Source organism: Streptomyces violaceusniger Tu 4113, from assembly GCF_000147815.2.
GTDB classification, from domain to species: domain Bacteria; phylum Actinomycetota; class Actinomycetes; order Streptomycetales; family Streptomycetaceae; genus Streptomyces; species Streptomyces violaceusniger_A.
The window spans coordinates 4,175,454-5,098,199 of record NC_015957.1 but is presented as its reverse complement, the minus strand read 5'-3'; the positions used below and the strand labels follow the sequence as shown (position 1 = coordinate 5,098,199).

At 71.0% G+C, this 922,746-nt stretch carries 635 protein-coding genes, 38 pseudogenes and 1 riboswitch (2 of these 674 running past the window's edge); of the genes and pseudogenes, 324 read left to right on the top strand and 349 right to left on the bottom strand.

What is annotated here, in order from left to right; genetic code table 11:
* The 3 genes from STRVI_RS21085 to STRVI_RS21075 form a co-directional block, all read right to left on the bottom strand.
* Positions 1 to 555 carry the 5' portion of an FAD-dependent monooxygenase gene (locus tag STRVI_RS21085; RefSeq protein ID WP_014057682.1) on the bottom strand. It extends 1,311 nt beyond the left edge of the window, so 555 of the gene's 1,866 nt are visible here — the first part of the coding sequence; its start codon is at positions 553 to 555; its stop codon lies off the left edge, out of view.
* Between the two features lie 64 nt (positions 556 to 619).
* Positions 620 to 1,543: a VOC family protein gene (locus STRVI_RS21080; protein WP_014057681.1), complete on the bottom strand. Its 924-nt coding sequence runs from the start codon at positions 1,541 to 1,543 to the stop codon at positions 620 to 622.
* A gap of 34 nt (positions 1,544 to 1,577) precedes the next feature.
* Positions 1,578 to 2,423 (bottom strand): fumarylacetoacetate hydrolase family protein, encoded by an 846-nt coding sequence (locus STRVI_RS21075; RefSeq protein WP_014057680.1) that lies wholly within the window; start codon positions 2,421 to 2,423, stop codon positions 1,578 to 1,580.
* 157 nt (positions 2,424 to 2,580) lie between these two features.
* Between STRVI_RS21075 and STRVI_RS21070 the strand changes: the two genes are divergently transcribed.
* From STRVI_RS21070 to STRVI_RS21055, 4 genes and pseudogenes are all read left to right on the top strand, one after another.
* Positions 2,581 to 3,279, top strand: a complete 699-nt coding sequence (locus STRVI_RS21070) for a GntR family transcriptional regulator (RefSeq protein WP_014057679.1) — start codon at positions 2,581 to 2,583, stop codon at positions 3,277 to 3,279.
* Between the two features lie 486 nt (positions 3,280 to 3,765).
* Positions 3,766 to 4,044 carry a hypothetical protein gene (locus tag STRVI_RS21065; RefSeq protein ID WP_150112903.1) on the top strand — a complete coding sequence of 93 codons (279 nt, stop codon included), beginning with the start codon at positions 3,766 to 3,768 and terminating at the stop codon, positions 4,042 to 4,044.
* A gap of 188 nt (positions 4,045 to 4,232) precedes the next feature.
* A pseudogene (locus STRVI_RS21060) lies at positions 4,233 to 4,583 on the top strand (transposase); the annotation flags it as partial.
* Between the two features lie 564 nt (positions 4,584 to 5,147).
* Entirely contained in the window at positions 5,148 to 6,038 is an 891-nt protein-coding gene (locus STRVI_RS21055) for a reverse transcriptase domain-containing protein (protein ID WP_014057675.1), read from the top strand.
* A gap of 1,057 nt (positions 6,039 to 7,095) precedes the next feature.
* Here STRVI_RS21055 and npdG read toward each other — a convergent pair.
* The 5 genes from npdG to STRVI_RS21030 all read right to left on the bottom strand — a co-directional run bounded on the left by npdG (position 7,096) and on the right by STRVI_RS21030 (position 12,029).
* Complete coding sequence (gene npdG / locus STRVI_RS21050) at positions 7,096 to 7,824, bottom strand: NADPH-dependent F420 reductase (RefSeq protein ID WP_063644270.1); 729 nt, start codon at positions 7,822 to 7,824, stop codon at positions 7,096 to 7,098.
* A gap of 44 nt (positions 7,825 to 7,868) precedes the next feature.
* Positions 7,869 to 9,278: an NAD-dependent succinate-semialdehyde dehydrogenase gene (locus STRVI_RS21045; protein WP_014057673.1), complete on the bottom strand. Its 1,410-nt coding sequence runs from the start codon at positions 9,276 to 9,278 to the stop codon at positions 7,869 to 7,871.
* Between the two features lie 94 nt (positions 9,279 to 9,372).
* Positions 9,373 to 10,098, bottom strand: a complete 726-nt coding sequence (locus STRVI_RS21040) for a transglutaminase-like domain-containing protein (protein WP_014057672.1) — start codon at positions 10,096 to 10,098, stop codon at positions 9,373 to 9,375.
* Between the two features lie 54 nt (positions 10,099 to 10,152).
* A complete protein-coding gene (locus STRVI_RS21035) occupies positions 10,153 to 11,214 on the bottom strand; it encodes a TIGR03619 family F420-dependent LLM class oxidoreductase (RefSeq protein WP_014057671.1) in 1,062 nt (353 codons plus the stop codon).
* The gene (locus STRVI_RS21030; protein ID WP_014057670.1) at positions 11,211 to 12,029 is read right to left on the bottom strand and encodes a GntR family transcriptional regulator; all 819 of its coding nucleotides are present in this window, start codon (positions 12,027 to 12,029) and stop codon (positions 11,211 to 11,213) included. The genes STRVI_RS21035 and STRVI_RS21030 overlap by 4 nt, the downstream gene beginning before the upstream one ends.
* A 173-nt stretch (positions 12,030 to 12,202) precedes the next feature.
* On the opposite strand from STRVI_RS21030, the gene STRVI_RS21025 reads away from it, so the two are divergent.
* Complete coding sequence (locus STRVI_RS21025) at positions 12,203 to 12,514, top strand: putative quinol monooxygenase (protein ID WP_014057669.1); 312 nt, start codon at positions 12,203 to 12,205, stop codon at positions 12,512 to 12,514.
* A gap of 46 nt (positions 12,515 to 12,560) precedes the next feature.
* Positions 12,561 to 13,919, top strand: a complete 1,359-nt coding sequence (locus tag STRVI_RS21020) for an MFS transporter (protein WP_014057668.1) — start codon at positions 12,561 to 12,563, stop codon at positions 13,917 to 13,919.
* A gap of 461 nt (positions 13,920 to 14,380) precedes the next feature.
* On the opposite strand, the gene STRVI_RS56015 is transcribed toward STRVI_RS21020, so the two are convergent.
* On the bottom strand, positions 14,381 to 14,944 hold the full coding sequence (locus tag STRVI_RS56015; protein ID WP_353477077.1) for an MFS transporter: 564 nt from the start codon (positions 14,942 to 14,944) through the stop codon (positions 14,381 to 14,383).
* Here STRVI_RS56015 and STRVI_RS54580 point away from each other — a divergent pair.
* From STRVI_RS54580 to STRVI_RS21005, 3 genes and pseudogenes are all read left to right on the top strand, one after another.
* Positions 14,831 to 15,720, top strand: a pseudogene (locus STRVI_RS54580) (RHS repeat-associated core domain-containing protein); the annotation flags it as partial. The gene STRVI_RS56015 and the pseudogene STRVI_RS54580 overlap by 114 nt on opposite strands.
* Before the next feature lie 346 nt (positions 15,721 to 16,066).
* On the top strand, positions 16,067 to 16,327 hold the full coding sequence (locus STRVI_RS52090; protein ID WP_150112901.1) for a hypothetical protein: 261 nt from the start codon (positions 16,067 to 16,069) through the stop codon (positions 16,325 to 16,327).
* A 516-nt stretch (positions 16,328 to 16,843) separates the two neighbouring features.
* Positions 16,844 to 17,761 (top strand): helix-turn-helix domain-containing protein, encoded by a 918-nt coding sequence (locus STRVI_RS21005; RefSeq protein ID WP_014057667.1) that lies wholly within the window; start codon positions 16,844 to 16,846, stop codon positions 17,759 to 17,761.
* Here STRVI_RS21005 and STRVI_RS21000 read toward each other — a convergent pair.
* From STRVI_RS21000 to STRVI_RS20945, 13 genes and pseudogenes are all read right to left on the bottom strand, one after another.
* Positions 17,718 to 19,055: a hypothetical protein gene (locus STRVI_RS21000; protein ID WP_014057666.1), complete on the bottom strand. Its 1,338-nt coding sequence runs from the start codon at positions 19,053 to 19,055 to the stop codon at positions 17,718 to 17,720. The two genes, STRVI_RS21005 and STRVI_RS21000, sit on opposite strands and share 44 nt — an antisense overlap.
* A gap of 53 nt (positions 19,056 to 19,108) precedes the next feature.
* Entirely contained in the window at positions 19,109 to 20,872 is a 1,764-nt protein-coding gene (locus STRVI_RS20995; protein ID WP_014057665.1) for an amylo-alpha-1,6-glucosidase, read from the bottom strand.
* Between the two features lie 71 nt (positions 20,873 to 20,943).
* Complete coding sequence (locus tag STRVI_RS20990; protein WP_043239392.1) at positions 20,944 to 21,789, bottom strand: carbohydrate ABC transporter permease; 846 nt, start codon at positions 21,787 to 21,789, stop codon at positions 20,944 to 20,946.
* Between the two features lie 8 nt (positions 21,790 to 21,797).
* The gene (locus tag STRVI_RS20985; RefSeq protein WP_014057663.1) at positions 21,798 to 22,781 is read right to left on the bottom strand and encodes a carbohydrate ABC transporter permease; all 984 of its coding nucleotides are present in this window, start codon (positions 22,779 to 22,781) and stop codon (positions 21,798 to 21,800) included.
* A 31-nt stretch (positions 22,782 to 22,812) separates the two neighbouring features.
* Positions 22,813 to 24,057 (bottom strand): sugar ABC transporter substrate-binding protein, encoded by a 1,245-nt coding sequence (locus STRVI_RS20980; protein ID WP_014057662.1) that lies wholly within the window; start codon positions 24,055 to 24,057, stop codon positions 22,813 to 22,815.
* 101 nt (positions 24,058 to 24,158) lie between these two features.
* Positions 24,159 to 25,196 carry a LacI family DNA-binding transcriptional regulator gene (locus STRVI_RS20975; RefSeq protein ID WP_014057661.1) on the bottom strand — a complete coding sequence of 346 codons (1,038 nt, stop codon included), beginning with the start codon at positions 25,194 to 25,196 and terminating at the stop codon, positions 24,159 to 24,161.
* A gap of 618 nt (positions 25,197 to 25,814) precedes the next feature.
* Positions 25,815 to 27,374, bottom strand: coding sequence for an MFS transporter (locus STRVI_RS20970; protein WP_014057660.1), 1,560 nt, complete (start codon positions 27,372 to 27,374; stop codon positions 25,815 to 25,817).
* A 73-nt stretch (positions 27,375 to 27,447) separates the two neighbouring features.
* A complete protein-coding gene (locus tag STRVI_RS20965) occupies positions 27,448 to 28,521 on the bottom strand; it encodes a zinc-binding dehydrogenase (protein WP_014057659.1) in 1,074 nt (357 codons plus the stop codon).
* Entirely contained in the window at positions 28,518 to 29,984 is a 1,467-nt protein-coding gene (locus tag STRVI_RS20960; protein WP_208949258.1) for an aldehyde dehydrogenase, read from the bottom strand. The genes STRVI_RS20965 and STRVI_RS20960 overlap by 4 nt, the downstream gene beginning before the upstream one ends.
* An 11-nt stretch (positions 29,985 to 29,995) precedes the next feature.
* Positions 29,996 to 30,562 carry an FAD-dependent oxidoreductase gene (locus STRVI_RS54575; protein WP_251982919.1) on the bottom strand — a complete coding sequence of 189 codons (567 nt, stop codon included), beginning with the start codon at positions 30,560 to 30,562 and terminating at the stop codon, positions 29,996 to 29,998.
* Between the two features lie 118 nt (positions 30,563 to 30,680).
* Positions 30,681 to 31,193 (bottom strand): annotated as a pseudogene (locus STRVI_RS54570) (NAD(P)/FAD-dependent oxidoreductase); the annotation flags it as partial.
* A gap of 11 nt (positions 31,194 to 31,204) precedes the next feature.
* Positions 31,205 to 32,470, bottom strand: coding sequence for a cytochrome P450 (locus STRVI_RS20950; RefSeq protein ID WP_014057657.1), 1,266 nt, complete (start codon positions 32,468 to 32,470; stop codon positions 31,205 to 31,207).
* A gap of 489 nt (positions 32,471 to 32,959) precedes the next feature.
* Positions 32,960 to 33,613: a TetR/AcrR family transcriptional regulator gene (locus tag STRVI_RS20945; RefSeq protein ID WP_014057656.1), complete on the bottom strand. Its 654-nt coding sequence runs from the start codon at positions 33,611 to 33,613 to the stop codon at positions 32,960 to 32,962.
* A gap of 275 nt (positions 33,614 to 33,888) precedes the next feature.
* Here STRVI_RS20945 and STRVI_RS20940 point away from each other — a divergent pair, with 275 nt between their 5' ends.
* From STRVI_RS20940 to STRVI_RS48160, 3 genes and pseudogenes are all read left to right on the top strand, one after another.
* Positions 33,889 to 35,367 (top strand): MFS transporter, encoded by a 1,479-nt coding sequence (locus STRVI_RS20940; protein WP_014057655.1) that lies wholly within the window; start codon positions 33,889 to 33,891, stop codon positions 35,365 to 35,367.
* A 100-nt stretch (positions 35,368 to 35,467) separates the two neighbouring features.
* Positions 35,468 to 35,641 (top strand): annotated as a pseudogene (locus STRVI_RS48165) (SDR family oxidoreductase); the annotation flags it as partial.
* 104 nt (positions 35,642 to 35,745) lie between these two features.
* Positions 35,746 to 36,375: a sensor histidine kinase gene (locus STRVI_RS48160; protein WP_286012079.1), complete on the top strand. Its 630-nt coding sequence runs from the start codon at positions 35,746 to 35,748 to the stop codon at positions 36,373 to 36,375.
* Here the strand turns inward: STRVI_RS48160 and STRVI_RS20935 are convergent.
* Positions 36,314 to 37,369 (bottom strand): alpha/beta hydrolase family esterase, encoded by a 1,056-nt coding sequence (locus STRVI_RS20935; RefSeq protein ID WP_014057654.1) that lies wholly within the window; start codon positions 37,367 to 37,369, stop codon positions 36,314 to 36,316. The genes STRVI_RS48160 and STRVI_RS20935 overlap by 62 nt on opposite strands.
* A gap of 36 nt (positions 37,370 to 37,405) precedes the next feature.
* On the opposite strand from STRVI_RS20935, the gene STRVI_RS20930 reads away from it, so the two are divergent.
* Complete coding sequence (locus tag STRVI_RS20930; RefSeq protein ID WP_150112900.1) at positions 37,406 to 37,645, top strand: hypothetical protein; 240 nt, start codon at positions 37,406 to 37,408, stop codon at positions 37,643 to 37,645.
* Positions 37,646 to 37,702: 57 nt separating this feature from the next.
* Here the strand turns inward: STRVI_RS20930 and STRVI_RS48155 are convergent, their stop codons facing one another.
* Entirely contained in the window at positions 37,703 to 38,470 is a 768-nt protein-coding gene (locus tag STRVI_RS48155) for an SDR family NAD(P)-dependent oxidoreductase (protein WP_078505783.1), read from the bottom strand.
* 1,676 nt (positions 38,471 to 40,146) lie between these two features.
* Positions 40,147 to 41,976 (bottom strand): flavin-containing monooxygenase, encoded by a 1,830-nt coding sequence (locus tag STRVI_RS20920; protein ID WP_014057651.1) that lies wholly within the window; start codon positions 41,974 to 41,976, stop codon positions 40,147 to 40,149.
* Between the two features lie 303 nt (positions 41,977 to 42,279).
* Here STRVI_RS20920 and STRVI_RS20915 point away from each other — a divergent pair, with 303 nt between their 5' ends.
* Positions 42,280 to 43,788 (top strand): glycoside hydrolase family 43 protein, encoded by a 1,509-nt coding sequence (locus STRVI_RS20915; RefSeq protein ID WP_014057650.1) that lies wholly within the window; start codon positions 42,280 to 42,282, stop codon positions 43,786 to 43,788.
* A 221-nt stretch (positions 43,789 to 44,009) separates the two neighbouring features.
* Here the strand turns inward: STRVI_RS20915 and STRVI_RS20910 are convergent, their stop codons facing one another.
* Positions 44,010 to 45,200, bottom strand: a complete 1,191-nt coding sequence (locus tag STRVI_RS20910; RefSeq protein ID WP_014057649.1) for a glycoside hydrolase family 1 protein — start codon at positions 45,198 to 45,200, stop codon at positions 44,010 to 44,012.
* Entirely contained in the window at positions 45,197 to 47,416 is a 2,220-nt protein-coding gene (locus STRVI_RS20905) for a glycoside hydrolase family 3 C-terminal domain-containing protein (protein WP_014057648.1), read from the bottom strand. The genes STRVI_RS20910 and STRVI_RS20905 overlap by 4 nt, the downstream gene beginning before the upstream one ends.
* A gap of 127 nt (positions 47,417 to 47,543) precedes the next feature.
* On the opposite strand from STRVI_RS20905, the gene STRVI_RS20900 reads away from it, so the two are divergent.
* Together STRVI_RS20900 and STRVI_RS20895 are read left to right on the top strand one after the other, a co-directional pair.
* A complete protein-coding gene (locus STRVI_RS20900; protein WP_014057647.1) occupies positions 47,544 to 49,025 on the top strand; it encodes an MFS transporter in 1,482 nt (493 codons plus the stop codon).
* Between the two features lie 644 nt (positions 49,026 to 49,669).
* Positions 49,670 to 50,428, top strand: a complete 759-nt coding sequence (locus tag STRVI_RS20895) for a MerR family transcriptional regulator (RefSeq protein ID WP_014057646.1) — start codon at positions 49,670 to 49,672, stop codon at positions 50,426 to 50,428.
* Between the two features lie 495 nt (positions 50,429 to 50,923).
* On the opposite strand, the gene STRVI_RS20885 is transcribed toward STRVI_RS20895, so the two are convergent.
* The 5 genes and pseudogenes from STRVI_RS20885 to STRVI_RS50720 all read right to left on the bottom strand — a co-directional run.
* Positions 50,924 to 51,520, bottom strand: coding sequence for a TetR/AcrR family transcriptional regulator (locus STRVI_RS20885; protein ID WP_014057645.1), 597 nt, complete (start codon positions 51,518 to 51,520; stop codon positions 50,924 to 50,926).
* 192 nt (positions 51,521 to 51,712) lie between these two features.
* The gene (locus tag STRVI_RS20880) at positions 51,713 to 54,073 is read right to left on the bottom strand and encodes a glycoside hydrolase family 3 N-terminal domain-containing protein (protein ID WP_014057644.1); all 2,361 of its coding nucleotides are present in this window, start codon (positions 54,071 to 54,073) and stop codon (positions 51,713 to 51,715) included.
* Between the two features lie 34 nt (positions 54,074 to 54,107).
* On the bottom strand, positions 54,108 to 56,240 hold the full coding sequence (locus STRVI_RS20875) for a hypothetical protein (RefSeq protein WP_014057643.1): 2,133 nt from the start codon (positions 56,238 to 56,240) through the stop codon (positions 54,108 to 54,110).
* A gap of 86 nt (positions 56,241 to 56,326) precedes the next feature.
* Positions 56,327 to 58,768, bottom strand: coding sequence for a glycoside hydrolase family 2 protein (locus STRVI_RS20870; RefSeq protein WP_014057642.1), 2,442 nt, complete (start codon positions 58,766 to 58,768; stop codon positions 56,327 to 56,329).
* A gap of 437 nt (positions 58,769 to 59,205) precedes the next feature.
* Positions 59,206 to 59,498 (bottom strand): annotated as a pseudogene (locus tag STRVI_RS50720) (IS701 family transposase); the annotation flags it as partial.
* Between the two features lie 252 nt (positions 59,499 to 59,750).
* Here STRVI_RS50720 and STRVI_RS46420 point away from each other — a divergent pair.
* Positions 59,751 to 60,167: a nuclear transport factor 2 family protein gene (locus STRVI_RS46420; RefSeq protein ID WP_014057640.1), complete on the top strand. Its 417-nt coding sequence runs from the start codon at positions 59,751 to 59,753 to the stop codon at positions 60,165 to 60,167.
* Positions 60,168 to 60,189: 22 nt separating this feature from the next.
* On the opposite strand, the gene STRVI_RS48145 is transcribed toward STRVI_RS46420, so the two are convergent.
* The 3 genes from STRVI_RS48145 to STRVI_RS20840 form a co-directional block, all read right to left on the bottom strand.
* Positions 60,190 to 61,034, bottom strand: a protein-coding gene (locus STRVI_RS48145; protein ID WP_435532585.1) for an IS5 family transposase whose coding sequence is annotated in 2 segments (ribosomal slippage) — positions 60,190 to 60,692 and positions 60,692 to 61,034 — 846 coding nt in all. Because the reading frame shifts where the segments join, the coding sequence is not laid out codon by codon here.
* A 37-nt stretch (positions 61,035 to 61,071) separates the two neighbouring features.
* The gene (locus STRVI_RS20845) at positions 61,072 to 62,196 is read right to left on the bottom strand and encodes a mandelate racemase/muconate lactonizing enzyme family protein (protein ID WP_014057639.1); all 1,125 of its coding nucleotides are present in this window, start codon (positions 62,194 to 62,196) and stop codon (positions 61,072 to 61,074) included.
* Positions 62,193 to 63,278: an alcohol dehydrogenase family protein gene (locus STRVI_RS20840; protein WP_014057638.1), complete on the bottom strand. Its 1,086-nt coding sequence runs from the start codon at positions 63,276 to 63,278 to the stop codon at positions 62,193 to 62,195. The genes STRVI_RS20845 and STRVI_RS20840 overlap by 4 nt, the downstream gene beginning before the upstream one ends.
* Positions 63,279 to 63,693: 415 nt before the next feature.
* On the opposite strand from STRVI_RS20840, the gene STRVI_RS20835 reads away from it, so the two are divergent.
* The 3 genes and pseudogenes from STRVI_RS20835 to STRVI_RS20830 all read left to right on the top strand — a co-directional run bounded on the left by STRVI_RS20835 (position 63,694) and on the right by STRVI_RS20830 (position 66,658).
* Positions 63,694 to 64,476 (top strand): IclR family transcriptional regulator, encoded by a 783-nt coding sequence (locus tag STRVI_RS20835; protein WP_014057637.1) that lies wholly within the window; start codon positions 63,694 to 63,696, stop codon positions 64,474 to 64,476.
* 122 nt (positions 64,477 to 64,598) lie between these two features.
* Positions 64,599 to 65,569: pseudogene (locus STRVI_RS56010) on the top strand (N-methylproline demethylase); the annotation flags it as partial.
* Positions 65,567 to 66,658 carry an FAD-dependent oxidoreductase gene (locus tag STRVI_RS20830; protein ID WP_353477076.1) on the top strand — a complete coding sequence of 364 codons (1,092 nt, stop codon included), beginning with the start codon at positions 65,567 to 65,569 and terminating at the stop codon, positions 66,656 to 66,658. The pseudogene STRVI_RS56010 and the gene STRVI_RS20830, both read left to right, overlap by 3 nt.
* 59 nt (positions 66,659 to 66,717) lie before the next feature.
* Here STRVI_RS20830 and STRVI_RS20825 read toward each other — a convergent pair whose 3' ends face one another.
* Positions 66,718 to 67,926, bottom strand: a complete 1,209-nt coding sequence (locus STRVI_RS20825; RefSeq protein ID WP_014057636.1) for an RNA-guided endonuclease InsQ/TnpB family protein — start codon at positions 67,924 to 67,926, stop codon at positions 66,718 to 66,720.
* Between the two features lie 157 nt (positions 67,927 to 68,083).
* Between STRVI_RS20825 and STRVI_RS20820 the strand changes: the two genes are divergently transcribed.
* Both STRVI_RS20820 and STRVI_RS20815 read left to right on the top strand, forming a co-directional pair.
* Positions 68,084 to 69,343, top strand: coding sequence for an aromatic ring-hydroxylating oxygenase subunit alpha (locus STRVI_RS20820; protein ID WP_014057635.1), 1,260 nt, complete (start codon positions 68,084 to 68,086; stop codon positions 69,341 to 69,343).
* A complete protein-coding gene (locus tag STRVI_RS20815; protein ID WP_014057634.1) occupies positions 69,340 to 70,362 on the top strand; it encodes a hybrid-cluster NAD(P)-dependent oxidoreductase in 1,023 nt (340 codons plus the stop codon). Before STRVI_RS20820 ends, STRVI_RS20815 begins: the two co-directional genes overlap by 4 nt.
* A 99-nt stretch (positions 70,363 to 70,461) precedes the next feature.
* On the opposite strand, the pseudogene STRVI_RS54555 reads toward STRVI_RS20815, so the two are convergent.
* A pseudogene (locus STRVI_RS54555) lies at positions 70,462 to 70,724 on the bottom strand (ArsR/SmtB family transcription factor); the annotation flags it as partial.
* 164 nt (positions 70,725 to 70,888) lie between these two features.
* On the opposite strand from STRVI_RS54555, the gene STRVI_RS20810 reads away from it, so the two are divergent.
* From STRVI_RS20810 to STRVI_RS20795, 4 genes are all read left to right on the top strand, one after another.
* Positions 70,889 to 71,839: a formylglycine-generating enzyme family protein gene (locus STRVI_RS20810; protein WP_014057633.1), complete on the top strand. Its 951-nt coding sequence runs from the start codon at positions 70,889 to 70,891 to the stop codon at positions 71,837 to 71,839.
* 67 nt (positions 71,840 to 71,906) lie between these two features.
* Positions 71,907 to 73,673 (top strand): sulfatase, encoded by a 1,767-nt coding sequence (locus tag STRVI_RS20805; RefSeq protein ID WP_014057632.1) that lies wholly within the window; start codon positions 71,907 to 71,909, stop codon positions 73,671 to 73,673.
* Between the two features lie 92 nt (positions 73,674 to 73,765).
* Positions 73,766 to 74,011: a hypothetical protein gene (locus STRVI_RS20800; protein ID WP_043236229.1), complete on the top strand. Its 246-nt coding sequence runs from the start codon at positions 73,766 to 73,768 to the stop codon at positions 74,009 to 74,011.
* Between the two features lie 215 nt (positions 74,012 to 74,226).
* A complete protein-coding gene (locus STRVI_RS20795) occupies positions 74,227 to 75,462 on the top strand; it encodes a cytochrome P450 (RefSeq protein ID WP_014057631.1) in 1,236 nt (411 codons plus the stop codon).
* A 201-nt stretch (positions 75,463 to 75,663) separates the two neighbouring features.
* On the opposite strand, the gene STRVI_RS20790 is transcribed toward STRVI_RS20795, so the two are convergent.
* Positions 75,664 to 76,716: a threonine aldolase family protein gene (locus tag STRVI_RS20790; RefSeq protein ID WP_014057630.1), complete on the bottom strand. Its 1,053-nt coding sequence runs from the start codon at positions 76,714 to 76,716 to the stop codon at positions 75,664 to 75,666.
* Positions 76,717 to 76,791: 75 nt separating this feature from the next.
* Positions 76,792 to 77,484, bottom strand: a complete 693-nt coding sequence (locus STRVI_RS20785; protein ID WP_014057629.1) for a TetR/AcrR family transcriptional regulator C-terminal domain-containing protein — start codon at positions 77,482 to 77,484, stop codon at positions 76,792 to 76,794.
* A 270-nt stretch (positions 77,485 to 77,754) separates the two neighbouring features.
* Between STRVI_RS20785 and STRVI_RS20780 the strand changes: the two genes are divergently transcribed.
* Positions 77,755 to 78,975 (top strand): cytochrome P450, encoded by a 1,221-nt coding sequence (locus STRVI_RS20780; protein WP_014057628.1) that lies wholly within the window; start codon positions 77,755 to 77,757, stop codon positions 78,973 to 78,975.
* A gap of 83 nt (positions 78,976 to 79,058) precedes the next feature.
* On the top strand, positions 79,059 to 79,256 hold the full coding sequence (locus tag STRVI_RS20775) for a ferredoxin (RefSeq protein ID WP_043239367.1): 198 nt from the start codon (positions 79,059 to 79,061) through the stop codon (positions 79,254 to 79,256).
* Positions 79,257 to 79,821: 565 nt separating this feature from the next.
* Here the strand turns inward: STRVI_RS20775 and STRVI_RS20770 are convergent.
* Genes STRVI_RS20770 through STRVI_RS20760 form a run of 3 tightly spaced genes read right to left on the bottom strand, consistent with a single transcriptional unit; the run spans position 79,822 to position 84,009 of the window.
* Positions 79,822 to 80,970: a M20 family metallopeptidase gene (locus tag STRVI_RS20770; RefSeq protein ID WP_014057626.1), complete on the bottom strand. Its 1,149-nt coding sequence runs from the start codon at positions 80,968 to 80,970 to the stop codon at positions 79,822 to 79,824.
* Positions 80,967 to 82,409 (bottom strand): aldehyde dehydrogenase family protein, encoded by a 1,443-nt coding sequence (locus STRVI_RS20765; protein WP_014057625.1) that lies wholly within the window; start codon positions 82,407 to 82,409, stop codon positions 80,967 to 80,969. Before STRVI_RS20765 ends, STRVI_RS20770 begins: the two co-directional genes overlap by 4 nt.
* A gap of 34 nt (positions 82,410 to 82,443) precedes the next feature.
* Positions 82,444 to 84,009, bottom strand: a complete 1,566-nt coding sequence (locus STRVI_RS20760) for a GMC family oxidoreductase (protein WP_014057624.1) — start codon at positions 84,007 to 84,009, stop codon at positions 82,444 to 82,446.
* Positions 84,010 to 84,096: 87 nt separating this feature from the next.
* Here STRVI_RS20760 and STRVI_RS20755 point away from each other — a divergent pair, with 87 nt between their 5' ends.
* On the top strand, positions 84,097 to 84,612 hold the full coding sequence (locus STRVI_RS20755) for a GbsR/MarR family transcriptional regulator (RefSeq protein WP_208949154.1): 516 nt from the start codon (positions 84,097 to 84,099) through the stop codon (positions 84,610 to 84,612).
* Positions 84,613 to 84,711: 99 nt separating this feature from the next.
* Here STRVI_RS20755 and STRVI_RS54550 read toward each other — a convergent pair.
* Both STRVI_RS54550 and STRVI_RS20750 read right to left on the bottom strand, forming a co-directional pair.
* Positions 84,712 to 84,982: pseudogene (locus tag STRVI_RS54550) on the bottom strand (transposase); the annotation flags it as partial.
* A 114-nt stretch (positions 84,983 to 85,096) separates the two neighbouring features.
* Positions 85,097 to 85,534: a hypothetical protein gene (locus STRVI_RS20750; RefSeq protein ID WP_014057622.1), complete on the bottom strand. Its 438-nt coding sequence runs from the start codon at positions 85,532 to 85,534 to the stop codon at positions 85,097 to 85,099.
* A gap of 186 nt (positions 85,535 to 85,720) precedes the next feature.
* On the opposite strand from STRVI_RS20750, the gene STRVI_RS20745 reads away from it, so the two are divergent.
* Together STRVI_RS20745 and STRVI_RS20740 are read left to right on the top strand one after the other, a co-directional pair.
* A complete protein-coding gene (locus tag STRVI_RS20745; RefSeq protein WP_014057621.1) occupies positions 85,721 to 86,968 on the top strand; it encodes a sensor histidine kinase in 1,248 nt (415 codons plus the stop codon).
* Positions 86,956 to 87,606 (top strand): response regulator, encoded by a 651-nt coding sequence (locus STRVI_RS20740; RefSeq protein ID WP_014057620.1) that lies wholly within the window; start codon positions 86,956 to 86,958, stop codon positions 87,604 to 87,606. Before STRVI_RS20745 ends, STRVI_RS20740 begins: the two co-directional genes overlap by 13 nt.
* Positions 87,607 to 87,978: 372 nt before the next feature.
* On the opposite strand, the gene STRVI_RS20735 is transcribed toward STRVI_RS20740, so the two are convergent.
* Positions 87,979 to 88,362, bottom strand: a complete 384-nt coding sequence (locus STRVI_RS20735) for a VOC family protein (protein ID WP_043239365.1) — start codon at positions 88,360 to 88,362, stop codon at positions 87,979 to 87,981.
* Positions 88,363 to 88,508: 146 nt separating this feature from the next.
* Here STRVI_RS20735 and STRVI_RS20730 point away from each other — a divergent pair, with 146 nt between their 5' ends.
* Positions 88,509 to 89,309 (top strand): TetR/AcrR family transcriptional regulator C-terminal domain-containing protein, encoded by an 801-nt coding sequence (locus tag STRVI_RS20730; protein ID WP_014057618.1) that lies wholly within the window; start codon positions 88,509 to 88,511, stop codon positions 89,307 to 89,309.
* A 44-nt stretch (positions 89,310 to 89,353) separates the two neighbouring features.
* Positions 89,354 to 90,226 (top strand): annotated as a pseudogene (locus tag STRVI_RS48130) (IS5 family transposase).
* Between the two features lie 21 nt (positions 90,227 to 90,247).
* Here STRVI_RS48130 and STRVI_RS20720 read toward each other — a convergent pair.
* The 3 genes from STRVI_RS20720 to STRVI_RS20710 form a co-directional block, all read right to left on the bottom strand.
* Positions 90,248 to 90,703: a hypothetical protein gene (locus STRVI_RS20720; RefSeq protein ID WP_014057617.1), complete on the bottom strand. Its 456-nt coding sequence runs from the start codon at positions 90,701 to 90,703 to the stop codon at positions 90,248 to 90,250.
* A gap of 414 nt (positions 90,704 to 91,117) precedes the next feature.
* Positions 91,118 to 91,369 carry a DUF402 domain-containing protein gene (locus STRVI_RS54545; RefSeq protein ID WP_050993706.1) on the bottom strand — a complete coding sequence of 84 codons (252 nt, stop codon included), beginning with the start codon at positions 91,367 to 91,369 and terminating at the stop codon, positions 91,118 to 91,120.
* A 514-nt stretch (positions 91,370 to 91,883) separates the two neighbouring features.
* On the bottom strand, positions 91,884 to 92,492 hold the full coding sequence (locus tag STRVI_RS20710) for a TetR/AcrR family transcriptional regulator (protein ID WP_014057616.1): 609 nt from the start codon (positions 92,490 to 92,492) through the stop codon (positions 91,884 to 91,886).
* Between the two features lie 105 nt (positions 92,493 to 92,597).
* On the opposite strand from STRVI_RS20710, the gene STRVI_RS20705 reads away from it, so the two are divergent.
* Both STRVI_RS20705 and aguA read left to right on the top strand, forming a co-directional pair.
* On the top strand, positions 92,598 to 93,329 hold the full coding sequence (locus STRVI_RS20705) for a VC0807 family protein (RefSeq protein WP_014057615.1): 732 nt from the start codon (positions 92,598 to 92,600) through the stop codon (positions 93,327 to 93,329).
* Positions 93,326 to 94,489, top strand: coding sequence for an agmatine deiminase (gene aguA, locus STRVI_RS20700; RefSeq protein ID WP_014057614.1), 1,164 nt, complete (start codon positions 93,326 to 93,328; stop codon positions 94,487 to 94,489). The genes STRVI_RS20705 and aguA overlap by 4 nt, the downstream gene beginning before the upstream one ends.
* 124 nt (positions 94,490 to 94,613) lie before the next feature.
* Here aguA and STRVI_RS56005 read toward each other — a convergent pair.
* Positions 94,614 to 94,892: pseudogene (locus tag STRVI_RS56005) on the bottom strand (helix-turn-helix domain-containing protein); the annotation flags it as partial.
* 87 nt (positions 94,893 to 94,979) lie between these two features.
* On the bottom strand, positions 94,980 to 95,111 hold the full coding sequence (locus STRVI_RS55600) for a hypothetical protein (protein WP_014057613.1): 132 nt from the start codon (positions 95,109 to 95,111) through the stop codon (positions 94,980 to 94,982).
* 17 nt (positions 95,112 to 95,128) lie between these two features.
* On the opposite strand from STRVI_RS55600, the gene STRVI_RS20695 reads away from it, so the two are divergent.
* The 9 genes and pseudogenes from STRVI_RS20695 to STRVI_RS20660 all read left to right on the top strand — a co-directional run bounded on the left by STRVI_RS20695 (position 95,129) and on the right by STRVI_RS20660 (position 102,251).
* Entirely contained in the window at positions 95,129 to 95,575 is a 447-nt protein-coding gene (locus tag STRVI_RS20695) for a TIGR03086 family metal-binding protein (RefSeq protein WP_014057612.1), read from the top strand.
* A gap of 115 nt (positions 95,576 to 95,690) precedes the next feature.
* Positions 95,691 to 96,578, top strand: a complete 888-nt coding sequence (locus STRVI_RS20690) for a helix-turn-helix domain-containing protein (protein ID WP_014057611.1) — start codon at positions 95,691 to 95,693, stop codon at positions 96,576 to 96,578.
* A gap of 166 nt (positions 96,579 to 96,744) precedes the next feature.
* Complete coding sequence (locus STRVI_RS20685) at positions 96,745 to 96,948, top strand: hypothetical protein (protein WP_014057610.1); 204 nt, start codon at positions 96,745 to 96,747, stop codon at positions 96,946 to 96,948.
* A gap of 46 nt (positions 96,949 to 96,994) precedes the next feature.
* Complete coding sequence (locus tag STRVI_RS56000) at positions 96,995 to 97,885, top strand: MauE/DoxX family redox-associated membrane protein (RefSeq protein ID WP_353477043.1); 891 nt, start codon at positions 96,995 to 96,997, stop codon at positions 97,883 to 97,885.
* Positions 97,767 to 98,267, top strand: a complete 501-nt coding sequence (locus STRVI_RS20675; RefSeq protein ID WP_353477075.1) for a TlpA disulfide reductase family protein — start codon at positions 97,767 to 97,769, stop codon at positions 98,265 to 98,267. The genes STRVI_RS56000 and STRVI_RS20675 overlap by 119 nt, the downstream gene beginning before the upstream one ends.
* Positions 98,264 to 100,300: an ABC transporter ATP-binding protein gene (locus STRVI_RS20670; RefSeq protein WP_014057607.1), complete on the top strand. Its 2,037-nt coding sequence runs from the start codon at positions 98,264 to 98,266 to the stop codon at positions 100,298 to 100,300. The genes STRVI_RS20675 and STRVI_RS20670 overlap by 4 nt, the downstream gene beginning before the upstream one ends.
* Positions 100,300 to 100,731: pseudogene (locus STRVI_RS54540) on the top strand (S26 family signal peptidase); the annotation flags it as partial. The gene STRVI_RS20670 and the pseudogene STRVI_RS54540, both read left to right, overlap by 1 nt.
* 105 nt (positions 100,732 to 100,836) lie before the next feature.
* Positions 100,837 to 101,226, top strand: coding sequence for a hypothetical protein (locus STRVI_RS54535; protein ID WP_043239350.1), 390 nt, complete (start codon positions 100,837 to 100,839; stop codon positions 101,224 to 101,226).
* 50 nt (positions 101,227 to 101,276) lie between these two features.
* Positions 101,277 to 102,251 (top strand): phosphotransferase family protein, encoded by a 975-nt coding sequence (locus tag STRVI_RS20660; RefSeq protein WP_014057605.1) that lies wholly within the window; start codon positions 101,277 to 101,279, stop codon positions 102,249 to 102,251.
* A 47-nt stretch (positions 102,252 to 102,298) separates the two neighbouring features.
* On the opposite strand, the gene STRVI_RS52085 is transcribed toward STRVI_RS20660, so the two are convergent.
* The 3 genes from STRVI_RS52085 to STRVI_RS20645 form a co-directional block, all read right to left on the bottom strand.
* A complete protein-coding gene (locus STRVI_RS52085) occupies positions 102,299 to 102,484 on the bottom strand; it encodes a hypothetical protein (protein ID WP_150112899.1) in 186 nt (61 codons plus the stop codon).
* Positions 102,485 to 103,000: 516 nt separating this feature from the next.
* Positions 103,001 to 103,246 carry a hypothetical protein gene (locus STRVI_RS20650; protein WP_043236219.1) on the bottom strand — a complete coding sequence of 82 codons (246 nt, stop codon included), beginning with the start codon at positions 103,244 to 103,246 and terminating at the stop codon, positions 103,001 to 103,003.
* A gap of 674 nt (positions 103,247 to 103,920) precedes the next feature.
* Positions 103,921 to 104,553 (bottom strand): restriction endonuclease, encoded by a 633-nt coding sequence (locus STRVI_RS20645; RefSeq protein ID WP_014057604.1) that lies wholly within the window; start codon positions 104,551 to 104,553, stop codon positions 103,921 to 103,923.
* 411 nt (positions 104,554 to 104,964) lie between these two features.
* Here STRVI_RS20645 and STRVI_RS20640 point away from each other — a divergent pair, with 411 nt between their 5' ends.
* The 3 genes from STRVI_RS20640 to STRVI_RS55995 all read left to right on the top strand — a co-directional run bounded on the left by STRVI_RS20640 (position 104,965) and on the right by STRVI_RS55995 (position 108,784).
* The gene (locus STRVI_RS20640) at positions 104,965 to 106,548 is read left to right on the top strand and encodes an FMN-binding glutamate synthase family protein (RefSeq protein WP_014057603.1); all 1,584 of its coding nucleotides are present in this window, start codon (positions 104,965 to 104,967) and stop codon (positions 106,546 to 106,548) included.
* A 655-nt stretch (positions 106,549 to 107,203) separates the two neighbouring features.
* Entirely contained in the window at positions 107,204 to 107,542 is a 339-nt protein-coding gene (locus STRVI_RS56405) for an integrase core domain-containing protein (RefSeq protein WP_435532584.1), read from the top strand.
* 657 nt (positions 107,543 to 108,199) lie between these two features.
* On the top strand, positions 108,200 to 108,784 hold the full coding sequence (locus tag STRVI_RS55995) for a tyrosine-type recombinase/integrase (protein ID WP_353477042.1): 585 nt from the start codon (positions 108,200 to 108,202) through the stop codon (positions 108,782 to 108,784).
* A gap of 1,255 nt (positions 108,785 to 110,039) precedes the next feature.
* Here STRVI_RS55995 and STRVI_RS54530 read toward each other — a convergent pair.
* Positions 110,040 to 110,207 carry a hypothetical protein gene (locus tag STRVI_RS54530; protein ID WP_251982686.1) on the bottom strand — a complete coding sequence of 56 codons (168 nt, stop codon included), beginning with the start codon at positions 110,205 to 110,207 and terminating at the stop codon, positions 110,040 to 110,042.
* A 184-nt stretch (positions 110,208 to 110,391) separates the two neighbouring features.
* Between STRVI_RS54530 and STRVI_RS54525 the strand changes: the two are divergent.
* Both STRVI_RS54525 and STRVI_RS54520 read left to right on the top strand, forming a co-directional pair.
* Positions 110,392 to 110,706: pseudogene (locus tag STRVI_RS54525) on the top strand (tyrosine-type recombinase/integrase); the annotation flags it as partial.
* Between the two features lie 54 nt (positions 110,707 to 110,760).
* Positions 110,761 to 111,195 (top strand): hypothetical protein, encoded by a 435-nt coding sequence (locus STRVI_RS54520; RefSeq protein ID WP_251983018.1) that lies wholly within the window; start codon positions 110,761 to 110,763, stop codon positions 111,193 to 111,195.
* Positions 111,196 to 111,433: 238 nt separating this feature from the next.
* Here STRVI_RS54520 and STRVI_RS20620 read toward each other — a convergent pair whose 3' ends face one another.
* Complete coding sequence (locus STRVI_RS20620) at positions 111,434 to 112,426, bottom strand: aldo/keto reductase (RefSeq protein ID WP_014057602.1); 993 nt, start codon at positions 112,424 to 112,426, stop codon at positions 111,434 to 111,436.
* A gap of 207 nt (positions 112,427 to 112,633) precedes the next feature.
* On the opposite strand from STRVI_RS20620, the gene STRVI_RS20615 reads away from it, so the two are divergent.
* Positions 112,634 to 112,945, top strand: coding sequence for an Lrp/AsnC family transcriptional regulator (locus tag STRVI_RS20615; protein ID WP_050993704.1), 312 nt, complete (start codon positions 112,634 to 112,636; stop codon positions 112,943 to 112,945).
* Between the two features lie 662 nt (positions 112,946 to 113,607).
* On the opposite strand, the gene STRVI_RS54515 is transcribed toward STRVI_RS20615, so the two are convergent.
* Positions 113,608 to 113,736 (bottom strand): LPFR motif small protein, encoded by a 129-nt coding sequence (locus STRVI_RS54515; RefSeq protein WP_014057601.1) that lies wholly within the window; start codon positions 113,734 to 113,736, stop codon positions 113,608 to 113,610.
* 39 nt (positions 113,737 to 113,775) lie between these two features.
* Here STRVI_RS54515 and STRVI_RS54510 point away from each other — a divergent pair, with 39 nt between their 5' ends.
* Positions 113,776 to 114,711 carry an SDR family oxidoreductase gene (locus STRVI_RS54510; RefSeq protein WP_251982685.1) on the top strand — a complete coding sequence of 312 codons (936 nt, stop codon included), beginning with the start codon at positions 113,776 to 113,778 and terminating at the stop codon, positions 114,709 to 114,711.
* 9 nt (positions 114,712 to 114,720) lie between these two features.
* Here the strand turns inward: STRVI_RS54510 and STRVI_RS48100 are convergent, their stop codons facing one another.
* Positions 114,721 to 114,927: a hypothetical protein gene (locus STRVI_RS48100; RefSeq protein WP_078505779.1), complete on the bottom strand. Its 207-nt coding sequence runs from the start codon at positions 114,925 to 114,927 to the stop codon at positions 114,721 to 114,723.
* 86 nt (positions 114,928 to 115,013) lie between these two features.
* Positions 115,014 to 115,358: a helix-turn-helix transcriptional regulator gene (locus STRVI_RS20600; protein ID WP_043236215.1), complete on the bottom strand. Its 345-nt coding sequence runs from the start codon at positions 115,356 to 115,358 to the stop codon at positions 115,014 to 115,016.
* A gap of 170 nt (positions 115,359 to 115,528) precedes the next feature.
* On the opposite strand from STRVI_RS20600, the gene STRVI_RS20595 reads away from it, so the two are divergent.
* Positions 115,529 to 116,296, top strand: a complete 768-nt coding sequence (locus STRVI_RS20595) for an anti-sigma factor antagonist (RefSeq protein WP_014057599.1) — start codon at positions 115,529 to 115,531, stop codon at positions 116,294 to 116,296.
* Between the two features lie 722 nt (positions 116,297 to 117,018).
* A pseudogene (locus tag STRVI_RS55990) lies at positions 117,019 to 117,381 on the top strand (serine hydrolase domain-containing protein); the annotation flags it as partial.
* Positions 117,382 to 117,512: 131 nt separating this feature from the next.
* Here STRVI_RS55990 and STRVI_RS52775 read toward each other — a convergent pair.
* Together STRVI_RS52775 and STRVI_RS50015 are read right to left on the bottom strand one after the other, a co-directional pair.
* Positions 117,513 to 117,755: a hypothetical protein gene (locus STRVI_RS52775; RefSeq protein ID WP_043236214.1), complete on the bottom strand. Its 243-nt coding sequence runs from the start codon at positions 117,753 to 117,755 to the stop codon at positions 117,513 to 117,515.
* Between the two features lie 24 nt (positions 117,756 to 117,779).
* A complete protein-coding gene (locus STRVI_RS50015; protein WP_208949153.1) occupies positions 117,780 to 118,382 on the bottom strand; it encodes a pyridoxal-phosphate dependent enzyme in 603 nt (200 codons plus the stop codon).
* A 182-nt stretch (positions 118,383 to 118,564) separates the two neighbouring features.
* On the opposite strand from STRVI_RS50015, the gene STRVI_RS52770 reads away from it, so the two are divergent.
* Positions 118,565 to 118,801: an amidohydrolase family protein gene (locus STRVI_RS52770; RefSeq protein ID WP_043236211.1), complete on the top strand. Its 237-nt coding sequence runs from the start codon at positions 118,565 to 118,567 to the stop codon at positions 118,799 to 118,801.
* A gap of 69 nt (positions 118,802 to 118,870) precedes the next feature.
* Here the strand turns inward: STRVI_RS52770 and STRVI_RS20570 are convergent, their stop codons facing one another.
* The 3 genes from STRVI_RS20570 to STRVI_RS20560 are packed head-to-tail and all read right to left on the bottom strand — an operon-like array spanning position 118,871 to position 123,338.
* Positions 118,871 to 120,472: an N-acyl-D-amino-acid deacylase family protein gene (locus STRVI_RS20570; protein WP_014057598.1), complete on the bottom strand. Its 1,602-nt coding sequence runs from the start codon at positions 120,470 to 120,472 to the stop codon at positions 118,871 to 118,873.
* A gap of 51 nt (positions 120,473 to 120,523) precedes the next feature.
* On the bottom strand, positions 120,524 to 121,942 hold the full coding sequence (locus STRVI_RS20565; protein WP_014057597.1) for a Na+/H+ antiporter NhaC family protein: 1,419 nt from the start codon (positions 121,940 to 121,942) through the stop codon (positions 120,524 to 120,526).
* A 1-nt stretch (position 121,943) separates the two neighbouring features.
* Complete coding sequence (locus STRVI_RS20560; RefSeq protein WP_014057596.1) at positions 121,944 to 123,338, bottom strand: diaminopimelate decarboxylase; 1,395 nt, start codon at positions 123,336 to 123,338, stop codon at positions 121,944 to 121,946.
* A 148-nt stretch (positions 123,339 to 123,486) separates the two neighbouring features.
* On the opposite strand from STRVI_RS20560, the gene STRVI_RS20555 reads away from it, so the two are divergent.
* From STRVI_RS20555 to STRVI_RS48095, 4 genes are all read left to right on the top strand, one after another.
* On the top strand, positions 123,487 to 124,512 hold the full coding sequence (locus STRVI_RS20555; protein WP_014057595.1) for an Lrp/AsnC family transcriptional regulator: 1,026 nt from the start codon (positions 123,487 to 123,489) through the stop codon (positions 124,510 to 124,512).
* Positions 124,513 to 124,827: 315 nt separating this feature from the next.
* Positions 124,828 to 124,959, top strand: a complete 132-nt coding sequence (locus STRVI_RS55595) for a hypothetical protein (protein WP_286012057.1) — start codon at positions 124,828 to 124,830, stop codon at positions 124,957 to 124,959.
* A gap of 463 nt (positions 124,960 to 125,422) precedes the next feature.
* Positions 125,423 to 125,989: a dihydrofolate reductase family protein gene (locus tag STRVI_RS20550; protein ID WP_014057594.1), complete on the top strand. Its 567-nt coding sequence runs from the start codon at positions 125,423 to 125,425 to the stop codon at positions 125,987 to 125,989.
* Between the two features lie 470 nt (positions 125,990 to 126,459).
* Entirely contained in the window at positions 126,460 to 126,951 is a 492-nt protein-coding gene (locus STRVI_RS48095) for a nucleotidyltransferase domain-containing protein (protein WP_167543210.1), read from the top strand.
* On the opposite strand, the gene STRVI_RS20545 is transcribed toward STRVI_RS48095, so the two are convergent.
* Entirely contained in the window at positions 126,912 to 127,742 is an 831-nt protein-coding gene (locus tag STRVI_RS20545) for a TniQ family protein (RefSeq protein ID WP_014057592.1), read from the bottom strand. The two genes, STRVI_RS48095 and STRVI_RS20545, sit on opposite strands and share 40 nt — an antisense overlap.
* A 67-nt stretch (positions 127,743 to 127,809) precedes the next feature.
* Here STRVI_RS20545 and STRVI_RS20540 point away from each other — a divergent pair, with 67 nt between their 5' ends.
* The 3 genes from STRVI_RS20540 to STRVI_RS20535 are packed head-to-tail and all read left to right on the top strand — an operon-like array spanning position 127,810 to position 129,184.
* Positions 127,810 to 128,628, top strand: a complete 819-nt coding sequence (locus tag STRVI_RS20540) for a tyrosine-type recombinase/integrase (protein ID WP_251982683.1) — start codon at positions 127,810 to 127,812, stop codon at positions 128,626 to 128,628.
* Positions 128,628 to 128,873 (top strand): tyrosine-type recombinase/integrase, encoded by a 246-nt coding sequence (locus tag STRVI_RS54500; RefSeq protein WP_251982682.1) that lies wholly within the window; start codon positions 128,628 to 128,630, stop codon positions 128,871 to 128,873. The genes STRVI_RS20540 and STRVI_RS54500 overlap by 1 nt, the downstream gene beginning before the upstream one ends.
* On the top strand, positions 128,870 to 129,184 hold the full coding sequence (locus tag STRVI_RS20535; RefSeq protein ID WP_014057591.1) for a helix-turn-helix domain-containing protein: 315 nt from the start codon (positions 128,870 to 128,872) through the stop codon (positions 129,182 to 129,184). The genes STRVI_RS54500 and STRVI_RS20535 overlap by 4 nt, the downstream gene beginning before the upstream one ends.
* A gap of 595 nt (positions 129,185 to 129,779) precedes the next feature.
* On the opposite strand, the gene STRVI_RS53520 is transcribed toward STRVI_RS20535, so the two are convergent.
* A complete protein-coding gene (locus tag STRVI_RS53520; RefSeq protein ID WP_208949152.1) occupies positions 129,780 to 130,010 on the bottom strand; it encodes a hypothetical protein in 231 nt (76 codons plus the stop codon).
* On the opposite strand from STRVI_RS53520, the gene STRVI_RS54495 reads away from it, so the two are divergent.
* From STRVI_RS54495 to STRVI_RS48090, 3 genes are read left to right on the top strand one after another with little or no spacing between them, the layout of a single operon-like run.
* On the top strand, positions 129,988 to 130,830 hold the full coding sequence (locus tag STRVI_RS54495) for a hypothetical protein (RefSeq protein ID WP_251982681.1): 843 nt from the start codon (positions 129,988 to 129,990) through the stop codon (positions 130,828 to 130,830). The two genes, STRVI_RS53520 and STRVI_RS54495, sit on opposite strands and share 23 nt — an antisense overlap.
* 33 nt (positions 130,831 to 130,863) lie before the next feature.
* On the top strand, positions 130,864 to 131,328 hold the full coding sequence (locus STRVI_RS20525; protein ID WP_014057590.1) for a DUF6228 family protein: 465 nt from the start codon (positions 130,864 to 130,866) through the stop codon (positions 131,326 to 131,328).
* Positions 131,321 to 131,761, top strand: coding sequence for a hypothetical protein (locus tag STRVI_RS48090; RefSeq protein WP_078505775.1), 441 nt, complete (start codon positions 131,321 to 131,323; stop codon positions 131,759 to 131,761). Before STRVI_RS20525 ends, STRVI_RS48090 begins: the two co-directional genes overlap by 8 nt.
* A gap of 83 nt (positions 131,762 to 131,844) precedes the next feature.
* Here STRVI_RS48090 and STRVI_RS20520 read toward each other — a convergent pair.
* A pseudogene (locus STRVI_RS20520) lies at positions 131,845 to 132,395 on the bottom strand (ATP-binding protein); the annotation flags it as partial.
* Between the two features lie 415 nt (positions 132,396 to 132,810).
* Here STRVI_RS20520 and STRVI_RS52765 point away from each other — a divergent pair.
* The 3 genes and pseudogenes from STRVI_RS52765 to STRVI_RS55985 all read left to right on the top strand — a co-directional run.
* Positions 132,811 to 132,954 carry a hypothetical protein gene (locus tag STRVI_RS52765; RefSeq protein WP_251982680.1) on the top strand — a complete coding sequence of 48 codons (144 nt, stop codon included), beginning with the start codon at positions 132,811 to 132,813 and terminating at the stop codon, positions 132,952 to 132,954.
* 687 nt (positions 132,955 to 133,641) lie between these two features.
* The gene (locus STRVI_RS20510; RefSeq protein ID WP_014057588.1) at positions 133,642 to 134,352 is read left to right on the top strand and encodes an MIP/aquaporin family protein; all 711 of its coding nucleotides are present in this window, start codon (positions 133,642 to 133,644) and stop codon (positions 134,350 to 134,352) included.
* A gap of 126 nt (positions 134,353 to 134,478) precedes the next feature.
* A pseudogene (locus STRVI_RS55985) lies at positions 134,479 to 134,887 on the top strand (transposase); the annotation flags it as partial.
* Between the two features lie 23 nt (positions 134,888 to 134,910).
* Here STRVI_RS55985 and STRVI_RS20500 read toward each other — a convergent pair.
* Entirely contained in the window at positions 134,911 to 135,804 is an 894-nt protein-coding gene (locus tag STRVI_RS20500) for an NADP-dependent oxidoreductase (protein ID WP_043239331.1), read from the bottom strand.
* A 70-nt stretch (positions 135,805 to 135,874) separates the two neighbouring features.
* Between STRVI_RS20500 and STRVI_RS20495 the strand changes: the two genes are divergently transcribed.
* Positions 135,875 to 136,483 carry a TetR/AcrR family transcriptional regulator gene (locus STRVI_RS20495; protein WP_014057586.1) on the top strand — a complete coding sequence of 203 codons (609 nt, stop codon included), beginning with the start codon at positions 135,875 to 135,877 and terminating at the stop codon, positions 136,481 to 136,483.
* A gap of 352 nt (positions 136,484 to 136,835) precedes the next feature.
* Here the strand turns inward: STRVI_RS20495 and STRVI_RS48080 are convergent, their stop codons facing one another.
* Entirely contained in the window at positions 136,836 to 137,000 is a 165-nt protein-coding gene (locus STRVI_RS48080) for a hypothetical protein (protein ID WP_014057585.1), read from the bottom strand.
* 165 nt (positions 137,001 to 137,165) lie between these two features.
* Between STRVI_RS48080 and STRVI_RS20490 the strand changes: the two are divergent.
* A pseudogene (locus STRVI_RS20490) lies at positions 137,166 to 137,420 on the top strand (2Fe-2S iron-sulfur cluster-binding protein); the annotation flags it as partial.
* 49 nt (positions 137,421 to 137,469) lie between these two features.
* Positions 137,470 to 138,363, top strand: a complete 894-nt coding sequence (locus STRVI_RS20485; RefSeq protein WP_014057584.1) for a dihydrodipicolinate synthase family protein — start codon at positions 137,470 to 137,472, stop codon at positions 138,361 to 138,363.
* Between the two features lie 691 nt (positions 138,364 to 139,054).
* On the opposite strand, the gene STRVI_RS20480 is transcribed toward STRVI_RS20485, so the two are convergent.
* The 3 genes from STRVI_RS20480 to STRVI_RS20470 form a co-directional block, all read right to left on the bottom strand.
* Positions 139,055 to 139,888 (bottom strand): PIG-L family deacetylase, encoded by an 834-nt coding sequence (locus tag STRVI_RS20480; protein ID WP_014057583.1) that lies wholly within the window; start codon positions 139,886 to 139,888, stop codon positions 139,055 to 139,057.
* Positions 139,889 to 140,348: 460 nt separating this feature from the next.
* Positions 140,349 to 141,344, bottom strand: coding sequence for an alcohol dehydrogenase catalytic domain-containing protein (locus tag STRVI_RS20475; protein WP_014057582.1), 996 nt, complete (start codon positions 141,342 to 141,344; stop codon positions 140,349 to 140,351).
* Positions 141,345 to 141,382: 38 nt separating this feature from the next.
* Complete coding sequence (locus STRVI_RS20470; RefSeq protein ID WP_251982678.1) at positions 141,383 to 142,051, bottom strand: NADPH-dependent F420 reductase; 669 nt, start codon at positions 142,049 to 142,051, stop codon at positions 141,383 to 141,385.
* 154 nt (positions 142,052 to 142,205) lie between these two features.
* Here STRVI_RS20470 and STRVI_RS20465 point away from each other — a divergent pair, with 154 nt between their 5' ends.
* From STRVI_RS20465 to STRVI_RS55585, 3 genes are all read left to right on the top strand, one after another.
* Complete coding sequence (locus tag STRVI_RS20465; protein ID WP_014057580.1) at positions 142,206 to 142,817, top strand: TetR/AcrR family transcriptional regulator; 612 nt, start codon at positions 142,206 to 142,208, stop codon at positions 142,815 to 142,817.
* Positions 142,818 to 143,473: 656 nt separating this feature from the next.
* Entirely contained in the window at positions 143,474 to 144,430 is a 957-nt protein-coding gene (locus STRVI_RS20460) for a phosphotransferase family protein (RefSeq protein ID WP_014057579.1), read from the top strand.
* 384 nt (positions 144,431 to 144,814) lie between these two features.
* Positions 144,815 to 146,350 (top strand): lipase family protein, encoded by a 1,536-nt coding sequence (locus STRVI_RS55585; RefSeq protein WP_014057578.1) that lies wholly within the window; start codon positions 144,815 to 144,817, stop codon positions 146,348 to 146,350.
* Positions 146,351 to 146,814: 464 nt separating this feature from the next.
* Here STRVI_RS55585 and STRVI_RS20450 read toward each other — a convergent pair whose 3' ends face one another.
* Positions 146,815 to 147,903 carry an alcohol dehydrogenase catalytic domain-containing protein gene (locus STRVI_RS20450; RefSeq protein ID WP_014057577.1) on the bottom strand — a complete coding sequence of 363 codons (1,089 nt, stop codon included), beginning with the start codon at positions 147,901 to 147,903 and terminating at the stop codon, positions 146,815 to 146,817.
* A 92-nt stretch (positions 147,904 to 147,995) separates the two neighbouring features.
* Between STRVI_RS20450 and STRVI_RS20445 the strand changes: the two genes are divergently transcribed.
* The 3 genes from STRVI_RS20445 (at position 147,996) to STRVI_RS20435 (ending at position 150,126) form a co-directional block, all read left to right on the top strand.
* Positions 147,996 to 148,889 (top strand): LysR family transcriptional regulator, encoded by an 894-nt coding sequence (locus STRVI_RS20445; RefSeq protein WP_014057576.1) that lies wholly within the window; start codon positions 147,996 to 147,998, stop codon positions 148,887 to 148,889.
* Positions 148,890 to 149,142: 253 nt separating this feature from the next.
* Positions 149,143 to 149,361: a hypothetical protein gene (locus tag STRVI_RS20440; RefSeq protein WP_014057575.1), complete on the top strand. Its 219-nt coding sequence runs from the start codon at positions 149,143 to 149,145 to the stop codon at positions 149,359 to 149,361.
* Between the two features lie 198 nt (positions 149,362 to 149,559).
* A complete protein-coding gene (locus tag STRVI_RS20435) occupies positions 149,560 to 150,126 on the top strand; it encodes a dihydrofolate reductase family protein (RefSeq protein WP_014057574.1) in 567 nt (188 codons plus the stop codon).
* 110 nt (positions 150,127 to 150,236) lie between these two features.
* On the opposite strand, the gene STRVI_RS20430 is transcribed toward STRVI_RS20435, so the two are convergent.
* Together STRVI_RS20430 and STRVI_RS46400 are read right to left on the bottom strand one after the other, a co-directional pair.
* Positions 150,237 to 150,575: a pyridoxamine 5'-phosphate oxidase family protein gene (locus STRVI_RS20430; RefSeq protein ID WP_251982677.1), complete on the bottom strand. Its 339-nt coding sequence runs from the start codon at positions 150,573 to 150,575 to the stop codon at positions 150,237 to 150,239.
* Complete coding sequence (locus STRVI_RS46400) at positions 150,572 to 150,823, bottom strand: gamma-glutamylcyclotransferase family protein (protein WP_050993702.1); 252 nt, start codon at positions 150,821 to 150,823, stop codon at positions 150,572 to 150,574. Before STRVI_RS46400 ends, STRVI_RS20430 begins: the two co-directional genes overlap by 4 nt.
* Between STRVI_RS46400 and eno the strand changes: the two are divergent.
* Positions 150,808 to 151,957, top strand: a pseudogene (gene eno, locus STRVI_RS20420) (phosphopyruvate hydratase); the annotation flags it as partial. The gene STRVI_RS46400 and the pseudogene eno overlap by 16 nt on opposite strands.
* 168 nt (positions 151,958 to 152,125) lie before the next feature.
* Here the strand turns inward: eno and STRVI_RS48070 are convergent.
* The 3 genes and pseudogenes from STRVI_RS48070 to STRVI_RS20410 all read right to left on the bottom strand — a co-directional run.
* Positions 152,126 to 152,299 (bottom strand): annotated as a pseudogene (locus STRVI_RS48070) (IS1380 family transposase); the annotation flags it as partial.
* A 143-nt stretch (positions 152,300 to 152,442) separates the two neighbouring features.
* Positions 152,443 to 153,222 carry a TIGR03084 family metal-binding protein gene (locus tag STRVI_RS20415; RefSeq protein WP_014057572.1) on the bottom strand — a complete coding sequence of 260 codons (780 nt, stop codon included), beginning with the start codon at positions 153,220 to 153,222 and terminating at the stop codon, positions 152,443 to 152,445.
* Positions 153,223 to 153,303: 81 nt separating this feature from the next.
* Positions 153,304 to 153,810: a flavin reductase family protein gene (locus STRVI_RS20410; RefSeq protein ID WP_014057571.1), complete on the bottom strand. Its 507-nt coding sequence runs from the start codon at positions 153,808 to 153,810 to the stop codon at positions 153,304 to 153,306.
* 76 nt (positions 153,811 to 153,886) lie between these two features.
* On the opposite strand from STRVI_RS20410, the gene STRVI_RS20405 reads away from it, so the two are divergent.
* Complete coding sequence (locus tag STRVI_RS20405; RefSeq protein ID WP_251982676.1) at positions 153,887 to 154,408, top strand: MarR family winged helix-turn-helix transcriptional regulator; 522 nt, start codon at positions 153,887 to 153,889, stop codon at positions 154,406 to 154,408.
* 149 nt (positions 154,409 to 154,557) lie between these two features.
* On the opposite strand, the gene tcuA is transcribed toward STRVI_RS20405, so the two are convergent.
* From tcuA to STRVI_RS20365, 8 genes are all read right to left on the bottom strand, one after another.
* Positions 154,558 to 156,054 (bottom strand): FAD-dependent tricarballylate dehydrogenase TcuA, encoded by a 1,497-nt coding sequence (gene tcuA / locus STRVI_RS20400; protein ID WP_014057569.1) that lies wholly within the window; start codon positions 156,052 to 156,054, stop codon positions 154,558 to 154,560.
* An 83-nt stretch (positions 156,055 to 156,137) separates the two neighbouring features.
* A complete protein-coding gene (locus STRVI_RS20395; protein WP_014057568.1) occupies positions 156,138 to 157,073 on the bottom strand; it encodes a pyruvate carboxyltransferase in 936 nt (311 codons plus the stop codon).
* A 9-nt stretch (positions 157,074 to 157,082) separates the two neighbouring features.
* Entirely contained in the window at positions 157,083 to 158,726 is a 1,644-nt protein-coding gene (locus STRVI_RS20390) for an AMP-binding protein (RefSeq protein ID WP_014057567.1), read from the bottom strand.
* Positions 158,723 to 159,751: an LLM class flavin-dependent oxidoreductase gene (locus tag STRVI_RS20385; RefSeq protein ID WP_014057566.1), complete on the bottom strand. Its 1,029-nt coding sequence runs from the start codon at positions 159,749 to 159,751 to the stop codon at positions 158,723 to 158,725. The genes STRVI_RS20390 and STRVI_RS20385 overlap by 4 nt, the downstream gene beginning before the upstream one ends.
* A 144-nt stretch (positions 159,752 to 159,895) precedes the next feature.
* Complete coding sequence (locus STRVI_RS20380; RefSeq protein WP_014057565.1) at positions 159,896 to 160,888, bottom strand: Ldh family oxidoreductase; 993 nt, start codon at positions 160,886 to 160,888, stop codon at positions 159,896 to 159,898.
* A 308-nt stretch (positions 160,889 to 161,196) separates the two neighbouring features.
* A complete protein-coding gene (locus tag STRVI_RS20375; RefSeq protein ID WP_014057564.1) occupies positions 161,197 to 161,595 on the bottom strand; it encodes a hypothetical protein in 399 nt (132 codons plus the stop codon).
* 14 nt (positions 161,596 to 161,609) lie between these two features.
* On the bottom strand, positions 161,610 to 162,458 hold the full coding sequence (locus STRVI_RS20370) for an alpha/beta fold hydrolase (RefSeq protein WP_014057563.1): 849 nt from the start codon (positions 162,456 to 162,458) through the stop codon (positions 161,610 to 161,612).
* A gap of 99 nt (positions 162,459 to 162,557) precedes the next feature.
* Positions 162,558 to 163,073, bottom strand: a complete 516-nt coding sequence (locus STRVI_RS20365; protein WP_014057562.1) for a winged helix-turn-helix transcriptional regulator — start codon at positions 163,071 to 163,073, stop codon at positions 162,558 to 162,560.
* A gap of 298 nt (positions 163,074 to 163,371) precedes the next feature.
* Between STRVI_RS20365 and STRVI_RS20360 the strand changes: the two genes are divergently transcribed.
* Complete coding sequence (locus STRVI_RS20360) at positions 163,372 to 163,809, top strand: hypothetical protein (protein WP_043236194.1); 438 nt, start codon at positions 163,372 to 163,374, stop codon at positions 163,807 to 163,809.
* A 26-nt stretch (positions 163,810 to 163,835) separates the two neighbouring features.
* A complete protein-coding gene (locus STRVI_RS20355; protein ID WP_043236191.1) occupies positions 163,836 to 164,174 on the top strand; it encodes a SpoIIE family protein phosphatase in 339 nt (112 codons plus the stop codon).
* Here the strand turns inward: STRVI_RS20355 and STRVI_RS53510 are convergent.
* The 3 genes and pseudogenes from STRVI_RS53510 to STRVI_RS55580 all read right to left on the bottom strand — a co-directional run.
* Positions 164,168 to 164,401, bottom strand: a pseudogene (locus tag STRVI_RS53510) (hypothetical protein); the annotation flags it as partial. The gene STRVI_RS20355 and the pseudogene STRVI_RS53510 overlap by 7 nt on opposite strands.
* A gap of 55 nt (positions 164,402 to 164,456) precedes the next feature.
* Positions 164,457 to 164,636 carry a hypothetical protein gene (locus STRVI_RS53505; protein WP_208949150.1) on the bottom strand — a complete coding sequence of 60 codons (180 nt, stop codon included), beginning with the start codon at positions 164,634 to 164,636 and terminating at the stop codon, positions 164,457 to 164,459.
* 68 nt (positions 164,637 to 164,704) lie between these two features.
* On the bottom strand, positions 164,705 to 164,833 hold the full coding sequence (locus tag STRVI_RS55580; protein ID WP_286012056.1) for a hypothetical protein: 129 nt from the start codon (positions 164,831 to 164,833) through the stop codon (positions 164,705 to 164,707).
* A 159-nt stretch (positions 164,834 to 164,992) separates the two neighbouring features.
* On the opposite strand from STRVI_RS55580, the gene STRVI_RS20345 reads away from it, so the two are divergent.
* The 4 genes from STRVI_RS20345 to STRVI_RS46395 all read left to right on the top strand — a co-directional run bounded on the left by STRVI_RS20345 (position 164,993) and on the right by STRVI_RS46395 (position 166,598).
* On the top strand, positions 164,993 to 165,400 hold the full coding sequence (locus tag STRVI_RS20345) for a hypothetical protein (RefSeq protein WP_014057561.1): 408 nt from the start codon (positions 164,993 to 164,995) through the stop codon (positions 165,398 to 165,400).
* Complete coding sequence (locus STRVI_RS20340; RefSeq protein WP_014057560.1) at positions 165,397 to 165,768, top strand: DUF6247 family protein; 372 nt, start codon at positions 165,397 to 165,399, stop codon at positions 165,766 to 165,768. Before STRVI_RS20345 ends, STRVI_RS20340 begins: the two co-directional genes overlap by 4 nt.
* 78 nt (positions 165,769 to 165,846) lie before the next feature.
* A complete protein-coding gene (locus tag STRVI_RS20335) occupies positions 165,847 to 166,062 on the top strand; it encodes a hypothetical protein (protein ID WP_353477041.1) in 216 nt (71 codons plus the stop codon).
* A 251-nt stretch (positions 166,063 to 166,313) separates the two neighbouring features.
* Positions 166,314 to 166,598: an ROK family protein gene (locus STRVI_RS46395; RefSeq protein ID WP_123060285.1), complete on the top strand. Its 285-nt coding sequence runs from the start codon at positions 166,314 to 166,316 to the stop codon at positions 166,596 to 166,598.
* A 169-nt stretch (positions 166,599 to 166,767) separates the two neighbouring features.
* Here STRVI_RS46395 and STRVI_RS20325 read toward each other — a convergent pair whose 3' ends face one another.
* Complete coding sequence (locus STRVI_RS20325; protein ID WP_014057558.1) at positions 166,768 to 167,217, bottom strand: hypothetical protein; 450 nt, start codon at positions 167,215 to 167,217, stop codon at positions 166,768 to 166,770.
* Between the two features lie 55 nt (positions 167,218 to 167,272).
* The gene (locus tag STRVI_RS20320) at positions 167,273 to 168,229 is read right to left on the bottom strand and encodes an FAD:protein FMN transferase (RefSeq protein WP_014057557.1); all 957 of its coding nucleotides are present in this window, start codon (positions 168,227 to 168,229) and stop codon (positions 167,273 to 167,275) included.
* A 613-nt stretch (positions 168,230 to 168,842) separates the two neighbouring features.
* On the opposite strand from STRVI_RS20320, the gene STRVI_RS20315 reads away from it, so the two are divergent.
* Entirely contained in the window at positions 168,843 to 169,187 is a 345-nt protein-coding gene (locus STRVI_RS20315; RefSeq protein ID WP_251982675.1) for a MarR family winged helix-turn-helix transcriptional regulator, read from the top strand.
* The gene (locus STRVI_RS20310; RefSeq protein WP_014057555.1) at positions 169,184 to 171,025 is read left to right on the top strand and encodes an MFS transporter; all 1,842 of its coding nucleotides are present in this window, start codon (positions 169,184 to 169,186) and stop codon (positions 171,023 to 171,025) included. The genes STRVI_RS20315 and STRVI_RS20310 overlap by 4 nt, the downstream gene beginning before the upstream one ends.
* A gap of 522 nt (positions 171,026 to 171,547) precedes the next feature.
* On the opposite strand, the gene STRVI_RS20300 is transcribed toward STRVI_RS20310, so the two are convergent.
* Positions 171,548 to 171,874 carry a DUF2255 family protein gene (locus STRVI_RS20300; protein WP_014057553.1) on the bottom strand — a complete coding sequence of 109 codons (327 nt, stop codon included), beginning with the start codon at positions 171,872 to 171,874 and terminating at the stop codon, positions 171,548 to 171,550.
* A gap of 264 nt (positions 171,875 to 172,138) precedes the next feature.
* Between STRVI_RS20300 and STRVI_RS20295 the strand changes: the two genes are divergently transcribed.
* Positions 172,139 to 173,686 (top strand): MFS transporter, encoded by a 1,548-nt coding sequence (locus STRVI_RS20295; protein ID WP_014057552.1) that lies wholly within the window; start codon positions 172,139 to 172,141, stop codon positions 173,684 to 173,686.
* Positions 173,686 to 174,306: a TetR/AcrR family transcriptional regulator gene (locus tag STRVI_RS20290; protein ID WP_014057551.1), complete on the top strand. Its 621-nt coding sequence runs from the start codon at positions 173,686 to 173,688 to the stop codon at positions 174,304 to 174,306. The genes STRVI_RS20295 and STRVI_RS20290 overlap by 1 nt, the downstream gene beginning before the upstream one ends.
* A 187-nt stretch (positions 174,307 to 174,493) precedes the next feature.
* Here STRVI_RS20290 and STRVI_RS48065 read toward each other — a convergent pair whose 3' ends face one another.
* Positions 174,494 to 175,261, bottom strand: coding sequence for an N-acyl homoserine lactonase family protein (locus STRVI_RS48065; RefSeq protein WP_014057550.1), 768 nt, complete (start codon positions 175,259 to 175,261; stop codon positions 174,494 to 174,496).
* A 3-nt stretch (positions 175,262 to 175,264) separates the two neighbouring features.
* Between STRVI_RS48065 and STRVI_RS20280 the strand changes: the two are divergent.
* A pseudogene (locus tag STRVI_RS20280) lies at positions 175,265 to 175,813 on the top strand (sugar phosphate isomerase/epimerase family protein); the annotation flags it as partial.
* 176 nt (positions 175,814 to 175,989) lie between these two features.
* Here the strand turns inward: STRVI_RS20280 and STRVI_RS20275 are convergent.
* Both STRVI_RS20275 and STRVI_RS20270 read right to left on the bottom strand, forming a co-directional pair.
* The gene (locus tag STRVI_RS20275; RefSeq protein ID WP_043236188.1) at positions 175,990 to 176,865 is read right to left on the bottom strand and encodes a 3-hydroxybutyryl-CoA dehydrogenase; all 876 of its coding nucleotides are present in this window, start codon (positions 176,863 to 176,865) and stop codon (positions 175,990 to 175,992) included.
* 23 nt (positions 176,866 to 176,888) lie between these two features.
* Positions 176,889 to 178,016: an acyl-CoA dehydrogenase family protein gene (locus STRVI_RS20270; RefSeq protein WP_014057548.1), complete on the bottom strand. Its 1,128-nt coding sequence runs from the start codon at positions 178,014 to 178,016 to the stop codon at positions 176,889 to 176,891.
* A 166-nt stretch (positions 178,017 to 178,182) separates the two neighbouring features.
* On the opposite strand from STRVI_RS20270, the gene STRVI_RS20265 reads away from it, so the two are divergent.
* Positions 178,183 to 178,851, top strand: a complete 669-nt coding sequence (locus STRVI_RS20265) for a TetR/AcrR family transcriptional regulator (RefSeq protein WP_043236183.1) — start codon at positions 178,183 to 178,185, stop codon at positions 178,849 to 178,851.
* Positions 178,852 to 179,054: 203 nt separating this feature from the next.
* On the opposite strand, the gene STRVI_RS52760 is transcribed toward STRVI_RS20265, so the two are convergent.
* From STRVI_RS52760 to STRVI_RS20240, 7 genes are all read right to left on the bottom strand, one after another.
* Complete coding sequence (locus STRVI_RS52760; protein WP_014057546.1) at positions 179,055 to 179,222, bottom strand: hypothetical protein; 168 nt, start codon at positions 179,220 to 179,222, stop codon at positions 179,055 to 179,057.
* A gap of 35 nt (positions 179,223 to 179,257) precedes the next feature.
* Entirely contained in the window at positions 179,258 to 179,713 is a 456-nt protein-coding gene (locus STRVI_RS54470) for a hypothetical protein (RefSeq protein ID WP_251982674.1), read from the bottom strand.
* A 62-nt stretch (positions 179,714 to 179,775) separates the two neighbouring features.
* Positions 179,776 to 179,967: an SDR family NAD(P)-dependent oxidoreductase gene (locus STRVI_RS54465; protein ID WP_251982915.1), complete on the bottom strand. Its 192-nt coding sequence runs from the start codon at positions 179,965 to 179,967 to the stop codon at positions 179,776 to 179,778.
* Positions 179,968 to 180,164: 197 nt separating this feature from the next.
* The gene (locus STRVI_RS20255; protein WP_208949149.1) at positions 180,165 to 180,803 is read right to left on the bottom strand and encodes a hypothetical protein; all 639 of its coding nucleotides are present in this window, start codon (positions 180,801 to 180,803) and stop codon (positions 180,165 to 180,167) included.
* Positions 180,804 to 181,003: 200 nt separating this feature from the next.
* Positions 181,004 to 182,386 (bottom strand): hypothetical protein, encoded by a 1,383-nt coding sequence (locus STRVI_RS20250; protein WP_014057545.1) that lies wholly within the window; start codon positions 182,384 to 182,386, stop codon positions 181,004 to 181,006.
* A 164-nt stretch (positions 182,387 to 182,550) separates the two neighbouring features.
* Positions 182,551 to 183,375 (bottom strand): PaaX family transcriptional regulator, encoded by an 825-nt coding sequence (locus tag STRVI_RS20245; RefSeq protein WP_014057544.1) that lies wholly within the window; start codon positions 183,373 to 183,375, stop codon positions 182,551 to 182,553.
* 102 nt (positions 183,376 to 183,477) lie between these two features.
* On the bottom strand, positions 183,478 to 183,903 hold the full coding sequence (locus tag STRVI_RS20240) for a MarR family winged helix-turn-helix transcriptional regulator (protein ID WP_014057543.1): 426 nt from the start codon (positions 183,901 to 183,903) through the stop codon (positions 183,478 to 183,480).
* 245 nt (positions 183,904 to 184,148) lie between these two features.
* Between STRVI_RS20240 and STRVI_RS20235 the strand changes: the two genes are divergently transcribed.
* Genes STRVI_RS20235 through STRVI_RS20220 form a run of 4 tightly spaced genes read left to right on the top strand, consistent with a single transcriptional unit; the run spans position 184,149 to position 187,930 of the window.
* Complete coding sequence (locus tag STRVI_RS20235; protein ID WP_043236180.1) at positions 184,149 to 185,066, top strand: SDR family NAD(P)-dependent oxidoreductase; 918 nt, start codon at positions 184,149 to 184,151, stop codon at positions 185,064 to 185,066.
* The gene (locus STRVI_RS20230) at positions 185,066 to 185,941 is read left to right on the top strand and encodes a 4-hydroxyphenyl-beta-ketoacyl-CoA hydrolase (RefSeq protein WP_014057541.1); all 876 of its coding nucleotides are present in this window, start codon (positions 185,066 to 185,068) and stop codon (positions 185,939 to 185,941) included. The genes STRVI_RS20235 and STRVI_RS20230 overlap by 1 nt, the downstream gene beginning before the upstream one ends.
* A gap of 10 nt (positions 185,942 to 185,951) precedes the next feature.
* Positions 185,952 to 187,478, top strand: coding sequence for an o-succinylbenzoate--CoA ligase (menE, locus tag STRVI_RS20225; RefSeq protein ID WP_014057540.1), 1,527 nt, complete (start codon positions 185,952 to 185,954; stop codon positions 187,476 to 187,478).
* Complete coding sequence (locus tag STRVI_RS20220) at positions 187,475 to 187,930, top strand: MaoC family dehydratase (protein ID WP_014057539.1); 456 nt, start codon at positions 187,475 to 187,477, stop codon at positions 187,928 to 187,930. The genes menE and STRVI_RS20220 overlap by 4 nt, the downstream gene beginning before the upstream one ends.
* Positions 187,931 to 187,986: 56 nt before the next feature.
* Here STRVI_RS20220 and STRVI_RS20215 read toward each other — a convergent pair whose 3' ends face one another.
* Positions 187,987 to 188,640, bottom strand: coding sequence for a response regulator (locus STRVI_RS20215; protein ID WP_014057538.1), 654 nt, complete (start codon positions 188,638 to 188,640; stop codon positions 187,987 to 187,989).
* 4 nt (positions 188,641 to 188,644) lie between these two features.
* Positions 188,645 to 189,853 (bottom strand): sensor histidine kinase, encoded by a 1,209-nt coding sequence (locus STRVI_RS20210; RefSeq protein WP_014057537.1) that lies wholly within the window; start codon positions 189,851 to 189,853, stop codon positions 188,645 to 188,647.
* Between the two features lie 261 nt (positions 189,854 to 190,114).
* On the opposite strand from STRVI_RS20210, the gene STRVI_RS20205 reads away from it, so the two are divergent.
* The gene (locus STRVI_RS20205; RefSeq protein WP_014057536.1) at positions 190,115 to 191,281 is read left to right on the top strand and encodes a hypothetical protein; all 1,167 of its coding nucleotides are present in this window, start codon (positions 190,115 to 190,117) and stop codon (positions 191,279 to 191,281) included.
* 297 nt (positions 191,282 to 191,578) lie between these two features.
* Here the strand turns inward: STRVI_RS20205 and STRVI_RS48060 are convergent, their stop codons facing one another.
* Positions 191,579 to 191,800 carry a hypothetical protein gene (locus tag STRVI_RS48060; protein ID WP_014057535.1) on the bottom strand — a complete coding sequence of 74 codons (222 nt, stop codon included), beginning with the start codon at positions 191,798 to 191,800 and terminating at the stop codon, positions 191,579 to 191,581.
* Between the two features lie 121 nt (positions 191,801 to 191,921).
* Between STRVI_RS48060 and STRVI_RS20200 the strand changes: the two genes are divergently transcribed.
* Positions 191,922 to 192,902, top strand: a complete 981-nt coding sequence (locus STRVI_RS20200; protein ID WP_014057534.1) for an alcohol dehydrogenase catalytic domain-containing protein — start codon at positions 191,922 to 191,924, stop codon at positions 192,900 to 192,902.
* A gap of 324 nt (positions 192,903 to 193,226) precedes the next feature.
* Here STRVI_RS20200 and STRVI_RS20195 read toward each other — a convergent pair whose 3' ends face one another.
* Complete coding sequence (locus tag STRVI_RS20195; RefSeq protein ID WP_014057533.1) at positions 193,227 to 193,721, bottom strand: PaaI family thioesterase; 495 nt, start codon at positions 193,719 to 193,721, stop codon at positions 193,227 to 193,229.
* 93 nt (positions 193,722 to 193,814) lie between these two features.
* Between STRVI_RS20195 and STRVI_RS20190 the strand changes: the two genes are divergently transcribed.
* Positions 193,815 to 194,285 (top strand): winged helix-turn-helix transcriptional regulator, encoded by a 471-nt coding sequence (locus STRVI_RS20190; protein ID WP_014057532.1) that lies wholly within the window; start codon positions 193,815 to 193,817, stop codon positions 194,283 to 194,285.
* Between the two features lie 21 nt (positions 194,286 to 194,306).
* Here the strand turns inward: STRVI_RS20190 and STRVI_RS54460 are convergent.
* The 5 genes and pseudogenes from STRVI_RS54460 to STRVI_RS20170 all read right to left on the bottom strand — a co-directional run.
* Positions 194,307 to 194,573 (bottom strand): annotated as a pseudogene (locus tag STRVI_RS54460) (ABC transporter ATP-binding protein); the annotation flags it as partial.
* A 78-nt stretch (positions 194,574 to 194,651) separates the two neighbouring features.
* On the bottom strand, positions 194,652 to 195,920 hold the full coding sequence (locus STRVI_RS20185) for an alpha-L-fucosidase (protein ID WP_014057531.1): 1,269 nt from the start codon (positions 195,918 to 195,920) through the stop codon (positions 194,652 to 194,654).
* Between the two features lie 4 nt (positions 195,921 to 195,924).
* Positions 195,925 to 199,059 carry an alpha-mannosidase gene (locus STRVI_RS20180; protein WP_014057530.1) on the bottom strand — a complete coding sequence of 1,045 codons (3,135 nt, stop codon included), beginning with the start codon at positions 199,057 to 199,059 and terminating at the stop codon, positions 195,925 to 195,927.
* A gap of 11 nt (positions 199,060 to 199,070) precedes the next feature.
* Complete coding sequence (locus tag STRVI_RS20175; RefSeq protein ID WP_014057529.1) at positions 199,071 to 200,444, bottom strand: 6-phospho-beta-glucosidase; 1,374 nt, start codon at positions 200,442 to 200,444, stop codon at positions 199,071 to 199,073.
* On the bottom strand, positions 200,441 to 201,190 hold the full coding sequence (locus tag STRVI_RS20170; RefSeq protein ID WP_014057528.1) for a DeoR/GlpR family DNA-binding transcription regulator: 750 nt from the start codon (positions 201,188 to 201,190) through the stop codon (positions 200,441 to 200,443). Before STRVI_RS20170 ends, STRVI_RS20175 begins: the two co-directional genes overlap by 4 nt.
* Positions 201,191 to 201,324: 134 nt before the next feature.
* On the opposite strand from STRVI_RS20170, the gene STRVI_RS20165 reads away from it, so the two are divergent.
* From STRVI_RS20165 to STRVI_RS20145, 5 genes are all read left to right on the top strand, one after another.
* On the top strand, positions 201,325 to 202,377 hold the full coding sequence (locus STRVI_RS20165; protein ID WP_014057527.1) for a PfkB family carbohydrate kinase: 1,053 nt from the start codon (positions 201,325 to 201,327) through the stop codon (positions 202,375 to 202,377).
* A gap of 35 nt (positions 202,378 to 202,412) precedes the next feature.
* Positions 202,413 to 203,696, top strand: a complete 1,284-nt coding sequence (locus STRVI_RS20160) for an extracellular solute-binding protein (RefSeq protein WP_014057526.1) — start codon at positions 202,413 to 202,415, stop codon at positions 203,694 to 203,696.
* Entirely contained in the window at positions 203,693 to 204,664 is a 972-nt protein-coding gene (locus STRVI_RS20155; RefSeq protein WP_014057525.1) for a carbohydrate ABC transporter permease, read from the top strand. Before STRVI_RS20160 ends, STRVI_RS20155 begins: the two co-directional genes overlap by 4 nt.
* 23 nt (positions 204,665 to 204,687) lie before the next feature.
* The gene (locus tag STRVI_RS20150) at positions 204,688 to 205,515 is read left to right on the top strand and encodes a carbohydrate ABC transporter permease (protein ID WP_043236177.1); all 828 of its coding nucleotides are present in this window, start codon (positions 204,688 to 204,690) and stop codon (positions 205,513 to 205,515) included.
* A gap of 74 nt (positions 205,516 to 205,589) precedes the next feature.
* Positions 205,590 to 208,571 (top strand): glycoside hydrolase family 2 TIM barrel-domain containing protein, encoded by a 2,982-nt coding sequence (locus STRVI_RS20145; protein WP_043236174.1) that lies wholly within the window; start codon positions 205,590 to 205,592, stop codon positions 208,569 to 208,571.
* 35 nt (positions 208,572 to 208,606) lie between these two features.
* Here STRVI_RS20145 and STRVI_RS20140 read toward each other — a convergent pair whose 3' ends face one another.
* The 5 genes from STRVI_RS20140 to STRVI_RS53500 all read right to left on the bottom strand — a co-directional run bounded on the left by STRVI_RS20140 (position 208,607) and on the right by STRVI_RS53500 (position 213,068).
* Entirely contained in the window at positions 208,607 to 209,626 is a 1,020-nt protein-coding gene (locus STRVI_RS20140; protein ID WP_014057522.1) for an LLM class flavin-dependent oxidoreductase, read from the bottom strand.
* 14 nt (positions 209,627 to 209,640) lie between these two features.
* The gene (locus STRVI_RS20135) at positions 209,641 to 210,180 is read right to left on the bottom strand and encodes a flavin reductase family protein (RefSeq protein WP_014057521.1); all 540 of its coding nucleotides are present in this window, start codon (positions 210,178 to 210,180) and stop codon (positions 209,641 to 209,643) included.
* Positions 210,181 to 210,214: 34 nt separating this feature from the next.
* Complete coding sequence (locus STRVI_RS20130; RefSeq protein WP_014057520.1) at positions 210,215 to 211,009, bottom strand: alpha/beta hydrolase; 795 nt, start codon at positions 211,007 to 211,009, stop codon at positions 210,215 to 210,217.
* 74 nt (positions 211,010 to 211,083) lie between these two features.
* Positions 211,084 to 212,319: an acyl-CoA dehydrogenase family protein gene (locus STRVI_RS20125; RefSeq protein ID WP_014057519.1), complete on the bottom strand. Its 1,236-nt coding sequence runs from the start codon at positions 212,317 to 212,319 to the stop codon at positions 211,084 to 211,086.
* 455 nt (positions 212,320 to 212,774) lie between these two features.
* Positions 212,775 to 213,068: a hypothetical protein gene (locus tag STRVI_RS53500; protein WP_043236171.1), complete on the bottom strand. Its 294-nt coding sequence runs from the start codon at positions 213,066 to 213,068 to the stop codon at positions 212,775 to 212,777.
* A 334-nt stretch (positions 213,069 to 213,402) separates the two neighbouring features.
* Between STRVI_RS53500 and STRVI_RS20115 the strand changes: the two genes are divergently transcribed.
* The gene (locus tag STRVI_RS20115; protein WP_014057518.1) at positions 213,403 to 214,161 is read left to right on the top strand and encodes an SDR family oxidoreductase; all 759 of its coding nucleotides are present in this window, start codon (positions 213,403 to 213,405) and stop codon (positions 214,159 to 214,161) included.
* A 16-nt stretch (positions 214,162 to 214,177) separates the two neighbouring features.
* Entirely contained in the window at positions 214,178 to 214,843 is a 666-nt protein-coding gene (locus STRVI_RS20110) for a TetR/AcrR family transcriptional regulator (protein WP_014057517.1), read from the top strand.
* A gap of 229 nt (positions 214,844 to 215,072) precedes the next feature.
* Here STRVI_RS20110 and STRVI_RS20105 read toward each other — a convergent pair whose 3' ends face one another.
* Positions 215,073 to 215,645, bottom strand: coding sequence for a TetR/AcrR family transcriptional regulator (locus tag STRVI_RS20105; RefSeq protein ID WP_014057516.1), 573 nt, complete (start codon positions 215,643 to 215,645; stop codon positions 215,073 to 215,075).
* 97 nt (positions 215,646 to 215,742) lie between these two features.
* Between STRVI_RS20105 and STRVI_RS20100 the strand changes: the two genes are divergently transcribed.
* Together STRVI_RS20100 and STRVI_RS20095 are read left to right on the top strand one after the other, a co-directional pair.
* Positions 215,743 to 217,044, top strand: a complete 1,302-nt coding sequence (locus tag STRVI_RS20100) for an MFS transporter (RefSeq protein WP_014057515.1) — start codon at positions 215,743 to 215,745, stop codon at positions 217,042 to 217,044.
* Positions 217,045 to 217,087: 43 nt separating this feature from the next.
* Positions 217,088 to 217,888, top strand: coding sequence for an alpha/beta fold hydrolase (locus STRVI_RS20095; RefSeq protein WP_014057514.1), 801 nt, complete (start codon positions 217,088 to 217,090; stop codon positions 217,886 to 217,888).
* A 178-nt stretch (positions 217,889 to 218,066) separates the two neighbouring features.
* Here the strand turns inward: STRVI_RS20095 and STRVI_RS20090 are convergent, their stop codons facing one another.
* From STRVI_RS20090 to STRVI_RS20050, 9 genes are all read right to left on the bottom strand, one after another.
* The gene (locus STRVI_RS20090) at positions 218,067 to 221,198 is read right to left on the bottom strand and encodes a discoidin domain-containing protein (protein WP_014057513.1); all 3,132 of its coding nucleotides are present in this window, start codon (positions 221,196 to 221,198) and stop codon (positions 218,067 to 218,069) included.
* Positions 221,199 to 221,425: 227 nt separating this feature from the next.
* Positions 221,426 to 222,394 (bottom strand): acetylxylan esterase, encoded by a 969-nt coding sequence (locus STRVI_RS20085; protein ID WP_014057512.1) that lies wholly within the window; start codon positions 222,392 to 222,394, stop codon positions 221,426 to 221,428.
* A gap of 68 nt (positions 222,395 to 222,462) precedes the next feature.
* Positions 222,463 to 223,485, bottom strand: coding sequence for a hypothetical protein (locus STRVI_RS20080; RefSeq protein ID WP_014057511.1), 1,023 nt, complete (start codon positions 223,483 to 223,485; stop codon positions 222,463 to 222,465).
* A gap of 139 nt (positions 223,486 to 223,624) precedes the next feature.
* Positions 223,625 to 224,911, bottom strand: a complete 1,287-nt coding sequence (locus tag STRVI_RS20075; protein ID WP_014057510.1) for a TRAP transporter large permease subunit — start codon at positions 224,909 to 224,911, stop codon at positions 223,625 to 223,627.
* 3 nt (positions 224,912 to 224,914) lie between these two features.
* On the bottom strand, positions 224,915 to 225,466 hold the full coding sequence (locus STRVI_RS20070) for a hypothetical protein (RefSeq protein ID WP_014057509.1): 552 nt from the start codon (positions 225,464 to 225,466) through the stop codon (positions 224,915 to 224,917).
* Positions 225,463 to 227,595: a hydantoinase/oxoprolinase family protein gene (locus STRVI_RS20065; protein WP_014057508.1), complete on the bottom strand. Its 2,133-nt coding sequence runs from the start codon at positions 227,593 to 227,595 to the stop codon at positions 225,463 to 225,465. The genes STRVI_RS20070 and STRVI_RS20065 overlap by 4 nt, the downstream gene beginning before the upstream one ends.
* Positions 227,596 to 227,668: 73 nt before the next feature.
* Positions 227,669 to 229,267: an FAD-dependent oxidoreductase gene (locus STRVI_RS20060; protein WP_014057507.1), complete on the bottom strand. Its 1,599-nt coding sequence runs from the start codon at positions 229,265 to 229,267 to the stop codon at positions 227,669 to 227,671.
* Positions 229,268 to 229,314: 47 nt separating this feature from the next.
* A complete protein-coding gene (locus STRVI_RS20055) occupies positions 229,315 to 230,406 on the bottom strand; it encodes a LacI family DNA-binding transcriptional regulator (RefSeq protein WP_086019629.1) in 1,092 nt (363 codons plus the stop codon).
* Positions 230,407 to 230,491: 85 nt separating this feature from the next.
* Positions 230,492 to 230,881, bottom strand: a complete 390-nt coding sequence (locus tag STRVI_RS20050) for a hypothetical protein (protein ID WP_014057505.1) — start codon at positions 230,879 to 230,881, stop codon at positions 230,492 to 230,494.
* A gap of 375 nt (positions 230,882 to 231,256) precedes the next feature.
* Here STRVI_RS20050 and STRVI_RS52755 point away from each other — a divergent pair, with 375 nt between their 5' ends.
* Both STRVI_RS52755 and STRVI_RS20045 read left to right on the top strand, forming a co-directional pair.
* The gene (locus STRVI_RS52755; RefSeq protein ID WP_014057504.1) at positions 231,257 to 231,409 is read left to right on the top strand and encodes a hypothetical protein; all 153 of its coding nucleotides are present in this window, start codon (positions 231,257 to 231,259) and stop codon (positions 231,407 to 231,409) included.
* A 274-nt stretch (positions 231,410 to 231,683) separates the two neighbouring features.
* On the top strand, positions 231,684 to 232,841 hold the full coding sequence (locus tag STRVI_RS20045; protein ID WP_014057503.1) for an alkaline phosphatase PhoX: 1,158 nt from the start codon (positions 231,684 to 231,686) through the stop codon (positions 232,839 to 232,841).
* Between the two features lie 200 nt (positions 232,842 to 233,041).
* Here STRVI_RS20045 and STRVI_RS20040 read toward each other — a convergent pair whose 3' ends face one another.
* The 4 genes and pseudogenes from STRVI_RS20040 to STRVI_RS20030 form a co-directional block, all read right to left on the bottom strand.
* Entirely contained in the window at positions 233,042 to 233,923 is an 882-nt protein-coding gene (locus tag STRVI_RS20040; RefSeq protein ID WP_014057502.1) for a GNAT family N-acetyltransferase, read from the bottom strand.
* A gap of 185 nt (positions 233,924 to 234,108) precedes the next feature.
* Positions 234,109 to 234,982 (bottom strand): IS5 family transposase gene (locus tag STRVI_RS48050; RefSeq protein ID WP_251982672.1). Its coding sequence is split into 2 segments (ribosomal slippage): positions 234,109 to 234,349 and positions 234,348 to 234,982, totalling 876 coding nucleotides; the frame shifts between segments, so codons are not numbered across the junction.
* A 26-nt stretch (positions 234,983 to 235,008) separates the two neighbouring features.
* Positions 235,009 to 236,472 carry a 3-hydroxybutyrate oligomer hydrolase family protein gene (locus tag STRVI_RS20035; RefSeq protein WP_014057500.1) on the bottom strand — a complete coding sequence of 488 codons (1,464 nt, stop codon included), beginning with the start codon at positions 236,470 to 236,472 and terminating at the stop codon, positions 235,009 to 235,011.
* 195 nt (positions 236,473 to 236,667) lie between these two features.
* Positions 236,668 to 237,684, bottom strand: a pseudogene (locus tag STRVI_RS20030) (extracellular catalytic domain type 1 short-chain-length polyhydroxyalkanoate depolymerase); the annotation flags it as partial.
* Between the two features lie 333 nt (positions 237,685 to 238,017).
* On the opposite strand from STRVI_RS20030, the pseudogene STRVI_RS56400 reads away from it, so the two are divergent.
* Positions 238,018 to 238,194 (top strand): annotated as a pseudogene (locus tag STRVI_RS56400) (HAD-IIIC family phosphatase); the annotation flags it as partial.
* On the opposite strand, the gene STRVI_RS55575 reads toward STRVI_RS56400, so the two are convergent.
* Both STRVI_RS55575 and STRVI_RS54440 read right to left on the bottom strand, forming a co-directional pair.
* Positions 238,192 to 240,603 carry a beta-ketoacyl synthase N-terminal-like domain-containing protein gene (locus STRVI_RS55575; protein ID WP_050993697.1) on the bottom strand — a complete coding sequence of 804 codons (2,412 nt, stop codon included), beginning with the start codon at positions 240,601 to 240,603 and terminating at the stop codon, positions 238,192 to 238,194. The pseudogene STRVI_RS56400 and the gene STRVI_RS55575 sit on opposite strands and share 3 nt — an antisense overlap.
* Positions 240,604 to 240,675: 72 nt before the next feature.
* On the bottom strand, positions 240,676 to 240,825 hold the full coding sequence (locus STRVI_RS54440; protein WP_251982912.1) for a KR domain-containing protein: 150 nt from the start codon (positions 240,823 to 240,825) through the stop codon (positions 240,676 to 240,678).
* A gap of 42 nt (positions 240,826 to 240,867) precedes the next feature.
* On the opposite strand from STRVI_RS54440, the pseudogene STRVI_RS54435 reads away from it, so the two are divergent.
* Positions 240,868 to 240,987: pseudogene (locus tag STRVI_RS54435) on the top strand (enterochelin esterase); the annotation flags it as partial.
* Between the two features lie 56 nt (positions 240,988 to 241,043).
* Here the strand turns inward: STRVI_RS54435 and STRVI_RS55980 are convergent.
* The 7 genes and pseudogenes from STRVI_RS55980 to STRVI_RS19995 form a co-directional block, all read right to left on the bottom strand.
* A pseudogene (locus STRVI_RS55980) lies at positions 241,044 to 241,187 on the bottom strand (hypothetical protein); the annotation flags it as partial.
* 220 nt (positions 241,188 to 241,407) lie between these two features.
* On the bottom strand, positions 241,408 to 242,673 hold the full coding sequence (locus STRVI_RS20020; RefSeq protein WP_014057498.1) for a 2Fe-2S iron-sulfur cluster-binding protein: 1,266 nt from the start codon (positions 242,671 to 242,673) through the stop codon (positions 241,408 to 241,410).
* Complete coding sequence (locus STRVI_RS20015; RefSeq protein WP_014057497.1) at positions 242,670 to 243,563, bottom strand: FAD binding domain-containing protein; 894 nt, start codon at positions 243,561 to 243,563, stop codon at positions 242,670 to 242,672. Before STRVI_RS20015 ends, STRVI_RS20020 begins: the two co-directional genes overlap by 4 nt.
* 8 nt (positions 243,564 to 243,571) lie before the next feature.
* Complete coding sequence (locus tag STRVI_RS20010) at positions 243,572 to 244,351, bottom strand: enoyl-CoA hydratase/isomerase family protein (RefSeq protein ID WP_014057496.1); 780 nt, start codon at positions 244,349 to 244,351, stop codon at positions 243,572 to 243,574.
* Between the two features lies 1 nt (position 244,352).
* Positions 244,353 to 246,785 (bottom strand): xanthine dehydrogenase family protein molybdopterin-binding subunit, encoded by a 2,433-nt coding sequence (locus STRVI_RS20005; RefSeq protein ID WP_014057495.1) that lies wholly within the window; start codon positions 246,783 to 246,785, stop codon positions 244,353 to 244,355.
* Between the two features lie 5 nt (positions 246,786 to 246,790).
* Positions 246,791 to 248,344: a class I adenylate-forming enzyme family protein gene (locus STRVI_RS20000; RefSeq protein WP_014057494.1), complete on the bottom strand. Its 1,554-nt coding sequence runs from the start codon at positions 248,342 to 248,344 to the stop codon at positions 246,791 to 246,793.
* A 416-nt stretch (positions 248,345 to 248,760) separates the two neighbouring features.
* The gene (locus STRVI_RS19995; RefSeq protein ID WP_043236162.1) at positions 248,761 to 249,336 is read right to left on the bottom strand and encodes a PadR family transcriptional regulator; all 576 of its coding nucleotides are present in this window, start codon (positions 249,334 to 249,336) and stop codon (positions 248,761 to 248,763) included.
* Between the two features lie 253 nt (positions 249,337 to 249,589).
* On the opposite strand from STRVI_RS19995, the gene STRVI_RS19990 reads away from it, so the two are divergent.
* The 4 genes from STRVI_RS19990 to STRVI_RS19975 all read left to right on the top strand — a co-directional run bounded on the left by STRVI_RS19990 (position 249,590) and on the right by STRVI_RS19975 (position 251,680).
* Positions 249,590 to 249,937 carry a nuclear transport factor 2 family protein gene (locus STRVI_RS19990; protein ID WP_043236161.1) on the top strand — a complete coding sequence of 116 codons (348 nt, stop codon included), beginning with the start codon at positions 249,590 to 249,592 and terminating at the stop codon, positions 249,935 to 249,937.
* 384 nt (positions 249,938 to 250,321) lie between these two features.
* The gene (locus tag STRVI_RS19985) at positions 250,322 to 250,804 is read left to right on the top strand and encodes a hypothetical protein (protein ID WP_251982671.1); all 483 of its coding nucleotides are present in this window, start codon (positions 250,322 to 250,324) and stop codon (positions 250,802 to 250,804) included.
* A 60-nt stretch (positions 250,805 to 250,864) separates the two neighbouring features.
* Entirely contained in the window at positions 250,865 to 251,275 is a 411-nt protein-coding gene (locus STRVI_RS19980; RefSeq protein WP_014057490.1) for a VOC family protein, read from the top strand.
* Between the two features lie 108 nt (positions 251,276 to 251,383).
* Complete coding sequence (locus tag STRVI_RS19975) at positions 251,384 to 251,680, top strand: hypothetical protein (protein WP_014057489.1); 297 nt, start codon at positions 251,384 to 251,386, stop codon at positions 251,678 to 251,680.
* A gap of 42 nt (positions 251,681 to 251,722) precedes the next feature.
* On the opposite strand, the gene STRVI_RS19970 is transcribed toward STRVI_RS19975, so the two are convergent.
* The 4 genes and pseudogenes from STRVI_RS19970 to STRVI_RS19960 form a co-directional block, all read right to left on the bottom strand.
* Positions 251,723 to 253,309, bottom strand: a complete 1,587-nt coding sequence (locus tag STRVI_RS19970) for a Na+/H+ antiporter (protein WP_014057488.1) — start codon at positions 253,307 to 253,309, stop codon at positions 251,723 to 251,725.
* 410 nt (positions 253,310 to 253,719) lie between these two features.
* The gene (locus STRVI_RS52740; protein WP_050993695.1) at positions 253,720 to 254,163 is read right to left on the bottom strand and encodes a hypothetical protein; all 444 of its coding nucleotides are present in this window, start codon (positions 254,161 to 254,163) and stop codon (positions 253,720 to 253,722) included.
* 88 nt (positions 254,164 to 254,251) lie between these two features.
* Positions 254,252 to 255,193: pseudogene (locus STRVI_RS55975) on the bottom strand (ATP-binding cassette domain-containing protein); the annotation flags it as partial.
* Positions 255,194 to 255,385: 192 nt separating this feature from the next.
* Complete coding sequence (locus STRVI_RS19960; protein ID WP_014057487.1) at positions 255,386 to 255,772, bottom strand: winged helix-turn-helix transcriptional regulator; 387 nt, start codon at positions 255,770 to 255,772, stop codon at positions 255,386 to 255,388.
* Positions 255,773 to 255,946: 174 nt separating this feature from the next.
* Between STRVI_RS19960 and STRVI_RS19955 the strand changes: the two genes are divergently transcribed.
* Entirely contained in the window at positions 255,947 to 256,852 is a 906-nt protein-coding gene (locus STRVI_RS19955) for an NADP-dependent oxidoreductase (RefSeq protein WP_043236159.1), read from the top strand.
* Between the two features lie 181 nt (positions 256,853 to 257,033).
* Here STRVI_RS19955 and STRVI_RS19950 read toward each other — a convergent pair whose 3' ends face one another.
* The 3 genes from STRVI_RS19950 to STRVI_RS19940 all read right to left on the bottom strand — a co-directional run bounded on the left by STRVI_RS19950 (position 257,034) and on the right by STRVI_RS19940 (position 260,471).
* Entirely contained in the window at positions 257,034 to 258,200 is a 1,167-nt protein-coding gene (locus STRVI_RS19950; protein ID WP_014057485.1) for an IS30 family transposase, read from the bottom strand.
* Between the two features lie 273 nt (positions 258,201 to 258,473).
* Complete coding sequence (locus STRVI_RS50005) at positions 258,474 to 259,103, bottom strand: hypothetical protein (protein ID WP_014057484.1); 630 nt, start codon at positions 259,101 to 259,103, stop codon at positions 258,474 to 258,476.
* Positions 259,104 to 259,211: 108 nt separating this feature from the next.
* Positions 259,212 to 260,471: an ROK family transcriptional regulator gene (locus STRVI_RS19940; protein WP_014057483.1), complete on the bottom strand. Its 1,260-nt coding sequence runs from the start codon at positions 260,469 to 260,471 to the stop codon at positions 259,212 to 259,214.
* Between the two features lie 97 nt (positions 260,472 to 260,568).
* Between STRVI_RS19940 and STRVI_RS19935 the strand changes: the two genes are divergently transcribed.
* Complete coding sequence (locus tag STRVI_RS19935) at positions 260,569 to 261,114, top strand: sulfatase-like hydrolase/transferase (protein WP_078505287.1); 546 nt, start codon at positions 260,569 to 260,571, stop codon at positions 261,112 to 261,114.
* Positions 261,111 to 261,728 (top strand): NAD(P)/FAD-dependent oxidoreductase, encoded by a 618-nt coding sequence (locus STRVI_RS19930; RefSeq protein ID WP_050993693.1) that lies wholly within the window; start codon positions 261,111 to 261,113, stop codon positions 261,726 to 261,728. The genes STRVI_RS19935 and STRVI_RS19930 overlap by 4 nt, the downstream gene beginning before the upstream one ends.
* Positions 261,729 to 261,841: 113 nt before the next feature.
* On the opposite strand, the gene STRVI_RS19925 is transcribed toward STRVI_RS19930, so the two are convergent.
* From STRVI_RS19925 to STRVI_RS19910, 4 genes are all read right to left on the bottom strand, one after another.
* Positions 261,842 to 263,056: an SGNH/GDSL hydrolase family protein gene (locus tag STRVI_RS19925; RefSeq protein ID WP_014057482.1), complete on the bottom strand. Its 1,215-nt coding sequence runs from the start codon at positions 263,054 to 263,056 to the stop codon at positions 261,842 to 261,844.
* Positions 263,053 to 265,464 carry a glycosyl hydrolase family 95 catalytic domain-containing protein gene (locus tag STRVI_RS19920; RefSeq protein ID WP_014057481.1) on the bottom strand — a complete coding sequence of 804 codons (2,412 nt, stop codon included), beginning with the start codon at positions 265,462 to 265,464 and terminating at the stop codon, positions 263,053 to 263,055. The genes STRVI_RS19925 and STRVI_RS19920 overlap by 4 nt, the downstream gene beginning before the upstream one ends.
* A gap of 59 nt (positions 265,465 to 265,523) precedes the next feature.
* Positions 265,524 to 267,353 carry an alpha-galactosidase D gene (locus tag STRVI_RS19915; protein ID WP_014057480.1) on the bottom strand — a complete coding sequence of 610 codons (1,830 nt, stop codon included), beginning with the start codon at positions 267,351 to 267,353 and terminating at the stop codon, positions 265,524 to 265,526.
* Between the two features lie 318 nt (positions 267,354 to 267,671).
* Positions 267,672 to 268,895, bottom strand: coding sequence for an ROK family transcriptional regulator (locus STRVI_RS19910; protein WP_014057479.1), 1,224 nt, complete (start codon positions 268,893 to 268,895; stop codon positions 267,672 to 267,674).
* A 230-nt stretch (positions 268,896 to 269,125) separates the two neighbouring features.
* On the opposite strand from STRVI_RS19910, the gene STRVI_RS19905 reads away from it, so the two are divergent.
* Positions 269,126 to 271,261 carry an alpha-galactosidase gene (locus STRVI_RS19905; RefSeq protein ID WP_014057477.1) on the top strand — a complete coding sequence of 712 codons (2,136 nt, stop codon included), beginning with the start codon at positions 269,126 to 269,128 and terminating at the stop codon, positions 271,259 to 271,261.
* A gap of 47 nt (positions 271,262 to 271,308) precedes the next feature.
* Here STRVI_RS19905 and STRVI_RS19900 read toward each other — a convergent pair whose 3' ends face one another.
* A complete protein-coding gene (locus STRVI_RS19900; RefSeq protein ID WP_014057476.1) occupies positions 271,309 to 272,160 on the bottom strand; it encodes a LysR family transcriptional regulator in 852 nt (283 codons plus the stop codon).
* A gap of 110 nt (positions 272,161 to 272,270) precedes the next feature.
* Between STRVI_RS19900 and STRVI_RS19895 the strand changes: the two genes are divergently transcribed.
* Both STRVI_RS19895 and STRVI_RS19890 read left to right on the top strand, forming a co-directional pair.
* Positions 272,271 to 272,756, top strand: coding sequence for a cupin domain-containing protein (locus STRVI_RS19895; protein WP_014057475.1), 486 nt, complete (start codon positions 272,271 to 272,273; stop codon positions 272,754 to 272,756).
* Positions 272,753 to 272,932, top strand: a pseudogene (locus STRVI_RS19890) (DoxX family protein); the annotation flags it as partial. The gene STRVI_RS19895 and the pseudogene STRVI_RS19890, both read left to right, overlap by 4 nt.
* Before the next feature lie 43 nt (positions 272,933 to 272,975).
* Here STRVI_RS19890 and STRVI_RS19885 read toward each other — a convergent pair.
* A pseudogene (locus tag STRVI_RS19885) lies at positions 272,976 to 274,861 on the bottom strand (LamG-like jellyroll fold domain-containing protein).
* 165 nt (positions 274,862 to 275,026) lie between these two features.
* Entirely contained in the window at positions 275,027 to 276,400 is a 1,374-nt protein-coding gene (locus tag STRVI_RS19880) for an MFS transporter (RefSeq protein ID WP_014057473.1), read from the bottom strand.
* A 164-nt stretch (positions 276,401 to 276,564) separates the two neighbouring features.
* Here STRVI_RS19880 and STRVI_RS19875 point away from each other — a divergent pair, with 164 nt between their 5' ends.
* From STRVI_RS19875 to STRVI_RS19860, 4 genes are all read left to right on the top strand, one after another.
* Positions 276,565 to 277,086: an SRPBCC family protein gene (locus STRVI_RS19875; protein ID WP_014057472.1), complete on the top strand. Its 522-nt coding sequence runs from the start codon at positions 276,565 to 276,567 to the stop codon at positions 277,084 to 277,086.
* 29 nt (positions 277,087 to 277,115) lie between these two features.
* Positions 277,116 to 279,407, top strand: a complete 2,292-nt coding sequence (locus tag STRVI_RS19870; protein ID WP_014057471.1) for an FdhF/YdeP family oxidoreductase — start codon at positions 277,116 to 277,118, stop codon at positions 279,405 to 279,407.
* A 625-nt stretch (positions 279,408 to 280,032) separates the two neighbouring features.
* Complete coding sequence (speB, locus tag STRVI_RS19865; protein ID WP_208949254.1) at positions 280,033 to 281,004, top strand: agmatinase; 972 nt, start codon at positions 280,033 to 280,035, stop codon at positions 281,002 to 281,004.
* Between the two features lie 164 nt (positions 281,005 to 281,168).
* Positions 281,169 to 281,522, top strand: coding sequence for a carboxylesterase family protein (locus STRVI_RS19860; protein ID WP_050993691.1), 354 nt, complete (start codon positions 281,169 to 281,171; stop codon positions 281,520 to 281,522).
* Here STRVI_RS19860 and STRVI_RS19855 read toward each other — a convergent pair.
* Entirely contained in the window at positions 281,485 to 282,462 is a 978-nt protein-coding gene (locus STRVI_RS19855) for an Lrp/AsnC family transcriptional regulator (RefSeq protein ID WP_014057469.1), read from the bottom strand. The two genes, STRVI_RS19860 and STRVI_RS19855, sit on opposite strands and share 38 nt — an antisense overlap.
* Positions 282,463 to 282,704: 242 nt before the next feature.
* Between STRVI_RS19855 and STRVI_RS19850 the strand changes: the two genes are divergently transcribed.
* Both STRVI_RS19850 and STRVI_RS19845 read left to right on the top strand, forming a co-directional pair.
* Complete coding sequence (locus STRVI_RS19850) at positions 282,705 to 283,352, top strand: HD domain-containing protein (RefSeq protein ID WP_014057468.1); 648 nt, start codon at positions 282,705 to 282,707, stop codon at positions 283,350 to 283,352.
* Positions 283,340 to 284,359 (top strand): GlxA family transcriptional regulator, encoded by a 1,020-nt coding sequence (locus tag STRVI_RS19845; protein ID WP_251982669.1) that lies wholly within the window; start codon positions 283,340 to 283,342, stop codon positions 284,357 to 284,359. The genes STRVI_RS19850 and STRVI_RS19845 overlap by 13 nt, the downstream gene beginning before the upstream one ends.
* A gap of 17 nt (positions 284,360 to 284,376) precedes the next feature.
* Here the strand turns inward: STRVI_RS19845 and STRVI_RS19840 are convergent, their stop codons facing one another.
* The 3 genes from STRVI_RS19840 to STRVI_RS19830 form a co-directional block, all read right to left on the bottom strand.
* A complete protein-coding gene (locus tag STRVI_RS19840; RefSeq protein ID WP_014057466.1) occupies positions 284,377 to 285,741 on the bottom strand; it encodes an MFS transporter in 1,365 nt (454 codons plus the stop codon).
* A 99-nt stretch (positions 285,742 to 285,840) separates the two neighbouring features.
* Positions 285,841 to 287,319: an NAD-dependent succinate-semialdehyde dehydrogenase gene (locus STRVI_RS19835; RefSeq protein WP_014057465.1), complete on the bottom strand. Its 1,479-nt coding sequence runs from the start codon at positions 287,317 to 287,319 to the stop codon at positions 285,841 to 285,843.
* Positions 287,320 to 287,479: 160 nt separating this feature from the next.
* Positions 287,480 to 288,361 carry an IclR family transcriptional regulator gene (locus tag STRVI_RS19830; RefSeq protein WP_078505285.1) on the bottom strand — a complete coding sequence of 294 codons (882 nt, stop codon included), beginning with the start codon at positions 288,359 to 288,361 and terminating at the stop codon, positions 287,480 to 287,482.
* Between the two features lie 202 nt (positions 288,362 to 288,563).
* Here STRVI_RS19830 and fae point away from each other — a divergent pair, with 202 nt between their 5' ends.
* The 6 genes from fae (at position 288,564) to STRVI_RS50685 (ending at position 294,211) form a co-directional block, all read left to right on the top strand.
* Positions 288,564 to 289,103, top strand: a complete 540-nt coding sequence (gene fae, locus STRVI_RS19825) for a formaldehyde-activating enzyme (RefSeq protein WP_014057463.1) — start codon at positions 288,564 to 288,566, stop codon at positions 289,101 to 289,103.
* The gene (locus STRVI_RS19820) at positions 289,100 to 290,212 is read left to right on the top strand and encodes a mandelate racemase/muconate lactonizing enzyme family protein (protein WP_014057462.1); all 1,113 of its coding nucleotides are present in this window, start codon (positions 289,100 to 289,102) and stop codon (positions 290,210 to 290,212) included. The genes fae and STRVI_RS19820 overlap by 4 nt, the downstream gene beginning before the upstream one ends.
* On the top strand, positions 290,209 to 291,729 hold the full coding sequence (locus tag STRVI_RS19815; RefSeq protein WP_014057461.1) for an aldehyde dehydrogenase: 1,521 nt from the start codon (positions 290,209 to 290,211) through the stop codon (positions 291,727 to 291,729). The genes STRVI_RS19820 and STRVI_RS19815 overlap by 4 nt, the downstream gene beginning before the upstream one ends.
* Positions 291,730 to 291,803: 74 nt before the next feature.
* A complete protein-coding gene (locus tag STRVI_RS19810; RefSeq protein ID WP_014057460.1) occupies positions 291,804 to 292,739 on the top strand; it encodes an NAD(P)-dependent oxidoreductase in 936 nt (311 codons plus the stop codon).
* Between the two features lie 47 nt (positions 292,740 to 292,786).
* Positions 292,787 to 293,956, top strand: a complete 1,170-nt coding sequence (locus STRVI_RS19805; RefSeq protein WP_014057459.1) for an iron-containing alcohol dehydrogenase — start codon at positions 292,787 to 292,789, stop codon at positions 293,954 to 293,956.
* 111 nt (positions 293,957 to 294,067) lie between these two features.
* Positions 294,068 to 294,211 carry a hypothetical protein gene (locus tag STRVI_RS50685; protein WP_014057458.1) on the top strand — a complete coding sequence of 48 codons (144 nt, stop codon included), beginning with the start codon at positions 294,068 to 294,070 and terminating at the stop codon, positions 294,209 to 294,211.
* 91 nt (positions 294,212 to 294,302) lie between these two features.
* Here the strand turns inward: STRVI_RS50685 and STRVI_RS19800 are convergent, their stop codons facing one another.
* Positions 294,303 to 294,761: a MarR family winged helix-turn-helix transcriptional regulator gene (locus STRVI_RS19800; protein WP_014057457.1), complete on the bottom strand. Its 459-nt coding sequence runs from the start codon at positions 294,759 to 294,761 to the stop codon at positions 294,303 to 294,305.
* Positions 294,762 to 294,863: 102 nt separating this feature from the next.
* Positions 294,864 to 295,856, bottom strand: coding sequence for an ArsR/SmtB family transcription factor (locus tag STRVI_RS19795; RefSeq protein ID WP_014057456.1), 993 nt, complete (start codon positions 295,854 to 295,856; stop codon positions 294,864 to 294,866).
* Between the two features lie 140 nt (positions 295,857 to 295,996).
* Between STRVI_RS19795 and STRVI_RS19790 the strand changes: the two genes are divergently transcribed.
* Positions 295,997 to 297,217, top strand: coding sequence for an MFS transporter (locus STRVI_RS19790; protein WP_014057455.1), 1,221 nt, complete (start codon positions 295,997 to 295,999; stop codon positions 297,215 to 297,217).
* Positions 297,218 to 297,227: 10 nt separating this feature from the next.
* Here the strand turns inward: STRVI_RS19790 and STRVI_RS19785 are convergent, their stop codons facing one another.
* Entirely contained in the window at positions 297,228 to 297,866 is a 639-nt protein-coding gene (locus STRVI_RS19785) for an isochorismatase family cysteine hydrolase (protein WP_014057454.1), read from the bottom strand.
* A 238-nt stretch (positions 297,867 to 298,104) separates the two neighbouring features.
* Between STRVI_RS19785 and STRVI_RS19780 the strand changes: the two genes are divergently transcribed.
* Complete coding sequence (locus STRVI_RS19780) at positions 298,105 to 298,710, top strand: TetR/AcrR family transcriptional regulator (protein ID WP_014057453.1); 606 nt, start codon at positions 298,105 to 298,107, stop codon at positions 298,708 to 298,710.
* Positions 298,707 to 299,726, top strand: a complete 1,020-nt coding sequence (locus STRVI_RS19775; RefSeq protein WP_014057452.1) for a DMT family transporter — start codon at positions 298,707 to 298,709, stop codon at positions 299,724 to 299,726. Before STRVI_RS19780 ends, STRVI_RS19775 begins: the two co-directional genes overlap by 4 nt.
* A 52-nt stretch (positions 299,727 to 299,778) precedes the next feature.
* On the opposite strand, the gene STRVI_RS19770 is transcribed toward STRVI_RS19775, so the two are convergent.
* From STRVI_RS19770 to STRVI_RS19750, 5 genes are all read right to left on the bottom strand, one after another.
* Positions 299,779 to 300,120 (bottom strand): hypothetical protein, encoded by a 342-nt coding sequence (locus STRVI_RS19770; RefSeq protein WP_014057451.1) that lies wholly within the window; start codon positions 300,118 to 300,120, stop codon positions 299,779 to 299,781.
* A gap of 112 nt (positions 300,121 to 300,232) precedes the next feature.
* Positions 300,233 to 302,038: an FAD-binding dehydrogenase gene (locus STRVI_RS19765; protein ID WP_014057450.1), complete on the bottom strand. Its 1,806-nt coding sequence runs from the start codon at positions 302,036 to 302,038 to the stop codon at positions 300,233 to 300,235.
* Positions 302,039 to 302,194: 156 nt separating this feature from the next.
* Positions 302,195 to 302,578, bottom strand: coding sequence for a hypothetical protein (locus tag STRVI_RS19760; protein WP_014057449.1), 384 nt, complete (start codon positions 302,576 to 302,578; stop codon positions 302,195 to 302,197).
* A 69-nt stretch (positions 302,579 to 302,647) separates the two neighbouring features.
* A riboswitch (cobalamin riboswitch) is annotated at positions 302,648 to 302,825 on the bottom strand.
* 61 nt (positions 302,826 to 302,886) lie between these two features.
* Positions 302,887 to 304,812 (bottom strand): NAD-binding protein, encoded by a 1,926-nt coding sequence (locus STRVI_RS19755; protein WP_043236153.1) that lies wholly within the window; start codon positions 304,810 to 304,812, stop codon positions 302,887 to 302,889.
* A 222-nt stretch (positions 304,813 to 305,034) separates the two neighbouring features.
* Positions 305,035 to 305,259 carry a hypothetical protein gene (locus STRVI_RS19750; RefSeq protein ID WP_014057447.1) on the bottom strand — a complete coding sequence of 75 codons (225 nt, stop codon included), beginning with the start codon at positions 305,257 to 305,259 and terminating at the stop codon, positions 305,035 to 305,037.
* Positions 305,260 to 305,451: 192 nt separating this feature from the next.
* Between STRVI_RS19750 and STRVI_RS19745 the strand changes: the two genes are divergently transcribed.
* Together STRVI_RS19745 and STRVI_RS52080 are read left to right on the top strand one after the other, a co-directional pair.
* Positions 305,452 to 307,353, top strand: a complete 1,902-nt coding sequence (locus STRVI_RS19745; RefSeq protein ID WP_014057446.1) for a glycoside hydrolase family 97 protein — start codon at positions 305,452 to 305,454, stop codon at positions 307,351 to 307,353.
* A 257-nt stretch (positions 307,354 to 307,610) separates the two neighbouring features.
* Complete coding sequence (locus STRVI_RS52080; RefSeq protein WP_014057445.1) at positions 307,611 to 308,018, top strand: hypothetical protein; 408 nt, start codon at positions 307,611 to 307,613, stop codon at positions 308,016 to 308,018.
* A 53-nt stretch (positions 308,019 to 308,071) separates the two neighbouring features.
* Here the strand turns inward: STRVI_RS52080 and STRVI_RS19740 are convergent, their stop codons facing one another.
* The 4 genes from STRVI_RS19740 to STRVI_RS19725 form a co-directional block, all read right to left on the bottom strand.
* Entirely contained in the window at positions 308,072 to 309,109 is a 1,038-nt protein-coding gene (locus tag STRVI_RS19740) for a PHP domain-containing protein (RefSeq protein WP_014057444.1), read from the bottom strand.
* A gap of 50 nt (positions 309,110 to 309,159) precedes the next feature.
* Entirely contained in the window at positions 309,160 to 311,505 is a 2,346-nt protein-coding gene (locus STRVI_RS19735) for a glycoside hydrolase family 65 protein (protein WP_014057443.1), read from the bottom strand.
* Complete coding sequence (locus STRVI_RS19730; protein ID WP_014057442.1) at positions 311,502 to 312,245, bottom strand: HAD family hydrolase; 744 nt, start codon at positions 312,243 to 312,245, stop codon at positions 311,502 to 311,504. Before STRVI_RS19730 ends, STRVI_RS19735 begins: the two co-directional genes overlap by 4 nt.
* Before the next feature lie 88 nt (positions 312,246 to 312,333).
* On the bottom strand, positions 312,334 to 313,233 hold the full coding sequence (locus tag STRVI_RS19725; protein WP_014057441.1) for a Gfo/Idh/MocA family protein: 900 nt from the start codon (positions 313,231 to 313,233) through the stop codon (positions 312,334 to 312,336).
* 215 nt (positions 313,234 to 313,448) lie between these two features.
* Here STRVI_RS19725 and STRVI_RS19720 point away from each other — a divergent pair, with 215 nt between their 5' ends.
* From STRVI_RS19720 to STRVI_RS19705, 4 genes are all read left to right on the top strand, one after another.
* Positions 313,449 to 314,687, top strand: a complete 1,239-nt coding sequence (locus tag STRVI_RS19720) for a beta-propeller fold lactonase family protein (protein ID WP_014057440.1) — start codon at positions 313,449 to 313,451, stop codon at positions 314,685 to 314,687.
* A 93-nt stretch (positions 314,688 to 314,780) separates the two neighbouring features.
* Complete coding sequence (locus tag STRVI_RS19715) at positions 314,781 to 315,284, top strand: MarR family winged helix-turn-helix transcriptional regulator (RefSeq protein WP_014057439.1); 504 nt, start codon at positions 314,781 to 314,783, stop codon at positions 315,282 to 315,284.
* Positions 315,285 to 315,356: 72 nt separating this feature from the next.
* Positions 315,357 to 316,628 carry an MFS transporter gene (locus STRVI_RS19710; RefSeq protein WP_014057438.1) on the top strand — a complete coding sequence of 424 codons (1,272 nt, stop codon included), beginning with the start codon at positions 315,357 to 315,359 and terminating at the stop codon, positions 316,626 to 316,628.
* A 105-nt stretch (positions 316,629 to 316,733) separates the two neighbouring features.
* Positions 316,734 to 317,468, top strand: a complete 735-nt coding sequence (locus STRVI_RS19705; RefSeq protein WP_014057437.1) for a heparin lyase I family protein — start codon at positions 316,734 to 316,736, stop codon at positions 317,466 to 317,468.
* Between the two features lie 31 nt (positions 317,469 to 317,499).
* Here STRVI_RS19705 and STRVI_RS19700 read toward each other — a convergent pair whose 3' ends face one another.
* From STRVI_RS19700 to STRVI_RS19690, 3 genes are all read right to left on the bottom strand, one after another.
* Complete coding sequence (locus tag STRVI_RS19700) at positions 317,500 to 317,877, bottom strand: hypothetical protein (protein WP_014057436.1); 378 nt, start codon at positions 317,875 to 317,877, stop codon at positions 317,500 to 317,502.
* A gap of 2 nt (positions 317,878 to 317,879) precedes the next feature.
* Entirely contained in the window at positions 317,880 to 318,119 is a 240-nt protein-coding gene (locus STRVI_RS19695; protein WP_014057435.1) for a hypothetical protein, read from the bottom strand.
* Between the two features lie 88 nt (positions 318,120 to 318,207).
* Positions 318,208 to 319,176, bottom strand: a complete 969-nt coding sequence (locus STRVI_RS19690; RefSeq protein ID WP_014057434.1) for a carbon-nitrogen hydrolase family protein — start codon at positions 319,174 to 319,176, stop codon at positions 318,208 to 318,210.
* 245 nt (positions 319,177 to 319,421) lie between these two features.
* Here STRVI_RS19690 and manD (STRVI_RS19685) point away from each other — a divergent pair, with 245 nt between their 5' ends.
* Together manD (STRVI_RS19685) and STRVI_RS19680 are read left to right on the top strand one after the other, a co-directional pair.
* Positions 319,422 to 320,663 carry a D-mannonate dehydratase ManD gene (gene manD / locus STRVI_RS19685; protein WP_043239238.1) on the top strand — a complete coding sequence of 414 codons (1,242 nt, stop codon included), beginning with the start codon at positions 319,422 to 319,424 and terminating at the stop codon, positions 320,661 to 320,663.
* A gap of 42 nt (positions 320,664 to 320,705) precedes the next feature.
* Positions 320,706 to 321,689, top strand: coding sequence for an aldo/keto reductase (locus STRVI_RS19680; protein ID WP_014057432.1), 984 nt, complete (start codon positions 320,706 to 320,708; stop codon positions 321,687 to 321,689).
* A 4-nt stretch (positions 321,690 to 321,693) separates the two neighbouring features.
* On the opposite strand, the gene STRVI_RS19675 is transcribed toward STRVI_RS19680, so the two are convergent.
* The 9 genes from STRVI_RS19675 to STRVI_RS19635 form a co-directional block, all read right to left on the bottom strand.
* Positions 321,694 to 323,640, bottom strand: a complete 1,947-nt coding sequence (locus STRVI_RS19675; protein ID WP_014057431.1) for a cellulase family glycosylhydrolase — start codon at positions 323,638 to 323,640, stop codon at positions 321,694 to 321,696.
* A gap of 94 nt (positions 323,641 to 323,734) precedes the next feature.
* Positions 323,735 to 325,189 carry an FG-GAP-like repeat-containing protein gene (locus STRVI_RS19670; RefSeq protein ID WP_014057430.1) on the bottom strand — a complete coding sequence of 485 codons (1,455 nt, stop codon included), beginning with the start codon at positions 325,187 to 325,189 and terminating at the stop codon, positions 323,735 to 323,737.
* Positions 325,190 to 325,285: 96 nt separating this feature from the next.
* Entirely contained in the window at positions 325,286 to 326,365 is a 1,080-nt protein-coding gene (locus STRVI_RS19665; RefSeq protein ID WP_014057429.1) for a CobW family GTP-binding protein, read from the bottom strand.
* A gap of 104 nt (positions 326,366 to 326,469) precedes the next feature.
* Positions 326,470 to 327,477, bottom strand: a complete 1,008-nt coding sequence (locus STRVI_RS19660) for an aldo/keto reductase (RefSeq protein ID WP_014057428.1) — start codon at positions 327,475 to 327,477, stop codon at positions 326,470 to 326,472.
* Positions 327,478 to 327,550: 73 nt separating this feature from the next.
* Entirely contained in the window at positions 327,551 to 330,100 is a 2,550-nt protein-coding gene (locus STRVI_RS19655) for a beta-L-arabinofuranosidase domain-containing protein (protein ID WP_014057427.1), read from the bottom strand.
* A 116-nt stretch (positions 330,101 to 330,216) separates the two neighbouring features.
* The gene (locus tag STRVI_RS19650) at positions 330,217 to 331,659 is read right to left on the bottom strand and encodes an RICIN domain-containing protein (protein ID WP_014057426.1); all 1,443 of its coding nucleotides are present in this window, start codon (positions 331,657 to 331,659) and stop codon (positions 330,217 to 330,219) included.
* Positions 331,659 to 333,545, bottom strand: a complete 1,887-nt coding sequence (locus STRVI_RS55970) for a family 43 glycosylhydrolase (protein ID WP_014057425.1) — start codon at positions 333,543 to 333,545, stop codon at positions 331,659 to 331,661. Before STRVI_RS55970 ends, STRVI_RS19650 begins: the two co-directional genes overlap by 1 nt.
* Positions 333,542 to 335,425, bottom strand: coding sequence for a family 43 glycosylhydrolase (locus STRVI_RS46370; RefSeq protein ID WP_014057424.1), 1,884 nt, complete (start codon positions 335,423 to 335,425; stop codon positions 333,542 to 333,544). The genes STRVI_RS55970 and STRVI_RS46370 overlap by 4 nt, the downstream gene beginning before the upstream one ends.
* A gap of 173 nt (positions 335,426 to 335,598) precedes the next feature.
* Positions 335,599 to 336,630 carry a hypothetical protein gene (locus STRVI_RS19635; protein WP_014057423.1) on the bottom strand — a complete coding sequence of 344 codons (1,032 nt, stop codon included), beginning with the start codon at positions 336,628 to 336,630 and terminating at the stop codon, positions 335,599 to 335,601.
* 277 nt (positions 336,631 to 336,907) lie between these two features.
* Between STRVI_RS19635 and STRVI_RS19630 the strand changes: the two genes are divergently transcribed.
* From STRVI_RS19630 to STRVI_RS19605, 6 genes are all read left to right on the top strand, one after another.
* Positions 336,908 to 337,993, top strand: coding sequence for a MerR family transcriptional regulator (locus STRVI_RS19630; protein ID WP_014057422.1), 1,086 nt, complete (start codon positions 336,908 to 336,910; stop codon positions 337,991 to 337,993).
* A gap of 177 nt (positions 337,994 to 338,170) precedes the next feature.
* On the top strand, positions 338,171 to 340,165 hold the full coding sequence (locus tag STRVI_RS19625; RefSeq protein ID WP_014057421.1) for a glycoside hydrolase family 127 protein: 1,995 nt from the start codon (positions 338,171 to 338,173) through the stop codon (positions 340,163 to 340,165).
* A gap of 187 nt (positions 340,166 to 340,352) precedes the next feature.
* On the top strand, positions 340,353 to 340,583 hold the full coding sequence (locus tag STRVI_RS19620) for a hypothetical protein (RefSeq protein ID WP_014057420.1): 231 nt from the start codon (positions 340,353 to 340,355) through the stop codon (positions 340,581 to 340,583).
* A gap of 129 nt (positions 340,584 to 340,712) precedes the next feature.
* The gene (locus tag STRVI_RS19615; RefSeq protein WP_014057419.1) at positions 340,713 to 341,516 is read left to right on the top strand and encodes an ABC transporter substrate-binding protein; all 804 of its coding nucleotides are present in this window, start codon (positions 340,713 to 340,715) and stop codon (positions 341,514 to 341,516) included.
* Between the two features lie 31 nt (positions 341,517 to 341,547).
* The gene (locus tag STRVI_RS19610) at positions 341,548 to 342,333 is read left to right on the top strand and encodes an amino acid ABC transporter permease (RefSeq protein ID WP_014057418.1); all 786 of its coding nucleotides are present in this window, start codon (positions 341,548 to 341,550) and stop codon (positions 342,331 to 342,333) included.
* A gap of 5 nt (positions 342,334 to 342,338) precedes the next feature.
* Entirely contained in the window at positions 342,339 to 343,175 is an 837-nt protein-coding gene (locus STRVI_RS19605) for an amino acid ABC transporter ATP-binding protein (protein WP_286012055.1), read from the top strand.
* A 65-nt stretch (positions 343,176 to 343,240) separates the two neighbouring features.
* On the opposite strand, the gene STRVI_RS19600 is transcribed toward STRVI_RS19605, so the two are convergent.
* Entirely contained in the window at positions 343,241 to 344,485 is a 1,245-nt protein-coding gene (locus STRVI_RS19600) for an SGNH/GDSL hydrolase family protein (protein WP_014057416.1), read from the bottom strand.
* 403 nt (positions 344,486 to 344,888) lie between these two features.
* Here STRVI_RS19600 and STRVI_RS19595 point away from each other — a divergent pair, with 403 nt between their 5' ends.
* From STRVI_RS19595 to STRVI_RS19570, 6 genes are all read left to right on the top strand, one after another.
* Complete coding sequence (locus STRVI_RS19595; protein ID WP_014057415.1) at positions 344,889 to 345,932, top strand: LacI family DNA-binding transcriptional regulator; 1,044 nt, start codon at positions 344,889 to 344,891, stop codon at positions 345,930 to 345,932.
* Between the two features lie 113 nt (positions 345,933 to 346,045).
* The gene (locus STRVI_RS19590) at positions 346,046 to 347,014 is read left to right on the top strand and encodes an acetylxylan esterase (protein WP_014057414.1); all 969 of its coding nucleotides are present in this window, start codon (positions 346,046 to 346,048) and stop codon (positions 347,012 to 347,014) included.
* A 100-nt stretch (positions 347,015 to 347,114) separates the two neighbouring features.
* Positions 347,115 to 348,290, top strand: coding sequence for a CaiB/BaiF CoA transferase family protein (locus STRVI_RS19585; RefSeq protein ID WP_014057413.1), 1,176 nt, complete (start codon positions 347,115 to 347,117; stop codon positions 348,288 to 348,290).
* Between the two features lie 35 nt (positions 348,291 to 348,325).
* The gene (locus tag STRVI_RS19580) at positions 348,326 to 349,060 is read left to right on the top strand and encodes a YqjF family protein (protein WP_014057412.1); all 735 of its coding nucleotides are present in this window, start codon (positions 348,326 to 348,328) and stop codon (positions 349,058 to 349,060) included.
* Between the two features lie 224 nt (positions 349,061 to 349,284).
* On the top strand, positions 349,285 to 349,458 hold the full coding sequence (locus tag STRVI_RS52730) for a hypothetical protein (RefSeq protein WP_167543208.1): 174 nt from the start codon (positions 349,285 to 349,287) through the stop codon (positions 349,456 to 349,458).
* Complete coding sequence (locus STRVI_RS19570) at positions 349,455 to 350,255, top strand: DUF427 domain-containing protein (RefSeq protein WP_014057410.1); 801 nt, start codon at positions 349,455 to 349,457, stop codon at positions 350,253 to 350,255. The genes STRVI_RS52730 and STRVI_RS19570 overlap by 4 nt, the downstream gene beginning before the upstream one ends.
* Before the next feature lie 75 nt (positions 350,256 to 350,330).
* Here the strand turns inward: STRVI_RS19570 and STRVI_RS19565 are convergent, their stop codons facing one another.
* Both STRVI_RS19565 and STRVI_RS19560 read right to left on the bottom strand, forming a co-directional pair.
* Entirely contained in the window at positions 350,331 to 351,905 is a 1,575-nt protein-coding gene (locus STRVI_RS19565) for an AbgT family transporter (protein ID WP_014057409.1), read from the bottom strand.
* Positions 351,905 to 353,206: a metal-dependent hydrolase family protein gene (locus STRVI_RS19560; protein ID WP_014057408.1), complete on the bottom strand. Its 1,302-nt coding sequence runs from the start codon at positions 353,204 to 353,206 to the stop codon at positions 351,905 to 351,907. Before STRVI_RS19560 ends, STRVI_RS19565 begins: the two co-directional genes overlap by 1 nt.
* A 124-nt stretch (positions 353,207 to 353,330) precedes the next feature.
* On the opposite strand from STRVI_RS19560, the gene STRVI_RS19555 reads away from it, so the two are divergent.
* The 5 genes from STRVI_RS19555 (at position 353,331) to STRVI_RS19535 (ending at position 358,126) form a co-directional block, all read left to right on the top strand.
* Entirely contained in the window at positions 353,331 to 354,392 is a 1,062-nt protein-coding gene (locus tag STRVI_RS19555; RefSeq protein WP_014057407.1) for an Lrp/AsnC family transcriptional regulator, read from the top strand.
* A gap of 163 nt (positions 354,393 to 354,555) precedes the next feature.
* Positions 354,556 to 355,830 (top strand): O-antigen ligase family protein, encoded by a 1,275-nt coding sequence (locus STRVI_RS19550; protein ID WP_014057406.1) that lies wholly within the window; start codon positions 354,556 to 354,558, stop codon positions 355,828 to 355,830.
* 212 nt (positions 355,831 to 356,042) lie between these two features.
* On the top strand, positions 356,043 to 356,489 hold the full coding sequence (locus tag STRVI_RS19545) for a cupin domain-containing protein (protein ID WP_014057405.1): 447 nt from the start codon (positions 356,043 to 356,045) through the stop codon (positions 356,487 to 356,489).
* 65 nt (positions 356,490 to 356,554) lie between these two features.
* Positions 356,555 to 357,181, top strand: coding sequence for a LysE family translocator (locus STRVI_RS19540; RefSeq protein ID WP_043236143.1), 627 nt, complete (start codon positions 356,555 to 356,557; stop codon positions 357,179 to 357,181).
* Between the two features lie 144 nt (positions 357,182 to 357,325).
* Complete coding sequence (locus STRVI_RS19535; protein WP_014057403.1) at positions 357,326 to 358,126, top strand: alpha/beta fold hydrolase; 801 nt, start codon at positions 357,326 to 357,328, stop codon at positions 358,124 to 358,126.
* Here STRVI_RS19535 and STRVI_RS19530 read toward each other — a convergent pair.
* The 3 genes from STRVI_RS19530 to STRVI_RS19520 are packed head-to-tail and all read right to left on the bottom strand — an operon-like array spanning position 358,095 to position 362,800.
* Complete coding sequence (locus STRVI_RS19530; protein WP_014057402.1) at positions 358,095 to 359,612, bottom strand: AMP-binding protein; 1,518 nt, start codon at positions 359,610 to 359,612, stop codon at positions 358,095 to 358,097. The genes STRVI_RS19535 and STRVI_RS19530 overlap by 32 nt on opposite strands.
* The gene (locus tag STRVI_RS19525) at positions 359,609 to 361,909 is read right to left on the bottom strand and encodes a CaiB/BaiF CoA-transferase family protein (protein ID WP_014057401.1); all 2,301 of its coding nucleotides are present in this window, start codon (positions 361,907 to 361,909) and stop codon (positions 359,609 to 359,611) included. Before STRVI_RS19525 ends, STRVI_RS19530 begins: the two co-directional genes overlap by 4 nt.
* An 18-nt stretch (positions 361,910 to 361,927) precedes the next feature.
* Complete coding sequence (locus STRVI_RS19520) at positions 361,928 to 362,800, bottom strand: alpha/beta fold hydrolase (protein ID WP_014057400.1); 873 nt, start codon at positions 362,798 to 362,800, stop codon at positions 361,928 to 361,930.
* Positions 362,801 to 362,941: 141 nt separating this feature from the next.
* On the opposite strand from STRVI_RS19520, the gene STRVI_RS19515 reads away from it, so the two are divergent.
* Together STRVI_RS19515 and STRVI_RS19510 are read left to right on the top strand one after the other, a co-directional pair.
* Positions 362,942 to 363,418, top strand: a complete 477-nt coding sequence (locus STRVI_RS19515; RefSeq protein ID WP_043236139.1) for an FAS1-like dehydratase domain-containing protein — start codon at positions 362,942 to 362,944, stop codon at positions 363,416 to 363,418.
* Positions 363,415 to 363,813 carry an acyl dehydratase gene (locus tag STRVI_RS19510; RefSeq protein WP_050993687.1) on the top strand — a complete coding sequence of 133 codons (399 nt, stop codon included), beginning with the start codon at positions 363,415 to 363,417 and terminating at the stop codon, positions 363,811 to 363,813. The genes STRVI_RS19515 and STRVI_RS19510 overlap by 4 nt, the downstream gene beginning before the upstream one ends.
* 68 nt (positions 363,814 to 363,881) lie before the next feature.
* Here STRVI_RS19510 and STRVI_RS19505 read toward each other — a convergent pair whose 3' ends face one another.
* The gene (locus STRVI_RS19505; protein WP_014057399.1) at positions 363,882 to 364,835 is read right to left on the bottom strand and encodes a quinone oxidoreductase family protein; all 954 of its coding nucleotides are present in this window, start codon (positions 364,833 to 364,835) and stop codon (positions 363,882 to 363,884) included.
* Positions 364,836 to 365,080: 245 nt separating this feature from the next.
* Here STRVI_RS19505 and STRVI_RS19500 point away from each other — a divergent pair, with 245 nt between their 5' ends.
* The 10 genes from STRVI_RS19500 (at position 365,081) to STRVI_RS19455 (ending at position 373,785) form a co-directional block, all read left to right on the top strand.
* Positions 365,081 to 366,298 carry a Rieske 2Fe-2S domain-containing protein gene (locus tag STRVI_RS19500; RefSeq protein WP_014057398.1) on the top strand — a complete coding sequence of 406 codons (1,218 nt, stop codon included), beginning with the start codon at positions 365,081 to 365,083 and terminating at the stop codon, positions 366,296 to 366,298.
* A gap of 114 nt (positions 366,299 to 366,412) precedes the next feature.
* A complete protein-coding gene (locus STRVI_RS19495; RefSeq protein WP_014057396.1) occupies positions 366,413 to 367,750 on the top strand; it encodes a M20 family metallopeptidase in 1,338 nt (445 codons plus the stop codon).
* Entirely contained in the window at positions 367,747 to 368,715 is a 969-nt protein-coding gene (locus STRVI_RS19490; protein ID WP_014057395.1) for an extradiol ring-cleavage dioxygenase class III protein subunit B, read from the top strand. Before STRVI_RS19495 ends, STRVI_RS19490 begins: the two co-directional genes overlap by 4 nt.
* Entirely contained in the window at positions 368,712 to 369,575 is an 864-nt protein-coding gene (locus STRVI_RS19485; protein ID WP_014057394.1) for an alpha/beta fold hydrolase, read from the top strand. The genes STRVI_RS19490 and STRVI_RS19485 overlap by 4 nt, the downstream gene beginning before the upstream one ends.
* A gap of 16 nt (positions 369,576 to 369,591) precedes the next feature.
* Positions 369,592 to 370,374: an IclR family transcriptional regulator gene (locus tag STRVI_RS19480; protein ID WP_014057393.1), complete on the top strand. Its 783-nt coding sequence runs from the start codon at positions 369,592 to 369,594 to the stop codon at positions 370,372 to 370,374.
* Entirely contained in the window at positions 370,371 to 370,907 is a 537-nt protein-coding gene (locus tag STRVI_RS19475; RefSeq protein ID WP_014057392.1) for a MaoC family dehydratase N-terminal domain-containing protein, read from the top strand. Before STRVI_RS19480 ends, STRVI_RS19475 begins: the two co-directional genes overlap by 4 nt.
* A complete protein-coding gene (locus STRVI_RS19470) occupies positions 370,904 to 371,299 on the top strand; it encodes a MaoC/PaaZ C-terminal domain-containing protein (RefSeq protein WP_014057391.1) in 396 nt (131 codons plus the stop codon). Before STRVI_RS19475 ends, STRVI_RS19470 begins: the two co-directional genes overlap by 4 nt.
* Before the next feature lie 180 nt (positions 371,300 to 371,479).
* Positions 371,480 to 372,499: an NAD(P)/FAD-dependent oxidoreductase gene (locus STRVI_RS19465; RefSeq protein WP_014057390.1), complete on the top strand. Its 1,020-nt coding sequence runs from the start codon at positions 371,480 to 371,482 to the stop codon at positions 372,497 to 372,499.
* Between the two features lies 1 nt (position 372,500).
* Positions 372,501 to 372,821 (top strand): indolepyruvate ferredoxin oxidoreductase subunit alpha, encoded by a 321-nt coding sequence (locus tag STRVI_RS19460; RefSeq protein WP_014057389.1) that lies wholly within the window; start codon positions 372,501 to 372,503, stop codon positions 372,819 to 372,821.
* A gap of 151 nt (positions 372,822 to 372,972) precedes the next feature.
* Positions 372,973 to 373,785 carry an IclR family transcriptional regulator gene (locus STRVI_RS19455; RefSeq protein WP_014057388.1) on the top strand — a complete coding sequence of 271 codons (813 nt, stop codon included), beginning with the start codon at positions 372,973 to 372,975 and terminating at the stop codon, positions 373,783 to 373,785.
* Positions 373,786 to 373,835: 50 nt separating this feature from the next.
* Here the strand turns inward: STRVI_RS19455 and STRVI_RS19450 are convergent, their stop codons facing one another.
* Positions 373,836 to 375,053, bottom strand: coding sequence for an ROK family protein (locus tag STRVI_RS19450; RefSeq protein WP_014057387.1), 1,218 nt, complete (start codon positions 375,051 to 375,053; stop codon positions 373,836 to 373,838).
* Between the two features lie 498 nt (positions 375,054 to 375,551).
* Here STRVI_RS19450 and STRVI_RS19445 point away from each other — a divergent pair, with 498 nt between their 5' ends.
* The 7 genes from STRVI_RS19445 (at position 375,552) to STRVI_RS19415 (ending at position 383,748) form a co-directional block, all read left to right on the top strand.
* Entirely contained in the window at positions 375,552 to 376,655 is a 1,104-nt protein-coding gene (locus STRVI_RS19445; protein WP_014057386.1) for a Gfo/Idh/MocA family protein, read from the top strand.
* 44 nt (positions 376,656 to 376,699) lie between these two features.
* Positions 376,700 to 377,587, top strand: a complete 888-nt coding sequence (locus STRVI_RS19440; protein ID WP_014057385.1) for a sugar phosphate isomerase/epimerase family protein — start codon at positions 376,700 to 376,702, stop codon at positions 377,585 to 377,587.
* A 28-nt stretch (positions 377,588 to 377,615) separates the two neighbouring features.
* Entirely contained in the window at positions 377,616 to 379,124 is a 1,509-nt protein-coding gene (locus tag STRVI_RS19435) for an ABC transporter substrate-binding protein (protein ID WP_014057384.1), read from the top strand.
* An 82-nt stretch (positions 379,125 to 379,206) separates the two neighbouring features.
* On the top strand, positions 379,207 to 380,148 hold the full coding sequence (locus STRVI_RS19430) for an ABC transporter permease (RefSeq protein WP_014057383.1): 942 nt from the start codon (positions 379,207 to 379,209) through the stop codon (positions 380,146 to 380,148).
* Entirely contained in the window at positions 380,145 to 381,941 is a 1,797-nt protein-coding gene (locus tag STRVI_RS19425) for a dipeptide/oligopeptide/nickel ABC transporter permease/ATP-binding protein (protein WP_014057382.1), read from the top strand. Before STRVI_RS19430 ends, STRVI_RS19425 begins: the two co-directional genes overlap by 4 nt.
* Entirely contained in the window at positions 381,938 to 382,807 is an 870-nt protein-coding gene (locus STRVI_RS19420) for an ABC transporter ATP-binding protein (RefSeq protein WP_014057381.1), read from the top strand. Before STRVI_RS19425 ends, STRVI_RS19420 begins: the two co-directional genes overlap by 4 nt.
* Complete coding sequence (locus tag STRVI_RS19415; RefSeq protein ID WP_014057380.1) at positions 382,804 to 383,748, top strand: NADP-dependent oxidoreductase; 945 nt, start codon at positions 382,804 to 382,806, stop codon at positions 383,746 to 383,748. The genes STRVI_RS19420 and STRVI_RS19415 overlap by 4 nt, the downstream gene beginning before the upstream one ends.
* Before the next feature lie 364 nt (positions 383,749 to 384,112).
* Here the strand turns inward: STRVI_RS19415 and STRVI_RS19410 are convergent, their stop codons facing one another.
* Positions 384,113 to 385,075 carry an ABC transporter substrate-binding protein gene (locus STRVI_RS19410; protein ID WP_014057379.1) on the bottom strand — a complete coding sequence of 321 codons (963 nt, stop codon included), beginning with the start codon at positions 385,073 to 385,075 and terminating at the stop codon, positions 384,113 to 384,115.
* 70 nt (positions 385,076 to 385,145) lie between these two features.
* Positions 385,146 to 386,282, bottom strand: a complete 1,137-nt coding sequence (locus STRVI_RS19405) for an LLM class flavin-dependent oxidoreductase (RefSeq protein WP_014057378.1) — start codon at positions 386,280 to 386,282, stop codon at positions 385,146 to 385,148.
* A gap of 672 nt (positions 386,283 to 386,954) precedes the next feature.
* On the opposite strand from STRVI_RS19405, the gene STRVI_RS19400 reads away from it, so the two are divergent.
* Positions 386,955 to 387,959, top strand: a complete 1,005-nt coding sequence (locus STRVI_RS19400) for an amino acid ABC transporter permease (protein ID WP_014057377.1) — start codon at positions 386,955 to 386,957, stop codon at positions 387,957 to 387,959.
* 59 nt (positions 387,960 to 388,018) lie between these two features.
* Here STRVI_RS19400 and STRVI_RS19395 read toward each other — a convergent pair whose 3' ends face one another.
* From STRVI_RS19395 to STRVI_RS19385, 3 genes are read right to left on the bottom strand one after another with little or no spacing between them, the layout of a single operon-like run.
* Complete coding sequence (locus STRVI_RS19395) at positions 388,019 to 388,687, bottom strand: Gfo/Idh/MocA family protein (RefSeq protein WP_014057376.1); 669 nt, start codon at positions 388,685 to 388,687, stop codon at positions 388,019 to 388,021.
* 51 nt (positions 388,688 to 388,738) lie between these two features.
* Complete coding sequence (locus STRVI_RS19390; protein WP_014057375.1) at positions 388,739 to 389,659, bottom strand: sugar phosphate isomerase/epimerase family protein; 921 nt, start codon at positions 389,657 to 389,659, stop codon at positions 388,739 to 388,741.
* Entirely contained in the window at positions 389,656 to 390,807 is a 1,152-nt protein-coding gene (locus tag STRVI_RS19385; protein WP_014057374.1) for a Gfo/Idh/MocA family protein, read from the bottom strand. The genes STRVI_RS19390 and STRVI_RS19385 overlap by 4 nt, the downstream gene beginning before the upstream one ends.
* Before the next feature lie 221 nt (positions 390,808 to 391,028).
* Between STRVI_RS19385 and STRVI_RS19380 the strand changes: the two genes are divergently transcribed.
* Positions 391,029 to 392,264 (top strand): ROK family transcriptional regulator, encoded by a 1,236-nt coding sequence (locus STRVI_RS19380; RefSeq protein WP_014057373.1) that lies wholly within the window; start codon positions 391,029 to 391,031, stop codon positions 392,262 to 392,264.
* A 62-nt stretch (positions 392,265 to 392,326) separates the two neighbouring features.
* Here STRVI_RS19380 and STRVI_RS19375 read toward each other — a convergent pair whose 3' ends face one another.
* A complete protein-coding gene (locus STRVI_RS19375) occupies positions 392,327 to 393,781 on the bottom strand; it encodes a glyceraldehyde-3-phosphate dehydrogenase (RefSeq protein ID WP_014057372.1) in 1,455 nt (484 codons plus the stop codon).
* Positions 393,782 to 394,161: 380 nt separating this feature from the next.
* On the opposite strand from STRVI_RS19375, the gene asnB reads away from it, so the two are divergent.
* From asnB to STRVI_RS19360, 3 genes and pseudogenes are all read left to right on the top strand, one after another.
* Positions 394,162 to 395,994, top strand: coding sequence for an asparagine synthase (glutamine-hydrolyzing) (asnB, locus tag STRVI_RS19370; protein ID WP_043239215.1), 1,833 nt, complete (start codon positions 394,162 to 394,164; stop codon positions 395,992 to 395,994).
* A 165-nt stretch (positions 395,995 to 396,159) separates the two neighbouring features.
* A pseudogene (locus STRVI_RS19365) lies at positions 396,160 to 396,514 on the top strand (2Fe-2S iron-sulfur cluster-binding protein); the annotation flags it as partial.
* A 76-nt stretch (positions 396,515 to 396,590) separates the two neighbouring features.
* Positions 396,591 to 397,357: pseudogene (locus STRVI_RS19360) on the top strand (siderophore-interacting protein).
* 28 nt (positions 397,358 to 397,385) lie between these two features.
* Here STRVI_RS19360 and STRVI_RS19355 read toward each other — a convergent pair.
* The 3 genes from STRVI_RS19355 to STRVI_RS19345 form a co-directional block, all read right to left on the bottom strand.
* A complete protein-coding gene (locus STRVI_RS19355) occupies positions 397,386 to 397,988 on the bottom strand; it encodes a DJ-1/PfpI family protein (protein ID WP_043239213.1) in 603 nt (200 codons plus the stop codon).
* 125 nt (positions 397,989 to 398,113) lie between these two features.
* Positions 398,114 to 398,536, bottom strand: a complete 423-nt coding sequence (locus STRVI_RS19350; protein WP_014057369.1) for a tautomerase family protein — start codon at positions 398,534 to 398,536, stop codon at positions 398,114 to 398,116.
* Positions 398,537 to 398,610: 74 nt separating this feature from the next.
* Positions 398,611 to 399,312 carry an SDR family oxidoreductase gene (locus STRVI_RS19345; RefSeq protein ID WP_014057368.1) on the bottom strand — a complete coding sequence of 234 codons (702 nt, stop codon included), beginning with the start codon at positions 399,310 to 399,312 and terminating at the stop codon, positions 398,611 to 398,613.
* Between the two features lie 184 nt (positions 399,313 to 399,496).
* Here STRVI_RS19345 and STRVI_RS19340 point away from each other — a divergent pair, with 184 nt between their 5' ends.
* Positions 399,497 to 400,177: a TetR/AcrR family transcriptional regulator gene (locus STRVI_RS19340; RefSeq protein WP_014057367.1), complete on the top strand. Its 681-nt coding sequence runs from the start codon at positions 399,497 to 399,499 to the stop codon at positions 400,175 to 400,177.
* Between the two features lie 46 nt (positions 400,178 to 400,223).
* On the opposite strand, the gene STRVI_RS19335 is transcribed toward STRVI_RS19340, so the two are convergent.
* The 6 genes from STRVI_RS19335 to STRVI_RS19310 all read right to left on the bottom strand — a co-directional run bounded on the left by STRVI_RS19335 (position 400,224) and on the right by STRVI_RS19310 (position 406,140).
* Entirely contained in the window at positions 400,224 to 401,234 is a 1,011-nt protein-coding gene (locus STRVI_RS19335; RefSeq protein WP_014057366.1) for a PfkB family carbohydrate kinase, read from the bottom strand.
* Complete coding sequence (locus STRVI_RS19330; RefSeq protein ID WP_014057365.1) at positions 401,231 to 402,724, bottom strand: purine-cytosine permease family protein; 1,494 nt, start codon at positions 402,722 to 402,724, stop codon at positions 401,231 to 401,233. The genes STRVI_RS19335 and STRVI_RS19330 overlap by 4 nt, the downstream gene beginning before the upstream one ends.
* A 61-nt stretch (positions 402,725 to 402,785) precedes the next feature.
* Complete coding sequence (locus tag STRVI_RS19325) at positions 402,786 to 403,793, bottom strand: ADP-ribosylglycohydrolase family protein (protein ID WP_014057364.1); 1,008 nt, start codon at positions 403,791 to 403,793, stop codon at positions 402,786 to 402,788.
* Between the two features lie 110 nt (positions 403,794 to 403,903).
* The gene (locus tag STRVI_RS19320; protein ID WP_014057363.1) at positions 403,904 to 404,620 is read right to left on the bottom strand and encodes a GntR family transcriptional regulator; all 717 of its coding nucleotides are present in this window, start codon (positions 404,618 to 404,620) and stop codon (positions 403,904 to 403,906) included.
* Positions 404,621 to 404,753: 133 nt separating this feature from the next.
* Positions 404,754 to 405,317, bottom strand: coding sequence for a CGNR zinc finger domain-containing protein (locus tag STRVI_RS19315; RefSeq protein WP_014057362.1), 564 nt, complete (start codon positions 405,315 to 405,317; stop codon positions 404,754 to 404,756).
* Between the two features lie 88 nt (positions 405,318 to 405,405).
* Positions 405,406 to 406,140 (bottom strand): alpha/beta fold hydrolase, encoded by a 735-nt coding sequence (locus tag STRVI_RS19310; protein WP_014057361.1) that lies wholly within the window; start codon positions 406,138 to 406,140, stop codon positions 405,406 to 405,408.
* A 63-nt stretch (positions 406,141 to 406,203) separates the two neighbouring features.
* On the opposite strand from STRVI_RS19310, the gene STRVI_RS19305 reads away from it, so the two are divergent.
* On the top strand, positions 406,204 to 407,286 hold the full coding sequence (locus tag STRVI_RS19305; protein WP_014057360.1) for a helix-turn-helix transcriptional regulator: 1,083 nt from the start codon (positions 406,204 to 406,206) through the stop codon (positions 407,284 to 407,286).
* A 114-nt stretch (positions 407,287 to 407,400) separates the two neighbouring features.
* Here the strand turns inward: STRVI_RS19305 and STRVI_RS19300 are convergent, their stop codons facing one another.
* From STRVI_RS19300 to STRVI_RS54415, 3 genes are all read right to left on the bottom strand, one after another.
* Entirely contained in the window at positions 407,401 to 408,420 is a 1,020-nt protein-coding gene (locus STRVI_RS19300) for a D-cysteine desulfhydrase family protein (RefSeq protein ID WP_014057359.1), read from the bottom strand.
* 117 nt (positions 408,421 to 408,537) lie between these two features.
* Positions 408,538 to 408,771, bottom strand: a complete 234-nt coding sequence (locus STRVI_RS54420; protein ID WP_251982667.1) for a hypothetical protein — start codon at positions 408,769 to 408,771, stop codon at positions 408,538 to 408,540.
* 2 nt (positions 408,772 to 408,773) lie between these two features.
* Positions 408,774 to 409,202: an SDR family NAD(P)-dependent oxidoreductase gene (locus STRVI_RS54415; RefSeq protein ID WP_251982666.1), complete on the bottom strand. Its 429-nt coding sequence runs from the start codon at positions 409,200 to 409,202 to the stop codon at positions 408,774 to 408,776.
* A 75-nt stretch (positions 409,203 to 409,277) separates the two neighbouring features.
* Between STRVI_RS54415 and STRVI_RS52725 the strand changes: the two genes are divergently transcribed.
* Positions 409,278 to 409,454 carry a hypothetical protein gene (locus STRVI_RS52725; RefSeq protein ID WP_014057358.1) on the top strand — a complete coding sequence of 59 codons (177 nt, stop codon included), beginning with the start codon at positions 409,278 to 409,280 and terminating at the stop codon, positions 409,452 to 409,454.
* A gap of 171 nt (positions 409,455 to 409,625) precedes the next feature.
* On the opposite strand, the gene STRVI_RS19290 is transcribed toward STRVI_RS52725, so the two are convergent.
* Positions 409,626 to 410,165: a winged helix-turn-helix transcriptional regulator gene (locus tag STRVI_RS19290; protein WP_014057357.1), complete on the bottom strand. Its 540-nt coding sequence runs from the start codon at positions 410,163 to 410,165 to the stop codon at positions 409,626 to 409,628.
* Positions 410,166 to 410,263: 98 nt separating this feature from the next.
* Here STRVI_RS19290 and STRVI_RS19285 point away from each other — a divergent pair, with 98 nt between their 5' ends.
* Together STRVI_RS19285 and STRVI_RS19280 are read left to right on the top strand one after the other, a co-directional pair.
* Complete coding sequence (locus tag STRVI_RS19285) at positions 410,264 to 411,046, top strand: SDR family oxidoreductase (RefSeq protein WP_043236133.1); 783 nt, start codon at positions 410,264 to 410,266, stop codon at positions 411,044 to 411,046.
* Between the two features lie 62 nt (positions 411,047 to 411,108).
* A complete protein-coding gene (locus STRVI_RS19280; RefSeq protein ID WP_014057355.1) occupies positions 411,109 to 411,465 on the top strand; it encodes a nuclear transport factor 2 family protein in 357 nt (118 codons plus the stop codon).
* A 45-nt stretch (positions 411,466 to 411,510) separates the two neighbouring features.
* Here STRVI_RS19280 and STRVI_RS19275 read toward each other — a convergent pair whose 3' ends face one another.
* Complete coding sequence (locus tag STRVI_RS19275; protein WP_014057354.1) at positions 411,511 to 412,533, bottom strand: 2-hydroxyacid dehydrogenase; 1,023 nt, start codon at positions 412,531 to 412,533, stop codon at positions 411,511 to 411,513.
* A gap of 311 nt (positions 412,534 to 412,844) precedes the next feature.
* Here STRVI_RS19275 and STRVI_RS19270 point away from each other — a divergent pair, with 311 nt between their 5' ends.
* Genes STRVI_RS19270 through STRVI_RS19245 form a run of 6 tightly spaced genes read left to right on the top strand, consistent with a single transcriptional unit; the run spans position 412,845 to position 419,077 of the window.
* Positions 412,845 to 414,377, top strand: a complete 1,533-nt coding sequence (locus STRVI_RS19270) for an ABC transporter substrate-binding protein (protein WP_043236131.1) — start codon at positions 412,845 to 412,847, stop codon at positions 414,375 to 414,377.
* Position 414,378: 1 nt separating this feature from the next.
* The gene (locus STRVI_RS19265; RefSeq protein ID WP_014057352.1) at positions 414,379 to 415,308 is read left to right on the top strand and encodes an ABC transporter permease; all 930 of its coding nucleotides are present in this window, start codon (positions 414,379 to 414,381) and stop codon (positions 415,306 to 415,308) included.
* A 14-nt stretch (positions 415,309 to 415,322) separates the two neighbouring features.
* The gene (locus STRVI_RS19260; RefSeq protein WP_014057351.1) at positions 415,323 to 416,297 is read left to right on the top strand and encodes an ABC transporter permease; all 975 of its coding nucleotides are present in this window, start codon (positions 415,323 to 415,325) and stop codon (positions 416,295 to 416,297) included.
* On the top strand, positions 416,294 to 417,307 hold the full coding sequence (locus tag STRVI_RS19255) for an ABC transporter ATP-binding protein (RefSeq protein WP_014057350.1): 1,014 nt from the start codon (positions 416,294 to 416,296) through the stop codon (positions 417,305 to 417,307). The genes STRVI_RS19260 and STRVI_RS19255 overlap by 4 nt, the downstream gene beginning before the upstream one ends.
* The gene (locus tag STRVI_RS19250) at positions 417,300 to 418,364 is read left to right on the top strand and encodes an ABC transporter ATP-binding protein (RefSeq protein WP_014057349.1); all 1,065 of its coding nucleotides are present in this window, start codon (positions 417,300 to 417,302) and stop codon (positions 418,362 to 418,364) included. The genes STRVI_RS19255 and STRVI_RS19250 overlap by 8 nt, the downstream gene beginning before the upstream one ends.
* Positions 418,361 to 419,077, top strand: a complete 717-nt coding sequence (locus STRVI_RS19245) for a sulfite exporter TauE/SafE family protein (protein WP_014057348.1) — start codon at positions 418,361 to 418,363, stop codon at positions 419,075 to 419,077. Before STRVI_RS19250 ends, STRVI_RS19245 begins: the two co-directional genes overlap by 4 nt.
* A gap of 41 nt (positions 419,078 to 419,118) precedes the next feature.
* Here the strand turns inward: STRVI_RS19245 and STRVI_RS19240 are convergent, their stop codons facing one another.
* The 3 genes from STRVI_RS19240 to STRVI_RS19230 all read right to left on the bottom strand — a co-directional run bounded on the left by STRVI_RS19240 (position 419,119) and on the right by STRVI_RS19230 (position 421,366).
* A complete protein-coding gene (locus STRVI_RS19240) occupies positions 419,119 to 419,439 on the bottom strand; it encodes a hypothetical protein (RefSeq protein ID WP_014057347.1) in 321 nt (106 codons plus the stop codon).
* A gap of 53 nt (positions 419,440 to 419,492) precedes the next feature.
* Positions 419,493 to 420,188, bottom strand: coding sequence for a DJ-1/PfpI family protein (locus STRVI_RS19235; RefSeq protein ID WP_014057346.1), 696 nt, complete (start codon positions 420,186 to 420,188; stop codon positions 419,493 to 419,495).
* A gap of 146 nt (positions 420,189 to 420,334) precedes the next feature.
* Positions 420,335 to 421,366 (bottom strand): LacI family DNA-binding transcriptional regulator, encoded by a 1,032-nt coding sequence (locus STRVI_RS19230; protein WP_014057345.1) that lies wholly within the window; start codon positions 421,364 to 421,366, stop codon positions 420,335 to 420,337.
* A 110-nt stretch (positions 421,367 to 421,476) separates the two neighbouring features.
* Here STRVI_RS19230 and STRVI_RS19225 point away from each other — a divergent pair, with 110 nt between their 5' ends.
* The 4 genes from STRVI_RS19225 (at position 421,477) to STRVI_RS19210 (ending at position 425,615) form a co-directional block, all read left to right on the top strand.
* A complete protein-coding gene (locus STRVI_RS19225) occupies positions 421,477 to 422,655 on the top strand; it encodes a phytanoyl-CoA dioxygenase family protein (RefSeq protein WP_014057344.1) in 1,179 nt (392 codons plus the stop codon).
* A gap of 16 nt (positions 422,656 to 422,671) precedes the next feature.
* A complete protein-coding gene (locus STRVI_RS19220; RefSeq protein ID WP_014057343.1) occupies positions 422,672 to 423,448 on the top strand; it encodes an SDR family oxidoreductase in 777 nt (258 codons plus the stop codon).
* A 143-nt stretch (positions 423,449 to 423,591) separates the two neighbouring features.
* Positions 423,592 to 424,596: a Gfo/Idh/MocA family protein gene (locus tag STRVI_RS19215; RefSeq protein ID WP_014057342.1), complete on the top strand. Its 1,005-nt coding sequence runs from the start codon at positions 423,592 to 423,594 to the stop codon at positions 424,594 to 424,596.
* Positions 424,593 to 425,615: a Gfo/Idh/MocA family protein gene (locus tag STRVI_RS19210; RefSeq protein WP_014057341.1), complete on the top strand. Its 1,023-nt coding sequence runs from the start codon at positions 424,593 to 424,595 to the stop codon at positions 425,613 to 425,615. The genes STRVI_RS19215 and STRVI_RS19210 overlap by 4 nt, the downstream gene beginning before the upstream one ends.
* Positions 425,616 to 425,677: 62 nt before the next feature.
* On the opposite strand, the gene STRVI_RS19205 is transcribed toward STRVI_RS19210, so the two are convergent.
* A complete protein-coding gene (locus STRVI_RS19205) occupies positions 425,678 to 426,289 on the bottom strand; it encodes a TetR/AcrR family transcriptional regulator (protein ID WP_014057340.1) in 612 nt (203 codons plus the stop codon).
* 231 nt (positions 426,290 to 426,520) lie between these two features.
* On the opposite strand from STRVI_RS19205, the gene STRVI_RS19200 reads away from it, so the two are divergent.
* The 5 genes from STRVI_RS19200 to STRVI_RS19180 all read left to right on the top strand — a co-directional run bounded on the left by STRVI_RS19200 (position 426,521) and on the right by STRVI_RS19180 (position 431,659).
* On the top strand, positions 426,521 to 427,078 hold the full coding sequence (locus STRVI_RS19200; protein ID WP_014057339.1) for a 2Fe-2S iron-sulfur cluster-binding protein: 558 nt from the start codon (positions 426,521 to 426,523) through the stop codon (positions 427,076 to 427,078).
* The gene (locus tag STRVI_RS19195; RefSeq protein ID WP_014057338.1) at positions 427,075 to 428,067 is read left to right on the top strand and encodes an FAD binding domain-containing protein; all 993 of its coding nucleotides are present in this window, start codon (positions 427,075 to 427,077) and stop codon (positions 428,065 to 428,067) included. Before STRVI_RS19200 ends, STRVI_RS19195 begins: the two co-directional genes overlap by 4 nt.
* Positions 428,064 to 430,214, top strand: a complete 2,151-nt coding sequence (locus STRVI_RS19190; RefSeq protein WP_014057337.1) for a xanthine dehydrogenase family protein molybdopterin-binding subunit — start codon at positions 428,064 to 428,066, stop codon at positions 430,212 to 430,214. The genes STRVI_RS19195 and STRVI_RS19190 overlap by 4 nt, the downstream gene beginning before the upstream one ends.
* Positions 430,215 to 430,400: 186 nt before the next feature.
* A complete protein-coding gene (locus STRVI_RS19185) occupies positions 430,401 to 430,934 on the top strand; it encodes a ferritin-like domain-containing protein (protein ID WP_014057336.1) in 534 nt (177 codons plus the stop codon).
* Between the two features lie 20 nt (positions 430,935 to 430,954).
* Entirely contained in the window at positions 430,955 to 431,659 is a 705-nt protein-coding gene (locus STRVI_RS19180) for a pentapeptide repeat-containing protein (RefSeq protein WP_014057335.1), read from the top strand.
* On the opposite strand, the gene STRVI_RS19175 is transcribed toward STRVI_RS19180, so the two are convergent.
* Positions 431,617 to 431,961: a hypothetical protein gene (locus STRVI_RS19175; protein WP_014057334.1), complete on the bottom strand. Its 345-nt coding sequence runs from the start codon at positions 431,959 to 431,961 to the stop codon at positions 431,617 to 431,619. The two genes, STRVI_RS19180 and STRVI_RS19175, sit on opposite strands and share 43 nt — an antisense overlap.
* Before the next feature lie 204 nt (positions 431,962 to 432,165).
* On the opposite strand from STRVI_RS19175, the gene STRVI_RS19170 reads away from it, so the two are divergent.
* Positions 432,166 to 433,032, top strand: a complete 867-nt coding sequence (locus STRVI_RS19170; RefSeq protein WP_014057333.1) for an AraC family transcriptional regulator — start codon at positions 432,166 to 432,168, stop codon at positions 433,030 to 433,032.
* Positions 433,033 to 433,101: 69 nt separating this feature from the next.
* Here the strand turns inward: STRVI_RS19170 and STRVI_RS19165 are convergent, their stop codons facing one another.
* Both STRVI_RS19165 and STRVI_RS19160 read right to left on the bottom strand, forming a co-directional pair.
* Complete coding sequence (locus STRVI_RS19165) at positions 433,102 to 434,541, bottom strand: APC family permease (RefSeq protein ID WP_014057332.1); 1,440 nt, start codon at positions 434,539 to 434,541, stop codon at positions 433,102 to 433,104.
* Positions 434,535 to 435,380: a carbon-nitrogen hydrolase family protein gene (locus STRVI_RS19160; protein ID WP_014057331.1), complete on the bottom strand. Its 846-nt coding sequence runs from the start codon at positions 435,378 to 435,380 to the stop codon at positions 434,535 to 434,537. Before STRVI_RS19160 ends, STRVI_RS19165 begins: the two co-directional genes overlap by 7 nt.
* Before the next feature lie 109 nt (positions 435,381 to 435,489).
* On the opposite strand from STRVI_RS19160, the gene STRVI_RS19155 reads away from it, so the two are divergent.
* The gene (locus tag STRVI_RS19155) at positions 435,490 to 436,251 is read left to right on the top strand and encodes a FadR/GntR family transcriptional regulator (RefSeq protein ID WP_014057330.1); all 762 of its coding nucleotides are present in this window, start codon (positions 435,490 to 435,492) and stop codon (positions 436,249 to 436,251) included.
* A gap of 29 nt (positions 436,252 to 436,280) precedes the next feature.
* On the opposite strand, the gene STRVI_RS19150 is transcribed toward STRVI_RS19155, so the two are convergent.
* Positions 436,281 to 436,790, bottom strand: a complete 510-nt coding sequence (locus STRVI_RS19150) for a DinB family protein (RefSeq protein WP_014057329.1) — start codon at positions 436,788 to 436,790, stop codon at positions 436,281 to 436,283.
* A 34-nt stretch (positions 436,791 to 436,824) separates the two neighbouring features.
* Positions 436,825 to 437,514 carry an SAM-dependent methyltransferase gene (locus tag STRVI_RS19145; RefSeq protein ID WP_014057328.1) on the bottom strand — a complete coding sequence of 230 codons (690 nt, stop codon included), beginning with the start codon at positions 437,512 to 437,514 and terminating at the stop codon, positions 436,825 to 436,827.
* A gap of 133 nt (positions 437,515 to 437,647) precedes the next feature.
* Between STRVI_RS19145 and STRVI_RS19140 the strand changes: the two genes are divergently transcribed.
* The 3 genes from STRVI_RS19140 to STRVI_RS19130 all read left to right on the top strand — a co-directional run bounded on the left by STRVI_RS19140 (position 437,648) and on the right by STRVI_RS19130 (position 441,369).
* Positions 437,648 to 438,235: a helix-turn-helix domain-containing protein gene (locus STRVI_RS19140; RefSeq protein ID WP_014057327.1), complete on the top strand. Its 588-nt coding sequence runs from the start codon at positions 437,648 to 437,650 to the stop codon at positions 438,233 to 438,235.
* Positions 438,236 to 438,521: 286 nt separating this feature from the next.
* The gene (locus STRVI_RS19135) at positions 438,522 to 439,802 is read left to right on the top strand and encodes a YeeE/YedE family protein (protein WP_014057326.1); all 1,281 of its coding nucleotides are present in this window, start codon (positions 438,522 to 438,524) and stop codon (positions 439,800 to 439,802) included.
* A 136-nt stretch (positions 439,803 to 439,938) separates the two neighbouring features.
* Entirely contained in the window at positions 439,939 to 441,369 is a 1,431-nt protein-coding gene (locus STRVI_RS19130) for a DUF3616 domain-containing protein (RefSeq protein WP_014057325.1), read from the top strand.
* A 61-nt stretch (positions 441,370 to 441,430) separates the two neighbouring features.
* On the opposite strand, the gene STRVI_RS19125 is transcribed toward STRVI_RS19130, so the two are convergent.
* Positions 441,431 to 442,219: a hydrolase gene (locus tag STRVI_RS19125; RefSeq protein WP_014057324.1), complete on the bottom strand. Its 789-nt coding sequence runs from the start codon at positions 442,217 to 442,219 to the stop codon at positions 441,431 to 441,433.
* Positions 442,220 to 442,506: 287 nt separating this feature from the next.
* On the opposite strand from STRVI_RS19125, the gene STRVI_RS19120 reads away from it, so the two are divergent.
* Positions 442,507 to 442,914 (top strand): RidA family protein, encoded by a 408-nt coding sequence (locus tag STRVI_RS19120; protein ID WP_014057323.1) that lies wholly within the window; start codon positions 442,507 to 442,509, stop codon positions 442,912 to 442,914.
* A gap of 65 nt (positions 442,915 to 442,979) precedes the next feature.
* Here the strand turns inward: STRVI_RS19120 and STRVI_RS19115 are convergent, their stop codons facing one another.
* The 16 genes and pseudogenes from STRVI_RS19115 to STRVI_RS19040 all read right to left on the bottom strand — a co-directional run bounded on the left by STRVI_RS19115 (position 442,980) and on the right by STRVI_RS19040 (position 565,403).
* Positions 442,980 to 443,360 (bottom strand): winged helix-turn-helix transcriptional regulator, encoded by a 381-nt coding sequence (locus tag STRVI_RS19115; RefSeq protein WP_014057322.1) that lies wholly within the window; start codon positions 443,358 to 443,360, stop codon positions 442,980 to 442,982.
* 82 nt (positions 443,361 to 443,442) lie between these two features.
* Entirely contained in the window at positions 443,443 to 444,327 is an 885-nt protein-coding gene (locus tag STRVI_RS19110) for an alpha/beta fold hydrolase (protein WP_014057321.1), read from the bottom strand.
* A gap of 104 nt (positions 444,328 to 444,431) precedes the next feature.
* Positions 444,432 to 445,040, bottom strand: coding sequence for a TetR/AcrR family transcriptional regulator (locus tag STRVI_RS19105; protein ID WP_014057320.1), 609 nt, complete (start codon positions 445,038 to 445,040; stop codon positions 444,432 to 444,434).
* Between the two features lie 150 nt (positions 445,041 to 445,190).
* On the bottom strand, positions 445,191 to 446,240 hold the full coding sequence (locus STRVI_RS19100) for an ACP S-malonyltransferase (RefSeq protein WP_014057319.1): 1,050 nt from the start codon (positions 446,238 to 446,240) through the stop codon (positions 445,191 to 445,193).
* Entirely contained in the window at positions 446,237 to 447,673 is a 1,437-nt protein-coding gene (locus STRVI_RS19095) for a class I adenylate-forming enzyme family protein (protein ID WP_014057318.1), read from the bottom strand. The genes STRVI_RS19100 and STRVI_RS19095 overlap by 4 nt, the downstream gene beginning before the upstream one ends.
* A gap of 130 nt (positions 447,674 to 447,803) precedes the next feature.
* Positions 447,804 to 454,718, bottom strand: a complete 6,915-nt coding sequence (locus STRVI_RS19090) for a type I polyketide synthase (protein WP_014057317.1) — start codon at positions 454,716 to 454,718, stop codon at positions 447,804 to 447,806.
* Positions 454,719 to 454,857: 139 nt separating this feature from the next.
* Positions 454,858 to 462,588 (bottom strand): annotated as a pseudogene (locus STRVI_RS48015) (SDR family NAD(P)-dependent oxidoreductase); the annotation flags it as partial.
* Between the two features lie 52 nt (positions 462,589 to 462,640).
* A complete protein-coding gene (locus STRVI_RS19080; protein WP_014057315.1) occupies positions 462,641 to 477,631 on the bottom strand; it encodes a type I polyketide synthase in 14,991 nt (4,996 codons plus the stop codon).
* Between the two features lie 71 nt (positions 477,632 to 477,702).
* Positions 477,703 to 487,320, bottom strand: a complete 9,618-nt coding sequence (locus tag STRVI_RS19075) for a type I polyketide synthase (RefSeq protein WP_014057314.1) — start codon at positions 487,318 to 487,320, stop codon at positions 477,703 to 477,705.
* Between the two features lie 45 nt (positions 487,321 to 487,365).
* Positions 487,366 to 512,193 (bottom strand): type I polyketide synthase, encoded by a 24,828-nt coding sequence (locus STRVI_RS19070; protein ID WP_014057313.1) that lies wholly within the window; start codon positions 512,191 to 512,193, stop codon positions 487,366 to 487,368.
* Positions 512,194 to 512,270: 77 nt separating this feature from the next.
* On the bottom strand, positions 512,271 to 526,523 hold the full coding sequence (locus STRVI_RS19065) for a type I polyketide synthase (protein WP_014057312.1): 14,253 nt from the start codon (positions 526,521 to 526,523) through the stop codon (positions 512,271 to 512,273).
* Positions 526,524 to 526,548: 25 nt separating this feature from the next.
* On the bottom strand, positions 526,549 to 541,341 hold the full coding sequence (locus STRVI_RS19060; RefSeq protein WP_014057311.1) for a type I polyketide synthase: 14,793 nt from the start codon (positions 541,339 to 541,341) through the stop codon (positions 526,549 to 526,551).
* Between the two features lie 85 nt (positions 541,342 to 541,426).
* A complete protein-coding gene (locus tag STRVI_RS19055; protein ID WP_435532618.1) occupies positions 541,427 to 551,800 on the bottom strand; it encodes a type I polyketide synthase in 10,374 nt (3,457 codons plus the stop codon).
* Between the two features lie 91 nt (positions 551,801 to 551,891).
* The gene (locus STRVI_RS19050) at positions 551,892 to 563,759 is read right to left on the bottom strand and encodes a type I polyketide synthase (RefSeq protein WP_014057309.1); all 11,868 of its coding nucleotides are present in this window, start codon (positions 563,757 to 563,759) and stop codon (positions 551,892 to 551,894) included.
* Between the two features lie 261 nt (positions 563,760 to 564,020).
* Entirely contained in the window at positions 564,021 to 564,227 is a 207-nt protein-coding gene (locus tag STRVI_RS19045; protein ID WP_014057308.1) for a ferredoxin, read from the bottom strand.
* A gap of 84 nt (positions 564,228 to 564,311) precedes the next feature.
* A complete protein-coding gene (locus tag STRVI_RS19040) occupies positions 564,312 to 565,403 on the bottom strand; it encodes a cytochrome P450 (protein WP_106685686.1) in 1,092 nt (363 codons plus the stop codon).
* Between the two features lie 472 nt (positions 565,404 to 565,875).
* Between STRVI_RS19040 and STRVI_RS19035 the strand changes: the two genes are divergently transcribed.
* From STRVI_RS19035 to STRVI_RS19020, 4 genes are all read left to right on the top strand, one after another.
* Complete coding sequence (locus tag STRVI_RS19035; RefSeq protein WP_014057306.1) at positions 565,876 to 567,090, top strand: cytochrome P450; 1,215 nt, start codon at positions 565,876 to 565,878, stop codon at positions 567,088 to 567,090.
* 80 nt (positions 567,091 to 567,170) lie between these two features.
* A complete protein-coding gene (locus STRVI_RS19030; protein WP_043236121.1) occupies positions 567,171 to 567,842 on the top strand; it encodes a TetR/AcrR family transcriptional regulator in 672 nt (223 codons plus the stop codon).
* Between the two features lie 146 nt (positions 567,843 to 567,988).
* The gene (locus STRVI_RS19025) at positions 567,989 to 572,620 is read left to right on the top strand and encodes a hypothetical protein (protein ID WP_014057304.1); all 4,632 of its coding nucleotides are present in this window, start codon (positions 567,989 to 567,991) and stop codon (positions 572,618 to 572,620) included.
* Positions 572,621 to 573,250, top strand: coding sequence for a hypothetical protein (locus tag STRVI_RS19020; protein ID WP_014057303.1), 630 nt, complete (start codon positions 572,621 to 572,623; stop codon positions 573,248 to 573,250).
* Positions 573,251 to 573,654: 404 nt separating this feature from the next.
* On the opposite strand, the gene STRVI_RS19015 is transcribed toward STRVI_RS19020, so the two are convergent.
* From STRVI_RS19015 to STRVI_RS18915, 21 genes are read right to left on the bottom strand one after another with little or no spacing between them, the layout of a single operon-like run.
* On the bottom strand, positions 573,655 to 573,963 hold the full coding sequence (locus tag STRVI_RS19015; protein WP_014057302.1) for a hypothetical protein: 309 nt from the start codon (positions 573,961 to 573,963) through the stop codon (positions 573,655 to 573,657).
* A gap of 5 nt (positions 573,964 to 573,968) precedes the next feature.
* Positions 573,969 to 576,071: an ATP-binding protein gene (locus STRVI_RS19010; RefSeq protein ID WP_014057301.1), complete on the bottom strand. Its 2,103-nt coding sequence runs from the start codon at positions 576,069 to 576,071 to the stop codon at positions 573,969 to 573,971.
* A gap of 5 nt (positions 576,072 to 576,076) precedes the next feature.
* Positions 576,077 to 577,969 carry a hypothetical protein gene (locus STRVI_RS19005; RefSeq protein ID WP_014057300.1) on the bottom strand — a complete coding sequence of 631 codons (1,893 nt, stop codon included), beginning with the start codon at positions 577,967 to 577,969 and terminating at the stop codon, positions 576,077 to 576,079.
* Positions 577,966 to 578,496, bottom strand: coding sequence for a hypothetical protein (locus STRVI_RS19000; RefSeq protein ID WP_014057299.1), 531 nt, complete (start codon positions 578,494 to 578,496; stop codon positions 577,966 to 577,968). Before STRVI_RS19000 ends, STRVI_RS19005 begins: the two co-directional genes overlap by 4 nt.
* 2 nt (positions 578,497 to 578,498) lie before the next feature.
* On the bottom strand, positions 578,499 to 579,635 hold the full coding sequence (locus tag STRVI_RS18995) for a hypothetical protein (protein ID WP_014057298.1): 1,137 nt from the start codon (positions 579,633 to 579,635) through the stop codon (positions 578,499 to 578,501).
* Positions 579,632 to 581,698: a hypothetical protein gene (locus STRVI_RS18990; RefSeq protein ID WP_014057297.1), complete on the bottom strand. Its 2,067-nt coding sequence runs from the start codon at positions 581,696 to 581,698 to the stop codon at positions 579,632 to 579,634. Before STRVI_RS18990 ends, STRVI_RS18995 begins: the two co-directional genes overlap by 4 nt.
* A 2-nt stretch (positions 581,699 to 581,700) precedes the next feature.
* Positions 581,701 to 582,957, bottom strand: a complete 1,257-nt coding sequence (locus STRVI_RS18985; protein ID WP_014057296.1) for a hypothetical protein — start codon at positions 582,955 to 582,957, stop codon at positions 581,701 to 581,703.
* A gap of 12 nt (positions 582,958 to 582,969) precedes the next feature.
* Positions 582,970 to 584,934 carry a phage tail protein I gene (locus tag STRVI_RS18980; protein WP_014057295.1) on the bottom strand — a complete coding sequence of 655 codons (1,965 nt, stop codon included), beginning with the start codon at positions 584,932 to 584,934 and terminating at the stop codon, positions 582,970 to 582,972.
* Positions 584,931 to 586,982: a putative baseplate assembly protein gene (locus STRVI_RS18975; RefSeq protein WP_014057294.1), complete on the bottom strand. Its 2,052-nt coding sequence runs from the start codon at positions 586,980 to 586,982 to the stop codon at positions 584,931 to 584,933. The genes STRVI_RS18980 and STRVI_RS18975 overlap by 4 nt, the downstream gene beginning before the upstream one ends.
* A complete protein-coding gene (locus STRVI_RS18970) occupies positions 586,979 to 588,928 on the bottom strand; it encodes a putative baseplate assembly protein (protein WP_014057293.1) in 1,950 nt (649 codons plus the stop codon). The genes STRVI_RS18975 and STRVI_RS18970 overlap by 4 nt, the downstream gene beginning before the upstream one ends.
* Positions 588,925 to 589,347, bottom strand: a complete 423-nt coding sequence (locus tag STRVI_RS18965) for a GPW/gp25 family protein (protein ID WP_014057292.1) — start codon at positions 589,345 to 589,347, stop codon at positions 588,925 to 588,927. Before STRVI_RS18965 ends, STRVI_RS18970 begins: the two co-directional genes overlap by 4 nt.
* On the bottom strand, positions 589,344 to 590,039 hold the full coding sequence (locus STRVI_RS18960) for a phage baseplate assembly protein V (RefSeq protein ID WP_014057291.1): 696 nt from the start codon (positions 590,037 to 590,039) through the stop codon (positions 589,344 to 589,346). The genes STRVI_RS18965 and STRVI_RS18960 overlap by 4 nt, the downstream gene beginning before the upstream one ends.
* 2 nt (positions 590,040 to 590,041) lie before the next feature.
* The gene (locus STRVI_RS18955) at positions 590,042 to 591,223 is read right to left on the bottom strand and encodes a phage late control D family protein (RefSeq protein ID WP_014057290.1); all 1,182 of its coding nucleotides are present in this window, start codon (positions 591,221 to 591,223) and stop codon (positions 590,042 to 590,044) included.
* Positions 591,224 to 591,233: 10 nt separating this feature from the next.
* The gene (locus STRVI_RS18950; RefSeq protein WP_014057289.1) at positions 591,234 to 591,905 is read right to left on the bottom strand and encodes a CIS tube protein; all 672 of its coding nucleotides are present in this window, start codon (positions 591,903 to 591,905) and stop codon (positions 591,234 to 591,236) included.
* On the bottom strand, positions 591,902 to 592,078 hold the full coding sequence (locus STRVI_RS18945; RefSeq protein ID WP_251982664.1) for a putative phage tail protein: 177 nt from the start codon (positions 592,076 to 592,078) through the stop codon (positions 591,902 to 591,904). The genes STRVI_RS18950 and STRVI_RS18945 overlap by 4 nt, the downstream gene beginning before the upstream one ends.
* A 14-nt stretch (positions 592,079 to 592,092) precedes the next feature.
* Positions 592,093 to 592,611, bottom strand: a complete 519-nt coding sequence (locus STRVI_RS18940) for a phage tail protein (RefSeq protein WP_014057287.1) — start codon at positions 592,609 to 592,611, stop codon at positions 592,093 to 592,095.
* On the bottom strand, positions 592,608 to 594,101 hold the full coding sequence (locus STRVI_RS18935) for a phage tail sheath family protein (RefSeq protein WP_014057286.1): 1,494 nt from the start codon (positions 594,099 to 594,101) through the stop codon (positions 592,608 to 592,610). Before STRVI_RS18935 ends, STRVI_RS18940 begins: the two co-directional genes overlap by 4 nt.
* Position 594,102: 1 nt before the next feature.
* On the bottom strand, positions 594,103 to 594,558 hold the full coding sequence (locus STRVI_RS18930) for a phage tail protein (protein WP_014057285.1): 456 nt from the start codon (positions 594,556 to 594,558) through the stop codon (positions 594,103 to 594,105).
* Between the two features lie 20 nt (positions 594,559 to 594,578).
* Positions 594,579 to 596,843: a phage tail sheath C-terminal domain-containing protein gene (locus STRVI_RS18925; protein ID WP_014057284.1), complete on the bottom strand. Its 2,265-nt coding sequence runs from the start codon at positions 596,841 to 596,843 to the stop codon at positions 594,579 to 594,581.
* A gap of 10 nt (positions 596,844 to 596,853) precedes the next feature.
* Positions 596,854 to 597,579 (bottom strand): carboxypeptidase-like regulatory domain-containing protein, encoded by a 726-nt coding sequence (locus STRVI_RS18920; protein WP_014057283.1) that lies wholly within the window; start codon positions 597,577 to 597,579, stop codon positions 596,854 to 596,856.
* Complete coding sequence (locus tag STRVI_RS18915; protein WP_014057282.1) at positions 597,576 to 598,154, bottom strand: DUF4255 domain-containing protein; 579 nt, start codon at positions 598,152 to 598,154, stop codon at positions 597,576 to 597,578. The genes STRVI_RS18920 and STRVI_RS18915 overlap by 4 nt, the downstream gene beginning before the upstream one ends.
* A 178-nt stretch (positions 598,155 to 598,332) precedes the next feature.
* On the opposite strand from STRVI_RS18915, the gene STRVI_RS18910 reads away from it, so the two are divergent.
* Both STRVI_RS18910 and STRVI_RS18905 read left to right on the top strand, forming a co-directional pair.
* A complete protein-coding gene (locus STRVI_RS18910) occupies positions 598,333 to 598,530 on the top strand; it encodes a hypothetical protein (RefSeq protein WP_014057281.1) in 198 nt (65 codons plus the stop codon).
* A gap of 175 nt (positions 598,531 to 598,705) precedes the next feature.
* Positions 598,706 to 599,506 (top strand): AfsR/SARP family transcriptional regulator, encoded by an 801-nt coding sequence (locus STRVI_RS18905; protein WP_014057280.1) that lies wholly within the window; start codon positions 598,706 to 598,708, stop codon positions 599,504 to 599,506.
* Positions 599,507 to 599,540: 34 nt separating this feature from the next.
* Here the strand turns inward: STRVI_RS18905 and STRVI_RS18900 are convergent, their stop codons facing one another.
* A complete protein-coding gene (locus STRVI_RS18900; protein ID WP_014057279.1) occupies positions 599,541 to 601,394 on the bottom strand; it encodes an ABC transporter ATP-binding protein in 1,854 nt (617 codons plus the stop codon).
* A gap of 135 nt (positions 601,395 to 601,529) precedes the next feature.
* Between STRVI_RS18900 and STRVI_RS18895 the strand changes: the two genes are divergently transcribed.
* Positions 601,530 to 601,970, top strand: a complete 441-nt coding sequence (locus tag STRVI_RS18895) for a MarR family winged helix-turn-helix transcriptional regulator (RefSeq protein WP_014057278.1) — start codon at positions 601,530 to 601,532, stop codon at positions 601,968 to 601,970.
* A 237-nt stretch (positions 601,971 to 602,207) separates the two neighbouring features.
* Here STRVI_RS18895 and STRVI_RS18890 read toward each other — a convergent pair whose 3' ends face one another.
* Positions 602,208 to 602,948 carry a L,D-transpeptidase family protein gene (locus tag STRVI_RS18890; protein WP_014057277.1) on the bottom strand — a complete coding sequence of 247 codons (741 nt, stop codon included), beginning with the start codon at positions 602,946 to 602,948 and terminating at the stop codon, positions 602,208 to 602,210.
* A gap of 154 nt (positions 602,949 to 603,102) precedes the next feature.
* Between STRVI_RS18890 and STRVI_RS18885 the strand changes: the two genes are divergently transcribed.
* A complete protein-coding gene (locus tag STRVI_RS18885; protein WP_014057276.1) occupies positions 603,103 to 605,007 on the top strand; it encodes an ABC transporter transmembrane domain-containing protein in 1,905 nt (634 codons plus the stop codon).
* Entirely contained in the window at positions 605,004 to 606,785 is a 1,782-nt protein-coding gene (locus STRVI_RS18880; protein ID WP_014057275.1) for an ABC transporter ATP-binding protein, read from the top strand. Before STRVI_RS18885 ends, STRVI_RS18880 begins: the two co-directional genes overlap by 4 nt.
* A 44-nt stretch (positions 606,786 to 606,829) precedes the next feature.
* Here STRVI_RS18880 and STRVI_RS18875 read toward each other — a convergent pair whose 3' ends face one another.
* The gene (locus STRVI_RS18875; RefSeq protein ID WP_014057274.1) at positions 606,830 to 607,621 is read right to left on the bottom strand and encodes a metal-dependent hydrolase; all 792 of its coding nucleotides are present in this window, start codon (positions 607,619 to 607,621) and stop codon (positions 606,830 to 606,832) included.
* 136 nt (positions 607,622 to 607,757) lie between these two features.
* On the opposite strand from STRVI_RS18875, the gene STRVI_RS18870 reads away from it, so the two are divergent.
* Both STRVI_RS18870 and STRVI_RS18865 read left to right on the top strand, forming a co-directional pair.
* Positions 607,758 to 610,286, top strand: coding sequence for a DEAD/DEAH box helicase (locus STRVI_RS18870; protein ID WP_014057273.1), 2,529 nt, complete (start codon positions 607,758 to 607,760; stop codon positions 610,284 to 610,286).
* 61 nt (positions 610,287 to 610,347) lie between these two features.
* The gene (locus tag STRVI_RS18865) at positions 610,348 to 611,274 is read left to right on the top strand and encodes an acyl-CoA thioesterase (RefSeq protein ID WP_014057272.1); all 927 of its coding nucleotides are present in this window, start codon (positions 610,348 to 610,350) and stop codon (positions 611,272 to 611,274) included.
* A 30-nt stretch (positions 611,275 to 611,304) separates the two neighbouring features.
* Here STRVI_RS18865 and STRVI_RS18860 read toward each other — a convergent pair whose 3' ends face one another.
* Positions 611,305 to 612,267, bottom strand: coding sequence for a DUF6397 family protein (locus STRVI_RS18860; protein ID WP_014057271.1), 963 nt, complete (start codon positions 612,265 to 612,267; stop codon positions 611,305 to 611,307).
* Positions 612,268 to 612,366: 99 nt separating this feature from the next.
* Complete coding sequence (locus STRVI_RS18855) at positions 612,367 to 612,771, bottom strand: roadblock/LC7 domain-containing protein (protein ID WP_014057270.1); 405 nt, start codon at positions 612,769 to 612,771, stop codon at positions 612,367 to 612,369.
* 119 nt (positions 612,772 to 612,890) lie between these two features.
* On the opposite strand from STRVI_RS18855, the gene STRVI_RS18850 reads away from it, so the two are divergent.
* Positions 612,891 to 613,319 carry a PPOX class F420-dependent oxidoreductase gene (locus STRVI_RS18850; RefSeq protein WP_014057269.1) on the top strand — a complete coding sequence of 143 codons (429 nt, stop codon included), beginning with the start codon at positions 612,891 to 612,893 and terminating at the stop codon, positions 613,317 to 613,319.
* 53 nt (positions 613,320 to 613,372) lie between these two features.
* Here STRVI_RS18850 and STRVI_RS18845 read toward each other — a convergent pair whose 3' ends face one another.
* Complete coding sequence (locus tag STRVI_RS18845) at positions 613,373 to 614,566, bottom strand: alcohol dehydrogenase catalytic domain-containing protein (protein WP_014057268.1); 1,194 nt, start codon at positions 614,564 to 614,566, stop codon at positions 613,373 to 613,375.
* Positions 614,535 to 615,053: a roadblock/LC7 domain-containing protein gene (locus STRVI_RS18840; RefSeq protein ID WP_014057267.1), complete on the bottom strand. Its 519-nt coding sequence runs from the start codon at positions 615,051 to 615,053 to the stop codon at positions 614,535 to 614,537. Before STRVI_RS18840 ends, STRVI_RS18845 begins: the two co-directional genes overlap by 32 nt.
* A 240-nt stretch (positions 615,054 to 615,293) precedes the next feature.
* On the opposite strand from STRVI_RS18840, the gene STRVI_RS18835 reads away from it, so the two are divergent.
* Complete coding sequence (locus STRVI_RS18835) at positions 615,294 to 615,914, top strand: class I SAM-dependent methyltransferase (RefSeq protein ID WP_014057266.1); 621 nt, start codon at positions 615,294 to 615,296, stop codon at positions 615,912 to 615,914.
* 36 nt (positions 615,915 to 615,950) lie between these two features.
* On the opposite strand, the pseudogene STRVI_RS18830 reads toward STRVI_RS18835, so the two are convergent.
* Positions 615,951 to 616,540: pseudogene (locus STRVI_RS18830) on the bottom strand (alpha/beta fold hydrolase).
* Positions 616,541 to 616,655: 115 nt separating this feature from the next.
* On the opposite strand from STRVI_RS18830, the gene STRVI_RS18825 reads away from it, so the two are divergent.
* Positions 616,656 to 617,192, top strand: coding sequence for a PadR family transcriptional regulator (locus tag STRVI_RS18825; protein WP_043239173.1), 537 nt, complete (start codon positions 616,656 to 616,658; stop codon positions 617,190 to 617,192).
* Positions 617,193 to 617,294: 102 nt separating this feature from the next.
* Entirely contained in the window at positions 617,295 to 618,092 is a 798-nt protein-coding gene (locus tag STRVI_RS18820) for a hypothetical protein (RefSeq protein WP_014057264.1), read from the top strand.
* 311 nt (positions 618,093 to 618,403) lie between these two features.
* Here the strand turns inward: STRVI_RS18820 and STRVI_RS18815 are convergent, their stop codons facing one another.
* Positions 618,404 to 618,586: a hypothetical protein gene (locus STRVI_RS18815; protein ID WP_014057263.1), complete on the bottom strand. Its 183-nt coding sequence runs from the start codon at positions 618,584 to 618,586 to the stop codon at positions 618,404 to 618,406.
* Positions 618,587 to 618,728: 142 nt separating this feature from the next.
* On the opposite strand from STRVI_RS18815, the gene STRVI_RS18810 reads away from it, so the two are divergent.
* The 3 genes and pseudogenes from STRVI_RS18810 to STRVI_RS18800 all read left to right on the top strand — a co-directional run.
* Positions 618,729 to 621,665, top strand: coding sequence for a DEAD/DEAH box helicase (locus STRVI_RS18810; RefSeq protein WP_014057262.1), 2,937 nt, complete (start codon positions 618,729 to 618,731; stop codon positions 621,663 to 621,665).
* Positions 621,662 to 622,939 (top strand): hypothetical protein, encoded by a 1,278-nt coding sequence (locus STRVI_RS18805; RefSeq protein ID WP_014057261.1) that lies wholly within the window; start codon positions 621,662 to 621,664, stop codon positions 622,937 to 622,939. The genes STRVI_RS18810 and STRVI_RS18805 overlap by 4 nt, the downstream gene beginning before the upstream one ends.
* Before the next feature lie 436 nt (positions 622,940 to 623,375).
* Positions 623,376 to 624,347 (top strand): annotated as a pseudogene (locus tag STRVI_RS18800) (pectinesterase family protein); the annotation flags it as partial.
* Positions 624,348 to 624,403: 56 nt separating this feature from the next.
* On the opposite strand, the gene xylA reads toward STRVI_RS18800, so the two are convergent.
* Complete coding sequence (gene xylA / locus STRVI_RS18795; RefSeq protein WP_014057259.1) at positions 624,404 to 625,576, bottom strand: xylose isomerase; 1,173 nt, start codon at positions 625,574 to 625,576, stop codon at positions 624,404 to 624,406.
* A gap of 118 nt (positions 625,577 to 625,694) precedes the next feature.
* Here xylA and xylB point away from each other — a divergent pair, with 118 nt between their 5' ends.
* Together xylB and STRVI_RS18785 are read left to right on the top strand one after the other, a co-directional pair.
* Positions 625,695 to 627,152, top strand: coding sequence for a xylulokinase (xylB, locus tag STRVI_RS18790; RefSeq protein ID WP_014057258.1), 1,458 nt, complete (start codon positions 625,695 to 625,697; stop codon positions 627,150 to 627,152).
* A 91-nt stretch (positions 627,153 to 627,243) separates the two neighbouring features.
* Complete coding sequence (locus STRVI_RS18785; protein ID WP_014057257.1) at positions 627,244 to 628,509, top strand: ROK family transcriptional regulator; 1,266 nt, start codon at positions 627,244 to 627,246, stop codon at positions 628,507 to 628,509.
* Here STRVI_RS18785 and STRVI_RS18780 read toward each other — a convergent pair.
* Both STRVI_RS18780 and STRVI_RS18775 read right to left on the bottom strand, forming a co-directional pair.
* Positions 628,490 to 628,990 carry a GNAT family N-acetyltransferase gene (locus STRVI_RS18780; RefSeq protein ID WP_014057256.1) on the bottom strand — a complete coding sequence of 167 codons (501 nt, stop codon included), beginning with the start codon at positions 628,988 to 628,990 and terminating at the stop codon, positions 628,490 to 628,492. The genes STRVI_RS18785 and STRVI_RS18780 overlap by 20 nt on opposite strands.
* Positions 628,991 to 629,044: 54 nt before the next feature.
* Positions 629,045 to 629,950, bottom strand: coding sequence for a phosphatidylinositol-specific phospholipase C/glycerophosphodiester phosphodiesterase family protein (locus STRVI_RS18775; RefSeq protein ID WP_014057255.1), 906 nt, complete (start codon positions 629,948 to 629,950; stop codon positions 629,045 to 629,047).
* Between the two features lie 401 nt (positions 629,951 to 630,351).
* On the opposite strand from STRVI_RS18775, the gene STRVI_RS18770 reads away from it, so the two are divergent.
* Positions 630,352 to 631,764 carry a family 2B encapsulin nanocompartment shell protein gene (locus STRVI_RS18770; RefSeq protein WP_014057254.1) on the top strand — a complete coding sequence of 471 codons (1,413 nt, stop codon included), beginning with the start codon at positions 630,352 to 630,354 and terminating at the stop codon, positions 631,762 to 631,764.
* A gap of 71 nt (positions 631,765 to 631,835) precedes the next feature.
* A complete protein-coding gene (locus STRVI_RS18765; RefSeq protein ID WP_014057253.1) occupies positions 631,836 to 633,224 on the top strand; it encodes a family 2B encapsulin nanocompartment shell protein in 1,389 nt (462 codons plus the stop codon).
* 36 nt (positions 633,225 to 633,260) lie between these two features.
* Here STRVI_RS18765 and STRVI_RS18760 read toward each other — a convergent pair whose 3' ends face one another.
* From STRVI_RS18760 to STRVI_RS18740, 5 genes are all read right to left on the bottom strand, one after another.
* Positions 633,261 to 633,455: a hypothetical protein gene (locus STRVI_RS18760; protein ID WP_014057252.1), complete on the bottom strand. Its 195-nt coding sequence runs from the start codon at positions 633,453 to 633,455 to the stop codon at positions 633,261 to 633,263.
* A gap of 159 nt (positions 633,456 to 633,614) precedes the next feature.
* On the bottom strand, positions 633,615 to 635,132 hold the full coding sequence (locus STRVI_RS18755) for a GMC family oxidoreductase (protein ID WP_251982663.1): 1,518 nt from the start codon (positions 635,130 to 635,132) through the stop codon (positions 633,615 to 633,617).
* A 126-nt stretch (positions 635,133 to 635,258) separates the two neighbouring features.
* Positions 635,259 to 636,398, bottom strand: coding sequence for an acyl-CoA dehydrogenase family protein (locus STRVI_RS18750; RefSeq protein ID WP_014057250.1), 1,140 nt, complete (start codon positions 636,396 to 636,398; stop codon positions 635,259 to 635,261).
* Complete coding sequence (locus STRVI_RS18745; protein WP_014057249.1) at positions 636,395 to 637,600, bottom strand: acyl-CoA dehydrogenase family protein; 1,206 nt, start codon at positions 637,598 to 637,600, stop codon at positions 636,395 to 636,397. Before STRVI_RS18745 ends, STRVI_RS18750 begins: the two co-directional genes overlap by 4 nt.
* Entirely contained in the window at positions 637,597 to 638,601 is a 1,005-nt protein-coding gene (locus STRVI_RS18740) for an NADPH:quinone oxidoreductase family protein (protein ID WP_014057248.1), read from the bottom strand. Before STRVI_RS18740 ends, STRVI_RS18745 begins: the two co-directional genes overlap by 4 nt.
* 247 nt (positions 638,602 to 638,848) lie before the next feature.
* Between STRVI_RS18740 and egtA the strand changes: the two genes are divergently transcribed.
* From egtA to STRVI_RS18715, 5 genes are all read left to right on the top strand, one after another.
* Positions 638,849 to 640,105 carry an ergothioneine biosynthesis glutamate--cysteine ligase EgtA gene (egtA, locus tag STRVI_RS18735; RefSeq protein ID WP_014057247.1) on the top strand — a complete coding sequence of 419 codons (1,257 nt, stop codon included), beginning with the start codon at positions 638,849 to 638,851 and terminating at the stop codon, positions 640,103 to 640,105.
* Positions 640,102 to 641,430 (top strand): ergothioneine biosynthesis protein EgtB, encoded by a 1,329-nt coding sequence (gene egtB, locus STRVI_RS18730; protein WP_014057246.1) that lies wholly within the window; start codon positions 640,102 to 640,104, stop codon positions 641,428 to 641,430. Before egtA ends, egtB begins: the two co-directional genes overlap by 4 nt.
* The gene (gene egtC / locus STRVI_RS18725) at positions 641,430 to 642,185 is read left to right on the top strand and encodes an ergothioneine biosynthesis protein EgtC (protein ID WP_014057245.1); all 756 of its coding nucleotides are present in this window, start codon (positions 641,430 to 641,432) and stop codon (positions 642,183 to 642,185) included. The genes egtB and egtC overlap by 1 nt, the downstream gene beginning before the upstream one ends.
* On the top strand, positions 642,182 to 643,147 hold the full coding sequence (egtD, locus tag STRVI_RS18720) for an L-histidine N(alpha)-methyltransferase (protein ID WP_014057244.1): 966 nt from the start codon (positions 642,182 to 642,184) through the stop codon (positions 643,145 to 643,147). Before egtC ends, egtD begins: the two co-directional genes overlap by 4 nt.
* Before the next feature lie 276 nt (positions 643,148 to 643,423).
* Entirely contained in the window at positions 643,424 to 644,662 is a 1,239-nt protein-coding gene (locus tag STRVI_RS18715; RefSeq protein ID WP_014057243.1) for a transglycosylase family protein, read from the top strand.
* On the opposite strand, the gene STRVI_RS18710 is transcribed toward STRVI_RS18715, so the two are convergent.
* Positions 644,642 to 646,273: a phytoene desaturase family protein gene (locus STRVI_RS18710; RefSeq protein ID WP_014057242.1), complete on the bottom strand. Its 1,632-nt coding sequence runs from the start codon at positions 646,271 to 646,273 to the stop codon at positions 644,642 to 644,644. The genes STRVI_RS18715 and STRVI_RS18710 overlap by 21 nt on opposite strands.
* A gap of 142 nt (positions 646,274 to 646,415) precedes the next feature.
* Between STRVI_RS18710 and STRVI_RS55960 the strand changes: the two are divergent.
* Positions 646,416 to 646,779, top strand: a pseudogene (locus STRVI_RS55960) (SGNH/GDSL hydrolase family protein); the annotation flags it as partial.
* 12 nt (positions 646,780 to 646,791) lie between these two features.
* Positions 646,792 to 647,358: an SGNH/GDSL hydrolase family protein gene (locus STRVI_RS54400; protein WP_251982662.1), complete on the top strand. Its 567-nt coding sequence runs from the start codon at positions 646,792 to 646,794 to the stop codon at positions 647,356 to 647,358.
* Positions 647,359 to 647,563: 205 nt separating this feature from the next.
* Here STRVI_RS54400 and STRVI_RS18700 read toward each other — a convergent pair whose 3' ends face one another.
* Together STRVI_RS18700 and STRVI_RS18695 are read right to left on the bottom strand one after the other, a co-directional pair.
* Complete coding sequence (locus STRVI_RS18700) at positions 647,564 to 648,478, bottom strand: SDR family oxidoreductase (RefSeq protein ID WP_014057240.1); 915 nt, start codon at positions 648,476 to 648,478, stop codon at positions 647,564 to 647,566.
* Between the two features lies 1 nt (position 648,479).
* Positions 648,480 to 649,295 carry an SDR family oxidoreductase gene (locus tag STRVI_RS18695; protein ID WP_014057239.1) on the bottom strand — a complete coding sequence of 272 codons (816 nt, stop codon included), beginning with the start codon at positions 649,293 to 649,295 and terminating at the stop codon, positions 648,480 to 648,482.
* Between the two features lie 79 nt (positions 649,296 to 649,374).
* On the opposite strand from STRVI_RS18695, the gene STRVI_RS18690 reads away from it, so the two are divergent.
* The 6 genes from STRVI_RS18690 (at position 649,375) to STRVI_RS18665 (ending at position 655,419) form a co-directional block, all read left to right on the top strand.
* The gene (locus STRVI_RS18690; protein ID WP_014057238.1) at positions 649,375 to 650,130 is read left to right on the top strand and encodes an enoyl-CoA hydratase family protein; all 756 of its coding nucleotides are present in this window, start codon (positions 649,375 to 649,377) and stop codon (positions 650,128 to 650,130) included.
* Positions 650,131 to 650,136: 6 nt separating this feature from the next.
* Positions 650,137 to 651,000 carry a CoA transferase subunit A gene (locus STRVI_RS18685; RefSeq protein ID WP_251982661.1) on the top strand — a complete coding sequence of 288 codons (864 nt, stop codon included), beginning with the start codon at positions 650,137 to 650,139 and terminating at the stop codon, positions 650,998 to 651,000.
* On the top strand, positions 650,997 to 651,734 hold the full coding sequence (locus STRVI_RS18680) for a CoA-transferase subunit beta (RefSeq protein ID WP_014057236.1): 738 nt from the start codon (positions 650,997 to 650,999) through the stop codon (positions 651,732 to 651,734). The genes STRVI_RS18685 and STRVI_RS18680 overlap by 4 nt, the downstream gene beginning before the upstream one ends.
* The gene (locus STRVI_RS18675; RefSeq protein WP_014057235.1) at positions 651,734 to 652,792 is read left to right on the top strand and encodes an NAD(P)H-dependent flavin oxidoreductase; all 1,059 of its coding nucleotides are present in this window, start codon (positions 651,734 to 651,736) and stop codon (positions 652,790 to 652,792) included. The genes STRVI_RS18680 and STRVI_RS18675 overlap by 1 nt, the downstream gene beginning before the upstream one ends.
* 38 nt (positions 652,793 to 652,830) lie before the next feature.
* Positions 652,831 to 654,333 carry a glutamate synthase subunit beta gene (locus STRVI_RS18670; RefSeq protein WP_014057234.1) on the top strand — a complete coding sequence of 501 codons (1,503 nt, stop codon included), beginning with the start codon at positions 652,831 to 652,833 and terminating at the stop codon, positions 654,331 to 654,333.
* 159 nt (positions 654,334 to 654,492) lie between these two features.
* The gene (locus STRVI_RS18665) at positions 654,493 to 655,419 is read left to right on the top strand and encodes an MBL fold metallo-hydrolase (protein ID WP_014057233.1); all 927 of its coding nucleotides are present in this window, start codon (positions 654,493 to 654,495) and stop codon (positions 655,417 to 655,419) included.
* A 93-nt stretch (positions 655,420 to 655,512) separates the two neighbouring features.
* On the opposite strand, the gene STRVI_RS18660 is transcribed toward STRVI_RS18665, so the two are convergent.
* Complete coding sequence (locus tag STRVI_RS18660; protein ID WP_251982660.1) at positions 655,513 to 658,167, bottom strand: SpoIIE family protein phosphatase/ATP-binding protein; 2,655 nt, start codon at positions 658,165 to 658,167, stop codon at positions 655,513 to 655,515.
* A gap of 65 nt (positions 658,168 to 658,232) precedes the next feature.
* Positions 658,233 to 659,633, bottom strand: a complete 1,401-nt coding sequence (lpdA, locus tag STRVI_RS18655) for a dihydrolipoyl dehydrogenase (RefSeq protein ID WP_014057231.1) — start codon at positions 659,631 to 659,633, stop codon at positions 658,233 to 658,235.
* Positions 659,634 to 659,663: 30 nt separating this feature from the next.
* Here lpdA and STRVI_RS18650 point away from each other — a divergent pair, with 30 nt between their 5' ends.
* Positions 659,664 to 660,053, top strand: a complete 390-nt coding sequence (locus STRVI_RS18650) for an RNA-binding S4 domain-containing protein (RefSeq protein ID WP_014057230.1) — start codon at positions 659,664 to 659,666, stop codon at positions 660,051 to 660,053.
* A 26-nt stretch (positions 660,054 to 660,079) separates the two neighbouring features.
* On the opposite strand, the gene STRVI_RS18645 is transcribed toward STRVI_RS18650, so the two are convergent.
* From STRVI_RS18645 to STRVI_RS18635, 3 genes are all read right to left on the bottom strand, one after another.
* Positions 660,080 to 661,333 (bottom strand): NAD(P)/FAD-dependent oxidoreductase, encoded by a 1,254-nt coding sequence (locus tag STRVI_RS18645; protein WP_014057229.1) that lies wholly within the window; start codon positions 661,331 to 661,333, stop codon positions 660,080 to 660,082.
* Positions 661,330 to 662,757 carry an NAD(P)/FAD-dependent oxidoreductase gene (locus STRVI_RS18640; RefSeq protein ID WP_014057228.1) on the bottom strand — a complete coding sequence of 476 codons (1,428 nt, stop codon included), beginning with the start codon at positions 662,755 to 662,757 and terminating at the stop codon, positions 661,330 to 661,332. The genes STRVI_RS18645 and STRVI_RS18640 overlap by 4 nt, the downstream gene beginning before the upstream one ends.
* A 74-nt stretch (positions 662,758 to 662,831) precedes the next feature.
* Positions 662,832 to 664,328, bottom strand: a complete 1,497-nt coding sequence (locus STRVI_RS18635) for an FGGY family carbohydrate kinase (protein WP_014057227.1) — start codon at positions 664,326 to 664,328, stop codon at positions 662,832 to 662,834.
* Positions 664,329 to 664,560: 232 nt separating this feature from the next.
* Between STRVI_RS18635 and STRVI_RS18630 the strand changes: the two genes are divergently transcribed.
* On the top strand, positions 664,561 to 665,568 hold the full coding sequence (locus STRVI_RS18630) for a hypothetical protein (RefSeq protein WP_014057226.1): 1,008 nt from the start codon (positions 664,561 to 664,563) through the stop codon (positions 665,566 to 665,568).
* Positions 665,569 to 665,691: 123 nt separating this feature from the next.
* Positions 665,692 to 667,212, top strand: coding sequence for an amino acid permease (locus STRVI_RS18625; protein ID WP_014057225.1), 1,521 nt, complete (start codon positions 665,692 to 665,694; stop codon positions 667,210 to 667,212).
* Between the two features lie 61 nt (positions 667,213 to 667,273).
* Here the strand turns inward: STRVI_RS18625 and STRVI_RS18620 are convergent, their stop codons facing one another.
* Positions 667,274 to 668,527, bottom strand: coding sequence for an FAD-dependent oxidoreductase (locus tag STRVI_RS18620; protein WP_014057224.1), 1,254 nt, complete (start codon positions 668,525 to 668,527; stop codon positions 667,274 to 667,276).
* A 173-nt stretch (positions 668,528 to 668,700) separates the two neighbouring features.
* Between STRVI_RS18620 and STRVI_RS48005 the strand changes: the two genes are divergently transcribed.
* The gene (locus STRVI_RS48005) at positions 668,701 to 669,435 is read left to right on the top strand and encodes a peptidoglycan-binding domain-containing protein (RefSeq protein ID WP_014057223.1); all 735 of its coding nucleotides are present in this window, start codon (positions 668,701 to 668,703) and stop codon (positions 669,433 to 669,435) included.
* A 24-nt stretch (positions 669,436 to 669,459) separates the two neighbouring features.
* On the opposite strand, the gene STRVI_RS18610 is transcribed toward STRVI_RS48005, so the two are convergent.
* From STRVI_RS18610 to STRVI_RS18600, 3 genes are all read right to left on the bottom strand, one after another.
* On the bottom strand, positions 669,460 to 670,866 hold the full coding sequence (locus tag STRVI_RS18610; RefSeq protein WP_014057222.1) for a CAP domain-containing protein: 1,407 nt from the start codon (positions 670,864 to 670,866) through the stop codon (positions 669,460 to 669,462).
* Positions 670,867 to 670,979: 113 nt separating this feature from the next.
* A complete protein-coding gene (locus tag STRVI_RS18605; protein WP_014057221.1) occupies positions 670,980 to 672,452 on the bottom strand; it encodes an NAD-dependent succinate-semialdehyde dehydrogenase in 1,473 nt (490 codons plus the stop codon).
* Positions 672,453 to 672,541: 89 nt separating this feature from the next.
* Positions 672,542 to 673,801, bottom strand: coding sequence for an aspartate aminotransferase family protein (locus tag STRVI_RS18600; protein ID WP_014057220.1), 1,260 nt, complete (start codon positions 673,799 to 673,801; stop codon positions 672,542 to 672,544).
* 202 nt (positions 673,802 to 674,003) lie between these two features.
* Between STRVI_RS18600 and STRVI_RS18595 the strand changes: the two genes are divergently transcribed.
* Complete coding sequence (locus STRVI_RS18595) at positions 674,004 to 675,689, top strand: PucR family transcriptional regulator (protein ID WP_014057219.1); 1,686 nt, start codon at positions 674,004 to 674,006, stop codon at positions 675,687 to 675,689.
* Between the two features lie 73 nt (positions 675,690 to 675,762).
* On the opposite strand, the gene STRVI_RS18590 is transcribed toward STRVI_RS18595, so the two are convergent.
* The 6 genes from STRVI_RS18590 to STRVI_RS18565 form a co-directional block, all read right to left on the bottom strand.
* Positions 675,763 to 676,368 carry a LuxR C-terminal-related transcriptional regulator gene (locus STRVI_RS18590; protein WP_050993686.1) on the bottom strand — a complete coding sequence of 202 codons (606 nt, stop codon included), beginning with the start codon at positions 676,366 to 676,368 and terminating at the stop codon, positions 675,763 to 675,765.
* Between the two features lie 332 nt (positions 676,369 to 676,700).
* Complete coding sequence (locus tag STRVI_RS55570) at positions 676,701 to 679,508, bottom strand: ATP-binding protein (RefSeq protein ID WP_014057217.1); 2,808 nt, start codon at positions 679,506 to 679,508, stop codon at positions 676,701 to 676,703.
* Positions 679,498 to 682,254: an AAA family ATPase gene (locus tag STRVI_RS18580; protein WP_014057216.1), complete on the bottom strand. Its 2,757-nt coding sequence runs from the start codon at positions 682,252 to 682,254 to the stop codon at positions 679,498 to 679,500. The genes STRVI_RS55570 and STRVI_RS18580 overlap by 11 nt, the downstream gene beginning before the upstream one ends.
* A 57-nt stretch (positions 682,255 to 682,311) precedes the next feature.
* Positions 682,312 to 685,212 (bottom strand): helix-turn-helix transcriptional regulator, encoded by a 2,901-nt coding sequence (locus tag STRVI_RS18575; protein ID WP_014057215.1) that lies wholly within the window; start codon positions 685,210 to 685,212, stop codon positions 682,312 to 682,314.
* A 228-nt stretch (positions 685,213 to 685,440) separates the two neighbouring features.
* Positions 685,441 to 685,947 carry an ATP-binding protein gene (locus tag STRVI_RS18570; RefSeq protein WP_014057214.1) on the bottom strand — a complete coding sequence of 169 codons (507 nt, stop codon included), beginning with the start codon at positions 685,945 to 685,947 and terminating at the stop codon, positions 685,441 to 685,443.
* Positions 685,944 to 686,138: a DUF5999 family protein gene (locus STRVI_RS18565; RefSeq protein ID WP_014057213.1), complete on the bottom strand. Its 195-nt coding sequence runs from the start codon at positions 686,136 to 686,138 to the stop codon at positions 685,944 to 685,946. Before STRVI_RS18565 ends, STRVI_RS18570 begins: the two co-directional genes overlap by 4 nt.
* A 375-nt stretch (positions 686,139 to 686,513) precedes the next feature.
* Between STRVI_RS18565 and STRVI_RS18560 the strand changes: the two genes are divergently transcribed.
* Positions 686,514 to 688,817: an ATP-binding protein gene (locus STRVI_RS18560; protein ID WP_106685683.1), complete on the top strand. Its 2,304-nt coding sequence runs from the start codon at positions 686,514 to 686,516 to the stop codon at positions 688,815 to 688,817.
* A gap of 232 nt (positions 688,818 to 689,049) precedes the next feature.
* Positions 689,050 to 691,008: an aminotransferase class I/II-fold pyridoxal phosphate-dependent enzyme gene (locus tag STRVI_RS18555; protein ID WP_043236114.1), complete on the top strand. Its 1,959-nt coding sequence runs from the start codon at positions 689,050 to 689,052 to the stop codon at positions 691,006 to 691,008.
* 11 nt (positions 691,009 to 691,019) lie between these two features.
* Here STRVI_RS18555 and STRVI_RS18550 read toward each other — a convergent pair whose 3' ends face one another.
* The gene (locus tag STRVI_RS18550) at positions 691,020 to 691,490 is read right to left on the bottom strand and encodes a hypothetical protein (protein ID WP_014057210.1); all 471 of its coding nucleotides are present in this window, start codon (positions 691,488 to 691,490) and stop codon (positions 691,020 to 691,022) included.
* Positions 691,491 to 691,703: 213 nt separating this feature from the next.
* Between STRVI_RS18550 and STRVI_RS18545 the strand changes: the two genes are divergently transcribed.
* On the top strand, positions 691,704 to 692,564 hold the full coding sequence (locus STRVI_RS18545; RefSeq protein ID WP_014057209.1) for a helix-turn-helix domain-containing protein: 861 nt from the start codon (positions 691,704 to 691,706) through the stop codon (positions 692,562 to 692,564).
* A 5-nt stretch (positions 692,565 to 692,569) separates the two neighbouring features.
* Positions 692,570 to 692,806, top strand: coding sequence for a DUF397 domain-containing protein (locus STRVI_RS18540; protein WP_014057208.1), 237 nt, complete (start codon positions 692,570 to 692,572; stop codon positions 692,804 to 692,806).
* Between the two features lie 121 nt (positions 692,807 to 692,927).
* Here STRVI_RS18540 and STRVI_RS18535 read toward each other — a convergent pair whose 3' ends face one another.
* Entirely contained in the window at positions 692,928 to 694,082 is a 1,155-nt protein-coding gene (locus STRVI_RS18535; protein ID WP_014057207.1) for a M20 family metallopeptidase, read from the bottom strand.
* A 48-nt stretch (positions 694,083 to 694,130) separates the two neighbouring features.
* Positions 694,131 to 695,816, bottom strand: a complete 1,686-nt coding sequence (locus tag STRVI_RS18530; protein WP_014057206.1) for an AbgT family transporter — start codon at positions 695,814 to 695,816, stop codon at positions 694,131 to 694,133.
* Positions 695,817 to 695,909: 93 nt separating this feature from the next.
* Here STRVI_RS18530 and STRVI_RS18525 point away from each other — a divergent pair, with 93 nt between their 5' ends.
* Positions 695,910 to 696,923, top strand: a complete 1,014-nt coding sequence (locus STRVI_RS18525; protein WP_014057205.1) for an Lrp/AsnC family transcriptional regulator — start codon at positions 695,910 to 695,912, stop codon at positions 696,921 to 696,923.
* A gap of 60 nt (positions 696,924 to 696,983) precedes the next feature.
* Positions 696,984 to 697,394, top strand: a complete 411-nt coding sequence (locus STRVI_RS18520; RefSeq protein ID WP_014057204.1) for an SRPBCC domain-containing protein — start codon at positions 696,984 to 696,986, stop codon at positions 697,392 to 697,394.
* Positions 697,395 to 697,422: 28 nt separating this feature from the next.
* Here the strand turns inward: STRVI_RS18520 and STRVI_RS18515 are convergent, their stop codons facing one another.
* Positions 697,423 to 698,256 (bottom strand): MOSC domain-containing protein, encoded by an 834-nt coding sequence (locus STRVI_RS18515; RefSeq protein WP_014057203.1) that lies wholly within the window; start codon positions 698,254 to 698,256, stop codon positions 697,423 to 697,425.
* Between the two features lie 1,527 nt (positions 698,257 to 699,783).
* Between STRVI_RS18515 and STRVI_RS18510 the strand changes: the two genes are divergently transcribed.
* Positions 699,784 to 700,941, top strand: a complete 1,158-nt coding sequence (locus STRVI_RS18510; protein ID WP_014057201.1) for a transglycosylase family protein — start codon at positions 699,784 to 699,786, stop codon at positions 700,939 to 700,941.
* Between the two features lie 216 nt (positions 700,942 to 701,157).
* Here STRVI_RS18510 and STRVI_RS18505 read toward each other — a convergent pair whose 3' ends face one another.
* The gene (locus STRVI_RS18505) at positions 701,158 to 701,892 is read right to left on the bottom strand and encodes a DUF429 domain-containing protein (protein WP_014057200.1); all 735 of its coding nucleotides are present in this window, start codon (positions 701,890 to 701,892) and stop codon (positions 701,158 to 701,160) included.
* A gap of 61 nt (positions 701,893 to 701,953) precedes the next feature.
* Between STRVI_RS18505 and fdh the strand changes: the two genes are divergently transcribed.
* The 5 genes from fdh to STRVI_RS18480 all read left to right on the top strand — a co-directional run bounded on the left by fdh (position 701,954) and on the right by STRVI_RS18480 (position 709,052).
* Positions 701,954 to 705,217, top strand: a complete 3,264-nt coding sequence (gene fdh, locus STRVI_RS18500; protein WP_014057199.1) for a formate dehydrogenase — start codon at positions 701,954 to 701,956, stop codon at positions 705,215 to 705,217.
* Positions 705,214 to 706,239 (top strand): 4Fe-4S dicluster domain-containing protein, encoded by a 1,026-nt coding sequence (locus STRVI_RS18495; RefSeq protein WP_014057198.1) that lies wholly within the window; start codon positions 705,214 to 705,216, stop codon positions 706,237 to 706,239. Before fdh ends, STRVI_RS18495 begins: the two co-directional genes overlap by 4 nt.
* The gene (gene nrfD, locus STRVI_RS18490) at positions 706,236 to 707,294 is read left to right on the top strand and encodes an NrfD/PsrC family molybdoenzyme membrane anchor subunit (RefSeq protein WP_014057197.1); all 1,059 of its coding nucleotides are present in this window, start codon (positions 706,236 to 706,238) and stop codon (positions 707,292 to 707,294) included. The genes STRVI_RS18495 and nrfD overlap by 4 nt, the downstream gene beginning before the upstream one ends.
* Positions 707,295 to 707,398: 104 nt before the next feature.
* A complete protein-coding gene (locus STRVI_RS18485; RefSeq protein WP_014057196.1) occupies positions 707,399 to 707,707 on the top strand; it encodes a hypothetical protein in 309 nt (102 codons plus the stop codon).
* Positions 707,708 to 707,903: 196 nt separating this feature from the next.
* On the top strand, positions 707,904 to 709,052 hold the full coding sequence (locus STRVI_RS18480) for a DUF475 domain-containing protein (RefSeq protein ID WP_014057195.1): 1,149 nt from the start codon (positions 707,904 to 707,906) through the stop codon (positions 709,050 to 709,052).
* 150 nt (positions 709,053 to 709,202) lie between these two features.
* Here the strand turns inward: STRVI_RS18480 and STRVI_RS18475 are convergent, their stop codons facing one another.
* On the bottom strand, positions 709,203 to 711,137 hold the full coding sequence (locus STRVI_RS18475) for a sulfatase-like hydrolase/transferase (protein ID WP_014057194.1): 1,935 nt from the start codon (positions 711,135 to 711,137) through the stop codon (positions 709,203 to 709,205).
* Between the two features lie 255 nt (positions 711,138 to 711,392).
* On the opposite strand from STRVI_RS18475, the gene STRVI_RS18470 reads away from it, so the two are divergent.
* Both STRVI_RS18470 and STRVI_RS18465 read left to right on the top strand, forming a co-directional pair.
* Entirely contained in the window at positions 711,393 to 711,764 is a 372-nt protein-coding gene (locus STRVI_RS18470; RefSeq protein WP_014057193.1) for a MerR family transcriptional regulator, read from the top strand.
* A 105-nt stretch (positions 711,765 to 711,869) separates the two neighbouring features.
* Positions 711,870 to 712,385 carry a DinB family protein gene (locus tag STRVI_RS18465; protein ID WP_014057192.1) on the top strand — a complete coding sequence of 172 codons (516 nt, stop codon included), beginning with the start codon at positions 711,870 to 711,872 and terminating at the stop codon, positions 712,383 to 712,385.
* A gap of 37 nt (positions 712,386 to 712,422) precedes the next feature.
* On the opposite strand, the gene STRVI_RS18460 is transcribed toward STRVI_RS18465, so the two are convergent.
* Positions 712,423 to 713,100, bottom strand: coding sequence for a hypothetical protein (locus STRVI_RS18460; protein ID WP_208949147.1), 678 nt, complete (start codon positions 713,098 to 713,100; stop codon positions 712,423 to 712,425).
* Positions 713,101 to 713,426: 326 nt separating this feature from the next.
* Entirely contained in the window at positions 713,427 to 714,185 is a 759-nt protein-coding gene (locus tag STRVI_RS18455; protein WP_014057190.1) for a GntR family transcriptional regulator, read from the bottom strand.
* A gap of 138 nt (positions 714,186 to 714,323) precedes the next feature.
* Here STRVI_RS18455 and manD (STRVI_RS18450) point away from each other — a divergent pair, with 138 nt between their 5' ends.
* The 6 genes from manD (STRVI_RS18450) to STRVI_RS18425 all read left to right on the top strand — a co-directional run bounded on the left by manD (STRVI_RS18450) (position 714,324) and on the right by STRVI_RS18425 (position 723,910).
* Positions 714,324 to 715,541: a D-mannonate dehydratase ManD gene (gene manD / locus STRVI_RS18450; RefSeq protein ID WP_014057189.1), complete on the top strand. Its 1,218-nt coding sequence runs from the start codon at positions 714,324 to 714,326 to the stop codon at positions 715,539 to 715,541.
* On the top strand, positions 715,538 to 716,971 hold the full coding sequence (locus STRVI_RS18445) for a mannitol dehydrogenase family protein (RefSeq protein ID WP_014057188.1): 1,434 nt from the start codon (positions 715,538 to 715,540) through the stop codon (positions 716,969 to 716,971). Before manD (STRVI_RS18450) ends, STRVI_RS18445 begins: the two co-directional genes overlap by 4 nt.
* Before the next feature lie 33 nt (positions 716,972 to 717,004).
* Entirely contained in the window at positions 717,005 to 718,375 is a 1,371-nt protein-coding gene (locus STRVI_RS18440; protein ID WP_014057187.1) for an MFS transporter, read from the top strand.
* Positions 718,376 to 718,568: 193 nt separating this feature from the next.
* Complete coding sequence (locus tag STRVI_RS18435; protein WP_014057186.1) at positions 718,569 to 719,774, top strand: RNA-guided endonuclease InsQ/TnpB family protein; 1,206 nt, start codon at positions 718,569 to 718,571, stop codon at positions 719,772 to 719,774.
* A 48-nt stretch (positions 719,775 to 719,822) separates the two neighbouring features.
* A complete protein-coding gene (locus tag STRVI_RS18430) occupies positions 719,823 to 720,245 on the top strand; it encodes a YchJ family protein (RefSeq protein ID WP_043239144.1) in 423 nt (140 codons plus the stop codon).
* Positions 720,246 to 720,403: 158 nt separating this feature from the next.
* The gene (locus STRVI_RS18425; protein ID WP_014057184.1) at positions 720,404 to 723,910 is read left to right on the top strand and encodes a phosphodiester glycosidase family protein; all 3,507 of its coding nucleotides are present in this window, start codon (positions 720,404 to 720,406) and stop codon (positions 723,908 to 723,910) included.
* A 98-nt stretch (positions 723,911 to 724,008) separates the two neighbouring features.
* Here STRVI_RS18425 and STRVI_RS18420 read toward each other — a convergent pair whose 3' ends face one another.
* Entirely contained in the window at positions 724,009 to 726,345 is a 2,337-nt protein-coding gene (locus STRVI_RS18420; RefSeq protein ID WP_014057183.1) for a collagenase, read from the bottom strand.
* 149 nt (positions 726,346 to 726,494) lie between these two features.
* Here STRVI_RS18420 and STRVI_RS18415 point away from each other — a divergent pair, with 149 nt between their 5' ends.
* Positions 726,495 to 727,883 (top strand): aminopeptidase P family protein, encoded by a 1,389-nt coding sequence (locus tag STRVI_RS18415; protein ID WP_014057182.1) that lies wholly within the window; start codon positions 726,495 to 726,497, stop codon positions 727,881 to 727,883.
* A 91-nt stretch (positions 727,884 to 727,974) separates the two neighbouring features.
* Here STRVI_RS18415 and STRVI_RS18410 read toward each other — a convergent pair whose 3' ends face one another.
* Both STRVI_RS18410 and STRVI_RS18405 read right to left on the bottom strand, forming a co-directional pair.
* Positions 727,975 to 728,661 carry a GntR family transcriptional regulator gene (locus STRVI_RS18410; protein ID WP_014057181.1) on the bottom strand — a complete coding sequence of 229 codons (687 nt, stop codon included), beginning with the start codon at positions 728,659 to 728,661 and terminating at the stop codon, positions 727,975 to 727,977.
* Positions 728,662 to 728,779: 118 nt separating this feature from the next.
* On the bottom strand, positions 728,780 to 729,346 hold the full coding sequence (locus tag STRVI_RS18405) for a tyrosine-type recombinase/integrase (protein WP_014057180.1): 567 nt from the start codon (positions 729,344 to 729,346) through the stop codon (positions 728,780 to 728,782).
* Between the two features lie 97 nt (positions 729,347 to 729,443).
* Here STRVI_RS18405 and STRVI_RS18400 point away from each other — a divergent pair, with 97 nt between their 5' ends.
* The 4 genes from STRVI_RS18400 to STRVI_RS18385 all read left to right on the top strand — a co-directional run bounded on the left by STRVI_RS18400 (position 729,444) and on the right by STRVI_RS18385 (position 732,791).
* On the top strand, positions 729,444 to 729,947 hold the full coding sequence (locus STRVI_RS18400; protein ID WP_043236110.1) for a metallophosphoesterase family protein: 504 nt from the start codon (positions 729,444 to 729,446) through the stop codon (positions 729,945 to 729,947).
* A 111-nt stretch (positions 729,948 to 730,058) separates the two neighbouring features.
* Positions 730,059 to 731,465 (top strand): MFS transporter, encoded by a 1,407-nt coding sequence (locus STRVI_RS18395; RefSeq protein ID WP_014057178.1) that lies wholly within the window; start codon positions 730,059 to 730,061, stop codon positions 731,463 to 731,465.
* A gap of 91 nt (positions 731,466 to 731,556) precedes the next feature.
* Positions 731,557 to 732,108 (top strand): DoxX family protein, encoded by a 552-nt coding sequence (locus STRVI_RS18390; RefSeq protein WP_014057177.1) that lies wholly within the window; start codon positions 731,557 to 731,559, stop codon positions 732,106 to 732,108.
* Positions 732,109 to 732,293: 185 nt separating this feature from the next.
* Positions 732,294 to 732,791, top strand: a complete 498-nt coding sequence (locus STRVI_RS18385; protein ID WP_014057176.1) for a hypothetical protein — start codon at positions 732,294 to 732,296, stop codon at positions 732,789 to 732,791.
* Positions 732,792 to 732,920: 129 nt separating this feature from the next.
* On the opposite strand, the gene STRVI_RS18380 is transcribed toward STRVI_RS18385, so the two are convergent.
* Complete coding sequence (locus tag STRVI_RS18380; RefSeq protein ID WP_353477073.1) at positions 732,921 to 735,266, bottom strand: transketolase-like TK C-terminal-containing protein; 2,346 nt, start codon at positions 735,264 to 735,266, stop codon at positions 732,921 to 732,923.
* A gap of 163 nt (positions 735,267 to 735,429) precedes the next feature.
* On the opposite strand from STRVI_RS18380, the gene STRVI_RS18375 reads away from it, so the two are divergent.
* Together STRVI_RS18375 and STRVI_RS18370 are read left to right on the top strand one after the other, a co-directional pair.
* On the top strand, positions 735,430 to 735,912 hold the full coding sequence (locus STRVI_RS18375; RefSeq protein ID WP_043236107.1) for an Lrp/AsnC family transcriptional regulator: 483 nt from the start codon (positions 735,430 to 735,432) through the stop codon (positions 735,910 to 735,912).
* Positions 735,913 to 736,088: 176 nt separating this feature from the next.
* Positions 736,089 to 737,012: a poly(ethylene terephthalate) hydrolase family protein gene (locus STRVI_RS18370; RefSeq protein ID WP_251982656.1), complete on the top strand. Its 924-nt coding sequence runs from the start codon at positions 736,089 to 736,091 to the stop codon at positions 737,010 to 737,012.
* A 106-nt stretch (positions 737,013 to 737,118) separates the two neighbouring features.
* Here STRVI_RS18370 and STRVI_RS18365 read toward each other — a convergent pair whose 3' ends face one another.
* A complete protein-coding gene (locus STRVI_RS18365; protein WP_043236105.1) occupies positions 737,119 to 737,841 on the bottom strand; it encodes an IclR family transcriptional regulator in 723 nt (240 codons plus the stop codon).
* 483 nt (positions 737,842 to 738,324) lie between these two features.
* Here STRVI_RS18365 and STRVI_RS18360 point away from each other — a divergent pair, with 483 nt between their 5' ends.
* Complete coding sequence (locus STRVI_RS18360) at positions 738,325 to 739,704, top strand: PHB depolymerase family esterase (protein WP_014057171.1); 1,380 nt, start codon at positions 738,325 to 738,327, stop codon at positions 739,702 to 739,704.
* 632 nt (positions 739,705 to 740,336) lie between these two features.
* Here the strand turns inward: STRVI_RS18360 and STRVI_RS18355 are convergent.
* Positions 740,337 to 741,356, bottom strand: a complete 1,020-nt coding sequence (locus STRVI_RS18355; RefSeq protein ID WP_014057170.1) for a YeiH family protein — start codon at positions 741,354 to 741,356, stop codon at positions 740,337 to 740,339.
* Positions 741,357 to 741,456: 100 nt separating this feature from the next.
* Between STRVI_RS18355 and STRVI_RS18350 the strand changes: the two genes are divergently transcribed.
* Positions 741,457 to 742,389, top strand: a complete 933-nt coding sequence (locus STRVI_RS18350) for a LysR family transcriptional regulator (protein ID WP_014057169.1) — start codon at positions 741,457 to 741,459, stop codon at positions 742,387 to 742,389.
* A gap of 578 nt (positions 742,390 to 742,967) precedes the next feature.
* Here the strand turns inward: STRVI_RS18350 and STRVI_RS18345 are convergent.
* Genes STRVI_RS18345 through STRVI_RS18335 form a run of 3 tightly spaced genes read right to left on the bottom strand, consistent with a single transcriptional unit; the run spans position 742,968 to position 744,500 of the window.
* Positions 742,968 to 743,438, bottom strand: a complete 471-nt coding sequence (locus STRVI_RS18345; RefSeq protein WP_014057167.1) for a VOC family protein — start codon at positions 743,436 to 743,438, stop codon at positions 742,968 to 742,970.
* 51 nt (positions 743,439 to 743,489) lie between these two features.
* Positions 743,490 to 743,987 carry a pyridoxamine 5'-phosphate oxidase family protein gene (locus tag STRVI_RS18340; protein WP_014057166.1) on the bottom strand — a complete coding sequence of 166 codons (498 nt, stop codon included), beginning with the start codon at positions 743,985 to 743,987 and terminating at the stop codon, positions 743,490 to 743,492.
* Positions 743,988 to 743,999: 12 nt separating this feature from the next.
* Complete coding sequence (locus STRVI_RS18335) at positions 744,000 to 744,500, bottom strand: cysteine dioxygenase family protein (RefSeq protein WP_014057165.1); 501 nt, start codon at positions 744,498 to 744,500, stop codon at positions 744,000 to 744,002.
* 106 nt (positions 744,501 to 744,606) lie between these two features.
* Between STRVI_RS18335 and STRVI_RS18330 the strand changes: the two genes are divergently transcribed.
* Positions 744,607 to 745,518 (top strand): LysR family transcriptional regulator, encoded by a 912-nt coding sequence (locus STRVI_RS18330; RefSeq protein WP_014057164.1) that lies wholly within the window; start codon positions 744,607 to 744,609, stop codon positions 745,516 to 745,518.
* Between the two features lie 43 nt (positions 745,519 to 745,561).
* On the opposite strand, the gene STRVI_RS18325 is transcribed toward STRVI_RS18330, so the two are convergent.
* Positions 745,562 to 746,314, bottom strand: coding sequence for a TetR/AcrR family transcriptional regulator (locus STRVI_RS18325; protein WP_014057163.1), 753 nt, complete (start codon positions 746,312 to 746,314; stop codon positions 745,562 to 745,564).
* A 2-nt stretch (positions 746,315 to 746,316) separates the two neighbouring features.
* Here STRVI_RS18325 and STRVI_RS18320 point away from each other — a divergent pair, with 2 nt between their 5' ends.
* From STRVI_RS18320 to STRVI_RS18310, 4 genes are read left to right on the top strand one after another with little or no spacing between them, the layout of a single operon-like run.
* The gene (locus STRVI_RS18320; RefSeq protein ID WP_251982655.1) at positions 746,317 to 747,513 is read left to right on the top strand and encodes a hypothetical protein; all 1,197 of its coding nucleotides are present in this window, start codon (positions 746,317 to 746,319) and stop codon (positions 747,511 to 747,513) included.
* Complete coding sequence (locus tag STRVI_RS18315; RefSeq protein ID WP_014057161.1) at positions 747,510 to 748,103, top strand: ester cyclase; 594 nt, start codon at positions 747,510 to 747,512, stop codon at positions 748,101 to 748,103. The genes STRVI_RS18320 and STRVI_RS18315 overlap by 4 nt, the downstream gene beginning before the upstream one ends.
* Positions 748,100 to 748,255 (top strand): hypothetical protein, encoded by a 156-nt coding sequence (locus STRVI_RS52720; RefSeq protein WP_014057160.1) that lies wholly within the window; start codon positions 748,100 to 748,102, stop codon positions 748,253 to 748,255. Before STRVI_RS18315 ends, STRVI_RS52720 begins: the two co-directional genes overlap by 4 nt.
* On the top strand, positions 748,252 to 749,049 hold the full coding sequence (locus STRVI_RS18310) for an MBL fold metallo-hydrolase (protein ID WP_014057159.1): 798 nt from the start codon (positions 748,252 to 748,254) through the stop codon (positions 749,047 to 749,049). Before STRVI_RS52720 ends, STRVI_RS18310 begins: the two co-directional genes overlap by 4 nt.
* 107 nt (positions 749,050 to 749,156) lie before the next feature.
* Here STRVI_RS18310 and STRVI_RS18305 read toward each other — a convergent pair whose 3' ends face one another.
* Together STRVI_RS18305 and STRVI_RS18300 are read right to left on the bottom strand one after the other, a co-directional pair.
* Positions 749,157 to 749,669 (bottom strand): hypothetical protein, encoded by a 513-nt coding sequence (locus STRVI_RS18305; protein ID WP_251982654.1) that lies wholly within the window; start codon positions 749,667 to 749,669, stop codon positions 749,157 to 749,159.
* Between the two features lie 64 nt (positions 749,670 to 749,733).
* Positions 749,734 to 750,234: a hypothetical protein gene (locus STRVI_RS18300; protein ID WP_251982653.1), complete on the bottom strand. Its 501-nt coding sequence runs from the start codon at positions 750,232 to 750,234 to the stop codon at positions 749,734 to 749,736.
* 466 nt (positions 750,235 to 750,700) lie between these two features.
* Between STRVI_RS18300 and gndA the strand changes: the two genes are divergently transcribed.
* On the top strand, positions 750,701 to 752,155 hold the full coding sequence (gene gndA, locus STRVI_RS18295; protein ID WP_014057157.1) for an NADP-dependent phosphogluconate dehydrogenase: 1,455 nt from the start codon (positions 750,701 to 750,703) through the stop codon (positions 752,153 to 752,155).
* A 130-nt stretch (positions 752,156 to 752,285) separates the two neighbouring features.
* On the opposite strand, the gene STRVI_RS18290 is transcribed toward gndA, so the two are convergent.
* Positions 752,286 to 753,629: an MFS transporter gene (locus STRVI_RS18290; protein ID WP_014057156.1), complete on the bottom strand. Its 1,344-nt coding sequence runs from the start codon at positions 753,627 to 753,629 to the stop codon at positions 752,286 to 752,288.
* 81 nt (positions 753,630 to 753,710) lie between these two features.
* Positions 753,711 to 754,862 (bottom strand): XdhC family protein, encoded by a 1,152-nt coding sequence (locus STRVI_RS18285; protein ID WP_014057155.1) that lies wholly within the window; start codon positions 754,860 to 754,862, stop codon positions 753,711 to 753,713.
* Positions 754,863 to 754,913: 51 nt separating this feature from the next.
* Here STRVI_RS18285 and STRVI_RS18280 point away from each other — a divergent pair, with 51 nt between their 5' ends.
* The 5 genes from STRVI_RS18280 (at position 754,914) to STRVI_RS18260 (ending at position 760,286) form a co-directional block, all read left to right on the top strand.
* Positions 754,914 to 755,492: a (2Fe-2S)-binding protein gene (locus tag STRVI_RS18280; protein WP_014057154.1), complete on the top strand. Its 579-nt coding sequence runs from the start codon at positions 754,914 to 754,916 to the stop codon at positions 755,490 to 755,492.
* The gene (locus STRVI_RS18275) at positions 755,489 to 756,490 is read left to right on the top strand and encodes an FAD binding domain-containing protein (protein ID WP_014057153.1); all 1,002 of its coding nucleotides are present in this window, start codon (positions 755,489 to 755,491) and stop codon (positions 756,488 to 756,490) included. Before STRVI_RS18280 ends, STRVI_RS18275 begins: the two co-directional genes overlap by 4 nt.
* Positions 756,487 to 758,649, top strand: a complete 2,163-nt coding sequence (locus STRVI_RS18270; protein ID WP_014057152.1) for a xanthine dehydrogenase family protein molybdopterin-binding subunit — start codon at positions 756,487 to 756,489, stop codon at positions 758,647 to 758,649. The genes STRVI_RS18275 and STRVI_RS18270 overlap by 4 nt, the downstream gene beginning before the upstream one ends.
* Before the next feature lie 10 nt (positions 758,650 to 758,659).
* Complete coding sequence (locus tag STRVI_RS18265; RefSeq protein ID WP_014057151.1) at positions 758,660 to 759,307, top strand: TetR/AcrR family transcriptional regulator; 648 nt, start codon at positions 758,660 to 758,662, stop codon at positions 759,305 to 759,307.
* A gap of 82 nt (positions 759,308 to 759,389) precedes the next feature.
* On the top strand, positions 759,390 to 760,286 hold the full coding sequence (locus tag STRVI_RS18260) for a lysozyme (protein WP_014057150.1): 897 nt from the start codon (positions 759,390 to 759,392) through the stop codon (positions 760,284 to 760,286).
* 11 nt (positions 760,287 to 760,297) lie between these two features.
* Here STRVI_RS18260 and STRVI_RS18255 read toward each other — a convergent pair whose 3' ends face one another.
* The 3 genes from STRVI_RS18255 to STRVI_RS18245 form a co-directional block, all read right to left on the bottom strand.
* Entirely contained in the window at positions 760,298 to 760,822 is a 525-nt protein-coding gene (locus STRVI_RS18255) for an extensin (protein WP_251982652.1), read from the bottom strand.
* 246 nt (positions 760,823 to 761,068) lie between these two features.
* Positions 761,069 to 762,325, bottom strand: a complete 1,257-nt coding sequence (locus STRVI_RS18250; RefSeq protein WP_014057148.1) for an acyltransferase family protein — start codon at positions 762,323 to 762,325, stop codon at positions 761,069 to 761,071.
* Positions 762,322 to 764,502 carry a glycosyltransferase gene (locus tag STRVI_RS18245; RefSeq protein WP_251982651.1) on the bottom strand — a complete coding sequence of 727 codons (2,181 nt, stop codon included), beginning with the start codon at positions 764,500 to 764,502 and terminating at the stop codon, positions 762,322 to 762,324. The genes STRVI_RS18250 and STRVI_RS18245 overlap by 4 nt, the downstream gene beginning before the upstream one ends.
* Positions 764,503 to 765,323: 821 nt before the next feature.
* On the opposite strand from STRVI_RS18245, the gene STRVI_RS18240 reads away from it, so the two are divergent.
* Positions 765,324 to 766,505, top strand: a complete 1,182-nt coding sequence (locus STRVI_RS18240; protein ID WP_014057146.1) for an FAD-dependent monooxygenase — start codon at positions 765,324 to 765,326, stop codon at positions 766,503 to 766,505.
* 40 nt (positions 766,506 to 766,545) lie between these two features.
* Here STRVI_RS18240 and STRVI_RS18235 read toward each other — a convergent pair whose 3' ends face one another.
* Positions 766,546 to 767,400, bottom strand: a complete 855-nt coding sequence (locus STRVI_RS18235; protein ID WP_014057145.1) for an ABC transporter permease — start codon at positions 767,398 to 767,400, stop codon at positions 766,546 to 766,548.
* Positions 767,397 to 770,201, bottom strand: coding sequence for an alpha/beta fold hydrolase (locus STRVI_RS18230; RefSeq protein WP_014057144.1), 2,805 nt, complete (start codon positions 770,199 to 770,201; stop codon positions 767,397 to 767,399). Before STRVI_RS18230 ends, STRVI_RS18235 begins: the two co-directional genes overlap by 4 nt.
* Before the next feature lie 167 nt (positions 770,202 to 770,368).
* Here STRVI_RS18230 and STRVI_RS18225 point away from each other — a divergent pair, with 167 nt between their 5' ends.
* Together STRVI_RS18225 and STRVI_RS18220 are read left to right on the top strand one after the other, a co-directional pair.
* Positions 770,369 to 771,637, top strand: a complete 1,269-nt coding sequence (locus STRVI_RS18225; protein ID WP_014057143.1) for a VWA domain-containing protein — start codon at positions 770,369 to 770,371, stop codon at positions 771,635 to 771,637.
* On the top strand, positions 771,637 to 772,485 hold the full coding sequence (locus STRVI_RS18220) for a hypothetical protein (protein WP_014057142.1): 849 nt from the start codon (positions 771,637 to 771,639) through the stop codon (positions 772,483 to 772,485). The genes STRVI_RS18225 and STRVI_RS18220 overlap by 1 nt, the downstream gene beginning before the upstream one ends.
* Positions 772,486 to 772,577: 92 nt before the next feature.
* Here STRVI_RS18220 and STRVI_RS18215 read toward each other — a convergent pair.
* Positions 772,578 to 773,111, bottom strand: a pseudogene (locus STRVI_RS18215) (TerD family protein); the annotation flags it as partial.
* Between the two features lie 156 nt (positions 773,112 to 773,267).
* On the opposite strand from STRVI_RS18215, the gene STRVI_RS18210 reads away from it, so the two are divergent.
* Positions 773,268 to 773,636: a BlaI/MecI/CopY family transcriptional regulator gene (locus tag STRVI_RS18210; protein WP_014057140.1), complete on the top strand. Its 369-nt coding sequence runs from the start codon at positions 773,268 to 773,270 to the stop codon at positions 773,634 to 773,636.
* A 197-nt stretch (positions 773,637 to 773,833) separates the two neighbouring features.
* Entirely contained in the window at positions 773,834 to 774,544 is a 711-nt protein-coding gene (locus STRVI_RS18205) for a M56 family metallopeptidase (protein ID WP_353477039.1), read from the top strand.
* Positions 774,545 to 774,623: 79 nt separating this feature from the next.
* On the opposite strand, the gene STRVI_RS18200 is transcribed toward STRVI_RS18205, so the two are convergent.
* The 4 genes from STRVI_RS18200 to STRVI_RS18185 form a co-directional block, all read right to left on the bottom strand.
* Positions 774,624 to 775,301 carry a DUF305 domain-containing protein gene (locus STRVI_RS18200; RefSeq protein ID WP_014057138.1) on the bottom strand — a complete coding sequence of 226 codons (678 nt, stop codon included), beginning with the start codon at positions 775,299 to 775,301 and terminating at the stop codon, positions 774,624 to 774,626.
* A gap of 71 nt (positions 775,302 to 775,372) precedes the next feature.
* Positions 775,373 to 775,864 (bottom strand): hypothetical protein, encoded by a 492-nt coding sequence (locus STRVI_RS18195; protein ID WP_014057137.1) that lies wholly within the window; start codon positions 775,862 to 775,864, stop codon positions 775,373 to 775,375.
* Positions 775,865 to 775,962: 98 nt separating this feature from the next.
* Entirely contained in the window at positions 775,963 to 776,442 is a 480-nt protein-coding gene (locus STRVI_RS18190; RefSeq protein WP_014057136.1) for a general stress protein, read from the bottom strand.
* 433 nt (positions 776,443 to 776,875) lie between these two features.
* Positions 776,876 to 777,172 carry a hypothetical protein gene (locus STRVI_RS18185; protein WP_014057135.1) on the bottom strand — a complete coding sequence of 99 codons (297 nt, stop codon included), beginning with the start codon at positions 777,170 to 777,172 and terminating at the stop codon, positions 776,876 to 776,878.
* A gap of 123 nt (positions 777,173 to 777,295) precedes the next feature.
* On the opposite strand from STRVI_RS18185, the gene STRVI_RS18180 reads away from it, so the two are divergent.
* The gene (locus STRVI_RS18180; protein WP_014057134.1) at positions 777,296 to 777,664 is read left to right on the top strand and encodes an arsenate reductase family protein; all 369 of its coding nucleotides are present in this window, start codon (positions 777,296 to 777,298) and stop codon (positions 777,662 to 777,664) included.
* Between the two features lie 101 nt (positions 777,665 to 777,765).
* Here the strand turns inward: STRVI_RS18180 and STRVI_RS18175 are convergent, their stop codons facing one another.
* The gene (locus tag STRVI_RS18175) at positions 777,766 to 779,400 is read right to left on the bottom strand and encodes an AMP-binding protein (RefSeq protein ID WP_014057133.1); all 1,635 of its coding nucleotides are present in this window, start codon (positions 779,398 to 779,400) and stop codon (positions 777,766 to 777,768) included.
* Positions 779,401 to 779,859: 459 nt separating this feature from the next.
* Between STRVI_RS18175 and STRVI_RS18170 the strand changes: the two genes are divergently transcribed.
* Positions 779,860 to 781,863 carry a M6 family metalloprotease domain-containing protein gene (locus STRVI_RS18170; RefSeq protein ID WP_251982650.1) on the top strand — a complete coding sequence of 668 codons (2,004 nt, stop codon included), beginning with the start codon at positions 779,860 to 779,862 and terminating at the stop codon, positions 781,861 to 781,863.
* Between the two features lie 86 nt (positions 781,864 to 781,949).
* On the opposite strand, the gene STRVI_RS18165 is transcribed toward STRVI_RS18170, so the two are convergent.
* Complete coding sequence (locus STRVI_RS18165) at positions 781,950 to 783,347, bottom strand: M28 family metallopeptidase (RefSeq protein ID WP_014057131.1); 1,398 nt, start codon at positions 783,345 to 783,347, stop codon at positions 781,950 to 781,952.
* Positions 783,348 to 783,612: 265 nt separating this feature from the next.
* Here STRVI_RS18165 and STRVI_RS18160 point away from each other — a divergent pair, with 265 nt between their 5' ends.
* The 9 genes and pseudogenes from STRVI_RS18160 to STRVI_RS18120 all read left to right on the top strand — a co-directional run bounded on the left by STRVI_RS18160 (position 783,613) and on the right by STRVI_RS18120 (position 818,079).
* On the top strand, positions 783,613 to 784,257 hold the full coding sequence (locus STRVI_RS18160; RefSeq protein ID WP_014057130.1) for a hypothetical protein: 645 nt from the start codon (positions 783,613 to 783,615) through the stop codon (positions 784,255 to 784,257).
* 41 nt (positions 784,258 to 784,298) lie between these two features.
* Positions 784,299 to 798,731: a type I polyketide synthase gene (locus STRVI_RS18155; protein ID WP_014057129.1), complete on the top strand. Its 14,433-nt coding sequence runs from the start codon at positions 784,299 to 784,301 to the stop codon at positions 798,729 to 798,731.
* 47 nt (positions 798,732 to 798,778) lie between these two features.
* Positions 798,779 to 805,381, top strand: a pseudogene (locus STRVI_RS18150) (SDR family NAD(P)-dependent oxidoreductase); the annotation flags it as partial.
* 106 nt (positions 805,382 to 805,487) lie between these two features.
* Positions 805,488 to 811,304: a type I polyketide synthase gene (locus STRVI_RS18145; RefSeq protein ID WP_014057127.1), complete on the top strand. Its 5,817-nt coding sequence runs from the start codon at positions 805,488 to 805,490 to the stop codon at positions 811,302 to 811,304.
* Positions 811,301 to 811,738, top strand: a complete 438-nt coding sequence (locus STRVI_RS18140) for a nuclear transport factor 2 family protein (protein WP_014057126.1) — start codon at positions 811,301 to 811,303, stop codon at positions 811,736 to 811,738. The genes STRVI_RS18145 and STRVI_RS18140 overlap by 4 nt, the downstream gene beginning before the upstream one ends.
* Positions 811,739 to 811,773: 35 nt before the next feature.
* Positions 811,774 to 812,241, top strand: coding sequence for a nuclear transport factor 2 family protein (locus STRVI_RS18135; RefSeq protein ID WP_014057125.1), 468 nt, complete (start codon positions 811,774 to 811,776; stop codon positions 812,239 to 812,241).
* A 35-nt stretch (positions 812,242 to 812,276) separates the two neighbouring features.
* Positions 812,277 to 813,707 (top strand): NAD(P)/FAD-dependent oxidoreductase, encoded by a 1,431-nt coding sequence (locus tag STRVI_RS18130; RefSeq protein ID WP_014057124.1) that lies wholly within the window; start codon positions 812,277 to 812,279, stop codon positions 813,705 to 813,707.
* A pseudogene (locus STRVI_RS46365) lies at positions 813,704 to 817,384 on the top strand (type I polyketide synthase); the annotation flags it as partial. The gene STRVI_RS18130 and the pseudogene STRVI_RS46365, both read left to right, overlap by 4 nt.
* Positions 817,385 to 817,671: 287 nt before the next feature.
* Positions 817,672 to 818,079 (top strand): acyl carrier protein, encoded by a 408-nt coding sequence (locus tag STRVI_RS18120; RefSeq protein WP_014057122.1) that lies wholly within the window; start codon positions 817,672 to 817,674, stop codon positions 818,077 to 818,079.
* A 94-nt stretch (positions 818,080 to 818,173) separates the two neighbouring features.
* On the opposite strand, the gene STRVI_RS18115 is transcribed toward STRVI_RS18120, so the two are convergent.
* Positions 818,174 to 819,433, bottom strand: a complete 1,260-nt coding sequence (locus tag STRVI_RS18115) for a cytochrome P450 (RefSeq protein ID WP_014057121.1) — start codon at positions 819,431 to 819,433, stop codon at positions 818,174 to 818,176.
* 172 nt (positions 819,434 to 819,605) lie between these two features.
* On the opposite strand from STRVI_RS18115, the gene STRVI_RS18110 reads away from it, so the two are divergent.
* A complete protein-coding gene (locus STRVI_RS18110) occupies positions 819,606 to 820,472 on the top strand; it encodes an alpha/beta fold hydrolase (RefSeq protein ID WP_014057120.1) in 867 nt (288 codons plus the stop codon).
* An 87-nt stretch (positions 820,473 to 820,559) separates the two neighbouring features.
* Here STRVI_RS18110 and STRVI_RS18105 read toward each other — a convergent pair whose 3' ends face one another.
* The 6 genes from STRVI_RS18105 to STRVI_RS18080 are packed head-to-tail and all read right to left on the bottom strand — an operon-like array spanning position 820,560 to position 876,214.
* The gene (locus STRVI_RS18105) at positions 820,560 to 825,545 is read right to left on the bottom strand and encodes a type I polyketide synthase (RefSeq protein ID WP_435532617.1); all 4,986 of its coding nucleotides are present in this window, start codon (positions 825,543 to 825,545) and stop codon (positions 820,560 to 820,562) included.
* Between the two features lie 13 nt (positions 825,546 to 825,558).
* On the bottom strand, positions 825,559 to 837,699 hold the full coding sequence (locus tag STRVI_RS18100) for a type I polyketide synthase (protein ID WP_014057118.1): 12,141 nt from the start codon (positions 837,697 to 837,699) through the stop codon (positions 825,559 to 825,561).
* Between the two features lie 41 nt (positions 837,700 to 837,740).
* Complete coding sequence (locus STRVI_RS18095) at positions 837,741 to 849,935, bottom strand: type I polyketide synthase (RefSeq protein WP_014057117.1); 12,195 nt, start codon at positions 849,933 to 849,935, stop codon at positions 837,741 to 837,743.
* Between the two features lie 16 nt (positions 849,936 to 849,951).
* Positions 849,952 to 862,155 (bottom strand): type I polyketide synthase, encoded by a 12,204-nt coding sequence (locus tag STRVI_RS52715; protein ID WP_014057116.1) that lies wholly within the window; start codon positions 862,153 to 862,155, stop codon positions 849,952 to 849,954.
* A gap of 41 nt (positions 862,156 to 862,196) precedes the next feature.
* Complete coding sequence (locus STRVI_RS18085; protein WP_043239102.1) at positions 862,197 to 868,901, bottom strand: type I polyketide synthase; 6,705 nt, start codon at positions 868,899 to 868,901, stop codon at positions 862,197 to 862,199.
* A 41-nt stretch (positions 868,902 to 868,942) separates the two neighbouring features.
* Positions 868,943 to 876,214, bottom strand: a complete 7,272-nt coding sequence (locus STRVI_RS18080) for a type I polyketide synthase (protein WP_050993684.1) — start codon at positions 876,212 to 876,214, stop codon at positions 868,943 to 868,945.
* Between the two features lie 252 nt (positions 876,215 to 876,466).
* On the opposite strand from STRVI_RS18080, the gene STRVI_RS18075 reads away from it, so the two are divergent.
* From STRVI_RS18075 to STRVI_RS18060, 4 genes are all read left to right on the top strand, one after another.
* Positions 876,467 to 877,279: an SAM-dependent methyltransferase gene (locus STRVI_RS18075; RefSeq protein ID WP_014057113.1), complete on the top strand. Its 813-nt coding sequence runs from the start codon at positions 876,467 to 876,469 to the stop codon at positions 877,277 to 877,279.
* Between the two features lie 737 nt (positions 877,280 to 878,016).
* Positions 878,017 to 878,787, top strand: a complete 771-nt coding sequence (locus tag STRVI_RS18070) for an AfsR/SARP family transcriptional regulator (protein ID WP_043239098.1) — start codon at positions 878,017 to 878,019, stop codon at positions 878,785 to 878,787.
* A 26-nt stretch (positions 878,788 to 878,813) separates the two neighbouring features.
* Positions 878,814 to 879,044, top strand: a complete 231-nt coding sequence (locus tag STRVI_RS18065; RefSeq protein WP_014057111.1) for a DUF5988 family protein — start codon at positions 878,814 to 878,816, stop codon at positions 879,042 to 879,044.
* 86 nt (positions 879,045 to 879,130) lie between these two features.
* Complete coding sequence (locus STRVI_RS18060; protein ID WP_014057110.1) at positions 879,131 to 881,026, top strand: Xaa-Pro dipeptidyl-peptidase; 1,896 nt, start codon at positions 879,131 to 879,133, stop codon at positions 881,024 to 881,026.
* A gap of 43 nt (positions 881,027 to 881,069) precedes the next feature.
* Here the strand turns inward: STRVI_RS18060 and STRVI_RS18055 are convergent, their stop codons facing one another.
* Positions 881,070 to 881,921 (bottom strand): class I SAM-dependent methyltransferase, encoded by an 852-nt coding sequence (locus tag STRVI_RS18055; protein WP_014057109.1) that lies wholly within the window; start codon positions 881,919 to 881,921, stop codon positions 881,070 to 881,072.
* 321 nt (positions 881,922 to 882,242) lie between these two features.
* Between STRVI_RS18055 and STRVI_RS18050 the strand changes: the two genes are divergently transcribed.
* Complete coding sequence (locus STRVI_RS18050) at positions 882,243 to 883,436, top strand: CapA family protein (RefSeq protein WP_014057108.1); 1,194 nt, start codon at positions 882,243 to 882,245, stop codon at positions 883,434 to 883,436.
* A gap of 26 nt (positions 883,437 to 883,462) precedes the next feature.
* Here STRVI_RS18050 and STRVI_RS18045 read toward each other — a convergent pair whose 3' ends face one another.
* Both STRVI_RS18045 and STRVI_RS18040 read right to left on the bottom strand, forming a co-directional pair.
* Complete coding sequence (locus tag STRVI_RS18045) at positions 883,463 to 886,186, bottom strand: ATP-dependent Clp protease ATP-binding subunit (protein ID WP_014057107.1); 2,724 nt, start codon at positions 886,184 to 886,186, stop codon at positions 883,463 to 883,465.
* A 149-nt stretch (positions 886,187 to 886,335) separates the two neighbouring features.
* Positions 886,336 to 887,445: a PP2C family protein-serine/threonine phosphatase gene (locus STRVI_RS18040; RefSeq protein WP_014057106.1), complete on the bottom strand. Its 1,110-nt coding sequence runs from the start codon at positions 887,443 to 887,445 to the stop codon at positions 886,336 to 886,338.
* A gap of 209 nt (positions 887,446 to 887,654) precedes the next feature.
* Here STRVI_RS18040 and sigJ point away from each other — a divergent pair, with 209 nt between their 5' ends.
* Complete coding sequence (gene sigJ, locus STRVI_RS18035) at positions 887,655 to 888,527, top strand: RNA polymerase sigma factor SigJ (protein ID WP_014057105.1); 873 nt, start codon at positions 887,655 to 887,657, stop codon at positions 888,525 to 888,527.
* A 74-nt stretch (positions 888,528 to 888,601) separates the two neighbouring features.
* On the top strand, positions 888,602 to 889,684 hold the full coding sequence (locus STRVI_RS18030; protein WP_014057104.1) for an NAD(P)/FAD-dependent oxidoreductase: 1,083 nt from the start codon (positions 888,602 to 888,604) through the stop codon (positions 889,682 to 889,684).
* Positions 889,685 to 889,774: 90 nt separating this feature from the next.
* Here the strand turns inward: STRVI_RS18030 and STRVI_RS47995 are convergent.
* The 4 genes and pseudogenes from STRVI_RS47995 to STRVI_RS18015 form a co-directional block, all read right to left on the bottom strand.
* Positions 889,775 to 890,045: pseudogene (locus STRVI_RS47995) on the bottom strand (aldehyde dehydrogenase family protein); the annotation flags it as partial.
* Between the two features lie 39 nt (positions 890,046 to 890,084).
* On the bottom strand, positions 890,085 to 891,872 hold the full coding sequence (locus tag STRVI_RS18025) for an ABC transporter permease subunit (RefSeq protein WP_014057103.1): 1,788 nt from the start codon (positions 891,870 to 891,872) through the stop codon (positions 890,085 to 890,087).
* Positions 891,873 to 891,988: 116 nt separating this feature from the next.
* Positions 891,989 to 893,560 carry an ABC transporter substrate-binding protein gene (locus STRVI_RS18020; protein WP_014057102.1) on the bottom strand — a complete coding sequence of 524 codons (1,572 nt, stop codon included), beginning with the start codon at positions 893,558 to 893,560 and terminating at the stop codon, positions 891,989 to 891,991.
* 73 nt (positions 893,561 to 893,633) lie between these two features.
* A complete protein-coding gene (locus tag STRVI_RS18015; protein WP_014057101.1) occupies positions 893,634 to 894,185 on the bottom strand; it encodes a GNAT family N-acetyltransferase in 552 nt (183 codons plus the stop codon).
* 88 nt (positions 894,186 to 894,273) lie between these two features.
* On the opposite strand from STRVI_RS18015, the gene STRVI_RS18010 reads away from it, so the two are divergent.
* Positions 894,274 to 896,667: a tetratricopeptide repeat protein gene (locus tag STRVI_RS18010; RefSeq protein WP_014057100.1), complete on the top strand. Its 2,394-nt coding sequence runs from the start codon at positions 894,274 to 894,276 to the stop codon at positions 896,665 to 896,667.
* A gap of 44 nt (positions 896,668 to 896,711) precedes the next feature.
* On the opposite strand, the gene STRVI_RS18005 is transcribed toward STRVI_RS18010, so the two are convergent.
* The 3 genes from STRVI_RS18005 to STRVI_RS17995 form a co-directional block, all read right to left on the bottom strand.
* Positions 896,712 to 897,053, bottom strand: coding sequence for a hypothetical protein (locus STRVI_RS18005; RefSeq protein ID WP_014057099.1), 342 nt, complete (start codon positions 897,051 to 897,053; stop codon positions 896,712 to 896,714).
* A gap of 111 nt (positions 897,054 to 897,164) precedes the next feature.
* Entirely contained in the window at positions 897,165 to 897,731 is a 567-nt protein-coding gene (locus tag STRVI_RS55565) for a hypothetical protein (protein ID WP_014057098.1), read from the bottom strand.
* 155 nt (positions 897,732 to 897,886) lie between these two features.
* On the bottom strand, positions 897,887 to 898,213 hold the full coding sequence (locus STRVI_RS17995; protein ID WP_014057097.1) for an MmcQ/YjbR family DNA-binding protein: 327 nt from the start codon (positions 898,211 to 898,213) through the stop codon (positions 897,887 to 897,889).
* A 53-nt stretch (positions 898,214 to 898,266) separates the two neighbouring features.
* On the opposite strand from STRVI_RS17995, the gene STRVI_RS17990 reads away from it, so the two are divergent.
* Positions 898,267 to 898,926: a PhzF family phenazine biosynthesis protein gene (locus STRVI_RS17990; protein WP_014057096.1), complete on the top strand. Its 660-nt coding sequence runs from the start codon at positions 898,267 to 898,269 to the stop codon at positions 898,924 to 898,926.
* 76 nt (positions 898,927 to 899,002) lie between these two features.
* Here STRVI_RS17990 and STRVI_RS17985 read toward each other — a convergent pair whose 3' ends face one another.
* The gene (locus STRVI_RS17985) at positions 899,003 to 899,926 is read right to left on the bottom strand and encodes a pseudouridine-5'-phosphate glycosidase (RefSeq protein ID WP_014057095.1); all 924 of its coding nucleotides are present in this window, start codon (positions 899,924 to 899,926) and stop codon (positions 899,003 to 899,005) included.
* Positions 899,923 to 901,059 carry a PfkB family carbohydrate kinase gene (locus tag STRVI_RS17980; RefSeq protein WP_014057094.1) on the bottom strand — a complete coding sequence of 379 codons (1,137 nt, stop codon included), beginning with the start codon at positions 901,057 to 901,059 and terminating at the stop codon, positions 899,923 to 899,925. Before STRVI_RS17980 ends, STRVI_RS17985 begins: the two co-directional genes overlap by 4 nt.
* A 166-nt stretch (positions 901,060 to 901,225) precedes the next feature.
* On the opposite strand from STRVI_RS17980, the gene STRVI_RS17975 reads away from it, so the two are divergent.
* From STRVI_RS17975 to STRVI_RS17960, 4 genes are all read left to right on the top strand, one after another.
* Complete coding sequence (locus STRVI_RS17975) at positions 901,226 to 902,128, top strand: ATP-grasp domain-containing protein (protein ID WP_014057093.1); 903 nt, start codon at positions 901,226 to 901,228, stop codon at positions 902,126 to 902,128.
* 52 nt (positions 902,129 to 902,180) lie between these two features.
* Entirely contained in the window at positions 902,181 to 903,050 is an 870-nt protein-coding gene (locus tag STRVI_RS17970; RefSeq protein WP_014057092.1) for an ATP-grasp domain-containing protein, read from the top strand.
* 161 nt (positions 903,051 to 903,211) lie between these two features.
* A complete protein-coding gene (locus tag STRVI_RS17965) occupies positions 903,212 to 903,967 on the top strand; it encodes a thioesterase II family protein (RefSeq protein WP_014057091.1) in 756 nt (251 codons plus the stop codon).
* A gap of 516 nt (positions 903,968 to 904,483) precedes the next feature.
* A complete protein-coding gene (locus STRVI_RS17960) occupies positions 904,484 to 905,638 on the top strand; it encodes a hypothetical protein (protein ID WP_014057090.1) in 1,155 nt (384 codons plus the stop codon).
* A 126-nt stretch (positions 905,639 to 905,764) separates the two neighbouring features.
* Here STRVI_RS17960 and STRVI_RS17955 read toward each other — a convergent pair whose 3' ends face one another.
* A complete protein-coding gene (locus STRVI_RS17955; RefSeq protein ID WP_014057089.1) occupies positions 905,765 to 906,979 on the bottom strand; it encodes a DUF4032 domain-containing protein in 1,215 nt (404 codons plus the stop codon).
* Between the two features lie 30 nt (positions 906,980 to 907,009).
* Positions 907,010 to 907,621, bottom strand: a complete 612-nt coding sequence (locus STRVI_RS17950; RefSeq protein WP_014057088.1) for a TetR/AcrR family transcriptional regulator — start codon at positions 907,619 to 907,621, stop codon at positions 907,010 to 907,012.
* A gap of 160 nt (positions 907,622 to 907,781) precedes the next feature.
* On the opposite strand from STRVI_RS17950, the gene STRVI_RS17945 reads away from it, so the two are divergent.
* Both STRVI_RS17945 and STRVI_RS17940 read left to right on the top strand, forming a co-directional pair.
* Positions 907,782 to 908,558, top strand: a complete 777-nt coding sequence (locus tag STRVI_RS17945) for an SDR family NAD(P)-dependent oxidoreductase (RefSeq protein ID WP_014057087.1) — start codon at positions 907,782 to 907,784, stop codon at positions 908,556 to 908,558.
* A gap of 40 nt (positions 908,559 to 908,598) precedes the next feature.
* Complete coding sequence (locus tag STRVI_RS17940) at positions 908,599 to 909,345, top strand: AraC family transcriptional regulator (RefSeq protein ID WP_014057086.1); 747 nt, start codon at positions 908,599 to 908,601, stop codon at positions 909,343 to 909,345.
* 14 nt (positions 909,346 to 909,359) lie between these two features.
* Here STRVI_RS17940 and STRVI_RS17935 read toward each other — a convergent pair whose 3' ends face one another.
* The 3 genes from STRVI_RS17935 to STRVI_RS17925 all read right to left on the bottom strand — a co-directional run bounded on the left by STRVI_RS17935 (position 909,360) and on the right by STRVI_RS17925 (position 914,711).
* Positions 909,360 to 911,135 carry a CASTOR/POLLUX-related putative ion channel gene (locus STRVI_RS17935; protein WP_251982646.1) on the bottom strand — a complete coding sequence of 592 codons (1,776 nt, stop codon included), beginning with the start codon at positions 911,133 to 911,135 and terminating at the stop codon, positions 909,360 to 909,362.
* 263 nt (positions 911,136 to 911,398) lie between these two features.
* A complete protein-coding gene (locus tag STRVI_RS17930) occupies positions 911,399 to 914,089 on the bottom strand; it encodes a SpoIIE family protein phosphatase/ATP-binding protein (RefSeq protein WP_050993683.1) in 2,691 nt (896 codons plus the stop codon).
* Positions 914,090 to 914,336: 247 nt separating this feature from the next.
* Positions 914,337 to 914,711, bottom strand: coding sequence for a hypothetical protein (locus tag STRVI_RS17925; RefSeq protein WP_014057083.1), 375 nt, complete (start codon positions 914,709 to 914,711; stop codon positions 914,337 to 914,339).
* 196 nt (positions 914,712 to 914,907) lie between these two features.
* Here STRVI_RS17925 and STRVI_RS17920 point away from each other — a divergent pair, with 196 nt between their 5' ends.
* Together STRVI_RS17920 and STRVI_RS17915 are read left to right on the top strand one after the other, a co-directional pair.
* The gene (locus STRVI_RS17920) at positions 914,908 to 916,263 is read left to right on the top strand and encodes a Gfo/Idh/MocA family protein (protein WP_014057082.1); all 1,356 of its coding nucleotides are present in this window, start codon (positions 914,908 to 914,910) and stop codon (positions 916,261 to 916,263) included.
* A 58-nt stretch (positions 916,264 to 916,321) separates the two neighbouring features.
* Positions 916,322 to 917,026, top strand: coding sequence for a DUF4232 domain-containing protein (locus tag STRVI_RS17915; protein ID WP_014057081.1), 705 nt, complete (start codon positions 916,322 to 916,324; stop codon positions 917,024 to 917,026).
* A 34-nt stretch (positions 917,027 to 917,060) separates the two neighbouring features.
* Here STRVI_RS17915 and STRVI_RS17910 read toward each other — a convergent pair whose 3' ends face one another.
* A protein-coding gene (locus tag STRVI_RS17910; RefSeq protein WP_014057080.1) for a type I polyketide synthase crosses the window boundary here: on the bottom strand, positions 917,061 to 922,746 show its 3' portion. Its footprint extends 698 nt past the window's final position; 5,686 of the gene's 6,384 nt are visible here — the last part of the coding sequence; its start codon lies beyond the right edge, outside the window — the gene reads right to left on this strand; the stop codon is at positions 917,061 to 917,063.

The following is a 922,746-nucleotide window of genomic DNA, read 5'->3' as shown; positions in this document are numbered from 1 at the left end:
ACCACCGTCCGCTGCGATGACGTAGCGGGCGCGGACCGTGTGAACCTGCTCAGACTCGCGCTCGCGGACCTCCGCGATCGCCCAGTCGCCCTCCTGGGCCAGGGAGATCAGCTCGAAGCCGAAGCGGACCCCACCCGGGTTGCGCTCCTCGGCGTTGCGCTGGAGGAGCGGCTCGAGGAGGTACTGCCCCAGACCCGCGGAGAGCTCGGGGCTGTCCTTCTCGAAGATGTCGCGGTAGATCCCCTCGCCGTTGACGTCGATACTGAAGAGGTGCTTGCGGTCGAGCTCGTCGTCCCCGCCCAGCGAGGTCATCCACGAGGCACGGATCCGGGCCTCCGCGGGTGCACCGATCGCCTGGATCTGCTCGGCGATCCCGTGGCGTCGGAAGATCTCCATCGTGCGCTGGTTGTGGGCGCCCGCCTTCGGCATGTGCGACGTGGCGGGGCGCCGCTCGACCAGCAGGGAGTCGACGCCGAGGTCGGACAGGAAGATCGACGACGAGAGGCCGCTCCCACCGCCTCCGACGATGAGGACGGAAACTTCCTTGGGCAGCATGGCGTGATGCGTCCTTTCCAGTGGGTCGCGCGAACGGCGCGGCGGGGTCGGTGGAGTGGGCCGGTCAGCCGGGCTGGTGGGCGCCCGTCATCATCTCGGCGAGGTCGTCGGGGGCGAGGAAGGACGGGGGCGGCGGCGGACCCCAGTTGAACAGCCCGCGCGCACCCTCGAGGGTCTCCGGCGACCAGAGCTGATCGTCGAGGATGCAGTCCATGTCGGAGTAGTACTCGGAGAAGTTCCCCGCGGGGTCCTTGAGGTACCAGAAAAAGTTCGATCCGGCGTGGTGTCGGCCGAGGCCCCAGACGTGGCGATCGGGCCGACCCTCGAGCATCGCGGAGGCGCCGCGGCCGACCTCGTCGACGTCGTCGACCTGCCACGAACTGTGGTGCAGGAACGCGACCGGCGCGTTGAGCACCAGGACGTTGTGATGGTCTGTGGAGCAGCGCAGGAAGGCGCCGTGGCCGGCGATCCGGTCGCTGACCTTGAACCCGATCAGGTCGGTGAAGAACCGGATGGTCGCCTCGTAGTCGGTCGACCCGAGCACCACGTGGCCGAGCTTGCGCGGGCGCACCGCGTTCGTGCGCAGCACACCGGGCGCCCGGCCGGTGCCCCGTTCGGCACGCCCGGGTCCGTTGTAGACGCTCGGAGGGACCAGCTGTTGGCGGATCGGCTCGGCCACCCGCACCGAGACCCGCGTGCCGGTGACGGGCTCGACGGTGGTCAGCCCGGTCCCTTCGTGCTCGACCGGGAGGTCGGCGGCGCGCAGGCGGTGCACCACGGCGGCGGCGTCGTCAAGGTGCTCGGCGCCGATCCCGACCTCGACGAGCCTGCGCACCCCGCTGCGGACGATGCGCAGCTGTCGGCCGCCGTCCGTGCTGCTCAGCCAGCCGTCCGCCTCCGGTGTGAGGCCGAAGTCAGTGTAGTAGGCGACGGTCGCTTCGACGTTCGGGACGCCGATCGTGATCGCGTTCAGTCGGTGGAGCGGCATCGTTACCGTCCTTTCCGCTACCGGGGTCGGGGGGTCAGGCTGCGGGGGCGACCAGTCGGTGGCGCATCTCGCCGATCCCCCGGACATAGGTGACCAGCTCGTCGCCCGCCTGCAGCCAGCACTGCGGAGTTCGGCCGAGACCGACGCCCGACGGAGTCCCCGTGAAGATCACGTCGCCGGGGAGCAGCGGGGTCACCGCCGAGAGCCGGGCGATCAGTTCGGATACCGGGAAGACCATGTCCCTGGTCCGCCCCTTCTGCATCTGCTCGCCGTTGACCAGGCACCCGAGCTCGAGATCGTCGCGGTCGGGCAGCTCGTCCGGGGTGACCAGGACGGGTCCGAGGGGGCCGAACCCGGGGTGGGACTTGCCCAGGCTGAACTGCGGTGCGGGTCCGGAGGACTGCAGGATCCGCTCGCTGATGTCCTGCCCGACCGTGAGACCGGCGACGTGGGACCACGCGTCCTGGGCGGCGACGCGGTGCGCGTGCCGACCGATGACCACGACGAGCTCGACCTCCCAGTCGACATGCCCGGGTGGCACCGCGATCTCACCGAACGGGCCGGTCAGCGAGGTGACGAACTTGGTGAAGACCGGCGGGTGATCGGGGACGGCGAAGTTCGATTCTGCGGCGTGGTCCGAGTAGTTCAGGCCGATGGCGAAGACCTGACGCGGCGTCGGCACGGGGTTGCCGAAGTCCTGCTCGTCGACCTCGGTCGGCTGGGCAGATCCCGTTGCCGCGAACTCGAGGACCTCGTCCCAGCGCAGATAGGCCTCTTGCGGGTCGGCTGGCAGGCGGCCCCCGCTGGCGGAGTTCAGGTCGACGACTCGGCCGGGGCTGACGACCTGGTGGAGTCGACCGGAGATGGTGGCGAAACGCACGCAACTACTCCTCGAGAATGGGGTCGCCGTGCCCGACGGGGCGGCGACCGCGACCGGCTTCGGTGTCGGTTTGCCATGTCTACGCCTCGCCGATCGAAGCGTCAAGATACTTTCGAAAGTTCGTCCATCGTTCGTATTACCGTGTACGGTAAGAACCATGGCCAGACAGGGAACGTCCGGGACACGGACCGCCGAGGTGCACCGTCGACTGCGGAACGACATCCTCGGCGGACGCCTGGTGCCCGGAGCGCGCCTGAAGTTCCCTGATCTCTGCGAGCAGTACGGGGTCAGCGTGGGCGCGGCGCGCGAGGCGTTGACCCGGCTGACGTCGGAGGGTCTGGTCAAGACCCAGCCGCACCAGGGCTACATGGTGACGCCGCTGTCCTATGAGGATCTCGCGGATCTCACGCGCGCCCGGGTCGAGATCGAGTCGCTGGTGCTGAGGCTGTCTGTGCTCGAAGGTGACGTGCAGTGGGAGTCTCGCGCGGTCGCCGCCCACCACGTGCTCGAACGTGCGCTCTTCCTCAGCCCGGACGATCCAGCCCATCCAACGGACGAATGGGCCGCCGCGCACGCCGCGTTCCATCTCGCCTTGCTCGACGGCTGCACGAATCGCCGGCTGCTCGATACCGCCCGCGCGTACCGAGAGGAGGCTGAGCTGTACCGGCAGTGGTCGGTCTCGTTCGGCCAGGAACCCCATCGCGACCTAGTCGCGGAGCACCGTGCCTTGCTCGAGGCCGCGGTCGGGAGGCAGCCCGACCTCGCGGCACGGTTGCTTCGCGAGCACATCGCCCACACGGCCCAGCTGCTCATCAGCGTCGTTGGGGACGGGCCCGTCGCACGTGCCCGCGGCTGAGGCCGGTCCCCTGTACCGGCGCATTCACGTGGCGATCTCCGGGTAGGGCATGGTGCAAGCCGCGAGTCGGCGGGCGTACTCGGCCTGGAAGCCCCATGGGCTCGTGGTCGCGCCCGAAGATCCCGATGAAGAGCGTCAACGTCAGGAACGGGTGTGGGCCCAGGTCGAACAGAGTCGGAGAGTCGTAGGAGGCCAGCGCCTCGCGCTCGACGTCGGCGCGGTCGCTGCGCGCAGGGCATGATGATCACCGCTACGCAGCGATAGGCGGCAGCATGGCCCGGGGAGAGTCCTATCCAGACCTCGCAACGCTCTGCGGCCGCGGGGACGAGGAGAACGGCTTGATCTCCGCGGCCCAGGCGGGGCGGCTCTACCTCGCCGCATCCTGGTCCGCAGACACCCCTGACAACACCCCCGACACCGCCGAGGACTGGCTGCCGCAGATTGCCCCTCCCGAACCCCGACCTGATCGCCCGGATGGTCGGGGTCATGGGCAATCTGGCCGAGCGCATCGCAATCGCGGGACGGCTCAACCTGCAGAACATGGCCGAGCAGATCGCCCTCGGCGCGGTGATCTCCGAGGCGGAAGAGACGGAGACAGATCTCGAGGACGCGAGTGGCCCAGAGCTCGCGGCGTGGGTGTGCAGCCTTCCGGGCTCGCACAACCTTCATGGTCTGTACGACATGCTGCTTCCGGACGCCGACCACGAGTGGCTGTATGACCCGGAGCTCGACGGATCGAGAACGAAGAGGCGTTCGTCGCGGTGATGGGGCCGGCCAATCTGCGTCCCGGCGAGTGGTTCGAGCCCATTCTACCGACCCGCCTAGCCCTAGTACTCCAGTTGCGCTTCTCCATGTGTCCTGGTCACCGTGCCTGCTTCGAGTCTAGTGAGCTGACGCTGAATCAGGGAGGCTGTGGTTCGTGACCCACCCGATCGGGGTGCGTTGAGCCTGCCATGGAGCCGAATATCGAAGCAGGGCTGTGGGCCACGGAGTTGGAGTCGTTGCTGCTGCGGGTGGGCCAGCGGTTCGGCCGCATCGAGCCGCGGCGTCGGATGCAGGACTACGTGCGCGGGCTGCTCGGCCCGGTGGGCCGGAAGAACAGATGGCAGCTCGCTGAGCATGCCGGCCATGCCACCCCGTATGGCCTGCAGCGGCTGCTGTCGTGGTACCAGTGGGATCCAGACGAGATTCGTGATGACCTGCAGGATTACGGTGCCGAGCGGCTCGGCCGACCTGACGGTGTACTGATCGTGGACGACACCGGGTGTACGCCACGAGGCGCTGAGGAATCGAGCGGGAGGAGGAGCCCGCCGCTGGTCATCGCAGTGACCAGTTGAAGCTGGAGGCAGGCGGAGCCCTGGGTTGAGGGCAAAGCTGGAAGCGGCCTCGAGAACGTAGGGGCGAACCGACACCACCAGACGGTTCGTGCCCGCAAGCGAAGACGGAATGGGTGTAAGGAAACTGAACCGGTGGTTGAAGCCCCGTGAATCGTCAGCGGCCTGCCGAATCTGGTGGATGGGCCGCGCCGCAGTGCTGGAGAGTGCTCTATCCGGTGGCCTCTCCTCTTCCGGTGTCTTTAGCCTGTGGGCGCCGGGAGGCCCGGACCAAGACTGCGATGTGCGGTCCGTGGCGATGCTGCCGGGGTAAAGCCGGGCACCAAAGCCGTCGTAGAGATTCTCAGTGAACGTGGGAAGCGATCTGGCATCGCCCTTCCCGTCTGGCAGCCGGCCGGGCGGCGGGCAGGCGCGACGCCCGCTGATGACGCCGGATCGTGGCGGAGTCGCCGTAGTACTCAGAGGCTGGGAAAGCCAGTCACACGGGAAAGGGCGACAGCGTGATAGCGGCAGGGCTGCTGTCGGGGAGGGACGTTGTTGAACAACGACGCGCCGCCGATATCGTGGCCGGGCAGTATGGCGGCCGAACGGCGGGTACTCGATCATCAGCTCAAGCTGCACCGATGGGCAAGAAATGAACCGGATCGCCGGTTCAGCGATGTATTCAACTTGATTTGTGACCGGGCCACGTTGTTGGTGGCCTGGGAACGGGTGTCCGGCAACCAGGGTGCCAGAACAGCGGGCGTGGACGGGGTCACCCGGTACCACATTGAGGAACGCCTGGGAGTGATTCCGCTCCTGGAGGAGCTTCGCTCTTCACTCAGGGACGGGTCCTTCACGGCGTTACCGGTCAAGCAAGCGGTGATCCCCAAGAAGAACGGAAGGGTTCGTTACTTGGGCATCCCGACTCTGCGTGACCGGGTTGCGCAGATGGCCCTCAAGCTGATCCTGGAGCCGATCTTCGAGGTCGATTTCTACCCGTCCAGCTACGGGTATCGGCCGGGACGTCGGGCCCAGGATGCCATCGCCGAAATCCACCACTGCACCAGCAGGCCGTCGCACTACGAGTGGGTCATCGAGGGCGACATCAAGGCTTGCTTCGACAATGTCGACCACCACGTCCTCATGGGCCTGGTGGCCGAGCGCATCAAGGACCGCAAGGCCTTACGGCTGGTCACCTCATTTCTGCGGGCCGGGGTTGTCGAGTTGCATGGTGGCCTTGCGGAGACCCTCACCGGTACTCCGCAAGGAGGAGTCGTCTCCCCGCTGTTGGCCAACATCTATCTCACTGTCCTGGACAGGCACTTCGCGCGGATCTGGGACACCGAGATGACCCCGGCATGGCGGGAAGCGGCTCGCTGTCCCGGAACCTGCCTTTGCCGTTGCCGCGCAAGGTCTCCTTGTCCTGGGTGGTCGTGCTGGTGAACTGTTGCTCGGTTCCTGCCGGTCTCCGTGTGCCGTCACCTGCCGGACTGGTGGCATACAGTGATGAGTGACCGCGGGTGGAACATCTCCCTCTCTTTCGCGGACGGTTCTGCGGCGCATGGTTCAAGACGTGACGATCAGAAAAAGGGTGCGCGTTCACACCGCCGCTGTCCTGGCGGCATCCCGTTCGCGCGCGCAGTTGCGCAGGCCGGGGGGTGCCGTTCGGGGTGCCGCTACGGTGACGGACCGGCGGGGGGCGTGCCTGGCCGCTGGCGTGGGCGAGGTGCGTATGGCTCGGAAGTCGTCGTCCCTCAACGCCGGTCGTTCCGGACGCGCGAGCGCCGCCTCTGCCGTGTCTGGGAGACGCATCGCGAGGGACAGGGTCAGAAGTATTGTCCGGCGCACCCGTTCAAGGATCCGCGTGGCTGGTGCCGCGGGCGTGGTGTCGCGCTTGCCTGGTGTCTGCTGAGCAGTTCACGGGCGGGTTCGCAGGTGGACGGACGGATGGGCAAGCTCCTCTCGCCGCCCCCGGGCTGCCCGCCGTCTGTGTTCTTCGTGGAAGGCACCCGGACGGATTCGTGAAGGTCAACGTATGGCTTGCATCGGCCACTTGCGCTATGACGTCTTATGACCACCAGGTCAAGGTAACTGAGCCATGAGGGCCGTCACAGGGCCGGAACGGCGAGGTGGTGCGTCTTTCTCGCCTGTCTGCGCTGGCCACCGCAGCGGCCCGCCCGGCCGCTGGGTGGCCTTGGGGCACGAGGTCTCACGCAGGCAGCGGGGCATGGGTGTGACCGGAGCCCTTCGCCGGGCTCCGGTCGTGGAGAAGCAAGGCTTGCCACGTCAGAGAGCCGCGCGACAAGGCACCGGCTGCGCCCTGGCCCATTGGGCCTGTGTGCGGCTGTGCGCCTGCCCGACGTGTCGGCAAGGTACAGGGCCGGTGTCCTGCCCGTGTGCGCGGGCCTCGTGGGCCGAGCGTCTCCGGGGGCGAGGCGCGTACCTGCGTCGCGTCGTACGCGGTCGCGCGGAGGGCGCGGCTTGCGGGGCTATGGCCGGTTCACACCGGGAGGCCAGGTCCTGAGGGGGCGGCAGTTGCGGGGAGCCCGGCCAGCCGGATGCCGGCGTGGGTCTTGTAGCGCCTGTTGACCCCGATCAGCAGGGCGGTGATCTGCTCGCAGACACCGCTCATGTCCAACGGGCCGCAGTCGACGGCGCGCAGACCGGGGATGCGGTTGATGAGGGCCGCGGCCACGGCTTTGTCGGCCCTGTGGTCGCCGCAGATCAGTACGTCCTCGTCGAGTCGGCGTTCGGCGTCCTGCAGTGTGGCGGCGCTGACCGTCTGGAGGGCCGAGACCATTCCTATGTCGTCGGGCAGCAGGGCCTGGGCCTGCTCGGCGGCCGAACCCGCCCAGGGGACGATCGGGCGCAGGCCCCGGGGGCCGACGGGCATGAGGGGGGCTGTGGTGTCGATGAGCAGTTGTCCCGGCTGGATGACTTTCGCGATGGAGCGCATCGTTTCGACGTGAGCGCTGAAGGGCACGGTGACGACCACCACCGCGGCGCCTTCGATCATTGCGGTGTTGTCTCCGCCGACTGCTTCGGGGAGTCCGTCCGCGCAGGTCTTCGCCGCGTCTGCGCGCCGGGACCCGATGCGGACGTTGATGCCCGAGTGGGCCCACCGGGTGGCGAGTCCGAGACCGAGGGCGCCCGTGCCGCCGACGATGGCGACGGTGCTGTCGTGGCCTGTACTCGCGTCGGTGGGCAGGTCCAGTTGAGTGCCTGTCATGGGATTGCCTTCGTTCGCTGTTTGCGGGACCGGGGCGGGGCCGGTCATTCGCTGAGGGGGTAGGGCTGCTCGTTGCGTGCGGGTCCGATCCACACGCTCTTGACGTTGGTGAATTGGCGGAGTCCGAAGACGCCCAGCTCGCGCCCGTAGCCGCTGCGCTTGATGCCGCCGAACGGCAGGCGGGGGTCGGAGGCGACGATCCCGTTGACGAACACCGCGCCGGCCTCGATGCCGGGGATCAAGCGGTCGGCGCGTTCGAGGTCGGTTGTCCAGAGCGCGGCGCCGAGCCCGAATTCGGTGGTGTTGGCGATCTCGACGGCCTGCGTGCAGTCCTTCGCGGAGACGACGGCTGCCACCGGTCCGAACGTCTCCTCCGCCGCGACGGCCATCGTGGGGGTGACCTGGTCCAGGACAGCGGGCACGTAGAAGTAGCCAGGGCCGTCGAGGACCGTGCCGCCGGTGACGATACGGGCGCCCGCTGCAGTACTGCGCTGGACCTGGTCGACGAGGTCGTCGCGGAGGCTGGACCGGGCGAGGGGGCCGATCCGCACGTCGCGGCGGAAGGGGTCGCCCACGGTCAGTGCGGCGACACCGGCAGCGAAGGCGTCGGTGAACTCCTCGGCGACTGCTTCCTCGACGATGAACCTCTTGGCGGAGATGCAGCTCTGCCCGGTGTTGAGCATGCGCGCGCTGACCGCTGCCGCCGCGGCGGCCGGGATGTCCGCGTCCGCGAGGACGATGAAGGGGTCGGAGCCACCGAGTTCGAGGACCTGAGGCTTGAGGTGTCGGGCGGCCATCGCGGCGACGGTGGAGCCCACTTCGGTCGAGCCTGTGAGGGTCAGGGCGTGGATGCGTGGGTCGGCGATGAGGTCCGGTACCGCGTCAGGGCCGACGAGCAGTGTGGTGAACAGCTCGGACGGGCAGCCGGCCCGGTTCCAGATGTCCGCGATCGCCAGGGCGCAGCGCGGGACGTTCGAGGCGTGCTTGAGCACGATCCCGTTGCCTGACAGCAGTGCGGGCGGCGCGAAGCGGAACACCTGCCAGAGCGGGTAGTTCCAGGGCATGACCGCGAGGACAAGGCCCAGCGGATCGAACGCGATGTGGCTGCGGGCGGCCCCGGTCGCCACGGGCTGGTGGAGCAGCTGTTCCGGGCCCTTGGTGGCGTAGTACTCGCAGCACCATGCGGACTTGTCGATCTCGGCTTCCGCTTCGGCGATGGGCTTGCCCATCTCCTCGGTGATGAGCGCGGCGAGCCGGTCCCGTTCGGCGCGCAGCAGTGCGGCGGCCCGCTTGAGGTGTTCGGCGCGCGCCGGCACCGGCATCGACCGCCACTGCCCGGCCGCGACGGATGCATGCTCAAGTGCCGCGTCGATGCCTGCCGGTGAGTGTGGGTCGAACCGGGCGACGACGTCCCCGGTGGCCGGGTTGACGGAGTTGATCTGGCGGACGGCCATGGTCGGTTTCGCTCCCTGGGTAGACGTGATGGTGCTGCGGGGGGGCAGGCAGGTCCGGCGGTCGTTCTCCCGGGGTGCCCGTGGTGTGGCCGGCTCAGGCGACGGAACTGCGGCGGACCAGTTCCGGGTCGGGGCCGCTCCACAGGACGTCGTCGCCTGCGACCCGCGCATGAGCGGCTTCCGAGTCCAGTGCTTCGAGGACTTCGTGGGCGACCTGCTCGTACCACTGGGCCACTGCGGCGGGGTAGTCGGCGTAGCTGCCGTTATCCCGCAGTACGGGCCCCTCGACGGTCGGGATGTCCGTGCGGCCGTCGTAGGTCACGGTGTAGGGCTTGCCCAGGCGGGTCGCGGTGGGAGCGTCGATGGTCGCGTCCAGCTTGATCCACCGGCCGTCGAGGAAGGCTTCGCCGAGCGAGTGCCAGGGCAGTGGGCGTCCGACCGGTCCACCCCACAGGGTGCGGACCTCCGGCGAGAGGAATTCCATCTTCGGGGCGTCGAGTGCCTGGAACGCGATGCGGGCGGGGATTCCGGCGGCCCTGGACAGAGCGACGAAGGAGCTGGCTTTGCCCATGCAGAACCCGATGCCGTGGGCGAGGACGTCGCTGGCCGCCGATTCGCCATGGGCGAGGTAGCGGAAGGAGGCGAGGATGTCGTAGGGCATGTCTCGGACGTAGTGGTAGATGCGGCCCAGCCGTTCGGTTTCGGTGGTGGCGCCGTCGGTCAGCTCGCGTGCGGTGGTGAGGACGATCGGGTGGTCGGAGTCGATGTAGGCGGTCGGCTGGAGGTACGCCTTGTCGGCAGTGGTGGTCTCGGAGGTCACGGATGAGCCCTTCGTTGACGTTGAGTCACTGGCGTTTGGGGTCGTGCGGCTGGATCAGGCGGGTTGCGTGTGCCGTGCGGGCTTGATGTGGGGCAGGATCTGTTCCCCGACGGTGTCGAGGTAGGTGGAGTCCGCGACGTCGGGGATGGTGAACAGGAAGTGGTCGATGCCCGCGTCCTGGTACGCGCGGATCCGTTCGATGCAGGCCTGCGGTGTTCCGGTGATGAGCCCGGTGTCCGGGATCGACTTGAACCGGGCCCGTAGTTCGTCCTGTTCCGCGGCGGAGTCGGTCGGTGCGAGCAGAGTGGTGATCGACAGCCTCAGTGATGCGGGGTCGCGGCCGATCGCCTCGCACTCACGGTCCAAAAGCGCTCGGCGCTCGGCGCACTTCTCGGCGGGCCACCAGCGGACGTTGACGCCGTTTGCGTGCCGTGCGGCGATGCGGTGGACACGTAGTCCCTCGCCGCCCACCCACAGCGGCGGATGGGGCTGCTGGAGCGGGGGCGGGTCGCAGACCGCGCCGTCGATGCTGTAGAAGTCGCCGTGGAAGGTGGGGTGTGGCTCTGTCCACACCTGGCGCATCACCTGCAGTGATTCGCCGAGCGCGGTGACCCGGTCCCCGGTCGAGGGGAAGGGGATGCCGTATGCCTCGTACTCCTGCTGGAACCAGCCCGCTCCCATGCCCAGGTCCAGCCGGCCGCCGGAGATGACATCGAGGGTGGCGGCCATCTTGGCGAGCACGGCAGGGTAGCGGTAGGAGTTGCACAGCACGCTGGTGCCCAGGCGCACGGTGGTGGTGTCGCGGGACAGGGCCGACAGTGCGGTCCAGCATTCGAGCAGCGGAAGGGATGACGACCGGCTCTGCTGGTCGTCGGTGTCCGTCTCGGGTCCGGCCGTGATGCCCGCGTCGCGGACGTAGTCGTCGGGGCTGAGGGTCAGGAAGTGGTCGCACAGCCACACGGAGTCGAATCCGTAGGACTCGGCCGCCTGCGCGGCGCGGGTCATGTCGGGGTAGTTGCCCACGGCGAGGCCGCGGATGGTCAGGGCCAGGATCAGCCCGATGTGGGGCCCGGTCTCGTGGGCGGGGCCTGCGCCGGAGAGATCGTCGTTGATCATGGACGTCGCCTTTCTGTCATGTCTGTCATGCCGACCGGGGCGCCCGAGACGGCGCGGGGAAGCGTTACGGTGAAGCCGTAGCGTTCCGGGCGGTAGTGGAAGACCACGACTTCCAGCGGGCGGTCGTCGTGGTCGTAGCTGACCCGCTCCAGGACGAGCACGGGCGCGGACTCGTCGATCTCCAGTGCCGCGGCGACGTCCGGGGAGGCGCCGGCTGCGTGGATCTGGTGCCGGGCCTCGGCGATGCGCACGCCCAGGCGCTGCTCCCACATCGTGTACGTGGTCTCGGTGACTGGTTCACCGGAGCGCAGCGGCCCGGCCGCCTCCCGTACTCGCGTCGGGAGGTGGATCGTGACGAGCGCGACCGGTTTCTCTCCGTCTCCGTACCGGCGCCGGATCGTCAGCACCTCGGGTTCGCCGAGGAGCTGCGCGACCTGGGGCGGAGCGGGTTCGGTCCCGAAGCTCAGGACGTCGATGTGCGGGGTGACGCCCTGCCCGAGCAGCACCTCGGTGATGGTGTGCACGCCGGAGGACAGCTCTTGGTCGACCGGTTCCGAGACGAAGGTGCCCAGCCCCTGCTTGCGCACCACCCAGCCCTGTGACTCCAGCGCGCCCACTGCAGCACGCACCGTGATACGGCTCAGGCCGGTCTCCGCCATCAGCTCCCGTTCCGTGGGCAGGCGCGTCCCCGGCGGCAGCTGCTGCTTGAGGATCAGTGCCTTGATCTGCTCGGCCAGCTGCGTCGTCGCCGATGTCCGGCCCCGCTCGATCCGGATTCCGGCGGCCGGTAGGTCGAAGCGGGGTTCGTTACCCATGTCAGATGTCATAAGTCGTATTGAACCCGGCCGCGCACCCCGGCGGATACCACCGCCTTCGGGCGCTGCGGCCGGCGGGATCACCGAACCCTTGACGCGCTCCATAAGACGTTTTATAACGTCTTACCACGGGTGGATGCAAGTCGCCTCGCCCAGGACCAAAGGAGCCTCCGGTGCCAGACCAGAACCATGTAACCGTGATCGCCCGCTTCACCCCGGTCGCAGACCGCGCTCCGCAGCTGCAGGCCCTGCTGGAATGGATGACCGCCCCGACCCGCTCAGAGCCGGGCTGCCGCTCCTACGACCTCTACACCACCCAGGCAGAGGTCTTGGACTTCGTCCTCCTGGAGCGCTACGAGGACACCGCGGCCCTGGAGGCGCACCGCGCGACGGCGCACTACAAGGCGTACCGCGCCCAGCTGCCCGGCCTGCTCGCCAAGCCGGTGGACGTCTCCGTCCTCACCCCGGTCAACGTGATCGGCTGACGACGGGCACGTCATGACGTCGCGCGACCGCTCAAAGGAGAGCAAAATGTCCGACCTGAAGAACGACGTGCCGCCCCCCACAACCCTGGGCCCGTCCCCGACCGTGCGCCGTATCGACAAGAACAGCCGCCGGGCGCTGTTCGCGTCCTGGCTGGGATGGACCTTCGACGGCTTCGAGACCTACGCCCTCGTCCTGGTCGGCCCTGCGGCCGTCACGGCAGTGGGCACCGACGCCCAGCTGGCAGACCTCCCCGCCTACGTCAGCGGCCTGATCGCGGCGACCCTCGCCGGCTGGGCGCTCGGCGGGATCCTCGCCGGATTCGCAGCAGACCGGCTCGGCCGCCGGCGCACACTCATCATCTCCATCTTCTGGTACGCGCTCTTCACCGGCCTGACCGCTCTCGCGCCCGACTACTGGTGGCTGCTCGTCCTGCGGTTCATCACCGGCATGGGACTGGGAGCGGAATGGGGCAGCGCCACCGCCCTGATCGGCGAGCTCTGGCCGAACCGCTCACGCGGACGGGCCGCCGCGTTCCTCCAGTCAGGCTTCGGCGTCGGCGCGGTCATCGCCGCGCTGGCCTGGTTCCTGCTCCAGCCCGTCGGCGACAACGCCTGGCGCTATCTCTTCCTCGTCGGCACGCTCCCGGCGCTCATCGTTCTCTACGTCCGGCGGGCTGTCCGTGACCCGGAGATGTGGATCTCCGCCCGCGATCGCCGGCTCAAGGCCAAGGCCGCCTACGACGCCGGCACCGCCACAGCCGCCGACAGGGAACTCCTGCGCTCCCCCTTCACCGCTGTCTTCAGCGAACCCCACCTGCGCCGCCGCGGACTGCGGCTGCTGGTACTGACCGTGGTATCGGTCATCGGCCTGTACGCCGTATCGGCCTGGATCCCCGACTACACCATCGAACTCGCCAGGGAGGCAGGCGAGACGGGCACCCGATGGGGCGCCAACGCCGGCCTGGTGTTCAACGCAGCATCCGTACCCGGATACCTTCTGCTCGGCTACCTGGCCGACCGCTGGGGCCGAAAACCCACCATGCTCCTCTACTACATCGGCTCCGCGGCAGTCGTCCCGGTCTTCTTCTTCGCCGTCCACACCCCGCAGATGGCACTGGTCGTGGCCGCGGCCGCCGGATTCTTCATCCTGGGCCAGTTCGCCTGGATGCCCATCTACATGCCGGAACTGTTCCCCACCTCGGGCCGGGCCACCGCGATCTCGTCGGTGTTCAACTCCGCCCGACTCGCCGGCGCACTGGTCGTCCTCGGCACCGGAATGCTCATCAGCCTGCTCGGCGGGATCACCACCGCCGCCACCATCGTCGGAGTCGTGCCGTACCTCATCGCGATCGCCGCCGTCTGGTTCGTCGGACCGGAGACCAAGGGACAACCACTGCCCCGCTGAACCAACCACCAGGGCCCCACCGGCCACGACCGCACAACGGCAGCCGGTGGGGCCGGCCGCGGATCTCCCGCTGACCAGCCGCACCCCATTCTCCGGTACCGGGCTGCATCAGGCCCGCAGCCGCCCCGCCCCCATTCTCCAGCAAGGCCCGGCTGGTGAGCAGCAAGGGCTGCGCGGATCGCACCCGGGTCACCATTGCGCAGCGCGACGGCGATGTGCCGGTGCAGCGCACACGGGACCTCCTCGTTCTCCCCGCTTGCACGCAACGGGCTCTCGCCGCGTTCGGCCCATTCGCCGTGGGAGAACGACATCGGCGACGAATGGCCGCCCTCCCTCGCACAGGCCGAAAACATCGTTCGCCGGGGCTGCCGGTCCAGCGCTTGGCCACAGCCCCAGCGTCCAGTCCGGTCTGGATGATCGCGGCCTCCTGCTTCACGCCTCACTACTGCGGGTTCGGTCCGTCAATTCGCTCGGTAGAGATGGGCGGAGGAGAAGACGTCTGAACGCCTGTTCTGGTCGCGGTGCTCGGTGCTCCCGTACGCAAGGGCGAGGAGAGGCATGGACGCACCCAGGATGCTGGCCAGGCCCCAGCCGCCGACGCGGTATGCGATCGAGCCGAGCTGGGATCCGGCAGCTCCGCCGGCAAAGAAGATGGCGATGTACACGGAGTTGAGCCGCGCGCGGGCGTGTGCGTCGAGCCGGTAGATGGTGTGCTGGCCGACGATGAGCGTGGCCTGGGCGGCCATGTCGAGCAGGACGGCGGCCAGGGCGATGATCACGATGTGGTGCGCTCCGAGGCCGCCCACGACGAAGGACAGTGCCGCTACAGCGAATGCGATGCCGCTCACGCGTCGGGTGAGTCGTCGGTCGGCCCAGCGTCCGGCGAGCGGCGCGATGGCCGCGCCTGCTGCCGCGCATACACCTACCGTCCTGACGGCTACGTCACCCAGATCCGCGAACTCACGACCGGCACCCGGCGGTTCTCTCTCGACGCCGTGGGGCGGGTGACGAGTGTTCAAGCACATGGCTGGACGGAGAAGTACGCCTACGACAGTGCGGGCAACCAGACCCATGCCACAGCGCCGGACCACCCCGCGGCCGGTGAGCGCGTCTGCGACGGCTCCCTCATCCGCCGCGCCGGCCGGACCAGGTACCGGCACGACGCAGCAGGCCGCCTGGTCGAGAAGGCCCACAAGCTCCTCAACGGCCGGACCCGCACCTGGACCTACATCTGGAACGCCGAGGACCGCCTCACCAAAGCCATCACCCCGGACGGCCAGGAGTGGGCCTACACCTACGACCCGCTCGGCCGCCGCACATCAAAGAGCAGCCAGGGTGAAACCGCCGTCACCTTCACCTGGGACACCAGCCCCCTTGCCGAACAGACCGCCGCCGACGGCCTGACCCACACCTGGGACTACTCCCCCGGTACCCACCGCCCCCTGACCCAGACCAACCGGGAAATGGGCTCCACCCCGCTTCCACACCGTCATCACCGACCCCATCGGCACCCCCACCGAACTCATCACCCCCGACGGCCACTTGGCCTGGCAGCACCGCACCACCCTCTGGGGCACACCCCTCCCCACCCCACCCGATGTCACCACCTGCCCCCTCCGCTTCCCCGGGCAGTACGCTGATCCTGAAACCGGCCTAAACTATAATTATCACCGTTATTACGACCCCGAAACCGCCCACTACCTCACCCCTGACCCCCTCGGCCTCGCCCCAGCGCCAAACCCCGAGGCTTACGTGCGCAACCCTCACACCGGGCAGGACCCTCTCGGTCTTGAAGGCTGCGACGAGGATGTCTACTCCATCGAAGATCACGTCATTCCTCGTCATACGCGAGGTGGCGCCGAAGCAGATGCAACGAAATCTCTGTTTGGCCATGGCGTAGACCTCGGAGAGTTGGCCACAAGGAGCGCCGGGCAGATCGGCCATTACCAGGCCGCTACCGGAAATATTCGGTATTTCATTACAGACAGAGATATAGTGGGGGCCGACCGGCACGGCCTCCCGACGAAAACCTACACAATCGTTCGTGATGGCATAGATGGAGAATTGATCACCATGCATCCAGGACTCCCGCGTGATTTGGACCCCTGATGATTAAGGTCGACGTAAGGTCAGGCAAAGGAGATGTCGTGGCATCCGTTGCCGCAGACTCAGAGTTTGATCCAGTTCTCAGTGGTGTGGATCGTAAGAGGTATCCGATCCTCGGCCACTTGGATCCGTATGGGGATACGGTGCTGAACCGGCTCCAAGTGCAATCATTGCTGGAAGAGCTTTCCGAAGTGAGGTCCAATCCGGAAATCGTGTCAGCGGAATTCGCAGATACCCTGGTGATGCTGTGTCACGAGTGCCTACAGCGACCTCATCGATTTCTGCGGTTTGCCGGCGAGTAGGAACCAGGAATTATGACGCACAGCAGCCCCGCCGAATTGCTCCTAATAGGGGGCTGCTGAGGCGTTTGACAGCAACGCTCAGCGGACGGCTGATACGGCGAGCGGGTGGAGGGGCTTTACCTGCTGTACGGGGCTCACCTGGGGACTTGCATCGTCGAAGTTTAGGCCTGATCACGGGGCGTGAGACTGCGACTGCTCTACCTGATCTTCTACCGGGTTGTGTACCTGTTGCTTGCCGGGAATGTCATCCGCCCTGGTCGGAGGCCTGTATCGGGGCCGGCGGTCGTCGGCCTCGCCGCTCGGGTAGGCGCTCTCGCGTTGTAGGTGCCGGATATTACGTCCGTGCAGTCACGCACTCGGTGAGCTTGGAGAAAGGTCAAGACAATCGTTCCTCTCCTCCCGTGAACCAAGACTGGGTGTAGCGCGTCCGCGCCGACCGGCGAGATGCTTGACTGTCCTGCCGCGACTCCTCTACCTCGCCCTGTCGACGATGTTCACTTCGTGCGGCTCGTGCCGATGAGCGATCGCGAGAAGGATCTGGAGATTCTGGCGCTGCGCCACCAACTCGCCGTGCTACAGCGCACGGTAGACCGTCCACATCTGACCTGGCCCAACCGGGCACTCCTCGCGGCCCTGCTACACCGCTTCCCACGAGCACGGCTCCGCCGACTCCGCCTGATTGTCTCTCCGGACACTCTCCTGCGCCGGCACTGCGACCTGCTCCGCCACCGCCACGCGAAGGCCTCCCGTCCCAAACGCCGCGGTCGGCCCCGTACCGTCCGCTCCATCCGGATCCTGGTTCTGCGCCTCGCACGGGAGAATCCAAGCTGGGGCTACCGGCGCGTGCACGGCGAACTCTCCGCCCTCGGTATCAAGGCCGCCGCCTCCACCGTGTGGAGCATCCTCAAAGAACACGGCATCCCGCCCGCACCCGAGCGGGAACACACGACCTGGGCGGCCTTCTTACGCTCGCAGGCCGACGCCATCCTCGCCGCCGACTTCTTCGAAACCAAGACCCTGACCGGGGCGACGCTGTACGTCCTCGCCGTCATCGAACACGCCAGCCGACGCATCCCCATCCTCCGCGCAACCGCCCACCCGACCACGGCATGGGTGACCCAACTCGCCCGGAACCTAGTCATGGACCCCCACGACGCAAACACCCGGGCGAAATACCTGACCCGGGACCGGGACATCCGCTACCCAGCCGCCTTCAACGCACTCCTGCAGTCCGAGGGCAACAAGGTCATCCAGACCGGCGTCCGGATACCCCGCATGCCACGTCCGCCGACGCGACCGCCTCAGCGGCATCCTCCACGAGTACCACAATGCCGCATGACCTGCACGGACGTACTTCTCGGCACCTACAAGGCCAGGGTCCGCCGCCTGCTCACCGAGCAACTCCTCCCGGCCGACCTGCACCCCGCGAACTGACCCCTGCCGGGAACGGCCAGGCGCCAACGACCTGCTGCCTTGCGCCGACACCCCGGCCGTTCTCCACCACGGAGGTGGTGTCGAGGCGGTCGAGGTTGACGGTGACGTTGCCGGTGTTGCCGTTACTGCCCAGGAGGATCTTCGCGTTGCGGGCACCGTTGTCCTTGGTCGCCAGGCCGTCGGTGTTCGTACCGGGCGTGAAGTTCACGATGCTCCCGGTCTGTGAGCCGTAGTAGCGGTAAAGGAACCACTCCCCCAGCGGCAGGTACTGGCTACCGGTCTTGGTCAGCAACTTGGCCGCGAAGTCGTGCAGGTTGGCTCCCCCCGCCCAGTTGGCGCGCAGTCCGTCCGCCCCGGCACGCTCCAGCCGCGAGATGTACCAGCCGCCCCGGCCGGGGTTCTGCTCGTTGGTGTTGCCGTACTCGTTGACCTGGAACGGACGGCTCGTCGTCATCGACCGTGCCGACAGCTTTGACTTCAGGGAGGTGCTGTCGGCGACCGGGTCACCGGGGAGGTCGTGCCAGCTGTAGATGTTCGGCTCGACGCGGTTCGCCTTCACGTAGTCGAGGTACGTGTTCCACCACGTGTTGGACGACGTGGGCCTGCCGCAGGTGCTGGCCCCCACGATGACCGCGCCGGGGATGGCGGCCCGGATCTTCTGGTAGGCGCGCTTCCACATCTCCAGGTACTGGGGTTGGCCGGAGCCCCAGAACAGGTTGCAGTCGGGTTCGTTCCAGATGTCCCACTGGATGTCGGTCATGCCCGCGGCCCGCACGTCGGCTAGCAGGCGGTCGTAGAAGGCGTCGAAGCGGGTCCAGTCCCCGTTGTCACCCGGGAAGGTGGGGGTGGTGGTTCCGTCGGCGCCCCACAGGTCGTGCGGCAGCATGACGAACGTTCCGCCCAGCGCCTTGGTGCGCTTGTATTGGGCAAGGGTGGAGTTCCACCTTCGGTCGTACTTGCCGGCCACCCAGCCGCCCGGGTTGTCCAGCTGAGCGCCGCCGGTCCGCATGAACTGCCACTTGATGTCCTTGTAGAAGTGCTCCTGGGGCAGCGAGCCGTTCTCGGTCATCCCGTAGATGGTGCCCGAGGCCCGGTAGGTGGGGGCGCCGCCGGCGGTGGCGAAGTCGACGGCGACGGTGGTGTCGGCGGCCTGGGCCGACGTGCCGGGCACGACGAGCACCGCGACCGACGCGAGGAGCGCGCCGAACACGGTGGTCCTGCGCAGGCGACGGCCGGCTGCGGAGCCGGACCTGCCGTTACGTCTGGGCGGTGCGAGGACGCGGGACATGCGCATGTGATCTCCCGAGAAGGTGGTTGCTGCCTGGGCGGGGGCGCCCAGGTGGTCTCTCAGCCGCCGGTGTGTGCGGCGGATTCAGGCGCGGTGCACCGGAGTTCGTGGGCTTCGGCCAGGAGGAGGTAGCCCGCCGCGGTCCAGGTGTAGGCGCGGTCGCGCAGGCCCGTGCCGGTGAGGGCGTCGAAGTTCTCCGCGAAGCCGTGGGTTTCGCACAGGGCCCGGAAGCGGGCGCTGATCTTGTCCGCGAGGCGATGGTGGCCGCCGCGGCGCAGGCCGTCCTCGATCAGAACGGTGGCCGGGGCCCAGATGGGGCCGCGCCAGTAGCCGTCGGGACGGTAGTGGGGTGAGATGGACAGCTCGGTGGCCAGTCCGTACGGGGTCAGGTGGGCCTCGATGCGGGCCGCCAAGGTCTTCCCGATGTGCTCGGGAAGATGCTCGCCCAGCACGATCGGCATCAGGTCGAGCAGACTGGACGTGCTCCAGGTCCTCGCATTGTCGACGCCACGGGCCACGAACCGTTCCCCCGCCCACAGTTCGTCCAGCATCGCCGCCTGCGTGTCCTCGGCGGCGCGGGTCCAGCGGTGGGCGTCGTCAGGCAGGTCCAGTTCAGTGGCCAGGTCGGCGAGTTCACGGAGCTGGAGGACCAGGAACGCGGCCAGGTCGGCGGTGACGACCACACACTCGGGGTCGAAGGTCGTGGCGTTGTCCCAGCCGCTGTCGTTCCCGTGCTGGTAGTGGGGCAGGGTGGCACCCGGCGCGCGGCGCGCGGTGAGCCAGAAGTCCGTCCAGCGTCTCAACCGGTCGTACATCTTGGTGAGTTCGGCCCGGCCGAGGGGTTCGGGGAGCCGTCGGCGCAGATGGCCCAGGGTCCAGCCGTGGATGGGTGGTTTGACGAAGTTGTAGAGGACCTCCGAGTGGGTCACCGAGTCGGGCAGGGCCCCGCTCTCGTCCTGGTGGTCGAACGGCAGCGAGAACTGGTCCCAGGCCAACGAGGGCGCACCGGGCCCGAGCGCAAGGGCGGTGAAGCAGTGGTCCCAGCTCCAGACCTTGTCCATCCAGTGTTTGGACATCAGCACCGCGGGCCGGGTGACGAGGGCGGCCGGGCGGACCGTCGCCGACCACAGGACGTACGCGGCGAGTTCGGCGGCCGGGGTGCCGTCCGAACGCCAGGGGGCCACCGCGTCGGCGAAGGCGGCGAAGGCGTCCTCCGCGGCCGCCACCACTTGGCCGAACGTCGCCGACGAGGCGAAGGGGGGGCGCGCGCCGTCCATTTCCTCGACGGCGGCTTCCCACACTCCGCCGCCGTCCGCGGTGACGGTGAGGCCGCGCTCGGCGCTGCCGAGGACCTGGCTGCCGGACACCTCGGTCAAGAAGCCGGACAGCACGGTGATCCGGTACCGGCGCCCGGTCTCGTACGAGGTGAACACGTGCGCACCGTCCACCGGATCGCGGTAGAAGTAGGTGCCGGTGAAGGGTGTCAGGGTGTGGGTGGCCGCGGTGATGCTCAGCCCCAGCCCTTCCCCCCGGAGGTGGATCGTGTCGGGCGACTCGTAGACGCAGTCGATGTTCCCGCCCGAGCCCACCCACCTGAGCATGCTCGGCGTCGCCTCGGCACGGGTCTCGGCACGGTCGCCCGTGTTCGTGTCGACGGGCACGAGACGCAGGACGGCGTGCATGCCGTTCTGGTGGGAGACCAGGTGCAGGTCGTCGGCGTACGTCTTCTCCGCCACCACGGGCGAGATACCGAACCAGGAGCCGTGCGTGCTGAACGGAATGTCGTGGACGGAGAAGGCCGGGCCGGATCGGGCGGCGGTCATGGGTGGTTACTCGTTTCTTCAGCGGTGGAGCGCGACGGTCTGCTGGAGGTGGACCGGCAGGAGAGCGGGGGTCAGTCCTTGACGGCTCCGGCCGTCACGCCCGCGGCGACATAGCGCTGGGCGAGGACGAGGATCACCGTGGCGGGCAGCGAAGCCACGACGGCGGTCGCCATGATGGCGTTCCACTCTTGGTTGTTGTTGCCGATGTACTGGTAGATGCCAAGGGTGATCGGCTCATGGGATCCGCCGTTGGCGAGGGTGCTGGCGAAGACGAAGTCGGACCAGGACCACAGGAACGCGAACAGCGACACCGTGACGACGGCGTTGCGGCTCATGGGCAGGACGATCGACCAGAAGGTGCGCAGGGCCCCGGCTCCGTCCGTCTTCGCCGCCTGGAGGAGCTCGTCCGGGATGCCCGACATGAACGCGGTGAAGATCAGCACGGCGAACGGGACGGCCAGGGTGGAGTCCGCGACGATCAGGCCGGGAACGGACTGGAGCAGGCCGAGGCTGAGGTAGATGGCGTAGAAGCCCATCGCCATGATGATGCCGGGGATCATCTGCGCGACCAGGAAGAGGAAACTGACCACCCCTCCGCCACGCGGGCGGAGTTTCGCCAGCGCGTAGCCGGCGGGCGCGGCCAGTGCCACCGTCAGGACGACCGTGCCCAGACCGATGACCAGACTCGTGCCGAGATAGGGAAGCTGCTGGTCGAAGACCGCGCGGTAGCCGTCCAGAGTGCCGTGGACGGGGAACCAGTCGGGCGGCGACTTGCGCATGTCCTGGTCGCGAGTGAAGGACACATTGAGCATCCAGTAGACCGGGAAGAGCATGACGACGGTGAGCAGGAGGCCGGTGGCCGTCTTCCACCAGGGGGTCCATCCCCGGCGCGGGCGGTGGGTGGTCGGGGTGGTCATGAGGCCGGTCATGAGGCGTACTGCTTTCGCTGGACCCTCAGATACACCAGGCCGAAGACCAGGGCCGCGACGACGAGCAGGTTCCCGACGGCCGCACCGGGGCCGAAGGCGGGCAGCAGGTTGCCGAACCCGAGTTGGTAGGACCAGGTGGCGAAGGTGGTGGACGAGTCCGCCGGGCCGCCCTTGGTCATGATCCAGATGATGTCGAAGACCTTGAGTGTGTAGACCAGGCCCAGCAGGAGCGTGATGGCGGACACCGGGCGCAGTAGCGGGAGGGTGATGTGCCAGAAGCGCTGCCAGGCGCCGGCGCCGTCGAGGGCGGCCGCCTCGTAGAGACTGCGAGGGATCGACTGCAGACCGCTGTGGAGCACGACGAGGTTGAACGGCACGCCGATCCAGATGTTGGCGATCATCACCGAGGTCAGCGACCACGACGGTGACGTCAGCCAATTCACCGAATCGATCCCGAAGGCGTGCAGGGCTGCGTTGACGACACCCGAGTCGCTGTTGAGCATCCACGACCAAGTGGAAGCCGACACGATGAGCGGCAGCAGCCATGGTACGAGGAACAGGGCACGCAGGGTCGCGGAGAGCCGGAAGTTCTGGTTGAAGAAGACCGCGAGCGTGAGCCCGATCGCGTACTGGAAGAACAGGCAGACGGCGGTGAAGACCACGGTGTGGGTGAGCGCCGGGCCGAAGGTCGGATCGTCAAGGACGGTCCGGTAGTTGGCGAGGCCGGTGAAGGGGGCGTCGCCCTGCACGAAGGAGCGGACGGTGTAGTGACGCAGACTCAGGTCGAGATTGCGGTAGAGCGGATAGGCGTAGAAGAGGACGAGGTAGAGGGTCACCGGGGTGAGGAAGGCCCAGGCGGCCCACTGCTGTGAGGTGGGACGGCGTCGGGCGGTGGTTCGGACCGGGGGCGAGGCAGCGGTGGCCGCCCTGGCCTGGTCGCGCACCGGCCGGCGGTCCGGCGGGTGTGTCGTGTGGTTCATCAAGGAGCCCCGAATGCGGTTGCCCGACGGTTTACTTGACGGCGTCCTGTGCCGCGGTGAGCGCGTCCTTCGGCGACCGCGACCCACTGAGCGCGGACTGGACCGCCTTCCACAACTGCTCCGAGATCTTGGGGTACTTGGTGTCGAGGTCGTCGCTGGTGCGCCCCTTGGCCGACTTGACCGCCTCGACCCAGGGCTTGAGCTTGGCGTCGGCCGCGAACTGCTTGTCCTGCACTGCGCTCGTGGGGGCCACGTACGACAGGGTCGTGTCGGTGTCGTGGAGGTTGTCGGTGCTGGTCAGGCAGGACACGAGCTTCTGCGTGGTGGTGTACCGGTCGGTGTCGCCCTGAGTCGGGACGGTGACGAACTCGCCGCCCGTCGGCGCCGCGGCGTTGCCCCCGTCCGCGCCCGGTATGGGCAGGACGCCGTAGTCGAAGTCGGCCTTCTCGGCGTTGGCGAGCTGCCAGGTGCCGTTCTCGGCGAACGCGTAGTCGCCGCTCGCGAACTCCTGCCAGCTGGTGGTCTGTGTGTTGTTGATGACCGAGTTGGGCGCGTAGCCCTTCTTCAGCCAGTCGCTCCACAGGGATAGGGCCGAGACGCCCTGGGAGGAGTCGAGTTCGGTCAGCTTCGCGCCCGATCCCCAGAACCACGGCAGGAACTGGAAGCTGCCCTCCTCGGTGCCGATCGCGGAGAAGGTGATGCCCTTCTTCCCCGCCTTCTTCACCTTCTCCAGAGCCGCGGTCAACGACTTCCAGTCCCTGATCGAGGCGATGTCCACGCCGGCGCCCTTGAGGACGTCCTTGTTGTAGTAGAGGGCGAGGGTGTTGGCGCCGATGGGCGTTCCGTAGGTCTTGCCGCCCGTCTGACCGGCCGCGAGCAGGTTGGGCTCCACCGTCGAGGTGTCCACCTTGTTCTCGTCCGTCGTGGTGAGCACCCCGGCCTCGGCCAGCGTCGACACCACCGGGTTGTCGAGGATGAGGACATCCGGGGAGTTGTCCTGCTGGGCGGCCAGCAGCGCCTTGTTCGTCAGGTCGCTGGTGTCATAGGCCGTCCGCGTGACCTTCACCCCTGTCTCGCTGCCACAACTGTCCAGCAGTTTCACCCAGTCCGAGCCCTTGGCGAACTGCGGGTACGGGTCCCAGACGGTGTAGGTGCCGCTGTCCGCCGCCTTCGCGGACGACGTGCCGTCGTCGGAGGAACATGCGGTGGTGCCGACCGCGAGCGCGACGACGGTCATGGTGGTCGCGGTGAGACGGCGTCTGGTGGATCTGTTCATGAGGTGGTCCTTCTTGATGCCATTTCGGACAGCGAGATGAACATGGGCATGCCAACAGCGCGCACGCAGCGGGTGGGCGGGCTCGGCAGTCGGTCAGTCGGTCAGCCGGACCGGCGAAGAACCGACGGGGCGGTGCCGACGGGCCCGGTACTGGCACGCAGAGAGATCGACGGAGCAAGCAGGTGGTGACGAGGCGGCCCATCCGGACGGTCGAGCCGCTCGACGAGCAGCTCGACGGCCAGACGCCCCATCTGCGACGCGGGCACATCGGCCGCCGTGAGCTGCGGGGTCACTGTCTCGGCCCATCGGGCGGCCGCAACACCGGTGACGGAGAAGTCCCGCGGCACATGGCGCCCCGCATGGGCCAGCCCCCGGTAGAGACCGCCCAGCGCGGCCTCGTTCAGCGTGACGAGGGCTGTGGTGGCGGGATCGTCGTGCAGGATCCGCTCCACACACGCCTGGCCGGAGGAGGCGTCGTCCCCGCAGTTGTACGTGCGGACGCTGAGCCCGCGCTCCGCGGCGGCCTTCGTGAAGCCGTCGAGCCCCCGGTGCGCGGACTCGTACCCGGCGCGCAGGAGCCGTTCGGGCCGGTTGACGAAGGCGACCTTGCGGTGGCCCAGGTCGGCGAGGTGCTGGACACAGGCCGCCGCGAGCGCGGTGTGGTCGAGACCGACCCACCAGTCTGCCTCCGGCCGCGCGGTGCGGCCGATACAGACGGCAGGGAAGTTCTCGGTGAAGAGGTGGTCGACTCGATCGTCCTGGAGCCTGATCTCCATCAGGATCGCGCCGTCGACGCGCCGTTCACCCAGCAGCCGCTGGAACGAGCGGTCGCTGTCCACACCGCTCGGCGAGAGCAGCACGTCGTAGTCGAAGGTGGCCGCGGCCTCCACCACGCTGCCGATGAAGTCGAGTTGCATTCCGGTGTAGTGGTCGCCTGCCGGGGGAAAGACCAGCGCGATGGCGTTGGTCCGGCCGTTGGCCAGGGCGCGTGCGCTCGCGTTGGGCCGGTAGCCGAGCTCGTCGATGACGCGCTGGATCTTCGCGCGGGTCTCGTCCGACACCGTGCGCTTGCGGCTCAGTGCGTACGACACGGTGCTCCGTGAGACACCGGCCCGCTTCGCGATCTCACCGATGTTCACGGGACTCCTTCACCGAGGTCATCGAGTTCTGCGAGCTCTTTCGAGATCTTCGAGGTCTTCGAACCGGTTCGTCACTCCCGAGTGAGAGGGATCGTACCGGTCTGGGCGCAGCAGGTGCGAGTGAGGGGCGAGCCGTTGTCGAACCGGTTCGCTGAAGGGGAACGTAGGAGCTGACCACGCGGGTGTCAATGCCTTGCACACACTCGCTGAAACGCATCGGAATCCCCTGGTCGAGGTTCTCGACGTACCACCGACCCGCTCCCACGTACCTATTCACCAGGTAGATCGGCCTTTCGCCCGCCCACGCCCCACTCGACGCCCATCCACACCAGGAAGGAGAGCCGCCTCGGGAGTATTGCCGGCCCGGTTCGCCGGTGCTAGCCTCCGGCGAACCGGTTCGACAGATACGCGTAGGTAGCGGCAGCACCCCTTCCGGAGCTACTCCCTTACGACAGCAGGTCAGGCGACGCCTGTGGCGTATGCGAACCGGTTCGATCCACGGTCGCCGCACCCCGACCGCAACTACCACCTGTCCGTGCCGGGCCAGATCGTCCAGTGGGTCTCCGCCATCGAGGAATCCGAGCTCGACGCCCCCGACCTGGCGTACGGGCGGGTCGATCAGCGGCCGTCGCGGGGCGCCCCGCCCGTCTCTTCCGCTTCGGACGCGGCGCCCGATGAAGGAGTATCGGCGGCGGCCGGTCGAGTGGCTTCGGACGTGTCCAGGCTGGTCCGCAGGACGACCGGCTTCAGCAGGACCGCCGCGACGATGCCGAGGGCGGCGACAGCGGCGCAGATGAGGAAGATGGTTCCGGCCGCATCGCCATAGGCGACGGCGGCGGGCTCGTGATCCTGCGCAACGCCGTTGGAGACCTGGCGGGCCAGGACGGCGCCCAGAACCGTGACGCCGAACGTGCCGCCCAGAGAGCGGAAGAAGGTGACCGTGGTGCTGGCCGTACCGATGTCCTTCAGCGGGACGGAGTTCTGTACGACGAGCACGAAGTTTTGCATGGTCATGCCCACGCCGGTGCCGATGAACAGCATCGCCACGCTCATGAAGACCAATGACGTCGTGTGGTCGATGGTGCCGAGTCCGGCGAACCCGAGCGTAAGCAGGATGGAGCCGACGATGACGAAAGGCTTGAGCTTGCCCGTCCTACTGAGCATTCGGCCCGCGAGGATGGAGGAGACAAGGATGCCGCCCATCATCGGAATGGTCAGCAGGCCCGCCTCGGTGGCGGTGTAACCGCGACTGACCTGGAAGTACTGGCTGAGATAGACCGAGGCGGCGAACATGGCCGTGCCGGCGGCGAGGCTTCCGAGGATCGCCAGTACGGTGGTGCGCTGCTTGATGATGCGCAGCGGCACGACGGGCTCGGCGGCGCGCGTCTCGACCCACAGGGCGACGGCCAACAGGACCAGTCCCCCGCCGACCATGGCGGCGGTCTGCCAGGAACCCCAGGCGAACGAGCTGTCGACGAATGAGATCCAGATGAGCAGCACGCTGACACCCGAGGTGATCAGGGTCGCGCCCAGATAGTCGATCTTCACGTTGTCGCGTCGGATGACCGGAAGGCGCAGCGTCCGCTGGAGCAGGATCAGCGCGGCAACGGCGACCGGGAGGCTGATGAGGAAGCACCACCGCCAGCCCAGCCAGGAGGTGTCGACGATGAAGCCGCCGAGCAGCGGACCACCGATGGTGGACAGTGCGGTGACGCTGCTGAGGTAACCGCTGTACCGGCCGCGTTCGCGGGGCGGGATCATCGCGGCGATGACGATCTGGACGAGCGACTGGACGCCGCCGACGCCCACTCCCTGGAGCGCGCGGGAGGCGATGAGCTGCCCGGCGGACTGGCTCACCCCGGCGGCCACCGAGCCGACGACGAAGACGACCACGGCTATTTGTACGAGGGTCTTCTTGCTGAACAGATCAGCCAGCTTGCCCCAGATCGGGGTCGTGGCCGTGGTGGTGAGCAGGGTCGCGGTGACGATCCAGGTGTACTGCGTCTGCGAGCCGTGCAGCGCACCGATCATCTTGGGCAGCGCGGTCGAGACGACCGTACTGCTGAGGGTCGCGACGAAGAGCGCGATGAGCAAGCCGCTGAGGGCCACGAGGACCTGTCGTTGGGCCTTGGGCTGTGCGTCTGCGGTGCCGGACTCATTGACTGCGGCTGTGCTCATCGCGTGGAGACTCCAGGAAGTGTCGGACTCGGGAGGGCGGAATCGGAATCATCGGACCGGCGGCGGTCCATGGCTACACGATCACGGTGCGGACGCCCTCCCCTCGTTCGAGCAGTTGGAGGCCCTCGTTGACCTCGTCGAGCGTGATCCGGCGGGACACCAGCCCGCCGAGGTCCAACTGGCCGGTCTCCCCAAGGCGGATGAAGCGGGGGAAGTCCCGCAGAATCTGGGAACCGCCGACGACGGAGCCCTGGATCCGCTTGCCAGTGAAGATCGCGGACTGCGCCGGGATGGTCAGTTTTGCGTCCGGCCCGGCAGGCATCCCGATGTAGGTGACCGTGCCCTCCAGCCTCGCCATGTCGAATGCCTGCACCAGGAGCCCGGGCAGCCCGACTGCCTCGAAGGTGTAGTCCGCGCCGCGCCCGTCGGTGAGGGCATGGACTTGCTCGACCGGGTCCCCGTCGGCAGGGTCGATGCCGTGCGTGGCGCCCACGCGCAGGCTCGCCTCGCGGCGGTCGGCCGACAGGTCGATGGCGATGATGACGGCCGCGCCGGCGATGCGCGCGCCCTGGATGACCGACTGGCCCACGCCGCCGCAGCCGATGACGGCCACGCTCGAACCGGGCTTGACGGCTGCCGTGTTGAGGGCGGCGCCGAGGCCGGTCGTCACACCGCAGCCGAGGAGGGCGAGCTGCTCGTCGGGCAGATCGGTCCGTACGGGCACGATGGTCGACTCGTCCACGACCATCGCCTCGGCGAACGAGCCGCAGCCGCACAGCGCCGACGCCTTCTTCCCGTCGGGCAGGTCGTAGCGGGGTATGAACCTCAGCGCTTTGCGCTCGCAGTGCTGGGACATCGTATTGATGCACCACCAGCACAGACCGCAGGCGGGCGAGACAGAGGCGAGTACGCGGTCGCCGACCGTCACCCGGCGTACATCGGCGCCGACGGCCTCGACCGTGCCGCAGGCCTCGTGGCCGGGCACCATGGCATCGGGCCGGCCGGGATGGTTGATCGAGGTCAGGTCGGTGTGGCAGATACCGCTGGCCGCGACTCTCACCAGCACGTCCCGCGGCCCGATGGCCGGCGTGGGCAAGTCCTCAAGAACCAGCGGCTCGTTCGGCTCGTACGCCACGGCGGCCTTCATCGCGCCTCTCCCTTCATGGTCGCGGCGAACGCGGCGGGCACGCCGATGGTGTGGGGTTCGAGGTACTGGTGCAGTCCCTCGACGCCGAGTTCACGGCCGAGGCCCGACTCCTTGAACCCGCCGAAGGGCACGTACGGCTGCGGGGGGATGCCGCCGTTGACCACGGTTCCTCCGGTACGCAGCCGCCGGGCGATCGCCATACCCCGGGCGTCGTCGCCCGACCACACCGTGCTGAACAGCCCGTACCTGGAGTCGTTGGCGATACGGACCGCGTCCTCGTCGCCGTCGTGCGGAATCAGGGACACGACCGGCCCGAAGATCTCCTCCTGCGCTACCCGCATCGAGTTGTCCACGTCGCCGAGGATCGTCGGCTCGACGTACCACCCCCTGGGGAGATGGCTCGGGCGGCCGCCACCGACGACGACCTTGAAGCCCTCCTCGGCCGCCAGGCCGATGTAGCCCTCCACCCGGGCGCGCTGCCGCTCGGCGACGAGGGGGCCCACCACGGTCGACGGATCGTGCGGATCTCCCACGGGGATCTTCGCCGCCATGGCCGCCCCCGCTTCGAGCGCCTCCGCATACCGCTTGCGGGGCACCAGGATCCGGGTGACGGCGGCGCACACCTGACCGGAGTTGTGCATGCTGGCGCGGACCATGTGGGCGGTGATGGTCTCCACGTCGGCGTCGTCGAGGACGAGTGCCGCGGACTTCCCGCCGAGTTCGAGGGAGACCCGCTTGACCTGGTTGCCGCACAGGCTCATGATGCGCTTGCCGGCCGCGGTCGAGCCGGTGAAGGCGATCTTGTCGGTGCCGGGATGGGTCACGAGGTGTTCGCCCACCTCACGGTCGCCGGGCACGACGTTGAACACCCCGGCGGGCACGCCCGCCTCGTGCAGCGCCTCGGCGAGGAGGTAGTTGCTGAGCGGTGACTCGGGCGGCGGCTTCAGCACCACGGTGCAGCCGGCCGCCAGTGCCGGGGCCACCTTCCACGCGGCCAACGTCACCGGGGCGTTCCAGGGCACGATCGCCCCGACCACGCCTACCGGGTCCGAGACCACCAGACCCACGTGGTCACCGGAGCGCTCCACGCGGTCGAATTCATAGGTGCGGACCAGATCGGCGTAGTAGGCGAACACCGGGGCGATCGTCCCGGTCTGCAGGGGGGCCTGACTGCCGGCCACGCCCATCTCCTCGACGAGCACTCCGGCGATCTCGGGGTTGCCCTCCCTGAGCAACTCGGCTGCGCGGGCCAGCACATTGGCTCGCTCGGCCGGGGTCATCCGGGGCCACGGACCCTCGTCGAAGGCTGCACGGGCAGCCGCCACGGCGCGGTCCATGTCCGCGACGGTCGCGACCGGAACCTCACCGACGACCTCTTCGGACGACGGTGAGACGACCTTGAGCACCTCGGTGCCCGCGGGCTTGACCCACTCGCCTCCGATGTAGAACTCCCGGCGGTACATCAGACGTTCTTTCACGGCTCCTGCCTTCCTGAGGTGGTCTTGCCGGGGTGGGGAGCGTGGGCGACGACGAGTTGACGGAGTTTGCGCAACTCGCGGTGGCTGTTCCAGCCGAGCACTCCGACGACCTTGCCCTGGTGGCCGTAGGCGGCGACGAACTTGCGGTCCTCCGTGCTGCCGTGCATCACCGTCACGTCCGCGTGTGCGGGGAAGATGCCGAACGCCTGGATACGGGCGTCGTACTGGTCGCTCCAGAAGTACGGGACTGGGTCGAAGGGTCGCTGTTCGCCGAGGATGTTCGCGGCCACGGCCATGCCCTGTTCGGTGGCGTTGAGGCGGTGTTCGACACGCATCCGCATGTCGAAGTGGGGGTTGTGCCAGGACGCCACGTCCCCGGCGGCGTAGATGCCGGGGACGGCCTGGCAACTGGCGTCGCACTCCACGCCGTTGCCGAGGAGCAGACCGGAGTCGGCCAGCCACTGGGTGGTCGGTGTGGATCCCACACCGACCACGACCGCGTCCGCGTCGAGCTTCGTGCCGTCGGCCAGTTCGACGGCCGTCACGCGGCCGGCGGACTCCACGAACCGGGCCACGCCGACACCGAGGCGCAGGGCGACTCCGTGGTCGCTGTGCACCCTGCCCGACAAGTTCGCCGATCCCGTCGCCGAACTGACGGCGCATCGGGACCGGCAACGGGTCGACCAGCGTGACGTCCAGGCCCATGGTGCGGGCCACCGCCGCCACTTCGGCCCCGAGGAACCCGGCGCCGACCACAACCACCTTCGCCCCGTCCAGCAGTTCGGCGCGCAGTGCCAGGGCGTCGTCGAGCGTGCGCAGGACGTGCACGCCATCCAGGTCGTCGCCGGGCAGCCTGCGTGGAGTGACCCCGGTGGCGATCACCAGGACGTCGAACGCCACGCGGTCACCGCCGTCCAGCAGGACCTTCCGCCCCGCGGAGTCCAGCCCGACCGCTCTGGTGCCGAGACGGAAGTCCGCGTCGAGCTTGTCGATGGCCTGGTCGTCGCGCAGTCGCACCCGCTCCGGCTGCCAGGCACCGGAAAGGACCTGCTTGGACAACGGCGGCCGGTCGTACGGGAGATGCGCCTCGTCGCCGACGAGGGTGAGTCGGCCGTCGTATCCCTTGTTGCGCAGGGCTTCGGCCGTCGCCAGTCCGGCGGCCGAGGCTCCTACGATCAGCACATCGCTGGGCATGGAGAAGCACCTCACCAGGTCAAGGGGAGCTCGTAGGCCCCGTAGACGAACCCGTCGGCCTTGAACGGGATGTCCTCGAGGTCCGCGGCGAGCGCCAGGGTGGGGATCCTCCGCAGGAGGCTGGGGTAGACGACCTGCAGCTCCATACGGGCCAGCGGCTGTCCCAGGCACTGGTGGATGCCGTATCCAAAGGTCACGTGACGGCGGGCGTCGCGCGTGATGTCCAGGCGGTCGGGGTCGGCGAAGACGGCAGGGTCCCGGTTCGCGGTCTCGTTGACCGAGATGATGCCTTCGCCGGCGCGGATGACCTGGCCGGCGACCTCGATGTCCTCCAGCGCCACCCGCCGCAGTCCGCCGTGGGTGATGGTGATCCAGCGGAGCAGCTCGTCGACCGCGGAGGCGATCAGCTTCGGGTCGTCGGTGTCGCGCAGGAGGGCCAGCTGGTCGGGGTGCTGGAGCAGGGTCAGGATGCCCAGCGTGATCATGTTCGCGGTGGTCTCGTGCCCCGCGAACAGCATCAGCACCCCCATCTCGGTGGCTTCTTCGCGGGTCAGCTCGCCGGCCTTGATCCGCTCGGCGAGCCCGGAGAGCAGGTCCTCACCGGGCTTGGTGAGCTTCTCGCCCAGCAGCTCGTCCAGGTAGTTGATCAGCTCCTGCCGTGCCGCGAGCCGGTCTTCGCCGGACGTGTGCCGGTTGATGATGGCCTTGCTGTTGGTCTGGAAGAAGTCGTGGTCGTCATAGGGCACGCCGAGCAGCTCGGAGATCACCAGCGACGGCACCGGCAGCGCGAGCGCCTCGACGAGGTCGACGGGCTTGGGGCCGTCGAGCATCTTGTCGATCAGCTCGTCCACGAGCCGCTGGGTGGATACGCGGATCGCCTCGACGCGCTTGATGGTGAAGGCCGACGTCGCCATCCGCCGCAGTCGGTTGTGCTCGGGATCGTCCATCATGATGAAACTCATGCCGATCGAGCTCTTGCCCTGCTGTTTCAGGGCGTCGGCCATCGCGGCCTCCCCGGCGGAGAGTCTCGGCGAACCGGGGCGCATGGGGTCCGCGCTGACCTGCAGACTCGCCATCGCCTCCCGGTGAGCCTCATAGCCGGTCACCAGCCATGCGGTGCTGCCGTCCCACAGTCGGATCCGCGTCAGCGGGCCCTCTTCCTGCCGGGCCCGCATGGCCGGTGCCGGGTCGAGGGGGCACCGCGCGGGCCTGCTGATGTCGTACTCCGGAATCTCGGAGGGAGTTCCACTCGTCGAGTTGTTCACTGCACTGGTCACTGCTTTCTCCTGCTCGTCAAACGGCCATCAAGAGATCGCCGAGCTGTCGTATGCGTGGCTCAGGTGGGGTGCATGTGTGGGCGCACGGCCCATGGCAGTGCGCGGGTCGGGCGAGCGGCAGACACCGGTACGAGGGGGCGGTGAGCTGTCCCGTCGTGGGGGCGCGAGGTCTGTTCGACCGTGGCCTCGCGAGGGAGGGACGGTGGGGCTCCCCGAGAGGGGAGCCGGGGAGCCTCACGTTCGGCGTCAACTCACGTGCCGTGCCGTGCCCGGACGTTCTGCTCAGGCAGTCTTGACGACCATGGCCGCCCGACGGTTGTTGCCCTGGGCCGGCACGAGCCGGCACCGCTGCGGGCCATCCGGTCTCCTTCGACTCGAGGTCCCCGGAGACCAGGCAACACCACTCGGCAATTTAAGTCAACTCATTGATTTAAATATTGCCTGGACCCGCGCAAAGGGCTCACGAACTCGACCGGCATCGGCCGGCGCTCAGCCCTCGCGCGTGACCGGTGCCTGCCACAGAGCGGCGACGACATCGATCAGACCGTTCGCCGTCTCGCGCCAACTGGCGCGCGGGGTGGGGGTGTTGTCCGCCAGGGCGCGCTCCCGCTCCGCGACCATCTGGGTGACCAGGTGACGGGTCATGACGGAGCGTTCGTCGTACACCTCGGCCGGAAGGTCGGGCAGGCAGCGATTCAGCCCCTCCTGCAGTTTCAGTACCGAGGGCGAGGCAGCAGCGAACTCCTCGGCCGTGACTACATGCAGCGCCGGGTCGGCCGTGACCTGGGCGATGAACCGGCCGTACCAGCTGGGGGCACCCAGAGCCGCCACATGCTCGGTGACGGGGCGGACCGCACAGGCCACCCAGTCCCGCACGTCGGAGGAGTCACCGATGTCGGCGATCATGCGCGCCCGGCCGGCTTCTATCGCCTCGGCGTGCCGGCGGGCGAGTGCACGCACCAGGTCGATCTTGGTGCCGAAGTGGTAGCTGACCGCGGCGTTGTTGCCCTGTCCCGCGGCCTCACTGATCTGACGGTTGGCGACCGCGTGCACCCCGTGCTGGGCGAACAGCCGCTCCGCCGCCTCCAGGAGCGCCTCCCGCGTCGCACTCACCTGCTCGTCCCGCCTGGTCCTGCCGGTCATCCTCACCACCACTTCGGGACATCACACCAGTCAGCGCGGCCCGTCCCCCAGGCCACCGCAGACCCTCGACCAGGTCGGCGAGGTCGAACGACGAAAGCGTACGCAATGACACGACCGGTTCAGGCCACCCCCTCCACGACCCCTCCACGTGCCGTTCCCACTGGATTAGTCAGCCCGACTTGAACGCAGCCAACCCTCCGGCTACATTTTAAATCAACCCGTTGATTTAATGCTACGGGTCAATCCAACCTCTGCCTGCCCAACGGAGACCAGCCATGCCCGACACCCCCACCCGGTCCGCGGAAACCACAGCGTCCGCGCCTCCGAATCCGAACGTGATCGTGGCCGTGCTGGCCTTCGCCGGGATCGTGGTCTCGCTGATGCAGACCCTGGTCATCCCGATCGTGCCGGAGCTGCCGAAGTACCTGAACGCCACGGCTTCCGACAGCGCCTGGGCCGTCACGGCCACGCTGCTCGCCGCCGCCGTGGCCACCCCCATCGCCGGACGCCTCGGCGACATGTACGGCAAGCGCCGCATGCTCCTGATCAGCCTGGCGGCGGTGACCGTCGGTTCGTTCGTCGTCGCGCTCAGCGCCTCCCTCACCCCGATGATCATCGGACGCCTTCTGCAGGGCCTGTCCGCCGGTGTCATCCCGCTCGGCCTGAGCATCATGCGTGACGAAATGCCCGCGGAGCGGCTCGGCTCGTCGACCGCCTTGATGAGCGCCTCCCTCGGTATCGGCGCCGCCCTCGGCCTGCCCATCGCCGCCTTCGTCGCCGACAACTTCGACTGGCACACCCTGTTCTGGGGCTCGGGCATCCTCGGCGGCGTCGCCCTGGTTCTCGTCCTGGTGCTGGTGCCCGAATCGAAGGTGCGCACCGGCGGACGCTTCGACCTGGTGGGCGGCATCGGCCTGGCGGCTGGTCTGGTGGCTCTGCTGCTGGCCATCTCCAAGGGCGGTGACTGGGGCTGGGGCAGCGGCACCACCCTCGGCCTCTTCGCCGCCGCCGTGATCGTCCTGGTCTCCTGGGGCTTCTTCGAACTGCGCAGCAACCAGCCACTGGTCGACCTGCGCACCACAGCCAAGCCCCAGGTGCTGTTCACCAACCTCGCCGGCCTGGCGTTCGGCTTCTCACTGTTCGCGCTCCAGCTGATCGTCCCGCAGCTCATGCAGCTACCCGAGCAGACCGGCTACGGCCTGGGCCAGGACCTGCTGGCCGTGGGCCTGGTCCTGGCGCCTCAGGGCCTGATCGTCATGATCGCGGCTCCCCTGTCCTCGAAGATCTCCCAGGCCTTCGGAGCGAAGTACACGCTGATGATCGGCGCCGTCATCGTCGCCGCCGGTTACGCGCTGAACATCTTCATGATGAGCGAGGTCTGGCACCTGATTCTCGTCTCCTGCATCGTCGGCGCGGGTGTCGGCTTCGCCTACGGCGCCCTGCCCATGCTCATCATGAACGCGGTGCCGGTGTCCGAGACAGGATCCGCGAACGCCGTCAACACCCTGCTGCGATCCATCGGCAGCTCCCTCGCCAGCGCCACGTGCGGTGTCATCGTCTCCCAGATGACCATCGACTTCGCCGGTCACGCCGTACCCTCCGAGAACTCCTTCAAGGTGATCATGGCCATCGGCTGCGGCGCCGCCCTCCTCGCCCTGTTCCTGGCCTCCTTCCTCCCCCGGCGGCGCGCGGACGCCGACGCGGGCGGCGTCTCCGCCGCGACGGCCGCCGAGACGGCCGTCCAGCAGGCGTAGGCATCCGGTCCGAACCTCAACCGCCCGTCGCTTCCCGGGCCGAAGCATCTTCGGTCCGAGAAGCCTCACCAACCGGAGCAGAAGATGACGGTCGCAGGCAGTGTCGCGAACCCGCCGTATCGAGAACCACGCGGTCCCGCCCACGATCATGGCGGACCTGGCCGGCCGGGCAGCCCTCGGCCGGACCGGACAGCCGGCGGAGCAGGCACAGGTCGCCGCGTTCCTGGCCTCGGACCGGGCCTCGTTCGTGACCGGTGCGATCGTTCCCGTCGACGGCGGCTGGTCCGTCAAACTTGCTGAGGACAGGCCCGTGCGGATCACGCGGAACGCACGCGTGAGGAGGAAGCACGGCGCCGCGTCACCGAGGAACGCGTCCGCATCGCCCGCGACCCCCACGACGTCGTCGCCCACCACCTCGTCCTGGCCGGCCTGCAGCCCGCATCCGTCGCCCGCTTCCTGCGCAGCCGGCCTGACGAGGCGGAGCGGATCACCACCGGCCTCACCGCAATCACCTCCATGGCGCTGCGCGAACTCAAGGTCACCGTCGGCCTGTTGCGCAGCGCGGGCTGCGCGGACTACACGCCAGGCCCCACTCCCGGCCTGGCCCAACTCCCCGATCTGGGCGCCTCGTTCGGGAGCGCCGGACTCACGGTCACCGTCGTCACCGCAGGCGACCCCGGACCGGTGTGCGCCGGAACGGAGCTTCACGACGTACCGCATCGTGCAGGAGGCGCTCGCCAACGTCACCAAGCACGCCGGTCCCACTCGCCCGAGATACGGCTCGCCTGCTCCGACGACCGGCCGCATCTCACCGTCACCGACGGAGGTGCCGCCAGGTCCTCCACGTCGTCCGGCGGTTTCGGTCCCCTCGGCATGCGCGAGCGTGCCCGCTCCGTCGGCGGACACCTGCACACCGGCTACCGCCGCGAAGTCGGTTTCGAGGGCGTCACCGAACTCCCGCCGCACTCCCATGACGCAATGGATGCTGCTCGAAGAAGCGCCACATGACGTCGGTGGCGTTGACCTCGGTGGACACCTTGCCAAGCCCCGGGAAGGCATCCGGGTAGGGAGAGCCCGGCCAGGTGTGTCCGCCGTCCGCTATCACGTACATGCTCACGTCGGCGCCCCGACGGCAGGCCCGGTAGGCGCTGAGCGTGACGTGTTCGGTGAGCCGTGTGTCGCGCGGGCCGACGCGGCAGCCGTCGAGCTCCGCCCAGCGGTCGAAGGCGGCGGGCACCGAGTACTGCCAGTACGCGGGGCCGCCGCCGTCATACGGGTTGGCCATGTCCTGCTGCCCATGGAAGGCCAGGACGGGGACCGAACGTGAGGGGGTGCACCCTCCGGCCGCCGGGCGGGTGGGGTCGGCGGCGTCGGGGCCGCCCGCCCGCAGGCCCGCGACCGGAGCGACGGCGGCAATGCGGTCGGCAAGCTCGCAGGCGAGGAGTGAGGCCATCCGGGCGCCGCCGGAGAAGCCCGTGGCGTAGACCCGTCGCGGAGCCATGCAGAAGCCGTCGGAGACGGCGCTGATGGTGTCGGAGAGGAACCGGACGTCGTCACGGGCGTCCGGAGCGGGCAGCCGACCGGAGGAGTCCGGTACACCGGGCAGGACCCAGGTGTAGCCCTCGCGAGGACCGGGCACCGGTGTACCGCCGTTGGGCACGGCCACCAGGAAACCGTTCTCGTCGGCGGCGCGTTGCATGTCGCTGATGATGAGCTGGTCGCTCCCGTTGGAGCCGCTGCCGTGCAGGTTGAGGACGAGCGGAACGGGGTGCCGTCCGGTGTACCCGCGGGGGACATACACCGTCGCGGGGTAGGTCGCCCCGGCGGAGGCGACGGAGACGGTGGTGAGGCCGGACGCGGCGGGTGCACAGCGGGGTCCGGCGGACCGCACCGCTTCCTGTGCGTCGGCCGGCGCCGCCACGGCGATGGGCAGCGCGACGGCGGCCGCGGCGGCGGCGGTGAGCACATGTGCGAGACGTATGTGCGGGAGACGTTGAAGCACCTGCGTTTCCTTCCTGGACAAGTGAAGGGGCGACTGGTGACGGGGCGAAAAGTGACGGACCGCCGCGAATGCGCCGGGGGCGGGTACGGCCTCCGGCCCTCCGGCACGCGGTCAGCCGGACCAGACGGCTCGGACCTGGCGCAGGGGTCGTCCTCGATGTGGGGCTCGACGGACCAGATCATCGCGGCGCGCTCGTCCGGCGTGTACTTCGGCCACTTCTTGCCCGGGTCCTGGTCGGTGATCTGGGGATACGCCGTGCTCATGGGGCGGTCCTGACGCTTGGCTCGGAGGAGGGGGCGGACTTACGGGGTGCCGGCCGCGGCCCCGCCGCTGTCAGACGGCGGCCCAGCCGTCGTCGACCGGGAGGACGGCGCCGTTGACGAAGGAGGCCGCGTCGGAGGCCAGGTAGACGATGGCGTCGGCCTGTTCCTGCGCCGAGCCCCGGCGGCCGATGTTGGCCCCGATCAACGGGCCTATGACAGTGGGCCCATGGGCTTCCGCACCGGCGTCCACCCGGATGCTGGTCGCGGTGGGGCCGGGGGCAATGGCGTTGGCGCGGATGCCCTGCCCCCGGTACATGACGGCCAAGCTCTTCACCAGGCCGACGACGGCGTGCTTGGAGGCGGTGTAGGCGGCGCCCGCCGCGCTGCCGCGCAGAGCGGCCTCGGAGGCGGTGAAGACGATCGATCCGCTGCCCGCGGCCAGCATGTGCGGCAGGACCGCGCGGGTCAGCAGGAACGGCGCCGTCAGGTTGATCCGGATGACCCGCTCCCACTCGGCGTCGTCGGTCTCGCCGAGCGCGGACATGCGGTCCATGATCCCGGCGTTGTTCACCAGGACGTCCAGGCGGCCGAAGGCTTCGACGGCCCGCGCGACGACGTCGTCCACCACCTGCTGGTCGCTCAGGTCGCCGACGACCGCAAGCGCGTGTCCCCCGGCTGCCTTGATTTCCTTGACGGTCTCCTCGGCACCCGCCTGGTCGAGGTCCGCGACCAAGACCTTCGCACCTTCCCGTGCGAACTTCAGCGCCGTGGTCCTGCCGATGCCGGACGCGGCTCCGGTGACGACGACTGCGCGACCTTCCAGTCCAGTGCTGATCATGTTCTGTTCCTTCGATTCGTGGTGTCTGTCCGGTGCGGATGGACCTGCGGGCCTGAACCGCCATACGGATCCCTCGCCGTTGGCCGAGAGGAGAAGGGACCCGTCCGGGGCGGCGGCGAGGCCGGCGAACGGGCGGGGGGAGCCGGTCATCCCGTGGGTGAACAGCGCGGGCTCGGCGCGGGGAGCGGTGCCCGGCGGTGGTCCGACCGGCAGGTCCTCGGCCTCGATCGTGGTCTCGCCCGAACTCAAGGAGATCGCCGTCAGCCTGCGCGGCCCGGTCTCCACCGTGAACAGCGTGTCGCCGCGGACCACCAGGCCCTGGGGCGCACCGAGCCCGTCGGCGACGATCTCGGTGGTCCCGTCCTGCCCGATCCGGAGCACCGCCCCGAGCCGGTCGTCGCTCACATAGCAGTGCCCTACGATGTCGAAGGCCACGTCCACCGGGTGGTCGAGCCCTTCGACGAGCACGGTGACGGTGTCGCTGTCGTCGATGGCGACAACCCGGCCGGCGCCCGCCTCGGCGACGACGAGCGAACCGTCCGGCCCCACGGTGATGCCGACGGGCTGGTCGAGCCCTTTCGCGCGTTCCCGGGTGGCCCCGTGGTCGGGGTCGTAGGTGTGGACATCCCCGTACTGCGACGTGAGGTGCACGGAACCGCCCGCGTTGGCGATCCCGTGCACGAAGGGCGGCACCAGGGTGAGGGAGCTCATGTCTCCCTGGACGTCGCTCTCGTCGCCGCCGTCATCGGAGGGCGCCTGGCTCGCCAGCCGGTAGTGGTCGCCCACATACACCGTGCCGCCGAGGTCGACCGTCACTCCGTACGGGCCGTCGAGGCCGCGCGGGACGATCTCACGAGTACGGCCGTCGGGGTGCAGTTCGGTGATCCCGCCGCTGGCGTAGCTGGAGACGAACATGCGGTTGTCCGTGTCGAAGGCCGCGTTGTCCAGGCCCGCCAGACCGCTGGTGACGATGGTGCGGGAGCCGGTGCCGTGCAGGTCGATCCGGGTCACGAAGCCCTCGACGCCCAGGGAGAGGACGTGCAGGACACCGCCCTGGTCGAAGCGGACGGCGACCGGCTGGTGCACGTCCTCGGCGACCATCTCGGGCACACCCCCGTCGGGCGGGATGCGCCAGACCTGACCGGTCATCATGTGCGGGTAGTACAGCCGGCCGTCGGGGCCGAGTTGCATCGCGTTCCCGAGCGCGAGCCCCTCGGTGAGCACCAGCGGCTCGCCGCCGTCCGGGAACAGCTCCAGCAGCCGGCCGCCTGGCCGCATCTCGTTGACGAAGAGCCGGTCGCCGACGCAGGTGATGCCGTTGGGCACCTTCACCTCGTCCGAGACCAGGGTGTACTCGCCCTCGAAACTGCGCCGCCACACCCGGCCCGGGACCAGGTCGGCGATGTACATCGAGCCGTCCGCGCCGAAGGCGAGGTCGTCCGGCGACTGCACCGGGCCGTCCATCGGCACGACGACGTCGACGTCCCCGGTGGCCGGGTCGACGGCGCTGATCTGCCCGGCGAGGAACTGGGCGACGTACAGCCGTCCGTCGGGGCCGAACGAGACACCGTTGGACCCCCACAGCCTGTTGGCCTGGTTGAGGCGACGTGCCTGCCAACGGATGGTCCTGACAGACCGGTTGCCGGTCGCGTCGAACCGGGTGGGATACGAGGTGGTCACGCCTCCTCCGCCGCCACGAGCACGGCGTCGATGCCACCGTCCGCCCGCCAGCGCCGGAGCACCTCGTGGAAGGCGACCGGCCCGTCGGCGTACGCCTCGTTCCGCTCCCGGGGCTTGCCCTCGTTGTTGTAGTAGCCGGGGGTGCACTCCGCCTGGAACGCATGCAGGTCGGGTGCGTTCTCCCGGAGGGAGGCCACCCACGCGTCCTGCGCCTCGGAGGACGGTTCGACGTACCTGGCCCGGCGCTCGCGAGCCTCGGCGACCACCTCGGCGACATGCGTGGCCTGTTCGTCGAGGATGTGGACGAAGTTGACCGAGGCCGCGTTCTGCAGCGGACCCAGCTGGAACAGGTTGGGGAAGCCATGGGTGTAGAAGCCGTGGAGGGTCTTCGGCCCCAGCGCCCATGCCTCGAAGAGATGGACGCCTCCCCTGCCGTACACCGGGAGCTGACCGGCGAGGATCCCGGAGACCCCGGTCTCGAAACCGGTGGCGAAGATGACGCAGTCCACCTCGTATTCGGTGTCGCCGACCACGACACCGGTCTCGGTGATGCGCTGCACGCCATGCGTGTCGGCGGTGTCGACGAGGGTGACGTTGGGGCGGTTGAAGGTCTGGAGGTAGTGGTCACTGAACGTGGGCCGCTTGCACATGTAGCGGTACCAGGGCTTGAGCTTCTCGGCGGTCTCCGGGTCCTCGACGACCGTCTCGACGCGGGCGCGGAGCTCGTTCATCTTCTGGAAGTCGGCCAGCTCGTAGCCACGTTCGCGTTCCTCGGCCGGCACGTTCGCGTAGGCGTTGGTGGGGATGAGCTTCTCCTGGAGCCGGGCGCTGCTCGTCCAGGCGTCGTTCACCAGATCCTTGTCCGTGCGGACGCCGGTCAGGACCTTCAGGAAGTTGTCCCGGCGCTCCGTCTGCCAGCCCGGCTTCAGCGACTGGGCCCACCGCGCGTCGGTGGGTCGGTTGTCGCGGACGTCTACGGAGGAGGGCGTGCGCTGGAAGACGTAGAGGTGCGCGGCGTCCGCGCCGAGGTGGGGGACGATCTGGATGGCGGTGGCGCCGGTGCCGATAACGGCCACCCGCTTGTCGGCGAGGCCGGTCAGGCCGCCTTTCGCGTCGCCGCCGGTGTACTCGTAGTCCCAGCGGCTGGTGTGGAAGGTGTGGCCCTGATACGTCTCGATGCCGGGGATGCCAGGGAGCTTGGCCTGGCTGAGCGAGCCGGTGGAGACGACCACGTAGCGGGCGCGGATGTGGTCGCCGCGGTCGGTGGAGACGATCCACTCGGACTCGGCCTCGTCCCAGCGGAGTTCGGAGGCCTGTGTCTGGAAGAGGGCGTCCTCGTAAAGGCCGAAGTGCCGCCCGATCGCCCGTGCGTGCTGCCGGATCTCCTCCCCCGGCGCGTACCTCCACTGGGGGACGTAGGCGATCTCCTCCAACAGTGGCAGGTAGACGTACGACTCGATGTCGCAGTGGATTCCCGGGTAGCGGTTCCAGTACCAGGTGCCGCCGAAGTCCCCGCCCTTGTCGATCACCCGGATCGACTCCACGCCCGCCTGCCGCAGCCGGGCGGCGGCGAGCAGCCCGCCGAAGCCGCCGCCGACGATCACCGCCTCCACCCGGTCGTGCCGCGGTTCTCGGGTGAACCCCGGGTCGGCGTAGGGATCGTCGGCGTAGTAGCCGAACTCGCCACCGATGCCGTGGTATTGGGCGTCGCCGTCGGGGCGGATGCGGCGGTCGCGTTCGGCGCGGTAGCGGGTACGCAGGGCCTCGGGATCGAACCCGAGATCAGACGAAAGAGGCGGAGTGGAGGGGGTGTGGGGGGCGGACATGGGTGTCCTCGTTTTTCTCTGCGGTTCGTCAGGGTGCGCCCAGGGCCGCCCTCGGGCGTGTCCCGGGCCATCGAGGTGGAGTGCGGCGCGTCTCCCCCGTCGGCCGGCACCGCCGGTCGGGAGTCGGCCGCCCGGCGACGCAGCCACGACGCAGCCACGGCACGGCCGATGCGCCCGGCACGCGCCGACCGCGTCGTCAATGGCCGCCATGTTTCGGCGATCGAAAATCTATCACTCAAAAAATTTGAAAGCTAGGGTAATCGGGACACCACCCCCTCACGACCGCACATCGAAGGGCCGCATATGACCGCCGCCAACATCAACCCGATCGTCCCCGGGTTCTACCCGGACCCGTCCGTCTGCCGGGCCGGCGACGACTACTACCTGGTGACGTCGAGCTTCGAGTACTTCCCCGGCGTCCCGGTCTTCCACAGCCGCGACCTCGTGCAATGGGAGCAGGTCGGCAACGTCCTCGACCGGCCGAGCCAACTGAACGTTCGCCCGGGCCGAGAGGGCGCGAGCGCCGGCATCTACGCGCCGACGGTCCGCTACCACGACGGCGAGTTCTGGTTGGCGACGACGAACCGCGAAGACGTCATGAAGGGCCACATCATCGTCCGCGCGAGCGACCCCGCGGGCGAGTGGAGCGAGCCGGTGTACACGACCGGGGCGATCGGTATCGACCCGGATCTGGCGTGGGACGAGGACGGCACCTGTTACCTGACGTGGTCGCTGCCGGGAGGCATCGCCCAGGCCACCGTGGACCCGTCATCGGGCAAGGTGCTCTCCGAGCCGCGCATCATTTTCGAAGGCACCGGGCTGGCCCACACGGAGGGCCCGCACCTGATCCGGCGCGGCTCGTTCTGGTACCTCCTGGTGGCCGAGGGAGGCACCGGCCCGGGGCACGGCATCTGTGTCGCACGGTCGGACTCCCCCTCCGGCCCGTGGGAGCAGCACACGGCGAACCCGATCCTCTCCCACCGCAGCACCACGCACCCGGTGCAGAACACCGGTCACGGCGACCTGGTCGAACTGCCCGACGGTTCCTGGGCGATGGTGCACCTGGGAGTGCGGCCGCGCGGGTCGTTCCCCGAGTGCCATGTCAACGGGCGCGAGACCTTCCTCACCGGCGTGGACTGGGTGGACGGCTGGCCCGTGATCGTCGAGGACCGGTTCGACGTGCCCCAGGCGCCCACCGCGTTCGCCGACGACTTCAGCACGGCGGAACTCCACCCGCGCTGGATCGCGCCGGGCACCGATCCTCGTTCCTTCGCCGTTCCCCACCCGGGCGAAGGCCTGCGCCTGTCGGCCGGCCGGGCGCCCGCCGCGCGCGAGGCGGAACGGCTCCTGGCCGTCCGGGCCCGCGACGCCTCCTGGACCGCGACCGCGACCCTCCCGCAGGGCCACGTCGCTCTCGTCGTGCGGATCGACGACGCGCACTGGGCCGCCGTGGAACGCCGGGACGGCATCCTCACCGCCCGCGCGGTCATCGGCCCGCTCGACCAGATACTGGCCACCGCCGACGGGGGCACGGCGGAGCACCCGCTCGCGCTCCGCGCGGTCGCCCACAACGAGCAGTACAGTTTCGCCAAGGGACCGGACGAGATCGAGCTGGGCCACCTGGTCGACGGCGAGTTCCGCACGCTCGCCACGATCGACGGACGCTACCTCTCGACCGAGGTCGCCGGAGGCTTCACCGGCCGGGTGATCGGTGTCGAGGCACTCGGCACGGATGCGCTGCTCACCCACTTCACCTACGACCCCCAGCCGGTTCCGCCCGCTCCGAAGCTCGTCCCGCCGACCACGTCCTGACTTATTCCCCCTGTCAGGTCGGCCCCGCCACCCCACGCCACGACCACCGACCTGCCGCCGACCAGCGGGTGTGCCACGACGCCGCCCGTCCGTCGGCCGTCGTCCTGCCCGTGCGCCAGGCGCGGTAGCGGTCGGCCTCGACGAAGAGGCGGGGGTCGTCCCGGACAACGTCGGGGCGGGCCGGACGAGTTCGTCCGGCCCGCCCCGACGACCGAGGAGAACTACAGAGCACCCCCCTTGCGGGCCACGCCTCCGAGCCATGCCAGGCTCGGCTTGGGGGTGCGTTCGAACGTCTCGCGGTCCACGGCTACGAGCCCGAACGTCGGTGCCCAGTGGCCCCATTCGAAATTGTCCAGCGCCGTCCAGTGCAGGTATCCGCGTACGTCGACGCCGTCGGCGACCGCGTCGTACAGATGCCCGAGCGCCTCGGTCGTATAGGCGATACGGCGCGTGTCGTCCGGGGTGGCGATGCCGTTCTCGGTGACGAGCAGCGGGATCCCCTCGGTGACCTCCCAGGCGTGCCGCAGGGCGATACCGAGGGCGTCGGGCCGGTACGCCCAGCCGGACAGGGTGTTGTCGGGGCTCTCGGGCGTGGGGACTATGCCGTCCACGTCCACCACCTGGCTGGCATACGACTGGACGCCCAGGAAGTCGTCCCCGCGGGCCCCGTGGTGGTAGAGGTCCTCCCACGCCCACTGCAGTTCGGCGTGCAGCTTCTCACTGCCGGGGGCGGGGACGAGCGCCTGCTGCGCCACGGTCCAGCCGACCTTCGCCGAGGTGTGCTGGCGTACGACGGCCACGGCGGCCCGGTGCGCCTGTACCAGCGCCTCGCCGATCTTCACGTCGGGCGTCGGCATCCGGAAGTCCGCGCCGAGGGTGAGCTCGACGCCCTCGGCCACGGCATTCATCATGCCGGTCATCAGGGCGAGCATGTTCGGCTCGTTGATCGTGGCGACCCAGTTGACGTCGTGGAGGATCGTGCAGGCCTGCTCGACGTACCGGGAGAACCGGTCGACGGCCGTCGGGCCCGTCCAGCCGCCCTCGTCGGCGAACCAGCGCGGGTTGGTGAAGTGGTGCAGGGTGACGACCGGTTCGAGGCCGAGGCCGCGTGCGGTGTCGATCATGCGGCGGTAATGGGCGAGTTCGGCCTTGGAGAACTCGCCGGGCTCCGGCTCGATACGGGCCCACTCGATGCCGAACCGGTAGGCGTTCAGGCCCGCGTCGGCCAGCAACCGCATGTCCTCGCCGTAGCGGTGGTAGCTGTCGAGGGCGTCGCCGCTGAGTTCCAGGCGGCCTTCGCTCTGGTGCTCCATACGCCACCAGTCGCTGTTGAGGTTGTTCCCCTCGATCTGGTGCGGTGCGGTGGACGCGCCCCACAGGAAGTCGGGGCGCAGGTCGGGGGTGCGGCTCATCGGGTTGCCTCCAGGATTTCGGTCAGGTCGTCGGTGGACACGGGGACTCCGGGAAAGTGCAGGTACTGGCGGGCCGGGATGGACGCCACCATTTCCATGAGGTCGCTGTTGGCCTCCGCCTGCTGCCGCTGCTCCTCGGTCGCCCCCGCCATGAGCGCCTCTTGGAGCAGTGGACCGGCCACCGGGTGGGCGAACCAATCGCCGATGGCGGAGTCGAGCGAGAGAGGGGTGACATCGGTGTCTCCGGTGAGGGTGACGGTCTGTTCGGCGACGACACGGGCGGCGCTCTCGCCGATCTGCACCGTGTACGCGCCGGGCGCGACCACCCATCGGCCGCCCTCGACGTCGTAGTAGGCGAACGACCGCCGCTCCAGCGGGAGTTCGACGACACGCGACTCCCCCGACCGCAGGCCGACCTTGGTGAAGGCGCGCAGTTCACGGACGGGGCGGCGGACCCGGCCGGCACTGGTGGCGACGTACACCTGGATGACGTGCTTGCCGGGCCGGTCACCGGTGTTGGTCGCCCGCAACCGGACGGTGGCGGTGTCGTCCCCGGTCACGTCGACCGACATCTCGTCGGTGCGATACGTGGTGTAGCTGAGGCCGTACCCGAAGGGGTAGCGGACGGTGCGTCCGACGGTTTCGTAGTGGCGGTAGCCCACCATCACGCCTTCGCCGTAGCGGACATGACCGGCCTCGCCGGGGAAGGTGAGGTAGCTGGGGTTGTCCTCCAGGCGCAGCGGGATGCTCTCGGCCAGGTGGCCGGACGGGTTGACGGCGCCGGACAGGACGTCCGCGAGGGTGCCGCCCGAGGCCTGGCCGAGCAACCAGCCCGCCACGATCGCGTCGACGTCGTCGTGCCAGCCCTCCAGGGACACCACACCGCCGGTCGAGAGCACGACCACCGTGTGTGGGGCGACGGCGGAGACCGCGCGCACCAGTTCCACCTGGTCGGCGGGCAGGTCGAGATGGGCACGGTCGGAGCCCTCGGACTCCCCGCGCAGCCCGACGAATACGACGGCGACCTCGACCCCGCGGGCGATCCGCACGGCCTCCTCGCGCAGCACCTTGGGGTCTCCCGTCCCGTCGGTGGTGAACCCGGGAGCGTACGTCACAGGGTGGCCGAGGGTCCGGATCGCCTCCAGCGGGGAGTCCACATGGGTGGCATTGATGAGCGAACTGCCGCCGCCCTGGAACTGCGGGTCGGCAGCGAACTCACCGATGACGGCAAGGCGTACGCCCTCCGCGAGCGGCAGAGTGGACTTGTCGTTCTTCAGCAGAACCACACAGTCCGCAGCCAACTTCCGAGCCAGGGCGTGGTGTCCGGCGGATTCGACTCGCTCGACCACCGGTGCGGCAGCCAGTTCGGCGAGCGCGGCCACCCGCCGGACGCTCGCGTCGACCAAGGCCTCCTCCAGGACGCCGTCACGCACCGCCCGCATGATCGCCGCGTCGTTGGCCTCGTCCGGACCGGGCATCTGGAGATCCACGCCCGCGGCCAGTGCGGCCACGCGGTCGCCGACACCGCCCCAGTCCGAGACGACCGCGCCCTCGAAGCCCCACTCCTCGCGCAGGACTTGGGTCAGCAGCCAGGTGCTCTCCGAGGCCGGGGCGCCGTTGATACGGTTGTAGGCGGCCATGACGGAGGCGGGGCGTGCCTGGGTGATGATGTGCTCGAAGGCCGCCAGGTAGATCTCACGCAGGGTGCGCTCGTCCACGTCGGCGCTGACGCGCATCCGGTCGGTCTCCTGGTTGTTGGCCGCGAAGTGCTTGACGGCCGCCCCCACGCCCTGGGTCTGTAGGCCTCGCACGAACGCGGCGCCCAGGACGCCGGACAGCAGCGGGTCCTCGGAGTAGTACTCGAAGTTGCGTCCGCACAGTGGGGACCGCTTGATGTTCACGCCGGGGCCGAGGATGACTCCGACGCCCAGCGCACGGGCCTCCCGGCCCACCGCTTCCCCCACGCGTGCGGCCAGTTCGGGGTCCCAGCTCGATCCGACCGCGACGGCCGGGGGGAAGCAGGTGGACGGCTCGCTCGCGTGGAAGCCCAGATGGTCGGCCGCGGCCTGCTGGCGGCGGGCGCCGTGCGGGCCGTCCGTCAGGACTACCGCGGGCACGCCCGCCTCGTCGAGGGACTGCGTGGACCAGAAGTCCCCTCCCGACAGCAGGGACACCTTCCTCTCCAGGGGGAGCGCCGCCGGGTCTGGCTGCTGCATGGGCGGGATCCTTCCAAAGTCACAGAAATGTTTCCGCGTTGAAAATCTATCACTCAAAAAAATTAGGGGCTAGCCTGCGCGCTGGGAGCACAAGGGCTCCACACCTGCACGGAAAGCCGGGTGCCACATGTCACTCAACGTCGAGTCACCGCACCAAGAGAACGAAGCCGGGAAGTCAGGCTTCGGTGCGCGGTTCGCACTGATTCTGATCGCGCTGCTGTGGGCGTCCCAGCTGAACGGCCTCATCGGCCTGATGACCAGCAACGCCCAGTCCGAGATCGCGATCCACTACCACACCACCCAGATCGCCTGGTTCGGCCAGGTGGGCCTACTGGTCGGTGTCTTCTCGACGCCGTTCATCGTCAAGGCCGCCGGGATGTTCGGCAAGAAGCGGGTGCTGGTCGTCATCACCGCGCTCGGCCTGGTCGGCGATGTGATCGCCGCCTTCTCGACCAACTTCGAGACGCTGCTCATCGGGCGCGCTGTCTCGGGCTTCTACGGCCCCTCGATCGCGCTCGTCTACGCCCTGACCCGGGACGTGTTCCCGCCCAAGCTGGTCGGTCCGGCCAGCGGTTTCCTCGGCGGCGGCATGGGTGTGCTGGCCTTCGGCGGGCCGTTCCTGTCCGGCTGGGTCCTGGACGACTTCGGCTACCGGGGCGTCCTGTGGTTCATGGTGATTGCCACCGGCATCAGCCTGCTCGCCCTGCTGTTCGTCGTGCCCGAGAGCCCGGTGCGCGAGCCCCGCACCCCGGTGGACTGGATCGGCGGAATCCTGCTGGGCGGCGGCCTCACCTCCGTGATCTACGCCGTCGGCAAGGGTGAGGCGTGGGGCTGGACCAGCGGCAGGACGCTGGGCTTCATCGGCGGCGGGCTGGCGGCCGTGGTCGCCTTCGTCCTCGTCGAGCGCAAGGTTGAGCACCCGATGTTCCCCATCGGCCTGATCGGGCGGCGCCGGGTGTGGTCGACGTTCCTGGTCGCGGGTCTCGTCATGGGCGCGATCTTCGCCCAGGGGACCGTGACGAACCTGCTCGTCCTGATGCCCCACATCCCGGGCCTCTCCGACGGCCTGGGCTGGACGGCCACGAAGAACGCCTGGGTCAGCGCGCCCAACAGCATCCTTCTCATCGCGACCTCGGTGTTCACCGGTGTCCTCGCCCGGCGTATCGACACCCGTGTACTGCTGGCCATCGGCGGCACCCTGGTCGCCCTGGGCGGCGGCCTCCTCTCCCAGTTCCACTCCAGCGTCGCGAACTTCATGACGATCGGGGCGCTCAGCGGAGTGGGCATGGGCATCGTCGTGGCCCTGGTCCCGATCATGGTCATCGAGTCGGTGAAGCCTGAGGAGCAGGCGCTGGGCAACGGCGCGCAGAACCTGATGCAGGGCGTCCTGCAGGGCGCGCTCACCCAGGTGGCCTTCGTCCTCGTCGCGCAGAACGCCAACGTCATGAAGGGCACCGCCTTCTACGTCGACGACAGCTACAGCAAGGCGCTCCTGCTGTTCGCCGGCGTGATCGTCGCCGGTGTCCTGCTCATCGCCCTGATCCCCAAGTCGAAGAGTCTTGACGAGGTGGAGACGGGCCAGGCAGTGGAGGCGACTCAGGCGGCCTGACGCCCCCTCTTCCCCATCACGCCCACTGCCACTCGGCCGGCTCCGCCTTCCCGCGGAGCCGGCCGAGGCCATGAGGAGCAGCGGTAGCGGCCGGACGACAGACGCACGCATCTCCTGGGCCACGCATCCCGGGTCGGACACATAGGGGTGGGGCCCTTCGGTCTGCGGGCGTCCTGAGCGGCGGCCATACGGCCGAGGGACGCGGCGCCGTGGTTCTGCCCCGTCTTCCGGCAACTACGGGAGAAGGAGACCGGGCTCACCGCGGCACGTCCGGCCGGGAGACGAGGGGAAAGGGCCCGACGCACTGAGCGCCGAGGCTCTTCTCGATGTCGCCAACCGGTCAGCCGGAGAGCGTGCCCACGAAGAAGTCGAGTGAGCGGTCGACCTCCTTGAGCGACGGACCCCGGTTCATGTGACCGTGGGGCATTCCCGCCGCGAGGTAAGACCGACCGGCAGTTGGTGCTGCCTGGGAGCACGTACTGCGGTGGGTTTCCTGCAACGGGGTGTGGTTGAGTTCTGATCATTGCTACGGAGGGTGACATCGGCTTGGTGTCCCCGCGTGTGGTTCGGGAATTGACCTTGCCGTTGCGTCAACTTCTACGGTCGTGTGTGGCCGGACAGTCCGGTCGGGATGGGAGACGGTGATGGCCTGGTCGATCGCGGAGGTGGCCCGGATGTCGGGTGTGACGTCGCGGACGCTTCGCCATTACGACGAGGTGGGCCTGCTGCCCCCGGCATCGGTCGGGAGCAACGGCTACCGCTACTACGGGGAGAGCGAGTTGCTGCGGCTGCAGCAGATCCTCGTGATGCGGGAGCTGGGCCTGGGGCTGGTCGAGATCGCGGCGGTGCTGGCCGAGGAGGTCGACCAGGTGGACGCACTGCGGGCGCACCACCTGCGGCTTGTGGCCGAGCGGGACCGCCTGGACACGCTGGCCCGCACCGTCAGCCGCACCATCGCCACGTTGCAGGACAGGAAGGACGACGGCATGTCGACGATGCAGCACCCGGAGAACCTGTTCGAGGGGTTCGACGCCGCGCGCTACCACGACCAGGCGAGCGAGCGGTGGCCGCAGGAGGCGCAGCAGTCACAGCAGTTCGCCGACACGCTCACCGCGCAGGACCAGGAGCGCCTGCAGCGGGAGGCGACCGCGCTGCTGGTGCGCCTGGCCGCACTCATGGCGGCCGGCACGCCAGTGGCCGACCCGGCCGTGCAGGCCGAGGTGGACACGCAGTACCAGGGCCTGTGCCGGATGTGGACCCCGAACGCGGCCGCGTTCAAGGCCCTGGGCCAGACCTATGTCACCGACCCGCAGTGGCGATCGGTCTACGACCAGGTCGCCGACGGCCTGGCCGAGTACCAGCGCGATGCGATGGCCGCCTACGCCGACGCCCGCCTGAGCTGACCCCCGCGCTCCGCCGGGAGGCTGCAGACTCCCGGCGCACTGCCCGCGGACCTTCCTGGACGTTCCGGCCCCGGCCGCAGCCTCCCGGTGCGGCACGTCCCGAACCGCGCCCCGAACAGGAACCCGCCGTGATCCCGACCAGCTGGATCCATCACCACCGCTCCCAGGACAACGATCTCCTGGGCTAAGGTTGCCCCCGTGAACCCGCCGCCGTGCAGCCCCAGTAGCGCCCGGCGCGGCTCGTCCCGCGGGGCGTAGATCCGAACGGGGATCTCTCCGTGAGCTCCCGGCACCGTGCGGCCCTCGACTGAGACGTCCGGCATGCTCCACTCTCCGGGATCACGGAAGTACTCGATGAACCGGTTCATGGCCTCGGAGTCCGTCTGGGCATCCTCCCAACGGAGGCCCTCCAGAAGGTGCGTCTTCTCGGCGAGGAAGGGATCAAGGGGCAGGAAAGAAAATCTATCATTTAATAAAAATTGCGTCTGAGTACCTTCACTCGGCCGGAGGCGCCAGCATCCGCGTGAACGTCTCGGCGATCGCGGCGATGTCCACCGTGGGGTCGTGCATCCACTGGATCTGCAGGCCGTCGAGGACCGCCAGCACCGCCCTGGCCAGGTGGCCGGCCGGCTCGTCGGCCCGGATCAGGCCGGTCCGCTGCCCCTCCTCGAAGTCCCGTGTGACCTCGGCCGCGAGGCCCCCATAGCGCTCGGTGAAGTAGCTGTGCGCGGGGCTGCCCGGGTCGGTGGCCGCCGCCGAGAGCGTGACGTACAGCTTGGCGAGGCCGGGGTGGTCGGTGGTGTGGCGGGCGCTCGCCGCCATGCCGTCGACAAAGGTCCCGCCTTCCCCTCCCGCACCGGCGACCTGCTTCCCCAGCGTGTCCCGCCGCTCCAGCACCGCGAGAAGCAAGTCGTCGCGCGTGGGAAAGTAGTACGTCAGCGCCGGCTGCGTCACTCCGACCCGGTCGGCGATGTCCTGCAGGGAGGCGCGTTCTCCGTGCTCGTCGATGGCCTCGTAGGCGGCCTGAAGGATCCGTTCCCGCCGTTCCGCGCTCTTGCGGTACGGGCCTCGTGGTTTTCGCTGGTTCGTCACGCGTCAGACCGTACTTCATCTTCTTCGTCGGCGACTGGGCTTATGGCCTGCGCTGTTGTCCCGTGACGGACACGCGGCCACGGCACGACAGCGCGACAGAGCGGACGCGCTCACCGGTGTCGATGGCGCGCCTGCCCGGCCTTCCTGGCACGGCCGGGCCCGGATGTCAGGTCCCGTGTCCGGCCGGCCGTTCTAGCCGACGGTGATCGTCGCCGCGCAGGAAAGCGCGTCGGCGGCGAGTCCGGCCAGTACGGTGACGTCGCCCGGCTCGATGCCTCGGCGCCCGTCGGTCAGGGTGTAGTGCAGCCGCTCCACAGGTGCCTCCAGGACGATGCTCCTGCGCTCCCCCGCGGCGAGAGCGACACGGGCAAAAGCGATGAGCTGCCGCACCGGGCGGACGACCGAGGCGAACTCGTCGCGCGCGTACAACTGCACGACCGTCTCGCCCTCCACAGCACCGGTGTTCACCACAGTCAGCCGGGCCCGCACCACACCGTGGACCACCTCGACCGCCGTCCCGTCCTGAGCGCCGCCCTGTTCGTCCAGCGTGACCTCGAAGTCGGTGTACGACAGCCCGTGGCCGAAGGCGTAGAGAGGGCCCTGGGTGTCGAGGTCGCCGTAGCCGTGGCGGGTGCCGGTGGGGTGTGCGTAGCCGCTGCCGTGGTGATGGCCGTGGTAGAGAGGGATCTGGCCCAGGTGGCGCGGGAAGGTGCTGGGCAGCTTGCCGCTGGGGTTGATCAGGCCGTACAAGGTGTGCGCGATCGTGGTGCCCGCCTCCTCGCCGAGGAGCGGCGCGAGCAGGATGGCGTTGGAGGCCCGGGCCGCCTTCCCCAGCAGCAACGGCCGACCGGAGACGATCACGGTCACCAGCGGCTTACCCGTGGCGGCCAGGTGGTCCAGGAGGTCCTCCTGATCGCCGGGCAGAGACGGAGAGACCGAGGTCTGGCCCTCGCCTGCGGTGTTGTTGCCGACCCAGCCGGTGCGTTCGCCGAGGACCGCGAGGACCAGGTCGGCGTCGGCCACGGCGGCCCGCACCATTTCGGCGTCCTGGGAATCGTCCTTCTCGAAGCGGCCCAGTGACACGAAGTCGACCTTCGCGTCCAATGCCTTGAGCCCGTCGAACACGGTACGGGCCTCGGGGTGGATGTCGCGGGCCACGCCCTCGAAGGTGGCGTCCATGCCGGGCATCCGGGTCTGGAAGATGTCCGTGAAGTTGAAGGTCCCCGGATCGACTCCGGGGACCCTGCCCTCCATGACCGCCATCATGCCCAGCGGCATCTCGGCGTTGGAGACGGAGGTGTACGCGCCGAAGTGGATCCGGAGCTCGTCGGCGGCGGGGCCGACGACGACGATCCGGCGCTCCCCCGGTGTCAGGGGCAGGGTGCCGTCGTTCTGGAGCAGGACGGTGCTGCGGGCGGCGAGGGCGCGGCGGATCTCGGCGGCCTCCGCGCGGTCCGGACGCACCGCCGGCGCGGGGCGTGGTCCGAAGTCCGGGACGAGTCCGACGCGGGCCTTGACGGCCAGCACCCGGCCCACGGCCACGTCGACGACCTTCTCGTCCAGACGCCCGGCGGCGACCTCGTCCACCAGGGACACGTAGTTCGTGTTGCCCGGGAGTTCGACGTCGAGCCCGGCGGACAGTGCCTGAACCGCGGCCTCACCCTCCGTGCGGGCGGCGCGGTGGTGGGTCCGCAGCATGTTGACCGCGTCGTAGTCGCCGAGCACCAGCCCGTCGAAACCGAGGGTCCCGCGCAGGAATTCGGTCAGCAGCCAGTGGTTCGCGGCCACGGGCACGCCGTCGATCTCGTTGTACGAGTTCATCACCGCCGCCAGTCCCGCCTCGGCGATCGCACGGCGGAACGGCTCGGCGTACTCGTCGATCAGGGCCCGGCGTCCGAGTTGGGTCGCCGCCTGGTTCAGGGCGCCCTCCGAGTTGCCGTAGCCCAGGAAGTGCTTGCCGGTCGCAAGGACGCCTTCTTCCTGGTGCACGCCTTGGACGAACGCGACGGACAGCTGCGCCGCCAGCTCCGGGTCCTCGCCGTACGTCTCGTGCACGCGGCCCCAGCGCGGGTCGCGGTTGATGTCCATGACCGGCGCGAAGAGCAGCTGGATCCCGGCGTCCCGTGTGTGCGCGGACGTCACGGCGGAGGCCTGCCGGACCAGCGCCGGATCCCAGGTCGTCGCCTGCGCCCACGCCGTGGGGAACTGTGAACCGGAGGCGTGCAGGAAGCCGTTGATGCCCTCGATGTGCACCAGCGCGCCGATCCCGAACGGCGTCACCTCCCGCACGCCGGCCTGGATCTTGGCGAGTTGCGTGCGCAGGGTGTCGGCGTCCCCGCCGAGGAACCAGGCCAGTGAGAGGTGCCCCAGACCGTGCGGACGTAGCTGCTTCAGGCGGCCGGCATCGATGCCGGGGACGTTCGGAAGATCTTCGTCTGGCTGTCCGAAGAGTTCGGGGGTGTTCAGGCCGCTGAGTTGTGCGACCTTTTGTTCCAGCGTCAGCCGGGAGACCAGGCGTGCGATGTCGTCAGGGTTCCATTCACCAGTGGCCATGTCAGGTCTCTTTCGTTTACGGGTGGTCGGACGGTCAGGGCCAGACGGTGAAGCCCTCGTGCTGCACCTGCCAGCTGCCGTCGCGCGGGAAGCCCGGACAGTCGGTGTCGGGGACGGTGCCGATGCCGGTGTCGGAGGACTCCCAGCCGGCGGCCATGAGGGAGACGGCGGCGAGGAGGCCGCCGTTGGCCGGGTTGTAGAGCGGCAGGAGGCTGCCGATCTGCGGGGCATGTCCGACCGCCGAGTAAGCGTTCTTCGGGGTGTCCATGAGCAGGGCGTCCACCGCGAGGTCCGGGCGGCCCACCCGGGTGGCGGTCATCGCCGCGGCCGGGAAGTCCCAACCCCAGGCGGACTCCCACTGCCAGTCGTCGAGGACGTCGAGGAGCGTGGCCTCCATGACGCCCGGATCCGTGAGCGGGCCGGCGGGGACGACACCGAGTGCGCACAGGAGGGAGGGGTGGTCGTCGCGGCGCAGAAAGGGCTCGGCCGCGATCGCCGTGTAGGTCCCCTTGTTCTGGTGGGGGGCGGCCAGGTTGTCCTGAATATCCTGCCACTGCCTGTTGCGTTCCAGGCCGAGGCGTTCCCGCCAGAACTGGGCGATCTCCAAACCCCACCACCAGTAGGCGAGTTCGAAGGTGGGGTCCTCGGTGGTCCTCGCGTCGTAGAACTCCTGCGCAGGCATCACCGGGGCGGGCAGGTGGTAAATGCCGGAGCGCTCCTCGACGAAGGAGGCCATGAACATGCCGGTCTCCTCGACGAGTTCGGCGAAGCGGGTGACCAACTCCGCGCGCCGGTCGGCCGGTAGGGCGCGGTGGAGCAGTTCGAGCAGGTAGAGGGGATGGGGTTGCTGCCAGATGAGCAGCGCGCCGATCTCCGACGGGCTCTCCCGGCCGTCCGGGCCGACCTGCTTGGGCCAGCGGGCGCCGTCATAGCTCTGGCGCCGGGCGGTCTCGCGGGCTGAGTCCAGGGCGGACAGGTACCAGTCCATGCTGCGGGCGAGCAGCCGGGGGCGTCCCCAGGCGGCGAAGTGAGCCGCGTGCCACCAGTGCATCTCCAGGTGGAACTTGCCGAACCAGGAGTTGGCGACCAGTCCCGACTCCTGCGGCGGGAGCGAGCCCGAGCCGTGCACGGCGGTCAGGTACTGCGACAGGACGACCCGGCGCTCCAGCTCCGCCGCCCGCGGATCGGTGCTGCCCGCGAAGTCGACGGCCGCGCCCGAGGTCCAGAAGTCGCGCCACCACGCGGCTGCCGCGTCGGACACGGCCGCGAAGGTTGCGCTGCCGGTCTCGTCATCGGGTGAGAAGCCGGCCACGAGTTCCAGCACGGTCGCCGAGCCGGTCGGCGTCAGTACGAACACGTGCGGCTCGCCCGTCGCGGACAGCGCGCCTTCGGTCCAGTCCAGCCGTACCGCGTAGGCCGTATCGTCGAGCATCCGCCGGATACGAGCCGCCCGCTCCCCCAACTGCTCCAGCGTCGACGCGTGCTTGTCGGGCGAGGTCCAGTCGGAGGTCTGGAAGAAGCCGTCGCTGGCGTAGGGGAACTTCAGCACGACACCGGCGCGGCCGCTCGCCAGGAGCTCCGACTCGATACGGAAGGCGACGCGTGACTGGTGCGGGTCGGCGACCGTGGTAACCCGCACCTCCTGACCGGCGTACTCGAACCTGCTGGTGAGGGTGCCCGACCAGAGGTCGAGTCGCTGACGGGGGTTCGCGAGCGCCTCGGGGTAGGTCTCCGGCTCCGCCCCGGGCGCCGGAAACAGTTGCAGGCCGATGCGGCCGAGGTCGATCCGGTGCGGGTTCGTGTGGAGCCAGGCGCCGGCGCGGAGCTCCTCGGGCAGCTCGCCGCCGAGCATCGCGGCGGTGTCGAACCTGTCCGGGTACTGCACCGGCCCGCGTGCCGTCTGATATGTCGACATCGCGTCGTCGAGGACGAACCCGTCGGGGTTGGGCATCGAGTGCCATCCCCAGTTCGACATGGTCGCGTTGTTGACGGCGAGCCGTTGCTCGGCGAAGGCCGCGGACTGGTCGTGGTAGGCGACGAAGGTCTGCATACCGGTGATGTCGGCGGTGTAGGCGAAGTCGCCGTTGCCGACCGTCAGGACGTGGGCCGGGTCGGGCCGGGTGAGCTCGATGGCGTGGCGGCGGACGAGGGCTTCTCGGTCGATCATGGTCACCGTTCCTGGTGGTGCGGCTCTATGCGCTGCGCTGTACGGTCAGGGATCGACGTCGGCGATCCGCGTACCACGGTCCCGGGCTATTCGGCCGTGACGACGACATCCACCGGATCACATCCCGGCGCGGTCGCCGTGAGGCGGATCTTCCCGGCCGCGGTAGGCCGCAGAACGACCTGTGCGCGTCCTTCGTACGTGCGGCGTTCGGTGGCGTCGAGCCGCTCCTGCGTCGACGGGTCAGAACTGCCGAATCCGATCAGTTCGCCCGCTCCGGAGACCTCCACGCTCACCGGGCGGTCGGCGGCGGTGTGCACAGTCCCGTCCGCGTCGGTCAGGGCCAGGGTGACGTAGGCCAGGTCGCCGCCCGTGGCCCGAATGACCTCGCGGTCCGCCTCAGCGGTCAGCCGCACCGGGCCGTTGGCCCACCGCAGGCTGGTGCGGCCGGTCTCGACGCCGTCCCGGTAGGCGACGGCGACCAGTTCTCCCGGCACGTAGACGACCTCGAACTCGGTGCGGAACCGGTGCTCCTCACCGACCGGTCGGCGCCCGAACGAGTTGCCGTTGCCGATGAGTTCCACCTCGTCGGCGTCGCTGTAGACCTCGACCGTGACCGGCTCGGCCTCGAAGCCGGGCCACGTCCAGCTGGAGATGCTGTCGCTCCACGCCCACGGTGACCCCGCCCATGTCTTGCCATGCTGCTCGGGGCGCCGCACCGCGATGTACGGCTCGGAGCGCAGCCCGAAGACGATCTCGCGATAGTAGGAGGCGGGCCGGCGGTGGCCGGTGATGTCGATGTCGCCGCAGCCGGCCACCAGATACGGATACGGCGCGTTGTGGGCGGGCTGCGGCCCGCCCTCCGGGACATACTGAGGCCTGCCTATGCCGACCTCGCCCAGGTACTCCCAGCCGGTCCAGGTGAAGTCGCCGATGACATGGCCGTACTGCTTCACCAGCCGCCAGTTGCCGTCGATGCGGGTGGAGAAGGTCTCGGTGCCCAGGATGATCCGGTTCGGGAACAGGTCGCGGTCCAGGGCGTAGCGGGCCTCGGCGTAGTTCATGCCGGCCACGTCGAGTACGGCGAAGGACTCGGCTGTGCGCTCGGTGACCAGCTCCGAGGAGCTGACCGCGTTCATCGCGTCGCCCGCGTCGGCCATGAGGGTGTTGATGCCGGCGCCGTCCTCCGCCGCCTGCTCCAACGACTGCTGCTGGAGAGCGCCCAGTTCGGACATCACGGCCAGCATGCCGTTGACGGCGTTGGTGACATACCGCGTGGGGTCCAGGCAGCGGACCTTCTCGGCGAGTCTGCGTCCCCATGCGGCGCCGAAGGGCGAGCCGGTCTCGGGGATCTCGTTGCCGATCGAGTACATGATCACGCTGGGGTGGTTGAAGTCCTTGGCGACCATCGCCTCTATGTCGCGCTCCCACCATTCCGGGAAGTTCAGGCTGTAGTCGAACTCGCTCTTGCCGGACGTCCACATGTCGAACGACTCGTCCACGACGAGCATGCCGATGCGGTCGCAGGCGGCCAGCATCGCCTTGCTCATCGGCTGATGGGAGATGCGGATCGCGTTGAACCCGGCGTTCTTGAGGATTTCGACCCGGCGTTCCTCGGCGCGGGCGTAGGTCGCCGCGCCGAGGATCCCGTTGTCGTGGTGGACGCAGGCGCCGCGCAGCTTCACGGTCTCGCCGTTGAGGCGCAGGCCCCGCTCGGGATCGAGCTGCAGCGTGCGGATGCCGAAGGTGACCTTCTCCTCGTCCACGCCCTTCAGTGCCACGTGGCAGTCGTAGAGGTCCGGCGACTCGGGGCTCCACAGGGCCGGGGAGGGCACGTAGAGCCGCTGCCGGGCGGTGGCGGGCTCGCCCGGCAACACCGTCACCCGGGAGTGGTCGCTCGCGACGACGGCTCCGGAGCCATCCCGTATCTCCGTGACGATGTCGACCGTATGGACCTCGATCGAGTCGTTGGCCACGTCCGTCGCGACCTCGACCACGACGCGCGAGTCGTCGACATCGGGTGTGGTGACCCGGACCCCGTCGGGCGCGATGCGTACCACCTCGCCGACGAGCAGCCAAGTGTCGCGGTAGATCCCCGCGCCCGTGTACCAGCGGGAGTCGCGGTGGGCACGGGCCTCGACCCGGATCTCGTTGTCCTCCCCGAAGCGCAGGAAACGATCGGCGTCGACGCGGAAGTGCGAGTAGCCGTACGGCCGCTGCCCGGCGTAGTCGCCGTTGATGAAGACGGTCGCGTCACGGTACACGCCCTCGAACTCGACGAAGATCCGCCTGCCCCGGTACTCCTCCGGTACGGCGAAGGTCTTGCGGTACTCGAAGACCCCGCCGGGGAAGTAGGCGCCCGCGGAGCCCTCCATCGTGACCTCGCCGTCCGGGGCGGCCCGCTGCTGCTCGATCATCGCGTCGTGCGGCAGCGTCACCGGGCGGAAGGGGACCACGTGACCGGACAGCTCGGCGAAGGGGTTGGCCTTGGGCCGGACCTGCCAGCCGTCGTTGAAGGACGTGCGGATCATGTGGACTCCATGAGTAGTCGGCTCGCCGCGCCTTGAGTGACTGCGATGTTTCGGGTTGAAAATCTATCACTCAAAAAAATTAGCGCCTAGAGGCAGCACGAACCCTCGTGAACAGCACCTACGACATTGACGTGGGCCGCCCGGAAGCTCCAGACGGCCCACGCCTGTGGACACTGCGCGGTCTGCCTGACGGCCGCTACTCGTCAGGGAACAGCTTGGCCGCGTTGGCCGCTCGGGCCTGCTTGATCGTGCCTGCATCCCGGGCCAGGCAGTACCCGGCGGTCACGGCCTTGTCGACTGCATTGTCGTGGGCGGCGAGCGGTTCTGGTAGGGCTTGGTCAGGTTCGTAGGTGTGGGTATGTCGCGGTGGCAGGTAGGGCATGCGCCAGCCCAGGCGGCGAGGACTGTCCGCAGGTGGTGGATGACTTGATAGAGGCTCAGACCTGCGCTGTGTCTTTTGGGTGGTGTGCCAGCCGCTGCAGGGTGCAGAAAGCATGGACGGCGGAGACGAGGGTGACGTGGTGGTGCCAGCCGTTCCAGGTGCGGCCCTCGCAGTGGGCCAGGCCGAGGGCCTGTTTCATCTCGCGATAGTCGTGCTCGATGTGCCGGCGGAGCTTGACCAGCCGCACCAGCGTGGCCGCGGCATCCCCGAGGGCAGGTTCGAGAGCCAGAACTGCACCGGCTCTGGCTCGGTGGCGGGCCATTCGGCCAGCAGCCACCGCTGGGGCAGTTCCGGACGGCCTCGCCGTCACGGTCCGCTGGGCCGACGGAGGCCGTACGGTCATCAACTTCGGCGCCGACGGCCTCTCACTCGACCAGGTGTGAAGTTGCGATGAACTAGGCGGTTTCGTTTGGATCACTGGTCAGTTCATGGCTGGGGAGCCTTGACACGGGCTGGGAGCCGTGTACACCGTTCCCCCGGCTCGTCCGAGCCAGCCAGGGCTAGGGCCCACGGCGCCGCTTCTTCACGTGAGGTTGTCCCATGAGTCATATCGCCGATCGTGCCGCCATCCACGATCTCAACACTCGTTACGCGGTTGCTTTCGACGGCTTCCGGGTGAATGAGTCCTCCGGCTGCTGGGCCGAGGATGGCGTCCTCGACGAACGCGAGACCGGCTTCGGCCTGTTCCAAGGGCGCGAGGCGATACGCGACTTCTTCCGCGACTCACTCTTCGCCCATGCCCGCTACGTCATCCACGTCATGTTCAACCACCTGGTGACGGACATCGAGGGCAACCGCGCGGCGGGGAGTGTCTTCTGTCTCGTGGAAGTGGTGAAGAACGACGGCGGCTACGTTCGCTCCCACGTCAAGTACGAGGACGCATACGTTCGCGTGGACGGACAGTGGAAGTTTGGCAGCCGCGTCATCAAGCCGTCCTTCCCGGGCGCCCCGTCATGAGCCCTGGGAACTTTCATTTGGATCACCTTGCGGACCAGAGGAAGATGCCTGCGATGTGGAGTCCGGCCAGGTATATGGTCGCGGTCTTCTCATAGCGGGTGGCGGGACCGCGCCACTGCTTCAAGCGGTTGATACACCGTTCGACGGTGTTGCGCTGCTTGTATGCCTCGCGGTCGAAGGCGGGTGGCCTGCCCCCTCGGCTGCCGCGCCGCAGCCGGTGGCCTTGCTGGTCCGCCGGGACAGGGATCACCGCCCGGATCCCGCGCTTGTTCAGGTGCTGGCGGACAGCGCGTGAGGAGTATGCCTTGTCTGCCAGGACGACTTCCGGCCTGGTCCGAGGACGTCCGCGGGGCCGGGGGACGCGCAATCGCGTTATCACTTCGGTGAAGGCCGGAGCGTCCCCGGCCTGTCCAGCGGTGAGGACGAAAGCCAGGGGACGGCAGTTGCCGTCGGCAGCCAGGTGGATCTTTGTGGTCAGTCCGCCACGGGACCGGCCGATGGCGTGGTCAGCCGGCTCGCCGGCCGGAGCCCCTTTGTGCGAGCCCCGGCCGCGTGCTGGTGAGCGCGCACGATCGTGGAGTCCACGGAGACCGCCCGGTTGAGGTCTTCGTCCGCGTCGGCCTGGGCCGTCAACGCGGTAAACACCCGCTCCCAGGTGCCGTCGATGGCCCACATCCGCAGCCTGTTGTAGACACCCCGCCAGTTGCCGTACTTCTCTGGCAGGTGGACCCACTGCGTGCCGGTCTGGAACTTGAAGGCGATCGCGTCGATCACCTCACGGTGATCGCGCCAGCGGCCACCCCGCTTCGGCGTCCGGTCCGGGAGCAACGGTTCGATCCGCGCCCACTGCGCGTCAGTCAGCGGCATACCCGGACCAACGACTGGCTGATCCAAACGAAACTGCCTAGTCGCCCCAGGTCATGTCCGGGTCGCCGAGAACGTCCTCGTCGACGGTGATTCCCAACCCCGGCGAGCCGCCGGGCAGGACGCCGCCTTCGATGCGCTGGAGGTCGAGTTGCGCCGTCTTGAGCGTCACCATGTCCTCGCAGTTCAGGACAGACCGGAGCAGTCGCTCGGGAACGGTGGCACCCAGCTGGAGGATCGCGGCGAAGGCGATGGACGAGCCGACCGTGTCCTGCACGCTGACGGTGAGCCCGGCGGCACGGCAGATGTCCCTGTGGCGGCGGCCGGGGGTCAGTCCGCCGGCTTTGGAGATCTTCAGTCCGATTCCGTCGGCGATGTCCTCAGCAGCGATCAACGCGATGTCTGCGTCCAGTTGGGCGAGTTCGTCGATCACGATGGGGTAGGGACACCTGCGGCGAAGCGATTTCGTCTCGCGCCAAGTGGCGCAGGGGGCCTCGATGGCGAAGTCCAGACCGGATGGCAGCATCTGGATCATGCGCAGGGCCGTCTCCGGGAGCATCCCACCGTTCGCGTCGGCCAGGAAGAACTCGCCGGGACGCCGGTCGGCCAGGCAGGCGGTGATACGTTCGGCGTCAAGTGCGGGCCCGCCTTCCCTGTCCAGGGAACCGATCTTGATCGAGTGCCCGAGATAGCCCCTGGCCCGGTGGTCGGCCACGCGTGCACGCATCTCTTCCGGATCGCCCGCGTGGATCGAGGAGATCATGGGCAGGGGGACGTCCGTGGAGCCGCCGAGGAGTTCGCACACCGGGAGGCCCACCGATTTGCCGAAGGCATCCCAGCACGCGACGTCGAGGGCGGTCTTGGCGTGGTTGTGACCGATCAGGATGCTGTCCATGAGGTCGGCGATCCGGTCCGTCTGCCGGGGGTCTCGTCCCAGAAGGGCCGGTGCCAGCTCCGCGATGCCGGCGCGGGTGCCCAGCGAGTGTGCGGCGATGTAGGTCGAACCGAACGGAGTGCTCTCGCCCCAGCCTTCGGTGCCGTCGTCGCACGTGATCCGGACGATGGATGCGTCGAACGACTCGTATGTCCGGCCGCCCGAGAGGTGGTAGACCCCGCCCGAGTACGGCAGTTCGACGTTGTAGAGGTCAATGAGCGAGATCTTCATGCCGTGTTGCCTCCGGGCGGCGGGACAAGCACCAGCTTGCCGAGGTGCTGCTTGCTGAGGAATTCCTCTTGGGCGCGAGCGATGTCCTTCAGGTGGTACGTGCGAGAAACGACCGGCCGTACTTCACCGCGTTCGATGTACCCGATCAGGTTCTCAAAGACTTCGTCCTCCTGGAACGTGCAGCCGAAGAGCGAGAGATCCCTGAGGTACAGCGTGCGCAGGTCGATTTCTGCGGTCGGCCCGCCGATGGCGCCAGCGCTGGCATATCGACCACCAGGGGGCAACAGGTCCAGCAGGCGCGGAAACTGAGGACCGCCGACAAGATCGATCACCACATCGACGGATCCTGCGCCGAGCGCGCTGATCAGATCCGCGCCCCGATCGACTGTCCGGTCGGCGCCCTGGGCCAGGACACCGGCGGCCTTCGCGGCCGAGGACACCGCGATGACCGTCGCGCCCCGACGTTTCGCGAGCTGCACGGCGGCGAGTCCGACTCCCCCCGAAGCGCCGGTGACCAGCACCCGCTCCGGCCCTACGGCGGCCCGGTGCAGCATGTTCTCGGCGGTGGAATAGGCACACGGTACGGCCGCGAGTTCCTCGTCGCTCCAGTCACTGCGGACGGCGTGCGTTTCCTGGGAAGGAGCAACCGTGAACTGTGCGAAGCCGCCGTCACATTCACTACCGAAGGTCCAGCACTCGAAAGGCCGGTAGTCGACGGGCGTGCGCAGCATGTTCCGTACCAGGACCCGCTCGCCGACGCGGTCGGGCGAAACGCCCTCTCCCACATCGACGATCCGGCCACAAACGTCCGCTCCTTGAATGCGCGGGAACTCGAGAGCCTTTCCCGACCACGTGGCGTCCACATCGTCGATGGCGTCGAACCCTGCCGCTCCGCCCTCACCGGTCTCGGAGCCGACCGCCTTCGAATACCAGCCGATTCGTGTGTTCACGTCCGTGTTGTTGATTCCGGCGGCGGCAATCTGGATGAGCACTTCGCCCTCGTCGGGGCGAGGAACCTCTACGTCCGTTCGGTACTCGAGTCTTTCCAGCCCGCCGTGGCCGGTGAGGAGGACGGCGGCCATGGCCCTCGGCAACGAAGGAGGAGTTCTTTCCACGGTGTTCCTTACGTCTGTGTTCCTCACGTCAACCAGGAGTCGGCCAGCGTCTTGTTCTGGCCGAGCCACTCCTTGGCGGCTTCCTGCTCGTGCCCCTGCCGTACACCTTTTTCAGCCGAGATGCCTCAATCACCGTGCCCCACCTCCGGGGGTCCGCGCGGGGCGGAAGGAACGCGCAGTCTCGCATTGCGAAACGAATGTACAATGCGGTACGAAGATGACTCCGCGCCGGACGGCCCGTCAAGCCCCCTGCGTCGAGGAAACGGCGAATTGACACCGGACGACCGCCAGGGCAGCCGCATCGGGTGGCCGTGCACCGAGCCGACATAAGGTGGGCCGGGCGGACGCCGGGAGCACTCACGGCTTGGATACTCTTTGCGTCATGACCAGCAACGGGGGCCGCCCACGTGATCACTCGGTGCAGTCCGTCGACCGGGCGGTATCGATCCTGCAGGTGTTGGCCAAGCAGGGCCCCAGCGGCGTGACCGAGATCGCCGAGGAGCTGGGCATCCACAAGTCGACCGTGTTCCGGCTGCTGGCGACGCTGGAGTCCCGGGGCATGGTCGAGCAGGACACCGAGCGCGGGCGGTACCGCATCGGGTACACGATGGCCGAACTCGCGGCCGGCGCCGGCAAGGTGAACGACCTGTCCGTGCCGAGCCACCCCATCTGCCAGGAACTCGCCGCGACCGTGGGCGACACCGTGAACGTGGCGGTCCGCGACGGGGACGACATCATCAGCATCGACCAGGCGATCGGTGCGGCGATCATGAGCATCGACTGGGTCGGCAAGCCTTCCCCGATGCACGCCACCTCGGCGGGCAAGCTCTTCATGGCGCACATGACCCCGGACGAAGTCGCGGAGATATTCGCGAAGCGACCGCAGAAGTACACCCCGCACACCATCGTCGACCCGGTGCGTCTCGCGGCGGAGCTCGAGGAGGTCCGCGAGCGGGGATACGCCACCACCAGCGAGGAGCACGAGATCGGCCTTGCCGCCATCGCCGCCCCGATCCACTCGCTGAACGGCCAGGTCATCGCCGCCGTAACCCTGTCGGGGCCGACGTTCCGCATCAACCAGGACACCATTCCCGACCTGGCGGAACAGGTGATGCGGGCAGGCGCGAAGATCTCCTGGCGCCGGGGATCCGTGAAGCGCGACTGAGCGGGCGCGGGACGGGAAAGCAAAAGGGCTCTTGACGGCTGGGGATTTCCAGCTCCACCATTTGTCTCGTATGGCGATTCTGTTTCGCAAAGCGAAACGCCCGGAGCTTCTGAGGAGCTGCTGTGCCCTCACCCACCCTGGATCCCCTGCTCCAGCCCTTCCAGCTCAAGCACCTCACCCTGCGCAACCGCGTGGTCAGCACCTCCCACGAACCGGCATTCGGCGAGGAGGGCATGCCCAAGGACCGCTACCGGGCCTACCATCTGGAGAAGGCGCGGGGCGGGGTCGGCCTGACGATGATCGGCGGCTCGGCGGTGGTCTCCCCGGACAGCCCGCCCGCGTTCGGCAACCTGCTGCTGTACCGCGACCAGATCGTGCCGTGGCTGCGCCGGCTCACCGACGACGTGCACGAAGCCGGGGCGGCCGTCATGTGCCAGGTCACCCATCTCGGCCGCCGTACCAGCAACTTCACCGGCGACTGGCTCCCGGTGGTGTCCGCCTCACCGCTACGAGAACCCGCCCACCGCGCCTTTCCGAAGGCGGCCGAGGCCTGGGACCTGGACCGGATCGTCGCCGACTACGCCGCCGCGGCGGTCCGTTGCCAGGAGGGCGGCCTCGACGGCATCGAACTCCAGGCGTACGGCCACTTCCTGGACAGTTTCCTGTCCCCGTTCACCAATCACCGCGACGACGAGTGGGGCGGCAGCTGGAGAACCGGATGGCATTTCCGCGCCGGGTGATCCGCGCTGTCCGTGAGGCCGTCGGCACGGACTTCATCGTCGGCGTCCGGATGTCGCTCGACGAGGCGCGCCCGGGCGGCCTCGGCCTCTCCTTCGACGAAGCGCTCACCGCGGCCGAGCGGTTCACCGCCGACGGCATCGACTTCATCAGCACCATCCGCGGCTCCATCGAGAGCGACGCCACCCTGGCGAAGACCATCCCGTCCATCGGCACCCCGCTGGGGCCGTACCTGGGCTTCACCGGCGAGATAAAACGCCGACTGTCCATACCCGTGATGCACGCGGCACGCGTCGCCGACATCGCCACCGCGCGGCACGCCCTGCGCGAAGGCCTCCTCGATCTGGTCGGCATGACCCGGGCACAGATCGCCGATCCGTACCTGGTCGCCAAGGTGAAGTCCGGCCAGGAGGACCGTATCCGCCCTTGCGTCGGGGCGAGTTACTGCCTCGACGCCATCTACGACTCGGGCGACACCAAGTGCATTCACAACCCGGCCAGCGGCCGCGAACTCAAATTTCCCCACCTCATCCCTCCCACGATCGGCCGACGCAGAAAAGCAGTTGTCGTCGGAGGAGGCCCGTCCGGCCTGGAAGCGGCGCGGGTGCTGGGTGAACGCGGCCACGATGTCGTCGTGTTCGAGGCTGGCGACCGGCCCGGCGGTCAGATCCGCCTCGCAGCGTCCAACCCCCGGCGGGGCGACCTGATCCAGATCGTCGACTGGCGCATCGCCGAGTGCAAGCATCTCGGGGTCGACCTGCGCCTGGGAACCTACGCCGAGGCCGACGACGTCCTCGCGGAGCACCCCGACCTCGTGATCGTCGCGACCGGGGGCATGCCCAACCGTAGTTTCCTCACCGCCGGGGAGGGCCTGGTCGCCGACACCTGGGACGTGATGTCGGGCTCGCTGCGGCGACCGCGGGGCGAGATCCTCGTCTACGACGACCATGGCGGCTACCCGGCCATGGACGCGGTCGAGGTGCTCACGGCGTCGCCCGACGTCCGGATCGAGTACGTCACCCCGGAGCGCACCCTCGCTCCCGACGTCGGCAGCATGAACTCCCCTGCCTACCTACGGGTGTTCGCCGAGCACGGCGTCACCACCACACTCGCCCAGCGGCTGCGTTCGGTACGCCGCGCCGGCGACGGACGGCTCGCCGCGACCCTCTACAGCGAGTACACCGAGGCCGAGACCGAGCGGATCGTGGACCACGTGATCGTGGAGCACGGAACGCTGCCGATGGACGAGCTGTACTTCGAACTCCTCCCCGACTCGACCAACTTCGGCGAAGTCGACCACCGCGCCCTGCTCGCGCACGAGGAGCAGACGGTGGTCCACCACGAGCAAGGCCGCTACCAACTGTTCCGCATCGGTGACGCGGTCACCAGCCGCAACGTCCACGCCGCCATCCTCGACGCCCTGCGGCTCTGCCTGCCCGTCTGAGCCACCCCGCTCCACGTCAACCACTGAATGCTCTCGGAGAGTTTGACTTCCTCCTCCGCCTAAAGGCGGGGGATTCCAGCGGTCGCCCGCTGGGGTTCCTGCTTCATCGACGACTGCCCCGTCCGGGAGGACTCCCGTTGAGGTCTCACACCGTCTCCACAGGCAGACACCGCCAGCCCGGCGGCCAGGATGTTGCGTGCCGCGTTCACGTCGCGGTCATGCACGGTGCCGCAGCCGCACGTCCACTGGCGGACGTTCAGCGGCAGCTTCCCGCGGACCGTGCCGCAGGCCCCGCACAGCTTCGAGCTGGGGAACCAGCGGTCGACCGTCACGAGTTCACGCCCGTACCATGCGCACTTGTACTCCAGCATCATGCGCAGATCCGTCCAGGCCGCATCCGAGATGGCGCGCGCGAGGCGGCCGTTCTTCAGCAGGTTACGGACGGTGAGGTCCTCGATCACGACCGTTTGGTTCTCACGGACGAGCCGAGTGGTCAGCTTGTGCAGGAAGTCCCGGCGCCGGTCGGTGATCCGCGCGTGCACCTTGGCGACGCGGCGGCGGGCCTTCTCCCGGTTCGCCGAGCCCTTCGCTTTGCGGGACAGCTCCCGCTGCGCCTTCGCGAGCCGCTTACGGTCGCGGCGCTCATGCCGGGGGTTGGCGATCTTCTCCCCGGTGGACAGGGTCACCAGGGAGGTGACCCCGGCGTCCAGGCCGACCGCCGCACTCGTGGCGGGGGCCGGGGCGATGGTGTCCTCGACGAGCAGGGAGACGAACCAGCGCCCGGCGGCGTCGCGGGACACCCTCGCAGTCGTGGGCTCGGCACCCTCCGGGAGGGGACGCGACCAGCGGATGTCCAGCGGCTCGGCCGTCTTCGCCAGCGTCAGGCGCCCCTCGCGCCACGTGAAGGCACTGCGGGTGTACTCGGCCGACGCCCGCGACGTCTTCCGCGACTTGTACCGCGGGTACATCGCACGCTGGGCGAAGAAGTTCCCGAACGCCGTCTGAAGATGGCGCAGCGCCTGCTGGAGCGGGACCGAGGACACCTCCGCCAGGAAGGCCAGCTCCCCGCTCTTCTTCCACTCCGTCAGCGCGGCGGAGGACTGCACGTAGGAGATGCGGCGCTGCTCGCCGTACCAGGCCCGCGTGCGCTCCTCCAACGCCTTGTTGTACACGAGGCGGACACAGCCGAACGTGCGCGACAGCTCAGCCGCCTGCTCGTCCGAGGGGTAAAAGCGGTACTTGAACGCCCGCTTGACCTGCTGCGCCATACCTCACACTCTATCAGCTCCCGTGTGAGGGGCAGGTGTCGGCCGGTGACCACAGACACCGAATCGCCATGGCGGCGAATCGCCTTTCCCTGCCCCGCTCCGCAGGAGCTTCGTTTCCTCCCCGGCTGAAGGCCAGGGTATCCACGAAGGAGTCCCGATGAACCCAGTGACAGCCGCCGCCCAGGTGACGGAGCTCGTTTCCCGGCGTCCCGTCGGCCAGAGCCTTCAAGCCCCGTTCTACGTCGACGAGGAGTTCCACCACCTCGACATCGAGGCCGTCTTCACCCGGCACTGGATCTTCGTCGCCACCGAGGCGGAGCTCCCCGAACCCGGCGACTACGCGACGGTCACCCTCGGGACGTACTCGGTCATCCTCGTCCGCGACGACGATGAGGACGTACGGGCCTTCCACAACGTCTGTCGTCACCGCGGCACCCGCATCCTGGGCGAGGAGCACGGCTCGGTGGGCAACATCGTCTGCGGATACCACCGTTGGACGTACGGCGTGGACGGCAAGCTGCTGCACGTCGAGTCTCAGGCGCCCGGCTTCGACCCGACGTGCTTCTCGCTGAGGTCCGTGCACGTGCGCACGGTGGCCGGGCTCGTCTTCATCTGCCTGGCCGAGGAACCGCCGGAGGACTTCGACGAGGTCGCCACCCGCATCGAGCCGTACCTCGCCCCGCACAACCTGGCCAAGGCCAAGGTCGCCACCCAGACCGACCTCATCGAGAACGGCAACTGGAAGCTGGTCATGGAGAACAACCGGGAGTGCTACCACTGCACCGGCCACCCCGAGCTCCAGAGCTGCTACTTCCCCATCTACGGCTACCAGGAGCAGGACATCCCGCCGGTGCTGCGCTCCACCTATGAGCGCTACCAGCAGGCCGACGCCGAAGCCCGCAAGACCTACGAGTCACTTGGCCTCCCCTACGCGGAGATCGAGGAACTGGACACCCGCACCACGGGCTTCCACATCCACCGCGAACCGCTCGACCTCGCCGGGGAGTCCTACACCTCGGACGGCACAGCCGCCTGCAAGCGTCTGCTGGCCGACTTCCCCACCGCCCGCCTGGGCCGGCTGTCCCTGCACATGCAACCCAACTCCTGGTGCCACTTCATGGCCGACCACGCGATCACATTCTCCGTGATTCCTCTCGCCCGGGACCGCACACTCCTGCGCACCACCTGGCTCGTGCACGCCGACGCCGTCGAGGGAGCCGACTACGACCTCGACACCCTGACCAAGGTGTGGAAGGCCACGAACGACCAGGACGCCGTGTTCGTCGCCCGCGCCCAACGAGGCGTGAGCAGCCCTGCCTACCTGCCGGGCCCGTACAGCCCGACGGAGTACCAGGTGGAGGCATTCATCAACTGGTACATCACCCGGCTCAAGGCGCACCTGGAGCAGCAGCGATGACCGAGTCCGAAGAACTGCTGGTGTGCCGTCAGATCCACCCGCTCACGCACGACGTCACCACGTTCGTGTTCGAGTACTCCGAAACCCGTCTGTTCCGCCACGAGCCGGGCCAGTTCCTGACGCTGACGTTCGACATCGACGGCCGGCCGGTGCAGCGCTGCTACACCATCTCCTCCCCGCCCACCCGCCCCTTCCTGCTCTCGATCACGGTGAAGCGCGTACCCGGTGGACTGGTGTCGAACTGGCTGCACGATCACCTCCGGCCCGGCGACACCGTGCGGGCGCACGGCCCGCTCGGCGACTTCTCGACGGCCCGGCATCCGTCGTCCCGGTACCTTTTCCTGTCCGGGGGTGTCGGAGTGACGCCGTCGATGGCGATGACCAGGACGCTGTACGACCTGGCCGACCCGGCCGACGTGGTGTTCGTGCACAGCGCCCGCACCCCGGCGGACATCGTCTTCCGCCACGAACTCGACCTCATCGCGGCGACCGCGCCCAACATCCGGGTGGTCCACATCTGCGAGGAGGACCGGCCGTACGCGCCCTGGGGCGGATACCGCGGCCGACTGACGATCGAGACACTCCGGCAGATCGCGCCCGACTTCCTCGAACGGGAGGTCTTCACCTGCGGACCCGCCCCGTACATGGCCGCCGTGCGGAGCATGCTGTCGGACGCGGGCCTGGACACGGACCGCTACCACGAGGAGAGCTTCACCTTCGAGACGCCGGCCGCACCGGCCGATACCGGGACGGGTCCGGGTTTCAAGGTCGAGTTCACCCGCAGCGGACGCACGATCGAGTGTGACGCCGACACCGCGGTGCTCGCCGCCGCGTCCCGGGCGGGCATCAGCCTCCCGGCCTCCTGCGCCCAGGGCATGTGCGGCACCTGCAAGACGACCCTGGTGTCCGGCTCCGTCGACATGCAGCACAATGGCGGCATCCGCCCACGGGAGATCGACCGGAACAAGATCCTGCTCTGCTGCTCGAAACCGCTGGACGACCTCGTGATTGACGCGTGACGCCGGCCCTGGCGGCCGACCGCGCCCCGAACTGCGTCACCTTGACGCCGCTGACTCGCGCAGCCGAAGCAGGTCCTCGCGGCTCCCGCCTGTTGCCGTTCAGTCGGCGCCTTCACGGCGCAGGAGCAGGTCGAGCAGCCCCGGGAAGCGCGTCTCGAACTCCTCTCAACACAGTCGGTTGACCGGCCGTGGGCCCACGTCACGCTGCTCGACCAGGCCGGCCTGCGCAGAACCGCGAAGTGGTGACTCTTGGCGGCCCTGCCCACGGGTATGCCGAAGCTGCCATAGCTGCGCGTCCAGCCGGGAGAGCCCGCCGGCTCGCGGATCAGATGGATGCGCACCGGGTCGGCGAGCGCGGACACCCGCCGATGCCCTCACGTAGCTGAGCGCGGTGGGCTCGGCTCGGCGAGGGCACGATGACGTGACCGTGGTGTTTCGGCGTCGAAAATCTATCGCTGCAAAAAATTAGTGGTTAGGGTTGCCGCAGCTGTCGTCGAACCGCTGCCCCGACCAGGAGCCGAGCCCCATGGAGGCCCGTCACGCCTCAGGCCGAGCCTGCTGCGCACCACCGCGTCCCAGGACGTCCACCCAGCCGGTGACCGTGCCGCTCGCCGACCGCCGGAGCTCCTTGGACGGCATGGTCCGTGTCGCGGGTGGCGAGTTCCTGATGGGCGCCGACGACGTCGAGGGGTTCCCGGAGGACGGCGAAGGTCCGGTCCGGACGGTGCGTGTCAGCGCCTTCCACATCGACGCGTACGCCGTCAGCAACGAGAAGTTCGCGGAGTTCGTCGACGCCACGGGCCATGTCACCGAAGCGGAACGCATCGGCTGGTCCTACGCGTTCGCCGGTTTCCTGCCCGCCGCGCTGCGGCGCGGGGCGCCCCGCCCGGCCCGTATCCCCTGGTGGTGCGGCGTCACCGGTGCCCGCTGGGACCACCCCGAAGGCCCGGGCAGCACACTGGCGGGCCGCGAGAACCACCCGGTGGTGCACATCTCCTGGAACGACGCGGCCGCCTACTGCGCCTGGGCAGGGAAGCGGCTGCCCACCGAGGCCGAGTGGGAGTACGCGGCGCGCGGCGGCCTGGAACAGAAGCGCTACCCCTGGGGCGACGACCTCGACCTCGGCGGCACGTACCGCTGCAACATCTGGCGGGGCGCCTTCCCCACGAGGAACACCGTGGCCGACGGCTACCGGGGCACCGCCCCCGTGGATGCCTTCGAGCCCAACGGATTCGGGCTCTACAACACCTCGGGCAACGTGTGGGAGTGGTGCGCCGACTGGTGGACCGTGCGCCACCAGGGCGATACGGCGATCGACCCGAAGGGTCCCGCCATCGGACAGGAGAAAGTCATCCGCGGTGGCTCACACCTGTGCCACAAGTCCTACTGCAATCGCTACCGCGTCGCCGCCCGTACCGCCAACACACCCGACGGAGCGAGCGGTCACACCGGGTTCCGCTGCGCCCGGGACGCCTAGCCCACCGTACGACCAACCGCCGTATTCCCGACCACCGTTCGACCACCCGCCGAAGGAGCGCCCCGGCATGAAAGCCATCATGGTGATGTTCGACAGCCTCAACCGGCACCTGCTGCCGCCGTACGGCTGCGACTGGACCCATGCCCCCAACTTCGCGCGACTGGCCGGGCGGACCGCCACCTTCGACAACTGCTACGCGGGGTCCATGCCCTGCATGCCGGCCCGCAGGGAGATCCACACCGGGCGGCACAACTTCCTGCACCGCAGCTGGGGCCCGCTGGAGCCGTTCGACGACTCGATGCCCGAGTTGCTCAAGCGCGGCGGCGTGTACACGCACCTGTCCAGCGACCATCCCCACTATTGGGAGGACGGCGGAGCGACCTACCACGGGCGGTACAACACCTGGGAGTTCTTCCGCGGCCAGGAGGGCGACCCGTGGAAGGGCCATGTCGCCGAGCCGCCCATGCCCGCCGAGCACGTCAAGGAACTCCGGTTGGAGGGCTACCGACAGGACTGGGTCAACCGGCTGTACATGCAGACCGAGGACCGCCACCCCCAAACCCTCACCTTCGATGCCGGTCTGGACTTCGTCCGCACCAACCACGACCAGGACCGCTGGTTCGTGCAGATCGAGACCTTCGACCCGCACGAGCCGTTCTTCAGCCACCAGCAGTACAAGGACCTCTACCCGCACGACTACGACGGCCCGCATTTCGACTGGCCCGACTACAAGCCCGTCACCGAGACCGACGCGCAGGTCGAGCACGCCCGCCTCGAGTACGCCGCGCTGCTGTCCATGTGCGACCGCTCCCTCGGCCGCGTCCTCGACCTGATGGACGAGCACGACCTGTGGCAGGACACCATGCTGATCGTCAACACCGACCACGGTCTGCTGCTCGGCGAGAAGGACTGGTGGGGCAAGTCGGTACAGCCCTGGTACAACGAGCTCGTCCATCTCCCACTGTTCGTCTGGGACCCCAGGGCGGGCATCGCGGGCGAGCGCCGCGAAGCGCTCGTGCAGACCATCGACCTGGCGCCCACCCTGCTCGACTTCTTCGGCGTGGAACGGCCCGCCGACATGCAGGGTGTCCCGCTGCCGGTCGCCGCCGACGAACCGGTGCGCGAGGCGGGCCTGTTCGGCATCCACGGTGGGCACGTCAACCTCACCGACGGCCGGTACGTCTACATGCGCGCACCCGTCTCGGCCGACAACTCCCCTTTGCACGAACACACGTTGATGCCGACCCACATGCGGGGGCGCTTCACCGCCGAGGAGTTGTCCGGCCTCGAACTCGCCGAACCCTTGGCCTTCACGAAGGGCGTCCGCACGATCCGGACAACTGGACAGACCTTCTTCAACCCGCACCGGTTCGGCACGCTCCTCTACGACCTGCGGACCGATCCGGAGCAGCGCGCGCCGATCGTCGACGACGCCGTGGAGCTCCGCATGGCGAGCCTGCTGGTCGACCTCATGCGGGCGAACGACGCCCCCGCCAGCCAGTACGAGCGCCTGGGTCTGCCCGCGGACGGGCCGGCAACCGAGGCCCATCTCCTGGTGCGCGCGCAGCGCCATCAAGCCGAACAGTCCGCCGAGCCGCTCCCCAGGCCGGAAGACTTCCCCGAGGGGCGCTTCTCCCTGCGCACTCCGATCGCGGCCCTGGTCTGCGACCCCAGGGCCGTCGAGGTCCTGCGTACGCATGCCCCCACCCTCGTCAACACCGAACTGCTCCAGACGATCGGCTCGACGTCCCTGATCTCCCTCGCCGCCCTGTCCGGCGGCATGTTCCCGACGGCGACGCTGCGCGTGCTCGCGGAGGAACTTACGGCGTTGTGAGACGACACTCAGTGAGGTAAATTTAAATCAACCGGTTGATTCAATGGCGCACCGATCCGCGCCCCCCCCACAGCCAGCCGAGGGCCGAACCGATGAACTTCAGCAGCCACGTGGTCCAGCGCCTGCTGCTGCCACCACCCATGACCAGAGACCTGACGGTCGAGCGCGATCTGTGTGTGCCGATGCGCGACGGGGCCGGCCTGCTCGCCGACCGCTACAACCGCAACCCCAAAACCGACGAACCCCGGGCCACCGCCACCCTCCGCGCCGACCAGCAGATCTTCCACGACCCCGATCACCCATCCGCGATCACCCTCCCGGTCCGGCAGGCGGCATGAGGACAGAGCCGCACATCCGCATAGCCCTGTGCATGCGGAGGCCTCGTGTCCACCGCCGTCCCCTCCCCACCCATCACACGCACATGCCCGTTCACCCCCGTCGCGAACTCCTCCGGCCGTGCCAGGAGGAATCCGTCGCCCGCGGCACGCCGCCCTGCGACACCCACTCATGGGCGCTGCCCCGACCACTCCCCTCCTCCACCAACAGGAGTGACATGACCAACGCACTTGCCGGCACCTCGTCCAAGGCGATTCCCGACTTCCCGATGCCGCGGGAAGCCGGGTGCCCGTTCGCCCCTCCGCCCCAGCTGCGACAACTGCACGCCGAACAGCCGCTCACGAAAGTCCGGTTGTGGGACGGCGGCACGCCCTGGCTCGTCACCCGCTTCGAGGACCAGCGGGCCCTGCTCGCCGACCAGCGCTGCAGCGTCGACCTCAGGCGGCCCGGCTTCCCCTACATGAATCCGGCCTTCCGGGAGTCGGGACGGCGCGGCGGGCAGCCGTCCTTCCTCAACATGGACGACCCCGAACACGCCCGGGTCCGCCGCATGCTCAGCGGCGCGTTCACCATCAAGCGCGTCGAGGCCCTGCGGCCGGCCGTCCAGCGCATGACGGACGACTTCATCGACACGATGCTGGCCGGCCCGAAACCTGCCGACCTCGTACGCGCCCTGGCGCTGCCCCTGCCCTCGCTGGTCATCTGCGAACAGCTCGGGGTTCCGTACGAGGACCATGACTTCTTCCAGCACCAGAGCGAGGTGGGTCTCCGCCACGACGTCTCACCCGAGGAGTCGGGAGCAGCCAGGCGTGCACTGCTGGCGTACGTCTCCGGCCAGATCGAGAAGAAACTCGCCAACCCCTCCGACGATCTCCTCTCCGAGCTCGCCTCCCGGGTCCGCGAGGGCGACCTCACGCATGAGGAGGCCGCGGCGATGGGCCTGCTGCTCCTCGGTGCCGGACACGAGACCTCCGCCAACATGATCGCGCTGAGCGTGGTGGCCCTGCTGGAAAACCCCGACCAGCTCGCGATCGTTCGGGACACCGACGACCAGAAGGTCCTCGCGAAGGCGGCGGACGAGCTGCTGCGGTATCTGACGATCATTCACATCGGCAACCGCCGGATCGCTCTGGAGGACATCGAGATCGGCGGCCGGACCATCCGCGCCGGCGAGGGCATGGTCCTGCCCAGCATCACCGCCAACTGGCAGGACGACGTCTTTCCCGACCCCGACCGGCTCGACCTCACCCGTGATGCCCGCCAGCACCAGGCCTTCGGCTTCGGCATCCACCAGTGCCTCGGCCAGCCACTGGCCCGCCTGGAACTCCAGGTCGTCTACGGCACCCTCTTCCGCCGTATCCCCACCCTGCGCCTGGCCACCGATCTGGAGAAGCTCCCCTTCAAGGAGGACGGTCTCGTGTACGGCGTCTACGAACTGCCGGTCACCTGGTAGCCGCCGGACCACCGGTGCCGCACGGACGGGGACGCGGACGCCGTTTGGATTGCGTCGCGATCAAAACCGTCGATCAAAACCGTCGACGTTCGGCGGCTCTTCGCCGTCGTCGGCACGGCAGCCCGCCGTGCCGGCGACGGCCACCCGCCCCCGGCTTCCGTTTTCGCTTCCGGTGGATTGACATGGGCCCCCGGCAGTTGATCAGCCGGCGTGGCGGCCGACGGCCTGGAGGAGGTCGTCGACGTCCTGCGGCGTGGTGGCGAAGGAGGTGACGAAGCGGACGACGCCCGGCTCCCAGCGGTCGTGGTAGAAGGCGTAGCCCTCGGCCAGGAGTCCCTCGATGACCTGCTGCGGCAGGCGGCAGAAGAGGATGTTGGCATCGGCGGCACCGAGCAGTCCGACCTCGGGTATGGCTTTGAGGCCCTCCTGGAGACGGGCGGCCATGGCGTTGGCGTGGGCCGCGTTGCGCAGCCACAGATCGTCGGTGAGGTAGGCGTCGAACTGGGCGGCGTGGAAGCGCATCTTGGCGGCGAGCTGTCCGGCGCGCTTGGTGCGGAAGGCCAGTTCGGCGGTGAGGGAGCGGTCGAAGACGACGATCGCGTCGGCGGTCATCGTGCCGTTCTTCGTCGCCCCGAAGGACAGCAGGTCGACGCCGGCCCGCCAGGTCAGCTCGGCGGGAGTGCAGCCGAGGGAGGCGAGGGCGCCGGCGAAGCGGGCGCCGTCCATGTGCAGGCGCAGCCCCGCCTCTGCGGCGGTCGCCCCGAGGGTGCGGATCTCGTCGAGAGTGTAGACGGCTCCCGTCTCGGTGGCCTGGGTGATGCTCACCACGGAGGGCTCCACACTGTGCACGTCGCCGGCCTTGTGCCGTGCGGCCGTGCGCAGTTCCTCCGGGTCGATCTTGGCGTCGTCGCCGCCGAGCGCGACGAGCTTGGCGCCCGCGGTGTAGAACTCGGGCGCTCCGCACTCGTCGTTGTTGATGTGGCTGTCGCGATGGCACAGCACGCTGCCCCAGGGCGGGGTCAGCGCGGCCAGACTCAGCGCGTTCGCGGCGGACCCCGTGGAGACCAGCAGGACGTCGACGTCCCGCTCGAAGACGTCGCTCAGCCGGCGCCGGACCGCGGCCGTGCTGTCGTCCGCGCCGTAGGGCAGGGCCTGGCCGGAGGCGGCCCGGGTCACGGCTTCGATGATCTCCGGGGAGGTGCCGGCGGTGTTGTCACTGCTGAAGATGCGTGCGGCGGGGCTGGCGGTGCTCATAGTCGGTGTCCTTACTGCGCTTCGGCGGCGGAGGGGGCAGGGGGCGCGCCGCACGTCGGTGCGGTATCGGGCAGGTCAGGTGTCGCGGCGTGGGTCCGGTGCCGCCGAGCCGGGCGGCAGGATCGGCACGCGTGCCGGGTCCGCCGCGTGGATCAGCTGGCGCAGTGCGCCGTAGTAGACCTCGTGGTCGGTCAGGGCGGGCAGGATCGCGGCCAGGTTGCCGGTCAGCACCGGGAACTCCGCCGGGTCGAGTGCGGCCAGCGCGCCGCGGGTGGCCGCCTGGGCCGCCCTGGGGTCGCGGTGGTCGACGAAGCCGACGCTGCCGAGGGTGAGCAGGTACATCCGCCGGTACGCGGTGATCGCCTCCGTGGGGGTCATTCCGGCGGCGAGGCTGTCGGCGAGCTGCGGCTCGACCAGGCGGGCCAGCAGGTTCGGGCCGAGCCAGGGCCGCGTTCCGCGCAGGGCGAGCAGTCCCGGATGAGCGGCCAGCAGCCGGTAGAGCGCGGTGAACCGGGTCTCGGTGGCCGTCGCCCAGCCGGTGTCCCACTCGACGTCGGGCAGTCGGCCGGCCACGTGGTCGACGCACAGATCCAGCAGTCCGGCCAGGTCGGTGCATCGGCGCTGGAGCGAAGCGAGGGAGATCTCGAGTCGCGTGGCCAGCGACCGGAAGGTCAGAGCCTCAGGGCCGCCCTCGTCGACCAGGAGGAGGGCGGCCTCGGCGATCCGGCCCGGGGTCGCGCGGTCCAGCGAAGGCGAGTGACGTGGCATACGGGTCACCGTACGGTACAGCGTATCGAGTGTCGCATCCCGGATGGAGGGAGTCCATCCGGCCAGACCTCCCGTGCGGCCTTGAAGAAAGATTCCCCTGCCGCTAGATTTAAATCAATCACTTGATTTAACAAGCTGTAAGCTGTGCCCCCCGAGCCAGGTGGGGCGCCCGAAGCGTGACGCGCCGGACACAACGGCAGCGGGCCCCACCCGCCCCGCCGGGCGGCATCCGCTGTACGAACCAGTCCTTCCCCCACATGGAGATGTCAGATGAGTCACCACGACCCCACTGTCCGTCTGCCACTGCCCACCAGGGGCCCGCTGGATCCTCCGGCCGACTGGGAACGCCTGCGCGAGCAGTGCCCGGTGGCCACCGTCGGACTCCCCAGCGGAGACACGGGGACCCTCCTGACCCGCTACGACCACGTCAAAGCCCTCCTGACGGACGCCCGCTTCTCCCGCCCGACCGCCGAGGACGACAGCGCCAGGATCGCCCCGGAAGGGGCCGGCGGTGTGTCGACCAACAGCGACATGGCGCTGTCCGTCCCGCTCAAGGGCGAGGAGCACCTGAGGTGGCGGCGGCATCTGAGCAAGTACTTCACCGCCAAGCGCATGACGGCACTGCGCCCGGGCATGACGGACATGGCCGAAGCCCTCGTCGACGGCATGGTCAAGAGCGGCCGGCCCGCCGACCTCAAGGCCGCACTCGGCTTCCCGCTGCCGGTCTACGTGATCTGCGACCTCCTCGGCGCACCCGCCGGGGACCGGGAGCGCTTCTCCTACTGGTCCGACGCGTTCCTGAACGTCAGCCGTTACACCAAAGAGGAAGCCAAGCAGGCCTACGCGGAGTTCGTGACCTACATGTCCGACCTCGTCGCGGCCAAGCGCGCCCAGCCCGGCGAGGACGTGATCAGCATGCTGATCGAGGAGAGCCGGGCGGAGGGCGAGGGCCTTACCGACCCCGAACTGCTCGGCACCGGCATGGGCCTCCTGGTCGCCGGGCACGAGACCACCGCGAACATGATCGGCAAGATGGCCGCCATGCTCCTGGCCGACCGCACCCAGTGGGAACGCCTGCTGGCCGACCCCTCCCTGGTGCGCACCGCGGTCGACGAGGTATTGCGCTCCGACGCCAACCTGGGCGGATTCGGCATCCGGCGCTATCTGAGCGAGGACCTCGACGTCGACGGCACCCTGCTACCGAGCGGCACCACAGTCTTCTGCAGCCTGTCCGCCGCCAACCGTGACGAGCGGGTCTTCGCCACCCCGGACGAGATGGACCTCACCCGCAGCCCCAACCCCCACCTCACCTTCGGCGCGGGAGCCCACTCCTGCCTGGGCCAGTCCCTGGCCCGCACCGAACTCCAGGTCGCCCTGGAGGTCCTGCTGCGCAAACTGCCGAGCCTCGAACTCGCCGTACCCGTCGAGGAGTTGCGGCAGGTCGAGGGGCTGACCGTCGGCGGTCTGCGAGAGGTGCCCGTGCGATGGTGACCCACCCCCACGAGACCCCCGTACCGACCGACAGGACAACCGAGGGCACGGCCAAAGGGCCGGCCGAAAAGAAGGGAGCGACCGTGAAGGTCACCATCGACGAGGACAAGTGCTGCGGCGCCGGGAGTTGTGTACTGGCCGCACCGGAGATCTTCGACCAGCGCGAACAGGACGGCATCGTCATCCTGCTCGACCCCGAACCCGCCGAGGACCAGCACGCGGCCGTCCGGGACGCGGCTGCCGTCTGCCCGGCCGCCGCCATCGCCCTCGCGGACGGATAACCCCCTGAGCCGCTGCGGCGAGGCCTGAGGGCTGGGCTTCTTCGGCCGGCTGCCGAAGGAGCCCGGCCCTTCAGGGTTCCGTTTGATCAGGAAGCCACCTTCCGCACCTGTCAAATCAATCCACCATTCGTCGACGTGCTGCGGCGTCCACTGCCACGGCATCGCCATGGCATGCCGAGTGAAGGCCCGGACCGTGCGTTCCTGGTCATAGGCGTACCCCGGCGACAGGTTCCGGGCGAGCTGCTGGTTGCGCCAGCCCTTGATCATCGCCTCGAAGACTTGCTCATCCGGCCGCAGTAGCGGCAGACCGTCTACCAGGTGCAGTCGAGCAGACGCTGGAACGAGACCGTTACTGTACTTCCGCGGCCAACACCCCTGGTGAAGCTGCTTTCGTGCGGTCTTGAGCCTGACTCCAGGAGAGTGTCTCCTCTTCGCACCCCCTGCAATTGGCGCCGGTAGGAACACCGGTACAGCCCTTGGCGCTGAGATTGATCACGGGGTCCAGCTACGGATCTCCGTGTTCGGATGAGGTCGGGCCTGGAGGCGTTCGCGGAGGTCGACCTCCTCAGGAGTGCTTGTCCGCACGCCGTCCGGCCGTGAGGGCGACGTCGATGGCCGTCCAGGCCATGCCGGTCGCCCCGTCGAGTACGGCCCGCTCCGCTGCCGGTGTGCGGCACGCGGCGGTGAATTCCGGTTGGTGGTTGACCGCGGGTCGGCAGTCCAGCCCGAGCATGGGGTGGATGGTGGGCACGACATGGGAGACATTGCCCATGTCGGTGGCGGTGCCCACGACGCTGTTCGGCAGTTCGGGGAAGCGGCGGCCGAGTGCCGTCGCGTTGGCGACCCATAGGTCCAGCAGGTCCTTGTCCGGCCGCAGGTCGGCGTAGTCGGGGCCAACCTGCGCGGTGGACAGGTCGCAGCCGGTGGCCAGTGCGCCCGCTTCGAAGCAGCGGTGCACCCGTTGGGACAACGGCTGCAGGGCGTCCAGGCTGCTGCTGCGCACGATCCAGCGGCCGCGGCTGACGTCGGGGATGATATTGGGGGCGGAGCCGACTTGGGTGATGATGCCGTGTATGCGGTCGGAGGCGGTGGTCTGCTGGCGCAGCAGCCCAATGCCCACCTGGGCGAGGGTCATGGCGTCCGCCGCGTTGACGCCGAGCTCGGGATAGGCACCGGCGTGTGCCGCTTTGCCTTCGTAGACCACATCGAACTGGGTGACGGCCAGGCCGGGCATCGCCGCCATCTCGACCGCAGCCGGATGAACCATCATGGCCGCGTGCACGCCGTCGAAGGCGCCCTGTTTCAGCATCAGCACCTTGCCGCCGCCGCCTTCCTCGGCGGGAGTGCCGAGTACCCGCACCGTCAGGCCGAGTTCGTCCGCCAAGGGGGCGAGTCCGATGCCGGCGCCGACAGCCGCGGCGGCAATGATGTTGTGGCCGCAGGCGTGTCCGATGTCGGGCAAGGCGTCGTACTCCGCGCAGATCGCGATGTGGGTCGGCCCGGTGCCGACCGTTGCTTCCACGGCGGTCGGCAGCTCGCAGTATCCGTGCCGGACCTCGAACCCCGCGTCGCTCAGGGCGTCGGCGACCCATTGACTGGCGAGATACTCCTCGAAGGCCAGCTCGGGGTGGGCGTGGATCCGGTGGGACAGGGCGATCAGGTCGTCCGCCGCGGCACGGATGTGCCGTGCCGCGGCCTCCTTGGCGGCGGTCACCGGCCGGCCGCCGGGGCGGTGGCTGCGACGTGCACGGCGGCGGGCCGGGTCGCCGCGTCGTAGGCGGCACGAGCCCCGGTGGCTCCCATGCCGCTCTCGCGGGCGGGCTCGTACAGCCGCTCGGGGCCGCCCCCCTGCCACTGGTTGACCCAGACGACGCCCACGGGCAGTTGTGCGGCTGCCGTGATGTGATCGGGGTCGTCGGTGTACACGGTGGCGGCGAGACCGTAGCGGGAGGCAGCCGCGCGGGTGAGGCCCTCCTCGAAGCTGGACACGACGGTGACGGGCGCGATCGGGCCGAATGTCTCCTCGGTCATCACGAGCATGGTGTCGTCGACTCCGGTGAGCACGGTCGCCGGGTAGAAGTAGCCGCGACGCTCCGGTACGGCTCCGCCTGCGCGCACGGTGGCGCCCTTGTGGACGGCGTCCTCGACATGGCGTCGTACGGTCTCGCGTTGCCGCGCGTCCACGAGTGGCCCGAGCACCGTGGCGGGGTCCAGCCCGTCGCCGATGGTGAAGGTCCGCGCCGTGGCGATGAGCGCCTCGACGAACTCGTCCGCGATCCGCTCATGGACGTAGATCCGTTCCATGGAGGTGCAGATCTGGCCGGTATTGATGAACGCGCCGAACGCGACGGCTTGCGCGGTGGCCACCGGATTGACTCCGGCGTCGATCACGACGGGGTCCTTTCCGCCGAGTTCGAGCACGCAGCGGCGCAGGCGGTGTCCGGTCGCCTTCCCCACGGCGCGGCCGGCTCCGACCGAGCCGGTGAAGTGGACGAGCGTTACGTCTTTGTGTTCCGTCAGCGCCGCGCCGGTGCGGCCGTCGCCGAGGACCAGGTTCAGCACGCCCGGGGGCAGCCCGGTGGAGGCGGCCAGCTCGAACAGCCGCACCGTGGAGAGGGGGGATCGCTCGGAGGGCTTGACCACGACGGTGTTCCCGGCGGCGAGCAGCGGGCCGAGTGCGCCGAGGACCATGACGACGGGAAAGTTCCACGGAGTGATCACGGCGGTGACGCCGAGCGGGTGGCGGACGATGTCGGTCCGCCCTCCCGCCGGACCGGGCACCGTTTCGCTGAACGGGTAGGTGAGCGCCTGGTTGGCGGCGGCCTTCAGCCCGGCCACGGCCCCCGCTATGAAAGAGCGCCCGATGCCAACCGGTTTGCCCATCTCCCGGCATTCCAGTTCGGCCAGTTCCGCGGCGTGTGCGGCGATCGTGTCGGCCCAGGCGTGAATCCGTTCCACGCGCCGCGCAACGGTGAGCGCGGCCCACTCGGGTTGTGCCGCGACCGCCACGGCCACGGCGCGGTCGACGTCGTCGGCGCTGCCCGCACGGAAGTGCGCGACGGCTTCCTCGGTGGCGGGGTTGACCACAGCGACGACATCCTCGCCTGCCGGCTCTTCCCACCGGCCGCCGATGAAGTTGTGGAGCGTTTCCATGGTTCAGGCCGTTTCTGTTCGGTACGGGGCGGGATCAGGCGTCGAGCCGGCCCGCCATGAGTTCGCCGGTCATGATGGCGGCGAGATTGGTGTTGGCCCGGGGCACGGAAGGGAAGACCGAGGCGTCCACGACCCGCAGACCCTGGACACCCTGCACCCGGCACGCCGGGTCGACGACCGTCTCGGCGGTCCCGGGGGCGCCCATCCGGCAGGTGCTCGTGCCGTGCTGGGCGTCGATGACCGTGGACAGCAGGTGGTCGTCGAGGTCGCTGTCGTTCGCCAGGGCCTCGAACAGTGGACGGTTCGCCTCTTCGATCGATCCGCCGAGGACGGCGGCTGTCTCAGCGCCGCCGCTCAACTCGATGAGGGCACGCACGCCTTCCCTCATCGGGGCGAGATCACGTTCGTCGGAAAGCATCCGCTGGGCGACGTACGGGTGCACCGAAGGGTCGGTGGAGACCAGGGTGAGCTCACCGCGCGAGTGGGTCCGGTTCAGCCAGACACCGAAGGCACCGGCGTGCGGCTGGGTGTTCGCCGTGGCCATGGCCAGCACGTTCTGGTTGAGCGAGACGAACATGAGGTCGTTGGAGTACGCACCCGTCCCGCTGGACCAGCGCACGCAGACGTTGGTGTGCCGGTCGTGCGGTGACGTGATGGCGGCTTCGGCCCGCAAGGGCAGCGAGAGCACCGTCATCGCGTGATCCTGCATACCGAGACCGACCGGCAGGTCCTGACGGACCTCGATCCCCAGCGCCCGCAGCTGACCGGCGGGGCCGATGCCCGAGCGCAGCAGGATCGCCGGGGAGTGGATCACTCCCGCGCTGAGGATCACCTCGTCCGCGTACTCGGTGACGACGGATCCGTCGATCACCACACGGACACCGATCGCGCGGTCGTTCTCGAAGATGACGGTGTCCACCAGCGCGTCGCCGCGGATGGTGAGGCCGGCCAGTTCACGTGCGGGTTCGAGGTAGGCGTCGTTGACGCTGACGCGGCGGGCGTCACGGGAGTTGATCGGGTAGGGCGAGACTCCGGTGGCGCCGGGGGCGTTGACGTCGGGCGCCCAGCCGAACCCTGCCGCCAGGGCCGAGTCGGCCAGGGCTCGGTCGATGCTTCCCCAGGCGTTCTTCGGGGTCCGGTGGATCGGGGTCGGTCCGCCGCGGCCGTGGTAGGGCTGGTCGCCGAATTCGTCGTCGTCCTCCAGCTTGGCGAAGTAGGGCAGCACGTCCTCGGGCGCCCATCCGGTACAGCCGAGCCGGGCCCACTCCTCGAAGTCCTCCGTCGGCGGGCGGATCGCGATCTGGCCGTTGACGGACGTACTGCCGCCCACGCCCCGGCCGCGCCAGTACGGGGCCTGCGGCTGTTTCTCGGTGCGCGAGGAGTTCAGGCCGGTCCACACCAGATGTTCCGAGGCCGCGGGGTCCATGAGGGCCACCACAGGATTGGGCGAGCGCCACACCTCCGGCATCTGCGCCGAGCGGTAGTCGGGGCCCGCCTCCAGCAGGAGGACCCGTCGGCCGCGAGCGGCGGCGCGGACGGCGATCACCGCACCCGCGGAGCCCGCGCCGACGACGATCAGGTCGCGATCGTGTTCTGCCATCTCTACTCCTTGATGCGGGAGCGTCCCGCGCCGATGACTCCTGCGCGGATGCTGGTAATCTGACGCACCAAGAAAGTTCAGTCAAGAATGAATATTCATTTTTTTCGTGCAGGGGGATGGGTGTCGCCAGCCGCCGACAACAGCTCAGCCATGGGCGACGGGCCGCTGATCGAGGACTTCGGTCAGCGGATCGGGCGCGCGATGGGATGGCCGCCCATGGCCGGACGGCTGGCGGGCGTCCTGATGCTCAGCCCAACCCCCATGACGCTGTCGGAACTACAGGCGGCCCTGGGGGCCAGCAAGGGTTCGGCGTCGGAGATGACCCGCCTGCTCATCACGAACGGCACGGTCGAACGGGTCAAGGTGCCCGGCGTGCGCCAGGCCGGTTACGTGTGGCGCGACGACGCATGGAGCAGCTGCCTCCAGCACCAGCTCGACCAGACCGAGCAGCTGCTCGAACTTGCACAAGCCGCGCAGGAACAGGGAATGTGCATGCCAGAGACTCAGCGGGCGCGGCTGCGTGACATGCACACCTACTACGACTTCATGGTGCGGCATCTGCGACGCCTGCTCGACGAATACCAGCGACTGCACGCCGGATAGCGGCATGCCATTGCGGCTGCCGGAAACCCCCACGAGACGCGACAGCGGTTCCGTAACGACCAAGTACTCGCAGCGTAGAAGAAGAGTGTCCAGGACCACGGGGAACTTCACCGGTCTCGTCCACCACCAGGACGGCGTCCTGGTTGCCGAGGTGCTCGACCACGAAGTCCCGTATGTCGTCGCGGACTCCGTCGGCGTCCCAGGACGCGCGGCTGAGCAGGTGCTGCATACCGGCCGGACTGCTGTCACCGGCATGCTCCGCGATCGTCCAGCAGTTCTTCCGCGGCAACTCTGCCAGCAGGCCCAGCACGAAGGCCCGTGCCCTGCGACGCGGCTCGACCCGGGCGAACCGCCTCGCCACCCTCGCCATCAGGTCGTCGAACACCGGCTGCCACCGGGCAGGATCTACGCTGTGGCCCACGGCCATCGGCTGATCTTCGTCTGTCCACACAACCGACGATGCTCAACGGTGGCCGTGCCCTTTCTACGCCACCCAGCAGTACAGGTTCTCGTCTCCCTCGCGGACGGCACGGGCCAGGTCGGCCAAGCCGCTCAGGATCCACACGGCGATCTCGGGGTCGAAGACCTCGCCGTCTGCCGCCCGCTCGGCCACCCACAGCCGGCTGACTTCAGCGAGCCGGTGCTCGGCGGCAGTGCACAGGGCATCTCGAAGGGTGCCGGAGACGGCGAGGACGAGCGGACCCTCGCCGTCGTCCGGGTCGACAACAGTCTCGGGAACATCGTCGTCAAGGACTTCCTCAAAGCTCCGACCGGTGAAGATGCCCTCCCACTCGATCAGAGCCTCCTCGACACCGAAGTTGCCGAAGGTCAGGGACTCGAAGACCCCGTCGGGACCACCCTCCGCGACAGCAGCGGCAGCTTCGGCGTCCGGTGCCACGAAGAACTTGATGACGATGCTCACCGGGGCACAGTGCCTGTTCCACCGGGCCCGGTCTACCTGCCAGCGGCCAGCAGAAGCCGACCTACCGACCCGAGATGCTGTCCGCCCACAGGCCAAGATCAAGATCTACAGCTGGTACTAGGTTCACCATGAGATCGGGTACAGGTTTCATGGCACCGTCCTCCTGCGGTGCCCTAGCGTCGTGCCATGACGATTCCAGCTGGACTGAGACGCACGGTCCTCCGGGCGCAGCGGGACACCGGCTTTCTTGCCGCTGGTGTGCTGCCGCACCTGGCGCTGGTGCCCGTGTGGGCCTGGGCGGCGGCGACTACCGCCAGGACGGGGAACTGGCTCCTTACGGTTTCCATGTCGGCCGCCCTGGTCCTGCTCGGCACCCCGGTGCTGACGGCCGTTCAGCGGGCTCGCTACCGGGTGCTCATCGGTGTGGACGTCCCCCGGCTCACCCCCACCGCGCCGGAACAATGGACGTGGGCCTCGACCGCCCGGTGGCTCGCGGCGACGCGGCCTTGGCGCAAGATCGGCTACCACCTCCTGCTGGGCCCGCTGCTCGCGCTGCTGGAGCTGCTGGTGCTCGCGGTGGCAGCGGCGTGCCTGGCGGGCGTCATCGCCTACGCCTGGTCATGGGCGCTGCCAACCGGAATCCGCCAGGACTGGTTCGGCTACCTGACCCAGCTGCCGGCTTACACAGCGGCTGGACTCCTCCTCCTGTGCGCCCTGCCCTGGACCGCGCGGGCAGTAGCCCGGGCCGAGGCGCGGCTGGCGTTGGGCCTGCTCGGGCCCAGCCGGGCGCAGCGGCTCCAGGAGCGGGTCGATCAGCTGGCCGTGAGCCGGACCGACTTGATCGAGGCCGTCGACGCAGAGCGCCGCCGGATCGAGCGCGACCTGCACGACGGCACCCAGCAGCGGTTGGTGTCTCTCGCGGTCAACCTGGGTCTGGCCATTGCCACCCGCCCGGACCTGCCGAGTGATGCCCGCGAGGTGATCGCGAGAGCGCACCTGGAGGCGAAGGAGGCGATCGCCGAACTCAATGACCTGGTGCGGGGGCTGCACCCGGCCGTGCTCGAAGACCGAGGTCTGGACGCGGCGTTGTCCGGGCTGGCTGCCCGCACGCCCCTGCCGGTGCGGCTGCGGGTCAATCTGGAGGAGCGGGTGGCGCCCAACGTGGAGTCAGTCGCGTACTTCGTGATCTCTGAGGCGCTGACCAATGCAACGAAGCACGCCAACGCGATGCGTGCAGAGGTGATAGTCCGTCAGGTCGGCGAGGTGCTGCGAGTGCGCGTTACCGACGACGGGCTGGGCGGTGCCGACGCCGCCGCCGGCACGGGGCTGACCGGGCTGGCCAAGCGGGTCGGCTCCCTCGACGGGGCCTTCCACGTCAGCAGCCCCGTTGGCGGGCCCACCACCATCACCGCGGAGCTGCCGTGCGCGCGGTGATCGCCGAGGATTCGGTGTTGTTGCGGGTCGGCCTGATCAAGGTGCTGGAGATGGGCGGGTTCCAGGTCGCCGCGGAAGCCGGCGACGCGGAGGGGCTGTTGGCGGCAGTGGCGGAGCACCGGCCCGAACTTGCCTTGATCGACGTCCGGATGCCGCCCGGCTTCACCGACGAGGGGGTGCGGGCGGCGATGGAGATCCGTCGGCGCTGGCCGGGGACGCCGGTGGTGCTGCTTTCGCAGTACGTGGAGGAGCGGTACGCGGCTGACCTGCTGCCTGCGAACACCAGCGGTGTGGGCTACCTGCTCAAGCAGCGGGTTGCCGATGTCGCCGACTTCGTGGCGGCGGTCCGGCGAGTGGCGGACGGGGGCACGGCCCTGGACCCGCAGGTCGTCGCCCAGTTGCTGCTGCGGCGCGACAGCGACCCGCTCGCGCGGCTGACCCCCCGCGAACGGGAGGTGCTCGGCCTGATGGCCGAGGGGCGCTCCAATGCCGGCATCGCGCAGGCGCTGGTGGTCAGCGAGAGCGCCGTGGCGAAGCACATCAACAACATCTTCGCCAAGCTTGACCTGCCCGTGGTCGACGCGGACCACCGCCGCGTCCTGGCCGTGCTGCGGTTCCTCGGAGCGTCCCGGGCCTGACCTTCCCATCCGTGATCACGATCTACGGCTGGAGTACTAGGGCGTGTATCGAATGTGCTGGCCACAGCCACTCGTTGATGGCCGCGACGAGGGACCCGACAATCCCGTGGTCATCACCGGCCACCGGGCCGCCCGCGGACGCCGCCTCGCCGCCTCGCAGATGGGGCGAACGGGCTGGTGGCCCGCGAACGCGCGGCGAACGAACACGGCTCCGCCGACCTGAAGCACTGGCGGATCGTCGCCAGGCTCCACATGCGCCCTCGTCATGCGACCGGGGTACTGCGGGCTCTCCTCGTACGCACCAGAGTCCGAATCTCTCGCTGGCTGCCGGTCACGGCGAGGCCGTGACCGGCAACTTCGCGTCCACACGGTTCACTGGGTCGGGGTGACCCAGTCGACCAGCTGGATGATCACGCCGTTCGGGTCGGTCACCTGGAAGAGACGCTCCCCCCACGGCTCTTCTCGCAGCGGCATGGTGATGGCAACCTGCTCGTTCTGCAGCCGCTCGTACTCGGCCTCCAGATCGGTCACGGTGAAGGCCACGATGAGCCCGGCAGCGTGCTGGTCCCGGAAGCCTTCGGGCAGGACCTCGATCCCGCGCCGCAGAAAGATCACGTTGGCTGCGTCCTCGCGGAGGAGGGAGGAGAAGCCTTCCGCAGCGGCAGCCTCGTTGAAGGCAAAGTGCTTGGTGAGGAACTGGGCGGAGGCGGCGACGTCGTCGACGTTCAGGGATATGGCGGTGGCGGTGATCTGCACGTCCTGCTCCAGGGATGGGCGGGCCGATGAGTCCGGCAGCGGGCCGATCACATCGAGTAACTCTATACATAGTACTCTATACTGCATATGGAGTTAAGGTCCGAGGTCCCGAGTTGCGCGCAAGGGTCCGCGAGAGAATGCGAGCCATGGCTAAAGCGAAGGACCGCACCGGCGCAGGCGACCCGGCACGCACACTCGAACTGCTGTGGCGCGAGGCAGGACACAACGTCTCCAGACGCGGGCCGAAGCAGCAGCTCAGCATCGACACCGTCGTACAGACCGCTATCGAGCTCGCCGACCGCGACAGCCTGGACACGCTCACCATGCGTCACCTCGCCCAGGAACTCGGCGTGACCCCGATGACGCTCTACACCTACGTCCCGGGCAAGGCTGAGCTCCTGGACCTCATGCTCGACACCGTCTACCAGGAGATGCCCCGCACCGAGCATCTCCCGGACACCTCCTGGCGCACCCGTGTCACGACCGTCGCCCACGAGAACCGGGTCCTGTTCCAGCAACACCCCTGGGTCGCCACCCTGCCCAGCACTCGCCCTGCCCTCGGGCCCGGCCTGATGGGCAAGTACGAGCACGAACTGGGCGCCTTCGACGGAACCGAGCTCGACGACATCGAGAGGGACGCCGCGCTCACCCATCTCCTCGCCTTCGTCCAGTCCACGGCCCGCACGGCATCCGACACCCAAGCCGCCGACCGCGACAGCGCCATGTCGGACGAGCAGTGGTGGTCCGCCAACGCCCCCCTCCTGGCCCGTGTCTTCGACCCCGCCCGCTACCCCCTCGCCACCCGCGTCGGCAGCGCGGCCGGCACGGCCCACCAGGGCGCCTACAACCCCGACCACGCATTCGACTTCGGGCTGCGATGCGTACTCGAAGGCTTCGCCGCACTCATCGAGAAGACCGAGACCCGAACCCAGAGCAAGGACCGTTAGGGCGTGCTTCGGAAGTGGATCTTGGGGTGAGATGATCTTGCCTTGTGGCACGTGGAGATCTGACGGATGCGCAGTGGGCCCGCCTGGAGTCGTTGTTACCTAAGGGCAAGAAGCCGGGGCGTCCACCGATATGGACCAGACGGCAGCTGATCGATGGCATACGGTTTCGTACCCGCACCGGCGTCCCGTGGCGGGACGTGCCGGAGCGGTACGGGCCCTGGGCCGGGTCGTACGACCTGTTCCGCCGCTGGCAGCGGGACGGCACCTGGCAGCGGCTCTTCGCAGCATTGCAGGCCCAGGCCGACGCCAGGGAGCTCATCACCTGGGACCTCACCATCGACTCCACCGTCAGCCGGGCCCACCAGCACGCTGCCGGGGCGCGGAAAAGGGGGACCTGCAGAAGGAGCCCCCCGGCGGGATCGGCGTCGAGCCGGACGACCACGGTCTCGGACGCTCGCGCGGCGGCCTGACCACCAAGCTGCACCTGGCCGTTGAGCAGGGCCAGAAGCCGATGTCCATCGTGATCACGGCCGGACAGCGAGGCGACTCCCCACAGTTCGAGCCCCCTGAAGAAGGTCCGCGTCGCCCGCCCGGGCGCCGGACGGCCGCGGGCCCGACCCAACCGAGTCCGCGCCGACAAGGCATACGCCTCCCGTAGGAACCGCGCCTACCTGCGACGACGCGGAATCCGCTGCACCATCCCGGACACGGCCGACCAGACAGCCAATCGCAAGAAGCGCGGCTCTCGCGGCGGTCGGCCGCCCAAGTTCGACGCCGAGGACTACAAGGCTCGGCACGCGGTCGAGTGCGGGATCAATCGACTCAAGAGGCACCGCGCTGTGGCGACGCGCTACGACAAGCTCGCGGTCCGCTACGAGGCGACCGTCCTCGTCGCAGCCATCAACGAGTGGCTGTGATCAGCACATTCGATACACGCCCTAGAGCGCTCTTCGGGCCTGCCCCTGTTCGATCCGTCGCCTGGTCCGTGCGGCAGCCTCATAGCACTGCTCGCACGGGAATTCGGCGACCCGCTGCTGGCGACGGAAGGTCTCCACGTGCCAGTTCCGCCACGTCGCCAGATCGGAACGGGTCCATGCTGTCACAGGACTGTCGCACTGAGGACAAAGAAGAGCCAGCACGATGGAACTGCAGGTTTCCTTGACCGTCCGGGACACCTGGGCACTCGAGCCGAGGTCGGCCACCTTGTAGGTCCGCTCACCGAGTTTCGTGAGGCCCCAGTACTTCAGGCACATCTCGTTGACCGAGGCCGACGCCTCGTCTTCGATGCGGACTTCGGGCAGCGGCTCGTCGTCACTGGGAAACAGGAACCGGCGCGCAGCGTGCTGTGCGCGGGCCTTCTTCTTCCGCGCGTTCTGCTGCTGACGGTTACCCACTGGACACTCCCTGCCATCCGGGTGACAGATTAGCCGTATCAAAACCGGGCGGTCCGACCGTCAACGGGACGAGTACCGAGCGAGGTTGACGCCGCTTCGAACAGTTAGGAGGCGGCCTCTGGAACAGAACGCTGTGGTGGGTTGCGCGACAACGGGGCGCCGGCACTGCTACCCGGCGCGGGCGGGGTCTCAGGGGTTTACCGGGACCGGCCATTCCATGGTGATGCGGTGGCCGCTGGGGGCGCTGGGGCTCATCTCGACGCGCCCTTCCACCGTCTGCGCATCACCTTGATCAATGGTCAGCAAGCTGAAGATCAGAAGCCGCGCAGCAGCCCGTGCGGCCTGGGTAAGGGGGCCTCAACGTCCTGAGGAGCGCTCGGGCAGTCGGGGCCGCGGCCAGGAGGCATGCCAGTGTCACGACGCCCACCGGTCGGCGTCCACGAACAGCCCAGCGCGGGCCTGGAGCATGGCCAGGGCTTGGGTGCGGGCGAGGTCGACGGCCTGGTGCTCGATGTCCGAGACGATGCCCATGCGCCGCACGTGGGCGTACTCGTCTTCGTCCTTCCACTGCCAGCTGCTCAGGTCGGAAGCGATGAGCAGGTCTATCGTCAGGTCGAAGGTCTCGAATCCGTCGTCGGTGCGGCGGGTGGGATGCTCGAAGTTCACGTACCAGTTCCTAGCCCGGCTCTGGTGCAGAAGGCGTTGATGCTGAACCATGCCGCCGGTGTTCTCCACAGCACCAGCTTGGTGTCCTGCCACACCCCGGCCCTCGGTTCCCACTCCCCCGACGCCATCGCGTCGAACGCCTCGAAGTTGCTGTGCGGTCGCCATCTGCGCGTGCCTCGGTGTAGAGCGAGGGCCAGCGTGCTTCGGCGCCGGGGCGGCAGGCGGTCACCAATCGGTGACCGTTGTCTGCGCGCGGAGGGGAGGGGCCTGCCCGGCGGCGTCGGTGTGCACGGCCTTCGGCACGCCTGGAGCAGGGCGGCTGCCCGCGATCGGCTGGGGTCGAGGTTTGAGTGTCGGTGCGGACGTCGCGGCCGCCATCGAGAACCTCCGGCAGGGCCTGGAAGCGTGGTTGAGCGAGCTGGACGTCACCACCGAGGCCCCGGCGTGCGGCCGTTCCTGAGCGCCGTCGCGCTTGGGCTGCGTGGAAGGCCCCCGGAGCCTGCCGCGCGTGCACCTATATGTCCGGGTGCTCGGACTCGTTTGCTGCGCCGAGCAGTTGGGTCAGGTGCCGGTACAGGACGGCCCGGATGGTGTCCGGACTCAGGCGGTCGGGGTGGAGCGTCGCGCCAAGGGTGAGTCCATCGAGTACTGCGGCGAGATGCTCCGCCGCCACCGGATCGTCCACGCCCAGACGGTGCAGCAGACGCCCGGCGACGGCCCGCAGCCCGTCGTGGAGTTCGGCGGCGATCTCGCCCAGGGCAGGGTCGGTGCGGGCAGCCGCGACGAAGTCCAGCCAGACGGCGGTCTCGTCGGCGCGCCCCGCGTCGAGCGGCAGGAACTGACCCGCCACCTCCTGCGCCACCAGGTACGGGTCGTCCCCGGGGTGCCGCCGCTCCCGCTGGGCCGCCACTCGGACCTCCACCCGGCGCACCATCTCGCGGGCCGCGGCCATCAGGAGCTCGCGGTGGCTGGCGAAGTAGTGCCGTACGGACCCGACGGCGAGGCCGGCCTCGGCGGCGACGTTCCGGAGTGTGGCCTGCTGGATGCCGCCGCGGGCCACGACCCGGAAGACGGCGTCCACGACGTCGCGGCGGCGCTGCTCAGGATCCACTATCTTCGGCATGCAACTTTTATAGCACGACCGTGCTACGATTTTTTTGGCACGAAGGTGCTAAAAAATTTGGCTGCCGCTCAGCCCCCCTCCCGGTGACCAGGATCAGGAGAAACCATGGACCCGTCGGAGCCGACCTCTTCGCCTTCAGTACCGCAGTCGGCCCGGCCGTCGGCGCCCGCGCGCACGCGCCGCCTCGGCCGCCTGGCCCGCTTGGCCCTCGACCTGGGCATCTCGCCCCTTGCGTACTACGGCTGTCTCCTCGCGGGTCTGGCCACACTCCCCGCGCTCCTGACCGCGACCGGAGTGGCGGCCCTCTGGCTCGCGGCCACCGTCCTGCACGACCGGCGTGCCGACGGCCTGGCCCTTGCCATGCTCCTCATGTACGGATTTTCGGCCGCCTTCGCCGCCGTGACCTCCGAACCCCAGCCGCTGCTCCTGCGTGACCCACTGGTCAGCGCACTCGCCGGATTCGTGTTCCTCACAAGCTGCCTCACCGCCACGCCCGCCACCGTCCATCTGGCCAGCAGGCTGCACGGTCAACCGTTGCACGACCCGATCCTGCTCCGCGCGCACCGCACGGAGACGCTGGTATGCGGTGCCGGACTCATGGCAGAGGCCGTGGCGCGTGTTCTGCTCGTGCTGACCCTGCCGGTGTCCACGGCCGCCTCGCTCACGCCACCGCTGGAATTCGCCGTCCTCATCCCGCTCGTCGTGTGGATGGTCCGCCACCGCAGGAACGCGCGCACCCGCATCACCGCCCAAGTGCCTTCACGGACGCGGGACCCCGAGCCTGCGCCGCCGTCGGTCGCCTTCGTCCTCGAACGCCATCGAGGGGGTGCGCGATGAGGACCGTGGACAGCACGCCCGCCGCGGACGGCTTCCGCATGCCGGCCGAATGGGAGCCGCACGACGGATGCTGGATGGCGTGGCCGCAGAACGGTTACGTCTGGCGCGAAGGAGCCCGCCCCGCGCAGCGCGCCCTCGCGGCCCTCGCCAACGCCGTCGCGGACACCGGGGAGGCAGTCACCGTCACGGTCACCGGCGACCAGTACGCACACGCCCGCTCCCGCCTCGACTCCCGCGTCCGCGTGGTGGAGATGACCAGTTGGCTGGGCTGGGCCCGGGACATCGCCCCCACCTTCGTGGTCGACGGCACCGGGCGGCGTCGCGGCGTGGACTTCGCCTTCAACGGCTACGGCAACCGCTACCCGTACTGGGCCACCGACGACCAGTACGCCCAAAGGGTGCTCGACCTCACCGCCACCGACCGCTACCGCGCCCCGCTCGTGCTGGAGGGCGGCTCCTTCCACGTCGACGGGGAGGGAACCGCCCTCGTCACGGCCGAGACCCTGCTCGACCCCGCCCGCAACGACGCCCCCTCACGCACCGCCATGCATCACCTCATGGCGGCCTACCTCGGAGTGACCCGCACCGTGTGGATCGAGTGGGGCCTCGCCTACGACGGGACGCGCGGCCACGTGGACAACATGGCGTGCTTCGCCGCCCCCGGGGTGGTCTGTCTGACCTGGACTGACGACACGAGCGACCCCCAGTACGAGCGCAGCGCACGCGCCCTGGAAGACCTGAGAAACGTCCAGGACGCCAGAGGCCGTACCCTCCGGGTGGAGAAACTGCCGCTGCCCGGCCCGCTGCACGCCACCGAGGCCGAGCTTCGAGGCATCGACCGTCACGGAGTCCCGACCACCGGCACCGCGCCACGCCCCCGGCTCGCCGCCTCCTACACCAACTTCTACACCACGGAGGACCACCTCTTCGTCCCCCTGCTCGACCCCGAACACGACGACGAAGCCCTCGCCCGCCTCGCCAGGATCCACCCGCACCACACGGTCGTCGGCCTCCCTACCCGCGAACTCCTCCTCGGCGGCGGCAACATCCACTGCGCCACCCAGCAGATACCGAGCAGCGGTGCGGTGGCGACGGGGCCTGGCAACCGACGCCGTGCATGCGCCAGCCGCCCCCAGTGGGGATGCGTCCGAGCTTCTTGATGTCCACGTGAACCAGGCCACCGACCTGGTCGTGCACGTAGCGGATGACCTCGCGCAGTTGTTCGCCCGTGGGCGGATCGAGGTCCCGTAGCCGGTTGAGTCCTCGGCGCACCAGGACACGGTGCACGGTGGCCGGCGCGACCGTGACCCCGTGCAGGCGTTTCAGGTCCGCGGCGAGGCGGGCGGGCCCATGTTGGGTCTGCCGCCGCAGCGCCTCCACCAGGTCCGCGATGTCCTCGGCGGTGCGGGCCGGGCTGGTGGCGGGCCGGGAGGAATGGTCCAGCAGGCCGTTCTCGCCGTGTGCGCGCCAGCGGGCATACCACTTGGCCAGGCAGCGGCGGGAGATCCCGGCTTCCGCCGCGACGTGCGCGATCGGACGCCCGGCGTCCGCGCGCTCGCACAATCGGCGACGCCCTTCCAGCGTCAGCGACGACAGTCAGGGGGGCAGCCGGAGTCGGTTCTCACCGACACGCCTTTCACGACACCTACATCAGGCGCGGCCAGGAGGCGCGTAGGTGATGCCGACGTCTCCGGCGGAGGTCGCGGCGAGGGCCACGACCTTCCAGATCGCGGCGGGAACGCCGGCCCGGGGGCCGTCGCAGGCGTCGTTGAGGAGATCCACGGTCAGTCCTATGGACTTTGGACCCCAGCCTGCTGACCGCCGAGCTCGTGCCCTTCCATGCCGGACAGCCGGAGTCCGAGTGGGCTCCGCTGCTGGCCGGCAAAGCGGAACCGGCGGCCAGAGCCTGGTCCGAGCCGACGGCGTGGGAGGGGGAGGCGAGCCTGGGCGGACCGCCCATGGCCGCCACTACGCTCGGCGAGATTCTCATCGCCGAATTCACCGTCCACGCGTGGGACACGGCGGTGGCCACCGGTCAGCCCATCACTGTCCCCGCGTCCCTGGCCAAGGCCACATTCGGCGTCTACACGCGTGAGGCACCTCGGATGCGCGGCTCGGGCCTCCTCGGGGACGAGGTGCCGCAGGAGGCCCATGCGCCTCTGCTCGACCGCGCACTGGCCCTGAGCGGCAGGGACCCCCGATGGAGCCCGCCGACCCCCGGCAAGCGCACCTTGCCGACCGTCTGAGGCGGCCGGACCACCTCGCCGTCCGCTTTGGCCTGATCCCTGTGGCCGCCGTCTCACCGCGCCGGACACGATGGGCCTTATGTGACCGATCCACGGACACGAGGGGGAAGACGAAATGCACGAGAAGCACCCGCCGAGGACCTTATCGAGTGCGGCGGATTCGCGAGAGCTGATCACCAGGAAACCCGGCGGCGCCGTGCGCGAGCATGTGCTGGGATACCGGGGCTTCCGGTTCGGGGCGCGTCAGCCCCGATGTCGGCTGCTGGTGCCGGACGGTGTGGTGAAGGTGATGCTCGGGTTCGGCGAGCCGGTGCGGATCGTCGACGCGGTGGATCCGCGCCAGTCCGTCACGGGAACCTCAATGATCAACGGCTTACGGGCCACCGCCACGCTGGGCGAGCACACCGGCCAGTTATCCGGCGTGACGGTCATGCTGACGCCGATCGCGGCCTTCCGCTTTTTCGGCATGCCGATGGCCGAGCTGGCAGAGCGCAATCTGGACCCGGCCGATCTCCTCGGCCGGGAGGCGGGCCGTCTCCTCTGCCGCCTGTCCGAGTGCCGCGACTGGACATCGCGCTTCGCCCTGCTGGACGGGGTGTTCGCGGCCCAGGCCGGGCCGGAGTGCGCGCCCGAGGTGATCTGGACGTGGCGGCGGCTGGGACGCACCCACGGCCGGATGCGCGTGGGGGATCTGGCCACCGAGACCGGATGGAGCCGCCGACGGCTGGAGCGGCGCTTCCGCGAGCAAGTGGGCCTGCCACCCAAGCAGTTCGCCCAGGTGATGCGGCTGCAGGAGGCGCTGCGCCTGCAGGACGGCGGTCTGCCGTGGGCGGAGGCTGCGGCCCTCGCGGGCTACTTCGACCAGGCCCATTTCACCCGGGCCTTCAAGGACCGGGTCGGCTGTACGCCGGGCCGGTTCGGAACCTGCCGGGCGTCCTCCAAGCCCGGCGACCCGCTGGACTTCCTACCCGATCAGGTCACCAGCGTTCTGCTCGCCGAGTGAGGGCGGCACATTCGGCGTCCCACTCGGCGTCGCATTCGTACAAGACATCCCTCCTGCCGGATCGCGATGGTGGCGGAGTCGGCAGGCGCCGCCTGTCGGCTCGACCCAACATCGGCCCGCGCCCAGTCCACACAGCCGGGCCGGACTCGACGGAAGGAGGGTGGACATGTACAGGACGCTCACCACGATGGGCAGCAGGCTGCTCGGCCTGTTCGTTCCCCAGGTGGAGGCCTCGGCCGTGCAGGTGAAGCAGTGCTGGCCGCAATGCTGGCAGTGCAACCGGCAGTACGGCGGTCAGTGCAGCTGCAACGCCCGCTGCTGCAAGAACTCGGCCGGAGGCTTCGACTGCGCCGGTTGCGTGGGCTGCTGACGCCACGCAGGGCCGCGCTGACCGCCGTCTGCTCCTGGACGACGGCGTGCGCGGCGCACCGCTGAACGACAGCGGGCAGGCGGCCCCCGAATGGCCAACGGGGGCATTCGGGGGCCGCCTTCACGCTCAGCCCGCGCTCCTTACCTCGATTGAAAGGGTTGCCGTGCAGTATCTGGTGATCGCGGTCCGGGCCATGATCGGCGTGGTCTTCCTGATCGCCTTCCTGAGCAAGTCGGCGGGCCGGGGGAGGTTCGCGGCCTTCGTGGAGTCGCTGCCCGCCATGGGAGTGGTGCCACCACGGCTGGTCGGATCCGCGGCGGCGGCCGTGGTCACAGCGGAGGGCGCGGTCTGTGCCCTGCTCATCCTGCCGCCGGACGGCGCCACCGTGGCCGGGCTGACCCTCGCGGCGGGGCTGTTGAGCGTCTTCGCGGCGGCGATAGCCCGCACGATACGGCGGGGAACGGGCGCCGCCTGCCGGTGTTTCGGGGCCTCGGCGGCCCCGCTCGGCCGTCGCCATCTCCTGCGCAATGTGCTGCTGACCGCCGTCGCAGCGGCGGCCGGCCTGATGACACTGGCGGACCAGGCTCCGGCGACGGCGACGGGAGCCCTCGTGGCGGCGGCGGCCGGGCTCGTCGCGGGTGCCCTGGTGACCGTACTCGACGACTTGGCCGAGCTCTTCGGTCCGTCCAGGGCCCGGCGGATCCCCGATTCGACGCGCGCACACACCATCCGAAGGCCATCCGGGATATCCGGGACATCCGGGAGGAACCATGCCAGTCCTGATCAGCGCCGTGGTGCTCGTGGGGGCACTGTGTTCGCTGGACCTGATCCTCACCCTGGGCGTGATCAAGCGCCTGCGGGAGCACGGCGATCTGCTGGCGGCGAGGGCCGTCGACCGGCCACGCTCGGCGATCGAACTCGGCGAGCCGGTGGGTGAGTTCGCCACCCACACCGTGGACGGCGAGCCGTTGAGCCGCGCCACGATGACCGGGACCACTTTGGTGGGCTTCTTCACGCCGACCTGCGGACCGTGCAAGGAGCAACTGCCGAAGTTCATGGAGTACGCCCGTACGATGCCCGGCGGACGCGATCGGGTGCTGGCCGCCGTGGTGGGCGATGAGGGCCTGGCCGCGCCCATGGTCACCGAACTGCGGTCGGTGGCGAAGGTCGTGACCCAGACCCGCAACGAGGACCCCATGGGCGCGGCATTCGAGATCATGGCGTTTCCCACGGTGCTCATGGTCGCGCCGGACGCCGAGGGCGATGTCGTGGTCACCGACGACGCGGTGGACCTGTCCCGGCCGACGCTCCCGGTGTGAGCACCGTGCGCGGGCGAGGCGGCCATGAGGAGTCGGCGGCGGACACCGCCCGCGCCACTTCCGACGCCCCTTCCGGGCACTCGGGGCGCAGCTCCGGGCACTCGGGGCGCAGCTCCGGGCACTCGGGGCGCAGCTCCGGGCACTCGGGGCGCAGCTCCGGGCACTCGGCGCGCGCCGCGATCGCGCTGCGGCGACTCGCCGCCGTCTGCGCGGTCACCGCCCGCGCCGCCCCCGGCACCCTGCTGCTCCACATAGCACTGTCGCTGCTGGTGAGCGCGCTGCCGCTGGCGACAGCCTGGCTGATGAAGCTGGTCATGGACGATCTGGCGAGCGGTGCCCCGGGAACGCTGCTGTTGCCCGGTACGGCGATGGCCTGCCTCGGTGTGACGGCGGTGGTGGCCTCGCAGGCCATGCGATACGCGCGAGCGGAGCTGGACCGCCGGGTGGGGCTGGAGATGCAGGACCGGCTGTTCGCCGCGGTCGATGGCTTCGTCGGGCTGGGGAAGTTCGAGAACCCGCACTTCCTGGACCGCCTGCGGCTGGCCCAGCAGGCGGGCCACGAGACGGCCACCCATGTCGCGGAGAGCATCCTGGGTGTCGTGCGCGCCGGGGCGACCATCGGTGGATTCCTCGGTTCGCTCCTCCTCGTCAGCCCGGTGATGGCCGGGATTCTGCTGGTGGCGGGGGTGCCCGTGCTGTGGTCGGAAGTGGCCCTGGCACGGCGGCGGGCGCGGATGCTGTGGGAGGTCGGGCCGGTCGAGCGGAGGGAGTTCTTCTACGCCGATCTGCTGTCGAGTGTGGAGGCGGCCAAGGAGGTCCGGCTCTTCGGCATCGGCCCGTTTCTGCGCGACCGGATGCTGATGGAACGGCGTACGGCCAACGCCGCGAAGCGGGCCATGAACCGGCGAGAAATCGCCGTACAGACGGGGCTGGGCGGACTGGCGGCGCTGGTCTCCGGCGGTGGACTGCTCTGGGCGGTCCTCGCGGCGCGTGGCGGGGCGCTGTCGGTGGGCGATGTGACCATGTTCGTGGCCGCGATCGCCGGTGTGCAGGGGGCGCTGGCCTCGTTGGCGGGCGACGCCGCGCAGGGCCAGCAGACGCTGCTGATGTTCGACCACTACACGGCGGTGACGCAGGCCACTTCGGACCTCCCGGTCGCGGACCGACCCCGCCCGTTGCCGACACTGCGCCACGGGATCGAACTCCGGGACGTCTGGTTCCGCTACTCTCCCGATCTCCCATGGGTGCTGCGCGGCGTCGACCTGCACATTCCGCAGGGCCGTGCGCTGGCCCTCGTCGGGCTCAACGGGGCGGGCAAGTCCACTCTGGTGAAGCTGCTCTGCCGGTTCTACGACCCGACGCACGGCGCGATCCTGTGGGACGGCGTGGACATCCGTGACGTAGATCCGGCGCGGTTGCGGGAACGCGTGGGCGCGGTGTTCCAGGACTATATGCAGTACGACATGACGGCGGCGGAGAACATCGCACTCGGCGACCTCACCGTGCTGACGGATGGGGAACGATCGCATGAGCGGATGCGCCAGGCCGCCCAACGGGCCGGGATCGACCGCCAGTTGGCCGAACTCCCCCGGGGCTACGACACCTTGCTGACCCGGATGTTCTTCACGGCGGAGGACAAGGGCAACCCGGAGACGGGCGTGGTCCTCTCCGGCGGTCAGTGGCAACGGCTGGCGCTGGCGAGGGCGTTCCTGCGGGATGCTTGTACGCGCCGCGAACTGATGATCCTCGACGAGCCATCGGCCGGACTCGACGCGGAGGCGGAGCACGAGATCCACGCGTCCCTGCGGAGCGAGCGGAACACCCGTACCAGCCTGCTGATCTCACACCGGCTCAGTGCGCTGCGGGACGCGGACATCATCGTCGTGCTCAAGGACGGGCGGGTCGCCGAGCGGGGAAACCACACCCTGCTGATGGCGGCGGGCGGCGAGTACGCGCGGCTCTTCACGCTCCAGGCCGGTGGCTATCAGCTCTCCGCCGAGGAGTCTCCGGTAGCGCCGGAAGAGGCCGTGTGATGGGTCTGATGGTACTGGGACTGGGGATGGCCCTGGGGACGGCTCTCATCACGGGGACGGTACTGCGGCGGACACTCGTGGTCGTGACCGTACGGGGCGGGAGCATGGAACCCACGTACCGCGACGGGGAGCGAGTGCTGGTGCGGCGCGGCGGACGGTACGCGGTCGGGCACGTGGTCGTCGTGCGACAGGAGGACGACGGGCGCTCGTCACCCACCCCGAACCAGGCGGTAGCGGCCGTGGGTACCGCACAAGAGTGGATGATCAAGCGGGTGGCGGCGGTGGCGGGCGACCGACCACCCCCGGGAGCCCTCCCGGAGCCGTACGCCGCCGGTGGCTCCGTCCCACCCGGGGCACTGGTTCTCCTGGGCGACAACACCCACAACAGCTACGACTCCCGCGAGGCGGGCTACTTCCCCACGACACACGTCCTGGGCACCGTCCTGCGGCCCCGCCCCCGGCCGCCGTACGATGAGGACGCGACAGCCACGGGGATGCCGAGATGCGCACACGAGGAGCTGCTAGCGTCCGGCACCGTGAGCGACAGCGTGTACGTGGGCAATGCGGGCAAGGATGCGGCACTGGACCGGGGGTGGCTCCTCGGACACTTCAAGGATGTCGGCGATCCGCGCCACAGCGAGGCCGTGGAGATCAAATGGGGCGTCCACCCTCGTGGCGACGAACGAGCGGAGTGGGTGAGGGGCGAGGAACGCACGGCTCTCCTGGTTCTCATCAGCGGCCGTTTCCGCGTGGAGCTCCCCGGCCGCGACGTTCTTCTGGAAGAGCAGGGTGATTACGTCGTGTGGGGGCACGGAGTCGACCATTCATGGTTCGCGGAGGAGGAGTCGGTGGTGCTGACCGTCCGATGGCCGTCCGTGCCCGGTTACGCGGTGGCCCAGAACGGTGGAGCGCACCCGCGGAGCTGAGCACGCCGGCCACCATCCGCTACTCGGCCGCTGAAGACGGGGAGATCATCATGACACGCGATACCGGCGAGGGACTCGTGGCGGCACACCTGGGCCTGCCCGAGGCCACAGGCAGCCGAAGGATGGACTGGGCGGCGATGCCTCGCGAGGTGACGGCCCGGATCGGGCAGCTGCTCGGCAGCCCGGTGGCCCATGCGATCAGCCAGCGGGGCGGGTTTTCCGAGGGGCTCGCCGCACGAGTGCGTCTGGAGAACGGCAAGCGTGCCTTCATCAAGGCGGCCAGCTCACTGATGGCACCGGCGGTGGCGGACTTCCACCGCCGGGAGATCGCCGTGTCCGAGCGGCTTCCCAGGGAGGTGCCGGCGCCGCGGTTGCTCGATGCGTACGACGACGGCACCTGGGTCGTGCTGGCCTTCGAAGAGATCGTGGGACATCTGCCCGCCCAGCCCTGGCAGCGGGAAGAGCTCGACACAGTGCTCGCGGCCGTCACCGATATGGCGGAGGTCCTGACGCCATCGCCCGTGAACGAGACGATCTTGGGCAAGCCGCGCCTCGGAGGATGGTCGGCGATGGCGGACGATGCCGCTGTCATGTCCAAGGTCGAGGAGCTGTCACCGTGGGCGGCCCACCATTTCGACCAACTCGTCGCCCTGGAAGAGAACGCTTCGCTGGAGGGCGCCACTCTTCTGCACGGAGACTTGTACCCGTTCAACATCATGCTGACCGCGGACCGTGTCTTCGTCGTCGACTGGCCACACGCCTGGATCGGCCCCCGTCACTGTGACGTGGTCACCCTGGTGTCGAGCGCCTCCCTCAGCGGCGTGGACCCGCGGCCGATCGCCGAGAACCACCCGCTGACCCGCGATCTCGACCCCGCCCGGATCAACGAGGTGCTCGCCCTGCACTCCGGATTTCTCCTGCGGACCGCTGCCGCGGCCGGGCCTGCCGCCGATCCCAACATCGTGGCCATGATGACCGCATTGGGTCTTGCCTCGCTGCGCTGGCTGCGCAGTGCTCGGCTGTAGGCATACCGGCGACCGGGCGGGGCGGGCCCGTCCGGTCGCCGGGGTGGTCAGCCCGTGGTGTCCCATTTCCAGGCGCTGCAGTTGTCGGGTTCGAGGGCGACCTTCACGCAGACGCGGTACTTGATGGTCTGGCCGTTGGTGAAGCTGCGGTTGAAGTCGGTGTGGGTGTGACAGCCCCTGGTGTTGCTCAGGGTTCGCTTGCTCGCCCCGGCGCGCTGGTATGGGGCGTACACGGAGTTGCCGTCGCATGAGATGTCGGAGAGCCGGAAGTCGTCCGTGCAGCTCAGGCAGCGCGCCGGTATGCGTGGACGGCTGAGGTTCCCCCGCTGTGCGGAAGGTGCTGACGAGCTGGTCAGGGCGGGTTGACGTGGCTTCACATTCACCGGTTCGGCCGTTGCCTGGTTGGCGTCGTGCTTTTCCTCGAACTCGTCGGGGCTGAGGACATGGCCTGGTGGAGGTGGTCCAGCGCCTCCCCTGGCGGCCGGAGCGGATGCGGGCGACGCCCAGATTGCGGTGGGCGAGCGTCTCCGCCCCCGGGTCGCCGAGCCGCCGGGTGGCTTCCAGGCCCTCACGCCAGGCGGCGAGCCGGCTGTGGAGGTGGCCGTTGCGGCGGTGGCAGGTGTCCAGCACCCAGGCGACCGCCAGACCACTTCGTCCCAGGCCCTCCTCGGCGGCCAGGCGCCGAGTCGCCAGCAGCACGGCGTGCCGGGCCTCCAGCCAGGACTGCGCCTCCGGCTGGCCGGCGAGTGTCAGTGGCCGGGAGTCGGGGGACGGCGTCCCGGCCGCCGCCGGGGACAGGCCAGGTACGAGGAGGCGAAGGCGGCCCTCAGTCCGCCCTCCAGGCCGTCGGCCTCCAGGGTGTCCAGCCGGCCGGCCGCCTCGCGGAGGCCCTCGGCCAGCAGAGCGAGCGGCGAATCGGGGCGGACGGTGCCGTGCGCGGTCACCAGGCCGAGCGCCAACGGCAGCCCGGCGCACTGGCTGATCAGTTCGGACACGGCCTCGGGTTCCGCCGCCGTGCGGTGCCGGCGGGGTTCTGCCAGAGCATCCACACGCCGCCCAGAAACCCGACAGGCCGCGCGGCGCCCTCCGGACTGCCGGGTGCGCCCGCACGCGCTGTGCACACCGCCAGCCACCACGTCGTACGCGGCCTGCGCCAGCTACGCACCAAGCGCGCGTCCCTGCCACCCAAGAAGCACGGCAACATCCCCCTGTGAGGAGCCACTGCGACGATCAGAGTCGTACGATGCAACCCGACCCTCGAGGAGCTGGGCCGCCGGGCCGCGCTCGGCATGGTGTCCGACGCCGCCACCGTCGCCTGATCGCACGGAAGTGGGCTTACCCACACGGGTCGGCCGTCCCATGGTCGACTCGACGTCACAGGCGCCACGCCAACTGCGACTGCCCTGCGTCCTCGGCCTACCACCTTGCTGAAGTCCACGCGTACGGACTCGCCGAGGGCCGGTGCTTCGACGCCGCGCTCCGCAGCCGTCCGGTCTACCGGATCCAGGACTTCGCCGAGCCGCAGGAGGTCTGGCCCGAGTCCGCGAGCCGCGTTGCCCTACTGCGGCGCGTGTCCCAGGAACGCAACATCAAGCTGCGGGACATCGCCCGGCAGATCTGCGAGCGAGGCGACATCGACTACAGAGGCTAACGGGATGGCGCCGTTGCGTTACTCCGTCCACGGAGCCGGGCCCGTGCTTGCCCACGTGGCGAGCTCCTGCCCGTCGATGCACAGGATTCCGCACTGCGTGGCGTACTCGGCGGCGGGCTTGGTGAACTCGCTGGTCGTGACCACCGCAGCGATCTGGGCGTCGTGGACGGCGAAGCACGTTCCGCCGAAGCGCTGAACATCCTGCGAGCCGACCCTGTGAGTCGAGTCGTATCGCTTGCACTGGATGACAATGCGCTGGCCGTCGGGGGCGGTGGCGAGGACGTCCGCGCCCAGGTCGCCCGCGCCGCCCTCCACCCGGCTGACCCGGCAGCCGTCCCGTTCACACAGGTCCGCCACCGCCTGCTCGAACTCACTGGCCGTCATCGCCTCGAAGTCAGCTGCTCCGAGGGAATCCTCCTCGGGGGAAGCGGGGGCCGTACGGCGGTGGCGCATCACGACGGCGGCCAAAAGAGTGAGCAGTCCCACGGCCACGGCGGCGGCAGGTTGGGCGCCGGTCGCGCCGCCGGCGGCTCTTACGGTGACCCCCACCCCGAAGACAACGATGGCGATCAGCCCGAAGCAGACTGAGAGATTCCGCAGGCTGAAGGCGTACTGACGCCCGATACGCGGCCGACGGCCGGAAGTGGCCATGGGTGGCGGTCCCCTCGTGTGGTGACATCAAGATCGTCACTGCCGACTGCCCCGGTACGCCGCCTCCACACCCGCTGCAAAATCAGCGGTGTGGCGGGCCGACGTATCCACCACGCATAGCGCGTCAGCTGAGGGGAAGCCGATAGTCGGGCGTCCCGCCATTTTCGCCATTCTGACGATGGGATATCTGCCATGACTTCCGCCCTGCACCGCCTGGACCGGGGACTGCGCCTCATCGGGTTGTCCCGGAGGAAGCGCCCGACCGGCACCCCGTCCCGGCTCGGCCGAGGTCCCCATGGAGTGTCCGCCGTGGCGGTCATCCGGCAGGCCGTGCGCACACTTCGCACACGGTCCGGTTCGACCCGGCGGAGGTAACCGCATCGACTGGTGCGAGTGGGGTAGCCGTGCGACATGCTGAGACTCGTATTGCTGACTGGTCCTGCCCTGACGGTGGCGCTCGGCGCGGCGCTCGCGTGGTGGGTATCGCCGTGGTGGTGGCTTCTGGTCGTGGTGGCGGCGGCCATGACGGCCGTGGCGGTCCGGGATGTGGTGCAGCGCGAGCACTCCGTCCTGCGCAACTATCCGCTACTGGGCCATCTGCGGTTCCTGCTGGAGGCGCTACGGCCGGAGCTGCAGCAGTACTTCATCGAGCGCGACTACGACGGTCGCCCGTACGACCGTGACGTGCGCAGCATCGTGTACGAACGGGCGAAGGGTGTGGACGCCGAGGAGCCGTTCGGGACGGAGCGGGACGTCGGTGCGGCGGGGTACGAGTTCCTGGTCCCTTCGCTGGCGCCCAAGGCCACGCCGGACCAGCCGCCCAGGGTCCGGATTGGCGGGCCGGACTGTGCCAAGCCTTACGACATGGCGCTGTTGAACATCTCGGCGATGAGCTTCGGATCTCTGTCGGCCAACGCGATCCTCGCGCTCAACCGTGGTGCGGCCCTGGGCGGTTTCGCGCAGGACACGGGTGAGGGCGGTCTTTCGGAATACCATCTGCGCCACGGTGGCGATCTGATCTGGGAGATCGGAACCGGGTATTTCGGATGCCGGACGGACGACGGTGACTTCGATGCGGCCATGTTCGCCGAGAAGGCGGCCCATGACCAGGTGAAGTGTGTTTCCCTCAAGCTGTCGCAGGGCGCGAAGCCGGGCATGGGCGGAGTGCTTCCGGGCAGCAAGGTCAACGCGGAGATCGCGAGGGTGCGCGAGGTGCCGCAGGGGCAGACGGTGGTGTCGCCGCCGTACCATCGGGTGTTCTCCACACCCCGCGAGCTGGTGCGGTTCATCGGCCGGATGCGGGAGCTGGCGGGTGGCAAGCCCACCGGCTTCAAGCTGTGCCTCACCTCGCGGCGGCAGTTTCTGGCCGTGTGCAAGGCCATGCTGAGCGAGGGCGTCACTCCGGACTTCATCGTGGTGGACGGGGCCGAAGGGGGCACCGGCGCGGCCCCGCTGGAGTTCGCCGACCATGTTGGCACGCCGCTGTCCGAGGGCCTGATCACGGTGCACAACGCGCTGGTCGGCACGGGGTTGCGGGACCGGATCAGGGTCGGCGCCAGCGGCAAGGTGGCCACCGGGAGCGACATGGTGAAGCGGATGGTGCAGGGGGCGGATTACACCAACGCGGCGCGGGCGATGATGTTCGCCACCGGGTGCATCCAGGCCCAGCGCTGCCACACCAACACCTGCCCCGTCGGGGTGGCCACGCAGGATCCTCGGCGGGCCCGCGCACTGGACGTGGGTGACAAGTCGGCGCGCGTGGAGCGGTTCCAGCGGGCCACGGTGTACGGGGCGATGCAGATCATGGCGTCCATGGGCATCCATGACCCCACCGAGCTGCGTCCGCACATGCTGCGGACGCGGGTCGACCCCTTCACCGTCCGCTCCCACGCGGAGCTGTACGAGTGGCTGGCTCCGGGGCAGCTGCTCACCGAGCCCCCGGCGACGTGGGCCGAGGACTGGGCCGCCGCCCACCCCGGCCAGTTCACCGTCTGACCCGGCACGGCACAGGTCCGCAGAACGCGGTGCTGCGTCGTCAGATGAACGGCAGGGTCCGGTATGAGCCCGTTGACCGGTTCTGGCTGGCTGCGTTGTCGGGCCTGATACCCCGCTGCCGGTGGCGTGAGGTCTTCCCGGTCACGCCCGCCACACTGTTCACCTGGCATCGCAGGTTCATCGCGGCGAAATAAGACTACAGCGCGCGGCCGGACCGGGCGACCACAGACCAGGGCGGCGCTCAGGAAGCTGATACTGCGCCTGGCCCGGGAAAACGTGGGGTGGGGTCACAGGCGGATCCAGGGCGAGCTGGCTCGTCTCCGGCACCCGATCGCCGCATCCAGATATGGGACATCCTGAACGCTGCGAGCATCGATCCAGCCATACGCCGCACCGCTCCGACCCCCCGCGAGTTCCTCACGAATCAGGCCAACGACATCATCGCGGCAGACTTCTTCCATCTGGACACCGTGTCCAGACGCAGACTGTATGCGCTGGGCTTCCTCGAACACGGCACCCGGCGCCTCTGCGGTTCCTGCTCCGTGACCGCGACAGCAAGTACGGACAGTCCTTCGACGCCGTCTTCGAAGCCGACGGCATAGACGTGATCAAGAGCGCGCCACGAACGCCGAGGATGAACGCCCACTGCGAACGGGTGACCGGCAGCATCCGCCGCGAGGCCCTCGACCACATCCTCATCACGAACGAGGCACACGCCCGACAAGTCCTGGCCGCCTACCAACGGCGCTACAACACACACCGTCCTCATCGAAGCAAAAGCTTCGTCCTGCCTGAGATCGGTCAGTTACTGAAGATCGATGACCCCTGGGAGCCCTGCCAGTTGCTGGACCCGTTTGGGAGACCGGTCGAGCCGGCGGCGGTGTACTTCACGGACCTGAAGTCGGCGGACTGTTCGCCGTTGACGCCGCGCTCGTACGGCATGGACCTGCTGCGATGGTGGCGACCTGTTAACTGCACCATGTCCCAGTCGTGACCCAGGCGGATCGTCTGGGTCTTTTCAGGAGTGTGGTGTGGTGGAGGACGTGAGACGTGCCCTGATGGAGGGGAAGTGCTCGGTTCCCGAGGTCGGCGCTGTGGTCGCGGGGGCGACGCCCGACCTTCCGTTCGTTGTAGTGGATGCTGACGGTTGCGAGGTCGAACCGGTCAGTGCCTACCTGCGAGATCTGATGCTGGGGGACGTCAGCCCGCTGACCTGCCGGAGTTACGGGTTCGGACTGTTGCGGTGGTACCGGCTACTCCACTACCTGCAGATCTCCTGGGACAAGGCCACGGAGACCGAAGTCGCGGCGCTCGTTGGCTGGCTGCGGGAAGCGCGCAACCCGCAGCGGCTCCGTAAGCGGGACAGCGCGTCTCCGCCTGCGGGGTCGGTGAATCTGAAGACCGGCAAGCCATCGCTCCGGGAGGGGTACGCGGCGAGCACGATCAACCACAACCTCAGCGTGGTCAGCGGGTTCTATGCCTTTCATGCGAGGTTCGGCGTTGGTCCGGTGGTCAATCCGGTGCCGGCCTCGCACGGGCGTCGGCAGGCTCTTGCACACCGGTCTCCGCTGGAGCCGACGCCGGTGCTCCGGCGGGGCCGGCTGCGGCAGAAGGTGCCGGTGCAGGCCCCACGGTCTATCCCCGACCATCTGTGGATGAGTTGTTCGCCGGGATGGGCTGCGACCGTGACCGCGCACTCCTGGAGTTCTACGTCTCCTCCGGGGCCAGGGCGAGCGAACTGCTGGGCGTTGGGCTGAACGACATCGACTGGTCGGGCCAGCTGATATACGTGATCAGCAAGGGCACCCGGATCCGACAGCCCGTGCCCGCCTCCCCGAACGCCTTCCGCTACCTGGGCAGCTACCTGGCCGCCGACGGGTTGCCCGACCCAGGCCAACCGGTGTGGCGCACCCGCCGCGGGGATCCGCGCCCGTTGACGTATTGGGCGACACGCCGCATTCTCCAGCGGGCCAACGACAAGCTCGGCACGAACTGGACCTTGCACGACGCTCGCCATACGGCGGCGGTCAGGATGGCGGGAGACGAGCGGCTCACCCTCGCCGAGGTGCAGACCATCTTGCGGCACGCCCACCTAGACACTACTGGCCGCTACCTGACGGCCCGCGTGGAGGACCTGCACGACAAGCTCCAGGAGCACTACACCAAGCCCCGTCCCCAGCGCACCTTCGCCGCCGGGTATGACCCGGAGGACATCAAGGCGGTGTTCGGTGGCTGAACCCGGCACCCTGACCCAGCCGACGAGCAAGAAGGGCGTCAGCCGCTTCGTCAGCGTGAACGCCGCACCTGCCCCTGCCCCCACGGTCCCGCCGCGTCCCCAAGGCGATCTGACCCGCGCCTCCGTCGAGGAGATCGCGCAGGCGGTGCGCACGACCTGGCCGACGAAGTCGGCCGACAACCGATGGAACCGGAGCCGCGGCGCCCGGGACCTCCTGCAGCACCTGAGCCAGGTCCCGGGCGAGACCTGGCAGGAGCGGTGGGAGGCCAGCGGATTCAACCTGGGCGGCAACCCCGTGTCGGTCCTGCGATCGGCTCCCAGAGAGAGAAGCCAGATCGGCACCGGCGCTGCCTGCCTGCTGTGTCTGCGGATCATCCAGCCCTCACTGGAGGCATTCCGGTCGAACACCTTCCTCTACTACGGGCAGCGCTTCCTCGCCGCCCAGAACGACCCGCTGCTGGAGAAGTTCTGGGCTGAGACGCAGGCCACGCCGGTGAACCCGATTCACCACGGGACCGCGCTGTTCGACATCGCGGTCGCCCTCACCACGCAGGGCATCGCCCTGGCCAACCTGACCCCCGAGGCTTTCCTGCACTACGCGTGGGAGTGGCGCCGTCAAGGACTGGTCCTGGGGGCACGCGGAGCCGGCAGCCGGTTCCCCGGCCACCTGGCCTGGCAAGTGCTCCACACGATGGACCACTTCCCCTCCCATGGGCCGGCGACGCTGAAGGCGGCCCTGCTCAACGGGCGGTCGACGGTCAAAGAACTGGTCGACCGCTACAAGATCCGCAATACCGGGGTTCGGCACCTGCTCGTCGCCTACCTGGAACGACGCAAGCCCGAACTGGACTATTCGACGCTGGACAACCTGTCCCGCCACCTGGCCAACAACTTCTGGGCTACCATCGAGCAACTCGCCCCCAGCCAGCCCGACCTGCGCATCGACGGCGAGCTCTACCAGCGGTGGCGGGACCGGGTCGCGATTCGCGTGGACGGCAAGGGGCAGCGCGACTTCGACCCCATCCTGCGGGCAGTACGCGCCTTCTACGCCGATCTGCAGGCGTGGGCAGCAGCGGAGCCCGACCAGTGGGCGATCTGGGTGGCGCCCTGTCCGATCTCCGACGCCGAGGTCCGCGGTTATGGGATCCGCAAACGACGCGTCAAGGAACGCATGGACGACCGCACCAGGCAACGTCAACCGCTGTTGAACACTCTCCTGGAACACCTGGAGAACCGGTACGGCCACCTCCGTGACCTACTCGCGCAGGCCGCGGACATGGCCGGCGGGCAGACCGTCACGCTGGAGGGTCACACCTATCAGCGCCTGTGGAGCAGGGTGGATGAACGCCGCGTCCGGCTCGGAGGGCTGGCGAACGTCCGCGTCCTCGATCTGGAGAGCGGCAAGCACATCAATGTCACGCATGCCGAGGACGCCGCCTTCTGGGAGTGGGCGATCGTTGAGGTCCTGCGGCATTCAGGCGTGCGCATAGAGGAGGCCCTGGAACTCACCCATCTCAGCATCCGGGCAGTATCAACGGCCCAACAGCGAGGTCATCGCCTTGCTGGTGGTCGCTCCCTCGAAGAGCGACCGGGAACGCGTCATCCCCATGTCCGCCGAGCTGTTCGCCGTCGTCGCGGCCATCGTCCGCCGCCACACCACCGGCGGCCAGACCATCCCTCTGCTGCCTCGTTACGACCCGAAGGAACGGCAGAGCAGCGCACCCATGCCGTTCTTGTTCCAACGCAAGATCGGCACCAAGCACGAGGTCATGTCAGATACCACCGTGGTGAACATGCTGAAGCGCCACTGCGTCGAGCTCGCCGAACAACACCCTGGCTTCCTTGCGACCAGCTTCACCCCGCACGATTTTCGCCGACTCCTGGCCACGGAGCTGGTGAACAGCGGGCTTCCGATCCACATCGGAGCAGCCCTACTCGGACATTTGAATCTTCAAACGACTCGTGGATACGTCGCCGTGTTCAACGAGGACGTCGTCCGGCACTACCAGGGATTTCTCGACCGGCGCCGCCAGGCCAGGCCAACCGATGAGTACCGGCCGGTCACCGAATCCGAATGGCCCGGCTCCGAGGAGCACTTCGACCAGCGCAAAGTCGAGCTGGGAGGATGCGCCCGCCCCTACTCGACACCTTGCCAGCATGAGCACGCCTGTCTGAGATGTCCCATGATCAACATCAATCCGAAGATGCTGTCCCGCCTCGACGAGATTGAAGTCGACCTTCTGGCCCGCCGGGCCCGAGCCGAAGCAGAGGGGTGGCTCGGTGAGATCGAAGGGATCGACCTCACCCTGTCCTTCCTGTGCCAGAAGCGAGACCAGACCCGTCGGCTCGCCAGGGTCGCGCCGGTCGACCTCGGCATACCCGGCATCGCGCCGCGTTCAGCGGCCAGGTGATCGGTTGACGACACCCCAGCTGAGCGTCGGCGTGCTCGCGGTGGGCGCGGACGGGTACCGGGCGCTGGTCTCCTACGGCGAGATCGCCCCGGGCTCCGGCAACCGGGGCGATCCTGGCCGTCGAGCAGGACGGGGCACCGCTGGCCCGACCCCGGCTGGTCGTGACCGGCGAGGTCACCGGTGGGCGCGACGTCAACGACGTCGTCGAGCTGGACGTCGTGCGCGTCGAGCCCACCGGCTAACCCCGAGCGACCTCAGCGGTGTGCGCAGGGGTGTAGCGCTCGCCCATCACCTGGTCGCTCAGCGGGTCCAGCGCGGCCAGTGCCTCGGCGTCCAGGGTGAGCTCCAGCGCGGCCGCGTTCTGCTCCAGCCGGGCCGGGCTGCGGGTGCCCGGAATGGTCGCCACCGCCACCCCGAGCCGCTCGGCCTGGGCGTACACCCAGGCCAGCGCCACCTGGGCCGGGGTGGCACCCAGCCGGTCGGCCACCTCGCGCACGGTCTGCGCGATCTTCTCGTTGGCCTCGCCCGCCTCGCCGGCGAAGCGGGGGTTGGTGCGCCGGAAGTCCTTCTCGCCCAGCGTGGAGCGGTCCAGGCTGCCGGTCAGGAACCCCCGCCCCAGCGGCGAGTACGGCACCAACCCGACCCCCAGCTCGGCCATCACCGGGGTGACCGCCTCGACGTCGCGGGTCCACAGCGAGTACTCGCTCTGCACCGCGGTGATCGGGTGCACCGCGTGCGCCCGGCGCAGCAACTCGCCGTCGACCTCGGACAGGCCCAGATGGCGGACCTTGCCCGCCTCGACCAGCTCGGCCATCGCCCCGACGGTCTCCTCGATCTCCACGTCCTGGGGCGGGCGGTGGGCGTAGTACAGGTCGATCACCTCGACGCCCAGCCGCAGCAGCGAGGCGTCGCAGGCGCGCAGCACGTAGTCCCGGGCACCGCGGATGCGGCGTGCCCGGTCGCCGGCGCTGCGGTCGATGCCGAACTTGGTGGCTAGCTGCACCTGGTCCCGGCGGCCGTGGATGGCCCGGCCCACCAGCACCTCGTTGTGCCCGGTGCCATAGGCGTCGGCGGTGTCCAGGAACGTGATGCCCAGCTCCAGGGCCCGGTTGATGGTGGCCAGGCCGCCGTCCCAGTCGGCGGCGCCGTAGCTCTCGCTCATCCCCATGCACCCCAGGCCCATCGCGCTGACGGTGAGACCGGGCGAGCCGAGCGTGGTTCGGGTGATCATGCGCGGATACTCCTCCTGCCCGGCGGACCGGGCGGTACCTCGAGGGCTGACGAACGCCTCCGACGCTAGGACCTGGAGCGCGCTCGAAGTCAAGCCGGAGGACCGGCCCCCGCCGGCGGGTCAGGCGCGGCGGGGGCGGGGGCGGGTGAAACGGTCCACCGGCAACCGGTCGCCATAGGGCTGTCCTCCGGGGCACTGCACATCGCGGTGGACCTCGCGCCGGCCCAGTTCGGCTTTCACGCCACCGCATACCTCTGGCTCACCGTCACCCCGGGCGATCTCGATGCGACCGGCACCGCACTATCGCTGCCTCCCGAGACCACGTTCACGGCCGCTGTCACCGGCGCGGCCAATCTGCTGGTCACTGTCACCTGCAGGGACACCGAGGACCTGTACACCTTCATCACTACCAAGGTCGGCGTGCTCCCCGCCGTGCGCCAAGTCGAAGTCGTGCCGGTTCTGCATCGCCTCAAGCAGGCCGGGACCAGAGTCCATAACGGACGTCTGGTACTGGATTAGACCGTCCACGCTCGTCCCCGTCAGGCACGGTGGAGTGCCGGCGCTGCCCGGCGCACCCTGTCGATCACCTGGGAGTTTGGGTCGTTCTGGCCGTAGCCGTGACAGGACGCTGCGGAAGCTCCTGAACAGATCTCCTCGGCGTGCCGTCTTGCTTGGTGCAGAGAAGCTAGCTGTGGTTCTTCGGGGTCGAGTGGGACCGCGCGACACGTGAGGACGCCCGGGACTTGATGCTGTGGACGAAGCTGGCGGACAAGTCGGCACGCGTCCACTGGCGCCACCGCGGCAGGGACCCCGCCGAGATACCCCAGCCCGCCCGGACCGGCAGGCCAGCACCGGGAACGCCGAACCCGGTGACCGGCAAGCCCCCGAGCAGCCTCACGGCCAACGGGCCGGGCCCCACTCCCTGACGGAAACTCCCTGACGGAAACTCCCCCACTGCGCCCACTTTCCGAGGATCCGGGCATCCAAGAAATCGCCTGGCACTACTCGCTGATGCGCCTCACGGGCCCCGGAGGCACCACGCTCCCCAGCGGAGTAATCGTGACGATGCCGACCGTCAAAAAGGCCGCGCTTTCCGCCCACCGCGCCGCCGTCCGGCTTTTACCGGCAACGCCGATGACCTCCTCACGGCCAGGTACGGCTGGCGACAATTGCGTGCGGGTTCAGTGACGGCCGTGCGCGGTGTCCGATGCTCCGCCGAAGAGCCGAGCCACAGCCCGGAAAGGCAGCGTGACGACGGTGGCGATGGCCCCACCGATGGCCCGGATGACATCTGCAATCGCCCTGAACATAAGTACGAACCTCCATTGGGCCGCCGTGGCGAAGCCCTGGTGGCAACTGCCGCGGTATGGCCGCTCATCAAGCGCGTTCCCGATCATCAGGTGAGGAAACTGTGTCTCGCCGGGCGCTTCGAACAGATATGGCGGACAGCCGCTGACCCGCTATGGCGACACCCGATTCAGGGATCTAGTGTTGAAGTGTCTTGGCCGCAGTTTCGCTACGATACGCGCGAACTGGTCGGCTACCGATCCGGACTGGAGATCGTCAAGCCCCGCTGGGCCGGAAGGGAGGCCTTTGGCTCCATGGCGGATGGTTTGTGCGTGCCGCCATCGGGCACCCAGGGCATTCGGTTTCTCTTATCTGCCTTCGGCTCGATCGACATCCTCGTCAACACTGCCGCCTTCCAGATGGCACAGTCCCAGGGTCTGGAAGACATCACCACCGAGCAGTTCGACCGCGTGATGCGCACGAATCTGTACGGTATGTTCCGGCTCTGCAAGATGTCCCTGCCGCATATCCCGGAAGGCGGCAGCATCATCAACACCACATCGGTGCAGGCGTACAAGCCCAGCGCTCATCTGCTCGACTACGCAACGACCAAGGGCGCCATCGCGACCTTCACCCAGGGCCTCGCGGGGGACCTGGCGGAGCGCGGCATCCGTGTGAACGCCGTGGCCCCGGGCCCCGTGTGGACACCTCTGATCCCCGCCACCTTGCCCGACACCTCGAGGTTCGGCGAGCAAAGCCCTTTTCGGCGCCCGGCCCAGCCCGCCGAGATGGCACCCGCGTGCGTCTTCTTTGCCCCACAGCAGGCCAGCTATGTCACCGCCGAGATCCTCAACGCCACTGGCGGCACATCCCTGCCCTGGCATCGTCCGCCTGGCACGGTCGTTCCCTCGCCCAGCCCCTCCTCGGGTTGGAGGGCCCCATGCCCATGCGGCCATTTCCCCGCTCACGCTCGGCATTCACCGGCCGCACGGACGTGAGTGCCCCGATCACTCGCGCACGGCGTCGCGGGCCGATTTGTCCCGCCGCAGCCCCTGGTAGCGGGGGTGGCGCAGGCGTCCGTCGCGGGTCCGCTCGGTGAAGGCGATCTCGGCGACCGGTTCGGACCGAACCGCCTCAGTCGAACGCCACCTGCTCCGCTCCCCTGCGCGGGATGCGCACGCGTCATGCCGTGGTGGCGAGGCCCGGCGACGCAGCCGTCACCCGCCCCGGATCCTGCGAGAGGTTCCATCGTGCACGCCTTCGTCTTCAAGACGAAGGCGAATGGCCGCCAGATGCCGGGTCAGCGCCCCTCATGCGACTCGGCGGCGAGGGTGGTTACGTGCCCGGCCTCCTGGTGCGCCAGGAGTGACAGCAGGTCTGCGACAGTGGCGCCGACATCTGCCGGATGACGCAGAGGCGTGTCGGGCGCGATGCGGTAGACATTCGACCGGCCCTGCCGGACGTGGGTGAGGTATCCGCCCTCTTCGAGGTCGGCGATGATCTTCTGCACGGCGCGTTCAGTGAGCTGGCAGCGGGCGGCGATGTCGCGGACACGGATCGTGTGATCTTCAAAGATCGCGATCAGCACCCGGGCATGGTTAGTCAAGAACGTCCAGCCTGCATGCGGTTCCGGTGTTCGGTTCATGTCCCCACGATACGGCGTCTGGTTCGCGCATACAAAAACAGGAACTACATTTCACGTAATGGTTGACGTGAAGCAGAGTTATGGTGATCCTGGGAGCACAGAGACGACGGTATGCACCGGGAGCCCCCATGTCCCCTCACACGACCCTTGCCCGAGACGAGGGGCCCTGCATGGAGTGCGTCACCGCTCTACAGGAATTGCAGCCGCCGGTGCCCGTGACACTGAATGTCGACGCGGTCGGCGACCGGCTCATCGTGACAGCGTCCGGCGAGTTCGACCTGGAGAGCGGTCAGGTACTGCAGCAGACGCTGAGCGATGCACTGGACCACGCTGTGGGCGGCCTGGAACTGGATCTCGCAGGAGTCGAGTTCTGCGACTGCTCCGCCCTCAACGTTCTGCTGCGCGTGCGCCACCGCGCCCTCCAGGCATCCAAGAGCTTCATCCTGTGTGCCACCAGCCCGGCCGTGGCCCGCCTGCTCGCCCTGACCAGCACCCTTCCACTCTTCACCGCCGGAGAGGGGACAGCCGAACATCTGGCCTCCTCATCCCATCCCACGTACGCCGAGGCGGGAGATCCGCCCGATTGCGCCGGTGAGGAAGATGTGGTCGCAGCCGTACAGCACACGCCGTCCTCGGAACGGCTGCCACGGATAGCAAAATCATCCGGCGACGATCAAGCGGCCGAGAACACCCAACTGCGTCGGGCCATGCAGACCCGACCAACGATCGATATGGCGCGCGGCATCCTCATGGCATCGTTCCAGCTGACCAGCCAGCAGTCCTGGCAGGTACTGGTGACCGCCTCCCAGCACAGCAACATCAAAGTGCGCCTGATCGCCGACGCACTCATGCAGACCTTCAACGGCCAAGCCCTGCCCGAACCCCTCGCCGATCACCTGGCTGCTGCGGTACAGGCACACGGCACCCCGGCCCAGTAGACAGCGCGCCCAAGTCCCACTGAATCCTCTTCCTCGGCGATAGGCAACGTCCGGGAACACCATCACCTCCCGACGCCCGTGCAACGACTGATGACCGGCCTCGAGGGTTGGAGCCGACGTATCGGCTGCCCACGGCTGACACCGGCTCTGCCAGCCGCTGTCGTTGGGCAATGAGGGTGGTTCCCATCGGGATCGCGGCCATAGACGCTCACCAACCAATAGGGCGCTCCGTCCGCCACGTCGGCTCCGTCCGCGTCAACACAAGGTGTTGGCTGCCTGGACATCACTGAGGGAGCGTCGCGCGACGCCACCGAAGCCGGCGCCGCTGGTCGTGTCGCTCCAGCTCTCATAAGCGACGCCCAAGGCGAGTGTCCAGTTCGGCGAGGCGGTCAGGGTAAAGCGGTTGCCCGCGGGCGGACTGCTGCGGACTGCTGCGGACTGCTGCGGACTGCTGCGGACTGCTGACGATCATCACCGATGGCTGGTGAACTTTCTGCTGCGAGGGGGTCTGCGGTGACGATCGTGACGAGGGCTGACGGCTTCGATCCAGCTTGCCTGGAGGAGGCCGTTTCCCGAGCGGCAGAGGGAAAGGGTTCTCCGGCACGGTCCGCGTCACGCGGCACGGGGAGCCGGTATTCACCCGCGCGTTCGGGATGGCGTCACGGCGATGATCCATACCGAACACGTGCGACACGCGCTTCCGCGTGGCGTCGGTGTCCACGATGTTCACAGCGGTGGCCGTCCTGCAGCTCGTCGAGCGAAAACAGGTCCGCCTGGACAAAGCGCTGGTGGACTTCGTGAGAGACCACATGCCCCAGCTCGATCCGCGTGTCACGGTCCGCCACGCCCTGACAATGACAGCGGGCATCGGCGACTGGTTCGAAGAGGGCAGCGACGACTGGCAGGCCGAATGGGCTGTCCTGACCTCCTCCCACCCGCTCTACCTGCTGCGGGGCAACAAGGACTACCTGCCCCTGTTCGCCAACAAGCAACCCCACTTCCCTCCCGGGGAGCGTCATCTCTACAACGGCGCCGGCTACATCCTGCTCGGCCTGCTCATCGAAGCGGTGACCGGCCGCTCCTTCGAAGAGGTCGTCGCCGACGACGTCTACGCCCGTGCCGGAATGAGCACGGCAGGATTCCCGGCCCTGGACGACTTGGGGCACTCCAGCTCCGCACCGATCCTCTGCTTCCCCATCAGGTCCTTCCGCCAGCCCTACGCCTCGGACCGCCGCCCCAACAGCATCGCCACCAAACGATCCACAATGCCCGGGGCGACCTCATTGAGCTTCGCACTCACCGCCATGCCTGGCCGATTCGCCGTGAGATCGTCCTCTGGACGCAGAGAGCCCCGGCCGTCGTCAGCCACCGCAGCATCCGACGCGGTCGGCGACGGTGTGCCAGCCAGGTACGACGCCAGAACCTCGAGAACGGCATCCCGGTACTCCTCGACCAGCACATTCAACTTCCCCGGCGAGCAGTTCTACATCGCCCACCAGCCGCACCACGGCATCGCCAACGCCCGACCGCTACGCCCATCGCCCACGCCGATCGACGATCGCGACGTGTTAACCCGCCGCGACATACGCCGCCGCGACCACCTCGGCAGCCTCCTTCGCGAATACCAACATGCGGCACGACCTGCACGGATGAGGTATTCGGCAGGGACACGGCGCAGGACGGCCAGCGGGCGCGCACCGGCCGCCGGGCCGGAGATGGCGTCCATGAGGCCGCCGGGCGGGTGGGGGTTGGCGCACACGTGGCCGGTCGCCAGGGACCGGGCCATCTTGTCGAAGCCCGCCGGTTCGACGATGTGGTGCGTCATGCCGGGGAACGCGTGGTGGAGCGCGGTGATCACACCGGAGGCCAGCCCGCCGCCACTGCAGTTCACCAGGACCACATCCGGGGTCAGGCCCAGCTCGCGCGCCTGCTCGGCGACCTCCAGGCCGACGGTGCCCTGCCCGGCCATGACCCTGACGTCGTCGAAGGGCGGGATCAGCGTCATGCCGCGGTCCTGAAGGATCTTCCGGGCGACCTCTTCCCGGTCCTCGGTGAGCGGGTCGTACAGGACCTCTCGGCGCCCCATCAGCGGCAGTTGTCGACCTTGATGCGCGGGGCGTCATGCGGCATGACGATGACCGCGGGACAGCCGGCGAGCCGAGCCGCCGCGGCCACATCCTGCCCCCGCCATTTCGGCTCCGTCGCCCGTGTCCTGGGCGAGTACACGCGCGGCAGCCGGGTGCTAACGCCCCCCGAGCCGTCCGTAAGATGACCGCGCTCCCGGCCGCCCGCGATGGTGTGACCGATCGCGGCACCGTTGAGGAGGGCAAGGTGGCGGACCTCACCGTCTTCGACCCCACGACGATCTCCGACACGGCCACCTACGACGCGCCGCAGTCCTACGCCCACGGCACTCACCACGTCCTGGTCAACGGCCGCGTCGTGCTCCAGGACGGAGCCTTCTCCGGCGACCGGCCGGGCAGGGTGCTGTGGAAGGAATCGTGAGCACGGGCGCCGAGCGAACGGTGTCCGGATGAGTTTGCCCGGGACGTAGCCGCCTGGCCGCCTTCGACATCACCGTCGCGCGGCCGCCTTGCGAAGCATCGTGCCGGGGCGGTGCGCGGTGAAGGCACCATCGCGCAGTACGGGGCGGCCGTTGACGAGGACGTGGCGGGTGCCCTCGGCGTAGGAGAGCGGTGCGTCGTATGTGGCGGTGTCGCTGACCGTCTTGGGATCAAAGACGGTGAGGTCGGCGACCATGCCTTCGCTCACGGTGCCCCGGTCGGTGAGGCCCAGGCGGGCTGCGGGCAGTGCGCTCATCTTGCGGACGGCGTCCTGGAGGGTGAGGATCTGGCGGTCGCGGGTGTACCGGGCGAGGACCCGGGCGAACGTGCCGAAGTGACGGGGGTGGGGGTGGCCGTCGGTGGCCGTGTCCAGTTCCCAGCCGTCGCTGACGACTGCGCTCAGGGGATGGCGCAGCACCGTGTCCACATCCGCTTCGGACATGGCGTGGTTGACGATCCAGACCTGAGCCTGGTGGGCACGCAGAACGTCGAGGGATGCCTCGGCTGGGTCGCGGCCGGTGGCGACGGCGATGTCCTGGACCGTGCCTCCCACCCATGAGGAGTAGCGGCCCGGTGGCATCGCTGCGATGACGGTGCCTTCGGGCAGGAAGGTGTGTCCGGTCTTCGCCCGGAGTTCCGCGGCGATCGCCTCGCGGGTCTTCGGCTTGTCCAGTCGGGCGAGGAGCGCGTCGAGGCCGCCGTCCAGCGCCCAGTCGGGAAGGCGGGAGGTGAGTCGCGTAGAGGATGCGGCGTAGGGGTAGACGTCGCACGCCACGTCCAGTCCTTCCGCGGCGGCGGACTCGATGAGGGCCAGCGCCTCGTGCACCTTGCCGTGGTTGGCGGGACCCATCGCCTTGAGGTGCGAGACCTGGAGGCGCACGCCGCTGCGCCGGGCGGTGTCCAGGGCTTCGGTCACGGCTTCGATGAGATGGTCGCCCTCGTCGCGGATATGGGTGCTGTAGAGCAGCCCGGCCCGCCGGGCCTCGGTGGCCAGGGTCACGACCTCGTCCGTACCGGCGAACGATCCGGGGGCATAGATGAGCCCGGTGGACAGGCCGAACACTCCCTGTTCGGCGGCTCGGGCGAGGAGTCCACACATGTGGGCGGTCTCGTCGGCCGTCGCGGGGCGCAGTTCTGTGCCGACCGCGGCGATGCGGAGGGCCGAGTGGCCGACGAGGGCGGCGAGATTGACGCACGGTTCGGCTTGCTCCACTGCGTGGGCGAAGCCGTCGAAGTCTTCCCAGGGCATCTCGGCGCTGCTACTGCCGCCGCGGGCGAGCGTAGTGTCCAGCGCGTGGCGCCGTTCCGGGGTGATGGGGAAGGGGGAACTGCCGCAGTTGCCCGTGACGATGGTGGTGACGCCTTGTCTGATGCACGCTTCGGCGCTGGGCGCGTCGCGCACGGTGAAGTCGGCGTGCGAGTGCAGGTCGATGAAGCCGGGCGCGAGGACGTGGCCGGTGCAGTCGAGCACCTCCCGCGCGGTGGCGTTGGGCGCGGCCCGGCCGAGGAGGACGATCCGGTCGCCGCGAATGCCGACATCGGCCCGCCGGGCGGGGCCGCCGGTGCCGTCGATGACGGTGCCGCCGACGGCGAGTACATCGAATTCGTACAACTTTGTTCCTTAGCGGTGGAATGCGGTGCGGGTACCTGAGAGTCCAGCCGGTCAGAGGAGCAGGGCGAGGATGAGGGCGTACATGGCCGCTGCCGGGATGAGGAGCGTCCAGCCCACCGTGAGCAGCGTCCTCAGCCGGGTGCCTTCGGCGAAGCCGAGAGCGGCCATCATGTTCGCGTTGGGGTAGGGGCCGTAGGTGTCGGCCTTCGATCCCCACAGGTAGGTCACCGCCCAGGCGGCGGGCGTGAGGCCGATGCTGGTGCCGAGCGGTCCGAAGACCTTGTTGAGCAACACCACGTGCGCGGCAGTGGCCCCCGGGACGCCGAACCAGCCCAGGAGCGCCACGGCGATCGCGAAGGGCAGCGGGGCCAGGCCGTGCAGCTGGGGGCCGAAGCGGTCCAGGAGAACGTCGTAGGGCTGGAGTTCGTTGACCGCCAGGAAGAACGCGGCGAGCATCCAGAACAGCAGGAACGTCTCGACCATGCGTGCCGCGCCCCGGCAGAACGCGTCGATGGTGTCCTTGACGGACAGTCCACCTGCGGCGGCGGTGAGCGCGGCCATGGTGGGCAGGGCCAGCAGCGGGAACGCGGTCCCGGACTTACTGGCGGTGGCATACCCGACGGAGACCCCGAGCCCCACCGCGAACGCCCAGGTGGCGCGCACACCACGGGCTCCGGACGGCTCGTCGCCCGCGCCCGTGTCGATGTCCTCGTAGAAGTCGTCGCCGGCGGCCGCGGAGCGGCGCTGGACGCGTGGGACGATGACGAGCGAGAGGGCCAGGGACAGGGCGGCGAGCGGGCCCGCGCCGACGAGTACGTACGTGCCGTAGTCCAGGCCGGAGGCGTCGAGGATGGCGATGTTGGATCCGGCGAAGGGGGCGAGGGCCAGCCCCGCGCAGCCGCCGAGGAACATGACGGTCGCGGTCGTGGAGCGGGTGAGACCCGCGCGGGCCATCACGGGGACGACGATCGGGGCCGCGATGGCCAGCGCTCCGGCGAGGGTGCCCAGGGCGAATGTGAGGACCAGGCAGGACATCATCACACCGATGTGGATGGCGAGTTGGCTCTCCCGGCGGGCCATGCGCAGGATCCCGTGGACCAGGATGCCGGCCGCGCCGGTCTGCCGCAGCACCTCGCCCAGACCGGCGCCGAGCAGGCAGATGAGCCCGATGAGGGTGACGGTATCGCCGAGCGAGGTGCCGAGGAGGGTGCCGACGTCGGTGAGTGAACGGTGGACGAGGAGGAGCGCGGCCAGCAGGGAGACCACGGTGGCCAGCAGAAGGTTCATGCCGCACAGCGAGAGCACCGCGTACATGCCGATTGGGAGCAGGCCCCAGATCGTCGGCGCGTGGATGACGAAGCCGAGTATCAGCGCGGCGATCAGTCCCGCGACGGCGATGGCGTAGGGCGCGGCGGCTTTGACCGCGGGCATACGGCGGACGGCCGTCGCGGGCTCTTCGGTCAGTGTCACGTCAGTCTCCTGTCGGTACGAGCCGCGCGTGGGCCGCGTCGCTGTCCGCCTCGCTGAAGCTGAAGAGGAGCGCGTCCGCCTGGTCGACGCCGCTTTCGGCCAGGATCTCGGCGAGGGTCTGCTCCCGTCGGACCGTGGCGAACCGCAGGTCCGGTCCGTGTGTGGTGAAGCCGTGCACGGCGGGCCGGGCGAGGCTGTTGTACGACCAGGGGGTGGAGAAGTAGTAGCCGCCGGTGTCCAGCAGCACCACGATGTCGCCGGGTGCCAGCTCGGGCAGCGTGCGTTCGCGGGCGACGAGGTCGCCGGCGAAGCAGCACGGGCCCGCGACGTCCTGAACGCGCTCGGGAGCGTGCTTGGGCCGGCCGTCGCGGTCGTACACAGCGATCCGCAGCGGCCACGCATCCGGCATGAAGACGGTGCGGGTGGCGATGTGCGCGCCCGCGTGCGTCAGTGCGATACGGCGGCCACCGGTGTCCTTGGTGTACTCCACGACCGCGGCCGTGAAGCCGTTCTTGGCGACCAGAGAACGGCCGAACTCGGTGACCAGGTCGTAGCGTCCGGTGAGGAGTCCGGGAACCGCGGCGCGCAGCTGCCGGACGTAAGTCTCGTACGTCGGGCGGATCTCGTCGTCGTCGAAGTTGACCGGCAGGCCGCCGCCGATGTCCAGACTGGTCACCTGCTGCCGTCCCGCCGCCGCGTTGATCTCCTCGGCGAGTTCGAACGTGGCGCGCACCCCTTCGCCGATCAGGTCCAGGGAGCATCCCTGCGAACCGACGTGTACGTGCAGCCGGGTCAGCCAGGGCCGCTCGGTAAACGTGTCGAGGACGCGCTGCCGTGCCCCGGGATCCCGCAGTGGCACGCCGAACTTCGAACTGGGCGAGGCGGTGCTCATCGCGTCGATGGCTCCGGCGCCGACCTGCGGGTTGATCCTCAGCCCGAGCACCGAACTGCTCTCGTGCACCGCGAGCAGGTCACCGATGCGGTCCACCTCGGCGAAGTTGTCGGCGTTCACCGCCACTCCCAGGGCGAGCGCGTGGGCCAGTTCTGCGGGGGTCTTCGCCGGTGAGTCCAGCACGATGCGTTCCGGCGGGAAGCCGGCAGCGACGGCCTGGGCCAGCTCGCCGGGGCTGGCGACCTCGCACCCCATGCCGGACCGGGCGAGCAGCCGCAGCACGGGGACCAGTGACGCGGCCTTGGCCGCGAACGTGTGCAGTACCGGCGCGTCGCCGAAGGCCCGGTGCAGGTCGCGCACGGACTCCTGGACCCCGTCCGCGTCGACGAACCCTGACACCACCTGGGCCGGGCCGACCAGACCGGACCGCACCGCCTCGCGTACGACCCGGTCGCGCCGCTGCCGGCCGGGGCCGCCGTCCTGGTCGGATCTGGCATTCCTCACGATCTGTGACCTCCTCGATTACACCGAGCGTGTACGGACCACCAGCATCGGCAGACCGCGCGGAGCGGCCGCCGATACGCAGCATTCCGTCACGACAGCCTGGTAAATCGGCACTGTCCACCACACGCACACTGTGATAAGCAGAGGCATGCCGCACGAATCCGTCGACGAGAAGGATCTGGAGCTGATCAACGCGCTCCAGCTCACTCCTCGCGCCTCCTGGGCCCAGTTGGGCCGGGCCCTCGCGCTCGACCCCGTGACAGTGGCGCGTCGTTGGCAGCGGCTGACCGAAGCCGGGCTGGCGTGGGTCACCTGTGTGGTCGGCCCCTCCCTGCACAGCGAGTTCTGCATGGCGTACATCGAAATCGAGTGTGTGCCCGACCGGTTGGACGACACGGCCACCGCGTTGAGTGCCGAGCCCCAGGTGCGCTACGTCCACCACCTCACAGGCTTGTACGGGCTGCTGGCCGTGGCGGCGTTGCGGACACCCGCGGAGGTGTCGGGCTACCTGCGCGGCTTGGTCGGGCGGCTGCCCGGTGTCCGGGCGTACCGGGCCGAGATGCGGACCGTGGGCTACAGCGAGCCGAGCCGGTGGCGGCTGCGCAGCCTTGAACGGACACAGCAACGCGCGCTGGAAGCGGACCGCGCACCGTCCGCGACGGTGGGCGGTGCTCGGGTGGACGCCGTGGACCGGGAGCTGTACCGCCTGCTGCACGAGGACGGCCGTATGTCCTACGCCGAGCTCACCGAACGCGCCGGGATCAGCGAGCCCACCGCGCGCCGCCGCGTGAAGCGCCTGCTGGCCCACCGGTTGCTCCGGCTGCGTTGTGAGATGGCACAGTCCCTGTCGGGCTGGCCGGACTCGGCCGTCCTGTGGGCGAGCGTGGCACCGCAGCACCTGGAGGCAACGGCGCGCTCGCTCACCGCCGTCCCTGACGTACGCCTGTGCTGTGCCCTCACCGGAGAGCGGAACCTCCTGCTGATGGTCTGGCTACGGTCGCTCGGAGATCTGCCGCGGCTGGAGGCGACGATCACTGAGCGCTCTCGTCACCTCACCATCGTGGATCGGGCCGCCTGCCTGCACACCGTGAAACAGATGGGCCGGCTACTCGACAGCGAGGGGCGCAGTATCGGGCATGTGCCACCCGATGTGGAGGTGTTCCCGAACATCTGAGGCAATCATCCCGCAGTGGGCGGAATCCCGGTACCGGGCTGGGGCGCAGGCGGAGGCATCCGCTCCAGCTTCGGTTCGACGGCCAGGGCGGTACATCTGGATCACGGGTCCGAACGCCGGACACCGCCACCGCTGGGCGGCTACACGCTCACGCACAGTTCTCCGGCGATGACCGTGTTCTTCCCACTCCGACCGAGGGGCCGAAGTGGGCGACCGCCGAGGTGACCAGCCTGCTCGCGCCTGGGGACGCCTGCCGTTGGCACCCGGCCGCAGCCGTTCCTCCAAGGCGGCCGGGGCCCGCTTGCCCTCGCGGCCGTGGAAGACAGCGTCCGGGCTGGTCAGGAAGACCAGGTCAGCACCGACGTACTGGGCGTGACCGGCCGCCCGCCGCGCACTTTCACCGGATTCGTCCACCAGCATGCGCAGGAGTGGGCGGTGATGCCGTAAGCCCTCGCGGCTGGCTGTAGCGGCGACGGGCGACTCACCGCCCTGTCCCTTGGGCCGGAGAAGGGCCACCGCCCATAAGGAAGGGACATCCGAAATGCGAACCTACATGTGGTTCTCCGGTCAGTGTCAGCACTGCCATCGCCATGACACAGCGGCGGAGAAGATGACACGGAAACAGAGAACCTACAGGCAGCTTGTAGGGTCTCGCCGCTCGTGACATGTCGATCTTGCGTGACCTGGGCGTTCTTGGCTGTCTCACGGCCTTGTCACCCATGATCAGTCTCAAATCCGTGGCATTTCCTCGCAAGCGCGAGGTTGAGATCAGGCGGCTTGCCCGAGTCGGCCGAGTACACCAGCTGAGCCCCGAGCACGAGGACTACCGGCGAGCCCAGATCGCGCACCGATGAGTTTCCCGCGCCGCGCTGGTCTATACGCCGGACACCCACGGACGGAAGGCTGGGCCATGCGGAAACTGATCTACGGCATGAACCTGACCCTGGACGGCTACATCGCCGCGGCCGGCGACAACATCGGCTGGAGCGGACCGCCGAGCGACGAGCTGTTCCAGTGGTGGCTCGACCACGAGCAGGAGAGCGGCCTGTCGCTGTATGGGCGCAAGCTGTGGGAGACGATGAGTTCCTACTGGCCGACCGGCGACCAGCAGCCCAACGCCACCCCGGCGGAGATCGAGTTCGCGCGGAACTGGCGGGACACGCCGAAGGTGGTGTTCTCCTCGACGATCGACAAGGTCGACTGGAACACCCGCCTGGTCACCGGCGACGCGATCGCCGAGATCACCCGGCTCAAGGCCGAGGACGGCGGCCCAATGAACATTGGCGGCGCAGCGCTCGCCGGGGCGGCCATGCGCGCCGGGCTGATCGACGAGTACGCGATCGCCGCCCATCCGGTCCTGGTGGGCGGCGGCACGCCGTTCTTCACCGCGCTGGACAGCTGGGTGAACCTGAACCTGGTGGAGACGCGGACGTTTCCCGGCGGCGTGGTCCTGACCAGGTACGAGACGAGGCGCTGAGCAGCAGCACCCACGCGCTAGGGACTGTCTCGAAGTGATTTGCGTAGCGGTGCGGGTAGCAGAACCTCAGCGCTCCCATCGCTAGCCCGACCACCGCTCCTCAAGGAGGCGCTTCGCGCCGCTGTGCCGCCCGAGCCACCCAAACGAGTGAAGCCTGTCCCATCTCATTAGATCTTGCAGAGATGGGGCTGTTGACCTGCAGGGTGACAGGTTGGAGTGGGATTCGTGACAGGTCTGGCAGGTGGTCTCAGCTGCCGGTTCACGGATTCCGGGGACGCGTCTCGTCGATCATGTCGAGGCCGGTGGGCCTTGGGCTGGGCTGCGTCAGGATGCTGAGACGCTGGTCTCCAGCGTTCTCATTGAAGTTGGCCGTTTCCTGGTTGGCACGGGAGGCAGGTTCTGACCGTCTTGGCCGCAGTTGAGGAATTCGTTCGCTGTCCGAGGTGATCGCTTCTAGCCTGCGTCGCGTGATGACAGCTGAAGACGTGTTCTCTGTCCTGACTCTGCTGCGACGGGCAGAGGTAGATGTCTGGATCGGTGGAGGATGGGGGATCGACGCTCTGATCGGCGCACAGACCCGAGACCATCGCGACTTGGACCTGATGCATCGGCAAGAGCAGGAAGCTGCTGTGGTGGCAGCTCTCTCTGAGGCGGGTTTCGCGGAGAGCCTGAGTTGGAGGCCCATCCGATTCGTCGTCACGGCACCGGACGGCCGAGAGATCGACCTTCATCCCCTCGTCTTTGGAGGCGACGGCTCGGCGACCCAGGCGTCCCCCGAACCGGAACGTCCTTTCATCTATCCCTCCTCATGCTTCGTGACGGGCACTGTCAAGGGGACGACTGTCCCGTGTCTGTCAGCCGAGCAGCAGGTCTACTTCCATCAGGGATACGCGCCCACGGACCGCGATCGGCACGACATGGCTCAACTCCACCGAATCTTCGGGATCACCACCCACTTCTGAGGAACGATGCCAAGCCGCCGCGCCGCTTCGGCGGGCAGGTGGCTGTGGTCTCGCCAGTGCGAGGAGGCGAACAGGCCGGTGAGTACGACGGCTTCGGGATAGGTGACCAGCTCGATCCGGGCGTCGGACGCGCGGTAGGGATCACCGAAGGGGTCCTCGCCCAGCACGTCGAGTCGGCGGTCCCACCGCTGCCGAAGCGACGGGCCGCCGGTTTCGGACGCGAACCACTTGAGTGCGCGGTCGCGTGCGTCGGCGTAGGCCAGGTCGGTGGAGGGGGGTGTGCCGCGGCGGACAATCCGCTGATGCCGGCGGTTGGCGCGAAGCACTTCGGGCAGCCTCGTCAGATCGTGCTGTTCGTCCCCGAGGAGCCAGCGGTGATGGCGATGGCAGACGCCTTGGTGGGGTGGGGTGCTGCGGACGACGAGGCCGCGGATGTGGCGGCGGGCCATGCAGAGCCGGCAGGCGGGACGCCGTCGGGGCTCGGTGACCTCCTCGGTGACCGAGCGGGGAAGTCGCAGACTGGGGTCACCGATCGCGCCGAGCGGTGGCATCGCGTGGACCAGCAAGGACGCACTTCGACCGGTCAGAACGGCGAGCCGGGACAGTGTGGCGGGGGTCCAGTAGCCGACTCGGTTGTCGACCCGGCGGTGCTGTCGCGACGGGCCGATCAGGGACGAGAGGTGTCCGATGGTGAGGTGGTTGGCGTCGGCGAGCCGGTTCAGGTAGGAGCCGATCGTCTCGCCGTGAACGGGCGGCGGCGTGAGCGGTAGCGCCCGCAGCCGGGTGGTCACGCGGTCCGTTTCTCGATGCGGGTCCGGCGGTGCTGCCTTGATCGGTCAGGTGCGAGGAAGTGTGCCGGTGACATCCCAGTTGCGGGTGATCGAGGGTGGTGCCGTCCTGCTGGAGCCGGTGACCGCCGATCCGTGGGAGTTCCAGGCCGAGTGTGTCGAGGCGTTCGTCGCCTCGTGGCGGGCCCGTGGGTTCAGCCCGGTGACGGTCGAGAACGACATCGGGCTGCTGGAACGGACGCTGAACGCGCTGGGCCGGCCCGCGTGGGACGTGACGCCGGAGGACATCGACCGCGTCGTCGGCGACCTGGCCCTCGCCGGGCGGGCGGCATCGACCCGACGCGAGTATGTGCAGATCTTCAAGGGCTTCCACCGGTTCCTGCAGGTCCGCAAGGCCGTTGAGATTGAAGCGGGATTCGGTGTCCGTCTGGTTTGCCCAGTGGACGAGTTCAACGCCTCGCGGCATGTCGGAGACGACTCCCCAGCCCAGTTGCCGCCCCCGACCCCGGAACGGGTGGCGGAGTTCTTCGACTTCCTCAAGGCCCGGATCGCCACCGCCCGGAAGTACGGACCCGCGGCCCGAGACTATGCGATGTTCCGGACCCCTTATCACGCCGGCCTGCGCTCGGAAGAAGCCCCCCTGCTGGACCGTCCCGACGCCCACTTCTCGCGGGGTCCGTTCGGACAACTCCACGTGCGATTCGGCAAAGGCGCCCGCACCTCCGGCCCCAGGCCCCGCTGGGTGCCCATGCTGGACGGCCTCAACCTCGTCCTCCGATGGTTCCTCGACGACGTGCGAGGCAAGTTCCCCAACTCGCCGGTGCTGTTCGCGGACGAGTCCGGCGGCAGCCTACGCCGTGGGACGACCGCAACCGCCTGCGGTATCTGATGGAACTCGAAGGACGGCCGGCCACCGACCGGTTCAGCCCGCATGCCCTTCGGCGAGCCTGCGCGACCCACAACTACGAACGCGGCGTGGACCTCCTGGCGATCCAGCAACTCCTCGGCCACTGGACGGTCAGCTCGACCATGAGATACGTCCGGCCGTCCGCGACGTTCATCGAGGACGCCTATCGCCGCGCGGTGACCACCACACTGGGCGAACTCACTGCCGAGGAAGGCAGCCCTGCATGAAGATCCGATGGCGCCTGCGCATGGCTGCCGCCCAGCGTGAGGTCTGGACTGGTACTCAGCTGCAGCGGCTTCTGGCCGAACGGGCCGGCCTGCAGATGTCCTCCGCGTCGGTGTCCGCGCTGTTCACCAAGGAGCCCTCCCAGGTGCAGATGTCCACCCTGATCGCGTTGTGCACCGCGCTGGAATGCACTCCCAACGAGCTCTTCGAGGTCGACACGACCCCCGTCGAGCGCCCTGCCGCCCCGCCACGGCCAGTCCCTGACCTGCCCAAGGCGGCCTCCGCCTGCGGCCGTTCGATGCCGCCGCTCTGACCGGGTGGCGTCGTGGGCGTCAAACAGAGCGACTGCATCGGCTGCGGGGCCCCGGTCGGTTTCATCGACCGGCGCTACTGCTGTCGCTGCACCGCCCGGCAGAAAGAAGCGGCGGCCAGGGCTGCTTGCCCCCGCTGCGGCCTGCAGCGCGTCCTCCAGGAGGACACCGGCCGGTGCATCACCTGCTCACGCGTGTGCACCGCCTGCGGTCACCCGGTCAGAGACAAGACAGCGACGTTATGCCGGGACTGCTCACGCAAGGGCTGAACGCGAAGCCGCCAAGGCGCCCTGCCCTCGGTGCAATCGGCCCGGCTATCTGCGCGAGGACACTGGCTGGTGCGGGCATTGCTCACGTCCCCGCCAGACCAAGCAGCCGGCCCGGGCCTGCCGCGCATGCGGCCAAGTGCGACGGCATTCGGGGCTGGGACTGTGCTCAGCCTGCTGGCAGCGTCACCCCGACCGGCCCTTCGTCCGGACCGAGAGCCTGATAGCCGAACTCGCAGAACCCCCGGACTGGCTGCGGGACTTCGCCGTCGATCTCGCCGCCAAGTACTGCGTCAGCCGTGCCTGCACGATGATCACCTCCCTGGGACGACTACTCCTGGATGACCACCCCAACCACCCGCAGGCTCTGCTCGAACGCTCTCGTCGTTCCGGACGCTCGATGGGCTCCCTCGCTCGCGCACTGGAATCCTTCTTCACCGGTCACGGCATGGCCATGGCCACCGACCAGGCCGAGCGGCTCGCCGCCGGACGCCGACAGCGCCGCATCGATGCCGTCCCCCGAGACCCTGCGGCCGTCGGTGGACGCCTTTGCCGCCTTCATGATGGGCTCGCGCGAGAGGGCACGCCGTGCAGGAACACGGCCTCGAAGCGATGCGACCGTCGAGGCGGCACTGGCCATCATGCGTGACCTGGCCCGCTTCCTCACGGGCGAACGCGGCAAGCAGGACTGGGCGCTGACCGACGTTAACGACGCCGAAGCCTTCCTCGCCGACTCGCCCAAGGCCCGAAAACGCCGGCTGGTGGTGCTCGGACAGTTCTTCCGCTTCGCTCGCACGCGGAAGATCGTGCTGGTGGATCCCACCCGCGGTCTGTCCTCCCGAGGACCGAGCGGCTTCGCCGGGGCGACGCTGACACTTGATCAGCAACGCGTCCTTTTCCGTCGCTGGACCACCGGTCCGGCCGTCCACCCGCACGAGGCCCTGCTGGGTATGCTCGCGCTGTTGCACGGCGCCTCAAGTCGCGAGGTCAAGATGTTGCAGGGCGATGATCTGGATCTGCGGGCATGGACCGCCCGGCTCGGCGACCGTCCGCATCCGGTCCCCTTGGACCCGGCGTCATGGGCAGTGCTGGAGCGCTGTCTGGCTCACCGCGCAGCTCAGCGGACCGACGATCCCCACGTCATGGTCACCCGCCAGACGAAATCCGGCCGGGGACCGGCGTCCACCGCCTATCTCAGCCACGTTCTGGATGCCTGCGGCTTTCCGCCCCGCATGATCCGCTGCACTCGCCTGCTCGACCTGGTCAACACCATGGACCCCAAACTCGTCGCCACCGCCTTCGGCATGGACCCCGAAGCCACCATGATCTACCTCGCCGACCGCGTCGATCCCGGCCGCCTGCCCAGCTCGGAATCACGGTGACGGCGGGCGACCGGCTGACCTACTGTTCAGCGGATGAGCACTCACGACGTTGGCCTTAACGAGTTGACCGAGGTGGTTGTCCGCTCCCAGGACAACCAGGCGGTCAGGGTGAGGTTCTGTGACCGTTTCCGTCCGGACGAAGACTGTGTGCACTACGCCATTGAGGCATGCGCCCTCGGGCTGCATGCCCGTGTCGATGAAGTGGTCGCATGGATCTGGGACGCGGACCTGGCGCCCTTCCTGGAGGAGCTGGCCCGGGACTTTCGAGGGTGGGACGGAGAGCGCGTCTGGCAGAACAACGATCACGACCTCACCCTCAGAGCAGTCTTCCGATCGGGCGGGCATGTCGGGTTGACCTGGACTCTTCGCCCCTGGCCGACCGCTGCCGGCGGCTGGGAGGGTTCCGTCACGACATGGCTGGAAGCAGGCGAGCAGATGTCCGCCCTCGCCACCGATCTCCGCCACTTCCTCCATGGGAATTGGAGTGATCGTGGCTGACCTGCCGACGGATGAACGTCTCTATAACTGGGGGCGGAACTTGTTCCAGCAACAGCAGGAACCCGTTGTTTGGGCAGGCAGCGTTCTTGCTGCTGCGGCCCGGAAGCTGGGGCGGTCACCAGAGATCGACGAGGCCCTGATCCTGGCAGAAAGTGAAGACCAGTGGCCGCGGGGCCGCGATGTCTTCGACCGAATCCGGCGACGCAGCCTGAGCAGAGAAGACCCGCTGGCTGAAGAACACGCTCTGTACTTTGCACTCGCTGAACTGGTGGCCAAGCTCGCGCATAACGCAGCGGGACAGCGACCGCCTTTCGATCATGATTCGGGGTGGCGCGTCGGGCCGACTGCCTATCGCCTCGCCGCGGCGACGGGCGATCCGGAGCTTCACGAGCATCTGACGCGGGCGCTGGGCGGATGGCCACAGAGCGTCTGACTACGAGAGCTCCCAATGTGCCTCGTCGAACCTGTCGCAGTTCGGCAGCACCTCGCACGGGTTCGCCGGAACATGTGCGCTTTGCCGAACGACTCGTTGGAGGCGCTAGCCATGCTGTTCTTTTCCTCGCGCTCGGTCAGAACCTGGAACAGCAGCTCGGCGCCGCGCCTGTCCAGCTCCATATAGCCCAGCTCATCAATACAGAGAAGATCGACCCGTCCGTAGCGGGCGATGGTCTTGGTCAGCACCTTCTCGTCGGCGGCCTCCACAAGTTCGTTGACCAGCTTGGTCGCCAGCACGTACCTGACACGGAACCCGGCCATCGCGGCCTCGGTGCCCAACGCGAACAACAGGTGAGACTTGCCGGTGCCTGAGTCGCCGATCAGACGCAGCCGCAGTCCTTTGCGGACCCACTCGCAGGAGGCCAGGGTATGGATGGCGGCCGGATCGATGGCGGGGTTCGCGTCGAACTCGAAGGTGCGCAGTGCCTTCTCACGGGGAAAGCCTGCGGCTTTGATCCTGCGCTCGGAACGACGGCGGTTGCGGTCGTCGCACTCGGCCATGACAACTCGGCCAGGAACCCGCGGTAGGTCATCTGGTCGCGGGCCGCGGCGTCGGCGAGCTCGGAGAACTGGCCGCCTCCCGGCTCTTCATGACCGGTGTGAACCTGTCCGTGCCCGTGGTCGCCCTGATCCTGCGCAAGGCGTACGGCCTGGGCGCCATGGCCATGCTCGGCGGCAGCACCCACGCTCCGGTGGCCACCGCGGCGTGGCCCAGCGGGGAGCTCGGCGCGATGGGCCTGGAGGGCCCGGTACGGCTGGGCTGCGCGAGGGAGCGGGGCCGCGGTTTTCGCGAGGCGGGCCCTGCGGGCGGCGACCCGGTTCAGCTTCGCCCATGCCCGCTCGGAGACCACGGGCCCGAACTCCAGGCTCCCGTCGTCGTCGCTGGCGGTGACGCACTCGTGCTCCAGGTCGGTGAGGCAGGCGGACGGCCCACCGGGTCACCGCCTCCGGATCCGGCACGCCGCGCAGCACCCGCAGGTCCGACAGGTGCGCATCGCGGCTGCGGTTCTGCCGGTCGTCGTGGCCGCGGGACCCTTTGTGGGCGTCTACCGCATCGGCGACTCCGGGGCGAAGGCCGCGTGGCACGACGGCTTCTCCAAGACCTCCTCGGGTCGCCGACGGGGACGATGACTGACTCCGGCGGTAGCGATGACGCCCACCGCCGGCTTCTGGCAGATGTCCCATCCGACCCCCACCCTCGCGATGCTGTACGAGAGCCGTCCCCAGCGGATGAAGTCGCCCCGGACACCGATGATTCCGGAGCCCGCAAACATGCCGGCGCACCCGAAGCCCGCACCAGGGAGACGCACTCTGCGACACCTTCCACACCCGCCTTTCCCGCGGCGCTGAAGGTCTGCGGAACACAGCCGGAAACGGCGTCTCCGAAACTGCCCATCCGCCGAGCGTCAGCCCGGTCCATCGCGAGAACACCGCCTCAGCTGCGCGGATGATGTATCGGCACCCGTGAGTCCGGCGACGGCCGCCGCGCTCGGCGAAGGCATGTCCGGCGAGCACTCCGGCGGCCGGACCGCTCTCTCCGCTCATCTCACCACATACGGCCGGCATCGCGACGCCGCACGAGCCGAACGCGCCTCGGCCCGCACACTGCGCGGCGGCCACTGCCTGTCCGTGATACGTCAGCACTTCGTAAGGACCCGATCGGTGGGCGGCCCTCTCATTGATCACTACGGTGTTGCACCGGAGAAGCCCTTCATCCGGCAGCGCCCTGACGCCGCCTCAAGCCGTCGTGGTCGGCCGACCACGACGGCAGGGTGCCCCCGGTTCCCAGGCAACCCGAGCCTTCACAGGGAGAGAACCTTGCGCGCATACGTCGTCGAATTCATCGGCACGTTATTCCTCATGCTCACCGTCACGGCCGCGGTACTCGCCAAAGACCCCCTGGCTCCGCTGGCGATCGGCGGGGTCCTGATGGTGATGGTGTACGCGGGAGGCCATGTCTCCGGCGCCCATTACAACCCCGCCGTCACCCTCGCCGTCCTCGTGCGGGGACGGATCACCGCAGTGGAGGCGGCGCAGTACGCGGCGGCACAACTGGTGGGAGCCACCGCCGGTGCGCTGCTCGCCCGCTGGGCCGTCGACCCGGAGAAGGTGACGGCCGTCTCCCTGTCGGGACGGCAGCTCGGCGCAGCGCTGCTGGTGGAGACGCTGTTCACCTTCGCACTGGCCTACGTCGTGTTGAACGTGGCCACCAGCAGCAGCCACCCGGACAACTCCTTCTACGGCCTGGCCATCGGATTCACCGTACTCGCGGGCGCCATCGCGGTGGGCGGCATCTCCGGAGGAGCGTTCAATCCGGCCGTGGCCGTAGGCGGTTCCGTCGCCGGGCTGTTCTCATGGTCCTCGCTGTGGATCTATCTGCTCTCCCAGACCGTCGGGGGCGTTCTCGCGGCCCTGGCCTTCCTCGCGCTCAACCCCCACGAACGCGGCATACGGTCCGAGGAGCCGAGTGCCGGATCCAACGCCGCATCGGATGCCGGAGCACAGGTCTCACGCCAGGCCTCCTCTTGACCCCGGTTTCGACTCCCATCTGAGTGGGCGGTTCGTTATTATATGAGCGATTCTGTGATCACCTGATGGTGTGGGTGTGGGGCGGATCCTTCCGGTCCGGGGGCTGGGGTCTGGTGGGCCGGCCGGGTGAGTGAACGGGAGCCGTATCCCCGTGGCTTATCGGACGAGCTGTGGACCCTCATCGAGCCGGTGATCACCGCGTGAAGGACCAGCATCGTTCGGTCAGCGGCCATCAGGGCGCCTATGACATGCGGGAGATCGTGACCGCGACCCTCTACCAGGGGCGGACCGGATGCCAGTGAACCTATCTCCCGCACGACCTGCCGCCCAAAAGCGCGACGTACTACTACGCCGCCTGGCGGGACGACGGAACCGACCAGGTCATCCACGAGCTCCTGCGTCGCCAGGTCCGTGAACGCGCCCGGCGATTAGAGGACCCGCTCCCGGCAGCCGCGTGGACACGCGGAGTGTCCACGCGGCTGCCGGGGTCCCCGCCGCGACGACCCGCCACGATCCGGCCAAGCGGGTGCCGGGCCCTGCACCTGCGCGGGAAACGGCTCAGATGACCACGACGCGGCGCCCGCGCGTGTGACCGGCCTGGCTGTCGATGTGCGCCGCAGCCGCCTCGGCGAGCGTGTAGGACTTCTCGACCGGAATGTGGAGCTTCCCCCGCGAGATGAGACCGGCCGCCTCGGCCAGCGCCTCCGGCACACTCCCGGCCACACCGGAGAACCGGACACCGAACTCCGGCGCATCGAGATCCGCGATGGAGACCACCTTCCGCGGATCCTCGGTCAGCTCGACGAGCTCGCGGATCACCCCCGAACCGGCCAGATCGAGCGCCGCGTCGACATGGCCGAGCCGGCGCACCCGCTCGACCCAGCCCTCGCCGTACGTCGTGGCAACGGCACCCAGACTCCGCAGATAGTCCTGGTTCGCGGCCCCGGCCGTGCCGAACACCGTGATGCCGCGCTCGCGCGCGATCTGCAGCACGGCCGACCCGACTCCCCCGGACGCACCGCTGACCAGCAGCGTCTGCCCGGGCTGCACACCGACCTCGCGGATGATGCGCAGCGCGGTCTCCACCACGGATGGGTACCCGGCCGCCTCCTCGAATGTCAGACCCCCGGGCATCCGGGCCCAGGCCGACAGCACGGCGAACTCGGCATACGTGCTCGAGCCTTCGCCGAACACGTGGTCGCCGACCTCGACGCCTTCGACCCCCTCACCGACCTCGTCCACCACCCCGGAGGCATCCAGCCCCACCCCGGAGGGCAACTCGACCGGATGGGCCCCCAGGATCTGGCCCTCACGAATCCTCCAGTCGACGGGATTCACACCCGCTGCCCGCACAGCGATACGTACCTGGCCGGGGCCCGCGTGGGGCTCCTCGGCGTCCACGAGTTGCAGAACATCCGGACCGCCGAACTCGGCGAAACTCACTCTCTTCATACCGCCGACCATAACACTAACGGTTAGGGTTTAAGAACTGTTACGGATTCGCATCTGATAGCGTCAGAGCATGACCGTGCCGACCGGACGCCGTGAGCGCAAGAAGGCCGCGACCCGCCAGAAGATCGCCGACACCGCCCTGCGGCTCTTCCTGGAACACGGATACGACACGGTCGGCATCCGCGACGTGGCCGCCGAGGCCGACGTCGCCGTCACCACGCTCTTCTCCCACTTCGCCTCGAAAGAGGCCCTGGTATTCGAGCAGGACGAGAACTTCGAGCAACGCCTCACTCAGGCCGTCACCGGCCGGGCCCCGCACGAGCCCCTCATCCCCGCACTGCGCCACGAGATCCAGGCCCTGGTACGACACTGCACGGCGGACAGCGCCGCCCCCATCTGGCACATGATCGACACATCACCCGCCCTGCGGAAATACGAGGAATCGATGAGGCTGCGCCACGCGGAGTCACTGGCAACAGCCATCGCCGCCGACCCCGACCTGCCACAGACCACAACCGCCTGCCACGCCATCGCACGGTTCGCCATCGACGCCTTCTCACTGGCCCGCGAGGCCGCCGACCCGCGGGCCGCCGTCGACGAAATCTTCCACATGATCGAAGCCGCCTGGAACGCCACCAGCCCGTCCCCAGGTGCGCCAGGAACTGCCTCCTCCACGTAGGACAAGGGCCCGTCGGCGATGAGAAGCTGCAACTCGCCCGCCGGGACGGTCCTGACCTCCCGCACACGACCTCCGGCACGCAACGCCGCGCATCAGCACCAGCAGCAACCCGCTGCGCGCCGCCCAGCCCCTGGAGACAGCACTCCAACGGCGCCCACCGAGACTGCACGAGACGATTCGGGCACCGCTGTATTCCGGCTCAGTGGGCGGTATAGCCGTCGCCGACGCGGAGAACCGTGCCCCCTGCCCACGCAGCCTCCGACGCCACCAGGCAAAGCGCCGCATGCCCGACGGGGGACGAAGCCGGCGGCAGAAACCCGACCGAATCAGATACGGCCAGGAGCTACGGAGCCTATAGCCGATGAAAGACGCTCCAAGCGGTGGCGTTGAGGTTGTCGACGAGGAAGATGTCGGTCCCTCCCAGGCGCTCGTCCCAGGAGGGCATGAGCTCGGCCGCGCGGGCGACGACCGCGTCCATCCAGACCTTGATTTCCGCCTGCCGGTTGTTCTCCGGCACCTTGGCGGCGGCCGCAGCTTGCTTCCGGTCGACCGTTCGCAGCGCCTCGGCTGGCGGGAGTCGGCCCAGGACGAGGCCATGGTGATCGTCCGCGGGCCCGAAGAGTACGTGACGCAGTCGTGGTACCCGACCAAGACCGAGCACCACCGCGTGGTGCCGACCTGGGTCGAGCTGGCGAAGTCGGGCATCACGGTGACCGTACCGCCGGACAGGTCGGTACTCGAAGCCATCGAGGATGCCGGAGTCAAGATCCCCGCCTCCTGCCGAGAGGACACCTGCGGCACCTGCGAGACGGACGTCCTGGAGGGCACCGTGGACCACCGCGACTCCGTCCTCACCCCCGAGGAGCAGGCGGCCCACGACACCATGATGGTCTGCGTCTCCCGCGCGCTCCGCCCACGCCTCGTTCTCGGCCTCTGACGCCCTTCACCCATCCCATCCCGCCCATCCCGACCCCGAGGAGACCGACATGTTCCGCGGCCTCAGCGCCTTCCCTCTCACCCCCACCACCGAGACCGACATCGACGAGGCCTCGTTCCGCACCCTTGTCGCCCGTCTCGCGGCCGCCGGCGTCGATTCGATCGGCGCACTCGGCTCCACCGGCGGCTACGCCTACCTCTCCCGCGAACAGCGGGCCCGAGCGGCACGGATCGCCGTCGAGGCCGCCGATGGCGTGCCGCTCGTGGTGGGCATCGGCGCACTGCGCACCGCGCAGGTCAGCGCTCTTGCCGAGGATGCGCAGAAGGCGGGCGCGTCCGCGGTCCTGCTCGCCCCAATGACCTATCAGGCCCTCACGGACGACGAGGTGTTCGGCCTTTACGAGGACGTCAGCCGCGAGCTGTCGGTGCCGCTGTGCGTGTACGACAACCCTGGCACCACCCACGTCCACTTCACCGACGAACTCCACGCCCGCATCGCCCACTTGCCGAACGTCGCCGCCATCAAGATCCCGCCACTGCCCGATGCCCCGGCCCGGGCCAAAGCTCGCGTCGAGACACTACGAGCCCTGCTCCCGGACACCGTCACCATCGGCATCAGCGGCGACTGGGCGGCTGCCACCGGACTGAACGCCGGGTGCGAGGCGTGGTACTCGGTCGTCGGCGGCCTGTTCCCCGCCACCGCGCTCACCCTGACGCGCGCCGCCCAGGACGGGGACGCCGCCCGGGCCACCGCCCTGTCGGAGCGGCTGGAACCGCTGTGGGAGCTGTTCCGTGTGCACGGCAGCCTGCGGGTGATGTCCGCCGCCGCCGAACAGCTCGGCCTGACCGACCGGCCCAACCTCCCCCGCCCCTTGCGCGAGCTGCCCCCGCCCGCACATCAGAAACTCGCGACGGCCCTGACCTCCCTGGGTCTCACGGCCTGAACTCAACCACTTTGGTCCGGGCCCGCCCCGGCCCAGCTCCTGCTCCTGCTCCTGCTCCTGCTCCTGCTCCTGCTCCTGCTCCTGCTCCTGCTCCTGCTCCTGCTCCTGCTCCTGCTCCTGCTCCTGCTCCTGCTCCGACAGCCTGCCGCCCCTGGTGTTCCCCACGGCGACGGCTTCCCAGCAGCGGCCCGGTCAGTAGCTGTTGTCTTTCCGATCTTGAGAGACGCGTGTCGAACGGGAGTCCCGATCGGGTGGTTGTGGGGCGGCTGGCGCATACGGACAGGGCCTCCTGAACAGCTCGTTGGTGTCGAATCACCGAGCAGCAGGAGGCCCTGATGCAGCAGTCTTCCGTGCCGACGGCCGGGCAGTCCAGCTCGGTCACCTGGGAGTGTGACTGCCTGGCTCACCGGTTCGGAAACGCCGCCGACAACGCCGTGGGAGGACACCTTCGCCTGCACCCACGGCTGCAGCGAGTTCATCCAGACGGTCGCCCTGCCCGAGGCGCCGTGGGGAGTGCGGGAGCAGGCGATTGATTCCCACGGCGTTTCGGTACGAGCGCACCGGCCAGGCGGCCGACAGAGGCGAGGAGTGCTTCCGGCGCCGACCGGCCGGGTTCACCCGCTCCCGCTGCCCGACCGGGGCCTGGCGCAGGGGCCGATGGGCTTTCCCTGGCCCCGGTCGGGCGGTCGGATCAGCGCAGTCCGGCGAAGAGATCGTTCTCTGGCAGGGACGCGCCGGTGGCGTCCTGGACGCGTACGAAGGTCTCCATGCCCATCAACTCGCCGAACCTCTCCTTACCCATCTTGAGAAAGACGATGTTCTCGCCCTGACTGGCGTGCGCGGCCAGCGCGTCGAACTTCTGACCGCTGAATGCGGTGGTGTCCACCCACGTGGCGATCTCATCGTCGGGGAGGCCGATCTCGGCCATCGCGGCGGCCTCGGCAGGATCCGGCTCCGGCATGTCCTCATGGAACTCGCGCACGATCTCCCCGAACCGCCGCATCATCGAGTGGGGCATCGTCGTCCAGTACACCTTCGGTGTCAGCTCGGTCATCTCCAGCGCCGCCATCGTGATGCGGTGGGCCTGGATGTGGTCGGGGTGGCCGTAGAAGCCGTTCTCGTCATAGGTGACGACCACATCAGGTCGGTAGTGCCGCATGAGTTCCGCGAGTCGGGCGGCGCCTTCCTCCACGGGGGTCTGCCAGAAGGATCCAGGGGCGTCGTTGCTCGGCCAGCCCGTCATCCCGGAGTCGGCATAGTCCAGCATCTCCAGATCGCTGATCTTCAGGACGTCACAGCTCGCTTCGAGTTCTTGACGGCGCATCGAGGCAACGGCCGCTGGATCGTGCCCGGGATCGCCCGGCTTGACACCTCCCGGTCCATCACCGCAACCGCCGTCGGTACACGTCACGAGAACCGTGCGGATGCCTTCCGCCGCGTACCGCGCGAGGACCCCTCCGGTCCCGGTGGCCTCGTCATCGGGGTGGGCATGCACTGCCATGAGCGTCAAGGGCCGGTCAGTCATAAAAACAGTCCTCCTGCAGAAAAACGTCTTGGTCCGAGTGCGCGGCGAGTGTTCCGCAATCCCGGGGCCCGGATCCAGTCGGGGCGGATGACCTTGTTCCCACCCCTGCGACGCCGGTCCCTCGGTCGATGCAACGGTGCCGACCGGGCCGGCTGTTCCCGGCGCGGCCGCTTGACCTTCCCAGACGTCGGCGTCCCGCTTCGGGGATGCCACCCGGCTAACCTCGCGCTTTCATGAGGCGGGCTGCCCGACGGGTGGTCAGGTAAGCGAAAAGTGCCTCTGACCAGCAAGAATGAGGAGTGTCGAGGTCCTTGTTCCTGCCACCGTCGGAGGCACTTCCCAAGTGAAGAAGCGTATCGGGTCCTATCCACGCGTCCGCGTCGAGGGCGGGGGGGCTGTGGGGTGGTGTCCCAGGCCGGGGCCGTGCTGCTGGTACCGATACCAGAGAAGACGGACGGGCTCAAATGTTGATCACGGTCTTCCCGATCGTCCGCCTGCTCTCGGCCAGTTCGTGGGCTGCTCTCATCGTGTCCACACTCAGGCCGTCGAGCACCGTCGTGGCGATGGGACGCAGCCGGCCCGCGACGACATCCGCTGCCAGTTCGGCGAGGATTCTGCCCTGGCTGGCGGTGTCGCCACCGGCCATGATCTTGCTGAAGACGGTTTCGGTGTGCAGCGACACGGATTTACCGGCGAGCGGTCCAAGATCGAGGGGACCGTCCAGATCGATGACGGCAAGGTGACCGAATGGCCGCAGGATCTCGGCGATCCAGCCGGCATTGCCGATGGTCCCCGAAGTGGACAACACCAGGTCGATCCGGTCGACACCGGCGTCACGTAGTTGACCGGGCACGTTTCCGGTGTGGTCGACGACCACATCCGCTCCCATCCTCGTGCACCACTCGCGTGATTCGGGACGCGAGGCCGTGCTCGCCACCAGGGCCGAGGTCCTGCTCTTCAGGAGCTGTGTCGCCAGCGTCCCCACGCCGCCGGCGCCGCCGACGATCAGCACCCGGTCGATTCCCGCCGCCAAGCCGTCATGATCGCGGAACAGTGCTTCCCAGGCCGTGAGGCCGCCGATGGGCAAGGACGCGGCGTCTGAGAAGGACAGCTGGTCCGGAATCCTCGCCACCACACGATGGTCGACCGTGAGCCGCTCCGCCCAGGCGCCGTCTCGTGTCATGTCTCCGGTGCCCATGACGCGGTCGCCGACTGCGAAGCCCGTGGCTTCCGGTCCCACGGCTTCCACCACCCCGGCGAACTCCCACCCCAAGATGATTCGTCCGCCCGGTTCAGCGCTGCGCATCTGCCGGATCGCCGCTTCGCCCGGATTGATTCCCACGGCGCAGATCCCGACGAGCAGATCCGTGTCGCGCAGCCGTGGTTCCGCGGCGTCGATGAGCTCAATGGCGAACGCGTCGAGCGAGTGGGCCTTTTCGTAAGCGAGGGCTTTCACATGATGCCCCTGTCGTGCTGGGTCATGATCTTCTCCGTTCAGTCCTGTTTGAGAGCGTGCAGGGCCGAGAGCAGGCCGCCGCCGACCTGCATCAGCCGGCCGCCTTCCCGCAACGACCCGGCGTCCACCGGCGCGAAGCCGATCTCGTCGGCAACCGCACAGAAATCTGCTTTCGCGTCCGCGTCGTCCCCGGCATAGAAGAGCAGCTGGCGGCCTTCTGCGTGCCGCGGGTCGGGCACGATGTACTGGGCGTACAGCGTGTTGAAAGCCTTGACCACACGTGCGCCCGGAGCGTGGCGGGCGACGAATTCACTGCCCGTCTCCGAACCGAGGTCGACATAGTCTCTCGGTGTCAGGCCAACAACCTGATTGCTGGTGTCGACCAGGATCCGGCCGTCCCATGAGGACACGTCGGCCAGCGCGGCAGGGATGTCCGGCCACCTGACTGCGAGGAACACCATCTCGGCCGCGGCTGCCTCGGCGACTGTTCCGGCGGTGGCCAGCGGCCCCAGCCGCGCCACCGTGTCACTCAGTGTGTCCGGGCCGCGCCTGTTGCTCAGGACGACGCGATGACCTGCCGTCACGAGATGCCCGGCGATGCCCTGCCCGATCGTGCCCGCTCCGATCATTCCGAAGTCCACCAGCGTCTTCCTCTCAAGGTGTTCACGCGGTTCGCGGGTCCAACCCGCCTCTTTACTGTCGTTCATCATCAAAATTTATAATGGTCAGCAGCATCATTACTTGTCAAGCCGGAGCGCATGCGTGGACACCTTCTTTGATGTCAGGTAGCATCAAAATGGGCGAGATGTCGAACTCGGCCCGCACGCAGCGGTGCCGTCTTGTCGAGGAGGTGTGTCCGAGGTGCCACGCATCACCCAGGAGCAGAAGAAGCTCAACCGCGAAAAGATCGTCCGGGCGGCAGGCGAAGGCTTCAGGCTGCACGGCGTCGACGGGATCGGCATCGAGGAGCTGATGAAGACCGCCGGGATGACGCACGGAGGGTTTTACAACCACTTCTCCTCGAAGGAAGACCTCGCCCTCGAAGTCTACCGTCAGGGCTTCGCCGACTCGCTCAACGCGCTCGCCGCCATCCGCGAGGCACATCCCCGCTCCGCCCGGGCAGCCCTGCACGACATGGTCGACGTATACGTGACGGCCGCCCACCGTGATCATCCGGAATCCGGCTGCGCCTCAGCCGCCCTGGCAGTTGATGCCGGACGCCACGGCGCCACATCTCAGGCCGAGTACCGACGCGGACTTGAGGGATACTTCAGCGCCATCACCGAGATGGTGCTCGATCGCGCGCACCAATCCGGCACCGAACCGACTGCGGCAGAAGCCCGCGAACAGGCAGTGGCGCTGTTCTGCCAGATGGTCGGCGCGCTGGTGGTCTCCCGCGCTGTCGCCGAGGCCGACCCCGGACTGTCCGACGAAATCCTGACAGCCAACCGCAAACAGCTCAGGCAGCGGTAAAGCAGAGACTGGTGCAGGTCCGACGGGCTGGAAACGTTGCTCCGGCCGGACGGCCTCTCGCCCACCGAGCGCCCAGACAGGCCAGCCCGCATTCGTTGAAGCGGCCTCCCGCGCCGTGCCTCGTCGGCCCGGGTTCGCGTTGTTCTCGCCAGTGGCGGAGGGGCGTCGACGATGTGGGCTGAGCTGTTCCGCGTGGTGTTTTGACGTAGGCGATGTCCCGGTATCCATCACCCACGCGGAACGCCGGCCTCCTGCTGCGCCTTCTTCAACATCTCGCGAGCCGGTCGACGGCCGTCGCCACGAGGACCTGACGCAGGAAGGAGTGGTGCAGCTGCCCAGCGGTGATCAGCGCGATATCCATCATGCAAGCCACACCACACGGCCCCGACCTGCAAGAAAAGCACGATCGGTCGGGCGTCTGGTCAGGTGGGAGCAGCGAACCTTCTTCCCGGGCACCCGCAGGGCGGGAAGCGGTCCCACCGGACAGCCAGCGTCAACACCCTCCGAAACCAGTGCCGCCCCTCCCCCACCACCGACAACCACCAACACCACCCCGACCCATCCCTCGCTCGCGCCGGTGGAGTTCCCGACTGAGCAGCACGGCCATCGCCTCACATAAACCTTCGCGCGTGCCGCACTCCGGATGATGAAGTGGCATGGTGACCAACCACGATGAGACGGCGGCTGTCCGACCGTTGACACTGGCTTGGGTGAGCCGGCACCTGGAGGTCGGCGAACGGATCGTCAGAACCGAAGCGCTGCACGGCGGCATCACTGCCGAAATGCGGAGGCTGACCATCGGCACGCGGGACGGAGGCACCCGTGACCTGGTACTGCGGAGCTTCGTCAACGTGGAGCACGCCGAGGACTGGCTGAACAGGGAGGCCGGCGCCCTGACCCTGCTCACGGGGACCGGCGTGCCCGCTCCTGGACTGGTCGCGGTTGATCCGACCGCCACGCATTGCGCGTATCTCTCCCTCCTGATGACACATCTGGCGGGCCGGACGGTCCTCGACGATGAGGGATTGGAGACGCGCGTCCCTCTGCTGGCCCGTCAGCTCGTGGCGATCCACGCGGTGCGACCCGCCGTGCGGCCCCGGGAGTATGTGGCGTTGACGACCGCCGACACCGTCGTGACTCCGAAGGGCGCCGACGCGGGGGCATGGGCTGCGGCGATCGACGTGATTCGCAGGCCCGCGCCGCCCTATGAAGGGCTATTCCTGCATCGGGACTTCCACCCCGGCAACGTGCTGTTCGACGTGCCGCCTTCTAGGCCGGCTGGTGCCCGGATCACCGGCGTCGTCGACTGGGCGGCGACCTCCTGGGGCCCGGCGGATCTCGATGTGGCGCACTGCTCCACCAATCTCGCGCTGCTGCACGGCCCGGCGTGGGGTCTGCGGTTCGCCGAGGCGTATGAGGAGGCCGGCGGGGTGCTGGCCGCGACCGCGAGCGAGCGGCTGTACTGGCAGGTGCAGGACGGGCTGGCGTTCTCAGAAGACGTGCGGTTGGTGGCGCAGTCATGGCGGGAGGCAGGGAGGGCAGAGCTGACGACGCGAGCCGTGGAGGAGCGGCTGGATGCCTACGTCACCGCCCTGGTGGACGCACTGGGCTGAGCCAAGGCGGTCCGGGACGCTGCCCCGTCCTCGTCGTCCACCGCACAACCAAGTGGGGAATCGAGCAGACCCTGGGGAATTCGGTTTCCAGGAATCGCCATCACCGGCGCTGTGCTGCGCCGCCGCCTCGGCGCCCCTGGCCACCCCGCACCCCGCACCCCGGCTGGGGCAGGCGCGGGCGCAGACTGCCGCCGCGCTCTGACCGGCCCGCCAGGAAGCAGGCCCGCGGAGAGGCGCGCGGGCGCGGGCGCCGCGCCGCCGGGCTCGTCCACCCGTGTGTCGCTCGGCGCCGACATGCCCTCGGATCGATGCGGCGCACACCGCCGAAACTAGATTGCGCACGACCCGTCCGGCGGGGCCGGGTGAAATCCGAGGGAGCTGAGCATGTCGACGCGACACAGCGCACGGGCGGCCCAGGCAACGCCACAGGTGGCGACGGCCCAGGTGGCGATGACCCTGGCCGGGATCGCGGCGACCGCCGCGACTCCGCGCCCGTCGGGGGAATCGGTCGCCGAGCAGTGCACCCGGGTCATCCTGGGCATCAACCAGCAGCTCGCCGACCCCGGCCTCGCCACCCAGGGCAACTGGAGCCTGCTGTGGGCCGCGCTGAGCGAGGACAACGCGAACATGGCCTACCTGGCCAAGTCCACCGACTGCTCCAACCAGTTCGCCGTGGTGCTGCGCGGCACGGTCGGCAACGTGACCGACCTGCTGGAGGACCTCGACGTCGGCACCGTCGTCCCGTTCACCGCCGTCGGCAAACCGCAGAGCCCGGTCTACGTCTCCAAAGGCGCGATGGAGGCATTCAGCCAGGTCATGGCCATGAGCGCGGCGGGCCTGACCCTGGTGCAGGCGCTGTCCGGCGCGCTCGCCGCGGCGCCGGCGAACCCGACGGTCCTGGTGATCGGCCACAGCCTCGGCGGCTGCCTGGCCACCATGGTCGCCCCCTACCTGCAGACGCTGACCTGGCCCAGCGCCACCGCCCCGGCGTTCGGCCTCTACACCTTCGCCGCGCCCACCGCCGGCGGCCCGGACTTCGCGAACTACCTCACCGGCCCCGCCCTGTCCTGGGCCGTCAACGAACGCTACGTCAACTGCTACGACCTGGTGCCGCTGGCCTGGACCAGCATCGACACCGCCAAGAGCTGGTACCCGGGCAAGGGCCCGGTGGCCGACGTCGACACCAAGGCCGTCATCACCGCGATCGCCTCCCTGCCCGGCCCCAACACCTACACCCAGCCGGGCCCGTGCACCCAGCTGAACAGCGGCTACGGAACCAACGACCCGAACCTGCAGAGGCACTCCCTGCAGGACTTCATGGGCCAGGCCGCCTACCAGCACGGCAACAACACCTACCTGAGCCTGCTCGACGCCCCCGCCCTGCCGGCCAGCCCGCAGGTCACCGGCCTCAGCCCCGACACCGGCGGGGCCGGCACCCAAGTCACCGGCACCGGCACCGGCTTCGGCACCGGCGCCATGGTCGACTTCGGCCCGTTCGCGTGCGCGGACCTCACCGTCGGCTCGGCCGGCACCACGATCACCGCCACCGCGCCCGAGGGCATCGGCGTGGCGGCGGTGCGGGTCACCACCTGCCTGGGCACCTCCCCGGCCGTACCCACCGCCCAGTTCGCCTACGGCGGCCCCTCCCCGGTGCGGGTCACCGCCATCAGCCCGGACACCGGCACAGCCGGCACCTCCGTACAGATCACCGGCGTCAACTTCGGCTCCGACGCCAAGGTGTTCTTCGCCGGCGTGCAGGCCACCGGCCCCAGCATCACCCCACCCGACACCATCGTCGTCAACGCGCCCAAGGGGGTCACCGGTATCGGCAAGCCCTCGACCGTCAACATCACCGTCGTGTCCAACGGCTACTCCTCCCCGACCGGCCCCGCCGACGAATTCGCCTACCCGGATCTGTAACCCGCCCGGCCACAAGCGCCCCCCGCCCGCCCGGGCGGGGCGCGCGGTCAGTCCCCGGTGACCCCCCAGAAGCACAGCTCCCCCGGACTCCCGTCGGCCCCGTATACGACCGTGCGGCAGCCCGAACCGCATCCGAGCAGCACAGCCGGACACCGGCCGCGGCCCGTGCGGACGACGAGCACCGGGATCCCCGGATGCCCACGCACGGGCGGGGGCGTGGGCGGGTGGTCAATGCGGGCAGCCGGGCCGCGACGACTCCGTCGCCGAACATGGTCGAGCATTCGGCGGCGAAAGCGGCGGCGGTCAACATGAGATCAGCCTGGCCCGGCACATGACCGGATCCGGCATCTCCGCGAACACGGTCAGACCCGGTGTCACCGTCACCGACGGCATGCGGCGGATGTTTCGAGGACGGAGCGGCTCCCCGAAACCGGCACATCGCATGCAGAGGTCAGTCGACCCTGTCAGCCGGCGGGCGGGGTGAGGACGGTGCGGTCGAAGGGCCCGCTGTGCGTCGCGGCGTAGGTGACGGCCTCGTTGACGGCGTCGAGTCCGAAGGTGCGGACCCGTTCGAGATCGAGATCGAGCGCACCTGACGCGATGAGCCGGATCATGCCGACGTTCGCGGCGCGCGGGTACATCCACTGCCCGCGCAGGGTGACCGAGTTGCGCATGATCCACGGATAGGGAAGCGCGAGGTCCGCACCGCCGAGCATGCCGACGCCGCCCATGAGGACTACGCGGCCGTACTCGCGGACGGTCATGGCCGCCGCACGCGCCACCGAGCTGGGTGCGGAAGGCGGAAGCAGGTCGAGCACCATGTCGATCGGACCCTCGGCCGCGGCGGACATCGCCGCGCGGTCGGCGGCCTCGTCGCCGGTCAGTTGGACCGGTCGCACGCGCGGGCCGAACCGGTCGACGAGCAGGTCGAGCACGGCGTGGTTGCGGCCCGGCGCGATCACCCGGCCCGCCCCCATGGCCAGCGCAGTGGCGACGGCGGCGCTGCCGAGGTTTCCGGTGGCCCCGCTGACGAGCAGCGTCTCGCCGGCTTCGAGTCCGCCCGCCAGCAGTCCGCCGTAGGAAATGGTGTACACGCCGAGCGAGGACCAGCGCGCCAGGTTGTGCCCCGCTTCCGCGGGCAGGGGGTAGACGTTCTCCGTCGGCACCCGCATGCGTTCGGCGAAGGACCCGTCGTGCAGGTGTCGGGCGAGCCTGGCGCCGCCTTCGCCGCGGGAACTCCAGCCCAGCAGCGTGATGTCGGGGGTCAGCGCGTCGTCGCGGGAACGGACGGTGCTGTCGCACCACACCAGGTCGCCGACGCGCAGCCGGGTGGCGTCCGGGCCGACGCCGACGACCCGCCCCACGCCGCCGGGGCCGGGTACCACGGGGGGTTCGAGCGGGTAGTTCCGCCGGCCGCTGAAGACCTCGTCGGCGTACGGCGGGACGCTCGCCGCCAGGACCTCGACCACCACCTCGCCGCCGCCCGCCCCCGGATCGGGTATCTCCCGCACCGTGAGCGGGGCACCGAACTCCGTCAGAACTGCTGCTCTCATCTGCCGACCTCCTTGATGGCTCGTTCCGAGGCTAGAAGCGCGGAGGACATGCGCCAAGCGAAGATCTGGCATCCGTGGTATGCGTATGACGCATGGACTTCTCCAGTACGGCTCTACGGGTTCTGCGGCAGGTCGCCGAGTCGGGGAGCTTCACCGCGGCGGCCTCCCGGCTCGGCTACACACAGTCGGCGGTCTCGCGCCAGGCGGTGGCTCTCGAACGGAGCGCGGGCGCCGTCCTGTTCGAGCGCCGCCCCGACGGGGTGCGGCTCACGCCCGCCGGGCTGACCCTGCTGCGGCACGCCCGCACCATCCTGGACTCCGTCGCGGCGGCCGAGAGCGACCTCACCGGCTCCGCCTCGCAGAGCGAACTGGTGCGGGTCGGGCTCTTCATGAGCGCCGGCGCAGTGATCCTGCCCACCGCGCTCACGCGGCTCGCAGCGGCCAGCCCACAGGTCACCGTCACCACGCGCGAGGGCACCACGCCCGCCCTGATCCGGGCTCTGCGGGCGGGCTCGATCGACATCGCCATGCTGACGTCCCGCCCGCCGCACCGGCCCTCGGACGGCGAGTCACCCCGGCTGCACATCGACGCCGTCGAGGACACCGAACTGCTCGTGGGAGTGCCGGCGGCCGGCGTGTTCGCCGGCCGCGCCTCCGTACACATCGACGAACTCGTCGACGCCCCCTGGATCGCAACCCCGTCATCGAACTCCGAGCCGCTGCTCGGCGTCTGGCCCGGCCTGCCCGGACGGCCACGCATCGTCCACACCGCACGCGACTGGCTGACGAAACTGGAGCTGGTCGCCAGCGGTTTCGGCGTGACGACTGTCCCGTCCCGCATGTCGAGCGTGCTGCCGTCCGGCGTGAGACTGCTGCACGTCGACGGCGTGCCCCCCGAGGTCCGCCGCGTTCTCGTGGCGCGGCTTCCCGGCAGACCGACCCCAGGAATCTCGGCCGTCACCCGAGCACTTGCCTCGACCGCCTGACCCGTCGCCGCCCCGACGGGGACACAAGCGCATACGCCCGCAGCATGACCAGGGCCTTTCGCCGCAACCACCTCGATGTGGCGCTGGGCACCGAGACCGCGGTGATGTCTCCACCGAGATCCCTCTCGGAGTGGTGGCCCGCCTTCGAGAATGCGTGCGCCTCGGATGTCGAGAACGTCCGGCCGGCTCCGTCCCAGGGACACGAGCGGCCACGGACACGTCGCTCGACGACGCCGACGAAGGAGCGATCACCATGCAGCCGACCGAGATCACCGAGATCCTGAACCGATTTATCAGCCAGGACCTGCTGGCCCGCGACCTGACCCGGCTGGCCTACGTCGCCAGGGATGGCACACCACGCAGTATCCCGATCGCGTTCGCCTGGAACGGCTCGGAGATCGTCCTGTGCACCACGAAGAACGCCCCGAAATCGACTTCGAAACCACCCTGCCCCCCGCGATCGAGGAGGTGATCCGGCAGCGGGCCGCACGTCAGCACGCCTGAGATCAATGCGGCCGGAATGGGCCCTGCCACTCCGCCGTGTCCGTGCCGACGTTCCGGACTGCCGCCAACCTTCACCTCCAGCGCAGCGCGAGCTCGCCTGCGCCTCGCCCCGCTCCGCTCCGGGGGACCTGTTCATCCGACAGATACTCGAAAGGAACGGTCAGTGATGCGAAAACTCATAGTCCAGCAGTGGGTTACCGTCGACAACATCGTCGCGGAGGAGGACGGCGGGCTCAGCTTCGTGTCAGGGGAGCCCTTTTCCGATGCCACCAACCCTGCGTTCAAGGCAACTGTGATGGGGTTCGTCGACTCGGTCGACACTCTGATTCTCGGCGCCAATACCTACGCCCAGGCCAAGGACTACTGGCCGTACGCCGACGAGCAGGGCGAGTACGGCGAGAAGCTCAACAACCTTACCAAGTTCGTCGCCTCGTCGAAGCTGGATGACGCCCCCTGGGGCGACTTTCCCCCCGCGACCGTGACGCGCGACCCGGCCGCCACCATCCGGGAGCTCAAGGAGCAGAGCGGCAAGGACATCTGGCTGTGGGGAAGCTTGAAACTCATGCGCTCCCTGCTGGTCGCCGGCGTCGTCGACGAGATCACCCTGCTCGTCTGCCCGGCGTCGCGGGGCAAGGGAACGCGCATTTTCGAAGATCGGCAAGACCTGAAGCTGGTCGAGGCCACACCCTTCGAAAACGGCGTCGCAGTTCTGCGCTACGAGATCAAGAAATAAGCGGAAAGTTCGCATGCTCGAGGAAACCGGACGCCGTGCTATCTGCTGCTCGCAAGCCCGCGGCGCCGAACTCGCCCTCAGGCCCTGAAGTCCGTCTTCCGCCTGTGCGGCTACGGCCACAGCGGGTGGCGCTCCCACGGGCCGTGACGGTCGGGACGTTCGTAGCGCAGCCGGTTGTGGAGGCGGCCCTTGGGGCTGTGGGCGTGGACGGCGAACTGCCAGCCGTCGCCGTCCACGTTTTTGAGGATGAGCACCCGCGCGTCCGATCCGCCGTCCTCGCCGATCGTCGACAGGGTCATGGCGTGCGCGTCGGGCACGCCCACCGCGACCGCTTCCCCCAGCCAGCCCAGGAACAAGTCGACGGGCTCTGCCGGTGCGCCGGCCGGGTCGAAATCCGCCAGCGGTCCCGCGAATACCTCCAGACCGCGCAGCCACTCCCGCACACTCACAGGCTCCCCGGCACCATCGTTCGCATCCACCCCGCCACCGTGTTCGCCGGGCACCTGGACAGCCGGGTCGCCGGGCGTGTCGCTCGCGCGCCCCAGATACGCCCACGCACGGGATCCCGGCGCAGGGTCACCGTGCCGCGGGCGTAGTCGTCGCCCTCGTAGGCGTCGGCCATGGCCAGTTCGGCGTCGCTGATCGTGAAAACCTGGCCCTCGACGGTGTCCTCGGGGGCCGGTGAGACGACGACCAATCGACAGCCGGGGCAATCCGACCGTCGAGGTGGACGTGGAGCTCAAGGACGACTCACTCGGCCGCGCGGCCGTCCCCTCGGGTGCCTCCCCCGGGGCCAGGGAGGCGGTGGAACTGCGCGACAGCGACCCGGCCCGGTTCCACGGCAAGGGAGTACGGCGCGCCGTCGACGCCGTCAACGAGACCGTCGCGGACGCCGTGACCGGACTCGACGCCGAGGACCAGGCGACCGTCGACCACACCATGATCGAGCTGGACGGTACGGGCACCAAATCACGGCTCGGCGCCAATGCCCTGCTCGGCGTCTCCCCGGCCACCGCCAAGGCCGCCGCGACCGCCCACCGCCTGCCGCTGTACCGCTACGTCGGCGGAGTCGACGCCCGCCTGCTGCCGGTGCCCATGATGAACATCGTCAACGGCGGCGCGTACGCGGACAATCCGCTGGACTTCCAGGAATTCATGATCGCCCCGATCGGCGCGGCCACCTTCGCCGAGGCCGTCCGCATGGGCTCGGAGGTCTTCCACACCCTGCGCGGCAGCCTGATCGCCGCCGGCCACAGCGTGAACGTCGGCGACGAAGGCGGCTTCGCACCCAACCTGCGCACCGCCGACGAGGCCCTGGACTCGTCGTACGCGCCATCGAACAGACCGGCTACAAGCCCGGCACCGACATCACCCTCGTCATGGACCCGGCCAGCTCGGAGTTCTTCCACAACGAGACCTACGACTACACCGGCGAGGGCATCCGCCGCACCCCCGCCGGACACGCCGACTACCTCGCCACCCTCGTCGACGGCTACCCCGTCGCCTCCATCGAGGACCCGATGGCCGAGGACGACCACGACGGCTGGCGTGACCTGACCGCCCGCCTCGGCAACCGCTGCCAGCTCACCGGCGACGACGTCTTCTGCACCAACGAGACACTGCTGCGCGCGGGCATCCGAGACGGCATCGCCAACTCGATCCTGGTGAAGGTCAACCAGATCGGCACCCTCACCGAGACCTGGCCACCGTCGCCACCGCCCACCGCGCCGGCTACACCGTCGTCATGTCCCACCGCTCCGGCGAGACCGAGGACACCACCATCGCCGACCTCGCCGTCGCCGCCGGCTGCGGCCAGATCAAGACCGGCTCGTCGCCAACGCCCTGCGACCCTGACCGTCCCCGGCTTGGACGGGAGGGGTGCCGATGTGGCCGTCTGTGCCGCGGTTGAAGTCAGGCCTCGAGGGGTGACGAAGTGGTCGCTCTTCCCGCGCTCAGTCACACCCAATGTGACTGAGCGCTCTACATGGCGGAAGTGACGCATGTGCTGGTGGATGGTGTCGGTGATGGTCATTCCGACGGAGTAGGACAGCCGGCGGCCCGGCCGGGCGAGCCAGGAGACGAACTCGTGGGTGCCGCCACCGGAGTCGGCGCGGTTGAGGGTCTGCCGTCCCCGCCGGTACCTCTTCGGCAGCTGGGCCAGGAAGTATCTTGCCAGGGTTGTGGATTGCTCGGCGCTTCCGCCAGGGGGCGAGGGCCGCGGATATGGCTTGGTTCTCGCTGGTCAGAGATGTTTTCTGCTTACCTGACCACCTGTCGGACAGACCGCCTCATGAAAGCCCGAGGTTAGTGAGCCACCTAGCCCCCAGCCCCCGGTCCGGGCGGGCCTGCGAAACACTGGGCGATGGCGAGCCACTGCTCAGCGACCTCGCCTCGGCAGGTCAGGGACGTGTCGAGGCGGTGCTTGCGTTGGGTCACCACCAGGGCGAAGTCGAGCGCGTCGCCGGTGACGACGGCATCGGCGCCTTCCGGGCCGCGGGCCCATGACCGGCCGCTGGGCAGGCGCAGTTCGACGCGCGGTGGAGACGGCGGCACGGGCAGGCCGCGGTTGGCGAAGCTGAACTCGAAGGTGACGAACCCGAGGTGACAGACGTGCCGGAGCCGGTCCGTGGGCCGGCGGACGATCTTCAGGGCGTCGGCGACATCCTGGCCGTGAGCGAAGTACTCCATGAGACGAGCTGTGGCCAGCGTCGCCGGGCTCATCGGCGGCCCGAACCAGGGAACCTTCTGCCCCCGACGCGAGGACGTGAAAGCCCTCAGCAATGCCGCGAAGGCGTCGGCCCATTCCTGTCGCAGTTGCTCCACCGGGAGATCTTGGCGGGCTGTGATGTGACCTTCGAGGAGCTCGGCAAGACCCACGTCCATCGCAGGACGGGCACGCCGGAATTCACCGGGGTCGCCCACCGCCTCCTCGGCCAGCAGGTCGCAGCCGATCAGGTGGGACACGCTGGCTCCAACATCCCAACCGGCGGCCGGGGTTGGACGCCGCAGGTTTGTCCCCGAGGGAACAAGTGCCCGCAGCGAGTCGAACTCCGCCGTGAGATCGTCGAGCAGCTCGCGCGGGACTCCGCAGTCCATGGTGATGGCCCTTCTCCGATCAACGAACTGAGGCAGCCCCGGTTCTGAGGTCGTCCCGTGGGACTGCGCGGTGCTCGCCGATCAGGCGGATACGAGTCGGTTGTAGCGGCTTTGGAAGAACAGCAGGGGTGACGCCGTGCTGTCGGCGTCGAGGTCGTCGACACGTCCGATGACGATGTGGTGGTCACCGGCATCGTGTACGGCTTCGATCGTGCAGCCGATCCAGGCGACCGCGCCGTCGATGACCGGGTCGCTGTGCGGCCCGGGCCGCCAGGACACCTCGGCGAACTTGTCGCCTCCCGACACCGACAGCGCACGGCAGATCCACTCCTGGTCGGCGGCGAGAACGTTCACGCAGAAGGTGCCGCGCTCGGCGATGACCGGGAATGTCGATGACGTCTTGCCGGGCAGGAACGCCACCAGCGGAGGGCTGAGGGAGACCGAGGTGAACGAGGCGACCGTCATGCCCACCGGCCTGCCCTGCACATCGCGCGAAGTGATGGCGGTAATGCCACTGGGGAAGTGCCCGAGGACGGCCCGAAAACGCGCGGTGTCGAGGACCGGGCACCGAGAGTCTGATGTAAGCATACTTACACACTAGAAGCATGCTTACATTATTGCAAGCTTGCTGATGTTCTGGTCCAGCAGGCCGTATGCTGCACGGGTGACACGCGCTCTGCCCTACATCAATCCGTTCGACGACGGTCGCTCGTCGAACGAGGCCACCGCCGGCATGGACGAGGCTTCCTCGATGATCGATGCCGTTTTCCGGTTCGAGCGGGCGGTCACCAGGATCGGGAACACGCGACTGCGTCCGTGGAAGATGACGCTGTCCAGCTATACTGCCCTGCGCATCCTGGCCAATCAGCCTCATCTCAGCCTCGCCCAGCTCTCACGCCGCTGCTACGCGCGGCCGCAGACCATGACGCGGATGGTCACGCAACTGGTGAACCGCGGCTTCGTGGCCCGCGACGCACATCCCGAGAGTGAACGGGCGCTCTCGCTCCAGGTCACCGAGGCGGGCCTGGCCGCCTTGGACGAAATGAGCGACGAGGTCCTCAAGATCAGCGAAACACTGAACGCCACGCTGGGACAGGAGGACATCATCGCCACTGATGGCCGCCTGCGGCAGGCCGCGCTCGTGGTGGAGAACGAACTCCGGGACATGGGCCGCCCCGAGGAGTAGACACGCGAATGACCGCTGACGAAGTCAACGGTTGATTCCACCTGGCTGCCTGCCCACCCGAGGTGCGGGCGGGCAGGCAGCCAGGCGATGGTGCGCCGGATCGACGAGCTCTACCGCGGCCCGTCCCTGTCCGGCCTGCTCCGCGCTCCTCAGGCCGGGTGAGGAGCAGGTTTCGCTTCCTGCGCGGCGGTGGCTCCGGCCGCGCAGCCGAACACCGCGGCGCGCATGAGGGCGGCACCACCGGGATAATCGCCGTAGAACAGGCCGCCCACAGCCTCGCCGGCCGCGTACAGACCGGGCACCGGCGTCCCGTCCGCACTGAGCGCCCGCCCGTCCGGGTCGATCCGGACCCCGCCGAAGGTGAAGGTGAGCCCCGCGACGGCGTGGTAGGCGACGAACGGTGGCTGGTCGAGGGGCGAGGCCCAACCCGACTTGGGCGGTGTGATGCCGGTCGTGCCGCGACCTTCGGTCGCGCCGTCACCCGACGGGCAGGCGTTGTTAAACGTCTCGAACGTGTGCGCCAGCCGGTCGGCGGGCACCCCGATCCGCTCGGCGAGCTCCGGGACACTGTGCGCGACGATGGGCTCGGCTGCGCCGGCGAACTCGTCGGCCACCCGGGCCGCGGTGCGCTGGTCGAAGATCTCGAAGGCCTCGCATCCCGGCTGGCGCATGATGGCCTTGCCCATCTTCGAGTAGTTCTTGACCCATGGGCCGGGGCCCTCGTCGACGAACCGCTCGCCGTCGCGGTTGATGAGTACGCCGAGCCAGAAGCCGTGCAGCGGGAAGGGCGGTGAGGCCTCACTGCGCTGCGGCGAGGGCATGGTCGGGTCGACCGCGGCCGCATGGCAGCTCGCCCAGGCCCCGGCAGTCTCCGCCCCGGCGCGAAGTGCGGCCTGGATCCCGTCGCCCGTGGCCAGGCGGGTACCGCGCAGGCGCACCGTCTCCCACTGCGGCCCCAGGCACTCGCGGCGAAGTTCCCGGCTGGCCTGGAAGCCGCCGGTGGCGACCACCACCGCGTCGGCGGGCACGGTCTCGCCGCCGTCGCCGACCACGGCACCGGTGACCTGGCCGTCGCTGCGCACCACCTCCAATAGTGGTGCGGACCAGCGGATATCCACGCCGATCCGCTCGGCGTGCGCCAGCAGGGGCCGGATCACCTCGAACCCGCGTGACATTCCCTCGCCGGTGCACGTCAGGATCTGGCCGGGTGGAACGTGCAGGACGCCGTCGCGGACCGCGGCCCCCACGGTTCGGTTGAACGTGAAGCGGACGCCCTTCGCGGCCAACCAGCGGACCGTGTCCAACGACCGCTCGGCGAGCCGATCGACCAGCCGCGGCTCGGCTTGGCCGCCGCTCATCGCCGACAACTCGGCCGCGTAGGCCTGGCGGGTGTAGGGGGGCGCCTCGATCCGGTCGGCTTTCATGCCCGGCTCGAAGTCCTCCGTGATCGACGTCAGATCGTCCGGCCCGTCATAGCAGAACAGGAACAGCCCGCCGGAAAAGGCGGCGTTCCCGCCGACGTCCTCGCGGCTGCCCTTTTCCAGCAGCACCACGCGGGCGCCGGCCTCGCGCGCGGAGATCGCCGCCGAGAGCCCGGTCAGCCCGGCGCCGGCAACGACGATCGTGGGCGCAGGGGTTTCCGTCACTGGTCCTCCTTGAGCAATGGTGCTGAACCGGCAGGTGTGGGTCGGGGTGGCTGAAGTGCATGACGAAAGACGCTCATGGGGTGTCACCAGGTGAAGGAGAGGGGTGTGCCGGGCTGGGCGGTGCTCAGTATGGGGCCGGTGTGCCGGACGAATCCCTCGCCGGGCACGCCGACCTCGCCGGTGAGCCAGTTCGCCGTCTCGATCAGGCGGGGCAGGTCGATACCGGTGTCGACCCCGGACCGTTCGAGCAGTTGCACGGCGTCCTCGGTGCACAGACCGCCCCCCTGGATGCCGGGCATCGCCGGGTGGCCGCCGCTGCCGGCAAGGGAGGTGTCGATGTCGTGGATGCCGAGTTCGAGAAGTGGGAGCAGGGCGGCGAGGCCCATGCCGCGGTCGTCGTGGACCTGCACCGTCAGGTTCCCCGGCGGCACGTGCGCGAGCGCGGCGGTGACTAGTTCGCACATCTGGGGCGGCGCCGCGTAGCCGGAGGAATCCGCGAGAATCCAGCGGTCCACCCCGATGTCGAGGAGCCCTCGGGCCAGCGGTTCGAGATCCGCGCCGGTCCGCGGGGGACCGGTCGGCCCACCCCAGGCGAAGATGACGTAGGTGCCGAGCACGATGTTCCGGTCCGCCGCGTAGGCGGCCATGCGCTCCAGTTCGCGCATCGAGTCCTGCGTGGACCGTCCGATGTTGGCGCGGGCGAACTCCTCGTCGGCGGACAGCAGGAAGTGCGCCGTGTCGGCCCCCGCGTCGACCGCGCGGGCGAGCCCGCGCAGATTGGCGACGCAGCAGCCGAGGCTGAGTCCGGGCACTCGCGGCACGCGGGCGAACACCTCCGCGGCATCGGCGAGGCCTGGTACGAGATCGGGCCTGACGAAGGAGGACAGTTCGAACGCGCGGACACCGGCGTCGATGAGCCGCCGCACGAGTTCGATCTTGACATCGGTCGGGACCGCATGGTCCTGGAAGGTCAACCGGGGGGCGATCTCCCGGATGCGTACGGCGTCGGGTAGGGACATGGCGTTTCCTCAGGCGTGGCGGGTGGGCTTGAGCCCGGCGGCGAGCGCGTCCCAGGCATCGGCGCTCCCCCGGTCACGCAACTGGTGTTTGCGCACCTTGCCGTTGGGTGTGACGGGAAGCCGGTCCACGAAGCGGTAGTAGCGGGGGACCATGAAGTGCGGCATCGACCGGTCGCAGTGAGCGAACAGGCCCGTGTGGTCCGGCTCGTGGCCGGGTTCGAGCTGCACGACGGCGAGGACCTCGTCCTCGCCCAGCTCCGACGGCGTGCCGACGGCGGCAGCGGCCACGATGCCGGGGTAGGCCAGCAGGACCGACTCGACCTCGTGGGAGGAGATGTTCTCGCCGCGGCGACGCAGGGCGTCCTTCTTGCGGTCGATGAAGTAGAAGTAGCCGTCTTCGTCGGTGTAGCCCAGGTCGCCGGTGTGCCACCAGAGATCCTTCATGGTCGCGAGCGTCGCTTCGGGATCGCGGTGGTAGCCGGAGAACATGATGTTCGCAAGGCGGGGCCGGTACACGATCTCCCCGGCCTGGCCCGGCGCGGCACGGTTCCCGAACTCGTCGTGGATCTCCAGGAGGGACGATTCGGTGGGCAGGCCCAGCGAGCCGACCTTCCGGGCGCCAAGGGGGTTGTAGAGAACGTTCTTGATCTCGGTGAGCCCGTAGCCCTCGACGACGTGTACGCCGAAGCGCTCCTCGAAGGGGTGGAGCACTTGGGGCGGGGCGGGTGCGGCGAACACCTTCGTCGCCCGGTGGTCGCGATCGCGGTCGGACGGGGGCTGCGCCAGGAGCATCGGCAGAACAGAGCCGAGAGCGTTGAACTGGGTGACCCGGTGGGTGCGCAGTTCGTCCCAGAACCTGCTGGCGCTGAACCGGCGCCCGAGGACCACGGTGGCCCCCGCGTAGAAGGCGTGCATGGATATGTTGATCTGCGCGGCACCGTGGAACAGCGGTAGACATGTGTAGAGCCGCTCATCGGCGGTCGTGGCCATCTGCACCGCGCACTCGCGCGCGGCGACCAGCTGCATCAGGTGCGGGTACACCACGCCCTTGCTCCGCCCGGTCGTTCCGGACGTGAGCATGGTCGCGACCGGGTCCTTAGGCGCGACGCCGGGGAGGTCCGCCACCGGATCGCCGACTGCGAGCAGGTCGTTCCAGGTCTGTACCGTCACCGCAGGCGGGATGCGGTGGGGCCGGTCGCCGTCCATCAGCACGACAGTCTTGAGTGTCGGTGGTATTTCGGGCAGGTCGGCGACGAGTTCCAGCAGGGCCGCGTCGGTGACCAGCACGCGCACACCGGTGCTGCGGATCGCGTGGTCGAGGAAGGAGCCCTTGTAGGCGGTGTTGATCGGGACCTCGATGAGGCCGGCACGGGCCGCTCCGAGCCAGGCGAGCAGGTATTCGGGCCGGTTGGGCAGGAGGATCCCCACCGAGCTGCCCGGGGCGGCACCTACCGAGAGGAGACCGCGCGCCACGTCTGTGACCGCCGCGTCGAGTGCGCCGTAGGCCAGTTCGCTGTCCTCGAAGACCAGCGCGGGCTTGTCCGGATGTTCTTCGGCGCGGGCGGCGATGAGGCCGCCGACCGTGCCGTCGGCGAGATCGGAGAAGCTCTCCAGGCCCGGGGCGCCATTGCCCCGGGCGATGGTGGGCGTCATGCCAGCTCCTTCTTCGCCCGGGCCAGGAAACCCTCCAACGACGGGTCCCACGCCGCTTCCGCGCCAGTCGTCACGAGAAACGTGTCGACTCCGAGGTCCCGGTACCGGCCGAGGGTGTCCAGGATGCGCTCCTCCGTGCCGACCAGCGCCTGGGAGTTGGCGAAGCCGCCCAGGAGCTTGGTCAGCCCGGTCCAGAAGCAGTCGTCGTGCAACTCGTGGTCGGTGAGCGCGAGCGCCCGTTGCCGCCCGACGGAGGTGTCGGTCGACGACGAGCGCAGGAAGGTCGACGTTCCGGCGGCCTCGGCGATCTGCCGCTCCACGGCACGGGCCTGGGCCCAGGCGTCTTCGTCGGTGTCACCGATGAACAGGCGCAGGCTCAGCGAGAACCGCATCGGGCGGTCATAGCTCTGGGCCGCCGCGGTGACCTGGTCGATGCGTTCCTTCGTGCCGGCGAACGGTTCCCCCCAGAGCATGTACAGGTCGGCGTGGCGGGCGCCGAAGTCGACGGCGTCGGCGCTCTCGCCCCCCATGAAGATCGGCACCTGGCCCTGCACCGGCTTGGTCTGCAGCTTCACCGCCTCGGCCGTGTAGTACTCGCCGTGGTGGTCGAAGGGCTCGGTTTCGGTCCAGGCGCGGCGCACGAGGTCGAGGTACTCGACCGCCCGCCGGTACCGTCCGGCCTTGGGCAGGTCGTCCGACTCACGTCGCAGATCCTTGTCGGAGCCGCCGACGACCACGTTGACGGCGAGCCTCCCGCGGGCCAGCACGTCGAGGGTGGCGAAGTAGCGCGCGGCGGCCACCGGCGCCATAACCCCGGGGCGGTGCGCGACGATGGGCGAGAACTTCTCCGACGCCGCAAGCGCGAACGGTGCGGTGGCGTGGTTGTGCGGCCAGGTGGAGGAGTATCCGACGAGGACCCGGTCAATGGCCTTCGAGCGGTCCAGTTCCTTGATCCTGGAGATCATTCGGTCGGGATCGGTCTCGCCAGCCTGAAGGGGCTGCAGCCCCGTGAAGAATTCGATCATGGCTTCCTCAGCTTTCTGCGTGGAATCCGTTACGGGAGCGGGGCGGGCGGGCGAGCCAGGCCTCGTGCCGGGCGAAATGGTGCGGCCGGCGTGTCCGCAGTTCGGCCCGGGCGGTGGCCAACTCCGAGCCGGCGAGCGCCGTCCTCAGACACCTGCGGCCTCCCGGCGCAAGGCCGTGACCACCGCTTCGGGCACGTCGATGGTGCCGCGCCGGAGCGTCTCGTCCCGGCAGTCCACCGAGCGGTCGAACGGCACCCGGACCGGGCTGCCGCCCTGGACGGGACGAGTGGCGCGGACCGATTCGGCGAAGGCCGCGACCCGTCGGCGGTAGTCGCCAGCGTCGGTGAGCGCACCGGGATCGAACAGCACGATGAAGAAGCCGCAATCCGAAACACCGGACGGATCAGCAGCGGCGCCTGACATCATGCCGAGCAACTGGACGACCAGAGCGAGCCCCGAGCCCTTGTGGCCGCCCCACACGCCGAACGCGCCCTCGAGCGCGGCGGCCGGGTCGAGCGTCGGGGCTCCGGCCGCGTCGTAGGCATGGCCGGAAGCCAGCTTCTCCCCGAGCCGCGCCTTCAGCTTCGCCTCCCCGTACATCACGGTGGAGGTGCCGATGTCCCAGATGACGGGAGCCGGGGTGGCCGGGAAACCGAACGCGATCGGGTTGGTGCCGAACCGGCCCTCGGTGCCGCCGTGCGGGGCCACCACCGCCGGCCCGCTGCCCGCGACCATCCCGGCGAGGCCGACTGCCGCGGCCTTTTCGAGGTAGTACGAGAACATCCCGGTGTACCAGGTGTTACGTGCGCCGACGACAGCGACTCCCTGGGCGTGGGCCTTCGCCACGGCAAGCTCCAGTGCGTGCATGCCGACGAGGTAGCCCACCTGGTCGCCGCCGTCCACGGTGGCGGACACCGGCGTCTGGGCCACGATCCGGATCGGCTGCGGCGGCCTCTCGGTTGTGCGTCGTCGCTCCGCTATGGACAGCGCGCGGGCGAGCCCGCCGAAGGACAGCCCGCGTAGTTCGCAGTCGAGCAGGTGGTCGGCGATGGTCTCGACGTCGGTGGCGGAATAACCGCATGTGGTCAGCGCGGCCGCGACGAGTGCGCGGGCGTCGGGAAGGGACAGAGTCGTCATTGACCGACCTTCGCGGTGAGGGAACCTGAAATTCGCCCGTCCGTAAGCATGCTTACACAATATAAGCGAGCGAAGTCGAATACAAGCATGCTGGTAGTGCTGGCTCGGGTGGGTTCGCGCCTGCGCCGGGGCGGGCACCCCGAAGCAGCCCTCGCCCCGCCGCCCCCTGTGGCGGGCGTCGTGGTCCCTGCGGGGGATCGTCGGCCGATCCCCGCAGTGAGGCGAGACCGGACAGTGCTCGTCCTGTCCGGTCTCGCCATCCTCGGTTCCGGGGCCCGGGGCACTCGCCGGCAGACCCCGGAGCGAGGTCACATCACGGCGTCGGTCTCAAGCGGTCCCGCGGTGACGCGGAGTGTCCGGATGCGGACCGGCTCTTCCTGGTCGAGGTAGAAGATGTGCATGAACGGAGCCCGCACCACCTGGTCCGGATCGCTCTTCTTGGCCATCGTCGCCTCGCCGCGCAGCAGGCGGACGCCGTCGCCCGCGGACCAGAACTCCAGGACCTCATGGGTGATGATCAGCGGCTCGTCGATCTTGACGAAGAACGCCTTGATGGCATCGACGCCGTGAAGGTGTGCGGTGCCGAAGAACATGTCGGTGTCCTCGGTCAGCGGCGCGAAGCCCTCGCCGAACTCCAGGGTGTCGATGGCATCCATGAACTTCAGGACCCAGCCGGGCACGGCCGTCGCCCGTGCGTTGTCTTCCATGTGTGGACTCCCGATCAGACCGTGGCGGGCAGAGCGGCAAGGAAGGCGTCGATCTCGGCGTTGACACCCTCGGGGTTCTCGCGGGCGGCGAGGTGGGCGGTGTGCTGGAGCACACGGAAAGTGCTGCCCTCGATGGCGTCCGCCATCTTCCGCACCACGTGCACAGGGAACTGGCTGTCCTCCTCGCCGGCGATGATCAGGACAGGCACGTTCCCGATGGTGTTCAGGCGGCGGTGCTCGTCCTTGCGGCCTATGAGGATGCTGCGCAGCGCCCACGCCACCGACTTCGGGTCGTCGCGCAGCACGAACTCGGTGAACTCGGTGAACTCGGGGTTGGTGGCCTCGGCGGTGGGGCCGGCGAAGGCGGCGCGGGCGGCCTTGGCAGCCAGCGGCGGCATCTTCGAGTGCAGCGAGAGGAACGTGGACAGTGCGGTGGCCCAGATGCTCTCGACGGTCGTGGGCAGGGAGGCGGTGCAGTTGATGCCGATCGCCGCCGCGGTCCGCTGCGGGTAGTGGGCCGGGAAGACCCCGGCGAGCATGCCGCCCCAGCTGTTGCCCACCAGAATGCACTTGTCGATGCCGAGCGCGTCGAGGATCTCGACGAGCACGTCGGAGCAGTCCTTGAGATCGATGATCTTGCGCAGCGCGTCGGACTTGCCGTGTCCGGGGCTGTCGATGAGCACAACGCGGTGGGTCGGGGCGAAGTGCTCGTACTGGTACTGCCACATGGTGCCGTCCATCATCAGGCTCGGCCAGCACACCATGGCGGGGCCGTCGGAACGGCCGCCGACACGCACGTTGATCAGACCCAGTGAGGTGGGGATCAGCTTCTCGGTAACCCCTTCGAGCCAGTTCGTCGTCATGATCGGTCCTCCATGACCAAGGAAACGTTCAGTTGCTAGTAGCGTAACGCTACTAGTTCCAAAACGCTACTAGGCCTGCCCGCCTTCAGATCGAGGTGATCAGTGGGAGCTCGAACCGTGACCGCCCGGCGCCGCGGAAGCGGACCCCTCGCGCTGACCGGCACCGCCTTCCTCGGTGGACGTCGGCCGCAGGGTCGAAGCCTCGACCGGCTGATGGCAGCTGCTGCACGCGAGGTACGGACTGGTCGGGTTGCCGCACGTCGTGTGCATCAGCGGGTGGTGCGTGACGTCGGTATCGGTCGCATAGGTTTCGGCCCACCGCGTGATGGCCGCGATGGCGGGGACGACAAGCTCGCGGGCGCTGTCGGTGAGCTGGTACTCGTACCACGGCTTGTCGGAGCGGTAGGCGCGCTTGGTGAGCAGGCCCAACTCCGTCAGGCCGTTGAGGCGCGCGGTGAGGATGTTCGCCGAGATACCCAGAGCCCGCTTGATCTCGCCGAAGCGGCCAACACCGAAGAACACCTCCCGCAGGATCTGGTAGTTCCAGCGCTCGGAGATCGCGGCCAGGAACTCCTGCCCATGCTGGAAGGTGACGTGACTCCCCTGGTCAGACACTGCTTCTCCTCCCCGGTGATCCCGGTGGTAGTTTTAAGTCAAAAGTAGTCCCGCAATGTTACTAGCCTCGATCTTTTCTGATGGGCCCTTCAGCCTGCCCACCCTCGGCCAGCGACAACGAAACGGGCCCCCGACTCCGTCGACGGCCGGGTGTCGTCTCGGGTGGACGCCGGGTTCCACTGCTCCGAGCTGGATTCTCTTCTCGTGGGGACAGGGGAATCCGCTGGCCGCCCCAGGGGACCGCGAAACGGTGCTGACCGCATGGGAACGGTCTTCGGCTGGGCACGGTTGGTACGGTGTGCTGCTGGGCCTGAGGCACCGCGACGGGCACGAGGTGAAGGTGGCGCTGCGCGTGCGCCCGGTGCTCTGCGAGGTCGGCCGGGCCGGCTGGCTTGTCGACGCCCGCGACGCGCAGGAGGCGGAGCAGGAGAGGGTCGACCGGGCGATCTTGGAAGCGCTGTTCAGCCAGTCCTCGATTTCTGTGACCCTCATGGACGATGAGCTGAGATACCGGAGCGTGAACGCCACGGCGGTGCGCGACAGCGGCGTCCCCGCGGAGCGGCTGATCGGCCGACGCATCGGTGACGACACACCCGATTTCAACCTCACGGCGATCGAGGAACTCCTGTGTCGGGTGCGGGCACCGGTGAGCCAGTGGTCGACTTCCACGTGCGTGGCCGCCTTCCGACGGATCCGGATCATGAGCGTGCGTGGTCCGGGTGCCCCTGCCGGCTGACCGACCCGGCCGGGGCCCTTCTGGGAATGTGCCAGACGTACGTCGACATCACCGACGGCCTCATCGAGGCCCCGGGGCAGGACATCGACATCGGGCTCGACCGGCTGGCCCGTACCGTAGCCGCCCCCGACCGGCCGCTGGAGCAGCTTGGCGATGCCGTGGTGGCCTCCCCGGGGTCGGACCGCCGCCGGGACGACGCGGCTCTGCTCCTTGCCCGCCCCCGGGCTCTGGAAGCGGACCGGGTCGCCCTGTGGGAACTGCCCACCGACCCGGCACTGGTCTCCCAGGCCCGCGCCCTCACCGAACGCCAGGCCCCGCGTCGTGAGGGCGCGATGCGGGCTTTGCCGGGCGCGTGTCAGGCATAGGCGGCGACCGTGTTCAGCAGCGCCGTCCCCACTGCGCCGCCGAACTGCTGCGAGGCGTTGGCAGTTGCGGAAGCCACGCCCTCGTCGGTGGGCTCGATACCGTGGGTTCCGAGCTGAATGGACATCACGATGATGGTTCCCAGGCCGAGGCCGAGCACGATGAGCGCGGGCAGCACGTGAGCGGCATACTCACTGCCGGTGTCGAGCAAGACGAGCAGCACCATGCCGCCGCCGTCATTCGACGCCTCGGCCTTGATCCGGTCGAGGGCGTCATTGCAGCCGTCAGGGGTACCGCTGGAACCCGCCACGCGGGAGACCCGCACCTCGTCGATGTTCCGTGCCGACGACGATCTCGGCGATGGCCTCGGTGAAGCGTTCCTGGTAGTCAAGCGAGGTCGGAATCGTCGCGTTCGGGGTGACCTCGACGTCGGTGATGATGTCGTCGTCGAGGGTGACTGTCACATCGATGCTGGAGGGCTGGCCGCCGTACCAGCCCGTCGCACGGTAAGTGCCGTCGGTGAAGCCGGAGTTCAGGTCGGACGACGAAGCGGGCGATGAGGACGGGCGCGCCGCGGGCTCGCTCCCTTCCACTCGTCGGCGGCGGAGGCGGAGACGCCGAGCATGGCGGCGGTCGCGACCTTCTTGTTCAGGGCGGACATGGTTCTCTGTTCTCCTTGGGCCCTTTCCGGGCCAGGCGTCGACCGCGTCCTACTCCCGCACCCCGGATCAGCAAGGCGGCCCGGAGCGTTGATTACTAGACCCTGAAAGTCTAGTCTTGCCGAGGTGGATCACCGTTACCGGCGCCCGATGGAGGAGATGTGAGAGCCGCCGACAGCACGGCGCGCCCTGGCCGCCTGGTCTGGATGGACACGGGCCTGTGGAAGGGGCAGGTGAAGAAGCGTGCCGAGGACGACGGCCTGGCCCGCGCTCGCTCACGGATCCTCGAGGCGCTCCTGACGGCATACGCCGAGGGGTCGCTCGACGCACCCGTTCCGGCCGGCAGCACATTCGGCACGGCGGAGCGTGGCGGATGCCGCGCCTACCTCGACGAAAACGTGTGTGAGAGAGCAGAGACCAGGTGGAAGAGGCAGGAGCGGGACCGCCGAGGAGGCGACCCTGGGTTCGGGCTGCTGTGTGAGGTACTGCTGCGGGAGTACGCCGAGGGGCGTATCGAGCTGCGGATCACCGCAGCTCCCTCCGGAGGCACAGGGAGCGTGGCGGCATGAGCGAAACAGCGGCGGACGGGCACAGGCCCCTGATCCCGCAACCCAAGACCACGGCGGAGGACCTGCGCGCGGCTCTGGTGCAGATTGCGCCGAACCAGGTGGCCGCGTTCGACGCCGAGCGGACGGCTGCGGTCGAGGCGGCCCGCAGTCAGGTCGACGCGGCGCCCATGCGCCGGTTCCTACGGCGGTGGGCGCTCACAGTGGCAATCGAGCGTGTGCCTGCCCGCGCCGTGCGCCTGAGCGAGCTGGAGGCCACCGCAGGGCAGGTGGAGGAGCTGGCCGAGGGGCGTGCCATCGCCGCCGAGGTTGCAGCCATCCATACGGAGGCGGCGGCTGAAGCCTGCATCGACGGGCGGAGCGCCGGGTGACCGAGGACGCCGGGCAGCGGTGGCGGTGGGAGTACGAACCCGACTACGAGCATGTCGCGAAGGGGGTTACCCGAGCGCGTGGTTGCGGAAGTGGAGCGGCTCGCCGGGCAGCTCGTGGACCTGGCCGAGATGGGCATCGATGTCACGGCCATCGGAGACGGCCCGAGGCCAGGAGTCACAGGCGGCGTGCGGCGCCTCCCGGTCCTGGAAGACGGGTTCATGCTGGTCCTGCCACTCCCCCGCTTGCGCCTCGTCGCCGTTACGTACATCTGCCCCCCGTTCGCCGACCTGTAGCCCCGTGCACCGCAACCCCGTTCCCGCTCCGGGAGCGGGGCTCTGCTGTGTCCATCCGGGTGTGAGTCCCTATGTGAGACTGCGCGGCACCGACTACGGTGACCAGCTCTGCACCGGCTGCGGCAACTCCGGCTGCCTGCGGGCGGTCGTCAACGGCACCGCCATCGCCGCCCAGCTCGCCGAGGAGGGCCTTCCCGTAAGGGAGAAGAACGACGTCATCCGCCTCGCCAGCAGGGCGAACCCCCCGAGCCCTGCGCGCGGTGCGCGAGGCAGGCAGACGCCTCGGCGAGGTGCTGGCCATCATGGTCTGCTTCCACAACCCCGAACTCATCGTGATCGGTGGAGCCTTCGCCGCCCTCCAGGACGATCTGCTGGCCGGCATCCGCAGCGTCGTCCACGAACGCGCCCGGGCCCAGGCCACCCACCGCATCCGCATCGAGACCACCACCCTCAATGCGGACCTCGGCCTGCTCGGCGGCGGCCACCACGCCGTCGAACACGCCCTCTCCCCGGCAGGGCTCGCGACCTGGCTCTGATCTCCCCGTTCGTCGGCGGCGCGTTCGGCAGTACCGGCCGTGCACGCCACCGTCGCGGCCCTCGCCGCACACGAGACCGAGCGCCCGGTCATCTCGCTCTCGAGGTGAAGGTGGCGCTGCGCGTGCGCCCGGTGCCCGGTGCTCGGTGCCCGGTTGGACGTGCGCTGTGTCAGTCCGACGCCTCGTCCTTGATCCGCTCGATCGCGGCGTTGAACCCATCGGGTGTACCGCTCGACCCGGCGACGCGATCGAGGTTCACCTCGTCGATCCGCTTGCCGACGACGAGTTTCGGAACCGCGTCGGCGAAACGCTCCTGGTAATCACGCGACGTCGCGTTCGTCGCGTGGGGAGTGACCGTGACCGCGGTGATCGCACCGTCGTCGAGGGTGACGGACACTCCGATGCTCGACGGCTGGCCTCCGTACTGACCATCCGCTTTGTAGCGACCGTCCTCATAACGGGCGCTCCCCACGGAGGAAGATCTGGCGCTGTCGGTGGCGGAGGGCGACCGGGAGCCACCTTTGGGCGTCGTATCCGTCGAGGAGCAGCCGACGACGGCCGCGGAGACGGAGATTCCCACCATCGTCGCGGTCGCGATCTTCCTGTTCAGGGCCGGCATGTCTGTTCTCCTGCTGGTGCTGGTGCTGGTGCGGTCGGGCGCACACCCGCCGCGTTCAGACGGACGGCGCCTCAGGCGAAGAGCTCGCCATCGAAGTTCCTCGAATCTCGGCGCGGCCGTCGGCGAACATCCGCACGTAGGCGAATCGGAACACCTCCGCGAGCCGATGCGCGTCGGTGAAGAAGAGCGCCGTCGCCAGTCCGTCGGCCACGGCCGCCCGGTCCGCGACGACCCATGTGGCGATCACGTCGCGAGTCGGGACACCCGTCCTGGGGTCCACCACGTGATGCAGGCCCTCGCCCCAGGCCCGCCGGGTGACCGCCGACGCGCACAGGGCCCGGTCGCAGAGGTCCGTGACGCCGATCACGAGGCCCGGATCCAGCGGGTGCTCCAGCCCGACTCGGATGCCAGTGCCGCCCGCGTGCCGCAGGTCGCCGCTCCCGTCCACGACGAAGCGGTTCACCCCGTCGGTCCGGAGGATCTCCGAGACGATGTCGACGAGGTGGCCCTTACCGGCCGCGCCGACGTCGATCACGAGCGGGCGGCGGGTGATGAGCGTCCGCCCGCGCCGTACGATGTCCGTCGCCCACCTCGGTCCGCCCTGGGCGTGATGCGCGGCCCGCACATCGTCGGGTGCCGGCGTGAGTGAGTACCCGGCGTCGTAGCCGAGAAGCTCCAGGTACCGTCCGACTAGTGGATCCACGGCCCCGTCGGTGGCCGTGAAGAGACGGTCGTAGAGGCCGAAGAGGCGGACCGCGTCCTCGGGGAAGGTGAACCGGCCCCCGTCCGGCGCCGCCGCGATCCGGGACACCAGCGAGTCGGATCGAAAGCGCGAGTACGTGGCGTCGAATCGCTCGATCCGCTCCTCGATACGGCGGCGAAGCCCGCCGCCCAGCGGCTCGCCGGTGTCGATCCGCCAGCGGGCGCCGATGGCGTCGAACGCGAACGTGGCCCCGCCGCTCCCCGCACGACCGTCGGCCGTCGGCGCCCCGACCGTGTCAGTGCGCGGCATGCTCGGTCTCCCGGACCCCCGGCTTCGTGTGACTCATGGTTGTCGCTCCGTGCGTTCTTCAAGTGCCCGTGAGGGGCCTCCGGCGCATTCCGACCGAGACCCAGCTGCCGGCCTGCCGACTTCTTGCGGATCTTCACCACAGGAACCAGCCTGCGGGCTCCGCCATCCCCCGTGCCAGACCGCGCTGTGCCGGGGAGCGCCGTTCCGGGGTGTGACACGGCCCCCCGGAAAGCCCTGGGCCCAGTACGAGTGCATGCGTCACGGCGCACCCTCGACGATGCGGCCGCGGGTGTGTGGGAGCCCTCCGCGTCCTCGCGGGCAGAGCCCCGGTCAAAAGGCGCTCGCCGAGGCACTCCCGCTCAAGAGCGCGGAGTTCAGGAGCCCGTGGGAATGCCCGGACGCGCCTGCCCCGTCGGCGTCTTCCGCGCACCTCGCACATTACTAACACTTGGTTGAACAGCTCAGACTGATAAGTCTAGCGTTAGTACTTATGAAGGTGGATCCAGAAACAGGCCCCGCTCACGCCGACGGCCCGAGCGACACCGCCCGACTCGCGTCCGACCTTCGGCTCGCGGTGAGTCGCGTGACTCGGCGGCTGCGCCAGGCTCACGCCGTGGGGGACGTGTCGCTCTCCGGTGTGTCGGTGCTCGCACGACTCGCCGCCGACGGTCCCGAATCCCCGACATCCCTCGCCGACATGGAGCGGGTACGCCCGCAGGCGATGGCGAGCACACTCGCCATGCTTGAACAGCGCGGGCTCGTCCGCCGTACCCCCGACCCCGAAGACGGGCGGCGGAGCAGCATGGCGATCACCGAGGAGGGACGAGCCATGCTGGCGGAGCGGCGCTCCGATTCGGTCCACCGACTCTGGGCCGCCCTCGACGAGTTCACCCCCGAGGAGCGCGCCGCGCTCGCGTCGGCCCTGCCGCTCCTCGCCCGACTGGCGGAGCGGCTGTGACCGCGCGCACCCCCGCTACCGGCGACGGGCACGGGGACCATCCGCGGGGCGGCGGCCCGTCCGCGCTGAGTTCCCTGCGCTCAGCGCGCCGGAAGGGCACTCCCCCGGGGCCGGGCTACAAGTGGGTCGCCCTGTCGAACACCACACTCGGGGTGCTGATAGCGACGATGGACGCCTCCATCGTGATCATCTCGCTGCCCGCCATCTTCCGCGGCATCGGGCTGGACCCGCTCGCCCCCGGCAACATCGGCTACCTGCTCTGGATGATCCTGGGCTATCTGCTGGTGTCGGCGGTGCTCGTCGTCGTCCTCGGCCGGCTCGGCGACATGTACGGCCGGGTCAGGATCTACAACCTCGGCTTCCTCATCTTCGCCTGTGCTTCCGTCGCGCTCTCCCTCGACCCGTTCCGCGCCGGGGCGGGCGCCCTGTGGCTGATCCTTTGGCGGATCGTGCAGGCATTCGGCGGCTCGATGCTCACCGCCAACTCGGCCGCCATCCTCACCGATGCCTTCCCCGCCCGGCAGCGCGGCATGGCCCTCGGCATCAACCAGATCACCGCGCTCGCGGGCCAGTTCCTCGGCCTCGTCGCGGGCGGCCTGCTCGCCGCCGTCGACTGGCGCGCCGTGTTCTGGCTGAGCGTCCCCGTCAGCATCACCGGCACGATCTGGTCCTACCTGAGCCTGCGGGAGACCGCGGCGGGCCGCCGCGGCCGTATCGACTGGCTGGGCAACCTCACCTTCGCGGCGGGCGCCGGAATCCTGCTGGCCGGCATCACCTACGGCATCCAGCCCTACGGATCGAACGCCACCGGCTGGGGAAACCCATGGGTACTCGCCGGCCTGATCGGCGGCGCCGTCCTGCTGCTCCTCTTCTGCTACATCGAGGCGCACGTCGCCGAGCCCATGTTCAACCTGGCCCTGTTCAAGGTGCGCGCGTTCGCCGCGGGCAACCTGGCCGCGCTGCTGACCGCGATCGCACGCGGCGGACTGCAGTTCATGCTCATCATCTGGCTGCAGGGCATCTGGCTACCCCTGCACGGCTATGCCTTCGAGGACACCCCGTTGTGGGCCGGCATCTTCATGCTGCCGCTGACGCTGGGTTTCCTGATCGCAGGTCCCTTGTCCGGCTATCTGTCGGACCGGTTCGGCGCCCGCCTGTTCTCCACGGCCGGTCTGGCGCTCGTCGCGGCCTCCTTCCTCGGGCTGCTCGCGCTGCCGGTCAACTTCTACTACGGGCTGTTCGCGGCACTGCTGCTGCTCAACGGGCTGGGCCAGGGCATGTTCTCCTCGCCGAACACGTCCTCGATCATGGGTAGTGTGCCGCCGGAGCACCGGGGAGTCGCTTCGGGCATGCGCTCCACCTTCCAGAACTCGGGCACCGCCCTGTCCATCGGCGTGTTCTTCTCCCTGATGGTCTCCGGGCTCGCGTCCTCGCTGCCGAGGGCGCTGAGCAGCGGGCTCCAGGCGCACGGCGTGCCGGTCGGCGCGGCCGAGCATGCCGCGTCGCTGCCACCGGTGAGCACCCTGTTCGCCACATTCCTCGGCAATAACCCCGTCGACCACCTGCTCAGATCCGGCGGAACTCTCGATCACCTCTCCGCGGCGCAGCACGCCGCGCTGACCGGCCACACCTTCTTCCCTCACCTGGTCTCCGGCCCGTTCCACCACGGTCTGACCATCGTTTTCAGCGTCGCCGCGGGCATGGCCGTGGTCTCAGCACTCGCCTCGGCCCTGCGCGGCGGTCATCGTCCCGCGTACGACACCCCTCGGCAGGGCCGGCCACCCGCCGCGGCCGACCCCCACAAGACGGCGCAACGTCGCCACGACACGCCCTCGTAAGGGCCGGCCCGGCGCACGACCATCGACCCGCAGATCTACCGCGAGTTCGTCATGCGACCGATCCCAGGCCGACGGGAGCTTGACCGGTCGCTCGCGGTTGGGGTCGCCGTATGCCGATCGATTCGGTCTTGCACCGCCGTGGCCTGCGGTCCGGCCACGAAGGGGGCCCTGTCATGCCAGTGGCACTGGCACGGTGCCGCCCCGGACCACTTCATGACCCACCTCGCCCTGTCCGAGGGCTCCGGCGATCCGGCAGTGCCGGACGTCGAATGGGGCGAGCACGTCGCCGACGACGAGTACAGGAAATTCCCGTGAGGCGCGGAAGCGTCGTCATGGGGCTCACCACGGCCACCGCGGGCTCAGCGGTCGGGCTCGGCTCCGGCTCGAGCAACGCGACCTCGCCCGCTCGCGGGGGCCGCCCGGTGCGGGCGGCGGCGAGGAGTGCCGCGACAGACAGGACACCGATCACCGGCCCGGCCCGGGGCCAGGCGGACGCGAGCAGTACGAGGCCTCCGACCGAGCTCAGCGCGGTGCCAGTCGGATGGTCGACTCGCGGGCCTGTTCCGTGAGGACGCGGTCGACGATGCCCGTGTAAGCCCCGTACTTGGCGCGGTAAGCGGCGTCGACGCCCGCCCACTCGTTGGGGTCGGCGTCCTGGAAGCTGACATCCTTGTGCACGCCGCCGGCCCTGATGCGGCCCTGGCTGCGCGAGCGGGTGCCCCGGAACCAGGGGCCGCTACGGCCCTTGACCGAGCGGACGTAGATGTCGTCGCCGTAGCGGACGACCCACATGATCACGGGGTCACGCAGGCTGCCGTCCGGGCCGGCGGCCTTGGGCCCGCTCCACACCGATCCGGGCGTGATAAAGTGCAGGTTTTTCGTATTTGCGAATAAAATTCTGTATCTACGACACGCGTGCCCACGCTCGTCACGACCGACCGACGCCAACGGGTGACGAACGCGACCAGAGGCCGCAAGCGTGGGGGCGCGACCCGCCCTCCATGGTCGGCAAGGACGGCGACGGAATGGACGAACACAGAGCAGGCACGGGTAGCTTTGTCATCAGTCGATGACATCCGTTGATGACAATCCCCTACTGAAGGGCCACACAGCATGACCGGGATCCGCGAAAAGCCCCGTTCGGACAAGCGCCGCCGGAGCGGTACCGCTCATCCTCGGATGCTGCTGCCCTCGTTGATGTTCACCGCCCTGTCGGTATCCGTGATCAGCACGCTCGGCGCGCCGATGGTGCCCACCATCGCGCATGAGCAGCGGGTGTCCCTCAGTACCGCCCAGTGGGTCCTGACCTCCACGTTGCTGGCCGGGGCGATCGCGGGCCCGGTGCTGGGCCGGCTCGGGGACGGGCCGCGTCGGCGGGGGGCCATCCAAGGGGCCCTGGTCGGCGTGTTCATCGGGAGTGTCCTGGCGGCGATCGCTCCGGCCTTCGGGCTGTTGCTGGCGGGACGCGCTCTGCAGGGGCTGGGCATGGGCCTGATGCCGCTCGCGATCGCCGTCGCCCGTGACCACCTTCCCGCGGAACGCATGCGCTCCGGGATCTCCTCGCTCTCGATCACCACATCGGTCGGCGCGGGACTCGGATATCCCGTGACGGGAGTCATCGCCCAGCACCTCGACTACCGTGCCGGCTTCTGGTTCGCGGCGCTCCTGAGCGCCGTCGCACTCCTTGTGGTGACGTGGGTGGTGCCCGTGGGGTCCTCGGTCCCGCGCCGGCCGCTGGATGTGACCGGGGCGGTGTTGCTCTGCTCCGGGCTGGCCATGGTCCTGCTGGCCCTGAGCCAGGGTGTGGCCTGGGGCCTGACGTCGGATGCCACCCTCGGATGTCTCGGTGCCGGAGTCGTGGTGCTCGCCGCCTGGATCGTGCAGGCCCTGCGCACCAGGCACCCTCTGGTCGACATCCGACTGATACGCAACCGCGCGGTCCTGGCGGCCAATACGACCGCGCTGCTGATGGGCATCGGCATGTACGGCGTGCTGTCCCTGATCAACCTCTACACACAGGTCCCCGCCGGTGCCGGATACGGCTTCCACCTCTCCCTCACCGCTACCGGACTCGTCCTGATGCCGATGTCCCTGGGCAGCATCACGGCGAACCGCCTCGCCTCCGCCCTGGTCTCCCGGATCGGGCTCTACCGCGTGCTCCCGCTGGGCGCCCTCGTGGTCTGCGTCGATCTGGTCTCGCTCGCCCTGTGGCGCGACCACCTGAGCGTCCTCGTCCTCGGCACCTTCCTGCTCGGCAACGGCGTCGGGGCGGCGTACGCGGTCATGCCCCTCCTCATCGTGCGCCACGTCCCGCCGTCCGAGACCGGAAGCGCGACCAGCTTCAACCAGGTACTGCGCACCATTGGAGGCTCCGTGGGCAGCGCCGCCATATCGGCGATCATGCTGGCCTACACCCCCGCCGCCGGCGGCACTCCGCAGGGCAGCGCCTACACCACCGCCCTCCTGGTGACCGCGGCGGCGTCCTTCCTCGGCGTCATCGCCGCCGTCGTCCTCCCGCCCCGCCACGGCACCGCCCCCGAGTCGGCGCTCGGCGTCGTGGCACGGGGGCCGGGCGGGGAAACCCGGTCGACGCATGCGGGTGGGGTATCGTCCACCGCGGCTCCGGGCGGTCACGGGACCCGGACGGGGAAGGACGGCTGATGGGCTCCGGGACGCGACGGGCGCATGGCAAGAAGCGCGACTCCGACGCCACACGGGCCGCGTTGCTCAGCGCCGCCCGCGACCTGTTCGGCCGCCACGGGTACGACACGGTGACCCTTCGGCACGTGGGGGAACGCGCCGGCGTGGACGCCTCCCTGATCGCACGGTACTTCGGCAACAAGGCCGCCTTGTACCTGTCGGCGGTGGCCGAGGACAGCCGTGAGGTGACCGTATCCGCCGAAACACTCGACCTGGGAGCGTTCACCGCGCAGGCGCTGCACCGGGCCGACGACAGAGGGGCGCCAGGCCCGCTCGTCCAGGCTCTCCTCTACCAGAGCAACGCCCCGGAGGTACGCACTGCCGCGGCGGACGAGATCCGCACCCGCCTGATCTCCCCGCTCGCCAGCCGGCTGGAGGCCGAAGGCGCCGACGACCCGGTCGGCCGGGCCGAGGTCCTCATCTCCTGCCTGATCGGCGTCATCGCACTGCGGTCGAGCGCCCTCTTCGAGGGCCTGTCGGCGATGCGTCCCGAGGCGATCGGCGCCATCCTCGAAGCCGCCGCACAGACACCCACCGAGCGGGCACAGCGTACGTCCGGTTCCGCCCCCGAGGAGGCGTAGCGCCCGCACACCGACGTGAGGTCACTGCCCGGATCCGGCCGCCGGGGTGAACGAGACCTGGACCGGGTGGCCCGTGAAGACCGGAGCGGCGGGCCCCCTGACGCTCTCGCTGGTCGAGCGAGGTCATCGATCCTCTCCGATCGGTGGGTCCGGTCCTCTGGGCTGGCCGCTTGGGCGTCCGGAGGTGTCAGCAGCCGAAGGTCGCCTGCTCGACCACCGTGTGGTCGTGGCTGGGCAGCGGCGTCCAGCCGGTGCCCTTGAGGTGGGCGAGGCTGGCGTAGAAGGCGGGGAGGTCCGTGAACCGGCCGGACGGCAGCGGCAGGTCGGCACCTCCGTTGGCCCAGTTGTCGAGGGTGTCGACGCAGTTACCCATGATGACGAAGGTCCCCTCGCCGGTGTCGACGCGGACGCCCTGTGACCCGGGCGAGTGCCTTGGCAGCGGCAGGACCCCCAACCCGGACGCGATCTCGCTCCCGCCGTCGAGGGCGCGGACCCGCTCCAGGCACCGGGCGAACGGCGGTTCCGAGTCGCCGTGGATCCCGTACGCCCGCAGATGTGCCGGGCACGGCGCCGTGGCGTAGCCCAGCTCGGCGCGCTGGACGAGGATCTCGGCGTTGCGGAACGCGTTGTTGTTCGAGCAGTGGTCCCAGTGCAGATGCGTATTGACAACGAGGTCGACGTCGTCGGCGCGCACCCCCAAGCGGGCGAGCGCGTTCTCCAGGCGCTCCTCCTCCCCCACCGCGTACCCGAAGGGGATCATGCGGCGGATCTGTTCCTCCTCCGCCGGGCCGCCGGTGTCCACGACGACGGTCCGGTCGCCCGACCTCAGCACGAACATCACCAGCGGCATGCTGACGGCCCGTCGGGAACGATCCTGGAGGTAGACCTCTTCGGTGGGGACGTCGCGGAGCTCGCCGAGCTTCACGGCATCGATGACCCACTTCGTCGTCGTCATCTCCGCGGCTACGAGGACTTCGCGAACCGGTGGAACCCCATCCTCGACGTCTTCGACGCCGAGGGCGTGCGCTTCGCCCACGAGGTGCACCCCAGCGAGATCGCGTACGACTACGGGACGAGCGTGCGCACCCTGGAGGCCATCGGCCGCCGCGAGGCCTTCGGGTTCAACTGGGACCGCTCACACATGGCGTGGCAGGGCATCGACACGGTGTCGTTCATCACCGACTTCTCCGACCGCATCTACCACGTGGACTGCAAGGACACCCGCATCCGCGAGGCCAGCAGTCGCCAGGGCATCCTCGGCTCGCATCTGGCATGGGGAGACCCGCGTCGCGGTTGGGACTTCGTCTCGACCGGACACGGCGACATCCCCTGGGAGGACGCCTTCCGGGCACTCGCGTCGATCGGCTACGACGGCCCCATCTCGATCGAGTGGGAAGACGCCGGCATGGACCGCCTGCACGGCGCGGCCGAGGCCGTGCGGTACATCCGCGACCTGCTGTGGAAGCTCCCCGAGACGTCCTTCGACGCCGCCTTCAGCAACCAGTAGAAGGTACGACGGGTCTCACCCCGTGTCAGCGGTTGGTGGCCCTGGTGCTCGTGGTGGTGGTGAACTTGGTCGTCACTGACAGCATGGACGCGCGTCAGAAACGGGGGCCCAGCCCTCCTCCGGGGGTCCCGGTGCCGTTGCGCTTTGCCGACAACGCCCAGGTTCCGCCGCGTTCTCTATATGGCCGTGCCGGCGGAGTACTTGTAGAAGCCGACACCGGCCTTGCGGCCGAGGTGACCGGCTTGGACCATGCGCGACAGAAGCGCCGGCGGAGCCAGGTGGGGCTCGCGGTACTCCGCATACAGGGACTCGGCCACAGCGAGGGTGGTGTCCAGGCCAATATGGTCCGCCAGTCGCAGCGGACCCATCGGGTGGGCGCATCCCCTGACCATGCCTGCGTCGATGTCATGCGCAACCGCGAAGCCCGACTCCAACATGCGGATCGCCGAGACGATGTAGGGGATCAGCAAAGAGTTGACGACGAATCCGGCACGGTCCTGTGAAACGATGACGTGTCGGCCCAGCGTATCGGCCGCAAAGGCGCGTATGCGCTCCCAGGCTGAATCCGCGATGACCAGTGACGGGACCAATTCCACCAGGTCGAGGACTGGCACAGGGTTGAAGAAGTGCAGGCCCACCACTTGACCGGGGCGTTTGGTGGCGGCGGCCAGCTTCATGATGGGAATCGACGAAGTGTTCGATGCGAGCAGCGCATCGGGACGGATCAGGGCGTCATCGAGTTCTTCGAAGACACGCAGCTTCAAGTCCTCGTCCTCGGGCACCGCTTCGATGGCCAAGTCCCGGTCGGCGAAGTCGGCGAAGTCCGTGGTGAACGCGACTCGCTTCAGCGCCGCAGCACGGTCGGCCACGGTGAGCTTGCCCCGCTCCACCGCACGAGCCAAGGAGCTTTCAATCTTCGCCCGTCCACTCTCGACGGCCAGGGCGTTGACTTCATATACCAGCGTGTCGAGGCCTCTACGGGCGCACAGCTCCGCGATCCCGGAGCCCATGAGCCCACAGCCCACTACACCTACGGTGCGTACCTCATGCATATGCGGTGACATGGCGGAACTCCTCATGCGTCAGGCAGGTTGCGCGCCATCACGATGCGCTGGACCTGGTTGGTGCCCTCGTAGATCTGCGTGATCTTGGCGTCGCGCATCATCCGCTCGAGCGGGTAGTCACGGGTGTAGCCGTAGCCGCCGAGGAGCTGGACCGCGTCGGTGGTGATCTCCATGGCCGCGTCGGAGGCGTAACACTTGGCGGCGGCGCCGAAGAAGGTGAGGTCCTCCTTGCCGCCTCCGGCAAAGACCCGCTCGGACTTGGCCGCCGCCGCGTAGGTGAGCTGCCGGGCGGCCTCCAGCTTCATGGCCATGTCGGCGAGCATGAACTGGACGCCCTGGAAGTCGCCGATCGGCTTGCCGAACTGCTTGCGCTCCTGGACGTACCCCTTGGCGTAGTCCAGGGCGCCCTGGGCGATGCCGAGGGCCTGGGCGGCGATGGTGATGCGGGTGTGGTCGAGGGTCTTCATGGCGGTGGCGAAGCCGGTGCCCTCTTCGCCGATCATGCGGTCGGCGGGGATGCGGACGTTGTCGAGATAGACCTCACGGGTCGGGGAGCCCTTGATGCCGAGCTTCTTCTCCGGGGCGCCGAAGGAGACGCCCGGGTCGCCCTTCTCGACGACGAAGGCGGAGATGCCCTTGGAGCGCTTCTCGGGGTCGGTGACGGCCATCACCGTGTAGTACTCGGAGACCCCGGCGTTGGTGATCCAGCGCTTGACGCCGTTGAGGACGTAGAAGTCGCCGTCGCGCACCGCCTTGGTCTTCATCCCCGCCGCGTCCGAGCCCGCGTCCGGCTCGGAGAGGCAGTACGAGAACATCGCGTCGCCCTTGGCGAGCGGCGCGAGATACTTCTTCTTCAGCTCCTCGGAGCCGGAGAGGATGACCGGCAGCGAACCCAGCTTGTTGACGGCCGGGATGAGAGAGGAGGACGCACAGGCGCGGGCCACCTCCTCGATGACGATCACGGTGGCCAGCGCGTCCGCGCCGGCGCCGCCGTAGGGCTCCGGTACGTGCACCGCGTGCAGGTCATTGGCGACCAGGGCGTCGAGCGCCTCCTGCGGGAAGCGGGCCTCCTCGTCGACCTCGGCGGCGAACGGTGCGATCTTCGCCTCGGCGAGCGCACACACCGACTTCCGGAGCATGTCGTGCTCCTCAGCCGGCCGGTACAGATCGAAAACGTGATGCACGACTAGACGCTCCCGCCTTGGACAACATGATGGCACTGAGTACCCTACAATATGCACACTCAGTGCCATCATGTCTGCCCGGTGTACGGTCGCCACCATGAATGAGGCATCCAAGCCGCCGATGCGAGACGCCCTCGTGGCAGCTGCTTTCCAGCTCTTCCTGGAGCACGGGTACGACGGAACGACGATCGACGACATCGCCGCCTTCGCCGGCGTCGGACGACGTTCCTTCTTCCGCTACTTCCCCACCAAGGAGGATGTGGTCTTCCCGGATCACGAGCGATGCCTCGCCGACATGACGGAGTTTCTCGCCGCCAGCGCCGACACCGACGACCCCGTGGACCGGGTCTGCGACGCGGCCCGCCTGGTGCTGCGCATGTATGCCGAAAACCCGACCTTCTCCGTGCAGCGCTATCAGCTCACCAAGCAGGTCACCGGCTTGCGGGCATACGAGCTCTCGGTGGTCTGGCGCTACGAGCGCACGCTCGCCAACCACCTGCGGGACCGTTATGCCGACCGCACGGACGGAAGGCTGCGCGCGAATGTCATCGCCGCCGCCGTAGTGGCCGCCCACAACCACGCCTTGCGCGACTGGCTCCGCTCGGACGGGCGGAGCGACCCCATGACCGCCGTCGACCGCGCTCTGGAATTCGTACGGACGGCCTGGGGTTCGCGCCGCGGGGAACAGCAGGAGCCGGAAACCGAAGACGTGGTCGTCGTCATCACCAAGCGCAACACCCCCATGTGGCGGGTCGTACGCGAAATCGAGGCGAGCACCGACAACAAGTAGTGCACTCAGTTCCTTCATATATAGGCACTGAGTGTCATAGTGTCGGAGGGTCAACGATGCGCTGGGTGCGACGACCCCGGCAGAGCAGACTCTGGGCAAAGTACGCGGAGACGCCATCGTGTTCCACTCGACAATCGCGACGGAGACTGGCGCAGGAAGGCGAATACCGGCCGGGTGAGGCCGTCGAGTCCGCACTCGCTCCATCACCGGAACATCGCCGTCGCGTCGGCGTCGTTGCCGAGGACGAAGTACGACATGCCGCGTTCCTCGTGCCAGTACAGGATCTGCTCGGCGACCTGGTCGACGCTTCCCTGCAGGAGGAACGGGATTCCCTTGAAGGCATCGATCTGGTCGGCCACAGCGGGATGCACCCGGCCTCAGTACTGCCCGCGGTGACCGGTCGGAGTCAGAGTGCGGTGCCCGTCTCCTCGGCCAGCGTCTGCAGAAGGCGGTCCTGGAACGCCTCGTCGTGGACGGCGCGGTGCGGCTGCCGCCGCTGACGGTGGTACCAGTACCCGCCGGTGGTCAGGGCCTGGGGTTCCTCGCTCGTCGCGAGCCACTCCTGCGTCCGATGACCGAGTTCCAGATCCTCCGGTGCTCCTGGTCCGCCCATTTTGGTCGGCACCCAGCCCGGATCCACGGCATTGCTCAGCATCCCGGGACGCAGGCGGGCCACCGCGGCCGCGAGGGCCGTGACGAAGAGCTTGCTGTCGGAGTACGAGCCCGCCCTCTCGCCCCGCCAGTCGATCCCGGCGAGCGAGGAATGCCCGCCGAAGTGCGAGCTGCTGCTGAGGTACACCAGCCGGCGCGGCCCCGGCAGCAGGGCCGTGAGCAGGTAGGGGGCGATGATGTTGACCGGCATGACGGGGCGTCCGCTCCGCACGCCGGCGTTGTGGATGACCGCGTCCAGCGGCTGTGTGTCGTTCAGCTCCGCGGCGATTGCCGTACAGCGTCACGGTCGGTGAAGTCGCCCACGACGAGATGTGCTCCCCGGTCGACCAGCGCGTCGAGGACCGCCGCGCGCTCATGGTTCCGGGCGTGCACGACGACGTCGTGCCCCGCGGACAATAGGGAATCCGCCGCGGCACCTCCGAGGCCGTCCGCCGAACCCGTCACCAGGATCCGACTCACGAGCGCACCGCCCTGCGCATGGCTGTTTCTCGCGTAGGAGTGTTTTCCCTTCCGTTCGTAGTTGCCCGCCGGGCGCGTTCACGCTGCTTGGAGCGCGCCGTGCCGCCGAGCGTAAGTCGCTCGGCGGCGCGGTGGGGCGAAGGAGTTCGGGGTACCGGCAGTACATCCTCGCGGGACAGGTCTCATCCCGTGGGGAGTACGGTCCCCTGCCTACCATCGTCCTCCGCTTGCGGCGCGCTCTCCTCCGCCGTGCGCCCCCGCAGCGCCGTCAGCACCACCAGTGCCGAGAACAGGGCAGCCGAGCCGCACACCATGAAGCCGATCACGTAGCCGTGGCCGAGTGCGTCGAAGGCGTCGGCAAGGGCCGCGCCCGGCGGGGAGGTGGCGGGGACGGAGTTCAGGGCGAGGGGACCACCTTCCTTCAGCACGTCGTGCGCCGCCGCCTTCGACTCCGCGTTCAGGGACGACGAGGCGGCCAGCGACGAGTTCGCCCGGGACGCCGCCTGGCTCAGCGCGACCGCGCCGATGACCGCGGGTCCGAGGGGGAAGCCGAAGTCGCGCAGCAGGTTGGTGGCCGCGCTGGCCACGCCCGCGAGCGGCAGTGGCACCGCGTTGACGGCGGTCGCGGTGATGGAAGACACGGTGAACGCGAAGCCGATGCCGACCAGGCCGAGCGGCACGATCAGGGAGATCAGGTCTCGGTCGCCGATGTCGAGCCCGGCGGCCAGGAAGTCGCCGACGGCGATCAGAGCCAGACCGGAGGTGAGCAGCGCCCGTGCGGGCAGCCGGTACAGCAGCCGGGAGGTCAGCGGGGTGAGCACCGGGGTGATGCCGTTGAGCAGCAGGAACGCGAAGGCGGTGGTTCCTGGAACAGGCCGTTGAGGGTAGCCGGTATCGCGAGGCCGATCTGCGCGAGGCAGACGGCGAGACAGCCGGCGACGAGCGTGCCGAGCAGGAGACGCGGGGCAGCGGATGCGGAGGGAGAGATGGCGGATGCGTCGGACATGAGAGGGTCCAAACGTCAGGGGTGGGCGGGGTGCTCCGGGCGGTCACGGCCGACCGTCAGGCGTGCCGGGCGGTACGGGACGTACGCCGCCCCGTCCAGACCGAGTGCCGTGGCGGACCGCTGGAGCACGGCCGGGGTCGCGGCGTCGTCCCAGCGGCCGGTGGTGACGCGGTGTTCGAGCGCGTGCAGGGCGGCCACGGTCTCGGCGGTGGTGAACGTGCAGTGGCCCTGCCGTTCGACATAGGCCTGCCGCAGCATCGCGCCGTCCCCGGCCGTGCGCACCCGGTCGCCGAACTGCCGTTCCTGCTCGACGGGTACGAGGTTGTCGGCGATCGTGTGCACGTCCAGCAGCGGGACGGCGAGGCCCTGACCTGCTGACGAGGTGCGCTGTGCCGTACGGACCGCGGCCGGGTCGGCGGCGATCGTGGCGCCCCGGGTCAGGGATGCCAGGTCGGCGCGCAGGTCGAGTCCGGCCGTCCGATACAGCGCGCGGACCTGCGGGGCGTGGGCGGAACCGGCGAGCAGTCCGACGTAGTCGACGCCACGGTTCCAGGAGTTGTTGCCGCCGGCGGACTGCTCCATGGCGAACCGCCCGCCCTCGACGAACGACAGGGTGCCCTGTGCGAGCCAGGTGTATTGCTGCTCCTCCTGGCCCGCCCAGTCGGCCGGGGCGGGCCGGTCCTTTCCGGGCGCCCAGGCGGGCAGGTTGAGGAAGGCCGCGGCAAGCGCGATCCGGGCGCGGCCCTGCGGGGTGGTCTGCGCGGCGGTGACGGCGTCGGTGAGCTTCTTCGCGGTGGCGGCCGCGTCGTCGGCGGAGCCGAAGGAGACCAGATTGACGTCCTGTCCCGGCAGGAGCAGTCGGGTGATGGTGTATTCGGCGTCGAGCTGGTAGTTGTCCAGGTCGGTGCCGCCGGCGACCAGGCCGCACAGTCCGAGCGCGCCGTCGACGCGGCCGGCGCCGTCGCGGGCGATCTGCGCGTTGACGAGTCCGCCCAAGGACTGGCCGACGGTCAGGGTGCGCCGCGGGGTGCCGGTCTTCGCGGTGACGGCGTCGAGGGTGGCGAACTGGTCGCGTTCGGCGCTGTTCAGGGCCCACGTCGAGCCATGGGGGTCGTACGACGACCCGGCCATCGCATAGCCCTCGGCGAGCAACTGGGTGCGTACGGCGTCGGAAGGGGCGTCTTGGGCGACGGTGGGGCCGAAGCCATGGCTGAACAGCAGCAGGGTGCCGTTCCAGCGGTCCGGGACGTCAGCTGTCCAGGTGGCGCCGTCGGCGAGGGTGCCGGTGAGGTGGGTAGTGGCCGTCGGGTCCGCGTGGGCGGCTGACCAGGGACAGGCGGCGAGGGCGGCGGACGCCAGGGCGGCCAGGGCGACACGCAGACGGGTGCGAGCAGACATGGAGGTGGCTCCTTGTGGGCGGCTGCGGAGCGGGGAACCTGGGGGCGCGTGCTCAGCGCGCTGAACGAAGGTGTGGAGGAATGTAGGGCCGATTTCTTGCAGCCGTCAAAGCAATGCACAATTTCGCCTCAGGGCGCGCCCTGGTGTGGCACGCGTGAAGACGGCTACGCCAGAACGGTTTCGATCGACCGGTGCGCCGCGTCCCGGGCGGGCGCCTCCAACAGGCCGTGGACCGCGCGGAACGTCTCCTCCGCCCCGGCCGCGGGCCAGTCCTCCGGCAGGTGCCGTACGGGCAACCGGGGATCACTGCGGATGACCTGGAGCCATTCGGCGGTCAATCGGAGGCGCAGCGCGAGGGCGTCCTCCCCGGACAAGTCCACGCGGCCTGAGGCGTACGGCCGCCAGGACGCGTCGAAGTCCCGGTATCCGGCGCCCAGTGCGTGCAGGTCCCAGGTGTCGTCGACCATCTCGGCGATGTCCACGCCGGCGTCCGCGTGGGCGCGGAAGACCTTCACATGCGCGGCCAGGCCCAACTCGGCGACGAGCCCGGAGACATCGACCTCACCCGGCGCGATCCACAGTCCGCTGAACAGCGCGCCGAAGCCCGCCCAGGTGAGCTGGGAGCGCAGATCGTGCCGCTGGCGCTGCCATGACTCCGGGAGCGAGAAGCCGAGCAGGGTCCAGGTGCCGTCCCATTCGCGGTTGACCGCGCCCGTCTTCCAGACGCGCCGCTCGCCGTCACGGAGGATCGCCTCCGAGCGGTCGGTGAGGCCGATGTACGTCCGCCGGCCCTCACGCCGACGACTCAGCAGGCCACGGCCGACCATGCGGGTGAGGGTGGACCGGGTGGCCTGCTCTCCGACTCCGGCGCGCCGGAACACCTCGATGACGCTCCCCGTGTACACGCACACCCCGCGGCCCAGCACTTCGTCACCGAGGAAGCTGAGTAGGAGGGACTGGGGGCGGAGGGCTGGACCGGTCACAGACATACATTACGAGGCCCTCGCACACGCGGCAGCCGGCACCCGGCGGGCGCCTGCCGGTCGGGCGCCCGGTCGGCGGCTATCGCCCGGCGTCCCCCGGGTGAAGCATCAGGCGAGCCCGTTCCCGGCGGCGCGCAGCAGGAGCGTGTGCAGAGTCTCCCGCTCGGCGGGGGCGAGTTGGGTGAGCAGTTCGTCGGTCACCTCCTGACCCGCCTGATCCGTGTCCCGGAGGAACGCGCGGCCGTCCTCGGTGAGGACGACGATGCGGCTGCGGCGGTCGTCGGGGGCGGGGCGGCGCTCGGCGAAGCCGAGCTTCTCCAGGTCGTCCACCAGGCCGACGATCGCGCTCGGGTCGTAACCGAGCTGAGCGCTGAGTTCTCGTTGCAACGCGCCCTCGCAGGTGGCGAGGAAGCGCAGCACGGCGTAGTGCCGCAGCCGCAGCCCCGACTCCTGGAGGAAGGTGTTGAACAGCTGGCCGGAGCGCAGGCCCAGGCGGTAGAGCAGATAGCCCGTGTCCGCGTGGAGTGCCCGCATCCATGGTTCGTCCGCGTCGATGGGGTGCGGGTCGTCGGTGTGCCGGCGGGTGATGGCGGGCTCCCTGGTCTCGGCCCCGGGGCGCCGGTCTCGGCTTCCCGGAGGGGTTGGTCTCGTGTGCAGAGTCCAGCATGACGCACCCGAGGTAGACAACAACTGTTGACGTCAACAATTATTGTGCTTAGCTTCGATCTCGATGCCGCACCCGCGCCCAACCGGCGCACCCCATGCGAAGGGACTCGCTCGTGCCCACCATCGATCTGACCGGCAAGGCCGCCGTCGTCACCGGTAGCGGCCGGGGCCTCGGCCTGGCCTACGCACACGCCCTCGCCGCCCACGGCGCGTCCGTGGTCGTCAACGACGTCGACGAGGACGCGGCCGAACAGGCCGTCAAGTCCATCACCGAGGCCGGCGGCACCGCCGTGGCCGAGGTGGTCCCCGTCGGCGCCGCCGAGGCCGCCGACCGGCTGGTGAGCCGTGCCGTCGAGGAATTCGGCCGGCTCGACGTCCTGGTCACCAACGCGGGCATCCTGCGCGACAAGGTGCTGTGGAAGATGACCGACGAGGACTTCGACGCGGTCATCACCACCCATCTGAGGGCCACCTTCACCTGCGCCCGCGCCGCCGCCGTGCGCATGCGCGAGCAGGGCGAAGGCGGCACGCTCGTCCTCGTCGGCTCCCCGGCCGGGCAGCGCGGCAACTTCGGCCAGACCAACTACTCCGCCGCGAAGGCCGGAATCGCCGCCATGGCCCGCACCTGGTCCATGGAACTCTCCCGCGCGAGCATCACCGTCAACGCGATCGTGCCGGTCGCCGCCACCGCGATGACCGAGACCATTCCTGCCCTCGCCCCGTATACGGCAGCCCTCAGGAACGGCCAACCGCTGCCGGACTTCCTGCGCAAGGGGGAGGGATTCGGCACTCCGGAGGACTGCGCCGCCCTCGTCCCCTTCCTGGCCTCCGACGCCGCCCGCGGCATCACCGGCCAGTGCATCGGCATCGGCGGCGACAAGGTGGCGCTCTGGTCGCATCCGCAGGAGATCCGGGCCGCCTACGCCGACGGCGGCTGGACCTCCGATGCCCTGGCCGATGCCTGGCCCACGTCGGTCGGCGCCGAACCGCAGACGGTGGGTATCCCCGCGCCGAAGATTCCGGAGGCGTGATGCATCTTCAGGATCTGGTCGCCATCGACGTCCACACCCACGCGGAGGTGTCCTCCAAGGGCCACTCCTCCCTGGACGACGACCTGCACGACGCCTCCTCCGCCTACTTCAAGGTCCAGGGCAACCGGAAGCCCACGCTCGAGGAGACGGCCGCCTACTACCGCGAGCGGCGGATGGCCGCCGTCATCTTCACAGTGGACGCCGAGTCCGCGACCGGCACCGAGCCCGTCCCGAACGAGGAGGTCGCCGAGGCCGCCGCCGCCAACGCGGACGTCCTCATTCCGTTCGCCTCCATCGACCCTTTCCGGGGCAAGGCGGGCGTGCGGCAGGCCCGGCGGCTGGTCGAGGAGTACGGCGTGAAGGGCTTCAAGTTCCATCCCAGCGTCCAGGGCTTCTTCCCCAACGACCGCCCGGTGGCGTACGGCCTGTACGAGGTGATCGAGGAGACCGGCACCATCGCGCTCTTCCACACCGGCCAGACCGGCATCGGCGCCGGTGTTCCCGGCGGGGGCGGCATCCGCCTGAAATACTCCAACCCGCTCCATGTGGACGATGTGGCCGTCGACTTCCCGCAATTGAAGATCATCCTGGCGCACCCGTCGTTCCCCTGGCAGGACGAGGCCCTGGCGGTGGCGACCCACAAGCCCGGCGTGCACATCGACCTGTCCGGCTGGTCCCCGAAGTACTTCCCGCCGCAGCTCGTGCAGTACGCCAACACGCTGCTGCAGGACAAGGTCCTCTTCGGTTCGGACTTCCCGGTGCTCACCCCGGACCGATGGCTGGCCGACTTCGAGAGGCTCTCCATCAAGGACGCCGTCAGGCCGAAGATCCTCAAGGAGAACGCGGCCCGCCTGCTCGGGCTGACGCAACCGTGAGAGGTGTCAGATGCGCAACGAGGGACTGGGGTCGTGGCCCGCACGCCGGGCCCGCAAGACCCCGCACCGCACGGCCCTGATCCACGGCGAACGGTCGACCGACTATCGCACCCTGCACACACGCACCACCCGCCTCGCCCACGCCCTGCGCGCCCGAGGCATCGGACGCGGCGACCGCATCGCCCACCTCGGCCCCAACCACCCCGCCTATCTGGAGACCTTGTTCGCCGCCGGCCTCCTCGGCGCCGTCTTCGTCCCCCTCAACACCCGCCTCGCCACCCCCGAGATCGCCTACCAGCTCGCCGACTCCGGCGCCAAAGCCCTCATCCACGGCCCCGCACACGCCGGGCTCGTCGCCGCGCTGCCGGCCGACACCGGGGTACGGACCTGCCTCGAGATCGGGGACGCATACGAACAGGCCCTGGCAGCCGCGTCGGCCGAACCCATCGACGAACCGGTCACCCCCGACGACATCTGCCTCATCATGTACACCTCGGGGACGACCGGCCGCCCCAAAGGCGCGATGCTCACCCACGCCAACGTCACCTGGAACGCCGTCAATGTCCTGGTCGACCACGACCTGTTCGCCGACGAACGCGCCCTGGTATCCGCCCCGTTGTTCCACACCGCCGGCCTGAACATGATCACCTTGCCGGTACTGCTCAAGGGCGGCACCTGCGTCCTGGTGGAGGCCTTCGACCCGGAGACGACCCTTGAGCTGATCGAACGGCACCGCATCACCTTCATGTTCGGAGTGCCGACGATGTTCGAGCAGGTGGCCCGGCATCCCCACTGGTCCAACGCCGACCTGTCCTCGCTCCGCATCCTCACCTGCGGCGGATCACCGGTGCCGACCCCGCTCATCGCCGCCTACCAGCAGCGCGGGCTCACCTTCCTCCAGGGCTACGGCATGACCGAGGCCGCGCCCGGCGCACTCTTCCTGGACGCCGAGCACGCCGCCGGCAAGGCGGGCTCGGCGGGAGTACCGCACTTCTTCAGCGACGTACGGGTCGTACGGCCCGACCTCACCCCGGTCGACACCGGCGAGACCGGCGAGGTGGTGGTGCGCGGACCACATGTGATGTCCGGCTACTGGGGACTGCCCGAGGAGACGCGGGCCACCTTCGCGGACGGCTGGTTCCGCAGCGGGGACGCGGCCCGGGTCGACGAAGACGGCTACGTGTACATCGTCGACCGCATCAAGGACATGATCATCTCTGGTGGCGAGAACATCTACCCCGCCGAGATCGAGGACCTCCTTCTCACCCACCCGGGCATCGCCGAATGCGCGGTGATCGGCGTACCGGACGACACCTGGGGCGAGGTGCCCCGCGCGGTCGTCGTCCCGGCAGCGGGCACCGAACTCGATCCGGGCGAGGTGCTGGCATCGCTGTCCGGACGGCTCGCCAAGTACAAGATCCCCAAGTCCGTGGTCATCGCGGACGAACTTCCGCGCACCGCCTCCGGGAAGCTCCTCAAGTCCCGGGTGCGCCACCGCTACGGCACCCCAAGCCCTCAACAGGAAGCCGACTCATGAGCATCACCGTCAACGGCCTGGACGAACTGAAGAAGCTCGCCGGCAGCGACCTCGGCACCAGCGAGTGGATCGAGGTCGCACAGAACCGCATCGACACCTTCGCCGACGCCACCGACGATCACCAGTGGATCCACACCGACCCGGAGCGAGCGGCTCAGGGCCCCTTCGGCGCACCGATCGCGCACGGCTACCTCACCCTGTCCCTGTTCATCCCCCTCTTCACCCAACTGCTGGACGTGCGGGGTGTGACCACCAAGGTCAACTACGGCCTGAACAAGGTGCGTTTCCCCGCGCCGGTGCGGGCCGGATCCCGCCTACGGCTCGCCGCCCGGCTCACCACAGTCGAGGACGTACCCGGCGGCGTCCAGATCACCGTCGACGGCACGATCGAGGTGGACGGCGGCACGAAGCCCGCGGCCGTGGTGCAGAGTCTGTCCCGCTTCTACGCCTGACCTGCCGCGATCGGTAGACGACGCAGTAACCTGCGTCCACGATCCGCTCGCCCCGGTCAGGACCGCGGGCGAGCGTCGTGGGTGAGGAGCGCGAGCTGGACGCGGTTGTCCAGGTCCAGTTTGGCCAGGGCGCTCGAGAGGTGGGCCTTGACCGTGCCGAGGGACAGGTGCAGGCGGGTGCCGATGTCGGTGTTGGACAATCCCTCGGCGACCGCCTCGGCCACCTCGCGCTCCCGTTCGGTGAGCAACGCCAGCCGCTGCCGGGCGTGTTCGGCCCGGTCGTCCGGTCCGGCCGCCGCGTGCTCGATCAGAGCGCGCGCGGCGGACGGCGACAGTGCGGGCTCACCGCGAGCGGCCCGGCGTACCGCGGCCACGATGTCCTCGGGCGCGGTGTGTTTGGCGAGAAACCCGGCGGCGCCCGCGCGCATCGCCTCCAGGACCAGGCGGTGTTCGTCGAAGGTGGTCAGCACGATCACCTGCGGGGCCTTCGTGCCGTGGCGGGTGAGTGCGCGGGTGGCGGCGAGGCCGTCCATGACGGGCATCCGGATGTCCATGAGGATCACATCGGGCTCGTGTTCGCCGACGGCGGCGGCCGCCTCGGCACCGTCGGCCGCCTCCGCCACGACCTCGATGCCGTCCGCCCCGCGCAGCATCATCTTCAGTCCGGTCCGTACCAGGGGGTCGTCGTCGGCCAGCAGCACTCGGATCATGGCGTCACCTCGCGGACCACGGTAGCCGGGCGCACAGCGTGAAGGTGCCGTCGGCAGCCCTGTGGTCGAGGGTGCCGCCGTCGAGGCGGACGCGTTCGGCGAGCCCGGTCAGACCGGCGCCGGTGCCCGGGATCGCCTCGTCGGTGCCGGGAGAGGCGGGCAGTTCGTTGCGGACCTCCACGGTGAGGCCGCGGCCCGGACCACCGGCCAGGCACACGCTGACCGGTGCGCCGGGCGCGTGCTTGCGGGCGTTGGTCAGACCTTCCTGGGCCACGCGGTAGACGGTCCGGTGCAGTTGCCACCGCAGCTCGTGGACGGCGTCGGCGGTCAGCTCGGGGCGGAAGTCCACCGGCTGCCCCGTGGCGCGGGCATCCGCGACGAGAGAGCCGATGTCCTCGATCCGTGGCAGCAGCGACACCGGCTCGCCACCGTCCTCCGCCCGTAGCAGGTGCAGCACCTCATGCAGTTCCTCCACGGCCTCGTGCGCGTTCCCCCGGATCACCTCGGCGCTCTCGGCGACCTCGGCGCTGTTGAGCGCGGGTCCGGCACCGGCTTGCGCCTGCCGGGTGCGGTAGGCCAGCGCGCCCGCGTGCACGGAGAGCAGGGAGATGCGGTGCGCCAGCACATCGTGCATCTCACGTGCGATGGCGTGGCGTTCGCCGCGGCGGACGTCGGCGAGCCGGCGCTGGTGTTCGGCCCGGGCCCGCTCGGCGTCCGCACGCAGTCGCTGGAGGAGCAGCCGCCGGGAACGCAGGGCATGGCCCCAGGCGAAGGTGGTCAGGAGGTAGGCCAGGCAGAACACGGCATCGGTCAACAGGTCCGCACCCCGCCCGTACAGCAGCAGGCCGGAGGGCACCATGCACACCAGGTACGCACCGAGCGTCAGCAGTGCCTGCCGCCAGCGGAGGCGAAGCGCGAAGTTGGTGACGATCACCGCGCCCGCGGGCAGCGCGCTGGTCGCCAGCGCTACCGCGGGCAGCCCGATCAGGGCCACGGCGAGCGGGAAACGGCGCCGCCACCACAGCGCGAGGCAGGCCACGAGCCCCAGCAGCGGGTCCAGTTCCGCCGCCCGGCCCGACAGCTCGCCCTGTTCCTCCACCACACCGAGGGCGACCATGCCGAGGAAGACGGCCGCGCAGAAGAGCACCGCGTCCACCGCCCAGTCGCGCCAGGTGCGGCCTGCCGGGAGGGCGAGGCCGAGGCCGTTGGTCATGAGGTGAGGGTATGCGGGCCGTTAGGGCCGCACATCGGTCTACCGGCCAGACCGCCTTGGCCACTTGGCACAGCAGGTGGCGCCGACCATCGCTTCGGTGCCGCGGCCGGGGTCGGATACGGCATCTCGGGTCGTTCCTTCGGCAACGGCGGCAGGTCCTTCGTCCTAACGCCTTCTCCCTCATTGCAGACCATCGGCGAATGGTGCCGACTCCGGTGGCCCCTGCAGGCTGCTGCCATCCGAAAGACGGGAGAGAACGAGATGGGTGCAGCCCAGGTCAGCAGGGCGCGGTTGCTGCGGCTCGCGGGGGCCGTCGCAGTCGGTGCGGCGCTTCCCGCAGGGTACGCCGCCGCGGCGGAGTGGCAGAACAGAACACACGCCTCGCCCGATCGGAAGCCGGCGGGGGACGCGAGGCCGGGCGGGGTGCGCTATCGCGGGGTCGTCTACGAAGTAGGGCAGGGTGAGACACCGGCGACGGGATGGAGCGCGGCTCGTACCCGGGCCGATCTGCGGTCGATCCGCCGCGAGCTGCATGCCGACACGGTGAAAGTCACCGGCGATGGCGTCGAACGCCTCACGCGCACGGCGGCCGAGGCGGCCGAGAACGGTCTGCACGTCTGGCTGGAGCCGACCCTGGGCGACGTGCCTGCCCACGACATCCTCGACCACCTCGCGGAGACCGGACGGTTCGCAGAACGACTGCGCAGGCAGGGCGTGCGGGTGCATCTGAACGTCGGCTGTGAGTTCATGCTGTTCGTCCCCGGAATCGTGCCCGGCGCCACCGCGGTCGAACGGATCGACAACCTGGTCAAAGGCAACTACGACCCGGTAAAGACGGCCCAGCGACTGCGCCACTTCACCACACGGGCCGCCGCCGTCGGCCGCTCGGTCTTCCGCGGACCCCTGTCCTATGGGGCCGCGCAGGACGAAGACGTGGACTGGGACTTGTTCGACCTGGTGTGCATCGACTACTACGGCTGGTATCCGAACCGCTCCGGGCACGTCCGGGAGCTGCGCACGTACCAGCGTCACGGCAAGCCGCTCGCGCTCACCGAATTCGGCTCGTGCACCTTCAAGGGTGCACCGCGCCTGGGCGGCATGGCCTGGGACGTCGTCGATTACACCACGACGCCACCGCAGGTGAAGAAGGGACTGGTGCGCAGCGAGCACACACAGGCCGCCTACCTCACCGACGTGTTCGGCGTGTTCGAGTCGATGAACCTCTACGCGGCCATGGCCTATACCTTCCTCACACCCGACGCCCCACACCGCCGCGAACAGCAACTCGACCTGGACATGGCCAGCTACAGCCTGGTGAAAGTGATCCGGGACCGCCCGGCGGATCCGAACTCTCCCTGGCACTGGGAGCCCAAGGAATCATTCGGAGCCCTGGCCGACGCGTACGCCCGCCACCAACGGTATCCCTGAGACTCCGGCCGACAGACGGTCCGGCCGCGGGCACCATGCTGCAGGGCGTGGATGAGTACCGCTCGGTCTGTGATCGTGCAACGGGTGGATCAGGCTCGACATCCTCCACGGCCTCGTCTGCCGCGTCGACGACGAACCGCACAAGGAGCCCAACGCCGTTGAACGGGCAATCAACCGGCTCAAGCAGCATCGGGCCGTGGCCACCCGATACGACGAGCACCGATACGTCCATCTCCGCACCGCTATCGCCGCGACACTCGTGATCTGGCTCCGCTCGTGAGGGCCAGGATCAGTCTTCTATCCGTCTTCCGGCAGGTGGAAGTAGACGGTCCCCGACTGCCAGGGGCCATGCTCGGTCATCTCTGACTCGATTACCACGTCTTGGATCTCAGCTGGGCCCAACGCTTCGATGGTATCGGCCAGCCGCCGCAAGAGCGCCGGAACGCTATCGCAGCCCGGGCCGGCAGGATTGGCCTGCGAGAAATGGCGTACGGTCCAATGTTCCGGAGTATCGGTCACGGGCTGATCCTAAGACCTGCCGTGGTCAGCAGACCGGCTCCTGAGGCCTGACGGCTGAGGAGCCGAGACTGTGATCGAGGCTGCGGCGGCGGTTCGTCTCAGGTGAACTTTGGAGTAGTCGATGAAGGCCTTGCGGTACGTGGCGAAGGGCGCCCCGCTGCAGGGTGCCGAACTGGCGGACCCGGTGGCCGGCCCGGGCTGGGTCGTGGTGGACGTCGAGGCCGCCGGGCTGTGCCACTCCGACGTCCATGTGATCGACGGCATGATCAAGCCCATCGTCCGACCGCCCTTCACGCTCGGCCACGAGGTCGCGGGCACCGTCTCCGCCCTCGGCGAGGGGGTGGAGGGCTATGCGATAGGCGACCGCGTGGCCGTCGCGATCATCGCGCACCCGGAGGTCAAGGCGTCCTACGCGCCGGGCATCGGCCTCGACGGCGGCTATGCCGAACGCCTGGTGGCCCATGCCTCCACACTCGTCCCCCTGCCCGACAACGTCTCCACGGTCCATGCTGCCGTCGCCACGGACTCGGTCGTCACCGCCTACCACGCGGTCCGCACCGAGGCCCAGGCCAAACCGGGCGATGTGATCGCCGTCGTCGGCCTGGGCGGCCTCGGCCTCAATGGAGTCCGTACGGGAGTGATCGCGGGGGCCACGGTCTACGGCGTGGACATCAACCCCGACACCTTCGAGGCAGCCCGCGCGGCGGGCGCCCGTGAGTGCTTCACCGATGTCACCGCCCTGGCGGACCTGCGGCCCGACGCCATCGTCGACTTCGCGGGCGTGGGCTCCACCACGTCCCACGCGATCGATGCCGTACGCCGCCTCGGCCGCGTGGTCGTCGTCGGCCTCGGCACGAAGACCACGACCTTCTCAACGGCAGCCTCGTCCGCAAAAGCGTGCAACTCCGCGGCTCCTACGGCGCTAGCAAGGACGAATACCGCCAGGTCCTCGGCTTCATCGCGGAGGGCCGGATCACCCCGATCGTGGAAGAGATCCCCTTCGCCGACCTCAACGAGGGCCTGGACCGACTCCGCCACGGCAAGGTCCGGGGCCGCCTGGTCACCCGCCCGGGGGACTGACCCGATCTGCAGTTGCGTATGAGATGACGAGGGTGCAGTGCCATGGGCTGCGGCCCCGTCGTCTGCAGTGACTACGGCGGGTGTCGATCCTCGATCACTTCGCCGTCGCTCTGGCTTAAAGGTGGCAGTTCCCCGGGCAGAGCGTGTTGTGGATCCTCGACGTGGACCGCTGCCGTCGCCCACGGTCCGCGGTCAGCGAGCGAATGGCCGCCTCCAGGGTGTGCGTCGCGTACGAGCTCGGGGCACCGCGGTGTCGGCGTCAGCGGCGAGCGCAGTGTCAGGCCCGCGTATCCGCCCTCGCCCTACCAGACGGGGCGGTACTCGACGCGGACGTGAGCGGCGCGACTCACACCTCCGGCAGCGGGAACAACATGCAGGTGCTGGTGGCGTGGGCGAGTACACGGTCCGTCGCGTCGACCAACTGGGCCTGGGCGAGAGCGGTTTGGCGGCCGCTGCTGACCACAGTGCCGATCGCGCGGACCGTGCCTGTCTCGACGGTGATCCGGCGCAGGAACTTCACGGTCAGGTCAAGTGAGGTGTAGGCCATGCCCGGTGGAAGGGTCGACTGGACGGCGCAGCCGGCGGCCGAGTCGAGCAGCGTGGCATAGATGCCGCCGTGCACACTGCCGATGGGGTTGTAGTGCTCCTCCCCCGGCACCAGCGAGAACACCACACGCCCCTTCTCCACCTCGTCGAGCAAGAAGCCCACGGTCGCGCCCACAGGCGCCCCGGGAAGCCGGCCCGCCTGCAACTCACGCAGGAAATCCAGACCGGAAGACTGTCCCACGGCCGCTGCCGTGAGCGCCGGGTCCTCCCACTCGTACGTGCGCGTTCGTCCCACAGCCCCGCTCCTCCCGGTCTGACTTCGCATGGCGAAGCTAGCCGGGTGGGCTCCTGACTGTCAATTTAGAAGTCAGGTGCTTACCATGGCGGGATGGAGTGGCTTGAGGCGAGCACGGAGAACTGCCCGGTCCAGCTCACGCTTGATCTGGTCGGGGAGAAATGGTCGTTGCTCATCCTGCGCGACGCAAGTAATGGCATCCGGCGCTTCGACGAGTTCCGCCGCCACATCGGCCTGTCGGAGGCGGTCCTCAGCAATCGCCTCAGAAAGCTGACCGCGGCCGGCATCCTGAAGACCGTCCAGTATCAGGAACCCGGCAGCCGCTCGCGCAACGAATACCGCCTGACCCGCAAGGGCTGGGACCTCTGGCCCGTACTGGTGGCGCTGAAGCAGTGGGGCGAAGCGTACACGGGAGACGACCAGGAGGGACCGGTCCTCGATCTCCGGCACGCCACGTGCGAAGCGCCGGTGCGGGTGACGGTCCAGTGCGAGCGAGGGCATACCTCCCTGTCCCCCTCCGACGTCAGCGCCAGGCCCGGCCCGGCAGCCCGGCTCCGGTCCTGACGCCCCCGGCCTCACGTCAAGAACGGCGACCACGGCGGTGGCCGCGACCGGGAGGGCGACCCGGCCGGTGGTGGCCAGCCACGCGAGAGTGGCCCAGGTGCACAGCAGGAAGAACCCGCCCAGGGTGCTGGTCGCCAGGGCGATGCGGAGCATGCGGGGTGCGGCGGTGAGGACGCGCTGGTCGATGCGGTCGGACAGGGCGCGGTACCAGTAGATGAGGTAGCTGGTCACCCCATTGGCGCGGACCTCGTCGCCGTAGCGGGAGCCGGTGGCCCACCAGCGCATCATGGAGAGGCGCAGCGCGCCCTGGCCGCCGGTGAAACCCCGGGCAAGATCGTCATCACCGTCGGCTGACGTGCCTCCCCTTCAGGACCGGCCGTGCCCCCGGTACAGCTCCAGCTCGGAGTCGAGTTCGACGGCGAGGACCGTGGCGTGGTCGTCGAGGTCGGCGGCCGGGGGCGGGTCGATCCACAGCACGCCGGGGACTTCGTGCAGGCCGCCGATCACCTGGTGGCCGAGCTCGGTGCCGGTGCCGAGGACGGTCACGCGGCGTACGGGGGTCACCAGGCCCCGTACGCCGATGGGCGAGCGCGGGATGTCGAAGACCGTCAGATAGAGGGTGCGGCGGTCGGCCGCGAGGGTGCTGGGGCCGTAGTGGTGTCCGGCGGGCAGGCCCGCGACGGTGCCGTACACCGCGTCCGCGTGCCGGGCGATCCAGGCGCCCATGCCCTCGAGGCGCTCGACCTGCTCGTCGGGGATCGTGCCGTCCTCCTTCGGGCCCACGGAGAGCAGCAGATTGCCGCCCGCGCCGATGGTCTCGGTGAAGTAGCGGATGAGCTGCGTCGTCGTCTTGTAGTTCTGGTCGTGGTGCTGGAAGCCCCATGAGTCGTTGAAGGTCAGGCACAGCTCCCAGGGCCCGGGGGGCGGCTCGATCGGCACGCCCTGCTCGGGGGTGGCGTAGTCGCCCTCGCTGAGCATGCGCGCGTTCAGCACGCACTCCGGGACCTCGGCGCGGACGAGCCGGGCCAGCTCGCGGATCTCCCACTGCTCCTCGGTCCGCTCCCACTCGCCGTCGAACCACAGGAGGTCGGGACAAAATCGGGTGGTGAGCTCGTTCACCTGGCCGTCGCGGTAGGCGAGGTAGCGCGCCCAGGCGTCGAGGTCCTCCTTTTCCTTCGGGACCTCGGCGTACGGGTTGTTCTCCTGCTCGGGCGGCCGTCCCTCGTAGCGGGTGGAGGCGTAGTCGGGGTGGTTCCAGTCGCTGTGCGAGTAGTAGAGGCCGACCTTCAGGCCCTGTTCGCGCAGTGCTTCGGCGTACGGGGCCACGAGGTCGCGGCCGGCCGGGGTGTGCCGGACCACGTTCAGGTCACCGTGGGCGGTGTCCCACAGGGCGACGCCGTCGTGATGACGGCTGGTCAGCACGGCGTAGCGGGCTCCGGTGCGGGTGAAGAGGGCGGCCCATGCGCGAGGGTCGTACCGCGCCGCGGTGAACCCGTCGAGCTGCGCCATGTACGTGTCGTGCGGGACGTCGCCCTCGAAGAAGGACCAGGACTCCTGCACGCCGTCCACGGCGTAGATGCCCCAGTGGATGAAGATCCCGAACTTCGCGTCGGGGAACCACGGTCGCATGGCCATGGCGTCAGCTCCTCTTCAGCCGCAGGGTCAGGATCTGGAAGGGGCGCAGATTCACCGTGACGTTGCCGTCCGCATCGGTCCTCGGCGCGTCCTGGACCTCGGTGAGCGGGCGTTCCAACAGGTCGGTGACGGTGGCGCCGGTGTGGGAGAAGCCGGGGCGGAGCGTGGTGCGGGTACGGCCGCCGAGCGATTCGTACAGCCGCACCACGACATCGCCCGAACGGTCGTCGGCGAGCTTGACCGCCTCGACGACGGCGGCCGGGCCGTCCGTGGTGACCAGCGGCGCCACGGCCGCGCCGGAGTCGGCGACGCGCAGCGGAAGGTTGAGGGCGTAGCCCTCGGCGATCGCGTCCTCGATGGTCGCGCCGGGCAGGAGGGCGTAGGTGAAGCGGTGGATGCCCTGGTCGGCCTCGGGGTCGGGCACCCGCGGGGCGCGCACCAGGCTGAGCCGGACGGTGGTCGTCGTACCGCCGGTGCCCTCGCCCCTCTCGTGGGTGGTGCGGGCCACGTCGTGCCCGTAGGTCGAGTCGTTGAGGACCGCCACGCCGTAGCCCGGCTCGGCGACATGCACCCAGCGGTGGCCGTACACCTCGAAACGGGCCGCCTCCCAGCTCGTGTTGGTGTGGGTCGGGCGGTGGACATGGCCGAACTGGATCTCGGCGGTCGACCGGTCCGCGTGGATGTCGATGGGGAAGGCGGCCTTGAGGATCTTCTCGGCCTCGTGCCAGTCGATCTCGGTCGCGAAGTCGATACGGCGGCTGCCCGCGCGGACGGTGATGGTCTGGACGATGCGCGAGCGGCCGTCCTTGCCGAAGGCACGCTCCACGCGCAGGGCGCCGAGCAGCGGGCCCTGGTCGGCGACGGTGACCGCGTCGGCGTCGAGCAGATCGGTCCAGCGCTGCCGGTAGTGCTTGTCGATGTCCCAGGCGTCCCAGTAGTTGGGCAGGTCGCTGTGGAGTCGGAGGAGGTTGCCCGCGGCGCCCGGGGCCAGGACCTCACGGCCGGCCACCAGGTCCCGTACCGAGGCGAGCGTGCCGTCCTCGGCGAGCTCGACCCTGACCAGGCCGTTGTCCAGGACGCGGCCGCCGGTGACGGTGACGGGCTCCGGAGCCGGGGCGGCGGCCGCGGTCAGCGGGGCGGCGCCGGACGCCGGCACCCGCGCGTAGACGGCGACGGTGCCGTCCGCCAGCGGCTGGCCTTCGGCCGTGCCCGCGGGGACGGCGACGACCTCGGCGCGCGGGCGGGGGCTCGTGTTGAACACCTGCGCGCCGGATCCGGGCGCGGCGGCACCGCGCAGCGCCGCCATCGCCTCCGCCGTGAGGTCCGTCAGCTCCGCCGCCACCCGCGCGTACTCCGCCTCGGCCTCGCGGTGCACCCAGGCGATCGACGAGCCCGGCAGGATGTCGTGGAACTGGTGGAGCAGCACCGTCTTCCACAGCCGGTCGAGACGCTCGTACGGGTAGGGGCGGTCGGCGTGCAGCGCGGCGGCCGTCGACCACAGCTCCGCCTCGCGCAGCAGATGCTCGCTGCGCCGGTTGCCCTGCTTGGTGCGGGCCTGCGAGGTGTAGGTGGCGCGGTGCAGCTCCAGATAGAGCTCGCCGGTCCACACCGGGGCGTCGGGGTATTCGGCCCGGGCGGCGGCGAAGAAGTCGTCGGGGTGCTCGATGACGACCTTCGCGGAGCCCTCCAGGCTGGCCAGCCGGCGGGCCCGCTCCATCATCTCGCGGGTGGGACCGCCGCCCCCGTCGCCGTGTCCGAAGGGTGCCAGGGAGCGGGTGCCGCGTCCCTTGTCCTGGTAGTTGCGTACGGCGTGGGCCATCTCCTGGCCGGAGAACTCGGCGTTGTAGGTGTCCACCGGCGGGAAGTGGGTGAAGACCCGGGAGCCGTCGATGCCTTCCCACCAGAAGGTGTGGTGGGGCAGCTTGTTGGTCTGGTTCCAGGAGAGCTTCTGGGTCAGGAACCACTCGTTCCCGGCCAGCCGGGCCAGTTGCGGGAAGCAGGCGTTGTAGCCGAAGGAGTCGGGCAGCCACACGCCCTTGGTCTCGATGCCGAACTCGTCCAGGAAGAAGCGCTTGCCGTGGATGAGCTGGCGGGCCAGGGCCTCGCCGCCGGGCAGGTTGCCGTCGGCCTCCACCCACATGCCGCCGACCGGCGCCCACTGCCCGTTGCGCACGGCCTCGTGGATGCGGTCCCAGACCTGGGGGTAGTGCTCCTTGACCCAGGCGTACTGCTGCGCCTGCGAGCAGGCGAAGATGAACTCCGGGTACTCCTTGGCGAGCGCCGTGACGTTGGAGAACGTGCGCGATGTCTTGCGCTTGGTCTCGCGTATGGGCCACAGCCAGGCGGAGTCGATATGCGCGTGGCCGACGGCCGAGAGGGTGTGGGCGCTGGCGTTCGCGGGGCGCTCGAGCACACCGCGCAGGGCGTCGCGTACCTCGGTGGCGGTGCCGGAGATGTCGTCCAGGTCCAGCCGGTCCAGGGCGCGGTCGAGGGCGTGGGCGATCTCGTGGCGGCGGGGGTCGTGCTCGCTCAGCTCCAGCATCAGCTCGCGCAGCACGCTGAGGTCCAGGCCCAGGTGCCACACCTGTTCGTCCAGTACGGCCAGGTCGGCGCGGCCGAAGGTGTAGAGGGGGGCGCGGCCCGCCGTGAGCTTGTCGCCGAGCGGGGTGGGGCGGCTGAAGTCGCCTTCGAGGATGTCGGGGTTGGAGGCGGCCTCGATGAGGTACGAGACGTGTTCGCCGCCCTCGGCGGGGTTCGCCACCGGCACGTACTGGTTCTGCGGGTTGACCGCCTTGAGCGGGGCGCCGTCGGGGGTGTGGACCAGCGCCTCGGCCTGGTTGCCCGGCCAGTCGCCGACGAAGCCGAGGTCGAAGACGGCCTCGACGCGCTTGCCCGCCCACGCGGCGGGGACCTCGCCGTGGACCTTGAACCAGGTGGTGCCCCAGGGCGGGCCCCAGGGCGTCCCGGTGGTGAAGGGCTCGTACGGCGCCCCTGCCGCCTCGGCGAAGGGCACCGGTTCGTCGGGCGCCTGCCACGCCTCGATCGTGAAGGGCACGGAGGCCGAGTGGGCGGCGGGCTGGATGCGCTGGGTGAGGACGCGCTGGACGCGGTCCTCGATGCGGCGGCGTTCGTCATGCATCGCGAGGGCTCCTACGGGCGGTTCAGGTAGGCGAGTCCGGGGTGTGCCGTGGTGTAGCCGTCGACGAGGCGGTGGGCGACGGCGACCGAGTCGACGAGGGGGTGGAGGGCGAACGCCTTGGCGGCGGTGGCGCGGGAGCCGCTGTCGGCGGCGTTCATGACCTCACGCTCGACGGCCTTGACGGCGCACACCAGGCCGGTGGCGTGGCCGGGCAGCGGGTCGACGGAGACGGGGTGCGCGCCGCTCGCGTCCACCAGGCAGGGGACCTCGATGACGGCGTCCTCGTCGAGTGCGCCCAGCGTGGTGCGGTTGCGGACGTTGAGGATGAGGGTGGTGCGCTCGTCGCGGGCGATGGCGCGCATGAGGGCGAGGGCGACCTGTTCGTAGCCGCCGGACTCCAGGTCCGACGCGTCGCGCTCGCCGGCGCCCGCCGCCTCGCGGTTGGCCGCCATGTAGGTGGCCTCGCGCTCGGCGCGGGTGCGGTCCCAGGTCGCGAGCGCCGGGGCGTGGCCCTGCTCCATCACCTCGTAGAACCGCGCCTGCTGGTCGCGGAGGAAGGCGCCGCGGGTCTGCTCGGCCTCGCGGTAGGCGCGTACCGCTTCCCGGTTGAAGTAGTAGTAGTGCAGGTATTCGTTGGGAATCGCGCCGAGGGAGGCGAGCCACTCGGGGCCGAAGAGCTTGCCCTCCTCGAACGAGCCGAGCGCCTCGGGGTCGGCGAGCAGACGCGGGAGTTCGTCGCGCCCGGCGACGCGCAGGCCGCGCAGCCAGCCGAGGTGGTTCAGGCCGACGTAGTCGATCCACGCGCGGTCCGGGTCGGCGCCGAGCGCGCGGGCGACCCGGCGGCCGAGGCCCACCGGCGAGTCGCAGATGCCGATGACCCGGTCGCCGAGGTGGCGGGACATGGCCTCGGTGACCAGGCCCGCGGGGTTGGTGAAGTTGATGACCCAGGCGTCGGGGGCCAGGCGGGCGACCCGCCGGGCGATGTCGACGGCGACGGGGACCGTGCGCAGCCCGTAGGCGATGCCGCCCGCGCCCACCGTCTCCTGGCCGAGGACACCGTGGTCCAGGGCGACGCGCTCGTCGGCCGCGCGGCCTTCGAGTCCGCCGACGCGGATCGCGGAGAAGACGAAGCCGGCGCCGCGCAGCGCCTCGTCGAGGTCGGTGGTGTGGGACACCGTGGGCGCTCCCCCGGCCTCCGGCCGGGCGGTGCCTCCCGGGCTCGCCGCGGCCTGTTCGGCCAGGACCCGGGCGACGGCGCCCAGCCGGCCGGCGTCCAGGTCGTGGAGGGTGACATGGGTGACGCGGCCCGGCGAGCGGTCGGCGAGCAGCGCCCCGTACACGAGCGGCACCCGGAACCCGCCGCCGCCGAGAATGGTCAGCTTCACACCCGCACCACCTTTACTCCTGCCTGCTCGAACACCGAGCACGTGGCCGAGTCCGAGGGGGCGTTGGTCACTACTGCGTCGAGGTCCTCGGGGCCGCAGACCTTGGTCATGCCGGTGCCGGGGAACTTGCCCGCGTCGGCGAGGAGCACCACCTGGTCACTGGCCGCTATCATCGCCCGTTTCACCGGGACCTCGATGACCGTGGTGTCCATGATCTGCCCGCTGGGACGGACGCCGCTGGTCCCCAGGAAGAGCCAGTCGGCGTGGAGCTGGCGGAGGTTGTCCTCGGTGAGGAATCCGACCAGGGAGCGGTATTCGCGCCGGAGTACGCCGCCGAGCAGCACCAGCTCCACGGCGGTGTCGTCGGCCAGCTCCTCGAACACCACCAGGTTGCTGGTGATGACGGTCAGCCGTCGGCCGTGCAGTTGCCGGGCGAGCCGGTAGGCGGTGGTGCCGATGTCCAGCAGCACCGACTGCCCGTCCTCGATCATGTCCGCGGCCGCCACCGCCAGGGCGTCCTTCTCCGCCACGCGCACCCCGGCGACCTCCGCGAAGGGCTGGTCGCCCTCCTCGACGACCGCGCCGCCGTGGACGCGGGTGAGCAGTCCCTCCTCCTCCAGCTTCAGCAGGTCGCGCCGGACGGTCGCGGCGGAGACGCCGAGCTGTTCAGAGAGGTCGGTCACGGCCGCCGGGCCCCCGGACCGCAGGGCGCGGAGGATCATCTGATGTCGTCGTTCAGCCAGCACGGCGAGCAGCCTACTCGTCAATCTCAATCATTTCTATGCATCTACGTGCACCCTCTTGCCATTTTTGCGCAGAGCCCGCACGATCCTCTGCAATGCGCTGCACTTCTGCACACTTTTGACGAGAGGAGGAGCTCGTGGCCGAACCTCCCCCGCCCGGGGAACGGGCTCCCGACGCCGCCGGACCCGATGTCCTGGTGACCGGTCTGCTCTTCTACGACCTCGTGATGACCGGGCTCGGCCGCCCGCCGGCACCGGGTGAGGAGATCTGGACCCAGGGCATGGGCTGCGGCCCCGGAGGCATCGCCAACCTGGCGGTGGCCGCCGCCCGCTTCGGCCTCGCCACCTCGCTGGCCACCGTCTTCGGCGACGACTTCTACGGGGCGTACTGCCGCGACATCCTCGCCCGGCAAGAGGGCGTCGACCTCACTCTCTCGCGCACGGCACCCGGCTGGAACACGCCCGTGACCGTCTCGATCGCCCAGGGACACGACCGCGCACTGATCACGCACGGCCAGGAACCCCCTTACCCACAGGACGAGTTGATGGCCGGCGCCCCGGGGGCACGGGCGGCCATCGCGCACCTCGGCACCGAGCCCCAGGCGTGGATCGCGAAGGCCGCCGCCGCGGGCACGAAGATCTTCGCCGATGTCGGCTGGGACCCCACGGGGGCCTGGTCCGGCGAGCTGCTCGACCAGCTCTCCCGCTGCCACGCCTTCCTGCCCAACGAGGGCGAGGCGATGGGCTACACACGCACCGACAGCGCGCGGGCCGCGCTCGGCAAGCTCGCCGATATCGTGCCGGTCGCCGTCGTCACGCGCGGCCCGCACGGCGCCCTCGCCATCGATCAGACGTCGGGCGAGGCCGCCGAGGTCGCCGCGCTCGACATCGATGTCGTGGACGCGACCGGAGCCGGGGACGTCTTCGGCGCGAGCTTCACCGCCGCGACCCTCGCCGGCTGGCCGCTTCCCGACCGGCTGCGCTTCGCGGGACTGGCCGCGGGCCTGTCCGTCACGCGGCACGGCGGCGCGCTCGCCGCACCGGGCTGGCACGGCGTCGACCAGTGGTGGCGGACCACCGGCAGCCGCGACCCCGCGCTCCGGCGCACCTACGGATTCCTGGCGGACCGCATCCCCGAGGACCCCGGCCCCGCCCCGCACACCACACCCGTCACCCCCCACACCCTGTAATCGCAGTGCGTACTACCCGAAAGGCGGTGGGATCGGTGCACCTCTCGCGAAGAGCACTGCTGTACGCGGGCCTCGCCACCACAGCGACCGCGACGCTCGGCGGCACCACGGCAGGCTGCTCGGTACCGAACGGATCGACCGGCCGGAACATGACCCTCTGGTACTGGACCGGCGGGCTGAGCGACAAGGTCGTGGCGGATGCCAAAAAGCGCTTCACCGATGTCGCGCTCAAACCCGCCCAGATCGGCGGCTACTTCAAATCCAAGCTGCTGACCACGATGACCGGGCGCGCCTACGTACCCGACATCACCGGTCTCAAGGGCGAGGACATGGCCTCGTACCTGCCCAACGCGGAGCAGTTCATCGATCTGCGCACGCTCGGTGCGGAGAAGCTCAAGGACCAGTACCTGCCCTGGAAGTGGGCCGAGGGCATCGCTCCCGACGGCAGCATGATCGGCTTTCCCATCGACACCGGCCCGGTCGCCCACTACTTCATGCCCGAGGTGTTCGACCGGGCGGGGCTGCCGACCGATCCGGCGGAGGTCGGCAAGGAGATGGACACCTGGGAGAAGTACCTGGCGGCCGGTGAGCGGCTGAAGAAGAAGGTCCGCGGCGCGCATATGGTCATCGACGCGCTCACGATCTACCAGTACATGATCGCGCAGGGCACCCTGCGGTATGTCGATGAGGAACGGCGCTTCATCGGCGACCACGAGCATGTGCGCCGCGCCTGGAACATGGCGATCGACGCGTACGAGCGCGGCCTGTGCTCCCGGTACCAGTCCGGCACCCCGGACGGCAACGCGGCCATCGAGAACGGCCTGCTGCCCAGCCAGATCGGCGCCTCCTGGGTGGCCGGCGACCTCAAGCTGACCGTGCCCAAGACCAAGGGGAAGTGGCGGGTGGCCGCCCTGCCCGGCGGCCCGGCCAACAACGGCGGCTCCTTCCTGGCGATCACCAAGTCCTGCCGGGAACCCGAGCTGGCCTTCGAGATCGTCACCTGGCTGCTGAACGCGGACAACCAGACCCGCGGTTTCACCGACGCCACGCTCTTCCCGTCCACCCCCGCCTCGTACCAGCAGGGGGCGATGCGCGCCCCGGACCCGTTCTTCGGCGGCCAGGCCACCATCGATGTCTTCGGCCCCACGGCCGAGAAGATCCCGATCGCCTACCACAGCCCGTACGACTACGCCCTGGACCAAGCGGTCTCCGACGAACTGCGCACTGTGAACGCCCTGGGCAAGGATCCCCGCCGGGCGTGGAAGGACGCCATGGCCAAGTGCCGGCGCATAGCGGACCACCTGGGAGTGCGGACATGACCGGAGTAGGTGCCGCCCCCACGCTCGGCGCGCCCGCCGACGACGGCGTGAGATCCGCCGTCGTGCGCCCGAAGCCCCGCTCGGTGCTCGGGTACTGGCGGCTGTATCTGGCGATCTCGCCCTTCTATCTGCTCTTCCTGTGCTTCGGCCTGATCCCGGTGGGCTTCTCGCTCTATCTGTCCTTCCACCGGTGGGACGGCCTCGGCTCGATGGAGTACGCGGGCCTGTCGCAGTACCGCTATCTCCTCAGCGATTCGCAGTTCTGGAACTCCCTCACCAACACCCTGATCATCTGGGCGATCGCCACCCTGCCGATGCTGTTCATCGCGCTGGTGACCGCGGTGATGCTCAATTCCGCGGTGCGGTTCAAGAACTTCTACCGCTTCGCGTACTTCCTTCCGAACGTCACGTCGGTCGTCGCCGTGGCGATCATCTTCACCTCGATCTTCTCCACCAACTTCGGCCTCGCGAACGCCGTGTTGCAGGGGCTCGGGCTCGATCAGGTGGCCTGGCTGAACACGGACTGGGGCATCAAGATCTCCATTGCCGTGCTGATGACCTGGCAGTGGACCGGCTACAACGCGCTGATCTTCCTCGCCGGGCTCCAGACCATTCCGAGCGAGCTCTACGAGGCCGCCCGCGTCGACGGCGCCGGGCCCGTGCAGACCTTCTTCCGGATCACCGTGCCGATGATGCGGCCGATCATCCTCTTCGCCCTGGTCGTCTCGACCGTCACCGGACTGCAGAGCTTCACCGAGCCGCAGGTGCTGCTGGCCAACACCAACAACACCTCCACCTTCGCGGGCGGCCCCGGCAACGCCGGCCAGACGATGGTCCTCTATTTCTTCCAGCAGAGCTTCGACAACAACGACTTCGGCTACGGCGCGGCCATCGCCTGGGGCATCTTCCTGGTCGTCGCCATCTTCTCGATCGTCAACTGGCGCCTGGTACAGCGCGGGGAAAAGTAGAGGGAGAGACCATCGTGAAAGGCATGAAGGGTACCCGCGCCAGAGGGCTGACCCTGCACATCTCGCTGATCGCCGGTGTGCTCGTCTCGCTCTTCCCGTTCTACTGGACCATCGTGATGTCGACCCATTCGTCGACCGAGATCTTCCAGTACCCGCCGAAGCTGCTGCCGGGCTCGCACTTCGACGAGAACGTCCACCATCTCTTCCAGAAGATCGACTTCTTCGGGTCGATGTTCAACACCCTGGTCGTCGCCGTCTCGGTGACCTTCCTCGTGCTGTTCTTCGACTCGCTCGCGGCCTTCGTCTTCGCGAAGTTCCACTTCCCGGGCCGCCGGGCGCTGTTCGTCATCATGATGGGCATCTTCATGGTGCCCGCCCAGCTCCAGGCCATCCCGCAGTTCGTGATCATGGCGAAGCTCGGCTGGATCGGCTCCCTCACCTCGCTCGTCATCCCGGCGGCCGCCAACGCCTTCGGGATCTTCTGGATGCGCCAGTACATGAAGGGCTCCATCCACGACGAGCTCATGGACTCCTCCCGGCTGGACGGCTGCGGCTTCCTCCGCCAGTACTGGCACGTGGCGCTGCCCGTGGTCCGGCCCGGCCTCGCCTTCCTCGGCATCTTCACCTTCATGGGCCAGTGGAACGACTACGCCTGGCCACTGATCGCCCTGATCAACCCGGACCATGTGACGCTCCAGGTCGCCCTCTCGCAGCTCAACAGCGTGAACGGCACCACCGACTACGGCATGGTGATGGCCGGCGCGCTGCTCGCCCTGATCCCGCTGCTCGTCGTGTTCTTCATCGGCGCCCGCCAGATCATGGCGGACCTCGCCAAGGGGGCCATCCGCTGATGGATCCGCGTCCGCTGCATACGCCCCCGATGGACCCGCCTCCGTCGGACCCGCCTCCTCTAAATCCGCGCCCGATGGACCTGCGTCCCTGGGAGTCGCCCGAGCTCACCTCCTGGCGACGGCTGTCGATGCACGCCGTGGACCGCGGGGCGGGCGCTCTTTCGCTGGACGACGACCACTGGCGCTTCCAGTTGCTGCCCGCGCCGGAGGTGCCCCCGTCCGAGGACTGGCGGCATCTGAAGGTGCCCGGCGCCTGGACCACTCAGGACACCGACGACCTGCCGCAGTACACCAACTGGCGCATGCCCTGGCCCGACATCCCGCCGCACTCCCCCGCCGCCAACCCCACCGGCGTACACGAGCGCGACGTCGACATCCCGGCCGACTGGGCCGGGCGCCGCGTCATCCTGCACGTCGGCGCCGCGACCAGCGTGCTGATCGCCGAGGTGAACGGCCGGGCCGTGGGCATCGGCAAGGACTCGCACCTCGCGTCCGAGTTCGACATCACCGACGCGGTGCGGACCGGGGAGGCCAACACCGTACGGCTGACCGTGGTCAAGTGGTCCGACGCCTCGCATATCGAGGACCAGGACCACTGGTGGCACGGCGGCATCACCCGCCCCGTCCTCCTCTACGCCACCGATCCGCTGCATCTGGCCGACGTGAAGATCACCGCCCCCGCCGACGGACGGCTGCGCGTGGAGGTCCAGGTGCGCCACGCGGACGGGCCACTGCCCGCGGGCTGGCGCGTGTCCGGACACCTCGACGGGGTCGGCGAACTCACCCCCGACGAGGAGTACGCCGCCTGGTGTGTCCGGGAGGACCGGGTCTCGGACTTCCTCGGCGAGGCGCGCCTCCTCGCCACCGTGCCCGACGTACGCCGCTGGTCCGCCGAGACGCCCGAGCTGTACGGGCTCGACATCCGGCTGCACCGCCCCGACGGATCCATCGCCGACACCTCCCGCCACCGCGTGGGCTTCCGCACCGTCGAGATCGTGGGCAACGACCTGCTGATCAACGGCGAACGCGTCTTCATCCGGGGCGTCAACCGGCACGACTTCCACCCGCTCACCGGCCGCACCGTCACCCCGGGCGACATGCGTGCCGACCTGGAGACCATCAAGCGCTTCGGCTTCAACGCCGTTCGCACCGCGCACTACCCGAACGACCCCGCGCTGCTGGACCTCGCCGACGAGCTGGGCCTCTACCTCGTCGACGAGGCCGACATCGAAAGCCACGACCACGCCCACGAGATCGCCGACGACCCTCGCTATCTGGGCGCGTTCGTGGACCGGGTCTCGCGCATGGTCCTGCGGGACAAGAACCACGCGTGCGTCATCGTGTGGTCGCTGGGCAACGAGAGCGACTACGGCGCGAACCATGACGCGGCCGCGGGCTGGCTGCGCCGCTACGACCCGACCCGCCCGCTGCAGTACGAGGGGGCGGCCAAGACCGACTGGTCCGGGGCGGACATCGCCTCCGACATCCTCTGCCCGATGTACGCGTCGCTGGACGAGATCACCGCGCACGCCGCCTCCGGCGAGCAGACCAAGCCGCTCATCCTGTGCGAGTACTCGCACGCCATGGGCAACAGCAACGGCACCCTCGCCGACCACTGGGCGGCCATCGAGACCACCCCGGGTCTCCAGGGCGGCTTCATCTGGGAGTTCTGGGACCACGGCATCCTCCAGCGCCGGGCCACCGGCCGCCCCGCCGGCCCTGCCGCGTCCGGCGCCTACGCCCACGGGGTGGCGGCCGACGGCTACCGCTGGGCGTACGGCGGGGACTTCGGAGATGTGCCGAACGACGGCGCGTTCTGCGCGGACGGTCTGGTCTTCCCCGACCGCACCCCGAAACCCGCGATGTACGAGCACCGCGAGATCGCCGCCCCGCTGCGGCTGACCCGGAGCGATCCTGACCGCCCGCCGCGCGTCACCAACGCCCAGCACTTCCGCGATGTGTCCTGGCTGACGGCCGAGTGGCGGCTGTCCGTCGAGGACGGCGGCACCCGCACCGCCCCGGCCGTACTGCCCGACCTCCCGCCCAGGGCTTCGGCGGACCTGCCCCTGCCCCACGGGCTGCTGGCCGAACTGCCCGCCGCGGGCGCCGCCGGCGGCGGCGAGGCATGGCTGACGCTGTATGTGACCACGCGCCACGACGAACCCTGGGCGCCGCGCGGCACCGAGGTGTGCGCACCCCAGATCCAGATGCGCGAACGGTCCGCCCCGGCGCCGCTGGCGGCGGTGCCGGTGGCGATGCCCGTGGCGGTGCCCGTGGCGGTGTCCGGCCACTCCCCCGGCGTCGACGCGGAAGGGCTGATGCGCCATCCGCTGCTGACCTGCCCGCCCGCCTTGAGCCTGTGGCGGGCGCCCACCGACAACGACCTGCTGGGCGGCGCCGCGGACCACTGGCGCGCGCTGGGCCTCGACCGGCTCGTCCGCGAACCCGTCTCCGTCGACCGGACGGACGGCCGCGTCCGCGTGCGCTCCGTCTACCCGACCGGCGCCGGGCCCGTCGAGCACGAGCAGGTCTTCGGCCTCCTCAATGACGACGGCCTGCTGATCGAGGAGACCGCCGTCCTCCCCGAGGGGCTGACCGACGTCGCACGCGTGGGCACGGTCTTCGAGACGGTGGCCGGGCTGAACCACCTTCAGTGGTACGGCCAGGGCCCCTGGGAGACCTACCCGGACCGGCGGACGGGCGGCCCGGTGGGCCACCACCGGGCCCGCGTGGACAGCCTGTTCACCCCTTATCTGCGCCCCCAGGAGAGCGGCGGCCGGTCCGGCGTACGCCGCTTCGCGCTGCTGTCGGACACCGGCACCGGTCTCGGCGTGCGGCTGGACGCGCCCCGCCAGGTCTCGGTCACCCGGTACCGCGCGGCCGACCTCGCGGCCGCCTCCCACCACGACGAGCTGGCCCCCAGGCCGCGGTGCGTGGTCCATCTCGACGCCGCCCACCGTGGCCTCGGCACCGCGTCCTGCGGCCCGGACACGCTCCCGCGCTACCGGCTGGGCCCCGGCACATACCGCTGGTCATGGGTGCTGCGCCCGCTGTGACGCGCCCACGTCGGGCGGCGTGGGCGTGATGCGCGCTACGGGGCCGCCTGCCAGCCCAGCGCCGGGCCGAGCCGGGTGGCGATGTCCGTGAGGATCTGGACGTAGTCCTCGTGGTCGAAGGTGAAGGGCAGAGCGAACGCCACCTCGTCGACCTCCCGGAAGGCGGCATGGGAGGCAAGCCGTTCGGCGATCTCCTCGGAGGTGCCGACGAGATCGGGCGCGAACATCATCCGCGCCGGCCCCTGGGGCGTGGCCGTACGCGGCATGCGCTGCAGGGCGTACTGCTCATACTTCGCGCGCTGCCCCGGCGAGGCGGTGTCGGTGGGGATGACGACAAGCCCTTGGGAAACGCGGGCACGGTCGCCGTCGGGGTGGTGGGCGCGGAAGGTCCGTATGTGCGAGAGCTGGATCTCGGCGAAGTCCTCGGACTCCTCCGCCTTCACGACACTGCTGGTGAGCAGGTTCATTCCGTGCTCACCGGCCCACTGGGCCGACCGCAGGCTGCCACCGCCGTACCACATGCGGCGGCCGAGCCCCGGGGAGTGCGGCTGGACACGGTCGGAGAACACCTCGAAGCCCTCGACCCCGCTGAAGTCGGTGACCGGTTCGCCGCGTACGAAGTCCAGCAGTCGTCGCACCCGCTCGTGGCTGAAGTCCTCGAGATCGGCGGTGTCGGGGTAGAGCGCGCCCTTGACCTGGTCGTAGTGGTTCGGCGGACCGACACTGACGCCCGGGTTGAGGCGGCCCCGGGACAGGATGTCGACTGTCGCCAGGTCTTCGGCCAGCCGCAGCGGGTTCTCCCATCCCACGGGTATGACCGCGGTGCCCAGCTCGATGCGGCTGGTGCGCTGCGAAGCCGCCGCCAGCACGGCCATCGGGGAGGAGATGCCGTATTGCAGATGGCGGTGGCGCACCCAGGCGCTGTCGAAGCCCAGCCGCTCGCCCATCTCGATGATCCCCAGTGTCGACTCATGGCCCCGGTGAGGGTCGGCCCCGTCGAACAGCCCTATGGTCAGGAAACCCAGCTTCCGTAGGGGTTTCGAGGTCAGCGGCATGGTGCGGCTCCCTGTCACATGGCGGTCGACGACGTGAGGCTGACAGCGGTGGCGAACGCGCCGTCGTGGTGGACGAGGGCGGGGCCCTCGGCGGGACCGCCTCCGGACCGAACCTCGCCGATGACGAGGAAGTGGTCGCCGACCTCTTCACACCGGGTCACGCGGGCGGTGAGCCAGGCCGGTACTCCGTCGAGCACGGGGAGTCCGTCGCCCGCGTCCTGCCAGGAGACACCCGAGAAGCGGTCGGTGCCACTGCGGGCGAACCGCTCCGCGAGCGCGGCGTTGTGGGCGCCCAGCACATGGACGGCGAAACGGTCCGCGCGCTGGACGGCGCCGGCGGTCGAGGCGGTGGTGCCGAGGTAGAACGAGACCAGGGGCGGGTCGAGTGAGACGGAGGTGAACGAGGTCGCGGTGAACCCGGCGGGCCCCGGCACGGTGATGACCGTGACGCCGGCCGCGTGCCTGCGCAGGGTCCGGCGGAGTATGTCGCCCCCGTCGGCTCCGGTGAGGGCGGTCGCCGGTTCGGTGGCGGGGCGGTCGGTGGACACGGTCATGCTGATTCCCTTCCCGGAGAGCGGTGCCGGACGGTCAGGAATGTGCGGGGTGTGCGCCGGTTTCGAGGGTGAGGATCGGGCTCATCCCCCGGTCGGCGCGCAGGCGTTCCAGCCACAGCACGATGGTGGCTGCAGTGGTGCGGTGGGTGGCGTCGTTCAGCACGTCGTGCACGCCCTCGTGCAGTACGCCGAGGGTCGCGTGTGGCAGCCGTTCGGCCAGGCCGCGGGCCTGCTCCAGCGGAGAGATCGGGTCCGCCTCGCCATGCAGGACCAGGGCGGGGAGGTCGGGCCGGGTGTCGGGGAGCAGATGCGCCGGTACGGGGCCGAAGAGGCGACCTCGGACGAATTCCCGGTCGTCGGTGATCTTCTTGCGGTGGGTCGGGCAAGCGGTACGCGCCGCCAACTCGGTTTCCCAGTCGCAGACGTGGTCGCCGGCCGCGGATCCGGCGGCCGGCGCGGGCCCATGCGTCGTCGGCGCGGTCCCGGCGAGGATCAGGCCCGCCACCGCGAGCGGCGCATCGGTGTCGGCGGCCGTGTGCAGGGCCTGGAGGGCGCCGGTGTCGCTGCCGATGAGGACGAGCGGCGCGGCCGGGCGTTCACCCGCGGCCGCCGCCACCTTGGTCAGCACCTCTCGTGCCGTGTGCTCCGGGGCTGTATCGAGGGCGTGCACGACATAGCCGTCCGCCGCGAGTCGGCGGCCGAAGCGCTCGTATGTGCCGCCGTGTTCGCCGCGGCCGGGCAGGACGAGGAGGGTGCCCCGCGGCAGGATTCCGGTGGATGGCTGCCAGTTGTGCACCGTGGTGGCGGGCACGGTGGGTGCGGTGGTCATCGGGCCTCCCGGGTCTCGGTCATGCCGATGAACTCGACCGGCGATGCGGGTGATGGGGAGTCTGGAGCCATGGGTCAATCGCCTTTCGGGGCGGGCGGGTTGGACATGTCGGACGTGAACCGGCGGGCCAGTGCCGCGCGGCCGGTGGCGGTGAGGACGGAGTCGTCCTGCGGGGTGTGCACGCGGTTGCAGAGCACGTCCCGGTAATGCCGCTGGAGCGGGTTGGCGTGTGTGAGGCCGTGATTTCCGGTGAGCGTGAGGGCCTGGTCGACGGCGGTGATGGCGGCGCGGGTGCCGAGGACCTTGGCGACTCCCGCCTGTTCGACGGCCTCCGGATCGCCCGCGTCGACGCGGGCGGCGAGCGCGTCCACGAGTGTGTCGGCGCCGATGAGGGCCGTCTCGATCTCGCCGACGGCGCTCTGGAAGCGGGGCAGGGTCGCGAGCGGCGCGCCGAGGGCGGTGGGCACGCGCTCGTGGAGGAAGCCGGTCAGCCAGTCACGGGCGGCGCCCGCGACGCCGAGGTAGAGAGCGGTCAGGCCGAGGGCGTTCCAGGCCCCGGTCACCGGGTCGGGGCGGGCGCCCGGCGTGTCGCCGGGCTCGGTGAGGCCGATGACGTCGTCGGCGGGGACCGGTACGGAATCCAGGACGACGTCGTCGCTGCGGCTGGCCCGCAGACCGACGTGGTCCCAGGTCGGCTCCACGGTCAGCCCGGGGCTGCCCGTGCGGACGATGAAGGTGCCGACGCGTACGGGCTCCCCGTCGCCGGGTTCGGTGCGCGCGAAGACCAGCATGCGGCTGAGCCCGATCGCCCCCGTGGAGTAGATCTTCCGGCCCGTCAGCAGCCAGTGGCCGCCGTCGCGCCGCGCGGTGGTGGCGGGCAGCCCGCCGCGGACCGGGCTGCCGAGTTCCGGCTCGACGCGCAGGGCGTTGACCAGGGTTGGGCCCGCGGCCGACGCGGCGAGCAAGTCGCCGTAGACGGCGGCCGGCCAGGCGGGCGTACGGGCCTCGGCGGCGTGGACGAACAGGGTCATGGCCGCCACCAGGGCCACGGCCGGGTCCCCGGCGCCGAGGGCGCGCAGGATGCGGGCGGTGTCGGCGAGCCCGGCCCCGGGCCCGCCGTGCCGCGTGGCAACGGTGGCGGTGAGCAGCCCGGCTTCGTGGACCAGAGCGACCCCTTCGGTGGGGAAGGAGGCGTCGCGGTCGTGTGCGGGGGCGCGGACGGCCAGTGCCGCGGTGAGCGCGGGAAGCCGGTCGAGGTCCAGGGGCGGCAGGGCGGTGGGACGGTGGGTCCGGTTGGTGGTGGGGGTCACGGGGGTCTCCGGAGTGGCTGTCGCGTCGGCGGTCGTGGTCGTACGGGGTGCGGCGCCCGCGGTGGGTCGTACGGAGCGCGGCGCCGGCGGTGGTCCGGTCCCTGGGAGCGTGGTGATCGGCGCGGCGGACGCGGACCGTCACCGGCGAGGCCGCGGCCCGTCGCTGAACACCGCGCCTACGAACACCGCGCACGGCTCCGGGGACGGCCGGAGCAAGGCCGTCGATCCGGGGGCGGCTGATCACGCCCGGGCTCACGGGAGTCGAGGAGGAATCCCGGGCCGGGCCGGTGGCGGGAAGCGGTCACCTACAAGGTGCCGAGCGCTCCCAGGGACGGTGAAAATCGCCGCTCAGCGACAAAGAGCGCTGGCGGTGCGCAGGTAGTCCACGTAGCGGCAGAGCACGCCCGGATGCGTCGAGTGCATACCCCTTATGGTCGTGACCACGGAAGCCGCTGTCAATGGACACCTTTAGGTGTCTCATTGTGCGGAACCCCGGCGACCTGCACTTCCGTCAGCGCATCAGCGCTGACGAAACGGCTACCACCCGGCTCCCCGGATGATCCCCCTGCTACCCGGAGGGCACCCTCGGCGAGCGCCGCGCGCGCCCGCTCCTCGGAATCCGCGCCGTTGAACCCCAGCGCCACATCGGCCGGCACCCGCTTCCACGGCAGCAGCCGGGCGTCCTGGAAGACCGCCGACACATGGCCGGGCGCGCTCAGTTCGCCTTCGCCACCGGCATCGAAGTCCACGACGCCTGAGCCCGCCACCTGTCCTCGAACCACGACGGCCGGCTGATTCCGCAAAGCCCTGAGGGAACGGCCGCGTCCCGCCACCACCTCGCGACCTGCCCCCGAGCGTGGCCCAAGCGCAGGCGGGTGCGGGGCGCCGGAACGCCATGCACGTCCGAGGCCCGGGACGGAGAGCCGGCGCCCCCGGCGGGAGCGCCGCCTCCGACCAGTCCACGGTCCTCGCCTCCAGCTCCACCTCTCGTGCGCGCCCGGCCAGGCGCACGAATTTTGAGCGGAGCGCTCCGCTCCGATAGATTGAACGCGACACACTTCGTTCCGCCGACACGGAGGACACATGAAGGCGACAGGCAGGCCGACGGCTCTGGTGACCGGCGGCAGCCGGGGAATCGGCGCGGCGACTTCGCGTGAACTCGCGGCTCGCGGATACCGCGTGGCGGTCAACTACTTCTCGAACCGTGAGGCGGCCGACCAGGTGGTCAAGCTCATCGAGGCCGACGGCGGCGACGCCTTCGCCGTGCAGGCCGATGTGTACGACCCCGGCCAGGCAGCCGAACTGCTGAAGCGCGCCACCGTCGACGGACGCCTGGATGTCCTTGTCTGCAACGCCGGCGCCCGTTTCACCCCGACCCCCGTGCAGACCCTGCCCTGGGACGACTTCAAGAGGAAGGTGATGGACGAACTGGCGTCCGTCTACACCCTCACCCAGCAGGCCCTGGCGATCATGGGCGCGCGAGGGCAGGGACGGATCTTGTACGTCTCCAGCGCCGTGGCCGACGGTCCGCCCACCGCGGGCATGGCCGCCCATGGCACCGCCAAGGCCGCTCTGAACACCTTCGCCCGCTTCGTCGCCTACGAAGCCGGTCCACTCGGCATCAAGGTCAATGTTGTGGCGCCCGGCTTCGTGCGTACCGAGGCCAGCGCCGGCATGCCGCAGGAGTTCCAGCAGCGCCTGGTGGAGCGCACCCCGCTCGGACGGGTCGCGGAACCTGAGGACGTGGCCCGGGCGATCGCGATGCTCGTCGGTGACGACGCCGGCTTCGTCACCGGCTCGGTGCTCACCGTCGACGGTGGGCACGGGGTGGCCCGCCCGTAAGGGAGAATGCTGCGCCATGGGTGACACGCACGCTGCCAGACCGCGAGGCCGCCAACGTGAGGCGGACCGCAACGACGCCCGTCTCATGCAGGCCGCACGCGAAGTCTTCGCCGAGCGCGGCTGGGACGCCCCCGTCTCGGAGATCGCCCGTCGAGCGGGCATCGGCATGGGCAGTCTCTACCGCCGCTACCCCAGCAAGGAACTACTGGCCCAGCGCATGCGGCTCGCGGGCATGGAGCAGCTTGTCGCCCAGGCGCACACGGCACTCGCCGAAGAACCGGACGCATGGGCCGCCTTCGCCCGTTTCCTGCACGACGCGTTGGCGGCCCAGGGGTCAAGCGGTCCCCTTCTCCCACAGGTCGGCGGGCGGCTGCCGGCCACGAACGAAGTCGTGGCCGCCGCCGACCGGTTGCGGGCCGCGCTGGACGACCTGGTGGGAGGCGCGCACCGGGCCGGGGTGCTAAGTGCGGATTTCACCTCCGCCGACATCCCGTTGCTGCTCGAACATCTCGCTGCGCGGATTCCCGTCACCGGTGAGCGTGCCACTGCGCTCCACCTGCGCTACCTGGACCTGGTCCTCGCCGGACTGCGCACCCCGGCCGCCGATCGAGCCGCCATCCTGCCTGGACCGGCCCCGGACTGGGCGGAGCTCAGTGAGCTGTGGAACGCGCCTGGGGGGTGACAGTCCCACCGACGTCGGACTCCGCGGCGGGCAACGACGTCGTGTGCGGCAGTGCTCAGACAGCGGCGTGGCGGGGATCTGCCTCACCCAGGGTGCCCGTTGCAGAGAGGCCGGTCCGCTCAGTGAGCAGTGGGGAGACGTAGCCGACCACCCGCACACGCTCAGCACCGGCGCCGGGCCTTGGGCTGGGCGCCCTTCGCCTTCATCGGACACCGGGGTGTGGGTGTTGTCAGTCCGGCAGCAGGTTGGACACCAGGGTGCGTGTCCATTCGGGGGTCAGGGCCTGGTCGGTGAAGACCGCCCGGTAGTAGAGGGGGGCGATCACGGCGTCCGTGACGCGTTCGACGGTCGGGGTCTCATTGCCCCGGGCCTGTTCCCGTTCGAGCATGGCCTGGAGCTGTTGCCGGCGTTCTCCCGTGCATGCGCTGGCGCCTTGATCTCCGGCTGTGCCGATGGTGGCGCGCACCAGAGGGAGGGTGTCCGGGTCGTTGAGGTCCTTGGCGAGGCCGGATGCGTAGCGTTCCAGGTCCTCGCGGAGGCTTCCGGTGTCCGGCACCACGATATCGCCGGAGAAACGGCTGGTCGCGACGTCGGTGAGCAGCTCGCCGACGGAGCCCCAGCGGCGGTAGACCGTGGTGGCGTGCACGCCCGCGCGGGCGGCTACGACCGGGATCGTCAGCAGTTCGTCGCCCTCGTCGGTGAGCAGCTCCTCGACCGCCCGGTGGACCGCCGCGCGGATTCGGGCGGAGCGGCCGCCGGGCCGGCTGCCGGTGTGGGGCGGAGGGGCGGCGCGAGTCGACATGTGACCAGTATGGCATCGATCACTGCGTTTGAATGCAGCGATCAATGCGTTTACGGTAGCGTGAAGCCGCTAACGCATCGATCACTGCGAGAATCACATGTCTGCTCCACCTGCAGCCACCGCCGGACCGCCCGCCGGAGATCCGCACCGCGCACCGTGGAAGGGTGCCTTCCCCTACGTGGGCGCCATCCTCGTCCTCTTCCTGGCCGCTTCCAGCGCACCGTCCCCGCTCTACGCGATCTACCAGCAGCAATGGCATTTCACGGCGTGGGTGCTGTCCGTCGTCTTCGCCCTGTACGTGGTCGGCCTGCTGGGCTCCTTGCTCGTCGTCGGAGCGCTGTCGGACCATCTCGGCCGCCGGCCGGTACTCGCCGCGGCGATCGGGCTGGAGATGGTCGCGCTCGTCCTGTTCTCCTTCGCCGGGGACGTGTTCGTCCTGTCCGCCGCCCGGGTGCTGCAGGGCATCGCGACCGGGGCGGCGACGACCACGCTGAGCGCCACCCTCGTCGATCTCGAGCCGTCGCACGCCCGCGGGCGCGCAGGCGTCATCACCTCGGTGTCTCCCCTGACCGGGCTCGCTCTGGGTGCCCTCGGCAGCGGTGTGCTGGTGGAATTCGGCCCCGCCCCCACCCGGCTGGTCTACACGCTGCTGTTCGGCGCAATGGCGCTGGCGGCGGTGGTCGTCGCCCTCATGCCGGAGACGTCGCTCCGCCGGCCGGGAGCCGTCGCCTCCCTGCGCCCACGGGTCGCCATGCCCGCGCACCTGCGCGCGGACATCGTGCCGGTGGTGCCGGCGATGATCGCCAGTTGGGCCCTGGCCGGGATGTACCTCTCACTCGGCCCCTCCGTCGCGGCCGAGTTGCTGGGGCTGCGCAGCCATCTGATCGGCGGCGTCGTGGTGATGCTGCTGACGGGTACCGGAGCGCTCGCGGTCTTCCTGCTCCGCTCCCGTTCCGCGTCCTCGCTGCTGGCCCCCTCGTCCGCACTGCTCGGACTCGGCACCCTGATATCGCTTGCCGGGGTCGCCGATGACCTCGCCTGGCTTGCCGCTGTCGGCACCGTCGTTGCGGGTCTCGGCGTGGGCGCGTCGGCGCTGGCGACGTTCGGCACCTTCGCCCGGATCGCCAAGCCGCACGAGCGCAGCGAGGTCTTCGCCCTGGCGAACATCATCGCCTATCTGGGAAACAGCGTGCCCTCCGTCCTCGGCGGAATCGCGGTCACCGTCCTGGGAGTGAGGACCGCCACCGGGATCTACGCCCTGGCGATCGCGGTGATCGCCGCCGCCGCCCTCGTCCTGCGCCTGACCCAGATACGGGCGGAGCGCCGTGCCGCCATGGCCCCTGCGGCCAAGGCGCCCGCCGCCGCGGCGGCGCCGGCGACCGCCGTTTCATGCCACTGAACCGATACACCGTTTACCATCCGGAACAGAGCAAGGAGACACCGTGACGACCGCGAGCAGGACCAGGAAGCACCTCGAGGTTCAGCGATCGGACCACACGACGATCCGGTACACGGCCAGCGGTCCGGCCGGAGGGCCGACGCTGGCTCTCATCCACGGCTGGGCGTGCAACCGCGGCGACTACGACGCGGTGACCGACCATCTGCCCGAGGACTACCGCGTTCTCGCCATCGACCTCGCCGAGCATGGCGAGTCGCGGTCGACACGGGACGTCTGGACCATGGAAGAGTTCGCTCGCGACGTGGCGGCGGTACTGGAAGCCGAGTCGGTGGACACGTGCGTCGTGGCCGGGCACTCCCTCGGCGGGGCCGTCGCCGTCGAGGTCGGCCGGCTGCTCCCCGACACGGTCTCGCATGTGGTGGCACTCGACGCGCTGCACTATCTGTCCCTGTTCCCCGCGCTGAGCGAAGAGCAGACCGATGCGATGCTGGGCATGTTCCGTGAGGACTTCGCCGGAGGGGTGCACGGCCTCGTCGAGGCCGGTTCGCCGGCAGGGACCGACACAGCCCTCAAGGCTTCGTACTTCGAGAAGATGGTCGCGGTGCGGCAGCCCGCGGGTCTGCGTTCCATCGAGGGTCTGATGCGCTGGGACATGGACGCGGCGCTGCTCGCGACAGAGCAGCCGATCACCGTGTTCGCGATACGTGACCTGGTGACGCGGGAAGCGATCGACCGCTATGGGGACCGCTTCAACATCGTGCCCGTCGACCTGGGCAGCCACCACTTCCCGGTGGAGGCCCCCGAAGGCACGGCGGAGCTTCTGGCCGGCGTGGGAACCGAGTAGCAACGAGCTTGGTTCGGTTCCCGTCCAGGCCTTCCAGGGCGAAGGCCTGAATCGACTCACCACAGTGCTGCAGCGCATCGCCACCGATACCTGATGCCTTTGGCATGCGCACTTCAAGTGCCCGCCGGGCGAGCGACGGCGCGGTCGACGGCCGCACAGCCCGGCGGGCGCGGAGCGGTCAGCGCACCGTCAGGCGCCGCAGGCGTGAGACCGCCGCAGGCGACGGCCCGTCGATCTCGAGGCTGACGTAGCGGGCCGTCTCGGAGGCGGTCAGCCGGCGCACGCGGCCCCGGCCGGTGAGGGTCCCGGCGTCCCGGTAGGTGATCCCGTCCGTACTGAAGGCGACCTTCGCGCCCGGTACCGCGCCCGTCGTCCACTCGGTCTCCACCGAGCGGACCGGGCGGGCCGCGCCGAGGTCCACGACCATGCGGCCGCGGGTGCCCGGCGTCCACGCCGTGCGGGCGTCGCCGTCCACCGCCGCCGCGGGGTCGGACATGCCCTCCGGCAGCGGGCTCGTGGGGAACACGGTCCTGCCAAGTGCCAGGTCGTCGTACGGGTGGGCGGCCGCCCCTGCCAGGACGACGGTGATCGCCCGGCCCGCTCGGACGACGGCGACCTGGCTGCGCCCCTGGGCCCCGACGCGCAGGGTGCAGGAGGCCCCGGACAGGCGCACGGTCGCGCCGTCGACGACCTGGACCCGCAGCCCCGGCGGCAGGCGCCGGCTGGTGAGGGGGGTGAGCGTGAAGCGCGGGGGCAGTACGACCGCCGTGGCGGCGGGCAGCGCGGCCTCGAAGGACGTGCCGTCGGCGGTCAGCCTCTGCGTGCCCTCGAAGACCACCGTGTCCGTGCCGGTGCGCGGGATCGTGATCCGCGTTCTGACGGACTCGCCGGAGAGGTTGAACAGGGTCAGGTGCCCGTCCGTCAGCGTCGTGCGCACCTCGGTGTGCTCCGCCGTGGGTGCGGTCCCCCGGGCGATCGCGCGCAGCTTCCCGGCCGACGTGCCGGGGAAGCCCTCGACGAGGAGAGGTGCCGCCGGGCCGTCGCCGAGGACGATCGTGTCGTCGTAGACGCCGATCGGGTTGCGGCCGTTACGCACCACGAGCCCGGCGCGTCCCTCGACGTCGAGCCAGCCGCCGCGGCTGCTCACCGCCGGCCCCGGCCCGGTCGCCAGGTCCTTCCAGTCCCGGCCGTCCGTGGAACCCTGGACGCGGTAGGCGCGTCCTGCCGCCGATTCCCAGCGCAGGGTGACCCGGTCGATCCGGCGCTCGGCGCCGAGGTCGACGGCCAGCCAACTGTCGGCGCGCGGACGGTCGGCCCTCGACACCGCCCAGCGGGTGGCCGCGTCGCCGTCGACGGCGAGCGGCGCGCCCTTCCCGGCGTCGGCCGACGAGGCGGTGGCGGACCCGCCGCGCGCGAGGTCCGCGCCCTGGGCGCCGTCGCGCACCTCGAAGGCGTACAGCGAGTACCCGTAGGCCGGGTCGGGCCGCACGCCGAGCATGCGGACGTGGCGCACCGTCGTGGGGGTGAAGCCGAGGTCGTCGATCCGTCCGGCGGGTGTGCCGGTGGAGGTGTCGCGGGCGCGGACGGTCGCCTCGCCCTCCTCGAAGCGGTAGGTGCGCGCGCCGTCGAGCCCCGGCATGCCGGGCATCGTCAGGTTGTGCACCTCGAGGTGGCCCTCCGCGTCGGCGGTGCCGCTGCTCGCGTAGACGACGGCGCCCGTCGGGAGCGTCGCGAACCCGGCCCAGCCGCCGTCGAGGCGCAGAAGCGTCGCGCTGCCGTCGAAGCCGTCGCGCAGGGACTCGTATACCCGCACGGTACGGTCCTGGACCTTCGCGGCGGTGGCGGGCAGGAACATCGGGGTCGCGCCGCTGAGCCGGAACAGCCAGTCGTCGTGCCCCGGCTGCCAGGCGAACTTCACGAACCCGGGCTTCGTCACGGCACCGGCCCACGCGGTGCGCGACTGGTGCGACACCAGTCCGGGGCCGGTCCCGAAGTCGGTGACACCGGAGGCATGCGCGAACAGTTCCTCGCGCGAGAGCGCCTCGACGGGCCGCCCGGACGCCGCCGTCCACACATGCAGCAGGTAGCTGATCGCGATCTCGGCGCGTGCCTCCGGCTCGTACTTCGGCTCCCCCGAGAACTTCGCCAACCGGTGCTCGGGCGGGTACTGCTGGTACGCCTCCAGCCGCGACGCCAGCTCCCGCTCGGCGCGCGCCGCGGCCCGGTCGCGCATCACCTGGGAGAGGAAGGCGAGCGGGATGACGTCCCTGCCGTAGAGGTGTTCGCGGTCCTCGACCATCGGCATCAGCGGTTCGCCCGCGTCGCTCATGACGCCCAGCAGGGTGCGCCACAGCGGCTGGGCGTTCGGCTGCCGGGCGAGGACCTGCGGGAGGGGGCGTCCGGCGGCCAGGAAGTGCGCGGCGTTGCGGCCGGAGGTGCGCCACAGCTCCTCCTGGTAGTGCGGGCCGAAGGAGCCGTGGTTCTCGACGATGAAGGTGTCGTACAGGTTGCGGGCGGTGTTCCCGGAGACGGCGACGCCGTCCACGCGGGCGGGGTTGGCGAGGTCGGCGGGCGGCAGCCCCGCCTCGTTGCGCGACCAGATGCCGTACCACGTGGCCCAGTCGGCGGCGCGGCCGTCGTCGTGAGCCCATGCGAGCGCCGGTGCGAGGGTCTGCGCGTACAGGCCCATCTCTTCCAGCTTGGTGTCGCCGACGTGTCCGCCGCTCAGGCCGTTCGGCGTCCAGTCGCCCGAGGCGGGGTCGTCGCCGCTGCCCAACGACACGGTGTAGGCGGCCTGTTCGCGGACGATGGTCTCGACGTTCTGCCGCGTCGCGGTGTCGAGGTCCTTCCACAGCAGCCGGGCGGCGAGGACGAAGTACGACTGGAAGGTGGTGTCGAAGAAGAGCGTGCGGCCCCACTCGCCGCCGCCGGTGAGCCGGTTCGACGCGGCGAAGTGACGGATGGTGGCGAGCGTGCGCCGCTCGAGGGTCTCCCGGTCGGTGCCCGCACGCGCCGCGTCGTAGGTGCCGTGAGTGAGCAGGACCGCGTTGCCGAGGACCACGGCGAACCCGAAGTCCTTGGCCCGGTAGTGGCCCTGGGCCTGGTCCCACTGCGTCTCGGACCACCGGGTGTGGTCCAGGAGCACCCGCAGGTAGGTGGCCGCGACGGCGTCGGGCGGCGTATCCGTGCGGCCGGGCGCCGCCTGGGCGCTCGCGGCCGCGGTGAGCGGGGGCAGGGCGGCCAGCGCGCCCGTGAGACCGGCGAGGTGCAGGAACCGGCGGCGGTCGAAGGGCAGGGATGGATGCGACACGGGGCGATACCTCATAGGCTGGACAACGTTGTCAGAGGAGGGGTGCCGCACATTCTTCGGCGGTCCCGGTCCGCGCGTCAACGGGTGTGACGTCAGCCGTTCACCGGTTTTCCCGGGGGCCGTCCGTGCCGCCGGGGTGTTTCCGGGCAGGGCTCGCAGGCTGGTGGGGGCAGGGCCGCCCACCAGCCGTTTCGGGGGTCGTGCGGCGGTCCGGGCCGCCGCCCGGGTCACATCCGGGGCCTGAGCCACCTCAGCTTCGCCGCCGCCTGGTACGGCCCGCCGCCCTCGTGGCCGTTGAAGTCGTACACCTCGATGGACTTCTCCTCGTGGGCCCAGGCGTTGAAGGCCGCGAACACGGTGGAGGGCGGGCACGTCTGGTCCTCGAGGGCGGTGGAGAAGAGCGCGGGGGCCCGGCCGCGAGCGGCGAAGTGGACGCCGTCGAAGTAGGAGAGCGTGCGCAGCGCTTCCTCGGTACGACCGCGATGCGTGCGCAGGAACAGGCCGATCTCCCGGTACGGGCCCGAGTCCGTCAGGGTGACGGCGCGCGGGAAGTCGCACAGGAACGGCACGTCCGGGGCGACCGCCAGCAGATCGGGCACCAGCCCTCCCACCGCGATGGAGATCCCTCCACCCTGGCTCTCCCCGATGACCGCCGTACGGGAGGCGTCGGTGAGCGGATGCGTGCGGGCGGCCTCCACCGCCCGCACGGCATCGGTGAACACCCGCCGGTAGTAGTGGTTCTCCGGCGCGTCGATCCCGCGGGTCATGAATCCCGGGTAGGCGGGGGCGGCGCCCACCGGATCCGGAGTGCCTCCCCCGCCGCCCCAGCCGCTGCCCTGGCCACGGGTGTCCATCACGAAGTGCGCCCGGCCGGTGGACGCCCAGAGCAAGTGCTCGTGGGGCAGCCCCCGCCCGCCTCCGTACCCCACGAACTCCACGACGAGGGGCACCGGCTCGGCGACCTCCGCGGGCAGCGTCAGCCAGCCCTTGACCGGGTGACCGCCGAAGCCTGCGAACGTGGCGTCGTACACCCGCACGGTGGCAAGGCCCGTGTCGACGGGCTCGAAGCGGGCGTCGAGGTCGTGCTGCCGGGCCTCCGTCAGTGTGGCGGACCAGAACGCGTCGAAGTCGTCCGGTTCGGCGGAGGCGCTGCGGTAGCGGTGCAGCTGTTCGCGTGGAAGGTCGAAGAGCGCCATGCGGGACTGTCTTCCTCAGGAGGGCGGATGGTCAGGCGGTGCGTACCCGGTTCCGGCGAGGACCGTGTCTATCCGCGGGCCATGGCGATGGATCCGGCGAGGCGTTCGCCCGCCTCGTAGATCATGTACGGGACGCCGCCGTCCGTGCCGAAGGAGGGGGCGGCGGCCCGGCCGTTCTCGGGTGCCGATGAGCGGGAGTTGTAGAAGACGCCGAGGTGCTTGCGGAGCGAGAAGTCCTTGCCCACCTCGGTGATCATGATGTCGCCGCCGCTGGTCTTGTCCTTGTTGTAGACGACGAACGCGGAGCCGCCGCGGGTCAGCAGGTGCGGGCCGCCGACGTTGATCGCGCCGACGTCCGAGTGGCGCACCAGCGGCGTCTGGGCGAAGGTCCAGTTGCGGCCGTCCGCGGACCAGCCCCAGCCGATGTCCCGGTGGTCGGTGGTGTTGTTGGTCATGAAGAGCATGACGTAGTGGGCGCCGCGGGAGGGCAGGTCGTACTGGAACACCCGGGCGTAGGACGTCTCGGTGGTGCCGGCGGGCATCATGGACGTGTTCAGGACCACCTTGTCGTAGGTGAAGTGGATCCCGTTCTTCGAGCGGGCGAGGCGGGTGGTGGTGTTCTCGCCGTGGAAGTACAGCCAGAACTCCTTGACGTCCTCCTTCCACAGCACATGCGGCGAGGAGACGTGGCTGACCGAGTAGTGCGGGTCCCATCTGTTGGACACGATCGGGTTCGACGGGTACTCGGTGAACGGGCCCTCCAGGGAGTTTCCGTAGGCCAGGCAGATGCCGCCCGGCGCGTCGTGCGGCGCGTAGTAGAGGTAGTACCGGCCCAGGGGGTTGGCCAGCTTGTCGTAGACCCCGCGGATCGTGGGGAAGATGATCTCGCCCGTCGGGTTGTACTTCAGCTTCGACGGGGTGAGCAGCGTGCGGACGTAGGCGTAGTTCGGGAATCCACCGGGCGCGGCCGACGCGGACGGCGTGGCCGAGGCGGACGGTATGGCCAGCCCGCCGACGGTGAGCGCCGCGCCGGACACGGCGGTGGCGCGCAGGAACATACGGCGGTCGAGGCCGGATTGCGGCTCGGGCATGATCGGCTCCTTGGGTCGGATACTGCGGGATCGGTGGCTACGGGATTCGGTGGCCAGGGATTCGGTGGCCGGGGGTTCGGTGGCTACGGGGTGGGGTGGCCGCGCGGTTCGGTCGAGGCGTGGGGCGCCTCGGCTTCGGTCACAGCTCGGTGAAGGCGGTGACACACATGCCGCCGAAGGCCACGGCCCACACATACGGCAGGGTGCGCAGCATCACCTGGTGCGGGGAGACGCCCGCGTACTGGGCGCTCCACACGGTCTGGGTGCTGGTCGGGTCGGACACGCCGAAGACCTGGTTGTACGAGGCGGTCATGCCGAGGACGGCGACGGCCGGGTAGATGCCGGTGGCGACGAGGACGCCCGCGATGCCGGCGCCGAGGCCGAAGACGTTCAGCGGGCCGCGGAACAGGCACAGCGGCACCAGCAGGGTGAAGACGAGGATGAACAGGACGGTGTTCTGCGGGCTGACGGACTTGACGAGGGGCTGCAGGGCGTCGACGGCGCCGGGCAGCTTGACCGCGGCGAGCAGGATGCCGATCGCCACGAAGAGGGTGATGGGCGGGGCGGCCACCTCGAATCCGCCGTAGAGGGTGCGCAGCAGGCGGCGGTTCATCTCTCGCGGCCGGGTCGTCGTCACCAGCGCGTACAGCACGCCGCCGAGGAGTGAGGGGATGATGGCCACGTCCAGGCCGAGAGCGAGGGTGAGCGGGACCGCCGGGGTGAGCAGGGCGTACCAGGGGGCGTCGCCGAGCCGCCGGCGGCGGTCGCCGCGCGAGGGCCGGGCCTGCACCGACTTCAGGGACCAGGTGTGCTCGACGCCGCGGCGCCGGGACTCCACGAGGACGTAGGCGACGGCGGCCACCAGGGCGAACGGGAACAGCTTCACCATGAAGCCGCGCACCGTGTCGATGGGCAGGTCCAGGGCGGTGGAGAAGAACTGCCACACCGGCAGCTCGAACGGCACGCCCACGGCGATCCCCATGAGGACCGTGCCCGCCGCGGTCACCTCGGGGATGCCGACCGCGATCATCGCGGGGATACCGATCAGACCGGCGAGCATCGCGGCGGGCGCCGATCCGGTCACGGTGCCGACCACCGCGGACACGGCGAGCACGCCGAGCGCCACGAACACCGGCCGGTCGCCGCCGAATTCGACGATCTTACGGACCAGAGTGCCCGCGATACCGGTCTCCTCCAGGAGCTTGCCGAGCCACGAGCCCAGCAGGATCGCGATCATCGTGGCGGCGAGCGCGGGCGCCCCCTCCTGGAGCACCGTGTCGAGCACGCTGCCCTTGCCGGTGAGCGGCGCGTCCGCCAGGAACGCGATCACCACGGCGAGCAGCACCAGGGCGAACGCCGTGGGCAGCTTGCGGGTGAGCATGACGGCGACTCCCGCCGCCATGACGAGCAGAATGACGACACCCATCGATCAGTTCTCGCTTTCGCAGGACACGGCGGCGGCCAGCGCCTCCGTGAGCAGCAGAGGGCTGCGGCCCAGACCGCAGGCGGCGTGGGCGTAGGCGTGCGCGGCGACCTCGTCCGCGCCCGCGACGTACGCGTACAGGCGGCGCCGACCGAACCGCAGCGCCGTGTGGCCCAGCGCCCGCTTGAACTCGGCGCGCACCGCGGTGTGGTGGAGCCAGGCGTGCGCCTGCTCGTGGGCGAGGGCGGCGGCGCGCACCGACCCTTCCGGGAACCAGTGGCGCCAGCCGCGCTCGGCGACCAGCCGCTCGGCCCGTTCGACGGTGTCGGTGTACACCTCGACCACCGGCGGCCGGGACCGGTAGCGGGCCAGCAGCCCGGCGTCCAGTCCGCCGTCCCGCTCCACGACCCGCACGGTCTCAGCCCGCGGGGTCATCCGGCGGCCGAACTCCGTCGCCGCCACCGCCCAGTGGCGCAGCAGCACGGGATCACGGCCCTCGTGCGTGGGTGTCCCTCCGAGCAGGCGTACCGCGAGGTCCACGTCAAGGTCACCGCTCATGTCCGCGACTCCACGACGGCGACGACCGGCTCCCCGGCGCCGCGCGGACGCAGCTCGGCGCGGGCCAGGGCGAGCAGCGCCTCGGGCTCCAGGACCCCGGAGAGGTCCGCGATCCGGCCGCCCACCAGGAGCCGCACCGCCGGGGCCCGTATGCCTCCGTCACCGTAGGAGGTCGCGTCGCGGACCAGTGCGGCGAGCGCCTCGCCGGAGCCCTCCACCGTCATGGTCTCCACCCGCGCGTCCGCCGCGCCGAGCCGCACCACACCGTCCGCGTCCACCACCCGCACCGGATGGCGGTCCGTCCGCAACCGGCGCCGCACCTCGGTGCCGTACACCGTGTACGCGTCCGTCCCCGCCAGCGTCCGCACGCGGGTCTCGGGTGTCTTGAGGCTGGTGGCGGCGGCGCGCAGCCGCTCGTCGGCATCGGCTCGGTGCGCCCGGTCCTGGGTGCGCAGTTCGGTGGCGCCCGTCGCGACCGCCCGGACGGTGTTGGTCTGCGGGTCGACGGTCACCTCCACCTCGACGCCGTCGGCGGCGGCGCCCTGGGCGACGACCGCCCGCTCGGCCTCGGCGCGTACCGCGAGGATCTGTTCCTGGGTGGCGCCGGGCACGATGCGCTCGACCTGTTCGCGCACCAGCGCGAGCGCCACCCCGATGGGGCTGATGACCTCGCTGTGCCGGGCGATGCGTCCTTCGAGCCCGGTGGAGGCGGCCAGGTGCGGCGTCACCGCCGCCGCTCCCCCACCGCCGCCCACCAGGAGTGCGGTGTCCCGGTCCAGGCGGTAGTCGCGGATCATGGCGTCCACCACCGACCTGACCTGCTCCGTCCCCGCGTCGAGCACCGACCGCGCCGCACCGGCCACATCCGTGCCGAGTGTGGCGGCCAGCGGGGCGAGGGCGGTCCGCGCGACCTCCTGGTCGCTGCGTGCGAAGTCCTCCTCCCCGACCCGTCCGAGCGCGTTCGCCGCGCATGTCATCGTCACCGCGAACCGGCCGCCCGCGGCGTCGAGGACCACGTAGTCGTCCGGGTCACCGGCCATCGGCCGCACCATCGCCACCCGGGCGTCCCGCAGTTCCTCGAGCGAGGCGAAGCAGGCGTAGGGCAGGCCCGCGATGTGCGCGCTGCGCGGACCGACGCCGGCCACCTGCCCGCGGGAGACCCGCACCATGGAGCCGCCGCCGACCCCGACCGTACGGACGTCGAGGGCGCTCAGATACGAGGTCTTGCCGAGGATCGTCGCGTGGCGCACCGCCACCTTTCCCCGCCGCACCACGCTGATGTCGGTGGAGGTGCCGCCCGTCTCCAGGAACACGCCCTCGCTGACCCGCTCCTGCATCAGGGCTCCGGCGACGCCTGCCGCCGGGCCGGACAGGATCGTCAGCAGCGGGCGCCGGCGCATCTCGTCCAGCGACATCACGCCGCCGTCGCAACGCATCACCATCAGCGGCGCGGTCACCCCGGCCTTTGTGATGGACGCGTCCACCAGATCGGCCGTCGCCAGCATCCGCGGCAGGATCGCGGCGTTCACCACCGCCGTCCGGGTCCGCTTGTGCAGCCCGTACATCGAGGTGATCTCGTGGGCCGCGGCCAGCGGCAGCCCCGTGGGCCGCGCCACGTCGAGCACGGCCTGCTCGCCCTCGGGCCGGTCCACCCCGAACGGCTCCGTGGCGACGAGGACTTCGGCCCCCTCGGCCCGCACCCGCTCCACGGCCGCGCGCACCTCGGCCTGCGCGGACGGATCGGCCACATGCGCGTACACCAGCGGAAGCCGCTTGCCGGGGGTGAGTTCGAGCTTGCCGAAGGCGGCGAGCCGCCGGGTGATCACCGCGCCGGGCCCGTCACCGATCCCGATCAGCCCGACCGTGGCCACATCGCCCTCCAGCAGGGCGTTGGTGGCCTGGGTCGTGCCGTGCGCCAGGAACACGACGTCGCCCGCCGTCCGGTCGAGCTTCGCCAGGAGCTGTTCGAGCGCCTCGACGATGCCGTGGGCGACACCGTCCTCGTGGTGGTGGCTGGTGGGCACCTTCACCTGGCCCACCAGTGTGAGCGCGGCGGCGTCGACCGCCACGGCATCGGTGAACGTGCCACCCACGTCGATGCCGACGCGGATGCGGCGGTCTGGAGTCATGGCGGGCACCTCCTTGTGTGTTGACGTGCTTCGCGTGGTACGGGACGGGGGCCGGACAAGCTGTCGGACGGGGTCAGTAGCCGCGGACGTCGGGCCAGCGGCGCTGCACACCCGCCCGGTCCAGGAGGCGGCCGAACTCCTCGAACCGCTTGTCCTCGGCCTGCACCTGGTGGGGCTCCACGCCCTCGTCCAGACAGTGCGCGGCGAGCGCGCCCGCGACCTCGCCGACGTTCCACTCGACCGGGTGCAGCCGGTAGCAGCCGTTGGTGATGTGGGTGGTGCCGATGTTCTTGCCGGCGGGCAGCAGGTTCCGCACCCGGCGCGGCACCAGCGCGCCGAGCGGGATCTCGAACGGCACGGAGCCGACGTCGATGTAGGTGTCGCCGCCCGTGGAGGGGTGCAGGTCGACGCGGTAGCCGCCGACCCCGACCGAATCGCGGTAGCGGGTCCTGCCATGGGGACCGACCACGTCGATCGCGACGTCCTGCTCGACGACGGTGGTCACCGCCTTGATGCGCCGCGACTCGCGCACGTAGGCCGCCTTGGCCAGACCGTCCGCGGTGCCGGTGACGTCCGGTCGGATGCGCAGCCCCGGGAAGCCGGTGCCGCCGTCCGCCCGTGGTGCCTCCGTCTGCAGCCAGTACAGCACCGACAGCGACAACTGGCGCGCCTCGTGCAGGGCTTCGGCCTCCTGGCCGATGTACGGCTTGAGCCAGTAGTCGTTCAGCGGCCAGTTGACGAGGGTGATGTCCGAGCCGAAGGCGCCCGGCCGGTGCAGTCCGCGGGCGAGGATCCGGCGGAATCCCCACAGCTCCTTGTCCCCGGCGTCGGCGCTCTGGTCGGCGCTGACCGCGAGCGGGTCGAGGTCCGGGTTGGGAAGGAAGGTGCGGGGCACGGACTCCAGGGTGCGCGGGTCGGGCGCCTCGAAGCCGAGCAGCGGACCCGGCCAGAAGTCGGGCCGGTAGGAACGCCAGAAGTCGTAGTCCTCTGGCCGCTCCACGGTGTGGTCCTCGCCCTCGTGGTGCGAGAGCGCGAAGCACACGGTGATGCCCTGCTGGTTCTCGGGCCGCGCCGCGGCGGGGGCGTGCGGCTCGCCGAACTCGTCCTGCGCCTCCGCCCCGTTGGCGTGCTCCACACCGGCGAGGTCGAGCAGTTCACCGGTCTCCGTGGCGTCGACGACGTACCGGGCGGTGAACGTGGTCCGCCCGCCGGAGCGCAGGTCGCGCACGGTCACCGCGCGGATCATGTCGCCGTCCGTCTCGGCGGACACGGCGCGGTGCTCGGTCAGGACGGTCAGCAGGCCCGCGGCCCGGTACGGGGCGAGCATGCCCTCGAGGACGGCGAGCGCCACCCGCGGCTCATGGCACAGCTTGCTGACCCGGCCGGCTCCCGGGTTCAGCTCCGTAAGCCCCAGCGCCTCGGCGCGCAGCGGGTACCACTGCCGGTAGTAGGCGCGGATTCCCTCGCGCAGCGCCCGGTACGTAGCCGTCGTACCGAACTGCTCCACCCAGGGGTGCTCGTCCGGCGGCACCGCCTGCGCGGTGAGCTGACCGCCGATCCAGTCCGTCTCCTCGGTCATCACCACGCGTCGGCCCGCCCGGCAGGCGGCGAGCGCGGCGGCGACTCCGCCGAGGCCGCCACCGACGATCAGGATGTCCGGTTCCGCTATCACGCTGCTCCTTGGGGTCGTGTCCGAACTGCGGTGTTCGTCAGGGGGCGTCATGGCCGCCGGCCGGGCGGACCCGCCGTCTCGCCGGCGCGGAACGCGCAGGCCACCAGGGGTTCGTGGGTCTCCTCGCCGGCCACGAGGGCTGAGAGCAGCCGGACGGCGGCCGCGCCGAGCTGGTGCCGGGGCACGTCGAACCCCATGGGCACGGGTGCCGCGGCCACGTCCGGCGGCGGGCCGCCGAGCAGTCCGAGCGAGACGTCCCCGGGGCAGCCGAGCCCCGCCTCCCGTACGGCGGCGTCCAGCGCGCGCCAGGCCGCACCGGTGTCCGTCTCCTCCGCGACGAACGCCGTCGCCCCGTCCTCGACCAGCGCGCGCACCCGCTCCGCCGTCACCTCGCCCGCCGGGTCGGCGCAGCGCAGCACCGCCTCCGGGCCCGCGTCGGCGCCGACGGCCGCCAGCCCCTCCAGAAAGCCGCGCTGACGGTCCGTGGACGCCGGGGCGTCGTCGTCCTCGCGCACCAGGACGATGCGCCGGTGACCCAGCGCCGCCAGATGCTCCACGACGGCGCGGCTGGCGCTGACGTAGTCGGCGCCGACCCAGGCCAGCCCCTCCAGTTCCTCGCGGCGGCCCAGGTGGACCACCGGGAACCCGTCGGCCACGAGCCGCTTGAGCTCGGCGCGCGGCGCGTGGCGGCCGAGGAAGAGGCAGCCGTCGGCCAGGCGCACCCGGCTCAGCGCGTCCGGCCCGCCCGCGCTCGACCCGGTGAAGAGCACCAGGTCGTAGCCGCGGGCGGCAGCCTCCTGCTCCACGCCGACGAGGAAGGGGTAGTACGAGTGCTGCACGTCCGTCGGGAACGTCGCGGTGAAACTGAAGACGCCGAGGAGGTTGTTGCGGGCGGCGGCCAGCCGCCGCGCGGCCGGGTCGTGCACGTACCCGAGGCTGCGGGCGGCGTCGAGAACGCGCTCCCGGGTCTCCTCGGAGATCGTCGCCGCCTTGCCGTCCGTGCGGGCCGACAGCACCAGCGAGACCGTGGCCTGCGAGACCCCGGCAAGCTGGGCCACCTCCGCCTGCCGCGGGCGTGACGTACGGCCGACCGAGCCCGGATTGCGCCCCGGCTTCGCCCGCTTCCTCGACTGCTCCACGCTTGATTCCTTCTCCCCCACCGAGTGGTAATGCGCATTACCTATGCGCATTACCGAGCACTCTGCGGGTGGCGTGTGGAGTAGGTCAAGACCTGTGCGGCGGCTTTCCGTTGAGCCGCACCGCGACCGGCACCGCGACCGGCACCGGATGACGCACGGCCCTTCGGCCGCCCGCGTGCGCGGCGGCGTGGCCCAGTGAGCCGCAGGCGACCACGGCCCAGGCGGCGATGAGCAGCGCGTGGAGGACGACGGCGGGCAAGGTGAACAGGACCGAGCCGGTACGGGCGGCGGGGGCGCCGGTACCGGTGCCGGTGACGGTGACGGTGACGGTGACGAAGGCGCCGAGCGGGAACTCCGGCTGACGGCCGCACCGGCGCCCCGGGCCGCCCCTTTGATGCCGTTCGGTTACACGACCGGCATTCCACGTACGCCGTTGTGTACCAGGATTCCAGTCGTCGCCGGACTGATCCGGCACCTACCACGACGCCGGGTACAACGGGGCGAAGGTCATCGACTCGACGGGGAAGAAGTACGTCGGCAAGCCCGGGTCCCCCACCGTCGGCGAGTCCTTGGACCTCCCTGATCCTCCAGCCGGGCGAGCGGGCCGCCGGGTAGGTGATCTTCGAAGTACCGGAGGGCGCGAAGATCAGGGCCGTGACGTACCAGATGGACGCGACCGGGCTCGACGAGGATCACGTGGGCAGGTGGAACCTCGGTTGGCACTCCGGCCTGAAGGGCCCGGGCCGATGCCCGATGGCTGCCGGTCGATTCGGGCTCCGATCACTTCGCCTTGTCAGGGTCCTCAACAAGCCGCCACACACACCCACTTCTTGCCATATATGGTGGACGGGTGAGTTCACATGACCTGGAGCCCCGGCGTCCGTCTCCGCGGGTGGAAAAGATAGACAGCACGCTGGCGGTACTGATCATCATCGGGATCGCCTCCGGATCGTTCTGGCTGGCCTCGGGCCTCACCTCGTCCTACATGTGGCTGCTCACCTGACACGCCCCTGCGCAGGCTGTACCGCACCGGCCACAAGGGCGCGCCGGGGCACTACCGGCATGTCCGGGCCGGGCACGAGGGTCAGCGGGCCCGGGGCATGAGGCGTCGCCCCGGGCCGCTGGGAGGGGAGCCCCGGTTCAGTCCGGCAGCCCCCACGGTTTCGCGTCGCCGACGGCCGGTACGTCGCGCGGTCCTGCCTGGCTAGAGTCCATGACCGTGGGACCCCGCCGTCGGTCGGCGGCGGGGAACGGTCACGACACTCCTTGGAGCGAGAGTGAAACGTCGCACCCTCCTGCGTGCCGCCGTCATCGGCGGCTCCTCGGCAGCATTCGGCGGAACCTTGTGGCGCGGCGCCGCGTACGCCGCACCGGCGCAGCCGGGCGCCGGCCCGTACGGGGCGCTCGGTTCGACGGACGCCAACGGCGTACGGCTTCCCGCCGGGTTCACCAGCCGGGTTGTCGCCCGTTCGCGGAAGACGGTCGCCGGCACCTCGTACACCTGGCACGACGCCCCGGACGGCGGGGCCTGTTACGCCGACGGCAGTGGCTGGATCTATGTCTCCAACTCCGAGATCAGCCCGTCGGGCGGGGCGAGCGCGGTGAAGTTCTCCTCGACCGGGACGGTCACGGGCGCCTACCGCGTCCTCTCCGGTACCCGGCAGAACTGCGCGGGGGGCAAGACCCCGTGGAACACCTGGCTGTCCTGTGAGGAGGTCGACCGCGGCTACGTGTACGAGACCGACCCATGGGGCGTGAAGGCCGCGGTACGGCGCGACGCGATGGGGCGCTTCAAGCACGAGGCGGCGGCGGCCGATCCCGTCCGCCGGACCCTCTATATGACCGAGGACGTCACGGACGGCTGCTTCTACCGTTTCACGCCGGCGACGTGGGGTGACCTGTCCTCCGGCAGGCTGGAGGTCATGGTCGCCGGTTCCGGAACCAGTGGCCCCGTCACCTGGGCGGCCATACCGGATCCGACCGGCGCCACCGCCACCCGCAACCAGGTGGCCGGGGCCAAGCGGTTCAACGGTGGCGAAGGGTGCTACTACGCGAACGACACCTGCTGGTTCACCACCAAGGGCGACAACCGGGTGTGGCAGTACGACGCGGCCGCCCAGACGATCGAACTGGCCTATGACGATTCGCTGGTGACCGGCGGCACGGCCCCGCTGACCGGTGTGGACAACGTGACCGGGGCCTCCTCCGGCGATCTGTTCGTGGCCGAGGACGGCGGGAACATGGAGATCTGTGTCATCACCCCGGACGACGTGGTGGCCCCGTTCCTGCGTATCGACGGCCAGTCGGGCTCGGAGATCACCGGCCCGGCGTTCTCGCCGGACGGCAGGCGGCTGTACTTCTCCAGCCAGCGCGGCACCAGCGGCAGTTCGTCAGGCGGTATCACCTATGAGGTGACGGGGCCGTTCCGCAGCTAATGGGCCCCGGGTGAACCGGGGCCGGAGCCGCTGCCGGTCGAGGGCCCGGCAGCGGCTCCGGCAAGCCGTCCTGTCGACGACACCGTGGCCCACCTGTGCGTCCCTCTCGCAAGGAGCCTGACCATGCCCCTACGCCCGTGTGTCGAAAGCGTCGACGGGCCGGACGAGGTGATGTCCAGGTCCGGCCCGTTTGCTCGCCGCTAAAGGTCGAGCTGGTGTTGGTGTGTCGTGTGCGTGGGTGTGTACCCGAGACTGTCGTTGATCTGTCTCATGTGCGTGTTGCTGTCGGCGGTGTCGGTCAGGAGGCCACCGAGGTCCGGATAGTGACCATGGGCCTGTCGGATCGACTCAGCCTTCATCCATCGGCCGAGGCCGTGTCCACGGTGCTCGGGCAGCACGCCGGTGCCGTAATGCTGGCCATCACCTGTGCCGTTGCCAGGAATAACGAGTTCGGTGAACGCGGCGATCGAGCCGTTGGAGGCGTCGATGGCGACGACGGTGTGCAGCTGGTCGCCGCGCTGTTCGACGACCTTCGCTGCGGCCCGGACGCGGTCCACGTCCCAGGTCACGGTGCCGTAGTCGGTGTCGTCCATGGGCATGTCGTCCATGGCGTGACGTGAGGTGGCGAACGTCTGGGCGAGGCCGTCGGGGACGGTTCCCTGCCATGACACCAGCCGGTAGCCGGGATGCGGACGCTCAATGATCTCGGCGAGGGCGGTGGTGTCCACATCGCCCAGTGGCAAGCGGGAGAACCTCAGGGTGAGGACCTTGCGGAAACCGCGAGCCACCAGGAAGTGGTCGCCAGGCGATACGGCCTCAGCCTGCGCGATAACGCAGCGTCGGGCACTGTCCCGGGCGGCGCCCACGGCAGCGTCGAGGAGCCGGGAACCGACGCACTTGCGTCGCTCCGCGGGATGGACACGGAGGGTCAGTTCGGCCAGGTGCTCCTGTCCGGGATCGGTGAACAGCCGCAGAAAGGCCGTCCCGACAGGGATGGATTCGGCGTCGGACGCCAGCCATGCAAGACGCTGGCTGTGCGGCCCGTGAGCGGGGTCGGTCAGTGGGGTGATACGAAGCGACAAGGTGTCTCCGTCGTGAGGAGGTGGCAAAGGTAAGTACGCGGGCTCAACTGCTGGGCACTCCTGCGCATGTGCTCCACACCTCCTCGTCGACAGCGCCGGTCCGCAACGACGGACGGCTGGGGGAATGTAGCTGGCCTGTCGGCTCCTCGGCAATGGGATATCGAAGGACCGGTGCGAGCGTGTGGTCACAGCCATTCGTTGGTGGCCGCGACCAGCACGGTTGCCTCGTAGCGGACCGCGAGCTTGTCATATCTCGCGGCCACGGCCCGGTGCCGTTTGAGGCGATTGATCCCGCACTCAACCGCGTGCCGAGCTCGATAGTCGATTCCGTCCAACTTTGGCGGACGGCCACCGCGCGAGCCACGATGCCGGCGGTTGCGGGCCTGATCGACCTTCTCTGGCATGGTGCAGCGAATGCCCCGTTTTTAGGTGAGCGCGGTTCTTGCGGGAGGCGTATGCCTTGTCGGCGCGGACCCGATCGGGCCGAGTCCGCGGCCGACCCGAACCGGTGCGGGCGACACGTATCTTGTTCAGGACCTGCTCGAACTGCGGGGAGTCGCCACGCTGCCCGGCGGTTATCACAATCGACATGGGTTTCTGGGCTTGCTCGACGGCCAGGTGGAGCTTGGTGGTCAGGCCACCTCGTGAGCGACCAAGACCATGGTCGTCGGGCTCTGCGCTGGCCCCCGCCGGGTGGCTTGACCTGCAACTCCCCCTTTTCCTCGCCCCGGCGGCGTGCTGGTGGGCCCGGCAGACCGTGGAATCGACATTGATCTCCCAGATGATGAGTTCCTTGGCATCGGCCTGGGCCTGCAGTTGAGCGAAGATCCCCTGCCAGGTGCCGTCCCGCTGCCGGCGGCGGAACAGGTCGTACACCCGCGCCCACGGGCCGTATCGCTCAGGCACATCCCGCAACGGCACACCGGTACGGGTGCGAAACCGCACGCCGTCGATCAGCTGCCGCCTTGTCCATGTCGGCGGTCGACCTGGCTTCTTACCCATGGGCAACAGCGGTTCCAGCCTGGCCCACTGCGCATCCGTCAGATCTCCTCGTGCCACAAGGCAAGATCATCCCACTTCAAGATCTACTTCCGATACACGCCCTGGTCCAGCGGGCAGCTCGTGAGCAGTGTCGCGGGATCCGCGTCGGCCGGGCGCTGAACGGTGTGGTCCGCCGGAGGGCGGCCCGATCCGGTCAGCCACTGTTCCAGTGCCGCGAAGGCGGAGCGGTGGCAGGGGACGATCGGGCGGAGCTTGCCGGGGTGGGCGTCGACGAGGGAGTCGACGTGTGTGCCGTCCTCGATTCGGTAGTAGCGAAGCAGCGCGCCCCGACCGGCCCGGTGCACCATGCGGGCGTAGACGTCCGAGTCCTTGCTGATGGGCAGCAGCGCGTCGAGCGTGCCGTGCAGGGTGATCAGCGGTTTGCCGATGCGTCCGGTCAGTGCGATGCGGTCGACGGCACGGTGGACCGCGGGCGGCCGGGTGGCGTAGTCGTAGTCGGCGTCACAGCCAGGGGTGCCCGGGGCGCAGTAGGGGGTGCCCGCCTCGGTCGCTCCGTCGAAGTCCGGGTCGGCTTCCTCGCGGTAGATGCGCTGTGTCAGGTCCCAGTAGACCTTGTGGTGGTAGGGCCACAGAAACTCCGAGCCCGCCGGGTAGCCGGCCTTGCGCATGGCCTTCCAGGCGTCCTCGGCTCCGGCCCCGCCGGCGGCGTACGCCGGGTATGCGCGCAGCGCGGGCGGCAGGAAGGTGAGCGGGTTGGGGCCGTCGGTGCGCCACAGAGTGCCCTCCCAGTCCACTCCCCCGTCGTACAGCTCGGGGTGGTTCTCCAGTTGCCAGCGCACCAGGTAGCCGCCGTTGGACATGCCGGTGGCGAGGGTGCGGACGGGGGGCCGGTGATACCGCTGGGTGACGACGGCTCCGGCGGCGCGCGTGAGCTGGGTGACGCGCTTGTTCCACTCGGCGACGGCGTCACCGGGCCTGCGGCCGTCGCGGTAGAAGGTGGGGCCGGTATTGCCCTTGTCGGTGGCGGCGAAGGCGTAGCCGCGGGAAAGCACCCAGTCGGAGATCGCGCGGTCGTTGGCGTACTGCTCGCGGTTGGCCGGGGTACCGGATACCACCAGACCGCCGTTCCAATGGTCGGGCAGCCGGATGACGAACTGCGCGTCGTGGTTCCAGCCGTGGTTGGTGTTGGTGGCCGATGTGTCGGGGAAGTAGCCGTCGATCTGGATCCCGGGAACGCCGCTCGGTGTGGGCAGGTCCTTGGGGGTGAGCCCGGCGAAGTCGGCCGGATCCGTGTGGCCCGAGGCCACCGTTCCGGCTGTGGTCAACTCGTCCAGGCAGTCGGCCTGTTGGTGGGCCGCACCCGGTACGTGCGGCAGGGCGTATCCGGAGCAGCGGCCGCCCGGTGTGCCCTCCGCGCCGGCCGCTGGCACCGCCGCGACCCATGCGAAGACGAGCGAACAGGCGCCCACGAGCGACAGTACTCCGCGAGCGGCACGCCGTCCGGGCCGTCCGCCGGGTGGGGCGCAGGCTGTGCGGGGTGGAGACATCCGGTTCTCCTCCGAGTCGAGTGGTGGACGAGCCGGAGGCTAGAGGCACCGTCACCACACGGGACATGTGCGGGCCCGCCATGGCGGCGGCCCGGACAGGGGTGCCGGACACCATGACGGGCCGTTTCACCTCGCCGAGTACGACAGCCGCGGGCGTGCGAGCGGGAGCAGCCGCTGTCGGCGACCGTGTCCCTAGCCGCCGAGACCGAAGAACTTGGTGATCCAGTAGCTGGAGCAGATCGAGTCCAGGAAGTACGGGGCGCCGGTGCTGCCGCATTGTTCAGCGCCGGTGCCGGGGTCGACCGGCGTGCCGTGGTTGATGCCGGGGACCTTGTTGACCTCGACGGCCACCGTGCCGTCGGATGTCACGTACTCGTCGTGCTGGGTGGCATTGGGGCCGATGCTGGAGGTGCGGGTGGGCGTCTGGGACAGCCCGTGCAACGCCGTCCACTGATCGCGCAGTTCGGTGGCGTTGCGCGGCACGACGGTCGTGTCGCGGTCGCCGTACCAGATGGCGGTGCGCGGCCACGGTCCCTCGTACGACGGGTACGCCTCGCGCACCCGCTGGGCCCACTCGCCCGGACTGAGGTCCAGCCCGGGGTTCATACACAGGTAAGGGCTGGTGTTCTTCGTGCAGTTGTAGGGCAGGCCCGCGACGACCGCGCCGGCGGAGAAGACATCGGGGTAGGTGGCGAGCATGACCGAGGTCATGGCACCGCCGGCGGACAGTCCGGTGATGTAGACCCGCTTGGAGTCACCGCCATATGCCGAGACGGCGTGGTCGGCCATCTGCCGAATCGACAGGGCCTCGCCCTGGTCACGCCGATTGTCCCCGGCCTGGAACCAGTTGAAGCACTTGGTGAGGTTGTTCGACGAGGTGGTCTCCGCGAGCACCAGGACGAACTTGTCGCGGTCCGCGAGCTCGGGCAGCCCTGAGTTGTCGGCGTAGACCTGGGCGCTCTGTGTGCACCCGTGGAGCGCGACGACCACGGGCGCGTTCGCGGGCAGCGACGCCGGCTTGTACACGTACATGTTCAACGCGCCAGGATTGGAGCCGAAGTTGCCCACCTTCGTGAGGGTGACCGCAGCGTTCGCGGCGGGCGCGGGCCCGGCGAGAACGGCTCCGAGCACGAGGGCGGCGACGGGGAGGAGCCGGGCCGCGATGCGGCTCCATCGACTCCGTGGCAGTGCCTGGCGTGGGGGGACTGGCATGGAAGTGCTCCTTCGGTTGATGCGCTCCCGGTGTTCCTGTGGCCACCGACGCGTCGCTGTGCGCCGGAAGCACCAGACGTGGCCGGAACGGTAGAGTCGGCCGTGACCCGTCACCATGGCCCCGGGCACCACAAGCGAATTCGCCGCCGTCGGCGTCACGCGGATTGCGCGGTCGACAACCGATCTGCTACACGGCTCAACAGCCTGCCGGTGACGATGCTGTCACCGGTGACTCCCCCACCACCGCCCCGGGACGTGCCCCGCCGAACGGGTCACCCCCAGTTGTCCGGGGCCTGGCCGGCGCATGCCGGGCAGTTTGTTCGATAGGGCATCGCCGACCTGCGGGCGCTGCCGGCCGACCCTGACCACGAGGTGCTGGTGGTCACGCTCACCGCCCGGTTCGGGCCGCACGGCGCGGTCGGCCTGCAACTGCTGGAGAAGCACGCACAGCTCTGGCATCTGAAGCTGCTGGCCACGTCCTGCCGCGTGGTGTCGTTCGGCGCCGGGTCAGAGCCTGAGTCCCGCGGAGACCTCCAAGATCTGGTGGCGAAGCCAGCGGTGGGCCGCATCCTGGTTGTTGCGGGGATGCCAGTACATGGCCTCGGTCAGCGTGGTCATGGGCACCGGCAGCGGCATCGTCTTGAGCCCCGCCCCCTTGGTCTCGCGTGCGAGGAGTCCCTGGAGCACGGTGACCAGACGGGTCCCGAGCACCACATGGGGGGCCATGGCGAAACCCCCGATGTCGGCGGCGACCCGGAGCCGGGCGCCCACGCGGTCGAAGTAGGACTCCACGATCGAGGTCATCGGCCCGTTCACGCCGAGAAACGGCAGCCGCCGCAGCTCCTCGACGGTGATGGTGTCCCCCACCCCGGGGTGGTTTTCGTCGACAGCCACCACGAACTCGTCGGTGAACAGCGTCTCGCTGAAGAAGCCGGACAGATTCTGGGCAAGACTGGTCGGCCAGATCAGCAGATCGCACTGTCCCCGGCGGAGCTGGTCGATGAAGTCGGCCTGCGCGGGGAAGACGTTGATGCGGATGTTCAACGACTCCGCCTCCACTTTGCGCAGGATGGGCCAGATCAGCACCGCCTGGGCGTAGTCGCTGGCGATCACGGTGAACGTGCGGGGAGGGCCGTCGGAGGGATCGAACGTCCTGCTCGCGCCCATGACGGCCTGCACCGCCGAAAGGGCCTCCTGCGTCGGCCGCACCAGCGACTCGGCCAACGGGGTCAGCGTCATCCCCCGCCCTTGCCGCACGAGCAGCGGATCCCCGAAATGGCTCCTCAACCGGGCGAGCGAGGCGCTCATCGCCGGTTGTCCCACGAAGACCCGCTCCGCCGCCCTGGTCACACTGCGTTCGGCGAGCAGAGCGTCCAGGGCAATGAGAATGTTGAGATCGATATTGCCAAGGTCGTCCGATATGTGTGGGGCGCCGCTTTCCCAGGGGACGGCCACGCCCGCCGGCATGGTGCCCGGCAAGCTGTCGGCTCGCGCACGCGGAGGCCCGCAGGAACGGCCTGACTCACACCTTCCGGTTCGCCGCGGGCATAACGTCGGCGAATCAGCAAACGCCAGGCGTTTCCTCAGGGGTACGGGCTCGCCGGTGGCGGAGCCGCCCCGGGGCGCGCGCCGCGCCCATGTGCCGCAGCACAAAGGGGCAGCCGCACGCCACCGCACCACGGCCCATACGTGGCGTCCCGCGGCGCGGGCGTCGGACAGGCGCTGCAGCATGAGCATGCCCGCGCCTTCGGCGAATCCGGTGCCGTCCGCGGAGTCGGAGAACGCCTTGCACAGGCCGTCGGGGGCCAGCCCGCCCTGGCGGGAGAACTCGGCCAGGCCCAGGGGGGTGGTCATGACCGTGACCCCTCCGACGAGTGCCGTGGTGCAGTCGCCGTTGCGCAGCGACTGCGCGGCCAGGTGCAGGGCGACCAGCCCGGAGGAGCAGGCCGTGTCGACGGTGACGGCGGGCCCCTCCAGTCCGAGCGAGTAGGCGATCCGGCCGGAGAGCACCGAGCCCGCGCTGCCGGTGCCCACGTGGCCGGTGGCGTCGTCGGCCTCGGCGCCGGTGAGGAGCGCGTAGTAGTCCTGGCCGGTGCTGCCGAGGAACACTCCGGTGCGGCTGCCGGCCAGGCTGCCGGGCGCGATGCCGCCGTGTTCCAGCGCCTCCCACGAGGTCTCCAGGACCAGCCGCTGCTGCGGGTCCATGGCCAGGGCCTCCCGGGGGGAGATCCCGAAGAACTCCGCGTCGAAGGCCGCGATGTCGTCCAGGTAGGAGGCCGTGGTCACGCAGTCGTCGGGCAGGGCGGCGAGGTCCCACCCCCGCTCGCGCGGCGGCGGTCCCACGGTGCCGCGTTCCTCGGCAAGGAGCTGCCACAGCTCGTCGGGCGAGGTGACGCCGCCGGGAAGGCGGCAGGCCATGCCGACGATGACGATGGGATCAGTGGTGACGGCCGGGTCCGCCACCGCATGCGTGCGGGCCGTCCCGTCCGGTGTGCCGCCACCGACCCCCGCGCGCAGGTGGTCGGCGAGCGCGGCGGGCGTCGGGTGGTCGTAGACCACGGTGGTCACCAGGGAGCGCCCCGTCACGGCGTTGAGGCGGTTGCGGAAGTCGACGGCGGACACCGAGTCGAATCCCAATGCGTGGAACGGCCGGTGCGGGTCGACGTGCGCCCCGGAGGCGTAGCCGAGCACGGCCGCCGTCTGGGCGCGCACGACCGCGAGCGGATCGGTGGCGTCCGCCGGGGCGGTGCCCTCGGTGAGCAGCGAGCCGACCTCGGGGATCTGCGAGAACGCCGGATTCGGCCGCAACGCGGTGACCGCCGTGTGATAGCGGTCCCATGCGATGTCGGCGAGCACGATGGCGCCGTCACCGTGCTCCACGGCCGTCCGCAACGCCGCGGTCGCGTCCTGCGGGGACATCCCCGGAACTCCGTGCCGTCGCGCGGCCTCCCCGAGGGGGCCGTCGCCCATCCCGTCCCCGGCCCACACGCCTCAGCCGATCGATGTGGCCGGCAGCCCCTCGGCACGCCGGTGTTCGGCCAGCGCGTCCAGGTAGGCGTTGGCCGGTGCGTAGGTGCCCTGGCCCGAGGCGCCGACCGTGCCGGCGAGCGAGGAGAACAGCACGAACGCGTCGAGGTCCAGGTCACGGGTGAGCTCGTGCAGGTGGGTCGCGCCCTGTGTCTTCCGGTCGGCGCGGGCGGTGACCGGTCCATCGCGGCGACCCCGGACGCCCCGGCCCAGCCGCACTGGCCCGTCATCGGCGCCGATGCCGTACTGCCCCTCCCGCGCAACCGGATCCGCTGGATGATGACCGTGATGCTCCGGCCGCCCTCGAGCAACTGCGCGAGACTCGGCCCGGCCACCGGGTTGGCCAGTGCGCGCCGCGCCTCCTCGGTGGTGTTCGGCACCGCGGGGGGTTCGTCGGGGTAGATCGCCGCGAGCAGATCCCGCTCGGGGATGTCGAGTTCGAGTTCTTCGCGGCGGACGTTGCTTTCGTCGTCCATGACGCCGATGGTCAGCGGGTCCAGCGACTCGTAGGGAATTCGTGCATGGAATGTCCCGGTCATCGTCGACGCTCTTCGCAGGCGGCACCACCATACGCAATGGACCGTATGTTTAGGATGGTTGCTCAATATATCGGCAGCTAGGCGAGATTTCAGATCCTGTCAACGCTCGCGCGGTCGCATCGCGGTCCATGAGGAGGGGTGCCACTGACACCTGGTTCTAACGCTCCTTCTCCTGGCCGCTCCGCCACCGCCTCCCGGCGCTGCGCAGCAGCCGCTTGACGCGGTCGAGCAGGGGGGCGAACACCAGGCTCAAGGCGCTGGGGGCCTTCACCGGGCCGGACGGGGCCCGCCCGGATGCCGCCGCTTCGGTGACGGCGTCGGCGAACTGCTCGAACATCCGGCGGCTGACGTCACCGGCGAGAGCGCGCCCGAACTGGGCGATACGGCCGGTGAGATAGACCTTGGCGTCGGCGTGCATCGCGGTGCCGGTCTCCGTGGCCTCGGTGGTCAGGGTGATGTCCGCCTGCGTCTGCGCTCCACCGGTGTCCTGCCCTTGCGCGATGGCCCGCAGCCGACCGGCCTCGCGGTCGTGTTCGAGGATCTGTGCCACCCCGTTGAACGCCAGCTTGACCGGTCCCACGGAGACCCGGGCCCGGCCCGCGTAGTGGCCATTGCCGTGGTCATCGGTGAGTTCCGCACCCGGCAGGCAGCGCGCCAGCAGGTAGATGTCGTCGAGAACGCCCCAGACCCTGTCCTCGGGCAGCTCGATCCCCGTGGTGATCCGCACCGCGATCGTGGGATCGCCGCTGGGCAGCACGATGTCCTGGGTGCGCGACGACGCCGTGTCCTCGGCCTCATCCGGGCCGTCGGACGCGTCCGCGCCCTGCCCGGCACGGCCGACGAGTGCCGTGCGCCCGCAGTTGCCCGGCGCGGGGACGCCCTCGGGGTGTGCGCGCCGGGTCTCGCCCACCGCGGTGAGGATGTTCCGGTACCCGGTGCAGCGGCAGATGACACCCGACAGCTCCTCCGGCAGCGCCTCCTCGGTGACGTCCGGCTGGTTGGTCAGCAGGTCGTAGGAGCTCATCAGGAATCCGGGGGTGCAGAAGCCACACTGCAGGGCGTGGTGACGCCCGAACGACTCCTGTAGCGGGTGCAGGGCGTCGGGCCGTCCCAGGCCCTCGACGGTGACGATGTCCGCCCCGTCCAGCTGCACGGCGAACAGCAGACAGGCGCGGGCGGCCTCGCCGTCGACGAGCACGGTGCACATACCGCAGACCCCGTGCTCGCAGCCGATATGTGTACCGGTGAGGCCGAGATGGTCACGCAGCGCGTCGGCGAGGGTGACCCGCGCCGGGAGGCTGAGCACCGTGGACGTCCCGTTGACGGTCATGCGGACCTCGACCGGATCGTCCGGGCCCGCCTTCACCGGGCGCGGTGTGAGGGGCCCCGCCTCACCGCGGGACACGGCTTCGTTGACGGTCACGTGGTCACCTCCTCGGCGCCGTCGCGGGCGCGCTCGTAAGCCTTGGACAACTCCCGGCCGGCCAGCGCGAGAAGCAGCCGGCGCCGATAGTCCGTGGACGCGTGGACGTCGCCGTCGGTGTCCACGATCTCGTCGGCGACAGCGGAGAGCGGTCCCTTGAGCCGGCCCGCGAGCGCGTCGCCGCCGGTGACCGCGGCGGCGAGCTGCTCGGAGACATCGCGGGTGACCGGCCGGTCGGATACGCCGAACGCGGTCATCGTCGCCTCCGGACGGCCGGCGCGCAGACGTACCCTCACGGCGACGCCCGCGAGCGCGAAGTCGCCGTGGCGACGGGCGATTTCGGCGAACCCGAACCCCTCGCCCTCGGCGGCCACGGGCAGCCGTACAGACGTGAGGATCTCGTCGGGGGTCAGGGCCGTGGTCATCGCGCCGTGGAAGAAATCCCGGGCGGACACGCGCCGGTGGCCGCTCGGCCCGGTCAGCGTCAACTCCGCGTCGAGGCAGCAGGCCACGGCGGGAAGTTCGGCAGCCGGGTCAGCGTGGGCGAGGCTGCCGCACACCGTCCCCCGGCTGCGCAGTTCGCGGTGGCCCACCCAGGGCAACGCCAGGCGCAGCAAGGGAACACTTCTGCTGAGCGGGTCGCGCTCCACCCGCCGCTGCCGTACGACCGCGCCGATGTGCAGGGCCGACCCGGAGCGGGTCAGCGCACGGAGTTCTTCGATGGAGTTGATGTCGATCAGCGTGTCGGGGCGGGCAAGCCGCATGGCGAGCACCGGCGCCAGCGACTGCCCACCCGCGATGACCTTGCCGCCCCCACGGGTCTCCGCCAGTTCGGCGATCGCGTCGGACAGACGCGAGGGACGAACGTAGGCGAACGGTGCGGCTTTCATGGATCAGATCACCGGCCCTGGAACTTCGGGGCGCGCTTCTCGCCGAACGCGGCGACGCCCTCGGCGAAGTCGTGGCTCGATCGCAGCATCGCGTACGCCTTGCGCTCCAGCTCGATCCCGGAGTGGAGCGGTGCGTCGATTCCCTTGTCGAGGACCTCCTTGGCGGTGCGCAGGGCCAGTGGCGAGTAGCCCAGCATGGTCTTCAGCACCCGCTCGACCTCCGCGTCCAGCGCCGCGCGATCGTCCACCACGGCCGACACCAGCCCCCAGTCACCGGCCTGCCTCGCCGTGATGCGAGTAGCGGTCATGACGTGGTACTTGGCGCGGGAGAGACCGATGAGCCGGGCGAGGCGCTGGGTGCCGCCGGAGCCGGGGATCATGCCCAGGCGCATCTCCGGAAGGGCGAATTGGCTGCGCTCGGTGGCGATACGGATGTCCGTGGACAGCGCGAGCTCGAAGCCGACGCCGAAGCAGTAGCCGTCGACCGCGGTGATGACCGGCTTCGGGCTGCGGGACGGAGCCGTGATGTTCTGGCCCAGGTCGGTGAGGTCGGCAGGCTCCACCTCCATGAAGCCGGGGATGTCGCCACCCGAGGTGAAGTGTTCGCCCTCGGCCCGGATGACCACGGCCTGGATGTCCTGGTCCGCGTCGATTTCGGCGAAGCGGTCGGCCATCACCTGGCGGGTCTCCATGGTGACGATGTTGTACTTGCCGTGATCGAGGGTCAGGTAGGCGACACGTCCGTCGTGGCCGCGGTCCAGCCTGATCTGGCCTCCGGTCAGTGCCATGTCACAGGTCCCTTTCGCTGTCACTGCCGTTGAGCAGCTCGTTGAGTACGTTGCCGTGGAGGGGGAGGGTGGTGATGTCCACACCCGCCGGAGCGAGCGCGTCGGCGACCGCGCCCGCGATCGCGGCGGGAAGGCTCATACTGCTGCCCTCGCCGCACCCCTTCGCACCGAGGCGGGTGAGCGGGGAGGGCGTCTCCAGGTGGTCGCTGTTGAGTGCGTACCGCGTCTCCGCCGTGGTGGGACAGAGATAGTCCATGAACGTCGCGGTCGGTTGTCCGGCATCGGTGTAGCGCATCTCCTCGAACATCGAGCCGCCTATGGCGTGTGCGAGCGCGCCGTGGATCTGGCCCTCGAGGAGCGTGTGGTTGAGGATGGTGCCCGGGTCGTGAACGGTCACCACCTGGTCGAGCCGGAGCTGCCGGGTCTCGGCGTCGATGCGTACGGTGACGAGCTCGGCGACGAATCCGTAGCACAGGCTCGAGTTGATCTGATCGCTTCTGCTTGCGGCCTTCGACTGAGGGGGCGTGAAGGCGGCCTCCTCGTACAGCCGCGCGGTGGTGCCCTCGGGCAGTGCGCCGGGGTCCCAGTGGACCAGCCCGGCCGCGTGCCGGAACGGCGCAGCCCGCTCGGGCTCGTCCCGGACCCGGACCTGGCCGTCGGCGAGTTCCACCTCGTCCGGACGGACGTCCAGCAAGGTGGCGCCGGCGACCTTGACGGTCTCTGCCAGTTTTTCACTGGCTTCGACCAGCGCGCTGGTCAGCAAGGGGGCGAACCGCGACGAATAGCTGCCGGAGGTCACTGTCCAGGGGGTGGTGGCGGTGTCCATCTCGACCACCGGACGGACCTGATCCAGCGGCAGCCCGAGCTGTCCGGCGACCACGGCCTGTGCGACCGTGGCGTGGCCCTGTCCCTGTGGCACGGTGCCCAGCAGGACGGACACGATGCCGTTGAGGTCCACGCTGACGCGCACATGCTCGGTGGAGCCGGACTTGCCGCGCCCCGCCGTGCGCTGCTCGGCCGGGGTGGCCAGACTCACATAGCCGATGTTGGTCGCCGACGGATCGACGATGGTGGCGACGCCGATGCCGTAGTATTCGCCGCGCTCACGCGCCGCGCGCTGGTGTTCCCGCAGCGCCTGGTAGTCGGCGTTCTTCAGCAGCATGTCCATGGCGCGCTGGTAGTCGCCCGAGTCGTAGATACCGCCGGTCGGAGTGGTGTACGGGAATGCCTCACTGCCGACGAAGTTGCGCTGCCGCAGTTCTACCGGGTCCAGACCGCAGACCCCGGCGATCTTGTCCATCAGCCGTTCCAGGCCGAAATACAGCTGCTGACCGCCGAATCCGCGGTTGAGTCCGGTGGGTGTCTTGTTGGTCACGACCGCGCGGGAGCGGATCCGCACGGCGTCGATCGTGTACGCGCCGGTGATGTTGCCGAAACAGCGGTACAGCGTGCTGGGCTCCGGCGGGCGGAGATACGCGCCGACGTTGTCCACCAGGTCCGCGCTGAGCGCCCGCACCTTGCCGTCGGCGGAGACCGCCGCTTCGAACCACATCACGCGGTCGGATCCGGCGGAGCTGGCGAGCATATGCTCGATGCGGTCCTCGGTCCAGCGCACCGGGCGGCCGGCGTGCTTGCTGGCCAGCGCCATCAGAGCCACGTAGGGGTAGATGCCGGCCTTGATGCCGAAGCTGCCGCCGTTGTCGGACGGGATCATCAGCCGGACGCGGGAGGCGGGTACGCCCAGCGCCCCCGCCAGCACCGGGACCATGGAGAACGGGCCGTGAAAATTCGCCCACGCCTGAACGGCCGGTCCGTCGGCCTCGTCCTGCCATTGGGCGATGACCGCGTAGCACTCCATCGGGGTCGAGGAGTACCGCGGGAAGGTGTACTTGCCCTTCACCACGTGATGGGCTGTGGCGAAGCAGCCGTCCACATCACCGAATTCGAAGGTTCGGTCAGTCGCCACATTGCTGTCGGCGCCCTCGTGCAGTCGCGGGGAGTCGGGCAGGAGCGCCCTTTCGACGTCGACCACCGGGGGCAGCGGGTCGTAGTCGATCTCCACGAGTTCGGCGGCGTCCTCCGCGAGGTAGCGGTCCTTGGCAACCACCACGGCGACCGGTTCACCGACGAACCGGACTTTGTCGGTACCCGTCGGGTAGTACGGCATGGGCGTCTTGACGGAGAGCGGGAACGGCCGCAATGTCGCGGTGACCTCATCGGGACCGATCACGGCGGCCACACCGGGGTGCCGCCGCGCCCGTTCGAGATTCACGCCGCGGATGCGGGCGTGAGGGTGCGGGCTCCGGACGACCGCGGCGGTCAATGTGCCCGGCAGCGGGTCGAGATCGTCGAGGAAGCGGCCTCGGCCGGTGAGCAGCGCGGGGTCCTCGATCCGTGCGGTCGGCGGCCCCGGCCGTCCCATGGTCGCGGTCACGTGGTTCACCTGTCTGTCGCGGTGTCGCTGTCGGCCAGCGAGTGGTAGTCGCCGGAGCTCAGCCGGCGGCGGAGGATCTTGCCGGTGCCCGACTTCGGGATTTCTTCGACGGCGATGAGCCGCTTGGGGCGTTTGAGGGACGGCAGTCCGGAACCCTCGCGCACATAGGAGTGGAACTCCGCGAGCGCGTGGTCGGGGGTCGTCCCGCTCTCGGGGACGAAGAAGGCGGTGGCGGCCTGTCCCCAGCGGTCGTCGGGGAGCCCGACGACGACGACTTCGCTGATCACCGGACAGCCGATCAGCTTGTCCTCGATCTCGTCCGGATAGATGTTCTCGCCGCCAGAGTTGATCATGTCATCGACGCGTCCGGTGACCCACAGGTCGCCGTCCTCGTCGGCGACCGCGAGGTCACCGGGGAAGTACCAGCCACCGCGAATCGACTTGGCGTTCGCGTCGGGCCGGCGCCAGTAGCCGGCGAAGGCATCCGGGTTCCGCATGGAGACGGCGATCTGCCCCTGCTCGCCCGGTGCCACCTCGGCATCGGGCGAGGCGTCCGGGACCGGCTCCACCAGGCGGACCTGGGAGAAGACCCCGGCCCGGCCCGCACATCCCGGCTTCACGATGACGTCGGCCCCGATGGTGAAGGTGTAGATCTCGGTGCTGCCGAAGTGGTTGACGAAGGACTCCGGCCGCAGCGTGTCCACCAACCGCTCCACCAGCCTCGGAGTCATCGCAGCGCCGGCGTAGGCCAGCTTGCGTACGGATGTGGCTTGCTCCAGGCGGCCGGTGCGCAACAGCGACCAGTAGATCGTGGGCACCAGGAAGAGCGAACTGATCTCCTCGTCGGCGATGAGGCCGAGCATCTCCTCGGCGTCGAACTTCGTCTGGGGAACCCAAGTGCCCGCGGCGACGACGGTGGAGATGAGCGTACGCAGCCCCATGGTGTGAAACAGCGGCATCACCCCGAGCGTTGTGTCGAAGAGTGACTGCCCGCTCTGCAGCAGGTGGGCGACCGAGGCGTGGTGCTCGGCGCTGTGCGTGCGTGGCACACCCTTGGGCCTGCCCGTGGTCCCCGAGGTGTAGAGCATGACGCTGATGTCCTGCTCGGACACCTGGACGTCGAGCGGTCCGTCCGGCTGGGTGCGCGCCAGGCGTTCGATCGTCGCCTCGGCCGGATCTCCCGAGTGGATCCACGGCACCGCCTCGATGGCGCCGAGTGCCTCCTGTGCGACGGCCGAGGTGGAGTCGTCCGCGATCACCAGTGCCGGCTCCGCGTCGGATATGCAGTAGGCGAGTTCCGAAGCGCCGAAGCGGAAGGACAGGGGTACGGAGGCGGCACCCAGCTTCTGCGCCGCCAGATGGAGGCTGGCCAGCGGCTCGCCTCCGGTGCTCAGGAGCACCACCCGTTCGCCCGGACGGACACCGAGCTCGGCCATCGCCCGTGCCAGCTGATTGGTGTGGGCGTCCCACTCTCTGTACGTCATCGGGGTCCTGCCGCCGACCGCCCGGCGATGCGGATAGCGCTCGGCCGTCCAGCGCAGAACCGTGCTCAGGTCCATCGCGGTCCTCTCCGTTCCACACGCGCCCACCAGCGCTCGACAGAAGCTGCGAACCACACGGTGCCATGCGTACCGTATTATTCAGACTATTGGAGGTTGGAGTTGGAAGCTACGCCGACCTGAGGGACGTGTCAACGGTCCGGACGACGACCGCGCACCCCGCCCTCCTGGACACGTGCCTGAGAATGCGGCGCGGAGCCGGCCGACCCAGCCTTCGGGGGCATTTCGCGGTGCGTTGCCCGCACTGGAAGCGGCGGTCACGGCGCATCGGGGTCTGGGTGACGGCGTCACGCGCCGCACGCGCGAGGGACGCAGGCGCCCAGCGGGTAGCAACCTGCGGCCGGACGCCGAGTAATGATGCGCACGGAGGCCGCGACGCCCGGCGAGAGTGGCCGGCGCGTCAGCGTGCGATGGCCCTACCGGGCCATCGGCCGCCCTTTCACGGACGAGAACTCACCGCGCTCGACACGCGCCTGGACACCGCGCCAGAAGTCACGCGCGGCGTATTCCATGCCGAGGCCGAGCTCGAGGGTGACCATACGGCTGGAGACCTCTTCGATCCCGCCGTAACGGAGCCGCATCTCCTCGTACTCCGCGATGCGCCGCTCATGCTGCTCGATCTGGTCCCGGGCGAGGCGCGCCACGTCGTCCGGCTCCGCCAACTCGTTGAAGAACAGCTTGATCTCCGCGATGTCACGCAGCTCGAAGTGCTCCTTGACCGGTTCGGCCAGCCAGACCCTCAGCGCGGCGTCGCCCGCCTCGGTCATCGTGTAGATCTTGCGCCGCCGCCCGGTGTCCTCCTCATGCACGTCCAGGAGCCCTGCCTCTTGCAGCCTCTTGGGCTCCGCATACAGCTGAGCGTGCGGGAAGTTCCAGAAGTAGCCCACAGACCGGCCGATCGCACGCTTGAGGTCGTAGGGGGTGGACGGGCCACGCATCGCGATCATCCCGAGAACCACGTACGACGTCGTCGAGAGCCGGAGTGTTGACATGATCTGAAGCGTACCGTGCACCCCCGCGGCCCCTCTGAGAGGAGGCGAAACCCGGAGTCCCCTGGCGCAGCAGGGGAAGAGCGCGAGGGGAAGCCGTGACCGGCGTCCGGGCGTCAGGCGTCGAGACTCCACAATAGGCGGCGCTTGCAATGAACCGCGTATGCAATTATTTTCTCCGGAGTCACGCCCAGTGGGCGGCGCGCGTTCCCACCGACAGGGAGCGCGCATACCCGAGAACGGAATGGTTGCAGCGATGACCCGGACACCCGAACAGATCTTCCACGACCACGGCCGAGCGCTCGGCTCGGGAGACCTGGACAGGATCAGCGCCAACTACGCCGAGGATGCGGTCTTTGTCACCCCCTCCGGCGTGCTGCGGGGACGCGAGGGAGTGAAGCAGGGCATCGGCACCCTGCTCGGCGATCTGCCAAACGCCGCATGGGACCTGAAGCCTCAGTTCGCGGATGACGTTCTCTTTCTCGAATGGTCGGCCACCACCGGCCACGCACGAGTGGAGGACGGAGTCGACACCTTCGTCTTCCGCGACGGCCTCATCCAGGCCCAGACCGTGCGCTACACCCTGGTCGCCCAAAACGGCTGAGCCACGGGACAGGGTTGGCGTGGAGCGCGGTTCCGCACTGCGGTGGATGCGGTGAGTGGCGAGGTGAGCGGCTCGGTCGTGCAGCCGGTAGCGGTGTGACGTGCGGCCATCCCCGGGGCCGGTCAGGACCGGATGCCTGAGGCAGGGCTGAAGGTACGGATGCCGTTTGAGACTTCAAGAATACCCGGATACAGTACGACGGCTCCGCTCCCCCACCGCATTCGACATCCACGCCAAGAGGTGGTTGACATGCGCGCGACGCATTTAGCTGAAGGTTGTACGGTCCTGATAGAGGATCAGGCGCTTGATGAATTCCTCGAGGTGGCCGTCGGTGAATACCAACGCATCACCTCCGAAACACCACTGCCGTGCTTCGCTCTCCTCGTGGGTTCGGCGAACCATGCGACATTCACGGTCGAGCGCGTCGCGTTCGGCCGCAATGCCCGTACCACCGACCCGGCCGCGCGCCGTGAGTTCACCGAGTCGATCGTGCCACTCTTCGGCCCGGCGTACGAGAACGAGACACGCGGCTGGTGGATCGACTCCCACGACCTGCTCAAGGCCTCGCGCGAGGCCGAGGCCGACGGTCTGGAGATCCTGGGGTCCGTGCACATGCACCCCGACTGGCATCGCATAGGCCCGCCGGAGGAGCGGAAACTCATCCTCAGCGAGCGCCCCACCCCGATGGATCAGCACGTCTTCGGCAACACCGGCTGGCCCGTCAACCTCATCTGCTACCTGGAACGTCGCGGCGATGTCATGTACCACGCCCTCGCCGCCTGGGCGCCGCCCTCGCCCGAGAACCCTCACCAGCCGTGCGCTGAACTGCCCCTGCGGATACGGACCAACGCCGTGGTGGCGGTGTGACGCCGATGACCACGACCGACCGGCCACTCCCCCGGCTGCCGAGAACCGAAGGAATCGCCCATGTCTGACGCGCCCACCTCGGACAGGCCCAAACTGCGGCATCTGGCCATCGTCGCCCGTGACCCCGAGAAGCTGGCCGAGTTCTACAGCGACATCTTCGGCATGGAGCTCTTCCACCGGGACCCCGATGGCAGTTGCTTCCTCTCCGACGGCTATCTCAGCCTCGCCCTGATCAAGCATCAGCTCGACGGCGACACCCCCGTGGGCATGAACCACTTCGGATTCCATGTCGCCGACACATCCGAGATATCCGCGGCTCTGGTCGCCGCGGGCGCCGACGAGCCCGCCGAGCGCTTCACCAACCGTCCCTTCGCCGAGTATCGGGCCATGGACCCGGAGGGCAACTGGTTCGACCTCTCCGCGCACGGCTTCGGCGGTCCCCGCCCGGCAGCCGGAGCGGACAAGGAGTAACGGGGGCGAGGGGGGCCGGGATTCACTCCTGTCCCCCTCCTCCGCCGACCGCACGGACACCCGTGAAACGACTGCGAACGGCCCCCGCTCGCTGGTGGGATGGCCCCCATGGATATCACTGCGCCGGATGGGAACCACTGCGGTGACGGGGCCACAGGGGACCAGCCGGTCGGATGCACGGGTATCAGGATCGGCGGATTCGAGCGGTGCCTCGGGCACCTCGGCCAAGAGGAGCGCCACGCCTGCCTCGCGACCCTGACACCCGGGGACGTGATCGTGCCGACCGGCGGCGCCCACCCCTACGGCTTCGAAGTCGAACCGGGCAGCAACGTGGCCTTCCTGCACACCGGTGACACCGGCAACCTGTTCGAGATCCCGGAAGTCGTCGGCAACGTGGCGGTGTGACAAGCCGCTGCCGCACCGGGCGATCCGTCCGGCCGCCGGCGGCTACGGCGGCCGACCGGTGAAGGCACGCAGGGCCAGCTCGATCCTGATCTCCTCGGTGTCCAGCAGCGACTGCAGCCGGCGCAGAACGATGTCGTCGATGCTGCGCTGGTCCCGCAGGCGGATCAGGGCGCTGCGTTCGACGCCGATCAGGGCGCGGCGCAGTTCGAGCCCGGCCCGTACACCGGTGTCCTCGGTATCCGGTGGTCCCGCCTTTTCGGCGGCGTACTGGCGCAGTTCGCTCAGGATGGCGTCGGCGGTCTCCGGCGGCGTTTTCAGACGCCTGGCGTGGTCGGGAAGGGCCTCCAGCGCGGCGGCGATGATCTGGCGATGGGCGCGGCGTTCCTCGGCGGTCTCGTCGGGATCGCCGTGCAGTCCCGACCAGCGGATCACCGCGGGCATCGTCGTCCCCTGGAGGACCAGCGTGACCAGGATGACGGTTACGGCGGTGAAGACCAGCAGGCCGTGTCCCGCGAGCGGCTGCCCCGTCGCGGTGGCGGTCGGGACGGCGAGTGCGGCCGCGAGCGAGACGGCACCGCGCACCCCGCTCCAGGCGACCGGGAACCTCTGCCGGGCGCCGTAGCGCAGCGTGCGCTGGACCGGGCGGCGGTCGATGACGCGGATGAGGTAGGGCACCGAGTACAGCCACAGCAGTCGGGTGGCGATCACTACGCCGCTGACCAGCGAGGCGGTGATGACCGCGTGTCCCGGGGAGACGGAGCCGATCCCGCTGACGATGGCGGGCGTCTGGACGCCGACCAGGACGAAGAGGGCGCTGTTGAGGAGGGAGGTGCTCACCTCCCAGAACGAGATGATCTGCACTCTGGAGCCCGCGCTGATCACCTTGGGACCCGCCTGGCTGAGGATGAGACCGCAGGTGACCACCGCCAGAACGCCGGAGACGCCCAGCACTTGTGCGGGCAGATAGGTGGCGAACGGGGTGAGTACGCCCAAGGCGTTCTCCACACTGCGGTCACGCAACCGCCTGCGCAGGGCCACGACGACGGCGGCGCATCCGCAACCGATCGCGGCACCGCCCGCGTAGGCGAGCAGGAATCGCACGGCGGTGTCCGTCCAGGTGACGGACAGCCCCTTTACGGCGACGCCGATCACCACGGCGTAGAGGGTGAGTGCGGTGCCGTCGTTGATCAGGCTCTCCGCCCGGAGGATGGTCCGGATCCGGCGGGGCAGCCCACGGGCGACCGTCGCCACGGCGATGGCGTCCGTGGGGGCGACGACGGCACCGAGGACAAAGGCGAGTGGCCAGGAAAGGCCCAGCGCGTGCCCCACCGAGGCCACGGCGGCGGCGGTGGCCAGCACCAGACCGGTCGCGAGCAGCACAATGCCGCGCACGTTCGTCCGGATCTCACGGAGGGAGGTGGTCAGCGACTCCCAGTAGAGCAGTGGGGGCAGGAACAGCAGCAGGACCACCTCGGGCGGCAGGGCCGGCCCGCGGAAGTCGGGGATCAGGCCGATCAGGCAGCCGCCCGCCACCAGCATGACCGGCTCGTTCCAGCGCAGGCGGCGAGCCAGCCACGTCATGGTCAGTACCGCCGCGAGCACCACCACGACGACTTCGAGGCCACGCATCCGGTACCGCCTTCCCGATGGGAGCGTGGTACGGGCCACGCCCCGGGAAGCCTGCCACCTGGAATCCGGTCGGGGTCGCGCCCGACCACCGCCGAATGAGTGCTCCGACCTGCGACTTCCGCCAACCGGAGCACTCGCTCACACGGATGTGTGACTGCGTGCGGGGAGATGGCCGCGTCCAGCATGTCTGCGGTTTCCCGGTCGTCTTCGATCAGTAGCAGCGTTGTCTGATCCGCAGTCGACCGGTCCATATCGGCTGGGTAGATCATTCGCTCATCTTGACAGTCCGGATGTGGGCGCAGCGCGTCGTATCTCGGCCGTCGGGCAACGGGTCCAAAGCGCTTCAGAACCCTCGCGATGGAGCCGGAGTCACCCCATCGCGCTGCCGGGCCGGCCGGCGCGCGGCGGACTCATAACCGGCGAAGGCGGGGAGCGGGGAGCCGCTTCGCGGCAACGGCGGCCGGGTGCCGTGCCGCGGATCGGGGTTGATCTTCTCGCAGCGACCGTACCAGGGCAGCAGTCGGGCGCAGGGCTGCGGGGCCGACCGGTGACTCCTCGGCCACCTCCCGGGCCAGCGCCCGCACCAGGTCGTTGAGGTGGTAGCGGCCGGGGCTCGGGGAGGTCAGCAGCCGGGCGTCGACCAGCCGTTCCAGGGTGTCCTGCGCCTGGTGGACCCGGCAATTCAGCATGACCGCCACCGGCTCGGGGGTGACCTCGGCGGTATCCAGCAGGCCCAGAGCACGGAAGGGGGGCGTGGGGGACCGGCCCCGCCGCTGGGTCGAGGTGGGTGGACTGGGCGCGCAGAGCAGCGTACTCGGAGCGCAGACCAGCGCGTACGGTGAGATCGCCGACACGCAACTCGTCCAATAATCGACCGGACGAGGTGAGTCGTTCGGCCATGTCGTCGAGCGACCACTGCTCCCGGGCCAGACAGCGCGCGCCGGCTATGCGGATCGCCAGCGGCAGCCCGGCGCAGACGGAGGCGATCCGCCGGGCCGCGCATGGCTCATCCCGCACGCGCTGATGACCGACGACGCCGCCCAGCAGTTCCAGCGACGCGCGCTCAGGGAGCGGGTTCAGCGTGAAGGCGCACGCCCCCTCCAGATCCGCCCGATGGTTACGGCTGGTGATGATCAGCCGACTGCCGCCGCTCCCCGGGATCAGGCCGCGGACCTGGGCGGCGTCGAGGGCATCGTCGAGAACGACGAGCATCTTGCGGCCAGCGATCAACGACCGGTACAGGTACGCCCGTTCGGCCAGGCCCTGCGGAACGGCCGACCGGGGCAGTCCCAGATCCGTCAGGAACCCGGCCAGTACGTCGGCGGCAGAGGCCGGCTGCTCGTCGGCACCCCGCAGTTCGGCGAAGAGCTGACCGTCCTCGAATGTGTCGCGCAAGCCATGGGCCAGGTGCCGGGCCAGTGCGCTCTTGCCGACGCCGGACCCGCCGGTAAGGGCCACGATCGCGGCGCCGCCCGGGTCCGACACCGGGGAGCACAACAGGGAACGGAGCGCCGCGGACTCATCGGCTCGTCCGACGAAGGTCGTGGGAGCCACCGCGAGCTGCGCCGGCCGTGGCCGGTTCCCGGAAAGCCGGGCAACACTCAGGCGCTTCGCGGCGGACGGCTGCGGCTCGTCGTCGCTCAGCACCCGCTGCTGCATGCCACGTTCTCCCGGCCGGTGAGCCCGGCATCGGGCCGACAGCTGCTGCGGTACGTAGCCCAGCAGCCGGCGGACCGCCATCCGCTCCTTCGCCGCGTCGTGCCCGAACACCCGCACCATCCGGGCGGGGACCGGCAGCAGTGTGGTGATGCAGCGGATCGCGGTGGTCTTGCCCGCTCCGTTGGGTCCGAGCAGCCCGAAGACCTCGCCCGCCCGGACCGACAGCTCCAGGTCGTCGACCGCCTTGGTCTCCCCGAACGCGGTCGTTCAGCAGCTGAGCCGGCTTCACCGAGACCTCCGACATCTTCACTGCGGGCGGCGGCTACGGCTGGGCCGCGGACACCGCTGTTGGCGATTCCCCGAGTCAACGCAGAGGTGCGGCTCGTCCGGTGCGGCACGCGCCAACGCAGGTTCGAGTCAGCCGATGGAGGAGATGCCGCCCTCGCCGCCATCGCGGGCGTCGAGCAGTTCGTCCCAGTGCTCGGCCGCCCATCGGCACGCGGTGGCCAGCGGCTCCAGCAAGCTGCGGCCCAACGGTGTCAGCGCGTACTCCACCCGCAGTTTCGGGTCGGCGTGCACCGTGCGTGACACGAACCCGTTCCGCTCCAAGCCGCGGAGCGACTGGGTGAGGGCCTTCGGGGTGACGCGGCCCAGTGGCACGCGGAGTTCGGAGTATCTGCGCGGGCCGTCCTCCAGGCAGCGGAGGACCATGGGTGCCCATTTGTCACCGAAGCGGAAAGGCAGCATCGAGGACGGGCACAGCTCGTCGAACAAGTCGGGGGGCAGCGGTGGCCGTTGCGTCATCGAGGGTCTCCTGTCTCCGGTCTTGGTATCCAGCTGGTAACCAACCTTCTGGATATGTTCCGGAGCATCGACTCAACGGGAGGTATTCCGACGATGGGCAGGATCGTGGTTTTCGGGGGCGGGTGGCCGCCCGCCTGCTCGGCAACCTCACCGATAAAGGAAAGGCAGGACATTATGCGTGCAGCCCGCTTCCATGAATACGGCGGAGCGGAGAGCCTGGTGATCGAGCAGGCCTCCGACCCCCACCCCGGACTTGGTGAGATCCGTGTCCGCGTCGCGGCGGCCAGCGTCAATCCCATCGACTGGAAGCTGCGCGCCGGCGCCCTGCACCAGCTGATTCCCCTGGAGCTACCCGCCATTCCCGGGCGCGACGCCGCCGGCGTGGTCGACGAAATCGGTGACGGAGTGCAGGGGGTGAGCATCGGCGACCGCGTCTTCGGGCTGGGCGGTGTCACCGGCGCAACCGCAGAGCTGGTCATCCTCTCGGCCTGGGCCCACGTGCCCGACACGTGGAACGATGAGCAGGCTGCGGGCGCCGGTCTCGCGTCCGTGACCGCGATGCGTGGCCTGAACGTGCTCGGCTCCCTCGCGGGGCGCACCCTTCTCGTCGAGGGCGCCGCCGGAGGCGTGGGCAGCGCGGCAGTCGAGATCGCTGGGGCACGAGGTGCCACCGTGATCGGGACAGCCAGCGAACGAAACCACGAGTTCCTCATCTCTCTCGGCGCCGTTCCCACCACCTACGGCCCCGGCCTCGCGCAGCGCCTGTCCGCTCTCGCTCCGCACGGCGTCGACATCGCGCTCGACACCGCGGCCTCCGGATCCCTGGACGACCTCGTCGCGATCACGGGCGACCCGACGCGCGTCGCGACGGTCGCCGACCACGCAGGCGGGCAGCGCCTGGGCACGCATGTGGTCAACGCGGAGAACGACTCCACCCTCCTGTCCGCGGCCGCGGAGCTGGGCCGGCAAGGCCGCTACACACCCCGTATCGAACAGACCTACCCCCTGGAGCGGATCGCCGACGCCCACGCGCACGCCGAGCGCGGACGCACACGCGGAAAGATCGTGATCTGCATCTGAAGCGGGGGCATGGCACAGATGCGCCGGCCCGCCAAGCGATGATCTTGGTGGGCTGGCGCTGACTGCTCAGCGCTGGACGTCTGCCACTGACGGATGCGTGGGTCCGACGGGAAAGCGACACGGGACGCCCCTGATCAGCAGTCGAGGCCGGGCCCGAAAGCGTCGGCAAAGGACGGCGAGCTCAAGCGGTCAGCGCATCACCGCTGTTCAGGAGGTCAGCGTAGACCTCTGCCGGAGTGCGGTACCCGTGGGTCTTGCGTGGGCGATGGTTGAGCTCGTGGGCGATGGCGTCCAGGTCGGCCTGGCTGAACGTGCGGAGGTCCGCGCCCTTGGGCAGGTACTGCCGAAGCAGTCGGTTGGTGTTCTCGTTGGTGCCGCGCTGCCACGGGCTGCGCGGCTTGCAGAGGTAGATCGGCATCCCGGTCCCGGCGGTGATGGCCTGGTGCTCGGCCATCTCCCGGCCCCGGTCCCAGGTGAGCGTTCGTCGTAGCTGGGGCGGGATGCCGAGGAGACTCCTGGTGAGGTGCGGAGTGACCTGCTCAGCCTTGATGCCGTCCGGCAGCGCGACGATGGCCGTGTAGCGGCTGGTGCGCTCGACGAGCGTGGCGACGGCCGAGGGCCGGGTGCCCATCACGAGGTCGCCCTCCCAGTGGCCGGGAACCTTCCGGTCCTCGACCTCGGTGGGGCGCGCGGTGATGGATACCATGCCGCGGATGATGCCCCGCCCGGTGGGCCGGCGGGCGATCTTCGGTCGGCGCATGGGTCTTCCTGACCGCAGCCGCTGGGTGAGGCTGAGGTCGATCGCCTGACGCCGGCGAGGGTCGTAGAGCGAGAGGTAGATCGCTTCGTGCGAGATCTGCATGGAGGCGTCACCAGGAAACTGCCGTCGCAGCCATCCTGCGATCTGCTCGGGTGACCAGCACAGAGCCAGCTTGGCTTCCACCAGGGCGCGCAGAGCGGGCCGTTGGGCGAGCTTGACCTGCTTGGGTCGGCGCCCGCGCGTGTAGGCGGCCGCATCGGCCGAGGCGGCTCGGTAGCGGTCCCGGCCGCCGTTGCGGGCGACCTCGCGGGAGACGGTCGAAGGGGATCGGCCCAGCCGCTTCGCCAGCTGCCGGGCCGATTCCCCGGCGGCGATGCCGCGGAATATCTCCTCGCGCTCGCTGCCGCTCAGATGCCGCTCTGACCGCGTCTGCGGGGTGAGGCGGACGCCGCCGCTCTGGTACAGGAAACGGCGGGCGTGCTGCATCGGTGCCCCGAGTGCCCGCCCGATCAAGCTGAACGACTGCCCCTCACGCCAGCGTCTCCAGACCTCATCCTGCTGAGCCGGTGAAAACCCGTAGTCACGCACCTGTGCCTCCACGATCACATGATCATCCGAAGGTGGTGCGTTGATCACTTGAGGGTGCCACCGTCTGCCGACACTGCGGCCGGTGATCACGAACCGGCAGGTGAGCACTGTCGACAACTCGCGTCGGAAATCAACGTCGACGAACGGTCGACCCTGAAGCTCCCCCGGGGGGCCACTTCTCAGGATCGACGCGAGACCATGATCAAGTCCTTAGCGTTCAATCCAGCAGCATTACCGACCGGACCCCGGTTTCCCGCGGCAGCCATCGCCGCGTCAGCCGACGGAAAGACCCAGATCCGTGACATACCAGCGACCGTCCACGACGGCGGCCTCGACCCTGACACCGATCTGGTCCTCCTTCACTCCGGTGGAGTTCGACAGGACGATGGCCTTCAACGTCTGGCCGTCCACGGTGATCCGCTCGCCGTCGACCGTCGCCTTGTTGTCCGCGACCGGGACCTCGGCAACCTTCACCGTCGGGGGATTGTTCGGCTGATCAGGGGCGAACGAGGCGTGCAGGCGGTGTATTTGCTGCTTCATCTGCTGGGCTTGCGGTGTGTCGCCGCCGCACATCGCCGCCGTGTTGGGCTTCGCGGGAGTCCCGCCGGTGCCCGATGTCGCCATGACCAAGCAGGCCTTCTTGGGACGGTCCTGTACGACCGCGGTGACCCAGGTGGCCACCGCCTCCTGCACCGTGGACTGACCACCGGGGCGCCCCTTCGGGGAGGGGGTGGGTTCAGCGGTCGAGGCGGTCGGGGCGGCCGAGGCCGAGCCGTCCTGGCCCTTCGACTTCGTGGAGTCCGAGTCCTTCGAACACCCCGTGAGGGCCGGCGCCGCGGCCAGCAGCACACATACACCGACGATCCAGCCGGCAGCCGTCTTCTTGGGCATCGCGGTTTTCATTCGGTTCACGCTCTCTGGTAGTTCATCATCGGTCAGAGCCCCGGATGGTCCTCATCGCCATCCTCGTGTGGCCGAATACTCGGCCCCGGTGGGGCGGTCGGCAGTAAGTCAGGCCGCCCTGGGGGCGGGGGCGAGTGGGTCGAGGAAGTCCGTCTCGGCCGTGTCGAGGGCGAGGCGTACGGCACCGGTGACCACGGCATGCTCGCGCAACGGCGAGGCTTCGACACGGGGGACGCGCGGGACGAGTTCGGTCAGCCGGCGCCGCAGCGGCGGCAGCAGAACGTCTCCCGCTCCCGCCACGGCGCCGGTGACCACCACCAGTTCGGGGGCGAGCAGCATCGTCAGCGTGGCGATCGCGCGGGCGGCCGCCTCCAGCCCCTCCTCCAGGGCCCGGGCGGCGCCGAGGTCGCCCCGGCGGACGGCCTCGAAGACATCCCTCGCGCTCACGCGGCGCGGGTCCGCGTCGGTCAGAGTGCGCAGCTCGGCGCCCGGTATGCCGGGGCGCGGCGGTGTGCCGGGGGCCGCCACCTTGGCGAGCAGCGACGCTCCCCGCTCCCGGACGGATCTCGCGATGCCGTCGTCGCGGGAGTAGTCACCCATCAGGGACAGGAAACCGAGGTCCCGGGCGCTGTTGGCCTGGCCGCGCACCAGGGTGCCGCCGGTGCACATGCCCACCCCCAGCCTCTCCCCCGCCAGCAGACAGACGACATCCTGGGAGGTGCCCGCGCAGCCTCGCCAGCGCTCGCCGATGAGGGCCAGGTTGCAGTCGTTCTCCACGCACACCCGCGCGGAGAAGTCCCGGGCCAGCGCGGCGCGGAGGTCGACCCCGAGGAACCCCGGGATGCCGGTGCGCTGCTGTACGACGCCGTCGGCGTCGACGGGGCCGCTGGTGCCGACGCAGACCGCCAGTACCTGCTCATCGCGCAGCCCGGCGGTCCGCACCACCTCGACGGCGAGCTTCCGCACCCGCGTGATGCGCTGTTCCGGGCGGACCGATGGGTCACCGAACGCGATCCGCGCCTCGGCGACGAAAGCTCCCCGCAGATCGGCTACGACGACGCGGACACTGTGTGCGCCGATGTCGATGCCCAGGACATGACCGGCGGCCGCCGCGAACGAGAAGACCCTCGATGGCCGACCGCGCCCGGAGAGACGCCCATCGACGCGATCGGTGCTCTCCCGGACCCAGCCGAGCTCGACGAGGTGGTGCGCGGCGGCGTGCACGGTGGGCCGCGACATGCCCGTGGCATCCACCAAGTCGCCGGAGGACATCTCCGCCCGGTTCGCGGGGCGTTCCCGCAGCTTTGCCAGGATGCGGGCGGCGTTGACCCTCCGGGCCAGGGCGGATGTAGCGATATCGCCCGGCATCTGCTGCGGCACTCCTCTCGACTGCGCGCTGAGGACATTGACGAGTACGGGATCTTGACCCCGGCGCGCGCGGCCTGGAAGTCAGCGCACGGCTTAAATAAAATACTCTCATAAAAAGGGAAGCGGCAGCTCAACCACAGGTGTTCAGTCCGTACGACGGCCGGTCCTCGACCGCCTTGCCGCCGAGGGCGTGAGCGTGGACCGCTCCTTCGCCTGTCAGCCCGTGTGCGCGCCCTCCCGCGCCAGCCTCCGGACCGGCCAGTACCCGACCACCACCGGTGTCTTCCGCAACGGTCTTGCCCTCCCCCGGGACACTCCGGCCCTGGCCCGCTCCTTCCGGGACGCGGGCTATGCCACCGGCTACATCGGCAAGTGGCATCTCGCCGGTGACCACACCGCCGGGGCGGTGCCGGAGGAGGACCGGGCCGGATACGAACACTGGCTCGCCGCCAACCTGCTGGAATTCACCTCGGACGCCTACGAGACCACGCTGTACGACGGCAGCGGCACCCCGCACCGCTTCGAGGGCTACCGCGCCGACGCGCTCGGCTCCGCCGCGATCGACTTCATCGACCACGCCCGGGACCGCGACCACGACCAGGACGTGGACCTGGACCGGCCGGCCCGGCGGGAACGGCCGTGATCTGCGCCGACGGCGGCCGCTACCCGGCGGACACGGTGGTGAGCTGCGCGGGCCGGTGGACACAGAAGGTGGCCGAGCTGGCGGGTGCGTACGTCCCCATGGCGGACCCGGATCTCGCGGGCTCGGCGACGGTCGGCTTCCTCGCCACCACCGCACCGACGGCCGCGCGCCTGGCCCGCGTGCTGACCGGCCCGCGGCTCAACGTCCGCCCCGACGGCGGTGGCCGTCTGCTGCTCCAGGCCCTGGACCTGGACGCCTCCGCGGACCCCGCCAAGCCGTACGCGCCCGATGGTGAGATCGCCACCGACATGCTGGCCCGTCTGCCCGAGGTGCTGAACGCCGCGGAGGGCACCGTCGTGGAGAAGGTCCGGGTCGGCCAACGCGCCATGCCGGGCGACGGTTTCACGGTGGCAGGCTTCCCCGCCTCCGACGTTCCGTTCTACGTGGTGGCGACCCACAGCGGCATCACCCTGGCCCCGCTGCTCGGCCACCTGGTCGCGGACGAGCTCTACGGCCATGAGTCCCCCCTGCTGAAGGACTTCCGGCCGGGCCGCTCCACCTCGGGCGAGGTCCTGCCCCCGCCGCCTCCGGCACGCCGCCCGGGCGAGCAGTGAGACGGGCGCGCCGGTCCTCCGCGACGGCAGGGGCATGACCGGCGCAGCCCTTCGCGCCGGGTGGCCGGGCGCGGTGTTCCACCGGCCGCGCCCGGCCGCCCAGTGGCCCGTGTTCAGCCCGTGGAGCGCGGGCCGTCGGCGCAGTCGAGTGCGGCAAGGTCGACGGCGTCGGCCATCGCCTGCATCCCCTTGTCGTTGGGGTGCAGATGATCGCCGTTGTCGAGGAACGGCAGCACCCGCTCGGGGTCGTAGGGGCTGCGCAGGACGCGGTCGAAGTCGGTGACCGCGTCGAACTCGCCGCTGCTGCGGACGAAGGCGTTGACGTCCTGGCGTACCCGCTCGGCGGCCGCGTCCCATTCGGACCAGCCCTTGAAGGGGCCCACAGTGGCGCCGACCACGCACTTACCGGCCGCGTGCGCCCGGGCGATGATCCGGCGGTAGCCGTCGATCATGTCCGCGGCGGTGACGCCGGTGTGCGCCTTGATGTCGTTGACCCCCTCGAAGAGGAACACGGTCCGCACGCCCGGGAGGGACAGGACATCGCGGTCGAGCCGGTTCAGGGCGCTCTGCCCGGCGCCGTCGGCGAGGACCTTGTTGCCGGAGATCCCCTCGTTCGCCACTCCCCTGACGCCGGTGGCCGCCTTCTGCAACCGGCGCGCGAGGTAGTCGGGCCAGCGGCGGTTGAGGTCGGTGGTGGACTGCCAGCCGTCGGTGATGGAGTCGCCGAGCGCCACCACGGCACCGGGGGCGGCGGATGTGCGGACGGTGGCGGCGTCGAGGTAGAACCAGGAGCCGGTGGTGTCCGTCCAGTGCGTGGCGCTCTCCTCTCCCGTGTGATCGCCCTGGGTCGTGTACGACGTCTGCATCGCCATCCCGTGCCCCGTGGCCGGACCGGCGGCGTCGGGGGTGTGGAGGCTGACGACCAGGTTGGTCGCGGCGGGCAGACCGTCGGGCAGGGCGTCGCTGAGCACGGTCTCGCCCGCCGGGATGGTGACGGTGTGCCCGCCGCCGAAGGTCAGCCGCCGGTTGCTGCCCGGCTTCAGCTCGGCACCCGACTTCTGGACGCCGGCGTAGACACTGTCGAGGGTCAGCGGCCGGTCGCCGAAGGCGTTGGAGAGGCGGATGCGTAGATCGCTCCCGCCGACACTGGTGTGCACGACCATCCGGTACCCGCGGTCCGCTGTCCCGTCCCCCAGCCGATCCGCGCTCGCCGCCCAGGTGACGACGTCGTGCCGGCTGCCCGCCGCCTCGGCCGGGGTGGCGTGGAGGGCGGCGGCCGCGAGCAGTGCGGCGGCCACGCCGCCGAGGGCGGCGCGGCGGGCCGTCATCGGGCGAGGCCCTTCAACGTGAGGGACTCGCCGGGCGCCAGGCGGATCGTACGGGAGGTGCCACCGTGGGCCACCGTCGTGGTGCGGCCGCCGACACTGTGGATCCGGACCGACGTCGGCACCCCCTGCTTCCAGTGCAGATCGACGACGAAGCCGCCGCGCGCGGCCAGTCCCGTGACCGAGCCGGACGCGGACCAGGCGTCGGGCAGGGCGGGGAGCAGTTCCAGGTGGCCGGGGCGGGAGTACAGCAGCATCTCGCTGATGGCGGCCGGGGTGCCGAAGTTGGCGTCGATCTGGAAGATGCCACGGCCCTTCTCGACCTCGTAGATGTCGAAGAGGTTGAACGCGGTGCCGTTGCTGCCGTCGGTGGAGGGCCGGAGGTTGTTGGCGATGAGCTGGTATGCCTTGTCGGCGTTCTTCAGCCGCGCCCAGCACAGGGCGCGCCAGGCGTTGGCCCAGCCGAAGCTGTTCATACCGCGCGCGGTGAGCAGGGCGGTGGCCCCGTCCACGATCTCCTGGGGAGTGGAGCCGTCGGGGCGGATGCGGTCGCCGGGGAACAGGCCGATCAGGGCGGACAGATGGCGGTGGGTGGTCTCGCCGAGGTTGTCGGGGGACATCCACTCCTGGAGCCATCCGGTCTTCGGGCTCACCTCCGGCAGGTACAGCTTCTCGCGCAGCGAGGCGATCGTGGCCGCGTAGCCGGTGTCCTTCTTCAGCTCGGCGGCCGCGGCGGCGAAGTTGCCGAACAGCGCCCACACCAGTTCCTGGGAGTAGGTGTTGCCCTTGGCGTCCTGCGGGCCGTGTTCGGGCGACCAGTCGCTGTCGTCGATCAGCACCTCCTTTGAGGTGCCGGGGAGGGTGGTGGTGAGCAGCCGCGCCTCCCAGAACTCGCAGGCGCCCTTGAGCAGCGGGTAGATCTTCGCCAGATACGCCCGCGACTGGGTGTACTCGTAGTGCTCGTACAGGCTGTTGCTCAGCCAGGCATTGCCCGCGGGATGCCACCACCAGCCGCTTCCACCGTGGATGTTGGTGGAGAAGGCCACGGCCCAGCCGCCGACCTTCCCGGTGGAGTTGCGGTAGCGGTTGCGCGGGTCGTTGAAGAGGTCGTGGGTGAGCTCGGCCCAGGACGGAAGCTGGGCCAGGCAGTAGTCGGCGAAGGCGTCGAAGCAGGAGGACAGGCCCGCCCGGTCGGCCATCCAGTAGTTCATCTGGATGTTGATGTCGGTGTGGTAGTCGCCCATCCAGTCCGGGTCGTTGCCGTCCAGCCACAGGCCCTGGAGGTTCAGGGGAAGGCTGTCGCGCGAGCCGGAGATCATCAGGTAACGGCTGTACTGGAGGTAGGCGGCCTCCAGTTCGGGGTCGGGCTCACCGTCCCGGGCGCGTGCCGTGAGCCGCTCCCAGGTGTCCAGGGATCGCTGGGCGTCCGTGGAGGTGCCGAGTGAGAGGGCGAACTTCTCGTACAAGCCGCGGTAGTCGGCGATGTGGGTGCGCCGCAGGGTGTCCGCCGAGTGCCGGGCGGCGGCGCGGACCTTCGTACGGGCCAGCTTCTCGGGGTCGAGGGAGGGGTCGCGGTACTCACGGTCGGCGTCGGGCACGTAGTTGGTGCCACCGCTGACCACCACCGTGAGGTCCTCGCAGCCGGAGAAGTCGATGCGCGTGCCGTTGACGCGGACCCGGCCGCCGCTGCCGTATGCCGTGACCGCCGCGCCGTACCGCAGGCCGCCCGGGAAGGACGCGCCGAACGACTCGGCGCTCGAGGGCTTTTCGCCATGGGTGCCCCCCAGAGTGAGGGTGCCGGTGTAGTGGCCGCCGCCGCTCTGTGTGAAGTGCAGGACGATCGCGTCGTCGGGGTGGCTGGCGAAGACCTGGCGCCGGTAGGTGACACCGGAGCGGACGTAGGAGCTGGTGACCAGTCCCTGTGCGAGGTCGAGGGTGCGGCGGTAGCCGTTGACACCGGACAGGTCGTGGTCGGGGATGTCCACGGTGAGCCGGGCGAGCAGGGTGAAGGAGCCGAAGTCGCCGCGTCCGTAGGGGAATTGGCCGTCGGCGTCGAGGGCGTCGTTGAGGCCGCCGGTCCACATCGTGGCGTCGGTGATCAGCAGCAGTTCGCGGCCGGGGTCGTTGCTCGCGAGGGCGCCGAGGCGGCCGTTGCCGACCGGCAGGCCCTGCTCGATCAGGGAGCCCTCGTCGCCGGGGGCCTGCCACCACAGTTGGTCGTGTGATGTGCCGGTGAGCGGCGGGGTGTCGGCCGGGCGCCGGGGTGCGGCGGAGGCGGTGAAGGCGGGCAGGGCACCGAGGGCGGCGGTAAGTCCGGCCGTCGCCGCGAGGGACAGCGCGGTTCTTCTGCTGGGGTCACTGCCGGGGGCTCTGCTGGGGTCACTGCCGGCGTCGGTCGGGCGGGGGTTCATGGCGGCTCCAGGCGTCTGAGATCGGCACGGGAGCCCGGCCGGGGCCGGGCCCCCGGGGTTCAGAAGGACTTCGGTACGTCGATCCGGTCGATGTCCGGCGCGTAGCCGGAACCGCTGTCGAAGGTGACGGTGTTGGAGCCGGCCTTGAGCGCCACCGGTACGTGGACACTGCTGACGGTGGACCAGTCGCCGGTCGAGGGGAAGGCGTGGCTCGTGGCGCCGCCCCCGTTGGCCGAGACGGCGACGGAGCGGGCGTCACCGCTGATGTAGGCGACCTTGATCTGGTAGGTGCCGGCCTTGTCGACGACGACGTTGTTGAGGGTCAGCTTGCCGCCGGTATAGAGGTTGCCGACCTTGTGGCCGTCGGAGCAGGCCGGGCAGTCGGCGACGGAGGCGTTGCCGCTGAGGGTGTTCGCGGACGACTCGGCCTCGATGGCGGTCCAGGTGAGCGCGTCGCCGCGCGGGGTGACCGTGAAGAGGCGGGAGCCGTGGGCGGGCAGGGCCTGGGTGATCCTGTCCTTGTGACTGCCGAGGCTCTCGTGGTTCCACAGATCCCGGACCGCGGCCTTGCCGGTGAAGCCGAGCGTCGACCAGTCGGCGGTCACCGAGGCCGGTTTGCCGGCGAGGTTGAAGAGGGCGACCGTGTAGGTGCCGTCGTGGTTCTTCGCGGCCCACACCTGCTGTGGGTCGGACGGTGTGACCGGCTTCGCGGGCGCGTCGCCGCCCTGGTTGACGGCGATGACCTCGCGGTTGGTCAGCAGGGACAGGCCGTAGGAGTCCAGCCTGGTCAGGTCGTCGCCGGTGTAGAGCGGCGACTTGGCGATGGCCCACAACGTGGCGTAGCTCTGCCGCTCGGCCTTGGTCAGGCCGTCCATCTCGCCGTTGCCCACGTCGAGGGAGTCGAGGTCGTTCCAGCCACCGGGGGCTGCGTGCCCGGCCCAGGCAGGGGCGTCACTCCACCGGTCGTCCACGGAGTTTTCCCAGCTCACGAGCGTGTTGCAGTAGCACTCGACGTCGGTGTCGATGCGCCAGCCGTTGGAGTACTTCTTCCAGTCGGCGGCGTGTCCGATGTCCAGGGACCAGGACAGCTCCAGGTGGATCGGACGGCCGGTGGCGGCGATCGCCTTCTGCCAGGCGGCCACGTCGGCGACGTTGTTGTAGTTGTCGCCACTCTTGAAAGAGCCCGGGCCCACACCGTCGAGCTTGAGGAAGTCATAGCCCCAGTCTGCGAACAGCCGCGCCTGGGAGTCGATGTACTTCTGTGCGCACGGATTGGAGAAATCAATCTTGTACGCACTGTCCCAGCCATTGGTGGTGCGCAGGTCGTCGTAGACGATGTCGGCGGTGGTGCAGCCCTCGGCCTTCCAGATCGGCACCTTGCCCCCGCCGTACGCCTCCTTCTCCAGGCCGACGGGCAGGTAGATACCGGCCTTGAGACCCTTGGAGTGGATATGGTCGGCGACCGACTTCATGCCGCTGGGGAAGCGCACCGGATCGGCCTTCTGCCGGCCGTACTCGTCGAACTCGGGCGTCCACGCGTAGTTGCGCCACCAGCCCGCGTCGATGTTGACGTACTCGTAGCCGTACTTCTTCAGCTTGGCGGCCATGGCGTCGGTCTGCTTGAGGACGTTCGCCTCGGTGAGGTAGCTGTAGTCGCCGTTCGGGTTGAGGCCCGGGTACTTCGATGACTGCATGCTCCAACTGGTCCAGCCCATATAGGGCTTGGCGGCGACAGCGCCCGGGTCCGCCGAGGATGCCGGGGTGGCCTTGTTGTCGTCGGGCTGTGCCTGCGCCGCGGGGACGGCGGTGGCGAAGCCCGCGGCGAGGGCCATGACGACGATGGTTCTCAGACCGTGTACGGGCATGAGGGCGTACGAGGATGACCGCATGGGTCCTACCTCCTGGAGGTGTGGAACGGGGAAGGGGTGGCGGGGAGACGCGGCGGGGTTCGGGGATACTGCGGCGAGGGCTCGGCCCTGCCCGAACCGAGGGTGAGTGCGCCGATGAACGGGCGCCGGGGCAGGCGACATGGTGGGGCTCGCGGCCGTTCGGGGAACGACGGCGCGATCGGGGCGGGGACGGGCAGCCGGACGAAGACGGGCGGGGCGATCAGCGGCGGTGATGACGACCGCGAGGGAGAGGCGGTCGCCGCGTCCGCGACGGCAGCGGGAGCGGGTCGCGGAGTGCACGGTGTTTCTCGGTGCGGTTCAGGCGTGCTGCGTCATGGCTGCTCCTCGTATGCGCTGGTTGTTGTGCTGGTTCGGGTCCGACCGGATGAAGGACTGGATGGCGGTGGCCGCGGCGCCGCGGGCCCATTCGTCGAAGGGCAGCGGCCGGGTCCGCACATCGCACTGCGCCGCGGAGCCGAAGGCCGCCGCGGCGAAGGCGGCACGGATGTGGTCGGCGAACAGGTCGTAGGCGGCCAGGCCCTCACCGGAGATGATCACGCGTTCGGGGCCGAGCAGATTGGCCACGGTGGCGATGCCACGGCCGATGGCGTCGCCCGCCCGTGCGTAGATCTCCCGCGCCCCGGCGACACCGTCGTGGGCCAGTCCGGCGGCTTGGACCGCGTCGGCCACCTGGACCCCCGTGGCCGCGCGCATCTGACGGACGATGGCGTCGTCGCTCGCGATGGCCTCCAGACAGCCACGGTTGCCGCAGTGGCAGTGGGGGCCCGCCGGGTCGACGGTGACGTGTCCGATCTCGCCGGCCACACCGTGGGCGCCGGCGACCACTCTGCCGTGGACCACGAGGCCGCAGCCGATGCCCGCGCCGACCGTCACGACGGCGAAGCCGGACAGTCCCACGCCCGCCCCGAACCACTGCTCGGCCACGGTCAGCGCGCGCACGTCGTTGTCGACGGTCACCGGCAGCCCCGTGGTCATGGCGACGAGTTCGGCGAGCGGCACATCGCGCCATTCCAGGAAGGGCGAGTAGCGCACGACGCCCTCGGCCCGGTCCACATCGCCGGAGACGGCCATGCCCAGACCCGCGACGCGCACGCCGAGGCCGTCCGCCTCGATGAGCAGCTCCCGTACGAGTTCGGTGGCCGACCCCAGCACCGCCTTGGGGTCCCGGGCGGCGAGGGGGATGTGCCGGGCGACCAGGATCCGGCAGCACAGGTCGGTGAGCACACCGATGAGCTTGTCTCCGGTCACCTTGACCCCGATGAACAGCGCCCGGCCGCCGTCCACCCGCACCAGGTTCGCGGGCCGCCCGAGCGCCGGGCGCGCGTCCTCGTCCACGTCCTCCACCAGGTAGCCGGCCTCGATCAGGGGACGGACCGCCTTGGTGACGGCAGCGGCCGACAGCCCCGCCCGCCGGGCCACTTCCATACGGGTGAGAGGGCCCTGGGACAGGACCGTGGTGAAGATCTGCGCGGCGGCCGACGTGTTCGCGGGGAACGACTCGACGGCAGGGGGCGAGGACATGGCCGGGAACCTAGGCTCCTTATTTTCCGCTGTCAATGAAAGAAGCAGGAATCTCCTGAGGATTGCCTGTGAGCCCCGATCTCGGCTCCAAAGCCAGCCACACACGGGGTGTTGACATGCGATCGAAGGTCTCGTTGGCTTACGGGGCGATCCTCATCGCACTCACCGAGCGCTTCGCATCCGCGGGCGGCACCCGCCGCTCCCCCGTCGTCTCCCGAACGTGAGGCCCGATGCCGACGATCTCCCGTGCCCCGGACACCGGGGTCTGGCTGCTGACCACTCCCCGTACGTCATACGCCCTGCGTATCGACGAAACGGGCGCGCCCTGCCACCTCGCATGGGGGCCGCGGCTAAGGCTGCGGGAGGCGGAGGAGCTGGTCGTGCCCGCCGGGGAGGCGGCGAGCAGCTTCGAGGGACGGCCCGCGGTGGGCGAGGAACTGCCGGTCGACGGCGGCACCCGCTACGGCACGCCCTCCCTCCAGGTCCGCTACGCGGACGGCTCCCGCGCCTTCGAGTGGCAGCCGACCGGACACCGCGTCCGCACGCCGTCCGACGGCGTCCGCGAACTCTCGCTGGAATTCCGCGACCGCCACTACCCGCTGCGCGTCGCCCTGTACTACAGGGTTCGGGACGACACGGATGTCATCGAGCGCTGGACGGTGCTGAGCAACGACGGGGACCAGCAGCTCAGCCTGATGCGGGCCGACTCGGCCGCCTGGTCCCTGCCGGCGACGGCCGACTACCGGCTCAGTCATGTCACCGGCCAGTGGTCCGCGGAGAGCCAACTGCGCCGCGAACACCTGCCGTACGGGGAGACCGCGCTGACCAGCCGGCGTGGCATCACCAGCCACCACGCCGCTCCCTGGGTGATGGTGGACGCGGGCGACGCCACCGAGGAGTACGGCCGGGTGTTCGGCGCGGCCCTGGCCTGGAGCGGGAGTTGGCGCATCACCGTTCAGCGCACACCGGACGGACGCGCCGGGTTCTCCGGCGGCGCCGGCCACGAGGGCACCTGCGTGCCGCTCGCGCCGGGCGAGGAATTCGCCACCCCCGTGTTCGCCGGGCTGTTCACGGACGGCGGGTTCGGCGCGGCGAGCCGGGCCTGGCACGCGTACACACTGCGCCACGTCCTGCCGCACGGGCATGAGGTGGCGCCGGTGCTCTACAACTCCTGGGAGGCCACCGGCTTCGACGTGGACGAGGCGAACCAGAAGGCGCTGGCCGAGCGGGCCGCCGCCCTGGGCGTGGAGCTGTACGTCGTCGACGACGGCTGGTTCGGGGCCCGGCGCAGCGACCACGCGGGGCTCGGCGACTGGACCCCCGCCCAGGACCGCTTCCCCGAGGGCCTGGGCCCCCTGGCCGACACGGTGCACCGCCTGGGCATGCGCTTCGGCATCTGGGTGGAGCCGGAGATGGTCAATCCCGACAGCGACCTCTACCGCGCGCACCCGGACTGGGTCCTGCACACCCCCGGCCGGGCCCGCAGCGAGCTGCGCAACCAGCTCGTCCTGAACTTCGCCCGCGACGATGTCGCCGACTGGGCGTACGGCTGGCTGACCCGGCTGGTCACGGACCACGGCATCGACTTCCTCAAGTGGGACATGAACCGCGCCTTCAGCGAGGCCGGCTGGCCCGGCCCACCGGACGGCCACGACCGGCTGTGGACGGGCTATGTGGCCAATCTGTACGGCGTCCTCGACCGGCTGCGGGCCGACCATGCCGGGCTGCGCATCGAGACCTGCAGCGGCGGTGGCGGACGCGTGGACCTCGGCATCCTCACCCGCACCGACCAGGCGTGGGTGTCGGACAACACCGATGCGGTCGACCGCCTGGTCATCCAGCACGGCTTCGGTCAGCTCCACCCGGCGCGCACGATGTCCGCGTGGGTGACCGACGTACCCCATCAACTCACCTCCCGCACCGTGCCGTTGCGGTTCCGCTTCCACGTGGCGATGTGCGGGCTGCTGGGCATCGGCGGCGATCTGGCCCGCTGGTCCGAGGCGGAACTCGCCGAGGGCGCCGAGCTGGTGGCCGAGTACAAGCGGGTGCGCCACCTGGTCCAGCACGGCGCCCTGTACCGGCTGTCCGGGCCGCACGGCGAGCTGCCGACGGTGGTGCAGTACGCCGCCGAGGACGCCGCCGAGACCCTGGTACTGGCCTGGCAGCGCGGCCCGCGCCACGGAGTCCCGCGGCTGCCGGTACGGCTGCGCGGCCTCACCCCCGGCGCCCGCTACCGCGACACCCGCACCGGTGAGGTGCACCATGCCACCGTGCTCGCCGAGTACGGATTCCACCCGGACCTCCGGCCCGGCGACTGGGCCAGCACAGCCCTACACCTGGTCAGGGTGGAGCAGGACGATGACTGACACCGCCGGCGTGTCGCACCGGCCGTAGTCGGTGACCCGCCGGGGGCTCAGTCGCGGTAGGCGGCGATGGCGATCTGGACGAAGGAGCGGATCAGTGGATTCGTGTCGTCCTCGTTCCACGCCGCCACCACCCGGCTCGGCGGCATGTCGGTCAGCGGCACCACGGCGAGCCCCGCCGCCGGTTGATGGTCCACGAGGGTCATGCCGACCGTGCCGTTCCACAGAACGGCCTGCAGGCATTCCTGGACGGCGCGCACCACCGGGCCCACGCGGGGTTCCCCTCCGTTCCAGTACGACTGCCAGAGCGGGTCGGTGCCCGCCGGGAACCGGAACCAGCGGCGGTCGGCGAGGTCGGCCAGTTTCAGACTGTCGTGGCGGGCCAGCGGATCGTCGGTGCGCAGCAGCGCACCCACCGGGTCGGTGCGCAACTCGTGCACGGCCAGGCCGGTCTCGTCGAACGGCCCGCGGGTCAGGGCGATGTCGACCAGTCCGGCGTGCAGCCCGCAGGTGGGATCGGTCAGGTCGGTCTCGCGGATATGGACCTCGACGCCCGGGTGCCGCCGGTTGTAGGCGGCGGCCAGCCGGGCCGCGCCCGGGTCGGCGCTGTCGCCCAGGAGGCCCACGGTGAGGGTGGCGGCGCCGGCCGCTGCGGCCACGCGCACGCGTACCCGGTCGGCCTGGTCGAGCAGGGCGCGCGCCTCATCCAGCAGCACCGCCCCCACCGGAGTGAGCGCGACACCGACGGACGATCGGCGAAGCAGCGCGGCACCGAGCTCGGTCTCCAACTGCTTGATCGCCCGGCTCAGTGGCGGCTGGCTCATATGCAGCCGGATGGCCGCCCGGCCGAAGTGGAGTTCCTCGGCGACCGCCACGAAATAGCGCAGTGTCCGTAGCTCCATGGTGGAACGATACCCATGCGGTATCGACAGCACAGCATGGGTCTTGGACAGTCGCCGCGTCCGGGCACTGGAATCGACGCGTGACTGATGAACCGAAGACCAGCGAGCCGATGACCGACCCCGCCGTATCGGTGGTCGGCCCGGGCGACGGCGAGACGATCGTCCTGGGCACCACGCGACTGCGCATCCTCGAGGACGGCGGCAACACCGGGCACCGGCTCGGGATCGCCGAATCCGTCCTCGCGCCGCACACCCCCGGACCCCCGCAGCACCGCCACGCCGAGCACGACGAGGGTTTCTACGTCATCTCCGGTACGGTGCGGTTCACGGTCGGAGAACAGGACTACGACGCGGCCGCGGGCACGCTCGTGATGGTCCCGCCCGGTGCCCCGCACACCTTTGCCAACATGACCGACCAACCGGCCGTCATGCTCAGCACGTTCACACCAGACCTGTATGTGCGGTACTTCCGGGACCTGCGGGACATGATCGCCGGCGGCCAGGCGCTGACCCCGCAGGCGAACATCCAGGTGATGCGCCGTTACGCCACCGAGCCCGCCACCGACTTCGATCAGAAGACGGAGTCGGCATCGTGAACGTCGCCTATGGGATCGTCGCCGGTCTGCTCGCCCTCTTCCACCTCTACGGGGGCGGGGTGAAGGTGGTCCGCAGCCGTGAGCGGCTCCGGCCGATGATGGCCTGGGTGGACACCTCGCCGATGCCGGCCGTCAGGGCCATCGGGGTGCTCGAGGTGCGGGGCTCCGGGGGACTCCAGGAAGGCCCGGGCGGGCCGCTGGAGCCCCCGGAGCCCTTGATCAGGAGGACATGAAGTCGCGCACCGGGAGGGCCCGGTCCACGAGGCGGACGTCGCCCATCCAGCCATGCATGATCTGGTCGATCTTCCCGCCGTACTCATAGCCGCCCAGCAGCCAGGGCAGCCCGAGGGTGGTGAGACCGGTCGCCGGGGTCGAGGGATTGCGCGCCACCGGGCAGCCGTTCACATACAGCGTGGTGTGTCGTCCGTCGTTCACCACCGCCGCATGCCACCAGGTGTTCAGCGGCAGCTCATGGCTCCAGTTGGTGACCGCGCCGTCCTGGTTCAGCGGATAGACGGCCCACTGGAACGCATGGCCGTCGGACAGCGAGAGGGTGACCACCGGCTCCTCCGCGTCACCGCCGGTCTTTCCGGCGTCGCCGCTGCGGCCCCGTCGGCTGAGCAGCGCGGACCAGGCGTTGCGTCCGCTGTCCCAGTCGGCGGGCATTTTGAGGAACGCCTCGACGGTGTAACCGGAGCGGAAGGAAGCGCCGTTCAACGGGGCGCCGTCGGCGGTCCGCAGATAGGCGCCGCGCAGCGGGGACTTGTCGCGTGGAAGAGCAGGCTGCCGTGTCCCGGCTGGTCAGGATGGTGGTCATCGGACCAGGTGAGGGCGTCGGCGGGGCTGCCGGGGACGGTGACCTTGGTGAGGTGGTTGCCACGGCCCGAGTGATCGGTGATCCGGACGGCGTCCTCGACGGGCGCGCCGTCCCGGCCGCCCTGATCGAATCGCCAGTAGGCCACCGTACCGGGGATCACCAGCCGGGAGGCGGGCCGGGCCGGCCGCGACGCGACCGGGGCGAACCCGGCGAAGCGCTGCTCGAAGTCGATCGGGACGCTGAAGTAGTCCTGGGGACCGGTGCGTTCGATCTCGCCGCGCTCCAGCTCGTTGAGGTGGTCATCGGCGCGGTCCAGGATCCACGGGGAGAGCGTCCGGACGTCGATGGTGTGGCGGGCCAGGTCGAACTGGTAGAGGCGGATCATCCCGGCGCCACCGTAGTAGCGGTCCTGGTAGTTGGTGATGTGCAGATGGACGTCGTGGCCCGCGGTGTTCTTGCGGATGGTGCGGGCCGGCGGCCAGTAGTGGCCGTTGAGGGTCAGGAATATCTGGTCGTGGTCGGCGATCAGTTCGTCCCACAGCCACTGTCCATGGTCGGAGAAGCTCGCCTCCTCGCCCTCGTGGTCCGCGTAGACCAGCTCATGGGTGGTGAGGATGACCGGAGTCCTGGGGTGTTTCGCGATGACCTCCCGGGCCCAGGCGATGCCCTTCGCGGAAGGGCGCCAGTCCAGGGCGAGCACCAGCCACTCCCGGCCCGCGGCGGAGAAGGTGTGGTACGTGTTGTAGCCGTCCGGGCTGGCGCCGCGGAACGAGGGCGAGGAGCGGAACCGCCGGGGGCCGAAGGCGTCCAGGTAGGGCGTGCGGCCCCGCTGGTCGTCGGTGGACGAGTCGAGGTCGTGGTTTCCGGCCACCACGCTGTAGGCGGCGCCTCGCTCGTCCAGGAGGCGGAACGCCCGGCCGATCGGTCCGAATTCGGTGACCTTCCCATGCTCGGTGAGGTCGCCCAGGTGGGACAGGAAGACGATGTTCTCCTCGCGCGCGTGGTTGAGGAGATAGCGGAAGGACGCCTCCACCGGGGCAGGGTGGATGCTCTCGCCGTCGAAGAGGTACTGGGTGTCCGGCATGACGGCGAGGGTGAATCTGGGGCTTTCGGGGTCGGGGTGCCAGGCGGGTGCGCCGGTGGCGCCGGAGGCCGGTGCGGCAGCGGCGGGCGGCGCCACCTCCAGACCGGTCATGGCCACGCCCGCGCCCGCGAGTCCGGTGGTGCGCAGAAAGGTACGGCGGCGGGTTCCGGGCTGCGGCTCATGGGTCTGATGGGGGCTGCACATGCGCTTGCTCCACACGGTGGGAGGGAGGGGATCGAGCGCACGTTATGAGGCCCATGAGTGCAAACACAGGAAGATGTCCGGCAACGGACGGGGAAGAGCACATGAATGACCTCCCCTCCGCGTGTGTGAGGCCGGGCAGCGCCGAGCGGCTGCCCGTCGCGGGCGTCAGTGGTGCAGGTCCTCGGCGGTGAGGGTGTCACTGGTCTCCGGCGCCCAGGCCACGCTGACGACCGTGCCGAGCAGCAGCACCAGCGCCATCCAGCCCATCGACCACCCCGCGCCGAAGTGGCTCAGGCTGACCGGCAGGACGAAGGTGCCGATGGCGGAAGCGACCCTGCTGGTGCCGTTGAGGAAACCGACCCCCGAGCCGCGCAGCGCGGTGGGGAAGAGCTCGGCCGGATAGACCTGGGTGATGGTGGAGGCACCGGCCATGACGAAGGTGTAGATCAGGAAGGGGACCATCAGCGCCCCGCTGGAGGCGCCGCTGAGGACGGCCATCGCCCCCAGACAGAGCGTGAGGATCGCGAAGGTGCCGATGGTGAACGGCCTGCGGCCCAGGCGCTGCACCGGCCACAGCCCGATCACACCGCCGAGCAACAGGGCCAGATTGAGCACCAGGTTCTGGGTGTCCGCGCCGGAGATCTGCAAGGTGGCCAGGATCTGCGGCATGAAGGTGTAGATGGCGAAGTAGGGCAGCACCTGGGCGCTGTAGAAGACGACGCCGAACCAGGTCTTGGTGGCCTGGCCGGGGGCGAAGAGCTCGCGGTACCGGGCGGCGGGCGGCTGGTCGGCGGCCGCGGCCTGCGCGTCGGCTGCGGTGGCCTCGGACTGTCCCAGGTAGGTGCGGCGGATCTTTGCGGCCTCGGCGGCCCGGCCGCGGGCGGCCAGCCAGCTCGGGGATTCCGGGATACCGATCCGCAGCAGCAGCACCAGCAGGGCGGGCACCGCTCCGCTGGCCAGCAGCCAGTACGCGGAGGTGCCGTTGATCGGGATGTAGGTGCCCAGGACGTTGGCCAGTACGTAGCCGACGGTCCACAGCACGGTGAGGGAGCCCAGGAGGACGCCGCGCAGCCGGCTGGGGACGAACTCGGAGAGCAGGGTCGGGCCGACGGCGTAGTCCGCGCCCAGACCGAAGCCGATCGCCAGCCGGAGCAGGAAGAGGACCAGCGGGCTGTGTGCCCAGAACTGGGCGGCGGAGGCGACCGCGATCAGGACGAAGTTGTAGAGGTACAGCTTCTGGCGCCCGATCACGTCGGCCACCCGCCCCAGCAGGATGCTGCCGAAGAACAGGCCGATCAGGGCGGAGGCGCCGAGCAGGCCCTCCCAGACGCCGGACAGGTGCATATCGGTGCCGAGCGCGGGCAGCACCGCTCCGATGACGCCAAGGGCGTAGCCGTCGGAGAAGTTCGCCCCGAAGGTGGTGGCCGTCACCCGAATGTGGAAGCCGGTGAGCGGCTCCTTCGAGGCGGCGCCCCGCACAGGCGCCGCATCCCGGTCCCCTGCCGTCCGCGCGTCCGCCGCCTCCGTGTGCACTGCCACGCCTGCCTCCCGACCGTTCACATTCGGACGGCGCCAGCATGCATGAATTCATGCAGTCAAACAATAGGTTGACTGTAGATTGTCATTCACGTAGAAGGAAGATCCATCTGGCGACCTGCTGGTCGGGCGGTGACACTGAGGGCAGATCTGGAGACAGGTGGGCCATGAACACCATCGAAGAGACGATCGAGGTCGCGGTCCCGGTACGCACTGCCTACAACCAATGGACCCAGTTCAAGAGCTTTCCGCGGTTCATGTCCACGGTAGAGAGGGTCGAGCAGATCAGACCCACGATCACCCATTGGGTCATCCGGTGCGGCCCGGTGCGCTGCGCGTTCCAGGCGGAGATCGTGCACCAGCGGCCGGACTCCTCCGTGGTATGGCGTTGCCTTCAGCGCCGCCCCTCCCACTGGGGTGAGGTGTCGTTCCGCTCCCCGGCACCGGACCGCACCCAGGTCACCGTGCGCATCGAGGGCACTCCGGGCAGAGTCGCGTCCCTCCTCACGAACGTCTCCTCCGGGCTCACGCGCCGGGTGGTCCGAAGGGAGCTCGGGCACTTCAAAGAGTTCATCGAGGGCCTGGGCGAGGAGAGCGGGGCCTGGCGGGGGTCCATCCACAACGGACACGTACAGCCGACGGAACCGGAACCGCCGAGAAGCCGGGTTGCTCGCTGGCCCGTGGGCTGACCCTCGTCCAAGAGAGCGAGACACACCTGATGAAGAAGGCGCCGAGACACGAGCCGGACGAACGACTCTCCGCCACGCCGCCCAAGAAGTGGGCGGCGGGAGTGCCCGCGGTGACCCATGCGCTGGAGTACTCCCTGGAGGAGACGACGGTACGGCGCACCGCGACGACGCTGCTGGCCATGAACCAGGTGGCGGGCATCGACTGTCCCGGCTGCGCCTGGGCCGACCCCGCCCCCGGCGACCGGCACCGCAACGAATACTGCGAGAACGGCGCCAAGCACATCAACGACGAGGCGACGGCGCGGCGCGTCACCGCCGACTTCTTCCGTACGCATGCGGTCTCCGAGCTCGGCCGCCGTTCCGACCTGTGGCTGAACCAGCAGGGCCGGCTCACCGAGCCGATGGTCAAGCGGCCGGACGCGGACCACTACGAGCCGATCAGCTGGCATGAGGCCCTGAAGCTGATCTCCGCGGAGCTGACATCGCTGGACTCCCCCGATGAGGCGGTCTTCTACACCTCGGGGCGGGCCAGCAACGAGGCCGCCTTCGCACTGCAGCTCTTCGCCAGGGCCTACGGCACCAACAACCTGCCCGACTGCAGCAATATGTGCCATGAGTCCAGCGGCTTCGCACTGCACGAGACGTTGGGCACGGGCAAGGGCACGGTGAGCCTGGACGATCTGCACCACGCCGACCTGATCTTCCTGGTGGGCCAGAATCCCGGAACCAACCATCCGCGGCAGCTCTCCGCACTGGAGCAGGCGAAGATCAACGGTGGCCGCATCATCGCGGTGAACACGCTGCCGGAGGCCGGACTGCTGCGGTTCAAGAACCCGCAGCGGGCCCGCGGGGTGATCGGACCCGGTACCCGCATCGCCGATCGTTTTCTCCACATCCGCAGCGGCGGCGACCTCGCGCTGTTCCAGGGCCTGAACCGGCTGCTGCTGGAGGCGGAGGACGCCCGGCCGGGCACCGTACTCGACCACGATTTCATCCGCTCCAGCACCAGCGGGTTCGAGGAGTTCTCCCAGCACGTCCGCACCATCGCCTGGGACGACATCCTGACCGCGACCGGGCTGACCCTCCGCGAGATCGAGCAGGTCCGGGACGCCGTCCTGGGCAGCAAGCGCGTCATCGTCTGCTGGGCCATGGGAGTGACACAGCACCGACATGGTGTTTCCACCATCCGGGAGATCGTGAACTTCCTGATGCTGCGCGGAAACCTCGGCAGGGCCGGAGCCGGGGCCTGCCCGGTGCGCGGGCACAGCAATGTGCAGGGCGACCGCACGATGGGCATCTGGGAGCAGATGCCGGACTCCTTCCTGGACGCGCTGCAGCGCGAGTTCGGCTTCGATCCGCCTCGTGCCCACGGGCTGGACTCGGTGAACTCGATCAGGGCCATGCGCGAGGGCCGTATCAAGGTCTTCCTCTCGCTCGCGGGCAACTTCGTCCGGGCCGCTCCGGACAGTACGGTCACCGAGGAGGCCATGCGGCGCTGCCGTCTCACCGTTCATATCTCCACCAAGCTCAACCGGTCCCATACGGTCTGCGGCCGGACCGCGCTCATCCTGCCGACCCTCGGCCGTACCGAACGGGACATTCAGTCCAGTGGCGAGCAGTTCGTCACCGTGGAGAACTCGATGAGCGAGGTGCACACCTCCTGTGGGCGCCTGAAACCGGCCTCCACGCTGCTGCTCAGCGAGGTGGCCATCCTGTGCCGGCTCGCCCGCCACACCATCGGCGACAAGGCCGGCATCCCCTGGGACGAGTTCGAGGCCGACTACGGGGCGATCCGCCACCGCATCGCCCACGTCGTTCCGGGGTTCCACGACTTCAACCGGCGGGTGGCCCGCCCGAGTGGCATCAGGCTGCCCAGTCCGGTCAACGAGGGGGTCTTCGCCACCCCCGCCGGCAAGGCCCTGTTCACCCGCAACGCCTGGGACATGCTGCGGGCCCCCGAGGGGCATCTGCTGCTGCAGACCCTGCGCTCCCACGACCAGTGGAACACCATTCCCTACACGGACAACGACCGCTACCGGGGCATCCACGGACGGCGCAGGGTGGTACTGGTCAATCCGGCGGATATGGTCGAACTCGGCCTGTTCGAGGGGCAGTTCGTCGACCTCGTGGGCGTGTGGAGCGACGAGGTGGAGCGCCGCGCGGAGGACTTCGAGGTGGTCCCGTATCCGACCACCCGCGGCTGCGCCGCCACGTACTACCCCGAGACCAACGTCCTGGTGCCGCTCGACAGCGTGGCCGAGATCAGCAACCAACCGACCTCGAAGGGGATCGTGGCCCGCCTGGAGGCCCGTAACGGGTAGCGCGTCCGACGGCCCGTTCGCCCGGCGCCGAACAGTCATCGGAGGCCGGGTGGGAGGGCTCCAACTGCCGGTTCTACGATCGGACGTGACCAAGGTACGTGCCAGGGCCAGCGGTTGTGTGCCGGGCTGCCCGCATCGTATCGCGAGGCAGCCGCCCGTGAGGCGGGGGACACCAGGGTGTGACGAGTGAGCGAACGCCGGGACGACGCCCAGTGAGCGGGTGTCGCAGGCGCCGCTGCCCCGTGGCAGAGAGCCGAAGACCCACTGCCCGGGGGTTTCATGGAACGGGTTTCCCGGATCCGAGACGCCCGGGCCCCATGGCCGCCTCCCGGCCCGTCCGCCACGTGTCCTAGGCGCGGTACTCCTTCCCCCGCGGGAGTCCCGCACGACGACACCGCTTCATCGTGTGTCCGCAGGTCCTCGGCACCGAGCGGGTCACCTGGCGATGTGCGCAGGACAGCCGCAGAGCCAGGTGAGCGCCCTTCCCCGTTCACCAACGGACGGTTTCATCATCCACGTAACACGGCCTCGACCAGGCCGGCATTCCCCCACGCAGACATTCCCCCTCCCCCCCACAGATGAAGGACTCAGCACCGACATGACCGCGAACCCTCCCGACATGGCCATGCCCGTCCCGCCCCACGAGACGGATGCCACCCTGCACTTCACGGGCCCGGCGACCTTCGGCCGTGTCCCACGTCTGGACCAGGTCGGCACCACGGATATCGCCGTGGTCGGGGTGCCGTTCGACGCGGGGGTCTCCTACCGGCCGGGCGCCCGCTTCGGCTCGAACGCCGTCCGGGAGGCGTCGCGCCAGCTCCGCCCCTACAACCCGGCCCAGGACGTCTACCCGTTTCACTACGCCCAGGTGGCGGACGCCGGTGACATCACGGCCAATCCGCACAACATCGACGCGGCCGTCGAGAGCATCGAGGAGGGCGCGGACGCTCTGCTCTCCACGGGCGCGCAACTGATGACACTGGGCGGCGACCACACCATCGCGCTGCCGATCCTGCGCTCGGTGGCCCGTCGGCACGGCCCGGTGGCGCTGCTGCACTTCGACGCGCACCTGGACACCTGGGACTCCTACTTCGGCGCCCAGTACACCCATGGAACGCCGTTCCGCCGCGCGGCCGAGGAGGGCCTCCTGGACACCTCCGCGCTCTCACACGTCGGCACCCGCGGCTCCCTGTACAGCAAGGAAGACCTGGACGAGGACACCAAGCTGGGCTTCGGAATCGTCACCTCGGCCGATGTGATGCGGCGCGGGGTGGACGAGGTGGTGCAGCAGCTCAAGGAGCGCATCGGCAAGCGGCCGCTCTACATATCCGTGGACATTGACGTCCTGGATCCCGCACACGCCCCCGGCACCGGCACCCCCGAGGCGGGCGGCCTCACCTCGCGCGAACTCCTGGAGATCGTGCGCGGGCTCAGCGATTGCTATCTGGTCTCCGCCGACCTGGTCGAGGTCGCCCCGGCGTACGACCACGCCGAGATCACCTCCGTGGCCGCCTCGCACACCGCCTACGAGCTGATCTCCGTCATGTCGCGGCAGATCGCCTTCTTCCGCTGGCTCGAGGCGAACGAGCAGTCGTAGGCCGCCCGCCACCACCCGCCCCACGTTTCGCCGATGCCACGTCAGCCAGGCTGACGTGGCACGGGTGCGTACCGCACGTCGCACTTTCGGCCGATCCAGAGATCATTTGTCGCTGAATCCTCGCTGCCAGCACCGATGAGCTGTTCCGCGACGGCGCCCTGCGGATGGCCGACCACCATGCCGCGGGCGGCAATGCCACGTACGTCTACCAGTTCGACTACCGTCCCGCCCACGACCCCGGCCATCTCGGCGCCACACACTGTGGCGAACTGTCCTTCCTCTTCGGCACCTTCGACAGCTACCCCGACAGTCCGATGCTGGGGAGCCCCTCGGTCGCCGAGCGGGCGATGGGCCGGGCCTTCGGCCACGGCCGTCACCGCGTTCATCGCCGGCGGCTCTCCGGGCGACTGGCCTCCGTACGCGCCCGAGGCCACCGCGCGGATCCGGCACTTCGGCTGAGACTCACGGAGCCCATCACACTCAGATCGACGCGGGGCGTACCAGGCCGGTGCGCTTGACGCCCGAGAGGATGGGGGTCACCTCAATGCCGGAGATATGCGGCAACGCCCCCACCGTGCCGGTCAGAAACACATACAGCGCGCTCAGATCGGTGGCGGCCACCGCCACCAGCAGACTGCTCGAGCCCGTCGTGGCGGCGGTGAAACGCACCTGCGGATGTCGGCTGAGGAGCTGCCCGGTCTCCTCCAGCGCCCCCGGATCCGCGGTGATCCACAGCAGGGCCTCGGCGTGCACCCCCAGCAGGGCCAGATCGACTTCGGTGGCCAGCCGCACGCCATACCCCTCCACCAGGGCGTCCAGGCGGCGCCGCACCGCCCGTGGGGTCCGGCCGGTGCGATGGGCGAGCTCTCCGTAGGTCATCCGGGAGTCTTCGACCAGCGCGTCGATGAGCGCCTCGTCCTCCGGGAGCGGGGAGAAGGGCTCGGGCGCGGGGCCGGAGCCCGGCCGCAGGTGTCCGGACTCCTCCCGGGTCAGCAGTCCCGCGCTCCAGGCGAAACCCACGGGGAAGACTTTCAGCAGGTCGTAGGAGGTCCAGGACCGCACGGCGGCGGTCGCGGGCAGGTCGCGCAGCAGCAACTTGTTACGTGCGTCGCGTCCGTTCAGAAAGAGCACGACGCAGATTTCATCCCCTCCGCCCAGGATGTCCACCCAGACGGTGTCGGGGCGCCGGGCGAGGCCGGCGGCGATGGTGGCGATCCGGTTGGGGCGGCAGCGGATGCGCAGCACCATGGGAATGAGGTGGGGAAAGCGGGCGGGATTGCGCACGGCCGTCGCCCGCAGGGTGCGATCGTGGAACAGCGGGGCGGCGCGCCGCACGACGGTGCGCTCCGAGACACCCAGCACCTCGGCGACGCTCCGCCAGGAGGCCCGGGGCGACGCCAGCAGAACGGCCGTGATCCGCCGGTCCATGGCATCGAGGTCGTGGCGTACTTTCTGCATGAGAAGGCCCTCGATGTTCCTCTTTTCTCGATTCGAGTCTATCCGGTGTCCGGGACAGGACGGTCTTCGGCGTCGCACGACGCGGTCCACCCGGGAGCGGCCGGCGCGGGTCACCAGCGGCGTTTCCTGTCGCTATCCGTGGGATACAGGGCGCTATCGTCATGGCAGCGGGCAGGCCGCCGCGCGAGGCTGTGGACAGTGCCCCACAGGGGCGTACTGCTACGGACACGGAGAGCGGACACATGACGACTGACACTGTTGTCGCGGCAGGCGTGCAGGTGCCGGACACGACGCTGGCGCGCGAGGCCACGGAGCTGATCCGGGACACGACGAGCGAGCTCATCTATCACCATTCACGTCGGGTGTACTTCTTCGGCAGTCTGCAGGGCCACCGGCGCGATCTGAGCTTCGACCCGGAGCTGCTGTACCTGGGCGCGATGTTCCACGACGTGGGCCTGAACGAGGCGTTCCAAGACAGCGGCCGCCGTTTCGAGGTGGACAGCGCGGCCGAGGCGAAGCGGTTTCTGCAGGCCCATGGCGTACCCGAGGACAGCATCCGCCGGGTCTGGACGGCGATCGCCCTGCACACCACTCCCGGGGTCCCCGAGTTCATGGAACCGGAAGTGGCGCTGGTGACGGCCGGTGTCGAGTACGACGTGCTCGGCATCGGGTATGAGGATCTCTCCGCCGAGGACCGGGAGGCGATCGTGGCGCTGCATCCGCGCCCCGACTTCAAGAACCGGATCTTGCAGGCGTTCGCCGACGGCATCCGCCCCAAGCCGCAGACGACGTTCGGCAACGTCAAGGCGGATGTCCTGGAGCACTTCGTCCCCGGCTTCGAGCGGGGGAACTTCGTCCGGACGATCCTGGATTCGCCGTGGACGGAATAGCGCGGCGGGCGTCACCGGCGTCCCGTGGCGGACGCACCGTTGTGATCGTCGCGTTCGACGGGGTGCAACTGCTGGATGTCACCGGCCCCGTGGAGGTCTTCACCACGGCCAACCACTACGGCGCCGACTACGACGTATGGGTGATCTCCCTCGCCGGTGACGCCGTCACCACCTCCTCCGGGCTCGTGATCAGCGCCGACAGCGCGCCCGGCACGCTGCCACCACGCCTGGGCACCCTGCTGGTCCCGGGCAGGAGGGACTGGCGCTCGGCCGTGGCCGACACCGACCTGGTCGGGCTCGTGACCCGGCTGTCGGTGCGGGCGAAGCGCGTGGCGTCCGTGTGCGCGGGAGCCTTCGTGCTGGCCGAGGCCGGGATCCTGGACGGCCGCCGCGCCGCCACGCACTGGGAGCTGGCTTCGCAATTGGCCGCCGCCTACCCCCAGGTGTGCGTGGACGGCAATCCCGTCTTCGTCCGGGACGGCCATGTGGCCACCTCGGCCGGCATCACCGCGGGAATCGATCTTTCGCTGTCCCTGGTCGAGGAGGACTGGGGAGCGGACGTGGCCCGCAATGTGGCCAGGCAATTGGTGGTCTTCATGGCCCGCCCGGGCGGGCAGGCGCAGTTCAGCACACGGCTGGCCCCGCGTCAGCCACGCCATCCGGCGGTGCGCCGGGTGATGGACCGCGTCACCGCGGACCCCGCGGGGTGCCACACGCGGGCCACGCTGGCCGCCTCGGGCGGCGTGAGCGCCCGCCACCTGGAGCGGCTGTTCCGCACCGAGGTCGGCATCACTCCCGGCCGCTACGTCGAAGCCGTCCGCATCGAGGCCGCCCAGGCACTTCTCGCGGACGGCACCGGCACGGTCGAGGAGGTGGCGCGGCAGGCGGGGTTCGGCTCCTCGGAGTCGCTGCGGCGGGTGTTCCAGCACACCCTCGGGGTCTCGCCGACGGTCTACCGCGCCCGATTCCGCAGCACCGTCGGCGCACCCCGTCCCGCGGCCGGGTAGGCGGTCGCCGCCCGTCGCTACGCGCCCTCGCGGGCTGTTCGGGCCGCCCGGGCCAGGTCCAGGTCGGTGGTCTCCGGCGCCAGGACCTGGGACACGAGAGCGCCGACCACCAGCACTCCGGCGCCGATCAGGAGCACGAACTCCGCTCCGAAGTGGTCGAGTCCCATCGGCAGCAGGAACGTGCCGATCGCGGCGCCCACCCGGCTCATGGCCGTCGCGAAGCCGACGCCCGTGGTGCGCAGGGAGGTGGGGAACACCTCCAGCGGATAGACCGCGGTCAGTGCGCTGGAGGCGGCGTTGAGGAAGATGAAGAACAGGAAGCCGACGACGATGACGGGGGTGGAGGACGGCCACACCGCCACCAGGGCCAGACATGCGGCCGTGATCCAGAACGGCGGGATCAGCAGCTTGCGGCGGCCGATCCGGTCCACGACGAGACACCCCGCGGTGACACCGGCCACGGCGGTGAAGGAGTAGACGAGCAGCGCGGCGACCGCGTTGTCCCCCATGTGCAGAGCCTCGAAGACCTCGGTCCAGAAGGTGCCGATCGCGAAGTACGGCAGGACGAGGGCGGCCCAGAAGACACTGGCGAACACCGTGGAGCGCAGATGCTGTCGGCTGAAGAGCGCGCGGAACCCGTCCTGCCGCACCTCGTCGCGGTCGTCCAGCTCCGCCTCGACGTCCACCTCGATGCCGTACTTCTGGATCAGCGCTTCGGCCTCGTCCCGGCGTCCCCTGCTCAGCAGCCAGCGCGCGGACTCCGGGATGCCACCGCGCAGGGCCACGCACACCACCGCGATCACCGCACTGCTGGACAGGGACCAGCGCCAACCGCCGTCGACGGAGGTGAACAGCGCCCCGACGACCGTGGCCAGCGCGTATCCCACGTACCAGCTGATCTCCAGGCTCGCCAGCAGCCGCCCGCGGCCCAGCCGCCCCGCGTACTCCGACAGCAGCGGGGCGCCGATCGCGTACTCGCCGCCGATCGCCACCCCCATCACCAGCCGGATGAGGATGAGCTGCGGGCCGTCGACGACGAAGAACTGGAGCACCGAGCCGACCAGGAAGATCAGCATGTCCATCAGGAACACCGGCCGGCGTCCGAACCGGTCGGCCAGCCGGCCGAAGAACGGCCCCCCGATGAAGATCCCGATGAGCGGTGAGGCACCGACCAGCCCCTGTTCCATGGAGGACAGATGGAGGTCGTCAGTGATCGCCGACATCGCCAGGCCGATGCCGCCGATGATGTAGCCGTCGATTCCCTGGCCTATCTGGGTGGCCAGCTTCAGCTTGGTGTGCAGCCGCTTCCGCTCGCGTTCGGTGGCGGGCGCGCCCGGCGGTGTGCTGGGCTCGTTCTGCTCGGTCACAGGCGTCGTTGCCATGCGCGGGTCCTTCGCTGAGAGGGGGAGAGGACCGCTGCCCCGGGAATGAGCGGCCTGGGAGGAGTTGGCCCCGGGAGCAGCGGTGGGGAGGAGGGGGAATCAGTCGGTCGGCCAGTCGAGGGCGATGTACTGCGTCTCCAGGAAGGCCTCGATGCCCTCGCGGCCGCCCTCCCTGCCCAGGCCCGACTGCTTGACGCCGCCGAAGGGCGCGGCCGGGTCGGACAGCAGGCCCCGGTTGAGGCCGACCATGCCGGTCTCCAGGCGCTCGGCCAGGCGCAGGGCCCGGCCCACGTCGCGCGAGTAGATGTACGAGGCGAGACCGTGCACCGTGGCGTTGGCGCGGGCCACCAGCTCGTCCTCGTCGGTGAAGGTGGCCAGGGGGGCGACCGGCCCGAAGACCTCCTCGTTCATGATCCGGGCGTCCTCGGGCACATCCACCAGGACGGTGGCCGGGTGGTAGCAGCCCGGGCCTTCGGGCACGCTGCCCCGCGCGGCGACCGTGGCGCCACGAGCGACCGCGTCGTCGACCAGGGAACGGATGGACTCCACGGCGGTCCGGTTGACCATCGGGCCGAGGGTGACGCCCTCCTCCAGGCCCGCTCCGGCGCGTACCGCGGTCATGGCCGCCGCGAACTTCTCGGTGAATTCGGCGGCGACGGACTCATGGACGTAGAACCGGTTGGCGGCGATGCAGACCTCGCCACCGCCCCGCATCTTGGCGTCCATCGCACCGCGCACCGCGGCGTCGACGTCGGCGTCCTCGCAGACGATGAAGGGGGCGTTGCCGCCCAGTTCCATGGTCACGTTGACCACGTTCGCCGCCGCCTGCCCCAGGAGGGTCCGGCCGGTGGCGGTGGAGCCGGTGAAGGAGAACTTGCGGACCCGCTCGTCGCGGAGCCAGGCGGAGACCACCTCGGGCGCGCGGTCGGTCGGCAGGACGTTCAGCAGCCCGTCGGGCAGGCCCGCCTCGCTCAGCAGGGCGGCGATCGCGAGGGCGGTGAAGGGGGTGTCGGGGGCCGGCTTGAGGAGCACCGGGCAGCCGGCGGCGAGCGCCGGGGCGATCTTCCGGGTGGCCATCGCGGCCGGGAAGTTCCACGGTGTGACGAAGGCGGTGACGCCCACCGGATGCCTGCGCACGACATGCCGGAAGCCGCCACCGGGCGCGTCGCCGAACGCGGAGCCGATCCGTACCGCCTCCTCGGCGAACCAGCGGAAGAACTCCGCCGCGTAACCGACCTCGGACGCCGCGTCCCGGTATGCCTTGCCGTTCTCCAGGACGATCAGCCGGGCGAGCGTGTCGGTGTGCTCGCGCATCAGCGCGAACGCCGTGTGCAGGACCTCCGAACGACGACGGGCCGGTGTCGCCCGCCACCCGGCGGCAGCCGCCTGGGCCGCGTCGACCGCCGCCATGGCGTCGCCCGGGCCCGCCGCGGACACCTCGCGGATCAGCTCCGCGGTGGCCGGGTCGTGCACGGGGAACGTCCGTCCGTCCTCGGCCGCGCACCAGCGGCCGGCGATGAACACATCGCCTTCGGCGAACGGCGCCTTGACGAGGGTTTCTATGCCGGGGAGGTTCATGAGCTGCTCTTTTCTCCGTTCCGAACAAGGGCTGGTCCGGTTCGCGGTGAATTTACGAGCGCGTCATGCGGCCGACAAGACCGCTTCTCGGATCGCAATGGTGGTTGCTGTCAGGGCAACTGCCCCGTCATGCCCGCCCCGCACACCGACCCCTGCGTTCTCAGGTGAGCCGTGCCCTGGGGAACGAGGTGTGCCGCGGCTCCCAGCCCAGCATCACGGAGACGCGTGCCGCCGCCTTGGCCGTGGTGCGGCCCGCCTGGTCCAGGCGGTCGCCGAGCCGTGACTCGGGGGCCGAGATGTTGAGCGCCGCGACGACACGTCCCCGGAAGTCGCGCACGGGTGCGGAGACCCCGACCAGACCGGTCTCGAACTCCTCGCTCACTCTCGCGTAGCCCCGTCGCGAAGCCTCCTGGATCAGTGCCCACAGTTCGGGGATCGGTGGCGTCGAGGCGGTGCCGAAGCGGACGTACAGCTCGTCGGGGGTGGCATCGGCCAGCAGCACGCGGCCGGCCGAGGTCTGCCACGCGGGCACTCCGCGCCCTTCCCAGCCGTGGACGCGGAAGGAGTGTCCGGACACCGAGAGCAGGGTGAGCACCTCGCGCTCGCTCAGGACGCACAGATGGCTGGTCTCCTCCACGTCCGACGAGAGCGCGTGCATCACCGGCTCCGCCATGCGCACCAGCCGGTTCTGCGAGGTCCGCGCGACGAGCGAGAAGAGCCGCCAGCCCAGGCGGTACTCCAGGGTGTCGGGGTCCCGTTCCACGATCCCCGCGGCGGCCAGGGCCTTGAGGGCCCGCGAGACCTGGGTCTTCTCCCGGCCCACCAGATGCGCCAGGCGTACGACGCCGAGCCCGCCGGCGTTCTGGGCCTCGTCGGAGGCGAGCGCCTCCAGCAGGTCGATGTCACGGCGCAGCCCGTGGCCACGCGGGGCAGTGGTGTCCGCGGGGCCGGAGAAGGCTTGGCCTGGGCCCGTGCCGTGCGGATCGGCGGGGTCCTCGGGACCGTCGGTGCCGCGAGGGGGGAGGTTCGTCACGCGCGACATCCTAGGGCGCGCACCGGGGAAGCCCCAGGTCAGCCGCCGGGTTGTCATGAGAGCAACCGGCATTTCGATTCAGGCGGGCGCCTTGTCGACGGGGTGGCGGCGGTTCTAGATTCGCCGCATCGGACCGGAGAACTGCGGCGAATGCGTGGTTCCTCCCCTGTGGTCCGCCGATTCCCCGCTCCCGGAGATCCAGGAGATCCCCATGCCATCGCCTTTTGCCCCGACCGCCCTCGTCGGCGAGTCCTTCGCCGGAGAGGGTGCCAACGCCGCGCACACGAACGTCGTGATCGGACGCAAGGGCGGACCCGTCGAGACGGCCTGGGCCACGGCGCTGGCCACGCCCAGCGCCGGACACGTTCCCTTCATGACGATCGTGCGCCCGTCGGTCCCGGTGAAGCCGCTGACGCTGTTCGTGTCGAAGGCCGCCGCGGAAGGTGAGCTGCACCAGCGCGCCACATGGGGCTCCGCCCAGGCCGGTCTGGCGCAGGGTGTCACGGACGCGGTCCGGAGCGGTCTGCTGCCCGCCGAGGAGGCCGACGATCTGCTGATCATCGCCGCGATCTGGGTGAACCCGGCGGTCGACGACCTGGATGTGTCCTTCCGCAATCAGCGCACCGCCGCGTACGAGGCGGTGCGGGCAGCGGTGACCGGCACCCCGACCGTGGCCGATGTCCTCGCGGCCGCCGAGGAAGGCCCGGCGAACCCGTTCTACGCCCCCACCTCCGAGGTGCTCACCCGATGAAGATCACGGACATCACCCTGGACCGGCTGCGCCTGGAGCTGGACCCGCCGTTCCGGGCCGCGTGGGACCCCGAGCCGCGGCGCCACTTCGACGCGACGGTCGTCCGCGTCCACACCGACGAGGGGATCACCGGTATCGGCTCCGGTGATCTGATGGACGGCTTCGACACCTACAAGCGCCTGTTCGTCGGCGAGGATCCGCTCGACATCACCCGGCACGTCAAGGCCATCGAGACCGCCAACTTCCACGGCGCCCACTACTGGCCGCTGGAGGCGGCGCTGTGGGACATCATCGGCAAGGTCCACGGCCGCCCGGTGGCGGAGCTGTTCGGCAACGCGGCCAAGAAGCTGCCCGCCTACGCCTCCTGCGGTGAGCTCAAGTCGCCGCAGGAGCGCGTCGCCACCGCGCTGAAGGTCCGCGAAGCGGGCTTCCGCGCCATGAAGATACGCATCGACCGCAGCCGGGTGGACGAAGGGATCGCCGCGGTCCGCGCCGTTCGCGAGGAACTGGGCGCGGACTTCGAGATCATGGTGGACCTGAACCAGTCGTGGCGCATGGCGGGCGACACCGCGGGCGCCACCGACCTCGCCCGGACCCGCAAGACCATCGCGCGCCTGGCCGAGCTCGACGTGTTCTGGGTCGAGGAGCCGCTGCCCTACGGCGACCTGGCGGGCTTCAAACGGCTGCGGGCCGAGAACCCCGGGGTGCGCATCGCGGCCGGCGAGATGCACCACTCCCCCACCGACCTGCTGCGTTACCTCGAAGAGGACGCCCTGGATATCTACCAGATGGACGTGGTGCTCGCGATCGGCATGCACCGCGCCCGCACCCTGGCGGAGATCGCCCAGCTCAAGCACCGCCACTTCACCCCGCACAGCTGGACCAACGGCATCGGCGTGCTCGCCAATCTGCACGTGTCGGCGGGGGTCGGCGGCGGCCCGTTCTTCGAGTTCCCCTACGACCCGCCCGGGTGGACCCCGGAGCGCCGGGACTTCATGCTCGCCGACCCGGTGCGGGTGGACAGCGACGGCAACCTCGAGATACCCGCGAGGCCGGGCCTCGGTATCGAACTCGACGAAGACGCGATCGACCGGTGGAGGATCACATGACGCACGGCATCGACGCCCTGCTCGCCCGTTCGTACGACCAGTGGGTGGCCGCGGCCGGCACACTCACCGTCGAGACCCGGCTGTTCATCGACGGCCGCTTCACCGACGCCCTCTCCGGCGACACCTTCACCAGCGTCTCGCCGCGCGACGGTTCGGTGCTCGCCAAGGTGCAGGCGGCGGGGGCCGAGGACGTGGACCGTGCCGTACGCGGCGCGCGCGCCGCCTTCGAGGACGGACGCTGGCGCGACCTCCCGCCCAAGGAGCGCAAGAGCGTCCTGCTGCGCTGGGCCGAGCTGATCCGGGCGAACGCCGAGGAGCTGGCCCTCCTCGACACCCTGGAGATGGGCAAGCCCATCACCGAGTCCGTGCGGATCGACGTGGACAAGGCCGCCGAGACCATCGCCTGGTACGCCGAGGCCATCGACAAGACCTACGACGAGGTGGCACCGACCCCCGGCGACGCGATCGCCCTGATCACCCGGGAGCCCCTGGGCGTCATCGGCGCGGTCGTCCCGTGGAACTACGCGCTGCTGATCGCCAGTTGGAAGCTGGGCCCGGCGCTGGCCACCGGCAACAGCGTCGTCCTCAAGCCGGCCGAGCAGACCTCCCTGGCCGCCCTGCGCCTGGCCGCCCTCGCCTCCGAGGCGGGTCTGCCGGACGGGGTGTTCAACGTCGTCCCGGGCCGCGGCGAGGTGGCCGGACAGGCGCTGGGCCGCCACCCGGAGGTCGACAAGATCGCCTTCACCGGCTCGGCGGAAGTGGCCCGGCTCTTCCAGGTGTACGCGGGCGAGTCCAACGGCAAGCAGGTGGCCGTCGAGGCGGGTGGCAAGTCGCCCCAGCTCCTGTTGCCCGACGCCGACATCGAGGCCGCCGCGTCGGCCGTGGCCTGGGGCATCTTCTACAACGCCGGACAGACCTGCAACGCCGGTTCCCGCGTCGTGGTGCACGCCTCCGTCAAGGACCGGCTCCTGGACGCCCTGCGCCGGATCACCGCGGAGACCTTCCGGGTGGGCGACCCGCTCGACCCGGCCACCGTCATGGGCCCCCTGGTCGACGAGACCCAGCTGGCCACGGTCCTCGGCTACATCGAACGCGGTGTGGAGGACGGGGCGAGCGTGGTGTTCGGCGGTGGCCGCACCCTCACCGAGTCGGGCGGCAGCTATGTCGAACCGACCGTCCTGGACGGGGTGGTGAACACCTCCGCCGTCGGCCAGCAGGAGATCTTCGGCCCCGTCCTGGCCATCGTGTCCTACGACGGCGACGCCGACGAGGGCATACGGCTGGCCAACGAGAGCGACTACGGGCTCGTCGCCTCCGTCTGGACACGTGATGTGGCCGTCGCCCATCGCGCCGCCAAGCGGCTGCGGGCCGGGACGGTCTGGATCAACACCTTCGACGCCAGCGATGTCATCACTCCCTTCGGCGGCTTCAAGGCCACCGGCGCGGGCCGGGACAAGTCCCTGCACGCACTGGACGCGTACACCGCGCTGAAGACCACCTGGATCAACCTGGCCTGAACCGGCCATGGTGCACGGATCTGTCCATCCCCTCCCCTCTTTACTTTTCTCTTCTCACCACAGCGAGGACAACGATGAGGATCGGTTTCATCGGCCTGGGCAACATGGGACGCCACATGGCCCGCCATCTCATCCACGCGGGCCACCTGGTCACCGTGCACGACACCCGGCCCGAGGCCGCCGCCGAGCATCTGGCGCTCGGCGCCCGCTGGGCCGATTCCCCCGCGACCTGTGCCGAAGGCGCGGAATTCCTGATCACGATGCTCCCCACCCCGCGCATCGTCGAGGACGTGCTGCTGCGCGGTGGCGCGGCCGAGGCCCTGCCGCCCGGCGCCCTGTGGATCGACATGTCGACCTCGACCCCCGCGGCCGCGGACCGCGTCGCCGCCGAGGCCCTGGACGGGCGCGGGGTGCGCCGGCTCGACGCACCGGTCAGCGGCATGGCACGGGGCGCCGAGGCCGGAGCGCTGCAGATCTTCGCCGGCGGTACGGACGACGACTTCCGCATCGCCCTGCCCGTCCTCGAAGCCATGGGCGATCCGGACCGGATCCTGCACGTCGGCCCGCCCGGCGCGGGCTACACCGTCAAGCTCATGCTCAACCTGCTCTGGTTCAGCCACGTGGTCGCCACCTCCGAGGTGCTCGCCATGGGCGTCAAGGCGGGCGTCGACCTCGGGACGCTGCGCAGCTCGCTGCTGGCGAGCCCGGCCGCCTCCTCCTTCGTCGAGAAGGACCTCATGTCCATCCTCGCCGACGGTGACTACGACGACTCGTTCGCCATGGCGCTGGCCTGCAAGGATCTGGGGCTCGCCGTCGACCTCGGCCGCGACCTGGGCGTGTCCACCGAACTGTCCGCCCTCGTCGAGCAGATCTACCGCCGCTCCAAGGCCCATCACGGCGAGCTCGCCGGTGAGATGAGCCCCGTGCGCCTCTACGAGGCCCTCGCCGGGCAGGAGTTCCGGCTGCCCGACCCGACCATCGCGCCGGCCGACGCGACACTCGCGGTCTGAGAACGAGCGAACGCCACCCCGTACCACGACGCCAGGAGCCGCACCCCATGACCTCTCCCGGGCCCGGCAGTCCCACGCCGCTGAGCATCGACCCCACCTGCCGTATCGAGTTCGGCCCCGGCCGCATCGGCCGGCTCCCCGCACTGATCGCGGCCACCGGCCACGATCGCGCCTTCGTCGTCACCGACCACGGCCTGCGCGCCGCGGGCGTCCTGGAGCCGGTCCTGGGGACCCTCCGGGCCGCCGGGCTGGAGTACGCCGTCTACGACGAGGTGGCACCCAACCCCTCCACCGCCAACGTCGACGCGGGGGCCGCACGAGCCCGTACGTTCGGCACCGCCGCGGTCGTCGCCCTCGGCGGTGGCTCCGTACTCGACGCGGCGAAGGGCATATCCCTGCTGGTCGGCAACCCGAAGGCCACGGCCGCCGACGCCGACGAACTCTGGGAGGCGGCCGACGGACTCCCGCTCGTCGCCATCCCCACCACCTCCGGCACCGGCGCCGAAACCAACGGCTTCGGGGTCATCGAGGACACCACCGCCTGCCGCAAGGTCTACCTCGGCCACCCCTCCGTGAAGCCGCGCATCGCGCTGCTCGACCCGGAGCTCACCCTGGGTCTGCCCGCACCCGCCACCGCCGCCACCGGTATCGACGCCCTCGTCCACGGCATCGAGTCACTCGCCTCGCGCGGCGCGAACCCGGTCTCCGCCGCCTACGCCACACAGGCCGTCACCATGGTCAGCCACGCCCTGCCCGCCGCGTACCGGGACGGCGCGGACCTCGACGCCCGCGCCGAACTGATGCTGGGAGCCCATCTCGCGGGCCAGGCACTCAGCCTCTCCGGGCTCGGGCTGGTCCATGGCATCGGCCACGCGCTGACCGCGCACACCGGCACTCCCCACGGCGTCGCCCTCGCCGCCGTCCTGGAGGAGGTGATGGAGTTCAACGCCCCCGCCGCGCAGGGCGCCTACGAGCAGGTGGCGCGTGCCATGCGCCTGGCACCGCCCGCCGACGGGGACTGGGCGCGGGCAGCCATCGAAGCGGTACGCGAGCTCGCGGGCGCCGTCGAGGTGAAGCGCCCCCTGCGGACGCTCGGCGCCGACCGCGACATGCTGCCCGCCATCGCCGCCGGGGCGGTGGCGGACGCGGTGACGACGAACAATCCCCTGTCCCCCGATCACACCCAGGTCCTGGACATCCTCACCACCACCTACTGACCGTGGCGCGCCACCGTGCCCCGGAGATCCGGGCACGGTGGCGACGGCTGTCACATGCGCGGACCCGGCGGTGTCTGCATGCCAAACAGGCAACCGCACAGGGAGAACACCATGTCGCTACGCGTTCCGAAGGGGGAGCTCCCCACCGAGCTCCGGGAGATCCTGCTGGGGCAGCTCGGTGAGGTGCCCGAGCCCGACGAGGTGCTGTCACGGAAGCTGACCCGGCTGGATGTACCGGCCGAACTGGCCAGGTAGGCGCGCCGCCGCTCTGGGGGAGTGCCGTGGGTGTTCCGGGCGGTGGGAAACCGCCCGGAACACCCACGACCGCACGGGGGCCGGTCCCTGCCTAGTGGTGCCAGGCATGTCCGCCCGTGTTGTGGATGAATCGCTGCAGCACCTTGACCGTCGTCAGGTACTCCTCGTCGGAGATGCCCGCGTGCCGTTCCGCCCACAGCTCGTCCTGAAGGGCCGCGGCCTTGTCGAAGAAGGTTCTGCCCTCCGTCGTGATGCCCAGATGTCCCTCGGCGTCCTCGGTGATCCAGCCCTGGGCGATGGTCCGGTCGATCTCCTCCTCCATGACCTCCGGACCCGCTTCGAGATAGTTGCTGAGGAGGCCGGACACCTCGGCGCGGGTCTTGGCGGGGTCGGCGTGTGCGACCTGCGCGAGGACCCACCACTGTGGCTGGGTGGTGCCGATCCCGGCGAGCGTGGCCTGGATGCGGGTGACAACGGCTTTGTAGGCCGCCCAACTCCAGTAGCCGATGGGCTGCCGTATCAGTTCGGCGTCGCTGTGGGAGTACTCCATGGCCGGTCCCTCCGTCTTTGCTTGAACTCGTTCGACGAAACCGACCGTAAAAGTTCAACCTGACGTGAAGTCAAGGACGTTTCGGCCTCCGCGGTCGCCACCTCACCCGTACGCCCCGTCCGGGGCCGCGAGTTGGTCGCCGAGGGTGCTTCGCCGGTACAGCACCTGCCGTCCGTGGCGTGCCCGGGTGACCAGTCCGGTGGCGTGCAGCACGCGCAGGTGCTGGGAGACGGCACTCGGCGTCACCCTGAGGCGGCGGGCGAGCTCGACGGTGGGAAGTGGCTCCTCCAGGAGGACGAGAAGCCTCGCTCGGGGCGCGCCGATGAGCGACACGAGAGCGGGCGCGCCGTCGGTGGGCACCGAGGCCCAGAGCGTCGCCACCCCACGGCTGGGATAGACCAGCGACGGAGGTTCCTCCGGGCTCACCGGGGGCGCGGGCTTGTGCGCGAAGACCGAGGGCAGGAGGAGCAGTCCCCGGCCGGATGCCGCGACCTGGTGCCGGCTGATCATCTTGGCGATGTGCAGCACCCCGTTGTGCCATCGCAGATTGGGGTGCATATCGGCGAAGAGCAGGCGGGCGCCGCCCATGGCCAGTTGCCGTGCGCGGTAGGTCATGTCCGCCTCCACGACCAGTCGCATCTGCGGCCACATCGGCTTGATGGCGATCGCCCAGTACCGCCGCAGGAGTGCGCAGATGGTGTCGCGGAGTGCGGTGACGGGTGCGTCGTCGGCAACGGTGGCGTCGCGCAGCGCTCGGGGCAGCGGATCCGGCGCGTGGGTGGCCAGCAGGTCGCGGCGGACCAGGCCGGCAGGGGTCCGGCGGACGACGGCAAGTTCGTCCTCGAAGGCCGGGGCGAAGCTCGCGGGCCGCGGAGTCAGAAAGTCCGGGAGGGTGCGTCTCCGCGCCACCAAGGACATCAGCAGGTCCGTGTCCAGGTCGCCGAGTCGGCCGAGCACGGACCTGCGCCACGGGAGATGCACCGCGGACAGGCTCGGATCGTGCCGCACCCGCAGGCTGAACACCGTCTCGTTCAAGGGCGATACGGCGAACCGCGTGTCCGCCAGGTCCTCGACATCGAGCACAAAGCTGATCATTAAGCCATACGCTACATCGATTGGCAGGGGCACACAGGTGCCATGGACTTCAGCCCATGACGCATCCCACGCACGTACAGGCAACGGCCGTGGCGGCCGGTGCCGCCGATGGGCCGGTGCACTGACGAATGAGCCGCCGCATGCTCCCGATCCTGGCCGTCACCTGCGCGGTGGCGGTGGGCAACATCTACTTCCCGCAGTCCATCGGCCCGCTGGTCGCCGACGGACTGCAGGTGTCGGCCGACTCGGCCGCCCTGGTGGTGACCGCCACCCAGGTCGGCTACACGGCCGGGATCGTCCTGCTGGTGCCGCTCGGCGACCGGATCCCGCACCGCTCGTTCCTCGTCGTCCTACTCGCCCTCACCGGCCTGGCCCTGCTCGCCGCGGGGTGCGCACCGGCCCTGCCGCCCCTCGTCGCCGCCAGCGCCGTCGTCGGCCTGACCACCGTGGCCGCGCAGATCGTGGGCCCGCTGGCGGCCGGGCTGGTGGCCGCCGACCGCCGAGGAGCGGTGATCGGCACTCTGCTGAGCGGATCGACCGGCGGCATGCTGCTGGCCCGCACCTTCAGCGGCACGCTCGGCGAATGGCTGGGCTGGCGGGCCCCCTATCTCGTGGCCGCGGTCCTGGCCCTGCTCCTCGCCACCGTCCTGGCGTTCACGGTGCCGGCCAAGGCCCCGGCCTCCCGGCAGTCCTACCCCGCACTGCTGGCCGAACCGCTGCGGCTGCTGCGCACCGAACCGGAGCTGCGCCGCTCCTGCCTGTACCAGGCGACCGTCTTCGCCGGATTCTCGGCCGTCTGGACCTGTCTGGCCCTCCTCCTCACCGGTCCGGCCTACGGGCTGGGTGCCCAGGCCGTCGGCATGCTCGCCCTGGTCGGCGCGGCGACCATGTTCTGCACCCCGCTCGCCGGCCGCCTGGTGGACCGCCGAGGACCCGACCCGGTGAACCTCGTCTGCATGCTCGGGGTCCTCGTCTCCGCCGCGATCCTTGCCGTGGGCGCCCGCGGCGGAACGCTGGGCCTGGCCGCCCTGACGGTCGGCACACTGCTCCTGGACGTGGCGATGCAGTCCGGCATGGTCGCCAACCAGGCCCGCGTCTACGCCCTGCGCCCGGACGCCCGCAGCAGGCTCAACACCGCCTATATGACCTGCGCCTATCTGGGCGGCAGCGCGGGTTCCTGGCTCGGCGTCCAGGTCTGGAGCCGGGCCGGCTGGTGGGGCGTGTGCGCGCTCGTCACCTTCCTCACCGCGATCGCCCTGGTCCGCCATCTGCCGACGGTGCGCCGACCCCCGCAGATCCCACCCCGTGGAGAGGTCCCGGAGGGCCGCGTCGTCGGTTCCGGCTCAGGCCCCACGCCGTAAGGCACCACCACTACGCCGCCGAGCCCTCCCCCGGCAACGCGGTGAGGAGCTCGCTCGTGGTGAGGATGGCATGGGCGAAGGTGGGGCCGTTCAGCTCGTGCGCGGAATGCATCATCTCGGGCTTGGCGGCCGCGGTGGCGTCACGGACCAGCGTGACGTGGTAGCCGAGCTCCATGGCGAAGCGTCCGGTGGACTCGATGCAGGTGTTCGCCAGCAGTCCGATGAGGATCACATGGGTGATGCCGTGCTGCCTGAGCTGCATATTCAGGTCGGTGTTGGCGAACCCGCTCTGCGCCCAGTGCTCATGGGCCACCACCTCCCCCGGCCGCGGCTGGAAGTCGGGATGGAACTCCCCGCCCCAGGTGTCGCGGGCGAAGCTGTGCCGGACCATGATGTTCCGCTGGGTCGGGTTGGGGTGGGTCCACGACTCGTAGTCCCCCGGCTCCCAGCGGCGGTGCGGGACGAACACCACCCGCACCCCGGACTGCCGGGCGGCGCCGACGACGGCGCGCAGATTGTCCAGCAGGCCGACCTTCTCGGCGACGCTCTGCACGACCGGCCAGACCTTGCCTCCCTCGGAGAGGAAGTCGTTGTACGGGTCGACCAGCAGCACTGCCGTTCGCCGGGGGTCATAGGTCTCGGCTGCCATGATGTCTCCTCCGCCCTCTGGAAGATCACTCATCGCCCGAGCAGGCCACGTCCTGGCCCGGCCGGGTACCCCCCGTTCGGCCGCTCAGTCGGCGACGCTTCCGCGCACGATGGGGCTGCGGGCGGCGTCGGGGACCGACTGCTGGTGACTTCCCGGATTCCTCATGACCCTCTACATTAGATAGACCTACCTACCTAATTAGATAGACCTACCTACCTAATCTGTCGGGATGCATGCGATGAGTGAGACCGGTACGAGGACGACGGATCCCGGAAGGCGGCGGCCCGCCCGGGAACGCCTGCTGGCGGCTGCCGCGCGCCGCTTCTACGCCGACGGCGTGACGGCGACCGGAATCGACACGATCACCACCGAAGCCGGCGTGGCGAAAATGAGCCTGTACAACAACTTCTCCTCCAAGTCCGATCTCGTCAGGGCCTATCTCGACGCCCGGCACGAGGAGTGGCTCGCGCTGTACTCGTCACGGCTGGCGCAGGCCCAGAACCCGCGCGACGGCGTCCTCGCGGCCTTCGACGCCTACGCGGATCACGCGGCGTTCGCCTACGAGCGCGGCTTTCGCGGCTGCGGACTGCTCAACGCGGCCGCCGAGCTGCCCGCCGGAGACGAGGGGCGCAGTGTCGTACGCCGCCACAAGGAGGAGGTCGAGCGCCTGATCGCCGGGCACCTCGAAGAACTGCTGCCCGACCGCCCCGACGACGTGCGCACCACGGCGGAGCACCTGTCGTTCCTGCTGGAGGGCGCGATGGCGCGCGCCGGTCTGGAAGGCGACGACAACCGGCTGCGGCACGCCCGCGCGATGGCGGCGGCCCTGCTGGACAGGCTGTGAGGCGGCCCACCGGACACGGCGCCCGTCTCGCGGGCGCCGGATCGTTGTGTGTGCTCGCCGCGTCCGTGCTGTGGGGCACCACCGGCACCGCGGCGACCTTCGCCCCGGGGGTGGGGCCCCTCGCCATCGGCGCCGTCGCCATGGGCCTGGGCGGACTGCTCCAAGCCCTGGTCGCGGCCCCCAGCGTCGTCCGTCAGGCCCCGCGACTGCGTGCGCGGCGCGGCACCGTACTGCTCGGCGCGTTCGCGGTGGCGGTCTACCCGTTGGCGTTCTACAGCTCGATGCACCTGGCCGGAGTGGCGGTGGGAACCGTGGTGTCGATCGGCATGGCGCCACTGGCCTCAGCCGTGATCGAACGCGTCATGGACCGCCGCCGGCTGACGCGCCGCTGGACACTCGGCGCCGCCCTGGGCCTCCTGGGCACCCTCATGCTGTGCGCGGCCCAAGCCGCTCAGGACCCCGGCGACCGGGGGCAGCCATCCATGGCCGCCACGATGCTCGGCGTGGGGCTCGGTCTCATCGCGGCCACGACCTATGCCCTCTACTCCTGGGCGGCGCACCGGCTGATCACCCACGGCATCTCCTCCCGCGCGGCGATGGGCGCGGTGTTCGGCTTGGGCGGGGTGCTCCTCGTGCCCGTCCTCCTGGTCACCGGCGCCCCGCTGCTCGACTCCGGGTCCAATATGGCCGTCGGCGCCTACATGGCGGTGGTGCCCATGTTCGCCGGCTACGTCCTGTTCGGCTGGGGACTGGCGCATGTGCCCGCCAGCACGGCGACCACGCTCTCCCTGCTCGAACCGGCCGTCGCCGCCGTCCTCGCCGTCCTGGTCATCGGCGAACGGCTCCCCGCCGTCGGCTGGACCGGCATCGCGCTCGTCCTCGCCTGCCTGGCCGTCCTCACCGCCCCGACAGCCGTCTCCAGGCGGCGCCGACAGCGGCCGGAAGGCGTGACGCCGCCACAGCGCACAGGGGCGGAGCACACGGTTGCTCGGCCGGACCCGGGGCGGGTGCCGTAGCGGAGTCCGTCGACGAGGGGGGCGGGCGGCGAACGCTTGGCCGTCCGCCCCATCACTCCGCGATCGAAAACCGCTCCGCGAGGTCGCGATGCCGGTCCGCGGCCAGCTTCGCCTGGTCCGTGCTGATGGTCGATCCGGGCATCAGCCCCAGCCGTTCGAGCTCGTCCGCGAAGCGCAGATGCTCCAGCCGCGCGTACTCGCGGCAGGCAAGGCAGGTGACGTTCTCCGGACGCGGAGAGGTCATCGCGTACGGCGCCCGCACTCCGCATCCGGTGGCGATGCGGCTCGGCAGGTCACCGGCCAGCCCGAAGGTGGACGCCATCATGTTGCGGACGGCGGCGACGCCTCGGACGACCTTCGACTCGACATGGATATGCGGATCGTCCCCGCCCATGCACCCTCCCTGCCCCGGCGACTTGACGGGCCGCGGTTGGTCCCGGCCGCCCGCGGACCGCAGGAGGAGTCTGCCATGTACCCGGTGCGCCACCGTCCATCCGTCCCCCGGTTCAGGTCGCGGTCGCGGCCGCCGCCGCACGGCCCGCGGCGCGGCCCGAGAACAGGCAGCCGCCGAGGAAGGTGCCCTCCAGGGAGCGGTAGCCGTGCACTCCCCCGCCGCCGAAGCCCGAGACCTCGCCGGCCGCGTACAGACCGGTGATCGGGTTGCCGGAGCCGTCCAGGACGCGGCCGGAGAGGTCGGTCTGGAGACCGCCGAGGGTCTTGCGGGTGAGGATGTTGAGGCGCACGGCGATCAGCGGTCCGGCGGACGGGTCCAGGATCCGGTGCGCGGAGGCGGTGCGGCTGAGCGTGTCCCCGGGGTAGGCGAGCGCGTTGCGGATGCCCATGACCTGGACGTCCTTGGTGTACGGGTTGGCGATCTCGCGGTCGCGGGCCTCGACCTGCCGGGTGAGGTCCGCCAGGTCGATGAGGTTGTCGCCGGTCAACTTGTTCATCCCCGCGACCAGTTGGGGCAAGGTGTTGGCGACGACGAAGTCCTCGCCCTTGTCCCGGAACCGCTGGATCGGCTCGGGTGTCTGCCAGATGCGGGAGAGGAGCTGCAGGATGTCCTTGTTGGTCAGGTCCGGGTTCTGCTCGGAGCCCGAGAGCGCGAACTCCTTGGCCATGATCTTCTGGGTGGTGACGAACCAGGAGTAGTCATAGCCGGTGGCGGTGATCGTCCCGAGGGTGTGCAGGGTGTCGTAGCCCGGGATGTCGGGGGTGGAGAAGCGCTTGCCCTTCGCGTCGAACCACATCGACGAGGGGCCGGGCAGAATGCGGATGCCGTGGCCCGGCCAGATCGGGGCGTAGTTCCTGAGGCCCTCGGTGTAGTGCCACATGCGGTCGGGATTGACGATCCGTCCGCCCGCCTTCTCGGTGATCGCGAGCATCCGGCCGTCCACGTACGCCGGGACGCCGGTGACCATGAACTTCGGCGGTGTGCCGAGCCGGTCGGGCCAGTTCCGCCGTACGAGATCGTGGTTGGCGCCGATACCGCCCGAGGTGACGATCACCACCGGGGCGCTGAGCTCGAAGTGGCCGACCACGGTGCGCGAGGTGGGCTTGCCGCGGGCGGCGTCGCTCGGCTCCAGGATCGCGCCGCTGACCCCGGTGACGGCACCGCCGGTGACCACCAGATCGTCCACCCGGTGCCGGAACTTGAAGCTCACCCGCCCGTCCTTCGCGGCGGCCCGCACCTTCTTCTCGAACGGCTCGACCACGGCCGGACCGGTGCCCCAGGTGACGTGGAAACGCGGCACCGAGTTGCCGTGCCCGTCCGCGAGGCCGCCGCCGCGCTCAGCCCAGCCGACGATCGGGAACCACTGCACGCCGAGCCCGTGCAGCCAGGACCGCTTCTCCCCGGCCGCGAAATCCACGTACGCCTCGGCCCATTTGCGGGCCCAGTAGTCCTGGCCGCCGGGGTCGGAGACGCCGCGGTCGAAGCCGGCCGTGCCGAGCCAGTCCTGCCAGGCCAGTTCGTGGGAGTCCTTGATGCCCATCAGCCGCTGTTCCTCGGAGTCGACGAAGAACAGGCCGCCGAAGGACCAGAACGCCTGGCCGCCGAGGTTGCTCTCGGGCTCCTGGTCGAGGAGGAGCACCTTGCGTCCCGCGGCCGCCAGCTCCGCCGTGGCGACGAGCCCGGCGAGCCCGCCGCCGACCACGATGGCGTCCGCGTCCGAGGACGCCCCGGAGGCGGCGAAGGCCGGACCCGCCGCCTGGGCGAGCGCGGCGCCGGCGAGCACACCGCCCGCCGCCGTCAGGGCGCGGCGGCGGCTGATCCCGTCAAACGAGGCGGCATTCTCTGTGGAGTTCTCCATGGGCTGCCTTCCGGAAGGGGGTTCGGAGGGTGCGGGAGATGCGAAGGGGGTTGCCGCGACGGCAACGTGTTACCGACGGTAGCCCACAGGGTGCGGGGCCGCCAGACTCCTGCTCCCAATGAGCAACTCCCGGGCGGCATAGGGAACTTCGGCCGGTCAGCGTCCGCCGGACGACGGCTCGGGCGAGGCGCGCCGCCGTGGCGAGAAGGCGTACAGATCGAGGATGTCGGGCAGCGGCGCCACGCCGGGGCCGCCCGCCGTGACCCAGGCCACGACGTCCTCTGTCGCATCCCGGTCGTTGACCAGGCCGAGCCACACCGGCCTGCCCCCGGCGGCACGTCCGGCGGCCGATGGCTGCACCACGATCACATTGGCCTGATCGCAGACGTCCAGACACTCGGAGACGCGCACGGGCGCTTCCTCACCGAGCCGTGCGATCTGTGCCCCATGGTCGATTCCGGTCACCTTGGGGCTGCCGCAACAGCAGTCCCGGCATACGGTCACCCGGCATGGCACCGGGTCGGTCGGCCTGACAGGCATGGTGCATCGCCCTCCTCCGGGGAAGTCCGCCCCCCACGCGGCGGAGCCGCACATCGACACACCCCGTCGAGGAGGCGACCGCGTGAGTCTCCTGGCTCTCGGGTCGATGCTCGTCCCGGCCTTCCCACCCGCGCGTACGGGCAGTGGCCTGTTCGGGATCCGCTCGCCGATCACAGTGGCGGCACCGCGCCGGATTCACACCGGCTTCCTCGTTCCGCCGTCGCCTTTGTCGCCCGGCATCATCGCATCCCGGGCACCGCCACACCACGTGGCCCCCGCTCCCGCGAGCACCACGGGCGGATTCGACGTCAGTTCCGGCGGGCCGCCGCCCCCGCGAGGATTTCGCCCAGGCCCTGGCTGGTGGCCGCCAGCACCACGCGATCGTGCGGCCGCAGGACATAGCCGGAGGGCAGATCCCACACCAGGGAGGGCGCCTGGGTGGCACCGTCGTAGGGAGGCGCCGCGGCGAGGTCGCGTTGCCGGTCGGCGGGTTCCGCCGCGTCCAGTGCGATCACCCGCCAGGCGCCCGGCGCGAACGCCTCGGCGACGGTACGCCCCTCCAGTTGCGGATGCCCGGCGACATGCAGGGCGGCGAAGAGCAGCACTCTGCGCTCGACCGGTATGGCGCCGAGGATCTGACGCCCCATCATCGCTCCGGCGAACGCCGGGGCCGCCAGGCTGGAGACGCTGCGGCTGCGGGTGAGGGCCCGCGGATGGGCCGCGCGCAGCGTGCGGTAGACGGCGGTGGCGAAGCGGTCGTCGTACAGGCGCAGCGCCACCCGCAGCCGGGGCTTGACCGAGCGGGCGTACAGCGTCGCCTCCAGATTGGTGGTGTCGACGCTGGTCAGGGCGAGCAGGGAGTGTGCCCGCTGGATCTTGGCGGCCTCCAGGACGCCCTCCTGGGTGACATCGCCGATGACCGTCGGCACCCCCAGCCTGCGGGCCAGCGGGATGCCGCGCGCCCCGGGGTCCTCTTCCACGCACACCACGGGAATGTCCATCTCCCGGAGTCTGGCCAGCACCCGGGTGCCGACCTTGCCGAGCCCGAGCAGCACGACGTGGCCGGAGAGGCCGCGCGGAGGGCGGCGCAGCGTGGAGGCGGTGCGGAAGGTGCCCAGCGCTTCGAGCGCGGCGGCCACCAGGACGGGCAGCATCAGCAGTCCGGTCAGCCCGGACAGCAGTTGGAGGACCTTGCGTCCGGTGGGCTCGTCGAGCGCCGGGTCGTCGATCGCCAGCACGTCCAGCACCGTGAGGTAGGCGGCGCGGAGCAGACCGGCGCCCGTGAGCTGCCAGGAGGCGATGGTGAGGGCGAGCACGGCGATCGCCATTCCGGCGACGGACCAGCGCAGTCGGCGGGAGAACAGCGAGGCGAGCGGCAGTCTGCGGGTGCCGAGCCGCCGTGGCGGCAGCGGTGGGCCGGTGGCGGAGACGGCCTCGAGCACCACCGTGTCGCGGCCGGTGGCGGCGGCCACCTCCTCGTCTCCGGGCAGCAGCTTGGGCCCTTCGTCCCCGCTGCTGTCGGAGCCCTCGCTGCCGCCGGGGTCGCTGGTGGTGGACGAGAGCAGGGCGAGGGTGCACAGCCCCGGGCGGGCCACCTCGTCGGGGCCGGGCGGGGTGCGCTCGGCCGCGCGCAGCAGCAGCCCGTCGGCCTGGAGCACTTTGCTGGTGCCCGCGACGGCGGTGGCCGCCAGCGCGGGTGCCGCGGTGTCGGCGTCCGACAGTACGGTGGTGGTGGCGTCCAGCTCCGCCGCGTCCATCCCGGGATCGGCCACCCGCGCCGCCTCGTCGAGGAGTTCCTCCAGATGCTGGCCGAGCTTGCGGTTGTAGAGCCGGATCACCAGCCGCAGCCGGGGGTTGAGGCGGCGGGCACGGAGGGCGGCGTGGATGTTGGCCTCGTCGTCGTCATGGACCAGGGCGAGCGCCGTCGCATGCTCCGCACCCGCCTCGGTCAGCACCTCTTCGTCGAGCGCCGGGACCTCCATGACCCGCACTCCCCCGTCCGGAGCGGGGTCGTCCGCGGTCTGCCGGGGCAGCGCGACCCGCCCGACGGCCGCGCTGAACCGGCCGAAGAGCGCGGAGGTACGGCCTCCCGGCCGCCATCCGGCCACCTGCTGCCCGGCCGGGTCCGCCAGGGGGGTGCCGCCGGGGATGACGACCGTCACCTGTGTCCGGTAGACGAAGTGGAGCTCGGCGGCGAGGCGGTGGGCGAGCGCGTCGTCACCGCAGACGACCATGTGGGCCGTTCCCGAGGGGGACGGCGGGTCGGAGGTGGAGGTGGAGAACACGACGGCGAAGCCCCCCGTTGGTCCGTGATGCCATGGGTCATCCGGGCGGGTACGGCGGCCGCGGTCTCCTGCGGTCGGCACCCGCGCTCCGGCGGTCATGATCAGACCGTACCTGGTGGGCTGCCCAAGGGAGTTGGGCACCGGGGGCCGGCGACCGGACGCCCCGTGTGCTCACTCGCCGGGCACTCCGCAGCGCGCACAGCGGGCGAAGGGCGCGGTGTCCTGGATCGCGCCGCAGTCGGCGCAGACCCGATCCAGCCAGCAGGCGGACTCCCCGCCCTCGGGCTCGGCAGGCGCCGGGGCCGGGTCGGGATCCGGGTCCGCCATCTCCCGGTCAGCTGTCTCCCGGTGCGCCGTCTCCCGGTCCGGGTCGCCGGGTCGAGCCGTGCCGCTCATCGTGTGCGCCTCCCTGTCCGGACCGTACGCGAGTCCATCCGCCGACCCCTTACCCGTAGCTTCGTCCCGGGAAGCGGCCCACTCATAGATCCGATCTCTCATGCCCCATTGACCCTTGACGGGGCGTAATGCCGCCCGACCCCTCCCCAGTTATCGGATGACTCGGTAACGTATCCGCTTCGGGAGGCAACGATGCCGAGATCTTACCGACGCTCCGCTGTGGCATTTCTGCTCTGCGGCGTCCTGGCCATGACGCTCTTCATCACCGGGCCCGCGCAGGCGAAGGACTCCGCCTGGACCGTGCGCGGCCCCTCACCCCACTCCGGTCCCCTCGCACAACTGCGGCTCGACGGAGCCTCGGGAGCGCTGACGCTCCAAGTGTCCCGGGGCGGACGGACGGTGCTCGAGCCCTCGCCCGTGGGCATCGTCACCGAACGGGCGGATCTGTCGCACGGGCTGCGCTATCTGGGGCGCCACGACCGCACCGTCGTGGAGCGCTACCGGTCGACGGTCGGCAAGGAGCGCTCGCGCACGGCGCGGATGACCGAGACCCGCTTCCGGTTCCGGGGCAGCGGGAGCGCCCGGCTGGACCTCGTGGTGCGGGTCTCGGACGACGGGGTCGCCTATCGCTATGTCCTGCCCTCCGGCAGCGGTGATGTCCTCAGCGAGACCTCGGCCTTCACCCTGCCGCCGGACGCGGCCGCGTGGCTGGGCGATTACCGCAAGGACAACGAGAACCTGTTCAAGGAGTACACCGCGGCGACCGCGCCCACCGGTGAGTACATGGCCCAGGCGCTCTTCGAGACGGCGGGCGGCTACGCCCTGATCGCCGAGTCGGATCTCACCGGCCGCTACTCCGCCGCCCGGCTGATCCATCAGCAGGGGCAGCCCACGTACCGCATCGGGCTCTGGGACCAGCGGGTCGCGTCCGACGGACCGCTCAGCACACCCTGGCGCGCGCTGATCGTGGGCGATCTGGGGACCGTCACCCAATCCACCTTCACCGACGATCTGGCACCCGCGTCGCGGGTCGCCGACACCTCGTGGATCCGGCCCGGGCCCGCCCTGTGGACCTGGCTCGCGGGCGGCAAACCGGCCGGGCAGAGCCTGTCGATGCAGAAGGGGTACGTGGACTACGCGGCCCAGCGCGGCTGGCCGTATGTGGTGGTCGACGCGGGCTGGTACTTCGACCCCGACCAGTGGGATGTCACCGACCCCGACTGGCCGCGCAACAGCTGGATTCCGCAGCTCGTGGACTACGCGCGCGAGCGGCATGTGGGCATCCAGGTCTGGATCCACCACCGCGACCTCGACACCGCCGAGGAGCGCGAACTGTGGCTGCCCACACTGGAGAAGTGGGGGGTGAAGGGCGTGAAGATCGACTTCATGGACTCCGAGGCCCAGGAGACGCTGCGCTGGTACGACGAGATCCTCAAGGCCACCGCGGACCACCATCTGCTCGTCAACTTCCATGGCTCGACGATCCCCAAGGGCATCCAGCGCACCTGGCCGCAGGTGATGTCGATGGAGGGGGTGAACGGCGAGGAGAAGCGGACCAACACCCCGCAGCATCTGGCGACGCTGCCCTTCACCCGCAACGTCATCGGCTCCATGGACTTCACCCCCGGAGCCTTCCACCGGGCCGAACGCCCCAACGCGGGTTCGGACGCGGGGGAAGTCGGCCTGTCGGTGCTCTACGAGTCCGGTATCCAGGACCTGGCGGGCACCCCGGATTCCTATGACGCCCGTCCGCTCGCCCGCCGCTTCCTGGAGCAGATCCCCGCCACCTGGGACCGTACCCGGCTGCTGACCGGGCGGCCCGGTGAGAGCGCGGTGCTGGCCCGCGCCAGCGGTTCGCGGTGGTTCATCGGCGGTACGTTCACCGGCCCCGCCCATACCGCCGAGGTGCCGCTGCGGCTGGAGAAGGGCCGCTGGCTCGTCGATCTGATCCTGGACGGCCCGGACGGCCTGGTCCGCACGCCCACGGTGGTGCGCGGCGGGCAGACGCTGTCCGTGCCGGTAAGGGCGGACGGCGGGTTCGCCGCCATCGCCTGCCGCTGGCGGCCCGGCCTGTCGACCTGCGACCGTCCCTGACCATCCCTCATTCGGACACCCCCGGCGGGGTCCGCGGCGTCGCCGGGGTCGCCGTCGGGTTCGTCGTCGGGGCCGGGTTCGGAGCGGATGAGCGCTTCCGCCTGGATCCGTACGACGGCCCGTACCGTGTCCGGGTCCACCTCCGGGGGAAGCATCAGCTCCACCGTCACCCGCCGGGCGAGCCCCGCCGTACTGTCCTCGTCCTCCCCCGTGTCCGTCCCGCCGGTGGCGGCGTCGCCGCGCAGGCAGCGCTTGAGATGGCCGCCGGCGTCCCGCAGTCCGCGCTGGACGGCCATGTCGGTCGCCGTCGAGAGCACCGTGAAGGCGATCTGGCCGAGCACGGACAGCCCGATGGTGAGGTACACATGGGTGTCGACCGCGGGCGCCCCGCTGAGGTCGTCGAAGAACTCCCCGGCGCCGGGCACCCGCCGACGGGCGCGCGTCTCCTCGGCGAACTCCTCGAAGAGCTCCTCGTGTTCGTCCTCGGCGACGGCGAGCGCCGAGGCGTCGACCATCGTCAGGATCCGCTCGACGGCGGCGTCGTCCAGCTCCGTCATGTCCGTCATGCGTTCCCCCCGGTACGCCACGCCCCCGGCGGGGCGTGCGACGCCTGTACGGTAGCCCGGCCGAGGGAGATGATGTGGGGACTTACCGCACATAGGTGAATTCATCGTGCATTTCGCGTATGGCCGCTGACGCGCATGGCTGACGGAGGCCGTCAGCTCGCCCGGCGCGGAGGCCTGCGTGTGCGGGTCCACTCCACCAGTTGCCGGGCCGTCCAGGTGGTGATGACGCGCTCCACCGGCACCCCGCATTGCGCGGCCCGGGCGCATCCGTTGCGCTGCCAGTCGAGCTGGCCGGGTGCGTGGGCGTCGGTGTCGATGGAGAAGAAGGTCCCCGCCCGGACGGCCTCGCGCAGCAGCCTGCGCGGTGGATCCAGCCGCTCCGGACGGCAGTTGATCTCCACGGCGGTGCCCGCCTCCGCACACGCGCCGAAGACCTCCTCATGGTCGAAGACGGACTCGGCGCGCTTTCCGCCGAGCAGCCGTCCGGTGCAGTGGCCCAGCACATCGACCAGCGGATCGCTGACGGCGGTGACCATCCGGCGGGTCATGGGGCGAGCGTCCATGCGCAGTTTGGAGTGGACGGAGGCCACCACCACATCCAGCCGGTCCAGCAGCTCCGGCTCCTGGTCCAGGGAACCGTCGGGCAGGATGTCCACCTCGATCCCGGTGAGCAGCTGAAAAGGAGCCAGCTTCGCGCGCAACTCCGCCACCACGTCCAGTTGGGCGCGCAACCGGTCCGCCGAGAGGCCGCGGGCCACCGTCAGCCGCGGGGAATGGTCGGTGAGCACCGCCCATGCGTGCCCCAGCCGCGCCGCCGTACGGGCCATCAGCTCGATCGGGGAACCGCCGTCGGACCAGTCGGAGTGCATATGGCAGTCCCCGCGCAGCGCGGCGCACAGCTTCGCCGCCTCCTCGTCGAGCTCGGACTCGGACTCGTCGGCCTCGGCCTCCAGCTTCGCCAGATACCCGGGCACCTGGCCCTTCAGCGCCTCCTGGACCACCTGGGCGGTCTTCGGGCCGAGCCCCTTGAGCGACCGGAGGGTGCCGTTCGCGGCACGCCGCTCCACCTCCTGGGGGTCCAGACCGGCGAGCACCGCCTGGGCCGTGCGGAAGGCACGCACCCGGTAGGTCGGCGCCTGGGCACGCTCCAGGAGAAACGCGATCCGGTCCAGGGCCTCCAGGGGGTCCATGGTGCGCTCCTCGCTGTGTGCGGCGTCCGCGCTGTGTGTGCCTCCGCGCCTCAAGTGCGGCGGTTCGGGCGTCGGCCGGGGGGCTGGTGGGGTTCGGGACGTGCCGTCAGCTCGGCGATGTCACAGGTCTGGGGGGTCTTTTCGGAGACGGTGATGGGCCGGCCGTAGTGCCGGATTTCCATGGGGGCGCCCTGGGTCAGCGAGTAGGTGACACTGCGGCCGGTGATCTCCACGCGCAGCCTGCGGCCCAGCACCTGCATGGTGAAGGCGAGCCGGGCCAGCTTCTCGGGCAGCTTGGGCGAGAACTCCAGCCTGCCGTCCCGGTGCCGCATCCCGCCGAATCCGGCGACCAGGGCGATCCAGGTGCCGGCGAGCGAGGCGATGTGCAGACCGTCGCGGGTGTTGTGCTCCAGGTCCTTCAGGTCCATCAGGGCCGCCTCGCCCAAGTAGTCGTAGGCGAGTCGCAGATGGCCGACCTCGGCGGCCATGACGGCCTGGGTGCACGCGGAAAGGGAGGAGTCCCGGACCGTCAGCCGTTCGTAGTAGTCGAAGTTGCGTGCCTTCTGCTCCTCGGTGAAGCACTCGCCGCGCAGATACATCGCCAGCACCAGGTCGGCCTGCTTGACGACCTGTTTGCGGTACAAGTCGAAGTAGGGGAAATGGAGCATCAGCGGGTACTGGTCGGCGCGGGTGCTCTGGAAGTCCCACTCCTGATGGCCGGTGAAGTCCGCCGACTGCTCGTGGACGCCCAGGGTCTTGTTGTACGGGACAGACATGGACTCGGCCGCGTCCCGCCAGGCGGCGGCCTCCTCGTCGTCGACACCCAGTTCGGAGCCCTTGTCCGGGTGGCGTTCGATGATGTCCGCGGCGGCCCGCAGATTCGACTGGGCCATGAGGTTGGTGTAGACGTTGTCGTCGGCGATGGCGCTGTACTCGTCGGGGCCCGTCACCCCGTCGATGTGGAAGCGGCCGTGGTGGTCGTGGTGGCCGAGGGAGCGCCACAGCCGGGCGGTCTCCACCAGCAGTTCCACGGCGGTCTCGCGCTCGAACTCGTCGTCGCCGGTGGCGGCGACATAGCGCACCACCGCGTCCGCCACATCGGCGTTGACGTGGAAGGCCGCGGTGCCGGCCGGCCAGTAACCGGAGCATTCGGAGCCCTCGATGGTGCGCCAGGGGAAGGTGGCGCCATCGTGGCCCAACTGCTGGGCCCGCTCCCGGGCGGCGGGCAGGATGGACTGGCGCCAGCGCAGCGCCTCGGCCACGGACTCGGGGAAGGTGTAGGTGAGCAGGGGCAGGACGAAGGTGTCGGTGTCCCAGAAGGTGTGGCCGTCGTAGCCGGAGCCGGTGAGGCCCTTGGCGGGGATGGCCCGTTCCTCGGCGCGGGCGCCGGCCTGCAGGACGTGGAAGAGGGCGAAGCGCACGGCCTGCTGGATCTCGGCGTCGCCCTCGACCTCCACATCGGCGCGGGACCAGAAGTCCTCCAGCCATGCGCGCTGCTGGTCCACCAGGCCGCGCCAGCCGGTGCTGGCGGCCCCGGCGAGCGCGGCCTCGACCTGGTCCCGTACGGCGGGCAGCGAGCGGGCGCCCGACCAGCCGTAGGCCACCAGCTTCTCCAGCCGCAGGACCTGGCCCGGCTCCAGCACCGAGGTGATGGTCAGGCGGGCGACGTCGTCGCCGCTCTCGCTGGCGTGGCGGGTGGGCGGCGGCCCGGTGATCAGGTGGTCGGCGGCTGCCGCGACCCGCAGGTCGCTGTCCTCGGTGCAGTGGATCAGCCGCAGCCGCTTGTCGTTGGCGGCGTTCTCCTCGGGATTCAGCGGGGACTCCAGGGCCTCCGCCACCCGGGGGTCGCCGGCGCGTTCGGGAAGCTGCTCGTTGGCGACCAGTTCGGACTGTACGACGACGCGGATCTGGGCGTCGACCGCCTCCACCTCGTAGGCGACGGCGGCGATGGCCCGCTGGGTGAGGGAGACCAGCCGGGTGGAACGGACCCGCACGCTGGTGCCGGAGGGGGAGGTCCATTCGCAGGTGCGGTGCAGCACCCCGGCGCGCAGGTCGAGCACGCGCTCATGGGAGCGCAGCCGTCCGTAGCGCAGATCGAAGGGCTCGTCGTCCACCAACAGCCGGATGATCTTGCCGTTGGTGACGTTGATCATGGTCTGGCCGGCCTCGGGAAAGCCGAATCCGGCCTCGGCGTAGGGCAGCGGACGCCGTTCGTAGACGCCGTTGAGATAGGAACCGGGGAGCCCGTGGGGCTCCCCCTCGTCGAGATTGGCGCGCCAGCCGATATGGCCGTTGGAGAGCGCGAAGACCGATTCGCTCTGGGGCAGCAGATCGAGCCGGAGATCGATCTCCCGCAGCGCCCAGGGGTCGACGACATACGAGGAATCGGTGATCACGAGTCGTCCTCCAGCAGCTCGGCGAGATCCTTGACCACGATGTCGGCTCCGTGGGCGCGCAGCGCGTCGGCCTGGCCCACCCGGTCCACGCCGACGACACAGCCGAAGTGCCCCGAGCGCCCGGCCTCCATGCCCGCCAGGGCGTCCTCGAAGACGGCGGCCGCCTCGGGGGCGGTGTCCAGCTCCCGTGCGGCCTCCAGGAAGGTGTCGGGGTGCGGTTTGCCGGGCAGCTTGCGCTCGGCGGCGACCACACCGTCGATCCGCACCTCGAAGAGGTCCTCGATACCGGCGGCGATCAGCACATCGCGGCAGTTGGCGCTGGAGGAGACGACCGCGGTCCGCAGGCCCCCGGCGCGCGCGGCCTTCACGAAGCGCACCGAGCCCGGGTACGCCTCGACTCCCTCCTCGCGGATCTTCTCCAGGACCAGGATGTTCTTGCGGTTGCCCAGGCCGTGCACGGTGTCCGCGTCGGGCGGATCGTCCGGTTCGCCCTCGGGGAGGTCGATGTCCCGGGAGGCCAGGAAGGTGCGCACCCCGTCGGCGCGTGGACGGCCGTCCACGTACTCGTCGTAGTCGCGGGCCGAGTCGAAGGGACGATAGGAGGGGCCGTCGCGGCGCCGCAGAAACTCGTCGAACATCTGCTTCCACGCCGCCGCGTGCACCACCGCGGTCCTGGTCAGCACGCCGTCGAGGTCGAACAGGCAGGCCCGGATGGAATCGGGCAGGCTGAGCTTGGTCATGGCCCCCGATTCCCCCGGGAACGCCGGATTATGCGGGCGTGACGGCGGGACCGGGACTTTCCGCCACTCAGTGCGTCGTCACCCTCACTCAGCGTGGTGCGACGGTGCGCCCCTCGCGGCGGGAGCGGTCGGCGGCCTCCAGGACGGCGACGACCTCGCGGCCGAACCGCACGTCGCAGGGGTCGGCCGCGCCGCCATTACGGGCACCGCTCAGCAGCCGGTCGACGGCCGTGGCGAAGGCGGCCACCGCGGTGGTCCCGGCGTCGGGGACCGCGGCGATCCCCCGCTCGCCGTAGAAGTCGCAGGAGAAACCCTGGGCGGCGGGCCGGGCGTCCAGGGTGAGCGCGAGCGTGCCGATGGCGCCGGAGTCGTGGCGCAGCAGCACATGCGCGGCGCCGCGCGGCCCGTCGAGGGCGGTGACCTCGGCCACCGGGCCGAGGACCGGGAGCAGGACGGACAGGGAGTGCGGGCCGACGTCCCACAGCCCGCCGCGCTCCCGCCGCCAGTGGGATCCGCCGTAGTGGCCGCCGGGCTGGAAGATCGAGGCGAAGGCGGTGGCCCGGCCGCCGTCCCAGCCACCGGCCGCCGCGGTCTCCTGGAGGAAGGTCTCGACGGGCGCCGCGAAGCGGTTGGTGAAGAACACCACCGAGGCCAGTGCGCGCTCGTCCACGGCGCGCACGATCCGGTCCGCCTCCTCGGTACTGAAGGCCAGCGGCTTGTCCAGGAGCAGATGGCGCCCGGCCAGCGCGGCCCGCTCGGCGAGGCCGCTCTGGATGTCCGGAGGGAGGGCGATGGCCACGGCGTCCACGTCGGCGATCAGCGCGTCGGCGTCCGGGTGGGCGCGGGTGCCCCAGCGGTCCGCCAGCGCCTGTGCCTTCGCCGGGTCGCGGCCCCAGATCCCGGCGAGTTCGGCCACCGGGTGCGCGGCGAGCGCCGCCGCGTGGGTCTCGGCCGCCCAGTGTCCGGTGCCCAGCAGTCCGAAACGCACTGTCCGTCCCCCTCCGCGCGAAGTCCCGGGGCCTTCCCCGGAGTCGGCCGCGATCCTACGCCCGTGCGGCCCGGCCGCTTCGGCCGAGGGCGGTACGCCCCTCCCCCGCTTGGCCGCGGGCGGATGCCGGTGAGCGGGGGCGGTGCCAGGGTGAGGCCATGGCCGGCCACGGTGCGGGTGACGGCCGATGCCCACCCTCACCGCTGGAGGAACCCGTGGCCCGTGGCTCGTCCCGCTCCCACTCCCGCGCGCTCCGGCGGCGCGCCACGGTCCGGGCCGCGGCGGTCCTGCTGCTGTGCGGGGCCGCGGTACCGTCCTGCGCCTCCACCAGTGAGCACCGGCCCGACCGGGCGAAGTCGGCGTCGGCGCGGCAGAGCGCGCTCGAGGCGGTGGCCGCGGCGAAGAAGAAGGCCGCGCTGGCCCGGCTGCTGCCGGGGATGCCGCCCCCGCTGGATCCCCGTGACCTCTACGCGGCCGACCGGCCGGGGAAGCTGGCCCGGGCGGTGAAGGACTTTCCGTCCCGGGTCTACGTGCCCAATACGCTCTCGGACACGGTGAGCGTCATCGATCCGAAGAAGTTCAAGGTCGTCCGCACCATCCAGGTGGGCCATCAGCCGCAGCACGTGGTGCCCTCGTGGGATCTGAAGACGCTGTGGGTCAACAACGACCTGGGCAACATCCTCACCCCCATCGACCCCGCCAGCGGCCGGGTCGGCCGCCCGGTGGACGTCCACGACCCGTACAACCTCTACTTCACCCCGGACGGAAAGTACGCCGTGGTGATGGCCTCCATGGACCGGGCGCTGGTCTTCCGGAACGCGCACACCATGAAGGTGGTCAAGTCGGTGCCGGTGGACTGCTATGGCGTCAACCACGCCGACTTCTCGCCGGACGGGCGCTACTTCATCGTCTCGTGCGAGTTCTCCGGTGAGCTGCTGAAGGTGGACACGGCGAAGAAGAAGGTGGTCGCCAAGCAGCGGCTGCCGATCGCCGGGTCCATGCCGCAGGACGTCAAGATCTCGCCCAACGGCAAGACGTGGTACATCGCCGACATGGTGGCGAACGGGCTGTGGGTGCTCAACGGCGACACCTTCGGCAAGCCGCGGCTGCTGCCCACCGGAAAGGGCACGCACGGCCTCTACGTCAGCCGCGACTCCCGTTCCATGTACATCTCCAACCGCGGCGAGGGCACCATCTCGGTGCTGTCGTTCAAGACCGGCAAGCTGGTGCAGCGGTGGCGGCTCCCCGGCGGCGGCAGCCCCGACATGGGCGGGGTGTCCAGCGACGGCAAGGTGCTGTGGCTCTCGGGCCGCTACAACGCCGAGGTCTACGCGATCGACACCCGCAACGGCCGGCTGCGCGCCCGGATCCCGGTCGGCGGCGGTCCGCACGGGCTCGCGGTCTATCCCCAGCCCGGCCGCTACTCCCTCGGCCACACCGGAATCTTCCGCTGAGGCGGCCTTCCCGCAAGCGCCCTGGACGGCTGTGAGGCTCTGCACAGCCATCTACATAGGCTGCCTATATAGAGGCATGATATAAATCTAGATGTGGAATACACACAGCAGTCCGGCCCCCGGGAACCCGACGTCCCCGCGACCCGTGAGCAGGTCGCGGAGGCGCTGGAGCAGCTGGCGTTCCTCGCAGTGCGCCATCTGACCAACCGGGACATCAGCTTCACCACGGCCTCGACCCTCGGCCGGCTCAGCCGGGAAGGCCCCTCCCGGCTGACGGCCCTGGCCGCCGACGAGGGTGTCACCCAGCCTTCGATGACCCAGCTCATCCAGCGGCTGGAGCGGCAGGGTCTGGCGACCCGGGTCGACGATCCGCACGACGGGCGGGTGGTGCTGGTGGCGATCACCGACGCCGGTCGGGAGCTGCTCGCCGAGCGGCGCCGCGGCCGTACGAACCGGCTCGCCGAACTGCTGGCCACCCTCTCCCCCGAGGACCAACAGGCACTCGCCACCGCCGTCCACGCCGCCGCCCCCGCCTTCCAGCGACTGGTCGACAACGCGGCACGGGCGCGGAAGGCCCCGGGGAGTACCGCTTCCTGATCAACCGGCACCCTGCCGCGCCACGGCATTGCCATGTCGTCACGGCTGGGACCCTGAACGACGGAGCAGCTCTTGTCCGCTCATCCCAGCGCCCCCAACCCCTTCAAGCAGCCGAAGGCCGTATGGGCGGTCGCCTTCGCCTGCGTGATCTCCTTCATGGGCATCGGCCTCGTGGATCCGATCCTGCCCTCCCTCTCCTCCCAGCTGCATGCCACGCCGAGCCAGGTGTCACTGCTGTTCACCAGCTATCTGGTGGTGACCGCCGTCGCCATGCTGGTCACCGGGTTCGTCTCCAGCCGCATCGGCGCCAAGCGCACCCTGGTGGCCGGTCTGGTGGTCATCGTGCTCTTCAGCGCGGCGGCCGGGGCGTCCGGCAGCATCGACGGCATCGTCGGCTTCCGCGCCGGATGGGGCCTGGGCAACGCCCTGTTCATCGCCACCTCGCTCGCCGTCATCGTCGGCTCGGCCAGCGGTGGCTTCGCGGGCGCGATCATCCTCTACGAGACCGCCCTGGGCATCGGCATCGCGATCGGGCCGCTGCTGGGCGGTGAGCTCGGCGGGATCAGCTGGCGCGGGCCGTTCTTCGGCGTATCGGCCCTGATGGCCATCGCGCTGATCGCGACCATCGTGCTGGTCCAACCCACCCCGACCCCGGCGCGCCGGGCCTCGATCGCCGACCCGATCAAGGCGCTGCGCCACCGCGGACTGCTCACCATGGGGCTGACCGCGCTCTGCTACAACTGGGGCTTCTTCACGGTGCTGGGCTACGCGCCGTTCCCGATGGACCTGGGCACCCATGAGCTCGGCTATGTCTTCACCGGCTGGGGTCTGCTCGTCGCCTTCTTCTCGGTCTTCGGCGCCCCGTGGCTGCAGTCGCGGCTCGGCATAGCCCGCTCGCTGTATCTGAACCTGGCGCTGTTCGCGCTCGACATCCTCGTCATCGGCCTGTTCACCGACTCCAAGACGACGCTGATCGTGGCGGTGATCGTGGCCGGCGCCTTCATCGGGATCAACAACACCATCACCACCCAGGCGGTGATGACCGTCGCCCCCGTGGAGCGGCCCGTCGCCTCCGCCTCCTACGGCTTCGTCCGCTTCATCGGCGGCGGCCTGGCCCCGTACGCCGCAGGCAAGATCGCCGAGCACAGCGGGGTGCATCTGCCCTTCTACATCGGGGCCGCGGCGGTCGCGCTGGGCATCGGCGTCCTGGCCACCGGGCATTCGCTGCTCGCCGAGGCCGAGCGGGTCCAGGCGGCGGAGGCGGCCGGACACGCCCCGGCCGAGGAGCGGCGGGAGACGCTGGAGAAGCAGGCGCTGGCCGAGGAGCTCGGCTCGGCCGGCTGACGCGAGAGACGGGCCCGGCACGATGCGCGGGACAGGTATGGACCAATTCGGGCGGCTCCAGTACGGTGCGCACACCATCGAACGGGGGCCTTCCCAAGGAGTGGCATGGCTTCCTTACGGTCCACCCAGCGCATCTCCGGGCTCCGGTTCGCCGTACCCGCGGCCGTGGCGGTCGCGGGTCTCGCCTTCGCCTGGCCCGCGGACGCCGCGTCCATCTGGGACGGCGACGCCTCCGGCGGCACCAAGATCTACGGCCTGCTGAACTGCGACTCCCCCGGCAGTGTCACCGCCGTCTCGGACGGACAGCTCGGCAAGATCTGGAAGTACGACAAGCCGAGCGGCAGCAATCGCTGCGAAAGCCATGGCATCGCGGTGGGCGGCTCGAAATACGCCTTCCAGAACGGCGGGACCTACTGGTTCGGCTGGTCGAGCAAGCTCTCCAGCACGGTCGACAACAACGCCACCTTCCAGTGGAAGTCCTACGGGGATCACATCCAGAACTGGCCGGTGGTCCTGAAGACGCTCGGCGGCCGGACCACAATGATCCAGCGGCAGCCCGGCAACCAGGTCTTCACCATCTGGTCGACCCCGGCCTCGGCGAACACCTGGAACCACTACACCATCGGGCTGCATCTGTCCGACGAGACCAAGGGCGGCTGGGTCGAGCTCTGGGTCAACGGTCAGCAGCAGAAGTTCAGCGACGGCACCACCCGGTGGGCCTGCCGCACCTTCGACAGCAGCAACGACCCCAAGTGGGGGGTGTACGGGGCCGAGAACAGCCGCGTGGTCAACTACATCGACGACCTCAAGGTCGGCACCACACGCGGTGACGTCGACTGATCCCCCGAGCCCCCGCCGGTCCGTTTTCCCCTCAGATCCGCCAGGAGCGGATGCGGCCGGCGGCGTCGAACACATCGGCCTTGCTGGAGAGGATGTCGCGGACCAGATCGATCAGCGCCCCGTACGGCGGGTCGATGCCCTCGCCCGAGGCGTGCATATAGGCCACCGCGGTCGCGGCGGCGAACCGTGCGTTGCTCGCCGGGAGCGGTCTGAGCAGCGCGATGGTGTGCAGCAGGGCCGCGGCCCGCCATGCCGGGTCGGGATCGACCCCCAGGCGCGGCGGGTCCACCCGGTGGCGGGCGACGGCGGCGACCAGACCCGAGAAGTCCGAGATGGCCGGCTGTTCCGGCATGACCTCCTCATGGCGCTGGAGCAGCCAGGGGACGTCGATATGCAGCAGCGGGACCATGGTCAGGCGGCCTGCCCGGGATGGCGGTGCTCGTCGTCGGGGAACGCGTCCGCGAAGGCGTCCGCGTTGTCCGCGAAGAACCGCCGGAAGACCTCGGCACCCTCCTGCAGAGCGCGGTGCCGCGCGATGTCGGCCACGGTCGCCTCCCGGACGAGGGCCTTCATCGTCGTACCGCGTTCCTTGGCGATCTGGCGGAGGTCCTCAAGTTCCCGATCGCTGAATTCCACGTTGAGTGCTGACATGCGGGACACCCTACTCACCAGGTACCCCGTCAGCAATCGCCCCAGCTCAGATCATGTTTTTGTAGGTACTTGACAAGACTTTCCCGCACTACGGGAGGCTGCGGCCGGGGACCGGTTCGCCCTCGGGTCCCAGCCGGACAAATGGTGGGCGCACTTCACGGTCCGTCAGGCTCCGGTAGGCGGCGGGGCGGCGGAAGGCGTCCCCCCAGGTCTCCCGGCGCCGGCAGTCGCGCAGCGCGTCGAGGTCGAAGACCGCAGGATAGACCCCCTCGGCCTCGCCCGCCTCGACCACCAGGGTGTCCCGCGACCGCCCGCCGGCGAAGGCGACGCCGTCATGGGCGACGGAGTGGCCCCAGCCCGGACCGGCATAGTTGGCCATGGCCATACCGGTCATGTTCTCCCCCGCGCGGGAGCGGAACTGGGAGAGCCGGTTGATCTCCAGCTCGCACGCGTTCGGGGTGAGGACGATCTCGGCTCCGGCCAGCATCAGGGCGCGGGCGCTCTCCGGGAACTCGCGGTCGTAACAGATCATCGCCCCGGTCATCACCTCGCCCACCGCCGTGTCCAGGGCGCACACCTCGAACCCCTCCCCCGGGGTCAGCGCGGCCTCGGGCAGGTCGAAGACGCAGGTGTGCACCTTGGCGTAGGTCAGGACCAGGCGGCCGTGCCGGTCGATGAGGGAGAGGGTGTTGCGCGGCGCCCCGTCCCAGCGCTCCAGATAGGTGAGCGCGATGGCCATCTCCAGCTCGGCGGCCAGCTCACGGAAGCGGGTGACGAAGGGCGAGTCGCGGGTTATCGGCTCGCCGAGCCAGACGGCCCGGGGCCGCGGCGCCGCCGGGGCCTCGTCCCACAGCGACGGATGGCGGTAGCGATCGCCAGGGGTGAAGCCGTCCGGGACGGAGCAGCTATAGCCGTTGCTCCACATCTCGGGGAAGAGCGCGATGTCGGCGCCCATGGCCGCGGCCCGGCGGCAGGCCGCCTCGCCGAGGGCGAGGTTCATGGACAACTCGGGCCCGGGCGGGGCGAGTTGGAGCAGGGCGACGGTGAGGGTGGTCATGGCGGATGCCTCCTTCGATATCTGATGACGTGCGGGCGGCGCGAAGGAGGTGTCCCGGCGGGCCCCGGGGGCGGGGCGGGTGTCACAGCATGCCGCCACGCTACCCGCGGGCGGGGGAGCTGACGAGGGGGCGGGAGGCGGGCCGTCGCGCCCGGATCCCGGCGGCGGGAAGCGGGTAGAGCTGCCCGTACGGCGTGCTCGCCGGAAGGGACCGACCAAGCGGAACAAGGGGAATGGGGTATGCGGTGAGGATCGAGTCGGCCGAGGTCGTCATCACCAGTCCGGGGCGCAATTTCGTCACCCTGCGCATCGTCACCGAGGACGGGGTCACAGGTCTGGGGGACGCCACGCTCAACGGCCGTGAGCTGGCCGTCGCCTCGTATCTGCGGGACCACGTGGTGCCGCTGCTGCTCGACCGGGACGCCTCGCGCATCGAGGACACCTGGCAGTATCTGTACCGCGGGGCGTACTGGCGGCGGGGTCCGGTGACCATGGCCGCCATCGCGGCCGTCGACACGGCGCTGTGGGACATCAAGGCCAAGGCCGCCGGGATGCCGCTGTACCAACTGCTGGGCGGGGCCTCGCGCAGCGGTGCGCTGGCCTACGGACACGCCTCCGGCCGGGACGTCCCCGAGCTGCTCGACTCCATCCGCGCCCATCTGGCGCAGGGCTATCGCGCGATCCGCGTGCAGACCGGCATCCCGGGGCTGGCCTCGGTCTACGGGGTGGCCTCCTCCAGTGCGGGCGGCGGGGAGCGCTACGACTACGAACCCGCGCGCCGGGGGTCGGGGCCCCGCGTGCTGCCCGCCGAGGAGAGCTGGGACACCCGGGCCTATCTGCGCCATGTGCCGACGGTGTTCGAGGCCGTACGGCAGGAGTTCGGCCCGGAGCTGCCGCTGCTGCACGACGGCCACCACCGGATGACACCCATCCAGGCGGCCCGGCTCGGCAAGGCGCTGGAGCCGTACGACCTGTTCTGGCTGGAGGACGCCACACCCGGCGAGGACCAGACGGCGCTGCGGCTCATCCGACAGCACACCACCACCCCGCTGGCCATCGGCGAGGTCTTCAACCACGTCCACGACTACACCACCCTGCTGAGCGAGCGGCTGATCGACTATGTGCGCTCGGCGGTGACCCACACCGGCGGGGTCACCGCCATGCGCAAACTGCTGGACCTGGCCGCGGTCTACGGGATCAAGTCCGGAATACACGGCCCGACCGACATCTCCCCCGTGGGCATGGCCGCGGCGCTCCATCTGGATCTGGCCATCCACAACTTCGGCATACAGGAGTACATGCCGCACACCGCCGACACCCTGGAGGTCTTCCGCACCTCCTTCCGCTTCGAGGACGGGCTGCTGCACCCGTCCGACACCCCGGGGCTGGGCGTCGAGCTGGACACCGAGGCCGCCGGGCGGTTCCCGTACCAGCCCGCCTATCTGCCGGTGAACCGGCTGGCGGACGGCACGGTGCACGACTGGTGAGCGGGGGTACGGTGAGCGTCGCAGCAGGAGAGAAGAGGGAGCATGGAGCAGCGTGAGTTCGGCCGGCTCGGCCGGAAGGTCTCGGTCGTGGGCCTGGGAACCTGGCAGCTGGGCGCGGACTGGGGCGAGGTCGGCGAGCAGGACGCCCTGGCCGTGCTGGACGCGGCCGTCGAAGCGGGCGTGACGTTCTTCGACACCGCCGATGTGTACGGGGACGGGCGCAGCGAGCAGCTCATCGGGCGGTATCTGCGGGAGCGTCCGGACGCCGGGATCTTCGTGGCGACCAAGATGGGGCGGCGGCTGCCGCAGCTCGAGGAGAACTACACGCTGGACAACTTCCGCGCGTGGACCGACCGTTCGCGGGCCAATCTGGGGGTGGACACCCTGGACCTGGTGCAGCTGCACTGCCCGCCGTCCCCGGTGCACTCCTCGGCGGCGGTCTTCGACGCGCTGGACACGCTGGTGGCGGAGGAGCGTGTGGCGGGGTACGGGGTGAGCGTCGAGACGTGTGCGGAGGCGCTGGCGGCGATAGCGCGCCCTGGGACGGCGAGCGTGCAGATCATCCTCAACCCGTTCCGGCTCAAGCCGCTGGAGGAGGTGGTGCCGGCCGCGCGTGAAGCCGGTGTGGGGATCATCGCGCGGGTGCCGCTGGCGTCCGGTCTGCTGTCGGGGAAGTACACCAGGGACACCGTCTTCGCCGAGAACGACCACCGCACCTTCAACCGGCACGGCGAGGCGTTCGACCAGGGCGAGACGTTCTCGGGCGTGGGCTTCGAGGAGGGTCTCGAGGCGGCGGTGGAGTTCGCGGAGCTGGCGCCCCAGGGGGCCACCCCCGCGCAGACCGCGCTGCGGTGGATCGTCCAGCAGCCGGGCGTGACCTCGGTCATCCCGGGGGCGCGTTCGCCCGAGCAGGCTCGGGCGAACGCGGACGCGGCCGGGCTGCCCCCGCTGCCGGACGCCACGCTGGACGCCGTCGGCGATCTGTACGACCGGCGGCTCCGGGCCCGGGTGCACCCTCGCTGGTAGGGGCTCAGAAGCCTGCCTCCGCCGCCCACGCCGTCAGTTCGCGCTGGGCGGCGGCGCGCAGCTCCGCCGAGGGGGCGGCGGTGCCGTCGGCGATCAGCGCGTAGTGCACGGTGCCGGTGCCCGCGTCGGCCGGGGCGGAGAGCACCAGCCGGCGCGCGTCGGTGCCGCCGGGCTCCGCGGCGGCGGCGATGGGGTGGTCGGCGGTGTGGCCGTGTGCGGTGTACGCGGGCGGCCCGGTGACGGTGCCCAGATCGGAGACGACGGTGGTCCGGTCGGGGTCGAAGTCGCGGGGCAGCCGCAGTTCGGTGGGCGCTTCGGTGTCGCCGTCGGAGCGCCACACCAGCATGCCGTAGCGCCCGGAGCCGGTCAGCTTGGCCACGTTCGGCAGGCTGCCGGGGATGCGGTTCCAGCTCAGCGTGGTGGAGCCGTCGCGTGAGCGGTCCTCGAAGGTGAAGGCGAGGGTGCGGCCCGCGACGGCGCGCGGATAGAGCCGGTCGAGCAGCCGTGCGTCCTGGCGCAGCCCGGCGTTGCCGGAGTCGTCGAGGCGGACGGCCGAGAGGTCCTCGCCGTTCCAGGCGTCGCCCTCGGTGAGGACCTTGCCGGTGTTGCCGTTCATGGCCTCGTGGTGGCGGCTGCTGTAGATGTCCCACTGCCACTGGGTGGAGGAGAGCACGGCGCCGGAGGCGGCCGGCCGGGTCCACCAGGTGGCGCCGGGGAGCCGGGAGTCCAGTGCCTGGTACATGCCCTTGACGACGGTGGGGGCCTTGTCGGAGGTGAAGCCGGTCAGCGGGTGGCCGAACTCGCTCATGACGGCCGGAAGGTCCAGGGCGGTGGAGCGGTCGCGCAGGGCGCCGAAGTCGCCCGCGTACTGGCCGTCGGCCGCCTTGCCGGGCATGAAGATGCCGGAGATGGCCTTCTGGTCGTAGTAGTGGGTGTTGAAGACGTAGTCGGGGCCGGGCTTTCCGGCGTCGAGGAGGCCGCCCTCCTGGCGCTGGAAGTCCAGGTTGGAGTTCCAGAACATATTGGGCTCCACGAAGGCGGGCTTGTCCTGCCAGCCCGCGGCGTCCATGCGGGCGCGGAAATTCTCGTAGAAGGGCCACAGCACGCTCTTCTCCCAGGTGCGGCTGTTCTGGCCGTCGTCGTACGCGCCCGCGTACGGCTCGTTGAGCGGGTCGAAGCCGACGACGCGGGTGAACTGGTCGTCGGTGAGGTGCCGGGCGAGGTAGGCCATGGTCGTCTCGGCGGTGTCCAGGAAGGCGTCCTGGACGCGGACGGTGCCCGCGCCGGTGGTCAGGGCGCGGTTGTGCCAGAAGTCGCGGGTGGCGTTCATGACCGCCTGGTTCTGGGTGATGTTCTGGCCCCAGTGGACGCAGATGCCGCAGGACTCCCTGGGGTATCCGCCCGCGTCGATGACCCAGTTGGGCGCGCCGTCGCCGCTGTACCAGCTCTCCTTGTCGAAGAGAGCGCCGGAGTACAGGTCCTGGTGGAAGTCGGGGAAGACCCGGATTCCGGCGTCCAGGAACGCCTTCATCTGCGCGGTGGCCTTCTCCAGATAGCCGGTGTCCACCTGGCCGGGCTCGGGCTCGGCGTGTGCCCAGGACAGCAGGAAGCGCACCGCGTTGGCTCCGGTCAGGTTCCGCATGGCGGCGGCGGATGTCCTGGCGTCGGCGGTGGTGGCGAACGGGAGCCCGCCGTTCTCCTCCAGTTTGGTCTCGCCGGACACATTGAAGCCGCGCAGCACGACCTCGCGGCCGTGTCCGTCGGCGAACCGGGTGCCGTCCACGGTCACCTGGTCCGCCGCCCGGCCGTCGAACCAGGGCGCCTCGGCCGCGGCCGCCGGAGTGCCCGGGGCCGCGGCCGCCGCCAGCAACGCAACGGCCACCCCGAGCAACCGAGTGCGACCCGGTCGGGGGCGGCCGATCCGTATCCCTCGCGTCTCATGAGTCGGCATGGACCTACCGTCCAGTAGATCTGAGGGATCGTCAACTAGTCGCGCACGAAGCGAAGTTCAGCATCGTGGTGATGCGGCTACCGCCGGAATCCGGCTACTGCTGGAATCCCGCGCCCAGGGCCGCACCGGCCTCCGGCGCCCCGAGGGAGTCGGGCCCGAAGGACACGACGCCGCCCGTGGTGAGGCCGCCGGACTGGCCGCGCAGCACCCATGCCGCACCGCTGGTGGACTGGGCGCCGTCCTCGTCGGGGGCGCCCACCGCCAGGTCGTCCTCGCCGTCGCCGTCGGTGTCGGCGAGCCGCACCGCCATGCCGAAGTGGTCGCCCGCCTCCGCGGCACCGGGGACACCGGCGGTGTCCTGGGTGAACGCCTGGGCTCCGGTGCCGGACAGCCCGCCCCGGCCGCCGTAGAGCTGGACGACGCTGCCCGCTTCCTTCTGGCCGGCTTCCAGGGCCTCGTACGGGATGCCGACGGCGATGTCCGCGTAGCCGTCGCCGTTGACGTCGCCGGAGCTGAGCGAGTAGCCGAACTGGTCGCCGTCCTCGTTGACGCCGGGGACACCCGCGGTGTTCTGGTCGATGGTCGTGGTGCGGGTGGTGCTCGGCCCCGACGCGGTGCCGTAGAGGACCTTCAGGGTGCCGTGGTCGTACGGCAGGTCCTCGACGACGTTCCCCGGGACCGTGCGCAGCACCAGATCGCCGTGGCCGTCCTTGTCGACGTCGCCGATGGTCGCGGAGGCGGCGTCGGTGAGGTCCTTGACCTTCGGCGACAGGCCCTGGTCGTCCCCCTTGAAGAACAGGCTGGACTGGGACATCTCCTCGAAGGCGTGGGTGGAGACGAGGTCGTCCTTGCCGTCGCCGGTGATGTCGCCCGCGGTCAGACTGGTCGGCCCGTCGAACCTGCCGGTGTCGGAGAAGGAGCTGCCCGCGTCCTTGCCGTCGCGGGTGAACGGGCCGAGACGGACGCGCAGGCCGGTCTTCTCCTCCTCCGAGCCCTCGTCGACGGTGACCACATCGACCAGGTCGGCCTTGCCGTCGCCGTTGAAGTCACCGCCCACGATGTCGCTGGAGCCCCAGTGGTCGCCGTTGCCGGCGGGCAGCCGGGTGCCATCGGTCAGACCGTTCGCCGAACCCCACAGGACCGTGATGGCCGGGGAGTCACCGGCCTGGACCGCCAGATCGGTGTAGCCGTCGCCGTCCAGGTCGCGGGCGACCGTATGGGCCCCGAAGTACGCCGACGCGGTGGGATCGCCGGGGACGCCCTCGGTGGCCTGGCTGATGACCTGGCGGTGGGCGGTGTCCGCACCGGAGGCGGAGCCGTAGACCACGGCGACGTAGCCCGCCTTGGCCTTGCCGTCCACCGTTCCGGCGGGGGCGGAGACGGCGAGGTCGGCGCGTCCGTCCTTGTTGAAGTCGGCCTTGGGGGCGTCGGCCGCGGCGGTGCGGGCCTCGGCGGCGCCCGCCGAGGGCAGGGCGAGTAAAGCGGGGGTGGTCACAAGTGCCGCCACTGTCGCGCAGCGCACGACGGTGGTGAGGGAACGGGAGCGCACAGATCCTCCTGCTCGTTGATGAGCGTTTACCTCATGTACACCCACCAGGACCCGTGACGCCGCCTCAGGGTTGCACCGCCGTTTCCAGGGATTTCCCTAGTCCGCCTCGTCCACATAGCGGAGCACGCCCATCATGTGCGAGTCATCGACCTCTTCCGCGGGTGCCGCCACGCACTCGGTCAGCCGCTTGGTGAGGGTGTCGGCATCGATGCCGGTGCCGATCATCACGAGCTGGGTGGTGCGGGGCTCACCGCGCTCCCAGGGCGACGGCTGGAAGCGGAGATACGAGCCGACCGCGTGCAGCGCGAACTTCCGCTCCCGGCCCGCGCCCGCGAAGTGGAGAAACCCCTTGGCCCGGTAGAGGCCCGCCGGGAGGCTGTCGAGGAAGGCCATCAGCCGGCGCGGGTGGAGCGGCTCGGCCGCGCTGAATTCCATGCTCTCGTAGGCGGCGTGGAGGTGGTGGCTGTGGTCGTCGCCGTCACCGCACACGTCCTCGCCGCACTCGTCGTCGGCAGGCACGTCGTCGCCCCACACATCGGCGAACGAGAGCTGCCGGAAGCCTTCCTCGGAGGTCTCGCGGGGCCGGCGGTCGAAGAGGAGCGCGGGGTCGACGCGCCCATGTGCGGCGGCCAGGACCGGCGCACCGGGGGCGATCTCCTGGAGGGTCTCCACAAGATCCCGCCGCTCGTCCTCGGCGACGCGGTCGGTCTTGTTGAGCACGATGAGGTCCGCGGCGCGGACATGGCGGTCCAGCTCGGGGTGGCGGACGCGGGTGTCCGGGAACTCCGCGGCGTCCACGACCTCCACCAGCCCGCCGTAGACGATCCGCTCATTGGTGCTGGACAGCAGCGTACGGATCATGCTCTGTGGCTCGGCGAGGCCGCTGGCCTCGATCACCACGACATCGATGCGCAGCTCCGGATCGGTGAGCCGCTCGAGCATCTCGTCCATCTCGGAGGCGTCCGCCGCGCAGCACAGACAGCCGTTCTCGATCGGGATCATCGAATCGACCTGTCCGGCGACGGCCATGGCGTCGATGTTGATGGATCCGAAGTCATTGACGATGACGCCGATGCGGGTGTCGGCGCTGTCCCGCATCAGATGGTTGAGCATCGTCGTTTTCCCGGAGCCCAGAAAACCCGTGACGAGAATGACCGGAATCCGTTGTGTGGCCAAGGTTGCGTCTCCGTGCGGCGGTTCGTGGCGGTCTCGGGTGACCGCTCATGCTATCCGTCCGCGGGCCGGGCCGATCCCCGGCCCGCGGACGTCAGCGAACCCCGTCAGGGAATCTCGATGCCCGCCTCGGCCGAGAGGCGGTCGATCTCGGCCAGCTCGGCGTCGCTGAAGGCGGGCGAGTCCAGCACCGAGACGTTCTGCTCCAACTGGGCGACGCTGCTCGCGCCGATCAGCACCGAGACCACCCGGGGGTCGCGCAGCACCCACGCGAGCGCAAGCTGGGCGAGGGTCTGGCCGCGCCCCTCCGCGAGCTTGTTGAGGGCGTGCAGCAGGGACAGCCGCTCCTCGGTGAGCGTCTCGCGCTTGAGGAAGTGGCCGAGCGCCATCCGCGAATCGGCCGGCACCCCGTACAGATACCGGTCGGTGAGCTGTCCCTGCGCCAGCGGCGAGAAGGCGATGACCCCGACGCCCGCCTCGGCGGACGCCTGCAGCACCCCGCCCTCGACCCCGCGCTGGAGGATCGAGTACGGATGCTGGTTGATCAGGTACGGGGTGCGCAGGTCCTTCAGGATCGCGGCGGCCTCGGCGATCGCCTCCGGCGGGTAGTTGGACAGGCCCGCGTAGAGCGCCTTGCCCTGGCGCACCGCGCTGTCGAGGGCGCCCATCGTCTCCTCGAGCGGGGTGTCCGGGTCGAAGCGGTGGGAGTAGAAGACATCGACGTAGTCCAGCCCCATCCGGGACAGCGACTGGTCGAGGCTGGCCAGGACGTACTTGCGCGAGCCCCACTCGCCGTACGGCCCCGGCCACATGAGGTATCCGGCCTTGCTGGCGATGAAGAGCTCATCGCGATAGGGGCGGAAGTCCTGGGCGAAGATCGAGCCGAAGTTGGTCTCGGCGCTGCCGGGCGGCGGACCGTAGTTGTTGGCCAGATCGATATGGGTGACACCGAGGTCGAAGGCGCGGCGCAGCACAGCGCGCTGGGTCTCCAGGGGGTGGGTGTCGCCGAAGTTGTGCCACAGTCCGAGCGAGACCTTCGGGAGCAGCACACCACTGCGTCCGCAGCGCTGGTACTGCATGGAGTCGTAGCGGTTCTCGGCGGCGAGGTGGACCATGCGCGTCGTCCTTGTCCGTACGGTGCGGTTGGGAGCGGGCAGGCCGTGGGGACGGCCCGCCCGCCTGAGCTTGTCAGCTTCTGGCCAAAGTGGCGACCTCATTACCGCTGAGCGTTCTGCCGTATACGCGGAAGTCGTCGAACGCGGCCTTGAGATACGGGTCCGGGTACTGCGACTTGCCGAGGTAGCCGGCGCGGAGGTGGTTGCCGAAGTGGACGGGTTCGACGGTGATGGCGGTATTGCGTCCCACCTCGCCCCCGCCGACGTAGAGGACGGCGGTGCCGGTGCCGTAGGCGACGGCGACGTGGACCCACTGGCCGGTGGGCAGCGGGGCGGCCTCGATGCGCTGCTCGGCTCCGCCGCCGCCCGCGGTGATGGCGAAGCGCAGCTTCCCGGAGTCGGCGACGGGGGTGAGGAACATATTGGCGGTCACCCCGGTGCCGATGTCGAAGATCCGGGTCCAGGCGGCGGGGGTGCCGTCCAGCCGGACCCAGGTGGCCAGGGTGTACGCCCGGGCGCCGGCCAGGAGGTCGTCGGCGAGGACGACGTGGCCGTCCGTGCCGTTCAGGGCGACCGCGCCGCCGGTCCTGCCCGCCGTCCAGGAGGCGCCACCGGTGAGCCGGGCGGTCTTGCCGCGCCCGGTGGCGTCGGCGGCGGTGGTGCCGGAGGTCTCGTCGAAGCGGTGCCAGGCGGCGAAGGCGGGCGGCGGGGTGGGCGGCTGCCCCGTCAGCCAGTACACGTTGTAGTGCTGGTGGTGGACGCGGGCGACCGGCAGCAGGGGCACGCTCTCGCCACTGGCCGTGGCGCTGAACCGCATGGGGCTGGTGGCGCTCCGGGCCACGGATCCCTTGTCCAGGCGTGGCATGGTCATTCCGGTGCGGCCGCCGTACGCCCCGGCGAGCACGACGGGCCCGTAGAGCACAGCCTGGACATCGGGGTCGTCGGGGGTGGGATCGAACGTCAGCTTCATCGGCAGGGTCACCTCGACCCGGTCGCCGGTCCTCCACTGGCGGTCGATGATCAGCCAACTGCCGGGTTCCGGCCGGTCGGCGAGGGTGGTGCCGTTGAGCGTGGCGCGGGCTCCCGCCGCCCAGGAGGGGATGCGGACGCGCAGTTCGAGGGAGGCGCCGCCGGAGGCGACGGTGAGGGTGGTGGTCTGCTGGTCGGGGAAGCCGGTGGTCTGGCGCCAGGTGATGCCCTTGTCCTGCCAGCGCAGTTCGGAGGGGATGAAGAGGTTCACCAGCAGGCTGCGGTCGGCGTAGGTGTAGATGGTGTCGGCGAACTTGGCCTGGGTCTCCATGCCGCTGCCGTGGTCGCAGGAGAAGTTGTCGTAGTCGGTGGAGTACTGGTTGGGGTCGGTGCCCATGAAGGACGGCTGCTGTTTGAAGGAGCCGGGGGCGAGACCGGTGTAGTAGATGTTGAAACCGTGGGCCGAGTCCGGGTCCTGCTCCCCCAGCATCTGGTTGAGCAGGGTGCGCTCGTAGTAGTCGAGCAGATCCGTGCGCTCCGGCGCGTGGAAGTGGATCAGCCGGGTGAGCTTGAGCATGTTGTAGCTGTTGCAGTTCTCACAAGCGTTGTCGGAGAGCTGGGCGGCGATGGCGTCGGGCTCGTGGAACGCCTCCCCGTTGCTGTTCCCGCCGATGACATAGGTGTGGTGATCGGTGACGATCTTCCAGAAGTTCTCGCCGATGGTGCGGTAGCGGCTGTCGAGCCCCTCCTCCCACAGCCGCATGGCGCCGACCATCTTGGGGATCTGGGTGTTGGCGTGCAATCCGGCGAGCCGGTCCTCGTTCCGGGCGAGCGGGTCGAAGACGCGGGCGTGGGTGAAGCGCTCGGCGACCTTCAGCCAGCGGCTGTCGCCGGTGATCTCGTGCAGATCGGCGAGGACGTCGTTCATGCCGCCGAACTCGGTCTGCAGCACCCGCTGCATCTGGTCGTAGCTCAGTTTCCCGGTGCGGGTGTCGACCCAGGCGGCCTGGCGCAGCACGGTCTGAAGGGCCTCGGCGTTGCCCGCGAGCCGGTACTGGTCGACGAGCCCGGCCATGATCTTGTGAATGGTGTAGTACGGGGCCCACACTCCGGTGCCGGCCTCCAGCCGGTCGAAGAAGCTCTCGGGGAACGCCGAGAGATAGCCCTGGCCGTAGCCGGCGGCCGGGGACCTGGCCTGGCAGGCGGCGAGCGCCGAAACCAGTGCGCGGCCCTTGTCGCGCGGCGCGGTGTCGCCGGTGGCCGCGTAGGTGAGGGCCAGTCCGGACAGGAGGTGGCCGGTGCTGTGGCCGCGCAGTTCCGTGGTGGGGCTCTCCCAGCCGCCGCAGGGCTGGGCGGCGCTGGACAGGCCGACGTTGAGGCGGAAGGTGTGCAGCAGCCGGTCGATGTCCACGAAGCGCAGATAGGCGGTGTTGCGGGACTGGTTGTCCTTGAAGGCGCCGGGGAGCAGGGTCACGGCGGTGAGCGGAAAGGGCTGGACGCCGGTCAGCGCTTTGGGCTTGCCGTGGGTCGCGGCCGGGGTGGCGCTCGGGGACGCCGCCACGGCGGTGGCCCCGGCTGCGACGGTGAGCGCCACGGTCGCGGCTCCCGTGGCGGTGGTGGTGATGAAGTGCCGTCTGTCGACTGGTTCGCTCATGACTGCCCTCACTGAGGTTCGAAATTACGAACAATGTCCGACATCATGTGCACCGTGAAGGTACCGGCCCTCCTGGGGAAGTCAACAGCCCCCAGACACCGGCGGTGCGGGTGCGGTCAGCCGCGCTGCCACTGCTGGTTGGCGCCGCCGGTGCAGCTCCACTGGAGGAGTGCGGCCTTGTCCGCCGTGGACTCGTCGGCGACGTCCAGGCACTTGCCGCTGGAGCGGGCGGTGAACCGGACGTAGCCGTCACCGGTGTCGGTGGCCCGCCACTGCTGGTTGGTCCCCGCGCCACAGGCCGACTGGACCACGGCGGCGCCGTCGGCGGTGGAGCCACCGGCCACCGTCAGGCACTGGGAGCTGTGCCGGGCGACCAACTGGACCTGGCCGCCACCCGCGTCCTTGGCCCAGAAGAGCTGATTGCCACCGCCGTTGCAGGTGTACTGCACGACCGCGGTGCCATCGGTCTGCGAGGCGGAGGTGATGTCGGCGCATTTGCCGCTGTGCCGGGCCTTGAGCGTGGTGTACGGACCGCCGGAGCCACCCGCCGTGCCCGCCGCCGTGTCGATGGTGAGCTGCGGATACCAGTCCATGGTCAGGGTGGTGGCGGTGGGGAAGGCCAGCGGCAGCCAGACGTAGCGCGAGTCGTTGACCGTGCCGCCGAAGGAGTTCCCCCAGCGGTCGCCCAGATAGAGGTAGGAGGTGGCACGGCTGCCCTGCACGGGCAGGACGTACGCGGTCTGCGAGCCGTAGGCGGTGGCATCGCCGACGTCGCGCAGTCCGCTCCAGGGGCCCGCCAGGCTGGTGGCGGTGGCGTACTGCTGCTGGTTGGGGTTCCAGCCGGTGGCGCCGGAGGTCAGCATGAAGTACACGTTCCCGCGCTTGAAGAGCGCCGGTGCCTCGCGGTGGCCGCCGGGCCAGGGGTTGGCCACCAGGCTCGCCACACCGGTGTAGTCGTCGGTCAGCCGGTAGATGTGCAGGTCGTAGTTGTCCCGGGCGGCCGAGACCATGTAGCCGGTGCCGTCGCCGTCCTGGAAGAGGGTGATGTCACGGGACATGTGCTCGTCCAGCGGGCGGAAGCTGCCCCGCCAGGTGTAGTCGCCGTCGATGGTGGCGGAGGTGGCGACGGCCGCGCGCGCCTGGCTGTAGTCGCTGCCGTTCTCCTTGTGCATCCACATCACGTACCGCTTGGTCCGCTCGTTGTAGAGCACCTTGGGCCGCTCGATGTTGGCGGATGCCAGCTCGGGGTCGGTGGCCTGGGTGAGGACATGGCCGCGGAACTCCCAGGTCTTCAGGTCCGTGGAGCGGTAGGCGGAGACATAGCGGAAGGTGTTGTCGGCGTTGCGGTTCTCACCGAACCAGTAGTAGTAGGCGCCGGACTTGATGACTCCCCCGCCGTGGGCGTGCACCGCCTCGCCCGCGGTGGTGGTGAACTGGGTGCCGTTGGCGACGGTGACGGGGGCGGCCTGCGCCGCGCCGGCCCCCGCCAGCGGGGCCAGCAGCCCGAGGACGGCGGCCACGACCAGGGTCCACAGACGGGTCCACGGACGCCCGCGCATCACACGGTCTCCTTGAGGACGGTGAAGTGGCGGGCGAATCCGGTGAGCCCGGGCAGCTCCCGGATCGGGGTCCAGGTCCGGAAGCCGTCGAGGCTGTCGCTGTAGTAGTACTTCTGCTCGGTGTAGCCGTCGAAGTAGATCCGCCAGCCGCCGTTGTCCAGGCGCGCCAGCGCCGGTCCCTCGCGCCGGCTTCCCCAGCCCGCCCAGTCGCCGGTGCCGCGGAAGGTGTACGGCCCGCCGAGGCTGTTCGCGGTCGCGTGCTCGATATATTTGGTCGTCTCCTGCTTGGTGAAGGCGTGGTACTGCCCGGCGTGACGGACGACAAAGGTGTCGATGTAGTTGGACGTGTCCAGGCCCCGCAGTGGTGTGGGTGTGGTCCATGACGACAGCGACGCGTCGGTGGCGGTGAGCAGATGCGGCCGGAAGATGGAAGCGGGTGTGGAGGCGGTGTCCAGCGAGACGATGATATTGACGCCGCCGCCGTCGTCCACGAAGAACTCCGGCGCCCAGGTGCGCTCGAGCCCGGACACCGGCAGGGTGTGATCGCGGACGAAGGTCCAGGTGAGGCGGTCGCGGCTGCGCGCGAAACCGATGGTGTTCCCCGTCCAGTTCGTTGTGTAGACGATGTAGTAGTAGCCGTCGGTGTGCTTGATGACGCTGGGGTCGCGGATGAGCCCGGACGGCGGGGTGTAGGCAGGGCCCTTGAGCAGCGTGTACGTGGTCGCGTCGGACGACTGGTAGACGTACATGTTCGACTCGCTGCTGTTGGTGAACGCCGTCATGGTGTAGCGGGTGGCGGCCGTGGTGTCGCGCGCGGGCGCGTCGGCCACGGGCACACCGAAGTCCGGGGTGCCGTCGGCCTTCCAGCCGAGGGCCTGGACGCGGGTGTGCCGATTGGGGTCGTTCAGCGGGTCGCCGGTGATGTCCTTGTACTGGCGGGCGTGGTAGACGAGGAGGTCGGTGTGGCCGTCCTCGGCGACGGTGAAGGAGTTGTGGCCGGGCCCGTACTGCTTGGTGGTGTCATTGCTGGTGAAGACCGGCTGCGGGCTCTTCTTCCAGGACGCGGCGGCGAGCAGGTCGCTGCCGGTGGAGGCGGTGAGCAGCCCCATGCAGTAGTTGGCGTCGGTGGCGCTGGCGGAGTAGGTGAGGAAGACCCGGCCGTTCCGCTGCAGGACCGAGGGGCCCTCGTTGACCTTGAAGCCACGGGTCTCCCAGTCGTACGTCGGCCGGGAGATCTCCACCTGGGGCCCGGTGATGGTCCACGGGTTCGCCATCCGGGCGAGGTAGATGCTCGAGTTGTTGCCGACGTCCGGGTTGCTCTGCGCCCAGAGGAGATAGCGGGTGCCCTGGTGGGTGAAGGTGGAGGCGTCCAGGGAGAAGGAGTCGATGGGCGTGACGATGCGGCCCTTCTCGGCCCAGGTGCCGGCGAGGGGGTTGGCGCCGGCGTTCTCCAGCACCCACATCCGGATCTTCCAGACGTCGTGTCCCGGCGCCGAGGCGAAGTAGATGTACCACTTGCCGTCGATGAAGTGGATTTCCGGGGCCCATATGTGGGCGCCCATGTCGCCGCTGGTGTGCTTCTTCCAGATCACCGACTCGGCGGCGGTGGCCAGGCCGCCGACGGTCCTGGAGCGCCGCAGGACGATGCGGTCGTACTCGGGGACGGTGGCCGTGAAGTAGTAGTAGCCGTCAGTGTGCTTGAGGATGTGCGGATCGGCGCGGCGGCGCACCAGCGGATTGGCGTACGAGGCGGCCCTGGCGGCAGCCCGCGGCACGGTGGGGGTGGCTGCCTGTGCGATCCCGGGTGTTCCGGCCACCGCCCCCAGGGCGAGGGCGCCCATGACCACGTGCCTGCGGCTGGGCTGGTGTTCTGCGCTGCGGCTCATGCGGTTCTCTCCTGCTCTGGCTGGTGATGCGCCTGGGGGCGGACGGGCGTGATGCCGGCCTGCGTCGGGCGGATCCGCTGGATGGTGCCGTCGGGGTTGAACCGCATCCGGTCGATGGCGACTTCGCGATGGGTGCCGTCGCCGCCGGGGCGGGCGAAGCGGTGGTAGACGATGTACCACTCGTCGCGGCCCGGGACCTGGACGACGGAGTTGTGGCCGGTGCCGAGGATCTGATCGCCGGTGTCCTTGGCCAGGACCGGGTTGCCCGCCGCCTTGGTGAAGGGGCCGAGCGGTGAGTCGGAGACTCCGTAGGACACGCGGTAGTCGGGGCTGCGGGTGTCGTCCTCCGACCACATCGCGTAGTAGCGGCCCGCGCGCTTGAAGACGGTCGGCGCCTCGTTGTAGCCGGGCGGGGTGATCTTCACCGGCTGGGTGGCGAAGGAGACCATGTCCTCGTTCAGCCTGGCCGCCTCGAAGGCGCCCTGCCCGAAGTAGAGGTAGGGGGTGCCGTCGTCGTCGATGAAGGCGTCAGGGTCGATCGACTGGTGGCCGAACTGCCCCTTGGCGACGAGCGGTTTGCCGAGCGCATCGGTGAACGGTCCCCCAGGGCTCGCGGACTTGGCGACACCGATGGACTGGCAGGCGCTGAAGTACATCCAGTAGGTGTCGCCCTTCCTGACCACCGAGGGGGCCCAGGCGTTCTCGTGGCACCAGGAGACATCGGCGAGGTCGAGGGCGGGGCCGTGGTCGGTCCAGTGGACGAGGTCGGGTGAGGAGAAGCCGTTGAAGCGGGTGCCGCTCCAGCCGGGATGGCCGTCCTCGGTGGGATAGATCCAGTACCGGCCCTCGGCGTACATCACATCGGGGTCGGCGTGGTAGCCGGGCAGGGCGGGGTTGGCGTCACCGGGCCGCACGGTGGCGGTCTCCCGGATGACGGTGCCGTGGCGCACGACGCCCGACAGGCCGGGCAGCTCCTGCTTGGGCGTCCAGTGCTCCAGATCCGTGCTGTCGCTGTAGTAGTACTTCTTGACGGTGTAGCCGTCCATGAACATGCGATAGCCGCCGCCGGGGCGGGCGACGATGGTCTGGCCCTCCAGCAGGCTGCCCCATCCCGCCCAGTCGCCCTTGCCGGTGAAGCGGTACGGACCGGTGATGCGGTCGGCGACGGCGTGCTCGATGAGTTCGCCCGTGGCGTTCTTGGTGAACGCGTGGTAGGTGGCGCCCTTGCGGACCACGAAGGTGTCGATATAGCCGTTGTAGTCGCTCTCGCTCGGGGAGATGCCCTCGAGCGGCTGAGGCTCGCTCCACCGGGTGAGCGTGTCGTCGAGCGCGGTGAGGACGTAGGGCTGGAAGTGCCGGTAGGCGGTGGGCCCGGTGGACAGCGAGACGACGATACGGACCTTGCCGTCGGGCGCGTCGGTGAAGAACTCCGGTGCCCAGGTGTTGTTGGCGGCCACGCCGTGGTCGATGTCGGCGAGATGGGTCCAGGTGCGGCGGTCGTCGCTGACGGCGAGGCCGAAGGTGGTGCCGGTCCATCCGGTGGTGTAGGCGACGTAGTAGCGGCCGCCGCGGTGGATGACGCTGGGGTCGCGGACGAGACCGGAGGGCGGGGTGTACGCCTTGTCCTGGACCGACCAGAAATCGCGCGCGTCGTCGGACCCGTAGACGTACATATTGCTCTCGCTGCTGTTCGTGAAGGCGGTGAACAGATAGCGCGAGACCGTGGTGGACTGCCGCACGGCGGGTCCGCTCCCCTCGCTCCGGTCGTGCTCCGCGGCGTGCACACGGCTCGCGGTGAGAGGGACCACGAGAGCGAGGGCGGCCAGCAGCGCGAGCAGCGCTGCCGGCGCTCTCCAGGGTCGGGTGGCATGCGGGGGCATCAGAGGGCTCCTGCGATCCGAAGTGATCGAATTTGTTCGGATATTAAGGGTTCTGATGACTTCCGACAGCCCCTGGAGAGGGTGCGAAAGTTTCGAAAACCGTGGAGCCCTGAAAGACGCGCGATGGGGTGGTGTGGTGAGGCGAGCGGATCAGCGATGCGGCGAGGGGCGGATCAGACGAAGGTCTGGCGCTGCAGCCAGAGGTCCCTGGCGGTTCCGCTGCCCTGGATGAAGACGTAGAGCAGATTCTCCTCGTTGAGGATGGGGACGCCGACGCCCGCGGAACCGATGACCCCGCCCAGGGACTGGAAGCCGCTGTACGTCGTCCCGTTCTCCGTGGTCTGCACGGCGACCCACAGGGCGTTGTCGGTGGCCTTGATGAACACATTGACCCGGCCGTCCTGGGCGAGGGCGCAGGTGGGCCGCCAGACGATCTGTGCGCCGAGGCTCACGGGGGCGCCGAACGTGGCGTAGTCGTCGCTCTGGCCGACGCGCCGGACACTCCCGTCGGAACCCCGGTAGAAGATCTGCACCCGGCCGGCCGCGTCGAGGCACACCGACGGGCGGCTGGTCACGTTGGAGGCGTCGAGGGTGAAGGGCCCCCAGACGGTGGAGTTCTCGGTCTGCTGCTGGATGGTGTAGAGGGTATCGCCCACGCCCTTGACCGCCACCACGATCCGCCCTCCGCCATCGAGGATGGGCGAAGGCGTGGCGAAGATGGCACCGCCCAGCGATGTGGCGGCGGTGTAGGTCTCGTACTGCAGATCCTGGTTGCGGAGGTACCACAGGGCGTCGTCGGTGCCGGGGAAGAACACATAGATGCGGCCGTCGGCGCCGAGCGCCGCGGCCGGGTCGTCCCCGATGCCGGTGGCCAGGATCTGGGGCGGTCCGTACCCGGAGTTGATGGAGGTCTGGGTGATGACCTCCAGATTGTTGCCCGGGGTGCGGTAGAAGACCCGGACCTTGCCGTCCTTCCCCCGGATCGGCGCGGGGATGCCGTCGACGGACAGGCCCGCGTACTGCTGCCACGGACCCCAACTGCCGTCGCGGGCCTCCACCCTGCTCCACAGGACGTTGGACCCGCCCCGGATGAAGACCTGCACCCGGTCGTCGGCGAACGCGACCGGGGCGGGCTCGGAGTGGATGCCGCCCTGCAGGTTGATCCAGGTGCCCCAGACGGTGCCGGGGGTGGTGGAAACGGTCATGAGAGGACCTCCCTCTTCTCGTGAAGCCACGAGACTGCGGATACACCGTCAATTCCCGGGTAAAGCATGGCGGATACCCGAAGAGAGGAAGATGTATGGATATGACCGATTGATTATTACGAGGGAGCGATATCGGATTAAATGCGCTCGCTTGCTGTGGAGATTCGTCGCGCGAGAGGAGAGATGTTGATCGCGGACCCACCGTTGACCTTCCCCGAAGGGGAAGCCTGAGCATCGTGGTCGCCGGGCGAGGTGCCCGGCCGCGAGGAGGGCGAACATGGGGCTGCTGACCATCGGTGCGTTCGCGAGGGCGTCGCGGCTGTCCCCCAAGGCGCTGCGCCTGTACGACGAGCTCGGGCTGCTGCCGCCCGCCCGCGTCGACCCGCACTCCGGCTACCGCCGCTACGATCCGGCACAGCTGGAGCGGGCCCGTCTGGTGGCCTGGCTGAGGCGGCTCGGCATGCCGCTCGCCGAGATCCGGGCGGTGTGCGAGCTGGAGCCGGAGGCGGCCGCGCGGGAGGTGCGCGCGTACTGGACGCGGGTCGAGGCCGACACCGCGGCCAGAAGGGACCTGGCCGCCTTCCTCGTCGACCATCTGTCCGGGAGGGACACCACGATGTCTTCCAACCACACCACCCTGGGGATCCGCTACGCCGTGCTCTCCGACACCGGCTCGGTCCGGGAGAGCAATGACGACGCCGGGTACGCCGGTCCGCGCCTGCTGGCCGTGGCCGACGGATTCGGCGGCGGACGGCACGCCGGCGAGGCGGCGATCGAGGCGCTCAAGCCGCTGGACGCGGGTGTCCCGGGCGGGGAGTTGCTGAGCGCCCTGGAGGAGGCGGCGCACCGGGCCCGGGAGTCGGTCTCCGCGCTCGCCGCGTCCGACCCCGCGCTGCGGGATGTCGGCACGACGCTCACCGCGATGGTGTGGTCGGGCTCCCGGCTGGGGCTGGTCCATATCGGCGACTCGCGCGCCTATCTGTTGCGCGATGGTGAGCTGTTCCAGATCACCCATGACCACACCGTGGTCCAGTCGCTGATCGACGAGGGGCGGATCACCCCCGAGGAGGCCGCCTCGCACCCCCAGCGGGCGCTGCTGCTGCGCGCCGTGGGCGGCGGTTCGGCGTTCGAGCCGGACTTCGCCCTGCGGGACGCCCGCGCCGAGGACCGCTGTCTGCTGTGCTCGGACGGGCTGACGGCGGTCGTGCCCGCCGGGGAGATCCGGCGGGTGCTCGCCTCGGAGGACGACCCGGGCACGGCCGTACGGCAGTTGGTCGCCCTCGCCAACCGCGCGGGCGGGCCCGACAACGTCACCTGCGTGGTGGCCCATGTGGCCGAGCGGAGGATGCTGACCTCGGCGTAAGCCGCCGCCGTGACCGTGTCGCCCGCCCACCTGACCGCTTGTTGAACGTTGATGAATGGTGTGTGCAAAAGCTTGTCGGCCGCAAGAATGCCTCCTTATGCTCGCGGCGGAAATCGCTTTCCACTCCTGCCGACCGGGAGACAGCCATGGCCGGCGGCGCGGCGTAAGGGGCAGGGCATGTCCGCAGGTCCGATCCGGCTCTCCCGGGGAGCGCACACCGCGCTCCGCCCGGCCACCGCGGCGCGGATCACCGGGGGTTTCTGGGCCGCCAGACGCCGTGTCAACGCCGAAGTGAGCGTTCCCCAGGGGCCGGACCGGCTGGAGCGGGCGGGCAACCTCGCCAATCTGCGGGCCGCCGCGGGGCCGGGGCCGGCGGAGTCCGGTTTCCGGGGCGACTTCCCGTTCCAGGACTCCGATGTGCACAAGTGGCTCGAGGCGGCGTCCTGGCAACTGGCGGACGGCGGCGAGGGGCCGGCCGAGGAGGAGCTGTCCCGGCAGGTGGAGCGGCTGGCCGGGCTGGTCGCGGCCGCGCAGGCCGAGGACGGCTATCTGCAGACGTACTACCAACTGGGGCCAGACTCCCGGCGGTGGGCGGAACCGCACTGGGGGCACGAGCTGTACTGCGCGGGCCACCTCCTCCAGGCCGCGGTCGCGCACCACCGGGCCACCGGCGCGGACGGGCTGCTCGATGTGGCGGTGCGCTGCGCCGATCTCGTCGACGCCACGTTCGGGCCCGGCAGGAACGAGACGGTGTGCGGACATCCGGAGATAGAGACGGCGCTGGTCGAGCTGTACCGGGAGACCGGTGAGCGGCGCCATCTCGAGCTGGCCGGGTACTTCGTGGACCGGCGCGGGCACGGCAGCCTCGGCGACGGCCCGGCGGACGGCTCGCCCGGCCCCCGGCCCGGGGCGCCCTACTGGCAGGACCACATCCCGGTGCGGGAGGCGACGGCGGTCGCCGGGCATGCGGTGCGCCAGCTCTATCTCCTGGCCGGGGCCGCGGATGTGGCGGCCGAGACCGGCGACGCGGGGCTGCGGGACGCCCTGGTGCGGCTGTGGGAGGACATGGCCGCGACGAAGACCTATCTGACGGGCGGGGTGGGGTCCCGCCACGAGCTGGAGTCCTTCGGGGACGCGTACGAGCTGCCGCCGGACCGGGCCTACGCGGAGACCTGCGCGGCCATCGCCGCCATCCACTTCGGATGGCGGATGGCGCTGCTGACCGGCGAGGCCCGCTACAGCGATCTGGTGGAGCGGACCCTGTTCAACGGCTTCGCGTCGGGGGTGTCGATCGACGGTGAGCGCTGGCTCTATGTGAATCCGCTCCAGGTCCGCCAGGACGATGAGAGCCGTAAGGGCGCCACCGGCGACCAGAGCGCCCACCGGACGCCGTGGTTCCGGTGTGCCTGCTGCCCGCCCAATGTGATGCGGCTGCTTGCGTCGCTGCCGCACTACATGGCGAGCGGCGACGCCCAGGGGCTGCAACTGCACCAGTACGCGTCCGGCTCGTACGAGGCGGGCGGCGGGGCGGTGCGGGTGGGGACCGGCTACCCCTGGGAGGGACGGATCGCGGTGGTCGTGGACGCGGCCCCGCAGGACACGGACTGGACGCTGTCGCTGCGCATCCCGCACTGGACGACGGCGTACGAGGCGACGGTCGGCGGGGAGCCGGTGGCCGAGCGGGCCGAGAACGGCTGGCTGCGGCTGCGGCGGCGCTGGCGGCCCGGCGAGACGGTCGTGCTGAGCCTGCCCCTGGACCCCCGGCTCACCCGGCCCGATCCGCGGGCCGACGGGGTGCGCGGCTGTGCCGCGATCGAGCGCGGCCCGCTGGTGTACTGCCTGGAGCAGCCCGACCAGCCCGCCGGGCTGCGGCTGGACGACATCGCCCTCGACCCGGATGCCGGGCTGAGCGCGGAGCACCGGCCGGAGCTGCTGGGCGGGGTGACCGTGATCACCTCCCTGGCCCTGCGCCATGCCGTCGCGCGCGACGGGTGGTGGCCCTACCGGGACGGCGGCGGGGGCCCGGTCGGGGACGCGGGCTCCAGCGGGGACGGGGGCCGCGCGGAAGCCCCCGAGCCGGTGCCGGTGACCGCGATCCCCTACTACGCCTGGGCGAACCGCGAGCCCGGTGCGATGCGGGTGTGGACCCCGCTCCGGGCCCTGACCGGCTGACCGTCGCGGGACCGGCCAAGGCACCCTGACCTGCTGGTCTTCTATTCACGCCCGGAGCGGCTGATCTTCGCCGGACCCGGGCGTGTCCCACGCGTGTCCATCGGAACTCGGCGGACACCCCATGCGTTCACCGCTCGAGGAACACGCTCTTGTGCCCGAGCGGCACCATGGCAATGGGAGGTGCCCCTTGAGCACCGGATCCACACCCCGTGGGGACGACGACGCCGACGGCTGGGACGACGTCACCCTCGACGAGGACTTCATACGGGACGCCGAGGTCGCCGAGCCCGTCGCGCGCACCCGGATGCTGACCGCGCGGTGGCGGCGCGGCGCGCCCGAGCCCCAGCCCTGGCGGGCGGACGAGCCGCCGGCCGGCTGGTTCTGGAGCAAGCGCCGCAAGCGGCGCCGGCGGCGCTGACCTCGCCTCTCCGTTATCCGGTCGCAATTGCGCGCGTAAAGACATCGCGGCATATCCGGTGGGAGGATTCGGCCCGACTCACTGATCATGAGGTCCGTGGTCGTTCGCCGACCCTGTCCCGGAGGTGCCGTGTCCGCTCGCTCCGCGTTGCCCGTCATAGCCGTCGCCGCCGTATCCGCCCTCCTGGCCGGGTGCACCAGCACCAAGTCGTCGGGGTCCGGCGGCGGCGACATCAGCCTGGTGAATTCCGGGAAGCTCACGACCTGCACACATCTGCCCTATCCGCCCTTCCAGTCCAAGCAGGGCAAGAAGATCGTCGGCTTCGATGTGGACATGGTCGACCTCGTGGCCTCGGCACTCGATGTGAAGCAGGAGATCGTGGACACGCCCTTCGAGGGCATCCAGTCCGGGGAGGACCTCAACACCAACCAGTGCGACGTGGCCGCCGCCGGGATGACCATCACCGACGTACGCGAGAAGAACCTGGACTTCTCCGCCCCGTACTTCGAGGCCACTCAGGCGCTGCTCACCACCAAGGGCAAGCCCTACAAGACCCTCGCCGGCCTCAAGGGCAAGAAGCTCGCGGTCCAGCAGGGGACCACCGGTGAGAGTTACGCCCAGAAGCACGCCAAGGGCGTCAAGCTGGTCCAGTTCGAGGATCTCGCGCTGCTGCTGACCGCCGTCAAGACCGGGCAGACCGACGCCGGCATCAACGACAACGGTGTGCTCTACGACTACGTCAAGGACAACGCCGACACCACGGTGACGGCCGAGTTCGACACCGGCGAGCAGTACGGCATCGCCGTGCGGACCGGCAATGACGCGCTGCGCAAGAAGATCGACGCGGTGCTGAAGGACGCCCGGGCGGACGGCTCCTACGACCGTATCTACAAGAAGTGGTTCGGCACCGCGCCCAAGACGGACGCCCGCTGACGGCCATCGGAGCTGAGGAGTCCGCACACTTATGGCAATGACCCGCCGACAGCGGGCGCGGGCGATACGAGCGGTGCAGTACGCCGTGCTCATCGCCCTGCTGCTCGCCATCGTCCTGGCCGCGGACTGGGGTGAACTGCGGCGCGCGTTCTTCGACGCCGAGGTCGCCCGGTCCCTGTTCCCCGACATCATCACCACCGCCCTGGTCAACACCGCCGTCTACACCCTGCTCGGGTTCGGCTTCGGCCTTGTCCTCGGGGTGGTGCTGGCGCTGATGCGGCTCTCGCAGGTGCCGCCGTACCGCTGGCTGGCGGTCGCCTACATCGAGTTCTTCCGCGGGGTGCCCGCGCTGCTGGTGTTCATCGCGCTGGGCTTCGGGGTGCCGCTCGCCTTCCAGGTGGCGCTGGACCGGCACGTCACGGTGATGCTGGCGCTGGGACTCGTCGGGGCCGCCTACATCGCGGAGACGATGCGGGCGGGCATCCAGGCGGTACCCAAGGGGCAGATGGAGGCGGCGCGTTCGCTGGGCATGTCCCACAGCCGGGCGATGGCCTCGATCATCGTCCCGCAGGCGTTCCGGATCGTCCTGCCGCCGCTCACCAATGAACTGGTGCTGCTGACCAAGGACTCGTCCCTGGTCTATCTGCTGGGGCTCTCCCTGGACCAGTACGAGCTGTCCAAGTTCGGCCGGGACGCGCTGAATCAGCACCGCAGCCTCACCCCGATCCTGGTCGCCGGGGTGTGCTACCTGATCATCACCGTTCCGCTCGGCCAGCTCGTGCGCCGGCTCGAGGCCCGTTCGGCGAAGGCGAGGTGACCGGTGTGAAGGAGACGACGGTGGTGAAGGAGACCGGCGAGACGGATGGCATCGCCATCCAGGTGGCGGGTCTGCACAAGTCCTTCGGCGCGCTGGAGGTGCTCAAGGGCATCGATCTCACCGTCCGGCGGGGCGAGGTGGTCTGTGTCATCGGCCCGTCGGGATCCGGCAAGTCGACGCTGCTGCGCTGTGTGAACCTCCTCGAGGAGCCGACCTCGGGCTCGGTCACCGTGGCGGGGACCGAGGTCACCGACCCGGACGTGGACATCGACCGGGTGCGGCGGCGGATCGGCATGGTCTTCCAGGCGTTCAACCTCTTTCCGCATCTGACCGCTCTGGAGAACCTCACCATCGCCCAGCGGCGGGTGCTGCGCCGCGACAAGGCGGAGGCGGTACGGATCGGGCGGGACACGCTGCGCCGGGTCGGCCTGAGCGACAAGGAGTCGGCCTATCCGGCGCAGCTTTCGGGTGGCCAGCAGCAGCGGGTGGCCATCGCCCGGGCGCTGTCCATGGAGCCGGAGTTGATGCTCTTCGACGAGCCGACCTCGGCGCTCGATCCGGAGCTGGTCGGCGATGTGCTCGCCGTGATGCGCGCCCTGGCGGACGAGGGGATGACGATGCTGGTCGTCACCCATGAGATGAGCTTCGCGCGGGAGGTCGCCGACCGGGTCGTGTTCATGGACGACGGGGTGATCGTGGAGGAGGGCGGACCTGAGCAGGTGGTGTCCGATCCGGTCCATCCCCGCACCCGGGCCTTCCTCACTCGGGTGCTGAACCCGGCCGCGGCGCGGGTCGGGGAGGTGCCGGAGACGGGCCCGCACGGAGCGCGGATCGACCGCTGAGCTCCGTGCGGGCGGCTGAACTCCGTGCGGGCGCTTGAGCTTCGTACGGGCGCGGGTCCGCGTGGTCAGCGGGCGGGACGCAGGTCGCGCAGGTCGATCGCATCGGCCATGGCCTGCAGTCCCGCGTCGTTGAAGTGGAGATGGTCGCCCGAGTCGTAGGCGGGCAGTGAACGGTCCGGGGCGGCGGGGTCGCGCACGGCGGCGTCGAAGTCCGCCACCCCGTCGAACAGGCCACCGTCCCTGATGAAGCCGTTGACGGACTGCCGCACCGCCTCGCGCGCCTCGGTGTAGTTGCCGTTGCCGCCGAACGGGGTGATGGTGCCGCCGATGACGCGGATGCCACGCGCGTGGGCCCGTTCCACGATCCGGCGGTAGGCGTCCTCGAACGCGGCGGGATCGGTCTGATCGGGGTTGCCCTTGATGTCGTTGATGCCCTCCATCAGGACCACCGCGCGCACCCCGGAGCGGGAGAACACATCCGCGTCCAGCCGGGACAGGGCACTGGGCCCGGTGCCGTCCAGCAGAACGCGGTTGCCCGCGATCCCGGCGTTCAGGACCCCGAGCCGGCGCTGCGGGGGCAGCGCGCGCAGCCGGGCCGCGAGCCGGTCCGGCCAGCGGCGGTTGGCGCTCGACGTCGAACCGGAGCCGTCGGTGATGGAATCGCCGAGGGCGACCACGCTGCCCGCGGCGGGTGCGCCGAGCACATCCACGCCCGTCACGTAGTACCAGGACCCGGTGGTGGCGGTGTACGCGGCGCCGCTCTCCTCCGCGGTGTGGTCGCCGTCCGGCGCCAGGAACGAGGTCTGCAGGGCCGAGTGGTGGTACGTCGCCGGGCCCGAGTCGACCGGTGTGTAGAGGGTGATCAGCAGGTTGGCGTCCGGGGCCACCCGCAGCGGCACCGGATCGCTGACCGCGTCCGCACCGGCCGGAACCGTGACCGATGCCGCATGGCGGAAGGTGGCCGTGCGCATGGTCCCGGCACGGGCGCCCGCGCTCTTGGGCGCCCCGCTCTCCTGCAAGGCGACGGTCACGGAGGTGAGTTGGAGGGGCGCGGTGCCGAGCCGGTTGGTCACCCGGACACGGACGGCGTGGCCGCCGACGCTGGTGTGCACCACATTGCGGATCGACTGACCGGGCAGGGCGGGAACCGTCCCGGAGGCGGCTGCCTCCCAGGTGCCCGTCCAGCCATGGCCGGGGGCGGAGCGGGGGGCCGGGTGGGAGGTGGCGGCCCAGGCGGGCCCCTGCAGCGGCAGGAGGGCGAGGACCGACGCGGCCAACAGGCCGCGGAGAACGTGCCGGATCGTGACCATGACGTGCTGCCTTCCAGAGCGACGGAACTGGAGACGAGCGAGCTGGACCGAACGCGGCCGTGAGGATGACGGCCGAGGAGGAGCACGAGCGCGACGTAGACAACCAATAAGACATCGGAGGTGTCAAGGGATATGACCGGAGAGGGGCAGGGCACTTCGGGATTCCGTTCGCATAGACCCGATGAATGCACCCGCCGCGCCGGACACCGTCGAGATGGCGCGGGGAGGCGGCCAAGGTTTCGGCGGACGGCGGGCAACGTTTCGGAAGGCAGCGGCGACAAGGAGGCGTGGGGCGTCCCCCCTCGACTCCCGGGTCTTCCCGGCGACTTGAGGCGGCCTTAGGGTAGAAACCGATTGCTGCCCGGTCAGGGTTCCACGTGGGCGGTTAGGGAAGGGAGTCTCGATGGCTCGTTCCTCGGGATCGACGGGGCCCACGCTCGCGGTCGTCGCCCGTGAGGCGGGTGTGTCGGTACCGACCGCTTCGAAGGTGGTCAACGGCCGGGAGGACGTGGCCCCCGAGACCCGTCGCCGGGTCACCGAGGTCCTGGACCGCCTGGGGTACATCCGCAGGCCGCGCTGCGAGCGGCCCAAACCGGCCGCGATGGTCGACCTGGTGGTGCACTCGCTGGACAACGCCTGGTCGGGAGCGGTGCTGCACGGCGCGGCGGAGGCCGCGCACGAGGCGGGACTCGAGGTGGTGGTCTCGGCCGCGGCCACTCGCAGTCCGGGCGGCAGGCTCGAACACGGCTGGCCGGACAAGCTGAACGCCCGGGGCAGCTCAGGTGTGCTGTTCCATCTCACGGAGCTCGCGCCCGCCCAGTACTCCTGGCTCGATGAGCACCGGATCCCGTTTGTGATGATCGACCCCGCGCACGACCCGCCGCCCGGGGTGCCGTCCGTGGCGGCCGCCAACTGGCAGGGCGGGATGGCCGCGACGGAGCACCTCATCGAGCTGGGGCACCGCCGGATCGCGGTGCTCGGTGGCCCGGGGCCGACGGTTCGCGACGGTGGCCGGGTCGCCGGATACCGGTCGGCAATGGCGGCGGCCGGGTTGCCGGTGCCGTCCGCGTATGTGCGCTACGGCGACATCAGCGAGACCGGGGCGCGCCGCCGGATGGCCGAGCTGCTGCATCTGCCCGAGCCGCCCACGGCCGTCTTCGTCTGCTCGGATCAGATGGTGCCGGGTGTGTACCAGGCGGCCGGGGAACGGGGCCTCAGGGTGCCGCGGGACATCAGCGTCGTGGGCTTCGACGATCTGCCGCAGGCCCGCTGGATCACGCCCGCGCTGACGACGGTCCGTCAGCCGCTGTCGGAGATGGCGGCCGCGGCGCTGCGCAAGCTGCTGCGGCTGATGACCGGCGAGGTACCGGAGGCGATGCGGACCGAGCTGTCCACCCGGCTCATGGTCCGCTCCAGTACCGCTCCCCCACTTCGCGTTGTCTTATGACCGAGGGATCGAACACTGCACGACTGTCCGGACAGGCCCGTATCGCCAGTCCCATCCCTCACACCTGATATGTCATCCTTCACCGCACCGATCGCTACGGAGGTTCGCCCACCGTGTTCATCGACCTGCCCCTGGAGCAGCTGCGCAGCTACCAGCCCCCGCTGCCCGAGCCGGACGGCTTCGACGCCTTCTGGACGCGGACCCTCACCGAGGCCCGCGCCTGCGAGCTGAACGCGGTGTTCACCGAGGAGGACACCGGACTGACCCGAGTGCAGACCTACGACGTGGAGTTCTCCGGCTTCGGCGGACACCGGATACGCGGCTGGCTGCTGGCCCCGCGGGACGTGGCGGGCCCGCTGCCGTGCGTGGTGCAGTACCTCGGCTACAGCGGCGGCCGGGGGCTGCCGCACAACTGGCTGCTGTGGCCGTCGGTGGGCTATGCGGTCTTCGTGATGGACAGCCGTGGCCAGGGGTGGGTCCAGCACTCCCCCGGCGTCACCCCCGATCCGGTCGGCGGCACCGGGCCCGAGACACCGGGCAAGATGACGCAGGGCGTCCTCTCCCCGGACGACTACTACTACCGCCGGCTGTACACGGACGCGGTACGGGCGGTGGAGGCCGCCCGTGAGCATCCGCTGGTGGATTCCGCGCGGATCGTGGTCAGCGGCGGCAGTCAGGGCGGTGCGCTGGCCCTGGCGGCGGCCGGTCTGGTGCCGGATCTGACGGCGGCCCTGGTGGATGTGCCGTTCATGACGCACATCCGGCGCGCGGTCGAGATCACCGACGCGGACCCGTATGGGGAACTGGCCCGGTTCTGCGCCGGACAGCGCCACCTGGCCGAGCGGGTGTTCGCCACCCTCGACCACTTCGACGGGCTCAACTTCGCGGCCCGCGCCAACGCGCCGGCGTTGTTCTCGACCGCCCTGCGCGATGAGATCACCCCGACCTCCTGCGGCTTCGCCGCCTACCACCATTACGCCGGGGAGAAGGACCTCAAGGTGTGGTCCTTCAACGGCCACGAGGGCGGGGGCACGCATCAGCAGGCCGAGCAGATCGGCTTTCTGCGGGGGCTGCTGGGCTGAACCCGGCGGGACTGCTGGGCTGAACCCGGCGTGTCGGGCGGCGTTCGACCGCCGCCCGGCACGGGGTAGACAGGGGCTACCCGCACCGAAGGAGCCGCTCGTGCCCGCGCAACCGCTGGAAGGTATCACCGTCGTCGCCCTGGAGCAGGCCGTCGCCGCCCCGTTCGCCACCCGTCAGCTCGCCGATCTGGGAGCCAGGGTCATCAAGGTGGAGCGGCCGGGGCGCGGTGACTTCGCTCGCGACTACGACCGCGAGGTCAAGGGCGCGTCGGCCTACTTCGTCTGGATCAACCGCGGTAAGGAGAGTGTCGTCCTGGACGTCAAGGACGACACCGACCGGGCGCTGCTCGATGCGATGCTCGCCGGCGCCGATGTCTTCGTGCACAATCTGGCGCCCGGCGCCGTGGACCGGCTGGGCCTGGCGGCGCGGACGCTGCGGCCCGCCCATCCCCGCCTGATCACCTGCGCGATCTCCGGCTACGGGAACAGCGGCCCGTACCGCGAGAAGAAGGCGTACGACCTGCTCATCCAGTGCGAGGCGGGGCTGCTGTCGATCACCGGCAGTCCGGAGGCCCCGGCCCGCCCCGGGATCTCGATCGCCGATATCGCGGGCGGGATGTACGCCTACACGGGCATCCTCACCGCGCTCTACGAGCGGGAGCGCACCGGTGCGGGGACCGACCTGAGCGTGAGCCTGCTCGATGCGCTGGGCGAGTGGATGGGCCACCCCTATTTCGCCCAGGCGTACGGCGGTGCCGGGGTCGTCCGCAGCGGGGCACGCCATCCGTCGATCTCGCCGTACGGCGCCTACCGCTGTGGGGACGGCGCTCAGGTGTTCCTGAGTGTGCAGAGCGATCGTGAATGGGCCGCCCTGTGCGAGCGGGTGCTCCGCCGCCCGGAGCTGATCCGCGATCCGCGCTTCTTGGACAATCCCCTGCGCCGTACCCATGACGAGGAACTGACGGCCGAGTTGGAGTCGTGCTTCGCGGAGCACACCGCCGAGGGGCTGATCGCGCTGCTGGACGGGGCCGGTATCGCCAATGCCCGGCTGCGCGACATCGCGGAGTTCGGTGCCCACCCCCAGTTCGACGCCCGTGACCGCTGGGGCGAGTTCGGCTCCCCGGTCGGGCCGCTGCGCGGTCTGCTGCCGCCGGTGGAGGTGACGGGCCGCAGGGCGCCGATGCGACCGGTGCCGGGGCTCGGCGAGCACACGCAGGCGGTGCGCGCCGAGTTCTCCGGACCAGTTCCCCGCCCGGGGAATCCGGGACCCGCCTGACGGGTGGCTCGGACTCCTGTGCTAGGACACTGGCCATGGAGATCGAGCCGATCACCCTGTCCACTCCACGGCCCGTGCGGCGGCCGGCACTCGTCCAGCGCTGGGATGAACTCACCTTCCTGCACTGGCCGGTGGAGCCGGAGCGAGTGGCCCCGCTGCTGCCGGCCGGTACGCGTCCCGACACCCTCGATGGCGTCACCTACGTCGGACTGGTCCCGTTCCTGATGCGCGGTGTCGGCCTGGGGCCGGGGCCCGGCCTGCCGTATCTGGGCACCTTTTGCGAGACCAACGTGCGGCTGTACTCGGTGGACGGGCAGGGCCGACGCGGTGTCGTCTTCCGGTCCCTGGACGCGGCCCGGCTGATCCCCGTGCTGGTGGGCCGGCTCAGCGTCCGGCTGCCCTATCGGTGGTCCACGATGCGCCTGCGCCGCAAGGACGACGTGCTCACCTATAGTTGCGGCCTGCGACGACGCCCCGCGGCCCGCGGTCACACGAGCCGGGCCGTGGTGAGGATAGGCCGGCCCATCGCCGAGCCCACCCGGCTGGAACGCTTCCTGACCGCCCGATGGGGTCTGCATGTCTCATGGCACGGCCGCACGGTGCACCTGCCGAACGACCACGAACCGTGGCCGCTGCACCGGGCCGAGCTGCTCGATCTCGACGACGTCCTGATCGCCACCGCCGGTCTGCCGCCCCTGACGGACGCGCCGGTGAGTGTGCTCTACTCCCCCGGTGTCGCCGTTCGTTTCGGGACCCCGCAACGGGCATGAGCCGTGGAGGTGGGATTAGGCTGGACGTGTCATCGCGCGCATGTCCGTCACAGGCCGATGAACGGATCGAAGCAATGCCCAGAGCGACCAAGACACCACCTCCCACCAGCGCAGACTCCCGGGCACCGGCTCGGGCCGCGAGGAGAGGATCCCACGGGCCGCGCGCCGCGGCCGACCGCGTCTGCGCGCGTCATTCGGTGACCGTCTACTTCGGGGGGCGGCGAGTGGAGCTTCCGTCGGAGGAACAGCTCTGCTTTCTCGCGGGCGTCGGCCTGCTCGCCGCGGTCGAGGTCATCGAATGGCCGGTCGCGGCGGCCATCGCGATCGGGCACGGGCTCGCCCACAGCCAGCACGGCAAGGCGCTGCGCGAGTTCGGAGAGGCCCTGGAAGAGGTATGACGCAGTACCCGCCGGACTACCCCGGGATGATCGTTCCGGTCGGGCATGTGGAGCCCGTACCGCGTCGCATCCGCGGCTACGTCGCCGGCCGCCTCGTCTTCGACACCGTGCGGGCGCGCTATGTGTGGCTCTGGCCGGGCTATCCGCAGTACTGCGTCCCTCGCGACGACATCGGCGAGGGGGCGCTGGTCGACGAGGGCCGGAGCCTGACACTGAAGGCCGGCGGAGCGCGCCGCCAGACCCTCCAACTGGGCTCGCTCACCCGCCCCGGCGCGGCATGGGAGTGGGCCGAGGACGCGCCCTCCGGCATCGTCGGCCATGTCAGCTTCCGGTGGGAGGCCATCGACGCCTGGTTCGAGGAGGACGAGCAGGTGTTCGTCCACCCCAGGAGTCCCTACACCCGCGTCGACGCACTCCGGTCCGGCCGCGGCGTCCGCGTCGAGCTGGACGGCACCGTGCTCGCCGACGCCCCGAACTCGGTGATGGTGCTGGAGACGGGGCTTCCGACGCGCTACTACCTGGACCGGGTGTATCTCGACTGGACGCGCATGGAGCCCACGGACACCGTCACCAGTTGTCCGTACAAAGGGATGACGAGCGGCTACTGGGCTGTCCGGACCGGCACGGCCACCTACCCGGACCTCGCCTGGGCCTACGACTTCCCGACCCGGCAGGTGTCTCCCATCGCGGGGCTGGTCGCCTTCTACAACGAGAAGGTCGACCTCTACCTGGACGGACGGCCGCTCCCCCGCCCCGCCCCGGTCAACAGGGCGATCTGGGAGAAGGAACAGCGATAGGCGGCAACACCCCGATCACATGGTGGTTCCGTCCCCACGGCCGTGGGGACGGAACCACCATGTGATCGGGGAACGTCATTTGACCCCGATATGCGCTCCGGGACCGAGCGGCAGGTCCAGTCCGTAGAAGATGCCGAGGATCACCAGCCACACCACCAGGAACGGCACCACGAAGATGGCGAGCCGGGAGATGAGCGTCCCCAGGCGGGCTTCCGGTTCGTATTCACGGACCATCGCCAGGATGAGGAGGAGATACGGATTCATCGGGGTGATGGCGCCGGTCGCCGAGTCACCGATGCGGAAGGCCGCCTGGCTGAGCGCCGGGCTCATGCCCATCAGCATGAACGCCGGGATGAACACGGGACCGACCAGCGACCACAGGGCGGATCCGGAGAGGATCACCAGGTTGAGGCAGGAGGCCAGCAGCACGAAGGCGATAATCGCCCAAAAGCCGGTCACACCGATGGCGTTGAACAGCCCGGCGGCCTTCACCGCCAGCAGCACCCCGAGGTTGGACCAGGTGAAGAGCGCGATGACCTGGGCCGCGAAGAACATCATCACGATGTAGCCGGACATGTTCTTCACCGAGTCGGTCATCGCGGTGACCACGTCCTCGGTGCCGGTGAGCTTCTTGACCGTGAAGCCGTAGCTGAGCCCGGCGAGCAGGAAGGCACCGAAGAGGACCGGGACGACACCGCTGAGCACGGGCGAGGGCACGAAGGCGCCGCCCTCTCCGCGCAGCGGGGCGCCCGGTGGCAGCCAGAGCGCGAGGACCGCCGCCAGGTACACGCCGACGACCGCGCAGGTGTACGCGAGCCCCTTGCGCTGCACCGGGGTGAGCGTCAGGTCCTCCGGCGAGGTCTCGCCACTCTCGGCCGCCTGGTAGGCGGGAAGGCGTGGTTCGAGGACGCGGCTGATGAGGAATCCGCCGAGCAGCCCCAGGACGACACTGCTGGCGGCGGTGAAGAAGTAGTTGATGAGCACATGGATATGAAGGCCCTCGGCGGCCGGGAGCACCGAGGCCGCCTGCTGGGTGATGCCCACGTACAGGGCGTCGAGCGAGCCGATGGTGAATCCGGCCGCGTAGCCCGCGGTGACACAGGCGAAGCCGCCGATGAGGCCCGCCACGGGATGGCGTCCGGCGCTCTTGAACACCAGGGCCGCCAGCGGGGGCAGCACGATGGCGCCGACATCGCTCATCATGTGCGCCTGGCTGGCGATGACCGCCACCGCGTACGGCAGCACGGCGCGCGGCACCCGGGCCAGTGAGGCCCGCATCGCGGTCTCCAGCAGGCCGGTCTTCTCCGCGAGTCCGACCACCATCATCAGCACCAGGACGGCGCCGATCGGCGGGAACGTGGCGAAGTTGGGGATCAGGTTCTCCAGCAGCCAGCGCAGCCCCTCTCCGGTGAGCAGCCCGCCGATGTCCTTGGTGTCATCGGTGCCGGGGACGGTGACGGAGACACCGATGAGGGCGAGGACGGTGGAGAGGACGGCCAGCAGCACAAAGAGCCCGGCGAACAGGACGATGGGGTTGGGCAGGGCGTTGCCGGCCCGTTCGATGAAGGAGAGGACACGGTCGAGGCCGCCGCGCCGTTCCTTGTCCGGGGAGGTGCCCTCGGGGGCGGGCAATCCGGTCACCGTCGGCATCAGGGCCGCCTTCCGGCCGGTGTGGCCGACGGCAGGAGGCCCTTGGTGTCCTTGCGGACATGGCCGTCCTGCACGACGCACACGACGTTGGCGGGATCGCCGAGCACGCCGATGTCCGCGAGCGGGTCTCCCTCGCAGACGATGAGGTCGGCGACGCGACCGGGGGCCAGCGTGCCGAGCCGGTCGGCGACGCCGAGGAGTTCGGCGGCGGTCCGGGTGCCGGCCACGATGGCGTCCATCGGGTCCATGCCCAGGTCGACGAGGTAGCTGAGCTCCATCAGGTTCTGTCCGTGCGGGCAGACGGCGGCGTCGGTGCCGAGCGCGATCCGGGTCCCCTGCTCGATGGCGCGGGAGATGTTCTCCTTGGTGATGCCGGACCAGCGCACCTTCTTCTCGTAGTGATAGGGCTCCATCGTGGCCTTGTCGATGCCCGCGTAGACGGTGGAGAGGGTCGGGACGACGAACACGCCGCGCTCCCCCGCCATCTCCCGGGCCCGGTCGTCCAGGCCGTAGCCGTGCTCGATGCTGGTGACCCCGCCGCGGATGGCGTTGAGGATGCCCGCGTTCCCCTGGGCGTGCGCGGCCACCGGCTTGCCGCCGTGGCGCCGGCACTCGTCGACCACGGCGCGGATCTCCTCCTCCAGGAGCCCCTCGTCGTCCGGCTGGTCGTACGGGCTTCCCATGCCACCGGTGGCGCAGATCTTGACCAGGTCGGCACCCGCGCGCAGCACCTTGCGCACGGCCAGGCGCGCCTCGTCCACGGTGTCGGCCAGCACGGACATCTCACCGCCGCTGAGGTCGGTGCCGTCGGGCAGGCGCACATCGGCGTGGCCACCGGTGTGGCTGATGATCCGTACGGCGGTGTGCACCCGGGGGCCCGTGATCCGCCCGGTCTCGACGGCGGTGCGGTAACCGGTGGCCAGGCCGCCCAGGTCCCGGACGGTGGTGACGCCCGCGTCGAGGGTCTGCCGCAGCCGGGTGGCCGTGTCGTAGGTGACCAGGACCGGGTCGAGTTCACCGCGGCGGCCGGGCGGTGTCCCATGGGCGTAGGCGAGGTGGGTGTGGCAGTCGAAGAATCCCGGCAGCACGGTGCGGCCGCCCGCGTCGATGACACGACCGGTGAAAGCGTCGCCGGAGGCCGGGGGCGCGGTGGCCGCCGGGCCCGCGTAGGTGATCGTTCCTTCGGCGTCGGCGATGACGACGGCGTCCGCGATCGGGGTCGCCCCAGTGCCGTCGATCAACGTGGCGTTCTCCACGCGCAGAGCGGTCCTGGTGGTCTGGGACGTGGTGGCATCCGTCATGAGCGAGATCTCACTCCTCGTTGAGGGAACTGGTGGGGAGGAGTGTCGATCCATCGCGTGTTTCGGGTGTTATCATGCAGCATTCCATCGAGATTCACATGCGATACGCAGAAAAGCGCCGCCCATGCAAACGCAGGATTACGCCGCGCATGACCTCGACGAGTTGGATCGTGGCCTCGTGCACGCGCTGCAGATCCATCCCAGAGCCCCGTGGACACTTGTCGGTGACGTCCTCGCGGTGAACCCGGTCACGGCCGCGCGACGCTGGCAGCGGCTCCAGGAGGCGGGGCTGGCCTGGGTGACCGCCTATCCCCAGCTCTCCGACTCCCGGATCGTGGTGACCGGCATCGTCGAGGTCGACACCGAGCCCGGAGTCGGGGAGGACGTGGCCGAGACCCTGGCGGCCGAACCCTCGGTGGCCAACGTCAAGCTCACGGCGGGAAGCCGGGATCTGGTGATCGCGCTGCAGGCTTCGGACCTGGGTGACCTCGCCCAGCTCACCACGGTCCTCTTCCGGGGCGCGCCAGGGGTGCGGGCGACACGTACGCATGTGACGACGGCCCTGCCCTCCGAGGGCAGCCGGTGGCGGCTTCGCGCCCTGGACACCGCGCAGTGCGCCCGGCTCGAGGCGGCGCTGCCGCCGATCGAGCCGCTCCCGCCGGGGGCGGCCGGCTGGGACCCCCTGGATGTGCGGCTCCTGGAGCTGCTGAGCGTCGACGGCCGGATGGCGATCAGCGACCTGGCGGAGCGCGCCGGGGCGCCCCTGACCACGGTCCGCCGGAGGCTGCGGGGGCTGCTCGGCTCACGGGTGTGCCTGCGCTGCGACCTCGCCCGGCCCATGTCCGGGTGGCCGATGGCCGCGGTGTACTTCGCGTCCGTACCGGCCGAGCTGCTGGAGGAGACCAGCCGGGCGCTGGCCGGGGTGCGGGAGGTCCGGTCGTGTGCGATCACGGCGGGCCCGCACAACCTGGTGATCGACGTCTGGCTGCGCGCGGCCGGCGATGTGCACGCGTTCGAGGCGCATCTCTCGAGGCGGCTGCCGCAACTGACCATCGACGACCGTTCGGTGGTGCTGCGCACCGTCAAGCACATGGGCCGGCTGCTGGACCGAAGCGGCCACAGCGTGGGCATCGTCCCGCTGCGCCCCTTCGCCACCCCGGCTCCCGGGAGTGCCGCGGCCACCTGATGTGCGGGCGCCCGGCCCGTGCGGGCATCGGACCTGTAGGGACGGGCCAGGACTGGTTGGGCCCGGTCCGGACCGGTCGGGGGCACACCGGACGTGAAGGCGCTTCCCGCCGTTCGTGTGCGTGCCATCTGCCGGTACCTGCGGCCGGACACGCTGGGGCGCCATGGCACCTGTGCGCGCGATAGTCCAGGCCGTTCCGCTGGTGGCTACGGCCATCGTCATGCTCGACGCGGCCACCGACTTCTTCCCGGACGCCCCTCTGGTGGGCGTCATCACACCGGTGCGCCTTGCCGTACTGGCGGGGCTGGTCGCGACGGCGGTGACGGCGCCGCGGCTCGCCACGTTCCGCACCCGGCTCGACCCCGCCATCGCGCTGCTCCTCCTCAGCGCCATCGCCACCACGTACGTCGGCGGCCACCCCGACGCGCCGCTGCGCGCCCTGATGACCGCCCTCGCCACCTTCTACCTGCTGGTCGGGGTGCGCCGGGCGCAGCCCGAGTCCTGGCGAGCGATCGCGCTGCTCGCGCTGGCCGCCGTGGCGGCCGCGGCCACCTCGGCGTTCGCCCAGGTGACCAACGAGGTGCCGACCGGCTTCTGCCGTACCGGCCTCTTCACCGACGTCGACTGCGACAGCGGCGGGCCCGGGTCGATGATCCGCGCCACCGGCACCTTCGCCAACCCCAACCTGCTCGCCGCGTTCCTGGTGCTGCTCACCCCGATCGCCCTGCTGGCCGCGGTGACGGTTGCCGAGCACACGGCCCGCGTCGCGGTCGTGAGCGTGGGGCTGATCGGCTACGGCGCGGTGCTGACCACCTTCTCCCGGGCGGGCTGCGTCGCGGCGGCGGCGGGTCTGCTGGTGCTCGGCGGCGCGTACTGGCTCGCGCCCCGCCTCGGCCGGTGGGGGGTGCGGACGCTGACGGTCGTGGGGCTGGCCGGGCTGGTGGCCGTGACGGTGGCGCTGTGGGTGGTGTCGCGGGCCGGGGACGCGCTCGGCGTCCGCGGCCAGGCGTGGAAGGCGGCCGTCGACCTCGCCGTGGACCAGCCGCTCGGTGTCGGGCTGGGGCGGGCCGGGGACGCGGTTTCCGCCGCCGTACCCGGCGGCAGGACGTTCGTCCACGCCCACAACATGTGGCTGAACTGGCTGGCCGAAGCGGGCGTGGCCGGTCTGCTCGGCATGGTGCTGGTGACTGTGATCGCCGTCGCCACGGCGGTCCGCGCCGCCCGGGAGAAGTCCGTGGCCGGAGTCGTCGGGCTCGCCGCCCTGACCGGGTTCTTCCTCGCGGCCACGGTGGACCACCCGGCCAACCTGGACCGGATCGCCATGCTCTTCTGGCTGGTCCTCGGCCTCGTCATGGCCGAGGTCCCGGGCCGGTGGCGGGACTCGGGGACACCCGCCCAAGCCCCCGCCCGATCCGGCCGCCGCGCGCGGCGCGGCTGAGGTCTGCGTCGGCCCCACGGTCTGCCGTGCCCACCAGCGCGCCGCGGCGGCGGCGAAAAGGGGCCTGCCGGATGCCCGCCGATGACATGGTGCGATGCGTTCTCGATGCCGCCGGTTCCCGGATTGTGGCGGCCGCCGACGGGAGGCAGAGTGGTCTCAGGACCATCTGAGCGAGGGAGCAGGCGCACGGCAGGGTTACGGAGGTGTGGTGCATGTCCGGGAAGAACCCAGCGCACGGGACCGCCGACGAGGGGCCGGAAATCTCGATGCCGCCCGAAGTCCAGATGCTGCAGGACGTAACTCCGCCCTTCTTCCCCGAAGGTGGTTCGGGGATGACCATCCGTGTCGAGTGGCCTCCCGGCCACCCCGGGCTCCCTCCGCACCGCCATTCGGGGCCGTCGTTCGGCTACGTGATGGAGGGTGCGGTCCGGTTCGAGCTCGAGGGTGAGCCGGAGCGTGTGGTCGAGGCCGGTGGGACGTTCTGGGAGCCGGGTGGTGACCCGATCCACTACCAGGACGCCAACGCCCTGTCGGACGCGCCGACCAAGTTCGTCGTGACCATGGTGTGCGCGCCGGGTCAGCCGATGCTCACGTTGGTCGACGAGGAGGAACTGAAGGAGCGGGCGCACCTGCGGGCCCCACGCCCCTCCATAGGCTGACCCGCCCCGTCTCACTCCTCGAAATTCACTCGCTTCCGCCCCGTCCGGCCCCAACCATGACCCCCATGGTTGATGCCTCCTCGTACACGGCGTTCCTCCTCGCCGCGTTCGTCCTCTGCGTGACTCCCGGCCCCGACATGATGTTCATCGTGGCGATGGGCGGCCGGGGCGGCCCCGGCGCGGGGGTCATGGCGGCGTTCGGGGTGGCGTGCGCGATGTTCGTGCACGCGGTGGCGGCGGCGCTGGGGCTGTCGGCGCTGTTCGCGGCGCTGCCGACGCTCTATCACGTGCTGCGCTGGGCGGGGGTGTCGTATCTGCTGTACCTGGCCGTCAAGGCGTTCCGTGACCGCTCGCTGCCGGGCGAGGAGAGCGGGAACGTCGGCCCGGGGTATCGGCGTGCCTTCTGGCAGGGAGCCCTCATCAACCTGCTCAATCCCAAGGTGATTCTCTTCAACATCGCCTTCCTGCCGCAGTTCGTGAACCCGGAACTCGGCCATGTGCCGGGCCAGTTCATGCTGCTGGGGATCACGTTAGGGGTCATGGGCTTCTGCGTCGACGGGTCCGTGGGCCTGCTCTCGGGGAAGCTCGCCGGGCTGCTGCGCCGCAGCCGCCGGGTGGCGCGGGGGTTGAACGTCTTCAGCGGGACGGTGTTCACGGGGCTGGCGGTACGGCTGGCCGCCGCACCGAAGTAGGCCGCCCGGGGGGGGCAGGCCGGGCCGGCGTCGTGAGGCCGCCCGCGCGGGGTCCGGACAGCGGACCGTTCGCCTGGTCCCGCCCGCTCGGCGGCGACGAGAGTGGGCGCGCGGTTCGTGTCGATCGGAAGGCGGCTCACAGCGATGGCGAACACGGTGCGGCGGGGCTATGTGCCCAGTCCCTTCGGGCAGTTGCACTACGCGGAGTGCGGGTCCGGCGAGGCGGTACTGCTGCTGCATCAGACGCCGCGTTCCTGGACCGAGTACGCCGATGTGCTGCCTCTGGTGGGCCGGGCACACCGGGCGATCGCCATGGACACCGTGGGGTTCGGCGCCTCGGCCGAGCCCGAGGGGCCGCACTCGATCGAGCGGTTCGCCGACGGGGTGGAGGCGCTGGCCGACGGGCTCGGGCTGGGCGCGTTCCACCTGGTGGGCCATCACACGGGCGGTGTGGTCGCGGTGGAGGTGGCCGCCCGGCTGGGCAACCGCGTCAGCAGTCTGCTGCTCTCCGCCACCGCCTTCGTCGACGAGGCCAAACGCGAGGCGGCTCCCGGGCGCCCGCCGGTCGACCATGTCGATCCGAAGCCGGACGGCTCGCATCTGGTGGAGCTGTGGAACCGGCGCCGCGACTTCTACCGGGCGGGCGAGGAGGCCGCGCTGACCCGCTATGTGATCGACGCGCTGACCGTGCTGGACCGGGTGGAGGAGGGGCACCAGGCGGTGTACCGGTACCGGATGGAGGAGCGGCTGGCGCACATCACGGCCCCGGTGCTCGCCGTGTGCGCACCGGAGGACCACTACTCGCTGCCCGCGCTGGAGAAGTTCGCGGCGGCGCTCGGCTGCGAGACCGCGGTCCTGCCCGGCGGCCACGTACCGGCACCCGAGCAGTTGCCCGGGGAGTTCGCCGACGTCGTCACCGCATGGGTGGACCGGCCTCGGCCGTGACCCGGTCCCACGTCGTCTCCGTGACGCCACGCCGCCGCAGCGCCGCCTTGCGCACCTTGCCGGTCTCGGTGAGCGGCAGCTCGCGCAGAATGTCCACGTAGCGGGGGGCGGCGAACGGGGGCAGCTCGAGCTCGCAGTGGCGGATCAGGTCGGCCGGGTCGAGGGTGCTGCCCGCGCGGGGCAGCACGGCGACCATCACCTCGTCCTCCGCCAGCTCGGACGGCACCGGGAAGACGGCCGCGTCGGCCACCGCCGGATGGCTACGGACGACCGTCTCGACCTCGCAGGAGGAGATGTTCTCCCCGCGGCGGCGGATGACATCCTTGATGCGGTCCACGAACCGGAACCAGCCGTCGGGTTCACGCACCACCCGGTCCCCCGTCCGCCGCCAGGCGTCCGCGGGCTCCGCCGGTTCGCCCAGGTAGCCGGTGGCGAACGCGTACGGCCGGTGGCTGCGCACCAGGAGCTCGCCGGGGGTGCCGTCGGGGACGGGGGTGAGCAGTTCGTCGACGACGCGGGCGTCGAAGCCGTCGCGCAGGGTGCCGATACAGCCGGGCCGCTGTTCCTCGGGGGTGGTGCCGATGACGAGGTTGGTCTCGGTGGAGCCGAATCCGTCGATCAGGGTGACGCCGAACCGCTCGCGGAACGGCTGCCAGGCGTGGGCCGGTGTCGCCGGGGAGAGCCCGCGTACGGCCCGGTGCGCACGGTCGTGCGGGCCCGGGGGCTGGGCCAGCAGCATCGGCACCATGGCGCCGAGCAGATAGACCACGGTGGCCCCGGCCCCGGCCGCCTCGGTCCAGTACCGGGAGGCCGAGAAGCGGGGGGCGAGGGTGTACGCCGCCCCCACGGTCATCGCCTGTGCCAGCGCGTTCAGGGCGTTGGTGTGGAACAGCGGGAGGCAGGTGTAGAGGACGTCGTCCGCGGTGAGGCGCAGCGCGCCGGAGACGTTGCGCCCCCACCAGACGAACTGGGCGTGGGGGCAGCGGACGCCGCGGGAGGTTCCGGTGGTCCCGGAGGTGAAGAGGACGCACGCGGTGTCGCCGGGGCGGACGGGGGCCGCCGGCAGGGCGGGGCCGTGGCCCGGCCGGGGCACATCGTCCGCTCCCGCGAGCCAGAGCGTCCCCCGGTATCCGGCCGCCCGCAGGCGCTCCGCCGTCTCGTCCTCCGCGAGCAGATGGGCGGGGCGGGCCTGGTCCAGGACGTTCCGCAGCCCGCTGCCGCGCAGCCCCGTGTTCAGCGGGACCAGCTCGGCGCCGAGCCAGGCGGCGCCGAGGAACAGGTCGACGAGTTCGACCCGGTTGCCCGTCATCGCCGCGATGCGGTCCCCCGGGCGGCAGCCCCGGGCCGCGAGGGCCCCCGCCATGGTGGCGGCGGCCTCTCGCGTCTGCCGGTAGGTGCGGACGGTGTCCCCGATCCGCAGGAAGGGACGGTCCCCGTGGTCCCGGGCCGCAGTGTGGAGCAGCCCGGGAATCGTCAGGGAGGTCACCGCAGCACCTCGCGCTCGCGCAGTTCGCGGATCCGCTCCGGTGGCAGCCCCGCGACATCGCGCAGCACATCGTCGGTGTCGGCGCCGAGCACGGGTGCCGCCGTGCGGACACCGCCCGGTGTGCGGGTGAGCCGGATGGGCGGCCCCTCGTGCAGGAAGGCCCCCGCCACCGGGTGTTCCGCGCGGACGTAGAAGCCCCTGGCCCGTAGCTGCGGGTCCTGTTCGACGAGGTCACGGCCGTCCTGCACCGCGCCCGCGGGTATGCCCTGCTCCTGGAGGAGTTCGGCGGCGGCGTCGGCCGGCAGGGTCCTGGCCCAGGTGGCGAGGGCGTCGTCGACCAGGTCGGCGTGGTGTGCGCGGTCGGCCGCGGTGCGGGTGCGTTCGTCGGTGGCCAGGCCCGGGTGCCCGATCACCGTGCACAGCCGGGCCCATTCGGTGTCGTCGCGGACGCTGACGGCCAGCCAGCGGTCGGCGCCGAGGCAGCGGTACACGCCCTGCGGGCGCCACCGCGGGTCGGTGTTCCCGGCGGGCTCGACGGGGTTGAGCAGGCTGGTGCCCATATGGGAGGCGATCGCCTCGAGCTGGGACAGGTCGATGTGCTGTCCGCGCCCGGTCCGCTCCCGGTGTTCCAGGGCGGCGGTGGTGGCGAGCGCGGCCTGCAGACCGGCGACGATGTCGCCGTGGCCGTAGATCACCCCGACCACGTCGTCCGGGCCCCATCCGGTGAGGCCGGTGAGCCCCGAGGAGGCCGACACGGTGTCCGCGTACGACACCCAGCCGCTGCGCGGGCCGCTGTGTCCCATGCCGGACATGCTGACGTACACCAGGCGGGGGTTGATCTCGCGGAGGGTGTCGTAGCCGAGGCCCAGTTTGGTCATGACGGTGGCGCTGAAGTTCTCCACCAGGACGTCGCAGGAGGCGATGAGGTCGCGCAGGACGGCGATGCCGTCCTCGGTGCGGGTGTCCAGGGCCAGGCTGCGCTTGTTGCGGTTGACCTCGTTGAAGTAGCCGTTGGTGTTCGGATCGGTGTGCGGGCCGCGGGAGAGATGCATGAAGGGCGCGAAGCGGGTGGGGTCGGGACGGCCCAGCGACTCGACCTTGACGACATCGGCACCGTGGTCGGCGAGCACCTTGGTGCAGTAGGGCCCGGCGAGCACCCAGGTCAGGTCCAGGACGCGGACGCCGTGCAGGGCGGGCCGCGCGGGTTCCGCGGACGCCGCGGGCACCCGCGGGGCCGGCCGGTGCTCCCCCAGCAGCCGCTGGTCCGCGCCCCGCTCCGGGACGTCCAGCTCCTTGATCCGGTGGCCTTCCGGGAACGCGAAGGGGAAGCCCAGATCGGTGCGGCCACCGGCACGGAGGAAGAAGTCACGGGCGGCGAGCTGCGGGTTGCCGGGCATCTCGTGCGGCAGGTCGACCGCCGCCCACGGCAGCTTCCTGGACTGGGCGAGCTCGGCGAACTCGGCCTTCGGCCACCGGCCCGCGAAGTCCTGCACCACCTCGAAGACGTGCTCCTGGTACTTCTTGCGCTCCACCGGGTCCTGCCAGCGCGGCTCGGCGAGGTCGGCCTCGGCGCCCTCCTCGCGCAGCCAGAGGAGGAGCGCGTCCCACATGCGCGGGCTGCCGCCGAGGCCACCGCCCAGATAGCCGTCGGCGGCCCGGAACAGTCCGTGCGGGACCAGCGGATGCACCCGGCCGGGGCGTCCCGGCACCCGGTCCTCGTGCAGATAGGCGAGGGTGCCGGCCTCCAGGGCGGCGGCCGCGCACGCCTGCGCGGACACGTCGGCGAGCTGGCCCGGCCCGGTGCGCCGCGCCCGCAGTCCGAGCAGCGCGGCGATCGCGGCGTGCACACCGGCGAGCTGCTCCGCCTGGTTCTCCGGAAGGCGCAGCGGCGGGCCGTCCGGATCGCCGACCTGCGCGAGCATGCCGCCGAGGGCGGCGACCACCAGATCGGTGCCCTGCCAGTGGCTGCGGGGGCCCACGGCCCCGAAGGGGGTGACGCGGACGTGGACGAGGTGGTCCAGGCCCGCGACGGCTTCCGGCACACCGTCCGGTGTCCCGTCGAGGAGGACGTCGGCTCCTTCCACCAGGCGCCGCAGCTCCTCAGGGGACGCGGGGGTCACGGACCGTTTACCGGCGTGCCAGTGGACGAACGCGTCGCCGTTCAGTTCCCGCCGGGTCGGATCCCCCTCCTCGGGCTCGACCAGGACGACCTCATATCCGAGGCCGACCAGAAGCCGGCCCGCGAACCGGGTGAAGGGGCTGGACAGTTCGACGACGCGTACGGCCGGGTTGCTCACATCTCCTCCGGGGGATGCTCAGGCGTGCTGCTGGTTGAGGAAGCCGGTGACCGCCGTGTAGTAGTCGTGCGGCCGCTCCTCCTGAAGGTGGTGGGAGACCTGGTCCATGATGTGGAGATTGCCCTTGGGGACCATGCGGGCGAGCATCAGCGGATAGTCGGGGGTGAGGAACGCGTCGTACATGCCCCAGATGAAGAGGGTGGGGGCCTGGATGGCGCCGAGCTCCGCGGTGAGGTCCTGCCAGTCGCCGCGGGGGTTGTCGGAGGCGCCGGCGAGGGCGGTCTCCTCCGGGTCGAGGCTCTGCTCGTAGCGCAGGGTGACGGTGTCGTCCGGGATGGCGCCGGTGTCGTACCACTCCAGGCGGGCGATCAGGTCCCGCATCTTCTCCCAGGAGGGGCCGGTGCCGCCGTAGTACACGTCACGGGCGTTGCGGCCGCGCCGGCCGCCCTCGGGCAGCGGGGCCAGCGGGCCGTGGAAGACGGGCATGCTGCCGGTGATCGTCAGCGACCGGACCCGCTCGGGGTACTTCGCGGCCAGGTTCAGCGCGATGGTGCCGCCCCAGGAATTGCACACGAAGTCGGCGCGCTCGATGCCCAGGGTGTCGAGCAGGGCGACCGTCTTGGCGGCGTGGTAGTCCCACATGGGCCCTTCGATGACGGGCTTGGCCGACGTGCCGTACTGCAGGATGTCCACGAGGAAGCAGTGGCGGTCCTGGGCGAACAGCGGTGCCACCTGTCCGAAGTCGGACCAGCCCGTGCACCCGGGGCCACCGCCGTGGAGGAAGACCGTCGGGCTGCCGCCCGACGTGCCCAGCTCGATGTAGTGGTACGTGACGCCGTCCGCTTCCGCGTGGGCGCCCTCCGGCGGCTTCTGGATGTTCATGAGGTCCATGCCCCGATGGTGTGGTGCCGGTGATCTGCGCCCAAGCGGTCCGGTCCGCTGAGCGGGCCGGTCTCGTGGTGACCGCCTCCGGGCGGTGGCTAGCCTCCCGGTCCAACGTGTCCGCGGTAGTCGTGCGCAGAAAGGCAGTACATGTCCGCGTGGGAAGTTGCCGAGGAACGGGCCAGGGCGGCGATCGGCCGCCCGGAACACCGGGACCTGGGGGTCGTACGGGCCGAGGACGCGGCGGAGTTCGCGCGCTCGGCCGGGGAGACCGGCCCGCATCTGGTCGACCCCCGCCGCCCGGACTTCACCGTCCACCCGATGTACCTGGTGAGCCTGTTGCGCGGTGCGGGAGGCGCCGGCCAGGACGAGTTCCGGCCGGACGGCATGTACCGCGACGAGGTCCCGGGCACCGACGGCCTGGACGTGCGGCTGATGGCGGGCGGCCAGGAGGTCCGGTTCAGCGGCGAGGTGAGGGCGGGCGACCGGATCCAGGTCCGCCGGGTCCTCACGAATGTCGAACGCAAGGGCAGCGGAACGCCGTTCCTGCTGCTGACCGTCGAGAAGACGTACACGGCGGAGCGGGGCACGCTCGCCTTGGTGCGGGAGAGGTTCATCGTCCGATGAGGGTTCACCCGGGGCAGCCCGTACCACCGGTGGAGTTCACCCCGGATGCCGTCACCCTGCTCCGGTTCGGGGCGGTCACCCGCAATACCCATCGCATCCACTACGACACCGGGTTCGCGCGTTCCGAGGGGCTGGACGGCCCGGTCGTCATGGCGCAGTTGCACGGCTGTCTGATGCACCGGGCCGCCATGAGCTTCGCGGGTCCGGGCGGACAGGTGCTGGAGGTCGGATGGCAGAACCGGGCCCCGGCCCTCGCCGGGGAGCGGCTCGTGGTGAGCGGCACGGTCGGCGAGGCCGATCCGGAGACGGGGCGGGTCACCCTGGAGCTGGTCGAGCACGGTGGGCAGGGTGATGTGGTGTGCTGCCGGGGCACGGCCGTGGTCCTGATGGGCTGACCGCGCCCCGCGTCGGGGTGAGATCGCTCGGGCGGGATCATCCCTCGGGCGAGATCCGAGATCACCCCTCAGGCGAGATCGAGGACCACCTTGCCGATCGCCTCCCCGGACCGCAGCCGTGCCACGGCTTCCGCCAGGCCGTCGATGCGATGGTGCTCAATGGGCAGGGTGAGCTCCCCGGAGGTGAGGTCGCCGAGCATCCGCCTGGTGTCCGCGGCGACCTCCTTGCCCCGGGTCATCAGGTTCACGGGCAGCAGCGACACATCGGCGAGGAGGAAGTCCGCCAGATCCACGGTGAACTCACGGCCCGCGGTGTAGCCGACGAGGGCGACCCGGCCGCGGGGGCGCACCAGCGGCAGGGAGTCGCGCAGGACCGGCCCGCCCACGGTGTCGATGACGACGTCCACCGGGCCTCCGACCGCGTCGGCGGACAGGTCGGCGGCGAGCACCACCTTGGCGGGGGCCGGGACATGCGGCAGCTTGGCGGGGCGGCCCACCACGCCGATCACCTCGGCTCCGGCCCGGGCCGCGACCTGCACGGTGAGCGCGCCCACCGCACCGGCCGCCCCGGTCACCAGGACCCGCTCGCCGGGCTGGACGTCCGCCACGGCGTGCACCGAGGCCCACGCCGTCCCCGCCGGGGAGAAGTAGCAGCAGGCCATTGCGGGGTCCGTGCCCTCGGGCACGGCCTCCACGGCGGCGTCCGGGACCAGCGCGTACTCGCTCCAGGCGCCGTCGCGGCGCATTCCGAGGGCCTTGCCGCGGAGGAGGACGAGGCTCCCCTCGGGGTGGACGTCGGAGGCGACGACGGTGCCGCTGCCGGCGGTGCCGGGAATCGACGGCAGGTCGGGGAGGATGCCGAACTTGCCGTCGACGACGTTCAGATCGAGGTGGCTGACGGCGGCCGACTTCATCCGCACCAGGGTGTGGCCGGGCCGTGGTTCGGGGACCGGCCGCTCGACGAGCCGCGGCAGGGTGCCGAACTCCTCCAGCACCAGGGATTGTGACGTCGGGTGGCTCACGTTTTCGCTCCGTATCCACGGGCTCACGGCCGTGTTCGGTGGTGGCGGACCCCGCGCACGCTAGACCGCGCCCCGCCGTCCGCGCACCGGGACGGGTCCGCTCAGCGGGACGCGCCGCCGCGGCCACCGTCCGCGCTTCCGCCGGAGAGGGAGCGGTCTGCTCAGCGGACCGGATCCCTTGGGCGGATCCGCGCCGCGCCGGATGCTCGGGTCCACCGAAAACCGGCAGCAGGAGGACACGCACGATGACGGTCGAGGACTCTTCCGACACGGCCACCCCCGCCCGGAGCCGCCGCAGAAAACCCGCCGAGCCCGGTCGCCAGGACTGGTCGTCCTGGCCCCATTACGACGGTGCGGCAGCGGGCTTCCGCGGCTACTGGTATCCGGTCACCTGGTCCAGCCAGGTCACGGGGAAGCCGCTGCCGTTCACCATCTGCGGCGAGCGGATCGCGCTGATCCGCGACAACGGCACGGCGTACGCCCTGCACAACCGGTGCCCGCACCGCGGTGTGCCGCTGTCCGAGGGCAACCAGCAGTTCCCGGGCACGGTCAGCTGCCCGTACCACGGCTGGACGTTCGATCTGCCCTCCGGGCGGCTGTCGGCGGTCATCACCGACGGCCCCGGGTGCCGGCTGACCGGCAAGCTGGGGGTGCGCACCTACCCGGTCCAGGAGCGCCTCGGCATGGTGTGGGTGTACATCCCGATCGCCGACGAGGAGCCGCACTCGATCGACTCCCAGCTTCCGGAGGAGCTCGTCTCCAACGCGTTCGTGATGGGCGGCCGGATCGAGCCGCGCGGTGGCAACTGGCGGTTCGCCTGCGAGAACGGCTTCGACGAGGGCCACGCCAAGTATCTGCACCGCACGGCCCTGTGGCGGCTGTTCAAGCCCATGCCGACCTGGAACATCACCCGGATCGTGCCCCGCGGCCGGTGGATCTTCCGGGTCCAGGACGAGGTCCACTGGGACGCCGAGTTCCCGGGGGTGGGCCGCTGGTCCAACAAGCGGTGGTGGAAGATGCAGCCGCCCAAGGAGACCTTCAACATCGGCAACACCGGCAAGGCCGACAGCGTCGACCCGACGATCGAGGCGCAGGACTTCCCCGGGTTCGCCTCCCTGTCGATGCCGGGCGTGCTGCGCATCGCCTACCCCAAGTTCATCCACTACGAGTTCTACGTCCCGGTGGACGAGGACAACCACCGCTATGTCGGTGTGATGGTCAACTTCACCGAGGGCTGGGAGACCCTGCGCTTCTACGCCAAGTACCTCGGGGCGATCCGCTGGCTGTTCCACGGCCAGTTCTCCGGCCAGGACGCGTGGATGGTCGATGTCACGGACGCGCCGCCGGAGAAGCTCTACCGGCCCGATATCTCGCTCACCGCCTGGCGGAACCTGAGCGAGGAGGAGTACGGCAAGAAGCTGGCCGCGGCCGACGGCGCATCCGCACCCGAAGAGAAGGCATGACATGTTCCGTAAACTGTTCACCCTGCTGCTGGGCGCCGCGATCGCCGTCGGGATCCCGCTGGCCACAAAGCGCATCGCGCGGACCACGATGACCCAGGTCCACAGGATCAATCAGTGACCGCCGACGGCCTGGCGGGACTGGATGACCGGCGGCGCTCCTGGGCCCTCGACGCCGCCCGCCACATCAGCACCGACCGGCTCCGCGAGCTGATCACGGGCCTGGTGAACATTCCCAGCCCGACCGGCGACGAGGGCCCGCTGGCCACCCATATCGCCGACACCCTGCGCGCGGCCGGCGCCCACGCGGCCGTCCAGCCCCTCGACGACCGCCAGGCCAACGCCTGGGGACGGCTGACCGGTGACGGCACCGGCCCCGACCTCATGCTGTACGCGCCCATCGACACCCTGACGGTGGGCGAGGAGAGCGAGGACGTGCCGTGGATCGGCCCGGAGCTGCGCGAGGACATGCGGCCCGCGGCCACCGTGTACGACGACCTGGTCACCGGGCTCGGTGCCGCCAACCCCAAGGGCCACGCGGCGTGCGTGATGATGGCCATCGAGGCGATCTCGCTGGCCGGTGTCCCGCTCACCGGTGACCTGGTCGCGGCGTTCGGCGCGGGCGGGATGCCCACCAACGCCCGGCCCGTGGGCACGCGCCTCAACACCGGCCAGGGCGCCGGGTGTTCGTTCCTGCTGGAGCAGGGCGTGTGGACCGATTACGCGCTCATCGCCAAGCCCGGCTGGACCGTCTCGTGGGACGAGGTCGGGCTGGTCTGGTTCGAGGTGACGGTCGGCGGCACCCACACCTACGCGGGCTCCCGCCACCGGCTCCCGTACGACAACGCCATCGCCCGCGCCGGGGAGGTGTCCGCGTACCTGGAGAAGTGGTTCGAGGGGTACGCCGAGCGGCACACCTCGGGCACGGTGGCGCCGCAGGGCATCGTCTCCTCCATCCGCGGCGGCTGGCCGCGGATGGCGGCGGTCACCCCCGCCGTGTGCACCCTGATGGTGGATCTGCGGATCAGCCCGGACATCACACCGATGCGGGCCAAGCGCGAGTTCATGGACGCGCTGGCCGCGCTGCGGGCCGCCTCGCCCGGGCTCGACGTCCGGGCGGAGATGGTGCTGGCGATCCCCGGCACCCGCACCCCCCGCGAGTCGTGGATCCACCGGAGCGCCACGGCCGCCTGGGAGGCGCTGGAGGGGCGCGAGCACGAAGTGATCCCCGGGAACAGCGGCGCCACCGACGCCAACATCCTGCGCGGCCGTGGCATCCCCACGGTGCGGGTCGGCATGCCCAAGGTGGCGGAGGCGCCGTTCGAGATCGACTTCGCCCGCGGCATGAACACGGTGTCGCTGCGGGCCATGGAAAAGCTCACGCGCCATCTGATCCGCACGGCCGTGGACACCGTCACCCGGTCCCGCGACGAGCTGGAAGGAGCAGGGGCATGACCGAGATCGTCCTGGGGGTCGGAGCGTCGCACAGCACGCTGATGAACACCCACTGGGAGGAGACGTACCACAAGGACCGCGCCGAGCGGTTCCGGGACGCGCTCGGCCAGGCGCGGGACGCGCTGGCCGCGGCCCGTCCGGACACGGTGATCCTGATCGGCTCCAACCACTTCCGGGGGTTCTGGCTCGACCTGATCCCCAGCTTCACCATCGGGGTGGACGAGTGCATCGCCAGCGGCGAGTCCGGCACCCCGAAGGGCCCGCAGCCGGTGGACCGGGAACTGGCCCTGTACCTCGCGGGCTCGCTCGTGGAGCGGTCCGGTTTCGACGTGGCGTTCTCCGCCCGGCTGCAGATCGACCACGGCCAGTCGCACGCCGTCCAGTATCTGCTCGACGGGCTCGACGTCGACCTGGTACCGCTCGTGGTGAACGTCTTCGCGCCGCCGCTGCCCACCCTGGAGCGCTGCGAGAAGCTGGGCCGGGCGATCCGGGAGGCGGTCCTGGCGTTCCCCGGCGACCGTCGGGTGGCGGTCATCGGCTCCGGCGGGCTGTCCCACCGGCTGCCCTGGCCGGACTGGCGCGAGCCGAACGGCGAGGACGAGGAGTTCATGGTCGGGGCCTGGCTCAACGGCCGGGAGAACTGGCAGGACTACGACGTGCGGCGCCGCCAGATCATCCGGGCCGCCGAGGCGTCGCTCAACCCGGAGTTCGACGAGGAAATCCTGTCCTGGATGGAGCGGGGACAGGCGCACCGCATCACCGAGTACACCACCGCGGAACTGGAGAAGGTGGCCGGCAACGGCGCCCAGGAGCTGCGCACCTGGCTGCTGATGTCCGCGCTGCTCGATCACATCCCGGGCCGCCGCCTGGCCTATGAACCGATGCCCGAGTGGCTCACCGGCATGGGGGTCGCCGTCCTCGATCCCGCACAGACCCCCGCGCAGACCAGCGAAAGGCAGTCATGAGCATCTGGAACGAGCTGTCGGGCATCGACTACCGGCACGCCTACGTCGAAACCGGCGACTTCAGGACTCGCGCCCTGCAGGCCGGCCCCGAGGACGGCGAGCATGTGGTGTTCCTGCACGGGACGACCGGCCACCTGGAGGCGTTCGTAAGGAACATCCCGGCGCACGCCGAGCGCTACCGCTGCCACTCCATCGACATGCTGGGCCACGGCTACACGGGCAAGCCCGACCGCCCGGCCGAGATCCCCCTGTACGTCGAGCACCTGATGGCCTACCTGGACGCCGTCGGCGCCGAGCGCGCCCATCTGGTCGGCGAGTCGCTGGGCGGCTGGGTGGGGTCATGGGCCGCGAGCGAGCACCCGGACCGGGTCGCCTCCCTCCAACTGCTGTGCATGGGCGGCACGAAGATCAACCCGGCGATCATGGAGCGGCTGAAGACGTCCACCAGCGACGCGGCCCTCAAGGACGACATCGCCTTCACCCGGGAGCGGCTGCGGCTGCTGTGGGCCCACTGGGACGAGGACCTGGGCGAGGAGCTGACCCAGATCCGCTACGACATCTACCACCACCCCGACTTCCAGCGGAATCTGCACAATCTGCTCGCGCTCCAGGAGCCGGAGGCCCGCGAGCGCAACCTGCTGCGGCCCGACCGCATGGGCCGGATCAAGGCGCCGACCCTGGTGGTGTGGGGCAACAAGAACCCGCTCGGCGACGTGCCGGAGGCCGAGGCCATCGCGGCCGCGATCCCCGGGGCGCGGCTCGAGGTGTTCAACGAGTGCGGCCACTGGCCGCAGCACGAGAAGGCCGATCTGTACAACCCGCTCAGCCTGGAGTTCCTCGCCGCGTCCTCGGCCACCTGATCGTGAGGTTCCTGCCATGACCGTAGTCCCCATCGACCAAGCCGTCAGAACCTGTCCCGACCCGATGAACTCCGTCCTCGGCAAGGTCCGGTCCATCCTGGAGGCGTTCACCGCCGACGACGACTCGCTCTCGCTCGCCGATCTGGTGCGCCGTTCGGGAGTGGCGAAGGCGACCGTCCACCGGCTGTCCCAGGAGCTGGTCGCATGGGGGCTGCTGGAGCGGGCGGGCTGCAACTACCGGCTCGGACTGCGCCTGTTCGAGATCGGGCAGCGGGTGCGCCGGCAGCGCATCCTGCGGGAGGTGGCCCAGCCGTATATGGAGGATCTGCTGCTGGCCACGCGGGAGACCATCCACTTCGCCATCCACGACGGGCTGGACGTGGTGTACCTGGAGAAGATCCTCCCCCACCGGGGGCTGAGCGAGGAGTCGCGGGTGGCGGGGCGGCTTCCGCTGTACTGCACGGCGACCGGCAAGGCGATCCTCGCCCACTCCCCCGGCAGCCTGTTCGGCGAGGTGGTCAGGAGCGGCCTCAAGCCGTTCACCCGCCACACCATCACCTCGCCGGGCCGGCTGCGCACCCAACTGGACCGGGTCCACGAGCAGGGCATCGCCACAGAGGCGGAGGAGGTCCGGCTCGGCTATATGAGCATGGCGGTCCCGGTCTTCGGCCGGCAGAACACCCTCGCCGGGGCCCTTTCGATCACGGCGCCGACCTACCGGGTGGACGCGATCGCCCATGCCAGCGCGCTGCGTACGGCGGGCCTTGGCATCAGCCGCTCGCTGAGGTCGGCGCTGTGACGGCGCCCGTCGTGTCCTCCCCCGCGCTGGAAGAGGTGCTGGCGCGGGCGCGGGAGCTGATCGACCAGTGGCGGGACGAGGACTGCGGCACCCCAACGGTCAAGGACTTCTGCCGTTACGCCGCCGCCCTCAACGACGGCGAGTACCTCCGCCGGGCCCGCGCCCTGGAAGCGGACGGCCGGCCCGTCGAGGCGCCCGACCTGTTCCTCGCGGCCACCATGAGCTGGGAGGACGGCCCGCCGGAGGACGAACTGCGGCCGGATGGCCTCGCCCAGCGTGAGTCACCGTGCACCGAGGGTCTCGCGGTGCGCCAGGTGCACGGCGGCCAGTCGGTGCGCCTGGTCCGGCCCCCGGTGGCCGGAACACGGATCACGGCGGCCCGTGCGGTCGTCTCCGCGCGGCACAAACACGGACGGTCCGGTGAGTTCGTCCTCCTGGGCGTCCGGACCCGGTTCCTGGCCCCCGACGGGAGCGAGCTGACGTCCGTGGACGAGACGATCGTGGTGCTCGACGCCACCGGAGGTGACCGATGACGGCGCCCGCTGCCGGGACCGAGTGTCCGCCGCGCCGGTACGCCCACACCAGTGTGCAGCTCTTCCGCTTCAGCGCCGTGTCGTGGAACGCGCACCGGATCCATTACGACGCCGCGTTCGCGGCGTCGGAGGGGTTTCCCGACACGGTCGTGCAGTCCACGCTGCACGGCGAGACGCTCAGCCGGCACGCCCTGGAGTGGGCCGGGCCGGGCGCCCGGCTGGAGTCGGTGGCGTGGCGCAATGTGGCCACGGCGGTGGCCGGTGAGCGGCTGACCTGGGCCGCGACAGTGTCCTCGGTCGAGGGCGCGCGGGTCCGGCTGGACGCGCGCATCCTCAAGGCCGACGGCTCCGAGTGCGTCACGGGGACGGTGGAGGTGACGCTCGCCGGGTGAGGGCCCGGCTCGTCCGGACCCGCGGGAGCGGTGGAACCCAAGGCTGACGGGGGGCCTTGGGTTCCACCGCTCCCGCGTGTCCGGGCCGCGGTGTCACGGCGCCACCGGTTCCTCGCCGTGTCCCGGCAGGCGGACCGATTCCATTGGACCGTGATCCGGACCTGCCTACGCTCCTTTTCCATGAGCGTTCTCAACGTTGAGCCGGTCGCCGCGGAGGACGCGGCGGTGGTCGAGACGGACATCCTGATCATCGGCGCCGGTCCGTCGGGCCTGTACGGCGCCTACTGCGCGGGCTTCCGCGGGCTGCGTGTCGCCGTGATGGATGTGCTGCCCCAGCGGGGCGGCCAGATCAGCGCGATGTACCCGGAGAAACCGATCTTCGACATCGCCGGATTCACCTCGGTCCGCGGTCGCGACCTGGTCGACAACCTGGTCGCCCAGGCGGAGACACACGGCACCCGCTATCTTCTCGGCCACCGCGCGACGGAGCTGTCCTACGACGACGGCCTGCCCGTGGTCCGCAGCGACCGGGGGACGGCCGTACGGGCCGGGGCGGTGGTGATCACCGGTGGCGTGGGGACCTTCACTCCCCGCCCGCTGCCGGCCGGGGAGGACTTCCTCGGCCGCGGCCAGGTGTACTTCGTGCCCGACCCCACCGCCCACGCCGGCCATGACGTGGTGGTCGTCGGCGGTGGCGACAGCGCCTTCGACTGGGCGGCCCTGCTGGCCCCCATGGCGCGCTCGGTCCGGCTGGTGCACCGCACCGCGCGGTTCCGCGCCCACCGCGCGTCGGTGGAGAAGGTCCGCGCACTCGGCATCGAGATCCTCACAGACTCCGAGGTCAGCGGCGTGTACGGCGGTGCGCTGCTGGAGGAGGTCGAGATCCGCCACCGCGTGACGAAGGACACCACGCGCCTCCCCGCGCAGACCGTGGTGGCGGCCCTCGGCTTCATCGCCGACCTCGGCCCGCTGCGGGACTGGGGCCTCACCCTTCAGGCACGCCGGATCGCCGTGGACACCCACATGGCCACCAACCTCCCCCGCGTCTTCGCGGCCGGCGACATCACCGACTACCCGGGCAAGGTGCGCCTGATCTCCGTCGGCTTCGGCGAGGCCGCCACGGCCGTCAACAACGCCGCCACGGTCATCGACCCGGAGGCGGCGCTGTTCCCCGGGCATTCCACCGAGAAGGAGAACTGACATGGCCTACGTCATCGGCGCGTCCTGCGTTGACATCATGGATCGGTCCTGCATGGAGGAGTGCCCGGTCGACTGCATCTACGAGGGCGAGCGCAAGCTCTACATCAACCCGGTGGAGTGCATCGACTGCGGCGCCTGCGAGGTCGCCTGCCCGGAGCAGGCGATCACCGTGGACCGGAAGGCGGATCCCGAGCACCGCGCCGACAACCGTCGGTTCTTCGAGGAGGTCCTGCCCGGCCGGGACGCCCCACTGGGCACCCCCGGTGGCGCCGGCGCGGTCGGCCCGCTGGGTGCCGACACCGCTCTGGTGGGAGGCCGGTGAGCACACCGGACGTGGCACTCCAGCCGGTGGCCCCCACCGGATTTTGACCACTCACACCATTCCTACCAGGCAAAAAAATCTCTATATTGTCCATCCTCAGAACTAATGGTGTCCTTGGTCGAGGCACATCAGCGGGCGAGGAGGGCATGTCGTGACGACTGCAGCGGTACCTCGTGGCAACGGCGAGGAAGCCGGGCCGGACGGGCGGTCTCCCAGGTCCGTCCTCGGCAAGGTCGGGCTGATCCTGTCCGCCTTCGGCGACGGCGATCTCGCCCTCAGCCTCACGGAGCTGACGGCGCGCACCGGGGTCGCCAAGGCCACGGTGCACCGGCTCTGCCAGGATCTCGTCGCCTGCGAGATGCTGGAGCGGGACGGCTCGGACTACCGGCTCGGCCTGCTGCTGTACGCGATCGGGCTGCGCGCGCCCCGGCAGCGCACCCTGCGGCACGCCGCACGGCCGGCCCTGGAAAACCTCGCGCAGGCCCTCGACAGTCCGGTGAGCCTGTCCGTGCCGAACGGCAGCGAGCTGCTGTGCATCGACAACGCGGGCCGCCACCGCAACCGGGCCGGTGCCTCGATCGGCGGACGGCTGCTCCAACTGCACAGCACGGCCCCGGGGAAGCTCACCCTGGCCCTGCTGCCCGAGCAGTACCCGCTGGCGCGGCTGGCCCCCCATATGCGCCGGATGACCGCCCGCACCCTCACCGCCGACCGGCTCCCGGGCGAACTCGTCCGCATCCAGGGGCAGGGCTACGCCACCGACTGCGAGGAACACCGGCTCGGCTATTCCGCCGTGGCCGTGCCCGTGCGCGGACCGCGGGACGGCGCCTACCTGGGCGCGCTGTCGGTCGTCGCCCCCACGGCACGCCAGAACGTGCCCCGTACGCTCGCGGCGCTGCGGACCGCGTCGGAGGCCGTCACCACCCGTCTCTCGGTGATCGAGGCATACCGCACCGAGCCGTAGCCCCAGTTCGTAGTCCCCATCCTCGGTCTGTGGCCCCCAGCCCGTAGCCCTCAGTCGACGAGCAGCCGGGCTATCCCACGTTCGCTGAACACGTCCCCGGTGGCGAGGGCCACCGCACCGTGCAGCGCCGAGGCGGCGCCGAGCTGCGTGGTGGTGATGGTCAGCTTCCGCGTGGCCAGCGGCAGGGCGCGCTGGTACACCACGGCCCGCACCCCGGAGAGCAGGTCGTCGCGCAGTTCGCTGAGCGGCCCGCCGAGGACGAGGGTGCGGGGGTTGAACATGTAGACGAGCATGGCGGCGAGTTCGCCGATCTCGGTGGCCGCCTGCCGCAGGGCCCGGACGGCGGGCGGGTCGTTGTTGGCGACGCGCTCCGCGAGCTCGTGGACCCCGTGCAGCGGGTCCTCCTCGGTGGACTCGGGGATGCCCAGGTTCAGCAGTACGGCGCGGTGCGAGGCGATGGCCCGCACACAGCCGACATTGCCGCAGGTGCACAGGGCGGTGCCACCGCCGAGGGACCGGATGTGGCCGACATCGCCGGCCGCGCCGTCCGCGCCGCGGTAGATCCTGCCCTCCGCGGTGGCGAGGCCCGCCCCGATCCCGGTAGCGATCTTGAGGCAGAGCACCGGGGTTTCGGCCCGGGCGTGCACGGCCTCACCGAGGGCCATGAGGTTCGCGTCGTTGTCGACCTGGGCGGGGGCGCGGAACCGGGTCCGCAGCCGTTCGGCGACCGGGAAGCCGTCCCAGCCGGGCATGCCGTTGGGCCTGAGCGGGGAGCCGCGCCACGGGTCCACCGGGGCCGGCAGCCCCATCACCACCTGGCGGACCCGGTCCGGATCGCAACCGGACCGCTCCAGCAGCGCGAACAGCCGGTCGCACACCAGCTCCAGGACCGTTTCCGGCCCCGCGTCGATCCGCACGAGCACCGTGTCCCGCGCGAGGATACGACCGCCGAGATCGGCGATCGCGATCCGCGTCTCCAGGTTGTCGACGTCGGCGACGGCGATGGTTCCCGCCCGCGGGCTCAGCGTCAGCAGCCGCGGGGGCCGCCCGCGCACCGATTCGCCGGACTCCAGCTCCTGCAGGATGTCGCGGCCGAGGAGTTGGTCCACCTGCTGGCCGACGGTGGAGCGGGCCAGACCACTGCGCCGCGCGATCTCGGCACGGTTCGTCGCCTCACCGGCCACCACGAGGTCCAGCACTCTGCGCAGTCCGACGGGGACCGCGGGCAGCAGTGCCCGGTCGGCGGAACGACCGTCATCTTCACGCATTTCCTCAACCTAGCCGTCGTGGATCACCGGCGACCAGCCTTCCTTTAAGACGTTATTAGTTCGCAAGGAAAATTAACAACTGCCTCTTGTTCGAGGTAACCGAACTAAACGAAGGTGTTGGGCGAGGCGAACACGCCCCACTCAACCGCCAGAAGAGGGCCGTCCTCTAGCAACCCCAGTTCCCGAAGTCAACGGCGGTGGACCGCTCCACGAGGCGCGGCCCGTCTCCGCGGCACCCGTGCCGCGACCGTACGCGACCCGCGCACACCGCCCTGGCCTGCCCTTTTCTCAAGCGTGACCCGCCACAACACACGTGGAGCACCGCGGAAAACACATCGGCCCGCGTTCCACTGAGCGGACTGTTCATCTCGTCCCGGCCGCCCCGGGGCCCTTGAATACTCGCCAACCCGACGAGACACCGACACTCCACACAAAGGTGTCGATCACTCGCATACCTGAACACCCCACGCATCACTCCCTGGGAGAGGAACCCCGGCCATGGCCAAACAGACCCATCGCATCGGCATCCTGGGCAGCGGCAACATCTTCGGCCGGTATGTCACCGGCCTCGCCCGCTACCCGGAGCTGGAGATCGTGCGGGTGGGCGACATCGATGTGGCACGAGCGAAGCAGGCAGCCGCCGAGCATGCCATCCCGGCCTGGGGTGACGACTCGGAGCTGTACGCCGACGACTCGGTGGACATCGTCATCAACCTGACGCCGCCGGTCCACCACGCCCGCACCGTCATCACGGCCCTGGAAGCGGGGAAACACGTCTACGTCGAGAAGCCGTTGGCCACCACGGTCACCGACGGCGAAGCCGTCCTCGCGGCGGCCGCCCGCACCGGGCGCGTCCTCGGATCGGCGCCGGACACCTTCCTCGGCAGCGCCGCTCAGACCGCGCGCAAGGCGATCGACTCGGGCTCGATCGGCACGCCCATCGGCGCCACCGCCTTCATCGGGCACAGCAAGGCCGAGACCTGGCACCCCAACCCGGCCTTCCTGTTCCAGCCGGGAGGCGGCCCCGTGATGGACATGGGTCCGTACTACGTGGCCATCCTCGTCAACTGCCTCGGCCCCGTCTCCACCATCTCCGCGGCCGGCCGCATAGGCGTGCCCCAGCGCACGGTCACCGCACCCGGACGGACCGTCGAGACCATCGACGTCACCATCCCCACCCACACCGGCGCCGTGGTCACCTTCGCCTCCGGTGTCATCGCCACGACCCAGATGAGTTTCGACGTCTGGGACAGCGACCTGCCGTACATCGAGATCTACGGCAGCGAGGGCACCCTGTCGCTGGCCAACCCGAACCACTTCGACGGTGATGTGCGGGTCCGGCGGCACGGTGACGGCGAATGGACCGTCCTGGAACCGGCCCTGGAACTCTTCGGCGCCGTCGGAACCCGCGAGCAGGCCCGCCGCGGGCTCGGCGTCCGCGACCTCGCCAACGCCGTCGAGGGCGGGCCGCACCGCGCCAACGCCGCCTTCGCCTTCCATGTCCTGGAGACTCTCTGCTCGTTGGAGGGCTCCGCCCAGCAGAGCCGGTCCGTGACGCTGACCAGTTCATGTGAGCGCCCCCAGGCCCTCTTCACCGCCTGACACCCGCCCGCCCCACCACGCCCGAACCCCGCGAGAGGACCCGCATGACCATCCGCCACGACAGGATCGCGATCAACCCCCTGCAGTGGATCGCCACCGACGACGGCTGGATCGACCCCGCCCTGGCACCGGCCCTGCCCGAGCGCCTCAAGGTCATCCGCGAGGCCGGTATCGCCGCCGTCCACGCGGACGTGCCCGCCGAGATGTCCGCCACCGAATACGGCCGGCTGCTCGGCGAACACGGCCTGGCGCCCGCCCCGGGCTATATCTCCGGCCCCCTCCCCGAGGACGAGAGCGGCCTGCGCGAACTGCTCGACAAGACCGACCGCGTCAGCACCCAGATGGCCGATCTGGGCCTGACCACGGTCTTCGTGGCCACCGGGATGAACAGGCAGGCCCCCCGGGTGCACCGCCCGGCCGTGGGCGCCGAGGCGACTCCCGAACGGCTGGAGCGGGTGCGCGAGGTGTTCGCCCGGATGGGCGAGACCACCAAGGCCAACGGCGTCACCGCCGCGTTCCACCCGCACATCGGCACCTGGGCGGAGACCGAGGAGGAGACCCGCTTCATCCTCGACGGCGTGGACGCGGACGTCCTCTCCTTCGGCCCGGACATCGGCCACCTCGGCTGGGCCGGTGCCGATGTCATCGGCCTCATCCGCGACTACGCCGACCGGGTCACCGCCCTGCACATCAAGGACTTCCACGCCGACATCGCCGAACGAGGCCGCGCCGAGGCATGGACCTACCAGCAGACCGTGCTGGCCGGTCTGTGGGCCGAGCCCGGCCACGCCTCGGTCGACATCCCCGCCACCCTGGCCGCGCTGCCCGCCGACTTCGACGGCTGGCTGGTGATCGAGGTCGACCGCGGCGCCCAGGCCACCCCCGAGGAGAGCGTCCGGCTCTGCGGCGAGTGGGCCAAGCGGCAGCACTGAGCGCGGCACCCGAGAACAGAAGGACGACATGCGAAGAATGGTCATGGCAGGGGCGGCCCTCGCCCTCGTGGCCGTGCCGGCGTGCAGCGGTGGCGCCGGCACCACGGCGTCCGCCACCGGAGACGACACGCTGACGCTGTCCATCGGCAACGCCCACACCGGCTGGGACCTGGCGTCCGCGGCCCTGGGCGACAACATCCAGTACTACGAGCCCGTCTTCGACTCGCTGGTCCGGCTGGACTCCAAGGCCCGTCCCCGGCCGAACCTGGCGACCTCCTGGTCCTACGACAGCGCCCGCACCGTGCTGACCATGAAGCTCAGGAAGGACGTGCGGTTCACCGACGGTACGGCGCTGGACGCGACCGCGGTGCGGAAGAGCCTGCTCCACAACAAGGAAGGCACCAACGAGGCCGCCGGCAAGCTGCGCGCCATCGACTCGGTGGCGGCCGTGGACCCCCGGACCGTGGCCATTCACCTGTCGGCGCCCGACCCCCAGCTCGTGGTGAACCTCGGCGACCCCTCGGGCATGATCGCCGGCCCGAAGGACCTGGCGGCGAAGGGCGGTCCGGTCGGCTCGGGCCCCTACGTCCTGGACAAGGGCGCCACGACGAACGGCAGCACGTATGCCTTCACCCGCAACCGGCACTACTGGAACAGGAAGGCATACCCCTTCGACAAGATCGTCATCAAGAACATCAGCGACCCCACCGCACGCCTCAACGCCCTGCTCGGCGGGCAGGTCGACTGGGCCCGGATCACCCCGCAGACCGCCCAGCACGCCAAGAGCCGGGGCCTTGAGGTGCGGGGACACGCCGACAGCGTCGAGGGACTGTACATCTGGGACCGCACCGGGAGGATCGTGCCGGCCCTGGGCAAGGTGAAGGTGCGCCAGGCACTGAACTACGCCTTCGACCGGGAGTCGATCGTCAAGAAGCTCAACCTCGGCTACGCCACGGCCACCTCGCAGATGGCGACCGCCGGCAGCGCCTGGTACGACACATCTCTCGAGAGCAACTACGCCTACGACCCGGCCAAGGCCAGAAGGCTGCTCGCCGAGGCGGGCTATCCCCACGGTTTCACCGTCACCATGCCCGATGTCTCCTCCGTCGCGCCGGGCCAGCAGGTGGTCATGACGCAGGCCCTGGAGGACATCGGCATCAAGGTCAAGGTGGACAAGATCCCGTTCACCCGGCTGTTCACGGCCCTCCAGTCCGGCGAGTACGCGATGTCGTGGTTCAAGCTGCAGTCCGGCCAGCCCTGGGACCTCATCCAGTCCGAGCTGGCCAAGGGCGCCGCCTGGAACCCCGCCAAGGACTTCGACCCCAAGCTCAACTCCATGATCGACAAGGCGCAGAGGGCCCAGGGCGCGGCGCAGACCGCCGCGTTCCGCGAGATCAACGCCTATCTGCAGGACCACGCCTTCAACGCGCCCTGGGATGTGCTGGACGCCGTCCAGGGCAACTCCAAGAAGATCAAGGTGACGCCCCGGGACTTTGTCTCGGCGGTACCGATCTACGACATGGCTCCCGCCGGCTGACGCGACGGCGGAGCGGACCGCGCACCGCCCCGCCCCGTCCGCGACAGATCCCGCATCCGCCGACGCAGAAGGAAAGAACGCGATGCTGACCTTTCTCGTGCGCCGCGTCGCGGCCGGCCTGGTGCTCCTCTATGTGCTCGCGACGACGGCGTTCGCGATGATGAGCCTCACCGGGACCGACGCCGCGCGCAACATCGCCGGCAATATGGCGACGCCCGCACAAATCGCCGCGAAGAAACACGAGTTGGGCCTGGACCGGCCGTGGATCGCCCAGTACGGACAGTGGCTGGGCCACGCGGTCCGGGGCGACTTCGGGACCTCCTGGTTCGGCGGTGACTCCGTCTCCGAAAGCCTGGTGCTCAAGGCACCGGTGTCCCTGTCCATCGTGGTCGGCGGACTTCTGCTGGCCACCGTCCTCAGCGTGGTGCTCGGTGTCGCCGCCGCCGTACGGCGTGGCTGGCTCGACCGCGTGGTGCAGGCGACCGCGATCGTCGGCTACGCGGTGCCGAGCTTCCTGATGGCGCTGATGCTCTCCGCCACCCTCGCCGTCCAACTGCGCTGGCTCCCGGCGACCGGATACGTGCCGCTGGCCGACTCCCCCTCCGGCTGGCTCCAGTCCATCACCCTCCCCGCCGTCTCGCTCGCCATCGGCGCCATCGCCGCCACCGCCCAGCAGGTGCGCGGCTCGGTCATCGACGTACTGCGCCAGGACTTCGTGCGCACCCTGCGCAGCCGGGGCATGAGCGAGCGGCGGGTGCTCTTCCGGCACGTGCTGCGCAACGCGGCGCCCCCGGCGCTGACCGTGCTCTCCCTGCAGTTCATCTCCCTGGTGGGCGGCGCCGTCGTCATCGAGAAGGTCTTCGGACTTCCCGGAGTGGGCTCCGCCGCGGTGACGGCGACCGTCAACGGCGACACGCCGCTGGTCATGGGCGTCGTGGTCTACCTCGTCCTCATCGTCGTGGCGGTCAACCTGCTGGTGGACCTCGCCTACGGCTGGCTCAATCCGAAGGTTCGTGTCCGATGACGCAATCCGCACGCCGCGACACCCGCGGCACACCCGACTCCACGCCGGGCACCGCCCGCCGACGCGGCCATCCGCTGAGCCGCCTGCTGCACAACCGGGTGGCGGTGGTGTGCCTGGTCCTGCTGGCGCTCATCGTCGCGGCCAGTGCGTTCGCGCCCCTGCTCACCTCGGCCAGTCCCACCCGCTCCACCCTGGACGACGCCTTCGCCCCGCCCGGCGGCGGTCATCTCCTCGGCGCCGACAGCGTCGGACGGGATGTGCTCGCACGGCTGCTGTACGGCGGCCGGGTCAGCCTGCTGGGCGGGTTCATCGCCGTCGTGGTCGCCCTGCTGATCGGTGTTCCGGCCGGGCTGCTCGCCGGCTACTACCGGGGCCGGCTCGACGCCGTCGTGAGCTGGGTGGCGAGTCTCGTCATGGCCGCGCCCGCCATCATGGTGCTGCTGGTCTCCATCGCCGCGATCGGCCCCGACACCAACGCGACGATGGCGGTGCTCGGCCTCATCCTCGCCCCCGGTGTCTTCCGCCTCGTGCGCGCCTCCGTCACCTCGGTGCGCGAGGAGCTGTACGTCGACGCCGCCCGCGTCAGCGGACTCGGCGACGCCCGTATCGTGCGGCGGCACATCCTGCCGGTGGTGCAGGCACCCACCATCATCCAGTCGGCGCAGATGTTCGGCGTGGCCGTCGTCATCCAGGCGGGCATCGAATTCCTCGGCCTCGGCTCGGCCGGGCAGGCAAGCTGGGGCGCGATGCTCAACGAGGCGTTCGCCAATCTGTACACCAAGCCCACCATGCTGGTGGCCCCCGGCCTGGCGATCGTGATCACCGTGGCGACGCTCGGCCTGCTCGCCAACGCCCTGCGCGACGCGCTCCTGGACACGCCCGGCCCGGCGGCCCGGCGGCGCCCACGCCCCGCGGCGGCCCCGGCGAGCACACCCGGTCCGGCCGACGACGACAGCCTCCTCGCCGTCGAGGACCTGCGGGTCACCTACGCCACCCGCGACGGCGAGCGCACCGTGGTGGACGGGGTGTCGCTCACCGTGCGCCGCGGTGAAGTGGTCGGCCTGGTAGGCGAGTCGGGCTCCGGCAAGAGCCAGACGGCGTTCGCCATCCTCGGGCTGCTGCCCCCGGAAGGCCGGAGCGAGGCCGGCCGGCTCAGCTTCGACGGCCGCGATCTGCGGGGGCTCGGCCGTAAGGAGCGGAACGCGCTGCGCGGCTGCCGCATCGCCTACGTCCCCCAGGAGCCGATGTCCAACCTCGACCCGGCCTTCCGCATCGGCACCCAGCTCACCGACCCGATGCGGGCGCATCTGAAGCTGACCGCGCGGGAGGCGCGGGAGAAGGCCCTGGCCCTGCTGGAACGGGTCGGCATCGCCGAGCCGGAGCGCGTCTACCACGCCTATCCGCACCAGATCTCCGGCGGCATGGCCCAGCGGGTCCTCATCGCGGGCGCCGTCTCCTGCGACCCCGAGCTGCTGATCGCGGACGAGCCCACCACGGCGCTGGATGTCACCGTCCAGGCCGAAGTCCTGGACCTGCTGCGGGAGTTGCAGCAGGAGCGGGAGATGGGGCTCATCCTGGTGACGCACAACTTCGGGGTGGTCGCGGACATCTGCGACCGCGTGGTCGTCATGCGCACCGGCCAGGTCGTCGAAACCGCCCCGGCCGAGAAGCTGTTCGCCGAGCCGCGGCACGAGTACACCCGCATGCTGCTGGACTCGACGCTGGAGGACGCCCCGCCCCGCGCCCCCCTGCGAACTCCCGCGACGGGCGGACCCCTCCAGGAGACGGTATGAGCACCACAGCGACACCGACACCTACACCGGCCCCCGGCAACATGCTCGAAGTCGACGGCGTGGTGGTGGAGTACGCCGCCAAGAGCCGGCGCGGTCGGCCGTTCCGGGCCCTGCACGGCGTCTCCCTGGACATCCGGCCAGGTGAGACGGTCGGGCTGGTCGGCGAGTCCGGCTCGGGCAAGACGACGCTCGGGCGTGCGGTGCTCGGACTCGCCCCGGTGGCCGAGGGCGAGATCCGCTATGCGGGCCGGGCGATCTCGCGGCTGAGCGCGCGCGAGCGGCGTGCGCTCAGCGCCGAGATCCAGGTCGTCTTCCAGGACCCCTACACCTCGCTGAACCCGGCGATGACCGTGGGCGACATCCTCGCCGAGCCCCTGCTGGTCTCCGGCACCTCCCGCGCCGCGGCCGAGGAGCGGGTCAGCGGGTTGCTCGACCAGGTGCGGCTGCCGGCCGACGCCGCGCACCGGCTGCCGCGGGAGTTCTCCGGCGGGCAGCGCCAGCGTGTCGCGATCGCCCGGGCCCTGTGCCGCGACCCGCGGCTGATCGTGTGCGACGAACCGGTCAGCGCGCTGGATTTGTCCACCCAGGCGCGGGTCCTGGAACTGTTCGTGGAGATCCAGGAGCGCACCGGCGTGGCCTATCTGTTCATCACCCACGATCTGTCGGTGGTGCGGTGTGTCAGTCATCGCGTGGCCGTGATGTACGGCGGCCGGATCGTGGAGACGGGGGAGGCCGCGGCCGTGACCAGCGGCCCGCGGGACCCCTATACCCGGCGGCTCATGCTCGCCGCCCCCGTACCGGACCCGGCACGCCAGCGGGAACGCCGGGAGCAGCGCCGGAACCTCAAGTCCGTGGGGGCGGAATGACGACCGTGACGAACGCCTACGGATTCACGGCATACGGCGGCCCGGACGTGGAGCGCTTCCTGGACCTTCCACTCCCCTCCCCCGGTCCGGGGGAACTGCTGATCGAGGTCCACGCGGCAGGCGTCAATCCGGTCGACTGGAAGGTGCGCGAGGGAACGCACCGGTCGTTCCTTCCGCTCGACCTCCCGGCGGTGTTCGGGCGCGAGGCGGCCGGGGTGGTGGTGGGCCTCGGCCCGGGAGTGGCGGGGTTCGCCGTGGGGGACGCGGTGTTCGGCAGCAGTGCGCGTGGCTGCGGTGGCTACGCGACGCATGCCGTGCTGACCGCCGACTTCACGATCCCGAAGCCGGAGGGGCTGTCCTTCACCGATGCGGCGGCCCTCCCCGTGGCGGCGGGGACCGCGTACGACTCCGTGCGCGGGCTCGACATGACCGCCGGGGAGACCCTGCTGATCCTGGGCGTCGGGGGCGGGGTGGGAGTGGCGGCGGCCCAACTCGCCGCGTCAAAGGGGGTGTCGGTGGTCGGAACCGCGTCCCGCGCGAAGCGGGATTTCGTGGCGTCCCTGGGTGCCACGCCCGTTCCGTACGACAGCGATGACACCGCGGACCGGCTGGCCGCCGCGCTTCCGAACGGGGCCGATGCCGTGCTGGACCTGGTGGGCGGCGACGCGCTGGACACGGTCTCCGCCCTGATGTCCCCTGGCTGCCGTGTCCTTACCGTCGCCGGTCCGGACACCGCGGCCCGCTTCGGCGCCCGGCCGCTGTCCCGCGCCAACCGGGCGGAGACCCTGGGTGAGCTCGCCCACCGCGTCCAGGACGGCCGGCTCCATCCCCACGTCCGGGAGATCTTCCCCTTCGCCGAGGCCCCGTCCGCCCTCCGGGCGGTCGAAACCGGCCACCCCTGGGGAAAGGTGGTACTGGAGATCCGGACCGGGCCTCGATGACGTTCTCGCCCGGCGCGCGGAAACGCGTCGCCGCGGCTCATCGGCGTTCCGGCGGGATCCGCTGGGGCCGGCTCGGTGCCAGGTCTGTGCCGGGCGGGTGACGGGTGGAGTACGGCTGTGCCATGTGATCGGTAACCGGCTGTCATGTCACGCCGGTTACCGCTGAGCAGCACGGCGGACGCATCGTGAGCCGGTGGTTTCAAGGGGGCTTGTGATCGTGATCAGGGAAGCGGTGCGCTTCGGCTGCGCCGTCGCGCAGGAGCGCGGAGCGCGGCTCGCCGTGGAGCGGCACAACGCGCGCGCCGGCATCACGTTCCGCCTCGCCCTCGACAGAATCGTGAGGCTCCCATCGTCGGGTCCTTGCTCACCCTTGGGTGTGTTCGGGCGGGTTGATCCGCGACGCGTCGATCGCGGAGGCGCTGGTGCCCCACTTCTCGAGGATCCGGGCGTATATGCCGTTCTCGATCAACTCGTTCACGGCGGCCCGGAAGGCGCGGGTGAGCGGAGAGCCCTTCTTGAAGGCGAAACCGACGTCGAGGCGGTGGTACTCGCCGAGGAAGGAGGTATGGGCGGCGGACTGGGCCGCTTGGTACCGCAGTCCGTTGATGGTGGACATCACGACGTCGATGCGGCCCTGCTGCAGGGCCGTGAGGACGGCTCCGTTCTCCGCGTAGACCTTCACGTCGTACGGCTTCTTCCCGACCTTGGCGCACACCCCCTTCTGCCGGGTGAGGGTCGCCTCGAAGGTGGTGCCGGCCCCGGTGCCGATGGTCAGCCCGCACAGCTCGGTCAGATCGGTGACCTTCCGGCTGAGCGCCGTGCCGCCCTTCTTTACCGCGAAGCCCTGGCCGTCGTTGATATAGGTGACGAAGTCGATGGTCTTCAGACGCTCGGCGGTCACGCCGAAGTTGCCGGTGCCCACGTCGAACTTGCCGCTGCCGAGGGCGGGCAGGATCGTCTCGAAGGAGGCGTCCTGACGTTCCAGCCTGACGCCGAGTACCTTGGCCACCGCGTCGGCGATGTCGATGTCCTGACCCGCGGGCTTCTTGTCCGGGCCGTTCGGGTAGTACGCGCCCGGCGGAGCCCCGATCGAGCTGCCCATCCTCAGGGTGCCGGACCTGGCGACGTCGGCGGGCAGCAGGGCGGCGACGGAGTCCACCTTCCGTACTGCGGCGACCGGGTCGTCGGTCGGCGCGGGAGAGGCCTGGGCTCCCGCCGGCGTTGTGCTGTCCGTGCCACCGGAGCCACCGCATGCGGTCAGCGCCAGGAGTGACAGCAGCGTCAGCGCGGCGACGCGCGGCCGAGTTCTGGTCCCGGGGTGGTTCACAGCAGGGGGCCTTTCCGTTCTGCGCCGTGGTGGCGGCGATGGGAATACCTGGGTGGCCGTGCGACGGAGGTCATCGGTGTACGGCGGCCAGGGTCTGCACGCCACGCGCCGCACGCTCGGCATCACGCTTGGCGACCTCCTCACGGACGATCGGGATCACGTGCCGACCGAAGTCGATGGCGTCGCCCAGCAGGTCGTAGCCGCGGGCGGAGAGGATGTCGACGCCGAGGTCGTAGTAGTCGAGGAGGGCCCGGGCGACCGTCTCGGGGGTGCCGACCAGGGCATTGGAGTTGCCCGCCCCACCGGTCGCCGCGGCGGTCGGCGTCCACAGCGCGCGGTCGTAGCGCTCCCCCGCCTCGGCGATGGCGAGCAGCCGCTGTGAGCCGGAGTTCTGCGGATGTGCCTGCCCGGTGTGGCGCCTGGTGACCGACTCGCCGCTCGCCTTGCGGGCCTCGATCGCGCCCACCGTGCGGCGGGCCTTCTCCCAGGCGAGTTCCTCGGTCGGGGCGATGATCGGGCGGAACGCCACCTGGATGCGCGGGACGTCGGTACGGCCCGCGGCCTTCGCGGCGGCCTTCACCGCCTCGATCTGCTCGGCGGTCTTCTCCAGGGGCTCGCCCCACAGGCAGTAGATGTCGGCCTCGGCGCCTCCCGCGGCGTACGCGGCGGGGGACGATCCGCCGAACGAGATGTCCGGGCGGGGCTGTTGGGCCGGGAACACGTCACTGACGAAGTCACGGAAGCGGTAGTGCTCGCCCTCGTGGTCGAAGGGCTCGTGAGTGGTCCAGATCTTCCTGACGATCTGGATGTACTCGCGGGTGCGGGCGTAGCGCTGGTCCTTGGTGAGCGTGTCGCCCTCACGGCCCTGCTCGTGGTCGTTGCCGCCGGTGATGAAGTGCACGGTCAGCCGCCCCTCGCTGATCTGGTCGAGAGTGGCGAAGGTCTTGGCGGCGAAGGTCGGATACGAGACGTTGGGCCGGTGGGCGAGCAGGATCTGGAGCCTGTCCAGCCTGCTCGCGATGTACGCGGCGGCCGGCGCGGGGTCGGGCGATCCGGATCCGTAGGCGAACAGCACCCGGTCCCAGCCATGGTCCTCGTGGGCCCTGGCAAGCCGGAGTGTGTACTCCTTGTCGAATGCGCCACCGGAGCGTGCGGTGGTCTCGGAACCGTCATGGGTCGCGGCGATGCCGAGGAATTCCACGGGCATGGGAATGGCCTTTCGGGAGGACAGGGAGGAGCACGCGGACAGGCCGGAACGGCCCTTCGCATGGCCGTACAGGACGGCAGAGGGGAAATGTCACTGGCTGGAGCGGGCGTGACGACGCCGGGGCGTCGGGAGAAGGGGTGGCGGCAGCGTGTGTCCGGGCGCTCGCAGAGCCGTGTCCGAACGCGGGTCAGCGCCCGCGTTCAGCGGCGATACGACGAGAGAGCTCGGCCCGCGACGGGGTCACCGAGGGAGGGAAGGGCCGGTCAGACAGCCCGCTGCCGAGTCAGGCGCGACAAGCGGCCGACCACACCCGACCGAAGTCGATGTGGCCACGGGTGACCAGACGCTGCTCGGTATTCATGGGAGCAATTAGGCAGTACACAACGCTTCTCGTCAACCACCGCCCGCATACCGGACCGGCGTTGACCGGTTCCCACGTGTTCACCGGTTCCCATGTGTGCTTGACAGATGCATGCGCTGGGTACTTACGATCGACGACGGACGGGCCCGCCGCGCGCGGAGGCCCATCCGGCCGCGTTGAGGGACGCGGTGAGCGTGATGACGCCGAGCCCGGCCGCACCGTACCCGCGTACCGCCTTCTCGGGTGTCCGTGTGCGCGTACCACCGGGCTGTCGCCGACGCCCGTGCCCCCCTCACCCGGAGAGCCTCCCGATGGCCACGCCTTCCCGTACCACCGCACCCGACGCGGTGCCCGTCCCCGTCGACAAGCGCCCCGAGACGGGCGCCCCCGGTCCCGGCGACCTGCCGCGGATCGTGCCGCGCCGACGCATCGGCCGCCGGCTGACCGCCGCCGCCGCGCTCCTGGTCTTCGCGATGGTGGTCAACTCCGTTGTGCGCAATGACGCTTTCCAGTGGGACGTGGTGGGCCGGTACTTCACCACCGGCGCCGTACTCGACGGACTGCTGCTGACCCTGTGGCTGACCGGCGCGGTGATGGTGCTCGGTTTCCTGCTCGGCATCCCGCTGGCGGTGATGCGGCTGTCCACCAACCCGGTGCTGTCCATACTGAGTTGGGGCTATGTATGGATCTTCCGCTCCACGCCGCTGCTGGTCCAGCTACTGTTCTGGTTCAACATCGGCGCTCTGTACCCGACACTCGGCCTCGGCCTCCCCTTCGGCCCGCAGTTCGTCACCGTCAAGACGGTCAATCTGCTCGGCCCCACCCTCACCGCCGTCATCGGGCTGACCCTGCACGAGGCCGCCTACGCCGCCGAGGTGATACGCGGCGGCATCCTGTCCGTGGACTCCGGCCAGACCGAGGCCGCCCAGGCACTCGGACTCGGCAGACGGCGCACACTGCGCCGGATCGTCATTCCGCAGGCGATGCGTTCCATCGTGCCGACCGCGGGGAACATGCTGATCGGCACGCTCAAGGGGACCAGCATCGTCAGCGTGCTGGCCGTGCACGACCTGCTGTACTCGGTGCAACTGGTCTACAACCAGAGCTACCAGGTCATCCCGCTGCTCATGGTGGCCACCCTCTGGTACATCGCGGTCACCACCGTACTGAGCGCGGGACAGTTCTATGTCGAGCGGTACTACGCGCGGGGGGCCGCGCGGGCACTGCCGCCCACCCCGCTGCAACGGCTGCGCGCCCGTGCGGCCGCCGTCCCGCGCGCCCGGTCGCGCGCCACGACAGCCAGGACCGGCGTCTGACGCCGTGGGCCCGGAGGCGAACGTCAGCACGGCCGAGGCGTGGGTGGGGACCTCGACGGTTATCTCGTCGACCACCCGCTCGGGGCTGGTGACCTCGCGGGTCTTCGCGCCGACGCGGGTGGCGGCGGACACCTGCCGGACCGGGCCGAGGCAGTTGACGAGCGCGGCCAGGTAGTAGGGGCCCATGTCCAGCACGGGCCCGCCGCCCGGCCGTAGAAGGCCCGGGGGTCCGGGTGCCAGGTCTCGGAACGGCTGGACCGGACGAAGGCGGTGGCGCCGACGGGTTCGCCGATCAGGCCGGTGTCGATCGCGTGCCGGGCGGTCTGCACGGCGCTGCCGAGAAAGGTGTCCGGGGCCGAGCCCAGCAGCTTCCCACTGCGCTCGGCGGCGTCGAGGACCTCGCGGGCCTCCTCGACGGTGGCCGCGAGCGGCTTCTCGACGTAGACGTGCTTGCCCGCCTCCAGCGCCGCGATGACGGTCTTCGCGTGGAACGCCGGCGGGGTGATGTTGATGACGATCTCGACGGCGTCGTCCTCGAGAAGCTCGTCGGGACCGCCCCAGGCCGGGATGGCGTATTCGGCCGCGGCACGCTCCGCGCGGGCCGGGTCGACGTCGGCCACCCGGATCACGTCGAGCTCCGGAAAGGTGCGCAGTCCCTCGGCATAGCGGCCGAAGATGTTGCCGGCGCCCAGAATCCCGATGCGGTGCCGTGCAGTGTGCTGGGCCATGAGTCTCCTGCGGTCGTGCTGTGGTGGTGTACGGGGAGCGGCAGGCGGTCGTCAGGCGACGATCAGCGGGCGCAGGGTGCGGTGGGCGATCTCCAGGCCGGTTTTGACCTTCTCCTCGGTACCGCCCCACACCGGATCCTCGTGCTCGACCGAGAGGGTCCCGGTGAATCCGTGCTCGTAGAGGGCGTCCACGACGGCGCTCCAGTCGACCTGGCCCCGGCCGGGCACGCGGTAGCGCCACCAGCCGGTGTCCCACGGGTCCTCCCGCTGGACCGCCTTGCCGAAGAACCCGTAGCGGTCCACCTTTCCGGGGAGGATCTGGAGGTCCTTGGCCTGGGCGTGCACGATCCGGTCCGCGTAAGGCGCGATGGTTTGCACCGGATCGACACCGATCCACGTCAGATGCGACGGATCCCAGTTCAGATACAGCCCGAGGGAGAACATCCACTCCCACAGCTCGGGCGAATAGGCGAGGTTGCCCGGACAGCCGTCCGGGTGCCAGCCCTCCATCACACAGTTCTCGATGATGAGGCGGACGTCCCTCTCCCCCGCGTACTCGACGAGTTCCGGGAAGACCTTCTCGGCCTCTTCCAGATTGGGCGCCACCGGCCGGGTCCAGTCGCGGCCCACGAAGGTGCCCACGTACGGGACGTCGAGGGCCGCCGCGGTGTCGATGACCGCCTTGAGATGGGCGTGGATCTCCGCGCGGCGCGCAGGGTCGGGGTGGAGGTTGTTCTCGTAGTACGCCAGGGCCGAGAGGTCGAGGCGGTGGCGCTCGAACAGCCCCCGGATCTCCTCGGCGTCGCGTTGGCCGAAACCGGCCACGGGCAGGTGCGCGGCCTCGAAGTCCCGGCCTCCGGTGCGTGGCCAGGCCGCGACCTCCAGGGCCTCATATCCCGCCTCGCTCGCCCATGCGGCGATCTCGGCCAGGGAGAGATGGGGCAGACAGGCGGTGAGCATGCCGAGTTTCATGCGGTGGCCTCCAGGGCTATCTCTGTGGGGTCGACATCGGTCCAGGTCAACGACGCGGAGGAGGTCAGCACGGCCTCGACGATCCGTGCCGAGCGGACACCGTCCGCTCCGGTGGGCAATCCCTCGGGCGCATCCCCGCGGATGGCCGCATAGGCGTCGGAGACAAAGGAGGTGAAGCATTCGGCGTAGCCCTGGGCGTGGCCGGCGGGGAGCCGTGAGAGCCGTCGCTGCTCGGCCGATCCCTGGGCCGGGTCCCGGAACAGCACCCGTGCTCCGTCCGGCGCGCCGAGCCATACGGTCTCGGGATTCTCCTGGTCGAAGACCGCGCTGCCCCGCGCGCCGTCCAGCTCGAACCACAGCCGGTTCTTGCGGCCGGCCGACACCTGGGAAACCGTGAGCGTGGCCAGGGCGCCGCCGTCGGTGCGCAGCAGTACGGTCGCCACATCCTCGGTGCGCACCCGCACCCGTGGGCCACCACCCCTGGTCGCGAAGCTCGCGCCCGTGCCGGCGGGCCGGGTGGGAACGGTGGTGCCGAGCCTCGCGGTGAGTTCGGTGAAGCGGACTCCGGCCACCCACTCCACAAGGTCGCACCAGTGGGATCCGATGTCCGCGAACGCCCGGGAGGGGCCGCCGTCGGCCGGATCGACCCGCCAGGACATGGCCTCCTCGGACAGCATCCAGTCCTGCAGATAGCTGCCGTGGAGCAACTGCCAGGCGCCGAATTCGCCACGCAGCCGCCGGTCCCGGAGCTCCCGGACGAGCGGGTGGTAGCGGTAGACGAAGGGGACCGCGAGCACCAGCCCCGTCTCCTGTGCCAGGCTCGTCAGCCGCTGCGCGTCGGCGGCAGAGGTGGCGAGCGGCTTCTCGCAGATCACATGCTTGCCCGCGCGCAGTGCCGCCTCGGCCTGGCCGATATGCAGTGCGTTCGGGGTGCACACATGGACGACCGATACGCTGTCGTCGGCGAGCACCGCCGCGAAGTCGGGGTAGCGGCCGGGTACGTTCCACTCCTCGGCGACCCGCGCACTGCGCTCGGGGGTCGAGGCCACCACTCCGGCGAGCTCTCCGCCGCTCGCACGGATCGCGGCCGCGTGCACGGCACCGATCATCCCGGCACCTGATACCACCGCTCGAAGCGAACCATTCATCTGATGCACCTCCGTCGTCCCACCGCCGATCGCGGTCTGACGCCGCGCTGCGCATCACCTTGGTTTAGTTCTGGCAGCAAGCACAAGACAGCTTATTTAATTTTTTCCAAGGCCTAAAAGTGGCCAAATTTTCTGCGCGCTCGCCCTGGAAGCGCCTGAAGGGCAAGGTGAGAGGGGAGAATCGTTGACGGACCCAAGGGAGCAACATTACGGTCACTCGAATGCATAAAGACGACGGCTGGGCGGAGGAATCATGTGCCCCCGCATCGGTCCCCCTCGCACTGCGCCGGGTGCTGGGGCTTGTGATCTCCGGGGAGGCGACCAACCGCGCGGAGCTCGCGCGGCGCAGCGGCCTGGCCCGGTCGACCGTGGGCCAGCAGGTGGAGAATCTCGTCGGCAACGGCATCCTGCAGGAGGTCGAGTCCAGGCGATCCGTCCGGGGACGACCGCCCCGGGTGCTGACGATCAGCCCACAGGCCGGCACCGTCGTCGCCGTGGACGTCGACACCACCGCCTCCCACGTGGCCATCGCCGATCTCAGCAGGCGGCTGATCGCACAGGACACGGTCGCCGTCCGGATCGACGCGGGCCCGCGGATCGTGCTGGACGCGGTCGCCGAGCTGCTGCGGAGGCTGCTGGCGGAGTACGACCGCGATCCCGGCCGGTTGCGTGAGGTGGTCGTCGGCCTGCCCGGTCCGGTGGACTTCCAGCAGGGTTGCGCGGTACAGCCGACCGGCATGCCAGGCTGGGACGGCTACCCCGTCGCCGAGCACCTCCGGGAACGCTTCCGCGCCCCGGTCGTCGTGGACAACGACGTCAATCTGATGGCCCTGGGCGAGGCCGAACAGGGCGGGGCGGAGACTCCCCTGCTCTGCATCAAGATCGCGAGCGGTATCGGGGCGGGCCTCGTCACCGCGGGCGGTGATGTGTACCGCGGCGCCGACGGAGCCGCCGGCGACATCGGCCATACCCGTGCCGTCAGCGGGGGCAACGTCCTGTGCGTCTGCGGCAACGTCGGCTGCGTCGGGGCGATCGCCTCGCACCGCGCCGTCCTGCGCGGCCTCGGCATCCCCGAGTCGACCGACGACGACCCTCTGTACGGCACCCGGGTGCTCGCCCAGCGCGTCGCCGACAGCGACCCGGCCGCACTGCACGCCGTACGCCAGGCGGCCACGGAGGTCGGGGAGGTGGTCGCCGTGCTGGTGCACATGTTCAATCCGCGCAGCATCATCCTGGCCGGTCCGCTGAGCGAACTCCGCGACGACCTCGTCTCCGCCGTACGAGCCGCCGTGTACCAGCGCGCCCTCCCCCTGGCCACCCGCAAGCTGACCATCACCGCGACCCAGCTCAAGGGCCGCTCCGGGCTCCACGGCGGGATCGCCCTCGCCACGCGGGACGTCTTCGGACCGGCGGGCATCGCACGGCTGCTGGCCGACGAGCCCGGAGCGGGGGGATAGGCGGGCTCGGCGGGGAGCCCGCCGAGCCCGCCGAGCCCGCCGTGGCCGTCGCCGGCCGGGTGTCAGGCCACCGGGGCCGGGTAGGTCGGGTACTCCACCCCGGAGACGTACTGGACGACGCGGATGACCTGGCAGGAGTAGCCGAACTCGTTGTCGTACCAGAGGTAGAGGATGGCGTTGTCGCCCTCGACCTTGGTGGCACCGGCGTCGACGATCGAAGCGTGGCGCGAGCCGATGAAGTCGTTGGAGACCGCGTCGGGGGCGCTGGTGAAGTCGATCTGGCGCTTGAGCGGCGAGGTCAGGGACACATCGCGCAGATAGTCCAGGACCTCCTCGCGGCTGGTCTCGCGCGCGAGTTGCAGATTGAGGATGGCGATCGAGACGTCCGGCACCGGGACGCGGATCGAGCTGCCGGTGATCTTCGCATCGAGGTCGGGCAGGGCCTTCGCGACGGCGGAGGCGGCACCGGTCTCGGTGATGACCATGTTGAGCGGCGCCGAGCGGCCACGGCGGTCGGACTTGTGGTAATTGTCCAGCAGGTTCTGGTCGTTGGTGAACGAGTGGACGGTCTCCACATGGCCGCGCAGGACGCCGTACTCGTCCGCCATCGCCTTCAGCGGCGGGACGATCGCGTTGGTGGTGCAGGACGCGCAGGACAGGATCTGCTCGTCCGGCTTGATCGTGTCGTGGTTGACGCCATGGACGACGTTGGGCACATCGCCCTTGCCCGGCGCGGTCAGCACCACCTTGTCGACACCGGGGCGCAGATGCTTCGACAGCCCTTCGCGATCGCGCCACTTGCCGGTGTTGTCGATGAGGATGGCGTCCTTGATGCCGTACGCCGTGTAGTCCACCGACGTCGGGTCATCGGCGTAGATCACCTTGATCTCGTTGCCATTGGCGACGATCGTGCTGTTGGCCTCGTCAACGGTGATCGTGCCCTGGAACTGACCGTGGATGGAGTCGCGGCGCAGCAGCGAGGCGCGCTTGACGAGATCTTCGCCGGCCCGGCCGCCGCCCCCGCGGACGACGATGGCGCGCAGTCGCAGGCCGTTGCCGGACCCGGCCTTCTCGATGAGCAGGCGGGCGACGAGGCGGCCGATGCGGCCGAAACCGTAGAGGACGACATCGCGTCCCTCACGGCACTCGATCTTGTTGGCGCCCGTAGCACCGGCGACGGCCTCGGCGGTGAACTCCTCCACCGAGAGACCGCGGTCATCGGCCCGGTACGTCTCGGCGAGCATGCCGATGTCGATCTGGGAGGGGCCGAGGTCGAGCGCGGTGAGCGCCTGCAGGAAGGGCAGGGTGTCGGTGACCGAGAGTTCCGCACCGGCGATCTGGCGGGCGAATCGGTGGGTCTTGAGGATGCTGACGACCGACTTGTTCACCAAGGAGCGGCTGTGCAGCAGGACCGTGACGTCCCGCTCCCGATACAGCTTCCCGATGACGGGGATCATCGACTCCGCGATCTCCTCGCGGTGCTTCCAGTTGGTGAACGAGTCCTCGTTGAGAGTCACAAATCCATCTTTCGAGCTAGGTGGCGCTCATATGGTAACCCCCCAGGTCACGGAGGTACCCGGCACCCCCGACGGCAGCCGGGGAGGAGTCCGCCGAGGAACGGCCGAGGGTGACGGTGCCTCAGCTCACCGGGCCCGGCCTCTTTCGTATACGGCCGGCATTTTCGCTTACGAATTGCGACGTGGATATCGGCTGTAAAATGGGAATTTAGTGGGCGGCGTTTTTCGGCCAGCGACCACCGCGAAACTTATCATTAACAGGAATTTACCAGTGAGAAATGCCACTCCCCCAGGGATCAGCGCCCGGTAGCGGTCCGCCTCCGGAGAGGTAGATGGTTTTCACAGGCAACCATCTCTGCTGAGTGAAAGGGATGATCACTGTGTGCGGCATCACCGGCTGGGTCTCCTACCGCCGCGATCTGACCTCCCATCGCCAGGTCCTCGACGCCATGACGGAGACGATGGCCTGCCGAGGACCGGACGCGGCCGGAGCGTGGGTGACCGGCAAGGCTGCGCTCGGCCACCGCAGGCTGGCCGTCATCGATCTGCCCGGCGGGGCACAGCCCATGACCGTCGACACCGCCGACGGTCCCGTGAGCATGGTCTACTCCGGTGAGGCGTACAACTTCACCGAGCTGCGCGACGAACTGCGCCGCAGGGGCCATGGCTTCACCACCGACTCCGACACCGAGGTCGTCCTGCGCGGCTATGTGGAGTGGGGCGAATCCCTCACCGAGAAGCTGAACGGCATGTACGCCTTCGCCATCTGGGACTCCCGCACGGAAAAGCTGGTAATGGTCCGGGACCGGATGGGCATCAAGCCGTTCTACTACTACGAGACCGACGACGGCGTCCTCTTCGGATCCGAGCCCAAGGCCATCCTCGCCAACCCGCTCGCCGCCCCCGAGGTCGGCGTCGACGGGCTGCGGGAGATCTTCTCCTTCGCCAAGACACCGGGGCATGCGATCTGGAAGGGAATGAAGGAGCTGCGCCCCGGCCACATCGCCGTCGTCGACCGCAATGGACTTCGCGAACAGGCGTACTGGCGCCTGGAGGTCTCCGAGCACACCGATGACCAGGACGCGACCGTCGCCCATGTGCGGGAGCTGCTGGAGGACATCATCGCCCGGCAGCTCGTCGCCGATGTGCCCCGCTGCACCCTGCTCTCCGGGGGGCTCGACTCCTCGGCGATGACCTCGCTGGCCGCCCGCAAGCTCGGCGAGCACGGCGAGACCGTCCGCAGCTTCGCCGTGGACTTCCCCGGGCAGGCGGAGAACTTCCGCGCGATCGACGTGGCGCCCAGCGTGGACACCCCGTATGTGCACGCCGTGGCCGAGCATGTGAAATGCGACCACCGGGACATCATGCTCGACGGCTCCGCCCTGTCCGACCCGGCGGTGCGGCAGGCTGCCATCGCGGCCAGGGATCTGCCCACCGGGCTCGGCGACCGGGACAACTCGCTCTACCTGCTGTTCAAGGCCGTTCGCGAACAGTCGACCGTGGCCCTGTCGGGCGAGTCCGCCGATGAGGTCTTCGGCGGCTACCCGTGGTTCCACGACGAGCGGCGCGAGGCCGACACCTTCCCGTGGCTCGCCGGAGGACTGACGCTCGGCGACACCAAGAGCCTGCTGTCCCAGGACCTCACCGATAAGCTCGACCTGGACACCTACCTCCATGACCACTACCTCAGCGCCCTGGACGAAGTCCCCCTCAAGGACGGTGAGACCGGCCTGGAGAAGCGCATGCGCCAGGTCTGCTACCTGCATCTCACCCGCATGGTCAACACCCTGCTCGACCGCAAGGACCGGATGAGCATGGCCGTCGGCCTGGAGGTCAGGGTGCCGTTCTGCGACCACCGCCTCGTCTCCTACGTCTTCAACACCCCCTGGTCGCTGAAGACATTCGACGGGCGGGAGAAGAGCATCCTGCGCGAGGCCACCCGCGATGTGCTGCCCGAGTCCGTGGCCAACCGCAAGAAGAGCGGCTACCCCGGCAGCTTCGACCCCGCCTATCTCTCCGCCATCAAGCAGCAGGTGGGCGACCTCATCACCTCGGGACACCAGGCCCTCGAACTGTGCCGCACCGAGACGCTGAAGGAGGCGATCGCCGCACCGGCGGAGGACATCACCACCCAGCAGCGCGCCATCATCGAACGCGCCCTGGACCTGGCGACATGGATGGACCTGCGCAAGCCCACCATCACGCTCGACTGACACCCGCGGTTCGACCCGCACCGGGAGAGACGGACGGGGACCTGGCCCCCCAGGTCCCCGTCCGTCGTCCCGGTGGCCCCGCCGCAGACGCCCTCGCGCGCCGGACGTTCCGTGGCCCCGGACGGCGCGGCCGGCGGCCGCCCGGGCATCGAGGTGACGGGTGCCTGCGGCCTCGGACCGATGCTGGCCGCGGCCGAGGCCGCGTTCCCGGCCGGACGGCTGTACGCGGAGCGGGTTCCGCCCGATGCCCAGGTCGTTCGCCCCCGACACGGCGTTCGAGGCGGTGTGCGCGCGGTCCGGGCAGACGGTTCAGGTGCCGCCCGACGAGTCGCTGCTGGACGCCCTGACCCACGCCGGATATCCGGTGGCGTCCGGATGCCGCGAAGGGGTCTGCGGCAGTTGCGAACTCGCCGTCGTCGACGGCGAGCCCGAGCACCGGGACGACATCGGCGCCCCCGCGGGCCGGATGTACGCCTGTGTGTCCCGCGCCCTGTCCTCGCGGCTCGTCGTGGACCTGTGACCCCACGGCGAGCGGACTCGAACGGAAGGCAGGGAAAGACGTGTTGCCCAAGGTGCGCACACCCGAATCACGGCGAATGATCACGCTGGAGGTACGCGGGAACACCACACTGACGCCCGGATTCTCGACCATCACACTCGGCGGCCCGGATCTGGAGCATCTGAAGCCCACCGGCTTCGACCAGACCGTGCGGCTGTTCCTTCCCCGCGAGGGGCAGGACAGGCTGAGAATGCCGAAGCTCTCCAGCGAGGCGTGGATGGCGGAGATTCTCCTGCTGCCGAAATCACGCAGGCCCTGGGTGCGCAACTTCACCATCCGCCGCGCCCGGCCCGAACCCGGCAAAGTGGACATCGAGTTCGCCCTGCACGGCGACACCCCGGCCGCCGCATGGGCCCGCCGCGCCCGGCCCGGAGATCCGGCGGGCATCTTCGACATGGGCGTGACCTACCTGCCGCCCGCTCATGCCGATTGGCAGCTCCTCGCCGGGGACGAGAGCGCCGTGCCGGCGATCCTCGCCATCCTCGAACACGCTCCGGCGTCACTGGCCGGGAAGGTCTTCCTGGAGGTGGCGGGGACCGCCGACATCCGCGCGGACATCACCGTTCCCGAAGGCGTACGGGTGCGGTGGCCGGCCCGGACGGCGCGAACGCGCTGCCCGGCAGACTGGCCCTCGACGCGGTCAAGAAGGCGTCGCTGCGGCCGGGCCGGTTCTACACCTGGGTCGCCGGGGAGGCCGGGCTGGCCACCGGGGTGCGCCGCCATCTGGCGCAGGACCGCGGCGTACCGAAGCCGGACATCGCGTTCTTCGGGTACTGGCGGCACGGCCGCTCGAGCCCCGGCTGAGCCGTGCCGCTGTGCCGGTGCGGTGTGCTCACACCGGCGGTTGCGGGTCGTACTGGATGCCACGTCGCACCTGACGTGCGCGCTCCGGCGAGGCCAGCCGGGCGACCAGGTGAAGAGCCATGTCGATACCGGCCGAGACCCCCGCGGAGGTGATCACGTCACCGTCGTCGACGAACCGCTCGTCGGGCCGTACGTCGATCGTCGGGTCGAGCTCCGCGAGCAGGTCCAGCGATCCCCAATGCGTGGTCGCGGGCCGCCCGGCCAGCAGCCCGGCCGCCGCGTAGACCAGCGACCCCGTGCACACGCTGGTCATCAGGGGAACCGATCGCCGCTGGGACCGGATCCACTCCAGGTGCTGCTCATCCTCGAGCTGGGGCCGGGTCCCCCGGCCGCCGGGGTGCAGCAGCACATCCAGTGCGGGCAGGTCGGCCATCGCCTGATGCGCCTCGACGGTGAGCCCCTTCGCGCAGGTCACGGGGTTGCCGTCGGCGGAGAGGCAGAACACCTGCCACCCGTCCTCGGTGAAGGTGTGCGTCCAGTACGACAGCACCTCCCATGGGCCGACGGCGTCGAGCTCTTCCACGTCCGGGAACAGCAGGATCCCGATCTTCCGCGTATCCGCATGGGCCATACGGTGATCCAACCAGAGCCGCCCCCGCTCGGCCATGGGATCTCCCGCGAGGCCGCCGATCGCCGTCGGCGGCCTCGCGCTGCCGTGGTGCGGTCGCGGTCGCGGTCGCGGTCGCGGTCGGCCGGTCAGTACGGCAGCGGCCGGTTCTCACGCGCCCAGACCTGTTCCGCTTCGCTGCGCGGGGGCGGAGGCGCCATCCCGTCGATCATCCAGAGATCCCGGGGCGTCTCGTCGATGTGGAACTCGCAGTACAGCCCGCGGTCCCGGGTGTGAGGGGCCAGCACACGGTCGAGCCCCTCGGCGGACCTCTTCCTCGTCTCGGGGTCCGACAAGCGGCGGGCGATGTGCTCGATCACGACCCGGACGGTGCGGTTCGACGGCTCGCCGCCGACCAGGAACGAGGACTCCGGGATGTCATGGAAGAGGGTGACGACGTAGAACTTCGGCAGACCGACCTGGGTGTAGTACTCCGTGACGTCCGCGGCGAATTTCCGCTTCTGCTCGGCGGAATAGGCGTCGACCGGATGGTAGATGTGCCACAGGGGCATGGCTCTCTCTCCTTCGAAGACAGTGACGGTGGCAATGGGCGACAGTGGTGACCGGTGGATGTCGCCGTGGCCGGTCAGCGACCGAGGGGAACGGTGAGGCCCTCCACCGGCCCGGCGAGCGCCGCCTTCATCTGCCGGGTCACATCGTCGACGAGCACCTCACTGGTGCCGTCCTCGACGCCGTCCAGAACCGTCTCGGCCACTTCGGCGGGAGAGATCTTCTGGGACGGGATCCCGGCGACCATGTCGGTGTCGGCGAAACCGAGGTGTACGCCGACGACCTGGGTCCCCTGCGGCGCCAGCTCGACCCGGAGAGAGTTCGTCATCGACCACAGCGCGGCCTTCGAGGCGCCGTAGGCTGCCGCGCCGGCGCCCCAGGACAGCACGGAGTGCATGTCGACCAGCGCGCCACCGCCGTTCGCCCGCAGGACCGGGGCGAAGCCACGTGCCACCCGCAGAGCCCCGAAGACATTCGTCTCGAACGTCGCCACCACGTCGCTCATGTCCGCCGTCAGCAGTGGCGAGGGCAGCAGCACCCCCGCGTTGTTGATGACGATGTTCACATCCGTGGCCCGGTCGGCGAGGGCCGCGACCGCGTCCGCGTCGGTGACATCCAGGGAAACGGCCTCGACCCGCGGGTCCTCGCTGGGACTGGGCTTCCGGGCGGTCGCGTAGACCTTCGCCGCGCCACGCTCGAGCAATGCCTCCACGAATGCCTTGCCGATGCCACGTTGACCTCCGGTCACCAGCACCACGGAACCATCGATCGCAACCATGTCGGACCCTCCTTGTCTCAGAGCGCGCTCGGACCTGCAGGGACGGCGGACCGTGAGGCCGGCGTCCCTGTGGCGCGCTAAAATAGATTACTAGCATCATCTATAACGGGTTGCAAATATCATCGGTGCGGTACCGGCATCCCGTACCCGAGTCCGGCAACCTACGCAGAAGGAAGTACCGACCATGCCCCGAGCATCCCGAGCCGAGGCCGAGCGCCACCGCGAGCAGGTGATCGCGGCCACCGCGAAGCTGGTGCGCACTCACGGCGCCGACAAGGTGAGCGTTCCCCAGGCGATGGCGGCGGCGGGTCTGACCCACGGCGGGTTCTACCGCCACTTCGCCTCGAAGGACGATCTGATCGCCCAGGCGTGCTCGGCCGCGTTCGCCGAACGCCTCGCGGCCATGGATGACCTCGCCGAGGGCGAGGACACGGGCCCTGACGCGGACGGAAACGCCAGCCAGGGCACGGGCGAGGAGCGCGGCCGCGGCGCCCGGGCGGCCTTCCTGGCGGCCTATCTGTCCACCCTCCACCGCGACAACCCCGCGCTGGGATGCGCCGCCGCGGCACTGGCGGTGGACGCCGCACGCGCGGAGCCCGGCGACCCGCTGCGGCGGGCCTACGCCGATGGCATGCGCAACCTGGTCGACGGAATGGAGCGACTCACGAGGAAGTCCGGCGACACCTCGCCGGACGAAGGGACGATTCTGGTCGAACTCTCCACCATGATCGGGGCGTTGGTCCTGTCACGGGCCTGCGCGGACGACGACCTCTCGGACCGTATCCTGACCGCGGTGCGCGACCACATCCTCGGCGACGATGAGCACACACCCGGCGGGAAGGGCACTTCCGAAACCGCCGGGTGAAGCGCGCGCTCGCGTCACGGAGGCCCGCCCCCGTGACGCGAGCGGGCTACCGCCCGAGCGCCGAGGACAGCCGCGCCGCGAGGGGCTCGCCGTCGAGGAAGCCCAGCAGCTCGCCGAGGGTCGGGGCAGTGGCGGGGCCGTGCCGGGTGACCGCGAAGGCGGCCGCGGCGTTGGCGCCTCGTACGGCGGTGCTCGGGTCCAGCCCGTGGCCGAGGAGGGCCAGGAACGCTCCCGTATGGGCATCGCCCGCGCCGTTGCTGTCGACCGCGGTCACCCGGCGGCCGGGGATGTGCAGGGCCTCTCCGCCGGGCGGGACCAGCCAGCAGCCCGCCGCGTCGGCCCGCAGCAGTACCCCGGTGCGCGGGCCCAGCCGGGCGGCGAGCGCCGCCGCGGCCTCCTGTGCGTCGTCCCGGCCGGTCAGCAGCCGCCCCTCACGCTCGTTGCAGCTGACCCAGTCGCAGCGCTCCAGAACCGGTGCCAGCACCTCCTCCGGGATCTGGTCGACCAGGGGACCCGGATCGAGGAAGACCCGGACGTGCTCCGGCAGCCGCGCGACGAGTGAGGCCAGGACCGGACCGTTGACCGGGTAGGCGAGCCCGTAGCCGGAGATCTGCACCATGTCGCCGGGGCGCAGCGTGGCGAGCACGGACGTCGCGTGGGCCTCGGTCAGCCGGGCCTCGGCTCCGAGGCTGGTGGCGAAGGTGCGCTCGCCGCCGCCGTCGACGAAGGCGACGCAGAACCCGGTGTCCTCCTCCGTGATCGGGGACAGCACCATCTCGATGCCTTCCCGGGCGAGGTCGGCCCGCACCCGGTCGCCGAACGGCCCGGTGCCATGGGCGCCCGCGTACACGGCCGACAGGCCCAGGCGGCGGGCGGCGGTGAGGACGTTGAATCCGCCGCCCGTGGTGAGGGTGGTGTCCGTGGAGACGATGTCGCCGCCGCGTTCGGGCAGTGCGGGCACCCGCATCACCAGGTCGACGATGGCGTTGCCGAGCAGGACCAGCCGGCCGCCCGTGACCTCGCCCGGGGCGTCGAGAACGCCGTCGTGGCCGCTCATGAGAGCTCCCCCGCGGCCGGGGCGGGCAGCACCTGCTGCTGGGTACGCTGCCCGGACGCCTCCTCGCGGACGGTGCCGTCGAACCTGCGCAGCACGGCGTACACGGCGGCGGCCAGCAGCAGGGTCACCACCCACCCCAGTCCGTTGGACCCGATCCAGCTATGGGACAGCGGCCCGGAGAACCACACGTCGGTCGCGCTGGTGCCGGCCTCGGTGAACAACAGGCCCACCACGATGGCCGCCGCCCAGGCGATCACCGCGGCCCAGGCGATCCCGCCCCGGAACCAGTAGCGGCTGGACCGGCCGACGTTCATGAGCGCCGCGCCGTCGTAGGACCGGCGGAGTATCAGGTCGACCGCGAAGACGCCCACCCAGGCGTTGATGGGGACGGCGAGGAGCGTGAGGAAGGTGATGAACGGGCCGTAGAAGTCCTTGGCGATCAGGATGAAGTAGATCCCGCCCGCGAAGGTGACGACCACGTCCAGGCCGACGGCGAGGGTGCGCCGGACCCGTATGCCCAGGGTGATCATGGTGAGTCCGGCCGAGTAGACGGACAGGTGGTTGGAGAGCAGCAGTCCGCCGAACGCGGCGATCAGATACGGGATGGACATCCACGATGGCAGCATCGTGTTGATCGCCGAGACGGGGTCGGAGGCGGAGGCGAGATTCGGTTCTCCCGCCGCCAGGAGTGAACCCAGCGAGATCAGCACGACCAGCGGGATACCGGCGCCGAAGGCGGAAGCGGCCACCAGCCTGCCACCCGGAATCCGCCGGGGCAGGTAACGGGCGTAGTCGGCGCCCGTGTTGGCCCAGCCGATCCCGGTACCGGCGGCGATCATGCCGACGCCGACAACCATCGAACTCACCGACCCGACCGGGGCGTGGAAGACCTTGTCCCAGTCCACGGTGGTGGCGAGGAAGATGATCACGACCAGGTTGAGCAGGCCGAAGATATAGCTGGCCCACCTGTTGATCCACATGATGGTGGCGTGGCCCAGTCCGCTGATCAGCAGCGTGCAGCCGATGAAGACGAGCAGGCACACCACGGTGAGGACGGTGTTCCGCCGGATGCCGAAGGCGGCGTCGAGCAGTGCCAGCAGGGCGAAGGCGGCCGTGGTGGTGTTGATGGTCTCCCAGCCGAGCCTGCTCATCCAGGTGACCAGCGTGGGGCCGGCGTTGCCGCGGACGCCGAACACCGCGCGGGAGAGGGTGAGGGCGGGCGCTCCGCCCCGCTTCCCCGCGATGCTGAGGGCGCCCACCAGGGCGAAGGAGCCGAAGGAGCCGAGAATGGCCACGACGGCCGCCTGCCAGATGTTCAGGCCGCGGAAGCTGACCAGGGCCGCGCCGAGCGGCAGACCGAGGATGCTGATGTTCGCGGCGAACCAGGTCCAGAACATCTGGCTCGCGTGGCCGTGGCGCTCGGCGTCCGGAACCGGCTCGATGCCTCGGGTCTCCACGGAGCCGACGCGGTCGTTCTCTGAAGCCGCCATGGTGGTACCTGTCTTTCTGTCCGGGGGCGCTCCGGTGCGGATGTGAGGGCGGGCGTGGGGGTCACGCGGCCGTGCCGGCGCGCAGCGCGAGCAGGGCCGTGGCCAGCGGTTCCAGGTCGAGACCGTTGACCGAACGCAGAGTGGCGAGGGCCTCGTCGGGGAGGCCCGAGGCCCCGCTGACGGCACCGGCTATCGCACCGGCTATGGCGCCGATGGTGTCGCAGTCACCGCCGAGGTTGGCCGCCAGCAGACAGGCCCGCCACGGCTCGCCCTCGGCGAGGGCCAGCACGGCGAAGGCGGCGGGGACCGACTCCTGGCTGGCGACGCTGGTGCCGACCAGGTCGCAGACGCGATCCAGGGCCTGCCGCTCGGGCAGACCGCGGACCAGCTCCACGGCCCAGCCGATGCGGGCGGCGATATCGGCACCGGCGACCCAGTGGCCGCGCTCGGCCCCGGCCGCGGCCGCCGTGACCGCCGCGCCGAAGGCGTCCTCCAGATCACCGCCCTCGATGCCACGGCTCACCGCGGCGGCCACGGCGGCCGCGGAGGCGATGCCGATGGAGGTGTCATGGGTGACCTGGCACGCCTCCGCGACCCGGTCGAGGAAGGGCTCCAGCGGGGTGTCGGGGAAGGCGACGCCGACGGGGGTGATCCGCATCGCCGCGCCGTTGGTGGCACCGGCCTTGCCCGCCTCCTCCGGCGGTACGCCGCGGGACACGGCCTCCAGGGCCGCCTTGGTGGAGGGGCCGAGCAGGTCGAAGGAGCCCCTGGCCTTCATGGCGCGCTCCCACTCCAGGAGCTCGTGCGCGAGCCGCAGCGGTTCGATCCGCCCGCCGGACCCGGTCAGCAGCCGGCCGACGATGACGGCCTGATCGGTGTCGTCCGTGACCGAACCGGCGGGCATTCCGGCACTTACCGGGTTGTCTTCGGGACCGGGCTCGAAACCGGTGACGGTGCCGAACCGGGCGACGATGGACGCCCGGGACATGATCTGGGTGGGCATACCGAGGGCGTCGCCCATCGCCAGGCCGTAGAGGGCGCCGAGCGCGCGGTCGTGCTGGTGGTTCATTCGGGATTCCTGTCGGTGCGCGGAGGCGGTACGTCGGGGAGGGCGGGCGCCGTGTGCGGTCTCATCAGGGGCCGCATGGGGGGAGCCTTATTGGGGCTTCATTGGGGGCCTCATTGGGGCTGCTCGCCGAAGCCGAGGTGCAGTTGGAAGCGGGCGGGGTCCAGCAGGCTGGTCACCTGCTCGACGATCTGGCCATCGGCTCCGCGGCTGACCCGGCGGGTGTTGAGCCACACCTCACCCTCCCGGCGGCGGAGCAGTGTCGCCTCGTCGGCGGCCAGTTGCCGTACGGAGGCCCACTCGTCCCCATGGGTGGCGCGGATGCCGACCGCGGCGAGGGTCTTGGTCAGCGAGCCGTCGAGGAGCCCGCCGAGCGGGACGTCGGCCAGGGCCGGGGCCATCGGAACCCTGCTGCGCTCCAGCGCGACCGCGGTGCCCTCCGGCAGCACGCGCAACCGGTCCAGCGCCATGAACTCGACGCCCTCGATGCCCAGTTCCCCGGCCAGCCGGGCATCGCGCACCGCTTCGAGACGGAGGACCTCGGTGGTGACGCGGGCGCCCTGGTCGGCCAGCGCCCTGGTCCAGCCCAGGCGGTTGTCCAGCAGGCCACCGTCGAAGGTGACAAAAGAGCCGACGCCCGCGTGCGTGGAGATCAGCCCTTGCTTGCTGAGCTCGTCCAGCGCCTGGCGAACGGTGGCCCTGCTGACCGCGAAGCGCCGGGTGAGCGCGTGTTCGCCGGGCAGCCTGCTGCCCGGCTCCAGGGCGCCGCTGTGGATCTCGCGGGCCAGAACGCGGGCGATGCGCTGATGCTTGAGGACCTGTTTAGGCATGTCCGGTAGTTAGCCATACATGTCCAGTCCTGTCTAGAGTCGCAGGACATGCATTCCCGCCGACGGTCGTCCGCCACGAGCCGGGCCGTGTGATCAGCTCGTTGTGATCAGCGATGGGCAGGCGGGGTGCTCATCACCGCGCGGCAGGCCCCTGGGCCTGCCGCTTGCGGGCGCGGTAGGCGGCCGCCTTGAGCTTGTTGCCACAGGGCTCCATGCCGCACCACTGCCGGCGCCCGCCGCGCGACCGGTCGATGTAGACACGGGTGCATTCGGGGTTGCCGCACTCCTTGAGCAGCGGCACATCCGGTCCGCTGAGAAGCTCGACGGCATGCCGCGCCACCGTGGAGAGCGCCTCTTCCGATGTCGCGTCCGTCCGCCGCCCGCTCGCGGTGAGTTGCGGCGCCGCGGGAGGCTTGCGGGCCGTGTCGTTCACCACGGCGAGTGCCTCGCCGTGGTAGGGATCCCCCGCGACGCGGGCGGTGACCAGCTCGTAGATGGCCTCCCGTAGGGCCACCGCGCGCTCGACGTCGGCATGCTGACCGGCGGAGACGGTATCGACGATTCCGGACTCCAGGTACCACGCGTCCAGCCGGTCCGGTGACACGAACATCTCGAACCGCACCGAGCGGCGAGCGCGCAACGTAGCGGCGAAGTCGAGAGCGGGGTTCCCACACAGAAAGACATGCTCCAGATTCACGTCACCATCCTGACAGGTGATTTTGATCTTTCGCAAGGCTCGCCACCGGCGCCAGGCGGCGAGCCGCACCAAGGGTGAGTCGTGCCGGTCAGGCCGCCTCGTGCAGGATCGTCGCCAGCTCGCCGGGCCGGTCGAACATCGGCCAGTGCCAGCCGAGCAGCTCGCGGTACGCCGAACTCTCGGTCGCCATGTGCCGGAAGGCCGGAACGGTGGCGATCCGCGCCCGGACCTGCTCCACCGGGAAGCCGCACAGCACATGCAGCCGCGGCAGCTTCTCCCATGCCTCGGTCAGCCGGACCGGAGTGGTGGCGGTGGCCCACGGCTGCGGCACCGACAGCCGCACCAGCCGTTCGAGCGTGCCGTCCGGCAGCCCGGGCACCTCGGACGCCGGCCGCTGCCACGGCGGTGGCGGGAGCTGCCAGCCGTGTCCCTCCTCGCGGACCAGCTCGGCGTTGCGCCTCTGCTCCTCCGGCGGGGCGAACTCCGCGTGGGACATCCCGTCCGGCAGCGGACCGCTGTCGATGAACACCATCCGTCTGATCCGGTCCGGCATCCGGTCCGCCACGCTCGGGACCACCACCGCACCGGCATAGCTGTGCCCGACCAGGACCACGTCGTGCAGGTCCTCGTAGCGGATCAGGTTGAGCACATCGGTGATGTGCGTCTCCACATCGGTGTCGGGCCGGGCCAGATGCGCCCGCTCGCCCATCCCGGTCAGGCTGAGCGGATGGACGTCGTGCCCCCGGCCGCGCAGGTCGGCCGCCACGGCGCGCCAGGCCCAGGCCCCGAGCCAGAACCCGGGAAGAAGTACGTAGGTTGCCATGGCCCGCACGCTAGGCGGGATACCGGACAGGAGCCGCCCGGTATCCGCGCCATACTTCCCGGCATGACCCGACCGACCGCCCGCGTGCTCGCCCTGCTGGAGATCCTGCAGGCCGGTGGCACCCGCACCGTCGCCGACCTGGCCGACCGGCTCGGCGTGGACGAGCGCACCGTACGGCGCTACATCGGCCACCTGATCGACCTGGACGTCCCGGTCCGTTCGGTGCGCGGCCGCTACGGCGGCTACCGGCTCGCCCCCGGTTACCGGATGCCCCCGCTGATGCTCACCGACGAGGAGGCGCTGGCGGTGCTGCTCGGCCTGGTCGCCGGGCGCCGGGCCGGGCTGGTGACCACGTCCGTCGCGGCGGCGGAGAGCGCCGCCGCCAAGGTGCGCCGGGTGCTGCCGGAGGCGCTCGGCCGTCGGCTGGACGCGCTGCTGGCCACCGCCGACTTCACCGCCCCCGCCCGTCCCGTGGTCATCCCGGAGACGAGCGTGCTGCTGATGCTCGCGGAGGCCGCGCGGGACCGCCGGCCGGTCGCCGTCAGCTACACCGCGTGGAAGGGGCGGCGCAGCGAACGCACCGTGCACCCGTACGGGATCGTCGCGCACTCCGGGCGCTGGTATGTGACAGGGGCGGACTCGGCCAGCGGCGAGGTCCGCACGTTCCGGCTGGACCGGATCGAATCCGCGACGGTGCTGCCCGGGTCGTTCGAGGTGCCCGTGGGGTTCGATCCGGCCGCCCGGGTGCTGTCGGGGCTCGCCGGGGTGCCCTATCTGCACGAGGTGTCACTGCGGGTCCAGGGCACGGTCGAACAGGTCCGCCACCGGCTCCCGCCGGGGCTCGCCACGGTGCGGGAGCTTCCGGCCGAACCGGGGCAGGGCGGCGTCGGAGATACGGCGGAGGGGGAAGGCAGCGGATGGGTGCGGGTCGAGCTGCGGGCCGAGCGGCTGGAGTGGGTGCCCTCCGTGCTCGCCTGGCTGGACCTCCCGTTCGTGATCGAGTATCCGGACGCCCTGCGCGACCATGTGCGCGCTCTGGCCCGCCGACTCGCCACCTGCGCCGACGCGGTCGACGGTGCCGCCGAGGGTGCGGAGTCGGACGGTCCGGCGGCCACTCCCCCGCCGCCGCCCTCCCCCGCGGAGTAGCACCGGCCCGTTCCAGCAGGGCACGACCCTCCAGGACCGCCCGGCTCTCCAGGACCACGCGGGCCGACCGGCCCCGGGCCAATATCCGGTCCCGGGGCCGAGCCGGTGCGATGCTCAGCCGCGGGGCCACCGTACGGCGGTGTCGGCCACGGCGGAACGCGCCCGCCGCAGCGCCTCGGTGTGCCCGAACAGACCGGGCAGACCGCCGGTGTGCAGGAAGACCGTGCGCTGCCCGGGGCGCACCTGCCCGTCGTGGACGGCCGCGATGAGACCGGCCAGGGCACGGCCGGTGTAGACGGGGTCGAGGATGATGCCTTCGGTGCGGGCCGCGGTGGTGATGGCGTCCATGACCGGTTCGGTGAGCGCGGAGTAGCCGGGACCGACCTGATCCAGGCGCAGCCGCAGGGACGTGGCCGCGGGCCGTCCGGCCAGCCCGTCGACCAGGTGGCCGACGGTGTGCTCGGGATCGGCGATGGCTCCGCAGTGCACCCCCAGCACCCGCTCGGCTCCGAGGGCGTGGACGAGACCGGCCATGGTGCCGCCCGATCCGACCGCCACGACCGCCGTGGCCAGGTCCGGGGCCTGTTCCAGGAGCTCCGTCCCCGCCTCGGCATAACCCCGGGCGCCCAGCACGCTGGATCCGCCCAAGGGGATCACCGCGGGCCGAGCGCCTTGCGCGCGCAGGTCCCCGGCCACGTCCGCCACGGCCGCCGCGAGTTCGGCCTCGCTCACCTCCCCCGCCCATACGACGCGGGCGCCGAAGAGACCGTCGAGCACGATGTTGCCGGTCATCCCCTCGCTCGGCGCACCGGCGAGGACAAGGACCACGTCCATGCCCAGCCGCGCCCCGGCCGCTGCCGTCAGGCGGGCGTGGTTGCTCTGCGCGGCCCCGCTGGTCACCAGCGTGGTGGCGCCCTCGGCGCGGGCGGCCCCGGCCGTCCACTCCAGCTTGCGGACCTTGTTGCCCCCGCCGCCCAGCCCGGTCAGATCGTCACGCTTGACCCATAGGTCACCGGGCTCCAGCCCGATGGCCCGGGCCAGCCGCGGCGCGGCCTCCAGCGGTGTGGGCCGACTCATCAGCTCGACCCGCGTGGTTTCCTGACGCCACGTGGTCTCCTGACGCTCTTCTGACACGATCGCCGCCTTCGCTCGCTGCGCTGAGGGATATCCAGGTGGGAGAAACGGCCGTTGGACGGACGCGGGCACACAGACGCGGGAACATAATCGCCGACGCGCGGCCGACGCGACACATCACCTACCGGGTTCGGCGTGAAGAGGTTGCGACAAGGCGGCCTTGGCCTGCCTGGTCTCGTCGTCGGCGAGAACTTCCCACCGGTCGTTCGCCAAGGCTTCCATGGTCTGCTCCGCCACGTCGGCGGTAGTGATCTTAGGCGCGTCCACCCAGGAGCTGAGGTCCGTGTCCACGAAGCCGGAATGGACCCCCACCACGAGCGTGCCCTGTTCCTGAAGTCCCTTGCGCAGCACCGTCAATGACCACTGGGCCGACTTGGAGGGGCGTATCCGGGGAAGCCCGGCTGCCCGACCCAGGACACCAGCGACAGCATGTTCACCAGCGCGCCACCGCCTTTGCGGGCGACGATCGAGGCGAACGCCCGGGAAACGGCCCAGGTGCCGAAGTAGTTGACCTCCATCGCCTGATGGGCGGCCTCGAAGTCGCCCTCCAGGAGTCCCGTGCCGGAGCCCCCGACGCCCGCGTTGTTGATCACGATGCTGACATCGTCCGCGATGGCAGCGGCCTCGGCGATCTGCTCCGGCTCGGTGACGTCCAGACGCAGCGGAGTGAGGTGCTGGTCGACCACGCGGGCCGGATCGCGGACACCGGCGTAGACCTTCGCGGCGCCGTGCTCGAGCAGCACCCGGGCGAACGCGCGGCCGGCACAGTGCGCGATTCCCATCGCGTCACCTACTTGACCGGTGATGAATGTGGCTGCAACCATCGTTGGACCATCGAAACGACAAGGAACGATGCGATGTCGGATAAGCGGGAAGTGCCGGATGCCGCGGAGACGGCGCGCCGCGCCCGGTTCAGCAAGCTGCCGGAGCGGATCCACCTGGAGGACACTGTGGAGGAGAGGGCGGCCATCGCGCCGGACCCCGCGAAGGACACGTACAACCCCGACGAGTGGCTCGTTCGCTACTGCCTGTGAGCCCAGCCGCTCGCGCGAGGAAGGATTCCCGTGCCGACAGCGAAAGTTTTGAGGACGACCGCAGTGGCCGTGGTCATCGTGGCCATCGCGCTCGGCTGCTTCCTCCAGGTCTTCTGATCCGCGCTCCGCTTGCATCCGCCGGGTAGCACTTCACCTCGGCGAGACGCCCGATCAGACGGGCAGGCCCCCCTCGCGCGCCTCTCGGGCGTGCGCGGGACGCTGCCGGTCGAGTTCGACGTACCGGGCTCGCATCGCGTCGCTGGCGGCCGGCCCCGCGGTGAAGACGAAGGTGTCGCCGTCGTCGAGGCTTCGGCCGGTGCGCGCGTCCACCACGACGGGTTCCACCTCCTCACCGGTCCGGGCGTCGACCAGGATCATGGCGCGCTCCTCCGGCGCGAGGTGCTGATTACCCCAGGCGGCCAGGGCGACGACCACGGGCCGCAGGGAACGGCCGCGTTCGGTCAGCACGTATTCATGGCGCACCGGGTTGCTCTGGTACGGGCGCCGCTCCAGGAGGCCGTCCGCCACCAGGGTCTTCAGGCGGGTGGTGAGCATGCTGGTGGAGATGTTCAGGCTCTGCTGGAACTGGTCGAAGCGTGTGTAGCCGTCGAAGGCGTCGTGGAGGATCAGCAGCGTCCACCACTCCCCCACGTGCTGAACCGTGGTCGACAGCGGACACTCACGGTCCTCCAGCCTGATCCGGCTTGCCATCGCGACACCCTCCCGAGTTACTGCTAAAGTGAAAGTTACTTGCTTCTATTTTAGCAGTCGCAAGGGGCGTGTTCGTGTGCGTCCCGGAACGGACAGCCTTGCCCACCTCTCCCGATGATTCTCTCGCCGACCGTCGCGCACTCGTCACCGGTGGCACCAAGGGTGCCGGAGCGGCGATCGCGGCCCGGCTGCGGACGGCCGGTGCGACCGTACTGGTCACCGCCCGCTCCCAGCCCGAGGACGTCCCCGACGACGACTTCGTGGGCGCCGACCTGACCACACCGGAAGGCGCCGAACACGTCGCACGGGAGACGAAACGGCGCCTCGGCGGCACGGACATCCTGGTCCATACGCTCGGCGGCTCGGCCGCGCCCGCCGGGGGCTTCGAGGCGATGTCCGAGGAGATCTGGCAGCAGGAGCTGAACCACAACCTGCTCGCCGCCGTCCGCCTGGACCGCGCCCTGATCCCGGGCATGATCGAACGTGGCCGGGGTGCGGTGGTCCACGTCTCCTCGATCCAGCGCCGGATGCCACTGTGGAACGGCACGCTGGCCTACGCCGCCGCCAAGGCGGCTCTGAGCACCTACAGCAAGGGCCTGGCGAACCAAGTGGCACCGCTCGGTGTGCGGGTGAACACGGTCTCTCCCGGGTTCATCCAGACCAGTGCGGCGGACGCGCTCATCGACCGCATCGCCCAGCAGACCGGCGACCGGGAAACCGCTCTGGCGTCGCTCATGGATTCCCTCGGCGGCATCCCCCTCGGGCGCCCCAACCGGCCTGAAGAAGTCGCCGAACTCGTCGCCTTCCTCGTCTCCGACCGGGCCTCCGCCATCGTCGGCGCCGAACACGTCATCGACGGCGGCACCGTTCCCGCGCTCTGAGCACCGTCCCGTCCGGGAACGGCCCGAGCACCATCCCTCAGAAAACCATCAGCGAGGCAGCCATGACCGACGCCACCACGCCCTTCGATGCCACCGACCTGCCCGACGTCGTCAAGCGGTATCTGCGGGCACACAACGAGCACGACGTACCCGCGGCCTCGGCCACACTCACGCCGGACGCGACCGTCACCGACGACGGCCGCACCTACGAGGGGATCCCGGCCATCGAGCGGTGGCTGGACCGTGCCACCTCCGAGTACACGTACACCACCACGCTCATCGGGGCCGAGCACGACGGCCCGGACCGCTACACCGTCACCCAGCATCTCGAGGGTGACTTCCCCGGCGGCACCGTCGACCTTCGCTATCGCTTCGCCCTGGACCAGGGCCTGATCAGCCACCTCACCATCGCCCCCTGACGCACGGCGCCGTGGTGGCACACGGTGCGTCAGAAGCCGTCCAGGTCAGTCCGTCCTGCCACCCCCGCCGGGCGTGGCGGCCCGCTCACGACCGGTGCGCACCGCATTGCCGAGGGGGTCCCCCTGTGCCAGGCGGTTGATGTTGGCCGCGATATCCGTGGCGCGGGCCGCGAAAGTCTCCTCGGTGTGGCCCGAGTTGTGGGGTGTCATCACCACACTGGGCAGGGTGTGGAACGGCAGGCGGCTGGGCGCGTGCGGAGGCCCGGCCCACCACACGTCCAGGGCGGCGCCGGCGATGGTGCCGTCCGAGAGCGCCTCGTACAGCGCCTCCTCCTGGACGACCGGGCCACGGGCCACGTTGACGAGGAGGGACCGCGGGCCCATCGCGGCGAGTTCGGCCGGGCCGATCAGTCCGCGGGTCGCGGGGCTCAGCGGAACGGTGACCACGACGATGTCGGATTCCGCCAGCAGGTCCCGGAGCCGCTCCGGGCCACCCACCCAGTCGGGGCGCAGCCCGTCCGGCAGGGGGGCCGACGGATCGCGGCGCACCGCCCGCACACCGAGCCCGACCGCCTGGCACAGCCGGCCGATCTCCCTCCCTGTCTCGCCGAAGCCGATGACTCCGACACGGCGGTCCCGCAAGGTGTCCCCGAAGGGCAGCTCGGAGTCCACGGCGACGTTCCGCCACCGTCCGGCGCGCAGCTCCTGGTCGGCCGCGAGCACACGCCGGGACAGCATCAGCACGCACATCAGGACGTGTTCGGCGATCGACCTGCCGTGGTGGTGGGTGTTGGCCACGATCACCTCCGGCCCCAGCGCCTCCAGGGGGATGCCGTCGTAGCCCGCGCCGACGACATGGACGAGGCGAAGCCGCCGGGCTCGCCGCGCGTCGTCCTCGGTGAGCTGGGAGCCCACGTACACGTCGACGGTGGCGATGGCGTCGGCGATCCGTGCCGCGTCCCAGTCGGAGGCGTCCAGCCATTCGTGCGGGCCCTCGATTCGCGCCCTCAGCCGGTCGGTGAACCTGCTCAGGATCCGGTGGTTGAGCATGATGCGCATAGTGGCCATGACCGCCGTCCTCATATGTAGCCGCTGTCTTCATTTCTGCACAGGGCTGTTGAGGCTGTCAATGATTCGGCCGGCCCGACCATGACCCTCTCCACCTGGGCTTGTTGTCAGGTCTCTTGACGTCCCGGCATCTCAGGTTTAGCTTCGGCGTCCACAAATACAAACCGGGTACGCAAGTGTAGACAGCCATGTCGACTGTCGTTCTCGGGCGGCAACCCGCCACCACCCTCGGAGATACGCCGACGATGAAGTCCTCCGTACCCTCCAGTCCGCGCCCGGAACGGGGCCGGGCCCATACAGTTCTCGCCTTTATGGCCACGGGCACGATGCTGCTCACCAGCGCGTGCGCCGTGGCGAACAGTGACACGGCGGGTGATGCCGGCAGCGCGGACGGGCGCACCCTGCGGGTGGTCCTGACCCAGGAACCGCCGACGCTGGAGCCCTGTGAGTCATCGCTGACCGCGACCGGTGTCGTCGTCCGCTCCAACATCACCGAACCGCTGGTGGAACGGGACCCCACCTCGGGCAAGCTGGAGCCGCTGCTGGCCACCGGCTGGCGGCAGACGAAGCCCACGACGTGGACCTTCGACATCCGGCCGGGGGTGACCTTCCAGAACGGGCGGCCGTTCACGGCGAAGGACGCCGCGTTCTCCATCGACCGCGCCGTCAATTCCGATCTCGCCTGCAACGTGGACGGCTATGTCTTCGGCGACGCGAAACTCGACGTACGCGCCGTCAGCCCCACCCGGCTGACCGTCACCACCGAGAAGACCGACCCCATCCTCCCGCTGCGGCTCAGCTTCGTCGAGATAGTGCCGCGCACCACCGACACCAAGGCCAAGGTGCGCATACCGATCGGGACCGGCCCCTACGCCGTCAAGTCGTGGCAGACCGGTGTCTCGATCTCCCTTGCCCGCAACGCCGACTACTGGGGGGAGGCTCCCGCCTACCCCCGGGCCAGGTATGTCTGGCGGAGCGATGCGAGCGTCCGCGCGGCGATGATCGACAGGGGCGAGGCCGACATCGCGACGGCGCTGGACCACACGAGCGCCGACAAGGGCAACACCGTCGCCTACCCCAACAACGAGACGACCGCCCTGCGTCTGGACGGCCGCGAGGCGCCGCTCAACGACATCCGGGTGCGCAAGGCGATCGGCCTGGCCATCGACCGCAAGGGCATCATCGGCGCGCTTCTCGGCGGACTGGCCAAGCCCGCCGCGCAATTGGTCCCGCCCGGCGTGGTGGGCCACAACGACGACCTCGCCCCCGCCCCGTACCAGGAGGCCGCCGCCCGCGCGCTGGTGAAGCAGGCGGCCGCCGACGGCGTCCCGGTACACCGGCGGATCACCCTCGTCGCGCGCAACGGCATGTTCGCCGGAATCTCGGAAGTGACCGAGGCCCTGCAGTACGAGATGGCGCGGGTGGGGCTGAACGTGAGGATACGCATGGCGGACACCGCCACCCAGCTTCAGTACCAACTGCGTCCGCTGCCCCGTGGTGTCGGGCCGGTGGCGCTGCTGATCATGCACGGCAACCAGGCCGGGGACGCGGCCTTCACCACGAGTCAGTACCTGCAGAGCGACGGCCCCCAGTCCACCTTCGGCACCAAGGACCTCGACCGGCGCATCGCCGCGGCGGACGCGCGCTCCGGCAAGGCCCGGCAGAAGGCGTTCGCCGACGTGCTCGCCTACCAGAACACGTCGGTCGTGCAGTACGCCTACCTGGCTCATATGCGCGGGCTGCTCGGACTGTCGCCGTCGGTGCGCTACCGGCCGGACTCCGCCACCGGGGACGAGATGCGGCTCTCCGAGGTCAGTCCGGCGACGACGGCGGGGAGGCGCTGATATGACGTCCTTCCTGCGCAAGCGCATCGTCTCCAGCGCGATCCCGCTGGTGTTCGTGGTGCTGGGCGTGTTCTGCCTGGCGCGCCTCACCGGCAGCCCCGTCGATCTCTACCTCCCGCTGAGCGCGACTGCCCAGCAGCGGGCGGAATTCTCCGCCGCCCACGGCTTCGACGACTCCATTCCGGTGCAGTTGTGGGACTACCTCATCAATGCCGCGCAACTCGACTTCGGCACCTCGCTGCGCACCGGCGAGTCGGCCGGTTCGATGGTGCTCAAGGCGTTCCCCGTCACGCTCCAACTCGCCGGGATGACCATGCTCCTGGCGATCCTCGGGGCGCTGCTGGTCGGAAGCCTGGCCGCCTACCGGCCCAACTCGCTCATCGACCGGATCGCCGGTCTGCTGTCGATGACCGCGGCCAGCATCCCCGACTTCTGGTTCGCGATCATGGGTGTGCTGGTCTTCGGCGTGGGCCTGGGCTGGCTGCCGACCTCCGGCACCCTGGGCGGCCCCGAGATCTGGGTGCTGCCCATCGCCACCTTGCTGATCCGTCCGTTCGGCGTGCTGGTGCAGGTGGTGCGCGGCAGCATGGTCGGCGCGCTGTCCGCGCCCTACGTCAAGGTCGCGCGCAGCAAGGGAGCCGACCCCAAGCGCGTGGTGTTCGGGCACGCCCTGCGCAACTCCATCACGCCCGTGCTGACCGTCGCCGGGGATCTCACCGTCGGTCTGGTCAACGGGGCGGTGATCGTGGAAACGATCTTCGGCTGGCCCGGAATCGGCAAGCTCATGATCGACTCGATTTTGCAGCGGGACTTCGCGGTGTTGCAGGCCGCCGTTCTGATCACGGCGGTGACGATCTTCGCGCTGAACATCCTCGTCGACGTCTGCCACGCCCTGATCGACCCCCGAGTGCGCCAGGCGGTGCCGGCGTGAGCGAAGGAGCCACCATGACCGAGCCCGCCGACCCCACCGGCCGTCCCTCAGGTGAAGCCGAGGCCGCCACGTCACGCACCCGACCGCCCCGCTGGTGGCTGCTGCTCGGCAGGGACCGGGGCGCGGCCGGCGCGGCCGTCGTCCTCGCCGCGGTGTTCCTGATCGCGCTGTTCGGCCGGCTGTTCATCGGGGACCGAGCCGTACGGCAGAACCTCCGCGCCTCGCTGCGCCCGCCCTCCCTCGACCACGGCTTCTACGGGCTGCTGGGCACCGATGTGCTGGGACGCAGCGTGCTGGCACGGCTGGTGGACGCCGCCGGGACGACGCTGTCCATCGCGGTGCCCGCGGTGCTGTGCTCGCTGCTGATCGGCTCGGCGCTGGGGCTGTGGGCCGGATACCACGGAGGGATGCGCGAGAACGTGGCGATGCGCGTCGCCGATGTCATCCTCAGCTTCCCGTCCCTGCTGATCGCGGTCGTCGTGCTGTATGTCTTCGCGCCCAGCGCGATGAACATCGTGCTGATCCTCGCCATCGCGCGCGTCCCGGTCTATCTGCGCACCGCCCGCGCGGAGTCGGCCGAGCTCAGAAGCCGTCTGTTCGTCGACGCGGCCCGGACCTTCGGCACACCGAGCCGGAACATCATCTACCGGCACATTCTGCCGATCGCGCTGCCCACGCTGCTGACCGTGGCCACGCTCGACTTCTGTTTCGTCATGCTGACCGAGTCGTCCTTGAGCTTCCTCGGCATCGGCATCCAGCCCCCCGATGTGAGCTGGGGGCTGATGGTGGCCCAAGGGCGCCAGTACCTGCAGACGGCCTGGTGGATCGCCGTGCTGCCGGGCTTCGCGATCGTGCTCACCACGGTGTCGGCCACGGTGCTCGCCGCCTGGGTCCGCCTGGCCACCGACCCCGCCCAGCGCTGGCGGCTGACACTGCCCCGGAAGCGGCGCGGCAACCGCGCCGCTGTTCCCTCGGAGATGATCGCGTGAAGCCCTCCACCCTGCCCGCGCCCGCCGCGACCGGCGATCCCGCACTCGAGGTGGAGGGGCTCTGCGTCGATCTGCGGACCCCCTCCGGCACCCTCCGTGCCGTGAACGGCGTCGGCTTCAGCGTGCGCAAAGGGCGCACGCTGGCGCTGCTGGGCGAGTCCGGCTGCGGCAAATCGATGACCGCGCTGTCCATCGTCGGGCTGCTCGACCCTACGGCCGAGGTGACGGGCGGATCCGTGCGGGTGTCCGGCACCGATGTGCTGCGGTTGGGCCAGGCGGGGCGCAGAAAGCTGGCCGGCCCCGTGCTGTCGATCGTCTTCCAGGACGCGCTGACCGCGCTCAACCCCGTACAGCCGGTCGGCAGGCAACTCGCCGAGCCGTTCCGGATCCATCGCGGGCTGTCGCGGCGCGATGCCCGGGAGAAGGCGGTCGAGCTGATGACCCGCGTCGGCATCCCCGAGCCGCGGCTGCGGGCGCGCGCGTATCCGCATCAGTTCTCCGGCGGTATGCGCCAGCGGCTGCTGATCGCGATGGCCGTGGCGCTGGACCCCGATGTACTGATCGCCGACGAGCCCACGACCGCGCTCGATGTCACCGTGCAGGCGCAGATCATGCGGCTGCTGCGGGATCTGCAGACCGAGCGGGACATGGCGCTCGTGCTGATCACCCACGATCTGGCGGTGGTCGCCCAGCGCGCGGACGATGTCGTGGTGATGTACGCGGGCAATGTGGTGGAGACCGGCCCGGTGGCCGAGGTCTTCTCCCGCCCCCGCCACCCGTACACCAAGGGCTTGCTCGATTCGGTGCCCGAACACGCCGTCAGGGGCGGCCCGTTGCCCGCCGTGCCCGGGAGCCCGCCCGAGCTCAGCACGGTCCCGTCCGGCTGTGTATTCCAGGCCAGATGCCCGCTGGCCGAGGAGCGCTGCGCCCTGGAACGCCCTCGGCTGATGTCCGTCGGGGCCTCGCGCTCGGCCGCCTGCCACTTCTCCGAGGAGCTCGACCGTGCCTGAGACGCCCCTCACCGACACCACGGCCGCGGGCCCGCGGGCCGATGGCTCGGCCACTCCCCCGCCACTGCTCGAAGTCCGCGGTGTGACCAAGTCGTTCGGCCATGGCCGTCGGCGCCTGACCGCGCTGGACGGAGTCGATGTACGGGTCGAGCGCGGGGAGACCCTCGGTCTGGTGGGCGAGTCCGGATGCGGCAAGTCGACCCTGGCCAGAGTGGTGCTCGGTCTTGAGCGGCCGGACTCGGGGACGGTGCGCTTCAACGGCACCGATCCGTTCACCCTCAAGGGCAAGGAGCTGCTGGCCTGGCGGCGCCGGGTGCAGATGGTGTTCCAGGACCCCTTCGCCTCGCTCAACGCCCGGATGTCCGCGGCCGATCTCATCGGCGAGCCGTGGCGCACCCACCGCGATGTCGTGCCCACGGCACAGGCGCGGGAGCGACGGGTCCGTGAGCTGCTGTCGCTGGTCGGACTGCGGGAGAGCGACGCCCACCGCTACCCGAACGAGTTCTCCGGCGGGCAGCGGCAGCGCATCGGCATCGCCCGCGCGCTGGCGCTGGACCCCGACCTCATCGTGTGCGACGAGCCCGTGTCCGCGCTGGACCTGTCGGTGCAGGCCCAAGTGCTCAATGTCCTCTCCGAGCTGCGGGAACGGCTCGGTGTCTCCTACGTCTTCATCTCCCATGACCTGTCCGTGGTCCGGCATGTCTCGGACCGGGTGACGGTGATGTATCTCGGCAAGGTCATCGAACACGGTCCCACCGAGGACGTCTTCGACCGCCCCCTGCATCCCTACACCGCCGCCCTGATGTCCGCCGCGCCCACGCTCGACGTGTCCGGGCAGGCCCAGGACGACGACGAGATCCAGTTGCGCGGGGAGATCCCTTCCCCGTTCGACATCCCGTCGGGCTGCCGGTTCCGCACCCGCTGCTGGAAGAGCGAGGCCCGGTGCGCCGAGCTCGCCCCTCCGGTCGTCACCCGTGACGCCACGGCGGACCCCGGGCGGGAGCCGCACGAGGGCCTGTGTCACTTCCCGCTGGGCACCGGGCCGACGGAAGCATGAGCCCGCCGGAGTTCACCCTGCTCTTCATCACGGTGGCGGTCGGGGCGCTGTTCCAGGTCTCCATCGGCTTCGGGCTCGGCCTGCTGGCCGCCCCGGTGATCGCGATATTCGACCCTTCGCTCACCCCGGTGGTGGTCCTGCTGCTCGCCACCGGGGTCACGGCCGCGGTCCTGGTGCTGGAGGGCGGCCAGCTGGATCTGCGAGGCGCGGGATGGGCGCTGGCCGGGCGGGTGCCGGGCGCGGCGGGCGGCGCGGCGCTGGTCGCCGTGCTGCCCGCCCGGCAACTCGCCCTCCTCGTCGCCGTGGTCGTCCTCGCGGGCGTCGTGGTGAGCCTGCGCGGCTTCGTTCCGGCGCCGCGACGGCGTGCGGTGCTGCTGGCGGGCCTGATGTCGGGGCTGATGGGCACGGCGACCTCCATCGGAGGGCCGCCGATGGCCATGGTCTGGCAGCGCCTGAGCGGACCGCGGCTGCGCGCCACGATGAGCGGGTTCTTCCTGGCCGGTTCCGTGATGAGCCTGGCCATCCTGGCGGCGACCGGAGCGGTGCACACGTACAGCCTGTGGCACACCGCGCTGCTCGCCCCGGCCGCGGCGATCGGGGTGCTGCTCGCCCGCCCGCTGTCGAGCAGACTGGACATGCGGCGCACCAGGGGTGTCGCCATGGTGCTCGCGGTGGCGAGCGCGACCGCGCTGGTGATCCAGCAGTTCGTCTGAGCCGAGCCGCATCTCCGCTACCGCCCCGGACTCGGGGAGCGTCAGCCCTCCGCTGCCACGGGGACGGCCCGGCGCTCTCCGGTGACCTTGGAGGAGGGCAGCCGCCCGGCCTTGGAGGTACCGGTCATCGTCTCGCCGTCGACCGTCATGGTGAACGCGAGGTTCAGACGCATGGGCTTGGTGATGGCCTGCCGCCAGGTGAGCCGGTCACCCTCGATCGCCACATCGGCCAACGGGACCTCCTCCCCCGCGCCGTGAGCCGTACCGGTCAACGTGCCGTCCTCGTCGCGGAATTCGGCCACGGCCTTGATCCGCCCGATGGGGGTGGAGACGGTCAGATCCCAGGTGCCTTCAACGGACATGGTGGTGTGCTTCCTCAACGTGGGTCGGGGCGGATTGCGCTGGGGCGGTGTGGTCACAGGGCGATGGGCGACGGCCCGTGGTGGCGCCAGGGGGTGCCGCGGCGCTCGTAGGCGAACAGCTCCTCGACGGCGTGGGCGATCTGCGGCCCCAGTTCGCGCTCCAGCAGGTACAGACCCAGATCGAGCCCGGAGGTGACACCGGCGCCGGTGACCAGGTCGCCGTCGTCGACGACACGGGCCCGGACCACGTTGACACCGGTGGCGTCGAGCATGTCCAGGCCCATGTGGTGGGTGGTGGCCCAGCGGCCCTCCAGCAGACCGGCCATGGCCAGGACGAGCGAGCCGCCGCACACCGTGGCGACGGTCACCTCCGGACGGTCCATGGCCGCCTTCAGCAGCCCCGGCAGGCCGGTGTTCACGGCGCGGCCCAGAGTTACGGGGATGAATTCGTGCTCCCGCCACTCGCCCCCGTCCGCGTCCGCGTCGAGATCGGGGACCTCGCCGGGTTCTCCGACCCGGCCGGCCGCACCGGGGACCACGACCAGGTCCGCCGTCGCGGGATCCAGGGCGGCCGTGGCGCGCAGCGGCACACCGCCGACCCCGCTCACCACCTCACGCGGCCCCTCGGCGGACACCAGCTCGGCGCGCAGCATTCCCCCGGCAGCCATGCCACCGGCGTGCAGCACTTCGTAGGGGGCGAGCACATCGAGGAGGTCGAAGCCGTCGAACAGGACAATCTGGGCGAGCATGAAATGTTCCCTCACATGCGGTCATGGCCAGTCCGTCTGGCCCTGTCCCGACGCTAGGCGAGGGCGGAAACGGCTCCCAGTGGCACGAGCGACATGGTTCAACGGAATATCGCCAAGCGGACGGGAGTGCGCCGCGGGCAGGCGTCTCAGACCAGGTCGGACGGCATGTTGTACGGCGTGACGACTTGGATGGGCGAGGGCAGGGCGGGGCCGTCGTCGGGCAGGGCTCCGTGGGCCCGCATGATGATCTGGCAGGCGCGGCGCATGTCCTGGCGCAGGTCGTGGTGGAGCACCGCGGACAGCCGGCGCTCGCGCAGCAGCCGGGTGTTGTCGTGGTCGAGGTCGTGGGCGATGAACACCTCGTAGGCGCGGCCCAGTTCCTCGAAGGCTTGCATCGTGGCGGTGTTGCCGCCGCCGATCGAGTAGACCGCCCGGATCTCCGGGTCGTGGCGCAGCGCCCGCAGGACCAGGTCACGCTGGGTGGCGTCCAGACCGTCGCTGTCGGTGACCTCGACCAGCGTGCGCCCGGGATGGGCGTTGCGCAGGGCGCTGCGGAACCCCATCTCGCGTTCCTCCTCCCCGCGGAAGAAGCCGCGGCTGATGGTGGTGAGCACATTGCCGGGGCGGTCACCGAGCCACTGTCCCAGGAGGTACGCGGCGGTGGCGCCGGCGGCGCGGTTGTCGATGCCGACGTAGGACCGGCGCGCGCTGCCGGGCAGATCGGTCACCAGGGTCACGACCGGTATGCCCACGGCGGCCAGGCGGCCGACGGCCGCCGTGACCTCCGGGACGTCGGGCGCCTTCAGGACGATCCCCTGGGAGCCGCCGCGCGCGGCCACGCGGTCCAGCGTGGCGATCAGTTCCTCCACCGGACCGGTCTCGCGGAAGTGGAAGCGCGAGCGCAGCACCGCGGGGCGCAGCGCCGGCAGCTCCGCCTCCAGGGCGGCGCGGACCGCCAGGGAGAAGCGCTCCGGCGCCTGCATCACGATGTCGATCATGAAGGTGCGGCCGCCGATACGGACCTGGGTCCGCTGCCGGTCCAGGTCCTTGATCGCCTGGTGGACCTCCCGGATGGTGCTCTCGCGCACGCCGCCCCGGTTGTTCAGCACCCGGTCGACGGTGGCCTCGCTCAGACCCGCCTGCCGGGCGATCTCCCGGATCGGATACGGATGGGACATCGGCGCGCCTCCATGAGGGGTTTTTGATGGACTGCTGAGGATTGCCCGATGCTCGGCTGATCACAACACTGACAGAAAGCCGCAGCCCACGGGAAGGACCGGAAAGCATCATGTCCCTCGTCGCTCCGAGGTCTCATGTCTGGCTCAGTGAGGCCGACTGCACTCTCGACGCCTTCCGCGCCCTGGTCGAGCGGACCCCCGACCCCGGCGACCACCCCGGCGCCGACGCCGTGGAACGACACGTCCCCGTCTACGACGGCGACCGCCTGCGCGCCCGGGCCGCCACGGCGCCCGGCCGCCGGGAGGCGCAGGCGGAACTGGTGGACGCCCTGCTGGACGGCCCCGGCATCGTGGTGTTCAAGGGCGCCTTCCCCGACCGGTCGGTCCTCGACCGGGCCACCGAGGCGTTCACGACGCTGATCGAGGAGGAGCGGGCGGCGGGCTCCGCCCGCGGTGACCACTTCGCCAAGCCCGGCACCAACGACCGGGTCTGGAACGCGCTGGAGAAGCTGGCCCTGGGCGCGCCGGAGGTCTTCGCCGACTACTACGCCAACGACCTCCTCGCCCTGGTGGCCACCGCCTGGCTGGGCCCCGGCTACCAGCTCACCTCACAGATCAACCAGGTCAACCCGGGCGGCGCGGCGCAGAGCGTGCACCGCGACTATCACCTCGGCTTCCTCTCCGAGTCGCAGGCCGCGGCATTTCCGGCCCATGTCCACCGGCTCTCCCCCGTGCTGACCCTGCAGGGCGCGGTCGCCCACTGCGCCATGCCCGTCGAGTCCGGCCCGACGCTCTACCTGCCGTACTCGCAAGCGTACGAGCCCGGCTACCTGGCCTGGCGCCGCCCGGAGTTCATGGCCTACTTCGCCGAGCACCATGTCCAACTGCCGCTGGAGGCGGGCGACGCGGTCTTCTTCAACCCAGCTCTCTTCCACGCCGCCGGGCACAATCGCTCCACGGACATCCAGCGGATGGCGAATCTGCTGCAGATCTCCTCCGCCTTCGGCCGCGCCATGGAGACCGTCGACCGCGCGGCGGTCGTCGACTCCGTCTTCCCCGTGCTGCGGCAGCGCAAGGCGGAAGGCGCCTCCGAGGACTGGCTGCACAACGTCGTCGCGGCCTGTGCCGAGGGCTACCCCTTCCCCACCAACCTCGACCTCGACCCGCCCGTCGGCGGCCTCGCCCCGGACTCCCAGGCCGACATCGTCCGGCGCGCCCTGGAGCAGGACTGGACCCCGGACACCCTGCGCGCCGAGCTGCGGGCAGGCGCCGAGCGCCGCAAGAGCTGAAGGAGACGGATCGCTGATGGGACTGCTGCAGGACAAGATCGTCCTGGTCAACGGAGGCAGCCAGGGAGTCGGCGCCGGTATCGTCCGCGCCGCCGCCCGCGAAGGGGCCACGGTCGCCTTCACCGGACGCCGCCCCGACGTCGGCGAGCCGCTCGCCGGGGAACTCACCGCCCAGGGGGCCACCGCCTCGTTCCACCGCGCCGATCTGGCCGATCCCGCGCAGGCGCGGGGCAGTGTGGCGGAGGTGGTGGCGGCCCACGGCAGGATCGACTGCCTGGTCAACTCCGCCGGGCTCACCTCCCGCGGAACGCTGCTGGACACCACCCCCGAGCTCTTCGACGCGCATATCGCGATCAATCTGCGCGCCCCGTTCTTCGCCATGCAGGCCGCCGTCGCCGACATGGTGGCCAGGAAGGCTCCGGGGACCATCGTCAACATCATCTCCAACTGCGCACACGGCGGGTTTCCGTTCCTGGCGCCGTACTCCGCCGCGAAGGCCGGGCTCGCGGGCCTCACCCGCAACGCCGCCCACGCGCACCGCTGGGACCGCGTCCGTATCAACGGCCTCAACCTCGGCTGGACCGAGACCGAGGGCGAGGACGCCGTCCAGCGCGCCTTCCACGGCGCCGGGGACGATTGGCGCGAGGAGGCGGCCCGCGCCCAGCCGATGGGCAAGCTCGGCCAGGTCGACGAGATCGCCGATTTCGTCGTCCTCCTGCTCTCCGACCGCAGCGGCGTCGTCACCGGCTCGGTCATCGACTGGGACCAGATCGTCGTCGGCGGACTCGGCTGACCCGCCGCGGGGCATGGCCACAAACCGCACCGCCAGAAGCCACACCCTCACAACCCGCACCGCCAAAAGCCACACCCTCACAACCCGCACCGCCAAAAGCCACACCCTCACAGCCCGCACCGTCAGAAAGGGCACAACTCCCCATGCGTATCGGCATCATGGGCCTGGGCCGGATCGGCGCCTTCCACGCCGAAACCTTGTCCACGCTCGACGCGGTGGACTCCCTCGTGGTCACCGACCCGGTCGCCGCTGCCGCCACCACCGCCGCCGAGCGATTCGGCGCCCGGGCGGTCGCCTCGCCGGAGGCCCTGCTCGCCGCCGGTGTGGACGGCGTCGTGATCGCCGCGGCGACCGACGCCCACCCCGAGCTCATCCTCACCGCCGTACGGGCGGGCGTACCGGTCTTCTGCGAGAAGCCGGTGGCGCGCACGATCGAGGAGAGCCTCGATGTCCTCCGCGCGGTGCGGGACAGCGGCGTGGAGGTCCACATCGGCTACAACCGGCGCTTCGACCCCGGTTATGTGGCGGCGCGGAAGGCGGTGGTCAGCGGTGAGCTGGGGCCGCTGACCACGGTGCGCTCCACCACCTTGGACCCCGAGCCGCCTCCGGCCGCCTATGTGGCCGTCTCCGGCGGCATCTTCCGCGACTGCGCCGTGCACGACTTCGACACCGTCCGCTGGATCACCGGCCGCGAGGTCACCGAGGTCTACGCGACCGGCGCCAACCGCGGCGCCGACTACATCGCGGCCGCCGGGGACGTGGACACCGCCTCCGCCCTCCTCACCTTGGACGACGGCACCCTCGCCGTGGTCTCCAACACCCGCCACAATCCGCGCGGTTACGACGCCCGCCTGGAGCTCCACGGGATGAGGGACAGCATCGCCGCGGGCCTGGAGGACAATCTGCCGCTGCGCTCCGTCGAACCGGGCGCCACCTTTCCCGGCGGCACCCCGCACCACTTCTTCATGGACCGCTTCGCCACCGCCTACCGGGCCGAGCTCACCGCCTTCACCGAGGTCGCGGCGGGTCTACGGCCCTCCCCCTGCACCGTCGCCGACGCCGTCGAGGCCGGCTGGATCGCCGAGGCGTGCACCCTGTCCCTGCACGAGCACCGCCCCGTGAGCATGGAGGAGGTACGGAAGGCATGACGACAGCCGAACCGCTGCGCATCGGAATCCTGGGCGCCGCCCGGATCTCCGGGCTCTCCCTGGTCGGCCCCGCCCGTGCGGGAGGCCACCGCCTCGTCGCGGTGGCCGCCCGCACCCGCGGCCGGGCCGATGCCTTCGCCGCCGAGCACGGCGTCGAGCGCGTCCTCGACTCCTACGCCGAGGTGATCGACGACCCCGAGGTGGAGGTGGTCTACAACCCGCTGGCCAACAGCCTCCACGGCCCGTGGAACCTCGCCGCCCTCGCCGCGGGCAAGCACGTCCTGAGCGAGAAGCCCTCGGCGAGCAACGCCGAGGAGGCCACCGAGGTGCGCGACGCCGCCGCCAAGGCGGGCACCGTCTTCATGGAGGGCTTCCACTACCTCTTCCACCCCGTCACCCGCCGCCTCCACGAACTGCTGGGCTCCGGGGAACTCGGGGAGCTGCGGCACGTCGAGACGATGGTCGCCATGCCCGCTCCGCCCGGGTCCGACCCCCGCTGGTCCCTCCCCCTGGCCGGGGGCGCCCTCATGGACCTGGGCTGCTACAGCCTGCACGCCCAGCGCACGCTCGCGCCCTGGGCCGGTGGTCCCCCGCACCTGGTCACCGCCCGCGGCGGCGCACGGCAGGGCGCACCGGATGTCGACGAGTGGCTGGACGCGGAACTGGCCTTCCCGAACGGTGCCACCGGATCCGCCCGTTGCCATATGGCTTACGGGGCCTTGCGGATGAGCCTCCGGGTCGTCGGCTCGCGGGGCGAGGCCACGGCCGTGAACTTCGTCCAGCCCCACCTGGACGACCGTGTCCTGGTGCGCACGGCCGGGGGCGAGCGGACCGAGGAGCTGGGCAAGCGCTCCTCGTACACCTACCAGTTGGAGGCCTATGCCGCTCGTCTACGGCAGGGCGCGCCGCTTCCGCTGGACGCGGAGGACGCGCTGACCACCATGTCCCTGATCGACGGGTGCTACCGCACCGCCGGGTTCCCGCCCCGGCCCCGCGCCGCGCTTCCCACCTCGGGCTGATCCCGCACGGGGGCATGGTCCCGGCCGTGCCCCCGCCGGTCGGCCTGTCCCCGGCCGCCGGCTCAGCTCGCCGTATCGGCCGTCGACCCCGGCCGGGCCGCCGCGGGCGCGCCCACGCGCAGTCCGTCCATGACCAGATCCAGCAGCCGTCTGGCGCGCACCGGCCCCTGGTCATCGGGGCTGATCTGCCACAGACCGGAGATGGCGAGCAGGAAGTCGTCGGTGGTCACGTCCGGGCGGATCGTGCCGACCTCCTCGTTCGCCTTCAGCAGAAGCGCGACGGCCTCGGTCAGCTGGCCGTGACCCGGTTTCTTCTGGCCACAGGCGCTGCTGAGGGCCTTGTGCAGCGCGTCGGCCAGACCGGCCTTGGCCATGGCGAACCGGGCGAGGTGCCCCATCCACTCCCGCAGCGCCTCATCCGGCGCGCGGGTACGGAGCAGCTCGGCCGCGATGTCCGCGACCTGCAGCATCTCGTAGCGGTAGATCTCCAGCACGAGGGCCTCGCGGCTGGGGAAGTTGCGGTACAGCGTGCCCTGTCCGACGCCCGCCTTCTTCGCGATGGTGCTCAGGGGGACATCCGCCGAGCGCGTCAGCTCCGCCAGCGCCACTTCCAGGATGCGCTCGCGGTTCGCTTGCGCGTCCGAGCGCAGACGCGCGTCCTTTTCTGCCCGCACTCGTCCTCCTTCCGGACACCGCCATAGCGCCGACCTTGCCCAGCGGACAAGTGTCCGCTACGTTTCATGCATAGCGGACAGGCGTCCGCTTAGGTCCACCTTACCGGCTGAAATGGCCCGTGGGGATGGCCGGAACCGAGCGCCGACCGGCATTCTCACGCATTCCCCTCCCCCGGGACCCCCTCCTTGGACGACTTCGACGCGCACCACACCCGCGAAAGAAGGCTGATCATGGCCCCATCGACGTCCAGCGTCATCACGCTGACCATCAACGGCGAGAAGTACACGCTGCCCGTCGACCACCGCACCACCCTGCTCGACGCCCTGCGTGAGCGTCTCGACCTCACCGGGACGAAGAAGGGCTGCGACCAGGGCCAGTGCGGGGCCTGCACGGTACTGCTCGACGGCCGCCGGGCCGTCTCCTGCCTGCAGCTCGCGGTGGCGGCCGAGGGCCGCGACGTCACCACGATCGAGGGCGTGGCCGACGGCGACCGGCTGCATCCGGTGCAGCAGGCGTTCCTCGACCTCGACGGCTACCAGTGCGGCTACTGCACCCCGGGGCAGATCTGTTCCGCCCTCGCCGTGATCGAGGAACACGCGGCGGGCTGGCCGAGCGCCGTCACCGCCGACGTCCGCCCCGAAGCGGGGCCCCCACCACTGACCGCGGACGAGATCCGGGAGCGGATGAGCGGCAACCTGTGCCGCTGCGGCGCGTATGTGTCGATCGTGCAGGCGGTCGCGCAGGCGGCCGAGGTGCAGGCGACCGGAACCGAGGAGGCCGTCGCATGAAGGAGTTCGGCTACCAGCGCGTCCTCGACGTCTCCGAGGCGATCGCCATCCTCGGCGCCGATCCCGACGCGCGTTTCCTCGGCGGCGGCACCAATCTGGTCGATCTGATGAAGACCGGCATCGAGCGGCCCGGACGCCTCGTCGACGTACGCGAACTGCCCCTGGACCGCGTCGAGATGACGCCGGACGGCGGTCTGCTCATCGGGGCCACCGTCACCAACAGCGATCTCGCCGCCCACCCCGAGGTACGGCGCCGCTACCCGGCCCTCGCGCAGGCCGTCCTGGCCGGTGCGTCGGGGCAGCTGCGCAATATGGCCACCGTCGGCGGGAATCTGCTCCAGCGCACCCGCTGCGGCTACTTCACCGATGTGGCGGGGCCCTGCAACAAGCGCCTGCCCGGCAGCGGCTGCCCGGCCATCGAGGGTGAGCACCACAACCACGCGATCCTCGGCGCCTCCGAGCACTGCGTGGCCACCCACCCCTCGGACATGGGGGTCGCGCTCGCCGCCTTCGACGCCGTCGTGCGGTACGAAACCGCCGACGGGCCGGGCGAGTTGCCGCTCGCGGACTTCTATCTGCCCGTGGGCGACACCCCGCACCTGGAGACGGCACTGCCCTCCGGCGCGCTGATCACCGGCGTCATCCTGCCCCCGGCCCCGGTCGCCGCGCACTCCCACTACCGCAAGGTCCGCGAGCGCGCGTCCTACGCCTTCGCCATCGGCTCGATCGCCGCCGCCCTCGACGTCCGGGACGGCGTCGTCCACGAGGTCCGCCTCGCCTTCGGAGCGGTCGCCTCCCGGCCGTGGCGGGCCCTGGAGGCCGAGCGGGCGCTGACCGGAGGCCCGGCGACCGCCGAGGCGTTCGCCGCCGCCGCGGACGCGGAGCTGGCCGCCGCCGAGGCACTGCCCCACAACGGATACAAGGTGCCGCTGATGCGCAACCTCGTCGTGGCCCTGCTGACCGAACTCGCCGAGGAGGCCGCCCGATGACCACGACGACCGGAACCACCACGACGACGGGGGCCCTCGGCACCGCGCGCACCCGCGTCGAGGGCCGGGAAAAGGTCACCGGGGCGGCCCGCTACTCGGGCGACATCCCGCTGCCCGAACTCGCCCACGGCTGGCTGGTGTTGTCCACCATCGCCCGCGGCCGGGTCCGCTCGGTCGAGGCCGACTCCGTCCTGGCCATGCCCGGTGTTCTCGCGGTCCTCGACCATGAGAACGCCCCGCGCGTCAACCTGGACTACATGGGCATGATCGGGCCGCCCGACCCGATCATCGGGGTCTTCCAGCACGACCGTGTCCCCTTCCGGGGCTGGCCGGTGGCGCTGGTCGTCGCCGAGCGGCCCGAGCAGGCCCGGGAGGCCGCGGAAGCGCTGGTGGTCCGGTACGACCAGGAGTCGCACGACATCGACTTCTTCGCCGGGCACCCCGATGTGTACACCCCCGGGGACTCGCCGTTCGGGGCGGCGGAGACGACGAAGGGCGACATCGAGGCGGAACTCGCCGCCTCCACGTTCGTCGTGGACGCCGAGTACACCACCCCGGAAGAACACCACAACCCCATGGAGCCGCACGCGGCGACGGCCCACTGGGACGGCGGCCGGCTCGAGGTCCTCGACTCCAATCAGGGCAGTACGCTCGTGGCCGGTGAGCTCGCGCAGATCTTCTCCCTCGACACGGAGTCGGTGCGGGTGCGGTCCGAGCACGTCGGCGGCGGCTTCGGCTCCAAGACGATCCGCCCGCACCAGGTGGCCGCCGCCATGGCCGCGACCATCCTCGACCGTCCGGTCCGCGTCGTCATGACCCGCCGCCAGATGTTCTCGACCATCGGCTATCGCAGCCCCACCGCGCAGCGGGTCCGGCTCGGCGCCGACGCGTCGGGGCGGCTGCGCGCGCTCGACCACCGGTCCGAATGCGTCACCTCGACCGTGCACGAATTCATCGAGCGCAGCGCCACGGTGGCGCGTGTGATGTACGACGCCGACGCGCACCACACCAGCGACCGCGTCGTACGGCTCGATGTGCCGACCCCGACCTTCATGCGCGCCCCCGGCGAGGCACCGGGCTCGTTCGCACTGGAGTGCGCACTCGACGAACTCGCCGAGACCTCCGGCATCGACCCGATCGCGCTGCGCGTCCGTAATGAACCCGACCGGGGCCCCGTCTCCGGCCTGCCGTTCAGCAGCCGCAATCTGGTGGCCTGCTACGAGGAGGGCGCCCGCCGGTTCGGCTGGGCGGACCGGGATCCGCGTCCGGGGCTGCGCCGCGAGGGACGGTGGCTGCTCGGAACGGGTATGGCGGCGGCCAGCTTCCACTCCGGGGCGGGCCCGTCCACGGCGGGCGTGACGGCGGAGGCGGACGGCACCTTCACCGTGCGCATCAACGCGGCGGACATCGGGACCGGCGCCCGGACCGGCATCGCCCTGGTCGCCGCGGACGCGCTGGCAGTGGATCCGGACCGGGTCCGGGTGGTCATGGCGGACAGCGACCTCGGCCCGGCGATGATCGCCGGTGGCTCGATGGGCATGCGCTCCTGGGCATGGGCGGTGTCGATCGCGGTGCGCGAGCTGCGCGAGCGGCTGGCCCTGGGCGGCGATATCCCGCCCGAGGGAATCACCGCGCGGTCCGACACCTCCGAGGCGATCGGCGCCCTCTCGAAGAAGGAACGGCACTCCTTCGGGGCGCAGTTCGCCGAGGTGGCCGTGGATGTCACCAGCGGAGAGGTCCGGGTGCGGCGGATGCTCGGGATCTTCGCGGCGGGCCGGATCGTCAACCCCCTCACCGCGCGCAACCAGCTCGTCGGCGGGATGACCTGGGGAATCTCCATGGCCCTGCACGAGGAGGCGGTCCGGGACCGGGCCTCGGGCGGCCATGTCGGCCCCGATCTCGCGGGCTATCACTTCGCCGCGAACGCCGATGTGCCGCTCATCGAGGCGGACTGGGTGGACGACCCGGACCCGGACGACCCGGTCGGCATCAAGGGCGTCGGTGAGATCGGCATCGTGGGAGCCGCGGCGGCCATCGCCAACGCGGTGTGGCACGCCACCGGCGTCCGCCACCGCAACCTGCCGATCCGCCCGGACCGGGTCCTGTCGGCGGGGACGGGCGTGCCGGAGCCCGGCCACGGAGGCTGATCCCGCCATCGAGTGATCGGCGCCGGCCGGGCCCACAGCCTGGCCGGCGCCGCACTCGTTGGCGGGCCGGATACCGCCGATCGGCTGGCGCTGTGCGGCGATCCAGTCATCTTCACCCTCTGCCCGATGCCCTCCGGGCCCCGCGGGGAACACTCGCCCAACCCGAGGAAAGCAGAGAGGGCACCGATGAGCGACGACTTCGTGCTGGACGTGACCAAGATCCGCGACGAGGCCCGCCGGAAGATGACGGCCGGACCGGTGACGGACACCTACGGACTGGACAAGGACCGGGTCATCGGCATCCTCAATGACGTCATCGCGACCGAGGTGGTGTGCTGGCTGCGCTACACCCGCCATGCCATCTCCGCCAGCGGGATCGACCGCGCCCAAGTCTCCTCGGAGTTCACCGAGCACGCGAAGGAGGAGATGCAGCACGCGCTGCGCGCCGCCGAACGCGTCTCCCAGCTCGGCGCCAACCCCGACTTCGACCCCGCCTCGCTGGCCCAGCGCGCCCACACCGACTACACCACACCGCCCGACAACGACCTCAAGGCGATGCTGGAGCACAATCTGCTCGCCGAGCGCATCGTGATCGCCAGCTATCAGGAGATCATCCGCTGGCTGGGCGAACACGACCCGACCACCCGCCGGCTGATGGAGTCGATCCTGGAGCAAGAGGAGGAGCATGCCGACGATCTGGTGGACCTGATCGGCGTCTGACAGCCGTGGTGGGTCGGCCCATGACCACGCGTTGGCCCCGTTCGCTCTCCTGCCTCATCCTGACCGCCCTGTCGTCGGCCCTGCTCGTCGGGTGCGGGGCGGACAAGCATGGCCGGAGCTGCTCCGGCCATGCGGGCAAGGATCTCTCCAGCCGCACCGTCTCCGGTGGCGACCTGTGGCAGAAGAAGATGCGGTGCGTCAACCTCGAACGCTCCACCCTGACCGGGCTGGTGTCCGAGGCCAACCTGCGCCGCGGCAACCTCTACGAAGCGCGGCTGGCCGGTGTCTCCCTGGAGAACGTCGACCTGCGCAACGCCGACCTCCGCCGGGCCGACCTCACCTCCGCCACCCTCTCCCAGGTCGACCTGCGCGGCGCCGATCTGAGCGGGGCCATGCTCGGCAAGGGCCTGCTCACCGACGTCAGCTTCGATCGCGCACAGCTGGACGGCGCGGATCTGCGGGCGGCGTCCCTCACCCATGTCGGCCTCATCAAAGCGGACCTGAGCGGCGCCGATCTGGGCGGAGCCACGGTGTCCGACTCCGATCTCCGCGGCGCACGGCTGCGGGAGGCCGATATCTCGACGACGAGCTGGGAGAACGTCCTGTGCCCGGACGGCTCGCGGTCGAGCGCACGGGATTCCTGCGCCGACCATCTGAGCCGGGCCGAGTCCCGGGCGGCGGGTCAGTTCCCCGCGCCGTCGGCCGCCTTGCCGGATGCGCCCTGAGACGCCTTCTGCGCGACACGGTGCGCCTGTTCGAGACCTGCCATGTAGGCGTCCAGATAGTCGGCGTCCGACAGCCGGGCGCACGGTCCGGGGACGGGGTGGGAGCGGACCGCTCCGCCCTTGTGTGCGGCGGCGCGGTCGGCGATGGCATCGACACAGCGCTGGGTGTTCTCGGCTTTCTCGGCGGCGGCCGGAGTGCCGCTCGGGTTGCGCTTGTCGCCCGTGTCACCACCGCTGGAACAGCCGGTCAGCAGCAGGGTGATGGCGATGACGGCCGCGGCTTCGAGGGCAGGGGTGCGCATATGTCTCCCAGGGGCGTCGATGGTGGGGTGCATCATGCGGCGCCGGGGCGGCGGGGCGGGAGAGCCGGGTGACCGTTGTGATGAAACGGTGACCGAACGGGCGTACAGGGCGATCCCGCACACCCGACCGGAGCGGGCACAGAATGTCGGGTCCCGCGACGTGCGGACTTCCTAACGTGAGGGGCGTCGGGGAAGGAGACCGAGGTGCTGGAGCGGCTGAACAAGGCACTGGAACACATCGAGTCGCGTCTCGATCAGCGGATCGAGACGGCCGAGTTGGCGCGGATCGCGGTGACGTCGGAGTACCACTTCCGCCGGCTGTTCTCCGCGCTGGCGGGGATCCCGCTGTCGGAGTACATCCGGCGCAGGAGGCTCACCATCGCGGGGGCCGAGGTGCTCGCCGGGGAGCGGACACTCCTGGAGATCGCGGTGCGCTACGGCTACGGCTCGGGCGAGGCGTTCGCGCGGGCGTTCCGGGCCATGCACGGTGTGGGGCCGGGCGACGCCCGGCGGGCAGGTGCCGTACTGCGCTCCCAACCGCGGATGTCCTTCCGCCTCATTGTCGAAGGGAGCAGCAGCATGCGATACCGGGTCGTGGAGAAGGAGCGATTCCATGTGGTCGGCAAGAAGGTCCGGGTCCCGCTCGTCCATGAGGGGGTGAATCCGCGGATCGCGGAGTTCATCCGGGGTATCGGCCAGGAGACGATCGGGCGGATCACCGCCCTGTCCGATCAGGAGCCGGAGGGGATCCTGGGCGTGAGCGACAACCTCGACCCGAGCCGGGCGGAGGGCACCGAACTCGACTACTACCACGCGGTGGTGACCGGAGCCGCCGCCCCAAAGGACCTGGACGAGCTTGTCGTCCCGGCCGGGACATGGGCCGTCTTCGAGAACTCCGGACCGTTCCCGCAGGCGCTCCAGCACCTGTGGCGGGACGTCTTCACCCAGTGGTTCCCGTCCAACCCGTACCAGAGCAGGCCGGGGCCGGAGATCCTGCGCACCCGGCTGTCGCAGGACGCGGCGCGGGCGGACGCGGAGCTGTGGATCCCCGTGGAGCGGACCGCGGTCTGACACTCCGCCCGGCCGTCACGACGGCCGGGCGGAGCCGCGTCTCCTGCACGGCCGGGCGGAGCCCGCGTCTCACACACGCCCCCGCGGGCCGTGAGCCCCTCGGACCAGGCCGGCGATGAGCGCGAGGAAGGGGATGGCGCCGAGGACGATGCTCACGCCCACACCACCGCCGGTGACGAGGGTGAAGTTGGAGAACACCAGCCACAGCGCGGTCAGCAGTCCGGCCACGGCCAGCAGCGGGGCGATCCGGGTCTGCCAGGGCCTGCCCGCGGCGAGCTGGGCGTTGCGCGCGAAGAAGACGACCACGGCGGCGGACGTGATCAGCATGAGCAGGATCATGCCCACCGTCGCCAACCCCGCCATGGAGCCGAAGACACCCACCAGCGGATCGAGTCCGATGACGGCGCAGGCGACGACCAGGACCAGCGCGGTGGCGGTCTGGACGACCGAGGAGACGGACGGCGAGTGGTGGCGCGGGTGGACGACGCCCAGCCGTGCGGGGAGGAGGTCCTGGCGGGCGAGGGTGAAGGTGTAGCGGGCGATGACGTTGTGGAAGGACAGCACGCAGGCGAAGAGGCTGCTGAGCAGCAGTACCTGCATGACGTCCCGCAGGGCGGTGCCGACGTAGGCCTGGGCGGTGTCCATGAGCATGTTGCCCTGGCTGTCCAGGGTCTTCTGGGCCACGGCCGGGGCGTCATCGGTGCCCGCCGCCAGGACCAGCGCCCAGCAGGACAGCGTGTAGAAGCCGCCGATGATCAGGACGGCGAGGTAGGTGGCCCGGGGGATGGTCCGCTCCGGGTCGCGGGCCTCGTCCCGGAAGACGGCGGTGGCCTCGAAACCGATGAATCCGGTGATCGCGAACAGCACGGCCACGCCCAGCGGTCCGGAGAACGCCGCATGCGGGGTGAACGACTCGACGTTGACACCGTGGGCGCCGCCCCGGGCGAAGATCCCCGCGTCCAGGACGAGGACCACCACGATCTCCAGGACGAGTGCCACACCGAGGACCTTGGAGCTGAGGTCGATATGGCGGTAGCCGAGGAGGGCCACGATGCCCAGGGCCGCGAGCGCCCACACCCACCAGGGCAGAGTGGGCCCGCCGAAGGTGTGCAGGACATCGTTGACGGCCCAGCCCAGGTAGCCGTAGACGCCGACCTGGATCGCCGTGTACGCGACCAGCGCGACGGCGGCCGTGCCCACTCCGACGCGGTCCCCCAGGCCACGGGTGGCGTAGGCGTAGAAGGCGCCGGCCTGCGGAACGTGGGGCGTCATGGTGACGAAGCCGACCGCGAAGACCAGCAGGACCAGCGAGGCGAGGGCGAAGCCGACGGGGGCTCCGGCGCCGGGGCCGCCCGCGATGGCGAGCGGGACATTGCCGCCGACCACCGTCAGGGGCGCGGCGGCGGCGATCACCATGAAGACGATGGCACCGGTGCCGAGCCGCCCCGACAGATTCGCTTGTGCCGGTTGCCGGGTGGAGGACGCGTGCGCGTCGGAGTCGGTCAGCATGACGGGTCCTTGGTGGCGCGGGCGGACGGGGTGAAGAGGTCTGGCCGGAGGTCGGCCAGGTACGGATTGGCCTTGCGCGCTTGCCGGACCGTGTGTGGGTCCACGGTCGCGAAGAGCAGCCGGTTGCCGTGTTCGGCGCTGTCCAGCACGGTCGCCGACGGGCTCACGATGGAGCTGCGGCCGACGTAGCGCAGTGAACCCTCGTCGCCGTCATGGTTGACGTAGGCGATGTAGATCTGGTTTTCCCAGGCGCGCACCCTCAGCAGGTGCTCGGCGATGAACTCGTACGGTTGCATCTGGGCGGTCGGGACCGCGACGAGATCCGCACCGGCGAGGGCGGCGGCCCGCACGTTCTCGGGGAACTCCACGTCGTAGCAGATCAGCATCGCGATGCGGACGCCCTCGTAGTCGATGACGGGAGCGGGCCGGTCGCCGGGGGTGAAGTACCTGCGGTCGAGTTCGCCGAAGAGATGGTTCTTGCGGTGCCGGGCGAGGACCGCTCCGGCCGGGTCGATGAAGAAGGCACTGTTGTAGCAGGCGCCGGAGTCGTACTCGGGCGCTCCGAGGACGAGCGCGATGCCATGGGAGGTGGCGATTTCCCGGGCCGGTGACAGCAGGTCGGTGCGGGCCAGGTCCCGGACGGCGTCGCCGATGTCGTAGCCGGTCACGAACAGCTCGGTGGTGATCAGAAGTTCGGCGCCTTCGGCACGGGCCCGGCGGCAGGCCGCGTCCAGTTCGTGGAGGTTGGCGCCGACGTCGCCGGGCGTTCCCGCCGTCTGCAGTCCGGAGATCTTCATCAGTGCCTTTGGAGTGGGCGTCCAGGGGTGAATGCGAGCCATGAAAACATGCTCACTTTGATCAGGTAAACCCCCGGAGGTCACGGTTACGCAAAGCGGCGGCCCCTGCAAGAAGGCCGTGGGGCGGCCCCGAGCCCCCTACTCTGAGGGCATGGCGATCCAGGAACCGTCCGGCGCACCGAGCGCCCTGACCAGCAGCGCCCTCGCCGCGATCCGCCGCACCAGCGCCGTCGACACCGTTCGGGCCCGGATCTCCCTGGCGGTCGACCTGGGCCTGCTGGCGCCCGGTGAGCGGCTGCCCAATGTCCAGGCCACGGCGGCGGCGCTCGGGGTCGGCGAGATCACCGTCCGCCGGGCCTTCGGCACCCTGGAGCGCGAAGGCGTGGTCGAGCGGCGCCCGGGGCGCACGGGCGGCACCTTCATCGCGGAGCGGCCCCGCCGCCGCACCGTGGCGCAGGTCGCCGCGTACCGGGAGGACAGCGAACGGGTCCACCGGCTGATCGACGAGCGCATCGTGCTGGAGGCCGGTTTCGCGCATCTGGCCGCCGAGCGGCTCGATCGGGACGGGCTCGACCGGCTCGATCAGTGTATCCGGGAGATGGACGCGGCCGAGAGCTGGGCCGAGTTCCACGCCAGCGACCAGCGGTTCCATCTGGCCCTCGCGGAGGGCGCCGGGCTGTCCGCCGCCCTGGGGATGTACCAGCGGGTCACCGGAGAGCTGTACGCGTACTTCCTGCCGTACCCGATGGGCTACCTCCGCAGCAGCAACGAGCAGCACAGGGCCATCCGGGCCGCGCTCGGCGCGCAGCGCGCCACCGTGGCGGCCGGCCTCCTCCGGGACCATGTCGCGGAGCTCCACCACTCGATGTACGTCGGCCTGGCGGATACCGCCGAGCGGGGCGACGACGGCTGACACCGGCGCCGCCCGCGCGGTAGCGGGTGTCAGCGGCCGGTGGATCCGTCGATCCGCTCGCGGAGGATGTCGGCGTGGCCGGCGTGCCGGCCGGTCTCCTCGATCATGTGCACCAGGACCCAGCGCATCGACGGTGCCGAACCCCGGCGCGGGGCTCGCGGAGCGGGGAGCGCCAGATCGGGGCAGGCGTCGATGACCCGGTTCGCGCGCTCGACGGTCTCGCGGTAGTCGGCGAGCACGCCGTCGACGGTGTCCTGCGCGGACGGCCGCATGGTCGCGGGCCAGTCACCGGCGTCCTCACCGAGGAAGGAGAACCGCTCGACGAACGCCAGATGCTTGAGCAGCCCGAGAAGGCTGGTGCCCGAGGGCACTCCGCCCGTTCGGACTTGCGGTTCCGGTACGCCCGCGACCTTGTCCGCGACCGAGTTCCGCAGATGGTCGAGGAAGCCCCGCAGGGTGGCCTTCTCATCGGGGCCGGTCGTCGGAGGGCCGGTTTCCCTCGCCCGGATCCGGGATGGCTGGGCACTGTCTCCTTGCATCGAGTCGCTCCCCTGCGTCGTGAAGTCGGTTGGTTCAGGCGGTCATTGGGGGGTCGCGCCGCTGGACGAGCAGGACGTTGTCGATGACGGTGGCGGTCTCACCAGCGGGTCCGGTGGCCCGGCGGCGGGGCATCTCGGCGCGCCGCACGGACCAGTGCGCGGGGTCGAGCTCGAGTTCGGCGGCGATCTCGGTGGGCGTGGGGTAGTGGATGTCGGGGTCCTGGTTCCACGACCAGGGTGCGGTGGAGCCGTGGTCGACGATCAGCAGGAGACCGTCAGGGCGCAGCGCCCCTGCGGCGGTGCGCAGGACTCGGCCGCGGGACAACGAGAACGGGGTGTGGAAGTACTGGGCGGAGACCAGATCGAACTGGCCGGCCGGGAAGCTGCTGGCCAGATCGTGCTGTTCGGTGACGACCCGGTCCGCGACGCCGAGATCGCGGGCGCGCTCCCGCACCCGTTCGACGGCCGTGGTGGAGATGTCCACGGCGGTGACGTGCCAGCCCTGCTGGGCCAGCCAGATGGCGTCGCCGCCGGGGCCGCAGCCCAGATCCAGGGCGGCGCCGGGGCGCAGCGGCGCGGCGGTCTCGGCGAGCAGCGGGTTGACATGTGCGGGCCAGGCACGCCGGGTGCCGTAGTGCCGCTCCCAGAACTGCTCGGCGTCCGCGTCCGCCGTGCCCTGATCCCCGGCGTGGGCAGTGGGTCGTCGGCCTTGCGTGGAATCCATCTGAGTCGCCCCTTCGTCGGCCGGCGTGCCGAGCGTGATCCGATACGCGCCTTCGACGCCGGTGATGTACCGACAGCCTCGACGCCGCCATTTCGCTCTTGCAAGAAAAGTTGCGGATCCGCATCATCGGGGGATGGACAACCCAGGCAACCCCGCGGAAGACGTTCTGGCCGGAGTCGGGCCGCGGCTGCGTGCCCTGCGCCGGGCGCGGAGCGCCACGCTGGCGGCGCTGGCGGACGAGACCGGCCTCACGGCGAGCACCCTGTCCCGGCTCGAGAACGGCAAGCTCCGCCCCACCCTTGAGCAGTTGCTGCCCCTGGCCCGGGCGCACGGCGTCCCGCTCGACGATCTCGTCGCGGCGCCGCCCACCGGCGACCCGCGTATCCACTTGCGTCCGGTGCGGCGATCCGGGCTGGTGATGGTGCCGCTGACCAGGCGGGCCGGCGGTGTCCAGGCGTACAAGGTGATCTATCCGCCCGCCGACCGGTCACCCACGATCAAGCTGCAGACCCACGAGGGATACGAGTGGTTCTACGTCCTCGACGGCCACGTCAGGTTTGTGCTGGGCGAGCGGGAGTTCCGGCTCGGAGCCGGCGAGGCGGCGGAGTTCGACACCCGCATACCGCACTGGATCGGCAGTGCCGACGGTCGGCCCGCGGAGGTGCTCACCCTGTTCGGCGCGCAGGGAGAGCGCGCACATGTGGCACCGGCCGGGCACTGACCGTCCCGGGATCCGTCTGTGGCTGACTCCACAGATCACATGGTGAGATCAGGGTCCAGTTTATGAAATCCGGACCATATCCTCGTTTCCATGTCCGCACCCGCCCGTCCGCTGCGTCTCGCGCTGTTCGCGAACTCGGCGTGGTGCGTCGACGACGGCCTCTGTCGCCGCTGAGCCGGAACCAGCCGGTTTCCCCACCGCGCGCCGCCACCCGGCGCCGCGCCGCCCGGCCGGGCCCTCCCGCCCAGCGTGATGCCCCCCATTCGAACGTCTCCGGAGTCCGCACGTGACCACCGCCCCGCCCGCCGAGGCAGCGAAGCCCGCCGCGCTGCTGTCCCCCTCACCCACCTCCGTGCCCCGGCCGGAGGCGCCCGCCGCGCCGCCGGTGCGCCGGGTGCCGCTCGCCGTGTCCGGGCTGCTCGGCGCGGCGCTGACCGCGTATGTGTGGTCCGCCCACGGGGCCAAGCCCGGCGTCCTGCTGCTGCTCGGCCTCGCCCTGGGAATCGCCCTCTTCCACTCCCGCTTCGGCTTCACCTCCGCCTGGCGGCAACTGGTCGCCGTCGGCAACGGCACCGGCCTGCGCGCCCACACCCTGCTGCTGGGCACCACGGCCACGCTGTTCGCCCTGCTCATCGGCACGAAGACCGGGCTGTTCGGGTCCGTACCGGCGCCCTCGGGCGGACCGCTGGGCTTCGGGCTGCTGATCGGCTCGTTCGTCTTCGCCGTCGGTATGCAGCTCGGTGGGGCCTGCGCCTCCGGCACCCTCTTCGCGGTCGGCTCGGGGCAGTCGTCGATCGTGCTCACGCTCGGCGGCTTCATCGGCGGTGCGACCCTGGCCGCCTGGCAGTTCGACCTGTGGAAGGACCTGCCGTCGCTGGAGCCGGTCGTCATGGCGGACCATATCGGCTGGTTCGGCTCCTGGGCGGTGACGATCCTCGTGCTCGCCGCCATCGTCCTGATCAGCCGTAGCGTCCAGGCCCGCCGCAACCCGCCGCCGATCGGTCCGGTGCCCTCCGCGCGCGGTGCCGCCGCCCGTGTCCTGCGCGGCTCCTGGCCGCTGGCGGTCGGCGCTCTGGCGCTGGCCGTGCTGGGCGCCGGGGTGCTGCTCGTCTCGGGCGGCGCCTGGGGCGTCACCAGTGCCTTCAGCCTGTGGGGATCGGAGCTGGTGCGAGCGCTCGGCGGCCACCCGGAGAGCTGGAGCTGGTGGCAGCAGCCCGGAAACAAGGAGATGCTCGCCGGTCCGGTGCTCGCCGACAAGACCAGTCTCACCGACATCGGCATCATGATCGGCGCGGCCGTCGCCGCGGCGCTCGGCGGCACCTGGACCCTGCACCGCGGCGTGCCGTGGCGGACGGCGACCGCGGCGGTGCTCGGCGGGGTGCTGATGGGCATCGGTGCCCGGCTGGCGGGCGGCTGCAACATCGGCGCCTACCTCGCGGGCATCGCGTCCGGCAGCCTGCACGGCTGGGTCTGGGGCGGCTTCGCCCTCCTCGGCACCTGGGCCGGGCTGAAGCTGCGGCCGCTCTTCGGGCTCGGGAACCCGAAGCCGGGCGACGGCGTCTGCTGACCGCGACGGCCCCCTCCTCGGCCGCAAGTGGTTCGTGTTCGGGGGTCGTTCATGCACCCGCCATGTAAATGATCCATCGTCAGGGCGGTGTGCCGGTCCACCGACCGGCCCCGCAGCTGACGAAGGGTTGCTCACGATGGTCCCGTTCCATGCCGCTCCCCCGCGCCGTACCCGCCGGGTCGTCCACGCCGCCGCGCTGGTGCTGGTGGCCGGCGCCACCACGCTGTCCGCGCTCCCGGCCTCCGCGGTGGCCGGGAAAGCGGACTACGGCACGCCGACCATCAAACCGGCCACCTCGTACCTGTCCGGCGCCGTCGGCGCCACCGGCGACCCGACGGTGACCGTGAAGGTCGGCCAGAGCGGCGCCGACGCGGACGCGCTCACCGTGTCCGCGACCGCCACCACCCACGGCTCGGTCGCCGAGACCGGGGACGTCACGGTGACCGGCACCGGCGCCACCCGCGAGGTGGCCGTACAGGCGCGCGGCAAGGGCTACACCGACCTCACCCTCAAGGTGAACGGCCTCGGCGGCAAGAGCGCCACCACCACCCTGCACTACGCGGCCTCCGGTACCGTGGGCAACGCCGCCGACACCCGCTACCTCACCGGCTCCAGCGACTCCTCCGCCGCCGTGGACGTCGGCGACGGCTACATGGTCGTCGCCGACGACGAGTCCAACGTCCTGCGGCTGTACCGCCGCGACTCCTCCGGCGCGCCGGTGCGCACCTGGGACGTCAGCTCCGACCTCGGTGTCGACAAGGAGATCGACATCGAGGCCGCGGCCCGCGTCGGCGACACCATCTACTGGACCGGCTCGCTGGGCAACAACAAGGACGGTGAGCCGAAGGAGGACCGCTTCACCCTCTTCACCACCACCGTCTCCGGTTCGGGCGCCGACACCGAGCTCGAGGTCGGCGGCTCGTACCAGGGCCTGCGCGAGGACCTGGTGGACTGGGACAAGGCCAACGGCGACCGGCTCGGCTTCGCCAAGGGCACCGCGGACGGCCAGGTGCCCAAGCAGATCGACGGATTCAACGTCGAGGGCCTGGAGTTCGCGCCCGGCTCCGGCTCCACCGCGTACATCGGCTTCCGGGCGCCGCTGGTGCCGCCCGCCGACGGCGGCAAGGCGCTGCTGGTCCCGGTCACCAATGCCGACGAGCTGGCCCGGTCCGGCAGCGACAAGGACACCCACGCCACCTTCGGCGATCCGATCACCCTCGACCTCGGGGGCCTGAGCGTGCGCGACATCCGCCGCAACGACAAGGGCCAGTACCTGATCGTGGCGGGTTCCTGGGCGGCCGAGGACAACAGCGCCCCGTACGCGCTCTACTCCTGGGACGGCGTCGCCGGACACCAGCCGGTCAAGCGGCTCGACCTGCCGACGGCCGACCCGGGCGGCTGGGAGATCGTGGTGGACGTGCCCGACCTCACGGCCCCCGGCGCCCGCGCCCAGGTCATCACCGACAGCGGCTCGGCCGACCTGTACGGGGACGGCACCGAGGCCAAGGACCTGGAGCACGAGGAGTGGAAGAAGTCCCGGTCGGTCAGCTTCCCCCTGAACCCCTGAACCCCTGAACCCCTGAACCGGTTGCCCGGGCCAGTTGCCGAGAGCTGTCCCCGACGGTGGCTCAGCAGCCGATCCGGGAGGTGCCGACGGCGACGTCGTCGTACCAGAGAGTGTCGTCGCCCTCGCCGTAACTCTCCCAGCCCAGCCGCAGATCGCCCGGGGCGGGCCGCCACCCGCCCCGGCTCAGCCACTGCTGGTCGACGTCCTGGGTCGGGGTGCCGTCCACCACCAGGCCGGTGACGAGCGCGCCGTTCACCCAGGTGTCCAGGCGGCCCGCGGTGCGGTCGAGGCGGAACTCCAGACAGGTCCAAGTGTTGACGGGCAGCGGGGTGCTGAGCGCGACGCCCGCCGGGCTCTGGGCGGGGAGAGTGGCGTCGTCCGACTCGCGGTTCCACTGCAAGGCCTTGTTCTGACCGCCCATGCGCAGGTCCCTGCCGTTGTCGTTGGCGTCGCGCAGGGCGGCGAACGTGACGTGCTGGGCGGGCAACGCGGTGGTGTGGCGGACCCAGAAGCGTCCGTAGAGGTCGCCACCGGAGGGCAGACCGGACAGCGAGGTGCCGGCGAAGGCATGGTTGCAGTATCCCGCCTTGCCCGTGATCCGCACCGACGTGGTGCCGCCGTGAGCCGTCGTGGTGTCCACGGTGGCGGTGCCGGTGCCCGAGCAGTTGGCGACGGCCGTGGTCCAGCGGCCCGCGGGGGTGGTACCGGTCTGGGACTCGAAGTCCTCGCAGAAGCCATCGGCGGCGCAGGCCACCGGTTGTGCCGAGGCCCGTGGCGCGGCCGGGGCGGTCAGCGCCAGCGCCACGGCCACCGCGGCGGCGGCCAGGGCGCGGTGTGGTGTGGGGGTCATGGCGGATCCTTCGACTGGTCAGGACGATCGAGAGCTTGGGAGCGCTCCCACTACGTCGAGGCACTGTAGCCCGTACATGACAAACCCGGAAGGCCGGGCGTCCGAGGAACCGGTACGCGGACCCCTTGGGTCACTCGGTCACCAAAAGGTTCCCCAGTCACCGAAAAGTGCGTTCTTCCATGTCAGCGGCCACTCTCTTACGGTTTCCGGGTAACCAAGAGAGAGCGCGCCCCCATGGGCTCCGCGGAAGCGAGCCCGTGGGCTCCCCTGATGAGAAGGCAGGCAGCATGGCCATCACCCTGGTAAACCCCAGCGGATTGCCGGAGATCGAGGTGTACCGGCAGGTGTCGATCGCGACCGGGTCGAGGCTGGTCCATATCGCCGGGCAGGTCGCCTGGGATGCCGATGGGGTCACGGTCGGCGAAGGTGACCTCGCCGCTCAGGTCGAGCGGTGCTACCTGAACATCGGCACCGCCCTGGCGGAGGTCGGCGGCTCCTTCGACGATGTGGCGAAGCTGACCGTCTACGTCGTCGACTGGACGCCCGACAAGATGCCCCTGTTCCTGGAAGGGGCGGCCCGGGCGGCCGCGAAGCTGGGGGTCACCCCGGTCCCGCCGGGCACGCTGCTGGGGGTCGCGGCGCTGGACATCCCCGAGCATCTGGTCGAGATCGAAGCCACCGCGGTCCTCGACTGACGTGGCCGCGCGGTGGCCCCGCAGGACACGGGGCCACCGCGTGGTCGCTGTGACCGCTTCCCCGATCAGGCGTCGAAGCGGCGGCGGGAGTCCTCGATATGGCCGAGGTAGGTGTGGGTCCAGCCGCACATGCCGTCGACCGTCGCGCGCAGGGCCCGGCCCGGCTCGGTGAGGGTGTACTCGACCCGGGGCGGCACGGTGGGGTGCACCTTCCGCTCGACCAGGCCGTTGCGCTCCAGCATGCGCAGGTTCTGGGTGAGCATCTTATGACTGATGCCCTCGACCTCGTTCCGCAACTCGCTGAAGCGCAGGGTGCGTTCCCCGAGGAACTCGATGATCAGGAACGCCCACTTGTTGGCGACATCCGCGAAGATCTCCCGCGCCAAGGAGTCCGCGCGCATCAGATCGGCGTCCTCGGGCGAGCCGGTGTACTGCTTGGTGCCCATGGGGCCACTCTCCTACAGCTCCCGAGTCACCTCAAGAGAGCACGGAGGCGCAGGGCCGGCCCCGGCGCGTCCGCGACTCGGGTCAGGTGAGCCGGTCGGCCAGGAACGGCAGCAGGACGTCGGCCACCTCGTCCGGCACCTCCTCGGCGAGGTCGTGTCCGGCCTGGAAGACATGGCCGGTGACATCGTGGGCGAGCAGTCGCATCTGGGTCTCGTTCCGGTCGCCGATGAACGCGTCGCCGCCGAGCGCCAGCACCGGGATGTTCAGCATCGTGCCGGCCGCCTGCCGGTTCTGTTCGGCGTCGACGAGCATCGCCCGGTAGATCGCCAGCATCGAGCGGATACCACCGGGCATGGAGTAGCAGCGCACATACTCGTCGATTGCGTCGGCGGTGGCGGTGTCGGGGAAGCTGCGCTCGTCCTTCAGCATGTACGTGATGAGTTCGCGCTCATGCCCGGTGATCAGCATCTCGGGTACGTCCGGCTGGAAATAGAAGCCCAGATGCCACAGGAACATCCCGCCCGACACGTTCTCGCGGGTCAGCGCGGTGTGGTCCTCGAAGCCGAAGCCGGGCAGCAGCGCCTCGGCGAACACCAGCGCCTCGACGTGATCACGGTGGCGGGCGGCGAGCTGATAGGCGACCACCGCTCCCCAGTCCTCCCCCATCACGGTGTAGGACCCATGCCCGAGGTGGGCCATCAGCGCGGCGATGTCGTCGCTCATGGTGGCGCAGTCGAATCCGTCCGCGGGATGGGCCGAGTCGCCCAGACCACGGAGGTCCGGCACGACGACGGTGTGCCGTGCCGTCAGCTTCGGGACCAGATGCCGCCAGTGATAGCCGGTCTTGGGCACACCGTGCAGTAGCACCACCACCGGACCGGAGCCGGCCGTTCGGTAATGGAGCTTGGTGCCGTTGACGGCGGCGCGGCCGGTGCGGACAGGTTCTCCACGATGATCGAAAAGCATGACCCCTCCATGATTCGGGACTGATTAGTCTTGAATTAGTGCACACACAAGACACCCAGAGGTGTGGGTGTCTTCCGCTTCGACGCGGTCGCGGAGCGCCGCCGTCAGCCGGTGACGGCGGCCGCCGGGGAGGTCAGCATCGCCATGACGGTGTCGACCGCGGTGGTGATGCGGTCGCGCTGGTCCTCGCCCGCGCACGACAGCACCTTCAGGCCACTGTTGAGCGAGGCCAGCATGGTCGCCGCCGAACTCGGATCGACGCCGGGCGCCAGCTCGCCCTGCGCGCGGGCCCTCAGCAGCGCACCGAAGAGCGCGGTCTCGAGGCGGCTTCGGTTACCCTCCAGGCGCCGCGAGATCTCGGGGTCGGAATCCCCGTGCTCCACCGTGGCGTTGACCGCGAAGCAGCCCTGGGGCGTACCCGGCTTCGGGGCTGCCGCGCTGGTCTCCAGCAGATCCCGGACCGCGTCCAGGGCGGACGCACGCGACGCCAGGATGTCGGCCGGGCTCGGCGTGGCGGCGCCGGAGAGAAAGCGGTCGAGCGCGGCCAGATACAGCCCGCGCTTGGACCCGAAGGTCCCGTACAGACTTGCCCGCGCGATTCCCAGGCCCTCCACCAGATCACTGGTGGACGTCCCCTCATAGCCATTGCGCCAGAACAGCCGCATCGCGGCGTCCAGCGCGACCTCGGGGTCGAATTCCTTCCTCCGTGCCATACCGGCACACTAGCCTTTCGAGATCGATCAGTCAATTTGAAGAGGATGCCATGGACGACGGCCGCCGGCTGGGCGCTGCCCGAGGGCAGCGCCTCCATCAGACGGCGGACGACGATCCGGGGCCGACCGTGGCCCCGGGCGGAAAGGCCGTCACCGCCGTGCCCGGCGAGCACTCCTCTGACGGACGCGCGGGCGCATCGCCTTGCGGGCGTCGATGGCCAGGACCTCGAAGTTCTCGCCGGTGCTGTTCACCCGGCCGAAGAGGTTGTCCGGGCCCGAGATGCAGATCTTGGTGATGCCGCGCTCCCGCATCGTCTCCACCATGTCCGGCCAGCGGATCGGACAGTTGAAGGTGTCGAGCAGCATGGTGCGCACCCCCGCCGCGTCGGTCAGCAGCGCGCCGTTCTGGTCGGAGACGACCGGGAGCTTGGGGTCGGCCAGCTCGAAGCCGCCGAAGACCTCCTCCTCCGCCTTGCGGCGCAGATCGCCGAACGAGGGGGCGTGTACGGGCGGCCTCATGGTGTACATGTTGTAGCCGCCGAGGTCGCCGATCCGCTTCTTGAACCGATCGAGCACGGGCTCGCGCAGGGACACGAGGTAGAAGCCCTGGTCGATGTAGCCGGAGAGGTCGTGCCACTCCCCCTCGTCGTCCAGTTCGCCCAGCGCCTTGCGAAGGCTCTCCTCGGGGGTGTGGATCACGCAGTGCGTGACCGCCTCACGGTGCTCCTGCGCGAAGTACTCCTCCTCGCAGCGGGCCAGCTCGGCGGTGAGCCGCACGGTCTCCTCGAAGGGCAGGGACCCCGCGTAGGTCACCGCGGCCCGCTGGCCGAAGCTCGGTCCGGCACACAGCTCGGGCTTCTCTCCCAGCGTCTCCTCCGCCCAGTCGGCGAGGGAGAGACAGACGGTCAGGAAGGCGATCTGGGTGTGCGCGGCGTACTGCCCCTCCTCGTCGCCGTCCGACTGGCGGTACTGGTCGAACACGGAGTACCCCACCACCTCGTCGGCGATCGCGAGCCGGCGCCGGGCATGGGGGTTGGTCAGCAGGAACTCGCCCACGTCGGTGAAGCGGAAGGGCCCCATCCCGGGGAAGACGAACGCCGTGCGGCCCGGCTGCGACTCCGTTGCCCGGGACTCGGGGGTCTGCGACTCTGCTGCCTGGGATTCGGTGGTCTGGGGCTCTGTCGCCTGTGGCTCTGTCATGCCTTCGCTCCGGGTGCCAGGTCGAGAGCGAGCTGCTCAAGTTGTCGCTTGTCGGGCTTGCCGTTGCGGTTCAGGGGGAATCGCTCCAGGACATGAATGCGGTTGGGGTGCTCGAAGGCGGGCAGCAGAGAGCCGATCGGCTCCCGCCAGTACCGCGACTCCCGCTGCTGCTCGTCCTCCACGAAGAAGACGAGCTGGCAGCCTCGCTGCTCGTCGGGGACGGGGACGACCTTGACGAGACAGCCGCCCGCGGCCAGCTTGTGCTCGATGATCTCGGGATAGAGCGTGTGGCCGTTGCGGTGCACCGCGGACTTCCGGCCGAGGACGAAGAGGTTGTCCCCGCCGTCGAGATAGCCGAAGTCGCCGGTGGGGTACCAGTCGGTCTTGTCCTGGTCGACGGGGGCCACTGTGCCGTCGACCGCAAGGTAGCCCTCCATCAGGTCGGGCGAGTGGACCTGGATCTCCCCGACCTCGCCCGAGGGGAGGGCGGCGCCCTCGTCGTCCACGATCCGCAACGTCAGGCCCTCGACGGCCCGCCCGCAGGCGACGACGTTGTCCTCGGTCGCGAAGGCCACGTTTCCGGCCTCGGTGCTGCCATAGCTGTCCAGCAGGGGCAGCCCGAACTTCTCGACGTAATCGCCGACCAGGCCGGGATCCAGCGGGGCCGCCCCGCTGCAGAACATGCGGACACCGGACAGCTCGTCCGCCAGGGCGGGCTTACGGCCCATCATGTTGAGCATGCTGCGGTAACTGGCCGGGGTGGCGTCGACCACCGTCGCCCCGCAGGTGCCGGCCATGGTCATGGCCCGGTCCAGACGCCGGTAGGGCGCGATGACCAGCGAGCACTTGACCAGCCAGGCGATGAGCACCATGGACAGCCCGTACTGGTGCGAGAAGGGCAGCAGCGGCAGCAGGACGTCGTCGGAGCGATGGCCCACCTGCTCGGCGTTGCGCTCCAGGTTCTTCAGGAACTTGGCCCCGGTCTTGACGACGCCCTTGGGCTCCCCGGTGGACCCGGAGGACCACATGATCAGGCCGTCGGGCAGCTCGCACCAGGTGTCGAGGGACAGCCGCCGCTCGGCGGGGGACTGCTCCACGCTCGCCACGAGCAGTTCGTAGACGGTGACCCGGGCCGGGCCGCTCTCGGGCATCGGGGTGTCGTCGTCGACCACGCATATCTTGACGCCGGCCCGGTCACAGATGCTCTGTGTCGCCTCCGCCCGCTCCTGGTGGTCGACCATGACGATCGACGCGCCGACGTGCATCAGGGCGAGAAGGGCCCCGACGTAGCCGGCGGAGTTGCCCGCCTTCAGCATGACCCGGGTGCCGTCGCTGACTCCGCGCTCGCGGAGCGCGTCGGCGATGGCCAGGGCCCTCTGTTCGAACTCGGGAAGCGAATACACCGCTTCCGTCGCAAAGACCTTTGCGGTCATCGGGTTTCACTGTGCCTTTCTTCTTCTTGAAGTCTCTTGGGGTGAGAAACACCCGCGCCGCCGGGGCCCTTCGAGACGTGGCCCTGGAGTGCGAGTCCCCCCGGAGGTCTCCGGGGGGACTCGGCCTTCGTCAGTTGCCGAGATCCTCGAGCATCATGTCGATCAGGTCGTCGTCGTCCATCGCGTCGATGGAGTCCGTCTCCTTCTCCTCGGTGTCTGTCTCGGCCTGGTCCTTGCCGCTCGCCAGCTCGGTGAGCGCGTCCAGCAGACCGGAGCGGCGCAGGCGCCCCAGCGGAATCGACGTCAGAAGGGCACGGATCCTGGCCTCTTCCGGATCCATGTCCGACTCGGCCGGGCTGTCCGTCGCTACCCGGCCGCGCAGATACTCGGCGAGCGCGGCGGGCGTGGGGTTGTCGAAGATCAGCGTGGAGGGAAGGCGGAGCCCGGTGGCCGAGTTCAGCCGGTTACGGAACTCCACGCCCGCCAGCGAGTCGAAGCCGAGGCTCTGGAAGGAGCGGTCGGGCTTGATGGACTGGGCGCCGCTGTGGCCCAGCACCATCGCCGCGCTGCCACACACCAGGGCGAGCAGCGCATGGTCGAGTTCGGCTCCGGAGAGAGCAGCCAGCTGCTCCTTGGCCGACTCGGCAGCGGTCGCCTTCCCGTCGGCCGCCGCCCTGCTCCGCACCCGGACCGCACCCCGCAGCAGGGTGGGGATGTCGGTCTGGCCGCTGAGCGCCGAGGTCTCCAGCCGCATCGGCACGAGCAGGGCGTCCTCACTGGTCCGGCCGGCGTCCAGCAGACGCAGACCGTCCGCCATGGACAGGGCCGCCATGCCCTCGCGCGCCATGCGCACCATGTCCGCCTGGCTGAGCGTGCCGGTCATGCCGCCGGCCTGCTCCCACGGTCCCCAGGCCAGCGATACGGCGGGGAGGCCGAGCGCGCGCCGATGTGCGGCGAGCGCGTCCAGGAAGGAGTTGGCCGCGGCGTAGTTGCCCTGTCCCGGGCTGCCGAACACACCGGCGACGGACGAGAACATCACGAACTCCGCCAGGTCCAGATGGCGGGTCAGCTCGTGCAGGTTCCACGCCGCGTCGACCTTCGGCTCGAAAACCGCGTCGATCCGCTTCGGCGACAGAGTGTCGATGACACCGTCGTCGAGTACGCCCGCCGCGTGCACGACCGCGGTCAGCGGGTGGTCGGCGGGCACGTCGGACAGCATCCGGTCCAGCGAGGCGCGGTCGGCCACATCGCAGGCCGCCAGCGTCACCGACGCGCCCGCCTCGGTCAGTTCGGCCTTGAGGTCGGCGGCGCCCTCCGCGTCCGGCCCGCGCCGGGAGACCAGGACCAGGTTGCGCACTCCGCGCTCGGCCACCAGGTGGCGCGCCACCTCGCTGCCCAGGCCGCCGGTGCCACCGGTGATCAGCACCGATCCCTCGGGGTTCAGGGCGCTGGGCATGGTGAACACGTTCTTGCCGATGTGCCGGGCCTGGCTGATGTACCGCACCGCGTCCGGGGCCCGGCGCACGTCCCATGCCGTCACCGGGAGGGGGTGCAGTGCGCCACGGTCGAAGAGATCGACCAAGTCGACCAGCATCCGCTGGACCGAGTCGTAGTCGGCCACGTCCAGGTCGTACGCGCTGTACTTCACCCCGGGGTGGTCCTGCGCGACGACCTCGGGGTCCCGCACGTCGATCTTGCCCATCTCCAGGAACCGCCCGCCCCTGGGCAGCAGCCGCAGGGAGGCGTCGACGAACTCGCGGGCGAGCGAGTCCAGCACCATGTCCATGCCCCGGCCGTCGGTGGCCTCCGTGAAGCGCCGCTCGAACTCCAGGTCACGCGTCGAGGCGATGTGCTTCTCGTCGAATCCCATCGCCCGCAGGGTGTCCCACTTGCCGGGGCTGGCCGTGGCGTACACCTCGGCGCCGAGGTGGCGTGCGAGTTGCACGGCCGCCATGCCCACACCACCGGTGGCGGCGTGCACCAGGATGGTCTCGCCCTCCTGGAGCTTGCCGAGTTCCACCAGGCCCATGTAGGCCGTCAGGAAGACCAGCGGCACCGTCGCCGCCTGCGCGAACGTCCAGCCGCTCGGTATGGGGACGATCTGCCGCCGGTCGGCGACCGCGACGGGCCCGAACGATGCGTCGATCATGCCCATGACCCGGTCACCGGGTGCCAGGTCGGTGACTCCCGGGCCGACCTCCAGGACCACACCGGCGCCCTCGCCACCCATCGTGGCGTGGTCGTCGGGGTACATGCCGATGGCGATCAGCGCGTCACGGAAGTTCAGACCGGCGGCGCGCACCGCGATCCGCACGTATCCGGGTGCCAGCGGCTCCTCCGCCGCCGGATCGGGCATCAGCGAGAGGCTGTCCAGGGTGCCGCCGCCCGTGGTGCCGAGCTTCCACGCCGAGGTGTCGGCGGGGGCCTCGAGCACCCGCCCGGCGGCGTTCCTGGCGAGCCGGGGAATCAGCCCCCGGCCCACGCGGAGCGCCACCTCGCGCTCGCCCGCCGCGAACGCGGCCGTCACCACGCCGACGGCTGCGACGGCCGACTCGGCGTGGCGGTCGATGTCCACCAGCTGGATCCGGCCCGGGTTCTCCGTGGCCGCCGAACGCAGCAGTCCCCAGACCGCGGCGTTGGACAGTCCGGCGACGCCCTCACCCGGGCCCGTCGCGACCGCGTCGCTGGTCACCACGACCAGCCGGGACCCGTCGAACCGGTCCTCCGCCAGCCAGGACTGCACCAGGGCCAGCGCCCGGTGGGTCGCCTTCCGAGCGGCGTCGGCGAGGTTCCCGGCGTCCGGCCCGGCGGGCTCGCCGCCGCACCAGGCCCAGACCACATCCGGCACCGCGGCACCCTCGTCGACGGCGGCGACGAGCGCGTCCACCCCGGCGTACTCGGCGTACTCGACGGCGGAGGCGGTGAGCAGCTCGGCCACCCGCGCCCGGTCGGCGCCGATCACCGCCGTGGACGCGCCGTCCACGGTCCGCTCGCCGTCCCGCGCGGCGGCGAACTCGTCCCAGTTGACCCGGAACAGCGTTCCATCGCTGCCGGTGCCGCGCGGCCCCGACGCGAACCGCTCGGCCGCCACCTCCCGCACCACCAGCGACTCCACCGAGGCGACGGGCGCACCCGTGGCGTCGGTCACCAGCAGCGCGACCGTGTCCTTGCCCTGCGGGCGCAGCCGCACCCGCACCCGTCCGGCGCCCGCCGCGTACAGGGTCACCCCGGCGAAGGAGAACGGCAGGGTCACGCGCCCGCTCTCGCCGCCGAAGTCGCCCATCTCCATGGCGTGCAGGGCGGCGTCGAGCAGGGCCGGGTGCAGGCCGAACCGTCCGGCCTCCTGGGCGGCCGAGTCCGGCAGCGCCACCTCGGCGTAGACGTCGCCGTCCAGCCGCCAGACCGACTCCAGCCCCTGGAAGACCGGCCCATATCCGTAACCGACCTGGGCCAGGCCCTCGTAGAAGCCCTCCATCGGCACCCGCTCGGCGCCCGGGACGGGCCACCGCAGCAGGCTGTCGGTGACCGCGGCGCCGCTGTCGGCCTCGAGGACGCCCTGGGCGTGCCGCACCCACTCCTCCCCCAGCTCGTCGCTGTCGGAGCGGGAGTACACGCCGAGGGACCGTACGCCGGATTCGTCGGCGGGGCCGACCACGAGCTGGACGCGGACGCCGCCGTGCTCCGGCAGGAGGAGCGGGGTCTCGAGGGTGAGTTCGCCGAGCCTCCCCGCCCCGGTCTCGATGCCGGCGAGCAGGCCCAGCTCGACGAATCCGGTGCCGGGGAAGAGCACTCCGCCGGCCACGGCGTGGTCGGCGAGCCACGGGTGGGTCTGCAGCGACAGGCGCCCGGTCAGCACCGTGCGGTCGCCCTCGGCCAGTTCGGTGAGCCCGCCGAGCAGCGGGTGGTCCACCCTGCCGAGGCCGACACTCCGGGCGTCGCCGGTCACGGCGCCGCCCGACTCGAGCCAGTACCGCTTGTGCTGGAAGGCGTAGGTCGGCAGGGTGACGCGGCGGGCGCCGCGCCCGGAGTACACCGCGTCCCAGTCCACGCCGACACCGTTCGCGTACAGGGTGGCGACCGCCTCCGCCAGCGTCTGGGCCTCGGCGCGCCCGGAGCGGGCCAGGGGCACGAAGGCCGCGTCGGCACCGACGGCGTCCAGGCAGTCCTGGCCCATCGCGGTCAGCACGGCGTCGGGACCGAGCTCCACGCAGGTGGTCACGCCCTGGTCGGCGAGCTGCCGCATGCCGTCGTCGAAGCGGACCGCCTCCCGCACATGGCGGACCCAGTACTCCGGAGTGGCCAGTTCGGCGCCCGCGACATCGCCGCTGACGTTGGAGATGACCGGGATGGCCTGGACCGAGTACGCCAGGCAGGCGGCGATCTGGCCGAACTCCTCCAGCATGGCGTCCATCCGGGGGGAGTGGAACGCGTGGCTCACCCGCAGCCGCTTGGTCTTGCGGCCCTGGGCCTCCCAGTGGCCGGCGAGTTCGAGCACCGCGTCCTCGTCGCCGGAGAGCACCACCGAGGTGGGGCCGTTGAGCGCCGCCAGCGACACCTGGTCCTCGCGGCCCTCCAGGCTTCCGGCCACCTCCTCCTCCGACGCCTGGACGGCCACCATCGCGCCGCCCTCGGGCAATTCCTGCATCAGCCGCCCGCGGGCCGCCACCAGGGCGCACGCGTCCTCCAGGGACAGCACCCCGGCGACGTGGGCCGCGGCGATCTCGCCCACCGAGTGCCCCATCAGGAAGTCGGGGCGCACGCCCCAAGACTCCAGCAGGCGGAACAGGGCCACCTCGAAGGCGAACAGCCCGGCCTGGGTGAACATCGTCTGGTTGAGCTCGTCACCGGTGGCGGCGGCCGCGTCGTCATCCTCGGGGCCGAAGACCACGTCGAGCACGGAGGTGCCCAGGCGCACGTCCAGATAGTCGCACGCCTCGTCGAACACGTCGGCGAAGAGCGGGTAGGTCTCGTAGAGCTCGCGGCCCATGCCCAGCCGCTGGGCGCCCTGTCCGGTGAACAGGAACGCCATCCGCTGCACGGTGGACGTGCCCAGCACCAGGCCCGGCGCGTCGGTGTCCTCGGCGAGCGCGGCGAGGCCGCGCAGCAGCCCCTCGCGGTCGGAGGCCACCACCACGCCCCGGTGCTTGAGTGCGGCACGTGTCACGGCGGACGACCATCCGATGTCGACCGGCCGCGCGTCGGGGTGGTGCACCACGTGCTCGCGCAGCCGCGCGGCCTGCGCCCGCAGCGCCTCCTCGCTCCTGGCGGACACCAGCCACGACACGGGCTGGTACGCGGTCTCCTCGTCGGCGACATCGTCCGTGGCGGGGGCGGGCTCCGGCGGCGGGGCCTGCTCGATGATGGCGTGTGCGTTGGTGCCGCTCACGCCGAACGAGGAGACACCGGCACGGCGTGGCCGCCCGGTCTCCGGCCAGGGGCGCTGCTCGGCGAGCAGCGCCACGCCGCCCGACGACCAGTCCACGTACGGGGTCGGCACCTCCACGTGCAGCGTCCTGGGCAGGATGCCGTGGCGCATGGCCATCACCATCTTGATGACACCACCCACACCGGCCGCTGCCTGGGTGTGGCCGATGTTCGACTTGAGGGACCCCAGCCACACCGGCTGCCCCTCCGGGCGGCTCTCGCCGTAGGTGGCGATCAGCGCCTGCGCCTCGATGGGGTCGCCGACCGAGGTTCCGGTGCCGTGCGCCTCGATCACGTCGATCTGGTCCGCGGTCAGTTCGGCGTTGGCCAGCGCCTGGCGGATGACCCGCTGCTGGGAACGGCCGTTGGGGGCCGTCAGACCGTTGCTGGCGCCGTCCTGGTTGACGGCGGAGCCGCGTACGATCGCCAGCACCTCGTGGCCGTTGCGCCGGGCGTCCGAGAGCCGCTCCACCAGGAGGACGCCGACGCCCTCGGCCCATGACGTGCCGTCGGCCTCGGCGCCGAACGCCTTGCAGCGCCCGTTGGAGGAGAGTCCGCGCTGGCGGCTGAAGAGGATGAAGTCACCCGGGGTCGGCATCGTGGCGACACCGGTGGCGAGCGCCAGATCGCACTCCCCCTGGCGCAGCGAGTGCGCCGCCTGGTGCAGGGAGACCAGCGACGAGGAGCACGCGGTGTCCACGGTCCACGCCGGGCCCTCGAAGCCGAAGGTGTAGGCGATGCGCCCGGAGGCGACGCTGCCCGCGATACCGGTCAGCGCATAGCCCTCGAGGCCGCTCTTGGTGCTCTGCAGAGGGGGCCCGTAGTCGTGGTGCTCGGCGCCGGTGAAGACGGCGGTCCTGCTCCCCCGCAGCTTGGTCACGTCGATACCGGCCCGCTCGAAGACCTCCCAGCTGGTCTCCAGCAGCAGCCGCTGCTGCGGGTCCATGGCCAGTGCCTCGCGCGGCGATATGCCGAAGAACTCCGCGTCGAACTCGGGGGCGTCGTGGATGAATCCGCCCTCGGTCGCGTAGCTGGTGCCGGGCTGGTCCGGGTCCGGGCTGTAGAGCGCCTCCAGGTCCCAGCCCCGGTCGGTGGGAAACGGGGTGATGGCGTCCACGCCCTCGGAGACGACCTTCCACAGCTCCTCGGGGCTGTTGACGCCTCCGGGGAAGCGGCAGCTCATCCCGACGATCGCGATGGGGTCGTCGGAGCCCACGACGGCACGCGCGGGGGCGGTGTCGTCCGTGGCGACGGGGAAGATCTGCCGGTGGAGGTGGTCCACCAGCTCGCCGGGCGTCGGGTAGTCGTAGGCGAGCGACACCTCGAGCGTGAGCCCGGTGGCCGCCACCAGTCCGCGGTGCAGATTGACCGCCGCGAGCGAGTCAAGACCCAGGTCGAGGAAGGAGCTCTCGGCGTCGAGCGTACGCGGTGACTCAGACCGCAGTGCCCCGGCGACATGCGCGCGTACCAGGTCGAACAGGACCCTGCGCTGCTCGTAGTCCGGCAGTTCTCGAAAGTCCGGTGCGAGTGAAGGAAGTTCGCCTGGGCTCTCCCCGCAATCCGGCCCAGCCTGGATTCCGGACTCTCCTGAGTCGCTGGACCCGCGCAACATGCTGCTCACCTAACTCCTGCTTCGTGGAAGACCTTGCGTCAAAGCTGTGTGCCGCGCTGAATGCGGCCTCGGCGTTGGGCGCCCGCCCGCCATCCATCGATGCCGGGCGGGCGCCCGGCTGTTAGAGGCCGGCCACCCAGTCCTCGACGGCCTGGGCGGTGGTGTCCGCGTGCTTCTCCATCATGGTGAAGTGATCTCCGGGCACATCGATGGCGGAGTCGGCGGGCCAGTCCGCCTGCCAGCTCTGCGCCTCCGCGTCCGGAGCCGCCGCCAGCACCGGCTCCGTCGCACGAATCTGGAGGCTGGGAACCGAGATCTGCGGCGGCTTCCACCCCTCGAGCAGATGCACGTACCAACCCATGGCGGACATCCGGACACCCTCCATGGAGACGAGCTCCTCCCGCTCGTACATTTCGTCCGTCCAGGCGTCCTCGAACTGGCCGAGCTTCGTGGTGTACGGAAGGTAGGTGTCCATCAGGACGACTCCCGCGGCCGGTGTGCCCTGGCTCTCCATGGCGGCGGCCACCGCGTGGGCGAACATTCCTCCGGCCGAGGAGCCGCACAGGACGACCGGGTCGCCTTCGGCGTACTCGGCGACGACCCGCGCCTGCAAGCGGAACAGCGCGTCCAGGGTGGCCGGAAGGCTCTCACCGTGGACGGACCCCACGGTGCCGAGAGCCGCCACATCCCGGTTGCCACGGAACGGCGCGGCGAACCGCGCGTACTGGTGGACGCCGCCCAGGGCGACATGAGAGGAGAAGCACACCAGCCGGGGGCGCCCAGGACCCCGGGAGAGCCGCGCGGGCCTGATGTTCCCCTCGAAGTCGGCAGGGTCCTCGAAGGCCGGACGGAGCTGCGCCGCGTTCATCAGCAGATCCATGCCGATCTTGTGCTTGCCCTGCTGCGCCGCCTGCCGGTAGAGAGAGCCGAGGGTGTCGGGCGCGTTCGCCTGCGGCGCCGCGGGAACGGGCTCGGTCACGGGCACGGCGACCGGAACGGCCGGGGCGGTCTGCTCCTGGGCCTGGCGGCCGATGGGGCTGGACGCGACCTCGGCCGCGAGCCGGGGCCGCAGATGGGCCACCATCTCGCCCGGGCTCGGGTGGTCGAAGACGACCGTGGTGTTCAGCCGAAGGCCGGTGAGGGCGGCGAGCTGGTTACGGAATTCCACCGCGGTAAGGGAGTTGAAGCCCATCTCCAAGAACTCGTGGCCGGTGTCGATGTCATTCGGCGATGCGAACCCAAGCACCGCGGCGGCGACGGTACGCACCAGTTCGAGAAGCACCTCGTCCGTCTCGGCCTCCGACAGCCCAGCCAGCCGCTGCCGCAGCTGTCCCGGCTGGTCCACCTCGGACTCCGCCGCCCGAGCCGCACGGCGGACCGGGGAATCCGGGACGACGGAACGGAACACGGCGGACATCGCGGCGCCCTGGGCGCGCAGCGCACCGATGTCCAGCCGGGCGGGAATCACCACGGCCGTGTCGGAGACGACGCCCGCGTCGAAGAGCTCCAGGCCCTCCTCGGAGGAGAGCGGCACCAGACCGGTGCGCGCCACATCGTTCCACGCCGTGTCCAGCCGCTGGACCTCGTAGAGATCGCTCAGCAACGGGCTGGGCCGGACCGCGGTGAACGCGGGAGCGAACCGTTCCCAGTCCACGTCCACGACGGCCACCACACCGTCGTCACCCGCTATCGCGCGTTCCAGACCGGCGATCGCCGGCTCGGGCGCCATCCGGGGCAGCCCACGTCGCGCCAGCTGCTCCCCGGAGTCGTCCCCCGCCGCCATGCCGCTCTCGGCCCAGGGGCCCCAGACCACGGAGGTGCCGACGAGACCCCGCGCACGACGGTCTTCCACCAGCGCGTCCAAGTAGGCGTTGGCCGCACCGTAGGCGGCCTGGCCACCGCTGCCCCACACACCGGAGACCGACGAGAAGAGCACGAACGCGTCGAGCTCACGGTCGCCCAGCAGCTCGTCCAGGTTGACGGCGCCCGCCACCTTGCCCGATACCAGGGCGGCGACATCGGCCAACCCGCTCTCCATCAGTGGCACCACCCCGGTGGCCCCCGCCACGTGCACGACCGCCGTCAGCGGATGCTCCTCCGGCACCGCAGCCAGCACCGCGGCCAGCCGCTCCCGGTCGGCCACATCACAGGCCGCCACGGTCACCCGGGCACCCAGCGCCTCCAGCTCATCGCGCAACTCGGACGCACCCGGCGCGTCAAGACCCCGACGGCTGGTCAACACCAGATGCTCGGCACCACTACGCGCCAGCCAGCGGGCCGTATGAGCACCCAGCCCGCCCGTGCCACCGGTCACCAGCACGGTGCCCCGCGCCCGCCATGTCGCCCTACCGGTGGTCGCGGCCGACCGCACCAGACGGCGTACGAAGACACCGGAACCACGCACCGCGACCTGGTCCTCGCCGCCCTCGACGGACAGCACACCGGCCAGCCGGGCCGCGCCGCGCTCATCCAGCGACTCCGGCAGATCGACCACACCGCCCCCCAGCAGCGGCAGCTCCAGCGCGACCACCCGGCCCAACGCCGCCACCATCGCCTGTACGGGGCTGGTGAGCCGGTCCGAACCGCCCACCGAGACGGCCCCCCGCGTACCGCTCCACAGCCGAGCCGAGATCTTCGCCTCGACCATGGCCCGCACCAGGGCCAGGCTCAGCGCGTAGCCACCCGGCAGGGCCGGGTATTCCGGGCAGGGCTTCTCGTCCAGGGCCAGCAGCGACAGGACACCTCCCAGCTCGGGCGCCCGCTCGGCGACCTCGCGCAGCCGCTCCGCCAGCGCGTTCGCGTCGAGGTCCCGCTCCTCCACCACGACCGAGACCACATCCGCGCCGTGCCGCTCGAGGGCGGCGACAACGCCCGAGACCAGCTCGTCCTCGACGTGGGACGCCGGAACCACCACCGGCCAGGTCCCCGACAGCGACCCCTCGGCCACGTCCGGGACGGGCTTCCACGACACCTGGTAGCGCCAGTTGTCGGGTCCCTCCTGGGGTGTCACCCCGCTGTCCTGGGCCCACAGGCCCCACGCCAGCGAGACGCCCGGCAGTCCTTGAGCGCGACGCCATGACGCGAGGCCGTCCAGGAACACGTTCGCCGCGGCGTAGTTGCTCTGCCCGGCCGCGCCGAGCAGACCCGCGGTCGAGGAGAACAGCACAAACGCCGACAGGTCCATGCCCGCGGTCAGCTCATGCAGGTTCCAGGCCGCGTCCGCCTTCGCCCTCAGCACCGCGCTCGCCCGCTCGGGCGTCAGCGATGCGAACAGCCCGTCGTCGAGCACCTCGTCCGCGTGCACCACGGCGCTCAACGCGAACTCCTCGGGCAGCCCCGCCAGCGCCGAAGCGAGCGCCTCACGGTCCGCGGCGTCACACGCCGTGACCAACACCTCGGCGCCCGCGGCCTCCAGCTCGGCCCGCGATGCGGCCGCGCCGTCCGTCTCCGCACCCAGGCGGGACAGCAGCACCAGCTTCTTCACACCGTGCCGGGCCACCAGATGCCGGGCCGCCAGACCACCCAGACCGCCCGTGCCCTCCGTGACCAGCACGGCACCGGAGCCGAACACCTCCGTCTCGGGAGCGTCAGCCGCGGGCAGTGAACGTGCCAGACGTGGCACGTGGACCTCGCCCGAACGCACCACCACCTGCTCCTCACGAGTAGCTATCACCCCCGCGAGAAGTCCCACCGCACGCCCGACGTCATCCGTGTCGACCAGCACCACCCGTCCCGGGTGCTCCGACTGCGCCGACCGCACCAGACCCCATGCGGCCGCGGCCGCCAGATCGCGCACACCGTCGCCGGTGTCAACGGCACCCCGGGTCAGCACCACCAGCGGGGTTCCCGCGAACCGGTCGTCGGCTACCCACGACTGAACGGTCTCCAGCACCTCACCGACCCGTGCGTGGACCTCGTCCACCACAGCGGAGCTGTCCGAAGCCACCGGCAGTACCACCATTCCGGGCATGCTCGTGCCCGCCGCCACGGTGTCACTCAGCGCCGTGGGGTCCGCGTACACATCGGCGGGGAAGAAGCCCGCCGCCTCCAGAGCGGCGCCCACGCCGAGGCGGTCGTCGACCAGCACCGCCCACCAGCCAGGTGCCACGCCCTCGGCGGGCTTCGTGGTGCTCGCCGTCCACTCCATGCGCAACAACGCGTCACCGGCCGCCCGGCCCAGGTTCTGCAACGCGGCGGCCTGCATGGGCCGGAAGACGAGGGAGTCGACGGAAGCCACCGGGCGGCCCGAGGTGTCGGCCATGGCCACCGATACGGCCTGCCGCCCGTCCGGGACGATACGGACTCGCAGCGCTTGGGCACCGACGGCTTCCAGGGAGAATCCCCGCCACGAGAACGGCATCAGATTCCCCGCGCTCGGCGCGTCGTCGCCTCCGCGCAACGCGTTGTTGGCGCCGATCGCCTGGAGGGCCGCGTCGAACAGGGCCGGGTGCAGACCGAAGTACTTCGCGATGCCGTGCTGGTTCTCGGGCAGCTCGACGTCGGCGAACACCGCGTCGCCGCGCTTCCATGCGCGCCGCAGCCCGCGGTACGCGGGACCGTAGTGCAGCCCATGCTCCTCGGCGTGCTCGTAACCACCGGAGACGTCGACGGGCTTGGCCCCGGAGGGCGGCCACTTCGCGAAGTCGAAGGAGGCCGCCGGGGCGGGCGGGGTGAGCACACCGTGAGCGTGCCGCACCCACGGCTCCTCGAGGTCGGCCTTGTCGTCGGCCGGCTCCATCCGCGAGTACACGCTCACCTCGCGATGGCCCGAGGCGTCGGCCTCCGCCACCTCGACCTGGATCTGCACCCCTCCGCGCTCGGGCACCGCCAAGGGCGCCACCAGCACCAGCTCATCGACCCGGCCGCACCCGACCTGGTCCCCCGCTTGCGCGGCCATCTCCGCGAAGGCCGTCCCGGGCACGAGCGGCACTCCTTGCACCGCGTGGTCGGCGAGCCAGGCGTGCGTGGCCATCGACAGCCGCCCGCTGAGCAACACTCCGCCGCCGCCCGCGAGCGAGACCGCGGCGCCCAGCAGGGGATGCCACACCGCCCCGAGGCCCACCGATCCCACGTCGCCGACGGTCGCCACCGAGTTCAGCCAGTAGCGCTGACGCTGGAAGGCGTAGGTCGGCAAATCGACCCGGCGGGCACCACGGCCCTCGTACACCTTCCGCCAGTCGACGCCGACGCCAGTGACGTGCAGTTCGGCGGCGGAGGTCAGGAACCGCTCCAGGCCGCCCTCATCCCGCCGCAGCGTGCCCACGACCACCGCCCGCTTCTCAGCGGCCTCCACCGTCTGCTGAACGGGAAGCGTGAGGACGGGGTGCGGGCTCACCTCGGCGAAGACCGTGTGACCGTCATTCAGCAACGTGCGCGTCGTGGACTCCAGCTCAACGGTCTGCCGCAGATTCCGGTACCAGTACTCCGCGTCCAGACCCGCCGTATCGACCTGCTCACCGGTCACCGTCGAGTAGAACGGCACATCCGACACACGCGGCGCGATACCCGCCAGAACCTTCAACAACTCCTCGCGGATGGCCTCCACATGTGCGGAGTGCGAGGCGTAGTCCACCGGCACCCGGCGGACCCGGATCTCCTCGCCCTCCAGCTGCGCGACCATCTCATCCAGCGCACCCGGATCACCCGACACCACAACCGACCCCGGGCCATTGACGGCCGCCACCGAGATCACACCATCCCAGGCGGCGATACGCTCCTTGACCTGGTCGACCGGCAGCCCGACCGACACCATGCCACCACGGCCCGCGAGACTCGCCGCGATCGCCTGCGACCGCAACGCCACCACCTTCGCGGCATCCTCCAGCGACAACGCACCCGCCACACACGCCGCCGCGATCTCACCCTGACTGTGACCCATCACCGCGTCCGGCACCACACCCACCGAACGCCACAGCCTCGCCAGCGACACCATCACCGCGAACAACACCGGCTGCACCACATCCACCCGGTCGAAACCAGGAGCACCCTCAGCCTCGCGCAGCACATCCGTCAACGACCAGTCCACATAAGCCGACAGAGCCGACTCACACTCACCGATCGCCTCCGCGAACACCGGCGAGGAGTCCAACAACCCCACCGCCATACCCACCCACTGCGCCCCCTGACCCGGGAACACGAAGACGGTCCTGGGTCGCTTCACCGTCTGTCCCTTGACCAGGCCCGGAGCGATCTCGCCCTTGGCCACGGCCTGGAGGCCGCGCAGGAGGCTGTCGCGGTCCTCGCCGATCACCACGGCACGGTGCTCGAGCGCCGACCGGGACACTGCCAGGGAGTAGCCGATGTCCGCCACCGACGCGAGCGCGAGATCGTTGTCCTGGGAAGCACCCTGAGCCGTCAGACTCGCGTGCAGCCGCTCGGCCTGTGCCCGCAGCGCGGCCTCGCCCTTGCCGGAGACCAGCCATGGCACAACGGAGGAGGCGGCAGGCGCAGGCTCACCCCCAGCACCGGCCTGCGGATCGGCCGGCCCCGGCTCCTCGGCTTCGGGGGCCTGCTCGATGATGGTGTGCGCGTTGGTTCCGCCGATCCCGAAGGCCGAGATGCCCGCCCGACGGGGCCGGCCTGTCTCCGGCCAGGGCCGAGCCTCGGTGAGCAGCTTCACGGCCCCCGCCGACCAATCCACATGGGGTGTCGGCTCGTCCACGTGGAGTGTCTTCGGCAGGATGCCGTGCCGCATGGCCATCACCATCTTGATGACCCCGGCCACACCCGCCGCCCACTGCGTATGGCCGATGTTGGACTTGAGGGCGCCCAGCCACAGCGGCTGGTCCTCCGGCCGCTCCTGGCCGTAGGACGCGATCAGCGCCTGCGCCTCGATCGGGTCACCCAGTGACGTGCCCGTACCGTGCGCCTCGACCACGTCTACCTGGTCCGGGGTGAGTCCCGCGACATCGAGCGCCTGGCGGATCACCCTGCGCTGCGAGGGGCCATTGGGAGCCGTCAGACCATTGCTGGTGCCGTCCTGGTTGATTGCCGAACCTCGGAGAACGGCCAGCACCGGGTGGCCGTTGCGACGGGCGTCCGACAGCCGCTCCACGAACAGCACGCCGACGCCCTCGGACCAGTTGGTGCCGTCGGCGGGCGCCGCGAAGGGTTTGCAGCGGCCGTCGGTCGCGAGTCCTCGTTGGCGGCTGAACTCGGTGAACCCTCCCGGGAGGGCCATCACGGCGACGCCCCCGGCCAGGGCGAAGTCACACTCGCCCTGGCGCAGCGCCTGCACGGCCAGGTGCAGGGCGACCAGAGACGATGAACACGCTGTGTCCACCGTCACCGCGGGGCCTTCGAGGCCGAGCACGTAGGAGATCCGGCCGGAGGTGACGGCAGGGTGTTGCCCTGTGAGCAGATGGCCTTCGACCTCTTCGGCCTCCATCGCCCCGGCCGCGCCGTACCCCGTGTTGGCACCGCCTATGAACACGCCGCCCGCGGCGCCCTTGACAGACAGCGGGTCGATGCCCGCCCGCTCCACGACCTCCCAGGACGTCTCCAGCAGCAGCCGCTGCTGGGGGTCCATCGCCAGCGCCTCACGCGGGGAGATCCCGAAGAACACGGGGTCGAAGAGCGCGGCGTCGTACAGGAACCCGCCCTCGTTCACATAGCTGGTCCCCTGGCTGTCCGGGTCGGGATTGAACAGCTCCTCGTGCCAGCCCCGGTCCTTCGGGAACGGTGAGAGCACGTCGGCCCCGTCGGCGACGGTGCGCCACAGCTCCTCCGGCGAGGTGACCCCACCAGGAAAACGGCAGCTCATCGCCACGATCGCGATCGGCTCCCGCTGCTTCGCCTCCACATCCTGAAGGCGCTGACGGGTGCGGTGCAGATCAGTCGTCACCCTGTTGAGGTAGTCGCGGAGCTTTGTCTCACTCATTGTTTGGCGCCACTTTCTTCGCAGTCAAAGTTCACGAGGTCTTGGGCAGGGTTCAGGAAAGGCCGAGTTCCTGGTCGATGAAGTCGAACAGCTCGTCGTTGGAGGACGATCCGATCCGTTCGGCCATATCTCCGCTGGCGTCGACGCTCTCGGGGGCGTCATCCAGCTTGTTCAGGAACTCCCTCAGCCGTTCGGCCACCTTCGCCCGTACCTCACCCTCGGAGTCGAGCGCCGACAGGGTGGACTCCAGTCGGTCGAGTTCTCCGAAGACGGGCTCGCTCACGGGCCCGTCGGCGGGGGTGACCTCCTCGAGCAGGATCCGTGTGAGCGCCTCCGGGGTCGGGTAGTCGAACACCAGGGTCGCCGGCAGCCGCAGCCCGGTCTCCGCGTTGAGACGGTTCCGCAGTTCCACCGTGGTCAGGGAGTCGAATCCCATGTCCTTGAACGCGTGCTCCGGCTCGATCGCCTCTCCCGACGTGTAGCCGAGGACAACGGCCGCCTGGTCACACACCAGGTCCATGAGGACGCGCTCGCGCTCCGCTGCGGACTTCCCGGCCAGGTGCTGCTTGAGCGCGGCAGCCGGATCGGCGGCCGACTCCACGGCCCTCCGCGCGCGTGCGCGCACCAGTCCGCGCAGCAGCGCGTGTACCGGATCGCCCATCGAGGACAGGTCCATGGTGATGGGCACCAGGACGGCGTCGTCGAGATCGCGGGTCGCGTCGAACAGCGCGAGTCCGGCCTCGGGGGTGAGGGCGACCATGCCGTTCCTGGACATCCGGGTGATATCGCTGTCGGCCAGTTCGGTGGTCATGCCACCGTCCTGCGTCCACGGCCCCCATGCGAGCGAGGTGGCCGGGAGCCCCGCGGCCCTGCGGTGCTGGGCCAGGGCGTCCATGAACGCGTTGCCCGCCGCGTAGTTGGCCTGGCCGGCGCTGCCGAACGTAGCGGAGGCGGAGGAGAACAGGATGAAGGCGGAGAGGTCGAGATCGCGCGTGAGCTCGTGGAGGTGCAGCGCGGCGTCCACCTTCGGACGCAACACCTTGTCCACCCGCTCCGGCGTCAGCGACTCCACCACACCGTCATCCAGCACACCCGCCGCATGCACCACGGCCGACAGCGGATACTCCGACCCGATCCCCGCCAGCAGCCTCTCCACCGACCCCCGATCAGCCACATCACACGCCACGACCTCCGCCCGCGCACCGAGCCGGGCCAGCTCCTCCACCAACTCCGCCGCACCCGGCGCCTCCACGCCACGACGACTCGTCAGCACCAAACGCTCAACACCGTGCTCCACCACCAGATGACGGGCCAACAACGCACCCAGACCACCCGTACCACCAGTGATCAACACCGTCCCCCGACCATCCAGCGGCTTCGGGGTACCGCCCGAGGGGACCCGCGCCATACGCAGACCATGCACCGTTCCCTCACGGACCGCGACCTGCGGCTCCTCGGCGGCGAGCGCCGACCGTAGCGCGTAGGACACATCGCCGTGCTCCTCCGGGTCGAGGTCGACCAGGAGGAACTTCCCAGGGTGCTCGCTCTGCGCGGAGCGCAGCAGACCCCACACGGCCGCCTCGGCCGGGGTGCGCACGTGGTCGGAGTGTCGGACACCCATCGCGCCGCGGGTCACGAACACCAGATAGGAGTCGGCGAACCGCTCATCGGTGACCCACCACCGCACCAGGTCCAACGCCCGATAGGTGACGTCACGCACCCGCCCCACCAGGTCGTCGTCGTCATCGATGCCCACCGCCTCCGCGGTGCCCGTGACCATGACGACGTCGGGTACCGGGGCGCCGGACTCGATCGCCTCGCGCATCGCGGTCAGACTCGCGTATGCCTCCACGCCGGCACCCGCCGTCTCCAAGCCGGAGCGCACCCCCAGACCGTCCGTACCCAGCACGGCCCACGTCCCTTCGGAAGCGGGAGCCGGCGCGGCGACGGGAACAGGGATCCACTCCAGACGGAAGAGCGAGTCATGCCCGGCCGCCGGAGAACCAGGCGCCTGGATTTGCCCGTCCGCGACCAGTCGCAGCGCCAGGGAGTCGACGGAGGCCACGGGGAGGCCGGTTCCGTCGGCGACCTGGAGGCCGATCGAGTCAGGCCCGAGCGAACTGAGGCGCACCCTCAACTCCGAGGCGCCTACGGCCCGCAGCGAGACCCCAGTCCAGGAGAACGGAAGCCTGGCGGGCATCGGGCCCTCATACGGTACGAACATGACGGCGTGAAGCGCCGCATCCAGCAGAGCCGGGTGCAGCCCGAACTCCTCGGCGTCCGCGGCGTTCTCCTTGGGCAGACGGACCTCGGCGAAGACCTCGTCACCACGGCCCCACACGGATCGCAGCCCTTGGAAGATCGGACCGTAACCGAAGCCGCCCTCGGTCATCCGGTCGTAGACGTCCCCGATGTCGATCGGCTCCGCGCCCTTCGGGGGCCATACGGTGAGATCGACCTGCCCCGTCTCTCGCGGTGCGCCGCCCGGCGCCGGCGACAGCAGACCGGAGGCGTTCTGTGTCCACGGCTGTGTCACGGTGCCGTCTTCCAGCCGCGAGTAGACGTTCAGCGCACGCGCGCCGCTCTCGTCCGGCCCGCTCACCGCGATTTGGAGGTGCACCGCACCCTGTTCGGGCAGCGCGAGAGGCGCCGTGAGGGTCAGCTCCTCGACCCGATCACAGCCCACCTTCTCGGCAGCGTGCATCGCCAGTTCGAGGAAGGCGGTGCCGGGCAGGAGAATCGTGCCCTGAACCATGTGGTCAACGAGCCACGGATGGGTCTGCGGCGAGAGACGGCCGGTGAACAGGAAGCCGTCCGTGCCGGGCAGTTCGACGGCAGCGCCCAGCAACGGGTGCACCGGCGGGGTGAGCCCCACGGCGGTGACATCGCCGACGAACGTCGTCGGGGCCTCCAGCCAGTAGCGCTGCCGCTGGAAGGCGTACGTCGGCAGGTCAATCCGGCGGGCGCCGTATCCGGCGAACACCTTGGACCAGTCGACGTCGGCCCCGTTGACATGAACCTCGGCGATCGAGGTCAGGAACCGCTCCAGACCGCCCTCATCACGGCGCAGCGTGCCCACGATCACCGCCCGCTTCTCAGCGGCCTCCACCGTCTGCTCAACGGGAAGGGTGAGCACCGGATGCGGGCTCACCTCGATGAAGGTGGCGTGGCCACTGCCGAGCAGAGTACGGGTGGTGGCCTCCAGCTCGACGGTCTGCCGCAGGTTGCGGTACCAGTACTCCGCATCCAGCCCGGCGGTGTCCACCAGCTCACCGGAGACCGTGGAGTAGAACGGCACCCCCGAGGAACGCGGCTGAAGGTCCGCCAGGACCTTCAGCAACTCCTCGCGGATCCCCTCCACGTGTGCGGAGTGCGAGGCGTAGTCCACCGGGACCCGGCGAACACGGACCTCCTCGCCCTCCAGCCGCTCAACCATCTCATCCAGCGCCCCCGGGTCACCGGAGACGACCACCGAACCGGGGCCGTTGACAGCGGCGACCGAGATCGCGCCGTCCCAGGCGGCGATACGGTCCTTGACCTGGTCGACCGGCAACCCGACCGACACCATGCCACCGCGACCCGCAAGACCCACCGCAATGGCCTGCGACCGCAAGGTCACCACCTTCGCGGCGTCTTCGAGTGAGAGCGCGCCCGCGACACACGCCGCGGCGATCTCGCCCTGACTGTGACCCATCACGGCGTCCGGCTCGATGCCGACCGAACGCCACAGCTTCGCCAACGACACCATCACCGCGAACAACACCGGCTGCACCACATCCACCCGGTCGAAACCGGGAGCGCCCTCGGCACCACGCAGCACCTCGGCCAGCGACCAGTCCACGTAGGCCGACAGGGCCGTCTCACACTCGGCCATCGCCTCGGCGAACACCGGCGAGGACTCCAGCAAGTCCACCGCCATACCCATCCACTGCGCCCCCTGACCGGGGAAGACGAACACCGTCTTATTGGCCCTCCCCGCCACACCGCGCACCACACTCGGCGCGGTCCCGCCCCGCATGACGGCCTCAAGGCCGCGCAGCAGCTCCTCACGGTCCTCACCGACCAACACGGCCCGGTGGTCGAAGAGCGATCGGGTCGCCGCCAGGGAGTAGCCGACATCCACAACGACCGAGGAATCGTCGACAGCCGAGGCCAGCTGACCGAGCAGCCGTTCGGCCTGGCCCCGAAGAGCCGCCTCGGTCTTACCGGACAGGACCCAAGGAACCGGGCCCGCGGTGGAGCCCGCGACATCCCCCGCCTGCTCCGTACCGGGCCCGTCAGCGGTCGGCGCCTGCTCGAGGATCACATGCGCGTTGGTGCCACTCACACCGAACGCGGACACTGCCGCCCTGCGCACACGACCCGTCTCCGGCCAGGGCGTCGCCTCGGTCAGCAGCTCGACATCACCCGCCGACCAATCCACATGCGGCGACGCCTCATCCACATGCAACGTCTTGGGAAGCTTGCCCTCCCGCATCGCCATGACCATCTTGATCACACCAGCCACACCGGAGGCGGCCTGGGTGTGCCCGATGTTCGACTTCAACGCGCCCAGCAGCAGCGGCTGCTCCTCGGCGCGCTCCTGACCATAGGTGGCCAGCAGCGCCTGAGCCTCGATCGGGTCACCCAGCGAGGTGCCCGTACCGTGCGCCTCCACCGCGTCCACCTCGGCGGCCGAGAGGCGAGCGTTGGCCAGCGCCTGGCGGATCACCCGCTGCTGCGACGGACCGTTCGGCGCGGTCAGACCATTCGACGCACCGTCCTGGTTCACCGCCGAGCCCCGCACAACCGCAAGCACCTGGTGGCCGTTGCGCTCCGCGTCCGAGAGCCGCTCCACGAGCAGCACATCGACACCCTCGCTCCAGCCCGTACCGTCCGCCGCGGCCGAGAACGGCTTGCACCGGCCGTCCGGGGCGAGCCCGCCCTGCCGGCTGAACTCGACGAACGCCATCGGAGTCGCCATCACGGCCACCCCACCGACCAGCGCCATGGAGCACTCGCCCTGACGCAGCGACTGACAGGCCAGATGCAGGGCCACCAGCGAGGAGGAGCAGGCCGTGTCCACCGTGACGGCGGGGCCCTCCAGACCGTAGGTGTAGGAGAGACGGCCGGAGACGACACTGCCGGAGTTACCGGTCAGCAGATGGCCCTGGACGTCCTCGGGCACCGTCTCCAGGTTGGCGCCGTAACCGGAGCCCGAGGAGCCGACGAACACACCGACCTGGCTGCCCTTCAGCGACGCGGGGTTGATGCCCGCCCGCTCGAACGCCTCCCAGGAGGTCTCCAGCAGCAGCCGCTGCTGCGGGTCGGTCGCCAGCGCCTCACGGGGCGAGATCCCGAAGAACCCGGGCTCGAACTCGGCCGCGTCGTACAGGAATCCGCCTTCACGGACGTAGAACCCGCCCGACTGGTCCGGGTCCGGGTCGTACATGCCCGCCAGGTCCCAGCCGCGGTCCGACGGGAACGAGGAGATGGCGTCACCACCGCTCTCCACCAGCTTCCACAGATCCTCCGGGCTGCGCACCTCACCGGGGAAACGGCAGCTCATGGAGACGATCGCGATCGGTTCATCGTCCACACCCGAACCGGCGGACGCCCCGGACCCGGCGGCGACCGCCACCGACGACACACCCAGCACCTCCGTCCGGAGATACGCCGCGAGCACCGAGGCACTGGGATAGTCGAAGACCAACGTGGCCGGGAGACCGAGACCGGTCTCGGCGACCAGCCGGTCGCGGAACTCCACCGCCGTGAGCGAGTCGAAACCCAAATCCTTGAACGCCCGCCCGGGCTCAACCGCCTCCGTATCCGTGAATCCCAACACCGTGGCGGCGTGACCCCGGACCAGATCGAGCAGGACCCGGTCGGTCTCGGCCTCGCTCAGCCCCGCCAGCCGCTCCCGGAACTCCGCACCCGCGCCGAGCCCGGCGCCCTCGGTCTCCCCGGCCTCCGCCAGCACCCGCTCGACTTCGGGCAGATCACCGATCAGCGGACTCGGCCGCCCCATGGTGAATGAGGGGGCGAACCGCTCCCAGTCCACATCGGCGACCGCCACCACACCGTCATCACCCGCGACCGCGCCTTGCAACGCGGCGATCGCCAGATCAGGCGCCATCGCGGGCAGACCACGCCGCGCCAACTGCTCGCCACCATCGCCCTCCGCCATACCGCCCTCGGCCCAGGGACCCCAGGCCACGGCGGTACCGGCGAGACCGCGTCCGCGACGCTCCTCCACCAGCGCGTCCAGATATGCGTTGGCCACGCTGTACCCGGCCTGACCGCCGCTGCCCCACACACCCGCGATCGACGAGAAGACCACGAACGCGTCCAGCTCACGATCGCCCAGCAGCTCGTCCAGGTTGACGGCGCCCGCCACCTTGCCGGAAACCACGTCGGCGACGTCGGCCAACCCGGTCTCCATCAGCGGCGCCACCCCATTGGTACCCGCCGCGTGCACGACCGCGGTCAGCGGATACTCCTCCGGGACGGCGTCCAGCACCGCGGCCAACTGCTCACGGTCGGCCACATCACAGGCCGCCACGGTCACCCGGGCACCCAGCGCCTCCAGCTCCTCACGCAGTCCGGCAGCCCCCGGCGCGTCAAGACCCCGACGGCTGGTCAACACGAGATGCTCGGCACCACTACGCGCCAGCCAACGCGCCACGTGACCACCCAGCGCACCCGTGCCACCGGTCACCAGCACCGTGCCACGCGGCCTCCACGACGTTCCGTCGCCCACGGCCACGACCGACCGCACCAGACGACGCACGAACACACCCGAGCCGCGCACCGCCACCTGGTCCTCGCCGCCCTCGGCGGACAGCACACCGGCCAGCCGCGCCACCGCACGCTCATCCAGCGTCTCCGGCAGATCGACGACGCCACCCCACAGCGGCGGCAGCTCCAGCGCGGCCACCCGGCCCAACGCCCACACCATCGCCTGCGTCGGATGGCGGAGCTTCTCGGAACTGCCCACCGACACGGCGCCACGCGTTGCGGACCACACCAAAGCCTCGACACGCGCCTCGACCATGGCCCGCACCAGAGACAGCGTCAGGGCGAGGCCGTTCGACAGGGCCAGGTGCTCCGGGCAGGGGTCCTCGTCCAGGGCGAGCAGCGACAGCACACCACCCAGCCCGGACACCTCCGCGACCGCCTCGCGCAGCCGCTCCGCCAACGCGTCCGTGTCAAGGTGCCGTTCGTCCACCACGACCGACACCACACCCGCGCCATGCCGCTCGAGCCCGGCGACGACACCCGAGACCAGCTCGTCCTCCGCGCGAGACGCCGGAACCACCACCAGCCACGTCCCCGACAGCGAGCCGTCGGCGGCCTCCGGGACCGGCTTCCACGACACCCGATAGCGCCAGCCATCGACAATGGACCGGTCACGGCTGTTGCGGTGGTACGCCGACAGAGCCGGCAGCACCGCGCTCAGCGGAGTCTCGGCATCGACGTCGAGCGTCTCTGTGAGCGTTTCGAGATCCTCACGCTCGACCACCTCCCAGAACCGCGTATCCACCGACGGGGCGAACCCCTCGGCGGTGAAGTCGCCGGGAAACGTCAGGCTCTCCAGCCAGTAGCGCTCCCGCTGGAAGGCGTATGTGGGCAGCTCGACTCGCCGTGCGCCACGTCCCGCGAAGGCCCGTTCCCAGTCCACTCCGACGCCATTCACATGGAGCTCGGCCAGCGCCGTCGTCAGCGCCCGCGTCTCGGGACGGTTCTTGCGCAGCGCCGGGACCACGACGAGCGCCGAAGCCTTCTCGGCCGTCAGGCACTCGCGCGCCATCGCGGTGAGCACGCCATCGGGGCCGACCTCGACGAACCGGGACACGCCCTGCGCCTCGAGTGCCCGCACGCCGTCCGCGAACCGCACCGCCTCCCGCACATGGCGAACCCAGTATTCCGCAGAGCACATCTCATCGGCGGTGGCCGACTGACCGGTCACGTTGGATACCAGAGCGATCCTGGGCGAGGCGAACGACAGCTCTTCGACGACCTTGCGGAAGTCGCCGAGCATCGCGTCCATGCGGGGCGAGTGGAAGGCGTGGCTGACCCGCAGCCGGCGGATCTTACGGCCCTGCTCCGCCCACTGTCCGGCGATCTCCAGCACCGGTGCCTCGTCGCCCGCGATGACCACGGAGGTCGGGCCGTTGACGGCGGCAACGCTCACCTCGGCCTCGTGACCGGCGAGTGCCGGAGCGATCTCGTCCTCGGACGCCTGCACCGCCACCATGGCGCCGCCCTCGGGGAGCGCCTGCATCAGCCGGCCACGGGCGGCCACCAGCGTGCACGCGTCCTCCAGGGAGAACACCCCGGCCACATGCGCGGCCGCGATCTCGCCGATGGAGTGGCCGATCAGCACATCCGGAGTGACACCCCAGTGCTCCAGCAGCCGGAACAGCGCCACCTCGACCGCGAACAACGCGGGCTGGGTGAACGCCGTCCGGTCCAGCAGCCCGGCGTCCGCACTGCCCTCCGCCGCGAACACCACATCCCGCAGCGGACGGTCCAGCAGACCGTCCAGATGGGCGCACACCTCGTCCCACGCGTCGGCGAACACCGGGAAGGCGTCGTACAGCTCCCGGCCCATGCCGAGGCGTTGCGCGCCCTGGCCCGAGAACAGGAAGGCCGTCTTACCGGCCGCGCCCGCCATGCCGCGTACGACGCCGGGCGCCGCCTCGCCCTTCGCGAGGGCCTCGAGGCCACGCAGCATGTCCGCGCGGTCCTCGCCGACCAGGGCGGCCCGGTGGTCGAAGAGAGACCGGCTCGTCGCCAGGGAATAGCCGACGTCCACAGTGGGCATGAACTCTTCGGTGGCCGTGGCCAGTTGGTCACGCAGCCGCTCGGCCTGGCCCCGGAGGGCGGCGTCGGTCCGGCCGGACAGGATCCACGGCACCGGGGCCGCGGCGGTGTCCGGGGCGTCCCCGGCGCGCGGGGCCTCCGGCTCGTCGGAGACCGGCGCCTGCTCGATGATCGTGTGCGCGTTGGTGCCACTCACACCGAACGCGGACACCGCCGCCCGGCGCGGATGGTCCGTCTCCGGCCATGGCACCGCCTCGGTCAGCAGCTCGATGTCGCCCGCCGACCAGTCCACATGCGGCGTCGCCTCGTCCAGGTGCAAGGTCTTGGGAAGGACGCCCTCGCGCATGGCCATCACCATCTTGATGACACCCGCGACACCCGCGGCGGCCTGTGTATGACCGATGTTCGACTTGATGGCGCCGAGCAGCAACGGCCGGCCCTCGGGGCGGCCCTGACCGTAGGTGGCCAGCAGCGCCTGCGCCTCGATCGGGTCGCCGAGGGGCGTGCCGGTGCCATGGGCCTCGACCACGTCCACATCGGCGGAGGCCAGCCGGGCGCCGGCCAGCGTCTGCTCGATCAGCCGCTGCTGCGACGGGCCATTCGGCGCCGTCAGACCGTTGGACGCGCCGTCCTGGTTGATCGACGAACCCCGGATGACGGCCAGCACCTTGTGGCCGTTTCGCTGGGCGTCCGACAGCCGCTCCACGAGGAGCATGCCCACGCCCTCGGACCAGCCGGTGCCGTCGGCGTCCGCCGAGAACGCCTTGCACCGCCCGTCGAACGACAGCACGCGCTGGGCGCTGAACTCGATGAACGTACCCGGCGTGGCCATAATGGTCACACCGCCCGCCAGCGCCACCGAGGACTCGCCCTGCCGCAGCGACTGGCAGGCCAGGTGCAGGGCGACCAGCGACGACGAGCACGCGGTGTCCACCGTAACGGCCGGGCCCTCGAAGCCGAAGGTGTAGGAGATGCGGCCGGAGGAGACGCTGGGGGCGCTGCCGAGTCCGAGGTATCCCTCCACTCCCTGGCCGTCGGCCAGGATGCGCGAGCCGTAGTCGTGGTAGTTGGAGCCGACAAAGACACCGGTCCGGCTGCCGCGCAGCGCCACGGGGTCGACCCCGGCGCGCTCGAACGCCTCCCAGGAGGTCTCCAGCAGCAGCCGCTGCTGGGGGTCGATCGCCAGCGCCTCACGGGGCGAAATCCCGAAGAAGCCCGGGTCGAAGTGGCCCACCTCGTCGAGGAAACCGCCCGCCCGGACATAGCTGGTGCCGGACTTCTCGGGGTCCGGGTCGTAGAGGCCGTCGATGTCCCAGCCGCGGTCGTCGGGGAACGCGGAGATCACGTCCCGCTCGGCCACCAGCAGCTTCCACAGCTCCTCGGGGCTGCGCACCCCGCCGGGGAACCGGCAGCTCATGCCGATGATGGCGATCGGCTCATCGGTGGCGATGGGCTTGTCGAGCGCCTCCGGCCCGGTGGGCGCGGCGGCGGTGGCGCCACCGGTGACCGGCTGCTCGCCGAACATCTCGGTGTGCAGATACCGGGCCAGCACCGTGGCGGTCGGGTAGTCGAAGACACAGGTGACCGGGAGTCGGAGGCCGGTGACCACGCCGAGGCGGTTGCGCAGCTCGACGGCGGTCAGCGAGTCGAAGCCGAGGTCGCGGAAGGCCCGGTCGGCCTCCACCGCGTCCGCGCTGTCGTAGCCGAGGACATCGGCGGCTTGGTTGCGCACCAGCTCCAGGAGCAGCTTGGGCTGTTCGGCGGCGGGCAGCTCCGCCATCTCCCGGCGCAGCGCGGAGATCGCGTCGTCGCCGTCGCCCGCGTCCGCGCCACTGGCGGTGGCCGGGCGGTTCAGCTCGGGCACCTCGCGGAACAGCGCGTTCGGGCGTGAGCCGACGAAGTCCGGCTGGAAGCGGTCCCAGTCGATCTCGGCGATGACCAGGAAGGTCTCATCCAGTTCCAGGGCCTGCTGCAGTCCGGAGATGGCCAGCTCGGGCACCATCCCGACCATGCCGGAACGGTCCATCCGCTCGCCGACCTCGCCGGAGCCGAGGCCGCCTCCGGCCCAGGCGCCCCAGGCGATGGAGGTGGCCGGAAGGCCGTCCGCGCGCCGCTGCAGCGCCAGCGCGTCGAGATAGGCGTTGCCCGCCGCGTAGCTGCCCTGGCCCGGGCCGCCCAGCGTGCCCGCCCCGGAGGAGAACAGCACGAAGGCCGACAGGTCCATCCCAGCGGTCAGTTCATGCAGATTCCGCGTGGCGTCCACCTTCGGGCGCAGCACCCCGGCCGCACGGCGCACCGTCAGGGCGTCCAGGACGCCGTCGTCCAGCACACCGGCGGTGTGCACCACGGCGGTCAGCGGGAACTCCTGCGGAATGCCGTTCAGTACTGCGGCCAGCGCATCCCGGTCGGCCGCGTCACACGCCGCCACGGTCACCCGGGCGCCGAGGCCCTCCAGCTCCGCCTTCAGCTCGGCGGCGCCCTCGGCCTCCATGCCACGACGGCTCGTCAGCACCAGATGCTCGGCACCCGTACGCGCCAGCCAGCGGGCCACATGGCCACCCAGCGCACCCGTACCACCGGTCACCAGCACCGAGCCCCGGCTCTGCCAGGAGCCGCGGCCCTCGGCGTCCTCGGCCGCCGTGGCACGCACCATGCGCTTGGCGAACACACCGGAGCCGCGCACCGCGACCTGGTCCTCGCCCTCCGTGCCCGCCAGCACTCCGATGAGACGGGCCACCGCGCGGCCGTCCATGGTCTCGGGCAGATCGACCGCACCGCCCCAGCGCTGGGGGTACTCCACGCCGACAATGCGGCCCAGGCCCCACACCATCGCCTGCAGCGGGCTCGCCAGCCGGTCGGAGCGGCCCACGGACACCGCGCCCCGGCTGCCGCACCACAGCGGCGCCACCACACCGGCGTCGCCCAGCCCCTGGACCAGCGCGACCATGGCCGCAAGTCCCGCGGGCACCACCTCGAACGTCCCGTGGCCGGACTCGTCAAGACCCAGCAGCGAGAACACGCCCGCCACGCCCGAGGTCTCCGCCCCGGCCTCGTCGAGCGCCCCGCGCAGCCGCTCCGCCACGGTCCAGCGGTCGTTGCCCGATTCGTCGAGCACCACCCGGACGATGTCGGCGCCGCTCGTCTCCAGCCCGTTCACTGTGGCGGACACGAGGGCGTCGTCGGCGTGCGACGCGGGGAGGACGACGAGCCAGGTGCCCGAGAGGGCCGCATCGATGGCGGACGCCAGGGGCTTCCAGACCACCTTGTAGCGCCAGCTGTCCACCGTGTTCTGCTCACGGCGCTGACGGCGCCAGGACGACAGGGCGGGAAGCAACGCCGTCAGCGACGACTGCTGCTCCTCGTCCTCCACCTCCAGCGTGCGGACCAGCGCCGCCAGGTCCTCGCGCTCGACCGCATCCCAGAAGCGGGCGTCCACCGCGTCCGCGCCCAGAGCGTCGACGGTGGCCGACATCTCCGCGACCGACACATCCAGCCAGTACCGCTGACGCCGGAAGGCGTAGGTCGGCAGCTCCACCCGGCGGGCGCCGCGGCCCTCGAGCAGCGCGGTCCAGTCCACCGTGACGCCACGCACGAACACCTCGGCGGCGGAGGCCAGGAACCGTTCCGGACCGCCCTCGTCGCGCCGCAGCGTGCCGACGACAACAGCCTGGGCCTCGGCGGATTCAACCGTCTGCTGCACGGGAAGGGTGAGCACTGGGTGCGGGCTGGCCTCGATGAACACGGCGTGGCCGTCGTCCAACAGCCTCCGGGTGGTGGCCTCCAGCTCAACGGTCTGCCGCAGGTTGCGGTACCAGTACTCGGCGTCCAGACCGGTCGTGTCCACCAGCTCGGCGGACACCGTGGAGTAGAACGGCACCTCCGAGGCGCGCGGCTCGATATCGGCGAGGACCTTCAGCAACTCATCGTGGATCGCCTCCACATGCGCGGAGTGCGAGGCGTAGTCCACCGGCACCCGGCGGACCCGGATCTCCTCGCCCTCCAGCTGGGCCACCATCTCATCCAGCGCACCCGGGTCACCGGACACCACCACGGAGCCGGGGCCGTTGACGGCGGCGACGGAAATGGCGCCGTCCCAGGCGGCGATGCGCTCCTTGACCTGCTCGACCGGCAGGCCGACCGACACCATGCCACCGCGGCCCGCAAGGCCCACCGCGATGGCTTGCGAGCGCAACGCCACCACCTTGGCCGCGTCCTGCAGCGAGAGCGCACCGGCCACACACGCCGCGGCGATCTCGCCCTGGCTGTGGCCCATCACCGCATCGGGCTGCACGCCGACCGAGCGCCACAGCTTCGCCAGCGACACCATCACCGCGAAGAGCACCGGCTGGACCACGTCCACCCGGTCAAAACCGGGAGCGCCCTCGGCGCCACGCAGCACATCCGTCAACGACCAGTCCACATACGCCGACAGGGCCGTCTCACACTCGCCGATCGCCTCGGCGAACACCGGCGAGGACTCCAGCAAGTCCACCGCCATGCCCACCCACTGCGCCCCCTGACCGGGGAACACGAAGACCGAGCGGCCGGTGTCGCCGGTCTTCCCGCGCACCACGCCGTTCGCGGTGGAGGTGTCCTCGGCGACCGCCTCCAGCCGCTGGAGGAGTTCATCGCGGCCGGTGCCGGTCACCACGGCCCGGTGCTCGAACGCGGACCTGGTCGCGGCCAGCGAGAGCGCCACGTCGGCGGCGCTCAACTCCGGGCGCTCGATGAGGAATTCCCGCAGCCGCCCGGCCTGCGCCCGCAGCGCGTCCGCGCCACGGCCCGACACCGGCCACGCCACCGGACCGTCGACGGCCTCCGCCTCGCCGGCCTCCGTCGGCTCGGTCTCGGGAGCCTGCTCCAGGATGGTGTGGGCGTTGGTGCCGCTCATGCCGAACGAGGACACGGCGGCGCGGCGCGGGTGGTCCCGGTCCGGCCACGGGGCCGTCTCATGCAGCAGGGCGACGGCGCCGCCGGTCCAGTCGATGTGCGGTGAGGGCTCCTCCGCGTAGAGCGTCTTCGGCAGCATGCCCTCGCGCATGGCCATCACCATCTTGATGACCCCGGCGACACCGGCGGCGGCCTGGGTGTGCCCGATGTTGGACTTGATGCCGCCCAGCCACAGCGGCTGGTCGGTGGGCCGGTCCTGCCCGTACGTGGCCATCAGCGCCTGGGCCTCGATCGGGTCGCCGAGGGTGGTGCCCGTCCCATGGGCCTCGACCGCGTCCACCTCGGCGGCGGACAGCCGGGCGCTGGTCAGCGCCTGCCGGATGACCCGCTGCTGCGATATGCCGTTGGGGGCCGTGAGGCCGTTGGAGGCGCCGTCCTGGTTGATCGCCGAACCACGGACGATGGCGAGCACCTGGTGGCCGTTGCGCTGGGCGTCGGACAGCCGCTCCACGAGCAGCATGCCGACGCCCTCGCCCCAGCCGGTGCCGTCGGCCGCGGCCCCGAACGGCTTGCACCGGCCGTCGGCCGCCAAGCCGCGCTGCCTGCTGAACTGGACGAACGCCGACGGAGTGGACATCACCGTGACGCCACCGGCCAGCGCGAGTGTGCATTCGCGCTGACGCAGTGCCTGAACGGCCAGATGCAGGGCCACCAGGGAGGACGAGCACGCGGTGTCCACCGAAAGCGCGGGTCCCTCAAGACCCATGGTGTAGGAGATACGGCCGGAGACGATGCTCGCCGCGTTGCCGGTGCCCGAGTGGCCCTCGACGTCGTCGAGACTCTCGGAGGCACCGAGCATGAGCATGGAGTAGTCCTGGCCATTGGTCCCGACGAAGACGCCGGTCCTGCTGCCACGCAGGGACATCGGGTCGATACCCGCCCGCTCGACCGCCTCCCACGACGTCTCCAACAGCACTCGCTGCTGCGGGTCCATCGACAGCGCCTCACGCGGCGAGATTCCGAAGAACGCCGGATCGAACTGGTCGACCTTCTCCAGGAATCCGCCTGCGGTCGTGTAGCTGGTGCCGGGGCGGTCCGGGTCCTCGTGGTAGAGGGCATCGATATCCCAGCCCCGGTCCGTGGGGAACTCCGAGATCGCGTCGGTACCGTCCGCCACCATGCGCCACAGATCTTCGGGGGAGCTGACGCCTCCAGGGAACCGGCAGCTCATGGCGACGATCGCGATCGGTTCCTGGTCGGCTGACTCGGCTTCAAGAAGGCGCTGGCGAGTCTGCTGGAGGTCCGCGGTCACCCGCTTGAGATAGTCGAGAAGCTTTTCTTCGTTCATTGTGATATCACCCGGTAAGTAGTAAGGAGCGATCCTCGGGAATTGACCGAGGCTCCGTCAGGAAACTCAGCTCAGGAAATCCCAAGCTCCTTGTCAATGAAGTCGAAGATCTCATCGGATGTCGCCGACTGAATCTTGTTCGCGACCATCTTCTTGCCAGTGTTGCCCGAATCCTGTTCCGCTTCTCCCCACTTCAGAAGCAGCGTCTGCAAGCGCGTCGTGATCCTCGGCCGGTCCACGTCGTCGGCGGAGATCGTGGCCATCGCCGCTTCGATCCGGTCCAGCTCGCTGAGGATCGGTGCGGCCGCCGAGACTCCGTCCCGGACGACGTCGGTACGCAGTCGGCGGGCCAGCGCCGCGGGCGTCGGGTGGTCGAAGACGATCGTCGCGGGCAGGCGCAGGTCCGTCGCCGCGTCCAGCCGGTTGCGCAGTTCGACGGCGGTCAGCGAGTCGAAGCCGAGTTCGCGGAAGGCCCGCTGAGACTCGACCGACTCCACCGACGGGAAGCCCAGCACCATCGCCACCTGCGTGGTGACCAGGTCGAGCAGCGCTCGTTCCTGCTCCGCCTCGGACATTCCGGCGAGCCGCTCGCGCAGCTCCGAGCCACCGGTCTCGAAGACCGCGGCGGTCCCGCCGCCGAGCGCGGCCTCCAGGATCCGCCGCGCCTCGGGCACCTCGTCCAGCAGCCGGCTGGCCCGTACGGCGGTGTAGGCGGGTACGAATCGCTCCCAGTCGAGGTCGGCGATGGCCAGGTGGGTCTCCTGCAGGTCAAGGGCTCGCTGGAGGGCCTTGACCGCCAGCTCCGGGGTCATCGCGGCCATGCCGCCGCGCCGCAGCCGGTCCTCCAGCGCCCCGTCGACCGCCATGCCGCCCTCGGCCCACGGGCCCCAGGCCACCGAGGTGGCCGCCAGGCCCTGGGCCCGGCGCTGCTGCGCCAGGGCGTCGAGGTAGGCGTTGGCCGCCGCGTAACTGCCCTGCCCGGCGCCGCCGATGGCTCCGGCGAGCGAGGAGAACAGCACGAACGCGGACAGGTCGAGGCCCTCGGTCAGCTCGTGCAGGTTGCGGGCCCCGTCCACCTTGGGACGCAGCACACCCGCGACCCGCCCCACCGACATCGAGTCCAGGACACCGTCGTCCAGGACACCCGCCGCGTGCACGACGGCGTTCAGCGGATACCGCTCCGGGATGGCGGCCAGCACGCCGGCCAAGGCATCACGGTCGGCGGCGTCACATGCCGCGATGGTCACCTCGGCGCCCAACGCGACGAGCTCGTCACGCAGTTCGACGGCACCATCGGCCTCCAGGCCACGGCGGCTGGTCAGCACCAGGTGCTCGGCACCGGCGCGTGCCAGCCACCGGGCCACCTGGCTGCCCACTCCCCCGGTGCCGCCGGTCACCAGCACCGAGCCCCGCGCACTCCACGGCTGAGCCGTGGTCTGCGGGGCGGCAGCCCGCACGAGACGCCGGGTGAATACCCCGGAGGTGCGCACCGCCACCTGGTCCTCGAACTCGCCCGCGCCGCCGCCCAGCACACCGGCCAGCCGGTTCGCGGCCCGCTCGTCCAGCGTCTCCGGGAGGTCGACCAGACCGCCCCAGAGCCGGGGGTGCTCCAGACCGGCGACCCGGCCGAGGCCCCACATCTGCGCCTGGGCGGCGCTGCGCAGGGTGTCGGATCCGGTCACCGAGACGGCGCCTCGCGTGGCCACCCACAGCGGGGCCTCGACACCGGCGTCCACGAGTGCCTGCAGGGCGAGAAGGTTCAGCGCGAGTCCTCGCGGCACGACCGCGTGCTCGGAGCTGGGGTTTTCGTCCAGGGCCAGCAGGGAGAGGACCCCGCCGACGGTTCCGTCCGACGCGCCCTCGGCCGCCGTGCGCAACCGCTCGGCGACCGCCGCGCGGTCGATGTCCACGGCGCCGTCGAGCACGATCCGCGCCACCTCCGCGCCCTGCCGCTCGAGCGTGTTCACCGCGGAGGTGACCAGCTCGTCGTCGGCGTGCGAGTCGGGAACCATGACCATCCAGGTCCCGCTCAGCGCCCCCTCCGACAGCTCGGACACCGGGGCCCACGCGATCTCATAGCGCCAGCCGTCCACCGTGGAACGCTCACGGTGGCCCTTACGGTAGGACGACAGGGCGGGCAGCACCTCGGTCAGCGAGGCGTTTCCGTCCACGTGCAGCGCGGTGGTCAGCGCCTGGAGGTCCTCACGCTCGACCGCGTCCCAGAACCGGGCGTCGACCGAGTCCACGGAGGCGGGGGCTGTGGAGGCGTCGCTCTCGGGCTCCTCCAGCCAGTAGCGCTGCCGCTGGAAGGCGTACGTCGGCAGCTCCACCCGGCGGGCGTCCTGCCCGGCGAACATGGCCTCCCAGTCGACGGTGGTGCCGTGGACGTGGAGTTCGGCGAGCGCCGTGGTCAGCGACTGGGCCTCGGGGCGGTCCTTGCGCAGCGCCGGCACCACGACGGGAGCCGAAGCCTCCTCGACCGTCAGGCACTCGCGCGCCATCGCCGAGAGCACACCGTCGGGGCCCACCTCGAAGAACCTGGTCACGCCCGCGGTTTCGAGGGAACGCATCCCGTCCAGGAAGCGCACCGACGCCCTGACGTGCCGCACCCAGTACTCCGGCGAGCACACCTCGTCCGCACCCGCCGACTTGCCCGACACATTGGAAATCAGGGCAAGGGAGGGCGGGGCGAACGACAGCCCTTCGACGACCTTGCGGAAGTCGTCCAGCATGGCGTCCATGCGGGGCGAGTGGAAGGCGTGGCTGACCTTCAGCCGGCGGGTCTTACGGCCCTGCTCCGACCACTGCTCCGCGATCTCCAGCGCCGCTTCCTCGTCACCGGCGATGACGACAGAGGTGGGGCTGTTGATGGCGGCGATGCTCACCTCGGTCTCGCGACCGGCGAGCGAGGCCGCGAGCTCTTCCTCGGACGCCTCGATGGCGACCATGGCGCCGCCCTCGGGAAGGGCCTGCATCAGACGGCCACGGGCCGCCACCATCGTGCACGCGTCCTCCAGCGAGAACACCCCCGCCACCTGCGCGGCGGCGATCTCACCGATGGAGTGACCGATCACCACATCCGGGGCGACACCCCACGCCGACAGGAGCCGGAACAACGCCACCTCGACCGCGAACAGCGCAGGCTGAGTGAACGCCGTCTGGTCGAGCAGTTCGGCGTCCTCGCTGCCCTCCGCCGCGAACATCACGTCCTTCAGCGGACGGTCCAGCAGCATGTCCAAGTGCGCACACACCTCGTCCAGGGCACGGGCGAACACCGGGAACACCTCGTACAGTTCCCGGCCCATGCCCAGGCGCTGCGCGCCCTGCCCCGAGAACAGGAACGCCGTGATTCCCGTAGGAGTCGCGACCGAGCGCACGACCCCGGGAACCTCCTCGCCGGTGGCGACGGCCTCGAGCCCGCGCAGCAGCTCCGCGCGGTCCGCGCCCGTCAACACGGCACGGTGTTCGAACACCGACCGGGTGGCGACCAGGGAGTAGCCCACATCCTTCAGACTCAGCTCCGGCCGCGCGGTCAAATGCGCCCGCAGCCGCCGCGCCTGAGCGCGCAACCCGTCCGCGCTCCGGGCCGACAGCGTCCAAGGAGCCCCACCACGCTCGTCGGGAGCCGTCACCTCGCCCGGCCGCTCGTCATCGGCGTCCGTCGGGGCCTGCTCGATGATGGTGTGCACATTCGTGCCGCTGACACCGAACGCGGAGACACCGGCCCGGCGCGGCTGCCCCGTCTCCGGCCACGCCGTGGCTTCGGTCAGCAGTCGCACCTCGCCCGCCGACCAGTCCACCTGCGGCGACGGCGCATCCACGTGCAGCGTCTTCGGCAGCACACCGTGCCGCATCGCCATCACCATCTTGATGACACCGGCGAGTCCGGACGCGGCCTGGGTGTGTCCGATATTGGACTTCAGCGCACCCAGCCACAACGGGCGCCCCTCCGGCCGCTCCTTGCCGTAGGTGGCCAGCAGTGCCTGCGCCTCGATCGGGTCGCCCAGCGAGGTACCCGTGCCGTGCGCCTCCACCGCGTCCACCTCGGCCGCCGACACCCCGGCGCTGGCCAGCGCCTGGCGGATCACCCGCTGCTGCGACGGCCCGTTCGGCGCCGTAAGACCGTTGGACGCACCGTCCTGGTTCACGGCGGAGCCCCGCACGATGCCCAGCACCTGGTGACCGTTGCGCCGGGCGTCCGACAGCCGCTCGACGAGCAGCACGTTGGCGCCCTCGGACCAGCCGGTACCGTCCGCCGCGGCCGAGAAGGGCTTGCAGCGGCCATCGGGCGCGAGACCGCCCTGCCGGCTGAACTCGACGAACGCCATCGGGGTCGCCATCACCGTCACGCCGCCGACCAGCGCCATGGAGCATTCGCCCTGGCGCAGCGACTGGCAGGCCAGATGCAGGGCCACCAGCGACGACGAGCAGGCCGTGTCCACCGTGACGGCGGGGCCTTCCAGGCCGTAGGTGTAGGCGAGGCGGCCCGAGACGACGCTGCCGGCGTTGCCCGTCAGCAGATGGCCCTCGACGTCCTCGGGCACCGTCGTCAGGTTGGTGCCGTATCCGGATCCCGAGAAGCCGACGAACACACCGACCTGGCTGCCCCGCACGGACGTGGGATTGATGCCCGCCCGCTCGAACGCCTCCCAGGAGGTCTCCAGCAGCAGCCGCTGCTGCGGGTCGGTCGCCAGCGCCTCACGGGGCGAGATCCCGAAGAAGCCGGGGTCGAACTCGCTCACGTCGTAGAGGAATCCGCCTTCACGGGCGTAGAACGTGCCCGGCCGGGCCGGGTCGGGGTCGTACATGCCCGACAGGTCCCAGCCTCGGTCGGACGGGAACGACGAGATGGCGTCACCGCCGCCCTCGACCAACTGCCACAGGTCCTCCGGGCTCCGCACCCCACCGGGGAAGCGGCAGCTCATGGAGACGATCGCGATGGGGTCGTCGTCCGCGCCGGCGACGGCGGAGGCACCGGACCCGGCGGTGAGCGCCGGGGACGATGCGCCGAGCACCTCGGTGCGCAGATGCGCCGCGAGCGTCGAGGCGCTGGGGTAGTCGAAGACCAGCGTGGCGGGAAGGCTGAGACCGGTCTCGGCCGTCAGCCGATTGCGCAGGTCTACCGCGGTCAGCGAGTCGAAACCCAGATCGCGGAAGGCCCGGTTCGGCTCGACCATCTCCGCGGAGGCGTAGCCGAGCACGGAGGCGGCGTGCTTGCGCGCCAGATCGAGCAGCGCCCGATCCCGCTCCCCCTCGGTGAGCGGCTTCAGCCGCTCGCGCAGCTGCGCTCCGGCGGCGTCGGAGCTCTCGCCGTCGCCCCCCTTGGCCTCCAGCCGCTGGACCTCGTCGAGGTCGCTCAGGAACGGGCTGGGCCGGACCGCGGTGAACGAGGGGGCGAACCGCTCCCAGTCCACGTCCACGACCGTCACCACACCGTCGTCACCGGCCACCGCGCGTTCCAGAGCAGAGATCGCCAACTCGGGTGCCATCGCGGGCAGTCCACGCCGCGCCAGCTGCTCCCCCGCATCCTCCCGGGTCGCCATGCCACCCTCGGCCCACGGGCCCCAGGAGACGGCGGTGCCCGCGAGACCCCGCGCACGGCGCTGCTCCACCAACGCGTCCAGGAAGGCGTTTCCGGAGCCGTAGACGCCCTGGCTGCCGCCACCCCAGATCCCGGAGATGGACGAGAAGACCACGAACGCGTCGAGCTCACGGTCGCCAAGCAGCTCGTCGAGGTTGACGGCGCCCGCGACCTTGCCCGACACCACCCGGGCCGCGTCGGCGAGCTCGGTCTCCAGCAGGGAAGCCGCGATCGTGACACCCGCCGCGTGCACCACTCCGGTGAGCGGCTGGTGCTCCGGTACGGCGGCCAGGACGGCGGCGAGGGCGTCGCGGTCCGCCGCGTCACACGCGGCCACCGTCACCTCGGCGCCCATGCCCTCCAGCTCCGCCTTCAACTCGGCGGCGCCCTCGGCCTCCAGACCGCGGCGGCTGGTCAGCACCAGGTGCTCGGCACCGCTACGGACCAGCCAGCGGGCCACCTGGCCACCGAGCCCGCCCGTGCCACCGGTCACCAGCACCGTGCCACGCGCCCGCCACGAGCTCCCCTCATCGGCGGCCGCGGCCGAGCGCACCAGACGACGTACGAAGACACCGGAGCCACGCACCGCGACCTGGTCCTCGCCACCCTCGACGGACAGCACACCGGCCAGCCGCTCCGCACCGCGATCATCCAGCGACTCGGGCAGATCCACCAGACCGCCCCACAGCGGTGCCAGCTCCAGTCCGGCCACCCGGCCCAACGCCCAGACCATCGCCTGCGCCGGGCTGGTGAGCCGGTCCGAACGCCCCACCGACACCGCTCCGCGCGTACCGCACCACAGCCGGGCCGGAATCTCGGCCCCGACCATGGCCCGCAGCAGCACCAGGGTCAGCGCGTAGCCGCCCGACAGCGCCGGGTACCCCGGGCAGGGCTCCTCGTCCAGGGCCAGCAGCGACAGCACCCCACCCAGCTCGGGTGCGTCGGCGGCCACCTCACGCAGCCGCTCCGCGAGCACGTCCGCGTCGAGGTCCCGCTCGTCCACGACGATCGAGACCACATCCGCGCCGCGCCGCTCGAGCCCGGCAACGACCTCCGAGACCAGCTCGTCCCCGGCGCGGGACGCCGGAACGACCACGGGCCACGTCCCCGACAGCGAGCCGTCGGCGATCTCGGAGAGCGGCTTCCATGACACCCGATAGCGCCAGCCGTCGATCGTGGACTGGTCACGGTTGTTGCGGTGGTACGCGGACAGGGCGGGCAGCACGGCGCTCAGCGGCGCCTCGCTGTCGACCGCCAACGTCCCCGCCAGCGACTCCAGGTCCTGGCGCTCCACCACCTCCCAGAACCGCGCGTCGACGGAGCCGGTGACCTCGGCCGCGCTTCCGCCGGGCGGCAGGCCGAATCCATCGAGCCAGTAGCGCTCACGCTGGAAGACGTAGGTCGGCAGCTCGACCCGGCGGCCTCCACGGCCCTCCAACGTGGTGGCCCAGACGACCTTGGTGCCGCGCACGAACACCTCGGCGGCGGAGGTCAGGAACCGCTCCAGACCGCCCTCGTCACGCCGCAGCGTGCCGACGACCACCGCCTGCGCCTCAGCGGCCTCCACGGTCTGCTGAATGGGCAGGGTCAACACGGGATGCGGGCTCACCTCGATGAAGAAGGCGTGTCCCTTGCCGAGCAGGGTGCGGGTGGTGGCTTCCAGCTCGACGGTCTGCCGCAGGTTGCGGTACCAGTACTCGGCGTCCAGACCAGCGGTGTCCACCAGCTCACCGGTCACCGTCGAGTAGAACGGCACCTCGGAAGAGCGCGGCGCGATGTCCGCCAGGACCTTCAGCAGCTCCTCGCGGATCCCCTCCACATGGGCCGAGTGCGAGGCATAGTCCACCGGAACCCGGCGAACACGAATCTCCTCACCCTCCAGCTGCGCCACCATCTCGTCCAGCGCACCCGGGTCACCGGAGACCACGACGGAACCCGGGCCGTTGACCGCGGCCACCGAGATCGCACCATCCCAGGCGGCGATCCGCTCCTTGGCCTCGTCCGCGGACAGTCCGACCGACACCATGCCACCACGACCCGCGAGACCGGCTGCGATCGCCTGCGACCGCAGGGCCACCACCTTCGCGGCGTCCTCCAGCGAGAGCGCACCCGCGACGCAGGCCGCGGCGATCTCACCCTGGCTGTGACCCATCACCGCATCGGGCTGCACGCCGACCGAGCGCCACAGCTTCGCCAGCGACACCATCACCGCGAAGAGCACCGGCTGGACCACGTCCACCCGGTCGAAACCGGGAGCGCCCTCGGCGCCACGCAGCACATCCGTCAGCGACCAGTCCACATGAGCCGACAGAGCCGACTCACACTCACCGATCGCCTCCGCGAACACCGGCGAGGACTCCAGCAGCCCCACCGCCATGCCCACCCACTGCGCCCCCTGACCGGGGAACACGAACACCGAACGGCCGCGGACATCCGCCACACCACGCGTCACACCCGAGGCGACCTCATCCCCGGCCAACGCACCCAGCCGCGCCAGGAGTTCCTCACGGTCAGCGCCCGTCACCACGCCACGGTGCTCGAACACCGACCGCGACGACACCAGCGAGTACGCCACATCGGCCGCGCCCAGGTCCGGACGCTCCGCCACGAACTCCCGCAGCCGGCCCGCCTGGGCCCGCAGGCCGGCCGGGCTACGGCCGGACACCACCCAGGCCACCGGACCGTCGGCGACCTCGGCCTGGGTCTCCTCGGCCACCTCGGCCTCCGGAGCCTGCTCCAGGATCGCGTGCGCGTTCGTCCCGCTGATGCCGAACGAGGACACACCGGCCCGCCGAGGCTGCTCGGTCTCGGGCCAGGGGGTCGACTCGTTCAGCAGCCGGATGTCGCCCTCGGTCCAGTCCACCTGGCTGGAGGGCTCGTCCGCGTGGAGCGTCTTGGGCAGCACGCCGTTCCGCAGGGCCATCACCATCTTGATGACCCCGCCGACACCGGCGGCCGCCTGGGAGTGGCCGATGTTGGACTTCAGCGAGCCCAGCCACAGCGGCTTGTTCTCCGGCCGCTCCTTGCCGTAGGTGGCCATCAGGGCCTGCGCCTCGATCGGGTCACCCAGCGACGTACCCGTGCCGTGCGCCTCCACCGCATCCACATCAGCGGGCGTCAGGCCGGCGTTCTTCAGCGCCTGGCGGATCACCCGGCGCTGCGAGGGGCCGTTGGGCGCCGTCAGACCGTTGGACGCGCCGTCCTGGTTGATCGCCGAGCCTCGGATGACGGCCATCACCGGGTGGCCGTTGCGCCGGGCGTCCGAGAGCCGCTCCAGGAGGAGCAGGCCCACGCCCTCCGCCCAGCCCGTGCCGTCGGCACCCGCGCCGAACGCCTTGCACCGTCCGTCGGGAGCGAGCCCGCCCTGCCGGCTGAACTCGACGAACATGCTGGGGGTGAACATGACGGCGACACCACCCGCCAGGGCGAGCGAGCACTCCTCCTGACGGAGCGCCTGGCAGGCCCAGTGCAGGGCGACCAGCGACGACGAGCACGCGGTGTCCACCGTCACGGCGGGCCCCTCGAGGCCCAGGGTGTAGGCCACCCGCCCGGAGACCACGGAGGTGGCGTTGCCCGCGAGCAGCAGCCCCTCCACGCCTTCGGGCATCTCGCTCACCCCGGCGCCGTAGCCGGAGGGCGAGGCGCCGACGAACACACCGGCCTGGCTTCCCCGCACCGACGCCGGGTCGATTCCGGCGCGCTCGAACGCCTCCCAGGCGGTTTCCAGCAGCAGCCGCTGCTGGGGGTCGGTGGCGAGCGCCTCCCGCGGGCTCATGGAGAAGAAGCCGGGGTCGAAGTCGCCGGGGGCCTCCAGGAACCCGCCCTCGCGGACGGAGAAGGTACCGGATCGCTCCGAGTCCGGGTCGAAGAAGCCATCGACGTCCCAGCCTCGGTCAGGAGGGAACTCGCTGATGGCGTCGCCGCCCTCGGCGACGAGCCGCCACAGCTCCTCCGGCGTCTTCACGCCCCCGGGGTACCGGCAGCTCATCGCCACAATGGCGATGGGCTCCCGGTCCCGCTCCTCCACCTGTCGAAGTTGCCGACGAGCCTGACGCAGGTCAGCCGTCACCTTCTTGAGGTAGTCAAGGAGTTTTTCGTCTTCCGCCACTATCCCCAGCCCCTTGAAACACTCTGTGAGTTCCAGCTCGCCACGTCAGGAGGTTCCGAATTCGTCGTCGATGAGTTTGAAGATCTCGTCAGCGGTGGCCGATTCGATCTCGCTGTCGTCGTCCATGTCGTCGTCCAGCGCCGTCGCGGTGCCGGACAGCTGCCCGGTTCCGCCGGCGGACCACTTGGCCATCAGACCCTGGAGCCGCGCCATGACCTGGGTGTGTGTCTCGCTGTCGGAGTCGAGCGCCGACAGTGTGGATTCCAGCCGGTCGAGTTCTCCGAAGACGGGCTCGGTCGCGGGCCCATCGGCGGGGGTGACCTCATCGCGCAGGAATCGTCCGAGGGACGCCGGGGTCGGGTAGTCGAACACCAGGGTCGCCGGCAGCCGCGTTCCGGTGATCGCGTTGAGACGGTTGCGCAGTTCGACGGCCGACAGGGAGTCGAAGCCCAGGTCCTTGAAGGCGTGTCCGGGTTCGATCGCCTGTCCCGAGGCATAGCCCAGGACGACGGCCACCTGGTCGCACACCAGGTCCACGAGGATGCGCTCGCGCTCCGTCCCGGACTTCCCGGCCAGGTGCTGCTTGAGCTCGGCGGTCGGGTCGGCCGTGGTGTTCGTGGCGCCCGACTCGGCGGTCCTGCGGGCGGGCGCCCGCACCAGTCCGCGCAGCAGCGCGGGTACCGGCTCGCCCACCGACGCCATGTCCATCGTCATGGGCATCAGGACGGCACCGTCGAGATCGCGGGTCGCGTCGAACAGCGCGAGTCCGGCCTCGGGGGTGAGGGCGACCATGCCGGTCCGGGTCATGCGGCTGACGTCGGCGTCGGCCAGCTCGGTGGTCATGCCGCCGTCCTGCGTCCACGGCCCCCATGCGAGCGAGGCCGCGGGGAGCCCTTCGGCCCTGCGGTGCTGGGCCAGGGCGTCCATGAACGCGTTGCCCGCCGCGTAGTTGGCCTGGCCCGCGCCGCCGAACGTACCGGAGACGGAAGAGAACAGGATGAAGGCGGACAGGTCCAGGTCGCGCGTCAGCTCGTGCAGGTGCAGCGCGGCGTCCACCTTCGGACGCAGCACCTTGTCCACCCGCTCCGGCGTCAGCGACTCCACCACACCGTCATCCAGCACACCCGCCGCATGCACCACCGCCGACAGCGGATGCTCCGAACCGATCCCCGCCAGCAGCTTCTCCACCGCGGCCCGGTCGGCGACATCACACGCCACCACCCGCGCCTTGGCACCCAGCCCGGCCAACTCCGCCACCAACTCCGCCGCACCCGGCGCCTCCACGCCACGACGACTCGTCAACATCAGACGCTCAACCCCGTGCTCCACCACCAGATGACGGGCCAGCAACGCGCCCAGACCACCCGTACCACCAGTGATCAGCACCGTCCCCGGACCATCCAGCGTCCTCGGGATGGTCAGCGCCACCTTGCCGGTATGCCGGGCCTGGCTGATGAAGCGGAAGGCGTCGGGTGCCCTGCGGACATCCCAGGTGCGCACCGGCAGCGGCCGCAGTGCCCCGCTCTCGAACAGGGAGATCAGGTCGCTCCACATCTCATGGATGCGGTCGGCTCCCGCCTCCATGAGGTCGAACGCCCGGTAGGAGACTCCGGTGTATTCGGCGGCCACCTCGTCCGGGATCCGGATGTCGGTCTTGCCCATCTCCAGGAACCGTCCGCCGCGCGGCAGCAGACGCAGACCCGCGTCCACGAACTCCCGCGCCAGCGAGTCGAGCACCACGTCCATACCGCGCCCGCCGGTGACATCGAGGAAGCGCTTTTCGAAGTCCAGCGTCCGCGACGACGCGATGTGCTCGTCGTCCAGACCCAGCGACCGCAGGGTGTCCCACTTGCCCTCGCTCGCCGTGCCGAAGACCTCGGCCCCGAGGTGCCGCGCCAGCTGGAGCGTGGCCATGCCCACACCACCGGCCGCCGAGTGCACCAGCACCGACTGGCCGGGCTGGAGACCTCCCAGGTCCACCATGGCGTAGTAGGCCGTCAGGAACACGATGGGGGTGGAGGCCGCCTGCTCGAACGTCCAGTCCTCCGGAACCCGGGCGACAACCCTCCGGTCGGTGATGGCGACCGGGCCGAACGACCCGCTGAAGATGCCCATCACCCGGTCGCCGGGGGTCAGGTTCGTCACTCCGGGGCCGACCTCGGTCACGATGCCGGCGCCCTCACCACCGAGCGGCCCGGCTTCTCCGGGGTACATCCCCAGGGCGTTGAGCACATCGCGGAAGTTCATCCCCGCCGCGCGCATCTCGACCCTGATCTCGTTCTCGCCCAGCGCTTCGGTGACGTCGGGGCTGGGCAGCAGCGCCAGGTTCTCCAGGGTTCCCTTGGCGTGCATGTCCAGGCGCCATTCGCGTATGCCTGCGGGGGGCAGCAGCGCGGTGCCCGAGGAGACCCGGGCCATGCGCTGGCCGAGCACCGCGCCCTCGCGGACCACGGCCTGCGGCTCGTCGCCGGCGAGCACCGCGGGCAGTGCCGCCTTGGACGCCTCGGCGGGCTCCTGCGGGTCCAGGTCCACCAGGACGAAGCAGTTCGGGTTCTCCGACTGCGCGGACCGCACCATGCCCCACAGGGGTGCGTGGATCAGGTCCGGGGTCTCGTCGCGGTCCTCGGGCGCCATGGCGCCCGACGTCACGAAGACCAGTCGGGAGGAGTCGAACCGGCGGTCGCCGAGCCAGCCCTGGATCATGCCGAGCGTGTGGTGCGTCACCGCGTGGATGGCGCCCGCCGGCTCCAGGCCCTGCTTGGCCTTGCTCTTGCTCCTGCCCTTGGCCTTGCTCTTCGCCTTGCTCTTGGGCTTGCCCTGAGCCGCCTCGTCGTCGAGGCCCGGTGCGTAGGAGACCAGCACGGCCTCCGGGGCAGCGGCGCCTCCGTCGATCGCGGCGCCCAGCGCGTCGAGATCGGCGTAGAGGGTCACCTCGGCTCCGGCGATCGCGCCGGCGGCCAGTCCGTAGTGGTCGGTGCCCACCACGGCCCACTTGGCCGTTGCCGCCTCGGCCGGAGCGATGGCCGGAACGGCGGTCCAGTCCAGCGTGAACAGCGAGTCGCGGAACGCCGACGTCCTGGCCGAGTCGATGTGTTCCACCGACACCGGGCGCAGCACGAGGGATTCGATCGACGCCACCGGGCGGCCGGTTCCATCGGCCACCGCGAGGGAGATGGAATCCGGTCCGAGCTGGGTGAGCCGCACCCGCAGGGTGGACGCGCCACCGGCGTGGAGCGACACCCCGCTCCAGGAGAACGGGAGCCGGGAGAGGCCGACGTCCTCCAGGGCGACGAAGGTCACCGCCTGCACGGCGGCGTCCAGCAGGGCGGGGTGGAGGCCGAAGTCGGCCGCGTCCGACGCGTGCTTCTCATCGAGACCGACCTCGACGTAGACGTCGTCGCCGGAGCGCCAGGCGGACCGCAGGCCCTGGAACATCGGGCCATAGGCGAAGCCGGTGGCGGCGAAGCGCTCGTAGAAGTCGCTGATGTCCAGGGCTTCCGCGTCCGCCGGGGGCCATGCGCTCAGGTCGAACGACGGCTCGGGGCCGGCCGGGGCGAGCGCACCGGCCGCGTGCTGCGTCCACGGCTCGTCCGAGGAGGCCTTGGCCGAGCGGGAGTACAGGCTGAGCGAGCGGTAGCCCGTCTCGTCCCTGTCACCCACCCAGAGCTGCACCTGGACCGGTTCGTTCTCGGGCAGGACCATCGGGGTGGCCAGGGTGACCTCCTCGACCCGGCCGCTACCGACCTGGTCGGCGGCGCGGATGGCCAGTTCCAGGAATCCGGTCCCGGGGAACAGGGCCGCGCCGCCGATCGCGTGGTCGGCGAGCCACGGCTGGCTCTGCACCGACAGCCTGCTGGTGAAGAGGAATCCGTCGCTGCTCGCGAGCTCGACTCCGGCACCCAGCAGCGGGTGGTTGGGGGAGCTGAGCCCGATGGAGGCGACGTCCCCGGTCATGGCGCCGGGGGCCTTCGGCCAGTAGCGCTGCCGCTGGAAGGCGTAGGTGGGCAGCTCCACCCGCCGGACGTCGCGTCCGGCGAACGCCGTCGACCAGTCCACGGTGGTGCCGTGGACGTGGAGTTCGGCCAGCGCCGTGGTCAGCGACTGGGTCTCGGGGCGGTTCTTGCGCAGAGCGGGGACGAGGGTGAAGGCGGCGACGCCGCCGTCCTCGTCGGACGCCAGGCTGTCCTGGGCCATCGCGGTGAGTACACCGTCGGGACCGACCTCCAGGAACGAGGTGACCCCGAGCTTCTCCAGGGCCCGTACCCCGTCCGCGAAGCGCACCGCCTCCCGCACATGCCGCACCCAGTACTCCGGGGAGCACACTTCGGCCGCACCCGCCGACTTACCGGTGAGGTTGGAGACCAAGGACATCGACGGTGCCTGGAAGGACAGGCCCGTGACGACGTCACGGAAGTCGTCCAGCATCGCGTCCATGCGGGGCGAGTGGAAGGCGTGGCTGACCTTCAGCCGGCGGGTCTTGCGGCCCTCCTGCTCCCACTCTCCGGCGATCTCCAGTGCCGCGGCCTCATCGCCCGCGATCACCACGGCCGTCGGGCCGTTGACCGCGGCGATGCTCACCTCGGTCTCACGACCGGCCAGCGATACCGCGATCTCCTCCTCCGATGCCTGGATGGCCACCATCGCGCCGCCCTCCGGCAGCGCCTGCATCAGCCGGCCACGCGCCGCGATGAGCGCGCACGCGTCCTCCAGCGACAGCACTCCGGCCACGTGGGCGGCGGCAGCCTCTCCCACCGAGTGACCGATCAGCACATCCGCGGTGACGCCCCAGTGCTCCAGCAGCCGGAACAGCGCCACCTCGATGGCGAACAGCGCGGGCTGGGTGAAGGCCGTCTGGTCGAGCAGCGCGGCGTCCGCGCTGTCCTCGGCGGCGAACATCACCTCCTGCAGCGGCCGGTCGAGCAGCACGTCGAGATGCGCGCACACCTCGTCCAGGGCGCGGGCGAACACCGGGAAGCGGTCGTACAGCTCCCGTCCCATGCCCAGACGCTGCGCGCCCTGGCCCGAGAACAGGAACGCCGTCTTGCCGGCGGTGCCCACGGATCCCTGGACGACTCCGGGGGCCGTGGCGCCCGAGGCGATGGCCTCGAGACCGCTCAGCAGCCCGTCCCGGTCGCCGCTCAGGAGCACGGCGCGGTGATCGAAGACGGACCGGGTGGTCGCCAGCGAATAGCCCACGTCGTCGAGGTCGAGCTCGGGGTGGGCCGCCACGTAGTCGTGCAGGTTCCTGGCCTGGGCGCGCAGCGCCTCGGCGCCCTTGCCGTTGACCGTCCAGGGAAGCGTTTCCGAGTCGGCCGGCGGAGCGTCCGTACGGACCCGCTCCACCGCCTCCGGCTCCGGGGCCTGCTCGATGATGGTGTGGGCGTTGGTGCCGCTGATGCCGAACGAGGAGATGCCCGCCCGGCGCGGCTCGCCGCTCTCCGGCCACGGGGTCGACGCGGTCAGCAGCCGGACCTCGCCAGCCGTCCAGTCCACATGCGGCGTCGGCTCGTCGACATGGAGCGTCTGCGGCAGCACGCCCTCACGCATGGCCATCACCATCTTGATGATCCCCGCGACACCGGCGGCCGCCTGCGTGTGCCCGATGTTCGACTTGATGGAGCCCAGCCACAGCGGCTGGTCCTCCGGCCGCCCCTGGCCGTAGGTGGCCAGCAGCGCCTGCGCCTCGATCGGGTCACCGAGCCTGGTGCCGGTGCCGTGCGCCTCGACCGCCTGTACCTGGTGGGCGGCGAGGTCGGCGCTGGCCAGCGCCTGCCGGATCACCCGCTGCTGCGACGGCCCGTTGGGCGCCGTCAGACCGTTGGACGCGCCGTCCTGGTTGACGGCGGAGCCGCGCACGATCGCCATCACCGGGTGGCCGTTGCGCCGCGCGTCCGACAGCCGCTCAAGGAGCAGCATGCCGACGCCCTCGCCCCAGCCCGTGCCGTCGGCCGATGCCGCGAACGCCTTGCACCGCCCGTCCGTCGACAGCCCCTTCTGGCGGCTGAAGTCCACGAACGAGCCGGGGCTCGACATGATCGTGATACCGCCGGCCAGCGCGAGGGAGGACTCGCCCTGGCGCAGCGACTGCACGGCCATGTGCAGCGCCACCAGCGACGAGGAGCACGCCGTGTCCACCGTGACGGCCGGTCCTTCGAGGCCGAAGGTGTAGGAGATACGACCCGATACGACGCTGCCCGCGTTGCCGGTTCCGAGGTAGCCGTCGGGTCCGCCCGGGGCGGCCACCAGCAGGCCGATGTAGTCCTGGCCGTTGCTTCCCGCGAAGACGCCCGTCCGGCTTCCCTTGAGCGACGTGGGGTCGATGCCCGCCCGCTCGATCGCCTCCCAGGAGGTCTCCAGCAGCACCCGCTGCTGCGGGTCGATGGTCAGCGCCTCGCGGGGGGCGATCCCGAAGAACGCCGGGTCGAATTCGTCGGCGTCGTAGACGAAGCCGCCGCCGCTCGCGTAGCTGGTGCCCGTGTTCTCCGGGTCCGGGTCGTAGAGGTCGTCGAGGTCCCAGCCACGGTTGGTCGGGTAGGCGCTGATCACGTCGCTGCCCTCGGAGACCAGCCGCCACAGGTCCTCGGGGGTGCGTACCCCACCCGGGAAGCGGCAGCTCATCGACACGATCGCGATCGGGTCGTCGTCCACGACGGTGTCCGTCACCACCGGCAGGTCATCCACCGGCGCGGGGGCGGTGCCCTGCGTTTCATCCAGGATGAACCGGGCGAGCACTGTGGGTGTCGGGTAGTCGAAGGCCACGGTGACCGGGAGGTTCACACCGGCCGCCATGCTGAGGCCGTTACGCAGCTCCACGGCGGTCAGCGAGTCGAACCCGATGTCCCGGAAGGCCCGGTCCGGCTCCACCGCGTCGGCGCTCGGGTACCCGATCACCTCGGCGGCCTGGGACCTGACGAGGTCGAGCACCTCCGCCTCGCGTTCGACGGCCGACAGCCCTTCGAGGCGCTCGGCCAGCCCGGAGAGCGACGCGCCGAGTTCTGCCTCCGCCGCCTCCAGGGCCTGCCGCACCTCCGGCAGCTCGTTCAGCAGCGGACGCGGCCGGGCCGCGGCGAACCCGGGGGCGTAGCGCTCCCAGTCCACGTCGGCGACGGTGACGTCGACCTCGTCGTGATCGAGCACCTGCTGAAGGGCGTCGACGGCGAGGACGGGCTCCAGCGCCGGCATACCGCGCCGCTTGAGCTGGGCCGCGAGGGCGTCGTCGACCAGACCACCGCCGCCCCAGGCGCCCCATGCCACCGAGGTCGCCGCGAGGCCCTGTGTGCGGCGCTGCTGCGCCAGGGCGTCGAGGAAGGCGTTGGCGGCGGCGTAGCTGCCCTGACCGGCACCACCGACGGTTCCGGCGTAGGAGGAGAAGAGGATGAATGCGGACAGGTCCAGGTCCTGGGTCAGCTCGTGGAGGTTCACCACGGCGTCCACCTTGGGCCGGAAGACGCCCTGCGCCCTGGGGACGGTGAGGGTGTCGATGAGGCCGTCGTCCAGCACACCGGCCGCGTGCACCACCGCGGTCAGCGGATACTCCGCGGGCAGCCCGTCGAGGAGCTCCCGCAACGCGTCACGGTCGGCGGCGTCACAGGCCGCGACGGTGACCCGTGCGCCGAGGGCGGTCAGCTCGTCCCACAGCTCGGCCGCGCCGGGGGCGTCCAGGCCGCGGCGACTGGTCAGCACCAGGTGCTCGGCACCGGCCTGGACGAGCCAGCGGGCGAGGCGGCCACCTAGTGCACCGGTACCACCGGTGATCAGGACGCTTCCGCGAGGCTCCCAGGTACGGGCCGGCCGGGCGTCGCCCAAGGGCGCCCGGACGAGCCGACGGCCGAAGAGCCCGGAGGCGCGCACCGCGACCTGATCCTCGTCACCGGAGCGCCCGATCAGGCCGACCAGACGGTTCAGCACCCGGTCGTCGATCGCGTCCGGCGACTCGGGGAGGTCGACGAGACCGCCCCACCGCTGTGCGTACTCCAGGCCGACCACTCGGCCCAGACCCCACACCAGGGACTGCTTGACGCTGCCGACCCGGTCGGAGCGGCCCACGGACACGGCTCCGGTGGTGGCGAGCCAGAGCGGCACATCGATGTCGAGGTCGCTCAGCGCCTGGACCAGGGTCATGGTGCCGGCGAAGCCGCGCGGAACGCCCGGGTGTTCGGGGAGCGCCACCTCGTCGAGCGCGAGCAGGGAGAGCACTCCGTCGATCGCGAGCGTCCCCTCCTGCTCGGAGCCGTCCGCGGAGGGGGTGCGGGGGGCCGCGTCCCGGAGGAGTTCGGTCAGCGACGACCGCTCCGGCTCCGAGTCGTCCAGATCGACCCGCACCATGCGGGCACCGTGGCGCTCCACGTCCCGCGCGATGCGCTCCGCCAGTTCGCGGGCGGTGTCGACCGGCGGTACGACGACCATCCAGGTACCGGTGATCGGGGCGCCCTGCTCCTGCTCGGAGCCGGACGACGGCTGGTCGATCAGGGGCTTCCAGTTGATCCGGTAGCGCCAGTTGTCGACGGTCGAGCGGTCACGCCTGCCGCGCCGGTACGACGACAGGGCGGGCAGCACCGCGCTCAGCGGGGCCTCCCCGTCGAGCTGCAGCGTCTGCGCCAGTCCTTCGAGGTCCTCGCGCTCGACGGCCTCCCAGAACCGGGCGTCCACCGAGTCGGCCTCGGAGACGGGGGCGTTGCCGAACCCGGCGTCGTCGGCCGGCTGCGGCCAGTACCGCTGCCGCTGGAAGGCGTAGGTGGGCAGGTCGATCTGGCGGGCGCCCTGTCCGGCGAACACCTTCCGCCAGTCGACACCGACCCCATTGACATGAAGTTCGGCGATCGAGGTCAGGAATCGCTCCAGGCCGCCCTCGTCGCGCCGCAGTGTGCCGACGACCACGGCCTGGGCCTCGGCGGCCTCGACGGTCTGCTGCACCGGCAGGGTCAGCACGGGATGCGGGCTGACCTCGATGAACACGTCATGCCCGCTGTCGAGCAGGGTGCGGGTGGTGGACTCCAGCTCGACGGTCTGCCGCAGGTTCCGGTACCAGTACTCGGCGTCCAGACCAGCGGTGTCCACCAGCTCACCGAGCACCGTCGAGTAGAACGGCACCTCGGAGGAACGCGGTTCAAGGTCCGCCAGGACCTTCAGCAGCTCCTCGTGGATCGCCTCCACATGCGCCGAATGCGAGGCGTAGTCCACCGGAACCCGGCGAACACGGACCTCCTCACCCTCAAGCTGCGCGACCATCTCATCCAGCGCACCCGGGTCACCGGAGACCACGACCGAGCCGGGGCCGTTGACCGCGGCGACGGATATTCCACCGTCCCACGCGGCGATCCGCTCCTTGACCTGGTCGACCGGCAACCCGACCGACACCATGCCACCACGACCGGCCAGACCCGCGGCGATGGCCTGCGACCGCAGGGTCACCACCTTGGCGGCATCCTCCAGCGAGAGCGCACCCGCGACACAGGCCGCCGCGATCTCACCCTGACTGTGACCCATCACCGCATCCGGCTCGATCCCCACCGAACGCCACAGCTTCGCCAGCGACACCATCACCGCGAAGAGCACCGGCTGAACGACATCCACCCGGTCGAAATCGGGAGCGCCCTCGGCGCCACGCAGCACATCCGTCAGCGACCAGTCCACATGAGCCGACAGAGCCGACTCACACTCACCGATCGCCTCCGCGAACACCGGCGAGGACTCCAACAGCCCCACCGCCATGCCCAGCCACTGCGCACCCTGACCGGGGAACACGAACACCGAACGGCCAGTTGCCTCGGCCGCGCTCGCGCGGACCACGCCCGGTGCCTTCGCGCCCTGGGCCACCGCCGCCAGGCGCTCGAGGAGTTCCTCGCGGCTGGTCCCGGTCACCGCGGCCCGGTACTGGAACGCGGACCTGGTCGTCGCCAGGGAGAGCGCCACATCGGCGGTCCGCAGCTCCGGGCGCTCGGCCACGAACTCCCGCAGCGCGTCGGCCTGGGCCTGCAGCGCGTCGCCGCTCTTGCCCGCCACGACCCACGCCACCGGGCCATCGACAACGTCGGCCTCGGCGGTCTCGGCGGTCTCGGCCGCCTCGATCTCCGGAGCCTGCTCCAGGATGGTGTGCACGTTGGTGCCACTCATGCCGAACGCCGACACACCCGCGCGCCGCGGACGTCCCGTCTCCGGCCACGGCCTGGCCTCGGCCAGCAGCTCGACGTCGCCCTCGGTCCAGTCCACGTGGGGCGAAGGCTCGTCGAGGTGCAGGGTCTTCGGCAGCACCCCGTGACGCATCGCCATCACCATCTTGATGACGCCGCCCACACCGGCGGCCGCCTGCGAGTGGCCGATGTTCGACTTGATGGCGCCCAGCATCATCGGCTGGCCCTCGGGACGCTCCTGACCGTAGGTGGCCAGCAGCGCCTGCGCCTCGATCGGGTCGCCCAGCGAGGTGCCCGTGCCGTGCGCCTCGACCGCGTCCACCTCGGCGGCCGACAGGCGGGCGTTCGCCAGCGCCTGCCGGATGACCCGCTGCTGCGAAGGGCCGTTGGGCGCCGTCAGACCATTGGACGCGCCGTCCTGGTTCACCGCGCTACCGCGCAGCACGGCGAGGATCGGGTGTCCGTTGCGGCGGGCGTCCGACAGCCGCTCGAGGACGAGCATGCCGACGCCTTCGGCCCAGCTCGCGCCGTCCGCGGCGGCCGAGAAGGGCTTGCTGCGTCCGTCGGAGGCGAGCGCACGCTGCCGGCTGAACTCGACCAGCGACATCGGGGTGGACATCACCGTCACACCACCCGCCAGCGCCAGCGAGCACTCGCCCTGGCGCAGCGCCTGCCATGCGAGATGCAGGGCGACCAGCGACGACGAGCACGCGGTGTCCACCGTCATGGCGGGCCCCTCGAGGCCCATGGTGTAGGAGATACGGCCCGAGAGCACGCTCGGCGAGACACCGGTGCCGACGAGGCCCTCGACCGCTTCCTGGGATCCGGCGAGGACACCGCCGTAGTCCTGGTAGGTCACGCCCGCGAAGACGCCGGTCTGGCTGCCCTTCGCCGAGAGCGGGTCGATACCGGCCCGCTCCAGCGCCTCCCACGAGGTTTCCAGCAGCAGACGGTGCTGCGGGTCCATCGCGATCGCCTCACGCGGCGAAATCCCGAAGAACGCCGGGTCGAACTGGCTGGCGCCGTGCAGGAAGCCACCTTCCTGCGTGTAGCACTTGCCCGGCTCGTCCGGGTCCGGGTCGTAGAGGTTCTCCACGTCCCAGCCGCGGTCCGTCGGGAAGGGCGAGATGCCGTCCCGGCCCTGGGCGACGAGGTCCCACAGATCCTCCGGGGTGGCCACCTCTCCGGGATAGCGGCAGCTCATCCCCACGATCACGATCGGCTCGTCGCTGTCCGCCACCGCGACCGGCGCCGGCTGCCGCGCCCCGGTCAGCGAGCCGAGGACCTCGGCACGGGCGAACTTCGCCAGTTCGACGGGGGTCGGGTAGTCGAACACAGCCGTCGCCGGGAGGCGCAGGCCAATGGCCTTGCTCACCCGGTTACGGAACTCGACGGCGGTCAGCGAGCTGAAGCCGAGGTCCTTGAACGCCTGCGAGCCCTGGACCTGGTCGGCGGAGGCGTGTCCGAGCACCGCCGCGACATGCGTGCGGAGTATCTCGAGCAGCACGCGGTCCTGCTCGGGCTCGGAGAGCCCGGCCAAGCGCTCCCGCAGCGATGCGAGCGGCCCGGCCTCCGGGCCGCCCCGCTGGGCGGTGCGCCGTGCGGTCCTGCGTCGACGGGCAGGCGGCATGGCAGTGGTCTCCTCAGCAGGGGTTTCGGCGGCCACGGGGGATTCGGTGGCCACTGGAGCGTCGGCGCTCGCCTCGGGCGAGACGGCGGGCTCCGGCAGGGTCTCGGTCGTCTTCGGCGCCGGGAGCTCCGACTGCTCCGTGGCGACCTGGCGCAGCGTCAGCGTGTCGGCGGAGACCACGGCCTCGCCGGCTCCGTCGATCGCGGCCAGGGAGAGGGTCTCCGGGCCCGTACGGGCGAGCCGGACACGCAGCTCCGAGGCGCCGGAGGCGTACAGCGACACCCCGGCCAGGCTGAACAGGAGGCGGCCGCGCCCCACGCCGTCCAGCACTCCGAGGCCGAGCGGCTGCAGCGCCGCGTCCAGAAGGGCCGGGTGCAGCCCGAACCGCTCGGCCTCCGCAACGGACTCCTCGGCCAGGCTGATCTCGGCGAACACCTCGTCATCGCGCTGCCACACCGCTCGCAGGCCACGGAAGGAAGGTCCGTAGACGAGGCCGCCTTCGGCGAGCATCTCGTACAGGCCGTCCACCTCGACGCGCTCGGCGCCGGGCGGGGGCCATGCGGCGGAGGCGAAGCGCACCGCTCCTTCGGCGGTGGCGAGATCGTCCGGCTCGGGGGCGAGCACAGCGCTGGCGTGGCAGATCCACTCGTCCTCGTCCTCGTCCACCGGCTCGGCCACGCGCGAGTACATCTCCAGCGCACGGGTGCCGGACTCGTCCTCCTCGCCGAGGACGAGCTGAATCTGGACTCCGCTCCCTCGGGGAAGGGCCAGCGGCGCCTGGCTGACGAGCTCTTCCACATGGCCGAGGCCGACCTCGTCACCGGCGCGAATCGCCAGTTCGACGAGGGCCGTGGTGGCCAGGACCGCCTCGCCGCGCAGGACATGGTCCGCCAGCCAGGGCTGGGTGTGCAGCGAGAGCGTTCCGGTGAAGACCAGGCTGTCTGTGCCCGCGACGGGGACGGCTCCGCCCAGCAGCGGGTGATCGGCGGGGTCGAGGCCGAAGGCGGCGGCGTCTCCCGCGGCGGTGCCGGACTCCAGCCAGTAACGCTGGTGCTGGAACGCGTAGGTGGGCAGGTCCACGCGACGGGCGCCACGTCCGGCGAAGAAGGCCCGCCAGTCGACGGTTTCGCCGTGGACGTGTGTGTCGGCGAGGGCCGCGACGAGCGCCTGCGTCTCGGGACGGTCCTTGCGCAGCACCGGGACCAGCAGGGGGGCCGGTGCCTCCTCGGCGGCGATGTCGTCGACCGGTTCGGTCAGGCAGTCCTGGGCCATCGCGGACAGCACGCCGTCGGGGCCCACCTCGATGTACGTGGTGACGCCCTGGGCTTCGAGGGTCCGCACCCCGTTGAGGAAGCGGACGGTCTCGCGCACGTGCCGCACCCAGTACTCCGGCGAGCACACCTCTTCGGCACCGGCCTGCTCACCCGTGACGTTCGAGATGAACGCGGTGGACGGGCCGTGGTAGGTGAGCGTCTCCGCGACGGCGCGGAAGCCGTCCAGCATGGCGTCCATGTGCGGGGAGTGGAAGGCGTGGCTGACCCGCAGGCGGCGGGTCTTGCGGCCGCGCTCCGCCCACTGTCCGGCGACCTCCAGCGCCGCTTCCTCGTCACCGGCGATGACCACGGCGGTCGGGCCGTTGACGGCGGCGACGCTCAGCTCGGCCTCACGACCGGCGAGCGAACCGGCGATCTCCTCCTCCGACGCCTCGACGGCGACCATCGCCCCGCCCTCGGGCAGCGCCTGCATCAGTCGGCCTCGGGCGGCCACCAGGGTGCAGGCGTCCTCCAGCGAGAACACCCCGGCCACGTGGGCGGCGGCGATCTCACCGATGGAGTGGCCGATCAGCACATCCGGGGTGATGCCCCAGTGCTCCAGCAGCCGGAAGAGTGCCACCTCGATGGCGAAGAGCGCGGGCTGAGTGAAGGCCGTCTGGTCGAGCAGTGCGGCTTCCGCACTGCCGTCTTCCGCGAACATCACCTCGCGCAGCGGACGGTCCAGCACCACGTCCAGGTGCGCACACACCTCGTCCAGGGCACGGGCGAACACCGGGAAGGCGCCGTACAACTCCCGGCCCATGCCCAGGCGCTGCGCGCCCTGGCCGGTGAACAGGAACGCGGTCTTCCCGGCCTTGGCCGCCTGCCCCTGGACGATGCCGGGGGCGTCGTCGCCGGCGGCGACGGTCTCCAGGCCACGCAGCAGCGTCTCGCGGTCGGTGCCCAGCAGCACCGCACGGTGCTCGAACACCGATCGCGTGGCGACCAGCGACTCGGCGATGTCCAGCACACCGGACTCGGCCCCCTCGGAAAGGTGGGCTCGCAGCCGCTGGGCCTGGGCGCGCAGGGCTTCCGGGCTCCGGGCGGAGAGCGCCCAGGGGGCCATGCCGTGGTCGTCGACGGGGGCCGGGGCGGGCTCCGCCTCGTCCTGGACCGGGGCCTGTTCGATGATGGTGTGCGCGTTGGTGCCGCTCACACCGAACGCGGAGATACCCGCCCGGCGCGGCTGCTCGGTCTCGGGCCATGCGGCGGCCTCGGTCAGCAGCCGAACCTCACCCGCCGACCAGTCCACCTCGCGCGACGGCTCATCCACATGCAGCGTCTGCGGCACCACACCGTGCCGCATGGCCATCACCATCTTGATGACACCGGCGACACCGGCCGCGGCCTGTGTGTGACCGATGTTCGACTTGATCGATCCCAGCCAGAGCGGCAGGTCCTCGGGGCGCTCCTGGCCGTAGGTGGCCAGCAGCGCCTGCGCCTCGATCGGGTCACCGAGCGTCGTTCCGGTGCCGTGTGCCTCGATCACCTGGACGTCGGCCGACGACAGCCGGGCGTTGGCGAGGGCCTGGCGGATCACTCGCTGCTGCGAGGGGCCGTTCGGCGCCGTCAGACCGTTGCTCGCACCGTCCTGGTTCACCGCCGAGCCACGCACGATGGCCAGCACCTGGTGGCCGTTGCGCCGGGCGTCGGACAGCCGCTCCACGAGCAGCATGCCCACACCCTCGGACCAGCCGGTGCCGTCCGCGGCGTCCGCGAACGGCTTGCACCGGCCGTCGGGGGCGAGCCCGCGCTGGCGGCTGAACTCCACGAAGGCGGCCGGGCTGGTCATCACGGTGACGCCACCGGCGAGCGCCATGGAGCACTCGCCCTGGCGCACCGCCTGCGCGGCCTGGTGCAGGGCGACCAGCGACGACGAGCACGCGGTGTCCACCGTCAGCGCGGGTCCCTCGAGGCCGAGGGTGTAGGAGATGCGGCCCGACACGACCGAAGTGGCGCTGCCGGTCAGCAGCTGCCCTTCCAGCCCCTCGGGAATCTCCTGCAGCCCCGCTCCGTAGCCGGAGGTCGCGGCTCCGACGTAGACGCCGATCTGGCTGCCGCGCACGGACGCCGGGTCGATACCGGCCCGCTCGAACGCCTCCCACGAGGTCTCCAGCAGCAGCCGCTGCTGCGGATCCATGGCGAGCGCCTCACGCGGCGAGATGCCGAAGAACGCCGCGTCGAACTCGCCCGCCTCGTCGAGGAACCCGCCCTCGCGGGCGTAGAACGTGCCCGACCGCTCCGGGTCGGGGTCGTACATCCCCTCGACATCCCAGCCACGGTCGGAGGGGAAGTCCGTGATGGCGTCCGTACCGGCCGCCACGAGGTTCCACAGCTCCTCCGGGCTGCGCACACCGCCCGGGAAGCGGCAGCTCATTCCGACGATCGCGATCGGGTCGTCGTCGGCCGGGACCGCCACCGCCGACGGCACGGCCACCGCGTCCTGCGTCCCCAGCACCTCGGCACGCAGATGGCCGGCCAGCACCGTGGCGCTCGGGTAGTCGAAGACCAGCGTGGCCGGCAGGACCAGCCCGGTCTCCGCGTTCAGCCGGTTGCGGAACTCAACGGCCGTGAGCGAGTCGAAGCCCAGCTCCTTGAACGCACGGCCGGGCTCGACCGCCTCCGCACCCGCGAAGCCGAGGACGGCCGCGGCATGGGCGCGCACCAGGTCGAGCAGAGTCCGGTCGATCTCGGCCTCGGTGAGGCCCGTCAGGCGCCCCCGCAGTGCCGAACCGGTACCGGTGCCTTCGGCGTTCTCGGCGTTCGCCAGTGCCCGCTGGACCTCGGGCAGATCGCCGAGGAGCGGGCTCGGCCGCCCGATCGTGAACGCGGGGGCGAATCGCTCCCAGTCCACATCGGCGACCGTCACCACACCCTCGTCACCCGCGATCGCCCCCTGCAGCGCGGCGATCGCCAGGCCGGGCACCATCGCGGGCAGACCGCGGCGCGCAAGATGGTCGGCCTCGTCTCCGGCCGCCATGCCGCCCTCGGCCCAGGGGCCCCAGGCCACGGCCGTACCGGCGAGACCCCGCGCACGGCGGTCCTCCACCAGCGCGTCCAGGTAGGCGTTGGCAGCACCGTAGGCGGCCTGGCCGCCGCTGCCCCACACACCGGCGATCGAGGAGAAGACCACGAAGGCGTCGAGCTCACGGTCGCCCAGCAGCTCGTCCAGGTTGACGGCGCCGGCCACCTTGCCGGAGACCACGGCGGCGGCGTCGGCCAGCCCGGTCTCCGTCAGCGGCGCCACTCCGTTGGCACCCGCCGCGTGGACGACCGCCGTCAGCGGATACTCCTGCGGCACGGCGTCCAGCAGCGCGGCCAACTGCTCACGGTCGGCCACATCACAGGCCGCCACGGTCACCCGGGCACCCAGCGCCTCCAGCTCCTCACGCAGCTCGACCGCGCCCGGCGCCTCCAGACCACGACGGCTGGTCAGCACCAGATGCTCGGCACCCTGGCCCACCAGCCAGCGGGCCACCTGCCCACCCAGCGCACCCGTGCCGCCGGTCACCAGCACCGTGCCACGCGCCCGCCACGTCGTTCCGTCAGCAACGGGTGCGGCCGACCGCGTCAGACGGCGTGCGAACACGCCCGAGCCGCGCACCGCCACCTGGTCCTCGGTGGCCTCGGCGGACAGCACACCGGCCAGGCGCGCCACCGCACGCTCGTCCAGCGTCTCCGGCAGATCGACCAGACCGCCCCACAGCTCCGGCAGCTCCAGCGCGGCCACCCGGCCGAGCGCCCACACCATCGCCTGCTTCGGGTGGCTGAGCCGTTCGGAGCGGCCCACCGACACGGCACCCCGCGTACCGGACCACAGCGAAGCCTCGATTCCGGCGTCCGCCATGGCCCGCACCAGCGTCAGCGTCAGGGCGAGACCGTTCGACAGCGCCGGGTGCTCCGGGCAAAGCTCCTCGTCCAGGGCGAGCAGCGACAACACGCCGCTCAGTGCGGGCGCGTCGGCGGTCGCCGCACGCAGCCGCTCCCCCAGCGTCTCGGCGTCGAGGTCCCGCTCGTCGGCCACCAGCGACACCACGCCCGCGCCATGCCGCTCGAGCCCGGAGACGGTCTCCGTCACCAGGTCGTCCTCGGCGCGGGAGGCCGGAACCACCACCAGCCACGTTCCCGACAGCGACCCATCGGCCACGTCCGAGACCGGCTTCCAGGCCACCCGGTAGCGCCAGTTGTCGATCGTGGACTGGTCACGCCGGTTGCGGTGGTACGTGGACAGGGCGGGCAGCACCGCGCTCAGCGGCGTCTCGCCGTCGACGTCGAGCGTCTCGGCGAGCGCTTCGAGATCCTCGCGCTCGACCGCTTCCCAGAACCGCGCGTCCACCGAGTCCACGGCGCTCGACGTGTTCAAGCCGCTGAGGGAGATGGACACCTCGGGCCAGAACCGCTCGCGCTGGAAGGCGTACGTCGGCAGCTCCACCATCCGCGCACCGCGCCCGGCGATCACGGACTCCCACTCCACCGAGGCTCCGTGGACGTGGAGTTCGGCCAGCGCCATCGTCAGCGCCTGGGTCTCGGGACGGTCCTTGCGCAGGACCGGCACCACGGCCGTGGCCGCGGTCTGGTCCGCCGTCAGGCAGTCGCGCGCCATCGCGGACAGCACGCCGTCGGGGCCGACCTCCAGGAACCTGGTGACGCCCTGGGCGGTGAGTGCCCGCATGCCGTCCGCGAACCGCACCGCTTCCCGGACGTGGCGGACCCAGTACTCCGGTGTGCACACCTCGTCACGGCTCGCCGCCTCGCCCGTCACGTTGGAGACCAGGGCGATGGACGGTGTCTGGAAGGACAGGCCCGTGACGACGTCACGGAAGTCGTCCAGCATCGCGTCCATGCGCGGCGAGTGGAAGGCGTGGCTGACCCGCAGGCGCCGGGTCTTGCGGCCCTGCTCCGCCCACTGTCCGGCGATCTCCAGCGCCGCTTCCTCGTCACCGGCGATGACCACGGCCGTCGGGCCGTTGACGGCGGCGATGCTCACCTCGGCCTCACGACCGGCCAGCGAACCGGCGATCTCCTCCTCCGACGCCTGGACGGCGACCATCGCCCCGCCCTCGGGCAGGGCCTGCATCAGACGGCCGCGAGCGGCCACCAGCGTGCACGCGTCCTCCAGCGAGAACACACCCGCCACATGCGCGGCCGCGATCTCGCCGATGGAGTGACCGATCACCACATCCGGGGCGACACCCCAGTGCTCCAGCAACCGGAAGAGTGCCACCTCGATGGCGAAGAGCGCGGGCTGAGTGAACGCCGTCTGGTCCAGCAGCTCGGCATCCGCGCTCCCCTCCGCCGCGAACACCACATCCCGCAGCGGACGATCCAGCACCACATCGAGATGGGCGCACACCTCGTCCAAGGCACGGGCGAACACCGGGAAGGCGTCGTACAGCTCACGCCCCATGCCCAGGCGCTGCGCACCCTGACCCGAGAACAGGAACGCCGACTTTCCGCCGGTTACGGCCTGTCCCTGGACGGCTCCCGAGGCGATTCCGCCCTGCGCGAGAGCCTGCAGGTTACGCAGGAGGGTCTCGCGGTCCTCACCCACCAGCACGGCCCGGTGCTCGAACTCCGACCTGGCCGCCAGGGTGTGCCCGACGTCGAGCACACCGACGTCTTCGCGGGCCGCCACATGCCCGTACAGCCGCTCGGCCTGCGCCCGCAGCGCCTCCCGGCTCTTCCCGGAAACCAGCCACGGCACCACGGCCGCCGACACCGGCGCCTCGGGCGCGACCGCCTCGGAGGCCGCAGCCTCTTCCAGGTCAGGAGCCTGCTCGATGATGGTGTGGGCGTTGGTCCCGCTCAGTCCGAACGAGGAGACACCGGCCCGGCGCGGCCGGCCCGTCTCCGGCCACACGGTGGCCTCCGTCAGCAGCCGCACCTCGCCCGCCGACCAGTCCACCTCCCGCGACGGCTCATCCACATGCAGCGTCATCGGCAGCACGCCCGCACGCATGGCCATCACCATCTTGATGACCCCGGCCACGCCCGCCGCGGCCTGCGTATGACCGAGGTTGGACTTGATGGCGCCCAGCCACAGCGGGTGGCCCTCCGGCCGCTCCTGGCCGTAGGTGGCGAGCAGCGCCTGCGCCTCGATCGGGTCGCCCAGCGTCGTACCGGTGCCGTGCGCCTCGACCGCGTCCACCTCGGCGGCCGACAGTCCGGCGCTGGCCAGCGCCTGTCGGATGACCCGCTGCTGCGAGGGGCCGTTCGGCGCCGTCAGGCCGTTGGACGCACCGTCCTGGTTGATGGCGCTGCCTCGCACCACCGCCAGCACCGGGTGGCCGTTCTTCCGCGCGTCCGACAGCCGCTCCACCAGCAGCATGCCGACGCCCTCGGACCAGCCGGTGCCATCCGCGCCCTCCGCGAACGGCTTGCACCGGCCATCGGGCGCCAGCCCGCGCTGGCGGCTGAACTCGACGAAGGCACCCGGGGTCGACATCACCGACACACCACCGGCGAGCGCCAGATCACACTCGCCCTGGCGCAGCGACTGCACCGCGAGATGCAGCGCCACGAGCGACGACGAGCACGCCGTGTCCACCGTCATCGCCGGCCCCTCGAGGCCGAAGGTGTACGAGATACGCCCGGACACCACACTGGCCGCGCTGCCCGTGCCCACATGGCCACCGAAGTCCTCGGGGGCGTCGAGCATGATCGTGGAGTAGTCCTGGCCGTTGGTGCCGACGAACACACCGGTGCGGGTGCCCCGCAGCGCGGCCGGCTTGACGCCCGCGTACTCGAACGCCTCCCACGACGTCTCCAGCAGCAGCCGCTGCTGCGGGTCCATGGCCAGGGCCTCGCGCGGCGAGATGCCGAAGAACACCGGGTCGAACTGGGGCGCCCCGTAGAGGAAGCCGCCCTCGCGGGCGTAGAAGGTGCCCGGGTGCTCGGGGTCCGGGTGGTACATCCCCTCGACGTCCCAGCCACGGTCGCCGGGGAACCCGGCGATGGCGTCGCCGCCCTCTGCCAGGAGCCGCCACAGGTCCTGCGGGGTCTCGACACCTCCGGGGAAGCGGCAGCTCATCGCCACGATCGCGATGGGGTCGTCGTCATCGGGCCGCACCCGGTGCGCCACCGTCGAGCCGACCGCCTCGGTGTGGGCTCCGCCCAGCTCCTGAAGCAGATGGCCGGCGAGCACCTCGGCGGTCGGGTAGTCGAAAATGAGGGTCGACGGCAGGCGCAGACCGGTGGCCAGGTCGAGCCGGTTGCGCAGCTCGATGGCGGTGAGGGAGTCGAACCCGAGGTCCCGGAAGGCACGGCCGGGCTCGACGGAGTCCGCCGAGAAGTGGCCGAGCGCCGAGGCCGCGTGGGTGCGGATGAGGTCCAGCAGGACGGCTCGCTGTTCGGCGTCCGTGAGTCCGGCCAGTTGTTCCGGCAGGCCGGATCCCGGCTCTGTCCGGGCGGCGGCACCACCCGAGGCGGTCAGGAACTCGCGTGCCTCGGGGATGTCGCTGACGAGGGCGCTGGGGCCCGCGCTCATCATCGAGGCCATGCCGGTCCAGTCGATGTCGGCCACGACCAGCGCGGCCTCGTCGTGGCCGACGGCCCAGCGCAGCGCGTCCACGGCCAGCGAGGGAGTCATGGGAGGCAGTGGCCCGCCGCGCATCCGGTCCCCGGCACGGCCGCTCGCGGCCATGCCGCTCTCGGCCCACGGGCCCCAGGCGACCGCGGTGGCGGCCAGGCCCTGGGCGCGGCGCTGCTGCGCCAGCGCGTCCAGGTAGGCGTTGGCCGCCGCGTAGGCGGCCTGGCCCGCGCCGCCGACGACGCCGGCGAAGGAGGAGAACAGCACGAACGCGTCGAGCGACAGTCCTTCGGTCAGCTCGTGCAGGTGTCGCGCGCCCTCCACCTTCGCGGTCAGGGTCCCGGCGAGCTGGTCGATGGTCAGGCGGTCCAGCACGCCGTCGTCCAGGATGCCCGCCGCGTGCACGACGGCGCTCAGGGGATGCCGCTCGGGTATGGCGGCCAGCACCGCGGCGAGGGCGTCCCGGTCGGCGGCGTCGCAGGCCGCGACGGTCACCTCGGCGCCCAGTTCCTCGAGTTCGGCCTTGAGCTCGGAAGCGCCTTCGGCCGCCGGGCCGCGACGGCTCGTCAGCACCAGGTGTTCGGCGCCCTCGCGCACGGCCCAGCGCGCCACCTGCGCGCCCAGGGCGCCGGTGCCACCGGTGATCAGCACCGAGCCCCGGGGCCGCCACGTGCGCTCGGCCGACTCGTTGCCGACCGTGATGCGGGAGAGGCGCCGGGCGTACGCTCCGGATCCGCGCAGCGCCACCTGGTCCTCGCCGCCCTCGGCGGACAGTGCCCAGGCCAGTCGCGCGGCGGCGCGCTCGTCCAGCGTCTCCGGCAGATCGACGAGGCCGCCCCAGATCCGCGGGTGCTCCATGGCCGCGACCCGGCCGAGGCCCCAAATCTCCGCCTGCGCGGGGCTGGTGAGCTGGTCGGAGCGGCCCACCGACACGGCACCCCGGGTGCCGCACCACAGTCGGGCCTCGATGTCCGCCTCGGCCAGGGCCCGCAGCAGCGTCAGGGTCAGCGCCAGGCCACGGGAGACCACCGGGTGCTCGGTGCAGGGCCGCTCGTCCAGCCCCACCAGGGACAGCACCCCGCCGATCCCGGGCAGGCCGGTGGCGATCTCGCGCAGCCGTTCGGCCAGCACACCGGGGGCAAGGTCGCCCTCGTCCGCCACCACGCGGACGACATCGGCACCGTGCCGCTGGAGAGTGGCGGACGCCGACTCCCCGAAGGTGTCATCGACACCGGAGGTGGGGACGACCACGAGCCATGTCCCCGAGACGGTGGCCGCGGGGATCTCCGAGACCGGCTTCCATGAAATCCGGTACCGCCAGCCGTCGACGGTGGCCCGGTCACGCTGCTGGCGCCGGTACGAGGACAGCGCGGGCAGCAGCTCGCCGAGTGAGCCGGCGCCGTCGACATCCAGCGCCTGGGCCAGCGCCTCCAGGTCTTCGCGCTCCACCGCGTCCCAGAACCGCGCGTCCACACTGTCCGCGGCGGAACCCTTGGACGCCGCGCTCGTACCCTCCAGCCAGTAGCGCTGACGCTGGAAGGGGTACGTCGGCAGCTCGACCCTGCGGGCGCCCCGCCCGTCGAAGACCTGCGCCCAGTTCACCGTCACACCGTGGACGTGGGCCTCGGTCAGCGCGGCCATCACAGCCTGTGCGTCGGGGCGTCCCTTGCGCAGCACGGGCACCACGACCGGGGCCGACGCCGACTCGGTGGCCAGGCAGTCCCGGGCCATCGCCGAGAGCACACCATCGGGCCCGACCTCCAGGTAGGCGGTCACGCCCTGGGCGTGGAGGGAGCGAATGCCGTCGGCGAAGCGCACGGCCTCGCGCACATGCCGCACCCAGTAGTCGGGCGAGCTGATTTCTTCGGCGCCAACGGGCTCCCCGGTGACATTGGAGACCAATGCCTGGGTAGGAGTCTGGAAGGACAGCCCCCGCACGACACGGCGGAAGTCGTCCAGCATCGCGTCCATACGCGGGGAGTGGAAAGCGTGACTGACCTTCAGCCGGCTCGTCTTACGGCCTTGTTCCGACCACTGGGCCGCGATCTCCAGCACCGCGGCCTCGTCACCGGCGATGACGACGGCGGTGGAACCGTTGACGGCGGCGATGCTCACCTCGGCCTCACGCCCGGCGAGCGATCCGGAGATCTCCTCCTCCGACGCCTGCACCGCCACCATGGCGCCGCCCTCGGGCAGCGCCTGCATCAGCCGGCCGCGGGCCGCCACCAGCGTGCACGCGTCCTCCAAGGAGAAGACCCCGGCCACGTGGGCGGCGGCGATCTCACCGATGGAGTGGCCGATCAGCACATCCGGGGTGACGCCCCAGTGCTCCAACAGCCGGAACAGTGCCACCTCGATGGCGAACAGCGCGGGCTGGGTGAACGCCGTCCGGTCCAGGAGGTCGGCGTCCGCGCTCCCCTCCGCCGCGAACACCACCTCACGCAGCGGACGGTCCAACACGACATCCAGGTGCGCGCACACTTCGTCCAGCGCCTGGGCGAACACGGGGAAGCCGTCATACAGCTCCCGGCCCATCCCAAGGCGCTGCGCGCCCTGACCGGAGAAGAGGAACGCCGTCTTGACGGCCGTCCCCGCCACGCCCTGGGCCACGGCGGGAGCGACATCGCCCGTGGCCACGGCTTCGAGCCCGGCGAGGAGTTCCGCATGGTTCGCACCGGACACCACCGCGCGGTGCTCGAACATCGACCGGGTCGCCACCAGGGAATGGCCGACGTCCTGCGCGCTCAGCTCGGTCCGCTCCAGCAGGAACGCCTTGAGGCGGGCGGCCTGGGCCCGCAGCGCGTCCGAGTCACGACCTGACAGCAGCCACGTGGCCACCCCAGTGTCACCCCCGGACACCGGGGTCGCCTCGGCCTCGTCCTCGACCGGCGGGGCCTGCTCGATGATGGTGTGCGCGTTGGTGCCGCTCACACCGAACGCGGAGACACCGGCCCGGCGCGGCTGACCCGTCTCGGGCCACTCGGTGGCCTCCGTCAGCAGCCGCACCTCGCCCACCGACCAGTCCACCTGGCGCGAGGGCTCGTCCACATGCAGCGTCTGCGGCAGCACCCCGTGCCGCATCGCCATCACCATCTTGATGACACCGGCCACACCGGCCGCGGCCTGCGTGTGACCGATGTTCGACTTGAGCGCGCCCAGCCACAGCGGGCGGCCCTCCGGCCGCTCTTGGCCGTAGGTGGCCAGCAGCGCCTGCGCCTCGATCGGGTCACCCAGGGACGTACCGGTCCCGTGCCCTTCCACCACGTGCACGTCGGACGGGGCCAGCCGGGCGCTCGACAGGGCGTCCCGGATGACGCGCTGCTGGGACGGGCCGTTCGGCGCCGTCAGACCGTTGGACGCACCGTCCTGGTTGACCGCCGAGCCCCGCACGATGGCCAGCACCGGGTGGCCGTTCTTCCGCGCGTCCGACAGCCGCTCCACGAGCAGCATGCCGACACCCTCGGACCACCCCGTGCCATCCGCCGCGTCCGCGTACGGCTTGCACCGGCCATCGGGGGCCAGCCCCCGCTGCCGGCTGAACTCGACAAAGGCGCCCGGGGTCGACATCACCGTCGCACCACCGGCAAGTGCCAGGTCGCATTCGCCCTGACGCAGCGCCTGGGCCGCCAGATGCAGCGCGACCAGCGACGATGAACACGCGGTGTCCACCGTCACCGCGGGTCCTTCAAGACCGAAGGTGTACGCGATACGGCCTGATACGACGGAAGTCGAGGTACCCGTGAGCAGATGGCCTTCGACTTCCTCGGGGAGCTCAGCGACATCGGCCCCGTAGCCGGAGGTCGAGGCTCCCACGAAGACACCGCCCCGACGGCCCTTCACCGACCCCGGAGCGATGCCCGCACGCTCGAACGCCTCCCACGAGGTCTCCAGCAGCAGCCGCTGCTGCGGATCCATGGCAAGGGCCTCACGCGGCGAGATCCCGAAGAAGCCCGCGTCGAACTCGGCCACGTCGTGGAGAAAGCCACCCTCACGGGAGTAGAACGTGCCCGAGCTCTCGGGGTCCGGGTTGTACATCCCGTCCACGTCCCAGCCACGGTTGGACGGGAAGTCGGAGATGGCGTCACCACCGCCGGCCACCAACCGCCACAGGTCCTCGGGGCTCCCCACACCGCCCGGGAAACGGCAGCTCATCGCCACGATCGCGATGGGCTCCTGCTCTCCTGCCTCCAGCTCGCGCAGGCGTTGGCGCGCTTGGTGCAGATCTGCCGTTACCCGTTTGAGGTAGTCCCGAAGCCTATCTTCGTTCACCATGAAAACCTTGCCTGTTACGAGTCAAAGAAGACTGAAGAATGAAAGGAGGCCAGAGAACTGCACCTCGGCGGTCACATTTAGCTGAGCTCGTTTTCGATGAAATCGAAGAGATCGTCGTCCGACGCCCCGTCAAGCCGCTGCGTAATGCTCTCAGTGTCCGACGTCCCGCCCTCGCCACCGTTCAGCTTGGCGAGGAGCACCTGGAGTCGGGATGCGATGGCCATTCGCTCGGCGTTGTCCGGCTCAGCCGTGGAAAGTGATGCCTCGAGTTTTTCCAGATCCGCGATCAGCGGAGTAGCGGATGTCCCTTCGTCAGGCAGTACGCCCGCTCGTACGTGTTCTGCGAGAGTCCTTGCGTTGGGGTAGTCGAAGACCAGCGTGGTCGGCAGCTGGAGTCCGGTGTCCGCGTTCAACCGGTTTCGGAATTCTACCGCCGTGAGCGAGTCGAATCCCAATTCCTTGAAGGCGCGGTCGGATTCCACGCCTTCCATACCGGAGAATCCGAGAACCGCGGCCGCGTGACCGCGTACCAGGTCGAGGACGGCGCGCTCCCGCTCGCCAGGAGCCAGTGCGGAGAGCCGTTCCCGCAACCGCGATCCGGCCTCGGCGTTGCCTTCTTCGGCGGCACGGGCCTGTTCCAGAACCGATACGACCTCGGGCAGCTCGCCAATGAGCGGGCTCGGCCGCTCCATCGTGAACGCGGGGGCGAATCGTTTCCAGTCCATGTTCGCGACCGTCACCACACCGTCGTCGCCCACGATCGCGCCCTGCAAGGCGGCGATCGCCAGGTCGGGCGCCATGCTGATCAGTCCGCGACGCGCCAGCTGCTCGCCTCCGCTCCCGGCCGCCATACCGCCTTCGGCCCAGGGACCCCAGGCCACCGCGGTACCGGCAAGACCCCGGGCGCGGCGGCCCTCCACCAGCGCGTCCAGGTAGGCGTTGGCCGCCCCGTACGCGGCCTGGCCACCGCTGCCCCACACACCGGCGATCGAGGAGAAGACCACGAAGGCGTCGAGTTCACGGTCGCCCAGCAGCGCGTCCAGATGGTCGGCTCCCGCCGCCTTCCCCGATACCACCGACGCCGCGTCCGCCAGACTCATCCCCGCCAGCTCGGCGGCCTGCTCCACACCGGCCGCGTGGAAGACGGCCCGCAGCGGGAACTCCTCCGGGACGGCGTCGAGCACCGCGGCCAGTTGCGCACGGTCGGCTACATCGCAGGCCGCCACGGTCACCCGGGCGCCCAGCCCCTCAAGCTCCGCACGCAACTCCGACGCGCCCGGCGCCTCCAGACCACGACGGCTGGTCAGCACCAGATGCTCGGCACCCTGGCCCACCGCCCACCGTGCGATCCGCGAGCCCAGCGCGCCCGTACCACCGGTCACCAGCACCGAGCCGCCAACCCGCCAGGACCGCTCCGCACCCTCGGCGACCCCAGCTTCAGCCCTCATCAGGCGCCGGACGAACACTCCCGAACCGCGCACGGCGACCTGGTCCTCATCGCCCCCGGCGGACAGCACGCCCACCAACCGGCTCACGGCACGCTCGTCCAGCACCTCGGGCAGATCCACCAGACCACCCCACACCTCGGAGTGCTCCAGCCCCACGACCCGGCCCAGACCCCACACCTGCGACTGCGTCACGCCGGCGAGCCGGTCGGAACGTCCCACCGACACGGCACCCCGCGAAGCACACCACAGCGGGGCCCCGGCACCCACCTCCACCAGCGCCTGCACCAGCGTCAGCGTGGAAGCGATGCCGCCGGACAGCGCGGGGTGTTCCGGGCAGGGCTCCTCGTCCAGAGCGAGCAGCGACAACACACCACCCAGCTCGGGCGCGTCGGCGATCACCTCACGCAGCCGCTCGCCCAACACCCCGGCGTCCAGGTGCCGCTCATCCACCACCAGCGACACCACATCCGCGCCATGCCGCTCGAGCCCGGAGACAACGCCTGCCACCAGCTCGTCCTCGGCACGCGACGCCGGAACCACCGCCAGCCAGGTCCCCGGCAACGACCCACCGGTCACGTCAGCGACCGGCTTCCACGACACCCGATAGCGCCAGCCGTCGATCCTCGACTGCTCGCGGTTGCTCCGGTGATACGCGGACAGCGCGGGCAGAACCGCGCTCAACGGCGTATTGCCGTCGACGTCGAGCGCCCCGGCAAGCGCTTCGAGATCCTCGCGCTCGACCGCCTCCCAGAATCGCGCGTCCACCGAATCCGCGGCGGTCGAACCGGCATCCCGGCCGCCACCGGCCGCGGACGTCTCCGGCCAGAACCGCTCGCGCTGGAACGCGTATGTGGGCAACTGCACCTGGCCCGCACCGCGGTCCGCGAATACCGATTCCCAGTTCACCGCGCCACCGTGCGCATGCAATTCGGCCAGCGCCGTCACCAACGCCCCTGTTTCGGGGCGCTGCTTGCGCAGCACAGGAACCAGCATTTCCGCCGAAGTGTCTTCGGCGCTTTCCGCGAGGCAGTCCTGAACCATCGCGGTGAGCACACCATCGGGACCCACTTCCAAGAACCTGGTCACACCCAACGCCTCAAGCGAACGTACCCCATCCGCGAACCGAACCGCCTCACGCACATGCCGAACCCAATACTCCGGAGAACACGTCTCCGCTTCCGATACCAGCCCACCGGTGACATTGGACACCAGCGCCATGGTCGGCGGCTCAAAAGAGACCTCACGGACCACGTGGCCGAACGCGTCCAACATACTGTCCATGAGGCAAGAGTGAAACGCATGAGAGACCCGCAAACGCCTAGTCTTTGCCCCTTTCGCCGTCCATGTGTCCGCCACCTCCTGGACCCCGGCCGCATGCCCGGCGATCACCACTGCCGACGGACCGTTGACCGCCGCGATGCTCATCTCGTGCTCGCGGCCGGCGATCGAGGCGGCGACCTCCTCCTCGGATGCCTGGATGGCGACCATCGCGCCGCCCTCGGGCAGCGCCTGCATCAGCCGGCCGCGGGCCGCGATCAGCGTGCACGCGTCCTCCAGCGAGAACACCCCGGCCACATGCGCGGCCGCGATCTCACCGATGGAGTGGCCGATCACCACATCCGGGGTGATGCCGAAGTGCTCCAGCAGCCGGAACAGCGCCACCTCGATGGCGAACAGCGCGGGCTGGGTGAACGCCGTCTGATCCAGCAGTTCGGCATCCGCACTGCCCTCGGCCGCGAACACCACCTCACGCAGCGGGCGGTCCAGCACCACATCCAGATGCGCGCACACCTCGTCCAACGCCTGCGCGAACGCCGGGAACGCCTCGTACAACTCCCGCCCCATGCCCAGGCGCTGCGCGCCCTGACCCGAGAACAGGAACGCCGTCTTGCCGCCCGGTACCGCCTGCCCCTGGACGACGCCGGAGGCGATCCCACGCCCGGCCACGGCCTCGAGACCACGCAGCAGGTCTTCCCGGTCCCCGCCGACCAGCACGGCCCGGTGCTCGAACACCGAGCGGGTTGCCAGCGAGTGCCCCACGTCCAGCGTCCCGAGGTCGGCCCGGGCCGCCACATGCGCGTGCAGCCGTTCGGCCTGCGCCCGCAGCGCCTCCGGGCTCTTCCCGGAGACCAGCCACGGCACCACGTCCATCGACTCGGCCGTTCCGGGGGTCGCGGTGTCCGAGACCTCGGACTCCGCCACAGCGGGGGCCTGTTCGATGATGGTGTGCGCGTTGGTGCCGCTCAGGCCGAACGAGGAGACACCCGCCCGGCGCGGCCGGCCCGTCTCCGGCCACGCGGTGGCCTCCGTCAGCGGACGCACCTCACCCGCCGACCAGTTGACCTCCCGCGACGGCTCACCCAGGTGAAGGATCTTCGGCAACACGCCCTCACGCATGGCCATCACCATCTTGATGACCCCGGCGACACCGGCGGCCGCCTGCGTATGACCGATGTTCGACTTGATGGCACCCAGCCACAGCGGCTGCCCCTCGGGCCGCCCCTGACCGTAGGTTGCCAGCAGCGCCTGCGCCTCGATCGGGTCACCCAGCGACGTACCCGTACCGTGCGCCTCCACCACGTCCACGTCGGCCGCCGATAGCCCGGCACTGGCCAGCGCCTGCCGGATGACCCGCTGCTGCGACGGACCGTTGGGCGCCGTCAGGCCGTTCGACGCACCGTCCTGGTTGATGGCGCTGCCACGCACGATCGCCAGCACCGGATGACCGTTCTTCCGCGCATCCGACAGCCGCTCCACGAGCAGCATGCCGACGCCCTCGCCCCACCCGGTGCCATCCGCCCCGTCGGAGAACGGCTTGCACCGACCGTCGGGAGCGAGTCCACGCTGACGGCTGAACTCCACGAACGCACCCGGTGTCGACATCACCGACACACCACCGGCCAACGCCAGATCACACTCGCCCTGGCGCAGCGCCTGCATGGCCATGTGGAGTGCCACGAGCGACGAGGAGCACGCGGTGTCCACCGTCACCGCGGGTCCCTCGAGACCGAAGGTGTAGGAGATGCGCCCCGACGCCACGCTGGCCGCGCTTCCCGTGCCCAGGTGGCCTTCGAGCTCACCCTGCGCGTCCATCCACAACCCGGCGTAGTCCTGGCCGTTCGTGCCGACGAACACACCCGCCCGGGTGCCCCGCAGCGACTCCGGAGCGATACCGGCCCCCTCGAACGCCTCCCACGACGTCTCCAGCAGCAGCCGCTGCTGCGGGTCCATGGACAGCGCCTCGCGCGGCGAGATCCCGAAGAACCCCGCATCGAAGTCCGGGGCGCCGTAGAGGAAGCCGCCCTCGCGTGCGTAGGACGTGCCGAACCGCTCGGGGTCGGGGTCGTACAGCCCGTCGAGGTCCCAACCGCGGTCGGCGGGGAACTCGGCGATGGCGTCGCCGCCCTCGGCGACCAGCCGCCACAGCTCCTCCGGGGTATGGACATCCCCGGGGAAGTGGCAGCTCATCGCGACGATCGCGATCGGGTCACTGTCCACGGCGACGGCCCTCGGCTCGGCCGCGGCCACGGCCGGCTGGGTGGTGCCGAACGCCTCGGCGTCCAGGTAGTCGGCCAGTTCGACGGCGCTCGGATAGTCGAAGACCAGCGTGGCCGGGAGACGCAGCCCCGTCGCGAGGTCCAGCCGGTTGCGCAGCTCGACCGCGGTGAGGGAGTCGAACCCGAGGTCGCGGAAGGCCCGGCCGGGCTCGACCGCCTCCACCGAGGTGTGGCCGAGTACGGCGGCCGCGTGGCCTCGCACCAGGTCCAGCACGGCCTGGTTCCGCTCGGCCGCCGAGAGTCCTACGAGCGTCTCGGCGAATGTGGCCGCCTCCGTTGTGGCACCGCCGTTGACCGTGGTCAGGTGCTTGCGCACCTCGGGGATGTCACCGAGGAGAGCTCCACCGCCGGCCCCGGCCAGTCCGGGAGCCAGACGCTCCCAGTCGACGTCCGCGACGACGAGTGATGCCGCGTCATGGCCGACGGCCCAACGCAGGGCCGCCACAGCCAGGGAGGGGGCCATCGGGGACACCATGCCGCCCCGCAGCCGTTCCTCGGCACGGCCCTCCGCGGCCATACCGGCCTCAGCCCATGGTCCCCAGGCGACCGCCGTACCAGCCAGCCCGACCCCACGACGCAGGGCCGCGAGCGCGTCCAAGTAGGCGTTCGCCGCCGCGTAAGCCCCTTGGCCGGCGCCGCCCACGACGCCGGCGAACGATGAGAACAGCACAAACGCGTCGAGATCCAGATCTGCCGTCAGCTCGTGCAGATGCCAGGCGCCCTCCACCTTCACACCGAGCACCCCGGCGACCCGGTCGACGGACAGACCGTCCAGTACACCGTCGTCCAGCACACCGGCCGCGTGCACCACCCCGCGCAGGGGGAACCGCTCGGGGATGCCTGCCAGCACCTCGGCGAGCGCTTCGCGGTCCGCCACATCACACGCGACCACCGAGACCAGCGCACCCATGGCCTCGAGTTCCGCCTTCAGCTGGGGCGCACCGTCGGCCGCCAGGCCGCGACGGCTGGTGAGGACGACGTGCTCCGCGCCCTCGGTCACCACCCAACGGGCCACATGCGCGCCCAACGCCCCCGTACCTCCGGTCACCAGAACCGAGCCGCTCGGCCGCCAGGCTCCACCACCCGACGACACGACACGCACCAACCGCGGAACGAACACTCCGGAGCCCCGAACCGCCGCTTGGTCCTCGGCGCCCTCGGCGGACAGCACACCGGCCAGCCGCCCGACGGCGCGCTCGTCGAGTACCTCGGGCAGATCGACCAGTCCACCCCACATTCGCGGATGCTCCAGGGCCGCGACCCGGCCGAGGCCCCACACCTCCGCCTGCACCGGGCTGGTGAGCCGGTCCGAACGCCCCACCGAGACCGCGCCCCGCGAAGCGCACCACAGCCGAACGTCCATGTCCAGCCCTGCCAGGGCCTGCACCAGCCGCAGCGTCAGCGCGAGTCCCGCCGCGACCACCGGCTGCCCGGCGTACGGCTCCTCATCCAGAGCGAGCAGCGACATCACGCCGACCTCGGACTCGCCGTCGAGCGCGCCGAGCAGTGCCTGGGCGAGCCCGTCGGTGTCCGCGTCCGCGGCCACCGCCACCGGTACCACCCGGGCGCCGTGGTTCTCGAACCCCTGGCTGATCGACGTGGTGACGTCGCCATTCGCCAGACCAGCGGGCACGACCAGCAACCAGGTCCCCGGAAGAGAGACGGTGGCCAGGTCCGGGGCCGGCTTCCAGGAGACGCGGTAACGCCAGCCCTCGACCGTGGCCCGGTCGTGCTGCTGCCGACGGTACGACGACAGCGCGGGCAGCAGTTCGCCGAGCGAGCCTGTCCCGTCGATGTCCAGCGCCTCGGCCAGCGCGCCCAGGTCCTCGCGCTCAACGGCTTCCCAGAACCGGGCGTCCACGCTGTCGGCGGCGGAGCCGCCTGTCGCCCTGCCCGAGTTCTCCAGCCAGTAGCGCTGTCGCTGGAAGGCATAGGTGGGCAGCTCGACCTTCCGCGCGCCGCGTCCGGAGAAGAGGTGTTTCCAGTCGGCGGTGACGCCGTGGACGTGGAGTTCGGCGAGCGCCGTCGTCAACGCCTGGGGCTCAGGGCGGTCCTTGCGCAGCGCCGGCACGACGACCGAGGCCGATGTCTCCTCCGCCGTCAGGCACTCTCGTGCCATCGCCGAGAGCACACCATCGGGGCCCACCTCCAGGAAGGTGGTCACGCCCTGAGCCTCCAGTGCCCGTACTCCATCCGCGAACCGCACGGCCTCCCGTACGTGCCGCACCCAGTACTCCGGCGAGCACACCTCGGCACCCGCCGACTTGCCCGACACGTTGGAAACCAGCGCGATCGAGGGCGGGGTGAACGACAGCCCGTCGACGACCTTGCGGAAGTCGTCCAGCATCGCGTCCATACGCGGCGAGTGGAAGGCGTGGCTCACCCGCAGCCGACGCGTCTTACGCCCCTGCTCCGCCCACTGCGCGGTAAGCTCCAGCACCGCGCCCTCATCACCGGCGATCACGACAGCGGTCGGGCCGTTGACAGCGGCGATGCTCACCTCGGCCTCACGACCGGCAAGCAACGGAACGATCTCCTCCTCCGACGCCTGCACCGCCACCATGGCGCCGCCCTCGGGCAGCGCCTGCATCAGACGGCCACGAGCCGCCACCAGCGCGCACGCGTCCTCCAGCGAGAACACCCCCGCCACATGCGCGGCCGCGATCTCACCGATCGAGTGACCGATCACCACGTCCGGGGTGACACCCCAGTGCTCCAGCAACCGGAACAACGCCACCTCGACCGCGAACAGCGCCGGCTGGGTGAACGCCGTCTGATCCAGCAACTCCGCATCCGCATTCCCCTCCGCCGCGAACACCACCTCGCGCAGCGGCCGGTCCAGCACCACATCCAGATGCGCGCACACCTCGTCCAGCGCCCGCGCGAACACCGGGAACGCCTCGTACAACTCCCGCCCCATGCCCAGGCGCTGCGCACCCTGACCCGAGAACAGGAACGCCGTCGAACCCGATGTGCGCGCGGCGGACTGGACCACTCCCGGGGCGGTCTCACCGGCCGCGACAGCCTCGAGTCCGCGAAGCAGTTCCGCGCGATCCGCGGCCGTGACCACCGCACGGTGTTCGAGGGCCGAGCGCGTCGCCACCAATGAGTAACCCACATCCAGCGCGCCCAGTTCGGTGCGCTCCATCAGATACGACCTCAGCCGTTCGGCCTGGGCGCGCAGGGCTTCCGGGCTCCGGGCGGAGAGCGCCCAGGGAAGGACGCCGTGGTCCTCGGCGGGAGCCTCGTCCCGCACCGCCTCGTCGTACACCGGGGCCTGTTCAATGATGGTGTGCGCGTTGGTGCCGCTCACACCGAACGCGGAGACACCGGCCCGGCGCGGCTGACCCGTCTCCGGCCACGCGGTGGCCTCCGTCAGCAGCCGCACCTCGCCCACCGACCAGTCCACCTGCCGCGACGGCTCGTCCACGTGCAGCACCTTCGGCAGCACACCGTGCCGCATCGCCATCACCATCTTGATCACACCAGCCACACCCGCTGCGGCCTGCGTATGACCGATGTTCGACTTCAGCGCGCCGAGCCAGAGCGGGCGGCCTTCCGGCCGGTCCTTGCCGTACGTCGCCAGCAGCGCCTGCGCTTCGATCGGGTCACCGAGCATGGTGCCGGTGCCGTGGGCCTCCGCCGCGTCCACCTCGGAGGCCGACAGCCGAGCGTTCGCCAGTGCCTGCCGGATCACCCGCTGCTGCGAGGGACCGTTGGGGGCCGTCAGACCGTTCGAAGCGCCGTCCTGGTTCACGGCGGAGCCCCGCACGACCGCCAGCACCTGGTGGCCGTTGCGCCGGGCATCCGACAGCCGCTCCACGAGCAGCATGCCCACACCCTCGGACCAGCCCGTGCCGTCCGCCGCGTCCGCGAACGGCTTGCACCGGCCGTCAGGGGCAAGACCACGCTGACGGCTGAACTCCACGAAGGCGTCCGGTGAAACCATCACCGTCACACCACCGGCGAGCGCCATCTCACACTCACCCTGGCGCACCGCCTGCGCGGCCTGGTGCAGGGCCACCAGCGACGACGAGCACGCGGTGTCCACCGTCAGCGCGGGTCCCTCGAGGCCGAGGGTGTAGGAGATGCGGCCCGACACGACGGAGGTGGCGCTGCCGGTCAGCAGCTGCCCTTCCAGCCCCTCGGGAATCTCCTGCAGCCCCATTCCGTAGCCGGAGGTCGCGGCTCCCACGTAGACGCCGATCTGGCTGCCGCGCAGGGACGCCGGGTCGATACCGGCCCGCTCGAACGCCTCCCACGAGGTCTCCAGCAGCAGCCGCTGCTGCGGATCCATGGCGAGCGCCTCACGCGGCGAGATCCCGAAGAACGCCGCGTCGAACTCGCCCGCCCCGTCCAGGAACCCACCCTCGCGGGCGTAGAACGTGCCCGACCGCTCCGGGTCGGGGTCGTACATCCCCTCGACATCCCAGCCACGGTCGGAGGGGAAGTCCGTGATGGCGTCCGTACCGGCCGCCACGAGGTTCCACAGCTCCTCCGGGCTGCGCACACCGCCCGGGAAGCGGCAGCTCATCCCGACGATCGCGATCAGGTCGTCATCGACCGGGACCGCCACCGCCGACGGCACGGCCACCGCGTCCTGCGTCCCCAGCACCTCGGCACGCAGATGACCGGCCAGCACCGCGGCGCTCGGGTAGTCGAAGACCAGCGTGGCCGGCAGCACCAACCCGGTCTCCGCGTTCAGCCGGTTACGGAACTCCACCGCCGTCAGCGAGTCGAAACCCAACTCCTTGAACGCACGATCGGGCTCAACCACCTCCCCACCGGCAAACCCGAGGACCGCAGCCACATGGCCACGCACCAGATCGAGCAGGGCCCTGTCGGTCTCCGCCCCGGTCAGCCCGGTCAACCGCTCCCGCAGGCCCGCCGAAGTATTTGCCCCGCCGGGCGCACTCACGGCCTCAAGGACCTTCGCGACCTCGGGGAGGTCACCGATCAACGGGCTCGGTCGCCCCAGGGTGAACGAGGGGGCAAACCGCTCCCAGTCCATATCCGCGACCGTCACCGCGCCATCGTCACCCGCGATCGCGCCCCGCAAGGCGGCAAGGGCCAAGGCCGGATCCATGGCGAGCAGGCCACGACGGGCGAGTCCCCATTCCACCCCCTCCGCTGCTGCCATACCGCCCTCGGCCCAGGGACCCCAGGCCACAGCGGTACCGGCGAGACCCCGCGCACGGCGGTCCTCCACCAGCGCGTCCAGATAGGCATTGGCCGCACCGTAAGCGGCCTGGCCACCACTGCCCCACACACCGGCGATCGACGAGAAGACCACGAACGCGTCCAGCTCACGCTCACCCAGCAACTCATTCAGGCACGCCGCCCCCGCGGCCTTCCCGGACACCACCGCCGCCGCGTCCGACAGACTCATCCCCCGAAGCTCAGCCGCCTGCTCAACACCCGCCGCATGGAACACCGCACTGAGCGGAAACTCCTCCGGAACGGACGCAAGAACACCAGCCAACGCCTCACGATCGGTCACATCACACGCCACCACGGTCACCCGCGCGCCCAGCGCCTCGAGCCCATCCCGCAGCTCGCCGGCGCCCGGCGCCTCAGCACCACGGCGGCTGGTCAGCACCACATGCTCGGCACCCTGACGCACCACCCAGCGCGCCACCCGACTACCCAGTGCACCCGTGCCGCCGGTCACCAGCACGGTGCCGCGCGCCCGCCACGGCCGCTCCGCTCCCTCACCCGCGTCAGCCCGCACCAGACGCCTGGCGAACACACCCGAGCCCCGCACCGCGACCTGGTCCTCACCGTCCCCGGCCGACAGCACACCAGCCAGCCGCGCCACACCACGCTCATCCAGCGACTCCGGCACATCAACCAGACCACCCCACACCGCCGAGTGCTCCAACCCCACAACCCGCCCCAGACCCCACACCTGCGACTGCACCACCCCGGCAAGCCGATCCCAGCGCCCCACCGACACCGCGCCACGCGTACCGCACCACAACCGAGCCGGAACATCCACCTCAACCATCGCCTGCGCCAGCACCAAACTCAGCGCATAACCACCCGACAGCCCCGGATACCCCGGGCAGGGCTCCTCCTCCAGAGCCAGCAGCGACAGCACACCATCCAGCTCGGGCACCTCCGCGACCGCCTCACGCAGCCGCGCCGCCAGCACACCCGCGTCCAGGTCCCGCTCATCCGCCACCAGCGACACCACACCCGCGCCATGCCGCTCGAGCCCGGCCACAACCTGCGACACCAGCTCATCCCCGGCACGGGACGCCGGAACCACCACCAACCACGTCCCCGACAACGACCCCTCGGCCGCGTCCGGAACCGGCTTCCACGACACCCGATAACGCCAGCCGTCAATCGTCGACTGATCACGACTGCTGCGGTGATACGCCGACAGAGCCGGCAACACCGCGCCCAACGACGCCTCGTCGTCGAAGTCCAGCGCGTGTGCCAGCGCTTGGAGATCCTCGCGCTCCACCGCCTCCCAGAACCGCGCGTCCACCTCGTCCCGGACTCCGGCATCTGCGCCGACCGCGGCGGTGGACTTCTCGATCCAGTAGCGCCGACGCTGGAACGCGTAGGTCGGCAGGTCGACCCTGCGGGCCCCGAGGCCGTCGAAGGCCGACGCCCAGGCGACATCGGCCCCGTGCGCATGCAGTTGTGCCAGCGCCGTGATCAGGGCCGCTGCCTCCGAGCGGTCCTTGCGCAGCACCGGCACGGTCACGGGCGCCGAGGCAGGCTCGGCCCGTTCCGTCAGACAGTCCTGCGCCATCGCCGAGAGTACGCCATCGGGGCCCACCTCCAGGAAGGTGGTCACACCCTGCCTCATCAGTGCCCGCACCCCATCCAGGAAGCGCACCGCCTCCCGCACGTGCCGCACCCAATACTCCGGGGAACACACCTCAGTGTCCGAGGCCACCCCACCGGTGACATTGGAGATCACATCGATGGAGGGCGGGGCGAACGACAGCCCGTCGACGACCTTGCGGAAGTCGTCCAGCATGGCGTCCATACGCGGCGAGTGGAACGCGTGGCTGACCCGCAGACGGCGCATCTTGCGGCCCCGCTCCGCCCACTGCCCGGCGATCTCCAGCGCCACCGCCTCATCACCCGCGATGACCACGGCCGTCGGACCGTTGACCGCGGCGATGCTCACCTCGGCCTCACGCCCGGCCAGCGACGGAGCGATCTCCTCCTCCGACGCCTCGATGGCCACCATCGCCCCACCCTCGGGCAGTCCCTGCATCAACCGGCCACGAGCCGCCACCAGCGTGCAGGCGTCCTCCAGCGAGAACACCCCCGCCACATGCGCGGCGGCGATCTCACCGATGGAGTGACCGATCACCACATCCGGGGTGACCCCCCAGTGCTCCAGCAACCGGAACAACGCCACCTCGACCGCGAACAGCGCGGGCTGCGTGAACGCCGTCTGGTCCAGCAAGTCGGCGTCCGCGCTGCCCTCGGCGGCGAACACCACCTCCCGCAACGGACGATCCAGCAGACCGTCCAGATGCGCGCACACCTCGTCCCACGCGTCAGCGAAGACCGGGAACGTCTCGTACAGCTCCCGCCCCATGCCAAGACGCTGCGCACCCTGACCCGAGAACAGGAACGCGAGCGTGCCCTCGCTCCGTACTACGCCCTGAACAACGACCTGAGCGGAACTTTCGCCGTTGGTCAGGGCCTCCAGGGCGCGGAGGAATTCGTCTCGGTCCCCGGCGACCAGGGCTGCGCGGTGCTGGAAAGCCGTACGGGTCGTGGCCAGGGAGAAGCCGACATCCGCCACATCCAGCTCTGAGTGGGCGCTCAGATGGGCGTGGAGCTGACCCGCCTGGGCGGCGAGCGCCTCCGTGCTCTTGCCGGACACCAGCCATGGCAGGACAGCGGGCCGCTTGCCCTCGCCCGCCTTGGGGCCCATCGCCTCAGGCTGTCCATCACGGTCGGCTTCCGGGGCGTGCTCGATGATGGTGTGCGCGTTGGTGCCACTCACGCCGAAGGAAGAGATACCGGCCCGGCGCGGCCGGTCCGTCTCCGGCCACGGGGTGGTCTCGGTCAGCAGCCGCACCTCACCCGCCGACCAGTCCACCTGCCGCGACGGCTCATCCACATGCAGCACCTTCGGCAATACACCGTGCCGCATCGCCATCACCATCTTGATCACACCAGCCACACCCGCCGCGGCCTGCGTATGACCGATATTCGACTTGATGGCCCCCAGCAACAGCGGCCGACCCTCCGGCCGGCCCTGCCCATATGTCGCGAGCAGCGCCTGCGCCTCGATCGGGTCACCCAACTTCGTACCCGTACCGTGCGCCTCCACCGCGTCCACCTCGGCGGCCGACAGCCCCGCACTGGCCAGCGCCTGCCGGATCACCCGCTGCTGCGACGGACCGTTCGGCGCGGTCATGCCGTTCGAGGCACCATCCTGGTTCACCGCCGAGCCCCGGACGACGGCCAGCACCTTGTGGCCGTTGCGCCGCGCGTCCGACAGCCGCTCCACCAGCAGCATGCCCACACCCTCGCCCCAGCCCGTGCCGTCCGCCCCGTCCGCGAACGGCTTGCACCGGCCATCCGGCGCCAGCCCACGCTGACGGCTGAACTCCACGAAGGTACCCGGCGACGACATCACCGTCACGCCGCCGGCCAGCGCCAGCTCGCACTCGCCCTGCCGCAACGCCTGCACCGCCAGATGCAACGCCACCAGCGACGACGAACACGCCGTGTCCAGCGTCACCGCAGGCCCCTCGAGACCGAGGGTGTACGAGATGCGGCCCGACACCACACTGGCCGAACTATTCGTCAGGTAGCCGTCGAGTTCACCCCCTACCTCATAGACATGACTCGCGTAGTCCTGGCCGTTCGTGCCCACGAAAACCCCGACCGGCCTGCCACGCAGAGACAGCGGGTCGATCCCGGTTCGCTCGATCACCTCCCACGACGCTTCCAGGACCAATCGCTGCTGCGGGTCGGTCGCCGCAGCCTCACGGGGAGACATACCGAAGAACTGCGGGTCGAACTGGTCGGCCTCGTAGATGAAGCCGCCTTCTCGGGTGTAGCTCGTCCCCGGGTTGTCCGGGTCCGGGTGGTACAGCACCTCGGTGTCCCAGCCCCTGTGCTCCGGGAACCCGGAGATGGCGTCGACGGCATCCGCGACCAGCCGCCACAGTTGCTCCGGGGTGCGCACGCCTCCGGGGAAGCGGCAACTCATGCCGACAATGGCGATGGGCTCTTTCGATGCCGCGACCAGGCGCTGGTTCTGCAGCTTAAGGCGGTCGTTCTCCCGCAAAGAAGCACGCAGCGCTTCGACAACTCTTTCGGAGGACGTAGCCATCAGTATCTCCACACTTCCAAAAACATCAAAGGTCCGCGCCGCCCAGTGCCCTCTGGACGAGATCATCGACATCCATCGCGTCGAGCGCGCTATTCGTTCCTTCTTGCGGCGCCGGCTCAGAAACGTTCTCTGAGGTGTGGGCGAGTTCCAGCAGGACATCCACTAGTCCGGCTTCACGGAGACGCGCGAGCGGAACAGAGGCCAACGCCTCGCGTATCCGGTCCTCTTCTGGGTCGCTCTGCTCGACCGCACCGCCCTGCGGAAACATGCTCGTCTCCAGATGCGCGGCCAGTGCGGTGAGGTTCGGGTAGTCGAATACCAACGTAGTCGGTAGGTCCAGACCAGTGATCGCGCCCAACGCGTTACGGAGCTGAACGGCCGTCAGCGAGTCGAACCCGAGCTCCCTGAACGACCGGTCGCTCTCGATACTGTCAGGCGTCGTGTGCTCCAGGACCGCGGCGACGTGCTGCCGGACCAGCTTGCGGAGGGAACGCTGACGCTTCACCGAGGAGAGCCCCTCCAGACTCGTACGCAGCTCCGCCGCGGCCGACTCGGCCGATACCAGGTCCGAGGGCACCGGTGATGCGTTGGAAGGCGCCGTCTTGAGCAGTTCACTCAGCAACGGTGCCGGCCGAGCCCCCTTCAGCTCTTCCGCCAGGCGCTCCCATGCGGCATCGAAGACAAGGGCGAAGGTGTCGTCCACGTCAAGAGCGCGCTGCAGTGCGCAGATGGCCAACTCCGGGTTCATCGGGACCATGCCGCCCCGCCTCATGTGCTCTTCGAGGTCCCCGTCGATCGCCATGCCGCTTCCGGCCCAGGCGCCCCAAGCGATGGAGGTGGCCGGAAGACCATCCGCACGCCGCTGCAGCGCGAGCGCGTCCAAGAAGGCGTTACCCGCCGCGTAACTTCCCTGGCCGGGACCGCCCAACGTGCTTGCCACCGAGGAGAACAGCACGAACGCCGACAGGTCCATCCCGGCGGTCAGCTCATGCAGATTCCGCGCCGCGTCCACCTTCGGACGCAACACCCCGGCCGCGCGTCCCACCGTCAGCGCGTCGATCACACCGTCGTCCAGCACACCCGCCGTATGCACCACCGCATCCAACGGGAACTCCGCCGGAATCCCGTCCAGCACCGCGGCCAGCGCCTCACGGTCCGCCGCGTCACACGCGGCCACCGTCACCCGGGCGCCCAGAGCCTCGAGTTCCGCCTTCAAGCCGGCGGCACCCTCGGCCTCCATACCACGACGACTCGTCAGCACCAGATGCTCAGCACCACGCTCCGCCAGCCACCGCGCCACATGACCACCCAGCGCACCCGTGCCACCGGTCACCAGCACCGAACCACGCGGACGCCAGGACGCCCGGCCATCCGCTTCCTCGGGCACGGACGCACCCACCAGCCGCTTCACAAACACCCCGGAGCCACGCAGCGCGACCTGATCCTCACCGTCCGCACCGGCCAACACCCCGGCCAGACGCGCCACCGCCCGAGAGTCCACGGTCTCGGGAAGGTCGACGACGCCACCCCAGCGCTGCGGATATTCCGCCGCGACAATCTGCCCCAGCCCCCACACCGTGGCCTGGGCAGGACTCACCAGCCGGTCGGAACGCCCCACCGACACCGCACCCCGCGTACCACACCACAGCGGTGCCACCACACCGGCGTCGCCCAGCCCCTGAACCAACCCCACCATCGCCGCCAGCCCGGCCGGCACCACCCCGAACGCGCCATGCCCCGACTCGTCCAACCCCAGCAGCGAGAGCACACCCACCGCCTCGGACGGCTCCAGCCCCGCCCCGTCAAGCCCCGCGCGCAGCCGCTCCGCCACCATGCCACGATCGTCATCAGACCTGCCCCACACCACCGGCACGACATCGGCGCCGCTCGCCTCCAGCCCCTTCACCGTGGCGGACACGAGCGCGTCATCGGCATGCGACGCGGGAAGGACGACGAGCCAGGCACCCGAGAGCGAGGCCTCGGCGGCGGACGCCATGGACTGCCAGACCACCTTGTAACGCCAGCCGTCCACCGTGGCCTGCTCACGCTGCTGACGCCGCCACGACGACAGCGTCGGAAGCAACGCCATCAACGACGACTGCTGCGCCTCGTCCTCCACCGCCAGCGTCCGCGCCAGCCCCTCCAGGTCCTCGCGCTCAACGGCTTCCCAGAACCGGGAGTCCAAGCTGTCGGCAGCGGTGGGGCCGTCTGCCGCCTCTGCCTTGTCCTCCAGCCAGTAGCGCTGTCGCTGGAAGGCGTAGGTGGGCAGCTCCACCCGCTGGGCGTCACGTCCGGCGAACAGCCGCTCCCAGTCGATGGTGACCCCGTTGACGTGCAGCTCGGCCAGCGCTGTCGTCAACGCCTGTGTCTCGGGACGGTCCTTGCGCAGCACCGGCACCACGACGGGAGCCGACGCCTCCACCGCCGTCAGACAGTCCTGCCTCATCGCCGAGAGCACGCCGTCGGGCCCCACCTCCAGGAAGGTGGTCACACCCCGCGCCTCAAGCGCTCGCACCCCGTCCGCGAACCGCACCGCTTCCCGTACGTGCCGCACCCAATACTCCGGGGAGCACATCTCGTCGCCCTTGGCCGCCTCACCCGTGAGGTTGGAGACCAGGGCGATCGACGGTGCCTGGAAGGACAGCCCCTCGACGACCTTGCGGAAGTCGTCCAGCATCGCGTCCATACGCGGCGAGTGGAAGGCGTGGCTGACCCGCAGACGGCGCGTCTTGCGGCCCCGCTCCGCCCACTGCCCGGCGATCTCCAGCGCTGCGGCCTCATCACCGGCGATGACGACCGCGGTCGGGCCGTTGACGGCGGCAATGCTCACCTCGGCCTCACGGCCGGCCAGCGACGGAGCGACCTCCTCCTCCGACGCCTCGACGGCCACCATCGCCCCACCCTCGGGCAGCGCCTGCATCAGACGGCCACGGGCGGCCACCAGCGTGCAGGCGTCCTCCAGCGAGAACACCCCCGCCACATGCGCGGCCGCGATCTCACCGATGGAGTGGCCGATCACCACATCCGGGGTCACACCCCAGTGCTCCAGCAACCGGAACAACGCCACCTCGACCGCGAACAGCGCCGGCTGGGTGAACGCCGTCTGATCCAGCAACTCCGCATCCGCACTCCCCTCCGCCGCGAACACCACCTCCCGCAACGGACGATCCAGCAAGCCGTCCAGACGCGCGCACACCTCGTCCCACGCGTCAGCGAACACGGGGTAGGCGTCGTACAGCTCCCGCCCCATGCCAAGACGCTGCGCACCCTGACCCGAGAACAAGAACGCCTTCAGTCCCGAAGCGTTCGCAACACCACGGACCACTGCCGGGGCGACCTCACCAGCGGCGACAGCCTCCAGGCCGTGCAGTAGCTCCGCACGGCCCGTGCCCGTCAACACGGCGCGGTGCTCGAATACCGACCGCGTCGCCACCAGCGAATAAGCTAGATCCAGCGTGCTCAGTTCCGGCCGGGCATTCAGATGTGCCAGCAGTCGCCGCGCCTGAGCGCGCAAGCCGTCCGAGCTCCGGGCGGAAAGTGCCCACGGAGCCCTACCACGGTCGTCGGGCGCCGCCGCGTCGGCCGGTCGCTCCTGTTCGATGTCGGAAGGGGCCTGCTCGATGATGGTGTGGGCGTTGGTACCGCTCACACCGAACGCCGACACTCCGGCCCGCCGCGGCCGCCCGGTCTCCGGCCACGCGGTGGCCTCGGTCAGCAGCCGCACCTCACCCGCCGACCAGTCCACCTGCCGCGACGGCTCGTCCACGTGCAGCGTGTTCGGCAGCACACCGTACTGCATCGCCATCACCATCTTGATGACCCCGGCGACGCCGGCGGCGGACTGAGTGTGGCCGATGTTCGACTTCACCGCGCCCAGCAGCAGCGGCCGGCCCTCGGGGCGCTCCTGACCGTAGGTGGCCAGCAGCGCCTGCGCCTCGATCGGGTCACCCAGCGACGTACCCGTACCGTGCGCCTCCACCGCGTCCACCTCGGACGCCGACAGCCCCGCGTTCGCCAGCGCCTGACGAATCACCCGCTGCTGCGACGGACCGTTCGGCGCGGTCAGACCATTCGACGCACCGTCCTGGTTCACCGCCGAGCCCCGGACCACGGCCAGCACCCGGTGCCCCTTGCGCCGGGCGTCGGACAGCCGCTCCACCAACAGCAGACCGACACCCTCGGACCAGCCCGTGCCATCCGCGGCGTCCGCGAACGGCTTGCACCGGCCATCCGGCGCCAACCCGCGCTGACGGCTGAACTCCACAAAAGCGCCCGGCGTGATCATCACGGTCACACCACCGGCCAGCGCCATCTCACACTCACCCTGACGCAACGCCTGCGCGGCCTGGTGCAGAGCGACCAACGACGACGAACACGCCGTGTCCACCGTCACCGCGGGCCCCTCAAGACCCAACGTGTAGGAGATACGGCCCGACACGACCGATGTCGCGCTGCCGGTCAGCAACTGTCCCTCAAGGCTCTCGGGGATCTCCCGCAGCCCGGTTCCATAGCCGGAGGTCGTGGTTCCGACGTAGACACCGATCTGGCTGCCACGCACGGATGCCGGATCGATACCGGCCCGCTCGAACGCCTCCCAAGAGGTCTCCAGCAGCAGCCGCTGCTGCGGATCCATGGTGAGCGCCTCACGGGGCGAGATCCCGAAGAACCCGGGGTCGAACTCCCCCGCGTCATAGAGGAACCCACCCTCACGGGCGTAGAACGTGCCGGGCCGGTCAGGGTCCGGGTCATACATCCCCTCGACATCCCAGCCGCGATCGGAGGGGAACGAGGAGATGGCGTCACCGCCGCTCTCCACCAGTTGCCACAGATCCTCCGGGCTCCGCACCCCGCCGGGGAAGCGGCAGCTCATGGAGACGATCGCGATGGGGTCGTCGTCCGCGCCGGAACCTGCGGACGCCCCGGACCCGGTACCGATCGCCGGGGACGACGCCCCCAGCACCTCGGTCCGCAGATACGCGGCGAGCGTGCCGGCGCTGGGGTAGTCGAAGACCAGCGTGGTGGGAAGGCCGAGACCGGTCTCCGCGGCCAGCCGGTTGCGCAGGTCAACCGCGGTCAGCGAGTCGAAGCCCAGATCGCGGAAGGCCCGGTTCGGCTCGACCATCTCCGCGGACGCGAAACCGAGCACGGCGGCGGCGTGCTTGCGCACCAGATCGAGCAGCGCCCGGTCCCGCTCCCCCTCGGTCAGCGGCTTCAGCCGCTCGCGCAGCTGCGCCCCGGCGGCCTCGGCCCTCTCGCCGTCGTTCCCCTTCGTCTCCAGCCGCTGGACCTCTTCCAGCTCGCTCAGGAACCGGCTGTGCCGGACTGCGGTGAACGCCGGAGCGAACCGCTCCCAGTCCACGTCCACCACCGTCACCAGACCGTCGTCACCGGCCACCGCGCGCTCCAGCGCGGCGATCGCCAGCTCGGGTGCCATCGCGGGCAGTCCACGCCGCGCCAGCTGCTCCCCCGCGTCGCCCTGGGTCACCATGCCTTCCTCGGCCCACGGACCCCAGGCGACAGAGGTGCCCGCCAGACCCCGCGCACGCCGCCGCTCCACCAGCGCGTCCAGGAAGGCGTTTCCGGAGCCGTAGACGCCCTGCTCAGCACCGCTCCACACGGCGGAGATGGAGGAGAAGACCACGAACGCGTCGAGCTCACGGTCGCCGAGCAGCTCGTCCAGGTTGACGGCACCCGCCACCTTGCCCGACACCGCCCTGGCCGCGTCCGCGAGCTCCGTCTCCAGCAGGGAAGCCGTCATCGTGACCCCCGCCGCGTGCACCACCCCGGTGAGCGGCCGGTGCTCCGGCACCGCGTCCAGAACGGCGGCGAGCGTGTCACGGTCCGCCGCGTCACACGCGGCCACCGTCACCTCGGCGCCCATGCCCTCCAGCTCCGCCTTCAACTCGGCGGCGCCCTCGGCCTCCAGACCGCGGCGGCTGGTCAGCACCAGGTGCTCGGCACCGCTACGGACCAGCCAGCGGGCCACCTGGCCACCGAGCCCGCCCGTGCCACCGGTCACCAGCACCGTGCCACGCGCCCGCCACGAGATCCCCTCGCCGACAGCCGCGGCCGACCGCACCAGACGACGCGCGAACACACCCGAGCCACGCACCGCCACCTGGTCCTCGCCACCCCCGGCAGACAGCACACCCGCCAGCCGCGCCACCGCACGCTCATCCAGCGACTCCGGCAGATCGACCACACCGCCCCACAGCGGGGGCAGCTCCAACGCGGCCGCCCGGCCCAGCGCCCAGACCATCGCCTGCGTCGGGCTGGTGAGCCGGTCCGAACGCCCCACCGACACCGCGCCCCGCGTACCACACCACAGCGAGGCTTCGATGCCCGCCCAGACCACGGCCCGCACCAGCACCAACGTCAGGGCGTAGCCGCCCGACAGCGCCGGATATCCGGGGCAGGGTTCCTCGTCCAGGGCGAGCAGCGACAGGACGCCACCCAGCTCAGGAACCTCTGCGGCCGTTTCCCGCAGCCGCTCCGCCAGCACATCGGCGTCGAGGTCCCGCTCGTCCACCACGAGCGACACCACACCCGCGCCGTGCCGCTCGAACCCGGCGACAACCCCCGCCACCAGCTCGTCCCCGGCACGGGACGCCGGAACCACCACCAGCCAGGTCCCCGACAACGACCCTTCGGCCAGGTCGGAGGCCGGCTTCCACGACACCTTGTAGCGCCAGCCGTCGATCGTGGACTGGTCGCGGTTGTTGCGGTGGTACGCGGACAGGGCGTGCAGCACCGCGCTCAGCGGCGCCTCGCTGTCCACCGCCAGCGCATCCGCCAGCGACTCCAGATCCTGGCGCTCCACCACCTCCCAGAACCGCGCATCGACAGAACCGGCGCCATCGGCCGCGCTTCCGCCGGGCGGCAGGCCGAATCCATCGAGCCAGTAGCGTTCATGCTGGAAGACGTAGGTCGGCAGCTCCACCCGCCGTGCACCACGGCCCTCGTACACCTTCCGCCAGTCAACGCCGACCCCGCTGACGTGCAGTTCGGCGGCCGAGGTCAGGAACCGCTCCAGACCGCCCTCATCCCGCCGCAGCGTGCCCACGACCACCGCCCGCGCCTCAGCCGCCTCCACCGTCTGCTGCACCGGCAGGGTCAACACCGGATGCGGGCTCACCTCGACGAACACGCCATGCCCACTGCCGAGCAGAGCGCGCGTCGTGGACTCCAGCTCAACGGTCTGCCGCAGGTTCCGGTACCAGTACTCCGCGCCCAGGCCGACGGTGTCCACCAGCTCGCCGGACACCGTCGAGTAGAACGGCACCTTCGACGAACGCGGCGCGATGTCCGCCAGAACCTTCAGCAGCTCCTCGCGGATCGCCTCCACGTGCGCGGAGTGCGAGGCGTAGTCCACCGGAACCCGGCGAACCCGGACCTCCTCGCCCTCCAGCTGCGCGACCATCTCATCCAGCGCCCCCGGATCACCGGAGACCACCACGGAACCGGGGCCGTTGACCGCCGCCACCGAGATCGCACCATCCCAGGCGGCGATACGCTCCCGCACCTGATCGACCGGCAGCCCGACCGACACCATGCCGCCACGGCCCGCGAGACTCGCCGCGATCGCCTGCGACCGCAACGCCACCACCTTCGCCGCGTCCTCCAGCGACAACGCACCCGCCACACACGCCGCCGCGATCTCACCCTGACTGTGACCCATCACCGCGTCCGGCACCACACCCACCGAACGCCACAGCCTCGCCAGCGACACCATCACCGCGAACAACACCGGCTGCACCACATCCACCCGGTCAAACCCCGGAGCGCCGCCAGCACCACGCAGCACATCCGTCAACGACCAGTCCACATAAGCCGACAGAGCCGTCTCACACTCGCCGATCGCCTCCGCGAACACCGGCGAGGAGTCCAACAACCCCACCGCCATACCCACCCACTGCGCCCCCTGACCCGGGAACACAAACACCGAACGGCCACGAACATCCGCCACACCACGCGTCACACCGGAGACCACCTCGTCCCCGGCCAGCGCGCCCAACCGCTGCAGGAGTTCCTCACGGTCCCCACCCGTCACCACACCGCGATGCTCGAACACCGACCGCGACGCCACCAGCGAGTGACCCACGTCCAGCGTGCTCAGTTCGGTGCGGTCGAGCAGGTACGACCGCAGCCGCTCCGCCTGGGCGCGCAGGGCTTCCGGGCTCCGGCCGGAGAGGACCCAGGGGGCGATGCCGTGGTCGTCGGTGGGAGCCTCGTCCCGCTCCGCCTCGGCAGGTGCCGGGGCCTGCTCGATGATGGTGTGCGCGTTCGTCCCGCTCACGCCGAACGACGACACGGCAGCCCGACGCGGACGCCCCGTCTCCGGCCACTCCGTGGCCTCCGTAAGCAGCCGAACCTCGCCCGCCGACCAGTCCACCTGCCGCGACGGCTCATCCACATGCAGCGTCTTCGGCAGCACGCCGTGCCACATCGCCATCACCATCTTGATGACGCCACCGACGCCCGCCGCGGCCTGGGTGTGGCCGATGTTCGACTTCAACGCGCCCAGCAGCAGCGGCCGGCCCTCGGGACGTTCCTGGCCGTAGGTGGCCAGCAGCGCCTGCGCTTCGATCGGGTCACCCAGCGGGGTACCGGTCCCGTGTGCCTCCACGGCATCCACGTCAGCCGGCGACAGACGAGCGTTCGCCAGCGCCTGCCGGATCACGCGTTGCTGCGACGGGCCGTTCGGAGCCGTCAGGCCGTTGCTCGCGCCGTCCTGGTTGATCGCCGTACCCCGGACCACGGCCAGCACCGGGTGGCCGTTCCGCCGGGCGTCCGAGAGCCGCTCCAGGAGAAGCATGCCCACGCCCTCCGACCAGCCGGTGCCGTCCGCCGCGTTCGAGAACGCCTTGCACCGGCCGTCGGCGGAAAGTCCTCGCTGACGGCTGAACTCCACGAACACGTTCGGCGACGACATCACCGTGACGCCACCGGCGAGTGCCAGCTCGCACTCACCCTGACGCAGTGCCTGAGCCGCCAGATGCAGCGCCACCAGCGACGATGAACACGCCGTATCCACCGTCACCGCAGGTCCCTCAAGACCGAACGTGTACGAGATACGACCGGACGCCACGCTGCCCGCGCTGCCGGTGCCGATGGAGCCCTCGAAGCCTTCCGGAGCGTTCCCCTGGAGACGAGTGGCGTAGTCGTTGTACATGACACCGACGAATACGCCGGATCGGCTGCCCTGGTTGGCGACCGGATCGATCCCGGCCCGCTCGAACGCCTCCCAAGAGGTCTCCAGCAGCAACCGCTGCTGCGGGTCCATCGCCATGGCCTCACGCGGCGAGATCCCGAAGAACACCGGGTCGAACTGGTCCGCGTCGTGCAGGAATCCGCTGTTCCGGACGTAGTACGTGCCCTCCCGGTCGGGGTCCGGGTCGTACATCCCCTCAAGGTCCCAGCCGCGATTGGACGGAAACTCGGACACCGCGTCCGTATCCGCCAACACCAGCTGCCACAGTTCCTCGGGCGTCCGCACCCCGCCCGGGAAACGGCAGCTCATACTCACGATCACGATGGGGTCGTCGTCCACCGGTGCGCCAGGCCCGGCCACCTCCCGCAGGCCTGCCGACGAGATGACACCGTCCCCGCCCAGAAGTTCGTCGCGCAGGTGGCCGACGAGTGCCATCGGGGTCGGATAGTCGAAAATCAGCGTGGCGGACAGTCGCAGGCCGGTCTCCGCGGTGAGCCGATTCCTCAGATCGACGGCCATCAGTGAGTCGAAGCCGAGTTCCTTGAAGGGCTGCCGCGTGTTCACCGTCTCGGGGGTGGCGTGCCCAAGGGCCGCCGCGATCTGAACGCGGACCAGCTCCAGCAGCATCTCGTCCTGCGCCGTCTGCGGCAGACCCACGAGGCGCCGGCGCAATTCGTCAGGAAGACTTGCGCTCTGTTCCGATCGCGCGGTACGGCGCGTCATCACGTGGGGCACGACGTTGCGGAAGAGAGTGGGGAGTTCGGCGCCCTGCGCACGCAGCGTAGGGATGTCCAGCCGCAGCGGGACCGGCACGCTTTCGTCCGACACCAACGCGGCGTCGAACAATTCGAGCCCTTCCTCGGAGGAGAGCGGCACCAGACCCGACCGCGACACCCTGCGCAGGTCCTCCTCGCCGAGGTGGCCGGTCATACCGCTGGCCTCGGCCCACAGACTCCACGCCATCGACACACCCGGCAGCCCCCGCGTCCGGCGCCAGGACGCGAGGCCGTCCAGGAACACGTTCGCCGCCGCGTAGTTGCTCTGCCCGGCGCCGCCCAGCACACCAGTGGCCGAGGAGAACAGCACGAACGCCGACAGGTCCATCGTCTCGGTCAGCTCATGCAGATTCCACGCCGCGTCCACCTTCGCCCGCAACACCGGCTCAATCCGCTCACGGGTCAGCGACGTCAGCAGCCCATCGTCGAGCACACCCGCCGCATGCACCACACCACTCAGACCAAAGCCCTCCGGCAACCCCGACAACACCCCGGCCAGAGCCACACGGTCCGCGGCATCGCACGCCACGATGACCACCTCCGCGCCGGCGGCCTCCAGCTCCGCCCGCAATTCCGGCGCGCCCTCGGCCTCCGCACCACGACGGGACAGCAGCACCAGCTTCTTGACCTCATACCGGGCCACCAGGTGCCGAGCCACCAGGCCGCCCAGCACGCCCGTGCCACCCGTCACCAACACCGCACCCGAACCAAACCCAGCCGACTCCGGAACGGCCACAGCCGGCACCCGCCCCAGGCGCGGCACCCGCACCACACCGGACCGCACCACCAGCTGATCCTCGCCCAAGGCCAGCATCCCGGGAAGGAGATCGGCCACCCCCTCCACATCATCGGTATCCACCAGCACCAGGCGGCCGGGGTTCTCCGCCTGCGCGGACCGCACCAGGCCCCACGCCGCGGCCCCCGCCAAATCCCTCACGCCAACGCCATCACCCACGTCCACCGCGCCCCGCGTCACCAACACCAACCGTGCGTCCGAGGACTCCTGATCGGTCACCCACGACCTCACCCACTCAAAAGCCCTAATCACCTCTCTATGAACCTCACCCACCACGTCCGCACCGCTGGAGACCACCCGCACAACCTCCACGTCCGGCACGGGCACTGCCCGATCCGCCGCGGGCGCGTTCACCCATTCCAGCCGGAACAACGCGTCCCGGGCCGCCCCACCCGCAACCCGCAGCTGACCAGCCTCGACCGGCCGCAACGCCAAAGACTCCACCGACGCCACCGCACGCCCGGACTCGTCCCCCACCACCACCGACACCGCACCCGAATTGCCCTCCGTCGCCGGAGCCAGCCTTACTCGCAGCGAGGAGGCACCGACCGCGCCGAGCCAGAATCCACGCCACGAGAACGGCAGCAGACCGCCCGAACCACCCGACAGAGCCTCACTCACGCCCATCGCGTGCAACGCCGCGTCGAACAACGCCGGGTGCAAACCGAACTCACCCGCACGCTCCCGCTCCCCCTCCGGAAGCGACACCTCCGCGAACACCTCGTCGCCACGCCGCCACGCACGCTTCAGCCCCTGGAAAACCGGCCCATACTGCAACCCGTTCTCCGCGGCCCGCACATACTGCCCCGACACATCCGCGACCTCAGTCCCCGCCGGAGGCCACGCCCCGAAATCAAAGAGGGCCCCATCAGCGCCTTCGGCCGGCGCGAGCGCCCCACGGGCATGGCACACCCAAGTCGCGCCCTCTCCCTCCGCCTCGTCCCGCGAGAACACACTCACCTCGCGGTAGCCGGAAGCATCCGCCTGGCCCACCTCGGCCTGAAGGTGCACCCCGCCCTTCTCGGGCACGATCAGCGGCGTTTCCAGGATCAGTTCCTCAACCCGGCCACAACCGACCTGGTCGCCCGCCTGCAGCGCCAACTCCACGAACGCCGTTCCCGGCAGCAACACGACGCCGTGCACGGCGTGATCCGCCAGCCACCCATGCGTGGCCAAAGACAACCGCCCACTCAGCACCACGCCGCCACCACTCGCCAGCGACACCACCGCACCCAGCAGCGGATGCCCCAGCGAGCCCAACCCCACCGAACCCACATCGCCCACACCCGCGGGCGCATCGAGCCAGTAACGCTCCCGCTGGAAGGCATACGTCGGCAACCCGACCCGTCGACCGCCACGCTCCTCCAACGCGGCGGCCCAATCCACCTGGACGCCATGGGTGAACAGCTCAGCGGCGCTGATCAAGAATCGCTCAAGTCCACCGTCGTCACGCCGCAGCGTGCCGAGAACCACGGCCTCTGTCTGGGCGGCCTCGATGGTCTGCTGCACCGGCAGCCTCAGCACCGGATGGGGACTCACCTCGACGAACACCGAGTGCCCGTCGGCGAACAGCCTGCGGGTGGTGGCCTCCAGCTCGACGGTCTGCCGCAGATTCCGGTACCAGTACTCCGCGTCCAGCCCAGCCGTGTCCATCGGTTCACTGGTAACCGTCGAGTAGAAAGGCACCTCCGACGAGCGCGGCTCGATGTCCGCCAGGACCTTCAGCAGCTCCTCATGGACCTCCTCCACCAAGACGGAGTGCGACGCATAGTCGATGGCAACCCGACGGACCCGGACCCCCTCGCCTTCCAACGCCGTGAACAGCTCATCCAGCGCCTTCCCAGCACCCGCCACCACTACCGAACCGGGACCGTTGACCGCGGCCACGGACACGGCGCCGTTCCAAGCGGCGATACGTTCCCGCGCCTGGTCGATCGGCAGTCCGACCGACACCAGCCCACCACGGCCGGCCAGCCTCGCCGCGATCACCCGCGACCGCAACGCCACCACCTTGGCCGCGTCCTCCAGCGAGAGGGCACCCGCGACGCACGCCGCAGCGATCTCGCCCTGGCTGTGGCCCATCACCGCGTCCGGCTCCACACCCACCGAACGCCACAGCCTCGCCAGCGACACCATCACCGCGAACAGCACCGGCTGAACGACGTCCTCCCGGTCATACCCGGGAGCACCGTCGACACCACGCAGCACCCCGGTCAGCGACCAGTCCACGTAAGGCGCCAACGCGGCCTCACACTCGGCCATCGCCTCCGCGAACACCGGCGAGGACTCCAGCAGTCCGACCGCCATGCCCACCCACTGTGCCCCCTGGCCCGGGAACACGAAAACGGAACGGCCGGGACGCGCGCTCTCGCCCACCACCACGCCCGGATGAGCCGACTTCTCCGCTACCGCGGCCAAGCCCGCCAGCAATTCGTCCCGGTCGCGGCCCACCACCACCGCTCGGTGCTCCAGCACCGACCGGGTCGTCACCAACGACAGCGCCACATCGGCCACACCGTACTCCGGGCGCTCCGCCACGAAATCCCGCAGCCGCCCGGCCTGGGCCCGCAATCCCCCCGCACCACGTCCGGACACCACCCAGGCCACCGGACCATCGACGCCCTCGGCCTCGGCGGCATCGACCACCTCGGCCTCCGGAGCCTGCTCCAAGAGCACATGTGCGTTGGTCCCGCTCACCCCGAACGAGGACACACCGGCCCTGCGCGGTGCCCCCGTCTCCGGCCACGGGGTCGGCTCGGTCAGCAGCGACACCGCCCCCGCCGACCAGTCCACGTGCTCCGACGGCTCCGCCACGTGCAGGGTCTTCGGCAGCACACCGTGCCGCATCGCCATCACCATCTTGATGACGCCACCCACGCCGGCGGCCGCCTGGGTGTGCCCCATGTTCGACTTCAACGACCCCAGCCACAACGGCCGGTCCTCCCCGGGGCGCTCCTTGCCGTAGGTGGCCAGCAGGGCCTGCGCCTCGATCGGGTCACCCAGTGTCGTACCCGTGCCGTGTGCCTCCACCGCGTCCACGTCGGCCGCCGACAGGCCCGCGTTCCGCAGCGCGTCGCGGATCACCCGCTGCTGCGAGGGACCGTTCGGCGCGGTCAGCCGGCTGCTCGCCCCGTCCTGGTTGACGGCGGCGCCCCGTACCACGGCCAGTACCTGGTGCCCGTTGCGCCGCGCGTCGGACAGCCGTTCCAGCAGCAGCACACCGGCGCCTTCGGACCATGAGGTGCCGTCGGCCGCGTTCGAGAACGACTTGCAGCGCCCGTCGACGGCGAGTCCGCGCTGCCGGCTGAACTCGATGAACACCCCTGGTGTGGCCATCATGGCCACGCCTCCGGCGAGCGCCAGCGAGCAGTCGCCCTTGCGGAGGGCCTGCGCGGCCAGGTGCAGCGCCACGAGCGACGAGGAGCACGCCGTGTCCACGGTCACCGCGGGACCTTCGAAGCCGAAGGTGTAGGAGATGCGGCCGGACGCGATGCTTGCGGCGCTGCCGTTTCCCAGGTGACCTTCGAGACCCTCCGGTATCGACTGGATGCGCGAACCGTAGTCGTTGTACATCACACCGACGAACACGCCGGTGCGGCTGCCGCGCACGGACGCCGGGTCGATGCCCGCCCGCTCCAACGCCTCCCACGAGGTCTCCAGCAGCAGCCGCTGCTGCGGATCTGTCGCCAGCGCCTCGCGCGGGCTCATGCCGAAGAACGAGGCGTCGAAGCCGTTCGCGTCGTGCAGGAACCCGCCCTCACGCGTGTAGCTCTTGCCCGGCTTCTCCGGGTCCGGGTCGTACAGGTCCTCGTCCCATCCCCGGTCCACGGGGAAGGTGGAGATGGCGTCGGTGCCCGAGGCGACCAGCTCCCACAGGTCTTCCGGCGATTCCACGCCACCCGGATACCTGCATCCCATGCCGACGATCGCGATGGGTTCCGTGTCCCTGTCCTTGAGTTCCCGCAGCTCTTGACGAGTCTCATGCAGACTGGCCGTCGCGCGCTTGAGGTAATCGCGCAGTTTGGTGTCGCTCACTGCCTCTTGTCACTCCTCTGAGAACCCCGGGACAGGGGGTTGAAAGCCTTCGGCCGGTTACTTCCAGGGACGGGGTGCGTTCCGCTCACGACGTTCCGAGCTCCTCGTCGAGGAAGTCGAAGATCTCGTCGTCGGTCGCCGACTCGAACTTGTCGGCGGCAGCGACCCCACCGTTCGTCGTCTGGGTCTGCTGGCCTGCGGTCAGCTTCGCCAGCACCTGCTGCAAGCGTGATGTGAGGCGTGTCCTGGCGGCTTCGTCCGCCACCACCTCGGCGAAGGAGTTCTCCAGCTTCTCCAGCTCCGACAGGACCGGCAGCACCACCGACGCTTCCGGCTCTTCCGCGACGAGTTCCTCCGCCAGATACCCGGCCAGCGCCTTGGACGTCGTGTAGTCGAACAGCAGGGTGGCGGGCAGCCGAAGGCCGGTCACCGTGCCCAGCTGGTTGCGCAGTCCGACCGCGGTCAGCGAGTCGAAGCCGAGCTCGAGGAATCCACGGTCCGGGACGATGGCGCGAGTGTTGTCGTGGCCCAGCGCCATGGCCGCGTGCTCGGTCACCAGTTCCAGGAGCGCCTGCTGCCGGGCGGCAGGCTTCATCGAGCCGATACGGCGACGCAGGTCGGCGGGGTCGGCGCCGGAACCGGCCGTGGATGTCCTCGCGGGGCCGCGCCGAGCCGTGGTCCGGATGATGCCCCGCAGCAGGGCCGGGATCGGTCCGTCCTGGGCTCGCCACGCCGAGGTGTTGAGCCGTGCCGGGACCAGGGTCGCCGTGTCGATGCCGCAAGCGGCGTCGAAGAGGGCCAGGGCCTCCTCGGAGCCCATCGGGGTCACGCCTTCCCGGGCGATGCGCCGCGTATCGGCCTCGTCCAGCTTGCCCGTCATGCCGCTGCGCTCCGCCCACAGCCCCCAGGCCTGTGACTGGACGGGAAGGCCCTCGGCCCGGCGGCGGTGTGCGAACGCGTCCAGGAAGGCGTTGGCGGCGGCGTAGTTGGCCTGGCCCGGGCCGCCGAGCGTCCCGGAGAGCGAGGAGAAGAGCACGAACGCGGACAGGTCGAGGCCGACGGTCAGCTCGTGCAGGTTGAGCACCGCGTCGACCTTGGGCCGCAGCACGCGGTCGAAGCGCTCGGGAGTGAGTGCCTCGACGACGCCGTCGTCCAGCACACCGGCGGTGTGAACCACGGCGGTGAGCGGGTGCTCGTCCGGCAGGGAGGCCAGGAGTCCGGCGAGGGCGTCGCGGTCGGCGGTGTCGCAGGCGGCGACCGTGGCCTGGGCGCCGAGGTCCACCAGCTCCGTGCGCAGTTCGGCCGCGCCGTCCGCGGCGAGACCGCGGCGGCTGGCCAGCACGAGGTTGCGCACACCGTGCTCGCTGACGAGGTGCCGGGCGACCAGGCCCCCGAGGCCGGAGGCCGCTCCGGTGACCAGGACGGTGCCCTGCGGGTCCCAGGTCATGCCGGGCGTGGCCGTGTCCTGCCCGGGCTCGTCGCCGCGCGCCGGGACCCGGGCCAGCCTGCCGGCCAGGACCGTACCGTCGCGGACCACGATCTGTGGTTCATCGGCGGTGAGCGCCACTGGGAGGATCCGGCGCGAGCCTTCCTGGCTGTCCAGGTCGGCCAGGACGAACCGGTCGGGGTTCTCGGACTGGGCCGAGCGCACCAGTCCCCAGACGGCCGCGGCGGCGGGGTCGGCCACATCGGTGTCGTCGCCCGCGGCGATGGCTCCCCGAGTGAGGAACACCAGTCGGGAGGCGCCGAAGCGGTCGTCGGCCAGCCAGCTCTTGAGCAGGTCGAGGGCGCGGTGGCCGGCTTCCCGTACCGCCCCCGCCAGATCCCGCGTCCGGCGGGTGCCGGACACGCTCGAGGCCAGGACGACGTCGGGAGCGGTGGCGCCCGCGTCGATGGCCTGGGCCAGGGCCGCGAGGTCCGGGTAGGTGTCCACGGTGCCATCGGCCGATCCGAGGACACCGCCCACCTCGGCCTGGTCGGATCCGACGAGCGCCCAGCGCCCGGCCGCCACTCCGTTCGGCTCCGGGGCGCGGGAGGTGTCCACGGGCACCCACTCGACCTGGTACAGCGACTCGTGCGGCTGAGCGGAGTTCACCTGCTCCGGGGCCACGGGTCGCAGCACGAGGGAGTCGACCGTGACGACGAGTGCGCCGGAGGTGTCGGTGGCGTGCAGGGAGACGGTGTCCCCGCCGGCGCTCGCAAGCCGTACGCGCAGCGCGGACGCGCCACCGGTGTGGAGGGTCACCCCGTTCCACGAGAAGGGGAGGGTGCTGCCGTCGGTACCGGTGGGGTTGAACGCGACGGTGTGCAGCGAGGCGTCGAGCAGCGCCGGGTGCAGGCCGTACCGCGCGGCCTCGGCCTCCTGCGTCTCGGGCAGGTCGATCTCGGCGAAGATCTCGTCACCACGGCGCCAGGCGGCTCGCAGCCCCTGGAAGGCCGGACCGTAGGCGAAGCCCACGTCGATGAAGCGGTCGTAGAGACCGTCCACGTCGATCGGCTTCGCGTCCGCGGGCGGCCACACGGCGAAGTCGGCGGCCACGGACTCCGGTGCCGTGGTGGACGGGTCCCTGGTGAGCAGGCCGGTCGTGTGGCGTGTCCAGGGGTCGTCCGGCTGGGCGTCCTCGGACCTGGAGTACAGGCTGAGCGCACGGGCCCCGGACTCGTCCGGCTCGCCCACGGTGAGCTGGATCTGGGCCGCGCCCCGTGCGGGCAGGACCAGCGGCGTCTCGATGGTCAGCTCGTCCAGCCGCTCGTAGCCCACCTGCTCCGCCGCGCGCAGGGCCACTTCCACGAAGGCCGCGCCCGGGAAGAGAACGGTCTCCGCGAATACGTGGTCGGCCAGCCACGGCTGAGTGGCGACGGACAGACGGCCGGTGAACAGGTGGGTGTCGGTGTCGGCCAGGGCGACGGCGGCACCGAGGAGCGGATGGTCGGGCGCGTCCAGCCCCGCCGAGGTCACATCCCCCTCGGCGGCCGGCGCCGTCTCGAGCCAGTAGCGCTGCCGCTGGAAGGCGTAGGTGGGCAGCTCCACCCGCTGGGCGCCACGCCCGGCGAACACCGCATCCCACTTCACCGTGGTGCCGTGGACGTGGAGTTCGGCCAGCGCCATGGTCAGCGACTGGATCTCGGGCCGGTCCTTGCGCAGCACGGACACGAGGGAGGGAGCGAGCCCGCCATCGGACTCCTCGGCCGTCAGGCAGTCCTGCGCCATCGCGGTGAGCACACCGTCGGGGCCCACCTCCACGAACGACGTCACGCCCAGCTTCTCCAGGGTCCGTACGCCGTCCGCGAACCGCACGGCCTCCCGCACATGGCGCACCCAGTACTCCGGCGAGCACACCTCATCGGTGTCCGCCGATGTGCCGGTGACGTTGGAGACCAGGGAGAGGGTCGGCGGAGCGAACGACAGGCCCTCGACGACCTTACGGAAGTCGCCGAGCACCCCGTCCATGCGCGGGGAGTGGAAGGCATGGCTGACGCGCAGACGACGCGTCTTACGGCCCGCTCGCTCCCACTGTCCGGCGATCTCCAGCACCGCGGCCTCATCGCCCGCGATGACCACGGCGGTCGGGCCGTTGATGGCGGCGATGCTCACCTCGGCCTCACGACCGGCCAACGACGCCGCGATCTCCTCCTCGGGCGCCTGGACGGCCACCATCGCGCCGCCCTCGGGCATGGACTGCATCAGTCGGCCTCGGGCGGCCACCAGGGTGCAGGCGTCCTCCAGCGAGAACACCCCGGCCACATGTGCGGCGGCGATCTCGCCGATGGAGTGGCCGATCAGCACATCCGGGGTGACGCCCCAGTGCTCCAGCAGGCGGAACAGCGCCACCTCGATGGCGAAGAGCGCGGGCTGGGTGAACGCCGTCTGGTTCAGCAGGTCGGCATCCGCGCTGCCTTCGGCCGCGAACATCACCTCGGTGAGCGGACGGTCGAGCAGCACATCGAGATGCGCGCACACCTCGTCCAGCGCCTGGGCGAACACCGGGAAGGCGCCGTACAGCTCCCGGCCCATGCCCAGGCGCTGCGCACCCTGGCCCGAGAACAGGAACGCCGTCTTGTGCTCGGCCCGCGCCACGCCCTGGATCAGCGTGGCCGCGTTCCCGCCCTCCGCCAGCGCGTCGAGTCCGGACCGGAACTGGGCCGGGTCCTCGGCGACCACAACCGCGCGGTAGGGCAGGGCGGAACGGGCCGTCGCCAGCGAATAGCCGAGGTCGACCACGTCATTGGCGTGCGCCGCCGTACCCACACCGTCGAACTCGCGCAGTCGCCCGGCCTGAGCCCTCAGCGCATCAGGGCTGCCGCCGGAGAGCAGCCAGGGAACCACCGCGGCCGCCGAGCTGATCACCTCGCCGCCCGTCTCCGGCGACGGGGACGCAAGGGCGTCAGCCGCCTCGATGATCGTGTGCGCGTTGGTACCGCTGATCCCGAAGGAGGACACGGCCGCCCGGCGCGGGCGGTCCGTCTCCGGCCACGGGGTCGGCTCGCGCAGCAGGGACACGGCGCCGCTGGTCCAGTCGACGTGCGGTGAGGGCTCGTCCGCGTGGAGCGTCTTGGGCAGCACGCCCTCACGCATGGCCATCACCATCTTGATGACACCGGCCACACCGGCGGCCGCCTGCGTGTGCCCGATGTTCGACTTGATGGACCCGAGCCACAGCGGCTCGTCCTCCGGCCGCCTCTGGCCGTAGGTGGCCATCAGCGCCTGCGCCTCGATCGGGTCACCGAGCGAGGTGCCCGTGCCGTGGGCTTCCACCGCGTCCACATCGGCGGTCGACAGGCCCGCGTTCACGAGGGCCTTGCCAATCACGCGCTGCTGCGCCGGGCCGTTGGGCGCCGTCAAACCGTTGGACGCACCGTCCTGGTTGATAGCCGAACCCCGGACGACGGCCAGCACCTGGTGGCCCTTGCGCCGTGCGTCCGACAGCCGCTCCACCACCAGCAGGCCCACGCCCTCGGACCAGCCCGTGCCATCCGCCTCGGCGGAGAACGCCTTGCACCGCCCATCTGGCGACAGCACGCGCTGGGCGCTGAACTCGACGAACGTGCCCGGCGTGGCCATGATCGTCACACCGCCGGCCAGCGCCATGTCGCACTCGCCCTGGCGCAGCGACTGGCACGCCAGGTGCAGGGCGACCAGCGACGACGAGCACGCGGTGTCCACCGTCATGGCCGGGCCTTCGAAGCCGAAGGTGTAGGAGAGGCGGCCGGAGGCGACGCTCGACGCGCTGCCGAGTCCGAGATAGCCCTGCACGCCGTCCGGCACGCTGATGGGCCGGCCGCTGTAGTCCTGATAGTTCGAGCCGATGAAGACGCCCGCCTGGCTGCCACGCAACGCCGCCGGGTCGATGCCGGCGCGCTCGAACGCCTCCCAGGCCGTCTCCAGCAGCAGCCGCTGCTGGGGGTCCATGGCCAGGGCCTCACGCCGCGAGATGCCGAAGAAGTCCGGGTCGAAGTCGGAGACGTTGTCGAGGAATCCGCCGGTGCGGGCGTAGGTCTTGCCCGGCCTGTCAGGGTCAGGGTCGTACAGCCCGTCGAGGTCCCAGCCACGGTCGTCGGGGAAGCCGGAGATCGTGTCGACTCCGGCGTTCACCACGTCCCACAGCTGCTCAGGGGTCCGCACACCGCCCGGGAACCGGCAGGTCATCGCCACGATCGCGATGGGCTCATCGAACGAGTCCGACCGGGTCGGCGACGTCTCGGTGGCGCCGCCTTCCTCGGTGCCGAACATCTCGCCGTTCAGGAACCGTGCCAGCACCGTGGGCGTGGGGTAGTCGAAGACCAGGCTGACCGGCAGCCGCAGCCCGGTCGCCGTGCCGATCCGGTTGCGCAGTTCGACGGCGGTCAGCGAGTCGAAGCCGAGGTCACGGAAGGCACGGTCCGACGCGACCGCGTCCGCGCTGTCGTGCGCGAGGACATCGGCGGCCTGGGCACGCACCAGGTCCCGCAGCGCCCCTTCGCGCTTCTCCCGGGGCATGGCTCCCAGCCGGTCGTGAAGTTCCGCCCGCCCGGGGGCGGCACTGCCCGCCGTGGGCTGCTGCCCCGTGATCATGCTCTGCGCGCTCCGCAGCTGGCGGAAGAGGGGGGTGTCGGCGGAGTCCGCTTCGATGCGTGCCCAGTCGATGTCCGCGACCGCGAGGAACGTCTCATCGTGGTCCAGGGCCTGCTGGAGCGCTGAAATCGCCAGCTCGGGAGGCATGGCCAGGATCCCCGATCGGCTCATCTGCTGGCCGACCTCATCCGTGACGAGGCCGCCTCCGGCCCAGGCGCCCCAGGCGATGGAAGTGGCCGGAAGCCCATCCGCGCGCCGCTGCAACGCCAGCGCGTCGAGGTAGGCGTTGCCCGCCGCGTAACTCCCCTGGCCCGGACCGCCCATCGTACCCGCCGCCGAGGAGAACAGCACAAACGCCGACAGATCCATCCCCGCGGTCAGCTCATGCAGATTCCGCGCCCCATCCACCTTCGGACGCAACACCGTAGCCGCCCGACGCACCGTCAGCGCTTCCACCACACCGTCGTCCAGCACACCCGCCGTATGCACCACAGCCGTCAGCGGGAACTCCCGCGGAATCGCCTCCAGCACCGCGGCCAGCGCCTCACGGTCCGCCGCGTCACACGCCGCCACCGTCACCCGCGCACCCAGCGCCTCCAGCTCCGCCGTCAACTCGGCGGCACCCTCGGCCTCCATACCACGACGGCTCGTCAGCACCAGATGCTCAGCACCCGTACGCGCCAGCCAACGGGCGACGTGACCACCCAGCGCACCCGTACCACCGGTCACCAGCACCGAACCACTCGGACGCCACCCAGCCGCGGTCGTAGCCTCGGGCACGGAAGCACGCACCAGCCGCTTCGCGAACACCCCCGAACCCCGCACCGCGAGCTGGTCCTCGGTATCCGAACCGGCCAGCACTCCGGCCAGACGGTCCAGCGCACGGTCGTTCAGCGTCTCGGGCAGGTCCACGACGCCGCCCCAGCGCTGGGGGTACTCCGCCTCCAGGATCCGGCCCAGGCCCCACACCATCGCCTGCGCCGGGCTCACCAGCCGGTCGGAGCGCCCCACCGACACCGCGCCCCGGGTCCCGCACCACAGCGGAGCCTCCACATCCGCATCGCCCAGCGCCTGAACCAGGCCCACCGTCGCTGCCAGGCCGGCCGGTACGACCTCGAAGGACTCATGCGCCGACTCGTCCAGCCCCAGCAGCGAGAGCACGCCCGCCACGGCCGACGGCTGCACCTCTACGCCATCGAGGGCCGTGCGCAGCCGCTCCGCAATCACCTCACGGCCATCCGCCGCCCCAACGACCACGCGCACCACATGCGCCCCGCGCCCGGCCAGCCCATCCAGCACAGTGGCGACCAGAGCATCGTCACCACGGGCTTCCGGAACGGCCACCAGCCAGGTGCCCGAGAGCGTGGTCTCGGACGCGGATGCCAGGGGCTTCCAGACCGACTGGTAGCGCCAACCGTCCACCGTGTTCTGCTCACGCCGTTGACGACGCCAGGACGACAGCGCCGGAAGCAGCGCCGTCAACGACGACTGCTGCGCGTCGTCCTCCACCTGCAACGTCTGCGCCAGCGCCTCCAGGTCCTCGCGTTCCACCGCCTCCCAGAAGCGCGCGTCCACCGCATCCACGCCCAGACCCTCACCGGCGGCCGCCGCATCGGCAGCCGAGGTGGCGTCCAGCCAGTACCGCTGGTGCTGGAAGGCGTAGGTGGGCAGGTCGACGGGGTGCGCACCGGTCCCGGCGAAGACCGTCCGCCAGTCGACGGCGATGCCGCCGACGTGGGCCTCGGCCAGGGAGGTCAGGAACCGCTCCAGGCCGCCTTCGTCACGGCGCAGCGAGCCGATGGCCGCCACGGGGGTGCCATGGTCATCGGCGGTCTGCTCGATGCCCACAGTCAGCACGGGATGCGCGCTGGCCTCCACGAACGTCTGGAAACCCTCGCCGAGGAGCACCCGTACCGTCTCGTCGAAACGCACGGTCCCGCGGAGATTGCGGTACCAGTAGTCGGCGGCCAGCTCCGTGGTGTCCAGCACACCGCCGGTCACCGTCGAGTAGAACGGCACCGAGGAGGACCGCGGAGCGATCCCGGCCAGAGTGCGCCGGATCTCCTCTTCCAGGCTCTCGACGTGGGCGGAGTGTGAAGCGTAGTCCACCGGGATACGGCGCGCCCTTATCTCCTCTGCCTCGCAGGCCGTCAGCAGTTCCTCCAGCGCATCGGCGTCACCGGAGACCACGACCGCCGAGGGCCCGTTCACCGCCGCCACCGACAACCGCTCACCCCACGCCGCCAGCCGCTCCCGCACCGAGTCCACGGGCAGCGACACCGACACCATGCCCCCGCGCCCCGACAGCACCGGCAGCGCCTTGCTGCGCAGCGCCACCACCTTCGCGGCATCCTCCAGCGACAACGCACCCGCCACACACGCCGCCGCGATCTCACCCTGCGAATGACCAATGACGGCAGCAGGCTCGACACCGTAGGAGCGCCACAGCTCCGCCAGCGACACCATCACCGCCCACAACACCGGCTGGACCACATCTACCCGCTGCAACGCCGCCGCAGCGCCCTCGCCGCCGCGCAACACCTCCACCAGCGACCAGTTCACATGCGGCTCCAGAGCCGCCGCGCACTCCTCGATCCGCCGGGCGAACACCGGCGAGGAATCCAGCAGCCCGGCCGCCATCCCCACCCACTGCGACCCCTGACCGGGAAAGACGAAGACAACTCCGGCGCTACGCCTGGCAACACCCTCGACCAGCCCCGAGGCACCCCGGCCCGCAAGCTGATCGACCAGGGCCCGTACCGCCTCCGCACGGTCCGGGGCCAGCACGACCGCACGATGGTCGAAGGCGGTCCGCGTAGTGGCGAGGGACAGCCCGATGTCCCCGGCCGCGACCTCCGGGTGCCGCTCCACGTGGTCCAGCAGCCGCCTGGCCTGGGCGCGCAGCCCCGCCTCGGACTTGCTCGACAGCGGCCAGGGGATAAGCGGCAGCGCCACCCGGGGCGCCTCCTCCGCCACGTCGGCACCGGACGCGGTGTCAATCGTGGTGGCGGACAGTGGCAGCGGTGCCTGCTCGATGATGGCGTGGGCGTTGGTGCCGCTGATGCCGAACGAGGACACACCGGCCCGGCGCGGCTCCTCCCTCTCGCGCCACGCGGTGGCCTCGGTGAGGAGTTCAACGGTGCCGGTCGACCAGTCCACGTGCGGGGACGGCTCGTCGATGTGCAGGGTGCGGGGCAACATCCCGTGCCGCATAGCCAGCACCATCTTCATCACACCCGCCACGCCGGCGGCCGCCTGCGTATGACCGATGTTCGACTTGACCGACCCCAGCAGCAGCGGATCATCCGCGGCGCGCTCACGGCCATAGGTGGCCAGCAACGCCTGCGCCTCGATCGGATCACCCAGCGACGTTCCCGTCCCATGCGCCTCCACCGCGTCGACCTGTCCGGCCGTGAGCCCGGCATTGGCCAGCGCCTGGCGGATCACCCGCTGCTGGGACGGCCCGTTGGGGGCGGACAGCGCACTGCTCGCACCGTCCTGGTTGGTCGCCGTGCCCCGGACGACGGCCAGCACGGGATGCCCGTTGCGCTGTGCGTCGGAGAGCCGCTCCAGGAACAGCATGCCCGCGCCCTCGGCCGGCCCGAAACCGTCGGCCGCCGCCGCGAAGGGCTTGCACCGTCCATCGGCTGCGAGCCCGCGCTGCCGGCTGAAGCCGATGAACGTGCCGGGCGTGGCCATGACGGTGACACCACCGGCCAGGGCCAGGGAGCACTCCCCCTGACGAAGGGCCTGTGCAGCCAGGTGCAGAGCTACCAGCGACGAGGAACACGCGGTGTCCACCGTGACCGCCGGGCCCTCCAATCCCATCGTGTAGGCCACACGCCCGGACAGCACGCTGATCGCACTGCCGGTCACCAGATAGCCCTCGACACCATCGGGAGCCTCATGCACCCGCGGACCGTAATCGGGAGCCACGGCCCCGACGAAGACACCGGACTGGCTGCCCCTGAGCGAGGCCGGATCGATACCCGCCTGCTCGATGGCCTCCCACGACGTCTCCAGCAGCAGCCGCTGCTGCGGATCCATCGCCAGCGCCTCACGCGGCGAAATACCGAAGAAATCGGCGTCGAAGTCCCCGAGGTCGTACAGGAACCCGCCCTCACGCGCGTAGGAAGTGCCTGGCCGGTCGGGATCCGTGTCGTAAAGCGAGTCGAGGTCCCAGCCGCGGTCCTCGGGGAATGGTGTGATGGCGTCCTCGGCGCCGCTCAGCAGCCGCCAGAACTCCTCGGGGCTGCGCACCCCGCCGGGGAAGCGGCAGCTCATCCCGACGATCGCGATCGGCTCGCGAGCCGCCGACTCCACATCCTGTAGGCGCTGCCGCGTCTGGTGCAGATCAGCCGTCACCCGCCGGAGGTAGCCGAGCAGCTTTTCTTGTTCCGACATCAGAACCTCTCGGGGTCGCGCTTCGGGAGCGGGGTGGTCGGCGGGCAGGTGGTGTGGCTACGTGGGTGCGCCGTGGTGGCGGCCGCTGGTCGGATCACGACGTCCCGAATTCCTCATCGATGAAGGCGAAGAGCTCGTCGGCCGCCGCTGTCTCCAGGTGCTCGGCGACACCGTCCGCGTCGCCGGAACCGTTGGCCGGTCCGCCGGCCGGGCCGTCCGGGGCCGGGCCGTCACGGTCACCGTCCCACTGGGACAGAAGGCGCTTCAACCTACCGGCCACCATCGCACGAGTGGCGTCGTCGGCCGAGGTGTCCGTGCCGAGCAGCGCGGCTTCCAGCCGGTCGAGTTCGGCGGCCACATCGGGCGCGTCGTCCGCCGCCACGGGGGCGATCTCCTCATACAGGTGTCCGGCCAGCGCGGCGGGGGTCGGGTAGTCGAAGATGAGGGTCGCGGGCAGCCGCAGCCCGGAGACCGCGTTCAGCCTGTTGCGCAACTCGACCGCGGTAAGCGAGTCGAAGCCCAGCTCCAGGAAGCCGCGATCGGTGACCACCGCCGACGCCGTCCCATGGCCGAGGACCGTGGCAGCGTGTTCCTGGACCAGACGCAGCAGCGTCCGCTGCCGCTCCCCCTGACCGAGCCCGGCCAGCCGCCGCGCCAGCGACGCCTCCTGCGAACCGGGGCCTTCCTGGGCCGAGGCGCGCCGGTGCGGGACAGACCGTCGTACGAGTCCGCTGAGCAGCCCGGGTACGGGCGTGGCGTCGGCGGTGGCTGCCAGGTTGCCGAGGTCGAGGTGTGCGGGCATCACCACGCCCTCGGCCAGCCGGCCGGCCATGTCGAACAGCCGCAGTCCCTCTTCGGAGGAGAACGGCACCAGCCCGCCGCGAGTCATTCGCGAGCGGTCCGTCTCGGCGAGGTGTCCGGTCATCCCGCTGCGCTCGGCCCACAGGCCCCAAGCGAGTGACACTCCGGGCAGGCCCATCGCCCGGCGCCGCTGGGCCAACCCGTCCAGGAACGTATTGGCGGCAGCGTAGTTGGCCTGCCCCGCCGACCCCAGGACACCGGCGGCCGAGGAGAACAGGGCGAACATGGCCACATCGAAACGACGCGTCAGCTCATGCAGATGCCACGCCCCATCGACCTTGGCGCGCAACACCGCGTCCAGCCGCTCCGGTGTCAGCGAGGTCACCGTGCCGTCGTCCAAGAGGCCCGCGGCATGCACCACACCGGTCAGGCCGTGTCCATCGGGCAGCCCCGCCAGCAGATCCGCCAGCGCGTCGCGGTCGGCGACATCGCAGGCGGCGACCGTGACCGAGACCCCTTGGGCCGTCAGCTCCGCTTCGAGCCCCGTCATGCTCTCGGCGGCGCGGCCACGACGGCTGACCAGCAGCAGCCGGCGTATGCCATGCTCCGCCACCAGATGCCGGGCGACCAGTCCGCCCAGGACACCTCCGGCGCCGGTGATCAGTACCGTCCCCTCCGGGTCCAGCGCGGCCGGAACGCTCAGCACCAGCTTGCCCACATGGCGCGCCTGGCTCATGAACCGGAACGCCTCGGGAGCCCTGCGCACATCCCACACCCGTGCGGGCAGCGGCTCCAGCTCACCACGTTCGAAGAGCGCCACGATCTCCGCGAGCATCTCCCCGATGCGCTCGGGGCCCGCCTCGGCCAGGTCGAACGCCCGGTACATCACGCCCGGATGCGCCGCGGCCACCTCATCGGCGGACCGCACATCCGTCTTGCCCATCTCGATGAAACGCCCGCCCTCACTCAGCAGCCGCAGCGACGCGTCCACGAACTCACCGGCCAGGGAGTCCAGGACGACATCCACACCACGACCGCCCGAGGCAGCCCGGAACCGCTCCTCGAACTCCAGCGTCCGCGACGACGCGATATGCGCCTCATCCAGCCCGAGACCACGCAGGACATCCCACTTGGCCTCGCTCGCGGTCGCGAACACCTCCACGCCCCAGGCCCGCGCCAACTGCACCGCAGCCATCCCCACACCACCGGCAGCCGAATGCACCAGCAGCGACTCACCGCGCCGCAGGCCCGCCAACTCCCGCAGTCCGTACAAAGCCGTTCCGAAGACGACGGGGATGGGCGCGGCCTCGGTGTAGGACCAGCCGTCCGGGATCCGCACCAGGCTGCGGCCGTCCGCCACGGTCAACGGCCCGAATCCGCCGTTCCACAGCCCCATGACCCGGTCGCCGACGGCGAAGGAGGTCACGCCGGGACCGGTGGCCAAGACCACACCGGCCCCCTCGCTCCCCATCATGGCCCCCGGATCCGGATACATGTTGAGGGAGATCAGGACATCGCGGAAGTTCATGCCCGCGGCGCGCACGGCGACCCGGACCTCGTGTTCGCCGAGCTCCCGGGTGGTGTCCGTAGCCGTGGCCAGGGTCAGCTCCAGCGTGCCCGCTCCGGACCCCTCCATCCGCCACGCCTCCATGCCATCGGGTGGCGTCAGCACGCCCATCGCGGCGCCGGGGGCCAGACGCGGCACCAATACTTCGGCGCCGCGCACCGCGAGCTGCTGTTCCCCGGTGGCCACCGCCTGGTGCACCACGGCGAGCGATGCCTCGGCGCCGTCCACGTCCAGCAGGACGAACCGGTCCGGATGCTCGGCCTGCGCCGACCGCACCAGCCCCCATACCGGGGCCGCCGCCAGGTCACGCGGGTCCGCACCGTCCTCGGTCGCCATCGCACCCCGGGTGACGAGCACCAGCCGCGCCCCGGCGAACCGGTCCTCCGCCAGCCATGCACGCACCATCTCCAGGGCCCGGTGGGCCACGGCCCTGGTCGCCGGTACGACGTCCTCGCCAGGTTCGGAGGCCACCGTGACGAACACCAGGTCCGGCATGGGAGCGCCCGATCCCACATGTGCCGCCAGAACGGCAAGGTCGGCATGTTCCTCCACCGACCCATCGGCCGTCTTCAACGCCCTGCCCAGGCCGAAGACGTCCGGTCCGGCCACGGCGCACCGGTCGGTGGCGGAGGTCGGGTCGGTGGCGGGCGCCACGACCCACTCCACCCGGTACAGCGACTCGCCGTCGTCGGCGGACGCCGCGAGCTGCGCTTCCGAGACCGGCCGGGTCACCAGCGCCTCCGCCGTGGCCACCGGCGTTCCGGCCGCGTCGGCCACCAGCACGGACATCCCTTCGGCGCCCGTGCGGGCCAGCCGCACCCGCAGGGAGGTCGCGCCGGTGGCATACAGCGACACACCGCTCCACACGAATGGCAGCTGGATCCCGCCCGTGCTCCCGTCCCCCTCCTCCCTCTCCGCGGCGACGCACACCAGCCAGGCGTGCAGCGCCGCATCGAGCAGCGCGGGGTGCAGCCCGAACCGGGCCGCCTCCGCCCGCGACTCCTCCGGCAGCGCCACCTCCGCGAAGACCTCGTCGCCCTTGCGCCACACGGCCCGCAGCCCTTGGAACACCGGTCCGTACGCCAGCCCGGTGGCCGCCACATCCTCGTAGAAGCCCGCGGTCCCGACCGCCTCCGCCCCCGCCGGCGGCCATGTCCCCAGGTCCACCGGGCCCCTCGTCCTGTCGGCGGCGGACGCCACGCCCAGCACGCCCTTCGCATGGCACGTCCACGACGCGTCCGGGCCACCCTCACGGCGGGAATACACGCTCAACTCCCGCTGCCCATCCTGCCCGGGCCCGCCCACGACCAACTGCGCCTGGACCGCCCCCTCATCGGGCAGCACCAAAGGCGCCTGCAGCGTCAGCTCCTCCAACCGATCGCAACCCACCGCGTCACCCGCCCGCGACGCCAACTCGACAAACGCCGTACCGGGCAGGATGACCCGGCCCAGCACCGCATGGTCGGCAAGCCAGGGATGCGTACGCAGCGACAGCCGACCGGTCAGCAGGAACCCATCGGAGTCAGGCAGCGGCACGGCAGCACCCAGCAACGGATGCCCCGCCGCGTCCAGCCCCACCGACGCCACATCACCAGCAGCGCCGATGGCGTCGGGCTCCAGCCAGAAGCGCGTGCGCTGGAAGGCATACGTCGGCAGATCCACCTGCTTCGCACCCGTCCCGGCGAACACCCCCGGCCAGTCGACGGACACACCGCCCACATACGCCTGGGCCACGGACGTCAGAAATCGGTCCAGGCCGCCTTCCTCACGGCGCAGCGAACCCACGGCGGTGACGTGAGTGGCGTGGTCCTCGGCCGTCTGCTCCACCCCCATGGTGAGCACCGGATGGGCACTGGCCTCGATGAACACCTGGAAACCGTCGGCCAGCAGAACACGGACGGTTTCGTCAAAACGGACCGTCTGACGCAGATTCCGGTACCAGTACGCGGCGTCCAGAGCGACCGTATCCAGCACCCCGCCGGTCACCGTCGAATAGAACGGCACCGACGACGAGCGCGGGGCGATCCCCGCGAGGATCTGCTGAAGCTCGTCCTCGATGGCCTCGACGTGAGCGCAGTGGGAGGCGTAATCCACCGGCACACGCCGCGCCCGGATCCCCTCGCCCTCGCACACCGCCAGCAGCTCATCCAACGCGTCGGCGTCACCGGAGACCACGACCGCCGAGGGCCCGTTCACCGCCGCCACCGACAGCCGCTCACCCCACGCCCCGAGCCGCTCCCGAACCTCCTCCAGCGGCAACGACACCGACACCATCCCGCCACGCCCCGACAACGCCCGCAGCGCCTTGCTCCGCAGCGCCACCACCTTCGCGGCGTCCTCCAGCGACAGCGCACCCGCCACACACGCCGCCGCGATCTCACCCTGCGAATGACCAATGACAGCCGCGGGCTCCACCCCATACGAACGCCACATCTCAGCCAACGACACCATCACCGCCCACAACACGGGCTGCACCACATCCACCCGCTCCAACGCCTCCGCGGCACCCTCGCCACCCCGCAGCACATCCGCGAGCGGCCAGTCCACGAACGGCGCCAGCGCGGCCGCGCACTCACCGATCCGCTCCGCGAACACCGGCGAAGACTCCAGCAACTCCGCCGCCATCCCCACCCACTGCGACCCCTGACCAGGGAAGACAAGCACTGCCTGGTCCCGGGCCGCCGCCATCCCCCGTACCACACCAGGCGACACATTCCCCTCGGCCAACGCGCCCAGGCCGTTGAGGAGGCCGTCCCCGTCGCCCGCCAGCACCACCGCGCGGTGTTCGAACACACTGCGCGTCGTCGCCAACGACAGCCCGACATCGGCGGGCGAAACCTCGCCGTGCTCGCGCACATGCGCCAGCAGCCGCTCCGCCTGCGCCTCCACCGCGGTCTCCGACCGTCCGGAGATCACCCACGGCGTGATCTTCGGCAGTTCCCCGGCCGGGGCGTCGTCATCGGCGGCAAGGCTGGGAGCGTCGTCGAGCGGGGCCTGTTCCAGCACTGCGTGGGCATTGCTGCCACTCATCCCGAAGGAGGAGACCGCCGCGCGCCGCGGCCGCCCCGTCTCCGGCCAGGGCATATCGTCCGTCAGCAGGCGCACTCCACCCGCGGACCAGTCCACATGCGCCGACGGCTCATCGATGTGCAGCGACTTCGGCAGCGCGCCATGCCGCATCGCCATCACCATCTTGATGACACCAGCCACACCGGCCGCCGCCTGCGCATGGCCGATGTTCGACTTCACCGAGCCGAGCCACACTGTCTGGTCCGCGGGCCGGTCCTGGCCGTAGGTGGCCAGCAGAGCCTGCGCCTCAATGGGATCGCCCAGCTGGGTGCCGGTGCCATGTGCCTCGACCGCGTCCACCTCGGCCGCCGACAGCCCGGCGTTCGCCAGCGCCGCGCGGATCACCCGCTGCTGAGACGGGCCGTTCGGGGCGGTCAGGCCGTTGGACGCACCATCCTGGTTGGTCGCCGAACCCCGGACGAGGGCCAGCACCTCGTGCCCATTGCGTCTCGCGTCCGACAGCCGCTCCACGAGCAGCAGCCCGACGCCCTCGGCGAATCCGAAACCGTCGGCGCGATTGCTGAACGCCTTGCACTTGCCATCCGCGGACAGCGCGCGCTGACGGCTGAAATCCACCAGCGCGACCGGTGTGGACATCACCGTCGCACCACCGGTCAGCGCCATGTCGCACTCGCCCTGGCGCAGCGCCTGGACCGCCAGATGCAGGGCGACCAGCGACGACGAGCACGCGGTGTCCACCGTCACAGCAGGCCCCTCAAGGCCGAAAGTGTAGGAGATCCGGCCCGAGGCGACGCTGGCCGCGCTGCCCATGCCCAGGTAGCCCTCAAAACCTTCGGGGGCGTTCCCTTCCAGACGGCTGCCGTAGTCGTTGTACATCACGCCGACGAAGACGCCGGTCCGGCTTCCCTTCGCCGTCTCGGGAGCGATGCCGGCCCGCTCGAACGCCTCCCACGACGTCTCCAGCAGCAGCCGCTGCTGCGGATCCATCGACAGCGCCTCACGCGGCGAGATCCCGAAGAACTCCGGGTCGAATTCATCCGCCTCGTAGAGGAAGCCACCGTTGCGGACGTAGTACGTGCCCTCACGCGAGGGGTCCGGGTCGTACGTGGACTCGAGGTCCCAGCCACGGTTGGACGGGAGCGACGACGTGGCATCGGTGCCCGCCATCACCAGCTGCCACAGCTCCTCGGGCGTCCGCACCGCACCGGGGAAGCGGCAACTCATGGCCACGATCGCGATCGGCTCGTCGTCCTTGCGCCACGCGGCCCCGTAGGACCCGCCCGCCGGTGCCGCGATGGCGCTGCCCTGGGAGCCGAGGATCTCCGAGCGCAGATGGCCCGCCAGTACCGTCGGGTTCGGGTAGTCGAAAACGAGTGTCGCCGGGAGGCGCAGACCCGTTTCCGCGCTCAGACGGGCCCGCAAGTCCACGGCGGTGAGCGAGTCGAAGCCCAGGTCCTTGAAGGGGCGTCCCACCTCCACAGCGTCCGACTTGGCGTGTCCCAAGACGGCGGCCACGTGGACACGGATCAGCTCTTCGAGCAGGAACTGTTCCTGATCCGCCTCGGACATGCTGACCAGTCGCCGCCGTAGGCGGGCGGCAACCTCATCCGCGTCCGCCTCTCCGGCGCCCGCGACACGCCGGACGGGCATCCCCGGCACGACGTTACGGAAGAGGGCGGGGAGCTCGGCGCCCTGCGCGCGCAGCGCCGGGATATCCAGCCGGAAGAGTACGGGCACCACCACGTCCGAGACCAGAGCGGCGTCGAACAGCTCAAGCCCCTCGTCCGTGGCCAGCGGCATCACACCCGAGCGGGATATCCGCCGGATGTCATCCTCGCCGAGGTGTCCGGTCATACCGCTGGCCTCGGCCCACAGACCCCACGCCATCGACACACCCGGCAACCCCCGGGTCCGGCGCCAGGACGCCAGGCCGTCCAGGAACACATTCGCCGCCGCGTAGTTGCTCTGCCCCGCGCCACCCAGCACACCAGTGGCCGACGAGAACAACACAAACGCCGACAGGTCCATCCCCGCGGTCAGCTCATGCAGATTCCACGCCGCGTCCACCTTCGCCCGCAACACCGACTCAACCCGCTCACGGGTCAGCGACGTCAGCAACCCATCATCGAGCACACCCGCCGCATGCACCACACCACTCAGACCAAAGCCCTCCGGCAACCCCGACAACACCCCGGCCAGAGCCTCCCGGTCCGCGGCATCACACGCCGCGATCACGACCTCGGCGCCGACGGCCTCCAACCCGGCCCGCAACTCCGCCGCACCCTCAGCCTCCGCACCACGACGAGACAGCAACACCAGCTTCTTGACGTCATGCCCGGTCACCAGACGCCGGGCCACCAAGCCTCCCAGCACACCCGTGCCACCAGTCACGAGCACCGCGCCGGAACCGAACACCTCCGACTCCGGAGCTTCACCCGAAGGCAGTGACCGGCCCAGACGCGGCACCCGCACCGCACCCGACCGCACCACCACCTGCTCCTCGCCCAACGCCAGCGCCCCGGGAAGAACATCGCCGAGGCCGTCCAGGTCATCGGTGTCCACCAAGACCAGACGCCCGGGATTCTCCGACTGCGCGGACCGCACCAGGCCCCACACCGCGGCCCCCGCCAAATCCCTTACGCCATCGCCCGTATCGACAGCGCCCCGGGTCACCACCACCAACCGCTCACCGGCGAGATCGTCGTCCGCCACCCACGCCTGGACCCGCTCCAAGACCTCAAGGACCCGGCCATACACCTCACCCACCACATCCGCACCACCGGAGACGACCCGCATGACCTCAGTCCGCGGCGCCACCTCACCCGCCACCACAGCCCCGGGCGCGCCCACCCACTCCACCCGGAACAGCGCATCCCACGCCACCCCACCCACAGCGTTCAGCTGATCCGCATCAACCGGACGCAACACCAGCGACTCGACCGACGCCACCCCACGCCCCGACTCATCCCCCACCAGCACCGACACCGCGTCCGACCCGGCACCCGCCGACGCCAGCCGCACCCGCAGCGATGTCGCACCCACCGCCTCCAGAGCAAACCCACGCCACGAGAACGGCAGCAGACTCCCCGAACCACCCGCCAGGCCCTCGCTCACACCCATCGCGTGCAACGCCGAGTCGAACAACGCCGGATGCAGACCGAACTGGCCCGCCCGCTCCCGCTCTCCCTCCGGGAGCTCGACCTCCGCGAACACCTCACCATCACGTCGCCACGCACGCTTCAACCCCTGGAAAACCGGCCCATACTCCAGCCCGTCCTCCGCCGCGCGCGCATACTCACCCGACACATCAACCGACTCAGCCCCCACCGGAGGCCACACACCAAAGTCGAACCGCGCCGCGGAGAGGGGCGCGGCCGAACCCAGCACACCATGGGCATGCCGCGTCCACGCGGCACCTTCGCCCTCCGCTTCCTCCCGCGAGAACACACTCACCTCGCGGTAGCCGGAAGCGTCCGTCTCCCCCACCTCAACCTGAAGTTGTACGCCACCCGTCGCAGGCACGATCAGCGGCGCTTCCAGGATGAGTTCCTCGACCCGGCCACAGCCGACCTGGTCGCCCGCCCGTGCCACCAGCTCCACGAACGCCGTCCCGGGCAACAACACCACCCCGTGGACGGCGTGATCCGCCAGCCACCCATGCGTGGCCAGCGACAGCCGCCCGCTCAGCAGCATTCCGCCACCACTGGCCAACGACACCACCGCACCCAGCAACGGATGCCCCAGCGAGCCCAACCCCACCGAACCCACATCGCCCACACCCGCGGGCCCATCAAGCCAGAAGCGCTCCCGCTGGAAGGCGTAGGTGGGCAAATCAACGTGGCGGGCGCCGTGGCCCGCGAACACCTTCCGCCAGTCAACGCCGACCCCGCTGACATACAGCTCGGCGGCCGAGGTCAGGAACCGCTCAGGCCCGCCTTCATCCCGTCGCAGCGTGCCGACGACCACCACCTGCGCCTCGGCGGCCTCCACGGTCTGCTGCAACGGCAGCATCAGTACCGGATGCGGGCTCGCCTCGATGAACACGGTGTGACCCGCATCGAGCAGCGTCCGAGTCGTGGACTCCAGCTCGACCGTCTGCCGCAGATTCCGGTACCAGTACTCGGCGTCCAAACCAGCCGTATCCACCAGTTCGCCGGAGACCGTCGAGTAGAACGGCACCTCGGAGGAACGCGGCGCGATGTCCGCCAGAACCTTCAGCAGCTCCTCGCGAATCGCCTCCACATGCGCCGAGTGCGAGGCATAGTCCACCGGAACCCGGCGGACGCGGATCTCCTCACCCTCAAGCTGCGCGACCATCTCATCCAGCGCACCCGGATCACCGGAAACCACCACCGAACCGGGGCCGTTGACAGCGGCGACCGAGATCGCACCATCCCACGCGGCGATACGCTCCTTGACCTGGTCGACCGGCAACCCGACCGACACCATGCCACCACGACCCGCAAGACCCACCGCGATCGCCTGCGACCGCAAGGCCACCACCTTCGCGGCGTCCTCCAGCGAGAGCGCACCCGCGACGCAGGCCGCGGCGATCTCACCCTGACTGTGACCCATCACCGCATCCGGCTCCACACCCACCGAACGCCACAACTTCGCCAACGACACCATCACCGCGAAAAGAACAGGCTGCACCACATCCACCCGGTCAAAACCGGGAGCACCCTCAATCCCACGCAGCACATCCGTCAACGACCAGTCCACATGAGCCGACAGAGCCGACTCACACTCACCGATCGCCTCCGCGAACACCGGCGAGGACTCCAGCAACTCCACCGCCATGCCCACCCACTGCGCACCCTGCCCCGGGAACACAAACACCGAACGACCAGGTGTTTCGGCGTCCTTTCCCCAGACCACACCGGGGAGCCTCGCCCCCTCGGCCACCGCCTCCAGGCGCTCGAGGAGTTCCTCACGGCTGGTCCCGGTCACCACGGCGCGCTGCCCGAACGCGAACCTGGTCGTCACCAGGGAGAGAGCCACATCGGCGGCGCCCAGCTCCGGACGGGCCGCCACGAACTCCCGCAGCCGCCCGGCCTGCGCCCGCAACGCGGTATCGCTCTGACCCGACACCGCCCACGCCACCGGACCCGCGACCCCCGCGACACCACCGTCAGCAGGCTCCTCCGCGGTCTCGGCCTCGGTCTCGACCTCCGGAGCCTGCTCAAGGATCACATGCGCGTTCGTCCCGCTCACACCGAACGAGGACACGCCAACCCTGCGCGGCTCGCCCGTCTCCGGCCACGCCCGCGCCTCGGTCAACAGCTCGATCTGGCCCTCGGACCAGTCCACGTGGCTCGACGGAGCGTCGACATGCAGCGTCTTCGGCAGCACGCCATGCCGCATCGCCATCACCATCTTGATGACGCCGGCCACACCGGCAGCGGCCTGCGTATGACCGAGGTTCGACTTCAGCGAGCCCAACCACAACGGCCGCCCCTCCGGCCGGTCCTGCCCATACGTCGCCAGCAGCGCCTGCGCCTCGATCGGGTCGCCCAGCGTGGTACCCGTACCGTGCGCCTCGACCACGTCGACCTGACCAGCGGTCAGCTCGCAGTTTTCGAGGGCCTGCCGGATCACACGGCGCTGTGACGGGCCGTTGGGAGCCGTCAGACCGTTGCTCGCGCCATCCTGGTTCACGGCGGAGCCGCGCACCACCGCCAGTATCTGGTGCCCGTTGCGCCGGGCATCGGACAGCCGCTCCACCAACAGCACACCGATGCCCTCGGACCATGTGGTGCCGTCGGCTCCGTCGGCGAACGCCTTGCACCGGCCGTCGGTGGCCAGTCCGCGCTGCCGGCTGAAGGTGACAAAGCCCTCGGGACTCACCATGACCGTCGCACCGCCGACCAGCGCCATGGAACACTCGCCCTGGCGCAGCGACTGAGCGGCCAGATGCAGGGCGACCAGCGCCGATGAGCACGCGGTGTCCACGGTCAGCGCGGGGCCTTCGAAGCCGAAGGTGTAGGAGACACGGCCCGAGGCGATGCTGGTGGTGGCGCTGTTGTGGAGGTACGGCTCGATCTCGTCCGGGATCTGCGCGGCCTCGGATGCGTAAGTGGTGTGCATGGCACCGGTGAAGACGCCTGTCTGGCTGCCACGCAGTGACGCGGGGTCGATGCCCGCCCGCTCCAACACCTCCCACGACGTCTCCAGCAGCAGCCGCTGCTGGGGATCCATGGCCAGGGCCTCACGAGGCGAGATGCCGAAGAACGCGGAGTCGAATTGGTCCGCGTCGTGGAGGAAACCGCCTTCGCGAACGTAACTGGTACCCGGATGCTCCGGGTCCGGATTGTAGAGCCCCTCCACGTCCCAGCCACGGTTTGTCGGGAAGGGCGAGATCGCGTCCGATCCGTCGGCGACCAGCTGCCACAGCGCTTCCGGAGAATTCACTCCACCCGGAAATCGGCAGGCCATACCGATGATCGCAATGGGCTCGGTGGCCGAACTGGTCAGCTGGCGGTTCTGATGCCGGAGCCGCTCGATTTCCTTGAACGACTTGCGCAGCGCTTCAACGGCCTTGTTCTGGTTGGATGCAGCAGGCATCAAAAACTCCACACTAAACACGTCGTTCGCTGGAAGAGCGCAACGGCCCTGAAAGTAATGAAAACACGGTTCGCCAGACAGACACCGACCACGCTAGCTCCGCTGCCATAAGGGAAACCCTAGAAACCCACTCAGGCGTGGTCGACACCCCGGGGCGTGTTCCCGGGTTTTGGTTTCAGCAGCGTTTCACCGGCCGTGTGACTCTTGCCACTCTGCGTTTCTCCGGCGCTATTCATGCCCCCGAAATTTCATGCGCTGTTTTCACACGCCAGGGTCTTCTTCGACGCGGATCGCGCCGGTCGGGCAGCGAGATACAACCTCGCGCAGAACGTCCAGCCGTCCGGTGTCGGGCTGCGCGTCGAGCAGAACGACGGAGCCGTCCTCGTCGCTCTGGTCGAACAGGTCAGGCGCGATCAGCGCGCACTGGCCGGCCGAACAGCACACCTCACGGTCGGCGGTGATCCTCATCCGGTCTCAGTCCTACCTTGTTGTTCGGGATGTCGAGCCGGCCACTCGCGGAGTGGCCGGCTCAGGAATCGAATCCGGGCTAGTTCAGTCGTCCCAGGTGACGGGAAGCGACTTGGGGCCGTAGTGCACGAACTCCTCGCGCATCGGGACCTCGTCGGCCGGTACGGCCAGCCGCAGCGTGGGAAACCTGTCGAACAGGGCCTCGTAACCGACGCGCAGGATCGTACGGGCGAGATGCTGGCCGAGACACTGGTGAACACCGTGGCCGAGCGCCAGGTGCCCGTGATCCGTACGGGCGATGTCGAGCTGGTCAGGGTTGCTGTAGCGCTCGGGGTCGCGGTTGACCGCGGGGAGCGCGACGGTGACCACTTCGCCCTTCTTGATGGTCTGTCCGGCGAACTCGACATCTTCGAGTGCCCACCGGCTGGCCCCGAGATGGGAGATGGTGAGGAAGCGGAGAAGCTCCTCGACGGCCTTCGCCATGAGCTCCGGGTCCTCACGGAGCTTGGCCAGTTGATCGGGGTGCTCGAGCAGGGTGAAGACGCCCATGGCGAGCATGTTGCCCGTGGTGTCGAAGGCCCCGGTGATCAGCGTGGCGACCATGCCCATGAGCTCCTGCTCATTGAGCTGCCCGCCACGGATCAGATCGCCGAGGAGGTCGTCCCGGGGGTCGTCCATCCTGGTCGGCACGAAGCGGGACAGGAAGCCGCCCATCCCGGATGCGGCGGCGAGTCCCTCGGGGATGGTGCAGGTGAGCCGACCGAGCGCGTCCACATGCCGCTGGAGGATCTTTCGCTCCGATTCGGGGACGCCGATCATCTCACACATCACCCGGGCGGAAACGGATTCAGCGAAGACCTCCACGAGATCAGCACCCGGTCCGGCCTTTTCCAGATCGTCGAGTTGTTCATGTACAATTCGCTCGATCATGGGGGCGAGTTGACGCGTACGCCGGACAGTGAAAAAGCCGGTGATCAGCTTACGGTAGTGGCTGTGATTCGGGTCGTCCGTCTTCGCGAAGGCGCCGGGGTCGGCCGGGCCGGTGTACACCAGCTCCGTGGGGACAGGCGAGATTATCCCTTCCTGGCGGGCGCTGAAGCTCTTGTGAGTGAGCAGTTCCTTGGCCTCGGCATGCCGTGTGACCAGCCATCCGGGCACCCCGCCCGAATAACTCATGCGCGTTATACTCTCCTGCTCACGCAGGGGGGTGTAGCCGTCCGGCGGATTGAAGGGGCAGCTCCGCTTGGTGGGCAGTGACACAGGTGGGCGCGGGGCGTCGACCAAGACTCCTCCATCGATTTCACATCCATGTATCGAGGTCGTCGGCGGCTACACCGGCTGGCTCGATGTCGATGCTAGCTTCGTCGTCGACCCGACAACGCACCGAAAGGCCCCCGCAGACAACGTCTGCAAATTTCCTTAGACAAAGGCGGAAGCTGTTGACCCCGTCCGGGTCGGCGAACTCACCGCGCCGGCCGCCACGTCTGAGCGTGCGGCCCGACCGCCCACCACCCCTCTTCCCCGGGTGTGCTCGGTCCAACCACAACCGGCCCGGGTCGAATGTCAGCCATCCCTCCTAAGGCGATTGTCTTAATAAGACGACCGCTTTACGGTGATCGCAGGTCCCCGACACCGGAGGAGTCCCCCCATGACGGAAGCCATCCCCGACTACCCCTTCGAGCAGCCGAACGCGCTGGAGCCCCCGCGGGAGTGGGCCGAGACGCGGGCCACCTGCCCCGTCGCGCACGTACGGATGCCCAGTGGGGACGTGGTCGGCCTGCTGACCGGGTACGAGGAGGTCCGTGGGCTGCTGACCGACCCGCGGTTCAGCCGCAATCTGGACCGCAAGGGCGCCGCGCGCATGGCGACCACCGAGGACGGGGGGACGTTCAGCCGGCCCTCCCAGGGCGACGCGGACATCAAGGAGGGCCCGGGACACCGGAGGTGGCGACGGCTGCTCAGCCGAGCGTTCACGGTCAAGAAGATGGAAGCGTGGCGCCCGCGTATCCAGGAGATGGCGGATGAGTTGGTGGACGCCATGGTGGCCAAGGGGTCCCCCGCCGATCTCCGCGCGGCGGTGGCCCTCCCCCTTCCCGTGCGGGTCATCTGCGCACTGCTGGGCGCGCCGAGCGAGGACCAGGACACGTTCGCCCGCTGGTCGGAGACGCTGCTCACGTTGACGCGTTACACCCAGGCCGAAGTGGACGACGCGCAGGCGGAGTTCCGTGCCTACGCATCCGATCTCGTCGAGCGCAAGCGGGCGCGGCCGGGGGATGACCTGCTCAGTGAGCTGACCCAGATCACCGACAGCGAGGACGGCCGGCTCAGCCACGACGAACTCATCGCCACCGTGGTCGGTCTCCTGCTCGCGGGGCACGAGACCACCTCGAACATGATCCTCAAGATGACGGCGATGCTGCTGTCGGAACGGGAGCGCTACGAAACCCTGCTCGCCGATCCCGGGCTGGTACCGGGAGTGGTGGAGGAGGCCCTGCGGCTGGACCCCCTCGGCGGGGTGGGCATCCCCCGGTTCATCACCGAGGACACGGAGGTCAGCGGGGTGCCGGTCGGCGCCGGGAGCACCCTGTTCGTCAATCTGCACGCCGCCAACCGGGACGAGCGCAAGTTCCCCGACCCCGACCGGTTCGATCCGCGCCGGGAGAACAGCGCCCAGCACGTCGCCTTCGGCGCCGGACCGCATTTCTGCGTCGGCCAGACGCTGGCCCGGGTGGAACTCCAGGTGTGCCTGGCCACCTTCGTCAGGCACCTGCCCGAACTGCGGCTGCGGGACGCCCCGGAAGACCTCCGTATGCGCGAGGGGATCTCGGCGGGCGGCTTCGAGGACCTGTGGGTCACCTGGTGACGGTCCGCGGCGGCGCGGTGGGCGAGCGGCGCCGTGCGTACGGCCGGGGCATGCCTGACCGGTGCCGTTAGCCTGACGTAATGACTCCTCCCGGCCCGGCTGCCCCGCCGTCTCCACGCTCCGCGCTCGCGCGGGACAAGCTGATGCGCACCGCCGAACGGCTCTACGCCGAGCGCGGGTTCGCCAACGTATCGGTCAGGCAGATCAGCGAGGCGGCCGGCCAGCGCAACAACTCGGCGGTGCAGTACCACTTCGAGAGCCGGGACAAGCTCATCGAGACGATCCTGTCGAGCCACACCCGACTCGTCGAGAAACACCGCATCGTGAGGGTGGAGGCGCTGCGCGAGCGGGAGACCGTGTCCCTGGAGGAGCACTACGGCTGCCTGATCCTGCCGAACGTCGAGAACCACATCGAAGCGGGCACTCCCACCTGGTGTGCCCGCTTCCTCGCGCAGGCCCTCGTCGAGCCCGCGCTGCGCGACTACGTCCTTCAGGACCATCTGGACACGCCGTCGCTCCGCCTGCTGGACGAGATAGGTGCCATCCGCCGGGACGGCATCCGCCCCGAACTCCGCGCCCGGCACGGCACCATGGTGCGCCAACTCTCCGTGCACGCCTTCGCCGAGCTGGAGTACGACCTGGCGAACGGCCGCATCGACCCCGCCACGGCGGAGGAATCCTGGCGGGTGCTCGGCCAGGATCTGATCAAGGCGCTGTGCGGACTCACCAACGGCCTGCTCGGACCCCTGTGACCGCGGGGCTTCCCCACGCTCATGGAGACGGCGTGAAGACACGGGGGTGACGGCCGCGTCACGCCCGTGCTGCCACCCTTCGTGCGGGAGTGTCAGCGGGACGCCACGTTCCTGTCGGCACCGACATGCGTGGGAGGTTCCGTCCGATGCCACCGCCGAAGGCTCTCGCGCAGCGGCCCCGGGTGTCGAAGACGGTGCCTGTCCCCACACAGGATCGGCCGGAAGTACACGACCCCGCACGACCCCAGTTCCCTCCGTCCAACGCGGCGGTGACGGCCGCCTTGTCGAGCGGACGCGGCCCGGCGGCGCTGCCGCCCACTTCCGCCCGGTTACCGCCTGCCGGGCAGGACATGGTCGGCAATGGCGCGGTCGCGGCGGCTCGCCGTACCGAGCCCGGCCCTCGGCAGCCGCCCACGGCCGAACCGGCACCACCGGTGGACACGGCGGAGTCGGCGCCCGCGGCCTCAACCGCCGCGCCGGAGACGAAGGCACGGCCCGGCCCGGGCGCGGATCCGAAGTTCGCGACGCTGAAGAAGGACGTACGGCACAAGAAGCACTCGGTCGCGAGCTCGCACCCGCCCCCGAGGACGGAGGCCGGGGCCGCGCAGGACGCCGCCCGGTCGCCCAAGGACGACGAAGAGGCACAGGGCAAGACCGCCAACGCCGAGAAGATGAACGAGGCCAAGCCGAAGGACTTCGACAAGGACGCGTTCATCAGGGCGGTCGAGAAGGCGATCGCCGAGAAGGCGCCGAAGAACCTCGACGAGGCCGACAAGTTCGCCGACTCCGGCAAGGCCGACGAGGTACGCGCGGAGGTGCACGGCAAGGTCGGCGAGGGCAAGTCGGACTCGGCCGAGCAGATCGCCACCACGACCGCCGCCCCGCCGGATACCTCGGCGGCCGTGCCCAAGAAGGTCGTGCCGCTGGCCTCGGACCGGCCCCCTGGGGCCCCCGGCACGCCGAATCCGGCGAACGCCGTACCGGACAAGCTGCCGGCGTCGGCCACCGATATGTCCGCGGGCCCCGCCAAACTCAAGCAGCGGATGGTGGGCGCGCAGGTCACCGAGGGACAACTGCAGAAGTCCAACGAGCCCACGTTCAAGGAGGCGCTGGGAGCGAAGAAGGCCGCCGAGCGCCATTCCGAGACGGCTCCCGGCCGGATGCGCGGGCACGAGAAGAAGGAGCTGAACGCGGCCACCGCGCAGGCGAAGCGGCTCGGCGCGGCCGCCATGGGCGCGATGGGCGCCCAGCGGGCGCGGACCGGGCAGCAGGTCGACCGGGGCAAGGGCGGCACGAAGGGCCGGGACGAGGAGAAGCGGACCCAGGTCACGACGCTTCTGCAAGGGGTCTTCGACACGATGAAGAAGGACGTCGAGGCGATCCTCGACGGCCTCGACAAGCTGGTCGACGACCAGTTCGGCAGGGGTGAGAAGGCGGCGCGGGACGCGTTCACCGCCGAGCACCAGCGGAAGATGGACGAGTACAAGGACCGCCGGTACTCGGGTGTGACGGGCAAACTGCGCTGGGTGCGGGACAAGTTCGCCGGGCTGCCCGCCGAAGCCGACAAGATCTTCGAGGAGGCCCGCGACAACTACGTCCGCCGGATGCGGCAGGTGATCTCGGACGTCGCCGACACCATCGGCGCGGAGCTGAACCGGGCCAAGCACCGCATCGCGCGGGGCCGGTCCGAGTTGCAGGCCGCGGTCCGCAGACTCCCGGCCGATCTGCGGTCCATCGGGCAACAGGCGGCGGCCGAGTTCACCGACAAGTTCGATGAACTCACCCAGTCCGTGGACGACAAGGGCACCCAGCTCGTCGACACGCTGGCCACCAAGTACACCGACGCGCTCACGTCCGTCGACGACGAGATCGCCGCGGAGAAGGAGAAGAACAAGGGCCTCGTGGCCAAGGCCGTGGACGCGGTCAAGGCCGTGATCAACACCATCCTGGAGCTGAAGCGGCTGCTGCTGTCGGTCCTCGCCAAGGCCGCGTCGGCGGTCATGCTGATCCTCAAGGACCCGATCGGCTTCCTGCGCAACCTGGTCTCGGCCATCGGCACCGGTCTGCGGCAGTTCCTGCGGAACATCGGCCGCCATCTGCAGCAGGGCATCCTGTCCTGGCTGCTCGGCAAGACGGCCGAGGCGGGCATCGAACTGCCGGCGAAGTTCGACACCCAGGGCGTCCTGAAGATGCTCGCCTCCCTGCTCGGGCTGACCTGGCAGTCGATCCGCGCCCGGATCGTCCGCAAGGTCCCGAAGATGGAACCGGCGGTCGCGGCGGCCGAGACCGCGGTGCCGCTGGTCGCGGAGGTCCGCAAGCGGGGCGTCGCCGGGATGTGGGACGACCTCAGGACGCGCGTGGGCGATCTGCGCAAGGACCTGCTGGACAAGGTCATCGCCTATGTCACGCCGACGATCGTCGTCGCCGGGATCATGTGGGTGATCTCGCTGCTCAATCCCGCGTCGGCGTTCGTGCGGGCGGTGAAGCTGATCATCGACATCGTGCGGTTCATCGTCACCCAGGCCCGCCAGATCTTCGAGTTCGTGAACGCCGTGCTCGACGCGGTCATCGCGATCGCCAGGGGCGGCCAGGGCGGCGTCCCTGGCCTGATCGAGCAGGCCCTGGCCCGCTCCATCCCGGTCCTGCTGGGCGTCCTCGCCGCGATCCTGGGCGTGGGCGGGATCGCGTCCCGCGTCAAGGGGATCGTCCAGGCCATGTCCAAACCGGTGAACCGGGCGGTGGACTGGGTGATCGACAAGATCGTGGGCCTGGTGAAGAAGCTGTGGTCCAAGATCAAGTCCGCCTTCGACAAGAAGAAGCCCAAGCCGAAACCGAAGCGCCGCCCGGACCGGAAGCGGCCGGGCGGCCCACGCCGACGGAAGCGTCCGGACCAGCGGCGCCGTCCCGACCGGCGCAGGCCCAAGCGGCGGCGCGACCCGAAGAGGAAGCGGCCCGGCAAACGGTCCAAGAAGAACATGCTGCGGGCCCTCGACGCCGCCGTACGCGAGGCGATGCGTCTGCTGGACGCCAAGTCGGCGACGGAGGAGACCATACGGCGAGGGCTTCCGGCCATCAAAGCGCGCCACGGCCTCTCCCGCATCGAACTCGGAAAATCGGCCCAAAATACCTACTTCATCACCGTCTCTATCAATCCCAAGAAAAAGACCCCACTCAAGACGCTCTTCCCTTACAAAATCGGCAAAGCCACGGCGTCGACCGAGCTCACCGAGGCCGGTGTGTCGGCCGGCGCTCTTCACGACATCGACCCCCCCATGCGGGAGAAGCATCCGGCCGCCTTCGTCATCACCATGGTGGCGACACCCAACGAGGTGAAGGGAAAGCCGAGGATCGCCGCACGCTATCTCGAAGAGGCATGGACCGGCTCTCCGGAAAAGAAGGTGGCCTGGGCCAGGACCGCCGTCATCATCGGCGTCAACTCCGCCGAACGCCTGGACCCGACTCGCTCGAAGAGCGGCGTCCCCGCGATCTCCCAGGCACTGGGGGCGATTGTGCGCCCGGACAAGCTGCGCATGATCGCGTTTGGCTTCGTCTGGACTCCGCAATGGTTCGACATCAACAGCAAGAAGACCGCTCCGTTCAGCACGGTGAAAAACGCGTACGACGGCTTGGACAACGCGCACAAGACAGCCGCACGTGCCGAGGAGGCGAAGGGCATCGGCAGCAAGCGGGCGAAGGCGGTACCGTACGGGCTCCTGCGCGGACACGTCTTCACGTCCTCGCACACCAAGCAGGCGGTATCCGTCCTCAGCAAGGTCAACCGGCAGGTGCAGGTCCTGAGCCAGGACCCCGACGGCGGCGTCCGCGCCCCCAAGGGCCGCGGCGTACTGGCCGCATACGACCAGATCCTCCGCAACATCGACGGCGACCCGGTCTTGATCGTCGGTGGCTATGACTTCGAGGAGCTCAAGTGGGAGGAGGGTGCGCAGGAGCGGGTGGTCCAGCTGACGCAGCTCGCCAACGCGATCGACCGGGCGGTCCGGGCGGCCGTCGCCCGGCACATCCCGGAGATGACGTACCCCACCGAGCCCAACACCCTGGTAAAGGTCTGGGACGAGAATCGCCGGAACGGCGTTTTCCAGATGATGCAGCATCGGGCCGACGCAGCGGCCAAGGACGAACTTCCCTTTGGTTTCGGCGAAGGGGAAGGGCGCAGCTTCCGCAAGTGGCTGTTGCGTCTCTACGGCAGCGCCTTCTCCATCGTCCATGACCAGAGCGCGTCCGTCAGCACCGACGCGAAGCTGAACGACCTCGGCCGCAAACTCGCGGTACGCGGGCTGAGCACGCGCAGCAAACGCCACATGGCGTACGCGATCATGCTGCAGTCGCAGTCGATGGCAAACGCGCAAGTGCTGGCCAACGAGCTCTTCCTGGCGAACCAGGGCTTGGGCCTCCCGGCCAAGAACTTCGTTCGGGCGGACGTCTTCTCTCATGTGGAGGCCACCGTCAAGATGATGGTCGACAACCCGGACCTGACGGTGGACGACCCGAAGATCCAGCAACGCATCGCGACCATGGAAAAATCAGTCCGGGAATACCTCGGGAAGCTCCCGCCGCAGGCGAACCGCAAATCCGGGGAGCAAAGACTGCACGACATCCTCGTGAGAGCGGAAGCCATGACGCGCGAGATCATCACCGCATTGACTGCAGACGAACTCAAGAGCGTCTGGCGGAAGCTGTCCCTCCTACTGAAGAAGGCCAAGGCCGAGGCCATGCAGAACGCGGAAGCAGCGAAGAACACGGAAGCGGGGAAGAAGTAAGTGGACGAGTCCGCACTCCGGCAGCTGCGGGCGGAGGCGTCCCGCGAGGACTACTCCTCGATGGCCAGTCTGGCGCACGCCCTGTACGAGAATGGTCTGTCCGTGCCGGAGGTCATGCGCGAGTGCTACGGAGTCGACCTGCCGAGAGAGTTCCTCGTACTCGCCGAGGCCGACCTGTGGCGTCTCGGCCTCCTGCTCGTGTGCACCCATCAGCCGTGGTGGCTGGCCGTCCCACCGGCCCGGGGCGGTCCGGTGGCCGCCCCGGACCCATCCGACGGGACGGAGCAAAAGCTCCTCGCGCTCGACCCCGATCTCCTACCTCTCGGCTACACGCTCGGCACGCAGAGCCCATCCTGGGAAAACAAGGAGGTGCTCTGCTACCGGCTGTCCGAGCTCGCCGCAGGGCGGCCGACCGTCTTCAGGCTGCGAGAGAAGACCGCTCGTCGCGACAGGGTCAAACGGCGGGGCGAATCCCTGATGACGGTGCTGGAGGAACTTCATCTCGAGGAACTGCGCGAGACGGAGCGTCAGGTGAGCGACTGGGACCCCGGCGCCGAGGAGGAGCTTCTGGGAGCGGCACGAGAATTGGTCGAGCGGGTCGAGGAGCTGCGGCGCAAGGTCGAGGCATAGCTTCCGGCGGATGATCGTGTCCGGTCGCGAGGAGTTCACGCCCCAGCCAACCGCTGAGGCGACGGCACAGTTGCGACTGCGCTACCAAGCATCCGCCGCGCTCGCAGATCTGTACGCACAGGCAGGATGGACCGTCGCCGTCCAAGACGTGGTCCTCCGCAAGCGCCTCGACGCCTACCTCGACGCCGTGACGAACAGACCCCTCTACCTGGTCGCCCTCGCCCCCACGCCCGAAGCGGTCGCGGCACGCAAGGCCGGCCGCCCCAAGAACGCCTACGGCGGCCTCTGGACTCGAGTTGCGTCGTCGTGGCCTGTATCTGGACGATGCAGAAGACGTCGGGGCCTATAAGTTGGCGTTCGACTACCTTCGTTCGCAGGCAGCCGACCCCTCGGCTTCTCTGCGGCTACCGACTCGGCGCGTCCTCGCAACGCGTCTTCATCGGCATGACGAGCAGCGGTGCAGCCGGGGTCGCCTGTGCGGCCGCTTTGGTTGTGGCTGCGTTGCCGAGCTGGTCCTGGGCAGCAGTCGGTGGTGTCTTGGCCGGCGCGTGCATGCCGTGGGCCACCGTCGCGTTGCTCACCGGCACCGGCACTGCCTGTACCGGCGCCGGAGCCGGTACCTGGTGGGTGGCGGCCGCGACCTCCCGGGGGCGGGCCGGTGGGATCGGGGCCACCAGGCGGTGGAGGGGGAGCGGGGGTTCGGTGGGCAGCATCGGCTTCACCGCGGGGTTCCGTCGTCGAGCAGATGGGCGTGCGGGCCCAGTTCGGCCGGGCGGAGCAGGCGGGCCTCGCGTTGGAACTGGCGTGCCACACCACGTACGACATGGCGCATGGCAATCGTGTCGCCGCTTCCGTCCGCCGCCGCCAGTGCCGCCGTGCGGGCCGCCGCGGCGATGGCGGCGCCCGTCATGTCCAGGCGGGCCAGGGCGTCGAGGTCCACGTCGGGCGCGAGCGGGGCCTCCTCGGGGAAGGCGAGGCGCCACAGTCTGCGGCGTTCGGCGGCGGCCGGGCGGGGGAAGTGGACGACGAAGTGGAAGCGCCGGGTGAAGGCCGGGTCGATGTTGTCCTTCAGGTTGCTGGTCAGGATGACCAGGCCGTCGCTGGCCTCCAGGCGTTGCAGCAGATAGCCGACTTCCAGGTTGGCGTAGCGGTCGGTGCCGTGCTTCACCTCGCCGCGCTTGCCGAACAGGGCGTCGGCCTCGTCGAAGAGCAGCACGGCCTGGCTCTCCTCGGCCTGCCGGAACGCGATCTCCATGTTCTTCTCCGTCTCCCCCACCCATTTGGAGACGACCTGGGCGAGGTCCACCTTGAGCAGTTCCAGGCCGAGCATGCCGGTGACGATCTCGGCGGACATGGTCTTGCCGGTTCCGGGCTCCCCGGTGAAGAGCGCCTTGACCCCGCCGTGCCCCGAGCGGCGGGCGAAGCCCCAGCTCTCGGCGATCCGGGGCCAGGCGCGGAAGGCCGACGCGATCTCCAGGATCTGGCGGAACTGGACATCGGGCAGGACCAGGTCCCCGACGGTGCGCCGGGGCGTGATCGCGTGCACGGCGCTGCCGCCGCGGCCTCGGGTGACGGTGGCGATGGCGGGCTCGACGTGGTCGGCGACCGGCTCCGGGTGTCCGTTGCCGGCCAGGCGTGCCCCGGCGTCCGCGACCGAGGCGACGGCGCGCAGTTCGCCGCCGCTCATCCGGTAGCGGACGGCGAGGTCTTCGAGGAGGGTGCCGTTCAGGTCCGGGAGCGCGGCCGACCACATCGCCCGGCGCTCGGTGAACCCGGGGACGGGCACGGTGAGTTCGGCGTACGTGCGCGCGGCGAGCAGGCCCGCCGGGCGCCAGGGCTTCAGGCCGGTCAGGCACACCGGCACACGCGAGCGCAGCAGCGCGGCGGACACCGCGTCGGCGGCGGGCCGCTGCTGCTCGCCGTACAGGTCGTCGGTGGGGATCCACAGCACGGCGCCCAGCACGGCGGCCGTCCGCAGATCGGCCTCGGGGTCGGCGGTCAGGGTGCGCAGCGGCGCTCCGGCGGCCCGGGCCAGCGCCTGTACGGCGTCGAGCTGGCCGTCGGGCGGGCAGCCCCACAGCCCGGCCAGGTCGAGATCGCCGGAGCCCAGCGCCCGGCCCAGCCGGATGAGCCGGTCCGAGGAGAGGTACGGGGACAGCACGCGCGGCTCCGGCGGTGCGACCTCGCCGGGGTCGTGGCCGAGCAGTCCCACATCCCCGCCCCAGCCCAGCAGGAAGTCCAACACCCCGGGGCCGGGGACCAGTTCCTGGGCGAGTTCGACCGCGGCCTCGCCGTGCGCGCGCAGCAGGCCGTACCGGCGCAGTGGCCCGGCCGGACCGAGGGAGCGGCGCAGGGTGAGGCGGGCCGCCGCATGGTCCGCGCCCACGGCCACCAGCAACTCCACGCTCGGCAGCCGCCGGTTCAGGTTGTCCACGACGTAGGCGTAGATCCGCTCATAGCCGCGGTCCAGTTCGGGCGCGGCGGCCAGGAGCAGGGCGTCCTGCTCCGCGCGGGTCAGGCCGAATCGGGTGGCGAGCGCGTCCAGCGGCAGGGTCGTGCCCCCGGCGGACGCGCGCCGCCTCAGGTCCCGTTCGGCTTCCGGCTCCGGTTGCCGGGGGGTGTACGGCTCGGCCATGGTGTCGGCGAAGGCGTGCACCTCGCCCAGCAGCACGTCGACCTGTTCGTCGGTCACGCAGTACGGGGTGAGGTCGGGCCTGGTGAGCCGGGCGGCGAGCGCCGCCTGGCGCTCGACGGCGGTCCTGAGCGCCCGGTGCAGGCCCGCCAGCCGGATCCGCAGATGCTCAAGCGCTGGTTCGCCCATGTGCCTCACCCGGCCGAGAAGGTCAGGGTCCGGCCGCCCAGCCAGGCCACGTCGGGCACATCGGCGAGCAGGCCGCCGCGCAGGAGGTCCGCATGGCGCCGTCCCATCGGGACGCGCACCCGGACGGCCGCGGCCTCGAACCGCACCGTGGCCGCCAGGTCGGCGAAGCGGCCCAGGGCCAGGAGCGGATCCGGGGTCTCGCGCTCGCGCCAGAGCGTCCAGGCGATCGTGGACAGGCCGAGCGCGGCGGCCAGGGTGACGGTGCGCTCCAGACCGCCGTCCTGGGCGAGCGGCACCGCCCGGCGCTCGGTGACCAGGGCGGTCACCAGGCCCGCGCACCGCCGGGCGTGGGCGGGCAGCTCCGCGGCGAGACGCAGGTCCGGTGCGGCGCCCGGCGCGCTCCACAGCGGTGTGCGCCAGGGCAGCCGCGCCACCGGGTCGCCGCGCAGCGGCCGTACGCCGGTGAGGAACGGCACGCCCGCCGAGGCGAGGTCGCGCAGGGTGCCCGGGGGCAGGGGCCCGTCGCAGAGCAGCACGGGCGGCCGCCCGCACGATTGCCAGTGCGGCAGCAGCCCGGCGGCCTCCGCGGCCCAGGCGATCGGGAACATGCCGTGGGCGTCGATGAGAAGCAGCCCGTCGTCGGCGCCCGTGAGCAGCAGCGGGTCGGCGGGGTCGTGGCCGCGGCACACGGCCAGCGCCAGGACGCCGTCGAGGACCGGCAGCGCGGGGCGCACCTGGCGGGTGAAGGCGGTCAGCCGCGCCTCGTCGAGGGGCGGGGAGAGACCGGCGAAGGCGGCCGCGGCCTCGCTGTCCCGTTCGGCGCGCCGCCAGCCGCGTGCGGTGGCGCCCAGCACCTTGTACGCCAGGGCCGCCGCGAACAGCGGGGCGTCCTCGGCCAGTTCGACACCGGACAGGGCTGGCCCGATCGCGTCGAGGTATCCGATGCGGGCCAGCGGCCCGGCGAGCAGGAAGGGCAGGGCGGACCACACCTGCACCTCACCGGTGGTGCGCACCCCGGCGGCGGTGCTCGCCCCGGCGGGGGCACCACCCACCGCGCCGGTGCCGCCCGCCGCGCCGGACGGCTCCTCGGCGCCCGGGTCGTACGGACCGGCCGGGGGCCGGGTCAGCCGTACCGCCTCCGCGCGGTCCGCCGACGTCAGGAAGTCGGCGAGCAGCCGCGGCAGGTCCGCCGCGTCGGCGCCCGCGACCGCCGCGCGCAGCCGCTCGGGCAGCGGCTCGGCAGGCCCGGGACGGGCGGTCTCGCCGTGCGGACCGGCGGGCGGAGGGTCTGCCGCGAGGGCGCGCCCGACGAGTTCGGCGAGCAGCCGGGCGGCCGCCGTGTCGTCCACGCCGAGCAGGGCCGGCAGATACGCCCGTACCGACGCGTCCGGCAACAGCGCGAGCAGCGCGTCCAGTTCGCCGCGCTCCGCGAGTTCGGCGAAGAGCGCGGCGGCGTTCGGGGCGGTCCACGGATCCGGCGCCGCCGCGAAGGACTCCTCGAACGACACGGCGTCGGTGTCGGGCGCCTCGGCGGGGACCTCCACCATCGGCACCGGCGCGAAGTGGACCTCGACGGGCGGCCCGCCGCCCGCCGTCCGGCCGGACCAGCCGTCCCGGCCCGGCCGGACGGTGACGGTCAGCGGCTCGGTGATCTCCACATCCGGCCCGTCGGCCGCCAGCCGCTCGGCGAAGTGGTCCGCCAGCAACTCCGGCAGGGCCTCGACCACCTGGCGGACCAGACCGCGTGGCTCGGGCCCCCAGCTCCACCCACCGCGCCGGACCACCGTCACGGTGCACCGGTGCACCGTGATCTCGCCGGGCTCACCCTCGTCGCCGGTCCCGCCGGTGCCGCCGGTGCCGCCGGTGCCGCCGACGGTCGGCGCGGTGGGCGCGCTCACGTCACCCTCACCTTCCCCAGGTGGCCCGCCCAGCCGGCCGCGAGCACCAGCACACCGTGCACGCTGCCCGCCACGAGGGTCACCGGCAGTTTCCCCTGGGTCTGCTGTGCGGGGATCTCCCCGGCGAGCACATGGGTGTCCTGCTCGTCGGAGACCAGGGCGACCACGGGGGTGGGGCGGGCCACGGCGACCTTCACGGTGACGGTGAGCCCGTCCGTGGCCAGCGCGATGCCCTCGGTCCACGAGGCGAGCCGCACCAGCGCCGGTTTGGGTTTGCCCTCGGGCGTCATCTCGACCCCGAAGGCCAACGGCTCGGCGAGGGCGGCCGGTTCGTCGTCCACGGCCGCCACGGCGAGGTCCCGGGCGCTGAGCGGAAGGGTCGCGACGCGGCCTCCGTCCAGAGACACGCGTAACGGCAGTGCGCGGCCGACGAGCGCGGCCACCTCGTCCGGGGCACCGGCGCCGGTCAGGGCCAGCGCGCCCACGACGTGGCCGGTGTCGATGGCGTACACCACGGAAAGTGCCATGGTCAGCCACCGCCGTTCGTGGGCGCGACCGTCGCCAGGACGAGGAAGTCGACCGCACCGGGCTGTTCGACGACCTCGGGGGTGGCCTTCAGGGGGTCGTACAGGCGCACCCGGCAGCGGACCCGCCGGTCTCCGTCCACGGTGGCCTCCACCGGGCTGTACAGCGTCGTGCCGCCGAGGGGCGGTGTGCGCGGGGTGAGATGGGCATGGATCACGACCCGCCCGTCGGCGACCTGTTCCGGGGTGATGCCGGACGGCAGCGGCAGCAGCATTCCGTCGGTGGCGGTCCCGGAGGTCACCAGCGTGCTGCCGGCCGGCATCCGGCCGCTGAAGCTGCCCTCGATCGTCAGGTTGCCGTTGGCCGCCACGGTCATCAGCGGGGCGACCGCGCCGCCGCCCTGGTAGAGGCCGAAGACCAGGGTGGGCCGATCGCCGCCGGACACGACGAGGGCGGGCTTGCCCTCCTCGGCCTCCGTGCCGGTCCGCAGGGTCAGCGCGCCCGACCGGGCCGAGACGGTGTCCGCGCGCACTCCGGCGAACCGCGCCGCGACGCCGCGCGCCGTGGTCTCGACGCCGCTGAAGTGGCCGTCCGCCCAGTGGACATAGCCCAGCAGAACGAGCCAGCGGGCGGGCGGGTCGGCCGGTGGGGCGCCGATCGCGGGCGGCTGCTGCTCCGCCGCCAGCCGCTCGTCGCCGCGACGCCCGAAGAGGATCTGGTACGACTCCTCCACCCGGGTCTTCGTGGCGCTGCCGGAGCAGGAGACCGGCCCCGGAAGCTGGGCCGGTTCCCGGTCGGCCGCGGTGAGGAAGACCGGGTAGGGCTCGTCCGTCGACTGGTCCGCGCCGTTGACCTCTTCGAAGTCGCTCTCGCGCAGCACGACCGGCTCGGTGACGACCACTTCGCGGCCCGTCCCGTCGACGGCGATCCCCGCCGAGACGCTCACCTCGACATGGCGGACGCCCGTCAGCGGGTCGGTACGGGGCTCGGTGGCGAGGCCGAGCCCTTCGACGATGCCCCACTCGTGGAGGTGCCGCGCGTGCCGGGCGGCCCCGGCGCGCGCGTACTCCACGGTGGCCGACAGGTCCGCGGCGGCCAGCACCTGGCCCTCGTGGAAGGCGGGGCGCAGGGGGCCCGTCATGGCGTCTCACCGGGCTTCCGGGTACGGGGCGACCGGCTGCGCTTGGCCGGGGGCTTGGCGGGTTCGTCCCCCTGCTCCGGCGCCTGGCCAGGTTGGTCGGGCTGGTCCGGCTGGCCCGGTCCCTGATCCGGTCCCTGATCCGGTCCCTGGTCCGCCGCTCGGTCCGATGTGCCTTCAAGGTCCGCGAGGCGGGGCCCGAGCCGTTCCGGCACCTGCCCCTCCAGCTGGGTCATGTGCGTCCGGGCGCTGCCCAGTTGGGCGCGCAGCCCCTCCACGGCGGCGGTGAGGTCCAAGACCTGGGTCCTGAGCCGGGCGAGCTCCTGCATGCTGTCGGTGACTTCGCTGGGGGTCGTGTAGACCTGTTCGTGCAGCGCCTTGGGCGGTGTCTCGCCGGGTGCGGGGGTCAGCAGCAGGGACAGCATCTCCTCCAGGTCCCCGGTGCGCGGCCAGTCGCCGAGCAGGTCGTCCGGGTACGGGCGCGCCACCGGGCCCTCGGACGGGAGCGTCGGCTTCTGGTGCTGGGGCACGGGCAGGCAGCACACGCGCTCGGCGAGTTCCCGCAGCCGGTAGAGCTTGGGCAGCCACTCGCCGTACGCCGATCCGCCCGGCAGCACCTGCTCCCGGGTGGCCGAGCAGACCCGTACGACATCGCAGCCGTCCAGTTCCAGACGCGCGAGCAGGACATCGGTGTCGGTGCAGTCACCGCACGGCGGGTTGAGCGTGGCGCACGCCGCGTCGGTCAGGAACCTGCGCAGCGCGGTGCCCAGAGCCGTGGCCGCCTCCGCGATCTGCTGCACCTCGGCGACGGTCGCCTTCTCGGTGCTGTCCGGCGGCGGGGGCGGCAGCAGCGGGGGTACGTCGGCGGCGGCGACGTCCGTGCGCAGCGCGCAGTCGGCGAGGTCGGCGGCCTGGTCCAGCCGGCACAGCAGCCACCCCCGGATCAGGCCGAGGTCCGCGCGGAACTCCACCCGCAGCGCGTGAGCGAGCGGTGTGCCCTGGGCCAGCATGCGTACTTCCAGCGGCGCGTCCGGGTCGCCCCGCTCCGGTACGACGCGGGCCGCGGTCTCGGTGACGACGGCGTGGGCGATCGTACGGCGCAGCGGGTCCGGCCACGAGGCTTCCATGTCGGCGCCCCTGAGCCGCTCGCACGCCGTGCCCAGGACGCCGCGGGCCTCCCGCACGGTGGCGAGGTCCGGGTAGTCCCTCCCGAGCTGCTCCTGCCCGGCCGGGTCGTAGGTGTCGTACCGGGCGACGGCGGCGGCCAGCGCGCGCACGTGCTCGGTCATCTCGCGGGCCGTCGGCGGGGAGGGCGGGCCCTCCCCGCCCGCGTTCTCGCGCAGCCAGGCGAGGGCGGTGGCGTACCGCCCCGCGTCGGCGGCGTCGAAGCGGAAGGCCCGGCCCGTGGCGAGCGAGGCGACGGTCAGCGCGTCGGCGTAGTACCCGAGCCGCCGGTCGCGGGTGCGGGCCCGGTCGGCCCGTGCGAGGTCGCCGAGGCTCATCAGGAGCCGGGTGCCGGGGTTGTGGCGGTGGTCCTCGAAGTCGTCGCACTTGACGACGAATTGGGACCCCTCCTGGATCCTGGAGGGGACGCATCCCGGTGAGGGGCAGGGCTCCTCCGTGGCGTACGGGGCCACCGGCTCGACGGGCAGCTCCCGGTAGCGCACGTAGAGCCCGTAGCGGCGCCCGCCGTCATCGGCGTTGTTGGCGCAGTCTTCCCCACAGTCCACACCGAGGCCGCTGATGCGCCGCTCGCGCACCAGTGCCTGGACGTCGACCCGCTCGGTGCAGGGCACCACGATGTCGTTTCCGGCGCAGTCCAGCGCGTGTCCGGGGTGCACCGCCACGGTTCCGCCGCCGCACGGGTCGCAGGTGACGCCGAGGCCGCAGATGACGCCCGGCCCGTACAGGGAGCGGTTGTGCAGTCTGGCCTTCGCCGTCGTGTACTCGACCAGCAGGCTGAGATCGTCCTCGGTCAGCAGTTGCCCTGCGAAGAAGCGAGGACGTACGAAGGCGGAGGTCCGGGTGGCGTCGCCACCGCAGCCGCATCCGCAGTCTGTTCGCATGATCAGCGCTCCTTCACGAAGAACCAGCTCTCGAAGACGTCCCCGCCCGCGCCGGTGCCGGACGTCCAGGGCCCGATGCCCGAGGGCGGGAGGTCGCAGCACTCGTCGCCGTGCGCGGCCGACAAGGTCGCACCCGTGTGGATGACCGGGACGCGTCCGCCGACGTGGGTGCCGTCGACCGGGCGGCAGCAGCGGTCGAGGAGGAACGCGGCGCGGACGGTGATCAGTACGCGGTCGCCGTCCTGCAGCGTCTCGCGGGTGATCTGGCGGTAGCGGAACTCCCGGGTGAACTCGTCGCATTCGTCGGCATCCGGGTCCGGTTCGGTGAAGGCGCCGCCCATGTACCAGGTGGAGGCGTTGCGGCCGCTGCCGCCCTCGATCACCTGGAGTTCCACCACGCCGGGCCGCAGGGTGTCCGACCGTACGTCGGCGGAGAACCGCACCACGAGCCCGCCGTCCTCGTTCTGGGTGCCGAGGAGGTCCTTGGCCTCGTCGATGGTGTAGGTGTGTCCGTGGATCCAGTTGATACCGGTGATCACCGTGGGCAGATGGCGGCCGAACGGGCGGCGTACGTTCATATGGATCTGGTCGCGGCGCACCGGCTCGCACCAGTCGACGCGGTCGATCCTGGCCAGCCACAGCACCGTGTGCTCGCACGCCGAGCAGCAGGTGTCACAGCGCTCGTCCACCGGTGGCTCGCACCCGGTGACCCGCACCGTGTAGCACTCCTCCGTCCAGCCGAACTCGCAGTCGGAGGTGTCCGCACAGGCGTCGTTGTAGACGGCGCGGGTGGGCTCGACGGGCCGCTCGGCGTATTCGATGCCGACCCAGACGGTGTCGGTGTCCCGTTCGTGCGGGGGCAGCGCCTTCCACAGGTCGATCACACACCCGCCGCGCACCACGACCTCGTTGCCCTCGCAGTCCACGGCGAGACCGGGAGTGATCCGCACCTTGGCCCTGCGCCGGGTGCGCTCCGGCTCGGTACCGCCCTCTTCCGCGCTCTCCCCGGGCCGCGTGGACTCCTCGCCATCGTCGTCCGGCGGGCAGTCGTCCTCGTCCCGCGGCACCGGCTCCACGTGCAGGCCGCACACCACGCCGTAGCCGAGCAGACAGCGCATGCGCAGTCTCGACTTCTCACGGTGGTACTCCTGTTCGCGCTGGAAGTCCCGTGCGCCCAGCATCTGGCCGTGGAAGTACCGCAGCCGGCGCAGTGGTGGCGCGTCGAACTCCTCGGTCCTCGGTGTTCCTGGCTCGGTCATCGCCCCGTCCTCTCACGACATTTGTGTCTGAATGCCGACGGCGGAGACGACTCCCACGCCTACCCCTCGGCGCAACCCTCTCGGTCCTGGCCTCAGCACCCCGTCGCGGTTCAGCCGCACGGGATGCGCACCGCCCAGTACGGGCGCCGGGAGCGGGACGAACGCGGTGTCCACGCCGACCGTGGACCGCGAACCGACCACGAACCCCGCGCCGCCGGTGCGTACCGACCCCACCGTGTGCGCGGGCGCCTGCCGCTCCACCAGCCGCCGCAGCGCCGCCACGTCCGCCGATCCGGCGGGCAGGAGCAGCCGGAACCGGTGCGCATGCACGGTGAACGGGTCGCTGTCCGGTGTGCCGAACGCGCGCAGCGGCGCCGCGCCCAGTGCTGTGCCGCCGACCCGGAAGCGGCTCGCCGACCGGCCGAACAGCCGCACGGCGCCGAGCCCTTGGGCCGGTCCGCCTGCTTGCCGCGCCTCGCGCAGCCATGCCCAGCGGCGGTCGGTCGCCAGCTCGTCGACGACCGGAGTCACCCCGAACACGATGCGCACCGCCTCCCGCAGCGCCCACGGTGTGCCCCGGCGCCGGTACAGCTCCGGGGCCGCGGCCAGCAGCGCCCGCCGGGTGCGGGCGTCCCAGCCCGCCTCGAACGACAGGCCCAGCAGACCGGCCAGCCACGGCAGCGCCTGATCCGGGATGCCGGCCGGGTCGAGGAGCGACGGATACCGCTCGATCACCCGGTCGAGCTGGGCGAGCGTGGCGTCGAACAGCGACAGGAAACGCTCGGTGAAGTCGTCGGCAGCGGGGTCCTCGCGGAAGGCGGGCGGCAGCAGATCGGCGCTGGTGACCCGGGGGAAGTCCAGCCGGATCCGGCGGACGACCGGAGTCGAGCCGCCGTCACCCGACAGCCGCAGCCGCAGCCGCAGGAAGCGGCCGGGCGGCTGGTCGACGAGGAAGTCCGTGGCGCCGGGAGCCGACGCCTGCCAGTCGCTCTCCTCGTACCGCCCGTCCTCGCTCACCACGATCTCGACGGCGGCCGCCGTCCCGGCGGGCACCTCGGCGTCCACGCGCACCCGGTGCCAGCGGCACCGCGAGATGCCGCTGTCGATCAGGGTGGTGAGGTACGACCCGCTGGTCACATAGGCGTCGGTGGCGGGCGGCGCGGGGTCCCGGGGCCGGCCCTGCCAGGTGAAGCACACGTTCTCGGGGCCCTCCGGGCCCTTCTCGCTCAGGCAGAACCCGTCCTCGTCCGCCGAGGTGAGCCCGGACGGCGGCAGGGCCGCGGCCAGTTCGTCCACGGTGACGGGGCGGAAGGGGCGGCCATGACCGCCCCGGTGGATCCCGAGCCGTCCGCCGTCGTCGGTGAGCAGCCACACGGTCCGCTCCGGGCCGGTGCGCAGGCCGATGACCTCGCCGGGCGCGCCGGTGCGCAGCACACCGCGGAAGCCGCCGGTCGAGTCGAACCGCCGCAGGTCCGTGCCGCCCTGACAGGCCACCAGGACGTCGTCGCCGGGGCCGAGGGCGGCCCACCGGGGCCGCTCGGCCCGGATCACACCGGCGAGTTGCTCGCCTTCGCGGCGCCACACCAGGACCCGGTCGGACTCCACCACGGCCAGCCGGTGTCCGCGCGCGGCGACGGAGACCGGTTCGCGCGGCGGGCCGGGGTCGCAGTCGGGAGGCCAGACGGGGGTGAAGGCACCGCTGCACCTATCGCGGCGCAGCAGCCGCCGCTCGCCGGGAACGAGCAGGTACCAGCCACACGGCCCGCATCCGGGCGCGAGGCGGGGGCCGGGGAACCACGGCAGTAGCTGGCTCCGGGTGGGTCCTTCCGGGTCGGCGCCCTGGTGGGCGAGCCGGAGACCGGCCGGGTCGTCGAAGCCGACGATGCCGTCCACGCCCGGCTCGCCGCCGGTCGGCTCGTCCCAGCCGACGTAGGCGTCGAGCAGCCGGAAGGTCGCGGGGTGCGGGGTGCACGTCATGGCCGGTCTCCTACCGGGATCAGCAGCGGGCGCTCCGGCCAGATCAGGGTGTGGGGCGGGAGGGTGTGGTCGGTGCAGGGCGGGCGGCGCACTCCGTCGACGGTGAGCGCGAGCCGGGTGACGGCCAGCACCCCGTCGACCGCCAGCAGCCGCCGGACCAGCGCCGTGTGGCGCAACGCGCCGCCGAACGGCCAGCCCGCGCCGTCCTCCCCGCCGCGCAGCGGATCCAGATAGGTGCGCACCGCGTCCCCGGCCCGCGCCAGGACCGCGGCCCGGTCGAGGTCGGGGTCGAGGGAGACCCAGGACTCCACGGCGACGCGGCGGTACGGCGCGGGGGCGGCGACCACCGTGACTCCGGCGGGGGCGGCTTCACGGATGAGGAAGTCGGCGACCGCCCGCAGGGTCGCGGCGGTGGGGACCGGCGGTTCGCCCGCGTCGTCGCCCGGCGGTAGCGGCGGTACGACGAGGACTCCCACCACGCCGGGGATCGGCACCCCGGCGAAGTCGGGGTGCAGGCCGGGCACGCCCCGGGCGCGGGCCACGGAGGCGCCGGGCGCGCGGGTGGCGAGCTGCCCGTAGTCGGCCGGGGCCACGGCGCGGCCGCGGGCGCGCAGTTCACCGGCGCCGCGGCGCATGGCGTCGGCGTCGGGCTCGGCGTCCGTTCCGCCGGAGGCCGGGAAGGGGTTGCCCACGCCGGTGACGAACGGCAGCGCGGTCACCACCCCGTTCACCGCGCCCGCCGGTACGGCGCCCGCGCTGCCGCCGCCCACGCGGTAGCGCACGGCGCGGACGTTGCGGAAGCCGGGCGGGACGGCCGCGCCGCTGACGCCGTCCCCGAAGGTCACCTCGCCGCTCTCGTGGTCCACGGTGAACACCCGGTCGTCGGCGCCGTACCCGGCCAGGCTCTCCACCTCACGCCACCGGGACGAGGTGCCGTTCGTGGTGCCGAACACATCGCCGCCCGTGTCGTCATCCACCTCGATGACCACCGATCCGGCGAGGATGGGCACCTGACTGAGCTTCATGCGTCGCCGTCCGGTCGCGGCGAGGTCCTGGACGGGCTGCAGCGGTTCGTCCCGGATGGTGCGGGCGGCGGTGGCGGCGACCACGTTCAGCCGCAGGCCGGACAGCACCGGGGCCGGTCCGGCGAAGGCGCCGTGGGCGATCCGCAGCCGCAGCCAGCGCAGCCGGGGCCGGGTGCCGGACGGACTGCCCGGCTCCCAGGAGCGCGGGATCCTCAGCTCGACGGTCCCGTCGGCGCCGAGCCCGGCCGTGGAGTCCCGCATCACCTCGGCCGGTACGAGCCGGGCGCCGTCCAGCACGTCCCAGCGCAGCAGCGGTGCGGGCGGCAGCGGCAGGGGCGCCGCGCCGCCGGAGGCCGCGGGAGCGGGGGGAGCGGCGACGACCACGAAGCCCAGCGACAGCCGCGGGTAGGGGGCGGTCGGCCCGGCGAGTCCGATCCACAGCGCGTTGCCGGGCTCCGGGTCGCGGCCGAAGGGCTCGAAGGGGCGGCTGGGCCCGGCCGGCCCCAGCGGCAGGGCCTGCAGCGTTCCGGCCTCCTGGACGGCGAGGTCGGCGAGGGTGGCCGGGGTGGCGTACAGATCCTGATCCGTCTCGTAGACGACCTGCCCCGCCGGGGTCGAGGCGGCGCTCTGGAACCCGGCTGGGACGAGCACGGAGGCGCCGTCCGGCGGGTTGACGGTGAACTCCAGCAGCGCCGCCGCCGCACCGGCCGGGCGCCTGCGCACGCCCGCCGTCGCCAGATGCTCGGCCAGGACCTTCTCCGGCAGCCGGTTGACGCGGCCGAGTACGGGTTCGGCCTGGGTGCCGAAGAGGCGGACGAGGGCGACACCGGCGTCCTGCCGGTCGGGGTCGGTCCAGTCGGGGGTGTAGCCCGCGATCCTGCCGCGGACGTCGGCGCGGACGGCCTCGCGGGTCGCGTCGACCAGTTCGGGCCGGCCGCCGGTCGGTCCGGGGCCGGGCACGATCCGCCCGTCCTCCCTCTCCCGTTCCCGCGCGTCCTTCTCCCACCACACCTCGCCGGTCATGACAGCCCCTCCCCCGGTTGGGCGGCGGGCACGATCCGGGTGTGGACCGTCCGCAGGACGGGAAGCTCCCCCGGGCCGAGCGGCACCTCGTCGCACTCCTCGTCCGGTTCGGCCCCGTCCAGGCCGATCGCCACGGCGGCGATGTCCGCGAGGTCGCCCAGCGACCGCTGCGCGGCCCGCAGCAGGGCCGAGGGCCGCAGCGGCTGTCCGAACGGCCAGCCGTCCTGGCCCTCACCGCCCACCAGCGGGTCGAGGAAGCGGCGCAGCGCGGCGGTGAGCGCGGTGGACACGCGGGTGCGGTCGGCCGGGTCGCCGGACAGGGTGACGCGCAGCGTCACCTCGCGGTAGCGGGGCGCGCGGACGAAGACCTCGGAGGTGAGCAGCCGCGTCTGTTCGAGGCGGGCGGCGGCCGCGCACAGCATGCCGGGGTCGGGGAGCGGCGCGGCGACGAAGTCCTCGCGGGCGAGGTCGTCGCGGGGCGCGGCCGGGACGATGTGGACGGTCACCGCGCCGGGCACCGTGGCGCACGGGAAGCCGGGGTGCTCGCCGACGGCCGGGTGGGCGCGGGCGATGGCGACACCCGGTGTCGTACGGGCCAGGGTGACGTGGTCGTCGGCGGTGACCGCGCGGGTCACCTCCCCCAGGGACGCGGCGGCGCGTTGACGCGCCTCGGTGATCGTCTCCGGGTCCGCGCCGCCTTCGGCCCGTACCAGGTTGGCGGCCGAGACCGCCCCCGGCGGGGCCGGAGGGTCCTCGGCCGGCAGCCAGTTGCCGGTCATTCCGCCGTTGCCGCCCCGGCCGCCGCCGGTGACGTAGTCGATGTGCGCGTCCGGGTCCGGGCGGGGGATGCGCCCGGTGAGTCCGTCGCCGAACACCAGCGCGCCCTCGGCCCGGTCGAGCACGAAGATCCGGTCGGCCGGTGCGCCGAAGGTGAAGTCCGGCACCGGCAGCCACTCCCGGCCCGCCAGCCGCAGGGTCGCCGCCAGGAGGCGGCCTGCGGCGTCCGGCAGGATGAGGTGCTGGCCGGGCAGTCTGAGCCAGGCGTCGATCTGGTCCCGGAGGTCGGCGCCGCTCGCGGTGCGGTACGTGTGGTGGTGTGCGGCGGACACGTTGACGGCGAGCTGGAGGAGCCGGGGCGGGGCTGTGTAGGTGGCGGCCGGGGTGGAGACCAGGAGCCCGGTGTCCTGTGTGGTCCAGCCGGCCGAGGGATGGAGCCGGACGACACCGGACCGTCTGAGCCCGGCCGTGCCGTCCTCGACCCTCGCGAATCCGCCGGAGACCTCCGTGCCCGGCCGGAACCAGGACCAGGTCAGCTCCGCCGGAGGCGGTACGTCGGCGACCGCCCCGGGCAGCCAAGAGGGCGTGGACGCGGCGGGCGCGTCCAGCTCGACGAGCAGGCCGATGGGGCCGGGCGCGGGGTGCGCCCCGGTGAGCGGCAGGGTGAACCGGACCTGTGCCGGGGCGCCGTCGCTCGCCAGCAGCGCGATGCCGCGGCGAGCCCGCAGGTCCGCCGTGCGGTCGCGGTCGGTCCGCACGGTGACCTCACCGCCCTCGGCGAGCGGGAGGACGGCCACGTCGTCGTCGAGGGTGAAGACGATCTGCCCGGTGGGGTCCCGGGTCAGCGCCGTCCCGGCGGGGACCACGGGTACGTCGGTGCCCTCCTGCCGGGCGGCGAGGCGCAGCACGGTGGCGGCGGGGCGGGCGGGGCGCGGCGGTTCGAGGCCGAGCAGCCGCAGTATGGCGACCACGAGCGCGTCCGGCACCTGGTCGAGCCAGTACAGCCGCTGTTCGAGGAGGTAGGCGAAGAGTTCGAGAAGGGTGACGCCGGGGTCCACGGGCGCGTGCAGCGTCCAGGTGCCGTCGGACTCGGCGGGGATCCGGCGGCGGATGGCCGCCATCATGTCGGCCCAGGTGAGATCGTCCAGCTTCGGTGCGGGCAGGGTCATGAGGTGCCCCCGGTGAAGCCGGTGAGTCCGGTGAGTCCGGTGTAGAACGGGAACACCAGGTTGGCCTTGGTGTTGCTGCGCCGGATGCGGTAGACGACCGAGACGGTGATCCGCGACTCGTCGGCCGGGTCGGCCTCCGCGCGGACCTCCTCCAGGTCCACCCGGGGCTCATGGTCACGGACGGCGGCGGCGATCGACTGCTCCAGATCGCGCAGGTTCTGCACACTGCCGGGCGCGAACACCAACTCGTGGGCGCGGGTGCCCAGTTCGGGCCGCATGACCCGCTCGCCGGTGCCGGTGAGCAGCAGTGCCCGCAGACAGTGCTCGATGCTCTCCTCCCCGACGGCGTACCCGAGCCGCCCGGACGCGTCGGGCAGGATCGGGAACCGCCAGCCGGTCCCGAGGAACTCCTCGCTCATGCCGTCCTCGCCTTCTTGGCCAGTACGGCGGGGGTGAGCGGCGGGGTGGGCGGGCCGGTCGGCCCGGCGGCGGAGGGGTGGGCGTGGGTGTTGAACGCCTGGAGCAGCGCGTTGCCGAGCACCAGCGGTTCGGTGGCGCCGCCGCCGAGGTCGATGGAGGGGGAGTCGACCGTCACCTTCGGCGCCTTGAGGGTGATCTCGCCCTGTGCGGTCACGGTGACGCTGCCGCCCTCGGCCGCGGTGATCCGGAGCGCCTTGCCCTGGTCGTCCAGTTCCACCACGTGTCCGGCGGCGGAGGTGATGCGTACGGCGGCCTTGGACTCGGTGTCGTCCAGGAGCACTTCATGGCCGTGCCGGGTCCGGATCATCTTCTGGTCGCGGCCCTCGGTGCGGGCGGTCGGCGGCTTGTCCTCGCCGTTGTAGAGGCCGCCGAGCACGATCGGGTAGCGCATGTCCCCGTGGACGAAGGCGACGAGCACCTCATCGCCCTTCTCGGGGACGAACACCGAGCCGTAGCCGCCGCCCGCGTAGAGCTGACCGACCCGGACCCAGTCGGTGACCGTGGTGTCGTCGAACCAGGGGAACTTCAGCTTGACCTGGCCTTCGTCATCGCCCTCGTTCTCCACCACGAGCGCTTCGACGACGCCGTAGTAGCGCCTGTCGGTGGAGCGGGCGCGTGGCGTGCCCCTCATGGTCACTGGTCCCCCTGATGGATCCGCCGAGCGGTGAACTGGGTGAAGAAACCACTGGTGTTGAGGGTGTGCTCGACCCGCTTGACGAAGTAGGTGCCCGAGAAGCGGCGGCCGAGGCCGTAGATCTCCAGGTTGTCGCCGGGCCGCAGCTCGGGCAGGCCCGCCACCTTGCCGGTCGCGGTGATGAACTCGTACGCCCGCTCGCGCAACAGGCTGATCGCCAGTTCGCGGGCCTCCTGGTCGCTGCCGACGGGCGCGTCGACCACGACCTCCTGGCGGCCCTGCAGAGTGGATTCGGCGGCCTGCGGCCCGCTCTGCCCATCCGCCGTGTTCTGCCCGGCGGGAAGGTTCTCGGCGGTCGCGGTGAACGCGATCGGCTGTTTGGCACGGGGGTCCCAGCCGCGCACGGTGACCTTGCTGACCTGCTGGGAGACGGTCAGGGTCGGGGTGAACTCGATCAGGTTGGGGATCAGCCCAGCGGGCCGGCCGGTGGGGCCGGTGCTCAGCCCCGGCGCGTACGCCAGCCGGTACAGCCGGATCGGGCGGCCATCGCGGCCGTCGGTCGGCTTGATGAAGTACAGCGTGTCCTCGCCGGTCGTGGCGTCGGGGAGGATGTAGCAGTCGAAGTCGAGCCGCTTGGCCCGCTCCAGCAGGAACGTCGCGTCGTCCTGGTTCTTCTGCACCACCCGGTCGTGGGTGGGCCCTTCCCTGGTGACCTCGATGCGCAGGTGGTTGCGCTGGGCGATCTGCTCGGCGATCCGCCAGTCGGGCAGATTGCGGTAGATCTTGGTCTCGTTCTCGGTGGGCTTGCGGTCCTTGAGCCGCAGCAGCCCGTCCACCCCGCTGACCTGGACGGTCGGCGACGCGCCGTCGGTGAACTTCGGGCTGAGCGTGGAGATGGTGCCGGTGGCGACGGTGAGCAGTTTGTCGGCGTAGCCGAGCCGCACCGAGACCCGGCCGCCGAGCCGGAAGCGCGGCGAATCGCTGTGCTTGAACCGCAGATGGGCGTCGTCCCAGTTGTTCAGGGTGAGGTCGAACCCGGACAACTCGTCGATGTCCCGGTTCACCTTGATGTCGATGATGTCGTTCTTGGTGGACGGGTCCATCTCCAGGCCCTCGATGCGCACATCGAACTCGGGCGCGTACCGGTCGGGCGACGCGACCTCGGGTGTGGGGGTGCTCATCGGGCGCTCCTCACGGCAGCCGGGGCACGGTCAGCACACGGCCCGGCCGCAGCTCCCGCGGGTCGCTGATGCCATTGGCGCGGGCCAGCTCCCGCCAGGCGTCGGGCCGCCGGTACAGTGCGGCGGAGATGGAGCTGAGCGTGTCGCCGCGGCGCACCACATAGCTCTTCTCCACCGTGGGCGACGAGCGCGGGGTCTCGGCGACCTGTACGGCGGCCGTACGGAACTCCTTGAGCGAGAGGTCCAGCATGGCCCGCAGCGGCACGCCGTCCGGCCGGAAGAGCTGGTAGTTGACGTCCAGCTTCTCCACGACGCCGGTGAAGACCTCCTCGTCCCAGACGAACCGGACGACCGGCGGGGCGTGTTCGCGGCTGTCGGGCCGCAGCAGGTTGCGCACCGCGTTGACGTAGAGCTTCCGTACGTTCTCCAGCGTGTCGGAGGTGTCCACCAGCGCCTGCACGGTGAGGGTCTCCGTGCCGCCGCGGACGTACTGCAGGGGCGGTGTCTCCAGGCCGGGGATGGTGATCTCGGCGAAGGTGTTGCTCTTGCTGAGCTTGTAGTCGGTGGGGTTGAACCGCAGCGGGATCCGCCGCTGCCGCTCGTCGGCGATCACCGGCCGCACGATCTCCAGCCGGGCCTTGGCGGCGCCCTGTCGGGCGAAGGACACGGGCGTCACGCTCATAGGTGGACCTCCCCGTCGCCGAAGCTGCGTTCGCCCTGGGTGTGTTGGGCGCGCGCGCACTGGTCCTCGTACAACCTCGCCCACGCCTGGATGTGCTTGTTGAACAGGCGGGTGAACACGGCGCCGTCGTCGCCGTCCACCTGGAACCGGACCTCGAGATGGTGAATGGTCACCTTCGGCACCTCGGTCACCTCCCTTGGCTCAGGCGCGGCAAGGCGCTCGCCGCGGCGTCCTGCAGGACCTTCGTCAGCCCCTCGTGCGCGATCTCCAGCGACTCGATGGCGATCGCGTTCTGCTCCGCGTGCAGGTCCGGGCCGGTCCACTTGGCGGCGAGTCCGCCGTGGAAGGCCCACGCCGCGCCGGGCACCCCGTCCGGGCCGAGCACGATCACCGCTCCGTCGCGGCGGGCGCCGAGCGAGTCGGCGAGCCCGGTCCGGTACCAGGACCACAACCCCGGGTCGCGCACCACCCCGCGCTTGAGCGTGATCCGGTTCCATGAGTGGCGCAGGGGCAGTTGGTGGACCGAGTCGTTGCGGCCGCCCTCCGCGTAGCTCGTCACCTCGAGCTGTGCGCCGAGCCCCGTGACCTCCTGGAACGCGCCGGAGGCGGCCAGGGGCAGCAGCAGCGCCTGCGCGGCGGGCAGATACGCGTCGCCGGGGTCGAGGGTGACCAGGAAGCGGTATTTCGGCAGCGGATCCAGGCTCACGCCTCGATCACCTCCAGACCTCGGTCCTGGCCGAGTACGAGACGCAGCCGGATGAACTCCATGGGGACGGCCGGGGCGACCTCGATCTCGCAGACCAGTTGCCCCGGGTCCTGCTCGGGCGGGTTGTTCGTGTCGTCGCACACCACTCGGAACGCCTGCTCGGGCCGGGCGCCGGCGAGGGCCCCGGCCCGGTAGGCCGAGAGGAGCACGGAGGTCAGCGCGCGTACCAACGTCAGCCGCAGCTCGGCCGAGTTGACGTCGAACACCAGCGGGCTCGCCGCCCGCCGGATCGCGCGCACCAGCAGATGCACCAGCCGGCGGTGGGCGACGTAGCGGGTGCCCGGGTCGGCGGACAGGGTGCGCCCGCCCCACACCACCAGCCCCCGCCCGCGGGTGCAGCGGATCAGGTCGAGTCCCGCGTCGAACAGCCGGATCTGCTGCGGCTCGGGGTATTCGGCGGCGAGGTCGACCGCCTCCAGGATCACGGCGCCCGCGGGCGTGTGGTGCGCCCCGCGCTCGCCGTCGAGGCGGGCGATGACGCCCAGGACGTGGCCGGACGCCGGGACGGTGCGCACGTCCTGCCCGTCGGGGGTGCGCAGCGGCGGGTGGTAGACGGCGGCGCAGCCGAGCAGCCCGCTGTCGCCGGTGGCCGCGAGAGCGCCCACCCAGTCGACCGCCTGGTCCACGGAGGACAGCCCGGGCGGCACGTCCAGCACGGCGAGGCGGTCGTGCAACGGCTGTACGCTCCGCAGCAGTTCGAGCACCGCGTCGGTGTGGGCGGCGCCGGACAGGTCCGCGCCCAGGTCCGGCAGCGCCACCAGCGCCGGTTCCGGCAGTTCGGCCTGTACGGCCACGGCGTCCGTGTACGCGTCGCGGGTGGGCGCAGCGTCGGCGCCGCCCGCGAGCGTCAGGTCCCAGGACATCGAGATCGGGCCGGGCCGCCCCGGTGGCGGTGGCGGCCCGTCCGGGACCAGCCGGATGTAGCGGGATGCGATCAGCCGGTCGGCCAGCCCGGCGGGCGGCAGTCCGGGGAAGGTCTCGGGCGGCTCACCGGGCATCATGACCCGTACGCCCACGGTGGGCGGCCCGGCGACGGTGCTGGCCTGGTAACGGATGGCGACGCGCCCGCCGTTGGCCCAGGCGCCCGGGCTGGTGGCGACCACCTGGTAGCGCGTGGTGTCCCAGCCGCTCAGCGGCCCGGCCGTCCACGCTGTCCGGCCCGTGGTGGCCGGCCCGGACACGCGGAGCACCCAGGCGGTGCGGCCGCCGTTCTCGAAGAAGCCGCGCAGTGCGTACGGGGTGGCGAAGGCGCCCTCCGGCGGCCCGAAGGTGCCCACGACGTCGTTCCAGCTCTCCACGCGGACCGGAGTGGCGACCGGGCCGCGGCGGAGCCGGCCCAGGAACGCCGCCACATCGGTGCGCAGCGGCTCCGTGTCGGAGTCGCGTGGCGCGAACGCGAGGGATACGCCGGGGAGCGCTTCGCCTGCCATGTCAGACTTCGATCTCCAGCTTCTCGACCGCCAGGACGAGTGTCTCCATGGCGATCTCGTTCTTGGTGGCGCTGAGCGTCGGGCCGGTGTACTTGGTGGGCCAGCCACGGTCGAAGTTCCAGCGCATCACGTCGTTGCGGTTCTCGTCGCACAGCACGATCGAGCCGTGGGTGCGCTTCACCGTGCCGTTGAGCGCGTCGGCCACCCACTTCCAGAAGGCGGCGTGGCCGGTGATGCCGCGTTTGAAGGTGAGGTTGGTGAACTTCTTCAGTCCCGGGATCTTGCGGACGGTGATGTCCTCGCTCCCGTTGCGGTATTCGATCGGCGGGATCTCCAGCTCCAGCCCGCTCGCCTCGGTGAAGGACCCGCTCACCGCGAGCCCGTCGTCGCTGACGTTGAACACGAAGATCTTGAAGTTATAGGACGCGTACGGATCGTCCCTGGTCACAGGCGGCATGGTGGACTCTCCTCGGGCACTCAGGCGAGTTGGGTCTCGCGGCTCTTCTGCTGGATCCGGAAGATCACGAACTCCGCCGGGAAGACCGGCGCGACGCCGATGGCGCAGATCAGACGGCCGTTCGCGAGGTCGTCCTCGGTCATCGTGGTGCGGTCACAGGCGACGAAGAACGCCTCGTCGGCGGTGGTGCCGGCGAGGGCGCCGCTGCGCCAGACCGTGGTGAGGAAGTTCGTGACCGTCTGGCGGACCAGGGACCACAGCGCCTCGTCATTCGGCTCGAACACCACCCACTGGGTGCCCTCTTCGATCGACTCCTCCAGGTAGAGGAACAGCCGCCGGACGTTGACGTACTTCCACGAGCTGTCCGAGGAGAGCGTGCGCGCGCCCCAGACCCGGTGGCCGAGCCCGGGGAAGAACCGCAGCGCGTTGATGCCCTTGGGGTTGAGCACGTCCTGATGGCGCTTGGTGATGTCCTGGGCGATGCCGTCGGTCAGCCGGATGCCCCGGATGACCGTGTTGGCGGGCGCCTTGTGCACCCCCCGCTCCACATCCACGCGGGCGTAGATCCCTGCCATATGGCCCGAGGGCGGCACCTCGGCATCGCGGCCCACCGACAGATCGCGGGTGACCAGCCACGGGTGGTAGAGCGCGGCGTACTTGGTGTCGAACCGCTCGCGGAACGCCTGGACGCCCTCGATGTCCAGACCGTCCTGCGGGTCGAGGATCGCGAACCGGTCCCTGAGCAGCTCGCAGTGGGTGACCAGGGCCGATTCGACCGTCCCTGACCACATGCCCGGCACCGCGCAGACCGCGACCTCGTCGATGTCCTCCAGCGCGTTGATCCCGGTGCGCTTGCCGCTGCCGCCGTCCTCGCCGACGAAGTCGGCCACGCTCAGGCTCCCGTAGGCGTCGTCCCCGCCTCCCAGCGTCAGCCAGGAGCCGACCGCGGGCAGGGGGAACTTCGCCGGGTCGGTGGACAGGGCGCCCAGAGCCGTCGCCCGCACCAGCCGGGAGCGCACTGCCAGGGTGGTCACCAGGTTCGCCGCGGTGTCACCGGTGAGCCGGAGGTTGCGGTGCGTCTCCGTCTCCACGGCCCCGGACGGATCGGTGAACCGGGCGTCGACCTGCGCCTCGACCAGTTGCAGCCGGTCGGTTTCGAACAGCGTCCCGGGCACGTTCCCGTCCAGGGTGACGACGTCCGCGGCGATCGACTCGACGGTGCGGATGGTCAGATGGGTGCCGTCGTCGAGCTGGACGACGGCGCCCTCGTACAGTCGGCTCGCTCCGCCGATCCGCAGCGTCGGCCCCGCCGAGGTCGTGCCCCGGCGCACGCGGCGCACCAGCAGCCCGCTCCGCCACGCCTCATGTGCGGTGCCGGACGGCAGGGTCAGCGTGACCTTCCCGTCCGCGGGCTGGCTGAGCTGGACCTTGAACCGGCTGGAGCCGATCTGCACCCAGACGTCGGGCGGCAGTTCGTCGGGGTCGAGCCCGGTCACCGCCGCGACCTCGACCGTCTCACTGTCCGCGGCGGCGTCCGCGGCCAGCCGCGTGACGAACAGCGCGCCCTCCTGCGGATCCGGCAGCACCGGCAGCGCGGCCGAGGCCATCGGCTGGATCCGGACCTGTACCCCGTCGCCCCATGAGCCGGGGCTGACGGCGGCGAACTCCAGTGTCTCCTCCGCGTTGCGCGTCCCGATCTGTACGTAGTCGCCGCGGCCCGCCCTCACCTCCGCGGGCAGCGGGGCGTCCAGCTCGATCCGGCGGGCGGTGGCGTCGTACGCGGCGACACCGGCGGTGTGGATCGACTGCTGGTCGTCGCCGCGGAAGAGCTGGATCTGCTGTCCGACGCCGGAGAACCCGATCAGGTGGCCGAGCTCCAGACGGGTCGCGCCCTTGGCGGCGTCGCGGGCGACCGGGCTCACCAGGCCGTGGCCCAGCACGCCCGAGGACGGGCTCGCCTGCCTGCTGGCGACCCGCTTGATGTACAGCCGCTGGCCGCCGTTGTCGAAGAAGCCCTTGACCGCCAGCGGGAACAGCCACCAACGGCCGCCTTCCGCCGGGTCGTTCGCCCAGGTGTCCCGGATCAGCGGGTCCGGCTCACGGAGAAATCCGCCGAAGGTGTTCTGGAACTCCAGGAAGTTGGTGACCAGCTTGGGCTTGCCGGTATACGGACCGCGTACGGTGACCCCGGCCATACCCGCCGTACTGGTGCTCACCCCCGCGATCGGCCGTGGGCCCGCATCGATCTCCTCGATGTAGACCCCGGGGCTCAGATACTCCGCCATGGACGGCTCCTTAACTCTCGCGGATCTCTATGACGTGCCGGCGCTCGATGTCCTGGGGCAGCCGCACGACCAGCGATCCGGTCCGGCCCGGCCGCTCGGTGGCCTGCAAGCGGAATATCTCCTCGACGGCGTGTTCTTCGGCCTTCTCGCCCTCCCACCGCAGGGCCAGCCGGAAGGCGCCCGTGGCGTCGGACAGGGTGCGCTCATGCCATGGCGTCAGGTCCCGGCTGGTCCGTCCCCTGGCCTCGACCAGCGCGCCCGCGACCGGCGCCCGCGTGGCCGCGTCGATCACGGCGCCGTGCACCGTGCGCAGACCCGTCGGGTAGGGGAAGGAGACGCTCGGCAGCAGCCGGACCAGCCGCGGCTCGGTCACCACCGGCGGCGGGTGGGCGTCGTCATACGGGTGCACCAGGAACTCGACGCCCACCAGGGCGGCCGAGAACGGCTGGCCGTCGGCCGGATACAGCGGCTGATAGCCGGCGGCCGCGAAGCGGGCCCGGTGGCGCCGTGGCCGCTTCGCCCACGGCTCGGCGCACCGGCCAAGACCCGGATAGGCGAAGGCGGCGCTGGGGGTGCGCACCGCCAGGTCGTCCAGCGGCAGCCAGTCGCCGTCCTCGTAGCGGTCCAGTTGGACCGTCACCCCGGCGCCGCGCACCCCCCGGGCGTAGTCGTCGAAGGGGATGAACCAGACCGGGCTGTGGAGCGTCGACCGCTCCAGCGGTACGAAGCGGCTCATGGCATCGCCGTCCCGCTGATGACCCGGCTGTGCACCGGGCGGACCGGGGTCTCGACGGCGGAGTCCAGGTTGACGACGCGGACCTCGTAGTTCAGCGACAGCCGGTACGGCTTCTGAATCGCGTACCAGACCCAGGACTTCTGGTCCAAGGTGAGCGGGGTCAGGCTGAGGTTCAGCGAGTCGGTGCTCGCCGCCAGGCTGCCGGACAGTTGTACGCCGTCCAGGATCGCGTCGTCGTAGAAGGTCTGCAGGGCCCGTCCGAGCATCCGGTGCTGGGTCGCCTGGTCGCCGCCCCAGGGGGTGACCAGATAGCGCAGCAGCAGGGCCATCGGCGGCTTGCGGGTGGTCGGTGGGTCGGGTGGCTGGGAGCGCACCGGCGGCCGGTTGCGCGAGGTGGGGTCCTCGGCGATCTCGTAGAGGAACACCGTGAGCTTCGGCGGCGGTGTCTGTACCGTCTCGGAGAGGTCGTTGAGTTCCGCGATCGGCGGTTCCACCTGGCTGAGCCCGCGCAGGGATTGGGTCAGGCTCTCCACGATGACCGTCGAGACGTCGGCGATGACGCCGAAGTCCCCCATGCGAATCCCCCCTCTCCGCGCTCGAAAGCGTGCTTCGAGAGAATGCCGGTCCCGGCGTGGCCGGACCGCGATGCGCTCATCACACGAGCGTCACCGGTCCGTTTTCGCTGCCGACGATGACGAATCCAGACACACACCGACAACGCCGAGGTGACACGGGGAGGCATATCTTCTTTTCATGGAAATCCCCTCAGAACGGACCGGTGTCCTGATCCTCCGGGTCTGGGTGGAAGGCGGCAGGCCGGACGGATTCCGTGCTCGCATCGTGCGGACGGAGGACCGGCACCAGGCGCCCCCCACCGCGGTGAGCGCGGTCGACGACGCACTCACCGCCGTGCGCGCCTGGCTCGATCAGTTCATCGAGCCCGACAGGTGACGTTGCCGCGACGTCCCGGTGATGCCTGGCCATATAGCGTCCTTTAGCGGGAAGGCCGGACACACGATCATGATCTGCTCGTAACATGGCTTTAGGGCATCCCGATGGGACGCATGGGATGGGTCGCTGAAGCCAATATCGCCCCGGGGGGCCGATGAGCGCAGAAGGCCATGTCATGACGTTGAGACTGCTCAAGAGTTTCGCGTTGTCGGTCGATCACAAACGCGTTCCGATATCCTCCAGCGCCCAGCGCCTTCTCGCGTTCCTCGCCCTGCAGAACATGCCACGGAGCCGTACCTACGTGGCCGGCACGCTGTGGCCGGACGTCACGGCGTCCCGTGCCAACGCCAACCTCCGCTCGTCGTTATGGCGCGCCACGCGTACGGGCCATCAGGTCATCGACGCGTCCGCACAGGAATTGGCGATCTGCAAGCACATCACCGTGGACATCCACGCGGCGGCGACGCGCGCACACCGGCTGCTCGACATGTCACGCCCGTGCGACGACATCCTCACCACGCAGATGCGGGAGGATCTCTCGGCCGACCTCTTACCCGAGTGGTCGGAGAACGAGTGGGTGCTGGTCGAGCATGAGCAGTACCACGAACTGCGGCTGTACGCCCTGGAGGCGATGACCGAACGGCTGACGGCGGCGGGCCGCCATGGCGAGGCCGTCGCCGCCGGGCTCGCCGCCGTGCGCGCGGAGCCCCTGCGGGAAAGCGCTCATCGCGTGCTCATGAACGCGCATCTCGCGGCCGGCAACCGAGGTGCGGCACTGCGGCAGTACGAGCAATGCCGCCGCGTCCTGCTCGACGAGCTGGGCCTGGAGCCCTCCCCGACGCTGAGGAACCTGGTGCCACCTGGGGGTGGTGCCACCCCAGAGCCCCCGGCGCGCCGGATCGTCTCCCGCCCGGTGAGCGACGTCCCGGCACAGGACACCGACACATCGGCCCCGGCGGGCACCGTGCCCGCGTAACGGGCGCGGTGCGCGGACCAGCGGACTGGACGGACTAGACGGCAGGGACCACTGGCGCGAGGTGGGTGTCGCGCCGTACCAGTGCGGCGTAGCGACCGTCCCTGGCCAGCAGCTCCTCGTGAGTGCCCCGCTCGGCGATTCGGCCGCCGTCGAGGACGACGATCTGGTCGGCGTCGCGCACGGTGGAGAGCCGGTGGGCGATGGTGATCGTGGTGCGACCGGCCGAGAGGGCGTCGATGGCCTGCTGAACGGCCTGCTCGGTGCGGGTGTCCAGGGCGCTGGTGGCCTCGTCGAGGATGAGGACGGGCGGGTCGCGCAGAATGGTGCGGGCTATGGCCAGACGCTGCTTCTCCCCGCCGGAGAAGCGATAGCCGCGCTCTCCCACCAGGGTGTCATAGCCGTCCGGGAGGGAGGCGATGTGGTCGTGGATCTGGGCGGCCTCGGCCGCCGCCACGATCTCCTCATCGGTCGCGTCGGGCTTGGCGAAGCGCAGGTTCTCGGCGACGGAGGCGTGGAAGAGATAGGTCTCCTGGGAGACGACGCCGATGGCCCGGGCGAGGGTGTCGAAGTCGAGGTCGCGGACATCCACGCCGTCGACCAGCACCCGGCCGCCGGTCACGTCGTAGAGCCGGGGCACCAGATAGCTGAGGGTCGTCTTGCCGGAACCGGTCGGCCCGACGACGGCCAGGCTGCCGCCCGCGGGGACGGTCAGATCGATGCCGCGCAGGGTGCCCTTCGACGCGCCGCCCTTTGACAGGGTGCTCTTCGACGCGCCGGGGGCCGTGCCGTCGTAGTCGAAGTCGACACCGTCGAAGCGGACTTCGCCGCGCACCTTCTCCAGCCGCACCGGGTCGGCCGGCTCGGTGATGTCGATCGGCAGGTCGAGGTACTCGAAGATGCGGGCGAAGAGGGCGAGGGAGGTCTGCACCTGCACACCGGTGGACAGCAGGCTCACCGTGGGCCGGAGCAGCCCCTGCTGGAGCGAGACAAAGGCGACGAGCGTGCCGATCGAGACGGTCGGGCCACCGGCCTGGAGGGCGATTCCCGCGGCCCAGTAGATCAGCGCGGGCATGGCGGCCATGACGATGCCGATGGTGGACATCCGCCAGCGGCCTGCCATGTTGGAGCGCACTTCCAGGCCCACGAGACGCTCGGATTGCTCGGCGAACTGCTGGGTGAGCGACTCGGACCGGCCCATGCTGCGGCCGAGCAGGATTCCGCTCACCGACAGCGACTCGGTGACCATCGCGGACATGGTCGCCATCTGCTTCTGGCGCTGCGAGGTGATCTTCTTGCGCTCCGCGCCGACACGGCGGCTGATCCAGACGAACACCGGCAGCAGGAGCAGCGAGACGATGGTCAGCCGCCAGTCGAGCGCGAGCATCGCGACGACGGTGGCGACCACGCTGGTGAGATTGGAGACCAGCGAGGTCGCGGTGGAGGTGACGGTGGCCTGCATACCGCCGATGTCATTGGCGATACGGGACTGCACCTCGCCGGTGCGGGTGCGGGTGAAGAAGGCGAGCGGCATGCGCTGCAGCCGGTCGTAGACGGCGGTGCGCAGATCGTGCATGACGCGCTGGCCGACGGTGGTGGAGATCAGGGTCTGCAGAACGCCGAAGACGCTGTTGACGACGGCCGTGGCGATCATGCCGAGGGCGAGCAGGGTGAGCAGTCCGGTGCGGCCGTCGGGGATGGCGGTGTCGAGGATTTCCCGGAGCAGGAACGGGGTGGCGACCGAGACCAGCGCGGAGGCGGCGACCAGCAGGCCGACCACGGTGAGGCGGCCGCGGTAGGGACGGAAAAGCCGGAGGATGCGCCGCACTTGGGCGGGCCGCTCGGGCTCCTGGGCGGACGGGATCCATGACGGTGGTGTGTCGGGGTGCATGGGCTCCTTCTGGAGTCAGGGAGGCCGCCGCGAGTGACGGCATGGTCGAGCCGTGATCGCGGCGGCGCGGACTTTGAGAGCATAGCTCATTGTTACCTATACTCACAATGAACGGGGTCCTGATAAACTGCGATCATGCCCACCCCCGAGACATCCGGCCTCCTCGCGGAGCAGTTGCTGCGCCTGACCCGCAGACTGCATCGCGCCCAGAAGCGCCATATGGAGCCACTGGGCATCACCCCCGCCCAGTCCCGCCTGCTGCGCACCGTGTCCCACAGCGACCAGCCGCCGCGGATGGCGGACCTGGCGCAGCGCCTCGAGGTGGTCCCGCGCGCCGTGACGACGCTGGTGGACGCCCTGGAGGCGCATGGCTCGGTGCGCCGCGTACCGGATCCGTCCAACCGCCGGGTGGTGCGCATCAAGCTCACCGACGCCGGGCGGGCGACGCTGCGCGCACTGCGCGAGGCGCGCCGAGCCGCCGCGGAGGACATCCTGGCACCGCTCAGCGATCAGCAGCGCGACGCGCTGGGCGAGCTGCTGGACACCCTCTCCGCCACCCCGGACCACCGCTGCTGAGGTCGCGGTGACGGGCATGTGACGGGCATCCGGACGCGGCGAAAGAGCGGCTGACCGCGGTGAAAGCGCAGCTGGACGCGAGGGAAGAGCGGCGCGAAGCCGTATCACAGCGCGACCAACTTCCCCTGCGCCCACCCGGCCTTCAAGCCGTACCCCCCGACGAGCCGGGCCATGGCGCCGAAGACCGCGGGCGGCGCGAGCCGCACGAAGGACGCCCGGACACGGCCGGCGCCGCGCTCAGGCGGCCAGATGCGCCTTGTCCCCCATGACCACCACCGGGTGCAGCTTGGGGTCGAGGTTCTTCAGCAGATACTCCATACCGGACTTGGAGAGGCTGACACAGGCCGAGGTGCCGCTGCCGTGATCCATGTGCAGCCAGATGCTGCCGCCCTTGCTCTGCCCTTCGGGCCGGGTCTGGTCGAGCGGCGAGGCGCCCTTGACCCGGTTGTAGTCAATGGCGATGACGTAGTTGAAGTCCGTCCAGTGGGACTTGGGCCAGTAGTGGGGCGCCGCGAAGGAGCCGGAGGCGGTGTACGGCAGCCGGGCGCCGGGGTCGGGCAGCACCCCGCCCGCGTCGCTGAGCGTGTAGACGCCGACCGGGCTGCGCTTGTCGCCCTCGTGATGGCTCGTCGTCCAGCCGCCCTTGCCGTTGTGCGCCGTCCAACTGTGTGTCCGCTCCCATGCCTTGCCCTGCTTGGTATAGAGGACCACGGTGGCGTCCGCGGAGTTCACCCCTTTGCCGTAGACCGCCACGACCTGACGGGACTGGTCCGGGATCCGGGACTGGAGCGTGTCCCCCACATCCGGGATACGCGTGGGATCCGGCGCGGGCGCCCCGCTGCGCAGCGCCTGTTTGCCCGAGCTTCCGCCCTTGTCACCGCCGCTGTCCCCGCCGCCGTCGCCGCAGGCAGTGAGAAGGACAAGGGCCGCGGCGGCCGCGGCCGCCGCGCGCATGGACATCGTGCCGGAGATTCGCATGTCCCCATGGTCCCACCTGCGTAGGACAGTGCCGTATGCGGGATTGGCGTGTTCCGGCCGCTCCCGGGAAAACCAGTTGAATTCCGCACCGTGGGAACGTCAGCCTTTCACCTCTCCTACCAGCCCTCCTCAGCCCGCCCGACCTTGGGACGTCATGCACATTCGCGATCTTCCGTATCCCGACCCCGGCCGACCCGACGTACGGTCAGGTCCGCGGTTTCTCTTCTGGCTGGGCAGGAATCAGTTGGGCGGGCAGGTCAAGGCGGCCCTGTGGGGTCTGGTGCACATGGCCGCGCTGGTGTCCTTCCCCATCGCCATCGGCTTCGGTGTGCAGGCGGTCGTGGACCGCTCCGGCTCCCGGCTGGCGATGGCCGGAGCGCTGATGGTGGGGCTCACCGTGCTCACCGCGCTGGGGGACGCCATGCTGCACCGCGCGGCGGTCACCAACTGGATCACGGCGGCGGCACGGGTGCAGCAGTTGCTGGCCCGCAAGGCGGTGGAGCTGGGCTCCGCCCTCACCCGGAAGGTGGCGGCCGGTGAGGTCGTCGCCGTCTCCACGGGCGATGTCGAGAAGATCGGCTGGTTTGTGGAGGCCCTCTCCCGCTTCACGGCTGCCGCGATCACCACCGTCGCGGTCTGCGTGGCCCTGATCCTCTACCAGCCGGCGCTGGGAGCGGTGGTGGCGGTCGGGGTGCCCGCGCTGGCGCTGGCCGTGCTGCCGCTGCTGCCGCGCGCGGCGCGCCGAGCCGATGAACAGCGGGAGAAGGCGGGCCGGGCGACCGAGCTGGCCTCGGACACCGTGGCCGGGCTGCGGGTGCTGCGGGGCATCGGCGGGGAGGAGCTGTTCCTGGGCCGCTACCGGCATGCCTCGCAGGAGGTGCGGATCGCGGCGGTGCGCAGCGCGCGGATGTGGGCGCTGATCGCGGCCGTGCAGGTCGCGCTGCCGGGGCTGCTGCTGATCGGTGTCGTCTGGTACGGGGCGTCGCTGGCCCGCGACGGACGGATCGAGGTGGGCGAGCTGGTCACCGTCTACAGCGCGGTGACCTTTCTGCTCTTCCCACTGCGGCACTTCGAGGAGATCGCCATGGCGTACTCCTTCTCCCGGCCCTCGGCGCGGCGCGCGGCCCGGGTGCTGGCGCTGCGGCGCTCCTCCCCGGACAGCAAGGGCGCGGCCGCCGTGAACGGCGGTGAGCGCGGCGAGGTGCAGGAGGCCACCGGGCCGCTCGGCGGGGATCTGTACGACCCGGCGAGCGGGATGCTGGCGCCCAGCGGGCTGCTGACCGCGGTGGTGTGCGGCGACCCGGACGCGGCGGGGCGGCTGGCCGACCGGCTCGGCGGACATCCCACCCACGACGGCCCGGGCGACGGGGACCCCGGCGGGGCGCCGTCGGCGCTGCTGGGCGGCGTCGCCCTGGACAAGGTGCCGCTGACCACGGCGCGCGCGGCGGTGCTGGTGCAGGACAAGGATCCAGTGCTGCTCTCGGGGGCGCTCGCCGAGCTGCTGGATGTGCCGAGGTCCGGCGAGGTCACGGCGGAGAAAGCGCTCGAGGCGGCCCAGTGCGGAGATGTGCTGGACGCGCTGGCGCAGGCGTCGGCGGCCGAGGCGGATGACGCCGGCCCCATGCGCACCCGGATCACCGAGCGCGGCCGCTCGCTGTCGGGTGGCCAGCGGCAGCGGCTGGCACTGGCCCGCTCGCTGGTGACCGATCCGGAGGTGCTGGTGCTGGACGAGCCGACCTCGGCGGTGGACTCGCACACCGAGGCGCGGATCGCCGACGGGTTGCGGGGGCTGCGGGCGGGCCGGACGACCATCGTGCTCACCTCCAGCCCGCTGCTGCTGGACCGGGCCGACCGGGTGGTGTTCGTGCCCGACGGCGAGGCGGCGGGGGTGGGCACCCATCGTGAGCTGCTGGGCACCGATCCCGCGTATCGCGCGGTCGTCACCCGGGAGACGGAGGACGGGGCCGCCGTGCGGCGGGCCGGGCGGGGCACAGGCCCGGCCGGACACGGCCTGAAGGACATCGGGCGGATCGAGGAACAGATCGAGGAGTCGGCATGATCGGCGTGGCACCCCCCGTCCATGACCCGGCCGCACCGGAGTCGGCGACGACGCTGCCGGTCGGCACACCCACCACCGTGCGGGCCTATGTGCGTGAGCTGCTGCGGCGGCATCGGGCCGCGTTCACCGTGCTGATGGTCGTGAACGCGACCGCGGTGATCGCCTCCATGGTCGGCCCCCAGCTGCTGGGGGGCCTGGTCGAGGACCTCTCCCAGGGCGAGGATGACCTCCACATCGGCCGCATCGTGGCGCTGTTCACGGTGGCGCTGGTGGTGCAGACCGTGTTCGTCCGGATGGTGCGGCTGCGCGGGGCGGTGCTGGGCGAGGAAATGCTGGCGGATCTGCGGGAGGACTTTCTCGTCCGGTCGGTGGGTCTGCCTCCGGGGGTGCTGGAGCGGGCCGGGACCGGGGATCTGCTGTCCCGGATCACCACCGATATCGACCGGCTGGCGAACGCGATGCGCGAGGCCGTGCCGCAGCTGGCCATCGGCGTGGTGTGGACCGGGCTGCTGCTCGGCGCGCTGACCCTGACCGCTCCCCCACTGGGGCTCGCAGTGCTGGTGGCCCTTCCGGTGCTGGTGGTCGGCTGTCGCTGGTACTACCGCCGCGCGCCGAGCGCCTACCGCTCCGAGGCAGCCGGCTACGCGGCGGTGTCCGCGTCCCTCACCGAGAGCGTGGACGCCGGGCGGACCATCGAGGCCCATCGGCTGGGCGACCGGCGGATCGCCCAGTCCGAGCTGCGTATCAAGCAGTGGACGGCGTGGGAGCGCTACACGCTCTGGCTGCGCTCGGTGCTCTTCCCGGTGATCAATGTGAGCTACACGCTGATCACCGGTTCGGTGCTGATGATCGGCGGCGTGTGCGTGATGCGGGGCTGGATGTCGATCGGCGATCTGACCACCGGTGCACTGCTGTCGCAGATGCTGGTCGAGCCGATCGGGCTCATCCTGCGCTGGTACGACGAGCTGCAGGTCGCTCAGGTGTCGCTGGCCCGGCTGGTGGGGGTGCGGGAGATCGAGGAGGGCCCCGCCGACAAGGGGGTGGTCCCCGGCGGCCGTGAGGTGCGGGCGGACGAGGTGCGGTTCGGATACCACGAGGGCAGCGATGTGCTGCACGAGGTGTCCATGAAGGTGCCGCCGGGGACGCGGCTGGCGCTGGTGGGCCCGTCCGGGGCGGGGAAGTCCACCCTGGGGCGGCTGCTGGCCGGGATCTATTCCCCGCGCACCGGCCGGGTGACGCTGGGCGGGGCGGAGCTGGCGCGGATGCCCGCCGAGCGGGTCCGTGAGCATGTGGCCCTGGTCAACCAGGAGCACCATGTCTTCGTGGGCTCGCTGCGTGACAATCTGCTGCTGGCCCGCGCCGTCGCCAAGGACGCCGAGCTGTGGGCGGCGCTGGGCGCGGTGGACGCCGACGGCTGGGCCCGCGCGCTGGACGAGGGCCTGGAAACCGAGGTCGGATCGGGCGGTCTCGCGCTCACCCCCGCACAGGCACAGCAGATCGCGCTGGCCCGGCTGGTGCTGGCCGATCCGCATACGCTGGTGCTGGACGAGGCCACCTCGCTGCTGGACCCGCGGGCGGCGCGCCATCTGGAGCGGTCGCTGGGCCGGGTGCTGGAGGGCAGGACCGTGGTGGCGATCGCCCACCGGCTGCACACCGCGCATGACGCGGATGTGATCGCCGTGGTCGAGAGCGGCCGGATCACCGAGCTGGGCAGCCATGACGAACTCGTCGCGGCGGACGGGGCCTACGCCGCGCTGTGGCGCTCCTGGCATCAGTGAGGGTGGCCGCGCCCAGGCGCGGCCACCCCGGTACCGTCCGGGATTCAGATGACGCCGAGGGCGGCCAGCCCACCCACGCCGCCCAGCAGCATGAAGACCGGCATCAGCACCTTCAACTCGACCCAGCTGCCGGCCCGGAACCGCATCCCCTTCGGCGGGCCGAGCGCGTACCAGCGCTTGCGGCCGATCGGGATGGGCCACAGGATCGGGCAGCCGGAGACGGTGAGCGCGTCCCCGATGTCGTGGATCAGGGCGCCGAGGACGATCGGCAGGCCGAGCCAGAGGTACTCCTGGCCCGGTGCGCTGAACAGCCAGTCCGAGCCGTTGCCCGGCTGGTGCAGCACATCGGCGAGGATCCAGGCGCTGGCCGCGCCGAGCAGCCATACCAGGACATCGCTGGAGACCCGGGCCGCGCGCCACAGCAGCCCCTCGACGGCCAGCACCATATGCACGAAGAGGATGCCCAGCACCGCCCACCGCCCGCCGACCATGGCGAGCGCCGAGGCTCCGGCGCCGATCAGCACCGCCCATACCCAGGTGTGGGTGAGGGTGCGGTGGCCGCCCGAGCGGCGCGGGTCGCCCTGCTTCCTGGTCGCCTTGTAGACGGAGTACGAGAGCTTGTCGATCACCTCGCACAGTCCCTTTGAGATGGGCCCGAAGGCGCGCGATATGGTCGCCGCCTTGTGGTCGAGGTCGGGGGCGAGCGCAGCTCCCGCGCAGATCAGCGCGCCGGCGACCAGCACCGGCCAGGGCATCGAGTGGCCGGCCGCCGCGGCCGCCGCCCCCACCCCCAGCCAGGCCGCCGCTCCGGACAGCGAATGCGCCGGTCCCATCATGGTCGTACCCCGCCCCTGTTCTTTCCCGCTTCCGTGCGGGAGTTGACTGCTTCGGCCCGGCACAGCCTAGCGGCGGGCGATCTTCGTCCGCACAGCCGGTTCCCGTCCCGGCGGGGAAACCAGGCAGTATAGGTGCGTGACTCTTATCGATCAGCTGCCGAGCGACGCCGACCCCGACGCACTTTTCGAGGCGTTCTCCACCTGGGTCGAGGAGCGGGGCATCTCGCTGTACCCCGCCCAGGAGGAAGCGCTGATCGAGGTGGTGTCCGGGGCGAATGTCATCCTGTCCACACCCACCGGATCGGGCAAGAGCCTGGTGGCGGCCGGCGCCCACTTCGCCGCGCTCGCGCGGGACCAGGTCACCTTCTACACCGCGCCGATCAAGGCCCTGGTATCGGAGAAGTTCTTCGAGCTGTGCAAGGCATTCGGCACCGAGAACGTCGGGATGCTGACCGGGGACGCGTCGGTCAACGCGGACGCGCCGGTCATCTGCTGTACGGCCGAGGTGCTGGCGTCCATCGCCCTGCGGGACGGCAAGGACGCCGATATCGGCCAGGTGGTGATGGACGAGTTCCACTTCTATGCGGAGCCGGACCGGGGCTGGGCGTGGCAGATCCCTCTGCTGGAGCTGCCGCAGGCGCAGTTCATCCTGATGTCGGCGACGCTCGGTGATGTGAGCCGGTTCGAGGGGGATCTGACCCGGCGCACCGGGCGGCCCACCGCGGTCGTGCGGTCCGCGACCCGGCCGGTGCCGCTGAGCTACGAATACCGGACGACGCCGCTGACCGAAACGCTGACCGAGCTGCTGGAGACCCAGCAGGCGCCGGTCTACATCGTGCACTTCACACAGGCGGCGGCGGTCGAGCGGGCCCAGGCGCTGATGAGCATCAATATGTGCTCGCGCGCCGAGAAGGACGAGATCGCCGCGCTGATCGGCAATTTCCGGTTCACCACCAAGTTCGGCCGGAATCTGTCCCGTTACGTCCGGCACGGGATCGGCGTGCACCATGCGGGCATGCTGCCCAAGTACCGGCGGCTGGTGGAGAAGCTGGCGCAGGCCGGGCTGCTCAAGGTCATCTGCGGTACGGACACCCTCGGCGTGGGCGTCAATGTGCCCATCCGCACCGTCCTGTTCACCGCGCTGACCAAGTACGACGGTCAGCGGGTGCGGACGCTGCGGGCCCGGGAGTTCCACCAGATCGCGGGCCGGGCCGGCCGGGCCGGCTTCGACACCGCGGGCTTTGTGGTGGCCCAGGCGCCCGAGCACGTCGTCGAGAACGAGAAGGCGCTCGCGAAGGCCGGGGACGATCCGAAGAAGCGCCGCAAGGTGGTCCGCAAGAAGGCGCCGGAGGGCTTCGTCAACTGGGGCCAGAACACCTTCGAGAAGCTCATCGCCTCCGAACCCGAGCCGCTCATCTCCCGGTTCCGGGTCACCCACGCGATGCTGCTGTCGGTCATCGCCCGGCCCGGCAACGCCTTCGAGGGGATGCGCCACCTGCTGGAGGACAACCACGAGCCGCGCAAGAACCAGCTCCGGCACATCCGCCGGGCGATCGCGATCTACCGGTCGCTGCTGGACGGCGGGGTGGTCGAGCAGGTGGAGCCACCGGGCGCCGACGGTGCGGACGGGGCCGCCCCGATCGTCCGGCTGACGGTGGATCTGCAGCAGGACTTCGCGCTCAACCAGCCGCTGTCCACCTTCGCGCTGGCCGCCTTCGAGCTGCTGGACCCCGAATCGCCCTCCTACGCCCTGGACATGGTCTCGGTCGTCGAGTCGACGCTGGACGATCCCCGGCAGATCCTGGCGGCGCAGCAGAACAAGGCGCGCGGTGAGGCGGTCGCCGCGATGAAGGCGGACGGTGTCGAGTACGAGGAGCGCATGGAGCGGCTCCAGGACATCACCTACCCCAAGCCGCTGGAGGAGCTGCTCTTCCACGCGTACGGGCTCTACCGCAAGAGCCATCCCTGGGTCGGCGACCACCCGCTGTCGCCCAAGTCGGTGATCCGCGACATGTACGAGCGGGCGATGACCTTCACCGAGTTCACCTCGTTCTACGACCTGGCGCGGACCGAGGGCATTGTGCTGCGCTACCTGGCCAGCTCCTACAAGGCCCTGGACCACACCGTGCCGGACGATCTGAAGTCCGACGATTTCCAGGACATCGTCGCCTGGCTCGGCGAGATGGTGCGGCAGGTCGACTCCAGCCTCCTGGATGAGTGGGAGCAGCTGGCCAACCCGGAGGACGAGTCGGCGGAGGAGGCGCAGGAGCGCGCCGACCAGGTCAGGCCGGTCACCGCGAACGCCCGCGCCTTCCGTGTGCTGGTGCGCAACGCGATGTTCCGCCGGGTGGAGCTGGCCGCTCTGGACAAGGTCGCCGAGCTCGGGGAGATGGACGCGGACTCCGGCTGGGACGAGGATGCCTGGGCGGAGGCGATGGACGGGTACTGGGAGGAGTACGAGGAGCTCGGCACCGGGCCGCAGGCCCGCGGGCCGAAGCTGCTGCTGATCGAGGAGGACCCCGAGCACGGCCTGTGGCGGGTGCGTCAGACTTTCGACGACCCGAACGGCGACCACGACTGGGGCATCTCGGCGGAGGTGGATCTCGCCGCCTCCGACGAGGAGGGCCGGGCGGTGGTCCGGGTCACCGACGTGGGCCAACTGTAGCCTCCTGGACGCGGTCCACGCCGAGGACCGGCACGGCCCCCTCAGTGAAGGAGCACCACCGATGACCAATCCCGCCGAGCGCCTGGTCGATCTGCTCGATCTGGAACGGATCGAGCAGGACATCTTCCGCGGCCTCAGCCCCGATGAGTCGCTGCAGCGGGTGTTCGGCGGGCAGGTGGCGGGCCAGGCGCTGGTGGCCGCCGGGCGGACCACCGACGGGCTGCGTCCGGTGCACTCGCTGCACGCGTACTTCCTGCGGCCGGGGCGGCCGGGTGTGCCCATCGTGTACCAGGTGGAGCGGATCCGGGACGGGCGCTCCTTCACCACCCGCCGGGTCGTCGCCATCCAGCAGGGTCGCACGATCTTCAATCTGACGGCCTCCTTTCATGCTGCTGAGCCGGGTATCGAGCAGCAGCTTCCGATGCCCGAGGTGCCCGGGCCGGAAGGTCTGCCGACCCTCGCCGACGAGGTCCGCTCCCATCTGGGAGCGCTCCCCGAGGCGTTCGCCCGCATGGAGCGCCGGCAGCCCTTCGACGTCCGCTATGTGGAGCGGCTGCGCTGGACGGACGAGGAACTCAAGGGCGTGGAGCCGCGCAGCGCCGTATGGATGCGCGCGGTGGGGCCGCTCGGGGACGACCCGCTGGTGCACACCTGCGCGCTCACCTATGCGAGCGACATGATGCTGCTGGACGCGGTGCGGATGCCGGTCGAGCCGCTGTGGGGCCCACGGGGCTTCGACATGGCCTCGCTGGATCACGCCATGTGGTTCCACCGGCCGTTCCGCACGGATGAGTGGTTTCTCTACGACCAGGAGTCGCCCGTGGCCACGGGCGGCCGGGGACTGGCGCGCGGCCGGATCTACGACCGTGCGGGCCGGCTTCTGGTGTCGGTGGTGCAGGAGGGGTTGTTCCGCCCGCTAAGGCCCGCCGAAGGTGCCGCCGGAGGCGCGGCCGAAGGAGCGGCCGGAGAAGCCATCGACGGCGGCTGAGCGCCCCCGGGGTGTGTGCCGCGCCGTGTCTCATCGCCTGCCGACCAGCTTCTGCCACAGGCTCCGCGGGCGGCCCGGGGCCGGGGTGCGATCCTCGAGCGGCCGCTCCGCCCCGGCGTCCGGGCGCGGCGCCGGCCGGGCCCGACGGGCATCGCCCAGTGAGGAAGCAAGGGCGGCCCGATAGCGCCGGATCTCCCGTGGGTCGTCGGCCGTGACCACCGCGTCGATGACGTCCCGGACCGCGCCGGCCTCGGGGCGCATCCGGACGAGCGCGGGGCGCAGCGCCCGCAGATGTGCCCGCTCGTACGGATCGGCCACGGCCGAGGCCAGTTCGACGGAACGCAGCACCGAGGCCAGGACCGCGGCCCGCTCCCAGGGGTCCTCGGTCTGGGCGAGCAACTGGCCGATCCTGCGGCCGCGCCATTTCGCGGCCCGCCAGTCCTCCCCGGCGGCCAATGCGACGCTCAGCCCAGGCGGCGTGCGGCCGCTCAGCAACTCCGGCTGCCTGATGGCGAACTCGGTCAGCTCCGATGCCGGATAGAGCCATACGACGGCCCGATAGCGATTGATATAGAACCGGACGGGGGCGAAGAAGCCCCCGCGCGCGAGACGGGTGAGCCGGCCCTGGCTGATGCCGAGCAGCTCCGCGCCCTCCGCCGTGCCGACCACGCGCAGGCGGACGATGAGCGCCTCCGGGAAGCCCTCGGCGGCGGTCACCCGCCGCAACTCCTCGCACCCCACCCGCCGGCCGAGGCCGGTGGTGACGGTGCGCACCTCTCCCAACTGCACGGCCAGCTCGAACTCTCGCGGTTTGAGCCCCAGCGCCCGGGCCGCCGCGCCGAACGCGACACTCTCGCCCGGTCCGCCCGGCTCCGCCGGCCCGCCGGGGTCTCCCGGCCCGCTCGCCTGTCCCGGTACGCTCGGCTCCCCGAGCCACTCCAGGCTCCACGGCCCCTGGCTCTCCCGCAGCTCCTGATCCATCCGCACTGCCATGGCGACGTCCTCCCCCGCACTGCCTCAATCACTGACAGTGACGACGATAGCCGCGAAGCAAGACGGTCGGTCAGCCCTGTGGATAACTTCCGCGCGGCATCAGCCGGGTGTGCCGGTCTCCTGCCTGGCCTCGACTCCCAAGTGCTCCCCCACCCGGTTGACCAGCAGCGCCATCTCGTAGGCGACCTGCCCCACATCGGAGTCCGGCCCGGTGAGCACACACAGACAGCTGCCGTCCCCCGCCGCTGTGACGAAGAGGACGCCCTCGTCGAATTCGACCATCGTCTGCCGCACCCGGCCCGTCCGGAAGTGGTGCCCGGACCCCTTGGCGAGACTGTGCAGTCCCGAGGCCACCGCGGCCAGGTGCTCGGCGTCCTGGCGCACCAGTGTGGAACTCGCCCCCGTCACCAGCCCGTCGTTGGACAGCACCAGCGCATGCCGTATCTCCGCGATCCGCTCGGTCAGGTCGTCCAGTAACCAGTCGAGCCCCTTGTTCACTGCCATATCCGATTCCTCCCCGATTCCCCTTCAGCTGCGTGCCAGCCTTTCTCACTGCCGCCGTCTGGGCAACCCGCCCCGCCCGGCACCCCACGGTTGTGCGCTGATTGACGCAGGATGGGGACATGGCACAGAACATGACCAAGGATCAGTGGCAGAAGTTCCTCATGGAGGGCACCCGCACCGCGAAGCTGTCGACCGTGCGGGCCGACGGAAGCCCGCACATCGCCCCCGTGTGGTTCCTGCTGGACGGTGACGATCTTCTCTTCAACACAGGTCAGGAGACGGTCAAGGGACGCAACTTGGCCCGCGACGGCCGGGTCGCCATTTGCGTGGACGACGACAGGCCGCCGTTCGCCTTCGTCACGCTGCGGGGCCAGGCCGAACTCATCGACGATCTGCAGCAGGTCCGCGACTGGGCGACCCGGATCGCCGCCCGTTACATGGGTGAGGATCGGGCGAAGGAGTTCGGCGACCGCAACGGCGTGCCGGGCGAACTGCTGGTCAGGGTGCGCATCGACAAGGTACTCGCGCTCGCCGGAGTCACCGACTAGCGAGATTCGACCGAAATCCATTCCTTCAAGACGCACCCCCGCCCATCCGACGTTTACGGGCGCATGAGGATCTTTATCGCACCGTCCTCCTTGTGCTGGAACATCTCATAGGCGCGGGGTGCCTCCTCCAGCGGCATGCGATGGGTGGCGAATCCGTGGACGCCCAGCGGGTCGTCGTCCGTCAGCAGCGGAAAGATGTCGTCGGCCCAGCGCCGCACGTTCGCCTGGCCCATCCGTAGCTGGATCTGCTTGTCGAACATGGTCATCAGCGGCAGCGGATCGGCCATGCCCCCGTACACCCCGCTGAGGGAGATCGTGCCACCGCGCCGCACCAGCGCGATGGCCAGCCGCAGCGCCGCCAGCCGGTCGACCCCGGCCTTCTCCGTGAGCTTGGCGGCCCAGTCCCTCGGAAGGAAGCCCGCGACCCGCTGGGCGGTCCGGCCGAGCGGGCTGCCGTGGGCCTCCGCTCCCACCGCGTCGATGACCGCGTCCGGTCCGCGGCCGCCGGTGGTCGAGAGGATGGCCTCGACCAGGTCCTCCTGACGGGAGAAGTCATTGAGGTCATACGCCTGGACGCCGTCGGCGCGCGCTCGGCGCAGCCGTTCGGGGACGAGATCCACTCCGATGACCCGGTCGGCCGTATCCCGGACCTTCGCCACCCGGCAGGCCATGATTCCGATGGGGCCCAGTCCCAGGACCGCGAGCGTGCCGCCGCGCGGAATCTCCGCGTACTCGACGGCCTGCCATGCCGTGGGCAGCACGTCGGACAGATAGACGTAGCGGTCGTCCTGGACTCCTTCGGGCACCTTGATCGGGCCGTACTGGGCCTGCGGCACCCGCAGATACTCCGCCTGGCCGCCGGCCACCGCACCGTAGAGCTTGGTGTAGCCGAAGAGTTCCGCCCCCATGCCGTGCTCGGCGACCTGGGTGGTCTCGCACTGCGTCGGCAGACCGGAGCGGCACATCCAGCAGTGTCCGCAGGCGATCTGGAACGGGACCACCACGCGGTCGCCGGGGCTGATGTGCGTCACCTCAGGACCGGTCTCCTCCACGATGCCCATCGGCTCGTGGCCGAGGATGTCGCCGGGGGTCATGAAGGGCGTGAGCACCTCGTACAGATGCAGATCGGAGCCGCACAGCCCGGTGGTGGTGATCCGGACGACCGCGTCCGTCGGCTCCTTGAGGATGGGGTCCGGCACCGTCTCGACCCGCACATCATGTCGGCCCTGCCAGGTCACCGCTCGCATCGCCGCATCCCTTCGCCGTGGTCGTCGGCATGGTCTTCCGGGAGCCGTTCCGGGTACCCCGGCGAATCCGGCCGAAGCGTCGGCGGGACCACGGCCCGCGCCGCCGCTCCACCAGGTCCACGAGCCGGGATGTCTCCTCGGCGACCACGCCCGTCTCGGCGCCCGCGGTGCTCAGAACGGCCAGGCACGCGCCGTCCGCCAGCGCCGCGACGCAGAGGAGGCCCGCCGCCATCTCGATCATCGTCCGCCGGGGCGGGCCGCCGCGCCCCCGGCGCCCCGCGCTCGCGGCGACGCGGTGGAATCCGGAGGCGACGACGGCCAGGTGCTCGGCCTCCTGACGGGAGAGCCCATGGGACGCGCTGACGGTCGCCCCGTCCCGGGAGAGCACCACGGCATGGCGTACGCCTCCGGCCCCGGCCACCAGATCGTCCAGGATCCGGTCGAGATCGGCCATGGAGCGTGCGGCGGCACTGCGGGGCTTGGTCATGGGCGGTCTCCCTCGGTCGGGATGCGCCGCGCCGGGCGGCGCTCCAGGTCCCCTTTGGGCCAGGGACGCTAGACCCGGCAGGGGTGCACCTTGGGGGCGCATTACGGAACCTGTTGAAATTTGACAGAGTCAGATGCCAGAGCGATCGGTCAGCGTCCGAATCTGCACTCGATGCGGGCGTAGGCTGCTTGCTCATCGCATCGCTTCACCGTCGTACCCCAGGTGTCCCGAGGAGTTCCCGTGCCACATGAGCCCTCCCACGGAAACAGTGCGGCCGACGTGAGGGACTTCTTCACTCCCCGGTCGGCCGACTGGGACAGCCGCTTCCCGGACGACGGCCCCGCCTACGCCGGCGCCGTCGCCGACCTGGGACCGCGGACCGGGGACGCGGTCCTCGACGCGGGGTGCGGGACGGGGCGCGCGCTGCCTGCGCTGCGCGCCGCGGTCGGCCCCGCGGGGACCGTTCTCGGCGTGGACCTCACGCCCGCCATGCTGGACGCCGCCGTACGCCAGGGCCGGGACGGCTTCGCGGGCCTCGCCCTCGCCGATGTGGCGCGGCTGCCGCTGCGCGACGGCTGCCTCGACGCGGTGTTCGCCGCCGGGCTGATCTCCCATCTCGCCGAGCCAGGGCCGGGCTTGCGGGAGCTGGCCCGGGTGGTGCGCCCCGGCGGGCGGCTCGCGCTGTTCCATCCGGTGGGGCGGGCCGCTCTCGCCGCCCGCCACGGCCGCTCCCTCACCCCCGACGACCTGCGGGCGGAGCCCCAGCTACGGCCGTTGCTGGCGGGCGCCGGCTGGCGCCTGGAGTCGTACGCCGACGAGGACACACGCTTTCTGGCGCTCGCCGTCCGCCAAATCGACTAGACGGGCCGACCGGACCGGTCAGCCGGATCGGTCCGGTCAGGGCTGATCCGCGATCGCCGCCGCGAAGCCGGGGGCGTTGTCGAACATCACGTTGTGCCCCGCTCCGGGCACGGTGCGGACCGTCACCCCGGCCGCCGTCAGCTCCTCGCGCCCGGTGAGCTCCTCGCCGTTCCCGCCGACGAGATATGTGCGGGGGATCTCCGGGCCGAGGAGCATCGCCCGCATGGTCGGCCGGGTGCCGTGGCCGGCGCGCACGCGCTGCGGTGCAGGGCGGTCGGGTCGGCGAGCCGCATCGTCGCCCGCCACACCGGCCCGATCCGTTCCAGGGTCTCCACGCTGTGCCCGATGAGCTCGGCGCCCCACATCCCGGCCGCGTCGAGGGTCGCGGCCGGCGCGTCGGCGTGGTCCTCCAGCGTGTAGCCGAAATCGGCGGGGCGGTCGTTGATCCCGTGGCCGGGCAGGTCCACGAAGAGCGACCGACGGCCCGCGAGAGCCGGGACGGCGGCTATATGGGCGTGATAGACGGCCGATGACGCGCCGAGCCCATGGACATAGACCCGCGGCGGGCCGCCGTCCCCGGCCCCGGCCGTGCCGGTCCATCCGATGCGGCCCTCTCCGGGCCGAATGAAGCGTGCTGGATGCCCTGACTCCCCCTTACGGATCGGGTCGGACACCTGGCAATACAACGGGCCCGATGTATTGCGTCTGCGAGGTACAGCGGTCATGCGGCATAATGCGATCATGCTCGAACTCGCCATCCTGGGCTTCCTCCACGACGCCCCCCTGCACGGTTACGAGTTGCGCAAGCGCATCGCCGCGCTGACCGGACATGTGAAACCCGTGGCCGAGAGCACCCTCTACCCGGCGATCAAGCGGCTGGAGAAGGCCGGGCTGCTGGCCCGCCGGACCCAGCCGGGCGCGGGGGCGGCGCCCCGGCATGTCCTCACGCTGACCCCCGAGGGACATGCGGAGCTGCGCCGCCGCCTCGCGCATCCGGCGGACATCGACATCACCGACGAGAACCGCTGGTTCACCCTGCTGGCGTTCCTGCGGCATCTCGACGACCCCTCGGCACAGGCGGAGCTGCTGTCGCGCCGGATGGCCTTTCTGCGGCAGCCGTCGAGCTTCTTCTACGAGGGCGACCGTCCGCTGCGGGCCGAGGAGGTGGAGGACCCCTTCCGGCGTGGCATCCTCACCATCGCCCGGGCCACCAGCCAGGCCGAACTGTCCTGGCTGCGGCGCACGCTCGACACGCTCCGCGCGGCGACCGACGACTGAGGACCGACCGCGACCCGATGTCTCGACTCCATGGCTACTGGGTGGTTAAGGTGCGCGACGACGGATCGCCCTTCGGATCCGCATGCGCAAGAGGAGGCTGTCGTGCCCGCCACGGAGGAGTCAGGCGACGAGGCACTGTATGTGCTGACCGCGGTGCTGCTGACACCCGCTCAATTCCCGAGCGTGCTCGGTGACGACTATCCCGAGGCATGTGCCGTGCTCGGGCTGGAGCCGTACGAGACCGGCTACGGACTGGTGCTGGGGCAGGACGGCGGCGGTGCCCGCTGGACGGTGGTCACCGACGATGTGTCACTCGTGGCGTGCGCCATCGCGACCTGGGACTGCGGTATGGAGTACGCCTTGGCCATCGACGACCGGACGGTGGTCGCCTCCCTTCCCGGCTGGCCGCTCGCGGTGGCCGTGGCCGCCCCGGGCGTACCGGCTCCCCATGACCCCGCTCCCGGCGCCGAGCTGGGGGCGGACGCCTCCCGGGCGCCGCTGACGCCGCCGGACTCCGAGCGGTGGGGCCCGGCCCAGCGGCGGCTCGGCGCCGATGAGATCGCGCTCCAGTGGGCGATCTGGCGTGAGCAGGTCGACAGCGATGTGACGTTCGTGGCCCCGGGCGAGAAGCCGCATGGGGGCGTACGGCGGGTGCTCGAGGAGGCGCGCGGCTATCTGGCCTCGCCCCCGCCGACGGGCCGGATCCGTTCGGCGTTCGCCTCCGGTGACGCGCGGACACTCCGGGCCGACGGGCCGGGCTGGAGCATGGTGGCCCGGACCGACGACATCGCCTTCGTGCTGCTGGACGACGCTCCGGGCGAGGTGCTGCCGGTCGGCCGTGGCCCCGAGCTGCCGGAGCTGCTGACGGCCCTCGACAAGCTGGCCGTGCGACCCCACTGAGAGCGCGCCCGCGCCAAGACCTGAGCGGCCGGCCGTGCGCGCCCCCACTGAGAACCTGAGCACCCTCCCCCGTCCAGGCAGGTCACGGACGACGAGTACATGGCCCGCCGTCCTTACGGTCGCCACGGCCCACTGCGTCCCGGCCCCGGGCCTCAGCGGGACATGACTGCTCCCCCAGCCGGCCGGGCCCCGAAACGGGGTCGCGAGCGGTCCGCGATCGGTACTGCACGGTCACTCCCGGCTGCGCGCCGCCCGTGGCCCCGAGCCCGGCCGGCCGCCTTCCGCGGCCGCGCTCGGCGGCCGCGGCTGCTTCAGCGGCCCAGCTGCTTACGGGAGACCCTGTGCAACCTGCGGCGCTGGGAGGAGTCAAGCAGCAGATAGGCCGCCGCCGGCACTCCCACGATCACCAGCAGCGCCGCCCAGAAGGGCAACACCCAGAGCAGGATCACACCTGCCACCACACCACCGGTGGCGACCTTCGCGCGTGTGGACATTTCACCCGCCTCCTTCACGGCCCATAGCCGCACTCACTCCACACAACGGACGCCGACGGCACCCGGTTCCTCCTCGCGCCGTCATCCTGTACCCTCGGGCGGCCCGGGCTCCACTAGTCAAATTTGAGGAACGCTCAGCGCTGTGACCCCACCCTCCGCGGCAACACCCTCCGACGTCGCCGAACTCTCCCGCTGCACCGCGGTCTTCCTTCCCGGTGATCCGGCACGCACCGGCCGGATCGCGTTCTGGCGGCCGGACGGCTCCACCCCTTCCGGTCCCGCCACCGGCTCGGCCGAGGAGCTGACGGTCGCCGTCCCGGTGGACGCCCCCGACGACGGCTCCACCGGCCCCGCCCCCACCGGTCTCGACGTCCGGACCCGGACCGTACAGGCGCTCGTGCTGCCCATGGGCGAGGCGCTGCCGGTGCTCACCCGCGCCCGGGCGCGGGCTGCCCAGGCCGGTCCGGGCCAGTGCGACCCCGCCACGGCCTTCTGGGGCGCCGCCGCCGTACTCGCCCTCCAACTCGCGGCCCGCGGAAAGCTGCTGCCCGGGCTCACCGCCACCGACCACGACGCCTGGCGCGTCGGCCCGCTCACCCCCGACGACCTGACACGGGTGCGTGAACTGGCCGCCGCCATGCCGCCCAGCGCGCACGCGACGCCGCTGCCCGCCTCCGGCCCGGTGCTGCTGCCCGAGCCCGAGCGGCAGCTGCGCGCGTTCCTGGACGCGGTGGCGGACGGCCTGCCGCGCTCGCCCGCCGCGGCGCTGGCCGCGGGCGGCCCCGCCTTCGCCGCCACCGCGCCACGGCGGCTGCCCGAACAGCGGGCCTGGGCCGCCGACGTGGCCGCCGGGCATGACGCGGGGGTGCGGCTCTCGGTCCGTATCGAGCTGCTGCACGGCGGCGGTGGGAACGGTAAGGCGGACAGGCCGCACTTCCGTGCCGTCCTCCAGCTGCACAGCCTCACCGACCCGGCGCTGGTCGCGGACGCCGCCGATGTCTGGGCGGGCACCTCGCCCGTCATCCCGGCCCTCGGTCCGCGCGCCCGTATGGACGCGCTGCTGACCCTGCGGCGCGCGGCCCGCGCCTGGGCGCCGCTCGCCCCGCTGCTGTCGGCCGCCGTGCCGGACGCCCTGGACCTCGCCGACGAGGAGGTCGCCGAGCTGCTCGGCCCTGCGGCCGGGGCGCTGGACGCCGCCGGGGTCCAGGTGCACTGGCCCAGGGAGCTGGCCCGTGGGCTCACCGCACGTGCCGTCATCGGCCCGGACGACGACGAGGCTCAGGACGACGGCGGGCCCCGGTTCCCCGCCTTTCTCTCCGCCGACGCGCTGCTGCGCTTCAGCTGGCGGTTCGCCGTGGGCGACCAGGAGCTCACCCGCGCCGAGCTGGACCAGCTCGCCGAGGCCAGCCGGCCGGTGGTGCGGTTGCGCGACCAATGGGTCCTCCTCGACCCCGAGGCGGCCCGCCGCGTCCGCGACCGGCAGGACCGCAAGCTCACCCCCGCCGACGCCCTCGGTGCCGTCCTTACCGGTCGCGCGGAAGCCGACGGCAGCGAGGTGGAGGTACGGCCCACCGGCTGGCTGGAGGCCCTGCGGGACCACCTCGCCGACCCCGAGGGGACCGCCGGCGCACAGCCACCGCCCGTGTCCCAGCCGGCCGCTCTGGCCGCCACGCTGCGCGACTATCAGCTGCGCGGCCTGGACTGGCTGGTCCGTATGACCTCGATCGGCCTCGGCGGCTGTCTCGCCGACGACATGGGGCTCGGCAAGACCATCACCCTGATCGCCCTCCATCTGCACCGCCGATCCATCCCCGAAGCCTCCGGACCCACTCTGGTGGTCTGCCCCACCTCCCTGATGGGCAATTGGCGGCGCGAGATCGAGAGGTTCGCGCCGGGCACCCCGGTGCGCCGTTTCCACGGCCCCGCGCGCAGCCTGGACGGCCTCGCGGACGGCGAGTTCGTCCTCACCACCTACGGCACGATGCGGCTGGACGCACAGCGGCTGGCCGAGGCCGGGCCATGGGGCATGGTGGTCGCGGACGAGGCCCAGCATGTGAAGAACCCGTTCTCGGCGACGGCGCGGCAGCTCCGCACCATCGGCGCACAGGCGCGCGTGGCGCTCTCCGGAACCCCCATCGAGAACAACCTCTCCGAGCTGTGGGCGATCCTCGACTGGACCACGCCAGGAGTGCTGGGCACCCACGGTGCGTTCCGCAGGCGCTACGCCCAGGCCGTGGAGAGCGGAAGCGACCCCGAGGCGGCCGCGCGGCTGGCGAAACTGGTCCGGCCCTTTCTGCTCAGGCGCCGCAAGTCCGACCCCGGTATCGCCCCGGAGCTGCCGCCGAAGACCGAGACGGACCGGGCCGTCGCGCTCACCAAGGAGCAGGCCGGGCTCTACGAGGCGGTGGTGCGCGAAATCCTCGCCGAGATCTCCGGCACCGGCGGTCTCGTCCGGCGCGGGCTCATCGTCAAGCTCCTCACCGGGCTGAAGCAGATCTGCAATCACCCGGCGCAGTATCTGAAGGAGGACCGGCCCGTGATCCCCGGGCGCTCCGGCAAGCTGGAGCTGCTCGACGAGTTGCTGGACACCATCCTGGCCGAGGGCGCGAGCGTTCTGGTCTTCACCCAGTACGTCCAGATGGCGCGCATCCTCGAGGGCCATCTGGCCGCGCGCGGGGTGCCGACCCAGCTCCTGCACGGCGGTACGCCGGTGGCGCGGCGCGAGGAGATGGTGCGGAGCTTCCAGGACGGCGAGGTCCCGGTGTTCCTGCTGTCGCTGAAGGCGGCGGGCACGGGGCTCAATCTCACCCGGGCCGGGCATGTCGTGCACTACGACCGCTGGTGGAACCCGGCCGTCGAGGCCCAGGCCACCGACCGCGCGTACCGCATCGGCCAGACCCAGCCGGTGCAGGTCCACCGCATCATCGCGGAGGGGACCGTGGAGGACCGCATCGCCGCGATGCTGACACGCAAGCAGGAGCTGGCGGACGCCGTGCTCGGCTCCGGCGAGGGCGCGCTGACCGAACTGACCGACGCCGAGCTGGCAGAGCTCGTGGAGCTGCGGGGGACCGAACGATGAGCCGTGCCGAGGTCGAGCGCACCTTCGCCGCCCTGCCACCCGCCCACGGCCGCGGCTTCGCCGGCACCTGGTGGGGCCGGGCGTGGCTGAAGGCCCTGGAGGACACCGCGCTGGACGGAGAGCAGTTGAAGCGCGGCCGCAAGCAGGCGCGCGAGGGCGCGGTGGGCGCGGTGTGCGTACGTCCGGGCCGGGTCACCGGCGTGGTGCGGGACCGCGACCGCACGCCTTACCGATCCGACGTACTGCTGCGGGAGTTCACGGAGGCGGAATGGGACCGGCTGCTGGGGGTGGTCGCGGACCGCTCCGGCCATATCGCCGCCCTGCTGGACCGCGACATGCCCCCGCAGTTGGCCGAGGACGCGGCGGCCGTGGGCGTCGAACTGCTGCCGGGGATAGGCGATCTGGAACCGGAGTGCGGCTGCGAGGCGTGGGATCACTGCCTGCACACCGCCGCGCTGTGCTACCAGCTGGCCCGGCTGCTGGACGAGGATCCGTATCTGCTGCTCCTGATGCGCGGACGCGGGGAGCGGGAGCTGCTGGACGAACTCCAGGTGCGCAGCGCGGCGCGGGCCGCCCCGTACCTCCCACCAACGGCGGAGGACGCCTCTCCCGCGGCACCCGAGGGCGTACCGGCCCGGGAGGCGTTCGCCGCGCCCGGTCGGCCGCCGCTGCCCGCACCGCCGCCCGCCGTCGCCGCGCCCGGCCGTCCTCCGGCGCTGGCGAGCGGCACGGACCCGGCCGAGGGACTGGACGTCGCCGCGCTGGAGTTCCTGGCGGCGGACGCCGCCGTACGCGCCCGGCGGCTGCTGGCCGAGGCCCTCTCGCCCGGCCACGCCTCCTCCCCGGTCCCGGCGGTACTGACGGTGTGGCAGGACACGGTGCGGCTGGCCGCCGCCGGTCCCCCGGCGCCTATCGCCGCCCGGCTGGCGGCCGGTTGCGGGCGTGACCGCGCCGATCTGGCGCGGGCCGTCCGTGCCTGGGAGCACGGCGGGGCCGCCGCGCTCACCGTTCTGGAGGAGGAGTGGACGCCGGACGCGGCAGCCCTCGCGCGTGCCCGCGTGCAGCTCGCCGCCGCCTGGGAGGAGGACGAGCGGGCGCCCGGGCTGCGCGCCGCGGGGAACCGCTGGACGGTGGTGGGCGCCGATCTCCAGGTGCGCTACGGACGCGACGGCCGCTGGTGGCCGTACCGCAAGGAACACGGCCGCTGGTGGCCGGCGGGCCCGGCCGGACACGACCCGGCGGCGGCGCTGGCGATGCCCGGCTCCGACGGCTGACGCGGCGCGCGGCCGGTGGCGGCATCCTTCCGCCACCGGCCGCGCGGCGAGCAGAAGCCAGCGCCGACGGTGCCGTCCGTAAGGGAGAAGGGCCGGTGAGTGGCCCCCGGCCGTCGGCCCATCGCGGAGGCCACCTCGGGGTTGCCCCGTCCAGGCCGCCATCCCGTGGCCGGTGAAGACGGACGGGAGGGGTGGAAAATCCTGCCGGGCCGAAGGCGGCGGGGCGGCAACCTTTGGGCGGGTCGTGGAGACCGTAAGGGCGTCAACCCCCTCGGCACGTCTCCACGGGACGGAGTCACCGACCATGACCCTCAGCCCACGGCGCCCCCGGCGGCGCCGCCCCGCTTCGCTCATCGGCTCTCTGGCCCTGGCCACCGGCGTCGGGCTCGTCGCCGCCCCGGCCGCCGGCTGGCTCGGCGGCGACGCCCGGGCCCATGCCGCCACGCCCGCGGCCGCGGCGGCCACCATCGTGGTGGCCAAGGACGGCAGCGGTAACTACACCACCGTGCAGGCGGCCGTCGACGCGGTGCCGGCCAACAACCCGTCCGCCGTCACCATCTCCGTCAAGCCCGGTACGTACCGCGAGACGGTGAAGGTCCCCGCCAACAAGCCGCATATCCGGCTGGTGGGCACGACGAGCGGCAAGAACGATGTGACGATCGTCTACAACAATGCCTCCGGCACCCCCAAGCCCGGCGGAGGCACCTACGGCACCAGCGGCAGCGCGACCGTCGCCGTCGAGGCCGATGACTTCCAGGCCCGCAATCTGCAGTTCGTGAACGACTTCAACGAGGCCAACAGCGCCATCACCGACAAGCAGGCGGTCGCGCTGCGCACCGCGGGCGACCGGATCGTCCTGGACAACATCGGGACGGTCGGGGACCAGGACACCCTGCTGCTGGACTCCGCGAGCAAGTCCACCGTCGGCCGGGTGTACATCAACAACGCCTGGATCCAGGGGAACGTCGATTTCATCTTCGGCCGTGCCTCCGCCGTCATCAACAAGTCGGCGATCCGGCTCGTCAAGCGCTACGACGGCAGCTCCGGCGGCTATGTCGCGGCGCCCTCGACGGCGGCCGGGAAGAAGGGCTTCCTCTTCATCAACAGCAACATCACCGGGGATGTCGGCAGCCGGTCGTTCTACCTCGGCCGCCCCTGGCACGCGGGCGGCGACGCCAGTCTCGATCCGCAGGCGATCGTCCGCAATACGGATCTGTCAGCGGCGATCAAGACCACTCCGTGGACGGACATGAGCGGCTTCTCCTGGAAGGACGACCGCTTCGGGGAGTACAAGAACACCGGCGCCGGTTCCGGTGCGGCGAGCACCGACCGGCCGCAGCTGACCGACGCCCAGGCCGCGGACTACGAGATCGCCGACTGGCTCGGCGGCTGGCAGCCGTCGGCCTGACGGATGAGCCCCGGCCGCCGGTCCCGTCGGGGGGCGGGACCGGCGGCCGGACGCGGTCAGCCGCGCGCGGCGAGCAGATGGTCCATGGCGAGCTGGTCCAGACGCTCGAAGGCCATACCGCGCTCGGCGGCCGCCTCGACGTCGAAGTCCTCGAAGGCGGTGCGGTCCGCGAGCAGCGCCGCCGGGGTCTCCCCCTCCCCGAGGGTCGGCTCGCCGAGCTGGTCCAGGCGCGAGGCGCGCAGCGCCTCCTGGACCTCGGGGTCGGCGCGGAAGGCGGCCGCCCGCTCCTTGAGGATGAGGTAGTTGCGCATGCAGCCCGCCGCCGAGGCCCAGACGCCCGAGATGTCCTCGGTGCGCGGGGGCTTGAAGTCGAAGTGGCGCGGCCCCTCGTAGCCGCCCGTCTCCAGCAGGTCGACCAGCCAGAAGGCGGCCCGCAGATCGCCCGCGCCGAACCGCAGGTCCTGGTCGTACTTGATGCCGTTCTGGCCGTTGAGGTCGATGTGGAAGAGCTTGCCCGCCCACAGTGCCTGGGCGATGCCGTGCGGGAAGTTCAGCCCGGCCATCTGCTCGTGGCCGACCTCCGGGTTGACCCCGTACAGCTCGGGCCGCTCCAGCCGCTCGATGAAGGCCAGCGCGTGGCCGACGGTCGGCAGCAGGATGTCGCCGCGCGGCTCGTTGGGCTTGGGTTCGATGGCGAAGCGCAGATCGTAGCCCTGCTCGGTGACGTAGGCGCCGAGCAGGTCGAACGCCTCCTTCATCCGGTCGAGCGCGGCGCGCACGTCCTTGGCGCCGCCGGACTCCGCGCCCTCGCGGCCGCCCCAGGCCACATAGGTCTTGGCGCCCAGCTCGGCGGCGAGGTCGATGTTGCGCATGGTCTTGCGCAGCGCGTAGCGGCGCACATCGCGGTCGTTGGCGGTGAAGGCGCCGTCCTTGAAGACGGGATGGGTGAAGAGGTTGGTGGTGGCCATGGGCACGGTCATCCCGGTGGCGTCCAGGGCCTGCCGGAAGCGCTTGATATGCGATTCGCGCTCGGTCGCCGAGGCCCCGAAGGGGATGAGGTCGTCGTCGTGGAAGGTGACGCCGTACGCGCCGAGTTCGGCGAGCCGGGTCACGGACTCCACGGGGTCGAGCGCCGGGCGGGTGGCGTCCCCGAACGGGTCCCGGCCCTGCCAGCCGACCGTCCACAGTCCGAAGGTGAACCTGTCCTCGGGGGTGGGGTTGTAGCTCATCGCGGCTCCCTCGCCTATTTCGTCATGGCGCTTAACAAATTAGTATGCGCGAGCATTCCGGGGAAGCCCCGTTCCACCCGCACACCGCACCACCCATGGACGCAAGGGAGAGCGCGAGATGGCAGCAGCAGCCGTGCCCGTGCCGCAAGGACCACTCGTCGTCGGCGTGGACAGCTCCACGCAATCGACCAAGGCGCTCGTCGTCGACTCCGCGACCGGTGCGGTCGTCGCCCGGGGACAGGCCCCGCACACCGTCGGCGGCGGCAGCGACGGCACCGGTAAGGAGTCCGTCCCCGAGCAGTGGTGGGAGGCGTTGACCGAGGCGCTGCGCCAGTGCGGGACCCCGGCCCGGGAGGCGGCCGCGGTCTCCGTGGGCGGCCAGCAGCACGGCCTGGTCACGCTGGACGCCTCGGGCCGCTCGGTGCGGCCGGCGCTGCTGTGGAACGATGTGCGCTCCGCGCCGCAGCGCGACCGGCTCATCGAGGAGCTGGGCGGCCCGAAGGCATGGGCCGAGCGGGTCGGCAGTGTGCCCGCGCCCGCCTTCACCGTCACCAAGTGGGCCTGGCTGAGGGAGAACGAGCCGGAGGCGGCCCGCGCCACCGCGGCCGTCCGGCTCCCCCACGACTACCTCACCGAGCGGCTCACCGGCTACGGAACCACCGACCGGGGCGACGCGTCGGGCACCGGCTGGTGGTCCTCGGCCACCGAGTCCTACGACGAGGAGATCCTGGACCGGGCCGGGCTCTCCCCCGAGCTGCTGCCGCGCGTGCTGCGCCACGGCGAGGCCGCCGGGACCGTACGGGAGCTGCCCGATCTGCCGCTGCCCACCGGCACCCTGGTGGCCACCGGCACGGGCGACAACATGGCGGCCGCCCTGGGGCTCGGCCTGCGCCCGGGGCAGCCGGTGCTCAGCCTGGGCACCTCCGGCACCGTCTACGCCGTCTCGGCCCACCGGCCCGCCGACCCCACCGGGGTGGTCGCGGGGTTCGCCGACACGCGGGACGCCTGGCTGCCGCTGGCGTGCACGCTCAACTGCACGCTCGCGGTGGACCGGATCGCGGCGCTGCTGGGCCGCGACCGGGAGGCGGTGGAGACGGGCGGCTCGGCCGTGCTGCTGCCGTTCCTCGACGGCGAACGCACCCCCCATCTGCCGCACGCCTCGGGGCTGCTGCACGGTCTGCGCCACGACACCACACCGGGGCAGGTGCTCCAGGCCGCCTACGACGGGGCCGTCTTCGCCCTGCTCACCGCGCTGGACCAGGTGCTGGACGCGGACGCGGCGCCCGACGCCCCACTGTTGCTCATAGGGGGTGGCGCCAAGGGCACCGCGTGGCGGGAGACGGTCCGGCGGCTGAGCGGACGCCCGGTACAGGTGCCCCGGGCCGAGGAGTTGGTCGCCCTCGGAGCCGCCGCGCAGGCCGCGGGGCTGGTGCTCGGCGAGGACCCGGCGGCGGTGGCGCGGCGCTGGGCGACCGCCGAAGGGCCGTCCTACGGTCCGGTGCCCCGCGACGAGGCGGCGCTGGAGCGGCTCTCCCGGGTGCTGGCGGACGCGGAGGGCCTGCTGCGCCACGCGTGAGCGCCGTACGGCGGCGGCTGGGCACACCGGTGTCGTAACGGCCCGGCACAATGAGCGGATCGGGCGATCGGGTGAGAGGAGACGGATTGAAGTGGCAGCGCCACTGCCCAACACCCAGCAGGCGATGCGCCGGCGCAATCTCTCCCTCGTGCTGCACGCCGTGGCCGCCCACGGCCCGCTGTCCCGTGCGTCGGTGGCGGCCCGTGTGGGGCTCACCCGGGCCGCCGTCTCCACGCTCGTGGACGAGCTGATCCGGGACGGGCTGCTGGTCGAGTTGGGCCCCTCCCGGCCCGGTACGGTCGGCCGCCCCGGCAGCGCCCTGCAGCTCAATGAGCGCGGTCCGGCCGGACTCGGCGCGGAAATCGGGGTGGACCATCTCGCGGTGTGCGCGGTGGACCTCGCCGGGCGAGTACGGGCCCGTACGGAGATCGCGTCGGCGAACCGTGACCGTGCACCGGCCCCGGTGCTCACCCAGCTCTCCTCCCTGGTCCGGCAGGTCGCGGCGGAGGCGGAACTGGGCGGGCTGCGGCCGGTGGGGCTCGCGGTGGCGGTGCCCGGTCTGGTGGCGCGGGACTCGTCGCTGGTCGTCCGCGCCCCCAACCTGGGCTGGGAGGGGGTGGACATCGGCCCGGAGCTGCGCACGGCGCTGCCCGGGCTGCCGGTCACCGTCGACAACGAGGCGAATCTGAGCGCGCTCGCCGAGCTGTGGCGGGGCGGCCACGACCCGGCACCCCGGGACTTCATCCATGTCTCGGCCGAGATCGGCATCGGCGCGGCGGTCGTGCTGGAGGGACAACTGCTGCGCGGCACCCACGGTTTCGCGGGCGAGCTGGGCCATGTGCCGGTGCGTCCCGAGGGGCCCGAGTGCGCCTGCGGCGGCCGCGGCTGTCTGGAGCAGTACGCGGGTGAGGAGGCGGTGCTGCGGGCGAGCGGCCTGTCCCCCGAGCAGGCCGCGGCCCAGCACCCGGGCCCCGGAGGCCGTATCACCGTGCTGGCCGTAAGGGCGGCGAGCGGCGACCAGCAGGTGCGGCGTGCGCTGCGTGGCGCGGGCTCGGCGCTCGGGATCGCCCTCGCGGGCGCGGTGAACCTCCTGGACCCGGAGAAGGTGGTGCTCGGCGGCGCGCTGACGCCGCTGGCGCCCTGGCTGCTGCCCGCCCTGGAGCGGGAGTTGGGACGGCGGCTCACCGACCCGGCCCGTCCGGGCAGCGGCGCGGTGACCGTCTCCCGGCTCGGCCCGGACGGTCCGCTGCTGGGCGCGGCCAACTCGGTGGTGCAGGCGGTCCTCGACGATCCGGCGGGGTTCAGGGACCCGGCCGGAGCCGGAGAGCCGGCCGGGGTCAGAGGAAGCGATGCATGATGTGCAGCCCCACATAGCCCTTCGTGGGGTGGTCGAACGCCTTGGGGACGGTGCCGATGACCTCGAAGCCCAGTGAGCGCCACAGCGCCACCGCCCGGATGTTGCTCTCCACCACGGCGTTGAACTGCATCGCCTTGTAGCCCTCGGCGCGCGCCCACTCCAGGACATGCTCCCCCAGGGCCCGGCCCGCACCGCGCCCGCCGTGCTCGGGCGCGACCATGAAACTGGCCCCCGCGATATGCGCGGCGGGTCCCATGTGGTTGGGGTTCATCTTGGCCGAGCCCAGGACGGTGCCGTCGGGGTCGGTGGCGACGACGGTACGGCTCGGGGGCTCGGGCATCCAGACGTCGCGGGCCCGGTCCTCGTCCAGGTCGCGAGGGTAGGTGTAGGTCTCACCCGCGGCGACGATGCGGCGCAGGAAGGCCCAGATGGCGGGCCAGTCCTCGACGGTGGCGGTCCTGATGAGCATGCGGGCCAGCATGGCGGTGCGGGCGACGGCGCGCGAGGAATTTTCCCGGCCGCCGCCCGCGAGGCGTCAGCGGGCCGCGCGCAGGAACGCCTCCAGCCCCGCCAGGTCGTCGGTGTTGAGGTAGTCCACATCGGCGGCCAGGAGCTCACGCCACAGGGCGTCGCGCTCCGGCCCGGCCACATCCGGGGTGGCCCAGAAGCGCACGGTCTGCCGGGCGGCGTGTGCGGAGGCGACGAGGCGGTGCAGCGTCTCGCGCTCCGCCCGCGGCATCGGACCGGCTCCCGTCCAGGTGAAGGACTTGGTCCAGTCGGCGCTGATGAGCGGGATGAAGGAGGCGGGCACGCCCGAGCCGAGATCCTCCAGACGGCCGTCGTAGAAGGCGTGGCGCACCTTCTCGGCCTCCATCGGGGCCCGTGCGCCGCGGTCGCCGGAAATGACGGCCGTCACCGCGCCGCGGCGCACCCGGCCGTCCACCCCGCCGTAGGCGGCGCTGAACAGGGGGCCGTAGTGGCGCAGCCGCTTGGCCAGCTCCAGGTAGGTGGCCTCCCCGGCGGTCTTGAGGTCGATCAGCAGCTGCAGCGACAGGTCGTAGCCGCGGTAGACCCGGCCGCCGTTGGCCTTCACCCGCCGGGCCAGCGGGTCGAGGTAGAGCGACTCCAGAGTGCGGGTGGGGTCGAGGTCGGCGGCGTCGTGCGCGACCAGCAACTGGCCGTCGACCAGCCAGATGTCGGCCTCGACGCTGCCGAAGCCGTGGGAGAGCGCGTCGAGGAGCGGACGGGGGTGCTCGTAGTCGTTGTGGGCGTGGGCTCTGGCCAGCGGCCGCTTGCCCTTCGAGATGTCCCTCGAGCTGTCCTTCGAGACGGACGTGGTGCCGAGCGAGCTGGCCGTGCTCGCGAACGCGGGCGCGGCGGCGCCGCCCGCCAGAGCGGCTCCGAGGGTGACGACAAAGGCACGGCGTGTACGGCGGACCATGGGGCCTCCCGGCTCTCGTCCCGGCGCGGTGCCGGATACGCAGGATGGACGCCAGTGAGTATCGGGCGGCCGTACGCCCAAAGGGCAGTGCCGCGCGAAGAGTTCCACGGGTGGTCCCCGGCCATTTCCTCACCGTTCCCGAGGTCCCGAGGCGATGGCCCGCGGTGCCCGCCCGCGGGGACGCGCGACAGATGCGCGGGCACCGGGTGAACGGGCGGGGTCGCGAAGGCCGTCGGCCTGCGGCGCGCATTCGGAGGGTTTACCCGTCCGCGACCGCCGACATAACCATTACCCAGGCACTCTTTTGAGTGAATGCACCACTTAAAATCCGCTGATAGCTTGGCAGTTGCTCGAGCGGAATTTGTCCTCAAGGTCCGTACAGGGATGGGTGAGCATTCACGATGACGACGTCCGTTGAACCGGGTTCCGGTACCGAAAATTCGCAGCCGCAGTTGAGTCTCGGCACGGCGGCCGCGCGGAATCTGGCGACGACGACCAAATCCGTTCCGCAAATGCAGGGCCTCAGCTCCCGGTGGCTGCTGCGCATGCTGCCGTGGGTGCAGGTTCCGGGCGGTTCCTATCGTGTGAACCGCCGGGCGTCCCATACGCTCGGCGACGGCCGGGTGGAGTTCACCACCACCGGGTCCGAGGTGCGGGTCATCCCGGTCGAGCTGCGCGAGCTGCCGCTGCTGCGCGGTTTCGAGGACGCCTCGGTGCTCGGGGCCCTGGCGGACCGCTTCACCCAGCGGGAATTCGCGCCGGGCGATGTGCTGGTCGAGGCCGGGCGCCCGGCCGATGAGCTTCTCCTCATCGCCCATGGCAAGGTCGACAAATTGACCGAGGGCGCGTTCGACGAGCCGGCGGTGGTCGGCTCGGCCGCCGGCGGCGACCACATCGGGGAGCCGGAGCTGACCGCCGCCGAGGCGGGCACCTGGGCGAGCACCGTGAAGGCCGTGACCTCCTGCACGGTGCTGGCCCTGCCCCGGCAGGAGTTCGAGGAGCAGTTGGACCGTTCACCGCACCTGCGGGCGCATGTGGAGGGGGTGCGCTCGGCGCCGGAGGCCGAGCAGAACGAGCACGGGGAGGCCGCCATCGCGCTGGCCTCGGGACATTCCGGCGAGCCGATCCTGCCGGGCACGTTCGCGGAGTACGAGCTGACGCCGCGCGAGTACGAGCTGAGCGTGGCCCAGACCGTCCTCCGCGTCCACACCCGCGTCGCCGACCTCTACAACGAGCCCATGAACCAGGTCGAGCAACAGCTCCGCCTCACCATCGAAGCCCTGCGCGAACGCCAGGAACACGAGCTCGTCAACAACCCCGAGATCGGCCTGCTGCACAACGCCGACCTCTCCCAGCGCATCCACACCCGCAGCGGACCACCCACCCCCGATGACCTCGACGCGCTGCTGGCCACCGTCTGGAAGGACCCGGGGCTGATCCTGGCGCATCCGCGCGCCATCGCGGCGATCGGCCGCGAGTTCAACAGCCGTGGCATCTCCCCGCAGCCCACGGAGGTGAACGGCCATGCGATGCCGGCCTGGCGGGGCGTGCCCATCTTCCCGTGCAACAAGATTCCGGTGTCCCGGAGCGGGGTGACCTCGATTCTCGTCCTGCGCACCGGGGAGGAGAACCAGGGGGTCATCGGACTCCACCGCACCGGAATTCCCGACGAATACCAGCCGAGCCTCTCGGTGCGGTTCATGGGAATCAGCGAGCAGGCCATCATCTCGTATCTCGTCAGCGCCTACTATTCCTCGGCCGTGCTCGTTCCGGACGCGCTCGGAATTCTGGAGAACGTGGAAATCGGACTCTGACGCCCGCCCGACCGGGCCCGTGGCCTTCGCATACCTTCCCGAAGATCTACCGAAATGGGTGATGAGCACTTATGACCACTTCCGTGGAGTCCGGTGAGCAGCCGCTGAGTCTGGGCACGGCCGCCGCGCGGAATCTGGCGACCACCACCAAGTCCGTTCCGCAGATGCAGGCCATCTCCTCCCGGTGGCTGCTGCGCGTCCTCCCCTGGGTGCAGGTGTCGGCCGGTACGTACCGGGTGAACCGCCGACTGACGTACACGGTCGGAGACGGTCGGGTGGAGTTCATCAGCACCGGATCGCAGGTGCGGGTCATCCCGCCGGAGCTGGGCGAGCTGCCGACGCTGCGCGGCTTCGGGGACACCGCCGTACTGGAATCGCTGGCCGACGGGTGCGTCCAGCGAGAGTACGCGCCCGGGGATGTGCTGGTGGAGGCGGGCCGCCCGGCCGACCAGGTGTTCCTGATCGCCCACGGCAAGGTCCGGCAGGTCGCCCCCGGCGCCTATGACGAGGGCACCACGCTGGCGGTGCTGGCCGACGGGGAGTACTTCGGCGACGCGGTGCTGACCGGTCCGGAGCACGCCTGGGAGTTCAGCGTCCGGGCCGTCACCCGGACCACGGTGCTCACCCTCCCCCGCCGCGTCGTCCAGGAGGCCGCCGACCGCTCCGACGCGCTGCGCGACCATCTCCAGGGGCTTTCGGAGCGGTCCACCCCCGCTCAGAACCGGCGCGGTGAGGCCGATATCGCCGTCGCGTCCGGCCACGCGGGCGAGCCGGTCCTGCCGGGCACGTTCGTGGACTACGAACTGGCGCCGCGCGAGTACGAGCTGAGCGTGGCCCAGACCGTCCTCCGCGTCCACACCCGCGTCGCCGACCTCTACAACGAGCCCATGAACCAGGTCGAGCAGCAGCTCCGCCTCACCATCGAAGCCCTGCGCGAACGGCAGGAACACGAGCTCGTCAACAACCGCGAATTCGGCCTGCTGCACAACGCCGACCTTTCCCAGCGCATCCACACCCGCAGCGGACCGCCCACCCCCGACGACCTCGATGAGCTGCTGGCACGGCGCCGCAAGACCCAGTATCTGCTGGCCCATCCGCGCACCATCGCCGCCTTCGGGCGTGAGTGCAGCGACCGTGGTCTGTATCCGCAGGGCATCGAGGTGGCCGGGGTCGCGGTGCGGGCGTGGCGCGGGGTTCCGCTGCTGCCCTGCAACAAGATCCCGGTCAGCGAGTCCGGCACCAGCTCCATCCTGGCGATGCGCACCGGGGAGGAGAGCCAGGGGGTCATCGGTCTGCATCAGACCGGTATCCCGGACGAGTACGAGCCCAGTCTGAACGTCCGGTTCATGGGCATCAGCGAGCAGGCCGTGACGTCCTATCTGGTCTCCGCCTACTACTCGGCGGCGATTCTGGTGCCCGATGCGGTCGGTGTGCTGGAGGACGTCGAGATCGGCCGCTGAGCCCGGCCGGCGGTTGCCGGTCGCCGCGGGCGTGGGTCAGGGGCGGACGCTGCTGACCACGTCCGCGGTGGCGGCGAGCCCCTCGGAGATGGTGGGCGCCACGCTGCTGCTCGCCAGGTAGAAGCCCAGCGTCGCGCAGACCAGCGCATGCGAGATGCGCAATCCGCCGCTGCGGAGAAAGACCGCCGTCAGGATCAGAAGCAGCAGGACCACGGAGATGGAAATGGCCATGGGGAGCCTCCTCGGCCACGGAGCATCGGAATCCGGCCGTCAGTGTGGCCCAGAATCGCCCCTAAAACGCTGCTGGCTGGTGCTCCATACGGGTGCCGATCTGCTGTTCGGTATTCCCGGCGGTCGCCCCTCGGTGGTGAGCGGGCGTGGCGAGCCGTCTCAGGCGTCGGCGCGGATCAGCTCGGCGGCCATCTCGCCGATCATGACGCAGGCCGCGTTGGTGTTGGCCGAGACGATCGACGGCATGATCGATCCATCGGCGATCCGCAGCCCCTCGACGCCCCGGACGCGCAGCCGGGGGTCCACCACGGAGTCCTCGTCCCCGCCCATCCGGCAGGTGCCGACATGGTGGAAGTAGGTGCCGGTGTTCTCGCGGACGAAGTCGGCCAGGCCGTCCCGGCCGCTCACACCGGGGCCGGGCAGCAGTTCGCGCGGCTGCCACGCCCCGAACGCGTCGGTGGCGGCCAGCGACCGGGCCAGTTCGACTCCCTGGACCAGGGTGGCGAGGTCCCTTCCGTCGCTGAGATAGCCGGGGTCGATCAGCGGCCGGTCCTCGGGGTCCGCGCCGGAGAGCCGGACCGTGCCCCGGCTGTGGGGCTGCATCGCGGCGGCCGTCAGGGTGAAGGTGTTCCGCGGGAACGGCAGCAGCCTCGGGTGGAAGGGGATGTGAAAGAGGAACACCTCGAGGTCGGGGCGGGGCAGCCCGGGGTCGGTCCGGGTGAACAGGGCCGCCTCGGCGGTGGTCAAGGGGGGCGGCGGCAGCGGGGTGTCCGCCTCGTGGACCAGCCCGACCAGGGGGTGGTCCTGCAGATTGGCCCCCACCTCCGGGGCGTCCACCAGCACCGGGACGCCCACCTCGCGCAGATGGCCGGCCGGGCCGATCCCGGAGAGCATCAGCAGCTTGGGCGAGTCGACCGAACCGGCGCACACGATGACCTCCCGCGCCGCGCGTACCCGCCGTGCCACACCGCCGGATCCGGCGTATTCGACGCCGACGCAGCGGGTGCCCTCGAAGAGCAGCCGGTGTGCCTGGGCCTCGGTGCGGACGGTGAGGTAGGGGCGGTCCATCGCCGGATCGAGATAGGCGACCGCCGTGCTCTGTCGGCGCCCCTCGTGGATGGTCCAGTCATGGCGTCCGGCGCCGTCGCTCTCCGCCCCGTTGAAGTCGTCGTTGAAGGGATGGCCGAGTTCCTTGGCGGCGTCGAGGAAGGCGGCGCTCAGCGGGTTGGGCGTGTCGGCCCGGCTGAGCCGCAGCGGGCCGCCGGTGCCGCGGAAGCGGGGGTCACGGCCCTCGGTGTGCTCGATGGCTCGGAAGATCTCCAGCACCGACGCGGCGTCCCAGCCGGTGCAGCCGTCGGCGGCCCACGCGTCGAAGGTGCCGAGGTGGCCGCGGACATAGGTCATCACATTGATGCTGCTGGAGCCGCCGAGCACCTTGCCGCGCGCGGCGGCCTGCGGATGCCCGGCGAGGCCCGGCTGCGGGACGGTGGTGTAGCCCCAGTCGTGCTCACCGCCGATGAGGGTGAACCACGCGGTGGGGTCGTGGATCTGCTCGGCCGCGTCGTCCTTCCCGGCCTCCAGCAGCAGCACCCGTGTGTCCGGGACTTCCGTCAACCGGGCCGCGACCACCGCGCCCGCCGAGCCCGCGCCCACCACGATGTAGTCGAAGTCGCTCATCATGTGCCCCCGTTCCGGCCTCGCACGATGTGTCGTACAGCCGTTCGTCACCAGAGCGCCGTACAGCCGTTCGGCACTCTAGTGGCGTGATCGCGGAACGGGGGCGGGTTCGCCGGATCCGGCTGGTCAGCCGGTGGGGGCCGCCAGATCCACCAGCCCGGCGAGCGCCTGCCGGTGGCGGCCGGGGGTGCCCAGCGCGATCTCATCGCTCTTGGCCCGCTTGAGATACAGATGTGCCGGGTGCTCCCAGGTCATGCCGATGCCACCGTGCAGTTGGACGCACTCCTCGGCCGCGCGCACCGCCACCTCGGCGCAGTGCGCCTGGGCCACGGCCACCGCGACCGGTGTGTCCGGGCTGTCCGTGGCCAGTGCGTCGGCCGCGTAGCGGGCGGTGGCGCGCGCGGAGACCAGCTCCAGCCACAGCGCGGCCATACGGTGCTTGAGCGCCTGGAACGAGCCGATGGGGCGCCCGAACTGATGGCGCTCCTTGGTGTGGCGGACGGTCTCGGTCAGACACCATTCGGCCACGCCCAACTGCTCGGAGGCGAGCAGCCCGGCCCCCGTCAGCAGCGCCCGTCCCATGGCCGCCGCGGCCCGCTCGGGTCCGGCCAGCTTGCGGGCCGGGGCGCCGGTGAGGGTCACCGCGGCGAGCGGGCGGGTGAGGTCGAGCGAGGTGAGGGGTTCGACGGTGACGCTGGTCTCGGCGGTCCCCACGGCGTACAGCCCGTATCCGTCCGCGCCGGTGGCGGGGACGAGGAGCACATCGGCGCCCGCCGCGCCCGCGACCCCGGAGACCTGGCCGCTGAGCGTTCCGTCGCCGTCGGCCCGTACGGTCGCGGCGGGCGTGCCGGGCACACCGGCCACGGTGGACAGCGGCAGTGCGAGGGCGCCGACCGTGCGGCCCTCGGCGAGCGCGCCGAGCAGCCGGGCCACCGGCTCCTGGTCGGTGTCGCAGCCCAGCAGGGCACTGGCGGCGAGGACGGCGCTGGTGAGGTAGGGCACGGGGGCGACGGCGCGGCCGAGCTCCTCCATGACGACGGCCGCCTCGCGCGCGGTGGCGCCCTGGCCGCCGAGCTTGTCGGGCACCAGCAGTCCGGCGGTGCCCATCTCGGCGCCGAGCGCGCCCCACAGCGCGACGTCGTGGGCCCGGCCGCTCTCGGCCTGGGAGAGCACCGTGGCGGGCGGGCAGCGGTCGGCGAGCAGCGACCGTACGGCCGCGCGCAGATCGTCCTCCGCCTCGGAGTAGAGCAGGTCCGGGGTGCTCATCGGGGCAGGTCCTTCCACGGGACGTCCTTGTCGGTCCGCGGCTCGGGCGGCAGGCCCAGGACGCGTTCGGCGATGATGTTGAGCAGCACCTCCGAGGTGCCGCCCTCGATGGAGTTGCCCTTGGCGCGCAGATAGCGGTAGCCGGCCTCGCGTCCGGTGAAGTCCACCAGTTCGGGGCGGCGCAGCGTCCAGTCGTCGTAGCGCAGTCCCTCCTCCCCCAGCAGCTCGACCTCCAGCGCGCTGATGTGCTGGTTGAGGCGGGCGAAGGCGAGTTTCATGGCCGAGCCCTCGGGGCCGGGCTGGCCGACCGCGAGCTGCTGGCGCAGCCGCTCGCCCGCGAGCCGGGCCGCCTCGGACTCCATCCACAGCCGCAGCAGCCGCTGGTGGAGGTCGTGGGTGCGCAGTTCGGGCCGTTCGCGCCAGGTGTCGGCGACCAGGCCGATCATGCCGCCCTCGCGGGGGACGCGGCCGCCACCGATGGCGACCCGCTCGTTCATCAGGGTGGTCTGGGCGACGCGCCAGCCCTCGCCGATCTCGCCGAGCCGCCGGCTGTCGGGGATCCGCACTCCGGTGAGGAAGACCTCGTTGAACTCCGCCTCGCCGGTGATCTGGCGCAGCGGCCGGACCTCGACCCCGGGGTCGGTCATATCGCAGATGAAGTAGCTGATGCCGCGGTGTTTGGGCTGGTCGGGGTCGGTGCGGGCGATGAGGATGGCCCAGCGGGCGATATGGGCGCTGGAGGTCCAGACCTTCTGTCCGTCGACCACCCAGTCCTCGCCGTCGCGCACGGCCCGGGTGGCCAGGGCCGCGAGGTCGGATCCGGCGCCGGGCTCGCTGAAGAGCTGGCACCACACCTCCTCACCGGTCCACAGCGGACGCAGCAGCCGCTGCCGCTGCTCGTCGGTGCCGAAGCCGAGGATGGTGGGGGCGGCCATGCCCAGGCCGATGCCGATGCGGCGGGGGTCGTTGTCGGGTGCTCCGGCGGCCGCCAGTTCGGCGTCGACGACGGCCTGCAGGGAGCGCGGAGCGTCCAGGCCGCCGAGTCCGGCCGGGTAGTGCACCCAGGCGAGTCCGGCGTCGAAGCGGGCGCGCAGGAAGTCCAGGGGTTCGGTGGTGGCGGGCGGATGGGCGTCCAGGAGGTCGCGGACGCGGCGGCGCAGCTCGTCGGCGTCCACGGCGGGGTGCTGCCCGGCGGCGCTCATCGGGCGCCTCCGGCGGGCTGCGCGGGGACGACCACCACACGGCCGGTGGTCACGCCGTCGGCGACGCGCTGCACGGCGTCGGCCGCGCCCTCCAGCGGTACGCGCTCGCTGACCAGCGGCTTGACGGTGCCCTGTGCGGCGAGCTTGGTCAGCTCCTCGTGGCAGGCGCGGACCGCGGCCGGGTCGTGGGTGTTGTACAGGCCCCAGTGGAGGCCGAGGATGGCGTAGTTCTTGACCAGGGCGTGGTTGAGGGCGGCCTGGGGGACGACGCCGCTGGCGAATCCGACGACCACGATGCGGCCCTCGAAGGCGACGCATTTGACGGACTTGACGAAGGCGTCGCCGCCGACCGGGTCGTAGACGACGTCCGCGCCGCGTCCGCCGGTGGCCTCCTTGACGGCCGCCACGATGTCATCGGCGCGCCGGTCGAGGACGAGGTCGCAGCCGAGCTCGCGGGCGACCCGGGCCTTGTCCTCGCCGCCGACGACCCCGATCACCTTCGCCCCTGCCGCCTTGCCGAGCTGGACGGCGGCGCTGCCGACCCCGCCCGCGGCGGCGTGCACCAGAAGCGTTTCGCCGGCCTGGAGGCGGGCCCTGCGGTGCAGGCCGAACCAGCCGGTCTGGTAGCCGATGTGCAGCGCCGCGGCCTCGGCGTCGTCCAGGGCGTCGGGCGCGGGCAGCGCGTTCGCCGCCTCGACGGGCACCAGCTCGGCGAAGCCGCCCGCGGGGAGCGTGGGCGTGGCCAGGACGCGGGAGCCCACCTCGCCGTCGGCGCCCTCGCCGACGGCGACGACCTCGCCGCACACCTCGACGCCGGGGGTGAACGGCAGGGGCGGCCGCACCTGGTACTGGCCGCGGCACAGCAGGGCGTCGGGGAAGTTGACGTCGACGGCCCGGACCCGCAGCAGCAGCTGTCCCGGTCCCGCCTGGGGATCGGGCACGTCGTCGAGGCGCATGACCTCACCCGGCTCGCCATTGTCGTGCACTCGCCATGCCTGCATCCGGTGGCCTCCACAAACGGATCGTCGGGACGCGTTACCCGCGCCGGGCGCACATACTAACCAGTCGGTACGAGCAGGGGAACCGCCACGGCCGTCAGCCATCCTGCCTGCCCACGCGGCGGCGGATGAACTCTTGTGCAACTCTGGAGGCACCCTTGAGCCCGGTGCGTCGGCAGGTAAAGGTGGACGGCGACATATCGGCTCGTTTCACAGCGAGCCGTTGCCGGAACGGGACGGGAGAGAGACAGTGCCCGACGACAAGGCGATCAGCGAGGCCGAGATGGAGGCCCGGCTGCACGGCATCTGCTTCAAGACAGGGCCGCCGCGCCGCATCGGAGTCGAGCTCGAATGGCTCCTGTACGACCCGCACATCCCCGCACGACCCATCGAGGCGGCCCGGCTCGAAGCCGCGGTCACCGCCCTGCGCGGACTGCCGCTGCGGTCCGCCATCACCTTCGAACCCGGCGGCCAGGTGGAGCTCAGCTCCCTCCCGGCCGACTCCCTCACCGAGTGTGTGGAGTCCGCCGCCGCCGATCTGGTCCTCGTACGCTCCCTTCTCGCCGGGCTCGGCCTCGGCCTGGCCGGCCATGGCCACGACCCCTGGCGGCCGCCGAGACGGTTCCTCACCACGCCCCGGTACGAGTGCATGGAGACCTACTTCGACCGCCGGGGGCCGGCCGGGCGCTCCATGATGTGCAGCACCGCCTCCGTGCAGGTCTGCGTGGACGCCGGGCACGAGGAGCCCGGGCCGCTCGGCATGGCACGGCGCTGGCGGCTCGCCCATCTGCTGGGCGCGGTGCTGACCGCCGCGTTCGCCAACTCGCCCCTGCGCCAGGGCCGCCCCACGGGCTACCGCTCCACCCGGCAGGCGGTCTGGACGGCGATGGAGCCCGGCCGCACCCACGCCCCGCCCGACGGCGGGGATCCCCGCACGGCCTGGGCCCACTATGTGCTGGACGCGCCCGTGATGGCCATCCGGGACGAGAAGGGGCCCTGGGCGGTGCCGTCCGGGGTGACCTTCCGCCAGTGGGCCCGGACGGGGCTGCCCCGGCCGCCCACCCTCGACGATCTCGACTTCCACGCCTCCACGCTCTTTCCCCCCGTCCGCCCGCGCGGCCATCTGGAACTGCGCATGATCGACGCGCAGAGCGGTGAGGACGGCTGGATCGTCCCCCTCGCCGTCACGGTCGCCCTCTTCGACGATCCGCAGGCTGCTGAAACGGTTTACCGGGTGGTGAAACCGCTCGCCGAGACGGCGGGCGCACGCCCCGCACCGGGCAATCGGCTGTGGCGGGCCGCGGCGCGCCACGGTCTGGCCGACCCCGAGCTGCGCGCCGCCGCCGTCAGCTGCTTCGCCACGGCGCTGGACGCGCTGCCCCGCATCGGCGCCTCCCCCGCCATCACCGCCGCCGTCGCCGCCTTCACCGACCGCTATGTGGCCCGCGGCCGATGTCCCGCCGACGATCTGCTCGCTCCTCTCACCGGTAAGGAGGGACGGCCATGACCGCCCCCGACTCGGACCTCGCCATCGATCCCGAGGCGCTGCGCCGGCGCGCCGAGCTGGCACTGCGCACCGCGCGCGACCGTACCCACGCCCTCACCACGTGCGTGGACGAGCCCGACCTCACCGCCCAGCACTCCCCCTTGATGTCCCCGCTGGTCTGGGATCTGGCGCATATCGGCAACCAGGAGGAGCAGTGGCTGCTGCGCGCGGTCGGCGGCCGTGACGCACTGCGTCCCGAGATCGACTCGATCTACGACGCCTTCGAGCATCCGCGCGCCGAGCGGCCCTCCCTGCCGTTGCTGGCGCCCGCCGAGGCCCGCGGCTATGCCCATGAGGTGCGCGGCCGGGTGCTGGACATCCTGGAGCGGATCGAGTTGCGCGGCGCCCCGCTGGTCGACGCGGGCTTCGCCTTCGGCATGATCGCGCAGCATGAGCAGCAGCACGACGAGACGATGCTCATCACCCACCAGCTGCGCCGCGGACCCGCCGCGCTCACCGCCCCACCGCCGCCCGACACGGCGGACGGCGCGGCGCTGCCCGAGGAGGTGCTGATCCCGGGCGGCCCGTTCACCATGGGCACCTCGACCGAGCCCTGGGCCCTGGACAACGAGCGGCCCGCGCACCACCGGCTGGTCCCGGCCTTCCACATCGACACCACACCGGTGACCAACGGCGCGTACGAGCGGTTCATAGCCGATGGCGGCTACGGCGAGCGGCGCTGGTGGACGGCCGAGGGCTGGGCGTACCTCCAGGAGCACGGCCTGGCCGCCCCGCTGTTCTGGCGGCGCGAGGGCGGGCAGTGGCTGCGCCGCCGGTTCGGGGTGACCGAGCCGGTGCCGCCCAACGAGCCGGTGGTGCATGTGAGCTGGTACGAGGCGGACGCCTACGCCCGCTGGGCGGGGCGGCGGCTGCCGACCGAGGAGGAGTGGGAGAAGGCCGCCCGCCACGACCCGGACAGCGGCCGGTCCCGGCGCTATCCGTGGGGCGACACCGACCCGGCCCCCGACCAGGCCAACCTCGGCCAGCGCCATCTGCGGCCGGCACCGGCGGGAAGCTATCCGAAGGGCGCCTCGCCGCTGGGGGTGCGGCAGTTGATCGGCGATGTGTGGGAGTGGACCTCGAGCGACTTCCTGCCCTACCCGGGGTTCCGCGCCTTCCCGTACCGCGAGTACTCGGAAGTCTTCTTCGGCCCGGCGCACAAGGTGCTGCGCGGCGGTTCCTTCGCGGTGGACGAGGTCGTCTGCCGGGGCACGTTCCGCAACTGGGACCTGCCGGTCCGCCGCCAGATCTTCTCGGGTTTCCGCACCGCTCGGGACGCGTCCTGATGTGCAGGCATCTGGCGTATCTCGGGCCGCGGACCCCCATCGGCGAGGTGGTCATGGCGCCCGAGCACAGCCTGTTCCGGCAGTCGTGGGCGCCGCGGCGGCAGGCGCACGGCACGGTCAACGCCGACGGGTTCGGCGTCGGCTGGTACGCGTCGGGCGACCCGGTGCCCGCGCGCTACCGCCGCGCCGGGCCCATCTGGGGCGATCTGTCGTTCGCCGACCTCGCCCGGGTGGTGCGGACCGGGGCGCTGATGGCCGCCGTAAGGGACGCCACCGAGGCGAGTGCGGACGGTGAGGCGGGCGCCTCGCCGTTCGCCGCCGGGACCTGGCTGTTCAGCCACAACGGGGCGATCCGCGACTGGCCGCACGCGGTCGCGGACCTCGCCGCCTCACTGCCGCCCGCAGATCTGCTCGGCCTGGAGGCGCGGTGCGACTCGGCGTTCGTCTGGGCGCTGGTGCTGCGCCGGCTGCGGCTGGGCCACGAGCCGCCGGAGGCGCTGGCCGAGGCCGTCGAGCAGCTCGCCGGCGCGTCCCCCGACTCACGGCTCAATCTGCTGCTCATGGACGGGGAGACCATCGCCGCCACCGCCTGGGGCGACACCCTGTGGTACCTGGCCGAACCGGACCGGGGCGTGGTGGTGGCCTCCGAGCCGTACGACCAGGATCCCGGCTGGACGGAGGTCCCCGACCGCACCCTGCTCACCGCCACCCGCACCGATGTACTGCTCACCGCCCTTAAGGAGGCTTCCCGTTGAGCCCCTTCACCGTCACCCGCACCCTGCCCGCCGATGCCACCGCGGCCGCCCTGCGCGCCGATGTGGCCGACGGGCTGACCAGCACCCCCAAACAGCTTCCGCCCAAGTGGTTCTACGACGCCCGGGGAAGCGCGCTCTTCGAAGAGATCACCCGGCTGCCGGAGTACTACCCGACCCGTGCCGAGCGGGAGATCCTCATCGCCCGCGCGGCGGAGATCGCCGACGCCACCGGGGCCCGCACCCTGGTCGAACTGGGCTCCGGCTCCTCCGAGAAGACCCGCCACCTGATCCGGGCGCTGCCGGATCTGCGGGTCTACGTCCCCGTCGACGTGAGCGAGAGCGCACTGGAACTGGCCGGGGAGGCCCTGCTGGCCGAGCATCCACGGCTGACGGTGCACGCGCTGGTCGCCGACTTCATGAACGGGCTCGCGCTGCCCGACGACACCCCGGGTCCGAGGCTGCTGGCCTTCCTCGGCGGCACGATCGGCAATCTGCTGCCGGCCGAACGGGCCGCCTTCTACGCCTCGGTGAGCGATCTGCTCGCGCCCGGCGACGCCCTGTTGGTCGGCACCGACCTGGTCAAGGACGAGGCCACTTTGGTCTCCGCCTACGACGACGCACAGGGGGTCACCGCGGCGTTCAACAAGAACGTGCTGGCGGTGCTCGACCGCGAACTGGGCGCCGACTTCGACCCCTCCGACTTCGACCACGTGGCGGTGTGGAACGCCGAGGAGGAGTGGATCGAAATGCGGCTGAGGGCCCGTAAGGACCTCACGGCGAAGATTCCCGCCATGGATCTCGCGGTCCATTTCGAAGCCGGGGAGGAGGTCCGTACGGAGGTGTCCAGCAAGTTCCGGGAGGAGAAGGTGCGGGCCGAACTGGCCGCCGCGGGGATGGACGCGCGGCGCTGGTGGACCGACGCGCAGGGCCGCTTCGCGGTGTCGCTGGCCGTCCGCCGCTGACCGTTCGACCGATCACCGCACCGCCGCCCGGGGCCTCGGCCCCGGGCGGCGGCACGTTCACGGATGGGGCGAGGGGGCAGTCCGTCACCCTGCGTCCCGCGCGAACCACCGACGGAAACAGTGTGATGCACATCACATAAGCAGAAGAGGGTCGCAGCACAGCGCGCTGTGGCCCTCTTTCCAGGCGATCCCCCTCTTGTTGTGGCCAAATCGGCCCCCTTATCTTTGGCCCGCCCGGCAGCGCGCCGCACCCGGCAGCACGAGAAGGAGCCGTCCATGCCCTTACGGGGACGCCACCGCCGTTACAAGCCCAACCGCATCTCCCGTGCCTCACTGAGCGTCACGGCGGGCGGCGCCGGAATCGCCCTTCCGCTCATCGGCGCCGCGGGCGCGTCCGCGGCCTCGGGCGAGACCTGGGACAAGGTCGCCCAGTGCGAGTCCACCGACAACTGGGACGTCAACACCGGCAACGGCTTCTACGGCGGGCTGCAGTTCACGCAGAGCACATGGGAGGCGTACGGCGGCAGCGCCTACGCGGGACGGGCCGATCTGGCCACCAAGGACCAGCAGATCGCGATCGCGGAGAAGGTGCTCGACGGCCAGGGGCCCGGCGCCTGGCCGGTGTGCTCGGGCAAGGCCGGGCTGACGCAGGGCGACGCGGCGCCGCAGACTGCGCCGAAGATCGTCAAGACGGCCGCCGCCCCGGTCAAGAAGGCACAGCGGCCCGAGAAGGCCCAGCAGGTGGCGGCGAGCAAGCCCACACCCACCAGCCTCCCGGGGCACAACTCCACGAAGTCCGGCCACTATGTGGTCGTCGGCGGCGACTCGCTGTCCGGTATCGCCGACTCCCACGATGTCACCGGCGGCTGGGAGGCGCTCTACGAGAGCAACCGCGAGGCGATCGGCGGCGATCCGGATCTGATCTACCCCGGTCAGAAGCTCTCTCTCAAGGGCGGTAAGGCCACCGCCAAGCCCAAGGCGGAACCCGAGCGCCACCACCAGACCAAGGAGAAGCCCAAGCCGAAGCCCAAGGCGAAGCCCGCGCCGCAGCCGAAGGCCGAGAAGCCCCACAACAGCCGGGAGCAGAACACCAAGCGCGTCGCCTCCTCGGGCTTCACCGCCCCCGTCAGCGGCGTCAACCCGAGCACCGCCTACCGGGCGGCCGGCTCCAGTTGGTCGAGCGGCTATCACACGGGCGTGGACTTCCCCGTCGGCATCGGCACCTCGGTGAAGGCCGTGGGCACGGGCCACGTGGTCTCGGCGGGCTGGGGCGACGCGTACGGCTATCAGGTGGTCATCCGGCATCCGGACGGCAGGTACAGCCAGTACGCCCATCTCTCGCAGCTGTCCGTGCGGGCCGGGCAGAGCGTCAACGGCGGCCAGCAGATCGGCCGTTCCGGCTCGACGGGAAACGCCACCGGACCGCATCTCCACTTCGAGATCCGCACCGGCCCCGGCTACGGCTCGGACATCAATCCGCTCGCCTATCTGCGGTCACACGGCGTCAGCCTCTGATCCGGCGCCCGGGTGAGAGCCGGGGCAGGCGGGCGAATCGGGCCCCTGTGGTGAGCGTGGTGGCCACCATGTGCCCGGAGATACCGCCCAGCCCCGGCCCCGGGTGAGTGGAGGCGCCGATGTGCCAGAGCCCGCGGATGTCGGTCGCATGCCGTCCGGAGGAGGGCAGAGGGCGCCAGAGAAAGCTCTGGTCGAGTTCGAGCGAGCCACCGTACGGGTCGCCGTCGACCGCGTTGGGGTTCCGGCGGGTGAGGTCCGGGGCGCGATGACATCGACGGCGAGGATCTTGCCGGGCAGATCCGGGGCGTGCCGGGCAATCCGGCTCAGGACCCGGTCGGCGTACCCCTGGGCCAGCTCCGGGGTCCAGCCCTGAGCGGTGTCCAGCTCACCGGCCGCGTCTCCCCGCGGCGTGGGCGGCAGCTCCTGCAACTGCAGCCACAGCGCGGCGGCGCCGGGCGGAACCCGGCTGGAATCCAGGACGTACTGCTGCCCGACGACCACCGTGGGTCGCCGGGGCAGCAGGCCCGCCTCGGCCTCGGCGCAGGCGATACCGGTGCTGCCGGACCCGTCGGAGAGATACACGACCAGGACCGTGTTCAGACGCGCGTCGCGCCAGCCCAGCGGCTGGGACAGCGCCACATGGATCTGCATCGCGGCGCGGCCGTAGCGGAATCGCCGTGCCTGGTCCCGCAGTTCAGGCCGGACCGAGCCCTGCGGAAGGAGGGTGCCGTACAGGGCGGTGGGGGTCACCGAGGCGAGGACGGCGCGGCGGGCGCGGAAGACCCGGCCGCCGGACGCCACTCCTACGGCGCGCCCCTGCTCGACGAGGATGCGGTCGACCCGGGTGCCGGTCTCCACCCGTACCCCCGTCGTCGCCGGCAGCGACGTGAAGGCATCCACGAACCGGCCCGCACCCCCGCCCACCACCGGCACCCCGACGCCATGCAGGCTGGCGGCCAGCAACGTCATCAGGAACGCGCCCGACGCATGGTCCGGCGACAGCCCCGCGTGCAGCAGCCATGGGGCGAAGAGATGGTCCACCTCGTCCCCGCGGAACTCCGCACGGGCGTATCCACGGCCGCTGGCGGCCACCGAACGCACCCACCGCTCCACCCCCCGCCGCCCGCCGCCACGGAGCAGCGCGGCCGCGGGGCGGAAGACGGCCGGCGAGCGGAGCTCACCGCTCATCAGGCCGCCGATCGCCGCCATGTTGTCGCCCAGTCGGCCGAGCGCGGCCAGATACGCGGCCCTGTCCTCGTCGTGCGCGAAACCCTCGGCGGTGCGCCGCGGATCGCGATGGGCCAGGGTGACCCGGCCGTCGTCGGCCACGCTGGCAGTGACCCACTCGTCGGCGTTGCGGTACTCCAGCCCATGGCGGTGCAGCAGCTCCCCGAGACGCGCGTACGCCGGGCCGGAGACGAACAACGGATGCCATGAGGAGTAGGTGTCGTGGAGATAGCCGAGCAGGGTGCGCTCCTCGGTGGCGATGAACCCCCCGATGTTCGGCTCGCGTTCCACCAGGACGACGGACCATCCGGCCAGGGCCAGCTCCGCCGCGGCGACGAGGCCATTGACACCGGACCCGACGATGACGGCGTCTGCCTCGGCCATCTGGTGTCCCTCCGGCCGTCCGTCACACAATAGGGCTCGTATGCCCGGATTCAGCATGCTATGCGAAGAACGCGGGGCGGGCCGGAGGCCGCAGGGCGGTGTCGCAGAAGGGGTGTCGTAGGGGGATGCCAGACTCGCGCTCATGCAGACCCACCCCGTCCGCACCCCGCTCGACATCCGCCACGACGACCCCCGGCTGCGCTACCGGGGCGCGGTGTCGCTGCAGCGCGGCCCCGGGTGGACCGCCCCCTGGCGGCTGCCGCGCGAGGAGGCGGCGCTGTGTCTCCCCGGGGGCGGGCTTGGGCCGGGCCGCGATGCCGTCCGGGGTGCGGGTGATGCTGCGCACCGACAGCGCCTCGCTCGTCTGCCGCTAGCAGGCCGACCCCGCGCCCAGGCTGAACGGGCCCGAGGAGCGGGCCCGCCTCGATGTGCTGTGCGACGGGCGACCGGCCGCCACGGTAGAGCTCGAAACCCATGGCGCGGACGCGGAGTTCCGGTGCGAGGGCCTGCCGGGGCGGATGGCGACCGTCGAGCTGTGGCTGCCCTTCTACCATCAGTTCCGGTTGTGCTCACTGTCCGTGGAGGCGGGCGCGGCCCTGGAGGGTGAGGCCCTCGGGCGGCAGCCGCGCTGGGTCCACTGCGGCAGCTCCATCTCGCAGGGGCGCGGCGCCGCGTCCCCCAGCCGGACCTGGACCGCCCTGGTGGCCCGACGGACCGGGTGGGATCTCACCTCGCTGGCCCTGGGCACGTCGAGCTGTCTGGAGCCCATGACCGCGCGGCTGATGCGGGATCTGCCGGCCGATCTCCTCACCCTCTGCGTCGGGGTCAACGTCCAGGCGCTCGGCAGCCATAACCGCGATGCGCTGGTCTCGGCGCTCGTCGGCTTCGTGCGCACCGTGCGCGAGGGCCACCCCACAACCCCGTTCGCCGTGATGCCGGGGCGTCGGGGAACTCCACCGGGGTCTTCAACTCGCGCTGCTGGGCGGGGCGCAGCAACTCGCCGCCGAAGAGCGCCCGCTCGAACCGGGCCAGCTCGTCCGCGGTCGAGATCATGGCTCCGGCGGTCCAGTCGTAGGAGGGGCTGAACCGCGTCATATCGCGGCCCTCGAGGTCGTAGCCGTGCAGATGGGAGCCGTGCACCTCGGGGTCGGCCACCGGGAAGGAGGTGTCCATGCCTTGTCCCCGTGTGCCGTTCGCGGTTCATCGTGCCGTCGCGGCGCACCGGACTCCCATCTCGCTCCCGTCCGTCCCTTACGGGGGGGTCCCCACCCGCAGGGGCCGGATGGCCCGTCAGGGTGCCCCGTAGACCGGTCGTGGCGGTTCTGCCTCGGCGAGGAGTTTCCGGGCGGCCTCGCCCGCCTCCGCGGGGTTCCAGCGGGCGCTCTTCTCGGCGGTCGGGCCCGGCCGCCAGCCCTCCATGACGGTGATCCGCCCGGCCTCCGCCTCGAAGACCCGGCCCGTGACCCCGGCGCAGGCGGCCGAGCCGAGCCAGACGACGAGCGGTGAGACATTTGCGGGGGCCATCGCGTCGAAGGCGGCGGGGTCCTCCGGGGCGGCCATGGCACCGGCGAACGTCGTCTCCGTCATCCGGGTGCGGGCCGCCGGGGCGATGGCGTTGACCTGGACGCCGTAGCGGCCGAGTTCGGCGGCGGCCACCGAGGTCAGGCCGAGGATCCCGGCCTTGGCCGCGGAGTAGCCGCCCTGTCCGACGCTGCCCAGCAGCCCGGCCCCGGAGCTGGTGTTGACCACCCGCGCGACCGGTGTACGGCCCGCCTTCGCCTCGGCCCGCCAGTGGGCGGCGGCGTGCCGCAGCGGCAGGAAGTGGCCCTTGAGGTGGACGCGGATCACCGCGTCCCAGTCGTCCTCGCCGAGGTTGACGAGCATGCGGTCGCGCAGGAATCCGGCGTTGTTGACGAGGGTGTCGAGCCGGCCGTAGGTGTCGAGGGCGGTGGCGACGAGGGAAGCGGCGCCGTCGGTGGTGGCGATGTCCCCGTCGTGCGCGACCGCTTCCCCGCCCGCGGCCCGGATCTCCTCGACGACTTCCTGGGCCGGGCCCGCCGACGCCCCGGCGCCGTCCGGGGCCACGCCGAGGTCGTTGACGACGACCTTGGCGCCCTCGGCGGCGAAGGCGAGCGCATGCGCCCGTCCGAGGCCGCGGCCCGCTCCGGTGACGACGGTGACGCGCCCGTCGCAGAGTCCGCTCATCTCAGTCCTCCCGTGGGTCGGCCCGGCCGGTGCCGGGGGCCGACTGGTTGACGTTGGCTGCGTCGAGGAACGCGGGGCGCTCCCCGCCTCCGTGGATGGCGATGCTGGCGCCGCTGATGTACTCGGCCAGCCCGGAGGCGAGGAACACACAGGCGGTTCCGGCCTCGACGGGCTCGGCCAGCCGCCCGAGCGGCACGGTCCGGCCGACGGCGGCGATGCCCTCCTCGTCCCCGTAGTGCAGATGCGACAGTTCGGTACGGACCATGCCGAGGACGAGCGTGTTGACCCGGACCGCGGGGGCCCACTCCACGGCCAGGGTGCGGGCGAGGTTCTCCAGCCCCGCCTTGGCGGCACCGTAGGGCCCGGTGCCGGGGGACGGCCGGGTGCCGCTGACGCTGCCGATCATCACGATCGAGCCCCCGCCCTCCTGATGGCGCATCAGCTCATAAGCGCTCAGGGAAACGGTCATGGGAGCGATCAGATTGAGTTCGACGACGCGGGCGGCGCGCCGCTGCCCGGCCTCGGCGATCAGCCCGTAGGGGCTTCCTCCGGCGTTGTTGACCAGCAGGTCGAGCCGCCCGTGGGAGCGGCGCAGCCGGTCGAAGAACGCGGCGACCGCGTCCGCGTCCCGGACGTCGAGCGGTTCGAAGCGCGCCGTGCGCCCGTCCGCCTCGACGGGCTTGCCCGGGGCGTGGCGCGCACAGATCACCACCTCGGCCCCGGCGGTGAGCAGGGCCCGGGTGATCCCCGCTCCGACGCCGCGCGTGCCGCCGGTGACCACGGCGACGCGCCCGGCGAGATCGATGCTGACGGCCACGAGACACCTCCCGCTGTGCGGTGAGCGCTGCTACCTTCTCACCTAACAAATGTTTGGTGGAAAGGTAGCGGATCTGCTCATGGGTGTCTCCACCTCCGCACCGGCGGCCGGCGTCCGCCTGGTCGCCATGGACTTCCCACCCGTCAACGCCCTGCCCGTCCAGGGCTGGTACGAGCTGGCCGCGGCGCTGCGCGGCGCGGGCGCCGACCCGTCGGTGCGGTGTGTGGTGCTGGCCGCCGAGGGCCGGGGCTTCAACGCGGGCGTGGACATCAAGGAGATCCAGGCGGCCGAGGGCCATACGGCGCTCATCGGCGCCAACCACGGCTGTGCCGAGGCGTTCGCCGCCGTCTACGACTGCCCGGTCCCGGTCGTCGCCGCCGTCCACGGCTTCTGTCTGGGCGGCGGCATCGGACTGGCCGGGAACGCCGACGCGATCGTGGCGAGCGAGGACGCCACGTTCGGCCTGCCCGAGCTGGACCGGGGCGCGCTGGGCGCGGCCACCCATCTGGCGCGGCTGGTCCCGCAGCATCTGATGCGCGCGCTGTACTACACCTCGCGCACCGCGACCGCCGGGGAGTTGCACCGCCACGGCTCGGTGTGGCGGGTCGTCCCGCGCGCCGCGCTGCGGGAAGCGGCGCTGGAGCTGGCCGGTGAGATCGCCGCCAAGGACGGTGCGCTGCTGCGCCTGGCGAAGGCGGCCATCAACGGCATCGACCCGGTCGATGTGCACCGCAGCTACCGCTTCGAGCAGGGCTTCACCTTCGAGGCCAATCTGGCGGGCCTGTCCGATGGACCCCGCGACGCGTTCGTCGCCAAAGGCACCGGGAAGGGGTGAGCGGCGTTGGCCGACAAGACGATGACGGCCGAGGAGGCCGTCGGCCGGATCCGCAGCGGTATGACGGTCGGCATCGGCGGCTGGGGCTCACGGCGCAAGCCCATGGCCCTGGTCCGCGCCCTGCTGCGGTCGGATGTCACCGATCTGACGGTGGTCTCCTTCGGCGGCCCCGACGTCGGGCTGCTGGCCGCCGCCGGGAAGATCCGCAGGCTGGTGACGGCGTTCGCGACCCTCGACTCGATCCCCCTGGAGCCGCACTTCCGGGCGGCGCGCGAGCGGGGGGACATCGAACTGACCGAGCTGGACGAGGCGATGATGATGTGGGGGCTGACCGCCGCCGTGCACCGGCTCCCGTTCCTGCCCGTCCGCGCGGGCCTGGGCTCGGACGTCATGGCGGTCAACCCCGGTCTGCGGACGGTCACTTCGCCGTACGAGGACGGTGAGGAGCTGGTGGCGGTGCCCGCACTGCGGCTGGATGTGGCGCTGGTGCACCTCAACCGGGCGGACGCACAGGGCAACGGACAGTACCTCGGGCCCGATCCGTACTTCGACGACCTGTTCTGCGAGGCGGCGGCCGAGGCGTATCTCTCGTGTGAACGCGTCGTCGCCACCGCCGAGTTCGCCGACGCGGGCGGTCCGCAGACGCTGCTGGTCAAACGGCATGCGGTGACCGGTGTGATCGAGACTCCGCGGGGCGCGCACTTCACCTCCTGCGCCCCCGACTACGAGCGGGACGAGGCGTTCCAGAGCGCGTACGCCAAGGCGGCCGCCGATCCGGAGGCGTGGCGGGAGTTCACCGAGCGGTTTCTGTCCGGGGACGAGGAGCGGTACCGGGCCGCGGTGGCGGCGTTCGGGAGGGAGGGCGTATGACCGGCAGAGTGACCCGGGCCGAGTACTGCGTGGTGGCCTGTGCCGAGGCATGGCGGGGCGACGGGGAGATCCTGGCCGCCCCGATGGGTGCGGTGCCCAGGGTCGGCGCCCGGCTGGCCCGGCTCACCTTCGCGCCCGAGCTGCTGCTGACGGACGGCGAGGCGATGATCGTCGGTGGCGACCCGGAGGTGGTGGAGGGGTGGCTGCCGTACCGGGCGCATCTGGCGCTGGTCACCGGCGGGCGGCGCCATGTGATGATGGGCGCGAGCCAGCTCGACCGCCACGGCAATCAGAACATCACCTGCGTCGGCGACTGGAAACGGCCCAGACGGCAACTGCTGGGGGTGCGCGGAGCGCCGGTCAACACCCTCAACAACCCCACGAGTTACTGGGTGCCCCGGCACTCTCGGCGGGTCTTCGTCGAACGCGTCGACATGGTGTGCGGGGTCGGCTACGACCGGGCGGCGGCCGTAGGGCCCGCCGCCCGCTTCCATGACCTCCGGTGTGTGGTGACCGATCTCGCGGTCCTCGACTTCGCCACGCCCGATCGCACGCTGCGGGTGCGCTCGCTGCATCCGGGGGTGACCGCCGAGGCGGTGCGGGAGGCCACCGGCTTCCCCCTCGACATCGCCGACGACGTCCCGTACACCCGGGAGCCGACCCCCGCCGAACTGCGGCTGATCCGGGAGGTCATCGATCCGGAGGGGGCCCGCGAGCGGGAGGTGCCGTCCTGATGGACACCCCGCTGACCAGGCTCGTCGGGGTGCGCCACCCGCTCGTCCAGACGGGCATGGGCTGGGTGGCCGGACCCCGGCTGGTGTCGGCGGTGGCGAACGCCGGGGCGCTGGGCATCCTGGCCTCCGCGACCATGTCGCCCCAGCGGCTGCGCACGGCCGTCCGCGAGGTGGCCGCCCGCACCGACGCGCCCTTCGGTGTCAATCTGCGCGCCGATGCCGGGGACGCCGGGGAGCGGGTGCGGATCATCGTCGAGGAGGGGGTGCGGGTCGCCTCGTTCGCGCTGGCCCCCAGGCGCGAACTGATCGACCGGCTGAAGGACGCGGGCGTGGTGGTCATCCCGTCCGTGGGCGCCCGGCGCCATGCGGAGAAGGTCGCGGGCTGGGGCGCGGACGCGGTGCTGGTGCAGGGCGCCGAGGGCGGCGGCCACACCGGACAGGTGGCCACCACCGTGCTGCTCCCCCAGGTCGTGGACGCGGTGGACATCCCGGTCGTGGCCGCGGGCGGCTTCCACGACGGACGGGGGCTGGCGGCCGCGCTCGCCTACGGGGCGGCGGGGATCGCGATGGGCACCCGGTTCCTGCTCACCTCCGACAGCACGGTCCCGGACGCCGTGAAGGCGCGCTATCTGGCGGCGGCGGTCACCGACGTCACCGTCACCACGGCGGTGGACGGGCTCCCGCACCGGATGCTCCGCAGCGAACTGGTCGACTCCCTGGAGCGCTCCGGCCGCACCGCCGCGCTGCTGCGCGCCGTGCGCCACGCCGCCGCCTTCCGGCGGCTGGCCGGGCTGAGCTGGCCGCGGATGGTGCGCGACGGGCTGGCCATGCGGCACGGCAAGGACCTCACCTGGAGCCAGGTCCTGCTGGCCGCCACCACCCCGATGCTGCTCAAGGCGTCGATGGTGGACGGCCGCACCGACACGGGGGTGATGGCCTCCGGACAGGTGGCCGGGGTGATCGAGGATCTGCCCAGTTGCACGGATCTCGTGGACCGGATCATGGCCGAGGCCGCCGAGACCCTGGACCGGCTGACCCGCGGTCGTACAGTGGGGTGAAAGCGGCCAGACCATGACACGGGTAGTGGGAGGTCATCATGGCCGATCCCAAGGGTTTCCTCACCACACCCCGTCGTCTTCCGCCCCGCCGTCCGGTGGACGAGCGGGTGCGGGACTGGAACGAGGTCCAGGCCCCCGGCGCCCTGCTGCCGATCATCAACGCCCAGGCGGACCGCTGCATGGACTGCGGCATCCCGTTCTGCCACGACGGCTGCCCGCTGGGGAACCTCATCCCGGAGTGGAACGACCTGGTCTCCCGTGACGACTGGCTGCGCGCGAGCGAGCGGCTGCACGCGACCAACAACTTTCCCGAGTTCACCGGCCGGCTCTGCCCGGCCCCCTGTGAGAGCGCCTGTGTGCTGGCCATCAACCAGCCGGCGGTCACCATCAAGAACGTCGAGGTGGCCATCGCCGACCGGGCCTGGGAGAGCGGATATATGACCCCCAAGCCACCCGAGCGGCTGTCCGGCCGGACCGTCGCCGTCATCGGCTCGGGGCCCGCGGGCCTGGCCGCGGCCCAGCAGCTCACCCGCGCGGGACACACCGTGGCGGTGTACGAACGCGACGACCGGGTGGGCGGACTGCTCCGCTACGGCATCCCCGAGTTCAAGATGGAGAAGCGCCATCTGGACCGGCGGCTGGGGCAGATGCGGGCGGAGGGCACCAAATTCCGTTCCGGCGTGGACGTCGGCACCGATCTGGACGCCGCCGAGCTCAGGGCGCGCTACGACGCGCTCGTGATAGCGGTGGGCGCCCGGGCCTGGCGCGAACTCCCCGTACCAGGAAGGGAGTTGGCCGGAATCCATCAGGCGATGGAGTATCTGCCGATGGCCAACCGGGTGCGCGAGGGCGACTACGCCCGGCCGCCGATCACCGCCGAGGGCAAACATGTGGTCATCGTCGGCGGCGGGGACACCGGCGCGGACTGCCTGGGCACCGTGCTGCGGCAGGGCGCCGCCTCCGTGACCCAACTGGACATCCACCCCCGGCCCGGCGACGAACGGGCCGACGGCGAACCCTGGCCCACCTACCCCAAGATCTACCGGATGTCCGCCGCCCATGAGGAGGCGCGGGAGCTGGCGGCCTCTCCGGAGGCGGACGTGGACGCGCGGGTCTTCTCCGCGGCCACCGTCCGCTTCGAGGGGACGGCACCGGACGCGGAGCGGCCGCAGGGCGGCGTCCGGGCACTGCGCCTCATCGGGGCCCGGGCCGACGGGCAGCCCGGCCCGGACACGGAGCGGGTGCTCCGGGCGGATCTGGTGCTGCTGGCCCTCGGCTTCCATGGCCCGGAGCCGGACAGCGGGCTGTTCGACCAGCTCGGGCTGGAGCTCGACGAGGGCGGCACCGTCGCACGCGACGCGTCCTTCGCCACCGGCGCGGACGGGGTGTTCGTGGCGGGCGACGCGGGCCGTGGCCAGTCGCTGATCGTCTGGGCCATCGCCGAGGGCCGCTCCGCCGCGGCCGCCGTGGACCGCTATCTCGCGGGCTCCACGACGCTCCCGGCGCCGGTCGGGGCGGCCGACCGCCCGATGACGGCCTGACGGGGCGGCGCCGCGGTGGCCGGCGCAGGTGGCCGACACCGGTGGCCGACACCCGCGCACACGGACACCGGCACACCTGGAGCGCGACGCGTCCGGCCACCGGCTCCCGGAGGGCGGGCCGCCTGCCGCGGGCGCGCGGCGCGGGAATAGTGTGCGTCCATGATCTCGCAATCGCCCCTCCTCGCCGTGGCCGACGGTGTGCACATCTGGTCCCCCACCCCGAGCGCCGGATGGGGTCTGGCCAACTGCGGTCTGATCGTCTCGCCCGACGGCGCCGCCGCCTGGATCGACACCCCCTACGACCGGCGGATGGCCGGTGACTTCCTGGAACGCAGCCGGGCCCTGCTGCCCGACGGAGCCCGGATCGAGCGGGTGATCGTCACCCATGCCAACGGCGACCACCTGTGGGGCGCGGAGGTCGTACCGGACGCGGAGATCGTCGCCACCCGCGAGGCACTCGGCCATATCGAGTACGAGCCCTCGCCGCAGCAGTTGCACGCCCTGGTGCACGGCAGCGATCCGGCGACTCCGCTCGGCTGGTATCTCCAGCGGCACTTCGGGCGGTTCGACTGGTCCGGCACCGAGGTGGTCGAGCCGACGCTCACCTTCGTGGGCGAACTCGACCTGCGGGTGGGCCAGGTGCCGGTGCGGCTGTTCAGTCTGCCGTCCGCGCACACCGCGGGCGATCTGGTGGCGTATCTGCCGCAACAGAAGGTGGCGTTCACCGGCGATGTCATCTTCGCCTGCGAGCGGGTGCTCGCGACCGGGGCCGAGGTGATCGTCCCCGGCCATGGGCCGGTCCTCGACCGGGAGGGGGTCCGCGGCCACGTCGGCTATCTGGAGCATCTGCGGGACCGCACCCGGCAGCTGCACACGGCAGGGGTACCGGCCCTGGAGGCCGCCCGCACCCTCATCGCCGAGAACACCTATCCGGCGCTGGGCCTGCCCGAGCGGCTGGTGATCACGGTGGGCTCGGAGTACCGGCATCTGAACGGCACGGATGAGGCGGCGGATCTCGTGGCCACCATGGCCGACCTCGCCCAGGTGGCGTGGGAGCGGCGCGAGGGCGCGCCGGCGTCGGCCTGACGGCACCCGCGGCGGAACGCGGGTGACGGGGGCCGCGGACAGTGGCCGGGGCCGGTCGACGGCGGCCGGGGGCCCGGTCCGTACGGGCCGGTGTCACCGCGGGGCGCGTTCCGCGGCCGGAAGGTCCTGCTCGGTCCAGATGATCTTGCCGTCGCTGGTGTAGCGGGTGCCCCAGCGCTGGACCATCTGGGCCACGAGGAACAGCCCGCGTCCGCCCTCGTCGGTGGTGGCCGCCCGGCGCAGATGCGGCGCGGTGGTACTGCCGTCGGCGACCTCGCAGATCAACGCCCGGTTGCGCATCAGGCGCAGCCGCACGGGGCCGACGGCGTGCCGGATGGCGTTGCCGAGCAGCTCGCTGACCACCAGCTCGGTGGTGAAGGCGGCCTCCTCCAGGTTCCAGTCGGCCAGGGTACGGGCGACGGCCGCGCGCATCCGGCCCACGACTTCGGGGTCCGACGGCAGCTCCCACGAGGCCACCCGGCTCGCGTCCAGCGCGGTGGTACGGGCGATGAGCAGGCAGACGTCGTCGGTGCGGCGCGGCGACAGCAGGGCGGCCATCACGGCGTCGCAGGCCCGCTCCGGGTCGGGGTCGACATCGGTGAGGGCGTCACGGAGCTGGTCGAGCCCGGTCACGAGGTCCCGTTCGCGGTCCCGGACCAGCCCATCGGTGTAGAGGACGAGGCGGCTGCCTTCGGGCAGTTGCGTCTCGGTCGTCTCGTAGAGCCGGCCGCCGAGTCCCAGCGGCGGTCCTGCGGGCAGGTCGAGGAAGGTCACGGAGCCGTCGGGACGGACCAGGGCCGGGGGCGGATGACCGGCCCGCGCCAGGGTGCAGTGCCGGGAGACCGGGTCGTAGACCGCGTACAGACAAGTGGCCCCCGCCGCCCCGACGCCGCCGTTCACGGCCGTCTCCTCCCGGTCGACCAGGTCGACCACGTCGTCGAGCCGGGCCAGCAGCTCATCGGGGGGAAGGTCCACGACGGAGAAGTTGAGCACGGCGGTGCGCAGCCGGCCCATGGTCGCGGCGGCGTGCAGTCCGTGGCCGACGACATCGCCGACGACGAGGGCGACCCGGGCCCCCGACAGGGGGATGACGTCGAACCAGTCGCCTCGCACCCCGCCGGGGGCGGGCAGATAGCGCTGGGCGGCGACGACGGCCTGCTGTTCGGGGCGGCCGCGCGGCAGCAGGCTCTCCTGGAGGGCCAGCGTGGTGGCGTGCTCGCGCGCGTAGCGGCGGGCGTTGTCGATGGCGACGGCCGCCTGGCCGGCCAGCTCCTCGGCGAAGGACCGGTCCTCCTCGTCGAATGGCGGGGCGTCCCCCGAGCGCCAGAACGCCACCTGGCCCAGCCGGACACCGCGCGCGCTGAGCGGCACGGTCAGCAGCGAATGGATGCCGTACTCCACCGCCCATCCCAGCCGCTCCGCCTGGGGCGTCCAGTCGGGCGAGGACGGCAGCTCGCCCACGGGGAACAATCGCGCCCGGCCGGTGCCGCCGGCCCGCTGGGCCAGGGGGAAGGCGGAGACGTGCTCGCCGACATGGCGCAGCGGGGGGTCCTGCCGGATGCCGCTGAAGGCGGCCCGGCGCAACGGCGAGTCCCGGCCGCCCGGCTCCTCGCCACGCAGTACGGCCTCGTGCAGATCGACGGTGGCGTAGTCGGCGAAGCGCGGCACGGCGACCCGGGCCAGTTCCTGGGCGGTCCCTTCCATGTCGAGGCTGCTGCCCACCCGGACGCCGGCCTCGTACAGCAGTTGGAGGCGTGCGTAGGCCCGGTCGGCCTTGTCCGTCAGGGCGCGCAGCTCGGTGGCGTCCCGCAGGGTGGCGACGCTGCCCCAGGGCGCTCCGCCCCGCTCCGCCGGGCGCTGGTTGACCGCCAGCAGCCGGTCCCCGACCTGATACACCGCGTCGGTGGCCGCACGGCCGGAGGCGAGCAGTCCGGCGAGCTCCGGGGGCAGGCCGACGTCGGTGATCTGCCGTCCGTGCGCGTCGGGCGTGAGGCCCAGCAGACGCAGCGCCTCGTCGTTGGCGAGCAGCAGCCGCCCCTCGTCGTCGACGATCAGGACCCCCTCCTTGACGCTGCGCAGCACGGCGTCGTGGTGTTCGTACATCCTGGTGATCTCGGCGGGGCCGAGCCGGTGGGTCTGGCGCCGCAGCCGCCGGGCCACGAGTGCCGCACCGCCCCCGCCCAGGACGAGGGCGAGCGCCGTGGAGCCGTAGATCATCGGCAGTTGGCGCCCGACCGTCCGGGCCACGGAGGGGATGGAGACCCCGGCGTTGACGATGCCGATCACCCGGCCCCGGGCGTCGGTGACCGGCACGGCGGCACGGATCGAGGGGGCCGACCGGGTGATGCCCGGGAGCCTGTCGGTGAAGGTCCGGCCCGCCGTGGCCGGATAGAGGCTGTGGCCGATGTGCTTGCCGAGCATCTTCGAATTGGGATGGGTCCAGCGGACGCCTCTGGGGGAGGTCACCACGATGTAGTCGACGTCGGTCCGGTGCCGGAGCTTCTCGACATAGGGCTGGAGGGTTGTGGAGGGGTTGCGGGACTCCAGCGCCCGCTGGACGCCGGGGGCGAGGGCGACGGTCCGCGCGACGGTCAGGGCACTGGTCCGGGCCTGGCTGTCCCCGCTGCCGCGGGCCTGGAGGGACAGCGTGGCACCCGCGGCGAGCACCAGGAGCGTCACGATGATCAGCATCAGGGCGCACACCTGCCCGCCGACACTGCGCGAGCCCAGCGCCGAGCGCACCTTCACATGCTCTGTCTAACGCATATCCCCGGGTCGCACACCCGGTGGCGGCCGGGGCGGGGCATCGGGGGTCACAGATTGATCATGTGTCCGGCGAGCCCGTGGACGGCCTCCTTCACCGCCTCGCTGAGGGTCGGATGGGCGTGGATGTTGCGAGCCACCTCGTGCACGGTCAGGTCCCACTGCTGGGCGAGGGTGAGTTCGGGCAGCAGCTCGGTGACCTCGGGGCCGATGAGATGGCCGCCCAGCAGCTCGCCGTGGCGGCCGTCGCTGATGAGCTTCACGAAGCCCACCGGGTCGCCGAGGCCCTGGGCCTTCCCGTTGGCGGTGAACGGGAACTTCGCCACCCGTACGTCGAAGCCGCGCTCCCGCGCCTGGGCCTCGGTCCAGCCGAAGCTGGCGATCTGCGGCTGGCAGAAGGTGGCGCGCGGGATCATCACATAGTCGAGCTCCACGGTCTCCGCCCCGGCGATGGTCTCCGCCGCGACGATGCCCATGGCCTCGGCGGCGTGCGCCAGCATCAGCTTGGCGGTGACATCACCGATGGCGAAGATATGCGGCACATTGGTGCGGCAGAGGCCGTCCACCTCGATGGCGCCCCGCTCGGTCAGCCGGACGCCGGTGTGCTCCAGCCCGTATCCGTCCACCCGCGGCCGGAATCCGATGGCCTGCAGCACCCGGGCGGCCTGCAGAGTCTGCCGCTGGCCGCCCGTGGTCACCATGACCTTGACCGCGGGGCCCGCGTCGTTGATCGCCTCCACCCGGGTGGAGGTCAGGATGTTCATGCCGAGCCTGCGGAAGCGGCGGGTGAGCTCGGCGGAGACCTCCTCGTCCTCCAGGGGCACGATCCGGTCCATGAACTCCACCAGCGTCACCTGCACCCCGTAGCTGTGCATGATGTACGCGAACTCCACGCCGATGGCGCCCGCGCCCGCGATGAGGACGCTGCCGGGCAGGGTGGGGGCGAGGATCTGCTCCTCGTAGGTCACCACTCGCTCGCTGAGGGAGGTGCCGGGCAGCAGATTGGTGAGCGAGCCCGTGGCGATGACGCAGTGGTCGAAGGTGACCGTCTCCGTGTCACCCTCGGTGAGGGTGACCCGCAGCTCGTGGGGCCCGGTGAAGGTGCCCCGTCCCTCGTACTTGGTGATCTTGTTCTTCTTCATCAGATAGTGGACGCCCTTGACCCGTCCGTCGGCCACCTTGCGGCTGCGCTCGAACGCGTCGCGGTAGTCCACGGTCACCTCGCCGTTCACCCGGATGCCGAAGTTCTCGGCCTCATGGATGAACAGATGGGCCAGCTCGGCGTTGCGCAGCAGGGCCTTGGACGGGATGCAGCCCACGTTCAGGCAGACGCCGCCCCAGTAGCGTTCCTCGACGACGGCCGTGGTCAGGCCAAGCTGGGCGGCGCGGATCGCGGCGACATAGCCGCCCGGGCCGGCTCCCAGAACCACCACGTCGAAATGTGCGCTCATGCGTCGCACCTTAGACATTAGAGTCGGGGTATGGCTTCAGACGAGGGGTCCGTACGGGTGGACAGCTGGATCTGGTCCGTGCGGCTGACCAAGACGCGCTCCATGGCGTCCTCGGCCTGCCGCGCGGGGCACGTCCGGATCAACGGCGAGCGCGTCAAGCCCGCGCACACGGTGCGGCCCGGAGACGAGGTGCGGCTGCGCCATGCGGGGCGCGACCGGGTCGTGGTCGTCTCGCGCATCGTGCGCAAGCGGGTCGGCGCGCCGGTGGCCGCGGAGTGCTTCGTCGACAACAGCCCGCCTCCGCCGCCGCGCGAGCACACCGTGCCGATCGGGCTGCGCGACCGCGGGACGGGCCGTCCCACCAAGCGCGACCGGCGCGAGATGGAGCGGCTGCGCGGTACGCCAGGCGACATCGGCTGAGGGCCGGTCAGTCCAGCGAGATCCGGTCAGTCCACCGTGATGCGTACGGGGCCGCCGTGTGCGTCGGCCGCGGCGATCCAGTCGGCGGGCACGTGGAACGGCCGGCCCGGCGCCACCGTGCGGGGAAGGCGCCCGCGGTGCAGTGTCCGGCCGTCCTGGCCGACGGTGAGCACCGGCCGGGTCAGGAACCGCGTGGTGCGCAGGGTGAACCGGCCGCGCGGCGGGCGGGGCCCGTCCGGGGCGATCCGGTTGGGTGAGACCCACAGCAGCGGCGCCTCGACCCGCACGGGCAGCGCCCCGGGGGTCCACGGCCGGCCGGCGAGATGGCGCAGCACGGGCCCGGCAGCCAACCGGCCGTCGAGGGCGGCGATATCGGCGGTCTCGACGGGGTGCAGCAGATTGCCCACGGCGAAGACCCCGGGTCCGCCGGTGCGGAACTCGGCATCGGCAGCCGGGCCCCGGGTGCCGGGGTCGAGGGCGATCCCGGCGCTTCTGGCCAGTTCGTGGTCGGGGATCCAGTCGCCGGTGAACACGACGGTGTCGCAGGCGACGGCCGCCGTCCTGCCGTCCCGGTGCCGCAGTCGCACGCTCTCCAGCCGCCCTCGGCCGGTCAGTTCGGCCACGGCGGCGTCGGTGACCAGCGGAACGCCATAACGCAGCCGGGTGCCGAGGTGGCGCGCCGGGTGGGTCTGGTGGCGGGGCTGGTCGGTGACCATGGCGGCGACGTCGGCCCCGGCCCGGCGCAGGGTGGCCACCGCGGAGTAGCTGACGCGTTCCGCGCCGACGATGACGGCGCGTCGGCCGACGTGCTGATGGTGCAGATGGACGGCCTGCTGAAGCTGCCCGGTGGTGAGAACACCCGCCGGCCGGGTGCCGGGCACCAGCCGGGCGCTGCGCGGGCGTTCCCGGGCGCCGGTGGCCAGGACGACGGCCGTGGCGGTGATTCGCTCCAGGCCCGTCGGGCCGGTGATGTCCACGGTCCTCGCCGCCGCCCAGCCCGTGGCCGTGACCGAGGTGCGCAGCACCGCTCCGGCGCGGATGGCGGCGGCGATGTGGTGGCGGGCATAGTCGGGGCCGGTCATCAGCCGGCGCAGATCGCGCAGTCCGAATCCGGTGTGGTGGCAGTGGCGGGGAATGCCGCCCGCGTGCTGCTCGCGGTCGAGGACCTCGACCCGGTCCACCCCCGCGGCGGCCAGCCGCGCGGCGAGTGCGAGTCCGGCCGGTCCGGCGCCGATGACCAGCACGTCGACAGTGCGGTGGGTACGGTCGGTGGGGGTCATCGCCGGGCCTCCGTCCGGTCCTGGGCCGCGGTGGCCGCGTCGAACTGGGCGCGCACCGCCGCGCCGCAGAAGAATCCCTGGCAGCGTCCGCCGAGGGCCCGGGTGCGGCGCCGGAGGCCGTCGAGCGAGCCCGGTGGCACGGTGGCGGTCAGCGCGTCGCGGATCTCGCCCCGGGTGACGCGTTCGCAGTGGCAGACCACGGTGCCGTACGCGGGGTCGGCGGCGATGAGATCGGCGCGTTGGTAGGGGCGCGGGAAGGCCTCGCCGATGGTGGGCATCCGCACGGGCTCGATCTCCCGCTGGGGCCCGGGGTCGAGACCGCACTCGGTGAGCAGCTCCGCCACATGCGCGGCGATCGCCATCGAGGCGGTGAGTCCGGTGGAGCGGATGCCGCCCACGGCGACATACCGTCGGCCGGGGTCGGCGCGGATCTGGAAGTCGCCGTGCTCGGTGGCGGCGCGCAGCCCGGCATAGACCGCGGTGACCTCCTCATCCAGCAGCTCCGGCATGATCCGCGCGCCCTTCTCCCGGAGCGAGGCCAGTTGGTCCGCAGACGATCCGGTGGCGGTCTTGTCGCCGAGGTCCTCGGCGGTGGGGCCGAGCATCACATTGCCGTACACGGTCGGCGCCACCAGGACGCCCTTGCCGAGTGCGGTGGGCACCGGCAGCAGGATGTGGTCCACCAGGCCGCGGGCGAACTTGTCGAAGACGATCAGCTGGCCGCGGCGCGGGGTCACGGTGAACTCCTCGTGGCCGAGCCGCCGGTTGATCTCGTCCGAGTACAGCCCCGCGGCGTTGACCAGATGGCGGGTGCGCAGCACCCCGCGCGGGGTGGCGATCTCGTGGTGGTCCTCGCCGGTGGTGATGGCCCCGGCCGGGCAGTTCAGATGCAGGGCGACGCCCGCGCGCACCGCCTGGGTGGCGTAGGCGAGCGTCGTCGTCCAGGGGCAGATGATGCTCTCCCCGGGGACTTCGAGCGCGCCGAGGGCGCCCGGTCCCAGATGGGGTTCGCGGGCGTAGACCGCGTCCGCGTCGAGGATGCTCGTCTCGTCGTAGCCGTTGCGCACGGCCTTCTCGGCGAGTGACGGCAGCGCGGCGAGCTGTTCGGCGTCCCAGGCGACGAGGAGCGCGCCGAGCGGTTCGAGCGGGATGCCGGTCTCGGCGGCGTAGGCGGTCAGCCGCTGGTAGCCCTCGCGCACCAGGCGGGCCTCCAGAGTGCCCGGGGTGGCGTCGAAACCGGTGTGCAGGATCGCGGTGTTGGCCTTGGAGGTGCCGTTCCCCACATCGTCGGACGCCTCGACGAGGGCGGTCCGCAGCCGGTGGCGGGCCAGTTCGCGGGCGATGGCGGTGCCGACCACCCCGGCGCCGATGATGGCCACGTCGTAGACCTCGCCGGGGAGGTCACCCGTGGTCGTAACGGTCATTGTGGTCCCTTGCTCGGTGGTGCGAACGGCTCCTGGCGCGCGGCGGTCCTGGGCGGATGTCCTCAGCGGGGTCCTCAGTCGTGGGCGGCGGCCGTCGGCGCCTGGTCAAGCAGCGAGGCCACGGCCGAGCGGAAACCGGCCAGGCGCTCGGCGGCCCGCTCCGCGCTGATCCGCGGTTCGTAGACGGCGGCGGGCTCCCACGCCGGGACCGCCTCCTCGACCGTCAGGCCCGGGTCGAGCCCCAGCCGCGCGGCGGCGCCCACGCCCAGCGCCGTGACATCCGGCAGCGCCGACACCTCCACCGGCCGCTGCAGCAGATCGGCCTGAGTCTGCATCAGCAACGCCGAGCGGGTCAGTCCCCCGTCGACCCGCAGGACGGTCAGCGGCGCGCCCAGGTCGGAAGCGGCCGCCTCGGCGATCTCCACCACCTGGGCGGCGATGCCCTCGCACAGGGCGCGCACCAGATGCCCGGCGGTGGTGTCGAGGCCGAGCCCGGTCAGCGAACCCTTGAGGTCGCCGCGCCACCACGGCGCCGCGAGTCCGGCGAGCGCCGGTACGAAGGTGACTCCCCCGGCGTCGGACACGGTCCGGCCGACCGGGTCGAGGTCCTGGGGCCCTTGGATCACCCCCAGGTCGCTGAGCCAGCGCACCGCGGAGGCGGCGGTGTACACCTGGCCGTCCAGGCAGTAGCTGGTGCGCCCGCCGAACCGCCAGGCCACGCAGGAGACCAGGCCATGGGGGCCGCGCCGGGGCCGGTCCCCGGTCTGGGCGAGGAGGAAGGCCCCGGTGCCGTAGGTGCACTTGGCGGTGCCCGGCTCGGTCACCCGCTGCGCCAGCAGGGCGGCCTGCTGGTCGACGAGGAGCCCGGTGAGCGGGACTTCGCCGCCGAAGGCCGTGGTGGTGCCGACGGGCCCGGCGGCGTCGACGACGCGCGGCAGCCGTTCGGCGGTCAGCCCGTAGAGGTCCAGCGCCTTCGGGGACCAGGCGACACGGTCGAGGTCGAGCAGCCCGGTGCGCCCCGCGGTGGCGGCGTCGGTGACGAACGCGCCGGTGAGCCGGTGGACCAGCCAGGCGTCGCTGGTGGTGACCACGCCCTCGTCGGTCAGATGGCGCCGGATCCACGCCATCTTGGGCGCCGCGAAGTACGGATCGAGGGGCAGTCCGGTGAGTTCGCGCAGTGTCTCGGCGTGCGGCGCGAGCTGTTCGCACACCGTCCGCGCCCGCCGGTCCTGCCAGACCAGCGCGTCGGTCAGCGGGTCGCCCGTGACGGGGTCCCAGGCCAGCACGGTCTCGCCCTGGTTGGCCAGCCCGACCGCCACGACCGGCTCTCCCGCGGCCGCGAGAGCCTGGCGTCCGGCCTCGAGGACCGAGGTGAGCAACGCGGCCGGATCGACCTCGACCAGTCCGCCGGGCAGATAGCGGGGGCGCACGGAGACCTCGGCGGAGCCGATCACCCCGCGCTCGGGACACAGCACCAACGCCTTGGTGCCCGAGGTGCCTTGGTCGACGGCGAGGACCGGGCCGGTCGCGGGGTCGGCCGGGGTGCGGTGGCGACGCTCTGCAGGCAGCATGTCCGGTTCTTCGCTCGGGACTGGTGGATCGCTTCGGGCTCGGGGACGGTGCGCGGGGATCTTGCCGGAAAGCCTGGTGCAGTCACGGGGCGGGCGTCAAGACGGCCGGTCGGGGCACGCCCGTGGTCCCCCGTGCCCGAGTCGCCGCGGCGGGACTATAGGATCCCTGCAACCATCCCCCAGGCCCTCGTTCACCGCGTCCGGTACGCCAGCTCCGTACGAAAGTCATCCGATGCCCGAGGAAGAGTTCCGCCCCGTGTACCACCCCGCGGGGTATGACGGCGGACTGCGCATCGCGCTGCAGGATCTGCGCACCGGACGCTGGATATCGATGCGCAATCTGCTCGCGGAGACTCCCACGTGGGCGCTGTGGACCCAGCGCACCCAGGTGCTGGCCACGGCCGGCGCCGGATCCAACGTGGTGGACGCGTGGCGGGCCGAGGAGCCGCAGAGCGTGGCGGCGCTGGTGATGGGCGCGCGGGTGGGGGTGGAACGGGCGGTGCGCGCACACCGCGAGGGACATCCCCGCACCCGGGAGCTGTGGCGCGAGGCGTGGCAGTCCTGCCAACTGTCCGCGCACCACTCCCCGGCGGACCCGGTGCCGTGGGTGTGTCTGCTGGCCCTGGCCCAGCTTGACAAGGAGCAGCGGCAGGAGGAGCACCGCGTGCCCCCGCCCGGTCCGCTGCTGTTCCCCGGGCCCTGGGGGCTGCTGGCGGAGGCCGACCGGCGCGATCCGTACAACCGCGAGGCGTACCACCGGATGCTGCAGTTCGTGTACGCCCGGCGGGCCGGAGGTTCGCTGGCCGAGGCGGTCAACTTCGTGCAATGGGTGTCCTCGGGCGCGCCCCGGGAGTCCGCGCTGCAGGTGCTGCCGCTGTATGTGCACGTCGAGCGGTACCGCGAGGAGCGGGGCTACGAGAAGGCGCTCGACCTGCACTGGGCCACCGAGGACGCCACCCGGGACGCTCAGAAGGCACTGCACGGCTGGTTCGACCACGCCGATCTCACGACGAGTTCACTGCTGGATCTCAACCATCTGGCGCACGCCCTGTGGGGCGCGCTGCGATTCTCCGACGCGGCCCGCGTCTTCGAGGCGCTGGGGCCGTACTTCACCCCGCTCCCCTGGGCCTACCGCACCCCCGACCCCGGCGACCGCGCCGCAGCTGAAGAAATGTTTCTTCGCGCCCGGGTCCGCTCACTGGCCGGCGCCCGCGGGCCAAGACCCGGGGTCAACGGCTGAGCCGGGGCCCTCCCCGGCGCATTTGGACCACCGCTCCCCCATCCGCCCTTCCGCCCTTCTGCCAGACCGATTTCCCACCTGTACCACCACCCTCGCCCGCCCCAGCATTCGGGAGGTACATTCATGTCCACGGCATGGTCGAGTTCGGGTCCCGCTCCCCAACGGGACGACGAACAGCGGCTGCGTGAGCTCGGCTATCAACCCGTACTGGCCCGCCGCATGGGCGGGTTCGGCAATTTCGCCATCAGTTTCTCGGTCATCTCCATTCTCTCCGGCTGCATGACGCTGTACGGCTTCGGGCTGGACACCGGAGGCCCCGCGGTCATGATGTGGGGCTGGGCCGGAGTGGGGCTCTTCGTCCTGTGCGTCGGGCTCGCCCTGGCGGAGGTGACCAGCGCCTATCCCACCTCGGGAGCGCTGTACTACATGGCCGACCGGCTGGGCGGACGGAGGTGGGGCTGGTACACCGGCTGGCTCAATCTGCTGGGGCTGCTCGGGGCCATCGCCGGAATCGACTACGGCGCCGCCCTGTTCACCGGGGCGCTCTTCAACCTCCAGTGGGGATTCGATCCCACACCGGAATCGACCATGGTCATCTTCGTCTGCATTCTGCTGCTGCACGCGGTGCTGAATCTGTTCGGGGTGCGGCTGGTCAGCGTGCTCAACTCGGTCAGTGTGTGGTGGCATCTGGCCGGTGTCGCCATCATCGTCGGCGCATTGGCGATCGTGCCCTCCCACCACCAGTCGCCCGGATTCGTCTTCACCGAATTCGTCAATGACACCGGCTGGTCTAATCCGCTGTACGTGGCCGCGATCGGACTGCTGCTCGCCCAGTACACCTTCTCCGGCTACGACGCCTCCGCGCATCTGTCCGAGGAGACCTCCAACGCCTCCGTCTTCGCCGCCCGGGGGATCGTCCGCGCCATCTGGGTATCCTGGGTGGCCGGGTTCGTGCTGCTGGCCGGGCTCACCTTCGCCATCCAGGACTACGCCGGTACGCAGAAGAGCGCCACCGGAGTGCCCCCGGCGCAGATCCTTATCGACGCCCTGGGGACGAGCGGTGCCACCGCGATGCTGCTCGTCGTCATCGTGGCGCAGCTCTTCTGCGGGAACGCCGAGGTGGCGGCGGCCAGCCGGATGGTGTTCGCGTTCAGCCGGGACGGCGCGCTGCCCGGCTCACGGCTGTGGCAGCGGGTCAGCTCCCGCACCCAGACGCCGGTGCACGCGGTCTGGCTGTCGGTGGCGGTGGCATGTGTGCTGGCCCTGCCGTCCCTGTACTCCGAGACGGCCTACGGCGCGGTGACCGCCATCAACGTCATCGGGATCACCCCCGCCTACGCCATCCCCATCTTCCTGCGGCTGCGCGCCGGGGACCGGTTCCAGCCGGGCCCGTGGCAGCTGGGCCGCTGGAGCAAACCGGTGGGCTGGGTCGCGGTGGTGTGGGTGGCCGTGGTGACGGTGCTGTTCTGTCTGCCGCAGTCCAGTCCGGTGACGGCCGACTCGATGAACTACGCCTCGATCGCCCTGGCCGTGGTACTGCTGCTGGCCACGATCTGGTGGTTCGTGGCCCGCCGCTCGTACAACACGCCCTCCGCGTACGGCACGGCGCGCGAACAGGCGGAGATCGCCGAGGGCATCGTCTGAAGGTGTCCGTCCGGAGCGGGGGTGCGGAGGGATTCCGCACCCCGGCTCCGCGCGATCGGACTCATCCGGAAGGCCGCAGCGACGCGGCCGGGGGCCGCTCGCGGCCGGCGCCGTAGGCGAGGAAGTACGCGGGCCCCCGCTTCAGCCAGGGCGCCTTGGTGAGCACCTGGGTCAGCCGCAGCGGCTGCCCCGCGACGGCCGGTGAACGCCCCTGCAGCAGCGGCTCGATGACCCGTGCGTGGGCGATCCGCTGCAGTATCTGCGTCCCGGCGGCGGTCGGCCACCGGCGGTTCTGGATGGCGCGTACGTCGGCGAGGCCCACGGTGCCCTTCCGCAGCGGCCCGGCCAGATGGCGGGCGGCGGCGACCGCGTCCTCGACGGCGAGGTTGATGCCGATCCCGAACACGGGCGACATCGCGTGGGCCGCGTCCCCGATGCACAGCAGTCCGGGACGGTGCCAGCGGCGGAGCCGGTCCATCCGGACGTCCAGCAGCTTGACCTCGTCCCAGGACCGCGGGCGGGGCTCGCGGTCGGGCACGCCCCGCCGTATCCATGGCGTGGCCTCGGCGAACGAGGCGAGGAACTGGTCGAGGGGCTGGGCGCGCCAGGCGTCGTCGGCCCCCTTGGGGATCAGGACGGCGCACTGCCAGTAGTCCCCGCGGTCGATCATGGCCGTGAGATAGCGCTCGCCGGCGTTGCCCACCAGCCCTTGCGGGTCGCGCTCCTCGCGCGGCAGCCGGAACCACCAGACGTCCATCGGGCAGGGGAACTCCCGCAGCCCCAGCTCGGGCAGGACGCGGGCGAGCGACCCCCGGCCGTCGCAGGCCACGGTGAGGGTGGCGCGCAGCTCGCCGGTGGAGCCGGCGACGCGGTCGCGGTAGCGCACTCCGGTGACCCGTCCGCGCTCCATGAGGAAGGAGGTCACCTCGGTGTTCATCCGCAACTGGAAGGTGGGCTCCCGCTTGGCCTCGTCCGCCAGCAGATCGAGCAGATCCCACTGGGGCACCATCGCGACGTAGTTGTACTTCCCCGGCAGCGAGCTGATGTCGCCGACCGTGAACAGATCGCCGTCCCGTCCGATGGGGAGCTGGACGGAGTGCACATGCCGCTGCGGCAGGGCCGCGAACCGCTCGGCGAGGCCCAGGTCGTCCAGGAGCCGCAGCGTGCTGGGATGGACCGTGTCGCCGCGGAAGTCACGCAGGAAGTCCCCGTGCTTCTCCAGGACGGTGACCTCCACCCCGGCCCGGGCCAGCAGCAGCCCGAGGACCATCCCGGCGGGCCCGCCGCCCACCACACAGCATGTGGTCCGCTCCATCTCACGGCTCCCTTCGACGTCCCCGAGGCCATGGGCACCCTCTCAGGAGGGCTTACCCCGTGGCGGCACGCCACACCGGCGCCGCGCGTGCGCCCGATCACGATCGGCTTGAATCCTCCCGGGCCCGCGTCCGTATCCCCGCGTAATGGTGTGGGGCGCATAAGGAGGTCTGTATGGCAGCCGAACCCGATCCGGACCGACCAGCCGGGCGCGAGGTGCTCGAGCCGACCGCGATCTTCCGTGCGACGCCGGAGTACGACGACGACTCGGAGCGGCCCGTCGAGGGGTGGATGGAGGAGCTCGACCTCTTCCGGCCGCCGGGCACCGAACTCCCGCCCGAGGCACCGCCCATGGCGGATGCGGACACCCAGGAGATGACCGGCGGTCCGACCGCGGCCGACGCCTGGCCGGTTCAGGACGCACCGGCCGAGCCGCGCCGTCCGGCCGAGCCGCCCGCCCCGGCCGGGCGGCGCTACCCCAGGGCCGCCCTGCTGGTGCTGGCCGGACTCGGCGCGGGGGTCGCCCTCTCGCTGGTGGTGATGGTGGACCGGGACTCGGCGTCCGGTGCGGCCGAGGGCGGCGCGTCGGCCACGCCGACGGCGCCCGCGACCTCCGCCGCACCGGGGACGCCGAGCGCGCCCGCCTCGCAGCCGCCGGACGACCAGTTACCGCCGCCGGGCGATCCGGGCGATGTGCTGACCCTCGGGGACACCGGGCCGGAGGTGACCGAGCTCCAGAAGCGTCTGCTGCGGATTCCGAACGTGTATCAGGACGGTCCGGTCAACGGGCAGTACGACCAGAGCCTCGCCCAGGCGGTCTCCCGGTTCCAGGTGTGGTACGGGATCCGGGGCGACGCGAACGGGGTGTACGGGTCCGCCACGCGGCAGCAGTTGGAGTCCCGCACCTGACCGTTCCGCCGTCGACCGGGGTCGTCAGACGGCGCCGTAGACCTGGGTCCAGTACGTGCCCGCACGGCTGCCGGCGGCGTGGCCGACGCCGATATGGGTGAAGTCGGGCTTCAGGATGTTGGCGCGATGGCCCGGGCTGTTCATCCAGCCGCGCACCACCTCCGCCGGGGAGCGCTGGCCGCATGCGATGTTCTCGCCGATGCCGCGATGTGTGGCCCCGGCGGTCCGCGCCCGGTCCCACGGCTGATGTCCTTCGGGGCCGGTGTGGGAGTAGAAGTCGCGGGCCACCATGTCGTCGCTGTGCGCCTGCGCGGCCGCCGTCAGCCGCCGGTCCGGGGCGAGCGGTGCCAGCCGGGCGGCGGCGCGCTCCGCGTTGGTGAGGGCGATGACCTCGGAGGCCAGGCGCAGCAGTCCGTCCGGGGTGAACGGCCGGGCCCATACCGCCGTCCAGTAGACGTCCCCGGTGGTGGGGCCGTCGGCCCGGCCGATCCCCAGGTGGACGAGGGCCGGGTCCTGGAACGGGCCCCGGCGCTCATCGCCTTCGAGGCAGTAGTCCACGAACTCCCACGGGGTGCGCGGCCCGGAGACGATGTGCTCGGCGATGGTCAGCGGGGTGTATCCGTGCGCGGCGATCCGGCGGAAGAGCGATATGCCGTCCGGGGTCTCCAGCCGCAGCGCGCCGTGGGCGGCCATGGCCCGGGCGTGCGCCTCGGCGGCAGCGGTCAGCCCTCCGTCGAGGGAGACGGGGGCGGCTCCGGCCCGTGCCCGCGCCGCGTTCACCACCTCCAGGGCATGCCATGAGGCCCCGTCGGCGGGCGGCGCAGCGGGAGGCACGGGAGGCGCGACGCGGGCGGAAGGCGCGGTCCCGGCCCGAGTGGTCGGCGGAGGCATGGGCCGGGTGGTCGGCGCGGGCATGGGCCGGGTGGTCGGCGCGGGCGGGGGCGGGGCCCCGTCGTCGGCGACGTCGACGCCGAAGTCCCGCGCCACACCGGCCAGTCCGTCGGCGTAGCCCTGGCCGATCGCCCGCACCTTCCATCCGCCGCCGCGACGGTAGATCTCGGCGAGCAGCAGCACCGTCTCCGCCGAGGGGCGCGGCGGGGCGAACCGGGCCAGCGGCGCTCCCCGTTCGTCCAGGACGCTCAGCACGGGCGCCGGCAGCCGCCCGAGCGGGGTGCCCGGGTCGGCGGGGCTGATGACGAGGGTGACCCGGGCGGCGCCGGGCCGTAGCCCCCGGGGCCGCAGGGTGAGGGTGTCGCCGTCCAGCCGGGCGCCGGGCGCGGTGGGCTGGTTGAAGAAGACGAAGTCGCCGTCACCCGCGACCTTGCCGTCCTCGCCGGTGATCAGCGCGGACAGGTCGAACGGGCCCGGCACCCGGATGGTCAGGGCACCGTCGGGCAGCGCCTGGTTCCCGCCGGGCACCAACTCGCCCATGTCCGCTCCTCACCGCCGCGTTCATGGAGGCAACGCGTCATGAAGGCAACGGCCGGGCGCGCCCGGCGGTTCCGGCGGTGTGCTCCCGGCCGTTGCGGCGGTGGGGCCGGTTGTCAGACCGGCACCGCGACGTACTTGTACTCCAGGAACTCGTCGATGCCGACGCGGCCGCCCTCGCGTCCGAGCCCGGACTGTTTGACGCCGCCGAAGGGGGCCGCGGGGTTGGAGACCAGACCGGTGTTGAGGCCGACCATGCCGACCTCGAGCCGCTCGCTCACCCGCAGCGAACGGCTCAGGTCCTGGGTGAACACATAGCCCACCAGGCCCCATTCGGTGCTGTTGGCGGTGGCGACGACCTCGTCCTCGTCGTCGAAGGTGAGGACGGCCGCGACCGGTCCGAAGATCTCGGTCCCCATCAGCCGGCTGGCCGGGGAGACGCCGGTGAGCACCGTGGGCGGGTAGAAGCAGCCGGGGCCCTCGGGGGTGCTGCCGCCGACCAGGACCTCGGCGCCGCGCGCCACGGCGTCCGCGACCAGCTCCTCGACCTTGGTACGGCCGGCCTGGTCGATGAGCGGCCCGACGTCGACACCGGGCCGGCTGCCGGGGCCGACCTCCAGCGCGCCCATGCGGCGGGCGAGCCGGTCGGCGAACTCGGCCGCGACGGAGGAGTGGACGAAGAACCGGTTGGCCGCCGTGCACGCCTCGCCCATGTTGCGCATCTTGGCGGTCATGGCGCCCTCGACCGCGGCGTCCAGATCGGCGTCCTCGAAGACGATGAAGGGGGCGTTGCCGCCGAGCTCCATGGAGGTGCGGACCACCGCGGGCGCGCACTGGGCGAGCAGGGTGCGGCCGACCTGGGTGGAGCCGGTGAAGGAGAGCTTGCGGACGTGTCCGCCGGTCAGCAGCGGCTCCACGACCTCGCCCGCGCGGGAGGTGGTGACCACGTTGAGCACCCCGTCCGGAAGCCCCGCCTCCGCCAGGATGCCGGCGAGCGCGAGGCTGGACAGCGGGGTCTGCGGGGCGGGCTTGAGCACCATGGTGCAGCCCGCGGCGATGGCCGGGCCGATCTTGCGGGTGCCCATGGCCAGCGGGAAGTTCCACGGCGTGACGAGCAGACAGGGGCCGACCGGGCGGCGCATCAGCAGCATGCGGTTCCTGCCGTCCGGCAGCGTGGAGAACCCGCCCTCGATGCGTACGGCCTCTTCCGAGAACCAGCGGAAGAACTCCGCGGCGTAGGCCGCCTCGCCCCGCGCCTCGGCCAGCGGCTTGCCCATCTCGGCGGTCATCAGCGCGGCGAGCGCGTCGGCCCGCTCCATGATCAGCTCGTAGGCGCGGCGCAGGATCTCGCTGCGCGCGCGGGGCGCGGTGGCCGCCCACTTCTCCTGGGCGTCCGCGGCGGCGGCCAGGGCGCGCTGCCCGTCGGCGGGGGCGGCGTCGGCGACCTCGCACAGCACCTCACCGGTGGCCGGGTCGTCGACCGGCATGGTCCGAGCGCCGGCCGCGTCGGACCACGACCCGGCGATGTAGAGCTGCTTGGGCACCGCCGCGAGGACCTCGGCGGCCGAGGGGTACGAGGGGGTGGACATAGGGGCAATCTCCTTCGTGGCCGCCGCCGGTCCGAGGGGTTCGGACCGGCGGGCGGATCGGGCTCCCGTTGGGCGATATGCGGTGCGCGTCAGGAGTCCGCTGTTCCGGCGCTGACGGCGGCGGACCAGGCGCGCAGACCCTCGTCGATCGCCGCTTCGTCGACGACGAGGGCGGGGATCATCCGGACCACATGGTTCCAGGCCCCGCACAGGAGCAGCAACAGTCCCTCGTCCACGGCGGCGCGCTGTACCCGGGCCGCGGTCGCCGGGTCCGGCTCCCCGTCCTCGGTGACGAATTCGCTGGCCAGCATGAGGCCGAGGCCGCGCACATCGCCGATGGCCGGGGTCTTGGCGGCCACGTCCTCCAGACCGCTGCGCAGCCGCGCCCCCATCGCCTCGGCGTTGGCCACCAGGTTCTCCTCGCGGACCACGTCGAGGGTGGCGGCGGCGGCCGCGCAGGCCACGGCGTTGGCGCCGTAGGTGCCGCCCTGGGAGCCGGGCCATGCCTTGCTCATCAGCTCCTCGGAGGCGGCGATGCCGGACAGTGGGAAGCCGCTGGCCAGCCCCTTGGCGGTGACCAGGATGTCGGGGCGGATGCCGAAGTGGTCATGGCCCCAGAACCGTCCGGTGCGGCCCACCCCGGTCTGCACCTCGTCCAGGATCAGCAGGAAGCCATGGCGGTCGGCCCGCTCCCGCAGGCCCTGCAGGAAGCCCTCGGTGGCGGGTACGTAGCCGCCCTCGCCGAGCACCGGTTCGACGATGATCGCGGCGGTGTCGTCGGGCGGGGAGATGGTCTGCAGGACGTAGTCCAGCTCCCGCAGGGCGAACCGGGTCGCGGTCTCCTCGTCCCAGCCGTACCGGTAGGCCGTGGGGAACGGGGTCACCACGACGCCGCTCATCAGGGGCGAGAAGCCGGAGCGGAAGCGGGTTCCGGAGGTGGTCATGGAGGCGGCGGCCACCGTGCGGCCGTGGAATCCGCCGTGGCAGACCAGGACGTTGGGCCGGCCGGTGGCCTGGCGGGCGAGGCGCAGGGCCGACTCGACGGCCTCGCTGCCGGAGTTGGAGAAGAACAGACTGTCGAGGCCGGTGGGGAGCACCTCGCCCAGCTTCTCGACCAGCCGCCGCAGCGGTGGGTGCATGACGGTCGTGTACTGGCCGTGGATGAGCGTGCCCACCTGCTCCTGCGCGGCGGCGACGACCCGCGGATGGCAGTGTCCGGTGCTGGTGACGCCGATGCCCGCGGTGAAGTCGAGGTATCGCCGCCCGTCCTCGCCGTCGATGTAGGCGCCCTCTCCTCGGACGGCGACCACCGGAGTGGCTTGACGGAGCTGCGGCGACAGATTGGTCATGTTCTCTCCCACACGCACAGGTCGGCGATGCGCTCGGACACTTCGAGGGTGAGGGGGCGAACCCGGTCAGGACAATGATCACTATGTCGCGGGGTGGTGATCGGTATGGACGATCTGTCAACGACCTCCCACACAGCTCTTGTCAAGATGCCGGGCGGGGTGATGGTTGCGCTCGGCGCGGGGGCTTGCCAGAGTGAGCGGCATGAACGGCTCCGGCGGCACCGCGTACGACGCCGCCGGACGGCCGCCGTCCCGCCCCGCCGGGCCCCCGCGGGTCCCGGGGCGCTCCCCGCTCAGCCTCGCCGACGTGCTGCGGCTTCCGGTGCTGGCCGCCGGGGTGCCGGAGGTGGTGTCCGGCCATGGACAGCTCTCCCGGCCGGTCCGCTGGGTGCATGTCACCGAACTGCTCGACCCGGCATCCTTCCTCAAGGGCGGGGAGCTGGTGCTGACCACCGGGATGCCGCTGCCCGAGGACCCGGCGCTGGTCCGCCGGTATGTCGACGAGCTCGCGGACATCGGCGCCGCCGGGCTGGTCATCGAGCTGGTGCGGCGCTACCACCGGCCGCCGTCGGAGCTGGTGCGGGCCTGTCTGGCGCGGGACTTCCCGCTCGTCCTGCTCTCCCGGACCGTGAACTTCGTGGAGGTCACCCAGGTACTCCACTCCCTGATCGTCGGCAGCCAGGTGGAGAGCCTGCGCCGGGCCCAGGACGTCCACGACACCTTCACCGCGCTGACCCTGCGGGGCGCCGGGCCCGAGGAGGTGGTGGACATGGCGGCCGAGATGAGCGGGCATCCCGTGGTGCTGGAGAACCTGGTGCACCAGGCCGTGATCTGCGGTTCGCCGGGGCGCGGGGTGGAGGGGGCGCTGACCGGCTGGGAGCGGCGCTCGCGCGCCACGCCCTCGCCCGACCGGACCGGGCTGAGCGGTCCGGAGGACTGGCTGGTGACCGCGGTGGAGTACCGGGGCGAGCGGTGGGGGCGGCTGCTGATGCTCCCGGACGGGGCCGGGCATTCGGCGGTCGGCCCCGAGGACGCGATGGTCCTGGAGCGCACCGCCACGGCCCTGACCATCGCCCGGCTCACCCATCACACCCGCTGGGAGCGGCGGGCCCGGCGCACGCTGCTGCTGGACCTGGTGGAGCAGCGCTGCCGCTCGATGGGGGAGGCCCGGGCCAGGGCCGAGGCGCTGGGCGTGCCGGTCGCGGGCCGCCGGCTGATGGTGGCACTGGTCAGCCCGGGCCCCGGCGCCGGGGAGACGACCGAGCTGGAGGACCGGCTGACGGACGAGCTGGGGGCGGCCGGGGCGGCCGTGCTGGTCGGCGCGGTGCCCGGTGACCACATAGGGGTTCTGCTGGCCCTGCCCGCCGCCACGTCCTGGCGGCCGCTGGTGGAGCGGCTGAGCCGGTCGGTGCGGGAGTCCCGTCCGGAGGCCGTGATCAGCGTCGGCTCGGAGGTGTCGGAGCTGTCACAGACCGCCCGGTCGTTCCAGCAGGCGGCGCGGGTCGCGGACGCCGCCGTTCCGGGGACGCCGGACAAGGCGTTCCACGAGCTGTCCGACATCGGGCTGCGGCAGTTGCTGTACGCGCTGCGCGGCGATGTGCGGCTCCAGGAGTTCGTGGAGCGGCAGTTGGGACGGCTGGTGGACTACGACGAGCGGCACGGCACCGATCTGCTGCCGGTGCTGCACACCTTTCTGGACGCGGCGGGCAACAAGACGGTGGCCGCCAAGCGCGCGAACCTGTCCCGCCAGGCGTTCTACCAGCGGCTGCACTCGATAGAGCGGGTGCTCGGCTGCGATCTGGAGTCGGGTGAGCAGCGCACCCAGCTCCATGTGGCGCTCACCGCCTTCCGTCTGTTGCGGCTGTCCCGGGGCCCGGCCCCGTCCTGACATGGCGACGCGCCACGGCCGGCCCGGATCCGGGCCGGCCGTGGCGCGTCTGTCGGCACCCGCGGGGGGCGCGTCATTTGACGAAGTCGTCGACGACCTTTGGCGGCCAGCAGCCGACGTTGAGGACGCCGATGGAGTAGGCGCGGGAGACGAGGGCGGCCCGGTTGGGCACCCGCAGCTTCCGCAGCAGCCGTGTCACGTGGTACTCGACACCCTGCCGGCTGAGGTAGAGCCGGGAGGCCAGGGGGATCGTGGAGAGCCCGGCAGCGATGCCCTCCAGAATGCGCGCCTCGGTCTCGGTGAGGAGCTTCTTGCGGTCGGTGACCATGTCCACCTCCTCGCCACCCGCCGTGGGTCGCAGGACCACCAGGATCGAGGCCACATGGGCGGAGCCCTCGCGCACGGCGACCGCCGTGAGCCCGCTGGTGAAGGCGGCCCCCTCGGCCCCGATGGCCACCACATGGGTGGTGAACCGGTGCCGGGAGCCGTCGAGAAGCCGGGTGAACTGCCGCTTCACCGCCTGCCGCACACTGGGGTGCAGAAGGTCACAGAAGTCACGGCCGCACACGTCCGTGGAGGCGTCGTCGAACTGCCGGAAGAACTCCCGGTTCGCCTGCTGGACGGTGAGCGACGGGTCAAGACAGACGACACAGGCCCCTGGCTGGTCGAACTGGCGCAATAGATCCGTGTACTCGGTCTGCTCGTGTCCAAGCTCGTGGGGGGTTGGCCGAGCCGAATCGGTCAGTAAAGGCAATGCCAAGGGACTGCCATCCCTTCCTAATTCTCAGAATTTGGAATCGAATACCGAATATTCAATTCCAAATGTTCATTTCAGAATTGAGACTAGGGATCTACGAGCACGGAAGTCAACGTCAACAGGGGTGTCGCCGCCCAATCCCGTGGTGGGGGACCCCGAAGGTTCGGTCCGCACCCCACCGCTTCGGTGGGCCGGTACGGTCGGTTCACGAATCCTCGTCAAACACCGTCTAATTATCGCCGTTAACGCTACGTTCATGAATCCATGCGAGGCAGCAGCTCGATGAGCTCGCGGCGTCCGGAGACGCCCAGTTTGCGATAGGAACTGGTCAGATGCTTCTCGATGGCGCGGGAGCTCACCCCCAGCTCGGCGGCGGCCTCCTGATTGGTGAGGCCACGTCCCACGAGGGAGGCCACGGTGCGCTCGGTTCGGGTGAGGGCCGCCTCCGGCGGGGCGGCCGACGCACCGCTGCCGTCCGCGGCGCGGATCCGCTCGACCAGCCATGGGACCCCGCACGCCGCGGCCAGGCCCCCGGCCTCCTGGAGTACCGCCGCCGCCTCGCCGCCCGGCCCCAGCCGCCGGCCCAGCAGCAGCAGGGTGCGGGCGAGTTCCAGTTCATCGGCCGAGGCGCGCAGCACATCGACCGATTCACGCAGCAGCCGCACCCCCTGGCCACCGCCGGTCAGCCGGGCCTTCATCCGCAGCGCGCGGCCGAGCGCCACCGGTGCGCCCCACTCCTTCGCCCGCAGCAGCTCCTCCTCGGCCAGCGCCCCGGCCGCGCCGGGGTCGCCGACGCGCCGGTGAAGCTCGGCCGCCCAGGGCCGCCAGGCGAAGAGCACGGGGTTGCGCCAGCCCGACGCCTCCAACTGCCGGCCGCAGGCCAGGAGGGTTTCCAGGGCGCTGGTCCAGCGTCCGTTCCCGGCGTCCTGCGCCGCCTTGGCGAACTGCAGCGTCGTGGTCAGGGCCAGGCTCGAGGAGCGGCGCCGCCCAGGGCCGTCCAGAATCCGCTCGATCAGTACGGGGTCCTGAAGGTCCAGGGCGACTCGGGTCAGGGCGAGGGTGGAGACGACCCCGGCCTCCTGCCAGTGCACCTCGGCCAGCCGCACGGCCCGCTCGGCGTACTCACGCGCCTGGGAGACGCGTCCCCGGGCACTGAGCACCATGGCCTGCTGGACGTTGACGAGCGCGTCGGCGACGGTGCCGCCCTGCCGCCGCGTCTGCTGTTCCATGGCGAGCCAGGAGCTGATCCCCCGTACCGAATCGGCGGCGACCAGTCCGATCACCACCAGCGGCAGCGGGGTGTGGACCTGTTCGGAGGTGGCCGGTTCGCGCTCCAGGATGCGGTTCGCCAGCCGGGAGACCTCGGCCGCGGGCCATCGGGCGGTGAGCACCGCCGAGTTGAGCAGCACCGCCGTCAGCTCACGCTCGGCGGCGGTGACCAGCGCCGGATCCTCCCCCAGCGCGGACAGCCGCTCCACCGCGGCGGCCAGCTCCGCCGGATCCTCGTGTCCGGCGTGTCGCAGCCGCGCCTCCAGCCGCAGCGCCACATCGCGCGCCGTGCCCTCCAGCGAGGCCGCGGGCCCCAGGTCCTCGGCGACCTGGTGCAGCAGATCGATGGCCGACGGGGGCCCCAGGCCCACGATGGTCGGCGAGATCCGCAGGGCCGCGGCGGCCCGGAGCCTGGGCGTCGTCAGCAGGGGTATCGCCTGGGAGATATGGCGTTCGCAGGCGGCCGGGTCGAAGCCGCGCTCCGCGGTGGCCAGATCGATCAGCAGCCGGGCCCGGCCCTCCCCCGCCAGCGAGCCGTCCAGCAGGGCGCGGCGCAGATAGCGGGCGGCGGTACGCGGCGCCCCGCGGCGCAGCGCGGTGTCCGCCGCGGCCCGCAGCACCTCCACCGCCCAGGGATGGCTCGAGCTGGTCACGGCCATGAGCTGGGCCGCGACCAGCTCGGCGGGGCGTCCGTTGTGGTACAGCAGGGCCGCCGCGGCGTCGTGCAGCCGCTCCCGTTCCGCCACGGTCATCGAGGACTCCACCGCGTCCTGCACCACCCGGTGGAGGAAGCGCGGCTCCTGCTCGGCGGCGAGCAGCCCCACCTCGTGGAGATCGCGCAGCGTGGCCAGGAAGCCGATCGGGTCCAGCCCGGCCAGCCGGGCCAGCAGGTCCGGCTCCGCCTGGCCGCCGAGGACCGCGATGGCCGCGGCCAGGTCCCGCGCCGGCCGCGGCTGGACGCGCAGGGAGCCGGCCAGCCGCTCGCGCAGCAGGGCGGGGCGCAGCGAGCGGACCGCCTCGACCTGCTCGGCGGTGGGCCGCAGGCCGCTCATGGCCAGGTCCGCCAGCACCGACTTCAGGAACAACGGATTGCCCGCGGAGGTCTCATGGCAGGCGCGGGCGAACTCCTCGTCCCCCGGCACGCCGAACTGCTCGTGGATCACTTCCTTGGTGGCGCCCAGCGACAGCGGCGCGGGGCGCAGCTCCCGCCGCGCCGCGTCGACGACCTCCCGCAGCAGCGGGTCCCCGGGGCGCCGGTAGCCGTCCCGCAGCGCGCAGACGACCACGGCGCGCAGCCCGTGCAGCCGCTTGACGAGGAAGGCGAGCCAGCGCAACGACGGGGCGTCGACCCACTGCAGGTCGTCCACCAGGATGAGCAGCGGGCTGTCGGCGCTGACCGCGGCCAGCGCCGAGCGCAGGCCGTACAGCGCCTCCTCGGGCATCGTGAGGGTGCCGCCGTCGTCGAGCAGCGGGGCGTCGTCGGAGAAGACCGTCCGGTAGAGGTCGCCCTCTCCCCCCAGCCGGCACTCGTGGAGTTCCTCCGGGACACCGGTCAGCAGGCTGTCGAAGAGCTGGCGGACCACGCCGAGGGCGAAGTCCTGCTCCACCGGCGCGGCGTTGGCGCGCAGGACGTGGATCTCCTCGCCCTCGGCGAGCATCGGCAACTGTTGCAGCAGCGCGGTCCGGCCGATGCCCATGGGGCCGGTGAGCAGCACCAGCGACGAGTCGCCCGCCGCCCCGGCCTTCAGGGCCTCGGCGGCCTGGGCCAGTTCGGCCTCCCGTTCAAGCAACATCCGTTCCGCCTCCCTCTGCCGCCCGCAGCAACGCGATCAGCTCTGCTCGGCCGCTGATCCCCAGCTTCCGGTACGCGCCGCTGAGCCTCAGCTCCACGGTGCGTCTGGTGACAGAGAGGGTTTCCGCCATCTCCCGGTTGCCATGACCGAGTCCGACAAGGGCCGCTGTGCGCTGTTCGGGTTCGGTCAGGCTCGCCCACGCCGGATGCGGGACGCTTCCGCGAACGGCGGACGGCCCAGCCCGCTCCGACAGCGCCCGCACTCGTGCGACCAGCCGGCTGGAGGACCGGTGGGCGATGACGAAGGTGAACAGCTCGGCCACCAGGGGGGCCGCGGCCTGCGGGTTCCCCGCGTCGAGCTCGGCCGTGGCCAGCTCCATCAGGGACCCCGCGTAGGCGAGCCGGGCCGGGGTGTCGCGCAGGGTGGCCACCGCCTCGCGGAGACGGTCGACCTGCCCTTCGGGGGCCACCCGTCCGGCGCCCAGCTGAGCCCAGCCGATCGTGTTGGGGGCGCCCCACAGCCGGGCCAGCGCGAGCTCCTCATCGGTGAGCCGCCGTGCCTCCTCACGGTCGCCGAGGGCGTCGTGGACCCGGGCGGCCATCGAACGCCATGGCATCAGGGCGGGGTTGATCCGCCCGCGGCCCAGCTCCCATCTGCCGGTGGAGCGGAACAGCTCCAGCGCCTCGGGCAGCCGCTCGTCCTTGACGGCCACCAGCGCCCTGGCGAAGAGCAGATAGCCCCAGGAGCCGCCCTCCCGCGACTCGGCGGGCACGGGCGCGCCCGCGAGCGCACCGGCCTGGCCGACATCGCCGTTCTCCAGGGCGATGAGGATCCGGATGGCCATCAGATACGGGACGGTGTAGCGATGCCAGAGGGAGCGCGGCAGTGACCGCTCCGCGGCGGCCACGTCCCGTTCTGCTATGTCGAGCCGGCCGCGCCGCAGGTTCAGCTCACCGCGCACGGCCAGGGCCTGGGCGGCGGCCGCGCGGGCGTGCCGCCTGCGCAGATCGGTGTGGAGCACGTCCAGCCGGACCTCGGCCTCATCCAGGTCGTCGGTCAGCAGCAGAGTCCGGGCGGCGGTGAGCCGGGGCAGGATCAGGGCCCCCGCGGCGCCGTCCACGCTGAAGACCCGCTGGGCCAGCGCCCGGGCGGTGGGCAGGTCCTCGCCGCGCAGGACCAGTCGCCAGGCGAGCGCCGCGGCCTGCACCGGGCAGGTGGGGTCGGCGGGCAGCGGTGGGATACCGTCCGGGACCAGATCGGTGTCCTCCTGCCCGACGGACTCGGTGAGCCAGAACAGCCCGGCCAGGGCCCCTCGCTCCTCGCCGTCGGTGAAGGGCAGTACGTCGGCGATCGCGCGGCGCAGCGCCTTGTCGTCGCCGCGGGAGAGCCCCAGGTCGGCGGCGCGTACCCGGATCCGGCCGGGCCCGCCGTCGCCGGTGCGGATGATCTCCGCCAGCCGGCGGCCCGCGGCCTCGGGAACGGCCAGCACTTCGATGGCGGCCAGTTCCAGGCCCAACTGGGCACGCGGCGCCGGGTCCAGCGGTTCCTCCAGCGCCCGCGACAGGCAGGCGATCGCCTGGGCGGTCCGGCCCCCGCGCAGTGCGGCGGCGCAGGTGCGGCGCAGTACGGGGATCACCCAGGGCTCGTCGACCGGGCGGGCGGCGAGCAGCAGCCGGGCGATGTCCTCGTCGGGTACGGCCGCCCGGTAGGCCAAGTCGGCGGCGCGGGCGTGCAGTTCGGCCCGCTCGTCGCCGGGCATCTCGGCGAGGATCCAGCTTCGCGTCTCGGGCCGGCTCAGCCGGAGCCCGGTCTCGGCGGCGGTGGCGAGCCCGCTTTCCTGGAGTGCCTCGGGGAGTCCGGGCTCGCTCGCGGCGCGGGGGTCCGCGAGCGCGTACAGCAGGGACAGATCCAGCAGATCGCCGCAGACGGCGAGGGCGCGGACGACGGCGACGGCCGTGTCGGACAGCGCTCCGAGTGCGCGGACGGCGTGTTCGCCGCTGACGGCCTCGGCGATCGCGGACAGTTGCGGCACCCGCGCGGCCACCGGTGCGTATCCGCGTCTGATGAAGCGCCTCAGCGCCTCGGACAGCACCTCGGGGTTGCCCGCGCTCGCCTCCAGGGCGGCCGAGGTGAAGGCGGTCTCGCCGGGGCGGTCGCAGATCAGCGCGACCGTGGCGGCCACATCGCGCGGAGCGAGCGGGGCCAGCTCGACTTCGAGGGTGATCACCTGCTGCGGCGCGGTGGAAAGGGGGCAGGCCCCCGGGCGGAGCCGGCCGGTGCCGCTCACCAGCAGGGCGATCCGGGCGTCGGGCAGGCGCCGGATGAGCGCCCCGAACCAGCGCTGCGAGGCCGGGTCCAGCCATTCCACATCGTCGACCACCAGCAGCGTGGGCTGTCCACGCGCGGTCCGTAGCAACTCGGTCAGGCCCGGTAAGCGGCTCTCGGGTCCTCGTCCGGTCATGGCCTTCAGCGAGCCGTCGGTGAGTCCGTCCATCGGGGCCAGCAACTGTGCCACCACGCCGTAACGCACCTCGCGCTCGCCCGGCGTCGCCTGGGCACGCAGAACGCGGTGGCCCTGGTCCTCGGCCAGCCGGGCGGCGAGGTTCAGCAGGCGGCTCTGTCCGTAGCCGGGCCGGCCGATCAGCGTCACCGCCGAGGAACGGCCCCTGCCGAGATCGGCGACGGTCTGGGCAAGCATGGCCTGCTCTCGTTCACGGCCGGGGAACGGGAGCCCGTTGAGCTGCATAGTGTGACTATATGCCTGGGGCGGGGGGCGGACATGGCACCCGGCCCCGCGTGCGGGTCAGCGTCGGCCGCGTGAGGCGAAGACCCACGCCGGTGCCTGCGGGTCGGGAAGGCTCGGGGTGTTCAGCACCGAGGCCAGCTCACCGCGCTGACCCACACTCAGCTTCCGGTAGACGCTGGTGAGATGCGTCTCGACGGTGCGTACGGTGACGAAGAGCGACTCGGCGATCTCGCGGTTGCCCGCCCCGCGTGAGGCCATTTGGGCCACTTTGCGCTCGGTGCCGGTGAGCAGGTCGACCGGTGAGGCGGTGATCTCGCGCATCCGGCCACCCGCGGCGACCAGCCGGTTACGGGCGTCCTTGGCGAGCGCGAGCGCGCCGCAGCCCTGGGCGAGGTCGACGGCCGAGCGCAGCCGCTCCCGGGCGTCGCGCGGCCGCCCGATGTCCAGCAGCGCCCCGCCGAGCAGGAACTCGGCCCGGGCGTGCTCGGCGCGGGCGGGCGAGCCGGAGAGGTGCTCGACCGCCTCGGCGAGATGCGCGATGCCCTCCTCGCCGGGGGTGGTCACCCCGCGGGCGAGGGCGGCGAGCCCGAAGGCACGCGGGGTGCTCCAGCGGCGGGCCAGCTCGGCGCCGTGCTCGACCAGGTCCCGCGCCTCGTCCGCCCGCTTCTCCGCCGCGAGCACACAGGCCGCCTCGGTCCACCAAGGCAGGAACGCCGGGTTGGCGAAGCCGGAATCCTCCAGGGAGGCGCCGCAGTCGAGCAGCAGCCGCAGCGCGGTGGCGCCGTCGCCGAGCGCCCAGCGGGCCCGGGCGCGGGCCATGAGATACCAGTGGTACTCCATGACGAACCCGTCCAGGTTGGGCCGGGTGACGGCGGCCAGCAGTTCCTCGGCCCGCTCCGGTTCGCCCCGGTCGATCAGGATCGTCGCCAGCGCGGTCTGGGGCATGGTCACATTGCCGCTCCAGCGCTCCTCGCCGATGATCTCGACGGCGGTCTGGGCGTCGGCGAGCGCGTCGGGGATCGCGCCGAAGCCGTGCAGCAGCATGGCGCGGTAGGACAGGGTGATCACATACGACCACACCGCGGCGTTGTCCTGGCCCTGGCGCAGCGCGTGGTCCAGCGCCTCCATCGACCCCTCGACCTCGTCGGCCAGGCCCAGGGTGAACGCGGAGAAGAGCAGCGACCAGTTGTCGAGCCGGTCCGGGGAACTCAGCGCGCGGTGGGCCTGTTCCACGGTCCGCCGCACCGAGCGGCCCTCCATCGCGGACAGGACCGTCATCATGGCGAGCATCTGCCGCTGCGCGGGGGTGTCCCCGGAGGGTTCGGGAATCCGCGCGAAGCGCTCCCGGACCGTATGGATCGTGGCCTTCTCGTCGGATCCGCTGATCAGCAGCGCCGATTGGACGAGGGTGCGCAGCTCACGGTCGCGCGGATCGGGGTCGGGCCCCAGCTCGGCCTCGAGCTCGTCGAGCACCTCGCTGAGCACCCGGACGGCGGCCGGTGACTGCTGGACGGTGAGGCAGGTGAGGCCGAACTGCACGGCGATGGGCGCCTTGGTACGGACGTCGGTGGCCAGCGTGAGCGCGCGCCTGAGCAGGCGGATGGCCTCGGCGGGGTTGATCTCCGCGAGCGCCTTGGCGAGCGGGACATGGGCCGACAGGCTGTCCGGCTCCGCCTCCAGGACGCGGTAGAGATAGCGGGCGGCGGCCTCCGGGGCGCCGCGGTGCTCGGCCTGGACGGCGGCTTCCCGGAGCACCCAGCCCATCCACGGCTGGGGGGTGCCGGGCACCAGCAGCACCTGGTTGGCGACCTCCTCGGCGGGCCGTCCGGCATCGCTCAGCAGCAGGGCGGCCCGGGCGCGCAGCTCGGCCAGCGGCTCCTCCCCGGCGGCCTCCAGCACCGCGGAGCGCACCACGTCATGGGCCAGATCCGCCCGGTCCGGCGCCATCACCTCGGCACCGCGCAGCAGCTCCACGGCCTCCGCGACACGGGCCGCGGGCACCCCCGCCAGCGCGCCGATGTGCTCCGCGTCCTCCTCGCCGAGCACCGCGATGGCGGTGGCCACGTCCCGGACCCAGTCGGGCCGGGCGTCGAAGAGGGTGCGCACGGAGAGGGCGACCACGTACTGCCCGACCTCGGCGATCTCGCGCAGGCCGCTCTCGTCGGGTGAGACGCCCTTGGCCCGCAGCTCGCGCAGCAGCCGGGTGACGGTCAGCGGGTTGCCGCCGCAGACGGCGGCGGCGCGCCCGGCGAAGGAGTGCGCGACGGGGGCCGCGAAGACCTGGCGGGCCATTTCGGCCACTTCGGCGTCGGTCAGCGGGTCGAGGCGGATCACCGAGGAGCGAGGCTGGGCGAGGATGTCCGCCAGGGTCACGGGGGCGACCGGTTCCTCCTCGGTGCGCTGGGCGAGCACCACCAGCAGCGGCAGCTCGTCGGCCCGGCGGAGCAGGAAGTCGATCCAGCGCAGGGAGCGTTCGTCGCACCAGTGCACATCGTCCAGCACGAGCACGAGCGGGCCCTGGGCCATCAGGTTGGCCGCGAGCCAGTACAGGCCGTGCAGCACCGGATAGACGGAGGCTGCCGTGGGCGGCCCCTCCTCGCCCGGGTGGGGGCTGAGCGCGGGAAGAGCGCGGCGGGCGCTGCCGCGCAGCAGCGGGGAGTCCTGGGCGTCCTCGGCCGAGAGCCCGAGCCCCCCGAAGAGGGCGCGCACTCCGCTGTAGCCGGCGCCGGCCACCACCTCACCGCAGGTGCCGTGCAGAACGGTCATCTTCCGGCAGACGTCGCTGTCGAGGAAGGCACGCAGCAGACTGGTCTTGCCGATTCCGGCCGGGCCCGACAGGACCACCAGACCGGAACGGCCGTCGTGGGCGGCCTCCGCGTGGGCGGTCAGCGCCGCGAGTTCGGCAGCGCGCCCGACAAGCGCGCCGGGTAAACCGGAATCGATTTTCCGGTCCACCACGCAGCCTCCTCGAGCCACAAAAACGCGAACAATCTTCCGGAAAAGTTTGCTACTGCCGCGGCCAGGAGGCTACACGACCGCTGTGACGACGATCAATATCGATCAGTGATGCCCGGAGACGGAAGGCGTGGTGAGGGCGATCACCATTCCGTCCCCGGGCCCTTCGGTATCACTGTGTGGGTACGAGGCATGAAGTCGTCTATGGCATCTCCTTTCGTCGGCTCACGTTCACGGGGTCATATGCGCTTCTTCCAGAGCGGCTTCCAGCGCGATGGCAGGTGGATGGAGCTCGAACCAGACGACCTTGCCCGCCGCCGTGCAGGTGGAGCCCCAGCAGCGGGAGAGCAGGTCCAGCAGATGGAGCCCGCGGCCCCCTTCGTCATCGCCGCATGTCCGGCGCACCTGGGGCTGCTCAGGGTGCTCGTCCGCCACCTCGCACCGGAAGGCGCGGTCGACGGAGCACAGGGAGAGCGTCAGGCGGATCGGTCCGCCCGCGTGCCGCAGGGCATTGGTCACCAGCTCGCTGACGAGCAGCTCGGCGTCGTCGGAGAGGTCGTGCAGCGCCCATACCCCGAGCTGGGCAATGGCCAGCCGCCGGGCCCTGGGCACCGACGAGGGCTCGGAGGGCAGCAGCCACGACGTCCCGCCACTGGTGGCGGGAGGCCGGGCGGCCTCGGGCCGGCGCTCGGTGCTCACCGGGGCGCCGCGCGAGACGGTGGGAGTGGTCGCGTTCATGTCGGCTTATCGGGGCTGATCCGGGGGGCGGGGATGGCACGCCCGTCGGGAAGGAGTTCACCCGTGTCCGCGAAGATCACCACTCCGTTGCAGAGCAGGCTCCAGCCCTGCTCGGGATGGGTGGCCACCCGACGCGCCGAATCATGATCCGATGCGTCGGCCGACGGACAGGGAGGTTGATGGAGGCACATGGTCCGAACCTTCGATCTTCCGCCATGGCCGGCGGAACTCGTTTCCGAGGTCACCATGGTGGGTCGGCGCGGCGGTGCGCGACGAGGGGAGATCTCCCCGCATCGGTACCCGAACCCGGCCCCGGGCCCCGGGGAGGTCACGGGCGGCCGACGCCCGCTCACTCTCGGTGAAACACCGCCCCGGCAGGCGGACCGCCCGCCCGAAGTGCGTGCGGTGGCTCCCGGCCCGGGCATAGCCTGGAAACAGGGCTTCGGGTCCGTGCGGGCATCGGCCCGTCCACCCGAGCCCGGTGCGAGGCATCGATGGGTGCGGTGGCGACGAGCACCCCGACCGGACGGCAGACAGTCAGGCTACCGGCCGAGGTGACCAGTTTTGTGGGACGTCGGCATGAGGCGGCCGAGGTCAAGGAAATGCTGTCCGCATCGCGCCTGGTCACCCTCACCGGCGTCGGCGGAGTGGGCAAGACCCGGCTGGCGCTGCGGGTAGCGGACGAGGCGCGCCGGGCCTTCCCCGACGGCGTCTGGCTGGCCGAACTCGCCGAGCTGGACAACCCCGCGCTGCTCGCCCAGGGCCTCACCGAAGCACTGGAGATACGGGACCACTCCCCCCGCCCGGCGCTCGACGTCCTCGTCGACCATCTGCGGGACCGGCAGGCACTGATCGTCCTCGACAACTGCGAACACCTCCTGGAGGAGTGCGCCCGGCTCGCCGACCGGCTGCTGCGCGCGGCGCCCCGGCTGCGGCTGCTGGCCACCAGCCGTCAGGCGCTGGGCACGGCCGGTGAGCAGAGCCTGGCCGTCCCCACCCTGGGGCTGCCGGACCTCGAGGGGCCACGGCCCACTCTCGCCACCCTCGCGCGGTGCGACGCGATACGGCTGTTCACCGAGCGGGCGGCGGCCATCGTGCCCGGATTCCAGCTCACCGAGGACAACCGGGGCGCCATCGAGCTGATCTGCCGCCGGCTCGACGGTATCCCGCTGGGGATCGAGATCGCGGTCGTACGGCTGCGCGCCCTGTCCGTCCAGCAGCTTCTGGACCGGCTCGACGACCGGTTCCGGCTGCTGACCACCGGCTCCCGGACGGTCCTCCCCCGCCATCAGACGCTGCGGGCGCTGATCGACTGGAGCTATGAGCTGTGCACCGAGCGGGAGCGGCTGCTGTGGGCCCGGGTCTCGGTGTTCGCCGGAAGCCTGGACCTGGACGCGGCCGAGGCGGTCTGCTCGGACGAGGGCATCGACCGCGAGGAGATCCTGGACCTGGTGACCGAGCTGGTGGACAAGTCGGTGCTGCTCAGGGAGGAGCACCGGACGGCGGTGCGCTACCGGATGCTGGACACACTGCGCAGTTACGGCCGTGAGCGGCTGGCCGCCGCCGGAGAGGAGGCCGTACGGCTGGAGCGCCATCGCGACTACTACCGCGGGCTCGCCGCGGACGCACGGGCGGCGCTCTTCGGACCGGCCCAGGTGCAGTGGTTCGCCAGGCTCCAGCTCGAGCACGCCAATCTGCGCACCGCCCTGGAGGGCTGCCTGGCCGCGCCCGGGCAGACCGGCTGCGGTCTGGAGATGGCGGCCGATCTGCTCTACCACTGGATCACCAGCTACTACCTCGGCGAGGGCCGCCGCTGGCTGGACCAGGCCCTGGCGCTGTGCACCGAACCGACCGGGGCACGGGCGCGCGCCCTGTGGACCGGCAGCTGGCTGGCCGTCATCCAGTCGGACACCGACGCCGCCGCGGCCATGCTCGAGGAGAGCCGGTCCATCGGGACCCGGCTGGGCCTGGACCCGGTGCTCGCCTACACCGCGCTCTACTCCGGCATGGTCGCCATGTACCGGGGCGAGACCCGAGCCGCGATCGCGCTCTACGAGGAGGCCGTGACCCGCCACCGCGCGACCGGCGATCCGGTGGGGCTGGCCCTGGCGCTCATCCGGCTCTCGCTCGCCCACTCGTTCATCGGCGACTCACCCCGCGCGATCGCCCTGGGCGAGGAGTCGCTGGCGGTGTGCGACGCGTACGGGGAGGGCTGGCACCGGGCCTACGCGATGATGGCGCTCGGCATGGACGTATGGCGCCAGGGCGACACCGCCAGGGCGGCCGCGCTGGAGAAGGACAGCCTCACGTTCAACCGCTCGCTGGACGACCCGCTGGGCGTCGCGGTCAATCTGGAGGTGCTGGCCTGGATCGCGGCCACCGACCGGGACCACACGCGGGCGGCCGGGCTGCTGGGCGCCCTGCGGACCATCTGGCACGCCATCGGCGCCCCGCACTCCGGCTACGGGCATCTCGTCCACTACCACGAGGAGTGCGAAGCCACGGTGCGGCGGGCCCTGGACAAAGCGGCCTTCAACGCGGCGTTCAAACGCGGCGCCCGGCTGTCCTACACCGAGGCGCTGGTGTACGCGCTCGAGGACGAACTGCCCAGCGAGGAGACGGCGGTGGGCGGGCGGCCGTCGCCGCTGACACCCCGGGAGTCCGAAATCGCGCAACTGGTCGCGCAGGGGCTCAGCAACAAGGAGATCGCCTCGTCCCTGGTCATCGCCCAGCGCACGGCCGAGGGCCATATTGAGCACATTTTGAGCAAGCTGGGTTTCACCTCGCGTGCGCAGGTGGCGGTCTGGGTAGCGGAACAGCACCGCACCGCGGAGGTCGATGGCGAACACCCGCCGGAGGATACGGTCTGAGCCACGCCGGCATTCTCAAGGGGCAAGAGGCGGAATTCTATTCGATACGGGCGCACATGTCCCCTAAGTTTTCACAAGCCCCACGAAAATCCTCGCCCGGCCCGGCTTCGAGGGATCATGCGTCAGGCTCGAGGGACGAGCCGCAACGGCCGTGTCAGCGCGTCGACGCGACCCATGCGACCGAGGAGGTCCCGCCGTGACTGTTGCCGCAGTCGGCAATACCGGTGATGCCATGGAACTTTTCCGTGGCACCGCCCACAGCCCGTCGTTCTTCGCGCTCAACCGCGCCGGGGTCACGGGTGGCGGACAGGAGCTCGTGGACTTCTGCATCCCCTGCAATCCCTACTTCCCCACCCCCGCGATGTTCGCCGTGATGGCGGTCAGGCTGCGGGACATCCTCACCCACTACCCGAGCTCCGCCGAGACCATCACCGCCGAACTGGCCGATGTGCTCGGGCTGCAGCCGCAGACCATGGCGATGGGCAACGGCTCGACCGAGCTGATCACCTGGATCGACCATCTGCTGGTGAAGGAAAGCCTGGCGGTGCCGATTCCCACCTTCGGCCGCTGGACCGACCAGCCGATGGAGACCGGCAAACGGGTCGACTTGTTCCAGCTTCCGGAAATGAGCGGATTCGCACTCGACCCGAACGCCTTCGTCAACTTCGTACGCTCCCGGGGCTCTCGGGTCGCCGTGATCTGCAACCCCAACAACCCCGACGGCGGGCTGGTGTCCCGCCAGGCCCTCATCGGCATCATGGACGCCCTGGCCGACCTCGATCTGATCGTGATCGACGAGTCCTTCCTGGAGTTCGCGGACGCCGAGGCGTATCCGAGCGTCGTCGACGAGGCCATCCTGCGCCCGAATGTGATCGTGCTGCGCAGCCTCGGCAAGAACTTCGGGCTGCACGGGGTGCGCTTCGGCTATCTGGTCGCCAATCCCTCGCTCGCCGTGCAGATCCGCTCCCGGCTGCCGAAGTGGAACCTCAACTCCTTCGCCGAGGTCATCGTCTTCATGCTGAAGCGGTACCGGCAGGAGTACGTGGACAGCCTGCGCATGCTCAGCCACGACCGGCAGCAGATGACCAGCCAGTTGGCCGGGCTGCCCGGGATGACGGTCTACCCCTCCCAGGGCAACTTCGTCTTCGTCAAGCTGCCGGCCGGAACGGACGGCGGCTGGGTCCGGGACCAACTGCTGTCCCAGCACGGTGTACTGGTGCGCGAATGCGGCAACAAACTGGGCAGCAGCAGCCAGTTCATGCGGCTGGTGGTGCGCTCCCAGCCCGATGTGCAGCGACTGCTGACCGGGCTGAGCACGGTGCTGTACGGGACGTCCTTCTACGCCCCGCAGGTGAGCTGGGAGCAGCAGCCTTCGGTGTCCTCGGGGTACGCGGGATCCTCGGCATACGCGGGATTGCCGGGGTCCTGGGGATCCGCCGCGCAAGCGCCGTCGCTGGACTACTCCTACCAGCAGCCGCCCCAGTTGCCCGCGGCGCCCATGGCGCAGGAGCCCCAGCCGATGTACTCCGCGGCCGCCTTTCCGGCGCCTCAGGGCGTCTCCGGCGATCCGTACGGGCAGGCGTCCTTCGCGGGCGCCTCGACGGGGTACGCCCAGCAGCAGCCGCTCGCGGAGCTGTCGCCCGCGTATGTCGCCACTCCCCCGGCCCAGACGCCCCTGTACCAGGCCCCGGCGGCGCTGCCGCAGCCCCAGACGGCCCAGGCCGCGCAGCCGCTGATCCCGCAGCAGGCACCGGCACAGCAGTTCCAGGCCCCGCAGTTGCAGCCGGCCCAGAGCCAGGCGCCGCAGGGCCAGGCGCCGTTCATGCAGATGGCGCCGCAGCCGCAGAGCGCGCGGTACCAGGGCGCCCAGGCGCAGACCGGCCAGATCCCGATGGTCCAGGTCCAGGGCGCCCAGGGGCAGGGGGCGGCGCCCGCGTACAACTTGTTCCGGCCCGAGGAGACGACGGTCGACCAGATCCCGGTCTATGGTCAGCGGGACGCCGGTGTGCCCGAGCCGTCGCCAGTGGAGCGGACGCAGGCCATGACCTACGACCCCGCCGAGCTGAAGGCCGCGGCCGCGGCCCCGGTGGTGCCCCTCAGCGAGCAGGAGGACGACCCGACGGGGCAGACTCCGGCGCTGCAGCGCTATCCGCGCCCCGCGGCGTACCTCCAGGGCGACTCGATGTCATGACCGGGCCGAGGTCATGACCGTGGCAGCCCTTCGTCGCACGGCCAGGCAGGGGAGACCCCGGCCGCCGCGCAGACCGCGATATGCAGCAGCAGGGGATGGGTGTACGGCTCTCCGTCGCCCGGCCAGTGCACCACACCGGGCTCCTTGGTCCCGGTGGGACCGGTCCGCCACCCGGGCGGGCCGGTCACCGTGGCGCCGACCGCGTAGACGGCCGGTGCGGGCCAGTTGACCCCGATGTCCGACTGCGGCGGCACGATCCACCACCAGCGCCCGGCGCGGGCGAGCACACATCCCGCCCGGGGCAGCAGGGCCATGACCCCGGGGCCGTGCCGCTCGGCGATCCCCACCGCGTCGTAGGCCCGGTCCGTCCGCAGCGCCGACGGCAGTTGAAGGCGGTGGCGTCCGGACGCCGGACGGAATCCGCGCCGGCCGAACCGGCCGCGGACGAGGCCGGTCAGCGCACCGGCGAAGGCGTACGTCATCTAGGGGCACTTCACAAAGGTCGGGCCGCTCGCGCCTGCGGTCGCCGCGGCAGAACGCGGTAACGGGATCATGACGCAACTATGCGCACCGCCGCGCACACTTGGCAAGGGGCACTCTGAACAATGCAGAGTCGTAAGTGCAATGTGTCCGTTCCGCATTGGCCATGGCACACTGCGAACATCAGTGTTGGGGAGGTCAGGGAGGGATTTCAGGTGAGCGAACCGCGGTCGGCCCCGACCGTGGGTCAGGTCGTCCTCGGCAAGAGGCTGCAGGACCTGCGGGAAAAGGCGGGGTTCAAGCGGGACGAGGCGGCGAGAGTGCTGCGGGTCGCGCCCGCCACCGTCCGCCGCATGGAGACCGCCGAGGTCGCGCTGAAGGTTCCGTATGTGCAGATGCTGCTGGACGCCTACGGGATCACCGGCGAGGAACTCGATTCCTTCATCACCCTGACCGAGGAGGCCAACAAGCCCGGCTGGTGGCAGCGGTTCCACGACATTCTCCCGGACTGGTTCAGCGTGCATGTCAGCCTGGAGGGCGCGGCCGAGATGATCCGGGCGTACGAGCCGCATTTCGTCCCCGGACTGCTCCAGACCGAGGAGTACGCCCACGCGGTCATGCAGACCGGCGCGGTCGGCCAGTCCGCTCCCCGGCAGGCGGAGCGCCATGTGGCGCTGCGCATGGAGCGGCAGACGCTGCTCACCCGGCGGGACGCGCCCCGTCTGTGGGTGGTGATGGACGAGACGGTGCTGCGCCGCCAGGTGGGTTCGGCGGCGGTGATGCGCGACCAGATCGACCGGCTGCTGGAGTCCGTCGAGATGCCGCACATCACCCTGCAGATCTCGGAGTTCACCTCCGGACACCATCCGGGCACCTATGGGCCCTTCGTCCTCTTCCGCTTCGCTGTTCCCGAACTGCCGGACATGGTCTACGTCGAGTACCTGACCGGCGCCGTCTACCTGGATGAGCGCATCGAGGTGGCCTCCCATCTGGAGGCCCTGGACCGCATGGCGGCCCAGGCGGCAACCGCACGACGCACAAAGGAAATCCTCCGTGATTTCCGCAAGGAGCTCTGATCGGAATGGATCGCATTCACAACGGCATGCGCGCGAGCGACCTCGGCAGCGAGGGCTGGCACAAGCCGTGGAGCGGTGGCAACGGCGGCAACTGCGTCGAGGCCATGAGGCTGGACGACGGCCGGGTCGCGATCCGTCAGTCGACCGATCCGGACGGTCCGGCACTGATCTACACCCGCAACGAGATCATGGCGTTCATCGAGGGCGCCAAGGCGGGCGAGGCCGATTTCCTCATCTCCTGACACGCCTCCCGTGCACCGGCCCGCTCTCCACTGCCGCGCCGGTGCCACCGTGGGCCGCCGCCGTGTCCGGACACGGCGGCGGCCCACGGGTTTCCGGCCGTCCGGCCGTCGGTGTCAGCCGTTACGAGGCGTCCGCCGCCAGCGCCCGCAGCAGACCGACGGCGAGCGCGGTACGGGCCGGGATCGGGGCGAGCACCGTGTGCTCATGGCGGGCGTGGGCGCCTGAGCCGAGGGCACCGAGCCCGTCGAGGACCGGACGGCCGAGCGCGGAGACGAAGTTGCCGTCGCTGGCCCCGCCGACCGCGGTCTCCTCCAGCTCCCAGCCGTGTTCCGCGGCGACCGCGTGGGCCTGCTCGAACAGTCGGCGGGACGGATCGTTGGGGACCATCGGCGGGCGGTTCCACTCACCGGTGACGGTCAGCCGCACCCGCTGGTCGGAGGGGGCGAGGGCGTGCAGCGCGGTGTCGATCCGCTTCATCTCCTCCGGTTCGGCGATCCGGATGTCGATACCGCAGCTCGCCTGTGCGGCGATCACATTGCGTCCGGTGCCACCGTTGATCAGTCCCACGTTCACCGTGGTTCCGCGCTCCGGGGCGCTGAGCGCGGCGATCTGCGGGACGACCTCGGCCAGCGCGTGGATGGCGCTCGCGCCCGCGAACGGGTCGAGTCCCGCATGCGATTCGATGCCGTAGGCGGTCACATCGAACAGCCCGACGCCCTTGCGGGAGGTCTTGAGCGCCCCGTCCAGCGATGCCTCGAAGACCAGCGTGGCCAGGACGTCCTCGCTCAACCGCTCGATATGGCGCCGGGAGGCGGGGCTGCCGATCTCCTCGTCGCCGCCCAGCAGCAGCCGCACCGAGGGGTGCGGAAGCTCCAGCTCGCGCAGCAGCCGCAGGGTCCAGACAGCTTGCACCAGACCCGTTTTCATGTCGAAGACACCGGGTCCGCCGGCCCGGCCGTCCTCGATCCGGAAGGGCCATTCGGCGAGTGTTCCGGCCGGCCAGACCGTGTCGTAGTGGCACAGCAGCAGCACGGTGCCGGGGGCCGTGCCGCGGTAGGTCACGACCAGCACATCGCCGTAGGTCCCGCCGTCGTGGCGCTCCGTTCCGTCCGGCTCGCCGAGCCGGTCGACGAGCCAGCCGCTGATCGTGGCGAGCCCGGCGTCCAGCAGCCGCTTGTCATCGCTCGGCGTCTCCAGCTCCACCAGCGTCCGTAGGTCTTCGGTCATCTCGGGCAGCACCCGGGCGGTGGCGGCGGCGAGATCGGAGGGGGTCATTCGAGGGGATCCTTCCCGAGGTGGCGTGGGTGCGGGAGCGGCCGGGGATCAGCGGACGGGCGCGCCGGGGCCGAGTGGAATGCCCAGCGCCCACCAGGCGTAGAAGAGCAGGGTCCAGGCCACCAGCATGGCCACCGAGAGCGGCAGGGTCAGCGAGGCGAGGGTGCCGATTCCGGCGGAGCGCCGGTAGCGCTGGAGGAAGCCGAGCGCCATGACGAAGTAGGCGCTCATCGGGGTGATGGCGTTGGTGCAGGAGTCGGCGATGCGGTAGACGGCCTGGGTGGCCTCCGGGGGGATGTGCAACAGCATCAGCATCGGCACGAAGACCGGGGCCACCAGCGCCCACATGGCCGAACCGCTGGTCATCGCCAGATTGATCACTGTGCACACCAGCACGATGCCGACGAAGGCGACCGGGCCGGTCACCCCGAGGTCCTTGAGCAGATCGGCGCCGCGGATGGCGAGCACCTGGCCGACGCCGGTCCACTTGAAGTAGGCGAGGAACTGGGAGATGGCGAAGAACAGCACCAGGATGGGGGCCATCTCCCGCATGCCCTGCGCCATGAAGTCCGGGATGTCACGGCCGCCGCGCACGGTACCGGCCGCACGTCCGTAGACCGCGCCGAGGAGGGCGAAGAGCAGTCCGAGCACCACGGCGATACCGGAGAGCACGGGCGATTCGACGATGCTGCCGCCCTCGCCGCGCAGCGGTGACCCGGTGGGGATCATCGCCACCACGACCAACGCGAGGAAGACGAAGAGGGCGATGGTGGCGTGGCGCAGCCCGCGGCGCTCCTCGAGTGCCAGGGCGAGCTCGACCTCCGTGGTCCGCCCGGTCTCCCCGGTGGTGTCCCCGGCCGCCTCCTCGGGCTCGGGCGGAAGCGCCGCCACCCGCTTCACCAGCACCTTCTCGGTGACGAAGGTGATCACGGCGGCCAGCACCACCGAGGAGGCGAGGGAGAAGAAGTAGTTCGACAGCGGGGTGACGACATAGCCGGGGTCCACGGTGTGCGCGGCGGCCGTGGTCAGCCCGGACAGGACCGCGTCCATGGGGGTGATCAGCGGGCTGGCGTCATAGCCCGCCGATACGCCCACGAAGGCCACCACGATCCCCAGGAGCGGACTGCGCCCGACGGCCCGGAAGGCCAGCCCGCCCAGGGGGACCAGCGCCACATAGGCGGCGTCGGACGCGACGTGGGCGACCATCGCGGTGAAGGCCAGGGCGAAGGTCATCCAGCGCGCCGGGACCTTGGCGACACCGGCCCGCAGCATCGCCGCGAGCAGCCCCGAACGGTCGGCGACGGCGACACCGAGCATGACGACCAGGATCGTGCCGAGCGGTGGGAAGGTGGCGTAGTTGGTGATCGCGTCGCTGATCATCGACCGCACCCCGTCGACCGAGATCAGGCTGCGCACCGCCACGGTCTTGCCGCCCGCCGGATCGACGGCGGAGACGTCCGCGGTGGCCAGCCCCCAGCTGATCAGCGCGAGGAGGACGCTGAGGATCGCGAACAGCCAGAAGGGATGGGGAAGTTTATTGCCCGCGCGCTCGACGGCCCCGAGCACCCGGAGCAGTGCGGACAGGGCCGCCGAGGACTCCCCGGGCGCGTCGGGAGGCGTTTCGCCGGGTGTGGTGCCGGGTGTCTTCCCGGGCGTGTTGTCGGGTGTGGTCGTGGTGTCTTTGGAACTCACCGTCCGCACTCCTTCGTCGGCGACGCAGTAGTGGTCGTCCATTAGAGAAGGCATGACGGAATGAGGCAAGTAAAAGTGTTGTAACGCAAGAATGATTCACGCGTGCAGCACCAAGTGCACGATAGATTCGTATCCATGGCAGCCGTTCCCACCACACCACCGGTACTCGACGACGCCGACCTCGATCTGGTGGCCGCCCTGCAGGTGGCGCCGAGGGCGCCACTGAGCGCGCTCGCCGAGGTGCTCGGCACCTCGGCCAGCACCGTCGGCCGCCGGCTGACCCGGCTCGGGGAGGAGCGGCTGCTGCGGGTGATCGGGCAAGTGGAGTGGCCCATGCTGGCCGAGGGCAACCCCATGCACGTCTGGGTGACCACGGCCCCGGGGCAGGCGTGGCAGGTGGCCCGGCGGCTGTCCGAGCTGCCCGAGATACCGTTCGTCGCCACGACCACGGGCCGCACCGATGTCTACTGCTCCCTGCACGCGACCCGGCGCGGCCGGGCCCGGGAGCTGCTGATGACCCGGATCCCGTCCGTCCCCGGGGTGCGGTCGGCCCATACCGAACTGGTGCTCAGGGCGACGGCGAAGTCCGACTCCTGGCGGCTGCGGCGGCTGGACGACGCCCAGGTGCGGGCGCTGCGGGAGGTCGCCGATCCGGTGGCGGAGCCCACCGCCGTCACCGAGTTCAGCGACGACGAACTGCGGGCCGTGGAGCTGCTGCGCCAGGACGCCCGGGCGAGCGCCGCCGATGTGGCGCGCGGGCTCGGCATCAGCCGGTCCACCGCCTACCGGCTGGCCCAGTCGCTCCTCCAGCGCGGTCTGGTACGGCCCCGTGTGGAGATCGAACCGGCGCTGCTCGGCCATGCGCTGGAGGTCGTGATCGAGCTGCATGCCGCCCCCGGGGCCATCCAGGAAGTGGCCGACGCGCTGGCCCGGCACGCCTCGGCGCGCTATGTCTCGATCGTCGCGGGCACCTCCTCGGTGATCCACCACGGGGTGTTCCGGGACGAGGACGGCCTCGCCGAGCTGCTCACCCACGATCTGGCGAAACTCCCCGGCATCACCGCCTGCGAAGTGTCGGTGGTCCTCGATGTGCTGCGCCGGTACTGGATCGGCCGGGAGGACGGAAGGCTGCTGAGCCAGGACCGATGAGTTCCGCGCGGCGGGCCGGTCTGATGCGTGACGACACTTCCCGCTCACCGAGGAGAGACCATGAGCGACACCGAGATCACCGTCACCCGGGACCTGGACGCACCACGCGAGACGGTGTGGCGGGTGTGGACCGAGCCGGAGTACTTCGCCCGCTGGTTCGGCGCCACCCCCGAATCCGTCGCCCTCGACGTCCGGCCGGGCGGCGCCTGGAAGGCGAACATCGCCACTCCCGGGGGCGAGATGCCGATGCGCGGCGTCTACCGCGAGGTGGTCGGCCAGGAGCGGCTGGTGTGGACCCTGGACCTTCCGCAGGGGGTCATGGAGATGACCGCCACCTTCGCCGAGCTGGGCGACGGCCGGACCCGGGTGGTGCTCCGGCAGCCGGCCCCGCCGCAGGAGCAGTGCGCCCAGGCCGAGGAGGGCGCCGCCCAGCTCCTGGACAGCTTCGCCAAGGTACTCGCGTCGGTCTGAGCGCTCGCGTCGGTCCGAGCGCTCCCGGTCACTCCCCCGGCGGCGGCCCGTCCCACTCGATGACGTGCACCTCATCGCCGACCGCCAGCTTTCCGGTGCGGGTCACGGAGAACTGGCAGCCGAACAGGGTGGCGCCACCCGGGCCGCGCCGGTAGCCGGCCAGGGTGCGCAGTGGCTCCGGGCCCGCCTTGACGCCCTTGCTCTGATCGACGGTCGTCACGACGCACCGGGCGGTGGGCTTGGCGAAGCCCAGCTCGGCGCCGCCGATGGCAATTCTGCGGATCCGGTCCTCCCGATGGGGTTCGTCCCATCCGCCGAGCACGATGCCGGGGCGGAAGCGGTTCATGGGCAGCGCGGCGCCGCCCGCCTCGGCGATCCGCTGGTTCAGCCCGTCCAGGCTGGCCCGGGAGACGAGGTGCACGGCGCCGCTGTCGGCGTAGCCACAGGTGCCGGGGATCCATCCTTCGGTCACCCGGCCGTGCTCCGGGGGCACCCGCACCAGCCTGCTCGGCGCGCCCAGCACCTGCGATAGCCACGCGGCGGCGGCATCGCCCTGGTCGATACCGAGGAAGGGGTTGTGGAACAGCTCGACCTCGCGCCGGGCGGAGGTGGTGTCGACGTCGATGGCCACGTCACCCTCGCCGGGTGCCGACAGGGTGAGCCGGGTGCCGTCCGGGTCGATGGCGGGGCGGATGACGGCGAGGCGGGGATCGCGCCGCTGGGTGCGGCACTCTCCGTCCTCGCCGATGACCATGAAGCTGCGGTCGTGCCGCAGACCCGCCTCCGTCAGCAGCGCCTCGGATACGGGAACGCCCGCGCAGCCCTTGACGGGATAGGAGGTCAGCTCGACAACGATCGCCACGCGGCAACCCTACCCCGGGCCCCACCCGGGGGTCGTGTCGCCGATCGGCCGGTCGGAGCGCTCCTGAGCGCTCGCCCGGTGCCCGACCGGCGTTTCATGGCACGCCCCGGCTCCGCCATGCGCCCCCGGCCCGGCGTCCGGCGGCAGGACGTAGCACGGAGTACGCCGAATGCCCCGCCGCGCACGGCCGGTGACCACCGGCACATGACGTAGGCGCGCTGCGCCTCCCGTCGGCAGGAACCCGAATTCGACCGTTTCCCTGGAGCGGCGGACGAGATCGCGGGAAAAGCGCGGTCTCCGGCGTCGCCCGGGGTCCCGGGCCGGCGGGGTGAAGGGTGATGATTTCGGGGCCGCCCCTGAGAGCGGCTCGAAGGGGGGAAGTCGATGTGAGGCAATGATATGCGCGGCGGCGTGCTTCCCGCTATACACAGACCGCGTGATTCTCCGCCAGTTCCCGGCCGCCATGACGACCGGCTCTTTTCGGAGAACTGCCGCGGCGCAGGGGCGGTCGGCGCGGCGATGCACGACAAGAGATACGGTAAACGCCGAGTCAAGTCCGTTCGAACGTCGGCGAGTTGGTCCGGGCGCCAAGCAGCGCCCCTGTTCGGCGAGCCATACCGGATGCCGGAGAAGATACGAGCCGGGGTCGAGGTTCCGCGCCCGCCATCCTCGGCCCGCACCATCTCGCCTCGCGTCTTCGCGCGGGCCACCCCCGTTCCCGGCCGGCCCCGCCGCTGAACGCCGCGGTCGGCGGCACACCGCCGTAGATTACGTTTCAAGCTCCCACCGCACACAGGGAAACGCCGCCGGGCCCGCCCGGCGCGTTCGCTCAGGCGTCCCCCTCTTCCCCCGCTCCACCGCAAGGCCGTCCTCATTCCCGCCCCTCGCTCGGCCTCCCGCTCTCCCCTCTCTCCTCCACTCCCCGGCATTCTCCGGTTGCCGGCAGGAAGAGCGGAACGGCCGGTTCCAGCGCGGTGCCGCGCGGTTACGGCCGCCCGCCGCGGCCCGGCCGCCAAGCGGCCGATCTTGACCGGGCGGCGAGGCAATAGCGCCGAGGAAGATCCCGCGCCGCACGTCCGGCCCGCCCCGGGCGTCGTATTGAGCCGCCCGCCGCTCGTCCGCGCTTCAACTGTTCATGCCCCGGCCGCAATTCGCCCCGCAGGCCGCCCGGGATCGGTCACCGATCATCCGGAGACGAATCCGGCGGAATAGCGTCCGCCCCCTCAGGCGCCCCGGAGAATCATTTCCCGCCGCACGAGGACGTCCAGCGGGGCATGATCGCCCGCATCCGCCCCGGCCCGCCGGACCCGCCCCGTCGGCGGCCGTGCGCCCCCGGCCCCCCATGCGCCTCCCGCCGCCCACCTGACGGAGCGTCAGTCGATTTCGGGGTGGCACCGGGCGGCGCGCGGCCGTCCATGAGGCCCCCTGCGCCTTGTGACCTGCGGGGCCGGGCTGCGGTACTCGTACAGCCCGCCGGGTCCTCCGGAGGGCACGTCGAGCGCCGTTGTGTCGAGAGGAACCAGCCTCATGACCGTACGAGGAAGTCACCGACGCCCCGCATCGCCCAGCCGGATCTCCCCGCTGTGCGCGGCCCTCACCGCCGGCGGTGTCGGCATCGTCCTGCCGCTCCTCGTCACCGGCCCCGCCCACGCGGCCTCGGCCGGCACCTGGGACCGGGTCGCCAAGTGCGAGAGCGGGGGCAACTGGCACATCAACACCGGCAACGGCTACTACGGCGGGCTGCAGTTCTCCCAGCACACCTGGGCGGCGTTCGGCGGCACCGCCTACGCCGCGCGGGCCGATCTGGCGCCCAAGGCCCAGCAGATGACCGTGGCGGAGGTGGTCCTGAGCAAACAGGGCCCGGGCGCGTGGCCGGTCTGCTCCGTCCGCGGCCGGCTGTCCTGGTCCGGCCCGCCCGCCGAGGTGGCGAGCCGCAGTGCTGAACCCCGCGCCGAGCACCCGGCCGAGCCCGCCAAGAAGTCGGCCAAGTCCGCCGCGAAGTCCCGGGCCCGGCAGCACACCGCCCGGCGCGCGGCGTCCGGCTCCTACGCGGTCGTCCGCGGCGACACGCTCTCCCGCATCGCCGCGCGTGCGTCGGTCAGCGGTGGCTGGAAGGCGCTGTACCACGCCAACCGCGGGACCATCGGCCCCAATCCCCATCTGATCCACCCGGGGCAGCGGCTGGCCCTGCCCTCGGGCGCCCGGCACGTGCGCAAGGCGGCGCCCCGCCACCGCGCCTCGGCGATCTCGAGCCACACGGTGGTCCGCAAGGCGGCCGCCCGCCCGCATATGGCCCCGGTCGGCGGGACGGTCAGCGCGGCGTACGGCATCCGCGGCGCGCGGTGGGCGAGCGGCCGTCACACCGGCGTGGACTTCGCGGTTCCCATCGGCACCTCGGTGCGCGCGGCCGCCCCGGGCACCGTGGTGGCGGCGGGGTGGAGCGGCGCCTTCGGCTACCAGGTGATCATCCGCCACGCCGACGGCCTCTACACCCACTACGCGCATCTGTCGGCGCTGACGGTCCGCACCGGGCAGTCCGTCGAGGCGGGCGGCCGGATCGCCCGGTCCGGCAACACCGGGAACGCCACCGGACCGCATCTCCACTTCGAGGTCCGCACCGGCCCGCACTACGGGTCCGACATCGACCCGCTCGCCTATCTGCGCTCACGCGGCGTCAGCGTCTGACGGCTCACACCGGACGCACGCCGCCCATCGAGGAAGTGTCCGGCGGATCTTGCCGCTTGCGGCAGGCCGCGCTCTCCCCGCCCCTGGCGACGGTCAGGGGCGGGGAGGGGAAAGGTCCGCCGGGCACCCCATAGGTCCATCTCCAGGGGGTGGGGGGAAGGGGAGGCCGCCCGAGGCACGGCTCGGGCGGCCTCCCGCCATCCGCACGGGGCTCGGTCAGTACCAGATCGCGGCGCGCAGCCCGGTGTCCGCCTCCTGAGGCGGATCGGGAAGGCTCCGGGCGGCCCCGAGCGCGATCCGCCGCGCGCTCCAGGCCGCCACCGCGGCGTCCAGGACGTCGTCGGGCGGCACCCGGCCGGCCGGTCCGAGGTCGTCGGGCAGGACGATGCCCTGGTCCTCCAGCAACCGGCGGCGCACGGCCTGGCCGTTCCAGCTCTTCTTGCTCCAGGCCACGGGCCGCCCCCTGTTGACGGCGGCGAAGGAGACCTCGGGATGGACCTCGTTGAGCCGGTGGTCGCCCCCGTCGCGGCAGGCGTTGGCCTCGCGCAGCTTCGCGGCCAGCCCCCAGGTCTGACGGCTCAGCCCCTGACCGGTCCGGGCCCGGCAGCGCAGATTGGCGTCGTCGTAGTCGTCCGCCTCCCAGACCTCGCGCGGCGGCACCGGGAAGACCCGGGAGCGGTGCGGGGCCACCATCGCCACGGCCAGGGCCTCCGCCTCGCGCCATCCGGCCGTCAGCATCCCCAGCGGCATGTCGACCGCCACCACGGCGGCGTCCGGAAACCGGCCGAGCAGTTCGCTCAGCCCGCCGGCGGTATCCGCCCCGGCGAAGCGGCCCTCCTCGCACAGGGCCACGGCCACCCAGCCGGTACGGCAGGCGTCCACCCCCACGACCGGTGATCCGGCGCATCCGGGCGCGGGCGGGGTGTGAAAAGCCTCGAGACGGGAACCCATGCGCCGTATCCGACCATGCCGATGGGCCGGTGCGGGGCAGAACAGCGCGAAAGGACGGGCGATGGGCGTACGTACATGGATCCGGGAATGGCCTGTCTACCGCCAGCTGACCGGAAGCGACCCGCTCGGCCGCGGCGCCGCCGCCACCTCGGCCGCCACCCGTGAGCAGCGCCCCCGCACCGTCACGGCCGACAAGGTGGTCAAGTCGGTGTGCCCCTACTGCGCGGTGGGGTGTGCCCAGAACGTCTATGTGAAGGACGGCCGGGTGGTGCAGATCGAGGGCGACCCCGACTCACCGGTCAGCCGCGGCCGGCTGTGCCCCAAGGGCTCGGCATCCCTCCAGCTCACCACCGGCGAGTCCCGGCGCCACGAGGTGCTCTACCGCCGCCCGTACGGCACCGAATGGGAGCGGCTGGACCTGGACACCGCGATGGACATGGTCGCCGAACGGGTGGTCCGCACCCGCCGCGAGGGCTGGCAGTGGGAGCAGGACGGGGTCAGCGTCAACCGCACCCTGGGGATCGCCAGCCTCGGCGGCGCCACCTTGGACAACGAAGAGAACTACCTCATCAAGAAGTTGTGGACGGGGCTCGGGGTGATCCAGGTGGAGAACCAGGCCCGGGTCTGCCACTCCTCCAGCGTCGCCGGGCTCGGCACCTCCTTCGGCCGTGGCGGCGCCACCACCTTTCTGCAGGATCTGCAGAACTCGGACTGCATCGTGATCGAGGGCTCCAACTTCGCCGAGGCCCATCCCGTGGGCTTCCAGTGGGTGATGGAGGCCAAGGCGCGCGGCGCGAAGGTCATCCATGTCGATCCGCGCTTCAGCCGCACCAGCGCGCTGGCCGATCTGTATGTGCCGATCCGGGCCGGCACCGACATCGCCTTCCTCGGCGGCATCATCAACCACGTGCTCACCGGCGGCCACGACTTCCGCGACTACGTCCTGGAGTACACCAACGCCTCGACCATCGTCGGCGAGGAGTTCGAGGACACCGAGGATCTGGCGGGGATCTTCTCCGGCCTCGACCCGGCGACCGGCCACTACGACATCTCCACCTGGAGCTACGAGGGCGCCCAGGTCCAGGCCCCGCAGGGGGCGCCCGACGAGCTGTACGAGGAGCGCACCCGCAAGGGCGCGTCTGTCTCGATGGCGGCCTACTCCGAGTCCCATGGCTCCGGCGGCGCGCCCATCCCCCCGGAGGTCCCCACGGACCGCACCCTGGAGCATCCGCGCTGCGTCTACCAGATCCTCAAGCGTCACTTCTCCCGCTACACACCCGAGATGGTCGAGGAGACCTGCGGGATTCCCCAGGACACGTTCCTGGAGGTGTGCCGCGCGCTGGTGGAGAACTCGGGTCCGGACCGCACCTCGGAGTTCGTGTACGCCGTCGGCTGGACCCAGCACACCGTGGGCGCCCAGTACATCCGCACCGCGAGCATCCTTCAGCTACTGCTCGGCAACATCGGCCGCCCCGGCGGTGGCATCCAGGCGCTGCGCGGCCACGCCAGCATCCAGGGCTCCAGCGACATCCCGACCCTGTTCAACATGCTCCCCGGTTACATCCCGATGCCGCATGCCCACGCGCACGAGGACCTGGACACCTTCGTCGAGGCCATAAAGACCGAGAAGGGGTTCTGGGGCGAGATGCGCTCCTATGTCGTCAGCCTGCTCAAGGCGTACTACGGCGACGCCGCACACGCCGACAACGACTACTGCTTCGGCCATCTGCCCCGGCTGACCGGCTCCCACAGCACCTACCACACCGTGATGGAGATGCTGAACGGAGTCTGCAAGGGCTTCTTCCTGATGGGTGAGAACCCCGCTGTGGGCTCGGCCAACACCAAGATGCAGCGGCTGGGCATGGCCAACCTGGACTGGCTGGTCGTCCGCGACTTCTCCCTCATCGAGTCCGCCACCTGGTGGCAGGACGGACCGGAGATCGAGACCGGCGAGCTGCGCACCGAGGACATCGCCACCGAGGTGTTCTTCTTCCCCGCCGCCGCCCACACCGAGAAGTCCGGCTCCTTCACCAACACCAACCGGATGCTGCAGTGGCATTTCGCGGCCAAGGAGCCGGACGGCGAGGCACGCAGCGATCTGTGGTTCATGTACCACCTGGGGCGGCTGGTCAAGGAGCGGCTGAAGGACTCCACCGACCCCATGGACCGGGCCGTCCACGATCTGGCCTGGTCCTATCCCACCGAGGGCCCGCTCGCCGAGCCCAGCGCCGAGGCGGTCCTGGCCGAGATCAACGGCCGTGACGCGCGGGGCGCGCCGCTCAGCGCGTACACCGAACTGAAGGACGACGGCTCCACCTCCTGCGGCTGCTGGATCTACTGCGGGGTGTACGCCGACGGCGTCAACCAGGCCGCCCGCCGCAAACCGCATACCGAGCAGGACTGGATCGCCGCCGAATGGGCCTGGGCCTGGCCCGCCAACCGCCGCATCCTCTACAACCGCGCCTCGGCCGATCCCGCCGGCCGGCCGTGGAGCGAGCGCAAGGCGCTGGTGTGGTGGGACGCGGACCAGGAGCGGTGGACCGGCCATGACATCCCGGACTTCATCCCCGACCGGGCGCCCTCCTACCGCCCGCCCGAGGACGCCCGGGGCCCGGACGCGCTCAGCGGAGTGGATCCGTTCATCATGCAGGCCGACGGCAAGGGATGGCTGTACGCCCCGGCCGGGCTGGTGGACGGGCCGCTGCCGACGCACTACGAGCCGCAGGACTCACCGGTGCGCAATCCCCTCTACCCGGACCAGCAGCGCAATCCGGTCCGGGAGGTGATCTCCGATGAGCACAATGCCTTCCATCCCAGCGGGGACGAGCCGGGCAGCGAGGTGTTCCCGTACATGATCACCACCTACCGGCTCACCGAGCACTTCACCGCGGGCGGGATGAGCCGCTGGACACCGTATCTGGCCGAGCTGCAGCCGGAGTTCTTCTGCGAGGTCTCTCCCGAGCTGGCCGCCGAGCGGCATCTGGAGCACACCGGCTGGGCGACGCTGGTCAGCGCGCGCGGAGTGATCGAGGCCCGGGTGATGGTCACCGAGCGGATGTCCCCGATCAGGGCCGGGGGCCGCACGGTGCATCAGATCGGGCTCCCGTACCACTGGGGCCCCAACGGCTACACGCGCGGGGACGCCGCCAATGAGCTGTCCGCGATCATCCTCGACCCGAATGTCCACATCCAGGAGGTGAAGGCGCTGAGCGCCGACATCCGTCCCGGCCGCCGCCCCCGCGGCCCGGAGCTGACGGCCCTGCTCGAAGACTATCGGCGGCGCGCCGGAATCACGGCGCGGACCGGAACGGAGGTGCGGGGATGACCGACACCTCCCGGCGCTCGTCACTGATCGGCCGCAATCTGCTGGCCGGAGCCGAACCGGACGTGGCCGGGGACGCCGGACACGACGGGCATCCGCCCCGGGTCGGCTTCTTCACCGACACCTCGGTGTGCATCGGCTGCAAGGCGTGCGAGGTGGCGTGCAAGGAGTGGAACGCCATCCCGGAGGACGGGCTGGACTTCACCGGCATGTCCTTCGACAACACCCAGGGCCTTGACGCCTCCAGCTGGCGCCATGTGGCCTTCATCGAGCAGAGCAAGCCGCTGGGCCGGGCCGAGGCGGCGGTCGACCACAGCGATGTCGATGTGCTGGCCCTCGCGGCGCGGGGCTCCGGGACCCCGGTCGAGGAGGCGGCGATCACCCCCACCTCCCCGGCGCCGTCCCCGTCCGCCGACGGGCAGACCGGGCTGCGGTGGCTGATGGCCTCGGACGTGTGCAAGCACTGCACCCACGCGGCGTGCCTGGACGTCTGTCCGACCGGTGCGCTGTTCCGCACCGAGTTCGGGACCGTGGTGGTCCAGGACGACATCTGCAACGGCTGCGGCTACTGCGTGCCCGCCTGCCCGTACGGGGTCATCGACGTACGGCCCGAGGACGGCGGGGCCCATAAGTGCACCCTGTGCTACGACCGGCTGGGCGCCGGCCAGGAACCCGCGTGCGCCAAGGCGTGCCCCACCGACTCCATCCAGTTCGGCCCCCTGGACGAGCTGCGCGAGCGCGCCGCCGCCCGGGTCGAGGAGCTGCACCGGGTGGGGGTGGCGGACGCCCGGCTGTACGGAGACGACCCGGAGGACGGCGTCGGCGGCGACGGTGCCTTCTTCCTGTTGCTGGACGAGCCGGAGGTGTACGGGCTGCCGCCGGACCCGGTCGTCACCACCCGGGATCTGCCCTCGATGTGGCGGCACGCCGGTGCCGCGGCACTGACCCTGCTCGGCGGCGTGGCCGCCGTGTTCGCGGCCCACGGCAGTGTGCGCGGGCGCCGTACCGGAAGGAGGGGCCGATGAGCGAGTCGGACGTCACCCGTGATGGCATCCGCGGCGCCCGGCCGGGCCGTGACGCGCTGGTCGGCAAGGGGATGGGCAACGGCGAGCGGCGCCGCCGCAGGGGCGGGAAGGGCGGGAAGGGCCGCAAGGGCGATCAGCCGATGGTCCCCCGGGCGGAGTTCACCTCCTACTACGGGCGGCCGGTGCTCAACCCGCCCACCTGGCGCCCTCGGGACATCGCGGGCTACTTCTTCCTCGGCGGGCTCGCGGGCGCCGGCTCGGTGCTCGCGGCGGGTGCCGAGCTGACCGGCCGTCCGGCCATGGCCCGCGCGCTCAAGGTGTCCTCGGTAGCCGCCCTCACCGGGTCCACCGCCGCGCTGATCCACGACCTCGGACGCCCCGGGCGGTTCGCGAATATGCTGCGGGTCTTCAAGCCCACCTCGCCGATGAGCGTCGGCTCATGGCTGCTGGCGGCCTACGGCCCGGTGGCCGGGGCGGCCGCCGCCTCGGGCGTGGCCGGGCGGCTGCCGCGCGCCGGACGGGCGGCCACGGTGGCGGCGGCGCTGCTGGGCCCGGCGGTCGCCTCGTACACGGCCGTGCTGGCCGCCGACACGGCCGTCCCCGCATGGCACGACGGCTACCGGGAACTGCCGTTCGTCTTCGTCGGCTCGGCGGCCGCGGCGGCGGGCGGTATGGCCCTGCTGGTCTCGCCGGTCGCCGAGAACGCCCCGGCGCGCGGGGTCGCGCTCCTCGGCACGGCGGTGGAGACCGCCGCCGTCAAGGCCATGGAGCGGCGGCTCGGTGTGGTCGCCGAAACCTACCGCGAGGGCCGGGCGGGCCGGCTGATGCGCGCCGCCGAGGCGCTTTCGGCGGCGGGCGCGCTCGGCGGCGCCCTCCTCGGCCGCCGCAGCCGCACAGCCGCGGCCCTCAGCGGCGCGGCCCTGCTGGCGGCCTCCGCCTGCACCCGTTTCGGGGTGTTCCACGCCGGGATGCGGTCGGCGGAGGATCCGAAGTACACGGTCCTGCCCCAGCGGGAACGGCTCGACGCGCGACGGAACCGCCCGCAGGACGGCTGACCGCCGCGGCACGCCGTACGACCGACCGCACCGCGGCCGTACGGCGCTGCCCGAAAGGGCAGTCCCCGCCCGTGCCGTACCCGGGGCGCCTGAGAGGATGCCGCATGATCCGCTACCTGCGTTTCTTCTTCGAGGCCGGCGTGGACACCCCTCTGTGGCCGGAGGACATGGACAGCCCGTACGGCTACCCCTGTGAGCTGGACAGGCTGCCGATCAGCCCGGCCACCCGAGAAGAACTGGCGAAGTTGTCCGAGTGGTATCAGTCGTCGATCGACTGGAAGTATCCGCCGAACCCGTCGCCGTGGTCGGACGAGGAGCGGCAGGCCTTCAAGCGGCGGGCGCACGCGGCCTTGGTCGCTCTGCGCCGTGAGCTGGGGACAGGCTGGACAGTCCGGGACGAGAGTCTGCTCTGAAGGGAGCACCTGAAGGGAGCACCGTCTCCGCCCGAGCGGTCATGAACGGCGTCGGAAAGGTTCGTGACGGCCCACGGGTTGCTGACTCATCCGCAGTTCCTAGTACCGCAACCGCATCGCTCTGCACTTGGGGGTCAATGTTTCGCAAAGTCAGGTACCGTGCGGGGGAGCTCCGTACAAAACGATTGGGTAGCCAGTGCTTCTGAAAACGTTCGGCTGGTCGTTCGCAGTCACCGCGCTCGGCCTGGTCGCGGCGGTGTTCTACGGGGGGTGGACCGGCTTCGGGATCGTGGCGATCCTGTCCATCCTCGAGATCTCGCTTTCCTTCGACAACGCCGTGGTCAACGCCGGGATCCTGAAGAAGATGAATGCCTTCTGGCAGAAGATCTTCCTCACCATCGGCGTCCTGATCGCGGTCTTCGGTATGCGCCTGGTCTTCCCGGTCGTGATCGTCGCCATCAGCGCCAAGATCGGTCCGATCGAAGCGGTACGGCTCGCGCTCGACGACAAGGACAAGTACCAGCAGTTGGTGACCGACGCCCACCCGTCGATCGCCGCCTTCGGTGGCATGTTCCTGTTGATGATCTTCCTCGACTTCATCTTCGAGGAGCGGGAGATCAAGTGGCTCGGCTGGCTGGAGCGTCCGCTCGCCAAGCTCGGCAAGGTCGACATGCTCTCCGTCTGCATCGCGCTCATCGTGCTGCTCGTCTCCGCGATGACCTTCGCCACCAACGCCCACCAGCACGGCGGCATCCATACGGACAAGACGGAGACCGTCCTGATCGCCGGCGTCGCGGGCGTGATCACCTACCTGATCGTCGCCGGCCTCTCCGGCTACTTCGAGAACAAGCTCGAGGAAGAGGAGGAGCGCGAGCACGAGGCCGAGGAAGAGGCCAAGAAGAGCGGCAAGAAGGTCCCGGCGGTCGTGATGGCCGGCAAGGCCGCGTTCTTCATGTTCCTCTACCTGGAGGTCCTGGACGCGTCCTTCTCCTTCGACGGCGTCATCGGCGCCTTCGCGATCACCAACGACATCGTCCTGATGGCGCTCGGCCTCGGCATCGGCGCGATGTACGTCCGCTCGCTCACGGTCTACCTGGTCCGCCAGGGCACCCTCGACGACTACATCTACCTGGAGCACGGCGCGCACTACGCGATCGGCGCCCTGGCCGTGATCCTGCTCGTCACCATCCAGTACGAGATCCACGAGGTCATCACGGGCCTCGTCGGCGTCGTCCTCATCGCCTGGTCCTTCTTCTCCTCGGTCCAGCGCAACCGCAGGCTGGCGGCGGCCGAGGGAAAGGACACGGGGCCCAACGAGCAGGCTGAGGTCTCCTCCGGCGTCTGAGCCGGGCCGCCGGCGCGGCCCGCAGGGCCGCGCCGGCGGACGGTGTCCTCCGCGATACCCCGCCGGTGGCCGACCATCGCCCTCGACTGGTCGGCCAACCGCCGAGGACACAACGCCCAGATGCGGCTGCGGCACCAGGACCGCCGAGGACTATCGCTTCGCCGAAGCCTTCGGTGCGGCTTCGGGCGAGGCTTTCGGTGAGGTCGACGGTGAGGAAGGGGCCGTGGCGCCGCCGGGGTTCGGACCGTAGGCGTCCAGGAAGCGGTCGCGGAAGGAGCTCATCTTCCACACCGGGGCCTTCGCGCCCGGCATCAGGCCGTCCTCCCAGCCCCAGTGGGAGATGCGGTCCAGCACCGCCTTGTCGTGTGCGACGATCGCGACCGGTACGTCCCGGCTGGCGTTGTTGCCGCTGACCCGCGAGAGCGGCTGGTGGTCGCCGAGGAAGACGAGCACAGTGTTCTTGTTGCCGTACTTCAGCACATAGTCGATGAGGCTGTTCACCGAGTACTGGATGGACTTGCCGTACTCGGCCTTCACCTTATTGGGGTCGGTGAACACATCCGCGGGATTCTTGCCCGCCTTCTGGATGGCCTTGTAGACCGAGCCGTCGCCGACCTGGCTCCAGGGGATCGTCTTGGGGATCGGCGCCCAGGGCTGGTGACTGGAGGTCAGGATGATCTCCGACATCAGCGGCTTGTCGCGCTTCTTGCCGTGCTCCAGGTGCTCGAACGCCTTGAGGGTGTACTGGTCGGGCATGGTCGACCAGCTGAACTTCGGGCCCTTGTAGCCGAGGTCGCGGGAGTCGTAGACGTGGTCGAGGCCGTAGAACTTCCCCTCCGGCCAGCCCTTGGTGACTCCCGGCATGATGCCGACCGTCCGCCAGGCGCCGGTGCGCTGGAAGGCGCGGGTGAGGGACATGTGGTCGCCCGCGGTGACGGTGCGGTAGCGGTTCTGGTTGTCGATCCACAGGCCGGTGAGGAAGGTCGAGTGCCCCAGCCAACTACTGCCGCCGTACGTGGCCGAGGTGAGCCAGCCGCTCTTGGAGGCGAACCCGGCCTTGTTCAGCCGCTTGGTGGCGTTCTTGAGGGTCTTGTCCACACCGGGCGCGATGGCCGGGTCCTCGATGGCCGAGCGGCCGTAGCTCTCGATGAAGGTGAACATCATGTCCTTGCCGCGCAGCCCGGTCAGCAGTTGGTCGCCGGGGGTGTCGCCGTAGGTGTCGACGGCGGCCACCTTGGCGAACTCCCGCTCATCATTGAGGGTCTTGCGCACCCGCTCCGCCCGGTCCTGGACGAGCGCGGTGGTGCTCCGGGACGCGAACGGCGCCCCGGCCACCTGCACGCCGAGCGCCGCGCACATGACCCAGACGGTGCCGAGCACCAGGGTGGTACGAGTCGCCACGGCGCTGTTCCGCGCCATGACGTCGCTGATCCGCAGGACGGCGAGCCCCATCAGGACGAGCACCGCGATGGCGAGGACCACGACACCGATCACGGCGGCGGTGGCGGCCGTCTCGCCGAACGCGTCCTTGACGTACGACTGGGCGTCGTCCAGCAGTATCCAGTCGAGCACCACGTTGAACCCACGGCCGAGGAACTCGTTGAAGCCGATGTCGAGCAGGTTCAAGATGGTCAGCGCGCCGAGGACCACCCCGGCGAGCACCGCCACCACCCGCCGGGCCGGCGACGGCAGCATCAGCAGCAGCGTGGCGCCGAACACGGCCTCCACCGGGATGCGCATGAAGGCGCTGGGTTCGATGAGGCTGAGCTGGGTCGGCAGGAGGAGAGCGAGGAACACGAGGGCGAGGGAAAGCCCGGTGGCCGTCCATGCCACCGTCCGTGCCACGGCGGGGTACTTGGCCCGCCAGCCCTTGGGGGCGGCGGCCGTGTTGTGGACGGAGCTCACCTCCTGGTCGGGGACCTCGTCCCGCTCCCCGGTGTCATCCTGCCGCTGGGCGGGGAGATCCGGCGTGGCCTCGGGATCAGCCTGAGGTGGAGGCTCCGGAGTCGGGCCCTGTGTCGGGGCCCGCTCCGTGGTTCCCTTGTCCGTTTCCGACCGCTGATGAGAGCTCGATTGGCGCGACAACCCGAAGGTCCTTCCCTGCGAAGCCCGGTGGTGGCACGGCGGGCCCGGCTCGGGTAGTCGGGCCCGTCGTTATCCGTACGGCGCGCCGCGGGCCTCCGTTCAATCACCTGGCACTTTTCCCGGCGCCTCCCGCCCGCTCGCGAGCGCACCCGCCCCACGATACGCTGCAACCCTCACATGGATGTGAAAGTCAGCCGGATCGGCGGCACGCGGGCAAAGAGACGCGGCACGCAGGCAGAGAGACAGGACGGACACATGCGCATCGGAGAGCTCTCGGAGCGCACCGGCACACCGCGCCGGTTGCTGCGCTACTACGAGGAGCAGAAGCTGATCCTGCCCGACCGCTGTGCGAACGGCTACCGCTCGTACGACGAGCGTCTCGTCGACCGGGTGCTGCAGATCAGGGGGCTGCTCGACGCGGGGCTTCCGACCCGGATCATCAAGCAGATCCTGCCGTGCCTCGACAAGCCCCGCCGCATTCACTTCTCCGACGCCACACCGGAAATGATCGCCACGCTGGAGAACGAGCGCGACCGCATGAGCCAGCGCATCGAGTGCCTGACCCGCAACCGGGACGCGATCTCCGAGTACCTTGACGCCGTGCTCGGCAACAAGACCGCCGGCTGACCCACCCCGGGGGAGCCCATCAACCCCACGGCCCAGATCAGCGTGTTGAGCCACCGCCGATAATCCGGTGCGCCCCACCCACGCACTGGGCTAGCGTCGCCGCTCATGACGACATCACCGCGCATCCGTCCTCCCCGCACCGCCGATGAGCGCGCCCAACTGCTGGGCTGGCTCGATATGCAGCGTGCCGTCATCTCGTGGAAGTGCGAGGGCCTGTCCGAGGCGGACGCCCACCGGTCCTTCCTGCCGACCTCGCCTCAGATGACCCTGGCCGGGCTCGTTTCCCATATGCGCTGGGTGGAACACCTGTGGTTCGAGATCGTCCTCCTCGGCCGCCCGGCCGAGGGCCCCCGGTTCGACGAGGACGTCGAGGATGCCGATATGAGGGTCGAGGGCGTCCCGCTCGCCCAGCTCCTCAAGGACTACGCGCAGCAGTGCGAGGTGTCCAACGAGATCATCGCGGCCCACGCCCTGGACGACACCGGCCGCCACCCGGACTTCAACGCCACCTCCACCAGTCTGCGCTGGATCCTCTTCCACATGATCGAGGAAACCGCCCGCCACGCGGGCCATATGGACACCATCCGGGAACTCGTCGACGGCGAGAAGGGCTACTACTGACGCCCCGCTCCGGTGGGCCGGGTGACGTGCATCGAGATCAACGGAGCGCCCGCCACCTTGCGGTGGATCCCCGGTCGGTGTCGCCGCGCCGCAGGTGCACGTCGATCCAGCGCAGGTCGCTGTAGAGCTGGTCGCCGAGGCTGAGCGAGCCGAACTCGCCCGCCAGCGTCCGGGCCTCTCGCAGGTCGGCCGGCGCTCCGTCGAGGTCGTCGTATCGCCGCAAGTGGGCGCTCATCGGCAGCGTGGCGGCCCGGCCCCAACGGTCGCCGGCCTGCCGGAAGCGGGCCAGGGCCGCCTTCACATGGACACGCATCCGCATCAGCACGCCCGCGTTCCCGGCGATCTCGGCCTGGAACATATGGGCCAGCCCGGACAGCCACACGTCGTCGCCGTCGGCCAGGCGCTGGAAGATCGCGAGCGCGGCCTCCTCCTTCCGCAGGAAGAGCAGGACCGGGCCGAACACGCGGTAGTGGCTCGGCAGCTCCGGATGCGCGAGCAGCCGGTCGGCCAGCTCGCGCATCTCCGTCCGGTCGTCCGCGGCTTCCCCGGCGGTGCCCCCCGACAGGATGTCCGCCCGGTTGAGCAGGTGGGCGGCGCGGACGCAGTCGCGCTCGGGCGTCGGCCCGCCGCCGGTCACCGCCAGCACCTCGCCCAGCCAGTAGGCGGCGTCGGAGTGGCGGCCGCACATCTGCCAGTGGCCGCCTGCCCCAGGCATTCCGTACGATTGCGGCCGCGGGGCCCCCGCCCTCGGCGTTCGCACCCGCCGGGTTCATGCCTGCCGGGTTCATGCCTGCCGCGCTCATGTCTGCCGCGCTCGCCTCCGTCGCGCTGGTGGCCCGGGCGGTCGCCTCCGTCACCGGAACCGAGGCCCTCGGACTCAGCGCGCTCCCGGCCGGGGCACGAGAAGCCGCCGGGCTCCCGGCCGGAGCGCCCCCCGCCGAGGCAGTCGGCCGGTCTGTGAGTCGGCCCGCCTGCCGCCGGAACGCTTCGGTGTTCCGGCGGTTGCGGACAAGGGGACGAACGGGGCACCCCCCGGCCAGGTCAGCCGTCTCCCCGGGAGGCGGTGCGCCGGGCGCTGTCGCGGCGCGGCCTGAGGGGGGCGTCCTCGTCGCTGAAGAGCTCCGGGTGCTTGGCGCGGATCTTCTCCACATCGCTGAAGACCAGCCGCAGATGGGAGCGCAGCGCCCCGTCGGCCCGGTCCAGATCGCCCTCTTCCAGCAGGTCGACCACCTCCCGGTGCTGGCCGATGAGCAGGGACATCTGCTGGGTCATGGGTAGTGACAGCCTGCGGGCTCGGTCCAGTTGGGCCTTGGCCTGGCTGACGACCGGCCAGGCCGAGGCGTGTCCGCTGACGGCCATCAGCCGGGCGTGGAACTCCTCGTCCAGTTGGAAGAAGCCCTGCATATCGGAGTGGCGGTCGGCCTCCTCCTGCGCGGTGAGCAGCACCCGCAGCTCCGCCACATCCCGCGCGGTGGCGTTCTCCACGGCCTCCCGCAGCGCGGCGCACTCCAGCGCCTCCCGGATGAACTGGGCGGAGGCGACATCGCGCTCCCGGATGCGCGAGACGAACGTCCCCATCTGGGGGTAGATGTCGACCAGTCCCTCGTCGGCGAGCAGGATCAGGGACTCGCGGACGGGGGTGCGGCTGACCCCGAGCTCGGCCGCCAGGTCGTTCTCCGAGACGGCGGAGCCGGGCTCCAGCTCCAGGCCGACGATGCGCGAACGCAGCACCTCATGGACCAGTTGCCGGGTGTTGCGCCCCCGGGAGCGTGCCGCGTGCAGTCCTTCCGCCGGTGCCATCCGACCCCTTCCGAACCCTTGACTCGCCTCGCTGACGTACTTGTATGGTAGCCGACCGACAGCCCGGACTCCACCCCCCGGAGCTGCCGGAAGCCCCCCGGAGTCCCCGGGAGCCCGCTCAGTGAGGAGCACATGCGTATGGCCACGATCACGGAGGCCAAGGTCATCGTCACCTCGCCGGGTCGCAATTTCGTGACCCTGAAGGTGACCACCTCCGACGGCGTGACCGGTCTCGGTGACGCGACCCTCAACGGCCGCGAACTCGCGGTCGCCTCCTACCTGGAGGACCACCTCGTACCGCTGCTGATCGGCCGCGACCCCGCCCGTATCGAGGACACCTGGCACTACCTCTACAAGGGGGCCTACTGGCGCCGCGGCCCGGTGACCATGACCGCCATCTCGGCCGTGGACACCGCGCTGTGGGACATCAAGGGCAAGGTCGCGGGCCTTCCCGTGTACGACCTGCTGGGCGGCAAGGCCCGCGAGGGCGCCATGGTCTACGGCCACGCCAGCGGCGGCGACGTGCCCGAGCTGCTGGAGGACGTCGCCCGCTTCCAGGAGATGGGCTACCGCGCGATCCGCGCCCAGGCCGCCGTCCCCGGCTCGCCGGGGACCTACGGCATCCGCCACGGCACGGTCGCCACCGTCTACGAGCCCGCCACCGGCGCGCTGCCCGAGGAACAGCCCTGGTCCACCGAGGCGTATCTGGACTTCGCGCCGCGCTATCTGGAGGCGGTCCGCGAGCGGTTCGGCTTCGACTTCCATCTGCTGCACGACGTCCACCACCGGCTCACCCCCACCGAAGCGGGGCGGCTGGGCCGCAGCCTGGAGCAGGTGCGGCTGTTCTGGATGGAGGACCCCACCCCCGCCGAGCTCCAGGAGTCCTTCCGCCAGATCCGCCGTTCCACCACCACCCCGATCGCGGTCGGCGAGGTCTTCAACTCCATCTGGGACTGCCAGCAGCTCATCACCGAGCGACTCATCGACTACATCCGCGCCTCGGTCGTACACGCCGGCGGCATCACCCATCTGCGGCGGATCTTCCACCTCGCCGAGCTGTACCAGGTGCGCACCGGCTCGCACGGCGCCACCGACCTGTCGCCGGTGAGCATGTCCGCCGCCGTCCACCTCGATGTCACCGTGCCCAACTTCGGCATCCAGGAGTACATGGCGCACGACCCGCTCACCCATGAGGTGTTCCGGCCGGCCTACGAGCTGCGCGACGGCGCGCTGCACCCCTCGGCCGCGCCCGGCCTCGGCATCGAGCTCGACGAGGAGGCGGCCGCCCGCTTCCCGTACGACCCGAAGTACCTTCCGGTGAGCCGCCGTACCGACGGGTCGGTGCACGACTGGTGAGCACCAACCCCACGCGGCGCCTGTCCCTGGCCACCCTGCCCGCCGTCCCCGCCGAGAGCCGCCCGCCGATCGACCCGCGGGCGCTGCGCCCCCGGATCGTGCATCTGGGCATCGGCGCCTTCCACCGCGCCCACCAGGCCCTGTACACACAAACCGCCGAGGCGGCGCACGGCGGCGGCTGGGGCATCGCCGGTGTCACCCAGCGCAGCCGGTCCGTCGTGGACGCGCTGCGCCCGCAGGACGGGCTGTACTCGTTCACCGAGCGGCGCCCCGACGGCCCGGCCACCCGTGTGGTCGGCACGGTGACGGAGGTGCTGCACGCCGCCGACGACGGCGCCCGGCTCGGCGCGCTCCTCGCCTCCGCCGAGGTCACCGTCGTCACCCTCACCGTCACCGAGAAGGGCTACCGGCGCGACGCCGCCACCGGCGGACTCGCCCTGGCGGACCCGCTCGTCCGGGGCGACCTGGAGGGACGGCCCGCACCCGCGAGCGTGGCCGGACAGCTCGCGGCGGGGCTGCGCGCCCGGCTGCGGGCCGGCGGCGCCCCGGTGTCGCTGGTGTCCTGCGACAACATGGCCGACAACGGCGCCGTACTGCGCCGCCTGGTGCGGGAGTTCATCGCCGCGACCGCCTGGGAGGACCGTGACCGTCTGCTGGACTGGATCACCGGCTCGGTCGCCTTCCCCGCCACCGTCGTCGACCGCATCGTCCCCGCCACCACTGACGCCGACCGGCAGACCGCCGCCCGCGCGCTGACCGTGGCCGACCAGGGCGCGGTGACCGGCGAACCGTTCACCCAGTGGGTCCTCCAGGACATCTTCGCCGCCGACCGCCCGCGCTGGGAGGAGGCGGGGGTGCGGTTCGTCGCGGACGTCGCCCCCTACCAGCTCGCCAAGCTCCGGCTGCTCAACGGCGCCCACTCGCTCATCGCCTATCTCGGCCTGGCCGCCGGATGCGAGACCGTCGCCGATGTCCTGGCCACCCCCTGGGGCGAGGAGACCGTACGCGCCTACTGCGCCGAGGCCGCGCAGAGCCTGCCGCCCACCGAGGGGCTGGACCTCCCCGCCTACATCGACAGCCTGGTGGACCGCTTCGCCAACCCCGCGATGGAACACCGCATCCAGCAGATCGCCATGGACGGATCCCAGAAGATCCCCGAACGGTGGCTCGCCCCGCTGCGCGAGCTGCGCGCCGCCGGACGGGACACCCCCCTCCTGGCCACGGCCCTCGCCGCCTGGGCCCGCCGCACCCGGGACCACCCCCTGGACGATCCGCACGCCGAGGAGCTGCGCCGCGCCTGGGACGGCCCGCACCCCGACGCCCCGCGCCGGCTGCTGCGGCTGCTGGGCGCAGGCGACCTCGCGGACGACACCGCCCTCGTCGCGTCCGTACGGGCGGAGCTGGACTCCGGCGCCCGGCCGCCGCGCTGACCGCACGCACCGCCCCTTCAAAGGAGAGCCGCCTTGAAGACGCCCAGAGTCGCCCCCGCCACCGACACACCGCCCCAGGACGAGGCCACGACCGGGCCACCGCGCCCACGCGGCCTGCGGCACAACACCCGCTGGCTGATGGTCTTCCTCTGTTTCCTGGGCATGACCGTCAACTACGTCGACCGCGCCACCATCTCCATCTCCCTGCCCTATATGACCGATGACCTGCACATCGGCCCCGAGTGGCAGGGCGTCATCCTCAGCATGTTCTTCGTGACCTACGCGCTGGGCCAACTGCCCGCCGGGGCGCTGATCGACCGCTACGGCGAGAAGCGCATGTTCGCCATCGGCGGGCTGCTCTGGTCGCTGGTCACCGTCGGCACCGGCTTCGTCCGGGGCATCGGCAGCCTGCTCTTCGCCCGCCTCGCCCTCGGCGCGGGCGAAGCCCCGGCCTACCCCTCGTGCGCCAAGTCCGTCTCCCGCTGGTTCCCGGTCCGCGAACGGGCACTGGCCAACAGCGTCTGGGACAACGGCGCCCGCGCCGGCACCGCCGTCGTCGCCCCGGTGGTGACCGCGCTGATCGCCTGGCAGGGCTGGCGGATGGCGTTCTGGGTCACCGGCGCCGTGGCCCTGCTGTGGGTGGCGCTGTGGCTGAAGGCGTACCGCGAGCCCACGGCGCGCGACGGGCTCAGCGCCGAGGAGCGCGCGTACGTCACCGCGGGCGGCGCCCGGCTCGAGGAGAGCCCCGCCGGGGAGACGGCGCCGCAGGAGCCCGCCGTCCGCTGGCGCGACCTGTTCCGCCACCGCACGGTCTGGGGCATGATGATCGGCTTCTTCTGCCTCAACTACGTCATCTACTTCTTCATCACCTGGTTTCCCAGCTACCTCGTCGACGCCCGCGGCTTCGACCTGCTCAAGCTGGGCTTCTACGGCGCCCTGCCCGGCATCGTCGCCATCGCCGGCAGTCTGCTCGGCGGCTGGACCAGCGACACGCTGCTGCGCCGCGGCTGGTCGGTGACCCGGGCCCGCAAGACCTGTCTGGTGTGCGGCATGCTCTTCTCCTCGGTCATCGCCTTCGCCGTGCTCGTCCCCAGCGCCATGTGGGCCCTGACACTGCTGTCCGTCAGCTACGCGAGCCTTGCCTTCTCCGCCGCCTCGGTGGCCAGCCTGCCCGCCGACGTCGCACCCACCCCGCGCCATGTCGCCTCGCTCGGCGGCATCCAGAACTTCGCCTCCAACCTGGCCGGGGTCCTCGGCTCGACCACCACCGGGCTGCTGCTGGGCTTCTTCCACCACTCCTTCGTCGCACCGCTGATGCTGTCCGGCGCGCTGTGCGTGGTCGGCGCCCTCACCTACGGCCTGGTCATCCAGCGTGTCGAACCGCTGCGGATGTCCGCCGCCTGAGCCCCCTTCACCTGGTTCGTCCGAGAACGCCCCGGCCTTTAGGCCGGGAAGGAATCGGACTCCTGCGAGGCCGGGCAAGGATAGCCGAACCGCCGATGGGGCGATTTCGATCTCTCTCCTCCCGCGCACGGTGGCAGGGCAGGGCGCACAGGCCGAAACCCAACTGTCATAGCTCTCGGCTGGATTGGCGATTGTGACGGCGGCGGCGAAGACAAGCGAGGCCGCTGGGTATGCCCGATGGGCCTACCGGCTTCGTGTATCTGCCAGCGCTCGCGCGGCGCTCGAGGCGGAGTGGGGCCGGTGCCGGTGGGTGTGGAACGAGTGCGTTGCCCGTTCAAAGAAGGCCCACCAGGGCGGGGAGACGTGCGGACCGGCCGCGCTGGACAAGATGCTGACCGAAGCCCGCCGCATCACCCCCTGGCTGAGGGAGGGCTCCTCGGTTCCTCAGCAGCAGGTCATCCGCGACTTCTGCAGGTCCCGCTCGAAGGCGCTGAAGGACATCAAAGACCGGCTCCCCGTGCGCCGGCGGGCGGGGATGCCCGGCTGGAAGAAGCAGCGGGACGCCGCCCCGACGCTGAACTACACCCGGCGCGGCTTCCGGCTGAAAGACGGACGCCTGCATCTCGCGGGCGGCATTGTGGTGACGGTCGTGTGGTCGCGCGAGCTTCCCGCCGGCCCGTCCAGCGTGCGTGTCTACCAGGACAGCCTCGGCCATTGGTACGCGTCGTTCGTCGTTCCCGCTCAGGTCGAGCCGCTTCCCGGAACCGGTCTCGTGCTGGGCGTGGACTGGGGCGTGCGCGAGACCGCCACCACCACCTCCGACGCCCACGACCTCCCCTACGCCGGACACGGTGGAAAGGCCATGGCGAAGCTGGGCCGCTACCAGCGCATGATGGCCCGCCGCCGCGCGTCGAAAGGCAGGCCGCAGTCGAACGGCTACCGCGCCGCCAAGCGGCAGGCGGCCAAGCTGCACAAGAAGATCGCCCGGCAGCGGCAGGACACCGCCCGCAAATGGGCCAAGAAGGTGGTCCGCGACCATGACGCGGTCGCGGTGGAGGACTTCCACCCGAAGTTCCTCGCCAAAACGTCGATGGCGCGCAAGGCGGCCGACGCCGCCATCGGCGCCACCAAGGCGGCCCTGATCGAGATGGGCCGCAAGCACCAGCGGGATATCCGGCTGGTGAACCCTGCGCACACCACCATGGACTGTGCGCGGTGCGGAGCGAGAACCAAGCACGCACTACCTCTCTCGGAACGTACCTACACCTGCACCGCCTGCGGAGCCCTATCCCCCAGGGACAAGAACTCCGCCCACGTGATGCTCGTCCGGGCTGGTCCGAACCCGGCTGGTGCCGAGGGCATAAGACCTCCCGGACCGCCGGTCCGGGAGGCGGCCTGAGCCAGGAATCTCCCGCCTTCAGGCGGGAGAGCAGTCAAAATGGGGATCATGTCCCGACGCACCCGACGCCCGCAGCCGGCCCGCCCCACCCCGGCCTCCTGCCCCTGCGGGCTGCCCGCGGCCTACGACGACTGCTGCGGCCGGCTGCACCGCGGCCAGGCCCGCGCGACCACCGCCGAGACGCTGATGCGCTCGCGCTACAGCGCCTTCGCCGTCGGGGACGAGGCGTATCTGCTGCGCAGCCATCACCCCACCACCCGGCCGCCCGGCGCCGGGCTCGACCCGGGGGTGCGCTGGGTGCGCCTGGAGATCCTGGGCACCACCGAGGGCAGCGCGTTCCACACCACGGGCACCGTCGAGTTCCGCGCCCACTACACCGAGGGCGGCCGCGCGGGCTCGCTCCACGAGAACAGCCGTTTCGTACGGCACGAGGGCGAGTGGGTCTATCTCGACGGTGTGACCGGCGACTGACCCCCTCCACGGGGGCCGGCGTGGTCACGGTCCGCGCCGACTTGGTCATTTGTTTCCCGTGTCGTCGCCGACGCCTTCTGGTGCCCGGTCAACTCCGGGGCGATGCTGGGGCGCTGTGCGTGTGAACCACGCGAGTCCCCTGGCCCCATGGAGTTGCCGTGCCTCCTGTCGCGTTCGCCAGACCTCTGGCGGCCCTGGCCGCGGTGTCCGCCCTTGTGCTGGGCGCCGCCGGCCAGGCCACCGCCGACACCACCCCCGCCCCGGCGCCCGAACCCCTGCCGCGGGTCTCCACGGAGATGCTGCGGCCGGTCGCGCCGCCCGCCGCCAGCGGTGCGACGGGCACCCGGTCCGTGGCCGACGGCGACGGGCTGCAGACCGCCCGCTCCTCGCGGCCGGTCGCCCCGGGGGTGAAGCTGACCTCGTACGACCGGCTGGAGTCGGACAAATGGCTGCGGGTCGACGCGCTGTCGGTGGACCTGGCCGGCGGCACCAAGGTCGACTATCTGCACCCCGACCAGGTCGCCAAGCGGCGGGCTGTCTCCCAACTGGCCGCCGAGCACGACGCCGGGCCGGGGCGCCGCACGGTCGCGGCGATCAACGGTGACTTCTTCGACATCAACCAGACCGGCGCCCCCGAGGGCAATGCCGTCGGCGACGGCCGCCTCGTCAACTCCGCCTCCGCGGCCGGGCCCGCCCAGGCCGTCGGCATCGGCCCGGCCGACGCGGGCCGCGTCCTCCAGCTCTACTTCGACGGCACCCTGACCCTCCCCGACGGCCCCCATCCGCTCGCGGCGCTCAACGCCGCCAACGTCCCGGCCGCCGGGATCGGGGCGTACACCGCCCAATGGGGCGAGGCGGACCGCGCCCAGACCGTGGACGGCGCACGGCGCACCGCCGAGGTCACGGTCGTGGACGGCAAGGTCACCAAGGCGGCCACCGCGCCCGGCAAGGGCCAAATCCCGGCCGGTGCGACCGTGCTGCTCGGCCGGGACGCCGGGGCCGACGAGCTGTCCGCACTGGCCGTCGGCGACGCGGTGTCGATGGAGTACCGGCCGCGCACCGACGACGGCGACCTGCCGCGCACGGCCCTCAGCGGCCGGGAACTGCTGGTCGTGGACGGCAAGCCGGTCGGCCACGACGGCGAGGGCAACAACACCACGGCGCCGCGCACCGCGGTCGGCTTCTCCCGCGACGGCCGCACCATGCAGATCCTCACCGTGGACGGGCGGCAGGCCGACAGCGGCGGGGTCACCCTCACCGAGCTGGGCCTGATGATGAAGGACGCGGGCGCCTACAGCGCGCTCAACCTCGACGGCGGCGGCTCCTCCACGCTCGTCGCCCGCGAGCCCGGCAGCGACACCGCCCGGGTGGAGAACAGCCCGTCCGACGGCGCCGAGCGCACCGTCCCCAACGGCCTGGCCCTGACCGCGCCCGACGGCAGCGGCCGGCTCAAGGGCTTCTGGGTGGACACCGCGATGGACCGCGCGTCCGCGCCCACCGCGGACCCGGTCCGGGGCGGCCACCCCGAGCGGGTCTTCCCCGGGCTCACCCGCCGCCTCACCGCCGCCGGTTACGACGAGACATACGGCCCGGCCGACGGCGCGCCGCAGTGGCGGACGGCTGATTCCCACATCGGCCGGGTCGGCGCCGACGGCACCTTCACCGCCCGCCACGGCGGTGACACCACCGTCACCGCCCGGCGCGGCGCCGCCCACGGCGACATCGGCCTCACCGTCCTGGACCGGCTGGACCGGATCCAGCCCACCAGCCGGCTGGTCGGCCTGGCCGACGCCGAGGCCACCGGACGGTTCGGCATCGTCGGCCTGGACGCGCACGGCACCAGCGCCCCCGTCGAACCGTCCGATGTGCGGCTCTCGTACGACCACGCGCTGTTCGACATCGCCCCGGACCCCCGGACGGGCACCTTCACCGTCAAGGCGCGCCACGACCAGGCCGCGGGGCAGGTCAAGGTCCGCGTCGGCGACGCCACCACCGTGCTCGCCATCACCGTCGGACTGACCGAGCGGCAGGAGGCGTCCTTCGACGACGCCGATCGCTGGACCTTCAGCCAGGCCCGCGCCTCCGGTTCGGCGGAGGCCACGCCCGACGGCCACACCGGCACCGGGCTGAAGCTGGACTACGACTTCACCCAGTCCACGGCCACCCGCGCCGCCTATGTCACCCCGCCCCAGCAGATCGAGGTGGACGGGCAGCCGCAGTCCTTCGGCCTGTGGATCAAGGGCGATGGCAAGGGGGCGTGGCCCACTCTGCACCTCAAGGACGCGGCGGGCTCCGACCAGTTGCTCCGCGGACCGTATGTGACCTGGACCGGATGGCGACATGTCGACTTCGCGGTCCCGGCCGGGGTCGCGTATCCGCTGAAGGTCAACCGCTTCTACCTCGCCGAGACCTCCGCCACCCGCCAGTACACCGGCAGTGTGGTCATCGACGACCTCTCGGCGCGGGTGCCGCCCTCCGTCGCACTGCCCACCGAAAGCGTGCGCCCCGATCCGCTGATCTCCACCGCCGCGCAGGCGCGGGGACGCGACTGGCGGTTCGCGGTGATGTCCGACGCGCAGTTCGTGGCCCGCGATCCGGGCAGCCCGATCGTCGCCCAGGCCCGCCGCACCCTGCGGGAGATCAAGGCGGCCAAGCCCGACTTCCTGGTGATCAACGGGGACCTGGTCGACGAGGGCTCCCCCGCCGATCTGTCCTTCGCCCGCACCGTGCTGAAGGAGGAGCTGGGCGATGAGCTGCCCTGGTACTACGTGCCCGGCAACCATGAGGTGATGGGCGGCTCCATCGACAACTTCACAGGCGAATTCGGGCCCGCCCACCGCGCGTTCGACCACCGGGGCACCCGCTTCCTCACCCTGGACACCTCACGGCTGGGGCTGCGCGCCGGTGGCTTCGACCAGATCAAGGAGTTGCGCGCCCAACTGGACGCGGCCGCGAAGGACCCCGATGTCGGCTCGGTGATGGTGATCGAGCATGTGCCGCCGCGTGACCCCACCCCGCAGCAGGGCAGCCAGCTCGGCGACCGCAAGGAGGCGGCGCTGCTGGAGGGCTGGCTGACCGACTTCCGCCGTACGACGGGCAAGGGCGCGGGCTTCATCGGCAGCCATGTCGGCACCTTCCACGCCTCACGGGTGGACGGCATCCCGTACCTGATCAACGGCAACTCGGGCAAGAACCCCGCCACCCCGCCCAACCAGGGCGGCTTCACCGGCTGGTCGATGGTCGGCGTGGACCACGTCTCGGCCCGGGACCAGGCGGCCGTGCGCCACGCACCGTGGCAGGGCGGCCCGGACTGGGTGTCCGTGCAGACCCGCGCCCATGTGGACGGGCTCACCGTCACCGCCCCGGACGACCTGCGCACGGGGCAGGCCGCCGACATCACGGCGACCGTCTTCCAGGGCGAGGGGATCGATGCCCGCCGAGTGCCGGTCGGCTTCCCGCTGAGCGCGGACTGGACCGGCTCGCCAGGCGTCCACATCGGCGACCCGGACGATGCCGGGCGCCGTGATGTGGCGGCGTACGACCCGGCAGCCGGCAAGCTGACCGCGCTGCGCCCGGGAACGGCCACCCTCGCGGTGCGCGTGAACGGCGCCACCGCACAGGCGCGGTTCACCGTCACCGCGGCGGCCGCGGCGCCCGCGGCCTGAGGGCCGTCCGGCGGCACGATTCCGGCGGTTGGCCCGCCGGGACATCGGCCCGCGCATCCGCACCGGGCAGGTGCGGATGCGCGGTACCGAAAGTCGGGTCACCGCCGCAGCGGTCCCTCGCAACTGAAGTCCGCGGTACCGGAGTTGCCCGTGACGGTGGGCCGGCCGAAGCTGCAGTTCATATCGCTGAAGTCGACGGCGGCGGGCTTGGAACGGTCGAGCAGGTTGGCGTCGACCGCCTCGGACATCTCCGTGAAGACCTTGTTGAGGCTGCCGGGGTCGCTGAGGTTCGCGGTGATCTCGCCGGTGCAGACGAACCGTCCGTGCTCGCCGTCGCCATTGTCCTTGCAGACGGGCTGGTTGCCGGTGGCCCGGGAGAAGGCGCTCTGCGCCCCGGCGGCGTCGGTGAGCGTCAGGTCCTGGTTGGGCACGAACGTGGTGTCCGGTACGTACAGGTCGTCGACGATGGCTATCTGCTGGTCGAGGAAGGTGTTGTACTGCTGCTGGAGGTTGACGTCCGCGCCCTGCTGGTTGCGCCAGTTGTCGAAGGCGGCGGGGTCGTCGGCGCGGATGAACCGGTACATCTCCTGGAGCTTCGCCGGGTGGTCGCGCCACAGGAACTCGAAGAACGTTCCCGCGTAGGAGTAGAAGCGGAAGCCGTCGCCGGAGTAGGTCGCGTGCAGCATCTCGTTGATCGTCATCCGGGGCCTGCCGCCCTGCGTGTCGCTGATGATGTCGCGGACCAGGGACTGGCGTACGCGGATGCCGTCGTCACGGGTCGAGCCGTCGAAGAACTCGGCGCTGCCCTCGTCCATGGCCGTCGTGCGGTCCCCCTCGTACCAGGGGCCCTCGCCGAAGAAGCCGGGGACGGCGAACCGGCCGTTGAGGTAGTGGGTGTACTCGTGCCGGAAGAGCTCTTCCAGGGTGAGGGAGGAGTCCTGGGGCACCCGGCGCTGGTAGGTGTAGAAGGTCGCACCCTGCTCGATGTAGACACCGCCGTTGTCGGTCCCCATGCCGGTGAGCATCGGGTGGTAGACCTCGTAGTCGGAGCGTGAGGCGTACAGCACGATGACCAGGGTGGCGTTCGGGTCGCCGGCGAGCGGCTCCTCGGTGCCGAGCACCCGGTTGAACTGGGCCCTGACCTGCTTGGACGCATAGTAGAGCTGGTCGACGGTGGCGCGGTCGAGGGCGGTGCGGACCTTGATGCCGCCGTTGTCGTAGGAGTACGTGTTCGGGAAGATCCGCTTCTCGATGTCCTCCTTGCACACGCCATAGGGCTTGCACGCCTCGAAGGTGATGAGCCAGGAGACGACCTTGCCCCAGGGTGCGCTGCCCTCGCCGAAGTTCTGGACGGTGACGGGCAGCAGGGCTCCCAGGTCGGTGATGGTCTGCTGCTCGAGGGCGTCGATCTCGCCGAAGCGGCCGTACTCGAGGAGGGCGTCGCGTACCACCCAGGCGTTGGGGGTGTCCTTGAGGTGGGTGTAGTCGGCGAACGCCTTGAAGGCGGCACGGTAGCCGGGGTCGGCGGCGACCGCGGCCTGGAACTCCTTGTCCTGGTTGCCGGAGTAGACGCCCAGGTAGTTCAGCGAGAGCGCGGAGAGGGCGGCGTTGCCCCAGGACTGGTCCTTGTCGGTGGCGGTGTGCTCCGGGTCCATGGTGGCCAGGACCTTCTTGACCAGGCCGAGTTGGTACTGGCGCCCGCCGGGCCCGCTGCAGGCGATCAGGGCCTCGCGCAGGGTGTCGGCGTTGGCCCGGGTGGCGTCGAAGGTGCGGGCCGCGGCGCCGAAGGCGTCGACCGCGCCGCGTACCGCGTTGACGGTGGGTGCGTCGGTGGTGTCGATCTCGTCGTGCGAGAAGTCGTGGTAGGCCACCGCGTGGAGGTACGTGAACATCTCGTACAGGTGGCTGGTGTTCTCGCCGTCGTGGCCGGGGGCGAGTGAGGCGATGCGCCGGGCCACGGTCTGGACGTGTGCGTCGGACATGACGGGGACCAGCCGCGGGTCCCAGTTCCAGACGAGGCCACGCAGACAGCCGTCGGCGGTGACCGCGGGGTCGGCGAGGAAGTCGGCGAGCTGATCGGGGTTCAGCCCGGTGATGCCGTCCAGGGTGCAGGGGGCGACGGCCGGCTTCTTGTCGTGGTGCGGGGTGGCCGGCCCGGACAGCGGGCCGGGGATCCGTCCGTCGGTGGTGACGGAGCGGGGCGCGGGGACCGGAGGCGCGCTCAACTCCGGTGTCGTGTCGAGACGTTGGGCGTGGTCGAAGCGGTTGCCGGCGGGCCGGGGCGGGGGCTTCGGTGCCGCCTTCGGCTGCCACGGCTGGGCGGATGGCGCGAGGTCCCTGGGCGCGGCCGCGGCGGCCTGCCCGAGCGGCATCACGAGCGCGGCGACGAGGGTCGCGGCCAGCAGGAGTCTGCGCGAGGAGCGCGAATGTAACACCTGAACCTCCAAGAGGCGGTGGGGGGTGAGTGGGGGCCCGAGGCAATGGCCTTCACTTCACGAGGTGTGACCTGTAACATAGTAATGTGAAATTGCACTGACAAGGCGTCAGGAAAAGGTCATCCAGATTTCCTTCACCGGAGGTGTCCGTGACCGCGCGTGCCGCCCAACTCCACACCGGCAGCCACGACTTGCCCGTATCGGACGCCCTCGCCCGCTCGATGGCCGACGGCTGGGCCCCCGCCCCGCCCCCCGATGACTCCCGGGTCCCCGGCTTCGAGCAGCTCACCGGCCGCCGGGCCCGGCTCGCCGCCCGCTTCCCCGGCGATCGGCTGCTCATCCCGGCCGGCGAGCTGAAGGTCCGCTCCAACGACTGCGACCACCGCTTCCGCCCGCACAGTGCGTACGCCTGGCTGACCGGGCTGACCGGCGAGGACCAGCCCGGTCACGTACTGGTCCTGGAGCCGGACGGCGAGCCGGTGCTGTACCTGCGGCCGCGGTCACCCCGCGACGAGGGCGGGGAGTTCTACCGGGACCGCAAGTACGGCGAGTTCTGGGTCGGCCGCCGCCCCGACCTGGCCGAGGCCGAGCGGCTGACCGGCGTCCGCTGCGCCCACCTGACCGGCCTCGCCCGCCTCGGCCCCGGCAGGGACGCCTCCCGCGATCCCGCACTCGCCTCCGTACTCAGCGAGTTGCGATTGGTGAAGGACCCATGGGAGGTGGCCCAGCTCCAGCAGGCCGTGGATCACACCACCACCGGCTTCGAGGATGTCGTCCGCGCCCTGCCGTCGGCGCTGCGGCACCCCCGCGGCGAACGCTGGATCGAGGGCGTCTTCCAGCTCCGCGCCCGCGCCGAGGGCAACGGCACCGGCTACGAGACCATCGCCGCCGCCGGCGCCCACGCCTGTGTGCTGCACTGGACCCGCAACGACGGCCCGCTCGACCCGCGACAACTGCTGCTGCTCGACGCGGGCGTGGAGACCGACACGCTGTACACGGCCGACCTCACCCGCACCCTGCCGCTGTCCGGGCGCTTCTCCCCCGTCCAGCGCCGGGTCTACGAGCTGGTGCTCGCCGCGCAGGACGCGGGGATCGCCGCACTCAAACCCGGCGCGAGCTTCCGCGACTTCCACCGGGCCTGTTCCACCGTGCTCGCCGAGGGCCTCGCCGACTGGGGCGTGCTGCGCATCCCCGCCGCACAGGCACTCACCGCCGAGAGCGGCCTCCACCGGCGCTACACCCTGTGCAGCTCCGGCCATATGCTCGGGCTCGACGTCCACGACTGCGCCCGGGCCCGCGCGGAGCAGTACCTGGACGGGGTCATGGAGGAGGGCCAGGTCCTCACTGTCGAACCGGGCCTCTACCTCCAGCCCGACGACACGACCCTGCCCGCCGAACTGCGCGGGATCGGCGTCCGCATCGAGGACGACCTGGTGATCACGGCCGACGGCGCCCGCCTGATGTCAACGGCCCTGCCCCGCACGGCCGATGCGGTGGAGGAGTGGATGGACCGGCTGCTGTCCTCCCCGTCCGGCTGATCCACGGTCGCGCTGCGCTCACGCCCAAGGGGCCCGCTCCCGTCCAAGGGGGCCCGCTCCCGTCCAAGGGGCCCGGCGGGGCGGCACCCCGTCAGAGCAGTCGTGCCGCCTCCTCGCGGCCCTCGGCCCACAGGGAACGGACATGGCCGAGGTGGCGGGCCATGCATGCCTCCGCCGCCTCGGCGTCCCCGGCCAGCATCACATCGAGCAGTTCCACATGCTCCTCGGCGGACGGCAGTAGCTGGTCGTGTTCGTCGAGCCAGGTCAGGCCGTAGAGGCGGGAGCGCTTGCGCAGGTCGCCGACGGTCTCGACGAGGCGGTCATTGCCGCTGAGGCCCAGCAGTTCGAGGTGGAAGCGGCGGTCGGCCTCCAGATAGCCGACGAGGTCGTGGGCGGTCGCCGCCTCGACGATCTCCAGGGCGATCGGGCGGAGCGCCTCGAGCTGGGCGCGGGTCGCGGTGCGGGTGACCCTGCCGACGACCGGGACCTCGATCAGCGCCCGGATCTCGGTGTACTGGTCGAGGTCGCGGTCGCTCACCTCGGTGATCCGGAAGCCCTTGTTGCGCACCGGCTCGACCAGACCCTCGCGAGCCAGGTCGAGCATGGCCTCCCGCACCGGTGTGGCCGAGACCCCGAAGTCCGCGGCCAGACCGGGCGCCGAATAGACCGTGCCCGGCCGGAGTTCACCCGCTATCAGGGCCGCACGGAGCTGATGGGCGACCTGGTCGCGCAGCCGGTGCTGAACGGTGGCCAGGCTCCGATGCTTGAGTTCACCCATCTCGGCCCTCCGAATGGCACGTCGAGTCGGCGCGGAGTGCCAGCGTACAATGTCACGTTGCGCAAACGGCCCGACAGCGGCCCGACAGCGGCCCGGCGGGGACCGGCGAGAAACGGGCTCAGGTGTCCCAGACCCGACGGACCTGTTCGAAGCGGGTGGGCAGCGGAGGGCGGCGACCGGCGTACCGGGCGTTCGTACGGTGGACGAACCGGCGCCAGGAGAGCACCAGCCCCTGCCGGGTGATGGGCAGCCCGGCGACCACGGTCACCCCGTTGTCATGGGTGTGGTGCACCGTCAGCAGCAGCGCGTCCGGCACCGACCCCTCCAGCTCGGCGCAGAGCTCCTGCCGCACCCGCAGCCAGCGCCGCAGCACCAGCACGGTGCCGCGGTCCAGGCCGTGCCGGCGCGGGACGCGATGCTTGCCGTGCTCGATGGTCACCCATCCGGAGTCGAGGTCCAGCGCCGACAGTCTGCAGCGCAGCAGTCCGCCGTACCGGGCGCCGCTGGCCCGCGCCAGGCCCACCACCACGGCCAGCCGTACGGTCTCCGGCTTCGCGCCGTCCTCCATCGCCTGCACCGAGAGCTGCCGCCAGATCCACTCCGCCTCCGCCGTCGAGACCACCGGCCGCGGATAGCGGTCCTGCGCCGTCTCCTTCGCCGTCCGCGCCTGGGACCGCGCCGCCATGTCCACCCCCTGGAGCCTCGCGACACCGAGTCGCTTGGCACACTATTCTTTTCGTCGATGCCCGCGTCAAGGGCATCACGGCGGTACGGTCGTCCGTGTGCGTCTTCTGCTGATGTCCGACACCCATCTCCCCCGGCGCGCCAAGGCGCTCCCCGGGGAGTTGCTGGAGCGGCTGCCGGACGCCGATGTGGTGGTCCACGCGGGCGACTGGGTCGACCTCGCCACCCTCGATCTGCTCCAGGAGCGATCGCGGCGGCTGATCGGGGTGTACGGCAACAACGACGGGCCCGAGCTGCGGGCGCGGCTGCCGGAGGTGGCCCGGGCCGAGCTGGCGGGGGTACGGCTGGGCGTGGTGCACGAGACCGGAGCGGCGCGGGGGCGGGAGCGGCGCTGCGCCGAGCGGTTCCCCGGCCTCGATGTGCTGGTGTTCGGCCACAGCCATATCCCGTGGGACTCCACGGCCGAGGGGCCGCTGCGGCTGCTCAACCCCGGCTCCCCCACCGACCGGCGCCGGCAGCCGTACTGTACGTATCTGACGGCCGCGATCGAGGCCGGGCGGCTGACCGCCGTGGAGCTGCACCGGCTGGCGCCCCGCCGCTGACCGATCGCCGTTCCCCGGGCGGGGTGGCCGCGCCCGTTTCCTTCCGTTCCCTCGTCTCTCCTTTCAGCCCCGGTATCCGACCTGTCCTTTTCGGGTGCCGAGGAGTGTGTGATGACGGCGGTAAGTGGCGGGTCCGCGGGGCGATGGGCGCTGGCGGCGGTGTCCGCGACCGTGTTCTGCGTCCAACTGGACGCTTTCGCGCTGAACCTGGCCCTGCCCGGGATCGGGCGGGATCTGGGGGCGGCGGGAGGCGGCCTGCAGTGGGTGGTGAGCGGGTATCTGCTCGCGGCCGGCGCGCTGATGGCGGGCGCGGGGCGGCTGGGCGATCTGTACGGCCGCCGCCGGTTGCTGACGGCGGGGCTTGCGGTGTTCGGCGGGGCGTCGCTGGTCTGTGCGCTGGCCCCGTCGCTTCCGGTGCTGGTGGGCGCGCGGGTGGTGCAGGGCGCGGGCGGGGCGATGGCCATGCCGGCCGGTCTCGCCCTGCTGACGAACGCCTGCCCGCCCGGTGCGCGGGGGCGGGTCATGGGCCGGGCGCTGGGGATCGGGGGCGTGGCCACGGTGTGCGGGCCGTACGTCGGCGGGGTGCTCACCGAGGCGGTGTCCTGGCGGGCGGTGTGCTGGCTGAACGTGCCGCTCGCGCTGGTCGCCGTGGTGTGCGCGGCACGGGCCGGGGAGTCGCGGGACACCACCGCACCGGCGTCCGTGGACGCGGCGGGGCTGGTCACGGCGACCGGCGCGCTCGCGGCGCTCGCGGTCCTGGTCGACCGGGGGCAGGTGTGGGGCTGGGCCTCGGGCCGCTCGGCGGTGGCCCTGGCGCTGGCGATCGGGCTCGGGGTCGTCTTCGTACGGCATGAGCGGGCGGCGGTGCGTCCGCTGGTGGATCTCGCCCTGTTCGGCAACCGGCGCTTTATGGCTCTCACGGCGGCCGGGGCGGCGGCCAATGCCGCGACCGTGGTCGTCCTGTTCGTCGTGCCCCTGGCGTTGCAGGGGCCGTGGCGGCTGTCGGCGACGGGCGCGGGGGTGGCCTTCCTGGCCCCGGCGGCGGCGATGGCGCTGGCCGGGCCGGTTGCGGGGCGGATCCGCACGGCGGACGCAGTGCGGGCGATGGCCGGGGCCGTGGTGTTGGGGGCGGTGGCGCTGGGCGTCGCCGCCGCGGCGCCGACCCTGGCAGTCTTCCTCGTCGCGGTCACGGGGTGCGGGGCCGCGCTCGGGGTCGCGGGCACCCTGACGCTCATCGCCACCCAGGCGGTGGTGCGGCCCGAGCGCGCCGGGGAGGCGTCGGGGGTGACCAAGACGGTCATCACCACGGCGGCGGGGCTGGGGGTGGCCCTGTCCGGGCCCGCCGCCGACGCACACGGCGCCGCCACGGCCGCGGCCGTCGACGCGGCCCTGATGGCGGCCGGGGGCTGCTGTCTGGCCGGGGCGGCGCTCCTGGTGCTGACGCGGCTGCGGCCCGGCGGCTCGCGCGGAGGCCGCTCCGCCGCCGACGGGCGCCCGGACGACGGGCGCCCGGATTGAACCCCGCAGCTCGGTGGAGTAAAAAGTATTTAGGGTGCATATCGGATCTCGGCTCGGCGACCCGCGCCGAGCCCGACCAGACGAGGGCGCCATGACTGATTCCCACCCCGAGAACGCCACCGCACCCGCCCCGGCCTCGCCCAGGACGGCGGCGCATGTGCTCCGAGCCCATGATGTCGGTCTGCTGGTCCTCCGGCTCGGCGTCGGGCTGATCGTCGCCGCGCGCGGCGCACAGCACCTCTTCGGCTGGTGGGGCGGCCTGGGCATCGACAAGACGGCCGTGGCGTTCGCGCAGTTCGGCTATCCGGCGCCCAAGGCCATGGCCGTGATCGCCGGGCTCACCGAGACCTTCGGCGGCCTCGCCCTCGCCGTGGGGCTGCTCACCCCGCTCGCCGGTGCGGCCGTCGCGGGCACGATGGCCAACGCCGTCGCCGCCGCCACGCCGCTCGGCTATTTCGGCGGTTTCGAGTTCCCGCTGCTCGTCGGCGTCGGCGCCGCCGGGCTCGCGCTCACCGGAGCCGGCCGGATCTCCCTCGACGCGTTCCTCCCCGTCCTGCGGTCGCAGCGGCTGATTTACGGCATCGCCATGCTGGTGCTGGCGGCGATCCTGGCGACGGTGACGATCCTGCTCAGCAAGAACTGACGGCACCGGGGCGGCGAGGAGCCTGGGGCGCAGGGCGGCGAGGCGCCCGGGCACGGGGCGGGGAGAAGGATCGCCGTCGCACGGGTGAACACCAGGGGCCGGTTCTCCGTATCGCTCTGTGTGCGTCCTGCCCATGGGACGCGCGCCGCCCGCACAGGCCGATACCGAGACCGGAGGCCCCGTCCATGAATGACCGGTTCATCCCTCCCATCCAGGCGCTGCCGGATGGCGACGCCGAAGTCCGCCTGGTGCTCCATCTGCCCTGGGAAGTGGTCGCCGCGCTGGGCCAGGAGGCCGGCCGGCTGGCGGCCCAGTCGCAGCGGCCGGTGAGCCTGGACGAGGCGGTCAGCCATCGGCTGCGCCAGGGGACCCACACCATCGGCGTCCACGCCAAACCCGAGCGGGAGCGGCCCCAGCCCGCGGCCACGGCGCCCCACCCCGCACCGCCGTTGGCGGCCCGCTCCCCCGGTGAGCAGGCCCGGCAGGCGATCGAGAAGATCAACGGGTCGGCGCAGCCGCACAACGGCACCGCGAACGGCGGCGCCGGTGCCGCCGAGTCCACGGGCCCGCAGCACACCACCGGCGCCCCGGAACCGGCCCCGCCCGACGCCCGGGGCATCCTGGAGCGCCCCACGAGGGCCACCGGAACGGTGAACGGCACATCGACGGAGATGCCGAGATAACACCGGACGCAGGCGCGGGGAAACGGCTGGAAAGGCCGCGGATACGAGGGTGCCGTCAGCCACCGGACGGCACCCTCGTATGCGCGGCACCTCGAAGGTGCGAGTCGGCGAGCCTCCGGCCCTCTCGCCTTACTCGACGTGGTCCAGCGCCGCGGCGACGATGCCGTCGCTGTCGATGCCGTGGTAGCGGTAGACGTCCTCGATCGCACCGGACTGGCCGAACCGGGTCACGCCGAGGGTGGTGACGGGCGTGTTCCGGATCGTGCCCAGGAAGGACAGGGTGTGCGGGTGGCCGTCCAGCACGGTGACCAGAGGCGTGGTCCGTTCGGCGGGGAAGACCTGGTCGAGGATCCAGGTCGGGTCCTTTGACAGGCCGCGGCGGGCCTGCAGCGCGCGGAAGAGCAGGTCCGGGCTGGTCACGCACACGACATCGGCGCCGTGGCCGAGGGCGGCGAGCCGGTCGGCGGCGGCCAGGGCCTCGGGGACCAGTGCGCCCATCGCGGCGAGGGTCACCACCGGGTGCTCGTGCTGCCTCAGCCGATAGGCTCCGGCGACCGCGTGCCGGCGGCGGCGCTCACGCGCGGCCGGGTCGGTCGGCACCGCGGCCGCGGACTGGTCGACGGGCCGGGTGGACAGCCGCAGGTAGGCCGAACTCCCGTCCGGCCGACCGAGGTTGCCGAGCGCGGCGAGCAGACACCATTCGGTGTCGATCGCGAACGCGGGTTCATAGGTGACACAGCCGGGCTGCTCGATACCGAGTGACGGAGTGGTGATCGACTGGTGCGCACCGCCCTCGGGGGCGAGCGTGACGCCGGACGGCGTGCCGACCAGGATCGACTGGCCACCGGCGTAGATACCGAAGGACCACGGCTCCAGGGCCCGGTTGACGAAGGGGTCGTAGACCACACCGATCGGCAGCAGCGGCTGGCCCCAGCGGCTCCAGGTGGTGCCCAGTTCGCCGAGCAGGCCGACCAGGTTGGTCTCCGCTATGCCCAGCTCCACATGCTGGCCCGTGGGCCGCTCCCGCCAGTGCAGGATCGTCTCGGCGTCGTCGGCGAACCAGTTGGGGCGCTCGGTCGGCGACCACACCCCGACCTTGTTGAGCCAGCCACCGAGATTGGTGCTGGAACTGACGTCGGGGCTGACGGTGACGATCCGTTCCGCCGCCTCCGGCGCCCGCCGGGTGAGGTCCAGCAGGACGCGCCCGAGCGCCTGCTGGGTGTTGCCGGTACCGGTCGGTGCCGGGCGGGCCAGGTCGGCGGGCACCTCGGGGGGCCGCCGCGACGCGTGTCCGGGGCGGCGCAGCCGATCGGCGGCCGCCGCGCACAGGGCCGCTTCCGGCGAGCCGTCCCCGAAGGCCGCCCAGGGGCGGTCGAGGTCCGTCCCCAGGCGGTCGGCCAATGCCTTCATCTGGTCGCCGGTCAGCAGCGAGGAATGGTTCTGCGGATGGCCCTCGGTGGGCAGCCCGCAGCCCTTGACCGTGTACGCGAAGATCACGGTCGGGCGGGTGTCGTCGACGGCGTCGTACGCGTCCATGAGGGCGCGGATGTCGTGGCCGCCCAGATTGCGCACCGCTGCCAGCAGCGAGGCGTCGTCCAGTGGCGCGATGAGGTCGGCGATCGGCCCGGCCGTGGAGCCGGTGCCGGGCAGGCGCTCACGCAATTCGTCGGCGGAACACCGCAGCAGGCGCTGGTATTCGGGGTTGCCCATGGCGTCGATACGGGCGCGCAGCGCCTCGCCGCCCGGCCGTGCGAACAACTCCTGCAGGAGCTGCCCGTACTTGAGGTTGATCACCTGCCAGCCGGCCGCGGTGAACATGCCCCGCAGCCGCTCCGCGGCGATACCGGGCACCACGCGGTCCAGAGACTGCCGGTTCAGGTCGACGACCCACACCACCTCGCCCAGGCCCGGCACCATCGGGTCCTGGATCGCCTCCCAGATCGCGCCCTCGTCCAGTTCCGCGTCGCCCAGCAGAGAGTACTGCCGTCCCGTACCGGCCCCGCCGAAATGCCCCTCCGCGTAGCGCCGCGCGATGGCACCCCACAAGGGCGCGGTGGCGCCGATGCCGACCGAGCCGGTGGAGTAGTCGACCGGGTCGGGATCCTTGGACCGGCTGGGGTAGCTCTGCAGGCCCCCGAAGGCGCGCAGGGTGGTCAGGTAGGACTCGTCCAGCTCACCCAGCAGGTAGTTGATCGCATGCAGCACGGGCGAGGCGTGGGGCTTGACCGACACCCGGTCCTCGGAGGTCAGCGCGTGGAACCACAGCGCCGTCATGATCGAGGTCATCGAGGCACTGGACGCCTGGTGACCGCCGACCTTCAGCCCCGAGGGGTTCGGCCGCACCCGGTTGGCATGATCGATGATCGCCGTGGACAGCCACAGCACGCGCCGTTCGACCGCCTCGAGCGCGGCGAGCTCCGCCTCCCGGGCAACGCCCGAGCCCTTGCCGCCGACTGACCTCAGCTCCGAGTTCACGACCGTCACAGAGCGCACCCCACTGTCCGCACCTTGCTTCCGCGAAAATTTGACGTTGTGCTCTGCCAGTAGACAGATAATCCCTGGGGTGCACAACATGTCCCCGTAGGACTGAGCATTCTGCTCAGACTCCGAGTCGGATGAGAGACATCGATTGGACACTATGAGCGATGAGCGAGGCGTGGACGCCACCGACGCGCGGATCCTGCTCGCCCTTGCCGCCGATCCACGAGCCACCATCGTCGCCCTGGCCGAGCAACTGGGGTTGTCCCGCAACACCGTCCAGGCCCGGGTGGCCAGATTGGAACAGGGCGGCGCGCTGGACTCCTTCGAGCGCCGGATCACCCCGAAGACGCTGGGCCATCCCCTCACCGCGTTCGTCACCGCGCGGGTGCATCAGCACCGGTTGGCCGAGGTGTCCGAGGCGCTGGCGGGCATCGACGAGGTCGTGGAGGTCTTCGGCCTCAGCGGTGAGACGGATCTGCTCATACGGGTGGTCGCCACGGATGTGGAGGCCCTGTACGGAATCGCGGGACAGATCCTCGCCATCCCCGGCATCGAGCGCACCACGACGGCCCTGGCCATGCGCGAACTGGTGCCGCACCGCCTCACCCCACTGCTGCGCCGTGCCGCGGCGGGTGGCTAGCAGGACCCTTCCGCTGGGCAGAAACCCGACTTCCGGGTGTCTCCGGCGCGATTTACGTTGCGGACGCGCTGCACTTCCGGCAGCGCGCACCCGCGCAGCGTCCTGGAGGTCTCTTGATGCGTCCAACTCATCGTTCGCCCAGAAGGACTTCACCGTTACGGTCCCGCTCCCGCGCCGTGGCCGTGCTGATCGTGCTGGCGACCACCCTCGCCACCGCGCTGTTGACCGCCTCCGTCACACCGACCGCGGCCGCCGAGCGGCAGCCCCGGAGCAGGCCCGCGACCGGCTCGTCCACCGACAGCGCTGCCGTCCTCGCGACGATCCCGAATCCGACCGCCGCTTCGCTCGAGGCCACGAACGGGCCGCTGGCCACCGCCACCTACACCGTTCCCCATCCGAGCGGGTACGGGTCCGGCACCATCACCTACCCGACGGCCAGTGGCTCGTACCCGGGCGTCGTGCTGATGCCGGGCTATCAAGGGACCCAGCAGAACCTGCAGTGGCTCACGCCCCGCCTCGCTTCCTGGGGCTTCGTCGTCATCAACGTCGGCACCTATACGCTGGGCGACGATCCCGCGTCGCGCGGCCGCCAGATCAGCGCCGCCGGTACCCAGTTGATCTCGTTCGGTTCCGCCTTCGGCAACCCGATCCACGGGAAGGTGAACGGCACACTCGGTGCGGCCGGTCACTCGATGGGCGGCGGCGGTGTCATGGTGGCCCTCCGGGACGACTCCCGCTTCAAGGCGGGCGTGCCGCTGGCACCGTACAACCCGAATCAGAATTTCTCCGGAGTGACCGACCCCACCTTCTTCATGACCTGTCAGAGCGACCCCGTCGCGCACGGCAACACCTACGCGCTGCCCTGGTACAACTCGATGTCCCAGGCCGAGAAGCTCTACATCGAGGTTCCCGGCGACCACCTCTGCCCGATGACCGGCTACGGCAACAAGGCCAAGCAGGGCAAGTGGATCGTGTCGTTCTTCAGCCGCTGGTTGTACGGCGACACCCGCTTCAGCCCGTTCCTGTGCGGTGCCGCGCGGGAAGCGGACAAGAACAGCCCGGCCCTGGTCACGCGCTGGCAGGACACCTGCCCGTTCTGAGCAGGACCTCGCACGCACGGCTCCCGCGGTCCGCCGCGGGAGCCGTCCTCACGAGCCGCCCGTTCTGCCCGCTCCAGCCACGTTCACGCCCTCTGGAGGCGTCGGCTCACGCGCCGTTCTGCCGATGACGATGACGCAACGCTCGGGAGATGGCCCGGCCGGTAGCCCTGACTTCCGGCGCGAGCACGCTCTGTCCGGCGCCGGAGGTCCCCGGGAGGACGGACACCGCGGCCACGACCTCGCCCATCGCGTCCCGCACGGGAGCCGCGGCCGACGCCCTGAACCCCGGACCGGGCCACCGGCCGTTCACCGCGCAGCCTGTCCGCTCCACCTCGGCGAGCACGCGCCGCAGACCGGTCGTCAGGGCATGGTGGGCCAGATAGCGTTCCTGGGCGGTCGCCCCGGCGTACGCGAGGAGCACCAGGCCGTCACCGGTGGCGTGCGCCGGGCGCCGGCCGCCGACCGGTTCGCCCGCTCCGTCGGCGGCCGGGGCACCGATCCGCTCGACGAGCACCGTCTCCATGCCGTCCAGCACCGTCAGCCGAACCTGCTGTCCCCCGGTCTTCCGGTTCAGGCCCCGGAGGAAGGGCGTCGCCAGGTCTCTCAGTTCCAGCCATCGTGGGGCCGTGGCAGCGACCGCCCACAAGTGCAGGCCGATCTCGTAGCGGCCGTTCCGGTTCCGTTCGAGTGCACCCCAGGACAACAGCTCGCCGACCAGCCGGTGCGTGGTGGCCAGCGGCATTCCGGTTCGCCGGCTGATGTCCGAGAGAGTCAGCCGACGGCGTTCTCCGGCGAACGCGTCCAGCACGCTGAGAACCCGGCCGGTCACCGAGCGGGGGGCTGATTCCTTCTCAGCGGGCGCCCCGCTGGGCGGAGGTGGAGGCGGCGCTGAACGCATGTGGCGATCCCTTCGGCGGTGAGGGCCGTGCGCCAGAGTATTGGCATGCATGCAACAAGAGCTTCGGGTGTGCGGGGAGACACGGCCACCCCTCGCCCCCGGATATGAAGCTGTCGTTTACGCATAAGAAAACCGCGGGAGTCGAACCGCTTGCTTGGTGCGCCCGAGCACACGGCCGGATTGATGCGTATGACGCATCGACAGATCCCGGTCCGATGCTGGACACCGCTTGGACACGGCTTGGAGACTCACCGTGGCAGGGCGACGCCCGCCACCTGCCTCGCCCCCGGAACGACGCCGCCCGGCCACGTGTCGGCGCTCACCACACCGTACGGCTCATCCTCGGTTCACCCCACCAGACGGCCGGCTCCACATCCGGCCCTCTCCGGCTGCCCGACACCTTACGGAGGACCCATGAAACGGATCACCAGACGTACGGCGCTCACCATGGCCGGGGGTACCGTCACCGCGTCGATGGTGATCAACGCGGCCACCGCGGCAGCCGATGCCCCGGCGCCGGGACGACCGAAGGCGTCCGGAGCCGGTCCCGCTCTGCGGACCACCCTCATCACACGGGTGACGCCCAGGAACAACTGGCGGGTGACCGCCGTCGCCATCCGCTACGCGAACCCCATCGACCTGCGCGGCGGCGTCATCCCACCCTCCGCGTTCCAGGTCACCGCCGACCTCGGCGGGCAGCGCGCGGCCCGAACGGTCAGCCGGGTCTACCCGAACACCGTGGCCGGGACGGACGACCTCCCGCACGCGGGACGTCCGGGCAGATACCTCATCATCGAGCTCGACCCGGACGACGCCAATGCGCAGGCCGCCGGCACCGATCCGCTGCCGCTCCATCGCGCCTACGCCGTCAGGCAGGTTGCCGATGTGAAGACCCCCGGCGGCGACCTGGTGCTCGCAGCCGGTCCGTTGGCGATCCGCAACGACGACGTCATCACCCCGGTGGTGGACGACCTGACGGCGGGATCGTTCACCGACTCCACGGGATTCGAGCTGGCCTTCCGGCTGTACCAGCCGGAAGGGTTCGTGCGGAGTCCGGGCGCGGCCACCCGGTATCCGCTCGTCGTCACCCTGCACGGCGGCGGCGAGGTCGCCGACAACAACATGACCCAGCTCACCGCCAATCGCGTCGCCGTCACCTTCGCCAAGCCGGAACGCCAGCGTCGGCACCCGGCGTTCGTGCTGGCCCCCCAGATCCCACTCCCCCGCCCCATGGACGGACCCGACGGTACGGACTGGACCGACCCCAGGGTCCGAACGGCGCTGGTCGAACTCATCGACACCTTCACAACGCAGCGCCCCGTCGACGCGGATCGGCGCTATCTCGTCGGCCTGTCATCGGGTGCGCGAGGCATCTTCAACCTGCTCCCGAGGCATCCCCACACCTTCGCCGCGGCCCTGGCCACCGCCGGGTGGGGCGACCCGTCCACCATGGACAGGATCACGCACATCCCGATCTGGGCCGATCACTCCATCGACGACCCGGTGGTCCCCTACCGCGAGGGACGGTTCGGAAAGCCCGGCACCTGGACGCTGATGAACGCGCTGGAGAGCGCCGGTGCACCCATCACCCGCGGGGAGTGGGCCAACGACCTGCCGAAAGCGGAGTTCGAAGCCCGGTCCAGGGCCCTGCTGAACCGGGCCCGCAGGACCGGCAGCCATGCGCTGTTCACGAGCTACACACCCGGAACGACGCCGGTGAGCCCACATTTCGCGTGGGCACAGACCTATGAGAACGACGTCGTCATCGACTGGCTCTTCGATCAGTCCCGTTAGGTCACCACCATGACGGGTCCACTCCGCGCCGGGCGTGACGGCCTCCCTGACCAAGGCGGTAACCGCGTCCGGTGTGGGCCGCGTCGTCGGGCTCAGCAGCTGGGGAGCCCAACACGTCGAGGGCACCGGCCCGGTCACCGGGCTCCATCGCCTCGAACGGGCCCTCTCGGCCGCCCCTGGAGTGGACACGCTGTGGCTTCGGGCCGGCTACTTCATGGAGAACCTGCTGGACCACATCGGCGTTGTCAGGGACCTCCACCGCATCAGCGCCCCCTTCGACCCCGACCTGCCGCTGCCCTTCGTCGCCACCCGCGATATCGGGGTCGGAGCCGCGAAGGAGCTTGCCACCGGCACCTGGCGCGGTACGGAGGTCCTGGAGCTCCAGGGTGAACGCGACGTGAGCATGCGGGAAGCCACGGACGCGATCGCGCAGGCCGTAGGTGCGGACGACCTCACCTACGAACAGATCAGCCTCGTACCGCCCGCACCTCGACCCCTACCTCCATCGAACGGTTCGTCGAGAGGAATTCGCTCCCCGGTACCGCGCGACCGAATCAAAGTGTGGCTGCGTGTCGGCGTTGCGGCTCGTGGCGTCGGCGCAGTGCTGTGCCGGGCGAGAGGATCAGTCGCGATCACACACCGACGACGGCCAGCGCGGCATAGCCGACAACCGCGACGAGAAGCGTGGACAAAGCGCCCAGGGCAAGGCCTCGCCTTCCCGCCCGAAGCAGCGCACCGATCTTGACGCCGCTGCCCAGCCCGAACAGTGCGGCGGCGAAGAGCAGCGTGGTGACGACTTTGACCACGGACAGCGCGGTCGACGGCACGATACCGCTGCTGCGAACCAGCATCATCATCAGGAATCCGAGGACGAACAGCGGAACGGTCGGCGGACGTTTCCCCGTAGCGGCCCCGCCTTGTCGGCGCTGAACGATGCTGACGCCGGCGACCATCGGGGCGAGCAGGACGACCCTGGTCAGCTTGGTGACGACAGCGATGGCAACCGCCCCGGCCCCCGCCGGTGACGCGGCCGCGACGACCTGAGCGACTTCGTGAACGGAAAGTCCTGCCCAGGACCCGAGGTGCTCGGGACTCATTCCCAGCGCCTCACCGACGAACGGTACGAGCGCGATCGCGGCGCTTCCGTAAAGGGTCACGAGTGTGACAGCAGTCGCTACGTCCTCTTTGTCGCTTTCGGTGACGCTGTCCATTGCCGCGATCGCCGACGCCCCGCAGATGGAGAATCCGGTCGCCACCATCAGCGCGAGTCCCCGCGACACTCGGATCAGCCGACCGAGCAGGAGGGTTCCGAAGAAGGTCACGAGCACGGTGACCACGACCGCCAGCACCTTGCCCACACCGAGCCCGAAGACCTCGCCGAGCCCGAGCTGAAGCCCGAGCAGAACGACGCCGAGGCGCAGAAGCTTTTTCGTCGCCCAGCCCAGACCTTCCTGGGTCTTCGTCGGAAGGCGACCTCCCACGGCGACTCCGAGGACCACCGCGACGGTAAGCGCGCTCACGGCAGGCACCAGCTTGTTGAGAGAGAACGCGGCAGCCGTGCCGATAGCCACTACGAACAGCCCCGGGGCCAGTGAACGAACTGGCCTGGCGGCGTCTGCGGCACGCTCGACAACGTGTCCTGGTTTGGTCATGCCCTGATCGTCATCGTGCTGCGCCGAGCGCGGTACCGGTCAATAGGTGAGGACGTCATACCCCAAGGGCATGACAGGCCCGGAGCCATACGCTGGAGCTATGAGCCAGTTGCCGGATCTGGAATCGCTGCGTCTGCTCGTCCTTGTGGGAGACGTCGGAAGTCTGAGCAGGGCGGCGGCGCGGCTCGGTCTCGCGCAGCCGTCGGCCAGCAAGCGGCTGTCCACACTGGAGCGCAGGCTCGGCCTCGTGCTGGTGGAGCGGACCCGGCGCGGATCACAGCTCACCGACGCGGGTCGGGCCGTGGCGGTCTGGGCCCAGCAGGTTCTCCAGGACTTGGACGGTCTGCTCACCGGCGCGGAGGCATTGCGCACCAAGCGCGACGCCGAGCTGAGAGTCGCGGCGAGCATGACGGTGGCCGAGTACTTGGTACCGGGTTGGCTCGGCGAACTGCGTCGGATGCGGCCGGAGCTGTACGTGGGCCTCCAGGTGACCAACAGCGAGCACGTCCCGGAGCTGCTGCGCAGTGGCGCGGTGGATCTCGGATTCATCGAGTCACCGCAGGCCCCAGCCGGATTGCCTGCTCGGCGGGTCGCCCATGACCGTCTGCTCGTGGTCGTTGCGCCGGGGCACCCTTGGGCGCGCCGCCGTCGCCCGCTGGGCGTCGCCGAGCTTGCCGCCGCGCCGCTGGTTCTCCGTGAACGTGGCTCGGGCACCCGCGAAACTCTGGACCAGGCGCTGCGCCGGGCGGGAATGGCCGAGCCCCGGCCCCTGCTGGAGCTGGGGTCGGCGACGGCCGTGCGAAACGCCGTGATGGCCGGGACCGGCCCGGCAGTGATCAGCGAACTCGCCGTACGAACGGACCTCGCCGACCGCCGCCTGGTGGCGGTCGAGGTCGAGGGCATCAAACTGCACCGTGCCCTGCGCGCCGTATGGGCATCGGAACGCCCCCTGGCCGGCCCGGCCGCCGAACTCCTGGCTGTGACCAGACGACACAGACCAGACGTCGCCACCACGGGCGCCACCGCGCGGTGATCGCGCGACTCGCGGCAGAAGCGGACGTTTGGGCAGTTGTCACCGCTCACTGGCCATAGGAGAAACGAAGATCAGCGAACAGCAGTTGGTTGAGCCGTCGCCGAAGGTGTCCGGTCTTGCTCTGGTCGGGGGCTTCGTCGGTGGTGAGCAAGGTAAACCTCAGTAAGGTCCCTCCGTCACACGAGGCCGTCAGCGCGAAATGTACCTGATCATTGGGCCGGCTTGGCCACAGCGATGACCACACCGCCTGGCTGGGCTTCTCTGCGGCCAGGACTCTGGGATCGACTTCGTCGGCCAGCAAGTGGAGCCACGGACGGCCCCCTGGCCGACGAGGCTCCACGAGTGAGTCCCAGACGGCAGACGGAGGCGCCGGCAGCTTGCGCGCCCGCGAACCGATTTCCATCACACGAGCAGAGTATGTCGATCCACCAACGTGCACACACTCCATTCGACATGAGCGCGCGTCACGCCGAACCACGGATCAGTGGCAGCAGTGGATGTTCGCTGCGTGAGCGCTGAAGGGTTCGCCCTGATGCTGGAGACGGCCCTGTTCCGGCGCTGGGTCGTTCACCGGCCGGTCACTTGATCGGCTCGGCCAGCGCGACCATGATGCCTGCGGGGCCGCGGAGGTAGCAGAGCCGGTAGCTGTTCTCGTACCGCACCAGCTCGCCGACGAGTTCGGCTCCGTGTGGCCGCAAACGGTCGAGGATGTCGTCGATGTCTTCGACGGCGAACATGATGCGATGTGCGCCCAGCGTGTTCGCCGGAGCGCACGGGTCGCCGTCGCGGCTGGACGGCGTATGGTACTTGGTCAGCTCGAGCCGTCCGTGGCCGTCCGGGGTGCGCATCATCGCGATGTCCGATCGGACTCCTTCGAGCCCGACGAGGCGATCCACCGCGCTGCCCTCCACAGTCGCCTCGCCTTCCAGCTCCAGTCCGAGTTCGACGAAGAACGCCTTCGCAGCCGCGAGGTCGTCGACGACGATGGCGATATTGTCCATCCGCTGGATCGTCCCCCGCCCAGGGCCTCGCTGGTCGGTGTGGTTCATGATGATCTCCATTCGGGGGCGGCCGCCGGGTTCGGCGGCGGGTGTGCGTGTTCAGGCGGGCTGACGTTCTTTCTGTCGCTGCATGAGCTCCTCGATGGCGGTGGGCAGGGTGGTCTCGAAGTCGATCAGCTTGGCCCAGGTCGGCTTCACCACGACTCGGACCATGCCGTCGTAGAGCGACTTCACGCCTTCCTCCCACTCGGCCCGTTGCTCGGGCGTCATCTCGTAAGTGCCGTTCCACTTGAAGTATTCGTCCGGGATGCCGTCGACGACATCCAGTTCCGCCTGGCCGCGGATGAGCAGGACCTTCGGTGGGTGCGACTCGGTGTCGATCGTCAACGCGACCGCGGGATCGCGGCGCAACGCCGGGATTTTCCGCGCGTTCGTCGCGGTGCACATGACGATTTCCGTGCCGTTCCAGACGATTCCGATCGGGATCGACCGCGGGGTGCCGTCCAGTGCAATGAAGGCCAGCCTGGCCAGGTCACGGGTCAGGAGTTCCTGACTGAGTGGGCGGTTCAGTACCTCGTCGATGGCGTGCTGGTCCATGGTTCGAGCTCCTCAGTTGTAGTAGCGGCGGGCGCTGGAGCCGACGCGGGAGATGTCGGTGCCGTAGATGTGCAGGCTGATGGCGGTCTCGTCGCCGACGTTGCGGATGCGGTGGATGTCGCCGGGCGGCGCGAAGCCGCTGACCTCGCCGGGAGGGTTGTCCCGCGTGCCCATGGGATTGAGCGCTTCGTCGAACAGTTCCTCGTGCTCGATGCCCGACAGCACGCCCACGACACACCAGGTGATGTGGTCGTGGATCCGGGTGGTCTGGCCGGGGCGCCAGATCAGGCCGAGTATGGAGAACGCCCCGTCGGGCTCGGCGTGCAGCAGGTGGCCCGCGACCCTGTCGGGCCGGCCAAGACGCTGATCGGGCGTCAGGATCCCGGGGCCGGACAGGTGCGCGCGGAGCTGATCGGCGACCAGTTCCGCGGTGTCCGTCCAGCCGGTCCGCACGTCGATCGCCTGGCGCACGGCCACGACGAGGTCGGTGAGCGTTGCCGGTGAGCGGGCCATGGCCACGTCCTCCTTCACGGAGCGGGTTTGTCCCGATCAGCCTCGCGCGCACCGACCCATTCGTCTAATGACAATACTTTGGCTAACTCATGCGTATCCTCTATGTATGCTGGATATCCTGCGGTTACGGGTTCTCGCGGCGATCGCGGCGCATGGCTCGGTCACCAAGGCCGCCAAGCACCTGAACTACTCCCAGCCCGCCGTCAGCCATCATCTGGCCAGGCTGGAAGCCGAGACCGGCGCCAGACTCGTCCAGCGGGTCGGCCGGGGCATCCGCCTCACCCCGGAGGGCGAGCACCTGGCCCGCCGCGCCACCGAGATCGTCGGCCGGGTCGACACCGCCGCCGCGGAACTGTCCGCGATGGTGGGCCTGCGCACCGGCCGCGTCCGGGTCGCCGGCTTCCAGTCGGCGCTCGCCGCGCTGGTGCCGCACGCCGCGGGCACCCTGCGTCGCGAGCACCCCGGCATCGAACTGCACCTGATCGAGGCCCACCCGCGCGTGGCACTCGATCTGCTGCGGGCCGGGCAGGTCGACGTCGCGGTCGTCTTCCGCTACGACGACACGACCCCGGACGACATCCGCCCCACGCATCTCTTCGACGACCCGATGTACCTGCTCAGCCTCGAACCCGGCCAGACACTGGCAGGCAATCGCGACTCCGCCTGGATCGCGGGTTGCGAGAACTGCCGCCACGAGTTCCTCGATGCCTGCGACAAGGCGGGCTTCACCCCGCCCATCGCCTACACCAGCGACGACATCATCGTCCAGCAGGCACTGGTCGCCGCGGGCATGGGCGTGACCACCATGCCAGGGCTGGCACTGCGCACCCACCGCGCGCCCGGAATCGAGGCCAGCGTCGTCCGCGACTTCCGGCGGCACGTCTACCTGGCCACCTATGGCGACCCGCCGGATCCGCCGGCGACCACGGCCTTCGTCAGCGCACTGCACCACGCCGTCCAGCAGACCCGACCCGGCGAGCCGACCCCACCCGCAGCCTGTCTGTCTCAAGTGGACTGACGCATCAGTCCAGTTGCGGCCGGCTTGATCGGCTGCGAGTCGTTCACCCCGGATGTGCGGTCTGGTCGGTCCGCTTGCCTTCAGCGGCCTTCCGCGTCACGGCGGTGACGATGAAATCGAGGGCGTACTCGAATTCCTCATCGTGGTTGAAGTGGGCCAGGTACGGGGCCGCCTCGACCAGCGCGGGCATTCCCGAGGACTCGAGGTCGTGGCGTCGCCCTGCCTCGGCCTCGGAAACGACCGCCCCGAAGGTCGGACCGGCCGTGACCTCGCGCAAGAGGGTCCCGATGATCGACGCCAGCAGCGTCCTCAGAAGATGGACCGCCTCAGCGGGTTGGCAGCCGGCGGCACGCAGGATCGACAGCACCCTGTCGATGGGATGAAGACCGGCTGTGGACGAGAGCTGCCGGGTCAGGACGAGGGCTCCGGCCCGGGGGTGCGCGAGGGTGCTGGCGCGGAACGTTCTCCCTATGGCGCGGAGGTCCACGTCGAGTGATCCCGTCGGTTCGGGGAGTGGGAGGCCGGCCAGGATGTGCTCGGCGACGGCGTCGAGGAGGCTGTCCTTGCCGTCGACGTAGTTGTAGAGGCTCTTCGCGTCGACTCCCAGCCGCCGGGCGACGGTGCGCATGCTGACGCCCTCGACACCTTCCTCGTCGATCAGAGAAATGGTGGCCCCGACGATGGCCGCCCTGGTCAGCGTGGACGCGCCCTTGCGGGGCCGGCCGCGTCGTGTCGGCGTTCCAGGTGGATTCTCGGCGGATGTCGGCAGCGTCGTCACCACTTCATCATGCCTCATCCTTGCCAAAATCCACGGTGTGGACTATAACCGGTGGGACCAAATATCCACAGCGTGGAATTACTCTGGAGACCCGGATGCGGAACTTTCCGTGGCGTGCGGCGGACGTGGTGGATCTGCCGGTGATCGGCACCCCCGTCGACACGCTCACCGACCTGAGCCGGACGCCCGGAGGGCCGGGCGCCCGGCTGGCCGCGGTCCGTCTGGAGGCGGCAGCGTTCAAGCGAGAGTTCGCGACGACAGGGACGCCTGACACCATCACCACCTGCGATCTGGTCACCCTGCCCTACCCGACGCGATTCGGTCTCTTCCGGGCGTCGCGCGCGATCGCGCCATTCCTGTCGATAACCAACCGCATGCTCGTCATCCGGTGGCATGAGACCGACGGTCGGTCACGTGTCCTGCTGTTCGAGCCCAGCGACGTCGAACTGGGCCGGTACACGCCCTACTTCGACAGGCTTGCGCAGCGTACGCCTGACGTCGTCGCCCGCCGGATGCTGACCGAGCATGGAACGGTGCTGGACCATCTCGCCGCCCTGGACATCGCGCCGGGAGACATCGACTACCTCCTGTTCGACCACCTTCACACTCAGGACCTTCGGCGCTGGGTGGGCACCACGGCGCATCAGGAAGACCTCGGGGGTCAGCCGGAGCCGGCCTTTCCGAACGCCAAGGTCATTGTTCAGCGTGACGAACTCGCGGGCATGGCCGAGCTCCACCCGCTGCAAAAGCCCTGGTACCAGCCCGGCTCCTACCGTGACGTCCCGGCGGAGGCGTTTCTCCCGATCGAGGGCTCGGTGATCCTCGGCCCCGGCGTCGCCGTGGTGAAGACACCGGGGCACGTGTTCGGCAACCAGACTCTGGTCGTCAACACCTCGACCGGCATATGGGTCAGCAGCGAGAACGTCATAGCGGCCGAGTGCCTGACGCCGGAGCACTCGAAGCTCCCAGGTCTGGCGAAGTGGAGCCGCGAGTGGGGGCAGGAGGTCGTCCTCAACGCCAACAGCATCGAGAGCACGGCCGACCAGTACAACTCGGTCATCCTGGAGAAGACGCTCGCCGATCCGTGCCAGGAAGACCCGCGTTTCCTGCAGTTCTTCCCGTCCAGCGAGCTGACCGGCGCCTGGACAAACCCCGGCACCAAGCCGACATTCAGCCATCGCACCATCACCCACGCCAAAGAGCGAGCGACTACGTGAACCGTTTTGTTCTGCCCTCCGAGTCCGTGCTCCGCGCTCGCGAGAAGCTCGTTCTCGACCATTTCCGCGACGAGGTCGCCCAGGACTGGGACGCCACCTTGTCCACCTTCCCGCATCCGCACTACGAGCTCATCGCGTTGATGAGGGTGCACGACGGCGACTCGGAGGTGCGCGAGTACTACGACGGTACACGCGCGGCCTTCCCCGACCAGGACCACGAGATCATCGCTATGCGTCACAGTGTCGACGCGGTCATCGTCGAGTTCTGGCTGATGGGCACCCACCTGGGCCCCCTCGGCAAGATCCCGCCGACAGGTGCCGGGCACCGCACCCGCATGAACGCCTACTTCATCTTCGACGAGAACGAGAACCTGGTCACCGAGCGCATCTACTTCGACCAGTTGACCATCCTCAAACAGCTCGTCGCGAGGATCGACAAACGCAAGCCGAGCGGTCTGCTGAAGCTCATCCGCATCCTCAAGGGGGCCCTCGGGATGGCCGGCGGTGAAGCCGATCCGCGGCTCCTTCGCACCACCCCGCCCGACTTCATACGCCGGCCCGCCGACCCCGAAACAGGAGAACCCGTATGACCATGCCTGCCCTGATCGGCGGCAAGGGACGTGACTGGACTCTTGAACAACGTGCTCTCCCCGAGCAGTTGGGGGCCATCCGCGTCCAGGTGATGGCCGCCGGCCTGAACCGTGCGACTGCCATGGCCGAGATGACGGAGGCCCTCGGGTGAGAGTCCACCACCTCAACTGCGGGACGATGCGGCTGCCGGGCGCCGATCTGGTCTGTCACGTACTGGCGGTCGAAACCAGCAACGGGCTGGTGCTCGTCGACTCCGGGTACGGGACGCAGGACATCGCGGAACCGGCCCGCCGTGTGGGCCCTGTCCGCCACATCGTCCGTCCGGCGTTCGATGTACGGGAGACCGCGCTGCACCAGATCAAGGAGCTGGGCTTCCAGGCGGAGGACGTCTCACACATCGTGACGACCCATTTCGACCTGGACCACATCGGGGGACTCTCGGACTTCCCGGACGCGCAGGTCCATGTGACATCCGCCGAGGTGCGAGGCGCGCTGTCGCCGGCCACACGACTGGAGCGAGGACGGTACCGCCACATCCTGCTGTCCCATCGCCCAAAACTGGTGGAGCACGACCCGACCGGGGATCAATGGCGCGGGTTCACAGCCGCCAAGCAACTCACCGAGATCGACGACGGCATCGTGCTGGTGCCCATGCCCGGCCACACCAGAGGACACGCCGCCGTCGCTGTGGACACCGGCGACTACTGGGTCCTGCACTGCGGGGACACGTTCTACCACCCGGGGACACTCGACGGCACATCCCGTGTCCCCGCCTCGCTACGGGTCCAGGAGCGTCTGGTGGCACACAACGTCAAGGCGCTGAGAGCCAACCAAGAACGCATCGCGGAGCTCCGTGAAGGCGACCAGGAGCATCTGATGGTGGTGTGTGCCCACGACCCTTCCCTCTTCCAGGCCGCCCGCGCACGCAGCGCGGCAGCCCCCTGACCGGCAGCCTGCCGGCGCGCGACGGAGCACCCACAGCGGGGGCCGCCCCTGTCCCTACGGGCCGTCCTTGCCTGGGCATCAGCCCCGGGCCGGGGCGTTTCAGGCTGTCACAAGCGGACCTTGCTGTAGTCGACCTCCTGTTCGGGGTAGGTGGCGGCCCGCTGCCCGAGAGCCCGCATCCGGTCCCGCGTCCGGTCCCGCATCTCGTCGGCGGGCAGATGGCGGAAGCTGCCATGACCCGGCAGTACCCACTCGAAGGTCAGCTCCCCCGCGCCCCGGGCCACGGACCCGGCCGGCGTCTTGATGGAGTCGTAGACGACGCTGTCGGCCACTTCCAGGTCCTGCTGGGAGTTCGACCAGAAGAACGCGTCGCCGGTGAAGCAGAACTTCTCATCCGCGATGAAGAGCGCACTGCCCGCGGTGTGTCCGGGGAAGGGGTGAGCGATGACGCCCGGCCCTGTCTCCACCGGGTCCGTGCCGCGGATGAGGTGGTCGGCGTCGGGGAGGGAGTGCAGGTCCCCTTCGTGGATCCACACCCTGGCCCTGAAGGCGTCGGCCGACGCAAAACCGCTCTCGGCGCCGCACTGGGCGGTGTTCCGCTGGGCGATCGCTTCGGCCACCTGCTCGATGGCGGTGCGTAGAAGGGCACCGTAAGCGTCGTCCCGGGGAGATGGGGAGCATGGGTCATAACTCCTCTCTCAATCGCGCCCAGGTATGGGTGTCCAGGCTGTCGTCGGGACCAATGCGGGAGAGCTCGGCGCCGTGGTGTCCCAGGGCCACGATGACGGGACGGGCTCCGCGGCTGACGTAGGGGGACGTCCAAACAGTGATGAGCTTGCAGTGCTTGGGGTTCTCGATCCGGCGGGCACCGACGAGAACGTGGCCCACGTCCCGCCCGAGGCGCACTTTGGCGCAACTGATCCACGGGGCTGCCGTGATGGAGCGTGGCGGGTCAATGCTGCGGGTGAGGCTGAGGACGCCCCCGGCGTTGCGAACGTCGAGCACATCGATGTTGACAGGATCGTCTCCGGAGCCGCTGCCGCCCCCCACGTACCGCCACTGCTCGTCGTACCACTCCAGGAGGGCAATGTGCTCATGCGTCCGCGGTGACTTCGGACGCCACACGATCCAGATCGCCCCGACACCGGCAGTGGCGTCCACATCGGCCGACACCACGGTCAGCACACGCCGCGGGATCCACCACGGCTGCGGCACATCTCTCGCCAGCGCCCGCCGCACGACACCCCGCAGAAAGGTCTCCGACCGGGGTCCCGTCCACACGGCCCTTCCCCATGCCCGCATGCGCCTGCGATACCCGGCCCGCGAGAACGTCAAGCCCCAGGCCGGTGGGGCGTTACGGGACGAGCCTCAACTGCACGACGTACCCGACCGCGCCCATATCGCGTACGCATCGCACACCCACCACCTGTCCACCAGCCGACTTGTGGATACCCCACAACCCGGCGCCCCGCACGTGCGGGAGAACAATGACACACCTCGGGCGCTTTCTTCGGACACGCGTCCGCCGTCGGGAACATCGTGCAACTATGGCCGGGCGATGCCCGGCTGACCGAGAGGGAAGATCCCCGCTCCCCTCGTCGTTGCCACCTCGCATAAGCATCCGATGCGCATGACAGGAGTGGAACACCGTATGCCCAGCCCTTCCACCACCCAGCCCACCGCCCAGATCGGCGTCACCGGGCTCGCCGTCATGGGCAGCAACCTCGCCCGCAACTTCGCCCGGCACGGGCACACCGTCGCTCTCCACAACCGCACGTTCGCCAAGACCAAGGCGTTGATGGAGGAGCACGGCCACGAGGGGAGCTTCGTGCCGGCCGAGAGCGCCGCGGAGTTCGTCGCAGCCCTGCAGCGGCCCCGGCGGCTTGTCATCATGGTCAAGGCGGGTGCGCCCACCGACGCCGTCATCGAGGAGTTCGCACCCCTCCTCGAAGAGGGCGACGTGATCATCGACGGGGGCAACGCCCACTTCGATGACACCCGGCGCCGGGAGAAGTCCCTGCGCGAGCGCGGGCTGCACTTCGTGGGCACCGGCATCTCCGGCGGCGAGGAAGGCGCGCTCAACGGGCCCAGCATCATGCCCGGCGGATCGGCGGAATCCTACAAGTCGCTCGGGCCGCTGCTGGAGGACATCTCCGCCAAGGTGGACGGCGTCCCCTGCTGCACCCATATCGGCCCGGACGGGGCCGGCCACTTCGTGAAGATGGTGCACAACGGCATCGAATACGCGGACATGCAGCTCATCGCGGAGTCCTACGACCTGCTGCGGCGGGCGCTGGGCATGACGCCGGGTGAGATCGCGGAGGTCTTCCGCACCTGGAACGGCGGCCGGCTCGAGTCGTATCTGATCGAGATCACCGCCGAGGTGCTCGGGCACACCGACGCCGCGACCGGCAAGCCGTTCGTGGACGTGGTGCAGGACCAGGCCGAGCAGAAGGGCACCGGCCGCTGGACCGTCCAGACCGCGCTGGACCTGGGCGTGCCGGTGAGCGGGATCGCCGAGGCGGTGTTCGCCCGTTCGCTGTCCGGCCACGCGGATCTGCGGGAAGCCTCGCAGGGGCTGCCGGGGCCGTCCGGCGAGAAGCTCACGGGTGCGGCGGCGGAGCGGTTCGCCGACGATGTCGAGCAGGCGCTGTACGCCTCGAAGATCGTGGCGTACGCACAGGGCATCCACCAGATCGAGGCGGGCAGCCAGGAGTACGGCTGGGACATCGACCCGGGGGCGGTCGCGAAGATCTGGCGCGGCGGCTGCATCATCCGGGCGCGGTTCCTGAACCGGATCACCGAGGCGTACGCCAAGGACGGCAAGCCCGTCACGCTGCTCACCGACGACCACTTCGCCGAGGCGCTGGGCGCGGCGCAGGACGCCTGGCGGCGAGTGGTGTCCACCTCGGTCGAGCTGGGCGTGCCGGCACCGGGCTTCTCTGCGGCGCTGGCGTACTACGACGCGCTGCGCTCGGAGCGGCTGCCCGCCGCGCTGGTCCAGGGGCAGCGGGACTTCTTCGGTGCGCACACCTACCGGCGGGTGGACCGCGAGGGTTCGTTCCACACGATGTGGGGCGCCGACCGCGACGAGCGCACGGCCTGACGTCGTGACTTCGTGAGGTCGTGACGTCGTGACGTCACGAGGGCCGTGTCCCCGCCCCGGATTCCGGTGAGGGCACGGCCTTCGTGCCGTTGTGCTACAGCCCTCGTGCCGTCGCGCCGCCGCCGCGTCGTCAGGGTGTGTAGCGGCGGAAGGCAGGCACCGCGGCGGCCAGCCCGAGCGTGCTGACGGCCACCAGCAGCCCGCCCGCGGCGACCGCCGCGCGGGCCCCGAGGAGGGAGCCCGCGGTGCCGTGCAGCAGGTCGGCGATGCGCGGGCCGCCCGCCACCACCACGGTGAACACGCCCTGCATCCGGCCGCGCATGTCGTCGGTGGCGGCCGACTGGAGGATCGCGCCGCGGAAGACCATCGAGACCATGTCGGCGACGCCCGCGAGGGCGAGGAAGGCCACCGCCCACCACAGGTTCGGGCTGAGCCCGAATCCGGCGATGGCCACGCCCCAGGCCACCACGGCGGCGATGACCATCAGACCGTGGCGGCGGGCGCGGGAGAAGGTACCGGACAGCAGACCTCCGGCCACCGCGCCGATCGGGATCGCCGCGAAGAGCAGGCCGAGCGCGAACCCCTCGCCCCAGGGCGCGTAGGTGTGCGAGGCGAGCTGGGGGAAGAGCGCGCGGGGCATGCCGAAGACCATGGCGATGATGTCCGCGAGGAAGGACATCAGCAGGATGCGGTGGGCGGCGATGTACCGGAAGCCGTCGACCACATCGCGCCATCCGGCCCGTCGGCCTCCGCCCGCGGCGCCCTCGGTGAGCGGTGGGAGGGAGGGCAGCCGCCAGACGGCCCACAGGGTGATGCACAGCGCCACGGCGTCGAGGAGATAGAGCGTGGGCAGGCCGAGGACGGGGATCAGGGCGCCCGCGAGCAGCGGGCCGATGATCATGCCCGTCTGGGCGACAGTGGACTGCAGGGCGCCCGCGGCGGGCAGTTCGTCGGCGGGCACGAGGCGGGCGACGGAGGCGCTGCGGGCCGGGGAGTTCATGCCGAAGAAGCCCTGCTGGGCGGCGAGCAGCACCATGAGCACCGCCACCGAGTCCAGACCGGCGAAGGACTGCGCCCAGAACAGCAGCGAGGTGACGGCGATGCCCACGTTGGTGACGAGCATCAGGGTGCGCCGGTCCATCCGGTCGGCGACCACCCCGCCCCACAGCGCGAAGACCACCAGCGGGAGGAGCCCCGCGAAGCTGGCGTAGCCGACCCACGCCGATGAGCCGGTGATGTCGTAGATCTGCTTGGGGACGGCCACGGCGGTGAGCTGGCTGCCGACGGCGGTCACGGTGGTGGAGGTCCACAGCCGCCGGAAGGGGCGGTGGCGCAGCGGCCGGGTGTCCATCACCCAGCGGCGCCAGCCGGGTTTCGGCGGCGGGGCGGGGGTGCCGTCCCCGGCTCCGGGGGGCTTGTCGTCGTCCCGGGCGGTGGGTCCTATCTCGTCGTCGCTGCTTCTGGCGGTCTCCACGGCTGGTTCGAATCCTCCTACATCCATTCGGGCCGGGAACCATTGTGACGACCCCCGGCCCGGGACGTGGCCCCGGCTCCCTCAGTCTCCGGCCGCGGGACGCATCGCCTGCCGGCCGTGGATGCTGCCGCTCAGGGAGGTCAGCCGGGTGCCGCTGCCGCCCCCGCGGTCGGCGATGATCTCGGCCGCGATGCTGACGGCGGTCTCCTCCGGGGTACGGGCGCCGAGGTCCAGGCCGATCGGCGAGGCGAGCCGGGTCAGCGCCTCCTCACCGAGACCGGTGGCGCGCAGCCGGCGGAGCCGGTCGTCGTGGGTGCGGCGGGAGCCCATGGCACCGACGTAGGCCAGCGGCAGGCGCAGGGCGACATCCAGCAGCGGCACATCGAATTTCGGGTCGTGGGTGAGCACGCAGACCACTGTGCGTTCGTCGATCCGGCCCGCCTCCGCCTCGGTGCGCAGATAGCGGTGCGGCCAGTCGGTCACCACCTCGTGCGCATCGGGGAAGCGGCGCGCGGTGGCGAAGACCGGCCGGGCGTCGCACACGGTGACGTGGTAGCCGAGGTACGCGCCGATCCGGGCCATGGCCGCCGCGAAGTCGACGGCACCGAAGACCAGCATCCTCGGCGGGGTGGCGTGGACCGAGACGAACAGGGTGAGCTCCTCGTCCATGCGCGTGCCGTCGTAGCCGTAGCGCAGGGTCTCGGTGCGCCCGCCGGCCAGCAGTCCGCGCGCGTCCTCGGCGATGGCCGCGTCCAGCCGCCCGGAGCCGAGGGATCCCGAGGTGCTCTCGGGCCGTACGACCAGCCGGCGGCCCAGCCGCCCCTCCGGGTCGGGCCCGTCGACGGCCACGCAGATCACCTCGGCCACCGGCTCTCCGGCGGCCACCGCAGTGGCCACCTCGCCCAGTTCGGGGAAGCCTTCGGGGTCGACCCGCTCCACATACACATCGATGATTCCGCCGCAGGTCAGCCCGACCGCGAAGGCGTCGTCGTCGCTGACGCCGTAGCGCTCCAGCACGGGCGTGCCGCTGTCGGTCACCTCCTGGGCCAGTTCGTAGACGGCGCCCTCGACACAGCCGCCGGAGACGCTGCCGATCGCGGCGCCATCGGGCCCGACCAGCATGCTCGTCCCGGGCGGCAGCGGGGAGGAGTGCCAGGTCGCCACCACCGTGGCACGGGCGAACGGCTCGCCCTCGCCCCACCATCGGTGCATCTGCGCTACGACGTCTCGCATGGAATCCAAATCTCCTCGCCGACCCATGTAAGAGGTTGATACATTCAATGTATGAGCCTCTCACATCACTCACCCAGTAGCGACATCATCTTGCGGATCAACAGCACGTCCCACCCGATGACCATCGACAACCGGACGACCCTGCTCGATGTGTTGCGCGAGCGGCTGGGGCTCACGGGCACCAAGAAGGGCTGCGACCACGGTCAGTGCGGGGCCTGCACGGTACTGGTCGACGGTGAGCGGGTGAACAGCTGCCTGGTGTTCGCGGTGACCGCCGAGGAGCGCGAGATCGTCTCCATCGAGGGCGTGGCGGCGCTGTCGGGCGGCGGGGAACTGCACCCGGTGCAGCGCGCCTTCCTCGACCGCGACGGGCTGCAGTGCGGCTACTGCACCCCGGGCCAGATCTGTTCCGCCATCGGGGCGCTGGGCGAGGCCGGGCGCGGCTGGCCCAGCCATGTCACCGAGGACACCGCCGCCGGGGTGGCCGAGGTCTCGGAGCTGGACGCGCGGGAGGTGCGCGAGCGCATGAGCGGCAATCTGTGCCGCTGCGGTGCGTACAACGGCATCGTGGAGGCCGTGCTGGACGCCGCGGGCACCCAGGACACTGCCACGGTCGGAGGCGCCCGATGAAGGAGTTCGCCTACGCCCGCGCGGGCGACGCCGACGAGGCGGCCGCGCTGATCGCCGAGCGCCCCGATGCCACCTACCTCGGCGGGGGCACCAATCTGGTGGATCTGATGAAGCTCGGCGTCACCGGCCCCGGGCTGCTCATCGACGTCTCCCGGCTGCCGTACGACCGGATCGAGCACCGCGACGACGGCTCCGTGCTCATCGGCGCCACCGTGCGCAACGGCGCTCTGGCGGGCGATCCGGGCATCCGCGAGCGCTTCCCGCTGCTGTCCCAGGCGCTGCTGGCCGGGGCGTCCGGGCAACTGCGCACGGTGGCCACGGTGGGCGGCAATCTGCTGCAACGCACCCGCTGCGGGTACTTCCAGGATGTGACCAAGCCATGCAACAAACGCGAACCGGGCACTGGATGTCCGGCGATCCAGGGCGCGCACCGCGATCTGGCCGTGCTGGGCACCTCCGACCAGTGCGTGGCCTCCCACCCCTCCGACATGGCGGTGGCCCTGGTGGCGCTCGACGCGGTGGCGCATCTGCGGTCCGTGGACGGCGGCTCGCGCACCGTTCCGGTGGCGGAGCTGTATCTGCTGCCCGGCGAGACACCGCACCGGGAGACCGTCCTGGACCACGGCGACCTCATCACCGCCGTGGAACTGCCCCCGCCGCCGCACGGCGCCCGGATGCGCTACCGCAAGGTGCGGGACCGCTGGTCGTACGCCTTCGCGCTGGTGAGCGCCGCCACCGCGGTGTCCGTGGCCGAGGACGGCTCGCTCCAGGACGTACGGATCGCGCTGGGCGGGGTGGCGCCCCGGCCGTGGCGGGCCCGGATCGCCGAGGAGCGGCTGCGCGGCGGCCGGCCGGACGAGGAGACGCTGCGGGAGGCGGCCCGGGCCGAGCTGGCCGAGGCGCGGCCGCTGCCGGACAACGCCTTCAAGGTCGACCTGGCCATTGATCTGATCGTCGCGGGTGTCCGCGACCTCGTCGCGAGGAAGGATCGCGCATGACCACCGTCGAGCGATGCGTCGGCGCCCCGATGACCCGGGTCGACGGCCTGGACAAGGTGACCGGCGCGGCGCGCTACGCCTATGAGTACCCCACTCAGGGCGTCAGCTACGTATGGCCGGTGCAGGCCTCCGTCGCCCACGGCCGGGTGACGGAGGTGGACCCCGCCCCGGCACTGGCCCTGCCCGGTGTGCTGACGGTGCTCGACCACACCAACGCCCCGCGGCTGAACGCCGAGGCACAGGCGAGCGCGGACCTCTTCGTGCTGCAGTCCCCTCAGGTGGCCTACCACGGCCAGATCGTGGCCGCCGTGGTGGCCACCTCACTGGAGTCGGCGCGCGAGGGTGCGGCGGCGGTCCGGGTGAGCTATGAGCGGGAGCCGCACGATGTGGTGCTGCGCGCCGACGACGAGCGGCTGGAGATCGCCGAAACGGTGACCGACGGCAGCCCTGGCCTGGTCGAGCGCGGTGACGCCGACGCGGCGTGGGCCGCCGCTCCGGTGCGGGTGGACAACACGTACACCACCCCGGTCGAGCATGTGAGCCCGATGGAGCCGCATGCCACGATCGCGGTGTGGGACGAGGACCGGCTGACGCTGTTCAACTCCGACCAGGGCCCGTACATGAGCGCGCAGCTGCTGTCCGCGCTGTTCGGGATCGAGCTGAGTGCGGTCGAGGTCGTCGCCGAATACATCGGGGGTGGCTTCGGGTCCAAGGGCATTCCGCGCTCGCCGACGGTGCTGGCGGCGCTGGCCGCACGGGCCCTTGGACGGCCAGTGAAGATCGCCCTGACCCGGCAGCAGATGTTCCAGCTGATCCCCTACCGCTCCCCCACGATCCAGCGGGTGCGGCTGGGGGCCGGGCGCGACGGCCGGCTGACGGTGATCCAGCACGACTCGGTGCAGCAGCGCTCGGCCCTGGTGCCGTTCGCCGACCAGACGGTGTCCTCGACGCGGATGATGTACGCGGCGCCCAACGCCCGTACGACGGTGAAGGTGGCGCCACTGGATGTGATGACGCCCGCCTGGTTCCGCGCGCCCGGCCACACGCCGGGGATGTTCGCGCTGGAGTCGGCCGTCGACGAACTGGCCGAGGCGCTGGGCATGGACCCGATCGAGCTGCGGATCCGCAACGAGCCGGAGAACGACCCGGAGAGCGGAAAGCCGTTCAGCAGCCGCAACCTGGTCGCCTGCCTGCGCGAGGGCGCGGCGCGCTTCGACTGGGAGCACCGCGATCCGACGCCGGGGATCCGGCGCGAGGGACGCTGGCTGGTCGGCACCGGTGTGGCCGCCTCGCACCACCCGGACTACACCTTCCCCTCCTCCGCGGTGGCGCGCGCCGAGGAGGACGGGACGTACCGGGTGCGCATCGGCGCGGCCGACCTCGGCACGGGCGCCCGCACCGCCCTCACCCAGGTGGCGGCGGACGCGCTGGGCATTCCGGTGTCGCGGCTGCGGCTGGAGATCGGCCGCGCGTCGCTGGGCATGGCGCCGTTCGCGGGCGGTTCGCTGGGCACCGCCTCCTGGGGCTGGGCGGTGGACAAGGCGTGCCGTGCGCTGCTCAAGGAGCTGGACGTCTACGGGGGTGTGGTCCCGGACGGCGGTCTCGAGGTGGTGGCCGACACCACCGAGGACCTGGGGCAGCGGGCGGATCTGTCGCGGCACACCTTCGGGGCGCAGTTCGCCCAGGTGCGGGTGGACGCCGACACCGGTGAGATCCGGGTGGACCGGATGCTGGGCGTGTTCGCGGCCGGGCGGATCGTCAATCCGCACACCGCGCGCTCGCAGTTCCTGGGAGCCATGACGATGGGTCTGTCGATGGCGCTGCTGGAGATCGGCGAGGTCGATCCGGTCTTCGGTGACTTCGCCAACCATGACTTCGCGGGCTATCACATCGCCGCCCACGCCGATGTCCCGCGGCTGGACGTGGTGTGCCTGGAGGAGACCGACAACACCTCCAACCCGGTGGGTGCCAAGGGCATCGGCGAACTGGGCATCGTGGGCGCGGCGGCGGCCATCGGCAGCGCCTTCCACCATGCGACCGGGGAGCGGGTGCGGGATCTGCCGATCCGCATCGAGCGCTCGCGGGAGGCGCTGCGGGCGGCCAGGTCCGCCGAAAAGCGCAGGCCAGGGGCGGGCGGGCCGGAGCATCGGGTCGGGTAGGGTCACCCGAATGGCACCCACCGCGAAGGGACGCGCCACCTACCACCACGGCGACCTGGCCGCCGCGCTGGTGGAGGCGACCCTGGAGATCATCGACGAGGTCGGGGTGCGCGGCTTCTCCGTCGCGGAGGCCGCGCGCCGCACCTGTGTCAGCCCCGGTGCCCCGTACCGCCACTTCGCCGACCGGGACGCGCTGCTCGCGGCCGCCGCGCTGGAGGTCGCGCGGCGGCTGCGGGCCATCTATCTGGAGACCGCGGCCGAGACCGGCTCCGCTCAGGAGCGGCTGGCGACGGTGGCGGGCAGCTTCGTGCGCGCGGCCGCCCGCTACCGGGGCGGGCTGGACATCCTGTTCGCCCCGGGGTTGCGGGCCACCCATCCGGAGCTGCGGGACAGCACCAGGGAGTTCGTCGATCTGCTGTTGCCGAGCGCCTTCGAGGTGATCGCTCCGGGCGAGGGCCCGGCGACGGCCGTGGCGCTGCTCGACGCTTTGCATGCACTCGCCCGGGGGTATGTCGCCCAATTGCTGGAAGGGAAGTTCGGCGATCCGGATGACGTGGTCGAGGGGGTCGCCATCCGTGCGACCCAGGCCGCGCGGGCGCTGGTGGCGGGCTACGGCGTGCCATCGGGGCCCGTCGGCGAGGTGGCACGGGACCGCTGACGGAGGGACGGAATTTCCCGTTCCGCTTCACGATCTTCGTTCGGCGCGCATACCGTCGATGCGGAACGGATCGGAGGAACAGATGTCCCTGAAATCCGGTAAGGGCGCCCACCGGGCGCCTTCACGTCTGCGCTCGCCGCACGCCATCGGCGCACTGGGGGCGGCGGTCACCGCCGCCGTCCTCGCCACCCTCGTCCCGGCCACGGCCTCGACGACCGACCCCGACCACGACGCCGGTACCGACCCGGCCCCCGTATCGTCCGTCCCGCACCCCGAGCGGGACTGGATGGGCTCGACGATCGCCCGCCACGAGAAGGCCGGCCCCGGCGCCTCACTCAGGGCCACCAGAGCGGCCACCGTGGAGGGTGTGGACGTCAGCGACCATCAGGGTTCGGTCGACTGGGCGGCCCTGTGGGACGACAACGTCCGATTCGCCTATGTGAAGGCCACCGAGAGCACGACCTACAAGAACCCCTCGTTCTCCGCGCAGTACAACGGCTCCTTCCAGCAGGGCATGATCCGCGGCGCCTACCACTTCGCCCTGCCGGATCGTTCCAGCGGCACCCGCCAAGCCGACTTCTTCGTGAGCAACGGAGGCGACTGGTCGGACGACGGCAAGACGCTGCCGCCCGTCCTGGACCTCGAGTACAACCCGTACGGAGCAACCTGCTTCGGCCTGACCGCGTCCCAGATCGTGGACTGGATCGGCGACTTCACGGCGCGGGTCAAGGAGCGCACCGGACGCCAGCCGGTGATCTATACGGCCACCGGCTGGTGGAAGACGTGCACCGGTAACAGCGCCGCCTTCGCCGAGCGGAACCCCCTGTGGCTGGCGCGGTATGCCGCCACCCCCGGGGACCTGCCGGCCGGCTGGGAGACCCACACCCTGTGGCAGTACACCTCCACCGGGCCGCTGGTGGGCGACCACAACAGGTTCAACGGAGGCCTGGCGGGCCTCAAGGCGCTGGCCACGGGGTGAGGCGGCGGCGCTCAGCCGCCGAGCACACCGCCGAGCACACCGTCGAGCGTGTCCCCGACACCGTCCACCAGACCGCCCACCAGACCCTTGCCGTGGTGACCGCCCCCGCCGGGGGTGGACTGCGGCGGCTGGCTGGGCTGCTGTGAGGGGGTGGTCGGATCGGCGCTCGGGGTCGTCTCGCTCGGCGAGGAGGGCTTCGAGGGGACCTGGTCGTCCCGCTGCGCCGGGGTGGGGGCCGCGTGGGTGGTCGGGGCCTTGGAGGGGGCCGCGTCGGGGGTGGCCGGGGTGGTGGGCCGCTGCGCGCCGGCGCCCCGGTCCGTCGCCCCGCCACCGGGAGTGGCGGCGTCCGTGTCGTCGGAGATCAGCTTCGGCTTCGTGGACTCGCTGGGCGAGACATGGCTCTGCGAGGGCGAGTGGTCGACGGCGGGATCGATGTGCGGCGCCCGCTCCTGCTGTGTGTTCACATCGGAGCGGGCCTGCACGGACTTGTCACCGCCGGCCGTCGAGTGGAGGCCGAAGGCTATGGTTCCGGCCACTCCGAGGGCGGTAGCCGCCTTGAGCGTCGTGGTACGCGCCTGCTGAGCGGCGGTCGGTCGGCTGTGTCGACCCATTTCGCTGGTCTCCCCGTTATGACATGGGTTGGGTGCAGTGCACCGGAAGGCCCGGTTCCGAGAGGAACCGATGTCCGACGCACACGTATTACAGAGTAAAGAATGAGCCAGATGATAACCACGACCCCCCGGTGTACGGCCACCCGTACACCGGGGAACGTTTGTCCATGGTTAGCGCGCGGCCTCCGGATAGAAGTCGCGTGAACCGCCCTTGCCGTCCTTGAGCTTGCCGAGCAGGCTCGCCGGATACTCGATGAGCCAGTAGCTCACCGCGGCGGCGGCCACCGCCACCACCAGCACGATGACCACGGCCAGCGGGAAGCCCGCCTGTCCGTCGGGGGGCAGCAGCCCGGCGTTGTACAGGCCCAGCATGATCGGCTCATGCCAGACGAAGAGGCTGTAGCTGGCCAGCCCGGCGCCGGTGAGCCAGCGGGCCGTGAGCCACGTGTGCCACCGCCCCTGCCGCCGCACATGGATGGTGCTGTACAGCAGCAGCATCCACAGCAGGGCGGACAGCGGATGGTAGAAGGTGGTGGGGAAGTCCTCCGCCTCCGTACCGGACCAGGACAGCAGATACAGCCCCAGGAGGGCGGCCACCCGCAGCGGGATCGCCACCTTCGCGTGGAGCCGACCCCGGTCGCCGAGGGCGACCATCATCACGGCCAGGCCCATGCCCGCCGCGAACCCGCCGAAGCGGGCCTGCGGTCCGAAGTACACCGGCCATTCGGTGTGCGGGATCTCCAGCACATAGCGGGCGACCGCGATCCAGATGAACGGCCCGATGTACAGCAGGGCACATCCGGCGGCGCACACCGCCACCCGGGAGGCCCGCTTGCGCAGCGGACGGCAGACGCGGGCGGCCAGCGGGCCGAGTCCCACCAGCGCCAGATAGAACATGATTTCCAGCGACAACGACCAGGTGGGGCCGATGGTGTAGAAGATCTGCTCCTGGTCGAAGACCTGGGTGAAGGTGAGATGGTGCACCAGATCGGACCATTCGCCCGGCAGGGTCGGGTTGCGGGTGGCCCAGACGCACAGGACCGCCAGGAAGTACAGCGGGATGATCCGGATGGCCCGCCGGAAGAGGAACACCCGGCCGGGGCGGGTCGACCCCCCGTCGATCGCCGCCCGTGCGTAGGACAGCGTCAGCAGAAACGCGGACAGGACGAAGAAGAAGTCGATGACCTCCAGCGACACGAGCGCGTTCGCGTACCGGTTGGGCACCGGTGAGTGAGCGCCGTCCCGGTCGTAGACGAAGTACTGCTGCCAGACGTGGAAGACGACCGTGAGGAGCGCCGCCATTCCCCGGAAGCCCTGGATCTCCGCGTTCCTCCGGTGGCGGGAGGGCGCGCCCTTGGCGGGCGTGCCGTTGACCGGCCGGCGAACGGTGGCGGGCGCGGTGGTGAGGGTCGTGGACACCGTGCTCATGTCCGCTTCACCGCCTTCTCGCCGGGCCGCGGGGTGACCCGCCACTGGCGGTCCCGCAGCACCTCCTTGAGGAGCGACTGACGGGCCACGATGTTCTTGAAGTGGCTGTAGAAGAAGGTGGACACCAGCAGATACCGCCAGAACCACGCCCTGCGGCGGCGCAGTTCGGGCACCGCGAGCCGCCATGCGAACAGCGCCTGGACCAGCCCGGCGGAGAGGGTGAACAGGGTGGCCAGCAGGCAGACCGGCACCGCCCAGTCGAGCTCGTCCGCTCCGCCCGCCCGCCACGCCGAGTACAGCAGCACGGGCAGGATCTGCAGGGTCAGCCACGGCTGGATCTCACGCCAGCCCAGCAGCACCAGCAGCCCCGCCTTCTGGCGGGGGGTGAAGGCCGGCGAGCGCAGTCCGCGCCACAGATACTTCAGCGACACCTGGAGCCAGCCCTGGGCCCAGCGCGACCGCTGGTTCCACAGCGCCTTGAGGGTGGTGGGCGCCAGTTCGCGCGAGATGAGCGTGCGGTCGGTGGCGATCCGGGCGCCCTCGCGCAGGGCGCGCATCGAGGAGTCGATGTCCTCGGTGAGCATCGTGCCGTGCATCCGGGTCCGGGCGAGCAGATCGGTGCGCCAGAAGCCGTTGGAGCCGCCGAAGACGCCGAAGGTGTAGAGCCGGGTCCGGCCGGGGTGGCTGACGGCGTAGATGGCCTCGAACTCCACGCCCACCAGCTTGGAGACCCAGGAGCTCTCGCCGTTGCGGATCACACAGTGGCCCTGGACCACGTCGTAGCCATTCGAGAGCCAGTGCCAGGCGTGCTGGAAGGCGTCGGGCGCCGGGTGGTGGTCGGCGTCGAAGATGCCCACGAACTCACCGTGCACCCGGGTGACCGCGGCGTTGACGTTCTGCGCCTTGGAGGTGCTGCCCGCCACCGGCATCAGCACCAGCCGCGGGTCGCGGCGGGCCATCTCCCGCAAGGCCTCCTCGACGGGCATGGGGTGCGGCGTGTTGTACGCGAGCACGATCTCCAGCTCGTTGGGGTAGTCCAGGCGCAGAAAGGACTCGATGGTGTCGACGATGGTCGCGGCCTCATTGGGCAGATAGGCGGCGATGACGGCGCTGGCCGACGGATACGGCTGTGCGGGCTGTTCGGGCCGGGGTTTGGCATCGAGCGCGAAGAGGCACTCCAGCACGATCATCGCGGCGGAGAGCACCAGCCCGGACACCACGACCCAGTAGGCGGCCGAGCCGACGTCCCAGCCCAGCTCGTACATCTGCTGGTAGAAGACTAAGGGGATGCCCACGCCGAAGAGAAGCACCAGGATGGGCGAGAGCGCCGACAGCAGGGCGCGGAGCGCGGTGGCCAGCGGACGGCGACGGCGGCGCTGGTTGCCGCGCATCCACGCCGCGTACTTGACCGGCCGCAGATCCCGGTGGCGGATCGATTCCTCGACCGCGTTGCGCGAGTTGGCGACGGCCTGGGCGCGGTCCGGGCAGTCGGCCAGCGGGGTCCATCCGATCGCCGGGGTCAGCCGTACGTTCTCATCGGCGACCACGAAGCGGGTCCCGGCCACGGCGTTGGCGAACTTCTGCAGTTCGCCGCGCGCGGTGTCCTCGTCCACACCGGGCATCAGCATCAGCAGGTGGCCGTCATCGTCCCAGCCGAGCCGGTCGCAGACGCCGCCCAGCTTCTCCGCCACTCCGGCCAGACGTTCGGCGACCTCACGGCGCACCCGCGGCCCCAGCCGGGCTTCGAGGGCGGCTATCTCGGCGACGCCGACCATGGCGACGACACCACCGACGCGGCTGTCGTCGACCCGCTTGAGTTCCCGGTCGAGTTCGCCCAGGAAGTGGGGCTGGGAGTACAGACCGGTGCGCGGGTCGAGCAGCAGATTCTCGACGGGGACCGGGACCCGGCGCAGCTTGGCCTCGATCCGGGCGGCGAGCTCGACGGGGTCGGAGCTGTCCGACAGGCAGTCGTCGGCGCCGCCGCGCAGCATGTCGGCGACGCCCACGGGGCCGGGGTCGGAGGTGACCATGAGCAGGGGAAGCGCCCGTCCCGCGGGCACGGCGCGGACCTCGCGTATCAGGTCCAGCCCGTCGTGGGCGTCGTCCAGGGCGACGATCGCGTCCGGAGGGGATTGCCGCATCTGACGGCTGACGTCGCCGGGCTCCGCATGGCTCACCTCATGCCCGGTCGAGACGAGTGTCCGAGTCAGCTGATCGAGTCTGGGGCCCGGTGTGCCGACCGCCAGCACATGCCCGCTCGGTCCCGCCACATCGCCGCGAGCGGCGGGCCCGGGTTGCTGGTATTCGGGTGATCGTGGGTGGTGCGAAGTAAGCACCTGAGAGGTTCCTTTCTGGAAGACATGCGTCACCGAACGGGCCGTGGGCACGCGGACGTTCCGGCCGGGGTCAGGGCAGACCACATGGCCCGCGGGCATGCGTGGGGCATGCGTCTACGGGCAGGCCGGAGGACGGCGTCGCCGGGAAGGCCGGGGCGATCCGCCGTTCGGTGAGTGGTGAGAGGCGGCTACGCCGCGACCGTGGCCGATCCGCGCGGGGAGAGGTGAGGTCTCCGGCGGGGTCTCGGGCAGACGGACGTGACGGCGGCGGTGGACACGCGAACGTGCTCCAGCGAATTGCGCATAAGGTCCCATCCTGTTCGGATCGTGGGGGGCGGACCGAACGTCACCAGTGCGGGTCGACCGGCCTTTTGGGCTGACCGGTCGGATTCCTTAGTCTCATCGATCACTACGGAACCACACAACACATCGAAGTAACACTCTCATTAATCGAGGACAGAGTTCCGCGTTCCGACGGGCCGATCGCCTCCGGTCTCAACTCGCCTACGGTGCGGGGGCGTCGGAGCCCTGTCGGTATGGCGTCGGCGGGGCGTCGGTGGGTCATCGACCCGGCGTCGGCCACGTCGGTGCGGTGTCGGTACCTCCATCCAGTCTTTTTCCAGGCACCACATTCGGTGGTTGAATTCGGAAGGGACAACACCATGCGCAATACCCGGGTCCTGATTTCCGGCGCCAGTATCGCCGGGCCCGCCCTCGCCTACTGGCTGGACCGCCATGGCTTCCGGGTCTCCGTGGTGGAGCGCGCCGCGGGGCCGCGCCCGGGCGGACAGGCGATCGACGTACGAGGCCCGGCGCTGGAAGTGGGCGCGCGTATGGGTGTGCTGGAGGAGATCCGGGCGCGCCGCACCGGGCTGCGCGGTATGTCGATGGTCGACGGCGACGGAAAGGAGCTGTTCAGCACCACCGAGCGCACCGCGAGTGGCGGACATTTCGACAGCCCCGACGTCGAGATTCTCCGGGACGATCTGTCCTCGGTTCTGCTGGCCGCGGGCGGCGACGGGATCGAGTACCTCTTCAACGATTCGATCGCCTCGCTCGCCCAGGGCCCCGATGAGGTGGCGGTCACCTTCCACCGGGGCGGTTCGCGCGGCTTCGACATCGTGCTGGCGGCCGACGGGGTGCACTCCTCCACCCGGGCGCTGGTCTTCGGCCCGGAGGGGAAGTTCCTTCACCATATGGGGGGTTATCTGGGCGTGTGGACGGCGCCGAACTATCTGGGCCTCGACCGCTGGGAGGTCATCTACCAGATGTCCGGCGACGTCTGGGGCGGCATGGTGATGAGTGTCCGCGAGAACACCGAGGTCCGGGTCTACGTCGGCATCGACTCGGACGAACCGCCCGCCGAACTCCTCGGCTCCCGGACCGTCTCGGATCAGAAGCGGCTGGTGGCCGAGCGGCACAAGGACGCGCGTTGGGAGATGCCACGGCTGCTGGAGTACATGTGGGGGGCGCCCGACTTCCACCTCGACGCGGCGGCCCAGATCCATATGGACTCCTGGTCCCGTGGCCGGGTGGCCCTGGTCGGCGACGCCGGTTACTGCGGCTCGCCGATGTCCGGGCAGAGCACCAGCGTGGCCATGGTCGGTGCCTATGTCCTGGCGGGCGAGCTCAAGGCCGCCGGCGGCGACCACACCGCGGCCTTCGCCGCCTATGAGCGCGAGCTGCGGGGCTATACGGCGGCCAACCAGCAGCTCGCGCTGGACATCAAGGCACGGAAGGACGCGGAGACCGCATCGCGCGGGCAGGATCCCGACACCAACCCGAGCTATATCGGTGACAGTTTCTACGAGGTGGTCAATTCCTACACTCTCAAGGACTACTGACCGGGCCGCCCGACGGCCGTGACCGTGGTTCCGTGGCCGTCTAGGACACCACGTCCTTGCGGCCGAAGCCACGGTAGGCGAACGCGAGGAGCACCAGCGCGTAGGCGACGGACACCGAGACGCCCTTCACCATTCCGCCCCACTCCATATGGGGCTGGAGTGCGTCCGCCCACGCGAACTGCCAGTGCGCGGGCAGGAAGTCGCGCCAGGAGCCGAGCGCCGTGACCGCGTCCAGCACATTGCCCACGATGGTGAGCCCCACCGCGCCGCCCACCGCGCCCAGCGGCGCGTCGGTGACGGTCGAGAGCCAGAACGCGAGGGCGGCCGTGACCAGCTGGGACAGGAAGATGTACAGCACCACCAGGGCGAGCCGGACGAGGGCGTCCCCGATCGGCAGTTCACCGCCCGTGGGCATCTGCAGCGGCCCCCAGCCGTACGCGACGGTGCCCACCGCGAGCGCGACCAGCGGCAGCAGCACCATGGCGGCCGCGCTGAACGCGAGGGCCACCGCCACCTTGCTCCCCAGCAGCCGGGCCCGGGGCACGGGCGCGGCCAGCAGATAGCGCAGCGAGGACCAGCTCGCCTCGGAGGCCACGGTGTCACCGCAGAACAGCGCCACCGGCACGACCAGCAAAAAGGCGGCCGAGACGAACAGCGCGGTGGCGGCGAGGTTGGCGCCGGATGCGGTGGCCGTGGCCATCAGGGTGACCCGGTCCTCCTGCCCCTCGGGGGTGCCGCCGATGGCGAACGCGGCGACGAGGACGAACGGCAGCAGCGCCAGCACCAGCGCCATGACCAGGGTCCGGCGGCGGCGTAGCTGCCGTACGGCCTCGACCCGCAGCGGCAGGGTGTGATGGGCCCGGTAGCCGGGCGCGACCTGGGACAGGGAGCTCACGCGGATCCTCCTGCAATCAGCGTCAAGAAGGCGTCTTCCAGGCGCCGGTTGGGCCCGAAGCTGGTCACCGGGATCTCCAGCCGCACCAGTTCGGCGAGCAGCCGCGCCGGGGTGGTCCCGTCGAGCTCGACGAGCAGTCCGTCGGCGGTGCGGGCGGCGGAGACGATACCGGGCAGCGCGTTCACCTTGTCGAGGTGGGCCTCGCTCAGCTCGCCGTCGTGGCCCACCAGCACACTGGCGCCGTTGCCGGTGATCTCGCCGACCGGGCCCGCCTGGATGAGCCGGCCGCGGTCCATGACGACCAGATGGGTACAGGACTGCTCGACCTCCGCCAGGAGATGGCTGGAAACGATCACCGTGCGTCCCTCGGCGGCGTACCGGATCATCACCTCGCGCATCTCGCGGATCTGCGGCGGGTCGAGGCCGTTGGTCGGTTCGTCGAGGATCAGCAGATCGGGCAGGCCCAGCATGGCCTGGGCGATGGCGAGCCGCTGCCGCATGCCCTGGGAGTAGGTGCGCACCGCACGCTCCAGCGCGCTGCCCAGGCCCGCGATCTCCAGTGCCTCCTCGATATGGGCGTCGGCGGCGGGGCGGCCGGTGGCCCGCCAGTACAGCTCCAGGTTGGCGCTGCCGGTCAGATGCGGCAGGAAGCCCGCCCCCTCGACGAAGGCGCCGACGCGGGAGAGCACGGGCGCGCCGGGCCTGATGGCCTGGCCGAAGACCCGGATCTCGCCCTCGTCGGGGGCGATGAGCCCCATCAGCATGCGCAAGGTGGTGGTCTTGCCCGCGCCGTTGGGCCCGAGGAGCCCGAGCACCTGCCCCTTCTCGACGCGGAAGGACAGCTCGCGTACCGCGTAGCGGTCGGCGGACTTGGCGTATCGCTTGCTGAGACCGGTGATCTGCAGGGGCACCTCGGCCAGTTCGGGGTCGGGCGCGGGAGTGGCCGTACGCCGCCTGCCGGTCAGCACCAGCACGAGCGCCACCACGGCGGCGACGAGCGGCAGCCCCCACACCCACGCGGGCAGCGGGGCGGGCTGGGTGTGCACCGCGGGGGCGGTGGGAACCCTCAGGCCGCCGTCCACGAGCCCGACCGTGTAGGTGGCGGGCTCGGTCGGGGAGGCGTAGCCGAGATCGGTGGAGGCGAGGACGAGCCGCAGCCGATGGCCCGCGATGAGCTCATGGTCGACGGCGGGCAGCCGCACGGTGACGGTACGGCCCTGCTTCGCGCCGGTGACGCGCAGCGGCGTGACCAGTTGCTCGGGCAGCACCTGCTGCCCGTCCGGCCCCACGTCGTAGACCTTGGCGAACAGGACGGCGTCCTCCGCGTCGGCCTTGACCCGCACCTTCACCTCGGGCGATCCGGTGATGCGCAGGGGCCGGCCCAGCCGCGCCGAGTCGAACCGTGCGAACTGGCCCGGGATGTCGAGGGAGAGGCCGACGCCGAGCGAGGACGCCTGGGAGAGCCCGGCCACGCCCGGCACCGTGGAGATGGAGGGCGGCCCCGCCCCGGGCGGGTTGGCGAACGACTGCTCGCGTCCGGGCAGTGCCACCTTCCGGGTGCCGTCGCCCAGGCCCGGGTAGCGGTCGCCGGTGGCGCCGCGTAGCTGCACCGCGCCGTTGGTGGTGTCGATGCCGCCGGTGCGGCTGATCCGGAAGGCGGGGCCGGTGTCGGCGCCCTTGTCGCCCTTGAGGTAGCGGTCGAACCAGGCGCGGGTGCGCGCCGCCACCCGCGAGGTCTCGCGGTCGCCACCGTCATGTCCTCCGGCCGTCCAGTCGACGGCGACCGGCGCCCCGGCGGCCCGGATCGACTTCGCCATCTCATCGGCCTGGCCGAGGGGGAAGAGGGAGTCGGCCTGTCCCTGGAGGATCAGCGTGGGGACCTTGATCCGGCCGGCCACGGCGGAGGGGCTGCGGGCCTCGAGCAGCCGGCGGGCGGCGGCGTCGGGCTTTCCGGCGACCGCGACCCGCTCGTACATCTCGCACAGCCGCTTCTCGAAGCGGCCGCAGCCCTGGCCTCCCAGGGCCTTCCCGCCGCTCTCGTCCGCTGCGCCGTTCGCGCCTCCCGGGCCTGCCTGGGCTCCCTGGCCCGCCCCGCCGTTCGCGCCTCCCGGGCCCGACTGGCCCCTTCCGCCGCCCGCTCCTCCGCCGCCGTTCGCGTCCTCCTGGCCGCCCTGGGCCTGGGTGAGGTCGGCCGAGCCGGTGGTGAAGAACAGCCCGGTCCAGAGCTTTTTGTAGACACCGTTCGGGAAGAGCGCGTCGGCGAGGTTCCAGTAGGTGATCTCGGGCGCGATGGCGTCCACCCGGCGGTCGTATCCGGCGGCGAGCAGGGAGATCGCCCCGCCGTAGGAGGCGCCGGCGACGCCCACCCGGGGGTCGCCCTGGCCATCGAGCCGCACCTCGGGGCGTTTCGCCAGCCAGTCGATCAGCCGCCGGGCATCGGCCACCTCATGCTCCGGGTCGTTCAGCCCGATCTTCCCCGTGGATCTGCCGAATCCACGCGCCGACCAGGTGAGCACGGCGTATCCGTCGCGGGCCAGCTCCTCGGCCCGGTCGCGTACGTCGTCCTTGCTGCCGCCGAAGCCGTGGGCGAGCAGGACCGCGGGCCTGCGGCCGGTGCCCGAGGTGAAGTACGAGGTGTCGATGCGCGCGCCCGGCATGTCCAGCACGCGGTCCTGGCGGTGCACGGCCGGCCGGTCGTCGGAGGCGGCGGCCGCCCAGGTGCCCGCGCCTGCGAGGACGGCCGCGGCGGCCACGGCGGCGGCCAGGCGCCGGCCTCGCAGCCGGGTCTTTCGGAGATCCATACCCGCAACCCTAAGAGGAGGATGCGAACGCTGGAGCTGACACCAGACGGATTCTCGTCCCCTCCCGGGGGAGTACCCCGACACCTGCCGTACACCCGGCGCGGTATACCCCCGGCCGCGGCGCCGGGCTTTTGGATCCGTCAGGTGAAGGTCCATAAGATGCGCCGGTGATCATAAAGAAACGTCTGGCGACAGGCGCGTTGGGGCTGCTCGCGGCCCTCGCCTGCGGCCTGATATCCCCTCCCGCCGCGATGGCCGGCGAACCGGCTCCCGATTCCCCGAAGGTCGAGCTGGTGCTCGACGTCAGCGGCTCCATGCGGGCCCGCGACGTCGACGGCGACACCCGGATGGCGGCAGCGAAACAGGCGTTCAACGAGGTGCTGGACGCCACTCCCGAGGAGGTGCGGCTGGGCATCCGCACCCTCGGCGCCAATTACCCGGGCAAGGACCGCGTGGCCGGCTGCCGGGACAGCGAGCAGCTCTACCCGGTGGGCCAGGTCGACCGCACCGAGGCCAAGGCCGCCGTCGCCACGCTGCGCCCCACCGGCTGGACGCCCATCGGGCTCGCGCTGCGCGGCGCGTCCAAGGACCTCTCCAGCGGCGAGGGGACCCGCCGGATCGTGCTGATCACGGACGGCGAGGACTCCTGCGGTCAGCCCGACCCGTGTGATGTGGCCCGTGAACTGGCCGCCCAGGGAACCCATCTGGTCGTCGACACGCTCGGGCTGACGCTGGACCGCAAGGTCCGCGAGCAGCTCAGCTGCATCGCCGAGGCCACCGGTGGCACCTATACGGCGATCCAGCACCGGGACCAGCTCTCCAGCCGTATCAAGCAGCTCGTCCGGCGCTCCGCCGACACCCCCGTGCAGACGCCCACGCCGGTGCAAGGCGCCGCACAGTGCGCGAAGGCTCCCTACCTGGGCTCCGGCCTGTACAGCGACCGGGAGAGCTTCGGCGAACACCGCTGGTACCGGATGCGGGTGGCGCCCGGTCAGGAGCTGCGGGCCTCGGCGAGCGTGGCCGTGGACCGCGCCGTCGACCCGGATTACGGCGTTCTGCTGCGGGCGATGACCCCGGGCGGCCAGGAGCTGGTGCGCGGCAGCGAGGCGGGCAGCGGCCGTACGGACGTCATGTCCAGCGGGCTGCGCTATCCGGTCGCCGATGTGGACGACGACGAGGACAAGACCGCGCGGACGGTGTGCCTGGAGCTGAGCCAGTCCTTCTCCGCGCCCGCGTCCGTCAAGCGCGCTCCGGGCCTTCCGGTGGAGCTCGCCGTCGATGTGGTCGGCAACGACGATCCGCCCGCCGATGTGGCCGCCTTCGGCCTGGGCCGCGGCTGGATGCTGCTGGGCGTGCTCACCGTGGGCGGGCTGCTCGCGGGGTTGCTGTGGGGCTGGCTGGCCCGCTGGCGTGTCACCGTCTGGAGGTCCAACTGATGCGAGTTCTGCGTACCGTGAGCGCCGCGCTCACCCTGTGTGCCGCCGCCTGGCTGACCGCCGCCGCTCCGGCCGCCGCGGACGGCACGGACGACAAGAAGGACGGCGCCCCCACCGAGGCGGGCACGAACTTCCGTACCGCCACCGAGATCAAGCCCGGTCAGAAGGCCACCGCGGCGGCCTCCACCGGCGACTATCTGTACTGGGTGTTCCCGGCCGCCGCCGGGCAGATCCCCAAGGTCGAGGCGGAGCTGAAGCTGCCCGACGGTTCGAGCCGGCACGGCAGCGCCACCTGGCAGCTCGATGTCTACGACGGTCTGCGCCGCCACCAGGCGTGTGCCTCGGGCACTCCGGCGCGCAGGGCGGGCCGGCAGGACGGGTCGGTCACCGTGAGCTGCACCCTGCGCCAGGTGCGGTCCTGGTCCGAGCGCTGGGCCAACGACCCGCTGCAGGGCGCCTATTACGTGCGGCTCACCGTCGTCGATCTGCCCGCCGAGGACCTCGGGCTGCCGATCGACGCCGAAGTGGAGGCGTCCGTACCGGATGCGGGCGGGGCGCACGCCGACGGCGGGGACGTGACCCCGCTCAATCCGGTGCTGCGGTCCGGGACGGCCCCCGGCACGGGCTCCGAGCCGCCGGGCGACACGTCCTCGGATTCCGCGGACGACAAGAGCGGGGACATCCCGCACGCGGTCGCCGAGCCGGCGGACGACTGGGGCTCCGGCTGGTGGTCGGACCGGTGGGTGTGGACCGTGATCGGCGCGGCGCTGGCGGCGCTCGCCGGGGTGGGCGGCTACACCCTCACCCGCGGGCCGCGCTTCCCGGGCCGCCCGCCGAACGACGCCTGACCCGATATCTGACCCGATGTCCGGAATCGGCGCGCGGCCCGCACCTTCACCGTGCGGGCCGCGCGCCACCCGGGCCCCGGCAGCCCGGACCCTCAGGAATAGTCCTGGCCCATGAGCCGCCCAAAGTCTTCGGGATCCGTGTCGAATCCACGAAAAGCGCTCTGCATTCCCCATTCCCCCGAGTCGTCCCGGGTGAATACCGCCACCGTGGCGGCAGTGGCTTCTGAGACACCGGTGAAGTCGCTCTTAATCAGCTCGGTGTATCCGTTGAGAATCCGGACGCTGGTGTTCGGAACATCTCCGAAGGCCTTCCGTCCCGAGCTCCGCTGGATGACTATCCCGACGACCACCCGCGAGTATTCGGACGACAGCCGTTCGAGTTCAAGGGTCATGGACTCGTCGACGCCAAGGCCCTGACCGGTGCGGCTGTCCCTGTTGAGGTTGATGGTGCCGTCCGGTGAGCGGCTGTCGAAGTGGACGAGATACGCGGGCTCACCGTACGGATCGGCGGCGCGGTACGTCCCCGCCACGATGTCGAGATCATGGGGCGGCTCACCGGTGGGACTCGGATCCCACTTGAGCGCCACCTCGATTTTCCGAAGCCCCTTGTTGAGACCAGTCACCCGGACTTCCCTTCCCTCGAACCGTGCGGATGTTGAATGCGCGTGGCGTCAAGCGTATCGCGGGCAGGGCGAGTTGAGGATTTCCCGACGGCCACGTGCGGGGCCTCCCCGAGGGGTCTCTACTATGGGCCTCCGTACTAACGGCGGAAGGAAGCGTCCATGCGACGGTTGGGGGAGCTCGAGGCGGAGATCATGGACCGCCTCTGGGCTTGGCAGCGTCCCACCACAGTGCGGGAGATCGTGGACGACATCAACGAGCACCGCCCGGTCGCCTATACCACGGTGATGACCGTCGCTTCCATCCTCTACAACAAGGGCTGGCTGCTGCGCGCCAAGGAGGGCCGGGCGTGGATGTACTCGCCGGTCCGCAGCCGAGAGGAATACACCGCCGCCCTGATGGAGGACGCCCTCGGCACCAGTGAGGACCGCTCCGCCGCCCTCGCCCACTTCGTCGAGCAGATGGGCCCGGAGGAGGTCAGCGCGCTGCGCAAGGCATTGCGGGCCGCGGGGCGGCGGACCCAGGCGTGACGGCCGCCCTCGCCCTGGGCTGCTACGCCGCCGTGGTCGGCTCGGTGGCGCCGAAGGCGCTGGCGCTCAGCGCCTGGCCGTATCGTGCACCCGGCTTGGCGGTTGCCGTTTGGCATGGATTGGTCCTGTCGTTCACCATCGCACTGGCTCTGACCACTTATCACCTTGTCACCCCAACTTGGCATCTTCATAATGGAATGTCCGGCTTGCTCCGGTTCTGTGGGTTGACGTTCGACGCCCGCATCCCGGGCACGGGCCCGGTCGGCGTTCCGGCCATCGCCGTACCGGCCTTGGTGGCACTGCTTCCGCTCGTCCGCTTCGGCCATGAGCTGCTGCGGGCCCGGCGCGTTCGCGCCCGCCACCGGGGGGTGCTGGACATGGTCGGCCGGCGCTCGGCGCGATGGCGCGCCACCGTGCTGGACCATGACACGCCCGCGGCGTACTGCCTGCCCGGCCGCAGGCCACGGATCGTCGTGAGCGCGGGCGCGCTGAGACTGCTCTCCCCCGCGCAACTGGAGTCCGTACTGGAGCATGAGCGCGCGCATATCGCGGGCCGCCACCATCTGGCACTGGCGGCCACCGAGGCGTTCGCCCGGGTGTTCCGGTGGCTGCCGCTGGCGCGCGAAGCCAAGGCACAGACGGCACTTCTGCTGGAGATGGCCGCGGACGACCGGGCCCTGCGCCGCCATCCGCGCGAAGCGCTCGTCTCCGCCCTGTACGCGATGGCGGCGGGCCACGCTCCCGGCGGGGCCTTCAGCGTCGGCGGACCGGACGCCGTGGTCCGGCTGCGGCGGATACTGGAGGCCCGGCGGCGTCCGCATCCGGCGCTGCGCGGCCTGGTGGTGACGGCCGCGGTGGCCGTACCGCTGCTGCCCCCTCTGCTCGGCTGCGCCCCCGGGATGGGATAGCGCCCCGGCGCGCCTCGGGGGCCGCCCCGGGGCCACGCGGAGGGACCACGGGACCCGGGGCGGCGGGGCGGGCGGCGGATCAGAGCCGGTCGAGGAGGGTCCGCAGGGTGGCGACCTCGGTGGACTGGTTCTTGACGACGTCGTCGGCGAGCTTCTTGGCCTTGGCGTTACGGCCGTTCTTCTTCTCGCCCTTCGCCATGGCGATCGCGCCCTGGTGATGGTCGATCATCATGCTCGCGAAGGCGCGGTCGAAGGCGGGCCCCTGGGCGGCCTCGAGCTTCCGCATGTCCTCCTTGGACATCATTCCGCTCATATCGCCCTTACCGCTCGAACCGTGGTCCATGCCAGCCATGCCGTCCATACCGCCCGATGACGCCTTCTCCGGCTTGCCCCAGTCCTTGAGCCAGGACTTCAGGGTGGCGATCTCCGGGTCCTGCGCCTTCTCGATCTGCCCCGCCAGGCTCGTGATCCGCGCGTCCGAGGCCCGGTCATCGGCCAGTGTGGCCATCGTCAGGGCCTGCTCATGATGCGGGATCATCATCTGCGCGAAGCGGACGTCCGCGTCGTTGAACGTGCCCGCGGCGGAGCCCGCGGTCGCCTCGGAGGCGGTGGACTCCTTCGTGCCCGTGTGGTCCATGTCCTTCGTGTCGTCGCTCCCGCCACAACCGGCGAGCAGCAGCCCTCCGGCGGCGATGGCGCCCACGAGCGCGAGACGGCGGTGGAGCGTCCGACGCGGGGCATGCGTGAATACGGTCATGTCGACATACCTCTTTTTGCCAAGTGTTGACTGTTCCATGGGGCGTACCGGCGCTTTACGCGCGGTTCGGCCTAAATCCGCAGAACAGACAGGGCAGTGAGGTCGGGTCCGTGTGACGGAGGGTCGGGCCGCGCGACGACAACCGACGCCACGGGTAGCCTCAGCGGGGGAACGCTCCGGCGGGCGAGGGCCGCACTCAGGAGCGCCCCGAGCACCCAGACGCCGAGCACCGCGACACACAGCGAGGCCATGTCCATACCGGTCATGGGCGCGCGCGGCTTCGTCTTGGGCGCGGCCGGCGCATGCCCGGCCTCGGCGGACGAGGCGGGCGTGGCCCGGTGCGACCCGGAGCCGGTGGCGGCCGTACCGCCGTCGCGGTCACCGCCGTCCGGCGCGGGGCGCGGCTCACCGGAGGCGTGGTGTGCCGAGTGGCTCCCACCCGCACCGGATCCGCCGTCGGGATGGCCCAGGGTGTGCATGACGAAGACACCGAGCGCGAGCACGACGACAAGCAGGAGCCGCGGAAGGACTCCGCCCGCGCGCACACTCCTGCCGGTGGCCACCGTCACTCCTCGGGGGTCGGTGTGATCTCTCGGAGCCACACCCTACTCCTAATGCCGTTAGTATGTGCACGGGCCCCCGGAAGACCCCAGGAATCCGCTCAGCCCTCCCGCATCGCCAGTCTGGCCAGCATGTTCTTCGCCTCATCGGCGACCTCGGCGTCCGCGACCACGTCATAGCGCGCGGCGACGATCTGGCTGCGGGACGAGAAATCGCGCTGCCCCCGGGTCATGGCATGCCCGACGAAACCGAAGATCGCGCCGAACACCGCGCCGTAGACGAGACCGCTCACCAGCAGCACGATCACATTGTTGGCCCCGGCGGCGAACACGGACAGCAGCAGCCCGATCAGCAGCCCGAACCAGGCCCCCGTACCGGCTCCCGCCAGCGCCGCACGGCCCCTGGTCAGCCGCCCGAGCACCGTCTCGACCATCCGGAGGTCCGAGCCGATGATCGCCGTGTGCTCCACCGGGAACTTGTTGTCGGCCAGGAAGTCGACCGCGCGCTGGGCGCCGGCGTAGGTCGGAAACGAGCCGACGACCGGGCGGTCGACCACCTCCGACGGCGGTTGCTGGGTCATCGCCGCCTCCCTCCGTCAAGGAGAGCGTGCGCCCGCGCCTGTCCCCTCGCAACGGGAGAGCCGCGGGGAGGGGAGAGGGGAAAGCGGCGGAACCTCCGAGGATGGTCCGCGCCGCCGGAAAATCCGGAACGCCGGCGCGGCTATCCGCGGAGCATTTCCCCGGCCCTCTTCGCCCTTCTCCCTGCCACACTTCGCCCTTCATTTCCCACCCGGGCACGAGACCGCGCCATTCCCGGAAGGGGCCGCTTCCTTTCGCGCTGTCGGTGCATGGGCCCTGCTGGGGCCTGCTCCCCTCGCTCGGGACACCGTTATCCGTTTTCGGTTAACCGTTGACGGCGATCGTAGCCGTGGGAACGGCTGACGCTGACGCGGTGACCGCGCGCCGCCGGGCCGGGCCCGCCGCGATCCGAGGAGGCGCGGCGGGCCGGCGGTTTCAGCGGCGGGCGGGGCGGTCGGTGTGATCGGTGCGCATGAGGGAGCGCACCATCCGGCAGGTGATGTCGGAGGGCGGATGCACCCCGATCCGGTCGGCCGTGGAGCGTATCTTGCGGTTGGGCGCCTGCTCGGGGCGGTAGACACCGGAGTTGAGCAGCGCGATGGCCAGACGCATGGCCTTCAGACGGCGGTTGTGGGACTCGTACCACTCACGCGGACGCCCGGCGGGCATCCGCTTCTTCGGCAGGGTCGGAAAGCTCGGCAGCTCCTGAAGAGGGGGTGCGGCAACGGCCATCGGCAGCCTCCTGAGATGGTCGGGAAACCTTCCCTTCAACTGCCTCCATTCTACGGCCGGGCACTGACAAAGGCCCCTGGTCAGGCGCCATTTACGAGGCGGCCTCGCGATACCGTGCACGGCATGGAGATCTGGATCAATCCGGCATGCGCGAAGTGCCGTGGCGCGCTCACCCTGCTCGACGCGGAGGGGGCCGGGTACACCGTCCGCCGCTATCTCGAAGACGTGCCGAGCCAGGACGAGATCCGCGAGGTGCTCGGCCGGCTCGGGCTGGAGCCGTGGGACATCACCCGGACCCAGGAGGCCGCCGCGAAGGAGCTGGGGCTGAAGGACTGGCCGCGTGCGGAGAGCGCTCGGGACCGCTGGATCGCGGCGCTCGCCGAGCACCCCAAGCTCATCCAGCGGCCCATCATCACGGCGGACGATGGCACGGCGGTGGTGGGGCGCACGGAGGAGGCGGTACGGGAGGCGCTGTCCCGGTCCCGCGAGTGACCTCAAGGCCATGGCCACGACGCGCCCGGCGCCCCGCGCTACGACACGGGACGCCGGGCATGCGCGATGCCTTGCGGAGGCCACCTCGGCGCGGGAACCGCTCAGGGGCGCCGGGGCGAGGGCTGCTGCGGACGCAGCAGGAACCGCTGCGTCTTACCGCTGGAGGTCTTCGGCAGCTCGGTCACGAAGTGGACGTTCCGCGGATAGGCGTGCTTGGCGTACCGCTCCCTGACGAGCTGCTGCAGCTCGGCCGCGAGCGCGTCGTCCGCCTCCGTCCCCGGTCGCGGCACGATGAACGCCTCCACGACCTCGCCGTACTCCTCGTCCGGTACGCCGACCACGGCGGCCTCCGCCACCGCGGCGTGCTCCAGCAGCACGGTCTCCACCTCGAAGGGGCCGATGCGGTAGCCCGCCATCAGGATGATGTCGTCGCCGCGCCCGGAGAAGAACAGATCGCCCTCCTCGTCGCGGGAGGCGGTGTCACCGGTGTAGAACCAGCGCCCGTCGGGGCTGAACTTCTCGGCGGTCTGCTCGGGGGCGTCGAGGTAGCCCTTGAACCACATCAGCGGGCTGTCCTCGATGTCCACCACGACCCGGCCGGGGATGTCCACCCGGGCCAGTGCGGAGTTGGTGTCCTCGCGCAGCACCTTCACCCGCCAGCCGGGCAGCGGACGGCCCATGGAGCCGGGCTTGATGTCGTCGCGCAGGGACGGGTGCCAGGCGTGGGCGATCACCATGCCCAGCTCGGTCGAGCCGTAGTGGTCGCGCACGGGGACACCGAGCGTCTCGAGCGCCCAGTCGACGACGTCCGGGGGCAGCGGTTCGCCCGCCGCGGAGCAGCAGCGCAGCCGCAGATCGCCGGGGGCGGGGATACCGGAGGCGCGCAGCTTGCGGTAGACGGTGGGCCCGGCGGTGAAGTTGGTGACCCCGAAGCGGGAGAGCACCTCCCAGGTGGACTCCGCGGAGAACAGGCCGTTCAACAGCAGTGCGCGCTGCCCGAGGGCGAGCGGCCCGATGAGCGCGTAGTACAGGCCGTACGCCCAGCCCGGGTCGGCGGCGTTCCAGAAGACGTCGGTGGGCCGGTGGTCCAGGCCGAACTGCTGGTACATCGCGAACCCCGCGACGGCCCGCAGCGGGATCGGGACTGCCTTGGGGGTGCCCGCGGTACCCGAGGTGAACAGCTCCACGATGAGCCCGTCGCCGCCCACGGCCACCGGCTCGGGCAGCGTGGCGTCTCCCTCGGCCAGTTCCGCGAAGGACAGGTCGGACCCGGTGACGGGCCCGGTGGTGACGATCCGCCAGGGGCGCTCGCCGGGGAAGCCCGACTCCGGGTCCAGCTTGGGGCGTTGGTCGGCGTCGCTGATCACGACCTTGGTGGCGTTGCCCGCGATCCGCAGCGCGATGGCCGGCGGGGCGAACGCGGTGAACAGCGGCACCTGGACGGCCCCGAGCCGCCAGATCGCCAGGGTCGCGATCAGCAGGTCGGCGGATTTGCCCATCAAGGTGGCAACGCGGTCGCCCACTCCGACTCCCAGGGCGGCCAGGGCACCGGCCATCCGCGACGAACGGTCCCGCAGCTCCCCGTACGTCATGTCGTGGCCGGTCAGGTCCTTGCCCACCACCGTGAACGCGACGGCGTCGTCCGGGTGCCTGTCGCACAGCAGGTACGCGGTGTTCGCCGCAGGCTCACCGAAGGTCTTGAGCAGGTCAGCCATGCGCTGTTCCGGGCTGGTCAAGAGGGCTCCTAGTGCTGGTATCCACGAATCGCGCCGGACGGGAGCCAGGGCCGGTGCCCGGCTTCGGGCGAGCGCGGACGCACCTCGGGGGCGCGGGCGCATCTCGCCTTCCGGGGTGGGCTGTTCCCGGATTGCGCTGAGCCGAAGTCCAGGCGGCAGCTCCCGTTGGCCTGTACACGCTATCGCGCTTTCCCACCGGTCCGGCAGCCGTCCTCCGGTACCGGGACCGGGACGACCGCCGGGGGCCGGAGCGAAGCCGATGCGGGGCCGATGCGGAGCCCGGAGCGGGACCGGCGGGCGATGGTCCCGGCCGTCACCGACGCACTCTGGCGCCCCCTCCTCCCCCGCCTTACCTTGGGGCAGCGGTAGGCATACCGCTCGTACGGCTTGTCATCTCCGAGCTCCAAGACGCCCGACACGAGGTGAGCATTGTTACTCCCCCGAAGACCCGTCGGCCGGTTGACCGTCGTCGCCACGGTCCTCGCCACCGCGGCGGCCATCGCCGCCGGACCCGCGCGGGCCACCCCCGACGACTTACCGTCGGCCGGTCCCGCCCGGCCGTCGCTGGTGCGGCCGATCGACCCGCAGCAGTGGCGCAACCCCGACGACATGACCTGGGCCGACTACCGTGCGGTCCCCGGAACGCGCTGGGCGGACCCCGACGTCAAGCCCACACAGCGCACCTTCAAGGGCGCGCTGGTGCTCCTGGACTATCCGGACGAGGAGTTCACGGTCAGCCGCCCGGCCGGATCCACCCTGTTCGGCAATCCGCAGGCCAGTGCCTCCGACATCCCCCGCGCTCGCCTCCCGCGCTTCTACCAGGACTTCCTCAACACACCGGGGCCGCTGAACAACGGTCACACCATCAACGAGTACTGGATGGAGGACTCCGGCGGCCGCATCGGTGTCGATCTGACCGCCTTCGGTGTGTACCGCATGCCGGGCAAGTCCTATCAGTACGGTGTCGAGGACTCGATGAACCCGGGGGCCTGCCCGGCCGGGGACACCTGCGACAAGGACATTCGGGCCGACGGCAAGGCCGCCTGGGTGGCCGATGTCGGCGCCGACAAGACGGACTCGTTCGACTTCGTCTTCTATCTCACGGCCGGGCAGGACGAGTCGTCCACCTGGCAGGAGTTCGGCCAGATGAAGTTCCCGAGCGCGGCGGACATACCCGCCGCCTGGGGGCCGCCGGCCACCACGGGCGACAACTCCGCCCGGACCCGCTACGTACCGTGGACGTCCTGGCAGTCCGCCGCCCGTATCTGGCCCAACGCCGCCGACGGGTCGTCGGTGCAGGCCGAGAGCTCCGGGATGGCCGTGTACGCCCATGAACTCAGCCATATCCTGGGCATCGGGGACAACTACAACAACCCGTACGGCACCCCCCTCAGCCGTTCGTACACCGGTATCTGGGGCATGCTCTCCCGCGGTTCGTTCAACGGCCCCGGCGGGCCGCACACCCGCTGGCAGATCCCCGCCACCGCCGGTGGCTCGATGGGCTCCCAGCATGTGCTGCGCGACAAGCTGAAGCTCGGCATCGTCGACGAGAAGAACGTCCTGCGGCTGGACCGCGACGCCCTGAAGAGCTCCGGCCTCGTCGTCGCCCGGGTCACCGCACGCTCGGCCCCACCGGGTGAGAAGGGGCTCTCCGGGGTCAACATCGCCCTGGGCCGCGATCTCTCGCCGTCCTGCGACAATGCCACCGACCCGCTGTGCGACGGCGGTGGCTACGACAACTACACCGTCGAGATCGTCGACCGCATGGGCATGGACTCGTTCACCCCGGATCACGGGGTACTGCTCACCAAGACGAAGAACAAGGACCGGGCCCCGTTCGCCTGGGTCGTCGACGCGCACCCCGAGGACATCGGCCTGGTGGACTTCCGGCGCCCCGACGGCACCACCCAGAAGATCACCATGGGCGACTACCGGCAGCTCAGCGATGCGCTCTTCCACGCCGGAGCCGACTCCGGCAGCCAGTACGAGTACCTCGACCGGGCCAACCGGCTGCACTTCTATGTGCTCGGCCTCGAGCGCGACCGGTCCGGAGTGCTCTCATACACCATCGCGGTGAAGTCCCTCGACGGCGCGGGACCGCAACGCCGCGGACCGGCCCTCCACCACGGCCAGGCCAAGGGGGACGCCGCCCGCTCCCGGGCCGTGTGCACCTTCGGCCTCGACAACACCGGGCGCGCTACGGGCAACCGGGCCGAGGCGGCGGCCACTTCGGTGGACTCGGATGTCTACCGGCTGTCGGCGAGGGCCGTGGGCCGGGGCTGGTCCGCGTGGCTGCCCAACCGTCTCGCCACCGCAAGGGCCGGTGGATCGGTGGATGTCGAGGTGGCGGTGGCCGCGAAGAACGGCGCCACGCGGCAGGGGGCGGTCGTGCTCACCGCCCGCTCCGAAAGCGACCCGCACCGCACCGCCAAGGCCATGTGCCGGCTGTCGAGCCGCCAGTAGGGCGATGGGTGACGGTGAAACGGGTGACGGCCCGCCGGCATGCGGCGGGCCGTCCCTGCTCTACGGGTCGTCGGTGCTCGGTGGCCCTACTCCGTCTCGTCGGCCGCGGTCTGGATCGGCACCCGGAGGGTGTCGGGCTCACAGCCGGCCGTACCGGCGATGATCCGCGCCGCCCCCTTGGTGAGCGGCACCAGGCTCTGCTCGTCCACCTTGTCCGGGGTGTCCCGCGGATCGAAGATGTACATGGGCGTGGTGATCAGCTGCACCAGCGGCACACCCGTGTAGTAGAAGTAGGCGCCGTCGGTGGCCGGGTTCGGCGCGAAGGCGGTCGGCGACAGAATCCATGAGCGGCGCAGGTCCTCCGCCGCGAGGGACTCGGCCACCAACTGCTCCAGCTCGGGCGCCTGGGTGGTGAACCACCAGCGCACCTCGGGGTCGTCGGTGGGCACCACCTCGCCGTCCACCACCACCGCTTGGCGTGCCGCGTGTTCCAGATGCATTTCGAGGACGACCTGGGGAAACAGCTCGGGATGCGCCGCGATGAACGCCTGTGTGCCCGCGGCGCCCGCCATATGGCCGGACGTCAGCACGAACAGCATGTTGTGCGGTCGCAGCTCCTGCGGCACCGACGCCCAGAACTTGGCCTGCGCCAGCACGAGTGCGACCCCCGAGGCGTCCTCCACGGCCGATGCCCAGGGGCCGTCGTGGTGTGAGCCGATGATCAGCCAATGGTCGGAGGCGCCGGGCAGGGTGCCCACCACATTGTGGGTGGTCTCCTCGGTGATGGTGGCGTCGGAGACGATCCGGCCCTCGCACTCCCCCGACGCCATCAGCTCGCGGACCCGCTGCCCGTCCTGGCCACTCAGCCAGATGCCGGGGATGGGGCGCCGTTCGGCGTCATAGGGCCAGTAGAAGTCGCTGGTCTCCCAGGGCAGTCCGGTGAGCAGACCGACGTAGGCCGTGGCACCGTCCTTGATGGCGATGTCGAAGTCCAGCACATGGGGAAGGTCGAACGGCACGGTCTGGACGAGGTCGGGGAACACGCCCTCGGGGTCGTAGGAGCCGGTGGCCCGGGCCTGCACCTCGGTCTGCGGCAGCCGCGTGAAGCCGATCTCCTGGACCGTGATGGAGCCCCGCACCTCCCCGTCCTCCATCCGCACCAGCCGACCTTCGGTGCCCTCGGTCGGCGTGGTGTACGGCAGGGCGAGGCCCTCGAAGCGGATGACCTCATCGGGGCGGCCGGTGGGCCAGATCTCGAAGGCGGCGGACCGCGGCCGCCAGATGGGTGTGTCCAGCGGCTCCAGTCGCACATCCGCCAGCCCGGTCTCCCGGAACTGTTCCGCGGCCCACTCCTCGGTCCAGCCGTCGGCCGGATAGCCCGCCCGGCGAATGCCCTGGCCGACGATCAGTTCGATCCAGGCCATCATCTCCTTCGACGTGGGTGCCCGATCGAGGTACTTCTCCAGCGCCGGCCAGCCGCTCATCGTCATCCTCCTCATCGCCACGGTCCGGATTCATGCTCGACGGGCGGGCTAAAGCTGGGCTAACGCGAGCCCAGTGCGCCACTTTTCGCGGGTCCTCCCCTTTCCGTATCGGTTCGCATCAATCGGTTCGTATCAGGGAGGAGGCCAAGCCGGGCGTTAGACCCACTTTGGTGGCGGCGCAAATGATGGTCGCCGTATCCGGAGTGGCCGCCTGGCAGGTGGCTCAGCCGCAGGTCAGCGCCCGATTGACGGTTGGGAGTCGAGTGTGCGCACCGAGAAGTCAGAGGAACGGGAACCGGATGGCACGGCCCGGCGGAGGAAGTGGATCCGGCGCGTCCCGGCCGGTGTCGTGGGCGTGGCCGCCGTGAGCCTGATCGCGCTCACGGTCTCCCCGGTGAACGCCGAGCCCGATACCAGAGCCAAACCGCCGCGCGGCAGGAATCCACTTCCCGCTCCCCCGCAGGTCCACGATCTGGACTTTCTGCTCGGCTCCTACACCTGCGACTACACCCCACCGCCGGGTGGCACGGCGGCGGTGCTGAAGCTGACCACCAGGCGGGCGATGGGCGGGCATTACTTCTACACGGACGCCACCCTCGAACCCGGAAACGTGGTCGGCCGTTCGGCCTTCGGCTGGAATCCCGTCGACGGGAAATTCATCAACCAGTACCACGACAACTGGGGTTCCTCCGGAAACTACACCTCGTCCGGCTGGAAGGACGGCCACCTGATATTCAAGGGTCCCCTCACCCAGGTGATCACACCGAATGCCACGGGACAGACATCGGGCGTGAAGCTGGACCTCATGGATGACTACCAGGTGCTCGGTCGGGGGCATTTCAAGAACTCCACGAGCTTCACCTTCCCCGACGGAAGTATTTTGCACGGCAGTTACGACTGCCGCCAATAGCGTTCAGCGTTCCGGACCGAGGGAAGTGGGGGTGGCCGACCATGGCGGGCAATGAAGAGAAGCTGCTCGACTATCTGAAGCGGGTGACGGCGGATCTCCGTCAGACCCAGCGCCGTCTCAAGGATGTCGAGTCCGCGGGGCATGAGCCGGTCGCGATCGTGGGAATGTCCTGCCGCTTTCCCGGAGGCGTACGGTCCCCCGAAGAGCTGTGGGAACTGGTCGCCACGGAGCGGGACGCCATCTCGGAACTCCCCACCGACCGTAATTGGGATCTGGAGAATCTCTTCCATCCCGATCCGGACCACCCGGGGACGAGTTATACGCGCGAGGGCGGCTTCATCGACGACCCCGCGGGATTCGACGCCACGTTCTTCGGCATCAGCCCCCGCGAGGCTCTCGGGATGGCCCCGCAGCAGCGGCTGGCCCTGGAGGCGTCCTGGGAGGCCATCGAGCACGCCGGTGTCGACCCGGAGTCGCTGCGGGGCAGCCGGACGGGCACCTTCATCGGCTGCGATCACCTCGACTACTGCTCCGACGCCTCCCAGGTGCCCGAGGGCTCGGCCGGCTACTTCACCATCGGCAACTCCGCCAGTGTGGTGTCCGGCCGGGTGGCGTACACCCTCGGTCTGGAGGGCGCCGCGGTGACGGTGGACACCGCGTGCTCCTCCTCCCTGGTCGCCATGCATCTGGCCTGCCAGGCGATCCGGCAGGGCGAATGCGATATGGCGCTGGCCGGGGGCGTGGCCGTGATGTCCTCCACGGCGCCGTTCATCGGCTTCAGCGAGCTGCGAGGGCTCGCCCCGGACGGCAGGTCCAAGGCGTTCTCGGCGAACAGCGACGGCATGACCCTGGCCGAGGGCGTGGGCGTCCTGCTGCTGGAGCGACTGTCGGACGCGCGGCGCAACGGCCACCAGGTGCTGGCCGTGATCCGGGGCACGGCGGTCAACCAGGACGGCGCCAGCAACGGCCTGACCGCGCCCAACGGGCCGTCGCAGCAGCGCGTGATCCGGCAGGCGCTCGCCAACGCCCGGCTGTCCCCGTCCGAGGTGGACGCCGTCGAGGCGCATGGCACGGGGACCACGCTCGGTGACCCGATCGAGGCCCAGGCGCTGCTGGCCACGTACGGGCAGGAGCGGGACGAGGGACGCCCGCTGTGGCTGGGGTCCATCAAGTCGAACATCGGGCATGCCCAGATGGCGGCGGGTGCGGCCGGTGTCATCAAGATGGTGATGGCGATGCGGCATGGGGTACTGCCCGCCTCACTGCACATCGATGAGCCGACACCCCATGTCGACTGGAACGCGGGCGATGTCCATCTGCTGACCGAGGCGCGGGAGTGGCCGCGGGGCGAGCATCCACGCCGGGCAGGGGTCTCCTCCTTCGGCATCAGCGGGACGAACGCCCATCTGATCCTGGAGCAGGCCCCCGAGGAGACCGCGACAGCGCTTGGGGACCTCGAGGCGGAGCCGGTGGAGCCGGTGGCGGGGGAGCTGGTGGCCGCCGAGGCGGAGCCGGTGGCGGTGGAACTGGTGGCCGCCGAGGTGGAGCCCGTTGCGGTCGTGGTGGAGCCGGTGGGCGGGCCGGTGCCGTGGGTGGTGTCGGCACGCGGTACGGAGGCGCTGCGAGGCCAGGCGAGGGCGTTGACCGCACGGGTGAACGCCGACCCGGGGGTGAGCGCCGCGGAGGTGGGCTGGTCCCTGCTGCGGACGAGGACGCTCTTCGACCACCGGGCCGTGGTGATCGGCCAGGACCGTGCGGAGCTGGTGGCGGGGCTGGAGGCGCTGGCCGCCGGGGAACCACATCCGAGTCTGGCGCACCCCGGACAGGCCGCCGAGGCGACCGGCCAAACGGTGTTCCTCTTCAGCGGGCAGGGCAGCCAGCGCCCCGGCATGGGAGTCGAACTCTACGACCGCTTCCCCGTCTTCGCCGAAGCCTTCGACGAGGTCTGCGGCCTCCTCGACCCTCATCTGGAGCACCCGCTGCGGGAGCTGGTTTTCAGCCAAGACCCCGGAGACGCGGCGCTACTGGATCACACCACCTATGCCCAGGCGGGGCTGTTCGCCCTGCACATCGCCCTGGCCCGGCTGCTCGACTCCGTCGGCGTACGCCCCGACGCCGTCATCGGCCACTCCATCGGCGAAATCGCCGCCGCCCACATCGCCGGAGTCTTCGACCTCCCCGACGCCTGCCACCTCGTCGCCACCCGCGCCACCCTCATGGGAGAACTCCCCGAGGGCGGAGGCATGGCCACCATCACCGCCACCCCCGACGAACTCGCCGAGGATCTAGCCCGACACGACGGCCAGGTGAGCATCGCCGCCCTCAACACCCCCGGCAACACCGTCATCTCGGGCCCGATCGACCTCGTCACCGACATCAGCAACTCCTGGGCCGAACGTGGCCGCAAAACGCGTACCCTCACCGTCAGCCACGCCTTCCACTCACCCTTGATGGACCCCATCCTCGAGCCTTTCAAGGAGGCAATCAGCGGGCTGACCTACCACCCGCCCACCATCCCCCTCATCAGCAACCTCACCGGACAACCAGCGGATGAGCACATCGCCACCCCCGACTACTGGGCCCAGCACATCCGCCAACCTGTCCACTTCCACCCCGCCATCACCCACACCGCACCCCAGACCAGCACCTACCTCGAACTCGGCCCCGACCCCGTTCTCGCCACCGCAACCCACCACACCCTCCACCACCACACCACGACCAATACCGAGCAGAACAACGCCACCGACCGGCCGACGCCCCTGGTCACGTCCGCCCTCACCCGTAAGCAGCCTGAGGGACAGGCCCTCACCCACGCCCTCGCCCGGCTGCACAGCGCCGGTGTCGAAGTCGACTGGACCAGTTGGTTCCCCGTCGACCCGACGCCCCAGGTGGTCGGGTTGCCGACGTATGCCTTCCAGCACCAGCGCTTCTGGCTGGCCCCGCCCGCCGCCCGTACGAGCTTCGAGGGGGCTGCGGAGGACCCGGCCGAGGCCCAGCTCTGGCATGCCATCGAAGAGCTGGACGTCGACGCCCTCACCAGCACGCTCCGGCTGGAGAAGGGCAGCCCCGGCATCGACGCCCTGCTGCCCGCGCTCCCCGTACTGTCCGCCTGGCGGCGTCAGCACCGCGAACGCTCCACCATCGACTCCTGGCGCTACCGGGCCACTTGGCAACAGCTCCCCGACCCGGCCACACCGGCCCTGACCGGAACCTGGCTGGTGGTCGCCCCTGCCGGGCAGGAGGAGCACGCGACGGTCCAGGTCACCGTCCAGGCGCTGCGGGCGCACGGCGCGACGGCGCTCCCGTTGGCGGTGGACGCTCATGACATCGACCGCGCCGCGCTCCGCGAACGCCTCGGCCGGCTGCCCGAGGAGGCCCAGCCCGCCGGAGTCATCAGCCTGCTCGCCCTCGACCAGGAACCGCTCGCCGGCCACTCCGCGGTGCCCGCCGGGCTCGGCGCCACCGTCGCTCTCCTCCAGGCTCTCGGTGACGCCGACATCAGCGCGCCCCTGTGGTGCGTCACCCAGGGAGCCGTCGCCACCGGTCGCAGCGACCTCCTCCCCCACCCCGAGCAGTCGCAGATCTGGGGGTTCGGCCGCGTGGCCGCGCTGGAACATCCGCAGCGCTGGGGCGGACTCATCGATCTGCCCACCACCATGACCCACCACACCGCGGGTCGGCTGGCAGCCCTTCTCGTAGCCGGGCAACCCGAGGACCAGGCCGCCATCCGCACCACCGGAACGTACGCGCGCCGCCTCATCCGTGTGCCCGCCGGCGACACCGCCCCCGCGCCCTGGGAGCCGTCGGGGAGCACGCTCGTCACCGGTGGCACCGGGGGTCTCGGCGCCCAGCTCGCCCGCTGGCTGGCCCACCGGGGCGCGCCCCATCTCCACCTCATCAGCCGTTCCGGACCCGACGCGCCCGGGGCGTCCGAGCTCAGCGAGGAGCTCACCGCTCTGGGCACGGACGTCACCATCACCACCTGCGACGCCTCCGACCGTGACGCGCTCCGGCAGCTCATCGACACCGTCCCCGCCGAGCACCCCCTCACCGCCGTCTTCCACACCGCCGGCACGATGGAACTCGGGCAGATCAGCGAGCTGGACCCCGGGCGGTTGCAGTCCGTTCTGCGGTCCAAGACCCTGGCTGCCGCTCATCTGCACGACCTCACCCAGCATCTCGATCTCACGGCCTTCGTTCTCTTCTCGTCGAACGCCGCCACCTGGGGCAGCGGGCACCAGGCCGCCTACGCCGCCGCGAACACCTACCTGGACGCACTCGCCGACCACCGCCATACCCGGGGCCTGCCCGCCACCAGCCTTGCCTGGGGCCCGTGGGGCGAGGCAGGCATGGCCGCCGACCAGCACACGCTCTCCCATCTCAAGCGGCGCGGTCTCTCGCCGCTCCCCACCGACCTCGCCATCGCGTCGCTGCACCACGCCCTGACACACCACGACACGGCCGTCACGATCGCGGATGTCGACTGGGCGAGGTTCGGCGGTACGTTCACCGCGCAGCGCCCGAGTCCGTTCCTCGCCCATCTGATGCCGTCGGCCGCGGAGGCCGCCACGCCCACGGACACCGCCGACGACAATCCGTTGCGTCAGCGGCTCAGCGCGGCGCCGGCCGCGCAGCGGCACCAGATCCTGGTCCGCCATATCCAGAGCCTGGCCGCGACAATCCTCGGTCACCCCGGCCTGGACGCGATTCCCCCGGCGCAGCCCTTCCAGGAGCTGGGCTTCGACTCCCTCACCGCGGTCGAGCTGCGCAATCAGCTCGCCGCCACCACCGGCCTCCCACTCGCCCCGGCGCTGGTCTTCGACCATCCGACGCCGAATGCGCTCGCCACCTATCTGGGCGCCGAACTGACGGGGCGGAAGGCCGCCGTCAGCACCCATACGGCGTCCGCGGTCGCCGACGACGAGCCGATCGCGATCGTCGGCATGGCCTGCCGCTACCCGGGTGGCGTGCGCTCACCCGAGGAGTTGTGGGAGCTGGTCACCGCGGGCCGGGACGCCGTCGGGGAGATGCCCACCGACCGTGACTGGGATCTGAACACCCTCTTCGACCCCGACCCCGAGCATCTGGGCACCAGCTATGCGCGCGAGGGCGGCTTCCTCCACGACGCGGCCGGGTTCGACGCGGCGTTCTTCGGCATCAGCCCGCGCGAAGCGCTCGCCATGGACCCCCAACAGCGTCTGCTTCTGGAAACCGCCTGGGAGACCTTCGAGAACGCGGGCCTGGACCGGGACACGCTCGCCGGAAGCGTCACCGGTGTCTTCGCGGGCGGCACCTATCAGGGCTACGGCGCCTCCGGAAGTTCCTCGGCGCGGGAGGTCGAGGGATATCTGCTCGCGGGCGGTACGCCGAGTGTCATGTCCGGCCGGGTGGCGTACGCGTTCGGCCTCGAAGGGCCCGCGGTCACGGTGGACACGGCCTGCTCGTCCTCGCTGGTGGCCATGCATCTGGCGGCTCAATCGCTGCGGCAGGGCGAATGCACGATGGCTCTGGCGGGCGGCGTGACGGTGATGGCCACGCCGACCACCTTCATCGAGTTCTCCCGCCAGCGCGGTCTGGCGGCCGACGGCCGGTGCAAGCCGTTCGCATCGGCGGCCGACGGCACCGGCTGGGGCGAGGGCGCCGGGCTTCTGCTGCTGGAACGGCTGTCGGACGCGCGGCGCAACGGCCACCGAGTGCTGGCTGTCGTCCGGGGTTCCGCGGTCAACCAGGACGGCACCAGCAACGGCCTGACCGCGCCGAACGGGCCCTCACAGCAGCGGGTCATCGGCCAGGCGCTCGCCAACGCCCGGTTGTCGCCCGCAGAGGTCGATGTGGTGGAGGGGCACGGCACCGGGACCACGCTCGGCGATCCGATCGAGGCGCAGGCGCTGCTGGCCACGTACGGCCAGGAGCGGGACGAGGGACGTCCGCTGTGGCTCGGCTCCATCAAGTCCAACATCGGCCACACCCAGGCCGCCGCCGGAGTGGCCGGGGTCATCAAGATGGTGATGGCAATGCGGCATGGGGTGCTGCCCGCCTCACTGCACATCGACGAACCGACCCCGCATGTCGACTGGAACGCGGGCGATGTCCACCTGCTGACCAAGGCGCGGGAATGGCCAGGGGACGAACATCCACGCCGGGCGGGAGTCTCCTCCTTCGGCATCAGCGGGACCAATGCGCATGTCATCGTGGAGCAGGCCCCCGAGGAGCCGATGGCGGTCGAAGCCGTCGAGGCCGAGCCGGTGGGCGGGCCGGTGCCGTGGGTGGTATCGGCGCGCGGTACGGAGGCGCTACGGGGCCAGGCGCGGGCGCTGGCCGCACGGGCAAACGCCGACCCGGGGGTGAGCGCTACGGATCTAGGCTGGTCCCTGCTGCGGACCAGAACACTCTTCGACCATCGCGCGGTGGTGATCGGCCGGGACCGTGCGGAGCTGGTGGCGGGGCTGGAAGCACTGGCCGCCGGAGAGCCGCATCCGGGCCTGGTGGAGCCCGGGGAGACGACCGGCGATGCGACCGGTCAGACCGTGTTCCTCTTCAGCGGGCAGGGCAGCCAGCGCCCCGGCATGGGAGCCGAACTCTACGACCGCTTCCCCGTCTTCGCCGAAGCCTTCGACGAGGTCTGCGGCCTCCTCGACCCGCATCTCGAACATCCGCTGCGGGAGCTGGTCTTCAGCCACGCCCCCGAAGACGCGGCGCTGCTGGACCACACCACCTACGCCCAGGCCGGACTGTTCGCCCTGCACATCGCCCTGGCCCGGCTGCTCGACTCCGTCGGCGTACGCCCCGACGCCGTCATCGGCCACTCCATCGGCGAAATCGCCGCCGCCCACATCGCCGGAGTCTTCGACCTCCCCGACGCCTGCCACCTCGTCGCCACCCGCGCCACCCTCATGGGTGGGCTTCCCGAAGGCGGAGGCATGACCACCATCACCGCCACCCCCGACGAACTCGCCGAAGACCTGGCCCGATACGACGGCCAAGTAGGCATCGCCGCCCTCAACACCCCCGGCAACACCGTCATCTCCGGCCCAACCCACCTCGTCACCGACATCAGCACCACCTGGGCGGCCAAGGGCCGTAAGACCAAGACACTGACGGTCAGCCACGCCTTCCACTCCCCCCTGATGGACCCCATCCTCAAGCCCTTCAAGGAGGCAATCAGCGGACTGACCTACCACCCACCCACCATCCCCCTCATCAGCAACCTCACCGGACAACCAGCGGACGACCACATCACCACCCCCGACTACTGGACCCAGCACATCCGCCAACCCGTCCACTTCCACCCCGCCATCACCCACACCGCACCCCACACCAGCACCTACCTCGAACTCGGCCCCGACCCCATCCTCACCACCGCAACCCACCACACCCTCCACCACCACACCACGACCAATACCGAGCAGAACAACGCCACCGACCGGCCGACCCCCCTCACCACCTCCACCCTCACCCGCAAACAACCCGACACACAGGCCCTCACCCACACCCTCGCCCAACTCCACACCAGCGGAACCACCATCGACTGGACAAGCTGGTACCCCGCCACCCCCACCCCCCACACCATCGACCTCCCCACCTACGCCTTCCAACACCAGCACTACTGGCTGTCGTCGGCCTCCTCCTCGGATCCGACGCCCACCGAGGCAGGTCTGGTCGACAGGAAGTTCTGGGAGGCGGTGGAGCGCGAGGATCTGGAAGCGCTCGCGGCGACCATCGATTCACCGGCGGATCGGCAGCCCATGCTGAGCGCTGTTCTCCCGACGCTGTCCGCCTGGCGGCGGCATCACCGGGAGCAGTCGGTCATCAATTCCTGGCGGTATCAGACCACCTGGAAGCGCCTTTCCGCTCCCTCCGCGCCTCCGGCCCTCTCCGGCACCTGGCTCCTGATCGTCCCCGCCGGCCAATCCGACCATCCTGCCGTGGCAACCGCCGAGCAGGCACTGACCGCCTACGGCGCCACCCCGCTCCGCCATGTGCTCGACACCCACACTGTCGATCGTGACACCTTGGCGGTCCACCTCACCCGGCTGGCCTCGGAGAGCGAACCCTCCGGAGTGCTGAGCCTGCTCGCCCTCGACGAGGAGCCGCACCCCGACTACGCCGCCGTGCCCTCCGGGCTGGCCGCGACCACCGCGCTCGTCCAGGCCCTCGGCGACGCAGAGATCCCGGCGCCGCTGTGGTGCCTCACCCAGGGCGCCGTCGCCACCGGTCCCGGTGATCCGCTCCCGACCCCGCGGCAAGCGCAGACATGGGGACTGGGCCGCGCCGCGGCCCTGGAACACCCTCGCCGCTGGGGTGGCCTGATCGACCTCCCGAGCGTCATCGACCACCACACCGCCGACCGTCTGGCCGCCCTGCTCGCCCCCCGTCGACCGGAGGACCAGACCGCCATCCGTGCCACCGGCAGCTACGCCCGGCGCCTCCGTAGGGCCAGTACTCCCGCCACTGCGCCCAGGACCTGGCAGCCCACGGGTACCACGCTCATCACCGGCGGCACCGGCGGTCTCGGCGCCCATGTCGCCCGCTGGCTCGCCCGCCACGACGCACCCCATCTCCACCTCATCAGCCGCTCCGGACCCGACGCCCCCGGCGCCACCCAACTCGCCCAAGAACTCACCACCCTGGGCACCACCGTCACCATCACCGCCTGCGACGCCTCCGACCGCACCGCACTCCAGCACCTCCTCGACACCATCCCCACCGCACACCCCCTCACCGCCGTCATCCACGCCGCCGGAACGTCGGACACCGAGCTCATCGCCGATCTGGGGCCGGAGCGACTGGAGCATGTGCTCGGGCCCAAGGCCCTGGCCGCCGCTCATCTGCATGAGCTGACGCAGGGGCTCGACCTCAGCGCGTTCGTGCTCTTCTCGTCCGGCGCGGCCGCGTGGGGCGGCAGTCGGCAAGGCGCCTACGCCGCCGCGAACACCTATCTCGACGCCCTCGCCGAGCACCGCCGCACCCGGGGACTCCCCGCCACCAGCCTCGCCTGGGGCCCCTGGGGCGACGCGGGCATGGCCGCCGACGAGACGGCGCTCGCGTTCTACGGCCGACGGGGACTGTCTCCGCTGAGCCCCGAACTGGCCGTGGCATCGCTCCAACACGCCCTGGACCACCGCGACACCACGATCACCGTCGCGGACATCGACTGGGAGAAGTTCCCGACGGCCTTCACCGCCCAGCGGCCCAGCCCGCTGCTCGACGACCTCAACACGGCCGCCGAGAACGCGACCGAGGGAACCACCAGCGCATCAACGGGCGCGTCCGCCGGCACCTCGCTCCAGCAGCGGCTCACCGCCGGCACCCCCGCGCAGCAGCACCAACTCCTGCTCGAACGGATCCAGTCCCTCGCGGCCTCGATCCTGGGCCATTCCGGGCCGGAGGCCATTCCGCCCGCCCAGCCGTTCCAGGAGCTCGGATTCGACTCCCTGACCGCCGTGGAGCTGCGCAACCAGCTCGCCACCGCCACCGGAATCGACCTCGCGCCCGCGCTCGTCTTCGACCATCCCACGCCCAACGCCCTCGCGACGTACCTGCGCGCCGAACTCACGGGCCAGCAGATCGCCGTCGCCGCGCACAGCCCCACCACGGCCGCCCAGGACGAGCCGATCGCGATCGTCGGCATGGCCTGCCGCTACCCCGGCGACGCACACTCCCCGAAGGATCTGTGGGACCTGGTCGTCGCCCATCGCGATGCCATCGCGGAAATGCCCACCGACCGCAACTGGGATCTGAACGCGCTCTACGACCCCGACCCCGACCGCGCGGGGACGAGCTACGTCCGGGAGGGCGGTTTCCTCTATCAGGCGGCCGAGTTCGATCCCGGGTTCTTCGGCATCAGCCCGCGCGAGGCGGTCGCCATGGACCCCCAGCAGCGTCTGCTCCTGGAAACCGCCTGGGAGACCTTCGAGAACGCGGGCCTGGACCGGGACACGCTCGCGGGCAGCAACACGGGAGTGTTCGCGGGGGTGACGTCGCAGGACTATCTGTCCCTCACCGGCGATACGGCGAGCGACATCGAAGGCTATGTCGCCACGGGCAATATCGGCAGTGTGGTGTCCGGCCGGGTGGCGTACTCGTTCGGCCTCGAAGGCCCGGCGGTCACGGTGGACACGGCGTGCTCGTCCTCGCTGGTGGCGATGCATCTGGCCGCCCAGGCGCTGCGGCAGGGCGAATGCACGATGGCCCTGGCGGGTGGCGTGACGGTGATGGCCACCCCGGGCGCGTTCATCGAGTTCTCGCGCCAGCGCGGTCTGGCGCCCGACGCGCGCTGCAAGCCGTTCGCGGCGGCGGCGGACGGCATGGTGTGGGGCGAGGGCGCCGGTCTCGTACTGCTGGAACGGCTGTCGGACGCGCGGCGCAACGGCCACCGAGTGCTGGCCGTCGTCCGTGGCTCGGCCGTCAACCAGGACGGCACCAGCAACGGCCTCACCGCGCCGAACGGGCCGTCGCAGCAGCGCGTGATCCGGCAGGCGCTCGCCAACGCCCGGCTGTCAGCGTCCGAGGTGGACGCGGTGGAGGCACACGGTACGGGCACGACGCTGGGTGACCCGATCGAGGCCCAGGCGCTGCTGGCCACGTACGGGCAGGAGCGGGACGAGGGACGTCCGCTGTGGCTCGGCTCCATCAAGTCCAACATCGGCCACACCCAGGCCGCCGCCGGAGTGGCCGGGGTCATCAAGATGGTGATGGCGATGCGGCATGGGGTACTGCCCGCCTCACTGCACATCGACGAACCGACACCCCATGTCGACTGGAACGCGGGCGACCTGAGCCTGCTCACCGAACCCGTCCCATGGCCCCAGGGCGAACGGCCCCGCCGGGCGGGGATCTCCTCCTTCGGCATCTCCGGTACGAACGCGCATCTCATCCTTGAGCAGGCCCCCGAACCGATCGAGCCCACCCCGGTATCGAACGCCGCCGGTGTGGCTCCGTGGGTGGTCTCCGCCCAGAGCGAGGCGGCACTGCGGGGCCAGGCGCGAGCCTTGACCGGGCGCATCAGCAACGATCCCGAGGTGACACCGGCCGAGGTGGGCTGGTCCCTGCTGCGGACGAGGACGCTCTTCGACCACCGGGCCGTGGTGATCGGCCAGGACCGCGAGGAGCTGGTGGCGGGGCTGGAGGCGCTGGCCGCCGAAGAACCACATCCGAGTCTGGTGCACCCCGGAGAGACCCCCGAGGCGACCGGCCAAACGGTGTTCCTCTTCAGCGGGCAGGGCAGCCAGCGCCCCGGCATGGGAGCCGAACTCTACGACCGCTTCCCCGTCTTCGCCGAAGCCTTCGACGAGGTCTGCGGCCTCCTCGACCCGCACCTGGAGCACCCGCTGCGGGAGCTGGCCTTCAGCCACGCCCCCGAAGACGCGGCGCTGCTGGACCACACCACCTACGCCCAGGCCGGACTGTTCGCCCTGCACATCGCCCTAGCCCGGCTGCTCGACTCCGTCGGCGTACGCCCCGACGCCGTCATCGGCCACTCCATCGGCGAAATCGCGGCAGCCCACATCGCCGGAGTCTTCGACCTCCCCGACGCCTGCCACCTCGTCGCCACCCGCGCCACCCTCATGGGAGAACTCCCCGAAGGCGGAGGCATGACCACCATCTCCGCCACCCCCGACGAACTCGCCGAGGATCTAGCCCGATACGACGGCCAGGTGAGCATCGCCGCCCTCAACACCCCCGGCAACACCGTCATCTCCGGCCCAACCCACCTCGTCACCAACATCAGCACCACCTGGGCGGCCAAGGGCCGTAAGACCAAGACACTGACGGTCAGCCACGCCTTCCACTCCCCCCTGATGGACCCCATCCTCAAGCCCTTCAAGGAGGCAATCAGCGGACTGACCTACCACCCACCCACCATCCCCCTCATCAGCAACCTCACCGGACAACCAGCAGACGACCACATCACCACCCCCGACTACTGGACCCAGCACATCCGCCAACCCGTCCACTTCCACCCCGCCATCACCCACACCGCACCCCACACCAGCACCTACCTCGAACTCGGCCCCGACCCCATCCTCACCACCGCAACCCACCACACCCTCCACCACCACACCACGACCAATACCGAGCAGAACAACGCCACCGACCGGCCGACCCCCCTCACCACCTCCACCCTCACCCGCAAACAACCCGACACACAGGCCCTCACCCACACCCTCGCCCAACTCCACACCACCGGAACCACCATCGACTGGACCAGCTGGTACCCCGCCACCCCCACCCCCCACACCATCGACCTCCCCACCTACGCCTTCCAACACCAGCACTACTGGCTCGCCCCGCCCGCTCCGCGCGCCGACACCAATGCCAACGGCCACGACCCGGCCGAGGCCAGGCTCTGGGACGCCATCGAAGAGCTCGACGTCGACACCCTCACCAGCACACTCCAGTTGGAGAAGGACAGCCCCGGCGTCGACGCCCTGCTGCCGGCGCTCCCCGTACTGTCGACCTGGCGGCGCCGGCACCGCGAACGGTCCACCATCGACTCCTGGCGCTATCGCGTCGCGTGGAGGCAGTTGCCGGACCCCGCCACCGCGCCGACGCTCAGCGGGACCTGGCTGCTGCTCGTCCCCTCCGGGCTGGAGGACCACCCGGCCGTCCACGCCGCCGCCCAGGCGCTCGACGCCCATGGCGCGGCCCATGAGCTTCTGTCGGTCGATGGCGCGGAGGCCCGGCGCGATGCCCTTGCCCCGCTGGTCTCGCATCTGCCCGACGGCAGCACACCCGAGGGCATTCTGAGTCTGCTCGCACTCGACCAGACGCCCCACCCCGACCACCCGGCCGTCCCTCTGGGGCTGGCCGCGACGGCCGCGCTCGTCCAAGCCCTCAGCCAGACGGCGCTGGTCGCGCCCCTGTGGTGCGTCACTCAGGGTGCGGTGGCCGCCGTCGCCACCGATCCGCTCCCCCATCCGCACCAGGCCCAGATCTGGGGTATGGGCCGGGTCGCGGCGCTGGAACACCCGCATCTCTGGGGCGGTCTCATCGACCTTCCGGCCGTCGTCGACGCCCGTACCCCCGCCCGTATCGCCGCAGTGCTGGTGCCCGGACAGCCCGAGGACCAGGTGGCCATCCGCTCCACCGCCCTGGCCCGCCGGCTGGAGCGCGCCGCCTGCCCGGACACCGCACCCACCGCGTGGCGCCCCACCGGGACGACCCTGATCACCGGCGGCACCGGCGGTCTCGGCGCCCATGTCGCCCGCTGGCTCGCCCGCCACGACGCACCCCATCTCCACCTCATCAGCCGCTCCGGACCCGACGCCCCCGGCGCCACCCAACTCGCCCAAGAACTCACCACCCTGGGCACCACCGTCACCATCACCGCCTGCGACGCCTCCGACCGCACCGCACTCCAGCACCTCCTCGACACCATCCCCACCGCACACCCCCTCACCGCCGTCATCCACGCCGCCGGTATCGCGGAGAACACCCCGCTCGCCGAGGTGGATCTTCCGGGGATCGAGGCGGTGCTGCGGCCCAAGGCGCTCGCGGCCACCCTTCTCCATGAACTCACCGAGGATCTCGACCTCAGCGCGTTCGTGCTCTTCTCGTCCGGCGCGGCCGCGTGGGGCGGGAGCCGGCAGCCCTCCTACGCCGCCGCCAACGCCTATCTCGACGCCCTCGCCGAGCACCGCCGCACCCGGGGGCTCCCCGCCACCAGCCTCGCCTGGGCACCCTGGAGCGATGCGGGGATGGCCGCCGACGAGGCCGTCGTCGAGTACTACCGCCGGCGCGGGATGCGTCCTCTGGACACCGATCTCGCCATCGCCTCGCTCCAGCACTCCCTCGACCACGGCGACACCACGGTCACCATCGCGGACATCGACTGGGAGAAGTTCCCGGCCGGTTTCACCGCACAGCGGCCCAGTCCGCTGCTGTCCGACCTGGCCGCCGCCGCGTCGCCGAGCGCCGATACCGCCCCGGACGACGCCGTGGCCGTGAGCAGTTCGCTTCAGCGGCAGTTGGCCACCGGCACCCCCGCCCAGCAGCATCAGCTTCTCCTCCATCACATCCAGACGCATGCCGCAGCGATCCTCGGTCACCCCACCATCGATGCCATTCCACCCGCCCAGCCGTTCCAGGAGCTGGGATTCGACTCCCTCACGGCCGTCGAATTCGGGCATCGGCTCTCCGCCGCCACCGGTCTCGACCTTCCGCCCACCCTGGTCTTCGACCACCCCACCCCCAAGGAGCTGGCCGACTTTCTGCGCGAGCGGCTCGTCGAGGGGGAGCTGACCTCCGAGGGACATCTGCTGTCGGAGCTCGACCGGTGGGACGCGGTCTCGGCGCCCTCGGGGGTGGACGAGGCGGCCCGTCGGCGGATCACCGGGCGACTGCGGCTGCTGCTGGCCAAGTGGAGCGACACGGAACGGGAAACGGAGCGTTCCGCGGCCCACAGCGAGCTCGAGACGGCGACCGCAGAAGACATCTTCGACCTCATCTCCGACGAGTTCGGAAAGTCGTGAGCCCGATGACCCCCATCCTCCGCGACGCGCCAAGGAGCCTCCGCTAGATGTCGAACGAAGAGAAGCTGCTCGACCACCTCAAGTGGGTCACGGCCGAGTTGCGCCAGACCCGTGAGCGTCTGCGGGAGGCCGAGTCCGCCGAGCCGGAGCCCATCGCGATCGTGGGCATGGCCTGCCGCTATCCGGGTGGGGTGCGGTCGCCGGAGGAGCTGTGGCGGCTGGTGCGGGACGGGGAGGACGCCGTCTCCGGCTTTCCCACGGACCGGGGGTGGGGCACCGAGGAGCTGTTCGACCCGGACCCCGAAAGCTATGGGAAGTCCTATGTGGACCAGGGCGGATTCTGCTACGACGCGACCGCATTCGACGCGGCCTTCTTCGACATCAGCCCCCGCGAGGCTCAGGCCATGGACCCCCAGCAGCGGCTGCTGCTGGAGACCGCGTGGGAGGCATTCGAACGCGCCGGGCTCAATCGGGAGTCGCTGAGCGGCAGTAACACCGGGGTGTTCGCCGGGGTGGGTTCGCATGACTATCTGTCGGTCATCGGCAACATCACCAGCGAGGTGGAGGGCTACGTCGGCGCCGGGAACCTCGGCAGTGTGGTGTCCGGCCGCGTCGCGTACTCGCTCGGCCTCGAGGGTCCGGCGGTCACGGTGGACACCGCGTGTTCCTCATCGCTGGTCGCCATCCATCTGGCCACTCAGGCGCTGCGCCACGGCGAATGTGATCTGGCCCTGGCCGGCGGGGTGGCCGTGATGGCGACGCCCGGCGCGTTCATCGAGTTCTCCCGTCAGCGTGGCATGGCCCCGGACGGCCGTTGCAAGCCGTTCGCGGCGGCCGCAGACGGCACCGGATGGGGCGAGGGCGCCGGGTTGATCGTCCTGGAGCGCCTGTGCGAGGCACAGCGCCGCAACCGCCGTGTTCTCGGGGTGATCCGGGGTTCGGCGGTCAACCAGGACGGCGCGAGCAACGGTCTCACGGCGCCGAACGGGCCCTCGCAGCAACGGGTGATCCGGCAGGCGCTGGCGAACGCGCAGTTGTCCGCCGCCGAGGTGGACGCGGTCGATGGACACGGCACGGGGACCACGCTGGGTGACCCGATCGAGGCGCAGGCGCTGCTGGCCACGTACGGCCAGGGCAGGCCGGAGGTCGGGCCGCTGTGGCTCGGCTCGATCAAGTCCAACCTGGGGCATACCCAGGCCGCCGCCGGTGCGGCCAGTGTGATCAAGATGGTGATGGCGATGCGGCATGAGCTGCTGCCCGCCTCGCTGCATATCGACGAGCCGACTCCCCACGCCGACTGGGCGTCGGGTGCGGTGCGGCTGCTGACCGAGCCGGTTCCTTGGCCGCGTGGGGAGCGTCCGCGCCGGGCCGGTGTGTCGGCGTTCGGCATCAGCGGTACGAACGCTCATCTGATCCTTGAGCAGGCACCCGAACCGGCCGAGGCCGCCCCCGCACCGGACACCTCGCCGGGCAGTGTTGCCGCAGGTGATGTGGTGCCGTGGGTGGTGTCCGGACGTGGCCGTGAGGCCTTGCGCGGCCAGGCCACGGCACTGACCGAACGAGTGACCGCCGACCCCCAGCTCACACCGTCGGACGTCGGCTGGTCACTGATCAGCACCCGGTCCGTCTTCGACCACCGCGCCGTCATCATCGGCCAACACCGCCACGAACTCCTCGCCGGACTCAACGCCCTGGCCACCGGCAACACCCACCCCGCCCTCATCGAACCCGACACCACCACAACCACGGGCAGCATGGGACCGGTCCTCGTCTTCCCCGGCCAGGGCTCACAGTGGCTCGGCATGGGCGCCGGACTCCTGGACACCTCACCCCCCTTCGCCACCCGCATCACCGAATGCGAACAAGCCCTCACCCCCCACGTCGACTGGTCCCTCACCGACGTCCTGCGCGGCGGTATCAACGCCGCCGACCTCGCCCGCGTCGACGTCGTCCAACCCGTCCTGTGGGCCGTCATGGTCTCCCTCGCCGCCGTATGGGACCACCACGGCGTCATCCCCGCCGCCGTCGTCGGCCACAGCCAAGGCGAAATCGCCGCCGCCTGCGTCGCCGGAGCACTCTCCCTCGACGAAGGCGCCCGCATCGTCGCCCTCCGCGCCCACGCCCTCCGCCGCCTCACCGGCCACGGCGCCATGGCCTCCCTCACCATCAACCACCACCACGCGAAGGAGTTCCTGACCGGGCTCGGCGAACGCGCAGAAGGGGTGGGCGTGGCCGCCGTCAACGGGCCGGGGTCCGTGGTGGTCTCCGGGCCACCGGAGCAGGTCGCCCACGCCGTGTCCGCATGCGAAGGGACAGGCCGCCGGGCCCGGCTCATCGACGTCGACTACGCCTCCCACAGCGCCCAGGTGGACGAGATCGCGGATGAGCTGAGGGAGGTGCTGTCGGGGATTGAACCCGTCCAGGCGGAGGTGGCGTTCTACTCGACCGTCACCGGCACCCGCATGGACACCAGCGGACTCGACACCGACTACTGGGTCACCAACCTCCGCGAACAAGTACGGTTCGCCGACGCCGTACAAGCACTCCTCGACGACGGCCACCGCGTATTCATCGAAGCCAGCACCCACCCCGTCCTCACCATCGGCATGCAAGAGACCTTCGAGGAAGCCGGTGTGCCCGCAGCCGCGGTGCCGACTCTGCGACGAGACCACGGCGACCAAGCACAGTTGATGCGATCGGTGGCCCAGGCCTTCACCGCCGGAGTCACAGTCGACTGGACCCGCTGGTTCCCCGCCGACCCCACACCCCGCGCCATCGACCTGCCCACCTACGCCTTCCAGCGACGGCGCTACTGGCTGGACGGGCGGAGTGGCCACAGTGGCGACCCGGGTGACCTCGGGCTGGGGCCCGCCGGTCATCCGCTGCTCGGCGCCGCAGTGGAACTCGCGGAGGGCGGAGCGCATGTACTCACCGGCCGACTGTCGCCGCGGACCCACCCCTGGCTGAACGATCACCGGGTCCTGGACACCGTCCTGCTACCGGGCACCGCCTTCGCCGAGCTCGCCCTGCACGCCGCCGCACGGACCGGCTGTGACCAGGTGTCGGAGCTGACCCTGCACGCGCCGCTGGTGATTCCGCAGGGCGAGTCGGTCGATGTGCAGATCGCCGTGTCCGCTCCTGATCACACCGGGGAGCGTCCGATCACGGTGCATTCCCGGCCGGTGGCCGACGCGGGTGACACGGGCGACGCGTCCTGGACCCGGCATGCCACCGGGGCCCTCGCCACCTCGTCCGCGGCCGACGCCCCGCCCCTGGACGGCGCCTGGCCGCCTCCCGGGGCCACCCCGCTCCCCGTCGAGCACTTCTACCGGCAACTCGCCGACCACGGCTACCACTACGGACCGTCCTTCCAGGGCCTCACCGCGGCCTGGCGGCTGGACGGCGACGTCTACGCCGAGGTGTCCCTGCCCGAAGGGGACTGTGACGGCGCGGCCGCGTACGGCATCCATCCCGCCCTCTTCGACGCCGCGCTGCACGCGCGGGCCCTGGACGTCGCCCCCGGCTCCGAGGACGCGCACCGGGTCCTGCTCCCGTTCACCTGGAGTGGTCTGCGGCTGCGCGCCACCGGGGCGGACACCCTGCGGATCCGCATCACCCCGAGCGCACCGGACCGGCTCACGCTGTTCGCGGCCGATCCCACCGGCGCCGCGGTGGCCATCGTGGACGATCTGATCCTGCGCCCGGTGCCGGACGGGCAGTTGGGGCGGGCTCGTGCGGCGGGCAGGAACGCGCTGTTCCAGGTCTCCTGGACGCGGCTGACGCCGGCCGAGGGCGCCCCCACCTGCCGTTCGGCCGTGATCGGGCCGGCCGGCGGCCTCCTGGCCGATGCGCTGCCCGACGCCCCTGGCCTTCCGGATCTCGCCGCCGTACGGGCGGCCGTGGCGGACGGGGCCCCGGCCCCCGATGTGGTGTTCGCCTTCTTCGGCTCTCCCTCCGATGGTCGTTGCGATCCGGTGGAGCGCACCCATGACCTCGGCAAGCAGACCCTCGGGGTGCTGCGGGAGTTCCTCGCCGCCCCTGAACTCGCCGACGCTCAACTGGCCGTGGTCACCCGTGGGGCGGTCGCCCCGCAGAGCCATGACGATGTCCACGATCTGCCCGCCTCGGCCGTGTGGGGTCTGGTGCGCAGCGCCCAGTCGGAGAACCCCGGCCGGGTCCTGCTGCTCGACCTCGATGAACGGGACGCCTCACCACGCGCCTTGGTCCGCGCCGTGGCCTCGGGCGAGCCCCAGTTGGCACTGCGCGACGGTGTGGCGTACGTCCCGCGGCTGGTTCACGACGACGCGGCCAAGCGGCTCACCCCGCCGGTGGGGTCGGCCACGTGGCGTCTGGGGCTGACCGGCCACGGCAGCCTGGACCAGCTCGCGCTGGTCGACTGCCCGGACAACACCCGCCCGCTGGGCCGTGGCGAGGTCCGGGTGGCGCTGCGGGCGGGCGGCGTGAACTTCCATGACGTGGTCGTGGCACTGGGCATGGTGGAGGATCCCAGGCCACTGGGCGGCGACGGTGCGGGCGTGGTCCTCGAGGTGGGTCCGGAAACCGACGCGTTCGCGGTGGGCGACCGGGTGATGGGTCTGTTCAACGGCACCGGGCCGCTGGTCGTCACCGATGCCCGGATGATCATCAGGATCCCGGCGGGGTGGTCGTACGCCCAGGCGGCGACCACACCGTCCGCCTTCCTCACGGCCTACTACGGTCTCGCCGAGCTCGCGGGGCTGCGGGCCGGGGAGAGGCTGCTGTTGCACGCGGCCACCGGCGGTGTGGGCTTGGCGGCCGTGCAGTTGGCACGCCACTGGCGGGCCGACGTGTATGCCACGGCGGGCCCCACCAAGTGGCATGCCCTGCGGGAGCGCGGATTCGACAACCGTCACATCGCCTCCTCCCGCACTCTCGACTTCGAGGAGGGGTTCCGCACCGCCGCGGGTTCCATCGATGTGGTGCTCAATTCGCTGGCCGGTGACTTCGTGGACGCGTCCTTGCGGCTGCTGGCGCCCGGCGGTCGCTTCATCGACATGGGCCGGACCGACGTCCGCGACCCCGAGGAGGTCGGCGCCCGCTATCCGGGGGTCCTCTACCGTGCGTTCGACCTGGTCGGCGGAGCGGGCCCGGACCGTATCCAGCGGATGCTGGCCGAGTTGTCGGCCCTGTTCGAGGACGGGACGCTGCGTCCGTTGCCCACCACCCTGTGGGACATCCGCCGGGCTCCCGAGGCGTTCCGCCACTTCAGCCAGGCGCGCCACATCGGCAAGATCGTGCTGACGCTCCCCACCGCCCTCGACCCGGAGGGCACGGTCCTCATCACCGGTGGCACCGGCACCCTGGGCGCCGCCACCGCCCGCCATCTGGTGGCCCAGCACGGCGTACGGCGGCTGCTGCTCATCAGCCGCCGGGGCCTCGACGCCCCGGGTGCCACGGAGCTGGCGGCCGAGCTGACCGGGCTCGGCGCGCGGGTCTCCATCGCCGCGTGTGACGCGGCCGACCGGGCCGCCCTGGCCAAGCTGCTGGAGAGCGTTCCCGAGCGCCATCCGCTCACCGCCGTCGTCCACGCCGCCGGGCTGCTGCGCGATGCCACGGTCGAGGCGCTCACGCCCGATCAGCTCGATGAGGTGTTGCGGGCGAAGGCCGACGCGGCATGGAATCTGCATGAGCTCACCCGCGACGCGGGGCTGTCGGCGTTCGTGCTGTTCTCCGCGGCCGCCGGACTGCTGGGCGCCGCGGGACAGGGCAACTACGCGGCGGCCAACGCCTTCCTGGACGCCCTCGCCGCGCACCGCCATGCCCAGGGCCTGCCCGCCACCTCCCTGGCCTGGGGGTACTGGGCGCAGGCCACCGGGATGACCGGAGGAATGACCGACGCCGACCGGGCGCGGCTGGCGCGGGCCGGGATGGTGGGCCTGGAGACCGAACAGGGGCTCGCACTGCTCGACATCGCCCTCGACAGCGGCCGTCCGGCCCTGGCGCCCATCCGGCTCGACCTGGCCACCCTGCGGCGGGAGGCCCACGCCGACGATCTGCCGCCCCTCTTCAGGAGCCTGGTGCGCGGCGCCGCCCCGCAGGCGGCCACCGGTGCCGCCGGCCCGGGCGGAGCGGCACCGGCGGATGCGTTCGCCACTCTGTCCGAGGAGGACCGGCAGCAGGCGCTCCTCAAGCTGGTGCGCAACGCCACGGCGACGGTGCTGGGCCATGACGCGGCGGATGCCATCCACCCCGCCCAGAACTTCCGGGAGCTGGGCTTCGACTCGCTGACCGCCGTGGAGCTGCGGAACCGGCTGGGCGCCGCCACCGGTCTGCGGCTGCCCGCCACGCTGGTCTTCGACCACCCCACGCCCACCGCGGTGGTACGGCTGCTGCGGGAGCTCCTGGTCCCGGCCCAAGTGGCGCCGGGCGGCTCGCTCCTCACCGGTCTCGACACCCTCGACGCCGCCTTGACCGGGGGAATCGCCGACCGCGAGCAGCGGGCCCGGATCGCGGTGCGGCTGCGGGAGCTGCTGCGCAAGGTGGACGGCCCATGGCACGGCGACGACGGTGACGACCCCGCCGAGGCGGATCTGGCGTCGGCCAGCGACGAGGAGTTGTTCCAGGCACTCGACAACGAGCTGACCGTCCCCTCCGACGACGGTCTCCGATGAACCGCTGAATCAGGACCGCTGAATCGGGACCCCCAACAGGGCCCCAACAGGACCCCCAACAGGACCGCTGAAATCAGGACCGCCGTGACGATCGGGTTGATGCGATATGACGGATGACGAGAAGCTCCGCAGCTATCTCAAGCGGGCGACCGCCGATCTGCGTCTGGCCAGGCGGCAGTTGCGCGAGGTCGAGGACCGCGCCCGGGAGCCCATCGCCATCATCGGGATGGCCTGCCACTTCCCCGGCGATGTGGCGAACCCCGAGGACCTGTGGCGGGTGGTGGACGAGGGCGTGGATGTCATTTCCTCGTTTCCCGAGGACCGTGGCTGGGACCTGGAGAACCTCTACGACCCTGACCCGGAGCACGCCGGCACCAGCAGCGCCCGCGAGGGCGGGTTTCTGCGCGATGTGGCCGATTTCGACGCCGAGTTCTTCGGGATCAACCCGCGTGAGGCCGCGGCGATGGATCCGCAGCAGCGGCTTCTGCTGGAGACGGCGTGGGAGGCGTTCGAGCGCGCGGGGCTGACGCGGGAGGCGCTGAGCGGCAGCGGCACCGGGGTGTTCACCGGGGTGGACTCGTACCACTATCTGTCGCTCATCGGTCAGACGACCGGCGACTCGGCGGGCTATGTGGCCACCGGGAACCTCGGCAGCGTGGTCTCGGGCCGGGTGTCGTACTCGTTCGGCCTGGAGGGGCCCGCTGTCACGGTGGACACGGCGTGCTCGTCGTCCCTGGTGGCCACGCATCTGGCGGTGCAGGCCCTGCGGCAGGACGAGTGTTCGCTGGCCCTCGCGGGCGGGGTGACGGTGATGGCCACGCCCGGTGGGTTCACCGAGTTCTCGCGTCAGCGCGCGCTGTCCCCGGACGGTCGGTGCAAGGCGTTCGCCGCGGCGGCGGACGGCACGGGCTTCTCCGAGGGCGTCGGTCTGGTGCTGCTGGAGCGGCTGTCCGACGCACGGCGCAACGGGCATCGTGTGCTGGCTGTGATCCGGGGTTCGGCGGTCAACCAGGACGGCGCGAGCAACGGTCTCACGGCGCCGAACGGGCCCTCGCAGCAACGGGTGATCCGGCAGGCGCTGGCCAACGCGGGGCTGGCGCCGTCCGAGGTGGACGCGGTGGAGGCACACGGTACGGGCACGACGCTGGGTGACCCGATCGAGGCGCAGGCGCTGCTGGCCACGTACGGCCAGGACCGGCCGGAGGGACGTCCACTGTGGCTGGGCTCCGTCAAGTCCAACATCGGGCACACCCAGGCCGCCGCGGGAGTGGCGAGCATCATCAAGATCGTGGAGGCGCTGCGGCACGGGGTGCTCCCCGCCTCGCTGCACATCGACGAGCCGACACCGCATGTGGACTGGGGCGCGGGCGCGGTGCGGCTGCTGACCGAACCGGTCGAGTGGGCGGCGAACGGACGGCCGTGTCGTGCGGGTGTGTCGTCGTTCGGTATCTCCGGTACGAACGCTCATCTGATCCTTGAGCAGGCCCCCGAACCGGCCGAGGCCGCCCCCGCACCGGACACCTCGCCGGGCAGTGTTGCCGCAGATGGTGTGGTGCCGTGGGTGGTGTCCGGACGAGGCCGTGAGGCCTTGCGCGGCCAGGCCACGGCACTGACCGAACGAGTGACCGCCGACCCCCAGCTCACACCGGCGGACGTCGGCTGGTCCCTGATCAGCACCCGGTCCGTCTTCGACCACCGCGCCGTCATCATCGGCCAACACCGCCACGAACTCCTCGCCGGACTCAACGCCCTGGCCACCGGCAACACCCACCCCGCCCTCATCGAACCCGACACCACCACAACCACGGGCAGCATGGGACCGGTCCTGGTCTTCCCCGGCCAGGGCTCACAGTGGCTCGGCATGGGCGCCGGACTCCTGGACACCTCACCCCCCTTCGCCACCCGCATCACCGAATGCGAACAAGCCCTCACCCCCCACATCGACTGGTCCCTCACCGACGTCCTACGCGGCGGTATCAACGCCGCCGACCTCGCCCGCGTCGACGTCGTCCAACCCGTCCTCTGGGCCGTCATGGTCTCCCTCGCCGCCGTATGGGACCACCACGGCGTCATCCCCGCCGCCGTCGTCGGCCACAGCCAAGGCGAAATCGCCGCCGCCTGCGTCGCCGGAGCACTCTCCCTCGACGAAGGCGCCCGCATCGTCGCCCTCCGCGCCCACGCCCTCCGCCGCCTCACCGGCCACGGCGCCATGGCCTCCCTCACCATCAACCACCACCACGCCCGAGAATTCCTCACCGACCTCGGCAAACCAGCCCACCAAGTAGGCATCGCCGCCGTCAACGGCCCCGGATCCGTTGTCGTATCCGGACCACCGGAGCAGGTCGCCCACACCGTGTCCGCATGCGAAGAGACAGGCCGCCGGGCCCGGCTCATCGACGTCGACTACGCCTCCCACAGCGCCCAAGTGGACGTAATCGCCGAGGAGTTGCATGAGCTTCTGGCCGGGGTCAAGCCGGTGCCCGGCCACGTGGCGTTCTACTCGACCGTCACCGGCACCCGCATGGACACCAGCGGCCTCGACACCGACTACTGGGTCACCAACCTCCGCGAACAAGTACGGTTCGCCGACGCCGTACAAGCACTCCTCGACGACGGCCACCGCGTATTCATCGAAGCCAGCACCCACCCCGTCCTCACCATCGGCATGCAAGAGACCTTCGAGGAAGCCGGTGTGCCCGCAGCCGCGGTGCCGACTCTGCGACGAGACCACGGCGACCAAGCACAGTTGATGCGATCGGTGGCCCAGGCCTTCACCGCCGGAGTCACAGTCGACTGGACCCGCTGGTTCCCCGCCGACCCCACACCCCGCGCCATCGACCTGCCCACCTACGCCTTCCAGCGTGAGCGGTACTGGCTGGACGGAGCGGGCGGGCCGGGTGGCGATCCGGCCGATCTGGGGCTGACGTCCGCAGGTCATCCGCTGCTCGGCGCCGCCGTGGAACTCGCCGACGGCACCACCCATGTGCTCACCGGCCGCCTCTCCGCGCGGTCCCACCCGTGGCTCGCCGAGCATGTGGTGGCGGGTGCGGTGCTGGCGCCGGGCGCGGTGCTGGTGGAGTGGGCGCTGCGGGCGGCCGACGAGGTCGGCTGCGGCGGGGTGGAGGAGCTCGCGCTGCAGGTTCCGCTGGCGCTGCCCGAGTCCGGTGGGCTGCGGGTGCAGGTGGTGGTGGGTGCCGCGGCGGAGGACGGGCGGCGTGAGGTGCGGATGTACTCCCGCCCCGACCGGCTCGGCGGCCCCGACCGTCCTGGCGGCCCCGGCCTGGCCCTCGATTCCGGCCCGGACGCGGGGTGGGTGTGTCATGCGGTGGGCGTGCTCGCACCCGCTGCCGAGGACCCCGCACCGGTGGAGGGCCTGGGCGGGGTGTGGCCGCCACCGGGCGCCGAGCCGCTGGACGTCGGCGCCTTCTACGAGCAGGTGATGGCGGCGGGTTACGGATACGGCCCGGCGTACCAGGGGCTGACGGCCGCGTGGCGTCATGGCCGGGATGTCCTCGCCGAGGTGGCGCTGCCCGATGCCGCGGGTGGCCGGGACGGTTTCGGCATCCATCCGGCGCTGCTGGACGCGGCGCTGCATCCGTCCCTGCTGATGGACCGGCCCGAGGGTCAGGAGGACGACGGCCAGGTGTGGTTGCCGTTCGCCTGGAACGGCGTGTCCCTGTGGGCCACTGGGGCGGCCACCGTACGAGTGCGGCTGTCGCGGGACGAGGAGCGGCAGTCGCTGCGGCTGACAGTGGCGGACACGGTGGGCGCTCCGGTGCTGACGGTCGATTCGCTGGTGACCCGTCCGGCCGCGACGGACCGGCTGCGCACGGCCGCGGCCGCCCGTGCCGTGGACGGGCTGTACACCCTGGACTGGACGCCACTGCCCGTTCCGGCCACCACACCGTCCCCGACGTCGGTGGTCGGAGAGGACGGCTGGGTGGTGCTGGGCGAGGACCGGCTGGGGCTGGTGGAGCCGGTCGCGGCCGGAGTGGGCCCCGATGCCACGGTGTGCCATCCGGACCTGGAGGCGCTGATCGCGGCTGTGGACGCGGGCGAGCCCGCCCCTGCCGTCGTACTGGCCCATCCGTACGTCGCTGAGGGTGGCCAGGGGGACGGGCTGGGGGCGACCGAGGAGCTGCTGGGGCTGGTGCAGTCCTGGCTGAGGCGGCCGGCCCTGGCCGATGCGCGGCTGGTGGTCGTCACACGGGGTGCGATGGCGGCGGGCGGTCCGGGCGATCACATCGACAACACCGGTGACACCGCGCTGGATCCGTCCGGTGCCGGGGCGTGGGGGCTGATCCGCAGCGCCCAGTCGGAGAACCCGGGCCGGTTCGTACTGCTCGACCTCGATGAGGGTCGCGAGGGCCTCGTGGCGGCCGTGGTGCGCGCGATCGAGTCGCATGAGCCCCAGGTGGCGCTGCGGGACGGACGGGTGCTGGTGCCCCGTATGGTCCGCGCGACGGCAGCGCCGGCAGCGACGGCCATGCCGGCAACGACGGCCACGCCGGGCCCGGCCGTCGACGGCCGGGACGAGCAGGAGAAGACCCCCGGACTCGACGCCCATGGCACCGTGCTGATCACGGGTGGCACCGGCACCCTGGGCGCTCTGGTCGCCGAGCACCTGGTGCGCAACTGGGGAGTCGGGCATCTGCTGCTGGTGAGCCGGAGCGGTCCGGAGGCCGCCGGTGCCGATGAACTCACCGACAGACTGGCGGAGTTGGGTGCTCAGGTGCGGATCGCCGCAGTCGATGCCACCGACCCGGACGCGGTGGCCGCTCTGGTGGCCGGGGTCGATGCCGCGCATCCGCTGACCGGTGTCGTCCATGCGGCCGGGGTGCTGGACGACGCCGTCCTCACCACCCAGACTCCGGAGCGGCTGGCTCGGGTGTGGCGTCCGAAGGCCACGGCCGCGGCCCATCTGCACGCCGCGACCGCGGAGCTGCCGCTGTCCCTGTTTGTGATGTTCTCCTCCACGGCGGGCACGCTGGGCGCCTCCGGGCAGTCCAACTACGCCGCGGCGAACGCCTACTGCGACGCCCTGGCCGCCCGGCGCCGTGCCCTCGGCCTGCCGGGTCTCTCGGTGGCGTGGGGCCTGTGGGCGGAGGCCAGTGGGATGACCGGGCATCTGGGGGAGGCGGACCGGGCCAGGATGGCCCAGTCGGGCATCGGGGCGATGTCCAGTGAGCGGGCGCTGGGGCTGCTGGACGCGGCCGTGCGCCACGGGCACCACCATCTGATCGCCATCGATCTGGACGTACGGGCCCTGGCGGGACAGCCTGCGCTCACCCTGCCCGCTCCGCTGCGGGCGCTCACCGGTGGCGGTACGGCCCGGCGCACCGCGGCCACCGCCCGGCCGCACACCGACTGGGCCGGTCATCTGGCCGCGCTGCCACTGGAGGAGCAGCGCCGCACACTGCTCTCTCTGGTCCTCACCCATGCCGCGGCGGCGCTGGGCCACTCCGACCCCGGTCGGATCCAGACCGAGCGCGGCTTCCTGGAGCTCGGCTTCGACTCGCTGACCGCGATCGAACTGCGGAACCGGCTGACCGCCGTGACCGGGCTGCGGCTGGCCACCACCCTGATTTTCGACCATCCGAATCCGGCCGCGCTCGCCGCGCATCTGCATATGGAACTGGCGCCCGAGGACGTGGATCCGCTCGCCCCGATGCTGGGCGAAATCGACAGGATGGAAAGCGCGCTGCTTTCCGTGGCCCAGGACGAGGCGGCGCGGGAAGCGCTGCTCAAGCGCCTGCAGAGCACGCTGTCGAAATTGGGCGCGCTGCACGGCGGCGGAACGGAGGAAGGGCCCGCGGCCGGCCGTATTCAGGACGCCACGGCCGACGAGATCTTCCAGTTCATCGACCAGGACCTTGGCCGAAGCGACAGCAACGGAGAGCATGCACACGGGGGCACACGGTGATTGATGAGCGAAGCCGGAAGAAGCTCATCCTCGAGCACAGCCGCCGGATGAACGCCGCGGATATCGACGGGCTTCTCGAACTCTACGCGGACGAGGTCACTTTCGAGGATCCGGTCGGATCGGGGCGCAGGACCGGGCGGGACGCCCTTCGTGAGCATTTCGAGGAGCTCGCCGCGGCGGGTATCAGCGAGATTCCCGGTGAGCCGGTCGCGGGGCAGGACGGTGTGCATGTCCTGGTGCCGGTGACGGCCACCATGGACTATCTGCCCAAAGGCCCCGGATTCGCCGAGCGCGGCTGGCTGACGGCCCCGGACACCCCGGAGGACTCCCGCATCACCTGGGACTACGTCCTGATGATGCGCGCGGGGGCCGGCGGTCTCATTCAGGAACTGCAGATGTTCTGGGGGAGGTCGGACATTGACATCACCGGCTGATCCCCCACGACCCCGGCACCGCACAGGAGGCGTTCATGGCCGATGAGGCGACCCTCAAGAAGATGGCCCTGGAATACGCACGGCGGATGAACGCCGGTGATGTCGAGGCCGTATTGGAGCTGTTCTCGGACGACGTCGTCTTCGAAGACCCGGTCGGCGCGCCCCCGCTCATCGGAAAGGACGCCCTTCGCGGACACATCGCCTGGTCCATCGAATGCCAGGTGCACGAGACCCCGGGCCGTCCGGTCACCTCGATGGACGGCCGCAGGGTGGCGGTGCCGACCACGGTCACGGTGTACGCACCGGCGAAGCTCACCTTCAGCATCATCGGCGTGATCGAACTCGGTGATGACGGTCTGGTCCATCACGCCCAGGCGTTCTGGGGCATCACGGATACGAAAGTGGGCGACGGCCCCGAACTCAGCGGTGTCGCGCATTTCATGGCGGTCACCCAGAACCTCGCCAAGATGGTCCAGGCCAAGGGCAGCCCCAGTCCGATGTAAAAGGCCGTAAGCGGTGAAGGGACGAAAGCAGAACCATGACCGAACCCAAGCACGGAATCGTTCTGGGCGGAGGCTGGGCGGGAATGCTGGCTGCCCATGTGCTGGCCCGCCATCTGGAGCGCGTCACCGTCGTGGAGCGCGATGTGCTGCCGGACGGCCCCCGGCACCGTAAGGGATCGCCGCAGGGACGCCATGTCCATGTGCTGTGGTCCAGCGGTGCGCGCATCGTGGACACGCTGCTGCCGGGCATGATCGACCAACTGCTCGACGCGGGCGCCCGACGGATCGGATTCCACCAGGACCTGGTGACCTTGACGTCCCACGGCTGGCAACACCGCTTTCCACCGCGGCAGTACGCCCTGATGTGCACCCGCCCCTTCCTGGACTGGAAGGTCCGCGACCGCGTTCTGGCCACCGGGCGGATCGCCTTACGTCAGCGCGCCGAGATCCTCGATCTGGTCGGCGACGCCAAACGGGTCACCGGGCTCCGGGTGCGCGACATGGACACCGGTGCGCAGGAAACGCTGGCGGCCGATCTGGTGATCGACGCCTCCGGGCGCGGTTCCCGGCTCCGGCACTGGCTGTCGGCGCTGGAGGTGCCGCCGCTGGAGGAGGACATCGTCGACGCGGGCATCGCGTACGCCACCCGCGTGTACCAGGCGCCGCCGGGGGCCGCCGCCGGATTCCCCGCCGTCAACGTGGCCGCCGACCACCGGCTGCGCGAGCCGGGCCGGTTCGGGGTGGTGTATCCGCAGGAGGACGGCACCTGGATGGTGACCCTGTCGTGCACCCGGGGCGCCGGACTGCCCGCGCACGACGACGACTTCCTGCCCTACGCCCGGACGCTGCGCCATCCGCTGGTCGCCGATCTCATCGACCTCGCGAAGCCGCTGACCTCGGTGGCCGTCTCGCGTGTCGGCGCCAACCGGCGGCTGTATCCGGAGCGGCTGGACATCTGGCCGGAGGGGCTGCTGGTGCTCGGCGACGCGCTGGCCGCGTTCAACCCCATCTACGGCCATGGGATGAGCTCCGCGGCTCGGGCCGCCGCCGCGCTGGACACCGAACTGCAGCGGTCCGGGACCGACGCGGGAGCGACCCGCCGGGCCCAGCAGGCGATCAGCGCCACCGTGGACGATCCTTGGATCATGGCCGCGTCCAAGGATGTGGAGTACGTCAACTGCCGGATGAGCGCGACGGATCCGCGGCTGACGGGCGGGGCCGTGACCCGGCAGCGCTTCTCCGATCTGATCTCCGACCGGTCGATCCGTTCCTCGGCGGTGTGTGATGTGGTGACCGATGTCATCAGCCTGACCGCCCCGCAGTCCGAGCTGGCGTCCAGCGGTTTTCTGTCGCTCATGCACAAGGACCGGGTCCTTCCGGAGCTCACCGAGCCGCCGCTGACCGCCGAGGAGCTCGCGCTGGTGAATCTGACGCCGCGCAGCACGGTGAGTGCGGGCGGCTCATGAGCAACGAGGAAAAGCTCGTCGACTATCTCAAGTGGACCACGGCCGAGCTCCATGACACCCGGCAGCGGCTGCGGGAGGTCCAGGCGGAGCTGACGGAGCCGATCGCCGTCGTCGGCATGGCCTGCCGCTTTCCCGGCGGGGTGCGCACCCCGGCACAGCTATGGGACCTGGTGGCCGACGAGCGGGACGCCGTCTCCAGCTTCCCCACCGACCGGGGCTGGGACCTGGAGAACCTCTATCACCCCGATCCGGAGCACCACGGCACCTCGTACGTCCGGGCCGGTGGCTTCATCTATGACGCGGCCGACTTCGACGCGGAGTTCTTCGACATCGGCGCCCGGGAGGCGGCGGCCATCGAACCGCAGCAGCGGATGCTGCTGGAGCTGGCGTGGGAGGCGACGGAGAGCGCCGGCATCGATCCGCACACTCTGCGGGGCAGCCGGACCGGCGTCTATACGGGGGTGATGTACCACGACTACGCCTCGCGTCTGGACGAGATCCCCGAGGGGCTGCTGGGCCATGTGGGCAACGGCAACGCGGGCAGTGTGTCCTCGGGCCGGGTGGCGTTCACCCTCGGTCTGCAGGGCGCGGCGGTCTCCTTGGACACCGCGTGTTCGTCGTCGCTGGTGGCGATGCATCTGGCGGCCGGATCGCTGCGGCGGGGCGAGTGCACGCTGGCGCTGGCCGGTGGCGCCGCCATCATGTACACCGCGAGCGTGTTCCAAGTGGCCTCCAGCCAGCGCCAGTTGTCCCCCGATGTCCGGTGCCGGTCGTTCGCGGACGCCGCCGACGGCATGGTGTACGGGGAGGGCGCCGGTCTGGTGCTGCTGGAACGGCTGTCGGACGCACGGCGCAACGGCCATCCGGTGCTGGCCGTGATCCGCGGCTCGGCGATCAACCAGGACGGTGCCAGTACGGGCATGGCCGCTCCCAACGGCCCCGCCCAGCAGCAGCTCATCCGCGACGCGCTGGCGGACGCCCGGCTGTCCACGGGGGATGTGGACGCGGTGGAGGCGCATGGCACCGGTACCGCGTTCGGCGACTCGATCGAGCTCCAGGCACTGCTCGCCACCTACGGCCAGGACCGTCCGGACGACCGGCCGCTGCTGCTGGGATCCATCAAGTCGAACCTCGGTCATACGCAGGCCGCCGCCGGAATGGCCGGTGTGATCAAGATGGTGATGGCGATGCGCCGGGGCGTGCTGCCGCGTTCGCTCCACATCGACCGGCCGACCCGGCTGGTGCACTGGCGCAAGGGCGCGGTGCGGCTGCTGACCGAGCGGATGGCCTGGCCGCGGGTGGACCGGCCACGACGGGCCGGGGTGTCCTCGTTCAGCGCCAGCGGCACCAACGCCCATGTGATTCTCGAGGAGTTCACCGAATCGGTGGAGCCCGCTGCCGACGACAGTGGCGCCCGCGATGCGGGGGTGGTGCCATGGGTGCTGTCCGCGCGGAGTGCGGCGGCGCTGCGCGGACAGGCCCGTGCACTGGCCGCGCATACGGCGGCGGCCGGTCCGGGGCTGTCCCCCGCCGATGTGGGATGGTCGCTGGTGACCACGCGGTCGGCCTTCGACCACCGGGCGGTCGTGGTCGGCCGGGGGCCGGACGAGCTGAGCGCGGGGCTTGCGGCGCTGGCGGCCGGTGAGCCGCATCCCTCGGTGGTGGGGCCCGAGGTGGCCCGTACCGGCGCGGCGGCCTCGGCGGGCGGGGCGGTGTTCGTCTTCGGTGGCGAGGGTGGCCACCTCCCAGGGGCGGGTGCCGAGTTGTACGACCGGTTCCCCGTCTTCGCCACGGCCTTCGACGAGGCCGGTGAGCTGCTGGGAATGAAGGGGGACCGCGACGTGTCCTCCCCGGCGGGGCTGTTCGCCCTCTACGTCGCACTGGCCCGGCTGCTGGCCTCGGTGGGGGTGCGCCCCGACGCGGTGGTGGGCTGTGGGGTCGGTGAGATCGCCGCGGCGCACATCGCCGGTGCTCTCGACCTCGCTCACGCCTGCCGCCTGGTGGCCACCGGCACCGATCCGAGCGCGGTGGAGTACGAGCGGCCGTCCCTGCCCTCGCTGGACGAGGCCGGTGCGGTGTGGGAGCTGGGGCCGGAGGCGATGCTGACCTCCGCCCCGGCCGCGCTGGTGCTGTCGCCCTTCCGGGGCGAGGGGGCCGAGGGCTCCGAGGTGCGGGGGCTGGTGTGCGGCCTGGCCCGTATGCACACCGTCGGCGCCACCGTGGACTGGGCCGCGCTGTTCGACGGCGATCCGGCTCCCCGCACCGTCGCCCTGCCCACCTATGCCTTTCAACGACAGCGCTTCTGGCTGCAGAACGAGGCTCCGGCGGAGGCCGAGTCGCGGGTGGAGACCTGGGCGGACGCCGAGTTCTGGGATGCCGTGGCCCGTGCGGACACGGCGGCCCTGACCCGGGCGCTCGAGGTCCCCGCGGGCCGGCGGGACGTGCTCGCGGAGATCCTGCCCGCCCTGGCCACCTGGCGGCGGCAGCGGGAGTGGCGCTACCGCATCGTCTGGAAGCCCCTCGCCGACCCGCCGGCGCCACGGCTGGCCGGCACCTGGCTGGTCGTGACGTCCGGCCACAGCGGATCCGATGACAGCAGCGGCAACGCCACGGTGGCCGCCGTGACCACCGCGCTGCGCCACCATGGCGTCGAGGCCGTCGTGTTCGCCCCGCAGACCACACCTTCGGAGACCACACCACCGGACGACGAGACCCAGGCCCGGCGGATGTCCGAGGCCGTCGCCGGGCGGCCGGTCGCCGGGGTGCTCTCCCTGCTGGCGGTGGAGCCACCGGCCGACGACGGGCGCGGCCCGGCGCTCGCCCCGACCCTCGATGTGTTCGAGGCGCTGCGGCGGGTCGGGATCGAGGCCCCGGTGTGGCTGGCCACCCGTGGTGGCGTCGGCGTCGACCTGGGCGATCCGATGTCCCGTCCGGAGCAGGCCCGGTTCTGGGGTCTGGGCGGGGCGCTGGCGATGGAGCGTCCGCGCTGGTGGGGCGGGCTGGTCGACCTGCCGGAGCGGTTCGACGACCGGGCGGGACGGCGGCTCGCGGCGGTCCTGGCCGGGGCGTACGGCGAAGCGGAGGTGGCCGTGCGCGGCGACGGCTGCTTCGCCCGGCGCCTGGTACGCGACATCCCCGCAGCCCTCACCAGCCCCGCCCGACGGCTCCGGGGAACGGTCCTCATCACGGGCGCCACCACCACCCTGGCGGCGCACACCGCCCGCTGGGCGGCCGAGGACGGCGCCGAACACCTGCTGCTGGTCGACACGGCGCCACCGGCCGCCGACCTGGTGGCCGAGCTGAGCGCCTCGGGCGTACGGGTGTCCGTGGCCACCGTCGCTGTGGCGGATCCGGAGGCGCTCGCCGCGGCGGTCGCGGGCATTCCCGCGGAGTTCCCGCTGACGGCCGTCCTGCATCTCACGGCACCGCTGGCCGCCGAGGCGGGACAGCTCGAGACGGCGCGGATCGAGCGCGAGTGGACGGCGACGGTGGCGGGTGCGGTGAACCTCTGCGCCCTCGGCGGCAGCCATGAGCTGTCGGCCCTGGTGCTCGGGTGCTCGATCGTGGGCGTCCTGCCCAGCCCGGGCCTGGGCAACCAGGCGCCGGCCCACGCCTATCTGAGCGCGCTCGCCCAGGAGTGCCGGGCGCGGGGCGTTCCGGCGACCTCGGTGTGCTGGGGCTCGATCGACGACCCCGACACGGCCGTCGGCGCCGCCAAGCAGCTCCGGACCAACGGGATGCCCGCACTGCCCCAGCGCTCGGCCGCCGCCCTGCTGCGGCAGGCGGTCATGGCGGACACGGCCTCCGTGGTCATCGCGGACATCGACTGGAGCTGGATGACCGCACACGCCTCCGAGCTGGGAAGGCATCGGCTCTTCGATGACCTTTCCGGCCCTTCGGCCACGCCGCATACGCACCACGGTCGGTGATCACGCCGACCGGTCCCAACCAGGCGGGAGTACCGATGAACGCACACACCACCGTCAACAACCACACCCCCGGCGACGCCGGCCCTCAAGGAGACGGATCCGCGATGCAGACGGAGAAGAGCGAGACCGCACTGGACGGGGCGGCGCTGCACCAGGCGCTCGCCATCGCCACGGCCGAGGAGCGCGAGGACATCCTGCGGGAGACCGTACGGACGCAGCTCGCCGACATCCTGGCACCCGCCGTGGTGGACGACGACAGCAACTTCCTGGAGAACGGGCTCACTTCGCTGACCGCTCTCGAACTCACCCGCAATCTGATGACGCTCACCGACGTGGAGATCCCCCTCGTCGCCATTCTGGAGTACCCCACCCCCGCCCAGCTCGGCCACTACCTCGCCGAGGCGTACGCCGCGGTCAACTCCGGTGACGACGCCACGGCCTAGTCCGGCCCGCCGGGCACAACGCCGCGCGGGAGGGGGACGAACCCCCTCCCGCGCGGCGTTTTCCTGTCGGTGGTGCGCGAGTTGCGCCGGTGTGTCAGAACGCGCAGTCGACGTGTTTGATGGCCTCGACGAAGCTGGCCACCAGCCGCCGGGGCTCCCCCACCGTGCGGATCTCCGGCAGCCGGCTGAACAGCTCGCGGAAGAGCACCGTGACCTCCATGCGGGCGAGATGGGCACCCAGGCAGAAGTGCGGGCCGACCGACCCGAAGGTCATATGCGGATTGGGGTCCCGGGTGATGTCGAACTGATAGGGGTCGGTGAAGACGTCCTCGTCCCGGTTGGCGGACCAGTAGAAGAGCAGGAGCTTGTCGCCCTCCTGGAAGCGGTGGCCGTTCACCTCGCAGTCCCGCTTGACGGTTCGGCGCATCCAGTTGATGGGGGTCGCGACCCGCAGAATCTCCTCGACCGCGCCCGGCGCGTAGGTCTCGAAGTCGGAGAGCAGCAGCTTCCGCTGCTCCGGATGCTCGGTGAGCAGCACCAGACCACGTGAGATCGCGTTACGGGTGGTCTCCATTCCGGCGACGACGAGCAGGATGAAGAAGGAGGAGAGCTCTTCGGGGCTGAGCCGCTCACCGTCGATCTGCGCCTGCACCAGCCGGGTGACCAGATCTCCGGTGGGGTTACGGGTGCGGTCGGCGGCGAGCCGTGAGATGTAGTCGGCGAGTTCATGTGAGGTCTTCAGCAGGGCGGCGGTGGCCTGATCGGCCCGGGGAACGTATTCGGGGTCGAAGGTGCCGACGATGACATTGGACCGGTCGTAAATGAACTCGTAGTCGTCGCTGGGAATCCCCATCATGCCGCTGAGCACCGCGATCGGCATGATCGCCGCGACGTTGCGGACGAAGTCGCCCGGGCCGTCCGCGATGAGGTCGTCGACAATCTTCCGGGCCGCCTTTTGGGACGCCACCTCGAACTCGGCGGCCATTCCCCGGCCGAAGGCGCGGGACACCAGTCGGCGCAGCCGGGCGTGCTGGGGATTGTCCATATTGATCATCGATCCGAAGAAGCTGTTGAACTCCTCCGGCAGATCGATGATGCTGATCGCGGTGGGCAGCGAGCCGAAGTCCTGCGGACGGCGGCTCACCTCGGCGATATCGGCATGCCTGACCATCGCGTAATAGCCGGACCCACGCCCGAACCCGGGCATGGCCGGTTCGCGGAAGAGCACGGGCTCCGGCCGCCGGCGCAGCGCCGCGAAGGCGGCGTCACGGTCGCCGTAGGGCTGGGCCCAGAAGGACAAGTCGGTGAGGTCGATGTTGTCGACATGGGCGAGCCTCGATTCCGGGGGATACACAGCGCCTCACTTCAGCTCGGAGTCTACGGTCGGTAAAAGAGTTGGGTCGACATAAGAGAATGAATCGCCCGGCGGCCCAGCGTCTCGCGCCCCGCTTAAGCGCCGCTAATCTGCGGATACATCACATCCCCAGCGGTCGAATCGGATTGGGCGGCCCGGCTAGAATTCCGGCATGGATCTTTCCGTGCCTGTAACCGACGATGTGAAATTGCATTTCCGGCACCGGCCGGGAACGGCGTCGCTTCCCTTTCTCCTGGTCCATGGCATGGCCTCCAGCGCCCGGCTGTGGGACGAGGTCGCCGACCATCTGGCCGCCGCGGGCCATGCGGTGTACGCGGTGGATCTGCGCGGCCACGGGGACTCCGACACACCGGAGACCGGCTACGACACCCCGACCGCGGTCGCGGATCTGGTGGCGGCGGCCGCCGCCCTCGGGCTGGACCGGGTGGTGGTGGCCGGTCACTCCTGGGGCGGCAATGTCTCGGTGCGGCTGACCGCCGAGCACCCCGAACTGGTGGCCGCGCTGGCGCTCGTGGACGGCGGCTGGCTGGAGCCGGCCAAGGCGTTCCCGTCCTGGGACGCGTTCGTCGGGGCGTTGCGGCCCGCGTCCCTGGAGGGCGCCACCGTGCAGAGCGTGAGCGACTACTTCCGCGCCATCCACCCGGACTGGTCCCCGGCGGCGATCGAGGCCGCGGTGGACACGATGCTGGTGAACCCGGACGGGTCGCTGTCCCGGCGCATGTCCGCCGAGCAGCACATGTCGATCCTGCACAGCATCTGGAACGAGCCGCCGAGGCCGTGGTACGCGGCCATCACGGTGCCCACCCTGCTGATGCCCGCCATTCCCAAGGGCGCGGACGGGAAGTGGGCGGACCGCATCCGCTCCCGTATCAGGGAGACCACGGCCGACCTGCGCCACGCCACGATGCGGGAATATCTCGACTCCGAGCATGATCTGCACGCCCAGCGTCCCCGGCGGGTGGCCGACGATCTGCTCGACCTGGCCCGCGGCATACAGCCGGTCCGCGGCGCTCACTGAACTCCCCGCGGGCGAACTCCCCGTACGGTCTCCGTACGGGGAGTTCGCGCGCTCGGTGGGCGCGGGCGCGGGGCCCGCGACCACCGGTCAGACTCCGAGTTCGCGGTCGATGAGGGCGAACACCTCATCGGCGGTGGCCGCCGTCAGGTCCTGCTCGTCCGCCGGTCCGTCGGCCTCCTGCGCGGTGGCGGTGTACTTCCACACCAGGGCCTGCAACCGGTTCACCAGGCCGGCTCGCCGCGGATCGCCCGTCGGCAGCCCGGCCAGTGCGGCCTCGAGTTCGTCGAGGTGTCCGGAGAGCGGGTGTGCCGCGCCGGCCGCTCCCGGGTCCACCTCGGCCAGCAGATGGCCCGCCAGCGCCCGGGGGGTCGGATAGTCGAAGACCACCGTCGTCGGCAGGCTCAGCCCCGTGGTGGCGCGCAGCCGGTTCCTGAGCTCGACGGCCGCGATGGAGTCGAACCCCAGCTCCTTGAACGGGCGGTCCGGCTCGACCGACTCCGGCGCCGGATAGTGCAGTACGGCGGCCACATGCGCGCGTACCAGCGCCAGCAGCCGCTCGATCCGCTCGTCCTCGGCCAAGGGGCCCAGCTCCCGCCGCAGCGCCGACGCCTCATCGGCGCCGGTGTCCTCCGCGGATCCCCGGGCGGCCTCGATGGCCTGGCGGGCGGCCGGGACGGCGTCGAACAGCCTGCTGGGACGGGCGAGGGTGAACAGCGGCGCGAAGCGCTCCCATTCCACATCGGCGATCGTGACACGCGGATCGTCGTGGTCGAGCACCTGGCGCAGCGCGGTCAGCGCCGGCCGTGGCTCCAGCGGGGACAGGCCCTGCCGCCGGGAGCGCTCGGTGTGCGCAGCCACCGGCGCGTCCGGGGTGTCACCGCCGTACGGCAGATCCCACAGCCCCCACGCGATCGAGACGGTGGGACGGCCGTCGGCCCGGTCGCGGTGCGCCAGCGCGTCGAGGCAGGCGGTGGCGGCCGCGTAGGAGCCGTGGTCCTTGCTGCCCCAGGACGCGGCGACGGTGGAGAAGTAGACCACGGTGTCCTCGGGGCCCATGCCGCAGAGTTCGTCCAACCGGCGCCCGGTGTCGTCCAGATGGGCGCGGATCTCCTCGGCCAGCCGCTGCGGGGTGAGCTCCATCAGCGGGGCCAGTTCACCGGAGGCCGAGGTGTGGATGATCGTCCCGATCCGTCCGCTCGCCTCCGCCACCCGCTCGACGAGGCGTGCGGTGCCGTCCTGGCCGGCGGGTGAGTGGTCCGCCACGGTGAGTCCGGTGCCGAGCGCGTCCAGTTCGGCCTTCAGCTCCACGGCGCCGGGGGCGTCGCCACCTCCGGGGGCCAGCATCAGGAGGTGTTCGGCGCCGTCGGCGGCCAGCCGGCGGGCGACGTGGGCTGCGGGGCCGTCGGCGGTTCCGGTGATGAGCACGGTGCCCCGGGGCTTCCAGGTGCGCCGCGGGGCACGGCCGCCGATCGGGTCGGGGACCAGCCTCCGGCCGTAGGCACCGGTCGGGCGCAGCGCCGCCTCGTCCTCGCCACAGGCCCCGGTGAGCAGGGCGCGCAGCCGCTCCGCGTCCAGGGTGTCCGGGCTCGCGGGCAGGTCCACCAACCCGCCCCACCAGTCGGGGTGTTCCAGGGCGGCCACCCTGCCGAGCCCCCACAACTGGGCCTGGTGGGGAGCGTCCAGGGGGTCGGAGTCGTCGATGGCCACCGCGCCGCGGGTGGCACACCACAGGGGCGCGGTGACGGCGGCGTCCACCAGGGCCTGGAGCAGGGTGAGCGTGCCGGTCAGGCCAGGTGCCACGCCGGGGAGCGGCCGTGCGTCGTCGTCCAGGGCCAGCAGCGACAGTACGCCCGTCGGTGGCGTCTCCTCGGCGGACCGGGAGCGCAGCAGTTCGGCGAGCCCCTCCCGGTCGGTGTCCTCGGCCAGCTCCAGCCCGCGCACCCGGCCGCCGTCCGCGCCCAGCGCCCGTACGCAGGCGTCCGTCCAGCCGTCGGCGGCGCCCTTCGGGTGGACCACGAACCAGGAGCCCGCGGGGGCGGCGTCGGTGGCGGGGGCGACGTCGGTGACGGGCCGCCACTCGACGCGGTAGCGCCAGGAGTCCACGGCGGAGCGCTCACGACGGCCGCGACGCCATGTCGAGAGCGCGGGGAGCACCGTGCCCAGCGAGGTCCGGTGGCCGGTTCCGTCCGGGAGGCTCAACGTCTCGGAGAGCGCGCTCAGGTCCGCTCCCTCCACCGCGGCCCAGAACCGGGACTCCTCCTCGTCCGCCGGGGACCCGGTGGCGAAGGACACCGAGTCGGCCAGCCAGTACCGCTCCCGCTGGAAGGCGTAGGTGGGCAGTTCGACGGTGTGCGGGGCGGCGGGGCCGGTGGGGTGGAGGGTGGTCCAGTCGACCGCGACGCCTGCCGTAAACGCCAGCGCTAGGGACTCGATCAGCCGCGCCCGGCCGCCGTGGTCGCGCCGGAGCGTGGGCACGGTGACCGCGTCGGCCCCGGCTTCCTCGAAGCTCTCCTGCATACCGACGGTCAGTACGGGGTGGGTGCTGCTCTCGATGAACACGCGGTGGCCGTGGGCCAGCAGCGCCTGGACGGTGTCGGCGAACCGCACCGGCTCACGGAGGTTGGTCACCCAGTACGCGGTGTCCAGCCCGGTGGTGTCGATCCGCCGGGCGGTGACCGTGGAGTAGAACGCCACCTTGGACGCGACCGGCCGGACACCCGCCAGGGCGTCCGCCAGTTCGTCGGCGATCTCGTCCACCTGGGGGCTGTGCGAGGCGTAGTCCACCTCGATCGGCCGCGCCCGGTCGCCCGCCGCCTGACATGCCGCCACGGCGTGCGCCACCTGCTCGGGCGGTCCGGAAATCACCGTGGAGGAGGGCCCGTTGACGGCCGCAACGCCGACGGCCGCCGCCTGGTCGCCGAGATCGGCCAGCAGCTTCCCGGCCCGCTCCCGGCTCACTCCCAGGGAGGCCATCGCCCCGCCACCGGCGAGCCGCCGCAACGCCTTGCTGCGCAGTGCCACCACCTTGGCGCCGTCCTCCAGCGACAGGGCCCCCGCCACCACGGCCGCCGCGATCTCGCCCTGGCTGTGCCCGATCACCGCCCCGGGACGTACGCCGTGGCCTGCCCACACCGCGGCGAGGGACACCATCACGGCCCACAGGACGGGCTGCACCACATCGACACGGCCCAGGTCGGCCGCCCCGTCGGCGCCGCGCAGCACATCGGTGAGGGACCAGTCGACGTACGGCGCCAGCGCCCGTTCGCACTCCGCCACGCGGGCCGCGAACACAGGTGAGACTTGGAGCAGTTCGGCTCCCATGCCCGCCCACTGCGAGCCCTGGCCGGGGAACACCAGCACCGGGCCCAACTCTCCGGCCACGGCGGCGCCACCGGGGTGGACCAGGCCCGGGTGCGTCCCGCCGGTGGCCAGCGCTTCCACGGCCGCCATCAGTTCTTCGCGGGTCTCGCCCACGGCCACGGCCCGGTGGTCGAACACCGACCGGGTGGTGACCAGCGACCAGCTCACATCGGCGATGGGCAGCCCCGGATCGGCGGCCATGCGCCGGGCGAGCGCCGCCGCCTGCCCCCGCAGGGCCTGGGCGCCACGGGCGGACAGCACCCAGGGCACCACCACCTCGGGTGCGGGGGTGGCGGGCTCCGGCTGGTCAGGGGGGCTGGGCTCGGGGGCCTGTTCCAGGATCAGATGGGCGTTGGTACCGCTGATCCCGAAGGAGGACACCCCTGCTCTGCGGGGTCGTTCGCCCCTCGGCCACGCCACCGGTTCGGTCAGCAGCCGCACCCCGCCGCCTTCCCACTCCACATGAGGGGACGGCTCATCGATGTGCAGGGTGACCGGCAGCGTCTCGTGCCGGAGCGCCATCACCATCTTGATGACACCGGCCACACCGGCGGCCGCCTGGGCATGGCCGATGTTCGACTTGAGCGACCCCAGCCACAGGGGCCGGTCACCGGGCCGGTCCTGTCCGTAGGTGGCCAGCAGCGCGTGTGCTTCGATCGGGTCGCCGAGGGAGGTCCCCGTACCGTGGGCCTCCACCGCGTCGACCTGGTCGGCGGCGAGGTGCGCACTGGCCAGCGCCTGACGGATCACCCGTTCCTGCGATACGTCGTTGGGCGCGGTCAGACCGTTGCTGGCACCGTCCTGGTTGACGGCCGAGCCACGGATCAGGGCCAGCACCCGATGCCCGTTGCGGCGTGCGTCGGACAGCCGCTCCAGCAGCACCAGCCCGACGCCCTCGGAGAAGCCCGTACCGTCCGCGGCCGATGCGAAGGACTTGCAGCGGCCGTCCGGGGCCAGCCCGCGCTGCCGGGAGAACTCGGCGAAGGCGGTCGGAGTGGTGAGCGCGGTGACCCCGCCCGCGAGCGCCAGATCGCATTCGCCCTGACGCAGCGCCTGGCTCGCCAGATGCATCGCCACCAGCGACGACGAACACGCCGTGTCCACCGTCACCGCCGGGCCCTCCAGACCGAAGGTGTACGCGACCCGGCCGGAGACCACGCTGGTGAGGCTGCCGGTGGTGGCATAGCCCTCGAAGCCCTCGGGGACGCGGGGCATCCGGGACATGTAGTCCTGGCTGGACACGCCCGCGTACACACCGGTCCGGCTGCCCTTCATCGCCACGGGGTCGACCCCCGCGCGCTCGAACAGCTCCCAGGCCACCTCCAGCAGCAGCCGCTGCTGCGGATCCATCGCCAGGGCCTCGCGCGGGCTGATCCCGAAGAACTCCGCGTCGAAGCGGTCGGCGCCGTCCAGGAATCCGCCGTGCCGGACGTAGCTGGTGCCGGGGTGGTCGGGGTCGGGGTGGTAGAGGCCCTCCAGATCCCAGCCGCGGTCGGTGGGGAACGCGGTGATGCCGTCGCCACCGGAGGCCACCAGCTCCCACAGCTCCTCGGGGCAGCCGACACCACCGGGATAGCGGCAGGCCATGCTCACGATGGCCACCGGCTCCTGGGATCGCTCCTCCATCTCGCGCAGCCGCTGACGAGCCTGCCCGAGATCCACTGTGACCCGCTTCAGATACTGGCGGAGTTTCTCTTCCGTACCCGACATCAGTCCTCACTCACGATCAAGAGGGCAGTTCCCTGTCGATGAACTCGAACAACTCGTCGTCCGACGCGGAGTCGAGGGCGCCGTCGTCCACGGTGGGGTGGCGCTTGCCTGTGGCCTCGGCGGGTGTGTCGTCGGTCAGGCGCCACAGCAGCGCCTCCAGGCGCTTCGCCAGCCGGTCACGGGCCTCGTCGTGGGGTACGAGGCGCGCCATCGCCGCCTCCAGCCTCTCCAGCTCGCCGAAGACCGGCGCCGAGGTGTCCGCCTGCGCGGGGCACAGCTTCTCGCGCAGTTCGGCGGCGATGGCCGAGGGCGTCGGATGCCGGAAGACGACGGTGGCGGGGAGCCGCAGCCCGGTGGCGGCGGCGAGCCGGTTGCGCAGTTCGACGCCGGTCAGCGAGTCGAAGCCCAGATCCTTGAAGGGGCTGTCGGCGGATACCGTCCCGGCGTCGGTGTGGCCCAGAACCGCCGCGGCCTGCGTGCGCACCAGTGTGAGCAGGATCCGGTGCTGTTCCTCCACGGGCACCGCCGCGAGCTGGGCGACCAGACCGGCGGCGGGCGCCCCGGTGGCGGCGGTACGACGGGTGGTCGTTCCGTTGTCGAGGAGCGTGCGCAGCAGGGCGGGCAGGGTGTCCGCGGGCTGGGCGGCCAGGGCCCGGAGGTCGAGCTGGACGGCCGCGGGCTGCGGGGCACCGTGCCAGCAGGCGGCGTCCATCAGCCCCAGCGCCCGCTCGCCGGACATGGCGGCGATGCCGGAGCGGGACATCCTGGCCAGGTCCGCCTCGTCCAGATGCCCGGTCATCCCGCTGGCATCGGCCCACAGCCCCCAGGCCACCGAAACCCCCGGGAGTCCCATGGCCTGGCGGTGGGTGGCCAGGGCGTCGCAATAGGCGTTGGCCGCCGCGTAGTTGGCCTGGCCGGGACTGCCCATCACCCCCGCGGCCGAGGAGAACATCACGAACATGCCGAGCCGCAGATGGGCGGTGGCGGCATGGAGATGGGCCGCTGCCGTGGCCTTGGGCCCCCACACCCGCGCCAGATGCTCGGGGGTCTGCGAGGTGGCCACCGCGTCGTCCAGGACACCCGCCGCGTGGACGACACCGGTCAGGGGATGCGCCGGGTCGATGCTCGCGACGAGGTCGTTCACCGCGGCGCCGTCGGTGACGTCCGCGGCCACGATCCGGGCCTCGGCGCCCAGGTCGGTGAGGTGGGCCAGCAGCTCCGGTGCGCCGGGGGCGTCGGGGCCGCTGCGGCTCACCAGCAGCAGATGGCGGATGTTCCAGGCGCGGACGAGGTGCTCGGCGACGTGCTTGCCGAGGGTGCCGGTGCCACCGGTGATGAGCACGGTGCCGTCCGGGTCCACGGGGGCTGGGACGTCCAGAACCAGCTTGCCGGTGTGCTTGGCCTGGCTGAGATATCGCAACGCCTCACGCGCCCGGCTGAGCGGCCACGCCCGTACCGGTGGCGGCTCCAGCAGTCCGGAGGCGAACAACTCGCCCAGCTCCCGCAGCATTTGGCCGATACGATCCGGCCCGGCGTCCGTGATCAGGTCGTAGACCCGGTAGGTCACCCCGGGATACTCGGCCGCGATCAGCTGCGGGTCGCGGACATCGGTCTTGCCCATCTCCAGCAACCGGCCGCCTTCGCGGAGGAGACGGAGCGAGGCGTCCACGAACTCCCCGGCAAGACTGTTGAGCACCACATCCACACCCCGGCCGCCAGTGGCCTCCCGGAGCGTCTCCTCGAAGTCCAGATCGCGTGAGGAGGCCCGATGCACCTCGTCGATGCCCATCGCCTCCAGCACCGCATGCTTGCCGTGGCTCGCCGTGGCGTAGACCTCCGCGCCCAGGTGCCGTGCGATCCGTACCGCGGCCGTCCCCACACCACCGGTCGCGGCATGGATCAGTACCGACTCCCCCGGCCGGAGCCCGGCGAGGTCGGTCAGTCCGTACCAGGCGGTGAGGTAGGCCACCGGTACGGCCGCCGCATGCCGGAAGCTCCAGCCGTCCGGGATCGGCGCCAGCAACCGCGCGTCGGTGACCGCCAGTGGCCCGAACGACTGGTCGAGGACGCCCATGACGCGATCGCCCACGGACACATGGGTCACCTCGGGGCCGATGTCCACCACCACTCCGGCGCCCTCACCGCCGAGTCCGGTCTGTCCGGGCACCATGCCCAAACCGACCAGCACATCACGGAAGTTGACACCGGCGGCGCGTACGGCGATCCGTACCTGGCCAGCGGCCAGGGGCTCCAGCACCTCGGGGCAGGGCACGGGTACGACGTTCTCCAGGGTCGCCGTGCCCGCCGTGTCCAGCCGCCATGCTTCCGGCTGCTCCACGGGGCCCACCAGCCCTGCGCCCCCGGTACCGGCATGGACCAGACGGGGCACCAGTGCCCGGCCGGCACGCAGGGCCAACTGGGGCTCGTCCATCTCCACGGCGCGCGCCACGGCGATGCGCACGGCGTCGGTGTGGGGGGCGGCGTTGGCGTTGGGGTTGCGGTTGGCGTTGGGGTTGGCGTTGACGTCGAGGTCGTCGTCGCGGTCGAGGAGGACGAACCGGCCGGGGTTCTCCGACTGTGCGCTGCGTACGAGGCCCCACACGGCGGCCGCGGCCAGGTCCACCCGGGTGGTGCTCTCGGGGCCGTCGACCGCGACCGCGCCTCGCGTGACCACCACCAACCGGGCATCCGCCAATCGCGGTTCGGCCAGCCAGCCCCGCACCAGTTCCAGCGCCCGTTCCGTCGCCGACAGCGCCTCGGCCGACGCCTCCTCGGCGCCCGCATCGGTGGGGCTGGTCAGGGCGGTCATATCGGCGAGAACGACCGGCGGGACGGGCTCCTCATCACCGAGTGCCGCCACCAGCGCGGCAGGATCCGGGTGGCCTTCGGCGCCCAGGACGGCCCAGCCATCGTCGCCGGCCGCCGCCTCTTCGGCCCCGGCCGCGAGCGGCAGTGGCGTCCAGTCGACGGTGAACAGGCTGTCCGTGCCGCGGCTGCCGTGGGCCACCGCCGCCCGCAACTGATCGATGCTCGCGGGCCGCATCGCCACGGAGTCCACGGTCAGCACCGGAGCGCCGACGGCGTCGGCCACGGTCAGCCGCAGTGCGCGCTCGCCCTCGGCGTTCTCCTGCTGAGGAGAGAGCCGAACCCGGACCGTGGTGGCCCCGGCCGCCCACAACGTCACGCCGTTCCAGGCGAACGGCAGCCAGACCCGGCCATCTGAGGCTTCGGTATCGGTCTCGGTGTCGTCCGCGTCGAGCTGGTCGATCAGCAGCGCGGGATGCAGCGCGGCGTCCAGCAGTGCTGGGTGGATGCCGAATCCGGCCTGCTCCCCGGCGGCCTCGGGCAGGGCCACCTCCGCGCACACATCCGCGCCGTCCCGCCATACGGCCCGCAGCCCCTGGAACGACGGTCCATAGGCATATCCCGAGGCCGCGACCCGGTCGTAGAACCCCTCGACGCCGAGCGGTGCCGCACCGGCCGGGGGCCACGCCCCGCCCAGTCCCAGCGCCTCGTCGGAACGGTCCGCGGGTGCGCTCAACACACCCTCCGCATGGCACACCCATCCCGTGGCGGAGTCTCCTTCACCGGCGAGCCGGGAGTACACCCGCACATCACGACGCCCGTCCTCGGCGGCCTCGCCCACGACGACCTGCACCCGAAGCGCGCCCGACGACGGCAGGACCAGCGGCACCCGCAGCGCCAATTCATCCACTCCGCCACAGCCAACCTCATCGGCCGCCCGCAGCACCCACTCGGCCAGCGCTGCGCCCGGTACCAGCACCGCGTCCGCCACCACATGCTCACCGAGCCAGGTATGCGCACGGGCTGAAATCCGGCCCGTCAGCACATGGCCACGGCCATCGGCAAGCTCGACAGCGGCACCCAGCAGCGGATGTCCGGCGGAGACGAGCCCGAGGTCGGCCGGGTCGCCGGCGCGTCCACCGTGGCCATCGAGCCAGTAGCGCTCGCGCTGGAACGCGTAGGTGGGCAGTGCGACCACGCGGGGTGGCGGGGCGCTCGGGTACAGAGTGGTCCAGTCGACGTCGACTCCAGCGGTGAACGCCTGGGCGAGTGAGTGGAGAAGCTGGGCCCGGCCACCGTGATCACGGCGCAAGGTCGGCACGGTGACGGCCGTCACCTCGGCTTCCTCGAAGGTCTCCTGAAGGCCGAGCGTGAGCACGGGATGCGTACTGGCCTCGACGAACACCCGATGCCCGTCCGCCAGCAACGCCTGAACGGCATCGGTGAACCGCACCCGCTCCCGCAGATTCGCCACCCAGTAAGCGGTGTCCAGGTCGGTCGTGACGACACGGCCACCGGTCACGGTCGAGTAGAACGCCGTACCCGAACCCGACGTATCCAGCGGACGCACACCGGCCAGAACCTCATTCAACTCCTCCCGGATCTCCTCCACCTGAGGACCGTGCGAGGCATAGTCCACCTCGATCAGCCGTGCCCGCTCTCCCGCCTCCTGGCACGCTGCGACGGCGGCGGCCACCTGCTCCGGCGGACCCGAAACCACGGTCGACGAAGGCCCGTTGACCGCGGCTACGCCTACACCAGCGGCCTGATCGCCCAGGCCGGAGAGCAACTCCCCCGCCCGCTCCTGACCCACACCGAGCGAGGCCATCGCCCCACCACCGGCCAACCGCCGCAACGCCTTGCTCCGCAAGGCCACGACCTTGGCGCCGTCCTCCAGGGACAGCGCCCCCGCGACAACAGCCGCCGCGATCTCACCCTGGCTATGGCCCACCACCGCCGCAGGACGCACGCCGTGTCCGGCCCACGCCGTGGCCAGTGACACCATCACCGCCCACAGCACGGGCTGGACCACATCCACCCGCCCCAGATCCGATGCACCCTCCGCGCGGCGCAACACATCCGTAAGGGACCAGTCCACGTACGGCGCCAGCGCCTGCTCGCACTCCGCCACGCGGGCCGCGAACACCGGCGACACCTCCAGCAGCTCGGCGCCCATACCGGCCCACTGCGAACCCTGACCGGGAAAGACCAACACCGGACCCACATCACCCGCCGGCGCCGCCGCATCCGACCGCACCACGCCCGGATGCGAGACATCCCCCGCCAACGCCTCCACGGCGGCCAACAGCTCGGCACGGTCATCGCCCACCACCACCGCCCGATGCTCGAACACCGACCGCGAAGTGACCAGCGACCACCCCACATCGACGGACGAGAGCTCGGATGCGCCGCCCACACGTTCACCCAGGGCGGCGGCCTGGCCGCGCAGCGCCTCCGCGCTCCGCGCCGAGAGCACCCACGGGACCGTGCCCACGTCGGAGAGGACCGGCTCCGTCTGCTCATCCTCCTCGGGCGGAGCGGGAGCCTGTTCGAGGATGACGTGGGCGTTGGTGCCGGAGGCGCCGAACGAGGACACACCGGCCCGGCGCGGCCGCTCGCCGTTCGGCCACTCCACCGCCTCGGTCAGCAACCGCACCGCACCGCTGTCCCAGTCCACATGCGGGCTCGGCTCATCGATGTGCAGGGAGGCGGGCAGTGTTCCGTGGCGCATGGCCTGCACCATCTTGATGACGCCCGCCACACCCGCCGCCGCCTGCGTATGCCCAATGTTGGACTTGATCGAGCCGAGCAACAGCGGCTTCCCGTCAGGGCGATCCTGACCGTAAGTGGCCAGCAGCGCCTGCGCCTCGATCGGATCACCCAGCGTCGTACCCGTACCGTGCGCCTCCACCGCATCGACATCCGAGACCGACAGCCCGGCGCTCGCCAGCGCCTGACGGATCACCCGCTGCTGCGACGGACCGTTCGGCGCCGTGAGTCCATTCGACGCACCGTCCTGATTGACGGCCGACCCACGGATCACCGCCAGCACCTCATGGCCGTTGCGCCGAGCGTCCGACAGCCGCTCCAACAGCAGCACACCCGCGCCCTCGCCCCAGCCCGTCCCGTCGGCGGCGGCCGCGAAGGGCTTGCACCGGCCATCGGGGGCCAGGCCACGCTGACGGGAGAAACCGGTGAACACATCCGGCGTGGCCATCACCGTCACCCCACCGGCCAACGCCAGCGTGCACTCACCCTGCCGCAACGCCTGCGCCGCCAGATGCATCGCCACCAACGACGACGAACACGCCGTATCCACCGTCACCGCAGGACCCTCGAAGCCCAGCGTGTACGCCACCCGGCCCGAGACCACGCTGCCCGAACCCGCGAGCATCGCATAGCCCTCGAGCTTCACATCGGCGCCACCGCTCAGCCCGGCCGCGTAGTCGTGATACATCACGCCCGCGTACACACCGGTCGGACTGCCCTTCACCGACACCGGATCGATCCCCGCCCGCTCCAGCACCTCCCACGACGCCTCCAACAGCAACCGCTGCTGCGGATCGGTGGCCAGCGCCTCCCGCGGATTGATCCCGAAGAACGCCGCATCGAACGCATCGGCGTCATGGAGGAAGGCACCCTCGTGGGCATAGCTGGTGCCGGGGTGATCGGGGTCCGGATGGAACAGCCCGTCCAGATCCCAGCCTCGGCCGATCGGAAACTCCCCGATCACGTCCTTCCCCGAGGCGACCAGGTCCCACAGCGCTTCAGGGGAGTTCGCGCCTCCCGGGAAACGGCAGGTCATGCCGATGATCGCCACGGGATCGTCCGTATCGGCCCTCGCCACGACGGGGGCACGGGAGCCGGCGGTCTCGCCGGTCAGCCGGGAGCACAGATACTCCGCCAGCACCCGAGGCGTCGGATAGTCGAACACCATCGTCGCCGGCAACCGCAACCCCGTCACCACCGACAACCGATTACGCAACTCCACCGCCGTCAACGAATCAAAACCCAACTCCTTGAACGCGGCATCCACCCGCACCTCACCCGCAGAACCAAACCCCAACACCACCGCCACACCACCCCGCACCACCTCCACCACCACATCCAACCGAGCACCAACCCCCACCCCCACCAACCGCCCAGCCAACCCCGAGGCCGACAGGCCACCCTCGGCGATCCGCCGCCTGGTACGACCGGCCACCAACCCCCGCAACACCGCCGGAAGATCCCCACCGGCCGCCCCGGCCGGATCGAAGTCCACGGCCACCATCAGCGGGCTCGCGTACCGGCATGCTGCGTCCAGCAGGGCCAGCCCGCGCTCGGACGACAACGGCCTCATCCCGCGCAGTCGCGTCAGGTCGGCCCGGCCCACATGCCCGGTCATCTCGCTGGCCTGGGCCCACAGCCCCCAGGCCAGCGAAAGCCCGGGCAGTCCGAGCGCCCGCCGCTGGGCGACCAGGGCATCGACAAACGCGTTCGCCGCCGCGTATCCGGCCTGACCCGCGTTGCCCACGACTCCGGCAGCCGAGGAGAACATCACGAACATGCGGAGCGGAAGATCCGCCGTGGCGGTGTGCAAATGGGCGGCCGACGCGGCCTTCGCCGCCCACACCCGCGCCACCTGTTCCCGGGTCTGTGAAGTGACCACCGCGTCATCCAGCAGCCCGGCCGCATGAATGACACCGGTCAGCGGATGCGCCGGGTCGATACCGGCCACCGCGGCGGCGACCGCGTCGCCGACCGTGACATCCACCGCGGCGATCCGCACCTGCGCGCCCAGGTCGCTCAGCCGCTCGGCCAACTCCGGTGCGCCGGGCGCGTCCGAGCCACGGCGGCTGACCAGGACGAGATGCTCGACCTGCCACGTACGCACCAGATGCTCGGCCACCAGGCCGCCCAGCAGGCCCGTACCACCGGTGATCAGCACCGTACCGTCGGGATCGAGCCCACCAGGGGCCAGTCCTCCCGATTCGCTCTCGTCGGCGCCGTCGGTGTCGCGTGCGCGCGTCAGTCGGGGCACCATCAGACGCCCGGAGCGGAGCGCCGCCTGTGGCTCGTCCGCCTGTACGGCACGGACGACGGCATCCGCCACATCGCCTGCGGTCGGATTGGTGGCCTGGTGAAGGTCGAGGAGGATGAACCGGTCCGGGTGTTCCGCCTGCGCACTGCGCAGCAGGCCCCACAGCCCTGCCGCGGCCGCATTCAGCTCGTCGTCGCCGGAATCCCCGTCTTCAGTGCCTCCGGTCGACACCGCACCGCCTGTCACCACCACCAACCGGGTTTCGGCCCAACGCGGTTCGGCCAGCCACGCCTGCACCAGCTCCAGCGCTCGGCCGACGGCAGCCAAGCCATCGGCCGCCTTCGCCGCGGCTCCGGCCTCCTGCGGGCCACCTCCTGCGGGCAGGTAGGTCACGGCGAAGGCGGGAGGTGGCGCGCCGTCGTCGAGTGCGGCGGCCAACGCTTCAAGACCCGGATGGCACACCACTCGCCCATCGCCGAGTCCGGGCTCCTCGGCCAGGTGCAAGGCGTCCTCACCCAGCACGACCCAGCCCATGGCGTCGGAGGTGTCCACCTCCGGCACGCCGGGCATCGGGACCCAGCCCAGCGTGAACAGCCCATCGACGCCACGTCCGCCCCCGGACCTCAACTGGCTGGGGTCGACGGGGCGCATCGTCAGGGAGTCGACCGTCAGCACCGGGGCGCCCATGGCATCGGCCACGACCACTCGCAACCCGCCTTCCCCCACTGAACCGTCCTGATGGGGAGAGGGCTGGCGGGGCGAGAGCCGGACCCGGACCGTGGTCGCCTCCGCGGCCCACAGGGAGACGCCATTCCAGGCGAACGGCAGTCTCATCACCCTGTCGTCCGCCGACTCGAGGTCGGCGGCGAGCAGCATGGGATGCAGGGCGGCGTCGAGCAGTGCCGGGTGGATGCCAAAGCCGTCCGCGTCCCCCGCCGCCTCGGGCAGCGCCACCTCGGCCAGCAGATCAGCGCCGTCCCGCCACACGGCACGCAGCCCCTGGAACGACGGCCCGTACGCATAGCCCGCCGCCACGGCATGCTCGTAGAACCCCTCGACATCTAACGGCTTCGCGCCCTCGGGAGGCCAGACTCCGCCCAGCTCCTCGGCCGCGCTCGGCGCGGCCGGCGGGCACAGGACGCCCTCCGCATGGGACACCCAGTCCGGATCCGCGCCGGGCTCGGCATCGCGGTCGGGCCGGGAGTGCACCCGCACATCGCGCCGCCCGTCCTCGGCGGCCTCGCCCACGACGATCTGCACCCGCAGCCCACCCGACGGCGGCAGCACCAACGGGACCTGCAGTGCCAGTTCCTCGATGCGGCCACAGCCCACCTCGTCGGCCGCCCGTAACGCCCACTCCACCAGCGCCGCACCCGGCACCAGTGGCGCTCCGGCGACCACATGGTCACCGAGCCAGCCGTCGCCGCCAGTGGCCGACACCCGTCCGGTCAGCACCAGCCCGCCATCGGCAAGACCCACCGCCGCCCGCAATAACGGGTGCTCCACCCGCTGCAGCCCCGCGGCACCCATATCGCCGACCCCGCCGGTGGCAGTGGCCCAGTAGCGCTGGCGCTGGAAGGCATACGTGGGCAGATCGACCGTACGGGGGGTGGGGTCGGCCGGGAACGCGGTCCTCCAGTCCACCTCGACCCCGGCGGTGAACGCCTGGCCGAGCGAGTGGAGAAGCTGGGCCCGGCCGCCGTGATCGCGGCGCAGGGTCGGCACGGTGACGGCCGTCACCTCGGCTTCCTCGAAGGTCTCCTGAAGGCCGAGCGTGAGCACGGGATGCGTACTGGCCTCGATGAACACCCGATGCCCGTCCGCCAGCAACGCCTGGACAGCATCGGTGAACCGCACCCGCTCCCGCAGATTCGCCACCCAATAACCGGTATCCAGGTCGGTCGTGACGACACGGCCACCGGTCACGGTGGAGTAGAACGCCGTACCCGAACCCGACGTATCCAGCGGACGCACACCGGCCAGAACCTCATTCAACTCCTCCCGGATCTCCTCCACCTGAGGACCGTGCGAGGCATAATCCACCTCGATCAGCCGTGCCCGCTCTCCCGCCTCCTGGCACGCCGCGACGACGGCGGCCACCTGCTCCGGCGGACCCGAAACCACGGTCGACGAAGGCCCGTTGACCGCGGCTACGCCTACACCAGCGGCCTGATCGCCCAGGCCGGAGAGCAACTCCCCCGCCCGCTCCTGACCCACACCCAGCGAGGCCATCGCCCCACCACCGGCCAACCGCCGCAACGCCTTGCTCCGCAAGGCCACCACCTTGGCGCCGTCCTCCAAGGACAGCGCCCCCGCCACCACAGCCGCCGCGATCTCACCCTGACTGTGACCCACCACCGCCGCAGGACACACCCCATACCCCGCCCACACCGCAGCCAGCGACACCATCACCGCCCACAACACCGGCTGCACCACATCCACCCGCCCCAGATCCGCCCCACCCTCCGCGCGGCGCAACACATCCGTGAGCGACCACTCCACATACGGCGCCAGCGCCCGCTCACACTCCGCCACCCGGGCCGCGAACACCGCCGACACCTCCAGCAGCTCCGCCCCCATCCCCACCCACTGCGAACCCTGACCCGGAAACACCAACACCGGACCCACATCACCCACCACCGCAGCAACACCCGACAGCACCACACCCGGATGCGACACACCCCCCGCCAACGCCTCCACAGCAGCCGACAACTCGGCCCTGTCACCGCCCACCACCACCGCCCGATGCTCGAACACCGACCGCGTAGTGGCCAACGACCACCCCACGTCCACCGCCGACAACCCCGAATCCCCACCCACCCGCTCAGCCAACGCCGCCGCCTGCCCCCGCAACGCCTCCGCAGTCCGCCCCGACACCACCCACGGCAGCACCCACGGCGCCACCCCACCCACACTAGAGGAATCCACCTCCGGCGCAACCTCCACAGGCGCCTGCTCCACGATCACATGCGCATTGGTGCCGCTGATCCCGAAGGACGACACACCGGCCCGGCGCGGGCGCTCACCCGTCGGCCACTCGACCGCCTCCGTCAGCAGTCGCACACCGCCGCCGTCCCACTCCACATGGGGGGTCAGCTCCTCGGCATGGAGGGTGGCCGGGAGTACGCCGTGTCGCAGGGCCATGACCATCTTGATCACACCGGCCACACCCGCCGCGCCCTGCGTATGGCCAATGTTGGACTTCAGCGAGCCGAGCCACAGCGGCCGGTCCTCCGGCCGGTCCCGGCCGTAGGTGGCGATCAGCGCGTCGGCCTCGATCGGGTCGCCCAGCTTGGTGCCCGTGCCATGCGCCTCCACCGCGTCCACCTCGGACGGGGCCAGCCGGGCGCTGGCGAGGGCCTGGCGGATCACCCGCTGCTGGGACGGGCCGTTCGGCGCGCTGAATCCGTTGCTCGCGCCGTCCTGGTTGATGGCCGAGCCACGGATCACCGCGAGCACCTCATGCCCGTTGCGCCGGGCGTCGGACAGCCGCTCCAGTAGGACGAGTCCGACGCCTTCGCCCCATCCCGTGCCGTCGGCGTGCACCGAGAACGCCTTGCAGCGCCCGTCCGGGGACAGCCCCCGTTGCCGGGAGAAGCCGGTGAACACCTCGGGGGTGGCCATCACCGTCACCCCGCCCGCCAGGGCCAGGGTGCATTCCTCCTGCCGCAGTGCCTGGCAGGCCAGATGGATCGCGACCAGGGATGACGAGCACGCCGTCTCCAGCGTGACGGCCGGTCCTTCGAGGCCGAAGGTGTACGACACCCGGCCCGACAGCAGGCTCGGTGCGTTGCCCGCGTATCCCTCGGATCCCTTCTGCGGAAGGTCACCGGATGTGGCGCCGCCGGTGGTCGCCGTCCCGGCGTAGACGCCCGTCCGGGAGCCCTTGAGGGACACCGGGTCTAGCCCCGCCCGTTCGCATGCCTCCCAGGCGGTTTCCAGCAGCAGTCGCTGCTGAGGGCTGGTGGCGAGCGCCTCGCGGGGGCTGATGCCGAAGAACTGGGGGTCGAATCGGTCGGCGTCGTAGAGGAATCCGCCCCGGCGGACATAGGTGGTGCCGGGGTGGTCCGGGTCCGGGTGATAGAGGCTGTCGAGATCCCAGCCGCGGTCGGTGGGAAAGTCCCCGATCGCGTCCACACCGCCGGTGACCAGCCGCCACAGGTCCTCGGGCGTGTTCACCCCGCCCGGGAACCGGCAGGCGATGCTCACGACCGCGATCGGCTCCTGGTATCGCTCCTCCACCTCGCGCAAACGTAGGCGCGTATCGTGCAGATCCGCGGAGACGCGCTTGAGATACTCGACCAGTTTGTCTTCATTCACGTTCACCATGAGGTTTCACCCGGCCTCAGCGATCGTCGCGCCCGGCACATTCAGGACACACCCAGTTCGTTGTCGATGAAGTCGAGAACCTGGGCCGCGGACGCGGACTCCAGCCTCTCCGCGGCGGTCATTTCTTCCTCCGCCGGCTTTCGTGTCGCTTTCCACTTCGCCAGCAGGCTTTCGAGCCGTGCCGTGACCGCCCCCGAATCGTCGTCTTCCATCTCGAGGCCGATCAGGGTGGCTTCGAGCCTGGCCAGTTCGTTGAGGACCGGATCGGCGCCGTCCCGGCCCGGGGCGGCGCCGACCGCCGGGGCGATGCGCTCCAGCAGGTAGTCGGCGAGCACGGCCGCTTCCGGATAGTCGAAGACGAGGGCGGCGGGCAGCCGCAGACCGGTGGCGGCGGCGAGCCGGTTGCGCAGTTCGACGGCGGTCAGGGAGTCGAAGCCCAGCTCCTTGAAGTTGGTGTCGGCCTGCACCGCTTCGGCGCTGGCATGCCCGAGCACGGTGGCCACATGGCCACGGACCAACGTGAGGACCGCGCGGTGCTGTTCCGCGGCGGACAGGCCCGCCAGCCGGCCGGCCCAGTCGTCCGGCCGCGCATCGGCTGCCGCCGCCGTACGTCGCGCCGCCGCGCCACCGGCGCCCGATGCGGCGAGGGCGCGGAGCGTGGCGGGGAGAGTGTCGGCGGGCTGGGCCGCCAGGACACGCGTGTTCAGATCCGCCGCGATCAGCAGGTGGCCACCGTGCTCGGCCGCCGCGTCGAGCAGCCGGAGGGCATGGTCGGCGGCCATCGCGGTGACGCCCGAGCGCGTCATCCGGGCCAGGTCCGCGTCGGCGAGGCCGCCGGTCATCTCGCTGGATTCGGCCCACAGGCCCCAGGCCACGGAGACCGTCGGCAGGCCCAGTGCCTGGCGATGGGCCGCCAGCGCGTCGCAGAAGGCATTGGCCGCCGCGTAGTTGGCCTGTCCCGGGCTGCCCATGACCCCGGCGGCCGACGAGAACAGCACGAACGCGCCCAGGCGCAGATGCGCCGTCGCGGCGTGCAGATGCGCCGCGGCGGTGGCCTTCGCCGCCCAGACCCGGGCCAGCCGCTCTGGAGTCTGCGCGGTGACGACCGCGTCGTCCAGCACACCGGCCGCATGGATGACTCCGGTCAGCGGATGCCCGGGATCGACCCCCGCCACCAGGTCGGCCACGGCTGCCGCGTCGGTGACATCGGCGGCGACGATGCGTACCCGCGCTCCCAGGGCGGTCAGCCGGTCGGCGAGGTTGCGGGCGCCCGGCGCTGCCGGGCCCCGGCGGCTCACCAGCAGCAGATGCCCGATGCGCCAGACGCGTACGAGGTGTTCGGCGACCAGCGCGCCCAGGGTGCCGGTGCCACCGGTGATGAGGACGGTGCCGTCCGGGTCCACCGGGGCGGGGACGTCCAGGACCAGCTTGCCGGTGTGCTTGGCCTGGCTGAGATGGCGCAGCGCCTCACGTGTCCGGCTGAGCGGCCACGTCCGCACCGGCAGCGGCCGCAGGGCTCCGGTGGCGAACAGCTCGCCCAGTTCACCCAGCATCCGGCCGATGTGTTCGGGCCCGGCGTCGGTGATCAGGTCGTAGAGCTGGTACGTCACCCCTGGGTGCTCCTCCGCGACGCGCTCGGGGTCACGGAGGTCGGTCTTGCCCATCTCCATCAGCCGACCGCCCTCGCCCAGCAGCCGCAGGGAGGCGTCGACGAAGGGTCCGGCGAGGCTGTTGAGCACGACATCGACGCCACGCCCGCCGGTGGCCTCGCGGAACACCTCCTCGAAGTCCAGATCGCGTGAGGAGGCCCGGTGTGCCTCGTCGATGCCCATCGCCTCCAGCACCTCATGCTTGCCGGGGCTCGCCGTCGCGTAGACCTCCGCCCCCAGATGCCGGGCGATCCGTACGGCCGCCATGCCCACACCGCCGGTCGCGGCATGGACCAGGACCGTCTCCCCGGCCTGGAGCCGGGCCAGCTCCACGAGCCCGTACCAGGCGGTCAGGAACGCCACCGGCGCCGAGGCCGCCTGCGGAGCGGCCCACCCGGAGGGAACGGGCGCCACCATGCGGGCGTCGGTCACCGCCGTCGGGCCGAACGCGCGGTCGAAGACCCCCATGACCCGGTCGCCCACCGCGACCCCGGTCACCTCGGGGCCGACGTCCAGCACCACACCGGCGCCCTCGCCACCGAGCCCGGTCTGGCCCGGGACCATGCCCAAACTGATGAGCGCGTCGCGGAAGTTGATACCGGCCGCGTGCACCGCCACCCGCACCTGACGCGGTCCGAGGGGCTCGAGCACCTCGGGGCACGGCACCGGCTTCACGTTCTCCACCGTGGCCGCGCCGGTCAGCTCCAGCCGCCATGCGGGCTGTCCCACCAGTGCGGCCACACCCCCGCTGCTCACGCCACCGGCACGCATCAGCCGGGGCACCCGGAGCCGCCCCGCCCGCAGCGCGACCTGCGGTTCGTCCAGGTGCGCCGCCCAGGTCACGGCGCTGCGCACACTCTCTTCGAGCGGCTCGGAGTCCGGGTCGAGATCGACCAGAAGGAATCGCCCCGGGTTCTCCGCCTGCGCACTGCGCACCAGCCCGCACACGGCGGCCCCGGCCACGTCCAGGCCGCCGTCTCCGGCGCCGTCCGTTTCGGAGGCGCCGTCCGCCCCGGGGGTGCCCTCTGCCTCGGAGGTATCGATGGCGACCGCTCCCCGCGTGACCACCACCAGCCGGGTCTCGGCCAGCCGCGGTTCGGCCAGCCAGCCCCGCACCAGTTCCAGCGCCCGCTCCGAGGCCGCCAGACCGGCGGCCGCCAGGTCCGTACCCGTGTCACCTCCGGACGAGCCGCCGAGCGCGGGCAGATACGCGATGGCCACGGAGGGGGCGGGGCCGCCACCGTCGAGGGCGGACACCAACGCCTCCAGATGCGGGTGGTGTACCGCGCCCGGCACGATCGGCCCGTACTCCTGCGGGCCCAGAACCGCCCAACCGCCGCCGTCCGCCGGATCCGGCTCCTGCTGTCCGGCGCCGGTGTCCGGTGCGGGGACGGGCAGGGGCGTCCACTCCAGGGCGAACAGCCCCTCCACCTCGGGCCCGCCGGAGGTGCGCAGTTGGTCGATGTCGGCAGGTCGCATCAGCAGCGAGTCGACGGTCAGCACCGGACCGCCCAGGGCGTCGGCCACCTCGACCCGCAGACCGCGCTCGCCCTCGGCGCCATCCGCTTCCTGCTCCCGGGGCGAGAGCCGGACCCGTACGGTCGTGGCACCGCCCGCCCACAGCGACACGCCGTTCCAGGCGAACGGCAGCCACACCCGGCCGTCCTCGTGCTCCTGCCCGGGCCGGTCGAGGAGGAACGCCGGATGGAGCGCGGCATCCAGCAGTGCCGGATGGATACCGAATCCCTCCGGGTCTCCGGCGGCCTCGGGCAGCGCCACTTCGGCGAGCACATCCGCGCCGTCCCGCCATACGGCCCGCAGGCCACGGTACGACGGCCCGTAGGCGTATCCCGACGCCGCGGCGCGCTCGTAGAACCCGTCCAGCCGTACGGGCTCCGCGCCCGCCGGAGGCCATGCCCGGCCCGGCTCGTCCACCGGGCCCCGCGCGGGGCCCTGCGGGGACGGCGGACTCAGAACGCCCTCGGCATGGCATACCCAGCCCGGTTCAGCACCGGGCTCGACATCGCGGTCGGGCCGGGAGTACACCCGCACATCACGCCGCCCGTCCTCGGTGGCCACGCCGGCCACCACCTGAACGCGCAGCCCACCGGACGCGGGCAGGACGAGCGGGACCTGGAGCGCCAACTCCTCCACCCCGCCGCAGCCCGCCTCATCGGCGGCCCGCAGCGCCCACTCCACCAGCGCGGCGCCCGGCGCCAGCACGGCGCCCGCCATCACATGCTCGGCCAGCCAGCCCCCGGCGCCACCGGCCGAGATCCGGCCGGTGAGCACCAGCCCGCCATCGGCGAGCCCGACGGCCGCCGGCAACTGCGCATGCTCGATCCGCTGCAGCCCGGCGGCCCCCACATCCCCGACGCCACCGCCCTGGGCCAGCCAGTAGCGCTCGCGCTGGAAGGCATACGTGGGCAGGTCGACCGTCCGGGGCGCCGGGTCGGCCGGGAACCAGCGGGCCCAGTCGATATCGGTGCCATGGGTGTGCAGTTGGGCGAGGGCGTGGCCGAGTGCGTGCGCATCGGGTCGTTTACGGCTCAGGGTGGCTGTGACCAGCGGAGTCGCTCGGTCGGCCCCGCCCTCGTCGGCGTGGGCGTCGGTCGTCGCCTCGTCGGCGGTGAAGTGCTGAAGGGTGTGCTGGGTCGCGGTGGCGAGGACGGGGTCGGGGCCGAGTTCGAGGAAGACGCCGGTTTCGGGCGCGATATGAGCGACGGCGGGGTGGAAACGTACGGGTTGACGGATGTGGCGCACCCAGTAGCCCGGCGTGGCCATCTCCTCGTCGGCCGGCTCACCGGTGAGGTTGCTGAGCACCGGAAGGGTGGGCCGGTGGAACGTCAGGCCGTCGATGGCCTGCGCGAACGGCTCCAGGATGGGGTCCATCAGCGGGGAGTGGAAGGCGTGGCTGACGGTCAGGGTCCTGGTCTTGCGGCCCTTCGCCGCCCAGACGTTGCCGATGTCGGCGACCAGCTCGACCGGGCCGGAGACGACGGTGTTGCCGGGGGTGTTGAGGGCGGCGATGCCCACCTGGCCGTCGTATCGGGCCAGATCCTCGGCGAGTTCGTCGGCGGTGGCCGCGATGGTGACCATGCCTCCGCCCTCGGGAAGCCCACCCATCAGGGTGGCGCGGGCGGCGACGAGACGGCAGGCGTCGGGGAGGTCGAATACTCCGGCGACATGGGCCGCCGCGACCTCTCCGATGGAGTGCCCGATGACCGCGTCGGGGCGTACGCCGACCGAGTCGAGCAGCCGCGCCAGGGCGATGTGCAGGGCGAACAGCCCAGCCTGGGCGTAGGTGGTGTGATCCAGGAGCCCCGGCCGCTCGGCCACACCGTGGAAGACCACGTCGCGGAGCGGATGTTCCAGGTGGGGGTCGAGCAGGCCGCAGACCTCGTCGAACGCCGTGGCGAACACCGGGAACCGTTCGTACAGCCCGGCCCCCATCCCCTGGCGCTGGCTGCCCTGACCGCTGAAGAGCCACACCGTCTTGCCCGTCGCCGCGCCACTGCCGGAGAGCACCACACCCGGATGTGGCTCACCGCTCGCCAGTGCCTCCACGGCAGCCAACAGCTCGGCGCGGTCATCGCCCAACGCCACCGCCCGGTACTCGAACAGCGATCGGGTGGTGGCAAGTGACCAGCCCACCTCGACCGCTGTCATCTCCGGGCAGTTGGCCATGCGTTCGGCCAGCGCGGCGGCCTGGCCGCACAGCGCCTCCGCACTCCGCGCGGAGAGCGTCCATGGAACCGCCCGCATGTCGGGGGAGGCCACGGGTTCGGTCGTGACACGCTCGACCGGCTCGGGGCCCTGCTCCAGAAGGAGATGGGCGTTGGTTCCGGAGGCGCCGAACGAGGACACACCGGCCCGGCGCGGCCGTTCGCCATTCGGCCACTCCACCGCCTCGGTCAGCAACCGCACCGCACCGCTGTCCCAGTCCACATGCGGGCTCGGCTCATCGATGTGCAGGGAGGCGGGCAGTGTTCCGTGGCGCATGGCCTGCACCATCTTGATGACGCCCGCCACACCCGCCGCCGCCTGGGCATGGCCGATGTTGGACTTGATCGAGCCGAGCAACAGCGGCTTCCCGGCAGGGCGAGCCTGACCATATGCGGCCAGCAGTGCCTGCGCCTCGATCGGATCACCCAGCGTCGTACCCGTGCCGTGCGCCTCCACCGCATCGATGTCGGATGGCGACAGCCCCGCGCTCGTCAGCGCTTGCCGGATGACTCGCTGCTGTGAGGGGCCGTTCGGCGCGGTGAGTCCGTTCGACGCACCGTCCTGATTGACGGCGGAGCCACGGATCACGGCCAGGACATCGTGACCGTTGCGCCGGGCGTCCGAGAGCCGTTCCAGCAGCAGTACGCCCACGCCTTCGCTCCAGCCGGTGCCGTCGGCGGCGGCCGCGAAGGGCTTGCACCGGCCGTCGGGGGCCAGGCCACGCTGGCGGGAGAAACCGGTGAACACGTCCGGCGTGGCCATCACCGTCACCCCACCGGCCAACGCCAGCGTGCACTCACCCTGCCGCAACGCCTGCGCCGCCAGATGCATCGCCACCAACGACGACGAACACGCCGTATCCACCGTCACCGCAGGACCCTCGAAGCCCAGCGTGTACGCCACCCGGCCCGAGACCACGCTGCCCGAACTGGCCAGCATGGCGTAGCCCTCCAGCCTCGCGTCGCCGCCGCTGAGCCCGGCCGCGTAGTCGTGATACATCACGCCCGCATAGACCCCGGTCGGGCTGCCCTTCAACGACACCGGATCGAGCCCCGCCCGCTCCAGCACCTCCCACGACGCCTCCAACAGCAACCGCTGCTGCGGATCCGTGGCCAGCGCCTCCCGTGGATTGATCCCGAAGAACGCCGCATCGAACGCATCGGCGTCGTACAGGAACCCGCCTTTGCGCGCGTACGAGGTGCCGGGGTGGTCTGGATCGGGGTGGAAGAGGCCGTCCAGGTCCCAGCCTCGGCCGGTGGGAAACTCCCCGATGGCGTCACGGCCCGAGGCGACCAGATTCCAGAGTTCCTCCGGCGAACTGACCCCACCCGGGAACCGGCAGGTCATCGCGACGATCGCGATCGGCTCATCCGCGTCGGCCGCCGCCACTACGGGCGTGTGCGCGGCCGACCCGGCGGTCTCGCCGGTCAGCCGGGAGCACAGATACTCCGCCAGCACCCGAGGCGTCGGATAGTCGAACACCATCGTCGCCGGCAACCGCAACCCCGTCACCACCGACAACCGATTACGCAACTCCACCGCCGTCAACGAATCAAAACCCAACTCCTTGAACGCGGCATCCACCCGCACCTCACCCGCAGAACCAAACCCCAACACCACCGCCACACCACCCCGCACCACCTCCACCACCACATCCAACCGAGCACCAACCCCCAACCCCACCAACCGCCCAGCCAACCCCAAGGCCGACAGGCCACCCTCGGCGATCCGCCGCCTGGTACGACCGGCCACCAACCCCCGCAACACCGCCGGAAGATCCCCACCAGCCACCCCGGCCGGATCGACGGCGGCGGCGACGCACAGGGGTCCGCCCTGCGCACAGGCGGCGTCGAGCAGGCCCAGCGCCTTCTCGCTGGACATCGGGGCGATGCCCGAGCGGGACATCCGGGCCCGGTCCGTGGCGGCGAGTTTTCCGGTCATCTCGCTGGACTGGGCCCACAAGCCCCAGGCCACCGACAGCCCCGGAAGGCCACGGGCCTGACGGTGTGCGGCGAGGGCGTCGCAAAAGGCGTTCGCCGCCGCGTAGTTGGCCTGTCCCGGGCTGCCCATGACCCCGGCGGCCGACGAGAACATCGCGAACAGGGACAGCGGAAGGTCGGCGGTGGCAGTGTGCAGATGCGCCGCGCCCGTGGCCTTGGCCGCCCACACCCGGGCCAGCCGTTCGGGTGTCTGCGAGGTCGTCACCGCGTCGTCGAGCAGCCCCGTGGCATGGATGACACCGGTCAGCGGGTGCTCGGCCTCGACCCCTGCGACGAGCTCGGCCACCGCCGATGCGTCCGTGACGTCCACGGCGGCGATCCGCACCCGCGCACCCAGCCCTTCCAGGCGGGTGGCCAGTTCGCGGGCTCCCGGGGCGTCCGGCCCGCGACGGCTCACCAGGAGCAGATGGCCGACCTGCCACGTGCGCACCAGGTGCTCGGCCACCAGGCCGCCCAGGGTGCCGGTGCCGCCCGTCACCAGCACGGTGCCGTCAGGGGCAAGCCCCGCCGGGGTGTCCCGCTCCTCCGAACCGCTGTCGGCGGAGGCACGGATCAGCCGTGGCACCCACGCCCGGCCATCCCGTACGGCCAACTGCGGCTCATCCAGGTCCACCGCCCGCGCGACGGCGTCCCGCAGGCTGCCGGCGGGACGCTCGGACACGGTGTCGACGCCGAGGTCTACGTCTAGGTCGGGATCAGCGTCGAGCAGAAGGAAGCGCCCCGGGTTCTCCGCCTGAGCGCTCCGCAGGAGACCCCACAGCGCGGCGGCGGCCACATCCGTACCGCCCTCGGCATCGGCGACGGCGACCGCGCCACGCGTCACCACGACCAACCGGGCATCGGCCAGCCGCGGCTCGGCCAGCCACTTCTGCACCAGTTCCAGGGCGCGTTGCGCCACCGCCAGACCAGCAGCCGCCATGTCGGTCGCGGTGTCGGCGTCGGCGTCGGCGTCGGCGTCCGAGCGCGGGAACTCGGCGAGAACCACGGCCGGAACCGGCTTCCCGTCATCGAGCCCCGCGAGAAACGCCGCCAGATCCGGATACGCCCCCTCGGTCGCCAGCACCACCCAGTTGTCGCGATCGGCCACCGGCCCCTCAGCCCCCGTCGACTGCGGCAGTGGGGTCCAGTCCAGAACGAACAGACCGTCCACACCACGTGCCGCCGCCCCCCACAACTGCTCTACGGATGCCGGTCGCGTCACCAGGGAGTCAACCGTCAGAACGGGGTCGCCCACGGCATCGGCCACCACCAGCCGCAGCCCGCGCTCGCCCTCGGCACCATCCCGATGCGGGGTGAGCCGTACCCGTACGGTGCTCGCTCCAGCAGCCCACAACGACACCCCGTTCCAGGCGAATGGCAACAGCACCTGGCCGCCGTCCCGCTCCTGGTCGGATCCGGTGTCGAGCAGAAGAGCCGGATGCAGGGCCGCGTCGAGCAGCGCCGGGTGGATGCCGAAGCCGTCCGCGTCCCCCGCCGCCTCGGGCAGCGCCACCTCGGCCAGCAGATCAGCGCCGTCCCGCCACACGGCACGCAGCCCCTGGAGCGACGGCCCGTACGCATAGCCCGCCGCCGCGGAACGCTCGTAAAACCCCTCCAGATCCACCGGTTGCGCACCCGCCGGAGGCCATGTTCCGCCCAGTCCCTCGGCCGACTGGCCGGCGCCGTCCGGTGCCGGGGCCAGCACCCCTTCGGCGTGGCATAGCCAGCCGCCATCGGCGCCCGAGTCGGCCTCGCCGTCCGGACGGGAGTAGATTCGTACATCGCGCCGCCCGTCCTCCGCCGCGGCGCCCACCACCACCTGGACGCGCAGCCCGCCCGACTCCGGCAGCACCAACGGCACCTGTAGCGCCAGCTCCTCGACCCCACCGCAGCCGACCTCGTCGGCGGCCCGCAACGCCCACTCCACCAGCGCCGCGCCCGGGGCCAGGACGGCGTTCGCCACGATGTGTTCGCCGAGCCAGTCGTCACCGCCACCGGCCGCGATGCGCCCGGTGAGCAGGTGGGCGCTTCCATCGGCCAGCTCCACGGCGGCGCCCAGCAAGGGATGGTCGGCGGCGACGAGACCGAGGCCGCTGGGGTCACCGACGGCGCCCGAGCCGTTCATCCAATAGCGCTGGTGCTGGAAGGCGTACGTGGGCAGATCGACCGTACGAGGCGTGGGATCGCCCGGGAACGCGGCCCTCCAGTCCACCTCGACCCCAGCAATGAACGCCTGGCCGAGCGAGTGGAGAAACTGATCCTGGCCACCATGATCGCGACGCAGCGTGGGCACGGCAACCGCATCCACACCCACCTGCTCGAACGTCTCCTGCAAACCGAGAGTCAACACAGGGTGACTGCTGACCTCGACAAACACCCGATGCCCATCCGCCAGCAACGCCTCAACCGCATCGGCGAACCGCACCCGCTCCCGCAAATTCGACACCCAATAGCCCGCGTCCAAAACAGAAGCGTCCACCCGCACACCGGTCACCGTCGAATAGAACGCCACCTCATCCGCCCCACCAACAACCGGGCAAACACCACCCAGAACCTCATCCAACTCCCCACGAATCTCCTCCACCTGAGGACCGTGCGAGGCATAATCCACCTCGATCAGCCGTGCCCGCTCTCCCGCCTCCTGGCACGCCGCGACGACGGCGGCCACCTGCTCCGGCGGACCCGAAACCACGGTCGACGAAGGCCCGTTGACAGCCGCCACACCCACACCAGCGGCCTCATCGCCCAGGCCGGAGAGCAACTCCCCCGCCCGCTCCTGCCCCACACCCAGCGAGGCCATCGCCCCACCACCGGCCAACCGCCGCAACGCCTTGCTCCGCAAAGCCACCACCTTCGCACCGTCCTCCAAGGACAGCGCCCCCGCCACCACAGCCGCCGCGATCTCACCCTGACTGTGACCCACCACCGCCGCAGGACACACCCCATACCCCGCCCACACCGCAGCCAACGACACCATCACCGCCCACAACACCGGCTGCACCACATCCACCCGCCCCAGATCCGCCGCACCATCAGCCCCCCGCAACACATCCATAAGCGACCACTCCACATACGGCGCCAGCGCCCGCTCACACTCCCCCACCCGCGCCGCAAACACCGCCGACACCTCCAGCAGCTCCGCACCCATCCCCACCCACTGCGAACCCTGACCCGGAAACACCAACACCGGACCCACATCACCCACCAACGCAGCGACACCCGACAGCACCACACCCGGATGCGACACACCCCCCGCCAACGCCTCCACAGCAGCCGACAACTCGGCCCTGTCACCGCCCACCACCACCGCCCGATGCTCAAACACCGACCGCGCCGTCACCAACGACCACCCCACATCCACAGACGACAGCTCCGCCACGCCACCCACCCGCTCAGCCAACGCCACCGCCTGCCCCCGCAACGCCTCCGCAGTCCGCCCCGACACCACCCACGGCACCACCCCACCCACACCAGAGGAATCCACCCCCGGCACAACCCCCTCAGGCGCCTGCTCCACGATCACATGCGCATTGGTGCCGCTGATCCCGAACGCGGAGACCCCGGCCCGGCGCGGCCGCTCGTTGCTCGGCCACTCCACCGGCTCCGTGAGCAGCCGCACACCGCCGCCGGACCAGTCCGCATGCGGGGTCGGCTCATCCACGTACAACGTGGCGGGCAGCAGTTCATGGCGCAGCGCCATCACCATCTTGATCACCCCGGCCACGCCCGCAGCACCCTGCGTATGGCCGATGTTCGACTTCAGCGAGCCGAGCCACAGCGGCCGGTCCTCCGGCCGGTCCCGGCCGTACGCGGCGAGCAGGGCCTCGGCTTCGATCGGGTCGCCGAGCGTGGTGCCCGTGCCATGTGCCTCCACCGCGTCCACTTCGGCGGAGGAGAGCTGGGCGTTGATCAGCGCCTGGCGGATCACCCGCTGCTGGGACGGGCCGTTGGGCGCGGTCAGCCCGTTGGACGCGCCGTCCTGGTTGATGGCCGAGCCCCGGATCACCGCGAGCACCTGGTGGCCGTTGCGTCGTGCGTCGGAGAGCCGCTCCAGCAGCAGGAGCCCGACGCCCTCCGAGAAGCCCGTGCCGTCGGCGGCGGCCGCGAAGGGTTTGCAGCGGCCGTCGGGGGCGAGGCCGCGCTGGCGGGAGAATTCCACAAAGGTGTTCGGGGTGGTCATCACGGTCACGCCGCCGGCCAGGGCCAGGGTGCATTCGCCCTGCCGCAGCGCTTGGCAGGCGAGATGCATCGCGACCAGGGATGACGAGCATGCGGTGTCCACCGTCACCGCGGGCCCCTCCAGACCGAGGGTGAAGGCCACCCGGCCGGAGACGACGCTCAGGGTGTTTCCGGTGAGCAGATATCCTTCCGCGCTCTTTTCGATCTGCGGGGTGCCGAAGCCGAGAATTCCGGCGCCCGCGTAGACCCCGGTGGGGGTGCCCTTCAGCGAGGTGGGGTCGATTCCGGCGCGTTCGATCAACTCCCAGGCGATTTCGAGCAGTTGGCGCTGCTGGGGTTCGGCCGCCAGGGCCTCGCGCGGGCTGATGCCGAAGAAGGCGGCGTCGAAGCCGTCGGCCCGGTCCAGGAATCCGCCATGGCGGACGTAGCTGGTGCCGGAGTGGTCGGGGTCCGGGTGGTAGAGGGCCTCGGGGCGCCAGCCGCGGTTGGTCGGAAACTCCCCGATCGCGTCCCCGCGCGAGGCGACCAGCTCCCACAAGTCCTCGGGCGAGGCGATCCCGCCGGGGAACCGGCAGGCCATGCTCACGATGGCCACCGGCTCCTGTGACCGCTCCTCCATCTCGCGAAGCCGCCGACGCGTCTGCCCCAGATCGGCCGTGACCTTCTTGAGGTACTGGCGGAGCTTCTCTTCGGTACCCGACATCAGTTCCGCGCCTCCATCAGGGCAGTTCACGGTCAATGAGCTCGAACATCTCGTCGTCAGAGGCGGCTTCGAGGGCATCGAAGTCGGTCGCGTCGGCCGGGGCGCCGGACCCGCCGCCGTTCCATGTCGCCAGCAAGGCGCCCAGCCGTTTGGCGATCCGCTGCCGGCCTTCGTCGTCCGTGACGAGGGCGGCCAGGGTGGTGTCCAGCCTGGCCAGCTCGCCCAGGACCGGGTCCACGGCGTCCCGGCCCGGCGCGGCTCCGTCGCCGGGTGCGAGCCGTTCCAGCAGGTAGTCGGCGAGCACGGCCGCTTCCGGATAGTCGAAGACGAGGGCGGCGGGCAGCCGCAGACCGGTGGCGGCGGCGAGCCGGTTGCGCAGTTCGACGGCGGTCAGGGAGTCGAAGCCCAGCTCCTTGAAGCTGGCCTCGGCCTGTACCGCGTCCACATCGGCGTGTCCGAGGACCGTGGCGGCGTGGCCCCGGACCAGGTTGAGCACGAGTCGGTGCCGTTCGGCCGTGGACAGGCCCGCGAGCCGGGCGCCCCAGTCGACCTGGCGGCCTTCCCCGGCCGCCGCCGCGGTGCGCCGCCCGGTGCCGCCACCGCCGCCGCCCGTGGCGGCCAGGGCGCGCAGCGTGGCGGGCAGGCTGTCGGCGGGCAGTGCGGCGAGGGTGCGGGTGTCCACGTGGGCGGCGACCAGATGGTCACCACCATGCTGGACGGCGGCGTCGAGCAGGGCCAGGCCGTGCCGGGTGCTCAGGGCGGCGACGCCGGTACGCGACATCCGGGCCAGATCCGCCTCGGCCAGGTGTCCGGTCATCCCGCTGGCGTCGGCCCACAGGCCCCAGGCGATCGATACGCCGGGCAGCCCGACGGCCCGCCGATGGGCGGCGAGTGCGTCGCAAAAGGCGTTGGCCGCCGCGTAGTTGCCCTGTCCGGGGCTGCCGAGTGTGCCCGCGGCGGAGGAGAAGAGGACGAACATGCCGAGCCGCAGATGGGCCGTGGCCGCGTGCAGATGGGCCGCGGCCGTGGCCTTGGCGGTCCAGACCCGCGCCAGCCGTTCGGGGGTCTGTGAGGTCACCACCGCGTCGTCCAGCACACCGGTGGCGTGGATGACTCCGGTCAGCGGATGATCGGGGTCGATGCCCGCCACCAGATCCGCCACCGCCGTGGCGTCGGTGACATCCGCCGCCGCGAGGCGCACCCGCGCGCCCAGCTCCTCCAGCCGGGCGGCCAGGTCGCGGGCGCCCGGAGCGTCCGGCCCCCGCCTGCTCACCAGCAGCAGATGGCCGATCCCCCAGGTGCGGACGAGGTGTTCGGCGATGTGGGCGCCCAGGGTGCCGGTGCCGCCCGTGATCAGCACCGTGCCGTCCGGGTCGACCGCGGCGGGTACGTCGAGCACCAGTTTGCCGGTGTGCTTGGCCTGGCTCAGGTGCCGTAGCGCGTCCCTTGCCCGGCTGAGCGGCCAGGGCCGTACGGGGGCGGGCCGCAGCACTCCGGCCGCGAACAGCTCGCTCAATTCGCGCAGCATCTCCCCGATGCGGTCCGGCCCGGCGTCGGGGACCAGGTCGAAGGCGCGGTAGCGGACGCCCGGATGCGTGGCCGCGAGGTGTTCCGGGTCGCGGATGTCGGTCTTGCCCATCTCGGAGAGCCGCCCGCCGTCGGCCAGCAGCCGCAGGGAGGCGTCGACATACGGTCCGGCGAGGCTGTTGAGCACCACATCGACGCCACGTCCGCCGGTGGCCTCGCGGAACACCTCCTCGAAGTCCAGGTCGCGCGAGGAGGCGCGATGCGCCTGATCGATGCCCATCTCCTCGAGCACCCCGTGCTTGCCGGGTCCGGCCGTGGCATAGACCTCGGCGCCCAAGTGGCGGGCGATCTGCACCGCCGCCATGCCGACACCGCCGGTCGCGGCGTGGATCAGCACCGTTTCGCCGTCCCGCAGCCCGGCCAGGTCCACCAGCCCGTACCAGGCGGTGAGGAACACCACCGGTACAGCGGCGCCCTGCCGGAAGCTCCAGCCGTCGGGGATCGGCACGACCATGCGCGCGTCCGCCACCGCCCACGGGCCGAACGCGCCCTCGAACAGGCCCATGACCCGGTCGCCCACCGCGAGTCCGGTCACCTCCGGGCCGATGTCCACGACGATGCCCGCGCCCTCGCTGCCGCGGAACACCCCGCCTCCGGGGTACATCCCGACGACGATGAGCGCATCGCGGAAGTTCATGCCCGCCGCGTGCACCGCGATCCGGACCTCTCCCGGCCCCAGCGGCTCCAGCGCCTCGGCACACGGCACGGGCGTCACATTGTCAACGGTGGACGCGCCGCGCACGGCGAGTCGCCACGCGGGCTGTCCCACCGGGCCCACCAGGCCACCGCTGCCGGGGCCGCCCGCACGGATCAGACGGGGCGCCCACACCCGGCCGGAACCCACCGCCACCTGCGGTTCGTCCAGGGCGACGGCCCTCAGCACACCGCCCAGCACCGCCGCGCCGATCTCGTCGGCGTCGGGCGCGCCGTGCGGATCGCGGTCGAGCAGGACGAACCGCTCCGGGTTCTCCGCCTGTGCGCTGCGCAGCAGCCCCCACACCGCGGCACCGGCCGCGTCCACGGCCCCGGCGTCGGGATCCTCCGCCACCGGGCCACCGGCGGCGACCGCACCGTGTGTCACCACCACCAAGCGGCTCTCGGCCAGCCGGGGTTCGGCCAGCCAGCCCCGCAGCAGGTCCAGGGTCCGTCCCACGGCCGTCAGGGCATCGGCTTCGGTGGCCCCGATGTCCATGGCCGTCTTCGAGGCCGGTACGGCGGTCAGCGCCACCGAGGGCGCGGGTGTTCCCGCGTCGAGCGCGGCGACCAGCGACTCCAGCTCCGGGTGCCGGACCACGCCCGGCAACAGGCCCAACTCCGCGCCCTCGGAGCCCAGCGCCACCCAGCCGCCGTCCCCGGCCACCGGCTCGGGCAGCCCCGTGTCAGCGCCGGGCGCCGCCTCGGGGAGCGGGATCCAGTCGAGGGTGAACAGCCCGTCCACGGCGCCTCGGCCGGCGGTCCGCAACTGATCCGCACGGGCGGGGCGCAGCACCAGCGAGTCGACCGTCAGGACCGGGTCGCCGACGGCGTCGGCCACGGTCAGCCGCAGCGCCCGCTCGCCGTCCGGGCCCTGCTCACGCGGGGACAGCCGGACGCGTACGGTGGTCGCTCCGGCGGCCCACAGCGACACTCCGTTCCAGGTGAACGGCAGCCAGACCTGGCCGGTGCCGCGCTCCTGCTCGGTTCCGGCGGTGAGCATGCCCGCCGGGTGCAGCGCGGCGTCCAGCAGCGCCGGGTGGATGCCGAATCCGGCCCGGTCGCCCGCCGCTTCGGGCAGCGCCACCTCGGCCAGCACATCCGCGCCGTCGCGCCACAGCTTCCGTACGCCCTGGAACGCGGGCCCGTATCCGTATCCGGCGGCCTCGGCACGCTCGTAGAAGCCGTCCGTGTCCACCGGCTCCGCGCCCGCCGGGGGCCAGGCTCCGTTGGGCTGGGGTGCCGGTTCACCGTGCGGGCCGAGTACGCCGACCGCATGGCACACCCAGACCGGGTCAGCGGTGGTTTCGGTGTCGCGGTCGGGCCGGGAGTACACCCTTACGTCGCGGCGGCCGTCGTCGGCGGCCTCGCCCACCACCACCTGGACGCGCAGCCCGCCGGTGCCGGGGAGGACGAGCGGGACCTGCAGGGCGAGTTCCTCGACCGTGCCGCAGCCCGCCTCGTCGGCGGCCCGCAGCGCCCATTCGATCTGGGCCGCGCCCGGCACCAGCCGGGCGCCCGCCACCACGTGTTCGCCGAGCCAGCCCTCGCCGCCACCGGCCGTCAGCCGTCCGGTGAGCAGATGGGCGCTGCCGTCGGCGAGCTCCACGGCCGCGCCGAGCAGCGGGTGATCGGCGGAGACCAGGCCGAGGTCGACGGGGTCGCCGCCCCGGCCGGGGGTGCCTTCGAGCCAGTAGCGCTCACGTTGGAAGGCGTAGGTGGGCAGCGGCACCGTGCGGGGCGCGGGGTCGGCGGGGACCAGGGTGGTCCAGTCGACCTCGGCTCCCGCGGTGAACGCCTGGGCGAGCGACCGCACCAGCTGGGCGAGATCGCCGTGGTCCCGGCGCAGGGTCGGTACGGTGGCGGCGGGAACGCCCGCCTCCTCGAAGCTCTCCTGCATGCCGACCGTGAGGACGGGGTGGGTGCTGGCCTCGATGAACACCCGGTGGCCATCGGCCAGCAGCGCCTGAATCGTCTCGGCGAACCGCACCCGCTCGCGCAGATTCCGCACCCAATAGCCCGTGTCCAGGACGGAGGCATCGGCCCGGCCACCGGTCACGGTGGAGTAGAAGACAACACCGGACCCGGACGCCCCGACCGGCTCAACTCCCCTGAGGAGTCCGGTGAGTTCCTCGGCGATCTCGTCGACCTGGGGACTGTGCGAGGCGTAGTCCACCTCGATCGTCCGGGCGCGTTCCCCGATGTCACGGCAGGCGGCCACGGCGGCGGCCACGTGCTCCGGCGGACCGGACACCACAGTGGAGGCGGGACCGTTCACGGCGGCCACGACCACGGCTGCGGCGCGGTCGCCGAGCCCGGACAGCAGCTCCGTGGCCTGTTCCTCACCTACGCCGAGGGAGGCCATGGCCCCGCCGCCGGCCAGTTGGCGCAGCGCGCGGCTGCGAAGGGCGACGATCCGGGCGCCGTCCTCGACGGTGAGCGCCCCGGCCACGCAGGCGGCGGCGATCTCGCCCTGGCTGTGGCCCACGACGGCGGCGGGCCGCACCCCGTGGCCCGCCCACACGGCGGCCAGGGACACCATCACCGCCCACAGGACGGGCTGCACCACATCCACCCGGCTCAGATCACCCGCGCCGTCCACGCCGCGCAGCACGTCGGTGAGCGACCAGTCGACGTGGGGTGCGAGCGCTCGTTCGCACTCCGCCACCCGGGCGGCGAACACCGGCGAGGCGTCCAGCAGTCCGGCACCCATCCCGATCCACTGGGAGCCCTGGCCGGGGAAGACCAGCACCGGGCCCGCGCCGCCCGTGGTGGCGGCCGTGCCCGTGTGCACCACGCCCGGGTGGGTCTCGTCGGCCGCCAACGCCTCGACAGCCGCCATCAGTTCGGCGTGGCTCTCGCCGACCACCACGGCGCGGTGGTCGAAGAGGGTGCGGGAGCGGATGAGGGACCAGCCCACCTCGACGGGCGAGGCCGTGGGGTCGGTGGCCAGCCGCGCGGCCAGCGCCCGCGCCTGGTCCCGGAGTGCATTGGCGCCCCGCGCGGACAGCACCCAGGGCACCACCCGGGGTCCGTCTGGTTCGGGCTCGCGCTCGGTGTGCCGGGCCTGGTCGGGGGCCTGTTCGAGGATCACATGGGCGTTGGTGCCGCTGATGCCGAAGGAGGAGACGCCCGCCCGCCGGGGCCGTTCGGCCCATGGCCACTCGACCGCCTCGGTCAGCAGCCGCACTCCGTCGTCGTCCCATTCCACATGCGGGCTGGGTGTGTTGATGTGGAGGGAGGCGGGCAACAGACCGTGGCGCATGGCCATCACCATCTTGATCACACCCGCCACGCCCGCGGCGGCCTGGGTGTGCCCGATGTTGGACTTGATGGAGCCGAGCCACAGCGGACGTCCCTCGGGCCGCTCCTGCCCGTATGTGGCCAGCAGCGCCTGGGCCTCGATGGGGTCGCCGAGCGTGGTGCCCGTGCCATGGGCCTCCACCACGTCGACGTCCACCGGGGAGAGGCGTGCGGTGGCCAGGGCCTGGCGGATCACCCGCTGCTGGGAGGGCCCGTTCGGGGCGGTCAGGCCGTTGGAGGCGCCATCCTGGTTGACGGCCGAACCACGGATAACCGCCAGCACCTCACGGCCGTTGCGGCGCGCGTCCGACAGTCGCTCCAGGACGAGCAGGCCGATGCCCTCGCCCCAGCCGGTGCCGTCGGCCGCCGCGGCGAACGGCTTGCAGCGGCCGTCCGGGGCCAGTCCGCGCTGCCGCGAGAACTCCACGAAGGTGTTCGGTGTGGCCATCACCGTCACCCCGCCGGCCAGGGCCAGGGTGCACTCTCCCTGCCGCAGGGCCTGTGCCGCGAAATGCATGGCCACCAGCGACGAGGAACACGCCGTGTCCACCGTCACCGCGGGCCCCTCCAGCCCGAAGGTGAACGCCACCCGGCCGGAGGCGATGCTCGGTGTGCTGCCGGTCATCAGACGGCCCTCGACGCCCTCCGGGGTGCGGCCCAGGAAGCGGCTGCCGTAGTCGTCGTACATGACCCCGGTGATCACCGCGCTCCGGCTGCCCCGCAGGCTCACCGGGTCGATGCCCGCGCTCTCGAACGCCTGCCACGCGGTCTCCAGCAGCAGCCGCTGCTGAGGGTCGGTGGCCAGTGCCTCGCGCGGGGAGATCCCGAAGAACTCGGCGTCGAACCGCGGGGCCTCGTAGAGGAATCCGCCCTCGCGGGCGTAGCTGGTGCCGGTGTGGTCCGGGTCCGGGTCGAAGAGGCCCGCGAGGTCCCAGCCGCGGTCCGCGGGAAACTCCCCGATCGCGTCAACGCCCTCGGCCACCAGCCGCCACAGCTCCTCGGGGGAGCCGACGCCGCCCGGATAGCGGCAGGCCATGCCGACGATGGCGATCGGGTCGTCTTCCGCCGCCACGAGGGTGGCCGTCGGCGGAAGCGGTGTCTCGGCCGCGCTCCCGACCAGCCGCTCGCGCAGGAAGCGCACCAGGGCGTCGGGGGTCGGATAGTCGAAGATGACGGTGGCCGGGATCCGGGTGCCGGTGGCCGCGTTGAGCCGGTTGCGCAGGTCCAGCGCGGTCAGCGAGTCGAAGCCGAGGTCCTGGAAGGCCCTGCCCAGTTCGATGGCCTCCGGTGCGGGGTGGGCCAGCACGGTGGCGACCTGGTCGCGTACCAGCTCTCCGATGAGCCGGTCCTGTTCCTCGGTGGGCAGCCCGGCGAGCCGCCCGGACAAGGAGCTCGTCCCGGTGTTCCGCGCGGCCCGCGTGGGGACATGCACCAGCCGTCGCAGCACGGGCGGAAGTGGCCCGGCGGCGGCCCGGGTGCGCAGCGCCGCGAGGTCGAAACGCGCGGGGACGAGGGTGGGGTGGTCGGTGGTGAGCGCCGTGTCGAGCAGCGTGAGCGCCTGCTCGCCTGAGACCGGGGCGATCCCGGAGCGGGCCATCCGGGCGAGGTCGGCGTCCTCCAGGTGGCCGGTCATGCCACCCGCGGACGCCAGCAGCCCCCAGGCCAGCGTATGGGCCGTCCGCCCCTCGGCGCGGCGGTGCTCGGCGAGGGCGTTGAGGAACATGTTGGCCGCGGCATAGTTGGCCTGGCCGCCGTTGCCCATGATGGAGGCGGCGGAGGAGAACATCACGAACGCTGCCGGATCCATGTTCCGGGTCAGCCGGTGCAGATGCCATGCCGCGTCCAGCTTCGGGGCCAGTACGGTGTCGAGTTGCTCGGGCGTCATGGCGGTGACCACGCCGTCGTCGAGCACCCCCGCGGCGTGGATGACGGCCGTCAGCGGATGCGCCGCGGGGAGGGTGGCGAGCAGCGCGGCCAGCGCCTCGGGGTCGGCGGCGTCACACGCGGCGATGCGTACGTCCGTCGCGCCCAGCGCGGTCAGCTCGTCCGCGAACGCGTCGATGTCCCCCGTGATGCCCCCGCGCCGGCTGACCAGCAGCAGGTGGCGGACGCCATGTGCGGTGACCAGATGCCGGGCGACCAGCCGGCCCAGCGCTCCGGTGCCACCGGTGATCAGCGCCGTGCCGTCCGGGTCGAGGGCGCGGGGCGGGGTGTCCTGATGGGGGACGCGGGGCGGAGTGTCCTCGTCGGGGCGGACCTTGACCAGACGGGGCACATGGGCCGTTCCCGCCCGTACCGCCACCTCGGATTCGGCACCGGCGACGGCGGCCGGAAGGGCGGTGCGCAGGACATCGCGCGACGCGGTGTCGTCGTCCAGGTCGAGCAGCAGGATGCGCTCCGGGTGTTCGGCCTGGGCGGCGCGGACCAGACCCCATACGGGCGCGGTGGCCAGGTCGGCGGGGGCGTCCCCGGCGCCGGTGGCGACCGCGCCGCGGGTGGCGATGACCAGCCGGGCCCCACTGAACCGCTCGTCCGTCAGCCAGGTGCGCAGCGTGCCAAGGACGTCATGGACCACCGCGCGTACACGGGTGGGCGTCTCGTCCGGGGGCGTTGCGGTGTCCGGTGCGCCGGAGCATGCGAGGACGACGACGTCGGGGGCGGGCTGTCCGCCGTCGAGGGCGGCCCGCAGGGCGGCCAGGTCCGGATATGCCGGGAGGTCCGGGTCCCAATGTCGGGGTCCGACGAGCGCCCAACTCGCCGTCGGCGGGGCCGAGTCGGCGGAGACCGGATACGGCTGCCAGTCCAGGCGGTACAACGGGGTGTCGGCCGTGGCGGAGCGGGCGGAGCGCCAGCGGTCGGCGGAGACCTCCCGCAGCCCGAGGGCGTCGATGGTGGCCACGGGCGCGCCGTGGTCGTCGGTCAGCCGCAGCGTGACGGTGCCCGGGGCGGTGGGGGTGATGCGCACGCGCAACCGGGTGGGGCCGGTGGCGAAGAGCCGTACCCCGCTGAAGGAGAACGGCAGCCTGACGGTCCCCTCGGCGCCGTCCGGCGCGTGGTCGCCGCCGAAGAGCTCTTCCACCGGGTGCAGGGCGCTGTCGAGCAGGGCGGGGTGCAGTCCGTAGCCGTCCGCCTCGCCGCGCTGTTCCGGGGCCAGGCGCACCTCGGCGAACATCTCCTCGCCGAGCCGCCATGCGGTGTGCAGGCCACGGAAGGCGGGCCCGTAGGTGTAGCCCTGCGCGGTCAGCCGCTCGTACAGGTCCGCCACGTCGACCGGGGCGGCCCCGGCGGGTGGCCAGGCCGTGGCTTGCGGTCCGTCGTGGGGCGGTGGCGTGACCTGGTCGGCCAGTACGCCGGTGGCGTGATGGCGCCAGGCGGCCGGGGCGTCCAAGGCGTCGCCGCCCTCGTCGGCGGGGCGCGAGGCGATGGTGACGGCCCGTCGTCCGGTTTCATCGGGTGCGGTGACGGCGAGCTGGATCCGTACCGCACCGGAGGCGGGCAGGATCAGCGGCGTCTCCAGGGTGAGGTCGTCGAGCAGCTCGCAGCCGGTGTGCGCGGCGGCGAGGAGGGCCAGCTCCAGCAGGGCCGTACCGGGCAGGGGCACGCTGTCCGCGATGGTGTGGTCGGCGAGCCAGGCGTGAGCGTGTGTGGACACCCGGCCGGTGAGCAGTAGCCCGCCGTCGGGTGTCTCCACGGCGGCCTGGAGCAGGGGATGACCGGTCGGGCCGAGACCGACGGCGCGTACGTCGGCGGTGGCGTTCGGGACGGGCCGCCAGTACCGCTGCCGCTGGAACCGGTAGGTGGGCAGGTCGACACGGCCCGCGTCCTTGGGGAGGGCGGCGGCGAAGTCGACCGTGCCGCCGTCGATGTGCGTCAGGGCCAGTGCGGTCAGCAGCGTACGGGGCTCGTCGCGGCCCGGGCGCAGGGCGGTGGCGAACACGGGCGCGGCGACAGGGGTGTCGGAAGGGGTGTCGGAGTTGTCAGGCGCGGCGGAGGCATCGGCGGGGGATGTCACGGCGGCCAGGGCGTCCTGGGCCATGGTGGTGAGGACGGCGTCCGGGCCGAGTTCGAGGTAGCGCGTCACGCCTTCGCCGTGCAGGGTGCGCAGACCGTCGTGGAACCGTACGGGCGCGCTGACGTGGCGTACCCAGTACTCGGGGTCGCGGAGCTGCTCGGGGTCGGCCGGCCGGCCGGTGACGTTGGAGATCACCGGGATGCGCGGTGCGTGGTAGGTGAGCCGCCGCGCCACGTCGCGGAAGTCGTCGAGCATGGGATGGAGCAGGGGCGAGTGGAAGGCGTGGCTGACGCGGAGCCGCTTGGTGCGGTGCCCGCGCTCCTTCAGGGTGCGGGCGATCTCGTCGACGTCCTCCGTGGCTCCGGATACGACCACCGAGCTGGGGCCGTTGACCGCGGCGAGCGCCACGCGGTCGGCACGGCCGGCCAGCAGGGGGAGGACCTGTTCCTCGGTGGCTTCGATGGCGGCCATGGCGCCGCCGGACGGCAGCGCCTGCATCAGCCGGCCGCGGGCGGCCACCAGTTCGCAGGCGTCGGGAAGGGACAGCACGCCCGCCACCTGCGCGGCCACCAGCTCGCCGACGGAGTGGCCGGTGAGGAACGACGGGGTGAGGCCGAACGACTCGACGAGCCGGAAGAGCGCGGTCTCCAGGGCGAAGAGGGCCGCCTGGGTCACACCGGTGCCGTGCAGGGCCCGCGCCTCGTCGGTGTCCTCGGCCGCGAAGAGGATGTCGCGCAGCGGGCGGCCGAGCAGCGGGTCCAGATGGGCACAGGCGTCGTCGAGCGCGGCGGCGAACACCTCGAAGGTCCGGTACAGCTCACGGCCCATACCGGACCGCTGGCTGCCCTGCCCGGTGAACATGAAGGCGGTGCCGCCGGAGCAGGTCGCCGCCGTGGCCCGGGTCAGCCCGGGGTGGCTCCGGCCCTCGGCCAGGGCCCGCACGGCGGCGAGCAGTTCGTCGCGGTCCTCGCCGATGGCCACGGCCCGGTGTTCGAAGGCCGAGCGGGTCCGGGCGAGCGACCAGCCCACATCGGCCACGGGCAGCCCGGGGTGGGCGGTGAGATGCGCGACGAGTGCCGCTGCCTGGTCCCGTAACGCCTGGCCGGTGCGGGCGGACACCACCCAGGGCACCACCCAGGGCACCGCCCAGGGCATCACCCACGGCACCACGTGGCCGACCGATGCCGTGGTGTCCACGGCGGTCGGACCGGGGGTCCGGTCCCGGGCGGATGACTCGTCGGCGGGGGGCTGTTCGAGCAGCAGATGGGCGTTGGTCCCGGAGATTCCGAAGGAGGACACCGCCGCCCGGCGGGGCCGCTCGCCACGTGGCCAGTCGACGGCTTCGGTGAGCAGGCGCACGGCGCCGGTGTCCCATGCGACATGCGGCGTGGGCTGGTCGACGTGCAAAGTGGCGGGCAGCGTCTCCTGCCGCATCGCCATGATCATCTTGATGATGCCGGCCACGCCCGCGGCGCCCTGGGTGTGCCCGATGTTGGACTTGACCGACCCCAGCCACAGCGGCCGGTCCCCGGACCGGTCCCGGCCGTAGGTGGTGATCAGCGCGTGGGCTTCGATCGGATCGCCGAGGCGGGTTCCGGTGCCATGTGCCTCCACCACGTCCACCTCGGCCGGGGACAGCCGTGCGTTCGCCAACGCCTGGAGGATGACGCGCTGTTGGGAGGGGCCGTTGGGCGCGGTCAGGCCGTTGGAGGCGCCGTCCTGGTTGATGGCCGAGCCCCGGATCACCGCGAGCACCTGATGGCCGTTGCGGCGTGCGTCGGACAGCCGCTCCAGCAGCACCAGGCCGACGCCCTCGGAGAAGGCGGTGCCGTCGGCGTCGGCGGAGAACGCCTTGCACCGGCCGTCGGGGGCCAGCCCGCGCTGCCGGGAGAACTCGGTGAAGACGTTCGGGATGGCCATCACCGTCACCCCGCCGGCCAGCGCCAGGGTGCACTCCCCCTGCCGCAACGCCTGCGCCGCCAGATGCATCGACACCAGCGAGGACGAGCACGCGGTGTCCACCGTGACCGCCGGGCCCTCCAGACCGAGGGTGTACGCCACCCGGCCGGAGAGCACACTGGGCGCGTTGCCCGTGACCAGATAGCCCTCGGCGCTCTTCTCGATGTGCGGGGTGCCGAAGCCGGGAAGCGCGGTCCCGGCGTACACGCCCGTCGAGGTGCCCTTCAGCGAGAGCGGGTCGATTCCGGCGCGTTCGAGCAGCTCCCAGGACACCTCCAGCAGCAGCCGCTGCTGGGGGTCGATGGCCAGTGCCTCACGCGGGCTGATCCCGAAGAACTCGGGGTCGAACCGGTCGGCGTCGTAGAGGAAACCGCCCTCGCGGGCATGGCTGGTGCCGGGGTGGTCCGGGTCCGGGTGGAAGAGTCCCTCCAGGTCCCAGCCGCGGTCGGCCGGAAACTCCCCCATGGCGTGCGCGCCGGAGGCGAGAAGCCGCCACAGCTTCTCGGGCGAGTCGGCCCCGCCCGGGTAGCGGCAGGCCATGCCGACCACGGCCACCGGCTCCTGGGAGCGGTCCTCCAACTCGCGCAGCCGCTGACGCGTTTCGTGCAGATCGCCTGCCACTCGCCTCAGATAGTCGACCAGCTTCTCTTCATTAGCGTGCGTCATAGAGGGTCACCCGGCCTTCAGCGAAGGGCGCGCCACGTTGTTCATGACAGGCCAAGTTCGTTGTCGATGAATTCCAGAACCTGATCGGCGGTCGCCACCTGCAACCGCTCCACGGCATTGCCGTCGTCCGCCTCCGCCGGCGAGCACATCGCCTTCCACTTGGACAGCAAGGTCTCCAGCCGGGCGGTGACCGCGCCGGAATCCACGTCCTCGACGACGACGGCCGACAGGCTGTTCTCCAGCCTGACCAGCTCGTTGAGGACGGGGTGGGGCTGGGGTACGCCGGGGCCGTGGGCGCCCGGCTCACCGCCCGGCGAAAGCTCCTGGCGCAGATGCTCGGCCAGCACCGCCGCCTCCGGGTGGTCGAAGACGAGGGCCGCGGGCAGCCGCAGTCCGGTGGCCGCGGCCAGCCGGTTGCGCAGCTCCACGGCGGTCAGCGAGTCGAAGCCGAGGTCCTTGAACGACGCGTCCGGCTGCACCACACCCGGATCGGCGTGGCCGAGCACCGTGGCCGCCTGGGTACGCACCAGGTTGAGCAGCAGCCGGTGCTGTTCGGTGGACGGCAACCCCCTGAGCCGGCCCGCCCAGTCGGTGTTCTGCCCACCGGCGGCCGCGGTGGGCCGGGCCCGCCCGCTGCCGCCGACGGTGGCGAGGGCCCGCAGGGGGGCGGGGAGGGCGCCGGGGGTCTGCGCGGCGAGGGAGCCGGTGTCCAGGTGGAGCGCCAGCAGATGCGGATGGCCGTGGTGGCGGGCCGCGTCCAGCAGCGCCAGCCCCTCCTCGGTGCTGTTGGCCTTGATGCCCAGACGGCCGATCCGGGCCAGATCGGCGTCGGCCAGCCGCGCGGTGAGACCGCTGGTGGCCGCCCAGAGCCCCCATGCCACCGACAGCCCGGGGAGCCCGGCCGCCTGGCGGCGGGTGGCCAGGGCGTCGCAGAAGGCGTTGGCGGCGGCGTAGTTGGCCTGGCCGGGGGTGCCGAGGTCGGAGGCGAAGGAGGAGAACAGGACGAACATGCCCAGCCGCAGATGCGCGGTGGCGGTGTGCAGTTGGGCCGCCGCCGCGGCCTTCGCCGCCCAGGCCCGCGCCAGCCGCTTCGGGTCCTGCGAGGGCAGCATGGCGTCGTCCAGCGCCCCCGCCGCGTGCACGACACCGGTCAGGAGGTGCGCCGGGTCGACGCCCGCGAGGGTCTCGGCCACTTGGGCGGGGTCGCCGAGGTCACAGGCGGCGATACGTACCTGGGCCCCCAGGTCGGTGAGGTGGGCCAGCAGCTCCGGTGCGCCGGGGGCGTCGGGGCCGCTGCGGCTCACCAGCAGCAGATGGCGGATGTTCCAGGCGCGGACGAGGTGCTCGGCGACGTGCTTGCCGAGGGTGCCGGTGCCACCGGTGATGAGCACGGTGCCGTCCGGGTCCACGGGGGCTGGGACGTCCAGAACCAACTTGCCGGTGTGCTTGGCCTGGCTGAGATATCGCAACGCCTCACGCGCCCGGCTGAGCGGCCACGCCCGTACCGGTGGCGGCTCCAGCAGTCCGGAGGCGAACAACTCGCCCAGCTCCCGCAGCATTCGGCCGATACGATCCGGCCCGGCGTCCGTGATCAGGTCGTAGACCCGGTAGGTCACCCCGGGATACTCGGCCGCGATCAGCTCCGGGTCGCGGACATCGGTCTTGCCCATCTCCAGCAACCGGCCGCCTTCGCGGAGGAGACGGAGCGAGGCGTCCACGAACTCCCCGGCAAGACTGTTGAGCACCACATCCACACCCCGGCCGCCAGTGGCCTCCCGGAGCGTCTCCTCGAAGTCCAGATCGCGTGAGGAGGCCCGATGCACCTCGTCGATGCCCATCGCCTCCAGCACCCCGTGCTTGCCGGGACTCGCCGTCGCATAGACCTCCGCCCCCAGATGCCGAGCGATCCGCACCGCGGCCGTCCCCACCCCACCCGTCGCGGCATGGATCAGCACCCGCTCCCCCGCCTGGAGCCCGCCCAGCTCCACGAGCCCGTACCAGGCGGTGAGGAACACGACGGGGGTCGCGGCTGCCTGCCGGAAGGTCCAGCCGTCGGGGATGGGCACGACCGTACGGGCGTCCGCCACGGCCTGCGGGCCGAACGCGCCCTCAAACAGGCCCATCACCCGGTCGCCCACGGACACATGGGTCACCTCGGGGCCGATCTCCCGCACCACACCGGCGCCCTCGCTGCCCCCGAACACCGCGTCCCCGGGGTACATCCCCAACACGATCAGCGCATCACGGAAGTTGACCCCCGCCGCGTGGACATCGATCCGCACCTGGCCCGCCCGCAGAGGTTCCAGCACCTCCGGGCACGCCACCGGCCGCACGCCGTCCACCGTCCCGGCGCCCTCCAGCCCGAGCCGCCAGGCTGACGGCCCCACCGGGGCCGCCAGGCCCGCGCTCCGTGCGGCGCGCACCAGCCGGGGCATCAGCGCCCGCCCCGCGCGCAGCGCCAACTGCGACTCGTCCATCTCCACGGCGCGCGCCACGGCGTCGGCCACGAGGCGGGCGGACACCTCGGTGTGAGGGTCGAGATCGAGCAGCAGGAAGCGGCCGGGGTTCTCGGCCTGCGCGCTGCGCACCAGACCCCATACCGCGGCCCCCGCCGCATCCACACCCTCGTCCGTGGGATCAAAGCCATCCGGGTCACCCGTCGCGACGGCGCCACGCGTCGTCACCACCAACCGGGCCTCCGCCAGGCGTGGCTCGGCCAGCCAGTCCTGCAGCAGCGCCAGGACCCGTTCCGCCGAGGCCAGACCGTCGGCCGCGATCCCGCCGCCCCGCGTCTCGACCACCTTGGCGGGCTCAAGTGCCAGTACGACCGCGGGGGCGGGCGCGCCCGCGTCGAGCGCGCTGATCAACGCCTGCGGATCCGGATGGCGTACGGCGGTGGACCCGGTCGGAACCCTGTCCCCGGGTCCCAGGATCGCCCAGTCCGCGTCATCGGCCGTGTGGTCTGTGGACTGCCCGGCGCCGTTGGGCAGCGCGGGAACGGGCAAGGGAACCCAGTCCATGACGAACAGCCCATCCTTGCCCGGGCGTTGGGCTGCACGCAACTGATCGGCGTCGGCCGATCGCAGCATCACCGCGTCGGCGCTCAGCACCGAAGCACCGAGTGCGTCCGCCACGGTCACCCGCAGCGTGCGCTCGCCCTCCGCGCTCGACTCGTACGGAGAGATCCGCACCCGCACCGTGGTCGCCCCGGCCGCCCACAGCGACACTCCGTTCCAGGTGAACGGCAGCCACACCCGGCCATCGGCCGATTCGGCGTCGTCGCTCGTGGACCCCTCGGTCAGCAGAACGGGATGCAGCGCGGCGTCGAGCAGCGCGGGGTGGATGCCGAACCCCGTCCGATCGCCCGCCGCTTCGGGCAGCGCCACTTCGGCCAGCAGGTCAGCGCCGTCCCGCCACACGGCACGCAGCCCCTGGAAGGCCGGGCCGTAGGCATACCCCGACGCCGCGATGTGCTCGTAGAAGTCCACGGGGTCCACCGGCTTCGCGCCCGCCGGTGGCCACGCCCCGCCCAGCTCCTCCACCGGCCCGGAGCCCTCGGAAGGCGGGCTCAGCACACCCTCCGCATGACACACCCACTCGGCCGCCGTGTCGCCACCGTCGTCGGGACGCGAGTACATCCGCACATCGCGTCGGCCATCGGCACCCGGCCCGCCGACGATCACTTGCAGGCGGACCCCGCCGTGGGGCGGCAGCACGAGCGGTACCTGGAGCGCCAGCTCCTCCACACCACCGCAGCCGACCTCATCGGCGGCCCGCAACGCCCACTCCACCAGGGCCGTCCCGGGAACCAGGGTCGCGCCGGCCACCACATGGTCGGCGAGCCAGCCATGGGACTGTGCCGAGAGCCGTCCCGTCAGCAGATGGCCCTGGCCGTCCGCGAGCTCCACGGCGGCGCCCAGCAGCGGATGCCCCGCGGCGACGAGACCGAGGTCGGTGGGGTCGGCACACCGGCCGCTGAGGCCGTCGAGCCAATAGCGCTGGTGCTGGAAGGCGTACGTGGGCAGATCGACCGTACGAGGCGTGGGATCGCCCGGGAACGCGGCGCTCCAGTCCACCTCGACCCCAGCAATGAACGCCTGGCCGAGCGAGTGGAGAAACTGATCCTGGCCACCATGATCGCGACGCAGCGTGGGCACGGCAACCGCATCCACACCCACCTGCTCGAACGTCTCCTGCAAACCGAGAGTCAACACAGGGTGACTGCTGACCTCGACAAACACCCGATGCCCATCCGCCAGCAACGCCTCAACCGCATCGGCGAACCGCACCCGCTCCCGCAAATTCGACACCCAATAGCCCGCGTCCAAAACAGAAGCGTCCACCCGCACACCGGTCACCGTCGAATAGAACGCCACCTCATCCGCCCCACCAACAACCGGACGAACACCACCCAGAACCTCATCCAACTCCCCACGAATCTCCTCCACCTGAGGACCATGCGACGCATAATCCACCTCAATCAGCCGTGCCCGCTCTCCCGCCTCCTGGCACGCTGCGACGGCGGCGGCCACCTGCTCCGGCGGACCCGAAACCACGGTCGACGAAGGCCCGTTGACAGCCGCCACACCCACACCAGCGGCCTCATCGCCCAGCCCGGAGAGCAACTCCCCCGCCCGCTCCTGCCCCACACCCAGCGAGGCCATCGCCCCACCACCGGCCAACCGCCGCAACGCCTTGCTCCGCAAAGCCACCACCTTCGCACCGTCCTCCAAGGACAGCGCCCCCGCCACCACAGCCGCCGCGATCTCACCCTGACTGTGACCCACCACCGCCGCAGGACACACCCCATACCCCGCCCACACCGCAGCCAACGACACCATCACCGCCCACAACACCGGCTGCACCACATCCACCCGCCCCAGATCCGCCGCGCCATCAGCCCCCCGCAACACATCCATAAGCGACCACTCCACATACGGCGCCAGCGCCCGCTCACACTCCCCCACCCGCGCCGCGAACACCGGCGACACCTCCAGCAGCTCCGCCCCCATCCCCACCCACTGCGAACCCTGACCCGGAAACACCAACACCGGACCCACATCACCCACCACCGCAGCAACACCCGACTGCACCACACCCGGATGCGACACACCCCCCGCCAACGCCTCCACAGCAGCCGACAACTCGGCCCTGTCACCGCCCACCACCACCGCCCGATGCTCAAACACCGACCGCGAAGTGACCAACGACCACCCCACGTCCACCGCCGACAACCCCGAATCCCCACCCACCCGCTCAGCCAACGCCACCGCCTGCCCCCGCAACGCCTCCTTGCTCCGGGCCGAGAGCACCCACGGAACCGTGCTCGCGTCCGAGCAGGCCGGGGCCATTGGCGCATCGTCCTCAGCCGCCTGCTCCAGGATCAGATGGGCGTTCGTACCGGAGATGCCGAACGAGGAGACCGCCGCACGGCGGGGGCGTTCCAGGCGGGGCCACTCCATCGCTTCGTTCAGCAGCCGCAGCCCGCTGTCCTCCCAGTCCACATGCGGGGTGGCGACGTCGAGGTGCAGATTCGCGGGCAGTTGTGGGTGCCGGAGCGCCATCACCATCTTGATCACGCCTGCCACACCGGCCGCCGCATGCGTATGGCCGATGTTGGACTTCAGCGAGCCCAACAGCAGTGGCCGGTCGGCGGGGCGGTTCCGGCCGTACGTGGCGGTCAGGGCCTCGGCCTCGATCGGGTCGCCGAGTTTGGTGCCGGTGCCGTGTGCCTCGAGGGCGTCCACATCGCCCGGGGTAAGCTGGGCATTGGCCAGGGCTTGGCCGATGACACGTTCCTGGGCCACGTCGTTGGGCGCGGTGAGACCGTTGCTGGCGCCGTCCTGGTTGATCGCCGAGCCACGGATCACCGCCAGCACTCGATGGCCGTTGCGCCGTGCCTCCGAAAGCCGCTCCAGCACCACCAGGCCGACGCCTTCGGAGAAGCCGGTGCCGTCCGCGTCGGCGGCGAAGGACTTGCACCGGCCGTCCGGGGCAAGTGCGCGCTGCCGGGAGAACTCGGTGAACATGATGGGGGTGGCGAGCGAGGTGACACCGCCCGCCAGGGCCAGGGTGCACTCCCCCTGCCGCAGCGCCTGCACCGCCAGATGCATGGCCACCAGTGAGGCCGAGCAGGCGGTGTCCACTGTCACCGCCGGCCCTTCCAGACCGAAGGTGTAGGCCACCCGGCCCGAGATCACGCTGGTGAGTCCGCCCGTGGTGGCGTAGCCCTCGAATCCTTCGGGGATGCGTGGGGCCCGGGACAGATAGTCCTGGCTGGACACACCGGCGTAGACACCGGTGCGGGTCCCCTTGAGCGACACCGGATCGATACCGGCCCGTTCAAGGGATTCCCAGGCCATCTCCAGCACCAGCCGCTGCTGCGGGTCCATGGCGAGCGCTTCCCTGGGGCTGATGCCGAAGAACGCCGCGTCGAACCGGTCCGCTTCGACGAATCCGCCGTGCCGGACACAGCTCGTGCCGTAGTGCTCCGGATCGGGGTGGTAGAGGTTCTCGAGGTCCCAGCCGCGGTCCGTCGGGAAGTCCCCGATCGCGTCGACACCGGAGACGAGCAGTTCCCACAGCTCCTCCGGGGAGGTGACCCCGCCGGGAAAGCGGCAGGCCATGCCGACCACGGCCACCGGCTCGTGGGAACGCTCCTCCACCTCGCGCAAGCGCAGACGCGTATCGTGCAGATCGGCGGAAACGCGCTTGAGGTACTCGACCAGCTTCTCTTCGTTGGCCATGAGGGTCACCCGGCCTTCAGCGATCGTCGCGCCCGGCACATTCAGGACACTCCAAGCTCGTTGTCAATAAACTCAAGGACCTGATCCGCCGAGGCGGACTCCAGCCTTTGGGCCGCGCTCATTTCATCCGTCGGCTGCCGTGGCACCTGCGTGCTCGGCGGGACGATCGCGGTGGGGGTGGCGGCGGTGCCGTCCGAGGTCAGCCGTCGCACAAGGTGGTGGGCGATGCCTTCCGGGGTGGGATGCCGGAAGATCAAGGCCGCGGGCAGCCGCAGACCCGTGGCGGCCGCGAGGCGATCGCGCAGTTCGACAGCGGTCAGGGACTCGAAGCCCAGCTCCTTGAAGCTGGCGTCGGCGCGCACCGCATCGGCATCGGTGTGGCCCAGCACGGTGGCGGCGTGGTCGCGCACCAGGCCGAGAAGCGTGCGATACCGGTCGAGGGCCGACAGCCGCGCCAGCCGGGCGGCCCAGTCGACGGACGGCGCTTCGGCGGCGGCGGTACGCCGCCGTACGCTTCCCCCGCCACCGCCATCGGTGGCCACCTGGCCGGTGTTGAGGGATCGCAACTGATCGGCCTCGGCGGGACGCAGCAGCAGTGCGTCGATCGTCAGCACCGGGGCTCCCACGGCGTCGGCGACGATCACCCGCAGTTCCCGCTCGCCCTCGGCGGCCTGCGGACGGGCGGTGAGCCTCACCCGTACGGCGGTGGCCTCGGCCGCCCACAGGGACACGCCGCTCACGGTGAACGGCAGCCACATCCGGCCCTCGCCCGGCTCCGGCCCGGCATCGGGATGGCCGGGCAGCAGCGTCGGATGGAGCACCGCGTCCAGCAGGGCGGGGTGGATACCGAACCCATTGGGCTCTCCCGCGGCCTTGGGCAGTTCCACATCGGCCAGGAGGTCGGCGCCGTCCCGCCATACCGCGCGCAGGCCCTGGAACGCGGCTCCGTAGGCGTATCCGGATGCGGCGATCCGTTCGTAGAACCCGTCGGTGTCCACCGGCCGCGCTCCGGGCGGCGGCCATGTCCCGAGCAGCTCCGCCGCTCGGCTCTCCGGTACGGCAGGGCCGAGCACGCCCGCGGCATGGCAGATCCAGTCGGTGTCCCCACCCGTGCGAAGGGCGTCGTCGGGGAGGGAGTAGACCGCGATGTCGCGGCGCCCGTCGTCGGCGGACGGGCCCACCATCACCTGGACACACCGGCCGCCCGTCGCGGGCATCACCAGCGGCAGCCGCAGCGCGAGCTCCTCCACCACACCGCAGCCCGCCTCGTCGGCCGCCCGCAGCGCCCACTCCAGCAGCACGGTTCCGGGGACCAGGGCCACGCCCGCCACCACATGGTCGGTGAGCCAGCCGTGCGTCTGCGGGGAGAGACGTCCGGTCAGCACATGGCCGCTGCCGTCGGCGAGTCGCACCGCGGCGCCCAGCAACGGATGGTCCGCGGCGACCAGGCCGAGGGCGCCGGGGTCCCCGCCGGACCCGCCGGGGGTGTCCAGCCAGTAGCGGCGGCGCTGGAAGGCGTACGTGGGCAGATCGACCGTACGAGGCGTGGGGTCGGCCGGGAAGGCAGCCGACCAGTCCACCTCGGCCCCGGCGATGAACGCCTGCGCGACCGACTTCGTGAGCTGGGCCAGGTCCCCGTGGTCACGCCGCAGGGTGGGCACCGCGGCGGCGCCGCTCTCCGCGTGCTCGAAGCTCTCCCGCATCGCCATGGTGAGGACGGGGTGGGTGCTGGCCTCGATGAACACCCGGTGGCCATCGGCCAGCAGCGCCTGGACCGCCTCGGCGAACCGCACCCGCTCCCGCAGATTCCGCACCCAATAGCCCGTGTCCAGGACGGAGGCATCGGCCCGGCCACCGGTCACGGTGGAGTAGAACACCACCCCGGATGCGGACGCGCCGACCGGCTCAACTCCCCGGAGCAGCTCGGTGAGTTCCTCCGCGATCTCGTCGACCTGGGGACTGTGCGAGGCGTAGTCCACCTCGATCATCCGCGCCCGCTCGCCCGCCTTCCGGCAGACGGTCGCGGCGGCGGCCACCTGCTCCGGCGGACCGGACACCACAGTGGACTCGGGCCCGTTCACCACCGCCACCACTACCGCGGCGGCCCGGTCGCCGAGCCCGGACAGCAGCTCCGCGGCCTGTTCCTCACCTACGCCGAGGGAGGCCATGGCCCCGCCGCCGGCGAGTCGCCGCAAAGCCCTGCTGCGCAGCGCCACGACCTTCGCGCCGTCCTCCAGGGACAGCGCTCCCGCCACCACGGCCGCCGCGATCTCGCCCTGGCTGTGGCCCACCACGGCGGCGGGCCGCACACCGTACTCGGCCCATACGGCGGCCAGGGACACCATCGCCGCCCAGAGCACCGGCTGCACCACGTCCACTCGGCTCAGGTCGGCGCCTTCGGCCCCCCGCAGGACATCCGTGAGCGACCAGTCGACGTGGGGTGCGAGCGCTCGTTCGCACTCCGCCACCCGGGCGGCGAACACCGGCGAGGCGTCCAGCAGTCCGGCACCCATCCCGGCCCACTGCGAGCCCTGCCCGGGGAAGACCAGCACCGGGCCCGCGCCGCCCGTGGTGGCGGCCGTGCCCGTGTGCACCACGCCCGGGTGGGTGCCCTCGGATGCCAATGCCTGGAGGGCGGCGGTGAGTTCGGCGCGGTCCTCGCCGACCACCACCGCGCGGTGCTCGAACGCCGTCCGTGTGGTGATCAGTGACCAGCCCACTTCCCCGGCTGACGGGGCGTTGTCGGCGGCCATGCGGGCGGCCAGCTCCCGGGCCTGTCCCCGGAGGGCCTCGGCGCTCCGGGCGGAGAGCACCCAGGGCACTGGCCGGTCGTCCTCGTCCGTCCGCGCCCCGGCGGGTGCGGTTTCCGGCTCGGGGGCCTGTTCCACGATCAGATGAGCGTTGGTGCCGCTGATGCCGAAGGAGGACACGCCGGCGCGGCGGGGGCGTTCGTCGCGCGGCCACTCCAGCGGCTCGGTCAGCAGGCGCACCGCGCCGCCGTCCCAGTGGACATGCGGGCTGGGCGCGTCGATGTGCAAGGTGGCGGGCAGCAGTCCGTGCCGCATGGCCATCACCATCTTGATGACGCCCGCCACGCCGGCGGCGGCCTGGGTGTGGCCGATGTTGGACTTGAGCGAGCCCAGCCACAGAGGCCGGTCTCCGGTCCGCTCCTGCCCGTAGGTGGCGAGCAGGGCCTGGGCCTCGATCGGGTCGCCGAGGGTGGTTCCGGTGCCATGCGCCTCGACGGCGTCCACCTCGGACGGCGACAGCCGCGCGTCGGCGAGGGCTTGGCGGATCACCCGCTGCTGGGAGGGGCCGTTGGGCGCGGTCAGGCCGTTGGAGGCGCCGTCCTGGTTGACGGCCGAGCCCCGGATCACCGCGAGCACCCGGTGGCCCTCCCGCCGTGCGTCGGAGAGCCGTTCCAGGAGCAGCAGGCCGACGCCCTCGCCCCATCCGGTGCCGTCGGCTGCCGCCGCGAACGGCTTGCACCGCCCGTCGGGGGCCAGCCCCCGCTGGCGGGAGAAGCCGGTGAACATGCCGGGTGCGGCCATCACGGTCACCCCGCCGGCCAGGGCCAGCGCACACTCGCCCTGCCGCAGTGCCCGTACCGCCAGATGGACGGCCACGAGCGACGACGAACACGCCGTGTCCACCGAGACCGCGGGCCCCTCCAGGCCGAAGGTGAACGCCACCCGGCCGGACACCACGCTCGGGGTGCCGCCGGTCAGCAGATGGCCGTCGAGTCCCTTGGGTGCCTCGTGCAGCCGGGGGCCGTAGTCCTGGGCCGTCACTCCGACGAACACCCCGGTCGGGCTGGACCGGAGGGCGGTGGAGCGGATGCCCGCCCGTTCGAAGGTCTCCCACGCGGTCTCCAGCAACAGCCGCTGCTGGGGGTCGGTGGCCAGCGCCTCGCGGGGGCTGATGCCGAAGAACTCCGTGTCGAATTCCGGTGCGTCGTGGAGGAAGCCGCCCTCGTGGGCGTAGCTGGTGCCGGGGCGGTCCTGGTCGGGGTCGAAGAGTCCGGCCAGGTCCCAGCCGCGGTCCCGGGGGAACTCCCCGATCGCGTCGGCTCCCTCGGCCACCAGCCGCCACAGCGCCTCCGGCGAGTCGACCCCGCCCGGGAAGCGGCAGCCCATGGCGACCACCGCGATCGGTTCCCCGGCGTCGCGCGGTGTGGTGGCCATGGCCGCAGCGGAGGAGTCGGTGGCGGGGGTGGTGTGGGCCCGCAGCCGGTCGGCGACGGCCAGCGGCGTGGGGTGGTCGAAGGTGAGCGTGGCGGTCAGGGGCAGCCCGGTGGCCGCGCCGAGCCGCTCGCTCAGTTCGGTGGCCGCGAGCGAGTCGAAGCCCAGCTCCTTGAAGGTGAGGCTGGGATCGATGGCGCCCGGCGCCGAGTGCCCGAGGACGAGGGCCACATGTGTCCGTACGGTGTCCAGCGGGTCGCGGCGCCACCCCGCGTCGGCAGGCTCGGCCGACTCATCTGTGGGCGGCGCCGGGTCCGGGGCGCGGTCCGTCCCGATGGGGTGGGTGGAGGTCCCGATGGCGGGGGTGGCCGTCGCGGTGGATTCGGGTGGGGCGCCGGGCCAGTAGCGGTCCCGCTGGAAGGCGTACGTCGGCAGGGCGACCCGCCGTCGGGGATGTCCGGCGCAGGCCCGGTCCCAGGCCACTTCGGCGCCGCGGACATACGCCTGGGCCATGGCGGTGGCGAAGGTGCGCACCTCGGAGCGGTCGCGGCGCAGCGCCGCCACGGCGGCCGGGCGCGCCCGCCCGGGGGCCGCGCCCGGCCGTGCGGTGAGGCATTCGCGCGTCATGGCGGTGAGCGGGGCGTCCGGTCCGAGTTCGAGGAAGGTGGTGACACCGGCGTCCAGGAGGGTGTGCACACCGTCCATGAAACGCACCGCGTGGCGGGCGTGCCGGGCCCAGTAGTCGGGTGAGGCGAGTTCTGCGGCGGTGGCGAGCCGTCCCGTCACATTGGAGACGAGGGGGACGGCCGGTGTGGAGAAGGTCAGTTCCGAGGCGACGGCGCGCAGTTCGTCGAGCATGCCGTCCATATGCGGCGAGTGGAAGGCGTGGCTGACCTTCAGCAGCCGGGCCTTGCGGCCACGGTCACGCCAGACGGCGGCGGCCGCGTGGACGGCGTCGTGGTCGCCCGAAATCACCACGGACGAGGGCCCGTTGACGGCGGCGATGTCCAGCCGGTCGTCCCATCCGGCGAGCAGTCCGGCGGTCTCGTCCGCGTCGGCCTGCAGCGCGGCCATGGCCCCCTTCGCCGTGACCGACTGCATCAGCCGGCCGCGGGCGGCCACCAGAGCGCAGGCGTCGGGCAGGGTGAGCACACCGGCCACATGGGCCGCGGCGATCTCGCCGACCGAGTGGCCCATCACATGGCCGGGGGTGAGCCCCCAGGATTCGGCCAGCCGGTACAGAGCCACCTCGATGGCGAACAGCGCGGGCTGGGTGTACGAGGTCCGGTCGAGCAACGCCGCCCGCAGCGACGGGGCTTGGGCGGACATCACCTCGTGCAGCGGCTCCGCCAGCCGTGCGTCCAGGCAGTCGCACACCTCGTCCAACGCCGCGGCGAAGACCGGATAGGCGGCATACAGCTCATGTCCCATGGCCGCTCGCTGGCTGCCCTGGCCGCTGAAGAGGAAGGCGAGGCCGCCGTCCACGGCCCTGCCCCGCACCGCCCCGGCGGTCTCCGCGCCAGCGGCCAGCGCGTCCAGCCCGCTCAGCAGCTCGTCGGTGTCCGCGCCGAGGAGCACGGCGCGGTGATCGAAGGCGGTGCGGGTGGTGGCCAGGGAGTGTGCGATGTCGGCCGGGGAGAGGTCGGGGTGGTCCGTTAGGTGGTCGCGCAGCCGCCCGGCCTGGGCGCGCAGCGCCGCGTCGGTCTTCGCGGAGATCGGCCAGGCCACCACCGGGGGCGCGGGGGTGTCGGCCGGTGCGGGCACGGGTGCGGGCACGGAGGCGGACGCGTGAGCGGGCGCTTCGCCGAGGACGAGATGGCAGTTGGTGCCGCCCATGCCGAACGAGCTGACCCCGGCGAGCAGCAGCCGGTCCGGGCGGGGCCAGTCGCCGAGCCGGTCCTGGACCCGCAGTCCGAGCCCGGTCAGCGGGATCCGCGGGTTCGGGGTGGTGAAGTGGAGGCTGGCCGGGAGCAGGCGGTGCCGGATGCCGAGGGCGGTCTTGAGGAGGCCCACGATGCCCGCGGCGCCTTCGAGGTGGCCCACGTTGGTCTTGGCGGAGCCGACGAGCAGGGGTGTGCCGTCCGTCCGGGCGGTGCCGAGCGCGGCACCGAGCGCCGCCGCTTCGACGGGGTCGCCGACGGGGGTTCCGGTGCCGTGCAACTCGACGTACTGGACGTCGTCGGGTGCGACTCCGGCCCGCCGGTGGGCGGTTCGCACCACGTCCTCCTGGGCCGCCGGGCTGGGAGCCGTCAGCCCGTCGGTGGCGCCGTCGTTGTTGATGGCACCGGCATGGATGGCGCAGTACACCGGGTCGCCGTCGCGTACGGCCGCGGCAAGTGGTTTGAGGAGGACCGCCGCACCGCCCTCACCGCGGACGAAACCGTTGGCGCGGGCGTCGAAGGTGTGGCAGCGCCCGTCCGGGGAGAGCCCGCCGAACTGGGCGGCGGCGGCCGTCATGCTGTCCTCGGTGAGGATGAGGTTGACACCGCCGGCCAGCGCCAGGGTGCACTCCCCGCGCCGCAGGCTCTCGCAGGCCGTGTGGACGGCCACCAGCGAGGACGACTGTGCGGTGTCCACGGTGAGGCTCGGGCCGCGTAGACCGTATCCGTAGGAGACCCGGTTGGCGATGATGCTGCGGTGGACACCGGTCATGGCGTGCCGGGTGGCCGCGGTGGTGTCCCGGCGCAGCAGGGTGGCGTATTCGTCCCAGATGGCGCCGACGAACACACCGGTCGGGGTGTCCTTCAGTGTTCCGGGGCGGATTCCCGCGTCCTCGAACGACTCCCAGGCGAGTTCGAGCATCAGCCGTTGCTGGGGGTCCATGGCCGTCGCCTCGCGGGGCGAGATGCCGAAGAAGGAGGCGTCGAAGGTGTCGACGCGGTCCAGGAAGCCGCCGTACCAGGTCGGGGCGGGCCGGTCGGGGCCGTCGCCGGCCGCGGTGGCGGCGGTGCCGGTGGCGGCGGTGTCGGTCCGGCGGCGGTCCTCCGGCATGGCGGTGACGGCGTTCCCGCCCTGCCGCAGCAGCCGCCAGAAGGCTGACGGACTGGGTGCGTGCGGCAGGCGGCAGGCCATTCCCACCACGGCGATGGGCTCCGCTTGCTGAGGTGTCCGGGTGGGCGCGGCGCTATCCATCGCACCCCATATGGCGCTGGGAGAACATCTGCGTGTTCCGGGTGTTCTGGGTCATGGGCGGCACTCCCGCTCCGGATTGATGATCGGTGCGAGCACGTGGCCCATCGTGGGGCGCGGCTCTAAAGCAAGACCAAATAGGCCACGGCCGGTGACTTTAGAGACGCGTTACCGGAACCCATGACCATCGCTGAGCGGGTGAGCCCTTTATGCGCCCTTGGCCGACCCGATCTCCGAGCACACAGGAGGAGTGCCATGACATCTCCATCGGCCGTGCCACCAGGCGGCACGGTGTCGGACTACTACAGCTCGCTGGGACCGCTTCTGCAGATGGCGTGGGACGACAACTTCCACTTCGGCTACTGGGACGGCCCGTCCGATACCCGTTCGGTCCAGGAGGCCACCGATCGCTTCACGGATCTGCTGATCGAACGGCTGCGGGTGGGGGCGGGAGACCGGGTACTGGATGTCGGCTGCGGTATCGGGAAACCCGCGATGCGCGTGGCGACCGCCGCCGGTGCCCATGTCCTGGGCATCACGATCAGCGAGCTCCAGGTCAAACAGGCGACCGAATCCGCCCGGCTGGCCGACCTGTCCCACCAGGTGGCATTCCAATACGCCGACGCCATGGCCATGCCTTTCGACGACGCGGCTTTCGACGCCGTACTCGCATTCGAATCGATCAATCATATGGACCGCCCGACGGCGCTGCGGGAGATGGCCCGTGTGCTGGGATCCGGGGGCCGGGTGGTGCTCACCGATGTCACCCCGCCGAGCGACGGCAGTTACCAGCCGGACGCCGATCCCGATGTGGTCACCTCGCTGACCCGGCTGGAGGACTGGCCCGGTCTGATCGGTGACGCGGGGCTGGTGCTCGACGAGCTGACCGATGTCACCGAGAACACGAAGGACACCGCCAACCGGATGATCGACGGCATCCTGCGCTGCCGCCGGGAGTTCGAGGCGCAGCACGGGGTCAGCGTCCAGGAGGTACTGGACGCCGCCAAGTCGGCGCTCCCCACCGTGCCCAGCGCCGGTTGCGCGATCGTGGTGGCCCACAAGCCCTGAATCACGAACAAACCTGACGGTTATTCGACATCCCCTTCATGGGCCCCGCGGAGCCGGAATTCTCCACTCCTCATCAAAGCGGCGCCAAGGGCTCCATGATCCAGCAAGATTCGCTTGTCCCGGCCGATGCGATCCGCGTATTCTCATTCGCGGACTGCACCACCTCAAGTGCGGGGATATCCGGATTCCGATCTTCCGGACGTATTGCGAATACCCGCTCCGCCCTGTCGAGGACGCCGCCTCGAGGGCGCGTATATCCGGATTCTAGGTGAGGTGGGTAGTCATAGGACTTGCTTAGATGTGGGGCACCCGCCGAAGGCGTCGATCTTGTCCGTTCTCTGATTCCTCGGCAGGGCCCGCGATAAAAGAGGGGTGAGTAATGGCAGTCGCGAACGGCGTGCGTCAGTGGATCCGGCGGCACCGCCCGTCCCCGCACAGAGGGGCGCGACCGGACCACTTTCCACACGCAAGCGGCTCAGCAAGCGCCCACTTCCCATCCCCTCCGGGGTCGCCGGACTCCGGGGACGTGACAATTGCCGAGCGCCACCCGGACGGCCCGGAACGGCGATCCGCGCGGATCACCAGAGCCACCAGAGCCCGCCCCGCACATATGTGCGCCTCCAGAAGCAGACGGCCCTCGACATCGAGGAAACAGCCAGAAAACACCGCGGGCACTTCCGGCAAAGGCGCCGACTGTCCCATGACCGCACTCGTCGGCGACTCGGATGGGGCACATCGTGCGATATGAGATCATGGGACCTCTCCGGGTGGTAGAAGGAGAGCGGAAATTAACCATCAGGGCGCGGAAGATCGAGGTCCTGTTGACCGTTCTTCTCGTCCGCGCCGATCAGGTGGTCCCGATCGACCAACTCATCGCGGAGATCTGGGGAGAGTATCCGCCGCGCCGGGCGATCGCCGGGCTCCATGTGTATGTCTCCCAGATCCGTAAGTTCCTGCGCCGGCCCGGCCAGAGCGAAAGCCCCGTTCTCACCCGCCCACCGGGATATGTCCTGCGGCTGGGCCCCGATCGCCTCGACTTCCACTGCTTCGAACGACTGGTGTGCGAGGGCCGGGATCATCTCAGGGAGCGGCGCTACCAGCAGGCCACGGCCACTTTCGAAAGCGCACTCGATCTCTGGCGCGATCCGTTGCTGGATGATGTATGCCATGGGCCGATCCTCGAAGGTTTTCAGACCTGGCTGAAGGAAGCCCGGCTGGAATGCATCGAGATGCTGACCGATTCCCGGCTCATGCTCGGCCGCCATCGTGAACTGGTGAGCGATCTCTACCAGTTGACCACCGAGCATCCTTTGCGGGAGGCACTCCACCGTCAGTTGATGCTGGCGCTCTACCGCTGTGGCCGCCGGGCGGACGCATTGCATGTGTATCAAGCGGCGCGCAAGACGCTCAATGAGGAACTCGGGCTCGAACCGTGCCGGGCCCTGCAGGACATGCAGCGCGCCATCCTCACCTCGGATGACCGGCTGGAACTGCATGTTCCCGCATGAGGAAGACCGCGTAAGGAGGTGGACATATGAGCGATCACGTCAGTTATCTGTCCGACGGCAGCCCGATCGAGGTCGTCCTCGAAGGCGGACCGGACGATCTGCCCCGGGCATTCCAGACCGGGCGATCGACCCTCACCAGCAGGAAGCTCAAAATCCAGCATCGCGATGGATACGAGCACTTCGAACTCGTCAGCGATTCCGCTGACATCACCACAGCGATCTTTCGCTGGACCATGCGTACGAAAATCGCCGAGTAGCCTCCATGGCCCCGGAACCCCGGGATCGCCGACCGGTCGCCGCCGACTCCCGATCCCGGGGCGGGGGCCGTGGCCAGGAGGTCCGTATGCTCACCTCACGATGGCGCGGCGTCGTGATCGCCGCGGTCGCGATATCGACAGCCCTTGCCGCACTGCCCGCCGGGCCCGCGTCGGCCCGGACGTCCGCCCAGCCCGGTGCCCGGGTGGTGGACGGCCGTACCCAGCCGGTGTTCTCGTATCCGGATGCCGTGCGCGAGCACCTCATGGTCCAGACGCCCGTCGACAGTGACGGCGATGGACACAAGGACCGGGTCGCGGTGGACGTCATCCGGCCCAAGGAGACCCAGCAAGGTCTCAAGGTGTCGGTCATCATGTCGGCCAGCCCCTACAACGACACCGTGGGCCGCGGGTTCGAGTCGGAGCGGAAGAGCTACGACGCCCAGGGCGCCCCCGCCAAGTTCCCTCTCTTCTATGACAATTACTTCGTGCCGCGCGGCTACGCCGTGGTCGATGTGGATGTGACCGGGACCGGCAGATCCGACGGCTGTCTGACGGTCGGCGGCGCCTCCGACGTGGCGGCCGCCAAGGCGACGATCGACTGGCTGGGCGGCCGGGCCACGGCGTACGCGGCCGACGGCAGCGAGGTGAAAGCCTCCTGGTCCACCGGCAAAGTGGGCATGATCGGCCACTCGTACGAGGGCATGCTGGCCAACGCCGTGGCCGGCACCGGTGTGAAGGGCCTGGAGACCATCGTCCCGATCTCCGGGATGAGCTCGTGGTACGACTTCGCCCGCACCAACGGCGCCAAGCACTGGAATGGCTTCGCCTCCTACCTGACGACGGCGCTGGACACCGACCCACCCCAGAAGTGCCAGGCGGTGCGCGACCGGCTGCAGGCCGGCGAGGACGACGCCACCGGCAACTACAACGCCCACTGGCATGAGCGCAATTACATCGCGCAGCCGGCGCCCGAGGTCAACAAGGTGCGCGCGAGCGTCCTCGCGGCACACGACCTCAGCGACTACAACGTACGGATCGACCAGTTCGCGAACTGGTGGGCCCCGCTGGCCGAGCGCGATGTGCCACGCAAGCTGTGGCTGGGCCGTTACGGGCACACCGATCCGTTCGACTGGCCCGGTCGGCGCGCACAGTGGGTCGACACCGTGCACCGATGGTTCGACCACTGGCTCTACGGCGTCCAGAACGGAATCATGGACGAGCCCCGGGTCGATCTGCAGACCGGCCCGGCCACCTGGACGACCCAGGCCGACTGGCCCGCGCGCACTTCCTCGGTGCCCCTGCACCCCGGGCCCGACGGCTCGCTGGCGCTGAGCCCCGCGAGCGGCACCGGGACCTTCACCGACACCAAACTGAGCGAGGCGGATCTCACGGCCGACCCGTCGGCGAGCCGTCCGGGCCGGCTGGCGTTCCTCACCCCACCGCTACGCACCGGAGTACGGCTCTCCGGCACGCCCACCGCGGATCTGCGGGTCACGCTCGACAAACCGACGTCGAACCTCACCGCGCTGCTCGTGGACTACGGCGAGGACGAACGGATCGACTGGAACCGCAACGAGCCCCAGAACAGGATCCATGACGGTCTGCAGGGGCTGGACGAGGAATCCTGCCACGGGGAGAGCACCGCCCAGGACGACGCCTGCTACCAGAACACCGCCAATGTGACGGCGCGCAAATCCTCCGAGGTGATCGCCCGCGGCTGGATGGACGCCCAGAACCGCCACTCGCTCACCACCCCCGAGCCGATGACCCCCGGCCGGCCCTACCGGATCACCTGGAAGACACTGCCGAACGACTACGAGATCAAGCCGGGCCATCGGCTGGGGCTGGTCCTCGGTGGCACCGACGCCGACTTCCTCTACTTCGAGGATCCGACCGGGGCGAAGGTGACAGTGGACCTGGGCGGCAGCCGTGTCACCGTACCGGTGACCGCCGCCGGTGGACTCACCAAGTCGCTTCGCTGATAGGCAAGTTGACGAGGCCCGGGCCGCCACCGGCGGTCCGGGCTCAGCCCTGGATCCAGGTGTGGATCACATGGGCGCCCAGGTCCCCGTACCCGTCGGCCATGCGGTGGCCGCTCTCGTACCGGGCCGTGAGGTCGCCGTAGCGGATGTCCTCCCGCGCGGAGAAGCCCAGCCGGTGCAGGTCTCGGGCGAGTTCCTCCGGGGTGAAAAAACTGAGGAAGGGCGCACCGGCCTCGGCGGCCCATGCCGCGCGGGCCTCGTGCACGGCGCGTTGCTCCGGTGGCAGCGTGTCCGGCGGCTCGCCGTAGTCGAAGACGGCTCCTGAGCCGTCCGGCAGGCCCGCGATGAAGCCGAGCGTGTCCAGCACGGCGGTGTGCGTCAGATACGGCACCACCCCGAGCCAGCTGAAGAACGCCGGGCGGGCCGGGTCGAAGCCCGCCGCCGTCAGCCCGTCGGCCAGGCTCTGCCGCTCGAAGTCGACCGGTGCGAAGGTCAGTGAGGGCGGTACGGGGATCTCCGCGGCGGCCAGCCGACCGCGCTTCCACTCCTGGGTCGCGGGATGGTCGACCTCGAACACCCGCAAGCCCTCCGCCTCGTACGGATTGCGGCAGCCGAAGGTGTCGAGCCCCGCCCCCAGCGCCACCGCCTGCCGCACCCCGCGCGTCACGGCGGCGGCGACGGCGTCCTCGGCGAACCGCGCGCGGGCGGCCACGGACAGCCGCACATCCTCGCGCTCGGGCCGGAAGGCCGCCTCGAGGAGGTGGTCGTCCGCGTCGGCGGCGAGGATACGGAGCGCCAGCGGATCGTGAAACACCCGGCCGTCCTCCAGCTCCTGGTGGGCCGCGCGGAACGCGGCGGCGCCGCGGGCGGTGATGCTGGGCCGGCCGTTCTGCATGGAGCGTCCTCCCCCGAGGTCCCGCCGTATGTCGCGAGCGGGCACACCCCATGGTGTCAGCTCCGCACCCCACGCGCATGGCTAACCGCCCATGTTCACAAGGGAGTTATGCGACGGACGGCCGCCTGGGGAACCGCCGGGGCCGCGACGCCGCGCGGCAGGCGCGCATTGTCCCATCGATGGGCACCGAACAGGGGTTGGCCGGGCCCATCGGGTACATCCGGTCGGCCGAACCGGTGAAGCTCCCCCTCACTCCGCGACCCCTCCGGATGTCGTGCATATAAATATGACAATCCGACAATCAGAACAATAGGGTCCGGTATGGCCCGGACCAGTGCGGAGTGCACCGTGTCCCCTCACCCACGCCATCGGACGGCGCTGCTCGCCATCGCCCTGCTCGGCGCCGCCACCGCGTGCGGCAGCGGGACACCGGCCACCCCCAAGGCCGAGGAGAAGCCGTCGAGAACCGCACCGGCCAGGAGCGGGGCCATGAAGGGCTTCACCCTGGTGGCCACCGGCGATCTGCTGGTGCACGCCTCGGTCATCCGGCAGGCACAGGCGGACGCGGGCGGTGACGGCTATGACTTCCAACGCATGATCCGGGCGGCCACGCCCGTCGTCGCCCAGGCCGACCTGGCCATCTGCCATATGGAGACCGTCTACGGGGCCGCCCACGGGCCGTTCACCGGCTATCCGACCTTCAAGACGCCTCCGCAGCTCGCCTCGGCCGTGAAGAGGCTCGGCTACGACTCCTGCTCCACCGCCTCCAACCACACCCTCGACGCCGGTCCCGAGGGGGTGGTCCGCACCCTCGACGCCATGGACAAGGCCGGGCTCAAGCACGCCGGATCGGCCCGTTCCGCCGCGGAGAGCGCCCGTCCCACACTGATGGAGGCCGGTGGCGCCAAGGTCGCGCAGCTCGCCTACGCCTACGGCACCAACGGCATCCCGGTTCCCAAGGGCAAGGCGTGGCTGGTCAACCTCATCAACCCGGCGCGGATCATCAAGGACGCGCGGGCCGCGCGGCGCGCCGGGGCCGATGTGGTCGTCGTCAGCGTGCACTGGGGCACCGAATGGCAGCAGGCGCCGGACAAACTCCAGCTCGCGCTCGCCAAGAAGCTGACCGCCTCCAAGGACGGGGGCCGCCGCGACATCGACCTGATCATCGGCACCCACGCCCATATCCCCCAGGCGTACGAGAAGGTCAACGGCACCTGGGTGGTCTACGGCATGGGGGACCAGATCGCCGGGATCATGCCCGACAAGCGCGGTCAGATGGGCTCGGCTGCGCGCTTCACCTTCGCCCCGCCCACCGCCGAGGGCAAGGCGTGGGAGGTGAAGAAGGCGGAGTACATCCCGCATGCCGTGGACAACGATCCGATCTCCCTGGTGAACCTTCCCCGGGCCCTGGAGAAGAGCCCCGGCAACCCGGGTTACACCAGCGCCCTGAGCACCATCCAGGAGGCGGTGCTCAGCCGGGGCGCCAAGAAGGACGGTCTGACGATGGGTCGTTGACCCGGCCCGGTCCCCGTGCCGTGGCGCTACCACTCGGGCCGGGCCGGGCCGCCCGGCTCGTCCGACTGCTCCGTTCGTCCGGGCTGCTCCGTACGTCCGGGCTGCTCCGTCCGTCCGGGCTGCTCCGTTCGTCCGGACTGCTCCGCCTGCCCCCCGGCCTGCTCCGCCTGGCCCGGCGGGCCGGGGGGCCCCGTCCGCTCCGCCTCCTGTGTGTGGAAGACCAGCTTCTCGTTCTCCACATCGACGCGGACATGGCTGTGGGCCGGCAGCGTGCCGCTGAGCAGCATCCGGGAGAGCGGATTGTCGACCTCGCGCTGGATGGTGCGGCGCAGCGGCCGGGCGCCGTACTCCGGCTGGTGTCCGTGCCGGGCCAGCCACTCGACGGCGGGCGGGGTGAACTCCACGCTGACGTCCTGGGCGCGCAGCCGGCGCCGGGTCTCCTCCAGCAGTACATCGGCGATCTGCCGGAGCTGGTCGTCGGCGAGCCGGCGGAAGATGACGACCTCGTCGATGCGGTTGAGGAACTCCGGCCGGAAGTGCTCCCGCAGCGGGCGCAGCACCCGCTCCCGGCGCGCCGCCTCGTCGGCCTCGTCGTCACCGCCGCCGAAGCCCAGGGGGCCGCCGCGTCCGGTGATGGCTTCCGAGCCGAGGTTGCTGGTCATCACGATGACGGTGTTCTTGAAGTCGATGGTGCGGCCCTGGGCGTCCGTCAGCCTGCCGTCCTCGAGCACCTGGAGCAGGATGTTGAAGACATCGGGGTGTCCCTTCTCCACCTCGTCCAGGAGCAGCAGGGAGTAGGGCTGGCGGCGCACCGCCTCGGTGAGCTGCCCGGCCTCCTCGTGCCCGACGTATCCGGGGGGCGCGCCGACCAGGCGGCTGACGGTGTGCTTCTCCTGGTACTCGCTCATGTCGAGGCGGACCATGCGGTCCTCACTGCCGAAGAGCGCCTCGGCCAGTGCGCGGGCGAGTTCCGTCTTGCCGACGCCGGTGGGGCCGAGGAAGAGGAAGCTGCCGCTCGGGCGGTTGGGGTCGGCGAGTCCGGCGCGGGCGCGCAGGACGGCGTCGGCCACGGCGGCCACGGCCTCCTCCTGCCCGACGACCCGCCGATGGAGGTGTTCCTCCAGGCCGAGCAGGCGATCGCGCTCCTCCTGGGTCAGGCTGGCGACGGGGATTCCGGTCTGCCGGGAGACGATTTCGGCGATGTCCTCGACGGTGACCTCGGCGACGCGCCCGCCGTGGTACTGCGTACCGGATGCCTCCGTGATCCGGGTGTTCAGTTCGGCGATGCGGTCCCGCAGGGAGGTGGCGCGTTCGTAGCTCTCGGACGCGACGGCCTGGTCCTTGTCCCGGGTGAGCTGCTCGACCTCCCGCTCCAGGGCGCGCACATCGGTGCCGCGGCCGCTGGAGCGCAGCCGTACCCGGGCCCCGGCCTGGTCCATGAGGTCGATGGCCTTGTCGGGCAGGAAACGGTCGGTCAGATAGCGGTCGGAGAGCTCGACGGCGGCGAGCAGCGCCTCGTCGGTGTAGCGGACCTGGTGATGGGCCTCGTAGCGGTCCCGGAGACCGTGCAGGATGGCGACGGCGTCCGCGGGGGTGGGCTCGGGGACCATGATGGGCTGGAAGCGGCGGGCGAGCGCGGCGTCCTTCTCGATGTACTGGCGGTACTCCCGGAGCGTGGTCGCGCCCATCACATGCAGTTCGCCGCGGGCCAGTGCCGGCTTGAGGAGATTGCTCGCGTCCATCTGGCCGCCCTCGGAGCCACCGCCGCCGGCGCCGACAACCGTGTGCAGCTCATCGATGAAGATGATCAACTCGTCGGAGTTGGCGCGGATCTCATCGACGATGCCGGTGACCCGCTGCTCGAAGTCGCCGCGGAAGCGGGTGCCCGCCACGACGCTCGCGATGTCGAGCTGGACGACCCGGCGGCCGAGCAGGATGTCCGGCACATCGGCGTCGGTGATCCGCTGGGCGAGCCCCTCGACGACGGCCGTCTTGCCGACACCGGCCTCGCCGATGAGCACGGGGTTGTTCTTGCCGCGCCGCGCGAGCACCTCGATGCTCTGCTCGATCTCCTCATCGCGGCCGATCACCGGGTCGATCCGCCCCTCGCGGGCCAGTTCGGTCAGATCGCGGCCGAACCGGTCGAGGTTCGGGGTCTTCCGCTGGTCCACGACGGGCCGCTGATCGGTGGTGGGGGCGCTCGGCGTGAGGCCGCCGGTCTGGGGCGGACCGGGGGCCCGGGGTTCGAAGCGGGCGGCATTGAGGATCTGCCCGGCGGTGGACTCGCGGTTGGCGGCGAGCGCGATCAGTACGTGTTCGGGGCCGATGTACGAGGAGCCTCGTGAGCGGGCTATCTCATGGGCGTCGAGCAACGCCCGCTTGACGGCCGGGGTGACGGCGACCGAGTTGCGCGGCGGGCCGCCCCCCGCCTCGCGGTCGATCTCCGCGGCGATCCGGTCGGGGTCGGCTCCGGCACGCGAGACCATGGTCCGGGTGGGCTCGGAGGAGAGCGCGGCCCGCAGCAGATGTTCGGTGTCGAGGTCGGTGCTGCCGTGTTCGGCGGCGTAGGAGGCGGCGGCCGAGACAAGATGCCGCGCGTTCTCACTCATCAGCCGGCCGAAGTCGACATGTCGTGAATCGGGCCGCTGCCCGGCTGGCCCGGTCCCGAGGAAGCGTGCGAGGAAGTCGCCGAGTGGATCCGGCCCGAAGTCCTCGGGGCCTTGATCAGGGCCCCCATTCCCGCTGCCCATGTGACCAGTTTAAGGGCGATTGGCGCTGATGTCCGTTCGTGGGCGGTTTCGCGGGCGGCGGGCATCGGCGACACCGGCCCCCGCCCCAGCTCCCCGCCCGGGCCCCCTCGGCTCCCCGCCCGGCCCCCTGGACTCTCCCTCCGGCGGGATCAGGGCTCCGCCCCGTGGCGTTCGAGGACGACCAGGGCGGCGTCATCGCCCTGGTGGCCGCCTGTGTGGCAGAGCAGATCGCGGTGCACTCGGTCGACGAGGTGCTGGGGTCCGGCGCCGTTCCATCCGGGGAGCCGTTCGGCGAGCGGGTAGAAGGTGCCCTCGCTGTTGCGCGCCTCGATGACCCCGTCGGTGTAGAGAAGCAACTGATCGCCCTCCGCAAAGGGGAAGACCTCGCTGTGGTACCGGCCGGCCACCAGATGGCCGAGGCCCAGCGGCAGTGCGGGCGCATGGCCCTCCAGCGCCTTCACACCCGAGTCACACAGCATGATCGGCGGTGGATGTCCGCAGTTGACGAGGCGGACCACCGGCTGGTCGTCGGGGATCTCCAGCACGGCGGCGGTGACGAACGACTCCCCCGCCCCGGGCGCCTTGTCGGGGGGTTCGGTCCGCTCGGCGGACAGGGCGGTGTCCAAATGGGCCGCCAGATCGGTCAGGGGTACGGGCCAGTGGGCCATCGCACGGAAGGCGCCGAGCACCAGGGAGGCGTCCGCGACGGCGGTCAGCCCGCTGCCCCGGACATCGCCGATGATCAGGCGGGTGGTGTTGGAGGTGCGCGCCGCCGCGTACAGATCGCCGCCGATCTCCGCCCCCGGCTCGGCCGCGAGGTAGACCGAGGCGATCAGCAGCGGTCCGACCCGGAGGGGAAGCGGACGCAACAGGACCCGCTGCGCCACATCGGCCACCGCCCGCACCCGGTTCAGCTCGCGCATATGCCGGTCGAGGACCGCGCGGAACAGCACGATCAGCGCCGAGACCAGGGCCAGGGTGACCACCTCGGCCTGGGGGCCGGGACGGCCGAGGACGCCGTCCGAGGCGTTCGACGCAATCTGTCCGGCCACGGCCAGGAGCCCGACGCACGCGGTGAGCAGGGGGCCGGCGAACGAGGCGGTCATGGCGGGGGCCGCGATCAGCAGCGGGCTGAGCCGGATGCTCGCCGGGGTCAGCTCATCGCCGAGCGTGATCAGGCCGATGAGCAGCAGGGGGATCACGACCAAGACGCGGGTACGCCACCTTGGCCGGCGCAGATCCGAGTGACCTTGCCGCATGTGCACATCTACTGCTTACGCCTGCCCTTGCCGCCGCGCCAGCCCCGCCCCGCCGGGAAGATCACAACCGCTCCACCGGAAGGGGCCCGGACCGCCCGCGAGGCCGCCGCCTCACCGGGGAGACCGCCGCCGCACCCGGGAGGCGGCTGTCTGTCACACTTCCGGCCGCCATCTCGTCCTCCCTCTCAGGCCGACGAGAGGATCAGGACATGGCAGAGCTGACCGACTTCGAACAGCAGCGCGACCGGCTGTGGGCCGTCGCCTATCGCATCACCGGCTCGGTCGCCGACGCCGATGACGCGGTGCAGGAGACCTGGCTGCGCTGGCAGGCGCTGCCCGTGGACGAGGTCGCCGACCCCCGCGCGTATCTGACCACCGTCATCAGCCGGATCTGCTACGACCTGCTGGGTTCCGCGCGGGTGCGGCGCGAGGCGTACATCGGCCCCTGGCTGCCCGAGCCGGTGGTGGCGACCGCCGGTCCTGAGGACCGGGTGACGCTCGACGAGTCGGTGGGGCTGGCGCTGCTCACCGTGCTGGAGCGGCTGACCCCGGCGGAGCGGACCGCGTTCATCCTGCACGATGTCTTCTCGGTGCCGTTCCCCGAGATCGCCGAGGTCGTGGGCCGCAGCCCGGAGTCCGTACGGCAGCTTGCCTCCCGGGCGCGCAAGCGGGTCCGGGAGGAGGCGCCGCGGCGCTCGGTGGACCGCGGGGAGCACCGGCGGGCCGTGGACGCGTTTCTCCAGGCGGTCCTGGGCGGTGACATGGAAGGGCTGCTGGAGATCCTGGATCCGGAGGTCGTCTGGCGTTCGGACGGTGGCGGCAAGGTGGCGGCGGCCCGGGTCCCGGTGCTGGGCAACGAGAAGGTGGCCCGCTTCGCCCAGGGTCTCGCCCGGGGCTTCGACCCGGCCACGATGGTGGTGCACCGTTGCGCGGTCAACGACGCCCCCGGCCTGGTCATCGCCGACCGCACGGCCGGCCAGGCCGTGGTCTTCGCGTTCTCCGTGCACCAAGGTCTGATCACCGAGATCGACGTGGTCATCAACCCCGACAAGCTCCGCCATCTCGACCTGCCGAACCTGTGACCGGCATCACCGTCACATCTGGAGCCGCTATGTCGTCCTCCTCATGAACACCATCCGAGAAGGAGGCCGCCGGTATGGAGAAGCAGCAGGTCCTGGTACTCGGCGCGGGCTATGCGGGGCTGATGGCCGCCCTGCGGCTGGCCCCGCACACCCGCGTCACCCTGGTCGATCCGAGCACCGCTTTCACCGAACGCGTCCGGCTGCACGAGCGGGCCGCCGGACGGCCCGACATCACGCATCCGCTCGACGCGCTGACACGGCGGGCCGGCATCGTCCACGTGGCCGCCCGCGCCACCCGGGTCGACCCGGCGGCCCGGCAGGTCACCACCGACGACGGCCGCCGGCTTCCGTACGACCGGCTGGTGTACGCGCTCGGCAGCCGCACCCCCGACCCCGGTGAGCGCGCCTACACCCCGGAAACGGCGGCCGAACTGCACAAGCGGCTGCTGGACGGCCCGGGTGAGCTGACGGTGGTCGGCGGGGGGCTCACCGGCATCGAGCTCGCGGCCGAGATCGCCGAGTCCCAGCACGCCTGGAAGGTCCGGCTGATCACGGGCGACGAGGTCGGCACGGGGCTGTCGGCGAAGGGCCGCGCCCATGTGCGGACGACGCTCACCGGGCTCGGTGTCCGGATCGAGGAGGGCCGCCGGGTGGCGGGCCCCGAGGACATCGACACCGACGCGGTGGTCTGGGCCACCGCGATGACCGCGAACACCGCGCTGGCCGAGGCCGCCGGGATCAGCCTCGACCCCACCGGCGGCATCAGCGTCGACGGCGCCCTGCGCTCGGTGTCCCATCCGGAGATCTACGCGGTGGGCGACTCCGCGGCCATGACCACCTCGGCCGCCGGTGCCCTGCGCATGGCCTGTGCCACCGCGCTCCCGGCCGGGTCGCACGCCGCCTCCTCGATCATCGCCGAGACGCGGGGGCGACAGCCGGAGCCGCTGCGCTTCCGCTTTGTGGTGCAGTGCGTGAGCCTGGGCCGCCGGGACGGGCTGATCCAGTTGGTGCGGGCGGACGACTCCCCGCGCGAGGGGGTGCTGCGCGGTGGCCTGGCCGCACGCGCCAAGGAGCGGGTCGTGCGCTCCACGGTCAGCATGCTGCGCCTGGCGGCGCGCCGCCCCGGAGCCGTGCCCCTCATCCCCGGGATGAGCTGAATCCCTGGGCTGAGTTGCGTCCCGGGGACGGGCTGAGTCCCCGGGATGGGCTGAGTCCCCGGGATGGGCCGAGGGGCCGCGCAGCCGCTGGAAGGGGTAGTGCGGGTGCGGGTGGCGAGGGTGATCCACCGGGTGTCGCTGAACGCCTCGATGCCTCAGCGGCCGCCGAACCGCCCGTACCCCGACTGTTTGATGCCACCGAACGGGCCTGTGGCTCGTCCGCCACCGACTGGTCGTTGATGTGCACGATGCCGGTCCGGATACGGCGGGCGACCTTGAGCCCATGGGTCCCGTTGTCGGTGATGATGCCGCAGGTCAGGCCGTGGTCGCTGGCGTTGGCCAGGGCCACGGCCCGATCGTCTCACCATGGCGGGACGTCAGTCTCCGCCGGGCCGGGACGTCAGTCTCCGCCGGGCCCCGGGCCGTCGTCGATGCGGAGGCGGCGGCGGGGCCACCGCACCCCGCCGGACGCCGTCACCGCCAGGACGCCGAGGAGGGCCAGCGCGGCGGCGGGGGCGAGGACCGTCCACGGGGCGCGCTCGGCGTAGGGGTGGTTCTCGGCCAGCAGCCGCCCCCACTCCGGGGACGGCGGCTGCGCGCCCAGGCCGAGGAAGCCCAGCGAGGCCAGGGCGAGCGCCGCGGCCGGCAGGCGCAGCAGGGCGTGCCGGATGACCGGGGGCAGGACCGCGGGCAGGAGGTGGCGGCGCAGCAGATGGCGGCGGGAGGCGCCCAGTGCGCGGGTGGCGGCAAGATGCGTGGCGGCGCGCTGCTGCCGCAGCAGGGCGGAGGTGTGCGCGGCCAGCGGCGCCCAGGCGACGGCGGCCACGGCGAGCGCGGGGGTGTACGGGCCGCGGCCGGCCGCTCCGGCGATCAGGAGCCCGGCGAGCACGGGCGGCACCGCGTTCACGGTCTCGACGAGTCCGCCGGACAGCCGGGGCACCAGGCCGAGCAGCACCCCCGCCACCAGTGCGGCGGCGCTCACCGCCACCGCGAGCGCGAGCGTGGACAGCGCGCCGTGCCCCACCCGGGCCAGCAGATCGCGGCCCAGCGCGTCGGTGCCGAACGGATGCGCCCAGGACGGGGAGGTGAGCCGGGCGGCGGTATCCACGGCCAGCGGGTCCCGGAGGGCACCGAGCGCCACGACGGCGAGCAGGAGCGCGCCGTAGAGCAGCGGAATGGAACGGGCGGACGGCGCGGACGGCCGGTGGAGCGAGAGCAGCGCCCCGTCGCGCAGCGCGGGCCCGAGCAGCAGCCGGGCCGCGAGCCGGGCGAGACCTCCGGCGACGGCCGCGAGCAGGACGAGGACGAGGGTGCCCGCCTGAAGCACCGGCAGATCCTGGGCGATGGCCGCCTGCAGGGTGAGCCGGCCGAGCCCGGGGATGTCGAAGACCTGCTCGACGGCGACCGCCCCGCCGGTGAGCCCGACCACGAACAGCCCGATGTTCGGCAGCACTCCGGGCACGGCACGCCGCAGTGCGTGGCGGGCGATCCGCCGGGCGGGCAGCCCGCGTGCGGCGGCGGCCCGGGCCCAGGGTTCCGCGAACGCGCCGGGCAGGGCGTCGTCCAGGACCCGGCCCAGCAGGGCGCCCGCGGGCAGGCCGAGGGCGAGCGAGGGCAGCACCGTCCACCGCGGCCCGTACCAGCCGACCGCGGGCAGCCAGCCGAGCCGCACCCCGACCACGGCGGCCAGCACGGACGCCAGCAGGAACTCGGGCAGCGCGGCGAACAGCGCGCCGCCGCTTCCCGCACCGGCCCCGCGCCGGGCGGCCCGCCGCCTCGGCCCGAGCCACAGGGTGCGCCCGCACACCGCGCCCGCGGTGACCGCCGCGACCACCAGCGCCCCGCCCATGAGCAGCAGCGAGACGCCGAGCGCCTCGGCGACCGAGGGGGCCACGGCCGTCCCCGAGATCCAGGACCGGCCCGCGTCGCCGTGGGGCAGTCCGGCGAGCCATCGGCCGAGCAGCGTCAACGGCCCAGCATCGAGGCCGAGTTGGGAGCGCAGGGGCTCCAGAAGCTCGGGGCTGGGCTCGCGGTCGGCCTCGCGCGCCTTGAGGACGGTACGGGCGGGGTCGGTGCGGGACAGCCAGGGCAGCAGCCCGATGCCGCACAGCAACGCCCCGGCGAGCACGAGGCGCCACAGCGCGCTCAGGCCGGTGGACTGCCCGGCGCTCAGGCCGGTGAACCGCACGGCGCTGAGCCGGGTGGACCGACCCGCGCCCGGCCCGGTGCATCGCCCGCCCGCGCTCGGGCCGGTCGACCGACCCGTACTCGGCCCGGTGGACCGCGCCCTGGTCCGCGTGCCGCTCAACGTCGCGTACCGGTGCCGACGAGCGTGCGCTCGTACGGATCGAGGATCACACCCCGCACCGAGGCGCCGACGCCGTGGATGATCCGCTGGTGGACCAGCGGGACGACCCCGTCCGTGCGCAGCACGGCGGTCTGCGCGGCCAGGGCGGCGCGATGGCGCGCGGCGTCGTCGGCACGGGACCCTGCCTCGGCGACCGCGCGGTCCACGGCCTTGTCGCACACCCGGGCCAGGTTGTAGCCGCCGTCGCAGGTGAAGTCGTCGGCGAGATAGGAGACCGGGTCGCCGGTGTCGAGCATGGTGTTACGTGCGGCCACCACGGCGTCGAACTTCCCGGCCAGGGCGTCGCTTTCGAGCCGGGAGTACTCCCGCACCTCCAGCTTCACGCTGAACCCGGCCTTGCGTAGCTGCTGTTGCAGCACCTGGGCGACCTCGGGCAGCTCGGGCCGGTTGTCGTAGGTGGCGAGGGTGAGCGCGGTGTCCCCGGCACGCTTGGCGGCGGGGCGGCCGGATGGCCGGGGGCGCTCGCCCGCGGCCCAGGTGAGGGCCGGGCCGAACAGGCCGCGGCCGGTGTCGGCATGCCCCTCGTAGACGTCCTCGGCGAGGGCGGAGGCGTCGACGGCTTCGCGGGCGGCGGCGCGGACGGCGGGGTCGGCGAAGGGGCCGGAACGGGTGTTGAGGAAGAGGGCGGTGGTGCGGGCGGTGGGCACCTCGCGGACGGTCGGCCGGTCGAGGGTGGCCGCCTGGGAGACCGGGACCGCCTCGGCGATGTCCACCTCGCCGCTGCGCAGCGCGTTGGTGCGGGCCGTACCGTCGGCTATGAAGCGGACATCGAGACCGGAGGCGTGGGCGAGGCCGCCCCAGTAGTCGTCGAAGCGGTGGAGGGTGGCGCGGGTGGCGCCGCTCGTCCTGGCCAGGGTGAAGGGGCCGGTGGCGGTGCCGGCCGGATCGACGGCCGGTTTCCCGTCCGCCGTGTCCGAACGCGGCTCCGCCGAAGCGGACTCATCCGTACCAGCCGTCCCCGTACCGGCCTTCGTGCGATACGCCTTGGGCGAGAGGATGGCCAGGCTCGGGCTGGACAGTCGCAGGGGCAAGGCGGAGTCGGCGGTGGCGGTGGTGACCCGGACCCGCCGCTCCCCCACCGCCTCGGCGGTGAGCGTGACCCCGGTGAGCGCGGCGGGCGCGGGATCGGCGTGGGTGGCATGGGTGAGGGCGCCCGCCACCGCCGCCGGGGTGACCTCGGTGCCGTCCTGGAACCGCGCCTCGCGCAGGGTGAACACCCAGCCGCCGCCGCTCTCCCGGGTCCAGGACTCCGCGAGGGCGGGCACCGCGCCACCGTTGCCGTCCAGCCGGGTCAGCCCCTCGGTGACCCCGAGCCGGCTGAGCAGAGTGGCGTCGGCGCCGTACGGGGAGAAGCGCTCGGCGGGCGGGAAGGCCATGGCGACCCGGAGGCGTCCGCCGCCCGCACCGGCCCCGGCGTCGTAGGGCGAACCGTCGCGGGCCGCGAAACACCCGGTGAGCAGCGGGACGAGCAGCAGCGCGGCGGCCCACCGGCGGCGGACAGAGTGCATGGGCGTGGTTCTCCAGGGGCTGCGCGGGACGGCAGAACAGCAGGAACGCTACATGATAATCATTTCCATCAACTCACGGCATCCCTGGCCCCATGGGGACCTCGAAGTGGACGACCCCCTGACCGCCCCCGGGTGCCTCCCGCTCATCGCAGACGACCTTCCCCATGGACCGCCAGAACGGCTCGGCGCCCGCCACCCCCGGATCGGTGTGCAGATAGACCGCTCGATAGCCGCCGTCCGCCACGGCGAAGTCCAGCAGCGCATGCACCAGCCGCCGGGCCAGCCCATTGCGTCGATGCTCGGATCGCACATAGACCCGGCGCAACTGGGCGGTCTCCCCTGACGGGTAACGCGCTGCCAGCCACGACGGGTTGGGCGGATGGGCCGGACCCCGGGAGTCGAGCGCGGCGGTCGCCACGACCGCCCCGTCGCTCTCGTCCACCGCCACCAGCAGGGTGTGGCGCGCGCCGTTCAGATACGCGGCGGCGGGATCGATGATGTCGGCGTGCCAGCGTGGCACATAGCCGGTTCCGAAGTCGCGGTAGACGGTGTCGAGCATCACGCTGCGGACGGCGTCGAGGTCATCGGGGGTCGCGGTTCTGATGCGATAGCTGAGCACCTGCATATCGTACGCAATAAGCCTGTGGGCTGATCGTACTGGCAGACTGGGCCGGGACCGGAGGAGGGGGCCGATGGGGCGGGGACGGCCGTCGATGCAGGAGCTGATTCAGCGGCGCAGGAACGCCGGATTCGTGGGGCGGCAGCGGGAACTGGACGCGTTCCGGGACAACTTCGGGCTGCCGCCGGAGGACGGGCGGCATCGCTTCGTCTTCCATGTGCACGGCCACGCGGGCGTGGGCAAGACCTGGCTGATGCGCCGGCTGGAACAGACCGCCCGCCAGGAGTACGGCGCGCTCACCGCCCGCGTCGACGAGGCGGCGGGCTCCGTCCCCGAGGCGATGGCCGCGATCAGTGAGCAATTCGCCCGCCAGGGGCGGGGGTTAACGGCCTTCGACCGGCGGCTCGCCACGTATCGGCAGCGCCGCCATGAGGCGGAGTCGGTACCGGCTGAGGGCGAGCGGCCCGGGCCCAGCACCGGCAGCCTGGTCGCCGCGCGAGCCGGGCTCACCGGCCTCGGCCTGGTGCCGGGTGTCGGGGCGCTGGCGGGCGCCGTCGACCCGGTGCCGCTCGCCGAGGGCACCGACCGGCTGCGGGCGGCGCTCAGCTCGCGGTTCCGCGACCACAAGGACGTCCAGCTCGTGCTGGACCCGGTGGAGGCGCTGACCCCGCTGCTGGTCGGGGAGTTGTCGGAGGCGGCAGCGGCGGTGCCGTGGCTGGTGCTGCTCTTCGACACCTACGAGCGCCTCGGCCCGCTGCTCGACCCCTGGCTGCGCACCCTGCTGACCAGCGAACGCCTTGGCACCCTCCCCGCCAACACCGTACTGGTGCTGGCCGGGCAGACCCGCCCGGACCCCGGCCGCTGGGGCGACCTGGCCGATGTGGTCGCGGAACTGCCGCTTGAGCCGTTCACCGACGCGGAGGCCCGGCAGTTGCTCACCGCCAAGGGGATCACCGATGAGCCGGTGGTGCGCGAGGTGCTGCGGCTCTCCGGCCGGCTGCCGGTCCTGGTGTCCACCCTCGCCGAGAACCCCGGAACCAGCGGCGACCTGGACGACCCCAGTGCCACCGCCGTCGACCGGTTCCTGAAGTGGGAGCGCGATCCGGTGCGCCGCTCCGCCGCCCTGGCGGGCGCGCTGCCCCGGCGGCTGAACGAGGACGTCTTCAGGGCGGCGGTGGACGAGGACGGAGCCGAGCTGTTCGGCTGGCTGCGGTCGCTGCCGTTCATCGGCGACCGTAACGGGGCGGCCCGCTACCACGATGTGGTCCGCGCCCCGATGCTGCGGCTTCAGCGGACCACCTCACCGCAGCGGTGGAGTGCGGCGCACACCCGGCTGGCGGAGACCTTCGCCGGGTGGCGGGAGGCGGCCGCCGGGGGGCTCGACGCACGCGACGGGTGGCGACTGGACGGCTGGAGCGGACCGCGTCTGGAGGAGTGGTACCACCTGCTGTGCGCACGGCCGTCGGCGGCGCTGCCCGGAGCGCTGCGGGACGGGATCGACGCCTGCGACGCGGGACCGGCGGTGGCCCGGCGCTGGGCGTCCACCCTGGTCGAGGCGGGCGAGGACGCCGACTCGGACGCGGTGCGCACCTGGGGGCGGCGCCTGGTGGAGGCGCTGACGGACGAACGGCGGCGTGGTATCGAGGCGCTGGGACTGCTGCTGGCGCGGGCCGGGCTGGACGCCGCCGACCGGGTCGCGGCGCTCGTCGTACGGGGGTGGCACCGCCGGTCGGTCGAGGAGTACGACGGGGCGCTGGAGGACTTCCGCCGGGCGATCGAGCTGGCCCCCGGGAACGTCCGCGCACACTTCGGGCGCGCCGTGGTCCACCGGGCGACCGGGGACTTCACCGCGGCGATGGACGCGCTGGACGGCGTGGAGGCGCTGGAGCCCGGCTCGATCTGGGTTCAGCGGGAGCGCGGGGAGACCTGCCGCCGGGCGGGCCGGTACGAGGAGGCGCTGGCCCGGCTCGACCCGGTGGTCGAGGCCGATCCGGCGGACCATGTGGCCCTGGGCAGCCGCGGCCAGACCATGATGGCGCTCGGCCGGATCCAGGAGGCTCTGGCGGACTTCGACCGGGCCATCGAGCGACACGGCGACTACACCTGGGCGCTGGTCCGGCGGGCCCGGGTCCGCAGCACCCTGGGGGACGCGGCGGGCGCACTGGACGACCTGGACCGGGCGGAGGCGCTGGAGCCGGGCGTCCCGGGAACGCTGGGCGAGCGCGGCGATGTCCACCGCTTCGCGGGCCGCTACGAGGAGGCCATCGCGGCGTACGACCGGGCGCTGGCCCTCGACGCCGGCTACGCCTGGGCCCTGGGGAGCCGCGCGATGGCCAACGAGGCCCTGGGCAGACGCGCGGAGGCGCTGGCGGATCTGGACCGTGCGGTGGAGCTGAATCCCGGCTACGCCTGGGCCGTGGCGCAGCGCGAGCGTTTGCTTCTCGGCGGGGATTCACCGGAGGGCGGACGGAACGACGGACCGGTGTGACCTCCCGGCACCCGTGGTTCCGGCTCCTCTCCCTCCGCGGCCGGTCACCGGCCCTGTCGTGACGCGCGCCCGGTGATGCAGGACGACACGGTGTGGCGTACGGCGCGCAGCACGGCACGGCAGCGCGACAGATACCGGGCCGGGCGGGACCGGCGGACCGGGCGCGGTGCAGCCGATGGAGCCGGTACGGACGTCGGGGCCGGTACGGCCGACGGAGCCGGCACGGCCTCGGCCACGTCCCGAGCGGTGGCGTCCGCCGGATCGGGAGCGGCCGGATCGGCCGGGGGCGGCGACGGATCGGTGGTCCTGGCTTGCGGGGTGACGGGGCGCCGGGTGGCTTCTGCGCGCATCATCGCGCGCATGGCGGCATAGACATCGATGGGCATGCGGATACTCCTGCGGTCTCGGACGTCCGGTGGCTGAGCGGGCAGGGCACACCGCATCCGGGATCCGCGCGGCAGCCGCGGAATCGGGATGGCGGACGTGCCCGGGCCCGGTCAGCAGCGCAGGACGACGGACCGCGAGGAGAGCCGATCGGCCGGGATGTCGCCTCCGGCGGCGAACGCGCCGACGCCCGGCGCGGGGTCGGCGGGGCGACCGCGGACCGCGACGAGCACGAGGGGGCCGAGGGACGTCGAGAGGGATCGATGGGCGCCGAACGAGGCGCCGTGGACCACCCGCCCGGCATGCCGGGCCGGATGCCCGGCACCGTCCCGGGCGAAGAGCGTGGCCGACGCCGATGCGGGGGAGCGCTCGTCCTCGGTCTCCGGCGCCACCGGAACAGGCGCTGGGACGCCGGGAGCGCCCGCGGGGGCGGACGCGAGGAGGCCCGGGGCCGAGGCGGGAGCACCGGCGTCACCGGACGTAGCCGGGGCCGGGGCCGGGGCCGGGTTCGGGTTCGGAGGCCCGGCCGCGCACTGGTCCGGCCCGGTGGACGGCGAGTCGCGGACGACCCCCAGGGCCAGCACGGCATGCAGCAACGTGACCGCCAGCAGCAGAAGGACGGCGGCCGCGCACGGGCCGCCGCACACCGCGGGGCGGTTCGTTCTGCGGCCGTGCACCATGCGGCCTCCCTCGCTGATCCCCCTCCAGGGAACCCCGCGCAGCGGAAGACAGCACTCCGATTACCGGGAAAAGTCTATACTTTCACCCGTGTCGGTTATCTCCTCGAACGCATATATCGTCGCATTTCGAGGAGTTGCCGGTCGCCGTGGTGTGATCATTCGAGCAGCGCGGCCGGTGCGGCCTGCCGCCAGGAGTCCAGCAGGATGTCCCGCAGCTCATCGACGTCCTCCAGCGCGGCGAGCCGCACCCGCACCCAGGCCGAACTCGCCTCATGGGCGGCGACCCAGAACTTCTCCGGCTCCGCCAGCACCAACTCCTTCCGCTCCTCCTTGGGACATCTGACGGCCATCGAGGTCTCGTCCTCGGGCAAGGTGGCGAACATCTTCCCGGCGACCCGGAAGGTGGGCATCGACCAGGCGATCTTCTCTGTGGTCTCCGGCAGCGACAGGGCGACGGCACGGACATCGTCGGAGGTGGTCATGGCCCGACCGTAGAACACCCCACCGACAAGCGTGCCCGTGCTTGAATGCCCAGGTGACGGATCTGGACGTGCTCAAGGTGTTCTGCGGGCCCTACGGCCGCGGTGGCAATGAACTCGGCGTGGTGCGGGACGGCGCCGCCGTGGTCGGCGAGGCGGAGCGGCAGCGGGTCGCCGCCGGGCTGGGGTTCAGCGAGACCGTGTTCGTGGACGACCCGGAGCGCGGCGTCGTCGACATCTACACCCCGAGCGTCCGGCTGCCCTTCGCGGGCCATCCGCTGGTGGGCACCGCCTGGCTGCTGGACCTGCCCGAGCTGCTGCCGCCCGCCGGTGAGGTTCCCGCCCGGCAGGACGGCGAGTTCACCTGGATCACCGGCCGGCCCGCCTGGGCGGCCGGGCGGCGCACCCAGCAGTACGCCTCCCCGGAGGAGGTCGAGGCCCTGCCCACCCCTCCCGAGGGCGAAGGCTGGCTGTACGCCTGGGCGTGGCAGGACGAGGCGGCGGGCCGGGTGCGGGCGCGGGCGTTCCCCCGCCGCGGGGACGGGATCGTGGAGGACGAAGCCACCGGCGCCGCCGCCCTGGTTCTCTCGGGCGAGCTGGGCCGTGCCCTCAACATCACCCAGGGCGTGGGGTCGCAGATTCTGACCGGTCCCCTGCCAGACGGCTCCATCGAGATCGGTGGCCGGGTCGAGATCGCCGAGGTCCGCTCGCTGTAGGCCCTCGCGGAGACGAGTCGGCCCGGCGGCCGTCCTCCATCCCGGCGGAGGTCCGGGCAGGTCCGGGCCGTCGCGGTCAGTGCGTACGGGCGTGGTGGATCGCGATCCGCGCCCCGAGGCGCGCGTTGTTCTTGACGAGGGCGATATTGGTGCGCAGACTCTCCCCCTTGGTCAACTCGACGATCCGGCCCAGCAGATACGGGGTCGCGTCCTTGCCGCCGATTCCCGCCTCCGCCATCTCGGCGAGGGCCTGCTCGATGATGCCGTCGATCCGCTCGGCGGGGATCTCCTCGGCCTCGGGCACCGGATTGGCGATGCTCAGCCCCGCCGTCATGCCCAGCTCCCACTGGGCGCGCATGGTGGCGGCGATCTCCTCGGGTGAGTCGACGCGCAGCGGGGAGCGGAAGCCGCTCACCCGCGAGTAGAAGGCGGGGAAGTCGTCGGTGCCGTAGGTGAGCACCGGAACGCCCAGGGTCTCCAGCTTCTCCAGGGTCAGTCCGATGTCGAGGATGCTCTTGACCCCGGCGCTGATGACGGCCACCGGGGTGGTGGCGAGTTCGGTGAGATCCGCGCTGATGTCGAAGGAGTGCTCCGCTCCCCGGTGCACTCCACCGATGCCACCGGTGACGAAGACCCGGATCCCGGCGAGCGCGGCGAGCCGCATCGTGGACGCCACTGTGGTGGCGCCGTGGCCGCCGCGCGCGATGACATGGGCGAGGTCGCGCACGCTGACCTTGCCGACGTCGGGGCTGGTGGCGAGCAGTTCGAGAGCGGCCCGGTCCAGGCCGGCCCGTGGCGTGCCGTGGAGGACGGCGATGGTGGCGGGGACCGCCCCCTCGGCGCGGATGATCTCCTCGACCTCGGTGGCCATCTCGACGTTCTGCGGATACGGCATGCCGTGGCTGATGATCGTGGATTCCAGAGCGACCACGGGGCGGCCGTCGCGCAGGGCCTCCGCGACCTCCTCGGTGAGGGTCAGCCGGGGGTGGGGCGTGGTCATGTGGTCCTCCGCAGCGGTGCGTTGAGCGCGTCCTCGATCAGACGCGGGGTCAGGTCGGGTCGTACGGTGGCGGGGGTGGCCACGGTCAACGCGGCGGCGGCGTGGCCGTAGCGGGCGGCGTCGACCGGGTCGGCGCCACCGAGCAGGGCGTGCGCGAACGCGCCGAGCATCGCGTCGCCGGCCCCGGTGACGTCGTGCACCTCGGCCGGTGGCGCCTCCAGCGGCACCCGGCTCTCGTCGAGGGTGCTCAGCAGGGAGCCGCGCGCACCGAGCCGCACCCACACATGCCGCACGCCGCGCTCATGGAGGACGGCCACGGCCCGGATCAGCTCCGGGTCGTCCGCGGCGGCGTCCTCATCGAGGTCCCGGCCGGTGAGCGCGCCCAGCTCCGCCACGTTCGGCGTGACGGCGAAGACCGGCCGCCCGGTGGCGAACAGCGGGGCGAGCAGCGCCGCCTTGGGGACGCTCACCGGGTCGATCAGGGTCTGGACGCCGGTGGCGGCGGCGATGTCCAGGACGTACGAGAGCACCCGCGGGGAGAGGTTCCCGTCCAGCACCAGCAGACCGGCGTGGCCGATGAGCTCACGCGCGGCGTGCAGATGCTCGGGGCTGAGCGCGTCGGTGGCGGCCATGTCGGCGATGGCCACGACCAGATCGCCGTCGGCGTCCAGCACCGCCGTGTAGGTACCGGTGGGGTGCGGGCCGCGGTGCACATGGTCGATGCGCACGCCCGCGGCCTGGGTCTCGGTCAGCAGCCGCTCCCCCGCCGCGTCCTGACCCACGGCGGCGATGAGATGGGTGGGGGTGCCCAGCCGGGCGAGGTTCTCGGCGACGTTGCGGGCGACCCCGCCGGGGCTGGTGTGGGACCGGCCCGGATTGCTGGTGCGGTACGCGACGGGTGCGAGGCTGCGCACCTTGATGTCCACGTTGGCGCCGCCGATGACCACCACCGCGTGTTCCTGGCGCAGGATGTAGCCGCGCCCCAGGATGGCGCCCTTCTTGCCCAGGTTGGAGAGATGGACGTTGACCGCGGCCCGGGTGGTCCCGAGGGCGTCGGCGATGGACTGGGCCCCGGCCAGCGGGTCCCGCCGCAGCAGCACGAGGATCTCCCGTTCCCTGCGCGTCAGCATCATGCTCAGCAGAGTAAAGGACCCTTAGCCCGATAAACAGGCCACTGACACCCATGGGTTGGCCCAGGGGATCGTAAAAGAACGGCGGATGACATCCTGGGAAGCCATGGCGCGCCGGACACTCTCGGCAGCGGCCCGGGAACCTGTCCGGTGACGAGGAAGAAGGCCGATGAGACTCTGCTTTCTGGTGGAGGAGCGCTATCGCCATGACGGGATGCCCCGTGAGGTGATCCGTCAGCTCTCCGCCTGGGGCCACCAGGTGGACGTGGTCCGGCCGGGCACTTCCCTGCTGCGGATGTCCGATGCGGTGCGGGCGGGCAGCCATGACGCCTGGGTGCTCAAGACGGTGTCCGGAGGCCCCGGGCTGACGCTGCTGGAGGCCGCGTCGGCGGTCGGGCTGACCACCGTGAACGACGCCCGCGCCATCCGCGGCGTACGGGACAAGGCGCTGGCCGCCGCCATCGGGCGCAGCCGGGGGCTGCCGTTGCCGCCCACCTACGCGGCGGCCCGGCCCGAGGCGCTGGAGGAGATACCGGAGGCCGAGTTCCCCCTGGTGGTCAAGCCCGCGGACGGCAGCTCCGGGCGGGCCGTGCGGCTGGTGCCGACACCGGACCGGCTGCGGGCGCTGCGCGCCGAACTGGCCGTGGAGGGCATGCTCATCGCCCAGCCCTATGTGCCGAATTCGGGCATCGATCTCAAGGTGTACTGCGTGGACGGGGAGTTGCACGCGACCGAGCGGAGCTCACCGCTCGGCCCCGACGGGGGCGCACGCGGCCGTCGGGTACGGCTGTCCGCCGAAGTGGCGGCCATCGCCGCCGAGGTGGGTGCGGTCTACGGCCTCGATCTGTACGGGGTGGATGTGCTGCTGGGCCCGGACGGGCCGGTGGTCGTCGATGTGAACGACTTCCCCAGCTTCAAGGAGGTGCCGGACGCGCCGGCCCGGGTGGGACGTGCGGTGCTGGAGTTGGCGCGCAGGGGCGGTGCCCGGTCCGGGACGGCGCTCGTCGGTGCCCTCACCGAGCCGGTACTGGCTCCGGAGCCGCTCCCGGCCGTGGCCACGGGCCGGATATGACCGCGGGCCGTGGCCACGGGTCGGCTATGAACGCGACGGTGAGCGGCGGCCGATGAGGATCGGTCTGATCACCGCCGACCCCGGCCATCAACTCCTCGCCGACACCACGGGGTTGCTGACGCCCCGCCATGAGGTGGTGGCGCTCGACCCGGGCGGCCACGGGGCCGGGGCGCGGGGCCCGGTCTTTCCCGGAGACCTGGCCGGCCCCGGAGAAGACCCGGCCGACCCCGGGGAACTCGCCGATGTCTATCTGCTCAAAGCCCGGACGCCGCGTGCGCTGGCGCTCGCCCGGTCCCTGGAGCGGCGCGGCGCCCCGGTGGTGAACTCCGCGGCGGCCACCGCGCTGTGCCAGGACCGGACGGCGATGGCCGAACTGGCGCTCCGCGCCGGTCTGCCGTTCGCCCCCACCCGTACCGTGGCCTCACTCGCCGGGCTGACGGCGGAGCGGCTGCCTCGCCCTGTCGTCGTCAAGAGCCGCCACAGCCGCCGTCACGATCTGGTGGCCCGCGTCGACGACACCGCACGGCTGCGCGCCCTGAGCGCCGACTGGGGGGATGAGCCCGTGGTGGTGCAGGACTTCACCCCGAACGACGGCTGGGACCACAAGCTGTGGGTGATCGCGGGCCGGGTGTTCGCCGCGCTGCGCCGGTCGGAACTGGCGGCCGGCGGCCGCGGCCCGAGCCTGCCGCTCGCCCTGGACGCGCTGCCGCCCGGCTGGCTGGATCCGGTGCGCCGCGTCGGTCCGGTGTTCTCGCTGGACGTCTACGGCGTGGATCTGATCGACGCGGGTGGCGGCGCCCCGCTGATCGTGGACATCAATGCCTTCCCGGGCGTCCGCGGTCAGGCCGGCGCCCCCGAGGCGCTGGCGGCCCTGGCCCTGCGGACCGCCGAACGGGGCGGACTCACCGCGCCCCGCCCATGACCGACACGAGAGAAATACTAGGGGACTCCGGTCCGAAATAGGGGTGGTCGCAGGTCGGACCGGTCCGGCAGGGTGGTCTACTGGTCTCCGCGCGACCCGAGGCACGCGCGCGACAGCCACACGACAGCCGCCGTAGCACGAACGGCGCGAAAGGACATCACGTGACCGCAAACCCCACCGGCACAAGCCTGTGGATCAGGCAGTTCCACCCCGCGCCGGCCGCGGCGACGCGACTCATCTGCCTGCCCCACGCCGGCGGGTCCGCCTCCTACTACTTCCCCGTCTCCAAGGCGCTCTCGCCCACGGTCGATGTGCTCGCCGTGCAGTACCCGGGGCGCCAGGACCGGCGCAACGAGAAGTGCATAGACACCATCCCCGAGCTGGCCGACGCGCTGGTGCCGGAGCTGCTGCCCTTCACGGACAAGCCGGTGGCGCTTTTCGGCCACAGCATGGGCGCCACCCTCGCCTTCGAGGTCGCCCTGCGCCTGGAGCAGAAGGGCGTGGTGCCGGTGGTGCTGTTCGCCTCGGGGCGGCGCGCCCCCTCCTGCCACCGTGACGAGTCCGTCCACCTCCGCGACGACGACGGGCTGATCGCCGAGGTGAAGGCGCTCGCCGGGACCGACACCCAACTCCTGGGCGACGACGAGGTCCTCCGGATGGTGCTGCCCGCGATCCGCAGCGACTACAAGGCGGCCGAGACCTACCGCTACACGTCCGGCCCGCGGCTGGCGACGCCCATCCACGCGCATGTGGGGGACGACGACCCCAAGGCGAGCGTCGAGGAGGCCCGCGCCTGGGGCGAGCACACCACCGGTGGCTTCGACCTCCAGGTCTACTCCGGCGGCCACTTCTACCTCAACGACGAGGCTCCGCGCGTCATCGCGTCCATCCGGAAGGTGCTGACCGCGCAGTCCTGAGCGCCCGCCCGGCCGGGGTCACGGGGTGGCCGCCCTGACGACGCACGGGGCGGCGATATCGCCGTAGGTGGTTCGCGGAACCCGCGCTCGCAGGTGCCACGTCGCGGCCCCGCTCCTGGCCGGGCTCTTCCAGGCTGCCGATTCTCGCGGTTGCCGTCGAACGCCTCCAGCCGATGGCCGATGCCGGGCATGGCAGCGGATACGCGCCTCCACGGCCCGGCGGAGGTTCTCCCGCACCTCGTCCGTACCGGTGACGGCGGCGGTGTTGTCCTCGAGCGGCCGCTCCATCGTGCCGAGCATGGTGTCGCCGACCGGGGGCCGACATGAGTTCGGTTCAATCCAGAAGGAAAGCCTCTCCGAGGAATCGCGGTAACACCGCGTCCATTCCCCCTGAGCAATAGTCCCAACCTGAACTCGGTTACGAGTCGATTCCCGGGTTGCGTTTGCCTCTCCCGCGACCACCGCGTTACCTGGAATGAGGCGCAGTGAGGCTCACCGTCGCGGCGAGGAGCGGCCATGATCACGCAAGAGCAGGTCGACCGGGTCCTGCGGTTGAGCGGGAACGGTCTTCCGTGTGTGTCCCTCTACGTCCCCGTGCTGCCCGAGCAGCCCGGCCGCAGCACATTCATGACCCGGGTGGCCAGTCTGCTGGACGGCATCCGGCCGCTCTCACTGGACAGCTCGCTCGATCATGCCGCGCGACTCTCGCTCCGCGAGGACATCGTGAAGCTGGAGAAGTCGCTGGCCTTCGAGCCGCACCAGCCCGGCGCCGTCGCCGTCTTCGCCTGCAGCGGCAAGGACGTGTACGAGCAGGTGTGGCTGCCGCGCCCCACCCGCGAGCGCATCGTGGTGGACTCCGATCCCTACGTCCGCCCCATGCTGGCCGTGCTGGATGAGTACGACCGCGCCTGCGCCGTCATCGTGGACCGGGGGACCGGCCAGATCTGGGAGCACTACCTCGACCAGGCCCGGGAGCTGAAGGCGATCCGCGACCGTACGCTGCGCAAGCCGGACTACGCTGCGGGGCTCGCCGAGGACAGGGTCCGCAACAAGGCCGATGAGCTGAGCAAACGCCACTTCCGGAAGCTCGTCGGCGAGCTCAGGCAACTGTTCGGGAGGCGGGCCTTCGATGTGCTCGTGGTCGGCGGGCACTCCTACGAGGTGCCGAACTTCCTTCAGTTCCTCCCCCGTGACCTGCGGGACCGGCTGATCGGCGACTTCACCGTCGACCGTGAGACCGCGACCCCCGCGGACATCAGGAACCGGGTGCAGAAGATCGTCTCCGACCACGCCCACCAGGAACAACGGCAGCTCGTGGGCGACATCCTGGAGGCCAAGGCGGCCGGGCGGCCGCCGAGCGCCGTGGGGCTGGACGAGACGCTGTGGGCGGCGTCGCTGGCCGCAGTCGGCACACTGGCGGCGGACGAGGAGGCGGCCGCCCCCGGGGTCGTCTGCGACCGGGACGGGCTCCTCGCGCGCTCGGGCGAGAGCTGTCCGCTGTGCGGCGATCCGCTGCGCGAGGTCCCCGACATCATCGATGCGCTGACCGAAACCGTCATTGACGACGGGGGCGAGATCCGCCATATCGAGCCGGAGACGGAGCTGCGCACCCATCTGACCGGGGCCCTGCTGCGCTTCGAGCTCCCACCGCGGCCGGCCGCCGCGGGATAGCCCGCCCCGGGCCCGGTCCGGCGGACCTTCGGCGGACAGGGCCCGGCAGAGGTGTGCGGGCGGCGCCGCGGGACCCACGGCGGCCCGGCCGGTCCGAGGACGCCGAGGCCGGGGGGCGCGGAGCGGTCAGCCGTGCGGCCGGTCCGCCAGGACGGTCCGTATGTAGTCCTCCACGGTGGCTTCCAGGCCCACGTCACGCCCGGCCCGCTCGGACAACAGCCAGCGGTGTTCGAGGAGTTCGTAGTAGATCTGCGCGGTGTCGGTGACACCGCGCAGATCCTTGGGAACGGTCCGCACGGTGGGCCGGAAGACATCACGGACCCACCGGTGGGCGAGCACCTCCGGGCGTGCGCCGAGCGGATCGCCGGGCGTGTAGTCGTCCTGTGTGGCCATCCAGGTCTCCAGGTCGTTCAGGAGGCTGCGGGCCTGGTTCTCCTCGGCGTCGAGTCCGGTCAGCCGCAGCAACTGCCGCTGGTGGTGGCCCGCGTCGACGACCTTGGGCACGAAGGTGACGGTGTCGCCGTCGGGTGAGCGCTCGATCTGCATCTCCGCCACGTCGAATCCGAGGTCGTTCAGGCGCCGGACGCGCTGGTCGATGGCGTGGCGCTGGGCGAGCGGATAGACCGACTGGCGGGTCAGCTCATGCCACAGGTCGCAGTAGCGCTCGGCGATGGCCTCGCCGAAGAGCACCGGGTCGACCGAGGGGTGCAGGGAGCCGCCGGCCTCCAGGTCCATCAGCTCGCCCGCGATGTTCACCCGCGCCACCTCGACGTCGTAATCCCGCTGGCCGCTGGTGAGCTTCGGCTGGATCTGCCCGGTCTCGGCGTCGACCAGATAGGCGGCGTACGCGCCCGCGTCGCGCCGGAAGAGGGTGTTGGACAGCGAGCAGTCGCCCCAGGCGAACCCGGCCAGATGCAACCGCACGAGCAGGACGGCGAGCGCGTCGAGCAGCCGTCGGATGGTGCTCGGCCGCATGGTCGTCTGGAACATCGAGCGGTACGGCTGCGAGCCCACCAGATGGCGGGTGATCAGCGCGGGTTCCAGCGGTTCGCCGTGCTCGTCGGTGCGCCCGGTCACCACCGCGAGCGCGTCCACCGCGGGGACCGCGAGCCGGTCCAGGTCGCGCAGCAGCCCGTACTCGCGTACCGCCGCCCACTCGCCGACCTCCTTGACCGCGACGATCTCGCCGCCCGCCTGCGCGAAGCGGACGACATGGCGGGAGATGCCCCGGGGCAGCGCGACCAGGTGCTCCTCCGGCCACTGCTCCAGCGGGATGTTCCACGGCAGATCGAGCAGCGACGCCGGATGCTCGGGCGAGGTGGCGGTGATCTGCAGCTCCATGACACCCCAGTGTGCGGTACGGAGGTGTGATCAGAGCCGGTCGGGCAGTGGGGTGCTCGCCGGTGCGCGCATTCCGTCGAGGACGACCGTGACACACCGTTCGGTCTGAAGCCGGTCGGCCGGGAGGTCCAGCACACAGGCTCCGGCGGCGGCCGCCCTGGCCAGGAACGGAATGTCCCGCCAGGACAGATCGGCGCGCAGCACGCCGTCCCGCTGGGCGCGTTCGGTCAGGCGCCGTACGAGATCGAGCAGGGTGCGGCGGGCGGCGGCCACCTGGGGTCCGCCGCGGTCGTCGAGGGAGTCCGACAACCCCGCGTTCTCTCCGGTGCGCAGGGCGAGGCCGGTGAAGAACCGGGTGAAGGCCGGCCAGGAGTCGTCCTCGCCCAGGGCCTGTTCGGCGCTGTCGGCGAGTTCGCCGAGCACATCGAGGAGGACGGCTTCCAGCAGTTGGGCCCGCTCGGGGAAGCGACGGTAGACCGTGCCGACGCCGACACCGGCCAGCCGCGCGATCTCGTGATAGCTGACATCGAAGCCATGGACGGCCACCGCCTGGCGTGCCGCGGTCAGGACGCGGGCGGCGTTGCGCCGCGCGTCCGCGCGCGGCGGTCTGGGGGGCCGCTGAGCGGAGGGCATGCCCGTCATGTCCCCAGCCTAGTCAGAAGTGGACAGAAACTGTCCACCTCCGTAGGCTGAACTCTAAGCGGACAAAATCTGTCCATTTAGCCAGCGGCACCACGGCCGCCTACCCCGCCGGCCTCTTCGCCACACGTCCCACCCGCACGACCGAACAGGAGCCACGGGCATGAGCCATCTCGACGGCATGACCGCGGTGATCACCGGGGGCAGCGAGGGCCTCGGCTACGCCATCGCCGACGCCTTCGCCACCGAGGGCGCCGACCTGCTGCTGCTCGCCCGCGACCAGGAGAAGCTCGACCGGGCCCGGCACACCCTGGCCGGACACGGCACCACCGTACGCACCCTCTCCGTCGACCTGGCCGACCCCGGCGCCGTGACCACCGCCGCGCGTCAGGTGCTCGCGCTCACCGAACGGGTGGACACCCTGGTCAACAACGCGGGCACGGCACACTTCAGCCCGCTCGCCCAGACCTCGGCCGACTCCTTCGACGCCATGCTCCACCTCAATGTCCGGGTGCCCTTCCTCCTCGCCCAGGCGCTGCTGCCCGCGCTCGTCGAGGGCCGCGGCAGCATCATCAACATCAGCAGCTACTGGGCGCACAAGATGGTCGCCGACCGCCCGTCCGCGGCCTACTCCGCCACCCGCGGCGCCATCAACGCGATGACCCGGGCCCTCGCCAATGAGCTGGGCCCCTCCGGCGTCCGGGTCAACGGCATCGCCCCCGGCGCCGTACGCACCCCCACCTACGAACGGGATCATCTCGGCCCGATGAGCGCCGAGGAGCGCGACGGGCACGACCGCCGCACCCGGGACGCCTATCCCCTGGGCCGCGTCGGCGAACCCGACGAGGTGGCCGCCGCGGCGGCCTTCCTCGCCTCCCCGCAGGCCGGCTGGACTACCGGCACCATCATGAACGTGGACGGCGGGCTGACCGTCCGCTGACCACCCTCGTAAGAGCCGGCGGCCGATAAAATGGCCTCCGATGCCGAGAATCCGCCACACTCCCCAGGCGACGACGGGCCTGCGTCCGCTGCCCGCCGGTGGCGGCGTCGACGCCCATCGGCACGACGAGCACCAGATCGTCTACGCCGGGCGAGGGGTGCTGGCCGTCACCACCGACGCGGGAAGCTGGATCGCGCCCGCCAACCGGGCGCTGTGGATACCGGCGGGGACCGTCCATGAGCACCGCGCGTACGGCGCCACCGACCTCCATATGGTGGGGCTGGCGGTGGCGGACAATCCGCTGCGGCTGGAGCAGCCCGCGGTCCTCGGCGTCGGCCCGCTGCTGCGCGAGCTGATCATCGAATACACCGCGCGGCCGGGGGACGCCAGCGCCGAACGCCGCCGGCTGCGGGCCGTACTGCTCGATCAGCTCCGCCACTGTGCCGAGCAGCCGGTGCATGTGCCCGCCGCCGGGGACCCGCGCCTGGCCGCGGTGTGCGCCCTCCTCCACGACGACCCGGCGGACCACCGGACCCTGCGGCAGCTCGGCGCCGCGGTCGGGGTCGGCGAGCGCACCCTGACCCGGCTGTGCGCGGCGGAGCTGGGGATGACCTTCCCGCAGTGGCGCACCCAACTGCGCCTGCACCACGCCCTGCGGCTGCTGGCCGAGGGCGCCCCGATCACGGCCGTCGCCCATCGGTGCGGCTGGGCGTCCAGCAGCGCCTTCATCGATGTCTTCCGCCGGGCCTTCGGCCACACCCCCGGCGCCCGCCGCGCGCTCGGCTGACTCCGCGCCGTGGTTCAGTCCTCGGCCAGGACCACGACCGTATCGCCCTCCTCCAGGGTCAGCGGCGCTGTTTTGGACGGGTTGAGGTGGACGCCGTACAGCGGTGGCTCATCGCTCTGCCGGGCCAGCCGGTAGCCGATGGCCGTCTCACCGCGCTGCCGGGCGGCCTCGATGACGGTGGCGAAGTTGGCCTCCGCGCCCGGTATCAGATAACTGGGCGCGGGTTTGAGGTAGATCTCGGATCCCTGTGGGTCGAAGAGGTCGGCGAAGACCGCGTACAGATGGCGGTTCTCGGTGAGCTGGGTCAGCAGCAGGCTGATCACCTTGGTGGAGACGATGAAGTCGTCGGCCTTGGTGACCTGTGCGACCTCGCGGTTGGCGTCGTCGTGCATCTCGGTGACGATCGAGTACGGATCGCCGAGCTGGATTTCGATGTCGCGCAGGTGGAGCAGGGTGACCAGGGTGCGGTCGTCGGACCGCCCGGGGTCGATCCCGTCGTCCGTCAGCACCACGATATGACGGTAGCCGTCCAGCCCGACTGCCTCCAGCGACGGGCGGCGGGTGGGTTCGCAGTGCTTGAAGCCAACCGTGAGGTTCCTCAGCTCCCGGTTCGTCTCCTCCCGGGGCGGGCGCGGGGCGGCGATGTCCACCACCGAGCCGGGTTTCACCAGGAGGTCGAGCTGCGCGATGATCTTCTCCGCGCGGGAGTTCCAGCCGATCAGCAGGGTCCGGTCAGGTACCGGCGGGCGGAACGCGGCCGCGGCCATCGCCGAGCGCGCGATCCGGGGCCGGGTGGCCGCCATCTTGATGAGCAGATCGTCCTCGGCGACCATCAGCAGCCGGTCCCCGCGCTCGATCACGGTGTCCATGGCGGGGTTGACCAGCGCCTCGCCGTCCGCGCGCTGCACACCGATGGGCACACCGAGTTCGAAGGCGTTCAGCGACTCCCCGTAGGTGGCGCCGGCCAAGGCGGGCGCGTGCCAGGGGTAGATCTCGTTGCCGATGAAGCTGAGCAGTTCATTGAAGACGGTGGACAGACCGGACTGGCGGTGGGACTGCACGATCAGCCCGACCGCGATGTCATCGGCGTCGATCACCAGCGCGGTGTCCCCCGCGGCCAGCCGGGCGGCCGCCAGGTTCGCCGAACTCTGCACGGCGGCCACCACATTGGGCCGCCTCCCGGTCCAGGTGCGGCCGTTGAGCAGCAACAGCGTCTTGATGACGTCGATGTCGCTGTCGTCCCCGACGGGAGACAGCACCATGATGGCCTTGGCGCTGTCCGGGCTCACCAGCTCCAGGTCGCCGCGCTGGAGCGGACTTCCGGAGCGGCAGACCACCCGGGTCTTCCCGGTGTCCGGGATGCGGCGCCGGATCTCGTCCTCCATGTCGACCTTGTCCCGGTCGGCGAGGATCACCACACACGAGCGCCGCTCGCTCTGGTTGGCCTCCGCCAGCTCCGCTATCACCGTGAAGACCTGCTCCGACCAGCCCAGCACAATGGTGTGGTTGTGCTCGATCAGCCGTGAGGTGCCCTTGCGCAACTGCTGGATCCGGGCCTCCAGGCCGGTGGTCATCACACCGATCAGCGCGCTGACGATGAAGATTCCGCCGATGGTCACCGTGAGCATGAGGACCAGGAACAGCGGCCGGCCCGTGTCCCCGCCCATCGTGCCCGGATCGAGGGTCCGCAGCAGGCTCATCCAGACGACGCCGAGCCAACCGCCGTTGTCCTCGGTGTCCTTGTGGGCGAAGGCGACCACCACCGCGGAGACCAGGGTGATCAACGCCAAGGAGGCCAGCCCCAGCCAGCCGATCAGCGGGTGCCACGGTCCATCGTCCCGTCGAACCAGTACCGCAGCCGCTCCCGCAGCCTCTTGCGCATGCCGCATTCCTCCATAGCCCATCACGCCGCCGGGCCCAACGGCCCGTGGTGAGCGGCGCTCTACGCCATGAGGGTGTCGTCTGACCCCGCTTCAGCGCCAATCGGGCGCCGCCGGTGACCAGCGGAGCGTCCGTCCGGCCCTCCCGTTGGCGACCATGCGGGGCGGCGGGGTCAGCCGGGGATGTCGTCCCACTGGTCGAGGAGATCCTCGCCCTCGGGGTCGGCCAGCGGGAGCATCGGGTCGGTCAGGGGCTGCTCGGCCCAGATGATCTTGCCATTGGGGGTGTAGCGGGTCCCCCAGCGCAGCGCGTACTGGGCGACGAGGAAGAGCCCTCGGCCGCCTTCGTCGGTGGTGGCGGCGCGGCGCAGATGCGGGGAGGTGCTGGAGCCGTCGGCCACCTCGCAGATGAGGGTGCGGGCGCGCAGCAACCGGACGCGGCTGGGGGCGCATCCGTAGCGGATGGCGTTGGTCATCAGCTCACTGAGGATGAGTTCGGTGGTGAAGGCGATCTCCTCCAGGCCCCATGCGGTGAGTTGCTCGGCGGCCTCGTTGCGGATGCGGGCGACCGCGGCGGGGTCGGAGGGCAGCTCCCATTCGGCGACGTGCCCGGGGTCCAGCAGGTGGGTGCGGGCGACCAGGAGAGCGATGTCGTCGCCGGGGTGGGCGGAGGCCATGGCGTCGAAGACGGCCTGGCAGGTCTCCTCCGGTGTGCCGTCGGGCAGTCCGGCGAGGGTGGCGCGCAGGACGCCGAGGCCCTCGTCGAAGTCCCGGTCGTGGTCCCGGATCAGCCCATCGGTGAACAGGGCCAGCCGGCTGCCCTCGGGCAGCTCCAGCTCGACGGTCTCGATGGGTTCGCCGCCCAGGCCCAGCGGCGGGGCGAGGGGGATCTCGGGGAAGGTCACGGTGGAGTCCGGGAGGACCACCGCCGGGCCCGGGTGGCCGGCGCCCGCCATCGTGCAGCGGCCGGAGACCGGGTCGTAGATGGCGTACAGACAGCTTGCGCCGCTGATGCCCGGGGCGTCGGTGCCCGCGGCGGCCTGGTCCTGGTCGAACCGGCTGGCCAGCTCGTCGAGATGGGTGATGAGCTCATCGGGCGGCAGGTCGAGGGCGGAGAAGTTGTGCACGGCGGTGCGCAGCCGGCCCATGGTGGCGGCGGCGTGCAGTCCGTGGCCGACGACATCGCCGACGGCGAGGGCGACCCGGCCGCCGGGCAGGGAGATGACGTCGAACCAGTCACCGCCGACCCCGGCCTGGGCGGGCAGATAGCGGTGGGCCACGTCCAGGGCGTCCTGTTCGGGCAGGCCCTGGGGCAGCAGACTGCGCTGGAGGGTGGCCGCCATGGCGTGTTCGCGGGTGTAGCGGCGGGCGTTGTCGATCGCGACCGCGGCGCGGGCGACCAGCTCCTCGGTGAGCGCCACGTCGTCCTCGTCGAACGGCTCGGACTGCTCGGAGCGCCAGAAGGTGGCGATGCCCAGGGTGACGTCCCGGGCCCGCAGCGGGATCGTGATCATCGAGTGGATGCCGTACTTGACGATCTTCGTCGCCTGTTCGGGGTCCTGCTCCTGCCATCCCTCATAGGCCCGCAGATCCGCCTCGAGCACCGGCCGGCCCGCGCCGAAGCCCAGCGCCTGGGGCACGCCTCCGGCGTAGGTGATCATCTTGCCGACCCGCCACAGCGGATGGTCGGCCCGGATGCCACTGGTGGCGGTGCGGCGCATGGCGCTGCCCGCGGGCTCGTCGCCGCGCAGCACGGGGTCCACGAGGTCGACGGTGGCGAAGTCGGCGAACCACGGGACGCCGAACTGGGTCAGCTCCTCGGCGGTCCGCACGATGTCCAGGGTGGTGCCGATCTTCGAGCCCGCCTCGAAGAGCAGCCTCAGCCGCCGCTCCGCCACTTCGGCCTTGCCGGACAGCGCGCGCAGTTCGGTGGAGTCACGGAGCGTGGCGACGCTGCCGGACATCCCGCCGTCCCACCGGGTGGGGCGCTGGTTGACGGCGAGCAGCCGGTCCCCGGCCAGATGCACCTCGTCGGTGGCGACCCGGCCCGAGGCGAGCAGCTCGGCGGTGCGCGGCTCGAGGCCGAGTTCGGTGATGGGGCGGCCCTCGGCGTCCCGGGGCAGGTCGAGCAGCCGGCCGGCCTCGTCGTTGGCGAGGACGAGGCGGCCGTGGCTGTCGACGATGAGCACGCCTTCGCGCACGGAGTGCAGGACGGCGTCGTGGTGCTCGTACATGCGGGTCATCTGGGCGGGGCCGAGCCCTCGCGTCTGGCGTCGCAGCCGCCCGCCGACCAGCGCCGTCCCGCCGGTGGCGAGCGCGAGCGCACCGGCGGCGGAGCCGAAGACCAGCGGAAGCTGCCGCTCGACCCGGCCGCTCACATCCGCGGCGGTCATTCCGGCGCACACCACACCGGCCACGGTGCCGTTGCCCCGGGGGACCGGGACGGTGGCCTGGACCTCGCGGCCGAGGGGCCCCTGCACGGACTCGGTGACGATCTTGCCCCTCACCACGGGCCGCCAGTCGGCGACGAGCTCCTTGCCGATGAACTCCGGCCTGGGGTGGGTGTAGCGGATGCCCTTGGTGTTCGCCACGACCACGAAGTCCAGATGCGCCTGCTTACGGGTCTCCTCGGCCCGCGGCTGCAACTGGGCGGTCGGATTCTCGGTGCCCATCGCGGACGCGATCCCCGGGGAGGTGGCGAAGGTCTGGGCGACGGCGGTCGCGCGGCGGACGGCCTCCTGCTCGGTGTCGTTACGCGCCTGGAGGATGAGTGCCGTCGTGGCCGCGACGATGAGGAGGCCGACAAGCAGCACTTGAACAGCGAAAACCTGCCCGGCGATGCTGCGCACGCTCAAGCTGCGCATGCTCAAGAGCGAACGGAAGCGCTTCGGGGACAGGGGGTGTGGGGCAGGTCTTGACCGACCGAAAACTCCGACCACGCACCCTTCCTACCATTTATCACCCTCGGACCGTGAAGCCTGGCGGCACACGATCGGGGGCCGTCCCGGTCTCCGATACGCATCGGCACGGTGTGTGGCGGCTCGGCCACGCATCGCTCACCGCGGCGCTCCTCGTCGAGCGTCACGGGTCATATCGGCCCCTCTACCACGGTCACACATCAAGCCGGTGGGCCACAGTCCGCATCGCCGCCCTCGCGGCGTCCAGATCCACCCGCGCCCGATCGGCCACCAGATAGAGAAAGACACCCTGGCGGGTGCGCTGGCTGAGCGGACGGATCAGGTGATACTCGGTGTCCAGCGTGACCACGATGTCCTCGAGACGGTCCGGGCCGTAGCCGAGCAGCTCCAGAGTGGACAGCTTGGCCCGCATGACATCCGTGTCCCCGTAGGCCACCTTCTCCAGGTCCGGACCGCGCGGGGTCTGGACGGCGCCCAGGGTGATCCGGCTCAGATAGTCCACGAGCGAGGCCGCCAGCGCGCCCTCGCACTCCATCATCTCGCGCAGCGACTCCTCGATGTCGATCATCGCCCGTCGCCCTTCCGGGACCTGGAGATCATGTGCACATATTTCATCCTTGCACAGGGTCCACCGACGCACCCCCGCGCGCGTCCGATCCCCGGCGCCGCCTGTCCCACCCCGTGTTGGCGGACCGCCGATCGTCCTATCCTGCGCACGCGTTGATCGACTTCGGATTGAATCGTTGCTTCCCGCTGGAGGACGCATGACCGTCGGCAACACCCCGTCCCGGGCCGTGGTGGTGGGCACCGGCTCCCGGGCCCAGATGTTCACCGAGGCGCTGGCCCGCCGCCCGCACCTGAGGGTCGCCGCGCTGTGCGATCCGAACCCGGTGCGCATCGCCCACCACCAGCGGCTGCTGAAGGAGGCCGGCGAGCCGGAGGCCGCCGCCTGGACCCCCGAGGAGTTCGAGCGGCGGCTGCGCGCGGACGATATCCAGGAGGTGGTGGTGACCTGCGTGGACGCCCTGCACGACGCGTATGTCGTGCCCGCGCTGCGAGCCGGCTGCCGGGTGGTCACCGAGAAGCCGATGACCACCGACGCGGCCAAGTGCCGTCGCATCCTGGAGACGGTCCAGGAGACCGGCAACCATCTTGCGGTCGCCTTCAACTACCGCTTCAACCCGGTGCACGAGGAGGTCCACCGGCAGCTCTCCGGCGGCGCCATCGGCGAGGTGCTCTCGGTGCACTTCGAATGGCTGCTGGACACCCGGCACGGGGCCGACTACTTCCGCCGCTGGCACCGCGAGAAGGAGCACAGCGGCGGGCTGATGGTGCACAAGTCCAGTCACCACTTCGACCTGGTCAACTGGTGGCTGGGGGCCCGGCCGCAGGAGGTGTTCGGCTACGGCCGGCTCGGCTTCTACGGCCGTGCGGCGGGCGAGCGCAGCGGCTACCGGCGCGAGTACGAGCGGGCGCACGGCGCCGCCGCCGCGCAGGACGACCCGTTCGCGCTGGAGCTCGCCGAGAACGACGCGCTGCGCTCGCTGTATCTGGACGCCGAGGGCGTGGACGGCTACCACCGCGACCGCAATGTGTTCGGCGACGGCGTCACCATCGAGGACGACATGGCGCTGCTGGTCCGCTATGACACCGGTGCCACCATGACGTACCACCTGACCGCCTACTCCCCCTGGGAGGGCTACCGGGTGATGTTCAACGGCACCCGGGGCCGGCTGGAGCTGGAGGTCGAGGAGAGCGAGTGGCAGCCGTCGCTGCTGGGCACCTCCTCCGGCCGCGGCACCATCCACGGCGACCAGGCCCTGGCCAACGCGGGCGGTCCGCGGCTGGTGCTGCGGCCGCTGTGGGAGCCGCCGCGGGAGGTGGAGCTGCCGGCGTTCGACCACGCGGGACACGGCGGCGGGGACGAGCGGATGCTGGAGGTGCTGTACGGCCCGGTGGATCCGGCGGCCACCGGGAAGGCGGCCGTGGACGCCTCGGACGCCTCGCGCCGGCGGGCCACCGAGGAGGACGGGGCGCTGGCGCTGGTCACCGGGCTCGCGGCCAACCAGTCGTTCGTCAGCGGAAAGCCGGTGGCCACGGCGGATGTCGTGACGCTGTAACCGGGGCGCCGGGTCCAACGCGGCTCATCCCGCCCGGGGTTGAGGCAGGATAAGCCGCATGGACACGGATGCGATCGAAACACCCCGGGTGCCCCTTTCCCGGAGCGCCGCCCGGCGCCGCCGAAGACGGCTGCTCGGCTCTCTCACGGCGGCCGGTCTGCTCAGCGCATGTGGTACGCAGACCTCCTCGGGAGTCGCCGCGGTGCCCGACGAGGCCACCTCCCGCCCGTCGGGCATCGCCGTCTCCCCGGACACCGCCGCCCCCACCGCCCCTGCGGTCTGCCCCGACTCGGGGGTGCTGCTGCGGGCCGCGGAGGCCAACGCGGCGATGGGGCTGCGGGAGCAGCAGATCGAGCTGGTGAACTGCGGCAGACGCGCCTATACGGTGAACGGCCATCCGTCCGTCCAGGTCCTCGACGCGGACCTGGAGCCGCTGGAGGTCACGGTCGGCCATGGCGCGTCGGGCATCGCCACCGTCGAAGGCTTCGAGACGGCCACCGGGCCGGTGCGGCTGAAGCCCGGTGAGCGGGCGGTGATGCGTCTGCTGTGGCGGAATCTGGTGACGGACACCACGCGCCCCGCCGCCGACGGGCGCTATCTGCGGATCGCGCCGAACGGCGACGGAGCGGATGTGCAGACCGTGCCCGACCTCGTCGACCTGGGCACCACCGGCAGGCTGGGCGTGAGCGCCTGGGCCCGCCCCGCCCCGGAGCGTCCTGCCCCGAATCGTCCTGGTGCGGATCGCCCGGACGCCGGTTCGTGACGCCCGCCGGTGGCGCCGTAGGTCTCGCGGACCGTCAGCCCGGGGCGCCCAGCCGCTCCTCCGGCCGGTCGGCCGGATCGAGCCCCAGTTGCTGGGCGAGCCCCGCGGCCAGGGCCTCCAGGGTCGGGTGCCGCCAGACGAAGTTGCCCGCGAGCTTGATGTTCAGCCCCGTCTCCAGACGCACCCGCAGCTCCATGGCGAGCAGCGAGTCGAACCCCAGTGACCTCAGGGGGGTCCGCGGATCGAGGGTGGCGCTGCTGAGCCGCAGCACGGCACGGATGTGGTCGGTCAGATAGGCCTCCAGCGCGGTGCGGCGGGCCGGGCCCGCGGGGAGTGCGGCCAGCCGGGCGCGGATGTCGTCGGTGCTCTCCCGGGCGGCCACCGGAGTGTCGTCGCCGGGGATGAGCGGGGCGAACAGGGCGGACCGGCGGCCGGCGGCGGGGATCCAGGTGGCCGGTTCGCCGGGGATCACACCGGTCTGCACCCGCCGGTGGGCCAGCAGGGCGCCGAGCGCGCCGAGCCCCTGCTCGGTGGGGATCGTCTGATAGCCGCGGTCGGCGAAGTCGGTGGCCACTCCGGTCTCGCCCCACGGGCCCCAGTTGACGGCGAGGGTGGGCAGGCCGTGTGCCGAGCGCCATGCGGCGAAGCCGTCCAGCCAGGCGTTGGCTGCCGCGTAGGCGCCCTGTCCGGCGTTGCCGAGCAGCGACGCCATCGAGGAGTACACCGCGAACCAGTCGAGCCGGTGTCCCTCGGTGGCCTGGTGCAGCCGCCACGCCCCGGTGACCTTCGGCGCCCATACGCGGCCGAGCTGGTCCTCGCGGATGTTGGCCACGGCCGCGTCGTCGAGGACCATCGCGCTGTGGACGACACCGTTCAGCGACGCCCCGTCGGCGGCGGTGGCGGCGGCCACGAGCCGGTCGGCCGTGCCCGGGTGGCTGATGTCGCCGGTGACGACGGTGATCCTGGTGCCGGCGGCGGAGAGTTCGGCGAGCGTCCGTGCGGCGGCGCCGACCGGTGCGGTACGCCCGCTCAGCACCAGGTGGCCCGCGCCCTGCCGGGCCAGCCAGCAGGCGGTGGCGAGCCCGAGACCGCGCAGGCCGCCGGTGACGATGTACGTACCGCCGTCGCGCACCGTCAGCGGTCCGTCCGGCAGGACGGCGTCGACCTGGCCCTCCTGCGGGATGGTCAGCACCAGTTTGCCGATGTGGCGGGCCCCGGCCATCCACCGGAACGCGTCGGTGACCTCGGCCAGCGGATAGGTGGTGCAGCGCAGCGGCTTGAGACGGCCCTCGGCGATCGCGGCGAGCACCTCGCGCAGCATTGCGGCGTACACCTGCGGGCGGGCCAGTTGCAGCTCCCTCAGGTCCACGGTGGAGAAGGTGATGTTGTGGCGCAGCGGGGAGAGTCCGAGCGGGGCGTCGGAGAGGATGTCGCGGACGCCGAGTTCGATGAAGCGGCCGAACGGGCGCAGACACTCAAGACCGGCCCGGATGGCCGAGCCGGCGAGGGAGTTGAGCACGACGTCGACGCCCTCGCCTCCGGTGGCCTCCTTGACCTCGTCGCGGAAGTCCAGCGACCGGGAGTCCATCACCTGGGCGATGCCCATGGCCCGCAGGAAGCGCCGCTTCTCCTCGCTGCCCGCCGTGGCCAGCACCTCGGCGCCCAGCAGCCGGGCGACCGCGATGGCGGCGAGCCCGGTGCCGCCGGTGGCCGAGTGGATCAGCACCCGCTCCCCCGCGGTCACCTGCCCGACGTGGCGCAGCGCGTACCAGGCGGTGAGGAAGGCGATCGGCAGCCCGGCGGCGGTGTCCGGGGTGAGGCCCTCGGGAAGGGGTGCGGTGCGGTCGGCGGGGACGACGGTGAACGATCCGAAGGCGCCGCCGTGCACATCGGCCGCCACCACCCGGTCACCGGTGCGGAGATGGTCGACACCGGGTCCGACCGCGCTCACCTCGCCCGCGCATTCGAAGCCGAGCCGGTAGCGGATGTTCTCGTCGCCGGGGAGCAGGCCCATGGCGGTGAGGACGTCGCGGAAGTTCAGGCCCGCGGCGAGCACCCGCAGCTCCACCTCGCCGGGCCCGGGCCGACGGCGGGGCGCGGTGGTGAGCTCCAGGCTGCCGAGGTCGCCGAGGCGGCCGGCGCGCAGCCGGAAGCCGTCGGTGCCGCAGCGCACGGTGCGGGCACAGGCGGTGGTGCGCTCGGTGTCGGTGAGGGGCGCGTAGTCCAGTTCGGCGGTGTAGCGGGCGCTGTCGCGCAGCGCGATCTCCTCCTCGGGGCCGTCGGCGAGGAGTTCGGCGGCGAGGGTCTCCGCGAGCTCGTCGGGGGCGGCCGGGTCGGTGTCCACCAAGGTGGCCCGCAGCTCGGGGTGTTCCAGGGCGAGCACCCGCAGGAGTCCGCGGAGCGGGCTCTGTCCGGGGTCGGCCAGGTCCCCGGGGGTCACGGTGCGGGCGCCGCAGGTGGCGGCGTAGAGGCGGGGCGGTTCGGGGAAGCGGGCGGTGAGCGCCTGGGCGGCGGCGAGCAGCCGGCGGGTGCGGCGCAGTCCGTCCTGCGCGCCGCCGTCGGCGGGGCGCGGGGCGCACAGGAGCACCACGGCGCGCGGCCGGTCTCCGGGGCGGGTGAGCCGGCTGGTGAGGGCGTCGCGGAAGGCGTCGAGCCCCTGCTCGGCCAGGGGTGTCTCCCATACCCGGGCGGTGGCGCCGGCGTTGCGCAGGGCGGCGGCCACCGGGCGGGCGGTGCCGTCCGCCTCTCCGACGATCAGCCATCGTCCCGGGGGCCGGGTGGCCGCGGGCCGGGTGGCGCGCCGCCAGCCGACCTCGAGGAACCACTGGTCGACCTCGGCCGTGCGGTCCGCGGCGCTGTGGACGATCCGCAGCCCGTCGACGGCCAGCACCGGCCGGCCGGCCGCGTCGAGCAGGCGGACGTGCCCGACGGTGGCCCCGGGGGTGGTCTCGGCGAGCCGGGCGTGGCAGTACACGGCGGTCTCGGGGTCGCCGAGGACACGTACGCTCTGCATCCGCGCGGGCAGCAGCAGTCGCCGGTCGTCCTCGTCGAGCAGCCCGGCGACGAGGAGTTGGGCGCACAGGTCGACGAGGACGGGGTGGATGCGCAGACCGTGTCCGGGGGCGCGGGCGGCCTCGGGGATCCGTACCCGGGCCCAGAAGCTGTTGCCGTGGCGGGCGGCGGACACTTCGGTGATGCCCTGGAAAGCCGGTCCGTGTGCCACGCCCCGGGCCCGCAGATTGGCGTAGAGGGCGTCGGCCTCGACGGGCAGCGGATGGCGCAGGGCGAGGGTCCGGACGGAGGCGGCGCGGGAGCGCGGCGGTGCGGCGAGTCTGCGGAGCACCGCGGTGGCCTGCCGCACCCAGGCACCGTCCTCGTCGCGTCCGAAGATCTCGCATTCGGCGCGGTCGGCGGCGGCGAGGGTCACCGTGGTGGAGAGGTCGGTGTGGTCGGCGAGCCGCAGCAGCTCGCGGAAGTGCAGATCGGTGACCTCGACCTGCTCGGGCTCGGCGCCGAACACCTCGCAGGCGGCGGTGAGCGCGAGGGCGTAGGAGGCCGCGCCGGGCAGGACGGGGGCGTCGTGCACCCGGTGGTCGTCGAGCCAGGGCAGGGCCGCGGTGCCGGTGCGGGCGCGCCAGGAGTGGCGGACGGGTTCGCCGGGCATCTCCAGGTGCGCGCCGGGCAGCGCACCGGCCGGCCCCGCGCCGGGCGGGTCGGCGGAGGGCGCGGCGAGCGGTGCGTCGGCCCAGTGGCGGGTGCGGTCGAAGGTGATGGGCGGTACGTCGGCGAGGGCGGCGTCCGCGTACAGCACGGACCAGTCGACGGGGACGCCCGCGCAGTGCAGCGCGGCCAGATGAGTTCGGAACGTGGCCGGCTCGTCCTCGTCGCGGCGGAGGGTGGGCAGGACGACGGGGTCCTCCACCAGACCGGCGAGACCGCGCAGGACGGGGTGGGTGATGACGGGGTGGGGGGATATCTCGACGTACACCAGGTGGCGGTCGGCCGCGGCGGCGGCGACGGCCGCGGAGAACCGGACCGGGTGGCGCAGATTGGCGCACCAGTACTCGGCGTCGAAGGCGGGCGGGGTGCGCGGATCGTCAAGGACGGTGGTGTAGAAGGGCACGTCCGGGCGGCGGGGGGTGAGGTCGGCGAGGGCGGTGCGCAGATCGGCCAGGAGCGGGTCCACCTGGGGTGAGTGCGAGGCGACGTCCACGGCGATCAGCGCGGCGGGCACGGAGCGGGCCTGCCAGCCGGCGACGAGCCGTTCGACGTGGGCGGTGTCCCCGGCCACCACGGTGGAGCCGGGTGCGGCCATGACGGCGACGGTGACCGCTTCCGCGGCGCCGCCGGTGTCGAGTTCGGCCTGTACCTCGTCGGCGCCGAGGCCCACCGTGGCCATGGTGCCGTTCCCGGCGACGCGGGTGAGCAGCCTGGAGCGGCGGCAGATCACCTTCGCCCCGTCGGCCAGGGAGAGCGCCCCGGCCACCACGGCGGCGGCGACCTCGCCCATGGAGTGGCCGATGACCCCGGCGGGCTGGACGCCGTGGGCGCGCCAGGTGGCGGCGAGCGCGGTCTGCAGGGCGAACAGCACGGGCTGCACCCGGTCGCAGCCGGTCACCGGAGCGCCGGAGCGGACGATGTCGAGCACCGAGAATCCGGACTCGGCGGCGATGAGCGCGTCGGCCTCGGCGAGCGCCTCGGCGAAGGCCGGTTCGCTCTCCAGCAGCCGCCGTCCCATGCCGGGCCACTGGGAGCCCTGTCCGGAGAACACCCAGATCGGCCGGCGGGAGACCTCGGCGCCCACGGCGCCGGTGACCACGGCGGGGTGGGCCTGACCGGCGGCGAACGCCCTCAGGGCGCCGATGAGTTCGGCGCGGGAGGCGGTGGTGACGCCGAGTCGTCCGCGGCCGGCGCCGCGGCGCAGCGCCAGGGTGTGGGCGATATCGCGCAGCGGGGTGTCCGCGCCGTCGCCCTCCAGCCAGTCCGCCATCCGCCGCGCGGCGGATGGCAGCGCGGCCGGGGACCCGGCGGGGACGAGGAACACCTGCGGAACGGCGTGGGTGGCGGGCCGGGGGCGCCGCGGTGCGGGGCGGGAGGCGGGTGCGGGGGCTGCGGGGGGTTGTTCCAGCACCACATGGGCGTTGGTCCCGGAGAAGCCGAAGGAGGACACGGCGGCCAGCCGCGGGCCGGTGCGCACCGGCCAGGGGGTGAGCTCGCGGGGGATGAAGAGGCGGGTGCGGTCGGCGTCGATGGTGGGATTCCACCGGGTGAAGTGCAGATTGGGCGGGATGAGTCCACGGCCCAGGCACAGCACGGCCTTGATCAGGCCGGTGACCCCGGCGGCGGGCTCCAGATGGCCCAGGTTGGTCTTGACCGAGGCAAGGGCGCAGCGGTCGCGGCCGGTTCCGTAGACCTGGGCGAGGCTGGCGAATTCGACCGGGTCGCCGACGGGGGTGCCGGTGCCGTGGGCCTCGACCATCCCGACATCGGCGGGGTCGACCCCGGCGCGGCCGAGCGCCTCCTCGTACAGGGCGCGCTGGGCGGTGGCCGAGGGCGCGGCGAGCCCGTCGGAGTGGCCGTCCTGGTTGACGGCCGAGCCGCGCAGCACGGCCAGGATCCGGTCCCCGTCGCGCACGGCGTCGGTGAGGCGTTTGAGGACGACGATGCCGCAGCCCTCGCCGCGGACGAAACCGTCGGCGGCGGCGTCGAAGGCGTGGCAG

What these genes read in the sequence shown, in the direction of transcription:
- STRVI_RS21080 (WP_014057681.1), bottom strand. Translation starts at nt 1,543, where the DNA reads ATGCCGCTCCACCGACTGAACGCGATCACGATCGGCGTCCCGAACGTC.
- STRVI_RS21070 (WP_014057679.1), top strand. Translation starts at nt 2,581, where the DNA reads ATGGCCAGACAGGGAACGTCCGGGACACGGACCGCCGAGGTGCACCGT.
- STRVI_RS21065 (WP_150112903.1), top strand. Translation starts at nt 3,766, where the DNA reads ATGGGCAATCTGGCCGAGCGCATCGCAATCGCGGGACGGCTCAACCTG.
- npdG (WP_063644270.1), bottom strand. Translation starts at nt 7,824, where the DNA reads ATGACAGGCACTCAACTGGACCTGCCCACCGACGCGAGTACAGGCCAC.
- STRVI_RS21045 (WP_014057673.1), bottom strand. Translation starts at nt 9,278, where the DNA reads ATGGCCGTCCGCCAGATCAACTCCGTCAACCCGGCCACCGGGGACGTC.
- STRVI_RS21035 (WP_014057671.1), bottom strand. Translation starts at nt 11,214, where the DNA reads ATGATCAACGACGATCTCTCCGGCGCAGGCCCCGCCCACGAGACCGGG.
- STRVI_RS21030 (WP_014057670.1), bottom strand. Translation starts at nt 12,029, where the DNA reads ATGGGTAACGAACCCCGCTTCGACCTACCGGCCGCCGGAATCCGGATC.
- STRVI_RS21020 (WP_014057668.1), top strand. Translation starts at nt 12,561, where the DNA reads ATGTCCGACCTGAAGAACGACGTGCCGCCCCCCACAACCCTGGGCCCG.
- STRVI_RS56015 (WP_353477077.1), bottom strand. Translation starts at nt 14,944, where the DNA reads ATGTGCTTGAACACTCGTCACCCGCCCCACGGCGTCGAGAGAGAACCG.
- STRVI_RS21005 (WP_014057667.1), top strand. Translation starts at nt 16,844, where the DNA reads ATGAGCGATCGCGAGAAGGATCTGGAGATTCTGGCGCTGCGCCACCAA.
- STRVI_RS21000 (WP_014057666.1), bottom strand. Translation starts at nt 19,055, where the DNA reads ATGCGCATGTCCCGCGTCCTCGCACCGCCCAGACGTAACGGCAGGTCC.
- STRVI_RS20995 (WP_014057665.1), bottom strand. Translation starts at nt 20,872, where the DNA reads ATGACCGCCGCCCGATCCGGCCCGGCCTTCTCCGTCCACGACATTCCG.
- STRVI_RS20990 (WP_043239392.1), bottom strand. Translation starts at nt 21,789, where the DNA reads ATGACCACCCCGACCACCCACCGCCCGCGCCGGGGATGGACCCCCTGG.
- STRVI_RS20985 (WP_014057663.1), bottom strand. Translation starts at nt 22,781, where the DNA reads ATGAACCACACGACACACCCGCCGGACCGCCGGCCGGTGCGCGACCAG.
- STRVI_RS20980 (WP_014057662.1), bottom strand. Translation starts at nt 24,057, where the DNA reads ATGAACAGATCCACCAGACGCCGTCTCACCGCGACCACCATGACCGTC.
- STRVI_RS20970 (WP_014057660.1), bottom strand. Translation starts at nt 27,374, where the DNA reads ATGAGCACAGCCGCAGTCAATGAGTCCGGCACCGCAGACGCACAGCCC.
- STRVI_RS20965 (WP_014057659.1), bottom strand. Translation starts at nt 28,521, where the DNA reads ATGAAGGCCGCCGTGGCGTACGAGCCGAACGAGCCGCTGGTTCTTGAG.
- STRVI_RS20960 (WP_208949258.1), bottom strand. Translation starts at nt 29,984, where the DNA reads ATGTACCGCCGGGAGTTCTACATCGGAGGCGAGTGGGTCAAGCCCGCG.
- STRVI_RS20945 (WP_014057656.1), bottom strand. Translation starts at nt 33,613, where the DNA reads ATGACCGGCAGGACCAGGCGGGACGAGCAGGTGAGTGCGACGCGGGAG.
- STRVI_RS20940 (WP_014057655.1), top strand. Translation starts at nt 33,889, where the DNA reads ATGCCCGACACCCCCACCCGGTCCGCGGAAACCACAGCGTCCGCGCCT.
- STRVI_RS48155 (WP_078505783.1), bottom strand. Translation starts at nt 38,470, where the DNA reads ATGATCAGCACTGGACTGGAAGGTCGCGCAGTCGTCGTCACCGGAGCC.
- STRVI_RS20920 (WP_014057651.1), bottom strand. Translation starts at nt 41,976, where the DNA reads ATGTCCGCCCCCCACACCCCCTCCACTCCGCCTCTTTCGTCTGATCTC.
- STRVI_RS20915 (WP_014057650.1), top strand. Translation starts at nt 42,280, where the DNA reads ATGACCGCCGCCAACATCAACCCGATCGTCCCCGGGTTCTACCCGGAC.
- STRVI_RS20910 (WP_014057649.1), bottom strand. Translation starts at nt 45,200, where the DNA reads ATGAGCCGCACCCCCGACCTGCGCCCCGACTTCCTGTGGGGCGCGTCC.
- STRVI_RS20905 (WP_014057648.1), bottom strand. Translation starts at nt 47,416, where the DNA reads ATGCAGCAGCCAGACCCGGCGGCGCTCCCCCTGGAGAGGAAGGTGTCC.
- STRVI_RS20900 (WP_014057647.1), top strand. Translation starts at nt 47,544, where the DNA reads ATGTCACTCAACGTCGAGTCACCGCACCAAGAGAACGAAGCCGGGAAG.
- STRVI_RS20895 (WP_014057646.1), top strand. Translation starts at nt 49,670, where the DNA reads ATGGCCTGGTCGATCGCGGAGGTGGCCCGGATGTCGGGTGTGACGTCG.
- STRVI_RS20880 (WP_014057644.1), bottom strand. Translation starts at nt 54,073, where the DNA reads ATGGCCACTGGTGAATGGAACCCTGACGACATCGCACGCCTGGTCTCC.
- STRVI_RS20875 (WP_014057643.1), bottom strand. Translation starts at nt 56,240, where the DNA reads ATGATCGACCGAGAAGCCCTCGTCCGCCGCCACGCCATCGAGCTCACC.
- STRVI_RS20870 (WP_014057642.1), bottom strand. Translation starts at nt 58,768, where the DNA reads ATGATCCGCACGTCCTTCAACGACGGCTGGCAGGTCCGGCCCAAGGCC.
- STRVI_RS46420 (WP_014057640.1), top strand. Translation starts at nt 59,751, where the DNA reads ATGAGTCATATCGCCGATCGTGCCGCCATCCACGATCTCAACACTCGT.
- STRVI_RS20845 (WP_014057639.1), bottom strand. Translation starts at nt 62,196, where the DNA reads ATGAAGATCTCGCTCATTGACCTCTACAACGTCGAACTGCCGTACTCG.
- STRVI_RS20840 (WP_014057638.1), bottom strand. Translation starts at nt 63,278, where the DNA reads ATGGCCGCCGTCCTCCTCACCGGCCACGGCGGGCTGGAAAGACTCGAG.
- STRVI_RS20835 (WP_014057637.1), top strand. Translation starts at nt 63,694, where the DNA reads ATGACCAGCAACGGGGGCCGCCCACGTGATCACTCGGTGCAGTCCGTC.
- STRVI_RS20830 (WP_353477076.1), top strand. Translation starts at nt 65,567, where the DNA reads ATGACCCGGGCACAGATCGCCGATCCGTACCTGGTCGCCAAGGTGAAG.
- STRVI_RS20825 (WP_014057636.1), bottom strand. Translation starts at nt 67,926, where the DNA reads ATGGCGCAGCAGGTCAAGCGGGCGTTCAAGTACCGCTTTTACCCCTCG.
- STRVI_RS20820 (WP_014057635.1), top strand. Translation starts at nt 68,084, where the DNA reads ATGAACCCAGTGACAGCCGCCGCCCAGGTGACGGAGCTCGTTTCCCGG.
- STRVI_RS20815 (WP_014057634.1), top strand. Translation starts at nt 69,340, where the DNA reads ATGACCGAGTCCGAAGAACTGCTGGTGTGCCGTCAGATCCACCCGCTC.
- STRVI_RS20810 (WP_014057633.1), top strand. Translation starts at nt 70,889, where the DNA reads ATGGAGGCCCGTCACGCCTCAGGCCGAGCCTGCTGCGCACCACCGCGT.
- STRVI_RS20805 (WP_014057632.1), top strand. Translation starts at nt 71,907, where the DNA reads ATGAAAGCCATCATGGTGATGTTCGACAGCCTCAACCGGCACCTGCTG.
- STRVI_RS20800 (WP_043236229.1), top strand. Translation starts at nt 73,766, where the DNA reads ATGAACTTCAGCAGCCACGTGGTCCAGCGCCTGCTGCTGCCACCACCC.
- STRVI_RS20795 (WP_014057631.1), top strand. Translation starts at nt 74,227, where the DNA reads ATGACCAACGCACTTGCCGGCACCTCGTCCAAGGCGATTCCCGACTTC.
- STRVI_RS20790 (WP_014057630.1), bottom strand. Translation starts at nt 76,716, where the DNA reads ATGAGCACCGCCAGCCCCGCCGCACGCATCTTCAGCAGTGACAACACC.
- STRVI_RS20785 (WP_014057629.1), bottom strand. Translation starts at nt 77,484, where the DNA reads ATGCCACGTCACTCGCCTTCGCTGGACCGCGCGACCCCGGGCCGGATC.
- STRVI_RS20780 (WP_014057628.1), top strand. Translation starts at nt 77,755, where the DNA reads ATGAGTCACCACGACCCCACTGTCCGTCTGCCACTGCCCACCAGGGGC.
- STRVI_RS20765 (WP_014057625.1), bottom strand. Translation starts at nt 82,409, where the DNA reads ATGGAAACGCTCCACAACTTCATCGGCGGCCGGTGGGAAGAGCCGGCA.
- STRVI_RS20760 (WP_014057624.1), bottom strand. Translation starts at nt 84,009, where the DNA reads ATGGCAGAACACGATCGCGACCTGATCGTCGTCGGCGCGGGCTCCGCG.
- STRVI_RS20755 (WP_208949154.1), top strand. Translation starts at nt 84,097, where the DNA reads ATGAATATTCATTTTTTTCGTGCAGGGGGATGGGTGTCGCCAGCCGCC.
- STRVI_RS20745 (WP_014057621.1), top strand. Translation starts at nt 85,721, where the DNA reads ATGACGATTCCAGCTGGACTGAGACGCACGGTCCTCCGGGCGCAGCGG.
- STRVI_RS20730 (WP_014057618.1), top strand. Translation starts at nt 88,509, where the DNA reads ATGGCTAAAGCGAAGGACCGCACCGGCGCAGGCGACCCGGCACGCACA.
- STRVI_RS20710 (WP_014057616.1), bottom strand. Translation starts at nt 92,492, where the DNA reads ATGCCGAAGATAGTGGATCCTGAGCAGCGCCGCCGCGACGTCGTGGAC.
- STRVI_RS20705 (WP_014057615.1), top strand. Translation starts at nt 92,598, where the DNA reads ATGGACCCGTCGGAGCCGACCTCTTCGCCTTCAGTACCGCAGTCGGCC.
- aguA (WP_014057614.1), top strand. Translation starts at nt 93,326, where the DNA reads ATGAGGACCGTGGACAGCACGCCCGCCGCGGACGGCTTCCGCATGCCG.
- STRVI_RS20690 (WP_014057611.1), top strand. Translation starts at nt 95,691, where the DNA reads ATGCACGAGAAGCACCCGCCGAGGACCTTATCGAGTGCGGCGGATTCG.
- STRVI_RS20685 (WP_014057610.1), top strand. Translation starts at nt 96,745, where the DNA reads ATGTACAGGACGCTCACCACGATGGGCAGCAGGCTGCTCGGCCTGTTC.
- STRVI_RS20660 (WP_014057605.1), top strand. Translation starts at nt 101,277, where the DNA reads ATGACACGCGATACCGGCGAGGGACTCGTGGCGGCACACCTGGGCCTG.
- STRVI_RS20645 (WP_014057604.1), bottom strand. Translation starts at nt 104,553, where the DNA reads ATGGCCACTTCCGGCCGTCGGCCGCGTATCGGGCGTCAGTACGCCTTC.
- STRVI_RS20640 (WP_014057603.1), top strand. Translation starts at nt 104,965, where the DNA reads ATGCTGAGACTCGTATTGCTGACTGGTCCTGCCCTGACGGTGGCGCTC.
- STRVI_RS54530 (WP_251982686.1), bottom strand. Translation starts at nt 110,207, where the DNA reads ATGCGTGACATTGATGTGCTTGCCGCTCTCCAGATCGAGGACGCGGAC.
- STRVI_RS20620 (WP_014057602.1), bottom strand. Translation starts at nt 112,426, where the DNA reads ATGATCACCCGAACCACGCTCGGCTCGCCCGGTCTCACCGTCAGCGCG.
- STRVI_RS54515 (WP_014057601.1), bottom strand. Translation starts at nt 113,736, where the DNA reads ATGTTCAGGGCGATTGCAGATGTCATCCGGGCCATCGGTGGGGCCATC.
- STRVI_RS20600 (WP_043236215.1), bottom strand. Translation starts at nt 115,358, where the DNA reads ATGAACCGAACACCGGAACCGCATGCAGGCTGGACGTTCTTGACTAAC.
- STRVI_RS20595 (WP_014057599.1), top strand. Translation starts at nt 115,529, where the DNA reads ATGGAGTGCGTCACCGCTCTACAGGAATTGCAGCCGCCGGTGCCCGTG.
- STRVI_RS50015 (WP_208949153.1), bottom strand. Translation starts at nt 118,382, where the DNA reads ATGGGGCGCCGAGAGGTCCTGTACGACCCGCTCACCGAGGACCGGGAA.
- STRVI_RS52770 (WP_043236211.1), top strand. Translation starts at nt 118,565, where the DNA reads ATGACCGCGCTCCCGGCCGCCCGCGATGGTGTGACCGATCGCGGCACC.
- STRVI_RS20555 (WP_014057595.1), top strand. Translation starts at nt 123,487, where the DNA reads ATGCCGCACGAATCCGTCGACGAGAAGGATCTGGAGCTGATCAACGCG.
- STRVI_RS20550 (WP_014057594.1), top strand. Translation starts at nt 125,423, where the DNA reads ATGCGGAAACTGATCTACGGCATGAACCTGACCCTGGACGGCTACATC.
- STRVI_RS48095 (WP_167543210.1), top strand. Translation starts at nt 126,460, where the DNA reads ATGACAGCTGAAGACGTGTTCTCTGTCCTGACTCTGCTGCGACGGGCA.
- STRVI_RS54500 (WP_251982682.1), top strand. Translation starts at nt 128,628, where the DNA reads ATGGAACTCGAAGGACGGCCGGCCACCGACCGGTTCAGCCCGCATGCC.
- STRVI_RS20535 (WP_014057591.1), top strand. Translation starts at nt 128,870, where the DNA reads ATGAAGATCCGATGGCGCCTGCGCATGGCTGCCGCCCAGCGTGAGGTC.
- STRVI_RS53520 (WP_208949152.1), bottom strand. Translation starts at nt 130,010, where the DNA reads ATGAAGGCGGCAAAGGCGTCCACCGACGGCCGCAGGGTCTCGGGGGAC.
- STRVI_RS20525 (WP_014057590.1), top strand. Translation starts at nt 130,864, where the DNA reads ATGAGCACTCACGACGTTGGCCTTAACGAGTTGACCGAGGTGGTTGTC.
- STRVI_RS20500 (WP_043239331.1), bottom strand. Translation starts at nt 135,804, where the DNA reads ATGAAGAGAGTGAGTTTCGCCGAGTTCGGCGGTCCGGATGTTCTGCAA.
- STRVI_RS20495 (WP_014057586.1), top strand. Translation starts at nt 135,875, where the DNA reads ATGACCGTGCCGACCGGACGCCGTGAGCGCAAGAAGGCCGCGACCCGC.
- STRVI_RS20485 (WP_014057584.1), top strand. Translation starts at nt 137,470, where the DNA reads ATGTTCCGCGGCCTCAGCGCCTTCCCTCTCACCCCCACCACCGAGACC.
- STRVI_RS20480 (WP_014057583.1), bottom strand. Translation starts at nt 139,888, where the DNA reads ATGACTGACCGGCCCTTGACGCTCATGGCAGTGCATGCCCACCCCGAT.
- STRVI_RS20470 (WP_251982678.1), bottom strand. Translation starts at nt 142,051, where the DNA reads ATGAACGACAGTAAAGAGGCGGGTTGGACCCGCGAACCGCGTGAACAC.
- STRVI_RS20460 (WP_014057579.1), top strand. Translation starts at nt 143,474, where the DNA reads ATGGTGACCAACCACGATGAGACGGCGGCTGTCCGACCGTTGACACTG.
- STRVI_RS55585 (WP_014057578.1), top strand. Translation starts at nt 144,815, where the DNA reads ATGTCGACGCGACACAGCGCACGGGCGGCCCAGGCAACGCCACAGGTG.
- STRVI_RS20450 (WP_014057577.1), bottom strand. Translation starts at nt 147,903, where the DNA reads ATGAGAGCAGCAGTTCTGACGGAGTTCGGTGCCCCGCTCACGGTGCGG.
- STRVI_RS20445 (WP_014057576.1), top strand. Translation starts at nt 147,996, where the DNA reads ATGGACTTCTCCAGTACGGCTCTACGGGTTCTGCGGCAGGTCGCCGAG.
- STRVI_RS20440 (WP_014057575.1), top strand. Translation starts at nt 149,143, where the DNA reads ATGCAGCCGACCGAGATCACCGAGATCCTGAACCGATTTATCAGCCAG.
- STRVI_RS20435 (WP_014057574.1), top strand. Translation starts at nt 149,560, where the DNA reads ATGCGAAAACTCATAGTCCAGCAGTGGGTTACCGTCGACAACATCGTC.
- STRVI_RS20415 (WP_014057572.1), bottom strand. Translation starts at nt 153,222, where the DNA reads ATGGACTGCGGAGTCCCGCGCGAGCTGCTCGACGATCTCACGGCGGAG.
- STRVI_RS20410 (WP_014057571.1), bottom strand. Translation starts at nt 153,810, where the DNA reads ATGCTTACATCAGACTCTCGGTGCCCGGTCCTCGACACCGCGCGTTTT.
- STRVI_RS20395 (WP_014057568.1), bottom strand. Translation starts at nt 157,073, where the DNA reads ATGTCCCTACCCGACGCCGTACGCATCCGGGAGATCGCCCCCCGGTTG.
- STRVI_RS20390 (WP_014057567.1), bottom strand. Translation starts at nt 158,726, where the DNA reads ATGACGCCCACCATCGCCCGGGGCAATGGCGCCCCGGGCCTGGAGAGC.
- STRVI_RS20385 (WP_014057566.1), bottom strand. Translation starts at nt 159,751, where the DNA reads ATGATCGAATTCTTCACGGGGCTGCAGCCCCTTCAGGCTGGCGAGACC.
- STRVI_RS20380 (WP_014057565.1), bottom strand. Translation starts at nt 160,888, where the DNA reads ATGACGACTCTGTCCCTTCCCGACGCCCGCGCACTCGTCGCGGCCGCG.
- STRVI_RS20375 (WP_014057564.1), bottom strand. Translation starts at nt 161,595, where the DNA reads ATGGAAGACAACGCACGGGCGACGGCCGTGCCCGGCTGGGTCCTGAAG.
- STRVI_RS20370 (WP_014057563.1), bottom strand. Translation starts at nt 162,458, where the DNA reads ATGACGACGAACTGGCTCGAAGGGGTTACCGAGAAGCTGATCCCCACC.
- STRVI_RS20355 (WP_043236191.1), top strand. Translation starts at nt 163,836, where the DNA reads ATGTGCCAGACGTACGTCGACATCACCGACGGCCTCATCGAGGCCCCG.
- STRVI_RS55580 (WP_286012056.1), bottom strand. Translation starts at nt 164,833, where the DNA reads ATGTCCGCCCTGAACAAGAAGGTCGCGACCGCCGCCATGCTCGGCGTC.
- STRVI_RS20340 (WP_014057560.1), top strand. Translation starts at nt 165,397, where the DNA reads ATGAGCGAAACAGCGGCGGACGGGCACAGGCCCCTGATCCCGCAACCC.
- STRVI_RS20325 (WP_014057558.1), bottom strand. Translation starts at nt 167,217, where the DNA reads ATGCCGGCCCTGAACAGGAAGATCGCGACCGCGACGATGGTGGGAATC.
- STRVI_RS20320 (WP_014057557.1), bottom strand. Translation starts at nt 168,229, where the DNA reads ATGCCGCGCACTGACACGGTCGGGGCGCCGACGGCCGACGGTCGTGCG.
- STRVI_RS20295 (WP_014057552.1), top strand. Translation starts at nt 172,139, where the DNA reads ATGACCGGGATCCGCGAAAAGCCCCGTTCGGACAAGCGCCGCCGGAGC.
- STRVI_RS20290 (WP_014057551.1), top strand. Translation starts at nt 173,686, where the DNA reads ATGGGCTCCGGGACGCGACGGGCGCATGGCAAGAAGCGCGACTCCGAC.
- STRVI_RS48065 (WP_014057550.1), bottom strand. Translation starts at nt 175,261, where the DNA reads ATGACGACGACGAAGTGGGTCATCGATGCCGTGAAGCTCGGCGAGCTC.
- STRVI_RS20275 (WP_043236188.1), bottom strand. Translation starts at nt 176,865, where the DNA reads ATGCATGAGGTACGCACCGTAGGTGTAGTGGGCTGTGGGCTCATGGGC.
- STRVI_RS20270 (WP_014057548.1), bottom strand. Translation starts at nt 178,016, where the DNA reads ATGCTCCGGAAGTCGGTGTGTGCGCTCGCCGAGGCGAAGATCGCACCG.
- STRVI_RS20265 (WP_043236183.1), top strand. Translation starts at nt 178,183, where the DNA reads ATGCGAGACGCCCTCGTGGCAGCTGCTTTCCAGCTCTTCCTGGAGCAC.
- STRVI_RS54470 (WP_251982674.1), bottom strand. Translation starts at nt 179,713, where the DNA reads ATGCCGGTCAACATCATCGCCCCCTACCTGCTCACGGCCCTGCTGCCG.
- STRVI_RS20250 (WP_014057545.1), bottom strand. Translation starts at nt 182,386, where the DNA reads ATGTCTGCTCGCACCCGTCTGCGTGTCGCCCTGGCCGCCCTGGCGTCC.
- STRVI_RS20245 (WP_014057544.1), bottom strand. Translation starts at nt 183,375, where the DNA reads ATGTCTGTGACCGGTCCAGCCCTCCGCCCCCAGTCCCTCCTACTCAGC.
- STRVI_RS20240 (WP_014057543.1), bottom strand. Translation starts at nt 183,903, where the DNA reads ATGCGGGCACTCCACGCGGACACGGGCTATCTGCTCTACCGCCTGGGC.
- STRVI_RS20230 (WP_014057541.1), top strand. Translation starts at nt 185,066, where the DNA reads ATGCATCTTCAGGATCTGGTCGCCATCGACGTCCACACCCACGCGGAG.
- menE (WP_014057540.1), top strand. Translation starts at nt 185,952, where the DNA reads ATGCGCAACGAGGGACTGGGGTCGTGGCCCGCACGCCGGGCCCGCAAG.
- STRVI_RS20220 (WP_014057539.1), top strand. Translation starts at nt 187,475, where the DNA reads ATGAGCATCACCGTCAACGGCCTGGACGAACTGAAGAAGCTCGCCGGC.
- STRVI_RS20215 (WP_014057538.1), bottom strand. Translation starts at nt 188,640, where the DNA reads ATGATCCGAGTGCTGCTGGCCGACGACGACCCCCTGGTACGGACCGGA.
- STRVI_RS20210 (WP_014057537.1), bottom strand. Translation starts at nt 189,853, where the DNA reads ATGACCAACGGCCTCGGCCTCGCCCTCCCGGCAGGCCGCACCTGGCGC.
- STRVI_RS20205 (WP_014057536.1), top strand. Translation starts at nt 190,115, where the DNA reads ATGGGTGCAGCCCAGGTCAGCAGGGCGCGGTTGCTGCGGCTCGCGGGG.
- STRVI_RS20200 (WP_014057534.1), top strand. Translation starts at nt 191,922, where the DNA reads ATGAAGGCCTTGCGGTACGTGGCGAAGGGCGCCCCGCTGCAGGGTGCC.
- STRVI_RS20190 (WP_014057532.1), top strand. Translation starts at nt 193,815, where the DNA reads ATGGAGTGGCTTGAGGCGAGCACGGAGAACTGCCCGGTCCAGCTCACG.
- STRVI_RS20185 (WP_014057531.1), bottom strand. Translation starts at nt 195,920, where the DNA reads ATGGCCATGCGACCGTGGTTCCCCGACGCGAAGTTCGGGATCTTCATC.
- STRVI_RS20180 (WP_014057530.1), bottom strand. Translation starts at nt 199,059, where the DNA reads ATGCATGACGAACGCCGCCGCATCGAGGACCGCGTCCAGCGCGTCCTC.
- STRVI_RS20155 (WP_014057525.1), top strand. Translation starts at nt 203,693, where the DNA reads ATGACCGGAGTAGGTGCCGCCCCCACGCTCGGCGCGCCCGCCGACGAC.
- STRVI_RS20150 (WP_043236177.1), top strand. Translation starts at nt 204,688, where the DNA reads ATGAAGGGTACCCGCGCCAGAGGGCTGACCCTGCACATCTCGCTGATC.
- STRVI_RS20145 (WP_043236174.1), top strand. Translation starts at nt 205,590, where the DNA reads ATGGACCTGCGTCCCTGGGAGTCGCCCGAGCTCACCTCCTGGCGACGG.
- STRVI_RS20140 (WP_014057522.1), bottom strand. Translation starts at nt 209,626, where the DNA reads ATGCCGCTGACCTCGAAACCCCTACGGAAGCTGGGTTTCCTGACCATA.
- STRVI_RS20135 (WP_014057521.1), bottom strand. Translation starts at nt 210,180, where the DNA reads ATGACCGTGTCCACCGACCGCCCCGCCACCGAACCGGCGACCGCCCTC.
- STRVI_RS20130 (WP_014057520.1), bottom strand. Translation starts at nt 211,009, where the DNA reads ATGACCACCGCACCCACCGTGCCCGCCACCACGGTGCACAACTGGCAG.
- STRVI_RS20115 (WP_014057518.1), top strand. Translation starts at nt 213,403, where the DNA reads ATGAAGGCGACAGGCAGGCCGACGGCTCTGGTGACCGGCGGCAGCCGG.
- STRVI_RS20110 (WP_014057517.1), top strand. Translation starts at nt 214,178, where the DNA reads ATGGGTGACACGCACGCTGCCAGACCGCGAGGCCGCCAACGTGAGGCG.
- STRVI_RS20105 (WP_014057516.1), bottom strand. Translation starts at nt 215,645, where the DNA reads ATGTCGACTCGCGCCGCCCCTCCGCCCCACACCGGCAGCCGGCCCGGC.
- STRVI_RS20100 (WP_014057515.1), top strand. Translation starts at nt 215,743, where the DNA reads ATGTCTGCTCCACCTGCAGCCACCGCCGGACCGCCCGCCGGAGATCCG.
- STRVI_RS20085 (WP_014057512.1), bottom strand. Translation starts at nt 222,394, where the DNA reads ATGGCGCTCTTCGACCTTCCACGCGAACAGCTGCACCGCTACCGCAGC.
- STRVI_RS20080 (WP_014057511.1), bottom strand. Translation starts at nt 223,485, where the DNA reads ATGCCCGAGCCGCAATCCGGCCTCGACCGCCGTATGTTCCTGCGCGCC.
- STRVI_RS20075 (WP_014057510.1), bottom strand. Translation starts at nt 224,911, where the DNA reads ATGGGTGTCGTCATTCTGCTCGTCATGGCGGCGGGAGTCGCCGTCATG.
- STRVI_RS20070 (WP_014057509.1), bottom strand. Translation starts at nt 225,466, where the DNA reads ATGAGCGGTGACCTTGACGTGGACCTCGCGGTACGCCTGCTCGGAGGG.
- STRVI_RS20065 (WP_014057508.1), bottom strand. Translation starts at nt 227,595, where the DNA reads ATGACTCCAGACCGCCGCATCCGCGTCGGCATCGACGTGGGTGGCACG.
- STRVI_RS20035 (WP_014057500.1), bottom strand. Translation starts at nt 236,472, where the DNA reads ATGTCTCCACCCCGCACAGCCTGCGCCCCACCCGGCGGACGGCCCGGA.
- STRVI_RS55575 (WP_050993697.1), bottom strand. Translation starts at nt 240,603, where the DNA reads ATGTCCCCGCAGGACGCGACCGCGGCGTTGCGGACGGCCGTGGAGCAC.
- STRVI_RS20015 (WP_014057497.1), bottom strand. Translation starts at nt 243,563, where the DNA reads ATGAAAGCCGCACCGTTCGCCTACGTTCGTCCCTCGCGTCTGTCCGAC.
- STRVI_RS20010 (WP_014057496.1), bottom strand. Translation starts at nt 244,351, where the DNA reads ATGGCACTGACCGGAGGCCAGATCAGGCTGGACCGCGGCCACGACGGA.
- STRVI_RS20000 (WP_014057494.1), bottom strand. Translation starts at nt 248,344, where the DNA reads ATGGACCTGAGCACGGTTCTGCGCTGGACGGCCGAGCGCTATCCGCAT.
- STRVI_RS19995 (WP_043236162.1), bottom strand. Translation starts at nt 249,336, where the DNA reads ATGTCAACACTCCGGCTCTCGACGACGTCGTACGTGGTTCTCGGGATG.
- STRVI_RS19990 (WP_043236161.1), top strand. Translation starts at nt 249,590, where the DNA reads ATGACCCGGACACCCGAACAGATCTTCCACGACCACGGCCGAGCGCTC.
- STRVI_RS19980 (WP_014057490.1), top strand. Translation starts at nt 250,865, where the DNA reads ATGTCTGACGCGCCCACCTCGGACAGGCCCAAACTGCGGCATCTGGCC.
- STRVI_RS19975 (WP_014057489.1), top strand. Translation starts at nt 251,384, where the DNA reads ATGGATATCACTGCGCCGGATGGGAACCACTGCGGTGACGGGGCCACA.
- STRVI_RS19970 (WP_014057488.1), bottom strand. Translation starts at nt 253,309, where the DNA reads ATGCGTGGCCTCGAAGTCGTCGTGGTGGTGCTCGCGGCGGTACTGACC.
- STRVI_RS19960 (WP_014057487.1), bottom strand. Translation starts at nt 255,772, where the DNA reads ATGACGCAACGGCCACCGCTGCCCCCCGACTTGTTCGACGAGCTGTGC.
- STRVI_RS19955 (WP_043236159.1), top strand. Translation starts at nt 255,947, where the DNA reads ATGCGTGCAGCCCGCTTCCATGAATACGGCGGAGCGGAGAGCCTGGTG.
- STRVI_RS50005 (WP_014057484.1), bottom strand. Translation starts at nt 259,103, where the DNA reads ATGAAAACCGCGATGCCCAAGAAGACGGCTGCCGGCTGGATCGTCGGT.
- STRVI_RS19940 (WP_014057483.1), bottom strand. Translation starts at nt 260,471, where the DNA reads ATGCCGGGCGATATCGCTACATCCGCCCTGGCCCGGAGGGTCAACGCC.
- STRVI_RS19925 (WP_014057482.1), bottom strand. Translation starts at nt 263,056, where the DNA reads ATGACGGCCCGCCGCGCCGCCCTCGGCGGCGTGGCCGCCGCACTGCTC.
- STRVI_RS19920 (WP_014057481.1), bottom strand. Translation starts at nt 265,464, where the DNA reads ATGAACCCCCGCCCGACCGACGCCGGCAGTGACCCCAGCAGAGCCCCC.
- STRVI_RS19915 (WP_014057480.1), bottom strand. Translation starts at nt 267,353, where the DNA reads ATGCGGTCATCCTCGTACGCCCTCATGCCCGTACACGGTCTGAGAACC.
- STRVI_RS19910 (WP_014057479.1), bottom strand. Translation starts at nt 268,895, where the DNA reads ATGTCCTCGCCCCCTGCCGTCGAGTCGTTCCCCGCGAACACGTCGGCC.
- STRVI_RS19905 (WP_014057477.1), top strand. Translation starts at nt 269,126, where the DNA reads ATGCCGACGATCTCCCGTGCCCCGGACACCGGGGTCTGGCTGCTGACC.
- STRVI_RS19900 (WP_014057476.1), bottom strand. Translation starts at nt 272,160, where the DNA reads ATGGAGCTACGGACACTGCGCTATTTCGTGGCGGTCGCCGAGGAACTC.
- STRVI_RS19895 (WP_014057475.1), top strand. Translation starts at nt 272,271, where the DNA reads ATGACCGACCCCGCCGTATCGGTGGTCGGCCCGGGCGACGGCGAGACG.
- STRVI_RS19875 (WP_014057472.1), top strand. Translation starts at nt 276,565, where the DNA reads ATGAACACCATCGAAGAGACGATCGAGGTCGCGGTCCCGGTACGCACT.
- STRVI_RS19870 (WP_014057471.1), top strand. Translation starts at nt 277,116, where the DNA reads ATGAAGAAGGCGCCGAGACACGAGCCGGACGAACGACTCTCCGCCACG.
- speB (WP_208949254.1), top strand. Translation starts at nt 280,033, where the DNA reads ATGCCCGTCCCGCCCCACGAGACGGATGCCACCCTGCACTTCACGGGC.
- STRVI_RS19860 (WP_050993691.1), top strand. Translation starts at nt 281,169, where the DNA reads ATGGCCGACCACCATGCCGCGGGCGGCAATGCCACGTACGTCTACCAG.
- STRVI_RS19855 (WP_014057469.1), bottom strand. Translation starts at nt 282,462, where the DNA reads ATGCAGAAAGTACGCCACGACCTCGATGCCATGGACCGGCGGATCACG.
- STRVI_RS19850 (WP_014057468.1), top strand. Translation starts at nt 282,705, where the DNA reads ATGACGACTGACACTGTTGTCGCGGCAGGCGTGCAGGTGCCGGACACG.
- STRVI_RS19840 (WP_014057466.1), bottom strand. Translation starts at nt 285,741, where the DNA reads ATGGCAACGACGCCTGTGACCGAGCAGAACGAGCCCAGCACACCGCCG.
- STRVI_RS19835 (WP_014057465.1), bottom strand. Translation starts at nt 287,319, where the DNA reads ATGAACCTCCCCGGCATAGAAACCCTCGTCAAGGCGCCGTTCGCCGAA.
- STRVI_RS19830 (WP_078505285.1), bottom strand. Translation starts at nt 288,361, where the DNA reads ATGTCGCGCGTGACGAACCTCCCCCCTCGCGGCACCGACGGTCCCGAG.
- fae (WP_014057463.1), top strand. Translation starts at nt 288,564, where the DNA reads ATGCCATCGCCTTTTGCCCCGACCGCCCTCGTCGGCGAGTCCTTCGCC.
- STRVI_RS19820 (WP_014057462.1), top strand. Translation starts at nt 289,100, where the DNA reads ATGAAGATCACGGACATCACCCTGGACCGGCTGCGCCTGGAGCTGGAC.
- STRVI_RS19815 (WP_014057461.1), top strand. Translation starts at nt 290,209, where the DNA reads ATGACGCACGGCATCGACGCCCTGCTCGCCCGTTCGTACGACCAGTGG.
- STRVI_RS19810 (WP_014057460.1), top strand. Translation starts at nt 291,804, where the DNA reads ATGAGGATCGGTTTCATCGGCCTGGGCAACATGGGACGCCACATGGCC.
- STRVI_RS19805 (WP_014057459.1), top strand. Translation starts at nt 292,787, where the DNA reads ATGACCTCTCCCGGGCCCGGCAGTCCCACGCCGCTGAGCATCGACCCC.
- STRVI_RS50685 (WP_014057458.1), top strand. Translation starts at nt 294,068, where the DNA reads ATGTCGCTACGCGTTCCGAAGGGGGAGCTCCCCACCGAGCTCCGGGAG.
- STRVI_RS19800 (WP_014057457.1), bottom strand. Translation starts at nt 294,761, where the DNA reads ATGGAGTACTCCCACAGCGACGCCGAACTGATACGGCAGCCCATCGGC.
- STRVI_RS19795 (WP_014057456.1), bottom strand. Translation starts at nt 295,856, where the DNA reads ATGATCAGCTTTGTGCTCGATGTCGAGGACCTGGCGGACACGCGGTTC.
- STRVI_RS19790 (WP_014057455.1), top strand. Translation starts at nt 295,997, where the DNA reads ATGCTCCCGATCCTGGCCGTCACCTGCGCGGTGGCGGTGGGCAACATC.
- STRVI_RS19785 (WP_014057454.1), bottom strand. Translation starts at nt 297,866, where the DNA reads ATGGCAGCCGAGACCTATGACCCCCGGCGAACGGCAGTGCTGCTGGTC.
- STRVI_RS19780 (WP_014057453.1), top strand. Translation starts at nt 298,105, where the DNA reads ATGAGTGAGACCGGTACGAGGACGACGGATCCCGGAAGGCGGCGGCCC.
- STRVI_RS19770 (WP_014057451.1), bottom strand. Translation starts at nt 300,120, where the DNA reads ATGGGCGGGGACGATCCGCATATCCATGTCGAGTCGAAGGTCGTCCGA.
- STRVI_RS19765 (WP_014057450.1), bottom strand. Translation starts at nt 302,038, where the DNA reads ATGGAGAACTCCACAGAGAATGCCGCCTCGTTTGACGGGATCAGCCGC.
- STRVI_RS19760 (WP_014057449.1), bottom strand. Translation starts at nt 302,578, where the DNA reads ATGCCTGTCAGGCCGACCGACCCGGTGCCATGCCGGGTGACCGTATGC.
- STRVI_RS19755 (WP_043236153.1), bottom strand. Translation starts at nt 304,812, where the DNA reads ATGGTCGTCTGCGGTGACGACGCGCTCGCCCACCGCCTCGCCGCCGAG.
- STRVI_RS19750 (WP_014057447.1), bottom strand. Translation starts at nt 305,259, where the DNA reads ATGAGCGGCACGGCTCGACCCGGCGACCCGGACCGGGAGACGGCGCAC.
- STRVI_RS19745 (WP_014057446.1), top strand. Translation starts at nt 305,452, where the DNA reads ATGCCGAGATCTTACCGACGCTCCGCTGTGGCATTTCTGCTCTGCGGC.
- STRVI_RS52080 (WP_014057445.1), top strand. Translation starts at nt 307,611, where the DNA reads ATGGCCGCCGGCGTCCCGCAGTCCGCGCTGGACGGCCATGTCGGTCGC.
- STRVI_RS19740 (WP_014057444.1), bottom strand. Translation starts at nt 309,109, where the DNA reads ATGGACCCCCTGGAGGCCCTGGACCGGATCGCGTTTCTCCTGGAGCGT.
- STRVI_RS19730 (WP_014057442.1), bottom strand. Translation starts at nt 312,245, where the DNA reads ATGACCAAGCTCAGCCTGCCCGATTCCATCCGGGCCTGCCTGTTCGAC.
- STRVI_RS19705 (WP_014057437.1), top strand. Translation starts at nt 316,734, where the DNA reads ATGGCTTCCTTACGGTCCACCCAGCGCATCTCCGGGCTCCGGTTCGCC.
- STRVI_RS19700 (WP_014057436.1), bottom strand. Translation starts at nt 317,877, where the DNA reads ATGGTCCCGCTGCTGCATATCGACGTCCCCTGGCTGCTCCAGCGCCAT.
- STRVI_RS19695 (WP_014057435.1), bottom strand. Translation starts at nt 318,119, where the DNA reads ATGTCAGCACTCAACGTGGAATTCAGCGATCGGGAACTTGAGGACCTC.
- STRVI_RS19690 (WP_014057434.1), bottom strand. Translation starts at nt 319,176, where the DNA reads ATGACCACCCTCACCGTCGCCCTGCTCCAACTCGCCCCGCCCGGGCCC.
- STRVI_RS19680 (WP_014057432.1), top strand. Translation starts at nt 320,706, where the DNA reads ATGGAGCAGCGTGAGTTCGGCCGGCTCGGCCGGAAGGTCTCGGTCGTG.
- STRVI_RS19675 (WP_014057431.1), bottom strand. Translation starts at nt 323,640, where the DNA reads ATGCCGACTCATGAGACGCGAGGGATACGGATCGGCCGCCCCCGACCG.
- STRVI_RS19660 (WP_014057428.1), bottom strand. Translation starts at nt 327,477, where the DNA reads ATGGTCCACCTCGCCGCCGAGAACCGCTACGACTCCATGCAGTACCAG.
- STRVI_RS19655 (WP_014057427.1), bottom strand. Translation starts at nt 330,100, where the DNA reads ATGAGCGAACCAGTCGACAGACGGCACTTCATCACCACCACCGCCACG.
- STRVI_RS19650 (WP_014057426.1), bottom strand. Translation starts at nt 331,659, where the DNA reads ATGCGCGGGCGTCCGTGGACCCGTCTGTGGACCCTGGTCGTGGCCGCC.
- STRVI_RS55970 (WP_014057425.1), bottom strand. Translation starts at nt 333,545, where the DNA reads ATGAGCCGCAGCGCAGAACACCAGCCCAGCCGCAGGCACGTGGTCATG.
- STRVI_RS46370 (WP_014057424.1), bottom strand. Translation starts at nt 335,425, where the DNA reads ATGCCCCCGCATGCCACCCGACCCTGGAGAGCGCCGGCAGCGCTGCTC.
- STRVI_RS19635 (WP_014057423.1), bottom strand. Translation starts at nt 336,630, where the DNA reads ATGACCGTTTCCACCACCCCCGGCACCGTCTGGGGCACCTGGATCAAC.
- STRVI_RS19630 (WP_014057422.1), top strand. Translation starts at nt 336,908, where the DNA reads ATGGGGCTGCTGACCATCGGTGCGTTCGCGAGGGCGTCGCGGCTGTCC.
- STRVI_RS19625 (WP_014057421.1), top strand. Translation starts at nt 338,171, where the DNA reads ATGTCCGCAGGTCCGATCCGGCTCTCCCGGGGAGCGCACACCGCGCTC.
- STRVI_RS19610 (WP_014057418.1), top strand. Translation starts at nt 341,548, where the DNA reads ATGGCAATGACCCGCCGACAGCGGGCGCGGGCGATACGAGCGGTGCAG.
- STRVI_RS19600 (WP_014057416.1), bottom strand. Translation starts at nt 344,485, where the DNA reads ATGGTCACGATCCGGCACGTTCTCCGCGGCCTGTTGGCCGCGTCGGTC.
- STRVI_RS19595 (WP_014057415.1), top strand. Translation starts at nt 344,889, where the DNA reads ATGGCTCGTTCCTCGGGATCGACGGGGCCCACGCTCGCGGTCGTCGCC.
- STRVI_RS19580 (WP_014057412.1), top strand. Translation starts at nt 348,326, where the DNA reads ATGGAGATCGAGCCGATCACCCTGTCCACTCCACGGCCCGTGCGGCGG.
- STRVI_RS19570 (WP_014057410.1), top strand. Translation starts at nt 349,455, where the DNA reads ATGACGCAGTACCCGCCGGACTACCCCGGGATGATCGTTCCGGTCGGG.
- STRVI_RS19565 (WP_014057409.1), bottom strand. Translation starts at nt 351,905, where the DNA reads ATGCCGACGGTGACCGGATTGCCCGCCCCCGAGGGCACCTCCCCGGAC.
- STRVI_RS19560 (WP_014057408.1), bottom strand. Translation starts at nt 353,206, where the DNA reads ATGACGGATGCCACCACGTCCCAGACCACCAGGACCGCTCTGCGCGTG.
- STRVI_RS19555 (WP_014057407.1), top strand. Translation starts at nt 353,331, where the DNA reads ATGCAAACGCAGGATTACGCCGCGCATGACCTCGACGAGTTGGATCGT.
- STRVI_RS19550 (WP_014057406.1), top strand. Translation starts at nt 354,556, where the DNA reads ATGGCACCTGTGCGCGCGATAGTCCAGGCCGTTCCGCTGGTGGCTACG.
- STRVI_RS19545 (WP_014057405.1), top strand. Translation starts at nt 356,043, where the DNA reads ATGTCCGGGAAGAACCCAGCGCACGGGACCGCCGACGAGGGGCCGGAA.
- STRVI_RS19540 (WP_043236143.1), top strand. Translation starts at nt 356,555, where the DNA reads ATGGTTGATGCCTCCTCGTACACGGCGTTCCTCCTCGCCGCGTTCGTC.
- STRVI_RS19535 (WP_014057403.1), top strand. Translation starts at nt 357,326, where the DNA reads ATGGCGAACACGGTGCGGCGGGGCTATGTGCCCAGTCCCTTCGGGCAG.
- STRVI_RS19520 (WP_014057400.1), bottom strand. Translation starts at nt 362,800, where the DNA reads ATGGACCTCATGAACATCCAGAAGCCGCCGGAGGGCGCCCACGCGGAA.
- STRVI_RS19515 (WP_043236139.1), top strand. Translation starts at nt 362,942, where the DNA reads ATGTCCGCGTGGGAAGTTGCCGAGGAACGGGCCAGGGCGGCGATCGGC.
- STRVI_RS19510 (WP_050993687.1), top strand. Translation starts at nt 363,415, where the DNA reads ATGAGGGTTCACCCGGGGCAGCCCGTACCACCGGTGGAGTTCACCCCG.
- STRVI_RS19500 (WP_014057398.1), top strand. Translation starts at nt 365,081, where the DNA reads ATGACGGTCGAGGACTCTTCCGACACGGCCACCCCCGCCCGGAGCCGC.
- STRVI_RS19490 (WP_014057395.1), top strand. Translation starts at nt 367,747, where the DNA reads ATGACCGAGATCGTCCTGGGGGTCGGAGCGTCGCACAGCACGCTGATG.
- STRVI_RS19485 (WP_014057394.1), top strand. Translation starts at nt 368,712, where the DNA reads ATGAGCATCTGGAACGAGCTGTCGGGCATCGACTACCGGCACGCCTAC.
- STRVI_RS19480 (WP_014057393.1), top strand. Translation starts at nt 369,592, where the DNA reads ATGACCGTAGTCCCCATCGACCAAGCCGTCAGAACCTGTCCCGACCCG.
- STRVI_RS19470 (WP_014057391.1), top strand. Translation starts at nt 370,904, where the DNA reads ATGACGGCGCCCGCTGCCGGGACCGAGTGTCCGCCGCGCCGGTACGCC.
- STRVI_RS19465 (WP_014057390.1), top strand. Translation starts at nt 371,480, where the DNA reads ATGAGCGTTCTCAACGTTGAGCCGGTCGCCGCGGAGGACGCGGCGGTG.
- STRVI_RS19460 (WP_014057389.1), top strand. Translation starts at nt 372,501, where the DNA reads ATGGCCTACGTCATCGGCGCGTCCTGCGTTGACATCATGGATCGGTCC.
- STRVI_RS19450 (WP_014057387.1), bottom strand. Translation starts at nt 375,053, where the DNA reads ATGCGTGAAGATGACGGTCGTTCCGCCGACCGGGCACTGCTGCCCGCG.
- STRVI_RS19445 (WP_014057386.1), top strand. Translation starts at nt 375,552, where the DNA reads ATGGCCAAACAGACCCATCGCATCGGCATCCTGGGCAGCGGCAACATC.
- STRVI_RS19440 (WP_014057385.1), top strand. Translation starts at nt 376,700, where the DNA reads ATGACCATCCGCCACGACAGGATCGCGATCAACCCCCTGCAGTGGATC.
- STRVI_RS19435 (WP_014057384.1), top strand. Translation starts at nt 377,616, where the DNA reads ATGCGAAGAATGGTCATGGCAGGGGCGGCCCTCGCCCTCGTGGCCGTG.
- STRVI_RS19430 (WP_014057383.1), top strand. Translation starts at nt 379,207, where the DNA reads ATGCTGACCTTTCTCGTGCGCCGCGTCGCGGCCGGCCTGGTGCTCCTC.
- STRVI_RS19425 (WP_014057382.1), top strand. Translation starts at nt 380,145, where the DNA reads ATGACGCAATCCGCACGCCGCGACACCCGCGGCACACCCGACTCCACG.
- STRVI_RS19420 (WP_014057381.1), top strand. Translation starts at nt 381,938, where the DNA reads ATGAGCACCACAGCGACACCGACACCTACACCGGCCCCCGGCAACATG.
- STRVI_RS19415 (WP_014057380.1), top strand. Translation starts at nt 382,804, where the DNA reads ATGACGACCGTGACGAACGCCTACGGATTCACGGCATACGGCGGCCCG.
- STRVI_RS19405 (WP_014057378.1), bottom strand. Translation starts at nt 386,282, where the DNA reads ATGCCCGTGGAATTCCTCGGCATCGCCGCGACCCATGACGGTTCCGAG.
- STRVI_RS19400 (WP_014057377.1), top strand. Translation starts at nt 386,955, where the DNA reads ATGGCCACGCCTTCCCGTACCACCGCACCCGACGCGGTGCCCGTCCCC.
- STRVI_RS19395 (WP_014057376.1), bottom strand. Translation starts at nt 388,687, where the DNA reads ATGGCCCAGCACACTGCACGGCACCGCATCGGGATTCTGGGCGCCGGC.
- STRVI_RS19390 (WP_014057375.1), bottom strand. Translation starts at nt 389,659, where the DNA reads ATGAAACTCGGCATGCTCACCGCCTGTCTGCCCCATCTCTCCCTGGCC.
- STRVI_RS19385 (WP_014057374.1), bottom strand. Translation starts at nt 390,807, where the DNA reads ATGAATGGTTCGCTTCGAGCGGTGGTATCAGGTGCCGGGATGATCGGT.
- STRVI_RS19380 (WP_014057373.1), top strand. Translation starts at nt 391,029, where the DNA reads ATGCATAAAGACGACGGCTGGGCGGAGGAATCATGTGCCCCCGCATCG.
- STRVI_RS19355 (WP_043239213.1), bottom strand. Translation starts at nt 397,988, where the DNA reads ATGGCCCATGCGGATACGCGGAAGATCGGGATCCTGCTGTTCCCGGAC.
- STRVI_RS19350 (WP_014057369.1), bottom strand. Translation starts at nt 398,536, where the DNA reads ATGCCCCTGTGGCACATCTACCATCCGGTCGACGCCTATTCCGCCGAG.
- STRVI_RS19345 (WP_014057368.1), bottom strand. Translation starts at nt 399,312, where the DNA reads ATGGTTGCGATCGATGGTTCCGTGGTGCTGGTGACCGGAGGTCAACGT.
- STRVI_RS19340 (WP_014057367.1), top strand. Translation starts at nt 399,497, where the DNA reads ATGCCCCGAGCATCCCGAGCCGAGGCCGAGCGCCACCGCGAGCAGGTG.
- STRVI_RS19335 (WP_014057366.1), bottom strand. Translation starts at nt 401,234, where the DNA reads ATGAGCGGCCACGACGGCGTTCTCGACGCCCCGGGCGAGGTCACGGGC.
- STRVI_RS19330 (WP_014057365.1), bottom strand. Translation starts at nt 402,724, where the DNA reads ATGGCGGCTTCAGAGAACGACCGCGTCGGCTCCGTGGAGACCCGAGGC.
- STRVI_RS19325 (WP_014057364.1), bottom strand. Translation starts at nt 403,793, where the DNA reads ATGAACCACCAGCACGACCGCGCGCTCGGCGCCCTCTACGGCCTGGCG.
- STRVI_RS19320 (WP_014057363.1), bottom strand. Translation starts at nt 404,620, where the DNA reads ATGCCTAAACAGGTCCTCAAGCATCAGCGCATCGCCCGCGTTCTGGCC.
- STRVI_RS19310 (WP_014057361.1), bottom strand. Translation starts at nt 406,140, where the DNA reads ATGGCAACCTACGTACTTCTTCCCGGGTTCTGGCTCGGGGCCTGGGCC.
- STRVI_RS19305 (WP_014057360.1), top strand. Translation starts at nt 406,204, where the DNA reads ATGACCCGACCGACCGCCCGCGTGCTCGCCCTGCTGGAGATCCTGCAG.
- STRVI_RS54415 (WP_251982666.1), bottom strand. Translation starts at nt 409,202, where the DNA reads ATGGGAATCGCGCACTGTGCCGGCCGCGCGTTCGCCCGGGTGCTGCTC.
- STRVI_RS52725 (WP_014057358.1), top strand. Translation starts at nt 409,278, where the DNA reads ATGTCGGATAAGCGGGAAGTGCCGGATGCCGCGGAGACGGCGCGCCGC.
- STRVI_RS19290 (WP_014057357.1), bottom strand. Translation starts at nt 410,165, where the DNA reads ATGGCAAGCCGGATCAGGCTGGAGGACCGTGAGTGTCCGCTGTCGACC.
- STRVI_RS19280 (WP_014057355.1), top strand. Translation starts at nt 411,109, where the DNA reads ATGACCGACGCCACCACGCCCTTCGATGCCACCGACCTGCCCGACGTC.
- STRVI_RS19275 (WP_014057354.1), bottom strand. Translation starts at nt 412,533, where the DNA reads ATGGCCACTATGCGCATCATGCTCAACCACCGGATCCTGAGCAGGTTC.
- STRVI_RS19270 (WP_043236131.1), top strand. Translation starts at nt 412,845, where the DNA reads ATGGCCACGGGCACGATGCTGCTCACCAGCGCGTGCGCCGTGGCGAAC.
- STRVI_RS19265 (WP_014057352.1), top strand. Translation starts at nt 414,379, where the DNA reads ATGACGTCCTTCCTGCGCAAGCGCATCGTCTCCAGCGCGATCCCGCTG.
- STRVI_RS19260 (WP_014057351.1), top strand. Translation starts at nt 415,323, where the DNA reads ATGACCGAGCCCGCCGACCCCACCGGCCGTCCCTCAGGTGAAGCCGAG.
- STRVI_RS19245 (WP_014057348.1), top strand. Translation starts at nt 418,361, where the DNA reads ATGAGCCCGCCGGAGTTCACCCTGCTCTTCATCACGGTGGCGGTCGGG.
- STRVI_RS19240 (WP_014057347.1), bottom strand. Translation starts at nt 419,439, where the DNA reads ATGTCCGTTGAAGGCACCTGGGATCTGACCGTCTCCACCCCCATCGGG.
- STRVI_RS19235 (WP_014057346.1), bottom strand. Translation starts at nt 420,188, where the DNA reads ATGCTCGCCCAGATTGTCCTGTTCGACGGCTTCGACCTCCTCGATGTG.
- STRVI_RS19230 (WP_014057345.1), bottom strand. Translation starts at nt 421,366, where the DNA reads ATGTCCCATCCGTATCCGATCCGGGAGATCGCCCGGCAGGCGGGTCTG.
- STRVI_RS19225 (WP_014057344.1), top strand. Translation starts at nt 421,477, where the DNA reads ATGTCCCTCGTCGCTCCGAGGTCTCATGTCTGGCTCAGTGAGGCCGAC.
- STRVI_RS19220 (WP_014057343.1), top strand. Translation starts at nt 422,672, where the DNA reads ATGGGACTGCTGCAGGACAAGATCGTCCTGGTCAACGGAGGCAGCCAG.
- STRVI_RS19215 (WP_014057342.1), top strand. Translation starts at nt 423,592, where the DNA reads ATGCGTATCGGCATCATGGGCCTGGGCCGGATCGGCGCCTTCCACGCC.
- STRVI_RS19210 (WP_014057341.1), top strand. Translation starts at nt 424,593, where the DNA reads ATGACGACAGCCGAACCGCTGCGCATCGGAATCCTGGGCGCCGCCCGG.
- STRVI_RS19200 (WP_014057339.1), top strand. Translation starts at nt 426,521, where the DNA reads ATGGCCCCATCGACGTCCAGCGTCATCACGCTGACCATCAACGGCGAG.
- STRVI_RS19195 (WP_014057338.1), top strand. Translation starts at nt 427,075, where the DNA reads ATGAAGGAGTTCGGCTACCAGCGCGTCCTCGACGTCTCCGAGGCGATC.
- STRVI_RS19190 (WP_014057337.1), top strand. Translation starts at nt 428,064, where the DNA reads ATGACCACGACGACCGGAACCACCACGACGACGGGGGCCCTCGGCACC.
- STRVI_RS19185 (WP_014057336.1), top strand. Translation starts at nt 430,401, where the DNA reads ATGAGCGACGACTTCGTGCTGGACGTGACCAAGATCCGCGACGAGGCC.
- STRVI_RS19180 (WP_014057335.1), top strand. Translation starts at nt 430,955, where the DNA reads ATGACCACGCGTTGGCCCCGTTCGCTCTCCTGCCTCATCCTGACCGCC.
- STRVI_RS19175 (WP_014057334.1), bottom strand. Translation starts at nt 431,961, where the DNA reads ATGCGCACCCCTGCCCTCGAAGCCGCGGCCGTCATCGCCATCACCCTG.
- STRVI_RS19165 (WP_014057332.1), bottom strand. Translation starts at nt 434,541, where the DNA reads ATGCTGACCGACTCCGACGCGCACGCGTCCTCCACCCGGCAACCGGCA.
- STRVI_RS19160 (WP_014057331.1), bottom strand. Translation starts at nt 435,380, where the DNA reads ATGGCTCGCATTCACCCCTGGACGCCCACTCCAAAGGCACTGATGAAG.
- STRVI_RS19155 (WP_014057330.1), top strand. Translation starts at nt 435,490, where the DNA reads ATGGCGATCCAGGAACCGTCCGGCGCACCGAGCGCCCTGACCAGCAGC.
- STRVI_RS19150 (WP_014057329.1), bottom strand. Translation starts at nt 436,790, where the DNA reads ATGCAAGGAGACAGTGCCCAGCCATCCCGGATCCGGGCGAGGGAAACC.
- STRVI_RS19145 (WP_014057328.1), bottom strand. Translation starts at nt 437,514, where the DNA reads ATGGATTCCACGCAAGGCCGACGACCCACTGCCCACGCCGGGGATCAG.
- STRVI_RS19140 (WP_014057327.1), top strand. Translation starts at nt 437,648, where the DNA reads ATGGACAACCCAGGCAACCCCGCGGAAGACGTTCTGGCCGGAGTCGGG.
- STRVI_RS19130 (WP_014057325.1), top strand. Translation starts at nt 439,939, where the DNA reads ATGGTCCCGTTCCATGCCGCTCCCCCGCGCCGTACCCGCCGGGTCGTC.
- STRVI_RS19125 (WP_014057324.1), bottom strand. Translation starts at nt 442,219, where the DNA reads ATGACCCCCACACCACACCGCGCCCTGGCCGCCGCCGCGGTGGCCGTG.
- STRVI_RS19120 (WP_014057323.1), top strand. Translation starts at nt 442,507, where the DNA reads ATGGCCATCACCCTGGTAAACCCCAGCGGATTGCCGGAGATCGAGGTG.
- STRVI_RS19115 (WP_014057322.1), bottom strand. Translation starts at nt 443,360, where the DNA reads ATGGGCACCAAGCAGTACACCGGCTCGCCCGAGGACGCCGATCTGATG.
- STRVI_RS19110 (WP_014057321.1), bottom strand. Translation starts at nt 444,327, where the DNA reads ATGCTTTTCGATCATCGTGGAGAACCTGTCCGCACCGGCCGCGCCGCC.
- STRVI_RS19105 (WP_014057320.1), bottom strand. Translation starts at nt 445,040, where the DNA reads ATGGCACGGAGGAAGGAATTCGACCCCGAGGTCGCGCTGGACGCCGCG.
- STRVI_RS19100 (WP_014057319.1), bottom strand. Translation starts at nt 446,240, where the DNA reads ATGACAGAGCCACAGGCGACAGAGCCCCAGACCACCGAATCCCAGGCA.
- STRVI_RS19095 (WP_014057318.1), bottom strand. Translation starts at nt 447,673, where the DNA reads ATGACCGCAAAGGTCTTTGCGACGGAAGCGGTGTATTCGCTTCCCGAG.
- STRVI_RS19080 (WP_014057315.1), bottom strand. Translation starts at nt 477,631, where the DNA reads ATGAACGAAGAAAAGCTTCTCGACTATCTCAAGCGGGTGACCGCGGAC.
- STRVI_RS19070 (WP_014057313.1), bottom strand. Translation starts at nt 512,193, where the DNA reads ATGGTGAACGAAGATAGGCTTCGGGACTACCTCAAACGGGTAACGGCA.
- STRVI_RS19065 (WP_014057312.1), bottom strand. Translation starts at nt 526,523, where the DNA reads ATGGCTACGTCCTCCGAAAGAGTTGTCGAAGCGCTGCGTGCTTCTTTG.
- STRVI_RS19050 (WP_014057309.1), bottom strand. Translation starts at nt 563,759, where the DNA reads ATGCCTGCTGCATCCAACCAGAACAAGGCCGTTGAAGCGCTGCGCAAG.
- STRVI_RS19045 (WP_014057308.1), bottom strand. Translation starts at nt 564,227, where the DNA reads ATGAGGATCACCGCCGACCGTGAGGTGTGCTGTTCGGCCGGCCAGTGC.
- STRVI_RS19040 (WP_106685686.1), bottom strand. Translation starts at nt 565,403, where the DNA reads ATGAGTTATTCGGGCGGGGTGCCCGGATGGCTGGTCACACGGCATGCC.
- STRVI_RS19035 (WP_014057306.1), top strand. Translation starts at nt 565,876, where the DNA reads ATGACGGAAGCCATCCCCGACTACCCCTTCGAGCAGCCGAACGCGCTG.
- STRVI_RS19030 (WP_043236121.1), top strand. Translation starts at nt 567,171, where the DNA reads ATGACTCCTCCCGGCCCGGCTGCCCCGCCGTCTCCACGCTCCGCGCTC.
- STRVI_RS19025 (WP_014057304.1), top strand. Translation starts at nt 567,989, where the DNA reads ATGCCACCGCCGAAGGCTCTCGCGCAGCGGCCCCGGGTGTCGAAGACG.
- STRVI_RS19015 (WP_014057302.1), bottom strand. Translation starts at nt 573,963, where the DNA reads ATGCTGCCCACCGAACCCCCGCTCCCCCTCCACCGCCTGGTGGCCCCG.
- STRVI_RS19010 (WP_014057301.1), bottom strand. Translation starts at nt 576,071, where the DNA reads ATGGGCGAACCAGCGCTTGAGCATCTGCGGATCCGGCTGGCGGGCCTG.
- STRVI_RS19000 (WP_014057299.1), bottom strand. Translation starts at nt 578,496, where the DNA reads ATGGCACTTTCCGTGGTGTACGCCATCGACACCGGCCACGTCGTGGGC.
- STRVI_RS18995 (WP_014057298.1), bottom strand. Translation starts at nt 579,635, where the DNA reads ATGACGGGCCCCCTGCGCCCCGCCTTCCACGAGGGCCAGGTGCTGGCC.
- STRVI_RS18990 (WP_014057297.1), bottom strand. Translation starts at nt 581,698, where the DNA reads ATGCGAACAGACTGCGGATGCGGCTGCGGTGGCGACGCCACCCGGACC.
- STRVI_RS18985 (WP_014057296.1), bottom strand. Translation starts at nt 582,957, where the DNA reads ATGACCGAGCCAGGAACACCGAGGACCGAGGAGTTCGACGCGCCACCA.
- STRVI_RS18980 (WP_014057295.1), bottom strand. Translation starts at nt 584,934, where the DNA reads ATGACGTGCACCCCGCACCCCGCGACCTTCCGGCTGCTCGACGCCTAC.
- STRVI_RS18975 (WP_014057294.1), bottom strand. Translation starts at nt 586,982, where the DNA reads ATGACCGGCGAGGTGTGGTGGGAGAAGGACGCGCGGGAACGGGAGAGG.
- STRVI_RS18970 (WP_014057293.1), bottom strand. Translation starts at nt 588,928, where the DNA reads ATGACCCTGCCCGCACCGAAGCTGGACGATCTCACCTGGGCCGACATG.
- STRVI_RS18965 (WP_014057292.1), bottom strand. Translation starts at nt 589,347, where the DNA reads ATGAGCGAGGAGTTCCTCGGGACCGGCTGGCGGTTCCCGATCCTGCCC.
- STRVI_RS18960 (WP_014057291.1), bottom strand. Translation starts at nt 590,039, where the DNA reads ATGAGGGGCACGCCACGCGCCCGCTCCACCGACAGGCGCTACTACGGC.
- STRVI_RS18955 (WP_014057290.1), bottom strand. Translation starts at nt 591,223, where the DNA reads ATGAGCACCCCCACACCCGAGGTCGCGTCGCCCGACCGGTACGCGCCC.
- STRVI_RS18950 (WP_014057289.1), bottom strand. Translation starts at nt 591,905, where the DNA reads ATGAGCGTGACGCCCGTGTCCTTCGCCCGACAGGGCGCCGCCAAGGCC.
- STRVI_RS18935 (WP_014057286.1), bottom strand. Translation starts at nt 594,101, where the DNA reads ATGGCAGGCGAAGCGCTCCCCGGCGTATCCCTCGCGTTCGCGCCACGC.
- STRVI_RS18930 (WP_014057285.1), bottom strand. Translation starts at nt 594,558, where the DNA reads ATGCCGCCTGTGACCAGGGACGATCCGTACGCGTCCTATAACTTCAAG.
- STRVI_RS18925 (WP_014057284.1), bottom strand. Translation starts at nt 596,843, where the DNA reads ATGGCGGAGTATCTGAGCCCCGGGGTCTACATCGAGGAGATCGATGCG.
- STRVI_RS18920 (WP_014057283.1), bottom strand. Translation starts at nt 597,579, where the DNA reads ATGAGCCGCTTCGTACCGCTGGAGCGGTCGACGCTCCACAGCCCGGTC.
- STRVI_RS18915 (WP_014057282.1), bottom strand. Translation starts at nt 598,154, where the DNA reads ATGGGGGACTTCGGCGTCATCGCCGACGTCTCGACGGTCATCGTGGAG.
- STRVI_RS18910 (WP_014057281.1), top strand. Translation starts at nt 598,333, where the DNA reads ATGGAAATCCCCTCAGAACGGACCGGTGTCCTGATCCTCCGGGTCTGG.
- STRVI_RS18905 (WP_014057280.1), top strand. Translation starts at nt 598,706, where the DNA reads ATGACGTTGAGACTGCTCAAGAGTTTCGCGTTGTCGGTCGATCACAAA.
- STRVI_RS18900 (WP_014057279.1), bottom strand. Translation starts at nt 601,394, where the DNA reads ATGCACCCCGACACACCACCGTCATGGATCCCGTCCGCCCAGGAGCCC.
- STRVI_RS18895 (WP_014057278.1), top strand. Translation starts at nt 601,530, where the DNA reads ATGCCCACCCCCGAGACATCCGGCCTCCTCGCGGAGCAGTTGCTGCGC.
- STRVI_RS18890 (WP_014057277.1), bottom strand. Translation starts at nt 602,948, where the DNA reads ATGCGAATCTCCGGCACGATGTCCATGCGCGCGGCGGCCGCGGCCGCC.
- STRVI_RS18885 (WP_014057276.1), top strand. Translation starts at nt 603,103, where the DNA reads ATGCACATTCGCGATCTTCCGTATCCCGACCCCGGCCGACCCGACGTA.
- STRVI_RS18880 (WP_014057275.1), top strand. Translation starts at nt 605,004, where the DNA reads ATGATCGGCGTGGCACCCCCCGTCCATGACCCGGCCGCACCGGAGTCG.
- STRVI_RS18875 (WP_014057274.1), bottom strand. Translation starts at nt 607,621, where the DNA reads ATGATGGGACCGGCGCATTCGCTGTCCGGAGCGGCGGCCTGGCTGGGG.
- STRVI_RS18865 (WP_014057272.1), top strand. Translation starts at nt 610,348, where the DNA reads ATGACCAATCCCGCCGAGCGCCTGGTCGATCTGCTCGATCTGGAACGG.
- STRVI_RS18860 (WP_014057271.1), bottom strand. Translation starts at nt 612,267, where the DNA reads ATGGCAGTGCGGATGGATCAGGAGCTGCGGGAGAGCCAGGGGCCGTGG.
- STRVI_RS18855 (WP_014057270.1), bottom strand. Translation starts at nt 612,771, where the DNA reads ATGGCAGTGAACAAGGGGCTCGACTGGTTACTGGACGACCTGACCGAG.
- STRVI_RS18850 (WP_014057269.1), top strand. Translation starts at nt 612,891, where the DNA reads ATGGCACAGAACATGACCAAGGATCAGTGGCAGAAGTTCCTCATGGAG.
- STRVI_RS18845 (WP_014057268.1), bottom strand. Translation starts at nt 614,566, where the DNA reads ATGCGAGCGGTGACCTGGCAGGGCCGACATGATGTGCGGGTCGAGACG.
- STRVI_RS18840 (WP_014057267.1), bottom strand. Translation starts at nt 615,053, where the DNA reads ATGACCAAGCCCCGCAGTGCCGCCGCACGCTCCATGGCCGATCTCGAC.
- STRVI_RS18825 (WP_043239173.1), top strand. Translation starts at nt 616,656, where the DNA reads ATGCTCGAACTCGCCATCCTGGGCTTCCTCCACGACGCCCCCCTGCAC.
- STRVI_RS18815 (WP_014057263.1), bottom strand. Translation starts at nt 618,586, where the DNA reads ATGTCCACACGCGCGAAGGTCGCCACCGGTGGTGTGGTGGCAGGTGTG.
- STRVI_RS18805 (WP_014057261.1), top strand. Translation starts at nt 621,662, where the DNA reads ATGAGCCGTGCCGAGGTCGAGCGCACCTTCGCCGCCCTGCCACCCGCC.
- xylA (WP_014057259.1), bottom strand. Translation starts at nt 625,576, where the DNA reads ATGAGCTACAACCCCACCCCCGAGGACAGGTTCACCTTCGGACTGTGG.
- xylB (WP_014057258.1), top strand. Translation starts at nt 625,695, where the DNA reads ATGGCAGCAGCAGCCGTGCCCGTGCCGCAAGGACCACTCGTCGTCGGC.
- STRVI_RS18780 (WP_014057256.1), bottom strand. Translation starts at nt 628,990, where the DNA reads ATGCTGGCCCGCATGCTCATCAGGACCGCCACCGTCGAGGACTGGCCC.
- STRVI_RS18775 (WP_014057255.1), bottom strand. Translation starts at nt 629,950, where the DNA reads ATGGTCCGCCGTACACGCCGTGCCTTTGTCGTCACCCTCGGAGCCGCT.
- STRVI_RS18770 (WP_014057254.1), top strand. Translation starts at nt 630,352, where the DNA reads ATGACGACGTCCGTTGAACCGGGTTCCGGTACCGAAAATTCGCAGCCG.
- STRVI_RS18765 (WP_014057253.1), top strand. Translation starts at nt 631,836, where the DNA reads ATGACCACTTCCGTGGAGTCCGGTGAGCAGCCGCTGAGTCTGGGCACG.
- STRVI_RS18760 (WP_014057252.1), bottom strand. Translation starts at nt 633,455, where the DNA reads ATGGCCATTTCCATCTCCGTGGTCCTGCTGCTTCTGATCCTGACGGCG.
- STRVI_RS18755 (WP_251982663.1), bottom strand. Translation starts at nt 635,132, where the DNA reads ATGAGCGACTTCGACTACATCGTGGTGGGCGCGGGCTCGGCGGGCGCG.
- STRVI_RS18750 (WP_014057250.1), bottom strand. Translation starts at nt 636,398, where the DNA reads ATGAGCACCCCGGACCTGCTCTACTCCGAGGCGGAGGACGATCTGCGC.
- STRVI_RS18745 (WP_014057249.1), bottom strand. Translation starts at nt 637,600, where the DNA reads ATGAGCGCCGCCGGGCAGCACCCCGCCGTGGACGCCGACGAGCTGCGC.
- STRVI_RS18740 (WP_014057248.1), bottom strand. Translation starts at nt 638,601, where the DNA reads ATGCAGGCATGGCGAGTGCACGACAATGGCGAGCCGGGTGAGGTCATG.
- egtB (WP_014057246.1), top strand. Translation starts at nt 640,102, where the DNA reads ATGACCGCCCCCGACTCGGACCTCGCCATCGATCCCGAGGCGCTGCGC.
- egtC (WP_014057245.1), top strand. Translation starts at nt 641,430, where the DNA reads ATGTGCAGGCATCTGGCGTATCTCGGGCCGCGGACCCCCATCGGCGAG.
- STRVI_RS18715 (WP_014057243.1), top strand. Translation starts at nt 643,424, where the DNA reads ATGCCCTTACGGGGACGCCACCGCCGTTACAAGCCCAACCGCATCTCC.
- STRVI_RS18710 (WP_014057242.1), bottom strand. Translation starts at nt 646,273, where the DNA reads ATGGCCGAGGCAGACGCCGTCATCGTCGGGTCCGGTGTCAATGGCCTC.
- STRVI_RS54400 (WP_251982662.1), top strand. Translation starts at nt 646,792, where the DNA reads ATGGCGACCGTCGAGCTGTGGCTGCCCTTCTACCATCAGTTCCGGTTG.
- STRVI_RS18700 (WP_014057240.1), bottom strand. Translation starts at nt 648,478, where the DNA reads ATGAGCGGACTCTGCGACGGGCGCGTCACCGTCGTCACCGGAGCGGGC.
- STRVI_RS18690 (WP_014057238.1), top strand. Translation starts at nt 649,375, where the DNA reads ATGGGTGTCTCCACCTCCGCACCGGCGGCCGGCGTCCGCCTGGTCGCC.
- STRVI_RS18680 (WP_014057236.1), top strand. Translation starts at nt 650,997, where the DNA reads ATGACCGGCAGAGTGACCCGGGCCGAGTACTGCGTGGTGGCCTGTGCC.
- STRVI_RS18675 (WP_014057235.1), top strand. Translation starts at nt 651,734, where the DNA reads ATGGACACCCCGCTGACCAGGCTCGTCGGGGTGCGCCACCCGCTCGTC.
- STRVI_RS18670 (WP_014057234.1), top strand. Translation starts at nt 652,831, where the DNA reads ATGGCCGATCCCAAGGGTTTCCTCACCACACCCCGTCGTCTTCCGCCC.
- STRVI_RS18665 (WP_014057233.1), top strand. Translation starts at nt 654,493, where the DNA reads ATGATCTCGCAATCGCCCCTCCTCGCCGTGGCCGACGGTGTGCACATC.
- lpdA (WP_014057231.1), bottom strand. Translation starts at nt 659,633, where the DNA reads ATGAGCGCACATTTCGACGTGGTGGTTCTGGGAGCCGGCCCGGGCGGC.
- STRVI_RS18650 (WP_014057230.1), top strand. Translation starts at nt 659,664, where the DNA reads ATGGCTTCAGACGAGGGGTCCGTACGGGTGGACAGCTGGATCTGGTCC.
- STRVI_RS18645 (WP_014057229.1), bottom strand. Translation starts at nt 661,333, where the DNA reads ATGACCCCCACCGACCGTACCCACCGCACTGTCGACGTGCTGGTCATC.
- STRVI_RS18640 (WP_014057228.1), bottom strand. Translation starts at nt 662,757, where the DNA reads ATGACCGTTACGACCACGGGTGACCTCCCCGGCGAGGTCTACGACGTG.
- STRVI_RS18635 (WP_014057227.1), bottom strand. Translation starts at nt 664,328, where the DNA reads ATGCTGCCTGCAGAGCGTCGCCACCGCACCCCGGCCGACCCCGCGACC.
- STRVI_RS18630 (WP_014057226.1), top strand. Translation starts at nt 664,561, where the DNA reads ATGCCCGAGGAAGAGTTCCGCCCCGTGTACCACCCCGCGGGGTATGAC.
- STRVI_RS18625 (WP_014057225.1), top strand. Translation starts at nt 665,692, where the DNA reads ATGTCCACGGCATGGTCGAGTTCGGGTCCCGCTCCCCAACGGGACGAC.
- STRVI_RS18620 (WP_014057224.1), bottom strand. Translation starts at nt 668,527, where the DNA reads ATGGAGCGGACCACATGCTGTGTGGTGGGCGGCGGGCCCGCCGGGATG.
- STRVI_RS48005 (WP_014057223.1), top strand. Translation starts at nt 668,701, where the DNA reads ATGGCAGCCGAACCCGATCCGGACCGACCAGCCGGGCGCGAGGTGCTC.
- STRVI_RS18610 (WP_014057222.1), bottom strand. Translation starts at nt 670,866, where the DNA reads ATGGGCGAGTTGGTGCCCGGCGGGAACCAGGCGCTGCCCGACGGTGCC.
- STRVI_RS18605 (WP_014057221.1), bottom strand. Translation starts at nt 672,452, where the DNA reads ATGTCCACCCCCTCGTACCCCTCGGCCGCCGAGGTCCTCGCGGCGGTG.
- STRVI_RS18600 (WP_014057220.1), bottom strand. Translation starts at nt 673,801, where the DNA reads ATGACCAATCTGTCGCCGCAGCTCCGTCAAGCCACTCCGGTGGTCGCC.
- STRVI_RS18595 (WP_014057219.1), top strand. Translation starts at nt 674,004, where the DNA reads ATGAACGGCTCCGGCGGCACCGCGTACGACGCCGCCGGACGGCCGCCG.
- STRVI_RS55570 (WP_014057217.1), bottom strand. Translation starts at nt 679,508, where the DNA reads ATGTTGCTTGAACGGGAGGCCGAACTGGCCCAGGCCGCCGAGGCCCTG.
- STRVI_RS18580 (WP_014057216.1), bottom strand. Translation starts at nt 682,254, where the DNA reads ATGCAGCTCAACGGGCTCCCGTTCCCCGGCCGTGAACGAGAGCAGGCC.
- STRVI_RS18570 (WP_014057214.1), bottom strand. Translation starts at nt 685,947, where the DNA reads ATGAACGCGACCACTCCCACCGTCTCGCGCGGCGCCCCGGTGAGCACC.
- STRVI_RS18565 (WP_014057213.1), bottom strand. Translation starts at nt 686,138, where the DNA reads ATGTGCCTCCATCAACCTCCCTGTCCGTCGGCCGACGCATCGGATCAT.
- STRVI_RS18555 (WP_043236114.1), top strand. Translation starts at nt 689,050, where the DNA reads ATGGAACTTTTCCGTGGCACCGCCCACAGCCCGTCGTTCTTCGCGCTC.
- STRVI_RS18550 (WP_014057210.1), bottom strand. Translation starts at nt 691,490, where the DNA reads ATGACGTACGCCTTCGCCGGTGCGCTGACCGGCCTCGTCCGCGGCCGG.
- STRVI_RS18540 (WP_014057208.1), top strand. Translation starts at nt 692,570, where the DNA reads ATGGATCGCATTCACAACGGCATGCGCGCGAGCGACCTCGGCAGCGAG.
- STRVI_RS18535 (WP_014057207.1), bottom strand. Translation starts at nt 694,082, where the DNA reads ATGACCCCCTCCGATCTCGCCGCCGCCACCGCCCGGGTGCTGCCCGAG.
- STRVI_RS18530 (WP_014057206.1), bottom strand. Translation starts at nt 695,816, where the DNA reads ATGGACGACCACTACTGCGTCGCCGACGAAGGAGTGCGGACGGTGAGT.
- STRVI_RS18525 (WP_014057205.1), top strand. Translation starts at nt 695,910, where the DNA reads ATGGCAGCCGTTCCCACCACACCACCGGTACTCGACGACGCCGACCTC.
- STRVI_RS18520 (WP_014057204.1), top strand. Translation starts at nt 696,984, where the DNA reads ATGAGCGACACCGAGATCACCGTCACCCGGGACCTGGACGCACCACGC.
- STRVI_RS18510 (WP_014057201.1), top strand. Translation starts at nt 699,784, where the DNA reads ATGACCGTACGAGGAAGTCACCGACGCCCCGCATCGCCCAGCCGGATC.
- STRVI_RS18505 (WP_014057200.1), bottom strand. Translation starts at nt 701,892, where the DNA reads ATGGGTTCCCGTCTCGAGGCTTTTCACACCCCGCCCGCGCCCGGATGC.
- fdh (WP_014057199.1), top strand. Translation starts at nt 701,954, where the DNA reads ATGGGCGTACGTACATGGATCCGGGAATGGCCTGTCTACCGCCAGCTG.
- STRVI_RS18495 (WP_014057198.1), top strand. Translation starts at nt 705,214, where the DNA reads ATGACCGACACCTCCCGGCGCTCGTCACTGATCGGCCGCAATCTGCTG.
- nrfD (WP_014057197.1), top strand. Translation starts at nt 706,236, where the DNA reads ATGAGCGAGTCGGACGTCACCCGTGATGGCATCCGCGGCGCCCGGCCG.
- STRVI_RS18485 (WP_014057196.1), top strand. Translation starts at nt 707,399, where the DNA reads ATGATCCGCTACCTGCGTTTCTTCTTCGAGGCCGGCGTGGACACCCCT.
- STRVI_RS18470 (WP_014057193.1), top strand. Translation starts at nt 711,393, where the DNA reads ATGCGCATCGGAGAGCTCTCGGAGCGCACCGGCACACCGCGCCGGTTG.
- STRVI_RS18465 (WP_014057192.1), top strand. Translation starts at nt 711,870, where the DNA reads ATGACGACATCACCGCGCATCCGTCCTCCCCGCACCGCCGATGAGCGC.
- STRVI_RS18460 (WP_208949147.1), bottom strand. Translation starts at nt 713,100, where the DNA reads ATGCCTGGGGCAGGCGGCCACTGGCAGATGTGCGGCCGCCACTCCGAC.
- STRVI_RS18455 (WP_014057190.1), bottom strand. Translation starts at nt 714,185, where the DNA reads ATGGCACCGGCGGAAGGACTGCACGCGGCACGCTCCCGGGGGCGCAAC.
- manD (WP_014057189.1), top strand. Translation starts at nt 714,324, where the DNA reads ATGGCCACGATCACGGAGGCCAAGGTCATCGTCACCTCGCCGGGTCGC.
- STRVI_RS18430 (WP_043239144.1), top strand. Translation starts at nt 719,823, where the DNA reads ATGTCCCGACGCACCCGACGCCCGCAGCCGGCCCGCCCCACCCCGGCC.
- STRVI_RS18410 (WP_014057181.1), bottom strand. Translation starts at nt 728,661, where the DNA reads ATGGGTGAACTCAAGCATCGGAGCCTGGCCACCGTTCAGCACCGGCTG.
- STRVI_RS18405 (WP_014057180.1), bottom strand. Translation starts at nt 729,346, where the DNA reads ATGGCGGCGCGGTCCCAGGCGCGGACGGCGAAGGAGACGGCGCAGGAC.
- STRVI_RS18395 (WP_014057178.1), top strand. Translation starts at nt 730,059, where the DNA reads ATGACGGCGGTAAGTGGCGGGTCCGCGGGGCGATGGGCGCTGGCGGCG.
- STRVI_RS18390 (WP_014057177.1), top strand. Translation starts at nt 731,557, where the DNA reads ATGACTGATTCCCACCCCGAGAACGCCACCGCACCCGCCCCGGCCTCG.
- STRVI_RS18385 (WP_014057176.1), top strand. Translation starts at nt 732,294, where the DNA reads ATGAATGACCGGTTCATCCCTCCCATCCAGGCGCTGCCGGATGGCGAC.
- STRVI_RS18375 (WP_043236107.1), top strand. Translation starts at nt 735,430, where the DNA reads ATGAGCGATGAGCGAGGCGTGGACGCCACCGACGCGCGGATCCTGCTC.
- STRVI_RS18360 (WP_014057171.1), top strand. Translation starts at nt 738,325, where the DNA reads ATGAAACGGATCACCAGACGTACGGCGCTCACCATGGCCGGGGGTACC.
- STRVI_RS18355 (WP_014057170.1), bottom strand. Translation starts at nt 741,356, where the DNA reads ATGACCAAACCAGGACACGTTGTCGAGCGTGCCGCAGACGCCGCCAGG.
- STRVI_RS18350 (WP_014057169.1), top strand. Translation starts at nt 741,457, where the DNA reads ATGAGCCAGTTGCCGGATCTGGAATCGCTGCGTCTGCTCGTCCTTGTG.
- STRVI_RS18345 (WP_014057167.1), bottom strand. Translation starts at nt 743,438, where the DNA reads ATGAACCACACCGACCAGCGAGGCCCTGGGCGGGGGACGATCCAGCGG.
- STRVI_RS18340 (WP_014057166.1), bottom strand. Translation starts at nt 743,987, where the DNA reads ATGGACCAGCACGCCATCGACGAGGTACTGAACCGCCCACTCAGTCAG.
- STRVI_RS18335 (WP_014057165.1), bottom strand. Translation starts at nt 744,500, where the DNA reads ATGGCCCGCTCACCGGCAACGCTCACCGACCTCGTCGTGGCCGTGCGC.
- STRVI_RS18330 (WP_014057164.1), top strand. Translation starts at nt 744,607, where the DNA reads ATGCTGGATATCCTGCGGTTACGGGTTCTCGCGGCGATCGCGGCGCAT.
- STRVI_RS18325 (WP_014057163.1), bottom strand. Translation starts at nt 746,314, where the DNA reads ATGAGGCATGATGAAGTGGTGACGACGCTGCCGACATCCGCCGAGAAT.
- STRVI_RS52720 (WP_014057160.1), top strand. Translation starts at nt 748,100, where the DNA reads ATGACCATGCCTGCCCTGATCGGCGGCAAGGGACGTGACTGGACTCTT.
- gndA (WP_014057157.1), top strand. Translation starts at nt 750,701, where the DNA reads ATGCCCAGCCCTTCCACCACCCAGCCCACCGCCCAGATCGGCGTCACC.
- STRVI_RS18285 (WP_014057155.1), bottom strand. Translation starts at nt 754,862, where the DNA reads ATGCGAGACGTCGTAGCGCAGATGCACCGATGGTGGGGCGAGGGCGAG.
- STRVI_RS18280 (WP_014057154.1), top strand. Translation starts at nt 754,914, where the DNA reads ATGAGCCTCTCACATCACTCACCCAGTAGCGACATCATCTTGCGGATC.
- STRVI_RS18275 (WP_014057153.1), top strand. Translation starts at nt 755,489, where the DNA reads ATGAAGGAGTTCGCCTACGCCCGCGCGGGCGACGCCGACGAGGCGGCC.
- STRVI_RS18270 (WP_014057152.1), top strand. Translation starts at nt 756,487, where the DNA reads ATGACCACCGTCGAGCGATGCGTCGGCGCCCCGATGACCCGGGTCGAC.
- STRVI_RS18265 (WP_014057151.1), top strand. Translation starts at nt 758,660, where the DNA reads ATGGCACCCACCGCGAAGGGACGCGCCACCTACCACCACGGCGACCTG.
- STRVI_RS18260 (WP_014057150.1), top strand. Translation starts at nt 759,390, where the DNA reads ATGTCCCTGAAATCCGGTAAGGGCGCCCACCGGGCGCCTTCACGTCTG.
- STRVI_RS18250 (WP_014057148.1), bottom strand. Translation starts at nt 762,325, where the DNA reads ATGAGCACGGTGTCCACGACCCTCACCACCGCGCCCGCCACCGTTCGC.
- STRVI_RS18240 (WP_014057146.1), top strand. Translation starts at nt 765,324, where the DNA reads ATGCGCAATACCCGGGTCCTGATTTCCGGCGCCAGTATCGCCGGGCCC.
- STRVI_RS18230 (WP_014057144.1), bottom strand. Translation starts at nt 770,201, where the DNA reads ATGGATCTCCGAAAGACCCGGCTGCGAGGCCGGCGCCTGGCCGCCGCC.
- STRVI_RS18220 (WP_014057142.1), top strand. Translation starts at nt 771,637, where the DNA reads ATGCGAGTTCTGCGTACCGTGAGCGCCGCGCTCACCCTGTGTGCCGCC.
- STRVI_RS18210 (WP_014057140.1), top strand. Translation starts at nt 773,268, where the DNA reads ATGCGACGGTTGGGGGAGCTCGAGGCGGAGATCATGGACCGCCTCTGG.
- STRVI_RS18205 (WP_353477039.1), top strand. Translation starts at nt 773,834, where the DNA reads ATGTCCGGCTTGCTCCGGTTCTGTGGGTTGACGTTCGACGCCCGCATC.
- STRVI_RS18200 (WP_014057138.1), bottom strand. Translation starts at nt 775,301, where the DNA reads ATGACCGTATTCACGCATGCCCCGCGTCGGACGCTCCACCGCCGTCTC.
- STRVI_RS18190 (WP_014057136.1), bottom strand. Translation starts at nt 776,442, where the DNA reads ATGACCCAGCAACCGCCGTCGGAGGTGGTCGACCGCCCGGTCGTCGGC.
- STRVI_RS18185 (WP_014057135.1), bottom strand. Translation starts at nt 777,172, where the DNA reads ATGGCCGTTGCCGCACCCCCTCTTCAGGAGCTGCCGAGCTTTCCGACC.
- STRVI_RS18180 (WP_014057134.1), top strand. Translation starts at nt 777,296, where the DNA reads ATGGAGATCTGGATCAATCCGGCATGCGCGAAGTGCCGTGGCGCGCTC.
- STRVI_RS18165 (WP_014057131.1), bottom strand. Translation starts at nt 783,347, where the DNA reads ATGAGCGGCTGGCCGGCGCTGGAGAAGTACCTCGATCGGGCACCCACG.
- STRVI_RS18155 (WP_014057129.1), top strand. Translation starts at nt 784,299, where the DNA reads ATGGCGGGCAATGAAGAGAAGCTGCTCGACTATCTGAAGCGGGTGACG.
- STRVI_RS18145 (WP_014057127.1), top strand. Translation starts at nt 805,488, where the DNA reads ATGACGGATGACGAGAAGCTCCGCAGCTATCTCAAGCGGGCGACCGCC.
- STRVI_RS18135 (WP_014057125.1), top strand. Translation starts at nt 811,774, where the DNA reads ATGGCCGATGAGGCGACCCTCAAGAAGATGGCCCTGGAATACGCACGG.
- STRVI_RS18130 (WP_014057124.1), top strand. Translation starts at nt 812,277, where the DNA reads ATGACCGAACCCAAGCACGGAATCGTTCTGGGCGGAGGCTGGGCGGGA.
- STRVI_RS18120 (WP_014057122.1), top strand. Translation starts at nt 817,672, where the DNA reads ATGAACGCACACACCACCGTCAACAACCACACCCCCGGCGACGCCGGC.
- STRVI_RS18110 (WP_014057120.1), top strand. Translation starts at nt 819,606, where the DNA reads ATGGATCTTTCCGTGCCTGTAACCGACGATGTGAAATTGCATTTCCGG.
- STRVI_RS18100 (WP_014057118.1), bottom strand. Translation starts at nt 837,699, where the DNA reads ATGGTGAACGTGAATGAAGACAAACTGGTCGAGTATCTCAAGCGCGTC.
- STRVI_RS18095 (WP_014057117.1), bottom strand. Translation starts at nt 849,935, where the DNA reads ATGTCGGGTACCGAAGAGAAGCTCCGCCAGTACCTCAAGAAGGTCACG.
- STRVI_RS52715 (WP_014057116.1), bottom strand. Translation starts at nt 862,155, where the DNA reads ATGACGCACGCTAATGAAGAGAAGCTGGTCGACTATCTGAGGCGAGTG.
- STRVI_RS18085 (WP_043239102.1), bottom strand. Translation starts at nt 868,901, where the DNA reads ATGGCCAACGAAGAGAAGCTGGTCGAGTACCTCAAGCGCGTTTCCGCC.
- STRVI_RS18080 (WP_050993684.1), bottom strand. Translation starts at nt 876,214, where the DNA reads ATGGATAGCGCCGCGCCCACCCGGACACCTCAGCAAGCGGAGCCCATC.
- STRVI_RS18075 (WP_014057113.1), top strand. Translation starts at nt 876,467, where the DNA reads ATGACATCTCCATCGGCCGTGCCACCAGGCGGCACGGTGTCGGACTAC.
- STRVI_RS18065 (WP_014057111.1), top strand. Translation starts at nt 878,814, where the DNA reads ATGAGCGATCACGTCAGTTATCTGTCCGACGGCAGCCCGATCGAGGTC.
- STRVI_RS18060 (WP_014057110.1), top strand. Translation starts at nt 879,131, where the DNA reads ATGCTCACCTCACGATGGCGCGGCGTCGTGATCGCCGCGGTCGCGATA.
- STRVI_RS18055 (WP_014057109.1), bottom strand. Translation starts at nt 881,921, where the DNA reads ATGCAGAACGGCCGGCCCAGCATCACCGCCCGCGGCGCCGCCGCGTTC.
- STRVI_RS18050 (WP_014057108.1), top strand. Translation starts at nt 882,243, where the DNA reads ATGGCCCGGACCAGTGCGGAGTGCACCGTGTCCCCTCACCCACGCCAT.
- STRVI_RS18045 (WP_014057107.1), bottom strand. Translation starts at nt 886,186, where the DNA reads ATGGGCAGCGGGAATGGGGGCCCTGATCAAGGCCCCGAGGACTTCGGG.
- STRVI_RS18040 (WP_014057106.1), bottom strand. Translation starts at nt 887,445, where the DNA reads ATGCGGCAAGGTCACTCGGATCTGCGCCGGCCAAGGTGGCGTACCCGC.
- sigJ (WP_014057105.1), top strand. Translation starts at nt 887,655, where the DNA reads ATGGCAGAGCTGACCGACTTCGAACAGCAGCGCGACCGGCTGTGGGCC.
- STRVI_RS18030 (WP_014057104.1), top strand. Translation starts at nt 888,602, where the DNA reads ATGGAGAAGCAGCAGGTCCTGGTACTCGGCGCGGGCTATGCGGGGCTG.
- STRVI_RS18020 (WP_014057102.1), bottom strand. Translation starts at nt 893,560, where the DNA reads ATGCACTCTGTCCGCCGCCGGTGGGCCGCCGCGCTGCTGCTCGTCCCG.
- STRVI_RS18015 (WP_014057101.1), bottom strand. Translation starts at nt 894,185, where the DNA reads ATGCAGGTGCTCAGCTATCGCATCAGAACCGCGACCCCCGATGACCTC.
- STRVI_RS18010 (WP_014057100.1), top strand. Translation starts at nt 894,274, where the DNA reads ATGCAGGAGCTGATTCAGCGGCGCAGGAACGCCGGATTCGTGGGGCGG.
- STRVI_RS18005 (WP_014057099.1), bottom strand. Translation starts at nt 897,053, where the DNA reads ATGCCCATCGATGTCTATGCCGCCATGCGCGCGATGATGCGCGCAGAA.
- STRVI_RS55565 (WP_014057098.1), bottom strand. Translation starts at nt 897,731, where the DNA reads ATGGTGCACGGCCGCAGAACGAACCGCCCCGCGGTGTGCGGCGGCCCG.
- STRVI_RS17995 (WP_014057097.1), bottom strand. Translation starts at nt 898,213, where the DNA reads ATGACCACCTCCGACGATGTCCGTGCCGTCGCCCTGTCGCTGCCGGAG.
- STRVI_RS17985 (WP_014057095.1), bottom strand. Translation starts at nt 899,926, where the DNA reads ATGACCACGCCCCACCCCCGGCTGACCCTCACCGAGGAGGTCGCGGAG.
- STRVI_RS17980 (WP_014057094.1), bottom strand. Translation starts at nt 901,059, where the DNA reads ATGATGCTGACGCGCAGGGAACGGGAGATCCTCGTGCTGCTGCGGCGG.
- STRVI_RS17975 (WP_014057093.1), top strand. Translation starts at nt 901,226, where the DNA reads ATGAGACTCTGCTTTCTGGTGGAGGAGCGCTATCGCCATGACGGGATG.
- STRVI_RS17970 (WP_014057092.1), top strand. Translation starts at nt 902,181, where the DNA reads ATGAGGATCGGTCTGATCACCGCCGACCCCGGCCATCAACTCCTCGCC.
- STRVI_RS17960 (WP_014057090.1), top strand. Translation starts at nt 904,484, where the DNA reads ATGATCACGCAAGAGCAGGTCGACCGGGTCCTGCGGTTGAGCGGGAAC.
- STRVI_RS17955 (WP_014057089.1), bottom strand. Translation starts at nt 906,979, where the DNA reads ATGGAGCTGCAGATCACCGCCACCTCGCCCGAGCATCCGGCGTCGCTG.
- STRVI_RS17950 (WP_014057088.1), bottom strand. Translation starts at nt 907,621, where the DNA reads ATGACGGGCATGCCCTCCGCTCAGCGGCCCCCCAGACCGCCGCGCGCG.
- STRVI_RS17945 (WP_014057087.1), top strand. Translation starts at nt 907,782, where the DNA reads ATGAGCCATCTCGACGGCATGACCGCGGTGATCACCGGGGGCAGCGAG.
- STRVI_RS17940 (WP_014057086.1), top strand. Translation starts at nt 908,599, where the DNA reads ATGCCGAGAATCCGCCACACTCCCCAGGCGACGACGGGCCTGCGTCCG.
- STRVI_RS17930 (WP_050993683.1), bottom strand. Translation starts at nt 914,089, where the DNA reads ATGCGCAGCTTGAGCGTGCGCAGCATCGCCGGGCAGGTTTTCGCTGTT.
- STRVI_RS17925 (WP_014057083.1), bottom strand. Translation starts at nt 914,711, where the DNA reads ATGATCGACATCGAGGAGTCGCTGCGCGAGATGATGGAGTGCGAGGGC.
- STRVI_RS17920 (WP_014057082.1), top strand. Translation starts at nt 914,908, where the DNA reads ATGACCGTCGGCAACACCCCGTCCCGGGCCGTGGTGGTGGGCACCGGC.
- STRVI_RS17915 (WP_014057081.1), top strand. Translation starts at nt 916,322, where the DNA reads ATGGACACGGATGCGATCGAAACACCCCGGGTGCCCCTTTCCCGGAGC.